This window comes from Xanthomonas sp. NCPPB 4037 (assembly GCF_041475695.2).
Taxonomy (GTDB): Bacteria; Pseudomonadota; Gammaproteobacteria; order Xanthomonadales; family Xanthomonadaceae; genus Xanthomonas; species Xanthomonas campestris.
The window spans coordinates 3,025,821-3,948,566 of the sequence record NZ_CM191261.1; the positions used below are offsets into that span (position 1 = coordinate 3,025,821).

The window sequence follows — 922,746 nt, forward strand, 5'->3', positions numbered from 1 at the left end:
CTGCGCGCCCTGCATCGCGGCGATCTTGTCGATCTGCTCCGGCAGCCGTTCGAGCAGGTAGCGCGGCTGCACCAATCCATCCTTCGCCCCCTGGCGCGACACCGCGATGACCTGGTCGATCACGGTAGGAATCGCCTTCAGCCGGGTGATGTAGTCCTGGTAGTCCTTGGCGTTCTCGAACGCAAACGCATCGCCGTACCCGGCCAGCGCCAGCTGGATACCGCCGACCGGCTCCAGCGGCATTTCATAGGTTTTGAGGTCGAGCCCTTCCAGCCGGTCGCGCAGTTGGCCGAGCATCATCTGCAGGCTGAGTTGGCGCTGCTCGTCCAACGCCTTGGCGTCGACCGCCTCGAACTTGCGCAGTAATGCGGCCGTGGCAACGCGCTCGGCCTGCGCGGCCTCCAACGAATAGTCGCTCCAGCGATCGTTGTAGCGCTTGTCGCCGATGATGCTGGCAAATTCCGGGCTGTGCTGCAGCTGGTATTGCCATTGCTGATCGAGCAACGCATCGAAGGCTTTGGCCGCCTGTTCGTTGGTGGGTGCAGGCGCTGCGGCGGCGGCGGTGCTTGCACCGGGCGTTGCCGGTTTGCAGGCAGTGAACAGCACAGCGGCAAGCAGGCTGACAACGACAGGACGCAATACATTCATGCATTCACTCCGAAAAAGACGCGGCCCATCGGCACCGCAGGAGCGCGCTGGCGCGCGATGAAGCTGTCCCGGTAACGCCGCATCGCGCGCAAGCGCGCTCCTACGACATCCAGGTCGTTTTTGCGCGTGGCGGCCGCCCGATCACTGCAGCGGTGCAAGGTGAACAGCGCAGCAGCGAGCAGGCTGGCAACAACAGGGCCCACTACATTCATGCATCCACTCCAGGAAACGCGAACCACCGGCACCGTAGGAGCGCGCTTGCGCGCGATGAAGCTCTCCCGGTAATGCCGCATCGCGCGCAAGCGCGCTCCTACGACATCCAGGTCGTTTTTGCGCGTGGCGCCCGCTAGATCAGTGCGGCGGTGCAAGGTGAACAGCGCAGCGGCAAGCAGGCTGACAACAACAGGGCGCAACACGTTCATGCATTCACTCCAAGAGACGCGACCCACCGCACCGTAGGAGCGCGCTTGCGCGCGATGAAGCTCTCCCGGTAACGCCCAATCGCGCGCAAGCGCGCTCCTACTAGATCGACCGGACCATGCCGATCACCGCACCAGCGCACCGCGCGCGTGTGCTGGCTCATGCAAACGGTTGATCGATCGCCACCGACGGCGGCGTGAACCACTGCGCGCCGGCGTCGGTGACATAAAAATGGTCTTCCAGGCGCACACCGAACGCGCCCGGCACCACAATCATCGGTTCGTTGCTGGCGCACATGCCCGGCTGCAATGGCTGGCGATTGCCGCGCACCAGATACGGCGCCTCGTGGATCGCCAGGCCGCAGCCATGCCCGGTGCGGTGCGGCAACCCGGGCAAGCGGTAATCCGGCCCCAACCCGGCCGCCTGCAACACCTCGCGCGCCGCCTGGTCAACCGCCTCGCACGCCACACCCGGGCGCACCGCGGCAAACGCGGCCGCCTGCGCCGCCAATTCCAGCTCCCAGATGTGCTGCTGCGCGTCGCTGGGCGTGCCGTAGATCCAGGTGCGGGTAATGTCGGAGTGGTAGCCCTGCACGGTGCAGCCGGTATCGATCAACACCAGCTCGCCGGCCCGCAGATGCTGCACGCCGGGAATGCCATGCGGAAATGCGGTGGCATGACCAAACTGCACGATGCAAAAAGTGGAGCCGTTATCTGCACCCAGCGCGCGGTGCGCTTCGTCGATGAAGCGCACCAGTTGGTCGGTGCCGATGCCTTCGTGCGCAATTCCGGCGGCCAGCCGCTGCACCAGTAGCGTCATGTCGCAGGCCTGCTGCATCAACGCCAGCTCCGCCGGCGACTTGCACATGCGGCAGCCATCGATGATGGCGCCGGCATCGCGGATCGCGGTGCCCAGGTGCGCGCGCAAACCGGTGTGCACCGCGAAGGCGATGCCCGGGTCCAGCGCCAGGGCATGCGCATGCTGCTCATCCATGGCCTGCACCACCAGCGCATACGGGTCTTCGTGCTCTTCCCACAGGCGCTTGCGCACCGGGAGTTGCAGCACCGCATCCAGCGAGCCTTCTTCAAAGGCCGGGCAGATCAGCACCGGGTCGCCCTCGGTGGTGAGCAACAGCGCCACCAGCCGCTCGCTGGCGCCCCACGGCACGCCGCTGAAATAGCGCAACGAGGTGCCCGCGCCGATCAGCAAGGCATCCACGCCCTGCGCGCGCATCAGCACGCGTGCGCGCTCGATGCGCTGCTGGTATTCGTCTGCGCCGATCGGCGCTGCCCGCTGCGTCCACGGCGCCAGCTGCGCTCGGGCCTGGTCCAGCGACATCCCGCCGATCTGCGTGCTCATGCATGCGCCCCGAGGTCTGCGCTGCTCCACTGCCCATCCACCAGGCGCGCCACACCGCCCGGGTTGCGCTGGCGCAGCTCCACTGGCAGCAGCGCATCCGGCACGGCGTCATAGCTGTGCAAGGCGGCAAACCGGCGGATTGCGCCCGGCATGCCCACGGCAGTGAAGCCCGGATGCCCGGTGCTGGGGAACGGCCCACCATGATTCTGCGCGGCACTCACCGCCACGCCGGTCGGCATCTTGCTGTTGATCAACCGGCCCACGCGTGCGCGCAGCACCGGCGCGATCTGTTGCCAGGCGGCATCGTCACTGCCATCGCTGGCGCGGTACAGCGTGCCGGTGAGGTTGCCTTCGAATGCGGCGGCCACCTGCACCATCTGGGCGCTGTCGCGCGTGCGCACCAGCAGGCTCACCGGGCCAAAGGCTTCGGTCTGCAGCGCGTGCGGCGCGGCGATGAAGGCGTCTGCTTCCACGCTGAGCAAGGTTGGCGCATAGCGGTAGCCGCCCTCGCCCGCCGCTGCCCCGGCCAGCACCTGGGCACCGGCCGCGCGCAAGGTCTCCACGCCGCGGCGCACGCCATCCACGCCGCCTTGCGAAAACAGCACCATCGGTGCGGCGCCGGCAAAGTGCGCGGTGGCCGCGGCCACCAGTGCATCGCCCGCCTCGCCGTGCGGCACCACCAGCACGCCGGGATTGGTGCAGAACTGGCCGCTGCCCAGCGTGCACGAGGCGAAGAATTCCTGTGCCAGTGCGGCGCCACGTTCGGCCACCGCGCCGGGCAGCAGGAACACCGGGTTGACGCTGGACAACTCGGCGTAGAACGGCACACCGGCGGCATCGGCGGCGGCCTTCAGCGCCAGGCCACCGGCACGGCTGCCGGTGAAACCGATCGCCCCCAGCCGCGCATCGCCGGCCAGGCGCAGGCCAAGCGCGTTGTCGAAGTGATACAGCAACTGCACCGCCGCGGCCGGCAGCCCGGCAGTCAACAGCGCCTGATGCGCCAACTCGGCCATGCGCTGGCTGGTGGCCGGATGCAGCGGATGCGCCTTGGCGATCAACGGATTGCGCGCCGCAATCGCCGAAGCGAAATCGCTGCCGGCAATCGCGTTGAACGCAAACGGAAAGTTATTCGGCCCGAACACCAGCACCGGCTTGCCCAGCGGCGCCAGATGCGAGCGCAGATCGGCAGCGGTATCGATGATGGGCTGCGTCCAGCTATAGCTGCGCACCGCCTGGGCGGCCTGGCGTAGCTGCCCGCTGGTGCGCGGCAGTTCGTTGCCGCGCAAACGCGTGGGCGCCGGCAGTGCGGTTTCGGCATGGGCCAGCGCTACCAGGGTGTCGGCATCGGCGTCCAGCGCATCCGCGTAGGCGTCCAGAAACGCGGCGATCCGTTCGGCCGGTGCGGCGGCAAGCTCGGCAGCCACCGCGTGCGCCGCCGCAACGGCGGTGTCGATATCGCCGCCACCGCTGACCGGGAACTGCGGCCCGATCGCCTCGCCAGTGGTGGGGTCGGCAGCGCGAAAACTGCCGGCGGCATCGCGGCTGGCTTGCCATTGGCCGGCCAGCAGCACGGGTTGGAGAGTCTGGGTCATCGCGGCACCTTCGGTTACGTGGAAGCGCCCGCACGCAGCACGGGCGATCGAACGGCGGATGAGGGTAACGCGCCTGCGACGTGCCACCCGTTTGAATCGTGGACCACCACCGGCACCGGCCCATGCAACGCAGCACGCACCGCGGCTGCGTCAAACAAGGCCGCGCGACGGCAGCGGCGCGTGCTCATTGCACGCTCGGCGCGGTGGCGATGGCGTGGTCGATCACCTTCAGCGCTGCCTCGCGCTCGGCACCGTCCACCACCAGGCGTGGCGCGCGAACACGCTCGCTGCCCAGGCCCACCTTTTCCTGCACCAGTTTGATCAGCTGCACGAACTTGGGCACGGTGTCCAGGCGCAGCAGCGGCAGGAACCAGTCGTACAGTTCCTTGGCTGCGGGGTAGCCGCCGTCGCGCGCCAGCTCGAACAGGCGTACCGACTCTTTCGGATATGCATTGACCAGCCCGGCGATCCACCCCTTGGCGCCCATGCTCAGGCCTTCGACGATGGCATCGTCCATGCCGACCAGCAGCGCCAGACGATCGCCCAGCAATTCCTGCAGCGCGGCGAAGCGGCGCACATCGCCGGAAGATTCCTTTACTGCCTGCAGATTGGGGAATTCGGCCGCCAGCTCGGCGATCTGTGCCGGGCCGAAATCGGTCTTGTAGGCCACCGGGTTGTTGTAGAGGATCACCGGCAGATCGGTGGCGGCGATCACTGCACGCACATGCGCGCCCATCTCGCGCCAGTCGGTGGAATACACGTACGGCGGCAACACCATCAGCCCGCCGCAGCCCAGTTCCTTTGCCGCTTTTGCCAGCGCCACCGCCTCGCCCGTGGCCAGGCTGGCGATGCCCGGCACCACCGGCACGCGGCCCTGCAAGGCCGTCACCAACGTCTTGAGGATGGCGAGCTTGTCGTCCACGCTCAAGGTGGCGGCTTCGCCCAGCGAGCCCAGCGGCACGATCGCGGTGCAGCCGGCGTCCACCAGTTGATTGGCGTGCTTGCCCAGGAAGTCGTGGTCGATGTCGCCGTTGGCGGTGAACGGGGTGGTGATGGCCGGCAACACGCCGTGCCAGAACGCAGCAATGCTCATGGATGATTCCCTTGCGAGTCGGAAGTGAAGGAGTCGGCCAGCGCCGCGAGGCGGACCGGGAACAACGGCGGCCGGCGGCCGGCGTCGGTGGAAAGTGCGGGCAGGCAGCGGCCCAGCTCGGACAGCGCGCTGCCGCAGATGCGGCCCTGGCAGGCGCCCATGCCGCAGCGCGAGGCCAACTTCGCATCGCGTGCATCGTTGAACGGGTCCAGCGCGCCCAGCGGCACGTCTTCGCAGCGGCACACCAGCGTGTCCGGTTGGGCCAGGCGGCGAATGCGCGGATCAAGCGCGAAGTGCTGCTGCAACAGGGCGGCGAAGGCACGCGCCTTAAGCCGTTGCGGTTGCAGGTGCTGCGCTGCGTCCGGCACGTCGGCGGCCATGTGCCCGGCCATCGCACCTTCGATCAACGCGCAATCGCGCCCGCCGATCCCACAGGCTTCGCCAGCGGCAAACACCTGCGCCACGCTGGTGCGCAGTAGCGCATCCACCTGTACCTGCTGGTGCGCACCGCACGGCTCCAGCTGGCAGCCCAGCAACTGCGCCAGTTCGACATTCGGCACCAGCCCGTACCCCACTGCGAGCTGATCGCAGGCCATGCGGCTGCGCCCGGCAGGGCCGTCGATCTCGACTTCGCGCAACTGGCTGTCGCCATGAGCCGCAACCACCACGCTGCCGCTGCGGTAGGCCACCGCATGCAGCTGCAGCCGCAGTGCCACCGCCTGCGCGGCCTTGCCCGGCCAGCGCCACAACTGCAGCGCGAAGCCGCGCAGCGCCGCCGCGCTGGCTTGGTCGTGAATGCCCAGCACCTGCGCACCGTGCCGCTGCAAGGTGGCCGCGCTGGCCAGCAGCAACGGCCCGCTGCCGGCCACCAGCACACGCTTGCCGCACACCGGCCAGCCTTGCTTGGTCAGCGCTTGCGCCGCACCGGCGCCGGTCACGCCGGGCAATGTCCAGCCGGGGAACGGCAGCATCAGTTCCCGCGCGCCGGTGGCCAGCACCAGCGCGGCGTAATGCAGTTGCACGCTGCCCTGCGCGCCGTCGGCCAACAGCCAGCCCGGTTGCGCCAGCACGATCTGCAGCCCGGTGAGCAGCGTGATCGCCGCGTCGCCGGCCACCTGCGCCAGCAGCGTGCGTGCATCGGCCGGCGCACCGTGCTGCACGTCGCTGCGCCACACCTGCCCGCCTGCGCGCGGCTGGGCATCCACCACGCCCACCTGCACGCCGTGGCTGGCGGCCGCCCGTGCCGCCGCCAGCCCGGCCGGGCCAGCGCCGATCACCAACACATCGAAATGGCGCACGCGCTCAGCCATCGGTACGCACCTGCATGCCATCGCGCGCGTCCACCATGCACGCACGTTGCTGGCCGATGCCGTCGATGCGTACCCGACACTCGAAGCACACGCCCATGCCGCACAGCGGTGCGCGCGGCTGACCGCTCGCCGACTGGCGAAACTGCAGCGTTGCCTGCGCCACGGCGGCCGCAACACTGGCGCCCAGCGGCACCTCCACCGGCTGCGCATCCACATGCAGGCGCACCGTGCCGCTCATGCCGCCACGCCCTGCACCGCGCGGGCGGGCGCATAGGGCGCCGGGTCGATCGCCGGTGTGCGCCCGAGCAGGCTGTCCACGATCACCCGTGCGCTCCCCAGCGCCGTGGTAACCCCCAAGCCTTCGTGGCCGGCCGCCACCCACACATCGCGCCGGCCCGGCACCGGCCCCAGATACGGCCGGCCATCCGGGGTGGCCGGGCGCAAGCCGGTCCACACCCGGATCGCCTGCAGCTCGCGCAATACCGGCAGATACGCGAAGGCGCGTTGCAGCATCTGCTGCAGGATCGGCATCGACAGCGTGCGGTCGTCCGCGCCGTATTGGCGCGAGGAGCCGATCAGGATCTGCCCGGTCGGCCGCGGTTGCACATTAAAGGCCACGCTGCTGTCGTCGGCGCCATGTGCGGAATCCGCATAGCCCAGTTCCAGCAACTGATGCCGGATCAAGCCCGGATGGCGGTCGGTGATCACCAGATGGCCCTTGCGCGGGCGCAACGCCAGTTCGGGCAACAAGGCGGGCAAGGCGACGCCGCTGGCGACCAGCACCGGGCCGGCCAGCACCTGCCCATCGTCCAGACGCACGCCGCCCGCCTGCAGCTGCTCGACCTTGCGGCCGGCGAACAAGTGCGCGCCTGCCGTGCAAGCCAGGCTCACCAGATGCCGCGCCACCCGCGGCGGATACACCACTGCCTCGTCAGGTACACGCATGCCGCCAGCCAGGCCGGGCACCAGGTGTGGCTCCAGCGCATAGAGCTGCGTGGCATCGATCGCTTCGGCACGCAGGTCGGCGGCGGCCAGCCGCGCAATCTTGGCCGGCACTGCCGCCAGTTCGCGCGCATCGCGGGCCACCCACAGCGTGCCGCACCGGCTGAATTCGGCCTCGCTCAACTCGGCAAACCGCTCCCACAGGCGCAGCGAATACGCCGACAAGGCCAGCTCGGCGGGGTCGTCGTCCATCGCCACCAGGTGCCCCATCGCCGCGGCAGTGGAGCCACCGCCGATCGGCCCCGGTTCCACGATCGCCACGCGCAAGCCCTCGGCGGCGGCGGACTCCGCGCAGGCCGCGCCAACGATGCCGGCGCCCACCACGATCAGGTCGTAGCTGCGGCGCGTTGAAGCGGCCGTGGCGTGCGTGTCGCTATGTGATGGCGGTGCGGCTTCGGGCACGGCAATCGCCGCAGCAGGCGCTGCGCCGGTACCGCCCTGCGCGCGCGGTGGCGGCTGCATCAGGCCACGATGCCCCAGGCGAATGGGTCGGCCGGGTCAATCAGCAGTTGCGACCGCGCGGTGATGAACGCATGCCCGCTGATCCGCGGCGCAATGCCACGCCCGCTGTGCCGGTAGCTGCCTTCGAACGCACTGCCCAGGATGCCTTGCTGCAGCCAGCGCTCGCCTTCGGCCAGCTTGCCGTCGGCGGCCAGGCAGGCCAGCTTCGCACTGGTGCCGGTGCCGCACGGCGAGCGGTCGTAGGCCAGGCCGGGGCACAGCACAAAGTTGCGTGCCGCGCCGCTGCCGTCCGGGGCCACGCCGCTGATCTCGATATGGTCGATCTCCCCACCCGCCTCGCCGGTGATGCCGGCCGCTTCCAGGGCCAGGCGGATCGCCTCGGTGTAGGCGGTGAGTTCGCGCTGCTGAGCCAGGCCCAACGCGCACGGCGCCTGCTCGGTGATGAAGAACCAATTTCCGCCCCAGGCCACGTCACCGCGCACGCGGCCATGCCCGGGCACGTCCACTTCCACGCCAGCGGCGTGGCGGTAGCTTTCGACGTTGTCGATCGACACCGTGCCGTCGTCGGCCAGCGCCACGCCCACCGTGCCTACCGGCGTCTCGATGCGGTGCTGCCCCGGCGCGATGCGGCCCAGTTCGGCCAGCGTGCGCACCACGCCGATGGTGCCGTGCCCGCACATGCCCAGGTAGCCGACGTTGTTGAAGAAGATCACCCCGGTGCAGGCGCTCGGGTCGCGTGGCGGCAGCAGCAAGGCGCCCACCATGGTGTCCGAGCCGCGCGGCTCGCAGGCAATGGCACTGCGCCAGTGGTCGAAGTCGCTGCGGAAGCGCTCGCGGCACTGCGCCAGGTCGCCATCGCCCAGGTCGGGGAAGCCGGCCAGGACCACGCGGGTCGGTTCGCCTGCGGTATGGGAGTCGATGACGTCGATGGTGTGCATGCCGCCATGCTCCCATCCGTGGCGCGCGGGCGACTAGCGCGCAATGCGAGGCGCAAATGCGGAAATCCGCACAATCGCCAACCTGATTCACAGCCGCGCGTTTGCGCTAGGATCGGGGTCGGGCCGCGCCTTTCGCGCGACCGTCAAATGCGACCGCCACGATGACCCCGATGGACCTCAACCTGCCCGCGCTGGAAATGCAGACGTTGTTCGACGCGCTGCCGGATGTGGTGTTCTTCATCAAGGATGGCGAAGGCCGCTACACCCATTGCAACCTCACCCTGGTGCGCCGGCTCGGGCGCAAGCTGCGCAGCGAGATCATCGGCCGCTCGCCGCTGGAGGTGTTCCCGCTGCCGCTGGGTGGCAGCTACATGATGCAGGACCGCCGCGTGCTGTGTGGCGAGCTCATCGACAACCAGCTGGAAGTGCACCTGTATCCCAATCGCCTGCCGGGTTGGTGCCTCACCTTCAAGCGCCCGCTGTGCGAAGGCGACGAGGTGATTGGAGTGGTCGGCATTTCGCGCGATCTTGGCCAGCCGGACAGCCGTCACTCGGCGTACGAGCGCCTGAGCCAGGTGATGGACCACATGCAGGCCAACTTCGGCGACAACCTGCGCGTGCAGGCGCTGGCCGACCTGGCCGGGTTGTCGGTGGCGCAGCTGGAACGGCATTTCCGCCGCGTGTTCCAGGTGACGCCGCAGCAACTGCTGACCAAGTTACGCATCGAATCGGCGATGCGCCTGCTGTATGGCGACGACAGCATTGCCAGCATCGGCCAGCGCTGCGGCTTTGCCGACCAGAGCGCATTCGCGCGGCAATTCAAGGCCACGGTGGGCATGACCCCGCGCGACTACCGGGCGCTGAAAGGCCAGCTCTAAGACCGCGGCAATACGCCTTGACCGCGTGTGCCGCAGATGCAGAATTCGGCAGGATTACAGCCGGCCTGCGAGCCCCGTGGCGCTGGCTGCGCTGAAGGACGCGTCAAGGGCCGGACCGGGCCCGGATGGTAGAATTCCGCGTTTCCCCTACTGCGTTGCCAATGGCCAGCTTCTTCCGTCGCAACAAGCCAACCACGCCCGACAGCTCGCGGACCTCGCGCTACAGCCTGGAAGAACTGGCAGCCGCATTCCCCACGGCGCCATCGGCTGCCACGCCAGCCGCACCGCCCGCGCCCGCCCAGACACCGCCTGCCAGCGCGCCGACCACACCGGTCGCGCTGGTGGCAGCGCCCAGTACGCCGGCTGCAGAAACGCCAAGGCCAGCAACGCCGGCCGCACCCGCTGAACAACTGGCGCAGGACATCGCCGCACGCACCGGGCAGGTGCAGAGCATTGCCGCGGTGCCCAGCGCACCCACGCCGCCGCCAGCCGCTGCGCCCTCGGCGCTGCAGGCATTGCCGGATCCGGTTGCGCCGAGCGCGCCGGCCACCGCCACGCCCGTCGTTGTGGTGCCTACGCCGCAGCCGCTGCCACAGGCCGCACCTGCTGCACCGCTGCAAGCGCCGACCCCGGCAGTCACGCCAGCCGCGCCAGTAGCCACGCCGCAGGTGGCGGTACCGCCCGTAGTGCCTGCACCGGCTGCGCCTGCGGTGCCCGCAGCGACACCGCCCGCCGCATACGCGCCAGTCCCGGCAGCGCCCGTGGTCACCACACCAGTGGTTGCGCCTACGCAGGTCGTGCAGGACAGCGGCATCGACACGCGCGACAGCCTACCCGCCGCGCCGGCCGGCAAGCCGGGCTGGCGCGAGCGCCTGCGCAACAGTACCTTTGCGCGCAGCTTTGGCGGCCTGTTCTCCCGTAACCCCAAGCTCGACGACGACCTACTCGACGAGATCGAGACTGCGCTGATCACCGCCGACGTCGGCATCGGCGCCACCACCGCGCTGGTCGAAGGCCTGCGCAAGCGCATGAAGTCGCGCGAATTCGTCGATGCCCAGGCCATGTTCAAGGCCTTGCGCGCCGACCTCATCGCACTGCTGCAGCCGGTCTCCAAGCCGCTGGTGATCGACCGCTCGGTCAAGCCGTTCGTGGTGCTGACCGTCGGCGTCAACGGCGTCGGCAAGACCACCACCATCGGCAAGCTCGCCAAGCGCTTCAAGGACGACGGCCACAGCCTGATGCTGGCCGCCGGCGACACCTTCCGTGCCGCCGCGGTGGCCCAGCTGCAGGCCTGGGGCGATCGCAACGGCGTGGCCGTGATTGCGCAGGGACAGAACGCCGATGCCGCTTCGGTGGCGTTCGACGCGCTGCAGGCCGCCAAGGCCCGTGGCACCGAGGTGCTGATCGCCGATACCGCTGGCCGCCTGCACACGCAGACCGGGCTGATGAACGAGCTGGGCAAGATCCGCCGTGTGCTCGGCAAGATCGATGCCGCCGCGCCACACGAAGTGCTGATGGTCATCGACGGCACCACCGGCCAGAACGCCATCTCGCAGTTGCGCCAGTTCCACGCCGCCGTCGGCGTCACCGGCCTGGTGGTGACCAAGCTCGATGGCACCGCCAAGGGCGGCGTGGTATTTGCGCTGGCCCGCGAGTTCGGCATTCCGATCCGTTTTGCCGGTATCGGCGAGCGCCCGGAAGACCTACGCGTATTCGACCCGGAAGCGTTTGTCGATGCGCTGCTGCCAGAAGCGTTGGGCAGCTGATTCCACGCCTGCTGCAGTGCTGCACGCATGCAGCACTGGCGTTGGGGTCCAGATGCCTACGTGGATGCACTCACCGCGCTGCGTCTGCACTGGCCAGGCGTGGCTGCGGGATCGAGCTGCAGCGGCCACCTTCAGCCGTTGCAGCGGGAGGCGCTGCGGGAGGCGCCTCTGGCGCAGCGCAGGTTTGCCATCTGCAGCGCGTGATCGACAAAGTACCGGCGTGGCAGCGGCATCAAGGGCCGCCGGACGTGCAGTTAGCCGCATGGCGCGATGCCTATCCACCCTGCAAACATGCACCTTGCTGCGCTGTTGAGTGCCGAGATCAAGCCACCGACGCCTACACTGCACAATGGCGGCATTGCGTATCAGCTCGCACGAAGCGCGCAGCCGCATGCGGGATTGAGTCACCGCACCTCTGCACACCAACCGCCTTGAGCCCTCGCCTTCCCACGCCAGCAGACCCCATGCCCGCACCCGCCACGCTCACCACCGATGCGTTTGTCGACCGTCTGCTGCACTGGTTCGATGGCCATGGCCGGCACGACCTGCCCTGGCAGCATCCACGCGCGCCCTACCGGGTGTGGTTGTCGGAAATCATGCTGCAGCAGACCCAGGTCGCGGTGGTGATCCCGTACTTCCAGAAGTTCGTCGCCAGCTTCCCCACCCTTGCCGATCTGGCCGCCGCCGACAACGACACGGTGATGGCGCACTGGGCCGGGCTGGGTTACTACGCGCGTGCTCGCAACCTGCATGCGGCCGCCAAGCAGTGCGTGGCCTTGCATGCAGGCGAGTTGCCGCGCGATTTCGATGCGCTGCTGGCGCTGCCCGGCATCGGCCGCAGCACCGCCGGCGCGATCCTCAGCCAGGCCTGGAACGACCGCTTTCCAATCATGGATGGCAACGTCAAACGCGTACTCACGCGCATCCACGGCATTGCCGGCTATCCCGGCTTGCCGGTCGTGGAAAAACAGCTATGGCAGTTGGCGGCGAACCATGTCGCACACGTGCCCGCCGGCCGCCTGGCCGACTACACGCAGGCGCAGATGGATTTCGGCGCCACGCTGTGCACGCGCGCCAGACCGGCGTGCATGGTGTGCCCGCTGCAGGACAACTGCGTAGCGCGTCGCGAGGGCCTGGTCGAGGCACTGCCCACGCCCAAGCCCGGCAAGCAATTGCCCGAGCGCGAGGCCACCGCGCTGCTGCTGGAAAACGCGCACAACGAGATCCTGCTGCAACGCCGCCCACCCGCCGGCATCTGGGCATCGCTGTGGACGCTGCCACAAGCCGAAACCGACAGCGCGTTGCGTGAGTGGTTCGCCGCGCATATCGATGGCGATTACGACCGTGCCGACGAAATGCCGATGATCGTGCACACCTTCAGCCACTACCGCCTGCATTTGCAGCCACTGCGCCTGCGCAAGGTCGCGCTGCGCCAGGTGCTGCGCGACAACGACGACCTGCGCTGGGTGGCACGCGCAGATCTTGCAACGCTAGGCCTGCCGGCGCCGATCCGCAAATTGCTCGACGCGTTGTAAACGCGCGCCGCACGAGAACCACGTGCGCATGCAACCCTGGCTCGGCTTTGACAGGACACAGGCTTACACTGCGACTCCAGCGCACCGTGTGTTGGTTGAGCCCTGCACACCTGCATCGCCCACATCACGCGCGCACCATACAAGGAACTTTGCATGTCCCGCACCGTGTTCTGCCAGTACCAGCAATGCGACACCGAAGGCCTGGATTTTGCGCCGTATCCCGGCGAGCTCGGCCAACGTATTTTCGCGCAGATTGGCAAGGCCGGCTGGCAGGCCTGGCTTGCGCACCAGACCATGCTGATCAACGAAAACCGGCTCTCGCCGCGTGACCCCAAGCACCGCGCCTTCCTCGAAGCGGAACTGCAGAAGTTCCTGTTCGAACGCAATGCCGACAAGCCAGAAGGGTATGTCGATCCGCTGGGTGAAGAGTGAGCGCGGCACGTAGCTAATTGGCTGCAGCGTGTTGGCTGCAGCGTGCGTTTGGCCCGGTGTTGCGCGCATCTTCACGCTAAGGCGCTGTCGTGCATCGCCACTACCGCCGACCAGCGGGCCGACATCATGACTCGCCGGAGTAGGTGCCCACGCTCAGTCGTGCGGAGCCTGTTCGGCTTCCGCCTCGGTGCGCTCCTGCATCCTGGCCTCGCGTAATTGTTTCTCCGAGGCACGGATCGCCTTGACGTCGAGCGGGCGAATCGTCTCGATGCGGCACGGAATACGGATCATCCCCGGGCCACCGAGCGCAATCACATTGTCGAAGCGCGCACTCACCTGACCAAAGCGCTGCGTGATCGCAATGGCCGGCGCATACCCCAGCTCGTTGCAGCTCGCGCGCAGTTCCAGCAAATACGCCTGATTGGGGCGCGTCCACACCGCCAACGCGCTGCCGCCCAATGCGGTCCAGCCGGCCAGGCTGTTGCCATAGCGGAAATCCCGCACCGGCGCACCGGCGTTGGCGCGGTACAGCTGCAGGCGCTCTTCGTCAGACAGACGCCCGGTGGCGCAGCCAACCAGACTCAGCAGCGCAATGACCACCCAAATGAATTTGTGCATGGGACACCTCGGCAATGAGGCCTGAGCATGCCCCGCCGGATGTCATGCCTGGTTGAAAGTGCGCGTGTGCCTGGCTAGGCGTTCACGGATGGGCCACTGCCGGGCACTCCAGGCCGCGCCGGCACCTGCACGTATTCAACCAACGCCGGTGGGACCATCCAGCAACATGCGAATGCGCTTGAGCAATTCCTTCTGCGTGTACGGCTTGTTGACCACGTCGAACTCCGCGCCGCCCACATCGGTGCGCTGGATGCTGGCATCGGCATAGCCGGTGGTGAGCAATACCTTGATCTTGGGCAGCATCCGCCGTGCTTCGCGCGCCAGCACCACGCCGTTCATGCCGCCTGGCATGATCAGATCGGTGAACAAGGCGTCCACTTCCGGATGCTGCTCCAGCACCTGGATCGCTTCGCGCCCGCTCGACGCGGACAGCGCGCGATAACCGGCACCTTCCAGGAACATCTTGGCCACCACCGCCACGTCCTCCTTGTCTTCCACGATCAGGATGGTTTCGTTGCCGCCCTTGTCCAAGGCGCGGTTCTTGGTGGACGGCAGCGCGTTTTCGTAATCGCTGGAGGCGGGAAAATACAGCCGCACCGTGGTGCCTTCGCCCACTTCGCTGTAGATGCGCACGGTGCCGCCGGATTGCTTAACGAAGCCATACACCATCGACAAGCCCAGGCCCGTGCCCTGCCCCTCTTCCTTGGTGGTGAAGAACGGCTCCATGACCCGGCTCACCACTTCCGGCGGCATGCCCGAGCCGCTGTCGGTCACCGCAATGCTTACGTAGCGGCCCGGCGCCAGCTGGTGATACATCGACAGATCGTGGCTGGTGATCTCCACATTCTGCGTCTGCACCATCACTTCCTTGCGCTCGGCATTGGCCATGGCGTCACGCGCATTGATCAGCACGTTCAACAGCGCTACTTCGGCCTGCGTCGTGTCGATCTGGCAATTCCACAGCCGTTCTTCCAGCGCCTGACGAAGGGTGATGCCGCCCCCCAGCGCGCGCTCGGCCATATTGTTCATGCCCGACACCAGGCCATTGAGATTGACCACCCGGCCACGCAATTTCTGTTTGCGCGAAAACGCTAGCAATTGCTGGGTCAAGGTCGCGGCCTTGGCCGCCGCCGCGGCGGCGTGCTCCGCGCTGACCGCGATGCGATCGGGGCTGCCGTTGCCGTTGCTGACCATCATCTGGATGAATTCCAGATGCCCGGACATCACCTGCAGCAGGTTATTGAAGTCGTGTGCAATGCCGCCGGTGAGCTGGCCCAGCGCTTCCATCTTCTGCGCCTGGCGCAGGGCATCTTCGGCATCACGGCGGCGGCTGACGTCCAGCTGCGAGCCAAAGAAGTACACCAGCTTGCCGGTGTCATCGAAGACCGGGGAAACGAACAGCGCATTCCAGAATGTCGAGCCGTCCTTGCGGTAATTCAGCACTTCAGTGGCGAATTCGCGGCGGTTATCGATGGCGTCACGCACATCGGCCACGGCCTGGCGATCGGTCTCCGGACCCTGAAGGAAGCGGCAGTTGTTGCCGATGATTTCGTCGGCAGCGTACCCGGTCATTTCCAGGAAGGCCCGGTTGGCGAACACGATCGGGTTATCCGGCAGGTATGGGTCGGTCACCGTCATCGGCATGCGCGTGGTTTCCACCGCAGCAAAGAAGATGTCCGAGCGATGCTTGCTAACCGGAAGCGTCTGCGATTCGCCAATCAATGGCGCCCGTGGCTCTCCGTAACCGGAATCGTTCAAGTGCGTGCTCTCCGCGGGGCCATTCCCGTGGCGCTAGTTTAGACGAGCCCGGTGAGGCCCCCATCACATCCGTGAGCCTTTCCAGACCGGCAAATGACCGCGATGCAACCTTTGATTGCAGCCGAACGTAGCTGCGCTCGGGTGACTGCCCGGCACCCTCGCTGCGGAGCGTGTGGACTGCCGCGATGCGGAAAAATTGCCGGTCTTGCCCGGCGCGCGGCGACGCGTGTCCCCGCCGTGCGCCGTCACTGCGGCGCCATCTTCGAGAACACATCGATGACCACCGCGCCGGCCACGATCAGCGCCATGCCCAGCATGGCCGGCAGATCCAGCCGCTGGCCATGCACCAGCCAGGCCACCAACGAGATCAGCACGATGCCGGCTCCGGACCAGAGCGCGTACGCGATGCCGACCGGGATCACCCGCAACGTCGCCGCCAGGCAATAGAACGCCACGGCATAGCCGAGCACGGTCAGCAGCGACGGCCATCGCCGGGTGAAGCCTTCGCTGGATGTAAGCGCCGCCGTCGCCATGACCTCCGCAACGATTGCCACCGCCAGAAACACCCAGTGCTTCATCCTCGTCTCCACACCTTCACTGCCGCGACCATAGCGGCAGCTACCGGCTTGCATGCAAGCGCCGGGCTGTGCGCCATTGCCTGCACGCACCGCGCGCGCTAACGCGCCACGGTCGGGTTTGCCGTAGCATGCGCGTGCACCACGCAGCTCCTGCGTCTCGTCCGGCCGTTCTGGCGCCGTTGCGCGCTCTTCTCTCTCCGCCGGCCTGCGCGCCTGGCGATCACGCGACGCGACCATGCCGGGCTATCAGACCCAGATCCATGCGCTGACCTTCGGGCAGCACACCCTCAGCATCCGTGCGTTGGCGGACAAACAGCAGTACGCAGACCCCGACCAGACCGCCGCCGATGCGGGGATTTCCTCGGCGCAGTGGAGCCTGTTCGGCCAGGTCTGGCCCGCCGGCCAGCTATTGGCCGAAGCGATGGCCACCCGGCCGGTGGCCGGCAAACGCATTCTCGAACTCGGTTGTGGCCTGGGGCTGGCCAGCCTGGTGTTGCGCCGCCGCGGCGCCGACATCGTGGCCAGCGACCATCACCCGCTGGCCGAAGTCTTCCTCGCCTACAACGCTGCGCTCAATGCGCTGGAATCGGTGCCGTACCGGCGCCTGGACTGGGATGCGGGCGCGGCGGACATGGGCCAGTTCGACATGATCATCGCCAGCGACGTGCTCTACGAAACCCGCCACGCCACCTTGCTGGCCAAGCTGATTCCCGACCTGGCCAAACCGGCCTGCGAGATCGTGATCAGCGACCCTGGCCGCGGCAATGCGAACACCTTGTCGCGCATGCTGGCCGACATCGGTTTTTCATTGATTGCCGGCGAACGCCAGGCCGCGGTGCACGTCGCCAAGGCGCCGCGCCTGTTTGTGTACCGGCGTGGCGCGGAGCCGCGGCAACCGGCTGGCTGAGCCGCGCGATCGCGCTGCGGGCTCGCCGCACGGCGCAGGCGCTGGCCACACACCGGCGCTGCGCAGACAACGCAGCAAACGCGTCGCACACGCCGATGCCAGGCCCGGCACTCGCCTGCTGATCACGCCATTACGTTAGCGCGACACCTAGCCACCGAGGGGACTGTAGGCAGACAGCGTCACCGGCTTGCGCGGGTCGGCCTTGATCACCTCGTGCCGGCTCAGACGCAGCGCCTCGCCATCGCGCTCTGCGTCCGGGTTGGTCACCCAGTCTTCAATGATGCGCACATGGAACAGCACTGCACGCTGCGTGCGGTCGTAGCGGAAGGTGATGTAGTCGGTCCAGTGCTGGCCGCATGCAACGCCGTTCTGCACGGTGAAATAGGCGCCCTTGGCCACCAACCCCTGGCCGTCGTCGTCGAACGGATCGCACTGCCCACCGTCATCGGCCTTGAAGATCACCTGTGCGTTGCGCGCGGCTTCGACAAAGCGGCCATCGTCCGTGTGTATCAGGACCAGCAACAGCCGCTGCGGTGCATCCTTGCCGGCGGCAATCTGCGCTGCCTCATCGGCGCGCCGCAACGCCAGCAAGTAATCGCGCCGGCCATCGCCGTTCAAATCCGAATCAACCGCCTGGATGAGCGTGTAGCCGGCAGGCAGGTGCGCGCTCAGCTCTGGCGGCAGCGCCGCTGCGGCACAGGGGCCGGTTGCCATCGCCGTTGCCAACACCATCGCCGCTGCGTGACCTCGCATCTGCATGCTCATCCATTTCGTTCCGGGCGTGCAGCATAGCCGGCCGTGCAACTGCCTGTGCGTCTGGGCATGCGCGACCGAACGCGAACGCATCCGTCCACATGCCTACGCGCTAGCGATCGCCATCGCCCGTTTCTTGGCAGTGAAGAAAAATCGCCAAGTCCGCTTATGCGCTCAGGTGCGATTGGCGCATCGCCGACGTGCGTTTTATGCAGGCGGCGCGATGCTCTGCCCCGCACCACGCAAACGCGTGCGTGCATTCCCCAAGCAACGAACCAAGAGAACTCTCCATGGCAAATCAGAACCAAAACCAGGGCGGCACCAGTAACCGCGGCTTTGCTTCGATGGATGAAGACAAGCAGCGGGAAATCGCCTCCAAGGGCGGCAAGGCAGCCCATCAGAGCGGCAACGCACACGAATTCAGCTCGGAAGAAGCACGCGAAGCCGGCAAGAAGGGCGGCCAGTCCAGCGGCGGCGGCAATCGCTGACCGCGCGGCGCTTCCGGAGGGCCATGCGCTCGCCGGAAGCGCTCATGGTGTATGTCATTCACCTGAGACCGGGCGCCTGAGAGCGCCCTGCTGTCTGTGCATCTCGCGCAGGCGCGGCAACGCGATGCCACCGCACAGCACTGCCGCGAACACCTAGCGAATCATCTCGCGAATGCGCGCCGCCATCGCATCGATACCGAACGGCTTGGTCAGCACGGCCATGCCCGGCGCAAGTTGGCCGGCGCCGAGCACGGCGGTTTCCGCATAGCCGGTAATGAACAACACGCTCAAGCGCGGCCGCGCGATCCGCGCCGCATCGGCCATCTGCCGCCCGTTCATGCCACCCGGCAAGCCAACATCGGTGATCAGCAAGTCGATCCGCACATCGGACTGCAGCACGCTCAAGCCGGATGCGCCGTCCACCGCCTGCAACGCGGTATAGCCCAGTTCCTCCAGAATGTCGGCCACCAACATGCGCACGCTGGGTTCGTCGTCCACCACCAGCACAGTCTCGCCCTGTTGCGAACGCGGCGTCGCCGGCAGCGTGCGCGCTTGCGCATCGCCGGTGGCATCGCCCAGATGCCGCGGCAAGTGGATGCAGACGGTAGTGCCCTCGCCCACGGTCGACGACACCCGCACCTGGCCACCGGACTGCTGCGCAAAACCGTAAATCATCGACAGCCCCAGGCCGGTGCCCTCGCCGATCGGTTTGGTGGTGAAGAACGGCTCGAACACGCGCGCAATGACGTCTCCGGGCATGCCGGTGCCGGTGTCGCTTACGCACAACGACAGGTACTCGCCATCGGGCACCTCGTGTTGCTGCGTGGCCGAATGGTTCAACCAGCTATTGGCGGTTTCGATGGTGATGCGGCCGCCGTCCGGCATCGCGTCGCGCGCGTTGAGGCACAGGTTGAGCAGCGCATTTTCCAGCTGGGATGGATCCACCAACGCGGGCCACAGCGCCTGTTCGGCCACCGTGGTGAGTTCGATCGACGGTCCCACCGTGCGCCGGATCAAGTCTTCCATGCCGGCAATCAGTGCATTCACATCGGTCGGCTTGGGCGCGAGCGTCTGCCGGCGCGAAAACGCCAGCAGCCGATGCGTCAACGCTGCCGCGCGGCCGGCCGCTTTCTGCGCCACCGCGATGTAGCGCTCCACATCGTCGAAGCGGCCCTGGCCCATGCGCGTCTGCATCAACTCCAGGCTGCCGGAAAGGCCGGTCAGCAGATTGTTGAAGTCGTGCGCCAGCCCGCCGGTGAGCTGCCCCACCGCTTCCATCTTCTGGCTCTGCCGCAACGCCTCGCGTGCCACCTCCAGGCTGGCTTCGGTCTGCACGCGGTCGGTGACATCCTGCGCCACCTGGAAGGCGCCCACTCGTCCGCCATGGCGATCGCGCAGCTGGCTGAAGCGCACTTCGTAATGCCGCAGCGCGCGTGCCGGGTCGCCGAATTCCTCCAGCACCAGGAACTCGTCGCCACTTAGCGCGCGGCCCCAGTGGCGCGCCACCTGCGCGCGATGTTCGGGCAAGCCGTCCAGCAGACCGAGCAGGTTGTCGCCCACATGCGCAGACACCCCATAGGCGAGCCGCAAAGCCTCGGCGCTGGCGGTGTTGAGGGCCAGGATGGTGAAGTCCAGGTCGCAAGCGAGCACGGCCGCGTCGGTGCTATCGACGAAGTCGGCGAACAGGCGCCGCTCGGCCAATGCTTCGACAACGCGTTGCTCCAGCGTCTCGTTCAAGTCGCGCAACTGCTGCTCCACCCGCCGGCGCTGGGTGATGTCCACGATCAGCATCGCCACGTGATTGTCGTGGGTGCCGGCCGGAAACAGGTGCGCATCGTACCAGCGCCCCAGCCGTGCAGCCTCGCGCTCGAAGCGCAGCGGCTCGCCACTGCGGGCAACGCGGCCATACGCCTCGTGCCACTCCTGCTCGATGCCGGGCAGCAACTGGCTCGACCATTTGCCCACCACATCGGTCAGGCCGGTATGCCGCTCGAAGGCCGGGTTGACCGCGAGCATGCGGTGGTCGATTGCCTGACCCTGCGCATCGAACTTGACCTCGGCAATGCAGAAGCCGGCGTCGATGTTTTCGAACAGCATGCGGTAGCGTTTTTCGCTCTCGCGCAAGGCCTGCTGCGTCTGCTGCGCATCGGTGGTGTCGAACCCCTGCACGAAGATGCCGGTGACGCGGCCGGCATCGTCCTTGACCGGCTCATAGACAAAATCGACAAAGCGCTGCTCGGCGCCGGTACCGGTCCGCTGCAGCTGGATCGACACGGCGGACGCCACGAAGCGCTCGCCGGTGCTGTAGACGCTGTCGAGCAATTCGTAGAAACCCTGGCCTTCGAGCTCCGGCAAGCCGGCACGCACGCTCATGCCGAGCATGTCGCGACCGCCCACCAGCCGCAGATAGGCGGCATTGACGAAAGCGAACACATGCTCCGGGCCGTGCAAGATCGCGGTGAACCCGGGAGCCTGTTCGAACAGCCGGCGCCGCCGCTCGGCTTCGGCGACGCGCAGGCGATCGGCGCGCACCGTCTCGGTGATTTCGATGCCCTGGTTGAACAGGCCCACGATGCTGCCGTCTTCGCCGCGGATCGGTGCGGCGCTGAAGTTCCAGTAGGTCATTTCCGGCACGCCGCGACGCACCATCGGCAGTTCCACATGCCGCTGCTCGAAACCTTCGCCGGTCTGCAGACACCGGCGGAACGGCGGCGCCACCTGTTCCCAGGACGCGCCCCAGACCTCGGAGACCGGCTGGCCCAACGCCCACGGATGGCGATCGGCCATCGACGGGATATAGGCGTCGTTGTAGAGCATCACCAGGTCAGGGCCCCACAATACCGTGGCGAGCACCGGCGAGTTCAGGCAGATCGACAGCGCCGAACGCAGCGATTGCGGCCACTGCGACGGCAGCCCCAGCGCCGAGCCACTCCAGTCGTGCGCACGCATCCGCGCGCCCATTTCGCCACCACCGGCAAGGAAGGAAAACGACTCACCACTGGGATCAACGGGCATCGCGTCTGACGTAGTTGGGGTGGACCACTGCCGGAAATAAGGCAGGCGTGCGCGATGCGTCTTGCCATCGAACGGCGGGCGGTCGACAGCGTCGTGCATGCTCCATGGCGTTAGCGACTCCCCCGTGAAGACTGCCCGCGTGCGGCATCGGTTGTGCCCGTCGCGGGCGAGACGATAGCGCGCCCGCCAGCATCGCCACAACTTCCGGCCGCCTGCCGGTCGTTGGACTGCGACAAAACGCTAAACCGTTCACCGCCGCGCGGCCTGGTGGGCGCAGCGCTGCGCCATGGCCGCCGTCTGATGTCCGATGACCGCGCGTCTCATCCACTGAGACACGTGCTTGGCAGCATCGCCGCCGATGACACGCACCACAACGGCTACTCGCCGCACCACATTGATCGAACGGCGGCACTGCGCGCCTGGCATCGCGCCAAGCAACGCGTTACCACCGAGACAGGAGGCCGGCGGTGGTGGGGCGCGCTGAGCGGGCAAAGCGCAGCTGGGGCGCTCCGGACTACACCTACCCCGAGCATCTGCGCGCAGAACTGGACACCTTGCCGGCCACGCCCGGGGTCTATCTGTTCCATGGACAGAGCAGCACGCTGCCGTTGTACATCGGCAAGAGCATCCACCTGCGCAACCGCATCATGGACCATTTCCGTAACGCGGCCGAAGCCTCGCTGCTGCGTCAGACGCGCAGCATCCAGGTGATCGAAATGGCCGGTGACATCGGCGCACAACTGCTGGAGTCGCAGCTGATCAAGACCCTGCGCCCGCTGTACAACCAGAAGCTGCGCCGAATCCCCCGCCAGTTTTCGATCCGGCTGTATCGCGGCGAGGTGTCGATCGAACATTCCGGCGAGATCGATCCGACGGCAGCGCCCTGGTTGTACGGGCTGTATTCCAGCCCGCGTGCGGCCAAGGAAACGTTGCGCCGCCTCGCCGACCAGCATCGTCTTTGTTACGGCTTGCTGGGACTGGAGCGGCTGCAAGCAGGCCGGCCCTGTTTCCGCGCCATGCTGAAACGCTGCAGCGGCGCCTGCCATGGTGCCGAGCCCTTGGACGCGCACGAAGAACGGCTACGCAGCGTGCTGCAGCATCTGGAACAGGCGGCGTGGCCATTTCCCGGCGCCATCGCGCTGAAGGAGCAAGGCGCGCAACGCACCCAGTTCCATGTGCTGCGCGATTGGCACTATCTGGGCAGCGCCACCTCGTTGGCGGGCGCACGCCGTTTGCAGGCGACACCCGGCGCGTTCGACCGCGATTGCTACCGCATCCTGCGCAAATATCTGGAGACGCAGCTGCACTGCGTGTCGCTGCTGTAGGCGCAAGCGGGCCCAGCTGGCTCAGCGCTTTCTACTTCGGCGCGATTGCGCATCGCTGCGGTGCTGCGTGGTGGGCACCTGCTGCGCGAACACTGCGTGCATGCAGGCCACCACCTGTTGCGCGCGCGCAGACAACGGCCATTCGGCGCGATGGATCATCCATAGCGTATCCACCACCGGATGCAGCCCTTCCACCACCTGGATCGCGGCCTGGTCGTGGAAGGCCAGGCGTGCGCCGCACTACGGCCAGCGCGTGCAACCATGCTTTAGAGCAGCTATCAAAACTACTGCGCAGCCTCAAGGCGGGCGCGGCCGGTGCTCGGAATCGGCATGTACCCACGTACACTCCGGTTCCTCCGCGCCGTCCGCACCCACCTGACGACTGCTCGCTACGTTTTGTTAGCCGCTTTTAGCCCAGCACGCAACGCGGCACTTCATTCGGCCGCAGCGTCAACACCTGCACGCCGGTACGCGTGACTGCCACGGTGTGTTCGAACTGAGCGGACAACAGGCCATCGCGCGTATGCACCGGCCACACGTCGGCCTCCGCGCGCACCGCTGGCTTGCCCTGGTTGAGCATCGGCTCGATGGTGAACACCATGCCCTCCTGCAGCTCCGGGCCGGTGTTGGCATGGCTGTCATGCAGGATTTGCGGCTCCTCGTGCATTTCGCGGCCAATGCCGTGCCCGCAGTATTCCCTGACCACGCTGTAGCCCTGCTCACGCGCATGGCGCGCGATCGCGTGCCCAATATCGCCAACGCGCGCACCAGGGCGTACCGCGGCAATGCCTTTCCACATGGCCTGATACGTTGCCTTGACCAGGCGACGTGCCGCGTACGACACCTCGCCGATCAGGTACGTGGTGCTCGAATCGGCAATGAAGCCGTTCTTTTCCAGCGTGATGTCCAGATTGACGATCTGCCCACTGCGCAGCACATCGTTCGCCGACGGTACGCCGTGACACACCACATCATTGATCGAGGCATTGAGCACGAATTCAAACCCGTACTGCCCTTTGCTCGCAGGCCGCGCCTGCAACTCGTCCACGATCATGCGCTCGACGAAATCGTTGATCTCCAACGTGCTCTTGCCCTGCATCGGCAACTGATCCAAGCGCGCAAACACCTGCGCAAGCAGCGCACCGGCATCGGCCATCAACGCCAATTCGTACGGCTGCTTGATCATGTGCGTCGCGCATCCAACGCGGGCGATTGCACGCCTGCGCCGCGGAGCTCATCGGCCACGATGTCCTGAAAACACCGGTCCGGATGCATCTCGCACAGCATGCCGATCCTGATCCAGAACGTGGCCTGCGCATTGATCGACCGATGCGTGACCGTGCAGGCCCGACGCAACTGATCGTGCAAGCTGTCGTCGATGTTGACGATGCCCATGAGATTGCCTTGCAAGTGGATTTATACGAATCGTATATGTTTCGTATATTCGTCGCAAGACAGCCTTGCCAATGCGTCGCGGACGAGGACCGGCACCGTCCGCCTGGGAAACACACACAGTCACTGCAGGCACCAGTCCGCCGCGTCCGCCAGAACATCACAGCTCCCTGCGAGGCAGCAGACAGCGCACGCATCGCCACCACACGCGCCGCTGCCACCTAAGTCACACCGCCTTACTGCCGCCCAATCCCCTCCAGCACCGCAAGCACGGCGTCATCCAGTTCCAGCGTTGCCGCCGCCATGTTCTCGCGCAGATGCGCCAGCGATGACGTCCCCGGGATCACCAGCACATTCGGCGAGCGCTGCAGCAACCACGCCAAGGCCACCTGTTGCGGGGTCGCCTGCAGCTGCGCGGCCACCTCGGTCAGCGCCGCGGACTGCAGTGGCGAGAAGCCGCCCAGCGGGAAGAATGGCACGTAGGCGATGCCCTCACGGGCCAGCGCGTCGATCAGTGCATCGTCGGTGCGATGGACCAGGTTGTAATGGTTCTGCACGCACACAATGCGGCACAGCGCCCGGCCTTCTTCGACCTGTTGCGCGGTGACATTGCTCAAGCCGATGTGGCGGATCAGCCCGCGCTGCTGCAGCTCGGCCAGCGCGGTGAGCTGTGGTTCCAGCGACCCTTCCACCGGGCGTTGCACGTCCAGCATGCTGCGCAGGTTGACCACCTCCAGCACATCCAAACCCAGGTGTTTCAGGTTGTCGTGCACGGCCTGGGTGAGCGCTTCCGGCGCCATCGCCGGCAGCCACGCGCCACTCGCATCGCGCTTGGCACCGACCTTGGTTGCGATGGTCAGCTGCTGCGGATACGGATGCAGCGCCTCGCGAATGATCTGGTTGGTGATGTGCGGGCCATAGAAGTCGCTGGTATCCAGGTGGGTCACGCCCAGCGCCACCGCCTCGCGCAGCACCGCAATGGCGGCGTTGCGCGAGGCGGGCGGCCCGAACACATGCGGGCCGGCGAGCTGCATGCTGCCGTAGCCGAGGCGGCCCACCTGGCGGTCGCCGAGGGCATAGGTAGAGGCGGATGAAGTGGTCAACATGGCGTGTCTCCGTTGGGGTGACGCCACTCTAGGCAGGCCCGATGCGTGCAACAATCCAGGGCAAAGCACACAGGCTGTGCAGGATATCGAACAATGGCGACCCATCTGGCAGACCTGCAGGCTTTTATTGCTGTCGCGCAGGCGCAGGGCTTTCGTGAGGGCGCGCGCCATAGCGGCGTCAGCGCCTCCAACCTCAGCGAGGCCGTCCGCCGGCTCGAAGAACGCCTGGGCGTGCGCCTGTTCAATCGCACCACCCGCAGCGTGGTGCCCACCGATGCCGGCCGGCTGTTGCTTGCGCGTGTGGCACCCGTCCTGGGCGAGCTGGAATCGGCCATCGACGCGGTCAACCAATTCCGCAGCCGACCGATGGGCAACCTGCGCCTCAACGTGCCGGTGAGCGCCGCGCGGCTGGTGCTGCCGGCAATCCTGCCCGCCTTCATGGCCGCCTACCCCGACATCCGTGTCGAGATCACCACCGAAGAAAGCTTCGTGGACATGATCGCGGCCGGCTGCGACGCCGGCATTCGCTATGAAGAGCGCCTGCAACCGGACATGATCGCCGTGCCGATCGGCCCACGCGTGCAGCGCATCGCCACCGCAGCGGCGCCGCGGTATCTGGACCTCCACGGCCGGCCCGGCCACCCCAAACAGCTGCTGCAGCACACCTGCATCCGCGGGCGCTTTGTCAGCGGCGCGATCCCGGCATGGGAATTCGAACGTGCTGCGGAAGTGATCAGCATCGACCCGCTCGGCCAGTTGATCGTGCAGGTGGGCGGCGGCATCGACCTGGCAGTGGATGCGGCCGTCGCCGGCAGTGGCGTCATCCACCTGTTCGAAGACTGGCTACGCCCGCACCTGGACACCGGCACGCTGGAACCCATCCTGCAACCGTGGTGGCAGACCTTCTCCGGCCCGTTTCTGTATTACCCCAGCCGCACGTTGATCCCAGGCCCGCTGCGTGCCTTGATCGATTTTCTTCGCGACACGCAGGATGCCGCGCCCGGCCCGGCAGCGTAAGCGCCGTAACCGTGAGCACGCATGCGGCAAGTGGTGATTGCCAGCTTGGGTACCGCAGGTACAGCACGTCCCTGCTGCGCGATCGTGATGCCGCTGTCATGCACGGTGCGTTCGGGCTGCTGTTGCGGAGGTTGATCACGGCTGGCTACCAACGTGCTTAGCACCCCTGCCTGCCATCGCTTCGCACTGATGGACCCAGCGGATCACCCACCGCCACAACGTTGTGCCATGGCGCCGAATGCGGCCCCAAACAGCGTTCCTGCAACATCGCATGCGCGCGCCGAAAGTCACGATGCCGGACGGCACCTCACCGCCAGGCGGACTCGGCCTTATCATCCATCCATCGCGCTGCCAGGGTGCGCGCAGCAGTGCGTCGCACGGCAGCGCGACCGTCTTTGGCATCAGTCCCTGCTGCAATCACTGGATCTCAATGAAACGACTCATCACATGCGTGGCAGTCACAGCCTGGTCGTTGTGCCCGGCAGTCTCTGCCCAAGGGCTCGACACGTCACTGCGTCGTGAGTACCCCTCATTGCTGTACGTCGACCAGTACCGCGCCGCCTATCCGCAGGACGTGCAAGGCAGTACCGATGCCTGGAAAACAGCCACAACGGTGCCGCGTGATGCGACCGCCAGCGCGCTATCGCAACGCCTGGTCGGCCTTGCCGATCAGCACGTCGCGCTGACAGGCGACAAGGCGGGCAAGACAGAGACGCTGGGCGTGTTGTTCCGCACCTCCAGCGACGGCAATCTGGTCGTCTGGCACGTGCTCGATGCCCGGATCACCACGCTTGCACCGGGGGATGAAGTCCTGCGCATCAACCACATACCGACACAGGCGTGGTTGAAAAACGCTGCACGCCTCACTTTTGGCGGGAACGACCGCTCACGCCAGGCGGAAGCGGCGCTGGGCCTTGCGCTGGGCACGCCGGCGGCGCATGAGGTTGCTGGCCTCGGCAAGACACTGGAGATGCACGTTCGGACGCAGCAGCGCGCGCTGCGCACAGTCACGCTGCACTACCAGCCGATGACCCAAGACCTTGCCAAGACACTCGCATCTTCGGTCGACCTGCCCGACCTGCCGGAGATCGTGACGATTGGAAACACGAAGGTCGGGACCCTGCGTATGGGCGCGTTTGCGCCGCAGTACAGCGCAACCTTCACCACGGCAGCGGAGGCAGCAGAGACGGCTAGTCCCGAATCGAACAACACCGATGCACCGATGCTGGCGGGGTTTTGTGCAGTGACCAAGCAGCTAATCGGTCGCTACGATGCACTCGCAAAACAGTCCGACGTCATGCTCATCGACCTGCGTGGAAACATGGGTGGGTTTGCGCGCGAAGTGCGCGGCCTGGCCTGGGCCATCAGCGGACGCAAGCCGGTGCACACGTATGAGATGAGCGCATCCGGCAAAGCGGGCATCGTGCGCCTGGAGGCACTTCCGAATGACGCCAGCTGCGGCACCGTGGCCTCGCAAAAACCGCTGCTCGTCCTGGTCGATGCGGGCACCCGATCGGCTGGCGAACTGCTCGCCACCTATCTCTGGGCCAACGGCGCCACCGTCATCGGCGAGCGCACCATCGGCGCTGGCGGCGGACGTGATTCCAAGAGTGACGGCATCGCGTTGGGCGAGACCGGTTACCGCGCGCTGGTAAGCGAAAGCTTTTATGCCTTCGATCCCACACACGCGCTACGCGCTGGCGAAATGCAGGAAACCGCACTGATCGACCGTGTTGCAACCGAGGGCTTTCGCCCAAGTCGAACCGCCCCTACGCCACCCAGTCGATCGGAGTGTTGCCGGACGTGCCGCTCGTGATCCAACCGGACGACCTGCAGGATGGCGGGCGCCAGCTACTGGCGCGCGGCGTGACTGCTGCAGGATTGAACAAATGAGTCGGCAAGCGGGCCGTCTGAAAGCCACAGGCAGTCGCTCGCACGCATCCTGTCCTGCCAGCAATGGCGAATCGCAGCAGCCCAGATAGACATCAAAGAGTGCGCAGTCGGTGCGCCAAGACAGCCGCCGACTGACGAATCGGTGCAGGCCTGCCGTGTTGAACTGTCTGTACTGTCGCGCCCGCGCAACACGGTGGCTTGGCGTGCATCCCGATCACGTCGCACAAATGGAATGGATCGATCACCGGACGCCATCGCCAGATGCAACGCAAGAGTGAACCTTCGCGCCTGGTGCAAATCTGCGCAGGTAAACTTCAAAATTCTTGATATCAGCAGCAACTAGAAGGGGCGAAATGCCCGCGCTGCAACGCTTAGAACTGGTGGCCGAGGACGGAATCGAACCGCCGACACGGGGATTTTCAATCCCCTGCTCTACCAACTGAGCTACTCGGCCACTGCCTGCGACGCGATGCCTGCGTTGCGAGGAGGCGCATCATAACGAGCGTGCGGGATTTCGGCAAGCGTTCGCGCGCAGGTCGTGTTCGGGCTGAGCCGCAGCCGGGTTTCTTGCGCCGGTTCACGCCAAGCGGGGGCACCGATGGCCTAGCCTGCGCGCGTCCTTTGGAGATTCGCATGCGCCTGCCTCGCCTGTTGTTGTCATTCGCCGCCCTGCTGCCGCTGGCTGCCCTTGCGCAGCAACCGGTGCGCGCCGTGCCGGCGCTGGATATCTCGCGTTATGCCGGGCAGTGGCACGAAATCGCCCATCTGCCGGTGTCGTTCCAGAAGAAGTGCCGCAGCGATATCACCGCCAGCTACACCTTGCGCGACGACGGCCTGATCGGGGTGCGCAATGGCTGCCGCGTTGCCGATGGCAGCCTGACCCAGGCCGACGGCGTGGCACGCCCGGTGGCCGGGCACCCCGGGCAGTTGCAGGTGCGCTTTGCGCCGGAATGGCTGTCGTGGATCCCGCTGGTCTGGGCGGACTACTGGGTGATTGCGCTCGATCCCGACTACCAGTGGGCGGTGGTCGGCGAGCCGGATCGCAAGTACCTGTGGATCCTGTCGCGCTCGCCAGCGATGCCGCGCGCGCAGTTCGAGCAGCTCAAGGCCACCGCCACGCAGATGGGCTACGACCTGTCGCCCCTGATTGTGGCGGCGCCACTGCGCTGAGGGCGGCCACCGCCAAGCGGGCACCGTACTGCGTAGTATTCTTGGCAATGCACCAACCCGCCAAGGAACCTAGTTCATGCACCGTGCCTTTCGCCTCCTGATCGTGACGCTGTCGTGCGGCCTGCTATTGAGCGCCTGCGGTGGCGGCGCGGTTCGCCGTGTCTCCGAGCCGACTGCCCGCATCCAGCAGCTGACTGTGCGCCCGGACGGTGGCTGGTCGGTGGAGTTGCGCCTGCAGAACTACAGCAGCATTCCGATGCGCTTCGAGCGCGTGGCGCTGGAGATCGGCATGGGCGATGGAGTGGCCGGCAAACTCGACCAGACGGTAGGCATTTCGATCGGCCCGGAAACCGCCGATGTGGTGACCGTGAGCCTGCAGCCCGCCTCGCTCGGCCGCATCACTATTGCCGATGTGCTGGCCGGTGGCCGTTCGCTGCCGTACACGCTCAAGGGCACGGTGTGGGCCACCCCGCAGGACAAGAAACAACGCGAGTTCGCCGTTGATTCGCGCAACACGCTCAGCCCGGCTCCGGGCCTCAACGGCGTGCTGCGCTGACGCGCACGCCCCCACGCACACGCTTCAAGGATCCCGCATGAGCAGCTACATCGCACCGTTGACCGACTTCCGCTTTGGCCTGTACGACGTGCTCGGTGCCGAGGCACTGTTTGCCCGGCTCGGCTATACCGACGCCAGTGCCGACATCGTCGACGCCGTGCTGGAAGAAGCCGGTCGCTTCACCGCCCAGGTCCTGGCCCCGCTCAACAGCATTGGCGACGAGATCGGCTGCGCCTTCGACAAGAGCACGCATGCGGTGACCACCCCGCCCGGCTTCCGCGCGGCCTACGACCAGTTTGTCGAAGGTGGCTGGAACGGGCTCACCGCCGAGCCGCAATTCGGCGGCCAGGGCATGCCGCACACGCTGGGCGTGCCGCTGAGCGAGATGATCAATGCCGCCAACCTGGCCTGGGGCAACTTCCCGCTGCTCTCGCATGGCGCAATGGAAGCGCTGCGCCAGCACGGCGAGGCGTGGCAGCAGGAGGTGTTCCTCAAGCCGCTGATCGATGGCCGCTGGACCGGCACCATGTGCCTGACCGAGCCGCATTGCGGCACCGACCTGGGCCTGCTCAAGACCCGCGCTGAGCCCAACCCCGATGGCAGCTACGCCATTACCGGCACCAAGATCTTCATCACCGCTGGCGAGCATGACCTCACCGACAACATCGTGCATCTGGTGCTGGCCAAGCTGCCGGACGCACCGGCCGGCGCCAAGGGCATCTCGCTGTTCGTCACGCCCAAGTTCAAGGTGGACCGCGATGGCACCGTGGGCGAGCGCAATGCCCTGCACTGCGGCTCGATCGAACACAAGATGGGCATCAAGGGCTCGGTGACCTGCGTGATGAATTTCGAGGGCGCGCAGGGTTATCTGGTCGGCCAGCCGCACAAGGGCCTGCAGGCCATGTTTACGATGATGAATACCGCGCGCCTGAGCGTGGGGTTGCAGGGCATTGGCCTTTCCGAGCGCGCTTATCAAAACGCATTGCGCTACACCCGCGAGCGGCTGCAATCGCGCGCGCTCAGCGGCGCGAAATTCCCCGACAAGCCGGCCGACCCGATCATCGTGCACCCGGACGTGCGCCGCATGCTGCTGACCATCAAGGCGCTGACCGAAGGCAGCCGCCTGCTGGCGCTGCATGCTGCCAGCCTGGTCGATGTGGCGCACCGCGGCGGCAGCGAACAGGAGCGCGCCGATGCCGAGACGCTGGTGAGCTTCCTCACCCCGATCTCCAAGGCGTGCCAGACCGAGTGGTCGGTGGAAAACACTTATCACGCGCTGCAGTGCTTCGGCGGCCACGGCTACATCCGCGAATACGGCATGGAGCAGCTAGCCCGCGATGCGCGCATTACCACCATCTACGAAGGCACCACCGGCATCCAGGCGCTGGACCTGATCGGCCGCAAGACCGCCAGCAGCCAGGCCGCCGGGCTCAAGCTGTTCCTGGCCGATGTGGAAACCTTTGCCAACACGCATGCCGACAACGCGGCCCTGGCCGAGTTCATCAAACCCTTGCGCGACAAGGCCAGCGAGTGGGCCATGCTGACCCGCGACGTGCTCGACCGCGCCGCCCGCAACCCGGACGAACTGGGCGCGGCCAGCTACGACTACCTGTTCTATTCGGGCTACGTAGTGCTGGCCTATTGGTGGGCACGCAGCGTGGCGGCCGCCGACGCCTCCGCGCACGGCGAGGAGTTCAAGCGCGCCAAGCGCGAGACCGCGCGCTTCTACTTCGCCCGGATCCTGCCGCGCACCCTCACCCACGCGGCCACCATCCGCAGCGGCGCCGCCCCGTTGATGACGCTGGAAGCGGAGTTGTTTGGGCAGGGGTGAGCAGCCGTGTCGCTGCGATGTTGCCCTGCGTGACCGATGTGCTTTGAGAGTGGGCTTGTCGGGTGTCGATGCGGGCGTCGCTGTCGTGTCGTGTCGTGCGGGTGCGGGTGCGGGTGCGGGTGCGTGCAAGCGTTTGCGGCTAGTCACCCTTCGGCAATGCTGAAGAAAGCGCCCTACCCGGACGCCAGCCCTACGTAGGAGCGCGCTTGCGCGCGATGGAGCTTTCCCGGTGACGCTTCGAAGCCTTATCGGTAACGCTCCCTCGCGCACAAGTGCGCTCCTACCAGTGCGTCGATCGCAGGGGCAAGTGCATCGCTCGCGCGGCTCGCGTGACGCTTGCGCCTCGCGGCCGCTAGTTAGGCCGTTGGGCCGATCGGGCCAGCGCGCGGCAGCTCAGCAGGCAGCCGACGTTGGCAAAGCGTGGGCGCGAGCGGGTTTGGTGTTCTTGAGATGCACCCTCTAGAGAGATGCAAGACGCCGACGTGCTCGGCCAGCGCCTGCAGCAACCAGCGTAGGGCCGGGCTGGGCGCGCCAACGCATCAGAAACCAGCCGCGCGTAGGAGCGCGCTTGCGCGCGATGAAGCTTTCCCGGTGACGCTTCGTAGCCTTATCGGTAACGCCACATCGCGCACAAGTGCGCTCCTACGGTGCATGGCGCCGTTGTCGATGGCACCCGTGCCTACCGCGCGCGCCTGTAGGCGCTGTGCGGCCATTCGCGGAATCGTCCTGGCCACCCATGGCTTCACAGCACAGACCGCCGCCGCCACCACCCGCACAACCGCCGAGATCCCGCAGATACACAAACTGTCAACGATCGGGTATAAGCTGTTTTCCCGATGGAGACAGACACGCACGTAGGTGATGTGATCGTCCCCGGAGGCTTCCCCGCCCCGGTCACGGGCAGCGCTGTCGCCGCATCCCCGCCGTTGCCCACCGTGCGCCTGCTCTCCTTGGACGCGCATGGCCGTGTGCTGGACTGGATCAACTGGCAAGACGCCGCCTGCCTGTATGCACGCGATGCGGTGTCGTGGACCCTGGGCGAGCCCTGCATGCAGATCCACGGCGGCGTCTCGCGCCTCACCGGCGAGCGCAGCGTGCTGGAGCTGCATCCGATCATCGCGGCACGCGGCCATGCCCGTTCGCGCGCGCTCGACCCCACGCCCACCCTCACCAACACCGCCCTGTTCGCACGCGACTCACAGTTGTGCATGTATTGCGGCCAGCACTTCAGCCGCCCGCACCTCACCCGCGACCACGTAATGCCGGTGTCCAAGGGCGGCCGCGACAGCTGGGAAAACGTGGTGACCGCGTGCTTCCAGTGCAACTCGCGCAAGGCCAACCGTACGCCGCAGCAGGCACACATGCCACTGCTTGCCGTGCCCTACCGGCCGAGCTGGATCGAGCATCTGATCCTGTCCAACCGCAACATCCTGTCTGACCAGATGGCGTTCTTGCGGGCGCAACTGCCCAAGCGCTCCAAGCTCTCGCTCTAGACCGCGCTCGCGCTTGCCCGCGTGCGACTGCGACAGTTCGTCGCAGGCACGCGTTGCGGCCACGCCACGCGCGCATCACGGCTGCTGCAGCCATCACTTCCCGCTGACACCTGAACCGGTTTGCTTGCCGGGCCTTCGCATGGGGAGGACAATATGGCTTCAGCACATTGACACGATGATGATCGACTCCACCCGCTATCCGCGCCTGTCGCGCATCCAGACTCCCGACGATCTGCGTACCTTCGAGGAGGCCGACCTCACCGCGGTCGCCGACGAACTGCGTGCCTACCTGATCGAATCGGTGGGCAAGAGCGGCGGACATTTCGCCGCGGGTCTGGGGGTGATCGAACTCACCGTCGCCCTGCACTACCTCTACCAGACGCCGGTCGACCAACTGGTGTGGGACGTGGGTCATCAGACCTACCCGCACAAGATCCTGACCGGGCGCCGCGACCAGATCCACACGGTCAAGCAGAAGGACGGCGTGGCGCCGTTCCCCAAGCGCGAGGAGAGCGTGTACGACACCTTCGGTGTTGGGCATTCGTCGACCTCGATCTCCGCCGCGCTGGGCATGGCGATTGCCGCGCAGCGCAATGGCGACGACCGCAAGGTGGTGGCGGTGATCGGCGATGGCGCGATGACCGCCGGCATGGTCTACGAGGCGCTCAACCACGCCGGTGGCATGGACCCGGAACCCAACCTGCTGGTGATCCTCAACGACAACCGCATGTCGATTTCCGAGGCAGTGGGCGGGCTGACCAAGATGCTCGGCCGTGCCAGCGGCAGCCGCACGCTCAACGCGATCCGCGAGGGCGGCAAGAAGATCCTCGGCGACAAGAAGAACAACCCCACCGCGCGCTTCGTGCGCCGCTGGGAAGAACACTGGAAAGGCATGTTCGTGCCGTCCACGTTGTTCGAGGAAATGGGCTTCCACTACACAGGCCCGATCGATGGCCACGACCTGCCCAGCCTGGTCGGCGCGCTGAAGACCTTGAAGACCTTGAAGGGTCCGCAGCTGCTGCACGTGATCACCACCAAGGGCAAGGGCTACGAGCTCGCCGAAGGCGACCAGATTGGTTACCACGCGGTCGGCCCGTTCGACCCGAGCAAGGGCCTGGTGGCCAAGGGCGGCGCCAAGAAACCGACCTACACCGATGTCTTCAGCGACTGGGTGTGCGACATGGCGGCAGCCGATCCCAAGATGCTGGTGATCACCCCGGCGATGCGCGAAGGCTCCGGCCTGGTGCGCTTCAGCAAGGAATATCCGCAGCGCTATTTCGATGTGGCGATTGCCGAGCAACACGCGGTCACCCTGGCCGCCGGCATGGCAACGCAAGGCGCCAAGCCGGTGGTGGCAATTTATTCGACCTTCCTGCAGCGCGGTTACGACCAGCTGGTGCACGACGTGGCGGTGCAGAAACTGGACGTGCTGTTCGCGATCGATCGCGGCGGCGTGGTCGGCCCGGACGGCGCCACCCACGCCGGCAACCTGGACCTGAGCTTCCTGCGCTGCGTACCGCACATGGTGGTGATGGCGCCGGCCGATGAGGCCGAGTGCCGCCAGATGCTCACCACCGGCCTGCGCTATGAGGGCCCGGCAGCGGTGCGCTATCCGCGTGGCACCGGCCCCGGCACCGCACTGGATGCTTCCTTGACCACCCTGACGATCGGCAAGGCGCAGCTGCGTCACAGCGGCGCACGCATCGCGCTGCTCGGCTTCGGCGCCACGGTGGACGCCGCTGAAGCGGTGGGCCGCGAGTTGGGCTTGACCGTGGTGAACATGCGTTTCGTCAAACCACTCGACAAGGCGATGCTGCTGGAGCTGGCCAAGAGCCACGAAGGCTTTGTCACCATCGAAGACAACGTGGTGGCCGGCGGCGCAGGCTCGGGCGTCTCCGAGCTGCTCAATGCCGAAGGCGTGCTGATGCCGATGCTGCATCTGGGCCTGCCGGACAGCTTCCAGCACCACGCCAGCCGCGAAGACCTGCTCGCCGAGGCCGGTATCGACCAGGCCGGCATCCGCGCCGCCGTGCTCAAGCGCTGGCCGCAGCTGATGGCGAAGGGCCAGCACGCGCTGAATGCAGCGGCAGGCTGAGGCCTGCTGTGCTGCATGGCGTGAGTAGCGCAGGCTGAGGCCTGCTGTGTTGCATGACGTAGCGCAGGCTGAGGCTTGCTTATTGAGTGGCGTCGTTGGCAACCACCGGCTGAGTCCTCTTTGGCCATACCGCGCGTTTGATGCACTGAGTGGCTAGCAATGCGATCCGATGTTGCAGGCCTGACCGCTGGTGACCAGATGCAGCAAGCAGTACCTAGTTGCGACGGGCGCACGTAAGCCAATTGGCAACTGACGCGAGTGCTCTGTAAGCGCCGCGTCCTCGATCTCGAATCGTGCAGCACTGCTTTGGTATTCACCACCATGCTAAAGCGTGGGCACTTTCCCGTTGCACGCAAAGGCTTCCACCAACTGCAGCAGCGGTGCCTGCGCATTGATCTCCCGCAATTGCGCCTGCAGCCGGTTCACGCCTGGCAACACGGCGTCGCCGTTCAACGCTTGCTGCAATAACGCAGGCAAGCCGCCCAGATCGCGCAACCACCACGCGGCACCGGCTGCCCGCAGCCGTCCCGCGTGGTCGAACTGGTCGTAGTCCAGCGGGTAGACGATCGACGGCAGCCCCGCCGCCAGGCACGCGTACAGAATGCCTGCGCCACCGTGGTGCACCACCAACGCGTAGCGATGCAGATGCTGTGCGTAATCGACATACGGCAGGCAGTGATAATTGCCCTGCGCTGGCTGCGGCGGCAGCGCGGTATCGCCCGCACTGAAATGGAACACCACGTCCGGGAACTGCGGCGCCAAGGCGCGTAGGTCCGCGTCCATGCGTTGCTTGACCCATTGCAGATGCGTGCCCAACGTCACCAGGACGTGGCGGCGCCCGTCGATGAACCTGGGCGGCGGTACGTCATTGGGCGGCGTGCACAACTGCGGCCCGACGAAGCGCACCGCGGCAGGCCAGCGCTGCGCAAATTCAAACGACGGCAGGCCCAGCGCGAGCACGCAGTGCGGCGAATACACCGCCTCGCTGCCATCCGCGCGGTACAACGCGGACAACCCGGCCGCACGCATCTGCTGCCGGTAACAGCGATGCAGGGTGCGCTTGAAGCCACGCGTCAGGCGGCGCGCGATGGCGTGCCAGATCCGTTGCGGCCCGCTACTCGCGGGCAGCAGGCCGCCGAAATACGCTGGCGGGCCATCGGCGGTTTCCAGCACGCAAGGAGACGGCAGGCTGGTCCACCAGGCAATGCCCATGGCCTGCGCCGCCAACCCGGCGCTGGGCACGGTGAAGTCGGCAATCACCAGCTCCGGCCTGCGTCCGCGGTAGTGCTGTTGCAGGGCCTCACCCAGCCGCACCATCAGGCCCAGAGCGGCGTGCAATTGGCGGCGCAGCCGCAGTGGATTGTGGCCGACCGCATGCGGCGGATTGGCGATCTGCGCCAGCAGCTGGTCGGCCTGCGCATCCAGCACGCTGATGCCGTGCAGGCCGCATGCAGCGATGCGCGTCATTGCCGCAGGCGTACTGATCACGCGCACGTCGTGCTGGGCCGTCAGTTGGCGCGCGATCGCCAGAATCGGATGCAGGTGCCCGCTGTACGGCGGCGCGATCAGATCGATGCGCATGTCTGCCCTCGCCGCCCGGCCTGCTCCACTGCGCTCGCGAACGCCTTGCAGGCCGCGCGCACCGTGCTGTCGCGCAGATAGTCCATGTGCCCGCACGCGGGCTGCATGTCCACCGGCCCGCGATACAGCGCGCGCGAGATCCAGTCGCGGCGCCCCTGCACGATGCATTGCCGCTCGAACGGTGCGAACGCATTCGCAACTGGCCCGTAGGCGAACACCGCAACGCGCGCACGCAGTGGCGCCGGCAGGTGCAACGCCGCCAATAGCTGCAGGCCGCAGCTGCCGACCAGCAGCAGCGTGAGCGGCACTGGCTCCAGTTGCGTGATGACTGCTGCGCGCTCAGGCGGCGCCACCGGGCCACTGCGCGCGGCCAGATACTGCCGCGCGTTGGCCGCACTCGCCCGCCAGAGCGGAACGCTACGATGCGCAGCGTCATCCGCGCGATAGGGATAGTTGCAGTCCAACAGGCGTCTGCCGTGCCCGCGCAATTGCTGCAAAAACAGGCGCTGCTCCTCGCTCAGCGCGCAGCGCCCCGGATCGCTTTGCCCGGTGAGGAAGGCGATCTGCAGCAGCGGCTCACTGCGCACGAAACCGCCCATCCGGCAGCACGCGGTAGCGACGGGTACGCCAGCGAATCGTGCGCACCAGTGCGGCATGCAGCAGGTGCAATGGCTGCAGGCACTCGGCCGCCAGCGACAGCAGTGGCCGGTGCCGGCTCTCGCCGGTGGTGCGCCACTGCAAAAGGCACAGCACCGCGGCACGCACGGTGAGCAGGCCAGCCACCGCTGCAAACGACAGGGCTCCGGGTTGCAGGCATGCCGAGAGCAGCGTGGCGATCAACAACCACGGTGGCAGCCCATGCAGCGCGCCGATCGCCAGCTTCACGGCCGGGCGCTGGCGGCGCAGCAACAACAGCGCGAACAACATCCAGCGATGCATCTGCCGCACGTAGCTGGCCAAATCGGGCAGCGCAGTGCGCATCGCCACCGGCGCGGTGGACTGCCAGAGCCCCCCCCCTTGCGCACGTACATGGGCGGCGAAGGCCAGATCGTCGGTCAGCTGGTCCAGCAATGGCGCAAATCCGCCCCAGGCCTGCAGTTGCTGCGTGCGCCCGGCATAGCACATGCCATTGATCGTGAGAGGCGCCGCCCATGGCAGCCACCCCAGATACGTGAGCGCGGCATTGTTGTTGACGAACTGCGCCAGCAGCCGCCCTGCCAGCGTGCTCCCATCCTGGTAGTACGGCAGCGCGGTCACCAGATCGGCATGCGCCAGGTCGTGCAGCAAGTGCGCCAGCGCAGCGCTGCCTAGCTGCGCATCGTCGTCCAGGATCAAGGTGATGGGTGCCTCTACGTGCGGCAGTGCGTGGTGCAGCTTCCAGGCCTTGGGATTGATGCCGGGCGGTGCGGGCGGCACTGTGATGCGTGCGATCCGCACGCCAGGATGCTGTGCGACCAGGGTTGCTGCAGCAGCGTTGCCCGCTGCGTCGTCGGCATCCAGCAACCAGACGAACTGGGCGTGCGGCAGCGCCTGCAGGTTGGCGGCGAGCACCTGCTGCAGATGCGCATCGCCGCCGAGAATGGGTTGCAGGATCGCCACCTCCGCCTGCGTTCCCGCTGGCGCCTGCACTGCGGCGCAGCGCTGCACAATCCACAACGCACCCAGCGCACGCAGCATCAGCACGGCGAGATAGGCCAACGCCAGCAGCAGCGTGGTTACACCCACTGCGCTGCCTGCCAACGCACGAAGGCGTCGATGCCTTCGTCCAGACCAACGCTGGGCGTGCCCAGGTCGGCCAGCGTGCGGCGCGGGTCGAAGGTCTTGGAGTACGCAAACACACCCACGCCGAAGCGCGTGATCGGCGGCTCGCCACGCAGGCGCAGCAACCGGTAGGCGCCCTCCACCACACTGGCCATCCGTAACGCCGTGCTGATACGCACCTGCCGCTGCGGCAACGGCAACTGCAGGCGCGCCAGAACATCCAGCAGCAGCTGCTGCAGATCGACCGGCTGCGCATTGGTGAGGTTGTACGACGGTTGCAGTTGCGGCGCGACGGCGGCGCGGTACAGGTAGTCGCAGAGCGCATCGATGTAGATCAGATCGCCGATCACCGGCTGGCTCTGGCCGACAAACCGCGGCAACGCTCCTTTGCGGGCGGCAGCAATCACACGCGGAAACAGCACGGTGTCGCCAGGGCCAAACACTGCGCGCGGACGCAGGATGCTTTTCTGGCCCGCGTACCCATCCAGCAGCGTCTCGCCGAGGTATTTGGTCTGCGCGTAGGTGTTGACGAAGCGCGGCCCGATCGGGCTGTCTTCGCTGAGCCCGTACTGATGTTCTTCGCGGTAGAACACCGAGCTCGATGACACGTACAGCAAACGCGGATTGCCGTTGCGGGCACAGAAGTCGATGACATTCGCGGTGGCTTGCACATTGTGCAGCTCGAATTGCGCGCGAGTGCCCCAGGGAGACGCCAGTGCCGCCGCATGAATCACCACATCCGGCTGCCAATCGAGCGTAAACGGCTGGCTCAGGTCGATGCGATGGTAGTTGGGCAACGCGCAGGCGCGGCGGCCGATGCCGTGGATGTCCAACCCTGGCTGGCCCTGGAAGCGCCGCAGAAAGGCGCCGCCCACAAAGCCCGATGCGCCGGTGACAAGAATACGCAGGCTCATCGCCACTCCGGTTGATAACGGTCCAGACTGGGCTGGCAATGCGATGGCAGGATCGCCAGCTCTGGATGCGCCTGCACCAAGTTATGCAGCACGCGCACGGTGCGCTGGAACGCGGACCAGTCATGCATCAGCAGGCGCGTGGGCCACGCCGGCCACGCCAAGCTTGCAAAGGTGGCCGACGACCACACCGCGTCGGCGCACAGCAACACTTCGCGATCGTGCTGGTCGCGCAACCACAGCCCCATCTGCCCGGGCACATGCCCGGGCAAGGCCACCGCCATCACGCTGCCATCGGCGAACAGGTCGTAGCCCACGCCCAGGCCCTTCCACGCACCACCGAGTGCGCGCTGCGGCGCCTGCTCGGCAAACTGCACGCGCTGCGCGAAGTCGTCTGGCAGCAGTTGCGGCAGCAGTGCACGCCGCAGGCCGCCCAGACGCGAGGCCGCGCGCAGCTGTGCATAGTCGGCGTGCAGGCAGATGAAGCGCGCAGTGGGCAGATCGCGCAGACCGCCGACATGGTCGGCGTGGAAGTGCGAGATCAGGCACCAGCCAATGTCGTCGAGCGCCAGATCACGGCGCGCCAGCTGCGCCTGCAGATGCTCCTGGGCGGGCAAAGTCACCGGCGTGGTCCAGCGATACAGCCGCTCCGGCAACGGATCGGTTGCACGGAAGAAGTGCTCTGCATAGCCGGTGTCATAGAGCAGCGCACCGCGTTGCGGATGCCGGATCAGCACACTCAACGCGGGGAATTCCACTGCATGCCAATGCCCGTCCGCGCGCACCATGCGTTCGCAGTGGCGGCAATGCCCGATGCGCAACAACTCGACCGAGACCCGCGTCGCCATCAGTACCTCAACACCATGCCGCCGATCGACAGGCCGGCACCGGTGCCGAGCATCGCGAATAGTTCGCCGCGCTGCAGCTGCTGCGTGACCCTGGCCTGATGCAGCGCGTGCGGCAGCGATGCCGCCACCTGGTTGCCATGTGCGTGCAGGATGCGCACCACCTGCTCCGGGCGCAGGCCGAGTGCCTGCACCACATGATCCAGGCCGCCACCGGAGGCCTGGTGCGGGATCAGGCAGCGCAGTGCGGTGGTCTCGGCGCCGGCGTCGCGTAGCAGATGCTCCCAGAACGCCGGCAGGTGGCGCGCCGCAAAGCGATACGCACCGCGCCCATCCATGGTGAACACCCGCGTGGCTTCGGGCGTGGTGTCTTCGCCACGCGGATAGCGGCTGCCGCCACCGCGGATGCGGCACAGCTCGGCACCGCTGCCGTAGCTGGCCAGGCGGCTGGACAGCAGCGCCGAGTCTTCGTCCGGCGCGCTGCGCGCCACCACCACGGCGGCAGCGCCATCGCCGAACAAGCCGGCGGCCGATGGCACCGCCGCATCCAGCCCGCCCGACGCCACTTCGCTGGAGACGATGAGCACGCGGCGATAGCGGCCCAGGGCCAGCGCGTTTGCGGCCATGTCCAATGCGACCAGAAAGCTCAGGCAGGTGGCGTTGACATCGAATGCCGGGATGCCGGAGTCACCCAGCCCCAGGGCACGCTGGATCAGCACTGCCTGGCACGGGATCGGCTGTTCCATCACGCTGCAGGCGGAGATCAGGCAGTCGATCTCACCGCTCTCGATACCAGCGCTGACCAAGGCCGCTTGCGCGGCGGCGGCGCCCATGGACGAGGCCGTTTCGCCCTCGCCCGCGTAGTGGCGCGAGGCGACGCCCAGCCTCGCGAACGTGGTTCCCGGCGGCAACTGCCAGCGTGCGTCCAGTTCTTGCGACGTCACTTCCGTGGCGGGAACGTGGCACCCGGTGCCCAGGATGCGCAGCGGCAATGCGTTCAACAGATCCGCCTCGTTGGTGAAGGCGCGCAGCATACCGTGGCCGGCCAGGCAGACCCAGCTGCCTGCGCAATGTTGGCGCAGTTGCGGCTGGCTTGCACGGCGAGCACGGCGCTATCCGTAGCGATGGGATGGGGATGGCGGCATTTGGTGCGGGTCGAGACTGGCATCGCGCACCTGGCATCGCAGGCGCATGCATGGCGAGCCAGGGCAGACGTTGGGCGCGCTGCAGTTTTCGCAATAACGTCCGACCCCGGGGTGACACTGAATCGCGCGCGACCCTCTCCTTTCGTCACTGCGGGCAGCATGCGTTCGATACACCGGTCCAAGCGCACATCAGACCGCGCCAGTCACGCAACCCCGCACCGCCGTCAGGGCGCCTCCACCTCATAGCCCAGCGCACGCAAGCGCGCGGCATAGCCGTCGGAGGCGGTCAGCCGGCTGATCGGCAACACCGCAAAGGTGCTGCGGTTGCGCTGCAGTGCCTGCGTGGCGATCTCCAGCCAATGCTGGCGCAGCCGGCCTTCCAGATCGTTGATGCCGCGCTTCTTGGCCACGCCGGTGCTGGCCATCGCTCCCATGCACGCGGCTTGCGGGTCGGCACGCGGCAACTGCCGCAGCGTCTCGATGTCACCGACCGACCAGGCATTGGCACGCTCCACCATCGTGGGCAGGTCGCGTTCGACGGTCACCAGGATGCTGCGGAAGCAGGCAGTGTCGTCCATGCCGCCCGCGCGGAAATCCTTGATCGCCTGGCGCGGGTTGTCGATCTTGTATTCGAGCGTGGTCGAGGTCGGCCTGATGCCGGCACGTTTGGCAGCGCGCTCCACCACCGACCAGATCACCGGCGAGCGGGCCAGGCCAGAGCGTTTGAGCGCAGCCTGATACAACTCGCCGGCAGCCAGCATCGGCCGCTTGCGCTCCACGCCACGGTCGCGCCCCATGTAACGCGCCTTGGCAACGGTCCAGCGCGCATACAACTCAGGCGGCAGCACATCGCGCAGCTCACGCCCGTCTTCGTTCTTCATCGCCTTCATCGCGGCAGGCACCAGGGCCAATTTGCCGAACATGCCAACGTCGGCATCCACCTGCACCATAGGCGCCATCAGCACCTGCTGCGATTGGCCGATGATGGTTTCGACCTCGGTCGCTTGCCACTCCAGGTCTTTGGGCAATGGCGACAATGTGCCCAGGATCCACAGCACGTGGTCGCCCTTGCTGACCTTCCACAGGCCGGGGCCGGGTTGCTGCCCGCGCACCACCATGGCTTCCAGATCGACCACCGTTGGCGGCGCTGCCGGCGCCTGTACAGCCGCCTCGACGGCACACGCCAGCATCGGTGCAAACAACGACACCAACGCGATTCCTGCCCGCCACACCGCCCCCCTGCGCTGCATCACGTACCGCCTCCCGGTTGGAACGCGGACACTACGCGAACGGGGGCCCGCACGCGTTAGGGAAGCGTTGGCGGCTCTGGCGCGGCGCCTTCGGCAACCAACGCGGCCAGCTGCGCCGACAGCGGCGAGCCGTCTTCGAGCAGCGCAAATCCTTCCCAGACAAACCCTGGCGAAACCGTGCAGCCCAGCAGGGTGAAGTCCCCCAGCGAGCGCGCCGCCTGCCAGCAGCCGGCCGGCACCACGTGCATGGCATCGCCACGCTCTGCGGCGTCCAGCACTTCGCGCCGCAACTGCCCGCTTGCTTCGTCGAAGATCAGCAACTCCAGCGGCGCACCTTGCTGCCAGTGCCAGCACTCCTCGGCATCCACCCGATGCCAGTGACTGGCTTCGCCTGCGCACAACAGGAAGCGGATGGCGGTCAGCGCCGGACGCGGCGGCGCACCGCTGTCATCCAGCACCTGGCGTGTCGACGCGTAGACGCGTCGGTAGTGGCCGCCCTCCGGATGCGGGGCAAGGTCCAATGTTCGAATCAGCGCGGCGGCGGTTGGATGCATGCCCGCATGCTAAGCCACACGCCGCCGCCGTGCATCACGCCAGCTGTTTGCCCGCACGCAGGCAGGTGCGGAAGAACACCAGCAGATCCCAGCTGTAGCGCTTGAGCAACCGGCGCGGCTCGTTGAGCAGCCGGTACATCCATTCCATATGCAAACGGCGCACCCAGTTGGGCGCGCGCTTGGCAGTGCCGGAGAGAAAATCCAGCAAGGCGCCCACGCCGAACACCAGCGGCACCTGCAAGGCCTCGCTGTGGTCCAGGATCCACCGCTCCTGCAACGGGTTGCCGAAGGCCACCAACAGCACGTCGGCGCCGGAGCGATTGATGCGCTCGGCAAGGCCCTCGCCCGCCGCCGCAAATTCGCCATACCCATCGCACATGCCAACGACCTGCTGGCCCAGCGTTCCGGTCAAGGTCGCTGCGGCGGTCTTGCCCACACCCGGGCGGCCGCCAAGCAGAAAGAACTTGAGCGGCTGCGCGGCCTCGCGGCAGAGGTACGGAATCAGGTCGGTGCCGTTGAGATTGCCGGCGAATCGGCGGCCATGGATCAGGCGCGCCGCCAGATCCATGCCGATCCCATCGTTGACGATGCGCACTGCCGGCGCCTGCATGCGCGCGCGCAGTGCCTGGCACTGCACGATGAAATTGGTATTGGCGAAGAACACTCGGCGCGGTTGGTGCGCGGCCAGCGCATGGAACAGATCCAGCGCGAAGGCTTCCTGCGTGGTCGACAACACCGGGAAGCCGCCCAGCGGAATCACCACCCCTTGCGCAGGTGTCGCTGGACTCACCGTTGCCGTCTCCACACCTGCTGGCTGGCCATGCATTGTCGTTTCACCACAAATCGTAAGGGAACGCAGCCAGCAATCCTGCCTGCAAGCGTTCAAGATCGAAACTGCCGTTACCGCCCAATTCCATGCATTCTTCCACGCTGTGGCCAGCATGCCATTGCATGCGCCCGGTGCCATGGTAGTAGTCGTCGTACTTGAAACGGTCTTCGCCGTTGCCCCAGTCCAGATACACCGCCGGGATGCCATACGCTTCGGCCAGGATCAGGCCATGCAGCGAACTGCTGATGACAAATTCCGCACCCAGCAGCGCACTCATGAAGGTGGCCGGCTTGACGTTGGGAAACACCAGATGCTCGGCGTAGGCGCTGTACTTCTCAACCGGCTCGTTGAAGTGCGGCACGATCGCGAACGGGCGCTTGGCCACCGGGCCCAGGGCGTCGGCGGGGAAAAACATCGGGGTCAGCAATCCCGGGTCTCCGTAGACCTCAGGCACTGCGATGCCACGTTCCAGCAAAAACGCGCGGGTCTTGGGACCGCGTACCGCGCGTACGTCCAGCGTGCTGAACGTATTGCGATCGGCCGGAATCTTGCCGTTGATACCGCTTCCCCACACGGTGTCGCCATCTTTAGCGAAATGCAGCACCGACCCGGTTGCGATCAGCTTCTGGCGCAAATCGCGTTTTTCCAGAAGTGTCTTGTCCTGCAACGCCAACACGCACGACACGATCACCTTCGACAGGTGATCCCCCATGTTCACGCCACCGTTTTTGGGCTGCCACCAGAACAATGCGCGACGTTCCGCGCGTTCCACCCATTTCTGCAGTAAAGCGTTGGCCATGATAGGGATCCTCCTTCAAACGTGATCAAAAAGCGCCGCCTCAATGTGAGAGCGCTGCCTCCGAAGAGAACTGCGGCGCGGCGGTGGGGGGTTGCGGATAAAGACGGGTTTCTGGATACGCCCGCGGATCGAGCACGCGGTCGGTGGTGTCGGACCAGTTGAGACACTGGCGGTAACGTACACGCGGTGCTTCCAGTGCCTGGGTAATGGCGGCAATCACCGAATCGGCATTGCCTGGCGTGTACCCGAAGCGCGATTTGTACGGCCCCACCACAGCATTCGGGCACACCGCCGGCAAGCCGAAAAAGTCGTATTGCAGCAATTTCATCGAGCTGTCTGCCAGATACACCGGCACCTGCTCAGACGCGTAAGGCGCAATGCCAAAACGTGCGTGCTTGATATAGCCAATCGTCTGCGCGTGCTTCATTTCGCCATAGACAATGACATTGTCGCCGTAGCCCGGATGGCGGCCCATCCCGGAGCCGATCACATGGAAGGTCACTTGCGGAAAGGCCTTGCTGGCAACGACGAAAAATTCAGGATCAAACAGCATCGACCCGACCGCAACTGCATGGATGCCTTCGGCATACGGCGACGGGTCGCCGAGCTGATCGAGGTTGTGGTCCACGCCGTGGCCTACATGGAAGACGTTGTCGCGGCTCGCTACTTCTGCGGCCATCGCGGGCGACACCAAGGCAATGACGTCCAGCGTCGGAGCCACGCGGTCGAACTCGCGCTCGATGTAAGACGCCACATTGATGGTACTCAGCCCATCCGACGCGCGATAGACCAGTTTGGCAGCCGGATTGACCCGCTTGGCAAGCTCGATGAATGCGACTGCGATCCCGCTTTCAAACACGATGACATCGGACTCGCGCATCCAGTCCAGCAACTGCTTTGGCGGATGCGCGGCATACCAGCGGAACATGGCATCTTCCACAGGACGTAGCCAGCTCCGGCGTGTATTGAATGGATGCACCGTCGTGCGCCACAGGTAACAGTCCACACCGTTGTGCGAGACCACGGCATTTGCGGTGTCATCCAGCGGCAGGCGCATATCTCCCTTCATGCGGGAGAGTCTGCTGTATCGCAACGAAAAAAAACGCGTCGTGCCACGCAAAGCCAACTGATCGGTGATGAAATGGATGTTAGCCCGACGTGGCGTGCGGAAATCGTGAGCAGACAAGACCAGATAGCAGGGACGGCGAATGCCGGAAGCTGGAGCTGCGGGAGAGACGCTCATAGGCCGTGTCCTTTGCAAGAGTGGGAAGTTTCGAAGTCCAACATTCCAGTAAAGCAGAGCAGTGTCATCGGCGCGCCTTCGCCTGCGTGAGCAGCTTGCGGATATTGACGATAGCGACCACGTCACGCCGGAATCCCGGCCATGCCAATGCGAGCAGACAGACCAGCGCCATCGCGCCGGCGCCGACCAGCAGCTGCTGCCACAATGGACCACCGACAGTGACCGATGCGTAATAAGCGCAGCCGCCGGCGATACCGTAGGCCACCAGCGCACGCATGGCATTGACGAACAACGCACCGACCGGTGCGTCCGTGATCTTGCCGACCCAGACCAGCGACAGCGGCCAGATCAACAGCAGGCCGAATGAGTAGCCGATCGCCACGCCCATGGCACCCCAGCGGGAGCCAACAAAAATGCAGGCGATGAGCAGGATGCGACCGACCAACGAATACACCAACTGCTCGCGCATCAACCCCTTCGACAGGAACACCCAGTAGGTTGCGTACGAAGCCGTCTGGAAGATACCGCCCAGCGTCAACACCTGAAACAGCGGCACCGCTTCCCGCCACTGCTCACCCAGCACCAGGACGATGAGCGGCATGGCCAGTGCACAGGCAAACGCGAATAGCGCAAAGATCAAATGCAACATGACCGTTTGGCCGCGCAACAGAAAAGCGCTGTAGCGCTCGCGCTCATCCTGCAATTGCGACAACACCGGCAGCGCCACACTAGTCGCAGGCGCATTGATCTGATTCAACGGCATCATCAACAGCTGAAACGCGCGGTTGTACAGACCCAGCGCGTCGGGCCCGGTTCTCCAGCCGATGATCACCTGGCCGACGTTGCGGCTCGCATAGCCGAGCAGCTGCGCCGCCATCAGGTTCCAGCCAAAGCTCATGAAATCGCGCATCGGCGCCTGCCGTGCGTACCCGCGCGGCAACCAGCGTGCACACGCGCCGGCGATGATCAGGTTCACGATGGCCTGCACCACCTGCTGCACGATCAACGCCCAGTAGCCCCAGCCGGCCAAGGCGGCCGCAACTGCAGCACCCAACCCCAACACCTGCGAACCCACATCGCTCAGCGCTACCTGACCGAAGCGCAGCCCCCGACTGAGGTGTGCGCGGTATTGGGTGGTCATCCCGTTGAGCAGGAAGGTCACCGCCAATGCCTGCGAAATCGTCACCAATGCGGGCTCGTGATAAAAGTCCGCAATCCAGTGCGCGGTGGCGAACACCACCACCGACAGCATCAGACCGATGCCGCTATTGATCCAGAACAGGTTGTCGCGTTGCTCGCGGCTGACATGTTTCGCCTGGACGGCGGCTGCGGAGAGACCGAAGTCGCGCAGGATTTCGGCGGCCCCCACGATGGCCGTCACCATGGCCATCAAGCCATAGTCGTACGGCGTCAACAAACGTGCCAGCAGCACGATGCCGCCGAACTGCACGATCATCTTGGCCGACTGCCCGATCATGGTCACGGCGGCGGCGCCGGCGGCACGCGACCCGAGGCTGCGCGGCGGCGGTGTTGGGGAAGTCATGGTCGATGTCTCTGCGGTCACAGCGCGGCGTCTCCATCCTTGCCGAGCGCTTCCAGGTAGGTGCGATAGTGCAATTGCCCGATCCGTGGCCAATCACGTTGTGAAAGATCCGGCGCCGGGCCACGCGGCGCGGCGCGCACCTGATCGAGCATGCCGCTCAACAACGCCGCATCGAACTCGCCTTCGTAGAGAAACACCCAACCCGGACCCACCTCTTCGGCGATCGCGGCGTTCGATTCGCTCCACGGCGCCAGCACGGGCCGTGCCAGCGACAACGCCAGCAGCAAGGTGCCGGAGTTGTGCATCTGCTTGTATGGCAGCACCACCAGTTCGCAGGCACTGACCTCGTGCGCGAGCACCGGCTCTTCGACATAGGCCAGCAGTGCGCTGATACGTGCATCCTGCGCGCAGGCGGTTTCGACCAGCGTGCGCATCTGCGGCGTCGCCGGGTTGCCGACGATGCGCAGGCTCAGGCGCGGGTCCTGCACATCGCGCATGACGTCGAGCAACACCTCAACGCCCTTGTACGGCCGGATCAATCCAAAATGCAGCAGCCGACCAGGCACCGTGGTGCCCTGCTCCATCGTCGCGAACCAGTCGCGGTAATGGCCGTGCAGGATGGTGTCGGTGAACGGCGGCCGCACCGGTGTGGTGGCGTTGATGCGGATCCAGCGCCGCGTGAGCTGATCGATCCAGCGCAGCAGCGCGCGCTCGCGCCAGCCGCGGTCTTCATGCGGCGCCAGATTGTGCAAGGTGCGCACCACCGGCGTGCCGGTCAGCTGCAACTTCATCAGTAGCAAGGCCGCGCAGGCCTGCTTGGCCAGCGTGCCCATCTTGCTGGGATGGCGCAGCAGATATTCCGGCCAGTGCAGATGCAAGACGTCGTAGCGCGACAACAACGCATCGCGCATCGAAAAAAAGCGCGGCTGCACCGCGTCAGGCAACGCATCGTAGAGCTGGGTGAGATACGGGTTAGTGTTGGCGTTTGGCTTTTCGGTGGAAAACAGCACCGTGATCCGGGGCGCCGCAGCAGCCCGCGTCACTGGCAGAGAAGCAGACGCGCTCATCGCACGGCCTCCTGCGTACGTGGTGTTCCCAGCGCAGCGTGGTACTCGTCGATATAACGCCCCACCACGTGCCGCCAGTCGTAGCGCGCCACATACGCCATGGTCGCCGTGCGGCGCGCATCGAAATCCGCATCGGCCTGCAGCGCCAATGCTTGCACGCTGTCGGCGGCGGCCTGAATCCTGTCGCGATTGACGATCGCACCCTGGCCGGACTCGGTGGCAAGCCGCACGAACGGCGGAATGTCGCTGAGAATCGGGATCAACCCCGCGCTCATCGCTTCCACCGCCGCAATCCCAAACCCCTCATGCCGCGACAGGCACACGAAAAACTGCGCCTGCTGCATCAACGCGCACAACTGCTGCTGCGATGGCGACATGCTCAGCTGCACCTTGTCCTGCAAACCGCGTTCGGCGATGGCCTTGCGCAGATCCGCCTCATTCAAATCGTACTCGCGCCCGGCGATGATCAAGCGCCACAGCGGATCACGCGTGAGCGCAGCCTGCAGCAACTCAAGCGTTTCGATCAGGCCCTTGTTGACCGACCAACGCCCGAAATAGAGCATGGTCCGTCCCGGCGCTCGAGCGCCCTGCCCTGCATACTTTTCGACGTCGACACCGTTCTCGATCACCCGCAAGCGCGACGGCGCGACCACCTTGGCGAACAGGTCGCCGTCATTCTCGCTAGTGGCGATCACGCGCGCATAGGCCAGCGCAGAAGTACGCGTAAACGTCTGAAACCAGATCTGCTTCATACGCGACGCATAGGCGGTATGGAAAAACCCGCCATGCGTCGAGACCACCATCGGCTTGCCGTGCAGCGGCTTGGTCAACGCCAGGTAGTCGTAGAAAAAATCGATGCCATGCAGGTGCACCACGTCCGCCGAACGGATCGCCCCCAGCACCGAAGGCGCAATCGGGTACCGCGATGAACCACGATAGCCGATGCGAGTGATCGGCAACCCCTGATGGACCTCGTGCTGCGCCAGTTGCGCGGAGGGATCGGTGAACACACGATCCAACGTCACGATCTCAACCGTGTCGGCACTGTTGGCCTGATGCTGACGTGCCACGTTCAGCACGACTTCCTCCATCCCCCCGATCGACGGATGGAACTGGCGGACCACATGCACGACTTTCATTGCGCCGATCTCCTTTGCCGGTGACTCACACGAACACGCCACATCGACTGATGATTCTGAAAATGTCTCACTTGCGTTTCAATCCCAACATCCAGGGCGCGGCGCGCACCAGCACGGCACGCATGGGAATGCAGGCAGCGATGGCAAAGGCGCAGAGAGCCAGCGCCCAGACAGGTGTACCGATGAGTTGGCGATCGATCACCCCGGTTCGCACCACGACACTGGTCACGACCAGAAACACCAACGTGTGCGTGCCAAGGATCAGCAGCGTATTGGCGCCGATCCAACGCAGCCAGCGCCATCCCTGCATGAAGTAGGCAATGCACAGCGTCATTGCTGTACCCAGCAGGCTTGCGATCAGGAACAGGACCGACGATTTTCCGAATTGAAGATGATTGACATCCACCTGCCCGTTCATGGCTGCAACGCCTCCCCAGGCCACTGCCAGGACAGGCAGCGCGACAGCCCAAACCAACGCGGGAAGCGAACGCACTCTCTCTGCGAAGCGTGACAGCCATGCGCCGACTGCAATGAAGAACAGCGCGACCGGCAGCACATCCAGTGCAAACGGAAGGCGCAGCCGCAGCCCTGGGAACCAACGCGTCCACGCCCACACAACCAGCAAGCTGCAGACCGCGAGCACTGCGGCGCTCAGGTCTTCGCGCAGTGCAAGGTAGACAACGGTGGCGACAAACAGTGCGGGGAGAAACCACAAGGCAGGGAGCACATACAAGCTGGATCCATTGGCCCACAGCAATCCAACAAACGGATGCCACCATGGGTGGCCAGCCCAGGACTGGGAGGTGCCATTGAGCACTGCGCTGAGTACCCAGTACGCGTACGCCACCAGAAAGAAGCTGACGTAGGGAATCAGCAGCGTGCGTGCAAGCTTGCCCGCCGTCTCCCGGCCAAATGCACGACGCCCGAAGCGTTCACCGACCCAGCCGGAAAGAACGAAAAACAGAGGCACATGGAAGCTGTAGGCAAACAGCTTGTAGGCAGGTGGCATGCCACTGGCGTGCCCCAGCGCGACCAGAATGATTGCCAGCGCTTTGGCCACATCGATCTGCCAGTCGCGCTCCGCGACAGGTGAGGCGATTGTGTCGACGCGACCGGCAGTGATTGCAGCCGTCGTCATGCCGACACCGGACGTGCACCCAAGGTCCAGGGGGCAAAACGCATCAGAAACCAGCGCAGCGGAACGCTGGCGACCAGCGCAAAGAGCGTCACGAAGATGGCCCAACCAAGGCCTGGGCGCGCCCCACCGAACCCACCCGCCAAGGCCGCAACACCTGACAGCACAAAGAAGACCAGCATGTGCGTGCACAGGATCAGCAAGGTATTGCGCCCGATCCACTGCAGCCATGCCCATTCCTGCACCAGGCGCGCCGCGCAGATCACCATCAACGAACCCGCCACTGCACTCAACAGGAATACGGCATGCTGCCTCCCGAATTCCAGCATGTTGACATCGATGCGTCCGTTGACCCCGGCCAGCCAGGCAACCAATGCTGCCAGCACTACGGTGACCAACGCGCTACCAGGCAAGGAGGTTGGAAGATGCAGCGACACGTGGACCAGCAGCGCGCCCAATGCGTAGAAGCACAGCGACACCGGTAGCACATCCAGGCCCCAGAACAATCGGATGTGCTGGAGCGGAAACCAGTTCATCCAGAACCAGGCGAGAACAACTGCGACAGCCGCAATGACCAGTGGCGGCATCCAGCGCCGCAACACAACGTAGCCAATCACGGTGACCAGCATCACCGGCAGGAACCACAGCGGCGGCTGTACATACAGATCCGGGCCGACGCCGGTAAACATCGACACGATCGGCTCCCACCACGGGTGGCTCCCCCAACGTGCAGCTTTCTCGCCGATGTTGCGCGTCAACAGCCAGTACGCATATCCAAGCAGATAGAACACGACATAGGGCAGCAACAAACCACGTGCCTGCTTGGTGATTGTCTGCAGCAGGCTGGTTGTGCGCGAGGCATAACCGGCAGCCAGCCAACCCGACACGAGGAAGAAAAGCGGAACGTGAAAGCTGTAGGCAAACAGGGTCATGCCGTGCGGCACGCCTTTGGCGTGGCAGAACACCACCAGCAATATCGCGATCGCCTTGGTCGCATCGATACGTGGATCGCGGCTACGGCCGCTCGCCAAGACACGCGCGCCGGCAGCCTGCACAGGTGTCGACGTCCCCGATGCCCCTGTCACCGAATTCACCGCGGCGCTCCTGCGGGCAATGGCACATCCACGCCGCTGTCCGTTGGATCTTCCTTGCTTGCGTCGCGCACCGGCACGGCTGACGCTGCTGGCATCAAGTGCCACATGCAGCCGCAGACAAACCACCACAGCGCCGAGGTCTTGATCGAGAAATAGCCGTTAGACACCAACAGGCTCAGTGCAAAGGCAAACATCGCCTGGTTCTTGAACAGCTGCCCTTCCTTGCTCGGCATCAGCAGGAGGAATGAATAAGACAGCAGGAACGCCAGCACGCCGACGATCGATTGCGATGCGATGAAGTAGGAGATGCCGCTGTCGAAATACCGGTAGGCCTGCGCAAAATCCAGGCCCATCCACGACTCGAATGACAGATTGTTCATCGAGTTCACGGTGAAGAAAATGCGCCCCATCGTCGTGTCCTGGTAGGCCGTAATCCCGGTCATCCACACCAGCAGCCAGGCAGAGGCGATCACCAACAGGAACAACAGGAACGCCAACCGCTGATCCATCCGTTTCAATAACGGCGACAGCAGCACCATCAGCACGCAGGTGCCGGCAGCAAGTCGGCCGTCGGATGCCACAATCATGAAGCCGATCAGTCCGATAGACAGAATCAGCATCGACAGCCGCATCCAGCGCCAGAACGTCAATACGATCGCGGTGAAGAAGCAGATGTAATTGCCCATCGTCACCGGCTCGATGAACCAGGACGAGGCGCGTGGCAGGTTCGAACCTGGGAGGAAGTTGCGCTCACCTGGTCGTGTGGCACTGACAAACAGATTGCTGTCCTCGTTCCAGAACCCTTCTGCACTCATGCCGCGCGCATTGACGAAGAAGCTCTTCGGGTTGACCAGATCGCCATAAGCCGAGGGCATCGCCAACTCGAACGCAGCGACCAATGACACGATGATCGTCATGCGTAGGAACAGCTTGGGCAACGAGCCGGTGTAAGCAGACCCCAGCACGACAAATGCAAAGACCACCAGGGCATCGCGGAAAAACTTGGGGTCGATCTGCCAGTTGACCAGGAAACGCACGAACATCAGCGTCACGATCAAGCCGAGCCCGCCGAAGATCATCGCGATGCGCTGTCGGCTCATCGAGCCCAGTCCGAGCAGGAAGCAGGCGGCGTAGACCAGAAACTCCACCGCATACGTCACCACGGGACGCACGATGAATACATTGGCGTTGATCAACGCCAGCAGCAGGTTGTAGCCCACGCCGGTCAGCAGCGTCAGTTCGATCAGCGCGTTGTGCCAACGCACCCGCGTCTGCTCGCTCATTTGAATCAGCATGTCAGCGCCCGCGAGAGAAAGGCGGCTGCGATGCAGCCGCCCGCGGCGCAAGGTGCGCCAGGTCGCACACTCCCCACCGTCATCAGTACGCGGTCTTCTGTCCGAGCACGCGCACGGCCGTCAGCACGATGATGCGGATATCCAGCCACAGCGACCAACGACGGATGTAGTCAAGGTCGTACTGGATGCGCTTCTTCATCGTCCGCAGTTCCGGGGTCTCACCGCGGAAACCATTGACCTGCGCCCAACCGGTAATCCCCGGCTTGACGTAGTGACGCTGCATGTAATGGTTGATCAGCTTTTCATAGTGCGTGTTGTGCTGCGCAGCGTGCGGGCGCGGGCCCACGATCGACATGCTGCCACCCAAGACATTGAAGATCTGCGGCAGCTCGTCCAGGCTGCTGCGGCGCAGGAAGCTGCCGAAGCGCGTGATCCGCGTGTCGTTCTTGGTCGCCTGCTGAATCGTGGTGCCATGATCGTCATGCACTCGCATCGAGCGGAACTTGAACATGTAGAACTCGCGGCCACCCAGGCCGTGCCGGCGCTGGCGGAAGAACACCGGCCCGGGCGAGCTCATCTTCACGCCTACCGCGATGGCCAGCATCAGCGGCCACAGGCCCATCAGCGCAATCACCGCCAGGATCTTGTCCTGCAGCGCCTTGGCGACCACGAAGTAGTTATCACGATCCACGCCACCCTGACGCAGGTTGATCACCGGCACGCTGCCGATCTGCTCGGCGGACTGGTTCAACAGGCCGAAGTCGAACAGGTCGGGCACCAGCTTCACGTTAATCGGGTAGCGATCCAGACGCTGCAGCAGCTGCTTGATGTGGTCGCGCTCGCCGAGCGGCAACGAGATCCACACCTGCTCCACCTGGTTGTTCTTCAGGTACTCGATCAGCTCATCAGGATTACCCAGGCACGGCAGGCCCTGGCGCTGCTCGGTCACTGCCAGATCGTACGGCGTGCGGAAGTAGCCCACCAAGTTCATGCCGACCCACGGGTTACGGCTCAGGTAATGACTGATCTTCATCACTGGATGACGCAGACCGACCACCACCACGCGCTGGACATCCACACCCTGCGTACGCAGATGATTGAGGAAGCCACGCAGCAAGGTGCGTGCGGCCACCAGCGACACCAGGCCGCCTACGAACCACAGGCCAATCCAGCCACGCGACACCTGCTCACCCACCTGCACGATCAATGCATGCACCGCGAACAGCGCAAACACGCCGCCGAACGCACCGCCCAGCACCATCAGCTCACTCAGCAATCCACGGCCGCGCCAGCTGCGATACAGGGGGAATAACGCAAAGCAAATGACCGAGTACAACAACGTTGTCGCAATCGCGACCCGATAAGGCGCTGCGGGTACCCAAGTACCGAAAACGATGCGGTATGCGATCAGTCCGGACGCCACGACCATGGTCAGGTCGAACACGCGCAGGACCAGGTCGGCGGCTGCCGAATATTTGGACAACAATCGCGGCGAGGATGTCGTGTAAGTCGCGCTACTCAAGTCTGCCAAAAGCATGGGGATGTCCTCCAAACTCGATACGGCGCATGCGGGGGAACATACGAATCGCACGCGAGCTTTCAATCATCCTGTCGTCCGATCACCGCGGTAATACCTACCGACCCCAGACCGCACGACAGCCCTTTGTTTCAACAGAGACAAACCTTCAAACGAGGGAGCCCGCACCTTACGGGATCCCACCTTTTCCACGCTGAATCAGTTGTCACTTCAATTAACCATCGTTTTGCAACATCACGATGTCAGTTCAACCGCGACTCCGGAGCAGGACCACGCAGGAAGTAGCGAACCAGAGCCACAGCCACACCCAGGAATACGCCAAAGATCAGGCCCAACGCGAGGTTCAATTTGAGTTTCGGCGAAGTCTTAGACGTAGGCACGTCTGCGGTATCGACGATGGTCACGTTGTTGGCGCCCACGTTGCTCGCCACGCCGATTTCCTTGTAGCGCTGCAGGAGCGCATCGTAGAGCTGGCGGTTGGTGTCGACGTCGCGCTTGAGCATGTTGTAGCGGATGCTGCGGCTCTGCAGATCCAGCTCGTTAGTCCGCAGACCGGCGATGCGATCGTTGAGCAGCTGCTCCTGATGCACGGAGGCGTCGTAGGTCGCCTTCAGCGACTGGCGGATATTGATGACTTCGCCATTGATCTGACGACGCGACTCTTCGATCTGTGCCTTGAGGCGCTGCATCTCCGGGTAATCCGGCTTGAAGGTCGACAGTTTCTGCTGGTACTCGCTGGTCAGGCGCACCTGCTCGCTGCGCAGGCTCTGAATCAGCGGGCTGCTCAACACCTGCGGCAATGACATGCCATCGCCACTGGAAGCCTGCCGCCAAGCGGACTCGGCCTTGATCCGGGAGTCCTGTGCGGATGCCAGCAACGCATTGAGATCGGTCAGGTTCTGCGCAGGCAGCGAGGGCTTGTCGTCGCCAACCGACACGATCTGCTCTTCGGTCGAATACGAGACCAGATCCTTTTCAGAGTCTTCTACCTTCTCGCGCAACTGCTTCAGGCGCTCAGCCAGAAACTGCGTCGCAAACGAGGACGCCTTCATGCGGCGTTCCTGGGTGCTGACGATGAACACCTTTGGATACGTGTTGGCGATCTTGGCAGCCAGCACCGGGTCTGGCGAATCGTAATTGACGTACACCAGGCGCGAGTTGAGGATCGGCTCGACCACCAGCCCGGCGAGCAACGTATCGGTGAGGCTACGCTCGACGATCGCCTGCCGCGAATCGAGCGACTTACCCGCCTCGGGATTCTTTTCAGCGGCCTTGGCCAGCGCCTCGTCCACCTGTTCCTTGAACGCCGGCTCCTGATCGAGCTTGGCTTCCCGGATCACCGCACGCGCCAGCGAACGGCTCTGCAGCAACTGGTACTGGGTCTGGTAGAAATCGCGATCCTGCGGCGATTCCACCGGCATCAGGTTGTCGACGTTCACCACATTGAGCGAGTCACGCTCGATCTGCAGGGTGCTGGTGGCGCGGTACTTCTCGGGCATCAACATCGTGATGCCGAATGCCAGCAACAGCGCGCCGACGGCGATCAGAATGATCAGCCAGAGCTGCGAGACCAGGGCGCGCCAGTAGTCCATCAAGCCGACATCTGCCAGTTCCAGATGACCATGACGCTGCGACGAAGAGGAACGATTGTCGGAATTCATACTCATCGGTAAGCGCGCCACACCATCACCAAGGGGGTCAGTTCCAGCATGGTGCGCAACCACACGCGCGCATCCGAGCGATACACCACGACAATGTCGCCGCCATAAATCTCAGGATCCGGATTGGCCCCCTTCTCGATCTCGGTCAGGTCGAACCGCGCAATCATTTTTTGCCCGTTGACCATGCGGAACACGATCACGTTGCCGCGGCTTGCCACCGTGCTGACACCCTTGGCCTGCGCGATCGCCTGCTGCAAGGTGAGGTTGGCGCCGATCACCGGGTAGATGCCCGGCTCGTCTACCGCACCAGTGACCGTGACGCGGCGCCCGTTGGACTCCTGCACGAATACCGAAATCTGCGGCTGCTGCAGGTAGCCTGCGCGATACCGATCGGCGACCAGCTTTTCCAGTTCGCCAACGCCCAGACCGGCGGCCTTGACGTCGCCAATCAGCGGCAATGAGATGTGACCGTTCTGGTCGATGCGGACCTGCCGCTCCAGATCGTCGATCTGAAACACCTTCACCAGCAACAGATCGCCCGGTGCAAGACGGTATTCGGGCTGCACCGTGGACATTGCCAGCGGGTCTGGATGCGGCAGCGAAGACGCCATCTCCGGGCCGGTGCTGCAAGCGCCCAGCGACATCGAGCAGAGCAGAGCCAGGCTGAGGCCTTGGCAGAGTCGTCCGATCAGTTTCTTCATGCGTGTAGCTGGCTGCCTCTGTTGGGTGGGACAGGACCTCGCGCAGCATTCAACCGGCTCAGGCGCCAGCACGAACGTACGACAGGAAGTTGCATCCCGACACGTGCCGGGACCAACGTTGAATCGCGTGTTGCAGTGCACTATGGCATAGAACCAACACATCGCAAGGCACAACACGCCATTTTTTTGACGGCGTTGGCCTATTGATTCAAGTTCGTCGCCTCGACGTTAAGAGAACGTGACCCGGGTCGTCATTCTCGGCATACGAACTCTAGCGTTTCCGGGCACTTACGGACGCCTGCTGATCCCGACCTGTAGCAGCCTGAACCGTGAAATAATTGCGCACAGGACTTGCGTATGCAGCCTTGCAATATGCCGTTGCGCATAGTGGCATAGCTTGGAATGCCATCGAACTGACATGTTGCGACGCAACAAAAAGGCCCACGTCTTGCGACATGGGCCTGTTGTTTGGTCGGGGTAGCCGGATTCGAACCGACGACCACTAGTCCCCCAGACTAGTGCGCTACCAGGCTGCGCTATACCCCGAAGATGTTGCGTCCCGCCTTGAGGCGGCCTGCGATTATAGCGGCTTTATGCGGCGCTTTCCTAGCGTCGCAGCAGCTGCAGGACTTCTTCAAGCTCCATGCGCACCTGCTTGATGATCTGATTGCTCAGCGCTGACTCGCTCTTGGCGCCATCCCCCTCAAGACGCAGACGCGCGCCACCGATGGTGTAGCCCTGCTCGTACAGCAGGCCGCGAATCTGCCGCACCATCAGCACATCGTGCCGCTGGTAGTAGCGTCGGTTGCCGCGCCGCTTGACCGGCTCCAGGCTCGGAAATTCGGTTTCCCAATAGCGCAGCACGTGCGGCTTGACGTCGCATAGCTCGCTCACCTCACCGATGGTGAAGTAGCGCTTGGCCGGAATCGGCGGTAGCTCGCGATTACTGCCCGGATCCAGCATAAGCCTCCACCCGTTCCTTGAGCTTCTGGCCGGGGCGGAAGGTCACCACCGTCCTGGCCGAGATCGGAATTTCCTCACCGGTCTTGGGATTGCGACCGGGCCGTTGGTTCTTGCGCCGCAGATCGAAGTTGCCGAAGCCCGACAACTTCACCTGACGGCCCTGCTCCAGTGCATCGCGCAGCACATCGAAAAACGCGTCGACGAATTCCTTCGCCTCACGCTTGTTCAGGCCGACTTCGTCGAACAGACGCTCGGCCATCTCCGCTTTCGTCAATGCCATGCCAATCCCCTGTTACCGCCTCAACCCCGGATCCGGGCGCGATGTTCGCGCTCGATCACGGCCACCACATCGGCGACGACCGCATCCACGTCCCGGTCGGTGAGAGTGCGCGAGTTATCCTGCAAAATCAAGCCCATAGCCAGACTCTTGAAACCTGGCTCGACCCCTTGGCCCACATACCGGTCGAACAACTGCACCTCGCGCAGCAACGGGCCGACGCTGGTGCGCACGCTTGCAGACAGTGCCGCCCAGCTCACCGCATCGGGCACCAGGAAGGCCAGGTCGCGACGCACCGAGGGGTAGCGCGACAGCTCGCCAGCACGTGGCAGCGCCCGCTTCACCAGCGGCGCAAGCTGCAGCTCGAACGCGATGACGTCCACGTCGATGTCCAGGGACTTGGCCAGGCGCGGGTGCACCTGCCCGATCCAGCCAATGCAAACACCATCGCGATAGATGTCGGCGGAACGGCCCGGGTGACCGAATGGCTGCATGGACGGCTGGAATTCCAGCACCGCGCCGCTGGCTGCAGCCAGGGCCAGCAAATCACCCTTCAGATCGTGGAAGTCAACCTTGCGCGCAGGTTCACCCCATTGCAGCGCCAGTGCATCGCCGCAGACAGCCGCAGCGACCTGCTGCGACTCGACCGGCGCATCACCAGGGCCTGCAGCGGAGAACACCTTGCCCAGTTCGAACAAGCGCACCCGCCCGACCTGCCGCGCAACGTTACGCCCCAGGGTGGCCACCAGGCCCGGCAACAACCGCGGGCGCATCACCGCAAGCTCGGCGCTCAGCGGATTGGCCAGCGGCACCACGCCATCGGTCAGTTGCCAGCGCTCCAGCAATGCGGCATCGACGAAGGCGTAGTTGATGGTTTCCTGCAACTCGCGCGCCACCAGCTGGCGGCGCACGCTGAGCTCGTCCAGCTGCGTTTCGCTGGGCATGGCGATGCGGCTGGCGCCACCAGGCAAGGTGGTCGGCACACGGTCGTAGCCGTGGATGCGCGCCAGCTCTTCGATCAGGTCCTCTTCGATCGCGATGTCGAAGCGGCGGCTCGGCGCCGTCACTTGCCAGCCGTCTGCAACCGCCTCGACGTGCATGCCCAACGCGGTCAGGATCCGCACCACGTCCGCATCGTCGATCTGGATACCGAGCACGCGCGCGATGCGCGCACGCCGCAACAGAATCGACGCCGGTTGCGGCAGATGCTGCGGCAGCGCGGCGTCCACCACCGGCCCGGGCACGCCGCCGGCCAGCTCCAGCACCAAGCGCGTCGCGACTTCGATCGCCTGCGGTGCCAGCGCCGGATCCACGCCACGCTCGAAACGATGGCCGGCATCGGTGTGCAGGCCGAGTTTGCGGCCGCGACCCATGATCGCGGCAGGTTCGAAATATGCCGACTCCAGAAACACATTGCGCGTGGCGTCGGTGACGCGCGTGTCCAGCTCGCCCATCAAGCCGGCCAGTGCCACCGGGCGATCTGCGTCGGTGATGGTGAGGAAGCTGTCGTCCAGCGTGACCTCACGGCCATCAAGCAATGCCAGTTGTTCGCCGGCACGCGAGCGCCGCACGCCAACCGGTCCATGCAGGGTATCCAGGTCGAAGGCATGCATCGGCTGGCCGAGCTCCAGCATCACGTACTGGGTGATATCCACCAGCAACGACACCGGGCGCACGCCACTGCGGCGCAGACGCTCGGCCATCCATACCGGCGTAGTCGCCGCAGGATCGATGCCTTCGATCACCCGCCCGCAATAGCGCGGCGCCTCGCTGCCGGCATTGAGCTCGACCGCGAGCGTGCGCGTCGATACAGGCGCCACGGCAGCCGCATCAAAGGCGACGACTTCGCTGGCGCAAGCAGCCGCCACGTCGAAGGCGATACCGCGCACGCTGAAGCAGTCGGCGCGGTTGGGGGTGAGCTTGATTTCGATGCTGGCATCGGGCAAACCGAGATACTCGGCCAGCGACTGGCCCACCGGCGCGTCGTCAGGAAGTTCGAACAGGCCCGAGGCATCGCTGTCCAGGCCAAGCTCCTTGGCCGAGCACAACATGCCATTGGACGCCACACCGCGCAGCTGGGCGGCCTTGATGGTCAGCTCGCCGAGCTGCGCACCGACCAGGGCCAGTGGCGCGACCAGGCCAACGCGCGCATTGGGCGCACCGCAGACGATCTGCAGCAACTCGCCCTGCCCTGCATCGACGCTGCACACCTGCAGGCGATCGGCCTCCGGATGGCGCACCGCCGCGATGATCCGCGCCACCACCACCTGGCCCAGCGCATCACCCAGCGGCGTGACCGCTTCGACTTCCAGGCCAATGGCCGTCAGCGTCGCGGCAAGCTCCTCGCGGCTCGCCTGGATCGGAACGTGGCTGCGTAGCCAATTTTCTGAGAATTTCATGGGGAGCCGGGAAAAGAGAATAGGGAATCGGGAATCGCAACAGCGGGAGGTCTTCGGGGATCTGGAAGGTGAGCCAGGAGCGCGCGTGGCTGCTCCGATTCTCTACTCCCGATTCCCGATTCCCTGCCCTCAAGCAAACTGCCTGAGAAACCGCACGTCATTTTCGAAGAAGGCACGCAGATCGTTGACGCCATAGCGCAGCATCGCAAAGCGCTCGACGCCCAGACCGAAGGCGAAGCCGGTGTAGCGCTCCGGATCGATGCCGACGCTGCGCAGCACGTTCGGGTGCACCATGCCGCAGCCAAGCACTTCCAGCCAGCGGGTGCTGCCATCGGGCTGCTGCCAGGCGATATCCACTTCCGCGCCAGGCTCAACGAACGGGAAATAGCTGGGCCGGAAACGCATTTCGAAATCGCGTTCGAAAAACGCACGCACGAACTCGGACAAGGTGCCCTTGAGATCGGCGAAGTTGGAATGCTCGTCCACCAGCAGGCCTTCGACCTGATGGAACATCGGCGAGTGGGTCTGATCCGAATCGGAGCGATACACCTTGCCGGCCGCAATCATGCGCAGCGGCGGGCCACTCTTGCTGGCCACGGCGGCGTCCATATAACGCACCTGCACACCGGAGGTATGCGTCCGCAGCAGGCGGCCATCGCCGAAGTAGAACGTGTCGTGCATGGCACGCGCCGGATGATGCGGCGGGAAGTTCAACGCTTCGAAGTTGTGCCAGTCGTCCTCGATCTCCGGGCCGTCGGACAACTCGTAACCCAGCCGCGCAAAGATCTCGACGATGCGCTCCAGGGTCCGGGTCACCGGATGCAGACCGCCGCGCTCACCGCGTCGACCGGGCAGCGTCACATCGATGCGCTCACCTTCCAGACGGGCGTCCAGCGCAGCGGTTTCGAGCACCTGTTTGCGCTCGGCCAACGCCGTGGTCAGCGCATCGCGCGCCAGATTGATCGCCTCGCCAGCCGCCTTGCGCTGGTCGGCCGGCAACGTGCCGAGCTGCTTGAGCTGGGCGGTGATGCTGCCGTTCTTGCCCAGCAGCGCGACGCGCAGCGTTTCCAGCTGGTCCGGCGTCTGCGCGGCAGCAACATCGGCCAACGCCTGCGCGGTCAGGGATTGAATCTCACTCATTGCCTTCGTGCCTCACCTGCTCAGCCGAACGAACTCCCGGACTGCACCGGGCCGCCTTGCACACCTGGAAGCCGCACCGCGCGTTGCTGCGGTGGCCGCTCCCTGAAACGCAAAAGGGGAAGGACTCGCGCCCTTCCCCCTGCATATCTGCGTTTCCCTCACCGAAGCCCTGCACACGGAGATGCGAAGACTTGCGGTGATCTGCCCTCTTCAACAACCGCACATAGTGTGGGTTGCTGCTGTGGACTCTCTCTTTCAGGCGTCCGCACACCGGTGCGAACGCCTGCAGAGGGACCTGCATTTACGCTGCCAGCGCGCCCTTTGCTTTCTCGGCCAGCGCGGCAAAGCCGGCGGCGTCGTGCACGGCGATATCAGCCAGCACCTTACGGTCCAGGGTGATACCAGCCTTGAGCATGCCATTCATGAAACGGCTGTAGCTCAAGCCGTTGATGCGGGCAGCCGCGTTGATGCGGGTGATCCACAGCGAACGGAAATTACGCTTCTTCTGCTTGCGGCCGATGTAGGCGTACTGCTGTGCCTTGATGACGGCCTGCTTGGCAACACGGAAGACCTTACGACGGGCGTTGTAGTAGCCCTTCGCCAGGTTCAGAATTTTCTTGTGGCGGCGACGCGCCTGTACGCCACGCTTTACTCGTGCCATGGGTCAGTCCTCAGAGGTAGGGAAGCATACGGTCAAGACGGCCAGCGTCCTCGGCACGGACGTGATTCGTCTGCCGCAGGTTGCGCTTCCGCTTGGTCGCTTTCTTCGTGAGGATGTGGCTACGGTTTGCGTGGCCGCACTTGTACTTGCCGGAGGCGGTCTTGCGGAAACGCTTGGCCGCCGCCCGGTTGGTCTTGATCTTGGGCATTGCTATGTCCTTGATGGTGTTTTGTCACTGACACGGGCGGCAGCCTTGTGGCCACGCTTTCCATCCTTGCCCTTGCCTGCTTGTAAGCCCTTGATCGAACACGATCAGGACAGGTCCTGGTACCGCTTGCACAGCTCCCCGGCAAAACCGGGCCGCGCAGTATGCCCGTTGCCGGGAATTCTTGCAAATCGTCGCTGCCGCCGCCTGGGCGGACCCTCTCGGGCCCGCCGCGGCGCAGGATCAGATCTTCTTCTTGGGCGCGATCATCATGACCATCTGCCGCCCTTCCAGGCGGGGACGGGACTCGATGACGATGTCTTCGCCCAGGTCGGCCTCGATCCGTGCCGCCATCTCGCGGCCCAGTTCCTGGTGGCTCATTTCGCGGCCACGGAAACGGATGTTGACCTTGACCTTGTCACCCTCTTCCAGGAAACGGCGCATGTTGCGCAGCTTGATCTGGTAGTCGCCCTCGTCCGTGACCGGACGGAACTTGAGTTCCTTGATCTCGACCTGCTTGGTCTTCTTCTTGGCCTCGTTGGCCTTTTTCTGCTGCTCGAACTTGAACTTGCCGAAATCCATGATCTTGCAGACCGGCGGATCGGCCTGCGGCTGGATTTCGACCAGATCCAGGCCTTCTTCCTCGGCCTTGGCGAGCGCTTCGTCGCGCGACAACACGCCGACCATCTCACCGTCACTACCGATCACGCGAACGCGCGGCACACGGATTTCTTGGTTCTTGCGGTTCTGTTTGTTGTCAGGGGTACTGATATTGCAATCTCCCAGGGGAATCGAACCGGCGCATCCGGATCATCCAGACCGGCCGGGGTTGGCTCACGCTGCCTGCTCTGCCTGCAGGCGTTCGATGAAGGCCGAAACCGTCATGGTTCCGAGGTCCTCTCCCGAACGCGTCCGCACGGCAACCGCGCCATTTTCCTTCTCGCGGTCACCGACCACGAGCAAATATGGCACGCGTTGCAGCGTATGCTCGCGAATCTTATAACCGATCTTCTCGTTACGCAAATCGGCGCTGACACGGAAGCCTTGATTTGCAAGGGTTTTCCGAACCGAGTCCACATATTCAGCCTGAGCGTCGGTGATGTTGGCGACAACGACCTGGACCGGAGCCAGCCAGGCCGGGAACGCGCCGGCGTGGTGCTCGATCAAAATGCCGATGAAACGCTCCATCGAACCGACGATCGCCCGGTGCAGCATGACCGGATGCTTCTTCTGGCTGTGCTCGTCCACGTACTCGGCGCCGAGGCGGCCGGGCATCATGAAGTCGACCTGCATCGTGCCCAGCTGCCAGGTACGGCCGATCGCGTCCTTGAGGTGGTACTCGATCTTGGGGCCGTAAAAGGCGCCCTCGCCCGGCAACTCCTGCCACTCCACGCCGCACACGCCCAGCGCGCTGCGCAGCGCGGCCTCGGCCTTGTCCCAGGTCGCATCGTCGCCGAGGCGCTTTTCCGGGCGCAGCGCGATCTTGATCTGGATGTCGTCGAAACCGAAGGCTGTGTAGACCGCCAGGGCCTGCTGATGGAAGGCGGTCACTTCGGCTTCGATCTGCGATTCCAGGCAGAACACGTGCCCGTCGTCCTGGGTGAAGCCGCGCACGCGCAGGATGCCGTGCAGCGCGCCGGACGGCTCGTTGCGGTGGCAGGCGCCGAACTCGCCGTAGCGGATCGGCAGGTCGCGGTAGCTGTGCAGGCCCTGATTGAACACCTGCACGTGGCCGGGGCAGTTCATCGGCTTGACTGCGTAGGTGCGCTTCTCCGATTCGGTGAAGAACATCGCGTCCTGGTAGTTGTCCCAGTGGCCGGATTTCTGCCACAGCGACACGTCCAGGATCTGCGGGCAGCGCACCTCGCCATAGCCGCTGTCGCGGTAGACCTTGCGCATGTATTGCTCGACCACCTGCCATAGCGACCAGCCCCTCGGGTGCCAGAACACCAGGCCGGGGGCCTCTTCCTGCAGATGGAACAGGTCCTGTGCCTTGCCGATCTTGCGGTGGTCGCGCTTGTCGGCCTCTTCCATGCGCAGGATGTAGGCATCGAGCTGCTTCTTGTCGGCCCAGGCGGTGCCGTAGATGCGCTGCAACTGCTCGTTCTTGGCATCGCCACGCCAGTAGGCGCCGGAGATGCGGGTCAGCTTGAAGGCCTTGAGGAAGCGCGTGTTGGGCACGTGCGGGCCGCGGCACATGTCCACGTATTCCTGGTGGTAGTACAGGCCCATCGCGGTGATGTCGCCGGACATGTCCTCGATCAGGCGCAGCTTGTACTCCTCGCCGCGCTGGGCGAACACCTCGACCACCTCGGCGCGCGGGGTGACCTTCTTGATCACGTCGTAGTCCTGCGCGATCAGTTGCTGCATGCGCTGCTCGATCGCCGCCATGTCTTCCGGAGTGAACGGGCGCTCGCTGTAGATGTCGTAATAGAAGCCTTCGGCAATCACCGGGCCGATCACCATCTTGACGTCCGGGTACAGCTGCTTGACCGCATGGCCGACCAAGTGGGCGCAGGAGTGGCGGATGATCTCCACGCCTTCGGCGTCCTTGGCGGTGATGATGCGCAGGCTGGCGTCATGTTCGATGAGATCGCTAGCGTCGACCAGCTGGCCGTCCACCTGGCCGGCGATGGTGGCCTTGGCCAGGCCGGCGCCGATCGACTGGGCGACCTGCATGACGGACACGGGAGCATCGAATTCGCGGCGGCTGCCGTCGGGAAGCGTAATGGTGATCATGGGCAACGATAGGGTCTGGTCTGGCCGCAGCCGGTGGCTGCTGCAGTGAGAGATCCGTCCACGCGGGGACAGGCTCGAAAGGGTCAGGCGAAGAAGTCAGGCGCAAAAAAAGCGCCGCGTGGGCGCCTTGCGGTCTGGCGCCGGTCGGGATCAGCGGTGGGCAGGGCTAGTGCTCATGTCGCACGCTCGGCCGGCGCGGGGCGCGGGCCACCTTCTCGCAAGGGTGTCTAGGGCGAATGGTAAACCAATCAGCGGGCCGATGCGCGTGGCAGCACGGGCCCGGCGGGCGCATGGCATGATGCCAGCCACTTGTCCTGCCGTTGCCGATCATGACCATCAAGGGTAAAGCCACCTCGCTGGATATCGCCTACCTGGCCGGCGTCTCGCAACCGACCGTCTCGCGCGCCCTGCGCGGCAGCCCGATGGTGAACGAGGACACCCGCCAGCGGATCCTGCGGATTGCCCGCGAGCTGAACTACAAGGTCGACAAGAACGCCTCCTCGCTGCGGCTGCGCAACGCCGGCACGCTAGCGCTACTGTTCTTCGAAGACCCCACCGCAGATGACTCGCTGATCAACCCGTTCTTCCACTCGATGCTGGGCTCGATCACCCGTGCCTGCGCGCTGCAGGGCTACGACTTGCTGGTGTCGTTCCAGCAGCTGTCCAAGGATTGGCAGGCCGATTACGAAGACAGCAACAAGGCCGACGGCATCATCCTGCTCGGCTACGGCGATTATCAGGAATCACGCCAGCGGCTGCAGCTGCTGGTCGAACAAGGCACCCACTTCGTACGCTGGGGCGCGGCGCTGCCGGGCCAGCCGGGCATTTCGATCGGCAGCGATAACTATCAGGGCGGGCTGGACATCACCGAGCACCTGCTCGCGCAGGGCTGCCGGCGGATCGCATTTCTCGGCCACGCCTCCAACCATTACCCCGAGTTCGAGGAACGTTATCGCGGACATGTCGCAGCGTTGGCGTTACAGGGTGTAGCGGCGGATGCCGCGCTGCAGTTCGATGCGATCACCACCGAGCTGTCCGGTTACACCGCGTGCCTGGCGCTACTCGACAGCGGGCAGGCATTCGACGCGGTGTGCGCGGCCAGCGATTTGATTGCGATCGGCGCGATGCGGGCACTGCGCGAACGCGGGCTGCGCGTGCCGCAGGACGTGGCCGTCAGTGGCTTCGACGATATCGCCCTGGCTGCCTCGGTGGCGCCAGCGCTATCGACCGTGCAACAGGACACCAAGCAGGCCGGCGCCCTGTTGGTCGAAAGCCTGGTGGCGCTGATTCGTGGTGACGCTGCACAGAGCCGCACAATTCCAGTTCGGCTGGCGGTGCGCGAGTCGTCGACCAGCAGTGGCCTGCAACCGCCACTGGGGTGGAACCCGTCGACGGCTGCGGAGTCCAGCGATGAGCTGCGCGGGAAGGCGGCGAGCGGAAACGCGACGCGCTGAGATTCGGGAATCGGGAATCGGGAATCGTTGGAGCATGCGTCGCTGGCAACCCGGATGAACCGCGGTCGGTTATTGCTCGCGGCCTGCTGACTTTCTATTGCAGCCGACTGATGCCTTTGTAGGAGCGCACTTGTGCGCGATGAGGCGTCACCGATAACGCCGCATCGCGCGCTAGCGCGCTCCTACTTATTGCGTGCATCGCGCGCGGCCTGGTCCGCCATCTGTGCGTCCAGCTGCTTACGTAGGGCGACGTCGGTCACCGGCGCATCTGACAGCAGCACGCGTACGCCATGCGCCGGCACCTGCAGCGTCACGCGACCTTGCACCTGCACCTGCCCGCCATTGAAGGCATCGCGCCAGCTGCCGGGCTGCAGCAAGCGGGACACCGCAATATCCGCCGCCGCGTTGCCCTTGTTGAGCAAGACCAACGCGGTCTGCGTCGTACCGGCATGCTGGTAAACGCGCAGGAACGCTGCCTGGTTGCCGCGCAACTGCAGATCCACCTGCACGCCGCGCTGCAGGGCCGGGGTATTGCGCCGCAAGGTCGCGATGCGCTGCAGTGGACCGAAGATCGGGCTCTGCGGTGCGTTGCGGACGCGCTCTTCGCCAAAATAATTGCGATTACCCGCGTGTTCGGCGCGCCCGCGCATGAAGCCGGTTTCCGAGCCGTAATAGATCACCGGAATGCCGCGCGCGGTGAACAACCAATTGTGCGCATCGATGAAGCCGGTATCGCTGGCATCCAGGCGCGCCATGTCGTGGTTGTCGTAGAAGCTCATCAACTCGTACGGGTTGGCATACGGGCCTTTGCGCAGATACAGCGGCGTGGCGAGCTGTTCGAAGCCAGCCTGTTTGTGGCCGAACACGGCGGATAGCTGCTGTTTGAGCGGAAAGTCCAGCACGCTGACGCCAGCGTTACGCGCCCAGGTGTGGCCGGCGATCTTGGCCGGGTCGTAATCGAAGGCTTCGCCAAACATGAAAAAGCCCGGGCGTTTCTCGCGGATCCGCGCCACGAAGGCATGCCAGAAGCGGTCCGGCATCCAACCGATGGTGTCGATGCGAAACGCATCGGCGCCCTGCTCCATCCACTGCAGGTAGGCACCGGCCAGATAGTCCAGCACGGCCGGATTGTTTTCATTGAGGTCCGACAATTCCGCCAGGCCGCCGCCGGTGTTGTAGAACGCGTGCAACGGGTTGTGCGCCGGGTCTAGCTGCGCGGGTGCGAGGTTCTGATGATCGGCAACCAGGCGGCCCTGTGCGTCGTAGAGCTTGCCAAATCCGGGCTGCGCCACCGGCATGCTGTAGGCGGGCGAGCCGTGGTTGCCGACGATATCCAGCACCACCCTCAGGTCATTGGCGTGCATGGCGCGCGTGAACCCGGCGAAATCCAGGCCAGGGCTGGGGAGATGTTCGTCGAGCCTGTAAAAATTGACGCCCCAATAGCCGTGATAACCGGTCTTGCCGTGATCGCTGAGCGTGCTCTCGCAGGTAATGGGCTTGCCACCGGTGAACGCTTCGTCCGGGTTGTCGACGATCGGGGTGATCCACACCGCGCCAAAGCCAAGGCCGCGAATGTAGTCGGCATGATCGACGATGCCCTTGAAGTCGCCGCCGAGGTAACCGATGTTGTCGCCCACGCCGCCGTCGCACGGTGTGGGCACATCGAAGCTGCGATGTGCGCCACCCTGGTCGCGGTGATCGTTGCCTGTGTCGCCGTTGACGAAGCGATCGGTGACCACGAAATACACCGCATCGGCGGCGAACGGTTCCAGGGTGCCGTAGTAATCACCGGATGCAGGCGCAGCGCAGGCTGCTCCCGAACAAAGCAGCATGGCTGCCATCAAGACGCTGCGCATCATTGCCCTCCCTGGGCGACGGGGACCCGCACCACGCACACACCGGCCACGACCAGGCTTAAGCCGCCAATCGCCAGCGCGTAGATCGGTTGCCCGCCCAGCCACACGCGGAGCACGAAGCCCAGGGCGCTGGCGGCAATCAATTGCGGAATCACGATGAAGAAATTGAAGATGCCCATATACACGCCCATCTTGGCGGCGGGCACGCTGTCGGACAGCAATGCATAGGGCAAGGACAGGATCGAGGCCCAGGCAAAACCGACGCCCAGCATCGACAGCAGCAGCCAGTGCGGGTCGCGGATGACCAGCATCGACAACAACCCCGCCGCACCCAGCCACAGGTTGCACAGGTGGCTCCAGCGCAGCCCGATCGTACGCACCATCAGCGGGATGACGATGGCGGCGAGCGCGGCAAAGCCGTTGTAGGCGCCGAACAACACACCCACCCAGTTTGCCCCGTCGTTGTAGGCGGCCGAGACGGTATCGCGTGCGCCGAAATGCACCTGCGTCACTGCCGCGGTGGTGTAGATCCACATCGCAAACAGCGCAAACCACGAAAAAAACTGCACCCAGGCCAGGCGGCGCATTGTCTGCGGCATGTGGCGCAGATCGTGCATGATCGCCACCAGCATGCCGCCACGCGGCAGCACGCGCGCCAATGCCAGCAGTGCGCCGTACGCGACGCACAGGCCCGCCAGCACGTACAACATGCGATCGCCGTGCTGCCAGGCGATGGCAGCGGCCAGCAGTAACCCGCCCAGACACCACAGCACGCTGGCCTGCAGGCTGGGTTGATCGGTGGCGGCCAGTTGCGCAGCGGCCGGTGCCGGTGCCGGTTCAAACGCCGCCAGCTCGGCCGGGCTGTATTCGCGCGTGCGCAGCACCGTCCAGCTGATTGACAGGAACAACACCGCCGCACCTAGATAGAACGCGTAGCGCACGCTATCGGGCAGCTCGCCGGCAGGTGCAGTGTTGTCTACGCCCCAGCGCGTCAGCAGCCACGGCAGAAAGCTCGCCACGATCGCGCCGACGCCAATGAAAAAGCTCTGCATCGCGTAGCCGCTAGGGCGTTGCTCGGCCGGCAGCTGGTCACCGACCAAGGCGCGAAATGGCTCCATCGAAATGTTGATGGACGCATCCAGCAACCACAGCGTGCCGGCTGCGATCCACAGCACCGGCGCGTTGGGCATCACCAGCAACGCCAGCGTGGTGAACACCGCACCGATCATGAAGTACGGCCGGCGGCGGCCCCAGCCGGTCCAGGTGCGGTCGGAGAGATAGCCAATGATGGGCTGCACGATCAGCCCGGTCAGCGGCGCGGCAATCCACAGCCCGGGCACATCGTCGACCTGCGCGCCCAGCGTCTGGAAGATGCGGCTGGCATTGGCGTTTTGCAGCGCAAAGCCGAACTGGATGCCGAGGAATCCAAAGCACATGTTCCAGATCTGCCAGAAACTCAGCGTTGGCTTGGCCTTCATGGCGCCGCCTCCGCTGCGGCGACCGGCCCGACTAACAAGGCGCTCACCGTGACCTGATTCCGCACACCATCCTCGCCGCCGCGCCCGCCGTTGTACGCGGCAAAATGCGCAAGTGCGCTCATGTTGAAGCCTTCCTCCAGACGCAGCGTGCAGTGCTGCAGTGCCGGCACGTCGAACACCACGTGCGTGGACACCTGCTCACCCACGCTATGCGGCATCACGATGGTGCGGGTCTGCGGCGGATGGCCCGGGCACTCCAGCTGCAACCGTTTCACCGCAGCGGTCACGCCGGTATTGATCGGGCCGTTGTCATTGCGATACCGCAGTGCGATGCGGTGACGCCCGGCACGTTCGGGTTGCCACGCCCACTGCGCAGCGCCGGGCAGCGCCTGCATCGGGCCAACGGTGACCGTGGGGCTATGCAGTGACTCCAGACCGTCAGCGCGACGGGTCAGGCTGAGGTCGTGCAGCAGGCCGTCGTCGCTCAGGTCAAACCGTGTGCTGGCCTCTACCGCGCGGCCATCCAGATACAGCGTGGTGCCGGCAGGAATGGCAACGCGCAGGCCATCGCCATGCGGTTGAACATGCGGCGCAGGCGGCATTTCCGGCGCGAATACCTGGGCGGGTCGCGGTGGTGCCTGCATCTGCGCGGCACGGCCAACCAGTTGCACACGCGTGGTCTGCCCTTGATGTTCGATGCGCCCGGCTACCAGCAGATCGCCATCAACATCGCGGCCTTCGGGGCGTACCAACACGTAGCGCCGCGCACCCTGTTCAAGCACGATCTGGGTACGGTCGCCGAACAATAGCGGCACCAGCGAACGCGGCAGCTTGGGCGTCACACTGCCATCGGCAGCAACGCCGAACACGCCTTCCAGCACCGCCGACAGGTACCCGGCCACCGACCACAGCTGCCGTGGCGAATTGACCACCGGGCCGCTGCGCGCTCCCTCCTCCACATGCACGGCAAGCGACTGCATCTCGTAGTTTTCCATGTTGGAACCGGCCAACGCGCTTGCGCGCATCAGCGATTCCAGTTCGAGTGCAATCCGCGGTGCGTTGTCGAGCGTGCGCGCGGCGCGCAGCGCATAGGCACTGATAAACGGCCACACCGCGCGGTTGTGATAGATCGGCTGCATGCGCTCCTGCGGCCACACCACGGGCGTGCCACCGGCCACGGCCGGATAGCGGCGCATCGCCTCACGCGCGCGCTCGGGGGGAAACACATCGGCCAGCACGCCCAGCGACAGCCCCAGCATGTCCACCTTGGCGTAGCGCACCGGGTGCGCCGCGCTGCCAAGATAGCTGACGTACTGCTGCTGTGTTGCATCCCAGAAACGTGTATCGATGGCCTGCCGCAGTTGCGCGGCCCAGCGTGCATAGTCACTGGCCCGCGCGTCGCCACGCTGCCGCGCCAGCTGCTCGGCCAGGCGCAGGGCCTGGTAATGCAGCACATTGGTCGACAGCGCGAAGGATTCGGCGATGAAGCGCACATCCTCGCGCGTCCATGCAGGATAGGTCTGCTCGCGCCAGTCCAGGAACGAGGTTTCGCCGCGATAAAGACCCATATCCGCATCGAAGACCGCATCGCGGTCCTGTGCCACGGTGGCTTGCAACGCGGCCCAGACTTCGTCGGCAAACGCGCGATCATCGAGCAGGCCGCGTGCGGCCAGAAACCACACCACGCGGTCGCTGCTGATCGGCCAACTGCCACCGGAGCCGGTGTCCTGCGCAACAAACAGGCCCGGCGTGCGTCCATCGCGCGCCTGCGACAGCTTGAATCGCAGCGAGGTGCGGGTGCGCTCCGGTTCCAGCCGCGCCAGCGCGAGATCGGCGGCAAAGCTCAGATCGCGCGTCCACACATACGGCCAGCGCTCGCCGGTTTCAAAGCACGCGCAGGCCACCGGCTTGCCGTGATTGAAAGCGGGATCGCGGATCGCCTCCACGCGGTCGTCGGCCAGCTCCTGTTGCGCCAGCGCGAACAACCCATCGAACACCGGGCTGGCGGTGTCTGTGCGCATCGGTTGTGCGGGAATGCGGCGTTCGCCCTGCGGCCAACGCAACAAAAAGCCACCATCGTCCAACGCCTGCGCTTGCGCCCGGCGTCCTTGAAACTCCAGTTCATCGGCCGCTACCGGCGAACTTGCGGCGACGCCCAGCGTCGCTGCCATGCAGATCATCTTCAGCATCGAAGCGGCGAGACAGCTTGCGCCGTCGGCCTCCCTCCCTCGTTGCACGCGTTGTGATGCGTGGCAGTGCCTGCCACGGCCGCGGCCCCTCCCAGGTACCGTGGGCACCATGGTAGTGCCGCACTCCACGGTTCCGCACCCCTGCATACGTATTCATGGCCACACGCCGCGCGCAGCACAACGCCTGCACGCAACTGCGCGGCATAGTCGGCGCTTGTGCAACGGTGACCTTGGGAGGGGATATGCCGCTGTCTTCACGTCGAGCACGCTCGACATTGGGTGCGGCGTGGATCGCGCGCCTGTTGGTGATCGCCACACTGGGCGGCGCCGCTGCCACTGCCCAGGCCGAGGATGCGATCGACGTCGCCTCGCCCGGCAAGATTTTGCAGGTGACCGTGGAAGTGGATGGCGGCACGCCCTACTACCGTGTGCAGCGGCTGGGCGAAGCGGTGGTGGAGCGCTCGCGGCTGGGATTTCAGCTGCGCGATGGGCGCCTGGATCGTGGCCTGCTGGTGCTGTCGCAGGCGCGCAGCAGCCACGATGACACCTGGGAACAACCCTGGGGCGAAACCCGGCTGGTGCGCAACCACTACAACGAATTGCGCGTGAGCCTTGGCGAACGCGAGGGCGCGCAACGGCGCTTCGATGTGATCGTGCGTGTGTACGACGACGGGCTCGGCCTGCGCTATCACTTCCCTGCGCAAGCCGGGCTGCGCGAAGCCATCATCGACGAAGAAGTCACCGAGTTCGCCATTGCGCAGCCTTCCGAGGCGTGGTGGATTCCCGCCGGCGAGCCCATCCACTACGAATACCTGTATCAGCGCACGCCACTGAACGAAGTGGCGCTGGCGAATACGCCGCTCACGCTGCGCAGCCGCAACGGGCTGCACGTGGCGCTGCACGAAGCCGCGTTGGTGGACTACGCCGGCATGTGGTTGCGCCGCACCGAAGGGCAGCGGCTGCGTGCCCACCTCTCGCCCGCCGCCGAGGGCTGGAAGGTGCGCCGCACCCTGCCCTTCGATACCCCATGGCGCACACTGCAGATCGCTGATCAGGCCACCGGCCTGGTCGAATCCAACCTCATTCTCAACCTCAACGAACCCAACGCCCTGGGCGATGTCAGCTGGGTCAAACCATCCAAATATGTCGGCGTGTGGTGGTCGATGCATCTCAACCAGCAGACCTGGGCCACCGGCCCGAAACATGCGGCCACTACCGCCACGACCAAACGCTACATCGACTTCGCCGCCGCACACGGCTTTCGCGGCGTGCTGGTGGAAGGCTGGAATCCCGGCTGGGACGGCGAGTGGTTCGGCAATGGCGGCAGCTTCGATTTCACCACAGCAACGCCAGATTTCGACCTGCCAGCGTTGAGCCGCTACGCCGCCGGCAAGGGCGTGCATCTGATCGGTCATCATGAAACGGGGTGTGCGGTGGACCATTACGAAGATCAGATTGCCGAAGCGATGGATCTGTATGCCCGTTTCGGCGTGGATTCGGTCAAGACCGGCTATGTCTGCGACGACGGCCAGGTGGAGCGGCGCAATCCGGCCGGTGGTACGCCGTTGCGCGAATGGCACGACGGTCAGTGGATGGCACGCCATCATCTGCACGTGGTGCAGAAGGCAGCCGAGCGCCACCTTGCAGTCAATGCGCACGAGCCGATCAAGGACACCGGCCTGCGCCGCACCTATCCCAACTGGATTTCGCGCGAAGGCGCGCGTGGCATGGAATACAACGCCTGGGGCCAGCCCCCCAATCCGCCCGAACACGAAGTCAACCTGGTGTTTACCCGCCTGCTCGCCGGGCCCATGGATTACACGCCCGGCATCGTCAGCCTCAAGGGCCGCAATGGCCAAGCGATTCCCAGCACGCTGGCACGCCAGTTGGCTTTGTACGTGACGCTCTACAGCCCGATCCAGATGGCGGCCGATCTGCCCGAGCATTATCTGCAGCACCGCGATGCGTTCCGTTTCATTGAAGATGTGGCCGTGGACTGGGACCAGACCCGCGCGTTGAATGGCGAGGTGGGCGACTACGTCACCATTGCGCGCAAGGACCGGCATAGCCGCGACTGGTTCCTGGGCAGCATCACCGACGAACATGGCCGCCTGTTGCAGGTGCCGCTGGGGTTTCTGGAACCGGGCGTGCGCTATCGCGCGCAGATCTACCGCGATGGCGATGACGCCGACTACGTGCACAACCCGTTCGCCTTTATCCGCGAGGAACGCCAGGTCAGCAGCATCGACACGCTGGAACTGCGGCTGGCACCCGGTGGTGGCGAGGCGATTCGCTTCGTGCCGATGGAGTCAGCACGCTGATGCAACTGCTGCGCGGGCGTGACTTGCCCGCGCAGTGCTGCCATCGGTTGCACCAAGCGCCTTGCTGGCCGGCGTTTGCAACCTGCAGCCTTCGCTGCAGCGCAGCGCAAGCACTCGCCGCTCAACGACGCATCAGTGGAATCGATTTCAGCAGCGTAATCGCCGTTGAATACGTATGCAGGCCGCGTTTGCATGCAAGCGCGGTGTCTACCATACGTTGCAGTCGCGTAGTGCGTGATCGCCGTCCTGGCGCGCGATGCAGCACATCCAGGCAATTGCCGGATCAAAACATCAAAGAACAACATGTACCTGGGAGGGGAAAATGTTGAACCACAAGCGCACCGCGCTGAGTATCGCCATGGCAGTTGCCATGGCACCGACGTTGGCCGCCGCACAAACGGCAGCCCCGTCAGACGCACCCGCCAGCACCGAGCAGAACGCCGGTGCAGTGACCGAATTGGACAAGGTGCAGGTCACTGGCCTGCGCCGCGCGATCGAAGGCGCCATTTCGATCAAGCGTGATTCCACCTCGATCGTGGAAGCCATCTCGGCCGAAGATATCGGCCGCCTGCCCGATGTGAGCATTGCCGAATCGCTGGCGCGCCTGCCTGGCCTGGCCGCGCAGCGCGTCGCCGGCCGCGCACAGGTGATCAGCGTCCGTGGCCTGTCGCCGGATTTCTCCACCACCCTGCTCAACGGCCGGGAAGTAGTCAGCACCGGCGACAACCGCAGCGTGGAGTTCGACCAATACCCGTCCGAACTGGTCAGCGGCGTCACCGTGTACAAGACGCCGGATGCCGGCTTGGTTGGCCAGGGCCTGTCGGGTACCGTGGACATGCAGACCGCCCGCCCGCTCAGCTACAACGAGCGCGTGATCGCCATCGGTGGCCGCTACCAGCGCAATTCGCTGGGCAAGGCCGCCAACGTGGACCCGTACGGCAACCGCTTCAACGTCAGCTACATTGATCAGTTCGCCGACCGCACCATCGGCCTGACCATCGGCTACGCACATACGGACATGCCGATCCAGGAAAACCAGGTCGGCCTGTACGAGCCTTGGCAGCAAGTCAATGCCCAGCGGCAGCGCCCGGGCGTCGCAGACGGCGTGTATTTCTCTGACGGCATCAAGGCGTTGCGCCGCACCGGCAACCAGAAGCGCGATGGCGTAATGGCGACCCTGCAGTACCGCCCGTCCAACGCCTGGACCAGCACCCTGGATGCCTTCCACACCGAAGCCGAGCAGATCGATACTGCCAATCAGTTCGAGCTCAACCTCAGCAACTACAACGGCGGTTACACGCCGGGCCTGAACATCACCGACGTGCGCGTCAACGACCGCAACACGTTTCTCGGCGGCAACGCCAGCGGCGTGTACCCGCTGGTGCGCGGCATGTACAACAAGCGCGAAGACAAGATCGACGCATTCGGCTGGAACAACGAGATCACTGCGGGCGCGGTCAAGATCGTCGCCGATCTCAACTACTCCAAGGCCACGCGCGACGAACTAAATCTGGAAAACAATCTCCAGCTCGCGCCGATGCCGCAGCTGGACACCGTTGGCGTGTCGGTGAACGGCAATGGCTTCTCGCAACTCAGCCCGGGCTTGAATTATTCCAACCCCGATGCGCTGTTCCTGACCAACACCATCTATGGCTCCGGCTACGGCAAGGTGCCGCGGGTGGAAGACGTGCTCAAGGGCGCTCGCCTGCAGGCCAGCTTCCCGATGCCCGAAGCACTGAGCTGGTTCTCCGATCTGGACGTGGGCGTGAACTACGCGCACCGCGAAAAGCAGAAGACCCAGCCCGAAGGCAACATCACGCTCGGCGCGCAAGGCGAAGCCACCGTGGCCGCCGACCTGCAGTACGCCCCGGTCAATCTGGGTTTTGCCGGCATCGGCGCCCTGCCCGCCTGGAACGTGCCGGCCACGGTCTCGCGCTACATGCTGTTCAACCCCAGCGATGACGCATCGTTCCTGGTCTCCAAGGCCTGGACGGTCGAAGAAAAGATCACCACCGCCTGGCTGCGCGCCAACCTGGATACCGAGTGGGGCGTGGTCGGCGTGCGCGGCAATATCGGCGTGCAGCTTCAGAGCGCCGATCAATCCTCGCAGGCCAATTACTGGGATGCCTCGCAGCCGGTCGGCAGCGAAGTGCGGCCCATCGATGACGGCAAGACCTACCGCGACTGGCTGCCCAGCCTGAACCTGGCGTTCCAGTTCCCGTATGAGCAGACCTTGCGCTTCGCATTGGCCAAGCAGGTCGCCCGCCCGCGCGTGGACCAACTGCGTGCATCGCTGGAATTCGGCGTCGACACCTCCACCGGCCGGCCCGGTGCCAGCGGCGGCAACCCGATGCTCGACCCGTGGCGCGCCAACGCGCTGGACATCTCCTACGAGAAGTACTTCGCCGACCGCGCCTATGTAGCGGCCGCCTTCTTCTACAAGGACCTCAAGAGCTACATCTACACCCAGAGCCGCGACAACTACGACTTCTCCGCACTAGTGGCCGGCTACGTGCCACCGCCCGGCTCTGCACCGGTGCTGACCACCGGCACCTTCAGCGCCCCGTTCAACGGCAAGGGCGGCACCCTGCGCGGGCTGGAACTCACCGCCTCGCTGCCGCTGGACCTGGTGTTCGCCCCGCTGGAAGGCTTCGGCATCCAGGCCAGCGCCACCTTCAACGACAGCGACGTGCAGATCCGCGACCCGGAAAGCGCCTCCAGCGTGGGTGATGGCGCCATCAGTCTGCCCGGTCTCTCCAAGCGCGTGTACAACCTCACCGCCTATTACGAGCACAAGGGCTTCGAGGCACGCGTGAGCCAACGCCGGCGTTCGGACTTCATCGGCGAGATCGGCAACTTCAACGGCAACCGCACACTGCGCTACGTGGTCGGCGAGAACATCACCGACGCGCAGATCAGCTACAATTTTGCCGACACCAGCAGCCTGGCCGGCCTGACCCTGCTACTGCAGGCCAGCAACCTCAGCAACTCGCCGTACCGCACCTACGCAGAAACCAAGGACCGCCCGCTGGAATACATCGAATGGGGCCGCACCTTCGTGCTGGGTGTGAACTACAAGTTCTGAGTGGCTGGCATCACGTGCGTGGGACCAAGCGCCTGAAGCGCCAGCGCGATCTGGGCTGAGTATCGCAGCCCAGATCCGCCGGCCACATTGGAAGACGAACGACACAGTGCAAGCTGCAGCGATCACAAGCCGCAGCAATACAAGCCCCTCTCCCACCGGGAGAGGGGTTGGGGTGAGGGTACGGGACAGCCACTTCGGCACAGATCGCAAAGTAGCGCTACACGATTGACATTGCTTTTGACGAAACAAGCAAGGATCGGACAATCAAACGCGTCACGCCGAAACGGCATTTCTATTTTGCCCCCCGCATAAAAAGACCCGTGGAGATCAAACCGGCGAGTCTTTCTTTGAAAGTCTTCGCAACGAAATCAACGTCATGAAATCGTGCAAGCCAACTTGCAGCGCATACACACCTGCTCAATCCACACACCGAAAATCACCGGCATAAAACCGGCTTTTTCATACCACGCGCCGCACACATGCGCTTGGCACCACGCTTACAAAGGCAGCAAGGGTGTTTTTAAGGAAGAACCGTACCGAGCTGCCGCCGGCCATAACACCGTGTGCGAGCAAAGCCAGCTGACGGATCGGAAGGCGCTTCAGCAACCTAGCCGTTCCTGATGACGCCTGCCACTCAACAATGAGATGGAATGCCGCGGCAGCGATCATCGAACGACCTACTAGCGCGCAAGACGATCGGCGTGCAACGAAAACAGAGCGGCATCGCAGAGAATGTCGCCCCGCTTGCAAAACCCTCTCAAGCCTAAGAACCTGTTCACGATCTTTCCTGATCAGTGCAGACTATGCGGATGCGCCAAAAAACCTATCCGAGCGACATGAGCCGGGAGCAGTTCGAACACGTGCTGCCGATCCTTGAACAAGCGCGTAAGCGCACCAAGCCACGCCGTGTGGATGTGTATGAGGTGTGGTGCGCAGTGTTGTACGTGCTGCGAACCGGTTGCCAATGGCGAGCGCTCCCCAGCGACTTTCCGAAGTGGCGGACCGTGCACTCGTACTTTGCCAAGTGGAGCGAGTGCAACGATGAGGGAGTGAGCCTGCTGGAGCAGGCACTTAAAAAATCAGGTTGGCGTGGCCCGCGCCAGACAGGAGCGCAACGCCTGCACCAGGTTCTTGATCGTGGACGCGCAGAGCGTAAAGAACACGGACACAGCAGGGCAAAAGGGATATGACGCGGGCAAGAAGGTGTCGGGCATCAAGCGGCATGTCGCTGTTGATACTCAGGGATTGCCCCATGCAATCGCGGTGACGACGGCGGAGGTGACCGACCGCAAAGGTGCGCTGCAGGCGTTGGAGCGCTGCCAGTCAAACTTGACGCATGTACGAAGCTTACTGTGCGACAGCGGTTACACCGGAGTACGGTTCGCCGACGGCGTGCGAGAGATTTTAGGCGAGCAGCTCACGGTGCAGATTGCCAAGCGCAGCGAACTGCACACCTTCAAGGTCATGCCCAAGCGATGGATCGTCGAACGTAGTTTTGCTTGGCTGGAGAAGAACCGAAGGCTATGGAAGAACTGCGAGCGCAAACTCAACACCAGCCTGCAGTTCATCCATTTGGCCTTCTTGGCCCTATTACTCAGAAGATCGTGAACAGGTTCTAAGAGCGGCTAACAAACCGTAGCGAGCAGCCGTCAGGTGGGTGCGGACGGCGCGGAGGAACCGGAGTGTACGGGGGTACATGCCGATTCCGAGCACCGGCCGCGCCCGCCTGGCGGCTGCGCAGTAGCTTTGATAGCTGCTCCAAGCCGAGAGGTTTCAGCTGCGCTTACTCAGCCACGACCGACAGCAGCAGCGACCGCATGCCCGGCCAGCCGTAGGTGTCCGCCCTCCATCGCCCCAAGCTCGACACCAGGTACATCGATCTGCTCCCACTCGCCGGCAGGCAAGGCCAGCTCGGCAGGATCGGCGGACAGATTGAATGCCAACAGCACAACCTGGCCGGCGTGTTCGCGGCGGAACATCAGCACCGGTTCGGCCGTGTCGTAGAAAGCGATGGATCCCTCACGCAGCGCCGGCCTCGTTTTGCGCCAAGCCAGAAACGCACGCACCGCACTCAACACCGACAACGGATCGTCCTGCTGCACACTCACCGCATGGGCGCGATGCGCCTCGCCCAACGGCAGCCACGGCTTGCCGCTGGTGAATCCGGCAGATGGCGCGTCGGTCCAAGGCATCGGCGTACGGCAGCCATCCCGGCCCTTGAAGGTCGGCCAGAAAGTTATTCCATACGGATCCTGCAGGTCCTCGAACGCCACCTCTGCCTCACTGAGCCCGAGCTCTTCGCCCTGATATAGGCAGATCGATCCACGCAGCGAACACAGCAGCGCCACCACCATCCGCGCGAACGCCGGCGTCGCATGCGCCCCACCCCAGCGCGTTGCCGCGCGCACTACGTCGTGATTGGAAATGGCCCAGCATGGCCAGCCCTCCAACATGGTGGCCTCGAGCCGGCTTACGGTGTCGCGGATGTAGGCAGCGCTGTAATCCTGCACCAGCAGCTCAAAGCTATAGCCCATATGCAGGCGGCCCTTGGCGGTGTATTCGGCTGTGGTCGCCAGCGAATCCTCCGAAGAAATCTCACCCAGGCTCACCGCACCCGGGTAGCTGTCCAACAGCCCGCGCAGCCGCTCCAGAAACGGCAAATTTTCCGGCTGCGTGTTGTTGAAGTAATGATATTGGTAGGCGTAAGGATTGTCCGCACTGAAGCCGCGCCCCACTCGCTTGTCCGCTGGCTTGGCTGGGTTATCGCGCAGTTGCGCGTCGTGAAAGCAGAAGTTGATCGCATCCAGGCGGAACCCATCCACACCGCGATCCAGCCAGAACCGCACGTTATCGAGCGCTGTCTGCTGCACCTCGGCGTTGTGGAAATTGAGATCGGGCTGGTCCACCAGAAAGTTGTGCAGGTAGTACTGCTCACGCCGCGGCTCCCACTGCCATGCGACCCCACCAAACAACGAAAGCCAGTTGTTCGGCGGCGTTCCATCCTCGCGCGGATCGGCCCACACGTACCAATCGGCTTTCGGGTTGGTCCTGTCCTGCCGACTCTCCTGGAACCACGTATGTGCGATCGAGGTATGGCTTAGTACTTGGTCGATCATCACCTTCAAGCCAAGTGAGTGCGCCTTGTCGAGCAGGCGATCGAAATCGGCCAACGTCCCAAACAGCGGATCTACCGCACGATAGTCCGCAATGTCATAGCCGAAATCGGCCATCGGCGACTTGAAGAACGGCGAGATCCAGATCGCATCCACACCCAACCCGGCGATGTAGTCGAGCTTGGCGATGATGCCCGGCAGATCACCGACCCCATCGCCATTGGAATCGAGAAAACTACGCGGATAAATCTGATAGATGACGGCCCCGCGCCACCATGGTGTCTGCGACATATACGCCCCTCCCGGGCCAATGGGGGCGGCAGAAAAGACGCCCATCAAGGGCATAAGCGTAGCGGCGTAGCAGACTCAGAGCTCATCCGCGCATACGTATTCAATAGACAAGTCCTGCCTCGACCAAGATGGTGCAGCGAACGGACAGAGTTCACGCGTGCGACACGATGTTCGTCTAACACCCACCTGTCTTGACCTGACACAAACCCGACATCGCCGCCTGTGGCAGCATCAGGCGCTTGACGATCGCCTCGTAGGGCCGTCGGAGTCACCGGTCCACGGTGAGCGCATGGCTGATACCGTCGGTAAAAGTCCAATACGGCTGCGAGGAGTTTTGCTCCATGTTCGTGACCAAGATGATGATCAGCGCCGCCCGCAGCGTAGTTATCATCAACCCCATCGCCGCCTCGCGTGACTGGCTAGTCACGATGCGGTAGCTTTTGATGAAGATTCACAGCATTAACACCGTCAGCGACACCATACCTACCCAGGCAGTCCTGCGCTGCAACAACTCTCAACGAAAAAATCGAGTTTTCGTCGCGCAGGTCGCAAGAAGTAGAGCCAAGACGGACATTCCGGACCGCCTTGGCGATTTACCAAATCACTGCAGCGCGGCGACCAACACTCCCGAATTACATGGACATCGACCGGGAAGCAGTTTCCTGGGCCCGCACCTGGCTGGCCTGACGCTGGCTTTCCTAGGCCGCTTGCCGACTGCTGTTTTCCAAAGGCTGGTTCTGTGCCTGCGCGCGACCCACAAAAAACCGCTGCATCGCCGGGTCGGTCATCTCACCTTGCACCGCAAAGAAACCGTCACCGCTCTTATTCGGCGCAACATGATCAATGCGTTCGAGCCCACTGACCTTTGACTCAAACACGATTTGGCCGGCTGCCTGCTCGAGTTCTTTGCGGTTGGCAAAGCCGCCACGTTCCCCCAGCGCTTCGAGCTTACTCACTGCGCCGTTATACATCACGTTGTCGGGATGGCGCGGGTCAGACAACAAGGGGCTGGAGGCTGCCTGTGCCGGCGCAACAGGCGCGGCCGTGTGCTCAGGTTGCTTGGGTGCCGCCTGGGTCAACGCCTTGGCCAAAGCTGCCTGGGTCTGCTGACCTGCGACGCCGTCTATCTGCAACCCGTGCTCGCGCTGGAATTGCTCGACCGCATATTTTGTGTTGCCGCCGAAGTCGCCGTCTGCCTGTAGTGGCTTGCCGTCGCGGCCGATGGCACCTAGCTGGGCAAGTTGGCCTTGCAGCTGTTTCACCTGCTCGCCGCGCTCGCCTTGCCCTAGTTTGCCGTCATGGGATGCATCGCGCTTCGGCTGCTGAGGCACAGCCGAGGTATTCGCATGCATGGCATGCGAACGGCCCGGCTGCATGTATTGATCCATTCCATCACGATTACGTGTGATGTCGTGCATGTAATCGTAGTTGCTGGTGCCGTTGCTGTCACTAAACTCTCGTCCACCAGTTATCGCTGCGCGCGCGCCGCCGTAACCTGAGATATGACGAGCCTTCAAGAACCCGGCTACTTTTGTTGAACTGTCGTCACTATCGAGCACCCCATCACGCACTGCCTGACGATACGACTTATCACTATTTATCTTAAAGGCGCCGTCCTGTAACTCCGCAGAACCCCTGTATTTTTGAAGATTTAGTCCATCTTTCCAATTGGACGAATCTTCAAGAAACTTTGTCATTCCACCACTGGTAGCCCATTTCCACTCTGCACCCCGAACCTTCTCCGGATCGAAACCAGCATCCCGCATTGCAGAGTTGAGCTTCGCACTATCGACATATCCTGCATCCGCAAGCCAACCAGCACCCGCTTGATATCGGCCGACATAACCTTGCTTATTAGTTATCGATAGATCCCCGCCATTACTTTCTGTCATGACAGTTGAAGCGATCAACCGACGCGTAGCATGGTCATCAAGACCAGCAATATTCCCTTGGCTATAAGCCTGAGCGGTGGCCGCCGCTTTTTCTCGTCTATCAGCCATGTTTCATGTCCTCTGGATATGACGGTTGGGTAATGCACCACCATCTAGCGGTGCCGGATGCTGCGGTTAACGCGCCTTACATTGCAACTCTTCTATCCTCTTGTCGGGCTTTTCTTTGGTAAACAGAAAAGTGGTGTAGCCAGGCCCCCGCGAACCCTCGCCGTCGTCAACATACGCTTCCAGGAATAGTTGATGACCATCGAGAACCACTTCGAAAAATTTCGTCTGAGTATCAGGGACATCCTCTCCTAAGTCTGCGGCGCAATCTCCCGCAATCAACCGAAGTGACGTTGCGGAGGGCAACTGGCGCTTTACTACATCAGCATACTCAGGACTAACATAAAACTTCTTTACCGCAATCGAGTGCACATTCTGCGCATCTCCGTTAAGGGTGACACCTGACTCACCCTCATTTACTTTCTTCACTCCCGCCTCTGCACCTTGATTTCCATCAGGCACGTCAACAATGCCGAAACCATCCAGAAGGAGAGTACCTTCTCGGAAACGCAAGTTCTCTGGACTGTTGCTATCAGGATTTGGCTGCGGTGAAGCTTTTCGCCAACGCACCTTGTTAGCGCCATCGAAGCTTGACCAAGGAGCATTATCTTGAGTGACAAATAGGAAGACGACCTGATGGAGCGGCGTCATTTGTCTTATTCCTTGCGATTCACCAACCTGAGGCAGAGATTTAAATTCGCTTTGCTGCGCCTCTGTTTTACTTCCCTGAAAGTTAGCGCTCATTTTTTGACTGGGCGCATCACCTTCGCATGCACCCAATAACACTGCAACAGAAACCAGAAGATATAAAATTTTGCTCTTTGATGGCATTTTAGATCCAACCAAAATATCCACACATCGCAGCGACAGATAATATGAAAATTTTTTTAAACGATTATAGTATTCAAAAAAAATAAATGCGATTTAGTACTTCTTAAATATCGGATCCGAACACCCAGAATAGATGACTTTACACTCGCCACCACCATGGTCTTTACAATCTCTCATAGCAAGGTTAATTGCAATACCCTTACTCTCGGCACCCTGAAAAAAACTTTTCTTATCCGAAGAAACCGATGCTGCGCACTGATTTTTATAACTTAAATCCACCTTGCAATCTGTAGCTCCGCCTTCTGCGCATAGTTGAACGGCTTTTCTTTCAGCCTCTTGACGGCTTAATTTACCTGTAACGGCGCCACTCTCGCCAGTTGCGTTCGACCCTGCAATTGCGCCCCATGTTTTTAACCACTCACCCGTAGGTCTCGGTGGCGGATCCGGAATATCCCCTCTTGATGTACCAGAGTCTGGTCCACACTGCGGACTGCCAGGCGCTACTCCGACAGGACATGCAGTCTGCCCAAGTGCGACGCCGGATAGAAATAAGTTCAGTACAAACAAGAATCTAAAACGAATCATGGGAGTGCCCTTAATGACGAAGATTAATTTTTCGCAAGGCCACGACTACCGCTAGTGTTCTCTTGACTAGAGCGTGTTATGAACTTTGCCCTTGTCACGATAACGTATACGGATGAAGCCTCGTAAGCCATATCCAACCGATATCTCCGACGAAGAATGGGCCTTCGCTGCGCCATATCTCACACTGATGGATGCGCAAGCACCGCAGCGCAAATACGCGCTACGCGCGATGTTTAACGCACTGCGCTGGATCGCACGCGCCGGCACACCGTGGCGATTGCTTCCCAACGATTTCCCGCCTTGGGAAGCGGTGTATCAGCAAACGCAGCGCTGGCTGCAGGCTGGCTGCTTTGAGGCCATGGTCAGCGATCTGCGCTCACTCTTGCGTGTGGCACAGGGGAAGAAAGGCCAGCCGAGCGCGGTGATTTTTGATGGCCGGACGCTGCAGTCCACCTGTGAAAGCGGGCCGCGTGCTGGATACGATGGCTATAAGCGCAAGAAAGGCAGCAAGGTGCATATGGCCGTCGATACGCTGGGACATCTGCTTGCCGTCCAGGTCACGCCGGCCAACGAGCAGGAACGCGCACAGGTCCGTTCGTTGGCCCAGGAGGTACAACACGTGACCGGTGAAACGGTCAAGATCGCTTTTGTGGATCAGGGCTATACCGGCCAAGAACCGGCGCAAGCGGCTAAGGAAGAGGGCATTGAGTTGCACGTCATCAAGCTGCAAGAAGCGAAGAAAGGTTTGTCTTGCTGCCGCGCCGCTGGGTTGTCGAGCGCAGCTTCGGCTGGGTCAATCGCTTCAGACGACTGGCGCGCGACTATGAGCGATTGCCGGAAACGTTGGCCGGTTTGCACTTTGTCGTCTTCACGATCCTGATGCTTGGAAATGCAGCCGCTCTATTTCAAAGTTCATAACACGCTCTAGGCTTTTTGCCAAGCTTCAGCGAATCTTGAACCTCTTCCACTTTTTTGTTGAGGTCCTTGTCGACGACTTCCCACTGCGCACTCGCGGCTCCGGCCATGCAGAGCAGCACCAGTCCCGTGAACACGCGAGAAAAATGCCTGAACTTGGTTGCCATGGTGTTTTTGCCTCCTGACACAGATGAAGTTGATACGTGGAAAGTGTGCTGCCGATGATGGGGACTACGCATCTTCGGCCTCCTTGTCTTTGACGGCTTTGCGCTTCCCAGACCCCTTGCGGTTGGCATAGAAATCGCTCAGCCATTGCTCGGGCGTCAGCTGATCGACGGTGACGCCCAGCTTGCTGGCCTTGCCGGCCAGGATCTGATGCATGATCTCGATGTTGTCGGTCGAGGACGAAATCACCGACAGTGCGTCGTCCATCCCACGCAGGTTGAGCTGGCACACCGCAGACGCATGGCCTTGCTTGACCAGGAAGCAGCGCGAGCGCTCGTCCAGCGAGACCACCACCTGGTACTCGGCATCGGTCAGTTTGAGGCCTTCAATGTAATCGTCGCGACTGGCGTTGGGATTGGGCAGCAGGATCATCGTGGCGGTCTGCTCGATCAGCGCGGCCGCGATGTCGCTGGCCAGCGCGTCTTCCGGGCTCTGCGTGGCGAAGATGCCCAGGCCGTTCTGCTTACGGATGGTCTTCTGCTTGTTCTTGGCGAATTCCTTCAAACCGCCCTTGCCGTCCAGGATCTTCCAGAATTCGTCCATCACGTAGATCAACGGGCGGCCGTCGATCAACGCTTCCAGGCGGTGCAGCAAGTAATTGATCACCGGCACTCGGACTTCGGCGTTATCGATCACATCGGTGTAGTCGAAGCCGATGATCGAGGCGCGCGTCAGGTCGATGGTATCGACGGGGTTGTCGAACACCCAGCCTAGCGAGTTACCGGCCGTCCAGCGACGCAGGCGCGCATACAGGCCATCGTCGCCCATGTTGGGCAGGCTCTTGCGGAAATTGCTCATGCTGCGAAGGTGCATGGGCGTATCCAGCATGCCTTCCACCGCACGATAGATGTCTTCTTCCTCGCGGGCGCTGTATTCGGGCTTGCCGCCCAGCACCTTGATCAATTCGGCGAGGAACTGCGTGTTGGCCTCATTACGCTCGCACTGGAACGGGTTGAAGCCGGTCGGCACGCCGTTTTCCAGCGCCAGATAATTGCCGCCACAGGCGCGCACGAAGATCTCCGCGCCGCGGTCCTTGTCGAAGAAGAAAATGGTCGGGATCGGATCGAACTTCTGTACCTGGCTCAGCAGGAAGTTGATCAGCGCCGTCTTGCCGGTACCGGACTTGCCGATCACCATCGTGTTGCCGATCGCCTTCTCGCCGAGGGAATTCTCGGCCGGATGCGTGGCGTGGAAGTTGAAGTAATACGGCTGCCCATTGGTGGTCTGCAGCGTGGTGACACAGTCGCCCCACGGGTTGTTCTGCTGCTTACCCTGGGCAAAGTTGTGCAGCGGCGACAAGCCGAGAAAATTGAGCGAACTCAGGTTGGCGATACGCGTGCGGAAGCGCCAGTTGCCCGGCAGCTGCGCATAGAACGAGGAGGCGATTGCCAGATCTTCCTTGGCGGACACGAAACCGGCGTTGGACAATTCGGCGCGTGTCGTCGCGATCTGCCTGGCCAACTTCTCCTGGCTATCGGCATAGACCGCCAAGGTAAAGTGATATTCGCCCAATACGAAGTTTCCGGAGGCAACATCATCCATCGCCAGGTCCAGGTCGCGGATCTGGCTGGACGACTTGTCACCCGAAGAAATCATCATCCCCTTGGTGCGTTCCAATACCTTCAAGGCATCGTGACGCCCGACCGGGCTGAACGAATGCGTCATCACATACTCGAAATCGAGATACTTCAGGCCATTGAGAATGCCGGGATAGGTTCCGTCGGCATATTCCTTGACGTTGAGGATCGCACCAAAGTGATTGATGCCATCCGGGGTGCGAATGACAAAATCGCCGGTCTTGTTGGCAAACATGTGCTTGCTGACAGGCAGATACGCCGGTACAGGCGCCTGCAGCACCGGGACAGGCTCATCGATGCGGTTGAGCAGGAAGATGCGGGCAATCAGAAAGCGCTGGCAGAGACGTCCTTCTTGATCTGCAACAGTGATGAACTTGGAATGAACTAAAAAATGACTGCTGGAGAAACACGCGGCCTGAAATGCACGTCGTCCTCTCTAACACGCGAGGCAGCCGTCCTAAAGCAAAATGGCCTTGGCAATGCCAAGGCCATCCTGTGTGCAGTCGCTATAGCGTTGATTACAGCGTAGGGCCGCGCGTATCCGGGCCCTGCGGCTGCATCTGCGCTTGCTGCTGCACCTGACGCTGGGTTTCCTCAGCCACCAGTTGGCTGTTCTGCTCCAACGGACGGTTCTGCGCCTGGTTGCGGTCTACGAACACACGCTCCATCGCCGGGTTGTTCATCTCGCCCTGCACTGCAAAGAAGCCGTCGCCACTCTTGTTGGGCACTACATGATCGATACGTTGCATACCGCTGACCTTGGCCTCAAACACGATTTGGCCTGCTGCCTGCTCAAGTTCTTTGCGGTTGGCAAAGCCGCCACGCTCGCCCAAGGCTTCCAGCTTGCTGACCGCACCGTTGTACATCGCGTTGTCTGGATGGCGAGGGTCGGACAGCAGGGGACCAGATGCTGACTGTGCCTGCACAGCGGGAGCAGCCGTCTGCTCGGCTTGCTTGGCCGTTTGCTGCGACAGTGCCTGCCCCAAGGCTGCCTGCGTCTGGTTACCCACCACACCATCTACCTGCAAACCACGCTCGCGCTGGAATTGCTCGACGGCGTATTTGGTGTTGCCGCCGAAGTCGCCGTCCGCCTGCAGCGGCTTGCCATCGCGGCCGATTGCGCCAAGCTGGGCAAGCTGGCCTTGCAGCTGCTTCACTTGCTCGCCGCGCTCGCCTTGTTCCAGTTTGCCGTCATGCGATGCATCGCGCGCCGGCAGCTGAGGTGCAGCCGAAGTATTGGCGTGCACCGCATGCGAACGGCCCGGCTGCATGTATTGATCCATTCCATCACGATTACGTGTGATGTCGTGCATGTAGTCATAATTGCTGGTGCCGTTGCTGTCGCTGATGACCCGACCGCCAGTGACAGCTTCGCGAGCACCACCGTAGCCTGAGATATGGCGGGCTTTCAGAAAGCCTGCCACCTTGGCTGGATCATCACCTTCGTCCAACACGCCATTGCGGATCGCTTGGCTATAAGCCTTGTCGCTGTTGATCTTGAACGCACCATCCTGCAATGCGGCCGATGACTTGTATTGCTCAAGGCTCAACCCGTTCTTCCAGTTAGAGGAGTCCTCAAGAAAACGCGTCATACCACCGCTACTCGCCCACTTCCATTCCGCACCACGTACCTTTTGTGGATCGAAACCGGCATCGGTCATCGCGTCGTTGAGCTTGGAACGATCTACGTATCCCGCATCGGCTAACCAGCCTGCCCCTGCTTGATAACGACCGACGTAACCCTGTTTATTAGTAATCTGCAAATCGCCGCCATTGCTTTCGGTCATGACGGTTGATGCAATCAGACGACGCGTCATTGCGTCATCGAGACCCGTGATGTTGCCTTGATCGTAGCTTTGAGCGGTGGCCGCCGCTCTTTCTCGTCTATCAGCCATGATGCATGTCCTCTGGATATGACGGTTAAGGAAAAACACCAGCCTTCTACTGGTGCCTGAGGGTGACTACTTCATAACTCTTTACATTGCAGCGCTTGAATTCTTTTTTGTGGCTTGGTTTTCGTAAAAACGAACGTTGTGGAGCCTGGCCCACGCGTTTCTGTACCATCGTCTAGATAGGCCTCTACAAATGCCTCACCTGCATCAAGACCGATCGCATAGAACTTGGTCTGCAATAAATCAGGCCCATCGTCATCATCTCCCCCACACTTGTCTGCGATCAATCGCACCGATGTAGCCGCCGGCAACTGGCGCTTCAAGACTTCGGCATACTCTGGACTAGCGTAGAACTTCTTCACTGCAATGGATTGCACACTCTGCGCATCGCCATTGAGCGTGATGCCTGACTCGCCTTCATTGGCTTGCTTCGGCGCGACCTCTGCACCCTCGCCTCCATCCGGCACATCTACCGCGCCGAATCCATCGAGCAGCAAGGTTCCGCTGCGATACTGCGCACTCTCGGGATCTGTGCTATCGGAATTAGATTTTGGGGAGGTATCGCGCCACTGCACACCGGGAACTGAATCAAAGATCGCCCAAGGCGTGCCGTTCTTGGCAACAAGTAACGAAACAACTTGGTAAAGTGATGTCATTCGTTCGGCTCCTTCTGAACTTCTGGTCTGAGACACAGTTGTACTTCGGCTTCCTTGCAAATTTTGCTGTTTTTCAAGAGGAATGACAGCCACTTTTTCTGGGGCAGCTTCTTGCTTACATGCTGCAAGCAGCAAAAACCCACTGAGCAACAAACCGCCGGTTAGATTTCTTGTAATTTTTATCACAAAAATCTCACTTAAATAAAATCCATTTAACTCAATGCTGTATTTCAGCATTAGTTAAGAACCACCCTAGCGCAACCTGAAGACAAATAAATCACTCACTTCCATAGCCACATGATAAATCACGTCCTTCCTTCTATCTCTGTCGCAGATATTTTATTCACAGCCGCGCCAGACCAGATATCTCCAACAGAAAACAGCTACCACAGTCAATTACCCAACTAAAACTTCTCAAAAATAGGTCGAGTGCACTCAGCAAGTGTTATTTTACACACGCTAGCGAAACTTTTTTCGCATTTTTCAGTAGCCAAGCTGGATGCTTTCTCTTTAGTAGGTGCGATAGCAATGCCTGCCTGACCAGACGAGGAAACTGCGGTAGAAATACATTGATTATTAAAAGTTTCAAAAACTTGGCAACTTCCAGCTCCAAAAGATTCGCAGCGACTAATAGCCTCTGCCTCAGCGTTATCCTTCTCAATTTTTCCAGCGGAAAATCCCATGTCTCCCGAGGAGTTCTTAGCCAAGGCCCCCCATGTTTTTATCCACCTACCCGTAGGCTGGGGCGGAGCTGGATTAGCCCTTGATGTGCCTGAATCAGGTCCACATTGAGGGCTTCCAGGCGCAACGCCGTTTGGGCAGGCAGTCTGTGCAAAAGCTGCGAAAGGAAAGCCACACCAAATAGCAAGTGACATATAGAGAATATTGCGCATCAAGTTTGAATTAAGCATTAGCTTTTCCTAAACGCCCATCGCTTTGGGGATTCTCTTGTTGCGGAACTCCTGCCACTCGACCACCTAGCTGCTCCGTAGTAGCGGTTTTTGTCTCGCTCCTGGGAGCCGGCTCCGACGGCTGATAAGGCCTACCAGCCCCCGGCTCCTGATTGGCCCGGTCAAGCTGCCCCAGCGCCGAGTACGCCGTGAACTGACCCAGCGTGCCCTGGAAGAAGGCCGCTGCCATCGGTGGTGCGGTGACGATCAAGGTTGTCATGACCAAGCCAAGCCCTCCTTGTTGCAATGCCATGCTGCTGATGCCCTCGCCACTGTTTCCTGGCATCGCGTACTTCACCAGGAATGCGACAGCCACTGCGCCGATCACCTTCGTTGCCAGGCTCACCGTGAAGCTCAGCACCGACAACGAAAACACCATACCTAACCCGTATAGCAGCCACTTGCTGAACAACGACTTCGTCGCCTGGAACAGCAGGCACATGATGAACAAGGGACCGAAGCCTACAAACAGCGCCATACCAATCTTGTTCAACAGCAGCAGTGAGCCCCCCACCACGCCGGGGCCTGCCATCCCTACCCCAGTGAACCAGCGCGCACGCGTCTTCTCGTCGTCGCGCTGTTGGTTGCCTGCTGTCTGGATCTGATCAATGCTCATCATCGCAATCTGCATCAAGCCCAGATTCTTGTCGATCGCATCGTAGGGACTTTCCGAATCCCCGGTCACCACTTGGGTAATAGACTGGCTAACACCGTCAGTCAGCGTCCAGTACAGTTTCGACGAACCTTCGGCCATGCTCGTCGCCAGACCGATGATCAGCGCCGCGCGCAACGCCGTCACCACCAAGCCCATGGCCGCCTCGCGGGACTGGCCTGTCACGATGCGATACCCCTGGAACATGACCCACAGCGTCAACACCGTCAGGGACACAATGCCAATCAAGGCCGAGGTGCGCTGCAGGAGCGTCCACTGAAAAATGTCGATCTCGTCGCGCAGGAAATCATTGATCAGCGAGAAGAACGCGTAATTACCAAGACTGCTCAGAAAATCCATATGTCACCACATTCCACTGGACGGCCAGGCCGTGGAGCACTCGCTGCTCCGGGTTCGATTACACCTGCGACGGCACGCGCCTACTGCGCGTGCCGAGATCTCACTTGCCCAACTCCAATGGCTTCATATCGCTGGGCTTGTCGGACCTGACCGAGTCCAACGCCGCCTTCATGGCGACCCCGGCGACCACCGACTTGCCGAAATCGCCCAAGGTGTTGCCCAGACTCTCGAAGAAGCTGCCTACCCCTCCTTGACTGGAGGGATCGCCGGAGGGCGCCTTCTTGCCCCGCATCGCCGCCCATGCCTGCGCATCCTGTTGCTTGGTCAAGAAGCCCAGCCGCGTTTGATACGCAAACATCGCCGACTCCATTTGCTGGCGATCAATGTCCATCAGCGTCTTCAGCGCGATCAGCTTATTGGTGTTGTCTTCCAACTTACCGAGTTCAGTGTCTTTGATCTCTGTGCGCTCTTGTTCAATCTTGCGCAAGCGCTCAAGACGCTTTTTGGTGATGTCATACATCGCCACCATGTAGTTGTACTGCGAATTGCGCGTGCGCTGGATCAGCTCGCACCCTTCCTTCTGCTGGGTCGCCACCGGCGTGCCTGCCGTGGTGCTCGAGCAATCCGAAATCCCGTAGTCGTCCGGGACCACCTTGATCTCTTCCTTGGGCTTATCGACTTCTGTCCCGCTGTCCTTGTCCTTGGGCTTTTTGCCAAGCTTCAGCGAATCTTGAACCTCTTCCACTTTTTTGTTGAGGTCCTTGTCGACGACTTCCCACTGCGCACTCGCGGCTCCGGCCATGCAGAGCAGCACCAGTCCCGTGAACACGCGAGAAAAATGCCTGAACTTGGTTGCCATGGTGTTTTTGCCTCCTGACACAGATGAAGTTGATACGTGGAAAGTGTGCTGCCGATGATGGGGACTACGCATCTTCGGCCTCCTTGTCTTTGACGGCTTTGCGCTTCCCAGACCCCTTGCGGTTGGCATAGAAATCGCTCAGCCATTGCTCGGGCGTCAGCTGATCGACGGTGACGCCCAGCTTGCTGGCCTTGCCGGCCAGGATCTGATGCATGATCTCGATGTTGTCGGTCGAGGACGAAATCACCGACAGTGCGTCGTCCATCCCACGCAGGTTGAGCTGGCACACCGCAGACGCATGGCCTTGCTTGACCAGGAAGCAGCGCGAGCGCTCGTCCAGCGAGACCACCACCTGGTACTCGGCATCGGTCAGTTTGAGGCCTTCAATGTAATCGTCGCGACTGGCGTTGGGATTGGGCAGCAGGATCATCGTGGCGGTCTGCTCGATCAGCGCCGCAGCGATGTCGCTGGCCAGGGCGTCCTCCGGGCTCTGCGTGGCGAAGATGCCCAGGCCGTTCTGCTTACGGATGGTCTTCTGTTTGTTCTTGGCGAACTCTTTCAGGCCCCCCTTGCCATCGAGGATCTTCCAGAACTCGTCCATCACATAGATGAGCGGGCGGCCATCGATCAACGCTTCCAGGCGGTGCAGCAGGTAATTGATCACCGGCACTCGGACTTCGGCGTTATCGATCACATCGGTGTAGTCGAAGCCGATGATCGAGGCGCGCGTCAGGTCGATGGTATCGACGGGGTTGTCGAACACCCAGCCTAGCGAGTTACCGGCTGTCCAGCGACGCAGGCGCGCATACAACCCATCGTCGCCCATGTTGGGCAGGCTCTTGCGGAAGTTACTCATACTGCGCAGGTGCATGGGCGTGTCCAGCATGCCTTCCACCGCACGATAGATGTCTTCTTCCTCGCGGGCGCTGTATTCGGGCTTGCCGCCCAGCACCTTGATCAATTCGGCGAGGAACTGCGTGTTGGCCTCATTACGCTCGCACTGGAACGGGTTGAAGCCGGTCGGCACGCCGTTTTCCAGCGCCAGATAATTGCCGCCACAGGCGCGCACGAAGATCTCCGCGCCGCGGTCCTTGTCGAAGAAGAAAATGGTCGGGATCGGATCGAACTTCTGTACCTGGCTCAGCAGGAAGTTGATCAGCGCCGTCTTGCCGGTACCGGACTTGCCGATCACCATCGTGTTGCCGATCGCCTTCTCGCCGAGGGAATTCTCGGCCGGATGCGTGGCGTGGAAGTTGAAGTAATACGGCTGCCCATTGGTGGTCTGCAGCGTGGTGACACAGTCGCCCCACGGGTTGTTCTGCTGCTTACCCTGGGCAAAGTTGTGCAGCGGCGACAAGCCGAGAAAATTGAGCGAACTCAGGTTGGCGATACGCGTGCGGAAGCGCCAGTTGCCCGGCAGCTGCGCATAGAACGAGGAGGCGATTGCCAGATCTTCCTTGGCGGACACGAAACCGGCGTTGGACAATTCGGCGCGTGTCGTCGCGATCTGCCTGGCCAACTTCTCCTGGCTATCGGCATAGACCGCCAAGGTAAAGTGATATTCGCCCAATACGAAGTTTCCGGAGGCAACATCATCCATCGCCAGGTCCAGGTCGCGGATCTGGCTGGACGACTTGTCACCCGAAGAAATCATCATCCCCTTGGTGCGTTCCAATACCTTCAAGGCATCGTGACGCCCGACCGGGCTGAACGAATGCGTCATCACATACTCGAAATCGAGATACTTCAGGCCATTGAGAATGCCGGGATAGGTTCCGTCGGCATATTCCTTGACGTTGAGGATCGCACCAAAGTGATTGATGCCATCCGGGGTGCGAATGACAAAATCGCCGGTCTTGTTGGCAAACATGTGCTTGCTGACAGGCAGATACGCCGGCACAGGCGCCTGCAGCACCGGAACAGGCTCGTCGATCCGGTTGAGCAAGTAACCGAGGAACTCCAATGTCTCGGAGAACACGACGCCATTCTTGGCTTCATACATGCCAAGGCGATAGGGCGAATAGTCCTTTAGCACTGCTTCAACGTTCGTGGCCAACTCGACGATCTTGGAGATGGCCTGCTCTTCCTCAGCCCTGATCTTGTCTGGATTGACAGACTTTTCTACCAGACGTCGTCCCGTAACGACGGGACGATAGATCATGCTGAAGTACAACTCGTTTTGCATGATTTTTTGCGAGGACAGCGCCGCGTAATACTCGTCAGACAACGTCTGATTGAACGATTGCTTGAAGCGCCCGCCCGTGCCAATCTTTCGACGACGGCGAACGTCATGAACCCAGAACGCGATATTGGCGAAATCCGGCGCGCGCAAAGTTTGCAGCAACCGATTAAAGGTGTTGTGCCGCTGCTCGAGCTCGAATTCGTCACGCCCAACGAAGGGCAAGCCAGCCAGATGCCAGATCAACAGATAGTCGCCACCAGTCGTCTTGACGACGGACGGTGCGACATGTGTCGAAATGGAAACAAATTCGCCGATCGGACTATCTGGACTGAACATGGGTATTACCAGGTAAGAGGAAAAGCATCACACCAGGAACTAGCTAAAACACCAACCCCATGCGGATTCAGCGCATGGGGCTGGCTGACCTTTTCACGTGCTCATCGCGGCTTGCCCGGCGGGCCCTTGCGGTACTCGTTGGGAGTGAATACCCACATCCCGGAGTAACGCTGAAGGTTTCGAGCGCGCATTCGGAAAAGCCAGCGCAATCCAAGCAACCTGAAAATCATTTCGTCCCTCTTTGCCATTTGCTGCATGCCAAAGATGATGACGGGGATGGTGAACAGGTACCAAAGATTGATGTACATCCCCAACAGCAAGCCACCGCCCGCACCGATGAAGAAAGGGATATACGGCACCCCCAGAAACATCGCCGGACGGGTGCAGCCGCGGAAGAGGACGTCTTTATGCATAGTACTGAGCGATCTGCACCAACGCAGCACCGACTCCCGAGCAGTCGTTAGCAGCAGCACCATCCTTGTTTTGAAGAATCATGTTGGCGATCTGGCCAGCTGCGCCAATCAGAACACCACCGATAAGGATTGGGGAAACCTCAGAGATACGCTTGTGTGCAAAGGCAATTTGATACCCGGCCACGATAACCGCAATGGTGACCACTGCAATCGAACCCATGTTCAGAAGCTTCTTCACATTATTCAGGAAGCCGCAAACCTGAGTGTCCGTGCCACCAAGGCCGTTGCTTTCTGCTGCTGCACCACCGGCAACCATCAGCAGCGAGATGAATACCAGCGCCTTCACTGCCTGGGTGCCAACCATCTTGGCATCTGCCATTGTCTTCTTGTCGATTTCAAACTTCATGTCTAACTCCTTGGGAACAGAGGGGGTCTAGCAGCCGTATCCTTGGCGATCTTCCATCCTAAAAAACAAATGCGCTATCTACTTGCGGAGCCGCCTGTGGTGCACGCGGCATTGAAACGGGATTTGCGGGTTGATCAGTCTGCGTCGAGGTCTGGGGTGCCACGGCGGGCAGCGCCACCCCACGCCCCTGGCCTGTCGGCTTTATCACATACAACTCGTTCTCCGCTGTAGGTGCCACGGGGGTGGCCCGACTCGGCAGAGAGTAAGGTGGTGAAGGTGACGACAGCATAGGCACTGACGGTGAAGCCACCGTGTTGCCCGCCCCAGATAGGTCCTGAATACGACGCGCCACGATCGCATCTGCCAATTCGGCGGCTGCCTGCCTGAGCGGATTGGCAGGCCGCAACTGCACCTGTCGCGTCGGCACGACCGCAATGGGCTCGGCTCCAGAGGATGATGCTACCGACTGACGAATGGATGCATAGATCTTCTGGACATAACCGTGCTTGAAGCCGGTCTCGAAGTTACCGGAGTAGTAACAGCTGAACGACTTGCCCCAATTTGCGCCGGAGCGCGAATGGCACTCAGCCAGAATCCTCGAAGCAGCGACCAGATTGGGGCATGTGTCGAATGCCATCTCGTAACTGGTCAGCCCGTACTTCTGCAGGTTGTAGCGATTGACTTGGCCCAACCCCAAGGAGAAGTTATAACCCTTCTGTTCCAGCATCTTGGCGGTGGCGACTGCCTCAGCCAAACCCCGTGGCTCACGTACCAAGCGCCCGCCAACCACACCGATGGCATACGGATTGCGCGACGACTCGACACGGACAACGTGCTGCATTACCTCGCCAGGAACAGCAAGTCCAGTGCACCCCATCAGTTCCATGCCAGGCAACATGTCATTACTCCTTGCAAAACCAAACCAGCCCCAACGAAAGAATTTACCCCTCAACCGCCGCGCAAGGTTCTCAGAGGATCGAAGTCGATGCCCGTGATGAACCGGCGCCCAGCGTGCGCCTTGATGTGAACCACGATGTCGATCGTCATTCGCAGCAAACGCTTGATCACTTCGAACTCCAGACCGGAGCCTTCGTTGGATGCCTTCACCATCAAGGCCAACTGGTCCCAGGTCTGCTCGACACTACCGGCGTGGCAACTGGTGATGGAACCCGGATGTCCCGATGCGCAGTTACGGATGAAGTAGAACGACTCATCACCACGCAACTCGGCCAGGATGATGCGATCCGGTTTCATGCGCAGGCATGCCTCCATGCAACTCTTGGCAGTCACATTGCTGGCGCTCTGTCCGCCCTTCGAATACAACAGGTGCACGGAATTGGGCTGACTGATGAACAGCTCACGCGCGTCCTCGATGGTGACAAGACGTTCTTCGTTGGGGATGTGATTGACAAGTGCCTTCATGAAGGTGGTCTTGCCGCTGCCTGTTGCCCCAGCCACGACTACATTCTTCTTGTACAGCACGCACTTTTTGAAGAACTCGGCATAGTCACGTTTACGGCGCAATTCCAGCAACTCCTGGTCATGGTCGCTGACATCGGCCGACTGTTCCAGGACCTCGTCAAAGAAACCGTCATGTTTATACTGCTCCAGCGACTTCGTATGCTTGGAAGGCAACCGGATCGTGATGGATACCTTGCCGGCGTCGCATGCCGGCGGCATCACGAACTGTGCGCGCTGTCCCGTCGGAAAAGTCAGTGATACCACCGGGTCGGCGTCGGTGATACGTTGCCCGGTATTGCTCTCGTTAACGACTGCAGTACAAAACTGCCGAGCACGGTCGTAAGTGAGCGACGGCACATCAACCCGCTGCCACCCATGAATGGTCTCAAGATAGAGCTCACCCGGACGATTGATGCAGATTTCGGTCACGTCAGGCGAGTTCAGGTAATCCAGGATTCCCAGCACTGAGTACTGGTAATCCAGGAAGTCATTCGAGATGCGCGCTGTCGGGGAATCATCGATCGTCATGGCAGCAATGTCATTCACTTCGGCAGGACCGCCGAGAAATCGACGTCCTTGGCAACATATACGTTCAATACGGTGCCTTGATTGATCGTCAAGGTTGCTGGACGGCGCCCGGACTTTTCGACAGCCTGCTCGGCAAGCTGTTGCATGCTGCGGGCAGTATTACTTTCGAAGGGCTGCTGAGTGACGATCCCGCTGCCGACACCAATTGTAGTCGTCTCTGGACCATATTCGGCAGCCGCATACTTGAAGGCATCGCTCAGCAGGCTGATGAACAGCGCAGATGCAATCTTGTTGCCCCAATGTGCGTTGTAGTTGCCTGGATGACCAGCGCTGCCTAACGTGTCAATCCCAGGCCCCACGAGCGTGACATCCAGACCGGTCGGCGTGGTGACACGATCCCAGACCACCTGCAGACGCCGTGTCGTCGGCTCCCCGGCGCCGTACTGACCAAGCATCTTGGAACCCTTCGGCAGCAGCAGGTTATGCCCGTTGATGGAGTACACCGGCTCGGTCACGATGCACGATGTGTAGCCGCCGAAATCGGAAATGATCCGGGTCTCGAGAATGCAGCGTATGTACGTACCACGCACCAACAATCCGTCCGGGTTGCTGATCGGCTTCGCCAGTGTGACAGCAGTGTCTTCCTCTCCAGGCGCAGCTGGCGGACCAGCTTGACCTGGCATGCCTGCGCCGTTCGCGGCGGATTCGGCAAGGATTCGGCGCTCCAACAATGTAGGACCGCGCGGACGTTCCGGCGCAGAACCGGACTCTTCGCTATCAACAGTCGGCATCGGCGGTAGTGGCGGCAGGCTTGGCTGCTGCGCGAGAGGCACGGGCGCCTCTTCGACGGGCGCAGTCATATTTTGCGGCAGCGCAGGCGCCACAACAGTCTCAGCTCGCGGCTTCGGCGGCGCTGAATCGTCTCCACTTTGCGTCGCCAACCAGAAGATGACGAGAATCAGCAGAGCGGCGATGGCAGCCAGAAACACGAGCGCCTTACGATTCAGGCGCTTGATATCGCTGGAGCGCAGCACCGGCTCATTCGCATCCAGATCAGGCGCGGCACCTGCCTGTTGACGCGCGAAGTACGGATTGTTGTGCTCATCGTAGTCGCCGTTTCGCGACTCCTCCCCGCGGTTGTTCGAGGAACGATCATCTGGACTGTTTGGAATATTCGAGTTCACTTTTGCTTGTTCCTTCGCAGACCGAGGACGTTATCGCCGTGGCGAACCACCAGGAAAGGATAGGTCCCATGCACAATCAGGGTATTGCCTTCCACCGTCGTATTGACGAGAAAATCCTCGGCGTGCTCTTTCTCTCGAGCGAATACCGCCGGGAAATTCCCAGTCGGAAACCGCGTCAAATCCATATTGATGTAAGTGAACTTGCCATCATCGTATACCCGGCTTGGAATCAGCCAGGATTTCTTGGTGCGCGTGGAGTAATCATAATTATAGTAGTAACGGCGATCCTTCAGGATCTTTGCATTCAACAGCGGACCTTTCTTTGATGTATCTGCATCTTCGACGTTGTTGAAGCTAGTATCTTTCGGGTAGGTAAATACCACCTTGTATTGAACACCCGCCTGCTTTGCCTGCTCCAGGCGCTGCCAATCTGTTGCGACCACTTTGAGCTCAAGAATGTAGGAATGCGTCGCCGTACGAATCATCATATTCGTGTCGACATCGACGTTTTTTGGCTTCAAATAAAAAACATTCTCACGCCGAGTGAGTTCCCAGCCACCAGTGAACCCGGTGCTGTAGTCCAGAATTTTCTCGTTCGGGCTGAGCTCGACCTGCGTGGTAATCCCCAGACCCGTACGTACCTGATAGATACGATCAGGCGCATATTCGTATTCCTGAACCACCTGCGCCGCTACTGAAAAAGCACATAGTGCAAGTGGCAGCGCTGAAAATAACGCAGCCCTGTACCGATTAAAGAGTTTCATCGACCGCTTGCTCCATTGACATTATTCGGCGTCCCTTGGGGTTGAATCGCAGGCTGACCTGGCGGCTGCATCTGATCGGGAAACGCTGGCTGTGCCTGCTGTTGCGGCACGCCACCCTGCGGCAATGCTCCTTGCTGGAGCGGAACGCCCCCTTGCGGAATCGCACCGGAGACATTTGCCGCGTTGGGATCGACAACGCCTGTGCCAGGCTGCTGTGCCGCTGCCTGAGGCTGCGCATTGATGACAGCACCAGTGGCAGGCGCTGCTGGCAGCGAGGAGTAGTCGTTATCGACCCGATAATCTGTCACCCGGAATCCCAGGGGATTTTCGACACGCAAGCTATCACTCATCTCCAGATTGTCCTGATAGACGAAGCCCATGGTGGCGATCTTGTTATCGAGCAGCGTGGAGAGCGTTGAATTCTTGTCATATACGGTCCGCTGGAAGCGCACGGTCGCACCTTTGTAGGGCTGCCCCTTCCCGCCGATCAGCGTGATACTTAGGATATTGACGCGGACTGCGCGAAGCTTGCCGTACGTATTCAACGGCCGTAGCGGATTGTTTGAAGAATGCAGTGCGCGATATTCATTCACAACATTTGTCGTTCCCATTGCCGACACGGTATTCCAGTCACGTTGACCGATGATCGACAAATCAAACGATTCACGGGCGATGATGAAGCGTGCGATATTGCTACGCGCCAAGGCCTCACTCGTAGTAATCGTTCTCCCACCAAAATTCGCTTCAAGCTTGGCGATAGTGCTTGTACCCGAATAGGCGTCTGCCATGACTAGATAGGGCACTTTCTCCTTCAACGGCAGCATGTAGTAATAGCCGCCCGCAGTCATGACGGTCACGACCATCGACAAGGTCGCCACAATCCACGCGCGCTTTTCACTGCGGCGCGCAAGATCAGCGATGCTCACCTCGTAATTAACCGCCTTTTGGACGGCCGCCCCGACTTGGGCAGATCCATCTTTCTCACTGACCTTCTTACGCAACATGTCTAGATCCGTCACCGTGGGGCCTTGTCAGGCCTGAAACTGTTGCCGCGATGGGTTGCGGGCATGGGGGAAGCATGGACATCCTTGTAAATGTGATGCCTCAGGTGCATCGCATCAGTCGACGCTTCCTTAAAGCTTGGATCCGGTTGATACCGCTACGGGCTGTACGAGTAGCTTGTTGGCAGAGACTGACACCGAGACTCCTTGCGCGGCATACACCGCGCTCAGCTCTGTTGCGGCCTGGTGCACGCTGGTGGTGCTGATATTCGAAACCGGTGCAATCAGGGTGTAGTCCGACGGTAAGTTGTAGGACAACTGCATGTTGGAGTCTGCGGCCCAACGCTCAAGCATGGTCTTCAGCGTGCCGTCCATCGGCGTGGCCTGATACGTGTAGGAGGTGTAGAGCGGGATTTCGGTCGGGGCCTCGTCAAAATGATTGACGTGTTTCCAGCGCCCGCCAAAGTCGGGAGCAGGCTTGGTCGCGCAGGCGCCAGCCAACATGGCAGCCGCTAACACCAATGACAGCTTGGACACATACATCGGATTCACTCTGACTTCTCCAACTCAGGAAATTTCGGACTTAATGATGGATAGCACAGCGGCCCCGCGCACCTAAAGGTGGCAGAGCAACAAGGGCTTTGAGAAACCGGCTGGAAACGCGAGGCGCACATGAACCGCCCAGGCAGGCGACGCAGTGCGGCGCATACGCGCAGAAGAAGCAAATGAGCACATCAAAGAACCATCCATAGCCTTACTCCTATACGACCCCATCCGGCGCCGCTCCCCTTAACAAAAACCAACAAAGCAGGAATTCTGGGTAACTTTGCCCTTAACGGACACATGAGTCAAGAATTACCCATACATGGCCTCAGCCGATATGTGATGAACATCACACACTGACAGAAAGCGTTTTCACATCCGTTTTTGGCAGCAGCCGTGCCGTGAAGTACCGGTCTTCGTAGTAGCGGATCTTGTCGCACTTCACCGGGTGCGGGATTCCTTCGTATAGGAAGACTTCCTTCTCGTTGCCCATGGCCTTGAGCTCCTGCGGCAACATCAGCGCCCGGCGCTCCTCGGAAACGCTATGGGTCGTCTCACGGCCTCTGGTGACGTTCTTCTTCTTGATGGTGGTGTACCCCAGCATCTCGGAGTAGTCATTCGCGTCCTGCTGCTCGCGCGGGGCGTAGAGGATCTGCAGGGCGTGGTTGGTGATGATGGTGCGCGAGAGGTCCTTGCCGTAGGTGGCGTCCAGCTGCGCCATGCTCTGGATGATGGGCAGCAGACGGATGTTGTAGCCGGCCATGTAGGCCACGGCGGTGGAGATGATGTCCACCTTGCCGATAGAGGTGAACTCGTCCATCAGCAACAGGCACTGGTACTTGAGCTCAGGGTTGGACTTGGGCAGTTCGCGGGTGTTGAGGTTGATGATCTGGCTGAAAAGCAGATTGATGATCAGGCGGCTCTCGGCCAGCTTGTTGGGCTGGATGCCGATGTAGATGGTCATCTTCTTCTTGCGCAGATCCGTCAGCAGGAAATCGTCGGCGCTGGTAGCAGCGTCCAGAACGGGATTGATCCAGGCGTTGAGCGGCTCTTTCAGGGTACCCATGATGGAGGCGAAAGTCTCATCCGCCTGTGACAGCATGTTGGCAAACGCCGACTTGGCGTTGCTGCTGAGGAACCTGCGTTCGGACAGCGACTTCAGATATTTCTTGAGGTCGGTGCCGTCGCCCGACGAGAGACGGTAGATTCCGCCCACCGTAGGCGCCCCTGCCCCGCCCGGGAAGCCCAGTGACAGCTCCTCGTCCCAGTTTTCGAACAGATAGAGAGAGAACGCCATGAACGCGTTGCGCGCCTGGCTGACCCAGAATTTCTGATCGTCGGAACCGTCCGGGTACAGCATCGCGGCGATGCTCATCAGATCCGAGACGCGGAAGGCCGGATCGGCCGACACGTAGGTGAGCGGGTTCCAGCGGTGCGTGCGGCGATCTTCGGCAAACGGATTGAAGAGAAAAACCTCGTGCCCCTGGCTGGCACGCCAGCCGCTGGTCAGATCGAAGTTTTCCTGCTTGATGTCCAGAACCACCACCGATTCCTGGTACTCGAGCAGATTCGGAATGACCACGCCCACGCCTTTACCGGAGCGCGTCGGCGCGGCGAGGATGACGAACTGCTGGCCACTGAGCCGGACCAACTTGCCATTGAACTTGCCGACTACGATGCCATTCGGGCTTGGCTTGAACAGCCCATGCTTAGAAAGATCGGCAGCGCCCGCAAAGCGCGCGTCGCCATGCAGCGCCTTCTGCTTGGGCTTGACCAGCAGCACCATGCCGATTGCCCAGACGATCCCCGGCAGGCCGAAACCGAACGCCCCAGCCAACTTGATCTTGGTCACGTACGGCGCAACCTCCGGAAGACCCATGGCGCTGACGTAGCGATAGTAGGTGTCCCACGCGTACAGCTTGGTATCCAGCCGCAATAGCAGCAACGTCAGGTAGCCCGACAGGCAATACCCGATGAGCATCGTCACCACGGTGGCGATTGCGGCGATTTTGAGCTTGGACACGCGCCCTTCTCCCTGGCTTGCTTCTGTCAGCGTTTAGCGACGAATAGTTGACTTGTGATCCAGAGCGTCGGACCTGCGCCCACCGCCTTCGCTTTCGACCAGTGAGTCGATCCAGACTTTGGCCTGATCCAGCGAGAGGTCGGGCGTCAAGCGCGTGCCCGCGTCCGTGACCACTGCGTAAGCCACGACGCTGTCAGCGGCATAGACCTCTTCACGCGTGATGGCCACGACGCGATAGCCCCCTCTGGTCAGCACGGTGTGCTGGTACTCGTCCATCGCCAGTCTTCCTTTCCGTCAGCGCGGTAGGCGATGCTAAAGCAAGACGTGCGTCTGAGAAAGCGATTTCAGCGCTGCCCATGCCCGGCCCGGCTCGCCATGACACAGCGGGTGCCCAGCGATCACGGCCGCAATACCACGAAGTATGATTTTTCCCGCATTTTTTGCGGCCTGAGGCAGGCCCTAGCCCATTCTTGACCAGTCAACGCGAGGCGTTGCCAGTTGGGATGAAATACCGCCTTTCGCGGTGGGCTGGGCCCGAGGCCCGAGAGGACGGCTTGTCGCCAGAATAAAAGCACCCGCAAGGAAGCAGAGCTTTACAAGTCCCACGGGTCACTTTGGGGTCAGTGGCAGCCATCGCTGCCGGTGTTGAACCACTCAAGTCGCTGTGCCGTCTGGACTTGGAGTGGTGGGCGGTACAGGGTTCGAACCTGTGACCCCTACCATGTCAAGGTAGTGCTCTACCGCTGAGCTAACCGCCCGTTTCCTGCGTCAGCATTGCGCTGTGCAGGGCGCGCATTCTAGCGCAGGGATTTGGCCGCCACAAGCCCTACCTGCGCGATCGCGACGTAGGCATCTCACGCGAGGCTGGCTGCCTTGAGCTTCTGGATCTGGTCGCGGATCTGCGCCGCCGCCTCGAATTCCAGATCCTTGGCGTGCTGGTACATCTTCTGCTCGAGTGCCTTGAGCTTGCCGGCGATTTCGGCAGGCCCCATCGCGCGATAGTCGGCGGGCTCCTCGGCCACCTGGCGCGACTTCGAGCGTCCCTTGCCAGCCTTCTTCTCGGCTGCGTCTTCGCGCGCACCTTCCATGATGTCGGAGATCGGCCGCGCCACCGACTTCGGGGTGATTCCGTGCTCGAGGTTGTACTCAACCTGCTTCTCGCGCCGGCGGTCGGTCTCGTCGATGGCCGCCTGCATCGAACGCGTCATCTTGTCGGCATAGAGGATTGCCTTGCCGCGCAGGTTGCGCGCCGCGCGCCCGATGGTCTGGATCAGCGAGCCGGTGGAGCGCAGGAAGCCTTCCTTGTCTGCGTCCAGGATCGCAACCAGGGATACCTCCGGCATGTCCAGGCCTTCGCGCAATAGATTGATGCCGACCAGCACATCGAACTTGCCAAGGCGCAGGTCGCGGATGATCTCTACGCGCTCCACGGTGTCGATGTCCGAGTGCAGATAGCGCACGCGAATGCCGTGCTCACCGAGGTATTCGGTGAGGTTTTCGGCCATGCGCTTGGTCAAGGTGGTGACCAAGACGCGATCGCCCAGCTTGATGCGCTCGTGCACCTCGGACATCAGATCGTCGACCTGTGTGCCTACCGGGCGGATCTCGACCACCGGGTCGATCAAGCCGGTGGGCCGCACCACCAGCTCGGTGATCTCGCCGGCAGATTCGCGCAGCTCGTACGGCCCCGGTGTTGCCGACACATAGATGCTACGCGGCGAACGCGCTTCCCATTCCTCAAAGCGCAACGGGCGATTGTCCAGCGCCGACGGCAGGCGGAAGCCGAATTCCACCAGCGTTTCCTTGCGCGAGCGGTCGCCCTTGTACATCGCGCCGATCTGCGGAATGGTCACGTGCGACTCGTCGATCACCAGCAGCGCATCCGGCGGCAAGTAGTCGAACAAGGTCGGCGGCGGCTCGCCAGGCGCCTTGCCGGTCAAGTGCCGCGAGTAGTTCTCGATGCCGTTACAGAAACCCACCTCGGCCATCATCTCCAGATCGAACTGCGTACGCTGCGCCAGGCGCTGCGCTTCCACCAGCTTGTTCTGCGAATACAACTGCTCCAAGCGCTCCTTCAACTCTTCCTTGATCGTGTCGACAGCGCTCAAGGTGCGCTCGCGCGTGGTGGCGTAGTGGGTCTTCGGATACACGGTGTAGCGCTGCAGCTTGCGCAGCGTCTCGCCAGTCAGCGGATCGAACAGCGTCAGTTGCTCGATGTCGCCATCGAACAGTTCGATGCGCAAGGCCTCGGTGTCCGACTCGGCGGGAAACACGTCGAGCACCTCGCCGCGCACACGGAACGCGCCGCGCGTGAGTTCGAATTCATTGCGCGTGTACTGCAGATCAGTGAGATGGCGGATCAGCTGGCGCTGATCGATGTGCTCGCCGATCGAGAGGATCAGGCGCAGCGACAGATAGTCTTCCGGCGCGCCGAGGCCGTAGATCGCCGACACCGTAGCGACCACCAGCGAGTCGCGCCGTGACAGCAGCGTCTTGGTCGCCGACAGACGCATCTGCTCGATGTGCTCGTTGATCGAGCTGTCCTTCTCGATGAAGGTGTCCGACGACGGCACATACGCTTCAGGCTGGTAATAGTCGTAATAGCTGACGAAGTACTCCACCGCGTTGTTCGGGAAAAACGACTTGAACTCGCCGTACAGCTGCGCCGCCAACGTCTTGTTCGGCGCCATCACCAAGGTCGGCTTCTGAACCTGCTGCACGACGTTGGCGATGGTGTAGGTCTTACCCGAACCCGTCACCCCCAGCAGCGTCTGCTTGGCCAGCCCCGCCTCGAAGTTGGCCACCAACTTGTCGATGGCCGCAGGCTGGTCGCCGGCTGGGGAATACGGGGATACGAGCTCAAAGCGGTCGGTCATGGAACAACTCTCGGGGAGGACGGTACGAAACAACGGAGGTCCTTGAAGGTAGAAACCTGACAGCACGCCAGGCCAAAGCCCCCTGCTGCACCACGCAATCACCGCAGAGACTGCTACTCCAGCCAACGGAGAGGCGTGATGCAGACAGGACCTCAGTCACCCGCAAAAGGGTACACGGCAACCGAGCTACTCATCGTGATGGCAGTGCTCGGCCTGCTTGCCGCAATTGCACTGCCGAGCTTCAGCGGCCTGATCGAGCGGCAGCGGTTGCAGACCCGCGTCCACCTACTCACGGCACATCTGGCATTGGCCAGAAGTATGGCGATCATGCGCCGGACTGCGGTCAGCGTCTGCCCCTCCGCAGATGGAACCATGTGCCGAACAGACAGCAACTGGTCCGCAGGGTGGATCCTTTTTGCGGATCCCGCCAACGCAGGCCAACCAAGCAGCGCACTGTCCGTCTTGAGAGTTGAACAACACGCGACGACGCAGAGCTTGAGTGTCACGAGCACAGCAGGAAGGCCGCTGATCCGTTTCATGCCTGATGGTCGCAGCGGCGGCAGCAACGCCACGATCAGCCTCTGCATCCAGTCAGAGCGAGTGGCCGATGTCGTGATCAACAACTCTGGCAGAGCCCGATCCGTTCGCTACGCAGCAGCGCGTAGCTGCCCAACGCCGACGGAAACATAAACAAGAAGGCCGCGACTAGTCGCGGCCTTCTTGCACATCTTGGCGCCCGAAGTTGGACTCGAACCAACGACCCCCTGATTAACAGTCAAGTGCTCTAACCGGCTGAGCTATTCGGGCGGGGAGGCGAATTGTACCGACCTTCTATGCAGCCTGCAATACCCTGCGTGCACTCGCCCTCACCAGCAATCAGACTGAGCCCCGGTCTTGCGGCCTGCCTGATCGATCGTCATGGTCCCACACTTGTCTTTGACCTGCCCGGCCCGCGGAACAGCCTGGATTACGAAAGTAGACCTAGTCGAATCACGTGGGAACGACACAGTGTAATGAGCGGCCGTTAGCGCGCTTGCCTCTCTTGGAGACCAACCAGCTGGCAGCGCAAATCCGACATAGGTGTTGTTGACGGTCCTGAAGCGCTCCGCTAATTGAGCGTATTCGACCAGGTCCGCCTTTGCCTGCCCACGTCGCGCCTTGCGCACCTGCTCCTGGTATGACGGATAAGCCACCGCTGCCAGGATTGCGATGACGGCAACCACGATCATAAGTTCGATCAAGGTGAACCCTTGAGCCGACCGAACCCGCGCGGGCAACAACTTCGTGTTCTTGAGCATTCGGATCACCTCAGTTGTCGCCAGGACTGGCGCCCGCAAGCACGCAACATTGAAATCGACTTCGTCGGATCACTTGGATCAAGCACCACTTCACTGCAGCGCGAATCAGCCGGAGCTCCCGGCGTCACCGGCAGCGGGCATCCTGGTGCACCCGGGGTGCAGAAAGCTGGACCGCCCGGCACCGGCCGCGTTATTCCAACACTCTGGTTGGGTGCGTCGCCACCTGCAGCAATCGCACCTGTCCCACTCCCACCAGCAGCAGATCCATCCGCACGCGTGACGGTACCGACCGCAGCGCCCCCCGTCGTCGCGTCGAGGATATACAGCCAGTTAGTGCCGCCGGGATTACAGTTGACACCGACGCCGGGCACGTACGTGGGGAAGAAGACGCGCCCACCCTGGATCGATGGAGTACCGATGAAGCGCTCTCCCTTTGGATCTAGCTTGTCTACGACCAAATCGATATACCACCCGCGACTGGTGAGATAGTTCACTGGATTACGCGTGATATCACGACTGCTCGTCGTACTCGCCGATATTGTCTGCGCAACCAGACTGGTCCGCCCAGCCGTGGTCACAGCCGTGCCATTGTCCCAAATGCCATACAGTGCGCCCACGTTGTTGCTGCCATCATCACCGACGACGAAGTAGCGCCCCGTTCCGAAATAGACCATGTAGCCAGTACCCGGACCAACTGCCACCTCAACGCCGCCTGTAATGGGTTGGCGATTGCCGAGACTGTCACGTGCGACAAACAGCGGACGTGGATTGTTCAAGCCGTCGGCATAAGCGACTGCCCATTTAGTTGTATCAGTACCACCAAGATTGAACTTCCACATGTTTCCGTGCAGGTCGCCGCCGTAGACGGTGTCTACCAGGCCGTCGCCATTGGTATCGACGACTGCGAGGTTACCCAGGCCGTTATAGCCCAGGTTGGGGATCGTCGTTTCAGCTGGATCAAGATCGTCTCGCGCTTCAATCTTCTTGATCACTGCGCCCGTGGCGAGATCGACCACAAATAGCACCGCCCTTCCATTGGCACTGTTGTAGCCGTTTCCGAAGATAGCAGCCCACGTCCCACCCTGGAGAGGAACAATCTGCGGCCTGCCCATGGTGAAGCCCATGTCGCTGTCGCTGATGCTGTTGAACTCCCAAAGCACGTTGGTAGCCGCAAAGGTGCCCGGCGTAGTGACGTCAAGCGCAAAGATTGACCGCCCACCGGCACCGGTGCCGCCTACCAGGACCGAGCGCCAACTGTTGCCGATCAACGCGTCGCCAAGCGCAAGCTTGCCGTCGACGTAATACCGATGCTGATAGTTGCGGTCCGCTAGATACGCCGTTCGATTCAACACGCCATTAGGCACATAGCTAAACTTTTCGACACCCGTATCGTCGAAAGCGTGCAGCATGCCGTCGTTCGCGCCGACAAATACATGTTCACGTGCTGACGAGCCGGTACGCGCGCTCACAAACGTGGCGTATGTGCTTCGCGCTGTGTCGGAAAGCCCGGTAGCGGCAGCCCAGCCGTAGTTGGCGCGTCGCGTTGCAATGACCGGCGAGGAATTGATGATGTCGCCTAATGGCCCGCTCCGTCGACGAAATGGCGCAGTGTTGAGCGTTGTGCCTTCCATCGATTTTTCGCCGCGCAGATAGCTGACCAGCTGCGCTGGTGTCACCGAGCCACCGAAATTGGCGGTTACCTGCCCAGGAGTATAGCCAAGCCGATTGAATATCTCCGATGCATCTGTTGCTGTATTTCCGCTAGGCGTTGCAATGAGTTGCGACGCCTCGAACTTACGCACCGTAGATTCGCGATTGACGCTGGTCACATTAGAGAGCGCTGTGAAAATATTTTTCGCGGCAACGCCCTTGCTATCTGTCGGCATTGCGGTGCTGGCAGACCACAGGATGCTACCCAGCGTGCCGTTCTGATTGACCTGGTAAGCATTCAGATTGCCCACCCAATCCTGACCATCACTCGTGGTCGAGTAAGTGGGTACCACGCCAAAGGATCCTGCCGAAACTCGCGCCCCCGCCAAGGCAATCGAGCCGCTACTGCCTGCCTGATTCTGGATGGAATCAAACGCTTTGCCGAGCTGGTTCCTGAGATCGAGCGGATTGCTGACCAAGAAATAGTTGGTTGGATTGCCGTCCGCGTCTACGGTTACACCTTGGTCGTTACCATACTTGGCGGCGTACCAAAGTGGGTCTTTCAACAGCGTCGCACCGGCAGTTGCTCCAACCGAGAAGACTCGAGTCGTGGTCGGCGGCAAGCCTGTGCAATCCGAAGGCATAGAGGCAGTGTTGCAGTAGCCAGGAGGACGCCCTGGCGGGGTATTGAAACGATATGCCGTCTGACTGGCACAGCTATTACGTGTGCCATCGTTCGCGGTGCCGTCCCGTAAATCGCAGATCTCAAGGTAGACGCCATCCTGAGTCGTACCTGAAATGACATAGCCCATATGCTGGATGTAACTACCGGCGGCATATTCGGATTTAAGCGTCACCTGGAGCTGATTCGTCTGATCTACCGCCAAGGTGTAAACCGCAATGGCGTCCATATCATGATCGGCGCCCTGCTCTACGTCTTCGTAATTGATCCGAAACTCCGCATAAGGACGTCCTCCATTGAGGCTTGCGTCGTAGTCTCTGCCCGATGCGCCAGACGTATTGGCAACGCGCTGAACGTAAAAGTCGACAATCTGGTCGGTGGGCTGGAATGCACTGGTGGCGGAGATCACGCCACCGCCCACGGACTTAGCAAAAGGCACCAGCGTCACGCGCCCGTTGCCGACAGGGAAATCAAACTTAGGCAATGGCGATGCCAGCGCCACCGAATACGTTCGGACACGCTTGTCGCCACCAATCTTGTTATTCGCACCATACCGCGCAACGGCCGCCGAATAATAAGTACCCTGCTTACTGGGTTCCTCGGGCGCAAGCCCACGCAGCGTGGACATGTTGGTCGCGACCTTGGGGGTAGGCGCGTTGTCCGCCACCTTATTTGACTCGCCGATAAATATCTGACGACTACCACCACCTTCAGCTTGCCAAATTGCATCCGCCTCAGTGGAAACATTCAGCCCTTGCAATGAGGTGGGATCGCCAGACGCGCTGATACTGGACCATTTCGAACCAGGCACTTTGAAGTCGTAGGAGGGATTGATGTCGCTCAAGACCGTCATGGTCGGCTGCGCACAGATCGGGTAACCGCCACCGCCATCCGCCGTCGCTTTATATGGCGATCTCCAAGTCGGCTTTGAAAGTTGCAGCGTGGCGACGTCCGGGGAGGCAGTGCTGATATCGTATTCCGTGCGGGGGCCACTTGCACCCCCGAAGTATCGGAGAGTCTCGTACATCATCTCCGCCACAGGATTACCCCACATCCAGCACTCGCCGGCGTTGACCGGACGATCAACGATCCACCCACAACCGTAGGTATAGTCGCCGTAAGAGAAATCCAGCATACGGAACGTGCTGATGGTATGCACAATTCCTTTGACATCCCCATTAGCGCCGCAATTCGTGTTGAGGCAGAATTGTCCGGTGTTCGGATTCACCTCGCGCGAGAAGCTCGCCATATTGCTGCGCAGGATGCCGCCGGCAGTATTTTTCTCGTAAGAACCCGTCAACAATCCGAAGTACATCCGGTCGGTTTCACCGTAATCGTGCAAAATACCAGTCGGCTTATACGATGAATTGTTTGCATAAATTTTGCACGTTGAGTCGCGCAGGGTGGCATCGTCCGGACACACCTGCACGCGCAATGGATAGTCGGTGAGCGCAGCGGCTCCCCCTTGTGGCGACCTTCTCCAATAAAGTTGCCAGTTATCTTCCCCGGCGCCTTCCTGATGGCGATACCTGACGGTATACGTTCCTGCATTCAATGCAATCGAACCCGAATGTGAATTAAGTGAATCCACATTACTGTTCTGTCCGTGACCTCCATACCAGCCTGCGACGACTTGCCCGTCGACCTGAACCTCCACTGCGTCGTCGCCGTTGACCGCAAACTGGTAGGTTCCCGAAGAAGGTATGACAATGCTGCCGGCGAACTCCGTTGAATAATTATCCTGACTGCAGCTATTAAATGGGGTAGCAAACGAATTATTGCCACCACCACTCTTATTGATTTCAGCAACTGAGCCGGCACCGCATCGCTGAGATTGCCCAAACCCAGAAAAGTTAGAATTCATTTGGCTTGCATCATTCGCAACAGAGCTAGAACGCCATGTAGTCATTCTAAGATTGCGATAGCTCGACGCAGGAACCAGCTCCCAACTTTCGGTCGAGGTTAGACAATTCACCTTAGTACTATTCGTTGTGAAGCACTCATTACCCGCGACTGGCCGCTCAATCGAAACCCAATTCCATATGCGGTATGTCGAATTATTGAGAACGCGCATCTGCGGGGTGCCGTTGTCAGACAATGTAGTGACAGCGAATAAGTGGTAACGACCAGAAGCCGGTTGACTGAGCGGCGTATAATTCGAGATGTCGTAGCCATCCCTAGCAACGCTCGCATACTCTTTACCCCAGCTGTGCGCATCCTGCGGTGTGAAGGAAGCCTTTAGAATTGTCTGTGTTGGCGTATCGGTGTCTCTGTAACCACCAAACAGCACCTTGCGCAATGCATCCATACGCGAAGTAGTGACATAATTGAGGAAGTCACCACTCCATGCACCAGAGCATTGCTTGTTATTAGCCACAGAAACCGGCTGGAAGAGCGCGCCAGTCGCCCTGTAACAAACATTGGAATTATAATATCCATAATACGTAATCTGATCCGGCTTGTAACCCACATCCAGGACGCGGTCATTATTCAGATCCGAAGCGTCGTTATAAGCTTCGTAATACAGTTTATGGTCCCGCCCCATGACGAGCATGTTGAGCGGTGGAATGATATTGCGCGTAAACAGTGGCGCTTGCGCAATGTTCAGCTGTCCGGGCGCTGAGATGCCGGCCTGGATCAGAAGACCCGCGGCAACCAGGACGCTAGCCGGAATGATGTATTTCAAGAAAGTGATTTTCATGCTCAAGGCCTAACGAAGATCGTGTCGACAGCAGACAGTGACGAGGAGGCTTCCGCCGAGTCACGATCCCGGCTAAATACAGTGGTTCTGAACATGTTGCAGCTACTTTCGGATTGATCTACACCGCTGCCAGCACTGCACTGTTGAGTGCAGATACTGATGTTGCGCGTCCGCACGACCGAAACGACGTCATCTCCCACGCCTTGCGCCCACGCCGTAGGATCATAAGGAACCTGACAATTCTCATAGTCGTACTCGAGGCCGCTATTGATTGTCGCCTCTCTTTCTCTCACGCGTAACTCAGCTTGCTGAAAAGCAGCATTGGCGGCCATATAATTGGATGACATCCGTTCCTGCATCGTTGCGACCTGCATGCCGACAATCCCAATCAATGCCAACAGAATCAGCATGATCAGCGCGACGTAAAGCACGGCGCCCCGCTGAGCAGCAACGTTTTCGAGAGAAGGATTCTTCATCACTAGTTACCGAATAGTCTGTTGCGAAGCGCCACGGTCGCCTCATACACGGATCGATATTGACCATCCGAGGGAGGCGTGACGGTCACAGCAAGCACCGAAGGCTTTGCCACGGCCTGCTGGGTGGCTGCGGTTTCGGAACTTGCCCCTCGTACGAGCAGGCCAACTTGCACAGCGCCTACTCGGCGCCAGCGCGACGCATTCTCAATTCCGCCCAGGATATCCGCCGTGTTCGTGTTGCTGATGTAACCAGTCGGCGGCCCGGTCAAAGGCGCGCTGTCTTCGCCGTAAGCCAGCTGCAGCAATTCCACGCCTTCAACCATTTCTTCGGATGTTGTAGTCAGGCCGTTCGCTCCTGGTGCGGAAGTCCACCTTGCACGATAGAGCGAAGGCGTATTGGTCTGAGCATTCAGTGCAACATAATAGGCAACCGACTCGGCGCGAAAAAGGGACGCGTTACCGGGGCGAAATGCAAGTGCGCCATCATATTTACCGAGAAATGCAAGATCGGTCTTGTTCAAACCTTTTTTCTCTACACTCATCCCGGTGGCGGTTGGCGCTGCACTTGCTTGGAAGACAGTTGCACCCTTGCAGTCCGCGATCGCATAGAGTCCCGCACCTCCGGTCGCGACCTTTGTATTACCTGCAACCGACTCATCGGGGTACGAAATCGATGGGTTGCTGGCAGGAGCAAATCCGGTAACCATTTCCTCTATCGGAGAGAAGGTACGCAGCACAATGATATCGCTCCCCTTCAGCGGACTAAGAGCCGTCAGTTGGCTGGGTAGCGCTGGGCTCCAATCACTAGCGTTTCCCGCAGCTGGCGATGCGAGCAAGGTCAACGCTTTCCCTGGGTCGGTTCCGGTCGCCTCGAATCCCTGTATCGACACATCGAATCGCAACGGAAACGGTAGGCTGGCGACAGCATTTTTATCGCGGTCGTCACCTGAAAGAAATAGCGAGCGAATATTGCCGCCGGTTGGATTTCCGCTAGCATCTGTACTCAGCAACACCTGGTCGTTGACGCAACCGGCATGACCGGCCATGCGTATATCTCGCGTCAGAAAGTCCATGGCAAAACGCCCGTTTTCTTGATTACGCGCGATGCCCTGGGAGAGTTGATACGCCGTTCGCGATGCTGCAAATACCTGAATCACACCGATCAGAAGAATGGAGCTGATCAGAAGCGCGATCATCAGTTCGATCAGAGAAAGACCTGCGGCCGCGGCAGCAACCCGGTGCCCTGCATTGTTCTTCATAAGCGGCTCGTTACGCTAAGGGCAGTTACTTGCTTTGCGACGTCGGTTTCCCAGTGCTGGTCACCCCATCGCACGGTGACAGTGACTTCTCCATTCGCTTGCAGGCTTACCTGCGCCTTGCCGTCCGGAAGCGCCTCTACGACATCGCATCTCCAGCGCTCCATCACCTTGGTAGGCGAGCTGTCGACCGGCCTTGCGCAATTGGTTCCAGTCACGGCATCAAAGCTGTCGTAAGTAATCGCAGTGTAGTAACCAACCATGCTGCGTTGCGAACGCATCAAATCGATCACTTCGTACGCGAGGTTGCTGGCGATCGTTCGTTGCTGAGCACTTTTCGTAAAACGCACGTTTGTCGTCTGCAGAAGTGCAAAGCCCAACAGTCCAACTCCAAGAATCAATAATGCAATCAACACCTCTAGAAGAGAGAAGCCCGATACCTGGCGAGCGGACAATTCTTGTCTATTACGCTTGATCATGGGCAGTTGCTCTTTGCGACACGCACGTTGCCGGTGATAGTAACGGTCAAGACTCGTACCACCGGTTGGCCAGTTGGGCATTTCGTCGGACGCAGGGTTATAGCTTGATCTGCGCCAGCAACGCGTCGCGCCCTGGAGTCAAACGCGACAGCCGTAACGCCGGGTGCATTGACGGTCATATTTGGATTGACCTTGGTGTAGCGTAAAACCGTCTCGCCTGAATCATAGGAGCCGTTTGCGTTGGCATCGGCCCAGGAGATCCAGCCATTGGACCATTGGCCACTACACGTCGATCCATCCGAACTCGCACAAATACCACCACCACGGGTGCTACGAATCGCCTCGCTTCGGGCCAGCGCAAGCGAGGCGACCAGCTCATTTGCGGTTGTGGCCGCCTGATTGGAGCGAATAACGCCTTGAAACGACGGCAACGCAATGACTGCCAGAACAGTCACTACCGAGATCGTGACAAGAAGTTCCACAAGAGTGAAACCCCGGGCACGCAATTCATTCATCTATACGCTCCCCAGCGTTGATGGACGTAGAGTGGGAGACGTTCGGTACGGTCGCAACCGTTCACTGACAAACGGCAGGAACCGACCGACGAACGTCATCACAAAAGCGAAGGCGGGCCCCTTAGGCAGAGGCCTGCCCTACGGCTCGCCTCTTTGGGAGCCAAGCTTCACTTAGTGAACGGCCTACCTCATCGCCCGTGCCAGCCCGCAGTTGATCTTGGCAATTGCGCGGAACCTTGAGCTGACCTCGCCGTGCCAAGAAAGCCGAGCAATCAGCTCAAGTCACCACCCGATAACAAGGCCGGTAATCCCCCGAGATCTTCATCCGGCGTTGTTCGACGAAGCCGCGCAGCAGTTCGTCCAGGGCCTGCATGATGTCCGGGTCGCCGTGGATCTCGAACGGGCCGAACTCCTCGATGCGGCGCATGCCGTCTTCCTTGACGTTGCCGGCGACGATGCCGGAGAAGGCCCGGCGCAGGTCGGCCGCAAGCTCTGGCGCCGGGCGGCCGTGGTGCAGGTCCAGCGCAGCCATGGCTTCATGGCTGGGCACGAACGGCTGCTGGTACTCAAGCGGGATGTGCACCGACCAGTTGAAGTAGTACGAGTCTTTCTGGTCCTTGCGGTGCGCGCGCACCTCGTGAATGCCTTCGGCCATGCGGCGCGCCACCGCGACCGGGTCGCCGACGATGATCTCGTAGCGCGATGCGACAGATTCACCGAGGGTCAGGCGGATAAACCGGTCGATCTGGGCGAAGTACGGCGCGGCAATGGTCGGCCCGGTCAGGATCAGCGGGAACGGCAGGTCGGCGTTCTCCTCGCGCAGCAGGATGCCGAGCAGGTACAGGATTTCCTCGGCGGTACCGACGCCACCCGGGAAGACCAGGATGCCGTGACCGATGCGGACAAATGCCTCCAGGCGCTTTTCGATGTCCGGCATGATCACCAGGTGATTCACGATCGGGTTCGGTGACTCGGCCGCGATGATGCCCGGCTCGGTGACGCCGATATAGCGCGTGTGGTGCTTGCGCTGCTTGGCGTGCGCGATGGTGGCGCCCTTCATCGGGCCCTTCATCGCGCCCGGACCGCAGCCGGTGCAGATGTCCAGGCCACGCAGGCCGAGCTCGTAGCCCACCTGTTTGGTGTAGAGATATTCGTCGCGCGAGATCGAATGGCCACCCCAGCACACGACCAGATTCGGGTCGGACGGCTGCAGGATGCGGGCGTTGCGCAGCTGGCCGAACACGGCATTGGTGATGCCTTCGCTGGTATCCAGGTCCGCACGCTGCGCTTCGAGCTCGATGGCCATGTAGGCCAGGTCGCGCACCACGGCGAACAACAGCTCGGCCACGCCGCGGATGATCTCGCCATCCACGAAGGCCATGGCCGGCGCGTTGATCAGATCGATACGGATGCCGCGATCCTGCTGATTCACCTGGATGTCGAAATCCGGGTACAGGTCACGCGCGGCACGCGGGTCGTCGGATGCGCTACCACTGGTCAGCACCGCCAGCGCACACCGGCGCAACAGCTCATGCATGCCGCCACTGGATGCATCACGCAACCGTGCCACTTCTGCCTTGGACAGCACGTCCAGGCCACCACGCGGATAGATCCGCGCATCCACCACCGGCAGCGCCCGTGCTGCCGTACTGCTGAGTTCCATAGCTTGCTCCTGTCGTCTGCGCAGGACTTTAGCGTACTCACCCGCCCAAAAGAAAACGGCCGGGAGAACCCGGCCGTTTTTACAACATGCAACACGCTGGCCAGATTAGAACTGGTAGCGGAAGCCCAGCTGCAGGGCCCAGCGGGAGATGCCGCGATCGTCATACACCGTGGCCTGATCCGGCGTATTGAAGCGATACACGTACTTGCCACTGGCTGCATCAATGCCGCCGTATTCCACGACACCACGCATACCCGGGAAGCCATACTCCTCGACCTGGCCCCACTTCTTGTTGAGCAGGTTGCCGACATTCATGACGTCGAGCCACACAGAAGCCTTGTTGCCCTTGAAGAAGCCAGGAATCTCCTGCTCGATATGCAGATCGAACTGGTTGATCCAAGAATTACGTGCGCCATTACGTTCGGCAACCTGGCCACGACGGGCAGCCAGATACTCATTGCCTTCAATGTAGTTCCAGAATGCCTGCTCTTCTCCAGCAGAACCGAACAACACATCGCCGCGACCTGCCGGGATGTACAGCAAGTCATTCAGGCGACCATCGCCATTGGCATCGTTGTCGAAGGCATAGCTGTACGGACGACCATTGCGGCCCTGGTAAATCAAGCCAAGCTTGGTCTCGTAGTCGCCGAAGAACGCATGCTTCCAATTCAAGGTACCCAGGATGCTGTTCTTGATTTCATACGCTGCGGTCGATGCAACGTTTTCGTTGGCCTGGAAAACAGCGTTGTTGCCCAGCTGCGAGCCCGAGGTTGAACTGGTGAGACCACTGACTTCATCGGCATCGGTATAGGTGTAATACAGACCCCAGGACCAGTCACCGCCATTGAAGGGCTTGTTCAGGCCGACGGTGAAGCTCTCGCTACCACCCTTGTCAGTTGGACGCGCGATGATGGCGTCGTTGTAGTTCGGATTGCGCGACCCGCGCGCATCGACCAAGGAGCCGGTGCCACGCACACACGCAGCTGGAGCGCCCGTACCTGTCGGGTTACGACCATCGGCCATCCAGCAAGCGGGATTCAGACCCTGGGTATTCCAGTAAAGATTACGACCATCCTGGCCCACTCGGGTGGTGTTGCCCAGATTTAGCTGCTGGTAGTAGATCGCCTCGTTGACCTGAGTCACCACTGCTTCCGCAGACGCCACGATGCCGTACCAGGGCAGCTCGGTGTCAAACGCCAGGTTGGCCTTCCACACCGACGGCTGACCCAGCTTGCTGTCGACGAAATCGACAGACTGCGTTGCACCATTCACCGACCCGTTTCCGATTGGCTGGTTATTGATGTCAGGGGTGAAGCGAATACCGTTGGAATTCACCAACGCCTGGCTGGAGAAGTTGTAATCCGTGTATGCCAAGCCAGTGTTCGAGTACGGGTTCGAGAGCCATACCGTCGCCGCTGCGCCCTGGAAGAGGCCGACGCCACCACGCAGCTGGGTGGGACGATCGCTGTCGAACGTGTAGTTGAAGCCGAAGCGCGGCTCGAACAGACCATTACCGTCGATGGTCTGGTCATTACGGAAGCCGAAGATCGTTGACGCCGCCGCATTGTAGGCAGGGCTGTTCTTGACCATCGGCTCGTCGTAACGCACACCAAACGTCAGGGTCAGATTGTTATTGACGGCCCATGTGTCCTGCAGGAACACACCGACGTTCCGCATGCCCCAGTCCGCAGCGACATCGTCGATGTTTCCGGTATTGGACCGCGAGTAGCGATAGTTCAGCGGGCGATTCGCCGCGTAGTCGGCAATCGAGTTGAAGGTATAAGAACCGAATACACGCTGACCGAACAGATTGAAAAGATCGTTATCTTCGTAGTCGAAGCCAAACTTGACGGTGTGGTCATTCAAGAACAACGTGCCCGCGAAGAAGGCATTCCACGTTTCGGTACGCAGCTCGTTGGCCTGGGTGCTCTGCTCGGTGCCCAGGTTGACGGTGTTGTTACCGATACGCACAGCGACGGCCGGCAACTGCGAAGCGGCCGTACGCACCGCCGAGTAATCACGGTACGAGACCTTGGCTTCAGTCGAGAAGGTGTCGGTCCAATCACTGAACAACTGCGCGGTATAGGTTTTGAGGCTGAAATCGCGCACGTAGTGAAACGAATTCAACGACAGCGCCTGGTTGCCAAACCCGTTGAGGTTGGCAGTGCTCTGCTCGCTCTCGCCATAACGGAAAGAGGCACGGTGCTTGTCGGAGATATTCCAGTCGAGCTTGAAGCCCTTTTCTTCCGACTCCGAATCCAGCGCAGGCAGCGCGAGCGTGCCGGGGTCAAAGCCGTAGACATTGCGCGAAATGTCGATGATACGGTCGATGTCCGACTGCGGGATCTGAACGATATTGCTCTCGCCAGAACCGATCGGACCGTAGCCAGAGGCTCCGGTAAACACGCCCTTGCCCTTGTACTTTTCGTAGTTGGCGAAGAAGAACAGCTTGTCCTTAATGATCGGGCCACCAAGGGTCAAACCATAGGTGGTCTCGTCATCGAACAGCTGAGGGCGGATATCGTTCTGGTTCTTGCCCGACCAATCGTTGTCGCGATAGGTGCCGTACACCGAACCATGGAATTCATTGGTACCGGACTTGGTGACCGCATTGATCACACCACCGGTTGCGCCGGTAATGGTCACGTCGTAATTGGCGACATCAACCGAGATTTCGTCGATGACGTCCATCGAGAACGGCTGACGCGGCGTCGGCAAACCATTGGATTCGAGGCCGAACGCATCGTTGGTGCTGATGCCGTCGACGCGGATCAGGTTGAAGCGCGGGTTCTGGCCGCCCACCGAAATCTCGTTGCGCGCCTTGTCGGTCTGCGCCACGCGGGGATCCAGGCGCACGTAGTCCTGCAAGTTGCGGTTAATCGACGGCAGCGATTCGATCTGCTCGCGGGTCACGTTGGTGCCGGTACCCATCTTATTGGCGCTGAACAGCGCCGAGCCGTAGTCGCCGCCAATGGCCTGCACTGCACCGAGCGTGGTCACGTCCCCACCCAGAGCCGCATCCACGCTGTTGACCTGATTCAAGTTCAGGAAAACGCCTTCTTCGGTCTTGGTGCCCTCACCCGACTTGGTGATGGTGATGGTGTACGGGCCGCCCACACGCAGGCCGCGCGCGTTGTAGCGTCCGCTGGCATCGGTGGTGGCGCGGCTGACGGTGCCCGATTCGACGTGGGTGATCGTGACTTCGGCATTCGGCACCGGCTGACCGCCGCTGCTGGTGACCAGGCCAGCGACGCCGGCGGAGGTGCTCTGTGCGAACACGGGGGCGGCGGCGAGTGCAGCAACGAGACCAAGCGTGAGCTTGGACATGCGGAGACAACGGGGGTGGGTCATTTCGGTAGCCTCGATACAGGTTGGGCAGTGACAAAAAGGCGCAGTCAGCCCAACCGTTCCCGGGGGTGGGCTGCCGATGATCTGGGGTCCCTTGCCGCGCGGCTGGTTGCTGCCGCAACGGTTAACAACAGATTAACACGCTAAGGCCTGATTGTGACGGCCGCGTGACAAACTTCGCGCACTGCAACATGAACTTCGCATGTGAAGACGGAAACGCCAAGGTGCGCAAAGTCGCGTGCGATGTGAGATGGACGTCTCGGACTCGGCAATGGCATCGAACGTCATGCAACCAAGTCATCGCTTGGGGCCACCCCTCCCCTTGCGCAGCTGCGCCAGGGTCAAGCCAGCTAGGCCACCGGAAGCCAGATCAACACCAGCAGCCGGCGGCGAAATCTCAGATCGATACCGGCAGCTTGAAATACGTGCCCAAGCCATCCAGGAACATCTGTACCGAAATGGCGACCAGCAACATGCCCATCAGGCGCTCGATTGCGGTCAATGCGCGATGACCGAGCAGTTTGTACAACAGCGGGGCCGAGGCCAGGATGGTGGATGCACCGATCCAGGCAATCATTAACGCCAGGCTCCAATCCCATAACCGGGTGGGTTCGTTGCTGCCCATCAGCATCACTGCGGCCATGCCGGACGGGCCGGCCACCAGTGGGATCGCCAGCGGCACGATGAAGGGCTCGCCGTCGGGAATCTCGCCCATCAGGCCTTCGGGGCGCGGGAAGATCATGCGGATGCCGATCAGGAACAGCACGATGCCGCCGGCGATCGCCACCGATTCCTGCCGCAGATGCATCAACTCCAGCGCGTACTTGCCGCCCCACAGAAACGCCATCAGCACGAACAGGGCGATCAGCAACTCGCGCGCGAGCACGAAGCGTTGGCGCTTCGGCGGCAGCGGCTTGAGCACGCTGAGAAACACCGGGATGTTGCCGAGCGGGTCGAGGATCAGGAACAGCAGCAGCGCTGCCGACAGAATGGTCATGCGGGGGGGCTCCAGATCGCACCGCGGTGCGAGGCGCCCGCCATGGACAACAAGGTGACGCAGGCGCCGGCGTAGCGCGCGGGATCCAGCGCGTCGCTGTCTTCCTGATGCGTGAATGCACGTGCGCGCAAGGCGGTGCGCATCGGCCCTGGCTGCAACCCGCTGACGCGGACCGGACCGGCGGCCGTTTCATGGTGCAGGCTGGCAATCAAGCCACGTTGCGCATGCTGTGCAGCGCCGTATGCGCCCCAGTAGGCCTGGCCGACACGCGCGGGATCATCCACGACGAACACCAGCGCCGCATCCTCTTGCTGGCGCAGCAGCGGCAGGCAGGCCTGGGTGAGCCAGGCACGTGCGGTCAAGTTGACATGGATGCTGCGTGCAAACTCCGCAGGCGCGGCCAGTTCAGCCGGCGTAAGCCCGGCGAACTCGGCAGCGCAATGCAGTACGCCACTCAGCCCACCCAACTCGGACTGCAGCCGCTGTGCGAGCGCGGCGTAGTCGTCCGGCGTCGCGCCGGCCAGATCCAGCGGGTACAGCAATGGCGCTGCGCCCTGCCCGGTCAGCGCGTCATAGACCCGCTCGAGCGGGCGCAGCTTGCGGCCCAGCAACACCACCGTGGCACCCGCCTGTGCGCAGGCCTGCGCGGCCGCGGCGCCCAACCCGCCGGCGGCGCCGGTGATCAGTACGACCCGCCCGGCCAGCGCCGCCGCAGCGGCTGCCTGCGTGGTGCTCACGGCTGGTAGGCCTCACTGACGATACGCTTGAGCTCGCCTGCTTCGAACAGCTCCATGGTGATGTCGCAGCCACCGATCAGCTCACCGTGGATGAAGAGCTGCGGGAAGGTCGGCCAGTTCGAATACCGCGGCAGATTGGCGCGGATTTCAGGTTCTTCGAGCACGTTGACGGTGCGCAACTGGTCGGCGCCTGCGGCCACCAGGGCCTGCACGGCGCGGCTGGAAAAACCGCACATCGGGAATTGCGGGGTGCCTTTCATGAACAGCACGATCGGGTGCTGCTCGACTTCGGCCTGGATCCGTTCCATCACCGGCATTGAACTCTCCTGACTGGGAGCGGCAGGCCCGACCGCCGGGTCGGATAGACTTCCGCAAAGGCGCGCATTGTAAGCCTTCAACGCGCCCTCTCGCCGGACTCCCTTCGCTGCCCCGAACACCATGCCGATCGAACACCTTGCTCTGCCCTACTCCCGCGCCGCCCTGGAGCCACATCTGTCGGCTGCGACAGTGGACGCCCACCATGGCGTGTGCCATCGCAGCGAGGTCGAACGGCTCAATGCGCGCATCGAAGGCAGCGAGTTTGCCGAGCTGATGCTGGAAGAGATCATCGCGCAGGCGCAGGGCACGTTGTTCCAGCTTGCCGCGCAAGTGTGGAACCATAATTTCTATTGGCAGTGCCTGCGCCCGCGCGGCGGCGGCGAACCCATGGGCCGGCTGGCCGACAGCATCGCGGCATCGTTCGGCGACTTCGTGCATTTCAAACAGGAATTCAACTGCATCGCGCTCGGCACGGTGGGTTCGGGCTGGGTGTGGCTGGTGCAGCGCCCGGATGGCAGATTGGCCGTCGTGGCCACTCCAAATGCCTCCACGCCGCTGACCGGCCCGGACACCGCACTGCTCGCCTGCGATCTGTGGGAACACGCCTACTACCTGGATCATCAGCAGGACCGCGCGCAGTACCTGGATGCCTTCTGGAAACTGATCAATTGGGACTTTGTGGCCAGCCGTCTGCGCTGATGCGCTTTGGCGCATGCTGAGAAGTGCAGCGCCGGAGTGGCGTGTCTTGCGCCGCGTGCTGCTCGCTCAACCAGCCCTGGGGCACCAACGCGCCAGGCGATGCCACCGCGTTAGCTCTGGTTTGATGCACAGCGCGCCCTTGAAGTTGCATTCACGCTTCAAGGACGCAGCACGCAGTTGAAACACCCACTCAGCACTTAGCGGCGCTGCCCCGCTTGCAGCGCCACGCGCACGCTAAGGCGCTAGCCGCGCCACAACCGGCGCCATCTGCGCATCACGCTGCAGGGCTTGACCAACGTCCCCCAGCAGTTGCGCCAGTAGCGCCGGCGTATCCGCACGCACCGTGGCATGCCCCACCTTGCGCCCGTCACGCGCCTGCTTGCCGTAATCGTGCCAATGCCCAGCAGGCACTGCCAGGAAGGCCGCTGCATCGGGCATGGCGCCCAGCCAGTTCAGCATGCAGGCATGGCCACGCATGGCAGTGCTGCCGAGCGGCAAGCCCAGCACGGCACGCACGTGGTTTTCGAACTGCGAAGTTTCTGCGCCTTCGATCGTCCAGTGCCCGGAGTTGTGCACGCGCGGCGCCATTTCGTTTGCCAGTAGCGTGCCGTCGCGCACGAACAACTCCAATGCAAACACGCCGACATAGTCCAGGCGTTCGGCAAGCGCACGCGCATGCGCTTCAGCCACCTCTTGCAACCCGGCGTCTACGCTGGCAGGCGCCAGGCTGGCCGAGAGCACGCCATCCACATGCCAGTTTTCGGTCAATGGCCAGGCACAAAACTCGCCATCGCGGCCACGCACAGCGACCACGCTGACTTCGCGCTCGAACGGCACGAAGGCTTCCACGATCAGGCCAACCGTGGCCGCCTGCGCACCCAAGGCATCCCACGCAGCATCGGCGTCGGCAAACGTCTTGATCCGGAACTGCCCCTTGCCGTCGTAGCCGAAGCGTCGCGTCTTGAGCACGCACGGCGCCCCGATGCGCGCCAATGCGGCATCCAGGCCGGCACGGTCATCGATGGCGGCAAATTCGGGTACCGGAATACCCAATTCGCGGAATAAGGTTTTTTCGCTGAGCCGGTCTTGCGCGATGGCCAGTGCGGCCGGGTTGGGGAACACCGGCACCTGCGTCGCCAACTGCTGCGCGCTGGCGGCCGGTACGTTCTCGAAATCGAAGGTGAGCACGTCCACCTGCGCGGCGAAGCCAGCCAGTGCGGCTGCGTCGTCGAATGCGCCCACCTGCAACGGCGCCACCTGCCCTGCGCAGGCGTCGGCTGCCGGATCGAACACGGCAAACCGCAGCCCCAGCGGCGCACCGGCCAACACCAGCATGCGCGCCAATTGGCCGCCGCCCAGGATGCCGACCGTGGTCATTGGCGGGGGTCGTCGCTGGCCATCACATCGTCGGTCTGCTTGGCGCGGAACTGCGCCAATGCCTCACCGATCTGCGGCTGCTCCGATGCCAGCATCGCCGCTGCAAACAGGGCCGCATTGGCAGCGCCCGCAGTGCCGATCGCGAAGGTCGCCACCGGAATACCAGACGGCATCTGCACGATCGACAGCAGTGAATCCATGCCGTTGAGCGCCTTGGACTGCACCGGCACGCCCAGCACCGGCACTGCGGTCTTGGCCGCCAGCATGCCGGGCAGATGCGCTGCACCGCCGGCGCCGGCAATGATCGCGCGCAGGCCGCGCTCGCCTGCCTGTTCGGCGTAGGTGAACAACACATCCGGTGTGCGGTGTGCCGAGACCACCTTGACCTCGTACGGCACGCCCAGTGCATCGAGCTTCTGAGCTGCGTGTTGCATGGTGTCCCAGTCCGAACGGGAACCCATCACGATGCCGACCAGCGGCGCGGAGTGGTTGGAGGTCATGGCCCTGCCCTGCGGTAAAGACGTATTCTAGCCATCTTCCACGCAAGACAAGACTTCGATGGATCGCAAACTGCTCGACCTGCTGTGCTCCCCCGACACCCGCCAGCCGCTCTCGCTGCTCGATGGCAAGGGCCTGGAAGCACTCAACCGCGCCATCGCCGCCGGCACCTTGCAACGCGTCGACGGCGCCGTGCAGGACCAACCGCTGCGCGAGGCCCTGATCACCCGCGACCGCAAGCAGATCTTCCGCGTCGACGATGGCATCCCGGTGCTGCTGGCCGAAGAAGCCATCAACCCCGGCCAGATCGCCGACTTCCCCGAGAAGTGAGTTCGGCCATGACCACCACCGCACCTGTCGCGCCAGCCGATGCGCTGGTGCAGGCAGACGTGGCGCGCGCACTGGCCGAAGACATCGGCAGCGGCGATGTCACGGCCGCACTGCTGCCCGACGCGCCGGACACGGCCTATCTGCTGTGCAAGCAGGACGCGGTGATCGCCGGGCGGCCTTGGTTCGACGCCACGCACCGCGCGCTGGATCCGCAGGTGCAGATCGCATGGCGTATCCAGGAAGGCGACCGCGTCGGCGCCGGCACCGTGCTGGCCACCCTGCACGGCCGCAGCCGCAGCCTGGTCAGCGCCGAACGCACCTCGCTCAACTTCCTGCAGACACTTTCTGCCACGGCCACCACCACCGCGGCCTACGTCGCAGCGGTGGCCGGCACCGGCGCACGAATCCTGGACACCCGCAAGACCCTGCCCGGCCTGCGCGCCGCACAGAAATACGCTGTGCGCTGCGGCGGCGGCGACAACCACCGCATCGGCCTGTTCGACACCGTGATGCTGAAAGAAAATCACATCCGCGCGGCGGGCTCGCTGAGCGCCGCCGTGCACGCCGCACGTGCGCAGCAACCACAGTTGCCGCTGGTGGTTGAGGTGGAAACGCTGGAGCAGCTGCACGAGGCACTGCTTGTTGGGTGCACACGCATCCTCATCGATGATTTCGACCCGGCAATGCGGCGCGCCGCCGTGCAGATCGTGGCCGCCTTGCCGCCAGCACAACGCATCCCGCTGGAAGTCTCCGGCAGTGTGGATCTGGCCGGCATTCGCGCCATTGCGCAGGACGGCGTGGATTGCATTTCCATTGGCGGCCTGACCAAGCATGTGCAGGCGGTGGATCTGTCGCTCAAACTGGGGCCAGCGCCTTACTGATTTCACGCCTGTCCGCAGGCAGCTCTGTCAGCCTGCGCGCAGTGTTCTCTGCGGAATCGGTAATGACTGCAAAACCTTGGCCATGGATCTGCCTGCTGCTGGCAGGCTGGGGCGGCACGGCCGCCGCAGCGGAAGTGTGTGATATCCCTCCGCGCTTCGGCACCAGCCCGGCCGCCATCGCCATCGTGCGCAGCGCCTGCAACGAGCACCGGCTGTGGCAGCGCCCTTTTATCGACAGCAAAGGCAAGCTCGCCAGCCTGGGCGTGACCGAGGCAGAGTCCGCCTCACTCGCCGACGACGGCATGATCGCCTGGCAACGTGTCGCCGGTTACTGGCGCGATAGCGGCACGCTCGCCTCGATGGGGGGCAGCGCGGGCGCGTCCAGCTGTGCCGCCCTCGACGGAAGCCGCTACACCGCCAGTGATTGCCGCGCGTTCCTGGTCGACAACCCATGGTCGGCCGCCTTCATTTCGTGGGTGATGACGCAGGCCGGCGTCAGTGGCTTCCGCCGCTCCGCGCGTCACCTGGACTACATCCGTAGCGCCTATCACGACGGGGCTACCGGCCCATACCAGTTCACCGACCCGGCCGTGGAAAAACCCGCACCTGGCGACATGCTATGCCTGCTGCGCGGGCGCGATGTTTCGCTCGGCTATGCCGGCTTGCGGGCCGCACTGGGCGGCAGCGCGCCGATGCCATGGAAGTCGCATTGCGACGTGGTGGTGGCGGCCAATGTCGGGGGCGATCGCACGCTCTACCTGATCGGCGGCAACGTCTTCAACACCGTGATGATGCGCAAGATGCCGCTGGATCGCGCCGGCCGCGTGGTACTGCCCACGCCGCAGACCGACGCCAGCCAGGGCGAGAGCGAAAACGAGGACAGCCTGGGCGCGGCGCGCGAGTGCACACCGGCACACGAGGAGTTGTGCGACTTCAACCGCCGCGACTGGGCCGCGCTGTTGAAGCTGCGCCCCGACGCAGCAGTGACCGCACCGCCGCCGACCGAACCATTACCCGCGCCTACTGCGCCACCGGCAACCCAGCCAATGCCGCCAGGCTTCCCGCGCGTGGTGCCGCCGCGTCCGGAAGGGCAGCCTGCTTCTGCACAGCCGCAGACGGAGTGAGGTAAGGCGGAAGAATCTGCGTTGTGCTGTGCTTCCTGACATAGACAGGCTTTCTGACATAGACAGGGGGCACTTCGGCTTGTCGCGTTAGCGATACAGATCCGGCTATGGATCCGATTCGGCATCGAACTAAAAAGTTGAGCCGCCTCTCCCCCCTCCCTCAAGCGCGCGGGTACGAGCAAAGCCTCGTACGCGAAGCGCTGCCCTTCGAGTGTCAGCTGTGCTGCACTGACCTCCCAGCAGCTGGCTGTCACTTTCTTTAGGCGCGGCGCCCTGCCCCTTGATTACTTTGCGCCCTCATGTGCGCGCGGAGCACGTTCTCCCAACGAGAGTCAGAAGCAGCTTTTTCGCGGATGGAACCGCCGGTTCGCTGATCGAACTGATGCGAGGCGCAATCCTCTGCCACCAGTGGTGGTTGAGGTTGAAGGGATGAGCGCAGCGATCCTGCTGCCTTCCACGCGCCGCAATCCGTCCAGTGGGCACGTCTCCCGGCGGGAGAAGCCACGGCATTGGTCAGACGGTTTCGGAGAAACGATTCCGTCCATTCGAACAGATCCAACCAAAGCGATATGCGCTGGGCTTTGCCGCGTGCGCACATGTACGCACTCCCTTATGCATGCACAACAACCCCTCAAACAAACGCTGTGCACCGTACTTCGCCCAACAAAAAAGCGGGCCGAAGCCCGCTTTTTCTAGCGCACATGCAGCGGCGATTACTCAGCCGATGCAGGCACGCCCTCGCCTTCTTCCACTGCCTTGATCGACAGACGGATGCGGCCCTGCTTGTCCACTTCGAGCACCTTGACGCGGACCAGATCGCCTTCCTTCAACTTGTCGCCGACCTTCTCCACGCGCTCGCTGGAAATCTGCGACACGTGTACCAGGCCGTCCTTGCCCGGCAGGATGGTCACGAACGCACCGAAGTCCATGATCTTGGCGACCTTGCCTTCGTAGATGCGGCCCGGCTCCACGTCCGAGGTGATCTGCTCGATGCGCGACTTCGCAGCTTGCGCGGCGATGGCGTTGACCGAGGCGATGATGATCGTGCCGTCGTCCTGGATATCGATCTGCGTACCGGTTTCCTTGGTGATTGCCTGGATGGTCGAGCCACCCTTGCCGATCACTTCGCGGATCTTGTCCGGGTGGATCTTGATGGTCAGCAGGCGCGGCGCGTAGTCGCTCAGCTCCTGACGCGGGGTGGTCAGCGCCTTGGACATCTCGCCCAGGATGTGCAGACGGCCAGCCTTGGCCTGCTGCAGTGCCTGCTTCATGATCTCTTCGGTGATGCCTTCGATCTTGATGTCCATCTGCAGCGCGGACACGCCTTCAGCAGTACCGGCCACCTTGAAGTCCATGTCGCCCAGGTGATCTTCGTCACCCAGGATGTCGGACAGCACCACGAAGCGGTCGTCTTCCTTCACCAGGCCCATGGCGATACCCGCCACCGGTGCCTTGACCGGCACGCCGGCGTCCATCAGTGCGAGCGAGGAGCCGCACACCGAAGCCATCGACGAGGAACCGTTGGACTCGGTGATTTCCGAGACAACGCGGATGGTGTACGGGAATTCTTCCAGGCTCGGCATCACGGCCAACACGCCGCGCTTGGCCAGACGGCCATGGCCGATCTCGCGACGCTTCGGCGCGCCAAAACGGCCGCACTCGCCCACCGAATACGGAGGGAAGTTGTAATGGAACAGGAAGTTTTCCTTGTACTCGCCAGCGACCGCGTCGATCACCTGGCCATCGCGGGCGGTGCCCAGCGTGGTGACCACGATCGCCTGGGTCTCGCCGCGGGTGAACAGCGCCGAGCCATGGGTCCGCGGCAGCACGCCGGCCTGCACCGAGATCGGGCGCACGGTGTCCAGTGCACGGCCGTCGATACGCACCTTGGTCTCCAGCACCGAGTCACGCATGGTGTGGTATTCCAGTTCGCCGAATTCCTTCGACAGCTCGGCCGAGCTCCAGCCTTCGGAAGCCACGCGGCCTGCCAGCGACTCGAGCACGTCCTTCTTGATCGCCGAAATGGCGTCGCGACGCTGCAGCTTGTCGCGCACCTGGAAGGCGCCCGCCAGCTGGGTACCAACCGCTTCCTTCAACGCGCTGATCAGCGCGGTGTTCTTGGCCGGGGCCACCCAGGTGCTGGGCTTGGTGCCGGCTTCGACGGTCAGTTCGTTGATGATATTGATGACCTTCTGCATCTCGCGATGACCGAAGGTGACCGCGCCCAGCATCACTTCTTCCGACAGCAGCGCCGCTTCCGACTCCACCATCAACACGGCGTTCGCCGTACCGGCCACAACCAGCTCAAGCTGCGAATCCTTCAGCTCGGCGATGGTCGGGTTGAGGATGTATTCGCCGTTCTTGTAGCCCACCTTGGCGGCGCCGATTGGGCCGTTGAAGGGGGTACCGGCCAACGACAGCGCAGCCGACGCGCCGATCAGCGCGGCGATATCGCCGTCGATGTCCGGGTTCATCGACATCACCGTGGCGATGATCTGCACTTCGTTCTTGTAGTCCTCCGGGAACAGCGGACGGATCGGACGATCGATCAGGCGCGAGATCAACGTTTCCTTCTCGGTCGCACGTCCTTCGCGCTTGAAGAAGCCGCCCGGGATGCGGCCGCCGGCATAGAACTTCTCCTGATAGTCAACCGTCAGGGGGAAGAAGTCCTGCCCTTCGCGCGCGGTCTTGGCGGCGACGGCGGTGACCAGCAGTACGGTGTCGTCCATCTTGACGATGACGGCACCGCTCGCCTGGCGAGCGACTTCGCCCGTCTCCAGGGTGACGGTGTGCTTGCCGTACTGGAAGGTTTTGGTGATTTTTGCCACGGAGGTTTTTTCCTTAGGTGTAACTGTCTTCGTTGGACCGTCGTCGACCCATGCCGAGAACGGGCGGCCGGGAGGCTCCGGCCCATGACGCATGTGACGCTTTACGGATTACAAATTGCGAATGACCAAAACGAAACCGCGGCGCATCGCTGCGCCGCGGCGGTAGGACTCGATTAGCGGCGCAGGCCGAGCTTCTCGATCAGCGACTTGTAGCGCTCGCCGTCCTTCTTCTTCAGGTAGTCGAGCAGGCTGCGGCGACGGTTGACCATCTGCAGCAGACCGCGACGGCTGTGGTGATCCTTCTTGTGGGTCTTGAAGTGACCGGTCAACAGCTCGATGCGTGCGGTCAGCAGAGCGACCTGCACTTCCGGCGAACCGGTGTCCTGGGCGCTGCGCTTGTTGTCTTCAATAACTTTCTGGGTGTCGACGGACATGATGTGTTCTCGATAGATGCGTGGTCGACAGGAACGTGCATGACGCACCGTCGGACTCGCCGTTTGCTAGGAATGTGCGCGCTTGGCGCTGAGGGTGCCCCGATCGGGGCCGCAAAATTGTAACGTCGCGCGGCCCCGGGAACAAGTTGACTAAACCTTAACAAGCTGCAGCGGCGTTCAGACCGTTGAATAGGCGCTGCGGCGACAGGCGACCGTCGGCGTCGACAAGGCCCAGCCCGGCTGGGCTGCCGTCCGCATCGAACACCGCAACCTGCCCTTCCGGGAATGCCGGATCGCGCAACCGCTGCCCCATGCGAAAGCGCGCCACCAAGGTGGCGTCGAGCGTGATCTGCGCAAAATCGCTTAGCCCAGCGGCCACCGGCAGCAGCAACTGCGCCGCATCGGCGCCGGACTCGACCAGCGCGGTGAGCGCTTCCAGGGTGATCATCTCTGGCGTGCGGAACGGCTCCACCCACACGCGGCGCAGCGCGGCGATGTGCGCGCCACAGCCCAGCACCTCGCCAAGGTCGCGTGCCAGGCTACGGATATAGGTGCCGGAGCCGCAGGTCACGCGCAGCCGCAGCCGCGGCGACGCATAGCTGGTCAACGTGATCGCATGCACCTCGACCTCGCGCACCGGCGCCTCGATGACCTCGCCACGGCGCGCCTTGGCGTACAGCGGCTCGCCGCCCTGCTTGAGCGCCGAATAGATCGGCGCCTGTTGCTGGATGCGGCCGATGAACGGCGCCAGCCCCATCTGCAACGCAGCCTCGCTGAGCGCAGGCACCGGGCGCTCACGCAGCGGCTGCCCATCGGCATCGTCGGTATCGGTGGTGACGCCCAGCACGATCTCGGCGTCGTAGGCCTTGGCCGAGCCCAGCAACAGGCCGGCAATCTTGGTGGCCTCGCCAAAGCACAACGGCAGCAGGCCGGTGGCCAGCGGATCCAGGCTGCCGGTGTGGCCGCCCTTCTCGGCACGCAGCAGCCGGCGGGCGGCCTGCAGTGCATTGTTCGAACTGAGTCCGGCCGGCTTGTCGAGCAGCAAAATGCCGTGCAGCGGACGGAAGGTGATGCGGGGTCTCACGGGATCAACGCTCGCTCGGGCGCGATGCGGCCCGCATGGTCAAGGCCGCGCGGAGCGGCGGCCGTGTGCTGCCGGCGCTCAGCGCGGCTCGGCATCCTGCGCATCGGACGCGGCCTCGGGGCCGATATCGTCCAGGTCGCGCAACAGGTTATCGATGCGCTCGCCGCGGTCCACCGAATCGTCGTAGTGGAAGTGCAACTCGGGCACGTGACGCAACTTCATCGCGCGTGCCAGCTGCGTGCGCAACTGCCCGGCGATTTCCTTGAGCCCCTTCACCGCCTCGGCGGAACGCTCCTGCTGCAGCGCGGTGACGAACACCTTGGCGTGCGCCAGATCGCGGCTGATTTCGACATCGGACACGCTGACCGACGGCAGGCCATGATCGCGCACTGCGGCGTGCACGATGGTGCCGAGGTCGCGGCGTACCTGCGCCGAAACGCGGTCGGTACGGTGGAATGATTTGGTTGGCATGGTCATGGACCTGGTTGATGCATCGGGCCGAACGGCACCGGAGCCAAAAAAGACGTGGGCGGCCAGGCCGCCCGCGTCATGCAGCGTCGGGGCCGCGTGGCCCTGGCGATGGTGTTACAGCGTACGCGCCACTTCGATGCGCTCGAAGCACTCGATCTGGTCGCCCGCCTTGACGTCGTTGTAGGCCTTCACGCCGATACCGCACTCGGTACCGTTGCGCACTTCGTCGACGTTTTCCTTGAAGCGACGCAGCGATTCCAGCTCGCCCTCGAACACCACGACGCTGTCACGGAGCACGCGGATCGGCTTGCTGCGCTTCACCACACCTTCGATGATCATGCAGCCTGCAACCGCACCGAACTTCGAACTGCGGAACACGTCGCGGACCTGCGCGATACCGATGATCTCTTCGCGGATTTCCACGCCGAGCAGACCGGACGCCACCTGCTTCACCTGGTCGATCACGTCATAGATGATCGAGAAGTACCGCAGATCGATACCGTTGGACTCGACGATCTTGCGTGCCGATGCATCCGCACGCACGTTGAAGCCGATGATCGTGGCCTTGGAGGCCGCTGCCGAATTCGCATCGGACTCGGTGATGCCACCCACGCCGGAGTGGATCACGTTGATGCGGATGTCGTCATTGGACAACGCCACCAGCGACTGCTTGAGCGCTTCCACCGAACCCTGCACGTCGGCCTTGATCACCAGGTTCAACACCTGCTGGCCTTCGCCCTTGCCCATCTGGGCCAGGATGTCTTCCATGCGGTTGGTGGCCGAGGCGACCAGGCGCGATTCGCGGCGCTTGGTTTCGCGCTGCTGCGCCACGTCCTTGGCCAGACGCTCGTCGTCGACGACCACGAAGTCGTCGCCGGCTTCCGGCACGCCGGACAAGCCGAGCACCTGCACCGGAATCGACGGGCCCGCCGAGGCCGGCTGGTGGCCGGTTTCGTCGAACAGCGCACGCACGCGGCCGTATTGAATGCCGCACACCAGGTAGTCGCCACGCTTCAGCGCACCCTGCTGCACCAGCACCGTCGCGACCGGGCCGCGGCCCTTGTCCAGCGACGATTCGATCACGGTACCGCTGGCGCGGCCATCGGCTACTGCCTTGAGTTCCAGCACTTCTGCCTGCAGCGAAATCGCATCCAGCAGCGTGTCCACACCGGTACCGACCTTGGCCGACACTTCGATGAATTGGGTATCGCCACCGAAGTCTTCGGCCACCACGTTTTCAGCCAGCAACTCGTTCTTGACCCGCAGCGGATCCGCGCCGGCCTTGTCGATCTTGTTGACTGCCACGATCAACGGAACGCCTGCCGCCTTGGCATGCGCCACCGCTTCCTTGGTCTGCGGCATCACGCCGTCATCGGCTGCAACGACCAGCACCACGATGTCGGTGATCTTGGCGCCACGCGCACGCATCGAGGTAAACGCGGCATGGCCGGGCGTATCCAGGAAGCTGATGACGCCACGGCCGGTTTCGACGTGGTACGCACCGATGTGCTGGGTGATGCCGCCGGCTTCGCCAGAGGCGATCTTGGTCCGACGGATGTAATCCAGCAGCGAGGTCTTGCCGTGATCGACGTGACCCATGATGGTGACCACCGGCGGACGCGAGGTGGTTTCACCCTGCGCGTCTTCGGCATGCGCCAGCAGCGCATCTTCGAAGTCGGCATTGTCCGCACGTACGGCCTTGTGGCCGAGTTCTTCGGTCACCAGCGCCGCGGTGTCATGATCGATGCTCTGGGTGATGGTCGCCATGACGCCCATCTTGAACAGCGCCTTGACCACGTCGCCGCCCTTGAGCGCGAGCTTCTGCGCCAGATCGGCCACGGTGATGGTCTCGCCGATCGCCACTTCACGCACCACCGGTGCGGTCGGACGCTCGAACCCGTGCGGGCCACTGTTGCTCTGATTGCTACCGCGGCCACCATCGTTGCGACGCGACGACGACGAACCCGGACGGCCGGTCGGCTTGCCACGCACGTTGGAACGGCGCGCACGATCGGCCGCAGACAGATGCAGCTGACCGGCAAAGCGCTTGGTCGCATCGTCGTCTTCGACGCCAGCCACCATGACGTGCGAACCGCGCGTCTTGTGCTTGGCGGCATTGTTGCGATCGTCCGGACGTGCCGGCGTCGCCGGACGCGAGGCAGGCGAGGCGCCAGCCGGACGGGCCGGACGCGGTGCCGACGACGGCGAAGACGGTGCACGCGCGGCAGGCGCCGACGAGGGCGTCGGTGCAGCAGCAACCGGGGCCGGCGCACTGGCAGCCGCAGCGGCTTCCTCGGCAGCCTTGCGCTCGGCTTCTACGCGGTCTTTTGCGGCCTGCTCTTCGTCGCGCTTGCGCTGAATTGCTTCATCGCGGGCACGATCGCTCTCTGCCAGACGCTGCTGCTCGTCCAGGTTGCGCTGACGCGAGGCGGCGAGCTTGGCCAGGATATCGGCGCGCTCTTCGTCCGGCGTCATCGGCGCGGCGCGGCCGCTGCCTTCGTTCTCGGACTTCACGTACGTACGCTTCTGCCGCACTTCCACGTTGACCGTGGTCTTGGTGCGGCCGGCGTTGACCGTGACTTCCTGCAGCTTGCGCCGATTGAGCGTGATCTTCTTGGCTGCTTCACTCGCCGCTTCGGCGGGCGTGTCGGCCTTGCCATGCGTGCGACGCAGGAAGCCAAGCAGTTTCATCTTCTCGGTGCTGGTCACGACCTGGTCGGGACCGCTGAACTTCATTCCGGCCTCGGCCAGTTGAACCAGCAGTTTATCGACCGGCGTATTGACCAGTTCGGCAAGCTTGCGGATGGTGGTTTGCTGCGACATTCGGATCCTATGATCTGGTTGGCGCCCCCTCGCCCAGAGCAAGGGAAACGCTGATTCTAAGCCCTGATGGGGTCAGGGCGCGGTTCATTGCCGGCTCATTCGCCGCGCTCCAAACGGGCGATCTCCTCGGCGCGGGCCGCCAGGATCAGCGCCGCGGCGCGCTCCTGGGTCATGCCCTCGATGCCGAAGTCGACGATCTCGTCCGCCGCCAGGTCGGACAAGTCCTCGCTGGTGCGCACGCCGTGCTCGGCCAGAGCAAAGGCCGTTTCCTCGTCCATCCCCTCCAACGCCAGCAGGTCCTCGGTGGGCTGAGTCCCTTCCAGTCCTTCTTCCTCGGCCAGCGCGGCATTGAGCAGCGCGTCGCGGGCACGGGCGCGCAGTTCTTCGACGATGTCTTCGTCGAAACCCTCCACCGCCAGCAGCTCGCCAACCGGCACGTAGGCGATTTCTTCGACCGTGTTGAAGCCTTCGGACACCAGGATCGCGGAGATTTCTTCGTCCACTTCCAGGCGATCCATGAACAGCTGGCGCGCCGATGCCTGTTCAGCCTCGGACTTGGCGGCCACCTGGTCGGCGGTCATCACGTTGAGCTGCCAACCGGTCAGGCGGCTGGCCAGACGCACGTTCTGGCCGCCCTTGCCGATCGCCTGTGCCAGGCGGTCTTCCGCCACGGCCAGGTCCATCGAATGCTTGTCTTCATCGACGATGATAGACTGCACTTCGGCAGGCGCCATCGCGTTGATCACGAAGTTGGCCGGGTTCTCGTTCCACAACACGATATCCACGCGCTCGCCATTGAGCTCGTTGGATACCGCCTGCACGCGCGAACCACGCATGCCGATGCACGCGCCAATCGGGTCGGTGCGGGTGTCGTGCGCAATCACCGCGATCTTGGCGCGGTCACCCGGGTCACGTGCGCAAGCCTTGATCTCGACCAGGCCCTGGCCCACTTCCGGCACTTCCAGCTTGAACAGCTCGATCATGAATTCCGGTGCGGCGCGGCTGATGAACAGTTGCGGGCCACGCGGCTCGGAGCGCACTTCGGCCAGATAACCGCGCACACGGTCGCCCGGGCGCAGCACATCGCGCGGAATGCCCTTGTCCTTCGGAATGAAGGCTTCGGCATTACCGCCCAGGTCCACAAAGATGTTGCCGCGCTCGGCACGCTTGACCACGCCGGTGATCAACTCACCCACGCGATCCTTCCACGCATCGACCACCTGCTGCCGCTCGGCTTCGCGCACACGCTGCACGATGACCTGCTTGGCGGCCTGCGCGGCGATACGGCCGAAGTCCGGGTTTTCGATCTGCTCTTCGACGTAGTCACCCACATCGACGCCGTCGGCTTCCTCGATGGCATCCATCAGGCGCACCTGGCGGTCGGGCGACTCCATTACCACGTCGTCGGCCACCACTTCCCAACGGCGGAAGGTTTCGTAATTGCCATCCTTGTGATCGATGGTCACGCGCGTCAGCACGTCCTGGTCGGGATAGCGCTTCTTCGCCGCGGAAGCCAAAGCGGCCTCGATCGCGTCGAAGATCACCTCACGCGGCACGCCTTTTTCGTTGGCGACCGCATCCACTACCAGCAAAAGTTCCTTGCTCATTTAGTCACTCCGCGCGCGGCTTGCCAGCCGCCGGCTCGTTGGATGGTTTCTTCTTGTCGTGCCCGGGTTTTTTCGGGCCGGGCTTATTGGGTTTCTGCGGTGCCAGGCCCAGTGCGACCCAGTCCGGCAGGATGCGCGCCTTGTCGATATTGTCGAAGCCGATCTGCACGTCCTTGCCCTCGACCGAGAACACGACTGCAGCAGCCTCGGCGTCGATGCGGACGATCTGGCCCTGAAAGCGGCGCCGACCATCCTGCGCCAGCTTCAACACGATCTTGGCGGACTCGCCGACATGGCGGGCGAACTGATCCAGCGTGAACAAGGGACGATCCACACCTGGCGAGGAGACTTCCAGTGTGTAGTTGCCGCTGATCGGATCTTCGACGTCCAACTGGGCAGACACTTCGCGGCTCACGCGCTCGCAGTCATCGACGTTGATGATGCGGTCGGGCTGCTCGGCGAGCGGCACATCGATATACAGGCGCAACGTTGCGCCACCCGGGGCCGGAAGATATTCGACACCCAGCAGTTCCAGACCCAAGGACTCAACCGTTGGACCCAGCAGATTGGCGATTTCGGTCGCTTTTTCGCTCACAGACTGCCCTGATCAGATGATTGCCAGTAGAACCCCCGGCAACCGGCAGCAAACTTTCCGGTTCCGGAAAAAACAAGGGGCCCGATGGGCCCCTTGCGTGAAAAAAGCCCGACCTCTCAGGGTCGGCGTAAGGACGGGAACATGCGTCCTTACGATCCAAGAAGCTGATGGGTTGCCCGAGGGCAACACATCAAAACTTGGTAGCGGGGGCAGGATTTGAACCTGCGACCTTCGGGTTATGAGCCCGACGAGCTGCCAGACTGCTCCACCCCGCAGCAGAAGCGGAATTATGAAGAACTTGGGAGAAAATTGCAAGCCCTAGTTTTTCATCTGTTGAAGACCTTGGAGGCTCTCAACGTCGCGGCACATGATAACCGCGATGACACAAAAACGAAACAGCGATCACGACTTTATTTCAGTGCCCTGCCAGTTTAGTCAGGACACGTGCCCGCACACAGCGGGCACTAGCTATGCGATCAGGCCAGGCCCGCAAACGCGCGCTGGCACCACACCATGATCGGGTTCCAGGCCAGGCCCAGTGCGAGCAACGCGAGCGCGTTGACACCCAGCACCGTCCCCAGCACGCGATCCTTGTTGGCCGGCAGCGGCTCGCCAACCGGTTCGTCGAAGTACATGACCTTGATGACGCGCAGGTAGTAATACGCACCGATCACCGCGCACAGCACGCCGACCATCGCGAGCCACAACATGTCGCCCTTCACCGCCGCGCCGAGCACGGCCAGCTTGGTCCAGAAACCGAGGAACGGCGGAATGCCGGCAAGCGACGCCATGATGCAGAGCACCAGGCCAGCCATCCACGGGTTGCGTGCGTTCAAGCCCTTGAAGTCGTCGATGTGCTCAGCTTCGAAGCCGCTGCGCGACAGCGCAATGATCGCGCCGAACGACGCCGTGGACATGATGGTGTAGCTCATCGCGTAGAACATCGCCGCGGCATAGCCCTCTTCGCCACCACCGGCCACGCCCATCAGCAGAAAGCCGATGTGCGAGACAGTTGAGTACGCCAGCATGCGCTTGAGGTTGCTCTGCGCGATGGCCATCAGGTTACCGATCACCAGCGATAGTGCAGACAGGCCACCGATCAGCAGATGCCACTGCGGCGACAGCGGGCCCATGCCCATTTCGAGCAGGCGATACGCCATGCCGAACGCGGCCAGCTTGGGCGCGGAGCTGATGAACAGCGCGATCGGCGCGGGCGCACCCTGATAGACGTCGGGCAGCCACATGTGGAACGGCGCGGCACCCAGTTTGAAGGCCACACCGGCGATCATGAAGATCGTACCGGTCAGCAACAGCGTGCGCTCGCCCGAGCCTTCGATCGCATCGTGGATGCCGGCCAGGCTCAGCGTCCCCGTGGCGCCATACACCAGCGACATTCCGTACAGCAGCAGACCCGAGGCCAGCGAACCCAGCACGAAGTACTTCATCGCCGCTTCGGTCGCCAGGCCGTTATCCCGGTTGGACGCTACCAGCGCATACGAGCACAGCGCCAGCAACTCCAGGCCCAGGTAGACCATCAGCAGGCTGCCGGCGGACGTGAGCAACATCATGCCGGCAGTCGCAAACAGCACCAGCACCGGAATCTCGCCCTGGTACAGATTGCGCTCGCGCAGATAGCTCCAGCCGTAAACCAGGCTCAGGCCACTGACCAGCACGATCACCGTCTTCATGACATCGGCGGCGGTGTCGCGCACAAACATGCCGTGGAAAGCTTCGCCCTGCCCGCCCAGGCCGGTTGCCAGCATCACCAGCACCACGGCCAGGACTGCGACAGAGAACAGGTGGGTCCAGACCTTGTGCCGCTGGCTCACGAACAGATCGATCATCAACAGTGCGAAGGCACCGCCGATCAGCACCAGCTCCGGTGCGAGCGGAGCCAGGTCAGCGGTGGTCAACGGCGCGAGCGTTGGCGTGGTCATCATCAAATCCTGAAAATCAATACGGACGGCAAGCGGTTAGAGCTTGGTCGTTGCAATCTGGGTCGCCAGCTTGGCGATCGACGGTTCCATCAGGTCGGTCAGCGGCTTCGGATACAGGCCGAGCGCCAGCACACCGGCAGCAAACACGCCCAACACGAAGGCCTCGCGACCGTTGATGTCCTTCAGCTCCGCCACATGCGCATTGGCCACTTCGCCGAAGAACACGCGCTTGTAAAGCCACAGCGTGTAGGCCGCGGTGATCACCAGCGTGGTTGCCGCAGCAAAAGCCACCAACGGATGCTTCTGGAAGCTGGCCAGGATGACCATGAATTCGCCAACGAAACCGCTCGTGCCCGGTAGGCCAGCGTTCGCCATGAAGAACAACATGGCAAAGGTGGCAAACCACGGCATGACATTCACCACGCCGCCGTAATCGGCAATGCGGCGCGTATGCATGCGGTCATACAACACGCCGATGCAGGAGAACATCGCGCCGGACACGAAGCCGTGCGAAATCATTTGCACCATCGCACCCTGCAGGCCAAGACGGGCCGCATCGGTGCTGCCGTACTCGCGCACCAGGGTGAACGCGATGAAGGTACCGAGGGTGACGAAGCCCATGTGCGCGATGGACGAATACGCCACCAGCTTCTTCATGTCGTCCTGCACCAGCGCCACCAGACCGACGTAAATCACCGCGATCAGCGACAGCGCGATCACCAGCCAGGCCCATTGGTTGCTGGCGTCAGGCAGGATCGGCAGGTTGAAGCGCAGGAAGCCGTAGCCGCCGATCTTCAGCGCGATCGCCGCCAGGATCACCGAGCCGGCGGTCGGCGCCTCAACGTGCGCATCCGGCAGCCAGGTGTGCACCGGGAACATCGGCACCTTGACCGCGAAAGCGATCATGAACGCAAAGAAGATCCAGGTCTGTTCCTTGGCGGTCAGCTGCAGCGCGTACAGGTCGGCCAGCTGGAAGCTGCCACCCTTCAGGTACAGGTAGATCAGGCCCACCAGCATCAGCACCGAGCCGAGGAAGGTGTACAGGAAGAACTTCATGGCCGCGTAGATGCGACGCGGGCCACCCCAGACACCGATGATCAAGAACATCGGGATCAGCATGGCTTCGAAGAACACGTAGAACAGCATCGCGTCGGTGGCCGCAAAGATGCCGACCGTGACGCCTTCCAGGATCAGGAAGGCCGCGACGTACTGGTTGACGCGCTTGTCGATCGAGCGCCAGGCGCCGATCAACGCAAGCACGGTCACCAGCGTGGTCAACACGATCAACGCGACCGCAATGCCGTCCACGCCCAGGTTGTAGCCGATGTTATAGGCCGGGATCCAGGCATGTTGCTCGATGAACTGCATGGCATCGTTCGCCGTGTCATAACCGAGCAGCGGCAGACTCAGCACGAAGGTCGCCACAGCCACCGCAAGAGACGCCCAGCGGGCGGTCTCGGCGTTGCGCAATGCGAGGATCAGGGCGCCACCGATAATCGGCAGCCAGATCAGGAGAGACAGTAAAGGCCAGTTCGACACGTTTTCTTATTCCGTACAGGTCAACGCCAGAAATGCATCAGTACCGCCAACAAGGCGATCAAGCCGATGATCATTGCGAAGGCGTAGTGATAGAGGAAACCGGATTGCGTGCGACGCAGCAGATGTGCAGCCAGGTCGATCAGTCGGGCAGAACCATTGACCGCCACGCCATCCACCACGTGGGTGTCGATTGCGCGGGAAGCCTTTCCAAGGACAACGCCACCACCGGCGAAGCCATTGATCCACAGCTTGTCAAAGCCGTACTTGTTTTCCAGCAGCCACACGATCGGCGCAAACGCCTTGCGTGACTTGGTGGCCAGCTCTGGCTTCCAGAGATAGAACAGCGCGGCCAGCAGCAGGCCGGCGACCGTCAGGAAGAACGGTGCCGCCATCATGCCGTGCAGCGCGAACGCCACCGGACCATGGAACTCTTCGGCCAGTGCGCCGACGGTATCGCGTGCCGGGTCGTAGAAGTCGACGATGCCGGTGAAGAACGACACGGCCTGCCCCTTCATCGCATGCGCCGCGTGGTGGCCTTGCCAGTCGGTACCGAACAGCATCGGGCCAATGGTGAAGAAGCCGATCGCCACCGAAGGAATCGCCAGCAAGATGAGCGGCAGCGTGACCACCCACTTGGACTCATGCGGCTCGTGGGCACCATGGTGGCCATGACCATGATCGTCGTGCCCATGCGCATCGTGCGCATCGTGTGCATCATGACCGTGGCTGTCGTGCGCATGCACCTGCGCCTCGGCATCGGTATGGGCGCTGTCGTGATGGGCGTGCACGTCATGTGCATGCGCATCGCGGAAGCGTTCCTTGCCGTGGAAGGTCAGGAACAGCAGGCGGAAGCTGTAGAAGCTGGTGACGAGCACGCCGCCGAGCACTGCCCAGTAGCCGTAGGTGGCGATCCAGCTGTGCGACTCATGCGCGTGGTGCGCGGCCGCCTCGATGATGGTGTCCTTCGAGTAGAAACCCGAGAAGAACGGAGTACCGACCAGCGCCAGCGTACCGATCACGCTGGTCCAGTAGGTCACCTTCATGTACTTGCGCAGCCCGCCCATCTTGCGCATGTCCTGCTCGTGGTGCATGCCGATGATCACCGAGCCGGCCGCAAGGAACAGCAGCGCCTTGAAGAAGGCATGCGTCATCAGGTGGAACACGGCGGCCGAATAGGCAGAGACGCCCAGCGCGACGGTCATGTAGCCCAGCTGCGACAGCGTGGAATACGCCACCACGCGTTTGATGTCGTTCTGCACGATACCGATCAGGCCGGTGAAGAAGGCCGTGGTCGCACCGATGAACAGGATGAAGTTCAGCGCGGTTTCGGACAGCTCGAACAGCGGCGACATGCGCGCCACCATGAAGATGCCCGCGGTCACCATCGTCGCGGCGTGGATCAATGCCGAAATCGGGGTCGGGCCTTCCATCGAGTCCGGCAGCCACACATGCAGCGGCACCTGCGCCGACTTGCCCATCGCACCAATGAACAGACAGATGCAGATCAGCGTCATCACGCTCCACTCGTGGCCGGCGAACAGCTGCACCTTGGCACCAGCCATGGTGGTCGCGTTGGCAAACACGGTGGAGTAGTCGAGCGAGCCGAACCACAGCAGCACCCCGGCAATGCCCAGGATGAAACCGAAGTCGCCCACGCGGTTGACCAGGAACGCCTTCATGTTGGCGAACACTGCGGTCGGGCGCTTGAACCAGAAGCCGATCAACAGGTAGGACACCAGGCCCACCGCTTCCCAGCCGAAGAACAGCTGCAGGAAGTTGTTGCTCATCACCAGCGTCAGCATGGAGAAGGTGAACAACGAGATGTAGCTGAAGAAGCGCTGGTAACCCGGGTCTTCTTCCATGTAGCCGATGGTGTAGATGTGCACCAGCAGTGACACGAAGGTCACCACCACCATCATCATCGCGGTCAGGCGGTCGACCATGAAGCCGACATGCGCCGAGTAGTTACCGACGTCGAAGAAGGTGTACAGATTCTGGTTGAACGGGCTGGCGCCCTGCTCCACCAATTGGTACAGCGTCAGGCAGGACAACACGCAGCTGACCGCCACACCGAGGATGGTGACGTACTGCGCGCCCTTGCGCCCTACCTGGCGACCGAAGAGGCCGGCGATGATGCTGCCGACCAGCGGTGCAAGCACCACTGCGATCAGCAGACTCTTGGAGAGAGTGATTTCCATCTACAGGTCAGCCCTTCAACGTATCGACTTCGGCCACATTGATCGTGCGGCGCGTACGGAACAGTGTCACCAGGATCGCAAGGCCGATGGCGGCCTCCGCGGCGGCAACGGTCAGGATGAAGAACACGAACAACTGACCTGCGGTATCGCCGAGCTCGCGCGAGAAAGCGATGAAGTTGACGTTGACCGACAACAGCATCAGCTCGATCGACATCAACAGCACGATGACGTTCTTGCGATTGAGGAAGATGCCGGCCAACGAGATGCAGAACAGCACCGCGCCCAAGCCCAGCAGGTGGCCCAAGGTAATCAAGACTTCGCCTCCTGTCCGTCGGTCGCATCCAGGGTCGGCGCAACCTGTACCGGCTTTTCAACCGCCATTTTGACCATGCGCAGACGGTCGGTGGACCGCACCCGCGACTGCTCGCTTGCGTTCTGCATCTTGATGCCGGTGCGCTTGCGCAAGGTCAGCATCACCGCCGCCACCACGGCAACAGTCAGGATCACCGCGGCGAACTCGAACGGCAGCAGGAACTCGGTGTACAGGCTCTTTGCCAGCCAGGTCAGGTTGGACGTATCGGCCGCTTGCGCGGCAGCGTTGTCGACCGGGAACGGAGTGGCCAGGCGTCCCTTGACCCCGATCAGCGTGACCATCTGGGCCAGCATGGCGACCGCCACGATGACGCCGACCGGCATGTACTTGACCCAGCCTTCGCGCAAGCGGCTAGTGTCGATGTCCAGCATCATCACCACGAACAGGAACAGCACCATCACCGCGCCGACGTAGACCAGCACCAGGGTTACGCCCAGGAACTCGGCGCCCACCAGCAGCCAGATGCAGGCCATCGAGAAGAAGGTGAGGATCAGGCACAACACGGCGTACACCGGGTTGCGCACGCTGATCACCGCACCGGCGGAGACGACCGCGACGGCGGAGAAGGCGTAGAAAGCAATAGTGACCCAGTCCATCATGACCTCAACGGAAGGCGGCATCGGCAGCGCGACGCTCGGCGATCTCGGCTTCAAGCCGGTCTCCGATCGCCAGCAGCTGCGGCTTGTTGACAATATTCTCGCCACGCTTCTCGAAGTGGTACTCGAGGATGTGCGTTTCGACGATCGAGTCCACCGGGCAGCTTTCTTCGCAGAAGCCGCAGAAGATGCACTTGAACAGGTCGATGTCGTAGCGCGTGGTGCGACGGGTGCCGTCCTCGCGCTTGGCCGAGTCGATGGTGATCGCTAGTGCCGGGCAAACCGCTTCGCACAGCTTGCAGGCAATGCAGCGCTCTTCGCCGTTGGGGTAGCGACGCAGCGCGTGCAAACCACGGAAGCGCGGCGACTGCGGGAACTTCTCCATCGGATACAGCACGGTGTACTTGGGCTTGAACGTGTATTTCAACGTCAGCCACAGCCCTCCGAGCAGTTCGAGCAGCAGCAGGCTCTTGAAGTAATGGGTGATCTTGTTCATCAATTACACGCCCTTCTGGATCACGCCGTAGAACACCATCAATGCCGTCACCGCGATCCACACGATCGTGAGCGGAATGAACACCTTCCAGCCCAGACGCATGATCTGGTCATAGCGGTAACGCGGGAAGCTTGCGCGGAACCAGATGTAGGCACTCGCAAAGAAGAACACCTTCATCAGCAGCCACGGCCAGCCACCGGTCCACAGCCAATTGACCCACGGCGAGATATCCGCCGTGACCCAGCCCTGGATCGGGCTCAGCCAGCCACCGAGGAAGAAGATCGAGATCAGGAAGCTGACCAGGATCATGTTGGCGTATTCGGCCAGGAAGAACAGCGCAAACGCGCCGCCCGAGTACTCCACCATGTGGCCGGCGACGATTTCCGATTCACCTTCCACCACGTCGAACGGCGCGCGGTTGGTCTCGGCGACGCCGGAGACCCAGTACACGATGAACAACGGGAACAGTGGAATCAGGAACCAGTCGAAGAAGCCGGAGCTGCCCGCCTGCGCAAACACGATCTGGCTGAGGTTGACGCTGCCCGAGGCGATCATCACGCCGACCAGTGCAAAGCCCATCGCAATTTCGTAGCTGACCACCTGCGCGGCCGAGCGCATCGCACCCAGGAACGCGTACTTGGAGTTGGACGCCCAGCCAGCCAGGATGATGCCGTAGACGCCCAGCGAGGTCATCGCCAGCAGGTACAGCAGACCCACGTTGGCATTGGACAACACCAGCTTCGCATCGAACGGCACCACCGACCAGGCCGCAAACGCCGGCGCCAGGGTGAGCAATGGCGCGATGATGAACATCGCCTTGTGCGAGCTGCTGGGCTGCAGGATTTCCTTGAACAGCAATTTGAAGACGTCGGCGAAGGCCTGGAAGATGCCCATGCCCACATACATCGGCCCGTGGCGCACGTGCATCCAGCCGATCAGCTTGCGCTCCCAGACCACGTAGAAGGCCACCGTCACGATCACCGGCACCGCGATCAGCAGGATCTTCAGCACGGTCCACAGCAACACGCCGCCATCGCCCAGTCCGAGGAACCACTGGTGCAGGGGGTCGACCACGTTCAACAGCAACTCGTTCATGCAGCCACCACCGTTACCCGACCGGCACCCAACGGCGCGGTTGCGCCATGGCCGGATTCGATCCACACCGTGCCCGGTGCGACGCGCTTGTCCAGCACCACCGGCAAGGTTGCCCTGCCCGCGTCGGTGCCGACCTTGACCACTTGCCCGGCAGCGACCTGCAGCTGTGCGGCCTGCTCCGGATGCATCGCCACACACGGGGCGATGTTGAGCGGGTGCGACTGCAGTGCGGCGGCGCGGCGTACCACCGCATCTGTGCGGTAGATCGCAGCGGTTGCGGCAACTTCCAGACCTTCGCTCGCAGTAGCCGGCTGCGCCGACGTCGCTGCAGTTACGCTGCGCTGCTGCATGCCGGCGCGCAGACCGACCAGGTCGATGAACTCGAACCCAGCCAGACCCAGCTCACCACCCAGTGCGCGCAGCACGCGCCAGCCCTCACGCGCCTCGACCGGCAACCGACCCGCAGCACGTGCGGTCTGCACGCGGCCATCGAGATTGGTCAGCGACGCATCGATTTCCGGCAGTGCGCCGATCGGCAGAATGACATCGGCCACGTCGCGTGTAGATGCACAGGCGAACTGGCTGAAAGCCACGACTTTTGCACCGGCCAGCGCGCTGCGCGCAGCTGCCGCATCGGCAAAATCCAGACCGGGTTCGATGCCGTACACCACATACGCCTGACGCGGCTCGGCAAACATGCCGGCGACTGTCCGCGAAGTCGGCAACACGCCTTGCGAGACCAAGCCGACCGCATTGGCGCCCTGCGGGATCCGACATAGCGACGCACCGGTTGCCGAAGCAAAGGCACGTGCCGCTGCACGCAGCGTGGCCGCCTGCGGATGATTTTCTGCCAGTGCGCCGACCACGATCACGGCGCGGCTTGCGCCCTTGACCGCATTGCGCAGCGTGGCATCGTCCAGCGCGCCAGCCAGCTGCGATGGCGAGACCACCGTCCGGCTGGCCTGCGTGAAAGCGAAATCGAAATCGACCGGGTTGACCGAATGGATCTGGGTGCGGTTCTGGATGCTCGCCTTGCGCAGACGCGCATGCAGCAGCGGCAGTTCGTGACGCACGTTGGTGCCGAACAGCACCACCACATCGGCCTGCTCGATCTCGGCCAACGGCGTGGCAAACGCTTCGGCCACAGCAGCATCGGAGAAATCGCGGTTGAGCAGACGGTGATCCAGATTGCCACTACCCAGCCCTTCGGCCAGACGTGCGAGCAGCGCGCCTTCCTCGTTGGAGGTGGACGGATGCACCAGCACGCCGAGCTGATCTCCAGCGTTGTCACGCAGGATTTGCGTGGCGGCAACCAGCCCTTCGGCCCAGCTCACCTCGGTCCACTCACCGTTGACCTTCTTCAGCGGTTTGACCGCACGGTCTTCCGAATACAGGCCCTGATGCGAATAACGATCGCGATCGGACAGCCAGCACTCGTTGACCGCCTCGTTCTCGCGCGGCACGGTACGCAGCACTTCGCCGCGACGCACGTGCAGGAACAGGTTCGAGCCCATCGCATCGTGATAGCCGAGCGATTCGCGCGCCATCAACTCCCACGGGCGGGCACGGAACTGAAACACCTTGTTGGTCAGCGCGCCGACCGGGCAGACGTCGATGACATTGCCGGAAATTTCGGTGGTCAGCGGCTTGCCGTCGTAGGTGCCGATCTGCAGGTTTTCACCGCGATACATGCCACCCAACTCGTAGGTGCCGGCGATGTCCGCAGTGAATCGCACGCAACGGGTGCACTGGATGCAGCGGGTCATTTCGGTGGCGACCAGCGGACCGATGTCCTCGTCGGGCACCACGCGCTTACGCTCGTTGAAGCGGCTGACCGAACGGCCGTAACCGAGCGAAACGTCCTGCAACTCGCACTCGCCGCCCTGATCGCAGATCGGACAGTCCAGCGGGTGATTGATCAGCAAAAATTCCATCACGCTGCGCTGGTACTTCAGCGCCTTTTCGCTACGCGTGGTGACCTTCATGCCGTCCATCACCGGCGTGGCGCAGGCAGGCGACGGCTTCGGGGACTTTTCGACGTCCACCAGGCACATGCGGCAGTTGGCCGCGATCGGCAGCTTCTCGTGATAGCAGAAGCGCGGGATCGGGATGCCGGCCTTGTCGGCCGCCTGGATGATCATCGAACCCTTCGGCACCACCAGGGACTGCCCGTCGATTTCGACGGTGACATGGTCCGGTGGCACGTTCGGGTTCACTGGTTGGGCGCTCATGCGGCCACTCCGACGTGGGTGTCGACGATCGAACGACCGTTGACGATGTAGTACTCGAATTCGTCCCAGAACTGGCGCAGGAAGCCTTGGATCGGCCATGCCGCTGCTTCACCGAACGCGCAGATGGTGTGCCCTTCGATCTGGCCGGCCACGGTACGCAGCTGGTGCAGGTCTTCCATCGTGGCCTTGCCGGCGACGATGCGCTCCAGCACACGATGCATCCAGCCGGTGCCTTCGCGGCACGGGGTGCACTGGCCGCAGGATTCCTTGTGGAAGAACTGCGAGATGCGGCAGGCAAACCGCACGCAGCACACGCTGTCATCCAGCACCACGATCGCGCCCGATCCCAGACCGGTGCCGAGCGCGCGCAGGGTGTCGTAATCCATCTGCAGGCCAGCGACCTGGTCGGCCTTCAGCACCGGCATCGACACGCCGCCAGGCACCACGCCCTTGAGCTTGCGGCCCGGACGCAGGCCACCGGCCATTTCCAGCAGTTCGTCGAAGGTGGTGCCGAGCGGCACTTCGAAATTGCCGCCCTTCTGCACGCAGCCAGACACCGAGAAGATCTTCGGGCCGCCGTTCTTGGTTTTGCTCAACCCCAGGAACCACTCCGGGCCGTTGCGAATGATCGCCGGCACCGACGCGTAGGTCTCGGTGTTGTTGATGGTGGTGGGCTTGCCGTACAGGCCGAAGTTCGCCGGGAACGGCGGCTTGTAGCGCGGCTGGCCCTTCTTGCCTTCCAGCGATTCCATCAGCGCGGTTTCTTCGCCGCAGATGTACGCGCCAGCGCCCAGCGCACCGTAGATATCGATATCCACGCCGCTGCCGAGAATGTCCTTGCCCAGCCAGCCGTTGGCATAGGCATCGGCCAGTGCCAGCTCGAAATTTTCGAACGGCTCGTGGTGGAACTCACCGCGCAGATAGTTGTAGCCCACGGTCGAACCGGTGGCGTAGCAGGCGATTGCCATGCCCTCCACCACCGAATGCGGGTTGTAACGCAGGATGTCGCGGTCCTTGCAGGTTCCCGGCTCGGATTCGTCCGAGTTGCACAGGATGTACTTCTGCATGGTGCCCTTGGGCATGAAGGACCACTTCAGACCGGTCGGGAAGCCCGCGCCACCGCGGCCGCGCAGGTTGGATGCCTTCACCATTTCGATGACGTCGGCCGGCGGGATCTTCTCTTCGAGGATCTTGCGCAGCGCGGCGTAGCCACCGGTCTTCAGATAGCTTTCGTACGACCACGGGGTGTCGTAGTGCAGGGTCGTGTAGACGACCTGATGCGGCAGCGGCGCCGGACCGACCGGGCCTGAGGGTGCGTGATGATGTGCCATGCCTTACTCCAGCCCGTCCAGCAGCGCGTCGACCTTTTCTTTCGTCAGGTGCTCGTGGTAATGGCCGTTGATGACCATCATCGGCGCTGCAGAGCAGGCCGCCAGGCATTCTTCTTCGCGCTTGAGGTAGACGCGCCCATCGGCTGTCGACTGACCCAACTTGCAGCCCAGCTTCTTTTCCGCGTGCGCCAGCAGATCTTCAGCGCCATTGAGCCAGCAGCTGATGTTGGTGCAGAACGCCACGTTGTGGCGGCCGACCTTCTCGGTCTCGAACATCGAGTAGAAGCTGGCCACTTCGTAGGCCCACACCGGCGGCAGCTCCAGATACTTGGCCACGCCCACGATCAGCTCGTCGGTCAACCAGCCCTGGTTCTGTTCCTGCGCGGCATGCAGACCCTGTAACACGGCCGAACGCTTGCGGTCGGGCGGGAACTTGCTCAGCCAATGATCGATGTGCGCGCGCGTTTTGTCGCTCAGCACTACCTGCGGATCGACGTCGCGCGCCGCTTCGAAATTACCCGTCGCCTTCATCGGTCAACCTCACCGAAAACCAAATCGTAAGTACCGATCATCGCCACGACGTCGGCCAGCAAATACCCGCGCACCACCGCGTCCATCGAGGACAGATGCGCAAAGCCCGGCGCGCGCAGATGCACGCGGAACGGCTTGTTGGCGCCATCGGACATCAGGTAGCAGCCGAACTCGCCCTTGGGCGCTTCAACGGCGCAATAGGTCTCGCCGGCGGGCACGCAGTAGCCTTCGCTGAACAGCTTGAAGTGATGGATCAGCGCTTCCATATCGTCCTTCATGCCTTCGCGGCTTGGCGGAGCGACCTTGAAATTGGTGACCATGACCGGGCCTGGATTGGCCTTCAGCCACTTCACGCATTGCTTGATGATGCGGTTGGACTCGCGCATCTCGGCCACGCGCACCAGGTAACGGTCGTAGCAGTCACCGTTGGTGCCGACCGGCACGTCGAAGTCCACCGCGTCGTACTTCGCGTACGGCTGCTTCTTGCGCAGATCCCATTCGATGCCCGAACCACGCAGCATCGGACCGGTCATGCCCCAGGCACGCGCCAGATCCGGGCTGATGATGCCCACGTCCACGGTGCGCTGCTTCCAGATGCGATTCTCGGTCAGCAACGTTTCGTATTCGTCCACGCGGGACGGGAACGTGTCGGTGAAGTTCTCGAGGAAGTCCAGCATCGAGCCTTCGCGCGCGGCGTTGAGCTTGGTCAGCGCCCCACCCTTGTGCCAACGCGATTCCTTGTATTTGGGCATGCGGTCAGGCAGATCGCGGTAGACGCCGCCCGGACGGTAATAGGCGGCGTGCATGCGCGCGCCACTGACTGCCTCGTAGACGTCCATCAATTCTTCGCGCTCGCGGAAGGCGTACAGCATCACCGCCATCGCGCCGAGGTCAAGCGCGTTGGAACCCACCCACATCAGGTGGTTCTTGATTCGGGTGATCTCGTCGAACATCGTGCGGATGTACTGCGCGCGCTCCGGCGCTTCGATCCCCATCAGGGATTCGATGGCACGCACGTAGGCGTGCTCGTTGCACATCATCGACACGTAATCCAGGCGGTCCATGTACGGAACCGACTGGTTGAACGGCTTGGACTCGGCCAGCTTCTCGGTGCCACGGTGCAGCAGGCCGATATGCGGGTCGGCACGCACCACGGTTTCGCCGTCCATTTCCAGGATCAGGCGCAACACGCCGTGCGCCGCAGGATGCTGCGGGCCGAAGTTCATCGTGTAATTGCGGATTTCCTGCTTGCTTTCCACAGGATTGCTCGCTAAGGCATCGGTTGCCTGGCGGTACTCACTCACTTGGCAGTCTCCGACTTGCCCACTTCACCAGCGGCAGTCTCATAACGCGCGTCGTCGCGGATCACGCGCGGCACGCCGACACGCGGCTCCACCGAGGTCACCGGCTCGTACACCACGCGCTTGCGCTCGTCGTCGTAACGCACTTCGACGTTGCCGATCAGCGGGAAGTCCTTGCGGAACGGATGGCCGACAAATCCGTAGTCGGTCAGGATGCGGCGCAGGTCCGGATGGCCATCGAACACGATGCCGAACAGGTCGAACGCCTCGCGCTCGAACCAGTTCACACCGGGCCAGATGTCGGTCAACGACGCCACCACCGGCACCTGCTCGTCGGGTGCATAGCACCGCACGCGCAGACGCTGGTTGTGCTGGTAGGAAATCAGCTGGGCCACCACCGCGAAGCGCTGCGTCGGCAGCTGCTGCGGTTGGGCACCGTTAGAGCTTTCCTGGCTGGGGAATTCACCCCAGGCAAAGCGACCCAGCGCCTTGCCCTCGACACCACGGCTGAAACCCTGGGACGACACGTCAGCGGTGTCCCACTCGTCGCTGCCGTAGCCCAGGTAATCGACGCCGCACAGGTCGCTGAGCTGCTCGAAACCGAGCTCGTCGCGCAGGGCAAGACAGGTGGCGTACCACTGTGCCGCAGCGACTTCCAGCGTCACTTCGCCGCGCGGCTGGACCACGGAGATCTGCGCACCGGCGAAACGCGCCGCTAGTCGGTCAGTGAAGGAAGATGCTTGCTCTGCCATGGGGGCTTGGCTGCTCTCGGTAGGAGAAGACGGGTGTCAGCGTGCGATTGTCTGGGTGCGCCAGATTTTCTTCTGCAGCTGCAAGATGCCGTAGACCAGCGCCTCGGCGGTCGGCGGGCAGCCCGGGACATAGATGTCCACCGGCACGATGCGATCGCAACCGCGCACCACCGAATACGAATAGTGATAGTAGCCGCCGCCGTTGGCGCAGCTGCCCATCGAGATGACCCACTTCGGGTCGGGCATCTGGTCGTAGACCTTGCGCAATGCCGGCGCCATCTTGTTGACCAGAGTGCCGGCGACGATCATCACGTCGGACTGGCGCGGCGACGGGCGGAACACCACGCCGTAGCGGTCCAGGTCCAGGCGCGCCGCACCGGCGTGCATCATCTCGACTGCACAGCAGGCCAGACCAAAGGTCATCGGCCACATCGAACCGGTACGCGCCCAGTTCAACAGTGCATCGACGCTGGTGGTCACGTAGCCCTTTTCGAGCAACGGGTTTTCGCCTTCCGGGCGCAGGATGTCTTCGACCCGGCCTTCCGGCATCGGGTTGGTCATCAGACGATCCAGGGTCTGAATCACTCCCATTCCAGCGCTCCCTTCTTCCACACGTAGATAAAACCGAGGAACAACATGCCGACGAACAGGCCCATGGTGACCAGCGAGCGTGCGCCGATCTCCATGAACACCTGTGTCCACGGCACGATGAAGATGATTTCCAGATCGAACACGATGAACTGGATCGCGATGAGGTAGTAGCGCACATCGAACTTCATGCGCGCGTCTTCGAATGCCTCGAAGCCACACTCGTACGGCGAAAGCTTGCGCGCGTCCGGGCTGCGCGGAGCGAGGAACCGACCAATCAACATCAGCACGATGCCGATGCCAGTGGCGACAACCAGAAACAGCAGACTCGGCAAATATTCGGCCAGCACAGCGACTCTCTCTTGCCTCTGCCCGCACGCGCCGCGTGCCGGCATGGGGTATAGGCAGACCCCGCGCCGGCATTGCCGCGATGCGCAGGAACTGCAGCCAAACAATGGTGCCCAAGAGGGGACTCGAACCCCTACGACCTAAGTCGCTACCACCTCAAGGTAGTGCGTCTACCAATTCCGCCACCTGGGCATACGTTGCGCCGCTGGGCATCCCAGTGCGCAGCGTATTGTAACCGCCTTCAGTCTTTTTGTGCTGGTTCCGGCGTCTTTTCTTCGCGTGCGGCAGGCGCCGGCTGCGTCGGTGCAGACTGCACAGGTGTTGCAGCAGGCGCAGTGGCTGGCTCGGCCGCAGCAGGCAACGGCTGCGAGGGAGCGGTGGGCACTGCGCCAGCGGCAGGCGCCTGCGGCAACGGCTGGGTCAACTCACCCGCAGCGGCCGGAGCCGGCGTGGCCGACTGCGACATCACGCCCAGGTTCTGGTCGGTGGGACGGGCGCCATGGGTGGCGTACCAGGCCATGAACAGGCTGATGCTGAAGAACACCACCGCCAGCCACTTGGTCGACTTGGACAGGAAGTTCGACGCACCCTGCGAGCCGAACACCGTGCCCGACGCGCCCGCGCCGAAGCCCGAGCCCGCCGCCGCGCCGGCGCCACGCTGCATCAGGATCAGCGCAATCATCGCCAGCGCGACCAGCACGTAGACCACATTGAGGATCAACATCAGCATTTCGAAATCCGTCCCCGGACAAAACTTAATGGGTTAACAAGCGGCCGCCGCACGCGCAATGGCCAGGAAGTCTTCGGCAACCAGTGATGCGCCGCCGACCAGCCCACCGTCGACGTCGGGCTGGGAAAACAGCTCGCTGGCGTTGTCGGGCTTGACACTCCCCCCGTACAGGATGGGCAGTGAATCGGCAATTCTAGCATCCGCCTTCGCGACTTCGCCACGAATGAAGGCGTGCACGGCCTGGGCCTGGTCCGGCGTGGCAGTGCGCCCGGTTCCAATCGCCCAGATCGGCTCGTAGGCCACTACGGCGCGGGCGAATCCGGTGCTGCCGACCAGGCTCAGGACCGGCTCCAACTGGGCACGTAGGATTGCCTCAGTCTGACCGGCCTCGCGCTGTTCCAGCGATTCGCCAACGCACAGCACCGGGATCAACCCGGCATGCATGGCGGCGGCAAATTTGCGCGCGACCAGCTCGCTGCTTTCCTGGTGATACTGACGGCGCTCCGAATGCCCGACCAGGCCGTATTCGGCACCGACATCCACCAGCATCGAGGCGGACACTTCACCGGTGTAGGCGCCCTTCTCGTTGCTACTGACGTCCTGTGCACCGAATGCCAGGTGGTGGGCCTCGAAGTCCTCGATCAGATCACCGAGATACGGCAAGGGCGGCAGGATGACGACATCGACACCCGCCAGGGGCATGTGCGCGGCCACCTGCGCCACCAGTTCGGTGGCGAAGGCACGCGTGCCATGCAGCTTCCAATTTCCAGCAACGATCTTTCGACGCATCAGGTGCAGGTTCCTGAGTTGAAGACAGGCGTGAGAATAGCCCATGCCCTGTCGGTACCCGGCAGACTTGTGTCCGATGCGTGTCCCATTTCGCCCCAACCAGGAACCTGCCATGTCCGTTTCGCCTATCTTCGCCCTGATCACCGGCGCTTCCAGCGGGATTGGTCGCGAGATCGCCCGTGCCTACGCAGCGCGCGGGATGCCACTGATCCTGACGGCGCGGCGAGTGGGCCGGCTGGAGGCGCTGGCCGCGGAATTGGGCGCGCAGGTGCGGGTGGAAATCCTGCCGGAGGATCTGGGCGACCCGGCCGCCCCTGCCCGGCTGGTCGCCGAAATCCAGCGCCAGGGCTGGACCGTGGGCACCCTGGTCAACAATGCCGGCTACGGCGTGCCAGGACGGTATCTGCAGAACGACTGGCAGACGCATGCGCGATTTCTGCAGGTGATGGTGACGGCGGTGTGCGAACTGACCTGGCGGCTGTTGCCGATGATCCGCGCCAGTGGCCAGGGCCGGATCCTCAATGTGGCCTCGTTCGCCGCACTGACGCCCAGCGCCGATGGCCAGACGCTGTATGCGGCCGCCAAGAGTTTCATGCTGCGCTTCAGCGAGTCGCTGGCGCTGGAGAACGCCGATTGCGCGGTGAAGGTGTGCGCGCTCTGCCCGGGCTTTGCCTGGTCGGAATTCCACGATGTCACCGGCACCCGCGCGGCGATGTCCACCCTGCCCGGCTGGGCGTGGCTACAGGCCGATGCCGTGGCGGCGTACGGCATCGCCGCGCTGGAACGCGGGCAGGTGCTGGCGATACCAGGGTGGCGCTATCGCCTGGTGAACGTTGCGCTGCGCCTGTTGCCGCATGCGCTGCTGCTGCGGCTGATGGCACGCGGCTCGCACAGGGTGCGTCCTTTGGAGTGAGGCGTTCCTGTGCATGGCGCCTGCTGCAGGCGGATGCGACAGACTTATCACGCCCCTGATTGAACACATGCGCTGCGTACTGCAACGTGCGCAGCGTTAGTGTCAGTGATTGACGATTTCACCATGCATCGCCGCCAACCGTGCGAGCAGGCGATTCTGGGTTCGGCGCGGAATGTTGCGCTGATCCATTGCCCAGTTGAGATCTTCGACCAAGGCATTGAAGTCGCCCTCGCGGATGGCCATATGCTGGTGCGCCTGTGCCATGGACTTGGCAGTGTCCGGGCACGGGCCATCGGCAACATGGCAGAACTTCTGCACCAGCCGCTCGTTGAGCATGACGATATTGACGCGTGCAAAGTGCTCGACGATGCGCGGGTCGTCGGCGATGCGCGAGAGCATGGTTTCCACCAGGGCCTCGATCCCGGGCTGACCGCCCAATTCTTCGTACAACGTCTGCCGCGGTTGCGTGGTGGCACAGCCGCTCAACATCAGCACGCAAAGCAGCGAATAGCGCAGCCATCGGGTCATCACAACGCCACCTGCAGGGAAAGATACGGTCCGCGCTGACGCTTCAAGGTGGCAACCTCGCCCAGATCGGCCCAGGCGGCGGTCAGCGACACGTGCTTGGTCGGGAACCAGGCGACGAAGCCGTCGGCCCAGGCTTGCTCGCGGGCGAAACCGAGATTGTTCGGCTTGTCGCGATATTCGAGGCCCACCACCCACGACGGGCTCAGCACCACGCCAGCGCTGACCTCACCGACCAGCCGATAACTGTTGCGACGGTCGCCGCCGAAGCCCAGCAACCCGGTTTGATTGGCGCGGGTAGCGCGCACGGTGCCGTTGAGCAGCAACTGGTAGCCGCCAGCGCCTTGCAGCAATAGCCGCGTGGCGCTGAGATAGACATCGGTGCCGTGGTCGTCGCGTGCACCGATCGCCAACGGCAAAGTGCCGTCGCGCAGTCGCTTGTACTGCACGCCAAGACTCAGCTGTGGCGCGCGCCCGTAGACCAGGTCACCATGCAGTCGCACTTTCGCGCCGAATACATCCTGGCCAAGCGCATTCCACGGCAACCCTAGCCGGTCTTGCAAGGTGCCCAGGTCCAGACGCTGGCGCGCCACCGAAAGCTCGAGCCGATTGCCCACCGTCAATGCGGCGCCCTGCACATCCAGACGGTAATCGCCGCTATCGACGTGGGTGGCGAACGCCACGGTGCCGAGTTCATCGCGCGTGCCGTACCCGGACAACGTGGCCCAGGGCACGATGCCACCGCCACTGCTGCCTTCGAGCATCGAGACGCCGCCGGTGGCCAGCAACCGGCCCTCGCCCGCCATGCACAGCAGTGGGCTAAGCGCCGTTGCGGCGAGCAGCGTTGCAGCGACTGCCGTGCGTGGAAAACGCTTCATCGTTGACCTCCCGCCTGCGCCGCGGCCGAGCGACCGAGCTGGCGCATGCACCATGCCAGCAGCGGCTTTTCTTCCAGTGGCGGCGAATACAGATAGCCCTGCACCATGTCGCAGCCGTAGCCGCGCAGCAGCGCCAGCGCAGTGTCGTTTTCCACGCCCTCGGCAATCACGCTCAGACCGAGGTTGTGCCCCAGATCGATCGTGCTGCGCACGATAAAGGCATCGTCGGTGCCTTCGGCCAGCTGCATGACAAAGCTCTTGTCGATCTTCAATTCGTTCACCGGCATGCGCTTGAGCTGGGCCAGCGAGGAATAGCCGGTGCCGAAGTCGTCGACCGACAGCCGCACGCCCACATTGCGGAGTTGATGCAACATATGCAGCGCAAATTCGACATCGCGCATCAACGCGCTTTCGGTCAGTTCCAGCGTAACCGAGGTGGCCGGCACCGCATGCCGCTGCAGGCAGCCGCGCACGAAGTCCGGCAGGCCGGGGTCGGACAGATCCAGGGCCGACAGGTTGATCGCCATGCCCAGTTCAAGCCCTTGCGCTCGCCATTGCGATTGGCAGTGCAACGCCTCGTCAAGCACGAAGCGGGTGAGCGGATGGATGACGCCGGAATGCTCGGCCAACGGAATGAATTCGTCCGGGCCGATCGGCCCCAGCACCGGGTGATGCCAGCGCACGAGCACCTCGACCTGCTCCACCTGATCGGTACGCAGGCTGATCTTGGGTTGGAAGCGCAAGGTCAGCTCGTTGCCACCGATGGCCTGGCGCAGATCGCCGGTGAGACGCAGCCGGCGCAGATGCTGCTCGTCCTGGCCAAGCCGGTACACGCTGGCGCCACTGGCGGTGTCGCCGACCTGGCCACGCGCGATATCGGCGCGACGCAGCAGCGTGTCCGGGTCGGCGCCATGTTCGGGAATCAACGCAATGCCGATGCTGGCTTCGAGCTGGATGCGTGCCTGCGGCAACGCCAGCGGGCTGCGCAATTGCAACAGCAGGCGTTGGGCTTCCTCCTGCACGGTGGCCGGGTCGGCATGCGCCACCACCACCATGAATTCGTCGCTGCCAAGGCGCCCGACGATGTTGGGCGCCTGCACCACGTCGGCAAGCCTGCGCCCGGCTTCGACCAACACCTGATCGGCGAAGTCGTGGCCCAGGCTGTCGTTGAGTTCCTTGAAGCGCTCCAGGTCCAGGATCAGCACCGCTGCGGTGCCGCCCGAGGCCACGGTCTGATCCACCACCTGCTGCAGCTGCTCCAGCAGCCAGATGCGGTTGGGCAAGCCAGTGAGTGCGTCGTGGCGTGCCTGGTGCAGGATGTGCTGCTCGCGCGTGGCGATCTGCTGCTGCATGCGCCCGAAGCTGTCGGCCAGCTCCGCCAATTCGCGCCCGGGCGGCAATTGCACGGTGGTGTGGTAATCACCGCGCTGGATGCGGCGTGCTGCCTGCACCAGCAGCGCCACCGGCTTACTGACGCTGCGCGCGAGAAAAATCGATACGCCCAGTGCGGCGGCGGTGGCCAGGCCAGCCAGCAGCAAAATCCGTAATTTGAGTGTGCGGTACGGCGCCACCGCGCGGTCCAACGAGGCCTGCAAGGCAACCCGCACGCGGGTATCGCCCTGGATGGACTGCAACTTCACCAGGTAACGCGAGTCCCCCAGGGTCAGCGGGATTGCAGCGCCCTGCGCGTGTTCGGCGGTGCGCAATTGCTGCGCGAATTCCGTGCGTTCGGCTGGTTGCAGCGTAGACGCCAGTACGCGCGGCGGCGCACCGTCGATGAAGAAGGTGGCATCCAGACCCGTGGTGCTGCGGAAATCCTGCGCAAGGCTGTCGCCGGATTCGTTGCCGATCGCAATCCAGCCCACCCGGCTCGGCGCCAGTACCTGCACGACTGCCAGGCGCACGACGTGTTGATCCAAGGCCACCACACCGACCGCACGCCCGTCGTGCTGGGCCTGTTGCAGCAAGGCCTGCACGGCACGCAGCTGCTCGGCCTGCGGCAGATCCGCCAGCCCGGTCAGAAAATCGCCTTCAGGCGAAAGCAGCACCGCCGTCTGCGCATCCATGCGCGCGGCGTGGTTGCGCAACGCCGACTGCATGGTGGGCACATCGCCGCTGGCAACGGCTGCACGGAAGCCGAAATCGTCCGCCAGCACCGAGGCCGATTGCAGCAGTTGTTCGTCGCGGCGCTGGTTGATGCGCTGCCAGACACGCTCGCCAATCAGCAGCTCTTCACCGAGTTGCGCCTTGACGCTGCGCTCGGTGGCCACCTGCACGGCAATGAAGGTCAACGCCTGGGTGCCGAGCACCACCAGCACCAGCAGCGCGGCGATGCGCGTATGCAGTCGCATCGCCTTCATGGAGACGGCTTTTTCGGGTCGGCGGCGCGACGGAACTTGTCCTGCAGCGCGCGCACGCGATCATCCGGCGGTGCCACCGCTGGCGCTGTGCCGGTGGTCTGCACGGTGACACGGCGCTGCAGCGCATCGCGGCTCAGCACCAGTGGCTCGGCCAGCGCAGCGCCCTTGATGCGCGGATGCCAGACACGCAGGGTGTAGCTGCCCGCGGGCGCATCGATCTGGACACGGCCATCGCTGCCGCTCTTGCCGAAATACGGGGTGTCCAGCACCACGATATACCCCAGCATCCAGTCATGGATGTTGCAGCCCACCGTCACCAGCCCGGCCTGATCGAAGCGTACCGGCGCGGCCGTGGTGCCCTGGAACAGCGGCAACTCGAACTTCTTGGCAGGCGAAAACGAATACACCTGATGCCGGATTTGATCGTTATTCGGGAAGCGCACCAGGCTACCCGCGCGTACCGCGAGCACTGCGGGAACGAACTGCGAGTTCACCTGATCCATAGACACCGTTTTCAAGGTGCCGGTCGCCGGCACCGGGCGTGCGGTTTCCAGGCTCACCACTGCATCAACCAGCACGCCGCCGGCGTCCTGGACAGTCACCGTCACCGGTGTTGCCACGGCCACACCCGCAAGGCACCCGGTCAGCACCAGTGCCGATGTTCCAACGACGTTGATTACTTTTCGCGTCCACATGCGCCCGCACCTCATCGCAGTCCTGCAGCGGGCGCCAGGCAAATCCGACGTCGCGCTAGCGGCCAGACTGGGATATCGGCAGAGGTGAACGCAAGCTTTAACCGGACGCGAGCGAACGTTCATCAAGCAAACTGTGGCGAGCGTCATCCGCCATGTTGCGAGCGCGGCCATAGCCGCGCTTGGGTCCGTTCGGCTTACTTCAGCTTGATCTCGCGCAGGCGCTCTTCCAGGAACCCGTGTGCGGTGATCGGTTCGGGATAGCGGCTGGGATTGTCGGCGCTGATGCAGGACGGCAACACGTCGATCAGGAAATCCGGGTTCGGGTGCAGGAAGAACGGCACCGAATAGCGCGGCTTGCGCGCCTCCTCACCCGGCGGATTGACCACGCGGTGGATGGTGGACGGATACACATGATTGGTCAGGCGCTGCAGCATGTCGCCGATATTGACCACGATGGTGTCGGCGTCCGCAGTGAACGGCACCCACTCGCCTTCGTTGGAACGCACTTCCAGGCCGGCGGCGCTGGCGCCCACCAACAAGGTGATGAAATTGATGTCGCCGTGCGCGCCGGCGCGCACATTCGGGATGTCGTCGCTGGTGATCGGCGGGTAATGGATCGGGCGCAGGATCGAATTGCCGTGATCGGTCTTGTCGGCGAAGTAGTCCTGCGGCAGGCCGATGTGCAGCGCCAGCGCCGACAACACGCGCGAGCCCAACTGATCCAGCTGCTGATACAGGTGGTAGCCACGCTCGCGGAAGCCCGGCACTTCGGTCGGCCACAGATTGGGCGCCATCACCGCGCGGTACGGCGAATCGTCCGGGATCTCGCGGCCGATGTGCCAGAACTCCTTCAGATCGAAATGCTTGGAGTCCTTGGCGGTTTCCACACCGAACGCCGTATAGCCGCGCGCGCCGCCACTGCCGGGCACGTGGTAGCTGCGCTTGACCTCGTCGGGTAGCGCGAAAAATGCCTTGAACACCTCGTAGGCGGCGTCGATGTCCGACTGCGCAATGCCGTGATTGCGGATGCCGGCAAAGCCCCATTGCCGATAAGCGGCACCGAGCTCGGCGACAAACGCCTCGCGGTCGCTGTCGAAACGGGTGATGTCCAGGGTGGGGATGCGCGCGCTCATACGGATGTCTTGCTCAAGGATGAAAGAAGGCCGGCCGCTCAGGACAGCAGGCGATACAGCACATAAAACGTCGCGGCCTTGGCGAAGACCACGCAGACGCCGATGATCAGCGACTCACGCCGCGTCACGCACCGCTCCGGCGAGGCGATCGAGCGTGTCCTGCATCAACCCCGCTTCGTCGGCCTCCACGGTCACGCGCACCACCGGCTCGGTGCCGGACGGGCGCAGGAAGGCGCGGCCACGCCCCTGCACCGCCGCCTGCGCTTGCTGCAGCGCCTGCTGCACGCTGGTGGCTTCCACAATGGCCTTGGCTGCACCGCCGCCCAGACGCACGTTGACGGTCTGCTGCGGCACCTTGCTCAGGCTGCTCAGCGCCTCACGCAGGCTGTGCCCGTCGCGCCCCAGCGCTTCGAGCACCTGCAAGGCGCTGACGATGCCATCACCGGTGGTGGCCCGGTCCAGACACAGCAGATGGCCGGAGGTTTCGCCGCCCAGGGTACCGCCACCCTCGACCAGGGCCTGGTGCACGTAGCGGTCGCCGACCTTGGCGCGCTGGAACGGGATCTGTAACGCGGCCAGGGCTTTCTCCAGCCCGTAATTGGTCATCAAGGTGCCGACCACCGTGCCGGTGAGCCGGCCGCTGGCCTGCCACGAGCGCGCGAGCACGTACAGCAGATCGTCGCCATCGACCGGGTTGCCCTGGTCGTCGGCCATCAGCACGCGGTCGCCGTCGCCATCGAAGGCGATGCCCAACTGCGCGCCGGTCTCGCGCACCTTGGCGGCGAGATTGTCGATATGCGTGGAGCCGACACCGTCGTTGATATTGAGCCCGTCCGGCGCCGCACCGATCACCACCACCTCGGCGCCGAGCTCGCGGAACAGCATCGGCGCGATGTGGTACGTGGCGCCGTGCGCGCAGTCGAGCACCATCTTCAACCCATGCAGGGTGAAGCCACGCGGGACGCTGGCCTTGCAGAATTCGATGTAGCGGCCGATCGCATCGCGGGTACGGATCGCCTTGCCCAGGCGCTCGGATTCCACGGTGTGGAATGGCGCATCCAGGGCCGCTTCGATGGCCGCTTCGGTGGCGTCATCGAGCTTCTCGCCCTCAGCGGAAAAGAACTTGATGCCGTTGTCGTAATGCGGGTTGTGCGATGCGCTGATCACCACACCGGCATCCGCGCGCAAGGTACTGGTCAAAAACGCAATGGCCGGGGTCGGCATCGGCCCGATCAGCTGCACGTCGGCACCGGCGGCCACCAGGCCGGCTTCCAGCGCTGCTTCGAACATGTAGCCGGAAATGCGGGTGTCCTTGCCGATCAGCACCAACGGGCGCTTGCTGCGCCCAGCGGTGAGCACACGCCCAAGCGCATTGCCCAGGCGCAGCACGAAATCGGCAGAGATCACGCCCTGCCCGACCCGACCGCGGATGCCGTCGGTGCCGAAATACTTACGACTGCTCATGCGGCGTCTGCGTCCTGCGGATGCGGCTGACGCATCATCATGGTGGTCAGCTCGGCGATGCGGTCGCGCATGTCGCGGCGGTCGCAGATCTGATCAATGGCGCCATGATCGAGCAGGAACTCCGAGCGCTGGAAACCTTCGGGCAGCGTCTCGCGCACGGTCTGCTCGATCACGCGCGGGCCGGCAAAACCGATCAGCGCATGCGGTTCGGCGATGTTGATATCGCCCAGCATCGCGAACGAGGCCGACACGCCACCGGTGGTGGGATGGGTCAGCACCGAGATATACGGCAGGCCGGCTTCGCGCAAGCGGCCGAGCGCCGCGGAGGTCTTGGCCATCTGCATCAGCGAAAACAGGCCTTCCTGCATGCGCGCGCCGCCACTTGCGGAGAAGCACACGAACGGGCAGCCCACTTCCAGCGCCACTTCGGCCGCACGCGCAAAGCGCTCGCCGACCACCGAGCCCATCGAGCCACCCATGAAGGCGAAATCGAACGCGGCGGCCACCAGCGGGTTGCCCTTGAGCACGCCGCGCATGGCGATCAGGGCGTCGTATTCGCCGCTGCTCTTCTGGCTGGCCTTGATGCGCTCGCCGTACTTCTTCTGATCCTTGAACTTGAGCACGTCCACCGGGCCCAGCTGGGCCGCGATTTCGGTGGTTGGGCTGTCCACGTCGAACAGCGCGGCCAGCCGGGCGCGGGCGCGGATCGCCATGTGGTGGTCACACTTCGGACACACCTCCAGGTTCTCCTCAAGCTCCGGGCCGTACAGCGCGCTGCCGCAGTTGCTGCACTTCTCCCACAGGCCCTCGGGGACGCTGCGCTTCTTGGCGGGGGTGTTCTCGGTGCGGATGCCGGAAGGCATCAATTTGCTGAGCCAGCTCATGCGTGTATGACAATCCATGCAAGGCGGCCGTGCAGGCCGCAGAGGGGCGACAGTCTATCCCAGCGCCCCATGGCGGTGCAGTGGGCGGCCGCGCGGGGTGGCGCCGAGCGCCCTGGGCCAAAACGCCAGGCGATCATGCGGGAACGTATTGCCGGCATGATCGCCGCCGTTGGGCACCTACATATTCCACCGGCAGGCGCCCGGCAGCGGCGCCTCAGCCAGCGTCCAGCGCCTGCCGCAGCGGCTGCAGGAAGTCTTCGGCCCGCTCACGCGCGCTGCGCACATCCGACGCATCGGCCAGGGCCGCCACCAGCGCGCTGCCGACGACCACGCCGTCCGCATCCACCGCCATCGCGGCAGCACTGGCGGCGTCCTTGATGCCGAAGCCGGCCACCACCGGTGCGCCGGCACGGGCACGCAGCTGACGCAGGCGGTCGCTGGCCGCATGCGTGTCCAGCCGGTCGGCCGCGCCGGTCACGCCAGAGAAGCTCACGTAATACAGATAGCCCTGCGCAGTGCTGCACAGCATGTCCAGCCGGGCCTCGCCGGTGGTGGGCGACGCCAAGGCGATCAGCGCCAGGCCGACCTCGGTGAAGATGGCGCGGGTGTCGTCGGCCTCCTCGGGCGGCAGGTCGACCAGCAGCACGCCATCGATGCCGGCGGCCACCGCGGTTTCGGCAAAGCGCCGCGTGCCGTGGATTTCGATCGGGTTGAGGTAGCCCATCAGTACCACCGGGGTGGTGGCGTCCTCGCGCCGGAATTCCTGCACGGCTTCGATCACATAGGCCAGCCCGGCACCGCGGCCCAGCGCACGCTCGGAGCTGCGCTGGATGGTGGGGCCATCGGCCATCGGGTCGGAGAACGGCACGCCGAGCTCGATGATGTTCGCACCGGCGCGCACCAGCGCATGCATCACCGGCACGGTGGCTTCCAGTGAGGGGTCGCCGGCGGTGATGAAGGGAATCAGTGCCTTGCGGCCAGAGTGGCGCAGCGCGTCGAAGCATGCAGCGATACGGTCGGGCGCGCGGCTCATGCGCATCCCTCCACCAGTTGCACGGCGTCCCAGCTTCCCCAGTACATCGATGTCACGCTGCCTTCTCCAGTTTCGTAGCGAACGGCTAGCCCACGCGCGGGGTCATGCCATGTCAGATAAAGATCCTTGCCGTCGTCACCGCCATAGTGATGCGGCTCGACGCTGTAGCCCGCGGGCAGGCGTGCACGCACACTGGCCTCGCTGTCGCCGATGCGAATGCCGAAGGGGCCCACGACCCCGGCATCGGTGACGTCGAAGCGGACAACGCGCCCGTCCTCGACCATCATCGCCACGCCCGCGGGCAGCAGCCCTGCTTCCACGTAGTCGCACTGCCCGATCGGGCCGGCATTCATCGGCTTCCAGGCGGCCCGCGGCGCCAGCTCGGCGAAGCGCTGGCCAACCCGCACCGCGCCGCTGCGATCCAGCGCGGGCGCGGATGCCGCGGCGGCGGCAAGTGCAGACAGGCACAGCAGCGCCATGCCACCACCGAGGTTGCGCGCGTGCGCTGCGATCACAGCACCATGCCTTCGCGCGCGGCGATGGTGTGCACGTCCTTGTCGCCACGGCCGGACAGGTTGCACAGCACCAGCGCGTCCTTGGGCATTTCGCGCGCAAGCTTGATCGACTGCGCGACCGCATGGCTGGATTCCAGCGCGGCCAGGATGCCCTCGGTATGCGCCAGCAAATGAAACGCGGCCAGCGCTTCGTCGTCGGTGATGCCCTGGTACACGGCACGGCCGCTGTCGGAGAGGAAGGCATGCTCCGGCCCCACGCCGGGGTAGTCCAGGCCCGCCGAGACCGAATGGGTCTCGATGATCTGGCCATCGTCATCGCAGATCACATACGTACGATTGCCGTGCAGCACGCCGGGCCGCCCGGCGGCGATCGATGCCGCATGGCGGCCACTGGCAATGCCATCACCCGCCGCTTCGGCGCCGTAGATCTTGACACCGGGGTCGTTCAAGAACGCGTGGAACAGGCCGATGGCGTTGCTGCCGCCACCCACGCAGGCGCTGATCGCATCCGGCAGGCGGCCGTAGTCTTCCAGCATCTGCGCACGCGCTTCGCGGCCGACGATGGCGTTGAAATCGCGCACCATGCGCGGATACGGATCCGGGCCGGCGACGGTGCCGATGATGTAGAAGGTGTCCTGCACATTGCTGACCCAGTCGCGCATCGCTTCATTCAGCGCGTCCTTGAGCGTGGCCGAGCCCGAGGTGACCGGGATGACCTTCGCACCGAGCAACTGCATGCGGTAGACGTTGATCTTCTGCCGCTCGATGTCGGTGGCGCCCATGTAGACCACGCATTCCAGGCCCAGCCGCGCCGCGACGGTGGCACTGGCCACGCCATGCTGGCCGGCGCCGGTCTCGGCGATGATGCGGGTCTTGCCCATGCGGCTGGCCAGCAGCGCCTGGCCGATGGTGTTGTTGATCTTGTGCGCGCCGGTGTGGTTCAGGTCTTCGCGCTTGAGCAGGATCTGCGCCCCGCCCACTTCGCGGCTCAGCCGCTCGGCGTGGTAGATCGGGCTGGGGCGGCCGACGTAATGCTTGAGATCCTTGTCGTACTCGGCAATGAAGGCCGGATCCTGGCGCGCCAGATCGTAGGCGGCAGACAGTTCCTGCAGGGGCGCGATCAAGGTTTCCGCGACGAAACGGCCGCCAAACTTGCCGAAATGGCCGGCGGCATCCGGATACGCATGAAAGTCACTGATGGGCTGGGCCGACATGGGGGCTATTCCTCCGCAACACTGCGGAAATACGGGAAAGGCGCACTCTAACGCAGGCGGCGCGACGGATAAATCGATAAGATCGCCGTAACCTGTGACCTGTACTCACATATGCCCACCTCCCTGCCCCCGCTTGCTGCCTTGCGCGCCTTTGAGGCCGCGGCGCGCCTGCAAAGTGTCAGCCGCGCTGCCGACGCACTGCACGTGACCCACGGTGCCATCAGCCGGCATGTGCGTTCTCTGGAACAACTGTTGGGCACCGCCCTGTTCACCCGCCAGGGCCGCGGGCTAGTGCTGACCGCCGCCGGCACGCGCCTGCGCGATGCCACCAGCGAGGGCTTTGCGCTGATCGCCGACACGTGGGCGGACCTGGCCAGCCCGCGCAACGAAGCGCCGTTGGTGCTGGGCTGCTCCGGGAGCCTGCTGGCGCGCTGGGTGATTCCGCGGCTGGGCCGGCTGCAACGCGATCTGCCCGATCTGCGCGTGCATCTGTCGGCGAACGAGCAACCGCCCGGGCCGGACCTGGACGGCCTGGACGCTGCGCTGCTGCTCGACACCCCGCCCTGGCCGGGCGACTGGCAGGTGCACGAGCTGGGCGTGGAGTGGATCGGGCCGGTGCTCAGCCCGCAAAGCCCGCTGGCGACCCAGCTGGCCGGGCAGCCGCCGCACGCACTGCTGGCGCACCCGCTGCTGCATACGCGCTCACGCCCGCAAGCGTGGCCGGACTGGGCGCAGGCACATGGCATCCCGGCCGACAGCTTGCGCTTCGGCACTGAGTTCGAGCACCTGATGTATCTGCTGGAAGCCGCTGCGGCCGGACTGGGCGTGGCGATCGCACCGCAATCGCTTGTCGCCGCCGACCTGGCGGCCGGGCGGCTGGTGGCGCCGTGGGGCTTTACCCCGACCCGAGGCCGCTGGGGCCTGTGCGCGGCGCGGCGCAATCCCGATCCGCGGATCGCACAGCTTGCTGGCTGGTTACGCGGCGAGCTTGCGGCGGATCAGCCCTGATCACGGGCGAGGCGCTACATCGAGCAGCGGCGTCTTCGCGCTACCACGCACGAAAAAGCCCCGGAAACCGGAGCCTTGAAGAGTTCTCAGCTGCCCGAAGCGTCTGATGACGCTCCGGGTTTATTGCGCGACGCGCCTGTGCAGGCCACTTAGCCAACGTCTGCATCTGATTTCGCGAACATCGGCGCCAGCGCGGCGCCACCATCGGGCCTCATACCGCAGCACACTGCAGCGCGCTTAAGACACCACCGTTACGACATCTCGTGACAGTCGGCGCGGCGCACTTCTTCGACGAACTTGCGCATCTTGTGGCCGTCCTTGATGCCCGGCGCAAGCTCCACGCCGCTGGACACGTCCACGCCCCACGGCAGGGTCGCCACGATCGCGTCGAAGACGTTGTCGGCGGTGATGCCGCCAGCCAGCAGGAACGGGCGATGCAGGCCGGTGGGCAGGCGCGACCAGTCGAAGGTTTTGCCGGTCCCGCCGCCCTCGCCCGGCGCATGGCTGTCGAACAGGAAGCCGGCCGTATTGGGATAGGCCAACTGCAGCGTCCGCGCGTTGGCGTCTTCGCCATTCACGCCGGAAGCGCCCATCGGCACCGCCTTGAGATACGGCAGATTAAAGCTGCGGCAGAAGGCGTCGTCTTCTTCGCCATGGAACTGCAGCAAGGTGGGACGCACGGTGCGCACCACTTCGCGCACTTCTTCCTTGGAGTTGTTGCGGAACAACGCCACCACATCGACCATCGGCGCGGTGGCCTGGCGCATGGCGCGCGCTTCGGCCGGGGCCACGCGGCGCGGGCTGCCGTGGGCAAAGATGAAACCCACCGCGTCCACACCCAGCTCGCCAGCGAGCCGGATGTCGCCGGCGCGGGTCATGCCACAGAACTTGATGCGGGTGCGGTACAGCGATCGATTCATTGGGTCACCTCGGCGGGCAGATGCCACTCTGCGGGATACAGCGGCCCGATGAACACCAGGCCTTGCGGCGGTGCCGTCGGGCCGGCCACAGTGCGGTCGCGTCCGGCGAGCAATGTTGCGATCCAGTCGATCGGCTGTTCGCCGGTCCCGACCAAAATCAGCGAGCCAACAATATTCCGCACCATGTGATGAAGGAATGCATTGGCCTGCACCTGCACCTCCACCACCTCGCCCAGCCGCTGCACGGTGATGGCCTGCAGATTGCGCCGCGCATGCAGGGCCTGGCACTGCACGCTGCGAAATGCGCCGAAGTCGTTCTCGCCCAGCAATGCCTGCGCGGCGGTGTGCATGGCCTGCGCATCCAGCGGCCGGCGCTCCCAGCTCAGGGTCTGCCGGTACAGCGCCGGGCGGATTTGCCGGTTGAGCAGGCGATAGCGATAACGCCGCGCCCGCGCGGAAAACCGCGCATGGAAGTCTTCGGCTGCCGGCACGCACCAGCGCACCGCCACTGACGGCGGCAGCCGCGCGGTGGTGCCCAGCATCCAGCCGCGCGGTTCGCGGCGGGCATCGCTGTCGAAATGCACCACCTGGCATTCGCCATGCACGCCGGCATCGGTGCGGCCGGCACAGACCACCTGGATCGGCGCATCGGCCACCGACGACAATGCCGCCTGCAGGGTTGCCTGCACGCTCGGCCCGCCGTGCTCGCCCAGTTGCTGCCAGCCCTGGAACTCGCTGCCGTCATATTCCACGCCCAGCGCGTAACGCATCAGTGTTTGCCTCTTGGGGTACCGGTCATGCGCAGCCGACTAGACGGTGCGCTCGGACCACACGGCCAGCGTGGTGCCGCCGGGCTCGCGAAAATGAAAGCGGCTGCCACCGGGGAAGCCGAAGACCGGCTTGACGATCTGCCCACCGGCGGCCGCAACCTGCTCCAGCACCGGGGCCAGGTCGTCGGCATACAGCACTACCAATGGGCCGGTGTCGGCGGGCGCCGCCGCGGCTGCGCGATAGAAGCCGCCATCCAGCCGACCATCGTTGAAGGCCAGATAGTCCGGGCCATAGGCCTGGAACTGCCAGCCGAACACCTGCGCAAAGAACGCGCGGCTGGCCTCCAGGTCGATGGAGGCGAACTCGATGTAATCGATGCGGCGTTCGCGTGCGCCAAGCGTGTCCATGGCCGGGCTCATGCCAGACGGTCGAGCAGATCGGCCGCTTCGGCACGGGTGGCCGCATCGCCGGTGGCGGCGACTTCCAGCAACAGCCCGCGTGCGGTGTCCTTGTCGCCCAGGTCCATGTAAGCCACCGCCAGCTCGAGACGATCACGGCCGGCGGAGGCGAATTCGCGCGGCGCAGCAGCACTGAACGTCTCGGCATACGGCGCATCGGCGACCGGCACCGGCGGGGCTGGGTCGAAGTCCAGGCTGTCCTGCTGCGTGGCTGGTGAAGGCGGTGCGTGTGCGGCAGTCATTGGCGCTGGTGCGGGTTCGGGTGCCGGCTCCGCTGCCGGGGCAGGCCTGGCGTCGGCCAGATCGTTTGACGGCGCGGCAGGCGTCGCGCGCAAGGCGCGCCAATCGTCACTGGACACCACCGGGGCAGCTGCGTGCGGCACCGGCTCGGCCAGCTGCGGTTCGCGCCGCAGCACCTCCGACAGCGGCGGCTGCGTGCCACCGGCGCGTTCGTCTTCGTGCAGATCAATTTGCTCGAACTCGGTCTCCTGCACCACGTCGCGCTCGCTGGGCACGGTGGCGGCGGCGTCCGCATCCGGCTGGGCCGCAGCAGCTGCAGTGCCGGGCGGAATGAAATCGAAATTGCGGCGCGGCAACGGCGGCAACGGCGATGGCTTGCGGCGGCGCGCGGCCAGCCAGGCCACCACCGCGGCCACGATCAACACCAGCCCGCCGATCAACCACAGCGGGAATCCGCCGCCCTGCGCGGGCGTGACCGGGGTCTCGGCCAGGCGCCGCTGGGCGGCGGCCAGGTCGGTGTCCTTCATGGCGATCAACGCCTGTTGCTGCTGCTTGAGCTTTTCCAGGTCGGCCACGCGGGTGCGCAGCTCCTGCAGCTCGGCATCGCGGGTGGCGATGTCTTCCTTGGCCTGTTGCAACTGTTCGTTGGCCGCCATCTCGCCCTCGCCTTCGCCACTGGTGCCGGACGTGGTGCCGGCCTTGTTGGTATCCGTCGCCACCGCGGGGGCGATCTCAAGCCGCGCGCCACCTGCGGCGCCTGCAGCGGCCGCCGCCGCCGGCGCGGGGCTGGCGGCCGGAGTGGTGCCCGCCTCGGCCGGTTGCGGCATGGGCGCACGCGCCTGCCGCCACTGCGTGGCCTGTTCGCGCACCAGCGCCGCGGCCTCGGCGGCGCCCACTTCGGCCAGCGCGTCCTGCTGCGGCGTGCGCAACACCGCGCCCTGCTTGAGCCGGTTGATGTTGCCGTTGATGAAGGCATCGGGATTGGTGCGCAACAACGCCAGCATGGTCTGGTCCAGCGAATGCCCGCTGGAACGCGCCACCCCGGCAGCGATCTCCGACAAGGTCTGGCCCGGGCGCACGGCCGGCAGCTGATCGCCCGCTGCGCTGGTCGATGGCGCCGACGCAGCGGCAGCAGGCCGTGCGGCCGGCCTTTCCACTGCACTGTCCTGGCGACTTGGTCGCGCGCCGGATGCCGCGGCCGGTTCGCGCGCAATGGTGTTGCTGGCGCCGGCTTGCGGCGCCTCGATGCCTGGCTCGGCAATCGCCGCTGCGGTATTGGGCGCATCGACCAGCGCCGAATACTCGCGCACCAGGCGGCCCTGGCCCCACTCCACTTCGATCAGGAAGTTGATGGCCGGCTGATCGACCGCCTGCGTGCTGGTCACGCGAATCACCGCGCGGCCGCGGGCGTCCTGCGCAAACTGGAACTGCAGGTTGCTGACCAGGCCTTGCGGCCGCTCCAGGCCGACCCGCGCAAAGATGGTTGGCGATGCCAGCGCCACACGCGCGTTGTCCAGTTCGCCAGGCTCGTTGGAGATGACCGGGATCTCGGCCACCAACGGCTGCCCGGGCTTGGACAACACCCGGATATCGCCCAACCCCAACGCCATGGCCGCACCACTGCATAACGCCAGCAGCAGCGCGCCCACCCCTTGTATCGGGCGCATCGCGCCCCGGCCCCTATGTTTCATGCGCATCAATATAGCCGCTGAATGAGCGAAAGAGTCGGCTTCATCATGCAGAGTGCGTGCGCTGGCGTAATGCCGCAACGCGCCATGCGTGCAGGCGCACCTGTGTGGCCATGAACGCGCTGGCGAGAGGGCATGCGAATTCGCACGCGGTTGGCAACGGCGGTGCGTTGCAAGCCAGCTGCGCTGGCGCGTTGTCCAAGGATCGTCACGACCAAGACGTTGGTCGACGAGGCAAGGGACAAAGGTAGGAGCGCACTTGTGCGCGATGGGGCATTACCGGGCAAGCCGCATCGCGCGCGAGCGCGCTCCTACGACGCTGAGCACTCAGGCCTTGCTGCGCACGACGCCGGCGTAGGCGTCACGGCGGGCTCGCGTCCGGCATCCACACGAATGAACGTAGGAGCGCACTTGTGCGCGATGGGCGTTACCGGTCAAGCCGCATCGCGCGCGAGCGCGCTCCTACGACGCTGAGCGCTCAGGCCTTGCTGCGCACGGCGCCAGCGCAGGCATTACGGCGAGGCCCACACTCGGCATCAACACGAATGAACGTAGGAGCGCACTCGTGCGCGATGGGGCGTTACCGGGCAAACCCATCGCGCGCGAGCGCGCTCCTACGCCGCTGCAGGCTCAGCCTTCCTGTGCGACCAATTCGGCCAGCTGCACGGCATTGAGTGCGGCGCCCTTGCGGATATTATCGGAGACGATCCACAGATTCAGGCCGCGCGGGTGCGAGAGATCCTCGCGGATGCGGCCAACGAATACCGCATCCTGGCCGGAGGCATGCGTCACCGGGGTCGGGTAGCCGCCGGCCTTGTGCTCGTCCACCACTTCCACGCCCGGCGAGGCTGCCAGCAAGGCGCGCGCTTCGGCCACGGTGATCTTCTCGCGGGTCTCGATGGCCACCGCTTCCGAATGCCCGTAGAACACCGGCACGCGCACCGCGGTGGGATTCACCTGGATGTTTTCGTCACCGAGGATCTTGCGGGTTTCCCAGACCAGCTTCATCTCTTCCTTGGTGTAGCCGTTGTCCTGGAAATCGTCGATGTGCGGGATCAGATTGAAGGCGATCTGCACCGGGAAGCGCTGCGGGTCGATCTGCTGGAAGCTCAGCAATTCGCTGGTCTGCTTGCCAAGCTCTTCCATCGCCGAACGGCCGCCGCCGGACACCGACTGATAGGTCGCCACATTGATGCGCTCGATGCCGTACTTGCGGTGGATCGGGCCCAGCGCCACCAGCATCTGCATGGTCGAGCAATTGGGGTTGGCAATGATCCCGCGCGGGCGCTGCTTCAGCGCTTCGGGATTGACCTCGGACACCACCAGCGGCACATCGTCGTCGTAGCGGAACGCCGAGGAATTATCGATCACCACCGCACCGGCCGCAGCGAACTTGGGGCCGTATTCCTTGGAGACACTGCCGCCTGCGGAAAACAGCGCGATATCCACGCCGGTGGGGTCGAAGTCGGCCAGGTCCAGCACGTCGACCTTGCCGCCGTTGAACTCGACCTGCCCGCCCGCCGAGCGCGCCGATGCCAGTGCATACAAGGTGGCGACCGGGAACTGACGTTCGGCCAGGATGCTCAACATGGTTTCGCCGACAGCGCCGGTGGCGCCCACGACGGCGACGTTGAAACGACGGGTTTCGTTGCTCATGAGAATGTCTTTATCGAAAGGGGAAAGAAAGGGAGCACTGCGGGCTGGGTTCGGGGAACCTCCAAAGCTGGCCGCGGAGGTTCCCTATCGTTTGGTCGTAGCGATTTTGGTTGCGCCCACGATCGCGCCGCCGCGTTTGGCAGCCGCCACCGCATCGGCGTTGAGTGCGCTCGGCGGATGCCCGGCGTTGGCGCCCACGCCCAGCGCGGCGATCAGGTTGTCCACCGCCAGCTGCACCATGGCGCGGCGCGTGGCCAGGCTGGCACTGCCGATATGCGGGGTGAGCACCACGTTGTGCAGCGCCAGCAGTTCCGGGCGCACCCGCGGCTCGCCCTCGTACACGTCGAGCCCGGCACCGGCCAAGCGGCCATTGGCCAGCGCGTCAGCCAACGCGATCTCATCAACGATCCCGCCGCGCGCGATGTTCACCAGCGTGGCGGTGGGCCGCATCTTCGCCAGCGCGGCGGCATCGATGATGTGGTGCGAGGCCTGGGTGTAAGGCAGCACCAGCACCAGGTGATCGGACTGCGCCAGCAAGGTGTCGAGGTCGACATACTGCGCACCCACCGCCTGTTCGGTCTCGGCCGGCAGCTGGCTGCGGTTGTGGTACAGCACGCGCATGCCGAAGCCATGCGCGCCACGCCGGGCGATGCCCTGCCCGATCCGGCCCATGCCCAGGATGCCCAGCGTGCTGTCATGGATATCGGCACCGAGCATGGTCTTGAACGACCACTGCCCCCACTGCCCGTCGCGCAGCCAGCGTTCGGCCTCAGTGACACGGCGCGCGATGGCCATCAGCAGGGCAAACCCCAGATCGGCGGTGGTTTCGCTCAACACATCCGGCGTGTTGCTGGCCAGGATGCCCGCCGCGCTCAGCGCATCGATGTCGAGGTTGTTGTAGCCCACCCCGACATTGGCGATGGCGCGCAGCTGCGGTGCTGCGGCGATTTCCGCTGCGCCGATACGCTCGTTGAGCGTGACCAGCGCGCCATCCAGCGGGGCCAGCCGCGCGGCCAGGTCGGCCGACGAATACGCCGTGACCTGCGCGGTGGTGAACAGTTCGAAATGCGCGCCCAGCTGTTCGACCACATCGTCGAACAACGGCTGGCTGACCCAGACCTTGGGGCGCGCGGTGTCAGACATCGGCCTGACCGGGAATCAGCGGCGACACCTCGCCCACGTCGCCGCATTGGGCGCGATGGCGCAAGGCCTGGTCCATCAACACCAGCGCCATCATGGCCTCGGCGATCGGCGTGGCACGGATGCCCACGCACGGGTCATGGCGCCCGGTGGTGATGACATCCACCACGGCGCCGTCGGCATCTACGGTGGCACCGGGCAGCCGCAGGCTGGAGGTCGGCTTGAGCACCATCGAGGCGGTGACCGCCTGCCCGGTGGAGATGCCGCCAAGAATGCCGCCGGCGTGATTGCTGAGGAAGCCTTCGGGGGTGATCAGGTCGCGGTGTTCGGTGCCCTTCTGTGCGGCACTGGCGAAGCCATCGCCAATCTCCACGCCCTTGACCGCATTGATGCTCATCAGCGCGGCGGCCAGTTCGGAATCCAGCTTGCCGTAGATCGGCTCGCCCCAGCCCGGCGGCACGCCACCGGCCACCACGTCCACGCGCGCACCGACCGAGTCACCGGACTTGCGCAGCGCATCCATGTAGGTTTCCAGTTCCGGCACCTGCGCCGCATGCGGCCAGAAGAACGGGTTGTCTTCCACCGCATCCCAATCGAACCCGCTCGGGCGGATCTCGCCCAGCTGCGACAGGAAACCACGCACCAGCACGCCGTAGCGCTGCTTGAGCCACTTTTTGGCGATCACGCCGGCGGCCACGCGCATGGTGGTTTCGCGTGCAGACGAGCGCCCGCCACCACACGGGTCGCGGATGCCGTATTTCTGCCAGTAGGTGTAGTCGGCATGCCCGGGGCGGAACTGCTGGGCGATGTTGGTGTAGTCCTTGCTGCGCTGATCGGTGTTGCGGATCAGCAGCCCGATCGGCGTGCCGGTGGTGCGGCCCTCGTAGACGCCGGACAGGATTTCGATCTCGTCGGCCTCGCGGCGCGCGGAGGTATGCCGGCTCTTGCCGGTGGCACGCCGCTGCAGGTCGTGGGTGAACTCTTCCGGCGCGATCTCCAGGCCGGGAGGGCAACCGTCGATGATGCAGCCGATCGCCGGCCCATGTGATTCGCCGAAAGTGGTGACCGTGAACAAGCGGCCAAAACTGTTACTGCCCATGACGGCATCCTTTCAACATCTCTGCAGGCTGCAGCGCGTGCAGCATGCGCGGCAGGTGACGTGCGGCGACCAGCAGTGGCGCCACTGCCAGCAAACCACTTGCCACGAGCAGGAACACGCCCAGCCGGGTGTGGCCGCTGAGCAACCAGTTGGCCAGCAAATGCACCGCCACGCCGATCCCGACCAGTAGGCCAAAGGCCACGATCCAGCTGCGGCGCCGATGCGCACGTAATGTGGCATCTGAGCTGGTGGTCACGACCCAGGCACAGACGAGTCCGAAAAATGCCATGGACCCGAAGGTGATTTCTGCAGCGGCACTGGCCCAGCGCTGAAGTGCCGGGCCGCCGTACATCGGGTCGAACAACCGAAACACCACATCGAGCAATCCGAACGGAATGCACATGCCGAGCACGGACATCGGCACCAGCAGCACGATGTCGCTCAGATGTGGCCGGTGCGTGCGTGCCTCAGCGCGCACTGGCCAGCTCGGTGATGCGCGCGCTGTGTGCGATCAACTCGCGGCATTCGACCGCGAAGATGCCCATCTGGCCGACCTTGAACTCGACCCAGGCGAAATCCACTTCCGGCAGCAGCTTGATCAGGTGCTGCTCGGACTCGCCCACTTCACAGATCAGCAGGCCGTCTTCGCTGAGGTGCTGCGGCGCATCGCGCAGGATCTTCAGCACCAGGTCCAGGCCATCGTCGCCCGCACGCAGGCCGAGTTCCGGCTCATAGGAATACTCCTGCGGCAGCGCGTCGGTTTCGTCGTTGGTGACATACGGCGGGTTGGTCACGATCAGGTCGTACTGCCGCCCGGCCAGGCCGGTGAACAGATCGGATTTGAGCAGGCTGACGTTGTCGGCATGCAGGCGCGCCTTGTTCTCGGCGGCCAGCGCCAGCGCGTCATCGCTGATGTCCACGCCGTCCACGTCCCAATGCGGGTTGTAGTGTCCCATCGCGATGGCGATGCAGCCGGAGCCGGTGCACAGGTCCAGCGCGCGGGTCACTTCGCGGCCGCCCAGCCAGGGCTCGAAGCCGGCTTCGATCAGCTCGGCGATCGGTGAACGCGGCACCAGTGCGCGCGCATCGCTCTTGAAACTCAGCCCGGCAAACCAGGCCTCGCCGGTGAGATATGCCGCCGGCACGCGCTCGTCGACGCGGCGCTGGAACAGTGCCAGCACGCGCTCCTTTTCTGCGCGCAGCAGGCGTGCCTGGCCGTAGGCCGGGCCCAGATCGTGCGGCAGATGCAGGCTGTGCAGGACCAGCTGCGTGGCTTCGTCCAGCGCGTTGTCGTAGCTGTGGCCGAAGGTGAGACCGGCCTCGTTGAAACGGCTGGTGCCGTAGCGGATCAGGTCGATGATGGTGTGCAGTTCGTCGGCCGCGGCGGCAGTCATGGCAACAACTAAGAAGTGTTCGGCCCCCGATTATAGAGGTCGGATCGGTATCATGAGCGTCCGTTGCACTGGAAACCGCCATGTTCAATCGCAATACCGGCATCGTGCTGCTGGTGGCGCTGGCCGCCGGGCTGGGCCTGTTGCTGGGCCAGAAGTTCCTTGGCGGCACCCCGCGCTCGCCCTGGCCGCCCACCCAGACCATCACCTTCTACCCACAGCCGCGCCCGCTGCCGCAGTTCAGCCTGCGCCAGTCCGATGGCACCCAGCTGGTGCCCGGCGAATTGAACGGCCATTGGACTCTGGTGTTCCTGGGCTTCACCTTCTGCCCGGATGTCTGCCCCACCACACTGACCGATCTGGCGGTGGCCCAGCGGCAGTGGGAGAGCGTTCCCGAGAGCCTGCGCCCGCGCGTGCTGTTCGTGTCGGTGGACCCGCAGCGCGACCCGCCCGCACGCCTGGGCGAATACGCGCACGCCTTCCACAAGGACACGCTGGCGGCCACGGCCGATGAACCGTCGCTGGAGCGCTTCGCCACCGCGCTGGGGTTCGTGTTCCAGAAAGTGCCGGGCAAGAATTTCGCGCAGAACCCCAACGACTACAGCATGGATCACTCGGCCGGCATCGCCGTGCTCGATCCGCAGGGCCGGCTGGCTGGCCTGATCCGTCCGCCGCTCGACCCGAAGGCGATTGCCGCCGACCTCCAACAGCTGACCAAGGTAACCGCTCCGTGAGTCTTGTCACTTCCCTGACCTACGTGCTGCCGCATCGGCTGCTGTCCTCGCTGGCGCGCGCCCTGGCGTATTCCAAGACGCCGGCGACCAAGCAGTGGCTGATCGACACGGTCACGCGCAAGTTTGGCGTGGATCTGAGCGAAGCCCAGGAGCCGGATCCGCGCGCCTACCCCACCTTCAATGCATTTTTCACCCGCGCGCTGAAGCCCGGCGCGCGCGTGCCCGACGCCGACCCGCAGGCGCTGTTGATGCCGGCGGACGGGCGCATCAGCCAGCTCGGGCCGATCGAGAACGGGCGCATCTTCCAGGCCAAGGGCCAATCGTTCACGGCCGCGGAACTGCTCGGCGATGAGTCCGCCGCCGTGCCCTTCCACAATGGCCTGTTCGCCACGGTGTATCTGTCGCCCAAGGACTATCACCGCGTGCACATGCCGTGGAGCGGCACCTTGCGCGAAACCGTGCATGTCCCTGGCCGGCTTTTCAGTGTTGGCCCGGATGCGGTGCGCAACGTGCCGCGGCTGTTCGCCCGCAACGAACGCCTGGTGTGCCACTTCGATACCGACTTCGGCCCGATGGCCTCGGTGATGGTGGGTGCGCTGCTGGTGTCCGGCGTGGAAACCGTCTGGAGCGGTGTGGAGATCCCGCGCTACGGTGACCGCATCACGCGCAAGGATTACCGCGGCAAGGGGATCACGCTGGAGCGCTTTGCAGAGATGGCGCGATTCAATTATGGATCGACGGTCATCGTCTTGCTGCCGCCGGGTGTCGCCGTGCTTGAAGGCGGGCTGGCCGCGGAAAGCGCAGTGCGGCTGGGACAGGCGCTGGCACGACGCCAGGTGGGCTGACGCGCAGCGGCGCGACAGGCGTTTAAACACTTCACTCGCGGGGCGCGACGCTATGGTCATCGTGCTCCTGTCGTCAGACGTCGCCGCGCTCTGACACGCGCACGTGCCGCAGACTGCTACGCGACTGGGCCAGACGTAACGCCAGGCGTTTTAGCGCTTCGTTTGGCGACGCTGTTGCTCCAACGCGATGTCTTGGAACCTGGCCAAACGCGCACACGCCGCTCCACTGACAGACAAGTGCGGCACCGCTACGCCAACGCAGTACGCTGCCATGGCGCACTGGACACTTCCCACCTAGGACCCTGCATGACCACACGGATGTTGCGATGGCCACTGGCCGTCGCCCTTGCCACGGTGCTGGCCGGTTGTGGCCAGCAGAGCGAGCAACAGCAGCTGGATGCGCTGCGTTCCGGCCTGCAATACCGGGGCTACCGGCAGTTCAGTGAGCATGGGTTGCCGGTCGCCTTTGCCGCCTACCAGCGCGGCGGCAGCCTGCTGGACACGCCGCCGGAACCACTCACTGCCGACGACATCTGCATGCTCCACGCGATGCTGTCCTACACCGCGCTGGCCGCCAACAAACTACTGCCCGCGATCGCCGAAGCCGACCTGCTGGAGCGCGATTGCGGGTCGCAGGGCGCGCTGATCGCCACGGCACTGCGCTCGGTGGCGTTCGAACGCAAGCACTGGCCGCAGCTTGCGCAGCGCTCCAGCGACAGCCTGTGGAAACACGACGCCAATCCCGACGACACCCTCACCACCTTGCTGATGCTGCACGTGGTGATGGCTTATGCGGCCATCCAGGACAAGCGCTGGGATGCGGCGGTGCTGCATGCGGATGCGATCGGCCTGGCGGTGCGTGCACCCTGGCTGGGCGAGCTGGCGCGTGTGGGCCAGGACTTTGCCGAGCACCGGTTGCTGGACGGCCTGCGCCGGCTCAAACGCCTGAGCGAAAACCCGAATGTGCCGCCGGACGTGCGCGCCGAACTGCAGGCGTTGATCACCCGCATCGAAGCGGAGAGTGGCGACCTGGACTCGAGCTGGGTGATCGCCCGCTTCCTCACCCGCTTCATGTGGCAGGCGATCGAACAGAACGCAGCGCCGGCCACCAGGGATCTGATGCATTTTGCCGAACAGCAGACCAGCAAACTGGGGCCCGACGCGCTACGTCAGGGCTGGCGCGCACGCTGGACGCGCTGGTGGGCGAAGGCACAGACCTTCTGGCAGGACGCCGCGCCCGCGTCTGACAAGGATGCGGATGCCGCTCCAGCAGCGCCCGCACCCGTCACGCAGTGACTGCGTCCCCGCCGGTATCCGCCGCAGCACGCGGCCGACCGAGTGCTGGCCTACGCCTACGCCATGAGTCCCGTCAGGAAGCTGTAGCTTTCAGCGATCGCAACCAGCCAGCTTGATCGATTGCCCCGGCTTGAGCGCGTACGACGGCGCCTTCAGGCCGTTGGCCTTGGCCAGCTCCTTGATCTCGCACTGGTACTTCTGTGCGACCCGGCCCAGGGTGTCGCCCTTGGCAACGGTGTAGCTGCGCACCTGCTTGGCCTTGGGCTTGGCGACTGCCGGCTGGCCGGTGGCCACCGTGGTCGGCACGCCGGCCATCGGGCTCACATCGCCCACCGCCACGCTGGGCACGTACTCCGGCGCGCTGGTGCGCACGATCGCGCTATTGAGATCGGCGGTGATCAAGGCGCGGGCCAGGTCGGCACGCGGGCCGCTCACGCAGTAGCGCGTGTACAGGCTGGCGATGCGATTGGTGGCGTTGATGGTGGTCCCGGCCGGGATCCAGCCATCGGGTTCGTAGCGCGGGTTGAGATTGCGCAGCGCGCGCATATAGCCGTCGCGCGTGCCCATGCTGCCCAGGCAGATGGTGAGTTCGTAAATGGTGGTCGACTTGGCCAACTTGATGGTGGCCGACTGTGCATTGAGCTTGGGAAAGTCCACGCCGTACTGACGCGGGTGCAGGAAGATCCAGGCCGCGGCGATCACCATCGGCACGTAGTCCTTGGTTTCAGCCGGGAACTGGTTGTAGACGTCCTGCTCCCAGAACCCGCGGCCACCGGACTGGGCAAAGACACGCGCCGCGCGCCCTTCGCCACCGTTGTAGGCCGCAAGCGCCAGTTCGATGCTGCGGTTGAGCCCCACCATGCGCTCGTTGAGATAGGCGGCGCTGGCCTCGGCAGCACTGCGCGCATCGAAGCGCGTATCGAAACCGGTACCGTCCGGGCCCAGCCCGAAACGGCGCCCGGTGGCCGGCATGAACTGCATCAGCCCTGCGGCGCCCGCACGCGAACTGGCGTGCACCTTGCCGTTGGATTCCTTGGCCATGATGCCGAACAGCAGCGCCTCCGGCAGCGCGCGTTTCTGCCATTCCGGCCACATCACCGCACGCAGGTTGGCGTAGTTCTCATAGCTGGTCAGCAGCGATGGACGCATGTCGGTCAGCCAGCGACGGATGCCGGCCTGCACCGCCGGGTTGTACTGCACCATCTTGTCGAAGTCGTGCTGCTGGTCGTTGAGCAGACTGGCCGTGCGGGCCGCAGCGGGGACGTCGGTCGCCAGCGGGCCGATGTGGTCCGGGTCGGCCTGCAGCAGGGTGTCGTCGTCTTCCGGCTCGTCGGACGCCGGCGCTTCCGCATCCGCGCGCGCCTTGAGCAGGCGCTTGTAGGTCGACAGCTGGTTGGCCACCAGGCAGCCACGCTGCTTGATGCAGGCGTCGATGACGTCTTCCATGTCCTCCAGCGCGGCGTCGCCTTCGGCAGTGCCCTTGGGATCGGAGTTGTTCACCAGCACCAATGCGTCGCGATAGCGCTTCTCGGCGGCGGCCATGCGTGCATCCAGCGCGGCGACCTTTTCGGTATCGCGCTTGGACAAGGCATGGGCAGTAGGAGCGAGGGACAACAACGCCAGCACGGCCAACACGGGCCATGGGCGCAAACCAAAATGAGCGAGCGGCATCGTCGGCAGTACAGCGGAAAGGCAGGCAGGGTAGCCGCCGGGGTCACACCGGGGCAAGGCGGCCGGCCCGGCAGGGTCAGTGCACCGTTAGGTTGGCTACCGCTTCAACCGCAAGCCGGCAGCCCGCCGCCCGCACCGGGCCTACCGCTGGCAAACGCCATTGGCGAATGGGCAAGTACCCCATGCCGGCCAGGTTTGACGGCTAGAATCCGGCCTTTCCTACCGGATCTGCGCAATGGCCTCGTTCCTGCTCGGCAAAGGCATTACCGACGGTATTCCGGTGGTTCTGGAGGGCCGCTTCGGCAACCGGCACGGCCTGGTGGCCGGGGCTACCGGCACCGGCAAGACCGTCACCCTGATGACCCTGGCCGAAGGTTTCTCGCGCCTGGGCGTGCCGGTGTTCCTGGCCGACGTCAAAGGCGACGTGGGCGGCCTGGCGGTGGCCGGCGATGGCGCACCCGGCGTGCTGCAGCGCGCAACGGAGATCGGCATCGGCGATTACGCGCCGGCCGCCAACCCGGTGGTGTTCTGGGACCTGTACGGGCAGCTCGGCCACCCGGTGCGCACGACCGTGAGCGAAATGGGCCCTACCCTGCTGGCGCGCATCCTGGAGCTCAATGACACCCAGTCCGGCGTGCTGGACATCGTGTTCAAGCTGGCCGACGACCGCGGCCTGCTGTTGCTGGATCTGGACGACCTGCGCGCCCTGCTGGCGTTGGTGGTGGAAGAACGCAAGGAGCTCTCCACCAGTTATGGCCTGGTGTCGGCGCAGTCGGTGGCGGCAATCCAGCGCGCTTTGCTGCGGCTGTCGCAGGATGGCGGCGAACAGTTCTTCGGCGAGCCGGCGCTGGAATTTGCCGACCTGATGCGGGTGGCACCGGATGGCCGCGGGGTGATCGGCATCCTGGCCGCCAACCAGCTGGTGCTCAAGCCGCGGCTGTATTCCACCTTCCTGCTCTGGCTGCTGTCGGAACTGTTCGAGCGCCTGCCGGAAGTGGGCGACCTGGAGCAGCCCAAGCTGGTGTTCGTGTTCGACGAGGCGCACTTGCTGTTCGACGATGCGCCGCCTGCGCTGGTGCAGCGGATCGAACAGGTGGTGCGCCTGATCCGCTCCAAGGGCGTGGGCGTGTATTTCTGCTCGCAGTTCCCCGACGATATCCCCGACAACATCCTCGGCCAGCTCGGCAACCGCGTGCAGCATGCGTTGCGTGCATACACGCCGCGCGACCAGAAGGCGGTCAAGACCGCCGCACAGACGTTTGTCGCCAACCCGAAGCTCGACGTGGCCACCGCCATTTCCAGCCTGGGCACCGGCGAGGCACTGGTGTCTCCACTGCAAGGCAAGGGCGTGCCGGCACCGGTGCAGCAGACCCTGATTGCGCCGCCGCGCTGCCGCATGGGCGCCCTTGCCGACAACGAGCGGGCGCAGGTGCGTGCCGCCAGCCCGGTGGGCACGCGCTACGACGCGGCGATCAATCGCGAATCGGCGGCCGAATTGCTGGCGCGGCGGGTCGAACAGGTGACCGAGCAGACCAACGCCCCACCGGCGCGCACCCGCGAAGACGACGACGCGCAGGACAGCGGCTTCGGCCAAGCGGTCAAGGACGCGGTGTTCGGCACCAAGCGCCGCCAGGGCATGCTCGAAGCCATGGCCAAGCAGACCTCGCGCACGGTGGGCAACAAGATCGGGCAACAAATCGTGCGCGGTATTTTCGGCAGTATTTTTGGTGGGAAGCGTTGAGTGCAGCGCCGCAAGGGATGCGCCCGGTAGGAGCGCGCTCGCGCGCGATGAGGCCTTAACCGCAGCGCACCGCGCGCAAGCGCACGCGCCACACCGCATTCGCACGACAAGGAGCCACAAGATGCATGGATCTGCAGCGCTTATCACGACGTTTCTCTGGCTTTCCAGCGCGGGCGCGGCGTTCTCTGCGCCACAAACACAGCAAGCAGATCCACACACTGCGTGGCCACCGGGCAGGCAACACCTGCTTGCGGGGCACTATGTTGGCAAGCTGCATCCAGACACTGCGCCGTGCCAGGCCGTTCGCGCGGAACTCTGGCTTGAAGCGGCACAGGGAGACAAGAACAGTCGGCGCTACACGCTCAAGACGACGTGCATCGCTCCCGAAAGCCAACGCAGCAATAGCGTTGTCACCGAACGCGGTCCCTGGTGGCTCGACATCGTCGGCAGCGAGTGCCTGATGCTCTCCCGCGACGATGCGTCCGATCTTTCGCTCAATCCAAATCTGTACGGCTTTCGGATCAACACAGAACCTACCGCGAGCGACCAGAAACCCAGCTACTCCTTGGCCCAGGATGGGCACAACTGCCACAGCGGCGACTGGCCGGAACATCGCGACAAGGTTTTGAAACGCGTCCGCTAACACGGACTGGGCACAACTGCCACAGCGGCGACTGGCCGGAACATCGCGACAAGGTTTTGAAACGCGTCCGCTAACACGGACCCGGCTTTAAAAGCTCAGCACGCGATGCCGGCTTAGATCGGAAAAACGTAGCAAGCAACCGCCCGGTGAGTGCGGGCGGCACGGAGAGCCCTAAATGCACGGGCGGACATAAGCATTGCGGTAACCGGCCCTGTCTGGCGGCCGCGCAGCCGTTGCTAGCTGCTCTTAATGGCGTGCCTGAGGCAGGCGATACCTTAATCAAGCACACCATGCAACTTGGCGTACTGCAGCAACATGATGGTCTTGGCGTCGGCAATTTCGCCGGTAGCAATCAGCGCCAGCGCAGCGTCGAGCGACAGTTCCAGCACCTCGATCTCTTCGCCGTCTTCTTCGACACCGCCGCCGGCGCTCACCTTGTCGCCGTCGACATATTCACCGACGAAGAAATACAGACGTTCGGTCACCGAACCCGGGCTCATGAAGGCCTCGAAGACCTTACGCACGTTCTCGATGCGGTAGCCGGTTTCCTCTTCGGTTTCCTTGCGGATACAGGCCTCGGGATCGTCCTGATCCAGCAGGCCGGCGCAGGCTTCGATCAGCATGCCGTCGGGGTTGCCGTTGAGCAGGGTCGGTAGCCGGAACTGGCGGGTGAGCATCACCGTTTGCCTGGCGCGGCTGTACAGCAGAATGGTGGCGCCATTTCCGCGATCGTAGGCCTCGCGCGACAAGGTCTGCCAGCGGCCATCCTTGCGCTGGAAATCGAAGGTGACCTTGCGCAGCACATACCAGTTGTCCGAGAGCACATCGATGGACCGAACACGAACCTGCGGGTTGCCGGTGGCGGTTGGAAGCAAAACGACACTCCTTGTGACATGACCGATCAACAGCGCAACATCGTGCCACACCATCCGGCCGGGCCTTGCGCGGTGACTGCGCAGTTTACCCGGCGCAAGGCGCGGGATGCGCCTTGCTGCATGAGGGCTGCCCTGTTTCGCGACGTGATGCCGATGAGCATGTTGACGCATGACCTAGATGCGCCTGGCGCAGTCGCACGCCAGCGACCCGGTACTCACGCTGATCGCCGCGCTGCATCCCGCAACAATCGGTGCACGCCTCCACTGGACGAAACATCGCGCTCCCATGCGTCACCGTCATGCGCATTCGACGCCCATGCTCATGCAGATATCGCGCGCCCCCAACAGTGACAACAACCCAACACGGAGCGCACGCACGACTAGCCAATCAACATGGGACCGCCCTCCCCGCTCTCTCCCGTCGCCCCCAACTCAGCAACCGAGCTCTTCCACTTCGGTGCAACCACCACATCCAATTGCGCGCCGGCACGCGCCGCCGCACAATCGCGCCACACCACACGCTTGGGGAGCGTCATGGAAGACCGTTTTCGCGCACGCAAGGTGGCGGCGCAGGCTGCGCCCGCACCGTTCTGGACCCGTATTCCGGCCATCGCCACCTATCCGCTGCGTGGCTCTGCGCTATACGCGCTGATCGCCTTGACCTTGTGCAGCGCGCTGCTGGTCTTGCCGGGCATCCTGAAGCTTGTTGTCCTGGGCGTGCTCGGCATGGCCACCTATACCTACGCCTTCGACATCCTGCGGCACAGCGCCAACGGCGAGCACGATGCGCCGCGGCTGGGCTACAACAGCTTCGACAGCGCAGTACTGCGGCTGATCCTGCTGGCCTTTGCATTGGGTATCGTGATCGCCGCCGCCGGCGTGATCGCCGGCAAACCTGGCTTGACCGTTGCGTACCTGGCCGTCCAGCTGTTGCTGCCCGGCATGATGATCGCCCTGGCCATCGACGGCAGCCTGCGCCGCGCACTCAATCCGGCGGTCTCCATCGACATGGCGCTGCGCATCGGCTGGCCGTACCTGGCCGCCTATGGCTTGCTCTACGTCATCCAGGGTAGCGGCACGGCGGCGATCTTCGTGGCATTGAAGTACCTGCCGCCGGTGGTGCGCGAGCTGACCATCGTGGTGGCGTCGATCTGGAGTCTGTTCGCCAGCTTCCATCTGATGGGCTATCTGGTCTACCAGTACCACGAGGAGCTCGGCTACGCGCCCAGCGGCGGCGTTGCCCTGCAGCGCGAAGACCCCGACCAACGCCTGCTCGACGAAGCAGAGCAGCTCGTGCGCGATGGGCATTCGGACGAAGCATTTCAGGCCTTACGCGGCGCGGTGCGCTCGCGTGCAGTGAGCCTGGCGGTGCATGAGTTGTACCAGCGCCTGCTGCGCCAGTACCACCGCAACGACGAACTGCGCGACCACACCCGCCAGTACATCAACCGCCTGCTGCAGGAAAAACAGGAGCGACGCGCACTGGCCCTGCAACGCGAAGCATTGGACACCGACCCCGCCTTTGCGCCGCTATTGCCCGAGCAGGCGACGCTGCTGGCCGAGCGCGCGAAGATGGCCGGGCAATACCAATTGGCGACCGATGGCCTGCTGGCCGCCATCGGCGCGTGGCCGCGCGAGCGCATGCTGCCGGCCTGGTCGCTGGACGCCGGCTTGCTGTTGGCCGAGCGTTTCGGGCGCGACGACGACGCGCGCATGGTGCTGCAGAACGCGCTGGACCACTGCGACGATGAAGCCCAGCGCGCCAAGCTGGCAGCGGCATTGAAAGCGGTGGCGATTCAACCGGCGTAAGTGGCGGCTGCGCGATCTTGTCCGCAGCCGCTCTCACCCATTGTCCAGCAGGAACCGCGCCTTGTTGGCCTGGCCCTGCTCGGGGAATTGCTCCAGTAACTGACGCAGCACGCGCGTGCGCTGCTCACCCGCCTGCAACTCGCCATGCCGTAGCGCCAGCACGAACCACTGCTGGGCGAGCTCCGCGCGCGGCGTGCTCAGCGCACTGTCTTTCAACAGCCGTTCCGCGTCGGCCAGCAGGCCGGTGCGCAGGCAATTGCCGATCAACGCCATCCGTGCCGATGGATCGCAGTCGAGGTGGTCCTTGGCCAATTCGGCCGCCACCGCCAGCTGCAGGCGCGTCTGTTCGGCGCTGTGCGCGTGCAGCCGCAGCAGCGTGTCCGCGTGCTGCTGAAGTTCCTTGCGACGGCCCGCGTTACGGGCCACGCGATAGCGCGCCAGGGCAATCTCCGCGCTGCGTGGCTGCTCGCTTGCCAGCTCTGCCAGCAGGCGCTCGGCCTCGGCATTTTCCATGCGCCCCAGATGCCGCTGTGCACGCTCCCAGCGGTCGTCCGCCTGCGCCACCGCGTCGTCCTCCATGAAAGCCGGGCGGGTCTGCCGCACCAGCACCAACAGCGCACCGAGCAGCGCGCCACTCACCAGCCCACCGGCATGCGCATCGAATCCAATGCCTTGATTGTCACGCCAGAGCAGGTTGTAGAGCTCCCAGCCCAACCACAGCGGCAGCAACAGAATCGCCGGACCCCGCACATAGTTGAATACCACGAAAAACCAGTAGAAAAAGCGCACCCGCCGGCGGCCCCAGACCACGCAGAACGCGCCCATCAGCGCCGCGATTGCGCCAGAGGCGCCCAGCCCGCCACCGGGTTGGCCCCACCGCCACCACAGGCTCACTGCGCTCGCACCAAACCCGCCGAGCAGGTATAGCAGCAGGAACCAGCCGCTGCCGATCGCCCCTTCCAGCAACGTGCCCAGCGCCAGCAGGAACACCATGTTGCCCAGCAGATGGTCCAGGTCGCCGTGCAGGAAGGTGGCCGACAGCATGCGCTGCGGCGACCATTCCGAACTGCGCTGGATGTGGCGCAAGGTGAACACCTTGGACAGCCGCGCATCGTAGGGCGCACGCAACGCGTACCAGTCGCGTCGTTGCGCATCGTCGTCGAACAGGCGTCCGCTGCGCAGGGCATCGGTAAACGCCACATCGTTCATGGTCAGCTGCGCCAGGTAGGCCACCCGTTGCCGCGCTGGCACCTTGTCCAATTGCGCCTGGCGCGCCGCACGCACCTTCGCATCGCTCTGTGCCAGGTAGCGCGCGTGCGCCTTGCCCTCCAGCGCGCCCAGGCCGGACTCCACGTAATAGCGCACCGCATTGGCGATGAGGCCGTCGTCCTTGCGCTGGTACCCCACATGGATCACGACATTGAGCAGCACCAGCAGCAGCGTGACCCAGGGAATGTTCTGGCGCGACCAGGGTTTATGCAGCGGCATGATCAGCATGGCAGGCGTCCGTGTCCCAAGGCGCAAAGCTTCGCCGGGCGGCTGCGGATGCGCAAGCGCGCCATGCGCGCTAGCATCGCGCCCCCATCCTGCCCTGTTGGTCGCCCATGAGCCGCTGGCGTCCCCCTGCCGAAAAAAGCACTGCGTTGATCACGCCGGAAGGCCATGCGCGGCTCAAGGCCGAACTGGACGAGCTGTGGCGCCTGCGGCGGCCCGAGGTGGTCCGCGCGCTCGCGGCGGCCGCAGCCGAGGGCGACCGCTCGGAAAACGCCGAGTACACCTATCGCAAGAAACAGCTGGGCGAGATCGATCGCCGCGTGCGTTACCTCAGCAAGCGGCTGGAAGCGCTGCGCGTGGTGGATACCGCGCCGACGGATCCGCAGGCGGTGTTCTTTGGTGCGCAGGTTGAGCTGGAGGATGCCGACAGCGGCGAGCTGCTGCGTTACCGCATCGTGGGGCCGGATGAGACCGACGCCGGGCGCGGCTGGATCAGCATCGATTCGCCATTGGCGCGCGCACTGCTGAAAAAGCGCGTGGACGATGAGTTCGAGGCACAACTCCCGTCGGGCAAGCACACCTTTGTGGTGGTGGTGGTGGTGTACGCGGCAACTTAGAGCAGCTATCAAAACTACTGCGCAGCCGTCAGGCGGGCGCGGCCGGTGCTCGGAATCGGCATGTACCCACGTACATTCCGGTTCCTCCGCGCCGTCCGCACCCACCTGACGACTGCTCGCTACGTTTTGTTAGCCGCTCTTAGGTGGTGTGGGCGTGCGTGAGGCAATCCGGGTGGTTTGGATCCTTGCCTGCTGGTGCCGATGCGCGCGGTTGGAGGCGTGTGGTTCTGGGGTAACGCCTCATCGCGCGCTGGCGCGCTCTACGCGGCTGGCCGTGTGCGGTGGCAGTGCAGCGCACCTTGAACAGTCCAGCTGCGCTGCGGAAGCCTCGTCGCGCGCGAACCCGCTCCTATGAGGCGGGTGCGTCGATTGCGTGCTGGCGTGCTGGATATTTCGGCGCACACCAGTTTCATTGCACACCAAACGGCCAGCGACGCTTGCCACTCGCTGGCCCGCCGCTGCGGCTAGACCATCTGCAGGTTCAATGCGCGGGGCGGCTGCACCGCAAGATCAGACGGCAGCGCATCACCGAACAGGTCGTGCTCATCGCTGTCGGTGATCTCCACATCGACCAGGTCGCCCACCTTCAACTTGAGCTCGCCGCCGTTCTGGATGTGCACCAGGCCGTCGATCTCCGGCGCGTCCGCGCGCGAACGGGCCACCGCGATATCGTCTTCGATCAGGTCGACCAGGCACTGCTGCACCGTGCCGATCTTGGCTTCCAGCCGCGCCGCGGAGATCTCCGCCTGCCTGGCCATGAAGCGCGCCAGGCGCTCCTGCTTCAACTCTTCCGGCACCGGGTCCGGCAATGCGTTGGCGCTGGCGCCCTCCACCGGCGAATACGCGAACGCGCCGACGCGATCCAGCTGGGCCTGGTCCAGGAACTCCAGCAGCGATTCGAACTCGGCATCGGTCTCGCCGGGGAAGCCGACGATAAAGGTGGAGCGCACCGTGATCTCCGGACACATCGCCTTCCAGCGCTGCACGCGCTCCAGGGTTTTTTCCACTGCACCGGGCCGCTTCATCAGCTTGAGGATGCGCGGGCTGGCGTGCTGAAACGGGATGTCCAGATACGGCAGCAGCTTGCCTTCGGCCATCAGCGGAATCACATCGTCCACGTGCGGGTACGGATACACGTAATGCAGGCGCGTCCACACGCCCAGCTCCGACAAACCTTCGCACAGCGCCTTCATGCGGGTCTGGTACATGCGGTCGCGCCACGGCCGCTCGGCGTATTTCAGATCCACGCCGTAAGCCGAGGTGTCCTGCGAGACCACCAGCAATTCCTTGACCCCGCCGCGCACCAGGCGCTCTGCTTCGCGCAGTACCTCATCGACCGGGCGCGAAGCCAGATCGCCGCGCATGGACGGAATGATGCAAAAGCTGCAGCGGTGATTGCAGCCTTCGGAAATCTTCAAGTACGCGTAATGGCGCGGCGTCAGCTTGATGCCGTAGTCGGGCACCAGATCCACGAACGGGTCGTGGCGCGGCGGCAACGCGGCGTGCACCGCCTCCATCACGCTCTGGTAGTCCTGAGGGCCGGACACCGCCAGCACCTGCGGATACGCCTCGCGGATCTGCTCCGGGCGCTTGCCCAGGCAGCCGGTGACGATCACCTTGCCGTTGGCGTTCATCGCCTCGCCGATCGCATCCAGCGACTCGGTCACCGCCGAATCGATGAAGCCGCAGGTATTGACCACCACCACGTCGGCAGCGTCGTAACTGGGCACGATGTCGTAGCCCTCCACGCGCAGCTGGGTGAGGATGCGTTCGGAATCGACGAGCGCCTTCGGGCAGCCAAGGCTGACGAAGCCGACTTTGGGGTTCAGCTGGGACATGGAAGCAGGAGCCTGGGGAACGGAGCGGCCTGGGGCCTGAGTACGGCAATTATAGCGGCGTGCGGGCAACGCTCTGAACCGCCGGGCCTCGCCAACCCGGCCGGCTTTGCGAAACCCTCACTTTTCACGATGCCGGTCCGGTCGATAATGCGCGCCTCCCTCGCTGCACATCAGGAATTCCCATGGGTCACTGGACCACGCTCGACACCCCCGACGGCCAGGTCGCCGCCTGGCACGCCACTCCGACCACCAGCCCGCGCGGCGGCCTGGTGGTGATCCAGGAGATCTTCGGCGTCAACGAACATATCCGCGCGGTGGCAGATGATTACGCCGCACGCGGCTACGAAGTCCTGGCGCCGGCCTTCTTCGATCTGGAAGAAAAGGACGTGCAGCTGCCATACGACCAGGAAAGCCTGCAACGCGGCCTGGCGCTGGCCAATGCAGTCGGCCTGGAGCGCGCGGTGGAGGTGGTCAAATCCGCCGCCACCCTGCTCAGCCGCGCCGGCAAGGTCGGCACGGTGGGCTATTGCTGGGGCGGCTCGGTGGCGCTGCTGTCGGCAATCCGCCTGGGCCTGCCCTCGGTGAGCTACTACGGCGGCCGCAACACCCAGTTGCTGGACGAAACCCCCAAGGCGCCGGTGATGTTCCACTTCGGCGAGCGCGATACCAGCATTCCGCCCGAGGCGATCCAGGCCCACCGCGAGAAGCTGCCGCAGATGGAAACCTTCGTGTATCCGACCGGCCACGCCTTCAACCGCAGCATCGATCCCAACCACTACGACGCCGACAGCGCCGAGCGCGCGCTGGAGCGCACCCTGGGCTTCTTCGACGCCCACCTGGGATGAGCGCCCCCGTCTCGAATGCGCCCGCCACGGGCGCCTTTGAACTGGATGCGCGGCTGGCCGCCGACAGCGTCTTCGTCGCCGACGGCCCGCTGTCGCAGGTGCGGCTGATGGACGACACCCGCTTCCCGTGGCTGGTGCTGGTGCCGCGGGTGGCCGAGGTCAGCGAGTGGATCGACCTGGATGGCGGCCAGCAGCGTCTGTTGCTGGCGGAGATCAACCAGCTCTCGCAGCTGCTGCGGGTCGAGCCGCAGGTGAGCAAGCTCAATATCGGCGCGCTGGGCAACATCGTGCGCCAGCTGCACGTGCACCTGGTCGGCCGCCATCCCGGCGATGCGGCCTGGCCCGGGCCGGTGTGGGGCAGCGGCAGCGCGCACCGGTTTGCGCCCGATGCACTGCAGGAGCGTGTCGCGGCATGGGCGCAACGGCTACGATAGGCGCCCGTCTTTCAACCAGCCTTCCGCATGAAATCCAATGTCGTTGCCGCGCTGATCCTGATCCTCGTCGGCCTGCTGTTCCTGGCCAATAACCTGGGCTGGACCAATCTCAGCCTGGGCCGGTTGATCGCCACCTGGTGGCCGGCCGCGCTGGTCGCTTGCGGCGTGGGGATGTTGTTCGGGCGGGGCAAGTAGGTTGGGCCGGGATTGGGGAGTTGGGATTGGGGATTCGTAACAGCGGTGTCTCCGCGCCGATGACTCGCGTCGCAGTTCAGCCGGGTGGAAACACCCCCCTCTCTTCTCGGCAGAAGGGAGGGGGGTGGATAAGGGGGCCGCGCGCATTCGATGACGCGCTTTGATCCACCACTATGCTTCTGAGGTACGGCGTCTACTACATCGCCGCTGCACTAATCCCGCGCGTTTTGATGATCAGTTGCGATCACTGCGCATTCGGCAGCAGCCCGACATGACGACTGTCACCCGCAACTGTTGACTTCCGGCACCTGATTGGCGGGGCAGTCGCGCGCAGCATGGCCGCACACCCAACGAGGACGCCGCCATGCACAGCCGCCTGATTCCCGCCCTGTTCCTGATCACCCTGGGCACCCTGTTCCTGCTGAACAACCTCGGCCTGACAGCATGGACCTGGGCGGCCTGATCGCGACCTGGTGGCCGGCGTTCCTGGTCGCTGCCGGCGTGCGCCAACTGTTGCGCTACCGCGAGAGGACGACCACGATCTGCTGAAGGCCACGGCCACGCCCGCAACTCACGTGCGCGGCAAGGTCACGCCGGTCTGGCCCTGGTACTTGCCGCCTCGGTCCTTGTACGAGGTTTCGCACACCTCATCGGACTGGAAAAACAGCATTTGCGCCACGCCTTCGTTGGCGTAGATGCGTGCAGGCAGCGGCGTGGTGTTGCTGAATTCCAGCGTGACGTGGCCTTCCCACTCCGGCTCCAGCGGCGTCACGTTGACGATGATGCCGCAGCGCGCGTAGGTGCTCTTGCCCAGGCACACCACCAGGGTGTCGCGCGGAATGCGGAAGTATTCGACCGTGCGTGCCAGCGCAAAGCTGTTCGGCGGAATGATGCAGACGTCCGACTCGATATCGACGAAGCTGCCCGGGTCGAAGTGCTTCGGGTCGACGATCGTCGAGTTGATGTTGGTGAAGATCTTGAACTCGCGCGAGCAGCGCACGTCGTAGCCGTAGCTGGAGGTGCCGAAGCTGACGATGCGCTGGCCGGCGGCGTCGTGCTTGATCTGGCCGGGCTCGAACGGCTCGATCATCGCGTGCTGCTCGGCCATGCGCTTGATCCAGCGGTCGCTCTTGATGCTCATGCGGTGTTCCTTGAAGACGGAAGGCGGCGGGCCGAGCGGCCCGCGCGAAGGGCGGCAAAGTCTAGCGTGCGCGGTCACCGCCCGCTTGGCGATTACAGCAGCGAGGCGGAGATCGGGATGCTGGCGCGGGGGCGCTTGCCCAGCTCCTCCGACAGCCGCGAAGCCGCCGCCAGATAGGCCTGCGCGGCTGCCGATTGCGGCGCGGCGATCACGATCGGCTGGCCCGCATCGCCCTGCTCGCGGATGCCGATATCCAGGGGCAGCGACCCCAGCAGCGGCACGCCGTACTGCGCGGCCATGCGCTCGCCGCCGCCTTCGCCGAACAGATGTTCGCGATGCCCGCAGTTGGAACAGGTGTGCACCGCCATGTTCTCGACGATGCCCAGCACCGGCACTTCGACCTTTTCGAACATCTTCAGCGCCTTGCGCGCATCCAGCGTGGCGATGTCCTGCGGCGTGGTGACGATCACCGCACCGGCCACCGGGATCTTCTGCGACAAGGTGAGCTGGATGTCGCCGGTGCCTGGCGGCAGATCGATCAGCAGGTAATCCAGGTCGTCCCACAGCGTGTCGTTGAAGAGCTGGGTCAACGCCGAGGTGGCCATCGGGCCGCGCCAGATCATCGGCGTGTCCTGGTCGACCAGCAGGCCGATCGACATCGCCTCGATGCCGAACGCGCGCAATGGCTCGATCGACTTGTTGTCCGGGCTGTCGGGCTTGCCGCTCAACCCCAGCATCGCCGGCACGCTCGGCCCGTAGATGTCCGCGTCGAGCACACCAACCCGCGCGCCCTGCTGGTGGAGCGCCAGCGCCAGATTGACCGCGGTGGTGGACTTGCCCACCCCGCCCTTGCCCGAGCCCACCGCAATCACGTTGCGGATGCGCGCGTGCGGCGCAAGGGCGCCCTGCACCGCGTGCGCGGCGATCCTGCGCTCGGTACTCATGCGCGGCGCCTCGGCTGCGCAGTTGGCGCTGCGCGTGTGATTTTTCTGCTCATTGCCTTACCCAACTGAAGTCGACGACGCCCAGCGGCAACAACGGCCGGCGCGATCCGCCATGGACCGCCAAGTGTACGGCGCAGCCGCTGTTGCTTGAGCGATTTGTGGTGCCTTGCCCTGCTGAGCCGGCCGCCTCATCCGTGTCAACGCGCGACATATTTCACAAAGGTGGACACACGATTAAGGAATTGTTACGTTCGAAAATCAGTTCAGCCGGCGCTCAGCGAGCGCGGCCGTCGCATCAACCCAGCGAGGATCCGCAAGGCATGTCGAGTCGTTCTCTGCACCGTACCCGTCGTCACCGTTTGAGCGCGGCGCTGCTCGCCGTGCTGGTCGTCCCCGCAGGCCAGGCGCTTGCACAGTCTGAAAATGGCGTTGCCCCGGACACCACCGATCTGGACAAGGTGACCGTCACCGGCTCGCGCATCGCGCGTACCGGCTTTGTCACCCCCTCGCCGGTCACCGCGATCACCGCCGAAGAAATCCGCGCCACCGGTGCCACCACCATCAGCGACCTGATGGCACGCATGCCGGCGTTGGCGCCGAGCTACACGCTGGGCAACTCCACCCGCTTCATCGGCACCGCGGGCCTGGGCCTGCTCGACCTGCGCGGCATGGGCGTGGATCGCACGCTGGTGCTGGTCAACGGTCGTCGCCATGTGGGTTCCAGCCCGGGCTCCACCGCGGTCGACGTCAACACCATTCCGGTGGAATGGGTCGAGCGCGTGGAAGTCATTACCGGCGGCGCCTCGGCGGTGTACGGCGCTGACGCGGTGGCGGGCGTGGTGAATTTCATCCTCAAGAAATCGTTCACCGGCTTTGAAACCCGCGCGCAGACCGGCCTGGCCGACGAAGGCAACTACAACCGCTCCTTCGCCAGTTTCTCGGCAGGCACCGACTTTGCCGGTGGGCGCGGCAACATCGCCGTTTCCGGCGAATACAGCAAGCAGGATCGCTTTGGTCGCGGCAACCGCGCCATCGGCCGCGAGTACCTGGTGACGGTGCCCAACCCCGCCTACGACCCGACCCGTCCGCCCAGCGAACGCAACCCGCAGAACGTGCTCAGCGGCCCCGGTGGCAACCATTCCACCAGCTATGGCGGCACCTTCAACCTGGGCACCTTCGATTTCCGCAACCCGGCCAGCTACGGCAACCGCTACCTGTTCAATGAAGACGGCACGTTCCGCCGTAATCGTTATGACGGCACCGTGGTGAGCAACACCTCGTGCGTGGATTGCGACTTTGCCGACCTCAACGCCGTGGCCGATTTGCAGCCCGGCTTCGATCGCAAGAGCGTCAACACGATGGTCAACTTCGAGCTCAGCGAGAATCATCGCCTGTTCTTCGAAGGCAAGTACAGCGAGACCGATTCGGAATTCTTCGGCCAGCCCGCCTTCGACAGCTCGCTGCGCGTGCGTCGGCAGAACCCGTATGTCAGTCCCGAACTGGGTGCGCTGATGGATTCACGCGGTGCCACGCAGATCCTGATGAATCGCTTCAACGTCGATGCCGGTCGGCGCGGCGAAAACATCGAACGCAAGACCTATCGTGCAGTGCTCGGCGCCGAAGGTAACTTCACCGACAACTGGACTTACGACGTTTCCGCCAACTACGGCAAGACCACGGTTGACCGCCAGAACCTCAACAACCGCATCAACGAGCGCTGGCAGGCCGGTATCGATGCGGCACGTGACGCCAGCGGCAATATCGTGTGCCGTACCACGCTCGATCCCACCGCCATTAACCCCAACACCAATCGCGTGTATTCGGCGCTGGCCCGCGAAGGCTGCGTGCCCTTCAGCGTGTTCGGCAACGGCGCGGTAAGCCCGGAAGCAGCAGCATGGTTCAACACCATCGCCCGCTCGCAAGCCAAGATCCAGCAGACGGTCTTCAGCGCCTCGGTGGCCAACAGCAACATGCTGTCGCTGCCGGCCGGTGACATCGGCATCGCCGGTGGCGTGGAATACCGCAAGGAACAGAGCGAAGAAATCACCGATCCGCTGGCCGCATCGGGCGTGACCTTCCTCAACGCCATCCCGAACAGCGGCGGCGAGTACACCGTGCGGGAAGTGTTCGTGGAGAGCACCATTCCGCTGCTGGCGGGTTTGCCCGGCGTGGATCGGCTCGCACTGGATCTGGCCGGCCGCTATTCGGACTACAGCAGCATCGGCTCGACCAAGACCTGGAACATTGGTCTGGACTGGACCATCATCCCGTCGCTGCGTCTGCGCGGCACGCTGGCCCAGGCGGTGCGCGCGCCCAGCATCGGTGAGCTGTACGACTCGCAGAGCGAAAACTTCGCCACCATCAATGACCCCTGCAATTACCTCTCCAGCAACAGCAATCGTCCCGGCACCGCCGGCGATGTGGCGCTACGCCAGGCTAATTGCAGCGCCTTGGGCGTTCCGGTGGGCTGGATCGATACCTACACCGCCAACCGCCCCGGCGTGAGCGGCGGCAATCCGGAGTTGAAGCCGGAACGCGCGCGCAGCCTGTCGTACGGCTTGGTGTGGCAGCCGGAGTTCTTCGAAGGTTTCGGCATGTCGGTTGACTACTGGCGCATCGACCTGCAGGACGCGATTGGCTCGGTGACGGCCGAAACCAATGCCACGCGTTGCGTGGACAACCCGGGCGGCATCAACAACAGCTTCTGCGGCTTCGTGCAGCGCGCACCGCTGGGTGGCTTCACCGACCCGCAAGGCCGGATCTATCCCGAACACAGCATCATCGGGTGGCAGGCGCTCAACGAAAACCTGGCGCGCTCGCGTCGTGTCGGCGTGGATCTGGAAATGGACTACCGCTTCCAGCTGGGCGAAGGCAACACCGTGTTGCGCCTGGTCGGCACGCGGCTGATCCAGTCGCGCGAATGGGTGTTCCAGGATTTCCCGGAAGAGTACGACGAGTACGTGACCTACGTGACCGACCCGCGCTGGCGCGCGCAGTTCCAGACCAAGTACAACTGGAACGAATGGCGCGCCTCGTGGGACATGAACTACGTGGACGGCAACCTGCGCGTCACACCAGAGAGCTACAACAGCAACCCCGGTTCGGCCAGCCCGATCCGCAACGGTTCGTACACGTACCACAACTTCCAGTTCGGTTATCAGTTCCCCGGCTCGAAGATCGATGTGTATCTCGGCATCGACAACGCCTTCGACAAGGACCCGCCGCGTAACTACTTCGGCTCGGACTTTACTTCCGCGCTGTACGACAACGTGGGCCGGTTCTTCTACCTGGGGACAACTGTAAAGTTCTAAGTGCTGGCATTAGCCGCAGCACCGGAAGGCCCCGCTTGACGGGGCCTTTTTAGTTTCTTTCGAAACCTATTGCAGTACTTATTGGTTTTTACTGAAACCAATAGCTGCTGGATCTCACATTAATCGGCTGTTATCTGAAGAGATTACGAAGATGAATTCACTGACGCCAATCGTCATGCATTGTGCGAACTGGCACCAAATTGTGCTGACTTCCGCACTTTCAACGCGGATGTCCGTCATTTCATTAATGAACCGTTGATAGCTATTGCAACGGCGGGCACAGATTCATTACGTTCGGGTTAAGGCCATCTGACTCTTCGGTGACCGCCACTTCCCCGATTTCCCAGTTCAAAGGTTAGGAATGAGCAATCAATTTCGTCGCCAGGTCCTCAAGCGCACCGCTCTCGCTGTCGTGCTCGGTGCGTGCCTAGCCAACGGCGCGGTGTATGCGCAGAGCACCACCGGCAGCATCTACGGCAGCGCCCCCAGCGAGGCCGGCAGCACTATCGTTGTGCAAAGCGATACCGGCCTCAGCCGCACCATCACCATCGATGCGAATGGCCGCTACAACCTAGGTTCGTTGCCGGTGGGCGCCTACACCGTCACCCTCAAGCGCGGTGATCAGGTCGTCGATACCCGCAAGAACGTGCAGTTGCGCGTCGGTTCCGGCACAGAAGTGTCGTTTGCGGATGCCGGCAGCCCAAGTACTGCCGACGCCACGACGCTCGGCGCGATCACGGTGACCGCCGCCAATGCGCCGAAGATCGATGTCAGCTCTACCACATCGCGTTCGGTGATTACTTCCGAACAGCTGGCGACCCTGCCGTTGGGACGGAGTGCGGAAGCGATCGCATTGCTCGCTCCCGGCGCAGTGTCGGGCGCTGGTGCATTCAATAACGGTTCCCGCTCGGTGGTGTCGTTCGGCGGCTCGGGCGTCACCGAAAATGCCTATTACATCAATGGCTTCAATGTCAGCAATCCATTCAGCAATCTCGGCGGCGTTAGCTTGCCATACGGTGCGATCGACCAGCAGGAAACCTACACCGGTGGTTACAGCGCAAAATACGGTCGCTCGACTGGCGGCGTGATCAATCAGCTCGGTAAGCGCGGCACCAACGAGTGGCATTTCGGTGTCCAGTCTGTCTGGGAACCCGACTCGCTGGCGAGTTCGCGGGGCGATGTGTGGTTTCCGAATGCCACGCTGCCTGCTGGATACGACTACGACACACCTGATCAGCCGGGCACGCTGTATCGGGCTGGAAAGGACAACACGCAGACGCGTACCGTCTACAGCGCTTACGCGGGCGGCCCTCTGATCGAAGATCGCCTGTTTATCTTTGTGGCAGGCGAGTCCGAAAAGGTTGACGGCGTCAGCACCAATGCGAGCAGTGACTCCATCCAGGCCCGCAACAACTACGAGTACAGCACGCCGAAGTTCTACGGAAAATTGGACTGGAATATCAACGACAACAACATCGTTGAGTACACCCGAATTCAGAACACTGACCGGCGCAGTGGTGCCTACACCAGCTTCGACTACGACGGCCTAGTCCGTGGTGGCCCGACCGGGACGTTCCCCGACACATTTAAAATCAAAGACACCTACGACATCTTCAAGTACACCGGCTACATTACCGATGACTTGACCTTGAACGCGACCTGGGGCCGCAGCACGCAGCACAATCAGCAGTTCAATCCCTTCGTTTCTGACTTGCCGTTCCTCGGAAGTGTGACGAGCCAGAATCCGGCAATTACCGGTGGCACGCCAATTCGCAACAATCAGGCGACCAATCGGGCGAAGGCTGACGATCCAATCAACAAGACCCGCAGCCTGAGGCTGGAGCTGAACTATCGGCTGGGCGACCACGACCTGACCGCAGGCGTGGATAACATGTACTTCAACGCCTATGACGAAGGCGTCCGCACCACGGGCCCTGGCTACCAGTGGATATACGGACGAGCGGCCGATGAGCAGACCGCCGTGCGGCCCGGTCTCGGGGTCGGTGCCACGGGGCCTGGGTCGGACGGTTACTACGCACAGCAGCGCATTTTCACGACCACAACCAGCATGGCCGTTGAGCAAAAGGCGTATTACCTTGAGGATCGTTGGCAGGTCAACGACAAGTGGCTGTTAACACTCGGTATCCGTAACGACCAGTTCACCAACTACAACAGTGATCATGTCGAATATGTCGACAGTGGCGACCAGTGGGCGCCCCGTTTTGGCGCAAGCTGGGATGTCTTTGGCGATTCCTCTCTGAAGGTGTTTGCCAATCTGGGTCGTTATTATCTTGCCCTTCCCAACAGCGTTGCAGTTCGTGGTGCCTCGGCTTCGACCTATACAGATGAGTACTTCACCTATACGGGCATCGACGCCAATGGCGAACCAACCGGCCTAGCGCCCATCGGTCCCGGCCCGGTCTCCTCCAATGGCGAATACGGGCAGGCACCTGATCCGAATGCCTTCGCGCCCACCGACCTGAAGTCGCAATACCAGGACGAATTCATCCTTGGCTTCGAGAAGACCTTGGGCGAAAGCTGGAACTCGGGCGCCAAGTTCACATATCGCAAGCTGCAGAGCGCGATCGACGACGTCTGCGACACCGCGAGGATTGCCGACAAGCTCGTCGCCACGGGTGGAAATCCAGATGCAGTCGATATTCCTGGCTGCGTCATGTTCAATCCCGGGAAAACCAACACCTATAGCTTGGCTAATGCCGACGGCTCCGGCTACACGCAGGTGCAAATGTCGCAGCAGGACTGGGGTTTCACCGATAAGGCCAAGCGTAGTTATGTCTCGGTCGACCTGTTCCTGGAACACCCGTTCGACGAAAAATGGTATGGCCGCGTCGATTACACCTGGTCGCACAGCTACGGCAACACCGAAGGTCAGGTGAAGTCGGATCTTGGTCAGGCGGACGTGTCCAAGACACAGGACTGGGATGCTGCAGCACTGATGTATTACGCCGGTGGAAGCCTCGCCAATGATCGTCGCCACCAACTCAAGGCCTTTGGTGCTTATCAGATCAGCCCGGAGTGGATGGCATCGGCAACGCTGCGCGTGATGTCCGGTACGCCAAGAACATGCCTTGGGTACTTTGAGAATGGGCAGGATCCGATCAGCTATGGCTCCGCCTATCATTACTGCGGCGGTCAGCCTTCCAATCCTGGCGACGCAGGCCGCACGCCCTGGATCAAGAATGTGGATCTTGGCGTGACCTATCGTCCGTCGTTTGCAGACCACAAGCTGGCCGTTGGTCTACAGATCTTCAATGTGTTGAACGATCGCAGCGCGAACCGTGTTGATGGCGTCTATGAGACCGACCCGGGCCTTGTATCCAATACGTATGGCATCGGTTTGCAGGACTACAGCTACAACACGCCGCGCTACCTGCGTCTCTCCGCGTCTTACGACTTCTGATAGCGCAACAAACCCGGAGCGTCATCGACGCTCCGGGCAGTTGAGACCTCTCCAAGGCTCCGGTTTCCGGAGCCTTCTTTTTTTGGGGTGCTGCAACTCGCAACTATCAATGCCCCAAAATCACCCGCGCCGCATTATGCCCAGGCGCTCCCGTCACCCCACCGCCGGGATGCGTGCCCGATCCACACAGGTAGAGCCCGGGGACGGCGCCGCGGTAGCCGCCCTGCCCCAACATCGGGCGTGCGGAAAACAGCTGATTGAGATTGAGTGCGCCGTGGAAGATATCGCCGCCAACCAGGCCGAAGATGCGTTCCAGGTCGAGCGGAGACAGCACCTGGCGGCCGAGCACCGATGCGGCGAATCCCGGTGCGTACTGCTCCACCGTGGCGATCATCAGGTCGGCCACTTCCTCACGGTGGTCATCCCAGTGCCGTCCGTCCGGCAATACCGGGGCTACGTGCTGACAGAACAGGCTGGCCACATGCTGGCCGGCAGGCGCCAGACTGGTATCCAGGGTGCTGGGAATTAGCAATTCCACCACCGGCGCGCGCGACCAGCCGAACGCGCGCGCGTCCTGCCAGGCACGGTCCATGTAGTCCAGGCTGGGCGCGAGGATGATGCCGGCAGTCAGATGATCGCCAGCGCCGGGGAGCGCAGTGAAGTCCGGCAGCTGCGAGAGCGCGACATTCATGCGAAACGTGCCCGATCCGCAACGGTAATGCGCCATGCGTTCAAGCGTTGCTGCAGGCACATCTTCCGATCGCATCAGCCGCTGATAGAGCAATTTCGGATTGACGTTCGCGACCACGTTGCGGGCGCGAATCGTCTCGCCTTCGGCAGTCACCACACCTGTTGCACGCCCCTGCTCCACCAGCACGCGCTCCACCGCGCAGCCAGTGCGGATTTCCACACCATCCTCGCGCGCACTGGCTGCCATCGCCTGGGTGATCGCGCCCATGCCGCCGATGGCGTGGCCCCATGCGCCCTTGACGCCGTTGCTCTGCCCGAACACGTGATGCAACAACACGTACGCCGTGCCTGGCGCGTAAGGGCTGGCGTAGTTGCCGACAATGCCATCGAAGCCGAAGAGCGCCTTGATCGGCGCGCTTTCGAACCAGCGATCCAGATAGTCGGCTGCGGAAATGGTGAACAGGTCGAGCAGGTCCTGCCGCAACGCGAGCGGTAATTCCTTTAGCTGCAGCCCCACCTTGCCGGCGCGCCACAGCTGCGGCAGCGCGCGCAGCCAGCCCCCCTCGGTGACATCGGGCGGTGGCTCTAAAGCCAACGCACGCAAGACATCGGCCAGCTGTTCCAGGCGCGCCTCGTAAGCTGGCAGTGCAGCGGCGTCGCGTGCGGAAAATTTGGCTACTTCCACCGCGGTTCGGCCCGCGCCGGCCAACAGATACTCGCCATTGGGCAGCGGCAGGAAGTTGTTGATACGGCGCGCAACCACCTGCAAACCGTGCTGCTCCAGGGCGAGATCGGCAATGACCTTGGGCTGCAGCAACGAGACCGTGTAGGCCGCCACCGAGTTGCGAAACCCGGGATGAAACTCTTCGGTGACTGCCGCGCCGCCGACTACATCGCGCGCCTCCAGTACCAGCACCCGTTTGCCCGCCTTGGCCAGGTAGGCGGCACACACCAGGCCGTTGTGGCCGGCGCCGATGATCAGTGCATCCAACGGTGCGGAAGCGGTAGGCATGCGCGTGTATATAGCACCGCGCGCGCAGCTGGACCATTCAGGCGCTCATCGCGATCAAGGGTGCCACCAGGTCACCGCACGCGACGGTCAGGCCAATGAGCACCAATACGCGCCCACGCCACAACGCAGAACCAAACCACCGGACGCCGGCCGTGCATCGCCTTGCGCACGAGGGCTGCCCCCGGTCACGAAGGGCCAGCCGATCTGGACATTGCCCACCCATGACCTTCGACACCATGCGTGCTGTCATACAGAAAGGTAGAGTGCCGCCACGGCTCCGCTGTGACGGGGCTTCCCAATTGACTGTTGCTCCTGGAGCCTTTGTGATTCGTACCCCTCATCTATTGACGCTGTCCCTGGCCGTCGCCGCCGCGCTGAGCGGCTGCAAGAAGCCCGAAGACGCCGCACCGGCCACCGCGCCTGATGCCGCTGCCAGCGCGGCCGCCGCACCCAAGACGCTGACCCTGGACCAAAGCAAGCTGCCGGCGGTGAATCAGTTCACTGCTGCCGATCTGGATCCCAACGGCAATGCCTGTACCGATCTGAACGCCTACGCCAACGCCAAGTTCCTGGCTGCCAACCCGGTGCCGGGCGACCGCACCAGCTGGGGCGCGTTCGAAATGCTCGACGAGCGCTCCAACGCGATCCAGCAGCAGCTGGCCGAACAGGCCGCTGCAGACACCGGTGCCACCGGCGTCGAAAAGATCGTCGGCGACCTGTGGTCCACCGGCATGGACGAAGCCAAGATCAACGCCCAGGGCATCGAGCCGCTGAAGCCGGACCTGGCCGCCATCGACGCCATCAGCGACCAGGCCAAGCTGGTCGACTATCTGCGCAGCAGCGCGGCCAAGGGCAACAACGAGCTCTTCAGCTTCGGCGCGGAAGCGGACTTCAAGAAGTCCAGCCAGAACATCGCCTATGCGATGCAGGGCGGCCTGGGTCTGCCGGACCCGGAGTACTACACCAGCGCCGGCAACAAGGCCAAGCTGGACGCCTACCAGGCGCACGTGGCCAAGGTGCTGGAACTGTCTGGCGTTGCCGCCGCCGATGCCACCGCGCAGGCCAAGCAGGTCGTCGCGTTCGAAACCCGCCTGGCCAAGGTCTCCAAGACCAGCACGCAGATGTCGCGCGATGCCTCGCTGGCCTATAACCCGATCTCGCCCGCCGATGCCGACAAGCTGACCCCGAACTGGTCGTGGACCGAGTTCTTCAAGTCGCAGGGCGTGGCCACGCCGGAGATGTTCTCGCTGGCAATCCCGGCCTTCCATCAGGAAGTGAGCAAGATGATCGCCGACACCGACCCGGCCATCTGGCGCGCCTACCTGCGCTTCCACACCGTCGACGGTGCATCGCCGTACCTGAGCCAGCCGTTCGTGGATGAGAGCTTCGCGTTCTACAACAAGACCATGCGTGGCCAGAAGGAAATCAAGCCGCGCTGGAAGCGCGTGCTGGCCACCATCAACAGCCAGGCTGGCGAAACGCTGGGCCAGATGTACGTCAAGGTCGCCTTCCCGGGCGATTCCAAGGCCAAGATGGAAACCCTGGTGACCAACCTGCGCACCGCACTGAAGGCGCGCATCGAAAAGCTCGACTGGATGAGCCCGGAGACCAAGGCCAAGGCGATCGCCAAGTGGGAAAGCTTCACGCCCAAGATCGGCTACCCGGAAAAGTGGCGTGAATGGAACGGCCTGAGCACCAGCCGTGATAGCTACCTGGGCAACGTGATGGCGGCATCGGAGTTCAACTACAAGTGGAACCTGTCCAAGATCGGCAAGCCGGTGGACAAGACCGAATGGGGCATGAGCCCGCAGACCGTCAACGCGTACTACAACCCGCTGCAGAACGAGATCGTGTTCCCGGCGGCCATCCTGCAGCCGCCGTTCTTTGACCCGAATGCACCGGAGGAAATGAACTACGGCGGCATCGGTGCGGTGATCGGGCATGAGATGACCCACGGTTACGACGACCAGGGCAGCCGCTTCGGTGCCGATGGCAACTTCATCGCCGATCCGGGCTGGTGGACGCAGAAGGATCTGGACGCGTTCAAGGCACGCACCGGCAAACTGGTGGCACAGTTCGACAGCTACCGCACGCCGGCAGGCGACAAGGTCAAGGGCGACCTGACCCTGGGCGAGAACATCGCCGATCTGGGCGGCCTCAACACTGCCTATGACGCAATGAAGACCGCCACCGCCGGCAAGGACGACCCCAAGAGCGACGGCATCACCCGCGACCAGCGCTTCTTCCTCAACTGGGCCACGGTGTGGCGTCGTAACTTTACCCCGGAAGAATTGGTGGTGCGCCTGAAGACCGACCCGCACGCGCCGGCCAACTTCCGCGCCATCGGCGCGCCGTCGAACATGCCGGCATTTGCCGCCGCATTCTCGTGCAAGGCGGGCGATGCGATGGTGCGTCAAGGCGATCAGCAGGTGGTGATCTGGTAATCGCGCAACCGTGTTAAGAGAAAGCGGCGATCTTCGAGTCGCCGCTTTTTTTATGCGTGCTGTGGCGCCGTTGGCGGGCGTGCAACCTCGTTATTCCGCGCTGGCAGTGCAAATGCCTCAATTGAAAGTCGGCACGTCACTTCGGCAACCAACCTCGCTGCAACGCGCTCGGGAGTGCTTTACCAGGCACGCTCAAGACAAGCGCTTGTACAGCACTGACATTGATTGCCATTGCAGCATCCAGTCACTGGATGCGCTTCGTGAACCGCTATCGCCCGACCAAGCTCAACAAACCTCAATCCCGGCGTTCGCAAGGCCGCGTCCGCTTATGCTCGGCATCCATCTCCTCGCTGATGCCAGACATGCCCTTGCTCAAGACCTCCACCCTTGCCCTGGCCCTGCTGGTGGCCCTGCCCGGCTGCAAGCGCACCTCAGATGCAGAGAGCGCCCCTGCATCAGCAGCAACTGCGGCGCATGCCGCGCCGCCGGCCACGGCAGCGAACACACCCGCATTCGATATCAGCGAGCTGGGCCCTGCAGCCAGCGCGTGTCAGAACCTGGACGAGTTCGTTAACGGCGCCTGGGCCAAGGCCAATCCGATTCCGGCCGACCACACCAGTTGGGGCATCGACGAACTCCTGACCGAGAAAAGCCTGCTGATCCAACGCGAGCTGCTTGAAGCCGCGGCGAAACAGGCCGGTACACAGGCCCCATCGCTGGAACAAAAGATCGGCGCGCTGTATGCGTCCGGCATGGACGAGGCCGCAATCGAAGCCGCCGGTGCCAAGCCGATCCAGCCGCAGCTGGACAAGATCGCCGCATTGCACTCCGGCAAAGATGTCGCTGCCTACATCATCAGCCGGCATGGCGAAGGCGACGCACAGGTCTTTGCGTTCGGTGCCGGTGCAGATTTCCACAATGCCGACCAGCAGATTGCGTTTACACAGGAAGGTGGCCTTGGCCTGCCAACCAAGGACTACTACACCGGTGCGGAGCACGCGCCGATCCGCGCAGCCTACCTTGCCTACATCGCCAAATCGTTCGAACTCACCGGCACCCCTGCCGCGCTGGCCAAGACACAGGCAAACGACGTGCTTGCGCTCGAAACGCGGCTGGCTGCCGCATCGCTGGCCCCCGTGGACGCGCGTGAACCAAAGAACCAATACCGCCTGGTCACCCTCGCCGAGGCGGACAAGCTCACTCCGCACTTTCCGTGGGAGGATTTTTTCGCCACCCAAGGCGTACCGGTCGGCAGCGGCTTCTCGCTCGCGCAGCCACGGTTTTTTGCCGCGTTCGATCAGGCATTGGCCAGCGCGCCCATTGCGCAGTGGCAGGCCTACCTACGCTTCCATGCGATCGATGACGCATCCACGCGCTTGAGCAAGGCATTTGCCGATAATCGCTTTGCGTTCTATGGCAAGACGCTGTCCGGGCAGCCAGAGCAGCTGCCGCGCTGGAAGCGCGTGCTGCGTTCGGTCAACGGCGCAATGGGCGAAGGCGTTGGGCAGCTCTATGTGGCCAAGGTGTTCACGCCAGATGCCAAGCAACGCGCCAGCGAACTGGTCGACAACGTTCGCGCGGCGCTCAAGACACGTATCGAACAGGTCGACTGGATGAGTGCCGAGACCAAGGCCAAAGCCTTGGCCAAGTGGCAGACCTTCCTGCCCAAGATCGGCTATCCGGACACCTGGCGTGACTGGTCGGGGTTGCAGATCACACCCGGCGACTATTACGGCAGCCTGCAGGCGGCGGACACGTTCAATTATCGCTACGACATTGCGCAGATCGGCAAACCCACCGATCGCGGCCGTTGGTCGATGACGCCGCAGACGGTCAACGCGTATTACGACCCGATGACCAATTCGATCAACTTTCCTGCGGCGATCCTGCAGCCTCCGTATTTCGATGCCACTGCCGACGATGCGTTGAACTACGGCGGTATCGGCGCGGTGATCGGTCACGAGGCCACCCATGGGTTCGACGATCAGGGCAGCCAGTTCGATGGTGCAGGCAACAACGTCAACTGGTGGACGGCAGACGACCGGCGCAAGTTCGACCAACGCAGCAACCAGTTGGTCAAACAGTTCGATGCGTATGCGCCCCTGCCCAGCCATCCGACCCTGCACGTCAACGGCAAACTCACCCTTGGCGAGAACATCGCCGACCTGGGCGGCACCAACGTTGCCTATGACGCGTTGCAGACCGCCTTGCAGCAGCATCCGGAACGGGCCAAGGCCATCGACGGCTATAGCCCCGACCAGCGCTTTTTCCTTGCCTTCGCCCGCAGCTGGCGTCAACGCGTCCGTGATCAACAACAGATGGTCTATCTGGCGTCGGACCCGCACGCGCCAGCCAAGCTACGCGCCATCGCATCACCATCGAACATGCCGCAGTTCGCCACCGCCTTCGCCTGCAAGCCGGGCGATGCAATGGTGCGCCCTGAGAAAGACCGCGTGGTGATCTGGTGATTCGATGCAGGCACCGCCTGCAATCGCTTCCAGTACCAACGCATCACGCACAGGCCCGCACCCGCGGGCCTGTCGCGTTCATGCCAGCGAGCGCTCGCACGGACGAACGGCCGCTGCCGCCTGCCTGCGCGAGGCGCAGCCTTGCTAAACTCCGCCGACTTCAATCTGGCCACCCTTCGTCTCGATGCCCACCATTCGTCCGCTTGCCCTCGCTCTTGGCTTCAGCCTGATCACGCTGTTGTCCGCCCCCGACGCCGACGCCGCTCGCAAGAAGAAGGCAGCCCCCAAGGCCCCGGCTGTGCCGGCCGCCTGCACCGATTTCTATGATTACGCCAATGCCGGTTGGCTCAAGAGCAACCCGGTGCCGCAGGCTGGCGCTGTCACCGCGCTGGGCCAGCTGTCCGACCGTGCCCTGCAGCAGCAGCGCGAGCTGCTGGATGCGGCGATGAACAGCCCGCAAGGCAACGTGCAGAAGTTGCTCGGCGACTTCTGGGCCAGCGGCCTGGATGAGGCCGCCGTGGAAAAGGATGGCTCCAATCCCATCGCCCCGTTGCTGTCGCGCATCGATGCGATCAAGAAAGCCAAGGATGTGCCCGCTTCGATCGCTGCGCTGCACCAGGTCGGTATCCCGGTCGGCTTCAACTTCGGCCCGGACGTGGACCTGAAGGCGCTCGACCGCCACATCGGTTACTTCATGCAGGGCGGCATGGGCATGCCGGATCCGGCGTTCTACACCCGCACCGACGCCGACACCCAGGCGCTGATGGGCCGCTACCGCGCCTACGTCAAGCAGATCCTGGCGCTGACGGGCACCCCTGCCGACAAGCTCGATGCCGATGCGGCCTCCGTGTTGCAGATCGAAACCGCACTGGCACGCAGCGCGCAGTCCGTGCAGGGCATCAACAACCCGTTCAACAACTACGCGCCGATCGCCACCAAGGACCTGACCAAGCAGTACAAGAACCTGCGCCTGGGCGACTTCCTCGAGGCCCAGGGCGTCAAGGACGACCTGGTGTCGATGGCCGACCCGGCGATGTTCAAGCAGCTCGACAGCATGATCGTCAGCATCAAGCCCGAGCAGTGGAAAGCCTACCTGCGCTGGCGCGTGGGCGATGCCATGGCGCCGTACCTGTCCAAGAGCTTCCATGACGCCGAATACCAGTTCCGCGGCCGCTTGCTGCGTGGCGACGCGTTGCCGCCGCAGCGCTGGCAGCAAGTGCTCGATGCCATCAACGTGGCCGCCGGCCCGATGCTCGGCCGCGAGTACGTGAGCCGTTACCTCAGCAGCGACACCCGCCGCCAGGCCGAAGCCATCGCCGACCAGATCCGCGATGCGCAGCTGGCTGCGCTGGAGCGCACCGGCTGGGGCAATGGCGAGGTCATCGCCGAAGCCAAGGCCAAGCTGAGCGCCATGAAGATCGAAGTGGGCGCACCGCGCCGCGACCTCGACTACACCGTGCAGCCGATGGGCCGTGGCAGCTTCGGCGGCAACATGCTGATCGCCTCCACCTGGCGTCACCGCGAAGAAATGAAGCGCATCGGCAAGGGCAACGCCGACCGCCGTTGGGACGTGCTGCCGCAGCAGCCGGCGCTGGCCTACGACATCGCACAGAACCGCCTGATCATCACCGCTGCGGTGCTGCAGCCGCCGGTCTTGAGCACCGGCGCCACGCCGGCCGCGCAATACGGTGCCTACGGCGCGCTGGTGGCGCATGAAATGACGCGCGCCATCGATGCCAAGGGCGCACTGGTCGATGCCAAGGGCGAACTGCGCAGCTGGTGGACGCCCGCCGAAAAGAGCAGCTGGACGCTGCTGACCGGCAAGGTGGCCAACCAGTACGGTGCCTACGCCTATCCGGGCGTGCCTAATGCCAAGGTCAATGGCGCACAGACCGCCGAAGAAAACCTGGCCGATCTGGCCGGCGTGGAGCTGGCATGGCAGGCCTTCAGCAAGGCACAGCCGGCGGCAACGCAGGCCGACAAGCAGGCCTTCTTCACCGCCTGGGCCGGCCTGTGGGCGCAGCAGCTGTCACCGAACGAAGCGGTGCAGCGTGCCAGTGCGGACATCCGTGCACCTGGCCAGTGGCGCACCAACGGCCCGCTGTCCAACCTGCCGGAGTTCGGTGCCACCTTCAGCTGCAAGCCGGGCCAGCCGATGCAGCGCGTGGATGCAGACCAGTTGAAGATCTGGCGCTGAGTTAGCGCGAAGCATCATCGGCAGCAATGAAGAGAGCGCGGAATCCGCGCTCTTTTTTTGTCTGGCGTTTGAACCGTCGCGTTGCTCACCACCGCCAAGCACGCTTTGTAGGAGCGGCCTTGGCCGCGATGGGGCCTTACCGATAACAGGCCATCGCGGCCAAGGCCGCTCCTACAGGTTCACAGCGCATAGCGTCGCTTGATTCAGCGCACCACACGCAGCGGCGGCTTGCGCCCCTTGCCGCGCTTGCCACCAAACGGCGGCTGGCCGCGCCAGTGGCGGATCAACAGCCACCCGAACAGCATGCCGCCCAGGTGCGCAAAGTGGGCAACGCCGGGCTGCCAACCGGTGGCGCCAAGCAGCAGCTCGATCGCACCGAACACGATCACGAAGGTCCGTGCCTTCATCGGGATCGGCGGAAACAGCAGCATCACCCGCTGGTTCGGGAACAGCATGCCGTAGGCGAGCAACAAGCCGAATACACCACCCGACGCGCCCAGCACCGGTGCCCCGCTCTGGGTGAACCAGGCCATCAGCAGCTGGCACACGCCGGCGCCGGCCACGCACACCAGGTAATACGTCAGGAATCGCTTCTGGCCCCAGGTCTGTTCCAGCGGCGCGCCAAACATGAAAAGCGCCAGCATGTTGAAGAACAGATGGTTGAACCCGCCATGCAGGAACGCATAGGTCAGCAGCTGCCACGGCATGAAACTGGCACCCGGCGAGAACGCATCGAAGCCATTAGAGAGCGGCCACAACATTAGTGGCGACAGGGCAGCATCGGACGGCAGCAGGCCGGCACCCAGGTCACCCAGCGCCCATTGCAGGATGAACATGCCGAGATTGGCGATCAGCAGGGCTTTGGTGACGGGCGGCAGTTGGGGCAGCATGGCGGCATCCTTCGGGACTGCCGCTCATCATAACGGCAGGCTTATGAAGGACCCCACACGGCCGCATCCAGCCGTTGCGCTGCAGTGGCACGCCGTACCCTGCCCCGCTCCACTGGCACGCCTTCGGCACGCAATCGCTGGCATTGCGCTTGGTAGCCGGCAGAGCCCTCCGGCAGCGCGATGCGCCCGTCGCTGCGCAGCACCCGATGCCAGGGCAACGCTGCATCCTGGTTGCTGCTCAACAGCTTAGCCACCAGGCGCGCACGCCCTGGCAGACCCGCGCGCATCGCCACTTCCCCGTAGCCTGCAACCTCGCCCGCGGGAATGGCGCGGATCACGTCCAGAATCCGCAGCCGAACCTGCTCGGCAGCGCGCGCGGCGGATGTGTCACCGGCGTTCGAGCCGGCTACACGAGTGCTGGAAGGGCGACGGGATGGCATGCGCGAATGATGCCATTCGGATGCAGTACGCGTTAGGCCAGCTGCGCGCTCGTGTGGTCAGGCACCACACACCATCGGACAACAACGCCTTGCTGGCTGCTGAGAGACGTGCAGCTTTGCGCAGAGCAACAACGTGCCGGGCCTGACATCTGCGCTGATTGCCACGCCGGGACCCGCAAACGCATGCCGCCAACATGCGGCGCTCAATGCATCAACACAATTTCTTCCGATGAGGTGGGATGGATCGCCACGGTCTCGTCGAAGTCGCGCTTGGTAGCGCCCATTTTGACCGCCACCGCAAAGCCCTGCAGCATCTCGTCGGCGCTTTCTCCGAGCAGGTGCAAGCCGACCACGCGCTCTTCCTCGCCCACGCACACCAGCTTGAACACGCTGCGCTGCGGCGCATCGGCCAATGCGTGCAGCATCGGGCGGAAATTACTCCGGTACACGCGCACCGCACCGTCGTAGCGCTCACGCGCCTGCTCTTCGGTGAGGCCCACCGCACCCAGCGGCGGGTGCGAAAACACCACGCTGGGCACGTTGTCGTAATCCATGCGCGCATCCGGCTGGCCACCGAACAGGCGATCCATCAACTTGCGCCCGGCCGCGATCGCCACCGGCGTCAGCCCGACCTTGCCGCCCACATCGCCCACTGCATGGATGTTGGGCACGCTGGTGGTCTGGCCGTCGTCCACGACGATTTCGCCCTTCTTGCCGAGTTCCACACCGAGCGCTTCCAGGCCCAGCCCGGCGGTATTGGCACGGCGGCCAATCGCAAAGAAAACCTGGTCGAAGACATCGTTACCCAGCTCGCCCGGATGTGCACTGTGGCCACGCATGCGCAGCTTGCCCGCCTCATCGCGCTGCACACCGGTGGTGCGGAAACCGAAGTGCAGGCGCACGCCGAGATGGCGCAGGTTATCGGCCAGCTGCAACGTGAGTTCGGAGTCGAAGCGTTCCAGCAACCGCTCGCCCTGCACGAACAGATGCACGCGGCTACCAAGCGCCTGCAACAGCCCCGCAATCTCCACCGCGATGTAGCCGCCGCCCACGATGGCCACGTGGTCCGGCGCATGGCAGAGGTTGAAGAAGTCGTCGGACACATGACCATGCTCGGCGCCCTCCACGTGCGGGCGCAATGGATGCGCACCTGTGGCAATGACGATGTGCTCGCCAGTGACGGGCACGCCGTCGGCGCCCATCAAGGTATGCCGGTCCTGCAACACGCCACGCTGCGGGATCAGCACCACACCATCATCGTCGAGGCGGCGCCGGTAACTGGCGTGGATGTTGCCGATGTAGCCCTGCCGGTGGGTGACCAATTCCTGCCAGGTCAAGGTTGGGCGCACCACATCAAACCCGAGTGCACCGGCCAGTTCGATCTTGCTCGCCAGATCGGCCGCCAACCACATCGCCTTCTTCGGCACGCAGCCAAGATTGACACAGGTTCCGCCGAGCTCGCCCGGCTCCATGATCGCCACGCGCGCGCCATGTTTGGCTGCGCGGAACGCTGCGGCAAGACCACCGGAGCCACCGCCCAGCACCACCACGTCGTAGTCGTAACGTGCGCTCATGCGAAACGCTCTGCGCGGTAGGGCTGCGGGTCCAGCGCGGGTGCGCGCCCGGTGATCAGGTCGGCCATCAGTTGTCCACTTGCAGTACTCATGCTGATGCCGAGCATGCCATGGCCGGCCGCGAGCCAGACGTGAGGACTGCGCGGCACCGCGCCCAACACCGGCACATCGTCCCAGGTCATCGGGCGCCATCCATACCAGCGTTCGATTTCGACAGGGCCTTTCGGCGCATGCAGGAATTGCGCTGCCGCGCGCTCCAGCGCGGCCAGGCGTGTCGCGTTGAGTTGGCTGTTGTGGCCGGAGAATTCCATGGTGCTGCCGATCCGCAGGCGGTCGCGCCATGGCACCACAAACACCCAACGGTCCTTCAGCACCACCGGGCGTTTTGGCATCTGCGCCGGCGCGCTATAGGTGATCGAATACCCCTTGCCGGCCTGCACCGGCAGCCGTAGCCCCAGTTGTGCAGCAAGTTGCGGCGACCACGGCCCGGTGGCGATCACCACCTCGCGCGCATGCAGTTGTCCGTGCGCGGTGTGCAGGCACACGCCCTGCGCATCCGGACGCACGGCGTGCACACGGCAGTGTTCCTGGATCACGCCGCCACGTGCGCGCAGCACGCGTGCCAGCTCGGCGGTGTAGCGTTCGGGGCGCAGATGCGCATCGCCGGGGAAGTGGATCGCGCCGGCAATCCCCTGGCGAAAGGCGGGGTCGTCCCGCACATAGTCTTCGCCGTCGATGGCCTGTGCCTGGATACCCCACTGCGCCAACGCTGCGCATTCGGCACGGTAATGTTCGAACCTGCGCGCATCGCCGAATACATAGTCCAAGCCATCGCTGCGGAATTCGCAGTCCAGCCCGTCGCGTTCGATCCAGTGGGCAAGCCGCAGGCGTGCATCGTGTAGCAGCGCAGCGCGCGCCTGCACGCTGGCCCGCCAATCGCGCTGGTTGCAGCGCCGTGCAAAGCGCCATAACCAACGCCACAGCGTGGGATCCAGCCGCGGCGGGATGTACAGCGGCGCATCCGGCGTGAACATCCATTTCAGCGCCTGGCCAAGCATGCCCGGCGCTGCCAGCGGCGGCGCATGGCTGGGCGTGATGGTGCCGCAGTTGCCATACGAGGTTGCCCCGCCGATTGCGCCGGCATCAAGCACCTGCACCTGCCGGCCGGCACCGACCAACGCACGCGCGGTGGCCAGCCCGATTGCACCGGCGCCGATCACCACCACATCCACGCGTGCGTTACTCATGCGTCAGCCCGCAGCGCCAGCATGACGCCGCAGTGGCGGCACCTGCAGGTAGGTCACGCAGCGCCACAGCCACTCCACCGGACCGAAGCGGAACCAGCGTAACCACAGGTGGCTCAGGGCCACCTGCACTGCAAAGAGCAGCAGCGCAAATGGCGGTTGCCACGCACGTGGCAACTGTTCGAAATAGCCCAGGCCATAGCCGTAGAAGATGCTCGTACACAGCAGCGACTGCAGCAGATAGTTGCTCAAGGCCATGCGCCCGGCCGGTGCCAGCCAGCGCAGCTGCGCTGCAAAACGCATCACCCAGGCCGCATAGCCCAGGCACATCATCGCCCCGCCCAGCAGTGCCAGCGCGAACGCCAACGACAGCCGCGGATCCAGCCGGGCCGGGTCCATCCACGGCTCCAGCCGGTAGCTCACCAGCATCAACGCCAGACCCAGTGGCAACACGCCGTAACGCAGCCAACCGAACAGACCCACAAAGCGCTCGGGCGCGGCAATCGCCCCGCTGCGCACAAACCAGCCACCCAGCAGGAACATCCCGAGCATGGCCGGGCCGTTGATGGTCAGCGCGCTCAAGGCCTCGCGCAGATCGTGCCAACGCTGCACGGTGGCCTGCACATAGGTGCCGCTGCCCAGCGCACTGCGCTGCGCCTGCACGTTGGCCACCGCCTGCTGCGCCACCTCGCGCATCGCCACGTTCCACTCGGCCGCGGCGGCGGGATCCGCCTGGGCCAGCGCGCCCACCGCGCCATAGAGCAGGATCAACCCCGGCGCACACAGGTACACGAACACCGCAAACCACGGCAGCGTGGCCGTGGGCACGGAGCGGGTGGCCAGCAACAGCAGCGCCAGCAGCGCATAGGTCACCAGCACATCGCCCGACCACAGCAGCACCGCATGGGCAAGACCGATCACCAGCAGGCCGGCACTCCGGCGCAGATACATGCCCAGGAACGGGCGCTGCGCCTGCTGGGCGCGTTGCGCCATCACCGCAAACCCCATGCCGAACAACAGCGAGAACAAGGTGTAGAACTTGCCCTGCACAAACACATAAGTCAGCGCATCGACCACGCGGTCCAGGCCATGCCAGTGCGGATCGACGCCGGTCACCGCCAGGTCCAGCGGGCCGACGAAGCCTTCGATGTTCATCAGCAAGATGCCCAGCAGCGCGAAACCGCGCAGCACATCCAGCACCGCAATCCGCTCGGTCGCGGCAATTGGCAACAATACAGAACGCTCGGTCATCGAAACCCGTAACGGCAGGCGACACAGCAGGTCGCACAATGCAAACGGCCCGCCGAAGAGGCGGGCCGTCAGGATGCACAGCGGTGACTCAGTGGTGGTGACCACCGTCGCCGTGCACATGGCCGTGGTCACGCTCTTCCTGGGTAGCTTCGCGCACTTCGATGATTTCCACGTCGAAGTGCAGGTCCTTGCCGGCCATCGGGTGGTTGAGATCCACATCGACCACGCTCATGCCGACCTTCTGCACCGTCACCGCACGCGGGCCGAAGTTGGTCTGCAGCACCACCTGCGTGCCCGGCACCAGCTTGGTGGCGCCGAAGTGCTTCTTGGGCACGCGCTGGCTCAGGCCTTCGCGGTATTCGCCGTAAGCCTCGGTCGCCTTGACGTCGACGCCGAAGCTCTCGCCGGCTTCCTTGTCCATCATGGCCGCTTCCAGGCCCGGGATGATGTTGCCGCGGCCGATCAGGATCGCCAACGGGTCGCGCTCCTTGGAACTTTCGATCGGCTCCTGGCCGAGCTCGGAAACGGTGTAATGGAAGCGGACGACGCTGTCTTTTTCGATCTTCATGCCTGGCTCTGAATGGGGCTGCCCGGTGGCAGACGGTTGAGGACGGCTTGTGGGCCGTCGAGTGCGCCGCCATCATGGCGACCTTCGTAACCGCCCATTATCCCGGCTCGATGCCTATCACGCCAGTTGCTGCCGTTCGTCCCCGCACCGCCGCGGCCTGCCTGATGCTGGGTCTGTCGCTGCTGGCCGCCTGCTCGCAGGCACCGGTGCGCCGCCCGGCGCCAGCACCGGCCACCGCACGCGTCTGGCCCCAGGTACCGCCGGCCAACCCGGCTGCCGCCAACAACATCCTCATGCGCGCCCTGGGCCTGGTCGGCACGCCGTACCGGTATGGCGGCAACACGCCGGAGAGCGGCTTCGACTGCAGCGGGCTTGTCACCTATGTCTACAAGGACGTGCTGGCACTTTCATTGCCCAGGACCTCGCGTGACCTGGCCGCCGTGCAGGGTCCAAAAATTCCAGCTGAAAAACTGTCAACTGGCGATCTGGTCTTTTTTGGCTCCAGCGGAAGCGTGACCCACGTCGGCATTTATGTCGGTGAAGGCCGCTTCGTGCACGCCCCAAGCAGCGGCGGTACCGTCCGCTTGGATTTCCTCGACGGGGCTTACTGGCGTGACCATTATTCAGGTTCAAAGCGGGTTTTACATTGAAATGTGACGTGTGTCACAAGTCATAAAACGGAAAGTTAACGTTTTTTGAACGTAACGAACCCTTCACCAAGGCATCATCCCGCATCGACAGCAGAATTGTGATTCCCGCGTGACGAACGACGAACAGCTCAACCCTGGCGCCGCACCGCATCCGCCCCGGAAACCGCTCCGCCTGTTGTGCGCCACCGCGCTCTGGCTCGCAGCACTTCCCGCCCTGGCACAGACCGCCCCCAGCCCCTCTTCCGTTCCGACGACGACCGCGTCTGAAAGCGCCGTCGCCGCTGAGAAAGCCGCCACCCGCAGCCGCGCCGATGCCGCTGCCACTGCAACGCTGGCCGCCCTGCTTCCGCACCTGGCTGCCAACGACGCCATTCCCCTGATGGATCGCTCGGCGATGTTCGCTGGCGACCTCAGCCGCCTGCTCGCCAACTACGACGTTTCGCAGAGCGCTGCCAACGCGGCTCAGAACGCCGTGGCCGACAGCAAGGTCCAGGTGATCCTGCAGCGCGCGATGGCCCTGCTGGGCACGCCGTACGTCTGGGGTGGCGAGTCCACCGAAGGTTTCGATTGCAGCGGCCTGGTCGGTTACGTGTTCAAGACTGCGCTGGGCATCGAACTGCCGCGCGTCTCCCGCGATATCGCCCGCGATGAAACCGCCGAGCTGATCAAGGACCCGCACGCGCTCAAGGCCGGCGACCTGGTGTTCTTCGGCCGCCGCGGTCGCATCGACCATGTCGGCCTGGTGGTCGGCGACGGCAAGTTCCTGCATGCGCCGAGCCGCGGCAAGGACGTGCGCGTGGATTCGCTGGCTAGCGGCTACTGGAGCGAAAAGTTCATCCAGGCGCGTCGCGTACTCTGATCGCAGCGTTCGTTTTGCACATGAAAGCCGCGGCGGTTGCTGCGGCTTTTTTGTTTTTGGCTGTCCGCGCACGGCCTGAGCCATCGGTGCAACGCACGGCCCGGATCATCGATGGCAGGGGCTGCTGCAATCCAGGCGTCAGCGCGAATGGCTGCAAGCCTCTAGACCAGCCTCGTCTCCGACCACGTCACCGCCAAGGCCAGTTGCAAAGCGATAGGCGGAGGCGCCTGCCGGACGGGTTCGATCTGGCCCACTTCGCCAACAATCAGCTTTCGCTTGCCAACACAGAGCAACGAGTGCAGTACGTGCTTGATGAGCTGTGAGGCCGCCGCGTCGCATTGCTTGTAAAGCGACGCGAGGGCGCAGCTGCTAACGCGGCCGACACCGACCACAAATGCACGGGAAGCACCTGCGGCAACCGCGGTGCAAGAACCGCGAAGCGGCGGCCCGCTCCCACATCATCAAATACCGCTTAGCGGCCAGTATCAGCCTGGTAATGCGCCATCGTGTCTTCGATGCCCTTGCTCAGTTCCATCACCTTGAGCGCGTATTCGGCCAGGCGTTGGTCTTCCGGCGTGGACGGCCGCCATGACGGCACTTCCACCGGTGTGACGCCGTCTGGATCCATCGCCACGAACACGATGATGCAGTGGGTGCACAAACGCGAGTCGCCGCCCATCGGGCTGCGCGCGCGTACGTCGATGGCGAAATGCATGCTGCTGCGGCCGGTGTAGACCAGCTTGGCCGACACTGCGACCAGATCGCCAATGCGCACCGGCGCCACGAAGCGGATGCCACCCACCGCCACGGTGACGCAGTAATGCCCGCTCCAGCCACTGGCCGCCGCAAAACCCACCTGGTCGATCCACTTCATGACCACCCCGCCGTGCACCTTGCCGCCAAAGTTGACGTCGCTGGGCTCAGCAAGGAAACGAAATGTCAGATCACGTTGTTGGCCAATCACCGGTGTCTCTCGCCAAAGGATGAGCTTGAAGTGTGACATGTGCGTGCGCGCAGGCGGGCATCGTGTGGCGTTCAATGCGCCGCGTCCCCGCCTGGATTCCGCTGAGTGGCATCGACCGCAAGCTGCGTCTCCACGTACCAGAAGGCCAGCGCATTGCGAGCAAATCCGTCATTCCTCCAGCAGGCGGCTGGACACGGACGCCTCGCAACGACCAACGCGTGCCGCGGATGCCCTTCCCGTTCTAGCCACCACGCAGGATCGATAGGCGCCTGCACATGCACGCGTACGTGAAACTCCTTACGCTCGGCGTTCCGGCACAGGCGTGCCTGCTGCAGGACGCACCGCGATGCCAGAACGGCACATCCCTGAACTCCTGCAGACACGCCAGCGCCTGGAACGCGACGGCTGGCGACGGCTGCAGATGAGCGCCATCGTGATGATCACCGCCAGTGGCGGGCTGCTGAGCTCGCACCTGCTGCGCAATGGCGGCATCGACGCGATGGTGCTGCGCTATCCGCTGGCCACCCTCGCCGCCTATGGCGTGTTCCTGCTGCTGATGTGGGCCTGGGTGCGTTGGCGCAACGACATGGATGACGCGTACTAGGAGCTGCTGGATCACAGCATCGACCTTGACGGCGGTAGCACACCAACAACGCCCGGCTGGAACGGCGGTGGCGGCTCCAGTGGTGCGGGCCGTTCCGGCACAGGGGGCGCAAGAGTCAGCTCGGGGCTTTCGGAGGGCGATGTACTTCCGGACCTCATCGATGGCGATGCGGGATTGCCTGTCCTGGCAATCGTGGCGCTACTGGCTGCGTCCGTAGCCGCCCTGGTGGCTGCTGTCTGGGTGGTGTGGTCGGCACCGGTGCTGATGACCGAACTCCTGGTGGACGCGGCATTGGCCGGCGGGCTGTACCGGCGGATGCGCGGCATCCAGGCCCAGGGCTGGTGGTGGCTGTGCGTCCGCCACACGATCTGGCCGCTGCTGGGCGTGCTCGTCTTCTTCATCGTGGTGGGCGCGGTTGCCCAGCACCAGGCGCCGGGGGCCACCACGCTGATGGAGGCCCTGCGAGCCCACTGACCCCGATCGATGCCTGACCGTCAGTTGTCCTGCTTGCGCAGACACAACCACGGAAAATGCGGCTGCCGCCGTTTGAACAGGCGCCCCAGCCGCGCGCCCGCGCGCCGGGGGTCGAACAACCACTGCACGGCGAAGCCGTCGAAGCTGGCGTAGGTGTGCTGGTGATAGTGCGCGGCCAGCGCCGGGCATCCCAGGTCGGTGAAGTAACGCAGGCTGCGTGCGGCGCTTTCCCGGCCGCGTTGCGGCGTGGCGTACAGCGGGCTGTCGAGGATGTGCAGCTCGCCGCCTTCGCGCAGGCAACCGAGCAGGCGGCTGACGAGCGCGGCGGGATCGCTGAAATACTGCACGCAGGCGGGCAACACGATCACATCGAATACATCGCGCGGCAGCACCAGCGTGTGGATGTCGGCAGCGACGAATGTCAGCCGCGCGTCATGGCCGAAGACGCGCGCGGCCTGGGTCAATTCGGTGCGGTTGACGTCGACACCGCAGACCTCGCGCTGCAGGGCCTGCGCAAGCAGATGCGACAACCAGCCATTGCCGCAGCCCAGCTCGAGAATGGCGCCGCCCCCGGCGTGCGCTTGCAGGTGCTGCACCAGCAAGCTGCTGGACAGCGCACGCACCTGCCATTCAAGCGTATTGCCCAGCGCGCCACCGGGGCGCGGCAGGCTGCGCACCTGCGCGTCGGTGTACAGCCGGCCTTCCTTGCGCCGGATCTGCAGGTACTGCTGCTCGAACGGATCGTCGGGCAGGCCGTCCTGCACCAGCACACCGTCGATGACATGCAACGGCGCAAGCGCCTGCAATTGCCCGCGCACGGTGGGAAACCCGTCTTCCATCACCGGCTCAGCGCAGCGGCGCGGCGCGATCGGTGGGCGGATCCTCGAGCCCCACGTTGGTGGACGCGGACTCGTAGATCGTCTTGTCCAGCAGACCGGTCTCCTTGGCCACCAGCACCGGCACCAGCATCTGCCCGGTGACGTTGGTCATGGTGCGCATCATGTCGAGGATGCGGTCGATCGCATACAGATAGCCGATCACTTCCAGCGGCAGGTTGGCCGCGCTGAGCACCACCGTGGCCATCACCACCGCGGTGCCCGGCACGCCAGCGGTACCGAAGCTGCCCAGCACCGAGGCGATCAGCACCACGAAATACTGGTTGGCGGTCAACGGCACGCCGGTGTATTGCGCGATGAACACGGCGCACAACGCCGGGAAGATCGCGCCACAGCCGTCCATCTTGATGCTCGCGCCCAGCGGCACGGCGAAGGCGGCGTAGTCCTTGTTCACGCCGAGGTTGTGGGTGATCGAGCGCATCGCCACCGGCATCGCGGCGAAGCTGGACGAGCTCACGAACGCCACCTGCATGCCAGGCGCCGCACCGCGGAAGAACTTCCACGGGTTCAGCCCGTGCAGCAGCAACAGGCTGCTGTAGACCACCACGATGTGAAGCGCGCAGGCCACATACAGCGCCAGCACGAAATTGCCGAACGGCAGCAGCTTCGCAAAGCCGTAGCTGCCCACCAGGCCCGCAATCAGGCCGAAGGTGCCCAGCGGGGTCATCTCCAGCACGAAGCGGGTGACCTGAATCATGATGTCGCTCATCTGCCCGGTGAGCTTGCGTGCCTCGGCCACGCGGTCACCCAGCTTGACCATCGCAAAGCCGAGCAGCGCGGCAAAGAAGATCACCGGCAGGATCGAGCCACGCCCGGCGGCCAGCACGGTTTCGCCGGCGGCATTGGTCTTGGTGCCGATGCCGGTCAGCGCGTAGAACGGGTTGGAGGGCACCACATCCAGCAGCACCTTGATCGGGCTGGGCACATCGCGCGGCTTCCACGCCGAGTCCACGCTCAGGCTGAAATGGCCGGCGCCGGGCTGCATGATCGTGCCCACCGCCAGGCCCACGCCCACTGCCAGCGCGGCGGTGATGACGAACCACAGGAAGGTGCGCCCGCCCAAGGCCGCAACGGACTTTTGCCCGTGCAACGACGAGATCGCGTTGATCACCGCAAAGAACACCAGCGGCACCGCAATCATCTTGATCAGGGTGACGTACAGATCGCCCAGCGGCTCAAACCACACCTCGGCGGCCGGGCCCATGGCTGCGCCCGCGATCGCGCCCAGCACAAAGCCGGCCACCACGCGTTGCCAGAACGGAATGCGCAACCAGGCCGAGACCAATGTCATGCGTGAAATCATCCGGGGGGAGTGCATGCACCTTATCGCAGGGCCGCCCTGCCCGCGAGGCCACGACTGGAACAGCGGCGTGTCATCAGTGCGACGGATGCATCCCGGCATAATGGGCATTGATTCAGCCACGAGTTCGAACCCGATGCGTTACCGCCTGCCTGCCCTCGCCGCCCTGACCACGCTATGCGTGGCCGCCTGTGCTTCCACTGCCGGATCCACCACCGCGGCGCCCGCCTCGGTCAAGGTGGACGTGCCACCGGTGACGCATCCGGCCGGCGAAACCCCGCAATGGTGGTACCGCTCTGGCGCGGCACGTGCGGCCGGCAACGGCGCGATGGCCGGCAAGGCACGCAACGTGATCCTGTTCCTGGGCGATGGCATGAGCCTGACCACGGTGGCCGCCGCACGCATCCTGGACGGCCAGCGCAAGGGCGGCCCAGGCGAAGAGAATCTACTGTCGTGGGAGCAATTCCCCGCCACCGCCTTCAGCAAGACCTACAACACCGATTCGCAGACCCCCGACTCGGCCGGCACCATGACCGCGATCACCACGGGCGTGAAGTCGCACATGGGCGCGATCGGGGTCAGCAGCGGCAACCGCAGCGACTGTGCCGACAGCCTGGGCAAGGGCCTGCTGAGCTGGCTGCAACTGGCCGACAGCGCCGGCATGGCCACTGGCGTCGTTACCACCACCCGTCTGACCCACGCCACGCCGGCGGCGACGTATGCGCATTCGCCGGAGCGCAACTGGGAGAACGACACTGATCTGCCCGAGGCCGCCCGCACCGCCGGCTGCCAGGACATCGCCCAGCAATTGCTCTCCACCGCACGCTTCGGGCGTGGCCCGCAGGTGGTGCTTGGCGGCGGCCGCAGCCAGTTCCAGACCGTGCAGGAGCGCGACCCCGAGTACGACGACAAGGTCGGCCTGCGCCTGGACGGGCGCGACCTGGTGGCCGAGTGGAAGCAGTCCCACCCACAGGGCACCTACGTGTGGAACGAGCAGCAATTGCAGGCCGCCGCTGGCGCACCGGCGCTGCTGGGCCTGTTCGAGCCCGATCACATGCAGTTCGACCATGACCGCAACCGCACGCCGCAAGGCGAGCCCAGCCTGACCGAAATGACCCGCACCGCGATCCAGTCGCTGTCGCGTGACCCGAACGGTTTTGTGCTGATGGTCGAAGGCGGCCGCATCGATCACGCCAACCACGCCGGCAATGCCTACCGCGCGCTGGATGAAACCGTCTCGCTGTCGGATGCGGTGCGCACCGCCGTGCAGACGGCGCCGCCGGACACGCTGATCATCGTCACCGCCGACCATTCGCACACGCTCAACTTTGTGGGCTACCCGGTGCGTGGCAACCCGATCCTGGGCAAGGTGCGCGGCACCGGCGGCGAAGAAGGCGACCGCACCCAGCTGGCCACCGATCTGGCCGGCCAGCCCTACACTACCCTCAGCTACGCCAATGGCCCCGGCCATACCGGCGCGACGAACGCACAGCCGGCCGGGCCGAAAAAGTATCCGCACGAGCCCAGCAGCAGCGAGCCGGCCCACGGCCGCCCCGACCTCACCCACGTGGATACCGAGGCGCCCAGCTACATGCAGGAATCGCTGGTGCCGACCAAGTCCGAAAGCCACGGCGGCGAAGACGTCGGCATCTGGGCCACCGGCCCGGGCAGCGCGGCGTTCCGCGGCACGCTGGAAGAGAACGTGATCTACCACGTCATCGTCCAGGCCACCCCGCGTCTACGTGCGCGCCTGTGCAAGGCCGGCACCTGCGACAGCGCCGGGGTGCCGGTAAACCTGCCCGCACCCGCCACCTTCGAGCGCGCGACCCAGCGCTGATGGCCGAGCGCACCGCGCACAACCGATGTGGTGCGCGGTCGGCAGCGGTCGGCGTCATGACGGGCGTGGCCTGACGTGGACGTGATGCACGCGGCCGGGTTGATCCCCGCCACCCCACCTTCACCGGTGCTGGTGGCCTACAGCGGCGGCATGGATTCGGCCGTGTTGCTGCATGCCCTGGCCGCCACCCCTGGCTACCGCGAGGCCGGCCTGCGTGCCGTGCATGTCCACCATGGCCTGCATGCGGATGCAAATGCCTGGGCGCTGCACTGCCAACAGCAGTGCGCGGCCTTGGGGGTTGCCCTGCAGATCGTGCGCGTACAAGTGGCACGCGACAGCGGCAGCGGGCTGGAAGCGGCCGCACGCGCTGCGCGGCATGCGGCCTTTGCAGCGACCCTGGCAGCGGGTGAGTGGCTGGCATTGGCGCATCACCGTGATGACCAGGCCGAAACCTTCCTGCTGCGCGCGCTGCGCGCTTCCGGCCCTGACGGACTGGCGGCGATGCGTCCGCAGCGCCCGTTCGGCCCGGGCACGCTGTGGCGCCCGTTGCTCGGCCACGCACGCGCCGATCTGGCGGCCTATGCGCAGGCGCATGCAGTGCGCTGGATCGACGACCCCAGCAATACCGATCCGCAGCACGACCGCAATTTCCTGCGCACGCAGGTCCTGCCGGCGCTGCAGCAACGCTGGCCGCTGGCGGCCGATGCACTGGCCCGCAGCGCGCAGCTGTGTGGCGATGCCAGCACCCTGCTGCACGACGACGACGCCAATCTGCTGCCCACCGTCTGCAACAGCGCTGGCGCCCTGGAGCTGCAGCCATTGCGCAGCCATTCCCCCGCGCGCCGCGCACGCCTGTTGCGCGCCTGGGTAGCCGCCGCGCACGCGCCACCGCTGCCCGCGCAGGGCGTGCACGCACTTGAACGCGAGATCGCCACCACGCAGCCGGATCGGCAGACCTGCTTTGCCTGGCAACAGACAGAAATTCGCCGCTGGCGCCAGCAGCTGTACCTGCTCAGTGCGCGCGCGACGTGGCCAGCGCAGTGGCAGGCCGAGTGGAACGGCGACAGCACACTGTTATTGCCCGACGGTGCGCAACTGCAACTGCGCGGCACGCCGGGCTTGCGCTTCGAGCAGCCACTGCAGGTGCGCGCGCGCCAGGGCGGCGAGCGCATCGTGCTGCCGGGCCGGACCCATTCGCATCAGCTCAAACATCTGCTGCAGCAATCAGACCTGCCGCCGTGGGAACGCACGCGCCTGCCCTTGTTGTGGGCCGGCAAGACGTTGCTGGCCGCCGGTGATCAGATCGTGTCTGCCACGCTGGACCAGTGGTTGCGTGCGCACGCCGCGCGCCTGCAGTGGCGCAGCGCTGCACCCGCGAATTGACCCGCCTGCGCGCGCGCCGCACACTTTGTCGATGGCCAAGAAGTCTTTGAACGAATCCTCCCCCGTTGCCCGCTTCGAACAGTCGCTGGAAGAACTCGAGCAACTGGTGCAGAAGATGGAAGTGGGCGAGATGAGCCTGGAGCAGTCGCTCACCGCCTACGAGCGCGGCATCGGGCTGTACCGCGATTGCCAGCAGGCGCTGGAACAGGCGGAACTGCGCGTGCGTCTGGTGACCGACCCCGCGCGCCCCGAACAGGCAGAAGCATTCGAGCCGCCGTCGCTGGATGGCGGCTGAGTGAGCGCGGCGTTGTTTGAGCGCTGGGTTGCTCGCACCGAACGGCAGCTGGACGCCTGCCTTCCCAGCCCCGCCCTCGCCCCGCAGCGTTTGCACGCGGCAATGCGCCACGCCGTGCTCGGTGGCGGCAAGCGCATGCGTCCGCTGCTGGTCTATGCAAGCGGTGCCTTGTTCGGCGCCGAAGAAGGCAGCCTGGACGCGCCGGCGGCGGCGGTGGAACTGATCCACGCGTATTCGCTGGTGCACGATGACCTGCCGGCCATGGACGATGACGCGCTGCGTCGCGGCCGCCCCACGGTGCACATCGCCTTCGACGAAGCCACCGCGATCCTGGCCGGCGATGCCTTGCAGGCACGCGCATTCGAACTGCTGGCCGAGGCGCCGGCAGACGCGGCACTGCGGGTGGGCTGGTTGCAGAGCCTGGCATCTGCCGCCGGTGCGGCCGGCATGTGTGGCGGCCAAGCGCTGGATATCGACGCCACCGGGCAGGTGCAGGCGCTGGACGCACTGCAGCGCATGCATGCGCTCAAGACCGGTGCGCTGATCCGTGCCGCGGTGCGCATGGGCGTGCTGACCGGCGGCGCGGGCGTTGCCGACCAGCAGCGCCTGGACGCGTTTGCCGATGCGCTGGGGCTCGCGTTCCAGGTGCGTGACGACATCCTGGATGTGGAATCGAGCTCCGCCCAGCTCGGCAAGACTGCCGGCAAGGATGCGGCGCAGTCCAAGTCTACTTACCCCGCCTTGCTGGGCATGGACGGCGCCAAGACCAAGCTGGCGGAACTGGCCAGCCACATGCACGAACTGTTGGAGCCCTACGGCGGACCCGGCGCCACCTTGGCCAGCCTCGGCCGCTTCGCGGTCGACCGCGCCCACTAGATACGGCTAACCAGGCCTCACGCGCGGCTGCCGAGCGCGTGTGATGGCGCGTGGATGCCGAGCATCTGCGGACTCCAACGCATCGCTCCGCACCACATCGCCGCCCAGCCAGACGCCAACGCAAACACAGCGGCCGCCGCATGCATCACCTCCCCGGTGCTCGCGTTACGCGACACGTTTGCGCATTCCGTGCGCCACCGCACGGTCGATCACGCGTGTCCATTCAGGCAACAGGCGAGCCTGGTCACAAAACGGGACATTGGTCGCCACAGTTTGTGTCAGCCGGCGACACACGGCCATCCCGATTTCATGATCACCGGCACGCTTTATTGCTGAATTATCTACACCAGTGATGTATCCGGATGCATAACCCATGCGCTACATCCAGAAATATCGCTAATTGAACGACTTGTCGCGTCCGCTCGCTCTGCCTAGGTTTGGCCTGCCCGCGCTTGCGGGCATCCCCCGACCAAGGAGAGTCACTGGTGAAGAATGTTTTTCTTGCATCGTTGCAGCAGGCACGCTGGCCGTCGTCGGCGTGCTCGGTTCGGCGCAGGCACAGTCCGTGCGCGGACCGGTTCCGTTGACCATCGAACTGGCGCCAGTGGCCGACCAGGCTGGGCGACATCAAGGCAAGATCGCGGTCACCGTTACCAACAACGGCAGCCAGGTCGCCCGCGTTCCGACCTATCAGCTGCCGCTGAAGTCGCTGGACAACGGCATCCTGGAGGTGAGCCGCGACGGCAAGCCGGTGGACTACACCGGGCGCCTGGTCAAGCGCGGCCTGCCAAAGGCAGCCGACTTCACCATCCTGCAGCCGGGCCAGAGCGTCCAGGGCGAGGTGGATCTGGCCGGTGCCTATGACCTGTCCACCAGCGGCAACTACACCATCCAGGTGCGTTCGTCGCTGCAGTACGCCTCGCTGTCCGATGGCAGCTTGATGAAGGCCGCAAACGGCCTGCCGGCAGTGGCCACCAGCACCCCGCTCACCGTCTGGCTGGACGGCGCCCGGCGTGGCGTACAGCGCCAGCTCGCAATCGGCCCGACCGCCGTGGTCAACGGCATCAACTATCTCAACTGCAGCACCACCCGCACCAACCAGGCCGCCAGTGGCGTCGCTGCCGCGCGTAATTACTCGCAGAACGCGCGTACCTACCTCAACGGCGGCAGCACCGGCGCGCGCTATACCACCTGGTTCGGCGCCTACAATGCCGCGCGCTACAGCCGGGTCAGCTCCAACTTCGTCAACATCGACAACGCGCTGGACCAGAACAATGGCCAGCTGACGATCAACTGCAGCTGCGAAGCGGATCTGGCGGACGCCTTCGCCTACGTCTATCCGAACCAGCCGTACGAGATCCATGTCTGCAACGCGTTCTGGAGCGCGTCGACAACCGGCACCGACTCCAAGGCCGGCACGCTGGTACACGAGACCAGCCACTTCACCGTGGTGGCCGGCACCCAGGACCGCGTGTATGGCCAGTCCGGCGCACGCAGCCTGGCGATCAGCAACCCGGCCCAGGCGATCACCAATGCCGACAGCCACGAGTACTTTGCCGAGAACACCCCGGCGCAGAACTGATCGCGTGACTTTCTAAAAACGCCAAAGGCCCGGCATGACTGCCGGGCCTTTGTTTTACGCGCAATCAAGAATTACTTGATCAAGCGCAGCGTGAACGGATAGCGGTAGCTCTCGCCGCTGTTGGCCTTGACCGCCGCCAGGATGCAGAGCACCAGGTTGGCGACCCACACCAGCGTCGGCACGAAGAACAGGATGCCGAACGACACGATGGTCAGGATCACCGCAGCCACGTAGGCAATGATCACGGTGATCTGGAAGTTCAGCGCTTCCTTGGCCTGGTCGGTGGCAAACGGCTTGGACGGGCTGGCGTCCTTGCTGATCAGCCAGATCACCAGCGCGCCGATGAAGGACGTCAGGATGCCCAGCAGGTGCGCGGCCAGTGCCAATGTGCGCTCTTCCGAGGGCGTGCCGGTGCTGATCGGCGGCGGCGGTGGTGGCGCGGCGTGTGTGTCGAACTCGCTCATCATGTCTGCCCATGCATGGTTGTGGTGTGCGGCGGACTATAGCAACCAATCCGCGCGCCACCAGTGCGGGAAGCCATGGGTCCGCCAGCGCCGGGACGCTGGCGGGCGCAGGTACTGGGCGGGTGACTCAGCTGTCGCCGGCCACGGTCATGCGATTGATCAGCACCGAGCCGATCTTGACGTGCGAGCGCGGGTCGACATCGCTGCCCACCGCTTCGATCCCGGCAAACATGTCGCGCAGGTTGCCGGCAATGGTCAGCCCGTCGACCGGATAAGCGATCTCGCCGTTCTCGACCCAGAACCCGCCGGCACCGCGCGAATAGTCACCGGTCACCGCGTTGACGCCGTTGCCCATCAGCTCGGTGACCAGCAGCCCGCGCGACATGCCGGCGACCATCGATGCCAGGTCGCCGGCATTGGAGGTCACCTGCAGGTTGTGCACCCCGCCGGCATTGGCGGTGGTCTGCAGCCCGAGCTTGCGCGCCGAATAGCTGCCCAGCACATAACGCTGCAGCACACCGCCGTCGACCAAGGCCGAGCGGCGCGTGGCCACGCCTTCCCCGTCGAACGCGGCCGAGCGCAGGCCGCGCCGCAGGTGCGGCAATTCCCCGATACCGAACCAGTCGGGAAACAGCTGGGTGCCGACGCTGTCGAGCAGGAAGCTGGCGCGGCGGTACAGCGCACCGCCGGACACTGCACCGAGCAGATGCCCGACGAGCGAGCGTGCCACTTCCGGCGCGAACAGCACTGGCAACTGGCCGGTCGGCAGCGAGCGCGGCTGCAACCGTGCCACGGTGCGCGCGGCGGCATGCCGGCCGATCGCGTCCGGCGCTTCCAGGTCTTCGCGCGCCAGCGCACTGCTGTACCAACCATCGCGCTGCATGCCATCGCCCTGCCCGGCAATCAGCGCGCAGCTGATCGAATGATGGGTGCCGCGCTCGCGCCCGATGAATCCGTGCGAGTTGGCATACACCGACAGGCTGAGCCCGGTACTGGCCGAGGCGCCATCGGAATTGCTGATCCGCGCATCGGCCTGCCGGCCGGCGTTTTCGCAGGCCAGCGCCAGGTCCACGGCGGTGTCGGCATCCAGCGCCCACGGGTGCCAGCTGTCCAGCTCGGGGAAGTCGTGCGCCATCAGCTCCGCATCGGCCAGGCCGGCAGCGGGGTCGTCTTCGGTGTAGCGGGCAATGGCGCAGGCCTGCGCAACGGTGGCCTCCAGGCTGGATTCCTGCAGGTCGGCGGTGCTGGCACTGCCCTTGCGCTTGCCGAAGTACACCGTGACCGCAATGCCGCGATCGCGCGTGGACTCGACGGTTTCCACCTCGCCCAGCCGCACGTTCACGTCCAGACCGCGTTCTTCGCTGCAGCTCACTTCGGCCTGGGTCGCGCCGGCGGCGCGGGCGCGCTCGAGCAGCCGCTGAGAGATGTCGGTGAGTGCCTCCAGGCGCTGCAGGCTGTCGTCGGTCACACGGGTTTCGGAGGAGAGTGCGTTCAATGCTTTATCCTTTGGATGCGGATCCGTCCGCGAAAGCCCGGCCATCGTGGCCGGACCGTCTGAATTTGGATGCGGATCCTTCCGCAGAACGCTCGGCCATCCATGGCCGAAGTATCTGAATTTGGTGCGGAGTCTTCCGCCGGAGTCCGGCCGTTCATGGCCGGAAATTTAACTAAACACGTTTTGGGATGTAGTGGCATGCGCGGACGCGATGAAGATACCGGTGAATTTCGTGGCGCCAGCCGCAGCCAGCAACGGCGCGAGGCGTTGGAAATTTTCGACCTGGGCGAAAAGCTGGTGGCGCTCACCCCGGCGCAGCTGGCCAAGTTGCCGGTGCCCGAGTCGTTGATCCCGCATATCGAAGAGAGCAAGCGCATCACCTCGCATATCGCGCATAAGCGCCAGCTGGCGTTTCTGGCCAAGCACATGCGCCGCGAGGACGATGAAACCCTGGATGCGATCCGCGATGCGCTGGATGCCAACAGCGATACCGCGCGCCGCGAAGTGGCGGCGATTCACCGCGTCGAACGCTGGCGCGAGCGCCTGCTCGCCGAAGGCGACGTCGCGCTGGCCGAACTGCTGGAAGCCTACCCGGCCGCCGATCGCCAGCAACTGCGTCAGCTGGTGCGCAACGCGATCCACGAACGGGCCAAGAACAAGCCGCCTCGCGCTTACCGTGAGCTGTTCCAGGTATTGCGTGATCTGTCTCAGAAGCCGGGATTGGAGAGTGGGGATTCGGGATTGGAAGACGAAGAGTCGGCGCCGGAAAACGACGAAGACGAATAAGGCTCCGCCCGATCCATCCAGCTCCGCAACGGCCGTCCCTGCCGTTGCGATTCTCTGCTCCTGACTCTCGATGCCCCTCCGCTGAACCGGCAAACCGCAACCGCCCAACGCACTGCTCTGCGCCCCTGCCGTTGCGATTCCCCATTCCCGATTCCCGAATCCCCGCATCTCAGGCCTGCGTTCCGCCCACGGTGATGCCGTCGATCAGCAGCGACGGCTGACCCACGCCGACCGGCACGCTCTGCCCGTCCTTGCCGCAGACGCCCACGCCTTCGTCCAGGGCCAGATCGTTGCCGATCATGCGCACCTTCTGCATGGTTTCCGGGCCGTTGCCGATCAGGGTGGCGCCCTTCACCGGCGCGGTGACCTTGCCGTCTTCGATCAGGTACGCCTCGGTTGCGGAGAACACGTACTTGCCGCTGGTGATGTCGACCTGGCCGCCACCGAAGTTGACCGCATAGATGCCCTTCTTGACCGAGCGGATCATCTCCTGCGGATCATGCTCGCCGGCACGCATGTAGGTGTTGGTCATGCGCGGCATGGTCAGGTGCGCGAAGGATTCGCGGCGGCCATTGCCGGTGGGCGCCACGCCCATCAGACGCGCGTTGTGGGTGTCCTGCATATAGCCGACCAGCACGCCGTCTTCGATCAGCGTGGTGCACTGGCTGGGCGTGCCTTCATCATCGATATTGAGCGAGCCGCGGCGTCCATCCAAAGTGCCGTCATCGACGATGGTCACGCCCTTGGAGGCCACGCGCTCGCCGATGCGGCCGGCGTAGACGCTGGTGCCCTTGCGATTGAAGTCGCCTTCCAGCCCATGGCCCACCGCTTCGTGCAGCAGCACGCCCGGCCAGCCCGGCCCCAGCACCACCGGCATCACGCCGGCCGGCGCGGGAATCGCATCCAGGTTGACCAGCGCCTGGCGCAATGCTTCACGCGCAAAACCTTCCGGGCGCCCATCGGCGAACAGCTCGGCATAGCCGTAACGGCCACCGCCACCGGAATAGCCGGACTCGCGGCGGCCGCCGTGTTCGACGATCACCTGGACGTTCAAGCGCACCAGCGGACGCACGTCGGCGGCCAGCACACCGTCGCTGCGCGCGATCAGTACCGTGTCCACGCCGCCGGACAAACTCACCATCACCTGCTTGACGCGCGAGTCGGCAGCGCGCAGGTACTGGTCGATGCGGCGCAGCAGGTCCACCTTGGTGGCGCTGTCCATGTCGTCGATCGGATCGGTGGCCGGATACAGCGCACGGCCGTTGCCGCGCACCAGCGTGCGGGTGGATTGCGCGCCGCCATCGCGTGAGATCGCGCGCGCCGACTGGGCCGCTTCCAGCAAGGCTTCGCGCTGGATGTCGTCGGAATAGGCAAAGCCGGTTTTTTCGCCGGAGATGGCGCGCACGCCCACGCCTTGTTCGATGGAATGCGCACCGTCCTTGACGATGCCGTCTTCCACACTCCAGCTCTCGCGTCGCGAATGCTGGAAGTACAGGTCGCCGAAGTCGATGCCGGGGCCCAGCAGGGCGCCGAAGGTGCGGTCGATGTGGCCGGTATCCAGGCCGGAGGGAAGCAGCAGCCGGGATTCGGCCAGGGTCAGGGCGGTGTCGGTCATGCGGTCAGGATGGGGGTCGCGCGCCGGGGAGACAAGTCGCCCGGCTGAACGTGGCACGCGGCTATCATCGCCAGCCCGCTGCCAGCCACCGCGCACGCATGAAACTCATTGCCCACGTTCTGGACGGACACACGCTGGATATTCGCCCCGCGCCGCACGAACGCGCCTGGATGGATGCCACCGACCAACGCTACGCCTACCGTTGCCTGCCGCTGGCCATCGCCAATGCGCATGGCTGGGAGCTGCTGTGCCAGGCTGGTTTCGAGGCGGTCTGGGATGGCGGCGATGGGCTGGGCGCGGTGGTGATCACCGCCGATGCCGGCACCGCTGCGCCGGCGATCAGCCATTTCGGCTACGGCATGCTGACCTTCCACGTGCCCTGTCTGTTTCGTACCGACGCCGGTGTGGACCTGTTCGTCAGCGGGCCGTTGAACTGCCCCAAGGACGGCATCGGTGCGCTGAGCGGCATCGTGGAAACCGACTGGAGCCCGTACACCTTCACCATGAACTGGCGTTTTACCCGGCCGGGGCGGGTGCGCTTCGAGGCGGGTGAGCCGTTTTGCCATCTGTTCCCGCTGCAGCGGCAGTTGATCGAACAGGTGCAGCCGCAGTGGCAGCCGTTGTCCGAAACGCCGGCGTTGGCGCAGCAGCATGCCGACTGGACCGACAGCCGCAGCCGTTTCCTGGAGGCCTTGCCGGACACGCAATCGGCGGCGGCGCGCGAGAAATGGCAGCGCAGCTACTTTCGTGGCGTGACTGCGCCTGCGCAGACACCGGTGGCCGGGCACCGCACGCGGCTGCGCCTGCCGCTATTCACGCGTGCCGGCGCGCCGTCTGACCCGCCCGCCGAGTGATCGACTGACTGCCTAGCGCGGCGCCTTGTCCGGCGCCGGCCTGGCGGGCGCACGCTCGCGCGCATCGCGATCCACCACGTCCACCTGCGGCTCTTTCCACGGCCCGGTGACGTGATAGGTCTTGGCGCCAATCGCGCCCAGCGGTTTGCCGAGCACCGCATTGGCGGCCGCACCGACCGCCGCACCCACCGGGCCACCGGCCACCGCGCCCACCACCGTGAGCAGATTGCCGGCCTTGGGGTTCACGTCCACGGTCTGGTCGAAGGTCTGCGCACGCAGGTCGGTCTGCCCGCGAATGGCGATGTCGGCCGCCGGGCCTTCGATCCGGATTGCATCGGTGCGCGCAAAGCCATCGCCAAAGCGCACTTCGCCGGCAAGCTTGTTGAACGCCAGGCCCTTGGAGAAGAAGTCGCGGAAGTCGAACATCAACCGGCGCGGCAACTGCGCCACGCTGAGCAGGCCAAGCACGCGGCCGGCGCCGGGGTCCACTTCCAGCAACTGGCCGTTGCGGGCGTCCACGGTGAGGTTGCCCTCGAGCGAGCCGAGCGCAAACCCGGTCGGCGAGCCCTGCCAGCCGGCGTTGAGTTCCAGCTGGCCTTCGCCACCGCGCAGCTGCCCGCCCAGGGTGAGGTTCTGCAGCAGATTGCCCAGGTTGCGGCTGTCCACGCGCGCAGACAGCCGCGTGCTGGCGGCCTCGCCCTTGCCGCGCCAGGCGCCGGTCAGGCCGATGTTCTGGTCATCCGAGCGCAGTTGCAGCTGGTCTACCTGCATGCCGTCGGTCAGCCGGCTGCTGCGCAAGGTGGCAGCACCCAGGGTCATCTTGCCCACGCGCAGGTCGTCGATATCCAGCGATAGCGGCGGGATCGACACCGGGTCGAACTCGGCCACCGCGCGCCGCGCCGGCTCCGGCAATGCGCCGGCCAGCGGGTCGCCGGGCTCGGGCGCGGCCGGTTCCGGCGCAGCGGCCACCGGCTGCCAGCGCACCGTGCTGAGCTTGCCCTGCACCGCGGCGCCGTCGGCATTGGGCACGGTGAGCTGGCCGGCCAGCGACGGCCCATCCAACGTCACCGCCACCGCATCGCGGGTGGGGCGCAGGCGCAGGCGGGTTTGCGGAAAGACGCCTCCAATCATCAACAATTTGTCGGCCTGCACATCCACCTGCAGCAGCGGCAGCTTTTCGCTTGGCTGTGCCGGTTGGCCGGGTAGCGGCGGCATGTCGGGCTCGGCACTGCCGCGCGCCAGGCTGATCCAGTCGATGGCATCCAGCGAGGCGGTGCGGCCATTGACCACCAGGCCATTGGCCGGCGGCCGCTCGGTCACGGTGTCGGTGCCCATCACCACGCGCACGCCGGTCTGGGTGCCCTGGCTGCTGGCCTTGACCGCCACCAGCTGGCCGAACGCCACATCGATATCGCCATTGCCGACCGGCAACGCCACCTTGACCCGCGTGTCCAGCGGCTGCGTGGCCGGCTTGTCCAGCGGTGCGGGCAAATCCAGCGTGGTGCCGACCAACTGCGAGCGCAGCGTGAGTTGTGCGGGCGCATCGGGCTGCCCCACATGTGCCAGCGGCACATCCACGCCCACCTGCCATGGCGCGCTGCCGTGTACATACGGCCGCAACCATTCCATCTGCGGCGCGCGGTCGAATAGCTCCTTCGCATCGAGCGTGGCCCCGAAGCGCGCCTCGAACGCCTGCGCCGGGTCCTGCACGAAGCCGCCGGCACGCAACGCCAGCTCGCCGGTGCGGCCCTGGTGCTGCACGCTCAGATGCTCGGCGCCGAAGCCGCTGTCGCGGTACTCGGCCTGCCCGCTGACCTGATCGAAGGCCAGGTTCCAGCGCGCGTCGGCCAGCTTGGCGCCCTGCAGCGCAACGGTGCCCTGCAGATGCCCGCCCACGCCCTTGGTGCGTAACGGGCGCAGCAGATCGAAGGTGACCGCGGCCGGGCCGGAGGTGGTGAGGTTGCGCAAGGTGTCGCCATAGCGGCGCTCCAGCGGGCTGCTGCGCAACATGCCCAGCAACTGCGCGGTGTCGGCCTGGGTGGAGGCGCGCACATAGAGTTCGGAGGTGGCGAAATTCGGGATACCGGCCTCGAACTGCGCCACCGGCGTGCCGGCCAGCGCGCCGCTGCCTTGCAGCGAGAAACCATTGCCGATGAAGCGCAGGTCGGCCTGCACCTGGGTCATCGCCGGCCAGTCCGGCTGGAAGCGGATCTCGCCATCGCGGATCTGCCCGAAGGCTTCGAAGCGGCCATCGTTGTTGTCGAACGGCCAGTCGTCCAGGTCACCGCTGACCAGGCCGGTGCCGCCGGTGACCACGCCGCCGGCCACCGCCATGTCGAGCCAGTCGATGGCGGCCTTGCTCATCTTCGAACGGATCCAGAACTTGCGCGCCACCGGCAGGGCGGCGTCATCCAGCTGCGCCGCCAGGGAGATGCGTGGCCGGGTGCCATCGTTCTCAAACCACATCCCGCCGCGCAAGTTGGCGCCGTAGTCCTTGGCCTGCACCCGCAGCGCCGGCGTGGCGACCTGCCAGCCGTCGCCGTCGCGCCAGCCGACGATGCTGCCGGCCAGTTGCACCTCGTGCACCACGCCAAAGCCGGTGGGCCAGTCGAAGCGCAGCGTGGCGTCGGGCGCGGTTTGCAGCGCGATCGCCTGCGCATCGCCGTCGAAGTGCCCACGCAGGCCGCTGATACCCGGTGATTTGCCGACCGGCTGGAATGCCAGTTCCTCCACCTGCCCCTGCGCGCGCACCGCGCCGCCCTGCTCGCCCGCCAGCTGCAGCTTGCTCACGCGCAGCTGCGGCCTGGACAACGCCAACCAGCGGCGCAGGCCCGGCGACAGCTGGTCGCTCAGCGCAGCGGCAGCGATCAGCCCGGACACATCCAGCGCGTCGCCCACCACCGCATAACGGCGCCCGGCGGCGATGCTCAGGCCGTCGAGACGCTGCAGCGTGTTGGCGCTGCCCAGGCGCAGCTGTGGTGCATCCAGCCGCCAGCCGCCAGCCACGGCCTGCCAGCGCGCACGCGCCTGCAGGCGTTCCCACTTGAGCGTGCGGCGCGTCGATTCGCCAGCCAGCGGCGCTCCCGACAATTGCACCTGGGTGAGATCGGCCACCACGGTGACCGCAGACACGCGGCGGGCACGCAGCTGCGCCCACGCCTGCAGCCGTCCACTGCCGCCATCCACCCGCACACCGCCGGCCTGCAGCAGCGACGCCCATGCGGCCAGGTCCGCCGGCGCGGCCTGCGCATACGCGCTGCCATCGCCACTGTCGCGGTCGAACTCCAGCACCGAGGTCAGCGGCGCGCGTGCCGGGTCGATCCAGCTGCGGCTGCCGACGCGCAGGGTCGCGCCCTGCATGCGCAGCCGTAGATCGATCCGTGGCAGCGTGGTGTCCAGCCCGATCGACGGCGCATCGATATGCAGCCGCGCCTCCGACACCTGGATTTCGCCCAACCGGCGCAACGCGTCCAGGGGATCGGCGTGCCGGCCACTGGGCAGCCCCTGCACCGACCACACCCCGTCATCGCCACGCTGCAGGGTCAAAGCGAGCCCGCGCAGGCGCACCTCGGTCAGCGCATGGCCCGGCAGCAGGCCGGCGTACATCGCCAGCACCACTTCGGCCTGACCCACACGCACGTCATCGTTGGGGCCGATGCGCAGCCCATCCAGACGCAACAATGGGCCGCGGCGGGTCCATTCGGTCTGCAGGCGGTCGAAGCGGATCGGCTGGCCGGCACGCTCGCTCAGCCACGCGGCAATCTGTTGCGGATGCTGCTCGGCCAACGGCAGCACCTGGCTGGCCGCGCCCACCAGCACGGCGAGCGCCACCAGCGCGAGCGCGCTGGCGGTGATCGCATAACGGCGAAACAAGCGGAGACGGCGGCGCAGCGGGGTCGGCATTAACGGCGGGGAATCGGGAGTCGGGAGTCGGGAATCGTAAGAGCACGCAGCGCCCCGTACGCACGATCATCCGTTCGCGCACGCCCCCATTCTAAGGCCGTTAACAGTATCCCGCAGAGAGCCTTTCGCTCTTCCCCCATTCCCGATTCCCGACTCTCCATTCCCTGCCTCACAGCAGCACCACGTCAAACTGCTCCTGCAGGTACTGATCGTCGGACTGGAAGCGGATGCTCTTGCCGAGGAATTCCTCCAGCTCGGCCACCGCCGCGGATTCTTCGTCGGTGATGCGCGCCACCACCTTGGACGAGGCGATCACCAGCAGCCGCGCGGCATCGAACTGCCGCACCGCGCGGGTGATCTCCCGGAAGATTTCGTAGGTCACCGTTTCGGCGGTCTTGATGGTGCCGCGCCCGCCACATTGGCCGCAGGTTTCCGACAGCTGCCGCTCCAGGCTTTCCACGGTGCGCTTGCGGGTCATCTCCACCAGGCCCAGCGGCGAGAACTCGTACACGGTGGTCTTGGCGTGGTCGCGGGCCAACGCCTTCTCCAGCGTGCGCAACACCTGGCGGCGATGCTCAGGATCATCCATGTCGATGAAATCGATGATGATGATGCCGCCCAGGTTGCGCAGCCGCAGCTGCCGGGCCACCGCCTGCGCCGCCTCCAGATTGGTGCGGAACACGGTTTCTTCCAGATTGCGCTGGCCGACAAACGAGCCGGTGTTGACGTCGATGGTGGTCATCGCTTCAGTCTGGTCGATGACCAGGTAGCCGCCGGACTTGAGCGGCACCTGCTTGTCCAGCGCGCGGCCGATTTCGTCTTCCACGCCATACAGGTCGAAGATCGGGCGGTCGCCGGTGTACAGCTCCAGCCGCTCGGCCAGCACCGGCATGTACTTGGCCACGAAGGCCTGCAGCTGCACGAACGTCTCGTTGGAGTCGACCTTGACCTTCTCCACGTCCTTGCGGATCAGGTCGCGCACCGCACGCAGCGGCAGGCTCAGGTCTTCGTAAATGATGCTGCACGCCGACGCCTCGCGGCCGCGCCGCTCGACCACGTTCCACACCCGCGACAGATAGGCGATGTCTTCGGCCAGGGCTTCGGCCGGCTGGCCTTCGGCATTGGTGCGGATGATGTAGCCGAAGCCGCCATGCTGGGCCGAGACTTCGCTGACGATGGTCTTCAGGCGCAGGCGCTCGGCCTCGTCTTCGATCCGCGCCGAGACACCCACCACCTTGGACTGCGGCAGCAGCACCAGATACCGCGAGGGAATGCTGATCTGCGTGGTCAGCCGCGCGCCCTTGGTACCGATCGGGTCCTTGACCACCTGCACCACGATGTCCTGGCCGTCGCGCAACAACTCCACGATCGGCACCGAGGCGGCCGGCGGCGGCGGGATCGGGGTTTCTTCGGTATCCACCACGCTCGCTGGCGCCGGGGCCGGCCGCACCACGTCGTTGGCATGCAGGAACGCGGCGCGCTCCAGGCCCACTTCCACGAACGCGGCCTGCATGCCGGGCATCACCCGCTGCACCTTGCCCTTGTAGATATTGCCCACCACCCCGCGGCGCCAACCACGTTCGATATGCAGCTCTTGCAACATGCCGTTCTCGATCACGGCCACGCGGGTTTCGCGGGGGGTGACGTTGACCAGGATCTCTTCCGACATCTAATGCGCTCCGAAGGCTGTGAGCAATTGCGAGGTCTGGAACAGCGGCAATCCCATCACGCCGGAATAGCTGCCAGACAAATGGATAATGAAGCGCTCCGCACGCCCCTGGATCGCGTACGCGCCGGCCTTGCCCATGGGCTCGCCAGACGCCGCATAAGCGGCAATCCGGGTCGCATCGAGCGCATCGAAGGTGACCTCCGACACCACCAGCGCCTGCAGCGGTGGCCGCTGTGCTCCCACCAGCACCACCGCGGTGAGCACCTGGTGGGTGCGCCCGGCCAGCACCGTGAGCATGGCGATCGCATCATCGACATCGACCGGCTTGCCGAACACGCGCTCGCCCAGCACCACTTCGGTATCGGAGCCGAGCACGATGGCCTGGGCATCGTCGGCCTGCACCAATGCCAGCCCCGCGCGCGCCTTGTCCAAGGCCACACGGTGCACATAGTGCTCGGGCGATTCGCCCGGCGCGCGCACTTCGGGCACGTCCAGTTCCAGGGTCTGGAACGGCACGTCGAGGCGTTGCAGGAGTTCGTGTCGGCGCGGCGATCGGGAGGCGAGATAGAGCATCCACCCAGCATACCTGTTGGCCGTCCCTGCACGCTTGCCTGTCGCGCCATCGCCGCGCACGATCGACTCACAGCATATTCATCGGTCCCACAACACGCTGCGCGCACAGACAAGGAGACTCCATGCGTACCACCCTCAAGCCGTTGTTGCTGGCCCTGTCCATCGCTGCCGGAACCGCCATGACCGCCCACGCCCAGACCGCTCCGAGCTACACCATTCCCAACGATGGCACCTTGCTCAATGTATCGGCCGAAGCAGAAGCCAAGCGCGTGCCGGACATCGCCACGGTGTCGGCCGGTGTGGTGACCCAGGCGGTGGATGGCAACGCCGCGATGCGCCAGAACGCAGAGCAGATGAGTAAGGTCATGACCGCAGTCAAGTCCGCCGGCATCGCCGACAAGGACGTGCAGACCAGCGGCATCAATCTCAATCCGCAGTACAGCTACAAAGAAAACGAAGCGCCGAAGATCATCGGCTACCAGGCCAGCAACACCGTCAGCCTGAAGGTGCGCGACATTGCCAAGCTGGGCAAGGTGCTCGACGCCCTGGTTGCGCAAGGCGCCAACGACATCAACGGCCCCAGCTTCTCGATCGACCAGCCAGAACCGGTCTACGACGAAGCCCGCGTGGCCGCGCTCAAGAAGGCGCAGGCCCGCGCCGAAACCTACGCCAAGTCGCTGGGGCTCAAGGTGCGCCGCATCGTCAGCATTTCCGAAGGCCGCAGCGGCGGTGGCGTGGTGCGCCCGATGATGATGGCCGCCTCGATGCGCTCGGCCAAGGCCGAGATGGACACCCAGGTGGCTCCCGGCGAAAGCACCCTGTCGATCACCCTGGATGTGACGTTCGAACTGGGGCGCTGATGCGCTAGCGCCGCAATAGCGCACTCGAAAAACTGCCCGTCATGGGCAGTTTTTTTTGCCTGTTGGTCCGCCAGCGTCGTAGCTTGGCTGCGTTCGCCGGTGAACGCATGCCCATCGCGCGGCTGCAACGTGCAGCCGTTTGCAAGATGAATAGGACAATTCTGACGGTTGTGCTTAAAGACGCATGAAATTCAGAGAAATCTTTCTTTAAGCGAACGCGACCGCTCTCTAGCATCGGATGTCAGCGCACCGTCACATTCGTTGGCGGCGCTCATCTGGAGAGAGAGATGACCCGCCATCCCGCCGTGCACCGTTCGTTGCAGCCCTCGCGCGCACGTTACCGCCGAATCAGTGTGCTCGCGCTGGCACTCAGCGGTGCCGTAGGCATCCTGGCGAGCGGTACTGCCGCGGCGCAAAGCACCACCGCCGGTATTTATGGCACGGTGGCAGCCGGCGCCGGCGCCAGTGTGACGGTGCAGAGCAATACCGGCTTCACCCGCACCGCAACGGTGGATGCGAACGGGCGCTACACCATCGGCAACCTGCCAGTCGGCACCTACACCGTCACCTTGCAACGTGACGGAGCGGCGGTGGAAACACGCAAGGACATCGCGCTGCGGGTCGGCGCCGGCACCGATGTGTCCTTCGGCGGCAATCCGGGGTCCAGCGATGCCGCCACGCTGGGCACCATCACGGTGACCGGCAAGAACATCTCGCCGGTGGATGTGTCCGCCACTGCGTCGCGGACGGTCATCACCGCCGAGCAACTGCAACGCCTGCCCCTGGCGCGCTCCGGCGAAGCGATCGCACTGCTGTCGCCCGGCGCCGTTCAGGGCAGCGGCTATTTCGGCAACGCCATTTCCTTCGGTGGCGCAGGCGTCACCGAAAACGCCTACTACCTCAACGGGTATCTGACCTCCAATCCGTTGACCAACATCGGCGGCGTCACCCTGCCGTTCGGTGCCATCGATCAACAGGAAACCTATACCGGTGGCTACAGCGCGCGTTACGGGCGTTCGGCCGGCGGCGTGCTCAGCCAGGTCGGCAAGCGCGGCACCAACGAATGGCATTTCGGTGCACAAGTGCTGTGGCGCCCGAAGTCGCTGTCCAGCGACAACAAGAACGTGTTCTATCCCTCGACCACGCCGCCAGACGGGTATGAATACAGCGACCCAACGCTGCCGGGCAGCTTGTACCGCAGCCGCAAGGACGACCAGTTCTGGAACACGGTGTACAGCGTGTATGCCGGCGGCCCGCTGATCGAAGACCGCTTGTTCGTTTTCGTGGCCGCCGAGCAGGAGCGCAGCGAAGGTGTGACGACGGCGCGCCGCGACGACCCGGTGATTGGCCGCAACAACTACCGCATCGATGAGCCGAAGGTCTACGCCAAGGTCGACTGGAACATCAACGACAGCAACATCCTCGAACTCACCGGCATCAAAAACAATTACCGCGAAGGCGGCGCCTACAGCGACTTTCTGGGCTACGAAGGCCTGGGTGGCGATGCCGCCGGCGCCTTCGCCGATACCGTCAAGGTCAACGACCGTTACTACATCGGCAAGTACACCAGCTACATCACCGATGACCTGACCTTGAGCGCGACATACGGCAAGAGCAGGCAGACCGACTTCCGCAACAATCCCAGTACTGCAGCACGTCTTTCCGGGACGAACCTGCAGGATCCGGCCATCACTGGCGGCCAGGAAATCCGCAACAACCAGACCTCCAGCCAGGCCCGGGATGGCGAAAACACCACGCGTGGTTTGCGGATCGATCTGGAGTATGTGTTGGGTGCCCACACCCTGACCGCCGGTGTGGACAACATGCACTTCGATGCCAGCAACGAAGGCGTGATCACCACCGGCCCTGGCTACACCTGGACGTATGGCCGTTCCTCGCGCCCGACCTCGCCGATCAGGGCCGGGCTCGGCGTTGGCCCGGCAGGCGGCAATGGCTATTTCGTCAATCAGACCGTTTTCAATACCGCGACCAGCATGTCGGTGGAACAAAAAGCCTATTTTCTCGAAGACAAATGGCAGGTCACCGATACGCTGCTGCTGACGCTGGGCATTCGCAACGACAAGTTCACCAACTTCAATGATGCCGGTGTGGCCTACGTGTCCAGTGGCGACCAATGGGCGCCGCGTTTGGGCATGAGCTGGGACGTGTTCGGCGATTCGTCGCTCAAGGTGTATGGCAATGCAGGCCGCTACTACTTGGCACTGCCCAACAGCGTTGCGATCCGTGGCGCCTCGCCGTCCACGTTTACCAACGAGTATTTCACCTACAGCGGCATCGATGCCCAAGGCAATCCCACCGGGCTGACGCCGGTGGCGGTCGACCCGTCCGCAGGATTCACCTGCTCCGGCAATATCGTGTCGGCCGGCCTGGAATGCGGCCAGGCACCGGATGCCGCCGGCATCGCCGCCACCGACCTCAAATCGATGTACCAGGACGAGTTCATGCTCGGCTTCGACAAGACGCTGGGCGAGAACTGGGTCACCGGCGCCAAGGCCACCTACCGCACGCTGGGCGCCACCATCGACGACGTCTGCGATGCCGACCGGATGCGCACCAAGCTCACGGCCTCGGGGATCGATCCGGACAGCGTCAACGTACCCGGCTGCATCATCTTCAATCCCGGCGAAACCAATTCCTTCAGCCTAGCCAACCTGGATGGTTCCGGTCGCACGTCGGTGTCGATGTCGCCATCGGACTGGGGCTTCGACAAGAAGGCCAAGCGCACGTATCTGGCCGTGGACCTGTTCCTGCAGCATCCGTTCGACGGCAAATGGGAAGGCCGCATCGACTACACCTGGTCGCGCAATTTCGGCAACACCGAAGGCCAGATCAAATCCGATATCGGCCAGACCGATGTCTCCAAGACGCAGGACTGGGATGCCGCTGCATTGATGTGGTATTCCGGCGGCTATCTGGCCAACGACCGTCGCCATCAGATCAAGCTGTACGGCTCGTATCAGATCGCACCGGAGTGGTTGATTGCCGGCAACATCCGCATCCTGTCGGGCACGCCGAAGTCATGCCTTGGCTACGTCAGCATCAATGGCATAAGCGAAGATTCCGACGCTGGCGATCCAATCGGTTACGGCTCGGCCCACCACATCTGCAATGGCCAGCCCTCGCGTCCGGGCGATGCCGGCCGCTTGCCGTGGACCAAGATCGTCGACCTGGGCCTGACCTATCGCCCCGCGTTCGCCGACAACAAGCTCGCCATGACGCTGCAGGCCTTCAATATCTTCAACGAGCGCAAGCCGCTGCAGGTCGATTCCACCTGGGAGGACGGCGCCTTCACCCTCTCCAACACCTATGGCATGGGCGCGTTCTTCACCCAGCCCCGCTACGCCATGTTCTCGGTGTCGTACGACTACTGACGTCTCTCCCGTCACTGTCGTTTCCCCAGCCCCGGGAGGGGCTGGGCTTTTCTTGATCGCCACTGCTCGCGTCGGTGTTTGCATGCGGCCAATGGATTGTTTTCAGCACGCGTCGTTGCAGCCAATCGACGGCGGCGGCACGCTAACTAGGCACCGCGGCTACTGGTCAATGAGGTGCGCGGGGCGCAAGCACGCCCACAGCCGCTCGCACCTTCCTGACGCATCGAGCAACACGGCGGCACCTCCCACGCTTCACGCAAGCGGGCATGGCGCCGATTGCCCACGCACCATTCCACCCACGATCGACCGGGCTGCTTGCAGTCGCCACCACGCGTCGCTTGTGCAGCCGTGCGCGCTGCGGTAAACCTACGCTACCGGATGGTGTAGTGCGTCCGGGCCGCGCTGGTCCTTTCCGCAGTTCCGTTTTGGAGGTGGATGATGGTTCGCACGCAATCGCAGGTTTCTTCCCGTCCCCTTGGCATCGACACCTCGCGCGTCCTGGCGATGAGCACGGCCGTGGCGCTGCATCTGCTGGCCGGTGGCTTGTTGTTGATCCCGTTGTCGCACCACCAAGTCATGCAACCGCCCACGCCGAAGGAGCGCTGGCTGATGCCGATCACCGTGCCGGCGACGCCCCCGCCGCCGACCATGTTTCCGGTCGAGGTGAAGTTCAAGGCGCCCAGCACCCGTACTCCTCTCATTGCCGATCCGGTGGTGAAGCAGCCATCGGTGACGCAGACAGCGGTGGTCGACACCGCGCACGTGGCGTTGGAGGCAGTGTCGGATACGGCGCCGACCATCAGCGCCCCGGCCGCCCCCCCTTCAAGCGGGCCGGTGGACGCCGGGCAATTGCACTATCTCAGCGCGCCCGCACCGAGCTATCCGGTGGCGGCACTGCGCGCCGGGCAACAGGGCACGGTGATGCTGCGCGTGCTGGTCGGTACCGACGGCCGCCCGGCCGAAGTGAGCGTGCAGACCAGTAGCGGTCACCGCGCGCTCGATCTGGCCGCGCGTAGCCAGGTACTGCGCAGCTGGCGCTTCCAGCCGGCAATGCAGAACGGCCAGGCGGTACAGGCCTACGGGTTGGTGCCGGTGAGCTTTTCGTTGAATTGAAGCGTTGACCGACGCGGCGGCCTGCACTGCAGCCGCCGCACTGCTGCCAATCTCCACATGCCGACCCTCCTGCCGAGCAGGCATGCGCGCTCGGCAGCAAGCGTAACCACCGACGCTGCCGTGTCGGTGGCCTTGTGCGTCATCCAGGGAACGCAGGCGATGACCTGCCACATCAACAGGTTTGAAGCGACCAACACGGGACCGGCTAGTGACCAGGCGTCATCCCCACCGGCATGATCAGCACGGCGACGACGCTTGGTACACGCTGGACGCGACTGCCGAACATCTCCATCTGGACACAGCACAATCGGCGACCAAGCACTTGATGAAGTTAGCTGCACAGTGCTCGCCATGACGCCATGACGCGCGATGGTGAGGATGCCCTGCCTGCTTAAAACCGCGACGACGCATGTACAAGCAGGCCGCAACTGCCGAGTGCATCAAGCTGGACGCTGCACAATCTGCGCTCGGTTGCGCTGATCAGGCCAGCTGCACAGCACGTGCCATGACAGCGCTACGCGCGATGGTAAGGATGATTGGCCAGCATTGCGGCCGCGCGGTAGAGCTGCTCGGCGACGATCAGGCGCACCAGCATGTGCGGCAACGTCAGCGGGCCGATCGACCAGCTCTCGTTGGCGCTCTTCACCACGTCGGCGGCATGGCCCTCGGGCCCGCCGATCAAAAAGGCCAGATCGCGGCCCTGTCCGCGCCAATGTTCCATGCGCTGCGCCAGCTGTTCGGAACTGAGCGGGCGCCCGGGCACATCGAGCGCGACCACATGCGCATTCTTGGGAAGGGCCGCCAGCACGCGGCGCCCTTCGTCGTCGATGGCGCGTTGCGCGTCGCGGCCCTTGCCGCGCAGGCCGGGTTCGATCTCGACCAGCTCCAGTGGCATCCAGTGCGAGAGACGTTTCTGATATTCGGCAAAGCCCTGCGCCACCCAGGCCGGTGCGCGCTCGCCGGTGGCGATGAGTCGGCATTTCATCCGTACATGATATCCGCGTCACAGCCTGGGCAGTCCGTGGCGATTTGCCGTTGTGTGTCATGGCGTGGTTACAGGCGGCAATTAGTGTCGCCCGACCACCCAGCCCGCAGGAGTCGTTCGATGCATGTTTTCGATCCCGCCCGTCGCCAGGTCCTCAAAGGCAGCGCCGCCGTGATGGCCGCCGGTGCCCTTGGCAGCTTGAGCGCATTGCAGTCGCGCCAGGCCCAGGCCGCTACCACGCCCTCCATGCGCCTGGCGCCGGTGCCCAGCCGTTACGGCCCGCTCGCGCCGGTCGCCGACCAGAGCACCGGCCTGCCCTTGCTGCAGCTGCCGCGCGGCTTCAGCTACCGCTCGTTCGGTTGGAGCGGCGACCGCATGGACGATGGCCAACCCTGCCCTGACCGGCATGACGGCATGGCCGTGGTCAGCCTGCGTCGGCCCGGCTGGCGCCCCGGCACCGATGGCCTGCGCGGCCTGGAATACGTGCTGATCCGCAATCACGAGCGTGGCGCCGCCAGCCAGTTCCGTGCGCCGGCGATGTACGACACCGGCATCGTCAGCGGCACCGCGCAGGCCGGCGGCGGCACCACCACGCTGAGTTATGGGCGGCGCGGCTGGGGCAGCCTGGAACCGAGCCTGGGCGGCACCCTGGTCAATTGCGCCGGCGGTCCGACGCCGTGGGGCACCTGGCTGAGCTGCGAAGAGATCAAGACCAATGCGGTCTCCAGCACCGGGCGCAAGCACGGCTACGTGTTCGAAGTGGACCCGGACAGCCACCGCACCACCGGCCGGCCGCTGGTCGGGCTGGGCCGCTTCAGCCATGAGGCGGTAGCGATCGACCCGCGCACCGGCATCGTCTATCTCACCGAAGACGACCGCAACAAGGCCGGGTTGTACCGCTTCATTCCCAACGACCGCCGCGGCCGCAACGGCTCGCTGGAGAACGGCGGCCGGCTGCAGGCCGCGCGCGTGCGTGGCAAGCGCAACGCCGACCTCACCGTGGCCAGCATCGGCCAGCAGTTCCAGCTGGAATGGGTCGACATCGAAGAGCCGGATCTGGACAGCATCGCCGCACCGGCGGGCTTTGCCGATATCGGCGCCAACGACACCCTGAGCGGCCCGTTCGCGCAGGCCTGGGCCGATGGCGCCCTGCGCATGAGCCGCGGCGAAGGCATCTGGTACAGCTACGGCAAGCTGTTCATTGTCGACACCAGCACCGGCGTGGATGCACAGGGCCGGCGCGGCTACGGCAATGGCGCGGTGTGGGTGCTGGACCTGTTTACCCAGCGGCTCAGCGCGCTGTTCGTCAGCGGCAACCAGCTGGCGGCGCATAACCCGGACAACGTCACCGTCAGCGCGCGCGGTGGCGTGGTGCTGTGCGAAGACGGCGGCGAGAGCCCGGACGAATACGGCCCGGGCGCGCGTCTGCTGGGCCTGACCCGCAACGGTGAGTCGTTCTATCTAGCCAAGAACAACGTGCAGCTGACCTCGCAGCAGATCGCCGATGCCGGCAAGACCATTGCCGAGGGCGACTACCGCGACACCGAGTTCTGCGGCGCCTGCTGGGATCCGCTGGCGCAGACGCTGTTCGTCAACATCCAGACCCCGGGGATCACCCTGGCCATCACCGGCCCATGGGAGCGCGGGCCGCTGTAAGCCGCCCGACCACGCGCAAACACGAACGGCGCCCGAGGGCGCCGTTCGTTGCTGTGACGCAGGTGCGCAGACTTAAGCCTGCTCGTCGTCCGCCTCTTCCAGATCGGACGGACGCTGGTCGCCAACAGTCCACAAGCGCTCCAGCGCATAGAACTCGCGCACGCGCGGCAGCATCACATGCACCACCACATCGCCCAGGTCCACCAGCACCCACTCTGCCTCGCGCTCGCCTTCCACGCCCAGCGGCATCACGTCCAGACGCTTGGCGAACTTCACCACTTCTTCGGCGATCGATTTCACGTGGCGGGTCGAGGTGCCCGATGCCACCACCATGTAATCGCAGACGCTGGACTTGCCGCGCACGTCGATCTCGACCACGTCCTTGGCTTTCAGCTCCTCGACGGCCTCACGCACGGTGGCCAACAGGGCCGGCACGGACGGCGGCGGGTTCGGAATGGAGGTCTTGATGACTTGGGCTTGGCTGGTCAAAGCAGGCAACTCGATAGATTTGGGTGAATTATAGGCAAGTCCGGCCGCTCGCGTGTTCAGCTAGCCGGCCGAACGCAGCCATACAGGCCTTCCTCGGCGATCAATGCGGCAACCGCCGGCGGCACCAGCTCCTGCCATTGACCACCGGAGGCGATGCGGCTGCGCACCGCGCTGGCCGATTCGCCGCGCAACGGATGCGGCAGCCGCCATAGCCGACCGGCCGGTGCGGTGAGCAGGTCGCGCGCGTCCGTGGCCCATCGGCCCTGCACCGCCTGTGCCAGCACCGGCGCATCGGCCAGCTCCAACGCCGTGCCGGGGCGCGCAGCGATCACCAGATGCGCCAGCCCAAAGAGTTCGCTCCACTCGTGCCAGCCGGGCAGGCCCACAAAGGCGTCGGCACCCAGCAGCCAGGCGATGGGCGTGGCGGGCCCAAGCTGGGCGCGCACCTCGTGCAGGGTGTCCACCGTGTAGGACGGCGCCCCGCCCTGCGCGGCGCGGCGCACCTCGCGGGTATCCAGCAGCAACCCAGGGAGATCGGCCAGGGCCAGCTCCAGCATGCGGGTGCGCTGCGCGGCAGTGGCGCCGGGCGCGGGGCGATGTGGCGGGTCTGCGGCCGGCACCAGATGCACCTGCGCGCCGAGCGCATCGCGTGCGGCGCAGGCAATGGCCAGGTGGCCGAGATGGATCGGGTCGAAGGTGCCGCCGTAGTAGAGGTGGAGCTTGGGGCGGGAATCGGGAATCGGCAATCGGGAATCGGTGTGGGACCGGGATTCGGGATCGGGGATTTGGGATTCGGAAAGAAGCGGGTCTGACGCGGCGGCCTGCGCGTTGGTGGCTGGTGACGTTGGAGCGACGCGGGTGGGAGGTACCGGCCGTGCGCCTTGCGCTGCGGTTGGAGGCTCTCGCTCTGCGGAGCCGGCGCCCCGCTCAGCAGTTCCGGCCTGCCCCGCTGTCATGCTAGCAATCTCACCGCGCGGGCTTCGGCGACAGCGACCAGCAGGCGTTCCAGCGCCACCCAGGGGTCACCCTCGGCGCGGCCTTTGGCCATGCGGTCGACCAGCCCGGCCTCGGCGACGAAGCGTTCCCACCGGCGCGGCTCAGGATGCCGTTGCAAGGCGCGCTTGAACGGTGCCTGGCGGGATTCCCAAATGCCCTGGGCCTTCATTTCGGCGCCCAAGTTGCCGCCGCCCGCCTGCACCTTGGCCAGGGAGGCGGTGCGCAGCAATTCCTTGATCAGGATGGGCATCAGCGCCGCGACTGCCTCGCCTTCGGCGCGCAGGCCGGCGAGCATGCGCACCACCGCGGCCGGCTGCCCGGAGAAGGTGGTTTCGGCCAGGCGGAAGACGTCGTAACGGGCGGCATCGGCCACCAGCGATTCCATCGCCTCCAGATCCAGCACCTTGCCATCGGCCAGCAAGGCGAGCTTGTCGATTTCCTGCGCGGCGGCCAGCAGGTTGCCTTCCACCCGCTCGCTCAGCCGCTGCACCGCGGCCGCATCGGCACGCAGGCCCTGGCTGCGCAGGCGGCGCTCGATCCAGTCCGACAATTCATGCGGCTTGATCGCCCAGGCCACGGCGATGGTGCCGATCCGCCCGACCGCATCGGCCCATTTGCCCTGGTGCGCCTTGCTCCAGTCGTTGGCGGTGATCAGTAGCACCACGTCCGGCGGCGGGTTGGCGCAGAACCGGGTGATGACGTCGGCGCCGTCCTTGCCCGGTTTGCCGCTGGGCATGCGTACTTCGACCAGGCGGCGCGGGCTGAACAGGCTGGGCGCATTGAAGCTGGCGTCCAGCTGGTTCCAGTCGAACTCACGCCCGTCGGCGTCGAACACTTCGCGCTCGCTGATGCCTTCGGCGCGCGCGCGGGCGCGCACCGCGTCGGCGGCCTCCAGCACACGCAAGGTTTCCGGGCCGGCAATCAGATAGACCGGCTGCAACGGCTGGCTGGACTGGCCGGCCAGCTGCTCTGGGCGTAGTTCCATGGACGAAAAGCGCGCGAGCGCTTAGTTGTTGTTCGATGGCTGCGGTGCGGGCGGCAGCGAGGCCGGCACGCTCGACTCCGGCGTGCCGGACGGCTGCACCGGCGGCGTGGTGCTGGGCTGCAGCGGCGCGGTGGGCGTGCTTTCCAGCGATTCGCCGCGCTCCACGCGGGCGCGCACCACGCTGTCGATGCGGCGCAGGATCGAGGCGGACATGTCCTTGCGCAGCTCGTCGGCCAGGATCTCGCGCTCGGTCGCGGTACCGGTGGCGTCCACCGGCGGCGACACGTAATCACGCGACAGCTCGATCACCTGCTGCGGTACCAGGACCGCGCCGTTGGCGGTAGTCACGGTGAAGATCGCCGCGTAGCGCAGGCTGTATTCCTGCGCACGGCCCTGGCTGTCGATGGCGATCGGCAGATCACCCCAGCGCTCGGACAGCACCTGCACCTGCGCAAAGCCGCTCTTGGCGTCTTCGTCGGCCAGGGTGGCGCCGGCGGCCTTCAGGCCACGGCGCAGCAGTTTGGCCAGTTCGCTGTACTGCACCGCCGACTGCACCTTGACCGCGGGCGTATCCGGCGGCAGCGCCAACGAATTGCGCAGGTGGAAGCCGCAGGCGGTGAGGCTCGAGACAAGCACGAGGGAGGCGGCGAAGGCAGTAGGAAATCGGATCATGGGCACAGTCTGGAGGAGCGCCCCGGCGGCGGCAACAGGCGGCTAGCCTGCCCGAGACGGCGTGAACGGGGCTTGAGAGGGCGCCGCACTACATTGCGGCGCCCGGAAATGAAAAACGCGTCGCCACGCGCCAATGAACTGAATCACCGGGAACACGGCAACAGATCTGACAAACGTCGCCACGCGTCATTGCGATGATTGCCGTGAACCGCCCGAGCAATCCCCCCGCGCGCGTCACCACGCACCAGTGGAGTTCCTCACGCGAAACGCGGCACCACCCGCAACGGCGCATTGCGACTTACCAATTACCAATGCAATGCATCGCCAGCAACACAGGTAAAACCTAAGCTACCGTCGCGAGGCGCCGATCCGGCAAATCGCCCGGACCGGGCCTGGCAACCCGGCACTGCGCAGCACTCAGCCCGCCACGATATTCACGATCTTGCCGGGCACGATGATGATCTTGCGCACGCTCAGGCCTTCCAGGAACTTGGCCGCGTTCGGCTCGGCCAGCGCCAGTGCTTCGATCTGCTCGCGCGCTGCGTCGGCGGCCACCTCGATGGTGCCCCGCAACTTGCCGTTGACCTGGATCGCCAGCGTCAGCGCGTCACGCACCAGCGCCGCCGCGTTGACCTGCGGGAACGGCACGTTTTCCAGCAGCGTTTCGCCACGGCCCAGCACCTGCCACAGCGCATGACTGGCATGCGGGGTGATCGGGTTGAGCAGCAGCACCATCGCTTCCAGCGCTTCCTGGCGCACCGCGCGCCCCTGCGCACTGGCGTCGTCGAACTTGGCCAGCGCGTTGAACAACTCCATCACCGCGGCGATGGCGGTGTTGAAGCTGTGGCGGCGGCCGTAGTCGTCGTCCACCTTGCCGATGGTCTCGTGAGTCTTGCGGCGGATCGCCTTCTGCTCGGCACTCAGGCTGGCGACATCCAATGCAGCGGCAGCGCCCTCGCCCACATGCTTGTGCACCTGCACCCACAGCCGGCGCATGAAGCGCGCCATGCCGTCGACACCGGCCTCGTTCCATTCCAGCGACTGCTCCGGCGGTGCGGCGAACATCGAGAACAGGCGCACGGTGTCGGCGCCGTACTTGGCCACCATGGCCTGCGGGTCCACGCCGTTGTTCTTGGACTTGGACATTTTCTCGGTGCCACCGATATGAACCGGCTGGCCATCGGCGATCAGGCTGGCGCCGACCACGCGCCCACGCTCGTCGCGCTGGATTTCCACATCGGCCGGGTTGATCCAGTCCTTGCCGCCGTTGTCGGCGTCGCGATAGAACGTCTCGGCGATGACCATGCCCTGGGTGAGCAGGTTGGTCACCGGCTCGTCGCTATCCACCAGCCGCGCGTCGCGCATGAGCTTGTGATAGAAGCGGAAATACATCAGGTGCAGGATCGCGTGCTCGATGCCGCCCACGTACAGGTCGGCCGGCATCCAGTAGTTGGCGCGGCGGTCGACCATGTCGCGTGCGTTGGGGCTGGTGTAGCGCGCCACGTACCAGCTCGACTCCATGAAGGTGTCGAAGGTGTCGGTTTCGCGCTCGGCCGGGCCGCCGCACTCCGGGCAGGTGGTCTGGCGCCAGGTGGGGTCGGTCTTGATCGGCGAACCGGTGCCGGCAAATTCCACGTTTTCCGGCAGCACCACCGGCAGCTGGTCTTCCGGCACCGGCACCGCGCCGCACTTGGCGCAGTAGATCACCGGAATCGGGCAGCCCCAATAGCGCTGGCGGCTCACGCCCCAATCGCGCAGGCGGTAATTGATGCGGCGCTGGCCCTGGCCCTTGCGCTCGAAGCGCTCGGCCAATGCTTCGAAGGCGCCGTAGTAATCGAGGCCATCGAACTCGGCAGAGTTGATCAACTCCAGCTCGCGGCTCTTGTCGGTGTACCAGTCGCGCCACTGCGTGGCATCCCAGGCCTGTTCGTCGTCATTGCGCGGCTCGCGCAGCTTGACCACCTGCACGATCGGCAGGCCGTACTTGTTGGCGAACTCGAAATCGCGCTGGTCGTGACCCGGCACCGCCATCACCGCGCCGGTGCCGTAGCCCATCAGCACGAAGTTGGCCACCCACACCGGCACTTCCTCGCCGCTGATCGGATGCACCGCGGTCAGGCCGGTGGCCATGCCGCGCTTTTCCTGGGTTTCCAGTTCGGCTTCGGACACGCCGCCGTGCTTGAGCGTCTCCAGCATGCTGGCCAGTTCCGGATTGGACTTGGCCGCGTGCTGCGCCAGCGGATGTTCGGCGGCGATGGACACAAAGGTCACGCCCATCAAGGTGTCCGGGCGGGTGGTGAACACGCGCAGCGGATCCAGCGCGGCACCGGTGGTGTCGCGCACGTCGAACTGGATTTCCAAACCTTCCGAGCGGCCGATCCAGTTGCGCTGCATGGTCTTGACCGAATCCGGCCAGCCGTCCAGCTGATCCAGGCCGTCGAGCAATTCCTGCGCGTAATCGGTGATGCGCAGGAACCACTGCGGAATCTCGCGTTTTTCCACCAGCGCGCCGGAACGCCAGCCGCGGCCATCGATGACCTGCTCGTTGGCCAACACGGTCTGGTCGATCGGGTCCCAGTTCACCACCGCGTTGCGGCGATAGGCCAGGCCCTTGCGCATCAGCCGGGTAAACATGCGCTGCTCGTGCACGTAATAGTCCGGCGTGCAGGTAGCGAACTCGCGCGACCAGTCGATCGCATAGCCCAGCGATTTCAGCTGTGCGCGCATGTGTTCGATGTTGGCGTAGGTCCACTTGGCCGGCGCGGTCTTGTTCTTGATCGCGGCGTTTTCGGCCGGCAGGCCGAACGCATCCCATCCCATCGGCTGCAGCACGTTGTGCCCGGTCATGCGCTTGTAGCGGCTGACCACGTCGGAGATGGTGTAGTTGCGCACATGCCCCATGTGCAGCGCACCGGAGGGGTACGGCAGCATCGACAGGCAATAGAACTTCGGTTTGTCCGAGTTCTCGTCGACCTGGAAGGCGCGGGTGGCATCCCAGAACTGCTGGGCGGAGGTTTCGACCTGCTGGGGGTCGTAGGCGTTCGGTTCGACGGTGGACATTGGGAGCAGATGCTCGGGCGGTGCAAAGCGGTACAGGGTACCGCAGTGCAGCAGGTGCTCCAAACCGCTGGCTCAGACCGGGCGGCTACCCGACCGCACCAACGCCGGCCAGGACCAGCCCGCCACCGCCAACCAGCCCACCCAGGCCAGGAACGCCACGCGCTGGGCCACGGCCTGGCGCAGCAACCCGGGCGGACCGAACGAGAGCACCGCCACCAGCAGGCCGGCGGCCAGGGTCAGCCAGGCCAGCGCGCGCATGCCGGGCTGGTTGAGCAACTGCGCGGCAATCAACAGCATGCCGGGCACGAAGGCCACCGCCCACAGCAGCCAGGCGGTGGCATGCGACTGGCTGGCGCGCCCGTCCAGGTCGGTGGGATCCAGCGGCAACAGGCCCATGCCGATGAAGGCCAGGCCCGCCAGCACGATCAACTGCCCACCCACGCGCAGGCTCCAGCCGGCCTTGGGCGGCATGCGGGCGAGCAGGCTGATGCCGGTGGCCATGCCCAGCCCGCCCACCAGCACGAACGCCAGCAGATTGAAGCCCAGCGCATGCGGCACCCCGGCTGCGCCCAGCAATGCCACCGGGTGGCTGCCCTGCAGGTAGCCGGGAAGCGCGGCCCCGAAGCCGGCCACTGCCAGCACAAAGGCAGTGGCGGCGATCAAGCCCAGATACCGCTGCAAACCCTCGATGATCGCCATTGCCCTGCTCCACGTCGCGGCGCGCACCGCGCCAGAGCACGGCATTGTCATGCGCGGCGGGCGCGGCGTGAACCCCTGGTGGCGGCAACGCTGGCCTTGTCTGGGCCGGGTTTGCCACCATTACGGTCCACTGTTGCCGTCATTCTCCTGGAAACCCATGTCCGACAAAGCGCATGTATTCGATGTCACCACCGACACCTTCGAGACCGAGGTCCTGCAGAAATCGTTGACGACACCGGTGCTGGTGGACTTCTGGGCCACCTGGTGCGGGCCGTGCAAATCGTTGACCCCGATCCTGGAAAAGCTGGCAGCCGACTACAACGGCGCCTTCGAGCTGGCCAAGGTCGACGTGGACAAGGAGCAGCAGATCGCTGCAGCCTTCCAGATCCGTTCGGTTCCCACCGTGTTCCTGGTCAAGGGTGGCGAACTGGTGGACGGCTTCCCGGGCGCCATGCCGGAAGGCCAGATCCGCGAGTTCCTGACCCAGCACGGCGTGCTGCCGGCCGAGCCGCAGGTGGCCGAAGAGGTACCGCTGGCGCCGCTGGACCCGCAGGCGCAGGTCGCCGCGCTGCGTGAAGCGATCACCGCCGAGCCGGACAAGGACGAACTCAAGCTGGACCTGGCGTTGGCGCTGCTCAAGACCGGCGACACGCTCGAGGCCGAGCAGTTGATCGACGCCCTGCCCGCCAACCTGGCCACCGACGACCGCGCCGTGCGCGCCAAGGCGCGGCTGGGCTTTGCGAACGTGCTCAAGGATGCGCCCGACGCCGCCGCTCTGCAGGCGACGGTGGCCGCCGATGGCAGCGACCTGCACGCGCGCCATCTGCTCGGGGTCCGTCACTTGCTCGAAGGCGACGACGAAGCGGCGCTGGAGCAGTTTCTGGAAATGCTGCGCCAGAACCGCGGTTTCGAAGACAACCTGCCGCGCCGCAGCCTGATCGATGCGTTCCGCGTGATCGAGGACGAAGACCTGGTGGGCCGCTACCGCCGCAAGATGTCGGCGCTGTTGTTCTGATCCCTGCGCGCTGCAGATGCCGGCCGGCGCGGCCGCATCTGCAGCGCGACGTGCCTTCGGCATTAATCCATACGCATACGAATGTTATTCTCGGCGCTGGCCTGGAGAGCTGACGTCGAGCATGCGCGCACCCTTGTTCAAATTCGGCCTCAACCTGTGGCCGCCGTTCCTGTTCGCGGGCATCCACGTCACCGTGTTGTCGGCCGATTACCGCTACACGCGGGTCGAGCTGCGCCAGCGGCCATGGAACCGCAACTACGTGGGCACGCATTTCGGCGGCAGCCTGTTCGCCATGACCGACCCGTTCTGGATGCTGCTGGTGATGCAGAACCTGGGACGCGATTACTACGTCTGGGACAAGGCCGGCAGCATCGACTTCATCAAGCCCGGCCGTGGCACGGTGACCGCGGACTTCGTGCTCGACAACGCCATCCTCGACACCTTGCGCAGCGCCACCGAGAGCGGCGAAAAATACCTGTACTGGTTCGACACCGACGTGCACGACCGCAGCGGTGATGTGGTTGCACGCGTGCGTAAGCAGCTCTACATCAAGCGCAAACCGCAGCGCTGACGAGCGCGAGAAATGCGTGTCACAGCACGCCGCAGACGAGGTCGATTGCCGTCCTCAACACGTGAGTGATGCGTCTTTGCAATGCAAAAAGAAGCGTTGAAACGCTCACGATGCATTTGCGCTGCGATGGTGAATCTAGGCACTCCAAACCCACACACGGACTGCCTCCCATGAAAGCGATCAATGTCATCACCCTGGTGCTTCTTATCGTCGGCGGATTGAACTGGGGCCTGGTCGGCCTGTTCCAATTCGATCTGGTTGCCGCGCTGTTCGGCGGACAAGACGCGGCCCTGTCGCGCGTGGTGTACACACTGGTCGGCCTGTCTGCGCTGTGGCAGCTGATCCCGCTGTTCCGCAACAACCATGCGCCGGCACAGCACCACACCAGCCCGCACGTGCGTAACCACTAAGAGCCGCTGGCAACAACGACGCCGTTTTGTTAGCCGCTCCAACGTTGCATCGGCGGCGCGCTGAGCCGGTTGTGTCCAGACAGCTGATTTATCGTGCCGCTGCTGCATTTGCATCACCACAACGCCGGCCTTCGTGCCGGCGTTGTGCTGCTGGCGTATGGCATGGGTAGCGCACCGCCCTTTGCGTTGGCGCGCCGCGTCGGCAAGAATCAGTCACCTCCCCGCTGGCTGCCTTCATGCTTCTGCGCACCCTCGCTTCTGCCTGCCTGCTCGCCCTGTTGGTGCCAACCGCTGCCAGCGCTGCCTACCGAAGCCCGCAGCAATTGCTCGACGCCTCGCCCGCCTCCGCGTGGCGCGTCCCGGATCCCGAGCGCACGCTGTATCTGGAACTGGACAGCGGCCGGGTGATCATCGAACTGGCTCCGCAGTTCGCGCCGGCGCATGTGGGCAACATCCGTATCCTGGCGCATGAGCGCTTCTGGGACGGGCTGAGCATCTATCGCTCGCAGGACAATTTTGTAGTGCAGTTCGGCGACCCCGACGGCGAGACGCCGGCCAAGGCCAAGTCACTGGGATCGGCGAAGACGCATCTGCCGGCCGAATTCGAACGCGCCTCGCAGGGCCTGGATTTCCAGCGCCTGCCCGACAGCGACGGCTGGGCACCGCAGGTCGGCTTCGTCGAGGGTTTCCCGGTGGGCCGCGATCCGGCCAGCGGCAAGACCTGGCTGGCGCATTGCTATGGCACCTTGGGCGCGGGCCGCAACAACGATGAAGACAGCAGCATCGGCGCCGAGCTTTACGTGGTCACCGGGCAATCGCCCCGTCAGCTGGACCGCAACATCACCGTGGTCGGCCGCGTGGTCAAGGGCATGGAACTGCTGAGCGTGATTCCGCGCGGCCCTGATCCAATGGGCTTTTACGAAGACGCCGCACAGCGCACGACGCTGCGCGCGATCCGGCTCGCCAGCGAGGTGCCGTTGCCCGAGCGCACACCGCTGCAATTACTGCGCACCGACAGCCAGACCTTCCGCGACGTGGCCGAAGCACGCCGCAACCGCAAGGACGATTTCTACAAGCGACCGGCCGGGCACATCGATCTGTGCAATGTGCCGCTGCCGGTGCGGACGCCGCCTGCGGCGTGAATGGGGAATCGGGAATGGGGATTCGCAGCAGCGGATTGCTGCGAATCCTCGAACACTGCCGGTGCTTAACGTGCGCGTTGGCTGAAGGCCACGCTGCCGAGGATCAATACCGCGGCCAGCAGCATGGTCCAGGTCAGTGCCTCGCCCAAGAGTGCCCAGGCCAGCAGCGCGCCGAACACCGGCACCAGATAGGTGACGGTGGAGGCGCGCGCGGGGCCGATGCGCTGGATCAGGCGGTAATACATCAGGAAGGCCAGCCCGGTGCACACCACGCCCAATGCACCGGCGCAGGCCCATGCGCCGGCCGGCACCGGCGCGCTCGGCCACTGCCACCACGCCACCGGCGCCAGCAGCAGCGCACTGCACCCCAATGTGGAGGCTGCCGACGCTGCCGGCGGCAGATCGCCCATGTGGCGTTTCACCAGGTTGTAGCCGATGCCATACAGCAGCGACGCGGTGGCGCCGGCCAACGCGGCCGGCCCCACGCTGAGCCCGGCGGACTTGCCGGTGGCCAGTACCAGCACGCCGATGAAGCCGATCAACAGTGCCACCGCGCGGCGCGTGCCGATGCGTTCGCCAAAGAACACGAACGCGATCAGGGCAGTGAACAACACCGTCATCGCGTTGCAGATAGCGCCCACCGCCGCGGGCGCATGCTGCGCGCCCCAGGCGAACAGCAGGAACGGCAAGGCCGAGTTGAGCACGCCGATGGCGGCCAGCATCGGCCAACGGTGCAGCGGGAAGCGGCTGCGCGCCACCCACAAAAACGGCAACAACACCGTGGCTCCCAGCGCGAGACGAATTTCCACCAGTGCGGCGGCGCCGAAATGCGGCGCGGCCACGCGCATGAACAGGAACGAGCAGCCCCACACGATTCCCAGGAACACCAGTTCCAGCGGGGTGCGCCAATCGCGCACGCCAAGCGCCGGTTGCAGTGACGGCTGTGCACTCATGCGCGCACCCTCCTGGCCTGCGATGCGGCGGTGCGCACGCGTGAAAGAACATCGGGCAGGCGAGCGGTCATGGCGCGGGATCGAAGTGGGGAGCGACAAAGCATTCGCGCACATCGCAGGCGCGACAAGCGCGTAGTATCGGGGCGAGCCACAAATCTCACTCATGCCTCATGCACCTGCGCCCTACCTTGCTACCTGCACTCGGCGTCTTCGCCGCAGCCGCGCGCCACCAGAACTTCGCCCATGCGGCGGAAGAACTGCACCTCACCGCCAGCGCGGTGAGCCACCACGTGCGCAAGCTCGAGGCACTGCTCGGTGCAACCTTGTTTCAGCGGCTGCCGCGCGGCGTGATGCTCACCGCCGAAGGACGCCAGCTGGCCGATGCCGCCAGCGCGGCGCTGGCCGAGATCGCGGCGGTGGCAGGCAATCTGCATCCGCGCGAAGACGCCATCCCGCTGCGCGTGACCACGCTGCGCTCACTGTCGTATTGCTGGTTGTTGCCGCGCCTGCCGCGGTTCTGCCGCCTGCACCCACATATCCGCCTGGACCTGCAATCGGACCCGGCGTTCTCGCGCTTCGAGGAAGGCGGGCCGGAAGTGGGCATCCGCTATGGCCAAGGCGCCTGGCCGGGGCTGACCTCGCACCACCTGATGGACGACGAACTGTTCCCGGTGGCCTCGCCCGCGTTGCCCGAAGTGGCCGCATTGCAGACGCCGGCGCAAATTGCGCAACTGCCGCTGTTGTCGGACATGTCGCCGCAGGGCTGGCGCGACTGGTTCCGCGCGGCGCAGGTGCGCGGCACCACGCTACCGCCGATGCACACCTTCAACGACAGCACCGATGCGATGCGCGCGGCCGTGTACGGACTGGGCGCGGTGCTGGCACGCAAGCACATTGCCCAACCGTATCTGCAACGCTATGAGCTGGTACGCCTGCCCGGCCCGACCTTGAAGGCGCGCTATGCCTACTACATCGTGCACCCCAGCCATCGCGCGCCCAGCCCGGCGGCCACCGTGTTCATCGACTGGCTCAAACGCGAAGCACTGGACGAGCGCACGCCCATGCCGGCACTGCCCGCCGAACTGCTGGCATTGCCCACCAGCGAGACCGCGCACACGCCGGGCAAACGGCGGCGATCGCGCCGTGCGCCGGCAACCGAGTGAGCTTGCGCCGGAGGTAGGGCATCGCCACCTGCACCTGCGCCGCGATGTCTCCCGTCGTGAAAGCGATGCAAGCAGCCTGCCGCCTATCGGCGTGGCAGGCGGCTGCAAAAGCAACGGTAGACGTGCACGCCAACACGGCCTTGCACCGCACATCCTTCTCTCCAAACAGGGACGGGCGCCGCTCCCAGCCAGACCCGCCAGTAAAAATCGCTTGACACCTCGCACATCAAGCGAGTTAATTAGCTAATTCGTTAATTAGCTAAGCCATCATGTCGATCGATCGCATCTTCGAAGCCCTGGCATCGCGGCCACGTCGCGAGATCCTGGCCTATCTGTCGGCGCAGGAACTCACCGCCGGCCAGATCGGCGAGCGCTTTGCGATGAGTGCGCCCGCCATTTCGCGGCATCTGTCGGTGTTGTCGGCGGCTGGCCTGGTCAGCAGCGAACGGCGCGGCCAGTTCGTGGTGTACCGGCTGACCCCGGACAACATGGTCAACACGCTCAGCGGTTTCGCCTTCGAGGTCTGCCCCAAGGCCGGCCCGTTGCAACGCGAATCGCGCAAATTGGCCAAGAAACCGCGCTGAATCCCGCTCTTCGTCGTGACTGCAAGGATTGCCATGTACCCACAACAGGTTGTTGCCGAAGCGAGTTTCCCCCGCGTGTTGCTGCCCTCCTGCAGCGGCGGGCGGCCGGTGGAAGTGATCCTGATCGCCCAACTGGATCCAGGCGCCGGCGACGGCCTGATCGCGCAGGCCGGCCTGCGGCAACAGCGGCACCCGGCCCATCACGCCGCGCTGGACGAGCCATCGGCGCAGCTGTCGGCACCGGACTTCCAGCTGGGCGACCCGGCCTCGCTGTTCTCGTTTTCGGTCGGCCCGCAGGGGCACCCGTTCCACTGCCATGCTGGCAACCGCGTATTCACGGCGGTGACCGGCAGCGGCGGCGCGCAGTTGCGGTTCTCGACCGCTTCGGCGCAGCAGATTGCGCAGGATCCGCAGGCCTTCCTGCACGCGCTGCGCCATGTGGACCTGCCCGGCGACAGCCTGTTCACGGTGCGCTTTGGCGGTGGCACCTGGCATCAGTTCGCGCCAGCGCGCGGCAGCGCGAGCCATTCGGCGTTGTTCGCCCTGTCCTGTCATCCGGATGAAGCCGCTGGCGCGCTGGACAGCGCACAGCAGGCCTTGGTCAGCAGTGGCCAGGCCACCATCGCCAGCCTCACCGAGCTGCTGCCGGAGACGGTCACCGCATTGCTGGAATCGGACCAGTTCCGCCCCAGCGAGGTGCCGACCACCGCGCTGTCCTTCAACGTCAGACCACAGAGCTGGCAGCAGCGTGCATGCGCCCGTGCGCGGCGCTGGGCCGGTCGCCTGCGCCAGGCGCTGGCGCTGCGTGGCGGCTTCGTGGCCACCAGTGCGCCGGCACCGCGTGTGCGCGCACTGCCCACCGTGGCCGACGATGCGCTGCTGCACGCGCACTTCAGCGCGCCGGTGCACTACCAGGACAGCCATCAGGTGCAACTGGATACGCGCCAGCTGCGCAGCGACCGGCTGCCGGAGCTGATGTGCGACCTGCTGCAGGCCTTCATCGACCAGCCACCGAGCGGGGTGAGCGGATTGATGCGGCTGCGCAACCTGATGGTCAAACCGCTGGGGCTGCGCACCTCGCCGCTGGGTTGCCCGGTGTCGTCGTTACTGGACCCGCATGCAGCGCAGCGGTTCGCCGGCCGTTTCCCGGTGCTGGCCCACCGCAGCGATGCCGATGGCCGGCAGGTGCAGGTGCTGCTGGGCGCGGACGACAAACACGTGCGTTTCCGCTCGGCGATCAGCGTGCGCCGCACCGGTGAACACACGCTCGCGGTGACCATGGCTACGCAGGTGCATTGCCGCAACCTGTTCGGGCACCTGTACATGGCGGCGATCCACCGCACCCATCGTCACTACATCATGCCGGCCATGCTCGGAAGCGCCGCGCGGCAGGTGCTGGAGACGGCGCAGCACGCGCAGGCAAGCTGGCGCCCGCAGCCGGCATGAAGCGCATGACGCGGAGCCGGCAGGCCATCACCTTGCCTTTGCCTGCCGCTACCTAGGCTTTGCGTTCCCACCACTCAGGACCAACGCCCATGCCGACTCTTCGCATGCGTATCACCGGCACCGACGACGATGCCCGCGCCATTGGCAATCTGTTGCAGAGCATCGAAGGCATCGAGCACGTCGAGGAAGTCGACGATCTGATGCCGCACCTGGACGATGACGACTCCAGTTCGGCAGGTCTGTCCGACGACGAAGGTCCGGGCACGCACGAATTCGAAGTGGAAGCCGGCAACGAATCCACCGCGCAAAAGGTGCGCGACGCCGTGCAGGAACTGGCGCTGCAGCTGGATGTGTTCATTGAATTCGAGGTCGACGAGGGCTAAGAGCGGCTAACAAAACGTAGCGAGCAGCCGTCAGGTGGGTGCGGACGGCGCGGAGGAACCGGAGTGTACGTGGGTACATGCCGATTCCGAGCAGCGGCCGCGCCCGCCTGGCGGCTGCGCAGTCATTTTGATAGCTGCTCTAAGCCCGCATCGCACTGCCGCATCTGGGCAGGCCAGCGCTGTGCGCCGGCCTGCCTGACGCGTTACACCACCCGGCGCCGCCGCGCCCGCCAGCGCCACGCCATCCGCAGCAACCAGCCGACAACGGCCAGCACCACCACGACCGGCACCAGTGCCGCCACTGCACGGATGACGAAGGCCACGCTGGAGGCAAACACCTGACCGAACTCGGCAGCCGCTTCGGCAATCTCGCCACGGCCCTGCTCGCCGCTGGTGCCACGGAACTCGATGGTCAGCAACTGCGTGCGCACGCGGCGCTGCTGTTGCGCGGCCTGTTGCTGGGTCTGCTGCGCTTCGGCTTCGATCTCGGCCAGCCGCTTGGACAAGGCCAGCAGATCCGTCACCGCAAGGTCATGGCGCTGTTGCAGCTGCAGCAGCCGGGCATGTTCGTTTTGCAGGCGCGCTTGCGCCAGGCCGGTGTCGGCGATCTGCTGCGCCAGGTCTTCGGCATGCGTGGTGCGCGCGGCCACGTCACCTTGCTGGCCAGCCAGCTGCACCAACGGGTCCACGCCGTCTGGCGCCACGCGCACGCGAATGCTGCCGCTGGGCGCGCGCCCGCCTTCCTGCGACACCGCCAGCAACACGCAATCGCCGTACTGCGCCGACTGGCAGGCAGTGCGCACTGCGGTGATGCGTGGGCCGATCTGGTCGGCGGCCAACTCGATCCGCACTTCGTGCTCATACGCCAGCAAATTGCCCTGGCCGGACGGCGCCGCCGGCGCAGCGGCTCCGCCGGCAAGCTCGCGCTGCTGTTTCGCGCAGCCTGCCACCAGGCCACAGGACAACAACGCCAGCAGCACCGTGCGCAGCGCGGCGCTCATCGGCTGGCTCCTTCGGCCGCATGGCACGGCGAGCAATTGCAGCCGTCCACGCCACGGATGGGGGTTTCGGTGTGCAGATCGAACGCGATGCGTCCGCAATCAAAACTGCCGGTGTCGTGCATGGTCCACCTCCTTGGAAGGTGGCCAGGGTAAACCAATGGCGGATGCGGCCGGCAGCCTGGATGCCTATGCTGGGCGATTGCTACCACCCAGGACTCACGAATGCGTCAACGCCTGCTCGCCCTCGCCCTGCTCGCCGGTCTCAGCGCCTGCCAGCAGCCCGAACCGCCGCGTGCCGGCACCGCCGCCGCCACTGCACAGGATGCGCAGAGCCCGGATGCGCGCTTTGCCGCGCTCTCCAAGCACGCGCTGGACACCTGGATGCAACTGTCGCCGGTCAATGCCACCCAGGTCGGCGACCACCGCTTCGACAGCCAGCTCGATGATCTGAGCACCGCCGGCCGGCAGCGCAGCCTGGACGCCGGCAAGCAGTTGCTGACCGAGCTCGATGCGCTGGACGTCAGCACGCTCTCGCGCGAAAACCAGGTGGACGCGGCGATCCTGCGCAACCAGCTGCAATCGGAAATCTGGAACACCGAGGTGTTGCAGAGCTGGGCCTGGGACCCGCAGGTCTACAACGGCCTGGCAGGCAGCGCGCTTTACAGCCTGATGGCGCGTGAATTCGCACCGCTGCCCGAGCGCCTGGCCTCGGCCACCCAGCGCATGGAAAAGATCCCCAGCCTGCTCGCGCAAGCGCGCGAGAACCTGGATCCGGCGCGCGTGCCCAAGATCCATGCCGAGACGGTGGCCAAGCAGAACAAGGGCATCCTCAGCATCGTCGACACCTTCATCGCGCCCAACATCGGCCAGCTGTCCCCGCCCGATGCCGCGCGGGCGCAGGCCGCCATCGACAACCTCAAGAAAGCGGTGGCCGAGCAGCAAACCTGGCTGGACACGGTGCTGGTGCCCAACGCCAAGGGCGACTTCCGCGTGGGCGCGGACAAGTACGACCAGAAGCTGAAGTTTGCGCTGCTGTCGTCGCTGTCGCGTGCGGAGATCAAGCAGCGTGCCGAATCCGAGCTCACGCGCGTACGCACGGAGATGTACGGCATTGCGCGCACCGTGCTCAAGGACAAGCCCGGCGCGCCGGCCCTGCCGGATGCGCCCAGCGATGACCAGCAGCAGGCCGCGATCGAGGCGGCGCTGGAACTGGCCTACGCCGACAAGCCGGCACGCGACAAGGTGGTGGACGATGCCAAGGCAGCGCTCGCGCAATCCACCGAATTCGTGCGCCAGAAAGATCTGATGACCCTGCCCGATTCGCCGGTGGACATCATCCTGATGCCGGAATTCCAGCGCGGCGTGGCGGTGGCCTACTGCGACTCGCCCGGCCCGCTCGACAAGAACCTCAAGACGTTCTATGCGGTGTCGCCGATCCCCGACGACTGGAATGCCAAGCAGGTCGATTCGTTCCTGCGCGAATACAACAGCCGCATGATCCACCTGCTCAGCATCCACGAAGGCACCCCGGGCCATTACCTGGAAGGCTGGCACTCGGGCAAGTTCCCCTCCACGCTGCGCGCGGTGCTGCGCTCGGGCATGTTTGCCGAAGGCTGGGCGGTCTACACCGAACGCATGATGCAGGAACAGGGCTACCTGGATAACGACCCGTTATTCCACCTGGTGCAGCTCAAGTTCTACCTGCGCACGATCGCCAACGCGATCCTCGACCAGGGCGTACACGTGGACGGCTGGGATCGCGACAAGGCGATGCACCTGATGACCCACGACACCTTCCAGCAGGAGAGCGAAGCCTCGGGCAAGTGGGTGCGTGCGCAGCTGTCGTCGGCCCAGTTGCCGACCTACTTCGTGGGCGTGCAGGAGCATCTGGATACGCGCAAGGCGGTGCAGGACAAGCTGGGCAGCGCCTTCAATCTGAAGGCCTACCACGACAAGATCCTGTCCTACGGCGCACCGCCGGTGCGCTTTGCACGCGAGTTGATGCTGGATCAGCCGATTCAGTGACCGCGTCCCTCTCCCCTCGGGAGAAGGTGCCCCGCAGGGGCGGATGAGGGTGCGGGCGAAGCCTCGTGTGGCCAACATAGCAAGTGGCTTCGCCCCGTACCCTCACCCCAACCCCTCTCCCGAGGGGAGAGGGGCTCAATCAGAGCTGCCTGCATCCCTTCTCCCACCGGGAGAAGGTGCCCCGTAGGGGCGGATGAGGGTGCGGGCGAAGCCTCGTGTGGCCAACATAGCAAGTGGCTACGCCCCTACCCTTACCCCAACCCATTTTCCCGATGGGAGAGGGGCTTGGATGCTTGCTAATTTCGGTTGGCAAGTTTTCAAGCCACACGAAGCCAATTGCGTGTCCTCACGCGTGGCTTTTTCCGTCACGCATCCGCCGCAACAAACCCACCGGTCTGCCGCGCCCATAGCCGGGCGTACAGGCCGCCGTGCGTGATCAGTTCCGCATGCGTGCCTGTCTCGACGATGCGCCCACCATCCATCACCACCAGGCGATCCATGCGCGCGATGGTCGAAAGCCGGTGCGCAATCGCAATGACGGTCTTGTCACTCATCAACGCATCCAGGCTGTCCTGGATGGCCGCTTCCACTTCCGAATCCAGCGCAGAGGTGGCCTCGTCCAGGATCAGGATCGGCGCGTCTTTCAGTAGCACGCGTGCGATGGCGATGCGCTGGCGCTGGCCACCCGACAACTTGACCCCGCGTTCGCCCACATGTGCATCGAAACCGCGGCGGCCTTCGCCATCCACCAGCGTGTCGATAAAGCCATCCGCACGCGCCTTGTGCACCGCATCCAGCAGTTGCGCTTCGGTGGCCTGCGGGCGGCCGTACAGCAGATTGTCGCGAATGGAGCGGTGCAGCAGCGAGGTGTCCTGCGTGACCAGGCCGATCTGCCCGCGCAGGCTTTCCTGCGTGACCTGGGCGATGTCCTGGCCATCGATCAGGATGCGCCCCTGCTCCAGGTCGTACAGGCGCAGCAGCACGTTGACCAGCGTCGACTTGCCTGCGCCGGAGGGCCCCACCAGACCGATCTTTTCGCCGGCGCGCACCTGCAGATCGAGCCCGGCGATCACACCGCCGCGCTTGCCGTAATGGAAGTGGATCTGGTCGAAATGCACCGCGCCGCGTGTCACCTGCAGCGGCAGCGCGCTGGGCTGGTCCTGCACCGTCAGTGGCTGGGCAATGGTCTGCATGCCGTCCTGCACGCTACCGATGTCTTCGAAAATGCCGTTCACCGTCCACATGATCCAGCCAGACATGTTGTGGATGCGGATCACCAGCCCGGTGGCCAGCGTAATGGCGCCCACGCTGATCTGGCCGCGGCTCCACAGCCACAACGCCAGCCCGCAGGTGCCCACGATCAGGAAGCCGTTGGCGATGGCGATGGCGGTGTCCATTGCGGTGGTCACGCGCGTCTGCAGGCGATGCTTGACAGCCAGCTCGTCGATCGCATCGCGCACGTAGGCCTCTTCGCGGCGCGCATGCGAAAAGAGCTTGAGCGTGGCGATATTGGTGTAGCCATCCACGATGCGCCCGGTGGCCTTGGAGCGCGCGTCCGATGCCACCCACGCACGCGCCTTCATGCGCGGCACGAAGAACGCCATCAACCCCACATACACCACCAGCCAACACAGCAGCGGCACCATCAGCCACGGGTCGGCCTGCGCGAACAACCACAGTGCGCTGCCGGTATAGACCACGATGTACCAGAGCGCATCGACCATCTGCACCGCCGATTCGCGCAGCGAAGTGCCCGTCTGCATCACGCGGTTGGCGATACGCCCGGCAAAATCGTTGTGGAAGAACGCCAGACTCTGCCGCACCACGTAGTTGTGCATCAGCCAGCGCGAACGGTTGCTCAGGCCCGGCACGATGGCCTGATTGACCAGCAGGTTATGCAGCCCGGTGAAGAACGGCCGCGCCACCAGCGTGATCAGCGCCATCCACACCAGTTCGCTGGCATGACGCCGGAAAAAATCCGGCCCCGGCTGCTCGGCCAGCATGTCGACGATGCGGCCGAGGAAGTCGAACATCGCCACTTCCACCAGCGCCAGCAGCAGTCCGGCGATCAACGTGGCCAGCAGGATCGGCCACAACGGCCGCAGATAATGCAGGTAAAAGCGCCACACGCTGCGTGGCGGCATCTCCCGCTCGATGGGCGGGAAAATATCGATCAGGGACTCGAACCAGCGGAACATTGCGCAGACTTCGGGAAAACCGGGGCCTCAGGCTAGCCGATCTGGCGTCAAGCCGCAGTGGCGCTGCTCGATAAGCGCCGCCTGATCAGCCCGTACAACGCGTAAACGCCACCGTGGCGCGCGAAAAAGTTTCCAGAGTCTCCTCAGATGCCGGGCGCACACGCCTCACTCGCGCACGCGCGCTAGCAAACGATTGACCTCTGCCAGATCGAAATGACCGGGCTCGAACCGCCCGCCCAACGTCGCCAGTTCCTGCACACGCTGCGGGTGGTCCGGGTCGGCGATGATCTGCACCAGCGTCTGATAGCCGTCAATGCCGTAACTGCGCTCTGGCGGGCAGGCATTGGCCCCGTCCACGCAGCGCGCCACACGCAGGCCGGCATCCGGCGGCAACAGCGCTTCCACCTGCACGCGATGCTGCCAGCCATGGCCGGCGCCGTAGAAATACTCGAAGCGTTCCAGTTCGCCCACTGCGCTTTCCAGGGTGACGCGGCCGGCATGTTTGAGCCGTGGACGCTCCGGCACATCCAGCCCGGATTCGCCATAACGCCCACCGCCCAGGTCGAACTCGTAGGGGTGCGCGCCATTCCAGCCCATCACCGGCTGCAACACGCGATGCAGCGTGGCCAGGCGCACCGCGCCCGACACCAGCAGGCGCCGCCAGATCAGCGGCGCACTGCCGGTCACTGCCACATGCAGTTGAAACACAGGTACAGGTGGCTGCACCGGCTGCTGTGTGGCTTTCTCTTTTGCTTTGCTCATCGTGTCGTGCTTGCTGCTATCTGCACCAAGTATGGCGTGCCGGGCCGACGAATGCAGGCGCGGTCTAGGCACCGCGCCGCACGCGCAGACCGAACAGCAGGTCGTACAGGATCGGGATCAAGCCCAGCGTCACCAGCGTGCCCAACGCCAACCCACCGATCATGGTGATCGCCATCCCGGTCCACAGCGGGCCGGCGAACAGCATCAGCGGTACCAGGCCGACGATGCAGGTGAGCTTGGTCATGACGATCGGACGCAGACGTTTGACCGCGGCAGCAGCCACTGCCTCGCGGTGTGGCAGGCCATCGGCAAGTTCGGCCTCGATGCGTTCCAACAGCAACACCGCGTTGTTGACGATGATGCCGGCCAGCGCCAGCAAGCCGAACGTCGCCATGAAGCCAAACGGATAGCCCGTGATCACCAGCGCCAGCGCCGCGCCGATCAACACGAATGGCACCGCCGACAGCACGATGAACAATTTGCGGAACGAGTTGAACTGCCACACGAACAGCAACAGGATCGCGCCCAGCGCATGCGGCATGTAGTGCAGCAAGGCTTGATTGGCTTCGGCTGAATCCTCCAGTTCACCGCCAATCTCCACGCGGTAGCCTGGCGGCAACTTGAGCGCAGCGATGGGCGCCGCCAGCCGCTCGACGATCTCGGTCGCGGTCAATTGCGGATTGCGCGCAGTCACCGTGATGGCACGACTGAGGTTGCGCCGCTGGATCGCCGACGGCTCGCTGTCGCGCAGCACGGTGGCGATTGCCGCTAGCGGCACCGGCGCGCCGCCTGCTTGCGGATACACCAGCGTATCGGCCGGATTGCCGTTGGCGGCGCGCTCCTGTGCGCTGCCACGTACGAACACCGGCACATCGGTGCCATCGTCGCGGATCAACGTGGCATCCACACCGCTGTAGCGCGCCTGCAATGCTTGCGCCACGTCTTCGCTGCTCACACCGGCGCGGCGCGCCTTGAGCTGGTCGACCTGCACCACATAGCGCGGAATGCGGGCTTGCCAATCGTCCTGCACATCCACGGTGCCCGGCACTGCCCGCAACGCCGTGGCGATGGCAGCGGCGCTGCTGCGCAACACGGCTTCGTCCGGGCCCACCACGCGGTACACCGCCATGCCGGCTTCGGTCGCACCGAGTGAAAAGCGTTTGGGCTCGGCACGCAGCGCTGGGAAGTGGCTGCGTACATGCGCGCGCACCCGCGCGATCACCGCATCGATGTCGGTGCCGGGCCGCACGCTGACCGTGAAGTACGCCTGGTTGGCCGCCGGCAGCGGCGGGTTCAGGCCCAGCACGATGCGCGGCCCGCCATCGGCGACATAGCCGATGCTGTCCACCACCTCGGGGTTGGCGCGGCGGTCGCCCAACCAGCGGCTGAGGTCGCTCACCGTGCGCAGGGTTTCGCGTGCGTCGCTGCCCGCTTGCAAGGTTACCGGCATCTGGAACTGCAGGCGATCAGACTTGGGCAGGAAATCGTACGGAATCGACACCAGCACGGTGATCGCCACCGACAGCATCGCCGCCATGGCACCGATGAACAGCGCCTTGTGCTGCAGCACACGTTCGATGACGCGCCGGTAGCCACGATAGAACCGCGATTCCGCTGCGTCGCTGTCCTTGGCGGCATGCACCTTGGCGAAATACATGCACAGCAGCGGCGTCACCGTGATGCTCAGCAACCACGACCCAAGCAGCGTCACACCCAACACGGTGGCCAGCGAGCGCAGATATTCGTTGGTGCTGGTCTGGCCGAAAAAGAATGGCGAGAATGCCAGCACGATGACCAACGACGAGGTCAGCAATGGGGTTGCCAACGTCCGGCCTGCATCGATACAAGCCTGGCGACGTTCCTCGCCGGCCACCAGACGGCGCTCGATGTCTTCGGCAATAACGATGCCGTTGTCTACCAACAAGCCCAGCGCAAGAATAATGGCGGCAATCGAGACCGTCTGCAGCTCCACGTCCAGCACGCGCATGACGATCAGCGAGGCGAAGATGGTCAACGGCACGATCGCGCCGACGATCAAGCCGGTGCGCCAGCCCAGAAACAGCATCACCACCGCCATGACGATGACAATGGTCTCGCCCATGACGTGATGCATCTTGCCCATCTCACGCTCGACCACATCGGCCTGGAAGCTCACCACGTGCTGGGCAAAGCCGACAGGCAGTTGGCGCGCGGTGTCGTCGAGCTTGGCGCGCAGCGCCTTGCCGAAGTCGGCGATATTGCTGCCAGGTTGCATCGACACCGAGACCACCACCGCCGGCTGGCCCTGGTAAACGGCCGCGCTTTGCGGCGGGTCGGCCGGCATCACCTGCACCTGTGCCAACTCGCCCAGGGTTACCTCACGCGCGCCGCCGGCAGATGCGCCCGGCACACTCAGCAGCACGCTGCGCAACTCTTCGGGCGTGCGAATTTCGCCGGTGGTGGCCACGGTCAGCGCCAATCCAGACACCGCCACTTGCCCACCGGAGCCCACCACATTCTGCGCGCGCAATTGCGCCATCACGCTGGACGGGGTCAGGCCGCTCGCCAGCAGGCGCGCGCGATCAAACGACACGTACACGCGCTCATCCTGCAGGCCGAACAACTTCACCTGCTCCACGCCGGGCAAGCCATACAACTGCTCGCGCATGCGCCGCAGCGGGCCGCGCATTTCGCTCATCGAAAAGCCTGGCGCGGTGACTGCAATCGAGGCCACCGACACGCGCCCGAAGTCGTCGTCGACGAACGGACCAAGCGTACCGGCAGGCAATTGCGCACCGGCCTCTGCGGCCTTGGCGCGCACACGCTGCCAGAGCGCCGGCAAATCCTGCACATCGTCGTAGGCGGTCAACTGCACGATCGCGCTGCCCGGGCGCACCGTGGTGACCATGCGCTTGATACCTGCCAGCTCACGCAGCTGCTCTTCAACCGGGCGCGCCAGCAGGTTCTCCACCTGCTCGCTGGGCATGCCGGGATAGGCCACCGAAACCAGCATGTCGCGCACGGTCACCGACGGCTCTTCCTGCGAGGGGAAGCCGAGGAACGCCACGATGCCGCCGATCAGAATCATCGCTGCCGCAAACAACGTCAGCCGGCTCGAACGCATCGCCATGTGTGTCAGCTTCATGGCGCGCGACCTCCGCTCAGCTGCGTCTGTGCCTGCAGTGGGGTCACCGGCTGGCCGCTGACCAGAAAGCCCACCCCGGCGCTGACCACCTGCTCGCCTGCAAGCAGCCCGCGCAGAATCTGGACGCGCTCACCGACAATCGTCCCCAGGTCGACTGCACGTTCGATCACGGCCCGCTTTGCCGGCTGGTACACGAACACACTGGCCTGTTGCCGATTGAGCCGCGGCACGACCGCCGACAACGGCACGCTGGGCGTAGAAGTAGCGCGCGTAGGCAGTGTCAGCAGCACACTGTCGCCGCTGCGCAGTGCCGTCGTTGCGGCGACCGGCTCGAACAACGCCTGCACCGTTGCGGCATTGTCCACGCGGCTGGAAAGACTGCGCAGACGCAGCGCGACCGGCGCCGCGCCAGCATCAACTATGCGAGCGTGGACGGTTTGCCCGGGCACCAGATCGGCGGCGGCAGCTGTCGGCAGCGTGGCGACCAGTTGCACATGGCCCTGCCCCTCCACCTGCAGCACCGTCTGCCCCGCTGCCACATCCGCATGCGGCTGTTGCAGGCGCGCCACCACGCTGCCATCGTACGGCGCGCGCAACTCGCCCAGACGCCTACCGCGGCGGGCCATGGCCAGATCGGCCCTGGCCACCTGCAGTTGTGCGGTAGCGGCATCAGCCGCCGCGCGCGCGGCCGTCAAGGTCGCATTGGAACTCGCACCGTCATCGAACATCGCCTGTTGCTGGCGCGATTGCAATTGCCGTTCGCCAGACTGCGCCAGCGCCGCACGCACATTTGCGTCGGCCTGCTGTTCGCGCAGGCGCAGCGGTTCATCGTCCAGGCGCGCCAGCAATTGCCCGCGCGTCACGCGGTCGCCCCCATCCACCAATACCGCAGAAAGACGGCCCGCTCCTTCGAACGCCAACTCGGCGCGCTGTTCCTGGCGCACCAGCGCCGGCACCTGCAGGGGGCTGTCGCTGCCGGCGCCAAAGCGCTCCAGCTTCACCGCGCGCGGCGTCTCGGTGGCGGGCGCATCCGGCCCACTGCAGGCGGCCAATCCCAGCAGCAACGTGCCGCACAGCAGGCCGCGATAAAACATCGTCATCATTCGTTCCCCCGGTCTGTTCCGCTCAGCGGCTGTAGGTCAGTGCAAAGGTGCCGCCGACCACAGCGCGGCGTGCCACCAGCGAGCTGTCTTCGGCGTTGTCCAGGTAGCGCGTGCCGGTGACGCCCAGCGTGGTGGCCCAGTGGTCGCCCAGCGAATGCGTCCAACTGCCACCGACTCCGGCGGCGTAGACGCCGGATCCCGCGTTGAAAGCCTCAAAACGCGTACGTCCGGCCTGCGCATCGGTGACGCCGAAATAGGCCTGATTGAAGCGGCGGTCGCCGCCATGCACGTCCAGATCCAGAGTGACCGTGTCGCTGGCGCGATGCAGCAGGGTGAACTCCACTCCGGCGCGATAGCGGTTACGGCGCGCCGCATCCTTGAGCGCGCATTCCGCCTCCGCGTTGACGTTCATGTAGGGCGTCACTTGCTGCATCACCAGCGTGCGTGCGGTCACCGACCCAGGCACATCGCCCATGCCAGCCAGCAGGCGCGAGCCCGGCCGCCAATTGCTGTCGCTTTGCAGCCGGCCCAGGTCGTAATACAGCGATTGCGAGATGTAGAAGCCAGACTTGCTCTGATATTGCAGGCCAGCACCGCGCGCCGTATCGAAGAACAGCACACCGCGTTGCACCACCAGCACCGGGTTGAATTGCACGCGTGCGCGTTCGGCACCGGCATATTCCGGTGTGGCAACTGCTGCGGCGCCCGCAGTGATTTCAGTCCGCTCCCCCAGCAGGCGCGAGCTCCCGGTCAAGTCGGTTTGTGCATGCGCGATGCACGGAATGGCGCTCATGCACGCAAGGACGCCGGCGCGAACAGCATGGTTGCCACGCAGGCGATTGAAGGACAGTACGTTCATCGAAAGTCTCCAGCAGACGTCAGGAAGAGGTAGGCAGGCGCACGCCGTAGAACGCCTGAAACAGGGCAATGCGGCTCAGCACGCGTTGACGTGCGGTGTCCAGGTAATCGAGTTCGGCTTGGGCGATGCGCGAGCGCTCGGCCAGCAGCGTGCTGCGGTCTTCCAGGCCGGCATCCACGCGCTTGTGCATGCGAGCAAGACGCAGTTGCTCGCGTTCGACCTGCTCGCGCGCGAGCGGCTCGGCCTGCGACAAGGTCGCGTGCGCCTCGAGCGCATTAGCGACCTCACGAAACGCAGACTCGATCGCCTGCTCGTAGGCGACCACATCGGCGCGTTTACACACCTGCGCCAGATCCAGATTGGCGCGATTACGGCCACCGTCGAACAACGGCAGATTCAGTTGCGGCATAAAGCTCCACAACCCGTGGCCTGCAGAAAACAAGCCGCTCAATCCGTCGCTGGCGGTGCCCACGCTGGTGCTCAAGGTGATCGACGGAAAAAACGCCGCACGCGCCGCGCCGATATCGGCATTGGCCGCGCGCAGTTCCAGCTCGGCTTGCTGGATATCCGGGCGTTGCAGCAAGAGTGACGAATCGAGTGCGCGCCATGCGCTCGCAGGCGCATCTGCGGCGATCAAACCCTGCAGATCGCCGGGTACCGGCGTGCTGTCGTAGCCGGCCAGCAACTGCAGTGCACGCACCGCCGCAGCATGGTTATCGTTGCCCTGCAAGGCCGCCACATGGGCCTGATCGGCCTGACGGCGCTGCGCATCGCGCTCGTCGCGCGCAATCAGCCCCACCTGATATTGCCGCTCGGCAATGGCCAGGAGCGCAGTGCTGTCGGCATCCAGCGATTGCAGTTGCTGCAGCGCCTGCGCAGCCGTGCGCTCGGCGGTGTAGGCACGCAGCACCTCGGCAATCAGGGCACCACGCGTTGCATCGCGGCCGTAGGTGCTGGCCAGGTAACGCTGCCGCGCAGCCTCGGACATCGCCTGCAGCTTGCCGAAGAAATCCACTTCGAAATTGCCGATTCCCGCGTTGGCAATCACCAGATCTTGCTGGTAACGCGCATCCAGCGCCGGATTGTCGAAATGTTGTCGTAGCTGTTGTGCGCCGACAGCGATCGCGGGCAGACGCGACGCCTGGGTGATGCCGTACTGCGCGCGCGCCTGCTCCACTTGCAGCGCTGCGCGGCGGAAATCGCCGTTGTGCGCCAACGCGCGTTCAACCAGGAGCTGCAGGTTGCGGTCTGGCGCGAAAGCCTGCAGGAATGCGCGCTCCTGCGCGTTCAAACTCACGGCAGCCGTGGCATTGGCGTCGGGCTGATCGGGCGCGGATGCAGCCTGTGGGCTGCCGAACGTGGCCGGCACGCTCACCACCGGCCGCTGATAGGTCGGCGTCAGCGAGCAACCAGCCGACAGCACGGCACTGGCGGCAACCAGGCAAACGCAAGGCCAGCGGCGCGAAATAATTTGTGGAATCATGATGTCGGAGCACAGAGCCAATCTCGACCGACATCCTCGACCTGTAGCGTCTAGGTTGTTTTCGGGAATTATCCAGATTTGATCGAGACGACAGGGCAGCACGCCATGACAGGCAAAAAGGTTCTGCTGGTGGAAGACGACGCCGATAGCGCCAGCATTTTGGAGGCCTATCTCCGCCGCGATGGCTTCGATGTGGCAGTGGCCGGAGATGGTGAACGCGCCATCCAGCTGCATCGGCAATGGGCACCGGATCTGGTGCTGCTGGATGTGATGCTGCCCAAGCTCAGCGGCATCGAGGTGCTGTCGGCGATCCGCCGCGCCGGCGACACGCCGGTGATCATGGTCACCGCCATTGGCGATGAACCGGAGAAGCTCGGCGCACTGCGCTACGGCGCCGACGATTACGTTGTCAAGCCGTACAGCCCCAAGGAAGTGGTGGCGCGCGTGCATGCCGTACTGCGCCGAAGCGTGGCCGTGCGCGCGCCGGGCGAGCCCCTGCAGCACGGTCGGCTGAGCGTGGATCCGGCCGCCGTGGTTGCCAGCGTGCAAGGCGAGAGCGGCGACAGCGTGGCGCTGGATCTGACACCGACCGAATTCAATCTGCTCGCGCTGTTGCTCAAGACACCATTCAAGGCCTTTACGCGCAGCGAATTGCTCGACGCCTGCCTGCCCGACAGCGATGCGCTGGAACGGGTGGTGGATTCGCACATCCACAACCTGCGCCGCAAACTTGAAGTGCATGGCATCACCGGCGTCCTGGTCACCGTGCGCGCAGTGGGATACCGCTTTCAATGAATGCCCTGCGGCGATTTCATGCGTGGCGTAGCCAGGCGCCGCTGTGGTGGTGGGTGGGGCTGCGCATGAGCGCGCTGGCGGTGCTGACCATGATGGTCATCGCCTTCGGCATGTGGTGCTATTTCAATCTTCGCTATAGCCTGATCCTGAGCACCGTGCCGGCTGAGCCGCGCGCGGAAATCGCCCAGCTGATCGAGCAACCCAGGGCCAACCAGGCGCGCCTGTGGGAGCTGTTCCAGCGCTATTACGACATCGAAAATTTCCTGCCCGGGCTGGCCAATCCGGACTGGTGGATGCTGGGCGCCATGATGACCATCTCGGTCCCGGTCATCCTGTTCTGCGGCCTGCTCGCATTGCGGCCGCTGTCGCGGCAATTTTCGCAGGTGGCTTCCGCAGCGCACCGGGTCAGCGACGGCGACTTCGGAGCGCGCGCGCAGGTGGTGACTGGCGCACCGGACGAGCTCACCGCCCTGGCCGACGACTTCAACACCATGAGCGGCAGGCTGCAGCAGTACGAGCGCGAATTGCGCGACTCCAGCGCGATGCTCGCGCATGAATTGCGCACCCCGCTCAATGCCGCAATGGGGCGCGTGCAAGGCATGCTGGATGACGTCTTTCCGCGCGAACCCGAGCAACTTCGGCTGGTGCATCGCCAGCTGGAGCAGATCAATCGGCTGATCGGGGATTTGCACCTGGTATCGCTAGCGCGTGCCGGCCAACTGGTGCTGGAGCCGGAAAGCGTCGACCTGCACGAGCTCGCCGCCGAGCGCATCGAGTGGGCGGGGCCCGTGCTGCGCGAGGCGCAAATGGCCATCCACTACCCCACGCATCCGCCCCTCCGCCTGCGCGCCGACCGGCATCGGCTGGGCCAGGTGTTGTCGATCCTGATCGACAACGCAGTGCGCTACGCCGCAGCCGGCAAGGTGCTGGAGATAGAGGTGCGCCGCGAAGGCTCCGGCGTGGAGCTCACCTTGGGCGACCGTGGCCCCGGGGTAGAGCCTGCACAATTACCGCATCTGCTGGATCGCTTCTGGCGCGCCGACAGCTCGCGCGCCCGGCATTCCGGTGGCAGCGGCCTGGGCCTGGCGATCGCATCAGCCATCTGCCAGGCGCACGATGGCCGCCTGGTCGTCAGCAACCGCGCCGGCGGTGGCCTGCTGGCCAGCGTGCAGTTGCCGCTGAGGCGTTGACGCGCCACCCAGCGCTCATACCGCTGCAGTTGCCTGCCACAGCAGACAACTGCGCGCCCTCACCGCGATTGCAGGCTCGGCACCGCGTCGCTCACGTGGGCGTGGCGGCGCATGATCCAGTTGAACAGCGGCGTGGCCATCAAGGTGGACAAAATCGCCATCAGCACCAGCACCGAGAACAGGCCTTGTTCGATCACCCCGGCCTGCAGGCCGATGTTGATGATGATCAGCTCCATCAGGCCACGCGCGTTCATCAGCGAACCGATCGCCATCGCGTCGCGGTTGTTTTCGCCGGTGGCACGCGCCGCCGCCCAGCAGGCCACGCCCTTGCCGATGAACGAGGCCGCCAGGATCGCCACGCCGGCCAGCATGATCTGCGGCTGCATCAGCACGCTGAGCTGGGTCTTGAGCCCCGAGTAAGTGAAGAACAGCGGCAGCAGCAACACCACCACGAACGGCTGCATCATCGCGCGCAGCTTTTCGGTCAACGCCCCCTTCGGCAGGCAGGCGCCGAGCAGGAAGCCGCCGAACACCGCATGGATACCGATCGCATCCATCGCCCAGGCGCTGAGGCAGAACAGCATCAGGATCACCGCCAACACGCCGTTGCCGAGCGGCTGATCGGGCACCACGTAATCAGACAACCGGCGCAGCAGGTGGCGCCCGACAAAAAGCATGAACAACGCGTAGGCCACGCCGCCGCCGATGGCCAGATATGCGCTGCCCCAGCTGCCACCGAAGCTCGCCAGCACCACGGCCAGGATGCACCACGCCGCGGCATCGTCGAACGCGCCGGCGGTCAGCGCCAGCGTGCCCAATGGGCTGTTGGTGAGGCCGCGCTCGTGGATGATGCGCGCCAGCATCGGGAAGGCGGTGATGGCGATGGCCGCACCCAGGAATAGCGAAGCCTCCATCAGCTTGGCCTTTTCGGAGAACAGGCCTTGCACGTTGATCAACCACGGGCACAGCGCGAACGCCAATGCAAACGGCACCGCGATGCCGGCCAACGACACGCTCATGGCACTGCGATAGCGCGCCTTGAAGTGGTCGCCACGAAAGTCGGTGCCGACCAGGAACATGTACAGGCCCACGCCGAACTGCGCGAACACGTACAGCACGTCCATGGTTTGCTTGGGAAACAGCGCCGTCTGCAGATCCGGCAACACCAGTCCGAACAGCGACGGCCCCAGCATCACGCCGGCAATCATCTCGCCCACCACCTGCGGTTGACCTACGCGCTTGGCCAGTAGACCCACCACACGGCACGCCAGCAGGATCGCGGCGGCCTGCAAAAAGAAATACACCGACATCTGCGGAGTGGTCATGCGTGGACGGCGTCCCTGAGAGTTGCGCGGATCATAGCGAGCCAGGCCGGTGGGCGATAGCGCCGACGGGCGGCGCACGGCGGCGACCTGCAAGCAGTTGCGTTCGTTACGCGACAGGCGGGCGCAACTGCGAGATACCAGTGCGGTGGCAGCCGGCGGGCCGCCACCGGTCGTTCGAAGGCCGCGCTCCGTGGCCGCTGGTAGCCACGCGACGCAGATGAGCTCGGCCGAAATCTGGTGGCTGCGTGTCTGCGCGCGCTGCGGTCCGGCGGCCCCTGCAGGGCCACCTGTGCGCGCCAGCTCACTCCTGCGCTGCCACCGGCATCAACACCAGATCCTGGAAATCGAAACTGAAGTCGGTCAATGGCGATACGGCCTCCATGCGCATCTCACGCACCTTGCCGTCGGGGGTCAGCGCGAAGTTGACGAACGCATCGGCATTCAAGGAGCGGTCGTCCCAGCGCACGATGAAGCTGTCGTGCTGCCAGTGCTCCAGCGTACCGACCAGTTGCGCAGTCTTGGCGAACTCCAGGCGCAGCCGCTTGCCGTCCTGGCGGATCACCACCTCGCCGTACCAGGGGTCGCGATAGGTCGCGGCGTATCCACTCAGCGGTAACGACGGCGCCGAGCGCTTGGCACGCGCCTGCTCATGGTGTTTCCAGCTGGTATCGGCTTCGGCATCTGCCTTTTCCACGGCCTTGGCGTAGGCGGCGGTCCAGTCGGTGGCGGGCAGCTGCAAGAACGCATCCAGCACTTGCAGCGTCACCGCGTTGAATGCCGCGCCCACCTCCTGATTGGTCAGCACCACCACGCCGAGTTTTTGCTCCGGCACCAGGGTCAGCCGCGACACCATGCCCGGCCAACCGCCGGTGTGCCACACCAGCCGATGGCCGCGGTAATCGCTCAGGCTCCAACCTTCGCCGTAGCCGGCAAAGTTGGGGCGCGCCGCGGCCAGCTCGGGCACCGCCGACTCCGGCACACTGATCGGCGTGATCATCGACCACATCTCGCGCTGCCGCTTGGCACTGAACAAGGGGGTGCCATCGGCCAGCGCGCCGCCGGCCAGTTGCACGTTCATCCACAACGCCATGTCGTGCGCACTGGAATACACCCCGCCGGCGCCGGAATTGTTGGACCAGGTCAGCGGCGCTACCGTGCGCAGCTTGCTGAAGTCGTACTTGGCATGCCCCACGGCGGCGGCATCGCCGGGTTGCAGGTGGTCGGCATTGAAGCGTGTGCCGGCCATGCCCGCCGGCGTGAAAATGCGCTGTTGCAGGAACGCAGCATAGCTCTGCCCGGATACCTGCTCGATCACTTTCTGAGCGACCGCGTACAAGATGTTGTCGTAGGCGTAGCGGTCGCGGAAGCCGCCCTTGAGCGGCACCTTGGCCAGCCGCTGCACCACTTCTTCAGTGGTGTAACTGGTGGTGGGCCAGTACAGCAGATCGCCTGCGCCCAGGCTCAAACCGCTGCGGTGCGCGAGCAGGTCGCGCACGCGCATTTCGTTGGTGACATACGGGTCGGACATGCGGAACCACGGCAGGTGCTCGATGACCCTGTCGTCCAGCGAGAGCTTGCCCTCATCGGCCAGGATCGACAGCGATGCGGCGGTGAAGGCCTTGGTGTTGGAAGCAATGGCGAACAGCGTATTGGCCTGCACCGGCGCCGGCTTGCCCAGCTCGCGCACACCGTAGCCGCGTTCCAGCACGATCTGGCCATCCTTGACGATGGCTACGGCAATGCCGGGCACATCGAACTGCTTGCGCACCCGCTCCATCTGCGCGTCGAACTGCTGCATGCCGGCCGGCAATGCAGCGGTCTCAGCGGCCAAGGTGACACCACTCGCTGTCATGCCAGCCATCGCCATCGCTCCCACCATCATCCAGGTCATCGGCTTGCTGTGCTGCTGTGTGCTCATCAATCAATGCTCCACGCCGGCGCTGTCGAGCGACAACGGCGTCGCTGCCACCACGACACCGTTCGCATCGGCATACAGCCAGTGCCCCGGGACGAAGGCCACGCCGGCAAAATTCACCGGCACGTCCACATCGCCCAGGTCGCGGCGCTCGGTGCGGCGTGGGCACGCCGCCAACGCCAGCACCCCCAACGGCAAGCCGGCCAGGATCTCCACGTCACGCACGCACCCGTGGATCAGCACGCCGGCCCAGCCATTGGCCACCGCCTGTGAGCCGATCTGGTCACCGAACAAAGCGTGCCGCAAGGAGCCTTGCCCATCGACCACCAGCACGCGCCCGTCGCCAGGCGTGGAAGCCAGCTCGCGTATGCGCGAGTTGTCCTCGACACAGCGCACCGTGGCGATCGGCCCGGAAAAGGTGGTGCGCCCACCAAAGTGCCGAAACAGCGGTTCGGCGACCGCTACCTCGGGAAAGCGGTCGCAAAGATCGGGGGTGGTCCAGGTCATGACAACGCTCCGGCAAGGGGAGCCCGATGGTAGCCGGCTGCCAGCGACAGAGCATCCTCAGGCACTGGTTGCACGCCGCAAGGTATCCGCTGTCGCCAGCGTCTTGCGGCGGCGTCGGTATCATCGGTCACTTGCAGCGATCACAGTTCCGGCGCATCGCGGCATCCCCCCTCGCCACTGCGGAGCCCGCCATGACCGATCTGTTCGCTGCAGCGCCCCCTGCCCTGGAAGGCATCCATGTCGGCATTGGCGGCTGGGTGTACGCACCGTGGCGCGCCGGCATGTTCTACCCCGAGGGCCTGGTGCAGCGCCGGGAGCTGGAATACGCCAGCCGCCATGTCACCGCCATCGAAATCAACGGCACGTACTACGGTGCGCAGAAACCGGCGACCTACGCAAAGTGGCGCGACGAGGTGCCACCGGGCTTTGTGTTCTCGGCCAAGGCGCCGCGGCGTATCACCCAATCACGCACGCTGGCTGGCACCGGCGCGCAGGTGGAGGACTTCATCGGTGGCATTGCCGAGCTCGGCGACACACTCGGGCCGCTGGTGTGGCAATTCGAGCGAGGCCATCGCCTGCGGCCCGATGACCTGGAGGGGTTCCTGTCGCTGTTGCCCAAGCGCGTCGGCAGCCGCGTGCTACGGCACGTGCTGGAGATCCGCGACCACGACGCCGTGGATGCCGCGCTCATCGCGCGGGTGCGCCAACATGGCGTGGCCACGGTGTTCACTGATTCTGACGAGCACCCCTCGTTTGCCGATCTCTCCACGGATTTTGTTTATGCACGGCTGATGCGCAGCCAGGCACGCCTGCACACCGGTTATCCGGCACCGGCGCTGGCGCAGTGGGCCGAGCGCATCCAGGCCTGGCGTCGTGGCGAAGACCCGGCCGATCTTCCGCATGTTAGCGATGCACCGGCACCGGCCACTGTGCGCGAGGTGTTCGTGTTCTTCATCAGCGCAGCCAAGGAGCGCAATCCGGCTGCGGCGATGGCGCTGCTGCAGGCGCTGGGACGCTAGCGGCGCGCGAGGCGCTGCGGCGCAGTTCAGGCATTACGGGTGCGGTCGTTGTGCCAGCGGCCGGCCGCTACACGCGCGGCAACGGCAACGGCCACTGTGCGCGAGATGCGCTGGCCTTTCATCAGCTCGCCTGAGCAACGCAACCCGGCGGCGATAATGGTCCCTCTTCAGGCAATGGACCGCTAGCGGAGCGCGAGGCACGACCGCGCAGGTCTGGCGCGACGGTTGCGTCCGGTGCGTCAGTGGCCGGCCCGCTGCACGCGCGGCAACGGCAACGGCCACTGTGCGCGAGATGCCCTGGTCTTTCATCAGCTCGCCTGAGCAACGCAACCCGGCGGCGATGATGGTCCCTCTTCAGGCAATGGACCGCTAGCGGAGCGCGAGGCACGACCGCGCAGGTCAGGCGCGACGGTGGCGTTCGGTGTGCCAGCGGCTGGCGCGCTACCGCTGTGGCGGTGGTTGCATCTGCGATAGCTCCAGAGAAACCCGATGACACTTCTGCAGTACCGCGCGCAACGCCTTGGGGCCGAAGACACATGCCGCTACAGGCTTGGCCTTGACTCAGCCTGCGCCGCCTTTGCAGACAACTCGACGTCCGCTTCCGTAGTCCTGCGCGCACCGCTTTGGAGCCAACAACACGTAGGCCAGCCCAGCGGTTTCGGCGACAATGGCGCATGCCCATGTCCGACCTGCGCAAAGCGCAACTGCAAATCCACTTCTGCGTGCTGCTCTGGGGCATCACCGCGATCCTCGGCAAGCTGATCACGCTGCAGGCGCTGCCGTTGGTGTGGTGGCGGATGCTGATTGTGGTGGTGGCGTTGTTGCTGCTGCCGCGCGTGTCGCGCGGGCTGCGCGCGATGTCGGTGCCGGTGATGCTGGCCTATTGCGGCATCGGCGTGCTGGTGGCGCTGCACTGGCTCACCTTTTACGGCGCGATCAAGCTGGCGAACGCTTCGGTGGCGGCGACCTGTATCGCATTGGCGCCGGTGTTCACCGCGGTGATCGAACCCTGGGTGGCGCAGCGCCCGTTCCGGCCGCGCGAGCTGCTGTTCGGGCTGGCGGTGTTGCCGGGCGTGGCGCTGGTGGTCGGTGGCGTGCCCGATGGCATGCGTGCCGGCGTGGTGGTCGGCGCGGTCTCGGCGGTGTTCGTCGGCCTGTTCGGCTCGCTCAACAAACGCATGGTGGCGCACGCGGACCCGCTCACCGTCACCGCGCTGGAACTGGGCGCCGGCACGCTAGCCCTGACGGTGCTGGCGCCGGCCCTGCCACTGGTGCTGCCAGCCCTGCATGGCGATCTGCTGGTGCTGCCCAGCCTGCACGATGGCGTGTTGCTGCTCGGCCTCTCCCTGGCCTGCACGCTGCTGCCGTTTGCCCTGGCGCTGGTCGCTCTGCGCCACCTCAGCGCCTATTCGGTGCAGTTGGTGACCAACCTGGAGCCGGTCTACGCGATCGTGCTGGCAATCGTGTTGCTGGGCGAACAACGCGAACTGACGCCGCTGTTTTACCTCGGCGTGGCGATCATCCTGGGCGCGGTCTTCCTGCATCCGGTGCTGGAGCGGCGCCGCAAGGTGGTGCATCCCGAATTGCTGGGTACCGCCGAGGCGAAGAACATCGTCGATTGATCGGCGACGCCGAGCGGCCATGTTTTACGTAGGAGCGCGCTCGCGCGCGAGGAGCTTGACCGGGAACGCCTCATCGCGCGCAAGCGCGCTCCTACGGGCACCGAACCTTCTGAGTGTCTGCACCGCCAAAGTCATCGCAGTACCAATTCGCACGACAGGCTCAGCACGCGCTGCGCACCAGCGTCCTAATGCGTCAAACACCCGGCTGTTGTAGGAGCGCGCTTGCGCGCGAGGGGCTTTATCGGTAACGCCCCATCGCGCGCAAGCGCGCTCCTACGATGAGCATTCCAGATGATGCATCGGGACGCGTCCAAGCGACGATCAAACTGCGCCAAGCAGCAACCGCTCCAACACGCTGCCAAGCCACACTCACCAATCAGTACGCTGCGGCAATAACCCCTGCAATTCCTGGTCGGTGAGATTGCGCCACTGGCCGGGCTTGAGCGCGGCCAGCTTGATGTTGTCGATGCGCACGCGGCGCAGTTGGGTCACGCGGAAACCGAACGCCGCGGCCATCAGGCGGATCTGCCGGTTCAAGCCCTGCTCCAGCACGATGCGGAAGCCGAACTTGGCGATGCGCGCGGTACGGCACGGCAAGGTGGTTTCGTCATGCAGGCGCACGCCGCGGGCCATGCCGCGCAGGAATTCGTCGGTGACCGGCTTGTTGACCGCGACCAGGTATTCCTTCTGGTGGCGATTTTCCGCGCGCAGGATCTCGTTGACGATGTTGCCGTTGCTGGTCATCAGGATCAGCCCTTCGGAGTCCTTGTCCAGCCGGCCGATCGGGAAGATGCGCTGCTCGTGGCCCACGAACTCCACGATGTTGCCTTTCACCGAACTCTCGGTAGTGCTGGTGATGCCCACCGGTTTGTTGAGTGCGATGTACACGTGGCGCCGGGTACCAGGCTTTTTGGCCTCGCGCACGCGCAGGGGCTGGCCGTCCACCAGCACGGTGTCGTCTTCGCCGACCACCGCGCCGGTGCCGGCGATCACGCCATTGACGGTGACGCGGCGTTCGCCGATCAGGCGGTCCGCCTCGCGGCGGGAGCAGAAGCCGGTTTCGGCGATATGTTTGTTGAGTCGGGTCGTCATCGGCGGATTATCGGCGATTGCGGCGCCGCGCGGGCCATTGCGTGCGTCAGGACCGCTCAGGAGGCAGCCAGGCTGGGCAGCGGCACATGCAGCAGGTCATCCAGCGGGCATGGCCGGTGCAGGCTAAACCCTTGCACCTGGCCGACCCCGGCCTCGCGCAGGCCGGCGATGTCGGCCTCCGATTCCACGCCCTCGGCCACCACCTCGATCCCCAGCGCCAGCCCTACCTGCGCGATCGAATGCACGGTGGCGCGGTCCACGGCGTCATGCGCGTAATTGCGTACGAAGCCGCAGTCGATCTTGAGCACGTCCACCGTAAATTGCTTGAGATAGCCGAACGAGGCCAGGCCGCTGCCGAAATCATCCAGCGCCACATGGCAGCCGCGCGCACGCACGCTCTGCACGAACCGCTGCGCGTGCTCCAGATCGCCGATCACCGCGGTTTCGGTGATTTCCAGGCACAGCTTGGCCACCAGCGCCGGGTAGCGTTCGAACAAGGCACAGACAAAATCCAGGAAGTCGCGTTGCGCGATCGACTGCGCGGACAGGTTCACATGGCACAGGTCCAGGCTCGCCACATGCGCCGGATTGGCCGACAGCTGCGCACAAAGGGTTTCCAGCACGTGCGCATCCACCATGCGGCCCAGGCCGTAACGTTCCACCGCCGGCAGGAATTCGCCAGGGCTGAGCACGCGCCCGTCGCGCGTGCGCATGCGCACCAGCACTTCGTATTGCACACGCCCCGGGTCGCTGAGCACCTGGATCTTCTGCGCGTACAGCAGCAGCCGGTCTTCGGCGATGGCCTGTTGCACCGCGCTGATCCAGCCGCCGTCGTGGCGCCGCCGCGCCATCGCCAGATCGGTCTCGCCGAAACTGCGGATGCGGTTGCGGCCTTCTTCCTTGGCCGCATGGCAGGCCAGGTCGGCCGCGGTCATCAGCAGGTTGACGTCGTCGGCCCCCTGGCGGATCTCCACCACGCCGAAACTGCAGCTCGGGGTCAGCGGCCGGCCGCCCTGGTGGCTCCACGGTTGGCCAAGCACGCCATGCATCCGCTCCAGCAACGTGTGCGCATGCGCCAGGTCGGTGTTGGCCAGCAGGATCGCGAACTCGTCGCCGCCCAGCCGCCCCAGCCAGTCGCCGGGGCGCAGCTGCATGGTGATCACGTCGGCGAAGTGGCACAGGAACTTGTCGCCCACCGCATGCCCGAAGGTGTCGTTGACCAGTTTGAAGTGATCCAGGTCCACGAAGCACAGCGCGTGGCACAGCTGCGGTGACTGCGGCGGGTCGATCAGGCGTTGCAGGCGGCGCTCGATCTCGCGGCGATTGATCAGCCCGGTGAGCGCGTCATGGCGCGCGTGATAGGCCACTTCGTCGGCCAGTTCGTGCGCCTGCGAGACATCCTCGATCACCGCCAGCACCAGGCTTGGCTCCTGCGGCCCCGGCTCCACCAGCGAGGCACTCCAGCGCCCCCACAACACGCCGCCATCGGAGCGCAGAAAGCGCAGCTCGCCGGCCTGCATCAGCCGCGGCCAGTCGATCAGCCCGCGGCTGTCCAGCACGATGTCGTCCGGATGCATCACCTCGGCCAGCGTGCAGGCCCGCAAGGCCTCTGGCGGGTACTGCAGGATATTCGCCAGCGAGGCGTTGGCATCCAGCACGCGCCCGCTCAGGTCGAACTTCACCATGCCCAACGCGGCATGCTGAAACGCGGTGCGGAAGCGGCCTTCGTGCGACATCAGGTAGTCGCGGGTGCGCCGGATCGCCAGCACGCAGGTGCTCAGCACCAGCAGCAAGGTGGCCAGGCTGCAGGTCACCATCACATCGTGCAGCATGCGCGCGCAGCGGGTCAGCAAGGTCAGGAACTGGGCGGCATCGCGCCGCATGCGGCCGTCCAGCAGATGCAGTTCGGCACGCAAGGACTGCAGCGCGCGCGCGTCCGGCGTGCCAGTGGCCTGGGCGGAGGCCGCCCGGTCGGCCAGCAGGCTCAGATGCAGGATGTCGCCATCGGTGTGCTTCCACAGCGCAATTGCGCTGCCCAGGTACGGCAGGCGCTGCCCATATCGGTACAGGCGCACCATCTGCGGCATGTCTTCACGGGCATTGCGGCCGGCCGCCAGACCGGCATAGACCTCGGCCCAGTCGATTGGCGAGGCATCCACCGCCAACCGCGCCGCGCGATCGCCCAACGGCACTTCCAGTGCGCGGCAGGCCGCCTGCAGATCCGCCGGATCGGCGCTGCCGAGGTAGCGCTCCAGCCAGTACACCGATTCCTGCTGGGCCTTGGACCAGTGGCTCTCGCCAATGATCCAGCTGGTGGCACCGGCCTGGACCTCGATCACCAGTGCCGACAGCACCGCCATGCAGCCGGTCAGCACGATCAACAGCGCCAACGGCAGCGTGAGCCAGCCACGCACCGTCTGCATGGTCCCGCCACCTGTGCCTCGTGCCGTCTGCGCTTTCGCCATCACCGTCCACCGCTGCCCAATGCGTTTCAGGCGCCCAGTGGGCGCCTGAAGGCAGTAACGGCAGCAATGGCAGAGTCTGTATGGCAGCGTCCGCTTAGCGGACGCCGCGCACAGGCACGCTCAGGCGCGCTTACTCGCTGCGCGGGCCACGCGGCTTGGGCGGACCCTTGCGGTGCGGCGCGCCGGCGCGGTCCATCGGCCGGTTGGGCCGGCCTGCCGGCTTGGGGCCACGCGGGAACTTGGGCTTGGACGCCGCCGCAGCGGCCGCCTCGCCCTCTTCCAGCTTGCGCATGTTGAGCTGCTGGCCCGACACCCAGACCTTCTTCAGGTGCGTCAGCAGTTCGCGCGGCATGTCGGCCGGCAGGTCCAGGATCGAGTAATCGTCCTGGATGTCGATGCGGCCGATGTAGCGGCTTTCCAGGCCGGCTTCGTTGGCGATGGCGCCGACGATGTTGGCCGGCTTCACGCCATGGGTGTGGCCCACTTCGATGCGGTAGCTCTCCATGCCGAACTCCGGCTCGCCGCGCGGCGCACTCGGCTCACGGCGCGGACGCTCGGCGCCGGCGTCTTCACCATAGGCCGGGCGGTCCAGACGCGGCGGACGTGCACCACGCTCGCCGTCTGGCGCACGCGGGCCACGCTCGAACTTGGGCTCGAAGCGCGGGCGCTCGCCACGGTCGGCGCGGTCGTTGCGCTCACGCGGTGCGAAGTCTTCGCGTGCGCCACGCACCGGCGGAGTCAGCAGGAACGGGGCATCGCCCTGCAGCAACTTGGCCATTGCCGCGGCGATATCGATCGCCGGCACGTTGTTCTCGCTCTCGTAGCGCTGCAGCAGATCGCGATACATCTCGATCTGACCGCCGGCCAGGGTCTCGGTGATGCGGGTCATGAAACGCGCCACGCGGGTGTCGTTGACCGCGTCCACGCTCGGCAGCTGCATCTCTTCGATCGGCTGACGGGTGGCGCGCTCGATTGCGCGCAGCATGCCCTTCTCGCGGGGGGTGACGAACAGGATCGCGTCGCCGTTACGGCCGGCACGGCCGGTACGGCCGATACGGTGCACGTAGCTTTCGGTGTCGTACGGAATGTCGTAGTTCAGCACGTGGCTGACGCGTTCCACATCCAGGCCGCGCGCGGCCACGTCGGTGGCGACCAGGATGTCGAGCTTGCCGTCCTTCAGCTGTGCGATGGTCTTCTCACGGGCGGCCTGCTGCATGTCGCCATTGATGGCGGCCGCGGCCAGACCGCGCGCCTGCAGCTTTTGCGCCAGCTCTTCGGTAGCGGCCTTGGTGCGCGCGAAAATGATCATGCCGTCGAACGGCTCGACTTCCAGGATGCGGGTCAGCGCGTCCAGCTTGTGCAGGCCGCTCACCCACCAGTAGCGCTGGCGGATATTGGCCGAGGTGGTGGTCTTGGCCGCGATGGTGACTTCGGCCGGGTCCTTCAGATAGGTCTGCGCAATGCGGCGGATCGCCGGCGGCATGGTCGCGGAGAACAGCGCCACCTGGCGCTTTTCCGGCAGCTTCTTCAGCACGGCTTCGACGTCGTCGATGAAGCCCATGCGCAGCATTTCGTCGGCTTCGTCCAGCACCAGCGTCTTCAGCTGCGACAGGTCCAGGGTGCCGCGGTCCAGGTGATCGATCACCCGGCCCGGGGTGCCCACCACCACGTGCACGCCGCGCTTGAGCGCGCTGAGCTGCTGGGCATACGGCTGGCCGCCGTACACCGGCAGCACGCGGAAACCGGGGATGGCTTCGGCATATTTCTGGAAGGCTTCGGCCACCTGGATGGCCAGCTCGCGCGTCGGCGCCAGCACCAGCGCCTGCGGCTTGACCTGGTTCAGGTCGGCATTGGACAGCACCGGCAGCGCGAACGCGGCGGTCTTGCCGGTACCGGTCTGGGCCTGGCCGAGCACGTCGCGACCGGCCAGCAACGCCGGGATGGTGGCGGCCTGGATCGGCGAAGGGGTCTCGTAGCCGACGGCGGCAACCGCCTTCATCACAGCATCTGAGAGGCCGAGGTCTGCAAACAGCAGCGGCGCGGAAGATTCTTGGGTCATGGGTAACTCCGGAGGCGCCGCACGGAGCCGGCAGGCGCAAAGCAGCATAGTGTGCGCCCAGAAGGCCCCTGCTGTCGAAGGTTCGTGACAGTTTGTTCAGGTTGTGAGGATTTTCACCTCCCGGCGAATCATCCAGACATGCCCTCCTCACCCACCCACGCCGCCGTCGCCATGCCCCAGCAAACAGACCTGCACGCCCGCTTCAATGCCCTGCTGCAGCAGCACCGCGGCATCGTGCTGAAGGTTGCGGCGAGCTATTGCCGGGATCCGGATGACCGCGCCGATCTTGCCCAGGACATCGCCACACACCTGTGGCGGGCCTTCCCCAGCTACGACCCGCGCCGCCGCTTCTCCACCTGGATGTACCGCATCGCGTTGAACGTGGCGATCAGCGACCTGCGCAGCCGCCGGCATGCCCCTGGCGAGGTGATCGATGTGGGCACGCTGGTCGACAGCATTGCCGACCCGCATGCCCGCGACCCGGCGCGCGAACACCAGCTCACCGCGCTCTACACCTTCATCACGCAGCTGCCACGCCTGGAGCGCGCGTTGATGCTGCTCTACCTGGACGACCACAGCTACCGCGAGATCGCCGATGTGCTGGGCATCAGCGAAACCAACGTGGCCACGAAGCTCAGCCGCCTGAAAGCGCGCATCCGCGCCGAACTGTGACCTTTCCCCTTGCGCAACCGGAGCAACCCCATGGAACTGGATGACATGAAACATGCCTGGCAGACGCTGGAACAGCGCCTGGATCAGCAGGCTGCACAGACCGGGCAACTGCTTGGTGTTGTGCATGAAGAGACGGTGCGCAGCAGCCTGCGCCCGCTCTGGGTCGCGCAGACCGCGCAATTGCTGTGCGCGCTGGCACTGGCCATTGTGAGCGCACGCAGCTGGATTCCCCACGCGGATCAGCCCGTGGCGGTCATTGGCGGCGTGCTGCTGCAGGCCTGGTGCATGGCATTGGCGATCTCCGCGATGGTGCAGTTGCAGCTGCTGACACACCTGAATGTCGCAGGGCCGCTGCTGCGTACGCAACACGCGCTCGCCAGGTTGCGGCGCTGGCGCACGCGCGTGGTGCCGTGGCTGGGCGTGGCGTTCTGGGTGCTGTGGGTCGCCGTGGCCGACGCGCTCTGGCGCGCCCTCACCGGCCAAACTCTGCCGACCGATTGGCTGGCGCTCAACCTGCTGGTCGGCGTGGCCGGCGGCATCGGCACCTGGCTCGGCTTTCGGCGACTACAACGCGCGCAACATCCGTGGCTGGAACGCATCGATCGCACGCACGCCGGCACCGGCGTCATCCGCGCCGAACGCATGCTGGAAGAGATCGCACGCTTCAAGCGCGACTAGCGAGCGACGGGCGACCTGCACCACGCACTATGCAGCGCCCACCGCGCCGCGACCTGCAGCCCTTAGTTGATCGAGCGACCTCGCGCACAGAACGCCTCGGCGGTAGACCCACGTCATTGCGGTGGTGTTGCCAGTCGCTCCAGGCGGATAATCGCTCCCCTCCCTGTCACCGAGCACACCATGCAATTTCTGGAATTCGACCTGGACGGCGAGTACATCGAGCTCAACCAGCTGCTCAAGCTGGCCGGCATCGCCGACAGCGGTGGCCAGGGCAAGGCGATCGTCGCCAGTGGCGCGGTCAGCGTCGATGGTGTGCAGGAGCTGCGCAAGACCGCAAAGATCCGGCCGGGCCAACTGGTGCAGTTGGACGATGTGGAGATCCGGGTGCTGGCGATAGATCCAGAGGCGGACCCGGCGGAATGACGGTGGGCCGGTGAGCTGATGCACCATCGCGCGCTCGGCCGACGACCCGGAGCGCGATGTCTGCAGTGTTTCGATTGCGGCCGATTCGGCCACACCGCTCTGGTTCGAACAGTCGCTTCGTGGTGTTCACGCGGAGCGTGACGGGGGCAGCATGCGTGCCTTGCATCCGCTGGAAGGCTGACGCGGCATTGACGTGCGGACGTGACCAAGGCCGGTTGCGCCTGGGTGACTCCACTGCTGGAAGCGGTGCTGCGCAGTGGCGATGCGCGCACCGCGATCAATGCGATCCCTGCACGTGTGAGCGCGCCCGCCTGACTGCAGTGCGGCTGATGCAAGCCGCCCTGATCGCAGTCTGCGTGCTTGCCACGCCGGCATTCCCGACGCAGCGGATGCCGTCCTGCAACACCACGCATCGGACGCCGTTGCAAGGCGACGCAAAATGATGACAGCGCAACGCTGCATGCGTTGCTTGCCGCTGCCACTTCACCGCCTCAAACGCTCCGCTGGGTCAGATGCGCTGCAATCGCCTGCTTGAACGGCGCCACCGCATTGGCCGCACGCAAGGCGCCACGTCGCAGCAAGCGGGCCGGCACACGATCGTCGGTGTACAGCGCGGCCAGTGCATTGGTTGCTTCATACAGCGGGCGCGTCGCCAAACGATGCGCCCGCGCATATCCCTGCACGACCGCTGCGGCACCGATATCGCCACCGCGCGCGGCCGCGGCCAGCACGCGCTCGGCCAGACGCGCCTGGCTTTGCAACCCGAAGTTGAAGCCGTGCGCAGTGACCGGGTGCATGCCCACCGCCGCATCGCCGATCAACGCCGCACGCTCGCCGGCAAACTGTTGTGCATAGGTTGCGATCAACGGATACGCATGGCGGCTGCCGTCCTGCTGCATCAGGCCGAGCCGGTGTTCGAAGGCATCCGTCACCGCCGCGCCGAACGCGCGCGCGTCCATCGCCAGCAAGGCCTCGACCTGGCGTGGCGGCAAAGTCAGCACGGCGCCAGCGCGGTCGCCCTGCAGCGGCAGCAAGGCCAGCGTCTTGCCATAGCCAAACCACTCCCAGGCGGCGTGGTGGTGCGGCACTGCATGGCGCATGCGGCACACCAGCATGGTCTTGCCGAAATCGCGCAGCTGCGCGCCGATGCCAAGCAACCGCCGCGTGCTGGAAAACCGGCTGTCGGCTGCAACCAGCAGCCGCGCCGACAGCCGCGCCCCATCGGCGAGCTCCACACACACACGCGTGGGCGTGTGCTGTAGCGCGCGCACGCGATGACCGCAGCGGATCTCCAGCCCCGGCTGCGCCTGCACGGCCTGCCAGGCGGCGCGGCGGATCAGATGATTGGGCACCAGCCAGCCCAGGTCGCCGGCCTGCCGCGAGGCGGATGCGAAAGTCAGCGCAAACGGTGAATGGCCATCCATCACCCGCGCATCGCGCAGTGGCGAGATCGCATCGGGCGGCACGTGCTGCCAGAGGCCACCTGTTTCCAGCAAGGCGCGCGATGCATGCGTCAGCGCGATCTCGCGTCCATCGAAGGCCGGATCGGCGAGGTGTTCGCGCGATTGCTGGTCGATCAACGTGACCGATAACCCGCTGCCAGCCAGCGTCCGTACGAATGCCAAGCCAACCGGCCCGGCACCGATCACCGCGATATCCACCGTCTGCATGCTGTACTCCGCGTACTGCGAGGCGCACAGTCTACGAGCGGCCGTATCGCGCTTGCTTGATCAAGATCAACTCGCGCACCGTGCCGCAGGACGCGGCACGGCCATCGCGCATTACCAGCCCAGCAGCGCGCGCACCAGCTTGACGATGCCCCAGAACGACACCACCCAGATCGCGCTGCGCAGGTACGGAATGCCCAGCGCATACACCGGCACGTAGGCGACCCGCGCCCACAGATAAAGCTGCACGCCCAGCGCGGTTTCGGCATTGGTGCGGCCGGCCACCGTCACCGCCAGCACTGCCGCGGCGAAGATCGCGAAGGTCTCCAGAAAATTGCGGAACGCACGATCCAGCCGTGCGGCCACGCCGGTCAGCGGCTTGGTCTCGCCATCGCGGGCGCTGGCGTTCCACTTGGTGCCGCGCTGGGCGGTCATGCTGGTCGATGCCGCCAGCAGCTGCACCAGGCCGAGCACCATGGCCCAGCCCAGCATCTGCAGTTCGATGCTCAATTGCATGCGTTGCTCCGCTTAGAGGCCACGATCACTTGGCCGACGCCCGCAGGCTGTAGCCGGCCAATCGCCAGGTCTTGTCTTCGTCCAGGCGGAACGACACCAGCTCGCGTACCGGCTGCGGCGCCTTCGCAAACCGGGTCGGGAAACTGACGTTGATGTACAGACCTTCTGGCACCTGGGCCCCCGGGCCGTACTTCACCCGCGTCACCGCGCCCTGCCCGCGCCCGACCACCGGCCCGAGCTGCGTGCGCTGGCTGCCGATGTGGCCGACGAACTGCTCGCGCGTCACCGCCTTCTTGGCCACGCTGGAGGCACCGTCCCACAACGGCCCGACCTGGGTGCCGTCCACCATCTGCGCCACCCGCAGCGCGGCCTGGGTCATTTCGGTGTTCTGCTTGGTCAGCTGCGCCTGCTGTGCGGCGGTGGGCGCGGCCGCAGCGGGTGCGGTCGTAGAAGGGACTGTGGCCGGGCGTGCAGTAGGCGCGGTGGCGGAAGGCGCTGCGGCCGGACGTGCAGTCGGGGACGGTTGTTGTGCGAAGGCCACGGAAGGCGCCACGGCCAGCGCAGCGAGCAGACAGGAACGAAGCATGTGCAAGGACCTTGTACGGAACGTCGGGGAATGAGGGCGCCGTCACAGTGCGTGCGGCGGGAGCAGTCTAGGCCGGAGCACGCACAAGGCAAGCGCCGGCGGGGTGTTGCTGTCAGACGTCGCCGGGGGGCACCGCGGCCACCGTGCGTGGGCGCCACAGCCGCCAGCTGATCCACAACGCGCGGGCCACCGCAGCAATGATCGCCACCAGGCTCAACCACACCGCCAGCGTGGCCGGCCACTGCACGCGGTTGGCCGCAGCGATGACGCGCAACAGCTCGGCGATGCCGAAGCCGGCCAGCACCAGCAGCCCGGAGGGCAGATAGGCCAGCGCAATTCCTTTGGATTTCCCAAGCATGTTGCCCCCCGGCTCCGATCACATGCGGCGACGATAGGCAGCCGGCAGTGCGGTACGCGTGAAGCTCAGCCTTCGGCCTGACCGGCGGCGGGCGCCTGCCGAGGATCGGACGCCGCCTCCTGCGCGGGTGTGGCCTCCGGCGCGGCGTCGCGCGCACTGGCGGGCGCTGCATTGGCCGGTGACGGTGCCGCGTCCGCCGGGGGCGTGGCGGCCGGCAGCGCGGCCGCGTCGGTTTCGGCCAGCGGGCTTTCTTCGGGGCAGGCGGCATCGGGGAAGCCGAAGCGCTGCTTCAGCGCCAGACCGCAGGCGTTGACCGCATCCAGCTCGGCGCCCTCGCCCTTACACTTCTGATCGAAGGCAACCAGGAACGCATCCTTGCGCCGCACGAAGGCGTCGCCGCACTTGCGCATCTGCCGGATCCGCTCCAGGTCGTCCTGCACCGCGTTGGTGCCGTCCAGGCCGTACTCGCGCAACTCGTCCATGGTGAGCAAGCGCAGGCTGCGATTGGGCACGGTCATCATCAGATCGGCCACCGCCACCGCCACGCCGTTGCGCTCCAGGTAGTCCTTGACGTTGCCATAGACCTCGCGCAATTCACGATTGAGTTCGGCGCGCGAGGTGGCCTTGGAGCTGATCCGCATCATGCGGTGGATGCCCACCTTGCCCGCTACCAGGCGGTTGTCGCCGGCCGCCAGCACGAACACGCAGGCGCTGTGGCAGATGGAGCCTTCGCGCACCCAGATGGTCCAGTTGGATTCGCCGATCACATCGCCGGCGCGGATCGCCGCCTCGACCTGGCCACCGCTGGAATCCAGATCCAGGATGCGGTGCGGCAGGCGCAGTTGCTCGGCCACCGTGGCCAGGCGCCACACCATGTCCGCAAAGCCGGCATTGATCTTGCCCGCGTAGCGCACCCGCAGCAGGCCGGTCTCGCGGCAGGGCGCCAGGGCCGCTTCCACGCTCGCGCGGTCCAGCGCCGGCAGCACCGTGCCATCGCCGGCCTCGCGGCTGTAATCGGTGGCGCAGCTGATCCAGGCCTGCCCCAGTTCCAGCGCAGCGGGCGGCCAGCCGGCCTCGCCGGGTTGCGCGCGCGGCCGCGGTGGTGGCGCCACCGGCTCGGGCGTATCCACCGACACCATGTGGTCGCCGTCGGCCGCCTGTGCGCCACTGCTCTGCTGCCCCACCTCGGCATCGGCGGAGGTCGCACCGTTGCGATCACAGGCGACCAGCGCAAGCGCGCACAACAGGGACAGGCAAAGCGATTTGAGCATCGGCGAGCAGGCAACGCGTGGCGGAAAGTCAGGCCAAGTCTATGGCTGAATGCGGCCAGCAGTTGAACCCTGCCATGAACACGGCGGCCCTTCCGCAACCATGTCCGAAAACGGCCAGCCGCATGCACAGGCAACGCATAGACTGGCGCCCATGCACACCGCCATGCCCGACCGGACCCACTGCGACCGCGCGCGACTGGCGCGCGATGCGCGCTTTGATGGGCTGTTTTTCACCGCGGTGCGCAGTACCGGCATCTACTGCCGGCCGGTGTGCCCGGCGCCGCCGCCCAAACCGTCCAATATCAGCTACTACCCCAGCGCTGCGGCGGCCACCGCGGCTGGTTATCGCCCGTGCCTGCGCTGCCGGCCGGAGCTGTCACCGCAGGCGCAGCAGCACCTGGGTGAAGAGAGCGTGCAACGGGCACTGGCGATGCTGGCCGAGGGCGTGCTGCAGGAGCAGCCGGTGCAGGCCCTGGCAGATGGGGTGGGCGTGAGCGCGCGGCAGTTGCAGCGCCAGTTCGTGCAGCAACTCGGTGCCCCCCCGCTGCAGGTGCATGGCACGCGCCGGCTGCTGCTGGCCAAGCAACTGCTCACCGAAACCGCCCTGCCGGTCACCGAGGTGGCGCTCGCGGCCGGGTTCAACAGCCTGCGGCGTTTCAATGCGGCATTCCTGCAAGGCTGTGGCATGCCGCCGTCGGCGCTGCGCAAGCAACGCAGCGACGTGCCCGGCGGCGACCTGTGTCTGCGGCTGGGCTACCGCCCGCCATTGGATTTGCCGGCGATGCTCACGTTCCTGCAGCGCCGTGCCATTCCCGGCATCGAGCAAGTGGATGCCGATGGATACCGGCGCGTGATTGGCGCGCCTGGCCAGGCCACGTTGATCCATGTCAGCGCTGCACCAACGCGCGACGAACTGCTGCTAAGGATCGGCGCCACCGACCCGCGCCAGATCCCGCAGATCGTGCGACGCGTGCGCCGGATCTTCGACCTGGATGCAGACCTGCACGCCGTGCATGCCACGCTCGCCCAGGACCCGCTGCTGGAACAGGCCATCACCCGCCGCCCGGGCTTGCGGGTGCCCGGTGGCTGGGACGGGTTCGAAGTCGCGGTGCGCGCCGTGTTGGGCCAGCAGATCAGCGTGGCCGGCGCCGCAACGCTGGCGGCGCGGCTGGTGGACCGGCATGGCGGCCGTCTCCCCGAGATGCCGCCCGGGCTGGATCGCAGTTTCCCCGCGCCGGCCGCACTGGCCGACGCGCCGCTGGAACACCTCGGCCTGCCGCGCACACGTGCAGCCACGCTGCGTGCGCTTGCCCTGGCCTGCGCCGACGGCCGCCTGCATTTCGGTGCGGGACAACGCCTGAGCGACTTCGTCGCCACATGCACCGCCCTGCCCGGCATCGGCCCATGGACCGCGCATTACATCGCGATGCGCGCCTTGTCGCATCCCGATGCATTTCCGGCAGGAGATCTGATCCTGCAACAGGTGCTCGGTGCCCCCGAGCGCCTGAGCGAACGCGCCACCGAAGCGCGCTCGCAGGCATGGCGGCCCTGGCGCGCCTACGCCGTGCTGCACCTGTGGCATCTTGCCGTCGACCGAAAGGACACCCGCTCATGAGCACGCTGCACTACGACACCTTCCCCTCGCCGATTGGTGCGCTGACCGTGGCGGCCGACACCACCGGCGTGCGCCACATCCTGTTCGCGCAGAACCGCCACGATGCCCCCGGGCGCGCACTCTGGCAGCACGGACCCGACGCGCCGCTGGTGCAGGCTGCACGCGAGCAGCTGCTGGATTATCTGTATGGCGGGCGGCGCAGCTTCGACCTGCCACTGGCCCCGGCCGGCACGCCGTTCCAGTTGCAGGTCTGGCACACACTGGCCCGCATTCCATTCGGTGAAACCTGGAGTTACGCGCAACTGGCGCAGGCAGTGGGCCGGCCGGCTGCCAGCCGTGCGGTGGGCGCCGCCAACGGCCGCAATCCGCTACCGATCGTGCTGCCCTGCCACCGCGTCATCGGTGCCAGTGGCGCACTGACCGGCTTCGGTGGCGGGCTGCCGACCAAACAGGCCTTGCTGCAACTGGAAGGCTGGTCGCCACGGTCTGTGCGCCGGGTGGCAGCCGTGGTCGGCGAGGATCTGTTCGCCCGCTGAGCTGGGCGAATGCCGCCGCCGTTCGCGTATGCCCTGTGGGTGTGCACGTGGTCGCGATCTGCGCGCGCGTATTGCGAGACACGCGCGCAACGTAGATCGCCTCATCAGGCCTTGGCAGGCGCCGCGGAGCACCGCCGCCAATGACGTCGCGCGCACCGCGCTGGTGACCAGCCGCATGGACAATGCCAACAGGTAAGTGGCCTGCAGGAGCCTGAAACCCTGCGTGCCGAAGCCAGCGGCGCTGGCAACGGTCCGTTGCAGTGCTGGCAACGATTCGGCGGCCGCACGCCGCGCGCCCCCGTGTTGTCCGCAATTTTTTGGGCACAGCGCAGGCTCACGGATCACGCTTGCGCGGCTACCGCCCGAGTCGGCCACCAAGCGCGCAGCATCTTCGACAACGCCAGTGCACCGATGACTTCGACACGTCACCGCGGCCACGTAAACTGACGCGATGATCGACAGACGTCTTCTGCTCGCCGCCGCCGTTGCAGTGCTCACTGCCTGCACCGCTCCACGCCCCGCACCGCCGGCCACTGCCGCGCAAGCCGCCATAGCGGCCGCGCCGCATACGCTGCTGCTGATCTCCATCGATGGTCTGCGCGCGGACATGCTCGACCGCGGCATCACCCCGGCCCTGTCGGAACTCGCACGCGACGGCGTGCGGGCGCAGTGGATGACGCCCTCATATCCCTCGCTTACCTTCCCCAACCATTACACGCTGGTCACCGGCCTTCGCCCGGATCACCACGGCATCGTGCACAACAGCATGCGTGACCCGGCCCTGGGCGGCTTCTGGCTGAGCAAGCAGGACGCGGTGAGCGATGCACGTTGGTGGGGCGGCGAGCCGCTGTGGGTGGGCGCGGAAAACGCCGGCCTGCATGCGGCCACCTGGTCGTGGCCGGGCAGCGAGGCGGCGATCCAGGGCGTGCGCCCCACGCAGTGGCGGCATTACGAAGAAGGCGTGAGCCTGGAAGCGCGCGTGGACACCGTGCGCGGCTGGCTCGCGCCCTCGGGCACACAGCACAACACGCTGGTGACGCTGTATTTCGAACACGTGGACGAAGCCGGCCACGATCACGGGCCGGAGTCGCAGGAATACGCCAACAGCGTGCGCGCCGTGGATGCGGCGATCGGCCGCCTGCTGGCCGGCATGCAGCGCGACGGCACCCGCGCGCGCACCAACATCATCGTGGTCTCCGACCATGGCATGGCCGAGGTGCCACCCGGGCACGCGCTCAGCGTGGAAGCCATGGCCCCGCCCACCCTCGCCACGGCCACCACCGACGGCCAGGTGATCGGTTTCGAGCCGCTGCCTGGTCAAACGGCACGCGCGGAAGCGCAATTGCTCGGTGCGCACGCGCAGTACGACTGCTGGCGCAAGGGCGAATTGCCGGCGCGCTGGCACTACGGCAGCCACCCGCGCATCGCCCCGATCGTGTGCCAGATGCACGAAGGCTGGGACGCGCTGTTCCCGGCCAAGCTGGCCAAGCGCCCGCGGGAGGGCATGCGCGGCTCGCACGGGTTCGACCCGGCGCTGCCGTCGATGCGTGCGGTGTTCCTGGCGCAGGGCCCGGACATCGCGCGCGGCAAGCAGCTGCCAGGCTTCGACAATGTCGACGTCTACCCGCTGATGACCCGCCTGCTCGGCATTCCGGCCGCGCCCAATGACGGCAACCCGCAGCGCCTGCTGCCAGCGCTGCGTACGCCACCACCCGGCACGCCCTGAGCCATCGCGGCGGCCCGCGCGCGCCGCTGCGGTGCGACAATAGGGCGATGTCTGCTCCCGATCCTTCCCCCCGGCGGCTGCGGCCGCTGTTGTCCAGCGAAGGCTGGCGTCGTCGTGTCGCTCTGTGGGGCGGCGCCATTGCGGTCGCGCTGGTGGCCATCGTGTTCGCCAAGGCCAGCGACGCGGCCTTCCACCTGTTCCAGCGCATCACTGCCCACTCCATCTGGTGGGCGCTGCTGCTCACCCCGGGCATCTTCGCGCTGCTGGCCTGGCTCACCTCCGGCGCGTTGCGGCCCACCCGTGGCAGCGGCATCCCGCAGGTGATTGCGGCGCTGGAACACCCGGACCCGGCCTTTCGCGAAACCAATCTCTCGCTGCGCGTGTCGATGGGCAAACTGGCACTCACCACCTTGTCGCTGCTGGGTGGTGCGTCGGTGGGCCGCGAAGGCCCCACGGTGCATGTGGGCGCCAGCCTGATGCATGTGTTCGGGCGCTGGTTCGGCTTCCGCGAGCCACGTGAGCTGTCGCACTTCCTGCTGGCCGGCGGCGCCGCCGGCATCGCTGCTGCGTTCAACACGCCGCTGGCCGGGGTGGTGTTTGCGATCGAGGAATTGAGCGGGCGCTTCGAGCACCGTTTCTCCGGCACCTTGCTCACTGCGGTGATCGTGGGCGGCGTGGTGTCGCTGGGCCTGCTCGGCAACTACACCTATTTCGGCAAGGTGGCCGTGGCCTTGCCGCTGGGCAAGGCGTGGCTGGCGATCCTGTTGTGCGGCAGCGTGGCCGGGCTGCTCGGTGGCCTGTTCGCACGCATGGTGCTGGCCAGTGTGTCCGGCCGGCCGCGCTGGCTGGCGGCATTGCGGCAACGGCACCCGGTGCTGCTGGCCGCGCTGTGCGGGGTCGCGCTGGTGGGTCTGGCGCTGGTGTTCGGCCAAGGTGCGTTCGGCACCGGCTACGAGCAGGCGCGCAGCCTGGTGCAAGGGCACGCGGTGGTCGGCCATGAGTTCGGGCTGATGAAGCTGGTAGCCAATCTGGTGTCGTACGTGGCCGGCATCCCGGGCGGACTGTTTTCGCCCGCGTTGGCGGTAGGCGCCGGGCTGGGGCACAACCTGTCGGTGTTGATGCCCAGCGTGGACCCGCGCACCTTCGTGCTGCTGGGCATGTGCGCCTATCTCACCGGCGTGACCCAGGCCCCGCTGACCTCGGCGGTGATCTCGCTGGAACTCACCGACACCAGCCAGATGCTGCTGCCGATCCTGGCCACGGTGCTGCTAGCACGCGCGGTCTCCGGGCTGGTCTGCAAGACGCCGATCTATCGCGGCCTGGCCGAACAGTTGCTGGTGCCGGCCGCAGGCACGCCTGCGCCGCCGACCACGGCTACACCCCCAACATCGCCGCCGAGCGCGCACTGATCGGCGCCGGTGCGAAGCAGCCTGGCAGGCTGCGGCGCATTCGACCCACGGGCACTGCCGCAGAAGACGACAGTTGCCCATCGGCGGCAGACGCTCTGCTGCTGCGCGCACCCAAACAACAGGCATAAAAAAAACGCGGCGCAAGCGCCGCGTTTCTGGTTGCGAAGCGGGCTGGGATCAGCCGGCCTTGGCAACGCTCTTCTTGGCCACGGCCTTCTTGGCCGGCGCCTTGACTACGCCCTTCTTGGCAACCGGGGCAGCTGCACCCACGACAACCTTGCTCACCGCGTGCGAACGCGAATTGCCGTAGCTGGAATTGTAGCGCTTGCCCTTGGCGGTCTTGCGGTCACCCTTACCCATTTCGTCGACTCCTGATGTGAATACAAATCCCCGCGCTGGCACGGGGTCTGGCGAGGTTTACGCCGGCGGCGCCCTCGCGCAAGGCCGGCAAGCCTATCACGTCGCTCTCAGTGCGCGCAGCTTGCGTCGTGGACGTGGCCATGACCGTGGTTCAGACGCAGGTTGACCAGGTGCGCAATTCCCACCAGTGCGCCGCCCAGGGTCATCACTACCGCGTGCGGCACTACCGAGTGGTGCAACGGGTCGTACAGCAGGCCCAGCCACAACAATCCCAGGCCCGGCAGCAGCAGCGCCAGGGCGTGCAGCGCCTTGTGGCGGCGATATCCCAGCACCAGGCTGAACAGCCCGAGCAGGGTCACGAACACCACGATGGCCAGCTCCACCCCGTCGCCGAGCCAGAACGACAGACCCAGCGACGGCGCCAGGGCCAGCACCAGCGGCAGCACTGCGCAGTGCACCGCACACAGCAATGAGCCGGTGGCACCGAAGCGATCGAGCAGATGGCGAAGCGTTGGCAGGGGCATGACTTTCAGCAGGGGCTCGCGGCGACGTGGAATAATATAACATCTTCCTCGTTCCAGCCCCGCACCAGTCCATCACGCAGGTGCGGTGTGTGCCGTCGGCGCAGCAGGCAAGCTGCGCCATTCCATTGATACAAAGTAACAACCATAGAGTCCGGTCAGCCATGTCCCCCAGCCTTTCTTCCCCGCTCCGCCGCTCCACCCTCACGCTGGCCCTGGCCAGTGTGCTGATGCCCGCCCTGGCCATGGCCGACGACACCCCGGTGCCTGCCGACCCGCAGACCCCGCCCAGTTCCGATACCCGGCATGACGCGACGCCGTCCAGCGGCCGCCATATCAAGGACCTGGACAAGGTGGTGGTCACCGCCAGCCCGCTGCGCGATGCCGCCGGCGAGCTGAGCCGCCCAGTCGAAGTGCTGGCCGGCGAGCGTCTGGACGAAGTGCGCGCCTCCAGCCTGGGCGAGACGGTGGCCAGCCTGCCCGGCGTGCAGAGCTCTAACTTCGGCCCCGGCGTGGGCCGGCCGATCATCCGCGGCCTGGACGGCCCGCGCGTGGCGGTGCTGCGCGATGGCCTCTCCACGCAGGACGTCTCCACCGTCAGCCAGGACCACTCGCCGGCGATCGAGCCGTTCCTGGCCAACCAGATCGAAGTGCTCAAGGGGCCCTCCACCCTGCTGTACGGCTCCGGTGCGATCGGCGGCGTGGTCAACGTGGTCGACGGCCGCATTGCCGAGACGCCGGTGGACGGCTTCAGCGGGCGCGCCGAAGTGCGCTTCGACGGCGGCGACAAGGACGGCAACACCGACATGTTCCGCGTCGATGCCGGCAACGGCAGCGGGCTGTCGATCCACGCCGACGGCGTGTACCGCAACCAGAACGACTACGACACCCCGCAGGGGCGCCAGGCCAACTCGTTCCTGGATTCCAAGGTGGGCTCGATCGGTGCGTCGCTGGCGGGCGACTGGGGCTTTGTCGGCCTGTCTGCCTCGCGCTTCCGCGACAACTACGGCAATCCGGGCGAGCCGGGCGATCTGTCGATCGGCGAGCGCGGCGTTTCGCTGAAACTGCAGCAGGACCGCTACGACCTCAAGGGCGGGCTGACCGATCCGTGGGGCGATGGCAGCGTGCTGCGTTACAGCTTCGGCCATACCGACTACGCGCACACCGAATTCGAAGGCGCCGAAGTCGGCACCGTGTTCACCAAGCGCGCCAACGAAGGCCGCGTGGAAGCGTCCTTCACTTTCGGCGGCGGCTGGCAGACTGCGTTCGGCCTGCAGGGCAGCGACACCACCTTCCAGGCGGTGGGCGAAGAATCCTTCGTGCCCAAGACCGATACCCGTTCGCTCGGCCTGTTCGGCGTCGCCCGCAACAGCTGGGACCGCGTGACCGCCGAGGTGGGCGCGCGCGTGGACAAGGTGAAGTACACCACCGACATCGGCGTGGACCGCGACTTCACCCCGACCAGTTTCTCGGCCAGCGCCGGCTTCCGCTTCAACGAGCAGTGGCGCCTCACCGCCAACCTCGACCACGCCGAACGCGCGCCGGCCGAGGAAGAACTGTTCGCCAACGGGCCGCATATCGCCACGCTGGCCTTTGAAATCGGCGACGCCGATCTCAAGACCGAAAAGGCCAACCAGGCCGAGCTGGGCCTGAATTTCCAGAACGACTGGGTGGATGCCAAGATCGCGGCGTACTACAACCGCTACAACGACTTCGTCTATATCGTCGATACCGGCGGCCAGTGGTTCAACGAAGAAGACAACGACTTCCTGCCGATCCGCCAGTGGACGCAGGCCGACGCCATCTTCCACGGCTTTGAAGGCGAAGCCACCTTCCACCTGGCCAACAACGACACCGGCGCATGGGACCTGCGCGTGTTCGGCGACACCGTGCAGGCGCGGCTGAAGGATGGCGGCAACCTGCCGCGCATCGCACCGGGCCGCGTGGGCGCGGAAATGCGCTGGAACGCCGATGCATGGCGCGCGTCGCTGGGCGCGATCCGCACCATGAAGCAGGACAAGGTGGCGGTGAACGAAACCGCTACCGACGGCTACACCATGGTGGACGCGCATCTGGCTTACCACGTGGATCGCGGCGCCAACGCGTGGGAAGTGTTTCTGGATGGCAACAACCTCACCAACCAGGATGCGCGCGTGCACACCTCCTTCCTCAAGGACGACGTGATGTTGCCCGGCCGCAACGCCTCCTTCGGCGTGCGCCTGTTCTTCTGACGGCGCTCTCTCTCCCGCCGTCACAAGCGAGGCCGCCTTCGGGCGGCCTCTTCTTTTTTAGAGAGTGCACTCGCGTTGCGCCATTCCAATTGGTAGCGGTGGCGCACCGGCCGAGCGCACTACGTCGCTTGCCAGACTCGGGGCGCAAAGACCGATGCAACGCTCCGCCGACAGCTTGCAGAACAGTACTCTGCAGCAGCGTGGCATTCCTGGGCCGATGCTGCGATTGATCATCACATGACGCAGGCGGCGGTTCATCAGCGCCGGAGCCAGGGAGCGCGCAACCGATCACGCTCAAGCATGCCAGTTGCGACTAGGTGCATATGCACCCAGAATGCGGCAACCTCGTGGAGACACCGCATGCTCAGCCTCTCCCACTGCACCTGCTTCCATCTGCGCCGCGCAGCGCGCCGGGTCTCGCAGTTGTATGACCACGCGCTGGCGCCGGTCGGGCTAAGCCTCAATGAGTACTCGATCCTGCGCCGGCTGGAGGTGGCCCAGTCGCTGGGTACGTTGGCCAGCACGCTGGGCATGGACCGCACCACCCTCACGCGCAATCTCAAACCGCTGCTGGCAGCCGGCTGGATTACGAGCCAGCGCGGCGAGGATGCCCGGCAAAAATGGCTACGCCTGAGCCGCAGCGGCCGTGGACTGCTGGTGCGCGCACGCCCGCATTGGCACGCGGCGCAGGTGCAGCTGGAGACGCTGTTCGGCGCAGCCCCCACCGCGCAGTTGCATGCAACGCTGACACGTCTGGATGCCGTGCTGGAGACACACGCATGAGCACGTCTGCGGCACCACGCACGCGTGCGCACTGGGGTTTGCTGGTCACCGCCTCGGCGATGCTGATGCTGACCATGGGCGCGCGCCAGACCACCGGATTGTTCGTGGAGCCGATCCATCGTCAGACCGGCATCGGGATCGCATCGATCAGTTTTGCGCTGGCGATTGGGCAACTGGTCTGGGGCGCGGTGCAACCTGTGTTCGGCGCGATCGCCGATCAGCGCGGGCCGCTCCCGGTGCTGATGTTCGGCGGCTTGCTGTTGGCAGCGGGATTGGGCCTGGCGCCGTGGTGGACCAGCGAATGGGGTTTGATCGTGTCGCTCGGCGTGCTGGCGGCAGCCGGTGCCGGCGCGGGCAGTTTTTCGGTGCTGATCGGCGCCACTGCGCACCGCATCGCGCCGGAGCGGCGCTCGTTCGCGGCCGGGCTGATCAACGCAGGCGGCTCGCTTGGCCAGTTCGTGTTTGCGCCGCTGGTCCAGCTCACGATCGGCGCGGCCGGCTGGGCCAAGGCGATGACCGGGCTGGCACTGGTGTCGCTGCTGACCCTGCCGCTGGCCTGGCCGCTGCGGCGCGTGCCATCTGCAACCGGTGCGCACACGGCCTCGGTTGCCGGGGAGATCAGCTTGCGTGCGCAGTTGCAGCTGGCGCTGCGCGATCGCAGCTATTGGTGCCTGCATCTGGGCTTTTTCACCTGTGGCGTGCACATCGCTTTCCTGGTCACGCACCTTCCTGGCGAGGTGGCGCTGTGTGGTTTGCCGGCCAGCGTGTCGGCGGTGTCGATCGCGTTGATCGGCCTGTTCAACGTGGCCGGCAGCCTCACGATCGGCAAGCTGGGCGAGCGCGTCCGCATGAAGTGGTTGCTCACCGCGATGTATGCCAGCCGCGCGGTGATGATCGGCCTGTACCTGATTGCGCCGCCTACACCGCTGACGTTCTACCTGTTCGCCGCGGGATTGGGATTCACCTGGCTGGCCACGGTGCCGCCCACGGCCGGCTTGATCGGCAAGCTGTTTGGCCCGCGCTATCTGGGCACCTTGTTCGGACTGATGCTGTTGTCGCACCAGCTCGGCGGCTTCTTTGGCGCGTGGCTGGGCGGCCTGGCGCTGGAACACTCCGGCAACTACCTGTGGATGTGGTACGGCGACATCGTGTTGGCCGTTGCAGCGGCGTTGGTGAACCTGCCGATTCGTGAAGCAGTGCCCATGCGCCGCGTTGCGGTTGCGTAAGGCGGACGGTGGCAGTGGCAAAGCGGCGGCTGGCGCCGTCTGGGCAAGACGCCGGATGCGACGCCCATCGAAGCGATGGCTTACTTCGCTGATTGCCCAGGCACGCGTTATTCCGCCGCATGCCCGCGTGGCTTGACCTTCCCGCGGAACACGTAGAAGCCATAACTGCTGTAGGCCAGCGTGCACGGCACCAGCACCGCGAACGCCAATAGCATCACGCCCTGGCTTGCCGGGGGCGATGCCGCCTGTGCAAGGGTGATGTCTGGCGGCAGCACCATCGGATACACGATGGCCAGCACACCGGCGTATGTGGCCACGACCACGCCCAGCACAGCAAACAACGGCAGGAATGCATGGCGGCTGCGCATCAGCAGATACATCGCCGCCATCAGGCCGAGCACCGATGTCCCGAGCGGCACGCTGATGTGCGCATCGCCCAGCCGCTGCGCGTAGGTCGGCGTCAGCCGTGCAAGCCAGACCACGCCCAGCGTGAGCAGCGCGACCAATACGATGCCGAGCACACGCGCCTGGTGCCGTGCACGCTGTTGCAGCTGCCCCCCGCTACGCCACACCAACCAGCACGCCCCCAGCAGCAGGTAGCCCACCACCAACGCCGCGCCGCAGAACAGCGGGAACGGCTGCAGCCATTCCCGGCCGTTGCCGGCGTATTGCCCGGCACGGTGCGCGACGCCGGCCAGATACGTGCCCGCCACCACGCCCTGGCAAAAGGTGGCCAGCAGCGATGCCACCATGAACACCACATCCAGCACGCGGCGACGGCGATCAGTGCCGAACTGGTCGCGGTATTCGAGTGCGACGCCGCGACAGATCAGCGCCAGCAGCATGACAACCAGCGGCACATAGGTCGCATTGAGAAAAATGGCGTATGCGCTGGGAAACATCGCCAATAGGCTGCCGCCGCCCAGCACCAGCCAGGTTTCGTTGCCGTCCCACACCGGCAGGATCGAATAGGCCATCAGGTGCCGATCCGCATCGCTGCGATTGGCCGCGAACAGCATGCCCACGCCCAGGTCGGTGCCATCCAGCACCACGTAGGTGACCACGGTGAAGGCCAGCGCGGCGGCCGACAGGTGTTGCATGAGTTCAACGGAGAGATGCACAAACACGCTCCACGAAATGCATCAGTTGCCGGTCTGATCGGCCAGGCCCGGCGATGGCCCGCGTTCGCGCGCGTGCGGCGGCCGACGCAGCACGCGCAGCAACAGGAACAGGCCGAGCCCGAAGACCAGCGGGTACAGCAACAGGATCGCCACGCTGGAGCTGGCAACCATCGGCAGCGACAGTGGCGAGGTGCTGTGCGCGGTGCGCAGTAGCCCATACACGGTGAAAGGTTGCCGGCCGACCTCGGTCACCACCCAGCCGCACAGCATGGCCAGCATGCCCGATGGCGCCATGACCACCACCACCCGTTGCAACCAGCGCGCTTCGTAAAGGCGCCCGCGCGCGCGCAGCACCAGGCTGAGCATGCCCACCGCAATCAGCAACAGGCCCAGCCCGACCATGCCGCGGAAGGCGAAGAACACGATGGGCACCGGTGGCAGATCGCTGCGGGGAAATTCGCGCAGACCGGCAATGGTGCCGGTCCAATTGTGGCGCAAGTACAGCGAGCCCAGGTGCGGGATGGCCAGCTCATGACGATTGCGCTGCGCCTGCAGATCGGGAATGGCGAACAGCCGCAGCGGTTCGCCCTCGCCTGCCGGCGGCCGCTGCCAACTGCCTTCGATCGCGGCGAGTTTTTGCGGCTGGTGTTCCAGCGTATTGCGCCCATGCAGGTCGCCGGCCAGCAACTGCAGGGGCGCGACAATTGCGATCACCCACAGGCCCATCGAAAACATCAGCCGCGCGCCCGGATTGTGGGTATCGCGCAACACATGCCATGCGCCCACCGCCGCGATGATCGCTGCAGTGGCCAGGAACGCAGCCAGGCTCATATGCAGCATGCGCCAGGGAAATGATGGGTTGAAGATAATGCGCAGCCAGTCCACCGGCACGAAGTTGCCGTCGGCAGCGCGTGCGAATCCGGCCGGCGTGTGCAACCACGAGTTGGCGGACAGGATCCAGAACGCGCTCACCAACGAGCCCAGTGCCACCATGCAGGTGGCAAAGAAATGCACACGGCGGCCGACTTTTTTCATGCCGAACAACATGATGCCCAGGAACCCGGCCTCCAGGAAAAACGCCACCAGCACTTCGAAGAACATCAACGGGCCGATCACTGCACCGGCCGCGCCGGACAGGCGCCCCCAGTGCAGGCCGAACACGAACTCCATCGGGATACCGGTCACCACGCCGGCGGCAGTGGTGAGTGCAAAGAGCTTCAACCAGTAGTTGTACACGTCCATGTATACGCGCCGCCGCGTGCGCAGCCACAGCGCTTCCAGCACCATTAGGAAGTTCGCCAACCCCATGGTGAAGGCGGCCAGCACGATATGCATGCCGATGGTGAAGGCGAACTGGCCGCGCACCAGTAGCAAGGCGTGTTCGGAAGCCTGCATGGCGCGCCTTTACTCAGCTCTCGCTGGGCTTGCCGCTGAAGGCGGAGATCGGCTTGTCGACCTGCTTGTCCAGGCCGGCGGCGAAGGCTTTCAGGCCATCGAGCACTGGCGTGATCGCATTCCACACCGCCTCGTCCTGCAGCAGCCGATATGCACCGCGCAGGCCGGGCGCCTCGCCCTGGGCTGCAGTCTGCGCACGGCTGCGCGCGATCTGGTCCAGCGCGTCCTTGCCGGCAAACACCACCTTGTAGAACTGGCTGGGCGGAATGCGCGACACCGCCATCGCCAGGATCGACACGTTCTGCAGGGCATTGAGTGGCCCTGGCTGGTTGATGCCATCAACCAGCACCTTGGCCAGCTTGTCCTGCGCGCCGACCAGGTCGTTGGCCAGGCGCAGGATGCCCCGCTGGTGCAGGGTCTCGAGCAGGCGGTCGAGTTCTTCGCGCGCGGTGGGCCCGATCGGTGTGGGCTTGACGTCGTAGTCCAGGGGTTCGGCCATCAGAATCTCTCCGGGTGCGGTGCGCGGGCCGGCGGCGCGACATAGTCTTCGCGTGCCCATTTCTGCTGTACCGGCACGCCATCGTTGGGCGTGCGCTGCCCGTGGCGGAAGTTATGCGCAGGCAGCGGCGGCTTGCCGGTGCGGCCCAGCGGCTCCATGCGCACTGCCAACTCTTTGTAGGCCGGCGTATTGACGTCGGGGTCGTGATGCTCGCCGGTGAGCAGATTGATGCCGGGCTTGCCCTGGTGGATGGGCAGGAACAGCGTGTTGCCGGCAACGCGATCGGTGATCACCACCGGTACCTCCAGCGAGCCACGCCGCGAACTGAGCTTGACCCAATCGCCTTCCTGCAAGCCGCGCTCGGCCGCCAGCTGCGGGCTGACTTCGACAAACCAGTTCGGTGCCAGCGACCACAGCCGCGGCCCGCGGCCGGTCTGATTCATGCCCTGGAACTGTTCGAGCATGCGGCCGTTGTCCAGCATCAGATCGAACTGCGCATCGGCCTCCTCACCCGGGTGCTTCCATTGCAGCAGATGCAGGCGTGCCTTGCCGTCATCGGTGTGGAAGCGCTCGGTGTAGAGCAGCGGCGTATCGCGGCCATCGTCCTGCATCGGCCAGAGCAGAGAGCGCCAGCCTTCCAGCCGCTGGTAGTTCACGCCCTTGAACAGCGTGGCGATGCGGGCCACCTCGTCCATGATCTGGCTGGGATGGGTGTAGCCCCAATCGTGGCCCATGCGCGCGGCGAGTTCAGTGAGGATCTGCCAATCCGGCCGGCTCTGGCCGAGCGGTGGAAATACCTGATGGAAGCGCTGGATACGGCGTTCGGTGTTGACGAAGGTGCCGTCCTTTTCGACGCTGGGGCACGCCGGCAACACCACATCCGCAAATTCGGCAGTGCGGCTGAAGAACAGGTCCTGCACCACCATGAAGTCCAGCTTGGAGAAGCCGCGGTGCACGTTGCGCGCGTCGGCATCGGAAAACGCGGTTTCCTCGCCGATCACGTACATGGCGCGGATCTCGCCCTTGTCGGCCTGCTGCACCATCATGAAGTTGTCCGAGCCCACCTCCAGCGACAACTGCTCGGCCGGCACATGCCAGGCCTGCGCCCACTTGTTGCGCACGGCCGGATCAGAGACGCTTTCGTAGCCGGGGTACATGTTCTTCAGGCAGCCGAAGTCGCTGGCGCCTTGCACATTGTTGTGGCCGCGCATCGGGTAGCCGCCGGTGCCGGGGCGGCCGTAATTGCCGGTGACCAACAACAGGTTGGAGAGCGCGGTGCTGGTATCGGCGCCGTGCGTGTGCTGGGTGATGCCCATGGCCCAGACGATGCAGACCGAGCGCGCGCGGCCAATCATCTCGCCCGCTTCCACCAACTGTTCGCGGCTCAGGCCGGTGATCTGCGTCGCGTAGTCCAGCGTGAACGGCTCCAGCGACTGGCGGTATTCGTCCACCTGATTGACGCGCTGTGCAAGGAACTGCGTATCGGCATAGCCGTTATCGAACATGTAGCGCGACAGCGCCGACGCCCACACGATATCGGTACTGGGCACGGGGCGCAGGAACAGGTCCGCGCGCTCGGCCATCTCGTGCTTGCGCGGGTCTACCACGATGAGCTTCTGCCCGTGCAGCTTGCGCGCCGCCTTGAGCTTGGAGGCGATCACCGGATGGTTCTCGGCCAGGTTGCTGCCCACGATCACCACCAGTTCGGCCTGCTGCAGATCGGCGATGGTGCCGGCGTCGCCGCCGTAGCCGACGGTGCGGAACAGGCCCTCGGTGGCCGGGTTCTGGCAATAGCGCGAGGAGTTGTCGACGCTGTTGGTGCCGATGATCAGGCGCGCGATCTTCTGGGTGAGGTAGGCCTCTTCGTTGCTGGCCTTGCTGGAGCCGATGAAGCCGATGCTCTGCGCGCCATGGAGGTCGCGGATCTCCAGCAACCGGCGCGCCACCAGTGCCAAGGCCTCGTCCCAACTTGCCTCGCGGAAGCGGCCGTGCTCGCGGATCAACGGCGTGGTGAGCCGCTTGGGGTCATTGACGAAGTCCCACGCAAATTTGCCTTTGACGCAGGTGGAAATGCCGTTGGCGGGTGCATCCACCACCGGTTGCACCTTGAGCAGGTGGCGGTCGCGCGTCCACATCTCGAACGAGCACCCCACCCCGCAATAGGTGCACACGGTCTTGGTGCGTTTGATCTCCGGCTGCCGCCAGTGCATGTCCAGCACCGACACACCGGTGATCGGCGGTGCGCCGATGGTGTTTTCCAGCGTCTTGACCATATCGATCATCGGCCGCTTCAACTCTTGCGGCAATGCGGTCAGCGGCCCGGCATCCGGCTGCATGGTCTTTTCCAGCAACGCATTGCACGGGCACACCGTCACGCAGTGGCCGCAACTGACGCAGCTGGACTCGTTGATGGGCTTGCCGCCGTCCCACAGCACGCGCGGGTGCTCCATCGAAAAATCGATGGACAAGGTCTCGTTGACCTCGACCTTCTGGCAGGCTTCCACGCAACGGCCGCACAGGATGCATTGGTCCGGATCGTAGGTGTAGAACGGATTGCTGTGATCCTTTTCGTACGGCTTGCGCTGGAACGCGTAACGCTGGATCGGCATCTTCATGTCGGCGAACGTGTTGTGCAGCGTGCAATCGCCGGTGTTGTGCTCGCATAGCGTGCAGTAGAGCTCGTGCTTGGCCAGCACGCGGTCCATGCCTTCGTGGCGCGCGGCATGCGCGCGCTCGACCGTGCTGGACACTTCCAGCCCATCGTGGCTGCGCAGCGTGCAGCCGCGCACCAATTCGCCGCCCACTTCGACCCAACACACATCGCAGGTCTGCGGTGCGCCCAACGCGGGGTGATAACAGATGTGGGACAGGTCGATGCCGTGTCCACTCAGAAACTCGATCAGCGGAATATCCGCCTGGCCGTGCAGCATCTTGCCGTCGTAGACCACGGTGCAGTGACTGCCGTGTTGCATCAGGTGCCCTTGTCTGCGGCAGACAGCGCCGTGTTGGCACGTCAGCTGCCGGGGGTGCCGGGGGTGGCAGGTTGCGCACGAGTGCGCGCCTGTGCGACAGCAATGCCGCACGCCTCACGCTAAGCACGCACTTGCAAAACACGTGTGAATGCATTGCACACGCTGCGTTGATCTTCGGCGTGGCTGCAGGCGGTATTTGCGCGCATCGACACGCGTGACGCGGCGCACAACAGCTTTTGCCGGCGACTCCGTTAGAACAGCAACGCAGCATGCGTTAGCATGTTGCAGGCGCCAGTCCCGTCATGTGCGGCTGGTCACCTTTCAGGCGGCATGCCGCCCCCCGCCGCATTGCCTGCCTCTTTGCTGCCACCCAGGAGAGCACCCATGACCTCATCCATGCCCCGCTACGCACTGTCGCTTGCAATCGGCGCGCTGCTTGCACCGCTCGCACACGCGCAAACCGCATCCCCGGACGCAGGCAAGCAAGACGCCACCACGCTGGACGCGGTGATTGTCAGCGGCACGGCCCGCTTCAAGGGCCTGGCCAAACGCGATGCGAGTTTTTCGATCACCACCGCCAGCCCCGAACAGATCCAGCAAGCGGTGCCGCAAAGCACGGCGGATCTGTTGAAGATCGTGCCGGGCGTGTGGGCCGAGCCCAGCGGTGGCGGCACCGGTGCGAACATCTTCGTGCGCGGCATGCCCTCCGAAGGCGACGCACCGTTCGTGACCATGCAACTGGACGGCTCGCCCCTGTTCCCGCCGCCGACCTTATCGTTCCTGGAAAACTCCACGCTCTTTCGTGTCGATGACACAGTCGAGCGGATGGAGGTGCTGCGCGGCGGCTCCAGCCCGATCTTCTCCAACGGCCAGCCCGGCCTCACCGTCAATTTCATTCAGAAAAAAGGCCAGGACGAACCCGAAGGCAGCGTGCGCCTGACCGGCGGCAACAATGCGCTGCGTCGCATCGATGTGTTCAACAGCGGGCCGATGGGCAACGGCTGGTACTACAGCATCGGCGGTTTCTTCCGTGAAACCGATGGCGTGCGCGACCCGCAGTTTTCCGCCGACAAGGGTGGCCAGTTCAGTGCCACCTTGAGCAAGCGCTGGGACAGCGGCGAGTTGTCGTTCTATGCACGCCACACCGATGATAACAACGCCTTCTACACCGCGATTCCGCTGCTCTCGCGCAACAACGGTAACGACTTGTCCAGCTTCCCCGGTTTGAACGCGCAGAACGGCACCCTGCTCGGCCGCGACTTCCGCAATGTGGATCTGCTGGTCGGCCCGAACGGCGAAACCATCCAGCGCGATCTGGCCGACGGGCGCGGCGTCAACATCGATGTATTCGGTGGCGAATTGAACTGGGATGTGGGCGGCTGGACGGTTGCTGATCGCTTCAACGTGATGGCGGGCACCGCGCCCACCTATGCCCTGTTCACCGGCGATGCGCCGCAGCGGCTGGGCGACTTCATTGCCGGCTACGGCACCACCGGCAGTGGCAGATTCACCAACGGCGGCGGCGCGGTCGACCCCAACCAGCAAGTGCTGGAAGCCGGCTGGTGGTCGGTGGACAAACGTTTGAACTCCTTCACCAACGATCTGCGCCTGAGCCGCGAGCTGTTCGCCGGCAACACGCTCACCGTGGGCGCGTACTACGCCAAGTATTCCTCCGCAGACACCTGGTACCTGGGCAACACCATGTTGCTCACCGCGCAGAACAACGCGCGCCGCATCGATGTGGACCTGGCAGACGGGCGCCAGGCCACGCGTCAAGGATTTACCAGCACCGCGTTCCTCAATCTGCGCGCCAACTACGACGGCGAGAACATCGCCGCCTTTGTTGCCGACGAATGGGAACTCAGCGAGCGCCTGCGCCTGGACCTGGGTGCACGCTACGAGCGCCAGAGCGTCACCGGTGACGTGCACGACACCGCCACCGTGGACCTGGATGGCAACCCGGCCACTGTGTACGACAACGCCACCTCGCTGGCGTTGGCCAGCACCCGCCGCATCGACCAGGACGATGAAGCCTTCTCGTGGACGGCCGGCCTGAACTTCAGACTCAACGACAACAACAGCCTGTTCGCGCGCGCCAACTCCGGGGTCAAGTTTCCCGGCTTCGACAATCTGCGCGATGGCCAGACCCGCGTGCAGGACGTGGACCAGTACGAGCTCGGGCTGAAGTCCGGCGCCAGCAATTACGACCTATATCTCACCGCGTTCTACAACACCTTCAAGAATTCGCCGTTCCAGGCGTTTCTGGCCAATCGCGAGAATTTCACCGCGGTGGGCGACTCGCGCGCACGCGGCCTGGAAGTGGAAGGCGCCATCCGCCCGTTCGGCGGCTTCGAGCTGGCGGGCACCGGCGTGTGGCTGGATGCGAAATACCGCAACTACCGCGAATTTACCGGCAACCAGGTGATGCGTCAGCCCAAGCGCCAGTTCCGCGTGACGCCCAGCTATTACTGGATGCTGCCGTTCGGCGACCTCAAGGTGTTCGCCACCTATTCCTACATCGGTGATCGCTTCGCAGACCTGGCCAATAGCCAGCGCCTGCCGTCCTACGACATGGTGGACATCGGCGCCAACCTGCACGTGGGCGACCACTGGGAAGTCACGGCCAGCGGCAGCAATGTGACCGACACCCTGGGCTTGACCGAAGGCAATGTGCGTGTACCGGGCGCTGCGACCGGCGGCGTGTTCATGGGCCGCCCGATTGCCGGGCGCCAGTACCAGATGTCGGTGGCGTATCGCTGGTAGGCACCAGGAGGGCGTCTCACGCGCGGCAGCTCAAGGCTGTCGCGCGCTCTGCGTGAGGGTCGGTGCGGTGCCCTTGCAGGCGGCTTGCGAAACACAGGCGTTGGGCACGCCTGTGTTTTGCCTGCTGGTGAGTTGCGCCGTCGTCGCGCCAATCCCACACCGCCACGTGCCCCATCAGCACACCATGCTCGAAATGCGAAGTAAAACCGCGCATCGCCATTGCTTGTACTTATCGCAATCGCACAAAGCAGCGCACATCAAGGCGATTCAACGCCTGCAAACTTCGCATTGGCGACGCAACCCGACGTGACTGACATAAACTGCGTGGCCGGTCACGCGCAATGCAGCATGCCCGCCGCTTGCAGCCAAAGTCTGACCCACTTTTAATCAAGGTGCTGCCGGTGCCTTCGCATCGCCAGCGTCGGCTGCGCAACTGCGCACAGGGGAGCCGATCGAGGACCAGCCGCATCCATCGTCAAACACGCGGATGCGTTTTTCCGGCTCTTTCGGGACACATGGACATGATGCCTGCTGCTGCCTTCCTGCCTTCGCCCTATTCCAACAAACCCCACCGAATGCCCGGCGTGCAGTCAGCACGCCCCCGCGCCGCATAGGCGCGGCTGCTGCCGCATGCGGTAAGCACCGCAACCCCATGCCATAGACACAGGTTCCACAGCAGCAGGCCTGACGGCCCCGCCTGCGCGATGGAGTGTGAGCCGGCCGATTTTTAATCGGTCGGACGGGTGTCTGTGCCACGTCGACTGTGTCACCCCTCCACTGGAGTCAAACGGAATGCAACTACATCGCAGGCGATACCTCGCGCTGGTGATCGGCGCGTTGGTGATCGGAACTCCCCCCATGCTGGCCAGCGCCGCACAGCCGGCAGGCACTACACGCGCCAGCGCCGCAGGCGACCCGCTCTATCGCTACCAATGGCATCTCTCCAACCAGGGGCAGGCGGTGATTGGCGACAGCCGCCCCGTGGCTGGCGTCGACATGGATGTAGATCTCCTGCATGCACTGGGCATTCGCGGCCGCGGCGTGCGTGTGGCCGTGGTGGATAACGGCCTGGAGATCGGCCACGAAGATCTCGCTGGCAACATCATCCCGAATGGGTCGCACAATTTCGGCAATGGCTCGCACGATCCCACGCCCAGTGACCCGGGCTTTGGTCACGGCACGTCGGTGGCGGGCATCATCGCTGCGGTTGGCTGGAATGCCCGCGGCGGTCGCGGCGTTGCACCCGAGGCCTTGCTGGCCGGATTCGATTTCCTGGGAAGCGATTCTGCCGGAAGTTATGCCGAGGTCCGCTATTCCTGGGGTGATGGGCCGGAGGCGCGCACCCTCGATGTCTTCAACAACAGCTGGGGCTCGGCGCCGGACTTCTACCCCGACGTTTCATTGGAAGAGGGTCAGTCCTGGGAAGCGCTGATGCGCTCGACACGCGGCGGGCTGGGCGGCATCTACATCAAGTCGGCCGGCAACAGCTTCAGGCGTGTTCGCGCCCGCGACGCTGAAGGCAGGATCGTCAATCTCTGCAGCGACCTGTCACGCACGTTGAATGTCGGTTGCCTGCTCACCAACGCGGACCCACTCAGCAATATGCCCGCCACCGTCGTCGTCGCCAGCCTGGACGCCACCGGCAAGCGGGCCTCGTACTCGTCCTCCGGTTCGGCGTTGTGGATCTCCGGTCTGGGCGGTGAGTTCGGCTACCAGCGCAAGTTCTATCCCGATGCGGCCCAGGTTCTCGCTCCTGAAACCGCGCCCTTCGCCTACGATCCGGCCATCGTCACCACCGATCTCAGCGGTTGCAGCGCGGGTGACAACGTGGATGGCACCACAGTGGAAAACGCACTGACCGGCAGCACGTCAAGGATCGACGCGTCCTGCAACTACAGTGCGCTGATGAACGGCACATCTGCGGCGGCGCCAACCGTCTCCGGTGTTGCAGCGCTCATCCTCGCTGCCAACCCCAGCCTGACCGCGCGCGATGTCAAATACATCCTGGCCAAGACCGCGCGCCAGATCGATCCCTGGCAGCCCGCATCGGTCTATCAGGGCAGCGTGATCGACCCTGGCTGGATCACCAACGCCGCCGGGCATCATTTCAGCAACTGGTATGGCTTCGGCCTGGCCGACGGCGCCGCAGCCGTCTACGAAGCGACCTACTTCAAGCCGCTGCCGCCGGTGCGTGATACGCAATGGGTTGCCTCCACCGCGGCTGCAAGCCAGATCGGTGGACCGGCGCGACCGGGCAAGCAACGCATCCGCATCACCCAGGCAATGAAGGTGGAAGCGGTGCAACTGTCGTTGGCCACCACCCACCGCACGCCGGCCAATCTACGCGTGGTGCTGGAGTCGCCGAGCGGCACGCGAAGCTACGTGATAACGCCGTTCTCGCTACTGGACGCCGATGCCTACGCACAGACCGGCTTCTACATCGACCTCACGTCCAGCAATGCGTTTCTAGATGAAAGAGCGCAAGGCGTGTGGACGCTGGAGATCACCGACATGAGCGAGCCGGCCACCACGGCGGCGTTACAGAACTTCAAACTTCGTATCCTGGGGCACTGACATGAAGACCACGCTTGTTCTTTCTGCACTCCTCGTTTCCTTCGGTGCGTGCGGCATCACGCAGGCCGCGCAGTTCATGGACGCGCAGGCGCTCGGTGCTGCGGCAACCGGCGAACGTTTTACCTCCGGTCCGGACACCTACCGCATGCTGCCGGGAACGGTGGTGCTTGACCCGCTACCGGCCGAGTTTGCAGATGGCGCGGCATCGCCGGCTGCGAGAAATCGTGCCACTCCCGTTGCGGCGCGGCCCACTGGAACGGTGGCCGCGCGGATCGGGCCTTATGCGGTGGTCCTGGACACTCCGGCCGGCGCTGCGCGCAGCGGTTCGCGATCAGCCTCCGGCACGGAGCGACCACTCGCCGCAGCAGTGAACGAGCGCAACGGGCGCGTGGTGCTGGTGAGGCCACAGCTGAAACTCGCCGGCACCACATCAGCTAACGCCACCTCGCTGGCGCGCAATTTCGGGGGCACCATCGTCTATACATCGACCGTGGATAACAGCGCGGTGATCGCCTATCCCTCGGTAGAAAAGGCACAACAGGCATTGACTCGCCTGCAGGCCAACAGTGGCGGCGCGCAGGTCTCGCTCGTGGTGGCGCAATCGATCATGCAACCGATGTGAGTGCAGGCTGGCCGTTGGCTAATGCCGGCGGCCAGCACTTTCCGGCGCACAGGCTGCGCTGCTAGATCAGTCCCGCCTGACAGGTGGGACGCGCGATGTCAGCGGCCGTGTGTAGCACGCGCGCCCACGGCTAACACCACCTGTCAACCCCATTCCGCTTCCGATTGGAGATCATTGCAATGACCCTATTTGGTAGACGACATCTTGCAATATCAATCAGTACAACGCTGATCGCTTTGGCAGCTTTTGCAGCACAGGCGGCCCCACCTGGCAACACGGTTCGCGGCGCGGCAGACGATCCGCTACTGCGTTACCAGTGGCACGTGTTGAACGAGGGACAGGCGGTCATCGGCGACAGCCGCCCGGTTGCAGGCGTGGACATGGATGTGGATATCCTCCACGCGCTAGGTATCCGCGGCAAACACGTGCGCATCGGCGTGGTGGATAGCGGTCTGGAGATCAGGCATGAAGACCTGGCGGCGAATGTCATCCCGAACGGCTCGTACAATTTCATGGATGGCTCGACTGATCCCACGCCCTCAGGGCCGGGCTACGATCACGGCACGCAGGTCGCAGGTATCGCAGCTGCGGTTGGTTGGAACGGGCGCGGCGGGCGCGGCATTGCACCCGAGGCCTCGCTTGCGGGGTTTGCGTTTGGCGAAGCATCTTCGGTGACAGACGCGGGCATTCGTTACGCCTGGGGAGACGGGCCCCAGTCAAGGCCCCTGGACGTGTTCAACTTTTCAGCTGGGAACATCACCCCGTTCTATCAGGACTTCCCGCTGCAAGACCAGCAATCGTGGGATGCATTGATGCAGTCCACCCGCAGTGGGCGCGGTGCGATTTATGTCAAATCGGCTGGCAACAGCTTTCTCAATTTGCGCGGACGCGACCAGGACGGAAATGTGATCGATGCCTGCGGCGACGCTGCGCGCGCGAACGGTGTCGGTTGCGGCCTGGCAAACCAGGACACACTCAATAATCTGTTTGGCACGATCGTCGTCGCGAGCGTGAACGCGGTGGGCAAACGCGCCGCGTATTCGTCGCCTGGATCGGCGTTATGGATTTCCGGGCTTGGCGGGTTGATCGGCTACCAGCGCGCGTTCTATCCCAACGCGGCTGAAGACCTGGGGGCTACGGCGGCCCCATTTGTTTACGACCCCGCCATTGTCACGACCGATCTGAGCGGATGCACGGCAGGGTCGAACGCAGACCATGATGGGCCGACCGAAAACGCGCTGGATACCAGCGCCTCGACGATCGACCCCGCATGTAACTACACCGCCACGTTCAACGGCACCTCGGCAGCCGCACCCACCGTTGCAGGGGTTGCTGCCCTGGTGCTCGGAGTCAACCCGGCGCTGAGCGCGCGTGATGTGAAGTACATCCTGGCAACCACCGCACGCCAGGTCGACCCGTGGCAGCCCCGCGCGGTGTATCAGGGCAGCGTAATCGACCCAGGGTGGATCACCAATGCGGCCGGGCATCATTTCAGCAACTGGTACGGCTTCGGCCTGGCCGATGGCGCCGCCGCCGTCTACAAGGCGACCAACTTCACGCCATTGCCTCCGCTGCGGGACACACAGTGGGTAGCCTCCACGGTTGCAGCAAGCAAGATCGGCGGTCCTGCACAGCCAGCGAAGCAGCGCATGCGCATCACGCAGGCCATGAAGGTGGAAGCAGTGCAACTGTCGCTTGCCACCACCCATCGCACGCCGGCCAATCTGCGCGTGGTGCTGGAGTCGCCCAGTGGGACACGCAGCTATGTCATGACGCCATTCTCTGCGCTGGATGCAAGCGCGTATGCCACGACCGGGTTCTATATCGACCTGACCTCCAGCAACGCGTTTCTCGACGAGAAGGCACAAGGCGTCTGGACACTGGAGGTCACCGACATGACCGAGCCGAGTACCACTGCATCGCTGCAGAATTTCAAGCTTCGCATTCTCGGCCACTGACAGAACACACCGCTCTTGCTGGCACCTGCGTTATCTGCCTTCTGCGGCCTCGCCAGTGCGGGGCATTGCGTGGCCATCGTGCGCTGACGCGGCCAGGGCCGGCGAGCGCATCACCTGTGTCTCACCTGCTGACCGTCTGCCTTTATAGGACTCAAGATGAAATTGACCTCACAGCGATTGACGCTGTCGTCTGCTGTCGTGCTTGCACTTTCGCTCATTGCAGGAACCGGCACTGTCAGCGCGCAACCGCCCGGTGGCCACTTGGCAACGCCCACATCTGCCACGGCCAGTGACCCGCTATTTCGTTACCAATGGCATCTGCTCAATCAAGGCCAGCCGGTGTTCGGCGATGGCAGACCAGTGCCCGGCGTGGATCTGGACGTGGACATCCTGCACACGTTTGGAATGCGTGGTGCCGGTGTCAAGGTGGCCGTGATTGATACTGGTCTGGAGATCGCGCATCCGGATCTTGTCGACAATATTCTGCCCAACGGTTCGCACAACTTCTTGGATGGGTCCAACGACCCCACTCCGCGCGCGGATGACATCGATGGGGATCATGGCACCGCGGTGGCAGGCATCATCGCTGCGCGAGGCTGGAACGGCATCGGCGGGCGCGGCATTGCACCGGAAGCGAAACTGGCAGGTTTCAACGCCGGCGACACCACCGATGGCAGTACCCAGTACGTCAACAACCGTTACGCGTGGGGAGACGGCCCAGAGGCACGCGCGATGGATGTGTTCAACAACAGCTTCGGCATCTCTGCTGCCTACTATCAATTCAGTGATCTTGACGAACAACGCTCCCTGGAAAAGCTGATGCAGGCCCAGCGCGGAGGCAAGGGCGGCATCTACGTCAAATCGTCGGGCAACGACTTCAATACGCTGACCGAGGTGGATGCGCAGGGCAAGCTGATCGACCTCTGTAGCGACCAGACCCGGCAACTTGGCGTCGCCTGCAGCAGCGCGAATATCGACAACATCAACAGCCTGACGACCATGATTGTGGTCGGCGCGGTCAACGCCAACGGCGTGCGCGCCAGCTACGCATCGCCCGGTTCTGCGTTGTGGGTCTCCGGGCTTTCCGGCGAGTTCGGCTTCCAGCGCCGGTTCGATGCGCACCCGGAGACCTTCAAGGAGCTGTACGGAATCCTGCATGCGCAAGGGCCGCAGCCGTTCTATTCGCCAGCGATTGTCACCACCGATTTGAGCGGCTGCACCGCTGGCAACAATCGCAACCGCACACGTGCGCCACAAAACGCCCTGGACACCAGCAGTTCCAAGATCGATGCATCGTGCAATTACACCGCACGCATGAACGGCACCTCTGCCTCGGCGCCCACCGTCGCCGGCGTTGCGGCCTTGATGCTGGGCGCCAACCCGCAACTGACCTTGCGCGACGTCAAATACATCCTGGCGACCACCGCCGTGCAGGTCGATCCCAACCAACCGAAGGTGCTCTACAACGGCAACCTGATCGAGCCCGGCTGGATCACCAACGCGGCCGGTCACCGTTTCAGCAACTGGTACGGGTTCGGCCTGGTGGACGCGGCTGCGGCAGTGGAACGTGCCGTGCAGTTCCCCTCGTTGCCTGCGATGCAAGACACCGAGTGGCAGGTGTACGCCGGGAACAGCAGCACCATTGGCGGTGCCGGGTCGCCCGCACGATTGGCGATCGACGTCAGCCAGCAGTTCAAGGTGGAGGGCGTGCAACTGTACTTCTCGAGCACGCACAAGGATCCCCGCAACCTGCGCGCGGTCCTGGTTTCGCCCAGCGGCACCCGTAGCACCCTGATGACACCATTTTCCACGCTCGACCAGAGCGATGAGGGACTTGTGGTGTTCCTGACCTCAAGCAACGCCTTCCTGGACGAGCCCTCGGCCGGGCGCTGGACGCTGGAGGTCGACGACATGCTCGCAAGCAACGGTAAGGAACAACTCAAGGAATTTGAAATGCGCGTGGTGGGCCACTGACATGAAGACATCTCTGATCGCCCTGCTGGGCGCCCTTGCAACCAGCCTGTGCGCTCCCGCATCGGCACAAGTGATCGACAGCGCACGCTTGCGCGCTGCCGCAAGCGGGCCAACCGTTGTGGTGGGCCATGCCAGCTTCCGCCTGATCCCTGGTGCGGTGGTACGCGTCAATGACGCAACCGACATTGCTGTCGGCACACGGTCACTGCAGCGCACGCAAACCACTGCGGAGGCACCCGTTGCACGTTTCGATCGCTACGCCATCTATCTCGACAGCACGGGCGGCGCACGCACCGCAGCGCGCGCCGCACGCGCCCAACCGCCGGCAACCGTCGTCGCGGCACTGGAAACGCGTAGCGGCCAGCTGGCACTACTTGGTGCCTCGATAAAATTGTTCGATACCACGCCTGCGGTCGCGCGTGCCTTGGCAACACGCACGGGCGGCGCGCTGGTCTATGCATCGGCCATCGATGGCAGCGCGATGATCCGCTACGACTCGGTGGCAAGCGCATTGGACAATTGCACACAGTTGCAGGGCAGCACAGGCGTGGGAGCGATCACGCCTGAAGTGATTCCGCGCGCGGCACGTCCGTTGTGATGCTGCGGCGGTGATGCGCGCCACGCTGTCGCCATCGTGTGGCAGCGTGGCTAATGGCCCGGCCCACTGCTACACCGGCAGCGGGCTGCGCTCTGCAAACTGCCCGCGCCAATACGGGTAGTACGGATACGGCGGCTCCACCGCACTCACCGCATCCAGGCGCGCGCGATGCTCGGGTGTCAATGTCCAACCCACCGCACCCAGGTTCTGCCGCAGCTGTGTTTCATCGCGCGCGCCGATCAGCACCGTGCTGACCGTAGGCCGTTGCAGCAACCAGTTGATGGCGATCTGCGGCACGCTGCGCCCGGTGTCTTCGGCGATGGCGTCCAGCACGTCAACGATGTCGAACAGGCGTGCGTCGCTGATCGCCGGGCCGGCGGCGGCGGTGGCGTGCAGGCGGCTGCTGTCCGGCAACGGTTGGCCGCGCCGCAGTTTGCCGGTCAGGCGGCCCCACCCCAGCGGGCTCCACACCACCGCACCCACGCCCTGGTCGATGCCCAGCGGCATCAGTTCCCATTCGTAGTCGCGGCCAGCCAGCGAGTAATAGGTCTGGTTGGCAACGAAGCGGCTCCAGCCATGTTGGTCCGCCACCGCCAACGACTTCATCAACTGCCAGCCGGCGTAGTTCGACGCGCCCAGATACCGCACCTTTCCCGCGCTTATCACATCGTCCAGCGTGGACAGGGTTTCTTCCATCGGCGTCATCGCATCGAATGCATGCAGCTGCAGCAGGTCGATGTAGTCGGTACGCAGGCGGCGCAGCGAGGCATCCACCGCACGCAGCAGGCGGAAGCGCGAGGCACCGGCATCGTTGGGCCCATCGCCCAGGCGCAGGCCGGTCTTAGTCGACAGGATCACCTGATCGCGGCGCCCCTGCAGCGCCTGGCCGAGGATCTCCTCGGAAGCACCATCCGAATACACGTCGGCGGTGTCGAACAGATTCACGCCCACCTCCAGGCACAGATCGATCATGCGTTGCGCCTGTGCCACACCGGTATCGCCCCACGCCGAAAACAGCGGGCCTTGACCGCCAAACGTCCCGGCGCCGAATCCCAGCACGGGCACCTTGAAACCGGAACGACCGAGAAAACGCGTTTCCATGCAGCACCTCCGTTGATGGATGTTTCAGCGCCCTTGCACGCAACCGGCCGGCAGCGCGGCCTGGCGGCGCTGCAGCTGCACGCTCCATAGCGCAATGCCCAAGCCGAGCGCTGTGAGTGCCGCCGCCACCCACGGCGTGGCGACCAGGCCGGCACCGGAGGCGATCACCACCCCGCCTAGCCAGGCGCCGAGCGCATTGCCCAGATTGAAGGCGGCGATATTCAAGCTGGAGGCCAGGTTCTGCCCGGCGCCGCGGGCATGCTCGAGCACGCGCAATTGCAGCGGCGCCACCGTGGCAAACGCCGCCACGCCGAGCAGGCCGACAAAGGCGATCATGGCCGGCTTGCTGTGCAGCACCAGGCCCATGGCGCCCAGCACCACCACCAACGCAGCCAACGTGCCCAGCAAGGTCGCGGTGGGCCGGCGATCGGCCAGGCGCCCGCCCAGCAAGTTGCCCACGATCATGCCCACGCCGAACACCAGCAGCACCGGCGACACCGCCGCCTGCGCAAAGCCGGTCACTTGCACCAGCAGCGGCTGGATATAGGTGAACACCGCGAACACGCCGGCATAGCCCACCACCGTCATCGCCAGGGCCAGCAACACCTGGCCGCGCGCAAGCACGCGCACCTCCTGGCGCCACGGCACCGGCGGCGCGGCCCCAGCCGCAGCAGGCACCCACAGCGCCACCGCGGCGGTGGCCAGCACGCCGATCACCGCTACCGCCCAGAAGGTGGCGCGCCAGCCCAGCTGCAGGCCCAGCCACGCACCGGCCGGCACGCCGAGCAGGGTCGCCACGGTCAGGCCGGCGAACATCAACGAGATGGCCGAGGCGCGGCGTTCGGGCGCGACCAACGAGGTCGCCACCACCGCGCCAACACCGAAGAAGGTGCCGTGCGCCAGCGAGGTCAGCACCCGCGCGATCATCAGGCTGGTGTAGTCCGGCGCCAGCGCACAGGCAATATTGCCCAGTGTGAACACCAGCATCAGCGCCACCAGCACGGCCTTGCGCGGCCAGCGGGCACTGGCCAGCGTGAGTACCGGCGCGCCCACGAACACGCCCAGCGCGTAGCCGCTGATCAACAGGCCCGCCGCGGTCAGCGACACGCCCAGGTCGGCAGCCACTTGCTGCAGCAACCCCATGATCACGAATTCGGTGGTACCGATGCCGAACGCACCGATGGTCAGGGCCAGCAGTGCGGGCGGCAGGCGGGACGTAGCAGGAGCAGACATGGCAGGAACCCGAAGAAACAGCGCACAGCCTGCGCCGGGCGATACTCTGCAAAAACCCCTGTTATGCTGATTCACTTTCAATGCAACGTTGATAATGCATGGACCGTCTCGGCGACATCGCCCTGTTCCTGCGCGTGCTCGACCTGGGCTCGATCACCGCGGCCGCGCACAGCCTGGACCTCTCGGTGGCGGTGGCCAGCCAGCGCCTGAAGCGGCTGGAACGCGACCTTGGCGTACGCCTGCTGCACCGAACCACCCGCCGTATGCATCCCACCGCGGAGGGCCAGCAACTGGCCGCACGCGGCCGCGTGCTGGTGGACGACCTGGACGCCCTGGCCGACGACCTGCGCGAGAGCGCACAGGATGTGGGCGGCACCTTGCGGGTCACGCTGTCGGCCTCGTTCGGGCAGCAGTACATCTCGCCGCTGCTGCCGGAATTCCAGGCGCGGCATCCGCGCCTGCGCATCAGCGCCCATCTCAGCGACGATCTGGTCGATCTGGTCAAGCAAGGCTTCGACCTGGCAATCAGAATCGGCCCGCTCGAAGATTCCGGGTTGGTGGCCAGGCGCATCGCTCCGAACCGCCGCACCCTCAGCGCCTCGCCCGCCTACCTGCAGCGCTACGGCACGCCACGCACACCCGAAGAGCTGGCCCAGCACGCCGGCGTGCTGCTGATGGGCCGCGATGGGCGCCAGGATGTCTGGACCCTGCAAACGCCGGAAGGTGGCCAGGTACGGGTGCGCATGCAGAGCCGTTTCGAAAGCAATTTTGGCGAACTGATGCGTGATGCGGTGATCGCCGGGCAAGGCATCGCAGTGCATTCGTACTGGCACATTGCCGAGGACCTGCGCGCCGGCCGCCTGGTCGAAGTGATGCCCGACTACCCGCCGCCCACCTCGCAGATCAGCGCGGTGATGCCGGCGCGGCAACTGCAGCCGCCCCGCGTGCGTGCGTTTGTGGACTTTCTGCTCGAACACTTCGGCGAGACCCCGCCCTGGGAACTGCCAGCGGGCGCGTAAGGGTGTGTTGATCTGCCTGGAAGACACCTGCCGCGTTCGGCACCGGTGTCCTTGTTAGGCCTGCGTTCGGGCACATTACATCGGGTGGGCCATGCAGGGATGCCGCCACTGCGAGCACATCGGCAGTGCTTACAGCGATGCGCACAGACGCGCTGTCAGCGCGCGTTGCCCGCACGGTACAGGCGCTTGCGCAACCCGCGCCGCTGCACCTCGCTGAGCAAATGCCCATGCGTGTGCAACAGGCCAAGGATCTGCTGGTGCGCCAGCTGAGTGCGCCGTGCGAGCTCGGCCGTTGCCGCCAGCTCGATCGCTTTCCAGTCGGCAGGGGTTGCGGGATCTGCGGGGAGTGAACGCTTTGCGGCCATGAGGGGACGGACACCAGGGATGCGCCGCATGATACGGGCTGCGCGTGAGCGCGCGATCAGCGCTGTGCGCCGCATGCACTGCCGCTTGGCTGCGGTTGCGGTTGCGGTTGCCAGGTCCGGCAGACCGCACTACGCAGGGTAGCAATGCCCACCGCTGCTGCGCGCCTAACACGCGCTCTTGTACGATCGCGCCACCGCGGCGCGGCCGCACAGCACCCCGCACGAGCGTTCCACATGGCCTCTTCCATCGCCCATCTGATCGACGTGCTGCAACGTCATGCACCGACCGATGGCACCTTCAGCACGGCCGTGCCCGGGCTGCGGCTGATGCGCTGCTCCGCGCCCACCTACTCCATCCCCACGGTGTACACGCCCACGCTGTGCCTGGTCGCGCAGGGGCACAAGCAGGCCATGCTGGGCACCACCGCGTATCACTACCATCCGGCGATGTATCTGGTGGCCTCTGTGGACCTGCCGATCATCGGCTCGGTGATCGAAGCGAGCCCGGCCCAGCCGTATCTGTGTTTTTGCCTGGATCTGGACATGGCCGTGCTAAGCGACCTTGCGATCCGTTACCCGGCCCTGGCCGAGCAGGCTGGCGACGCGCCTGCATCCGGACTGTTGCTCAATCGCAGCACGCCGGAGTTGCACGACGCCGCCTTGCGGCTTGCCCGCCTGCTCGACCAGCCACGCGACATCGATGCGCTGGCGCCGCTGGTGCTGCGCGAATTGCTGTACCGGCTGATGGCCGAACCGGGCAATGCCATCGTGCGCCAGATGGCCATTGCCGACAGCCGCCTCAACCAGATTTCCAGGGCCATTGCCTGGCTGCGTGCGCACTACGCGGAGCGCTTCAGCATCGAGCAGATCGCAGATCTATCGGCGATGAGCCGCTCCACCTTGCACACCCATTTCAAGGCAGTCACCTCGATGACGCCGCTGGAATTTCGCTCGCACCTACGCGTGCAGGAAGCACGCAGGCTGATGGTGGCCGAGGCGCTCAGTGCCGCCGACGCCGGTTTCCGCGTCGGCTACGAAAGCGCATCGCAGTTCAGCCGCGACTACGCCCGCATCCTCGGCACGCCGCCCGCACGCGATGCACAACAATTGCGTGCCAGCCGGCAGGACGCGATCGAAGTGGCGTGACGGCGTGGGCCGCCTCGACAGCGGCCGGCGGGCGTGGTGCACGCGCGCAGTGATCACTCACCAACACGGCGTGACGCAACACTCTGGTGTGTGCGGCTGCCAGCTGAGCGCGCGCGCAGCGATCTGCCGCTGACCAACGTAGCGTTACGCGGCAATCCGGTGCGTGCGGATGCCACCTGCGTGCACCCACACCAGCCGCCAAGACACCTGCTCAGTTGCCTTGATACTGCGCGTCGCTGACCTGCTCCAGCCAGGTCACCGGCGAGCCATCCACCGCCTCGGCGATGGCGATATGGCTCATCGCCACCGTCGCGTTGGCGCCATGCCAGTGCTTGACGCCCGGCGGAATCCACACGATGTCGCCGGGGCGGATCTCCTGCGCCGGCTTGCCCCACTCCTGCACGCGCCCGGCACCGGCGGTAACGATGAGCGTCTGACCCAGCGGATGGGTATGCCAGGCAGTGCGCGCGCCCGGCTCGAAGGTCACCGCGGCGCCGCCTACGCGCGCGGGCGCATCGGTCTGGAATGGCGCATCGATGCGCACGGTGCCGGTGAAATAGCTGGCCGGGCCGGCGGCAGAGGCAGCGCTGCCGGCTTTGGTGACCTTGATCGGTGCGTGCTCGTCGGCACCGGGGCCGGCGGCGGCCATCATCGACAAGGACATGGCGGTGGCAAACAGGCTCATTGACGTGCTCCTCGCTACAAAGTGCAGCCACTGTAGCGCGCAGGTGCGGCGCAACTGTCCACCTGGGGCCGCATGCTCCTAGAAACACAGCGCATCAATGCATCTTGATTGAAGCCGGGAGGCGCCATCGCGCATGATGCAGTGACATGGATTTCATGTCTGATGTGTGGTGTCGGCAAGCATGGCTCGGGAAAACCTCAATGACCTGCAGGTGTTCGTCACCGTGGCGCGCGAAGGCAGCTTCACCCGCGCCGCAGCGCAGCTGGGAGTCTCGCAATCGGCGCTGAGCCACACCGTGCGTGCGCTGGAAACCCGGCTGGGGATTCGCCTGCTCACCCGCACCACGCGCAGCGTCTCGATGACCGAGGCGGGCATGCGTTTGTTTGACACGGTGGCGCCACGGCTGGAGGAGATCGACCAGGAGCTGTCGGCACTGACTGCGTTCCGCGACAAGCCTGCCGGCACCATCCGCATCACCACCGCCGGCCACGCCGCCGATGCGTATCTGTGGCCTGCGTTGTCGAAGGTGCTGCCCGACTACCCCGACCTCAAGGTGGAAATCACCGTCGATTACGGCCTGGCCGACATCGTGGCCGAGCGCTACGACATCGGCGTCCGGCTCGGCGACCAGGTGGCCAAGGACATGATCGCGGTGCCGATCAGCCCACGCCAGCGCATGGCGGTGGTGGCGGCGCCCAGCTACTTCGTGCATCACACCATTCCCGCAGTGCCGGCCGAGCTGGCGCAGCACAACTGCATCGGCTTGCGCCTGCCCACGCATGGCGGCCTGCTGCCGTGGGATTTCGAAAAAGACGGACGCGAGCAGAAAGTGCGCGTGGACGGGCAATGGACCTTCAACGGCAGCAGCGCCATCTTGCGCGCGGCACTGGCCGGCGCGGGCCTGGCCTTCCTGCCGGAAACCATGGTGCTGGACCACATCGCTGCCGGCCGCCTGCGCCGCGTGCTGGACGACTGGTGCGACCTGTTCGATGGCTATTACGCCTATTACCCAAGCCGGCGCCAGTCTTCCGCCGCGCTAAAGGTGGTGATCGACGCGCTGCGCCATGACCTGGTGCGGTAGCGCACCGTAAGAGCGCGCTTGCGCGCGGTGGAGTTTTATCGGTAACGCCACATCGCGCGCGAGCGCGCTCCTACGGGACCTGCAGTACTGCCGCTATGTCGCGTTGCGTTGGGAAGCATGTGTCCGTCCATCGACCACAACTGTTAGCGGCGGTGACCTGCTGTGTTCCCCATGTGGAAACGAGACAGCATCGCTCCCGACTTCACGGAGCTTGGTAGGAGCGCGCTTGCGCGCGATGGGGCGTTATCGGTAACGCCACATCGCGCGAGCGCGCTCCTACGACCCATCTCTTGCAGATACCGTCACTGCGGTTACACCGCCGTGCTCACTTCCCCACCAGCTTCTGCCGCTCTGGGCTGTAGCGCTCACCGACAATCTCCACCGCATCGAGTGCCTGTTGAATACGGGCCAGCTCGTCGCTGCTCAAGACGAGCGCAGCACCGCCGATGTTTTCGTCCAGGCGATGCCGCTTGGTGGTGCCAGGAATCGGCACGATCCAGGGCTTGCGCGACAACAGCCAGGCCAGCGCCACCTGTGCCGGCGTCGCGCCCTTGTCGTCCGCAATGGCTTGCAAACGTTGCACCAGCGCCTGATTGGCACGGCGCGCCTCCACGGCAAAGCGCGGCACGCTGTTACGGAAGTCGCTCTGGTCGAATTGCGTGTCGGCCTGGATTGCACCCGTCAAAAATCCCTTGCCGAGCGGGCTGAACGGCACAAAGCCGATCCCCAGTTCTTCCAGCGTGGGCAGCACGTTGGCTTCCGGTTCGCGCCACCACAGCGAGTATTCGCTTTGCACCGCGGCCACCGGTTGCACCGCATGCGCGCGGCGGATGGTGTTCGCGCCGGCTTCGGACAGACCGAAATGGCCCACTTTGCCTTCGGCGATCAAATCCTTGACCGTGCCGGCCACTTCCTCGATCGGCACCGCAGGATCCACGCGATGCTGATAGAACAGATCGATATGCTCGCGCTTCAACCGCAGCAGGCTGGCCTCGGCCACTGCGCGGATACGCGCGGGCCGGCTGTCCAGACCGGCATCGGCATGTCCATCGCGGAAGCCGAACTTGGTGGCGACCACCACCTGCGCGCCGTACGGCGCAAGCGCCTCACCCAGCAATTCCTCATTGGCGAATGGCCCGTACGCCTCGGCGGTGTCGAACAAGGTCACGCCCTGCTCCACCGCGGCATGCAGCAGTGCCACCGCCTGTTTGCGCTCGGTGGCCGGCCCGTAGCCGTAGCTCAATCCCATGCAGCCCAGGCCAAGTGCGGAGACCCGCAGCCCGCTGCGCCCTAGTGTGCGTGTATGCATCGTGTGCTCCTGCGGCACCGCCGCGTTGATCGATGGCGTCCCACGTGAGGTGGGCAGCACCGAGCGCACACGTTAGCCGCCAAGGCGGGGTGGATTGCAGTGCGCGACGCGCACACGGTCATGAGTGCGCGTCATCAATGCCGGCCCGCGTGGCATTCGCTTATGCCCCTGCGGCGGCACCGCGTTGCTCGCCAGCGCCCACGCGGATTAGACGGCACCGTCAGCCGGCAATACCGCGCGGAGTGCAGCGCACGGCGCGCATGCTCATGAATGTGCGTCGTCACTCTCCGCGCGCGATGCCGGCGCGCGCGGCGTTCGCCTGCCGGTCGCTGCAGGCGCCGCTGGCGCCGGGCGATACGCGCGCAAGAACGCTGCCACCGCGCCATCGATGTAGCGTTGCGCTGCAGCTACATCCGGCGGCATGCCCGGCGCTGGCACCTCGGTCGGCACCGCCGTGATCAGCCCGAAGAACTGCACCGAGGCGTCGGGCAGGTTGTCGATGGCCAAGGCGCCCTGCGCTACTTCGCGTGCCAGTAGCGCACGCATCGTGCTGTCGTAGCGTTCGAAGCACAGCGTCCACATTTCTTCGCGGATCTGGCTGGGCAGCGACGGCGGCCGCACCAGGCCGTACGCGGCGTCCAGCCTCGCCGCATTGGTCCAGACCTGCAGCAGCACGCTGGCAACCGTCGCCAGGCGTTGCGTCACTGGCCCGGGCAGCGTCAGCAGGCCGTCCCAGCGATTGGACGCCGCATGCGCCATCGCTTCCAACGTGGTGCGGAACAGCACCTCCTTGGACGCGAAGTACGCATACACCGTCGCCTTGGACACGCCCGCGTCTTCAGCGATGCGGTCCATGCTGGTGCGCTCGAAGCCCTGCTGTGTAAACAACTGCTGCGCGGCGGCCAGGATCGCGCCGCGCTTGGCATGCGGCACGCGCCGGCCCGGCGCCGGCAAGGCCGGGCCTTGCGCCGGGGCCGTGTCAGCCACGGGGAGGCGCCGTGTCGGCGGCGGCCACGTCCGGCCCATCGGCCTGCAGCCAGCCGCCGCCCATCGCCTTGTAGAACGTCACCAGGTTGGTGATGCGCGACAACTGCGTGGTGATCAAGGTCTGCTGCGCGCCATACAGCGAGCGCTGCGCATCCAGCGCCTGCAGATAGCTGTCGATCCCGCGTTCGAAGCGCGCCTGCGACAACCGGTAACTGTCTGCGGTGGCATCCACCAGGGCCTGCTGTGCCTGCAGCTGGCGGCCCAGGGTGTCGCGCTGCGCGAGCGCATCGGACACCTCGCGGAACGCGGTCTGGATCGACTTTTCGTAGCGGGCCACTTCGATGTCGCGGTTGGCCTTGGCCATGTCCAGATTGGCGCGGTTACGCCCGGCATTGAACAGCGGCAAGGTGAGCTGCGGCACGAAACTCCAGGCCCGCGTGCCGGATTCGAACAATCCGGACAAGCTGCTGCTGGACGAGCCCAGCGTGGCGGTGAGGCTGATGCTGGGAAAGAACGCCGCGCGCGCCGCGCCGATGTTGGCATTGGCCGCGCGCAGGTTGCGCTCGGCCTCCAGGATGTCCGGGCGACGCTGCAACAGCTGCGACGGCACGCCCGCCGGCACGGCGGCCAGCACATTGCCTTCCACGCTTGCGCCATCGGGCAACGCGCGTGGCAACAGACTCTCCGGCAATTGGGTGCCAACCAGCAGCACCAACGCGTTGCGGTCTTGCGCCACCTGCGCGGTGTAACGCTCCACATCCACACGCGCGCTTTCCACGGTGGTCTGTGCCTGCCGCAAGGTGAGCTGCGAGGCCACGCCCAGCTCGAAACTGCGCTGCTGCAAGCGGTAGCTGTCGCTTTGGCTGGTCAGCGTGGACTGCGCCAGCTGCAGCAGCTCCTGGTCAGCGGCCAGGGTGAGATAGGCGCTGGCCACATCGGCGACCAGACTGATGTGCGTGCTACGGCGGGCTTCGGCAGTGGAGAGAAATTGCTGCAGCGCCTGTTCCTTGAGGCTGCGCACGCGCCCGAACAGATCCAGCTCGTACGCGCTCACGCCCACATTGGCGCTGTAGGTGCGGAACACCGGCGGCTGCCCGGGCACCGCCAGTTCGCTCGGCGTGCGCGCGTTATTGGCAGTGCCGGTGGCATCCACACCCGGCACCAGCGCTGCGCGCTCCACCCGGTATTGCGCGCGTGCCACTTCGATATTGAGCGCGGCCACGCGCAGGTCGCGGTTATTGTCCAGCGCCAGCTGGATCACCTGTTGCAGCGCCGGGTCGGTGAACACCTCCCGCCAGCCGATATCGGCGATGACGGGAGTTTCTGCGCTCGCTGCCGCTTCGCTGGCCGCGGTCGCCGCAGTTGCACCGGCGAACTGCGCCGGCACCGGTGCGTCGGGCCGCGCATAACGCGGCATCAGCGTGCAGCCAGACAACACGCTGGTCACCGCGAGTGCGGCAAGCGTCATTCGGATCGGTGTCATGTCAGTGCCCTGCATGTTGCGGAACGGAGGCATCAGGCTGCGCGCGGCGTTCGAACAGCCCACGCACCAGTACGAAGAACAACGGCACAAAGAAGATGGCCAGCACCGTGCCGGAGATCATGCCGCCGATCACCGCAGTGCCCAGCGCGTGCTGCGCGCCGGCGCCCGCGCCACTGGTCAACACCAGCGGCACCACACCCAGGATGAAGGCCAGCGATGTCATCAGAATCGGCCGCAAGCGCATGCGCGCCGCTTCCAACGCCGCCACCACCAGGCTCTTGCCGCCTTCGTGCAATTCCTTGGCGAATTCCACGATCAGGATCGCGTTCTTCGAGGCAAGGCCAATGGTGGTGAGCAGGCCCACCTGGAAGTACACATCGTTCATTTTCCAGGTCAGCACGGCGGCCACCAGCGTGCCGAACACGCCCAACGGCACCACCAGAATCACCGAGAACGGAATCGACCAGCTCTCATACAACGCGGCCAGACACAGGAACACGATCAGGATCGACAACCCGTACAACAACCCGGTCTGCCCGGTCGAGGCTTTTTCCTGTCGCGACAACCCGGTCCACTCAAAGCCAATGCCGGCCGGCAACTTGGCCGCGGCCGCTTCCACGATCTGCATCGCCTGGCCGCTGGACGCCGCACCTGGCAGCGCCATGCCCAGAATCTCCACCGACGGCAGGCTGTTGTAGCGCTCCAGACGTGGCGAGCCCTGGGTCCAGCGTGCAGTGGCGAAGGCGTTGAACGGCACCATCGTGCCGGCGCTGTTGCGCACGAACCAGCGGTCGATGTCCTGCGGGTTCATGCGGTACGGCGCATCGGCCTGCAGCATCACTTTCTTGACGCGGCCCTTGTCGATGAAGTCGTTGACATAGGTACTGCCCCACGCGCTGGAGAAGGTGTTGTTGATGTCGGCGATCGACACCCCCATCGCTTCGGCCTTGTGCGGGTCGATCTCCAGCTTGAACTCGGGCGTGTCTTCCTGCCCGTTGGGGCGCACCGCCACCAGCCGCTTGTCCTGCGAAAGCTCGGCCAGCAACTGGTTGCGTGCCTGCATCAGCGCGGCATGCCCCAGGTTGGCGCGGTCCTGCAGCATCAGATCGAAGCCGGTGGCGTTGCCCAGCTCCGACACGGCCGGCGGCGCCACCGCAAACACCTGCGCATCGCGCAAGGTGGCGAAGAACGCGCCCGCCTTGGCCGCCACATCGGTCACGCTCTGGCCCTTGCCAGTGCGCTCGTCCCATGGCCGCAGCTTGACGAAGGCAAAGCCCACGTTCTGCCCGGTACCGGCGAAGCTGAAACCAGAGACCGCAAAGATGCCGGCCACCGAGTCCTTCTGGTCGACCAGGAAGTGATGTTCCACCTGCTTGAGCACCGCACCGGTGCGCGCATCGGTGGCACCGGGCGGCAACTGCACCAGCACGAACAAGGTGCCCTGGTCTTCGTCCGGCAAGAAGCCCACCGGCGTTTTCATGAAGCCCACCACCACCAGCGCCACGATCACCACATACGCAATCATGTAGCGCCAGCCCTTGCCGAGCATGTGCCGCACCACGCCCTGGTAACGGCCATTGCTGCGGTCGAACACCCGGTTGAACCAGCCGAAGAACCCGGTGGTGGCCATGCCATGGCCGGGCTTGAGCAAGGTGGCGCACAGCGCCGGCGTCAGCACCATTGCCACCAGCACCGACAAGGTCATCGCAGAGACAATCGTGATCGAGAACTGCCGGTAGATCACACCGGTGGAACCGCCAAAAAACGCCATCGGCACGAACACCGCGGCCAGCACCAAGGCCACGCCCACCAGTGCACCGGTGATCTGGTCCATCGATTTGCGCGTGGCCTCCTTGGGCGAGAGCTGTTCTTCGGCCATCACCCGTTCGACGTTTTCCACCACCACGATGGCATCATCCACCAGCAAGCCAATCGCCAGCACCATCGCGAACATGGTCAGCGTATTGATGGTGAAGCCGAACACCGCCAGCACGCCAAAGGTACCCAGCAGTACTACCGGCACGGCGATGGTGGGAATCAGCGTGGCGCGGAAGTTCTGCAGGAACAGGTACATCACCAAAAACACCAGCACCACCGCTTCGACCAGCGTATGCACCACCTGCTCGATGGAGATACGCACGAACGGTGTGGTGTCGTAGGGCTTTTGCACCTTCATGCCGGGCGGGAAGAACTTCTCCTGCTCTTCCAGGCTCTTGTCGATGGCGCGCACGGTATCCAGCGCGTTTGCTCCGGTGGCCAGCTTGATCGCCAGGCCCGCGGCCGGCTTGCCGTTGTAGCGGCCCACCGTGTTGTAGCTCTCGCTGCCCAGCTCGATGCGCGCCACATCGCGCAGACGCACCTGCGAACCGTCGGTGCGGGTACGCAGCAAAATGTTCTCGAACTCTTCGGCTGTCTTGAGCCGCGTCTGCGCGGTAATGGTGGCATTGAGCTGCTGGTTGGCCACCGCAGGCAACGCACCGAGCTGGCCGGCCGACACCTGCGCGTTTTGCGCCTGGATCGCGGCGCGTACATCCACCGGGGTGAGGTTGAAGTTGTTGAGCTTGTCCGGATCCAGCCAGATGCGCATCGAATACTGCGAACCGAACAACGTGGTGTCGCCCACGCCCTGCACGCGGCTGATGGTTTCCTGCACGTTGGCGGCAACGTAATCGGACAGATCCGAATCGCTCATGCTGCCGTCTTCGGAAGTGAAGGCCAGCACGTTTAGGAAGTTGGTGGCCGACTTGGTGACCGTGACGCCCTGCTGCTGCACTTCTTGCGGCAACAACGCGGTGGCCAGCGACAACTTGTTCTGCACCTGCACCTGCGCGGTGTCCGGGTCGGTGCCGTTTTCGAAGGTCAGCGTAATGGTCACCGCACCGCTGGATTCGCTGGTGGAGGCCATGTAGCTGAGGTTGTCCAGGCCCTTCATCTTTTGCTCGATGACCTGGGTGACGGTGTCTTCCAGGGTCTGCGCAGATGCGCCGGGATAGTTGGCGGTGATCGCCACGGCGGGCGGCGCGATGCTGGGGTATTGCGCGATCGGCAAGGTGGCGATGGACAGGATGCCGGCCAGCATCACGATGATGGCCAGCACCCAGGCGAAGATCGGGCGGTCGATGAAGAAGCGTGCCATGAGCTGGAGTCCGCCTTAGTTGGCCGCACGCGGTGCGGCTGGGGCGGAGGGGCTGCCGGCAACGGATGCCGACGTCGGTTGCCACGGCACGGTCTTGACCTGGACTCCGTCGCGCGCGCGCGACAGGCCATCCACCACCAGTTGGTCACCGGTCTTCAGGCCACTGCGTACCAGCCACTGGTCACCCACCGCACGGTCGGTCTCCAGCACGCGCAGCTGCAATTTGTTGTCGGCACCGACCACGAAGGCGGTCGGCTTGCCGGCGCCATTGCGTGTCACCGCCTGCTGCGGCACCAGCATGCCCTGCGCCTTGACGCCTTCCTGCAGCACCGCGCGCACGTACATGCCCGGCAGCAGATCGGCATCCGGGTTGGGGAACACCGCACGCAGGCTGATCGAGCCGGTGTTCTGGTCCACGGTCACATCGGAGAACGCCAGCCGGCCCTGCAGCGGATAGGTGCTGCCGTCTTCCAGCACCAGGCTCACCTGCGCGGCACCGTCGCCGGCGCGCGCCAGATCGCCGCGGGCCATCGCCTTCTTCAGCCGCAGCACGGCGGCGCTGGGCTGGGTCACGTCCACGTAGATCGGATCCAGCTGCTGGATGGTGGTCAATGCCGTGGCCTGGTTGGCGGTGACCAGCGCGCCGGGCGTCACGCTGGAGCGGCCGATCCGGCCGGAGATCGGTGCATCCATGCGTGCGAACGCCAGATTGATGCGCGCGGTTTCCACGCTGGCCTTGCCGGCCGCCACATCCGCTTCGGCCTGGCCGAGCGTGGCGGCGGTGTCGTCGCCTTCCTGCTGGCTGATCGCCTTGATCTGCACCAGCTCCTTGTAGCGGTCGGCCTTGAGCCGTGCGGTGCGCAGGTTGGCCTGCGCCTTGGCCAGGGTGGCCTGGGCGCTGGCGTAGCTGGCGCGGTAGGTGGCCGGGTCGATCTGGTACAGGGTCTGCCCTGCCTTCACGTCGCCGCCTTCGGTGAACTGCCGCGTCTGCACGATGCCGCCCACCTGGGGCCGCACTTCGGCGATCAGGTACGGCACGGTGCGGCCGGGCAACTGGGTGGTCAGGGTGACCGGCTGCGGCCGGACGGTGATGACGCCCACCACCGGCGTGCCCTGCTGCGGGGGCGGCCCGCCCGGCGGGCTACCGCAGGCGCTGATCAGGACGGAGGCGGCAACGGCGAGGAGCGGCAGGCGAAGCGAAGGGACAGGACGCACGGGGAAGGTCTCCGGGAAAACCGCGATGGATAAATCTAAACGGTACGGTTCGGTATCCTAATAAGCTCATCCGTGGGCGTCAAGCATTTCTGCCCAGTTGGTATACTTAAGCGCCCCTAGGAGCACCGCGATGCGGGTCAGAACCGAAGAAAAGCGCGACACCATCGTTCAGGCGGCCAGCGAGGTCTTCCTCGAGCTGGGCTTCGAAGGCGCGTCGATGTCGCAGATCGCCGCCCGTGTCGGCGGCTCCAAGCGCACGCTGTACGGCTATTTCGGCTCGAAGGAAGAACTGTTTGTGGCGGTGGCCAAGGACATGTCCGACCGCTATTTCGATCCGCTACTGGATGCACTTTCGCGGAGCAGCGGCCCCATTGCCAACGCCCTGCAGCGCTTCGGAGAGGACGTCCTCACCTTCCTGTGCGCACCGCCCAATATCACCAGTTGGCAGACCATCATCGGGGTATCCGGCAGATCAGACGTCGGCGCGCTGTTTTTCAGCGCAGGTCAAGAAGAAGGCCTGAAGCGCTTCGCCGACTACCTGCAGACACAGGTGGACTGCGGCCAGCTCCGTTGCGACGACACTATGCTTGCCGCCCAACAGTTCGCCGCCCTAGTCGAAGCCGAAACCCTGATGCCCTGCCTGTTCGGCGCACTCAAGAACCCATCGCCGGAGTATCTGCGCGACGCTACCCGGCGCGCGGTGGACCTGTTTCTGGTGGGGTATGCGTGTAAGCCGGCGGCGGCTTGAGTGTGGTTGCGGATGCGGGCAAGTGGTGTGGTGACTGACGTGCTGCGGTGATGAGCGGCTTTGCAGGTTTGGAACGCCCGACGATTGACGTGCGCTGGGCGGCATTACCTGATCGAGCGCATCAACGACGGGGCGGGTCCGAGCTAGAGGTGCGCACTCTTAGGTGCGTCATGCGCGCGTGAACGACGCGGCGTGTGCGCAAACAGCGCAAACAGTTTTGACCAAACCGCGCGTGTTGGCGGTGTGTCGCATTAGCTGGAAGAGGCGGAGCCGCACGCGAGGCTCAATGCAATGCCATGTGTGCTGCTGGCAGAGCTTCGCTGCATTGCTGACGCACTACCGGATGCGGTCGTTCGGGAACGAACGGCTGTGCGCTGCGACATTGGGGCGCTACGTGGCAAGCCTTGTCGCGGCCAAGGCCGCTCCTACGAGGAGCTCGCAGTCCCTGCGGAAACTGCATGTCGGCAATGATGCGGCCAGAGTGAACGCGCGTTCTGCGTACGAGCGTCGAATAACACCGGGAACGCCCCATCGCGGCCTAGGCCGCTCCTACGGTGAATCGCGATTGTTTAGCGTCTTACGCGGGCGACTGGAGCCACTAGCAGCGGCTCGATTCACGCAATCAATCCGCCGTGCTGCATTTGCGATGCACAACCGCCGATGTCAGTCGGGAAAATCCATCGCGGCCGAGGCCGCTACTACGGTGAATCGGGCTTGATTACCGTCTTGCGCGGGGCGATTGACCCGAGCCGCTCGCGTGCCTGGCACCGCTAGCAGCGGCTCGATTCACACCAATTACCCCGCTGCCGCGCATTTGGCGCACAGGCCATGCACTTCCAGCGTCTGTGCCTGCGGTTGGAAGCCCAGCGCCTTGGCACGGGCTTCCAGCTGCGAGACCACATCGCGGTCTTCCAGTTCCACCGCGCTATGGCAGCGGTCGCAGATCAGGAACGGCACCGAGTGCTGGGCGCTGTTGGGGTGATGGCAGGCCACGAAGGCATTGACCGATTCGAGCTTGTGCACGAAGCCATTGGCCATCAAAAAATCCAGCGCGCGGTACACCGTTGGCGGGGCGTCGGCGCCCACGCCTTTGCCTTCGCGCACCCAGTCCAGCAGCTCGTAGGCCTTGACCGGTTTGCCGGCATCGGCGATCAGCCGCAGTACGTTGGCGCGGATCGGGGTGAGCCGCAGGCCGCGTTCGCTGCAGGCGCGCTCCACCGCGCGCACGAAGCTGTTGGCATCGTCCACGTGGTGGTGCGGCGCCGTGCAGGCGTGTTCCTGATCGTGCGTTTGGGTGTGCGTGTGCTTGGTCATACAGGCTCCGGCGTCAGGCCGCTCCAATCTTGATGAGTGCCGCATCAATGCGTTTCAAGGCACCCTCGCGGCCGGCCAGGTACACCGTCTGCGAAATGTCCGGGCTGACCTGGGTGCCGGTGATGGCCACCCGCAGCGGCTGGGCCACCTTGCCCATGCCCAGTTCCAGCGCCGCGGCAGCGGCATGCAGTGCCGCCGACACGTTCTCCACGCTCCATTCGCTCAGCGCAGCGAGCATCTCGCGCGCCTTGCCCAGCGGCACTTCCGCGCCCAACTTCAGGTGCTTGATCACCGCGGCTTCGTCGTAGGTTTCCAAAGGCTGGTACCAGACCACGGCTTTTTCGGCCATTTCCTTCAGGGTCTGCACGCGCTCGCGCAGCGCCACCACCACATCGGCAGCGGCCGGGCCGGCGGCCACATCAATGCCCAGCTTGCGGAGCTGGTATTCCAGCTGCGGCGCGATGCTGGCCGGGTCGTCCGTCTTCAAGTAATGCTGATTGACCCAGCCGAGCTTGGCCATGTCCAGGCGCGCGGCCTTGGAATTGACGTCCTTGACGTCGAACAGGTCCAGCAATTCCTGCTGACTGAACAGCTCCTGGTCGCCATGCGACCAGCCCAGGCGGGCCAGGTAATTGATCAGCGCATGCGGCAGGTAGCCGGCGTCCTTGTACTGCATGACATCGGCCGCGCCGGTGCGCTTGGAGAGCTTGGCGCCCTGCTCGTCCAGGATCATCGGCATGTGCGCGAACTTGGGAACCGGCGCGCCCAGCGCTTCGTAGATGTTGATCTGGCGCGGCGTGTTGTTGATGTGGTCGTCGCCGCGGATCACCTCGGTGATGCCCATGTCCCAATCGTCCACCACCACCGCGAAGTTGTAGGTGGGGTAGCCGTCCGGGCGGAAGATCACCATGTCGTCGAGCTCGCTGTTGGCGATCTCGATGCGGCCCTTGATCAGGTCGTCGAACACCACCGTGCCCGCGAGCGGGTTCTTGAAGCGGATCACCCGGTTCGGGTCGTCGCGATACGGCAGCTGCTGCTCGCGCGCGGCGCCGTTGTAGCGCGGCTTTTCCTGCTTGGCCATCGCGGCCTCGCGCATCGCGTCGAGCTCCTCACGGGTCTCGTAGGCGTAATAGGCCTTGCCCTGCGCCAGCAGCTGCTCGGCCACCTCCTGGTAACGGGCGATGCGCTGGGTCTGGTAGATCGGGCCTTCGTCATAGCCCAGGCCCAGCCACTCCATGGCTTCCAGGATGGCGTCGATGGCGGCCTGGGTGCTGCGCTCACGGTCGGTGTCTTCGATGCGCAGCACGAACTGCCCGCCGCGGTGACGTGCCTCCAGCCAGCAATACAGGGCGGTGCGTGCGCCGCCGATGTGCAGGTAACCGGTGGGGCTGGGGGCAAAACGGGTGCGGCAGGTCATGGAGCGCTCGGCGGAACGGGAGTGGCCCGATTTTACCTTGCGCAGCCGTGCCCTGCCCGGCCCGCCCGCTCAGGTGTTGCGCAACAGGTCGCCGTAGACCACGCAATCGCCGCCGCTGCGCTTGGCGCCGGGGGCGTCGTAGAGCACCAGCCAGCTTGGCGTGTTGCCGGCCAACTGGCGCGGCAGGTTGCAGATGGCTTCGGCGCGGTCGCTGTCTTCGCCGTGCGGCAGCACCACCGACTTGAGCAGCTCGCGCTGGAAGCGCACCGGCGCCTGGTTGGCGGCCAGCACGCTGCGCGCATCCGGCCACTTGAACAAGCGGATCTCGCCATTGAGCACCATGGTGGGCCCGGCCAGCAGATACAGGTCGTCACCGGAATAGTGCAGGTCACGCACGCCCAGCCCGCCCAGTTGCAGGAAGTGCTTGCGCAGCAGCGTGCCCTCTTCATCCAGCGGGACAAGGCGCAGATGATCGCCATGCGCTTCCACCTGGATCTCCAGCAGCGCCGACCACCCACGCAACACCGGGCCACGCAGGCCCAGCAGCAGGCGCTGGCCATCCACCACGATGCCTTCGATGTCGAAGCCGTTGTCCTTGCCGGGAATCTTCAAGAACGGGCCGAAATGCGGGTCGTCTTCCAGCAGCGCGGTGAGCTGGTTGTGCTTGGCGTCGCCCTTGAGCCGCAGCGCGCGGCGGCCGTCGGCAGCTTCGCGCACCAGCGTGGGGGTGCCATCGGCAGCGCGCTCGATCGGCAGGCAGGCCAGCAGGCGGCGGTTGGCATCGAGCTTTAGCTTGGTCAGCCGCTTGGCATTTTCGGCATCGTCGCGGCCAGGCTTGGCGTTTTTGCGCTTGAGCCCATGCGAGCCGATCACCCACAAGAAGCCATCGGAGAGCGCCAGGCCTTCCAGGTCGGCTTCCTCGGCCGCTTCGCCAGGCAGATCCAGCAACTCCGCCAGCGGAAAGCTCTGGCCTTCGCCAAAGCGCAGCGTCTCGCGCTGCAGCGGGGCGAGCGTGCGCAGGCGGTCCACCGCACAGGCTTCATCGCCGGCCACCCACAGCCAATCGTCGGTGAAGGCAGCACCGGAAAGATTGCTGTGCACCAGCGCGCCAGGCGCGAATTCCAGGCGGACGCTATGCGGAATCAAGGTTTTCTTGGACATGGGTGACCTGGTCGGTGGCGGGCGGGAGTTGCCAGGCGGCTGACTCCCACGGGCGCGTGGCCGGTGGCGCGGCGCGCACGGGAAGCGCTACGCATCCACCGGCCGGCAGCGCCCGGGGGCTATCGGTCGTCTTGGATCAATCGAACCCAACCAGCTTCGCACGCGTCACGTGAGCAGCCAATTGACCGGGCCAATCGCGGTCATTGGCCACCTGCGCCTGCGCACGGCTGGCCGCGAACGCGTCAAAATCCAGCTCCGCATACGCCCACACCTGCGCGCCCTGGGTCTGCGCCAGCACGCCATCGGCCGGAAAGCCCACATCCATCGGCGCGAACACCGCAGCCTCGCCGGTATTGACGTCCAACGCCGGGCTCCACGGCGCCTCACCGGCGGTGACCGACTGCGCAACGAACACGCGGTTTTCCAGCGCACGCGCCAGGCACCCCACGCGCACGCGCATCGCACCGGCGGCGGTGTCGGTGCAGCTGGGCACGATCAGCAAACGCGCACCGGCCTCGTACTGCGCGCGCACCGGCAACGGGAATTCGCTGTCGTAGCAGATGGCGATCGCCGCACGCACGCCATCCAGCTCGAACACCTTCAGCGCATCGCCCGGGTCGATCACGCCGGTGGCCTTTTCGAACCCGGTGAGCTGCAACTTGTCCTGCCAGCCATGCGTGCCGTCAGGGGTGAACCAATCGCTGCGGTTGCGGTAGCGGCCGGTGCCAATCTCCAGCAGGAAACTGCCGGCGATCAAATGCACCGCATGCTGTCGGGCCAGCCCGGCGAACAATGCCATCCACTGCGGGCGCAGCGCCTGGATCGCTGCCAGCGACTCCGGCAAACCGGCCGAAATCTGCGTGCCGAACGTGGCGCCCAGCTCCAGCGACAGATATTCCGGCAGCACCAGCACGCGTGCACCCGCCGCCGCGGCCTCGCCCACCAACGCTGTCTGGCGTGCGGCGAAGGCAGCGAAATCGGCCGGCTTGCCGATCGGGTATTTGGCAACGGCAATCTTCATCGGGTGAGCTTCCTGCGATGCGTACGTGGTGGGTGATGCGGACGTGGCGCAGCAGCCTTACGCCTGCAGCGCGCGCGTCCACACCTCCAAACTGTGGTCGATCTCCCCGTGTTGCAACTCCGCCCACTCCAGCCGCACCTGCATGCCGGGCTGCGGCGCATAGCCGCGCTTGCGCCAGAACGCATCGTTGGGCCGGTAATCGGCTGGGCGGCGCGTGTCGTGCGGGTCGCGCTGGACCGAGCAGAACGCGGTCAGGGCAAACCGCCCCAGTGCGCGCGCGTGGGCTTCGCGCTGATCGAAAAAGGCGTGCCCGATGCCCTGCCCGCGATAGTCCGGCAGCAGCACCGATTCGCCGAAATAGAACACGCTGGCCGGGTCGATGCCTGCCGCGTGGAACGGCGCGTGGAAGGCGGCGCTATCGTCCAGCAGAGGCAGGCCGGTGGAGGCGCCGATCACCGCATCGCCATCGCGCGCCAGCACGAACACGCTGTCTGGCGAGGCCGCATAGGCGGCCAGGTAGTCGCGCTCGTAGGCGGGGTCGCCGTCGTAGAGATACGGCCAGGCGCGGAAGACCACACTGCGCAGCCGCGCCAGATCGTCCAGAAACGGCGTGATGGCGCTACCGCGCAGTGCCGTGATGGTGGGAGTAGGCATGGGTGCATTCTAGCCATGGCTGCAGCGCGTGCGCTCAGCCGGCCGTGCCGGCTCCGCGCCCGGCCTGCCACGCCAGCATGCGCCGGCCCAACAGTCCCAGGGGCGCTGCCAGGAGGCACGCGGCGTCCGCTGCCAATTGCAGGCAAATCGCCGCTTCCACCGCCACTGCCGACGCGAACGCGTCCTGCCCGGCGCCGGGCTGCAGCATCAAGGTGCCGAACAACAACACCGGCAAGAGCACGCAGACGCAGGCGACGCACCCACCGAACACCCGCCAGCTGGCGCTGGCCACCAACGCCAGCGTGAGCACCGCAACCACAAAGATCACTACGGCCGCCCAGATCACGGCAGGCGTCCTGTGACGCATGTTCCGCTGCACTGCAGTCGTGCGACACGGTGCGCTGCCTGCTGCAGCCGCGCGTAACAGACAACTCGCCTGCAAACCGCGCCGCTCATCGCAGCCAGCTCCGTGTGCAGGCCGCAGCGGCGGGCTGCTGCCACAGCAACCAAACGGCCGCATCTTCCACCGCCAACAGCGCGCCGAGTAATGCATCGCTACTGCGGGCCCAGTAGCTGCCGTTGCTCAGCCGCTGCCATGGCAGATACTGGCGCAGTGGCGGCCGTGGCGCAGCGCACTGCAGCAGCTGCTGTAGTGCGTTGGCGCCATCGCGGCGCACATCCTCGGCCGTGCGTGCGTGCAGCGCCATGCCGATCCATCCACGCCGCCCCGCTGCAGGCAGCGGCAAGGCGGACAGCGGTGAGCATTCCCACTGGTGGGGTGGCGCTGCGGACAGCAGCGCCACCGTTTCGATCCCGGCGGGCAGCAATCGCTGCGCCCGCCGGTGTGACTGAGAGCGCATCAGCATGCCGACCTCAGCGCAGGCTGTTGCCAAGCTCGTACCAATCGAGCTTGCGGGTTACCCACATGATGCAGGCCAGGATGCCGAACAGCAGCAACGATCCCATAAGTAACGCGTTGTCTTCGGAGATCAGCAAGCTGTAAAGCACCCCGTACAGCGCGGTGAGCATCACCGAAAATCCGCCGGCCCGCGCCCAGCTGCGCAACACACCAGACAGGTACACGCACTGCAACCCAATACACGCCACCGCCGAGACCAGGTACGCCTGCCAGAAGGCGATGCGCTCGGACAGGCTGAGCAGCAGCAGGAAGAAAATCGCCAGCGCCAGGCCCACCAGCAGGTATTGCACCGGGTGGATCGGCAGCCGCTTGATCAGCTCGAACAACACAAACGCCACGAAGGTCAGCACCACGAACAGGATGCCGTACTTGCTGGCGCGATCGGCCTGGGTATACACGTCAACCGGGTCGACCAGGCGCACTTCCAGCATGTCCAGCGCGCTCGCATCCGACCGCAACTGCGTCTGTGCGCCGGTGGCCAGCGCCGACAACGACCAGGTGGCGTCGAAGCCCTTCGGCCCGATGCTCGGCGCATTCGGCAGGAACTGCCCGCCGAAGGACGGATGCTGCCAACCCGAGCGCAGCGCGATGTCGTTGGTGTCGCCGATCGGCGCGATCGCCAGCCGGCGCGTGCCATCCAGCACGAACTGCATGTCCACCACATTGCCGTCCTGCAGCGTCCCGGCAGTTGCATCGCTCACCGGCTTGAGCGCGGCATGGATGCCCGAGGTCCGCCCGGCCAGCGTGCCTGCACCTCCCTCCAGCGTCAGCGCCCGGCCATCCACGCGCAGGCTGGGCGTGCCCACCAGCCCACGCACATCGGAAATGCCCACCGTCAGATACGGTTGGCCATACACGCGGGTGGGCGCGGCGGCGTACTCGAACGGGTCGTATTCGGCGTGCAGCGTTGCCTTCCACGAATACACCTGCACGCGGTAGATCCCCACCTCGCGCACCGAAGGCACCATCTCGCCGCTGATCTTGAGCGTGCGCGGCGTCTGCAGCAGCGCCCCCTCCTGCGCGCGCCACACCTTGCGCTGGTTGCCCTGCTCGTCCGGCTCGTTCACCTGCACCTGCTCGGTGTAGGGCAGCACACGCACCGGCGCGATGAATTGCTGCTCGCCGGCCTTGCTTTTGGACACCCGCTCCACCGCCTCGTCGCGATAGCGCGCGCGGTCCTGCACCGCGCCGCGGATCAACAACAACGGGATCAGCAACAGCAGGATCAACCCACCAACGGTGGCGAAGCGCAACAGCAGTTTCAGGGAGTTCATCGACCATCCTCAGTCTGGGAGGTGGTCAGGGTGAGCGCCCTCGGTGTCCAGGGTTTGAGGCGAATTTGAAGCGAATGTGAAGTGGGTGGCCCGCACGGCCAACGAGTGCCACTGTGACGTGCTGTGGAAATACAGGTTTCACTCTGGAAAAGTGCGACGCAGGCCCAGCAAGAGCTTCTGCTTCATCGACGGCACTTCGCATCACTGCCACGCACTTCGGCGCCAAGCGCAACGATGCGCAGGCAGTTGCGTACGACAGGACCATCGTTTCGTTTTCCGTCATGTTTTGAACACGGCTTTCCGGTTCCGTCGTTCTTCGCCGTCTTCCTTCCATCTTCCCCGCGCCGTCGTGGCGCCGTTCTACACGCCTGGCCGCTTGGCTGGCCGTGGTTTCAGCCGTGCGCCCGACTGCATCCCTCTTGCCTGGAGTCTGCCTTCATGAACACGCAACGTTCGCTGACGCTCTGCCTGCTCGCTGCCCTGAGCCTGTCCTCCGCTGCCGCACAGGCGGCAATGCATGGAATGGGTTTGAAACCGTCGGCGTTGATGCAGCCGGTGACCCCGCTGTTCGGCACCGCAAGTACCGCCAAACCGCTCCCCGCCACAGTGGACCTGACCGCCTGGGCGATCACGCCAGGCGACCAGGGTCAGGTGGGGTCCTGTGCCTCGTGGGCAACCGCCCACACCCTCACCGGCTGGTATGCCAATGCCGCCGAACAGGCGCAGACCCGCTTTGCGCCGATGTATCTCTATAGCCAGGTCAACGGTGGCGTCGATGGCGGCTCCACCCTGGAAGCCCCACTGGACGTGGCTTTGGCCCAGGGCATCGACACCGCGCAGCATTATTCATGGGGCGATTACAACTGGAAGAACCCGCCCACCGCTGCCGACCGCGCCAACGCCGCCAAGCACCCCACGCCGTACCGCAAGTACACCGTGCTGTATGCCGGCGACGGAAATGGCGGGCGGGCATTGGTCGAACAGATCAAGCTTGCGCTGGCCGCGTCCACGCCGGTGGCCATCGGCTTCTATGTCCGGCAAGGCTTCGAAGACCTCACCCCATCGAATCAGGTCGACTACGACATCAAGACGCCGATTCTGGGCGGCCACGCGGTGATCGCACTGGGGTACGACAGCGAAGGCTTGATCGTTGAAAACAGCTGGGGAACCGAGTGGGGCAACAAGGGCTTTGGCAAGCTGTCCTGGTCGGTCGTGGCAAAGGACGTGATCGGAGCTGACGTGGTGCACTGACCACGGCGATTGCGCGCGATAAGGCGTCACGGACACGGATGCGGCATGTGCTCCGGCACCTGCCGCATCCACGCGGCCGCCAGCCGCCGCAAGTTGCCAGCAGGTCGCACATGGCCTGCAGCGGGATTTAGGCGGTGGGCAATCGCAAGGTGGCGATCGCACCGCCGCCGTCGCGATTGCGCAGGCTCACGTCACCGCCGTGCAGGCGGGCCACCTCACGCACGAACGGCAAGCCCAGGCCGGAACTGCGTTGCCCGGTCTGCGGACGCGCCAGCGAATAGAACCGCTCGAACACGCGTTCGATCGCGTAATCGGGCACGCCACTGCCGCGGTCTTCGACCAACAGCTGCACCTGGCCGTCCTCCAGCTGCGTGCACAGCTGCACGGTGCCGCCATCCGGTGAGAAGGCGATGGCGTTTTCCAGCAGGTTGATCACGGCCTGCCGCAGCAGGAAGGCATCGCCGAGCACGGTCTGGTCGCTGGCGGCCATGCTTGCCGCATCGAGCTCCACCAGCACGCCGGCGCCAGCGGCGCGCAGCAATACCGCGTCCACCGCAGCGTGCAACACGCCAGGCACGGCCACACGCACACGGGTCTGCAGCCAGCCGTGCTGTTCGACCTCGGCCAGGGCGAGCAGCTTGTCGATGGTTTCGGTCAGGCGCTGTTCCTGGGCGCGGATGCTGGCCACAAAATGTTGGCGGTCGGACTCCGGCAATGATTCGGTCAACAGCTCCGAGGCGCCACGAATGGCCGCCAGCGGGCTTTTCATCTCGTGCGTCAGCGATTGCACGTAGTGCTCGACGTAGGCCTTGCCCTCCAGCTTGCGGCGCATGGTTTCCAGCGCCTGGCCCAGGTCGCCGATTTCGTCGCCGCGCGGCTTGGGCGGCGGCACCGGAATGCCCGCGCTCACCGCCTGCGCGTAGCGATTCAGCCGGCCGATGCCGCGCATCAGCCACCAGGTCATGCCGATGCCGATCAATGCGGAAATGCCGATCAACCAGGCGCCCCGTTGCAGGATATTGCGCTGGCTGGCTTCGATGAAGGGGTCGATGCTGCGATTGGGCTGCGCCAGTGTGAGCACGCCGATCAGTGTGCGCGGCGCGTCCGGCGCATAGATCGGTGCGGCCACATGCATCACCGTGGCGCCGGGGGTGCCATCCAGCTCCGGACTGGAGCGCGCGCCGTATTCGCCGCGCAAGGTGCGGTAGACATCGTTCCAGCGCGAGTTGTCGCGGCCGACGTCGCGACCCAGCGAATCGAACACCACCACACCACGCGCATCGGTCACAGTGACGCGGTAATCCACGTTGTTCTTGCGGAAGCGCCACACCCAGGCCTTGGGGTCGCGCTGCTGGGCCTGTGCCAGGTGGCGCGCAAAGCGACCGTTGGCGATCTGCCCGGCCGCAAGCTCGGGGCTGGCCATCTCGGCCAGCACGTTGGCCGCATCCACCAGCGTGGATTCCATCGCTTGGCGCACGCCCGGCTTGACCTCGTTGACGAACACCCGCATCACGAAGAACGCGGCCAGCCCGACGATCAGAAAAAACCCGAGAAACAGCTTGAGGCCGAGCCGCATGTCAGCACCGAATCCCGTTGGCCGCGCACGCGTGTGTGTGGTCGTTGGTCGAACACCGCGTGGTCAAGTAGCCGTCAACAGCCGACGCATCGGGGATGGATGCGGCCAGCGCCAGTTGCACCTGCGCCAGGAGCGCCGACAGCAACGTGGGCGTGCACGGGCATTGCGCGATTGCGGCACTGCGGAGGCACGCAACATCGATCTGCGCTGCCCGCCCCTGATGATGGCCGACGCAAGACAGCGCGAACACATCGCGCCCGCCCGCCAGGCCGTTCACTTCAGTCAGCCCACGCCGACGACGCAAACCGCGCAAACCAGCACGCTCGACCACCCCAACCGCCGGCTGCTGAAACACGGCATCCATCCTCAGACCTCCAGCGCGTAGCCAAGGCCACGGTGGGTGCGGATCGGGTCGGCCGGCACGCCGGCCTGGCGCAGCTTGGCGCGCAGCGTCTTGATATGGGTATCCACGGTGCGGTCGGCGCTGTCGGCGCTGGCATCCCAGCCGCGGTCCATCAGCTGGCTGCGGCTGAGGATGGCGCCGGGCCGCTGCAGCAGCGCGGCCAGCAGCGCGTATTCGTAGCGCGTCAGCGGCAACAGCGTCTCGCCGTAGCGGATGCGGCTGCCGTCGCGATCGATCGCGAACGCGCCGTGCGGCTGCCAGCCCGGTTCGGCCTGGGCCACGGCCACGCTGCGCCGGCGCAGCCGTGCGCGCACCCGCGCCACCAGCTCGCGCGGCGAAAACGGCTTGGCCATGTAGTCGTCGGCACCGAGTTCCAGGCCCAGCACGCGGTCGATCTCGTCGTTGCGTGCGGTCAGGAAGATCACCGGCACCTCGCTGAAACCGCGCAGCGTCCGGCAGACCTCGAAGCCGTTGATATCCGGCAGGCCCACGTCCAGCACCACCAGGTCGGCGGGATCGTTGCGCAGCCGCTCCAGTGCCTCGCGCCCCAGCAGGCAGTGCTCGGGCACGTAGCCCTCGCTGCGCAGGGCGTACAGCACGGTGTCGGCAATGGCGGTTTCGTCCTCGACGACAAGGACACGGGCGGGGGTGTCGGACATGGCGCGCAGCATAGCCGCATGCCGGCGCGGCCAATAGCACGCGGGCCACCGTGCTATTGGCCGCTGCGGGCAATCATCGACCACACCACGCTGGCTGCACCTTGCGGTGCCGAGGCGTCGCAGACGCGCTCACCCCGGCGCCCCGCCGCCTTGCTGCGCCCCACCCGGCGTAAACCGCCACCGCACCTGGCGCAGCGCAAACCACCGCGCACCCTCTACACTGCCGCGATGAACTATCGCCACGCCTTCCATGCCGGCAACCACGCCGACGTGCTCAAGCACATCGCCTTGCTGGCGCTGATCGACACCCTCAAGCGCAAGGACACCCCGTTCTTCGTGCTGGACACCCACGCAGGCCGTGGCCGCTACCAGCTCGGTGGCGAAGAGAGCCGCAAGACCAACGAAGCCGATGCCGGCGTCATGCGGTTGATGGCCGAAGCCACGCTGCCGGAGGTGGTGGAACGCTATCTGCGCGCGGTGCAGGCCGACAACGCCGCCGTCGCACGCCCGACCGTGCCCGGCCAGAAAGCGGCCCGTCCCACTGCCGGTATCCAGATCAATCACTACCCCGGCTCGCCGCTGCTGGCGGCGCAGGCGCTGCGCGCGCAGGACCGCATGGCGTTCTGCGAACTGCAGCCCGACGAAGCCCAGGCGCTGAAGACCCTGTTCGCCAACGACAGCCGCGTGCGTGTGCATGCCGGCGACGGCTATGCGGCGATCCGCGCCTTCCTGCCGCCGCGGGCCGGCGAGGTCAAGATCGGCCGCGGCCTGGTCCTGATCGACCCACCCTATGAATCACAGGGTGCCGAATACCCGCAGGTGATCGCCAGCGTGCGCGAAGCGCTGGCGCGCTGGCCGCAGGCGATCTGCATGGTGTGGTACCCGATCAAGCTGCGCCGCAGCCTGCAGCCCTTCATGCGCAAGGCCGCCGCGCTGCCCGCCAAGTCGGTGCTGATGGCCGAACTGCAGGTGCATCCGGACGATTCACCGCTGCGCCTGACCGGCAGCGGCCTGTTGATCGTCAATGCCCCCTGGCAGTTCGACCAGGTGCTGGCCCCGGCGCTGCCCGCGCTCAAGGCGCACCTTGGCGAAGCCGGTGCCTCGACCCGGCTGGAGTGGCTGCGCCAGGAGGGCTAGGCCCGGTTGGCGCCCGGCGTCACGACTGGCTCACGGCATCGCTCGGTAGAGTGCCGTGGGAAGCACTGCCACCCCCGCATACGACCCCCAGCGGCGCACCGGAATCATTCACGGTTGTGCGCTGGGCTGGTGCCAGAATCTTCCGATCTTCAAGGAACACCCGGTCATGGCCATCCGCAATCGCATGCCTCCCTGGCATGAAAATTTCAGTCTGCCCAATGGCCGCACGCTCCTGCTCCGCCCGATCCGTCCCGAGGACGGCCCGCCGCTGCAGGGAGCCTTCAGCCTGTTGGGCCCGGAAGAGATCCGCGCCCGTTTCGTGCGCTCCTCGGCCGAAATCACCCCCGAAATGGTGCAACGCCTCACCCACCCCAACCCCAAGAGCGAGATCGTGTTGGTGGCGGCCGAGCAGTTGCCGCCCGGCGAAGCGCTGGTGGGCGCCGTCGCACGTGCCGCGCTGGTGCCGGGCACCCGCCAGGCCGAATACACCATCCTGGTCAGCAGCTTTGTGGCCGGCCAGGGCCTGGGCCGCCAACTGATGCGCAAACTGGTGAAATGGGCGCGCCGCAAGTACCTCGATTGCCTGTACGGCGACGTGCTGCAAAGCAACCTGCCGATGCTGCAGCTGGCCGAATCGCTGGGCTTCAAGCCGCAGCCCCACCCGGATTCCCCGGAACTGGTGCGCATGGTGCTGGAGTTGGATGCTTGAGGGGCTGGGATTCGGGATTCGGGAGTTGGGATTCGTTTTGAAGCGGTGGCTGTGCGTGCTGGGTGTTCGCATGGCATGCCCTGTATTGCGGGACAGCAAGTTAGTACCCCCGCCGGCCTGAGCGCCGCCCAAGGTTTCGCAAAGGCGCCGCCACAAGCCGCCAATAACAGGTGACTTAGAGCGGCTAACAAAAAGTCGCAAGCAGTCGTCGGGTGGGTGCGGACGGCGCGGAGGAACCGGAATGTACGTGGGTACATGCCGATTCCGAGCACCGGCCGCGCCCGCCCGGCGGCTGCGCAGTCGTTTTGATAGCTGCTCTTAGCCTGGCATCCCCAAAAGCCGCCTGTACACCGTCAGGCGCGGTGTCCTCGCCGCTTGCGGGACCATGTGGCGGCATGGATGCCGCCACTGAGCTTCCATGGACGGATTCACGGCGTGTCCCGCAAGCGGTGAGGGCACCGCGCCCTCGACCAACTAGGCTGTTGACTGCCAAGACGAGCAATCCCGCATACCTTGAAGCGCACTAGAGAATGCGGATAGGCCAGTCGCAGCCCGCCTAACTCTGGAACGTCGCCGCAAGGCCCTTGCCAGCCATCCCCATCGCACGACGTCGAAGCCCGGCAGGCTAGTCAGGCCAGGCCGGCCGCTTTCACGCCAGATGGACCGGCCCCCGGCGGCGCTCTGATAAAATCGCCGGCTGATGCCGTCGCCTACCTTCCCTTCTCCGCCGCTGCCCAAGTCCGGCCAGCTCCGCGCCTACTGGCGCGCTCCGTCGTCTCCGACGGCCCTGGCCTGGTCGATCGCACGCGCTGCCGAAGCGCATGCCGGCCCGGTGCTGGTGATTGCCCGCGACAACCAGAGCGCGCATCAGATCGAAGCCGATCTGCACGCCCTGCTGGGTGACGCGTCCACGCTGCCGGTGGTGCCGTTTCCCGATTGGGAAACCCTGCCCTACGACCAGTTCAGCCCGCACCCGGAAATCATCAGCCAGCGTCTGGCGGCCCTGCATCGCTTGCCCGGTCTGACCCGTGGCGTGGTGATCGTGCCGGTGCAGACCTTGCTGCAGCAGCTGGCACCGCTGAGCTACATCGTCGGTGGCAGCTTCGATCTCACGGTTGGCCAGCGCCTGGATCTGGACGCGGAAAAACGCCGCCTGGAAAGCGCCGGCTACCGCAACGTGCCGCAGGTGATGGACCCGGGCGATTTCGCGGTGCGTGGCGGCCTGCTGGACGTGTTTCCGATGGGCGCCGACACCCCGTTGCGCATCGAACTGCTGGATGAGGATATCGATTCCATCCGCGCCTTCGACCCGGAATCGCAGCGCTCGCTGGACAAGGTGGACGCGGTCAAGATGCTGCCCGGCCGCGAAGTGCCGATGGACGATGCCAGCGTGGAGCGTGTGCTCGCCTGCCTGCGCGAACGCTTCGACGTGGATACGCGGCGCAGCGCGCTGTATCAGGATCTGAAGTCCGGCATCGCACCGTCGGGCGTCGAGTATTACCTGCCGATGTTCTTCAGCAAGACCGCCACGCTGTTCGATTATCTGGACACGCGCGTGCTGCCGCTGATCGCCACCGGCGTCTCCAATGCGGCCGATGCCTTCTGGCTGCAGGCGCAAAACCGCTATGAGCAGCGTCGCCACGATGTGGAACGCCCGCTGCTGCTGCCCGATGAGCTGTACCAGTCACCGGATGCCTTGCGCGAACAGCTCAACAAGCTGGCGCGCATCGAAGTGTGGCCGGCCGACCATCCGCGTATCGACGAGGCCGCGCCGCTGGGCGACCAGCCGTTGCCGCCGCTGCCGGTCGCCGCCAAGGATGCGCCCGCCGGGCAGGCCCTGGCCTCGTTCCTGGGCCACTACCCGGGCCGGGTGCTGGTAGCCGCCGATTCGGCCGGCCGCCGCGAAGCCTTGATGGAAGTGCTGGCCGCCGCGCAGTTGAAGCCGGACGTCGTGGCCGACCTGCCCGCGTTCCTGGCCGCGACCAAACTGCGCTTCGGCATCACCGTGGCGCCGCTGGAAGACGGCTTTGCATTAGACACGCCGCAGATTGCGGTGCTGACCGAGCGCCAGTTGTTCCCGGAGCGGGCCAACCAACCGCGCCGGACGCGCCGTGTGGGCCGCGAGCCGGAAGCGATCATCCGCGACCTGGGCGAGCTCTCCGAAGGCGCGCCGATCGTGCATGAAGACCACGGCGTGGGCCGCTACCGCGGCCTTATCGTGCTCGACGCCGGCGGCATGCCTGGCGAGTTTCTGGAAATCGAATACGCCAAGGGCGACCGGCTGTATGTGCCGGTGGCGCAGCTGCACCTGATCAGCCGCTATTCCGGTGCCTCGGCCGACACAGCGCCGCTGCATTCGCTGGGTGGCGAGCAGTGGACCAAAGCCAAGCGCAAGGCCGCCGAAAAGGTGCGCGATGTCGCCGCCGAATTGCTGGAAATCCAGGCGCGCCGCCGCGCGCGCGCAGGCCTGGCCTTGCAGGTGGACCGCGCGATGTACGAACCATTCGCGGCGGGCTTTCCGTTCGAGGAAACCACCGACCAGTTGGCCGCGATCGATGCCACTTTGCGCGATCTGGGCAGCAGCCAGCCGATGGACCGCGTGGTCTGCGGCGACGTGGGCTTCGGCAAGACCGAGGTCGCGGTGCGCGCCGCGTTCGCCGCGGCCAGTGCCGGCAAGCAGGTTGCGGTGCTGGTGCCGACCACGCTGCTGGCCGAACAGCATTACCGCAACTTCCGCGACCGCTTCGCCGATTACCCGATGAAGGTGGAAGTGCTGTCGCGCTTCAAGAGCACCAAGGAGATCAAGGCCGAGCTGGAGAAAGTGGCCAGCGGCGATATCGACGTGATCATCGGCACGCACCGGCTGCTGCAGCCGGACGTGAAGTTCAAGGATCTCGGCCTGGTCGTGGTGGACGAAGAACAGCGCTTCGGCGTGCGCCAGAAGGAAGCGCTCAAGGCGATGCGCGCCAACGTGCATTTGCTCACGCTTACCGCCACGCCGATCCCGCGCACGCTCAACATGGCCATGGCCGGGCTGCGCGATCTGTCCATCATCGCCACCCCGCCGCCGAACCGGCTCGCGGTGCAGACCTTCATCACCGCCTGGGACAACACCCTGCTGCGCGAAGCGTTCCAGCGCGAACTCAGCCGCGGCGGCCAGCTGTATTTCCTGCACAACGATGTGGAAAGCATCGTGCGCATGCAGCGCGACCTCTCCGAGCTGGTGCCGGAAGCGCGTATCGGCATCGCGCATGGGCAAATGCCCGAGCGCGAGCTGGAACGGGTGATGCTGGATTTCCAGAAGCAGCGCTTCAACGTGCTGCTGTCGACCACGATTATCGAATCGGGCATCGACATTCCCAACGCCAACACCATCATCATCAACCGCGCAGACCGCTTTGGTCTTGCGCAGTTGCATCAGCTGCGCGGCCGCGTGGGGCGTTCCCACCACCGCGCCTATGCGTATCTGGTGGTGCCGGACCGCCGCTCGATGACCTCCGATGCAGAAAAGCGCCTGGAAGCCATTGCCTCCATGGACGAGCTGGGCGCCGGCTTTACGCTGGCCACGCACGACCTTGAAATCCGCGGTGCCGGCGAGCTGCTCGGCGAAGACCAGAGCGGCCAGATGGCCGAGGTGGGTTTCAGCCTGTACACCGAACTACTGGAGCGCGCGGTGCGCAGCATCCGCCAGGGCAAGCTGCCCGACCTGGATGCCGGCGAAGAAGTGCGCGGCGCCGAGGTGGAACTGCATGTGGCCTCGCTGATTCCCGAGGACTACCTGCCCGATGTACACACGCGCCTGACGCTGTACAAGCGCATTTCCAGCGCCCGCGACAGCGATGCGTTGCGCGAGCTGCAGGTGGAAATGATCGATCGCTTCGGCCTGCTGCCGGACCCGGTCAAGCACCTGTTCGCGATCGCCGAGCTCAAGTTGCAGGCCAATGCCTTGGGCGTGCGCAAGCTGGATCTTGGCGAGAATGGCGGCCGCCTGGTGTTCGAGGCAAAGCCGTCGATCGACCCGATGACCGTGATCCAGATGATCCAGAAGCAGCCGAAGATCTACACCATGGACGGCCCGGACAAACTGCGCATCAAGCTGCCGTTGCCCGAGGCCGCCGACCGCTTCAATGCGGCACGTGGGCTGCTGACGGCCCTGGCGCCGCGCTGAAGGGTTGCGCCGTGCACGCTGCAGCTGTGATGTTGAAGGCCGCACGACGCACTATGCAACGCGCCGACGGTAATCAGCGATCTACCTTGGCCTGTTTTGCCGCAGTGAATGCCCAGTGCAAGGCACTGCCCGCCAGCATCGCAGGCGCAAACCACAACGCCTCCACCGAACCCACGCCCAGGCCGGCCAGCGCCGGGCCGGGGCAATAGCCTGCAATCCCCCAGCCGATGCCGAACAGGGCAGCGCCGCCCAGCAGTGGCCGATCGATTGCGCGCAATCCAGAGAGTTGAAACGCCTGCGCAAAAGCCGGCCGCTGGCGACGCATGACCACTGCAAACAGCACCGCGCTGGTGATCATCGCGCCACCGAGCACATACAGCAGGCCCGGATCGAAATCACCGGCCACATCCAGAAACCCGATGACCTTGCGTGCGTCGGTCATGCCCGACATCGCAAGGCCCACACCAAACAGCGCGCCCGACGCCAGGCTCGCAAGCAGGAACCGTTTCATGCCGCGCTCCAGAGATGGCGCATGACGTAGGCGGTGACCATCGCAGTGGCCATGAAAGTTGCCACCGCAGCCAGCGAGCGGCGCGAGCCACGCGCAAGCCCGCACACGCCATGCCCACTGGTGCAGCCATTGCCCATGCGCGTGCCAAAGCCCACAAGCACACCGGCCACCACCAACGCGCTGCGCGAATAGTCGCTGCGCGGCTGCGGCGCAGACGGCACCCATGTCATGTACAGACTCGCGGCCACGATCAACCCAACAAGAAACAGCAGCCGCCAAGCCACATCGCCCGCAACGGGAAACAGCACACCGTTGACGATGCCGCTGATGCCGGCGGTGCGCCCGTTGAGCCACAGCAGCAAGGTCGCCGCCAAGCCGATCAGGACGCCACCGGTCCAGGAGATCGCCCAAGGCGCCATCACGCGGCACCCCACTGGTTCAACGGCAAACGCAGAGAGCGGTTGCCGGTGTGATCTGGCGGGGGCAGTGCGCCTGCGCGCAAGTTGACCTGCAACGCAGGCAGCAGAAGCCTGGGCACCGCAAGCTGGGCGTCCCGCGCGGCGCGCAATGCAACGAAGGCCTGCTCGCTGATCCCTCCTCCGACATGCACATTGGCCTGCGCCTGCGCCTGGATCGATGTCTGCGCCATCGGCTCGCGGCCGGCAGCTGGATAGTCGTGGCAGAGGAACAACCGCGTGGCCGGCGGTAGATGGAAGAGCGTGTGGATAGAACGGTAGAGCGTTTGCGCGTCACCACCAGGGAAGTCCGTCCGTGCGGTGCCGGTTTCGGGCGCAAATACAGTGTCGCCGACGAACGCGGCGTTTCCAATCAGATAGGTCAGGCTGTCGGCGGTGTGCCCTGGTGTGGCGATGGCCCGCACGTGCATGCCACCGATAGAGAAGGTGTCCCCGTCGTCCAACAACAGATCGAACTGCCGGCCATCCGCACTGAAGTCCGCTTCCAAGCCGAAGAATCGTTTGAAGTGTTGCTGCACGCCGACGACGCCCGCTCCAATCGCCACACGGGCTCCCGTCATGCGCCGCAGATAGTCCGCAGCGGTGAGGTGATCGGCATGCACATGCGTTTCAAGTACCCATGCGAGCTGCAGCTGCTGGGCCCGCACGAACGCCAGCACGCGGTCTGCCGAAGTGGTGGACGTCCATGCGCTGGCGGGATCGTAATCGAGCACGGGGTCGACGACCGCAGCGGTGCCGCCCGCTTGGTCGTAGACCACGTAGGTGAAGGTGGACGTTGCCACATCGTGGAATTGCATGACCTGCGGATCCATCGCGTCACCTCTTGCGCATTACTTTAGGTTGTTCTAAATTAGATTTGTCTAATCTAAATGTCAATGCCCGAAAAGGCCCTCCCCATGTCCGCGCCCTTGCATCCGCCAGCAACGCGTCAATTGCCGTCTCCAGAACAGATGGCCGTGCTTGCCGCGCAGGCCAGCAGCCTGCTCAAGGCTCTGGCGCACCCGGCGCGCCTGTTAGTGCTGTGCCAGTTGGTGGAAGGCGAGCGGTCGGTCGGCGAATTGCAACCGCTGACTGGTTTGAGCATGTCGGCGCTGTCGCAGCATCTTGCGGTGTTGCGTGAGATGGAACTGGTCACCACACGGCGCGAAGCGCAGACCATCCATTACGCCTTGGTCCCGGGTCCGGCGGTGGGCGTGCTGGACGCGCTGTACGCGGCGTACTGCGCACCGACCGGGCCAACCCCGTGACACCGCTGCAATACGCGCTTGGTGCGCTATCAGGCACCGCGGTGGGATTTACGCTGGGCCTGGTCGGCGGCGGCGGCTCCATCCTGGCAGTGCCGTTGATGGTCTATCTGGTGGGCGTGCAAGACCCTCATGTCGCCATTGGCACCAGTGCGCTCGCGGTTGCGGTGAACGCTGTGATCGGGCTCTCCAGCCACGCACGGCAGCACACGGTGAAATGGCGGTGCGCAACGACATTCGCCGCGGCCGGTGTCGGCGGCGCCTGGGTCGGCGCCATGTTCGGCAAGGCAATCGGTGGGCAGCAGTTGCTCGCACTCTTCGCGGTGGTGATGCTGGTGGTTGCCGCACGCATGGTGGGCGCACGCGGCCAGCTTGGGAACGCCAGCGTGGTACTCAATCGCGGCAATGCTCCAAAGCTGGTCGCATCCGGCACCGTCACCGGGCTTCTGTCCGGCTTCTTCGGGATCGGCGGCGGCTTTCTGGTGGTCCCGGGCCTGATGGCATCCACAGGCATGCCGGTCCTGTTTGCGGTGGGGTCGTCGCTGGTGGCGGTGGGCAGTTTTGGTTTGACCACCGCGCTCAGCTATGCCGCTTCCGGTCTTGTCGCATGGACGCTGGCGCTGGCGTTCATCGCCGGAGGCACGCTCGGCAGCGTACTCGGTGCACGCGCGGCCATCCGTCTGGCAGACCGCAAGGGAGCGCTGACGCTGGTGTTGGCTGGCCTGATTACCGTGGTTGCGGTGTACATGCTCAGTCAGTCGGCGCCCGTGCGTGCCTGGTTCCACCTCCTGTAGACGCGCACATCATCGTGTTACCTCAACGACTAACCACTCGCTTCTTTCGCTTGAAAGGCTCCGCATGCACACCGCCACCCTCTTCGCGCCCGGCCTGTATTCCAGCGGCCAACCGTCCGTCGACGATCTTGCAGCGCTTGCAGCCATTGGCGTGCGCAGCATCATCAACCTGCGTGGCGCTGATGAAGACAGCGGCTACGACGAGGCACATGAAGCTGCGCGACTGGGCATGCGCTACACGACGCTACCGATCGTGGGGCCCGACGCGGTCACCGCCGAGAACGCCGCACGGTTGGCGCATGCAATCCAGCACGCACGCACACACGGTGATGTACTGGTGCATTGCGCCAGCGGCAATCGTGTCGGCGCCCTGATCGCGCTCGAACGGGGGCTGCATGGCGACTCGCCTGCGCAGGCGATTGCGCTTGGACGCGCAGCCGGACTGACAACGCTGGAACCATGCGTGGTGCAGCTGCTCAATCCGTAATGCGGCGGCGACCGCCACGCATCGGTGACACGCAATGATTGAACCCAGCGCCTGATCGCGGTGCATCTGTACTGCACGATCATGAAAGCGTGCAGCGGCAATCGCCTGCAGCAGAGCAGCGCAACCGAGCAAGCTGCGTTTCGCAAAACCGCGCTGCGCGTTGGCCGCACGATATTCAGACGCAGACATGGCCACCAAGTGCTGCTCGCTGCGGAACCTTGCGTCAGACATCCATGTCAGCCATCACTAGCGTGCTCGACAGGCAGGCTTTTCGCATGCGCAGCAATCATGCATTCCTTGAAACGGCATGCGCCTTCGATGGCAACCAAAACACCTTCCATTGCAGCGCTCGCTTAAAAGCAACCTCAGCCGATACGCAGCACGGATCAGGTCATCGCAAACCTGAGCGGTTAACGCCCACGCAGTGATGCGCATCGCAAATCAGTCGCTTGGCTGAATTCGGCCTAAATATTCCTGTCACGCGCCGATACCTGCATAGACCGACACGACTTGGGCCTACTTGGTAGCGCGTGAAGCCGATGTCGAGGTGAGAACTTCTCCGCGTCATGCCACACGTGTCATCGCTTCACGAGGCCGCAATGGACATCTTTTCGTTGGATCTACCCGCCCCGCTCACGCTTGCCCTCGAAGGCGAGATGACCATCCGTCGCGCTGCCGAGCTCAAGCCATTGCTGCAGCCGGCGCTGGCGCATCCGGGCGGCGTGCGTCTGGACCTGGCTGCGGTCAGCGAGATCGACACCACCGGCCTGCAGCTGCTGCTCGCCACCAAGCAGGCGGTGCAGGCTGACGGACGCCCGTTTGTGTTGACCGACTCGAGCCGCGCCGTGGTCGATGTGATCGAACTGCTGGGCCTGCTGGAAGCGCTGTACCCGCACGCCGCCACCAGCCTGGGCGAACGCATTCATTAACACGGACAGGTGACGCGCATGGACATGAACCAGCTGATGCAGACCTTCCTGGCCGAGAGCCGGGATCTGCTCGAAGACATGGAACGTCACCTGTTACAGGCCGAGCGTGGCGAGCCCTCGCCGGATGCGGTGAACGCGATCTTCCGTGCGGCGCACACCATCAAGGGCTCCGGTGGTCTGTTCGATCTGCCGCAGCTGGTGGGCTTCACCCATGTGGTGGAAAGCGTGCTGGATCTGGTGCGCGACGAGTCGATCGCACTGCAATCGGAATTGATCGCCTTGCTGCTGGTGTGCTGCGATCACATCCATGCACTGGTGGAAACCGCCGCCGACCCCAGCCATGCCGATCCCGCCGCATTGGCCGCCGAAGCCGAGCCCCTGCTGGCGCAGTTGCAGACCTATCTGCAAGGCAGCGTTTGCGGCGCAACTGTCAGCGACGCGCAACGCAGCACGCCGGAAAAACAAAGCGGTTACTGGCGCGTCAACCTGACCCTGTTTGCCGATGCGCTGCGTTTTGGCAACTCGCCATTGAAGTTGATCCGCAACCTGCGCGGGCTCGGTTCCGTCGAGTCGATCAGCACCGACTACAGCAAATTGCCGGTGTTCGAGGAGCTCGACCCGGAAGCCAACTACCTTGGATTCCAGATCCTGCTGCGCAGCGATGCCGACCGCGCGGCGATTGAAGACGTGTTCGAATTCGTGCGCGAAGACTGCGACCTGGAGATCGTCGCGGTGCCGGCGCCACTGGACACCACGCTCAGCGCCGCGAACGCCGCCGTCACTGCGGAACCGGTGCACACACCGGCGCCCGCCATTGCCGTGGTGCCGACACCGCGCGCCGCTGCAACGACTGCCGAGACTGCGCCGCGTTCCAATGAAGCGCGCTCCATCCGCGTGGACGCCGACAAGCTCGATCGCATGATCGACCTGGTGGGCGAGTTGATCATCGCGGTGGCCAGCACCGGCACCAATGCACAGCGCACCGGCGATGCGCAGCTGCTCGAATCCACCTCGATCCTGGCGGGCCTGGTTGAAGAGGTACGCGAGAGCGCACTGCAACTGCGCATGGTCAAGATCGGCGGCACCTTTAGCCGTTTCCAGCGCGTGGTGCACGATGTGGCGCGCGAGCTGGGCAAGGACATCGCGCTGGTGGTTGCCGGCGAAGACACCGAACTGGACAAGTCGGTGGTGGAAAAGATCGGCGACCCGCTCACCCACCTGGTGCGCAATGCGATGGACCACGGTATCGAGCCGGCAGACGTGCGCGTGGCCAACGGCAAGCCGGCGCGTGGCACCGTGGGCCTGAATGCCTTCCACGATTCCGGCAGCATCGTCATCCAGATCACCGATGACGGTGGCGGGCTGAATCGCGACAAGATCCTGGCCAAGGCGCTGGAACGCGGCCTGGTCGAACCCGGCCGCCAGCTCAGTGATCGCGAAGTGTTCGCAATGATCTTCGAGCCCGGCTTTTCCACTGCCGAAAAAGTCACCAACCTGTCCGGCCGCGGTGTGGGCATGGATGTGGTCAAGCGCAACATCACCGCGCTGCGCGGCTGCGTGGATATCGACAGCACCGCCGGCGTGGGCACCACCATTTCGGTGCGGCTGCCGCTGACGCTGGCCATCATCAACGGCTTCCAGGTGGGCATTGGCAAGTCGGTGTTCGTGGTGCCACTGGATGTGGTGGAAGAGTGCGTGGAATTCACGCCCGACTACACCAGCGACTACATCGACCTGCGCGGCAGCGTGCTGCCGTACGTACGCCTGCGGGACTTGTTCGCGCTGGGCGGCAAGCGGCCGGCCCGCGAAAGCATCGTGGTCATCCGCCAGGGCGCGCAGCGCTTCGGGCTGGTCGTGGACACCTTGTTGGGCGAATGGCAGACCGTGATCAAGCCATTGTCCAAGGTGTTTGCGCAGGTCAAGGGCATCAGTGGTTCGAGCATTCTCGGCAGCGGCGAGGTCGCGCTGATTCTCGATGTGCCCAGTCTGATCCAGCAATTGCATCCAGGCCAGGACGCGCTGGCCGCCTGACCGTTCAAACCGCCGCTCGTCTTCCCACGCCGCCGTTCTACGTCGTTCCCTGACTCCAGGAAGCTGCCACCATGTCGCACCGTCTCCCGATCGCCACCCAACTGTGGTTCACCGCCGCTTTCGCCATTGCCCTGCCGGTTGTGGTGGTGGTTGCCGGCTTCGCACTCACGCTGTCGCATGCTGCACTGCTGGCGGCGAGCGTGCTGGCTGCACTCGCCAGCGGTGCGCTGCTGGCCTGGTCGATCCGCACCGCTACCGGCTCGCTGGAGATCGCCACCACCACGCTGGACGCCTTCGCCCGCGGCAACTTCGATGTCGCCCTGCCGCAGGTGCGCGACGAGCAGGCCTGTGAAGTGTTGCGCGGCCTGCGCAAGGTGCAGAGCGGCATCCGCCACGTCAACGACGAAATCAACCGTGTCTCGCACGAACACGACGCCGGGGAGATCGATGCGCGCATCGATGTGGCACGGTTTGATGGTGACTTCCGCGCCATGGGCGACGGCATCAACCGCATGGTCACCAGCCATATCGCGGTGAAGAAGCAGGCCATGGCCTGCGTGGCCGAATTCGCCCGCGGCAATTTCTCCGCCGAGCTGGAACGCCTGCCGGGCAAGAAGGCCTTCATCAACGAGGTGGTGGACCAGATCCGCGGCAACCTCACCGGCCTGGTCGCCGAAGTCAACCGCATGGCGGTCGAACACGATGCCGGCGATATCGACGTCGTGATCGACACGCAGCGCTTCACCGGCGATTTCCGTCGCATGGCCGAAGGCATCAATGCGATGGTGGCAGGACATATCGCGGTCAAGAAGCAGGCGATCGCCTGCGTGGCCGAGTTCGGCCGCGGCAACTTCACCGCACAACTGCCGCAGCTGCCGGGCAAGAAGCGCTTCATCAACGAGACCATCGATCAGGTGCGCGGCAACCTCACCGGCTTGATCCGCGAGATCAACCACATGTCGGCCGAGCACGAAGCCGGCGACATCGATGTGGTGATCGATACCGCGCGCTTCGACGGTGACTTCCGCAGCATGGCCACCGGCATCAACGAGATGGTCGGTGCGCATATCGCGGTGAAGAAGCTGGCGATGGGCGTGGTGGCAGAGTTCGGCCGCGGCAACTTCGACGCGCCGCTGGCGCAGCTGCCCGGCAAGAAGGCCTTCATCAACGACACCATCGAATGTGCCCGCGGCAACCTGCGCAGCATCTCCGAGGTGATCCAGGTGATGGGCGCGATGGCCGAGGGCGACCTCACCCACACCGTGGAAGGCCGCTATGAAGGCGCATTCGCCGACATGCAGCGCTACGTCAACACCACCATGAGCCGCCTCACCGAGATCGTCGATGAGGTCAACCGCAACGCCGAGAACCTGGCCAGCGCATCGGAACAAGTCAGTGCCACCGCGCAGGCACTGGCCCAGGCCGCCAGCGAACAGGCTGCCGGCGTGGAAGAAACCAGCGCCTCGCTGGAGCAGATGACTGCTTCCATTGCACAGAACACCGAAAACGCCCGCGTCACCGACAGCATGGCCGCCAAAGCCGCCAGCGAAGCGGCCGACGGTGGCGACACCGTGCGCGCCACGGTGGTGGCGATGAAGGACATCGCCAAGAAGATCGGCATCATCGACGACATCGCCTACCAGACCAATCTGCTGGCGCTCAATGCCGCGATCGAAGCCGCACGCGCCGGCGAGCACGGCAAGGGCTTTGCGGTGGTGGCCGCAGAGGTACGCAAGCTGGCCGAGCGCAGCCAGATCGCCGCGCAGGAAATCGGCGAAGTGGCCGGGTCCAGCGTGGAACTGGCCGAAAGCGCCGGCCGCGTGCTGGGCGAGATGGTGCCTTCGATCCGCCGCACCTCCGATCTGGTGCAGGAGATCGCGGCAGCGTCCGAAGAACAGACCGCCGGTGTCAGCCAGATCAACACCGCAGTGGGCCAGTTGAACCAGACCACCCAATCCGCCGCGGCCAATGCCGAAGAACTGGCCGCCACCTCGGAAGAAATGAGCGCGCAGGCCGAGCAGTTGCAGCAGTTGATGGGCTTCTTCCGGCTGGGTAACGGTGGGCGTGGCAATGTGCCGGCGGCCAAGCCGGTGCAACGTCGGGTTGCGCCTGCCGCCAGCCTGCCGCTGCGCCGCGCCAACGTGCGTCCGATCAGCGCGGCGGTCGCCGCCGATGTGATCGACGAATCCCAGTTCGCCAGCTTCTGAGGAATCGACGATGCAACAGCGCAGCGTAGAGACTGGTGGCGCGCCCGCCATGCCCGCACCCCAGCAATACCTCACCTTCCTGTTGGGCGGTGAGATGTTTGGCCTGGGCATCCTGGGCATCAAGGAAATCATTGAATACCGCATTCCAACCGAAGTGCCGATGATGCCGCCGGCGCTGCGTGGGGTGATCAACCTGCGTGGTGCGGTGGTGCCGGTGATGGACGTGCAGCTGCGCTTTGGCCGCAGTGCGAGCGCCATCACCAAACGCAGCTGCATCGTGATCGTGGAGATCGCACGCGCCGGTGAGCAGCAGGTGTTGGGCTTGCTGGTGGACGCGGTCAGCGAAGTGGTGGAGATCGCGCCCGCCGACATTGCCGATGCGCCCAGCTTCGGCGCCGGCATCCATCGCGATTTCATCCACGGCATGGCCAAGCGCGACGAGCGCTTCGTGATCCTGCTGGATGCCGACGCCGTGCTGGCCAACGACGCGCCGGCGCAGCTGCCCGACGCCGCGCTGGCGGCCTGACTCTTTCCGTGCACGCCAGGACTCTCATGCACTCTCCACTTCTTTCCTGCAACTGCGCACTGGCCGGCCCGGTCCTGGTGGTCGACGACAGCGTGGTCCAGCGCGAACACGCCATGGCGCTGTGCCGCCAATTGGGCGCCAGCGTGGTGGAAGGTGCCGGCGACGGCCACGCCGCGCTCGACTGGCTGAGCCGCGCCAGCGCACCATCGCTGCTGTTGATCGACCTGGAAATGCCGGGGATGGACGGCGTGCAGCTGCTCGATGCACTGGCACGCGGCCAGCACAGCGTGCCGGTGGTGGTGGTCTCGCAACGCGGCGGCGCGCTGATCGATGCGGTGATGCAACTCAGCCGCAGCGCCGGTGTGCGCGTGCTCGCCGGCCTGGAAAAACCACTGCGCCTGCAGGACCTGGCCACCACGCTGGACTGCATCCCCGAACCGCTCGCCGAGACCACCACCGCGCTGTCCACGCCGATCTCGCCGCTGCTCTCCAGTGGCGGTGCGGCGGCCTCGCGGCTGGATCGCGCCATGCGGCGCGGCGAAATCCGCGTGGCCTACCAGCCCAAGCTGGACCTGCGCGACGGCCGCCTGCGCGGCGTGGAGGCGCTGGCGCGCTGGCGCCGCCCGCAAGGCGACATGATCGGCCCGGACCGCTTCATTCCCTTGGCCGAGCGCGAAGGTCTGATTCACGCACTCACCCAGCAGGTGATCGACAAGGCGGTTGCGCAATTGGTGGACTGGCGCGCCGAAGGCCTGCAACTCACGCTGGCATTGAACCTGTCGCCCAATCTGCTGGGCGAGCAGGATTTTCTCGAACACCTGTGCGCCAAGCTGGCCGACAACGGCCTGGCACCGGCCGACCTGGTGCTGGAACTCACCGAAAGCGCCATCGTGGAGCCGGCCAATGCGCTGAGCATGCTGGCGCGGCTGCGCCTGCATGGGTTCGGCCTGTCCATCGACGATTACGGCACCGGCTTTTCCTCGTTGCAGCGGCTGGCCAGCATCCCGTTTACCGAGCTCAAACTCGACCGCAGCTTCGTGCATGCCGCGCACCGCAGCCGCAGCCAGCGCACCGTGCTGGAATCCACGCTGGAGCTGGCCCACCGGCTGGAACTCACTGCCGTGGCCGAGGGCGTGGAAACCCCCGACGACTGGCGCCTGCTCCGCGAGCTCGGCTGCGACCTGGCCCAGGGCTACCTGATGGCCTCCCCGATGCCCGGCCCGATGTTGTCGGAGTGGTGGCGCGAACACGCCAGCCGCATCGCTCGTCTCTGCAGCAGCGAGCTTCCCACTGATGCCGACCTTGTCTGAGCCCATGAGCACGTCGACCGCGATCACCGAACAGGAATTCGGGCGCTTTCAGCGCTTCATTTTCGAAGCCGCCGGCATCAGCATTTCTTCCGGCAAGAAAGCCATGTTGTGCGGCCGGCTGGGCAAGCGCCTGCGCGAGCATCAGTTCGACAACTACACCCAATACCTGCAGTTGCTGGAAAGCCGGCAGGACCGCGACGAGATCCAGACCGCGATCGACCTGCTCACTACCAACGAAACCTATTTCTTCCGCGAGCCCAAGCACTTCGACCTGCTGCGCCGCCTGGCTGGCGATCACCGTGGCGGGTTACCGCTGCGCTGCTGGAGCGCGGCCAGTTCCACCGGCGAAGAGGCCTACAGCATGGCGATGGTGCTCGACGACGCGCTGCAAGGCCGTGCGTTCGAGGTGGTCGGCACCGACATCAGCAGCCGCGTGGTGGCCAAGGCCCGCACCGGCCACTACGCCCTGCAGCGCATCGACGGCATTCCGCAGGCGTATCTCAAGCGCTACTGCCTGCGTGGCCAGGGCGAGTACGCCGGCACCTTGCTGGTGGAGCGCCGCCTGCGTGACCGGGTCAAGTTCGTGCATGCAAACCTCAACGCCGCGTTGCCGATGCTGGGCAGCTTCGATGTGATCTTCCTGCGCAACGTGATGATTTATTTCAATGGCCAGACCAAGCGCGAAGTGATCCTGCGCGTGCTGGCCAACCTCAAACCGGGCGGGCACTTCTGCATCGGCCATTCGGAAAGCCTGAGCGAGCTCGACATCGATCTCATCCAGGTGGCACCGTCGATCTTCCGTAAAGCCTGAGCCAGGGATCCACCGTGTCCACAGCGTTCAACCGCCCCATCCCGCAGTCCCAGACCATCAAGGCGATGGTGGTCGATGATTCGGCGGTGGTACGCCAGGTGCTGGTGGGCGTGCTCAACGAAGCGCCCGGCATCGAGGTCATCGCCACCGCTGCCGACCCGTTGCTGGCCATCGAAAAAATGCGCCAGCAGTGGCCGGACGTGATCGTGCTGGATGTGGAAATGCCGCGCATGGATGGCATCACCTTCCTGCGCAAGATCATGAGCGAGCGCCCCACCCCGGTGGTGATCTGCTCCACGCTCACCGAAAAAGGCGCGCGCGTGACGATGGATGCGCTGGCCGCCGGCGCAGTGGCCGTGGTCACCAAGCCGCGGCTGGGACTCAAGCAGTTCCTCACCGACTCGGCCGACGAGCTGGTGGCCACCGTGCGCAGCGCTGCGCGCGCCAACGTCAAACGCCTGGCCGCACGCGTCACTGCCGCGCCGCTGGAGGCCGAGGTCAAGCACACTGCCGATGTGATCCTGCCTGCGCAAACCGGCCGTGCGTTGGCGCAGACCACCGAGCGGATCGTGGCCATCGGCACCTCGACCGGCGGCACCCAGGCGCTGGAAGAAGTGCTCACCGCCTTGCCGCGCGTGTGCCCGGGTATCGTGATCGTGCAGCACATGCCGGAGAAGTTCACCGCCGCGTTTGCTGCACGCCTCAACGGCCTGTGCCAGATCGCGGTGAAAGAAGCCGCCAACAACGACCGCGTGATGCCGGGGCGTGCGTTGATCGCACCCGGCGGCAAGCATCTGCTGCTGCGCCGCAGTGGCGCGCAATATTTCGTCGAAGTCCTGGAAGGCCCGCCGGTGAACCGGCATCGCCCCTCGGTCGATGTGCTGTTCCGCTCGGCCGCGCGCGCGGCCGGCAGCAATGCGCTGGGCATCATCATGACCGGCATGGGCGACGACGGTGCGGCCGGGCTGCTGGAAATGCGCCAGGCCGGCGCACGCACGATCGCGCAAGACGAGCACACCAGCATCGTGTTCGGCATGCCCAAGGAAGCGATCAAACGCGGCGGTGCAGACCGCATCCTGCCGCTTGGCGCGATGGCGCGGGAGATCGTGACCCAACTGCAATAGCGATGCATCGGCCTGAGACAGGCAGCGGTGAAAGCTGGCGGTTGCGCCAAGTGCTTCGTGCAACGTCTTGGTCGGCTCTTCGATCGCGACATTACTGTGCCGGCTTTACGGCACATCGCGTCACGCCTGCGCTCAACCAGCGAGGGACGCAATCAGTGCCGGCGGTCGCCCGTCAACGTACGCACGTAATTGCGATCGCTATGCGCCAGCCAATACGACGTGGTAAGCGCCCAGCAGGCACGCAGCAAAGTGCGCGCAGTCCTGCCCCACAGCCAACCCGGCTACTTATCGCCGTAGTTACAACTGCGAATCCAGCGGCAGCCAGCCCAACACCTTGGCCGCGCCGCGACGCCACACACTGGCGGCCGGTTCGCGCGTCCACACCGCTGGCGGCTGCGCGGCATCGTCATGCCAACGCAACCCACCCTGCTCCAGCGTCACCCGGTAACTCACCGGCGCGCTTATCTTGTGGTTGTACAGCCGCTCCAACTCCGCGGTCACGGTGCGGTCTTCGAACAGCAGGCCCATCTCGGTGTTGAGATTCATCGAGCGTGGATCCAGGTTGAATGAGGCGATGAAACCGGCGCTGTCATCCACCACGAAGGCCTTGGTATGCAGGCTCGCGCCACTGGAACCGAACAGGCTGCCATCCGGGCGCCCCATCGGCTTGAGCTCATGCAGGCGCACGCCTTGTTGCAGCAGCGGAATGCGGTAGTCCGCATAACCGCTGTGCACGGCCACGACATCGTTAGCGGCCAGCGAATTGGTCAATACGCTGACGCGTACGTCGCGCTTGCGCAGGCCGCTGATCCAGCGCATGCCGTCGTCGCCGGGCACGAAATAAGGCGAGATCAATTTCAGTTCGCGGCGTGCGTTGGCCATCTCGCCGATCAGGATCGGCGTCATCCAGTCCGGTTGCGGTGGCGCACCTTCGGCCTTCTCCGGCGGGTCGGCCACGATGCGCGCCTGCTGCACCCAATGCACCGGGCGATTGCCCTGCATCAAGGCATGCACGCTCGGCGACTGGCGCAGGCGCTCCACGTACGGGTGCGCGCCCACCGACGCCATCCCCGCGTCCAGGCTGCCGCGCAGTTGCTCCAGCGCCTGCGGCTTGGCGGTGACCAGCGCCGCCAGCGGCAACGCATTGGGGCTGTTCCAGTAGGCATCGAACACCTGCTCGGACTCACGCACCGTCGGGCCGATCAAGGCCGCGTCCATGTCCATGAAGTTGGTGTCGCGTGCGGCGTCGAAATATTCGTCGCCCACATTGCGCCCACCTACCACCGCGATGCGGCCATCGGCAATCCACGCCTTGTTGTGCATGCGCCGGTTGATGCTGAACATGCGCAGCACCATTTCCACGCCGCGCATCAGCGTGCCCTCGCGCGCACGGGTGGGGTTGAACAGGCGGATCTCGATCAGCGGATGGCTGTCCAACGCGGCCAGCACCGAGTCGCTGCCATGGATGTTCATGTCGTCCAGCAGTAAGCGCACGCGCACGCCACGGTCGGCCGCACGCAGCAATTCGTTGTGCAACAGGTTGCCGGTGAAGTCGGCATGCCAGATGTAGTACTGCAGATCCAGGCTGCGGCCGGCCGCACGCGCGGTCAACGCGCGCACCGCAAACGCATCGATGTTGTCGGACAGGATCACCATGCCGGTCTTGCCGGCGTGCGCCTGCTGCAATGGAGCGACCACCTGGTCGATCGGCGTTGCCTGCGCCGCCATCGGCAAGGCATGGCTGGCAGGGCCGCGCTCGCGATCGGCAAAGCGGCCGTAGCCATACAGCGACAGCACGCTGCCCAGCGCCAGCACCAGCACGCCGATGCCCACCCACTTGAAGATCTTGCGTTTGGTAACTGCCGGTTCCGCGTTGAAGTGCGCGGCAGTCTAGAGGCTCTGCGAGCAGGCTGGTGTGCAGACGCAGCGCATCGCAGCGGGCTCATCCTTGCGCGCATGCCGCGCGCAACGCGTGCAGGCGACCATCGCCGCCTGCACGCTGGTCCATCACGCTTACCAGATCGCCACGCGGTCCTTGTCGCCGCGCACCATCGCATCGCCCGGCTTGCACTGGAACGCCTGTGCGAACGCCGGCATGTTGGACGGCGCGCCGTTGGCACGGAAGTTGGCCGGCGCATGCGGGTCGGTGTTGAGGCGCACGCGCAGCTCGCCATCGGTGAAGTTACGGCGCCACACCGTGGCCCAGTTCATGAAGAAGCGCTGGTCCTGGCTATGGCCGTCGATCTCCTTGTTGGCGGCCGGCTGTTCCTGCAACGCCATCTGCAGCGCGTCGTAGGCCACGGTGAGGCCGCCCAGGTCACCGATGTTTTCGCCCAGGGTCAGCTTGCCTTTGACGTGCACGCCGGGAATCGCCTCGTAGCCATCGAACTGCGCCACCAGCTGATCGGTGCGCTGGGTGAACAGCTTGCGGTCGGCGTTGGTCCACCACGTGTCGAAGTTGCCCTTGGCATCGAACTGGCTGCCGGAGTCGTCATAGCCATGCATCATCTCGTGCCCGATCACCGCACCGATGCCGCCGTAATTGAGCGCCGGATCGGCCTTGGGATCGAAGAACGGCGGCTGCAGAATCGCCGCCGGGAACACGATCTCGTTGCGGGTGGCGTTGTAGTACGCGTTAACGGTCTGCGGCGTCATATGCCACTCGCGCTTGTCCACCGGCTTGCCGATCTTGTCGAGCATGTAGCGGTAATTGAACGCCTGCGCGGCCTGCATGTTGGCCAGGAAGCCGTCGCCGCGCGTTTCCAGCCCGCTCCAATCACGCCACTGGTCCGGGTAGCCGATCTTGGGCGTGAAGCTGGCCCACTTTTCCAGGGCACGCTGCTTGGTCTGCGCGCTCATCCAGTCCAGCTTCTCCAGCCGCGCCTTCAGCGCATTGGAGAGGTTCTGCACCAGCTGCTGCATCTGCGCTTTTGACTCGGCCGGGAATGCCGATTGCACGTAGAGCTGGCCCAGCGCCTCGCCCATGGCCTCGTTGACCGCGTTCAAGGTGCGCTTCCAGCGCGGCAGCATGTCCTGCTGCCCGCGCAACGTCTTGGCATAGAAATCGAAGTTGGCCTGCTCGAACGGCTTGGCCAGGTACGGCGCTGCCTCATCGATGCTGTGGAAGCGCAGATATGCTTTCCAGGTATCCACCGGCGTGTTGACGAGCATGCCGTCCAGCGCGCGGAAATACTCCGGCTGGCTCAGCGAGAAGGTGCCGGCCGGCACCTTCAGTGCACTGAAGAACGCCTGCCAATCGAAGTGCGGCGTGATCGCATTGGCGCCCGCCACATCGACCGGGTTGTAGCGCTTGGCCGGGTCACGCAACTCGATGCGCGAGAGCGAGGCGTTGGCCAGCTGCGTCTCGAACGCCATCACCGCCTTGGCTTGTTCGGCCGCCTGCGCTGCCGGAATGCCGGACAGCTCCAGCACGCGGGCGATATAAGCCACGTACTGTTCGCGGATCTTTGCCTGGGCCGGATCGGTGTAATAGCCCTTCTCCGGCAGGCCCAGACCGCCCTGCCCCGCATACGCAATCATCTGCTCGGAATTCTTGTAGTCGGCATTGGCGCCGAACGAGAACAAAAAGCCCTGGCCCTTGGCATAGCTGTCGCGCAACCAGGCGGCAATCGCCGGCGCATCGCTAAGCGCATCAATCGCTTTTAGCTGCGGCTGCAGCGGGGTGATGCCGGCCTTGTCGATCGCCGCCTCGTCCGAGCCGGTGCGCCACAGATCGGCGATCTTGGCATCCACCGAACCTGCGGACAGATTGCCGCGCGCCAGTTGTTCCACCAGCGCGTGCTGGATGGTCAACGAGCGCTCGGCCAGCACTTCGAAACTGCCCCAGCTGGTGCGGTCGGACGGCACCGGGTTGGCCTTGAGCCACTTGGCGTTGACGAACCCGTTGAGGTCCTGGCATGCGGCAATGGCCGGATCCAGATCGCCGCTGCCGAAGGCCACGATCGGCGCATCCAGCTTGGACACATCCACGCGCGTCGGCGCTGCAGGTGCGGCGGCGGCCGGCTTGCTGGTGTCGTCGGAGGCGCCGCACGCGGACAGCGTCACGGCGATGGCCACCGCCAGGGACAGCGGGGCGAACTTGCTGAGGATCATTGAATTCTCCAGGACAGGGGCCGCAGCGTGCGCGCGGCCGAAAAGAGTAGGTAATCGGCGCACTGCGCTGATCCCCCAAAAGTCACACAACAGGCGAACGCCCTAACGTCCGCCACCGCGCGCATCCAGCCGCTGCGGCATCGCACTCCAACGCACCACTGCGCGCTAGGAGTGTTTGTAGAACGGCTTCAACAGCAGGTACACCGGAAACGCCAGCACCATCAACACCAACGCCGCATCGTGACTGGACGTTGCCTCCGCCCAGGACTCCATCTGCCGCGACGGACCAAACAGGCCAAAGGCCACCAGCAGCACACCGGCCAGGCACACCAGCAAGGCCAGCCAGGTGGCTTCTGCAGAGACACTGCCGCCTGCCAGCGCGGCAAACGCGCCGCTGACTCCTGCCACCAGCACGCCCAATGTGGCCAGATAACTGCGGCAGTACAGGGCACTCATCTGCTGCGTTTTACGTTCGCCGGACATCATGTCTCGCAATGAAAGAAGCACCATTGGCAGTGCGCGCCAACAGGCACGCCGCTGCATCACGGCCACCGCCACCACGCCTCATGCATGGCGGCAGCACCGGCCAATCCGGCAGCGGGCGTGCTGCGTGCACGCCCGCTGCGCGGCTTACTTGGCCTTGCCCTGGTTGGCCACGGCTTCGGCGGCGCGCTTGGCCGCTTCCGGGTCGCCCAGGTAGCGGTAGCTCTGCACCTGCAGGTTGTCGTCCAGCTCGAACAACAGCGGGATGCCGGTGGGGATGTTGAGCTCCAGGATCTGCGCGTTGGAGATGTCGTTGAGGTACTTGTACAGCGCGCGCAACGAGTTGCCGTGCGCGGTGACCAGCACGGTCTGGCCGGCCTTCAACTGCGGGGCGATCGCGTCGTGCCAGTACGGCAACACGCGCACCAGCGTGGTCGCCAGCGACTCGGTGCCCGGCAATGCATTGCGGTCCAGCGTGGCATAGCGGCGGTCATGCCCGGGGTGGCCCGGATCGGTGACGTCCATGGCCGGCGGTGGGATGTCGTAGGAACGGCGCCAGATCTTGACCTGTTCCTCGCCGTGCTTGGCCGCGGTTTCGGCCTTGTCCAGGCCCTGCAGGCCACCGTAGTGACGCTCGTTGAGGCGCCAGCTCTTGTGCACCGGCAGCCAGTCCTGGTCGAGCTCCTTCAGCGCGCCCTGCAGCGTGTGGACGGCGCGCTTGAGCACCGAGGTGTATGCCACATCGAACTGCAGCCCTTCGTCCTTCATCAGCTTGCCGGCCGCGGCGGCTTCCTGGCGGCCCTGCTCGGTGAGATCCACGTCCACCCAGCCGGTGAAACGGTTGTCCAGGTTCCATTGGCTCTGGCCATGGCGCAGCAGTACGAGTTTGCGGGTCACTACGGTTCTCCGATTGGGGGCCGATCAACCGCTGATTGTAGCGGCAGCCGATGCCTGCCTGGCGTGCACGGCATCGCCACGGCGTGCGCGCGATGCTGCGGCCATGCAGACATCCATCGACCCCGTGTTCGCCGGTTGGGACGGCAGCGTCGTCCAGGCGCGACAGTTGCAGCAGCAACTGGCCCAGCGCGTGGCGCTGCGCGATGAGGTTTGCGCCACGCCTGCGCTGCTGGCCGTCTTCGATGTGGGCTTCGAAGACGATGGCCAGACCACGCGCGCGGCGGCCGTGTTGCTGGATGCGCAGACGCTGCTGCCACTGGAAACCCACGTCGCACGCGTGCCGACCTCGATGCCGTATGTGCCCGGCCTGCTGAGTTTTCGCGAGCTGCCCGCGTTGCTGCGCGCGCTTGCGCTGCTGTCGCGCACGCCGGATCTGGTGTTCATCGATGGGCAGGGCATCGCGCATCCGCGCAGGTTCGGCATCGCCGCGCACTTTGGCGTGGTCACCGGCCTGCCCAGCATCGGCGTGGCCAAGCAACGCCTGGCCGGAACCTTCATCGAACCCGGTGGCGACCGCGGCGACCACAGCCCCATCCTGCTGGCCGGTGCGCAGATCGGTTGGGCACTGCGCAGCAAGCCGCGCTGCAATCCGTTGATCGTCTCGCCCGGTCATCGCGTGTCGATGCAGGGCGCACTCGACTGGACGCTGCGCACGCTGCGCGCCTATCGCCTGCCCGAACCGACGCGTCTGGCCGACCGGCTGGCTTCACGGCGTGGTGAAATCGAGCTGCAGACGCAGCCGACGTTGCTGTAGCTCGCGTGCTGCGGGGCAAGCGTGCAATTGCGGGCATCGATGCATGGTTCGTTGCATGTGGCTTGTCGTTTCTGGCATGTAGATTCTGACTTCTAGCTTGTCGCGCGTAGCCCACGGCCGCCGTTGTCTTGCGGCTTGGACAACGCCGACAAGATCGACGTCTAGGTGTTCGTAGCTTTGGTACTTGAATGCTCGGCATTCACCAACGTGGCCACCTGCCATGGCAACCACCACCAGCCACCACCACTCACCCCATCAGGTGCCGCACGCACAGAACATTCCATCTTGCGTTGCAGCGCGCCCACGCCGCGGGCTGCATGGCAAGCTGCCGCTCTGGCCACTGCACGAGCCGCCGCCATGACCACGCTGATCGCTCCCCGTGTCCACGATATTGGCGGCTTGCAGGTGCGCCGCGCCGTGCCGACCCTGCAGGCGCGCAGCGTCGGCCCGTTCGTGTTCGTCGACCACATGGGCCCGGCAGTGCTGGAGCCCGATCACGGCATCGACGTCCGCCCGCATCCGCATATCGGCCTTGCCACCGTCACCTTCCTGTGGTCGGGCGAGATCGGCCACCGCGACACGCTCGGCTCTGATCAGGTGATCCGTCCCGGCGACGTCAACTGGATGACCGCCGGCCGCGGCATCGCCCATTCCGAACGCACGCCGGGCCCCGAACGCGCACGCGAGCACGCCCTGCACGGCATGCAGACCTGGATCGCGTTGCCGCGCTCGGCCGAAGAAACCGCGCCCGCCTTCCATCACCACGCCGCCACCAGCCTGCCGCAACAGCGCCGCAACGGCGTGTGGCTGCGGGTGATCGCTGGCCGCGCCTATGGCGAGGAATCGCCGGTGCAGGTGTTCAGCGGCACGCTCAACGTGGCGCTGGATCTGGACGCCGATGCCGAGATCGATCTGGACACCGGCCACGCCGAGCGCGCGCTCTACATCCTGGAAGGCGAGGCGCAACTGGATGGCGCCGACGTGCCGGCGCGGCATCTGATCGTGCCCGCAGCCGGCACGCGCGGCCGGCTGCGCGCCAAGACCCCCCTCAAGGCGATGCTGCTCGGCGGCGAGCCACTGGATGGCCCGCGCCACTTGTGGTGGAACTTCGTCTCCAGCTCACAAGAGCGCATCGAACAGGCCAAGGACGATTGGCAGGCCGGCCGCTTCGGCACCATCCCCGGCGACGATCAGGAGTTCATTCCGCTACCGGAAACGCCGGCGCCCAAACCCGTCAATTACCCCTGAAACCATGCGCGGATTCGCACTGGCGAACACAACCGTGCCAGGTCTCGCAACGGGAGTGCCACGCCACACAAGCGATGCCAGACGCAACTGCGACCCATCTTGAGCACGCCCACAAAACTGTGGTAGTGATACCCGCGTAGTCGGAGCGCGTTGCGTGGACGGCACGCTCAAGCGGGGAGCTTGAGACGGTGCAGCGGCACGAAAGACGACAGCGCCCCGCATTGTCATCCATCGCCGGGGAACACTTGAATGAAGTCCGCATCCTGCCTAGTCGGCCTGTCATTGCTGTTGGCCGCCGTCACCGCCCATGCCCAGTCCGCGCCGGTCTGTCCGCCATTGCCGCCGGCCTCCGGCCTGCAATGGACCCAGCTCGCCGGTGCCGATTACCTGGTCTGTAAAGCCACCACTGCCGATGGCCGCCAGGTAGTGGGCGTGATGCTGACCACCCGAGACCCGGCCATGGCGCTGGCACGCGACCGCCGCGCGGAAAAAGGCCAGATCCAGGAAGAGGAGTTCTACTGGTACAAGCTCGATCTGGGCGGCCGCGAGGTCCCGGGCATGGAATCACGCCGCGTCACCGTTGTGGAGCTGGGCAAGAAGCGCTATGCACAGCTGTGGATCGACGGCGCCAGCACCGAAGAACTGGCCTCGATGCAGTCGCTGGTGCAGAACATGGACCTGCAGCCGGCCAGCCTGGCACTGCAGCGCTAAACAACGCCCGCAGATGGCAAGACCGGCAGCAGCCGGTCATGCCACATCGCTTCGCACTACGACTTAGAGCAGCTATCAAAACGACTGCGCAGCCGCCAGGCGGGCGCGGCTGGTGCTCGGAATCGGCATATACCCACGTACATTCCGGTTCCTCCGCGCCGTCCGCACCTACATGACGACTGCTCGCTACGTTTTGTTAGCCGCTCTTAATGCGCTAATGCAGCTGCGCGCCGGCATCGACCAGCGCGCGCTAAATGCGCTTTAGCGTGTCGAACCGCCGGCAGGATCCATCAGCGCATGCGGCTGCAGTTCGGTGGCAATGCGGACCTCGCCGGTGAGCAGGCGATGGATCGGGCACTTCTCCGCCACCTCCAGCAGACGTGCACGCTGGCCATCGTCCAGTGCGCCGTCCAGCACGATCGCCCGCGTGATCGATGTGCCCGCGGCGTCGCGCTGGGTGTAATGCAGGTGCAGGTGCACGTGCACCGCGGCCAATGGCCATTGCTTGCGCGCGGCCACCATCGATACGGTGATGGCAGTGCAGGCACCCAACGCGCCCAGCACCTGCGCCTCTGGATCCGGCCCTGCATCCTGGCCACCGTTGGCCGGCTGGGTGTCGCCGATCCAGCGGTGCTGGCCGTCGTGGATGGTGACCGTGTAGGGCACCGTGCCGGTGACGACACTGACGGCGCGATCACTCATCTGCGCATCTCCCACGCGGCAACCCGCCCCGGTTCAAAACCGCCCCTCCTGGAAATCGACGAACGCCTGCATCAATTCCTGCTTGGTATTCATCACGAACGGGCCATGCCGCATCACCGGCTCGTTGATCGGCCGGCCGGCGACCAGGATCAAGCGCGCGCCGGCAGCACCGGCATGCAGCCGCAGCCGCTCGCCACCACCCAGCACCGCCAGCTCCTGCGCCGGCAACGGGCGTGCGCCCTCGCCCTCGCCGACCGTGGCCGCGCCTTCGAAGGCGTACGCGAACGCGTTGTGGCCGGCGGGCAGCAAATAGTCCCAGGACGTCTCCGGCGCCAGTGCGATATCCAGGTACACCGGCTCGGTGGCCGGCTGCACGATCGGCCCGTGCACATCGCCTACCGCGCCGGCAATCACCTTGACCGTGACGCCCGCGGCCGGATGCGCGACCGGGATCTTGTCCGGCGCGTATTCCTGATACTTGGGGTCGCTCATCTTGTCGCGCGCGGGCAGATTCACCCACAGCTGGAAACCACGCATGCGCCCGGATTCCTGCTCGGGCATTTCCGAATGGATCAGGCCGCGCCCGGCGGTCATCCACTGCACGCTGCCCGGAGTCAGCAGGCCCTCGTTGCCGTGGTTGTCCTTGTGCCGCATGCGCCCGTCGAGCATGTACGTGACGGTCTCGAAGCCGCGGTGCGGATGGCTCGGAAAGCCGGCGATGTAGTCTTCGGCCTGTTCGGTGCCGAACTCGTCCAGCATCAGGAACGGGTCCAGTGCCGGCAGCTGCGGCGTGCCGATCACGCGGGTCAGCTTGACCCCGGCACCGTCGGAGGTGGGCATGCCGCGAATGGTCCGCAGCACGTGTGCCGCCGTGGAGGTGGTGGTGTCGCTCATCGAACGCTCCCTGTGCGCAAGTGGATGCCTTGCATGATGGAGGCCGCCAGCGCGGCGCCCAACCGCGACACGTGCAACCGACCGTTCCAAAACGCCGCGGCGCGCAGGCGCAATGCCGCACTGCAATGCCAGACACCATACGACCAAAGGCTTACCTGATCCCCGGGCGGCACCATTGACCGCGGACAGCCGGCGGGAGGACCCTTAGCGGGATCGTTCCTGAGGGGCATGCATGAAAGGTATCTCGAAGCTGGCCTGGGGCGCGCTGGCGCTGCTGGCCGCGTTCTGCCTGGGCACCGTGGCGCTGCGGCGCGGCGAACACATCAACGCGTTGTGGATCGTGGTGGCGGCGGTGTCGATCTATCTGATCGCCTACCGCTTCTATGGCCTGTTCATCGCCGACAAGGTGATGCAGCTCGACCCCACCCGCGCCACCCCGGCGGTGACCAATAACGACGGCCTGGACTACGTGCCCACCAACAAGCACGTGCTGTTCGGGCACCACTTCGCCGCGATCGCCGGCGCCGGGCCCCTGGTCGGCCCGGTGCTCGCCGCCCAGATGGGCTACCTGCCCGGACTGCTGTGGCTGGTGGTTGGCGTGGTGCTGGCCGGCGCGGTGCAGGACTTCATGGTGCTGTTCCTGTCCACGCGCCGCAATGGCCGCTCGCTCGGCGACCTGGTGCGCGAAGAGATGGGCCAGGTGCCCGGCACCATCGCGCTGTTCGGCGCCTTCCTGATCATGATCATCATCCTGGCGGTGCTGGCGATGGTGGTGGTGAAGGCCTTGGCCGAGAGCCCGTGGGGCATGTTCACAGTGATCGCGACGATGCCCATCGCGATCATGATGGGCGTGTACATGCGCTACATCCGCCCCGGCAAGATCGGCGAGATTTCTGTGGTGGGATTGATCCTGCTGCTGGGTGCGATCTGGCTGGGTGGCCAGGTGGCCGCCGACCCGACCTGGGGCCCGGCCTTCACCTTCACCGCCAAGCAGATCACCTGGATGTTGATCGGCTACGGCTTCATCGCCTCGGTGCTGCCGGTATGGCTGCTGCTGGCACCGCGCGACTATCTGTCCACCTTCCTCAAGATCGGCACCATCCTGGGCCTGGCGATCGGCATCCTGATCGTGATGCCCGACCTCAAGATGCCGGCGCTCACGCAGTTCGCTGCCAGTGGCGATGGCCCGGTGTGGAAGGGCGGCATCTTCCCGTTCCTGTTCATCACCATCGCCTGCGGTGCGGTGTCCGGCTTCCACGCGTTGATCGCCTCCGGCACCACGCCCAAGCTGCTCGCCAACGAAGCGCACATGCGCTACATCGGCTACGGCGGCATGTTGATGGAATCGTTCGTGGCGATCATGGCGCTGGTGGCCGCGTCGATCATCGAACCCGGCATCTACTTCGCGATGAATAGCCCGGCCTCGTTGGTCGGCAGCGATACCGTGGCAGTGGCTGCCAAGGTCAGCGAATGGGGCTTTGCAATCACCCCGGAAGTGCTGGAAGCCACCGCGCGCGACATCGGCGAGCACAGCATCCTGGCGCGCGCCGGTGGTGCACCCACGCTGGCGGTAGGCATCGCGCAGATCCTGCACCACGTGCTGCCGGGCGAGAACACGATGGCGTTCTGGTACCACTTCGCGATCCTGTTCGAAGCGTTGTTCATCCTCACCGCAGTGGACGCGGGCACGCGTGCCGGCCGCTTCATGCTGCAGGACCTGCTGGGCAACTTCATCCCGGCGCTGAAGAAGACCGAATCGTGGACCGCCAACATCATCGCCACCGCCGGTTGCGTGGCGTTGTGGGGCTACCTGCTCTACACCGGCGTGATCGATCCGTTCGGCGGTATCCAGACGCTGTGGCCGTTGTTCGGCATCTCCAACCAGATGCTGGCCGGCATCGCGTTGATGCTGGGCACGGTGGTGCTGTTCAAGATGAAGCGTGACCGCTACGCCTGGGTCACCATCGTGCCGGCGCTGTGGCTGTTGCTGTGCACGACCTACGCCGGTCTGATCAAGATCTTCGACAGCAACCCGGCGCAGGGTTTCCTGGCGCAGGCGCACAAGTATCAAGCCGCCATCGCCAGCAACACCATCACCGCACCGGCCAAGACCGTGCCGCAGATGCAGCAGATCGTCACCAACGCCTACGTCAACACCGGGCTGACGGTGCTGTTCCTGTTCGTGGTGGGCTCGATCCTGATCTACGCAGTCAAAACGATCGTGGTCGCCCGCCGCAGCCCGCAGCGCAGCGATCGCGAGACCCCGTACGTGGCACTGCAGCCACACCAGATGGCGGATCTGTAATGGGCACTCAACTCGTTCTTGCCAGCCAATACCAGGCCCATCGCCGCATCTGGCGCCGCCTGGTGCAGACCGCACGCCTGTGCTGCGGCATCCCGGACTACGACAACTACGTGCGCCACATGCTGGAGAAACATCCGGACAAACCGGTGATGGACTACCCGGCGTTTTTCCGCGAACGCCAGGAAGCGCGTTACGGCGGCAAGAGCGGGTTCCGCTGCTGTTGATCGGTAATCGTGATCGATAGATGCACACGCAACAGGGCGCGATGCGAATCGCGCCCTGTTGCGTTGATGTGGACGCGGGATCGCGGTTTTCTTTACGCGATTGGACAGTGCGGCAGATTGGTTGCAGAGCGATTGATCTGCGGATTTGCTGGAGGGCCCTTGCCCGCCCACCATCGGGGGACACGCCGCAAGGTAGAGCGGCTGATCTGCGGCTTGGCTGCAAGGCCTGCTCGCTCACCGTCGCGAGCCACGTCACAAGCTGGACAGGCTGATCTGTGGCTTGGCTGCAGGGCCCGCCCGCCCACCATCGCGGGACACGCTGCAAGTACGTCCTTGTAAGCTCTTACGCGGCATCTATGCCGCGTAAGGTCCCGCGACGGTGGGCGGGCAAGGACCAGTCGAGATGGTCGGTGTGCAAGATGCAAGCAATGCATGAGCCGCTTCTAATTCGCTAACTCTCCTGTTGTTGCGACCCGCACCAGTAAGCCAATGCAACTAGCGAGATGGCCCGCTTTTCACCTAGCTATCAACCAACTCTCTGGGGCGGTGCCCTCATCGCTTGCGGGACCGTGTGGCGGCATGGATGCCGCCACCGAGCCTACAGGGACGTACTTGCGGCGTGTCCCGCAAGCGGTGAGGGCACCGCACGCGCGACCGACCAGGCTTTTGATCTAAGCATTAAATTGCAGCCAAACGATGCGACGACGCGACACCCTCAACCAGCGCGCGTTTGCGCGAGCCGCTCGAACAACGCGCGCAAATCGCGCATATCGTCGAACACCTCCAGCACGCCGATCCGTCGCAGGGTGTCGCCGTGCCCTTGCGGAATATGGCTGGCACCGGTAAAGCCCAGCACCTGCATGCCGGCCGCCAGTGCGGCAGTCGCACCGGTGGGGCTGTCTTCGATCACCAGGCAACGCTCCGGTGCTATACCGGCCGTGCGCGCAGCCAGCAGGTACACATCTGGCGCCGGCTTGGGCCGCTCCACCATGTCGGCGCTGAAGATCCGACCTGCCGCACGCGCCGTGAGCCCGGCACGCTCCACCGATGCAATCACGTTGTGGCGGCGGCTATTGGAGGCTACCGCCAGCGGCAGCGGGATCTGCTCCAGCGCCTGTCGCACGCCCGCAATCGGCTGCACCTCGGCGGCGATCAAGGCTTCGCTGCGCGCCTGGATCTGCGCCAGCAAGGTTTCCGGCAACTGCAGCGCAAAGTGTTCTTCCACCCGCCGCAATACCTCGCGCGTGGTCTGCCCGAACGTGGTTTCCAGCAGATGTTCCAACGGCTCGGCCGGCACGAACGCTGCCAGCGCCTCACGCATTACCCGGTCGGCCAGGATTTCGCTGTCGACAAGAACCCCATCGCAGTCACTGATCAGTAGCTCGTACGCCATTGCATCCATCTGCTTGCAAAGCGCCATTATGCCGGCCCGGTCGTGACCGTCGGCTGTGGCGCAGTGCCCGCGCAGGTGACGAAGACGCCCGCGCGCCCATCAACACGGTCCGTGGCCAAGCGGACCCGGCCAGACGCCCGGCCTACGCGCCTATGTCACGAAATCTTACCGCTTGGGATTTTTACAGCTGGTAGGATCGGCCCCGCTGTGGCGGGACGTGCCGCAGCGTCATCAGGAATGCGATCAGGAGAAGGAGATTTCGATGCAGACGCGATTCCCCACCCTGCTCGTTCTTGCGACCTCGTTCTTCGCGGTCTCATGCACCGCCTCGCCCGGTGCCAAGGAGCAAACCACCATGTCAGCTACGCTGCAGGACCATGCCGTCGCTTTCCGCGACCCCGGTCTGACCGACATCGCCAACGCCATCGCGCACGGCGACATCGCACGGATCAAAACGCTCGCCCCCACCGTCGATCTAGCCGCACATGGCGATCAGAACGTGACCTTGCTGGAATGGGCGATCTGGAACGAACAACCACGCGCCCTTGACGCGCTGCTCGATGCGGGCGCGGACCCGGCGTTGCCGGGCATGGACCAGGAAACGGTCGTGCACATGGCCGCCATGGCGCAGGACCCGGAATACCTGAAGATTCTGCTGCAGCACAAGGCACCGATCGATGTGGTCAGCGCGCGTGCCGGCTGGACGCCGCTGTTTCGCGCGGTGCAAAGCAAGCGCGAGGCGCAGATCGGGCTGTTGCTGGACGCAGGCGCCGGCGTGCAGCGCGTCGACCATACCGGTAACAGCCTGCTGCATCTGGCCGCGCAGAGCGGCGCCGCCAGCCCGACAGTGTTGCAATTGCTCAAGGCCGGCGTGGACCCCACGGTGCGCAATGCACAGCAGAAGACCTTCCAGGCGTATTTCTTCACCACGCCGGACCGTCTGCTCAACGCCACCGGACAACAGGTCAGATCGGATGTGCGCGCATGGTTGAGCGCTCACAACATTCCCGTGGAAAGCAGCCGCTAAGCGCGCTTTCCGTACGACGCACGCAAGGAACCGCGCATGCCCCCGTCAGAACCCACATCCTCCACCGCCGCATCCACTCCGTTCGCAGAGTCGATGCGCGGACAGCAACCGCAGCCGCAGGACCGGCAATTTCCGGAGCTGCTGCAAGATCTGTATGCCACTGCCAATCAACGCCGTGAAGGCGGCGCCGAAACCTTTGCGCCGCTGGCCAACGGCTGGTCGCGCATGGACGACAGTGCGCTGCAGCAGGCCGGCATCGATCCGGCACTGCTGCACGACGCCAAAAGCGGCTTCGATGCCGCGTTCTATCGCAACGATCAAGGCCAGGTGGTACTCGGTTTTTGCGGGACCGACGAAGGCAAGGACTGGAAGCACAACATCGGCCAGGGCCTGGGCTTCGACGATGCGCAATACGCATCGGCAATCCAGCTCGGCAGCCAGGCCAAACAGGCCTTCGGCGACCAGGTGGTGATCTCCGGCCATTCGTTGGGCGGTGGTCTGGCATCGGCATCGGCCATGGTCAACGACATTCCCGCAGTGACGTACAACGCGGCCGGCGTCAACGACCGTACCCTCGAACGCGAGGGCCTGGATGCGTCGGCAGCCAAGCAGTACGCCAGCGAGGAGTTGATTCGCGGCTACCACGTCAAGAACGAAATCCTCACCCATCTGCAGGAAGACAGCATTCCGCTGAAGTGGACGATGCCCAATGCGGCTGGCCACCAGATCGAATTGCCGGAGCCGGACCCGCTGTCGTTCGGGCAGCGGCTGGTACCCGGCATGATGCTCAAGCACCGCCTGGACCTGCACGGGATGGACTCGGTGATCAAGGCGCAGGACATGCAATCGCCCGACCAGGCACGCGGCGCGTCGCTGCAGCCGGGCAGCCAGCTGTTCAACGATGCCGTGGTGCAACTGGATGGCCAGCGCGAGCGGCTGGGGCTGCGCGACGACACCGCGTTTCTCAACACTGCCGCCAGCGTGGCCGCGCGTGCAGGCAACGACGGCCTGCAGCGGATCGATCATCTGGTGCCCAACCGCGATGGCGATAGCCTGATCGCGGTGCAGGGCCGCATGGACGACCCCACCCATCTGCGTAGCCATGTGCAGACGGCGGCCGCGGCCAACGAACCGGCGCAGACCAATGTCGGCCAGCTGCAGCAGCAGAACCAGCAGCACGCGCATCCGCAGGCCCAGCAGCAGGACGAGCAGCGCCGGGTGATCCAGCAATAAGCTGCTCGGCAAACCGTGCCGCATGCAGTCCTCGTCAGGTGGACGCGTGCGGTTCGGGATGTTGCAGCAAGTGCTCATCTCTTTACTGCGGTCGACCAAACCGACCCGAGATGTCATGGGACTGTTGCAGGCAACAGCTCCATGACGCCGGCAAGGCAGCGTTAACCCGCCCCGGCCATCGCCCGCAAGGTAATGCCGACCAGATACGCCAGGTAGGTGCCGGTGGCATAACCCATGGTGCCGAGCAGCACACCCACGGGCGCCAACGCGGGATGGAAGGCCGCAGCGACCACCGGCGCGGAAGCCGGCCCGCCGATGTTGGATTGCGAGCCGATCGCGAAATAGAAGAACGGTACCCGCAGCAGGCGGCCCACGCCCCACAACAACACGATGTGCACGGCAATCCAGATCAGCCCGAGCAGGAACAGCCACGGGCGATCGAGCAAGGCCAGCAGGTCCATCTGCATGCCGATGCAGGCGATCAGGAAATACAGCAGCAAGGTTCCGATTTTCGAAGCACCCGCGCCTTCCAACGTGCGCGCGCGGGTGAAGCTGAGTAGCAGGCCCAGGCTGGTCGCCAGCACCACGACCCACACGAACGGCGTGTCCAGACTGAACTGGCGCGCCCAGCTCAGGTGCGCCTTGCACCAGCTGGCCAAGGGGGTGGCGAACGCATGCGCCAGGCCCACCCCGCCGAATGCCACGGCCACGATCACCATCAGGTCCGACAGGCTGGGAATGCGCGCGTGCTCGGCCTGGAAGCGCGCCATGCGCTCCTGCAAGGCATCCAGTGCACGGGTATCGGCGCCGCTGCGCGCATCGATGCCGCGGGCGCGCCCGGCCAGGAAAATCAGCACCGCCATCCACACATAACCCACGCCAACATCGACCACGGCAAATTGCCCGAACGTGGTGGCATTCACCGCGAACACCTCGCGCATCGCCAGCATGTTGGCGCCACCGCCGATCCAGCTGCCGGCCAGCGCGGCCATGCCGGCCCAGGTATCGCCGGCCACGGTGGCCGGGTGCAGCCAACGCATCACCCAGAACGCGACCACCGCGCCCAGCATGATGCTCAGCGATGCGCCCAGATACATCGCCACCAGCTTGGGGCCCAGGCGCAGGATGGCGCGCAGGTCGATGCTCAGGGTCAGCAGGATCAGCGCGGCCGGCAGCAGCACGTCGCGGGCGATCGGGTTGTACAGCCGTGTGTTGGCGCCATCGATCAGCCCTACCGTGTTGTAGATGCCCGGCAGCAGGTAGCAGAGCAACAAGGCCGGCACCACCGCGTAGAACCGCTGCCAGGGGCCGCGTTCGCGGGCGGAGGTCCAGAACACGGCGCCGAGGGTGGCGGCGATCAGACCGAACACGACAATGTCGTTCTGGATCAGTGCAACAGGGGGAGGGATCACGAGCGGTGGAGATCCTGGCAGATGGCCGCGCAGTAGCGGATCGTCCAAGCATGGCCGATCACCCGAATCTAGCCGACCGGCGTGCCTGCGCAAAGCGCGGGGATGGATCGGGTTTTCCTGTGCGCACGCCTCGGGCAGGTGCGCACCGGTCTGTCAGGCAACCGGTCACCTGCGGGGACTTCTCCCCTGACGGCTGACTCTCAGGACAAGTTGGTTGCGCTTGCCGCTGGAAGACGCCGCCAGCTCCCGTCCGCGAGGTCACAAGCTCAGCCGTAACGCCGGACCAAACGATCGCCGTCGCCGGTATTGAGCACCACACCGCTCGGCTCGCCGGTGGTCAGGCAGTGCAGTTTCGCCATCAATTCGGCCTGTGCCAGGGCGCCCTGCTATCTCAGGTAGCGCAGCGGCGACCACTGCGGGCGGGTGACCCACCAGCCGTTCTTTTCGGAATGGATACGTACGACGTAACGTGAGTCGTCCATCTGGCCCTCCGGCCGGTGATGCAGCGAAGCGAGACAACCGGCCTGGAGCGGCGGTGCCTGCATGGGAATCGATCTGGCGGGTGTGCCGGCGCGCCCTTACTCAAGGGGCCGCGGGAGAGTGGCCCAAGGCCCCGCGTCCGGCATAGCCAGCATGTGCTTATGGCTATGGCTGGCGCCGTCAGGCGGACACTGGCTCGCCGGTAGGAAAATTCTTACGTGACACACGTCACGCGCAGCGCTACATTCCGATACAGATAAGTGCCTCTGGGGAGGGTTTGCATGTATCTGCTGAGGAAGTTCCAATTCCCGGTCAAGACCGCCATGGTCGTTGGCTATGTCCTGGTGATTCGCGAAGCCGTGGTGCTCTGGATCTGAGCGCTTCGACCGCACATTAACTGACTGGCAGAAGGTGCATGGCTGCACCTTCGGCGTTGGTGTAGGTGCTTTGCAGCAGAGCGCGACGGCACGCGGCGATGGTCAGAAACTGCGCGTTGCCGCTACATCGTGAAGTGTCTGGTAGATGGTGCATGGCTGCACCGTCTGTGTTTGTCTGGCTGCTGTTCACCAACCGCGCGACTGGTCATGCCCGCGTCACTCGTGCGATCGATGCCGCGCTGAGCTGTGCGATGCAGCGGGGCGACTACGCGCCTCATAGCGATGCACTCGGCGATGCACTCGACGCGCCATGTGCCGCAATTACAGCTGCTTCCGCGCAGTGTGTTTTTCAGCGCAACGCGTTGTTGAGATGCTTGTCGCGTGCCCCGCTGCCGTCGCGTGCTGGCGCAGCGTGTGCGTCACCTCGCGTGGGTTGAGATAACGCACTTCCGTGCGGCATGGCGAAGTATCGACACTGCACGCATTGGCACTGCAGCACGTTCGCGACGTACCGCGGACACTTGCTAACCGGCCTATCTATACCAACAGCACGCGCGGCTCACTCCGGATCGATCCAGCCACGCGCTTGCGCAGCAAGCAGGTCGGCCGGGGTGTCCACGTCCAGGGCGAGTGCCGGTGCGGTGACGCAGCCCAGCGTCTGCGCATCCAGGCTGGCGAACAGCGCGCGCAGGCCGGTGTCGGCCAACAGCGGCACTTCATCCCACACCGCGTGCGTCACCACCACCGGAATCCCGCGCACGCCTGCATAGCCGCTGGTGGCGCAGCCCGATGCAGCCAGATCGGCTTCTTCCAGCAAGCTGCGCAGATGCGGCGTGTCCAGCGCGGGCTGGTCGCAGCCGAGGATCAGGCTGCGGCGCAGCGTGATGTCTTCGTGTACGTGCGCGCGCAATGCGGCAAGACTGGTGCCCATGCCGTCGGCCCAGCCGGCATGCCGCACGATTTCCACATCCAGGCCGCGTAAGGCCTCCATCACCAAATCAGCATTGGCGCCCACCACCACCACACAGCGCCGCGGCGCTGTCTGCAACGCAATGCGGGCTGCGCGCCGCACGAGGGGTTCGCCATCGCGCGTCAGCAATTGCTTGGAGCGACCGAGCCGCCGCCCCGCGCCTGCCGCCAACACCAGCGCGGCATGGTCGCTGCTCACGCGCAGCGCTCCGCACGCCATGCGGCAAGCACTGACGTATCAGCCGGCGCACTGCAATGCTGCAAACCTGATCGCGCTGCCAACACGGTGTGGCGCGCGTGCGCGGCGGTGCGTGATGGCGCGGCGTGCGCTGGAAGCAAAGCGATCATGAGCGGGCTATCTTGCATGTAAGGATGCCTGCAGCGTAGGACCAAACATGTGCGCAGTGGGTGACCACGCAGCAAAGCCGCGCACAGCGGAGGTGTGCATGCGCGACCACGGCGCTCGCTGGATCTTTATGCGCAATCGCATGACTGCGAGAGAAGTCTCATCTGCGTAGTGATTGACCGCGCCGCATAGCCGCGCGCCTACAGACGTGCGGACATGGCCACCAAGTTTTTCGCTGCTTTACGCGCAACATTACGACTTCGGGAGAAAACCCTTCGCGATAACACCATCGTCAAGCCGGGACGCGCGCACCACAGCGACTGGCGTGACCTGCAGTGCACTACGACGTTGCGCGTCACGCTCGGTGAGCGATGTCGCACGACGCGAATCGATAAGTCCTGACGTACTGCGACCTAGAGAACGACCACCATGCACAGCGTTTCGGGGATGACGCCGAGGCAACGCCCGACGATCACGCTGGCAGCAACCCAAGCTTGCGCATGACGAACTACGCGCAACGCGCCCCGCCCACTGCTGCAAAAAACCGAAAGATCCTAAAGCGCTGCAGCCTGTAAATCGGCCACAGCTTGCGTGGCTTCGGCAATGATGCCGAGCGCGATGCCGTGCGGCGACGATGGCCCCAGGCGGATGCCGGCCGGCAGGCGCACGCGTTCCAGTGCGGCAGCGTCATGACCGAGCGCGCGCAGGGCCTGCAATCGTGCCTGCCGTTTGTTGCGACTACCCAGGATGCCGATGCAGGCCACCTGGGACGACAGCCCGCGATGGGCAACCTGCAGATCGATGTCGCCGTCGTGGGCAAGGCTGTACAACGCGCAATGTGCGTCCAGTTCCACCTCTGCCAACGCCTGCGCAAGACCGCGGCGATCGTAGTGCTCTGGGGGCAGCCCCGGTGGCGGTTCGACCGGGCCATGCGGGCGCAGCACGCGTACTTCGATCCCGGCCTGCGTCGCCAGCGCGACCAGCGCCAGTACCGAAGGATCCGCCCCCACCAGCACCAGACGCAGGGGCGGCCGCCGGGAGAACACGAATTCGCCGGGAGCGGCATCACTCTGTGTAGCCAGGTAACGCAGCGTGCCGTGCACGCGATCCAGCGCGACATGAAACGCGCGCCGGTGCTGTCGCGCATTGCGCCAACGCGCGAGATACCCGCCCAGATCCTGCACCGCACACACCAATACGCCGATGCGCCCACCGCAGCTCAGCTGGATATCGAGCACCTCGCTGCCTTCGCCGTAATCGAGCAAGCGCGGGCGGCCATCCTGCAGGACCGCCAGGGCTTCATGCGCGACCGCCGCTTCAACGCAACCGCCCGACACATACCCGGCCACCTGCCCGGTGCTGCTGATCGCCATCTGGCTACCCAGCGGGCGCGGCGAGGAGCCGCGCACCTCCACCAGCGTGGCCAGCGCCACGCGCTGCCCGGCGCGATGCCAGGCAGACAACGTCGGCAACAGGTCATCGTGCAGGGCGTACTCCGGCCAGGCCGGCCACGCGGCGGCAGCCGGCATACCGTGGCTGACAGGAGTCGCCACTGCATTCACGCGCGCAGCGGCTCAGGCAGATGCGGCAGCAGCTTGTCCAGCGTCACCGGGTAGTCGCGTACGCGCACGCCGGTGGCGTTGTAGACCGCATTGGCGATTGCCGCGGCGACCCCGCAGATGCCCAGCTCCCCCACGCCCTTGGCCTTCATCGGCGAGGACATCGGGTCGGTTTCTTCCAGGAACACCACGTCCTGATGCGGGATGTCCGCATGCACCGGCACTTCGTAGCCGGCCAGGTCGTGGTTGACGAAAAAGCCCAACCGCTTGTCGACCACCAACTCTTCCATCAACGCCGAACCGGCACCCATGGTCATCGCGCCGATCACCTGGCTGCGTGCGGTCTTGGGGTTGAGGATGCGCCCGGCCGCACACACAGCCAGCATGCGCCGGATGCGCACTTCGGCGGTCACCACGTCCACGCCGACCTCGACAAAATGCGCGCCGAAGGTGGACAGCTGCTGCTTCTTGGCCAGGTCGCCAAACTCGATCTTATCCTCGACCACCAGTGGGCCCTGGGCAGCGGCATCACCCAAGGCGACGCGCTTGCCGCCGGCACGCACGTGCCCGTCGGCAAATTCGGCCTTGCTCGGGTCCAAGCCCAGTTGCGTGGCAATGGCCTCGCGCAGTTTCACCGCCGCCGCATACACGCCGGCGGTGGAACTATTGGCGCCCCACTGCCCGCCGGAACCGGCCGAGACAGGAAAGCTCGAATCGCCCAGGCGCACGTCCACCCAGTCCAGCGGCACACCGAGCATCTCGGCGGCCGTCTGCGCAATGATGGTGTAGGAGCCGGTACCGATATCGGTCATGTCTGTTTCCACCACCACGCGGCCGCCCTGCTCCAGGCGCATGCGTGCACCGGAAGTGGTGGCGATCGCGTTGCGGAATGCCGACGCCACGCCCATGCCCACCAGCCAGCGCCCATCACGGGTGCTGCCGGGTTTGGCCTTGCGCTTGGACCAGCTAAATTGTTTTGCCCCGTCTTCCAGGCACTTGACCAGCTGCCGCTGCGAAAACGGCCGCTGCGGGTTTTCGGGATCCACCTGGGTGTCGTTGACGACGCGGAACTTCACCGGATCCATGGCCAGCTTCTCGGCCATTTCGTCCATGGCCACTTCCAGCGCCATCAATCCCGGTGCCTCGCCGGGCGCGCGCATGGCGTTGCCTTCGGGAAGGTCCAGCACGGCCAGGCGTGTGGTGATCAGGCGATTGGCGCCGGCATACAACAACTGCGTCTGTGAGGCAGCAATTTCCGGTGCACCGCCGGGCAGATCGCCCGACCAGCTCTCATGCGCGATGGCAGTGATCTTCCCGTCGCGCTGTGCACCGATGCGGATGCGTTGCACGGTCGCCGGGCGATGGGTGGTGTTGTTGGCAATCAACGGCCGCGGCAGCATCACCTTCACCGGCCGCTTCACCTGGCGCGCGGCCAGCGCAGCGAGCACCGCATCGGCACGCAGGAACAGCTTGCCGCCGAAGCCACCACCGATATACGGCGACATCAGGCGCACATTTTCCGGCGGTAGACCGAGCGTGCGCGCCAGATCGCCGGCACCCCAGTTGATCATCTGGTTGGAGGTCCAGACATTGAGCTTGTCGCCTTCCCACATGGCAATGGAGGCATGCGGCTCCATCATCGCGTGGGAATGATCGGGCGTGGTGTATTCGGCATCCAGCTGCACCGGTGCGGCCGCAAACGCAGCGGCAAAATCGCCGACATTACTGTTCGGTGCACCGCCTTCCTTGGTGACCTCGGCCTTGGGACGCGCGCGTGCCAGATCGTATTCGCCCACGTGGCGGCCGTAGTCCACCTTGATCAACTGACCGGCCGCGCGTGCCTGCTCAAATGTCTCCGCCACCACCACCGCAATTGCCTGGTGGTAGTGCTGAATCTCCGGTCCACCCAACAACTTGGCCGTATTGAGCTTGCCTTTTTGCAGCTTGCCGGCGTTTTGTGCAGTGACGATGCCGAGCACGCCGGGCGCATTGCGCGCGGCACTCAAATCAATACTGCGAATCGTGCCCTTGGCAATGCCGGCGCCAACCACGTGGCCATAGGCCGCCTTGCCGGGTAGGTCGTGATGCTCATACGCATACGGCGCCATGCCGGTGGTCTTGAGCGGGCCGTCGATGCGGTCGACCGGCTTGCCGACGATCTTGCCCTGGTCGATGGGATTGGTACCGGCGGGAGTGTCGAATTTCATGTCAGGCCCTCGTGTCCGCCAGGATCGCGCTCAAGGTGCGCTCCACCAGCGGCACCTTGAATGCGTTGTGTTCGGTGGGCTGTGCACCCTCCAGCAAGATGGCCGTGATGGCACGCCCGCCCTGGCGGGTCTGTGCTTCGGCGACCTCGTTCCGCCATGGCTTGTGCGCCACGCCACCAATAGCCACCTGCGCATTGCCACTGCGCGGCACGATCGCCGCCACCGAGATCAATGCGAAGGCGTAGGACGCACGGTCGCGTACCTTGCGGTAGACGTGCGCGCCTTCCACCGGCTTGGGCAGGGTCACGGCCGTGATCAGTTCTCCACGCTCCAGCACGGTTTCGATATGCGGCGTCTTGCCCGGTGCGCGGTAGAACTCGGCGATCGGGATGGCGCGGGGCTGCCCATCTGGCCGCACGGTTTCCACCACTGCATCCAGGGCGCGCATGGCCACCGCCATATCGCTGGGATGGGTGGCGATGCAGTCTTCGCTGGCGCCGATCACCGCCAGCTGGCGGTTGAAGCCGCCGATTGCCGCGCAGCCACTGCCCGGCAGCCGCTTGTTGCACGGCTGGTTGGTGTCATAGAAATACGGGCAGCGCGTGCGCTGCAGCAAATTGCCCGCAGTGGTGGCGCGGTTGCGCAGCTGCCCGGACGCGCCGGCCAGCAGTGCGCGCGAGAGCACCGCGTAATCGCGGCGCACGCGTGCATCCGCGGCCAGGTCGGTATTGCGTACCAGCGCGCCGATACGCAGGCCGCCCTCGGGGGTCGCGTCGATGGTGTCCAGCGTGAGGCCGTTGACATCGATCAGATGCGAGGGGGTTTCGATCTGCAGTTTCATCAGATCCAGCAGGTTGGTGCCGCCGGCGATGAACTTGGCGCCGGGCTGACGCGCGGCCTTGGCTGCGGCATCTGCCGGGGAGGTGGCGCGCTCGTAACTGAAAGCCTTCATGCGCGGTCTCCGGCAACTTCGGTGATCGCCTCGACGATGTTGGAGTACGCACCGCAGCGGCAGATGTTGCCGCTCATGCGCTCCTGCAACTCCACCGTGGTGAGCCGCGTCTTGGCAGTGAGATCGTCGGTGACGTGGCTGGGGATGCCGCGCTTGACCTCATCCAGCACCGCCACCGCCGAGCAGATCTGCCCCGGTGTGCAATAGCCGCACTGGTAGCCATCATGTTTGACGAAGGCCGCCTGCATTGGATGCAGCTTGTCGGGCGTACCGAGCCCTTCGATGGTGGTGACCTTGGCGCCCTGATGCATCACCGCCAGCGACAGGCAGGAATTCATGCGCTGCCCGTCGACGATGACGGTGCAGGCACCGCATTGGCCGTGGTCGCAGCCCTTCTTGGTGCCGGTCAGATGCAGATGCTCGCGCAGCGCATCCAGCAAGGTGGTGCGGTTGTCCAGCGTCAGCGTCACCGGCTTGCCGTTGACTTCAAAGGCCACCTCGCTGGATGCGTTGGCGGGTTCGGCGGCCTGGCGCTGCGACAGCGCGTTGGCGGCACCGGCAGCCATGGACTGACTGGCAGCGACGCTGGCGGCAGACGCCGTGCCAGCGATCAACACCTCGCGTCGGGTCATCTTGATATCTCTCATGGCTGGCATCTCCAACAATGCTGGCTTATACAGTTCTTAAATAATGTGCAGCGCTGCCGGTCACAAGCGCGTGAGCGCGGCTGTGTGCGATGGCGGCAATGCAGTGGGTTGTCCCGATTCTAAGGCGCGGTTCTGCCGGCATTAGCTGCTGTAGCCGCATGCGTCTATGAAACACACTCATCACTGCCACGCCCGAATTAGACGGCCCCTTCACTCAGTGATGCGCTGTGCGTGCCGCCACCTCTGTCGAGATCGCTGACACCCTCTGCCGCCACGCCGCACATCAGCAGCGCTATCGCATGACGCGCCGCAGGCAGGTGTTGGACCCTGCCCGCGCGCGCCGCGCCAGGCTCAGAATTCCAGCACGATCTTGCCCAGGTGACCACCGGCGTGTTGCAACGCAAACGCCTCGGCGATGTCCTCCAGCGCAAACGAACGATCGATCACCGGCCGCAACGGCAAACCGTCCAGTGCCCGCACCAACTCCTGCTGATGCCGGCGGCTACCCACCACCAAGCCTTGCAGCCGTTGCTGGCGTCCCATCATCTCGGCGGTGGGCACCGGGCCCGCGGCGCCGGTGAGCACACCGATCAAGGCGATGTGCCCGCCCACGCGCGCAGCCTTGATGGACTGCGCCAGCGTGCCCGGGCCGCCGACTTCCACCACGTGGTCCACACCGCGCCCGTTGGTGATCTCCAGCACCTGCGCCGCCCATTCGGTGTGCTGGCGATAATTGATGCAGTGGTCGGCACCGAGCGTACGCGCCGTCTCCAGCTTCTGGTCCGACGACGAGGTGACGATTACCGTGGCGCCCATCGCCTTGGCGAACTGCAGCGCAAAGATCGACACGCCGCCGGTGCCCAGCACCAGGACGGTGTCGCCGGCCTTGATCCGGCCATTGACCACCAAGGCACGCCACGCCGTGACGCCGGCGGTGGTCAAGGTGGCAGCTTCGGCATGGCTATAGCCACGCGGTGCATGCGTGAAGGCCTGCGCAGCCGCGACCACGGCCGAGCGTGCATAGCCGTCTACACCGTCGCCGGGCGTGGTGGCAAAGCCGGCATGCAGCGGCTCGCCATCCAGCCACTGCGGGAAGAATGTAGACACCACGTGGTCACCCACGGCGAAATCACTGACCGCCTCGCCCACCGCCTCCACCACGCCAGCACCGTCGGACATCGGGATGCGGCCATCGGCGGTTGGCATCTGTCCGCTGACAATGCCCAGGTCATGGAAATTCAGCGAACTGGCATGCAGCCGCACGCGGATCTGGCCTGCCGCGGGCTGGCCGGGATCGGGCAACGCGACTGAGGTGAGTGACGCCAGGCCTGCTGGTTGCTGCAAACGAATGCCACGCATCGTGGTCTCCTCATACTGATGGGCCACCTGGGATACCACGCGCACCGTTACGCGCATGCGGTCGCGTCTGCTGTGTGCACTGCCACGCCGTGAACAATTGCAGCGGACCTGGGTGACGCAGTGCATCGCCAACGTCAGCAGGCAAGCGGGCTATACCGCGACTTCAGCAGCTGCGGCCGCGATGGGCTGAGCTGTCAGTCACAAATCCGGATTGCACGCGCCGCGCGCCTGGCCGGCATCGGGCGCCACCACGTACGCTGGCATGGCGGTTGCATCGGCTCTGCGTCCTGGACAAGGAAACACAGTGGTGTCGACAAGCAAGCAGTGGCGGCAACGTGCACAGCGCATCGCGCTGCATTTCGTGTTGACCGCATCGTGGATACTTCTGCTCGGTTCCGAATACTGGTCGATCCATGAGGAGCGCGACAGCGCCTTGCAGGCCGCGCAGACGCAGTCGTTGAACCTGGCCGACTCGCTGGCGCAGCACGCCAGCGACACCATGACCATCGCCGATGCGGTGTTGTCGGGGCTGGTTGCACGCCTGCAACAGGACCGCGGCTCGGCAAACGAACATGCGGCGATGCATGCGTTTCTGGTCAGTGAGGCCCGCCGCTCGGAGCGCCTGCACGGCATTTTCATCTACGCCGCCGATGGCCACTGGGTGAACTCGTCGCTGGGCAGCCTCCCGCGCACGCACAACAATGCCGACCGCGCGTATTTCAAGTACCACCGCGACCACCGCGACGCACTGGTGTTCGTCGGGCCACCGGTGCAGAGCCGCTCGGACGGGCGCTGGGTGATCACATTGAGCCGCCGCCTCACGACGCCGAGCGGCGAGTTCGATGGCGTGGCGCTGGTGACGCTGCGGCTGAAGTATTTCCAGGACTACTACAGCCGCTTCCAGGTTGGGGATCACGGCACCATCGGCCTGTTCAACGATGATGGCGTGGTGATCGTGCGGCGGCCGGAGCGCGATGACCAGACTGCCAGCTCGATCGCGGGCACGTCGCTGTACGTGACCATGCGCAACGAGCGCCGCGGCACGCTCACCTACCGCTCGCCGCTGGATGGGGTGCAACGCATCTCCAGTTTTGTGCCGGCCCGGCCCTACCCACTCACGGTGCTCACCGGCGTGGCAGTGGACGATGCGCTGGCCAATTGGCGCGCATCCGCACGCCAACGCATCATCATTGCCGTGCTCGGCTTCGTGCTGCTGCTGGCGGTGGGCATCTGGCTGGACCTGCAGCTGCGCCGCATGCATCGCAATGAAGCGCGGCTCAGCTCCGAGGTCTGGGTGGACGCCTTGACCGGCATCGCCAACCGGCGCGCCTTCGACCACCGCCTGTCTGAGGCCTTGCAGGATGCCGTACACACGCAGGCGCCGCTGTCGGTGCTGATGATCGATGTCGACCACTTCAAGCTCTACAACGACACCTACGGGCACGTCAACGGCGATGCCTGCCTGCGCCTGATCGCGGGCGCGATTGCCGGCTGCACCCGGCGCAGCGACGACATCGCCGCGCGCTACGGCGGCGAGGAATTCGGCATGATCCTGCCGCACACCGACGTCGCCGGCGCGCTGCGCCTGGCCGATGCCATTCGCACGGCGGTGGCGGAACTGGGGTTGATGCATCTGACCAGCCCGACCAGTGCACATGTGACCGTCAGCGTTGGCGCTGCCACCTTTGAACCGGGCGAAACACCGCTGACACCCGATGCGATCGTGCGCGACGCCGATGGAGCGTTGTATCGGGCCAAACAGGGCGGCCGGGACCGGACGTCTGCCTGAGCTGCCACGTTGTTTGGGGGTGGTCGTCGTTTGCGCGCGGGTGGCGTGATGTTGACCAGGGCTGTTTGAAAATCGCCAGAGAGATCGCTGTGACTGCCCTTCGCTGTCAGCGCTGGTAAATCGCGGCGACTACGGCTGGAAGTCGATCACCGCAAGCGTGCCCTGCGCCGCAGAGGATTCCAGATGCAGGCGCCAACCGAAGCGTTCGCAGATGCGCCGGGTGAGGAACAGCCCCAGTCCCGCGCCACCGCCTTGCTTGACCGATTGCTTCAATGACGCGGTATAGCGTTGCGCCGCCAGCGCGGTATCGAAGCCGTCACCGGAGTCGCGGATGCTCAATCGGTGCGCGTGCAGGCTCACCTCGATCTGCCCCACGTAGGTGTGATCGGCCGCGTTGCGCAGCAGGTTGCCCACCGCAATGCGCACCATCGATTCCGGTGCGTGCAGCGTCAGTGGCTCCAGCGCGGTGACCACCACCTCCACCGGTTTTTCCGAAAGCAGATACAGGTGGTCCTGCACCAGTTCGGGCAGTAGCGCGTGCAGGATGGTCACCTGCTGCCGCTCGGCCGGGGTGGATTCGCGCGAGAGGTAGAGCAGCGCTTCCATGATGCGGGTGAGGTTGTCCACTGCCTCGTCGATCCGGTGCAGCGGCCCCTGCGCCCGTTCCGGCAGTTGCTGCTTGTGTAGCACATCGGCCGCGCCGGAAATCACCGCCAAGGGTGTGCGGAACTCATGACTGGCCTGATCCAGCAGACTGCGTTCGCGCTCGATCGCGCGTTCCACGCGTTCCAGATGCGCGTTCGCCTCGCGCGCGATGGTGTTGAGTTCGCTCTTGCCGTAGTCGGTGGGCAGCCGCTGCGCCGGCTGCAACGGATCCAGCCGGCGCATGCGCCTGGCAAGGTCCTGCACCGGCCGCGCAAAGCCCAGGAACAGCCACCAGATCACCAGCCCGATCATCGCCAGGTTGCAGATAAAGAACAGCACGCTGAGCTGCACGCTGCCATTTTGCTTGTCCTCCAGCGCGGTGATGTCGATGCTCATGATCAGCCGCCCTTGCGGTAGCGCGGTGACCAGCGCCGAATAGCTGCGATCGAGTCGCGTGCCATCTGCATCGTTGGCGAACGGCCCCCAGTGCGGCCGAATGATGGACAGGAATTTTGCCGCGGTAGAGGGGTCGCCCTGCGTATCCAGCTGGCCTTCGCCGTAGTAACCGGGTGCCAGCTCGGCGAAGAAGGGCGGCATGCTCACCGGCAATGGCGCACCGTCGCGCAGCAACCAGCCTTTTACCGGGCCAGTGCTGGGCAAGGCCTGCTGCAGGCGCTCGGGCGGCACGCGCGTGACGTTCTGCGTACTTGCGGTGAGCAGCTGCCGCCAGATCGGATCTTCGATCAGTTCCTGGCTCAAAAAGCCCTGCACCGACAACCCCAACGCCAGCACCGCGCACGACATCAGCAGGCTGGCGCTGATCAACCACTGCAGGCTGCGCAGGCGGCCGTCTCGGCTCATTCGGCCGGCCCGCCCAGCCGATAACCGACGCCGGTGACGGTCTGCAGCAGCTTCTGCTCGCCGTCGTGATCCAGCGCGCGCCGCAGCACATGCATATGCGAGCGCAACAGGTCGCCTTCGGGCACCGCATCGCCCCAGATCAGTTGCTCCAACCGGTCACGCCGCACCACACGCGGTGATTCCCGCATCAGCAGCTCCAGCACCGTGCGCAAGGTACCGGACAGCACCACCGCGCGGGTGCCGCGCGACACCGCCAGGCGGTCCAGGTCGTAGCGCAGGTCATGCACCTGCAGCACGTTGCCCGCAGCCGCGCTGGCGCGGGCACGGCTCACCATCACGCGCAGGCGGATTTCAAGTTCCGGCAACGCCACCGGCTTGACCAGGTAGTCGTCGGCACCGTTCTCGAAACCCAGCAGCTTGCCTTCCAGCTGGTCCTTGGCGGTGAGCATGATGATCGGCGTGCGGCAGGCGTGTTCTTCGCGCAACCTGCGCAGCACGCTCATGCCGTCCATGCGCGGCAACATCCAGTCCAGGATGATCGCGTCGTAGCGGTTGCTGATCGCCAGGTTCAAGCCCGACTGCCCGTCCGGCGCCGCATCCGGGCGGTGGCCGCAGGCTTCCAGGTAATCGAAGATATTGGCTGCCAGGGCGCGGTTGTCCTCGATGATGAGGACCTGCAGAACCTGCGCCTGGGCGACCGGATGCGTCATCGACATGGCAATTCTCGGGAATGGAAACATCATACGCAGCGCGCGGTCCATGGCCTGGGCCGATGCCCGCAGGCCGCACCACCAGCGCACCGCCCAATGGTGCCTGCGCTCAGCCATGCAGCAGCCATCGCAGCACACCAACCCCGGCAGCAAGCAGTGCAAGCATGGCGCCCAGCAGACTCAGATTGATCGTCCACTTGAGCAACGCATACAGCGGGCGGTGCTGCGCGCGCAGGCGCCTTCCGTAGGCCATTAGCGGTGCGACAGCCGCATACAACGCGCTCACCGGGCCGCGCCGGTCGCGCGCATCGTTGGGCGTTCGCGCCGCACGTGCCAGCTGCGTATAGACCAGGTTGAACCACCGCCCCGGCCAGCGCATTGGCCGCTCCACATCGCACATCAGGATCAGCCGCGGCGCATCGGTATCGTTACGCACGAAGTGCAGATAGGTCTCGTCGAACACGAACGCATCCCCGTCCTGCCAGGCACGGTTGCGTCCGTCCACGTTGATGAAGCACTGCGCCGCGTTGGGCGTGGCCAGGCCCAGGTGATAGCGCAGCGAGCAGCCCAACGGGTCCGCATGCGGCGTGAGCACCGAACGCGGCGGCAACAGGGCAAACATCGCCGCACGGATCTCCGGGTAGCCGGCCAACAGGTCCAGCGTGCGCGGGCAGCTGGCACGTGCGGAGGCATGCGGCGCGCCATACCAGCGCAGGTAGTAGCGACTCCACCCGTATTTGTAGAAGGTGCGGAAGCCCACATCGAACACGGCCGGTGAGCCGTCGCGCCGCACCTCGTCGAAGCTGCCATCTCCCAGCAAGGCCATCGCTTCGTCGCGGATGCACTCCCAGTGCCGCGACAACGCCGGAAGCTTGCGGTACAGCTCCAGCGGCACGAACGGCCCGCGCGCCGCCGTGCGGGTGAAGGCATACAGGATGACGTTCGGCAGCGCGAACACCGGCCAACTCTTGCGCAGGTACTGGCGCAGGCTGGCGTAGCGCGCCTGGCCGCGGAAACGGTAGACGTAGGTCATCGCCGCAATCCAGCTGGCGATCACACACAGCAGCGTGGCGGCGATCATGTGCGGACTACCCTGGCCGCGCGGCTTGTTGCGCCGGGCATCACTTGAGTGCGGCCCATCAGAAGCCCCGCGAGAACCCGATCAACACCGAGCCGACTCCGTCGCTATCCGGCGCGAGCAGCGGGCTGTCACTCAGCGCATCGGGCAACACGCTGTACTGCAGCCGGGTTAGGAACTGCCAGCGTTTGCCGATCGGCCGCATATAGGTCAGCCCCACTGTCGGCACGGTCGCCGCGCCCGGCTTGTAGTCCACGACGCCGCGCGCGACCTCGGCATCGAGCGTGCCGTAGTAATAGTTGGCCATGTCCTTGGACAGGTGACTGACACTGATGCTTGGTGTGAGTTGTCCACGCCCGACAGCGAAGGCGTAGCCGTAACGGGCGGTCAGTTCATAGCCTTCGCTGGTGCCGGTGACATCGGCCTTGGCAGTGAGCTCCAGCTCGCCGGCGGCACCACGCCACGCACCGACCAGGCCCATGTCCAGGCTGTCGTCGCGGTCGTCCAGCAGGGCACGGTCGATGCCATTGCGGGCCAGTTCGGCCACGCCCAGATCGTCCGCAGCCACGCCGTCCAGGCGCAGCGCCACGATAGCGTCCAGGCCGAAGCTCTCGCCCTGCACCAGATGCGCGCCGCCAGTGATGCCGCGTAAGAAGAAGCGCTCACCTTCGAACAGGATCAGCGGGATCGGATTGGTGCGCGTTCCCTCGCCGGCAAACGGGCTGTCCGACGCCACCACGCCCACGCCGATCCCCCAGCGATACGGGCCTTGCTCGGACAGCGATGGATCGGTCTGCGGGGTGGTCTGGGCGACGGCAATGGCGGGCAGTGCGAACAGCGCAGCGAACGCAAGGCGGGAGCAAGTCATGGGCGGGCGTCTCGAGGGGAAGGAGTGCCGCGCTGTCGTGGCCAACCGGATTGGCGCCTATCGCAGCGGTGCGGCGGCAGCGTGCCGCAGCGGTGTCGGCCAAATGTCGTCGTGGCAGACAACGCCGCCGCTGCGCGCACACGACACGTCACCGACATCGGCCTGCCACAGTCAGTGCCGCCCCTGGACGCCAGATGCCACCCGATGCCAGCGAACCTCGCGCCACCGCCCTGCCCCGACACCGCCATCCTTCAGCTGGCCGGCCTGCTCGTACCCGCGCACGAAGCCAGCCGCTGGTTCCACCACGACCCCATCGACGAACTCGGCGGCTGGACCGCCGCGCAGCTGAGCCGGATGCAGCGACAGCCGCAGGTCATCGCGTTCCTGCAGTCGGTGTTATGCGGCGAGCGCGGCTGAGGGACGCTGCGATCACTGCACTGCATCGGCGCTGCACTGCACTGCACTGAATTGCATCGGCAAGTATTGACGACGCAATGGCGAAGGCTTGCGCGGAAGTCACTCTGCCGCGTGCTCGCCACGCCGTTCCGCCAACGAAAAGGCCCGCGCAAGCGGGCCTTTCGAGTGTGCAAGCAACGATCGCCGGGATCAGAACGGGATATCGTCGTCCGCAAAATCATCCATCGGCGGTGCCGACTGCTGCTGGGCCGGCTGCTGACGGCGCGGTGCGTAGTCCTGACCACCACCACCGCCGCCGCCGCCGCCACCCTGCTGCTGGCGCGGGGCCTGCGTGCGCTGCGGGCGATCGCCGCCCATGCCGCCGCCACCGCCGCCTTCACCGCGGCCGCCGAGCATCTGCATCTCGTTGGCGACGATGTCGGTGCTGTACTTCTCCACGCCGTCCTGGCCGGTGTACTTGTCGTAGCGCAGCTCGCCTTCGACATACACCTGCGAGCCCTTGCGCAGGTACTCACCGGCGATCTCGCCCAATTTTCCAAAAAACACCACGCGGTGCCACTCGGTGCGTTCCTGGTTATTGCCTTCGCGGTCCTTGCGCATGCTGGTGGTGGCCAGGCTCACGCGGGTGATCGCCATGCCGGCCTGGGTGTACTTGGTGTCGGGATCGTTGCCGAGGTTGCCGACGAGGATGACTTTGTTGATGCCGCGGGCCATAGGTGCTTCCGAGATGGTGCGCCGGCGCCGTGGGGCGCGAGGCGATGAATGTCTGTTCTGGGGCCAATGTTACCGCACCTGCCCACCACCGCACCTGACGCATTCCCTTGCCGGCAGGCCGGACAACCGCGCGTGGCGGGGTCGGGATCCTGCGCACCGGCAGCCGCGAAATGCCCGCCACAGCTGGTTCCGGGGCCACCGCGCAAGGGCTGGAACAGGCGCGGCGGGACGGATCTGGCCCGGGCACCTATAATCGGCCGACATCTCGATTTGCCTGCGCATGACCATCGCCCAAGACCTCCCCACCGTACTGGGCCTGCCCCAGATCCAGTCCCTCGCCGCGCCCGACATGGCGGCGGTCGATGCCTTGATCCGCCGCCGTCTGGCGTCGGACGTCGTGCTGATCAACCAGATTGCCGATCACATCATCTCCGCCGGCGGCAAACGCCTGCGCCCAATGCTGGTGATGCTGGCCGGCCACGCCGCAGGCGGCTCCGGCCCCGAACACCACCAGCTCGCGGCGATCATCGAGTTCATCCACACCTCCACGCTGCTGCATGACGACGTGGTGGACGAATCAGACCTGCGCCGCGGCCGCAGCACCGCCAATGCGCTCTGGGGCAACGCGCCCAGCGTGCTGGTGGGCGATTTCCTGTATTCGCGCAGCTTCCAGCTGATGGTCGAACTGGACCGCATGGAAGTGATGCAGATCCTGGCCGACACCACCAACCGCATCGCCGAAGGCGAAGTGCTGCAGCTCTTGCATGTACATAACCCCGACACCGATGAAGCCGCGTACCTGCGCGTGATCGAGCGCAAGACCGCGGTGCTGTTTGCCGCCGGCACGCGCCTGGGCGCACTGGCCTCGGGCGCGAATGCCGACGTGCAGCAGCGTCTGTACGACTACGGCATGCAGCTGGGCTTTGCGTTCCAGATCGCCGACGACGTGCTCGACTACGCCGCCGATGCCACCGACCTGGGCAAGAACCTGGGCGACGACCTGGCCGAGGGCAAAGCCACCCTGCCGCTGATCCACGCCATTGCGCATTCCGATGCCGCCACCCAGCAGCGCCTGCGGCAGATCGTCGAACAGGGCGATGCCGAGGCGATGCCGGAGGTGTTGACGGCCATCCGCGCAACCGGCGGGCTCGATTACAGCCGCCAGCGCGCCGCCGAATACGCCGCCGCCGCCGAACAGGCCCTGGACGGCTTGCCGTCGAGCCCGGCAGTGGCCGCATTACGCGGCCTGGCGCGTTATGCGGTGGAACGGACGCACTGATCGCAGCACGCGGCGCTGGGCGAGTGTCCGGCGCCGCCACCGAGCGAAGTGTCCCGCAAAGCGCTTGTGGTTGTCAGTCCGGCACCGCCCTGCAGGGCCGTCCTGCAGGCCACAACAGCTGACAACGCTCATCCAAACGACACCCGCCACTGCGTTTCGACAGTGACGCGCTGAAACACGGCCGCTGCAGCCGTCCACGTGGAAACGCTGGCGCGCAGGACATGCCGCACGCCAGCGCCACCCTCACTTACCGAAACGTTCGTCGAAGAACCCGTGCAGCATGCCGAACGCACGCTTGGCCGCACGCGCGTTGTACAGGCAGCCCGGCGGGCTGTTGGCATCGGCTTCGGCGAAGCAATGCACCGCTCCGCTGAAGTTCACGAACTGCCAGTCCGCGCCGGCGCCGTTCATTTCGGTTTCGAACGCGGCGATGTCGGCCTGGGTCACGCTCTTGTCATCGGCGCCGTTGAGCACCAGCACCGGCGTCCTTGCGGAGTTGGCGGCCGCCGGCGCGGGTGTGGAAATACCGCCATGCAGGCTGACCACGCCGGCCAGCTGCGCGCCCGCGCGCACCAGTTCCAGCACCGTAGTGCCGCCGAAACAGAAACCCACCGCACCGATGCGTGCTGCATCCAGCGGTGCGCTGCCGGCCTGCGCCTTGAGCACATCCACCGCCTTGAGGGCACGCGCCTGCAGCGTGGACCGGTCATCGCGCAGCGTCTTGGCCTGCGCCCCGGCTTCGGTGTCGTTCTTGGGCCGGATGCCCTTGCCGTAGACGTCCGCCACCAGCACCACGTAGTCGTCGCCGGCCAGCTGCTTGGCCTTGGCCACCGCCGAATCGTTGACCCCGCGCCAGTTGGGCACCATCACCAGGCCCGGGCGCTTGGCAGGGCCGGCATCGTCGTACACCAGCACGCCGCTGAAGCTGTCCTTGCCAATGGTCCATTCCAGCGGCTTGGCTTGCATCGCGGCCATGGCCGGACCGGCCATCAACGCCAACAGGCCGGCCAGACCGGCGCGTTTCCATTTCGATTGCGTCTGCATGCACATGCTCCCGGGGATGTGCAGCGAGTCTAGGCGTTTGCGTGGTGCCTGGATGGTGACGGCGCGCAGCGTGTGGCCAGCCGCCATCCATTACGACAAACAGAGCACAGGCTTGGCACGCGCAACGCAACCAACAGCTTGAAGCTACTGCACACCCAGGCCGGGAATCGCACTGATCGCCGCAGGATCGAACCCCGCCAGCTGCGCAAAGTGGCGGCCACGCGCCACGTAATCGCTGTACACGCCAAAGCTGGGCGCGCCGGGCGACAGCAGCACCACCCCGCCCTGTGCACCGAGCGCGCTGCGTGCCAGCTGCATCGCATGCGCCAGGTCATCGGCGGCATGCAGGCCAAAGCCGGCGCTCTGCGCCAGTGGTGCCAGCAACGCATGGATGCGCGGGCCGTTGGCGCCCATGGTGACGATTTCCAACGGCGCCTGCTGCGCCATGTGCGCGGCGAAGTCCTGCCAGTCCAGCCCACGGTCGTGCCCACCCACCAGCAACGCCACGCGCTGCTGTGCAAAGCACGCCAATGCCGCCAGCGAGGCATGCGGTGTGGTGCTGATGGAATCGTTGACGTATGCGATGCCGTCCACGCTACCGAGCCACTGCAACCGGTTGGGCAACGGACGAAAGGTCAGTGCCGCCGGCGCCAATGCCGCCGCATCCAGGCCCAGGGCCTCCACTGCCGCCAGCACGGCGCACAGGTTGCGCCGGTTGTGTTCCCCCGGCAGCGGCACGTTGGCAGTATCGAAAATCGGCTGTTGGCCGCGATAAACCACGTCGCCACGCAGGTGCCAGCCATCGGGATGATTGAACCAACGCACTTCGCTCTCAGGCAGCTGCAGCTGCGCCAGATGCGGGTCGGCGGCATTGAGCAGGGCGATGCGCGGGCGGCCGTCGGTCACCAGCGCCAGCTTGTCACGCACATACGCCGCTTCACTGCCGTGCCAGTCCAGATGCTCGGGGAACAGGTTCAGCACCAGCGCCAACTCCGGGCGCGCGCCACTGCGCCCCACCTCACCGGTCTGGTAGCTGGACAGCTCAATCGCCCAGTACGCAGGCGGCGGCTGTGGGGAGAGCACTTCCAGCAACGGCTGGCCGATGTTGCCGACCAGCGCGGTGCGATGGCCGCCGGCACGCAACAGATGCGCCAGCAGCGCGGTGGTGGTGCTCTTGCCCTTGGTGCCGGTCACGCAGATCGCGCCCGGCACGTAGCCGTCCGGCTGCGCGTGGTCGGCAAACCACAGCGCGGTGCCGCCGATGAAGCGCGTGCCCTGCGCGGCGGCGGCGCGTGCTTCCTCACGGTACGGGCTGATGCCCGGTGACTTGATCACGACCTCGAACGCGGCCAGCGCCTGTGCGCTCGCTTCGGTCTGCACCTGCAACGCGGGGTCTGCCAAAGCGGCAACGTCGCGTGCCTCTTCGGCGTTACAAAAGACCGTCAGCGGCTGCGCAGGCAGCTGTTGGCGCAGCGCGCGATAGGCGGCGCGCCCTTCGCGCGCCAATCCCCACAACGCAACCGCCTTGCCCTCAAGCTGCGAAATTCGCACGCACGCGCTCCCACAGCGCCGAAGGAACGCGGTGCTCGCCATCGATGGCCATCAAGGGCTCCAGCTGCAGTGCGTCCTGCTCCAGCTGCGGTTGGATCTCGCGGATAAACCGCTTCACCAGCGCGTCTTCCTTCCATTCTGCACGGGTAGCCAGCACCGCCATCGCGGCACGCGACTCGCGCCCCTCGCCCACGCATTCGAACGGCTTGTGGTCCTGGAATTCCAGCAACGCATCGTAGCCGCCGGCCTGGGCGGCATCGTCGAGCAGGTTGCGCCCGAAGATCTTGACCAGGCGCGTCTTGGGCATGAACGGCGCCAACGCCAGAAAAACGAAATGGCATTTGGGGCACACCCCGCACCAGCGATGCACCGGCCGCTCGCCCATGATGTGGAAATTACGGTTGCAGCTGGAAAAATGCGCGTCGTAGTGATCGGTCTTGGCGAACTGCCGTGCCACCGCGAGCTCGGAGAGCGGCCGCAGCAGCGAGTAATAACGCAGGTCGGCGGCAACATGCTGCTGCACGTACTCACCAAAGGCCTGCTCGAACGCCCAGCCCTTGGACCACTGGTGATTGACCTCGCCGGTGCCGGGAATCTGGCTGCCATAGCTGGCCGAACGCTCGTTGGAAAACACCACCTGGTCCACGCCGGTGAGCAGCGCCGACAACACCAGGATGGCCGAATTCACCGCCGTCACCGGGATGTGCCCGTTCCAGGCACCCTGACGATTGAGCTCGAACAACTCCGGCGCCAGCACGCGGCCGATGTTGAGCACCGGCAGCCCGGTCCGCTCGGCGCAGGCGCGGATCAATTGCGAACCGCCAATCCAGCTGACGGTCTGATCCACCCCGGCCTGCCGCAGCGCTTCAATACTGACCAACGAATCCTTGCCGCCGCCGATGGCCACCAGCGCATGCTCGCGCAGCCCTGCGGCCGGTGCCTGGTCGGCTGCCGGCGCCGTCACCGGGAAGTGGATCTTGCCGTGCAGGTTGAAGCCATTGCGGTAAGCGAATTCGCCCAGGCCGTGCAGATAGACGCTTTCCATCAGTGCGGCGGTCTTCGCATCGATGGCGTAGTCGTCGATCTGGATGGTCGGCGGCACCGCCGCCTTGTAGTAGCTGACACCGGCGATCAGGTGCAGCAGGCGCAAGGCCTGTTGCACGGCCGCCGCACGCGTGGCGTCCAGCACGAACGGGGCACCGGGCACCGCCACGGTCTCCACCAGTTCCGGCCCCTGGTCGAAGGCATACACCAGCGTCGCCACGCCGGTCTGCGCATCCAGCGCGCAGCGGACAAAGCGGAACGTGGACACCTGATGTTTGTCGAAAGCGCTCATACACACCCTGCAGGCACACGTGCGCGACGCAGATAACGCCGGCACAGGAAATATTCGATGATGGAAAACGGCACAGCGGCCCACAGCAGTGGCAGGCAACCCATGAGGAACACCAGCAGCAGTGCCTCCGAGCCAATGACTTCTGCGCTGCCAGTGACCGCCAACGCGATCACCAGATACAACAACAACAGCGGCGGATAGCTGAGTGCGTTCAACACCAGCGTGCGCAGCGCCATGCCGCCGGCATGCTGCGCCGGCGCGCGACGCTGGCGCCAACGCTGCCAGCGCGCCGCACCCCATGCACCCACACCGGCAGCGACCAGCGCGGGCAGCGCCCACTTCAGGCTATCGGTCCACGGCATTGCCTGGCCGGCCATGTCGATGGCGGTGGACACCACCATCGACACACCACCGGCCAGCGTGCTCAGCGCGATGAACTCAGCCAGCGGCCGCATCGATCACCTCTTCGCGCGGCAACTCCCGCTGGTTGTAGGTGCTGGCCATGGAATACCCATACGCGCCGGCATCGGCAATCAGCATCACATCGCCCGGTGCGGTAGCCGCGGGCAGGCGGCGGCGCTTGCCGAACACATCGGAGGATTCGCAGATCGGCCCCACCACATCGAAGCTGCCATCGGCAGGCGCACCGAGCTGGCTGAGGTTTTCGATGTCGTGCCAGGCGTCGTACAGCGCAGGGCGGATCAGGCTGTTCATGCCGGCATCCAGGCCGACGCGATGGATGCCGTCCTTTTCGATCACCTGGGTCGCCTGGGCCAGCAATACGCCGGCCTCGGCCACCAGGTAACGGCCAGGCTCGATCGCCAGGCGGAAGCCCGGATGCACGGCCTTGACCTCGGCTAGCCCCTTGGCCCACAGCTCCAGGTCGAACGGCTCGTCTTCGGCGCTGTAGGGAATCGGCAGCCCACCGCCGATGTCGATGGTCTCCACGGTGCCGATGCGGCGCGCGAAGCCGGCCAGTTCGTCGTACATCATCCGCCAGTGTTCGCCGGTCTCCACGCCGCTGCCCAGATGCGCATGCACGCCGGTGATGGTGACTTCCAGCGTGCGCGCCAATTCAACGAACTCATCCACGCGCGTGGACGACAGCCCGAACTTGGACGCCTTGCCGCCGGTGTTGACCTTCTCGTGGTGGCCATCGCCGTGGCCCAGGTCGATGCGCAGCCACACGTTGCGGCCGCGGAACAACTCCGGCCAGCGCTTGAGCGCTTCGACGTTGTCCAAGGTGACGGTCACGCCCAGCGCAAACGCGGCCTCGTATTCGCTACGCGGCGCGAAGCTCGGCGTGAACAACACGCGGCGCGGCGACAGCTCCGGCAACGTGTCGAACACACGGCGCAATTCGCCGTGCGAGACGCATTCCAGGCCGAATCCAGCCTGTTCCAGCGCCATCAGGATGGCCGGATGCGAGTTGGCCTTGATCGCGTAATAGCGCTGGTCCACGGCGGCAATCTGCGCCAGCGCCTGCGCACGCGCGCGCACCGTGGGCAGGTGATACACGTAACGCGGCGTGCCCGCCTTGGACAGCGTCAGCAGATGCGCGCGCTCGGCATGCCACCACGGCGTCGGCCGCGGCCGCACCGAACCGATGATTTCGCGCCAGCGTGGGCCAAACACCTCGCCTTCGCTGACCGGCATGGCGCCGCTATCGATCAATTCCGCATGCAAAATCGGCAATAGGCCGTCGGCATCGGATTCGTCGATGACGAAGGTCAGATTCAAGTCGTTGGACGACTGCGAAATCATGTGCACGCGCTCTTGCCCGAACGTGGCCCACACGTCGGACAGCTTGTGCAGCAGCGAGCGCATGCCGCGCCCGACCAGCGTGATCGCCGCGCATGGCACGATGATCTTGACCTTGCAGATCTGCGACAGGTCTGCCGACAACGCCGCCAGCACATCGGTGTTGACCAGGTTTTCGGACGGGTCCAGCGACACGGTGACGTTGGTTTCGGCCGAGCCGATCAGATCCACCGACAAGCCATGCTTCTTGAACAGCGTGAACACGTCGGCCAGGAAGCCGACCTGCTGCCACATGCCGATGCCTTCCATCGACACCAGCACGATGCCGTTGCGGCGGCTGATCGCCTTGACGCCGAGTACTGGTTCGGCGCTGCCATCGATGCTGGTGCCTGGCAGATCCGGGCGTTCGGTATCCAGAATCGCCATCGGCACGCCGGAGTCGCGGCAGGGCTTGATCGAGCGCGGGTGCAGCACCTTGGCGCCGGTGGTGGCGATTTCCTGCGCTTCGTAATAGTCCAGGCGGGTCAGCAGACGCGCATCCGGCACTTCCTTCGGGTTGGCGCTGAACATGCCGGGCACGTCGGTCCAGATTTCCACCCGGCTGGCGCCGAGCAGTGCACCGAAATACGCCGCCGAAGTATCCGAACCGCCACGCCCCAGAATCGCGGTGCCGCCATCGGCATGCCGCGAAATAAAGCCCTGCGTGATCAGCAGGCGCGTGGGCTGCGCATCGAAACGCGCCCGCCATGCGGCATCGGATTGCCACTGGCACGACACCGACAAGCGCTTGGACCACTCGCTCTGGTTGGGCTGCGGCGGCAACGCCGACAACCACTCCCGCGCATCCAGCCAGCCCATGTCCAGGCCATTGGCATGCAGGTAAGCCGCACCGATCGTGGAAGACAGCAATTCGCCCTGCCCCAGCACCTCGGCCTGCCAGTCGAGCGTGCGGCTGGCAGCGCGTGCATCGCCCACCAATGCGTGCAACGCGGCAAGACGCGCACCCAGCACTGCGTCGGCATCGAGCTCGAGCTCGGCAAGGAATTCGCGATGCCGCAGTTCCAGTGCCGCCACGCGCTGCGCGCTGTCGGCAGCACCATCGGCGATGGCAGTGAGCTCGTTGGTGACGCCCGACAGTGCAGACACCACCACCAGCACGCGGCCGCCGGTCTCGTTCGCCCGTTTGCTCGCCAGTTTTCCAATCGTGTCCCAGCGATGACGACGCGACACCGAGGTGCCGCCGAACTTGAGGACGATCCAACGATCGGTAGAAAGGGAAGCTGACATTAGATGTGGGCGTTTAGGATGGGGGGAGTTGCCCGGTACGCCGGGCGGAACCTCCGATTCTACTGCCAATATCCCAGCCATGACCCCTCCTCGCGTCACAGCCGCGCTGCCAGGCACCATCGCGCCCATGCACCCGCGCGCCTGCAGCCATCGCTGTCTGCGCGCACTGTCCTTTCACCGTAACGGCCGCCCTGATGCGCACATTTCGCTACCTGCAACTGGATGTTTTCTCCAACCGCCCTGGCGCTGGCAACCCGCTGGGCGTGGTCGTCGATGCCGGCGCACTGTCACCGCAACAGATGCAGCAGATTGCTGCCTGGCTGAACCTGTCGGAGACGGTGTTTTTCCTGCCGGTCAACGCGCCGGGCGCGGATTACCACATCCGCATTTTCACCCCGCGCGCGGAGCTGCCGTTTGCCGGGCACCCCAGCGTGGGCGCTGCCTGGGTCGCCAGGACGCACGGCCTGGTGGGATACCGCCAGGACAACCGGCTCTACCAGCAATGCGCCGCCGGCGTGCTGCCGGTGGATGTGTTCGACTGCCATGACGTGGTGCTGGTGCGTCTGCGCGCACCGCGTGCGCAGTGCAGTGACACCGGCACGCACCACGCCGCTGCGCTGGCGCAGGTGGCCCAAGGGTTCGCCATGGGCGCGCAGGCGCCTGCCCTGTGGAACAACGGGCCCAGCTGGTGGTTGCTGGAACTGGCCGACGAGGCCGCGGTGCGGACGGCTGTGCCCGACCTGGCCGCCATCGCCGCGCTCACCGCGGCCAGCGGGGCGGTCGGGCTGGCCATCTACGCCGCCGCAGCCACCGATGCGGAAGATCTGGTGGTGCGTGCATTCTGCCCGGGCGACGGCATCCCCGAAGACCCCGTCACCGGCAGCGCCAATGCCTGCATCGCCGCGCGCCTGCTGGCCGAGGACCGGCTGCCGGGCAGGCAGGGCCGCTACGTCGCCAGCCAGGGCCGCGAGGTCGGCCGCGATGGCCGCGTGGAGGTGGAAGTCGACGCCGCCGGCGATGTATGGATCGGCGGGGCGACGCAGCAAGTGATCGAAGGCCGCATCGCTTGGTAAGCTGCCGCGCCCTGCTCGCGGACCCACTCCTATGACCACGCGTCGATTCCTGCAACTGGATGTGTTCTCGGCCCGCCCCGGCAGCGGCAACCCGTTGGCGGTGGTGCTTGATGCCGATGGCCTGGACGATGCCGCAATGCAGGCCATTGCGCGCTGGACCAAGTTGCCGGAAACCACTTTCGTGTTTCCGGCCCCCGATGACGCCAGCAGTTATCGCCTGCGCATGTTTTCGCCGCAAAAAGAGGTGCCGTTCGCCGGCCACCCCAGTGTTGGCACCGCACATGCAGTGCTCGACGCCGGCCTGGCCGCGCCGCGCGACGGCGTGCTGGTGCAGGACGGCATCGCCGGGCAATTGCCGTTGCGCGTGGAGCAGATCGCCGGCCACCGCAGCATCGCCATCCGCACGCCGCGCGCGCGCGTCACCGAACAGGTGCAGGCCGACGACCCACGCCTGAGCGACAGCCTGCGCGGTTGGCCGCTGGGCGCATTGCCGCCGGCCCTGATGGATGGCGGGCGTACCTGGTGGGTGGTGGAACTGGCCAGCGAAGCCGCCTTGCGCAGCCTGGACCCGGACTGGAACGCGATTGCGGCATTGGCCGAATCCACCGGCAGCATGGGCGTGTTCGCCTACGCGCGTGCAGCGGCACCCGGCGCTTACGATCTGGCGGTGCGCGCCTTCGTCGGCAATGGCCGCCGTTTCGAAGACGCGGCCTCTGGTGCCGCCAACGCCGTGCTTGCGGCCTGGCTGGATAGCAAGGATGCCTTGCCCGGCACCGACGGCCGCTACGTGGTCAGCCAGGGCCGCGAAATCGGCTTCGACGCGCTGCTGGAGCTGCGCATCGATGCCAACGGCGAGGTCTGGTCGGGTGGACAGGTGCAGACGGTGGTTCGCGGCACGCTGGATTGGGAGTGATTGGACTTCCCCTGCCCATCACCGGCACGGGAGACGGGATAGCTGACCGTGATCGGTCATTGGAACATTGAACGCAAGAAACGCCAGGGCCGGATAGTGCGGCAGCAATGACGCTGAGGCCTTCGCGTCCGGCGCGCAGCGGGCGCGAGATGAAAAAAAACGCTGCGGTCTCCCGCAGCGTTTTGTCTGTTCGAACCGCCAGGACCAAGAGCCCACATCGTAAGAGCGCGCTTGCGCGCGAGGGCGTTACCGGGAAGGCCTCATCGCGCGCAAGCGCGCTCCTACACCGCCTGATGTTGTTCTAGACACCACTCCAAAAAACATCTGCACCACCCGCGCGTGCCATGCAGCCACCGCTGCATCCGCACTCCGGATGCAGCGCCCACCATCGACACTCAGTCGGGGCGCACGTCCACGCGCACGCGGATGCGGTCACCGGGGTTGTAGTCGCTGCGGGTGTGGTACATCCGGCCACCGTATTCGTAGGTCACGTCATAGCCGTCGACACGGTCGCGCTCACGGCGGTAGGACACCGGCTCGCAGACGCTGACATTGCCCTGGTAGGAGCGGTGATTGGCTTCGTAGATCGAGCGGCCCGCAGCGACGCCGGCCATGGTGCCGACCGCAGTGCCGACCAGGCGCCCATTGCCGCCACCGACCTGGCTGCCCAGCACTGCACCGGCGATGCCGCCGATCACGCTGGCAACACCGCGGTTAGAAGGATTGGCCCCGCCATAACCACCGTCATTGCGGTAGTAGCCGTCGTTGCTGGTGTAGTAACCGTCGGAGGGGCGGTTATAGCAGCGCTCGCTGGTGCGCTCGGTGTACGCGTCCGAGACGATGATCGGATCCACGCGTACCACGCGGGCGTATTCGTAGCGCCCATCCTCGTAGCTGCCGCGGCCATTGTCGCGGTAGCCATTGTCGTACCGCTGCGCCGTCGCGTTGCCCGCAACAGCCAGACCCATCACCAGCGCACCAAGCAGAAGAGTTTTCATTGCGGCTGCTTCACAGGGAGGACACGCTGCCGATCCTCGGCTTGCTGCAGTGAAACCGCCCTGAACCGAACGACCCGCGCAAAGCCCTATTCAGCAAGCCGCCAGCTGCGCACATCGACGCCTTGCGCCGATGTACGCAGCCAGCGCCGCGGTCAGCTGGAAAACTCGGTTTCCAGGCTGATCGGCACAGCGCTCAATGCTTTGGACACCGGGCAATTCTTCTTGGCGGTGTCGGCCAGCTCGCGGAACTTGGCTTCATCGATGCCCGGCACCACGGCCTTGAGCTTCAACCGGATCTGCGACAGCTGCGGGCCACCTTCCATCGACAGATCGACATCCGCGCGAGTGTCCAGCGAGGTGGGCGGAAAGCCGGCTTCGGTCAACTGCGCGGAGAGTGCCATGGTGAAGCAGCCTGCATGCGCAGCGGCAATCAACTCTTCGGGGTTGGTGCCCTTTTCGTCGCCGAAGCGGCTGCTGAAGGCATACCGGGTGTTCTCCATCAACCCGCTCTGCGGAGTGCTGAGCTGGCCCTTGCCGGTCTTGAGGTCGCCTTCCCAGTGTGCGGTGGCGTGACGCGAAATGCCCATTGCGGTCTCCTGCGATTGAAAGGGACCGTTACCTTAGGCGAGCGGGTGTTATGGCGTTGAGAGGTGGAATCGGGAATCGGGAATCGGGAATCGGGAATCGGGAATCGTAAGAGCGTGCGGCGTTGCGGGGGCGTTGTCACGCTGGACGAATGCGGCGTGTTCGAAATGCTGGGCTTGGCCATGCTGCGTGCTTACCTGGCTGGAACGCAGCCAAGCACGAAACAAAACGGGCGTCGCGATGATTGTCGCGACGCCCGTGATAAGGCTGTCCTTTTGCATTTCCTGCGATCGCGCTGTTACGCGATCGCAGCAGCGTATGCGGGCCATCAGCCCAACAGGGTTTCCAGGACCGCCATGCGCACGGCCACGCCGTTGGCCACCTGGCGCAGCACGCAGGACTGCGCGCCATCGGCCACCTCATCGGTGATCTCCACGCCGCGATTGATCGGGCCCGGATGCAGCACTGCCGCATCGCGTCCTGCGCGTGCCAGGCGCTCGCGGGTCAGGCCGTAGTCGACGTGGTACTGCTCCAGCGATGGGACCAGGCCTTCTTCCATGCGTTCGCGCTGCAGGCGCAGCATCATCAGCGCATCGGCGCCTTCCAGCATCGTGTCGAAGTCCTCGCCGACCACGCAGCCGTCCAGCATGTCGTCGTCGGGCAGCAGGCTGGCCGGGCCGCACACGCGGATCTCGCCGACACCCAGCGTACGCAAGGCGTGCAAATCCGAGCGCGCCACGCGCGAGTGCTTCACGTCACCGACGATCACCACCTTGAGCTTGGAAAAATCCGTGCCCTTGGCCTGACGCAGGGTGAGCATGTCCAGCAGGCCCTGGGTGGGATGCGCACTGCGCCCGTCACCGGCATTGATCAGCGCGGTACCCTCGCCGGCGGCTTCGGCCAGTCGCTCCACTGCGCCGTCTTCGGGATGACGCACCACGAAGCCGCGCACGCCCATCGCCTCGAGATTCTTCAAGGTATCGCGTGCGGTTTCGCCCTTGCGGGTGGACGAGGTGGACGCGTCGAAATTGAGCACGTCTGCGCCGAGCCGCTGCGCGGCCAGGTGGAACGAACTGCGGGTGCGCGTGGAGGGTTCGAAGAACAGCGTGCACACCGCGGTGCCCGCGAGCACGCTGCGCTTGCCCACGCGCCCCACTGCCGCATCGCGGATCTGGCCGGCGCGATCGAGCAGCTGCAGCAAGGTAGCGCGCGGCAGTCCTTCCAGGGTGAGCAGGTGGCGCAGGCGTCCGTCCGAATCGAGTTGCATGGTGGTCATCGCAGGTCGGGAGAATCAGGGAAGAAGAGTGGCTTGCTCGGGCGCCGACAACCAGCGCTCGACGATCACCGCCGCGGCCATCGCGTCCAGCGCGTCGGCATCGCGGCGGCGCTTGCGCCCATCGGCGCGCTCGCGCGCAAAGCGCTGCGCAGCCTCAACCGAGCTGGAGCGCTCATCGATCAGCACCACCGGCAGCGCATAGCGCTCGCGCAGTTCGCGTGCGAAGGCGTGCGCGCGTTTGCGTGCGGGCTGGTCCTTGTCGTCCAGGGTGAGCGGGTCGCCGACCACCAGGCCGGCGGGGCGCCATTCCTTGTGCACACGATCCAGCGCCACCCAATCGGGGCCGTTGGCATGCACGTTGATCACGGCCACGGCGCGGGCACCCGCGCCAAGCGCGGTTCCCACGGCCACGCCGATCCGGCGCGACCCCACGTCGAAACCCAGCACCGTCGCGTCGGGGCGGATCGCGCCCGCCTCAGGCATGCCCGGAGTAATCCGTGAGCCGGAACAGATCCACGCCGATGCGGCCGGCGGCGGTCTGCCAGCGGTCTTCCAGCGCGGTATCGAACAGCACGTTGGCGTCCGAGGGCGCGGTGAGCCAGCTGTTTTCGCCGAGCTCGAATTCCAGCTGCCCGGCGCCCCAGCCCGCGCAGCCCAGCGCCACCAGCGCATTGCGCGGGCCGTCGCCGGCGGCCATGGCCTCGAGGATGTCGCGCGAGGTGGTCAGGTAGACGCCCTGGCCCACTTCCAGGCTGGAATCCCATGCGCGCGCGTCGTCGTGAATGACGAAACCACGTTCGGGGTGCACCGGCCCGCCGCTAAGCACCGGTTGCTCGCGCAGGCGCTCGTCGCTGGTGTCGATCCCCATCTGCGACAGCACTTCGCCCAGGGTGTACTCGGACGGGCGGTTGACCAGCACACCCATGGCGCCGTTCTCGTCGTGCTGACAGATCAGCGCGACGCTGCGCGAAAAGGTGGGGTCGGACAGCGCCGGAAGCGCAATCAGCAGTTGGTTGGCCAGAGGCGTGGGCAAAACAGACATGCGGCCATTCTAGCGGTTCGTTTCGAACCGCGCTGGGGCGCTGCCATACTGAGCGCTTGCCTCAGCCATGGACTGCCGATGCTGCCGACATCTGCGCTGCACCCCGCCTCCGACGATCTGCCCCTGCCCCGCCAGACCCGCGCGTTCATCGTGCTGGTGGCCCTGCTGCAAGGCGGCCTGCTGTATCTGGCCGAATGGGGCGCAGACCACGGTGTGGCGCCGTTCGCTGCGCTGGGTGGGCGCGTGTGCTGGTACACCCTGGTGCTCACCGTTCCCAGCATGCTGCTGTTGAGCGTGCAGACCCTGCACGACCGTCGCCTGTGGCAGCAGTTGGCCGTGGTGGCGGCCGTGTTCGCCGCACTTGCCGGCTGGGCGGCGTGGAGCGCAACCGGGGCACCCGGCCTGGGAAGCAACAAGGTGCTGACCCCGTTCGGCCTGAGCGTGGCGACCGCGCTGTTGATCGCCCTGCCCTGGCTGCAGTTCCGTCAGCACCATGGCAGCTGGTGTGCCAGCTATCACGCGCTGTTCGAACACGCCTGGCAGAACACGCTCACGCTTGCGTTGGCACTGGTGTTCGTCGGCGTGTGCTGGGGCGTGCTGACGTTATGGGCCGAGTTGTTCGCATTGGTGAAGATCGATCTCTTCCGCACGCTGTTTCGCGAGGATGCCTTCATTTACCTGGCCACCGGCACGATGGCTGGCCTGGGCATCCTGATCGGGCGCACCCGCCAGCGTGCGGTGCAGGTGATGCGGCAGATCGTGTTCGCCCTGTGCACCGGCCTGGTGCCCTTGCTGGCCAGTATCGCGCTGCTGTTCATCCTCACCCTGCCGCTGACCGGCCTGCAGCCGCTGTGGCAGACCCGCGCGGCGGCGGCGATCCTGCTGTGCATGGTGTTCGGGCTGGTGCTGTTCACCAATGCGGTATACCAGGATGGCGCGACACCGCCGGCGTATCCGGGGTGGTTGCGGCGCGTTGTCGAGGCCGGGCTGCTCACATTGCCGCTGTATGCAGGCCTGGCGTTTTACGCGGTGGGCGTGCGCATTGCCCAGTACGGCTGGACCGGCGAACGCTTCTGGGGCGTGGTCCTGGCCGCGGTGGCCAGCGCCTATGCAGTGGGATATGCCATTGCAGTGCTGCGGCCACGCCCGGGGCAGTGGCTGGCGCCGCTGGCGCGCAGCAACAAGATGCTGTCGTGGGTGGTCATCGCCCTGCTGCTATTGGTCAATACGCCTGTGCTGGATCCGTATCGGATTGTGGTGGCCAGCCAGCTGCAGCAGTTGGCACAGCGCGGCGGCACTGCAACCCCGGATCTGCTGCAGGACGATCTGGAATTCCTGCGGTTTGCCAACGGCCGCCGTGGTTATCACGCGGTGCAAGCGCTGCGGGACACCCCCGTCTTTGCCAACGATGCCAAGCGCAGCCGGCAACTCACTCTATTGCTCGCGCGGACGCAACGTTGGCAGGAACCGCAGTCGGATGACGCACTGCGACGCACGCGCATGCACGACGCGGCCGAGCTGCGGGCACACCTGCTGCTCGCCGCAGGCAGCAGTAGCCCGGACCCAAGCTGGTGGAGCGCCCTGGCGCAGGGCAGCTTGCACAACGACAGCTGCCTGCAACGCGATGCCGACTGCGTGATCACCCGCCGCGACCTGGACCAGGACGGCCAGGACGAGGTCATGCTGTGCGATCTTTCAGGGCGGTTTGGTATCACCTGCACGCTGTACACCCGCGATGCGCAGGGCTGGTACCGGGTGGACACATTGAACAGCTTCCCGCAGCGCAGCCAGCAACAAGAAGCCCTGCGTGAGGCCGTGCGCCAAGGCAAACTCGCCACGCTGCCACGCCGTTGGCCGGACCTGCTGTTTCCCGGCGGTAAACCGATGCGCATCAACTCATCCGCCAACGCACGCAAGACAACGGAGACCCCATGAGCGGTTATTGCAGCATCGCGCCCGGCCACCCGGTGCATGGCCACTATCACGACCACGAGTACGGCTTCCCGCAGCGCGACGAACGCGAACTGTTCGAACGCCTGGTGCTGGAGATCAACCAGGCCGGCCTGAGTTGGGAAACCATCCTGCGCAAGCGCGGCAACTTCCAGCGTGCCTATGACGGGTTCGACGTAGACACCGTGGCCGCGTACGGCGAGGCGGAGATTGCCAGGCTGATGCAGGATGCCGGCATCATTCGCAATCGCCTGAAGGTGCTGGCCGCCATCCACAACGCGCAGGTGATCCAGCGCCTGCGCGCGACGCACGGCAGCTTTGCCAACTGGCTGGATGCACAACATCCCCTCGACAAGCCGGCCTGGGTGAAAGTGTTCAAGAAGACCTTCCGTTTTACTGGCGGCGAAATCACCGGCGAATTCCTGATGAGCCTGGGCTACCTGCGCGGCGCGCACCATCCCGATTGCCCGGTATTTGCGGACATTCAGGCACTGTCGCCGCCGTGGATGCGCAGCGCGTGAGCGACACCCTGCGCGCCGCGTGCGAGACGCCATCACTCCGTGCCGCGACCACACCGCATCAAATATTTCGCATGCGCTGCTTGCTGGGCATTGGCGGGTTGCTAATTGCCTTCGCCGCGGCAGTGCCGCAGGCAGACGCGCACAAGGTGCCTAGGCTTTCGCTGACGCAGGTGCTGGACCAGTTGCGCCGCGACATCGCCGCCGCGCCGGCCAGCGACCCCACGCCCATCGATACCGTGATGAAGCGCTACGCCGATACCCGCGGGCAAAGCTTCGACATCGCAAGCCCGGATCCGCAGGAAGACCCATCCGAGGCGGTGCCGCCCACGCAGCCGGCCGGCCTCACCGATGCCGAGTGGCACGCGCTGCAGGCCTACCGCGGGCGCACCACCAGCGAAGCGGACGATATCGCCGAGAACCGCAGCCACCACTACACCCTGATCGACCTGGACGAGGACGGCCAACGCGACCTGCTGGATGACGCCTATGTCGGCGGCACTGGTTTGTTTACGCAGATCACGGTGCTGCAAGGCCATACCGATGGCTTCCGCGCCGCCACCGCCACGCCCACAGGTACGCCAGCGGATAGAGAAGCGGACGCTGGATTCAGCATCAACGGCCGCGGCGGCGACCAGGCGCTGTACTGGCTGCGCATCGACGGACGCAGCTATGCGGCCTACCGCGACGGCGACTATTTCCAGGACACATTGACCCTGTCGCGTCCGTTGTCGCCGCTGCCCGCCGAACGCCGCCCAACCCAGGCACTGCAGATCCGCTATCGCTACCAGCACACGCTGGCGCCGCCACGCAAGGATGCTGCCGAGCGCTTGCCCGAGGAACGCCAAGCGGACGACTGGCTGGCGCAACACCCGGCGATGCGTGCCGCGGTAGACGCCCAGTTGCAGCACCTGCGCCTGGATGCGCAAGGCCGGCAGCGTTCGCCTGATCCGGAGGCACGCTGCCCGGTTCCCGCCGAAAGCAGCGACCCCGAGCTGGAGGCGCAATGGCCATGGCATGACGCCGGGCATTACACATTCGACTTTGTCGCCAATCTTCGCGTGCGCCACGGCAGCGACTGCTACAGCGCCAGCGTGGTGGCGTTCCGCAGCAGCTTCCAAAGCGCCAATACCGCGTGCTGCGTGCTGTGGCTCTACGACGCGCCCGGCAACCAGGTTGCGAACCTGCCGCTGCTGTCAAAACGCACGCGCAGCGGCATTGCGTTGATCACGGCAGCGCCTGTGGATGCCTCGCAAGACTGACTGCACGCAGCGAGCCGCCAGCCAGACAGTGATGGCACCACAGTCGGGTGCTGGGTGCGCGCTCCATGCCGGCTCCAGGCACCGGCTGCGCCCGCCTCGCAGCGGCGCGATTGTTTCGAGAATACCGCCCCGCTTATCCACTCGCACGCACCCGGCGCACCAGATGACGCGGCCTTGCCACAGCATCCACGACCACTGCACACCCACCGCGGCATGGTCGGCGCATGAGCATCCGCATCGGCATTTCGGGCTGGCGTTATGCACGCTGGCGCGGCACGTTCTACCCGACCGGCCTGGCCCAGCGGCGCGAGTTGGCCTATGCCGGGCGCTGTTTTCCCAGCGTGGAAATCAACGGCTCGTTCTATTCGCTGCAACACCCGGAGAGCTACCAGAGCTGGCATGACGAGACGCCGGACGACTTCGTCTTCGCGGTCAAAGGCCCGCGGTTTGTCACGCATATGAAGCGGCTGCGCGATTGCGAACAGGCGCTAGCCAACTTCTTTGCATCCGGCGTGCTGCGGTTGGGCCCGAAGCTGGGGCCGATCCTGTGGCAACTGCCGCCAAGCCTGCGCTTCGATGACGCGGTGTTGGATGCATTTCTCTCCAGCCTGCCGCGCAATAACGAGGCAGCGCTCGCCCTGGCGCGCAAACGCGACACCACCTTGATGCATGGGCGCACGGCCCTGAGCATCGATCGCAAGCGCCCGCTACGGCATGCGCTGGAAATGCGCCACCCCAGCTTCTGCGACCCGTCCTGCATGAAGCTGCTGCGCAAGCACAAGGTGGGCGTGGTGGTGGCCGACACTGCGGGCAAGTTCCCGTACCTGGAGGATGTCACTGCCAACTTTGTCTATCTGCGGCTGCACGGCGACGCGCAACTCTATGCCAGCGGCTACAGCGACCACGCATTGGACCGCTGGGGCGAGCGGATTGCGGCCTGGGCCGCAGGCGGTGAGCCCTCCGATGCCCAGCGTGTCGGGCCGCGCGCCAGCAAGCGCGCACGGCGCGACGTGTACTGCTACTTCGACAACGACATGAAAGTGCACGCACCGTTCGATGCGCGCGGCCTGATGCAGCGGCTGGACCTGCCTACTGACTGCCCGGCGCGCGAGGAGGTCGTGTGAGTCCGCTGCGCGCTCACACGCCCATATAGCGGTGCGGCCGGTGGTTGAACATCAGCACCAGGCTCAGCATCAACGCGCCAATGGCCGAATACAGCACCTTGTCCGGCGTCAGCACGAAGAACGCGACCAGCATCAGCATCGCATCGAAACTCATCTGCACCTTGCCGGCGCTCCAGCCGCGCTCGCGCTGCAGGTACACCGCCAGGATGCCGATGCCGCCCAGGCTGCCGCGATGGCGGATGAAGAACAGGATGCCCAGGCCCGCCAGCGCGCCGCCGACGATCGCCGAAAACAGCGTGCTGATGTGCGCGTAATCGGCCCAGCGCGGCAGCAGGTCGGTGAGCGCACCGCAGGCGCCCACCGCTGCAAAGGTCTTCAGGGTGAATTCCCAGCCCATGCGGCGCACGCTCAGCCAATAGAACGGCAGGTTGACCAGCACGAACACCAGGCCGAAGTTCCAGTGCAGCGCGTAATGCAGCAGGAACGCCACCCCGGCCATGCCACCGATCATCAGGCCGCCCTTGGCAAAGATCGCCAGCCCCAGCGAGGCCACCAACGTGGCCAACACCATGCCTTGCGCATCTTCGGCCACCGAGTGGTGATAGGCGTGGTCATCGGCGCTGGTACCGGCCGAATCCGGCGGCGGCGTCAGCGGGCCGGAGGTGAACACGGTGCCGTCGTCGGGCAACGGCTCTTGCTCCGGACGGAGATCGGAATCGGGAAGGCTCACGGGTCTGGGAACTGCGGTGGGGTGCGGATATTAGACACTATCGGCCACCCTGGTTACATCTGAAACGTCAGCCACCCATCGCTGCTGGATGTACGGCTGCACTGGCTTGGCGCCGCACTGCACTCAATCGCTGGCGTTGGCTAAGAAGCGCGACGCCCCCAGACCGACCGCAGCGCCTCGTTGGTGCACGGAGCGTTGATCGCACCGCCGCCGCATCATGGAGCGCGGCCGTGCGCCTCACCGAACCTCGGCAATCTCCACGCCATCCAGCCCCTGCGACAGCGTCTTGGCATCGCCGCCTTGCGAGAGCTTGATGCGCAGGCGCACCTCGTTCTGCGAGTCGGCGTAGCGCAGTGCGTCTTCGTAGCTGATTTCGCCGGCCTGGTACAGCTCGAACAGGCTCTGATCGAAGGTGCGCATGCCCAGGTTGGTGGATTCCTTCATGATCTCCTTGAGCTTGTGAATCTCGCCGTCGCGGATGTAGTCCTGCACCAGCGGCGTGCCCAGCATGATCTCCATCGCCACGCGGCGGCCGCGGCCATCCGGGGTCGGGATCAACTGCTGCGCCACCACACCCTTGAGGTTGAGCGACAGGTCCATCAGCAGCTGGTTGCGGCGATCTTCCGGGAAGAAGTTGATGATGCGATCCATCGCCTGGTTGGCGTTGTTGGCATGCAGCGTGCACAGCACCAGGTGGCCGGTTTCGGCGAAGGCGATGGCATGGTCCATGCCTTCGCGGGTCCGCACTTCGCCGATCATGATCACGTCCGGCGCCTGGCGCAGGGTGTTTTTCAGCGCATTTTCCCAGCTATCGGTATCAATGCCGACTTCGCGCTGGGTGATGATGCAGCCCTCGTGCTTGTGCACGAATTCGATCGGGTCTTCGATCGTGATGATGTGCCCGGTGGAATTCTGGTTGCGGTAGCCGATCATCGCCGCCAGCGAGGTCGACTTGCCGGTGCCGGTGGCGCCGACAAAGATGATGATGCCGCGCTTGGTCATCGCCAGCGTCTTGATCACCGGCGGCAGGCTCAGCTCTTCCACCGTGGGAATGCGCGTCTCGATCCGGCGCAGCACCATGCCCACCTGGTTACGCTGGTAGAAACAGCTGACACGGAAACGCCCGACCCCGGACACGCCGATGGCGAAGTTGCACTCGTGGGTCTTTTCGAACTCTTCGCGCTGCGACGGCGTCATCACGTTCAACACCAGATCGCGGCTCTGCTGCGCGGTCAATGGCGTCTGCGTGATCGGGCTGATCTTGCCGTGCACCTTGATCGCCGGCGGCATGCCGGAGGTAATGAACAGGTCCGACGCCTTTTGGTGCGCCATCAGCTTGAGGAAGGAGGTGAAGTCGATGGTGCTCATGGCGTGCTCCCTCGGAGCAGGGAATAGGGAATCGAGAATCGGGAATTGGAGAAGCTGGAAACCGGGACCGGTCAGGGAAACGTGCTTTTGCAATTCCCCATTCCCGATTCCCTATTCCCGAGTCACTCGAATATCCGCTTGTCCTTGGCGTATTCACGGGCCTGGTTGCGCGTGATCAGGCTACGCTTGACCAGATCCTGCAGATGCTGGTCCAGCGTCTGCATGCCGTATTGCTGGCCGGTCTGGATCGACGAATACATCTGCGCCACCTTGTCCTCACGGATGAGATTGCGGATCGCCGGGGTGCCAACCATGATTTCCCAGGCGGCGGTACGCCCGCCGCCCACTTTCTTGAGCAATGCCTGCGAAATCACCGCGCGCAGGGATTCGGAGAGCATCGAGCGCACCATCGGTTTTTCGCCGGCCGGGAACACGTCGATGATGCGGTCGATGGTCTTTGCCGCCGAGCTGGTGTGCAAGGTACCGAACACCAGGTGACCGGTTTCCGCAGCGGTGAGCGCCAGGCGGATGGTTTCCAGGTCGCGCAACTCGCCAACCAGGATGATGTCCGGGTCTTCGCGCAAGGCCGAGCGCAGCGCTTCGTTGAAGCCGTGCGTATCGCGGTGCACTTCGCGCTGGTTGATCAGGCACTTCTGCGAGGTGTGCACGAACTCGATCGGATCCTCGACGGTGAGGATGTGGCCGTATTCGTTCTTGTTGATGTAGTCGATCATGCCGGCCAGCGTGGTCGACTTGCCCGAACCGGTCGGGCCGGTCACCAGGATCAGACCCTGCGGCTGGTCGATCAGCTGGCGGAAGATCGGCGGGCAACCCAGGTCTTCCAGCGTCAGCACTTCGGACGGAATGGTGCGGAACACCGCACCGGCGCCACGGTTCTGGTTGAACGCATTGACGCGGAAGCGCGCCAGCGAGGGAATCTCGAACGAGAAGTCGACCTCGAGGAATTCTTCGTAATCGCGGCGCTGCTTGTCCGACATGATGTCGTACACCAGCGCATGCACCTGTTTATGGTCCAACGCCGGAATATTGATGCGACGGACATCGCCATCGACACGGATCATCGGCGGCAGCCCTGCAGACAGGTGCAGGTCCGATGCCTTGTTCTTGACAGAAAACGCCAATAGTTCAGCGATATCCATGCGCTGCTTTCCCCCTAGGCTGCGATTGGAAGGTACTCCCCGGTCGGCAGTATAGCGTTCTGGCAGCGCCCTGGAAGCGCGCCGTGCGTCGGTTCAGCCCGCCAGCATGAATGCCGATGGCCGGCGTTTCCGATGGCCGCGGCAGCGGTACCGTTTGCCGCAGCACGCCTTTATCCACTCAACTCGCCGCAAGGACGATCCGCCGCGCCCGGCGCGCACCGGCACAACTGGAAGGAAAGGCACGGGCGCGGCACTATGGCCGCCTTGTTTACCCGTTGGCTGACCTGTGCCCGTTTCCTCGTTGCACCAGATGCTGGCCGCCATCCAGGCGGCAACCCCTCCCAACGCCGCGCCCGCGCGCCTGCTGGCGGTGTCCAAGACCCAGACGGCCGATGCCGTGGCCGCATTGGCCGCGCAGGGCCAGCGGGCCTTCGGCGAGAACTATGTGCAGGAAGCGGCCACCAAGATCGCGCAGCTTCAGGCGCTGCAGCTGGAGTGGCACCTGATCGGCCACCTGCAATCCAACAAGGCCGACATGGCCAGCCAGTGTTTCGATTGGGTGCAGACCGTGGACCGCGCCAAGCTGATCGCACTGCTCGCCCGGCATCGCCCGGACGGCCGCGAACCCTTGAATGTGCTGATCCAGGTCAATATCGACGACGAGGACAGCAAGCACGGCTGCGCGCCCGAGGCAATCGACGCCCTGGCCGCAGAGATTGCCACCCACCCCCAACTGCAGCTGCGCGGATTGATGGCGATTCCCGCGCCGTTTCCCGAGGTCACGCGCCGGCACCAGGCATTCGCGCGCATGCAGGCCTTGTTCGCAACACTGCGCAGCCAGTATCCGCAGGCAGATACCTTGTCGATGGGCATGAGCGCGGACTTCGCCGATGCCATTGCGGCCGGCGCCACCATGGTGCGCGTGGGCACGGCGCTATTTGGCCAGCGCAACGCGCCACCGGCCGCCTGACACATCGGCCGTTTCCTTCCTCCTTCTTGATGGTGCTGCAATGACCCAGCCTTCCTCCTCCACAGCTGTGGCTGCACACGGCGATGTTCCGGTGGTTGCCTTTGTCGGTGGCGGCAACATGGCGCGCAGCCTGATCGCCGGGCTGCTGCGCCAGGGCGCGCCGGCCAGCGCCATCCGTGTCGCCGAGCCGGTCGCCGAATTGCGCCAGGCACTGTCCGCCGACTTCGGCGTGCAGGTGTTCGACGACGCGCGCAGCGCCGTGGAGGGCGCCGCACTCTGGGTACTGGCGGTCAAGCCGCAGGTCATGCCCACCGTGTGCACGCAGCTGGCCGATCTCGCGCAGCAACAGCATCCACTGCTGCTGTCGATCGCCGCCGGCATCACCGCAACGCAACTGGAGCGTTGGTGCGGCGGCACGGCCGCCGTGGTGCGCGCCATGCCCAACACGCCGGCCCTGCTCGGCGCCGGCGTGACCGGCCTGTACGCCAATGCACGCGTCAGCGCGGCGCAGCGCGCGCAGGCAACCCGGCTGCTGGAAAGCGCTGGCGTCACCGTCTGGCTCGACGACGAGGCACAGATGGATGCGGTCACCGCGGTGTCCGGCAGCGGCCCGGCCTATGTCTTTCTGCTGGCCGAAGCGATGGAGGTCGCGGCGCGCGCGCAAGGCCTGCCCGCCGAGACCGCCCGCACGCTGGTGCTGCACACCCTGCTCGGCGCTGCACGCATGCTGACCGAATCCGGCGAAGCACCGGAGGTATTGCGGCGGCGCGTGACCTCCCCCAACGGCACCACGCAGGCCGCGATCGAGGCATTCCAGGCCGGCGGTTTCGAAGCGTTGACCGCCACCGCGATTGCCGCGGCGACCGAACGCGGCCGCAGTTTGTCGGCAGCCAACGACTGATCTACGGGAGCGATGCGGCGCCGCTGGCTGGATCGCTCGCTTGCCTAGAGACGCGTTATTCGGCGCATCGCTGTCCGAATGCGAAATGATGCGAGCCCCAGCTTCATCGAACGCGCTTCGTTTGGCGCCTGCAATCGATTGGCAGGCAGCACGCACGCCATTCTTCGCCACATTGGCATGCGTCCTTTGCTCGACCACGGTGCCCTGGCTGGGTCGAGGCATGCCTCGCCAAGCGAACGCATTGATCGACATGCGCCTGTGCAGCGGCTGCCCAGATTGCCCCAATCCGCCATCCATGCCGCATCATCTTGATCTGCTGCTGTGCGTCAGACCGCGCGCAGCATCCCACGCCAAACGAACCCAGAGCGCTTTTTTCTCGTGTTTTTTGGCGTCCAGTGAACGAATGCCCGTGCCAAGTCGGTATTTTCGTGTTGTTTCATCGATTCCCTATTGGCGGCGCGCGGCAGTTGCCCTACATTTCGCGTTGCCGACTGGGTCGGCAGACCCAAACACCACCAACGAATACGGAACACATAACTCATGGCAAAAACCGCCGCTAAGAAGGCTGCCCCCAAGAAGGCAGTGAAAAAGGTCGCCGCCTCCAAGACCGCAAAGCCGGCCAAGGCCGCTAGCAAGACCGCCGCGCCGAAGCCGATCAAGGAAGCCCTGAGCAAGACCGGGCTGGTCGCGCACATCGCCGAAACCACCCAGCTGGCTCCGAAGGACGTCCGCGCCGTGCTGGCGTCGCTGGAAACCGTTGCGCACTCCTCGCTGAGCAAGAAGGGCGCTGGCTCGTTCACCCTGCCGGGCATGCTGAAGCTGACCGCCGTGCACGTGCCGGCCAAGCCGAAGCGCAAGGGTATCAACCCGTTCACCAAGGAAGAGCAGACCTTTGCCGCCAAGCCTTCGTACTTCAAGGTCAAGGCACGCCTGCTGAAGAAGTTGAAGGACGCCGCGCTGTAATCGCGCTGCATCCGGTTTGATCGAGACGGCCTTAGGGCCGTCTTTTTTTTGCGCGCTTGCCACGTCTTCTTCGCCTCCTGACAGGCACACCACATCGCACTCATCGCCGCTGCCCTACTCTTGCGGTGAGTTCGCAACCAAGAGTGCCCGTGACCGCGCCACAGCCCACCCGCAGCCCAGCCAGACGCGTGCGCAGCGTGCTGGTATCGATCGTGATGCTGTGCGCGCTGGGTGTTGCTGCGCGCTGGGTGTTGCTGCGCGCTGGGCCTGGCTGTCACCGATGGCCGAACGCCTGCGCACCAGCTGGGAGTTGTCGCAGATGCCGGCACCCACGCAGTTGCACATCCCGGTAGACGGTGTGCGTGGTCGTCAGATTGCCGACACCTTCGGCGCCCCACGCGGACGCGACCGCAGCCATGCCGGTGTCGATATCTTCGCGCCGCGCGGCACAGCGGTGGTGGCCGCCACTCGTGGCGTGGTCAGTTCCATTCGCGACACAGGGCTGGGTGGCAAACAGGTGTGGGTGCTCGGCCCGGCGATGGAACGGCACTACTACGCGCACCTGGACGACTGGGCGCCCGGACTGGCAGTCGGCGATGTGGTCGAGCCCGGCACTGCACTGGGCATGGTCGGCACCACCGGCAACGCGCGCGGTACGCCGCCGCATCTGCATTACGGGATCTATGGGCGCAACGGTGCGTACGATCCGCTGCCACTGCTCCGGCAACCCGCGCCACAGCAGGCACCCTGAGCGCACTGGAACACTGCGTCATGGCCCGGCCTATCGAGACCCTGCGCCTGCGCGCCTATGGTGGAGCAAGCCCCACAGTGACGCGACCTTCCATGTCCCGCAAACGCTATCGCATTACGGTCACGCCCATCGAAAACGACGGCAGCCCCTGCCATGACCGCTGCACGATCGAATTCGAACAGCGTTCGCGTGCCGACTGGATGCGGCTGTTCGAAGAGCTGCACCTGCGCCGCGACCTGAGCAGTGACGAGTGCGCTGCGCTCACCGTGGGCTCGCAATTGCTCGAGGACCTGGCGGCGCGTCCCCGCGCGCGGCCCAGCAATGCCCTGGACGCGCTACAGCCGAAATTGCAGCTGTTGCTGGAGCGCCTGCAACGCGTGCATCCCGCGGCCGGGCGCTGATCCGCGCGGCGCCAACAGCCGCTACACTGCGCCGATCGTGACGGGGAGCGGCGATGCGCCAACTGATCAGTGTCTTTTCGCTACTGCTGCTGGCCGGCTGTAGCTGCCAACGCACGCCCGAACCACAGGCCGCCAACAGCTCGCCTGCATCGGCGACTGTCGCCACAACTGCGGCATCGCCCGCGGCCAGCGAGCGTCCCGGCGCTGTATCGACCGCCACCGATCCCAAGCAGGCGCTTGCAAGTGCGAACTACGCGCAAGCAAGCGCAACCGTGCATCGTTATCTGGGCGCACTGCCCGGCGCTGCACGTGCCGATGCGGATGCCCTGTGGACCGGCGGCCATCCCGCACCCGCGCCGGACGATGCGGTGCTGCGCAACATCGGGCAGATCATCAGCCTGCGCATCAACAACGATCCGCCGATCGCGCTGGACCAACAGCACCCGCCGCGCTTGATCGAAGTGCCGGTGCAGCTGACCGTGCGCACCACGACCGGCACCGAACGCCTGGTCGGCGCTTACCGTCTGCAACCACGCGTTGGCAGCGACACCTGGGAAATCTATGCGGCCACCCTGCAGCCGGTGCTGCGTTAAAGCCGCCGTCCAAGCAACTGCACGTTCGCAGGCAGAGGTGGCGGATACGCGAGATCCGCAGTCGACGCCCGTAACGCCTACGCGCATTCGCTACGAGCATCCCAACCACCGCGGCACGCAGTGTCGTACTCATCCCGCCACACCGCAGCACGCTAACCCGTGGTTCACCGGCGCTGGCTAAGGTGATGCCATCCACCGCAGGAGTTGCCCGATGAAATTGCGTTTAGTTGCCGGATCCCTGCTTGCCCTCGCCCTGGCGATGCCACTGTCCGCAGCGTGGGCGGCGCCTCAAATCCAGGGGCGGCAGATCAGCGTGCAGGCCGCCGACGTGCAGCAGTACCTGGGCGGGCGCTTCCCGCAGACGCACGATGCGCTGGGCGGCCTGATCGAAATGACGGTCAGCAACCCGGCGCTGTCGTTGCCACCTGGCGACCGCTTGAAAATGGCATTCGACCTTGCATTGGCCACGGCCGGCGGCGCGCCGGCGCCGGTGGGCAACGTCACCTTGAGCAGCGCGCTGCGTTACGACACGGCAAAGCAGGGGTTTTATCTCGACCAGCCAACGGTCGATGATTTCCGCCCTGCCAACGCCGGCGCCAAGTTGGACAGCAGCACGCGTCAGTTGCTCAACGCATGGTTGGCCGACTACGCACGCAAGGAGCCGATCTACAAGATCGATCCCGCCATTGCGGCCGTGATGGGCAATGTGCAGGTGGAGTCGGTGGCGATCCAGAACGGCCGGCTGGCGGTGAACTTCAACCAGGATATCGAGCAGCTGGTGCCGGCCGGCGCCATGCCAGGCAAGTAACCCATCGGCGCTGCGAGCACACCGCGCATCTGCCAAAGTGAAACTAAAAGAGCCCGGCGCAGCGATGCACCGGGCTCTTTTTTTATAGCTGCTGCGTGACCTCAGGCAGCCAACGCCTTGGCAACCGCATCGGTGAATGCAGGAATATCATCCGGCTTGCGGCTGGTGATCAGCTGGCCATCCACCACCACCTCGGCATCCTCCCAGCGGCCGCCCGCGTTGCTCAGGTCGGTCTTGACCGACGGCCACGACGTCACCCTGCGGTCGCGCACCAACTCAGCTTCCACCAGCAACCACGGCCCGTGGCAGATCGCGGCCACCGGCTTGCCGTTGGCCGCAACGCTACGGATGAAGTCGATCGCCTGCGTGTTGGTGCGCAGATTGTCCGGGTTGATCACACCGCCTGGCAGCACCAGCGCGTCGTAACGGTCGGGTTTGGCCTGCGCAAGTGGCATATCCACCGGCACGCTGTCGCCCCAGTCGGTGTGGTTCCAGCCACGGATCTGTGCATCGTCGCCGGGCGCGGTCACTTCGACGGTGGCGCCCCAGGATTCCAGCAAGCGCTTGGGTTCCTGCAGCTCGGATTGTTCGAAGCCACTGGTCGCGAGCACGGCAACGGTCTTGCCGGAGAGCGAATGGGTCATGAGGAACTCCTCAATCTGCAAAGGAGCCTGCACCCTAGGAATGCGCGTGTTGCGCATCCGTGAACCGATGTGCGCGCCGCGTCATGCCGACCGCAGCGCGCCGTTGCTCAACGCTTGGGCTGCAACATGGTGCCGGTGCAATTCTTCGAGCCGCAGCGGCATTCCCAGATCTTCTTCAAGCGCGGCGTGTGTCGCTCGCCCAGGGTGATGCCGTAGTTATAGGTCAGCTCCTGGCCCGGCTTGATTGCGCGCTTGGCTTCGATGAAGACTTTGTCCTTGCTGCGGTCGTCGCCTTCAGCCTCTTCGATCACCGCTTCGCAATTGGGATTGCAGCTGTGGTTGATCCAGCGCGCGATATTGCCTTCGTAGTTGGCGTCGAGCACGTAGTCATCGCTCAGCGTAAACAGAAAGGTGTGCCCGCTTTCCACATCGCCGGTGTCGTCGGCATCCACTTCGGCATGCGTCCGCAGGCGCCCCTTGTACTGGATGATGCGTTCGCCCTTGCTGAGCGCAGCGACGGCGAACACGCCATTGCCATGGATACGTGACTTGCGGGCGGCAACTTTGCGCGACATGAAAGGGTCCGGTGATGGGGCCGCTCATTGTGACCGCAGCGCGCCCACGCGCCAAGCACAAGCGCACCTGCCACCGCAACGGGCTGGCCTTTCCGGCGGCTGAACCGCGCGGTTGGACTGAGCGGAGCAAAAGAGTACAATTTCGGTCCGCTTTAGGGATTCACCGTCTTCGCATGTTGCGCGTCACCAAATTGACCGATTACGCCACCGTCGTATTGACGGTGCTGGCTGCACGGAGCGACCAGGTGCTCAGCGCGAGCGAACTGGCCGAACAGGCCGGCCTGGAAGCACCCACCGTCAGCAAGATCCTCAAGCCGTTGTCGCAGGCTGGCCTGGTGGAAGGATTGCGCGGCGTGCATGGCGGCTACCGGCTTGCACGTGCGGCCAGCGCGATCACCCTGGTGGAGATCGTCGAAGCCATGGAAGGGCCGCTGGCCATCACCGAATGCAGCCAGGACCACAGTCAATGCGGGATCGCCCACCAATGCGGTGTGCGCTCCAACTGGCGCCTGATCAACGATGTGGTGGGCGATGCCCTGCGTCGCGTGACCCTGGCGCAGATGCTGCACCCCCTCTCCCTCCCTGGCGACAACCGTCGGCGTTCCATCGCCGCGCGCGTCGCGACCACCTGACCCAGTAGGCAGCCGATGGCCACCGAACTTGCCCCCCCGCAGAATGCGCAGATCCTCGAACGGTTGGGCCGACGTTATGACGCCGGTTTCATCACCGAGATCGAATCCGATTCGCTCCCGCCCGGTCTGGACGAAGACATCATCCGTGCACTGTCGGCCAAGAAAGAAGAGCCGCAATGGATGACCGACTGGCGCCTGGAGGCCTACCGTCACTGGCTGAAAATGCCGATGCCGGAGTGGGCCAAGTTGAAGATTGCGCCGATCGATTTCCAGGCGTTGAGCTATTACTCCGCGCCCAAGGGCCCGAAGTACGCGTCGCTGGATGACGTGCCCAAGGAACTGCTCGATACCTACGACAAGCTCGGCGTACCGCTGCACGAACGCGCGCGGCTGGCCGGCGTTGCGGTGGATGCAGTGTTCGATTCGGTCTCGGTCGGCACCACGTTCCGCAAGGAACTGGCCGAAAAGGGCGTGATCTTCTGCTCGATGTCCGAGGCGATCAAGGAACATCCGGAGATCGTCAAACAGTACCTCGGCAGCGTGGTGCCGGTGGGCGACAACTATTTTGCCGCGCTGAACTCGGCCGTGTTCTCCGATGGCAGCTTCGTGTTCATTCCCAGGGGCGTGCGTTGCCCAATGGAACTGAGCACCTACTTCCGCATCAACGCCGGCCACACCGGCCAGTTCGAGCGCACCTTGATCGTGTGCGAAGACAAGGCCTACGTGTCGTATCTGGAAGGCTGCACCGCGCCAATGCGCGACGAAAACCAGCTGCATGCGGCTGTGGTGGAACTGGTGACGCTGGAAGATGCGGAGATCAAGTATTCGACCGTGCAGAACTGGTACCCGGGCGACGAAGAAGGCCGCGGCGGCATCTACAACTTCGTCACCAAGCGTGCCGAATGCCGTGGCGACCGCAGCAAGGTGACCTGGACCCAGGTCGAAACCGGTTCGGCGATCACCTGGAAGTATCCGTCGTGCGTGCTGCTGGGCGACGATTCGGTGGGCGAGTTCCACTCGGTGGCCCTCACCCACCATCGTCAGCAGGCCGATACCGGCACCAAGATGATCCACATCGGCAAGCGCACCAAGAGCAAGATCGTCAGCAAGGGCATCAGCGCCGGCCGCGGCCAGAACACCTACCGTGGCCTGGTCAAGGTGGATCGCAACGCCGATGGCGCGCGCAACTACACCCAGTGCGATTCGCTGTTGATCGGCAAGCAGTGCGGCGCTCACACCTTCCCTTATATCGAGGTGAAGAATCCCGGCGCCACAGTCGAGCACGAAGCCACCACCTCCAAGATCAGCGACGACCAGCTGTTCTACTGCCGCGCACGCGGCATCAGCCAGGAAGACGCGGTGTCGTTGATCGTGGATGGGTTCTGCAAGCAGGTGTTCCGCGAACTGCCGATGGAATTTGCGGTGGAAGCCAAGAAGCTGCTGGAAGTTTCCTTAGAAGGCAGCGTCGGCTGACACCTTTCCCCTTCTCCCCTCGGGAGAAGGTGGCGCGCAGCGCCGGATGAGGGTACGGGCGAAGCCAAGTGCACCAAACGGCACGATGCTTCGCACGAACCCTCACCCCAACCCCTCTCCCGGCGGGAGAGGGGCTACATACGAATTCTGACGGACCATCAGCATGCTCAACATTCAAAATCTCCACGCCAGCATCGCCGGCAAAGACATCCTCAAGGGCTTGTCGCTGGATATCCAGCCCGGCCAGGTGCACGCCATCATGGGGCCCAACGGCGCCGGCAAATCGACCCTGGGCAACGTGCTCGCCGGTCGCGACGGCTACGAAGTCACAGCCGGCACCGTGCAGTTCGAAGGCGCCGACCTGCTCGACCTGCAGCCGGAAGAACGCGCTGCGGCCGGCCTGTTCCTGGCCTTCCAGTACCCGGTGGAAATCCCCGGCGTAAACAACACCTACTTCCTGCGTGCCGCGCTCAATGCGCAGCGCAAGGCGCGTGGCGAAGAAGAGCTGGATTCCATGCAGTTCCTCAAGCTGGTGCGGCAGAAGCTGGCGGTGCTGCACCTGAAGGACGAGCTGCTGCACCGTGGCGTCAACGAAGGGTTCTCCGGCGGCGAAAAGAAGCGCAACGAGATCTTCCAGCTGGCCGTACTCGAGCCGAAGTTGGCGATCCTGGACGAAACCGACTCCGGCCTGGATATCGATGCACTCAAGAGCGTGGCCGACGGCGTCAATGCGCTGCGCTCGACCGAGCGTTCGTTCCTGGTGATCACCCATTACCAGCGCCTGCTCGACTACATCAAGCCGGACGTGGTGCATGTGCTGTCCGATGGGCGCATCGTGCAGAGTGGCGGCCCGGAGCTGGCGCTGGAGCTGGAAAAACACGGCTACCACTTCCTGAAGGACCGTGTGGTGCCGGAGGCCGCCGCCTGATGAGTGCCTTGTTGGAATCCCTTGCCAGCGGGTTTAGCGGCAACGCTGCACGGCGCGCCGAACTCGACGCGGCCTTGCAGACCGGCCTGCCCGGCCCGCGTGCCGAAGCCTGGAAATACACCTCGCTGCGCCAGCTGGAACGCCGCAGCTTCCAGCCTGCACCGTTGGTGCCGGCGCTGATCGATGCCGCGGTGCTGGATGAGATCCCCACCCCGCGTCTGGTGTTCGTCAATGGCCGTGCGTCGGATGCGCTGAGCGATCTGTCCGAACTTCCGGCAGGCGTGCAGGTGCAGACGCTGTCGTCCGCACTGGCTGGCGATGCATCGGCGCAGCAACTGCTTGGCCGCCGCTTTGAGCGCAGCGATGAAATCTTCGCGCGTCTGAATGCCGCGCTGGCCGAGGAAGGCGCGCTCGTGCGTGTGGACGCAGGCGTCAAGGTGGCGCTGCCGCTGCAGCTGGTGTTCGTCAGCGTGGCCGGCGAGCACGACCTGGCCTGGCACCACCGCCATCTGATCGAATTGCATGCCGACGCCGCGCTCGGCGTGGTCGAGCACCACCTGCATGTGGGCGATTCAGCGCATCTGGACAACAGCGTGATGCATGTCCATCTGGCCCAGGACGCCGTGCTTTCGCACGCACGCGTGCAGGCCGATGGCGCACGCGCCACCGCGTTCGCGCGGACCGATGCGGTGCTGGCGCGCAATGCGCAGTACCAGCGTGTGGATCTGGAGCTGGGCGCAGGCCTGTCTCGGCACGAACTCAATGCGCGGCTGGAAGGCAACAATGCACGGCTCACCGCCAATGGCGTGCTGCTCGGCAATGGCCGCCGGCATGTGGATACCCGCCTGGGCATCGAGCACATCGCCCGCGACACCGCCTGCGAGCTGGTCTGGCGCGGCGTCGGCGCCGACCGCAGCCGCGTGGTGTTCCATGGCGGCATCCATATCCGCCAGGGCGCCGATGGCACCGACGCACGTTTGTCGAACAAGAACCTGTTGCTCTCGGACAACGCCGAAATCGACACCCAGCCGGTGCTGGTGATCGACGCGGACGAAGTGCAGGCCGCGCACGGTGCCACCGTGGGCCAGCTCGACGACAACGCGCTGTTCTACCTGCGCTCGCGCGGGTTGCCGCAGCAGCAGGCGCAGCGCTTGCTCAGCGCCGCGTTCTGCCATGAGCCGTTGCGCGCACTGCCGTCGCCATTGCGCGATCTGCTGGCCGTGCAGCTGGACCGCGCCCTGAACTCGGCGGGCGTGGCATGAACGCCTCCGTCGCCACCACCCCGGCACCGGACTGGGAGCGCGTACGCTCCGATTTCCCGCTGCTGATGCGGCAGGTGCACGGCAAGCCGCTGATCTATTTCGACAACGCCAACACCGGGCAGAAGCCGCTGCAGGTGATCGCTGCCACCGACGAGTTCTATCGCCGGCAGAACGCCAACGTCAGCCGCGCGGTGCATGCACTGGGCACCGAAGCCACCGACGCGTTCGAAGGCGCACGCAGCAAGCTGGCGCGTTTTCTCAACGTGCGCGCCGACGAGCTGGTGCTGTGCAGCGGCACCACGTTCGCGATCAATCTGGTGGCCTATTCCTGGGCGCTGCCGCGCCTGGGGGCGGGCGATGTGATCCTGGTGTCGCGCATGGAGCACCACGCCAATATCGTGCCGTGGCAGTTGGTCGCCCAGCGCACCGGCGCCACCATCCGCGTGGCCGAGATCACGCCTGAGGGCGCGCTGGATCTGGATGCACTGCGCAAGGCGATGACCCCCGAGGTCAAGCTGCTGGCGATCACCCACGTGTCCAACGTGCTGGGCACGGTGAACCCGGTGCGCGAGATCTGCCGTGAGGCACGCAAGCGCGGCATCGTCACCGTGGTGGACGGCTCGCAAGCCGCACCGCACCGCCGCGTCGACGTGGCCGGCATCGGCTGCGATTTCTACGCCATCACCGGCCACAAGATGTGCGGCCCCACCGGCACTGGCGCACTGTGGGCGCGCCGCGAACATCTGCAGGCCATGCCGCCGTTCTTGGGCGGCGGCGAGATGATCAAGGAAGTGAGCTTCGAAGGCACCGTATTCAACGACGGCCCGCACAAGTTCGAAGCCGGCACGCCGAATATCGCTGGCTTCATCGGCCTGGGCGCGGCGGTGGACTATCTGGACGCGGTCGGCCTGGCGCACGTGGAGGCGCGCGAGACCGAGCTGCTCGCGCACTTCACCGAAGAACTGCAGCGCATCGACGGCCTGCGCATCTTCGGCACCACGCCGGACAAGGCGGCGGTGGTGTCGTTCCTGATCGAAGGCGCACACGCGCACGATCTGGCCACCCTGCTCGACCTGGAAGGCGTGGCAGTCCGCTCCGGCCAGCACTGCGCCCACCCGCTGCTGCAGTACTACGGCGTGGCCGCCACCTGCCGCGCCTCGCTGGCGTTCTACAACACGCATGACGAGATCGAGCGTTTTGTTGCCGCGTTGGTGAAGGTGCGTCAGCTTTTGGGCTGATTGAATGCGGGAATCGGGAATGGAGAATCGAACAAGCGGCTCTCCCACATGCTGTCGCTGGTCGGCAGAGGCGAAGTAGCTCATTGAGCGGCGCAACGCTTTTCCCGATTCCCGATTCCCGATTCCCGATTCCCGATTCCCGATTCCCGATTCCCGATTCCCGATTCCCGATTCCCGATAAACTGTTCCACATGCAGACCACCACCTTCCGCACCGCCACCGTCGACGATATCGATGCCATCGTCGCGCTCGTCACCTCGGCCTATCGCGGCGACAGCAGCCGCGTCGGCTGGACCACCGAAGCCGACATCCTGGACGGTGCGCGCATTGACCCGGCGGTGTTGCGGCAGGACATCCTGCGCGACCGCAGCCTGGTGCTGCTGGTGGAACAGGACGGCGCCCTGGTGGCCTGCGCGCATGTTGCCGACGAAGACGGCGCCGGTTACTTCGGCATGTTCTCGGTCAGCCCCACCTTGCAGGGCGGCGGTATCGGCAAGGCCGTGCTCGCCGAGGCCGAACGCATCGCCGCCACCGAGTGGGCCTTGCCGCTGATGCGCATGACCGTGATCGACGTGCGCAACGAACTCATCGCCTTCTACGAACGCCGCGGGTATCGCCGCACCGGCGTGTCCAAGCCTTTCCCCTATGGCGACGAGCGCTTCGGCGTGCCGTTGCGCCAGGACCTGCGCTTCGAAGTGCTGGAGAAGCCGCTCGGCGAGGCCGCGTTGTGAGCGACAACTGGACCTTTGTCTGCGCCAGCAGCGAATTGCTGCCGGGCGAGCTGAAGACCGTGTGGGATGAAGTGACCGATGCGCCGATCCTGGTGTTCAACCTCGACGGCGCGCTGTACGCGCTGGAAGACCGCTGCAGCCACGAAGACTACGAACTCTCGCCCGGCACCTTCGACGCGGCTGCCGGCACCATCGAGTGCCTGCTGCACAGCGCGCGCTTCGATATCCGCGATGGGCGTCCTCTGTGCGCCCCGGCCTACTCCGCAGTGCCCAAGTTCCCGGTGAAGCAGGAACACGGCGGTATCTGGACCCGCGACGACCGCTGAGCGCAGCGCCCAGCCGCCGCTGGCAGCGCACTGCAGAGCCTCAATCTTTCAGCCGTATGCCATCCATCGGCAAAGATTGCAAAGAAGAATGATTTGCATTTAAGATCGCAGCCCTTCAGGCCTTCTTAACAACTGGCCTTCCTGCGATCCCATGCGCCGTCCCCCGTCCATGCCCTCCTCTTCCTGGTGTTCGTCCGCACTGTGCCGTTCGGCGCAGCGCTGCCACGTGCCCGGACGCCGGGCCTGGCAGCAGGCGGCATCGGGCTGACAGGCGTGCATTCCCTTCCCGCATCCGCCGAGCCATCGCCAGGCCGAAGCATCGCTTCCCTCTTCGAGACGTCCCATGACTCCCAGGATTTCCCCGCTCACTTCGGCCGTGTTGCTGACGCTGTCCGCTCCTGCCTTCGCCCAGCCTGGCGACGCGCCGGCACCTCCGGGCGCAGTGGATCTGGATGCCATCCGGGTGCAGCAGGAACGTGCGCAGAAGCCGTCCTCGCCCAAGTACACCGAGGCGCTGCGCGACACCCCGCAGACCATCACCGTGGTCACCAAGCAGACCATGGACCAGCAGAACCTGCTGTCGTTGCGTGATGTGCTCAGCACCCTGCCCGGCATCACCTTTGGCGCGGGCGAAGGCGGCGGCGGCTATGGCGACAGCATCAACCTGCGCGGCTTTACCGCCAGCAGCGACATCACCACCGACGGCGTGCGCGACAGCGCGCAGTACAGCCGCAGCGACACCTTCAACCTCGAGGCTGTGGAGCTGATCAACGGCGCCAACTCGGCGATGTCCGGCGCCGGCTCGGTGGGCGGCAACATCAACCTGGTGACCAAGACCGCCGGCCAGGGCGACTTCACCAACGTGCTGATCGGCGGCGGCAGCGACCGCTACGGCCGCCTCACCGTCGACAGCAATTACGACTTCGAAAACGGCACCGCGGTGCGGATGAACGCCATGGGTCACACCCAGGATGTGCCGGGGCGCGATGAGGAATTCCGTCATCGCTGGGGTTTTGCGCCGTCAGTGGCGTTCGGGCTGGGCTCGGATACGCGCTTCACGCTGAGCTACCTGCACCAGCACGACAACAACCTGCCGCAGTACGGCGTGCCGTTCGCGCTCAGCCCGTTCAACGATGGCCCGCTGCCGGGCGTGGACCGCGAAACCTATTACGGCTATCGCAATGTGTCGCGTCAGGAAATCGACGTGGACATGCTGACCGGCGTGCTGGAAATGGACTTTGACGACAACGTCAAACTGCGCAGCCTGGCGCGTGTACAGCGCGTGGACCAGACCACCACGGCCACCGCGCCGGAAGGCACCTGGTGCCTGCCCAACAATACCAACGCCTACACCGGCCGCGCCTGCGTCGGCCAACCGCCGTCCACCTGGAACCCGAACAGCGGCCCGCGCGGGCTGGTGCGCGACACCGAGAATTTCATCGCCCACAGCCAGACCGACCTGACCGCCACCCTGCACACCGGCGCCATCGAGCACCGCGTGGTCGCCGGCGTGGCCTTCAGCAAGGAAGATTTCGAACTCGATAGCGGCAGCATCTTCCGCAATGCCGACGGCTCCACCACCGGCATCACCTACCCGCTGCAGACCTTCGACAATCCGTACAACATCTGGACCGGCCCGCAGAACTATTTCCGCACCGGACGCAGCAAGGGCAGCCTGACCAATCAGGCGGTGTACCTGTTCGACACGCTGCAGTTCAACGAGCAATGGATGCTCAACCTGGGCGGCCGTTACGAACACAACGAAGGCGACAGCACCACCTACACCGTCAATGCCACCGGCGGCGTGACCGGCGTCACCCCGGGGTTCCCGGCAGGCAGCGAGGAGGATCTGTTCTCCTACCGCGCCGGCCTGGTGTTCAAGCCGGTCGACAACGCCAGCCTCTATCTGTCCTACGCCAACAGCAAGACCCCGTCGAAGGCGTCGGTCAATGGCTCGTGCACGCCGATCGCCACTGCCACCGCCGGCGCCAACTGCAATGTGGAGCCGGAAAGCGCGGTCAATATCGAACTCGGCGGCAAGTGGGACGTGTTGAACGAGCGTCTGGCACTGACGGCGGCGGTGTTCCGCAACGAGCGCGAAAACTACAAGGTCAACAGCGGCGACCCGCTGATTCCCGAGCAGGTGCTGGACGGCAAGGCGCGCGTGGATGGCATTGCGCTGGGCGCGGCCGGCTACCTGACCGAGCGCTGGTCGATCTTCGCCAATTACACCTTCCTGGACAGCGAAGTGCTGCAAAGCGTCTCCAACCGCACCGCCAGCCTCACCGGCGACCCGATTGCCGGACGCGAACTGGTGCAGACCCCGCGCAACGCCGGCAATCTCTGGACCACCTATCAGCTCAACCAGTGGACCTTCGGGTACGGCGTCAATTACCAGGGCAGCTTCTATCCGAACAACACCTCGACCGCGGTCTACCGCAAGACCGACGCATACTGGGTGCACCGTGCGATGGTCGGCCTGCGCGTCAACGACTGGCTCAGCCTGCAGTTGAACGTCAACAACCTGTTCGACAAGGAGTACCACACCAGCATCCGCAACAACCTCACCGTCAACGCCGCGGGCACCGTCACCGCCGGCAGTGGCTGGGCGTTGCCGGGCGATGGCCGCTCGGCGGTGTTGAACGCGACCTTCAGTTTCTGATCCATCAACGCGCCGTCCGCAGTCCGCGGACGGCGTGGAGACCACTGCATGTTGTTGCCCATTCCCGACGTTCTGACGCCCGCCCAGCTGAGCCAGCTGCGTGAGCGCCTGGACGCGGCTGACTGGGCCGATGGCCGCATCACCGCCGGCCATCAGTCCGCGCAGGCCAAGGACAACGCGCAGTTGCCCGAAGACAGCCCAATCGCGCGCGAGGCCAGTGCGCTGGTGCTCGACGCGCTGTCGCGCAGCAGCACGTTCTTTTCCGCCGCGCTGCCGCGCCGGATCTATCCACCGCTGTTCAATCGCTACAGCGGCGGGCAGTCGTTCGGCTACCACGTCGACAATGCGGTGCGTTACGACCGCAGCCGTGGCGGCGCCGATCCGGTGCGCACCGACGTCTCCGCCACGCTGTTCCTCAGCGACCCCGAGAGCTACGACGGCGGCGAGCTGGTGATCGAAGACACCTACGGCACGCAGTCGGTGAAATTGCCGGCCGGGCATCTGGTGATCTACCCCGGCACCAGCTTGCATAAAGTGATGCCGGTGACGCGTGGCACGCGTGTCGCCTCGTTCTTCTGGATCCAAAGCATGCTGCGCGACGATGCACAGCGCCGCCTGCTGTTCGAGCTGGATGTCTCGATTCGCCGGCTTACCCAAGACACTCCCGGCCACCCTTCGCTGATCCAGCTCACCGGCGTGTATCACAACCTGCTGCGGCAATGGGCCGATGTCTGAGCCGGTGCTGGACACCGCGCAGGTGATCGCCGCACTGCGCACGCAGCCCGCGCAGGCGGTGGCGTTGCTGCGCAAGGCGGCCGATCGCCAGGACGTGGCCGCACAGCTGCTGCTCGCACAACTCTACGCAGAAGGGCGCGGCGTCGCGGCCGATCCGATCCAGGCGATGCTGTGGTACGAAGTGGCCGCCAATGCCGGGCATCCGGAAGCGATGAACCAGCTTGGGCGCTGCCACGAACTGGGCTTCGGCACGCCCTGCAATCTGGAACTGGCGGCGCTGTGGTTTCGCCGCGCCGCCGCGCATGGCCTGGACTGGGGCATGTACAACCTGGCGCACCTGTACGCCTCCGGCCGCGGCGTCGCGCAGGACCACACCCAGGCGTTGGCGCTGTATCGCCGCGCTGCCGAACACGGGCACGCCAAGTCGATGAACTTTGTGGCGCGCTATCTGGAGCAAGGCCTGGCCGGCGCTGCAGATCCGCTCGCCGCCCGCGACTGGTACCGCCGCTCCGCCGAGGCCGGCGATTTCCGCGGGCAGGCCGGTTTTGCGACGGTGTTGGCCGACGACGGCGACATCGATCAGGCCGAAGCCTGGATGCGCCGCGCCATCGCCGGCGGGCATGCCGGGTTCCTGCGCCAACTCACCCCGCTGCTGGCCGCCGCTCCACACCCACGCCTGCGCGCATTGCTGAGCGAAGTGCTTGCGCGGCAGTCGCCTGCGCCGCCCGTTGCCACCACGGCGGCGGCCTGACCCACATGGCGCCCGCCTCCTCCACCGATCAGCTCGGCGCCGCGCAACAACGGCGCGGCTTCTGGCTGCGCATGCTGCACCAGTGGCACTGGATCAGTTCGGCGGTGTGCCTGATCGGCATGCTGCTGTTTACCGTCACCGGCCTCACCTTGAATCACGCCGCGCGCATCGAAGCCACTCCTTCGACCGAGCACCGCACGCTCACGCTGCCTACCGCGCTGCTACGGACCCTGGGCACGCGCCAGGAAGGCAATGCGCCACTGCCGCCGCGCGTCGCACAGTGGCTGGGCCGCGAACTGGACATCAGCGTCGGCACGCGCGAGGGCGAATGGTCGCCGGAGGAAATCTATCTCGCACTGCCGCGCCCCGGTGGCGATGCCTGGCTGAGCCTGGACCGCAGCACCGGCGCGGTGGAATACGAACGCACCGGGCGCGGCGTGATCGCCTACCTCAACGATCTGCACAAGGGCCGCAACGCCGGGCCAGCCTGGGGCTGGTTTATCGACGTGTTCGCCATCGCCTGCCTCGTGTTTTGCATCACCGGCCTGTTTTTACTGCACCTGCACGCGCGTCAGCGGCGCATGACCTGGCCGCTGGTCGGCCTGGGTTTACTGATTCCGCTGTTGCTTGCCCTGTTGCTGATCCACTGACCCTCGCCTCCGGAGACGACCATGCGCGCCACCTTGACCATCGCCCTGAGCGGCCTGCTCGCCATGCCGGCGTATGCGGCCACGCTCGATATCAACGTCGAGATCCCCAAGCTCAATGTCGCCGAATACCACCGCCCGTACGTGGCGATCTGGGTCGAAGGCGCCGACCAGAAGGCCGCTGCCAACCTGGCGGTCTGGTACCAGTCCAAGGACACCGCCGAAGGCCATGGCACCAAGTGGCTGCCAGACTTGCGCCAGTGGTGGCGCAAGAGCGGGCGCACCCTGGAGGTGCCGGTCGACGGCGTCACCGGCCCGACCCGCCCCGCCGGCGCGCACGCGTTATCGTTCACCGATACCAAGGGTGCGCTGAAGTCGCTGCCGGCCGGCCAATACACACTGGTGGTGGAGGCCGCGCGTGAAGTGGGCGGCCGCGAGTTGGTCAAAGTGCCTTTCACCTGGCCGGCCACCGCTGCACAGACGGCCAAGGCCAGCGGCAGCAGCGAACTGGGCACGGTCAGCCTGGTCGCCAAGCCCTGATCGTGCGCTGCGCGCGGTCGCTCGCACGCGCCGAGTGCGATGCGAGCCCCCACACGCACGGCGTTATTCGATCTTCCACGCATCCACGCGGCGCAGCTGTGCGCTGACCAAACACGCGACCACCGCCCTCATCTTCTGCAAGGAGTTGCCATGAAACGTCCTCTCGTCCTGATCGCCCTGCTCGCCGCACTGCCGGTCACCGCCCTCGCGCACAAGGCCTGGTTGCTGCCTTCGCAAACCGTCATTGCCGGCGAAGCACCATGGATCACCGTCGATGCCGCGGTGTCCAACGACCTGTTCTACTTCAACCATGTGCCGCTGCGGCTGGACAACCTGAGCATCACCGCGCCCGACGGCAGCGCGCTCAAGCCGGAGAATCCGGCCACCGGCAAGTACCGCAGCGTGTTCGACATGCAACTCACCCAGCCCGGCACCTACAAGCTCAGCATCACCAACGCCGGCCTGTTCGCCAGCTGGAAGGAAGACGGCAAGCCCAAGCGCTGGCGCGGTAACGAAACCAGCTTCGCCACCGAAGTGCCGAAGAATGCGCAGGAACTGCAGGTCTCCCAGTCGCTCAATCGCGTGGAAACCTTCGTGACCCGCGGTGCGCCCACCACCACCGTATTCAAGCCCAGCGGCAAGGGCATCGAGCTGATTCCGGTCACTCACCCCAACGACCTGGTCGCTGGCGAAGCCGCGCAGTTCACCCTGCAACTGGATGGCAAACCGGCGGCCGGCCTGGAGATCGAAATCGTGCGTGGCGGTACCCGCTACCGCGATGCGCAGAACGAGATCAAGCTCAAGACCGACGCCAAGGGCGGCTTCAGCGTGACCTGGCAGGAGCCGGGCATGTACTGGCTGGAAACCACCACCGAAGACACCAAAACCTCGCTGCCGCAGGCCAAGCAGCGCCGCCTGGGCTATGTCGCCACACTGGAAGTGTTGCCGCAGTAATCACCGCACGCGCGCCACTGCATTGATCCGATGACCAATGCAGTGGCGCTGTTGAGGCGGCACATGCTGTCGGCGTGTACCGTCTGCCGCGTGCGCAGCGCACGCGGCACCAACCGACGCATCCTCTGCTGCCTCAAAGACACGCCGCGTGATGCAAACGGCACGTTCGCGCGTCCCCCTGGCTGCCTCAAGGCAGCGCCTGCTCGACCGGTCCACACATGCACCCAGTTTCTTCCGCAGATGACGCCGTTGCCACGCTGGGCGGCCGCAGCATGGGCACCACCTGGAGCGTGAAGCTGGTGGCGCCGCGCGGCCGCGACCTGCATCCGTTGCATGCGGTGATCCAGGGCGCGCTCGATCGCGTGGTCGCGCAGATGAGCACTTGGGACGCAGACTCGGACATCACCCGCTTCAACCGTGCCGCCGCCGGCACCTGGCAGCGGTTGCCGGACGCGTTCCACCGTGTGCTGACCACGGCGCTGGAGATTGCGCGTGCCAGCGATGGCGCGTTCGATCCAACCGTCGGCCCGATGGTAGACCTGTGGGGCTTCGGTGCCGCCGGTGGGCCGCGCAAGGTGCCCAGTGCCGAGCAGATCGCCCTGGCCCGGCAGCGCTGTGGCTGGCAGCGCCTGCAACTGGACGCAGACAGAGCACTGCAACCCGGCGCGCTTGCATTGGATTTGTCGGGCATCGCCAAGGGCTTCGGTGTGGACTGCGTGCAGCGCGCGTTGGCGCAGGCGGGCATCGCCAGCGCGTTGATCGATGTCGGCGGCGAGCTGTTTGGATACGGCCGCAAACCCGATGGCAGCGCATGGCGTGTCCTGGTGGAATCAGCGCCCGACGAAGACGCAGGCACCGCACTGCCCGCGCGCGTGCTGGCACTGGATGGACTGGCCGTGGCCACCTCCGGCGACCGCTGGCACCGCTTCGAGGCCGGCGGCGTACGTTACGCGCATACCTTCGACCCACGCCTGGGCGCGCCGGTTGCGCAGGCAGCGGCCGCGGTCACCGTGCTGGCGCACGATGCGATGCATGCCGATGCCTGGGCAACCGCAATGACCGTGCTCGGTGTTGAAGCGGGCCTGGCTTATGCGACGAACGCAGGGCTGGCGGTGCGCTTTTTGCAGCGCCGTGGCGCGGATTTGCAGGAATCCATGAGCCCGGCGTTTGAAACGCATCTGGCTGCCGCATGAGCCTCGCCTCCCCACGCGTGTGGCTTGGCAACGGCGTCATCCTGCTGGCCTTGGCGGTACTGGCCGCCTGGTTGGGCAGCCTGCATGCGGGCCCGTGGTGGAGCGCCCCCGCCCCACACCGTTGGCACTGGGCGGGCCTCAGCCTGGCGGCTTACGCCATCGTCTGTTTCGGCCTGTGGCTGCGCGGACGTCCACGCGTTGTAGCTGCGCGCGGCGATGACAGCAACCTGCTGATCGCCTGGGCGAGCCAGACCGGGTTCGCGCGCGAATTGGCCGAACGCAGCGCCACGGCCCTGCAGCAGGCCGGCGTCGGTGCGCATGCATTGCCGCTGGACGCGTTGGATGCAAACCAACTGTCGCGCGTGCCGCGCCTGCTCTGCATCGTCAGCACCACCGGCGAAGGCGATGCGCCCGATCACGTACAAGCAGCCGAGCGCACCTGGCTGGGCGGCAGCGATACCGATCTGGCCGCGCTGCGTTACGCGGTCCTGGCGCTGGGCGACCGCCGTTACGCGCAGTTCTGCGCATTTGGGCGGCGCCTGGATGCACGCCTGCAGGCGCAAGGTGCAACCCACTTGTTCGCACGCATCGAGGTCGACAACGCCGAGCCGCAGTCCCTGCAGCAGTGGCAGCAACGGCTGGCTGAACTGGCACCGGCACTGGCGATGCAAGCGGATTGGAGTGTGCCCAGTTATGCCGACTGGCAGCTGCAGCAGCGCGTGCATGTCAATCCGGGCAGCGCGGGCGCCGCGGTGTATCGCCTGCGCCTGATCCCCTGCGACGGTCATTTGCCGCAGTGGAGCGCGGGCGATATCGCCGAAATCCGCCCGCAGCATTCGCCACAGGTGGTGGAAGCCTGGCTGCAGCGGCATCGGCTAGACGGCACCCAACAGGTGCAGGGGGGGGCCTTGCACGCATGGCTCAGCGGCGCGACCCTACCTGACGACGGCCCCGACATCACTTCGCTGGATACATGGGTACACGCACTGGCAGCGCTGCCACACCGCGACTACTCGCTGGCCTCGCTCCCCGACGAAGGCCATGCCGAACTGCTGATCCGCCAACACCTGCATGCCGATGGCACGCCCGGCCTGGGAAGCGGCTGGCTTTGCCAGGCGGCTCCAATCGGCGCGCGCATCGCGCTACGCGTGCGCACCAATCCCGGCTTCCACCCGCCCGCCGCCGCGCAACCGATGCTGCTGATCGGCAATGGCACCGGGATCGCCGGCTTGCGTGCGCACCTGCGCGCGCGCATCGCCGCCGGTGCGCGCCGCAACTGGCTACTGTTCGGCGAACGCAACGCAGCCTACGACACGCTCTATGGCGATGAACTCGAACACTGGCAGCGCGACGGCTGGATCGAACGACTGGACCGCATCTATTCCCGCGACAGCGGCCAGCCGCATCGCTACGTTCAACACGCCTTGGCCGCCGCGGCGGCGGACGTGCGCGCATGGGTGGCGCAAGGCGCCTGCGTGTACGTCTGCGGCAGCCTGCGCGGTATGGCCCCGGAGGTCGATGCCACCCTAGACAGCATTCTGGGAATCGACCTCAAACAGGCACTACTCAGCAGCGGGCGGCATCGTCGCGACGTGTACTGACGGTCGTTATTCCAAGCGAAACTCAACTGCCCGCAAGTCGATGCCACGCTCGACAGCATTCTGGGAACCGACCTCAAACAGTCACTACTCAGCAGCGGGCGGTATCGTCGCGACGTGTACTGATGGTCGTTATTCCAAGCGAAACTCAACTGCTGTGAACGGATAGGTTGCGCTTCACTTGTTAGCTGCAACGCAGCGGCTTGCATGGATCTGCACGTGCAACGGCCCTGTGAAGCTGCGCCTGCGCCTGCGCCTGCATCTGCATCTGCATCTGCATCTGAGAGTCCACCACCTCAGCCAGCCGGGCTCACCCGGATCGCCAGCAGTTCGCCGCCGCCATCCAGCACGAAGCGGCTGCGCGTTTGCGCCGACAACCACGCGGTGTCACCGGTCAGCAACGGCGGCAACCCGCTATCGCGGCCAAAATTGGCCTGCCCGGCAAGCAGATGGATCGCCCAGGCACTGCCGGGGTCGGCAAAGAACAGCATCGTGCCCACCAGCGGGCGGTGCAGCAGCTCGGTCTGCAACACAGCGCGCCGCCACATCAGGTTGAAGTCCTGCGTCGGCCCGTCGGTCAGCATCGCGGTGACCGCCTCCTCGCCCGCGAACCGCAGCCGCTGATACGGCGGCAGCAAGCTGTGCTGCCGCCCGTCGCCAAACTGCAGCTGCATGCCATTGCCACGCAGCAACACCAGCTCGCGGTCGATCCCGGGAAACGCGGAGAACGCCGCGTCCTGCTCGATCTCGGCAATCGAAAGCCGCAGCGCCCAGGCATGGCCGGGCTCTCCCAGCCGCAGGATCTCGCGGGTCCAGCCCAACTGGTTGCGCCACCGCTCACGGCGGTACTCGGTGGCCGGGATCACCCGGCTGCTCAGGTCTGTCAGCTGCATCGGCGCATTGTGCCGCAAGCGTGCCCGTGTACCTGCATGAGTGTGTGTTTGCCTGCCTACTTGCCCATGTCCAGACGAGCGCACGCGCGCAATTGCCATCGCGTACGTCCATACCGAAAGCGCCATCATCAAGATGCCGAGACATCAGCATCAGTCTCCGGCGTACTGATGCGTACCGCAGAACACATGGCAGTGCGGAACACGTATGCAAGGTCGCGCGCGTACACCACGCAGCCCACCGTCAAGCCAGAGATCAGCGTCACGCCCATACTGGATCCGGTACTACAGCCAAACTAAGCCGGGCTCCACAGCTGGGCGGTACGAAGCGCCCCAACGAAAAACGCCCGGCTGCACATCCAAGTGCAACACCGGGCGATTTCACGTCCTTGTCGGCTTCCAGCCATCCCCCAGACATCCTGTCCAGTTAGGTTGCGGCCACGCATCCTCGCGTCGAACCGTATCTCGGATCCCTTCCCCTTAACGCCGTCCCACCGGTTTCACCGCCGCCCCCTTGGCAGCCTTCTTGGCGGGAGCCATCGTGGCGCCCACTTCGATCAGGTCTCGATTCCGTTCGACCGTCTTGAGTCCGATGCCCTTGACCAGTGCCAGTTCCTCGGCACTTTTGAAGGGACCGTTTGCCTGACGGTGCTCGACGATTGCCTCGGCTTTTGATCGCCCGACATTCATCAGCACCTTGTCCAATTCCTCAGCAGACGCGGTGTTGATATCGACCTTGTCGAGTGCATACGCATTCGAGGACAACAACAACGCCAGTAGCAGGGACTTCAGGACTACGGTAAATGACTTCATTGCAACGCTCCTTGTGGCTTGGGTGATGGTCCTAGCCAGCATTCCTGCCGGCGGAGCCAGTGTCCCGCGCCACATGCAGCAATCCTATCGCCAACGAACTTTTCACACAGCCGGTGAACTGCGCGGTGCCTTGTAGGGAAATCCCTACCCCCTGACTGCGGCGTAGAATGTGCCATTACGTCACGCATTCGGAGCCCGTATGGATAGCGCCAAGATCGACCAATTCGTCAGCGACACGTGGGATCGCGAGATCGTCCCGCAACTGGTCGATTACATCCGCATCCCCAACAAGTCGCCGATGTTCGATGCCGACTGGGTCGCGCATGGCTATATGGAACAGGCCGTCACCCTGATGGAAACCTGGGCACGTGCCCAAGCCATCGACGGCATGCAGGTCGAGGTGGTGCGCCTGGAAGGCCGCACGCCGTTGATCTTCATCGTGATCCCGGCCACCGGGCCAGAGTCTGGCGAGGACACCGTGCTGTTGTACGGCCACCTGGACAAGCAGCCGGAAATGACCGGCTGGGATGCCGATCTCGGCCCCTGGGAGCCGGTGCTGCGCGACGACAAACTGTATGGGCGCGGCGGCGCGGACGATGGGTACGCCATCTTCGGCTCGCTGGCTGCGGTGATGGCGCTGCGTGCGCAAGGCTTGCCGCATACGCGCTGCGTGGTGCTGATCGAAGCCTGCGAGGAATCGGGTAGCTACGACCTGCCCGCCTATGTGGACCACCTGGCCGAGCGCATCGGCAAGCCGTCGCTGGTGGTGTGTCTGGATTCGGGTTGCGGCAACTACGAGCAGCTGTGGTGCACGACCTCGCTGCGCGGGCTGACTGGCGGCAACCTGACCGTAAAGGTGCTGGAGGAAGGCGTGCACTCGGGCGACGCGTCCGGCGTGGTGCCGTCCAGCTTCCGCCTGCTGCGCCAGCTGCTGTCGCGGATCGAGGACGAAACCAGCGGGCGCATCCTGCTTGATGGCCTGCACGTGGACGTGCCCGCCGAGCGACTGGCACAGGCCCGCAGTGCGGCGGCAACGCTGGACACGGCCATCTTCGACAAGTTTCCGATGGTGGACGGGCTGGTGCCGATGCACGAGGACCTCACCGAGCTGGTGTTGAACCGGACCTGGCGCCCGGCCTTGTCGGTCACGGGTGTGGATGGCATGCCGCCGCTGGCATCGGCCGGCAACGTGCTGCGTCCGCAGACCGCGGTGAAGCTGTCGCTGCGCCTGCCACCCACCGCCGACGGCAAGGCCTGCGGTGAGCTGCTCAAGCAGGCCTTGCTGCGTGACCCGCCGAACGGCGCGCAGGTCACGCTGGAACTGGAAAAGGCCTCCTCCGGCTGGAACGCGCCTGGCATGGCGCCGTGGCTGGAGAAAGCCATCGACGACGCCAGCCGCGCCTTCTTCGACAAGCCGGCGATGTACATGGGCGAAGGCGGCTCGATCCCGTTCATGGGCATGCTGGGCGAGAAATTCCCCGGTGCGCAGTTCATGATCACCGGCGTGCTCGGCCCGCATTCCAATGCGCATGGCCCGAACGAATTCCTGCACATCCCGATGGGCAAGCGCGTCACCGCCTGCGTCTCGAAGGTGATCACCGAGCACCACGCCGCCTGCCTGCGTGGCGAGACCAGCGGCTCGCCGGTAGCAGCGGACAGCGGCACCCGGCATGGTGGACACGGCTGCTGCTGAGGCAGCGCACTGCGACGATCGGCCGGCCTGGCGCACTGCGGGCCGGCTGGCTGTCTTGACCGCACGGCTGTAAGCGCTCCGTGCAATCACCCCGCATCGATCTGCACATGGCGTCGGTGACGCGCAATGCTAGTCTGCCGCTCTTCTTCCCGCTGGTGCTGCAATGAACAACCTGTTTGGTAGCGACAGTTGGCTGTACATCATCCTGGTCGGCTTCGTGGTCGGTCTGCTGGCACGTTTCATCACGCCCGGCACGCAGCGGCTGGGCTGCCTGCTGACCATCGTGCTGGGCATCGCCGGTGCCTTGCTGGCCAGTTGGTTCGGCCGCTACATGGGCTGGTACCACGCCGGCGAACCGGCGGGGTTCCTGGGCGCGTTGCTGGGCGCCATCGCCATCCTGGCCCTGCTGCGCCTGTTCAGCGGCAGCAAGCGCTAAGACATCCCTCCTTTCTGCGGCGTGCGTTGCGCGCCGTTTCACTGTGCTCCATGCCATGACTTCATCGCTTTCTTCCGATACCTCGCGTGACAGCCAGCGCCTGCAGTGGGCGCGGCAGGCACTGGGCGATCCACAGGCCACGCTGCAGCGTGCGTCGGTGGATGCCGGTTTTCGCAGTTACTGGCGCAGCCAGGGCGCCGGGCCGGATCGCATCGTGATGGATTCGCCGCCGGACCTGGAAAATGTGGCGCCGTGGCTGCGCATGCGCGATCTGCTCGAGCAGCACGGCGTGCGCGTGCCGCAGGTGCTGGCGCGCGACCTGGATGCAGGCTTGCTGTTGCTCGAAGACCTGGGTGTGCCGACGTTGGCACAAGTGCTCACCGATTCCACGGCTGATGCTCTGCTTGAGGCGGCGATCAGCCAACTGCTGTTGCTGCAACACATCCCGCCGCCCGACGGCAGCGGCGTGTTTGGCGAAGCGCTGCTGCAACGCGACGCCGGCCTGTTCGAGGAATGGTTTCTTGGCCGCCACCTGGGCCTGCAGCTGGACTGCACGCATACGGAGCAATTGCAGCTGGTGCAACGCCGTCTGATGGATAACGCGCTGGCGCAAGCCCGCGTGTTCACCCATCGCGACTTCATGCCGCGCAACCTGATGCCGGTCGCGGACGGCCCAGCGGTGCTGGACTTCCAGGACTGCGTGATCGGCCCGATCGCCTACGACCCGATCAGCCTGTTCAAGGACACCTCGGTGAACTGGCCGTTGGCGCGCGTGGACGCGTGGCTGGCGCAATACCACGCACGTGCGCAGGCGGCCGGTTTGCCGGTGCCGGCGTGGCCGCAGTTTCTGCGCGATGCGGACTGGATGGGCGTGCAGCGGCATCTGAAAAACCTCGGTATTTTCTCGCGGTTGAGTTACCGCGATGGCAAGCACTGGTACCTGGACAACGTGCCGCGCTTCATCACCTACCTGGACGAAGTGTTGCCGCGCCATGCCGAATTGGCACCCTTGATCGACTTGCTCGACCAGCAGATCAAACCCGCACTGGCCGCACGCATGGCACACGGCAACGCCAATGGAACCGCCGCATGAAGGCGTTGATCTTTGCTGCCGGATTCGGTGAGCGCATGCGTCCGTTGACCGAACACACGCCCAAGCCGCTGTTGTCGGTGGGCGGCACGCCGTTGATCGTCTGGCATCTGCGCAAGTTGGCTGCACTGGGCGTGGACGAGGTGGTCATCAATACGTCGTGGCTGGCTGCGCAGTTTCCGCAAGTGCTGGGCGATGGCAGCGCCTTCGGGCTGCGTCTGACCTATTCCTACGAAGGCAGCACCCCGCTGGAAACCGGCGGCGGCATGCTGCACGCGCTGCCGTTGCTGGGCGATGCGCCCTTCCTGCTGGTCAATGGCGACATCTGGAGCGACATCGACTTCGCCACGCTCGACATCGCACCCGACAGCCTGGCAACGCTGGTGCTGGTCGACCCGCCAGCGTATGCGGCACGCGCGGATTTTGCGTTGACTGACGAGGGCAAGGTGAGCAGCACGGCGACGCCGACGCTCACCTATGCCGGCATCGGCCTGTATCGCCCAGCCCTGCTGCACACGTGGGAACGCGTGATCGGGCCGCTTCCCAGCGCCGGTGAGGCGCCGCCGCGCTTCCCGCTGGCACCGATCCTGCGCGCGCAGATGGCCGCTGGCCGGATCGATGGCGTGCACCACCGTGGTCGCTGGACCGATGTAGGCACACCACAGCGGCTGGCCGAGCTGGATGCACAATTGACTCAGCGCCGCGACTGAGCGCGGCAGCGCCGTCGTCAGGACGTGCGGTCGCCGAGCACGCGGCGCAGGAACGGCACCGTCACCCGCCGCTGCGCAGCCAGGGATTCGCGGTCCAACCGGTCCAGCAAGGCCACCAGGCCGGCTAGCTCACGCTCGCTGTGGGTCAGCAGCCAATCGATCGCTGCCTCGTCCAGCGCGAGCCCGCGTCGCTGCGCGCGGTCGCGTAAGACCGCTGCGCGTGCAACGTCGTCCAGCACCGGCAAACTGATGCGGACGCATTGCGACAGGCGTGAGCGCAGGTCGGGCAACACCAGCGCCAGGCCGTCGGGCATCTGGCGGGCGGTGTACAACAATGTGATCCCGGCAGCGCGCGCACGGTTGTGGAAATCGAACAGCGCCACTTCGTCCTCGCGCTGGCCGGCAATGCTGTCCACGCCATCCAGCGCCACCACGCTGCGCCCTTCCAATGCTTCGAGCGCATCGCGCAAGCGGCCAGCAGCCGCCTGCAACGGCAGGTAGGCCGAGCTGCGCCCGGCCTGCTCGGCCGCCGCGCAGACCGACAAGGCCAGATGGGTCTTGCCGGTGCCGCTTGGGCCGGCCAGATACAGCCAGTCGCTCAGCTGGCCGGCGGCGAACGCCTGCAGTTGCGCGATCAATCCGTCCGGTGCGGCGATATAACTGTCCAGTCGCTGGTCGGAAGGCGCACGCAACGCCAACGGCAATTGCGGCACGCTCACGACCGATCCGCGTCCTTGCTGGCGTCGATGATCACGCTGCGCTCGGGCCCGGATTGCAACACGATGCCGGCACGCTCGCCGGCATACAGATCGCTCTGGGTGTAGCGCTCATGCGCATAGCGCAGCAGCACGTTGGCCACCGCCGCCACCGGCAGCGCCAGCAGCATGCCGAGGAAGCCGAACAGCTGGCCGCCGGCCATCACCGCAAAGATCACCGCCACCGGGTGCAGGCCGATCTTGTCGCCGACAATGCGCGGGGTCAGCACGTAACTTTCCAGCAGCTGGCCGACGGTGAACACCACGCCCACGCCGATCAGCAATTTCAGGTCGAACCCCTGCGCCTGCACGATCGCTGCCAGCAACGCGAGCACGATGCCGGTGGTGGCGCCCAGGTACGGAATGAAGCTGATGAAGCCGGCGATGATGCCGATCAGCAGGCCCAGGTTGAGCCCGATGATGGACAGGCCGGTGGCGTAGATGGCGCCCAGCGCCAGCATCACCAGGAACTGGCCGCGAATGAAGCCACCCAGCACGTCGTTGGACTCCAGCGCGAGCCGGCTCACGGTGCCGATGTAGGCACGCGGAATCACCGCCGCCACGCGCTCCACCATGCGGTCCCAGTCGCGCAGGAAATAGAACGCCAGGATGGGCAACAAGGCCAGGTTGATCACCCAGGTGACCATCGCAAAGCCCGAGCGTGAGACATAGCCGAAGAAGGTCTTGGCAACGCCTCCCGCCTGCTCCCAGTGGCTGCGGATCCACTCGATCAGGCGTTCCGGGTCCAGCCAGCCCATCAACTCCACGCCGGTGCGGCGCTCCAGCCAGGGAATGGCGGTGCCGATCGCCCAGTCGCGCATCTGCGGCAGCGCATCGATCAGGGTCATGATCTGGCGCTCCATCATCGGCACCAGGATCATCAGCGCCAGCACCACCAGCAGCACCATGAGAATGAAGACCAGGGTGACCGCCATGTTGCGCGAGCGCCCGGCACGTTCGATGCGGTCTACCAGCGGGTCGCCCAGCCAGGCCAGCAGCAGCGCCAGCACGAACGGGGTGAGGATCGGCGACAGCAGCGATACCACCCACAGCACGCCGACGATCACCGCCGCCCATTTGAGGCGGCGCAGGAACTGGGCGATTTCCGCCTCGGGGGTCAGGATCATTTGAGGCGGTACTCGGCGTGCTCGTTTTCGAGAATGATGGGGCCTTCGGTCGGCACGGAAACCGAGATCAGCGGGCTGTTGTCGCCGAGCATACGGTTGAGCCCGGAAATGCCCGTGAGCAGCTCCAGGTCCAGCTCCATGCGATCGCCATTTGCGCTCACCGGGCGGATGCTGCGCACCACCGACACGCCCTGCAGCGCGGCGGAAACGCGCAGGTAGTCGTCGGCGCTGCTGATGCCGGTGATCACCACGCGGTAGACCCCGGGCACGCCCGAGTCCACCCGCTTGGCGTAGCGCTTGACCAGTGCATCGGCGGCACCGTCGGCACCGGCGGCCATCGCGCGGCGGGCATCGCCGTCGCTGCTGGTCCAGCTGGAGAGCACGTTGCCGTTGTCCACGAACACCCAATCGGCGGTCCAGCCGCTATCGGTGCGGTAGAGCTTGCCGATCAACTGCATCGGCGGACTGTACTTGGCCGACGCACGCGCAACGGCGGCGGTGTCCTTGCGCCAGATGGCGCCAGCCAGGGCCTGTTCGGCGGCCGCGCCACCGGGCAGGCCGAGCCGGTAACCACGCTCGATCGCGCGGTCGAGCACGCTGCGCGCAGCGTTGGCCTGCGCGACGCCGACCAAACGCGGGCCACTACCGTCGTCGATGGCCAGCCACAGCACCGGTTTCGGGCGCGGCTGCGGCCACACCGGCAGGCCCAGCGCGGCGATCAGGCCGTCGACGTCGGATTGCCGGAAACGCGCCACCAGCACGGTGCGGAAGGTCGGCGCACCACTGCGCGAGGTGCCCTGATCCTGTCGGTAGTCGTAGTGATCGACGTAGTTGGGCGCATTGCGCAGCGCCTGCGGCACACCGGGGCGGCTCATGACACTGCGGTCGCCGGACACCTTGCCCAGCACCGCCCCCAGAGCACGCGCCAACGCGCCGGGGCGATCCGACTCGCTCTGGCTGTTGACCGGCACTTCGGCATCGTAGGCGCCCTGCGCCTTGGCGACGTCGCCTTCGGTGCGCAGATCGGCCTGGGCGTAGGCCGGCAACACGGGCATGGCGACCACGAGGGCGAGAAAGAAAGCGAGACTGCGGCGCATCGACGGTTCCATGACGTAAGCGTATCCGGGTGAATTGTTGCCCGAATGGGACGCTAGCGCCAACGTGGCTGTTAAAATCGCCGCCTTTACCGCCGAGCCACCCCACCCGTGACCAGCCCAACGCCTTCCAATCCCTCGCCCATGACCTACCGTGACGCGGGCGTCGACATCGATGCCGGCAATGCGTTGGTCGAACGCATCAAACCCCTGGTCAAGCGCAGCTTTCGACCGGAGGTGATGGGCGGCCTGGGCGGCTTCGGTGCCTTGTTCGACCTGTCCGGCAAGTACAAGGAGCCGGTGCTGGTCTCCGGCACCGACGGCGTGGGCACCAAACTCAAACTCGCCCAGCAGCTCGGCCGCCACGACACCATCGGCATCGACCTGGTCGGCATGTGCGTCAACGACGTGCTGGTGCAAGGCGCCGAACCACTGTTCTTTCTGGACTACTTCGCCACCGGCAAGCTGGATATCGACACCGCCGCGGCGGTGGTCGGCGGCATCGCGCGCGGCTGCGAGCTCTCCGGCTGCGCACTGATTGGCGGCGAAACCGCCGAGATGCCCGACATGTACCCGCCGGGCGAATACGACCTGGCCGGCTTCACCGTTGGCGCGGTGGAAAAATCGCAGCTGCTGGACGGCGCGCGGGTGCGCGAGGGCGACGTGCTGATCGGCATCGCCTCCTCCGGCCCGCATTCCAATGGGTATTCGCTGATCCGCAAGATCTACGAGCGTGCCGGCTCGCCAGCCGATCTGGTGCTGGACGACGGCGTGGCGCTGATCGATGCGCTGATGGCGCCGACCGCGCTGTACGTCAAGCCGATCCTGGCCCTGCTCAAATCGCACGGCGAGGCGATCCACGCCATGGCGCATGTCACCGGCGGCGGGCTCACCGAGAACATCATCCGGGTGATCCCGGACGGCCTGGGCCTGGACATCGACGCCACGGCATGGACCTTGCCGTCGGTGTTCACCTGGCTGCAGCGCGAAGGCGCGGTGGCCGATGCCGAAATGTGGCGCACCTTCAATTGCGGCATCGGCTTCGTACTGGTCGCCGCACCGGCGCAGGCCGCCGCGCTGGAACAGGCACTGGACGCGCAGTCGCTGACGCATTGGCGCATTGGCCAGGTGGTGACGGCACAGGGCGACGAACGCGTCCGGATTGGTTGACCCAAGGAGCACCCGCATGGAAGCCGCGCCCGTTTACGTCTCTACAACTGCCACCGCCGAGGATCTGCAGCAGCTGAAGTTGCTGTCGATCTTCCATTACGTGCTGGCCGGCATCACCGGGCTGTTTTCGTTATTCCCGTTGATCCACCTGTTCATGGGGCTGGCGATCGTCACCGGCCACCTGCCGATGACCACGACCAATGCCGACGCGCCGGAGATGGATCCCCGCTGGTTCGGCTGGTTCTTCGTGGTGTTCGCGGCAGGCTTCATCGCCTGCGGCCTGATACTGGCCGGCTTCATGGCGTATGCGGGTCGCTGCATCGCCCAGCGCAGACGGCATCTGCTGTGCCTGATCGTCGCCGGTATTTCCTGTTCGTTCATGCCGTTCGGCACCGTAGTCGGCGTGTTTACGCTGGTGGTTCTGCTGCGGCCGCAGGTCAAGGCGTTGTTTGTCACTGCGACAACCGGCACCTGATATCCACCGTGAGCATACGCACATTGCGCGGCCTCAAGCTGGCCGCATTGATCGTTACTGTTGTGGTGTTCGGGGCGAGCTGGATCGCACCGCTGTGGCCAGTCGAGCAGGCATTGCATAGTTCGCTGACGGTGCTCGGATTGATCGCACTGGTCTGGGTGGACCGCCGCTGGCCACTCGGCACGGGTGCGTTCGTCGCCATTTGTGCGTTTATCTGCATGCATTGCATCGGCGCGCGCTGGCTTTATTCCAATGTGCCTTACGAGCGATGGAGCCAACAACTGCTGCACTGGTCGCCTGGCGCCACATTCGGCTGGACGCGCAACCATTTCGACCGGCTGATCCACTTGTTGTTCGGGGTGTGCTTTACGCCGGCCGTCGCGCAACTGGCGATACGGCGCTGGCCACGCCTGACGCTGCGCCAGGCCTTCGGGCTGACGGTGATGACCGTCATGTGCGTCAGCCTGGTGTACGAATGGATCGAGTGGGGTATTGCGCTGCTGCTGTCGCCACAGGCCGCGGAAGCCTACAACGGCCAGCAGGGCGACATCTGGGATGCGCATACCGACATGCTGCTAGCCACCATCGGCAGCCTGGCCGCCTACCCTGTGGTGAGAACACTGCGCAATGCACGCGACTGACGCCCCCCTGCGCTTGGCCGTCCTGGCCTCCGGGCGCGGCAGTAATCTGCAGGCCATCCTCGATGCGATTGCCGCCGGGCAGTTGGCGGCTGAGGTGGCCGGTGTGTTTTCCGACCGGGGACAGGCGCCGGCCTTGCAGAAAGTGGACGCGTCGCGACGCTGGAGCGCCAGCCCGCGCGCCTTCGCCGACCGCGCGGCGTTCGACAGTGCATTGGGCGATGCCATCGCCGCAGTCCAGCCGGATTGGGTGATCTGCGCTGGCTACATGCGCATCCTGGGCGAGCCCCTGGTGCGCCGCTTCACCGGCCGCATGCTCAACATCCATCCCTCGCTGCTGCCCAAATACCGCGGCTTGCACACGCATGCGCGGGCGCTGGAAGCCGGCGATGCCAAGCACGGTGCCAGCGTGCATCTGGTGGTGCCGGAACTGGATGCCGGCCCGGTGATCGCCCAGGCCCATGTGCCGGTGTTGCCGGACGACACCGCCGAGTCACTGGCGGCGCGGGTACTGGACCGCGAACACCCGCTGCTGCTCGCGACGCTGCGGTTACTGGCCAGCGGCCGGGTCACCACGCCCGACGGGCGCGTGCATATCGACGGTCAGTGCCTGTTTACACCACTGCGACTAGAGTCCGCTGGCATCGCGCTCGTTTAGTGCGGACACGCGCCCCTCATTCTCTTTCGGACATCCTTGCGGCCCCGTGCATCGCTCCCGCGCATGAAAGTCCTTCCCTTCGCTATCGCGTTGTTCACCACGGCCCTGCTTTGCCAGGCCGGCACCGGCCGTGCGCAGCAGGCACCGGCCGCCGCGCCCGTGCCTGCGCAACCTGCCGCTCCGGCCTTGCCGGCCAGTAGCTGGACGCCGCCGGCGCTGGAGCCATTCGTGGCGACCTACCAAGCGTTCTACCGCGGCAAGGAAGCCGGCGACGCCACCATGCAGGTGAGTCACGGCGACGGCAGCCAATGGCGTATCGACATGGCCGTGCGCGGGCGCAAGGGTTTTGCCAGCATCCTGGGCCTGAACCTGGAGCAGAGCACCGTGTTCCGGGTCGATGGCGACACTTACGTGCCGCTGACCCAGAGCACCGTGCGCAAGGCGATGTTCTTCGGCAAGAAGGTCACCGGCGTCTACAACTGGCAGACCGCCAGCGCGCAGTGGGACGGCGATCTGAAGAAAGAGCGCCAGCAGGCGATTCCGTTGCAGCGTGGCGACCAGAGCGCGCTGTCGCTGAACCTGTCGCTGATGCGCGATGCGCAACCCGGACGCAGCCTGAGCTATCGCTACGTCGATGTCGGCCGGGTGCGCAAGTACGACTACAAGGTCGCCGATACCACCGAGGTGGTACAGGCCGGCGACCTGAGCTACGACGCGTTGCGCGTGTACCGCGTCAACAGCGGCGACAACGAAACCATCCTCTGGATCGCCAACGGCGTTCCCACGCCGGTGCGCATCCTGCAACGTGACAAAGGTGAGGATCAGGTCGATCTACGCCTGGTCGAATATCAAGGAGCCTGACCCATGCACACTGTTTCCCGCACCTGTTCGCTGATTGCCGCTGCCGCACTGGCGGTGGCCAGCCTGCCCGCGTTCGCCATGCAGCCGTTCCAGGCCGATTATTCGGCCAACTACATGGGCATGCAGGCCAACGGCACCATGACCCTGGCCGCCGCCGGCGCCAATCAGTGGCGCTACACGCTCACCATCCAGAACCAGCTGGCCAACCTGACCCAGAGCACGGTGTTCGAAGAGAGCAACGGCCAACTGCGTCCGGTCAGCAGCAACGACACCTCGTCGATGATGGTCAAGCGCCGCAACGTCACCGCCAACTACGACTGGAAAACCAGCCAGGCGACCTGGGGCGGCGACATCAAGCCGGACCGCCGTGGCCCGGTGAAATTGCAACCCGGTGACATGGATGCGCTGCTGATCAACCTGGCCATTACCCGCGACCTGGCCGCCGGCAAGCCGCTGAACTACCGCATGGTCGACGAAGGCCGCATCAAGCCGATGAGCTACAAGGTGGTCGGCAAGGAAACCATCACCGTCAACGGCAAGCAGGAACAGGCCACCAAGGTGTCGCGTGTGGACGGCGACAAGGAATTGATCGCATGGGTGGTCAAGGACCTGCCGGTGCCGGCGCGCTTGCTGCAGAAGGAAAAAGGCCAGGACGCGCTGGATCTGACCATCAAGGCACTGCTGCGGTAAGCGAAATGCGCCTGCCATTTTAAGAGCATGCCAAGGCGCAAAGCTTGGTGGGTCAAGGGCGCGGCGCCCTCACCGCTCGCGGGACACGCCGCAAGTACGTCCATGTAGGCTCGGTGGCGGCGTCCATGCCGCCACACGGTCCCGCAATCGGCGAGGACACCGCACCAGAGAGTTAATCGAGTGCTTTCTTACAAACTTGGGCGTTGATCTGCTTGCATTGGAAAGATGACGAAACGCGCCGTTATCCGGACGCGGACGTCATGCCTTGCTTGCACCATGCACACCGACACTTGATTGGTCCTTGCCTGCTCACCGTCGCTGGACCTTACGCGGCATGGATGCCGCGTAAGGTCCTACACGGACGTACTTGCGGCGTGTCCCGCGATGGTGGGCGGGCAAGGGCCCTGCAGCAAAGCCACAGATCAATCGCTATGCAATTGATCCATACGCACTGACCCATCACGTATCAGGGCTTGGCCGCCGCTTTGTCATCGCCGGTACTGAACACCGTGCGGCAATCCACGCGAATCTGCGCTTCGGTTGAGCGCCAATAAAACAGGTCGCAGTGGCGCTTGCCTTCGACGGTCTTCTTGACCGCCACCGCGTAGAACGATTGCGCGATTTCCTCGCGGCTGGCCGTGCCGTCGCCGTTCCAGTCCATGTCCTTGAACTCGACGCCCTGCGTGATGGCCATGCCGACCGACCAGGCGTAGACCAGCCACGCCAGGATCAGCACGATCACGCCCAGCAGCACCTTGCGGCGGGTGGTGAATTGGCCGCGCAGGATCATGCGATGCGCCGGATGGTCGCGCCCAGCGCCCCCAGCTTCTCCTCGATGTTTTCGTAACCACGGTCCAAGTGGTAGATGCGATCGATGGTGGTGTCGCCGTCGGCGACCAGGCCAGCCAGGATCAGCGAGGCCGACGCACGCAGGTCGGTGGCCATCACCGGCGCGCCGCTGAGGCGTTCGGCGCCGCGCACGATCGCGGTATGCCCTTCCACCTGGATATCCGCACCCAGGCGCAGCAGTTCGTTGACGTGCATGAAGCGGTTTTCGAAGATCGTCTCGTTGATCACGCCCACGCCGTCGGCCACGCAGTTGAGCGCCATAAATTGCGCCTGCATATCGGTGGGAAACGCCGGGTACGGCGCGGTGGTCAGGTTGACCGCGCGCGGGCGCTTGCCGTGCATGTCCAAGGTGACGCTGTCGGCGGTGGTGGTGATCGTCGCGCCGGCCTCGGTGAGCTTGTCCAGCACCGCGTCCAGGGTGTCCGGGCGCGCGCGGCGCACGGTGACGCTGCCGCCGGTCATCGCTGCGGCCACCAGGAAGGTGCCGGTCTCGATGCGGTCCGGCAACACCGCATGGTGGCCGCCGCCCAGGCGCTCGACGCCCTGCACCGTGATGCGCGGCGTGCCGGCGCCTTCGATCTGTGCGCCCAGCGCGATCAGGCAGTCGGCCAGGTCGGTGACTTCCGGCTCCATGGCCGCGTTTTCCAGCACGGTGGTGCCTTCGGCCAGCACGGCGGCCATCAGCACGTTCTCGGTGCCGGTGACGCTGACCATGTCGAACACGTAACGCCCGCCCTTGAGCCGGCCGTTGCTGGTGGCCTTGATGTAGCCGTTTTCCACGCTGATGTCCGCGCCCAGCGCCTGCAGGCCCTTGATGTGCTGGTCCACCGGCCGCGAGCCGATCGCGCAACCGCCGGGCAGCGACACTTCGGCGGTGCCGTAGCGCGCCAGCAGCGGGCCCAGCACCAGGACCGAGGCGCGCATGGTCTTGACCAGCTCGTACGGCGCGATCTGGTGGGTGACCGAGCGCGGGTCGACCAGGATCGAGCGCCCCTTGGCCAGCGTGCCTTCGTCGATGGTGACCTCGGCGCCCAGCTCGCTGAGCAGCTTCACCGTGGTGATCACATCGTGCAGGTGCGGCACGTTGCTGATCTCCACCGGCGCATCGGCCAGCAGGGTCGCGCACAGGATCGGCAGCACCGCGTTCTTGGCGCCGGAAATATGGACCTCACCGTGCAGCGCTTGGCCGCCGGTCACTACGATTTTTGCCATGGGAATTCAGGGAATCCGAAATGAAGTCAGGGGAATGCGGAGGCGGTCAGGCGCGCGCTGGAGCTTGGCGGTCAACGCGCAGGGCGCGCGTCCAGCCAGGTGCTAGCGACGGCTCAGGCCTCGTCGGGGGTCAGCGTCTTGAGTTGCAGCGCGTGGATCGCCCCGCCCATCAGCTCGCCCAGGGTGGCGTAAACCATGCGGTGGCGGGCCAGCGGCGCTTTCCCGACAAAGGCCGGGCTGACCACGGTCGCCTCGAAATGCACGCCATCCTCGCCCTGCACGTCGACGCGGGCTTCAGGCAAGCCGGATTCGATGAGTTTACGGATGGTTTCGGCGTCCAAAGGGCGTTTCCTCATAAAATGAGCGCACATTCTACTCTTCACCCGAGCCCTGCATGGCCGTCTCGCACCTGCCCTCCGCCACCGTCAGCGACGCCAGCCTGGTCGCCAGCGGGCAGCGCGTGCTCGAGATCGAGCAGGCGGCCCTGGCCGCGCTGGGCGCGCGCATCGGTGCGCCGTTTGCCGCCGCCTGCCGGCTGGTGCTGGCCTCGCGCGGGCGGGTGGTCGCCACCGGCATGGGCAAATCCGGGCATATCGCGCGCAAGATCGCCGCGACCCTGGCCTCTACCGGCACCCCGGCGTTCTTCGTGCACCCGGGCGAGGCCGGGCATGGCGACCTGGGCATGATCACCGAGGCCGACATCGTACTGGCGCTGTCGTATTCGGGCGAATCGGACGAAGTCCGCATGCTGCTACCGGTGCTCAAGCGCCAGGGCAACCCGATCATTGCCATGACCGGCCGCCCGGCCTCCACCCTGGCGCAGGCCGCCGACGTGCACCTGGATGTCAGCGTGTCTGCCGAAGCCTGCCCGCTGCACCTGGCGCCGACCTCCAGCACCACCGCCTCATTGGCGATGGGCGATGCATTGGCGGTGGCCCTGCTGGACGCGCGCGGCTTCACCGCCGACGACTTCGCCCGCTCGCATCCGGCCGGCAGCCTGGGCCGCCGCCTGCTGCTGCACATCACCGATGTGATGCATGGCGGCGACGAGCTGCCGCGCGTGCGCGAGGACGCCAGCCTGAGCGAGGCGCTGATGGAAATGAGCCGCAAGCGCCTGGGCATGACCGCCGTGGTGGACGCGCAGGAGCGGCTGATCGGCCTGTTCACCGACGGAGATTTGCGCCGCGCGCTGGACAGCGACATCGACGTGCGCAGCGCCGGCATTGCCGAGGTGATGACCCGCAACCCCAAGACTATCGGCGCCGACCAGCTGGCCGCCGAGGCCGCGCGGCTGATGGAGGACTACAAGATCAATGGCCTGATCGTGGTCGATGCGCAGCAGCGCGCGGTCGGCGCATTGAACATTCACGACCTGTTGCGCGCCAAGGTGGTTTAACAGGTTCAGTTTTCAACCGCCGGACCCCGTTCTCACCGATTCGTGCCGATGCCCTATTCCCCCCTGCAAGACCTTCCTGCCGACCTCATCGACCGCGCCGCCCGCGTGCGCCTGGCGTGTTTCGACGTCGACGGCACCCTGACCGACGGCCGCCTGTATTACGACCACGCCGGCAACGAGAGCAAGGCCTTCAATGTGCTGGACGGCCAGGGCCTGAAGCAGCTGGAGCATGCCGGCATCCACGTGGCGCTGATCACCGCACGCGCCAGCCTGTCGGCGGAAAAACGTGGCCAGGATCTGGGCCTGCATGTGCAGATCGGGGTCAAGAACAAGCGCCTGGCAGTGCTGGCGCTGTGCCAGGAGCACGGGCTCTCGCTGGACGAAGTGTTGTTCATGGGCGATGACCTGCCCGATCTGCCGGCGTTGCTGGCGGTCGGCTTGCCGGTCGCGCCCGCCAACGCGCACCCGTGGATTGCCGAACGCGTGCAGTGGCACACCCGCGCACGTGGCGGCGAAGGTGCCGCGCGCGAAGTCTGCGACGTGGTGCTGGCCGCGCAGGGCCAGGTCGACAGCATCATCGCGAGGTTCTCGGCATGACCTGGAACTGGCGCACCACGCTCGGCGCCGTGCTGCTGGCGGCGGCGATCATCAGCGGCTGGTCGGCCTGGCAGCAGCGCGCGCGTCCGGCCGCTGCGGCGGTGGACGATTCCAAGGCCGACTACGTGCTGCGCGACTTCGAGCTGATTGCCCTAGACAAGGAAAGCGGCAAGGAGTCGATGACGCTGCGCGCGCCGGAGATGCACCGCAACCGCGCCGACCAGACCTCGGAGATCACCACGCCGGTGTTTCTGCTGCCCGACAACGCCAACAACCCGTGGACGCTGCGCTCCAAGACCGGCTGGATCAGCCCCAAGGGCGATGAAATGCGCCTGCGTGGTGACGTCGCCGGCGACAGCCCCACCACCGGCAACACCCCGCCCACCACTTTCCGCACCGAGAGCCTGGACGTGTTTCCGCAGCAGAACCTGGCCAAGACCGCCGCGCCGGTCACCATGCGCCGGCCGGGTATCATGCAAAGCGGGGTCGGCTTCGAGGCCGATCTCAAGACACGCCAGTACAAGCTCCTTTCCCAGGTCAAGACCCGCTATGAACCGAATGCTGCCCGCTAAACTGGCGTTTGCCGCACTGCTGCTGCCCGCATTGGCGATGGCCAAGACCAGCGATCGCAATCAGCCGATGACGATCGACTCCAACAGCAACGATTGCAACATGCTCGATGACAGCGGCAAGTGCCGTTTCAGCGGCAAGGTGGTGATCACCCAGGGCACGCTGGAAATCCACGCCGACACCGCCGACATCTTTCAGAAGAACGGCCAGACCGATCGCGTGGTGCTCAACGGCAAGCAGGCCACGCTGAAGCAGGAGATGGACGACGGCGCGATGATGAACGGCCAGGCCGACAACATCGAATACAAGGTCGCCGACGAAATCATCATCCTCACCGGCAATTACAAGGTGGATTCGCCCAAGGGCACCAACGCTGGTCAGCGCATGGTCTACAACACCAAGACCGGCAACATGCAGAGCGGCGGCGACGGCAGCCGCGTGCGCACCATCATCCAGCCCAAGACTGCCGCGCCCGCCGCGGCGCCCGCACCGGCAAAGCCGCAGGGGAAGAAGTAATGCTGGTCGCCACCGGTCTGCGCAAGAAGTACAAGCAGCGCGAAGTGGTCAAGGAGTTCGGCCTGACCCTGGAAGCCGGCGAAGTGGTTGGCCTGCTCGGCCCCAACGGCGCCGGCAAGACCACGTGCTTCTACATGATCGTCGGGCTGGTCGAGGCCGATGCGGGGCGTATCGAACTGGACGGCCGCGACCTCACCGCCGAGCCGATGTACGCGCGCGCCAAGCTCGGCGTGGGCTACCTGCCGCAGGAGCCGTCGGTGTTCCGCAAGCTCAGCGTGGCCGACAACATCCGCCTGGTGCTGGAACTGCGCGACGACCTCGACGGGCCAGGCCAGGAGAAAGAACTGGCCTCACTGCTGGAAGAACTGCAGATCACCCATGTGGCCGACCAGTTGGGCGCCAGCCTGTCCGGTGGCGAGCGGCGCCGTTGCGAGATTGCCCGCGCGCTGGCCGCCAAACCGCGCATGATGCTGCTCGACGAACCGTTCGCTGGCGTGGACCCGATTTCGGTCGGCGAGATCCAGCGTATCGTCATTCACCTCAAGGAACGCGGCATCGGCGTGTTGATCACCGATCACAACGTGCGCGAGACCTTGGGAATCTGCGACCGCGCGTATATCCTCGCCGAGGGGGGCGTGCTGGCGCAGGGGGCACCGGACGCTTTGCTCAACAATCCCGACGTGCGGCGCGTCTATCTGGGGGACACCTTCCGCCTTTGAGCGCGTCGCCGCGCCATAGGTCATCCAGCTAGTGTCCGCATGAAAGCCCGGCTCCAGACATCGTTAGGACAGCAGTTGGTCATGACGCCGCAATTGCGTCAGGCGATCAAACTATTGCAGATGTCCACCACCGAGCTGGAAGTGGAAATCGCCGAAGCGGTGGAGACCAATCCACTGCTGGAGTGGGCCGACGAAGCCGCGCACGCGGCCAGCGAGGCGCCGGTCGAACCGTCGCCCTCCGCCTCCAACGAAGAACGCCAACGCGACGAGCCGGCGCCTGCCGAGCGCGACGACGACTGGTCGCAGGACGAGCTGCAATGGACCGGGACCGGCAGTGGCGGCAGCTTCGACGATGACGACAACGGCGACGCCGCCGAACGCGTGGCCGAGTCCGAAACCCTGGCAGACCACCTGCTGTGGCAGTTGCACCTGTCACCGCTGTCGCCAAGGGACCGCCAGATCGGCGCGATCCTGATCGATGCCCTGGACGAAGACGGCTACCTGCGCGAGCCGCTCAGCGCGATTCTGGAGACGCTCAACCTCGGCAACGTGGACGAGGCCGAAGTACTGACCGTGCTGCACCAGATCCAGCGCTTCGACCCGGTGGGCATCGGTGCGCGCTCGCTGGGCGAATGTCTGGCGCTGCAGCTGCAGGTGCTCGATCCGGCGACGCCGGCGCGCGAGCTGGCGCTGCAGATCGTGGCCGGGCCGCTGGAACGGCTGCCGCGCAGCGGCATTGCCGGCCTGGCCCACGAACTCAAGCGCTCTGCCGCCGATGTCGAGCAGGCCGTGCAGCTGGTACGCTCGCTGGACCCGCGCCCGGGCAAGCAGATCAGCGCGCTGTCGCAGGACACCTACGTAGTGCCGGACTGTGTGATCTGGCGCCAGCGTGGCGTCTGGCGCGCCGCCCTGGCCGGCCGCGCGCAACCCAAGATCACCATCCACCGCGGCTACGAGCAACTGATCCGCAGCTGCGGCGAATCCGACGCCGGCTACCTGCGCGGCCAGCTGCAGGAAGCGCGCTGGCTGCTCAAGAGCCTGGAGGCGCGCGGCGAGACCCTGCTGCGGGTGGTGCGCTGCCTGCTGCAGCACCAGGCCGGGTTCCTGGAGTTCGGCGCGCAGGCGCTGCGCCCGCTGACCCTGCGCGAGATCGCCGGTGAGCTGGGCCTGCACGAATCGACGATTTCGCGTGCCATTGCCCGCAAGTACGTGCGCACGCCGCGCGGCACCATCCCGCTGCGCTCGTTCTTTGCCTCCGGCATCGACACCGACAGCGGCGGCGAGGCCTCCAGCACGGCGATCCAGGCGATGATCCGGCGCCTGATCGATGCGGAAAACCCGCGCAAGCCGCTGTCTGACGCCAAGTTGGCAGATCTGTTGAAAACTTCCGGCGTGCCAGTAGCGCGCCGCACCGTTGCGAAGTATCGTGAGGCCATGAACATTTCCGCCTCCCACGAACGCGTGCGCATCGCCTGACGTTGCAACCACCGCAACGCCGGCCTGTGCCGGGTTCGCCGGACCACCGGAAAGGTTCATTGGCCCACCGACCAATGGAGGTATCCGATGCGTATCGAGACGTATGGCCACCAGCTTGAAGTGACCCCCGCCCTGCGGGACTACGTGGCAAGCAAGCTGCAGCGCCTGCAGCGCCACTTCGACCAGCACTGTGAAGTCCGAACCCAGCTGGCCGTCCGCAAGCCAGACCACCATGTGGTCGCCACCGTCAACCTCCCCGGCCGCACCCTGCACGCCGATGCCAGCGGGTCCACCATGTATGCCGCCATCGACCTGCTGGTCGACAAGCTCGACCGCCTGGTGCTCAAGCACAAAGAGAAGAAATGTAACCACCACGCCCGCGAGGTGCGCGACAATCCCGCATGACGCTTCTCGCTTGATGCCCTCATGCCTTTAACCGATCTGATGGCGGCCGTGCGCACCATGGTGTCGCCGGCCGCCGATCGCGACACCGTCCTGCATACCGCCGCCGAGCTGCTGTCCTGCCGCCAGGCCGGTACCGACGAATTGTTTGCCAACCTGTGCGAGCGCGAAGCCCTTGGCAGCACCGCCATCGGCCACGGCATTGCCATTCCGCACGGGCGCTGCCCCAACCTCACCGAACCGCGCGGCGCCTTGCTGCGGCTGCAGACGCCGGTGGAGTTCGGCGCCGAAGAAGCCGTGGACCTGGTGTTTGCGATGGCGGTGCCGGCGCACTACACGCATCAGCACCTGATGCTGTTGTCGGAACTGGCCGAGCGCTTTTCTGACAGCCACTTTCGCCAGCAGCTGCGCGCCGCGCCCGATGCGCAAGCGCTGATGGCGCTGCTGACCGAGCTACCGCCCCCACACGCGAGCGCCGCATGAATACCAGCATCACCGCACGTGAGCTGTTCGACCAGCAGCGCGACAAGCTGGCGCTGCGTTGGGTCGCCGGGCAAAAGGGCGAGCACCGCGAAATCGAAGCCGGCAGCAATAATGCGCGCCGCCCCTCGCTGGCCGGCTACCTCAATGTGATCTACCCAAACAAGGTGCAGATCCTCGGTACCGAGGAGTTGGCCTGGCTGGATTCGCTGGATGCGCGGCAACGCTGGGAGACGATCGAAAAGATCATCCAGGTGCAGCCGCTGGCACTGGCGATCAGCAAGAACCAGTCCTGCCCGGAAGACTTGCGCGCGGCGGCGGATGAATCCAATACGCCGCTGTGGATCTCGCCCAAGCGCGGCCATGAACTGCTCAATCATCTGTCCTACCACCTGGCGCGCACGCTGGCGCCGCGGGTCACGCTGCATGGCGTGTTCATGGAGATCTATTCGATCGGCGTGCTGATCACCGGCGAGGCCGGCTCGGGCAAGAGCGAGCTGGCGCTGGAACTGCTCAGCCGCGGGCACCGCCTGGTGGCCGACGACGCACCCGAGTTCACCCAGATCGCGCCCGACGTGCTCGACGGCACCTGCCCCGAGCTGCTGCAGGATCTGCTGGAAGTGCGCGGCCTTGGCGTGTTGAACGTGCGCGACATGTTCGGCGACACCGCGGTGAAGAAGAACAAGTACCTGCGCCTGATCGTGCACCTGACCCGGCCGATGACCGAGCCCACGCCTTCCGGCTACGAGCGCCTGACCGGTGATTCCGGCAGCCGCCACGTGCTGGATCTGGACGTGCCGCTGATCACCCTGCCGGTGATGCCCGGCCGCAACCTGGCCGTGCTGACCGAAGCGGCCACCCGTTTGCACATCCTGCGCACCAAGGGCATCGACCCGGCGGCGATGTTCATCGCCCGCCACAGCAACCTGCTGGAGCGACGCACCCCATGAGCATTGCCGCGTCCACCTTGATGATCGTCAGCGGGTTGTCCGGCTCCGGCAAGTCGGTGGCGCTGAAGACCTTCGAAGACCTCGACTATTACTGCTCGGACAATCTGCCGGTCGAGTTGCTGCCGGACTTTGTGCGCAGCCGGCTGCGGGGCAACCCGCTCGGCGACCAGCGACTGGCGGTGGGCATCGACGTGCGCAGCCGCAGCGACCTGACCCAGCTGGCGCAGTGGCGGCAGGCCGCGCAGGAATACGGCATCGAGGCACGCCTGCTGTTTTTCGAAGCCAGCGACGAAGCCCTGCTCAAGCGCTATGCCGATACCCGCCGCCGCCATCCGCTCAGCCAGCTCGGCCTGGCGTTGCCGGAAGCGATCACCCGCGAGCGCGAATTGACCGCGCCGTTGCGTGCGCAGGCCGATGCCATCATCGATACCAGCGCGCTCAACGTGCACCAACTGCGCCGGCGCGTGGTCACCGAATTCGCGCTGGGCAACAGCGACCGCTTGTCGCTGCTGTTCGAATCCTTCGCCTACAAGCGCGGCGTGCCGGCCGAGGCCGACTTCGTCTTCGATGCGCGTGTGCTGCCCAACCCGCATTGGGACCCGGAGCTGCGCCCACTCACCGGCCGCGATGCCGGCGTGCGCGACTACCTGGACAAGGAGCCGGACGTGATCCGCTATTCGGCGCAGATCGTGGACCTGCTCGATACCTGGCTGCCGCGCCTGCGCAACGACACCCGCAGCTACGTCACCATCGCGTTCGGCTGCACCGGCGGCAAGCACCGCTCGGTGTATCTGGCCGAACGCATGGCCCGGCATGCGCGCGAACAGGGCTGGCCGGAAGTGGCGACGTTTCATCGCGAGCAGGATTGAGGTTCGGGATTTGGGAATCGGGATTTGGGAATCGTTGAAGCGGTGTGCTGCGGTCTGCAGCGCGGCTGGTCAGCTGGAGGGAGCCTTGCGTTTGCCTGATGCGGTTACTGGTGCGCGCTTGATGTGATTGGGCGTCGCTGAGCAGGGCGTGGCCGACGCACTTATTGCATTGCTCCATCTCCACGCGGTCGAGCACACTGACCCAAGCGCTACATGTCGGCACGCATGGCGAATTGGAAACACGGCAAAGGCATTGCCAAGTAGCGCAGGCTACGAGCATCGCCGCTGATCAACCCACTGCAGCGCTCGCTTGCCACGATACCGGTGCAGACGCAACGCACATCACATCGTCACGCTGTCAGCGGAGCGCACATCGCCTGCAATCCGCCCTCAATTGCAGCAGGCTAAACGCCCATTCATTTCGCAACACATCGGTGCCCGGCAAACGCTATCGCGTGGTCATGCTGACCTGTTAACGTTTCGGCATGGCCTGTGGCATTCTCCTCATTACTCATCCCGGCATCGGCGCAGCGTTCTTGGACGTGGCGACGGGGCTGTTGCGGCATTTGCCGTTGAAGACCGAATCCTTCGAGGTTCCGCTCGATGCAGACCTGGACGCGTTATTGCCCCAGGCCTCGGCAGCGATGCGTCGGGTCGACAGCGGCGACGGCGTGTTGGTCATGACCGACCTGTACGGCGCCAGCCCCAGCAATCTCGCCAGTCGGCTGGCCAAGCTGGGCACCCCGGTTCGCCGTGTGTCTGCGCTCAGCCTGCCCATGCTGCTGCGGGTGATGAACTACCCCGAACAAGGTTTGCAGGAGCTGCCCGCCACCGCGGCGGCCGGTACCCGCAACGGAGCGATCATCGACGATGCTTGAACGCGAACTCATAGTTTCCAATCGACTGGGACTGCATGCGCGGGCAACCGCCAAGCTGGTGCAGACGCTGTCGTCCTTCCGCGCCAACGCCACGCTGGCCGCCAAGGGCCGCGAAGTGAATGCCAAGAGCATCATGGGCGTAATGCTGCTGGCTGCTGGCCAGGGCACCAGCGTGATGGTGCGCCTGGATGGCGAAGACGAGGCTGAGGCGCTGCAGGCGTTGGTGGACCTGTTCGAGCGCCGCTTCGACGAGGACAGCTGAGCATGCGCCGCGTCGGTGCCGTGCTGACCGACACGGCGCGGCTGCGCCAAGGCCGCGCATGAGTCTGCGCTTGCGCGGACATGCCGCCTCGCGCGGTAACGCATTGGGGCGCGCCCGCGTCCGCCAGAGCCACACGCTGGAGGTGGCCGAGCAACGCGTGCCGGCCAACCAGGTCGAAACGCAGCTGCAGCGTCTGCACGCGGCCATTGCCGCCGCACGCACCGAGATGCAGCAACTGCGCGACCGCCTGCATGGCGCGCTGGCCCGCGAAGTGGGCGAATTCCTCGAACTGCACGCGCTGTTACTGGACGACCCGGAACTGCTGCAGGGGCTAGACGATTTGATCCGCACGCACCGCTACAGCGCCGACTACGCGCTGCGTGTGCAACGCGATCGCCTGGCGGCCGTGTTCGACGGCATGGAAGATGCCTACCTGCGCAGCCGCATGGACGATCTGGACCATGTGATCGGGCGCATCCATGCGTTTTTGCACAAGCGCGCGCCGGACCTCAAGGGCGTGGCCGGCGAGATCCTGGTGTGCGACAACGTGGCACCGTCGGAGCTGGCGCAGCTGCAGGCGCAAGGCGTGGTCGGCATCGTCACCACCGCCGGCAGCGCGCTCTCGCATAGCGCGATCCTGGCGCGCAGCCTGCACCTGCCCTTGGTGGTTGGCGTGGCCGACGCGGTGCAGCGGGTCAACGATGGCGACGTGCTGATCGTCGATGCCGGCTCCGGCCAGGTCATCGTCGACCCCACGCCCGAGCATCTGCGCGACTACCGCGAGCGCCTGCGCACGCTGGCCAAGGAACAACGCGAACTGGGCCGGTTGCGCTCCAAGCCGACCCGCACGCGCGACAACGTCGACATCACCCTGCTGGCCAATGCCGAGTCGCTGGAAGACGTGGCCAAGGCGCATGCGCTGGGCGCGAGCGGGCTGGGGCTGTACCGCACCGAATTCCTGTTCCTGCAGCGCAACGAGCTGCCGGACGAAGATGAGCAGTTCCACACTTACCGCGACACCGTGCTGGGCATGAGCGGCCGGCCGGTGACGATCCGCACGCTGGATCTGGGCGCGGACAAGGCCGACCGCACCGGGCTCACCCTGAGCGATGAGGACAACCCGGCGCTGGGCCTGCGTGGGGTGCGCCTGTCGCTTGCCCGGCCGGCGGTGGCCCAGGCGCAGCTGCGCGCAATCCTGCGCGCGTCCGGCTACGGCCCGGTGCGCATTCTGGTGCCGATGGTCAGCGGGCGCGAGGAAATCCTGTTGGTGCGCAAACAGCTGAAAAAGCTCACCGCGCAGCTGCGCGACGAAGGCCACGAGATCGCCGAGCACATTCCGCTCGGCGCAATGATCGAGGTGCCGGCGGCGGCATTGGCGCTGGACTGCTTCATCGACGACATCGACTTTTTGTCGATCGGCACCAACGACCTGGTGCAGTACCTGCTGGCGGTGGACCGCAACAACGAGGCGCTGGGCGAGCTGTATTCGCCGTTGCACCCGGCGGTGTTGCGATTGATCGCGCAGGTCATCGCCACCGGGCGGGCGCACAACAAGCCGGTGGCCGTATGTGGCGAAATCGCCGGCGACCCGCGCTTCGTGGCGATGCTGCTGGCGTTGGGCCTCACCGAGTTCAGCCTGCATCCGGCCACCTTGCTGGAAGTACGCCGCGCGGTGCGCGACCTGCATCTGGGCCAGCTGCGCGTGCACGGCGAAAAACTGCTGCGCGCGCGCGACCGCAAGGGCATCGAAAAATGGCTGGCAAGCGTGGCGCAAGGCCTGCTGCACTGAGTTGCGCCACACCCGCGCCCACAGCGCGCGGGCACCGCTGCACCTGCACTGTATGTTTCGTCACCGTGCGCAAGCGATAATGCCCTGCTGATCCAGCACCGCGGCCTCTGAAGAGACGCGTTCACTCCACCAGGGAGCCGCGCATGGCCGAAGCCGTCCGCCACGACAAGACCGCGCGCCAGCTACGCCTGCTGTCCGACGCGCTGGACAGCGGGCGTCTCGGGCCGGTGCGCCGGTTGGTCAATACGTTGGCGCCGGCGGAGATCGGCAACCTGCTGGAATCGCTGCCGCCGGGCAAGCGCGAGGTGGTGTGGGGGCTGGTCGACCCGGAAGACGATGGCGAGGTGCTGCTGCACGTCGGCGATGAAGTACGCGAAAGCCTGCTCGCCGACATGGACCCGGACGAAATCGTCGCCGCGGTCGAAGACCTGGACATCGATGACCTGGCAAACCTGGTCGAGGACCTGCCCGATACCGTCATCGACGAAGTGCTCAAGTCGATGGACCGCGAGAACCGCGAGCGGCTGGAGCAGGTGCTTTCGTATCCGGAAGACACCGCCGGGCGCCTGATGAACCCGGACGTGGTGACGGTACGCGCCGACGTCAACGTGGACGTAGTGCTGCGCTACCTGCGCCTGCGCGGCGAGCTGCCCGACCACACCGATCACCTCTACGTGGTGAGCCGGCGCCACCAGTATCTGGGCCGGGTGCCGTTGGCGGCGCTGGTCACCCATGAAGACAGCACGCCGGTCAATCGGCTGATCGACGACGAGCAGCCGGCGATCGATGTCGGCGATGGGTCGGACGAAGTGGCGCGCCGCTTCTCCGACCATGACTGGATCTCCGCCCCGGTGGTGGACGACAACAACATCCTGCTCGGCCGCATCACCATCGATGACGTGGTCGACATCATCCGCGAGCAGGCCGAGCACCAGGCGTTGAGCGCCGCCGGCCTGGACGAGGACGAAGACATGTTCAGCCCGGCGCGGCGCGCGTTCCGCCGCCGCCTGATCTGGCTGGGCATCAACCTGTGCACCGCGTTCCTGGCCTCCAGCGTGGTCAGCCAGTTCGAAGGCACCATCGAAAAACTGGTCGCGCTGGCGGCGTTGATGCCGATCGTGGCCGGCATGGGCGGCAATGCCGGCACCCAGGTGCTGGCATTGATGGTGCGCGGCCTGGCGCTGGGGCAGATCGGCTCGTCCAACGTGATGACCTTGCTCAAGAAGGAACTGACCGTGGCGCTGATCAACGGCATGGTGCTGGGCATCGGGCTGGGCGTGATTGTGCTGGTGTGGTTCCGCCAACCGATGCTGTCGCTGGTGATCGGCACCGCATTGACCTTGAACATGCTCACCGCCGCGTTTGGTGGCGTGCTGGTGCCGGTGACGCTGAAGCGGCTCGGCTTCGACCCCGCGCTGGCGGGCGGCGTGATCCTGACCACGCTGACCGATGTGATGGGCTTTTTGAGCTTCCTCGGCCTGGCCACCTTGATCCTGTTGCGCTGAGCCGATGACGCGCGCCGGGCCCTCGCCGCAACGCGACATGCCGCGACACGCGTTGGCGGCGATACTGCAGGCCTGTCTTTGCCAGGGAGTGCTGCGTGATGCGTCGTTGTCTTTTGCTGGTGGTGCTCGCGCTGCTGCTGGCCGGATGTTCCAGCTTGGTTGACCGGCACCAGGACACCCGCCGCGGTCACTTCGTGACGCGCTCGCTGGAGATCGAAGGCCGGCACTACCAGTACCAGGTGTTCGTGCCGGTGGGCACGTCGCCGCAGCCGCGGCCGATCGTGCTGTTCCTGCATGGCTCGGGCGAGCGTGGCGACAATGGCCGTAACCAGGCCGAGGTGGGCGTTGGCCCCTACCTCAGCGAACACACCGCCGACTTTCCCGCCCTGGTGGTGTTGCCGCAGGTGCCGGACGACGAGGAATGGCTGGGGATCAATGCGCGCATGGCGATTGCAGCGCTGGATGCCACCAGTGCCGAGTTTTCCGCCGACCCGCAGCGCACCTATCTCACCGGCATTTCGATGGGCGGCTATGGCGCCTGGGAAATCGGCCTGATGCAGCCGCAGCGCTTTGCCGCCATCGTGCCGATCTGCGGCGCGCTCAAGGCCCCGCGCGATGAGCGCCGCACCTTGTACGTGAGCCTGGTGGCGCAAGAAGCCGACCCGTATACCGCAGCGGTCACGCGCCTGAAGCACGTGCCGATCTGGATGTTCCATGGCGCCAAGGACGAGGCGGTCCCGCCGCACGACGACCGCGCGTTGTACCGCGCCGCCAAGGGCGTGGGCGCCAATGTGCGTTACAGCGAGTACCCCAACGGCAACCACAATGCCTGGGACGCCACCTACGCCGATCCGGCGATGTGGGACTGGATGTTCAAGCAGCGCCTGCGCTAGCCGGCTGGGAGACATCGACCTGGCCACCGCTGGCAAGAGCGCGGCCGGCATCTCCTGCTTAACGTGCTGGTTTCGCTCGATCTGCGGTCGTAGCACAACAGCTCGCGCTGCGGCCCACTGATCACCACAGCGGCAAGGCCGTGTGGCGCTTTAGCGCTGCATGCAACCGCCCTGCCCTGGCAGGCTCGCAGCCCCGCCGTCCCTGCTCGTGCTCGCAGCGCGGTACGCGCACACGGCGCTAAGCACATCGCACGCCTGCAGCCTTCAGTGGTGATAGCCAGTCTCGGCGGTGATCTTGCCGCGGAACACCCGGTACGACCACACCGTGTAGCCCAGGATCAGCGGGAGCAGCAGCACCAGGCCGACCAGCGCAAACAGCTGCGAAGACGGTGGCGCGGCGGCCTGCCAGATCGTGTAGACCGGCGGCACCAAGTAGGGCCACATGCCCAGCACCAGCCCGAGGAAGCCGAGCACGAACAAGGCCATCGCCAGCAGGAACGGCGGCGTGTCCGGCTGGCCGGCGTCGGTGGCGCGCCACAACGCCACGCCCACCACCGCCACCAGCACCGGGATCGGCATCAGCCAAAGATAGTGCGCGCCTTCGAACCAGCGCTCCATCACGTGCGATTGCAGCGACGGCAGCCACGCGCTGACCAGGCCGATGAACACCAGCACCGTCAACGCGAGCGGCCGCGATAGCTGGCGCGCAAGTTGCTGCACGTGGCCGTCGGTCTTGAGGATCAGCCAGGTGCTGCCGAGCAGTGCGTAACCAGCGACCAGCGCCGCGCCAGTGAGCATCGCGAACGGGCTGAACCAGCCCCAGATGCCGCCGACGTACCGGTCGTTCTCGATCGGCAAGCCCTGTACCAACGCCCCCAGGATCACGCCCTGCGCAAAGGTCGCCAGGATCGAACCGGCGGCGAACGCGTTACTCCACAACCGCCGCGAGCGATGCGCCTTGAAGCGGAATTCAAACGCCACCCCGCGAAACACCAACGCCATCACCATCAGCAGCACCGGCAGATACAGCGCCGAGAGGATCACCGCATACGCCTTGGGAAACGCGGCGAGCAGCCCTGCCCCGCCCAGCACCAGCCAGGTTTCGTTGCCGTCCCAGATCGGCGCGGCGGTGTTCATCATCAGGTCCAGCTGCGCTTCGTCCTTGCGAAACGGCGCCAGGATGCCGATGCCGAGCACGAAGCCATCCAGCACCACGTACATCAACACGCCAAAGCCGATCACCGCGAACCACGCCACCGGCAGGAAGGTCGTCATGTCCATCAGGCAGCTCCATCGATCGGTTCGTCGGCGGCCGACAGCGGCCGTGCGGGCGTGTGTTCGCCGTGATCCAGTTGCGGCGCATCGTGCGGGGTGGGCCCGAGCTTGCCGATCTTGACCAGGTACCAGATGCCCCAGCCAAACACGAAGGCGTAGCCAGCCACATACACCGCCAGCGAGATGGCGGTCATCAACGTCGACTGCGGACCCACCGCATCGGCGGTGCGCAGCAACCCATACACCACGTACGGCTGCCGCCCCATCTCGGTCACGAACCAGCCCGACACCAGCGCGATGAAGCCGCTCGGCAGCATCCAGCGCCAGGTGGCCAGCAACCAGCGCCACTGCACCAGCTTGCCGCGCCACCAGGCAAACGCCGACACCCAGGCCACCAACAGCATCAGGCTGCCCAGCCCGACCATGATGCGGAACGCGAAGAACACCGGCAGCACGGGCGGACGATCGGCGGCCGGCACCGTGGTCAGCGGCGCGATGCGGCCATCCAGGCGATGGGTGAGGATCAGACTGCCCAGCCGCGGAATGGCGATCTCGTAATCGTTGCGCTCTTTCGCCGCGTTGGGCACCGCGAACACCACCAGCGGGAAGCCCTCCCCCGGCGCTTCGTCGTGCCAGTGCGCTTCCACCGCAGCGATCTTCATCGGCTGGTGCTCGAGCGTGTTCAAGCCATGCATGTCCCCGACAAAGATCTGCAGCGGCACGGTGATCGCCGCAAACGCCACCGCCAGCTTGAGCATGCGCAGGCCTGCCTCGCGGTGCACGCCACGATGCAGATACCACGCACCCACCGCGCCCACTACGAAGCAGGTGGTGATGAACGAACCCAGCGCCATGTGCGCTAACCGGTACGGGAACGACGGGTTGAAGATGATCTTCAGCCAGTCCACCGGATGCACGATGCCGTTGACCACCTCGTAGCCGGCCGGCGTCTGCAGCCAGCTGTTGGACGACAGGATCCAGAACGTGGAAAACAGCGTGCCCAGCGCCACCATGCAGGTCGCGAAGAAATGCAGGCGCTCGGAAATCCGGCCCCAGCCGAACATCATCACGCCCAGGAAGCTGGCTTCCAGAAAGAACGCGGTGAGCACTTCATAGCTGAGCAACGGGCCGATTACGCTGCCGGCAATGCGGCTGAGCTCCGGCCAGTTCGCACCGAACTGGAAGGCCATGACGATGCCGCTGACCACGCCCATGCCGAAGGACACGGCGAAGATCTTCTGCCAGAAGAAATACAGCTCGCGCCAGACCGGCAGGCGGGTGCGCAACCAGCGCCATTCCAGAAATGCCAACAGGCTGGACAAGCCGATGGTGAACGCGGGAAACAACACGTGGAACGCGATGACGAACCCGAACTGGATCCGTGACAACAGCAGGGCGTCCATGGAGAAAGCTCCAGGAAAGTGGGGATGACCGCCAGCGCGCAGGCTGCGGATCGATCGCCGAGGGATCCCTGTGATGTGCGAGCAGATCCTTCGTGCGACAGGATCATGATAGGGACGCGTGCGCCCGTTCCCGATGCGACACGGCGTCGCACTGCGTCAACGTGTCGCGTCGCAATTGCGTTGAATCAAGGCATCCGGCTGCGTTGCAGCGCCGTACCGGGCGACTGCGAACGCGCGGCATCGCGCTATCGCGCAGGTAGCACGCGTCTGCCATCGGCTGCCAACACACACGGCCACGTGAGCGCCGTTCGCCACGCTGCTGCTAGCGGCGCACGTGGGCGCCGCCTGTCAGCCAATACGGTTTAGCGCTTGCGCATCCGCCGCGCCAGCTCGCTCACCAGCGCGATGCCGGCGGTGAGCCCCACCATCGACAGGAACTGCGCGCGGGTGTCGGCCGAAAATGCCAGCAGCACGAAGATCACCGCCAGGATCGCCAACGCCAGCAGCGTCAGCACCGGGTAGCCACGCATGCGGAACGGCAAGGCGATGCCGGCGCGGTCGGCGCGTGCACGCAGGATCAACTGCGACAGCAACGAGATCGTCCACACCAGCAAACAGGTGGCACCGACGATATTCAGCAGCATCGGCAGCACCTTGCCGGGATACAGCAACTCCAGCACCGCGGCGGCAAAACCGAACAACACGCTGGCGATCACCGCCACCAGCGGCACCTGCTGGCGGCTGGTGTTGCCCAGCCAACGCGGCGCTTCACCGCGCTGGGCCAGCGAAAAGATCATGCGCGAGGCACCGTAGAGATTGGCATTGAGCGCCGACAACAACGCCACCACCGCCACCAGCGTGATGCCGGTTGCCGCACCAGGAATGCGCGCCACTTCCAGCACTGCGGCAAACGGTGAACTCAGTGCATCACTGGTCCACGGCACCACCGCGACGATGACGCTGATCGAGCCGATATAGAACACCAGGATGCGCCAGGCCACCGTGCGGATGGTGCGCGCCAGGCTGCGTCCGGGGTCGGCGGTTTCCGCTGCCGCCACCGCCACGATCTCGGTACCGCCGAAGGCGAACACCACCACCAGCAGTGCGGTGCCGATGCCGGCCAGGCCGTTGGGCGCGAACCCGCCGTGCTGGGTGAAATTGGAGAGCCCCGGCGATGCCACGCCCGGCAGCAACCCGGCCAGCAGCGCACCGCCAATCATCAGGAAGATCAGGATCGCCACCACCTTGAGGATGGCGAACCAGAATTCGAACTCACCGAAATTGCGCACGCCCAGCAGGTTGATCACGGTGAAGGTGGCCATGAACACCGACGCCAGCATCGGCACCGGCAAGGCCGGCCACACCGTGGCCAGCAGACTTGCCGCGCCCACCGCTTCGGCGGCGATCACCACCACGATCTGCAGCCACCATAACCAGCCGACGGTTGCGCCGGCGGTCGGCCCCATGGCATCGGCCGCGTAGACCGAAAACGCGCCGCTGGCCGGCTTGGCCGCGGCCATTTCACCGAGCGCGTTCATCACGATGATCACCAGCGCGCCGGCGATCAGATAGGACACCAGCACGGCCGGGCCAGCCGCGTGGATGCCGACCCCCGAGCCCAGGAACAGGCCTGCGCCGATCGCCGTACCCAGGCCCATCATCATCAATTGCCGGGGTTTGAGCGCATGACGCAGCGCAGGCGCAGCGGACGAAGCAGTCTCAGCAACAGGATCGGTCGGAAGCGGCATGGACAGGATCGACGATGACGGGAACGCGACACGATACCGCGTCGCGCGCTCCGCCGCGCCTCTTGACGGCGTCACCGCCAGGGCACTCCGGTCGCCAGCCCTGTCGCGGCGTGCGCGGTGCCACGGCGGCCACGCACGTGCAGGCCCCGCGTACCCGTGCGCTCCGTGCTGCAGCCGTGCGGACATCGCCACGGGCACGCATGGCACGCTGAAGCACGCACCTGGCAGGCGGCGACGGAACAGGCCGCACGCCATGCGGTGAGCACCGCGTCGTCCTCGCCCCCCCCCTCGCCCACGCCGCATCGCCCCCCGTTAGCGCCTCGCAGGCCCAGCGATGCCTGTGGGTGCAATAGGCCAATCGCTCGGCAAACGCTTGCAAAAAGAAACCCCGACCAAGGCCGGGGTTTCAGTCACACAGGGTGGCGCCGCGCCCTTATTCGGCCAGGTTCTTGCCCGCCCCTGCGGTGGCGATCACCTTGGCCTTGACCTGCGCGGCCGGTGTGACCGTGTAGATGTAGCCCAGCGATTCGGGGAACACCTTGGTGCTGATCCAGTTGGTGGCATTGGCGTAGGGCTTGCTGCCGTCGGGCGTGCCCCAGGTGATGCCGCTGCCGACGTAGTTGTTGATCAGGTCCCAGTAGCCGATCTCGCTGCTGTCGCGCGAGGTCACCGGGTTCTTGATGTTCTCGAAGTAATTGGACTCGATCTTGGCAATGCCGCCCATGCGTACATTGATGCCGGAGGTGGTGACGTTGTTGAAGTAGTTGTTGTAGATGTGGCTCAAGCCACGGCGCTGCAGCGGCACGCGCGATTCCACGTTCTCGAAGCGGTTGTGGTGGTAGGTGGTACGCGCGGCCGAGTTCTTGGTGTCGCTGTCGCTGTAACCGTTCAACGCCACCTTCTGGTAGTTGTAAACGTAGTTGTAGGACACGGTGACATGGTGCACGCCCTTCTTCATGTCGATGCCGCCATCGAAGGAGGCATCACCGGCGCCGGAGCACTTGGTGAGCGAGGCGAACACCGTGTTGTGGTCGACCCAGATCTTGGACGGCTCGCCACTGGAGTTGCCTTCCAGCGAAATCGAATCGGCATCTTCGCCGCCTTGCAACAGACCGATGGTCATGTTCTGGATGATCACGTTGTGCGCATTGCCCACCACGCGAATACCGAAGTTGGCAGCCGAGCCGTTGGCACCCTTGATGGTGACATCGCTCTTGTTCTTGATCTGCACGGTCTTGGCGGGCAGCTTCCACTGCGCGCACACATCCTTGATGGTGCCGAAGTCGAACTTGCCGGTGTAGTTCAGCACCAGGCCGCCGCTGCCGGAGTAGCTATCGATGGCCGACTGCATCGCCTCGAACGTGGCCACATTCACCGGAACCTTGTTGCCGCCGCCGGTGGTGGCGGCACCGTAGCCGACCGGACCTGCGATCACGCTCGCAGCGCAAGCAGACAGTGCAAGCGCGAGTGCGCCCTGAAGCGTTTTGCTAATCATGCAGCCTCTCCCAATGAATTTCGAAAACGCTGCATGGCGTCAGCGAGTGCATGACGACGGCAACGCGGTGCGTGGGGGCGTGCATTCTTCGCGCGTCTTGAAACAGAAAACAATTATCCAGTTGTGGAAATTTGACAGACCGCGACATTCGCGCAGAGAGACACGCAAAAAGAGACAGCAATGGACAGCGGAGACAGGACACCGTGCCACTGCGCTGCAACATGTCTTGTGCGTGTGATTGCTGCATGCTGCGATGGCATGCCGTTGCGCATGCACGAGTGCGTGATGCAGCGCGCTGCGCGGCAATGCAGTGAAACGAACGACACTCAACGCGACGCGTCACGGCCGCGTTTGATCACCACGCAGCCACAGGGTGCTGATGATCAGCGGATCAGTTTGGTGGGAATTTCAGGCCTAATGCGCGGCTGCCGCATCAATCGCGCGCGTGCATCGCCGCCAGGGGATCTATCGTGTTTGCAAGCTCTTCCAAACCGATCATCGATACAGGTTGCAGATGCGCGCCTGCAGCAGCGCGATCGCGCAGAGTCTTACGGATGGCGCATGGGTCAATGCTGCGCACGCGATGATCGGCTGAATTGGCCAAGCGAAAGCACCTACGGCTGAGCATGCGCGAGTGGCGCAATCGCGCGCATCGGATGGTGCTATCGAGCGCGGCGGCAAATGCTGCGCACAGTTATGGGGGATGCAGTGCAACACGGTGCGCAGCACTACCAGACAAGGCCTCAGCACGATGCTGTACGCATGCTCGGCACTACGGTGTGGGCTTGGCCGGCCGGACCGGCGGCGGCGATCAAGACGGGTCGAGGGCGCGCATGGCTCGATGCCGCAACGTGCAGGGAGGAACCAAGGCAGACCTGCGCATCATTCCCGTCTCGTGTGCGTGGCCATGAACACGCTGCCACGCGCGCGCAAGACGCTTGTGTGGCTCGGCACCTGATGGCGTCTGGCTACGAGCGGCTATCAAAACGGCTGCGCAGCCGCCAGGCGAGCGGGGCCGGTGTTCGAAATCGGCATGTACCCCCACACACTCCGGTTCCTCCGCGCCGTCCGCACTCAACTGACGACTGCTCGCTACGTTTTGTGAGCCGCTCTAAGTGCTCAAACGCGCCAGTCTGCGGAACCGCGCGGTCGTCGGCATGTCTACCAAGGCCAGCAAGCCGCAGCCCTGCCGCGTTACACCCTGCTCAGACGGCGCGATTGGCCAGCGCCGAGGTGCGGGTCAGTTGCCCGCCTGGCCACGGGCTGTGGTCGTCGAGGAAGTTGCCGACCAGGCGCATGCAGGCCTCGCGCTCTTCCACATGCGGCATGTGGCTGGAGTTGGGGAAGACATGCCAGCGCGCATCCGGAATCAACCGTGCGTAAGGCTCCACGGTTTCCGGCGTGGCTTCATCGTATTTGCCGGACAGCACCAGCGTCGGCGCGGTGATGCGGTGCAAGCGTTCGATGATGCTCCAGTTGCGCAGGCTGCCCACCACATGGAATTCGGTCGGGCCGTTCATCGCGTGGTAGACGGTGGGATCGGCATCGATCGCGGCAAAGGTGCGCGCCACCTCCGCAGGCCACGGCAGCACCCGGCACACGTGCTGCGCGTAGAACGCCTGCGTGGCAGCGCGGTAGGCGGGCGAATCCAGGCTGCCGGCGGCTTCATGTTCGTCCAGCGCGGCCTGTACCGGTTCGGGCAGGCGCGCGCGCAGGCGCAGCGCGGCGGCCCGCCACAAGCCCATCGACGCCGGCGAGTTGGCGATGACCAGTGCGCGCAGTCCTGCAGGGCGGCGCACCGCGTGTTCGGCGGCCAGCATGCCGCCCCACGACTGGCCCAGCAGCGCGTACTGGGCCAGTCCGAGATGGCTGATCAGCGCGTGCAGCTCATCCAGGAACAGTCCGACCGTCCAGAAGCTGGGGTCGGCATTGGGCAGATGGGTGGAATGCCCGTTGCCCAATTGGTCGTAGTGAATGACCGCGCGGCCGCTGCCGGCCAGATCGGTAAAGCTGTCGACGTAGTCGTGGGTGCAGCCCGGACCGCCATGCAGCACGATCAGCGGGCACGCATCGCTATGCAGGTCGCCGGTGATGCGGTACCAGGTGCGATAGCCGCGAAATTCGACGAAACCCTCGGTGCACTGCATGACCTGCGCCCACTTACGGCAATGAGAGCGGCGAGCCTACCCAGCGCAGCGGGCCGGGATAACTGGCAAATTTGCCAGGTTAGCCATGCATATAGAGGCATAACAGATCCGCGGATGCCGTCTACGCTGCGAATGCCCGCGCCCTTGGTGCCTGGGCTAAACAGCTTGATGCGTGCTTGGCCAGTTGCGCTGATTGCCTGCGCCAATCGTGGACACCACGACTCGTTCAATCTGACGATGGAGACCGCATGTCGTCAGCGTCCACGTTAAGTGCGATGACACCGGTCGGCAATTGCGAAACGCGCGAATTGCGACACCGTCGTGTGTGCGATGTGCGCTGAGGCCGGCATGCGAACACCGGCCTGCCAACGCTCCGCGAACATGAACAACCACGCTTGCGCCAACGACGCGGCCGACAAACCCGATCAACTGAGTCTTCCTACAACTCCAGCAACCGGTAGTGCATGCCGCGCACCACCGCTTCCACGCGATTGCGTGCGCCTAGTTTGCGGGCCGCCGAATTCAGATGCAGGTTCACGGTGGCCGTGGAGCGGTTGAGCGTGGCGGCAATGCTCTTGGCAGTCATGCCCTTGGCCGAGTACTGCAGGCATTCGCGCTCGCGGCGGGTCAAGGCGATGTGGTGGCAGCGGCGCTCCTGCGGATCGAGCAGCTCCTGCGCGCGTGCCTGAAAGGCGTGCGCCAGCAGCAGGAATGGCGGCAGCTGGGCTTCGGCCAGGCGTGGGGCCTCGGCCTGGGTGGCATTGACCGCCGCGCTGAAGGTCGCAAACGCGCCGCCGGGCAGGTGCAGTGGCACGGTGACACCGGTGCCCATATCGCTGTCGCACAAGTAGCGGGTGACCTGCCGGTGCTGGTCGCCCACGTATTCCACGCCCTCGGTGCGGCCTTCGGTGCGATACGACCACACGAACGGCGTGGTGCGGCGGGTGGCGCGCTGCTGCACCGGGTCGTTCTGGTAATAGCCGTGTTCGCACCAGACGTTGTGCATGTCGTCGGGCGCATTGCGCTGCAGGAACACCGAGGGGGTGATCAACGCGCCCTCCATGCTCAGCGGTACCGGCGCGTAGTCGTACACCAGCGACTGGAATCCCAGCGCGCAGACATCGCGAAACACCCGGTCCAGGCAGGCATTGAGCGTCTCGCGGGCCTGGAGATCACGGCCCAGGCTGGCCAATGTGTCAAACATGGTGCATGTCCTTCGGTGCCGGCGACTGCCACTGGATGACATCCAGCATGGAAAACCTAGCATTTTTACCAATGGATGGGCTCGCCGGGCGCTTTATGTTCACAATGCCGGGCAACACCCGCCCCCACGGCACTGGACGCGCGCCAGCGCCGCCAGGCATCGCCCGGCCCTCCCCTCAGCGGATATCTGCATGACCGACACCCCAGGCCGCAGCGACGCGGCCACGCTGGAACGCTTCGGCTACGCCCAGGAACTCAAGCGGCAGCTCAGCCTGAAGGACCTGCTGATCTATGGCCTGGTGTTCATGGTGCCGACCGCGCCGTTCTCGATCTTCGGTGGGGTGTTCGACATCAGCGCGGGAATGGTGCCGCTGACCTATCTGGTGGGCTTCGTGGCGATGCTGTTCACTGCCCTCAGCTATCAGCAGATGTCGCAGGCGTTTCCGGTAGCTGGTTCGGTGTATGCGTATGTGGGGCGCGGTTTGAGCGGCGGCATGGGATTTCTGGCCGGCTGGGCCATCCTGCTGGACTATCTACTGGTACCCACCCTGCTCTACGTTGTAGGCGCCAACGCCATGCACAACGTGCTGCCACAGGTGCCGCAGCCCGCGTGGATCGCCTTCTTCGTGGTGCTCAACACGCTGGTCAATCTGCGCGGCATCGAGACCACTGCGCGTGCCAACCGCTTCTTCCTGTATGCGCAGCTCATCGTGCTGGCGCTGTTCGTGGTGCTGGCCACACTGGCCATCCAGCGCGGCGTCAACGGCGCACAGTGGACCCTGCGCCCGTTCTACAACCCGCAGGCGTTTTCGCCGCAGTTGATTTTCAGTGCGCTGTCGGTGGCGGTGGTGTCGTTCCTGGGCTTCGATGCGATCTCCACGCTGTCGGAAGAGACCCGCGGCGGCAACCGGGTGGTCGGACGCGCGACGCTGTTGGCGTTGGTGCTGGTGGCCGGCCTGTTCGTGCTGCAGACCTGGCTGGCGGCGTTGCTGCAGCCGCACTTGCAGCGTTACCCCAACGCGCAAGCGTCCAACGATGCGTTCTTCGAGATCGGGCGGCTGATTGCCGGGCCGTGGATGCAGATTGTGATTGCGCTGACGGTGGCCATCAGTGCGGCGATCGCCAATTCGTTGGTGGCGCAGGCGGCGACCTCGCGGCTGCTGTTCGCAATGGCACGCGACCGCCAATTGCCCGCGTTCCTGCGCTATATCCATCCGCGCACTGGCGTGCCGCAGCGGGCGATCCTGCTGGTGGCGGCCCTGAGCATGGTGCTGGGGGAAGTGTTCGTCGGGCAGATCGCGTTGCTGTCCTCGCTATGCAATGTGGGCGCACTTACGGCCTTCGTGCTGCTGCATGTTGCGGTGCTTTGGCACTTTCGCGCGCATGGCCGCAAGGTACTGCACGGGCTGGTGCCAGTGATCGGCATCGTGATCCTGGCCTATGTGCTGATCAATGCCGACCTGCATGCGCAGCTGGGCGGCAGCGCCTGGATGGTGGTTGGACTGGCCGTACTGGCCTTCCTCAAGTTCAGCGGACGCTCGACCGAATTCCGCGCTACTGACGCGTTGTAACGTCAATGCTGCGCGCGTATGCGCGTGCAATAGCTACACGCGGTGAGCGCACGTCCACAAGCTGCCGCGCCATCTTCGACGTTGAATGCAGCGCATGGACTTCGCCATGCGTCTCCATGCGGATGCTGCACGCAATGCGTACAGATGATGCCATGCGCGCTGCTCAGTGCTGCGCGCGCCACCGCCTGCAGATGCCGCTACACCGTCGTGCAGCATGGCGCTACTCAATGTTGCGTCGCGCAATTGCATGCGTTCGCGTGTCGCGCTGCACTCAAGCATTCAACCGAGCACCGGTAAGGACTGCCGTTTGAAGCGGCAATCATCGATACAACGCGCCAGATCGCACATTTTCGTGAAAGTCACTTCATGAAAGAGATTTTCAGCACATCTTCAGTGTTGAACTTTCGCTAGTCTCGTGACGCGCCATCGATGGCGCACGCGGACCACGGCCCCCGCCGTTGCCCAGCGTTCCCTGACGAGAAGGACTATCCATGAATCGCAAGAATGCGTTGTATCTCGCGTTGTTCTCCGCACTTTCCGGCACGGCGCTGGCAGCGCCGCCGACCGAAATGGACGCTGCGCCGGTGACCACGGCGCCGCAAGCTGCCAAGTTGGGCGCCGCACAGCTGCAGTCCGCCAGCCTGCGTGGTGGCGTGCTGCCAACCCGTGTTGCGCAATTGGCTGCACCCGGCAGCAGCGAACTGGCGCGCGTGCGCGAGCGTCGTATTGCGCAGGTCAAGCACGGGCTGCCATTGCAGATCGGTTTCTCGCGCGCGGTGACGCAACCACTGGTCAACCTGTCCAAGCTGGATTGGCAGATGACCAGCGATGGCGGCCGCGTGGCAACGCTGACGCTCAGCTCTGCGCAGGCCGCTGCATTGCGCGCCTCGCTGGTGCTGCGGGGGGCCGGCGCAACGCCGGGTGATCCGTCCAAGGTGACGCTGCGCTTTGCCGGCGACGATGGCGGCGTGTTCGAGCAATCCGGTACCAGCTTCAGCACTAGTGGCAGTGACATCGGCTGGTCGCCGACGGTCAACGGCGACACCTTGCTGGTCGAGCTGTCGCTGCCGGCTGGGCAATACCCGCAGAACTTCAGCCTGTCGGTGCCGCAGTTGTCGCACCTGGACATCAGCCCCACCGCCAGCCCGCGCGACATGATGACCATTGCCATTGGCGAGAGCGATTCCTGCCAGAACGACGTCGTCTGCCGCGCCAACCCCACCGCCGGTTTCACCAGTGCGTCCAAGGCCGTGGCGCGCATGGTGTTCACCACCAGCCAGGGCTCGTTCCTGTGCACGGGCACCTTGCTCAACAACACCAACACGCCCAAGCGCAATCTGTTCTGGACCGCCGCACACTGCATCAGCACGCAGACGGTGGCCAATTCGCTGCAGACCTATTGGTTCTACGATGCGGCCAGCTGCAACGGCAATACCGTCAGTGCGCAGGCCACCACGTTGACCGGCGGTGCGTTCCTGCGCCACGCCAACACCACGCGTGACACCGCTTTGCTGGAGCTCAAGACCGAACCGCCCAGCGGCGCGTTCTACGCGGCGTGGAATAGCGCGGCCATCGGGGCCACCGGCACGTCGATCGTCGGCATCCATCACCCCTCTGGCGACGTGAAGAAGTACTCGCTGGGCTCGGTCACCGGGCTGAACACCTCCATCGATGGCAAGACCCCGCTCTACCGCGTGGTCTGGAACGATGGTGTAACCGAGGGCGGCTCGTCGGGCTCGGCCTTGTTCACCGTCGCCAGTGGTGGCGCCTACCAGCTGCGGGGCGGCCTGTATGGTGGGTATTCGTACTGCACCGCGCAGAGCGACCCGGATTATTACTCGCGGTTCTCGGATGTGTATTCCACCATCTCCAGCTTCCTGGGCCCGTAAGACCTGATGGAGGGTCGAGCGACTGTGTAGCAGTGCTGCGTGCGCGATCCTTGTGGTCGCGCACGCGTTTATCTGAAGCGTGCACCTTTGCGTGGCTCAGTGTCTTGCCAAGCAATGCACAAGTGGTTGTTAGGCACGTCGTGCAACGCGACAGCCAGCTGTTACCGCTCATGCGGGCTCACTCTGAGGGTTCCACCGCCGCAGCGAGCGGCGATTTGCGCAGCAACGCCTTGCGCAAGGTGTCCGCATAGCCGCGGTATTCGTCCGCGCGATGGCGGTACATCGCTGCGGTATTCGGTTGCGCACGGGTGTTGGAATCGGCCATCCGCGCCACCAAGGTGGCCCGCTCGTCGATGATGCGCAAGGCAATGCGCAGCGCCTCGTCCACCGAACCTTCTGTAGCCGACAACAGACTCTCGCCTGTGTAAGCATGCCCGACCTGGCAGCGGAACCGCAGCACAGAACTCTCCGATATTTGCGACAGGACGCCGCCACAGGCCGGGCAACTCATCGCAACCGGCGTGGCGATCCGCGCGGTGTCGTCGGTCGTGGTCAATGCACCGCGTGCGATCGCCACTTCCAGACGCAAGGCATCGGTGATCACCCGCGCCGGCCCTGCCGCTGTCTGCGCCAGTTCCGCAATCAGGCCGCCCAACTCGGCGCTGCTGCGAACGGCATCGGCGGGCACGCGCTGCAGTGCACTCAGTGGCATGTCGCTGGCCACCGCCTCGCCAGGATCCTGCACCAGCACCGTGCCCCCGCAGGCGTGAATCGCGTCAAGACCCGCGGTGCCATCGTTGAGCATTCCCGACAGCAGGACGCCCACCGTTCTGGGCCCGAAGGCCACCGCTGCCGAGCGGAACAAGGCGTCGATCGACGGCCGTGACATGTTTTCGCGCGGGCCGGTGCCCAGCACGATTCGCCCGTCGGCCACCATCAGGTGACGGTCGGCCACCGCGACATAGAGCGTGTGCGGTTCGATGCGCATGCCATCGGCGGCCTCGACCACGGTAATGCCGTTGGCACCCGCACTGACCGTGCGCATGATGCCGTGACCACGCGCCGACATGTGCAGCACCACCAGGATGGCGGCAGGCGTCTGCGCTGGCAGCGCACCCAACAAGCGCCGCAACGCCTCGCCGGCCCCAGCCGATCCACCGATCACGATGACATCGCGGTGCTGCTGGGGGTGCAGGTCGTTGTCGACCATGGGCGACTCCAGTGATGTGCCGGTTTCACCATCGCGTGGGCCGTGTTGGCGCAGCGCGTAGAGCCATGTAAACGGCGACGAAAGAAGACGGTCTCTTCGCATCGGTGAAGCGGGCGCGGGCAGCGACCTCATGCAGCACGGTGCACACACTTGGCATCTGAATGCGTGATGGCACGCCTGCAGGCGCCCTTCGGTATCGGCGCCGATTCGCGGTGGTGCTAGGCTCAGCGCTCCATTCCGCGCGAGAGCCGGCATGACGGACACAACGGGATGCCGCGACCTGGCACACGCGCTTGCCGAGCTCTGGCGTTTGAGCGAGCTGCATCGTGCAAACGAAAGCGCCTTCTGGGACGGCTTCGCCGCCTTGATCAGCACACTGGAGATCAGCGGCATGACCGCGCGCGAAGTACGTACTGCGCTTTGCAGCGAAATCATGGCATTACGCACGCTTGGCACGCGCACCTATCGCCCTGGCATGCTGCGTTACGCGGTACCGGTCATCGTGCAGCGCTGAAGCGCGTTGCGATTCGTCACTGAGGGGTAATGCGGTCTGCGGCGGCTGCCGAAGCAGCCATCACCCCAGAACATCCCGCTTTCTTTTCTGCATGGTTGCGCTGCCGAGACAGCGCTCCTAACCGATCGGCGGCACGGGGTAGCCCCACCCGTGCCGCCGCCAGCAGTGCCGACTCAGCGGTTGCCGCCGCCGCTATTCTCGCCACCCTTGCGGCCGATGTCGGCCATGTGTTCGCGGTCCTGGCTCACCGACTCACCGCCCTTGCGGCCGGCTTCCCTGGCTTCTTCGGAGTCGAACTCATGTGCATTGCCGCTGGCGTGTGCGGCCTTGCCGCCCTTGCTCGCAATCTCGCGCTGCTTGTCTTCGTCCATCGATGCGAAACCACGGTTGCTGGTGTTTTGATCAGCCATTGGTGTACTCCTCAACTGTGTGGAACACGGCAGAAATACCGTAGGCGTAGTGTTGATCCGGGCCGATTAAACCCACGTCCAGCCGATGCCACGAGCACGTGGACGAGGCTGCCGCGCACGGGCGGCACCATCGCGGCGCGCTAACGTGGTCTTGTGTTTCGGCATGGCCTGCCACGTGCGTGCAACGGCCTGCGCACTCCACGTGTGTGTGCCGATCATGCACACTGTTGGCCCCGCTCAGCCAAGGACGCGTATGCGCCACTCTTTCCGTTTCTCTGCCGTTGCCACGCTGGTGCTGGTCTTGGGCGCAACCGTTGCGCCGGCCATGGCCGCAGCCAAGCCCGCCAACAGCGAGGACGTCAAGGCCTATGCCCTGCAGCTGTGCCTGGATGCCAATTACCAACGCGCAGGCAAATATGCCGAAGACCAGTTGCGCGACCGCTCGTTCCTGACCACCACTTACGCGCTCGACAACGCACGGGCCGGGGCCACTGCGCGCTTGCACGAGTTCGTCGCAAAACAGACGGCCGACTTCCATCGCGCCGAGGTGCCGATGAAGGACGAGCAGCGCCTGGGGCCGTACAACCGGATCTTTGCGCAGTGCATGGCCTTCTATCGGTCGCCGCCACTGAGCGAGTTTGTGCAACGCCTGCGTTGAGCATGCCGAGTAGACGCGACTGCGACAGCCTTGATCGGTGTTGCACCACCTGCCACTCGTTCGATGCAGCTCTGTCAAGCGATCGTGGTTCCCGCACGTTCAAATGCACTGCGTGCGCGTTGAACACGCGCGTCGGCAGCAACTGCAGGCGTGCTTTTCGCCATGCCTTTCGGGCAGCAGCCGCGTGGTAAGGACACTCCAATACCTGCTCATCTAACTTTATTCTGGCCACGCCACCGATGATGTTCCTGCTGCACGTTGTCCTGCTCATCGCAAGCCTGGTGATTGCGCCGTTACTGAGCCTGCTCGCTGTCCAGTCCGTAGGCGTCCTGTTGATGAAGGACTACCGGGCCGGGCGCGGTGTCACCGTTGCGATCGCCGACCGCTCCACCCGCCAGCGGTTACGCCGCCAGACCAAACGCACCCCTGCCCGGCGACGGGCACGGCAGGCGGTGCAGCACGCACGACGCACCCGAGCACTGGCAGCGTTACGCAATGCGCAGCGGATTGCGCCGCCGTTCTGGGTGGTGATCAGCCTGTGTGCGGCCGGTGCGACCGCGGTGTGGGTCGTCCTGGTGTTTCCTGACCCGGCGCAGCTGCGCCTGCGGGTGGACCAGCTGCTCACGTATCCGGCCACGCGGGTGCAGATCCGCCTGCGCGAGGACACCGCCGCATCGCGCCAGGCCATGCTGGAGACCTTCACCCCGTTCCTGCAGGCTGGCGCGCGACGCATCCGCTACCGCAGCGGTGGGAGCCGCGGCGGGAGCGGCCATACCGATACCGCCGATGTGCCGAGTTATTACCGTTTCGTCGACGGCCGCTTCGAGATGGTCGCCGGCGGAGAGATCTCTTCGCAGCGCCTGAGCATGGTGTCGCAGGGTCTGCAGGCTTTGGCTCGCTACCCGCGCCTGCAGGACATTCCTGCGCGCGTACCCGCACAGTTGCGGCTGCCCGGTGCGACGCTCCCGGCCAGCTTGTTGCTGCACAGCACCGTGCTGGTGCACACATCACCCGCCGCTCTGCTGGGCGCGACAACGGAGATACGCGAGGGCTGCCATCTTGCTGTGCAGGCGCGCGTCCCGTTGCAGTCGCTTGATCAGCTGCGTGCGGCGGGCGTTGTGCCGGCACGTCCCGTCCCGGGTGCGTCGCTGCATGTCGCGGCACCGGAGCTATTCACGCACGGCGGCGATTACGCCGTGACCGGCATCGTGGTGCGCGAGCGGCCTATCGGCACCGACACCACCGCAACGGAACTGCGGGTGCGCCTACAGCTGCTGCCACCCGGCTTCACCGAAGGGGTCAGCGACTGCGCGCCGGCGCTTCCCAGGCTCACCGAGCCCGCCCTGCTGGCGGCATCGATGCTGACCACCTTCCCGCGCTTGCAGGCAACCGTGGCGCAGGCGCAGGTGAGGCGGTCTGCCCGCTTCTCGCCCTGGTATGGCCGTGGATGGATTGAAGTACCGCCGCACCTGTACCCGGATGCCGAGGCAAGTGCATGCGTGTATGAGCAGGACCGCGTCATGGACGCACGCCTGGCGACCGTCCACGCCGCATGCCAGACAGCCGCTGCCCACGCCCAGACCTGCGCCACCATCGGTGCGCAGTTGGCCGCTGCACGCGATGACCTGCGACGCTGCCTCAGCGAATAACCGAGACAGCGACAGCGGCGCTGGCTGGCCGCTCCGCTGCGTGACGGCTTTACAGCGTAACGATCCTGCTGTGCGTCAGCCCCAGGTGCTTTGATCCACCTTGCAGTAGCTGTCGATAAACGCCTGCTGGGTCGGCAGCTGTGTCACCACGTGCTGCAGTGGCTGGCGGATGCCATCCAGCAACTGCTGCAGATGCTGGTCGGGCAAGGCGCGCGTCAACGGATGATGTTGCGCGGGCGCAATGCCCTGGCCGAGCAGCACATGCGTCCAGGAATCGACACGGAACAGTTCGTCGCCATCCTGCCAGGCGTGCGCGCCCTCGCGCCATGCACGCAGGCGCAGCTGCAGCGATTCCGGCAGTTCCATCGCGCGGCATTGCCGCCACAGCGCCTCTTCACGCTGGGTGGCGTGATAATGCAGGATCACGAAATCGCGCACGTGCTCGGCCTCGGCCCGGCTGATGCGGTTGAACAGGTCCACCTGCGGTTGCGCGATGCCATCGGCGGGGAACAGCGTGATCAGGCGCATCACCGCCACGATCGCCAGATGGATGCTGGTGGATTCCAGTGGCTCCACGAAACCGCTCGCCAGGCCCAGCGCCACCACATTCTTGTTCCAGGTCTGCAGCCGGCGGCCGGTGACGAACGGCACCAACATCGGGTCGCGGCGTGGCGTGCCTTGCACCGCTGCCAACAGCATGGTGCTCGCTTCATCGTCGGAGAGGTGCGGCCGTGCGTAGACCAGCCCGTTGCCCACGCGATGCTGCAGCGGAATCTGCCAGCGCCAGCCGGCCGCATGCGCAATCGCGCGTGTATACGGCACCGGCGGCTCCACCGATTCGGTCTGCACCGCAACTGCACGGTCGCAGGGCAGCCAATGGCTCCAGTCTTCATAGCCGGTGTGCAGGGTCTGCTCGATCAGCAGCCCGCGAAAACCGGTGCAGTCGATGAACAGGTCGCCCTCGACCACCTGCCCGTCTTCCAGCACCAGCGCCTCGACGAAGCCACTGTCGGCATGCTGGCGCACCTGCTGGATCTTGCCCTCGATGCGGGTGGCACCATGGCGCTGCGCGTGGGTGCGCAGGAAGCGCGCGTACAGGCCGGCATCCAGATGGTAGGCATAGTTCACCGCGGGCTGCTGCAGCACCGCGAAGCGGTCCGCACGCGCGGCCTGCGCTTCTAGGCAGTATTCGTCGAAGCCGCTGTGCATGCCACGCCGCTGCGCCTCCAGCCAGAAGTGATGGAACGCGCACACCAGCGTGCCCTGCCCGGTACTGCCAAACGGGTGGATGTAGCGATCACCCTGGCCTTGCCAGTCCTCAAAAGAGATGGCCAGCTTGAAGGTGCCGGCCACCGCACGCAGGAATTGCTGCTCGTCGATCTGCAGGAAACGATGAAACGCGCGGATCGGCGGCACGGTGGATTCGCCCACGCCAATCGTGCCGATCTGCTCTGACTCCACCAGCACGATCTCCAGCAGCCCGCGAAACTGATGCGCCAGCGCGGCGGCGGCAACCCACCCGGCGGTGCCACCGCCGGCAATGACAACCTTGCGAATGCGTGCCTGCGTCACTGCGCGTTCCTCGAAGAAGGGTGAAAAGTGAACCTGATCAGCGATTGAGCCGGGCGATCAGCAGTGCGCGCAGTTGCCGCGCGAGCGCCGGGTCGATGGTGCCCAGCACCTGCCGAGCGGCCTCGGGCAGATGTGCGCCAGCCTGCTCTGCCGGACCGAACACGTAGTAATCGAACACCGCGCGCCAGGCGGCTTTTTCCGCGGCGGGCCGGTCGCGGATGGCCCACAGCGCGTGATACAGCGCCGGCATCGGTGCGGGCACGTGCGCGGGCATGCTGCCCCACCAGTAATTGACCAGCACGTTGAAGGGCTGCAGCGCCATCACGTGGTGCCACCACATGCCGGGAATGAACACCGCATCGCTCGGCTGCAACACGGCGGTGCGCGCGTGCGGCAACGCCTGCGCAAAGCGTGGATAGCGCCGCAGATCGGGCGCGGCCAGGTCCACCATGCTCACCACCTGCCCGCCCGGCGTTGGCTCCAACGGCCCGGGATACAGGTTGGCAATCTGCTCTGGCGGAAACAGCGTGAAGCGCCGCTGCCCCACCGCGCAGCAGGCGAGATTATTCGGCACGTCGTAGTGGCACGAGGCGACCACGCGGTTGCCGACCCAGATGCTCGGCTGCACGTTGCTGCCGCTGGCGCGCATGTCCAGGTCGTTGCCTGCGCGCAGCCCGGGCAGGTAGTCATCGACCGGCAGCGAGGCCAGGTAATAGGTGGGCGGCTGCGCATCGTTGCGATGCGCTTCAATCGCCTCCAGCACGCTGCCCAAGCTGCCACGGCGCACTTCGAAGTTGAGGTCGGTGCCGTCGTCGGTGTAGAACGGGCGCCCGGCAATCTCCGGGCCGCCATACGAATATTGCAGCGGCTGCGCACGGTCGAATCTGTGCAACACAGCCATTGCCTCGGCATCGCCACGCTGGCCGGCCTGCACCAGCTGCCAGTCGCGTGCCACCCCGCGCAACACCACCGGCTCCGCTGCGGCACAGAGCGCGGCCAGCGGCAGCGCATCGGCCGTGCAATCGCTGCGCTCGGCGATTGGTGCCATGGCGTCGAACGGCGTGGTCATCTGGGTGGGCTCACGCGTGCGCGGCGGCGGGTGTGGTGGTGGCCTGCTGCAGACGACGCTGTTTTTCGGCCATCAAGCGGCGCAGATTGTGCTGCGAGGCCAGCATCAGGAAGGCACCTTCCAGGTAGCCGGCCTGATGCAGCTGATGCAGTGCAGGCGCGTCGAGTGCTGCCAGGCGTTCGCGGTCGATGGCATACAGCCCGTCAAGATGCGCGGCGTGGTTGGCGTCCAGCGTGATGTCCAGCCGCACCGGCTGGATCAAGCCGAGCGCATCGAAGGCCGCGCACATCGGCTGCCCGGCATCCATGCCATCACGGATGCCGCGCAACACATCGATGATGTGCTGCAGATACGGGCTATGGCCGCCTTGCGGGAAGAACACCGGTTCGCCGTCCGTGCGGCTCAGGCGCGGATGCTCCAGGTCGACATGGATCACCGGCTCTTGCACCAGCGCGCCATCGATGCGCTGCTCCTGGAAGCCGATCAAAAATGGCCCTTTGGCAATGATTCCCGGCAGGTAGCTGGCATTCCAGCGCTGGTCCTGCAGGAACAGGTTCTCGTCGTGCGCAAAGCCCAGCACCGCCACAGCCTGGTACGCGCCGCTGGCGGGATCCTTGCGAAAGAACAGAGGGTATTCGCGCTGCAACTCGGCGAATTCGGTGACGAAGGCCGGCACCAGGCCAACCGCGTCTCCAAACTGCGTACCGAACTGCAGGATGACGCGCACATCGTGATGCGCCACATTGTTGAGCACTGCGTATCGCGTCATCGAAACTCCGGCGGGTAAGTGGCCTGCCCGGCCCTCTCCGCTGCAAGGCGGCGGTGGAGCGGCCGCTGCATCAAGCGTCTGCTGCAGGCGAGCATTGCGAAAAAGCGCGCCGCCGGCAAGCCGCATAGCACCATGCAACTGCAGACGAGCACGCACGGCATCCGCGTGCGACACGCGCAGCACGCTCGCCAGGTCAGGCGCATCGACGCACCGGCCTCAAGCGGTGCGTCAAGCGGAGTGCGCAGCTGCCGTAGACCGGCAACTGCGCCCCATCCGCGGTTAGAACGCGTAGCGCACGCCCAGCGTATAGCGCGGTTGCTGGTCGATCAGGCGGATGATCTGCTTGTCCGACCGCCCGTGCCAGCGCACGTCCTCGCCCGTCAGGTTGATGGCTTCAAAGCCGATCGACAGCTGCTTGCTGAAGGCGTAGCTGACACTGAGGTCCCACTGCTGGTAGGCCTCGACGTAGTACGGGTTGCGGTTGGAGTTGTCCTGGTTGGCGGCGATCAGATACTCGTCGCGCCAGTTCCATGCCAGACGTGCACTGAAGCCGTACTTTTCGTACATCAGCATCGCATTGGCGGTGTCGCTCAAGCCCAGCAAGGCGAACTGGTCGCGGTCGATCACAGTGTTGTCGAAGCCGACATCGCCTTCCACGATGGTGTAGTTGGCGTAGATGCCGAAGCCACTGCTGCCGAAGAAGTACTGCCCGCCCAGCTCCCAACCATGGATATTGGCCTTGTTCTGGTTGATCGGCCGCGACACATCGAACTGGTACAGCGGGTCGCTACTGTTGCCGGTGATGTCGTATGCGTTCTCCAGCGCCAGGCTCTGCGCGGAGCTGCCGTTGTAGGCACCCAGGCCGCCGGTGGCTGCGGCGTTGCGCAACAACGCCATGGCCGCGAACAGCGAGGTGTCGTTGGCCGAGCACGCCGCGGCAACGTCATTGCCGGACGCACCCACCTGGGCTGCGCAGGCACCGCTTTGCAGGAAGGCCAAGGCCGCCTGCGCGTCCGGCCCCGAGGTGGGGTCGGTGAGCCCATACAGCGATTCGCGCGACACGGTGTTGCCGATGAAGTTGCTGACGCGCTTGTTCCAGAACGTGGCCGACACATAGCTGGCGTCGGCGAAGTACCACTCCAGCGCCAGGTCGAGGTTGTCCGATTCCAGCGGGTCGAGCTGCGGGTTCTGCGAGTCGCCACCGGCACGGTTGGAGGGGTTGATCAGGATCGAACCGTTGGGCGTGTTGGGCGTGGGCCCTGCAATCAGGTTGTTATAGGGTGCGCGCGCAATGGTCTGGCCGAACGAGGCACGCCCCTTCAGCTGGTCGGTGATGTCGATGCTGAAATCGAGATTGGGCAGGATGTAGTTGTAGCTGGTCTTTTCACTGAAGGGCTGCAGCTCTGCCGAACGGACCAGCTGGAAGTCATTGTTGGACTGCCAGAGCAAACCGGTTGGCGTGGCCACCTGCGACACCGATTCCACATCGGTGCGCTCGTAGCGCAGGCCCAGCCGCGTATTGGTGGTCATGCCGGCGATATCGCCCTGCAATTCCAGCTGCACGTAGGCCGCTCGGGTCTTCTCTTCCACTTGGTTGTCGGCGCTGTATTGCGGGTTGTAGCGCGTGGTGGCGCCGTACTGGCTGCCACCCCACAGCGCGAGTTGGTCGGCATCGCCACGCCAGGCGCTGGGCGCCGCGCCATTGGCATTGAAGTCCTTGAACATGCCGGTGATGCTGACCGGCTGCAGCAACGCCACCATGCCCGGCTCATTGCCGGCATTGGCCACGCTCCAGTCACCCAGCGTGGAATTGGTGTCGCTGGTGAGCCGGTTCATCTTGGTATTGGCCGAACTTACGCCGAACTGGAAGCGGCCATCGTCGAAGTCGAACGTGCCGTCCACACGCCCTTCCTTGATCTCGGTCACCTGCGATTGGTAATAGATGCGCAGCACCTGCGAACCCAGGTTGCCCGCGGTGAAGTCCGGGTTGACCACGCCATTGGTGCCGGCCAGCGAATCGGCCGCGGTGGGGTACCAGGTGCGTGCGCCGATCGGCAGCGAATTGTTGAACCACAGTTCCTGGCCCCACTGCCCGCCGCACAGCGGGCCGCTGGCGCAGTTATTGGTCCCGGCAAGGCTGAAATAGGTAGCGCTGCCGCCGGTGACCGGGTCGTTGGGCAGGCTCTTGGTCTTGGAGTTGTGCGCATCGAAACTCAGCTGGAAGCGGTCGCTCACCTGCCAGTCTGCGTTGAAGCCAAGCGAGCCGAGCGTGTACTTCTGCTCGTTGCGCTGCTGCTCCATGCCGAAGTCCTTGGCACCACTGGGCACATCGCGCAGATACACCGGCGTGGCCACGGCCTGGCCGGTATCGAAGGTCAGGTCGGTGAAGCTGTTGGCGCGCTGCAGCCAGATGCCCTGCTCGCCACGCTCCTCGCGGATTTCATTGGACGAATAGGTGTAGTCCAGGGTCAAGGTCAGGCTGTCGGTGGGCGCGAACTGCATCACGGCCTGGCCATTCATGCGCTCGCGCTGGAAGTCGGCGAACGCGTAACGGAGGTCGTTGGGCATGCCGTACAGCTGGCCGATCGCCGGTGCGTTGGTCACCACCGCATCCGGACGCAGTGCGGGGTCGGTGCCGGTCCAGCGCTGGATATTCCAGGTGTTTTCGGTGGCCTGCACCGAGCCGCCGTGGCGCTTCTGGTAGCTGGCGCTCAGGCCGATACCGAAGGTCTTGTCGGGGTTGGTGTAGCTGAAGATGCCCGACACCTCCGGGGTGAGCGAATCGCCGAACGGCTGCGAGCGGTCGGACACCATCTTGGCGCCGGCATTGGCCACCACGCCGGAATGGTTGAACGGCTTGTCGGTCTGGATATTGATGGTGGCGCCGATGCCACCGCTGGGCGCCGTGGCGCGGCTGGTCTTGTAAACCTCGATGCCGGTGATCGCTTCAGACGCCAGCTGCGCGAAGTTGAACGCGCGCGTGCCCACGTCCACGCCGCCGATCGGCGTTTGCCCCGGCGCGCCGAAGGCGTCCGCACCCGGGATCAAGCGCCCGTTGAGCGTGACCGTATTGAACTGCGGGCCGAAGCCGCGCGCGGTGACCTGCGCGCCCTCGCCATCGCGGCGTTCGATCGAGATGCCGGTGATGCGCTGCAGCGACTCGGCCAGATTGGTATCCGGAAACTTGCCGATGTCTTCAGCGCTGATCGCATCCACCACGCCGGCGGCGTCGCGCTTGATGCCCATCGACTGGTCCAGGCTGCTGCGGATGCCGGTGACGTTGACGGTGTCGAGCGTGGTGGCAGCGTCGCTGCTGGATTGTGGCGGCGGTGCTTGCGGCATCGTGTCCTGCGCAAAGGCGGGATTGATGACCAGCAAACCGCCAACGAAGGTGAACATTGCCTTCGACTTGAAGCTCTTCAACGTACGACGCATCGATGTGTCCTCGGGTGGTGTGCAACTGCCCACGGCCGTGCGCGCGACATGCGACACCGCCACTGTCTTTGCCGGCATCCCTGCGGATGTCTGGCGAACTGCCTGCAGCAAGTTCTGTGATCCCCTGCGGTGCAACTCAACGACGGATCCCCCGAGCCAGTCGTGTCCTGCCCGTCGCGTACGACGGCGACTTCCTCTGATCCGTTCCAGCTGATGACTGCGCCAGTGGCCCTGCTCTGCAATGGCCGCCCGCGTGATAGCGCTAACACGCGGCGCAGCCTAGTCACCGGCAACAGCGCTTGTCACCGTGCGTTGCAGCAAATCTTTAACAACCCGACCGGGCCTGCAAAAAACGCTGCGCTTGAGCCCGCAGCGCAGCTTCAACAACGGCGTGGCTGTAAGCGTTACCAAGTACGCCTCGCAAACGCACTGCCAAAACGCGCTGAAAACAGACCGCATAACCGTTGCAGGCGTGACCATGCCGACACTTGCGCAAGCGCCCTGCCAACGCGGCCGGGTGTGTAGATCGCTTATCGGAGAAACACGCAACGGTGCAAGCCGCAACCCGCGTGCGCAGCGCTACGTGCAAACGGTGGCGTTGCTGCATGACGCACACGACAACGGCGCAATCGCTGCAATCGATTGCGCCGTTGTGGCCTTGCTCAACAGTGCGTGCCGTCAGGAAAAAGTGCGCAGCAATGCGCGCGACGGCGGCGGTGCTGGCGCCTAGCGGGAAAGCTCCAGCGTGTTGTCGGCACGGGCCGCATCCGGCAGTGCGTGGTCTGGGTCCAGGCGCACGCGCAGTACTTTCTGCGTAGTCGCCAGCGTGAGCTTGGGTGCGGTTTGCTGCAGCCAGGCTTCCACCGGTATCCGCCGGTCCAGGTGGCTGCCGTCTGCCAGGTCCACGCGCAGCGTGACCGGCATCACCAGCCGCTGCCGGCTGCGCAGGGTGACCTGCAGGCCCTTCGCCGGGTCCTGGTCCACGTAGTGCGCCTCGCTGATGCCCATGTCCAGCTGCCAATTGTTGAAGTACCAGCCCCGCCACCACCAGCTCAGGTCCTCGCCGCTTTCGCTTTCCATCAGACGAAAGAAATCCGAAGGCGTCGGATGCTTGAACGCCCAGGTGGCGATGTACTTGCGAAAGGCCGGATCAAAGCGCGCAGGCCCCAGGATTTGTTCGCGCAACAACACCAGGCCCAGCGCACCCTTGAAGTAGGTCAACGGGTGGCGGTAGGTCTCGCTGGTGGCATCGGCGGTGTCCATCAAGGTCGGCGCGTTGGCGTCGGCCAGCAACGGCAAGATTTCGTCCACCGGGTTGCCGCCCTTGGGCGCATATTCCGAATCGCGCTTCGGTGCGTATTCGCCCTTGTTGAAGGCATCCGATGCGTAGACGTCGATAAAGGTATTGAACCCTTCGTCCATGAAGGCATGCCGGCGCTCGTTGGAACCGACAATCATCGGGAACCAGGTGTGGCCGATCTCGTGTGCGGTGATCCAGAACAGGTCCTTGCCGCCATCGTCGAACCCATCGAACACGATGCCCGGATACTCCATGCCCGCACCGTAGCCGCCCAGGTTGATCGCGGCCGGCCACGGGTATGGATACCACTGCGAAAAATGCTCGATCGCACCTTTGACGTACTCGGTGGAGCGGTTCCATTTCGCCTCGCCCACGCCCTCCACCGGATACACCGACATCGCCAGCGACTGCTTGCCATCGGGCAGATTGATACGCGCGGCATCCCACACGAAGGCCGGTGACGCGGCGAAGGCCACATCGCGGGTGCTGTCCATGTGGAACCGCCAGGTACGGGCGCGCGTGCTTGCCGGCGCCGCAGCACGCGCGGCTACCTCGGCGGGCGTGCGAATCAGCACGGTACGATCGCTGCCGCGTGCCTGGGCCAGGCGTTGCTGTTCGGTACGGCTGAGCACCTCATCGGGATTGGTCAGCGCGCCGGAGCCGGCCACCAGAAATCCGTCGGGCACTGTCACCGCGTAGTCGAAGCTGCCGTATTCCAGATAGAACTCCGAGCCCAGATACGGCTGCGTGTCCCAGCCACGCAGGTCGTCGTACACGGCCATGCGCGGGTACCACTGCGCAATCTCGTAGATCTCGCCCTGCTTGCTGTTGCTCACCGCGGTGCGCCCGCCCCAGGTGCCGGGAATGCGGTAGCGGTAGCGGATATGCACGGTGAGCGCCTTGCCCTGCCCGGCCAGCGGCTGCGGCAGGTCCACGCGCAGGCGCGTGTCGTCCACCAAGAACGGTACCGCCTGTCGGCGCCCGCCGCTGTCCACCTCGACGCTGGCAATCTGCATGCCCTCGGTGGTCTGGGTGCGGCGCGATGGCCGGCTGGCGGCGGCGCGCGCGTCGGCCCGGTAGATGTTCTGGTCCAGCTGCAGCCACAGCACGTCGAGCGTGTCCGGGCTGTGGTTGGTGTAGCGGATCGCCGCCTCGCCGGTGAGGATGTGGGTGGCCGGGTCGATCTGCGCGCTGAGGTCGTAGTCCGCCCGGTTCTGCCAGAACAGCGGCCCCGGCTTACCGCTGCCGCTGCGATACGCGTTGGGCGCATCGGGCAGCTGCAAGGGCGCGAACAGCGCCAGCGGATCGAACGGGCTGGCCGCTGCGGGAGCGGCCGCTGGCGGGGCCGCCAGTGCAGTGAACGGGAGACACGCGAGTGCAAGCGCAACAACCAGCGAGCGGCGCACGGTGGGGAACATGCGAAGTCCTGCGACGGGGGGGAACGACCATCCTACGGCGGCCCACCTCGTCCGGGCACTGCCATTGGTCCCGGTGCGCTCAGTCGCCGGCAGTGCCCGACAGGCGCACCGCGCCGTCGCCGCCCTCGGCCAGTGTGTCGCCGGGATTGCTCAGGCGGCAGCGGCGCAGCGACAGGCAGCCGCAGCCGATGCAGTCGGTGAGCTGGTCGCGTAGCGCCTGCAGCTCGGCAATGCGTGCGTCCAGCTGGCCACGCCAACGTGCCGACATGCGCGCCCATTCCGCGCGCGTGGGTGTGCGTTGATCCGGCAGCACCGAGAACGCATCCAACACCTGCTGCAACGGGACGCCGAGCCGCTGCGCCACGCGGATCACCGCGATCCGCCGCAGCACATCACGCGCATACCGGCGCTGATTGCCGGCAGTGCGCAGGCTACGGATCAACCCCTTGCGCTCGTAGAAATGCAACGCCGATACCGCCACGCCACTGCGCTTGGCCACATCCCCCACGGACAACTCACGCTGCATTGCCTTGACCTCAACCTTGGTTGAGGCAGGATGCTGCGCGGCCATGTCGGGATGCAAGCCCTGCCCGCGATGCCGTTTCACGCTTTGCTTTCTTGGATGTTCAATGACGACCCACACCACTCTGCCCACTGCATCACCCACCGATGCGCGCGCCACCTCCATTCTCGCCGCGCCGTACCGCGCCACCACGCTGGGCATGGTGGCGTTGGTGGCGCTCAACGCGTTTGAATCGCTGGCAGTGGCCGCGGCCATGCCCACGGTGGCGCGCGAATTGAATGGCCTGCAGCTGTACGCACTGGCCTTCGGCGGCACCTTGGCGACCAGTGTGGTGGGCATGACCGCCGCCGGGCGCTGGAGCGACCGGCGCGGGCCGGCAGGCGCATTGGGCACCGGCCTGGTGTGCTTCGTACTGGGCCTGGTCATCGCCGGGCTGGCACCGAACATGCCACTGCTGATCACTGGACGGCTGCTGCAGGGCCTGGGTGCAGGCGCTTATTCGGTAGCGCTGTACGTCATCGTGGGCCGCCTGTATGCAGAAGCTCTGCGCCCGCGCGTGTTTGCCGCGTTCTCTGCGGGCTGGGTGGTGCCGTCGTTGATCGGGCCCGGCATCAGTGGCCTGATCGTGCAGCACGCCGGCTGGCGCTGGGTATTCCTGTCGGTGCCGCTGCTGGCAATCCCGGCCGGCCTGATGCTGCTGCCGGCGCTGCGTGGACGCGACTGGAGCACGCAGGCCGCGCTGCCCGGCAAGGACGCGCTGGGCTGGGCGATTGGCGCGGCACTGGGCGTGCTGGGCGTGTATGTCGGCGGCCAGTTGCACGGCCTGCCCGCCGTGCTGGCGATGGCGCCGGCGCTGGCGGTCACCGGCGTGTGCGCCTGGCAGCTGCTGCCGGCCGGCACCTTGCGGCTGGCACGCGGCCTGCCCAGCGTGATCGCGTTGCGCGGTATCGCGGCGGCAGCGTTCTTCGGCTTCGAAGCGTTTCTGCCGCTGCTGTTGTCGCGCGAACGCGGCCTCTCGCCGCTGCTGGCCGGCATTGCGCTGAGCGTGGGCGCCTTGGGCTGGTTCAGCGGTTCGTGGTACCAGGGCCACAGCACAGCCGGCTGGTCGCGGCCACGGCTGCTCAAGACCGGCGCGGTGCTGATGTCGGCAGGCATCGTGATCAGTGCGGGTGCGATCTGGCCGGCCGTGCCGGTGCCGGCCGCCATCGCCGGCTGGGCCGTGACCGGGTTGGGCATGGGCCTGTTGTATCCGAGCCTGTCGGTGCTGACCTTGTCGCTGTCACCGCCCGCCGAGCAAGGTGCCAACAGCTCGGCGTTGCAGCTCAGCGAGGCGATTGCGGTGGCGGGCGTCCTTGCGGTGGCCGGCGCGCTGTTTGCCGCGCTATTGGGCTCGGCCACGCCGCTGGCCTATGCCAGCGTCTTTGCGCTGGCGTGGGTGCTGGCGCTGAGCAGCTTCTGGGTGGCGCACCGGGTGTGAGGGTGGCGGTGGCGAACGTCACTGCGTCGCGTTGCTGGCAGCGCGTGGCCCGGGAGCCACTTCGCGGCGTGCTGCGCGCGCGTGGGCCTGGCTGCTGACCCGGCACAATTGGAGGGCGTGGTTGGCGCGTCAGCGGTCGTGGGCGACGACATCGCCGCGTCTCAGATACGCGCCCGCGCCGAAACCAGTCCACAGCCGCACGATCACTTTGCCGAGTCTGCCGGGTTCACTCCGATCACCGCTGCAGACACACACCTGCAACCGAGTGGTCATTTTTTCGCCACCCATCTTGACAGCGTGACGGGCCGGGGCCTGTGCCCACTTGTCCACAGCCTTGTGCAGTTTTCATCCACAGGGGGTGTGGAAAACCCGATCAACGCAGTGCGCGCGGCACGGCTTGCGTGCCGTTGCCGGTGTGTGCAAGGCGGTTTGATGCGATGTGCTGCATGCAGGGCCGCGCGCTGCGATGGATGCGCATGGCGACAGCAACCATCTACTGCCGGTTCCAAACGCGTGGAGTGCACGCCGAGCTCGAGCCCAAGCGATTGGCGCACAGCACCTCGGCAGAGAGCCGGCCGTCGCCGCGCGTCAGTGCGCATGCCACTGATGGGTGATGCTCGAAACCAGACCCGCGCATGCAGCGCACACCGCCACCTCGCAGTGGCGGTGCACGCACAGCAGCGTCTTAGAGCGGCTAACAAAACGTAGCGAGCAGTCGTCAGGTGGGTGCGCACGGCGCGGAGGAACCGGAATGTACGTGGGTACATGAGGATTCCGAGCACCGGCCGCGCCCGCCTGACGGCTGCGCAGTAGTTTTGATAGCTGCTCTTAATCCACGATCACGTGCGGCACGAACCGCGAGGTATCGCGGGTGATCGGGCCGTCGTCGTCGCGCATGCCCAGGCCGGCCGGGCGATCGGCCACCACCCAGCTGCCGACCAGCGCATGCCGGCCGTCGAACACCGGCAGCGGATGATGCGCCTGCAGGATGGCCGGGCCATCCAGGTACGGCCCGTCGGTGTGCGCCATCTCGCCCTGCGCGGTAACCAGCGCGATGTTGGCACCCTCGCGCGACAGCAGCGGCTTGCGCACCCACCCGGCAGTGGGCGCCTCGCCGGCCTGTGCAAAGCGCGCGGCGAGCAGGTTGGGGTGGCCCTGATGGCGCTCCCACAGCAGCGGCAGGATGCCCTTGTTGCTCAGCACTGCCTTCCATGCCGGTTCGATCAGACGTACGCGGTTGGCGATCAACGCCGGGCCGAAGCGCTCTTCCATCATGAATTCCAGCGGGTACAGCTTGAATAGCGTGTGGATCACCCGGTCCTGCTCATCGGTGAACCAGCCATCGGCGCTGAGGCCGATGTCTTCGATCTCCACTTCCTCGGTGCTGATGCCCACCTGATGCGCGCAATCGCGCAGATAGCGCACGGTGGCGCGGTCTTCCAACGAATCACGCACTGCAGAGAAATGCATCTGCGGGCCAATCGCTCCATCCACTGCCAGCGCACCCAGGGTTTCGCACAGCAAATCCTGGATCAGGTTGTACTGGTCGGTGCCCTTGGGCAGCGCGCCGCTGGCGATCTGCTGTTCCAGCCACAGCCACTGGAAATACGCCGCCTCGTACAACGAGGTCGGTGTGTCGTAATTGAGCTCGTACAACTTGGCCGGGCCATTGCCCGCATAGGCCAGATCCATGCGGCCGTACAGATGCGGGTCGCGGCTCTTCCAGGAGGTGGCGATCCAGTCCCAGTAGAACGGCGGCAGTGCCAGCTGCGTCATCAACGCTTCGGAGCCGACCACCTCGTCGACCAACTGCATCGCCATGTCGTGCAGTTCCTGCGTCGGCGTCTCGATGTCGTCTTCGATCTGCCGCAACGAAAACGCGTAGTACGCGCTTTCGTCCCAGTACGGTTCGCCGTCGATGGTGTGGAACTGGAAGCCGAGCGATTCGGCCTGGGTGCGCCAATCCGGGCGCTCGGCGATGGCAATACGTTGCATGTCAGCCGCCAAACCCGGAGCTGCGCCCGCCACTGCCGAACGAGCTGCGCGCCGCGGCGCTGGAGCCAAAACCCGAACGCGACACGGTAATGGCGCGGGTTGGCATGTCCACGCTGCCGGCGCGGCCGCGCACGGTGCCGATGCGGTTGCTGGCCAGATCGCCGTTGGGCTTGTAGTAGCCGCCGCTGCGGTAATCGCGGTATAGCGGCATCGCGCCGCCATAGCGATACCCGCCGCCGCTCATGTTGCCCAGCGCGTAGCCGAGCAGGAAGCCGCCCATCGGCGGGATCCAGCTCTGCTGCCCCTGGGTCTGGCCTGGCACTTCGGTGCAGCTGCCAAATTGCGCGTCGCACTCATAGCGCGAAGGGAAGCGCGGCGCGGCCTGCTGGTGCTTGGCCACGGCCTCGTCATAGGCCTTCAGACACTGCTGGATGTCGCCCTGTTCCTGCTTGATCTGGTAGCAGTCCGAGGCCGACTGCAACACCACGCCGGTTTCCGGCTCCGAGCCGCAACCGGTGACGAAGGCGGCCGGCAGCGCGGCCATCAGGGTGAGCTTGAGATTGCGTGATCGCTTCATGCCTGCGCTCCGTTACGGCGTGATCGCCGCGGCGTTGATCAGGCCAACCGCGATCGACACGCCGGCCGAAAAAATACCGGCGGCGGCGACGTTGTCGGTGATTTGCCGCGAGATGCGCCCGGCCACCAGGTTGGCCAGCAGATACGCCACCACCTGGATACCGCAGGCCACCACGCCCCAGATCAAGGCATCCACCAGGCTCACCGAATGGGTGATGGCCGAATGCAGCGGCAGCGCCACGCCGATCAGGTTGCCGGCCAGCGCGGTGGCGGCCGCCACGTTGCCCTGGCGCAGCAGGGTGAAATCCTTGTGCGGGGTGACCAGGGTCACCAGCACCACCGCGACGATCAACACGCCCAGGCCGGTGCCGAAGTAGGAAAGAAACGCGAGGAAACTCTGCAGATTGATCGGATTCATGACAGGACCAGGGTGGTGGAAGACGGGTGAGCGCTCAGGTGATGTCCAGATCGGCGACGGTGACGTCGATGCCGACCGCGTAGGTGACGCAGAATTCGTTGGGGCCGGAATCCTCGCCGGTGACCAGCAGAAATTCCTCGCGCTGCAACTCCGGCACCGGCCGGCTGTAGAGCATCGCGTAATGCGTCAGGTCGCCATCGCGGCGCGGTGGTTGATAGCGGTACAGCACCTCGTCGTAGGCGATCGGCGGGATGCGCGCGGCATCGTCGGTGGATTGGGTAGCACGGTCCCAGCGCTTGCCGGCGTACTCGATCTGCGCTGCACCCAGGTGCGGATGCTGCATCACGAATTCCTGGAAGGCCTGCTTGCTCGGCGGGTTCACCGTCTCGCAATACACGAAGGCCTTCATCGCCTCCAGATCGCCACCCACGGTGGTGACCTGCAGAAACGCGTCATCGTCCAGATAGAACCGGTGCAGCGCATAGCCATCGCCCAGATTGACGTGGCCATAGCACGGGATGCCCTGATGCCCGCCCGGCAACTCGGCGGTCATGGCCTCGGGCGCCATGCGGTACAGGGTGGTATCAATTTCCACCTGGCCACCGACACGCAGCCCCAGCGGCAGCGTGTGACCAATCGCGCCACTACCGGAAGTGGGCAGCGGCGGCGGTTGCGGTTGACCGAACAATTTGCTGAAAAAACTCATCGTCATACACCTTGTGGCGATGTGGAAATGGGGGACGCCTCGCTGCGCATGGCCTGCCAGGCGACGGCGTGTGCCGGCACGCGCTGCTCGGCCAGGTAATACAGCATGGCACCGGCGGCGACAGCGGTGCGTGCTGGCGGGTTCAAGCGCAATGCGCCATCAGGTGCGCGCAGACCCAGCAGCAATGCGCCGCGCTGGCTGAAATCGGCCGCAAGTCGGCTGTAATCCAGTGGTTGGACATTCGCGGGGACAGCAAGACTGAACTGGGTGGGGCCATCGTCTACCGATAGCAGCTCGGCGGTGATCGCCGCGCTGCCCGGATCCTGCGCCGCACGCGCCAGGATCTCGGCGGTCATCGGGCGCGTGCATTCGATGGCCGGATAATGGCAATTGACCAAGCGCGCGGCGCTGGCCGAATCGAAGTGCGCCACGATATGCGCGGCCGGCGCATGCGCCATCAACGCGAACACCGCTGCCAGCGTTTGATCGTCGGAGGGCGGGTTGACGATCACCCGTGCCGCGCCGGCAATGCCGGCACGCAGGTACACCTCGGTATGCGTGTACGACTCGGCGGCGATGAAGCGCATGTGGTCGGGCATCGGGTTTTCCGCCACGCCTTCGGCGATCAGCACCACGCCTTCGTCGTCGGTGGCGGTGTCGGACAGCAACAGCTCCAGCAAGCGTGTGGACGCGGCGCCCTGCCAGCCGATCAGGATGGTGTGCCCGCGCAGATCGGCGTAAGCCATCTTGCCCATGTGGTGGCGCCTCCAGAAGGTGATGAGCACGCCGCTGGTCTTGGCCAGCACCGTGGCGAACAGCGCCACCGCGCCCGGCATCAGCACGAACGCGGCGATGTAGCGCCCGGCCACCGAACCCGGCGACAGGTCGCCGTAGCCGATGGTGGTGGCGGTGGTCATGTAGTAGTACGGAAACGCATCCAGGCCGACGAGCTTTTGCTCGCCGGCCCACAGCAACAACACCCAGCTCAGCCCCATGTGCGCCAGCAATGCCAGCGCCACCATGCCCCAGCTGACGCGGCGCACGTGGCGCCGCACTATCCGCAACAGCTTTCCGACGATGATCATGGCGCGTCCTGTGCCGTGCGGCGGATCAGCTGTCGCTGCGCGGAACCTGCTGCACGTCGCGCACCTGGCCGATCAGCGGCGCGCTGCCGCTGGTGCTCTCGTGACCCAGATGCGCGGCCGGCTTCTTGAAGCGTGCCAGCACCGCAGCGGCGTTGGATTCGCCTTCCATCAGGCCAGCCGCAGCCAGACGCCGATTGAGATCGCCATCGCCGGTGGACGATTCGAGTTCTTCGGCCGATTCGATGCGTGCCGAGGTTTCGGCCTGACGCGCCTTGATGCGCTCCAGCGATTCCAGCGCCGAGCCCATTTTGCTGCTGGCGCCGGAATGGCGCGCGGCAATGGCCGCCTGTGCCTTCTGCACCGCGTCGGTGGCCTTGACGGTGTCGATCTGCTGGCGCATGCCGCGCAGCTGGTTTTCGGTTTTCTGGATGGTGGCCTTGAGCGTCACCACCGACTGGTCCAGCGCGGTCTTGGAGGCCTTGTCGCCGGCGTCCTCGCTTTCCAGCGCCGCCAGCTTGACTGCCACATCGTGCGCCAGCGCCTCGTCGTTCTTGGCCAACGCGCCTTCGATATAGCGCGTGTACTCGGCCATCTTGCCGGCGCGCGCGTCGATCTTCTGCTGCGCCAGCTTGCTCTGCGCCATCAGCTTGGTGAGCTCTTCGCGCGAGCGCGTGAGCTGGGCGCCGGCATCGCGCATTTCCTGGTCCAGGATGCGCAGGGCGTTGGCGTCCACGGCCTTCTGGCCGGTTTCGTGTGCGGTGCCACGCAGCAGCGTGATCAGCTTGGAAAAGATACTCATGACAACACGCCTTTAGGAAAAGAACGGCTTGAGGGATTCGGCGGCATCCAGCGTATTGGCCGCCAGGGTCTGGATTTCCTCGTCGATCTGGTCGAGCGTCGAGGAGGCCGACAATTCGCCGAACACCACGTAGGCGTCCTTGCCGTCGACCTGCACCAGACCGAGATTGGAGAGCGGATTGAGCGGGTTGAGCCGCAGGCACGCGTCGTTGAACGCGGCACGGTCGCTGACCTGGTCGGCGTTGGCCAGCAGCGTGGACACAAACACCTGCGAACCGGACGCGGCCACCTGGATCTGCATGTCGCCGTGATCGGCCAGGGTGAGGTTGATGGCCGGCTCCAGCCCGTCGATCAGTTCGACCTCGATCGGCTGGTCGCGGTAGCGCTCGGCCAGCAGGCCGTGCAGTTCAACAGTGGTGTACTGCGTCATGGGATGTCCTGTCCTTTGGTCATTCGGCGGCGGAGTGCGGCGGCGGTGAGGCCGCAACGGTCAAGCAATGGGCGGACATACTACAGAGACTTGGTGAACAGCAGAACGGCCGTCAGGCAGGGGGCATTCAGGGCCACGTCGCTGCCATCAAACACCGCCGGCGCTGCCGCCCGGCAGGGCCGTGGCCTTACGGATACAGCATCCGCTTGCTCCAGTGGCTGGCCGCGTCCGCCTCGTAACGCCAGCGCTCGTGCAGGCGGAATTTGGCGCCGTACCAGAACTCGAACGCCTGCGGCACCACGCGGAATCCGCCCCAGCCATCAGGGCGCGGCACGTCGCGGCCGTCGAAGGTGGCTTCGACCTTGGCAATGGCCGCCTCGAACTCCTCGCGCGAGCCCAGCGTCTGCGATTGCAGCGACGCCCAGGCACCGATCTGGCTCATGCGCGGCCGCGAGGCAAAATAGGCGTCCGATTCGTCGGCGCTCACCAGTTGCACGCCGCCTTCGATCCGCACCTGGATGCCGGCCTCGCGCAGGCTGCGCCACAGGAACAGCAGCGCCGCCTGCGGGTGGGTCTGCAGGTCGCGGCCCTTGGCGCTGTCCAGATGCGTGTAGAACACGAACCCGCGTGCGTCGAACGCCTTCAGCAACACCGTGCGCGCGCTTGGCCGGCCGTCCAGGTTGGCGGTGGCGACGGTCATGGCGCTGGCCTCGATCTCGGCACTGTTCTGCGCCTCGGCGTACAGCGTGGCGAAGGTGGCGAGGGCTTCTGCGTACAGATCGGTCATGGCAGGCAAGGGAAGCGAAACAGACGCCTATTGTGGGCGCATCGCCGCCGCTGCGCCTATGGCCCTGGTGTCGCAGTGGCGGCTGCGGCCAAGCGCGGCGGCGCAGGATCTGCAACGACAGCGCACGCCGCCGGGAGGATCACGCATGCCGCACGCGGCCCAGGGCCGCAATGCGAATGTTACGATCCGGGCGCATGAACCCCGCTCCCAATCTCGTGATGATCGGCCCGATGGGCGCCGGTAAAAGCTGCATCGGCCGCCGCCTGGCCGAGCGCTTCGGGCTGGATTTCGTGGATGTGGACCAGGCCATCGTCGAGCAGGTCGGCAGCAGCATCCCCGCGATCTTCGAACAGCACGGCGAAGCGCGCTTTCGCCAGCACGAAGCCGAGGCCCTGCACGGCCTGCTCGCGCAGAGCAACAAACTGGTCTCCACCGGCGGCGGCGCGATCCTGGATGCGGGCAATCGCCAGCGCATCCGCGAGCGCGGCTTCGTGGTGTACCTGCATGTGAGCGTGCCGGCCCAGCTCACCCGGCTGGCGCGCGACCGCAATCGCCCGCTGCTGCAGCGCCCGGACCGCGAACAGGTGCTGCACGGCATGGCCGCGCTGCGCACCCCGCTGTACCAGGAAGTGGCCGACCTCACCCTGGAAACCGATCACCTTTCCCCCGCCGAGGCCACCGCGCAGCTGGTGCTGCGCCTGGCCGCGCAATGGCGCATGTCGAGTACCCCTGCATGACTCTTTCCCCCTCCTTGCGCAGCGTCGAAGTCGACGGCGCGCAGCCGTACACCATTTCCATTGCGCCGGGCCTGCTGGCCGACGGCGCGCGCCTGGCCCGCCACGTGCGCGGCCGCCACGTGCTGCTGCTCAGCGACACCCAGGTGGCGCCGCACTATGCCGCCGGCGTGCGCGCTGCACTGTTGCAGGCGCGGCCGGACCTGCAGCTTGGCGAACTGGTCATCGCCGCCGGCGAAGCCTCCAAAACCCTGGACAACTTCTCCCTGGCGATCACCGCACTGGCCGAACTGGGCGCCACCCGCGATGCCTGCGTGTTCGCGCTCGGCGGCGGCGTGGTCGGCGATCTGGCCGGCTTTGCTGCCGCCTGCTGGATGCGCGGGGTGGATTGCGTGCAACTGCCCACCAGCCTGCTGGCGATGGTGGATTCCTCGGTCGGTGGCAAGACCGCGGTGGACATCCCGCAGGGCAAGAACCTGGTGGGGGCATTCCACCCGCCACGCGCGGTGATTGCCGATACCGACACCTTGCGCACCCTACCCACGCGCGAGCTGCGCGCCGGCCTGGCCGAGGTAATCAAGTACGGCGCCATCGGCGACCCGTTGTTCTTCCAGTGGCTGCATGCCGAACGCCGCGCGCTGCTGGACGGCGACCCGGCCGCGCTGGCGCAGGCGATTGCACGCAGCTGCGAGCACAAGGCCGACATCGTGGCGCGCGACCCGCTGGAAAAAGGCGAGCGCGCCCTGCTCAACCTGGGCCACACCTTCGGCCACGCCATCGAGACCGAACAGGGCTACGGCGCGCCGGGTAACGACAACCTCAACCATGGCGAAGCGGTAGCGGTGGGCATGGTGCTGGCAGCGCGGCTCTCGGCCGCACTGGGCATGGCCGACGCCCAGGACACCGAGGCACTGCGCAACTTGCTGGATGAGTTCGGCCTGCCGACGCAGATCCCGGCCGGCCTGGCACCGGAAGCCCTGCTCGGCCGCATGCGGCTGGACAAGAAAAACATCGCCGGCCGCCTACGCCTGGTGCTGTGGCGCGGGATCGGCAAGGCCGAAGTCGTCCCCGACGTGGACGAAGCCGCGGTACTGGAGATTCTGGCCGGCTGAGGTTTGTGCCGGCCGGCTTGGGTTTGGCGCTGGCTAGGTGAGGTTTGGCGCTGGCCAGGTGAGGTCGGGCCCCGGCCCGGTGCGCCTCGCGTGGAGCGCCGGCTGCGGTGGTCACGTGTGGCTGGCGCGGAATGCTGGGTGCCGCGTTACGCCCGCAAGTAGCCGCGTCGACATGCCCGCCTTCGTAGGAGCGCGCTTGCGCGCGAGACGCTTTCCCGGTGACGCCCATCGCACGCGACGCCTTCCCGTTCCCGGTAACGCCCATCGCGCGCAAGCGCGCTCCTACGCGCAGCCATCGCCCTGATCGACCACGTTGCCCAGGCACCTAATCTGCTCGCCGACTGCAACGCAGGCCACCACACATCTGCAGGCATCACCACGCAATCGCATCGCCGATACCCGGAACTCGTAGGAGCGCGCTTGCGCGCGATGGGGCCTTCCCCGATAACGCCCTCGCGCGCAAGCGCGCTCCTGCGGGCCACCCTCGACCTGATCGGTCATGCCACATCTCTGGCTTGGCGGTCCTCCCACAGTCCTGGTCCACACCGCCAACCAATCGCAGCGCCGATATCCCGTCTTTGTAGGAGCGCGCTTGCGCGCGATGGGGCTTTCGCCGGTAACGCCCCTCGCGCGCAAGCGCGCTCCTACAGAGCACCATCGATCTGATGGGTCATGCACTGCCCGGCCCGCCAGGCAACTCAACAAGACGCTGCGCGTTCACTGCACGCGCTCGCAAAGGCACTGCCATTACGCGGCGCCGTCCTCTGCCCTTGTAGCTGACAACCCGCCGCTCATCCGCCAGCCGCCCCTGCCAGCCGCCCGCCGCCCCCACACGCAAGGCCTTCGCGATCACGGCAATCGCCCCGCACCCAGCCAACGCAGCCTTCAGCAGCGCCCGGCTACAATTGGCCCATGCGCATCCTCCTGCAACACGATCCGGGCGGCAACGAGCCGCTTCGCTACGTCCAGCTGACCCTGCAACCGGATCTGTTCGGTGGCTGGGAACTGCTGCGCGAGAGCGGCCAGATTGGCGGGCGCACGCAACTGCGACGCGACCAATATCTGCTGCAGGACGAGGCGGACCGGGCCTTCGAAAAGGCCCGCGACACCCAGCTCAAACGCGGCTTCCATGTCATCACCGGCGGCGCCGACGCGCCGCGCTGAGGAATCACCCCCATGCTCAAGAACGACCGTCTGTTGCGTGCCCTGCGCCGCCAGCCCGTGGACCGCACCCCCGTCTGGCTGATGCGCCAGGCCGGCCGCTATTTGCCGGAATACCGCGCCACCCGCGCGCGCGCCGGCAGCTTCCTGGGCATGGCCAAGAACCCGGACATCGCCTGCGAAGTCACCCTGCAGCCGCTGGAGCGCTTTCCGCTGGATGGGGCGATCCTGTTCTCCGACATCCTGACCATCCCCGATGCGATGGGACTGGAGCTGTATTTCGTCGAAGGCGAAGGCCCCAAGTTCCGCCACCCGGTGCGTGATGCCGACGCCATCCATCGCCTCGGCGTGCCGGACATGGAAACCGAGCTGCGCTACGTGATGGACGCGGTGCGCTTGATCCGCCGCGAGCTGGATGGCGCGGTGCCGCTGATCGGCTTCTCCGGCAGCCCGTGGACGCTGGCCTGCTACATGATCGAAGGCGGCGGCAGCAAGGAATATGCGCGCATCAAGGCCATGGCCTTCAACGCGCCGCAGCTGCTGCACCACCTGCTCAGCACCGTCACCGATGCGGTGATCGCCTACCTGTCCGCACAGCGCGCGGCCGGTGCGCAGGCGCTGCAGGTGTTCGATACCTGGGGCGGCGTGTTGTCGCCGGCGATGTACCGCGAATTCTCGTTGCCCTACCTCACCCGCATCGCCCAGGAACTGGAGCGCGGCAGCGGCGAAGAGCGCACCCCGCTGGTGCTGTTCGGCAAGGGCAATGGCGCCTATGTGTCCGAGCTGGCGGCCAGCGGCGCCGAAGCGGTGGGCGTGGACTGGACGATCTCGCTGGCCGACGCCGCCGAGCGCGCCGGCGGCCGTGTCGCCCTGCAAGGCAACCTGGACCCGGCCACGCTGTACGGCTCGCCCGACGCGATCCGCAGCGAAGTCGGCAAGACGCTGGACAGCTACGCGTACGGCAACGGCGGCTCGCGCGAAGGTCATGTCTTCAACCTCGGCCACGGCATGTCGCCGGACATGAATCCGGATCACGTTGGCGTGCTGGTGGAAGCGGTGCAGACGCTGAGCAAGCGGTGAGGTAGCAAGCGATCGACAGCCACTGCTGTCGATCGTGCACGACGTCGGTCTGGGCCGATGGTGGCGACCGATGTCGTGCGATGGGGTGCTGTCAGCGCAATGCGACAGCGACTGGTGAGCCCACGCCCTAACCCATGAAAATGGCGCTCAAACAAGCCTTCTGACATACACCAAGCTGGCGGCGAACGTGCCGCCCTGCGTTTGCCATCCCAGCCGCAATCCAGCGCCAGCCGCACGCGTGTGCTACCAGGGCCGCCAGGCGTGCCAACTGGTTGGTATCGGGCCCCGACAATGCCACTGCGGGTACCGGGGTCAAGCCTTGATCGAAACGGGTGATCCCAGTGTGCGGTGCGACCGGATCACGCGCCTGCAGACAGGCGTGTGCGGCTTGCAACAGATCCATCGTGGACACGGCTGGGCGCAAAAGCACCGGCGTAGACGCCGAACGCCTGGCCCCGTTGCAGTGTCCAGCAGCACAACCAAGCATCAATCGATGCAGTCCCGCACGACCGTTGGGGACACCAAGACACAGGCAAATGCCGAACGTCGGCGCGGCACCGCGCGATCGACAGCACCACCCACTCATCGATTGGTCACGCTCCGCATAACCATTGAGCACGCAAGGTTGAGGCGCAGACGCCGAACACCTGGACTGCCCGCCGCGATGGACGGCACAACCAAGACGCTGATCAATGAAGCCCTGCGCAACCGTTGAGCGCATAAGGCAACGACGCAGACGCCAAAAAGTTTGCTACCGCACGGCACTGCGTGATCGGCGGCAAACTACGCCGACGATCAATGCCCTGCGCAACCGCTCGGCCCACCAGGTAGCGGGATAGACGCCCAATACCTGCCCCGGTACGGCGTAGTCGAGAACACCACCAACCCATCGATCGATAAAGCCCCGGAAATGCGCACACCCTTCTGAGTTCCTGCACAGCGCGGCGGGGATAATGCCTCGTCCTCTCGACGGAGCTCCCATGTCTCAGCCCGTTCCCGTCATGCGCGCCTATGACACCATCAAGCCGCTGTTGTGGCTGGTGTCGCTGGCCATCTTTATGCAGATGCTGGATGCGACCATCGTCAATACGGCGCTGCCGTCGATGGCGCGCAGCTTGCGCGAGAGCCCGCTGCAGATGCAGTCGGTGGTCTTCAGCTATGCGTTGGCGGTGGCGATGTTCATCCCGGTCTCGGGCTGGATCGCCGACCGTTTCGGCACGCGCCGCACCTTCCTCGCCGCGATTATCGTGTTCACGCTGGGCTCGTTGCTGTGCGCCGCCGCGCAGCAATTGCCGCAGCTGGTGGCCGCACGCGTGGTGCAAGGCATTGGCGGTGCGATGTTGCTGCCGGTCGGCCGGCTGGCGGTGCTCAAGACCGTTGCGCGCGCCGACTTCCTGCGGGCGATGAGCTTCATCGCGATCCCGGCGCTGATCGGTCCGCTGATCGGGCCGACGCTGGGCGGCTGGCTGGTGGAGATCGCCTCCTGGCATTGGGTGTTTCTGATCAATCTGCCGATTGGCGTGATCGGATTCATCGCCGCACTGAAGATCATGCCGGACCATTACGGCGACGCACGCAAGCGCTTCGATCTGGTCGGCTATCTGATGCTGGCGTTCGGCATGGTGGCGCTCTCGCTGGCGTTGGACGGCATTGCCGAGCTCGGCCTGCGCCATGCGTTCGTGATGTTGCTGGCGATCGGCGGGCTGGCCGCACTGGCCGGCTATTGGCTGCATGCGGCCAGTGCACCGGCGGGGCTGTTCCCCTTGGCGTTGTTCAAGGTGGCCAGTTACCGCATCGGCATTCTGGGCAATCTGTTCGCGCGCGTCGGCAGCGGCTCGATGCCGTTCCTGATCCCGCTGCTGCTGCAGGTGGGTCTGGGCATGAGCCCGATGAATGCCGGGCTGATGATGGTGCCGGTGGCACTGGCCGGCATGGCCGCCAAGCGCGCTGCGGTGAAGCTGGTCGGCCGCTTCGGCTACCGCCGCATCCTGATGCTCAACACCGTGCTGGTGGGTCTGGCGATGGCCAGCTTCGCGCTGATCAGTGCGGGCCAGCCGCTGTGGCTGCGCGTGCTGCAGCTGGCCTGCTTCGGCGCGGTGAACTCGCTGCAATTTACCGTCATGAACACGGTGACCCTGCGCGACCTGGACCGCGACCAGGCCAGCCCCGGCAACAGCCTGCTGTCAATGGTGATGATGCTGGCCACCGGGTTTGGCGCGGCGGCGGCAGGCAGCTTGCTGGCGGCGTTCAACACGCATCTTGGCGACAGCCACGGCGCTACTGCGGCGTTGCACGCCACCTTCTTGTGCGTCGGCGCGATCACCTTGTCTTCGACGCTGATCTTCTGGCAGCTGGCCGAAACGCTGCCGCATCCCAGGCAAGTGGAAGAAGTTGCCGAGTGAGCAGGCTTGGGTGATGCGGGTGGCGGCGCGCTGATGGCAGTTGATTGCTGCCGCGGCATGCGCGTGCGGTGCTCGTTACGGCAGTTACGTGACTGCAGTGGGCGCCCACAATTTCGGTGCGTTTGCGCATACCGCCATGACGCCGCCGGCTATCAGTCACGCTGGCGCGCTCTGATGCGCGTGGCATCGCGGACACGTGCGATTGCGCCTCACTTCCTAATGCACACCCGGCAATGCTTCTCAGCTGAGATGCCTCGGCAATAGGATGCAGGCGGCATGCTGCTTCAGCACTTGGACAAGCGAACGTTGCTCCCGCTTTTCTCATGGACGGCATGCCCTGCGGAGCCGACGGCAATCTCTGCATTGCCCACCAAGCCCGCGCTACAACTCATCGCGCGGACGCACTCGCCGTAACGCGTCGGCAATCGTATCGGCCAGCATGTCGCCGGTAAGTGGCTTGCGCAGGAAACTGTCGAAGCCTGCCTGCTGCGCGGTGGGTTCGGCGGCTTCGTCGGAGCGTGCGGTCACCGCAATCAGCGGCATGTCATAGCCAAAGACGCGCAACTGCCGCGCCAGTGCGAACCCGTCCAGCCCGGGCAGATCCAGATCCAGCAGTGCCAGATCGAATGCGTTATCCGCGGCCTCGGTGAGGGCGGCCAACCCGTGCGGTGCGTGCACCACCGAGTGCCCTTGCGCACGCAACAGGCCCACGATGACCTCGGCGATGGTGGGTTCGTCTTCCACCAGCAGGATGCGCAAGGGCGCCACGTTTGCGCTGTCGCGTGCCACCTCGCCGGCCAGCACGGCATTGGAGGCAACCCAGCGCAGCGGCAGGTCGACGACAAAGCGCGTGCCTGCGCCCAAGCGGCTGATCACTTCGATATGCCCGCCCATCGCCATCGCCAGCTCCTGGCAGATGGCCAGGCCCAGGCCGCTGCCGCCGTAGCGCGAGGTGGTCTTGGCGCCATCGCCCTGCTCGAAGCGCTGGAACAGGCGCGCCTTCTGGTCGGCATTGATGCCCGGCCCGGTATCGGCCACCTCGAAGCGCAGCCCCTGGTAGGAACCGAGCGTGCTGAGCTTGAGCCCGACCACGCCACGCTCGGTGAACTTGATCGCGTTGCTGAGCAGGTTGAGCAGGATCTGGCGGATACGGGTGGGGTCACCGCTGGCGGTGATATCGCCAAGCAAGCCGACTTCCAGACTGAAACGCAGCCCACGCTCCTGCGCCAGCGGCGCCATCAGCGCCTCCACTTCGGCCACCAGCTGGCGCACCGAGAACGGCTGCAGATCCAGCTCCAGGCGACCGGACTCGATGCGCGCCAGATCCAGCGCATCGTTGACCAGCCGCAGCAGATGCGAGCCGGCGCGCCGGATCGATTCGGTATAGCTGCGCTGCTTGTGGTCCAGCTGGGTCTTCAACAACAGCTCGCTCATGCCCAGCACACCGGTCATCGGCGTGCGGACCTCATGGCCGAGCGTGGCCAGGAAGCGTGTCTTGGCCAGCGACGCCTGCTCGGCCAGCTCCTGCTTGTGCACGGCCAGCTGCCAGGCGTTGAGGCGGCGCAGGCGGCGGCGATACAGCAGCACCGCTGCCACCACGACACACAGCGCCAGCAGGGTGAGCAGCACCAGCCCCCATGGACTACGCCACCACGGCGGCAGCACCTGGAAGGTCAGCGTCTGGCTGGCCGACCAGATACCGTCGGCAGTGCGGCCCTGCACTTCCAGCGTGTAGTCGCCCGGTGGCAGGCGCGAGAACAGGCGCTCGCCGCTGGGGCCGACATCGATCCAATCCGGGTCGTAGCCACTGAGGCGGAAGCGGTAACTCGACGAATCCGGATGCGTAAAGGTGGGCATGCGCGCAACGATGTGCAGGTCGCGGTCGTCGTCAAGGATGGTGAGTGGCTCCTGCCCGGTGATGTCGAGACCACGCTCGCCACGCCGCACGCCAACGCGCTCGATGAGCAGTGGTGGCCTGCGGGTATTGGGATGCATGGCGGTAGGATCGAACACCACCACCCCATCCGGCGCCGCACCGACAATCTGCCCGCCAGTGGCTTGCACCAGTGTCCGGTTGATCATCAGCGGGTTGGGCAGCCCGTCGTGCACACCGTACACGCGCACTAACTTGCTGCCGGGGTCGATCCGGATCAGCCCACGCTGGCTCGACACCCAGGCCACCCCGCCTGCATGGACCACCAACCCGTTGGGCGCCACCATCGGGAATTCCTGGTCCTTGCCGATGCTGTCCAGCAGCTTGAGCTGGGTGCCGTCCCACAGATACCGGCGTATTTCGCCGACCACGCCCAGCCAGACCACGCCGCCTTCGGCGAACCGAAACACATAGGTGGCCTGGGACGGCGCACCGGGAACCGGCACAAACCGATCCGCGCGCGGGTCCCAGCGCCGCAGACCGGCGTTATTGGACAACCAGACCTGGCCGTCCGGGCCGGTGCCGATGTCCAGAATGGTCAGCGGCTCCAGCCCATGCGTGCCGTTGACGATGGTCCGCAACAAGCTGCCCTGTGCATCGCGCAGCTGCAGGCCGTATTCGAGCACCGAGACCCACAGCTGCCCCTGCCCATCCTCTGCCATCCACAGGGGGCGATCGGCGGCCCCCTCGGCATCAGGTGCCACATCTGCACGGATGGGCAACCGTTTGACCTGCCGGGTCCGCGGGTCGTAGCGCACCAGCGTGCCTTCCACGCCAATCCAGACCACCCCACGTGTGTCCTCGAAGACCGAGTCGGGCGGATGCAGCGGGTCGATGTGCTCCAGATGCGTCTGCAAGCGGCCGGTGGCAGGGTCGAGCCGTTCCAGCACACCTTTGCTGCCGACCAGCCACACGCCGCCCGAAGCCGAGGCGACAGTCGCCAGGACGGACGTATTGGCCAGCGAATGAGGCTCCTTGGGGCGATGCGCCAACACCGCAAAGGTGTCCCAATGCGGCAGCAGGTGCCAGAGGCCACCTTCCAGCGCGGCAAACCACAGCCCGCCTTCCCGATCCTCGTAGGAGTCGATCCAGTTGCGATTTACCAAACTGTGCGCAGTGAAACTGTAGATCGGCACGCGGACCACATCGGTGCCGGTCTCAGACAGCGCCATGCCGGCGTTGGTATCGAGCCAATAACGCCCACGACGATCGCGCAACAAGACGTTGTAGACACGCTGGTTCGCGGGCATGTTTTGCCACGGATGGGGACTGAAACGCCCCTCGGCATCCAGGCGAAACAGCTCGCCTGCTCCATCGGTCACCCACAACGTATTGCCATCGCGCTCCAGACGCAGCCGGCCCACCGTCTGACTGCTTCCCGGCAGCGCCACACGTGTGAACTGCTTGCCGTCCCAGCGCACCAGCCCGCCCGGCGTTGCAATCCACAGCGTCCCGTTAGGCGCCACGCGGAGTGCGTTCACCGCGTCGGCGGGCAGGCTGGCCGAGTCGCCGGGCACATTCAAGAATTGCTGCATGCTGCCATCGGGGCGGCGGCGATACAGCCCGTTCGCTGCAGTGCCGAGCCAGATGTCGCCGTTCGGGGTCTGAGCCAGCGACCACACCGTGATCTGGCGCAATTCGGGGAACTGCGCATTCTCCAGGGGCTTGAAGGTGCGTGTCTTGGCTTCGAGAAAACCGGCACCGCCATTTTCAAAGCCCATCCAGACCCGGTTGTCCTGATCGACGCAGATGGTCCAGATCGCGTTACCGGTCAGGCCTTCTTCCATCCGCCAGATGCGGTAGTTACGCCCATCGAAGCGGGCCAGCCCGTCGTCGCTGGCCAGCCATAGGTAGCCCTGCTTGTCTTCGGCCAGTTCACCAATGACGTCCGATGGCAACCCGTCTGCAACCGTGACCTGATTGGGCACCGGCATCACCGGCGCACGCGCGGCCAGTGCCGGTGACACGGTCACGCACAGGCCCAGCAGCAATAAGGCGACAAACCAATGGAGAACAGACGGAAAAAGGCGCACTGGACACGTTTCACGACAAGTCGCCGCATAGTGCGGGCCACGCGCTGCGCCGGCAAGCGCGAGCAACCTCAAGCGTTCACGCTGGCAATCCGCGATGGGTTGCGCGCTGCACTGCTTCGGTGAGCCATCGGCTGCATGCTTGGAGTATCTGCAGAGCAGCACCAGCAGCGAGGCATCTGTAGTTGCAAACGCATAGCGTTGCGTTAGCGTCAACCGGCTTGCCCGGATCAGGCCGGCAGCGTGTGGCAGCCCACGGCCGAGCAGCGCGCATGTAGTTACCGACGCGGGGCGCATCACATCAGGCCGGGGCGGGTCGCAGCTCTACCACTACTCAGGATCAACTACTGCCAGGCGCGATCGGCGCCATGCATTGCTGGGCGAATCGAAGCGCTGCACGCCCGCTTGGCGCGGCGTTGAACAGCGCTGCGCCGGGTTTCGCATCCGCTCGCCAGTAGAAGATCGCCATTGACCGACGTCGCCAAGTCACCCAAGCAGCGGCGTTGCCCGGTCACGCTCGCGTGCCACAGCCTGCACGGCGGCGATCGCCTCGACCAGCATGTCGGCAGTGACCGGCTTGCGCAGAAATCCATCGAACCCGGCGGCCTGTGCCTGCGTTTGTGCGTCGCCATCGGCGCGTGCGGTCACCGCCAGCAGCGGGAATGCGTGCCCGAGCCGACGCAGTTGCGCCGCCAGAGCGAAGCCGTCCAGCCCGGGCAGATCCAGGTCCAGCAGCGCCACATCGAACTCGCCGTCGACCGCTTCGGACAAGGCCGCCAAACCGTGTGCGGCATGCACCACCCGATGGCCGCGCCCGGCCAACAGGCCGCTGATCACCTCGGCCACAGTGGGGTCGTCTTCCACCAGCAGGATGCGCAGCGGTGCGCCAGCTGGCGTGCGCGTCTCGCCAGCAACCGGACGCAGGGGCGAGCGGTCGATCGGCAACGGCAGATCCACCGTGAACTGGGTGCCGACCCCGAGCCGGCTGCGCACGCGAATCTTGCCCTTCATCGCCACGGTGAGTTCCTGCGAAATGGCCAGGCCCAATCCGCTGCCCCCGTAGCGCGCATTGGTGCGCGCGCCCTCGCCCTGTTCGAAGCGTTGGAACAGGCGTTTTTGTTGCTCCGGCCCGATGCCCGGCCCGGAATCGCGCACCTTGAAACGCAGGCAGTCGCCATGCTGGCTAACGGTAAGCCCCACCTCGCCGCGCTCGGCGAACTTGATCGCATTACCCAGCAGGTTGATCAGGATCTGACGCACGCGCGTGGCATCGCCCACCACCACCAGCGCGGCGGGCAGCTGATTGCGATAGTGAAAGCGCAGGCCGCGTGCCTCGACGATGGGATGCATGAAATCGGCCAGTTCCTGGGTCAGCTGCGACGGTTCGAACGGCTGTTGCACCAGTTCCAGCTTGCCGGCCTCGATGCGCGCCAGATCCAGCGCGTCGTTGACCAGCCGCAGCAGATGCGCACCCGCCTTGCGGATCGCATCGACGTGGCTGCGCTGCTTTGCATCCAGCGGCGTGGCCAGCAGCAACTCGCTCATGCCCAGCACGCCGGTCATGGGCGTGCGCACTTCATGCCCCAGCGTTGCCAGGAAGTTCGACTTGGCAATCGATGCTTGCTCGGCTAGCTGCTGACGCTGCCGCGCCAGCACCCATTCCTGCTGACGCCGCACCCGCCGCCGCCACGCCCACACACCCAGACCGAACAGCAACAGGCACACCGCCACCGCAACCATCTGCGCCGCCGGACTCAGCCACCATGGTGGCTGCACCTGCAGCGTCAACGCAGGTGCGGCGACCCAGTCGCCGGTGCCTGCGCGTGCCTGTACCTGCACCTGGTAGTCGCCTGGCGGCAACCGCGAGATGACACGTTCGCCGGTTGCGCCCTGCTCCACCCAACGCTCGTCGTAGCCATCCACGCGATAGCGATAACGGGCAAGCCCCGGATCCACGAACGACAGCAGCCGTGCGCTGATGCGCAGGTCGCGGTCGCGTGCATGCAGCACGATCGGCCGCTTGTGTGGCACCTGCTGCGGGCGTTCGGCATCGTTGCGGCGCACCTGCACCGACTGGATCACCAACTGTGCCTGCGGCACCGGGGCGAACGGCCGCGTGGGATCGAACAACACGATGCCGCTGGTGGTCAGCGCCAACACCTGCCCGCTGGGGCCGGTCACGGGCGGACGCATCGAAAATTCGCTGTCCGGCAGGCCGTCGCGTTGACCGAACATGCGCACCTGCGGTTGGCCGCGTCGGTAGGCGAACAAGCCACGCGAAGTGGTGGCCCACACCGTGTCCGTGCCTCCCAGCGCCAGGCCGCGGATCTCGGTGGCCGGCATCCCCTGCGCATGGCCCACGCGCTCAAGCAGCGTGGCCTTGTGGCCATCCCAACCATATCGCTCCAGCGCCCCGGGGCGCCCGGCCCAGAATTCGCGTGGCGACACGAATGCCAGTGCATAGACCTCATGCTCGGCATCGTCGATCACCCGGCGGAAGCGCTCGCCCTGCCAGACCCACAGACCATCGCCAGCCGCTACCCAGGCCGAGCCGTCTGGCCGGATGGTGAGCTGCTGCACCATGCCCCCGACTTCGCTGAGATCGGTCCCGAAGCGGAACTCGGCCAGCAGGCGCCCGTCTGCGGCACGCCGTTGCACGCCGCCTTCCACGATCGACAGCCAGAACTCGCCATCGATCCCGCGCGCCATCAACTCCGGTCGCTGGCTCTTGTCCTGGTTAACTTGCAACCCAAGCCGGCGCTTTTTGCCGGTCGCAGGGACGTAGTGGGTGACGTCATCCCGCAGCGCAATCCACAGGCTGCCGTCGGCGTTGGGTAATACCGATTGCACAGTGCCACCCCCGAGCGCCGCGCTGTGTATCACCGGCACCACGTCGCCCTGTGCACCAAGCCGATACACCCCGTCGCCGGTGGTCACCAGAAAGCTGTCGCCATCGGCAGCGGCATTGACCAGGTACAGGCTTTCCAGCGGTTTGCCCTGGGTCTGCAAGATGGTGGAAAAGCGTTGCCAGTCCGGCGGCAGATAGGCCAGACCCTGTGAAATCAGCCCCAGCCACAGCCCGCCCTGGCGATCCTGCAGGAGATCGAGCACGCCACTTTCTGCGGTGAGAAACCCGCTGCCACGGTCGCCCTCCATGACCCGCAACGCGGTCTCTCCGGGGGCCACGCGAAAGAACCCGTCGGCAGCAGCGACCCAGTACCCCCCGTGGACGTCGTGCACCACGGTCCCGGCGCGCACGTTCTCTGCACCCTTCCACGGCGCAGGCTCCAGCACGCCAGCGGGCGTGACCCGGTACTGGCCCTTGCTGCTGCCGACCCACAACGTGCCATCCGGATCCTTGCTGAGCTTGAAGACCGTGGCACTCAGGCGCTCGGGCGCAATGCGCACGAAACGTTCGCCATCGCGCATCACCAGCCCGCTGCCGGTGCCGATCCACAACCGGCCGCGTGCGTCGGTCAGCATGCTCATGATGGTGTCGCTGGGCAGTCCGTCCGGCGCATCGGGCGTTGCACGGAAGACCGTGAGCCGGCCGTCTTCTTCGCGCCTGCACAGGCCACCGTTGCTGGTTCCGATCCAGAGTGCGCCCTGCGCCTGTGCCAGCGCCCACACCTGGCCGGCGCAGGCGTTGCTGACGGCGGGAAAGCTGACAAAGCCCTCGCGCTCGGCATCGAACATGGCCAGCGGCGAGCCATTGATGCCCAGCCAGACCCTGTCGCGGTCATCGACCAGCAGCGTCTCCACTTCGTTGCCGGGGATCGAGCGCGCGCTCAGTGGGTCGTGCTGCCACACCTGCAAGCCGATGCCGTCATAGCGCGCCAGCCCATCGCTGGTTGCGGCCCAGACATAGCCTTGCCGGTCCTGTGCCAAGGCCAGCACCATGCGCGAGGGCAAGCCATCGCCCGGACCGAACCGGCGCATGCGTGGTGTTTCGATCTGTTCTGCCGCCAGCGCACTCGCGCCCATCAGCAGCAACACCGCAGCCAGCACCCAGCCGGCATGTTTCCGCATCTGCACTGTGATCCCCATCGTCCCTGCATTCCCCAATGCCATCCGCCAGTCGCACTGTACCCGCACGCTGGCGTTCAGGACTCAGACCGGCGTCTCCGGCGGCGCCTTGTCCATCGCATCGTCGGCCAGGACCTGGGCCAAGGCCTGTGCCAGCAGGTCACCGGTGAGGGGCTTGCGCAAGAACCCATTGCATCCGGCGGCCAGCGCCTGGGGCTCGGCGTCGGCATCGGCGCGCGCGGTCACCGCCACGATCGGGAAGCGCACGCCGCGTGCGCGCAGCTGCGCCACCAGCGCCGCGCCATCGAGCCCCGGCAGGTCCAGGTCGCACAGGCCCGCGTCGAAGCTGCGCGCGCTCACCTCAGCCAATGCCGCCAGGCCATGCAACACGTGCGTGACGTGATGCCCGCGCCCCTGCAGCAGGCCAACGATCACCTGCGCCACGGTCACGTCGTCTTCGACCAGCAACAACTGCAGCGGCGCCTGGTGCACCGGCGGAACCGCACGCGTCACCACGGTGGTCGAAGGCGCAGGCGTGCTCACCCAGCGCAGCGGCAGCTCCACCGCGAAACAGGCGCCCTGGCCCAACGCGCTGCTGACGCCCACCGACCCGCCCATCGCCGCTGCCAACTCGCGACAGATCGCCAAGCCCAGCCCGCTGCCGCCATGCCGCGTGGTCGTGCGCCCTCCCTCGGCCTGTTCGAAGCGCTGGAACAGCCGCCCACGCTGCTCTTCACTCATGCCCGGCCCGGTGTCGCTGACCTCCACGCGGATACCGCCGCCGCCCGCCTGCAGGGGCAACACGCGCAGACGCACCTGCCCGCGCTCGGTGAACTTGACCGCGTTGAACAACAGGTTGAGCAGGATCTGCTGGACCCGGTTCGCATCGCCATGCAGCGCGCGCGGCAGGCTCTCATCCAGGTGGCACTCGAACGCAAGCTGCTTCTGCTCGGCACTGGGCCGCACCAGTTCGACCACCTGCCGGATCAACTGACGCAGATCGAAATCGCGATCGTCCAAGGCCAGCTTGCCCGCCTCGATACGCGCCAGATCCAGCGCATCGTTGACCAGCCGCAGCAAGTGCTTGCCCGCCGACTGGATCGCGCTGGCATAGCCCTGCTGGCGCCCATCCAACGGCGTTTGCAGCAACAACTCGCTCATGCCCAGCACACCGGTCATGGGGGTACGCACTTCATGCCCAAGCGTCGCCAGAAAACGCGTCTTCGCCTGCGAGGCCTGTTCGGCGAGCTCACGCTTGTGCTGCGCCAGTTGCCATTGCGCACGCATACGCACGCGCCGGCGATAAGCGGCGGCGAGCAAGACACCCAACATCATGCCGACCAAGACCATCACGGCGATGCCGAGACGGCTGCGCCACCAGGGGGGATTGACAGTGAATTCAAGCGTCTGCACCTTGGAGGCGTTACCCAGCGGGTCGATCCCCTGCATTTCCAGCACATAATCGCCAGGCGGCAAGGACGAGAATTCGCGCATCCCGCCGGCATCGTGATCCACCCAGCCGGTGTCGAAGCCACTGAGGCGGGTGCGATACCGGTTGGCCATGGGGTCCACGAACGACAGCAGCCGCATGTTGATGCGCAGTTGGCGATCGTCTGGCGAGAGCGAAAAACCACCCCTGATCGGCAGCATGCGGCGCCGATCGGCAAGCTGCACGCTGACCGTTTCCAGGCGCATTGCCGGGGTGAACGAGGGCACGTCCGGCGCCTGCGTGTCGATCAGCACAGTGTAGCCATCGGCTGTTCCGCCCATGAGCACACCGTTGCGGGCCATCATCAGACAGCGGTGGCTGAACTCCAGACTGGTCAAGCCATCGCGCACGCCGAAACTGCGGATGCGTGCCTGCACCGTGCGCGGATCGATGCGCCACAGGCCGCGTGGCCCGGACATCCAGAGCCGGCCGGCGCCATCGCGTTCCAGCCCGTAGGCGTCCATCGCCGGAAAACCCTCGGCAGAACGGATGCGGCGTTCCCGTTTCCAGACAGCGCCATCACTGGACCAGCGCTCAAGACTGCCTGCGCGATACAGCCACAGGTGCGTTGCATCTTCGACCACGAAGGCCTGAAGCGTCTCGTCCGTCTTCAGCCCTGGCACCGAGACGAAGCGCCGCGTTGCGGCCTGCCACGCATACATGCCGCCGAAGGCGCTCAACCACATCCGCCCATCCGGCCCCTTGCGGATCTGCGGCGACACCACTTCCGTCAGCCCATGCGGATGCTGTTGATCGATCGTCTCCAACAGGCGCCCAGTGGCCAGATCGCGCTGCTGGATGACTTGCTCGTAAGTGGCCCACACCGTGCCGTCGCCCGGTTCGCCGATCCACAGTGCCGCCTCGGCCGGGCCTTCGTCGCTGAAGTGCTCCAGCGCGCCGGTGCGCAGGTCCAGGCGCGACAATCCATATTCACCGCTGGCCAGCCAGAGCTTGCCGCGGCTGTCTTCCAGCGCGGTGGTGATCTGCATCGTGCCCAGATCCGCAGCCTGGATGCCGGTCTGAATCAGGGCGCCGGATGATGTGTCGTAGCGCAGCAGACGCCCGTTGCCATCGAACTGCCATAGCCCGCCGGATCGCGCAGCCGGTGCAAGACTGCAGGACAGCCCCTTGCCCTGATCGTTGACCTGTTTGAAGGCCGCAGTACGACGCCAATCTTCACGCAGATAGGCCAGACCACGCCCATGCAGCGGCACCCAGATGCCGCCATGCGGGCTGCGCCAGATGGTAGTGACGTGCCGGTTGGACACCAACGGGGAATCACCGTTGTTGACGGGGACCGGTGGCTGCCCGGGCCGGGTATGCCAGAGCCCTTGCTCGGTCCCTAGCCAGAACTCGCCGTCGCCTGCGTCGGCAACGGTCCACACTCGGTTGCCCGCCGCAAACATCGGCGCCCACGACGGTGTGTGCCAGACGCCGGAGGGATCCATGTAACGCAATCCGGTGTCGGTGGCAGCCCACAACCGTTGCCCCACCCACTGCAGCGCATTGATGCCACTGTCGTCGCCATCTGGGTGCACGCGGTGCGCGGCCAGACCATCGTGATACGCCAGGCCGCCGAGCGTGCCGATCCACATCCGGTCGCGATCATCTAGCGCCAGCGCGTACACCGCGCTGGGCGCCAGCGGGTCGTCCATCTTGGCCAGATCGAGCGAGGTGAACGTTCCCTTTGCATCCAGGCGCAGCACGTTGCCGGTGGACATGCCGAACCAGATTTCGTCGCCGCGCCCTGCAATCGCGTAGACGTCACCGAACGACAACTCCGGCACATTCTCAGGCAGGTAAGCGGTCAAGGTGGCGCGATCGGCGCTCAACATCGCCACACCGGCTCCGCCCAGCGCCAGCCAGATGCGATCTTGTGCGTCGATATAGATCGCCTGCAGCAGATTGCTTCTGAGCGAGCGTGGGTCGGCTGGGTCGTTGCGCCACACCTTGAACCCGGCGCCGTCGTAGCGGATCAACCCGTCGCCGGTGGTCATCCACAAATAACCGGCGCGATCCTGCGCAATGGCGGTGATCATGGTCGACGGCAGCCCATCGGCCGGGCCCACGATGCGGAACCTCGGAATGGCTGGCACCTCTGCCAACGCAGGAACCCCTGCCAGGACAGCAAGCACGACGAACAACAGCAAACGCATGTGGGCATCCTTTCCACGTCCAGCCAGCATGCTCGCAACGGATCGTTGCGAACGCAAGCCAAGCGCGCGCTGCCGGGATGTGTCTAGAATCCGCCCATGACGCCTCTCGCCCGCCTGCTGGCCTTCCCCGCACTGGTCCTGACCAGCCTCGCCGCCGCCGCGCCGGTGCGCTACGCGCTGGATCCGGTCCACACCCGGGTGCTGTTCGCGGTGGAACATGCCGGGTTTTCCAAGGCTCTGGGCACGGTATCCGGCAGCAGCGGCACCCTGGTGTTCGACGCGGACGACTGGGCGGCGGCAACGCTCGAGGTCACCGTGCCGCTGCGACGCGCGGACCTGGGCGATGCGAAATGGAACGAGGCCACCCTGGCACGCAACCTACTCGACGCCGAGCGCTTTCCTGACGCGCATTTCGTCTCCACCAAGGTCGAAGCCAGCGATGCGACCCACGCCAAGGTCACCGGCAACCTCACCCTGCACGGGGTCACCCGGCCGGTCACGCTGGACGTCACCCTCAATGCGCTCAAGCGGCATCCATTGCCGCCGTTCCGCCGCACCGCCGGCTTCTCGGCCACGGCCACGCTCAGCCGCGCCGCGTTCGGCGTGGATGCCTGGAAGTCGATGATCGGCGACACCGTCGAGCTACGCATCGAAGCCGAGGCCGTCCGCGAAGGCCGCGCCGACAGCGACGACGATGCCGGCAAGACCACCGAGCCCGCCGCGCCGGAGCAACCCGCGCCAGCGACCACCGATACGGAGAGCGGCCGATGAGCCTGAAGAATGTGGAGCGCTGGGGCGGCGTCAGCCAGACCCTGCACTGGTTGATCGCGCTGCTGATCCTGGTGCTAGGCATCGTCGGCCTGACCATGGGCGAGCTGCCCAAGACGCCCAAGTATTTCTGGGTCTACACCGCGCACAAATCCGTGGGCCTGACCGTGCTGGCCCTGGTCATCGCCCGCCTGGGCTGGCGGCTATATGCCGGCGCCCCGCCACCGGTGCCGGGCACGCCAAGCTGGCAGGAACGCATCGCCGGGTTCACCCACTGGCTGCTGTACGCGATGATCTTCGCGATGCCGCTGTCCGGGTGGCTGTACGACTCCACCAGCGGGCTGCGCCCGTTCCGTTGGTTCGGCCTGTTCAACGTGCCCAAGCTCAGCGCACCGGACGAGCAGCTGCGCGCGGTGTCGCACGCCGTGCACGAATGGGGCTTCTGGCTGTTGATTGCCGTGGTCCTGGCGCATGCCGGCGCCGCGCTTTACCACCATCTCTTCCAACGCGATGCCACGCTGACGCGCATGCTGCCGCGTGGCTGGCTCTCCCCCAAACCGTAAAGGATGTCGCATGTCTTCCAGGCTGTTTGCCTCCCCCCTGCTGGTTGCGTCCGCGCTGGTCGCCACCTTCGCCGCCGCCCCGGTGCTGGCCGCCGACTATGTCCAGGCGCCCGGCTCCTCGCTGGTGTTTGCCAGCAAGTACGACGGCGAAGTGTTCACCGGCACCTTCCCGGGCTTCGACACCACGCTGAGCTTCGATCCCGCCAACCTGGCCGGCGCCAAGCTCGATGTGCGCATCCCGCTGGCCGGTGCCAAGAGCGGCAACGGCGACCGTGATTCCACCCTGCAGGGGCCGGATTTCTTCAACGTGGCCAAGTTCGCCACCGCGCGCTACCACGCGGAGAAATTCCGCGCGCTGGGCGGCAACCAGTACGCCGCCGACGGCACCCTGGAGCTGCGCGGTGTCAGCAAGCCGGTCACGCTGACCTTCACCTGGACGCCCGGTGCGCAGCCGGTGCTGGCCGGCAAGGCCACCGTCAAGCGCCTGGACTTCGGCGTGGGCGGCGGCGACTGGACCGATACCAAGACCATTCCCAACGAAACGGCAATCAGCACCAAGGTGGTGTTCAAGGCGAAGTGACGCGCCACCGGCCGCACCAGGACGCGGCCACTGAACGGCGGACTACCTCGTCGGGTCCGCCGTTTTTTTATCTCTCATGCATGGGGTGCAGCGTCCAGCCAGGTGCGCAGACGTGGCGCATCGAATGGCCAGTCCAGCTCACGCCCCATCGGGTCGCGCAACACCGGCACACGCAGACCATAAGCGGACTCTAGCGCCGCATCGTCGTCGATGAACACGCTGAAGAACGCGCCTGCGCGCGCCTGGGCCAGCACTTCCACGGCCTGGTCGCAGAGGTGGCAGTCGTCGCGCTGGTAAAGGGTCAGGGCCATGCGGGGGTCTCATGCTGCGCTGCAGCCGTGCTGCAATCGCCAAGCGCTTAGAATAGCGGGCTTCTTGCTCACCTCTCCGGCACGCATGGCTGTCAGCACGTTCGACCTGTTCAAGATCGGTATCGGTCCGAGTTCCTCGCATACCGTGGGGCCGATGCGCGCCGCCGAGCGCTTCGTCCACCGCTGGTTACTCGATACCGGCCGCTTGCAGGAGGTGACACGTCTGCGCGCCGAAGTCTTCGGCTCGCTGGCGTTGACCGGGCGCGGCCATGGCACCGACAAGGCGGTACTGCTCGGGCTGGAAGGGCATCGCCCGAACCTGATCGACCCGGATGTCATCCCCGCCACGCTCGAGCGCATCCGCAGCAGCAAGCGCATCAACCTGATGGGCCAGCACGCAATCAGCTTCGACGAAAAGCGCGACCTGCCGATGAACAAGCGGCAGAAGCTGCCTTACCACACCAACGGCATGCGCTTCACCGCCTACGATGCGACCGAAGTGGTGATTGCCACGCGCGATTACTATTCAGTGGGCGGCGGTTTCGTGGTCAACCAGGACGACGCCGCCGACGACCGCATCGTGGCCGACGAGACCCCATTGCCTTACCCGTTTCTCAGCGGCGACGAGCTGCTGGCGCAATGCGCGCGCAGCGGCCTGAGCATTGCGCAACTGATGTTCGAGAACGAAAAGAGCTGGCGCAGCGAAGACGAGATCCGCGCCGGCCTGCGGGAGCTGTGGAACGCCATGCAGTCGTGCGTGGCACGCGGCATTCGCGAAGAAGGCACCCTGCCCGGCGGCCTGAACGTCTCGCGCCGTGCGCCCGCGCTGTACCGCGAGCTCTCCTCCAAACCCGAAGCGGCGATGCGCGACCCGTTGACCACGCTGGACTGGGTCAACCTCTACGCACTCGCGGTCAACGAAGAAAATGCCGCAGGCGGCCGCGTGGTCACTGCGCCCACCAACGGTGCAGCCGGCATCATTCCCTCGGTGCTGCATTACTTCGATCGTTTTTGCCCGGGCGCTTCGGAACAACGCATTTTCGACTTCCTGCTCACCGCAGCGGCAATCGGCATCCTGTACAAGGAAAACGCCTCGATTTCCGGTGCCGAAGTGGGCTGCCAGGGCGAAGTGGGCGTGGCCTGCTCGATGGCCGCCGGCGGCCTGGTCGCCGCGCTCGGCGGAAACCCCGGGCAGATCGAGAATGCAGCGGAAATCGGCATGGAGCACAACCTCGGCCTGACCTGCGACCCGATCGGCGGGCTGGTGCAGATCCCCTGCATCGAACGCAACGCGATGGGGGCAGTGAAAGCCATCAACGCCAGCCGCATGGCCATGCGTGGCGACGGCAAGCACAAGGTGTCACTGGACAAGGTCATCAAGACCATGCGCGACACCGGCCGTGACATGCAGGACAAGTACAAGGAAACCAGCCGTGGCGGGCTGGCGGTGAATGTCATCGAATGTTGAGTCGGTGCCTGGCTTAGAGCGGCTAACAAAACGTAGCGAGCAGTCGTCGGGTGGGTGCGGACGGCGCGGAGGAACCGGAATGTACGTGGGTACATGCCGATTCCGAGCACCGGCCGCGCCCGCCTGGCAGCCGCGCAGTCGTTTTGATCGCTGCTCTTAGTGCGTGCGTGACACAAGACCGGCCATCATCTGCTGGACGCAAGCGGTGACCGGTTGGACAACATGACAGTACTGCGCGCGGACGCTGCGCTTGTTCCAAGCAGCGGCCGTACGGCACCGCGGCGCGCCGTGGATACGTTGATCGCAATCGCCCGCGTGGTGCGCGTGGCACCGTGTTGCCCTCGCACGCGTCTGCGATTCTTCTTTTATTTCTCCACTCGCCTGTTCTGACAAGCGCGCGTCAAAGCGCGATGGCCAGCGTGACGCTAGCTGCCAACCACACCGTTGCTCGACAGTTCGATCCAAGTACAGCCGCGACGCCCTTGTACAGCGCAAGCGTTGAGTGGCGCTCAGTAGCGGCCGCCACGTGCTGTACGCGCTCACCACAGCGCGCTGTGTAGCCTTGCGGGATTGCTCACCTGGAGATCGCGATGCGACACCTTGCCTGCTCTCTCGCCCTGGCGCTGGCCTGCGGCCCGCTGATGGCCCAGGAGGCCAGTTACGGCCCTCGCCTGGAAGGCTTCGATTACCCATATCCAGTGAAAACTTACGCCTTTACGTCGCAACAGCAGGCGCTGGAGATGGCGTACCTGGATGTTGCGCCGACGGGCAAAGCCAACGGGCGCACCGCCGTGCTGCTGCACGGCAAGAACTTCTGCGCCGCCACCTGGGAGCAAACCATCGCCGCACTGAGCAAGGCCGGCTACCGCGTGATCGCGCCGGACCAGGTGGGCTTTTGCAAATCCAGCAAACCGGCCGCCTATCAGTTCTCGTTCGCACAGCTCGCCGACAACACGCATGCCCTGCTGCAGAAGCTCGGTCTCCAGCGCGCCGTGGTGGTTGGGCACTCGATGGGCGGCATGCTCGCGATCCGCTATGCACTGATGTACCCGCAAGCGACCGAGCACCTCGCGCTGGTCGACCCGATCGGGCTGGAAGACTGGAAGGCCGAAGGCATTCCGTGGCGCAGCGTGGATGCTTGGTACGACAACGAGCTGAAGATCAGCTTCGAGCGCATCAAGAAGTACCAGATGGACGTGTACTACGCTGGCCAATGGAAGCCGGAATTCGAGCGCTGGGCGCGCATGCAGGCCGGTATGTCGCTGGGCAACGGCAAACAGGCCGTGGCGTGGAATCAGGCGCTGACCTACGACATGGTGTTCAATCAGCCGGTGGTTTACGAGCTGCCCAAGCTCGCTGTGCCAACCACGCTGTTCATCGGGCTCAAGGACCGCACTGCCATCGGCAAAGACACTGCACCGCCAGAGGTGAAGGCGCGCGTGGGCGATTACACCAAGCTGGGCAAACGCGCCGCCGAGGCCATTCCGAATGCCACGCTGGTTGAATTCGCCGACCTGGGACATTCGCCACAGGTGCAGGATCCGTTGCGCTTCAATGGCGAATTATTGAAGGCGATTTCCCGCTAGCGAGTTGCGACGCGCGTGTCCGGACATGCGCGCTACCAGCCAGTACCAGGCGCGTGCGCGATCGCCACGCGCCCAACGCCGATTGGAAACACATGTTGGGAACACGTGGTTTAGCGCGCAAATCCAATTCTGTCAGAAGCATTCCACGGGGGCTGCCTGCGGTCACCCACGCGCTGCCCCAGCTTGCACGCACCGCAGGAGCCGTTAGCGCAGCGGCGACACCGCACGGGCAGAACCGCAGCATCCTTCGCACGCGACAGCACCAACAAGGCGTCGGGTGCGAAGCACCGCAACCTCAGCCAGCAACGATCCGCAACACATCGTCCAGCAACGCCGCCGCGGTCACTTCGGCACCGGCGCCCGGCCCTTGAATCAACAGCGGCTGGTCGCGGTAGCGATCGCTGCTGATGGCGACACGGTTATCGGTGCCCGCGCCGCCCGCCAGCGGGTGGTCCGGGGCCAATTCGCGTAAGCCCACGCTCGCCCCATGCCCGTCCACGCGGCCGACGAACCGCAGGCAGCGGCCGGCAGCGCTGGCCTGCTGCCAACGCGTCTGCACTAGTGCATCAAGCATTTCCAGGTGCGCGTCCACCGCCTCCGGCGCCACAGACGCCAGCGCGGCAGGCACCAGCGATTCCACATGCACCTGCTCAGCTTCCAGCGGTTGCCCGGCCGCACGCGCCAGGATCAGCAATTTGCGCCGCACGTCCTCACCGGAGAGATCGATGCGCGGATCGGGCTCGGTGTAGCCGGCCGCCATCGCCTCGCGGACGCACGCCGAAAACGGCGTACTGCCATCGTAGCAATGGAATAGCCACGCCAACGACCCCGACAACACCCCTTCGATCGAATGAATCTGGTCGCCGCCGGCCACCAGTGCACGCACGCTGCTGAGCAAGGGCAGCCCAGCACCCACGGTGGCACTGTCGCCGTAATACGCGCCGCTGGCGTGACGCGCGGCATACAGGTCCTGCGCACGCGACAGTGCCGTGCCCTGGCCCAGCTTGTTGGCGGTCACTACATGCACGCCGCGGGTCAGCCATTCCACGTGCCAATCCGCCACCACGTCGCTGGCAGTGGCATCCACCAGCACATCGCCGGCGCGCAGCGCAGTGGTTTCTGCCCACGGCTGCAGCACCGCACGGCCACGCGGCGCCGCGTTGGCCAGCTGCAACGCCTGCTCCGCGCCGGCACCACAATCGTGGGCGATGCGCGAGTTGGCCAGCCAATCAAAGCGCGGCAGGCGCAACTGACGCTGCTGCAAGGCGGTATAGCGCGTCACGAAGGCACGCCCCACCGTGCCGGTGCCCAACAGGGCGAGCCGCGGTGTGGGCGTCACGGCAGCCACCGGCGAACGGCGCGAGACAGGCAGCACGGTGCTCACGCGTCGACCTGTTTGCGCGCGACCGCGCTCAACGCGGCTTCCGCACGCGCCAGGCCGGCGCGCAGATCGATCAGCAGATCCTCAGAGGATTCAATGCCCACCGACAGACGCAACAAGCCATCGGAAATACCGGCCGCAGCGCGCGCTTCGGCGGTCATCGCCGCATGCGTCATCGAAGCCGGATGCGCGATCAGGCTCTCCACGCCGCCCAGCGATTCGGCCAGGGTGAAGTAACGCAGCCCGTCGACGAACGCACGCACCGCCGCCTCACCGCCATTGAGCTCGAAGCTGATCATCGCGCCGAAACCCTTCTGCTGGCGCGCCGCCAACGCATGGCCAGGATGCGATGCCAGCCCGGGGAAATACACCTGGTTCACTGCCGCGTGTTCGTCCAGCAGCACCGCGATCGCATCGGCGTTTTCCTGGTGCACCCGCAGGCGGGCATCGAGCGTGCGCAGCCCGCGCAAGGTCAAAAACGCATCGAACGGCGAACCGGTCAGGCCCAGGGCGTTGGCCCACCACACCAACTGCTGGTGCAGCTCCGCATCACGCGCGATCACTGCGCCACCCACCACATCGCTGTGGCCGTTGACGTACTTGGTGGTCGAATGCAGTACCAGGTCTGCGCCAAATTCCAGCGGCTTTTGCAGCGCCGGCGACAGGAACGTGTTGTCCACCACGGTCAGCGCGCCCACCTTGTGCGCGGCCTCGATGACAAAGCGCAGATCAGTGATGCGCAGCAACGGGTTGGACGGGGTTTCGATCAGTACCAGCTTGGGCGACTGCGCCAATGCATCGGCCAGCGAGCGCGGGTCGGTGAGGTCGGCGGTGATCAGGGCGAAATGGCCCTTCTTGGCCAGCGCGTTGAACAACCGCCAGCTGCCGCCGTAGGCATCGTGCGGCACCACCAGGGTGTCGCCGGGCTGCAGCAAGGCGTTGAGCACCAGGTTGATCGCGCCCATGCCGGTAGAGGTGATCACGCCGCCGGCGCCGCCTTCCAGTTCGGCCAGGGCTTCGCCGAGCAGGTCGCGGGTGGGGTTGCCGCTGCGGGTGTAGTCGTATTGGCGCTTGTTGCCGAAGCCGTCGAAGGAGAAGTTCGACGACAGCACGATCGGCGGCGTCACCGCGCCGTAGGCGGTGTCCCGGTCGATTCCGGCACGGACGGCGGCGGTGGCAGCGCTACAGGGCGCGTCGGCAGGGTCACGAAAGCTCATGCGGTTTCTCCGGTCGTGCGAAGGGCAGTGGTGAGGATCGCGTCGATGCGATCGATTTCTTTGAGGAAGGCGTCGTGGCCGTAGGGCGAGCGCAGCACACGCAAACTGCCGCGCGGGCCCAGCCCTTCGACCAGGCTGACCAGATCGGCCAGCGGCACCAGGCGATCGCCTTCCACCGCGACCACCACCGTGGGCACGGCGACCGCGGCCGGGTCGATGCGGTGCAGGTCGATGGACTCGGACAGGCGCAGATAGGCGTTCACCGGCGTGCGCGCCACGTATTGGGCGCCAGCGGCATCCAGATAGTCTTCGGCGGCCACGCGTACGCGGCCATTGATCACTTCCGGCGGCGCATCGAAGCGCTCGCTGAATTCTTCCGGGGTGCGGTAGCTCAGCATGGCGAACTGGCGTGCCAGGGCCAGCCCGTGGTGCTCGGCGCATTGCAACTGGCCAAGCGCCACCGCGCGGCGCTGCAGGGCACGCCATGCGGCGGCATACGGATGGGCGCGATGCGCACCACTCACCGCAACCAGCGTGTGCAGGCGCGCCGCATGCCGGGTGGCGAATTGCAGGCCGACCAGGGCGCCATAGGAATAACCGACAAAGCCGTGCAGGCGCGCGATGCCCAGCGCATCCAGCAGTGCGGCGATTGCATCGGCCTGATCAGCCGTGTCGATCGGCGCATCCAGGCTGCCGTCGGCACCGAGGAAATCGAAGGCCAACAGTCGGCGCGACGCCGGGTCCAGCGCGCGGCCGGCACCGACCAGCCCCTCTACCCAACCTTTCTCGGGAAATACCGCGCTGGCAGCGAGATGGCGATGGGCCGAAATTCCGCCCGCCACGAACACCACCGGCGCCTGCTCCGCCCCAACCAGTTCGTAGCGCAGGCGCAGCTCGCGTTGGCCGGCGTGGCGCATCGGTAGATTGATGACGAGCTCGCCGCGCACGGCAGGCGGGGCGTCGCTATCAGCGGCGGGCGTGTAGGTGTCGGCGGTGGTGAGTGGCGATGCTGTGGTCACGAGGCTCATGGCGATATCCGGGGTGGATCGGCCATCGAGCTTCGCGGGAGCTCGCGTTCGACGTGCGGAGGGCACGATTCGAACCATCTTTCGGCGGACGCTGAGGTCCCCGCAGGATTTGGCACCAAACGCGGGCGCTTGCGCGCTCCGCTGGCTGCCCCGGCATCAAAGGGCCTGTCCCTCCGCCGGTCTCGATGGTGACGCTACGATGCCACCGCATTTTTGCGATGTCAATCTCTTCATGCGGATGGAAAGATATATTTTCATCCGATACCACCTGACTGTGATGGACCGCATACTTGCGCCCCTCTCGCCCGACCTCGACTGCAGTCGCTCACCCATGCTTCGTGCCGCCGTTTCCGCCGTCATCCTGCTGTTGTGCATCGCCACAGCGTCCGTCGCCGCGCAGCAGCGCTGGCATTGGCCCGGCGCAGCGGCAGTGGACGCAACGCCACCTGCAAGTGCGTCGCAGCGCGCCGAAACCACTGCCGCACCGGGCCCGGCCCTGCAGCTCGAATGGCAGGCGCCGGTGTATCTGGCCTGGGCCGTCAATCCACTGGACGGCCCGGCCGAAGTGCGCCTGAGCGCACCGCCCAGCGCCGACTACCGCGCCGTGCCGCAGCTCCCGTTGGTGCAGTCGCTGGGCGCGCGCGAACGGCGCCTGCTGGCCCGCGTGTATCCGGTCAGCCAACGTAGGACCCTGGACGGGCTCGGCCTGCGGCTGGAGGTGGTGCCCGGCGACACGCAGGCGCAACTGCAGGAAGCGCGCTACCAGCTGCCGTTCCGCGATGTGCCGATCCAGGTGGACCAAGGCTATGGCGGCCAGTACAGCCACAGCGACGATCCCAACTGGTATGCCATCGACTTCGCCCTGCCCGCCGGCACGCCGGTGCTGGCCGCCCGCGACGGCGTGGTCATGGAGATCCAGCAAGGCGCCGAGGAGGCCGGCCCGCATGGGCCGGATGCCGGCGGCGGCAACCTGGTGCGCCTGCTCCACGCCGACGGCAGCATGGCGATCTACGCCCACCTGGCTCCGGCGGGCGTGCTGGTGCGCCCCGGCCAGCGCGTGCGCAGCGGCGAGCGGCTCGGCAGCGCCGGCAGCACCGGCTTCAGCACCGCGCCGCACCTGCATTTCGCGGTGCAACGCAACGTCGGCCTGCGGCTGATCTCGCTGCCATTCCGGATGAGCGGCCCACAAGGCGAGCTGCACTTCCCCTCGCCCGCGCCCTGACGCGTGCCGCCAACGCCAGCCAGGCGCCCTGGGCTGCCGCTGGCCGGCGCACCGAAGCCGCTATAATCACCGGCTTCCTCAGTTTCCGCAGGCGTCCGACCGGGCGCGCTCCCTCATGTCCGAAGTCTCCAACGAAGCCGCGCGCCGCCGCACCTTCGCCATCATTTCCCATCCCGACGCCGGCAAGACCACGCTGACCGAAAAGCTGCTGCTGTTCGGCGGAGCGATCCAGATGGCCGGCTCGGTGAAGGGACGCAAGGCTGCCCGCCACGCCACCTCGGACTGGATGGCGCTGGAAAAAGAGCGCGGAATCTCGGTGACCTCCTCGGTGATGCAGTTCCCGTACGAGGACAAGATCGTCAACCTGCTCGACACCCCCGGCCACGCCGACTTCGGCGAGGACACCTATCGCGTGCTGACCGCGGTGGACTCGGCGCTGATGGTGATCGACGTGGCCAAGGGCGTGGAAGAACGCACCATCAAGTTGATGGAAGTCTGCCGCCTGCGCGACACCCCCATCATGACTTTCATCAACAAGCTCGATCGCGAAGGCAAGAACCCGATCGACCTGCTGGATGAAGTGGAAACCGTGCTGGGCATCCAGTGTGCCCCGGTCACCTGGCCGATCGGCATGGGCCAGCGCCTGAAGGGCGTGGTGCATCTGATCACCGGCGAAGTGCACCTGTACGAGCAGGGCCGCAACTTCACCCGTCAGGACTCCACCATTTTTCCCTCGCTCGATGCACCGGGTCTTGCCGAAAAGATTGGCACGCAGATGCTGGACGAACTGCGCGAGGAGCTGGAACTGGTGCAAGGCGCCAGCAATCCGTTCGACCTGGATGCCTACCGCGCCGGGCAGCAGACGCCGGTGTTCTTCGGCTCGGGCGTCAACAACTTCGGCGTGCAGCCGTTGCTGGATTTCTTCGTCGAGCACGCACCGCCGCCGCAGGCACGCGATACCACCGGCCGCCGGGTCGAAGCGGTCGAGCCCAAGTTGAGCGGCTTCGTGTTCAAGATCCAGGCCAACATGGACCCGCAGCACCGCGACCGCGTGGCGTTCATGCGCGTGTGCTCGGGCAAGTTCACCGCCGGCATGAAGGCATTGCACGTGCGCAGCGGCAAGGACGTGAAGCTGGCCAACGCGCTGACCTTCATGGCCTCCGATCGCGAGATCGCCGCCGAAGCGTGGCCGGGCGATGTGATCGGCATCCACAACCACGGCACCATCTCCATCGGCGATACCTTCACCGAAGGCGAATCGCTGTCGTTTACCGGCATTCCCAACTTCGCGCCGGAATTGTTCCGCCGCGCACGCCTGCGCGACCCGCTCAAGCTCAAGCAGTTGCAGAAGGGCCTGGCGCAGTTGTCCGAAGAAGGCGCCACGCAGTTCTTCCGCCCGTTGATGAGCAACGACCTGATCCTCGGCGCGGTCGGTGTGCTGCAGTTCGACGTGGTGGCCTACCGGCTCAAGGACGAGTACGGCGTGGATGCGATCTTCGAACCGGTGAGCGTCACCACCGCACGCTGGGTGCACTGCGACAACCCCAAAAAGCTCGAAGAGTTCCGCGAGAAGAACGCCGGCAATCTGGGCATCGATGCGGCCGGGCAACTGGTGTATCTCGCACCCACCCGGGTCAACCTGCAGCTGGCCCAGGAACGCGCGCCGGACGTGCGCTTTTCCGCAACGCGCGAACACGCTTACGCCACCGCGGTCGATTGACCGCCACTTGAATCGCCACAAGCCAGCGCCACCGCTGGCGATGCGATTTTTGCGCGGTTACGGTACCTTTTGGGCATGAATGCAGATGCCCCCCCCTCCACCGACCTGCGCGATGAAATCGCCAGTGCGGTGACCCACGGCCTGGGCGCGATTGCCGCACTGGCCGGTGGCTCGGTCCTGATCACCCTGGCCGCGATTTACGGCGATGGCTGGCAGCTGGCCACCACCATCGTCTTCAGTGCCACGCTGATCCTGCTGTATGTCGCATCCACGCTGTTCCATGCCATCCCGCATGTGGGCGCCAAGGCCCGCCTGCAGGTGCTCGATCACTGCGCGATCTATCTGCTCATTGCAGGCACCTACACGCCGTTCATGCTGATCAACCTGCGTGGGCCGTGGGGCTGGAGCCTGTTCGCCGCGATCTGGACCATCGCCGCAGCAGGCGTGATCTTCAAGCTGTTTTTCACCGGCCGCTTCCGGCTGCTGTCGACCATCCTGTACCTGGCAATGGGCTGGCTGATCATCGTGGCGATCAAGCCCCTGCTGGCGGCGGTCGACACCTGGTCTCTATGCTGGCTGCTCGCCGGCGGGCTCTTCTATACGTTGGGCACCTACTTCTACCAACGCGACACGCAGCGCTATTTCCACGCCATCTGGCATCTGTTCGTGCTCGCCGGCAGCGCTTGCCACTTTGTGGCGGTGACCGCGCAAATCGTGTGACCGATGGCGCGTTCGCGCGCCGTGCACGAGGCTTCGCCAACCATGGGTCGGGTGACTACCCCGACCGCTTCCATCGCCGCCCGCCCCTCCCGTCCACCACGCCGACGCCGCTGGTTGATCGGCACCGGCATCGTGCTGGCACTGATCGTGATCCTGGTGCTGGTGTTCGACTGGAACTGGTTGCGCGGCCCGGTGGAGCGCGCAGTCAGCGCCAAGACCGGGCGCGAATTCCACCTGGGCCATCTGGATGTGGATCTGGGCCGCATCGTCACCGTGCGCGGTGAGCATCTGAGCCTGGGCAATGCCGCATGGTCCAAACGCGGCCCCATGGCGCAGATGCGCTCAGCAGAAATCGATGTCGAATTCTGGCCGTTGCTGCGCGGCAAGGTGCGCCTGCCGGAGATCCGGCTGGAGCACGCCAAGGTGGTACTGGAAGCCGGCGACGACACCCACCCCGGCAACTGGGTGTTCGAGACCAGCGGTGGCGATGGCACCCTGCCGCGATTGGGCCGCCTGCTGGTGCAGGACGGCCGGCTGCAGTACATCGATGCGGCCAACAAGTCTGACGTGGACGTCGCCATCAACAGCCTGGCACCACCGCGCAGCGATCAGCGCGCCGCGCCGATCGGCATCGACGGCAAGGGTCGCTGGAAGGGCTATCCCTTCACGCTCAAGGGCAATACCGCCTCGCCACTGGAGCTGAGCCAGACCGAGCACCCGTTCCGGATCGACCTGCGCGGCAGTGCCGGGGCCACCCGCACCCACGTGCGCGGCACGCTGACCAATCCGTTTCAATTCCAGGTGTTCGACCTGCAGATGGCATTGAGCGGCCAGGACATGGAAGACCTGTATGCGCTGACCGGCGTGGCGATTCCCTCAACCCCGCCGTACACGCTGGATGGCCGCCTGCGCCGCAACGGCGATATCTGGCGCTACGAAGATTTCACCGGCAAGGCCGGCGATAGCGATCTCTCAGGCACCGCCGAAGTGGATCTGCGCAACAAGCGCCCCTTCCTGCGCGCCGATCTGGCTTCCAAACGCCTGGATTTCGACGACCTCGCCGGGTTTGTCGGTGCACCGCCTAAGACCGGCGCCAACGAATCGGCCAACGCCGAGCAAAAGAAGCAGGCAGCGCAGTTGGCCGCCGACACCCGCGTACTGCCTGACACCCCCTACGACCTGTCCAAATTGCGGGCGATGGATGCGCAGGTGCGCTGGCGCGCGCAGCGCATCAATGCACCCTCGTGGCCATTGGACGACATGGATGCATCGCTGCGCTTGAAGGATGGATTGCTGCAGCTGGATCCACTCAATTTCGGCGTGGCGGGCGGCGATATTCGCTCCACCATCCGCATGGACGCCCGCAGCCCGGTGATTTCCACCCAGCTGCAGGCCGCGATTCGCGGTATCCGCCTGGACAAGCTGTTCCCCGATGCCACCCTAGCCAAGCAGGCGTCTGGTGCGATCGGTGGCGATCTGGATCTGAAAGGACGCGGCAATTCGATCGCCGCCATGCTCGGTACCGCCGACGGCTCGATCGGTGTGGGCATGGGCCGCGGTCACGTGGGCAACCTGATCATGGAACTGGCCGGCCTGGATATTGCCGAATCGCTGAAATACCTGGTCACGCGCGACCGCCAGATTCCGGTGCGTTGCATCTTCGGCGACTTCGGTGTGCGCGATGGCGTGATGCAATCGCGCGCATTGGCCTTCGACAGCACCGACACCATCATCATCGGCGAAGGCAGTATCAGCTTGAAGGACGAGCAGCTGGATCTGCTGCTGCGCCCGCGCCCGAAGGATCGCAGCATCCTCAGCCTGCGCTCGCCGCTGCGGATGGGCGGGACCTTCAAGGACCCGTCGTTCCGCCCGGATTTCAAGGCGCTGGGCGTGCGTGGCGCCATCGCGGTTGCACTGGGCAGCATCGCCCCGCCCGCTGCCCTGCTGGCGACCTTCGAACCCGGCCCCGGCAAGGACAGCGACTGCGGCGGCAAGTACGCGCAGTAACGCCTCGCCTCAGCTGGCGATGTAGCGCTGCAACTGGTCGATATCGTGTTGCTGCGCTTCGATCACCGCCTTGACCAGATCGCCGATGGAAATCACGCCCTGCACGCGGCCGTTATCCACCACCGGCAGATGCCGGAAACGCCCATCGGTCATCAGCTGCATGCAGTGCTCGACCGAGTCTGCGGGCGACACCGTCACCACCGCGTGGCTCATGATCTCGGCCACGCTGGTGCTGGACGAGGAACGGTCGCGCAGCACCACCTTGCGCGCGTAATCCCGCTCGGACACGATGCCGACCAGGCGCTCGCCCTCCATCACCAACACCGCACCGATGCTCTTGTCGGCCATCAGACGGATGGCCTCGATCACCGCGGCGTCGGCCGCGACGGAAAACACCTCAACCTGCTTCATCCCCAACAGCTGCCGTACCGTTTGCATGGCCTGCTCCGCGATTGGACTGGTCGCCCGAGAATACTCCCGCCGCGCCGCGATACGTATCGATCAGATACAGCGGCCGTTGCTTGGCCTCGTCGTACAGGCGCCCCAGGTACTCGCCGATCATGCCCAGCGCGATCAGCTGGATGCCGCCCAGGAACAGGATGATCGACATCATGGTCGGCCAGCCCGGCACCGGGTCGCCCATCAGCGCCGCCTTGACGATCACCCAGCCACCGAACCCAAACGCCACCAGCGCTGTCAGCATGCCCAGGTAGGTGGCCGCGCGCAGTGGCACGGTGGAGAAGCTGGTGATGCCGTCCAGCGCGAAATTCCACAGCCGCCACACCGTGAACTTGCTGCGCCCCGACAGACGCGGCGCGCGCCGGTACGGCAGCGCCACCTGGCGGAATCCTACCCAGCCAAACAGCCCTTTCATGAAACGATGGCGTTCGCGCAATTGTTGCAGCGCCTGTACCACCCGTGGCGAGAGCAGCCGGAAATCACCGGTGTCGGCAGGAATCGGCGTTCGCGACAACTGCCGGATCACCCGGTAAAACGCATGTGCGGCCGCACGCTTCAACCAGCTCTCGCCCTCGCGAAACACCCGCGTGCCAAAGATGTTGTCGTACCCGGCGCGCCACAACGCGACGAACTCGGGAATGAGTTCCGGCGGATCCTGGCCATCGGCGTCCAGCAGCACCACCGCGCCCGGCTGCACATGGTCCAGCCCGGCCGAGATCGCCACTTCCTTGCCGAAATTACGCGACAACCGCAGTGCGCTGACCTGCGCATCGGCATCGGTGAGCGCCTGCAGCACCTGCCAGGTGTCGTCGGTGCTGCCATCGTCGACATACAGCACGTGCGTCTGCACGCCGCTCAGGCCAGCCAGGACACCCTGCAGGCGTGGATGCAGCAACGGGATGCTGGTCGCTTCGTTGAAGGCGGCAATCACCACGGTCAGGCGTTCCGCGGTGAGCGGAGCGTTCTGATCGGCCGGCAGCATCGCGGTCGCGCTCATGGCGCCTGCAGATAGCCGGGGCCACCCAACTGGCGGGCCTGGCGCTGGATCCACGCAGTGCGGCGCTGCACATAGGCGCCGGGGCGGCGCGCGTCATAGCGGCGCGGCGATGGCAGTACGGCGGCAAGGCGCGCCGATTCAGTCGGCGTCAGCCGCGAAGCATCCTTGCCCCAGAATTGCCGCGCGGCCGCTTGCGCGCCATAAATTCCGTCGCCGAATTCGGCCACGTTCACATACATCTCCAGGATGCGTTGCTTGGGCCAGAACAGCTCGATCAGCAGCGTGTACCAGGCCTCCAGCCCCTTGCGCACCCAACTGCGGCCTTGCCACAGGAACACGTTCTTGGCGACCTGCTGACTGATGGTGCTGGCGCCGCGCACGCGGCCACCGCGCGCGTTGTAGTCGCGTGCCTTCTCGATCGCCTGCAGATCGAACCCATGGTGAGACGGAAACTGCTGGTCTTCGGCGGCCACCACCGAAATCGGCAGGCTGGGCGCGATCTCGTCGAGGTCGCGCCACTGATGGTGCAGCGAGAACCCCGCCTCGCCCTCGCCCCAGGCCTCCAGATAGCGGCCCACCATCACCGTGCTGATGGGCGGGTCGATGATGCGCAGCGCCAACACCTGCAGCACGCTCGCTGCAGCGAACAGCAATGGTGCTGCCAGCACCCAGCGCAGCCAGCGCCGCGCCCGACGCGGTGGCCTGGCCTGCTTGTCATCCAATCCGTCCGTCCCCATTGTTCGCTACGACCTTCATCCCGATGCCTGCCGCATTATCCGGCACTGGCGTCCCTTACGTCCGACGCTCCCATGACCGATCACGATCAGCTTTCCCGTTTCCTGTTGCCTGCCGCCGGCGTGCGTGGCGTGCATGTGCGTCTGACCCAAGCCTGGCGCGACATCCAGGGCGCTGCCCACTACCCGCCGTTCGCACGCCAGTTGCTTGGCGAGGCCGCAGTCGCGTCAGCGCTGTTCACCGGCCACACCAAGGTGGACGGCCGGCTGTCGGTGCAGTTGCGCGGCAATGACCGCCTGCGCACGCTGTTTGCCGAATGCACCGCCGCCGGCACCTTGCGCGGCATCGTCCAGATCGCCGACGGTGCCGATGCGCCCACCGATCTGCGCGAGCTCGGCGACGACGCCCTGCTGGCCATCACCATCGAGAACCCCGGCCTGGACCCGCGCGAACCGCAGCGCTACCAGAGCCTGGTGGGCATGCAGGCGCCGGATCTGGCCGAAGCGTTCGAAACCTACTTCCTGCAATCCGAGCAGCTACCCACCCGCCTGCTGCTGGCCGCCGGGCCAGACCAGGCTGCTGGCCTGCTGCTGCAAAAGCTGCCCGGCGACGAAGGCGACACCGACGGCTGGACCCGCGTCGGCGCCCTGTTCGACACCCTGGGCGCCCCGGAACTGCTTTCGGTCGCCGGTGAAGACCTGCTGCATCGTCTATTCCATGAAGAAGCGCCCGAATTGGTGGGCAACAAGGCGCTAAGCTTCGGCTGTTCCTGCTCACGCGAGCGCGTCGCCGCCATGCTGCAGTCGCTGGGCGAAGACGAAGCGCGCGCGGCAGCGGAGCCGACTGGGGAAGTCGAGGTGCGGTGCGAGTTCTGCGGGCGTGAGTATCACTTCCCGTTGACCGAGCTGGACGTACTTTTCAGCGAAGCGCAGCCATCGCAGGATGCGCCGGAACGGTTGCAGTAGAGAGCATCTGGCAAGCGACGTTCTGGGGAGAGCGAGGACTTGTTAAATATTCATAAACACCCTAGCATCCTCACTGCCCGCTATCGGGAACTTAACACCTGCCTCTGGGTCTGAACTCTGGTATGCGACATCTTCTGCGCCTTCCGCTCGCTCTCTTGGTTGCCCTCGCGGCAGCCAGCGGCGTGCACGCGCAGTCGGCAGCCCAGATCCGTGAAAGCACCATCTTGCCCGTATGGAACAAGGGCAGCGGCAAGGTCGAAGCGTTCCTCTACCTGGAACCAACCGGCGAGCAGAAGGCCGGCGCGCGCTGGCATTTCGGGCGTAATTCGCTCGATGCCGCGTTCGGCCTGACCTCCGGCGATTCGCTCGGCCTGCTGTGCAACAGCAGCCGCGGCACCAATATCAGCGGCCTTGCCAGCCATTGCCTGCTCGCAGGTATCGGCGATGACGAAGAAGACAGCGCGGCCGCCTCGCGCCGCGTGTCCGCCACGCTGGGCTTCAACCGCAACGGCGCACGCGCTGGCGTAACCGCGGGGACCGGCCGCGACACTCTGCCCTCCTGGCTGATCGGTGCCGGTAAGGCCCCACTGACCCGCGTCGAGCAGAACGATCTCACCGTCTTCGGCCAGAAGAACATCGGCCGCGAAGGCTTCGTGTCCATCGGTGGCACCTACGCCCGCGCCCGCTTGGTGCCGCTGGCCGACGTCTCGCCGGCCATTGCCGACCAATGGGACAGCAAGACCCTGAGCGTCGGCGGCGGCTACGGCGCCTTCAGCGCCAATGTCATCGGGCGCGTGGTCGACGTGCCCGGCCAGCCGGAAAAGTGGGAAGGCCTGGGCCTGGGCCTGACCTGGCGCACCCCCTGGAGCGGCCAGCTCACGGTCGGCGCGGAGAACGTCATTTCCCGCGGCAAGAACCCGTTTGCCCCAAACAACGAGAGCAACAGCGACGGGACCATCCCGTACGTCAGGTACGAGCAAGACCTGTAAGCCTCTGATTCTGAAGAAGAATTTAGCAACGCCACCGGTCACCAGCCGGTGGCGTTTTGCGTTGTGGCCGACCGTTCGTCGCCCGATTTCACGTCTTTCTTCTTTTTCATTAACGGGACTTTAATTCCTGACGCAACGCATATACCATCGGTTCACCCTGACGTTTTGGATCCGCTTCTTCGGATCCCCCGCCGGGCCAACAAACCCTTGGCAGTACCCAAGATCACTTGGAGAGAGAGCTAATGAATTGCAAGTCCAACAAGCTGCGCGATGCAGTTGTCCTCGCGCTTGTCGTGGGCGTCGGCGGTACTGGTACCGCCATCGCTCAGGAAGCCGGTACCACCAACCTCGACAAGATCGAAGTCACCGGCTCGCGCATCAAGCGCGCCGACGTTGAAACGTCGCAGCCAGTCTTCAGCATGAGCCGTCAGCAGATCGAATCGCAGGGTTTGACCTCGATCGGCGACGTGATCCAGAACATTGCCACCAATGGTTCAGCCCTCAACACCAATGTCAACAATGGTGGCAATGGCGAAACTCGCGTCAACCTGCGCAACCTTGGTTCCAACCGCACCCTGGTGCTGGTCAATGGCCGCCGTTGGGTCGGTGGCACCGGTCTGGGTGGCGCGGTCGACCTCAATACGATTCCGACTGCTGCTGTCGAGCGCATCGAGGTCTTGAAGGACGGCGCGTCCACGATTTACGGCTCCGACGCCATCGCCGGTGTGGTCAATATCATCCTGCGCCAGAATTTCGACGGGGCAGAGGCGAATGCCTATTACGGCCAGTACGACAAGGGCGACGGCAGCCGCGAGTCATACGACTTCACCATTGGTTCGGCCGGCGATCGTTGGCACGCCACCTTGGGCGTGGGCTATGTGAAGGAGGAGCAGGTTTGGGCAGGTGATCGCGAGATTTCCGCTGTTCCTGTATTCGGCGCTGTGCCTGGCACGGGCAATAGCTCGACCACTCCTGGCGGCCGCTTTGCGGTGTTCGGGCCCACAAGTGCAACAACCAATGGAGCAACGCGCCTTAATGGCACGCCGGGCTACTTTGTAACCGGCAATGGTGGCACCACCACTCGGCCGTACACGGCAGCAGATAGCTACAACTTTGCTCCGACCAATTACTTGGTCACGCCACAGGAACGCAAGTCTGTTTTTGCTGACGCAGGGCTGAGCATTACAGAGAACGTGCGGTTCAAGACCACCGTCACGTACAACGAACGCGAGTCGTCTCAGGTTCTGGCAGCGATGCCCATCGTGCTCGGTCGCGCTGCCCCGGGTACGAATGGTGCCAACGTCGTTATTGACGCAGACAACATCTATAACAACTTTGGTCGTGATATCGACTACATCCAGTATCGCGCAAATGAGACCGGCGGTCGCATCTACACCCAGAACGTCAAGACGTATGGTTTCAACGGTGCTTTCGAAGGTGATTTCGAAGTTGGCAGCCGCTTCTTTAACTGGGAAGCTGGCATGTTCTATGGCAAGAATGACCAGACCGATATCACTACGGGCTTTTTCAACATCTCGGCCCTGCGGAGTGCACTGGGACCGTCGTTTGTTGATGCCACTGGTGTAGCCCGTTGCGGAACGGCTGCCTCCACGATCGATGGCTGCGTCCCGCTGAATCTGCTGGGTGGTGCCGGCTCGATGACGCCTGAAATGATCGATTACGCAGGCTTCAAGGCGCACGACGTTTATGGCTATGAGCAAAAGAGCTACTACGGCAGCATCGGCGGAGAACTTTTCGACATGCAGGGAGGTGCGTTTGCCTTCTCGCTAGGTGTCGAACATCGCGAAGAGTCCGGTTTCGATGATCCGGATGCACTTATCAACTCTGGCGACACGACCGGTAATGCCCGCACTGCGACCAGTGGCGGCTATGATCTCGACGAAGCTTACCTGGAGCTGGCAGTGCCCCTGCTGGCGGATTTGCCAGGAGCACAGCTGCTTGACTTCAGCTTGGCAACGCGCTACTCCAAGTACAGCAACTTCGGAAACACGACCAATAGCAAGTTTGGCTTCCGCTGGAAGCCCATTACGGATTTGATGATCCGTGGCAACTGGTCCGAGGGATTTCGTGCACCCTCTATCAGCGAACTGTTCTCCGGCGTGAGCGACACGTTCGAAGACGTTCGCGACCCATGCGCCGGCTCCTACACTGACGGTAGCGTCAACGGGGCAATTCCTGGCTCTTGTGCTGGGGTCACTCCTTATGCCCAGGCCAATTCGCAGATCCGCACAACTGTCGGCGGAAGTGAAGAACTCGGACCAGAGACCTCCACCTCCAAGACGCTTGGCTTTGTGTATAGCCCGAGCTTCGCCTCGGGTCTGGACATAGCAGTCGATTGGTGGACGGTCAAGATCGAAAATGCCATCGATACCCAGACCGCGCAAGAGCTGCTGGATAGCTGCTATGTGGCTGGCATCCAGTCAACTTGCGCACTGATCACTCGCGAGAGTACCGGTGAAATCTCTAATATGCTTGCGGTTCCCCGCAATATCGCGAGTATCGAAGCAGAAGGCTTTGACTTTACGTTTGGCTATCGACTGCCTGAAACCGCATGGGGCAGCTTCAGCTTCGTCTGGGACTCGACCTACCTGACGAAGTTCACTGTTGAGAAGCCTCTGCAGGCTCCTGAAGAGCGTGTTGGCTTGTATCGTGGTGGTTCGGCGCGTGACAACAACTGGCGCCTGCGTTCAAACATGATGGCAAACTGGGAATTGGGCGATGTCGGCAGCTCTGTAGCCATGCGTTATTACAGCTCGCAAGTCGAAAACTGCACGGGCGCCAACCTTGCAAATCCGGCCAACATCGGCCTGCTTTGCTCTGATGCAGATCGCGTCACGAGTGCGGGAGCTGCACCGCGCAATCATGTCCCAAGCGTCACCTACACCGACATTAGTGCGTATTGGAAAGCGCCTTGGAATGCTCGCGTTACCGTCGGCGTGAACAATGCTTTTGACCGTGATCCGCCGCAGTCAGCTACCGCCTTCGCAAACAGCTTTGACTCGCAGTACGAAATTCCAGGTCGTTTCTACTACATGCGCTACACCCAGAAGTTCTGATAGCCCTCAGCGTTTGTAATGCGTAATAAAAAAACCGCGACTCGAAAGAGTCGCGGTTTTTCTTTGCTCACGAAGCAGCATCAAGCCAGCCCGACGTATAGGGGATTTACCCCGGAATCAACGTCTGAATCACATGCTCGACGTAGGCTTCGAAATCTTCGCGGGCCTGCTTGGGTTGCTGCAGTTGCAGCGAGAGCTGCAGGAAGCCGACGTAGGCAGCGTAGGCCAGGCGGGCGCGGTGTTGGGCGTCGGTGCGGCTGAGGCCGGCTTGGCGGAACGAGGCGATCAGGTAGTCGAGGCGGCGCTGCGAGACACGGTCGATGACCGGGCGTACTGCGGGGTGATCCAGCGCCTTGAGCAACTCGCTGTAGATCACATGCGGCTTGACCTCGTGCGCAACCAGCTGGAACAGCGCGCGCAGGCGAGCGCTTGGATCGGGCACGTCTTCCAGGCTGCCGAACACTTCTTTCTGTTCGAAGATTTCCCAGCGCTCGAGTGCAGCCTGCAAGAGTGCGTCGCGCGAGGGGAAGTGCCAGTAGAAGCTGCCCTTGGTGACGCCCAGACGGCGCGCCAGCGGTTCCACCGCAACGGCGCCCACGCCTTGTTCGGCAATCAGATCCAGCGCAGCCTGCGCCCAATCGTCGGCGCTGAGGCGGTTGCCGCGGCCGGAACTGGCGCGGGGAGTGGCAGGGCTGGGTTCGGTGATGTCGTTCATTGTGACGATTTAACCATACGCTCGGGTCGGTTGCAGTATGCACCATCCGACGCTGACGCAAAGCGCGGCAATTCAACGGCTTAAACGTCCATACCAGGGAGTATTGACATCACCCGGGCGGGATCCATACCATTAGGTATGGTCAGCCATCCCTCTAGCCTCGCCGAGACTGCATCCCTTGCTCGCATCAGCGTGGGAGATGCGTCGCTGGCGGTTTCGCGGCGTGGTGCTGGCAATGCGCCCACCGTGTTACTGGCACATGGACTCGGGCAGACACGTCATGCCTGGGAAGCGACGGCCACGGCACTGGCGGAGGCCGGCTATCAGGCGCTGTCATTCGATGCGCGCGGGCATGGCGACTCCAGTCCCAATCCTGCGTCCCTGCCTTATTCGGCGGCGCAATTCACCGATGACCTGATCGTGCTGGCGGGTGAGTTGCCTGAGCCACCGGTGCTGGTAGCTGCGTCGATGGGCGGGCTGTTCGGCCTGCTGGCCGAAGCGCGTTGGCCGGGCTTGTTTCGCGCGATCGTGCTGGTGGACATCACGCCACGCTGGGATACCACCGGCGTGGAGCGCATCCTGCGCTTCATGACCGCGCATCCGCAGGGGTTTGCGTCGCTGGATGCGGCCGCCGATGCAATTGCCGCATATCTGCCGCAGCGCCCGCGCAAGAGTGCGGCGCAACTGCAGTTGCTGCTGCGCCAGCGCAGCGACGGGCAATGGCATTGGCATTGGGATCCGCGCCTGGTCAGCGAACTGGCGGGCCAGGATAGTCAGGCGCAGCAACAGGCACTGATGGAGGCTGCGGCACAGGTGCGTTGCCCGATGCTGCTGATCAGCGGCGGACGCAGCGATCTGGTCACGCCGCAAACCATCACTGAATTCCTGTCGATCGCCCAGCATGCGCAGCACGTGCAACTGCCGCACGCCACGCACATGCTGGCCGGCGATGACAACACCACGTTTACCGCCACCGTGTTGCATTATCTGGACGCACTTCCCTCGGTTGGCATCAGCACCGCGTCCAACATTACCGAGCATGTCACTGGAGCAAGACCATGAGCATCGTTGCACCGTTCCTCCTCGTCATCCTGGCGGCGGGCATCGCTGCCTATCACCGCATGCGCCTTGCCACATGGGTCGCGCTGAGCGCCTGCGTGCTGGTGGCGTGCTGGCTGTTGGGGGCCAACCTCACCGCCACGATCGTTGCAGCCGCGCTGGTCGTGCTGATTGCAGCCCCGGTGTTGTTGCCGTTTTTGCGCAAGCCACTGCTGACCACGCCGTTGATGGCGTTTTTCCGCAAGGTGCTGCCGCCGCTCTCCCAGACCGAGCGCATTGCGCTGGAAACCGGCTCGGTCGGTTTCGAGGGCGAGCTGTTCACCGGTGATCCGGACTGGCAGAAGCTGCTCAACTATCCCAAGCCGCAGTTGACCGTCGAAGAGCAGGCGTTCCTGGATGGCCCGGTGGAAGAGCTGTGCAAGATGGTCAACGACTGGGAGATCACCCATGTCCACGCTGACCTGCCGCCGGAGCTGTGGGATTACATCAAGAAGCACAAGTTCTTCGGCATGATCATTCCGAAGCAATACGGCGGCTTGGGTTTCAGTGCGCTGGCGCACCACAAGGTGATCCAGAAGCTGTCGTCGATCTCCAGCGTGGTCAGTTCCACCGTCGGTGTGCCGAACTCGCTCGGGCCGGGCGAGCTGCTGCTGCACTACGGCACGCCGGAACAGAAGGATTATTACCTGCCGCGTCTGGCGGTGGGTGCCGAGGTGCCGTGCTTCGGCCTGACGGGTCCGTTCGCTGGCTCTGATGCCACGTCGATTCCGGATTACGGCATCGTCTGCAAGGGCGAGTGGAACGGCGCCAACGTGCTCGGCGTCAAGCTCACCTTCGACAAGCGTTACATCACCCTGGCGCCGGTTGCGTCGCTGATCGGCCTGGCGTTCCGCGCCTATGACCCGGACGGCCTGATCGGTGACAAGAAGGACATCGGCATCACCCTGGCGCTGCTGCCGCGCGACACCCCCGGGGTGGAGATCGGCCGCCGCCACTTCCCGTTGAATTCGCCGTTCCAGAATGGCCCGATCCATGGCGAAGAAGTGTTCATCCCGTTGAGCCAGCTGATCGGTGGCGTGGAAATGGTCGGCAAGGGCTGGAACATGCTCAATGAGTGCCTGGCCGTGGGCCGCTCGATCACCCTGCCCTCCACCGCCAGTGGCGGCGGCAAGTACGCTGCAGTGGTGACCGGTGCGTATGCACGCATTCGCAAGCAGTTTGGCCTGTCGGTTGGTCGCTTCGAGGGCGTGGAAGAAGCGCTGGCGCGTATCGGTGGCAAGGCGTATGCGATCAGCGCACTGGCGCAGGCCACTGCCGCAGCGGTTGATCGCGGCGATGTGCCGTCGGTGCCGTCGGCAATCGCCAAGTATCACTGCACCACCATGGGCCGCGAAGTGGTCAGCGACATGATGGATGTGATCGGCGGCAAGGGCATCATCCTGGGGCCGCGCAACTTCGCTGGCCGCGCCTGGCAGGCCGCACCGATCGGCGTGACCGTGGAAGGCGCCAACATCATGACCCGCAGCCTGCTGATCTTTGGCCAGGGCGCGATCCTGTGCCATCCGTGGGTGATGAAGGAAATGAAGGCGGCGCAGGATCCGGATACGCGTCGCGGCCTGGAAGAGTTCGACCAGAGCCTGTTCGGCCATATCCGCTTCGGTATCTCCAACGCCGTGCGCTCGTTCTGGTTCGGCCTGACCGGTGCGCGCATCGGTGCGGCGCCCGGCGATGCGTATACGCGTCGTTTCTTCCGCAAGCTGGATCGTTATTCGGCCAACCTGGCCTTGATGGCCGACGTGTCGATGCTGATGCTGGGCGGCAAATTGAAGTTCAAGGAGTCGTTGTCCGGGCGCCTGGGCGATGTGCTGAGCCACATCTACATGACCAGCGCGATGCTCAAGCGGTATCACGACGAGGGCGCACCGGCGACCGACCAGCCGCTGCTGGCCTGGGCGTTCCACGACAGCGTGCACAAGATCGAAACCGCGCTGTCGGCGGCACTGCGTAACTTCCCGATCCGCCCGGTGGGCTGGCTGATGTGGGTGCTGATCTTCCCGCTGGGCCGCCGTGCCGAAGCACCGGGCGACCGCCTGGGCCATCGTGTGGCATCGATCCTGATGGCACCTAACGAAGCACGCGATCGCTTGGCACAGGGTGTGTTCCTCACCCCGTGCGCCAACAATCCGGGCGGCCGTATCGCCAGCTACCTGACCAAGGCGGTGATGGCCGAGCCGGTGGAACGCAAGTTCCTGAAGGCGCTCAAGACCAAGGGTATCGAGGCATTGGACTTCCCGGCGCAGCTGGACGAAGCCGTGGCCGAGGGCGTGCTCACCCTGGACGAGCGCAAGCTGCTGGAAGAGCTGCGCGAGATCATGATGGACACGATCACCGTGGACGATTTCGATCCGCACGAACTGCGCGCGGCCAGCTTCTACGACAAGCCGCAGGCACAGCAGCCGCGCGAAGCCGCGTAAGGGCAGCAACTAGGAACAAGCACAACGGCGAGCTCAGGCTCGCCGTTGTTGTTTCTGGCGTTTGACCCGTGAGCGCAGGCGAACGTGCCGTCGCCAGCGCGTGGAAGGTCAGGCTGACTGATCGGCAGCGTTGATGAGAAGAGATTAGGGACTCGTCGCGCAGCGTCGTTGCAACGGCGGGCTCAGGCTGGCCGTTGCTGTTCTGAGGTGGCAAATGCGCACTGGCGAATATGCAGAACGCTGTAGGCATCGCGTGGAGCGATTGCGCCGATGGGTCCGGCCGCGTTTGGGGTGAGAGAGATGCAGGCTTGTTGCACAGCGTCTCTGCGAGCGGATTGTGCTTCGCCATTGTTGTCTCTGGAGCCTGGCAACCGAGCGCTTGCCGCAAGCAAGACAGCAATCGTCATTGCACCTGCGCTACCGCGCTGACTGGCCTGGCTGTGCATCGCTGCACTGGGCGCTGGGCACCCTGCACAATCGCGTTCGGCGCAACGGGAGGGATCTCTTCCACTTCTAGCGCTGGCGTCGCCAGGCAGCAGCACAGCACTCTATCCGAGCACCAGCAGAAGACACGTTGGAACGCGCGCAGCAAACCGACGATGCGCTGCCGCACTCCCGCCGAACGTGCCCTGCACGCCGGTTGCAGCGTGTCGGCCGCCTGCCGCTAACAACGCAACAGCGACGTCAACCCGGCAACCACAGCAGTGCCAAGGCAATCAGCGCCGGCAACGCCTGCACGAAGAAGATGCGGCGATTGACGCTGTAGGCGCCGTAGCAGCCCGCCACCACTACACAGCCCAGGAAGAAGCTCAGCACGTCGGTGCGGGCCTGCAGCGCGCCCCAGAACAGGCCGGCGGCAAGGAAACCGTTGTAGAGCCCCTGGTTGGCCGCGAGCACGCGGGTGGCCTGTGCCTTCTCCGGCGTGTTGCGGAAGGTCTTCAGGCCCAGTGGGCGCGTCCACAGCACCATCTCCAGGACCAGGATGTAGACGTGCAGCAGCGCAACACACAGGCCGGCAACGATGGCAACGATGGACATAGGGACTGACTCGATCAAGGTAGGCGCCAGCATAGCGGCGATGACTGGCGTGCGGCTTACTCGCGGATGCGCCCTGACCCCGCATCGCGTTCGGCGGGGAGCTTGCGTGCCTCATGCAGCACGCCCAGGGCGCCCACCGTCATGCCGCATGCGATCAACACGCCCACACCGAAGACCACACTGGAACCGAACGCCGACACCACCTTGTGGATCCACACAACGCTCAGATCGCCGCCGCGATAGACCACGGTGTCGATCGCGGCCCCGGCCTTGTAGCGCCATTCGCGATCGACGCGCGTGTACAGCGTCTCGCGCGCCGGCTTGGCCAAGGCAAACTCGCTGGAACGGGTCATCACCTGCACGATCGCCAGCATCATGGGCAACGGTGAGGCAGACAACACGGCGAATCCGAAGATGATCGCCGCGCCGGGAATCAGCAGCGCGGGTGCAATGCCGAAGCGCGACAACAAGGCCCGCGTGACCAGCAACTGCAGGACCAGCGTGAGCGCATTGACCGCCAGATCGATGTTGGCGTAGTACGCGGTGCTCGCTGCCGCATCGGTATACAGGCGCCGCACCAGCGCGGCCTGCTCGTTGTACAGCAGCGTGCCAACGCCCACGCCGAACACCACCATGACCGCGAGCCAGCGCAGCAGCGGCTCGCGCACGATCAGCTTGAGCCCACCCAACACGTCGCCGCCCATCGGCACTTCGCCGGAGGTCACCTGGCGCTCCTGCTCGCGTGCGACCGCCCACAGGCGCAGGCGCAACAGGCACACCAAGCACATCCCCAGAAAGCCGGCCGACACCAGCATCAAGTGCGCAATGCCGATCCGCTCCACCAGGGTGCGGGTGAGGATCGGCCCCAGGAACGCGCCGATGGTGCCGGCCGCACCGATATAGCCGTAATAGCTGCGCGCCTCCGCATTGCTGAAGACATCGGCCATGAAGCTCCAGAACACTGCCACGGCGAACAGGTTGAACACCGCCGTCCACAGGAAGAATGCCATTCCGCGCCCGGGCACACCGGTGTCGAACAGCACATAGAACAGCAACAGCGTAGCGATAAAGAAGCCGTACACCACCGGCAGAAACACACGGCGCGGGTAGCGGCTCACCAGGGCCCCGTAGATCGGTTGCAGGAGCAGGGTGATCAAAAAGGTGCAGGTAAACAGCACCTGCAAGGTGAAGTCCTTCAGCGGCATGCCGTGTGCACCGAAGAACGCGATCATGCCGGCCGGAAAGATTGCCGCCACATCCGCCGATGCACCCATCGCTTCGCGCACCGGGCGCAGCACGTAGTAGCCGCTGAGCAGGCAGAAGAAGTACAGGAACGACCACGCCAACGGCGGAGAACTGCGCAAAGCACCCACCAGGTGGGCCACCGATGGACGCGAAAATGACTGGCCGTTCATCGGCATGACAGCGCTCGCCGCGGCGAACTCGACAACAAGACCATGGCAACGCAGCGCCCGCAGGAAAGCGCGCAAGTTAGCCGATGCACGCGTTCGCAGCCAGCGGCGCCAAGCACTTGCGCGGTTTTAACGGTCCTGGCGAGGCCTGCTCGGCACCTGGGCACGCTGCTTGCAGCTGCCTGATCGTGGTGTCTGCATGCCCGCCCAGGCGCGCTGCATGCGGGCTTTTTCACAAGCAGAATCATCAATAGGATCAATACGATGCCCATTCATCTTCCGGCAGTTTGTGCTATCGCAAAGCGCGGCGCTAGAATCGCCGGAGGCAGTGGAACAGGCGGGAACACCATGACAGAAATACGCAGGCGCCGACGGTTCCGTCCGTTGGCCGTTGGGCTGTTCGGGGCATTGCTGCCTCTGGCGCTTTCTTCCACCGCGCAGACCCCTGCCCTGACTGCCAATAGCTTGCAGCCGGCGACCGCCGCGCAGTCGCCCACTGCTCCGTTGCCTTACCGCACGTCGCTGCCTGCCAGCAGCGTGCTGGCGCCTGCCGCTGGCTTCGATGTGCCTTCGTTCGAGTCGATGGCCGACCAGCTCACCTACGGCAACCGCGTACCTGGCATGGCGATGGCCATCGTGCAGGGCGGCAAGGTGCTCAGCGCGCGCGGCTATGGCGTCACCGACGTCAATCATCCGCAGCCTGTCGACGGCCACACCGTGTTCCGGCTGGCGTCGTTGTCCAAGGCCTTTGCCGGCACCATGGCCGGGCTGCTGGTCAACGACGGCGTGCTGCGCTGGGACAGCAAGGTGGTGGACTACGTCCCCGGCTTCCAGCTCAGCGACTCCACTGCCACCCGTCAGCTCACCGTAGCCGAAGTCCTCAGCCACCGCGTCGGCCTGACCCGCAACGCCTACGACCGCGACATCGAATCCAACGCCGACTACTACTCGCTCAGCCACAAGCTGGCAGCCGCGCCGCTGCGCTGCGCGCCTGGCGATTGCTATGCCTACCAGAACGTCGCCTTCAGCCTGGTCGGTGATGTGGTGTTTGCGGCCTCTGGCAGCTTCTACGAGCAATCGGTGGAGCGCCGCATCTTCAAGCCGCTGGGCATGAACGATGCCAGCATGGGCCTGGCCGGTATCCAGGCCAGCCCGCATTGGGCACGCCCGCATGTGCGCAGCCGCAATGGCTGGGTGTCGCTGACGCCCAAGCCGACCTACTACCGCCTGGCACCGGCTGCCGGCGTCAATGCCAGCGCCAGCGACATGGCGCAGTGGCTGCTCGCCCACACTGGGCACCGCACCGACGTCCTGCCTGCGCCGCTGCTGGCGACATTGCACGCACCGCTTATCTCCACACCGGGCGAAATGCGCTCGGGCTGGCGCCACGAGCGCGTGGACGCGGCCAGCTATGCATTGGGCTGGCGCGTGTTCGACTACGCCGGGCATCAGGTGATCTTCCACGCCGGCGCCGTGCAGGGCTATCGCGGCCTGGTGGCGTTGCTGCCCGAACGCGACCTCGGCATTGCCATCATGTGGAACGGCGAAAGCGGCCTGCCCTCGGGCATGCTGCCGACCATCCTGGACCGCGCCCTTGGCCTGCCGGCCAAGCGCTGGCTGGATATCGATGTGGACGGCGACTTCGGTAGCGAGAACATGCTGGCCGAGCGCCCCGATCCGGCCGGCAAGGGTGCCTCTTCCGGCAAGTCGGTGGCATCGCCGCGCTGACCTGGTGGCTGGATAACGCATAGATCGAAAGGCGGCTTCGGCCGCCTTTTTTGTTGCCGTGTTGGGAGGCGGTGCGATGGATTCGGGCAGCCGATCGTTGGTGCGTGGATTGGCGAGCCTGCGGCTGGTGCGTGAGTGCGTGAGTGCGTGAGTGCGTGAGATGCGATGACACCATGCCAACTGAAGTTGCCGGGATGGCAGGTGAGATGCCGTTTCGCTATGCATGCTTGCTAGCCGCGCTTGCCTCGACGTTATCCGACCCACAGGGCCATGACGCGGACGAAGTGCAGGCCGCACACAGCAGCACCGTGGGCCAGCTCGACGACAATGAGCTGCTCTAGCTCTACTGCGCTAGCGCGGGTTGCCCGGCGCAGCACGCGGCTGAGCGGCCTCACGGGCACACATGAGGTGGAAGCAACACGTGGCTCGTCGCTGTATTTACGTACCAGGTAACCCGCAAGCGCTGAGTGCTTTGCACTCGGCCAAGCGAACCTGCGCACTGATCTTTAAGGGCGTGGTGATCGGCACGCTCGGTACCGGCTGGCCACTAGCAGCCACCTCCCGAAGCTCATGTTGGCCTGCCACTGGCAGATAGCTCCCAAAGCTTGTACCGGCTGACCACTGGCAGACAGATGACGAGGCTTGTGTCGGTTGGCCGTTGGTCGTTGGTCGTTAGTCGTTGGTGGTTGGTCGTTGGCAGACAGATTCCGGGGTTGGTGATGGACAGCCACTGGCGGGCAGACCCCGAAGCTCGTGTCGCTGCGAACAGATTCCGCGTTTGGTGATGGAAGGGAAATGGCGATGGCAGGCAGGTAGCGGCAGGGTCACCGCCATCTGCAGGCGGTTATGCACATTGAGGCACTTCGAAAACGATGCCGGTAATGCAATCGGCGGATCGACCCGGGCGATCCACAGCGACTGCAAGGAAGTCGCTGGGGTGGTGGTCAACTGAGCTGAAGATCGGTCGCTGCAACTACAGCTATGACTAAGAGCTATCCCGCTGGCGGTGGACGATGCAGCCAACGCGAAGAGACTCGGCGGTCATTGATCGGTCCAGTAAGGTGCCGCGTCGAGCTGTCGGCAGGCGCGGCTATGGCACCTTGTCGGCTGTGGAACGCAGCTTGCAAGCCCCAGGTGCTCCTACGTCCTTGGGCTGCAGCCCGAGGCGTCGGGGGCGACGTCCTGCGCCGGCTAGGCCTGGAACAGGCCGCACTTGCGCTCTAACGTACTGCCCGCTGCCCTATTGCGCTGACGATTCGCAGTGTACGAACCCGAGGACCCACAAGCGCGTGCTCCAGCCGCCTGCATCCATCCGCCGCGTCGGCGAAGATGCTCTGCCGCGGCAACCCACCCAACTACATCCACCAATAAAAAAGCTCCCTCCCCGCTGGGCGTCGGGGAGAGAGCTCGATGTTTACGGCGATCGGGTGTTACAAATCAGATCAGCGGTGCCGGGGTTGCGGGCAGCGCGACCGGAGCGGCCTTCTTCTTGCGAGCGGCCGGCTTCTTCTTGGCGACCTTCTTCACAGCAGGCTTCTTGGCAGCAGACTTCTTGGTGGCGGACTTCTTGGTCGCCTTCTTCGGAGCTGCCTTCTTGGCGGTCTTCTTGACGGCCTTCTTGGCGGCAGTCTTCTTGGTCGCCTTCTTTGCAGTCTTCTTCACTGCCTTCTTGGCGGCAGTCTTCTTGGTTGCCTTCTTCGCAGTCTTCTTGACGGCCTTCTTGGCAGCAGTCTTCTTGGTTGCCTTCTTTGCAGTCTTCTTGACGGCCTTCTTGGCGGCGGTCTTCTTCACTGCCTTCTTGGCGGTCGCCTTCTTCGCGACCTTCTTGACGGCCTTCTTGGCGGCAGTCTTCTTCACTGCCTTCTTGGCGGTGGGTTTCTTTTTCGCAGCTTTTTTAGTGGTGGCCATGTGTTTGGCTCCTCGTCAGTGAACTATGGAGTTGGAAAACGCCCAGTTGAAGCAAACCCCGTGACGGCATGCCGTCGTCGGGAACCGTCCGCAGGTGATGCGCGACGGGACGGATACAGAAACACCCGCATCGAACGGCGACACGGGTGCGTGATCGGAACGACCGCTGCGTTTTTTTGGAGAGAAGCGAACCCGACTCCACCGTTGATGGTGCTTCGGTGGACATCTGGAACAAGCGTGTCGGCCTGATGTCGATTCTGCTCACTCTCTTCCGCAGCAATGTCTGCTGGGCGAAACCTAATCACGCTTTTTTTTACTGTCAACACTCTTTTGCAAATATTTTTCAGTCTGGTGTCGCCACGCGTCGGCAAGCGGCGACGCAAACCGGCGTTGCCGGCGATCATCAACCCCGCATTCGCACAGACGCTTGCGCAGTGGTTTTTTAAAAAGCACTTCTTTTGCGCTGTTTTTTTCATACATGCCGTTCAAGCACATACGCAGGCACTCCGCGCCAGCAACACGACGCGGTGTCTGCGATGACCGCTGCGCCGCCTGTCCGCCAGCTGAAAATTTTTTTGCCGGCGTTGCCGCTTCCGGCGTCGCACAAGCACAAATGCGCAAACTTATTGCGCCGTTTTGTACTGCATGCGGTGCGGCACACGCGCAGCGATGGAGTCGCATGCGTTGGTTCGCGCCATCGGCAATGGCAGTACGACGACTACTTTTTCACCGAGCGCACGCCAACTCCTCACGAGTGGCTCACGCCAGAATTCCGTCGCGACGAAAAACGACCGCACACCTCTGACCAACATACCCACGGCCCGCATGTAGCGCATCGGCCGACCATCACCCGCGACGGATGCAGCCGCGACGACATCGATCGGTCGGCCACTGCTCCGCGCGCCGACGCCCTGCACGTGCGCATGCATCGCCGCCAGCCAGAAAACGACGGCAGGCAGTTCTGTGCTCGGTCGGCGAACCACCGCCCGCCAGGCAAAAAAAATGGCCGCTCGGATGAGCGGCCATCGGGATGCAGCCGGCGGCGCGATCAGTGCGCGTCGTCTTCCAGCAGCTCGGCGTAATCGTCCGGGGCCAGCAGTTCGTTGAGCTGTTCCTTGTCGTCGATCTCCACCACGAAGATCCAGCCTTCGCCGTACGCGTCTTCATTGATGGTTTCCGGCTTGTCGCTCAGCGAGGCATTGACCTCGACGACCGTGCCGGTGACCGGGCTGTAGACGTCGGAGGCGGCCTTGACCGACTCCACCACCGCAGCGCCGTTGCCAGCCTGGACGGTGTCGCCAACGGCTGGCAGTTCGACGTAGACCAGGTCACCCAGCAAGCCTTGCGCGTGGTCGGAGATACCGACAGTGACGCGGCCATTGCCTTCGACGCGGGCCCACTCGTGGGATTTGAGGAACTTGAGGTCGCCAGGGATCTCGCTCATGGGTGTGCTCCGGGAAAACGTAGGGTTCGGGGACAAGGCGTTAGTTTAACCAAGGCCGTGCGTCAGATGCTGGCATCGCGTGATGGCAATGCCGATGGATCGCTGCTGCCGGCCGCGCGAACGACCGGCAGCGGCGGACTTACGCGCCGAGTACGCCGGGTTGGGCCTGGCCGTCGCGCACAAACGGAAACTTCACCGCGCGCAATGGCACCTGCCTGCCACGGATGTCCACGCGCAGGTCGTCGATGCTGCCGGCCGGCACGCGTGCAAATGCAATGGCCTTGCCCAGGGTGGGCGAAAACGTGCCGGACAGGATCTCGCCCTCGCCGCCTGCGCTGAGCACCTTCTGGCCGTGACGCAGCACGCCCTTCTCGTCCATGACCACGCCGATCATCTGGCGGGGTGCGTCCTGCGCCTTCTGCGACTCCAGCACGCTGCGGCCGATGAAGTCGCGGCCTTCGTCGAGCGTGATGGTCCAGGCCAGCGCGGCTTCGTACGGAGTGACGTCGTCGTCCATGTCCTGGCCGTAGAGATTCATGCCCGCTTCCAGACGCAAGGTGTCGCGCGCGCCCAGGCCGGCAGGCGCCACGCCATGCGCGAGCAGCGCATTCCAGAACGCGACCGCATCGGCCTGCGGCAACACGATTTCAAAACCGTCCTCACCGGTGTAGCCGGTGCGCGCCAGGAACAACGCAACGCCATCGCGCGTGCGCGTCTGCAGCGCAGCGAAGCGGCCGAGCTTGCTCGCGGCACTGGTGTCGGCGGGATCGAGCAGGTCGATCACCTTGCTGCGCGCGTTCGGTCCCTGCACCGCGATCATGGCGAAGTCGGCACGCTCTTCCACGCGTACCTCGAAGCGTGCGGCCTGTTCGGCGATCCACTGCAGGTCCTTGTCGCGGGTGGCGGCGTTCACCACCAGGCGGAAGAACTCTTCCTGCATGAAGTACACGATCAGGTCGTCGATCACGCCGCCTTGCGGGTTGAGCATGCAGGTGTACAGCGCCTTGCCGGAGACCTTGAGCTTGTCGACCGAATTGGCCAGCAAGTAGCGCAAGAACTCGCGCACGCGCGCGCCGCGCAGATCGACCACGGTCATATGGCTGACGTCGAACATGCCGGCGTCGCGACGCACCTGGTGGTGTTCGTCGATCTGCGAGCCGTAGTGGATCGGCATGTCCCAACCGCCGAAGTCGACCATCTTGGCGCCGAGCGCGCGATGGGTGTCGTTGAGGATGGTCTTCTGGGTCATGAGCGCCGGTCCAAGGGAAAGAGGATCATTATCGCCGGCCGGCCACGCTTGGGGGAAACCGCGGATTGCCACTGGCGCAACGCACGGCCGGTGCGCGGGCATCGGGGTGCGTGCGCCGCTTGGACGAACCCGACCAGCGGCGACCGATGAGTTCCCGATTGAGCGGCGTGCGGCGCAAGACCGGCGCATCACGCGCCCGTGGGTGGATCAGGTGTTGGGCTGCACCTGCAGGGTCATGCCGTCGACCGCAACGATGCGCACCGACGCACCGGCGGGAAGATCCGGGCCACTCACCACCCAGAACGCATCGTCCACCTTGGCGCGGCCACGTCCGTCAACGATCGCCTGATCCAGCAGCACGCTGCGACCGATCAACTGTTCGGCGCGCCGGTTGAGCAAGGGCCGATCGCTCTGCCGGCCCTTGCTGCGGAACCAGGTGCGATACACCTGGATGGCGACGAAGCTGAGCACTACGAACGCCACGATCTGCACCAGCACCGACATGCCGGGCACGGCCAGCACCAGCACGCATACCGCTGCGGCCGCGATGCCCATCCACAGCAGAAACGCGCCGGGCGCCAGCGTCTCGGCGGCGATCAACAGCAAGGCCAGCACTGCCCAGGCGACCACGTCCCAGCGCATCGCTCAGCCTCCCGCGCGCGGCGGCAATGGCGGTGTGCGCACCACCGGCGCGTCGGGCTTGCCCAAGGCTTCCTTGGCCAGCTCGGCGATGCCGGCGATGGAGCCGATGATGCCGCTGGATTCCATCGGCATCAGCACGAACTTCTGGTTGGGCGCGGTGGCCAGCGCCTTGAACGCTTCCACATACTTCTGCGCAACGAAGTAGTTGATGGCCTGCACGCTGCCTTGAGCGATCGCATCGGACACTACCTGGGTGGCCTTGGCTTCGGCCTCGGCCAGGCGCTCGCGTGCCTCGGCATCGCGGAGCGCGGCTTCCTTGCGGCCCTCGGCTTCGAGCACGGCGGCTTGCTTCTCGCCTTCGGCGCGCAGGATTTCCGATTGACGCGAGCCTTCGGCTTCGAGAATCTGCGCGCGCTTCTCGCGCTCGGCCTTCATCTGCCGCGCCATCGAATCGATCAGGTCGCGTGGCGGCTGGATGTCGCGGATCTCAATACGGGTGACCTTGATGCCCCAGGGGTTCGTGGCCTGGTCGACCACGCTGAGCAGCTGCGCGTTGATGGTTTCGCGCTGGCTGAGCGATTCGTCCAGGTCCATCGAACCGATCACCGTGCGGATATTGGTCTGCACCAGGGCGATGCTGGCGATTTCCAGATTCGACACTTCATAGGCGGCCTTGGCCGCGTCCAGCACCTGGAAGAACACCACGCCGTCCACGCGCACCACCGCATTGTCCTTGGTGATGACGTCCTGGCTGGGCACGTCGAGCACCTGTTCCATCATGTTGATCTTGCGGCCCACGCCGTAGACCACCGGAATCAGGAAATGCAGCCCCGGCGTCATCGTGTGGGTGTAGCGGCCGAAGCGCTCCACGGTCCACTCGAATCCCTGCGGCACCATGCGCACCGTCTTGAACAGCACGATGACGCCAGCGACCAGAACCACGATTGCCAAGAACGATGTTGGAAACATGTGCGACTCCTTCCCCGATGCGAACGATCCTTGCCCAAGTATAGGCCTGTGCGTGGAGTGCCCGAATGCGCTGGAAGACGGGAGGCATGCACGTGGGATCATCGATGGGTGCCATCAGGCAGGCGGCGCATAGGCGCTGCGCATGACCAACCTTACGCGTGTGCGCGGCGCTTGATCAGTACGCGCGCGGTCCCCTCGCATGGCGCAGTGCAGCAGCCACGGCGATCTGTCTCGGACCCGCCGAAGGCAGTTCTTACCGCGACGCATAAGAAGGTGTGGAGAGAACCGCCTCAACGTGCAGCGCGATAGCGAGGCACTCCATGCCTGTGACCCACCCGCACGAGCGCACTCAACCGGAGCGCGGCGAAAACATGATGATGGCCATGCCCAGCAGGCAGCAGCCGGCGCCGAGCAGATCCCACCGCGTGGGCGTCACCCGGTCCACCCACCACAACCACAGCAGTGCGGTGGCGATGTAGACGCCACCATAGGCGGCATACACGCGGCCGCTGGCGGCCGGGTGCAAGGTCAACAACCAGACGAACACCGCCAGGCTGAGTGCGGCCGGCAACAGCAGCCACACGCTGCCGCCTTTGCGCAGCCAAAGATAAGGGAGGTAGCAACCCACCAATTCGGCCACCGCGGTGGCCACGAACAACAGCAGCGTGGTCAGCGCCGCGGTCACTGCGCGGCGGGCTCGTCACGCTTGACGCGTTGCCACAACGCTTCCTGTTCGCTCAGCGATAGCGCGTCCAGCGCGGTACCGTCGGCCTGGGCATATGCCTCCATCGCGCGGAAGCGACGCTCGAATTTCAGATTGGCGTGGCGCAATGCCGCGCCCACATCCACCTTGGCATGCCGGGCCAGGTTGGCACAGACAAACAGCACATCGCCCAACTCGTCTTCCAGTCGTGCCTGGTTGTCGGCGACCGGGCCACGCGCAAACTCCACGCGCAGCTCGTCGATTTCTTCCTGCAGTTTTTCCAGCACCGGCGCCGGGCCGGGCCAATCGAAACCGACCCGTGCCGCGCGCGACTGCAACTTGGTGGCCCGTTGCCACTCCGGCAGCCCGCGTGCGATGCCGGCCAGCGCGGAACTGTCTTTCTCTCCCGCCGCGCGGCGCTCCTCACGCTTGATCTGCTCCCAGTTGGCGCTCACCGCCTGCGCGCCATCCACCTGCTGCGCGCCGAAGACATGCGGATGGCGACGCACCAGCTTGTCGCTGATGCTGGCGACCACGTCGGCAAACCCGAAGGCACCTTGCTCGGACGCCATCTGCGCGTGGAAGACCACCTGCAACAACAGGTCGCCCAATTCGTCCTTCAGGCCGGGCAGGTCGTGGCGATCGATCGCGTCGGCCACTTCGTAGGCTTCTTCGATGGTGTACGGCGCGATGGTGGCGAAGGTCTGTTCGACATCCCACGGGCAGCCGTGCTCGCGGTCGCGCAGGCGTACCATCAGCTGCAGCAGGTGCGCGATGTCGCCGCTGGAAGGAGGTTGGCTCATCGGATCTCTCGTTGGGTGCGGCGGGGCGGCACGCTTACACCAGCCAGTCGCGCCACGGCAGGCCGGGGTCGCCCAGGGCGATGAAGTCGCCATTGAGCAAGGTGTCGCGGCGGTTGTAGCGGAACGGCTTGCCGGTGCCGGCCGCGAGCAGCGCGCCACCGGCGGCATGCAGCACGCACTGGCCAGCGGCGGTGTCCCACTCGGAGGTGGGACCGAAGCGCGGGTACACATCCAGCTCGCCTTCGGCGATGCGGCAGAACTTCAATGAGGAGCCCTGCGCCACCACGTCGATCTGGCCCATGCGTTCCAGCGCGGCGGCTGTGCGTGCATCGCGATGCGAGCGGCTGGCGGCGACCCGTAACGGGGCAGCAGCAGGCGTGCGCGAATGCAGCATTTCGTCGCGGTCGCCATCGCGGCGGTAGGCGTTCTCGCCGCGCGCCGCATACCAGACGCGGCCATCGACCGGCGCCTGCACCACACCCAGCACCGGCGCGCCCATGTGGATCAGGGCGATGTTGACGCTGAACTCGCCATTGCGCTTGACGAACTCGCGCGTGCCATCCAGCGGGTCGACCAGCCAATAGCTGGTCCAGTACTGGCGTTCTTCCCAGGCCACGTGGGCAGACTCTTCCGACAACACCGGCACATCCGGCGTGACCCGGCGCAAGCCTTCCACGATGACGCGGTTGGCGGCCAGGTCGGCCTGGGTCAACGGGCTGGCGTCGGCCTTGATCTCGACAGCGAAATCCTGCGCGTACACCTCCATAATGGCGTCGCCGGCCTGGCGCGCGATCGCGATCACGGTCTCGCGCAATTCCATCGGGATACGGATCATGGGTTGCGCTCCAGCCACTCGCGCGCAATGAACAGGGCCGCCAGGGAACGGCCTTCGGAAAAGTCTTCGCGCAGCATCAGTTCGTCCAGGCGTGCCAAGGGCCAGGGGATGACATCCAGTTCTTCCGGTTCGTCGCCGGGCAGACGCTCGGGGTAGAGGTCGCGCGCCAGCACCAGCCAGGATTGGTGACTCATATAAGTAGGAGCAAGCGTCATGGCGCGCAGCACCTGCACCTGGCGCGCGCCGTAGCCGGCTTCTTCCTTGAGCTCGCGGTCGGCGGCCTGCTCGGGCGTCTCGCCGGCATCGATGCGGCCCTTGACCAGGCCCAGCTCGTAGCGGTGCACGCCGGCGGCGTACTCGCGTACCAGCAGCACGGTCTGCGCATCGAGCATCGGCACGACCACCACAGCGCCGTGGCCCTGACTGAGCTGGCGTTCGTACAGGCGGCGCTCGCCGTTGGAAAATTCCAGATCGAGCTGCTGGCGCCGGAACGGCCCCTCGCCCAGATCAGTGATCTTGTGGATGGTCGGCAGACGCGTGCTCATGCGCAGCACGCAGCGGCGGAGCCGGCCGATAGAATAGGCAGATGCATCGACATGTTCATGAGCCCGAAATCCTAGCAGACCCGGCAGCCCTCGAAGCTGCCGAACATTGGCGGCAACGCGATCTTGCGGTGGTGTGGCACCCCTGCACCCAGATGCGCGAGCACCCGCACACACTACCCCTGGTGCCGATCGCACGTGGCGACGGCGCCTGGCTGATCGGCCACGATGGCCGCCACTATCTGGATGCGGTCAGCAGTTGGTGGACCAATCTGTTTGGCCACGCCGAACCGCGCATCGGCGCGGCCATCGCGCAGCAGGCCGGCACGCTGGAACAGGTGATGCTGGCCGGCTTCACGCATGCGCCCGCCGTGCAACTGGCCGAGCGGCTGCTGGCGATCGCGCCGCGCCAGCCCCACCGCGCGCCGCTGGCCAAGGTGTTCTACGCCGACAATGGCTCGGCCGGGGTGGAAGTCGCCTTGAAGATGGCCTTCCACTATTTCCATAACCGTGGCGAGCACCGCCGCACCCGCTTCATCGCGCTGGAGAACGGTTACCACGGCGAGACCATCGGTGCGCTGTCGGTGGGCGACATTCCGCTGTACCGCCGCGTGTACGCGCCGCTGTTGCTGGAATCGATCTTCGCGCCTTCGCCCGATGCGTACCTGGCCGAACCGGGACAGAGCGCCGAGGACTACGCGTTGCAGGCGGCCGATGCACTGCAGCATCTGCTGGAGCAATCCCCGGGCGAAATCTGCGCCTTGATCCTGGAGCCGCGGGTGCAGTGCGCCGGCGGCATGCGCATGTATCACCCGGCTTACCTGCGCCGTGCGCGCGAACTGTGCGATGCGTATGGCGTGTTCCTGATCGCCGACGAGATCGCCACCGGCTTCGGCCGCACCGGCACCTTGTTCGCCTGCGAACAGGCCGGCGTGATGCCTGATCTGTTGTGTCTGTCGAAAGGGCTTACCGGTGGCTTCCTGCCCCTGTCGGCGGTGCTGGCTACGCAGCAGCTGTATGACGCGTTTCTGGATGACTCGCGCGAGCGCGCCTTCCTGCATTCGCACAGCTACACCGGCAACCCGCTGGCATGTGCGGCGGCGTTGGCGACGCTGCAGATCTTCGCCGACGACGACATCATTGCGCGCAACCAACGCACCGCCGCACACATGACCCAGCTCGCTGCGCAGATCGGCGAGCACAGCGCGGTGGCCGACGTGCGCCAGGCCGGCATGATCGTCGCCTTCGAGCTCACCCAGGGCGGCGACAAGCGCACGCCCTTCCCCGCCGCTGCGCGCGTGGGCCTGCAGGCCTACCGCGCCGCACTGGCACGCGGCGTAGTGCTGCGCCCGTTGGGCGACGTGCTGTACTGGATGCCGCCATATTGCGTGGACGACGCGCAGCTTGCGCTGCTTGCCGACACCACCCGCCACGCCATCGCCGAGGCCGTTGCATGCGCCTGACCCGTTCGTATGTTGCATTGCCGCTGCACAGCGGCGGCGATGTCACGCTGCCGGAGGAATCGGCCAACCATCTGCTGCGTGTGCTGCGGCTGCGCGAAGGCGATGCCTGCGTGCTGTTCAATGGCGATGGCAGTGACTACCACGCACGCATCACCGTGGCCGGCAAGCGCGAGGCGCGGGCTGTGGTCGAGCGGGTGGAGGCAGTGAGCAACGAGTCGCCGCTGGCAATCACCCTGCTGCAGGGCATTGCACGCGGCGAGAAGATGGACCTGATTCTGCAGAAAGCCACCGAGCTCGGCGTGACAGCGGTCGTGCCGGTCAATGCCGAGCGCACCGAGGTGAAGCTGGACGCCGCGCGTCTGGAAAAACGCATGACGCATTGGCGCAGCGTGATTGTCTCGGCCTGCGAGCAATCCGGGCGCGCACGCATTCCCTCGCTGGCACCGCCCGCGTCGCTGCAGGACGCCGCGCGTGCCAGCGATGCACAGGCGTTGCGGTTGACGCTGGACCCGCACGGCGAACATCGCCTGGGCACGCTGGCGGTGCAACCCGGGCAAGAGGTAATTATGGCGATCGGCCCGGAAGGTGGCTGGTCGCCACGCGACCGCACAACGCTGGGCGAGGCCGGCTTCACCGGGCTGCGCCTGGGTCCCCGCATCCTGCGCACCGAAACCGCGGGATTGGCAGCGATTGCGGCGCTGCAGTCACGGTTTGGGGATTTGTAGGGCGGGTTGTTCGTGTGTGTGCGGCGCTGGCAAGGCACGTCCTTTCAGGGCTGCGTTTCTGTAGGAGCGCCGTTGGGCGCGAGGGCTTTATCGATAGAGCCTCATCGCGCCCGAGGGCGCTCCTACGACGTGCTGTGACTTTCCTGCTTACTTATCCCTGCTTACTTATCGAAACCGCGCATATCCTACGTCGGCATCGGCGGGTTGCATGATGACAGCGCGCAGCGGCCGGATTGGGAATCTGAGGCCGAACTTCAGCCAGGCGCGCACCGCGCTGACCAAGCATTCCGCGGACTAAGCGCTGGCTGTGAGGCGATCCGATCTTATGTAGGAGCGCCCTTGGGCGCGAGGGCTCTACCGGTAGAGCTTCATCGCGCCCGAGGGCGCTCCTACCTGTGTCCGACTAATGCCAGGCGCGTGGTAGCGCTGCGCACCGAACGCATGCTGCCTCTGCGCCCCGCGGAACCCCGGCGCTTAGCGGCCGTGCTGCAGGAACCAGCTGGCGGCACCGATCACGCCAAGCTGGCCGTGTTCGACGATGCGCACCGGCACCTGCTCCAGCGCAGGGCGCAGCGGGCCCTTGTCGAGCAAGCGCGCAGCGAAGTCGCTGCGGGCGATGAAGTCGGCAATCTGCGGCAGGAAACCACCGGCCAGATACACACCGCTACGCACGCCGTACAACAGCATCATGTCGCCAACCACGCTACCCATGAAACCGCAGAACGTCTGCAGTGCCTCGTGCGCCAGCACGTCGTCACCCGCCAGTGCTGCAGCAGTGACCGCAGCCGGGGTGGCGTGCACCGCCGGCGCGTCGCGTAGAGTGGCCAGCGCGGTATACAGCGTGAGCAAGCCCGGGCCGGAGAGAAAATGTTCGGTCGCCACATGGCTGCGCGTGCGGCGCAACCCCAGCAGCAAGGCCACTTCCAGATCACTGGCTGCCGCCAGTGCGGCGTGGCCGGCCTCGGTCGGCAACACCACCGAGTTCCCACCATTGGGAATCCACAGCGCCGCGCCCAGGCCAGTGCCCGGGCCGAGCACCAATGCCGGGCCAGGAGCGCCCTGGGCGGGGCCGGACAGCTGCATGACCTGATTGCCGGTCATGTAATTGGCCGCGTAGGCGACCGCTTCGAAATCGTTGACCAAGTGCAAGGCCTGCATGCCGAGCTGCTGGCGGATCTGCTCCGGCGCCAGCACCCACGGCAGATTGGCGGTGATCACACGGCCATCTTCCAGTGCATACCCGGCGCTGGCGATCACGCCACGGCGCACCGGCGCGCAGGACAGCTCGGCAAAGAACGCGGCCATGATCTCGGCCAGGCCCGGGTAATCAGCGCAGCGGTACTTGCGGTAATCCAGCACGGTGACCGGCTTGCGCGGATCGTTGCTTTCGCAGGCCAGCGCCAGGCGCACATGCGTTCCTCCGACATCTGCGGCAACGAAGGTTTCGGGGCGCGGAAATGCCACCGCTTCCATTGGGCTGCTTGCGCTCACGCATTCTCCTGATAAGTGGCAGCGGGGCCGACATCGTCCTGCTGGCCGACGAACGGCGAGCGGGTAGACAACGTTGTCAGCAATTGTCCTGTAACGCAACCGTCGCGCGCGTGCTGCATCGCGCGCGCGGTCAATTCCATCATCCAACAAATATCAGCGCTGGTAATGGTGATTCCGGCACAAACTTCGGCAATGTTCACTAGAACCGCGCTTCGCCCATAGAAACAGCCGATCGCTGCATACGCCAACTGCGGCCAGACCACGCAGCGCCGCCGGCGTTCCGCGAACCACCGCACAAAAATGCTGCATTGCAGCGCAATCGCAGCGAGTTCAGAGATCTGTGACGATGTGTTGACAACGCTGTCAACGCTACGCGAGACTCGATTCAAATCGGAGTTCAGGCAGGAGGGGCCATGGACTGTTTTACGACTGTACGGACTGGCGCGCCCCTCGCCCGAACATCCAGATTTGCGAGCCACGCGTCATGGGACGCTGCACTCGCAGATGTCGCGTTCGCTCCACTGCACCACCACACGGGGGACACCTCCTCTACCACGCGAATTACCGCAGCCGCACTTCACTCGAAGTTCGGTCAGGCGATCACCGCGATCGGTCAGGGCGTGTTGTTTTGCCGGCCACGCCGAGCGCGTTGCGCCTCACCACGGGCCATCCGCGCTCAAAGCACTAACCAACGAGGTTTAGCCATGCACAGCCGCACCACGACGTTAGCATTCTGTATTACCGCCGCCCTGTACTACTCCGGCGCTGCCATGGCTGCCGGACAAGAACAGCAAGCCGCTCCGCAAGCTGCTCCAAACGCGCCCTCGTCCACCACCGAGCTGGACACGATCACCGTCACCGGTTATCGCGCTTCGCTGGAGAAGAGCCAGGCGGTCAAGCGCTCGGCTAACTCGATCGTCGACGCGATCAGCGCCGAAGACATCGGCAAGTTCCCGGACATCAACGCCGCCGAATCGCTCTCGCATCTGCCGGGCATCAGCGTCGACCGCCAGTTCGGCGAAGGCGAAAAGGTCAGCATCAACGGCACCGACCCGGCATTGAACCGCGTGCTGCTCAACGGCCAGACCATTGCCTCCGGCGACTGGGGCGGCAACCCGACCGACACCAGCGGCCGTACCTTCAACTACACGCTGCTGTCGCCGGAAATCATCGGCCTGATGGAGGTCTACAAGACCCCTGAAGCGCGCATCGACGAAGGCTCGATCGGCGGCACCGTGATCGTGCACACCCGCAAGCCGCTGGACCTGCCCAAGAACACCATCCGCGGCTCGATCGGCTACAACTACAACGATCGCTCGGAAGAAGGTAATCCGCGCGGCTCGGCGCTGTGGAGCTGGAAGAACGACGACGAGACCTTCGGCGCGTTGATCTCCGCCACGCACGACAAGCAGGACCTGGCACGCGCCGGTATCGAATACTTCGGCTACACCACCGGCGCCAACATCCCCGCCAGCGCCACCATCACCGGCGACGGCAGCGATGTGGCCACCGCCCGCGTGCCGGCCGGCATCAGCAGCGCATTCTTCCAGCAGACCCGCGAGCGCAGCGGCCTGCAGGGTGCATTGCAGTGGAAGCCGAACGAGCAGAACGAATTCAACTTGACCGGCCTGTACATCAAGGGCAAGTACAACAACTTCAGCCAAGCGCGTTACGTGTGCCCGAACTGTAGTTCACCAGCAGCGGATGGCTCTGTCGATGAAAATGGGAACGCTGTCCAAATCAGCAACATGCGATTGATAGACAGGGCGACAGTGCAAAATGGAGTGATCACCTCTGCAAATTTCGCAGATAACGGACTCGCGCAGCCCTATTCCCAACTGGACGCAAACTACCGCGAAAGCACTGTCACCACGAAGAGCCTGAACCTGCGTCACGACTGGTCCGGCGAGAAGTGGGTGTTTACCACCCAGGGCGGCTATACCGAAGCCACCGGCGGCAAGAACCCCGAATACCTGATGAAGTTCCTGATGCAGGACGGCGGTTACAACTACGCGTTTGATGGCCGCAACACGGCGGTCAACTACGACAATGGCGGAGCAGCAAACTGGGTCTTGCCAGGCAATCCGGCAGGTTTGGCTCCCGGGCAGCAAGGCAATATCCCGGGCACCAATACCGGCATCATGCAGGCCGGCGGTATCGCCTACCAGAAGAGCAAGGACGACGAGAAGTATTTCCAGTGGGACGCGTCGCGTGACCTGGAATGGGGCCCGTTCACCAAGCTGCAATTCGGCTACAAGTACATCAACCACAACAACGGCGTGGACGCGCGCGGCAACCGCATCAACTCCACCGATGCAGTGTCGTTGACGCAGTTCAACCCGGGCAGCACGCCCAGCAGCCTGTACGACGGCCTCGGCGCCAGCGGCGACCTGACCACCTGGCCGACCGCCAGCTTGAATGCCGTGCGCAGCTACCTGTTGTCGCAGCCGCAGGGCCCGTACCGCACCGATTTCGGCGCCTCGTTCCAGGTCAAGGAAATCACCCAGAACGTCTACACGCAGTTGAACTTCGAATCCGGCCAGTGGCGCGGTAACGTCGGCGTGCGTTTGGTCGACACCACCGACAAGTCCGAGTTCTGGCAGAGCAACGACGGTGGCACCAACTTCGACCGCGTGGCCGAAACCAACGACTACCGCAAGGCGCTGCCGAGCTTCAACATCGCCTACGACATCACCGACGACACCGTGCTGCGCTTCTCGGCGGCCAAGGTGATTGCACGTCCGCGTTATGCCGACCTGGCCGGTACGTTCACCATCAACAGCGGTACCGGTGACCTGACTGCCAACGGCGGCAACCCGGATCTGAAGCCGTACGAGTCCACCAACTACGACCTTGCTGCGGAATGGTATTTCGCTCCGTCCAGCATGCTGTCCGGCGAAGTGTTCTACCGCGATATCAGCTCCTACATCGTCAGCACCACCACCAGCCAGCAGTTGAACCCGGCACCGCCGGCCGTTGCCGGTCTGTACCAGGTCACCACGCCGGTGAACGTGTCCGATGCCAAGGTCAAGGGCGTGTCGGTCAACTACCAGCAGACCTTCGGTCTGGGCTTTGGTCTGCAGGCCAACTACACGTTTGCCGAATCCGATTCCAGCTCGGGCTTGAACCTGCCGTACCTGTCGCGCGACACCTACAACGTGATCCCGTACTGGGAACACGGCGACTGGACCGTGCGTGTGAACTACAGCTACCGCTCGAAGTACTTCACCCAGATCGGCCGACTGGAATCGCGTGACTTTGCAGATGCCTACAAGCAGCTGGATCTGAACGCCTCCTACCAGATCACCGATTACATGGGCATCACCTTCGGTGCCACCAACCTGCTGGATTCCACCTACCGGGTCTTCAGCAACACGCGTGATACCCCGACCGCGTTCTACAAGAACGGCCGCGGCTACCAGGCACAGCTCAACTTCAAGTTCTGATGGTGTGACGGCGCGCCACCGACCCTCCACGGTGGCGCGCTTTTTTTTCTGTCGTTGCATGGGGCAACGACAGTGCATGCAGTGCACATTGAGTGGACCTGGCCATCGCCCTTCGTGCTGAAGGGTGATGGCCAGTCCCGCTTCGCAACCACGGGCCGGATGCCTGATGCCGGCGCGTCTTTGCCCACAGGAGTGCAGTTCCCATGACGACCGATAGCCGCCTTGCGGCTCCATCCCGCCGCCACGCCGGAGCTGCACCCAGAACGCGAATGCTCGCGCTCGGTCTGTTGCTCGCGTTGCCTGCCGCCACGCTCAGCGCAGCACAATCGCCCACCGCGCCGACCGCCACCACGCTCAGCCCGGAGGTCATCGACCAGCAGTGGCTCGACGCCACCGCGCAGTACGCGCCCGAACGCGCGCGGCTGGTGCGCGAAGCGCAAGCCGGCGCGCGCAAGGGGCCGTTCCGTCCCGACTGGGCTGCGCTGAAGGCGTACCAATCACCTGCGTGGTACGACAACGCCAAGTTCGGCATCTTCATTCACTGGGGCGTGTTTTCGGTGCCGGCCTTCGGCAGCGAGTGGTATTCGCGCAACATGTATCTGGAAGGCTCCAAGGAATTCGCGCACCACGTGGCGACCTATGGCCCGCAGGCCAGCAGCGGCTACAAGGACCTGATTCCCAAGTTCACCGCGCCCAAGTTCGACCCCACTGGCTGGGCCCAATTGTTCCGCGAATCCGGTGCGCGCTACGTGGTGCCGGTGGCCGAGCATCACGATGGCTTTGCGTTGTACGACTCGAAGTTGTCCGATTGGACGGCGATGAAGATGGGGCCCAAGCGCGACCTGCTGGGCGAACTGTCCACCGCGATCCGTGCGCAAGGCCTGCACTTCGGGCTGTCCTCGCACCGCGCCGAGCACAACTGGTTCTTCGATGGCGGGCGCAAGTTCGATTCCGACGTCAACGACCCGCGTTATGCGGCGCTGTACGGCCCCGCGCAGGTGCGCCTGCCCGGCAAGGACGACGCTGATGTCGCCAACGACTGGACGCCGGTGTCGCAGGCGTGGCTGGACGACTGGCTGGCGCGCACCACCGAGTTGATCGATGTCTACCAGCCGGACCTGATCTATTTCGATTGGTGGATCGCCCATCCCACCTTCCGCAGCAGCCTGCCGACCATGCTGGCGTATTACTACAACCAGGGCGCGGCGCGGACCGAAGCCGACCGTGGCGTGGTGGTGAACTACAAGCTGGGTGCGTTCCCCGAAGGCGCCGGCACGCTGGATATCGAACGCGGCCAGCTCACCGGCATCCACCCCACGCATTGGCAGACCGACACCTCGGTGAGCAATGCATCGTGGGGCTATATCGAAAACGACACCTACAAGTCGCCCACCTTCATCATTCACATGCTGGCCGATGTGGTGGCCAAGAACGGCAACCTGATGCTCAACATCGGCCCGCGCGCCGATGGCTCCATCCCCGACACCGAGCGCGGCATCCTGCTGGCGATCGGCAAGTGGCTCAAGACCAATGGCGGCGCGATCTACGACAGCAAGCCGTGGCGCGTGTATGGCGAAGGCCCCACCGAAGTGGTGGGCGGCACCTTCCAGGACGTCAAGACCAAGCCGTACACCGCTGAAGATTTCCGCTTCACCACCCGCGATGGCGCGCTGTATGCCATTGAACTGGGCTGGCCGGCCGATGGCAAGGCGGTGATCCGCTCGCTCACTGCCGCCGATGGCGTGCGCGGGGTGACGCTGCTGGCCAATGGCAAAAAGATTCCCTTCGAACAACAGGCCGATGGCTTGCACCTGCGGCTACCGGCCAAGCCGGTCGGCGAAAGCGCCTACGTGTTCCGCATCGACCTTGCGCCCTCTTCCACTCCCTGACGGATCCTGTCTTCATGATCAAGCGATTGACCTGGATGTTGCTCGCGCTGGCGGTTGCCTGCGCGCCCACCTTGGCGCTGGCCAAGAACCCCACGGCGCTGTTCTATCTGATGAACACGCAGAAATCGACCAACTCGTTCCTGGCCAATGTCGACAAGATCGATGTGGTGGTGCCCACCTGGTATGGCGTGGATCAGAACGGCTTGGTCAACGGCACGCCCAACATGTATCTGTACGACATCGCCAAGCAGAAGAATCTGCGCGTGATGCCGATCCTGTCGATGACCACCGGCCGCGACGGCTTCCACAAGCTAATGCACGACGAAGCAGCCAAGAAGCGCATGATCGAATCGCTGCTGATCCACGGCAAGCAGCACAAGTACTACGGCTTCCAGTTCGATTTCGAGAACATCGCCTGGACCGATCGCGATGCCTACACGCTGATGGTCAAGCAGACCGCCGATGCGCTGCACAAGGCCGGTTTCAAGATGTCGGTGGCAGTGGTGCCCAATGCGCCGGGCCATGCCGAAGGCGGCCAGTTTTCCAAGTGGATGTGGGAATACTGGCGCGGCGCGTATGACCTGAAGGCACTGGGCCAGGCCGCCGATCTGGTCAGCATCATGACCTACGACCAGCACACCCGCTGGACCACGCCCGGCCCGGTCGACGGCATGGTGTGGATGAAGAAGCACCTGGACTACGCCATCACCCAGGTACCGAAGGAAAAGCTGTCGCTGGGTATCGCCACTTACGGCTACCGTTGGTACACCGGCAACCCGGTGAAGGAAGACGGCACCGAAGCGTCGAACATCTCGGCCACGTATATCGATGCCGACGAATCCTTCCCGCTGGCGATCGAACAGAACGCCACCGTGCAGTGGGATCCGGTGGAGCAGGAATCGTGGTTTTACTTCTACCGCGACGATATGCGTGAGTGGGTGTTCCGCCCGGATGCGCGCAGCTTCAAGGCACGCTACGACATGGTGAAGCAGTACGGCCTGGAAGGCTTCAGCTGCTGGGTGCTGGGCGCCGAAGATCCGAAGGTGTGGGACGAGCTGCCGGTGGCGCAGCGCTGAGCCCGCCACGCAGCAGGGCGGCGCGCGCACGAAGCGTGCGCCAGTCCCTGCGTCGTTCGCCACGGCTTTGCTACTGTGCGTGGCTGCCGTGTCCTGGCGCGTGGCAAGCTGCATGACGCGCGCTGATCGCCACATCGGGATGTGATTGCATGCTCTCCAACACCGGCCCTGTTCCACGCACGCTGTCGTCGCGCGTGCTGCTGTCCACACGATTGCCGTCGCGCCTGCTTGTCTGCTGCGTTGCAGTCAGCGCCCTGCTTGGATGTGGTCAACGCGAGGCCGGCACCGCACCGGCCGTTGCCAGTGCCGGCGCCCCCGCGGCACCTGCCGCCAACACACCGCTGCCCCTGATTCCGGCCCCGGCGCAGGTCACCCGCGGCAGTGGCAGTTTCCACATCGGTGCCGGCACGGTGATTTCGATCGTCGGTGGCGATGCCGATGCACGCCGCAGCGCCGAATATCTCGCCGACCTGCTCAAGCGCACGCGCGGCCTGTCGCTGGAAGTACGCAACGAAACCAGCGCCTCACCGGGCAGCATCCGCCTGGAACGCAGCGCGCAGGCACCGGTAGCGCAGAAGGAAGGCTATAGCCTGGATAGCGACGCGAAGGGCATCCGTATCCAGGCGCGTGATGGCGCCGGGTTGTTCTACGGCACCGTGAGCGCGTGGCAGCTGATGACCCCGGATGCGCGCAAGGGCGATGTCGAGGTACCGGCGGTGACCATCCGCGACTGGCCGCGTTTCAGCTGGCGCGGCCAGCATCTGGATGTGGCGCGCCACTTCCACGACGTGGCAACGGTCAAGCACGTGCTCGACACGATGGCCGTGCACAAGCTCAACGTGCTGCACTGGCATCTCACCGATGACCAGGGCTGGCGGATCGAGATCAAGCGCTATCCCAAGCTCACCGAGGTGGGTGCGTGGCGCACGCCGCCGGGCGCGGGCCAGCACGGCACACCGGAGCGCTATGGCGGCTTCTACACGCAGGAACAGATCAGCGAAGTGGTGGCCTACGCGGCGCGCCTGCACATCACCGTGCTGCCCGAGCTGGATATGCCCGGGCATGCGCAGGCGGCAGTTGCCGCCTACCCCGAAGAGGTGGGCGTCCCCGGCGTGCGCACCCAGGTGGGCGTGAACTGGGGTGTCAACCCGTACCTGTTCAACACCAGCGAACGCAGCCTGACCTTCATCACCAATGTGCTGGATGAAGTGCTCACGCTGTTCCCGTCGACCTACATCCACATCGGCGGCGATGAGGCAGTCAAGGACCAATGGGAAGCCTCGCCGGCCGTTCGCGCACAGATGCGCACGCTGGGCGTCAAGGACGCACACGCGATGCAAGGCTGGTTCAACGAACAACTGGCGCAGTACCTCACCCAGCATGGCCGGCGCATGATCGGTTGGGACGAAATCCTCGAAGGCGGCGTGCCGGCCAGCGCGGCCGTGATGTCCTGGCGTGGCATCGAAGGCGCGGTGACCGCCGCCAAGCAAGGCCACGACGTGGTGCTGGCACCGGGCGATTCGCTGTACCTGGACAACCTGCAAACCACGCGTAGCGATGAACCCAACGGCCGCCTGACCACGCTACCGCTCTCGAAGGTCTACGCGTTCAACCCGGTGCCGACCGCGCTCAATGCCGAACAGGCCAAGCATGTGCTCGGCGCACAGGGGGCGTTGTGGGCCGAATACATTCCCTCGCGCTGGCACATCGACCACGCGCTGTTCCCGCGCCTGGCAGCGGTGGCCGAAGTGACGTGGTCGCCGATGGCCGCGCGCGACTGGAAGAGTTTCCTGGCGCGGATGCCGGCGCAGCTGCAGCGTTATCAGGCGCTGGGCATCGATTACAGCGATGGCGCCTTTGCCGCCGACATCGATCTGGACGGCGACGTCAACGCGGTACTGGCCGGTGGCCCGGCCAAGGTGTCGCTTGGCAATCAGAGCGGCGCCGGCAGCCTGCACTACACCGTGGATGGCAGCGACCCCACGCCGGATGCACCGCGCTACACGGCGCCGTTCGCGATTCAGCTGCCCACCACCGTCAAGGCCACCGCCTTCACCGACGATGGCATCGCACTGGCCGCCCCACGCAGCCGCACCTTTGACCGTGCCGCGCTGCTGAGCCGCGACACCCAGAGTCTGCGTCACTGTGTCGAGCAAGGGGCGCTGGGCCTGCGCCTGCCGCTGCTGCCGGATCTGCCGGGCGCCGACACGCCGGTCTACAACGTGGACCTGTTCCATGCCTGCCGCCTGTATCCGCAGGCGCGGCTGGAGGGCGTGGGGGCGATCAAGGTGGACGTCGCACGCCTGGCGCGCAACTTCGGTCTGGCGCACGAGCAGTCCAAAGTGCAGAAGTACCCGGCCAAGACACCCGGCGGCGAACTCGAAGTGCGCCTGGGTTGCGAAGGCGAGCTGCTCGCGCGCATCCCGCTGCCCAAGGGCAACGCGCTCGGCGAACAACTCACGCTGGAAAGCGCGCTGCCTGCACGCACCGGCACGCACGATCTGTGCCTGCGCTTCACCGCCCCCATCACCGGCCCGTTGTATGCCATCGGCGCCGTCCATCTGATTGAAACCACCGCGCAGGCGCCCCCCGCCGCCACGCGCTGATCCCTCCAAGGAGAACCCTGCATGTCCCTGTCCCGCCACCGTCGTGTTCCTGCACCCGCCCGTCTCGGGCTTGCCCTCGCCTTCGCCATGTCGCAGGCCTGGGCGGCACCGCCCACGGCCGTGGCGCTGGACAGCGGCTGGCAGGTGCGGTTGGTGCCGGGGCAGGAACAGGCCAAGACCTACCCCAAGGCCGCCGCCTGGTTGCCGGCACAGGTGCCGGGCGTGGTGCAAACCGATCTGATCGCCGCCAAGGTCGTGCCGGACCCGTTCTACCGCGACAACGAAGGCAAGATTCAGTGGGCCGGCCTGAGCGACTGGCAGTACCAGACGCGCTTCACCGTGGATGCGGCCACGCTCGCGCGCGAGCATGTGGAGCTGGTGTTCGATGGCCTGGATACGTTTGCCGAGGTCACCCTCAACGGCAAGCCGCTGCTCAGTGCCGACAACATGTTCCGGCAGTGGCGCGTGGACGCCAAGGCGCTGCTCAAGCGCGGCGACAACGTGCTGGAAGTGAAGCTGTTTTCGCCGATCAAGAAGATCCAGCCATGGCTGGCCAAGCAGCCGTACGCCCTGCCGGGCGCCTACGATTCGGCCTTCGGTGACGAGCCCGAATCGCGGCACAGTTCCACTTACGTGCGCAAGGCGCCGTACAACTTCGGCTGGGACTGGGGCCCGCGCATGGTCAATGCCGGCATCTGGAAAGACGTGCGTGTGGAAGCCTGGGATGCGGTGCGCGTGGATGGGCTGCATATCGCCCAGCAGCGCGTGGACGCCGATAGCGCGCAACTGCAGGCGCAGTTGGCGTTGCAGGCCGGCCGCAGCGGCCCGGTGCAGGTGAGCCTTGATGTGCTCGGCCCGGATGGCCAGCGCGTGGGCCAGTTCACCCAGGACGCGGTGGTCGACCCGGGCCAGAACCGCATCGATCTGGCCGTGCGCATCGCCAAGCCCAAGCGCTGGTTCCCGGCCGGCTACGGCGCGCAGGACCGCTACACCTTCGTGGCCACGGTGCGCGATGCCGATGGCGACAGCCAGCAGATCAAGCGCATCACCGGCCTGCGTTCGGTGGAGCTGCGCCGCGAAAAAGACAAGTTCGGCAAGAGCATGGAGATCGTGATCAACGGCATCCCGATCTTTGCCAAGGGCGCCAACCTGATTCCGCTCGATGCCTTCCCCTCGCGCGTCAGCCAGGCGCGCATGCGCAGCACCCTGCAGGACGCACGCGATGCCAACATGAACATGCTGCGCATGTGGGGCGGCGGCCATTACCAGGACGACCACTTCTACGAGGTGGCCGACGAGCTGGGCATCATGATCTGGCAGGACTTCATGTTCGGTGGCGCGGTGCCGCCGTATGACGTGGAGTTCCGCGAAAACACCCGCCAGGAAGCGATCGAGCAGGTCAAACGCCTGCGCGACCATCCCAGCGTGGTGTTGTGGTGCGGCAACAACGAAGTGCAGACCGGTTGGGAAAACTGGGGCGACCGGGTCAAGTTCAAGCAGTCGGTGGACCCGGAAGAACGTAGCCGCATCGAGCGCGGCATGACCACGCTGTTCGGCACCGTGTTCCGCGAAGTGGTCGCTACCTACGACAGCGATGTGCCGTATTGGTCCACCTCACCCGGCACTAACTTCGACGGTGCCGCGGACCAGGCCAACGACGGCGACATGCATTACTGGAAGGTCTGGGGCGGCCCTGCACTGCCGGTCACCGAATACCTCAATGTCACTCCGCGTTTCATGTCCGAATACGGCCTGCAGTCGTTCCCGGACATGCGCACCGTGCGCGCGTTCGCCGAACCCGGCGACATGGATCCGGAATCGCCGGTGATGCGCGTGCATCAGAAGTTCGACAAGGGCAACGGCAACAAGCGGCTGATGCTGTATATCCGCCGCGAATTCGGCGAGCCCAAGGATTTCGAAAGCTTCGTCTACCTGAGCCAGCTGATGCAGGCCGAAGGAATCAACCTGGCCGCCTCGCATCTACGCGCTTCGCGTCCGCAGTCGATGGGCTCGCTGTACTGGCAGCTCAACGACGTGTGGCCCGGCGCCTCCTGGTCCAGCGTGGACTACTACGGCCGCTGGAAGGCGCTGCACTACCACGCACGCCGCTTCTATGCGCCGGAGATGATCGCCGCGCTGCGCAACGACAAGGGTCAGACCGAGGTCTCGCTGGTGTCCGACCGCACCACCCCGCTGCAGGCGCGCTGGCGCATGCGCGTGATGAGCATGGAGGGCAAGGTGCTGAGCAAGCGCGAAGAAAAAGCCACGCTTAAGCCGCTGAGCAGCCTGCAGGTGGGCAACTTCAGCGACAAGCAATTGCTGGGCAGCGCCGATCCGAAGCGTAGCTACGCGGTGTTCGAACTGCTGGATGGCGATACCGTGCTTTCACGCGAAGTGGTGTTTTTCGCCGCCGCCAAGCAACTGGCCTTGCCCACCGCCAGGATCGACAGCCAGTGGCGCGCCGATGGCGATGGCTACGCGCTCACGCTGTCCAGCAAGACGCTGGCGCGCGAGGTGTGGCTATCGTTCGGCGACGTGGACGCCACGCTGTCGGACAACGCCTTCGACCTGCTGCCGGGCGAGCCGCTGACCGTGCACGTGACCAGCAAGACAGCGCTGGCGCAGTTGCAGTCCGCGCTGCAGGTCCGCGACCTGGCCAGCACGCTGGCGGGTGCACCACCGGAGCCGGCCGAGAGCAAATGACATTGCAGTGCGCTGCGCAGTGCGCGCGGCGCGTGCACCGCGGTGAACATCATCGTTGGTGCAAGGCGCGGCGCACGCCAGCACCACCGCACCGCTTCGCACCTGCACAGCAGCGCGAGCGGAAGTCGCACTACCGCGGCAGTGCCAATGCACGGCCTGCCGCATCCAGATCCATCCCTGCCCGTCGCCACGCGACGGGTACCCCAATGCAACGCCGCGCGGCCACTGCCGCACGGCAGGAGTGAAATGATGTCGTTGTCCGTGTTTCCGCATCGCCTGGCCCTTGCTCTCGGGTTTGCCTTGGCCGCACCGCTGACCAGCGCGCCCGCTCAGGCCGCAGCGCCCGCCGGCACGCCGGAACAGCGTGCCGCCGCACTGGTCGCGCAGATGAGCCGCGAGGAAAAAGTGGCCCAGGCGATGAACGCGGCGCCGGCAATTCCGCGCCTGGGCATCCCCGCCTACGAATGGTGGAGCGAAGGCCTGCACGGCATTGCCCGCAATGGCTACGCCACGGTGTTTCCGCAGGCGATCGGGCTGGCCGCCAGCTGGAATACGCAGCTGATGCAGCAGGTGGGCACGGTGGTGTCCACCGAGGCACGTGCCAAGTTCAACCAGGCCGGCGGCCCGGGCAAGGACCACAAGCGTTACGCAGGCCTGACCATCTGGTCGCCGAACATCAACATCTTCCGCGACCCGCGCTGGGGACGTGGCATGGAAACCTATGGCGAAGACCCGTTCCTCACCGGGCAACTGGCCGTGGGCTTCATTCGCGGCCTGCAAGGCGATGACCTGGAACATCCGCGCACCATTGCAACGCCCAAGCACATCGCCGTGCACAGCGGCCCGGAGCCGGGCCGGCATGGTTTCGATGTGGACGTCTCCCCGCGCGATGTGGAAGCGACCTACACGCCTGCGTTCCGCGCCGCGCTGGTCGAGGGCCAGGCCGGCTCGGTGATGTGTGCCTACAACTCCCTGCACGGCACGCCGGCATGCGCGGCGGACTGGTTGCTCAACGGCCGCGTGCGCGGCGATTGGGGTTTCAAGGGCTTTGTGGTCTCCGACTGCGATGCGGTGGACGACATGACCCAGTTCCATTACTTCCGTCCGGATAACGCCGGCTCGTCGGCCGCATCACTCAAGGCCGGCCACGATCTCAACTGCGGCACTGCCTATCGCGCGCTTGGCACCGCGATCGAACGCGGTGAAGTGGACGAAGCCTTGCTCGATCAATCGCTGGTGCGCCTGTTCGCCGCACGCTACCGCCTGGGCGAGCTGCAGGCGCCGCGCAAGGACCGCTACGCCAGGCTCGGCGCCAAGGACATCGACAACGCCGGCAACCGTGCGCTGGCGTTGCAGGCGGCGGCCGAGTCGATCGTGCTGCTGAAGAACGCAAACGCCACGCTGCCATTGAAGGCCGGTACACGGCTGGCGGTGATCGGCCCCAACGCCGATGCATTGGCTGCACTGGAAGCCAACTACCAAGGCACCTCATCGCAGCCGGTGACGCCGCTGCTCGGCCTGCGCCAACGCTTCGGCGCGCAGCAGGTGCGCTATGCGCAAGGCGCGCCGCTGGCCGCTGGCGTGCCGGGCATGATTCCGGAGACCGCGCTGCGCAGCGACGGCAAGCCCGGGTTGCGCGGTGAGTATTTCGACAATGTCGAGTTGGAAGGCGCACCGCGCGTGACGCGCCAGGACCGCGCGATCAGCTTCAACTGGGACCAGGTAAGCCCGGCCAAGGGCGTGCCCGCCGATCGCTACGCCGTGCGCTGGAGCGGCGAGCTGTTGCCGCCCGGCACTGGCGACTACACCCTGGCAGTGCGCGTGGCGCGGTGCTTCGATTGCACCGGCCACGACCCGGTGCGGCTGTACATCGACGACAAACTGGTCGTTGCCGGCAACGCCGAAGACAAGCACGTGCCGGCAGGCATGCACAACGCTGACGGCCGCAGCGTGGAGACGGTGCTGCATTTCGACGACACCCGCCCGCGCAAGATTCGTCTGGAAATGGAACACCGCGGCCAGGACCAGGGCGTGCGCCTGGAGTGGCTGGCGCCGGCCGCCGCACAGTTGGCCGAAGCCGAACAAGCCGTGGCGCAGGCCGATGCGGTGGTGGCCTTCGTCGGGCTCTCGCCGGATGTGGAAGGCGAAGAGCTGCGCATCGACGTGCCCGGCTTCGACGGCGGCGACCGCAACGACATCGCACTGCCCGCCGCGCAACAGGCCTTGCTGGAGCGTGCCAAGGCCTCCGGCAAGCCGTTGGTGGTGGTGTTGATGAGCGGCAGCGCAGTGGCATTGAACTGGGCCAAGACCCATGCCGATGCGATCGTGGCGGCGTGGTACCCCGGCCAGTCCGGCGGCACCGCCATTGCCCGTGCGCTGGCCGGCGACGACAACCCCGGCGGGCGCCTGCCGGTGACGTTCTATCGCTCCACCAAAGACCTGCCGCCGTACGTCAGCTACGACATGAAGGGCCGCACGTACCGCTATTTCAAGGGCGAGGCGTTGTTCCCGTTCGGCTACGGGCTCAGCTACACCCGCTTTGCGTACGAGGCGCCGCGCCTGTCCGCCACCACGCTGCAGGCCGGCAGCCCGCTGCAGGTGACCACGACCGTGCGCAATACCGGTGAACGCGCGGGCGATGAAGTGGCGCAGGTGTATCTGCAGTACCCAGACCGCCCGCAGTCGCCATTGCGCAGCCTGGTTGGATTCCAGCGCGTGCATCTGCAGCCGGGCGAGCAGCGCACGCTCACCTTCACCCTGGATGCGCGCGCACTGAGCGATGTGGACCGTACCGGCACGCGTGCGGTGGAAGCCGGCGATTACCGGCTGTTCGTGGGTGGCGGCCAGCCAGACACCGGCGCCCCCGGCCAGAGTGCGGCGCTCACCATCCAGGGCCGCGCACCGCTGCCGAAGTAAGGCCATTCGCAGCGCGCCGGCGCAGTGCCGGCATGCGCGTCACGAACACCACGCGCCCACAGCACGGGCGCGGCATCAGGAGTATCCATGCGTAAGATCCCCATAGACAGCATCACTGAGCCAGCGCGCGACGACAGCACGCAACCCACCGCCGCCGCCGTCTCGCGCCGCACGATGCTAGGCATGCTCGGCGCCGCCGCAGGCAGCGCGCTGATCGGCGGCATCCCCGGTGCACGCGCAGCGACCTCGTCGCCGGCCTCGGGCTTTGTCAGTAAGCGTCCGCCCAAGGCGCAGCGTCGCTTTGTCAGCACCGCAGTGGAGCAGCAGATCACCCAGATCAAGGCGCGCATTGCCGACCCGGAACTGGCCTGGCTGTTCGAGAACTGCTACCCCAACACGCTCGACACCACAGTGGAAACCGGCACCCGCAACGGCAAGCCGGACACCTTCGTCATCACCGGCGACATCCACGCGATGTGGCTGCGCGATTCGTCCGCGCAGGTGCATCCGTATGTGCCGCTGGCCAAGCGCGACCCGGCGCTGCGGCGCATGTTCCATGGCCTGATCCAGCGCCAGGCGGCTTGCATCAAGCTCGATCCGTATGCCAACGCGTTCCTGCCCGATGGCCAGACCCAGCGCCTGAAGTGGTCGCTCAACGACATCACCGAGATGAAGCCCGGTGTGGGCGAGCGCAAGTGGGAAATCGATTCGCTGTGCTACCCGATCCGCATCGCGCACGAATACTGGCGTGCCACCGGCGACACCGCGCCGTTCGACGACGACTGGCGCGAGGCGATGCACGTGGTGGTGCGCACCTTCCGCGAACAGCAGCGCAAGGACAACCGCGGCCCGTACATGTTCCAGCGCCCCTCGCCGCTGGCCACCGAGACGCTGGTGCTGGAAGGCTACGGCCAGCCGACCAAGCCCAACGGCATGATCCATTCGATGTTCCGCCCGTCCGACGATGCCTGCGTATTCCCATTGTTCGTGCCGGCCAACCTGTTCGCGGTGGCCTCGCTGCGGCAGCTGGCCAGCATGAGCACGCAGATCCATCGCGACAGCGCATTTGCGGCCGACTGCACGGCGCTCGCCGACGAAGTGGAAACCGCCACGCGCCAGTTCGGGCAGATGCGCGACAGCGATGGGCAGGCGTATTGGGCGTTTGAAGTGGACGGCTACGGCAACCAGTTGTTCATCGACGACGCCAACGCGCCCGGCTTGCTCAGCCTGGCGTACCTGGGCTGCTGCGATCGCGCCGACCCGGTGTTCCTGCGCACACGTCAGCTGGCCTGGAGCGAGCGCAACCCGTACTTTTCGCGCGGCACCGCGGCAGAAGGCGTGGGCAGCCCGCACAGCGGCATGGGCACCATCTGGCCGATGGCGATCGTGCAGTACGCGCTGGTCAGCGACGACGATGCGCAGCTGCGCCAATGCCTGCAATGGCTCAAGACCACGCATGCCGGCACCGGCTTCATGCATGAGGCCTTCGACAAGGACAACCCGGCCACATTCACGCGTGACTGGTTCGCCTGGGCCAACACCTTGTTCGGGGAACTCATCATCGACCTGCATCAGCGCAAACCGCAGTTGCTGCGCAGTAGTTGATTGTCCGAAGCGCCAGATCTTCCTTTCCAGGCGGAACGACACAGCACTTGATCTTCCCTTCTCCCGCCGGGAGAAGGTGCCCGAAGGGCGGATGAGGGTGCCCCGGCATCGGCCCGCAAACTCGAGACCAGACACATGGCAACACGACGCGGTTTTCTACAAGGCGCCATCGCAGCAGCCCTCTTCGGTAGCGGCGCTCTGGCCACAGGCCTCGCCCGCGCACGCGCAGGCACCTACGCACTGCCGGCCGATGCGCGCACCCGCGCCGACCTCACCCGTCATGTCGATGTCTTCATCGGTACAGGGGGCCACGGCCACACCTTCCCCGGCGCGACGCTGCCGTTCGGCATGGTGCAGCTCAGCCCGGACACCTACAACGCGGTCTGGGATTCGTGCTCGGGCTACCACGAGTCCGATGGCTCGATCATGGGCTTCTCGCACACGCATCTATCCGGCACCGGCATCGGCGACATGCTCGATGTGTTGCTGGTGCCGGCCACCGGCGAGGTCAAGCTGGTGCCCGGCCCGCTGGATGATCCCGACGCCGGTTATCGCTCACGCTACGACCATGCGGATGAAGCGGCCTCGCCCGGCTACTACCGCGTGCGGCTCAAGGACAGCGGCGTGCATGCCGAGCTCACCGCCACCGCGCGCGCAGGCCTGCATCGCTATCACTTCCCCAAGGGCAAGCCGGCGCACGTGTTGCTGGATCTGTGCCACGGCATGCAGGATAAGCCCGGCATCCCCACCCGCATCACCGATGCGCAGCTGCGCGTGGTCGACGAACGCACCCTCACCGGTGGCCGCCGCGTCTATCAATGGGCACAGGGACGCTACATCTATTTCGCCATGCGCCTGTCGCGGCCGTTTAAACAGGTGCAGCTGTACAACGAAGACCAGCCGCTGGCCGCCGGCACGCGCAGCGCCGATGGCACGCATCTCAAGGCCGCCTTGCATTACCCGGATGCAGCCGACGCACCGCTGCTGATCAAGGTCGGCATCTCGGCAGTGAGCGCCGACAACGCGCTGGCCAATCTGGATGCCGAACTGCCGGACTTCGACTTCGCCCGCGTGCACGCGCAAGCCGTAGCCGCCTGGGAAAAAGAACTCGCACGCGTCCGCATCGACAGCGACGACGACGCGCAGCGGCGCATCTTCTACACCGGCCTGTATCACAGCCTGCTCGCGCCCACCCTCTTCAGCGACGTGGATGGCCGCTACCGCGGCATGGATCTGCAGATCCACACCGCGCCCAAGGGCTATCACAACTACAGCACCTACTCGCTGTGGGACACCTACCGCGCTGCGCATCCGCTGCTCACCCTGGTGCAGCCCGAGCGCGTGCCGGACCTGGTGCAATGCCTGGTGCGCGGCGCCAACGAATGCCCGGACGGCGTGGGCATCTGGCCGCTGCAAGGCGTGGAAACCGGCTGCATGATCGGCTACCACTCGGCGGTGGTGCTGGCCGAAGCGCACGCCAAGGGCTTCACCGGCATCGACTACAAAGCCGCCTGGCCGGCCTACCGCAAACGCGCCATGGACGACACCACGCATGGCCTGGCGTATTACCGCGCGCTTGGCTACATCCCCGCCGACAAGGTGGACGAGGCAGTCAGCCGCACCCTGGAATACGCCTACGACGACTGGGCCTGTGCGCATCTGGCCCAGGCTGCCGGTGCCACCGACGATGCCCGCGCACTGCGCGAGCGCTCGCGCAATTACCGCAACGTGTTCAACCGCGACAGCGGCTTCGTACAGGCGCGCCTGGAAGACGGCAGCTGGGCCACACCGTTCGACCCGCGCGGCATGGGCCACATCAGCAAATGGCGCGATTTCACCGAGTCCAACGCCTGGCAGGCCACCTTCCTCAACCAGCACGATCTGTACGGCTACATGGATCTGTACGGCGGCCGCGACGGCTTCGTCGCCAAACTCGACGAGCTGTTTTCCACCAGCTCCGAACTGCCCGCCGATGCACCGCCGGATATCGATGGCCTGGTCGGCCAGTACGCACATGGCAACGAGCCAAGCCACCATGTGGCGTATCTGTTTGCCTACGCCGGGCAACCGTACAAGACCCAGGCGATGGTGCGCCGGCTGCTGCGCGAGCAGTACCACGACGCGCGCAATGGCCTGTCCGGCAACGAGGATTGCGGGCAGATGAGCGCCTGGTTCGTGCTCAGTGCGCTCGGGCTGTATGCGGTGGATCCGGTCAGCGGCAACTACATCCTCGGCAGCCCGCTGTTCAAGCGTGCAGAACTCGATGTCGGCAACGGCCGCACCTTGCGCATCGTGGCCAACAACAGCAGCGCGCAAAACGTGTACGTGCAATCGCTGACCTGGAACGGCAAACCGATCAACCGCAGCTGGATGCGCCATGCCGATCTGGCTGCTGGCGGCACGCTGGAATTCAGCATGGGCGCCAAGCCAAACCTGACCTTTGGTGCGAACAAGCAGGATCTGCCGCCGTCGTTTGCTTGATGCTCGTTCTTACTCGTCACTCGTCACCGCCGAGAATTTCCCATGTTGCGCACCACCCTTGCACCGCTCGTTCTGGCCCTCGCGTTCGCGCTTCCCGTCACCACGATTGCCGCTACTACCGACACCTGGCCCAGCTTCGGCACGCAAGGCACGCAGTTCGTGCGCGACGGCAAGCCGTATCAGATTCTCTCCGGCGCCATCCACTTCCAGCGCATTCCGCGTGAATACTGGAAGGACCGCCTGCAGAAAGCACGCGCACTCGGCCTGAACACGGTGGAGACCTACGTGTTCTGGAATCTGGTCGAACCGCAACAGGGCAGCTTCGATTTCTCCGCCAACAACGATGTCGCCGCATTCGTGCACGAAGCCGCCGCGCAAGGCCTTAACGTGATCCTGCGGCCCGGCCCGTACACCTGCGCCGAGTGGGAAGCCGGCGGCTACCCCGCCTGGTTGTTCGGCAAGGACAACATCCGCGTGCGCAGCCGCGACCCGCGCTTTCTCGGCGCCAGCCAGGCCTATCTGGATGCCGTCGCCAAGCAGGTGCATCCGCTGCTCAATCACAATGGCGGGCCGATCATCGCCGTGCAGGTCGAGAACGAATACGGCTCCTACGACGACGACCATGCCTACATGGCCGACAACCGCGCCATGTACGTCAAGGCCGGCTTCGACGACGCCTTGCTGTTCACCTCAGACGGCGCCGACATGCTCGCCAACGGCACCTTGCCGGACACCTTGGCGGTGGTGAACTTCGCACCCGGCGAAGCCAAGAGCGCCTTCGACAAACTGATCAAGTTCCGCTCCGACCAACCACGCATGGTCGGCGAATACTGGGCCGGCTGGTTCGACCATTGGGGCAAGCCGCACGCCAGCACCGATGCCAAGCAACAGACCGAAGAACTGGAATGGATCCTGCGCCAGGGCCACTCGGCCAATCTCTACATGTTCATCGGCGGCACCAGTTTCGGCTTCATGAATGGTGCCAATTTCCAGGGCAATCCCAGCGACCATTACGCACCTCAAACCACCAGCTACGACTACGACGCCATCCTCGACGAGGCCGGTCGTCCCACGCCCAAGTTCGCGTTGATGCGCGATGCCATCGCCCGCGTCACCGGCGTGCAGCCGCCTGCATTGCCGGCGCCGATCGCCATCGCGGCCCTGCCGGACACCCAGCTGCGCGAATCGGCCTCGCTGTGGGACAACCTGCCCGCCCCGATCGCCATCGACACCCCGCAGCCGATGGAACACTTCGGCCAGGATTACGGCTACATCCTCTACCGCACCACCGTCACCGGCCCGCGCAAGGGCGCGCTGTATCTGGGCGAGGTGCGCGACGTGGCGCGGGTGTATCTAGACAAGAAGCCGGTCGGCAGCGTCGAACGTCGCCTGCAACAGGTCTCCACCAACGTGGATATTCCGGCCGGCGAACACACGCTCGATGTGCTGGTGGAAAACAGCGGCCGCATCAACTACGGCCCGCGCATGGCCGACGGCCGCGCCGGCCTGGTCGACCCGGTGCTGCTGGACAACCAGCAACTCACCGGTTGGCAGGCCTTCCCGCTGCCGATGCGCTCGCCCGACAGCCTGCGCGGCTGGACCCGCAATCACGTCGACGGCCCGGCCTTCCATCGCGGCACCCTGCGCATCGGCACACCGACCGACACCTATCTGGACATGCGCGCCTTCGGCAAGGGCGTGACCTGGGCCAACGGCGTCAACCTGGGCCGCCACTGGAACATCGGCGCGCAACGTGCGCTGTATTTCCCGGCACCGTTCCAGCGCAAGGGCGACAATGCCGTGGTGGTGTTCGATCTGGACAGCACCGCCAAGCCCAGCGTGCGCGGTTTGCAGCAGCAGGTGTGGATCACGCCGAAGGAGTAACAGCGGCCAAGAAACCACCGCGCTCATCGTCAGACGGGCGCGGCGTTCGCTCCGAATCGGTTAAGAGCCGCCAACAAAACTACTGCGTGGCCACCAGACGGTCGCAGTCGATGCTCGGAATGAGGGTCGGCAGGGATTCGGGTAAAAAAAAGCCAAAGATAAGCCAACCCGCTGCCAGCAAAGAGCTTTTTAACGAATTGCTGCCGACCCTCTATCGCCGATGGTCGAATTGCTAGAACTTCCACCACTTGCTTTTCTTTTTCTTCTGTTCGAAGGGGCGTTCGGAAACTTGCCTGACGCTGCTTTCTGCTGGAGCTTGGTCCGCTTGGACAAGACGATCCCTGATCATCCTGCGGTCGGGTTCGATTTCGCTCAAGTTTCTGCCGTCCGCAGAGTCGAACGTGCCGTCGATCACCCTGTGAGCCAGCGTCTCTATTCCGGTCAGCACATGATCGCCGCAGGAATAACCGTCCGGCTGTATCGCGGTGGGCATTTCCTGAGTTTGCTCATGATCAAGGCCAAGGTGGTAGGCCGCCATGTCGGCAAGGTAGCGTTGCTGTGGCTGCGTCTGTGCCATGGAATCGTAGTAGTAGGTTGCGACAGCGTCCTTGTTACGCCGGTCGACGACGAGGAGTGACCAATGAAAGTTGGGCTGATTGATCGGCAGGAACACGATAGGTGGGGCTTCGTCTCCGACAAGAAGGCGCCGTGCGCGGGCCTGCTGGTCTGGATCTTTGGAACTCAGCATCGTCACTACCTGTGAGTCGGCAAAGTGGAGTAAATGGGCATTGGGCTGCCCTTGCAATCGGCGAGCGAGGTCGTCGGTGTAGGCGCGCAAATGTCCATCTTGCAGCCACGAAGTGGCGGTCACTGGAGGAAGCTCGGGGTCTGGGACGTTCTGGGGCGACGGCAGATTGTCCACATCGATCCTCTCGGGACTCATGGCCGAGTGCACCACGGGAGTCTGCGTGCCGTAGTCCCACGGCTCCTCTTCTTCCTGGGGGGTGTTGAGGTCGAATTCGCGGCCGTAATGGCTAATGGAGGAGAGGCCATCGAAGGTCGAAGCTGGACTTTGAGCGGGGTATTGCGGGATGTCGGGGTCCGGCTGGTACCCCATGCGCCTCCAATCTGCGCTCACTCCCGAGAAGACCGATTGGGGCGGCAGATTTTCTTCCTGCGGATGAAAGGCCCGAGGGGGACTCCACGGCTGCTCGATTTCCTGGGGGGTGTTGAGGTCGAATTCGCGATAATCATAGTTCTGCCGGGAGTCCAAGGACTCGAGATCATCGAAGGTGGAACTCGATGCTTCGGGCTGGGCTGCCCATGCACAATAGGAAGAATCCGCCGGAGTATCGGGATGCCACTCACCTGGTGCGTTCTGCGGCCAACCGCCAGAGGGGTTGGGCGGGAACAGTGACGAATAGGAAGAGTAGGAAGAATCTGCCGGAGTATCGGGATTCCACGCACCTGGTGCGTTCTGCGGCCAACCGCCAGAGGGGGTGGGCGGGAACAGTGACGAATAGGAAGAATAGGAAGAATCCGCCGGAGTATCGGGATTCCACGCACCTGGTGCGTTCTGCGGCCAACCGCCAGAAGGGGTGGGCGGGAACAGTGACGAATAGGAAGAATAGGAAGAATCCGCCGGAGTATCGGGATTCCACGTTTCTTCTGGCCGATGGAAGGCCTGAGGGGGGCTGTTTGGAGGCAGGTCCCGTTGTTGATAACGAAGTCTGAAGTTGGCGCGAATTGCTGCCTGGATGCCTTCGGATGCTTCTGAAATCACTGCTTCACCCAGACGAGTCAGTTCGCCAGTTTCCTTATCGACTATTTCTTCGAGTTCTTCTTGTGATAAATATCCGCTGCTTGCATCGTTTGAAATTGCTAAAAGTAACTCTGGTTTTTTATGAAGGGTCAGAAATACTCTTTTTAGAGGCTTGTTTTTTGGAGCGGTCTTGCTTTTTGGAGCGGCCAAGGCCAGTTTGCGCCTCTCGACTGCTAGATCCAATCTTTTCTTCTGATCTGGGGTGGCGTATTGAAGGATGTTAAGTAGCGCCTGGCCAAATGAGCCATCATCACGCAAGTAATTATGGAACCCGACCATACGCTCCGTGCGGGATGACACGCGCTGTAATGCTTCATATCTTGGTAGATATCCGATAATTTCGCTGATCTTGCTTTTGGCTATGGCTGCGCCTTTGCCTAAGGCTTCGGCTTTGGCTTCGGCTTCGGCTTTGGCTTTGGCTTTGGCTTCGGCTTTGGCTTCGGCTTTGGCTTTGGCTTTGGCTTCGGCTTCGGCTTTGGCTTTGGCTTTGGCTTCGGCTTTGGCTTTGGCTTTGGCTTCGGCTTTGGCTTTGGCTTTGGCTTCGGCTTCGGCTTTGGCTTCGGCAATGCGATTCAAATTCAGTTGGCTCAGCACAATGTTTTGACTGCAATCCGACTCAAGTTGGTTCAGCGCCAACTCTCGATATTCAGGATCCGGAAAATGCCCAATTCGCCTTATTATTTGATGTATGACTTGGTCGCGTTGATCTTCGTTCAATTCCTGAAGCATCTGCTTGCCACTTATATGTGACAGGCCGTCGTCTTTAAAAAAGCGATTAAAACTTGGAAATCTTCTTTGTAGCTCGATAATATCTTCGCCATCGCCATAGGCGCCGATTAGTTTTAATAATTTTGAGTAATCTCTATGGGTTTTGGAGGTCGCCGCGGCTGCGCGCATCTGATGGACCGAGCTATCGGCATGCACTTGCGTGGGATTTCTTCGCGGGAGGGATTCAAGCAGCGGATGCATGTTATAACCCGTGCTGTGGTTTTCCCTGCATTCTTCCGGGGGCGGAGAATTGCGGTGATCATCTGCCGCTTCCGTCATTTCGCGATATTTTTTATAGTCAAAATTAAATAATCCGTCCATCATTTGAAATACCTGCGGGGTTGATTTGACATTATCAGGCGTTCATGATGCAAGTAACTCTCGGAGGCGAATCCGTTTTCTTGAAAGCGATCTTCCCATGTCGCGATTTGGCGAGCAGCGCTCCGTTTCGCGGTGGCTCACCCAAGTCCTGATTGAGGCGACGAAGCATTGATACGCCCAAGGTTTTGTAGACAGGTACGTAACACTCGTACGCTGCGGTTCTGAGCGCGCAGCCCGCATACACTGATGACTGCTCGCCACGTTTTGTCAGCCACTCCAGGCCGTGGCGGCAGGTGCCGTCCCACTGGTAAAGATGCCACGGCTGCTGATCGCTCAAGGGCTGAATGACGGCGTTGCCGCGGCCGCAGCGCCTTCACGGATGCGCGCGGCCTGCATTTCGGTGGCCAGCAACGTGCCGCGCACATCGCTAGTGTGCCGCCGGGCCTGTTTCATGCAGAAATGCGCAAAGCCCGCACTTCCTGGCTGCGGCGTGATCGCGTTTGCGGTCAACGCACCGATCAGGCGCTGTTGCAGCCCCTGCATCCTGTTTTCTGCGCGCTGGATTTTTCTCATGTCTGAACTTTCCAGCTCCTCGTTTGCCATGCCCAGTTCTTCCAACATCAAGCTGACAGATCGCAGTTGGAACTCGTCGCGCTCACGCGCTTGATGCAGTTGCGTGGTCAAGCGTGCGTGCGCCTGCGCAGCCGTCGTGGCTGTGGCCTCTGTGTCTGGGATTGCACCACTGGCAGCATCCTCCGCCGGCAGCTCCACCCGCAAGCGCAGTTTCGAGTCTAGATATTTCTTTTGTAACTCCAGGCAACTTTGCATGTACGCAACCTGCGACTTGACCGAGCCTGGCGTTTGCAGCCACTGGTTCAACGCTGTTTCGGTCAATGTATCGGTATGTTTTGCATAGCTTCGCGCGGCTTTTTCGCCAGCGACGCGGGGTTTGCCGGTGAGCACTGCTCGCCCGTAGGTCGCCCCTGCAAAAAGCGCTGCCCTGGCTCGCTTGGCGAGCGAGGACGGTTGAGCCGCCTGACCAGTTGCTGGGCGCTGATCGGTAGAGCGAGGCACTGCCCGATAGCGTTTCTTCATGTCGTTGGCGCAGCTCTGCAAGAGCGCGTCCCGTGCTTTTTCCTGACCGTCGATACAGGCGTACAGGGCGCTGCGCAGTTCGAATCCATGCTGCGGAACGGCAACAGTCGCCTCCGTCGCGGCTGACGCGTCGTCGGCTGCAGGCGATGCCTGTTTTGCCGCTACCGACTGGGCAGCCACCGTGTGTTCGGTTGGGCCGGGCATGACATGGTCAGACTCCAGCTGGTCACCAGTGCCCGTCGTCACGACGGTGTCCGACGCTTTTCCCGAGGCACCGTCACTGACGCGTGGTGTGCCATGCGGATCCACTTCCCCCGGTGAGGCAGCGACGCCCGCCTCGGGCGTGGGCAGCAGGTCGGCCATGGCAAGCAATGCCCGGTCCACGCTGGGCATCTCCGCAGTCTCGTAGTTGCGATACCGTTTTTGCTTGCCATGCGCCAGCAGAAACTGGTGGCCACCAACACCCATCGTGACCGCACCCAGCAGACCGGCACCGACCACCAAACCGGTGCCCACCGGCCCGGTCACGGTGGCTGCACCCAGCACAACAGCAGCACTGACTCCGGTTTTGGTCAAAGTGCTGGCCGTGTAGGTGACGCCGCCAACGACAAAGCCCTTGTTCCAGTTGTTGAAGCTGCCGGCGAATCCCCTGCGCTGGGGCAGCTTGGTGCTCAAGAAGTGCTGGTAGCGTTGTGCGCCAGGGCTGAGCTCGCCCGGTTCCAGGCGTTGCATGAAGTCTTCGACACGCGCCACATCGGCAACCACGCGCGTTTTCTCCTTGCGTGACTGGTGCAGAAACGTACCGCCCAGCGCGGTGGCAGCGACGCTTGCCAGCGGAGCCAAGACAAATGTGCCGGCAATACCGGCCGCCGACGCGACGCCTGCGGCGGCGGTGCTGTGGCCGATCAAGCCAGCAGCATTTGCGTTATTGGCGCCGAGTGCCAACCCGCCCTGGATGCCGAGCTCTGTCGTGGCCTTGGTAAAGATCACGCTTGCGGACGCCATTGAGGTCACCGCGATAGCGCCATCACGTGCGTTGCGCTGTTGTTGGTAAGCGACTGTATCAATCGCCTCGCTCAAGGCATGGACCTGAGCGCCTGCAACTGCATTCAATGGGCCGCTCTCCGGCACAGTTCGCAACGATGCCATCTCTGACCGCAGCTGCCGTTCGCGCTGCCGCAGGGCGCCGCGTTGTTCGGCCACTTCGCGGGTTTCCTTGTAGGCGGCGTAGATCGCAAGGCCAGAGAGCGGCAGCATGGCGCCACTGATGCTCAAGCTCATTGCCAGATCGGCAACGCCTTCCGGCGCCCCCTCCTCAGCCAGGGTGTGCAGGAGGCTCTCGTGCGCTGCAGGCTCTACCGGATGCGGATCCAGAGAGTGCTCCGCGCCGATACCATGCTGCGTCTGATGGTCTGCCGACACTGGCGTGTGATCGATCGGCGTGTGTTCGTGTGAATGCGCGGGTTGGTCGGCTTCCGGGGAATGTTCCGGTTCACCCGAGTTGGGCATTTCCGCGATCAGTTCCGCCGTATTGTCTACAGTGCCATGCAGTGGATCGGCAAGATACTTGGCGACCACGAATGCATCATAGACCGCCTCTGCTTCCTGAATTTCGGCCATGGCATTTTCGCCAGCTTTGTGTTTTGAAGCGTGGCCGGAGACGGGCTTTCGTTGGGAAGCCTTTCGCTTTAACGATTCCAGACCCATGGGCCAGCCATCGGCAGCTGGCAGATCGTTCGCTGAAGCAAGGGCGTCGGGAGTAGACGAATCAAACGAGCGGGCAGAGCTGTTTGCGTGCTCTTGAATGCGCATAGCCAAATATCCACATGATGCGGTGCGGAAATAGTCTGCCTTCTATCTGCAGGACTCGCTCCAACTGCGAAATTCCTTGCCTTGGAGAGAACAGCCGACATTAAATCGAACAGCATTCATCTCGAATATAAATTGATGACTCGCTGGCGTATCAAAACGGGCGGGAGCTGAACTTCTCCCGGCGCGGCACGCCAAACCGGTAGCGCCTCGATAGAGAGCTTCAACGGACGCCTGCAAGCGGAGTGTCTCAACCGCACTGACTCTTCTCACTGGCCGATGCACGGTGCCGAGTCGAAAGGTGGCGGCGCCTCTATAACGAGAAGCGACCCCAGTACGCTGGCATGAAAAACCTCTGAAGATTTCGCCCGAGCTTACGGGCCCGAATCGAATTCAAAGGCGCCAAATCAGGCCGAAATCTCTACCGACTAGTGGCCCTGCAATCGGGGGCGGGTCAAATCCACTCCGCACTCTAAACCTGATCGCTACTCAGCGCGGGAGGACGTCGCTTAGTGCCGAGTGCACAAGGCTTGGCTGCCACGCATCCATATCGCGTGCAACGAACGCATTAAACACTGCACGAGCCGCATGCGGACTGACACGCACCCGCGCCGACACCATCACCCGCCCGCATCCTTCAAACCGGAGCGTACAACGTCGCCGGCCAGCGCGCTTCATCAAGAATCAGGCTTACCTGCTCTGCCAGCAGCTCTAGGGAACCTCTGAACAACGCACCACAGATAAGCGACACTACCCGCCTCATATTGAGGAGTGATCCATGCAACTGACGTTCGGCGACGCTGAAGGCCTGGGCAAGCGCAAGCAGACCCGCCGCGAGATTTTTCTGGCCGAGATGGAGCAGGTCGTTCCGTGGCAGCAACTGGTCGGGCTGATCGCGCCGCACTATCCGGTGTCGGGGCGGCCAGGTCGGCAGCCGTACGCATTGGCGACGATGTTGCGGATTCATTTGCTGCAGCAGTGGTATGCGTTGAGCGATCCGGCGATGGAAGAAGCGCTGCATGAGATTCCGAGCTTGCGGCGCTTTGCCCAGCTCGGTGGCTTGGACAACGTTCCGGACGAGACCACGATTCTCAACTTTCGGCGCTTGCTGGAGACCCATGGCCTTGCCGCACGGATGCTGGAAGCCGTCAACGCGCATCTGGCGCGCAAGGGCCAGAGCTTGCGCTCCGGCACGATCGTCGATGCGACGCTGATCGCTGCGCCCAGCTCGACCAAGAATGCCGACCATGCGCGCGACCCTGAGATGCATCAGACCAGGAAGGGTAATCAGTGGTATTTCGGGATGAAGGCGCACATCTGCGTGGATGAGTTTTCCGGGCTGGTGCACCACGTCCATTGCACAGCGGCCAATGTCGCCGACGTCACGGTGACGCACACGTTGCTGCATGGCAACGAAGACAGCGTGTTCGGCGACAGCGGCTACACCGGCGCGGACAAACGCGACGAACTGCAAGACTGCGAAGCTGCATTTTTCATTGCCGCCAAGCCTTCGCGAATTCAGGCTATTGGGAACAAACGCGAGCGTGCTCGGGAAGCACGTTGGGAACACTTCAAAGCCAGTGTGCGTGCAAAGGTGGAACATCCGTTCCGCGTGATCAAGCGCCAGTTCGGTTACACCAAGGTCCGCTATCGCGGCCTGGCCAAGAATACAGCACAGGTGCTGACGTTGTTTGCGCTGTCCAATCTGTGGATGGTGCGCCGGCAGCTGCTGCCGGCCAGGGGGTAATGCTGCCTGGCGGCAGGAGATGCCACCAGAAAACGCATGCCTTACGTACTTCAAGCCAACTACGCGCCTCATCTCGACAAGGCTGTTTGAACTTCGAAGATACCAGTTGGTTGTTCAGATCTTCCCTAGACAGAGCGCCAGCTCGTCCATGCGAATCGCCAGTTGCGGGGCCTGCTCTTCTGCGCGCGTGCGCGGCTCCGCAATCCGCGCCAGAAAACGCATGTGCTCGCCAAGCTTCTGCAGGCGGTCCTGCGCGAGCGCGCCAGGTTGCTGCTACCGCAGCGCGTGGCCGACATGGCGGCCCAACTCCGCTGGATCAAGCAGGTGCCACCCCTCTCACTGCGGATGATGCAGCGCCAGTGGGGCAGTTGCTCACCCTTGGGAAGGATCAGCTTGAATCTAAGCCTGATCCGTGTCCCGGGCGCCTGTATCGATTACGTCATCCTGCATGAGCTGTGTCATCTTAAAATGCACAACCACGGCAAGGCCTTCTATCGCCTGCTCGATGCCCATCTGCCTGGTTGGCGGGAGATCAAACAACGTCTGGAAAGTCTGGCCGAGCTGGCGTTGCGTCACTGAGCAATTAGGTGTTCAGTGGGGCTTCTCGGACCGCCTGGGGCAAGCGTTCGGGTGGTCGGCGTGGTGGAGGCTTACTGCTTACTGCTTACTGCTTACTGCTTACTGCTTACTGCTTACTGCTTACTGCTTACTGCCTGCTGCCTGCTGGGGCAGTGGTTCTTGGCTGACTCCGCTGCATGCGTTGCCAGAACGTGAACCGGATCAGCCAGAGATGTTTGCATGTCTCAGTAACGGCCCTTCAGACCGCCGCACCCGCGCCGCTATCTGGACGTCCACTGCCAACGCTGCGTCTGCGACCTGTGCGGTATCGAACGGATCGCATTCCAGGCAAGATCACCGGCTCACGCCGTTGTGAAAGGCAGTGGCGCATTCCCGTCGTTCCATCGAGCGACGGTCGGTTGGTGAGTTCCAGGAGCGTTTCATGTCGTCGTCCACCGTTACGCAAGACCCTGTCTCCGCGGTTCCGGAGCAGACCCAGCACGCCTTTGCCGAACACGTCCACAGCAAGCCCGCGCCCAGCCAGCCGATCGGCAGCACCGAAGCGGCGCACCTGATGACGTTCCTGTGCCAGACCCACTCGGCCAAACAGCCGCAGATCCTGCTGCCGCCGCAGGCGCGCGACGACGACGCGGCCTGAGTGCACCGACGCACGCGTGTCAGCAACATTGGCGACAGCACTACCGCTGTCGCCAGCCGCCATTATTTGCCGGTGTTGAACGCATTGAGCACGGTGAGCAGACTGGTCAGATTGTCGGCGACACCCACTTGCGCGACCTTCTCCACATCCGCCGCCGAGGCGGTCTTATCAAGGCTGTAGATCTGCATCAAGCCCTGACTGGTGGCGGCCTGCGACAGGGTGTTTTGCTGCTGTTGCGCCGATACCGCGTTCTGAAACAGGATGCCGGTCGAATGCGCCATGCTCTGGTAGATCGAGCCCATCGCCATTGCAGGCGCCTCGCCAATGACCTTGACATTGGACTGCGTGACAGCATCGGTGATCTGGTCGTTGACTGATGTTGGAAAAGCCATACGTGTGCTCCTGAGTGGACGGATACACGGCGCTGCGCGTCGTTGCACGCCAATCGGCACTGAAGGCCGGTCGCACCTGTTTTTTACCGAAAAGTTCTGCATGGCGGTGGGCAGGGCCAACGCGGTCAGGCCGAGTGCGGCCAGCCAGCGCAACGGGCAAAGTGGGGGTGACGACATCGCGGGCCATCGCCGTGGTGGGCGACGACGGCCCCGGGATGACCAGAGCACATGGTATTTAATAGATAATAAATAGGTATCTCTAAAATCCGCACAGGACTTCACCACGATGCTCCCGTCACGCCTGCTGACCTGCCTTGTTGCGAGCCTTGCCGTCTGCGCAGTTCAAGCCGAATCGCCCATGCCGACGCCCTCACCCATCGTGCTCAGCGAGTTCATCGCCAACCCGGCACCGACGCCACAGGCGCATGCCTCCACGCTCCTGGAAACCCGCGACGGCACGCTGCTGGCAGCCTGGTTTGGTGGTGCACACGAAGGCGCGGCCGATGTCGGTATCTGGCTCGCCCAACGCGGCCCGCAGCACTGGCAGTCGCCACGACGCATCGCCGACGGCGCGCACGCAGACACCAATGGCGCCGCGCTCCCGGCCTGGAATCCGGTGTTGTTTCAGTCCCGCATCGGGCCGGTGCAGCTGTACTACAAGCTCGGCCCGAATCCGCGCGATTGGTGGGGCCTGCGCACCATCTCCGATGACGACGGTGCGCACTGGTCGCCACCGCAGCGGCTGCCAGACGGCATTCTCGGCCCGATCAAGAACAAGCCGGTGCAATTGTCGAATGGACGCATCCTCGCGCCCAGCAGCAGCGAAGACCACGGCTGGCGCGCGCATCTGGAATGGAGCGACGACGACGGCGCGCAATGGCAGCGCGGCATGCCGCTCAACGACCCGAGTGTGATCGGTGCGATCCAGCCCAGCGTCCTGCTGCATGCGGACGGGCGCGTGCAGGTACTCGGGCGCAGCCAGCAGAACAGGTTGTTCAGTACGTTCTCGCACGATGGCGGCCTGCATTGGCAACCAATGCAGTTGCTGGACGTGGAGAACCCCAACTCCGGCACCGACGCGGTGATGCTGCGCGACGGCCGCGCCCTGCTGGTCTACAACCCCGGCATCGCCGGCAAGGACTGGTGGGACGGTCGCGGCACACTTGCGGTGGCGCTGTCGACCGATGGCGTCCACTGGCAACGCGTACTCACGCTGGAAAACAGCGCAAAAGACGAGTTCTCCTATCCGGCCGTGATTCAGACCCGCGATGGTCTGGTGCACATCAGCTACACCTGGAAGCGTCAACGCATCAGACATGTCGTGATCGATCCAGTGCGGCTTGGCGCATGCGCTACCTGCACGGCGTCTGCCGGCACCAGTCCTACCCAGGGGAGATCGATTGCTGACCGCCGCACCATCGACGCTTCGCCGCCCTGATCAGGACTTCGCGCCGAGATCCTTGTGCAATGCGCTGCAGTCGGATGATTTTCATTACACCGCATGCAACGAACGAGGAAACACGATGCCGCGCATCGGTCGGGCACGCACGCCAGAGGTTCCGTTGGAGCTTCCACCTGAGGACATCTCCAACCCAAACGCGCTGCCCTCCGATCGGACGCGGCCTCGCGCCGTTTCCGATCGCGGTTCAGGCCTGCTTGGTGACCTGCTCGGGCGTGTAACCGGCAACCGTCCGCGTCGCCCATCATCGACACCAGCGTCATCCGAAATCTCCGGTCGGCAGCCCAGGTCGGACGTGCGTTCGCATCCTCACCAAGTTGATGACCACATGGCAGCAGATGAAGGACCCGCAGACGCTTTTCACTCGTCAGGCGTGCCACAACTGGGCGCCAGAGAACGGGTCCGGTTCCACTCCACGGTAACGGGCTCGCCGCGCATCGAAGCTGCGCGCCCAGGCTCGCACGCCGCGCCAGGCAACACGCGGTTGGAGCACGGCGCATCGACTTCCACCTACGAAAGTGCGTTGTCGCAATGGCGGCAGGAATGCGCGGCGGCCAATGCGCAATGGCGCAACGCATGGAGCGCTGCCATCGACGGCATGCCGGCCGTCGAGACCGATCCGCAGGAGGCTCTGAGAGCAACCACAGCCACGTTAGCGGAAGCAGCCAACCCCGCTGTCGCATCGCTGAATCTCCACTGCCTGCCACTGCCCCGATTCCCTGAGCAGACCGACCGTCTTTCCCACCTGGAACACATGACCATCAGTGCAGCGGGCCTGTTGGAACTTCCGCAATCCATGCAAGACCTCGCCAACTTGCAGACATTGGCGTTGGAGCAGAATCCGATTCGCTCGCTGCCGGCATCCATTTCTTACCTGAGCAAATTGCGACAGCTCAGCATCGTCTTCTGTCCGGACTTGGCAGAGCTGCCCCGCAATCTTGCGATGCGCAACGTATCCGGCCAATACGAGGGGCTGATCAACCTGCAAGCACTACAGTTGTTGGGCACAGGAATACGCATCCTCCCGACCTCGATCATGCACCTGGAAAATTTGAAAAGATTGCAGGTGATGCACTCACCACTGGCCCAACTTGCCGTCAACATTCATCACATGCCCAGGCTGGAAGAACTGGATTTGCAGGGCTCGGCATTACGCAACTATCCCCCGGTTGCCAGGGGCCGTGCGCCATTGAAGAGACTCAACCTGCGGGACTGCAGCGAGCTGGTCACTCTGCCACTGGATATTCATACACTGACGCAGCTTGAAGAGCTTGACCTGCGAGGCTGCAACAGACTGCAAGCACTGCCTCCGACAATCTCTGCACTGCCTGCCGCTTGCACAATCCGTGTTCCACCACATCTGCAAGCGCAACTCGATCGACTCAGGCAGCACATAGTGCCGCCAAGACAAGATCGCACCGGTCCCATCGGCGCCAATCCCCACCCCGCCACCACGATCGATCCGGCGGGTGCATCTTCCTCTTGCACTGCACTCACCGGCATGCAGGCGCGTAAAGACGCGCTTGAAAAAATCGATGACACCGCACACGCCCTGTTGAGCGTTGTCATCGATGACGAAAGAAACCCGTTTATCGAAGGCGCCCCATCTTATCGTCCCGACAAGCGGCCTCCGGGAACTCCCGCCACGCTCGGCGAGGTGGCCGCACTCAAAAAAATGCTCGATGAAAGCAAGGATCCAGATTTCCTGACAATGGTGCAACAAATGGCGGGTGACACGCCTAGAGTCGAAGGGATGACCAGTGAAGACCTGAACGATCATTACACCGCCGTGAGCAACTGGCAGGCGCAGCAAAATGCGCACCTGGGTATCGTCGATCATCTCGGACAATACGTTTATCACCAAGAAAGCGAAATGGACGCATCGACGCTGGCCAAAGCGGTACAGATGTGGAAGACCCGCGAATGGCTCGTCGCTGCACGCCCGCAAGATCGTCGGCAGTTTCCCTCTTTCCCGCTATATCTGCCCGAGCATGCGCACGAAGGCTCGGATGGCGAGTAGACAGAACGACCGGTGGATTCTGGCTGCCGACAGCTTGCGTATAGAAGCCGCAACATGCCACCGATGCGGAAGCGTCCAGACCGATGAGCGTGCCGCCCGGCAATGCGCCGGCGCTCTTGACCACCAGCCGCACAGCGCGCGCTTCCAGCGACACCAGATCTGTCGGGCCTTGCATCCCGTGGTGCCGGCTAGGGTAGCCGCCTCAAGGCTGAGACGGCGCGAGAAGAGCGTGCCAATCGCAGTTCTCGTCACCGGGCGCGCATACGCGTTGCTCAGCGTTGCTGCAACACATCTACCATTCGCTGCACCCGTACGACATCCGTCCGTTGGTAGTCGCCTCCCAGATCGCGAATAGACGGGTGCGGTGCCTGCACCTGCGCGGCAATCACGCGGCGCGCCGAGGCGTGGAACTCGTGGGCGCCGGTGTGTTCGCTCACGGTGCGAAGGTTGTCCTCGGAGAGCCCGGCACCGGGCATGATGCTGATGCGGCCGCCTGCCTGCCGCACCAGCGCAGCTATGGTGTCGACACCTTCCAGCGCGCTCGCACGCGCACCGGAGGTCAGCACGCGCTCGCACCCCAGCGTGATCGCATCTTCCAGCGCGCGCGACGGATCGGCACTGACATCGATCGCACGATGGAAGGTCACACCCAGCGATCCCGCCGCCTCGATCAACACCCGCATCGTGGCCAGATCGACCTGCCCATCCGGATCCAGCGCGCCCAACACCACGCCATCGCAGCCCAGCCGCACGCATTGCTCCACATCGCGCCGCATCACCTCGACCTCTTCCGCATCGAAGACGAAATCGCCCACGCGCGGACGGATCAACACATACAGCGGAATCTGTAAACGCTCACGCACCACCGCCAGCGTGCCGAACGACGGCGTCAACCCGCCGCCATCCAGCCCCCCGCAGAGCTCGACCCGCATCGCACCGCCCTCCTGCGCAGCCAATGCCGAACCTATCGAATCGGCAGCCACTTCCAGCCCCAACGCGCTCATGCCGCAGGCTCAGTGGTGTAGTGGCTTTCGCCGGGCACCAGCAGGTCCTGCCGCTGCGCATCGCAGACCGCGTAGCTGAAACCCTTCTGGATCGCGAACGCGCCGACCTCGCCGCGTTTGTTCATCGCCAGAAAGCCCACCTGCAGCGTGCGCGTAAGCTCGGGCTTGCGCCGTATCAGCCGCATGACGACCTCGCGGCAGGCATCGGCCGGCGACTTGCCTTGGCGCATCATTTCCACCACCGCGAAACTACCGACATTGCGAATCACTTCTTCGCCCACGCCGGTGGAGGTGGCGCCGCCCACGTCGTTATCCAAATACAGGCCCGCACCGATGATGGGGCTGTCGCCGACCCGGCCGTGCATCTTCCACGCCATGCCGCTGGTGGTGCACGCACCGGACAGATTGCCGTGCGCATCCAGCGCCAGCATGCCGATGGTGTCGTGATTGTCCTTGCCGCCCGGCAATTTGGCATCGCGCCAGGCGCGGTTTTCGATATTGGCTTCCGGCGAATATTTCGACGTCTTCAACCACTCCTTCCACGCCGCCTCCGAGCTGGGCGTGAGCAGCTTGGTCTGCGGGAATCCCTGCTCCAGCGCGAACTGACGCGCACCATCGCCGACCAGCATCACATGCGGGGTTTTCTCCATCACCGCGCGCGCCACCGAGATCGCGTGCACCACATCTTCCAGTGCCGCCACCGAGCCGCAATTGCCCAGGTGATCCATGATGCAGGCGTCCAGCGTGACCCGCCCATCGCGATCCGGGTAACCGCCCAGCCCCACTGTGGGATTGCTCGGGTCCGCTTCGGGCACCCGCACGCCGGCTTCCACCGCATCCAGTGCGATACCGCCGCTGCCGAGGATTTTCCAGGCCGCCTGATTGGCGGCAATGCCGAAATCCCAGGTGGAAATCACCCGCGCTGCGCCGCGCGGCAGCACGGTAACGCGTCCGGCCGTGCCGGCACCGGCGGCGGCCTGCGCACGTGCGCCCCACCCGGCCAGGCCGGAAGCGATTGCACCAAGCGTGGCGCTCTTGAGGAAGTGACGACGTTGGATCATCCAGATGCACTCCGTGACGGAAACAGGTGACCGCGCAATCAGCGGCAGCCTCCCATGATGCGACAGCGGGGCGTGCCGATAAACCACAACGCCACTGCCGTGCATGCGGATCCGCGCACAACGCGAACCACGGCAGCGCGAACGAAGCCGCCAAGTCGGCGAAAAAAATCTCGCATCGGTTAACCCTGTTTCCCATCCTGGCCCGTTAGACGTTCAGAGGCGCAGTGCACGGCGACCTCCGGACCTCTTCTCTCGCCACGCTTGTTCACGACAAGCAAAGGACGTTGTATGCCGCGCCACAGCCTTCTTGCGCTCGCCCTGCTCCTGGGCGCCTGCAGCAGCAATCAGCCCGCCACGCCGTCGCTCACCCATGACGCTGCCACACCACGCGAACCGCAGCCACCGGTAGCGGACTCGGCCGCAAACCTGCCGTTACCCGAGACCAGCTTGGTGGCGCCCCAGGTCGAAAGCTCCCTGCGCCAGCGCGCACAAGGGAACGTGCAGGTCTCCAAGACAGCCTCACGCCCAATGCTGCCTGCACCGCCGGTGCTTTCCACCCCCGCAGCCCCTGCCCCGGCGGCCGTACTCGCAGCGCCGATGCACATGCATGAGCGCCTGATGCCAATGCCGCCCAGCCCGCCTACCGAGAACCGCGAGACCTATCAAACGCTGAGCGACAACCCGATCGTGCAGGCCGCCGAACAGCCGGTCTCCACCTTCAGCATCGACGTGGATACCGGCAGCTACAGCAATGTGCGCCGCTTCTTGAATGCCGGCACCTTGCCACCGGTGGATGCAGTGCGCGTAGAAGAACTGATCAACTATTTCCGCTACGACGATCCGGCGCCGACGGATGGCACGCCGTTCGCGGTCCGCACAGAACTGGCTCCCACGCCCTGGAACACCGACACGCTGCTGCTGCGCATCGGCGTGGCCGGCCGCGATGTGCCAACCGCCGCGTTGCCGCCCGCAAACCTGGTGTTCCTGGTGGATGTCTCCGGCTCGATGGACGCGCCAGACAAGTTGCCGCTCCTGCAGTCATCGCTCAAATTGCTGGTGCGGCAACTGCGGAAGCAGGACCGCATCACCCTGGTGACCTACGCCGGCAGCACCGCCGTGGTGTTGCCACCCACATCCGGCGACCAACAAACGCGCATCGTCGAAGCCATCGACAGCCTGCAATCGGGCGGCGGCACTGCCGGTGCCAGTGGCATCGAGCTGGCCTACAAAGCGGCCCAGCAGGCGTATCTGCGCGGCGGCATCAACCGCATCCTGCTGGCCACCGATGGCGACTTCAACGTGGGCGTCACCGATTTCGACCAGCTCAAGGGCATGGTGGCCGAAAAGCGCCGTTCCGGCGTGGCATTGAGCACGCTCGGCTTTGGCACCGGCAACTACAACGACACGCTGATGGAGCAACTGGCCGACGCCGGCGATGGCGCCTACGCCTACATCGACTCGGCGCTGGAAGCACGCAAGGTGCTCACCCACGAACTGGGGTCGACACTGGCCACCATCGCGCGCGACGTCAAGATCCAGGTCGAATTCAATCCGGGCACAGTCAAGGAATACCGCCTGATCGGCTATGAAAACCGTGCATTGCGCCGCGAGGATTTCAACAACGACCAGGTCGACGCCGGCGACATCGGCGCCGGGCACACTGTCACCGCATTGTATGAAATCACCCCGGCACAGGGCGCCGCCTCCGTCGACCCGCTGCGTTACGCCACCACCGCGGCGCGGCGCCCGCAGCCTACGACCGGCAACGAGCTGGCGCACGTCAAGCTGCGCTACAAGCTGCCGGAGGCGCAGCGCAGCCGCCTGCTCGATACCGTGGTGCGTGCCAACCAGCAGCAAGCGCTGGCTGCCACCAGCGATGCGTTCCGCTTTTCGGCAGCGGTGGCCGGCTTTGGTCAACGTCTGCGTGGCGGCAGCCAGCTGCACGGCTGGGATTACCCGCAGCTGCGCGCATTGGCGGCTGGCAGCCTGGGCAGCGACAGGCATGGCTACCGCGCCGATTTCCTGCAGCTGCTGCAGCAGGCAGACGCATTGAGTAGCCGGCCGCTTGCCACTAACGACTGATCGCTAGGACGTTCCCCGGAAGATGGCATGCGCGCTGAGCTGGCAATGAGCCATTGCACCACGCAGCACGCGCTCTACACTGCGCGCATGCCATCGACCGATCTTGCGCAACTTCCCGACGAGGAGCTCATGCTCCTTGTCGCCAATGGCTTCATCGAGCAACCGGCAAGCATGCTGTTCCAGCGTCACAACCGTGCGCTGTTCAATTTCCTGGCCTGGCTCTGCGAGGGCAACGTCAGCGAGGCCGAAGACCTGGCGCAGAAGACCTGGGTCAAGCTGATGACCCGATGCAGCGACTACCGGCCCGGGCAGGCCGCGTTCACCACGTTCCTGTTCCAGATCGGCCGCAATGCGTGGATCGACACGCGCCGCAGCGCCCATCACACCACCTCGATCGCGCTGGACGAGGCGCATCTGCAACTACCCGACCAGGAGTTGTCGGGCGAGCAGTTGGCGATGCTTGGCCAACAGCAGCACCGCGTGCGCGCGGCCGTCATGGCCTTGCCGGATGCGCAGCGCGAAGTGGTGGTGCTGCGGTTCTTTGCCGAACTTGGTGTTGAAGAAATCGCCCACGTGGTGGGCGAAGGCTTCGAGACCGTGAAAAGCCGCCTGCGCTATGCATTCGCCAAGCTGCGCGTCAGCCTGGATGCGGTGCAATGAGCGCACTGTTCGAGCAGTTCCTGGAGGGCGAAGACGGCATCTCGGCGCTGCTGCGCGCACTGCCTGCGTACGCGCCACCGGCGGGGATGGATGCGTGGTTTGTGCAAGCGGCACGGGCAGCATCGGTGGCGCATGCGGCAACCACAGCAGGAGTCGCAGCAGAAGCACCGCAGGCGCAAGCCGGGTCGGCGCCAGTGGTCAACGCTGCGGGAACGCAGACGTTTGATTTCGAGCCACCAGCCAGCCTGCAGGCAGCATTTTCTGCTGCTGCTGCGCAGGCCGATCAGGCACAGGCGTCGCAGCGACAGGCAGTGCAGACGCAACTGGCACAGGGCGGCGATGCCGTGCAGGCAGTCGGTGCGCCATTGAGCGCACAGGCGCGCGCGTGGATCGACGCGCAACAGCACGTGGAGCTGGCGGAGCGGCCCACTGCGTTTGTTCGCAGCGTTTCATCGCGCGGCGATGCGTTGTCGGATTCGGAGACATCCGCGGGAACGGCTGCACCTGCTGAGGTGAATGATCACTCGGGGATTACCTCAGCGCGTCGGTTTGAAATAAACAGCAACAACAAAACCAACAGCGACAGCGACAGCGACAGCGACAGCGACAGCGACAGCGACAGCGACAGCGACAATCATCGCCTGGGCAAGCATGTGCACGCAAACGCGGCACAAGCCTCCACCGGGCCTGTTCCTCACCCCGCCTCCGAACCCGATACGCGCGAAGTAGCTGCAGCGGCAACGACGCAAGCACCGCAGCCTGCCATGGCTGACACGCATGTGCCCGCAACGCCAGCCCTCAGGAGCACCCGGCGGCGGCGATGGATGCCGACACTCGCATTTGCCGCCTCGATCACGCTCGCCGTCGGTGTGGGGCTGCAATGGCAGGCCCACCAACCCGTGCCCGATGCTGCGATGGACGTAGCGCCAGCCCCCCCATCGGATGCACATCACGCAACGACAGATTCTGGCCAACCGCCACTTCCGATGGCAAGGCTGATCGATGCCCCCGCAGCGTCTTCGATGGCCGTGCAGGCGCCCATCGATGCACCTGCATCTTCCACTGCATCTGCCCCTGCATCTGCGCAACCTGCTCTGCCCTCGCCCGCCGAAGCGCCCGCAGTCACAGCCAAATCGCTGCCCGCCTCTGCGCCTCCGTTGGCGCCTGCCGTTGCACGACCGGCACCGGCACCAGCGGCACCAGCGCCACCGGCGCCCTCCAAATTCGCAGTCGCAGCGGCGCCGTCTTTGCCGGAACCGATGGCCGAAGGCAATGCTGCAGCCGAAGCCGCACCCACCGCAGCGCCACCACCGCCTGCACCAATCGCCGCGGGCCAGGCAGATGCGTCTGCCGATGCATCGCTTGCACAGACAACACCGATGCGTCCTGCTGCGATGCCTCCGCGCACATCGGCAGAGTCAGACGCACCATCCTCGGTGATGGACCGCAGCAGATCCCCATCCTCCATATCGCCCGCCGACATGGCGTCCGTCCCGGCTGCAACCGTGGTCGGTCAGTTCAGCGCGCCGGCGCGTCGGGCACCAGTGATCCGCAATGACACGCAACGCGATAGCCAGTCAGCACCGCTGCCCACCGCAGAGTCGCTTGCGATGCAGGTCCCCGCCAAACCATCCCCGGCGCCGCGACCCGCAGGCGAGGCCGTCGCACTTTCGGTACGCCCCACCGCGTGGTTCGCCCAACGTGCGCCCAGCACTGCGCCGCCGCGCATCCGTCTGTGGGCTGCAGCGCCCGACACACCGGCTGTACAGCGCTGGGCCGCGGGTTTGCGCAAGCAGATCCAGCAACGCGGCTGGACAACGCGCGTGGACGTTTTGCAGGACACGCAGCTGGCAGCGGACCAGCTGCGCGTGGACGTCTCTTCCAGCAACGCGCAGGAATGATGCCAGCGGCCTGTCGAGCAGCCGTAGCCGCTGGGCCGCAAAGACTTTGACGCTCACACGAGCGTCTGTGTCCACCGCCCTCCATGTGGCTTTTGCCGTCCCCAGACGTCATTAAACGGCGCGATGCATCCAGATGCGCGTTATTCCGCAACGCCGTCATCAGCGCCAACTCAACAACAACTGGGAACGTCACCGATCAGGCGCGTGCAACCGAATACAGCGGTTACTCAAAGGCCATCCATCACTCCTCGGCCGGAAACCCATCCTCACGCAGCAGGCTGGTCAGCACATGGTCGCGCCACACGCCGTTCAACTGCAGATAGCGGCGCGCCTGCCCTTCCACCTGGAAGCCCAGGCGCTGCAACACGCGCGCACTGCGCTGATTCTCGGGCACGTACTGCGCCATCACGCGGTGCAGGCCCAGTGCCTCGAATACAAAAGCAATGCCCTGGGTGGCAGCCCAGTGGATCAGGCCACGGCCCTGCTGCTGCGCATCCAACCCGTAGCCCATGTGGCAGGCCTGAAACGCACCGCGCTGGATCTGGGTAAAGCCCAGCGTGCCAATCACCTGGCTCTCCATCAGCAACACCAGCTGGAGTTCGCGCTCGCCTGGCACTGCGGTGCGGTACGCGATGCACAGGCGCCGCCAGCCATCGGTGGTGTAGAACGCCGGCGGCCGTGCCGGCATGGCATCGGCCAAGTAGGCGCGATTGCGGGTGTGGTAGTCGGCCATGGCTGCCGGGTCCACCACGGCCAGGTCGCACAACACTACGCCATCGGCGTGCCGTAGCGGTGCAAACACCGGAATGCTCACGGTGGCGCGCTCGAACGACGCATCCTGCCCAAACGCGGCACGCTCGCGCCGATCAACTGCATCGCGCAAAACAGCGTTTCAGGCAGGCTATTCGCACAATGCGTAGCCGCAGCAATAAGAGCGACGCCCGCACGCAGCCGCAGCATGCGCGGCTCATCTGGATAGAAAGAACGACGGCTGAAACAGAGCACTGGTGGCCGCTCTAAACGAGCAGCGCTGCAACGCATCCATCGCGTCGCTACGTTCGCTACCGGAGGCAATGGCACACATGGCTGCGTGGCGGTCACGCAGCCGTGGGGCGTTGGTGTCAGGCGGCCGCGGCGGCGAGCGCCTGGCCCACCTGCGCCTCGATGGCGTCCAGGTCGGGCAGCAACGCACTCTGTTCGCCCAGCAGCACGCGCATGTGCACGCCGTCCGGCAACACATCTTCGGAGGCGTCGGCCAGCAGGCCATCGCGCGGCACCGAAATCAGCTGCGGGAACGAGGCAGTGAGCAATGCGAAATACGGCAGCACCGGGTTGCCACCCAGCGCCTTCAGCACGATCACCTTGTTATTGAGCGCGGTGGGCTCTTCGCCCATGCCACTCAGGCGCGCGAACGACAGCAACGGCACCTTCCAGCCGTACCAGTCGATGCGGCCCACCATCCAGCGTGGCATGTCGGCCAGCGGCTCCACTGCCACGCGCGACATCACCTCGGCCACCGTGGCGTTGGGTAGCAGCACGCGCTCCTGCCCGGCCTGGATCAGGACGCCGCGGATTTCGTCATTGTTGGCGTAGCTCATCGCTTGTCTTCCAATCTGGGTGGGAACGCCCGGCTTACGCCGGCCAACGCTGAGCCAACGCCTGCGCCAACTGCGCCGGGTCACCGGAAAGCATGCCTTGCTGCGCCAGGCGCGCGGCGGCGGCCGGGTCGTAGCAGCCATCGGCGGATTGCCCGGCTACCCAACCACCCTGCCCGGCCAGGGCCAGCGTGGCCTCAACCAGTGCTTCGTTGGCACCACTGAGCATCAGCACCGCGCTGTCGGCCGGCGGCAACGCGGCCACCAGCGCCGCCGGGTCGGTCTGCGCGGCAAAGGCCAGTGCACCGGCCTGCTGCTGCACGCCGACCTCGTCGGACAACACATAGACCTTGCCAGCCTCGATCGGCTGGCCAATCTCTCCCAGCTCCACCGGCAACGCCGACACCCGGCCCATCTGCCGCACCAGGTTGCCGTACTGCCCGCCATCCAGGGCCATGCGTACCAGCAGCGGGCGCGGGAAGGCCGGCGGCAGCGCGGCCAGCAGGCGGCGGATTGCATCCGGCCCGCCAATCCCGGCCATCACCACCACCGCACCACGTGTGGCCGCGGCCTGATCCAGATCCACCAGCGACAGGCTGCCCGTGGACAGCGCGGCCATATCCGGCTCGCTGCGCGGACGCACCACCACGGCCACCTCATCGACCAGGCCCCAGGTGCTGGAATCGCCAAGCGCCGGTGTCGACGCAGACACCGCAGGTGCGGCCTCGGCTACGTGGCTGAACATCGCATCGCCAGGCACGCGTTCAAAGGCATGCGCGGCCGCTTCCAGATGCTGATCCAGCTGCAGGTCCGAATCCTGACGATTGGAGACGAACTCCAGGCCCGGCTCCGGCTGCAGCGATGGCTCGCTTTCGGTGCCGGGCGGCAGCACATCGGCATGGCCGTGCAGCTTGGCCGCCAGATGGCGCACCCAGCGCTGCGCTTCCCAGCCCTCACGGCGCACGGTCAGCTCGGCTTCGTCGAAGATCACCGTGACGCCGGGCATGTTGAAGGCCGGCTCCAGGGCTTCGAGCGCATCTTCGATTGCCGGCTCCAGCGCGACCAGCACGGCGACCGGCTCGGCATCGCGCAGCATCTGCACGTCGACCGCCGCCGGCTCGTCTTCCAGCACGACTTGCGCACCGGCCAGTGTCAGGGCTTCGCGCAGACGCTCGCGCGCCTGCCCGGGCCGGCCCAGCAGGGCCACTGGAGTTCCCATAGCGCCATTATTCTCGGACACGGGCGATCCCCAGCAGGTCATACACGTTTCGCATCAGATCCAACTCTTGGTAAGGCTTGCCCAGGTACCGCTGCACGCCAATCTCGAAGGCGCGCTGGCGATGCTTTTCACCGCTGCGCGAGGTAATCATCACGATCGGCACTGCCTTGAAGCGCGGGTCTGCACGCATCGCGGTGGCCAGCTCGTAGCCGTCCATGCGCGGCATTTCGATATCCAGCAGCATCAGGTCCGGCACGCGCTCTTCGAGCAGTTCCAATGCCTCGACACCATCGCGTGCGGTGGTGACATCCAGGTTGTGGCGTTCCAGCACGCGGCTGGTGACCTTGCGCATGGTGAGCGAGTCGTCCACCACCATCACCAACGGTACTTGGCGCTGTGCTTCGGCCGGGGTTTCCAGTGCCGGACGTGCCGGCTGGGTCAGATAACGGCGCACCAGCGGTGCGACGTCCAGGATCACCACCACGCGGCCATCGCCGGTGATGGTGGCGCCGTAGATGCCCGGCACCGAGGCAATCTGCAGGCCCACCGGCTTGACCACGATTTCGCGGTTGCCCAGCACCTGGTCGATCGCCACGGCGGCGCGCAGATCACCGGCACGCACCAGCAGCAACGGCACCTGCGCCTGGCCATCGGCACGCGCAACCGGCTGGCCGACCAGCGAGCCGAGGTCGTGCAGCACGTATTCCTCGCCTGCGTAGTGGTAACCGCCCTCGCCCGACTCGTAACGGGTGCGCGAGATGCGGCCGATACCGCTGACCGAACCCACCGGCACCGCGAAGGTGGTTTCGCCGATCCGCACGAACACCGCCTGGGTGACCGCCAGCGTCTGCGGCAGGCGCAGGGTGAAGGTGACGCCCTGGCCGCGCACCGAGTGGATGTCCACCGAGCCGCCGAGCTGACGCACTTCGTTGCGTACCACGTCCATGCCCACGCCACGGCCGGCCAGCTGGCTGACCTGGTCGAAGGTGCTGAAGCCGGACGCGAAGATCAGGCCATCCAACTCGGCCTCGGTGAGCTCCTGGCCAGGCTCGATCAGGCCGCGCTGTTCGCCACGGCGACGGATCGCCTCGCGGTCCAGCCCGGCGCCGTCATCGGCCACTTCCAGCACGATTTCCGAGCCTTCGCGGCGCAGGCGGATCGCGATGCTGCCCTCTTCCGGCTTGCCGGCATCGCGGCGCTGCTCGGGCGGTTCCAGCCCGTGCGCGACCGAGTTGCGCAGCATGTGTTCCAGCGGCGCGACCATGCGGTCGAGCACGTTGCGGTCCAGTTCGCCCTGGGTGCCTTCCAGCACCAGATGCACCTGCTTGCCGGTTTCGGTCGCCGCCTGGCGCACCACACGGCGCAGACGCGGCACCAGGCCATCGAACGGCACCATGCGCGCACGCATCAGGCCGTCCTGCAGTTCGGAACTGACGCGCGACTGCTGTTGCAGCAGGCCGTCGTACTGACGCGAGAGGTCTTCCAGCACCCCTTGCAGGCCGCCCAAGTCGGCCGCCGATTCGTTCAACGCGCGGCTGAGCTGCTGCAGGGTGGAGAAGCGGTCCAGTTCCAGCGGATCGAAGGTGCGGTCGCCCTGGTCCTGCTCACGCTGATAGCGCGCAACGATCTGCGCTTCGGTTTCCAGATCCAGACGACGCAACTGGTCGCGCAGACGGGCGTTGGTGCGATCCAGTTCGCCCATGGCGCCGCGGAAGGCACCCAGCTGCTGTTCCAGCCGCGAACGGTAGATCGCCACTTCGCCGGCGTGGTTGACCAGGCGGTCGAGCAGATCGGCGCGCACGCGCACCTGCTCCTGCTGCACGCGCGGCAGGAAATCCTCTTCGACCTGACCATCCACCGGGATCGGTGCCGACAGCGGTGCCGGCTCGACCGAGGCCTTGGCGATGGCACGCACGTCGGCATCGGTTTGCGGCGCGGTGCTACGGCCACGGGTGCGCGTTTCGAAGGCTTCCACCAAATCGACCGGCATCGCCACGGCGCGGTGCATGCCGGTGCGGGTCAACAACTGGTGCAGGCGATCGAAGCCGCGCTCGAACAGACGCACGTCATCGCGATCGATGTCGGTGCGGTTGGCGGCCACGGCTTCGAGCAGCGATTCGATCGCGTGCCCAAGGTCGCCGATGGCGTTGATGCCGGCCATGCGTGCGCCGCCCTTGAGCGTGTGCAGATCGCGCTGCAGTCCGTTGAGGACATCGCGGTCTTCCGGCACTTCGCGCATGCGGGCGATCAGGCCATCGCAATGGTCGAGCAGGTCGCGGCCTTCCTCGACGAAGATGTCGACCAGTTCGCCATCGAGCTCGTCGAAGTTGAGCGGGCCGATATCGAAGGCAGCGCCGGCATCGTTGGCAGTGGTGTCGGCCGGTGCGGCCTCTTCCACCGGCGCACTGAAGGCCACCGGCGCGGTGTCTTCTTCTGCGCTGGCTGCTGCGTCTTCTGCAGTGACGGCTGGCTCTTCCTGCGCGTCCTGTTCGACGTGTTCGACGTGTTCGACGGGCGTGGTGTCGTGCAGCTGTGCGGCGTCCTGATCGCTGCTGCCATCGGCAGCGTCGGCGAATTGGTCGTTGCTGCTGTCCACATCGCCAGCGGCGGCGTCCTGCGCCGGTGCAACGTCGGCAATCGCCTCGCTCGGCAAGGTGTCGGCCAGCGGATCGCCGGCTTCTTCCACACGGTCGGCGACCTGCGCCATCTCGAACGCCTGCACCGACTCGATGGTCTGCGCCGGCACGCTGTCGCTTGCTTCTGCGTGCTCCAGCGGTGCGTCGTCCAGTTGCGCTACGTCGCCCTCGCTCGATGCGGCAAACGCATCGAGTGGCTGCGCGCCATCCACCGCCAGCAACGCGGCCTCGTCAGCCACCTGCTGGTCGTGATCGTGGGCGGCGTCGCCGTCCTGCGCGTCGAAGTGCTCGGACGGCTGCACGTGGTCGTGCGGCAGTTCGTGCTGCTCCTGCTGCCCGGAATCCTGCATCGCGTGCGTGGTGTCCACGCTATCCAGTGCGGCGGTTTCCGGTGTCCATTCTTCGGCTACCGGCGCATAGGCACCATCGTTCGCATCGGTCCCGGCGTGTACCGCTTCCAACGCATCGATCGTGTCGACTGACGTATCGGCCGCGTGTTCGTCGCGATCCTGATCTTGCTGTTCGGCATGCACGCCAAGTGCATCGGCATCGGCGTGCGTCTGCTCGGAGGGCTGTTCGGCCTGCTCGGCTTGCAGATCGCTCGACGCGTGCTGCTCGGCCTGCGCCTCATCCAGCGACGGCACGTCCAGAGTCTGCGCATCGCCCAGGCGTGCTTCTGCATCGGCAAGTTCATCGACGGCCACCGCATCGCTCGCCGCAAAGGTCGCGGCCTCTGTCTCGGCGTGCGTGGTGTGCTCGGCCTCGTCAGCGGCGCGGTCCGTCGTCGCATCCTCGTACGTCCGATCACCGGCATGCGCATCGACATCGGCCGGCGCGGTGGTCTGCAGATCGGTCGCGTCCCAGGCATCGGCGGCAAGCACGGGCTCGTCGGCAACCGTGTCCTGCGCGGTGGTCAGCGCTGCATCGGCATCGCTGTCGGCCTGCGGCGCGTCATCGAGCGAGGCATCGGCCGACAACGGCACCGCATCGATCGCTTCACGCAGTTGCTGTTCGAGCTCGGCGGTGTCGCTGATCGTTTCGCGTGGCGCGGCGTCGTCCAGCGACAGCGCGCTGCTGTCGTCGGCTTCGGCCGTGGCCAGTTCGTCGATTGCAATCGGCGCGTCGTCCTGCGGCTGGGCGTCCAACGTCGCATCGCCGGTGGTCTGTGCAGATACATCGCCGGTGGTCGCCAAGGCATCCGCATCGACGTAGCGCGACAGGTCTTCCACACCCGTCAGTTCGATGCCGGCGGTGTCCTGCGCGGCATCCACCTCTTCCAGTTCGTCCAGGAACACCTGTGGCGGCCACTGCGCTTCCGGCAGCTCGTCCACCAGCCCGCGCAGGCGCTCGGTGAGTGGCGCGAACGACGGAATCAGCGGCGCATCGGCGCGCAGCGCGGTCACCGTGGTGGCAATCGCCGCCGCGGTCGCAGCCAGCGCTTCCACGCCCTCTGCAGACGGCGTGGCCGACGCACCGAGCAGGCGCTTCACATAGCTTTCGGCCGGCGTGGTGACCAGGGTGATTTCCGGCACATCGGTCATGGCGAACGCGCCGCTCATGGTGTGCACGGCACGCAACAGTTCTTCGGTCGCCAACTGCGGGCCGTGCTGGGCGGCCTGCAGCCAGCCATGCACGGTTTCCAGATGGGTGGCGACTTCCGCTTCCAAAATTTCGCGCAACACGCTGTCCACCGATGCGGGCGTGCCTTCGGTGATCGGCGCGGTGCCGGCGGGCAGCGCCGGGATCACCGGCGCCTCGGCCACGGCCTGCACGGCGGGCACGTAATAGGCCTCTTCGCCGGCGGCCACACGCTCGGCCACGGCCTGGATGTCCGGCAGATCGGCGCTGATGCGGCCCTGGTCGCGCAGTGCGGCATTGAACTGCGGCAGCACCTCGTAGGCCAGTTCGACCATCGCCACCACCGCCGGGCTGGCCGGCCGGGAGTTGTCGAGCACGCGGTTAAGCATGCTCTCGATCTTCCAGCTGAACTCGCCGAGTGTGCTGGCGCCCACCAGACGGCCACTGCCCTTCAGGGTGTGGAAGACACGGCGGATCGGGCGCAGGTTTTCCTGACTGTGCGGCGCAGCGCGCCACACCGGCAGCAGTTGCCCCAGGTTGACCAGTTCCTCGTCGAATTCCTCCAGGAACACGTCGCGGATGTCGTCATCGATATCGCTGTCGCCAAAGCCGCCGAAAATCCCGGCCTCTGCCGCGACCGGCGCAGGTGCGTCTGCAACCGGCGTCGCTGCCGCATCGGCAGTTGCCGGCGTGGCGGGTGCGCCATCGACGTCGAACTGTTGGGCAGCGGCATCCAGCTGCGCCAGGAACGCGGCAGACGCATCGTCCAGCTCGAATTCGCTGACCGTGGCCTGCTGCACGCGCGGGCCCGCGGCCTCGGTGGTCGGTTCGGCCGGTTCCGGCGTCGGCTCAGGCGCCGATTCCACGAACGGGTTGTCGTCTTCCTGCGGGGGCGGCGGCGGCGAGAACGCATCCTCGAGACTGCCGGCACGCTGCGACTGCACCGGGGTGATGAACTCCAGCGGCGCAATGGTGTCTTCGCCCGGCAGGTCGATCTGCTCGATCTGCAGCGGCGCGTCCTCAGCCACCACCGGCGCGACAGGCACGTCCTGTTCCAGCGCACTCAGATCGACGGTATAGCTGACCTGCGCGGCCTCGGCATCGCTGCCGTCCTGCTCGGCCGAGACCGGGTCGAACGCCGACAACGTCGGCGGTGCGCTCTGCTCGGTGGTGTCCAGCTGCCAGCTGCCCGGCGCCTGCGCGCCGTCATCGGACAAGGCCACCGGGGCAATGGTGAACGGCACGTGCGACTGGCCGGACACGGTTTCTTCCGCGGCCACCGGGTCGAACGAGAACACGCTGTCGGTTGCCGCAGCGCCGGTGTCCTGCACCGCGCTGTCCGCAAACGGCGCTTCATGCACGGTCTCGTTGGCCCATTCCAGCGACGCAGCGGGCGCGGCGTCATTGGCGGCCGGGTTCGGCTCGCTGAGCTGCTGTGCGAACGGCACCACCGCAGGCTGCGGTTCGGCCGCGCCGGGTTGGTCGGCGCCCACCGGCAGTTCGGACGGCTGGCCCGACGGCAACGGCCAGTAACGCAGGGTTTCCAGGCTGTTGCGGGTGATGTCGAGGATTTCCTCGCGGCCGGGACGGCGCTCGCGCAGGGCTTCCAGGTAGTACTCCAGGCTGGCCATGGCATCGGCCAGGGTGTCCAGCTGGCGACCACTGGGGACACGCTGCTTGCCGATCAGTTCCAGATCGACATAACGGCGCACGCCTTCCAGGTAATCGGCGGCCTGCGGCAATTCCAGAATCCGCAGCGCGCCGCCCACTTCGCCCAGCAGATGCGGCACGTCGGTGAGGCGGGCGTGGTCCCAGTTGGTCTCGATGAAGGCGACGAAGTGTTCGCGCGCGGCACCGAAGTTGGCAATCGCTTCCTGCGCCAGCACGTCGACCGTGCGACGGACTTCCGACGCGCTGGCACTGGTGCTGGCTTCATCGCCGGCTTCGCCGACGTCGGCACCGAGGCTGGCGACCTGATCGTCCAGCGAGGCATCCACGTACAGCAGCGCGCCGGCGATATCCAGCAGCACGCCTTCGTCCATCTGCACCTGGCCATCGACCACGCGGGCCAGCGCGTCACGCTGCTGCACCACCACGTTGCGTGCAACACCCAGGCCCATCATGCCCAGCGTGTCGGCCACGCTGCCGAGTTCCTTGACCTGGGTCTGCAGCTCGGCGATGTCGCCGCCGGTGCGCAGATGCAGATCCAGCGCGTCCTTGACGCGCAGCAGTTCTTCCTTGACCGCATTGCCGACGGTGTCGAGCAATTCGCGGTTACGTCCGCTCAGGCTGCCGCGGGCGTGATCCAGTTCGGCCTCGGTAGCAACACCGGCCTGCGGATCGAAGGCGAACAGCACGCTCTCGTTGAGGCCTGGCTGGCCGCGCGTGGCACGGATCTCGTTGAGCAGCGGCAGCAGCACGATCGGAATGTCGCGGTGGCCGTTCTGCAGGCGCTCCAGGTAATCGGGCAGCAGCACGGTGCCGCGCATCAGCATCGCGCAGGCCTCGTCGCGGTCGCTGACCTCACCGGCCTGCACCGCGTTGGCGAGCAGTTCCAGTTCTTCGGCAACCATCGCCGGCGCGTACAGCTCGACCATCCGCAACGTGCCCTGCACCTGGTGCAGATAGCCCGCGCAGAACCGCATCCGACTGGTGTCGGACGGTTCTTCGGCGAAGTACTCGATCTCGTTGCGCGCCTGGCGCAACGTTTCATCCAGCTCCGGCTTGACCCAGCCCAGTGCGGCGTGGCTCATCGCATCGCGAAGCGCACTCATTGCAGCCCCCTGACAACGACCGCACGACCGCAATTGCGGCGCTTGGCCCATTCCTGCATCGACGTAACGCGACTACGCGCCATCTGCTGATCCTTTCCCGTTCCGCGTCGTGGTCACGCCGGCAGCTTGAAGTCGGCAACCGAACGGCGCAGATCGGCCGCCAGCTGGGCCAGATTGCCGATCGACGCGGCCGTCTTGCCTGCACCCTGCGAGGTCTGACTGGTGATCTGACGGATCACGCCCATGGTCTGTGTGATGTCCGCCGCCGCAGCGGACTGCTGGTGCGCGGCGATGGAGATGTTCTTGATCAAGTTGTTCAGTGCGTTGGACACGCGCTCGATTTCGGTCAGCGCGGTGCCGGCGTCTTCGGCCAGGCGTGCACCGGACACCACTTCGGAGGTGGTCTGCTCCATCGAGCTGACCGCCTCGTTGGTATCGGCCTGAATGGTCTGGACCAGGCCTTCGATACGTCGGGTCGCGCTGGAGGTGCGTTCTGCCAGGCGTTGCACTTCGTCGGCCACGACCGCGAAACCGCGACCGGCCTCGCCTGCCGAGGCGGCCTGCACCGCGGCGTTGAGCGCCAGGATGTTGGTCTGCTCGGAAATGTCGTTGATCAATTCCACGATCGAGCCGATCTCCTGCGAGGACTCGCCCAGGCGCTTGATGCGCTTGGAGGTTTCCTGGATCTGGTCGCGGATCTGGTCCATGCCCTGGATCGTCTCGCGCACCACGCCGGCACCCTCGGCGGCGATCACCACCGAGCGCTGCGCCACTTCGGCCGACTCGGTGGAGTTGCGCGACACCTGCTCAATACTGGCGGCGATTTCGCTGATGCGCTCGGAAGCGGTGGTGATCTGGTTGGCCTGCTGGCCGGCCGCATCGGCCAGCTGCATTGCAGTGGCCTGGGTTTCCTCGGTCGACACGGCCACCTTGGCCGAGGTGTCGTTGATCGTGGTCACCAGGTGGCGCAGCTCGTCCACGGCGTAGTTGATTGCGTCGGCGATGGCGCCGGTCATGTCCTCGGTCACCGAGGCCTTCACGGTCAGGTCGCCCTCACCAAGCGAGCTGATTTCGTCCAGCAACCGCATAATGGCCTGCTGATTACGGCTGTTGAATTCCACCTGCGACTGGTAGCGCACGTCCTGCTCGCGCGAGCGCGCACGCACCGTACTCCACACGAATCCGATAATCGCCAGCAGCGCCAGCAAACCGGAGACCACGCCCAGCCAGAAGTTCGGGAACAGGCGCGTGTCGCGCACCGAACCGAATGCGGAGAACGCATCGAACAGTTTCTTGCTGTCGTCGAGCATCTTGCTCGAGCCGGCGGTCAGCGCCGCGGCCGAGGACTGCGCGGCGAACAGATTGCGCGAGCTGGCCAGAATGGCGTCGACGTCCTTCTTCATCGTCGTCCACTGCGCCTGCGACTGCTCCAGTGCCGACAGCGCGGCCGGGTTACGCACCGCGGCAATGCCGAGTTCGTCGTTACCGGCGCGCAGGCCTTCGAGCATCTGCGTGAACACCACCGAGTCGCGTGCCAGCGCGTCGCCCGAGGACGCCGCATTGGCGCCACCAGCGCGCATTTCGGTCACCCGGCGCGCCATGGTGCCGGCGACCACGACCTGCTGCAGCGTGTTGTAGATCTGCGACGCGGGCGCGCCGCTGACGGTCATCGCGCGCACCACTTCGTTCAACTGCGCCTGCAGCTGCGGCACGCTGCCGGAGAAGCGGTCTGCATTGCCGGCCAGGCCGAGCACGGCCGGTTCGCTGGCGATCACCTGGTCGGCGTTCTTGCTCAGCGGCACCCAGGTCGACTTGAGTTGCGCCATCGCGCCAGAGACCGAGCCTTCCTGGCCGTAGCGGCCATCCAGTTCGCTCACCGTGCTGTCGATGCGGCCCTTGGTCTCCTTGAACGCGGCATAGGCCTTGGCGTCACCGGAGACCGCTTCGCGGCCCTGGTTGGCCAGCTGTTGCGAGAGCACCTGCAGGTCGGCCGCGCCGGTGCTGGCACCGGCCAGGCGGCTGCCTTGCCAGGTGGCGACGCCGGTATTGGCGCCGAACACGATCATCGACAACACCAGCAGGCCAAGCCAGAAGCTGGTACTGACGCTGCCGAGCTTGTTGGTCTTGCGGGCGTCCGGGGCGGTACTCATGGTTCGACCTCGATCTGTATGACGTGGCGGGGTCGCGGCTTAGGCCGCGGCCTGCCGGAATTCAGGAGTGCGTGACAGCAACGCCAGGGAGAACACACCCCAGTCCTGCGTCTCGTTGCGGAAAGCACGATCGATGAAGTGGGCATAGCGGCCTTGCGCCAACTCGCCCGGTTCGACCGCCTGCGCCTGTTCGAAGCTGCGCTGGCCGTACAGCTCATCGATGGTCAGCGCGACGTCGCCGCCGCTCTGACGCATGATCAGCACGCGTTGACCTTCCTGCAGCACCGTGCGCCGCCCCTCCAGGAACTGCTTCAGATCGATCACTGGGAACAGGTTGCCGCGCAGGTTGCCCACGCCCAGCAGCCAGGGCTGCGCGCCCGGCACCGGCGTCACCGGCGGCATCGGCACGATTTCGGCGACTTCGCGGAAATCCGAGACCAGCCGGCGGGTGCCGACGCGATACCCCACGCCACGCCAGATATCGGCCGAGAACTGACGTTCCGGCAGCGGCGTGGCATGCGCAAGGCTACGGCGCTCGTAGTCTTCGAGAATGTCGAATGGAGAACGCATCAACGCACCAATTGTTTGATGCGCGCGATCAGATCGTCCTCGCGCGGCGGCTTGACGATGTAGTCGCTTGCACCCTGCCGCAATCCCCAGGCCTTGTCGGTTTCCATGCCCTTGGTGCTGACCAGCAGCACGGGGATGTCCTTGGTTGCCTGATCGCGCGCAAGTGCACGTGTGGCTTGGAAGCCGCTCATGCCGGGCAGCACCACATCCATCAGCACCAGATCGGGCGCCTGGCTGCGGATCAGCTCAAGTCCCCCTTCGGCGTTGTCGGTGGCGACGACCGTATGACCAGCTTTTTCCAGCCATTGACTGAAGACTGCCCGGTCGGTGGGCGAGTCCTCGATCAATATGATTCGAGCCATGTTGCCTTTCCCCCTGGTCAGGCGTTGACGTACGTACGGATCGCGCTCAGTAGTTCTTCACGGGTGAATGGCTTGGTCAGATATTGCTCGGAGCCGACGATGCGGCCGCGTGCCTTGTCAAACAGGCCATCCTTGGAAGACAACATGATCACCGGCGTCGACTTGAAGAGCTGGTTGCCCTTGATCAACGCGCACGTCTGGTACCCATCCAGGCGCGGCATCATGATGTCCACGAAAATGATCTGAGGTTGCTGGTCCGCAATTTTGGCCAGTGCCTCGAATCCGTCCGTCGCTGTCACCACTTCACAGCCTTCGCGCTTGAGCAGCGTTTCGGCAGTGCGGCGAATGGTCTTCGAATCATCGATAACCATCACCTTCAGTCCTGCGAGTTCCCCACCCGCAGCCATGTTTTCAGTCATGCAAATATCCCCGGGCGCGCGACGCTTCATCCCTTCCGGCGTCGCTACGAAACTACATGTATATCCCAAGACCCGCATCGACTGTCAAGGGTGCCTTGCCGGGGCCCCGCCAGGCGGACGTTCCGACCGCAGCAGGGCGCCCTTGGACCGGCAAGTCGCGCATTCGCAACCCGCCGGGCGCGCCATCGCCCACCGCTTGAAGTTACCATCGGCAGCTTGTTCTAAAGGTTTAGCCCCATGTCGCTCGACGTCGTTGTGGTGATGGATCCCATCGCCTCCATCAAGATCGCCAAAGACACCACCTTCGCCATGTTGCTGGAAGCCCAGCGCCGTGGTCACCGCCTGCATTATGTGCGCCCCGGCGGACTCAGCCTGCATGAAGGACGCGCCGTGGCGCAGGTCGCGCCGCTGAGCGTGCGCGAGGACACGTCCAGCTGGTTCACCCTGGGCGCGTTCGCCGAGCTGGTGTTCGGTCCCGGCCAGGTGGTGCTGATGCGCAAGGACCCGCCGGTGGACGCCGAGTTCATCTACGACACCCAGGTGCTGAGCGTCGCCCAGCGCGCCGGTGCCCAGGTGGTCAACGACCCGCAGGGCCTGCGCGACTACAACGAGAAGCTGGCCGCGCTGCTGTTCCCGCAGTGCTGCCCGCCCACCCTGGTCAGCCGCGATGCGGCCGCACTGAAGGCGTTCGTGCTCGCACATGGCCAGGCGGTGCTCAAGCCGCTGGATGGCATGGGCGGGCGCTCGATCTTCCGCAGCGGCACCGGCGACCCCAATCTCAACGTGATCCTGGAAACGCTGACCGATGGCGGCCGCAAGCTGACCCTGGCGCAGCGCTTCATTCCCGATATCACTGCCGGCGACAAGCGCATCCTGCTGGTGGACGGCGAGCCGGTGGACTACTGCCTGGCGCGCATTCCCCAGGGCGACGAGTTCCGCGGCAACCTGGCCGCCGGCGGCCGTGGCGAAGGCCGCCCGCTGTCCGAGCGCGACCGTTGGATCGCCGCGCAGGTGGGCCCGGAAATGAAACGCCGCGGCATGCGCTTCGTGGGCCTGGACGTGATCGGCGATTACCTCACCGAAGTCAACGTCACCAGCCCCACCTGCGTGCGCGAGCTGGATGCGCAGTTCGGGCTCAATATTGCCGGGCTGCTGTTCGATGCGATCGAGGCCGGCACCGCGCAATGAGCACGGCCGCGGCCTTGCCTGCACCGATGGACGAACGCCAGCGCCTGACCGCGACGCTGGTGATCTCGCTGCTGCTGCATGGCCTGCTGATCCTGGGTGTGGGCTTTGCGGTGAGCGAAGACGCACCGCTGGTGCCCACCCTGGATGTGATCTTCAGCCAGACCAGCACCCCGCTGACGCCCAAGCAGGCCGACTTCCTGGCCCAGGCCAATCAGCAGGGCGGCGGCAACCACGACACCGCACAGCGCCCGCGCGACAGCCAATCGGGCGTGGTGCCGCAAGACCGCACCGGGCTGGCGCCGCAGGCGCAGCGTGCCACCACCGTGCAAGCGCCGTTGCCGACGCAGACGCGGGTGGTGTCCAGCCGCCGCGGCGAACAGGCCGTGCCGACGCCACAACCCGATCCGCAGACCGACCCGCTCTCGCCTGCCGATGCGCAACGCGTGCAGCGCGATGCCGAGATGGCGCGGCTGGCGGCCGAGGTGCATCTGCGCTCGGAGCAGTACGCCAAGCGGCCCAACCGCAAGTTCGTGTCCGCCAGCACCCGCGAGTACGCCTACGCGAACTATCTGCGTGCCTGGGTGGACCGCGCCGAACGGGTCGGCAACCTCAATTACCCTGACGAAGCGCGCCGTCGCCGGCTGGGCGGCAAGGTGGTAATCACCGTGGGCGTGCGCCGCGACGGCAGCGTGGAAAGCAGCCGCGTACTGGTCTCCAGCGGCACCCCGGTGCTGGATGCGGCCGCCTTGCGGGTGGTGCAACTGGCACAGCCGTTTCCGCCGTTGCCGCGCAGCAAGGACGATGTCGACATCCTGCAGGTCACCCGCACCTGGTTGTTCCTGCCTGGCGGCGAATTGCACGACGACCGCTGAGCGTGCATCCGCGTGGGGCTGCATGGGCACTGCCTGGGCAAGCGCTGCTGGTCAATCGGTAGCGTCTTGATGAGCGCCCACATTGCGCGCTGGAGTGCAGCGCGCTTCGATGTCTGGCGACCGGACATAGCCGAATCAATCGCTGCGCACACGTAAAGATGCAGGACGCCGGGCGATCGATCGCCTCGTTGGCTTGCCAGCGCTTCGCAGCCGCGGTCAGAGCGCCTGCGCTGCTTCGTACATGCGATCGGCCAACGCGACGATCTCGGCGGCATCCTGCACCCGTTCACGCCAGGCCGCCGGAATGCCGTCGATGCCGTAGAACGCGCCGGCCAGCTGCCCGCAGATCGCGGCGGTGGTGTCGGCGTCGTCACCGAGGTTGGCGGCGCGCAACACTGCATCGGCAAAGGTGTCTGTGGTGGCGAAGCACCACAACGCCGCCGACAACGCATCGACGACGTAGCCGGTGCCGCGGATCTGCGCACGTGCGACGGATGCATGCGCGCGCACCAACAGTGCGCCGATTGCCGGCGTCACCAGCGATTGCGACGGCAACGCGGCTGGCTGCAACACCTCGTCGCGGCCGCTGCCGAGCAGCGCCGCACGCAGCTGGAACGCAAACAGGCGGCACGCATCCAGCGCCTCTGGCGCGGCATGGGTGGTGCGTGAGCTGTCTGCGGCGCGCTCGCCCAGCTGCTCGGGACGCTGCGCGTAAAACATCGCCACCGGGGCCAGACGCATCAGCGAGCCGTTGCCCGCCGAGCGCGGGTCGTCGCTGCCGCTGAAAGCCGGGCCGCCATCCAGATAGCGCTCCAGCGCCTGGCGGACGGTGCCACCGATATCGAAACAGGTGCCGGTGCTGCTGAGATAACCGTGCTGGTACCAGTTGCAATAGCGATTCATCTGATCGGCGGCGTCGAAGCCCTGCCGATACAGCAGGCTGTGCGCCAGGCACAGCGCCATGGAGGTGTCGTCGGTCCATTGCCCGGCGCGCAAGGCGAACGGCCCGCCACCGTGCATGTCATCGATCGGGGTGAAGCTGCCGGGCGCGCAGAATTCCAGCGTGGTGCCAACTGCATCGCCCACCGCCAGCCCCAGCAGGCAACCGCGGAAACGCGCCTGTGCCGTTGCGCTGTCCATCAACGTCGAACCTCCGCCGCCTTCGCTGCGCGTGCGGCCTGCTGTTCGACCAGGGTGAGCGCGACATTGTCACGCAGATAAGCCGGCTCCACGCGCTCCGGCGCCACCCCCTCGCCGCGCAGCGCTGCAAGCAGCGCCAAGGTCAGCAGGTCCGCGGCATGTGGCAGCGCAGCCGCATCCACGCTGGACAGCCGGCCGGCGAAGCGTTGCTGCAGCGGCATCTCGCCGGCAGCCAGGCCGGTACCGACGCCGGCCCACTGCGGTGTGCTTTGCGGCAGCAGCACGGCTTCCGGCGCGCAGACCACTTCGGACCCGACCGTCAGCAGCGCCTCGCCCTGACGCTCGAACAGCCCGGCATACACCTCGCCCATCCGCGCATCGATGCAGGCCAGCACATGGGTGGCCTCGGCGGGCGCGCGCAGCGCCAAGACCTGCAGGGTGGAGATGGCGAGGACCGGCAGATCCAATGCCAGGGCAATGCCTTGCGCGATGCCGATCGCCAGGCGCACGCCGGTGAAGGCACCGGGCCCGCGGCCTACTGCAATCGCATCCAGCTGGCGACGGTTGATGCCGGCTTCGGCAAGCAACTGCTCGGCCCAGGGCAGCGCCAGCTCCGCGTGCCGGCGTGGCGCGAGTTCGAAGCGCTCACGCACGGCTCCATCGACATGCAGCGCGACGGAGCAGGCTTCGGTGGAGGTTTCGAATGCGAGGATTTTCATGGGCGAGAACCGTGAATCAGGGACCGGGAATTGGGGGCCCGGAGAGACACAAAGCTTAACTGATCGCCCTGGGGCGCCCGAGTCGGGGCGTAAGCCCGGTCGTAGCGGGTTGGCGGCATCCGACATGCGACGGGCGTCTGTGTCGATGGATGACGCCACGTGCTGCGGTATGGGGGACGCAGCAGCACTGATTGAGATTGCGCCAGTGGTGACCGTGCGGCAGCGCCACTGTCGGCAGCGCCTTCGGCACAGTTCGGCGTGCGCACCTCCGGCAGTCTTCGCAGCGAATCCATCCAAGCGCAGCGACGCAATCGCCACTAACCGCTGCTCAATCGGGCAGCAACGTCGCAACTTCTGCTCTTGCCTGCCCAGCCTCGGGCCCCGCACCGAAAAACGCACGTACATCATCGATCTCGCGGGTGCGCGAAAATGGCGGCAACGAATTCAGGAAGGTACGCCCGTAGCCCTTGTTCAACAGCCGCGGGTCGCATAACACCAGCACGCCGCGATCGGTTTCGCTGCGGATCAGCCGGCCCACGCCCTGCTTGAGCGCGATCACCGCCTGCGGCAGTTGTTCGTCGCGGAAGGGATTGCCGCCATCGCGGCGGATCGCATCCAGGCGTGCCTCAAATACCGGGTCGTCGGGTGCGGCGAACGGCAGCTTGTCGATCACCACCACGCTCAACGCATCGCCAACCACGTCCACGCCTTCGCGGAAGCTGGCCGAACCGAGCAGCACGCCATTGCCCGAGGTGCGGAAACGCTGCAGCAAGGTCGCGCGCGGCGCCTCGCCCTGCACGAACAACGGCCACGGCCCATCGCGCAAGGCTTCGGCCGCTTCACGCAGGGCGCGGTGCGAAGCAAACAGCAAAAACGCGCGGCCATTGGAGGCTTCCAGCACCGGATGCAGTGCGGCGATCAGCGCCGTGCCGAAGCCGCGTGCGGCCGGGTCCGGCAGATTTGGCGGCAGATAACACAGCGCCTGGCGCGCCCAATCGAACGGGCTGGGCTGCAGCAAGGTGATCGGATCGTTCAAGCCCAGCCGCAAAGCGATGTGGTCGAACTCCCCGCCCACCGCCAGCGTGGCCGAGGTGAACACCCAGGCCGCCTGCGATTTTTCGCGGTGCTCGCGCAGCGGCCCGGACACGTCCAGCGGCGTGCGCTGGCAACGGAATCCACGCGGGCTCAGCTCATACCAGAGCACATCGTTGTCGACGGTTTCTTCCGGCGGATCCTGCGCAAAATCCGCCACCGCCACGTCCTCGCCCAGCCAGCGCGACAACCGGTTCAACGCTTCCTGCGCACGCGCAGTGCAGCCGTCGAATCCCGGCGAGGCCTCGCGTAACGGCAACAGCGATTCGCCCAACCGCGCCAATGCCGACAACACCGCATCGAACCCTTCGCGCACCTGCGGCTTGGCCAGTGCGCGCCATTGCGTGCCGCGCGGCGGCAGGCCTTCCATGCCGGCACGCAAGCCGCGCAAGGCGTCGTCCAGGGCGAGGATCGGCTCCTGCAGACTGGCCTGCGCACCGGCCACCAGACGCGCTTCGACCATGCAATCGCGCGCCAACTCCTGCCACGGCCGCATGCCGAAACTTTCGCCGAAGAAATTGGCCGCCAGCTCCGGCAGCTGGTGCGCTTCGTCGATGACAAACGCCTGCGCGCCCGGCAGGATCTCGCCGAAGCCTTCCTGTTTGAGCGCCAGATCGGCCAGCAGCAGATGGTGATTGACCACGACCAGATCGGCGGCCTGCGCACGCTGGCGCGCCTGCACCACGAAGCACTCGCCGTAGAACGGGCATTCGGTGCCCAGGCAGTTGTCGACGGTGGAGGTCACCATCGGCAGCAGCGGCGAATCGTCCGGCAAGGCGTCCATCTCGGCCATGTCGCCGTACTGGGTACGCCCGCTCCAGGCGACGATGCGCTGGAACTGGGTGACCTGCTCGGGGCTGGCAAAGCGGGGTTCACCCCGCGCCTGCTGGGTGCGGTACTTGCACAAATAATTGGAGCGTCCCTTGAGCAGCGCACTGCGCAGACCGATGCCAAGCGCGGCGCGCACGCGCGGCAGATCGCGATGGAAGAGCTGGTCCTGCAGCGCGCGCGTGCCGGTGGAGACGATGGTCTTCAGCCCGGACAACAACGCCGGCACCAGATACGCATAGGTCTTGCCCGTGCCGGTACCGGCCTCGGCCAGCAGCACGTCGCGCTGTTCGAAGGCCTCGGCAATGGCGCCGGTCAGGCGCAACTGCGCGGCACGTGGCGCGAACGCGTCGAGCTGGCGCGCGAGCGCCCCGCCTTCGCTGAGCGCCTCGATGCTGGCAGTGGCAAGTTGGGACATGACGGACGACGACAGCGTGGGGAACGCAACAGCCTAACGCGTGTGCGCGGCCGCTGCCTTGGCGGGGCATGGCGGATCGCACGCGAGGCGACGCTGTTGAAGGACGACCCTGGGCGCGGAGCCTGCTTCGGGCGGCGTGACACCACGCGACTGCCGGCCTCAACGTGAGGCGCTAATCGTTGGCGGCCACGGGCCGGCTTGGAGCTTGAATGCGCTACCCGGCTGCCGACGCCGCGCCTTGGGGCGCCGCGGCCCTCAGAACCTGCCGGCTTACCGGCAAGGTTTCGAACCAGCCACATGACATGCCAGGCAGCCACGAGCGAACGAGACAAATAGCAGGCCGTTGACTGTGCGCATCCTCAAGGCTGTGAGCAGCGCTGCGCGCATGCCACCTAACCGCCCGCACACATCAACGCAGCGCATGCAGCCGCGCGCGCCGTGCCTCACCCCACTCCCAGGGCGGCTACCCGCCCTGCAGCTCGATCAATACCGCTTCACGCCCGGCACCGTGCACCCGACGATCTGCGCCTTGGCCGAGGCCGCGTTTTCTTTTTCGCCACGCGCCAAGCGCGCCTGCTCAATGGTCGCCCAATGCCGGCGGCACAGCGGGCCGGTTTTGGAACCCAGTTCGATGGCCTGCTTGGCAAAGCGCTCGGAGGCATTCCAATCGCCCTGCAACACGGCCACTTCGGCGCGCTCCTGCAGAATCGCCGGGTCACCGGACACCAGGCCCAGTGCCTGATCGAGCGCCGCCGCCGCCGCGGCCAGGTCGCCGATCTGACGCTTGGCCTTGGCGGTTTCGCGCAGATCGTCCACTTGCGGGTCGCGCAGCGGCTGCACCGACAGCTCGGTGTCGTCGACGCCGGCTTCGCGTTCGATCAAGGCCAGCCGTTGCGCCGGGGTGGTGGTGTCCACCGGCGCCGGTGGTGGCGCGGGCGGCGCGCTGATGCAGGCGGTCAGGGCGGCGAGGACGCCAACAAGGGCAAGCAAACGGTGCAATCGGATCATGAGTCGTTCCTGTCAGTGCGCAGGTGGGGGCGAGGCAGGTGCGGCCGCGGGCGTTTCGGTCTTCTTGTCCAGACCGAAGAACCGGCGCCAGCCGCCGCCGCTGGATTGCTCGACCGGTGCGCTGCCGTCGGCAGGCGCCTCTTCGATGGACGGTGCGTTGCCGGCGCACGACGCGTACGCCGGGGTGAAGCCGACCACGAACGGGAACTGGCGCGCACCTGGGCAACCGGCATCGGTGACGCCGGTGCCGCTGGCGTCCACCCACTGCCAATCCAGGCCCTTGCCGCTGACCTTCAACGGCGCGCTCGGCAGCCGCGCAAAGATGCTCGACCACACCCGCATCGAGCCGGTGGCGCCATACAGGCCGGTTTCGGCGTTCTGGTCGTTGCCCATCCAGATCACCGCCAGATGGTCGCCGGTGTAGCCGGCATACCAGCTGTCGCGGCCGTCGTTGGAGGTGCCGGTCTTGCCGGCCGGCGACAACCGCCCCAGGCCATCGCCGAGCAACTGGCGCGCGGTACCACCGCTGACCACCTGCTGCAGGCCGATGCTGATCAGGTTGGCGGCGACCGAATCGCCTTCCTGCGCCGGCGCCGGGGTCTTGTCGTAGCGCTTGAGCAACTTACCCTGCGGATCGAGCACGCCGCGCACCGCATGCAGCGGCTGGATCTCGCCACCGGCGGCCAGGAACTGGTACAGCTGCGCCATGCCGTACGGGCTCTGGTCGGTAGCGCCCAGGATCAACGAAGGATTGGTCTCGGCCTTGATGCCAGCCAGCACCTGGATCAACTGCGCCACGCGCTCCGGACCGACCTGCATGCCCACCCGCACCGTGGCCTGGTTGTACGAGTGCGCCAGCGCATCGATCAGGCGCACCGTGCCATGGCTGCGGTTGTCCGAATTGCCCGGCGACCAGGTCTTGCCGCGCGCAAGCTGCACGGTCACCGGGGAATCGTCGACCCAGCTCGACAACGCCCAACGGTCCGGTGAGGCCAATGCCAGCAGGTAGACGAAGGGCTTGAGCAGCGAGCCGACCTGGCGCTGCGCTTCCACGGCGCGGTTGAAACCGGGCTTGGCCACGTCGCGGCTGCCGACCACTGCCAGCACATCGCCGTTGTGCACGTCGGTCAGCACCAGGCCGGCCTGCAACGGCGGGCGCCTCTTGTTGTCCAGCCGCTTGATGGTGCCGGTCACCGCACCTTCGGCATACGCCTGCGCAGACGGCGACATGCCGGTGAGCACGCTCATGCCAGCGCCTTGCAGCACGCTTTCCGGGTAGTCATGCGCCAGTTGCCGGCGCACCAGGTCCACGTAGGCCGGGAAGCGATTGGCGGCGACCAGGCCCGGCTCCTTGGGCACGCCGAGCGGCGCGGCCAGCGCGCGCTTGTACTCGGCCTCGTCGATGAGATTGTTCTCGCGCAGTTTGCCCAGCACGAAGTTGCGCCGGTCCAGCGCGCGTGCGGGGCTGCGTCGCGGGTCGTAATACGACGGCCCCTTGACCAGGCCGATCAGCAATGCGACCTGTTCGGTGGTCATCGAGCCCAGCTCGCGGCCGAACCACAGCTCCGCACCGGACGACACGCCGTGCACGGCCTGCCCGCCGCGCTGGCCCAGGTACACCTGGTTGAGATACGCCTCCAGGATGGTGCGCTTGTCGTAACGCGCCTCCATGATCACCGCGTACAGGATCTCGTTGAACTTGCGGGTGACCGTCTGTTCCTTGCCGATGCCGAGCAGGCCGCTGCGCGCGAGCTGCTGGGTCAGCGTGCTGGCACCCTGACGCACCTGGCCGCCGGAGCGCGCCATGATCCAGGCCGCGCGCACCATGCCGCTCAGGTCGATGCCATGGTGGCTGTTGAAATCGCGGTCTTCCACCGCCTGCAGGCCGGTGACAAGCAGCTCGGGCACTTCTTCCATGCGCACCAGGCGGCGCTCTTCCTGCTTCTGGCCGTACAGCGTGGCAATGCGTGCCGGATCCAGCCGCGCGCTCTTGAGCGTCTTGCGGTCGGCCGCATCGCGCACGCTGGCCACCCGTCCAGCGGACAGCGCAACCTCGATCCGACGTGCCGGCACCTGCCCGTCCACGTCGATGTAGCCACGGCTGGCAATCACGAAGCGGCTGCCGTCCTGCTGATAGGTGCCCGCCAGCTTGCCCAGCCCGTCATCACGGTAGGAGGCCGCGTCCAGCTCGGTCTTCAGCGTGGCTGCGTCCAGCGCCTTGCCCGGCACCAGCACCAGTGGCCGGCCGTACACGCGCGTGGGGATCTGCCAGCGCAGTTCCCCGAAACGCTGGGTCACCTGCTTGTTCAGATACATCGTGTACGGGATCAGGAAACCGAGCGCCAGCGCGAGTGCCGCCAGGCCCCAGACGATCAGCCTGCGTTGCCAGCGGGAGCCTTGCTCGGTGGAGTCGTCCTCGAAATCGTCGGGAGCGTCGTGATCGTAGCGTCGGGGCACAGGGATGCGAGAATGTAGAGTCCGGCGAGTCTAGCGCAGCCCTGTCGTGGCTGCGGCGTGCCGGACCCTGTGGCTTAAGCTGGAGTTCCAACGGAATGTCGATGTCCTTGGCCGATGCACGCTATCTGTTCAATCGCGTGCTTGGCCTGATCCACCGCAGCGTCGCCAGCATGCGGACCCGCGGATGGCGCGCCACCTGGCAGCGCATCCGCGTGCACACGCAGGCGCCGCCGGTCGCGCTCGGCACGCCGCTGTGGTTGCCCGAGGCTGCGCCATTTGCGGCATTTGCGGTGCCGCATAGCGCCACGCCGCAGGTGACGGTGGTGATCCCGGTGTACAACCAGATCGCGCACACACTCGCCTGCCTGCGTGCACTGGCCGCGCATCCACCGGCACTGGGCATCGAGATCGTGGTGGTGGACGACGGCAGCAGCGACGCCACCGCTACCAATCTGCCGCACGTGCAGGGCCTGCACTACCACCAGCGCACACGCAACGGCGGCTTCATCGCTGCTTGCAACGACGGCGTTGGGCTGGCACGTGGCGACTACGTGGTGCTGCTCAATAACGACACCGTGCCGCAGCCGGGCTGGCTGGACCAGTTGATCGGCACCTTCACCGCGCATCCATCTGCCGGCCTGGTGGGCGCACAGCTGCTGTATCCGGACGGGCGCCTGCAGGAATCCGGCGGCGTGGTGTTCGGCGATGGCAGCGCCTGGAGCTACGGGCGCTTCGAGTCCGCTGAGGATCCGCGCTACGCCTACGTGCGGCAGATGGACTATTGCTCCGGCGCGGCGATCGCGCTGCCGCGGGCGCTGCTGCAGACCTTGGGTGGGCTGGATCGGCGCTACATGCCGGCGTATTACGAAGACACCGACCTGGCCTTCGCGGTACGTGCCGCAGGGCACAGCGTGCTGGTGCAGCCGGCAAGCGTGGTGGTGCATGACGAAGGCACCAGCAACGGCACCGACACCCGCACCGGCGTCAAGGCGTATCAGGTGCGCAACCGCAGCGTGTTCGCCGAAAAATGGCAGCAGGTGCTGCAGGCGCAGTTGCCGGTTGGCAGCGTCCCCGACCCCGCCAGCCTGCACCGCCACCAACGCCAGGTCCTCATCCTGGACGAATGCGTGCCGCAGCCGGACCGTGACTCCGGTTCGTTGCGGCAGTTCAACCTGATCCGCCTGTTGTGCGCCGAAGGCGCACACGTGGTGTTCGTGCCCACCCGTCGCGAGCATGCCGGCCGCCACACGCAGGCCTTGCAGCAACTCGGCGTGGAAGTCTGGTATGCGCCGTTCCTGGAAGGCATCGGCACCTGGCTGCGCACGCATGGCCCACGTTTCAGCGCGGTGCTGCTGGTGCGCCACCACGTCGCCCATGCCTGCATGCCACTGCTCAAGCGTTACGCGCCGCAGGCACGCACCTTGTTCGATACGGTGGATCTGCACTATCTGCGCGAGCGCCGTGGCGCCGAGCTAGCCGGCGACGCCAACCTGCTGCGCAGCGCCGAACGTACCCGCCTGCGCGAGCTGGAGATCATGGCGGCCACTGACGTGACGGTGCTGGTGTCGACGGCCGAGCAGGCGCAGCTGCACGCGGATGCACCGCAGATCCGCACCGCCCTGCTCTCCAATTTGCACGAGGTTGCCGGCAGCGGCCAGCCGTTCGCGCAGCGGCGCGATCTGGTGTTTGTCGGCGGCTTCCGGCATCCACCGAACGTGGATGCGGTGCAGTGGTTCATCAGTGCGATTTTTCCGCTGGTGCGCGCGCAGTTGCCGGACGTGGTGTTCCACTGCATCGGCGCCGACGTGCCCGCCGCGCTACAGTTACTGGCCGATGAAACGCCGGGCGTGCAGTTGCATGGGCACGTGCCGGATCTGGTGCCGTACATGGACACGCTGCGTCTCGCAGTGGCGCCGCTGCGCTTCGGTGCCGGCGTCAAGGGCAAGATCAACCTGAGCATGGCGCACGGCCAGCCAGTGGTGGGCACCACCTGCGCAGTGGAAGGCATGCACCTGCACGACGGCGAGGACGTGTGCGTGGCAGATGAAGCAGATGCGTTCGCCGCCGCCATCGTGCGCCTGTATCAGGACGCCGCGCTCTGGCAACGCCTGGCCGATAACGGCCTGCGCAACGTGGCGCAGCACTTTTCGCTGGATGCCGCACGCGCGACGGTCCGGACCTTGTTTATTGCCGAGTGAGGCGAAGGGGCGTGCATGCGCCGACTGGTGCACTGCATGGGCTCCTACAGACATCGCCTCAACCGATCATTCACTCAGCGCTCTTCACTCACCGCTTTGACGCGCCGGCTGAAGTCCGCCAATTCCGGCAACGAGGGATCCAACTGACGGGCCTCGTTCTGCGCGCGGCGCGCAAAGGCCGCGTCTTCCTGGCCCAACCGCTCGCTGCCCACCGCCACCCAGCGCTGCGCCAAACGCCGGCGCGCGCTCGCCAGAGCGTCGCCGGTGGGCATCAGGGCCTGCCAGGCATCCAGACAGCCGCGCGCGGCGCGTAGCCGGTTGTTGCGTAACTCGTCCTCGAAACAGCGCTGGCTGGCCGGCGCCACGCGTGCGGCAGCCTGCAGCACGCGCGGGTCGCGGGGTGCCAGCGCTTGTGCGGCGCGCACGGCGTCGTAGGCGCTGGCGCCAGGCGGCGTCATCCATTGCTGTTGCGCTTCGGCTTCGGCGACGCGTTGCAGCAGGCTGCGCAGGCGGCGTTCGCGCGCCCCCCGCGACAACCCGGATTCCGGCCCGCGCTGCGCATCGCGCGCACGCGCAATCGCCTGCTCGGCCGCGGCGATGGATGGGCCAGAGGGAACCAGATCGCGCGCCTGCTGCAGCGACTGTGTTGCCGCATCGAACTGAAAATCCGCGGCCTGCCGGGTGGCCTGCGCGGCATATTCGGCAGCAACCCTCTCCACGCCGCGTTGCGCCTGCGCATCGCCCGGCTCGGCAGCCAGCACGGCAGTGAAGTCGCGCACCGCAGGCGCCAGCCGACCACGCCGCAACAGCGTGTCGGCACGCTGCCGGCGCTGATCCAGCAGCCGGTGATACTGGCCCTCGGTCGAAGGAACATCGGCATGCCCGGCGTCGTAGCGCTTGGCCGCGGCCAGCAAGGCGGCCGCCTCGGCGAGTGCATCGCGGGCCAACGCGTGGCGGGCCTGTGCCAGCAGGTCGGTCAGCGCATCTTCGCGGCCTTCCAGGGCATCGGTGCGGTCCGGGGCCAGGGAGAGCACCCGCTGATACAACGGCAGTGCACTGTCGGGCGTGCCATCCAGGCGGCCATGCTGTTGCGCGGCGACGGCCTGGGCCACCAGCGCATCCAGGCCGGCCCGGCGCGCCTGCAGTTGCCGCAGGCGCAGCTCGACCGGCGCAATCTGCGCCTGCGGCACTTCCAGCGCGCGAGCCAACGCAACCCCGCGCTGGGCCGCCGGCACATCGCCCGCAGCCAGTGCCGCACGCGCCTGCACCACCGCGGCCGCACCGGTGCGGGCCAAGCCCTGCCGCGCTTCGCTACGGTCGCCGTCCAGTGCCAGTGCCGCGGCGAAGAATTCGCGCGCCCCGCCGCCATCGGCAGCACTCAATTGACCACGTGCCAGCGCCGCGTCGCCGCGTTGCAGGAGTTGCTGGATGCGGCTGTCCGGCCACAGCAGATCGGCCAGCGGGCGCCGGAACACGATGACACTCAGCAACAGGCACGCGGCGAGCACCAGCACCACGCGCCACAGCGCACGGCTGCGCAGCGGCGCCCAGAGGCGCGGCGATCTGGCCCAGCGCGGAAGCGGGAACATGCGGTGGCGTCCGTCCTTGGCGCGACCTGACGGGGACGCGTTCACCACGCAATGGTAGCCGCCCCGGCTGCGAAGACTGCGTGCGCTCAGCCCAGCCGGCGCACCTCGTTCACCCCGGGCAAGGCGTCCAGCTTGCCCAGCAGCGCCGAGAGCTGCTCGTAATCGCTCACTTTCAGGCGCAGCCGCAGTTGCGCGCGGCCACTGTCGCGCACGTTGTCGCTGTTGATTTCCAGCACGTGCGCATCTTCCTGTGCGATCAGGTTGGTGATGTCCTTGAGCAGCCAGCGCCGGTCCACCGCCCGCACCTGCACGTCCACCTCGTAACCGCTCCCGGCCTGGCCCCACTCCACCGGCAGCACCCGCTGCGGATGCGCGGCAGCCAGACGCGACAGCGCCACGCAGTCGGCCCGGTGCACGGTGATGCCGCGGCCACGCGTGAGATACCCGGCAATCGGCTCGCCCGCCACCGGGTGGCAGCAACGCGCCAGCTGCACCAGCAGATTGCCCACGCCCTGCACGGTGAATTTGGATTTGCCCAGCCCGTCGCGGCGCGCGGTCGGGCGCGGCGGCGCCGGGACGGCCGGCTGCGAGGCCGCACGCTCGGCTTCCAGCAGCGCGCGGCTGACCTGGTTGGGCCCGGTATCGCCCAGCGCCACCTGGATGTACAGGTCGTCGATGCTGTCGGCGTGGAACTTGCGCGTGGCCACGCTCAGATCGGCATGCTGCAGCCCCAGACGCTTGAGCTCGCGATCGAGCACATCCTTGCCGGCCTGCACGTTGCGGGCGCGGTCGAGCTTGTGAAACCAGGCACGTACCTTGTCGCGCGAGCGCCCGCTGGCCAGGAACCCGTTGGAGGCCAACAGCCAATCGCGGCGCGGGTCGGCTTCCTTGGCGGTCATGATTTCCACGCGGTCGCCGCTGCGCAGCCGGTAGGTCAGCGGCACGATGCGGTTGTTCACCCGCGCGCCGCGGCAGCGGTGCCCCACCATCGTGTGCACGTGGTAAGCGAAATCCAGCGGCGTGGCCCCTTGCGGCAGGTCGATCACCTCGCCCTTGGGCGTGAGCGCATAGACGCGGTCTTCGATCAGCTCCGCATCCAGCGCGCCAGCCAGTTCGCCGTGTTCGCCATCCTGCACCTGCTCCAGCAACTGCCGCATCCACAGGATCTTGCGATCGAACGCCTTTTCGGCGCCCTTGCCGCCTTCCTTGTACTTCCAGTGCGCAGCCACGCCCAGTTCGGCCTGGGCGTGCATCTCGTGGGTGCGGATCTGGATCTCGATGGTGCGCCCTTCCGGGCCCACCACCGCGGTATGCAGCGAGCGGTAATCGTTGGCCTTGGGCCGGGCGATGTAGTCGTCGAACTCGCTCGGCACCGGCGCCCACAGCGCGTGCACCGCACCCAGCGCGGCATAGCAGGCGGCCACGTCGTCCACCATCACCCGCACCGCGCGTACGTCGTAGAGCTGGTCGAAGGAAAGCCGCTTTTTCTGCATCTTCCGCCAGATGCTGTAGATGTGCTTCGGCCGCCCGCTGACATCCGCGCGCAGGCCCTGCTGTGCCAGCGCCGCCGACAGCGTGCGCTTGACCGCCTCGATGTAGCGCTCGCGCGCCACCCGGGTTTCGTCCACATCGCGGGCGATGCGCCGGTAGGTATCCGGTTCCAGGTGCCGGAACGCCAGATCCTCCAGCTCCCATTTGACCTGCCAGATCCCCAGCCGGTTGGCCAACGGTGCGTGGATGTCGCGGGTGAGCTGGGCCAGCGCGCGGCGTTCTTCCTCGCTCTGCCGGTCGGCCACGCGCATGCGCGCCAGCTGGCGGGCCAGCAGGATCGGCACCACACGCAGGTCGTGGATGATGGACAACAGCAGGCGGCGCAGGCCTTCACTGTTACGCCCCGCCTCGCGCCCGGCATGCAGCGCCCAGACCTGGTCGGCGGCATCCAGGCCATCCAGCAGCCCCTCCACCACGCCGCGCCGTTCCGCCGGCTGCCAGGGCAGCGTGGCGACACCTGGGCGTAGCGCCGGAATATCGAACAACAACGCGGCCACCAGGGTCGCTTCGTCGGCCGCCAGGTGCGCCAGGGCGTCCAGCGTGTCGGTGAGCAAGGCCCACGGCACGCTGTCTGCCTGCGCCGTTTCGGACGCTGCCCAGGCCTGGGCCAACGCATCGCGCAAGGCGGGCGCGATCGATGCGAGGGCGGGACGCTGCAGCACGGCATGCAGGCGATCGGGGGCGGAACTGGTCACAACGCTGGACACGAAGGCGGCAGGGACAGGGGGGCTGACAGCTACGGTAACGTGCGCGTCACCATCTCCACAACGCGTGTTTCTTGCGCCCTCACGCCTAAGAGTAGCCGCCGCGCTTACGCACGGTTCACCCGGCAACGCCTTGATTCGCAACCCATCGCGGCGCCAGGCCGGTGCAAAGCGCGACGTGGTCCAAGCTTTTTACATGCTCTTTACAACTGGCCCAAACCGCGTGCCTATGCTCCCTGCACGTCGTCGCGGCGCAATCTGCGCCGGCGTTACTCCAACCAACTGCGAGGTAGCCGATGAAGACCTGGAAGAAGCCTGTTGTACGTGAAGTCAATTGTGGCGCCGAGATCAACTGCTACGTTTCCGGCGAGTTCTGAGCGACCCTGCCGCCCTCCTTTCGATGCATGACCGGCTGCTGCCGGCAGACAGGTAACAGTTCTCCATGCGCATCATCGTTTTGGGATCGGCGGCCGGCGGTGGGTACCCGCAGTGGAATTGCCACACACCCGCGAGCCAGCGGGCGTGGCAGCAAGCGGACGGTGCCCAACGTCGTACCCAGGCCAGTATCGCCGTCAGTGCCGACGGCCAGCGCTGGGTCCTGATCAATGCCTCTCCCGATTTTCGCCAACAGATTCTCGCCACGCCCGCGCTATGGCCGCAACACGGCCTGCGGCACTCACCAATTGAGTCGGTGCTGCTGACCAGTGGCGAGATCGACCATATTGCCGGCCTGCTCTCGATGCGCGAAAGCCAACGCTTTTCGTTGCATGCCAGCAGCCGCGTGCTTGACCTGCTCGCGCAGAACCCGATCTTCGATGCGCTCAATCCGCAGTATGTGGATCGGTATCCGTTCGGGCTGAATACCCCGCTCACCCTGTGCGACCTGCAGCTGACGCCGTTCTCGGTTCCCGGCAAGGTGCCGTTGTTCATGGAATCGCGCAGCGGCGGCGACCTGGCCGGCTCCAACGAAGAGACGCTTGGGCTGACCATCGACGATGGCCACCACCGCGTGCACTACATTCCCGGCTGCGCGGCCATGACCGATGACCTGCGCGCGCGCCTGCATGGCGCCGAGCTGGTGTTCTTCGACGGCACGCTGTGGCGCGACGACGAAATGGTGCAACTGGGCGTGAGCCAGAAAACCGGCCAGCGCATGGGCCACATGAGCATCGACGGCGCCGACGGCACCCTGGCTGCGTTCGCGCAGCTGCAGGTGGCGCGCAAGGTTTTTATCCACATCAACACCACCAACCCCGTCCTCGACGCGCACTCGCCGGAGCACGCCGCCGTACGCGCGGCCGGCTGGGATGTGGCGCACGACGGTCTGGAGATTTCCCTGTGACTGCCCTGCTCTCGCCCGACCAGCTGGAGGCGGATCTGCGCGCGATCGGCGCGCGGCTGTATCACGACCAGCACCCTTTCCACGCACTGCTGCACCACGGCAAGCTCGATCGCGGCCAGGTGCAGGCCTGGGCGTTGAATCGTTTCGAATACCAGCGCTGCATTCCGCTGAAAGATGCGGCGATCCTGGCGCGGATGGAAGACCCCGCACTGCGCCGCATCTGGCGCCAGCGCATTCTCGACCACGATGGCAACAGCCCCAGCGATGGCGGCATCGCGCGTTGGCTGCACCTCACCGACGCACTGGGCCTGCCACGCGAGCTGGTCGAATCGGGCCGTGCCCTGCTGCCGGGCACGCGTTTCGCGGTGCAGGCCTATCTGCACTTCGTGCGCGAAAAGAGCCTGCTGGAAGCGATCGCCTCTTCGCTCACCGAGTTGTTTGCGCCCAACATCATCGGCCAACGGGTGGCCGGCATGCTGCAGCACTACGACTTTGTCTCGCCAGAAGCGTTGGCGTATTTCGAGCACCGCCTGACCGAAGCGCCGCGCGATTCGGATTTCGCGCTGGACTACGTCAAGCAACACGCCGACACCGTCGAAAAACAGCAGCTGGTGAAAGCCGCGCTACATTTCAAATGCTCAGTGCTATGGGCCCAGCTCGACGCACTGCACGTGGCCTACGTCAGCCCCGGCATTGCCTGGCCGGATGCGTTTGTGCCGGAGCGCGACAGCAAGCGGGCCGCCGCGTGAGCACCATCAGCCGCGACAGCTGCCCTGCGCTGCGTGCCGGCGTACGCCTGCAGCACGACCGCGCGCGTGACCAGTGGGTATTGCTGGCGCCCGAACGCGTGGTGGAGCTGGATGACATCGCACTGGTGGTGGCCCAGCGTTACGACGGGACGCAGTCGCTGGCGCAGATCGCGCAGACGCTGGCCGCCGAATTCGATGCCGATGCGAGCGAGATCGAGACCGACGTGATCGAACTCACCACCACCTTGCACCAGAAGCGCTTGCTGCGGTTATGAGCACTGTGCCGCCACCGCTGTCGGTACTGCTGGAGCTGACGCATCGCTGCCCGCTCGCCTGCCCGTATTGCTCCAACCCCATCGCGCTGGCGGCCTTGCGCGAGGAGATGGACACCGCTGGCTGGCGCTCACTGCTGGAACAGGCCGCCGAGATGGGCGTGCTGCAGGCGCATTTTTCCGGCGGCGAGCCGATGCTGCGCAAAGACCTGCCCGAACTGGTGGCGCATGCACGCGCGCTGGGCCTGTACAGCAACCTGATCACCTCCGGCGTGGCCGGCGGCGATCCGATGCTCGACCAATTGCAGGCCGCCGGCCTGGAACATGTGCAGCTCAGCGTGCAGGACGTGGACCCGGCCGGCGCCGACCACATTGCCGGCTACAGCAACAGCCTGTCCAAGAAACGCGCCTTCGCCGCCGCGGTGCGCGCGCGCGGCCTGCCGCTGACGCTCAACGCGGTGATCCACCGGCACAACGCCGAGCGCGTGCCCGGCATGATCGCGCTGGCGCTGGAATGGGGTGCCGAGCGCATTGAAGTGGCGCATACGCAGTACTACGGCTGGGGCCTGCGCAACCGTGCCGCCTTGATGCCGAGCCGCGAGCAGCTGGCCGCGACCATCGTGGCGGTGGAGACCGCGCGGCGCAGCCTTGGCGACCAGCTGGCCATCGACTTCGTCACCCCCGATTACTACGCACGCCAGCCCAAGCCCTGCATGGGCGGCTGGGCGCAGCGCTTCGTCAATATCTCTCCGCGTGGCGACGTGCTGCCGTGCCATGCGGCCGAAACCATCGACAGCCTGCAGTTCGACAACCTGCGCGATCGCTCGCTGGCCGATATCTGGAATCACGGCGAGGCGTTTGCGCGGTTCCGCGGCACCGCGTGGATGCCCGAGGTCTGCCAGGGCTGCCCGAAGCGGGAGATCGACTGGGGCGGTTGCCGCTGCCAGGCACTGGCCCTGGCCGGCGATGCCGCCACCCTGGACCCGGTCTGCGAACGCTCCCCGGCCCATGCCGGGATCCGCGCCACCGCCGAACGCGAGGCCGCATCGCCGGCACCGGACTTCATCTATCGCCGGCCGGAGCGTCCTGCCGCCGTCGCCGCCGAGGCCGCAATCAGCGACACCGAATGAGCCGCTGGCGGCACGCGGCCGAGCGTCTACACTAGCGGCCTCTCTCTCCGGGTTGCCTCCATGTCGTTCGCGCGCCGCGTTCCCCTCCTGGTTTGCCTGACCCTCGCCTTACACACCACGCCAGTCCTGGCGCAGCGCGCCGTGCAGGGCGACCTGCAGTCGCAGATGAGCGCCGAACAGTTCAAGGCCGCCGGCCTGGACAAGCTCGATCCCCGCGAACTCGCCGCGCTCAACGATTGGCTGCAAGGCAAGGTAGCCAAGGAAGCGGCGGTGGTGGTGGAGCAAGCCAAGGAAGCCGGCCGCCAGGAAGTGATCGTGAAAAATCGCGGCTTCTCCGATTTCGGCATCAAGGATCCGATTGAAAGCACGGTGGTCGGTGAATTCAGGGGCTTCTCCAAGGGCCGCACCTACACCCTCGCCAATGGGCAGGAGTGGGAGCAGACCGACAGCGTGACCTTGCCCGGCGTGCGCAAAGATTCGCCCAAGACCAAGATCAAGCCCGGCCTGATCGGCGTGTGGTACATGCAGATCGAGGGCTACAACACCCAGGCCAAGGTGCGCCGGGTCAAGTAAGCATTTGCGAGATGGGTGCCGGCGGCGGCGATTCAGTACCGGTCCCCCGGCGGGAGCACACCGCTCCCAAGCCCGCGCGCACAGCGGCGTCGCCTGCTGGCGCGCTGTACACGCCCTGGCCTGAAACTCATGCACGCCGCAGATGCGTGTGTGCTGCAGCGGGTTCGCACCGCCGGCCATCGCCGAGCAGCGCTGTGACATGCTGGCGCGCCTGCTCACTGCAGACCCGCTAGCCCCGCACCCTGCGTCTGGAGACATGCAATGACGTCCTTCGCTCGTCGCAGCGTTCTACTCCTCTCCCTGCTCGCTGCAGGGTCGGCCTGTGCGTCGCCCGCTACGCAGCGCTGCGCCACCGATCCCGCCGTTGGCTTTGGCGAGGCGTTGGTGTGTTACCACGATGCGGTGGAGGCGCAGCCGCTGAGCTACCGGCGTACTGCCACCAGCAGCGTGGCCGGAGTCGAACGCCGCGACTATCTGCTGACCTCGCAGGACTGGTCACCGGAAGACCTGGTCCAGCCGGCCAGCTGGCAGCACGACGTCGCGCTCTATGTGCCGCCCGATGCCCTGCCCACGCGTGCGCTGCTGATCTCCAGCAACGGCACGCGCCAGCCCGTCGATGGTGGCCCGGCGCAGCCATCCAGTGAACTGGCCCCCGAGGCGATCGCGGCCCTGGCGCAGCGCACGCGCACCGTGGTGATCGTGCTGAGCGACCTCCCCAGCCAGGCGCTGACCTATCGCGATGACGGCACCGCACGCCGCGAAGACGACAGCGTTGCGCACACCTGGTCGCTGTTTATGAAAGCGCCGGCGCAGCGCAAGACCTTGCCGCTGCATGTTCCGATGGCCGCGGCGATCGCGCGCACCATGAGCCTGGCCGAACGCGAACTGGCGCCGCTGCGGATTCACCGTTTCATCCTGGCCGGCGCGTCCAAGCGCGGCTGGGCCAGCTGGCATGCGGCCATCGCCGATCAACGCGTGGAGGCCGTGGCGCCCTTCGTGATCGACATCCTGAACATGCCGGCCGTGCTCACGCACATGGCCAAGGTCTATGGCGGGAACTGGCCGGTGGCGTTCAACGCCTACGCCAAGGAAGGCATTACCAACCAGCTCACCACGCCTGCGTTTGCGCAGCTGGTACAGATCCAGGACCCCCTGCAGTACCTGCACACGCGCTACCGCAAACGGCTGTCCGTGCCCAAGTACATCGTCAATGCCAGTGGCGATGACTTCTTCGTGCCAGACAACACGCAGTTCTTCTACGACGCACTGCCCGGCGCCAAGGCCCTGCGCGTGGTGCCCAATGCATCGCACGGTGGCATCCGCGCATCGGTGGTGGATACGCTGGTGCCGTTCGTCAACCGGCTGCAGCAGCAGCGCCCGCTGCCGGACTTGCGCGGCAGCCTGCGTGGTGGCGCAACGCCCGCGATCCGCGTGCGTTCCAGCGAGCGCCCGGTGCAGGTGAAGGTATGGAGCGCGAGTAACCCGCAGGCGCGTGACTTCCGCTTTGCCTGCGGCATCCGTTACACCGCCACGGCGGTGACCTGGAAGCGCGGTGCGGTGACGGTTCCGGTGCAAATTCCTGACGCCGGCTGGCGCGCCTATTTTGTGGAAGCCACCTACGCAGACGGTTTTGTCGCCACCAGCCAGACCTATGTACTGGGCAAGCAGGACTACCCGACCCAGGTGCCGCCCTCGGACAACGCCGCCTGCCGGACCTTGCCTGCGGTCGCGCCGCCGCCCGCCACCTGAGCACGCCGGCAGGACTTGGTCGCTGGAGCAGGACAGGAACTGGCCTGGGCGTCCCTCATGGCCGCCTTCGACCGTCGCGATAGACCCCAGCCGTGGGTGCCACACCGCAGGCACAACGATGTCATGCACGGCCGTTAGATCCCTGCAAACGATTGGTATGGCTTCGACAGTTTGCGCAATGAACTCCGCACAAAGCCCATCACGGAGCTGTTTTTGCGCTTGAGCCTGTCAACAAGATCGATCCAACCCGACTGGACCATTGACAGCGTTGTCATCGGCTCCTAAACAGGCCACTACGCGCTGACGGCATCGGCCGATCCAGGCGTCCCAGAGGACTGACCGTGGCTGCGACCTCGCACTCTGCTTGCGCTTCTGCCCTGCCCGTTGTCCCCGCTCCCACCACGTTTCTGGCTGCCGATGTTGGCGGCACGCATGTGCGTGTCGGACGGGTCTCGCAGGGCGCGGATGCGCCGATCGAGCTCTCGCAGTACCGCACCTACCGCTGCGCCGACCATGCCAGCCTGGACGCGATCCTGGCTGATTTCCTGCGCGACAGCCGCGCCGTCGATGCAGTGGTAATCGCCAGCGCCGGTGTCGCACTGGACGACGGCCGCTTCATCAGCAACAACCTGCCCTGGACCATCGCGCCGCGTCAGTTGCGCGACACGCTCGGCGTGCGTGCAGTGCATCTGGTCAACGACTTCGAAGCAGTGGCCTATGCCGCGCCGCAGATGGAACAGCGTGCGGTGGTGCAATTGAGCGGCCCCACGCCGCGGCATGCGCAGCCCGGTGGCCCGATCCTGGTGGTCGGCCCGGGCACCGGGCTGGGCGCTGCGGTGTGGATCAACGGACCGCACCAGCCGAGCGTGCTCGCCACCGAAGCCGGCCAGGTTGCACTGGCCAGCAATGACCCCGACACCGCGCAGCTGCTACGCATCCTGGCGCGCGACGCATCCTATCTGCCGATCGAGCATGTGCTCTCCGGCCCCGGGTTGCGCAACCTGTATCTGGCCCTGTGCGAACTGCATGCGGCCACGCCCATCCACCCGTTGCCCGCCGACATCACCCACGCCGCGCTCCACAGCGACGATGCACTGGCGCGGCGGTGTCTGGAGCTGTTCTGCGCGCTGCTCGGCAGCGCGGTCGGCGACATGGCGCTGGCGTACGGCGCCTCCGGCGGCGTGTATCTGGCCGGCGGCATCCTGCCGAGCATCGGCCAGTTTCTGGCTGCGAGTGATTTCCGCGAACGCTTCCTCGCCAAGGGCCGCATGCGCCCAGTGCTGGAGCGCATTCCGGTCAAGTTGGTCGAACACGGGCAACTCGGCGTGCTCGGCGCGGCCAGCTGGTATCTGCAACACCACACCGAGGTGTCGTAAGCGATCCACCACTCGCGTCTCCCAACCGCGAGCGGCGTGTACCCCCGTGCATCCGGCGAGCGCAGGCCCGCCGTCCATCCCTGTTGCGTGATGAGGAGAGACATCATGAAATACCGCACTTCGCTGCTGTCCAGCGCCATTGGCATGTCGCTGGTGTTCGCCGCCCAGGCACAGCAGACGACCGACCCACAGGCCACCGAACTGGATGCCGTGCAAGTGGTTGGCATCCGCGCCAGCCTGGAAAAATCGCTGGACACCAAGCGTAACAACACCGGCATTTCCGAAGCGATCACCGCCGAGGACATCGGCAAGTTCCCCAGCACCAACGTGGCCGAAGCGCTGTCGCAGATTCCCGGCGTCACCCTGGACCGTCGCTTTGGCCAGGGCGAGCGCGTCAGCATCGATGGCACCGACCCCAGCCTCAATCTCTCCTTTCTCGACGGCCACCCGGTGGCGCAGGCAATCTGGCTCTACGGCGAACAGCCCAGCCGCGGTTTCGATTACACCTTGCTAGCACCGCAAATCCTAGGGCGTGCGGAAATCATCAAGTCCTCCGAAGCACGTCTAACCGAAGGCAGCCTGGGTGGCACCGTGCTCATGCACACGCGCCAGCCGCTCGACCTGAAGGCCAACGAGGTGGCCGCTTCCATCGGCTATAGCTACAGCGACCAGGCCAGCCAGGGCAAGCCGAATGCGGCGCTGCTGTACAGCTGGAAAAATCCGGCAGAGACCTTCGGCGTCACCGTCTCCGCGCAGCACTACGAAGAACGCGTGGACCGGCGCGGCATGGAAGTGTTCGGCTATGCACCGGCCAGCACCTTCGCCAATGCAGCCGGCGGCGTGCCGGCCGATGCGGACGTGCCCAACTCGATCAACGCCGCGTGGTTCCAGCAGGACCGCGAACGCGACAGCGCCGTGGTCAACCTGCAGCTCAAGCCCAGCGATGCGCTGGAGTTCAATCTCAGCGGCCTGTACATCAGCGAAAACTTCGACAACTACAACCAGTCGATGTACAGCTTTCTCACCTGGAATGCAGGCACCGTTGGCGCGGTGGACCAGCTGGGTGGCGTGCGCAATGGCGTGGTCACCAGCGGCCATTCCAGCGCCAACGCCGACCCCTTGGGCGGCACGGTGATCTACGACAACAACGTGCGCGAATCGGAAGTGACCACCAAAGGGCTAGACCTGCGCGGCGCCTTCAGCGGCGAGGGTTGGGGTCTCAACGGGCAGGTGGGCCAAAGCAAGTCCGAAAACAAGGATCTCTCGCAGTATTTCATCGAGCCGTTCTACAACGGCGGCTTCAGCTGGGACACGCGCCGCGGCATCCGTTTCGATGACCCGGCCGCTGCACGCGACCCGGCCAACTGGGGCTCGGCCGGCGGCTGGTTCGGCAACAACGGCATCTTCTCCACCGAGAGCAAGGACACTTACGGCCAGCTGGATTTCAACCTGCAATTCGATGGCGTGTTCAATCAGCTGCTGCTGGGCGTGCGCCACGGCAAACACGACGAGCGCTTCGAGCTCAACGTCTATGGCGGCGTCACGCCGGGCACGCTGGCCGATGTGGGCACGATCGGCCTGACCGACCTGCAAGGTTTCTACCCGGACCACGGGCAGCATGTGCAGGCCGGCCGCGGCAATGTGCTCAACTGGATCCGCAACAGCCCGGTGGATTACAGCGCGCCGGATCCGGCCAGCTATCTCAATAACAGCTGGGCGCTGGAGCAGACCAACAACGCCGCCTACGCACAGGTGAACTTCTCCAGCGGCGGCCTGCGTGGCAACCTCGGTGTGCGCTACGTGGACTCCAAGACCGAAGGCAGCGGGTTCGTCTATAGCGGCACCCCGTCGTTGGCCAACGCCGACAGCCTGTGGCAGACGCGCACGCGCAAGGAAGACTTCCTGCTGCCATCGCTCACGCTGTCGTATGACACCAGCGACGACTGGGTGTTCCGCTTTGCCGCGGCCAAGGTGATTGCCTGGGCGCCGTACAACCAGATGGTCAACAACACCTTCCTCAACGACACCACACTGACCGGCAGCGGTGGCAACGCGGAGCTATCGCCGTACGAATCGTGGAACTTCAATCTGTCGGCGGAGTATTACTTCGCGCCGCAGTCGGTGGTGGCCTGGTCGGTGTTCTACAAGAAGATCGACAACTACATCGACACCAGCGCCAGCGTGGAGCGGCAATACAACGCCCTGCGCGACACCGCGCCGCAAAGCTGGGCGCAGCTGATCGGCAGCAATGGCTGCACCGCCGACGGCTATTGCGACTACAGCATCCAGCGGCCACGCAACGCTGGCGATGGCAAGGTCAAGGGATTCAACCTTTCCTTCCAGCAGCCGTTCGGCGACAGCGGCTTCGGTCTGACTGCCAATTACACCTATGCCAATGGCGAAAACAACACCGGCGACCCGCTGCCCTACCAGTCGCGCAACAGCGTGGCGTTCTCGCCGTACTACGAAAAAGGCCCGCTCAACGCCCGCCTGACCTACAACTGGCGTGACAGTTACCTGGCCGGCGGTTACGTGGCCGGTGCCGCGCCCGCCAGCGTGGACGACTACGCCGAACTCGGCGCCAGCGTGGGCTATGCGTTCAGCCCGAACTGGTCGCTGCAGATCGATGCGCAAAATCTGCTCGACGAGGAATACCTGCAGTATCTCGGCGACAAGGAGCATCTGGCCGGGCGCTACAAGAGTGGCCGTCGTTACATGGCGACCCTGCACCTGAAGTTCTGACCTGCCGCATGCCAGGGCGCCGGGAGCAATGCAGCAGCCCCCGGCGCCGTGGTGTTAGTGGATCAGTAGGACCTGCACGGCGCTGCGGTGTCGAAGCTGCGCTCTACGGTTGAGGCCTGTGGAGTGGACAGCGGCACATGTAATAACGCGCATCGCACGCCAACATCCGCAGACTCACGCGCACGAAACCGGGCGGCAAGGCGACGCCTCGCAGGCAGCGGCAACCCGCCGCCATCTGCCAGCGCGCGCCTTACCCTCGCAAGGCCGCCACGCGTTGCGACAACTTCTTCGCCGAGACGCCGGATTTGGCGCCCAGCTCCTGCGCAAACACCGACACCCGCAGTTCTTCCAGATCCCAGCGCAGCGCCTGCCAATCCGGGTGCTGTTGCAGCCCACGCGCCGCGGCGTCGTTGAGTGCATCCACGAACGGCTTGAGCTCGAGCATGCGTGCCTGGTCGCGCGCGGGGTCGCGCTTGGCGCGTTCGGTGCGCAGGATCATCGCCTTGAGATAGCGCGGATAATTGGCCAGCGCATCGGCCGGCGTGTCGCGCAGGAACCCGGCGTGCACCAGCGCGCGCAGCTGCTGTTCCATGTCATCCAGATTGCCACGCGCCCAGCCCATCAACGGCGCTTCCAGTAAAGGCTTGAGTTCGGCCACCGCGCCGAGAATGCTCTCTGCCAGCGTCAACCGTGCCATTGCTTCGCCAAACAGCCGCTTGACCGCATCCTCGCGGCGCTGTGCGAACGCGGCAGGTTCGCGGATCGCGCCCAGCCCCTCGGCCAGCACCGCATTGAGCGCCGCATCGACCAGATCGCCGCGCAGGCGCTCCTGCGATTCGATCGCCGCATACAACAGCCCCGTCTTGGGCGACACCGGCAGCTGCTTGCGCGCCTGCTTGATCTTGTCGGCCAAGGCAATTTCCAGCAGCCGGCGCACACCACGCGGATGCGCACGCAGCGCTTCGTTGCGGTCGGCAAAGATCCGTAGCGCGGCATCCTCGCCCTGATCCACTAACGCCGGATACGCAGGCACGCCCGCTTCCCCGGCCACCTGTTCGGGGATCGGCGTGGCCGGGAAATCGCGCAGCCCTTCCGCCGCCAGCGCGCGTCCTGCACGCGCGGCAAAGGCCTGCCCGGCACGCTCGCCAAAGCGCGCACGTAAGCCCTCCAGATCGCGCGATTCGGCCAGCACCCTGCCGTCCTCGTCACGCAGCCGCAGGTTCATCAGCAAGTGCGTGTCCAGCGCTTCTTCATCGAAATCCAGCGCCGCCACCGGCGCACCGGTGGCCTTGCTCAAAAAGCGCGCCAGCTCGCCGCGCATATCGTCCGCCGATGGCGTGCTGAAGGCCTCGTAGAACGCGCGGCCGTAATCCGGCGCCGGCACGTAATTGCGGCGCTGCGCCTTGGGCAGGCTGCGGATCAGTGCCGACGCCTTGTCGGCCACAAACCCGGGTGCCAGCCACGACAACCGCGACGGATCCAGCGCATTGAGCAGATGCAACGGCACCTCGAGCGTCACGCCATCGTCGATAGCCCCCGGCTCGAAGCGGTACTGCAACGGCAACCGCGCATCGCCCAGCGCGAAATACTTCGGGAACCGGTCCGCCTCGCTGCCTTCGCCGGGCAGCAGATCGTTCAACGACCAATGCAGGCTGCGGCGCTTGTCGGCAGGCAAGGTCTTCCACCACGCATCCAGGCCGCTGGCCGAATGCAGCTCGGCCGGAATGCGGTCCAGATACCAGCGCGCCTGCCAGTCTTCGTCGGCCACGATGCCGGCGCGGCGCAGCTTGGCTTCCTCTTCGCGCGCCTGTTCCAGCACCTTGAGGTTATCGGCGACAAACGCCGCACGCGTGTTGATTTCGCCCGGCACCAGGCCCTGCCGCACGAACAGGTCGTGCGAGGTGGCAGGGTCGATCTTGCCGAAGTGCACCGGCTTCTTGGGCGCCAGCACCAGGCCGAACAGACTGATCTGCTCGGAGGCCACCACCTGCCCTTGCGCGCGCGACCAGTGCGGGTCGAAATGCTTGCGTGCCAGCAAGTGCGGCAACTCGGCAATGGCCCAGTCCGGCTCGATCGCCGCATTGGTCATGCCCCACACCTTCTGGGTGTCGAGCAAGGTCGCCGCAAGAATCCACGGTGGCGGCTTGCGTGCCAACGCGGAGCCGGGAAACGGCACGAAACGGCGCTGCCGCGCGGCCAGGTAATCGCCTTTTTCAGTGCGGTGGCCAATCTGCGTCGGCAGGCCCGCCAGCAGTGCGCGATGTAATGCCTGGTAGGCGGCAGCACGTTCGCGCTCGGTAGTGCGCACCGCCGCGTCGGTGGCATCGGCAGGTGGGCTCTTTGCAGCCGCCGCCTTCCCCTGTGCGGGCGGCGCCGCCGGATCCGGCTTGCCTTCGCGCGCCAGCCGCGCGGCACGGTGCAGCTGCCCGCGGGTGGCGCGGTGCGCCTGCCCATCCTCGCGCACCGGCGCGCTGGCACCGGCAAGCAGCGGCGCCAGCATCGCGCCGGCCGGCTCTTCACTCCAGCCCAGTTCTTCGCACAGCAAGCGCAACTGGCGGTGCAGTTCGCGCCACTCGCGCATGCGCAGGAAGCCGAGAAAATGCCGGCCGCACCAATCGCGCAACTTGGACTGGGTGAGGTCTTCATGCACCTGCCGGTAGGCGTCCCACAGGCGCAGGATGCCGACGAACTCCGAGCGCGCATCGGCAAACAGCGCATGCGCGTTATCGGCGGCTTCGCGCGCTTCCGGCGGGCGCTCGCGCGGATCCTGGATACCCAGGAACGCGGCAATGATGATCATCTCGCGTAGGCAACCGTGCTGTTGCGCGGCCACCAGCATGCGCGCCAGTTTGACGTCCACCGGCAGGCGCGCCATCTGCCGGCCGATCGCCGTCAGCCGCCGCTCCACATCGATCGCACCGAGCTCCAGCAGCTGCTGCCAGCCATCGGCCACGGCGCGTTCGTCCGGCGCTTCCAGGAACGGAAACTCCTCGATGCGCCCCAGCCCCAACTGCAGCATGCGCAGGATCACGCCCGACAACGAAGCGCGCCGGATTTCCGGGTCGGTGAAGGCCGGGCGCGCGGCGAAATCCGCCTCCGCGTACAGCCGGTAACAGATGCCCTCGGCGATACGCCCGCAGCGGCCCATGCGCTGGTTGGCGCTGGCCTGCGAAATCGGCTCGATATGCAGCCGGTCCAGCTTTTGCCGCGGGCTGTAGCGCTTGACGCGCGCATAGCCCGGATCCACCACGTAGCGGATGCGCGGCACCGTCAGCGAGGTCTCGGCCACGTTGGTGGCCAGCACCAGGCGCCGGCGCGGGCCCGGGTTGAACACGCGGTCCTGGTCGGCCGCCGACAGCCGCGCGTACAGCGGCACCACTTCGGTCTCGCGGTATTTGCGCCGCTCCAGCGACTGGTGCGCATCGCGAATCTCGCGCTCGCCCGGCAGAAACATCAGCACATCGCCACGCGGGTCGATGCGGGTGATCTCGTCGATTGCCGCCACGATGGCGTCGTTGACGGTGCGTTCGCCATCGCGCCCACCATCGCCGGCATCGCCGTCGCCAGACTCGCCTTCGAGCGGGCGGTAGCGCACCTCCACCGGGAAGGTGCGGCCTTCCACGTTGATCACCGGCGCATCATCGAAATGCCGCGAGAACCGCTCGGTGTCGATGGTGGCGGAGGTGACGATCAGCTTGAGGTCGGGGCGCTTGCGCAGCAGCTGCTTGAGATAGCCCAGCAGGAAGTCGATGTTGAGGCTGCGCTCATGCGCTTCGTCCACGATGATGGTGTCGTAGGCGGACAACCACCGGTCGCTGGCGATCTCCGCCAGCAAAATGCCGTCGGTCATGAACTTGATGCGCGAGTCCTCACCCACGCGATCGGTGAAGCGCACCTGGAACCCCACCGTGGTGCCCAACGGGGTGTTGAGTTCTTCAGCCACGCGCGCGGCCACCGCGCGCGCAGCGATACGCCGCGGCTGCGTGCAGCCGATCATGCCGGCCGCACCCCGCCCGGCTGCCAGGCACAGCTTGGGCAATTGGGTGGTCTTGCCCGAACCGGTCTCACCGGCAATCACCACCACCGGATGGTCACGGATGAGCGCGATGATGCGATCGGCTTCGCGCGCGATCGGCAGTTGCGTATCCAGCGTGATCGCCGGCTGCTGCGCGGCACGCGCCTGCCGTTGCGCCTGCGAGGCGGCCAGCGCCTGTTCGAAGGCCTGGCGCAGCTGCGGGTTGCCGGGCTTGCCTTGCCAGCGCGACCATAGGCCCAGCAAACGGCCACGATCGCGGCTCATGGCAGCATCTACGGCGCCGCGGCGCTCGCGCAACGTGGTGGCGAGGTCAGTGTCGATAGCGCTCATCGATGGAAAAATGTGAAAGATTGAATGACAAGTGATCCTTTAGCCTGTCTATTGTGACGCCATATCAGTTCCTAAGGAGGACCATCCATGTCCAAGAAGAAGAACGCAGCAAACAAACCCGCGGCTCCCACTGACGCGTTGCCGGTCGCCGCTCCCTCGGCGCCACACATCGATATCGGGATCAAGGATGCCGATCGCAAGCAGATCTCCGACGGCCTGGCCCGCTACATGGCCGACGCGTTCACGCTGTACCTGAAGACCCACAACTTCCATTGGAACGTCACCGGGTCGATGTTCAACTCGCTGCACACCATGTTCGAAACCCAGTACACCGAGCAGTGGGGCGCGCTGGATGAAGTGGCCGAGCGCATCCGCGCCCTGGGCTACAACGCACCGGGTTCGTACCGCGAATTCGTGGCGCTGACCTCGATCCCGGAAGAGCCGGGCCTGAGCGATAGCGCCGACTGGCGCGAGATGGTCCGCCAGCTGGTCAGCGGCAACGAAGCGGTCTGCCGCACCGCCCGCAAGGTGCTGGGCACCGCCGACGACGCCGGCGACGACCCGACCGTGGACCTGCTGACCCAGCGTCTGCAGACCCACGAAAAGTACGCCTGGATGCTGCGCTCGCTGCTGCAGTAAACCCTTCAGGCGTAGCCTCCACGGGTTTGTCCAAGGTTTCGCCAAAGGCGCAACCTTGAGCCCTGCTCAACCTTGCGCCCCTGCGCAGTTGCCTACCACCGGTAAGCAATGCTGGACACTAAACCCCTCTCCCGCCGGGAGAGGGGTTGGGGTGAGGGTACGGAGCGAAGCCCTGGCCGTCGCACCCGCACCCGCTGCCTGACATCTCTTGCGCCACGCGTAAGCGCTCAGCTGCATCCGCGAACGTATTCGTCTACCGCATCCACCACGTCGCGGCGATCCCCGACATACCACTGCGCAACACCGCCAGCGTGACACCGGCCCGGGCTTGACCCGCGCGGTATCCTAGGCGGATGTCTTCCCCCGCACACGAACTGCTCAGCCGCGTCTTCGGTTACGACGACTTCCGCGGCCCCCAGCAAGCCATTGTCGAACACGTCGCCGCCGGCAACGACGCGCTGGTCCTGATGCCCACTGGCGGCGGTAAGTCGCTGTGCTATCAGGTCCCGGCGCTGTTGCGCGACGGCATCGGCATCGTGGTGTCGCCGCTGATCGCCCTGATGCAGGACCAGGTGGAAGCCCTGCGCCAGCTCGGTGTACGCGCCGAATTCCTCAACTCCACCCTGGACGCGGAAAACACCCAGCGGGTGGAACGCGCCCTGCTCTCGGGCGATCTGGAGCTGCTGTACGTGGCACCGGAACGACTGCTCACCCCGCGCTTCCTGTCGCTGCTGGAACGTAGCCGCATCGCCTTGTTCGCCATCGACGAAGCGCACTGCGTGTCGCAGTGGGGCCACGACTTCCGCCCGGAGTACCGCCAGCTCACCATGCTGCACGAGCGTTGGCCAAACATCCCGCGGATGGCATTGACGGCGACCGCCGACCCGCCCACCCAACGCGAGATCGCCGAGCGCCTGGACCTGGTGGAGGCGCGCCACTTCGTGAGCTCGTTCGACCGCCCCAACATCCGCTACACCGTGGTGCAGAAGGACAACGCGCGCAAGCAGCTGCAGGAGTTCCTGGGCCGCCACCGCGGCTCGGCCGGCATCGTCTATGCGATGTCGCGGCGCAAAGTGGAAGAAACCGCGCAACAGCTGTGTGCGCAAGGCTTCAATGCCCTGCCCTACCACGCCGGCCTGCCGGCGGAAGTGCGCGCGGAGAACCAGCGCCGCTTCCTGCGCGAGGACGGCATCATCATGGCCGCCACGATCGCCTTCGGCATGGGCATCGACAAGCCAGACGTGCGTTTCGTAGCGCACGTGGACCTGCCCAAATCGATGGAGGGCTATTACCAGGAAACCGGGCGTGCCGGCCGCGATGGCGAGCCCGCGGAGGCATGGCTCTGCTATGGCCTGGGCGATGTGGTACTGCTCAAGCAGATGATCGAACAGGGCGAGGCTGCCGAAGAGCGCAAGCGCCTGGAACGCGCCAAGCTCGATCACCTGCTGGGCTACTGCGAGTCCATGCAGTGCCGCCGCCAGGTGCTGCTGGCCGGCTTCGGCGAAACCTATCCCAAGCCCTGCGGCAACTGCGACAACTGCCTGACCCCGGCCGCCGCCTGGGACGCCACCGTGGCCTCGCAGAAGGCGCTGAGCTGCGTGTATCGCAGCGGGCAGCGCTTCGGTGTGGGCCATCTGATCGACATCCTGCGCGGCAGCGAGAACGAGCGCATCAAGCAGCTCGGCCATGACCAGCTGAGCACCTACGGCATCGGCCGCGACATGGACGAGCGCACCTGGCGCGGAGTCTTCCGCCAGCTGGTGGCCGCCAGCCTGTTGGAAGTCGACAGCGAAGGCCATGGCGGCCTGCGCCTCACCGATGCCAGCCGCCAGGTGCTCAAAGGCGAGCGCCAGGTGATGATGCGGCGCGAAAACCCGGCTGCCGGGCGAGAGCGCGACCGCGGCGCGCAACGCACCGGGCTGCCGGTGCAGCCGCAGGATCTGGGGCTGTTCAACGCCTTGCGCGGCCTGCGCGCGGAGCTGGCCAAGGAGCAGAACGTGCCGGCCTTCGTGATCTTCCACGACAGCACATTGCGCAATATCGCCGAACAACGGCCAACCAGCATCGACGCCCTCTCGCGTGTGGGCGGCATCGGCGGCGGCAAACTGGCCCGTTACGGAGCGCAACTGATCGAGATCGTGCGCGAACAGGGCTGATGCGCCAGGTGTGTGTCGCCCCGGTGTCGCGGCCGGCACAAAAATCCGCGGAAGCGACAGCGCGCATTCAATCTGCCGTTGCTAGTTTCAACGGAGCGATCTGGCGCGCGCCGCCAGTCCCTCCTGTAGAGTCCAACCGATGAAACGCAGCCTGCTTCTTTTGGCCACCCTGCTCGCCACCGGCAGTGCGCTCGCCCAGACCGGCGACAGCGGCACCGACGCGGTGACGCCTCGTTCGCTGGACTTGAGCATTCCCAAGGAGCCGGTGCAGTACCGTTCCGATCCGGAATACAGCACCGATCCGCCGGGCACCTTTTATGGCGACAAGACGGGCCCACAACCGGCGTTGGCGCGTCCTTCCGCTGCCTCCATTGCCGCCGAGCGGGCCGAACAGTGTCAGGGCAAGTTGCACGGTGCGGTCGAGACCGGCATGGGCTATTCGAACCGTGGCGGCAACAGCAACTGGCAGGCCGTCAATCTGAATTCGTGCAAGACCTATTACGACGACGACGGCAAGGCGCATCAGATCGGCGTCAGCATCAGCGTTGGCCGCGGCGAAGGCCCCATTTTCGGCCCGCGCTACGCACCTGGCGGTTACGGCCCCGGCCCATTCGGTTGGTAACACTACAGCTCGGCCTGCATTGACAAGGGGTTCACCCCTGCTTTGCGGAAAATGTGGCTTGCCTCACGAGATGTGCTCATGTCACAGAACAAGGAACGACCGGTTGTCTTCGTCGTCGAAGATGGCGATGGAACACGTCAACTCAGTTGCCTTGTGCTGGAGAGCTATGGCTTCACCTGCCGCAGTGCCGGTTCGGTGGAAGAAGCGTTGGCGTTGATCGAAAGCGACCCGCGCGTCGATGTGCTGTTTTCCGACATCCATTTCCCGGGCGGCCTCACAGGCGTGGACCTCGCGTTGAAAGCAGCGCATGCGCCGTACAACCTGCCGATCCTGCTGACCTCCGGCTTGGCCGTGGAATATGTGGAAGAGATCCTGCCCGACGGCGTGGCCTTCCTCGAAAAGCCGTATACGCCCGAGCAGTTGTTGAATGCGATCCGCAGCGTCATGGCCAAGCACCGCGTGCCGTCCACACCGATGGCGTAAGCCCGGCGCAGCAGGCGTTTTGCGGCCGAGACCGCTGTCAGGAACGCCCTGACAGCCCGTCAGTTCGCCCCTGATTTTCGTGACGTGCATCTCACTTGATACTGCAGCTGCCGGACGCGAGGCCTGTTGGCCGCTCAACTCGCGGGGCGCGGAGCACGCCCTCGCCGGATCATGATGGTCACTGCCTTAGGCAGAAGATGCCTATCTTCCTGGCTTTTTGTCTGACGCTGCCCGGAAATGGTTGCGCTCGCTGCCAGACGGTAGTGAAAGATGCCTAGCTGCACGACCTACGTCGCTGCTGCATGGCGTAAGTAGTCAGCACGTCTACGATCCAGCGCAGGATCCAAGTAGTTAGCACGCCTACGATCCAGTGCAAGACCGAATGAGCACTGCGGTCTAGGTTTCATACCCTCTCTGATCAGCACATCAGCAAATCCCTGGCCTGTGGCCACACCCGACCAAGGCATGCGCATCGCGCTTGCGATCGATGCTTCTTAAGTTCAGCGATCAAACTCGCCGCAGCAGCTGATTCTGTAGCCGTGCTGTGCGCCTGACGCCGCGTTCAACATTCCAGTCCTCAGTGACCACGGCTACGAGCAGCGCATTTTGAATGCATCGCTGAGTACGCTTGCCGTATCCACCTTTGTGGCGTACATCGCGGCAGCGGCCTTCCCTGGCTGCACTGCATCCGAAGCCCTTGATCGTCCTCACGCCGTTCTGTCCATCAGCGTCTATCCATGAGCGCCTGCCGAACAATTGCATGCACATGGTTCGAGCCTGCGACCAAGCCGCACGCGCGCTTGAAACGCATGCATTGAGCTTCGCCATTCACCTTTCGACCAGGCCCACCTGGCGCTCGACGCGCGCGTTGCGGCAACGCAATCGAACGCGCTGAAGACAAACCTGCAGCGCTACGCAACCACGCATGCATGCGCGATTGCGTGTCCATTTCACGCCATCACCCAAGGCGCTCGCTAGGCTAAACCCAGTGCAGCGCTTGGCTGTTGAATTTCAGGAGATCCACATGGGCGATAACTCATTTCTGTCACCGGCCTTCGTCATTCTGGTGGTTGGCATCATCGCCGTGGTGGTGTGGCTGGTGACCCGCGCCAAGAAGAAGCGCAACAAGAAGTGATTCACACGCAGCAACTGCGGCTGAGCACGTCGGCGCGCTGAAAGGCGCGTCTCTACTCTAGACGCTAGGGGAGTTCGAAGTACCTCGCGGATCGGCAGTCTGTTCGCGGCATGTGCAATGACGAACATCGCCCAGCGCGCCGAAAGCCTGCTTACTTTCTTGGTTTGATCGGCCTGCCGATACTGCAGCGGCTCACATCACGATCAGCCCTCGCCCATCTGCAGAGGCAGAGGCAGAGGCAGGCGCATCGTGACGCACTCAGCGCAGAACATCAGGCAACGCTCGGAATTCCAACCGCTTTTTTATCGCCGCACGAGTTATCGGGCGACAGACGCCACAAGATCAGAAGCGCTCGCCGGTGGGCAGGTAACGCCATTCGCCTAGCGCGAGTTTGCCCAGCGAAATCCGACCAACACGCAGGCGACGGATGGTGACCACCTCCAGCCCCACCTCGTTGCACATGTAGCGCAGTTGCCCAGGCTGCACGTGCTTGATGGCAAAGCGCAGACGCTCTTCGTTCTGCCAGCTCACCTTGCAGGCCGGCAGGCTCCGTTGCTGATACACCAGGCCGCTTGCCAGCCGCGCCATGCCGTACGGGCGCAGTTCGCCGCGCACTTCCACCAGATACTCCTGCTCGATTGTGGCCGCATCGGCAGTGAGCCTGCGCAAGATCCGGCCATCCTGGCTGAGCACCAGCAGCCCGCTGGCCTCGTCGTCCAGCGGCATCGGCGCGCTCAGGCGCAGGAAGTGGCGCTTCAGTACGCGGATATCGGCCTGATCCAGGCTGCTGCGGCTTTGCGACGTGGCCAGCGTCACGGCGGCCTCGCAGCTCATGCCGGCCGGCTTGTTCAGCAGCAAGGTGGCGGGCTCGGCCTGCCCAAGCACCGCGTCGACCGCCAGGCTCACCTGCTGGCCGGTGATCGGCGCCTGCGGCTCTTCCACCACCACGCCATCCACACTGACCCATCCCCCTTCGATGTATTGCTGCGCCTCGCCGCGCGAACAGCCGAACACGGCAGCCACGTGCTTGTCGAGACGGATCGGATCGGACATCGGTCATGCTCTACGTCAGGGCCGGGCAGTGTACGTGGTCGCTGCCGCCGGTACGACGCCTGCAGCCCTGCGCCAAGGTGCGCCTCGCTCATCCGCATAGCGGCGCCAGCCAAGGCCCGGCAAGCGTCGTGCTTCTGCCATGCCGCACAAAGTGGGACACTCGCCACTCACACAGGAGACCACAGATGTTCATCACGTTCGGCACCACCCGGGTTCGCCTCAACCATATCTCCGTCATCAGCGATCCGTTCAATGCCGGGGAGAACTTTGGTTCGTATTGCCACACGGTCCGCATCGGCCTGATCTCAGGCGAAGAGGTCGTGGCGCGCTTCAACACCGAGGCAGGCGCCGAGCAGTTGCACGCAGACGTGCTCGCCGCACTGGAAGCCTGATCACGGCCAACGTGTGCGCCTTCGCAGGCTGCGCCTGCACGCAGCGCAGCATTGTTCGGTGCGGCGTTGTTGCATTGCTGCGTATGTGGAAGCAGCGCCTTGCCACGATCGCGTGACACGCAGCCACTGAGGCAGGCGCCTCCACTGCGTTCTCTGGCTTTTGTATAGCGCAAGTTGCACACACTGCCCCACCGTGCCCGGTGCGACTGGCAACGGCACGTTGCCTGCCTGCAAGGCGCGCTTTTCTGCAGTGGGACACCAGACCAGCAAGCAGACGCTGCCATTGGCAGCCGCCATCGTGGTGACCGCCGAATGGCCAGCCCCGCTTGGATCGACATCGCCGGAGCGTCGTTAGGGGAAGGCGGAATCCAACCGTCGCGCAGCGACGCAAATGCGGTCACTTCGACCAGGCGCATACGTCAAATCGTCTCTGAAAAAGCCTCTAAGAGCGGCTAACAAAACGTAGCGAGCAGTCGTCAGGTGGGTGCGGGCGGCGCGGAGGAACCGGAGTGTACGGGGGTACATGAGGATTCCGAGCACCGGCCGCGCCCGCCTGGCGGCTGCGCAGTAGTTTTGATAGCTGCTCTAAACCAGTGCTGGTCACCGCGCCTGTCAGGTCCTAATGACAGCTGTCAGGAGATCCCTTCTAAGGCACTGAATCTGTCGTAACCATTTACGGTTTTGTACCTTTAGGCATCCCATTCCGGGCCGCTAGCTGGTCAACACGCCCGCGCCGATGCATGGCATCCCCGCAGGCCCCTCAGCTGCACCACCCTGGATGCTGTGATGAACAACTATCTGCAACGCCTCAACGTCGGCCGTCGGCTCGGTATGGCCTTTGGCATCTTGATCCTGCTCTCCGGCCTGTTGGTTGCCACCGGCCTGGTGACGATGTCCAACGCACGCTTCGAGCTCGACACCATCGTCAACAACAACATGGAGCGCATCCAGCTCTCCACTGAAATGCTCGACGCCAACACCAATGTGGCGATCGGCCTGCGCGACATCGTGATGGTGTCAGGTGAGGCGGCCAACCGCCATTCGATGGACATGATCGAAGCCAACCGCAAGCGGTACAAGAACGCGCATGACGCGTTGGCAGCCATGCCCAGCAGTGCGCTGGAAAAAGACGCGCTCACATCGGTGCAGCAGAAGCGCGATGTGTCGGTTAAGTTCAACAATCAAATCCTTGAATACGGCCTGCGCGATCAGAGCGATCAGGCGCAGGCATTGCTGCAGGGCGAAGCCGCAGTGGCGATGGACGCATAGCAGGCCGCTATCCGCGCAAATGCGGCCCTGGAACGCCGCCTCAGCAAGGAAGCCTACGCCGCGGCGGTTGCCTCCATGCATCGCGGCAAGGTCACGCTGGCCACTGGCGGCATCGCCGCACTGCTGATCAGTGCGCTGCTGGCCTGGTTGATCACGCGCAGCTTCACTGCCCCGCTCAGCCAGGCGACCCGCACCGCCGAATCGATCGCCGCCGGCAACCTGCACAACGACGTCCACACCACGGCCACCGACGAAACCGGGCGGCTGCTGCAGGCCATGGACAAGATGCAGCTGCAGCTGCGCAACCTGATTGCCGCACAGACCGACATGGCCAAGCGCCACGACAATGGCCAGATCAGCTTCCGCATCGATGCGTCCGCCTTCCCCGGCGACTACGGCCGCATGGCCAACGACACCAATCTGCTGGTGGCCTCGCACGTCGCCGTGCAGACCGATCTGGCACGCATCATGGGTCGCTACGCGGTGGGCGAGCTCAGCGAAGACATGCAGCCGCTGCCCGGTGAGAAGGCGGTGTTCAGTGACACGATGTCGCAGGTCAAGCTTAACCTCTCGGCGATGAATCACGAGATCAAGCATCTGGCACAGGCGGCAGCCAACGGCGACTTCAGTGCACGTGGCGACGCCGAGCGCTTTCAGTTCGATTTCCGGGTGATGGTGGAAAGCCTCAATCACCTCATGTCCACCGCCGACGGCAACCTGCAGTCGTTGTCCTCGCTGCTGCAGTCGATCGCGGCCGGTGATCTGACCGCGCGCATGAGTGGCGAGTTCCGCGGCGTCTTTGCGCAGATGCGTGACGATGCCAATGCCACCGCCAGCCAGTTGGCGCAGATCGTCGGCAACATCCAGCAGTCCGCAGTGTCGATCAACGCGGCGGCCAGCGAAATTGCTGCAGGCAATCAGGACCTGTCGCAGCGCACCGAGCAGCAGGCCGCCAATTTGGAGGAGACCGCCGCTTCGATGGAAGAACTCACCTCTACGGTCAAGCAGAACGCCGAGAGTGCACGCCAGGCCAACCAGTTGGCGATCGGTGCGGCGCGGGTCGCCTCGCAAGGGGGCGAGGTGGTCGGCAAGGTGGTCGAGACCATGTCCGGCATCGAAGCCTCGTCGAAGAAAATCGCCGACATCATCTCCGTCATCGACGGCATTGCCTTCCAGACCAACATCCTGGCCTTGAACGCTGCGGTGGAGGCAGCACGTGCCGGCGAGCAAGGCCGCGGTTTCGCCGTGGTCGCGTCGGAAGTGCGCACGCTCGCGCAGCGCTCCTCCGGTGCAGCCAAGCAGATCAAGGATCTCATCGACGACTCGGTGCAGCGCGTCGCCGAAGGCTCCGCACTGGTGCACACCGCCGGCAAGACCATGGGCGATGTTGTGGCAAGCGTGCAACGTGTCACCGACATCATGGGGGAGATCTCCGCCGCCTCGCAGGAGCAGTCGGCCGGCATCGAGCAGGTCAATCAGACCATCACCCACATGGACGAGACCACGCAGCAAAATGCTGCGTTGGTGGAAGAAGCCACTGCCGCGGCGCGTTCGATGGAAGAGCAAGCCGAGCAACTCACTGACGCGGTAGCCATCTTCAAGATCGATGCGCGGCAGACACGCAGCGCCAATACCCGCACAGCCGAGCCGGTGGCGCAGCTGTTGAACAAAGTACGTAGCGCCTGATCGACAGTACCGGGATCACCTCGCCGGCTGTGTCTTGCCAGCTCAGGTGCAGCACACGAAGAGAGCGCCACCCGGCGCTCTCTTCGTGTGTGTCAAGCGGGTTTCATGGGCCTTTACGGCCAGGCAGACATCGCCGGAAACAGCCCCAATTGCACACAGAAATCCACTGAAAAAAGCATCAAACGCGTGCCGGGAGTGCTTGCGCAGATGGCGCCAGCTGGGTACGCTGCCGCGGTCGAAAGAGAGCAGGCCGGATGGTAGCCCGGCCGCCGCCAGATAGGCGGCATCTTAGCCATCAGGTACCCACGACATCCGCAGCCGGCGTTGCCGGTAACGCAGATGTGTGGGTGGGAGTGACACATCCTGCATGGCGCATCTGCTCGACCAAGGATCCCCGTGATGATCGTCACCGCTCCCGCTACCCCCTTCCCGATGCGCTCCGCACGCACTAGTCCCAACGCTGGCCGTTCTGCGTCGTCCATGCGCGATCCAAGCGTGCATGCCGACGCCGACCGCACGCATCTGCATTGGCACCGCGTGTGGGTAGACGCGCTGCAAATCTGGCAACCCGATGTCCGGCTGGCCGATGCGCGCGTGTGCATACTCGCGGTGTGGCCGTCTGCACCACATTGGGAATGGGAGGCGATCGACCCTGCGCACGATCGCCATCTGGCCGGTGGTTGTAGCGCAACCCAAGCCGACGCACTGGCATGTGCAGAAGACTGGATGCATGCCGCGCAGAGATGATGGCTGCGCGCACGTTGCATGCTGTGTCCTCTCGCACGTACCGCCTGCGACGGCTTCGTTGTGCGCCACGGCGACACCACGCGAGTGGCGCGCACTTCGCAGGATCACCCCGGCGCACTGTTGGCTAACTAGCCAGCAGCAAAGCTGCAAAGCGCCGCTGGAATCTAGGTCGAATACAACCCAGGAACATACCGCTCCATCAACGACTGCGGAAACAACGGCGGCGTAAACCCGTAGCGCGCGTACAGGCCGTGCGCATCACTGGTGGCCAGGCTGAAGCGGCGTAGCCCCTGCAGATCGGGATGCGCCGTGACCGCATCCATCAGCGCCTTGCTGTACCCGCGGCCGCGGTGCTCCGGCAGCACGAACACATCGCCCAGGTACGCAAAGGTCGCATAGTCGGAAATCACCCTGGCGAACGCGACTTGCTGGCCATCGACAAACCCGCCGAAGCACAACGAATGATCGATCGCGCGCTGCACAAGCGCGAGGGGAATGTCCTTGGCCCAATCGGTGTCTTGTGACAGCGTGCGATGGATCAAGCCGATATCGAGCAGGGAGTTGTCGGTGCTGACGTGCAAGTGGGGCATGTGAAGTGTCCTGGCAAAGGGCATGGAGCGACGAACAAGCGACGTGCGCATCCGCCGCGTGCGTGCGGCCGGTGAGCAGAATCCGGCACGGCCAGCTTGCCCACTCAGGCTGCTTCAAACTATCCGCACCAACGGACGACCGCGCACTTGCTTGCGTTCGCCGCAGTTAACCCAAGGTCGTATGCTGCGGCAGCAGGAGCGCCACGCACAACACCAGCATGAACACGGCGATGCAAGCATCCAGCACCCGCCAGGCGCGTGGGTTACGGAACACCGGTTGCAGCAGCCGCGCGCCATGGCCCAGCGCGCAGAACCAGGTGATGCTGGCAAGGCAGGCACCGAGTGCGAATGCCCAGCGCAGTACGCCGGCATGGCGTGCGGAAAGACTACCCAGCAGCACCATGGTGTCCAGATACACGTGCGGGTTGAGGAAGGTGAAAGCCAGGCAGGTCAGCGCCGCCTGCTGCCAACGCTGATCGTCGCGTTCGGCCGGTGCCAGTGCGCCCTGCCCGCGCCAGGCGCGTTGGGCGGCCATCGCCCCGTACACCGCCAGGAACGCCGCACCCGCATAACGGAACAGCTGCAGGATCTGCGGCCAGTGCTGCACCACCGCGCCAATGCCGGCGACGCCGGCCAGGATCAAGGTGATGTCGCCAAAGGCGCAGATGGCCACGACCAGGCCGACATGCCGCCGCTGCAGCCCCTGGCGCAGGACGAATGCGTTTTGCGCCCCGATGGCGATGATGAGCCCGGCGCTGGCAATGAAGCCGGAAAGTGCTGCGTTGAAGACCATGGCGCGGTGTCTGTTGGTTGCGTGCGGCAAGACTGCCGCAGCCCCTAGGATTAGGAAACCTAAATATTCTGTATGCTCCAAAGGAAATCTAATCCGGCGAACTCGCATGGAGTTGTTGCATCCCCAACTGGCCGCGTTCGCTGCCGTGCTTGATGAAGGCAGCTTCGAGTTGGCTGCACGCAGGCTGTCGGTGACCTCGTCGGCGATTTCGCAGCGGATCAAGGCATTGGAAGACCGGCTCGGCCAGGTGCTGGTGTTGCGCACAGCGCCCTGCCGCGCGACCCCGGCCGGCGAGCGCTTGCTCCGCAGGCTACGGCCGATGCAGGTGCTGCAAGCCGAGGCCATGGCCGATTTCCTGCCTGACGCGAGTGCTGGCGGCACGCCGCGCACGCTGTCCATCGCCGTCAACGACGACTCCTTGCAGACCTGGGTGCTGGCCGCATTAGCCGAGCTGCACCAGGCGCACGGCTTGTTGTTTGACGTGCATGTCGATGACCAGGACCACACCCTGGAGCTGCTGCGCGCCGGCACGGTATTGGGTGCGGTCACTGCCGAACGCCGGCCACTGCAAGGCTGCAATGTGCAGCCGCTGGGCACCATGCGCTACCACGCCATCGCGTCGCCGGATGTGGTAGCCCGCTACTTCAGCAGCGGCCTGGACGCCGCCGGATTGAGCCGCGCACCGATGATGGTGTTCAACCGCAAGGACGCGCTGCAGGCACGCTTTGCGCGACGCATCACGCGCATGCAGTTGTCGCCGCCGATCCACTACCTGCCCACATCCACCGGCTTCGTGGACGCCGCCGCGCGTGGGCTGGGCTGGTGCCTGGCGCCGGAGGCGATGGTGTTGCCGGCAGTAGAGCGCAAGACGCTAGTCATCATCGACCCGATGCGCTGGCTGGATGTGCCGCTGTACTGGCAGCATGCCGCGGTGCGCTCGACGACCTTGCAGCGCCTGAGCGATAGCTTGCGAACCGCAGCGGCGGCGAGCTTGCGTGTTGGCAAGCAGGGGCCCGCTCACTGAGCGCTGCTCGAAGCGCCTCGCGTGTCGCGTTCCAGACTCCGCACGGCCCACGCCCACGCGGCCAACCCACGCTCACTCCTCGCCAGTCCCCCGCTCGCCCATCAGCTCGCGCTCGCGTTTTTCCAGCTCTTCGGCATACCGCTTGCGCACGAAGCCCTCGGATAACACGCCCAGCACGGTGCGCTGCTGATCGATCACCGCCAGCTCATCGGCCTGGGTGGCATCGAAGACCTTCATCACCGCCACGATATCGGTGTCTGCCAGCAACGCGGCGTCGCGGTGCTGTGCGTAGTCGCTCACCGGCGCATCCTCGCGCACGCGATCGCCATACAGGATGGCCAGTGGCACCACGCCGGCGTATCGCCCCAGGGCGTCTTCCAGCACCACCCGCTGCGTGGAGCCCAGTGGAAAGCGCCGACGGAATTCGCTGACGCTGGTGTCGTCGCGGGTGTGGTTGGCATCCTTGCGCATCATCTTGCCAGCCGACAGGTGGCGCACCCAGCCCACGTCGCGCGCGCTACGGATGTTTTCGCCACGCAGGTGCAGGCGCCAGGTAGAGAACGAATAACCGAACACCTGCCGCACCACCGTGTTGGCCACCAGCACCGCCGCCATCACGGCGCTGGCAAGCACGAAATCGTGTGTGCCCTCCAGGATCAGCATCGCCATGGTCATTGGCGCGCCCACAATCGCCGCCGCAAGCGCCGCCATGCCCACCAGCGAGGCGCTCGTGGTGTCCACCATTGCCGCACCCATCAGCAGATTGGTGCCCACCGCAAACAAGGCGCCCACCAACGAGCCCATGAACAGCGACGCAAAAAACAGGCCGCCGCGGAACCCGAATCCCAGCGAGATGCCCGAGGCCAGGCACTTCAATACCAGCAAGGTCAGCAGAAACTGCAGCGTGGTGGTGCTGGTCAGATCCAGATGCAAGGCGCCGTGGCCGGAGGACAGCACCTGCGGCGAATACGCGGCCAGGGGAATCAGCAACAGGCCACCGATCACCGGCCGGCCCCAGAGCGGCAGATTGATCCGCCCGACGCCACGCTCGATGCCGGCAACCAGCCGCATCACCGCAATGCCGATCACCGCACAGGCCAGGCCCAAGGCGATATAGATCGCGTAGTCGCGCGGCTGCAGTTGGTAGGCCACCGCCGCCGGCAATGCGTAGGGCGTGGCACCCAAGGCGTTGGCCATGAACGCGCCGGCCAGCGCGGCGGCTGCCACCGGCGCCAGCGCCGATGGCGTATAGGCACCGATCACGATCTCGAACGCGTAGAACGCGCCGGCCAGCGGGGCACCAAATGCGGCTGCGATCGCGCCCGCCGAGCCGGCACCAACCAGCGTGCGCATGTCTGTACGACGCACGCGCAGGACCCGTCCCAGCTGCGAGCCCGCACCGGAGCCCATTTGCGTGTAGGTCGCCTCCAGGCCGACCGATGCACCGAACCCGTTCGAGAGCAAGGTCTGCACCGCGACGATCAGGTTGTCGCGCATCGACATGCGCCCGCCGTGCAGCGCATTGGCTTCCACCGCGTCCACCAATGGCCGTCGACGGCGGCGCGCCAGCAATGCGACCAGACCCACCAGCAGGCCGCCCAGCGGCAACACCAATAATTGCTGCACGCCGATGCCGTCCGCCGTACTGAGCCGCTCGCCTGGCGCCAACCCGTACAGCCACGTTTGCAACGTGTGGGCCAGACCGGCCTGTAGCACGGTCAGTACTGCGGCAATCAAGCCCACCACGGCAGCCAGGCTGATGAACCACAGATCGTTGGCGCGAAACTGCCGGCGCAGCCAGCCCAGCAGCAGATCGAGCGGGACCCGTGCACGCTGTAAGGACCGGGAAACGCGAAGGCGTAGCGATTGCATGAGGGCAGAAGCACGTCCTGCCCGGCAGAGCAGGATCACGCGCGCAGTGAGGATGCGTCATTGTGCAACATCGCTGCGGACGCCACCGTTGAGGCCCTGGGAGTCTCATCTCGCAGCGCCCACCTCACCGGGCGTCGCGACGCTTGAGAACAACAGACGCTCCAGCTGGTCTGCACCGCAGACAGACAACGCGCAGCCAACGCATGAGTCCTCAGGCGCACGCACTGCGGCAAAACGATAGCGCCTGTCATATTGCGGCAGTCACCGGCCAGCGGTGAAACGCAGTGCGTGCGCCGCTACGTGCCTGCCGCCTAAACCAGCGTCAGCGCACGCCATGCCGCTTCGTACGATGACCATGTGCTTCGCCGTGCCGACTCTTCGCGGCGCTATGCAGGCACATAGTGCGCGCTCTCAACGCGCTGAGCTTTGATCGATGAACACCCCCTCCCGAGTCCGCTGCAGCCTGCTTGCGCGCCGGACGCGCGCACCCGGCATCACCTTGATCAGCGCACAGACCAGCCCCTACTTCCGGCCCACCCCCTGGGCCATTGAACAAGGCCACTTCCATGTTTCCACGCCAACACCGCACAGCGCTCCACGTCCTTGCCATCGCCATTACCGGCGCCCTGCTGCCTGGCATGGCGCTAGCCGCGCCTGCCCGCGGCACGCTGCTGAACAGCAATTTCCTGAGCAGTTACACACGCGATGCGATCGCCGTGCTGGTCAAAGATGACCAGCCGCTTGAACAGCCCAAATGCAATGTGCGGCTTGCCGAATTCACCTATGCCACCGTTGGTGTCAACGGCGAGCCGACCACTGCCTCCGCCGCGATGTTGGTGCCGGGAGGTCCGCAATGTCAGGGGCCCTATCCGCTGCTCGGCTGGGGCGACGGCACGCAGACGCTGCGGCGCGATGAGATGGCCAAGGACATCCGCGATGCCAAGGGCAATGATCCGCTGGTAACGCACTTGGCGAGCCAGGGTTATGTGGTCGTGAGCACCGATTACCTCGGGCTCGGCAAGTCCAGCTATCCCTTCCATCCTTATTTGCACAGCGCGACCGAAGCCAACGCGATGATCGATGCGCTGCGCGCCGCACGCACCATGCTGGACCGGTTAAACACGCCGTTGTCGGGCAAGGTGATGTTGTCGGGTTACTCGGTCGGCGGGCACGCGGCAATGGCCAGCCAACGCGAAATCGAAGCGCATCTGTCGAAGGAATTCAATCTGGTCGCCAGCGCACCGATTGCCGGCCCGTACGCGCTCGAACAGACCTTCGTCGATAGCTGGAGCGGGCGTAATGCGGTCGGCGAAAGCACCTTCGGCCTGGTGCTGGCGAGCTACGCCATCGTCGGCATGCAGCACGCGTATCAAAACATCTACACCGCGCCATCGCAGGTGTTCCGCGCGCCGTGGGCGGCCACCGTCGAATCACAATTCCCCGGCAGCAAGAGCCTGCTGGACCTGTTTGTCGACCTGCCCGAGATCGGCAAGGTCAAAAAATACTTCCAGGCCGATTTCTATCGCGACTTTGCCAGCAACCCGAACAATCCCTTCCGCAAGGATCTGGCCCGCAACGACCTGCTGGACTGGAGCCCGCGGACCAAGACGTTGCTGTGCGGTTCGTCGAATGACGCTACCGTGCCGCTGAAGAATGCAACCACTGCCATCGCCGCCTTCAAGCAGCGCGGCAGCACCCAGGTGTCACTGGTCGACCTGGGCACCGGCAAGGCCAGCGACAACAGTGCCGGTGAGCATCTGGCCATCAAGGACAGCTGCATCGTGGCGGTACGCCAGCAACTGCTGGACAAGCAGCGCTGATCAATCCTGCGCAAGGACTCCCCGGAACGCCGCGATTTTCGGGCGTTCCGGAGAGTTTTGCAGTGCAGGGTGATCGCATGGACGACATAGTCGCTTCAGCGATTCGGGCGCAGTGCGTGCCAACGCTAGGTGTGATCAGGGCTTCTGCAACAGCGCCAATGCGTCCTGCAGGTCACGGAAACGAAAGGGCTTCTGCACCCCGTGCCGGTGACGGAACTTCTCCGGAATCCCGCTGGAGGCATAGCCGGTCACGAAGATATACGGCACGCCGCGCGCATCCAGTTCTTCGGCAATCGGGAAAGACATCGTGCCGCCCAGATTGACGTCCAGCACCGCCATATCCAGATTGCCCTGCTTCACCACTTCGAGCGCGGCGCTGACATCGCCCACGGTCCCGGCCACTTCATAGCCCAGTTCGGCCAGGCAATCTTCGAGCAACATGGCCACCAGCGACTCGTCTTCTACCACCAGTACGCGCGCACTCATGCTGCCAGCTCCGCGGTCGCAGCCGGCAACGCCAACGACACGCGGTAGGACACACCCGCCGTATCGAAGACCCAGGACACATCACCATTGAGATCGTGCTTCAGGCCCCGCTCCAGCAATCGCGAGCCGAAGCCCTTGCGTTGCGGCGGCTGCACTTCCGGGCCACCGCTTTCCTGCCACAACAACTCCAGGCGATTCTCGCCCTCGCGCATGGTGCACTCCCAGGCAATCCGCACGCGCCCTTCCGCGGACGACAGCGCACCGTGCTTCACCGCATTGGTGCACAACTCATGCAAGGCCATCGCCAGCGCCAGTGCGCGGCGCGGGTCCAGCCGGCAGGAACTGCCGTGCAGTTCGAACCGCTGCCCCTGGTGTGACTCGCACAGCTCCACCGCATCGCGTGTGAGTTCGGCGATATCGGCGCTCACCCAATTCTCGCGGGTCAAGGTGTTGTGTGCACTGGAGAGCGCCATGAGGCGCGCGTCGATCTTTTCATTGGCATCGTCCAGGCTCTCAGCGTTCTTCAGCGACTGCCGCGCCAGGGACTGCACCATCACCAGGGAATTTTTCACCCGGTGATTGAGCTCATTGATCAGCAGCTGCAGATGCTGCTCATGCTGCTTGCGTTCGGTGACGTCACGGGTGGCACCGGCGATGGCCTCAACGCGGCCATCGGGCCCGAACACCGGCGTAAAAATGTAGTCATACACCCGCACGCCCTTGCTGATGTGCGGGAACGGCACTTCGCCACGCAATGGCTGGCCGGTAGCAATGACGCGCTCGATTTCCTCATCGTGCATCGCCGCGTGCCACGGCTCGTAGCCGATCTCCAGACAGGTCTTGCCGGACGCCTGCTCCCACTCCATGCCCCACATCGCCAACAGCGCTTCATTGGCGTAGATGAAACGGTGCTGGGTATCGAACACGTACAGGAGATCGGGAGTGGCCTGCAAAAGCGCTTTGTAGATGCGCGATTTCGCGGCGTCTTCTTGCTGCTCGGCTATCACGTCATCTGGCCCCGGAATTGGCGTGCACGATAGCAGGCTGATGTGAAAACCTCATCATGAACCACGCCCGCCAGGCGGACTGATCCATTGCGCATGCCAAGCGCACCAGTGGCATCGAATCGCGTGCCATGACCTCGACCTACTGGCGACGTGCGAGCAATCGCGGGTCACTTCGACAGGGATCTGACCGGCTTGCATCACTTCCCGCGATGCAGCGCTTTCTTGAATATTGGGAATCGATCGGAACAACCAACCGCCGCAGCGAATGCGATTTTCCAGACGAGCGACCAGATTGCGTACTGTCCGGCCAACGCGGTAATGGGCGAGGCCGATCGATATGACCCTCTCAAGAGAGATCCCCGAAAAACTCAATAAATTCCGACAGGGCATCATTCCTTCATTACTGGTTTTAACGGCCGCCTTCTTTCTCTATCAACATGAAATACATTCGCCACATCGATATTCGAGCGGCACTGGAAACGCACCAATCGCTCCCGCGCATTCCTTCCTCACGCTACGCAGGCATTGGACACAATGGCTGTGCCAGATCCAGGATCAGGAAAGTTTCTACAGGGTCAGCTTCGTGTCACCCGAGCAGTGCGCGCAGATCTCTGGCGAGGCCGTCGACACGCCTGAAGAATGAATCAAACGCGTTCAATTCTCAGCATCCTGAGATAGGCAATCAACCAGTCGCCGCAGCATGCTGAATAACGCACATCGGTAATACGCAAGACGCGGCAAGCGTCATGGGATCGTCTTATCTGCGCCGTAGCCTGTGCGACGATAAGGTTCCACCAGCCGCATAACTCCATTTCCTATCAAAGCGACTCTTATGAACATGCACGAGCCCCTGCGTCGAAAATCGATTCAAAAGACCATTATTGTTTCCGCGATTTTTCTCTTATTTGCGGGAACTAATTTGGCCGTCGCAAAGCCTTTGAACTTCGTCTATCAAACGACCCAGATCACCTCATTCACCGCTGGCGGGCCCGGCCGGACCGAGATCTTTAATCAGCAATGGGCTGATGGCGCAGCGCAATGCCGCGATGCGTTTCCGCAAACCACCGCCGTGCGGCTGGGCCGGGTCAACGCACGTGCAATCAATGCCAGAACCTACGCGGTCACGGGCAAATGGATCTGCAAAGGCTGATCACATCGCCACCTGACACTGGCCCCGGGCAAGACCGGGGCAGCAGCTTCGGCCGGCGTCACCGACTGACAGTATCCAGCGCTCACCGCAGACCGCCGTGCTACGCGCGCGGCATCACGGTGACAGCCGTGACAGCCGCGACGACTGTTGCCCCAGGGGATGCATGTCGGACACGAGCTGCCATCTTGACCACTAGTAGACGCCTCGGAACGCAGGCCCGCTCCCTGCAACGACCGACCGGAGCCGCGGAGTGCCAACCAGAACGGCTCGTACAGACAAACAAAAGGCGCCAAAGGCGCCTTTTTGCTGACTGGATTGAATGGTGGGCCGTGATGGATTCGAACCATCGACCAAAAGATTAAAAGTCTTCTGCTCTACCGACTGAGCTAACGGCCCACTGCCCCGGCTGTGCGCCGGGGTGCGCATTCTACCCTACACCGGCGTCAAGACGAAATCGCGTAATGCGTCGGGTCCGGCACGCCGGCGTCGGCAAAGCCGGCTGCGCGCAGACGACAGGCATCGCAATGGCCGCAGGCACGTCCGTCGGCGTCGGCGCTGTAGCACGACACGGTAAGGCCGAAGTCCACGCCCAGGCGAACGCCCTCACGCACGATGTCGGCCTTGCTGAGGAACTGCAGCGGCGCATGCACGCGCAGGCCCGCGCCTTCCACGCCGGCCTTGGTGGCCAGATTCGCCAGCACCTCGAAGGCACGCACGAACTCTGGCCGGCAGTCCGGGTAGCCGGAATAGTCGACCGCGTTGACGCCGCAGAACAGGTCGTTGGCGCCGACCACTTCGGCCCAACCCAGGGCAAGCGACAACATGATGGTGTTGCGTGCCGGCACGTAGGTGACCGGGATTCCCACACCTCCAGCTTCCGGCACGTCGATGTCAGCGGTCAGCGCCGAGCCGCCGATGCTGCGCAGGTCAACATCCACCACCTTGTGCGCCACCACGCCCTGCGCTGCGGCGACGCGCGCTGCCGCGTCCAGCTCGGAGGTATGGCGCTGCCCATAGCGCACGCTCAACGCATGCACCGCGAAGCCCTGCTCTTGCGCAAGCGCGATAACGGCGGCGGAATCCATGCCCCCGGACAACAGAACAACGGCTTTTTTCATGACGGATCAGACAGTGGACAACAGAAGCGGAAAGGCTAGCAGGGTCGGTCGGTGAGGCGGTAGCGCAGCGCATAAGACAGAAGACTTTTCATCTTCTGCGCCTGGCGCACCGGCGCCAGCAACACACCACACACCGCGGCGCTCACCTCAACTCAATCCGCGCCTCCACATGCATCGTAGCGGTACGGCCGGCGCTTCAGCGGCCCGGTTCGTCGTCCCAGAGGATCTTGTGCAGTTGCATCTGGAAACGCACCGGCAGCCGGTCGGCGACGATCCAGTCGGCCAACTCCCGCGCACTCACCTGCCCCTTGCTGGGCGAAAACCACACCGTGCACCGGCGATCCAGCGCCTGCGTGGCGACCACATCGCGCGACCATTCGTAGTCGGCACGGCTGCAGATGACGAACTTGATCTGGTCGCGCGCGGTCAGCAACGGCAGGTTGTCCCAGCGGTTGCGGTGCTCTTCGCCCGAGGCAGGGGTCTTGATGTCCACCACGCGCGAGACGCGCGCATCCACAGCGGACACATCCAGCGCACCGGAGGTTTCCAGCGAGACATCGAAGCCGGCGTCGCAGAGTTTGTGCAGCAGCGCCAGGCAACGCTTCTGGGCCAACGGCTCGCCGCCGGTGACGCAGACGTGGCGCACGCCCTGGCTGGCGACTTCGGCCACGATCGCGTCGATGTCATGCCACTCGCCACCATGGAAGGCGTAGGCGGTATCGCAGTAGGTGCAGCGCAACGGGCAGCCGGTCAGGCGCACGAACACCGTCGGCCAGCCGGCCGCTTCGGCCTCGCCTTGCAAGGAAAGGAAAATCTCGGTGATCTTCAATCGCGGCAACGGCGACTGGACGATCTCGCTGGGGACGGCGGCGGCGTTCATGGGCAAAGTATGCGCCGCGCCCGAAGGCGGCAGCGCGAAACGGCTCAGCGCAGTTGCTGACCGAGGCGGATGGACTGCAGACGCTCCTGCGCAACGCGTGCCGCGTCGGAGCCTGGGTACTGCGTAGCGACCTGTTGCAGGGTCTGCTGCGCTTCGGTGTTCTTGCCTTCGCCATACTGCGACAGGCCGAGCTTCAGCAGGCCGCCAGCGGCCTTGTCATGCGTGGGGTAGCGGCTCACGAGATCGCGAAACTGCGCCTCGGCCAACTGGAAATTTCGGGTGGCGTAATAACTCTCACCCAGCCAATACAGTGCATTGGGGGTGTAGACGCCATTGGGATATAGCTCAAGAAAGCTGAGGAACAGCTGCGACGCATCGTCGTACTTGCCGTTCTTCAATGCATCGAAGGCCACGTTGTAGGCAGTGCGCTCTTCATTGCTGATGGCCAGCGTGCCAGGGTCGCCGTGGACAGTGGGCGGCTTCTCGGAAGTCGCCGCCGCTGCAGGTCGCGCGGCCGGTGCCGGGGCTGGGGTGACGCTGCCGGTAGCCGATGGCAGTGGCGGAACCGCACCACCCGCACCTTCCAGCCGATTCAGGCGCCCGTCCAGATCCAGGTACTGGTCCTTGGACTGTTGCTTGAGTTGCTCGTTGTCATGCTGCAGCTGTTCCACCGTCGCCCGCAACGCCTGCAGGTCCGAACGCGCCTGCTGCAGCTGATTGAGGAGATCGTTGTTGGCCTGACTATTGGCCTGCTGCTGCTCGAGCACGGCAACACGATCAGCGAGACTGGCCCGCTGCGCGTATGCCGGCGCGGCGACCACAAGGGCCGCCGCGACGAACAGGGATGTCACTCGAAAGCGCATCGCTTCTTACTGAGCCGTGTACACGATCTCGACGCGGCGGTTCTGCGACCAGCAGCTTTCGCTGGTTTCGGTGCAGACCGGACGCTCTTCGCCGTAGCTGACAACGGTCAGCTGGCTGGCCGAACCACCGGCAGCCTGCAGAGCCGACGACACGGCATTGCCGCGACGCTCGCCCAGGCCCATGTTGTATTCACGCGAACCACGCTCGTCGGCATTGCCCTGCAGGGTGATGCGCGAGGACGGACGGTCACGCAGGTACTTGGCGTGGCACGCCATGATGGCCTGGAATTCCGGCTTCAGGGAGTCCTGATCCAGATCGAAGTAGACAACGCGCTGGCGCAGGCAAGCATCGGTATCCAGGTCGCCCGGGCCGTACAGGCCAGAGGTGGACGGACCGGTCGGAGCGGTGGAACCGGCGGTGGTGTCAGTTGCAGGAGGCGGAGTTTCCTTCACCTTCTTGGAGCAACCGGCCAGCACTGCAACGGACAACAGGGAGACAAGCAAGACGCGGGTGGACTTGTTCATGGGATACCTATGGAGGCTCTGGGCCAATGAGTGGTTTAACGCAGCGAAATATTAACATTAATGCGCGGTTCGGTAAGGCCCCCATGCGGGTTCTCTTACATCACCGTCGGCCAGAACCAGGCGCTGGCGGACCCGTGCGTCGGCGGACACGGCGTACAGGACGCCCCGGCCACCCTCACGTGCGGCGTACAACACCATGCTGGCATTCGGCGCGAAGCTCGGGGATTCGTCCAGCGAACCCGGCGACAACGTGCTCCAGCTGGGCGAACCCAGGCTGCGATCCATCATGGCGATGCGATAGGTATTGCCGCTGCCCTGTGCCACGGCGACCTTCTTGCCGTCGAACGAGACACTGGCGGTAGCGTTGTAGTTGCCCTGGAAGGTCACGCGGTTGGCGCTGCCGCCACTGGCTGCGACCTGATAGATCTGCGGGCGGCCACCACGGTCGGAGGTGAAATAGATGCTGCCGCCGTCCGGTGCCCAGGTCGGCTCGGTATCGATGCCGAAGTGGTTGGTCAGCTGGGTCAGCTGCTTGCTACCCAGGTCCATCACGTAGATCTCCGGGTTACCGCTGCGCGACAGGGCCAGCGCCAGGCGACGGCCGTCCGGCGAGAACGAGGGCGCACCGTTGATGCCACGGAAGCTGGAAACCAGTTCGCGTGCGCCGCTGGCGATATCCTGCAGGTAGATCGAGGAATTGCCGCGCTCGAAGCTCACATAGGCCAGCTTCTTGCCGTCCGGGCTCCAGTTCGGCGACAGCAATGGCTCGGCCGAACGCACGATGGTCTGCGGGTTGTAGCCATCGGAGTCGGCCACCATCAGCGCATAGCGCATCGAGCCGCCGCTGCCGCTGGCGGTCACGTAAGCGATACGGGTCCAGAACGCGCCACGCACGCCGGTGACTTTTTCATAGATGGCGTCGGCCATCTGGTGCGAGACATCGCGCATCGCATTGGCGCGTGCGGTCATTGCCAGGCCCAGCAGGCGCTCGCCCTTGGCCACGTCGAACAGCTCGTATTCGACGCGATAGGCGCCCTCGCCCGCGTCCATCACGCGGCCGACCACGATGTAGTTCTGCTTGAGCGTGCGCCAGGTCTGGAACTGCACCTCGGTGCCGCGGGTCGGCTTTTCAACGATCTGCGCGGCCGGCAGGGTGCGGAACTGACCGGAACGGTCCAGGTCGGCACTGACCACCGCGGAGACGTCGGTCTGCGGCGCGGTACCGGAGCCCTGGTACGGCATGGGAACGACAGTGATCGGCGTGGCCGAGGCGCTGCCGCCGACAATATCAATAGTGAGCCCTTGCTGTTGCGCGAGCGCGCTCAGCGGCAGCAACAGGGCGGTCAAGGCAGCTAACCAACGCAGCGGTTTCTTCATGGACGGCTCGGATCGGGCAGGAAAAGTGGGCAAGGGATACCAATCAGCGAGTGAACATACTCGCAATCATGAACGAGACAACGTGAAAATGAAGCGAGTGGTGCCGGGACTGCGCAAAACCGTTGCAGGCGCTGATGCTGCCCGGCGCGGGACCTGGCTGCGGCCAACGCGTCCGGGCACATGCGCCTGCGTGCTGCGCAACTCCCGGCGCGGGATTCGCGCGTACAGCGCCACAGAGCCAGGCGCGCGGCACACACCTCCCGCTTACTGATCCTGCGCGGTGAATACAAAGGTCAGATTGCGCTGGAACACCGATTCGAACCCGCGGTACGGCAATGGCTGGGCGCTCAGCACGGCGGCCTCGATCGACCGCTGGCCTGCCTCGTCGTACGGGCAGCCCGGCGCGACCTTGGCCTCCATCACCTGGCCGCCGGGGAGTTGGCGGATGTTGATGGTGCACTTCTGGCCCGGCGGGACTGACGGCGGACGCACCCACTGCGCCAGCACCTTCTGCTGGATCGCCGCGGCGTACTTGGCCGACAGGTCGGTGTTGGTGCCGCCCTGCCCTGCCGTGGGCTGGGCAGTTGCGGCAGCGGCCGAAGACGCCTGCTGCGCACGTGCCGCAGCCACCTGGCGCAGCTTCTGCTCCGCCAGCTTGGCTTCCTTGTCGGCCTGCTCGCGCTGGCGGCGGATGTCGGCGATCTTCTTTTCGCGCTCGGCCTGTGCGGCCTGCTGCGCGGCGGCCTGCTTCTTCTTGGCGTCTTCCTCTTCTTGTTGCTTGGCCAGGCGCAGCTTCTGCTCAGCTTCTTCCTGGCGCTTGCGTTCGGTGAGGTCGATCTGCTCCTGGCGGCGCTTTGCTTCCTGCTCCTGCTTGGCCTTTTCCTCGGAAATGGCCAATGCATCGACCTTGTCCTGATCGACCTTGTCGGGCTGGGCGACGCGCTCTTGCGCCTGCGCCTGCTGCTGCGTCGGCGCATCCTGCGGGCGTAGCTCGGGAATCGGCTGCGGCGGCGGCACGCTGTCTTCCGGCGCAGGCTCGGGCAAGGGGGCCGGCGGCGGAGGTGGCGCGATCGGGGTCGCGTTCAACGCCTGGCGGGCGACGCGGGCTTCGGCAGCCGACACGTCCAGCGAGGCTTCCATGCTCGGGTCGCCAGCGGCTGGCTCTACCGAACGTTCGGGCGACCACAGCCAGCCGGCGATGAACACCAGCGCCACCAGAATGTGCACAGCCAAAGCCAGCATGACTGGGCGGGCCCAGCCATCCTCGCGCGCCGTCTGTTGGGGGAAAGCGTCAGCGTGCATCACTGCCTGCAGCGCCGCCGGAGTCGGAGATCAGGCCGACCTTCTCGACCTTGGCCTGCTTGAGGACGTCGATGGCATCCATGATCTTCTGGTACGGCGCGGCGCGGTCGCCGGCCACCACCACGCGGGCCTCCTTGTCCTGCGCCACGATCGCGGCCAGCTGCGCCTGCAATCCGGCCACGTCCATCGCCTGCGGCTTGCCCTTGGGCAACTGCAGCGCCAGCTGGCCGTCGGCGGCCACCACCACCACGATCGGATCCTGCTTGCTCTCCAGCGCCTTGGCGCGCGAACTCGGCAGGGTCACGTCGGTGCTCAACGTGAGTAGCGGCGCGGTGACCATGAAGATGATCAGCAGCACCAGCATCACGTCGATGTACGGCACGACGTTGATCTCGGATTTGAGCTTGTGCTTCTTGCGGCGGGAAATACCGGACATCATCGCGGAACGTTCCTAAGGGATGCCCCGCACCTGCAGGTGCGGGTGTTTGCGAGGGACTCGCCTGTCTGCGGGCGCCTGCCAGCGGCGCGCATTATTCGTCCGCGCCGGCCTGGCGCTGCAGGATCGAGCTGAACTCGTCGGCGAAGGTCTCGTAGCGCACCGACAGCCGTTCCACGCGGGTGGTGAAGCGGTTGTAGGCCCACACCGCCGGGATCGCCACGAACAGGCCGATGGCGGTGGCGAACAAGGCTTCGGAAATACCCGGCGCCACCGCAGCAATACCGGCCTGCTCGCCGCTGCTGACCATGTCGTGCATGGTCACCATGATGCCGAACACGGTACCGACCAGGCCCACGTACGGCGCGGTGGAGCCGATGTTGGCCAGCAATTCGAGATTGCGCTCGAGCTGGTCCACTTCCCGCGTAAAGGCGGTGCGCATGGCGCGCTGGGCGCCTTCCAGCTGCACGCGCGCATCCAGGCGACGGCGGTCGCGCAGCCGCGAGAACTCGCGGAAGCCACTTTCGAACATCGACTCCAGACCACCGACGGTGCGGTTGCGATCGGTTGCCGAGGCGTAGAGCTTGGCCAGGTCCGCACCGGACCAGAAGCGGTTTTCGAACTCGTCCGCCTCACGGTTGGCCTGCTTGAAGGCACGCGCCTTGCGGAAAATGATGACCCAGCTGATGAACGAGCCGATCAGCAGCAGCAGCACGATGATCTTCACCGGGATGCTGGCCCGCAGGATCAACTCGGCGTAGTTGATGCTGCTGTTGTGCGCCACGCTGGCGGTCTGCGCCGCAGCGGCGGTGACTTCCTGCGGCAGCGCTTCCACTACCGTGTCCTGCAGGGCCAGGAGCAATGCGATCGACATCCGTTGGTTCCTTAGTAATCGGATTCTGTGGTTTCTAGAGCTTTCAACGCGTCAAACAGCGCATCGTCCATGCCGCGTGGGCGGAAGTCGCTGCCACCGAGTGCGGCAATGCGCACCTCGGCGGTCAGCAGAACTTCGCCCTCGCGCCTGACCGACTGCGCAAATATCAGGCTGGCCCGCTTGCACCGGGTGAGCACCGCCGAGACCGACAGTGCGTCATCCAGCCGAGCCGGCTTGAGGAAATCCAGTTGCATGGAGCGGACTGCGAACACCAGATCATGCTGCTGGCGCAGGCGTTCCTGCCCAAAGCCCAGTGCCCGCATCCATTCCGTGCGCGCCCGTTCCATGAAAGCAACATAGCGCGCGTGGTAGACCACGCCCCCGGCGTCCGTATCTTCCCAGTACACGCGTGTCGGCCAACTGAATACAGGCGGGGATTGGGGAATCGGGAGTCGGGAATTGGCGGTCATGGGAGCATGCTTCTAGTCGAGACAGCCCACACGCGCCTAAAGCGAGCAGCCATCAGAACAGGTCTCCGGGTTCGCCGATAGCGGGCGCACGGTCGCGCGGCGGTTTCAGCCCAAGGTGCAGATAGGCTTTCGGCGTGACCATGCGGCCGCGCGCGGTGCGGATCAGGAAGCCCTGCTGGATCAGATAGGGCTCGATCACGTCTTCCAGCGTGCCGCGCTCCTCGGACAACGATGCGGCTAGCGACTCCACGCCCACCGGCCCGCCGTCGAAGTGATCGACGATGGTGCGCAACATACGACGGTCGAGCTCGTCAAAGCCTTCCGGATCCACCTTCAACATCTGCATGGCGGCCTGCGCCACCGTCAGGTCGATGTGGCCGGCGGCCTTGACCTGGGCGAAATCGCGCACCCGCCGCAACAGCCGGTTGGCGATGCGCGGCGTGCCACGCGCGCGGCGCGCGATCTCGGCGGCACCATCGGGCGTGCAGTCGATGCCCAGGATCGCCGCCGAGCGGATCACGATCCGGGTCAGCTCCTGCGGCGAGTAGAACTCCAGGCGCTGCACGATGCCAAAGCGGTCGCGCAACGGCGCGGTCAGCAGGCCGGCGCGGGTGGTCGCGCCGATCAGCGTAAACGGCGGCAGGTCGATCTTGATCGAACGCGCGGCCGGGCCGTCGCCGATCATGATGTCGATCTGGAAGTCTTCCATCGCCGGATACAGCACTTCCTCCACCACCGGCGAGAGGCGATGGATCTCGTCGATGAACAACACATCGTGCGGCTGCAGATTGGTCAGCAGCGCGGCCAGGTCACCGGCCTTTTCGATCACCGGACCGGAGGTGACGCGCAGGCTCACGCCCAGTTCGTTGGCGATGACGTGGCTGAGCGTGGTCTTGCCCAGGCCGGGCGGCCCGAAGATGAGCACGTGATCCATCGCCTCGCCGCGCGCCTTGGCGGCCTGGATGTAGATCTCCATCTGGTCACGCACCGGCTGCTGGCCGAGGTAATCAGCCAGGCGCTTGGGGCGGATGCTCGCATCGGCGGCCTCGTCCTCACGGGTGGCGCTGCTGGCGATGGTGCGCTGTTCAGTCATCCCGCCATCTTCTCATGCCGCGCGCAGCCGGCGCAGCATCTAGAAATCAAGGTCGGCCTGCCGCAGCGTGCTGAAAAACGCCTCGAAGCTCGGCGCGCGCCAGGTCGGATGCAGTCCTTCCCAGCGTTCGAAGTAGACCACCTCGGGCGCGTACTGCGGCCCGCGGCCCCGATAGTCCAGGCACAGCAGGCAGTCGACGTTGTGGCTCGACAGCACCAGGACCTGGTCCAGACCGGCATGCAGATATGCCGCTGAGCTGAAATCGTGCGGGTCTTCGAACGCGGCGGCGAAGTCCAGCACGCTGCCGATCTGGGCCAGCGGCGATAAGTAGCGGTCGACCAGCACGCACTCCCAATCCACGTAGCGGTCCGAAGGGAAACGGGTGCGTGGCGCCCAGCACCAGCCGGTATCACCGCCGTCCTGGACGCCGTACAGACGCTTGAACAATGCCGGCAAGCGCACGCCCAGACGCGCTTCGGCCGCTGCCAGGGCCTTGGTGTCCGCAACCGTTAGTGTGTCGTTCCAGTGCCCGGGACCGCTCCAGAACGTCTCCAGCGCAGGCGGCTGCGGCTGCCACTGCACGCGCTCGTTGTCGTCGTATTTCGCCTGCAACGCGGGCGACCAGTACACGACATCGACCAGCTGCGCGAGCAGATCCTCCACCCCATCGAACACGATCAATCGCTGCCCGCTGCCCGCATCGACGTAGACCAAGGTCGGCTCGGTGTCGGGCGCTGCGTAGTCCATGCAAAGCGCCCGGCTGGGCGCGCGGGCATCGGCGGCGATGGCGATCAACCAGCGGTCGTCGCCACTGGCGGCCAGGCCGGCGTAGGCATCGTCACGGTAGTCCTCGCGGGCGCGCACCTGCGCGAACGAAAATAGCGCTTCCGCACCCAACAGGCGCGCTCGCGGAATCAGCCATTCGGCGACAAGCCAATTGTCCGGTTGTTGCAGCGACTGACCACGCGCCATCTGCACCGCGCCACCGTCGTAGCGTGCATAGAGATGCAGCAACCAGTCCGGCAGGCGGACACCGAGCCGCGCCTGCGCCGCGGCGATGGACGCATCCGTGGCCGGAGATCGTCCAAGGTTCAGTGCTTCGTCCCAGAAGGTGTCCAGGGTCGGCGCGCGACCGTAGACCTTCCATTCCAGGGCGGCCACGCTCAGATCTCCACTTGCGCGCCGAGTTCCACCAGGCGGTTGCCGGGAATGCGGAAGAAGCCGGTGGCCGGGGCGGCGTTGCGATGCATCAGCGCGAACAATTTGTCGCGCCAGATCGGCATGCCGCGGTTGGCGCTGGCCACGATGGTCTCGCGGCTGGCGAAGAAGGTGGTGTCCATCGGGTCGAAATGGATGCCGCCCTGGTCGCAGGAGCGCATCAGTGCCAGCGGTACGTCGGGCGTTTCCATGAAGCCGAAGCGCACGTACACGCGGTAGAACTCGTCGCCGATCGATTCGATCTGCAGACGCTTGTCGGCCGGTGCGTAAGGGATCGGCAAGGTGTCGACGTTGAGGAAGATATTGCGCTCGTGCAGCACCTTGTTGTGCTTGAGGTTGTGCATCAGCGCATGCGGCACCACCATCGGGTCGGCGGTCAGGAACACCGCCATGCCGGGCACGCGCGCTGGCGGCGCCAGCATCAGGCCGGGCAGAAAGCTGTCGATGCGGATGCCGTCCTTGCGGATTTCCTCGCGCAACAGCGCGCGGCCACGGCGCCAGGTGCGCATCAGGGTAAACACCACGATGCCCAGCGCCAGCGGGAACCAGGCGCCCTGCAACAGTTTGGCGCCGTTGGCGATCACGAACGCCAGCTCGATGATGAAGAACACCACGCACAGCGGCAGCACCCAGTTGCGCCAGCGCGGCCACAGCGAGCGGGCCACCAGGGCCAGCAGCAGCGTGTCGATCAGCATGGTCATCGAGACCGAGATGCCGTAGGCCACCGCCAGGTTGGTGGAGCTGCGGAAGATCAACACCAGCGCAATCACCATCACCATCAACAGCCAGTTGATGCCGGGCACGTAGATCTGCCCGATGGTGTCGCGCGAGGTGTGCTTGATCAGCATGCGCGGGATGTAGCCCAGCTGCATGGCCTGGCGGGCCACCGAGTACGCACCGGTGATCACCGCCTGCGAAGCGATCACCGCCGCCAGCGTGGCGAGGATGATCATCGGGTACAGCGCCCAGCTCGGCACCGCCTCGAAGAACGGGTTCTTCAGCGCGGCCGGGTGGTTCAGCACCAGCGCGCCCTGCCCCAGGTAGTTGAGCAACAGCATCGGCAGGACGAAGAAATACCAGCCGTGGCGGATCGGGCGCGCACCGAAATGGCCCATGTCGGCATACAGCGCTTCGCCGCCGGTCACCGCCAGCACCACCGCGCCGAGGATGAAGACCCCGTGCCAGCCGTGCTCCATGAAGAAACGGATTGCCCACCACGGGTTGAAGGCCTTGAGCACTTCGGGTGCGTCGACGATGTTCCAGATGCCGATCGCGCCCAGCGACAGGAACCACAGGCAGGTGATCGGGCCGAACACCTTGCCCACTTTTTCGGTACCGAAGCGCTGCACCATGAACACCACCAGCAGCACTACCACGGTGATCGGCACGATGAAGGGATGCAGGCTGGGCGCAGCGATCTCCAGGCCTTCGACCGCGCCCATCACCGAGATGGCCGGGGTGATCACGCCGTCGCCGAAGAACAGCGAGGCGCCGAAGATGCCCAGGATGCCCACCACATACGCCGAGCGCGAGCCCTGCTTGAGGGTGCGCTGGGTCAGCGCCATCAGCGCCATGATGCCGCCCTCGCCCTCGTTGTCGGCGCGCATGATGATGGTGACGTACTTGAGCGTCACCGTAATCATCAGCGCCCAGAACGCCAGCGACAGCACGCCCAGCACGGTGTCGTGATCGCTGGTCAACCCGTAGTGCGGCGAGAACGCCTCCTTGAGGGTGTACAGCGGACTGGTGCCGATATCGCCGAAGACGACGCCGATCGCGCCGATGACCAGGGCCATGTGGCCATTGGCGGGCGCATGGCCGGAGCCGGCTGCGGGAGTGGGGGTGTGGGACATGAGGTGAGGAGTTTTCGCCAGACAGCGTGAAGAAGAGGAAGACGGCGCGCTACCGAGGCACCGCCCCGGCCTTGCGGGAAACGCCAGGTGAGGCCGGGCACTGCGCTCGGGATGCGCAGTGTACGGGCCCAACCCGCCGATGCCGAGCACTGGCCGCGCCCGCTTGGCGGCGGCGCGGTGGTTTTGGACCGCCGCGCCTAGCGCAGCGCGGCCTGGAGGGCCTTGCGGATGACGGTGGCGACCTCGTCGCCTTCGGCCCCGGCCTCACGTGCCATGCGCGCGGCCTCGGCGGGCTTGTAGCCCAGCTGCTGCAACGCCACGGTGGCCTCGGACACCGCATCCGGGCCCAGCTGGCCGGTGATCGGCGCGCCGCTGCTGAAGTCGGCCGCGCGGTCGCGCAGCTCCACCACCATGCGCTCGGCGGTCTTTTTGCCGATGCCGGGGATGCGGGTCAGCGCAGTGATGTCGCCACTGGTGATCAGCCGCGCAAACTCGTCCACGGTGACCCCGGACAGCACCGCCAGCGCAATCTTGGCACCGATGCCGGTGACCTTCTGCACGTCGCGGAACAGCCGGCGCTCGCCCTCGCGCAGGAAGCCGTACAGCGACACGCTGTCTTCCTTCTGCGCGTAATGGGTGAACAGGATGACGTCGCGGCCGACATCGGGCAGGTCGTAGAAGGTGCTCATCGGCGCCTCCAGTTCATAGCCCACCCCGCCCACGTCGATCACCAGCCACGGCGGCTGCTTGTAGGCCAGGATCCCACGCAGACGGCCGATCATTGGGCACCGCCCTGGCGGTGCCGGGATTGGGCATTCGGGATTGGGGATTGGCCAGATCCCTCGCTGCCGTTAACGACTGCCGCGCAGCGCCGCATCGGCACAGCACCCGTGGACGCGCTTTTGCGAATCCCCAATCCCGACTCCCGAATCCCTGCTCTCATCTTTTCCGGCTCCACGCCTGTTGGGTATTGACGCCCAGGCGCTGCGCGGTGGCGCGCACGTGGGCGTGGGTGATGGCGACCGCCAGCGCGTCGGCGGCGTCGGCCTGCAGCTTGCCTTTGAGATTGAGCATGATCCCGACCATGTGCTGCACCTGGACCTTGTCCGCGCCGCCCTTGCCGACCAGCGCGAGCTTGATCTCGGTGGCAGCGTACTCGTGCACCGGCAGGTCGCGCAGCACCACCGCGCAGATCGCTGCCCCGCGCGCGTGGCCGAGCTTGAGCGCCGAATCGGCACTCTTGCCCATAAACACCTTCTCGATCGCCACTTCCTGCGGCTGGTAGGTCTCGATCAGCTCACCCAGCCCGTGCAGCAGGCGTTTCAGGCGCTGGGCGAAGTCGCCCTCGCCCAGCAGCACCAGCGGCGCATGGAACACATGCCGGCTGCGACCGCTCTCGTCGACGTCGATGATGCCGATGCCGGTGCGCTGCGAACCGGGATCGATGCCGAGGATGCGGGTCATCGAGGGGCAGGGATTGGGGATTGGTGAGTCGGGATTAGCAAAGTGCAGGCAATCCGGAAACGCCAGTGCTGTTGCGAATCACCACTCTCGAATCCCGTCATCCCGGCCATCATCAAGCGCCGAGACTGGCCTGGTCGACGTTCGAATACACGTCCTGCACGTCGTCCAGGTCTTCGAGCATGTCCAGCAGCTTGCGTACCTGCACGGCGGTGTCGCCGTCGACGGCGATGTCGTTTTCGGCGCGGAAGGTGATCTCGGCGTGGGCAGGTTCAAAGCCGGCGGTGGCGAGGGCCTGCTTGACCTGGGCGAAGGTGTCCGGGGCGGTCAGCACGTCGATGGCGCCATCTTCCGGGTACACCACCACGTCGTCGGCGCCGGCTTCGATGGCGGCCTCGGTGAGGGCATCCTCATCGGCACCGGCGGCGAAGCTGAGCACGCCCAGGCGCTTGAACATGAAGGCGACCGAGCCGTCGGTGCCCATGTTGCCGCCGCACTTGCTGAAAGCATGGCGCACGTCGGCCACCGCGCGCACGCGGTTGTCGGTGAGGCAATCCACAATCACCGCCACGCCGCCGGGGGCGTAGCCCTCGTAGCGCACTTCTTCGTATTCCACGCCTTCCAGCTCGCCGGTCGCCTTCTTGATGGCGCGCTCGATCACGTCCTTGGACATGTTCGACGACAGGCCCTTGTCCATGGCGGTGCGCAGGCGCGGGTTGTTGGACGGGTCGCCGCCGCCGGCGCGCGCCGCCACACTGATCTCACGGATGATCTTGGTGAAGATCTTGCCGCGTTTGGCGTCGGACGCGTTTTTGCGGCCTTCGATGGAGGGGCCTCTACCCATGAGTGTTTCCAGACTGGCTTGGATGACAGGGCGCGGATTTTACCTGATTGCCTGCCCGCACCGGGGTGAGGCCGTTCAGTGCGCAAAACGGCCATCGCGCAGGAACGCCAGCACCTGCTGCGCGGCGGCGGGCGAGCGCAGCAGGCCGCTATGGCTGGCCTGCACCACGCAATGGTCGTGCAGGCCGGGCAGGCGGGTTTCGTCCAGCCCCACCGTGCCGTCCGAGCCGGCCTGCAGCGGCGCCAGCCAGCGGCCCAGGCCGCGTGGCACGCAACCGGCAATCTGGCCCACCTGGGCAGCGCCGTCCCAATGCGTAAACCCGCGCTGCAGCAGCGCTGCACTGCGCCCCATCGCCCAGTGGCCGCCACGCCGCGCCAGCCCACGTGCAGCCGCGCTGCCGCACAACGGCGAGCCCAGGCAGACCACGCGTTGCACCGGCACGTCCGGCGCCTGCTGCAAGGCTTGCAAGGCCATCAACCCGCCCAGGCTGTGGCAGACCAGTAACGGTGCGCGCGTGGCGCGCAGGCGGGCGATCAGCTGGGGCACCGCCTGCGCCGGGCCGCCACGCACGCTGGCATAGCCGAACAGCGCCGGCGTCATGCCGGCCGCGTGCAGACGCCGTGCCAGCGGCAGCAACCAGTGCGCGGTATTCCAGATGCCATGCACGAGCAACACATCGGCGGAGGCAGCCTCGGGATGCCTGCTCTGTGTCTGCAGGTCGTCGCCGCCGCTCATGTGTGGACGCTCCGGGCGGATGGCGCCGCGCGAATTACCGCAGGAGCGACACATCGACCACCGCAGCCCGCATTCAATGTGCTGGCGTGCACGACCACGCCGCGCGCAGCCACCGAGCCCGGCACTACGGTTCCGCGACCACCGGCGCGCGGCGCAGGATGTATTCGCGATCCAGGATGCGGCCGACCGGGAATTCGTATTCGCCAACCTTTTCGAAGCCATAGCGTGCATAGAAGCGCTGCGCGCCGAAGTTCTCCGACCACACGCCGATCCAGAGCGTGCCGGGCCCATTGCGTTCCAGCCATTGCAGCGCGGTCTCGAACAGCCGGCTGCCCCAGCCGGTGTTCTGGTAGTCCTTCAGCAAGTAGAGCCGCTTGAGCTCCCCATCGCCCGGTTGCACATCTGCGTGCGGCAGCCCACAGGGGCCGGCTGCGGCATGGCCAACCAGCAGGCCATCCATTTCCAGCAGCCAGATCGCATAGTCGGGGTGCGCCAGCACGATGCGTGCGCGCTCGACCGCATAGGTTTCTTCCAGGAAACCGCGCAGGTCCTCTTCGGGATACAGATGGCCGAAGGTTTCGGTAAACGTCCGCGCGGCCAGGAGCGACAGCGCTTCGGCATCGTCGGGCGTGGCGCGGCGGATGCGGGTCATGCGGGGCGTCTCGTGCAGGGCGACGTTGCAGCTTCTCGCATGCGGCGGCGCTCCCGCAAGCCTGGGTCGGGACGGTGGTCTGCGGGATCAGCGCGGTGCATGCCAGGGCCGTGAGCCCTGCATGACGCAGGGATCTGCTTGCACCGGCGCGTTAGCTCTCAACGACAGCATGTCGGAGCGGCAACTGATGCACTCCGAACAAGCACCGGGCGGATGACGCTTGCCGATGAAGACCGGCCCGATGAGCAGCCACGCCCTACTGACGGAGGCAACTCACGCAAAGCCGTCAACGCCGACTGATTGACCAGACACGGCCATGCCACTGCATGACCGTGCACTGCGGCAGGTCAGGCCTGCTTGGGCCGCACCTGCACGTGCACTTCGGCCAGCTGCTCGGCCGCGATCGGCGACGGGGCATCGGTCATCAGGTCCTGCGCGCCGGTGGTCTTGGGGAACGGGATCACGTCGCGGATGGACTCGGTACCTGCCATCAGCGCGGCGATGCGGTCGATACCGAACGCGATGCCGCCGTGCGGCGGCGCGCCGTAGTTCAGCGCATCCAGCAGGAAGCCGAACTTGGCGCGCGCTTCTTCGGCGCCGATGCCGAGCAGCTCGAACACCGCGCTCTGCATGTCCGGGCGGTGGATACGGATCGAGCCGCCGCCGATTTCATTGCCGTTGAGCACCATGTCATAGCCACGCGACACCGCGGTGCGGGCGTTGGCACGCAGGTCGGCGATGTCGTCCACAGCCGGCGCGGTGAAGGGGTGATGCAGGGCCACGTAGCGCTGCGCCTCCTCGTCCCATTCGAACATCGGGAAGTCGGTGACCCACAACGGCGCCCAGCCGGCGGCGACCAGGCCGAAGTCCTTGCCGGCCTTCAGGCGCAGCGCGCCCATGAAGTCGGACACCTTGTTGTAGCTGCCGGCACCGAAGAACACGATGTCGCCATTGGCCGCGCCCACGTGCGCCAGCAGCGCTGCAAAGGCCTCTTCGCCGAAGAATTTGGCAATTGGCGAGCTCACCTCGCCGGTCTCCGACAGCTTGATGTAGGCCAGGCCCTTGGCGCCGTACTTGGCGGCGTGCGCGGCGTAGTCGTCGATCTGCTTGCGGCTCAGCGTGGCGCCACCGGGGATGCGCAGCGCGGCCACGCGGCCATCGGCATCATTGGCGGCGGCGGTGAACACCGGGAATTCGCTGGTCTTGACCAAATCGGCCACGTCGACCAGCTCCAGCGCGATGCGCAGGTCCGGCTTGTCCGATCCATAGCGACGCATTGCCTCGGCCCAGGTCATGCGCGGGAACTGCGCGGCCAGCTCCACATCGACCACTTCCTTGAAGATGGCGCGGATCATGTCTTCCACGAAATCCTGCACGTCGCGCTCGCGCACGAAGGCAAATTCCATATCGAGCTGGGTGAACTCCAGCTGGCGATCGGCGCGCAGCGCTTCGTCGCGAAAGCAGCGCGCGATCTGGTAGTAGCGGTCGAAGCCGGCCACCATCAGGATCTGCTTGAACAGCTGCGGGCTCTGCGGCAACGCATAGAACTCGCCCGGATGCATGCGCGCCGGCACCAGGAAGTCGCGTGCGCCTTCCGGGGTGGCCTTGGTCAGGATCGGGGTTTCGATGTCCTGGAAATCGCGTGCATCCAGATGCCGGCGCAGCGCCTGCACCAGCTTGATGCGAGTGCGCTGCATGCGCTGCATTTCCGGGCGACGCAGATCCAGATAGCGGTACTTCAGGCGGGTGTCTTCGCCCGGGTTCTCGTGCGCATGGAACGGCAGCGGCGCGGCCTTGTTGAGGATGGTGATGCGGGTGGCGATCACTTCCACCTTGCCGGTGCGGATCTTGTCATTGACCGCGTGGCGCGCACGCACCACGCCTTCGACCTGCAACACGTCTTCGTAGCCCAGGCTGGCGGCCACCTTGAACACTTCGGCGGAGTTGGCGTCGCCTTCGGCGGGCTCCACGGTCACCTGCACGATGCCTTCGTGGTCGCGCAGGTCGATGAAACACACCCCACCCAGATTGCGGGCCACGTCGGTCCAGCCGGCGAGAGTGACGGTTTGGCCGATCAAGGTCTCATCGACCAGGCCGCAAAAGTGGGTACGCATCGAAAGCTCCGCTGAAAACCCGGCACAGGACGGCGCCGGAGAGCCCGATATTCTGGGGCCGGCGGGCGGCAGGAGCAAATGCGGAGGCGGTCACGGTCGCTTAAGTGAGCGCCCGGCTGAATAGGCACCACGCCTCTCTCGTATACCCAAGGACGCCACGATGCTGCGCACCGCCCTGCTGATCTCCGGCTTTTGCCTCATCACCGTGACCGGCGCGATGGGCAGCAGCCCGGCCGCCGCGCAGGACCGCGGCTGGAATGGCCCCAGCATCACCTGTGCCAGCAACGACAACCGCCGCCGCGAATGCGATACGCCGTTCCGCGGCCGCGCGGTGCTGGTGGAGAACATCTCCGGCACCCGCTGCATCGAGGGCCGTAACTGGGGCAGCGACCGCGGCCGGGTCTGGGTGGACAACGGCTGCCGTGGGCGCTTCGTCGAAGGCCGCAGCGGGAATGGCGGCGGATGGGGCGGCGATGGTGGCCCAGGCGGGGTTGCCGGCACGGTGCGCTGCGAGAGCAACGACAAGCGCCAGAAGATCTGCGACACCGGCTGGCGCCGCGCCATCCTGGTGCGCCAGCTGTCCAACACGCCTTGCGTGGAAGGCCGCAACTGGCGGCAGGACGGTGGCCGGATCTGGGTGGACGACGGCTGCCGGGGCGAGTTTGCGCAGGCACGCGGCGGCGGCTGGGACCGTGGTGACGGCGGCTACGGTGGCCGCGACGACCGCCCGCGCAACGATTACACCATCACCTGCAGCAGCGACGACCGCCGCCTGCGCACCTGCGGCTGGGATGGCCGGTATGGCCGGCCGGTGCTGACCCGCCAGCTGTCCGATACCCGCTGCGAAGAAGGCCACAGCTGGGGTTACGACCCGCGCCGTGCCACCGTGTGGGTCAACGACGGCTGCCGCGCGCGCTTCGAGGCGCGCTGAGGCCTGCGTCGGAATCTGAGCGGTAAGTGTCTTTGCGCCTGCGCATTCCAGCGCGGGTTGGCGTCGCTGCGGCTTGATACGCAGCGAGGCTGCGACAGAACTGTTTCAACGCAGACGACGTGGCAATGCGGAGTTGGTCGCAGGCGACTGCCGGTGCGCTGGCTTGAAGCCGCTATCAAAACGACTGCGCAGCCGCCAGGCGGACGCGGCCGGTGCGAAATCGGCATGTCCCTACCTAGACTCCGGTTCCCCCGCGCCGTGCGCACCCACCTGACGGCTGCTCGCTACGTTTTGTTAGCCGTTCTTAGCCGCCCCAGGGTGCCGGCGGCAGCGCCACCGGCCGGGTAAGGTCGAATTCCACCCGGAACAGGCGCCCATCCGGGCGGCTCAGTTCGTAGACCACACTCCGCCCCGGGTGGACCTCCATGGCCCAGGTGTTGTGCAGGGACGCCGCCGCGCCTTGCTGCTGGAACAGCGCGCGCGAGTCGGCATCGAGCGGGAATTCCTGGCGCGTGGCAGCGCCGGCGCTGACGGTGTCGCCGCCGTAATTGCTCAGTGCGTCCGCGCTGCCGTCGGCATGGCGATGCGCGTGCTTGAGGCGCAGCCCAGTGGCAGTGCGCGTCAGCACCCAGGTGCGCGCGTGGTCGTTGCCGACATGGAACGGCACGCGCAGTTCGCGGGTGGGCGCATCGCAGCCGCGCACATGCATCACCAGCGCTTGCCCCGCAAATGGGCTGGGCGCCTTGGACGCTGGCGTGGCGACCAGCACGCGCCCGGCAAAGGCCTGCCCGCAGTAGGCGGCGAGCGCGGCCAGAAACTGGTCAGCTGGCGCGGTGGCGGTGGCCGATGCTGGCGGCGGCGGTGTGGCGCAGCCGGCCAGGCCGGCGACCAGCGCCACCAGATACAGACCGGCGCGGATGCGACCAGGCCACCGCCGCGCCAGAGAGATCACGCCGGGTCGGACGCGGGCTTGCTGGCCGGCTTGCTCTCGCTGGCCGCGGCCGGCTTTGCATCGCCACCGCTACTGCCACTGCTGCTTTCGGTGAGGTTCTTCTTTTTCTCGCCGGCGGATTTGAAATCGGTCTCGTACCAGCCGCTGCCCGAGAGGCGGAACGACGGCGCGGTGACCTGACGCTTGATGGTGCTGGCGCTGCAGGCGGGGCAGCTTTCCGGCACCGGGTCGGACATTTTCAGCAGCCGATCGAATTGATGGTCGCAGGCGGTGCACTGGAAGGCGTAGATAGGCATGGTGAGTCAGCGGAAAGAGAACGCGAGGGCGCAGATTCTAGACCGCCGCGGACCGCTGCGCGCGTGGGCCGGCGCTGCGGCATCTTCGCGGACGGGCCGGCGCAGATGTGGTCACCGACGCGCATGGCAGCAGCGTTACCGGCTGGTCGTGACTTGGGGCCGCGTGCATCGTCACCTGGGCTGGACTGCGGGAGACGGATGGCGGCGTGACGGCATTTCCGTACCGCAGGCAGCGGCGCTTTGCGTGCTTGGGCCGTGTTTGGCCGCAGCAGGACCGAGTGATCGGCAGACGGATTCGTCTGTCCGTAGTTACTCGACGGAGCGGAGTACCTGAGAGCGTTCTGCCGAGGCCCTGCGAACGCCGCCGTGCGCGTCCGGCATTGCACGCTGCAGCGCCTTCCCGCTGCGGCTGTTTGCCACTGCAGTGAAAGGTCAGCGCCCGAATTCGTCTGCGCGCGTCGCCCAATGCAAGGACGAGCAGAAGCGTTCTACATAGTTCCCCACGAAGGCCAATATTCGCGGCCTGCATCGCACTTTGCATCCACGGCTCGTTACGGCTGTCGCTGGGCAGCGCCCGCCATATCTCGCCTCCGCTCCTCCTTATCTACACCGCGCAATGCCAGGTACCGCAGTGCGCATGCAGGGACCAGCACAACGACGCACCACATTCGCGCAGCGCAATAGCCGCACATGACGCGCAACGGGCTTCCACCCAGCCAGCCACTTACGTAGCGGATCACCGCCAAAAAACACGCCCTTACACATGCGCAAACACCGCAAAAACAGCGTGCGACAGCCATCACACCGCCCCAGGTGAAACAGGCCACTGCCATCGAGCTGTTACACTTGGGCACGTGACCGACGCGCCTTTTCCCCCACGAGGGCCGCATTCGTGTTGCGGCTGACTGCGCTGTTGCTTGGCGTGGCGTTGTTGCTGACCGGCAGCGGGCTGCTGGGCACCTTGCTCGCCGTACGCGGTGGCCAAGCCGGCTTCGATGCGCGTGCATTGGGGTTGATCATGTCCGGCTACTTTGCCGGCTTCTTTCTGGGCACCTTCTTCGCACCGCCGCTGATCCGCCGGATCGGGCATATCCGCGCGTTCGCGTTTTATGCCGCGTTGGCCGCAATCGCGGTGTTGCTGCACCCGATCTGGCTCGATCCGTGGGGCTGGGGCCTGTTGCGCCTGGTGACCGGCGCCGCGCTGGTGGGCCTGTACACGGTGATCGAAAGCTGGCTCAACGCCGAGCCGGACGCGCGCCGCCGCAGCCGGGTGTTTTCGGTCTACATGGCGATCAACCTGTCGGCACTGGCGCTGGGCCAGGTACTGCTCAGTGCGGGCGATGCCACGGCGCCGGCGATGTTTACGCTCACCGCCATCCTGATCTGCGCGGCGGTGATGCCGGTGGTGACCACGCGGCTGATTCCGCCCGAGGTGCCGCACGTGTCGCGGCTGCGGCTGGTCACGCTGTATGCGCTGGCGCCGGTGGCGACCATCGGCGCCGGCCTGTCCGGGTTGGCGATGGGCGCGTTCTGGGGGCTGCTGCCGGTGTATGCCGACCGCATCGGGCTGGATGCCGACGGCGTGGCGATGTTCATGCTCACCGCCATCGTGGGCGGCGCGGTGTTGCAGTGGCCGATCGGGCGCATCAGCGATGGCCACGACCGCCGCATTGGCCTGGTCACGGTGAGCGTGCTGGCCGCCGGCATCGCCATCGCCGCTGCGCTGCCGATGGTGCAGGCGCAGACGCAGGTGCTGTTCCTGCTGTTCTTCGTGTATGGCGGGCTGGCGTTCTCGCTGTATCCGTTCGCGGTGGCGCACATGCTCGATTACCTGCCGCGCGAGGATTTGTTGTCTGGCTGCAGCAGCCTGCTGCTGGTGCATGGCGTGGGCGCGGCGATTGGCCCGGCGCTGGCCGGCGGGGCCATGCAGAAATTCGGCCCGGCGGCGTTGCCTGCGTATTTCGCGGTGATGCTGCTGGCCCTGGCCGGCTTCACGCTGGCGCGCCTGTTGCGCTTCCAGCGCCTGCGCACCCATCCCATCGCGTTCCGCCCGATGTTGCGGACCACGCCATCGGCGCTAGAGCTGATGCCGGAAACCGATTCCCCCCCCCTCCTCACAAGGAAACACATTGACTGATCAAACCAGACTCCCGAACACCTCATCCCTGACCCACCCCCGCCCGGATCCTGCCGTGATCCTGGCCACCGACCTGGATGGCACCTTCCTGGCCGGCTCCGCAGAACACCGTCACCAGCTGTATCGCCTGGTCGACCAGCATCCCGAGATCCGCCTGATCTTCATTACCGGGCGCGGACTCGAAGCGGTGATGCCCTTGCTCACCGACCCCACCATTCCCCGGCCCGACTATGTGGTGTGCGACGTGGGTGCCACCGTGGTGGACGGCCACACGCTGCAACCGTTGCAGCCCCTGCAATCGATGATCGATGCGCACTGGCCCGGGGAGCAGGTGGTGGCCCAGGCGATGCGCGCATTCCCGCAATTGCAGCGCCAGGACGTGCCGCAGGAGCGCCGCTGCTCGTATTTCTGCGATCCGCACACGTTGGCGCCGCTGCGTGCGCAGATCGAGCAGACCGCACGCGCGCTCGGTTGCGACGTGCTGTATTCGGCCGACCGCTATCTGGACATTCTGCCGCCGGACACCGACAAGGGCCGCACCCTGGGGGCGTTGGCACGCCAGCTGGAGCTGCCGCGCGAGCGCATCCTGGTCGCTGGCGACACGCTCAACGATCTCTCCATGTATCTGGCCGGTTTCCGCGGCGTCTGCGTGGGCGATTCGGAAGCGGCCTTGACGCAGGCCACTGCGCAACTGGAGGCGACCTATCACGCCAGTGCGCCCGGGTGCGGCGGCATCCTGGAGGCGATTGCGCACTTCGGCCTGCTTGCCGACGACGACCCGCACGTGCCGGCGGTGCAGGCCCCACGCAAGGGCGGCGCCGAGCTGGTGATGGTCTATCACCGCCTGCCGTATGACGAAGTGGTCGAGCACGGCGAGCTGGTGCGCCGCGCGCCGCGCTCGCCCAACGGCATCATTCCCTCGCTGCTGAGCTTCTTCGAAGGCGGCCAGCGCGGCTCGTGGGTGGCCTGGAGCGTGGACGACCCCAGGCGCGGGCCATTCCAGACCCACACCGAGGTGGATGCGCAGCGCTACCCCACCCTCACCGCCGCACGCGTGCCGCTGAGCAAGAGCGAGGTGGACATCTTCTACAAGCGGTTTTCCAAGGAAGCGTTCTGGCCGATGTTGCACGTGTTCTGGGAACGCGCGCGCTTCCGCGAGGACGACTGGCAGGTATTTCTTGCGGTCAACCGCAAGTTTGCACAGGCCACCTCGGCCGAGGCCGCGCACGGCGCCACGGTATGGATCCATGACTACAACCTGTGGATGGTGCCGGCGTACCTGCGCGAGCTGCGGCCGGATCTGAAGATCGCCTTCTTCCATCACACCTACTTCCCCTCGGCCGACGTGTTCAACGTGGTGCCATGGCGGCGCGAGATCATCGGCAGCCTGATGTGCTGCGATTACGTGGGCTTCCATATCCCGCGCCAGGTGGAGAACTTCGTGGACGTGGTGCGCGGCGTGATGCCGGTGGAACGGCTGGCGCAGGAAAGCTGCGCGCCACGGTTTCTCACCTACGGCTGCGCGGTGGGCCTGGACACCATGACCACCTGCCTGCGTGTGGCCGATCGCGACGTGGCGCTGGGCGCGCATCCGGTGGGCACCGACCTGCGCCGCATTCGCGCGGCGCTGAGCAAGCCGGACGTGCGCAACGACATCTTCAAGCTACGCCGCGAGATCGGTGCGCGCAAGCTGGTGTTGTCGGTGGAGCGGCTGGATTACACCAAGGGCACGCTGGCGAAACTGGAGGCGTTCGAGCGCCTGCTCGACAGCCAGCCGCAGCTGCTGGGCAAGGTCACCTTGCTGATGGTGTGCGTGCCGGCGGCGCGCGAGATGACCATCTACCGCACCTTGCAGACGCAGATCGAACAGGCGGTGGGCCGCATCAACGGGCGGTTCTCGCGGCTGGACTGGACGCCGGTGCGCTTCTTCGCACAGGCGCTGCCGTTCGAGCAGGTAGTGGCGCATTACGCCGCGGCGCAGGTGATGTGGATCACGCCGCTGCGTGACGGCTTGAATCTGGTGGCCAAGGAGTTCGTGGCGGTGCAAGGCATCGAAGGCGGCAGCGGCGTGCTGGTGCTGAGCGAATTTGCCGGCGCGGCTGCAGAACTCAAAGGCGCAGTGCTCACCAACCCGCACGACCCGGCCGATCTGGCGGCCGGCCTGTTGCAGGCACTGGCGATGCCCGATGACGAAGCGGCCGGGCGCCTGCGGCAGCTGTACGACAGCGTGGAGTACTACAACATCGACCATTGGGGGCGCGACTTCCTGGACGCGGTGGCACGTAGCCGTGGCGCACATGCCCGTGTGCCCTTGGCGGCGGCCAGCACGGTGGCCGAGCCGGTCGCCTAGGCGCGCACCGGCGCGCGCGCTGCAACACGCGCAGTCACACAGCAACGCCCGGGTCCTCCGGGCGTTGCTGTGTGGAGACAAGCGTGACGCTGGCCCATCGGCAGCGCGGTCATGATCACGCAACGCAAGCGCGGCAGGCTGGGTGTTCTCCCCCCTGCCCGTGGATTGCAATGGATTCGACGTCCTCCTCGCGCGTGCGCCACCCGGCCACGCTGGCCCTGCTGCTGGTTCCGCTCGCCCTGCCCGCCTACGCCCAGCAAATGCCCGACGGCGCCGCGTCGACACCGGCAGCGGCCGAACCAGACGGCGGCGCGCAGGTGTCCACGCTGGACCAGGTGCAGGTGGTGGGCCAGGCGATGACGTATTCCAAGACCACGGTGAGCAAGGAAATGCTGGACCGCCAGTTCGTGCTGGGCAGCGTCAACGACGCGCTCAACGAACTGCCCGGCGTGGTGGTGACCGAAGCCGATGCGTTCGGCTCGTCCGATTGGGGCACCCAGATCAGCATGCGCGGCTTCGTCAGCAACCGCGATACGCAGCAGATTGGCACCACCATCGACGGCGTGCCCAACGGCGGCTCGGCCTACGGCGGCGGCTCCAAGGCGAACCGCTTCATCGACATGCCGGATCTGGAAACCGTGGAAGTGAGCCAGGGCACCGCCGATATCGCCTCGCGCTCCAACGAAGCGCTGGGCGGCACCTTGAACTACCTCACCGGCGAGCCGCTCGAAGAACAGCGCGTGCGCGTGATCGGCGGCATCGGCGACAACCAGGCGCGCAAGTATTACGCGCGCTACGACACCGGCCTGCTTGGGGGCAATACCCGTGCCTGGGTCAGCGGCTCATCGGCGCGCAATGACGACTGGATCGACGGCAGCGGCCACACCCGCCGCGATCATCTGGCCGGCAAGTTCGTCAGCAGCTTGGACAAGTGGACCTTGAGCGGCTATCTGTCCTACGACGATGCCGACGAATCCGAATACACCAGCGTGACGCCCGAGCAGTTCGCGCGCGATCCCGAACACGACCTGCTGACCGGCACGCTCACCGGCATTCCGTACCTGGACCAGAACTACCGCTCCGGCTCCCGCGCATTGCGCGAGAACACCTTCGGCTATCTGCGCGGCGCCTTCGATGGCGGCAACGGCTTCAAGACCACGCTCACCGGCTACGCGCATCGCATGCAAGGCCGCGGCGACTGGATTCCGCCGTACCTGGTGGACGTCACCAACGACGGCGCGGGCGCGCCGGAATCGGAGGCGCGCGGCGGCAACACCGTGTATGCCGGCAGCGACCTGGGCAAGCTGTATTACCTCATCCCGGGCGGCGCGGCGGCGACGCAGCTGGCCGGTTGCGCCGGCAGCGATGCGGTCCCGGCCGAGTCCAACCCGGCCTGCTATCCGGCAGGTTCGGTACCGGTGCAGTCGTATCGCCATAGCCATTACGACAATCACCGCGCCGGTGCCATGGCCGATGTGGAATGGCGCCACGACCTGGGCCCGATCGACAACACCGTACGCGCCGGCGCCTGGCTGGAGCGCTACGACCGCAGCGTCACCCGCGACTGGCATCGCCTGCTCAATGTCGGCACCAACATCAGCTTCGACCATCAGCCGTACTGGGTGCAGTTCAAGGACAACTACCAGACCGACGAACAGATGTATTACGTCGAAGATGTGATGCGGTACGGTGCGTTTGCCTGGCGCGTGGGCGTCAAGCAGTTCTTCGTCGACCAAACCCGCGACCGCCGCATCGGCGATGCGCAGCATGTGGAATCGGACGCGCATTCGGACCCGCTGCTCTCAGCCGGCCTGACCTGGACCACGCCGGTGCAGGGGCTGGAAGCCTTCGCCGGCTATTCGCAGAACTTCGCGGCGATTCCGTCCGGCGTACTGGGCGAGACCGACCCGGTCGCGCTCAGCCGCGTGCAACCGGAAACCGCCGACAACATCGAACTGGGCCTGCGCATCAGCCGCTGGCCGTTGACCGGCAGCATCACGCTGTACGACATCCGCTTCGACAACCGCATCGTGTACGTGCCGGCCAACTTCGTCAGCGGCATCGACTACCTGGGCGAAACCGATGGCGTGTACGAAAACTTCGGCGGCGTGCATGCGCGCGGCGTGGAAGCGGCCCTGGGCTACGGCTGGGACAACGGCTGGCGCCTCAACGGTGCCTACACCTACAACAAGGCCGATTACCTGGGCAGTGGCGATGCCGCGCGCGACACCGCGCTGGAGATCACCCCCGGTGCGCAGGTGATCGGCCAACCACGCAACACGCTGGTGGTGTCGGCCGATTGGCGCGGCGATGCCTGGCGTTTCGGCGTCTCCGGCCGCTACCTGGGCAAGCGCTATCTGGATGCCTCCAACCGCGCCGCGCTCAATGGCGTGACCACCTTCGATGCCAATCTCGGCCTGGAACTGTCGCAGCTTTCCGCGCAGCTCAAGGGCATGCAGGTGGCGCTCAATGTCAGCAACCTCACCGACAAGCGCTACCTGGAAGGCGTGGATGGCAGCGACAGCGCGTTCATTGCCGCGCCGCGCACGCTGGGGCTGACCTTGACGCTGGATCTTTGAGGCCGAAGCACTGCGCTGGAATAGATGCCGGGCGCGTCGTGCGTTGGCGCCCGGCAGTGTTCCGGACATGCGGGTTGATGGCGGGATCGTCACTCTGCCGGTGTCACGGACTAACGGCCTCACCTGTGACTGCATGCAGGGGTGGCGGCTTTTCGGAGTACGGACGGCTTGGTTAATGGCATGACACCACGCGCTGCTGGCACCGTTCGTCCGCATGCAACACGCGCAACGACGCATCGCTGAGACGTCGAATGGCTGCACACGCACTCCTGCAGGATCGGGCCGCTGCCGCAGCGTGCGTGGGCAAGCATTCGCCTTCCCACTCGGGCACCATCGCTGCTCAGCCGCGCGCAGCGGCCGCATCCACTGATGCAGCAATCGCCCTCCAAGGATCAACCCAGCAGGTGACGCAATGATCGATCTTCCTCGCCGCCGCATGCTGCAGGCCGGCCTTGCCGGTGGTGCTTCCACCTTGCTGCCGAGCATCGCGCGGGCCGCGGCCATCGCACCGGACCGCCGCAGCGGCACGCTGGAAGACCTGCAGCATGTGGTGATTCTGATGCAGGAAAACCGCGCGTTCGATCATTACTTCGGCAGCCTGCCGGGCGTCCGTGGCTTCGGCGACCGCTTTCCGATTCCCGCACCACCGCTGCCGGGCGCGCCTGCGCGTACCGTGTGGCTGCAACCCAGCGAGGACGGCCGCCAATGGCTGGCACCGTTCGCGCTGGATACCGCAGCGCAGTTCGGCTACATGCGCGTGCAGGGTACGCCGCATAGCTGGGTGGACGCGCAGCGCGCCTGGGATCACGGCCGGCTCGGCAACTGGCCGGCGGCCAAGCACAATCACGCGCTGGGGTATTACCGCCGCGCGGACATTCCGTTCCAGTTCGCGCTGGCCGATGCGTTCACCATCTGCGATGCGTACCACGCCGCGATCCAGACCGGCACCAACTCCAACCGCGTGTTCCTGTGGACCGGCGGCAACGATCCGCAGGCGCGCGCCGGTGGGCCGGTGATCGGCAACTCGCACGACAACTTTCCCGCGCTGGGTGGGTTCGCCGAGCCCTATCGCTGGACCACGTATGTGGAACAGTTGCAGCGCGCCGGCGTGTCGTGGCAGATCTACCAGGACATGCGCGACAACTTCACCGACAACCCGCTGGCCGGCTTCGACGTCTTCCGCCAGGCCTACAACCAGACACCCGGCCACGATGCGCAGCTGCGCGCGCGTGGGGTGAGCACGCGTGGCGTGGAGCAACTGCGCGAAGACGTCATCGGCGGGCGCCTGCCGTCGGTGAGTTTCATCATTGCCGATGCCGCCGGCAGCGAACATCCCGACCCCTCCAGCCCGGCCCAGGGCGCGGCCTATACCGCGCGCGTGCTGGATGCGCTCACCGCCGATCCACAGGTGTGGAGCCGCACGGCCTTGCTGCTGATGTTCGACGAGAACGATGGCTTCTTCGACCACGTGCCGCCGCCGGCGCCGCCTTCGCCGGACCCACGTGCGGCCGGCGGGTTCGCCGGTGCGTCGAGCATCGCCACCGACGACGAGTATCACCGCCATCCGGCGCCGGGCGAGCAGAAGGTGGACCTGCCGGAGTTGCGCGGGCGCCCATACGGCCTGGGCCCGCGCGTGCCGCTGTACGTACTCTCGCCCTGGAGCCGCGGCGGCTGGGTGGATTCGCAGGTCTACGACCACACCTCGGTGCTGCGCCTGCTGGAGCGGCGCTTCGGCGTGCCCTGCACTGCAATTACCCCGTGGCGGCGCGCGGTGTGTGGCGATCTCACCGCGGCGTTCGATTTCAGCCGCACGGACACGCGCCCGTTCGTCGGCACGCTGCCGGATATCAGTGCCACCGCCACGCGCGCCGCCGCCCTGCACCAACACACGTTGCCGCCGCTGCCGCCCACCTTGCAGCCACCGGAGCAAGCTTTCGGCCTCCGGCGTTCGCGCGCGGTGCCGTATCGCCCCCGCGTGCAACTCGATGTCGTGCAGGCCCGCGGCGACGTGGTGTTGCGCATGGCCAATGCCGGCGCGGCCGCCGTGCTGCACGTCTACGACCGCTACGACCTGGCCGCGATTCCGCGCCGCTACACCATCGGCGCCGATGCGCCGCTGGACGGCACCTGGACGACCTACGACGGCCGCTACGACCTGTGGGTCCTCGGTCCGAACGGGTTCCATCGCCATTACCGCGGCGATGTGGGCGTCGTTCCCTTGATCGCCGATGTTGTGCAAGACCCCGAAGATGCACAGGCGCTCCGCCTGACGCTGTACAACCCCGGCAGCGTGCCGGTCGCGGTCACGCTGCAACCGGCCGCGTATGCCAACGCGCAACCGCGCGAGGGTGCCACCATCGCGCCCGGGCAGCGTCACCAGCGCAGCTGGAGCGCCGCGGCCACCGGCGGCTGGTACGACCTGTGGATCGAACACGACGGCGCACACCAACGCCTGGCCGGCCGCATCGAAACCGGAGCAGACAGCGTCAGCGACCCGGCCATGGGCGGAGCGGCACGGCTGTATCAGGACCACCCCGTCGCGATCGGCGCGCTCGGCTGAGCGCTGCGGCTTTCTGTCGTGCGTTGGCCACACGCGAAGACGCAGCCCGACGCACGCGGCGTGCGCGCGGCCGCGCGCCGCATCGTTCACGGCGCGCTGACCGTGCCCAGCATGCCGATCGTCCCCAGCCAGGTTTCCACCAGGTGCGGCCACTGCGCGATCGGCAGGTTGCCTGCGCGCAGACCGAAGGCGTGCCCACCTTCGGCGTACAGATGCATTTCCGCCGGCACGCCAGCCCGCTTGAGGGCCACGTAGTAGGCCAGTGACTGGCTGACGCCATCCACCTCGTCGTCCTCAGCCTGCAGCAGGAAGGTGGGTGGCGTGTCGGCGGTCACGGTGATGTCCGGCCGCAGCGCCAGATGCGTTGGATCACGCTTGGCGTGATCTGCGTCCTCGTGCGCCCACAGATGGCCCGGATAGACCGCAATGGCAAAGTCCGGGCGGCAGGACTGTGCGTCGGCCGCGTCGACCGATGGGTACGTGCGCCGAGTGAAATGCGTACTCACCGCAGCCACGAGGTGGCCACCGGCGGAAAATCCGATGACGCCGACCCTGCGCGGGTCCACGCCCCAGTCGTCGGCATGCTGGCGCACCAGACCCAGTGCGCGCTGCGCATCCTGCAAGGCCGTCTGCACCTTGGGGTAATAGCGGCCGCCATTGGTCCAGGTCGGCCCCGAATTCGGGACGCGGTACTTGAGCAGCACGCAGGTGATGCCGCGCCCACTCAACCAATCGCATATGTCGGTGCCTTCCAGGTCCATGGCCAGCACCTGGTAGCCGCCACCGGGAAACACCACCACCGCCGCGCCGGTGTTCTGCCCCTTGGCGGTATAGACCGTGATCGTCGGGCGGCTGACATCGCCCACCTTGGTCCAGGGGCGCTTGCCCTCGCCGGCGCCGACCGATTCCGGCCGTGGGTGAGGCAACGCGTCAGGCACCACGGTCGGCCAGAGCGGCATCTGGACGTGGCCAGGCGGCGGCAGCCAGACGCGCGCCGGCGCCACGGCGGGAGCGAGCAGCAACGCCAGCGCCGCAGTCCGGGCAACACGAAGCCAGTGCATTGTCGACCTCCGAAATTGAAGTGGAGCGGAAACATCCTGGCGCTCACGGGGTGCTGTCACCCCGCCGCTCCAGAAACGTGGAGAAGGTGGCTTCGCTGACGTGGTGCTCGATGCCTTCGGCATCTCCCGCATGCGCAGCGGATCGCCTCAGGCGCGCGTCGCTCCCCACGCCGCGATGGCGTGTGTTGCAGTCGACACGCGGCGCGGACGCATCACGCGATGTAGGTGCACCAAGCCGCCGCGGCTGCGCTGGCCGCCGCGCTCAACCCACGAGGTCGCGTACCGCTTCCGCCACCGCCTTCAACGCGGCGTCGCGGCCGGCCGCATCGACGGTGGCACCGTTGAGATACGCGGTCAGCAGCAACGGCGCCGCGCGCCCAGGCGGCCAGATGATCGCAATGTCGTTACGGGTGTCGGTGCCATTGCTGCCGGTCTTGTCGCCGATCTTCCAGTCGCGCGGCAGGCCGGCGCGCAGGCAATCGTCGCCGGTGCGGTTGTCGATCATCCAGGCGGTGAGCTGTTTGCGCGACGCCGGTTGCAGCGCATCGCCAAGCAGCAGCGTGCGCAAGGTCGCGGCCATCGCCGCCGGCGTGGTGGTGTCGCGCGGCTCGCCTGAGGCGAACCCGTTCATCTCCGGCTCGAGGCGGTCACTGCGGGTCTTCGTATCACCGATCCCGCGCAGGAAGCGGGTCAGGCCCGGCGGGTCGCCGATCAACGGAAACAGCAGGTTGGCGGCCGGGTTGTCGCTATGGATCATCGTGGCCTGGCACAACTCGGCCACGCTCAGTGAGCCACCGAGGTGGCGCTCGGTGACCGGCGCATGCTCGAGCATGTCGGAGGCGCGGATCTTGATCTGTTGCGTCAACCGCAGCTCCCCCTTGTCCACCCGCTGCAGCACCGCCGCAGCCAATACAAATTTGAAGGTGCTGCACATTGGAAAGCGCTCGTTCTCGCGCTGGCCGATGTGCCAGCCGGTGTCGCTGTTGAGCAGGCTTATGCCCAGGCGGCCGCCGGTGCCGCGTTGGATCTCGGCCCATTTATATCGCAACTCCGCGATCGGGGAGGCCGCCAGACTGACCGCCTGACTGGGTTTGGACGCCGCAATCAGCACGCTTGCGCCGGTCATGGACAGGAACTGCCGTCGGTTCAACATGGCGCTGCCTCCTTGAGGGAGCCCGCAGTATCGGGGCCGGCGCGCTGGCCGACCACCGCAATGTTTCGATCCCTGGCATGAATTGAACTAATCTCTTGGCATGCCCAGACCGCGTCTCCCGCTCAATGCCCTGCGCGCGTTCGAGGCCGCCGCGCGCCATCAGAACCTGACCCGCGCGGCCGGCGAGCTGTGCGTCAGCCAGGCCGCGCTCAGCCACCAGATCAAGGCGCTGGAACAGCAACTGGGCACCAGCCTGTTCCATCGCCTGCCGCGCGGGGTGGCGCTCACCGACGAGGGCGCCGCGCTGGCGCCGGTGCTGGGCGACGCATTCAACCGCATTGCCGCCACGCTGGAGCGCTTTGCCGGCGGACGTTATCGCGAGGTGCTCAGCGTGGGCGTAGTGGCGACGTTTGCCACCGGCTGGTTGCTGCCGCGCGTGGCCGCCTTCCACGCGGCACATCCGGACATCGAACTGCGCCTGTCGACCCACAACAATCGGGTGGATCTGGCTGGCGAAGGGCTGGACCTGGCAATCCGCTTCGGCGACGGCGACTGGCAGGGGCAGATTGCGCATGCCGTGATGGAGGCGCCATTTGCGCCGGTATGCGCCCCGGCGATGGCGCGTGCCCTGCACACGCCTGCCGATCTGGCCCACGTGCCGTTGCTGCGTTCGTACCGGCCGGACGAATGGGCACAGTGGTTTCGTGCTGCCGGCACCTCGGAGGTGCCTGCGCGTGGCGCGATGTTTGATTCGTCGCTGGCACTGGCCAGTGCGGCCGCGGCTGGCGCTGGTGTGGCGTTGTTGCCGCTGCGCTTGTTTGCCCAGGACCTGGGCGCGGGGCGATTGGCCTGCCCATTTCCGATCGAGATCGATGCGGGGCGCTATTGGTTGACCCGGTTGCGCTCGCGGCCGGAAAGCGACGCCGAAGCCCGGCTGCGCGCCTGGTTGCTGGCCGAACAACAGCGCGCCGATTGAGCGGCGTCGCCGCGTGCCGCGTTCAACGACGCGCGGACGCCTTCCCCACCTGCAACGCAAAGTGGCGAAACGCTTCGTACTGCGCCCTGTCGGCGAACCAGTGCGGAGCGAACAGCTCGAACAAGCGGTCGTTGTGATAGAGCAACAGCACGCGCTCGTTTTCGCGACAGCGGATGTAATCGGACCAGGGACGGCGCAGATGCCCGTCTGCCCAGGTGATGTCCAGCCCGGTGTCGTCCCAGGCATAGGTGTAGGTGTGCCGCAGCGCGGCCTGCTGCGCATGCAGGCGCTTGATCTTTCGTGGCAAGCCCCAGACGTGCAACAACGCCAGGCCGATCAAGCCACCGCCGCCTGCGCCGATCAACACCGGCCCGATGATGTCGCCGGCCCCGATCAGTTGAAGCAAACCCATCCCGATCAGCAGCAGGACCACCAGCACTACGATCAACCGCTTGGCCGTATGCCGCGCATGCAACCGCTGCGCGGCCAGATGATCTTCCAGGCTGATGGTGGCACTGATCATGTTCGCGACATCCGTGTAGTTGGCGCGCTGCGCATCGTAACGCCTGCGCGTTACGCGCCGTCCAGCAACTCCATCCAGGCCGCTTCGGCAGCGGCCAGCTGCTGCGCGGTGGTTTCGCGCTCACGGCCCAATACCGCCATCTTGTCGGCATCTGGATAGTTGGCCGGGTTGGCGAGCTGCCGGTCCAGGTCCGCCAACGCGGCTTCCAGTTCGCCCACGCGCTTTTCGGCGCTGGCCAACTTGTGCGGGTTGACGGCCTTTTTCGGCGGCAGTGGCTTGGTCGGCGGTGGCGGGGTCGGTGCCACTTCGGCCATCTTCTGCTTGGTGCCCTGCGCGGCCGGGCGGCTGCGCAACCAGGCGGCGTATTCGTCCAGGTCGCCATCGAACGGCTCGACCACGCCATCGGCCACGCGCCAGAAACTGTCGCAGACCAGGCCGATCAGATGGCGGTCGTGCGAGACCATCACGATCGCGCCTTCGAAGTCGCTCAGCGCCTCGGCCAGGGCCTCGCGCATTTCCAGATCCAAGTGGTTGGTCGGTTCGTCGAGCAGCAGCACGTTCGGCTGCTGCCAGGCGATCAGCGCCAGCGCCAGACGCGCGCGCTCGCCACCGGAGAAGCCATCCACCACTTCAAACGCGCGGTCGCCGGCGAAATTCCATTTACCCAGGAAATCGCGGAACGCCTGATTGGAACCGTCCGGCGACAGATCGCGGAAGTGGTCCATCGGCGACTGGCCTTCGTGCAGCGATTCCACCGTGTGCTGGGCGAAGTAGCCGATGCGCAGGTCCGGGTGCGCACTGCGCTCGCCCGACAGCGGTGCAAGCTCACCGACCAGTGTTTTGACCAGCGTCGACTTACCCGCGCCATTGGGCCCCAGCAACCCGATCCGGTCGCCCGCCTCGAGCCCGAATCCAACATCGTGCAGCACGGTAATCGCATCGCTGGACCCACGTTTTTGCGATTCCCCATTCTCGATTGCCGATTCCCGCGGCGCAGCCGCATACCCGGCATCCAGATGATTCAGCCGGATCAACGAAAACGGCAGCCGATTGGGCTGGGCGAACTGGATGCGGAATTCGCGCTCGGCGCGCACCGCCTCGGTGCCGGCCATCTTGGCCAGGCGCTTCATGCGGCTCTGCGCCTGGGTGGCCTTGCTGGCCTGCGCCTTGAAGCGGTCGATGAAGCTCTGCAGATGCGCGCGCTCGGCCTGTTCCTTGTCGTGCGCAATCTGCTGCTGACGCAGGTGCTCGATGCGCTGGCGCTCGAAATCGGTGTAGCCGCCGACGTACAGCTTGGCGGTACCGCCGTGCAGGTGCAGCGTGTGGGTGGCCACGTTGTCCAGGAACTCGCGGTCATGGCTGATCAGCAGCAAGGTGCCCGGGTACTTGAGCAGCCACTGCTCCAGCCACAGCACCGCGTCCATGTCCAAGTGGTTGGTCGGTTCGTCCAGCAGCAGCAGGTCGCTGGGCATCATCAGCGCGCGCGCCAGGTTCAGCCGCACCCGCCAGCCGCCGGAGAACGAGGACACCGCGCGATGGTGGGTATCGGCCGGGAAGCCCAGGCCGTGCAGCAGCTTGCCAGCGCGCGCTTCGGCGTCATAGGCGCCCAGTTCGGCCATGGTCTGGTGCGCATTGGCCACCGCTTCCCAGTCTTCGCGCGCGGTCGCCTCGGCTTCCTTCTGCAGGATGGCGGACACCTCGATGTCGCCGCCGAGCACGAACGACAGCGCCGGGTCGGGCAAGGACGGGGTTTCCTGCGAGACACTGGCGGTGCGCACCTTGCCGGGCAGGTCGACGTCGCCCTTGTCGGCTTCCAGCTCGCCCTTGACCGCGGCAAACAGGCTGGACTTGCCAGTGCCGTTGCGGCCCACCACACCGACGCGGTAGCCGGCATGCATGGTCAGGTCGACGTTGGACAGCAGCAGACGCTCGCCGCGTCGCATGGAGAAGTTGCGCAGGGAAATCATTGATGGACAGTCCGATAGAACGAAAAGGAATGAGCAGATGAGCAGCATTCCTGCGACGCCATTCTAGCGTTAACGAATAATTAGCGCCTTCAGGTTGGCTGCGGCAGTCTTCGCCTTGCCGCGACCCCGGCCTGCCTAGCCTTGCTGGTCCCGCCAGGGCCCTCGTTTTGGAGTTGTCATGAATACCCCGCTGTCCACGCTTGCGACCGCCATCGTCGCCGCGCTGCTTGCCTCCCCCGCCCTCGCCCAGAACGCCCCGGCGGCCACCGCCAACACCCTGGACACGGTCATCGTCACCGGTACCCGCGTGTCCGACCGCACCGTGGCCGAGTCGCAATCGCCCATCGACATCATCAGCGCCGAGTCGCTGCAGGCCACCGGCACCTCCGAGCTGGCCACCGCGCTGGCGCGTGCGCTGCCCTCGCTGAACTTCCCACGCCCGGCGTTGAGCGATGGCACCAGCGCGATCCGCCCTGCGCAGCTGCGCGGGCTCTCGCCCGACCAGGTGCTGGTGCTGGTCAATGGCAAGCGCCGCCACACCTCGTCGCTGCTCAACCTCAACGGCACCATCGGCCGCGGCGCCGCGGCAGTGGATCTGAACACCATTCCGGTCGCGGCCATCGCACGCGTGGAAGTGCTGCGTGACGGCGCGTCGGCGCAATACGGCTCCGACGCCATCGCCGGCGTGGTCAACATCGTGCTCAAGGGCGCGGAAACGGGCGGCAGCCTGCAGGCCGGGTTCGGCCAGTATTCGGCCGGCGACGGCAGCAACTACGAGTTGTCCGGCGACACCGGCGTGGCCTATGGCGGCGACCGCGGCTGGCTGCACGTGGCCGCCCAGCTCAACCAGCAGGACCCGACCGACCGCGCCCGCGCCTACGCCGGCGCACCCAGCGCCTCGCAGCCCGCCGTTGGCCAGAAGGCCTTCAAGATCGGCGACCCCGACGTCAACGCACAGTCGGTGTCGGCCAACACCGAATTCAACTTCAGCGACAGCATCACCGGCTACGCATTCGCCACCGCGAGCAACCGCGACATCACCTCGTTCGCGTTCTACCGCGCGCCGGGCAGCACCACGCAGAACATCCTGTCGATCTATCCGCAGGGCTTCCTGCCGGAAATCCAGACCTACGCCAAGGACCGCTCCCTGGTCGCCGGCGTGCGCGGCTCCACCGCCAGCGGCTGGGACTGGGATGCCAGCTACAACTACGGCTACAACAAGATCGACTTCCACACCCGCAACACGCTCAACGTGAGCCTGGGGCCGACCTCGCCCACGTCGCTCTATGACGGCGCGCTGGAAACCACGCAAAACATCGTCAACCTCGACGTCAAGCGCGGGTTCGATTGGGGCCTGGCGTATCCGGTCACAGTGGCGTTCGGCGCCGAATACCGCAACGAGAAGTGGAACCAGTCGCCGGGCGAAGTGGGCTCCTATTTCCAGAGCGGCACGCTGGCCGGTGGCGCGCAGGGCTTCGGTGGGTTTGCACCGAGTGTGTCCGGGCAGTACTCGCGCGACAGCTACGCGCTGTATGCCGACATCGAAGCCGACTTCACCGACAAGTTCTCCGCCGGCCTGGCCGGGCGCTACGAGGACTACAGCGATTTCGGCAGCCAGGCATCGGGCAAGTTGTCGGCGCGCTATGCGTTCACCGACAAGGTCGCCTTGCGCGGCACGGTGTCGTCGGGCTTCCGCGCGCCGTCGCTGGCGCAGCAGTATTTCCAGTCCACCAGCACCACCTTCCTGGCCGGCAATCCGAACCCGTTCGAGATCCGCACCTTCCCGGCGGACAGCACGGTGGCACGCGCGCTCGGCGCCGAGCCGCTGGATGCGGAGACCTCGCTCTCCTACAGCCTGGGCCTGGTGTTGCAGCCGACCGACGCGCTGTACGTCACCGTGGATGGGTACCAGATCGATGTGGACGACCGCATCGTGCTGTCCTCCAACCTCACCGGTACCGGCGTGCGTTCGCTGTTGGAATCGCAAGGCATCTTCGGCATCAACGGCGGCCGTTACTTCACCAATGCGGTGGACACGCGCACCCGCGGCGTCGACGTGGTGGGCAGCTACCGCTGGCAGCTCGCCGCCAGCAGCATCGACCTGACCGCCGGCTACAACTATTCGGAAACCGAGGTGCGCAGCGTGGCCGCCAACCCGGCCGCGTTGTCGGCCAACGGGTTGAGCCTGGAACGCATCGACCGCACCGAACGTGGCCGCATCGAAGAAGGCTTCCCGCGCGACAAGTTCCTGATCAACGGCAGCTGGAATCTGGAGCACTGGACACTGGCGCTGGGTGCCACGCGTTACGGCGAATACACCACGCGCCCGGCCGCGGCGATCAACGATCAGACCTTCGGCGCCAGGTGGGTGGTGGATGCCTCGGCCAGCTACAAGATCGACCGCTGGACGCTCACCCTGGGTGCGGACAACCTGCTGGACGAGTACCCGGACGAGAACAACTTCGCCAACTCCACCAGCGGGCAATTCCCGTACAGCAATCTGTCGCCGTTCGGTTTCAACGGTGCCTACGTGTACGGCCGCATCAACTACCGCTGGTAAGCCTTGCCACACTGCAAAACGCACACGCCCCGGCCTGCCCGGGGCGTGTGCGTTCTGGGCCGCTGGCGGCTACTCCCTGCTGCTTTGTTTGCGGCATGGCGTGGCTGCCGGAGGCCTCAACGCCGGGTGAAGGGTTTCCCGCCTCGGCAGTGCTATCACGTGCGCTCCTGTCATGTGGAGCGCTCTGATGGAAACAGCACACTTGTCGCGTGGACGCTTGATCGATCACCTGCATCTGGTGGTGCAGGACCTGCAGGCAAGCCGGCGCTTTTACGGTGCGGTGCTCGATGTCCTGGGCGTGCCTTTGGGCGGCGAAGGCGAGGGATTCTTCTGGGCCGACGAGCTGTTCGTGTCCGATCGCCACACCGTTGCCCAGGGCGAACTCACCGGCCGCCATCACCTGGCCTTCCAGGCACACGATGTGGCGATGGTGCACGCCTTCCATGCCGCCGCACTCGCACACGGTGGCCGTGACAACGGCGCGCCGGGCGTGCGCCCGTATCACCCGAGTTATTACGCTGCGTTTGTGCTCGACCCTGATGGCAACAACATCGAGGCGGTCTTCCATGGTCCTGCGCAACGCAGTGCGGAGGCGGTGCAGATCACCTACTGATGCCGAAGTTTCATAACTGGTATTCATTGTCCAACATGGTGCAAACCAGGCCGCACCATTGCAGGTGTGGTGCAAGCAACGCATCACTTTGGTGCACGATGACAACGATGGCAGGAGCACGTCATCGATGACAGTTACTTGCGCAACGTAACCAAAATTTGACATGTGGTTACGCGTGGTTAATGGTTGGGAACGCACCGCAGCTGCCGCAACGGACGCGGCCCGGGAAGGGGGCCCCTGCGATGCATCCGTTCCCCACTCGGAGTTGTCACCGCATGAATTGCAAGACCAGTCCACTCGCTGTTGCCGTTGTTCTTGCACTCTCGTTTTCCGCTTCAACCGCCGTCGCACAGTCGCAGGCGCCTACCCAGAAGACCCTCGACACGCTGATCGTGACCGGTACGCGCGTGGCCGATCGCACCGTGGCCGAATCGGCCTCGCCGATCGACATCATTTCGCCGCAGGCACTGGAATCCACCGGCACCACCGAGCTGGCCACCGCGCTGTCGCGCGCGATCCCCTCGCTGAATTTCCCCCGCCCGGCCATCTCCGATGGTTCGGATGCAGTGCGCCCTGCGCAGCTGCGCGGCCTGTCACCCGATCAGGTGCTGGTGCTGGTCAACGGCAAGCGCTATCACAGCACCGCGCTGATCAACCTCAATGACACCCAGGGGCGCGGCTCCTCGCCCGCCGACCTCAACACCATTCCGATCGCCGCCGTGGAGCGCATCGAAGTGCTGCGTGATGGCGCATCGGCGCAATACGGCTCGGATGCGATTGCCGGCGTGATCAACATCGTGCTCAAGGGCAGCGGCGAAGGCGGCAGCGTCAATGGCCGCTATGGCAAGTACAGCGCCGGCGACGGCGAGCAGTATCAGTTGTCCGGCGATGCCGGCTTCAGCTTTGCCGGTACCGGCAAGGTGCACCTGGCCGCGCAGGCCGGGCATTCGGATCAGACCAACCGCGCGCTGCCGTTCCAGGGCCGCGTGGAGCAGCGCTACGGCGATCCCGAGATCGACCAGGGCGCGGTGTCGTTCAACGGCGAATACAGCCCCACCGATTACCTGACCTTCTACTCATTCGGCATGGTCAGCCGGCGCGAAGTGCTCTCCAACGGCTACTTCCGCTTTGCCGGCGACAACCGCAACCGCCCGGAAATCTACCCGGACGGCTTCCTGCCGCAGATCTACAATGTCAGCAAGGACGTCTCGTGGGTGGGCGGTTTGAAGACCTCCACCGAAGGCGGCCTGAACATCGATCTGAGCTACAACTACGGCCAGAACAACCTCACCTTCGATGTGCGCAACAGCTTGAACAACAGCTTAGGGCTGACCAGCCCCACCGACTTCCATGCCGGTACGCTGGAAGTCACCCAGAACGTGCTCAACGCCGACTTCACCAAGACGCTCGACTGGGGCCTGGCCTACCCGGTTACGCTCGCCTTCGGCGCGGAATGGCGCGGCGAGAAGTTCAACCAGTCGCCCGGTGATGCGGCGTCTTCGGCCAATGGCGGCATTCCCTCGGCCAACGGCGCGCTGATTCCTGGTGCGCAGGTGTTTCCGGGCTTCAAGCTCTCCGATGCCGGCTACTACAACCGCAACAGCCACTCGGCCTATGTGGACCTGGAAGCGGATCTCACCGAAAAGCTGTCGGCCGGGCTGGCCGGGCGCTATGAGAAGTACAGCGACTTCGGCGACACCGCCACCGGCAAGCTGTCGCTGCGTTACGCGTTCACCGACAAGGTGGCGCTGCGTGCCACCGCCTCCACCGGCTTCCGCGCACCGTCGCTGCAGCAGCAGAACTTCCAGTCGATTGCCACGCAGTTCCTCAACGTGGCGCAGCCCAATGGCGGCGTGTCGGCGATTCCGTTCGAGATCGGCACCTTCCGTACCGACAACCCGGCCGCCATCGCGCTCGGTGCCGAACCGCTCAAGGCCGAAGAGTCCAAGAACTACGGCCTGGGCGTGGTGTTGCAGCCGGTGGAGAATCTCTACATCACCGTCGATGCGTACCGCATCGATATCGATGACCGCATCGTGCTGTCGGAGAACCTCACCTCCATCGCGGCGCGCAACTACCTGCAGGCCAATGGCTTCCCGGGGATCGGCGGCGGTCGCTACTTCACCAATGCGGTGGACACCAAGACCCAGGGCGTGGACGCGGTCGGCACCTACCGCTGGAACCTGGACAGCGGCAGCGTCGAGCTGACCACCGGCTACAACTACAACAAGACCGAGGTCGAACAGATCGCGGCCAATCCGCCCGCGCTGGAAGCCATCGATCCGGGCGCGGTGCGCATCGGCCGTGCAGAGCTCGGCCGCATCACCGAAGGCACGCCGCGCGACAAGTTCTTCCTGGGCGGCACCTGGTCGCCGGGCAACTGGTCGTTCACCGGCACCGCCACGCGTTGGGGCGAATTCACCACCTTCGGCACCAACGCCGGCAGCGACCAGACCTATGCAGCGAAGTGGACGCTGGACCTGGCCGCCTCCTACAAGCTGGGTAGCTGGAACTTCACCGTCGGTGGCGACAACGTGCTCAACGAATATCCGGACCGTCAGGAAGCCGGCCTGGGCACGCGGACCTACCTGCCCTACAGCAGCGCCTCGCCGTTCGGTTTCAACGGCGCCTTGGTGTACGCCAACGTGAACTACAAGTGGTAAATCACTAGGACAGCCGGCAACGCCTCCTCGCGGTGGCGTTGCCGGTGCTCCATCGCGGTATCCGCCCCGGCGTCTCGGGCAACGACGCGCCGGGGTGACTCCTCATTCGCTGCATTGATCGGCCTGCAGCCGCGCCCTTTCCCGGCGCGGCCACTGCGGCGACCAGCGCACCTGCATTGACTGCACCTGCCCCACGCAAGGACGAACGGCGCCATCGCTGCGGTGCAGTGCAACTGCCCGCCGCTGTCGCGCTCCTGCATGCCGCATGGCCGTGCGTTTGCTACCTCATCCCTTTCCCCCCCTGCTTCCCTTTCCTCCTGAGCGCCTCATCCCATGCACACGTCCACGTCTCTTTCGATTGCGGTTTCCATCGCGCTGGCCGCCAGCGCGTTCGCCGGTACCGCGCAGGCACAGCAGCCGCCCCCACAGAAAACCCTCGACACCTTGATCGTCACCGGCACGCGCGTGAGCGACCGCACCGTGGCCGAATCCGAATCGCCGATCGACATCATCACCGAGCAGTCGTTGCAGGCCACCGGTGCGACCGATATCGCCACCGCGCTCGGCAAGCTGCTGCCGTCCTTGAACTTCCCGCGCCCGGCCATTTCCGACGGTAACGATGCCGCGCGCCCGGCCACGCTGCGCGGCCTGTCGCCGGATGCGGTGCTGGTGCTGGTGGATGGCAAGCGCTATCACACCTCTGCGCTGATCAACTACAACCCGTATGTCGGGCGCGGCTCGGCGCCGGCCGACCTCAACTCGCTGCCGATGTCGGCGGTGGCGCGCATCGAAGTGCTGCGTGATGGCGCCTCGGCGCAATACGGCTCCGATGCGATCGCCGGCGTGGTCAACATCGTGCTCAAGCACGGTGCCAAGACCGGCGACAACAGCGTGTCGGTCAACGGTGGTTTCATGGACAAGGGCGACGGCGAGCAGAACGGTATCGACGGCTCGGTCGGCATGGGCTTCGGCGGCACCGGCGGCGATACCGCGCCAGGCTGGGTGCGGCTGTCGTGGAACTACCAGAACACCATGAGCACCAACCGCGGCGAAAACACCAACCGCGCCACCACCGTGCCCGGCACGCCCAATCCAGGTGGCGTGCCGTACCAGCGCCACGGCGACCCGAAGTCCACGTTCTACCAGGGCCTGGCCGCGTTCGGCTACGAGTTCTCGCCGAACCTGGAACTGTACGGCCACTTCAGTGCCAGCCGCCGCGAGGTGACCTCCAACGGCTATTACCGCGCCGCCGACAACCCCGCGCGCAATGTGCCCTCGATCTATCCGAACGGCTTCCTGCCGCAGATCTACAACCCGGTCAACGATCGCTCGGCAGTGCTCGGCATCAAGGGCAGCACCGAGAGCGAGTGGAACTGGGATCTGTCGGCGTCGTACGGCAAGAACGACATGAGCTTCAACATCCTCAACAGCATCAACACCAACCTGTTCTACACCACCGGTGCATCGCCGACCAACTTCAACTCCGGTGGCTTCGAAACCCAGCAGGGCACGGTGAATCTGGACATCAGCCGCGCGTTCGATTGGGGTCTGGCGTATCCGGTCAATGTCGCTTTCGGCGCCGAGCATCGCCAGGACCGCTACCGCATCACCGCCGGCTCGCCGGATTCGTATTTCTTCGATCCCAACACCATCAATCCGGCCGATGGCGCGCCCTACCCCGGCGGCGCGCAGGTGTTCTCCGGGTTGGAGCCGTCGGTGGCGGGCAAGTTCGGCCGGCATAGCAACGCGGTCTACGCCAACCTGGAAGCCAACCTCACCGAGAAGCTCTCCGGCGGTATCGCCGGGCGCTATGAAAACTACAGCGATGCCGGCGCCACGCGTTCGGGCAAGCTGTCGGCGCGTTATGCCTTCACCGACACCTTCTCGCTGCGCGGCACGATCTCCAACGGCTTCCGCGCACCGTCGCTGGCCCAACAGAACTACGCCTCGGTGGTGACGCTGATCCAGAACGGCGAGCTGGTGCAGGTGGGCACCTACCGCACCTCCGACCCGGTGGCACTGGCGCTGGGCGCACGCCCGCTGAGCCCGGAAAAATCCAGCAACTATGGCCTGGGCGGCGTCTGGCAGCCCACTGCCAATTTCACCTCCAGCCTGGACGTGTACCAGATCCGCATCTGGGACCAGATCCTGTATTCGGACCAGTTGCAATTGGCGCAGCCGATCGGCCAGGTGGCCGCGGTGCAGTTCTTCGTCAACGGTGCCACCAGCCGCACGCGCGGCGTGGACTGGGTCAACAGCTACATCGCCGATCTGGGCGAGCTGGGCCAGCTGACCCTGGGTGCCAGCGCCAACTACAACAAGACCACCATCCTGGAGTTGTCCAACCCCAACTTCGGCCGCGCCAGCCAGGGCCTGCTCACCGATGCCACGCCGCGCACCAAGTACATGGCCTCGGCGGATTGGGCGATCGGTGGGTTCACGCTCAACGGCAACGCCACGCGTTACGGCTCCATCAAACGCATCAGCGACCCGGTCGACGGCAGCCAGGACCAGACCTATGACGCACGCTGGATCCTGAACCTGTCCGCCAGCCAGACCTGGAACGCCTTCACCTTCACCGTGGGCGCGGACAACCTCACCAACCAGTACCCGACCAAGGCGCAGCTGACCACCGCCTACGACGACCGTGCCGGCGGCCTGCAGTATTCCTCGCTGTCCCCGTTCGGCTTCAACGGCCGTTACTGGTATGGCCGGGTGACTTACCGGTTTTGATCGAGCTCGCAGACCGAAGGGCCTGCGCGCGGTGTGCATGCGCAACGCGCGCTAGGTCTTAGCGACTCAAGACGCCTGCGTCGATCGCGATGGCGACCAACGCATGCATGCAACAGGCATCACTGCTAAACGCGGTGGTGCCTGTTTTATTTTCGAGCCTGCATGCACATGCATGCGCAGCAGGTGCTGCACGCCGCAGCGCAGGCCCTGCAGCAATGCTGCGTCACCAGGACGCCAGTAGCGCATCCACTCCGCGCAGGTTGGCGCGATCGTTCCAATGCAGCGCATCGAGCTGCTCCAGGCGCAAGTCCGGCAGCTGCGTGAGCAACGCGGTAAGCGCAGCTTCCATCTCGATCAAGGCGAGTCGGTTGCCCAGGCAATGGTGGATGCCGCCACCGAATGACAGCGCACGCCCCTGCTGGCGCATCAGGTCCAGCGACTGCGGCGCACTGAACTGCCGCGTATCGTGGTTGGCCGCACCCAGCATCAGATACAGCATGGTGCCGGCGTGCAGCTGCACGCCATCGAGTTCAAAGTCCTGCAGCACCGTGCGCACCGCCATCTGCACCGAGCTGTCGTAGCGCATGCATTCAAGCACCGCATTGGGCATCAATGCCGGAGTGTTGCGCAGCAACGCCAACTGCTCGGGATGTTGGTGCAAGGCGATCAGCGCATTGCAGATCATGTTGGAGGTGGTTTCGTGGCCGGCGAAGAACAGCAGGATCACGTTGGAGACGATCTCATCGGTACTCAGGCGGCGGCCGTTGTCTTCGGCATGGATGAAGCGCGAGATCAGGTCGTCGCCCTGGCTGCCGCGGCGATCCTCGATGACCGCACGAAAATAGACATCCAGCTGGTTGTAAGCCGCAGCGGTGGTTTCCAGTTCTTCGGCGGTCATGATCGCGTCGAAGACCTTGCCCAGCGCGCTGGTCGCCTGGCCCACACCGGTGGCATCGGCAGGGTCGATATCCAGCATGCGGCAGATGATCGCAACCGGGAGCGGAAAGGCGAAATCCTTGAGCAGATCACCGCGACCATTTGCACGAAATTCCGCGATCAACTCCGCTGCACTGTCGGTGGCCACCTCGCGCATGCGCTCCATCTGCCGCGCGGTGAAGGCCTGGGTCATCAGCCCACGCAACTGTGTATGTGCCGGTGGATTGAGCAGCAGGAACATGCGGCTCATGCCCTGGAACAACGGCAGCTCCACCGCCGCCTCGCCATAGCGCAGGCGGATGCTTTCCAGATAATCACGGCCCATGTGGCGGTCGCTGAGCAGGCGGTCGACCACCGCGTAGTGACCGGTCATCAGCCGGTGCGGAGCGACCTCCACCAGTGGCCCCGCAGCGCGCAAACGTGCGTAGGTGGGGTACGGGTCTTGCCGAAAAGCCGGTGTTGCAAAGTCGCTGAGCTGCATAGTGGCTCCGTGCAATGCCTGCCTTCGCAGCCGCGAAGGCGGTATGGCGCGTGTGCGGCCAGGCGCCGCACACATCGACCGCGCCCAGTGTTGCGTGCTCATCGGCGCATGCCCTGCCGCAGCGCGAAGCGGTGTCCGGAAAGTCGAGGAGATCGGAGCGTTGAGGTGCGCCACGTGCAGGAGGTGGCTACTCGGCGGTCACCTGCTATTGGGAGAGGTTGGCCGGCGCAGCGGCTACTGCGCGGCGCGACGATGGGCGCTGTGTCTGCTCCGCTGGCAACCAGCCCACGCTGTGTCGGTCGCGGTCTTCGCCGGTGTTGCGGCGTGCAGGCAAGCAGGCTCTTGCGTTGCGCGATGTGCTGCCGCCGGGCGTGGCGCAGCTGTTGTTCGTGGAGCGAACAAGCCGGGAAGGCTGCGTCGGGCTCGCTAGCATCGCGGTGCGTGTGTGTTGACGCTGCGCCGCGGCAACGGTGCTGCACGTGCACTAAAGCGGAGCTGCGGGGCTCGCTGATGCGGAATCTCCCCCACAGGTAACGCGCCAACTGCAACTGTCCCGGACTGCGGCTGCGCTGAACTACGAAAGCAACTACAACCGCAGAGCGAGGCCCAACGCGCCGAGCAAACGATGCCCACGATTGCTACTGCCGGCCTACGCGATTCCCGCTTCGCCGCGGCCTCATCGCATCACGGTGGGTCAATAGCCCAGGCTGCGCCACACGCACGCAAGCAGTGCCGAGTGCCCGCGCCGGCATCGGCCTCTGCGCGCATCAGCACGCCACAATGACCACGCGACGCGTGCACTGGCTGCTTGCCACCGCACACGCTGCCGGCAGCCACGCAAAGATCTCCACGCATGTCGCATCACGTTAATCGAGCGCTGTGTACTATGGGCGTCCGGCCAACCGGACCGCCCCGCGGTCCTGTTCCCCTCGCGCCGGACTCCAGCAAACAGGTTGCATGCCCGCAGGCGATGCCCGGCGCAGTGCCGTTGGCTGGCTGCAACTCGCCGTCTCCCGGACACTCTCACAACGGATTGGAATGCATCACGACACCAGCCTCATCGACATCATTGCCGTCGGCCTCGCGGTCGCCTTCGTGCTGGGCACGCTCGCACAAAAGGTCAAGCTGTCGCCGCTGGTTGGCTATTTATTGGCCGGCGTGTGCGTCGGGCCATTTACGCCGGGCTTCGTGGCCGACCAGACCATGGCCAACCAGCTCTCCGAGCTGGGCGTGATGCTGCTGATGTTCGGTGTGGGCCTGCACTTCTCGCTCGACGACCTGATGGAAGTGAAGTGGATCGCGGTGCCCGGTGCGCTGGCGCAGATCGTGGTGGCCACGCTGCTGGGTTGGGCATTGGCATGGAGCATGGGCTGGCCGCTGATGCAGGGGCTGGTGTTCGGCCTGGCCTTGTCGGTGGCGAGCACCGTGGTCCTGCTGCGTGCGCTGGAAGAACGCCGCCTGCTGGAAACCCAGCGCGGCCGGATCGCAGTGGGTTGGTTGATTGTCGAAGACCTGGTGATGGTGATCGCGTTGGTGCTGCTGCCGGCGTTGGTCAACGTGCTCGGCGGCAGCGCCGGCGCTGCCGAACATGCCGGCGAGTCGACCTCGCTACTGGCCGCACTGGGCTGGACGCTGCTGAAGATGGTGGCCTTCGTCGCGGTGATGCTGGTGGTTGGGCGCCGGGTCATCCCATGGTCGCTGGAAAAGGTCGCTGCCACTGGCTCGCGCGAGTTATTCACCCTGGCCGTGCTCGGCATTGCGCTGGGCGTGGCGTTCGGGTCGGCGAAGTTGTTCGGCGTGTCGTTCGCGCTGGGGGCGTTCTTCGCCGGCATGTTGCTCAAGGAGTCCGAGCTCAGCCACAAGGCGGCCAGCGATTCGCTGCCGCTGCGCGATGCATTCGCGGTGCTGTTCTTCGTGTCGGTGGGCATGTTGTTCGACCCGATGATCCTGATCGCCCATCCCTGGCAGGTGCTGGCCACCTTCCTGACCGTGACCGTTGGCAAGTCGCTGGCGGCGTTCGTGATCGTGCGTGCCTTCGGCCACCCCACCGGCACCGCGCTCACCATTTCCACCAGCCTGGCGCAGATCGGCGAGTTCTCTTTCATCCTGGCCGGGCTCGGCGTGCAGTTGGCGATCCTGCCTGAAACCGGGCGCGACCTGATCCTGGCTGGCGCCTTGTTGTCGATCGTGGCCAACCCGTTCCTGTTCTCGTGGCTGGACCGTTGGCAGGCCAAGCAGGCGCAGGACGCCCCGGCGACGGTGGAGCCGGAACTGCCGCCCGGCCCGCCGCTGCAGCTGGATGGCCACGCCATCGTGATCGGCTATGGCCGCGTAGGCAGCGCGCTGGCGCAACTGCTGCGTAGCCGCGGCGTCCCGGTGCTGGTGATCGACGACAACGGCGACCATGTCGCCAAAGCACACGCGGCGGGCATTCCCGGTATCCGCGGCAGCGCCGCGGCCGACCGCGTGCTGGCCGAAGCGCGCCCGGAGCAGGCCAAGATTGCGATCCTGGCCATTCCGCAGCCGCTGGAAGCCGGTGAGGCACTGGCCAAACTGCGCGCGATCAACCCATCGCTGACCTTGCTGGCGCGCGCGCACAGCGATGCCGAGGTCAAGCACCTGCTCGAACACGGCGCCGACGGCGCAGTATTGGCCGAACGCGAGCTGGCGTACTCGCTGGCCGAGATGGTGATGTCCACCCCGCCGTATCGCGCATTGCGTGTGCCCGCGTCGTAATTGGCGACAGCACATCGCCTTTCAAAAAGACGCCCGCCAACACGCACTGTAGGCGGGCGTTTTGCTGTGCGGGTTCCACTGCGCCGCCATGCGGAAATGCGACTCGCGACCCATAAAAACGCCCTTCAACACACTTGATAATCATTCCCATCAAGCGCAGGATGAGCGCCCGTTCCCCTGGCGGCCTCATCCATGTCACTGCGTGTTGGCGTTCTGAATGCACTGCCGAGCGTGCAGCTGTGCGAACTGCTGGGCCGCATCGGCTACGGGTTCGTGGTGCTGGACCTGGAACACGTGCTGCGTGCGCCGGACGAACTGGAACACGCCATCCGCGCCTGCGAGCTGTCCGGTTGTGAGGCCTGGGTGCGGGTGCCGGAGGTGGACGGGAAACTGATCGGCCGCGTGCTGGATGCCGGCGCGCGGGGCATCGTGGTTCCGCGCGCCGAATCGGCTGCGCAGATCGCTGAGGCGATTGCCGCGGCACGCTTTCCGCCGCTGGGCCGGCGCGGCATCACTGGGGGCCGCGTCACCGGCTTCGGCAACGTCGATTTGCCCACCTATATCGCGCAGGCCAACCGCGACATCCGCATTGTGCCGATGATCGAAAGCGCGGCCGGCATTGCGGCGTTGCCGGAGATTCTGGCCGTGCCCGGCGTGACCCTGGTGATGGAAGGCGCGCTCGATCTTGCGCTGGATCTGGGCCTTGGGCCGCAGCCCACGCATCCGCAGGTGTGGGCCTTGCTGCTGCAAATGGACGCGCAATGCCGCAGCGCTGAGGTGCCGTTCTGCCCCAACCCACGTACCGACGCGCAACGCGCGCACTGGATGCAGCAACCGGATCTGCGCTGGCTGCTTGCCGGCGAAGACCGTGCCCTGATTCAACGCGCATTGCGCGCCCAGTTAGCCACCTTTGCCGCACCCATTTCATCACCCGCCTGCAGGAGCACGCCGTAGATGCCGACGTTCCGTTTCCATGCCCTGGCCATTGCCATCGCCGCCACCATCTTGAGCGCTGCACCGCTGGCGCAGGCCGGCGAGACCGACGGCACTGCGGTTGAGACCGACACTTCGATTCGCGCGCTCGATGCGGTGCAGGTGCAAGGCAGCCTGCTGGGACGCTCCAAGCCCGAAGACGTGCAGCGCTACGCCGGCAGCCGCCAGGTGATCGACCGCGAACAACTGCGCAATGGCGGCAATCGCTCATTGGACGATGCCCTGCAGCGCGTGCCCGGCATCAAGATCTTCGATGAAACCGGCACCGGAGCCCTGCCGCAAATCATGCTGCGCGGCCTGTACGAAAGCCGCAGCGGGCGCGTGCAGGTGCTGGAAGACGGCATTCCGCTCGCACTGGCGCCGTACGGGCAAACCAGCCTGTCGCTGTTCCCGGTGGGCTTGAACCAGATCGACCGCATCGACATCGTGCGCGGCGGCGCGGCCGTGCAATACGGGCCCAACAATGTGGGCGGCGTGATCAACCTGGTCAGCAACGAGATTCCCAGCGACTGGACCACTACCCTGGCGCACAAGATCACCGCCGGTGGCCAGGGCCAGTTCCTGCAGGACAGCGCGCTGAGCAGCGGTGGCTACGTCACCGACAACGTTGGCCTGCAGGTGGATGCCAACCGCACCTACGGCGAGTACTGGCGCACGCACAGCGACACCGACATCAGCAACCTGCGCGTGCGTGCGGAGTGGTGGATCGACGACACCAAGCTGCTCAAGGCCAGCGTGCAGCGGTATCTGGTGGACATGGATCTGGCCGGCGCGCTGAGCCCGGACGATTACCGCCGCGATCCACGCCAATCCACTCGGCCGCTGGACAGCTTCAACGGCCGCACCACGCGTGCCTCGTTGAGCTACGAGCAGGCGTTTGGCGACTGGGGCCCGCTGCAGGACGTGCGGCTGTCATGGACCAACTTCAGCGCGCGCAGCAGCCGCAACTTCATTGTGGGCATGCGCCAGGCTGCCACCGAAACCTGGCGTTCGGATCTGCCACCGCAACTGCGCCAGACGGCGCCACGTGATTTTCGTGTGGTTGGCAGTGAGCCGCGCCTGACCTGGCGCATGGGCGATGCCGGCGGCGTGCAGCAACAATGGACCGCCGGCGTACGTGCGGTGCATGAAGACATCGATTTTCTGGTCGGCAATCTGCGCCTGCGCGATGGCCTGTTCACCAGCGTGCGCGATTGGCAGTTCGAAGACCGTGCGTTGGCGGCCTATGTCAGCAACGCCATCACGCTGCCGGATGCGCGCCTGACCATCACCCCGGGCCTGCGCTATGAGCGGCTGGATTCGCGCTATTTCAACCGCACCACCGGTGTGAGCACGCTCAACCAGACCCGCGATGTGCTACCGGGCCTGACGGTTGGCTTCCAGGCCAACGACCAGTGGTTTGTGTATGCGGACGGGCAACGCTCGATGCGTGCGCCGCAGGTGACCCAGATCATCTTCGGCAACAATCTGGACGCGGAGCTGGCCTGGAATTACGAGCTCGGCACACGCTATCAACCCAATGAGCGCACCCGCATCCAGGTGGGCGCCTACCTGATCGATTTCGATCAGCAGATCCAGCTGGACAACACCACGCGGGTGTTCCGCAACCTCGGCAAGACCCGCCATCAAGGCGGTGAGCTGGAACTGCAATGGAGCCCGGAACAACTGCGTGCGCTGACCCTCAACGCCGGCTATGCGTATCTGGATGCACGGCAGGAATCGGGTGCGTTCGATGGCCTGCGCGTGCCTTACACCTCGCGCAACCAGATCACGTTGGGTGGCACCTACGCGCTCGGTCATACCACTGTCGCGCTGTCGAGTTACTACTTCAGCAAGGCTTATAGCGATGCCGCCAACACGGTGCAGGAAAATACCATTGCCTCGGTTGGCGAACTGCCGTCGTACTGGGTGTGGAATACGCAAGTGAGCCACACCTTGCTGGAACGCGGCGGGCAGAAGCTGAGTGCGTCGTTGGCGATCAACAACCTGTTCGACCGGCAGTACTGGTTCCGCGGCGTGGATACCAGCCCCTGGGGCCGCCAGGCTGCGCCCGGGCGCACCGTGACTGCAGGACTCGAATACACGTTCTGAGTTGCACCACGCGGCAGCCGCATCACGCTACCGCACTACCGAAGACAGTGCGCATGAAGTGCACTCCGCGCCGCGCCGCGCTGCGGCGATGCGACCTGCTGCGTCGTAGGCCACCCCGTGTCGCGTGTGCGACGCCAGGCAGCCCGCTCTACACCGGTTGACCCACCGTCCTGTCGAACGAGAGCTGCCATGAACGCAACACCCGATGCACCGCTGGTGATCCTGACCCACGTCTGCCACCCGGCAATCACCGATGGCTTCCTGCCTGCAGCACACGCGCAGGGTCTGCCGGTGTGGCTGCTGACCGACCATCGCCTGGAGCATCTTGCGCACTTCAACACGCATCCGGCGCACGCGCCGCAGCGGGTGATCGCCTGCGATGTGTTCAACCCGCTGGGCGTGCTGGACGTGCTGCACGACGCCGGCGTGCGCCCACGTGCGGTGTTCAGCAACAGCGATCACCTGCAGACCAGCACCGCGCTGGTGGCTGCCGGCCTGGCGCTGCCCGGCAAGGACTGGCAGGTGTGCTACGCCGCCAAGAACAAGGCGGCGATGCGCCAGCGCCTGCAGGCGCGTGGGCTGCCATCGCCCTGGTTTTGCACGCTGGCGCCGGGCGCGGCCTTGCCTGCGCAGATCCCGTGGCCGGTGGTGGCCAAACCGCGCGAGGGCGTGGCCAGCCTGGACGTGCGCCAGTGCGCCGATGCCGCGCAATTGCAGGCGTATCTGGACGATGTGTGGCAACGCCACCCGCAACGCACGGTGTTGCTGGAAGGCTTGCTGGAAGGTGACCTTTTCACGCTGGAAACGCTGGGCGACGGGCAGCACCTGCAGGCCATTGGCGGGTTCAAGGTGCGGCTGTCGCCGCCACCGCATTTTGTCGAATGCGAGGCGCAGTGGGATGCGCAGGTGGACACGCCGGTGATCGCGCAGGCGTTGGCGCAATTGCCTGCGTTCGGCGTGGGCTTCGGGCTGTGCCATAGCGAATTCATCCTCACCCGCGACGGGCCGGTGCTGGTGGAGATCAACTACCGCAGCATCGGCGACCGGCGCGAATTCCTGCTCGATGCAATGTTCGGCCAGCAGTGGTTTGCCGCCGCGCTGGCACCGCACCTGGGCCAGCCGCTGCCACTGCTGCACAGCGAGCGCACCCACGCATTGCTGCGCTATTACGTGGCCGAACATGCCGGCGAGCTGGTCAGTGCCAGCGACGACCGCCACCACCGCGGCGCGCACAGCGATGTGCAGTACCGCCGCATGCGCGTGCCCGGCGAGCAGATCCGGCTCAGCCATTCCAACAAGGATTACCTCGGCGTCTTGAGCGCACTGGCGCGCGATGCCGATGGACTGCAGCAGGCCGTGCAACAGGCCGAAGCCGGCCTGCAGTGGCGGATCGACCCACCGGAGCTGCGCGCATGAGCAACGCGACCGATCAGCACTACATCACCACCCGCATCATCGATGCCTGCCTGCGCGAAGATCTGCGCGGCATCGCCAGCCGCGGCAGCGCGGCCACGCCCGACGCCGCGCTGCTGGCGCACTGGGCCGCGCCGCAGCCGCCCACCCAGTGGTGGCGCATCACACACCTGCCCGATGGCACCGTGTGGCTACCGATTCAGCACGGCGGCTACCTGCAGCGGACCAGCGCGTGCACCGATCGCTGGCTGGTGCAGCGCGGCACGGCGGTGCAGCTGGAACACGGCGCGGCCGCCTGGCTGCAACGCATCAGCCAGGGGCTGGATCCGGACACGCAACAGTTGCACCGCGCCTACGCCGATGAAGCCGCGTGCGCCGCCGCACATCGCGGCCTGGCACGCGACGCCTATGCCGCCCAGGCACCGCACCTGGCGCAGGCCCTGCACGCAGCGGATGCGGCCGAGCGCGCGTACCGCTGCGACCAGCTGGCCAGCTACCGCGACCACCCGTTCTATCCCACCGCACGCGCCAAGGCCGGCTTGGCGCCCGCCGAACTGCGCGCCTACGCACCGGAATTCGCACCAACCTTCGCACTGCATTGGCTGGCCATTCCGCAGGCGCAGGTGAGTTGCACCAGCACGCCGCCTGCGGAGCTATGGCCGGACATCGCACGCGTGGGATTGCCGGCCGAACTCGCGCAGACACACCAGCTATGGCCGGTGCATCCGCTGGTGTGGGCGCGGCTGGAACAGGACGGGTTTGCACTTCCTGCCGGTAGCGTGCGTGCACCGCTGACGTACCTGCCGGTGCGCCCGACGCTGTCGGTGCGCACGCTGGTGCCGCTGCAGCATCCGCACCTGCATCTCAAACTGCCGATCCCGATGCGCACGCTCGGCGCATTGAACCTGCGCCTGATCAAGCCCTCCACGTTGTACGACGGCCATTGGCTGGAGCAGGCGCTGCGTCGCATCGATGCGCACGATGCCGCGCTGCGCGGGCGCTGCGTGTTCGTTGACGAATCCCACGGCGGGCACGTCGGGCAAACCCGACATTTGGCCTACCTGCTGCGGCGCTACCCACCGCTGGACACCGCCACCCTGGTGCCCGTGGCTGCGCTGTGCGCCCTGATGCCCGATGGCCGGCCGATGGCGATCCATCTGGCCGAGACCTTCAGCGGTGGCGACCTGCTGGCCTGGTGGCGCGACTACACCGAACTGCTGCTTGCCGTGCATCTGCGGCTATGGCTGCGCTATGGCATCGCGCTGGAAGCCAACCAGCAAAACAGCGTGCTGGTGTATGCGCCCGGCCAGCCCACGCGCCTGCTGATGAAGGACAACGACGCCGCACGCATCGCGCTGCCGCAGCTGCGCGCGAAACTGCCCGAGATCGACACGCTCGGCCCACTGCACGATGCACGCATTGCAGTGGACGATGTGCAGGCACTGGCGCAGATGTTCTGCACGATCGTGTTGCAGCTGGATCTGCAGGCCGTGCTCGAGGGCTTGGCCGAATGGCAACCCGCGTTGCGGGCACCGCTGTATGCGCAGCTGCAGGCGCAACTGGCGCAGACGCTGGCGCAGCTGGACGCCGGGCGCATCGACACCGCACCGGCGCGGCGCTTGCTCGCCGCACCGCAGTTGCCCGTGAAGTACCTGCTCAGCGCCGGCAGCCTGCTGAGCAAAAAGCACACAGGTGCGGCCGATATCAACAAGTTCTACGGCGACAGCGCACCCAACCCGTTCGGCACGGCCTTCGCCGATGCCGATCACGCGGCACTGCGCCGGCAGGTGGCGCAGCGATGAAGCGCATCCTCGGCCCGGTGCTGGCTGCGCATTACCTGGCCGCCTTCACCGCACTGGGCATGCCACTGTTTCTGCCGCAGGTGTTGGCCGAACTGGCACCGTCGGCGGCAATCGGTTGGAGCGGCGTGCTGTATGTGCTGCCAACCCTGTGCACCGCACTCACCGCGAGCACCTGGGGGCGGCTGGCCGATCGGTATGGACGCAAGCGTTCGCTGCTGCGTGCCCAACTCGGGCTGGCGCTGGGCTTTGCAATCGCCGGCTTCGCACCCACCCTGCCCTGGCTGGTGGTCGGGCTGATCGTGCAGGGCACCTGCGGCGGCTCATTGGCGGCGGCCAACGCGTACCTGGCCAGCCAGCCGCAGGCTGGGCCATTGGCGCGTGCACTGGACTGGACCCAGTACTCGGCACGGTTGGCGATGGTCAGTGCGCCGGCCTTGCTCGGGCTTGCGGTGGCGCTGGGGCCGGCGCAAGCCTTGTACCGCGCGTTGGCGCTACTGCCGCTGGTGGCCTTCGCGCTGACCTGGCGCTTGCCGGCCGACCAACCGGCTCCACCCGCCCACAGCCCGCGCACCGCATCGCCACGCGCCACCCAGGCACTGCCCTCCATGGCCAGCGCGAATTGGCCGGCATTGATGGTGGCGCAGTTCCTGTTCTGCTTCGCGATGGTTGTGACGTTTCCGTATTTCATTCCGTATGCGCTGGCGCGCGGTGCCGGGCACGACGCGTTGGCTGGCCTGCTCTACAGCCTGCCGCATCTGGTTTATCTGGTGGTGTTGCCGTGGTGGCGCCGCGGCGATGGCGCGGCCTGGCTGGTGCCGGGCTTGCTGGTGTTTGCACTGGCCTGCGCATGGCAGGCGTTTCTCGACGACACCGTGGCATTGGCGGGTGCGCGCCTGCTGTTCGGGCTGGGCATGTTGTTCGGCCTGCGTGGGCTCAACCGCAGCCTGGCTGCCGTGGCCACTGGCCAGGGCGCCGGGCGTCTGTTCGGCCGCTTCGATGCCTGCGGCAAATGGGCCGGCGTGCTGGCCGGCGTCGCCGCCGGTGCGCTGACCCAGCGCTGGGGCCCGACCACACCGTTCCTGGCCGCCGCCCTGGCGGCCGCCGCTGCTGCGCTCACCGTCCTGGTGCGCTTTCCGTCGAGGAGAATTGCCGATGTCGCCGCACACGATGCCTGACCCCTGGTTCGACAGCATGGCCGATGCGCAGGCCTGCGCCTGCTGGTTGAATTGCTACCTGCGCGAGTTCGCCATCCCGCGTGGTACTGCCGACTTCGACTACACCGGCCCGGATCGCCCCGGCGCACGCACCGCAGACGACCGCTGGCTGCGGATCGCATTGGGGGACGCGGGCGTGCTGTGCGTGCGCATTGCCCATGCCGACCGGCTGGGCCGCTGCCGGTTCGTGTCCACGCCGTTCCTCAAGGCCGCCGGGCAGCCCTGGCAAAGCCTGGACGGGCATGCCTTGGCGCGCAGCCTGCTGCAGGCACTGGGCAGCACACATGCGGTCAACCCGGAACTGTTGGCGCAAAGCGACAACAGCGTGGCAATCACCGCCGCGTTACTGCGCCAGGCACAGGCCGCCACGCCCACCGGCGATACGTTGATCGATGCCGAACAGGCCTTGCTGTGGGGCCACGCACTGCACCCCACGCCCAAAAGCCGCGAAGGTGTGGCGCTGGCGCAGGTCCTGGCCTGCGCACCGGAAGCACGTGCGGCGTTTGCGTTGTACTGGTTCCGCATCGACCCGCGCCTGCTGCGCGTGCAGGGCCGCGATGTGCGTGCCACCTTGCAACAGCTCAGCGGCCACGCCGATCTGTACCCCTGCCACCCGTGGGAAGTGCAACGCCTGCGCGATGATCCGCTGCTGCAGGAATTGCAGGCGCGCGGCGCGATCACAGCTGTCGGCGTGTTAGGTGAGCCACTGCGGCCCACCTCGTCGGTGCGCACGCTGTACCACCCGGCGCTGGCGTATTTCCTCAAGTGTTCGGTGCATGTGCGCTTGACCAACTGCGTGCGCAAGAACGCCTGGTATGAGCTGGAAAGCGCGGTGGCGCTGACGCATCTGCTGGCACCGAGCTGGCAGGCACTGGCCGCGCAGGTGCCCGGCTTCGACGTGATGCTGGAACCGGCCGCCACCTCGCTGGATGTCACCCAGTTCGACCCGGCATTGGCCGCAGCAGATCCGCTGGCTACGCGTGCGTTGGCCGAGAGCTTCGGCATCCTGTATCGGCAGGCGCCGACCGCCGCACAACGTGCGCGCTGGCGCCCGCAAGTGGCGGCCGCGCTGTTCACCAGCGATGCGCAGGGCCACAGCGTGGCGGCCGCTGCGCTGCGTGCGCACAGCGTCCATCGCCTGAACCGGCACACCGCCACCGTGCTTTGGTTTCGCGCATATGCCGGGCTGCTGCTGGATGGTGTGTGGAGTGCGCTATTCCAGCACGGCATTGCGCTGGAACCGCATCTGCAGAACACCGTGATCGGCTTCAGCGATGGCTGGCCCACGCGCGTGTGGATCCGCGATCTGGAAGGCACCAAGCTGCTCGCGCAACGCTGGCCGGCTGCCCGCCTGCATGGCGTGGGCGAGCGCGCACGGCAGTCGCTGTACTACACACCCGAGCAGGCCTGGAACCGCGTGGCCTACTGCGCGCTGGTCAACAATCTGGCCGAAGCGATCTTCCACCTGAGCGATGGCGACGCGGTCCTGGAAGCACGCCTGTGGCAGTGCGTGGCCGAGATTGCCGCACGCTGGCAGCAGCGCAATGGCCCGCAGCCGGCGCTGCAAGGCCTGATCGATGGCGCACCGCTGCCCGGCAAGAACAACCTGGGCACGCGGCTGCTGCAACGTGCAGATCGTCAATCGGACTACACCGCCCTGCCCAACCCCATCGCGCCAATGCATGCCGTGCAGCAGGTGGCCGCATGAGCCTGCAGATCGATGCCACGGCGGTGCGCGCAGCGGTGGCGCAGTTACGTGCGCACAGCGACGCCCCGCTATGTGCGTACGTCTACGACCTGGCCGCACTGGATGCGCACGCAGCATGGATGCGTGCGCAGCTACCGCCCGGCTGCACGCTGTTCTACGCCGCCAAGGCCAATGCCGAACCGCAGATCCTGCAGACGCTGGCGCCCTATGTGGATGGGTTCGAAGCCGCATCCGGTGGCGAGCTCGCCTGGCTGCACCAGCAGCAACCGGATGCGGCGTTGCTGTTTGGTGGGCCGGGCAAACTGGAGAGCGAACTGGCGCAGGCCGTGCGCCTGCCCGACTGCACCGTGCATGTGGAAAGCCTGGGCGAATTGCAGCGGCTGGCGGCAATTGCGCGGCAGATCGCCCAGCCCGACCGCCGGCGCATTCCGGTGTTCCTGCGCATGAACATCGCCGTGCCCGGTGCACAGACCACGCGTTTGATGATGGGCGGCCAACCATCGCCATTCGGGCTGGACCCGGACGACCTGGATGCTGCGCTGCTGCAGCTACGCGCCAGCCCGGCACTGGAGTTGCGCGGCTTCCATTTCCACCTGATGTCGCACCAACGCGATGCCGCCGCGCAGCTGCACCTGATCGCGGCGTATCTGCGCACCGTGCAGCACTGGCGGCAGCGCCATGGCCTGGGCCCGCTGCTGGTCAATGCCGGCGGCGGCTTCGGCGTGGATTATCTAACGCCAGAGGCCTCGTTCGACTGGGCAGGCTTCTGCGCCGGCCTGCCCGCCGTGCTGCACGCGCACGGCGACGGCCTGCAACTGCGCCTGGAACCGGGCCGCTATGTCAGCGCCAGCTGCGGCTGGTACCTGATGGAGGTGCTGGACATCAAGCGCAGCCACGGCGCGTGGTTTGCGATTGCCCGTGGCGGCACCCATCACTTCCGCACGCCGGCTGCGCAAGGCCACGACCATCCGTGCGTGGTGGTGCGCGGTGCACACGCACCGGTGCTGCGCGACACCCCAGTCACCCTGGTCGGCCAGCTCTGCACGCCCAAGGATGTGCTGGCCCGCAATCAGCGCGTTGCAGCGCTCGCCCCCGGCGACTGCCTGGCCTTCCCGCTGGCGGGTGCGTATGCGTGGAATATTTCGCATCAGCAGTTCCTGATGCACCCGCCACCGCAGATGGTGTTTTTGCCGGTACACGCTCAGGCAACCGCCACCACCGGCACGCGAATGTCGGCGCGCAAGTCGGCTTCGGCCACGGTCTCGGGGTCGTCGAGGTAGAAGTAGTGCAGCGGCGCGTCGCGCAGTGCGTGGCCGCTGCCGGGTAGCCAGTCGGCGAGCAGGCGGTCGAGCGCGTCTTCCAGACCGGCATAGCTGCCGGTGTGGCGCAGCACGGCGTGCGCGCCCTCGCCGAGCACACGCACGTGCAGCGGCGCCGGCGGCGCAACAGCGGTGGCGAAGGCGATGCCGCACTCGAACAGATGCTGCTGCGCTGGCACGTCGCGGTGGTCGCTGAGTGGCACACCGATCAGTGCGTGCAGGTGCTCGATCACGCCTGCACGCTCGGCCCAGGCGGCGATGCGGCCAAAGCCACGATCCAGGTCATCGAAGGCGCCGCGCTGACGCAGCACCACCACTTCCAGCGGCTCCAGCCATTGCACGGTGACCTGCAGCGGCGCGGGCGCAGCGTGCGGTGCCAGCGCGGGCGTGGCGAGCTGCTGCAGGGTCTGGGCGCGTATCGCCGGCGCCTGCCGCAGACTGCTCGGGCTCACCTGCAGCAGCGCGCGGAACGCACGCGCCAGCGCCTGCGGGGTCTGGTAGCCCACCGCCAGCGCTACCTCGGTAATGCTGCGGCCTGGCTCGCCGAGCAGATGCACGGCCTGGCTCAGGCGCAGGCGGGCGGTGGTCTGGCCCAGCGTTTCCCCCGCCAGCGCGCGGTAGACCCGGTGGAAGTGATGCGGCGACTGGTGCGCCACCGCGGCCAGCGCGGCCAGATCCGGCAGCGGGCTGCCTGCGCGGATGCTGTCCTGCAAATGGGCCACGACACGTTCGACGTTGCGGTGGCGGTGCGCGGTGGCTGCGTCATGCATGGGCGGGTCCTCGTCTGTGCGCCCAGCATCGCCGAACACGCGGGCGTGTGCGGTCCCGATCTTGCGCAGCATGCCAACGGGCAGCGTGCTCAACCACGCCACATGGCACCGCCTAGCCGGCGTACACCGCCAGGCCTACCAGCACGGCGGTCTCGCTGAGTTCGATCAGTGCGCCACAGGTGTCGCCGGTCATGCCGCCGAGCCGGCGCAGGCAGGCGCGCCGCCACAACGCAAACACCAGCGCAGCGATCCCGCAGGCCAGCGCCGCACGTGCAGGGCCCGCCACGCAGGCAACCCCCACTGCAGCGGCCACGGCCAGCACGCAGACCGTGCGGCTGGCGCCGGCCAGCGCGCTTCCCAGGCCGCCGGCGCGCACGTACGGCGTGCTCGCAAATGCCGCCACCACCGCGGCGCGTGCCAACAGCGGCGCCAGCCACAGCGCCGCTGGCGCAGCCGGCAACAATGTCGTCAGCGCGGCGCACTTGAGCAACAGCATCAGCACCACCGCAGTCACCGCCATCGGGCCGCTGGTGGGGTCCTTCATGATGGCCAGCGTGCGTGCGCGGTCGCCCATGCTACCAACCCAGGCATCGGTGCTGTCGGCCAGCCCATCCACGTGCAGCGCGCCGGTCAGCCAGACCCAGCTGCTCAGCACGATGGCGGCGGCCAGCAGCGGAGCGGCGCCGCGCAGGCACCACGCCAACGCCAGCAGCAAGACGCCCAGCAGCAGCCCGACCAGCGGGTACCACGGCAACGAACGCGCCTGCGCGCCGGGGCGGGTAAATGCCCAGGCCGGCACCGGAATGCGGGTCAGGAAGCCCACCGCCGCAAGCAGCCCATCGATCATGCCTGCGCGGTGGCCGCAGTCATCGGCGGCCAGCGCAGCGGATGCAGCGAGGCATGCGGCACTGCCAGCTCGGTCATGTGGCCGAAGCCATCGCCCGCGACCAGGCAGCGCAACGCGCGGATCGCACCGCCATGGGTCACCACCAGCACGCGCTGCGCAGGGTAAGTGGCCACGATCGCATCCAGCGCCGCAGCCAGCCGCGCGCAGAACGCCTCGAAGGGCTCGGCCTCCGGTGGCGGATACTGCAACGGGTCCGACCAGAAGCGCCCCAGTGCCGCGCCTTCATCGCGATCGATCTCGGCCACCGGTACGCCCTGCCAGCGACCAAAATGGTATTCGCGCAGGCGGGGATCCAGCTGCAGCGGCAGGCCGCGCGCCGTTGCGAATTCAGCAGCAAACAAGGCGCAGCGCTGCAGCGTGGAGGCCACCACCACATCCCATTCGCCCGCGGCGGTGGCATCGCGCAGCTGCTGCCAGCCGGTGGCGGTGAGCGGGTCGTCGAGCTGTCCGCGATAGCTGCGCTGGCCAGTGTCGCCATGCCGCAGCAAGGTGATCTGCGCGCTCATGCGTCCGAGACCCCCGCCTCGGCAAAGGTCGCCATGCCGTTGTGCAGGGCGCAGGCGGTGCGCAGCAGCGGGATGGCCACCGCCGCGCCGCTGGCTTCGCCCAGGCGCAGGTCCAGTTGCAGCAGCGGCTCGGCCTCCAGTGCGCGGAGCAAGGCGGCGTGGCCGCGCTCCTGCGAGCGATGGCCGAACAACAGCCATTCGCGCACGCCGGGATTCAAATGCACCGCCACCAGCGCCGCGGCCGTGCTGATAAAGCCATCCACCAGCACCGGGATGCCGGCCTGAGCAGCCGCGATATACGCCCCAACCAGCGCGGCGATTTCAAAACCACCAAGCCGGCGCAGCCGCTCCAGCGGTGTGGCGGCGTCGGCATGCACGGCCAGCGCGCGGGTGATCACGGTGGCCTTGTGCGCAATGCCTTCGGCGTCCAGGCCGGTGCCGGCGCCGGCCATGGCCTGCGGAAATTGCGAGAGCAGCGCGCAGCTCAGCGCGGCAGCGGCGGTGCTGTTGCCGATGCCCATTTCGCCGCCAACAAACAGCTGCGTGCCGCAGGTGCGCGCCTGCGCGATGCTCTCTGCGCCGGCCGCCAATGCGTCGCGCAATTGCGCCGGCGTCATCGCCGCCTGCTCGCAGATATTGGCGCACGCCGGTGCGATCCAGGCGCGGCGGACGCGTGGCAACTCGCCGGGGTCGTTGACCACGCCCAGGTTCACCACTTCCAGCCGGGCGCCGAGTTCGCGCGCCAGCACCGCAATGGCCGCACCGCCGCGCGCGAAGTTGCGCACCATCTCGCCGGTCACCGCCTGCGGAAACATCGACACGCCTTCAGCGGCCACGCCGTGGTCGGCGGCATACACCGCAATCCAGATGCGTTGCACGGTGGGTTGTTCATTGCGTTGCCAGGCGGCAAATTGCACCGCCAGTTGCTCCAGCCGGCCCAGCGCGCCGGGCGGCTTGGTCAATTGCTCCTGCCGCGCCAGCGCCGCTGCCTGCACCCGCGCATCCGGCACCGCGCAGGCGCCCTGGATCCACTCGATACTCACACCGCCTCTCCTTTCAACACCATGGGCAGGCCGGCCACCACGAACACGACCCGCTCGCACTGTAGCGCCAATGCCTGGTGCAGCCGGCCGGCTTCGTCGACAAACCGGCGCGTCAGTTCGCCCAGCGGCACGATGCCCTGCCCCACCTCGTTGCTGACCAGCACAAGTTGCCCGGGCAACTGGCCCAGCGTGGCCAGCAGCGCCTCGCGCTCACGGGCGAACACCGCGCTGTCGGGGTGGCCCAACAGGTTGCTCAGCCACAGCGTGAGGCAATCCACCAGCACGCAGCGGCCCGGTGCGGCCACCGCCTGCAGGGTGGCGGCCAACGCGATGGGTTCTTCCACGCACTGCCAGTGCGCCGGCCGGCTGCCACGGTGATGGGCGATGCGCGCGGCCATTTCGCCATCGAAGGCCTGTGCGGTGGCCAGATACACCACCTCCAGCCCGGAGGCGGCGGCAATGCGCTCGGCGAATGCGCTCTTGCCCGAGCGCGCGCCACCCAGAATCAATTGGCGCATGCCGGCTCCCCGAGGGTGAGCCGCGTCAGTGCGGCGATGTCCAGATGGGCGTGCACGGTGTCGGCCAGGCGTTCGAGCGTGGCTTCGCGCAGGCTGGCCAGGTCCAGCGGTGCGGCGTCGGCAAGCCCGGCCCAGGCGAGCAGTGCGGCCAGCGCCGCGGGGTGGTCGAAGATGCCGTGCAGATAGGTGCCCATGACCTGACCATCTTCCGACACTGCACCGTCACAGCGGCCATCGTCCAGCTGCAGCAGCGGCCGCGCCAGCGCGGCACCGGTGCTGAGGCCGCAATGGATTTCGTAGCCGCTGACCGCCGCGCCACTGGGCAGCAAGCGGCCACCAACGCGGTGCAATTGCTTGTGCGGCTGCAATGCGGTTTGCAGTGCCAGCCAGCCCAGCCCCGCGCTGCTGCCGGGTGCGCCTTCGATGCCGTGCGGGTCGTGCACCTGTTCGCCCAGCATCTGCAGGCCGCCGCAGATGCCGAGCAGCTTGCCGCCGTAGCGCAGATGCCGCGCGATCGCCGCTTCCCAGCCCTGCGCGCGTAACCAGGCCAGATCCTGGCGGGTGGACTTGCTGCCCGGCAGCACGATCAGGTCGCACGGCGGCGCTGACTGGCCTGGCCCGATCAGCTGCACGTCCACCTGCGGGTGCGCCAGCAAGGCGTCCAGATCGGTGTGGTTGCTGATCCGCGGCAACACCGGCACCGCCACGCGCAGGCGCGCCTGCGGCTTGTGCACCGGGCCACGCGGCAACGCATCCTCGGCATCGAGCTGCAGGCCATGCAGATACGGCAGCACGCCGAGCACCGGTTTGCCGGTTTCGCGCTCCAGCCACGCCAGGCCGGGCTGCAGCAGCGCGAGATCGCCACGGAAGCGATTGATCACGAAACCGGCCACCCGTGCGCGCTCGCTCGGGGACAGCAACGCCAGCGTGCCGACCAGATGGGCGAACACGCCGCCGCGGTCGATGTCGGCGATCAGGATCACTGCGCAATCCACCGCCTCGGCATAACCCATATTGGCGATGTCGTGTTCACGCAGATTGATTTCCGCCGGACTGCCGGCACCTTCCACCAGCAGCACGTCGAAACGTTCCACCAGCCGCGCGTGCGAGGCCAGCACCGCCGCGCGTGCGGTGCGTTTGTAGGCGTGGTACCCCACCGCATCCAGCGTGGCCACCGGATGCCCGTGCACGATCACCTGCGCGCCGGTGTCGCTGTTGGGCTTGAGCAGCACCGGGTTGAAATCGGTGTGTGGCGGCAACCCGCAGGCCTGCGCCTGCACTGCCTGGGCCCGGCCGATTTCGCCGCCATCCACGGTGACCGCGGAATTGAGCGCCATGTTCTGCGGCTTGAAAGGGGCCACCGCAACGCCTCGACGATGCAGCCAGCGGCACAGCGCGGCCACCAACGTGCTCTTGCCCGCATCGGAGGTGCAGCCCTGCACCATCAGCACGCGCGCACTCATGCCTGCAGTTCCTGCAGGGCAGCGGCCAGGCGCGCTTCGCCGGCGACATCCGCCGGCAGCCCGAAGCGCAGGCTGGCGGGCGTTTCGAACAGGCGGGTGAGAATGCCGCGCTGCGCCAGCGCGGTGTGCAGTGCAGGCGCATCGTCGCGGCGGCACCACTGGAAGAACGCCGTGCCCGCGGCTGGCACCAGCCCGTGCGTGGTCAACAGCGCGGCCAGGCGTTGCGAGGCACTATGCAAGCGTGCGCGCGCCTGCGTCTGCCATTGCGTATCCATCAACGTCTGCTGCACGGCCCAGCGCGTGGGGCCGGCCAGCGTCCATGGCCCGAGCTGCTCGCGCAGCGCCTCCAGCAACGTGGCATGCGCACACACGAATCCGGCACGCGCCCCGGCCATGCCGAAGAACTTGCCCACCGAGCGCAACACCACCAGCCCGGGCAAGTGGGTGTGTGCGCACAGGCTGTGCTGCGGCGTGGCATCCATGAAGGCTTCGTCCACCACCAGCCAGCCACCACGTGCAGCCAGCCGCGCATGCAGCTGCAGCAGCGTGGCGCTGTCGAAGGTGTCGGCGCAGGGATTGTTCGGATGGATCAAGACGATGACGTCGCAGTGCGCGTCCGCCTGCAACAGCGGCTGTGCCGGCATCGGCAGCACGGTGTGACCGGCGCGCTGCCAGGCCTGTGCGTGCTCCGCATAGCCCGGTGCCAGCACGCCCACGCGGCTGGGTGCGCGCAGCGTCGGCAGTGCCTGGATCGCGGCCTGCGAGCCGGCCACCGGCAGCAGCTGCGGCGCGCCGTAATAGGCGGCGGCAGATGCGCCCAGGCCATCGTCGTCCTCGGGCAGGCGTTGCCAGTGCTGCGCCGGAATGGCCGGTACCGGCCAGGCGAACGGGCTCACGCCGGTGGACAGATCCAGCCAGTGCTCCAGCGCAATGCCATAGGTCTGCGCAGCGCGGCGCAGGCGTCCACCGTGTTCAAGCATGCTTGGCTCCAGTCATCCAATGGGAATCGCAACACGGCTTTCCAGATGCACAACCGGCTGTATGCACTGGCCAGCGCACCGGCGACGTGCAGGACGCATGGCGAAGATGCAATCGCACACCGCGTTGGAAATACGCGGTCATCGCAGCACCGCCGTTGCCAGGCCCGCCAGCAACAGCCACAGCGCCATACCAGCGCGGACCAGCCAGAGTGCACGCAACACGCTGCCTGCATCGGCGGCAGCGCCCTCGCCCAGGGACGGGCGGTGTTGCCACTGCCCGTGGTACGGCGCCGGGCCACCCAGTTGCACCTGCAGCGCACCGGCGCCAGCCGCCATCACCGGGCCGGCGTTGGGGCTCTTCCAGCCGCGCCCTTGCCGCCACGCGCAACGCACACCGGCACGGGTCTGCCCGAGCACGGCGTAGGTGAGCGCGGTCATGCGCGCCGGTAGCCAGTTGAGCGCATCATCCACGCGCGCGGCCGCCCAGCCGAAGCGCTGATAGCGCGGCGTGCGATAGCCCCACATCGCATCCAGGGTGTTGGACAGGCGATACAGCACCGCACCCGGCGCGCCCAGCAGCACGCCCCAGAACAACGCGGCAAACACCGCGTCGCTGCCATTTTCCAGCACCGATTCGGTGGCGGCTGCGGCCACTTGTGTCTCATCGAGAGCGGCAGTGTCGCGGCTGACGATGCGCCCCACCGCCACGCGCGCCGCAGGCAGGTCGCCCGCGCGCAACGCCTGTGCCACCGGCACCGCATGTTCACCCAGGCTGCGCAGGCCGAGTGCCAGATACAGCACCACCGCCGCGAATGCCGCGCCGGCCCAGGCCGACCACCACCACAGCGCGAGTTGCACCAGCGCGGCCACGGCCGCCCACGGCAGCACCGCCACGCACCAGGCCAGCACACCGGCGGCGCGCGTGTCGCGGTGCAGCCGCGCTTCGATACGCTGCGCCCAGCCGCCGAACAGCACCAGCGGATGCGCGCGCCGGGGTTCGCCCAGCAGCAGATCCAGCAACACCGCGGCGGTGGCGATCAGCAGCAGCATGATGCGATGGCGTGACAGCGCGTCATGGCAGAAACAACGCCATGGCTGCGCCCGGATTGGACGGGAAATAGAAATGCACGAAGCTCGCCGTCATCCGCCATTGCCGGTACACCGGCTCGGCACTGGGCCCGGTGTTGGGATTGCGCGCATGCACCAAGGGGCTGAGCGCGATGCTGGCGCGTGCGTAGTGGAAGGTATGCCCGCGCAGCGTGCCTTCCGGCAATGCGACCTCCTGCAAGCCCAGCGCCACCGAGCGTGCCTGCAACGCGGCCGTGCCGGGCAGCAGGCCGGCCATCGGTGCGCTGACGCCGTCCTTGCCGGTCAATGCTTCCAGCAGGAACAGCATGCCGCCGCATTCGGCCAGCAGCGGCTTGCCCTGTGCGCAGTGCGCGCGCAATGCCACAGCCAGATCGCGACGCTGCGACAAGGCCTGCAGATGCAGTTCCGGGTATCCGCCCGGCAGCCACACCGCATCGCAGTTCGGCAGCGCATCACCGGCGATCGGCGAAAAGAACTGCAGGTGCGCGCCGGCGGCCGCCAGCAGTTCCAGATTGGCCGGATACACGAAGCAGAACGCCGCATCGCGGGCGATGGCAATGCGCACGCCCTGCAGCACGGGTGCAATCGCTGCGTGAGCGTCCGGCGGCGCGAACTGCAGTGGCGGCGGCAACGCGGTGGACGCATGCGCGGCCCAGGCATCGGCCAGCGCGTCCAGGCGCTGCTCCAGGTCGGCAACTTCGGCAGCGGCCACCAGGCCCAGGTGCCGCTCGGGCAACTGCAACGCCGGCGCACGCGGCAATGCACCCAGCCACTGCAGCGGGGGCGGCACGCTGTCGCGCAGCAGGCGGGCGTGATGCGCGCTGCCGATGCGGTTGGCGGCCACGCCATACAGCGGCAGATCGTCGCGATAGCGGGCCAGCCCAAGCGCCAACGCGCCGAAAGTCTGCGCCATGGCGGCGCCATCGATCACCGCCAGCACCGGAATGCCGAAGTGCACGGCCAGATCGGCGCTGGAGGGCGCGCCGTCGAACAGCCCCATCACGCCTTCGATCAACAGCAGATCGGCGTCGCACGCGGCGGCATGCAGGCGCTGACGGATGTCCGCCTCGCCGGTCATCCACAGATCCAGCTGAAACACCGGCGCGCCGCTGGCGCGTTCGAGCAGCAGTGGGTCGAGAAAATCCGGCCCGGTCTTGAACACCCGCACGCGCCGCCCCTGCCGCGTATGCCAGCGCGCCAACGCAGCAGTCACGCTGGTCTTGCCCTGCCCGGAGGCAGGCGCGGACACCAGCAACGCGGGGCAGTGTGCGGGCAGTGTCACGGCTACAACTCGACGCCGAGCTGTGCCTTGATGCCGGCGTTGAAGGCGTGCTTGATCAGGCGCATTTCGGTGACCGTATCGGCCGCCTCGATCAGGCCGGCCGGCGCGCCGCGCCCGGTGATCACCACGTGCTGGCGTGGCGGCCGTGCAGCGACTGCGGCCAGCACATCCTCCAGCGCAACGTACTCCTTGACCAGCGCGATGTTGAGCTCGTCCAACAGCACGAAGTCATAGCGCGGGTCGGCCAGCATGCCGCGCGCCAGCTGCCAGGCCGCCTGTGCAGCGGCGATGTCGCGTTCGCGGTCCTGGGTTTCCCAGGTAAACCCTTCGCCCATCACGTGATAGTCGAGCAGATCCGGAAAGCGGCGGAAAAACGCTTCTTCGCCGGTGGAAAACGTGCCCTTGATGAACTGCACCACGCCGCAGTACAGCCCGTGGCCCAGCGAGCGCGCCAGCATGCCGAAGCCGGACGAACTCTTGCCCTTGCCGTTACCGGTATTGACCAGCAGCACGCCGCGATCGATCACCGCACGTGCGATGCGCCGGTCCACCAGTTCCTTCTTGCGTTGCGCGCGTTCGCGGTAGTGCGCGTCGTCGTGCTCGGGTGTACTCATGTGCCAACTCCAAATGTGGAACGTGGGAGCACAGCTTGCACGCTTGCACGCACGGCCAGCACGGCGCCCACATAAGCGGCCAGGCCACCGAGCGCCGGCGGGTAATACTGCGGCACCCGCGCAATGAACCCTGCCAGCGAGGCCTGCGGGTAGCGCCCGGAAAAGACATAGAACCCGCCCTTCGATAACAGATAGGCCACGCTGCCACTGAGCACCAGCGCCAGCAACAGGCGCGGCAGATCGCGCCATCCACCACGGTGCAGCCGCATCGCATACACGCGGCCGCCACACCACAACGCCGCGTAGGCCAGCGCCAAGGCCCAATACGCCGGCGACACGCACCAATCGGAGAGGCTGCCGGCGGCCATGCCGGCCAGGTCCAGCGCCGAGGCCAGCCCGAAAAACAGCGGCAGCATCCACACCGGCCGCAATAAGGCGCCGGCCAGGAAGAACACCGCCCAGGACGCGGCACCGTGCACAGTGAGCCCGTCACTGCCGCGCCAGGGCAGGCGCACCGCGCTCACGACAGCTCCAGCGCAGATGCACTGGCCGCGTTGCGTCGCGTGGTACGCCAGCGCAGCACGCGCCACCCTGCCAGCAGCGCCACCGCCAGATACAGCGCAGTGGTGCGCACGAACAGCGGCCCCCACTGCCAGGCACGCGCCAGATACTGGTCCCAGTGCGGATCGGCATAACGCCCGCCCCACCAGTAGAACGCTGCATTGGAGATCAGAAACGACACCGCCGCAGCCAGCACGCCCACGCACCACACACCGCCCAGGGCCACTGCACTGCGGCCCACGCGCGCGTGCAACGCGCTACCGGCGTACCACAGCACGCCATAGGCGAATGGCAACGCGGCGTAGGCCGTGGTGATGCAGAAGTCGCTGACACCGGCCAGCGTCACCGCCGCCCAATCGATCAGCACCGACATCAGCAGCAGTCCGATGAAATACCGGTGCCGGCGCAGCGCAAGGCCACCGAGAAAGAACAGCGCCATGGACGCATCCGGCAGATGCAGCCAATCACTGGTGTGGTGAAAGCGCGTGGCGGTCATCACCAGCAGTGCGGCAATGAACACCGCGCGTTCGGCAGAACGGGATAGCGGCAGCATCGGCAATCTCCTTCAGGGCGTGACATCAACTGCAGGTGGCGGCGACGCGAGCGCTGGAATCGCCGCGTGCGTGGCGATTCCGGTTGCCGCCGTGGCCCACCTGCACGCTGTACGGCGCAGGGTTACTGCGCCGGGTGATAACGCAACGTCAGCAGGTAGGCGCGCCCCGGCTGGTTGTACCAGCGCGCGGTTTCATACTGGCGGTCGAACACGTTGTTGGCGCTCAGCGACACCTTCCAGTCTGCGTTCACCGCATAGCTCACGCGCAGATCGAGCAGGCCGTAACCCGCCAGGCGGTCGCTGTTGGCCAGGTCGTCGTAGCGCTTGCCGGCGCCGAACAGGCTGGCACCCACGCCGAACGCGCCGAAGCTGCGGTCCGCATCGATGCGCCCGCTCTGGCGTGCACGCCGCGGCAGCCAGTTGCCATGGTTGACGTCGCCATCGGCACGCGGGTCCAGCCAGGTCAGCGCGCTACGCACGGTCCAGCCGGCCAGTTCGGTGTCGTAGCCGGCTTCCACGCCGCGGATGCGCGCCTGGTCGATATTGTTCGGCTGGCCGAACGGATGCGTGGCATCCACCAGCCCGGCGTCGTAGGCAATCAGATCATCGATGCGGGTCTGGAACGCGCTCAGCGTCCAGGTGCCCCAGTCGTAGTTGCCACGCAGGCCCAGCTCGGCGCTCCTGGAGGTTTCCGGCCCCAGCAGCGGATTGCCGTAGTCCGGGTAATACAACTCGTTGAACGTGGGCGCCTTGAACGCGGTGCCATAGCTGGCGGTCACACGCAGATGCTCAGCGACATCCCAGCCCCACAGCAGGCTGCCGGTGGTCTTGCCACCGAACTGGCTGTTGTCGTTGCGACGCAGGCTGGCCTGCAGCGACTGCGTGCCGAAGCTCTGCTGCCACTGCGCGAATGCGGCGCGGTCGATGCGGCTGTCGGCATCGTAGGTGTCGCTGCTTGCAATCGCATCGCGCTGCCAGTCAAACCCCACCGTCAGCAAGCCCGGGCCGGCTTCCACATCGGCCTGCAACGAACCCTGCTTGCGCCGCGTGTCGTAGGTGGACACATAGGTGCCGTCGAAATACGCATCGCTGAAATCCACGCTGCTCCCGAGGCTGGCCGTGAGCTTGAACGCGTCGGTCGGCGCATACCGCACGCGGCCGCCCACGGCTTGCTGCACGCCCTTGGACAGGTTGCCGCCGAAGGCCGAGCCGTCGTATTCGTTGCGGCTCTGCGCGCGCAAGGCGTGCACGTCGGCATCCCACTGGCGGTTGAAGCGCCAACCGCCCTGCACATTCAACGAATCGTTGCGGTAGCCATCGCGGTCCGGGTCGTAGCTGCTGGAGCGGGTGTCCAGATAGGCGTTGATGCCGTCGGTCTCGTCGTGCACTGCGTTGACCGAATACCAACCGCCGCGCTCGCCCAGATCGCCATCGCTGCGCCCGGCCACGCCGGCGCTGTAGCGGAGCGCATTGTCGCTCCCGGCCGCAGCGCTGAAGGTCGGCACGAAGCGGCCTTCCGGACGCCGGGTAAATAACTGGATGACGCCGCCCAGCGCCTCGGAACCATACAGGCTGGAGAACGGGCCACGCACGATCTCGATCCGTTCGATCTGCTCGAACGGGATGTCCTGCAACGCCGCGCCGCCGGCAGTGGCCGAGCCGACACGCACGCCATCCACCAGCACCACCAGGTGGTCGGCCTCGGTGCCGCGCAGGAACAACGAGGTCTGCTTGCCGGGGCCGCCGTTATTGGCCAGTGACACGCCGGCTTCGCCGCGCAACAGGTCCTGCAGCGAATTGATCTGGCGGCGCTCGATCTGCGCACGGTCGATCACCGTCACCGGCGCCAGGGTCTGGTCCTGGGTCTGCGCGGTGCGCGTCGCGGTGACCACCACCTGGTCGAGATCGACAGCGGCCTCGGCCTGGGCCAGCGCGGCCACGCACATCGACAGGCAAACGGCCAGCACGGCACGGCACGGCGAAACGGAAGAAAGGGACATCGACTGCTGCTCCAGGAACCGCGCCAACCCGCGCGGGGGCAATGGGGGCGGCAGGCAGCAACGGGCCAGGCGTCCGGCGCGCAAGCACCAGACGCACAAGGCCACGCCCACCGCGTGCCGGGTCAATCCCTCAGGCCGGTCTCCGGGCTCGCGAGTGGAAGCCTGCGCTTCCGGTACCGCGCCTTCCCATGCGTGTGCACAGTGGCGTGTTGCGGCACCTGACCTCGCCCACCGTTGCGGGGGCAGCTCCGGACTTGCGTCTCGCCAAGGCGATCCGCGCACCGGATTCCCGTTTAAACCACCGGAACTCCGGCAGTCACCTCAGGGGCGCGCATGGTAGCAGGATTGGCTGGGGCGCCTCGGCGGTCTCCGGCAACCGGCCAAGCGCAGCGCGACGCATCACCTCGCTTCCAAATGGCGAATCCCCAATCCCTTCTCCCACCGGGAGAAGGTGCCCCAAAGGGGCGGATGAGGGTGCGGGGCGAAGCCGCATACCATGTCTGGAGAGCATGCCCCGGTTGCCAGCATGTCCGCCACCGAGCTTCATCTCGCACATACGCGTGGGCTTTGCCCCCGTACCCTCACCCCAACCCCTCTCCCAGCGGGAGAGGGGCTAGCCGTTTCCGAGGAGAGAGGGGCTCAAGCACGCATATTGGCTTGTTCAAAATTTCCAGGTCATGGACGCAACGCGCCGAGGCGGCAGCGTGGCCGGGGATTGGCGGAGAGCGGCACACGGATGTGCCGCGCGGCGAGTCAGACAGGATGTCTGACCGAGCCGAAGAGCCGATCCCCGGCCGCGCTGGCGCGCTTACTGATGCCAGTCCCGGCAGGCATCGTGCTTCGCTAGGCCTCACCCCCAACCCCGCTCCGCGCCCCGACAGGAGATGGGCTAAAAAAGCATCACGCGCCCTGCAGCGCCTGCTCCAGATCCGCCAGCAGATCATCGATGTGCTCGATCCCGATCGACAACCGCACGGTGTCCTCGCTGACGCCGGCATGCTCCAGTTCGGCCGGGCCGAGCTGACGGTGCGTGGTGGAGGCCGGATGCGTGGCCAGCGATTTGGCGTCGCCAATGTTGACCAACCGCGTGAACAGCTGCAGCGCATCCAGAAACCGCGCACCCGCCGCGCGTCCACCCGGCAGGCCGAAGGTCAACACGCCCGAGCCATGCCCGCCCAGATACTTCTGCGCCAACGCATGCTCGGGGTGATCCGGCAATGCGGCGTAATTGACCCAGGCCACGCGCGCGTGTTCCTGCAGATACCGCGCAATCGCCAGCGTGTTGGCATTGATGCGCTCCATGCGCAGCGGCAAGGTCTCGATGCCTTGCAAAATGAGGAATGCATTGAACGGCGACAACGCCGCACCGGTATTACGCAGCGGCACCACGCGCGCACGACCGATATAGGCGGCCTCGCCCAAGGCTTCGGTATAGACCACGCCGTGGTAACTCACGTCCGGCTCGTTGAGGCGCGCAAACCGTGCCTTGTGCGCCGCCCACGGAAAGCGCCCGCTGTCCACGATCGCACCGCCGATGCTGTTGCCGTGCCCGCCCAGGTATTTGGTCAGCGAATGCACCACGATGTCCGCGCCGAAGTCGATCGGCCGCAGCAGCGACGGCGTGGCGACGGTGTTGTCCACGATCAGCGGCACACCGTGCGCATGCGCCACTGCCGCCACCGCTTCGATATCGGTGATGTTGCCGCGCGGATTGCCGATCGACTCGACGAACACCGCCTTGGTGCGCTCGTCGATCAAGCCGGCAAACGCCTGCGGATCGCGATAGTCGGCAAAGCGCGTGGTGATGCCGAACTGCGGCAGCGTGTGCGCGAACAGATTGTAGGTGCCGCCATACAACGCGCTGGAGGAGACGATGTTGTCGCCAGCCTCGGCGATGGTCTGGATCGCATAGGTCACCGCCGCCTGTCCCGACGCCAGCGCCAACGCGCCGATGCCGCCTTCCAGCGCAGCCACGCGCTGCTCCAGCACGTCGTTGGTCGGGTTCATGATGCGGCTGTAGATATTGCCCTGCACCTTGAGGTCGAACAGGTCCGCGCCATGCTGGGTGTCGTCGAAGGCATACGCCACGGTCTGATAGATCGGCACCGCCACCGCGCGGGTGGTGGGATCAGGACGGTAGCCACCGTGCACGGCGATGGTTTCAGGCTTCCACTGCGGATCGGTCATGGCGCGGCTCGCTCAGGAGGAGGCCCGACGATACCCGGCCTGCGGCGCCTGCCTCATGACGGCCGGCTATGAGCAGATTGCCAGCGGGCAGGTTCGCTCCTGCGAATGCAGCTTGACCAGAAGTCCACAGCCATGCGCCACGCTTCAGCGATCAACGCTTCAGCGATCAACGCACCGGCGTGTGGTACGCCTCGCCCAGCATGCGCTTATAGACCGCCATCGACGGCAGGCCCACAGCCCGACGGCGCGCATCCAGACCGGCCTCGTCTTCGGTCGGCTCCAGGGCCATGCTGCCGTCCCCGCCCGGCTTGAACTGCGTGCCATAACGCTGTGGCTTGCCTTGCGCACGCAACACGCGATCGGTCAGCAGCGCGACATCGTCCGCGGCCACGTCCTGCCTGGTGAGCGCGGCCTCCAGCACAGGCAACATCTGCTGCTGAAACGCGGGGTCCGCATCGGCGTGCTGCACAAGCAACACTGCAGCACTCGCGCCTTCCACCCCGACCAGACGATTGCCGGGCCACCCCTTGGACGCCACGACCTCTTTCAACCACGCGGTGTTGTCGCGATCGACCGCAAGCAGCTTCTTCCAGTCGCCTGACGCCTTGCCGTCGACAAAGACCTCGCTGCGCACTTGCTGATCTTTCCTGAGGCGTACCAGCAGCTGGTCCCGCAAGGGCTGATCCCAGGTGGCACGTTGCTGTGCGTTGACCTGTTCGGCTTTGGTGAGCAAGGCCGGCCATCCTGCGGTCTTGCGTAGTGCGTTCAACCCTGGAGCATCTTTCGCCCGCAGGTCATCCATGGCAATGCGCCCGCGTGGCAGCTCTTCGTCGAGATAGCGCAGCGCCGCATCGGCCTGCCCGGCTGCCGCGAGGCATTCTGCAGGCAGCAAGACAAACTTCTGCGGCGCCGGCATACCCGCGCGCCACACACCCTCCAAAATATGCGCGCAACGTGGATAGTCCTGCGCCTGGTAGGCGGTGAACCCTTCCATGAATTCCGGTTGTTCGGCGGCCAGGCTGAGGTCCACCGTACCGGACAACGCGGCAATACCGACTACCACCAACAGCATGCGCATCTGCATTCCTTGCCTGAGTGCCTGCCACGATCATAGCGCCGTGCCGATGCGGCGCGCACCCACCGCTACCAGTGATCCTCCGCCAAACACATCGCCCCGCATCAGCGGGGCGATCGTGACTCCGTGAACCTCAGAATCAGCCCTTGGTAAACGCCAGATGCCCACCTTCGGTGCGTACGCGCACGGTATCGCCGCTGGCGTACTGGCCGGAGAGAATCTGCTGGGCCAGCGGGTTTTCCACCTGCGACTGAATCGCACGCTTCAGCGGGCGCGCACCATACACCGGGTCGAAGCCGACGTTGCCCAACAGTTCCAGCGCCGGGTCGTCCAGGTCCAGCTTGAGGCCGCGTTCGGCCAGGCGCTTTTCCAGGCCCTGCAACTGGATGCGCGCGATCGACTTGATCTGCGCCTTGTCCAGCGGATGGAACACCACGATGTCGTCGAGCCGGTTGATGAATTCCGGGCGGAAGTGCGCCTGCACCACGCCCATCACCGCCGCCTTCATCTGCGTGTAGGCTTCGGCGCTGCCGTCGCCGGACAGCTCCTGGATCTGGTGCGAGCCCAGGTTGGAGGTCATCACGATGACGGTATTGCGGAAGTCCACAGTGCGGCCCTGGCCGTCGGTGAGGCGGCCATCATCGAGCACCTGCAACAGGATGTTGAAGACATCGGCGTGCGCCTTCTCTACCTCGTCCAGCAGGATCAGCGAATACGGGCGACGGCGAACAGCTTCAGTGAGATAGCCGCCTTCCTCGTAGCCCACGTAGCCCGGAGGCGCACCGATCAGGCGCGAGACCGAATGCTTCTCCATGAACTCGCTCATGTCGATGCGGATCATGGCCTCGGTGCTGTCGAACAGGAAATCCGCCAGCGCCTTGCACAGCTCGGTCTTGCCCACGCCGGTCGGCCCCAGGAACAGGAACGAACCGCTCGGACGATTGGGATCGGACAGGCCGGCACGCGAGCGGCGCACCGCATCGGACACCACCTTGATCGCTTCTTCCTGGCCCACCACGCGGCGGTGCAGTTCGTCTTCCATGCGCAGCAGTTTGTCGCGCTCGCCTTCGAGCATCTTGTTGACCGGAATACCGGTCCAACGCGACACCACCTCGGCGATTTCCTCGGCGGTCACGCGGTCCTGCACCAGCTTGAAGTCGTGATGTTCGACCTCGTTGGCCAGCAGCATCTGCTTTTCCAGCTGCGGCAATACACCGTACTGGATCTCGCTCATCTTGGCGTAGTCCTGGCGCCGCTGCGCCGCCTCCAGCTCCAGCTTGGCGTGCTCGATCTGCTCCTTGATCTTGGTGGTGCCCTGCAACGCGGCCTTCTCCGACTTCCACACTTCGTTGAGATCGGAGAATTCGCGTTCGAGCTTGTCGATGTCGCTTTCCAGATCGGCCAGACGTTGCCGCGAGGCCTCGTCCTTTTCCTTCTTGAGCATCTCGCGCTGGATCTTGAGCTGGATCAGGCGACGCTCCAGGCGGTCGAGCTCTTCGGGCTTGGAATCGATCTCCATGCGGATGCGCGATGCGGCTTCATCCATCAGGTCGATGGCCTTGTCCGGCAACTGACGGTCGGTGATGTAGCGGTTGGACAAGGTGGCCGCGGCCACGATCGCCGGGTCGGTGATCTCCACGCCGTGATGCACCGCGTAGCGCTCCTTCAGGCCCCGCAGGATGGCGATGGTGTCTTCCACCGTCGGCTCGCCCACGAAGACTTTCTGGAAACGGCGCTCCAGCGCAGCGTCTTTTTCAATGTACTTGCGGTATTCGTCCAGCGTGGTGGCGCCAATGCAATGCAGTTCGCCACGCGCCAGCGCCGGCTTGAGCATGTTGCCGGCATCCATCGCGCCATCGGCCTTGCCGGCGCCGACCATGGTGTGCAGCTCATCGATGAACAGGATGATCTGGCCTTCGTTCTTGGACAGGTCGCTGAGCACCGCCTTCAGGCGTTCTTCGAATTCGCCGCGGAATTTGGCACCGGCAATCAGCGCGCCCATGTCCAGCGACAGCACGCGCTTGCCGCGCAGGCCTTCGGGCACCTCGCCGTTGATGATGCGTTGCGCCAGGCCTTCGACAATGGCGGTCTTGCCCACGCCCGGTTCGCCGATCAGCACCGGGTTGTTCTTGGTCCGGCGCTGCAACACCTGGATGGTGCGGCGGATTTCTTCGTCGCGGCCGATCACCGGATCGAGCTTGCCGCTCTCCGCGCGCGCGGTCAGGTCGATGGTGTACTTCTCCAGCGCCTGGCGTTGTTCCTCGGCATTTTCCGATTGCACGGTTTCGCCACCGCGCAGCTTGTCGATGGCCGCTTCGATCTTCTTCTTGTCGCCACCGGCCGCGCGCAGCGCCACGCCCAGCGGGCTGGCATCGTCTGCAGCGGCCAGCACGAACCACTCGCTGGCGATGAAGGCATCGCCATGTTGCTGGGCGAGCTTGTCGGTCTGGTTGAGCAGGCGATTGAGATCGTTGCCGATCGACAGGTTGCCTTCCTGCCCGGACACCTTGGGCAGGGTGTCCAGCGCTTCGCCCAGGCGCTCGCGCAGTGCCGGCACGTTGACGCCGGACTGCGACAGCAGCGGGCGCGTGCTGCCACCGCTCTGGTCGAGTAAGGCGGCCAGTACGTGCACGGGTTCGATGATGTTGTGGTCGCGGCCCACGGCCAGCGATTGCGCGTCGGCCAGCGCCTGCTGGAACCGCGAGGTGAGCTTGTCCATCCGCATGAGAAATCCTCTGAACTGGTGGCCGGCGTTTCCGGCGATACCGTGCAGATGCGGCTGGCGGGCGGCGTTTCAAGGCTGGGCGCTGTGTCCACGCCCCTGGCAGCGGGCCTTGACGCCGCCGCTGTTGGCCTGGCGTGGGTCCGCAGACGGGCCGCTAGGCGAACCGCCGCAACGGTTTCTCTGCCTGCGCGGCAGTGCCAGGTTGCGCCTCTGCCGCCGCGGCGGCACCGGGCGACGGCGGCCCCAGCAGACGCGACAACACCTGTGCCTGGATCGCTGCCACCGCTGGCGCACCGGGCAGGCGCGGATGCGGCGCGGGCACCGCTACTTCCAGACCGACCTGGCCGTGCTCGATCACCACGATGCGGTCGGCCAGTGCGCTGGCCTCGGCCACGTCGTGGGTCACCAGCACCAGCGTGAAGCCATGCTGCCGCCAGAGCTGCACGATCAGCTGCTGCATCTCGATGCGCGTCAATGCATCCAGCGCGCCCAGCGGTTCGTCCAGCAGCAACAGCCGCGGCCGGTGCACCAGCGCACGCGCCAGGGCCACGCGCTGGCGTTGCCCGCCCGAGAGCGTGCCCGGCCAGTCACCAGCGCGCGGGCCCAGGCCCACCGCGTCCAGCGCCGCCTGTGCCTGTGCGCGCCCGGCGCGGCCCAGGCCGAGCGCCACGTTGTCGATCACCCGCTTCCAGGGCAGCAGGCGTGCGTCCTGAAACATCAGCCGCACCGCATCGCGCTGCGTTGCCAGCGGTGCGTGGCCGCTGGCAACCGTACCGGTATCGGCCGCTTCGAGCCCGGCGATCACGCGCAGCAAGGTGCTCTTGCCGCAACCGCTCCGCCCGACCACGGCCACGCACTGCCCGGGTGCGATGTCCAGATCGATGCCGCGTAGCACCGCGCTGCCGCCATAGCGCTTGCCGATGTCGCGCAGCGTCAGTGGCAAGCCGGTACTGGAAGTGGTCGCACTCATCGGCGCAGCGCCGCCCGGTGTTGTGTTGGGTGCCAGCCCAGCCACCAGGCTTCCAGCCCACGTGCGGCCAGATCGGCCAGCTTGCCGAGCAGTGCGTACAGCACGATCGCCACCACCACCACATCGGTCTGCAAAAACTCGCGCGCGTTCGTCGCAAGATAGCCGATGCCGGAACTGGCAGAAATCGTCTCGGCCACAATCAGCGTCAGCCACATCAGGCCCAACGCAAAGCGCAGCCCGACCAGAATCGACGGCAACGCACCCGGCAACAACACATCGATAAACAGCTGCGGGCCGCGCACGCCATAGTTGCGCGCCATTTCGACCAGGGCCGGGTCCACGCTGCGAATGCCGTGATAGGTGTTGAGATAGATCGGGAAGAACGTGCCCAGTGCCACCAGGAACAGCTTGGCGCCCTCGTCGATGCCGAACCACAGGATCACCAGCGGAATCAGCGCCAGGTGCGGCACGTTGCGCAGCATCTGCAGGCTGCTGTCGAGCAGGCGTTCGGCCACGCGCGACACGCCGGTCAACAGGCCCAGCGCCAATCCAATGCTGCCGCCGATCGCCAGGCCCACCGCCGCGCGCCAGCCACTGATGGCCAGGTGCTGCCACAGCTCGCCACTGCGCACCAGCGCGACCGCTGCACGCAGCACCGCATCGGGCGCCGGCAGGATGCGCTGCGGCAGCCAGCCCCAGGTGGCGGCCAGTTGCCAGGCCACCACCACCGTCACCGGCAGCAGCCAGGGCACGACGGCCTCGTGCCAGCGGCGGCGGTGCGTCATCGCCATCCCTCGCAGTCGATGGCACGCTGCGGCACAGGCCACTCGCGCATCACTTGCCCGCCGCCGTCGCCGCGGCAGCAGGCGCGCGCCACACCGCCGGTGCCACCAGCACGCGCTTGGGCAATAACCGCTGCGCGTAGAACAGATCTGCGGTTGCCTGCTGCGCCTTGATTACCTGTGCGCTCAGCGGCTGCACGCTCGCCGGTGGGCGATGCGACAGGCTGCGCTCGACCACCGCCGGCGGCAGCCCGCTCACCTGCGCCAGGATGCGGATGCTGCCTGCACGGTCGCGCTCCAGCAGACCGTCGGCCTGGTTGAGCTGCCCCATCACCTGCTGCAGAAACGGGCCCCACGCGTTGGCATAACGCCGCGATGCCAGGAAAAACCCGCCGGTGAGCCCCACGCCCTCGCCGTTGGCAAGCAGGCGTGCGCTGCCATCCAGCGTCAACGCCGAATACCACGGGTCCCAGATCGCCCACGCATCCACCTGCCCCGCCGCAAACGCAGCGCGCGCATTGGCCGGCGACAGATACAGCGGTGTGATGTCGCGCAGGCTCAAGCCAGACTTGGCCAACAGCCGCAGCAGCAGGTTGTGCGCGCTGGAGCCTTTCTGAAACGCCACGCGCTTGCCCTTGAGGTCGGCCACAGTGCGCAGCGTGCTCTTGCTCGGCACCAGGATGGTTTCGGCCTTCGGCGTGGGCGGCACCCAGCCCACGTACAGCAGATCGGCGCCGGCGGCCTGCGCGAACAACGGCGGAATATCGCCCGCACCGCCCAGATCGATGCTGCCCACGTTCAAGGCTTCCAGCAATTGCGGCCCAGCCGGGAACTCCACCCACTGAATCTTGGTGCGTGGAAAGCGTTGCTCCAGCAACCGGTGCTGCTTGGCCAGCACCAGGCTGGAGACGGCTTTCTGGTAGCCAATGCGCAACTGCGCTGGTTCTGCCGCCGCCGCACACAGCGACCACGCCATGCCGAGCAGCAACACCACACCTAGCAGCACACGCTTGCGCATCGAAGACCTCGTCATTGCCAATCGGTGGAGGGTTTTTCCCAGAGGTTGATACCGCCTTCGACCGCATGGCGATCGATCTCGGCCAATTCCTCTGCACTGAACTCCGGCGTCTGCAGCGCTGCCACGTTTTCCAGCAGTTGCTCCGGGCGGCTGGCGCCAAGCAGGGCCGAGCTCACCCGTGGGTCGCGCAGCACCCACGCCAACGCCAGCTGGGCAAGACTCTGCCCGCGCCGCTTGGCAATCGCATCCAGCCCGCGCGCGCGTTGCAGGTTGTCCTCGGACAGGTGCTCGGGCCGCAGCGATTGCCCGCCGGGACGATTCACCCGCGCATCGTCCGGCACACCGTTGAGGTACTTGCCGGTCAGCAGGCCCTGCGCCAATGGGGTGAATGCAATCACGCCCGCACCCAGCTCGGCAGTGGTGTCCAACAGGTCGTGTTCGGGCCAGCGGTTGAACAGGTTGTAGGCCGGTTGGTGGATCAGCAGCGGTACCTTCCACTCGCGCAGCAATGCGGCGATCTCGCGCGTGCGGGCCGACGAGTACGAGGAAATGCCCACGTACAAGGCCTTGCCCTGCTGCACCGCACTGGCCAGCGCGCCGGCGGTTTCTTCCAGCGGCGTGTGCGCATCGAACCGGTGCGAATAGAAGATGTCCACGTAGTCCACGCCCAGCCGTTGCAGGCTTTGATCCAGGCTGGACAATAGATATTTGCGCGAGCCGCCGCCCTGCCCATACGGGCCCGGCCACATGTCCCAGCCGGCCTTGGTGGAAATGATGAGCTCGTCGCGATACGGCTTGAGATCTTCGCGCAGCAGACGACCGAAGTTGATCTCCGCACTGCCGTACGGCGGGCCGTAGTTGTTGGCCAGATCGAAGTGGGTAATGCCCAGGTCGAACGCAGTGCGCAACAAGGCACGCTGGGTATCGATCGGGGTGCTGTCGCCGAAGTTGTGCCACAGGCCCAGCGATAGCGCGGGCAGCACCAGGCCACTGCGGCCAACGCGGCGGTAAGCGATACGGTCGTAACGATCGGGATGTGCGAGATAGGTCATGGCGGAGTCCGGTGGCTCAGCGTGCGCTGAAGCGATTGATGGGGCGTTGCAGCCCCAGATGATCGCGCAACGTGCGCCCCTGGTATTCACGCCGGAACAACCCGCGCCGCTGCAGCTCCGGCACCACGTGCGCGGCCACATCGGCCAGCCCACCGGGCAGGTGCGGCACCAGCACATTGAAGCCATCGGCCGCGTCCTGTTCGAACCACGCCTGCAGCTCGTCGGCAATCTGCGTGGGCGTGCCGATCAGGCTGTAATGGCCGCGCCCGCCCGCAATGCGCCGCCCGAGTTGGGCGATGCTCAGCTGCTCCTGCCCGGCCAGTTCGGTGAACAACTGCTGGCGGCTGCGCTGGCCGGTTTCGGTCAACGGCAGGTCCGGTAACGGGCCATCGGGCGGATACCCGGACAGGTCGAAATTCCCCAGCATGCGCGACAGCAGCGCGATACCGACCTCCGGCTCCACCAGCTTCTGGAACTGCTCGAATTTTTCCTGCGCTTCGGCCTGGCTCTGGCCCACCACGATGAACACACCCGGCAGCACCTTCAACGCATCGCGGCTGCGCCCGAAGTGCTCCAGCCGGCCCTTGATGTCGGCATAGAACGCTTGCGCCTTGGCCAGCGACGATTGCGCGGTGAACACCACCTCGGCGGTTTCGGCCGCCAACGCACGCCCAGGCTCGGACGAACCCGCCTGCACCAGCACCGGATGGCCCTGCGGCGCGCGTGCGATGTTGAGCGGGCCGCGTACCTGGAAATGCGTGCCGCGATGATCCAGCACATGCGCACGCGTTGGATCATGGTGCAGGCCGGAGGCCTTGTCGGCGACAAAGGCATCGTCGTCCCAGCTATCCCACAGCCCCGCCACCACCTGCTGGAATTCGCGTGCACGCGCATAGCGTTCGGCATGCACATAGTGCGCATCGCGGTTGAAGTTGAGCGCTTCGTCGGCCGCATCGGAGGTGACCAGGTTCCAGCCGGCACGCCCGCCGGAGAGATGGTCCAGCGAGGCGAACTTGCGTGCCACGTGATACGGCTCGTTGTAGCTGGTGGTCATGGTGGCGATCAGGCCGATGCGCTCGCTCACCGCAGCCAACGCACTGAGCAGGGTGATCGGCTCGAACAGGCTGGAGCGCGCCATGCGCGGAGCAACCGGCCCACCGGCGGCGGCCAGGCTGTCGGCGATGAACACCGCATCGAACCTGGCCGCCTCGGCGATCTGCACCATCGCGCGGTAGTCGTCGAACACCAGCGGATCGGCAGTGACCTGTGGATGCCGCCACGCCGCCACGTGATGCCCGGTGGCCATCAGGAAGGCGCCCAGCGAGAGCTGGCGTGGCACGCTCATGCCAACAACCCGCGCGCGCTCCAAACCGAGTCAACAGACGACGTGTGCTTCCGTACAACGCGTTGCAACAGCAGAGGCATGTTCAAAAATCCTTGTGCACTTGCAGCCCCACGTAGCGACGATCGTCGCGTGGGACCAGGCGGTAAACATTGCCGGTGGCATTGGCCAACAGCGGCGCATAGGCGCGATCGCCCAGGTTGCGGCCGAGCACGGCGACGCGCCAGCCGTGCAGGTCATCGGCCAACGCCACGCTGGCATTCCAGATGGCATGCGGGCCCTGGATGGTCTGCGGGGTCTGGCTCAGGTCGTACTGCACGCTGTCCTGCCAGGCCACGTCGCCGTTGAATTCCAGCGCTAGCGTGCCGGACAACGGCACCCGGTAGCCGGCGCGCAGGTTGCCCTTCCAGTCCGGCGAAAACGGCAAGGGTTTGCCGTCGACATTGCAGTTGGCGGCGGCCGCCGCCGGGCAGGCGAAGCGCTGGATGCGTGCCTGCGTGTAGGCCAGCGATGCGGCCAGGGTCAGGCGTTCGGTGGGGCGATAGTCCAGATCCAGTTCCAGGCCTTGCGTGCGTGCCTGCCCGGCATTGATCAGGCGTGTCACCACCTGCCCGGCCACGGTGTCGAAGAAGTTGGCCTGGTAGTTGGCGTAGTCGGTATGGAACAGCGCCAGGTTGGCACTGAGCCGGTCATCCAGCGCGCGCGTCTTCAGGCCCAGCTCCCACGCGTTGGAGGTTTCCGGCTGCAACGCCGGCGTGTCGCGCGGCTGCATGTTGAAGAACACGTTGTAGGCCGGTCCCTTGTAGCCACGCGAATAGGTCAGGTAGCCGGTGGTCTGCGGCGCGATGTCGTACTGCAGGCCGGCACGCCCGGACACGCCGGTCTCTTCGGTGCTGCCGCGGCTGGCGGTGGAGGGCTGGATCCCGGTCGCCGCAGCGGCCGCAGTGGAGACGCGCTGATGGCGGTAGTCGAGCGTATCGCGGGTGATGCGCGCGCCCAGCAGCGCGCGCAAGTCCTCGCGCCAGTGCCAGGTGGCCTCGCCGAACGCGGCGACGGTCTGCGCACGCGTGGCGTAGTTGGCAGTGCCCAACGTGCGCGCACCTGGCGAAACCACGCTGCGTTGGTAGGTTTCGTCGTTACGCGCATGCAGGTAGTACAGCCCGGCCACTGCCTCCACGGCACGGTCACGCGGGGTCTGCAGCCGCAGTTCCTGCGAATACTGTGTGTAGCCCAGGTCGCCGCGATCGTGCGAGGACGGAAACGCCGCGCTGCTTTGCGCGGTGCGGTCGCCATCCTGGAACTGGGTGTTGTCCCACTGCCGCCAGGCGCTGATCGAGGTCAGCAAGGCATCGCCCAATTGCTGATCCAGCTGCAGCGAGGCGCCCTTGCTGGTGTCGTCCAGGTGCGTGCGGTAATCGCTGTTGATCTGGCGGTTGTCGGCCGTGGCCTGGACCGGCGCCAGCGCCGCGGCAAAATCCGCACGCGTGCTCGCCACCACCACGCCACTGGGTGCATCGCTGCGCGACTGCAAAAAATCCGCCAGCAACGTGGCAGTCAAATCCGGGTTAGGGGTGAGCTCCAGCCGCAGCCGCGCACCGGACCGCTCGTAGCCGTTGACCTGCGTGCCATCGGCCACGTTACGCACGTCGCCGCCGTAGTCTGCCCACAACGCCGACACGCTGGCCTTCAGTACACCCGGCACCAGTGCACCGCCAACGCTGGCGCGCACGCGGTTCTCGTCGCCGCCACCAAAGTGCGCGTAATCGACCGACCCACCAAACACCTCCGGCACCGGCTTGCTGATGATGTTGAGCACACCGGCCGAGGCGTTCTTGCCGAACAAGGTGCCTTGCGGCCCACGCAGCACTTCGATACGTTCGATATCGAGCAGCTCCAGCGTGGCCTGCCCGGGCCGCCCCAGCACCACACCGTCGACCACGGTGGCCACGCTGGGCTCGACGCCGGGCGAGGTGGAAATGGTGCCCACGCCACGCAGGAACAGCGAAGTGTCCTTGTTGGAGGCGCCTGCACGAAAGGTCAGGCTGGGCACCAGCGTGGGCAGGTCCGCCACCGTGTTGCGGTTCTCGCGCTCCAGCGTCTGGCCCTGCACCACCGAAACCGCCACCGGCACCTGCTGCAAGGTGCTTTCGCGCCGCGTCGCAGTGACCGTCACCGCGCCCAGGGTCTGCGCGGCCGGCGCGGGCACTGGTGCATCGTTGGCACGCGTGTCGGCGAACGCCGGTGCGCACGCCAACGACAGGCTCCACACCAGCAGGCGCGGGGTTGCCGAGAACAGGGTGGAAGCAGCAGTGGAGTCGGCCGGGGACCGGTAGCGCACGGACATGCAGTTCCTTATGGATGCGCCATGCCAGGCATGGCGGCAGCGATGGCGCGCAAGCCGACTCGGCCGCGCAGCGCGATGTCTGCATGCTGTTTGCCACCACCACAGGCGTCAAATAACCAATGGCTTGGTGGTTATTCGCTCACGCACGCAACCGTCTGTGTTGCAGCCGGCGCACGCAATGCGCGCGCGGCTGTGCGGCGCGCACGAAGCGGCGATAATGCGCCAATGGATGCACCCAAGCCCTGGCACCTCTATCTGCTGCTCTGTCGCAATGGCAGCTACTACGCCGGGATCACCAACGATCTGGAGCGGCGCTTCCAGGCGCATCTGCGTGGCACCGGCGCCCGCTACACACGTGCGAACCCGCCACTGCAGGTGCTGGCCAGCCAGACCTATCCGGACCGGGCCGCCGCCTCCCGCGCGGAGTGGTTGCTCAAGCAGCAGCCGCGCGCACGCAAGCTGGCCTGGTTGCAGGCACAGGGGGTGCTGCCCGCCGGGTCACGGCCCGACGACACGCCGCTCACGCCCGCCTAGCCGTCGATTGCCTAGCCTGCCCTGCCCTCTCCTGGAGCAGCGCATGCACTACCAGCTCTATTACTGGACCGGCTTGCAGGGCCGCGGCGAATTCGTCCGCCTGGCCCTGGAAGACGCCGGTGCCGCCTACACCGATGTGGCCCGCGTCGAAGGCGACGAGGTCATGAACACATTCCTGGACGGCAGCGCAGACGGTGCGCGCCCGTTTGCACCGCCCTTCCTCAAGGCCGGCCGCACGGTCGTGGCACAGGTGGCAGCGATCTTGCATTTCCTCGGGCCGCAGCTGCAGCTGGTGCCGGAATCAGAAGCCCGCCGCCTGCAGGCGCTGCAGTTGCAGATGACATCGCCGACCTGGTGGCCGAGGTGCACGACACGCACCACCCGATCGCCAGCATGCAGTATTACGAAGACCAGAAAGACGCCGCCAAGCAACGCGCCAAGGACCTGCGCGAGAATCGGCTGCCGAAGTTCCTGGGCTACTTCGAGCAGGTGTTGCAACACGCCGGCGGCAACCACATCCTGCGCGAGCACTCGTATGTGGATCTGTCGTTGTTCCAGCTGGTCAGCGGCCTGGAGTACATGTTCCCCAAGCGGATGGCGACACTCGCCACCGATATTCCGGGCTTGACGGCGCTGCAGCAGCGCGTTGCGCAACGGCCGCGCATTGCAGCGTACCTAGCCTCGGAACGCCGTGTCGCCTTCAACACCAACGGCATCTTCCGGCATTACCCGAAGCTGGATGCGGCGTGATGCTGTCGCCGCGATCGCGCAGCGTTGCGCGTGTGCCTCGCTGTGTGCACATCACAGGCGCGCACTGAAGCAGGCCAGCACGCCACCGGTCGCCGCGCGCCAGCGCGTGCTGCGACCAGTGTGGCCGATGGCGGCCGTGTTTAAGCACAGGTCTTCGGCAGCGTGATCGACGCGCTGCCTACCAACACACCGCTCACCGCCCGCGCAGCACCGCCGCACGGATTCGCTGCAACTGCGCCTTCACCGCGGCCGCCTGGGTCGGGCCAAGCCGCAGCAGGGCCTTCTGCCCCACCGAAAGCGACTCCAGCGCCGGATTCGCGTAGCGGTAACGCCCGCGCTCGTCTTTCACCACCACGATCGGCTGCGCCGCTTCCGGGGTCAGCAGCAGGTGATCGATCACCGCGATCAGGCGATCGTTGAAATAGCGGTCCGGCGCGCCCAGCTCCGCATACGCCTGTTGGATCAGTGGATAGAAGCGCACATACGTGGCGACCAGCGCTTGCGCATCCAGCGCAGTGAACGCGGCCACATAGGGTGCGTAACGTGTGGCGTTGGTGGTGTCGATCACGCTGCGCCCGTCGGCCTCGGCCACCTGCAACTCACCGGGCACCGGCTGCAACACCGAGGCACGTCGGCTCATGCTGGGCTGGGTTAGGTTGTCGATCATCACTACGGCACGCTGGATCAGGTGATCGCGCAGCACGATGGCCAGCGCAGCCTCATCGGGCACCAGCGCATGCAGTGCCTCCCACGCGGCGCTATCGCTTTTCGCCAGCGGTGGAATCGCCGCATCGGCGGCATCGGCCGGGTGCGCCGGCAGCGGGTGCTGCGGCGCGCTGGGGGCAGCGGGCGCGGGCGTTGTTGGCGCCGCAGCCGCCACGGCTGTGGGCTTGGGCGTGGAAGCCGCATTGGGCGCTTCAGCAGTGCCGCGGAACAGCCACCACCCGGCACCGATCATGACCGGAATCGCCAGCAGCCACGGCCAGCGCGAAGGTCTGGATTGCATCAGGGAACTCCTAGAAATCGACAACACACCAAGGTGTGACCGTGCGATCGCGCGGTGGTTCCATCGAGTGCTGCACGCGTCCGGGCTGCTGCACGCGCATACGCCAGCCGCGAGAAATCTGCGCAGCGCAGCAACCGCCATGCGCAGCCAAGCGCGCCTGCTCAATCGTGTGAATAGGTGCCAGAGACTGCGAACGCCGCAGGGAAGCTGCAGCACACGCAGGCCACATGCGGCCTCCAAGCGCGGCAGCACGCCAGCGGTGTGCCGGTCTTCGCAAATAACAAACGAGCCTCGCGTTTACGCCTCGCCGCCAACACGTGCGTCACCGCTGGCAACGGAAGCGCGCGGCCGACCAGCGCATCCGCAACTGCCATGCCGTCGCGGTTGATCGCCGCATCAGGCCGCCGCTGCCTCAGCTATCGAAGTCCAGGCGGGCGTCCACCCAGGCAGTGACAATCGCAGCAGCCACTTGCTGCGCCTGTGCGGCCGGCAAATGCTTCTCGCGCACCAGCCAGGCAGCGGTGTCGGCACGCACCTTCGGCAGCAGTGCACGTGCGGCCTTGCGGTCGTCGGCCGGCCATGCGCTGGCCTCGCCGGTCCAGGCAGCCAACGCCTGGTCCGGATCGCCGCTATAGCGCTTGCGCAAGGCCGGCTGCAGATACAGCAATGGCGAGAGCGACGCACGCAGTGCGATGACCTCCCACTCGGCATAGCTGGCGTAGCGGATGGTGCCGGCGTCCTTGCTGATCGATTCGATCAACGACGCAAACGCGGCATCGAGCTGGGTCCAGGCCGGCAGCGCGAACAGGCCGCCCGGCGGCTCGCACAACGGCGCGAAGCTGTCGCGGGTGGAACCGTACAGCGGGCCGAACGCCTCGTACGCCGGCTCGCCAAGCGTGCTGAAAATGAAGCAATGCACATACGGGCGCGTGCTGTCGTTGCGCTCGATCCACATGCGCAACAGCGTCAGTGTCTTGTCCGGTTCCTGCACGTCAGGACCGGTGGCCTCATCGTTCAGCACCGAATCGGCAAAGCTGTCGACCTTGCGCAATGCCGCGCGCGCACTCTGAAAACGCGCCGCAGACAGCGCTGCATCGACACCCGCGGCCGGCACGAATTGATGCAGATACACCAACCACGCCGATGCCAGCGGCGTGTCGTAGGCCTGCAATTGACGCGCCGCCGCAGCCGGTGCGCTCGGGATGCTGGCAATGATGCGGTCCAGGGCCTGTTGTTGCGCGGCCAGCGCCTTGTCCAGCGCATCGGCCCTGGCACTGAGGCTGCGCTGCAGGCAGTCGTCCGGTGTGGCGTTCTGCGCGCAGGCATTGCGCTGCCGCAGCCAGGCGCGTTGCTGCTCGCGCACAGCGGCCACCGCGCTGCGCGGCGTGGTCTGCAGCAGTTCCTGATAGGACGCATCCAGGCGTTCGTCGAGCAGGCCCAGCGCCTTCAACGCACACAGGCGTTGTTCCACCGCCGTGCTTGCGCGCGCACAGTCGAACGATGCAGACCACGCGCCACCGCTGGCCAGCAACGCCGCACCGGCCAGCACCACCCGCAGCGCGTGCGCGTGCCGGTTCATGCCAGCGTCTCTTTACGTGCCGGCAGCAGCGACAGCAGCAGCAGCGTTGCCGCCAGCGCCACGTACGCACCCACGAATTGCCAGCTGATCACGCGCGCCAGGCCCTGCAGCGACCAGGGCAGATAGATGCCGCCGCGCGGGTCCACCGAGTGGATCAACCCGAACAGGGTCAGCCCGGCCGCGACCAGCAGGAACACCGCGCCGCGCCGCAGCCTGCCGTCGATCATCGCCACCACCGCCGCAATCCACAACATCGCGGTGATGATGAAGCCATTGCCCAGCGCGAAGACCACGGCCAGTTCCGGCAGGCCATGGCTGTCGACCTTGGTGGTCAGCGCCACCAGTTGCTCCGGCGCGATCCAGATCGGCGCCTTGATTGCCAGCAGGTAGGCCACCGATGGCAGAAAGCCCAGCACCATCGCACCGGCGTGCTGCTTCGGCGTGGCCTGGAAGGCCTGCGTGGTGATGTCGATCGACACGTACACGATGATCGGCGCCAGCACCGCCAACGGCAGCCACTGCACCAACCCGCTGATGATGCCGAGCATGCCGCCGATGCCGACGAACAACCCGGTCAGCAGCGTGTAGCCGGTGCGTGCGCCCATGTGCTTGTAGGCTGGCTGGCCGATGTACGGCGTGGTCTGCGCCACACCGCCGCAGACGCCGGCCACCAGCGTGGCCAGTGCTTCCACCAGCAGGATGTCGCGGGTGCGGTAATCATCGCCGGCCGCACGCGCGCTTTCGCTCACGTTGATGCCGCCCACCACCATCAACAGGCCAAACGGCAGCAGCAACGGCAGATACGGCAAGGTGGACGGCAAGCCATCGATAAAGCCCAGATTCGGCAGTGGCAACACCATCTGGGGCGCCACCCAGGCCGGGACCGCGAATCCAGGCGCACCCAGGCCGGCCAGCCCCAGGCCGTAGTACAGCGCTGTGCCGATCACGAAGGCCACCAGCACGCCGGGCAACTTGATCGGCAGGCGGCCCTTGGCCAGCAGCACATACAGCAACAAGCCCAGGGTGACGAAGCCGGCCACCGGCGAGCGCAGGGTTTCCAGCAGCGGCAACAAGCCCATCAGCACCAGCGCGATGCCGGCGATGGAGCCCAGCAATGCGGCGCGTGGCAGCGCGCGCGTAACCGCTTCGCCAACAAACGACAGCACCAGCTTGAGCAGCCCCATCACCACCAGCGCGGCCATGCCCAGTTTCCAGGTGGCGATCGCCGCAGCCTGCGGGTCCAGTCCCTGCGCCTTGAAGCCGGCAAACGCCGGGCCCAGCACCAATAGCGCCATGCCGATGCTGGTGGGTGCATCCAGGCCCAGCGGCATGGCGGTGACGTCATCGCGACCAGTGCGCCTGGCGAGGCGGCGCGCCATCAGGGTGTAGAGCAGGTTGCCCACCAGCACACCGAATGCGGTGCCGGGGAACATGCGGCCGTACACCACGTCGGGCGGGAACTGGAACAGGCCGATCAACGCCATCGCGATGAAGCCGAGGATGGAGAGATTGTCGACCACCAGGCCGAAGAAGCCATTGAGGTCGCCGGAGACGAACCAGCGCGGGGATGCCGCAGTACGCGAGGAAGGGGCCGACATGGGAGCCAGGATGCGAGGGGACAGGCGATGGTAGCCGCTGCCCCGCATGCGCGACAGCGGCGCGGTAGATCAGAGCGTGCTGCTGCAGCGCCGCCGCTGAGGACCGCCAGCGGCAGCATCCCGATGCACGCGATGACTCAGGGCAGGGCCTGGTCGGCACGGATCCAGCCAGTGCTCTCCGCATGGCCGGCACTGCGAAACCGCACCTGCAGGCGGGTCTGGTCCGCGCTCACGTCCAGCGCCTCGAGGCGATCGCCCTTGATCAGATAGCGCCGCGTGGTGGTCGCGGTGGGCGTGGCATACAGCGGCAAGCGTGGCACCTGCACCTGAAATGTGGCAGGCCGGGGTGCTTCCAGGCTCTGGCCAATCTCCGTGCCGATCACCCCGCCCTGCGCATCGAAGCGCGGCCACACCGAAAACGGCATGCCCTCTTCGGTACCCGGGCCCAGCACGTCCAGGATCACCTGCGCGGCAATTGGCTGCTGGGTGGTGGATACATACAGGCGCCCAGCGGCGTCATAGCGGTATACGTCCGCGTACCACATCGGCCCGCTACGGCAGGAGCTGCTCAGGCTGCGCTGTTGCGGGTCCGGGGTGAGATTCCAGAACCCTGCGCATTGCACCTGCGGGCGCGTGGGCGCGGTCAGCAGGCGAAACTGCCGCTGCGCCGGGTCATACAGGAACACCCGCGTGGCTTCGTTGACCTGCCCGAGCATCACGGTCACTGCCAGATCCGGATGGCCATCGAAGTTGTAATCGTCGCTGCGCACGCTGCCGGTGGCTTCGCCGTCGTCCAGGTCCGCGTCCAGCCACTGCTGCTGGCCGCCGGGCGCCAGCACCACATGCAGGCGCGTGCCGACCAGGCTGGCAGTGGCGCGGGTGTGCGCATCGAGCGTCAGTTGCACGTGGGTGTCGCGTGCCGACGCGGCGCACGTGAGCAGCGCGGCTGCGGCGAGCACACTGCTGCTCGCCACGGTGCGGAGGTGTGGCGCCTGCCAGCGGCGGCGCATGCGGCTGCCCGCAGGGATCCGGCTCAGAACGACACGTCCACCGGCTGCCGCGCCCACAACACCGACTGGTGACCGGTGGCCTGCTTCCACGCCAGGCGGATCGCCTCGATGTCATTGCGCCGCTGCGGGCTGTCTTCGTGCAGGATCACCAGCACCTTGGTGCCGAGCCGGTTCGGTTCCTTGGCGCCGCGGAACAGCCACTGGCCGTAGGCGTCGAACACGGTGAGCCCGTCCGGAAAGCGCGGGGTCACTTCCTTGTCCAAAAACGCGCGCCACTGCGCGTCGCTGATGGTGCGGGTCTGCGGGCGGTCGGCCGGGCCGGTTTCCTCGCCCACTCCAAAATACAGCTCGCTCCGCACCCAGCCCCGCGCTGCCGCCGGGCGCGCGGCGTCGCCCTGCAGGCTGGCGGTGGTGGAGGCCGGCGCGTGCCCCGGCGTGGTGGCGCAGGCAGACAACGCCAACACGGCGGCGAACAGGCAGGACGGCAACAACTTCATCGATCTCTCCAGGCGGGGGCCGGCTCATGCAGGCGGGATATCAGCTCATGCCGGCGCGGGGGCACTGTGCCATCTCGCGCCGGCCTGAACAACACGATAATATCTCTCCATCCGGATGGAAGTGGAACACTCCCGGTCCCCACCTTGCACGCCAGCGCGGCCGGATGCCGACGCGCGGCGGCCTGCCGTATTTCAGGAGACAGCATGACCCGCCCCACCCTTTCGGTTATCGGCCTGGCCGTGGCCGCCGTCCTCAGCGCCAACGCCCAGGCCCAGCAAGCCGCGCCCGGCGCCACCACGCTGGACACGGTGATCGTCACCGGCACCCGTGCAAGCGACCGCACCGTGCTCGAATCCACGGTGCCGGTGGACGTGCTCACCGCCGAGGACATCCGCAAGGCCGGCGTGGTCAACGGTGAACTGGGCAGCGCGCTGCAGGCGCTGCTGCCCTCGTTCAACTTCCCGCGCCAGTCCAACTCCGGTGGCGCCGACCATATCCGCGCCGCACAGCTGCGCGGGCTCTCGCCCGACCAGGTGCTGGTGCTGGTCAACGGCAAGCGCCGCCACACCTCTGCACTGGTCAACACCGACAGCAAGATCGGCAAGGGCACCACGCCGGTGGATTTCAATTCCATCCCGATCAACGCCATCAAGCGCATCGAAGTGCTGCGCGACGGCGCCGGCGCGCAATACGGCTCCGATGCCATCGCCGGGGTCATCAACGTGATCCTGGACGACAACCCCGAGCGCGGTGAACTGGAAGCCAGCTTCGGTGCGTACAACACCGATGTGGAGCCGATCAATCGGCGCATCACCGATGGCCAGACCAGCTATGCCAGCGCCAAGGTCGGCACGCTGCTGGGCGATGACGGTGGCTTCTTCAAGGTGGGCCTGGAGCTGAAGAACCGCGAGGCGACCAACCGCGCCGGGTTCGATCAGATTCCGCCGTTCGAAGAACAGACCCCCGCCAACCTGGCCCTGGCCGGCCAGCGCAATTACGTGCTCGGCGATGGCGCCACCAAGGGCCTGAACGCCTGGCTCAACACCAAGATTCCGTTCAGTGCCACCGGCGAGTTCTACGCCTTCGGTACCTACAACCAGCGCGACACCGAAGGCGCCAATTACTTCCGTTACCCGGACAGCAGCGCCAACTGGCGCGAGATCTACCCCAACGGCTACCGCCCGATTTCCGAAGGCGAAAACCGCGACCTGCAGATCGTGGCCGGCGCCCGTGGGCAATGGGGCGACTGGGACTACGACGCCAGCCTGGATTACGGCCGCAACGACTTCACCTACCGGCTGCGCAACTCGCTCAACGCCTCGCTCGGGCCGGGCAGCACCACGCGCTTCAAGACCGGTGATTTCGCCTTTGCGCAGACCTTGGGCAATTTCGATTTGACCCGCGTGTTCGATGCGGCCGGTGCCACCCACACCTTCGGCACCGGCGCCGAATTCCGCCGTGAGCAGTACCGCACGCATGCCGGCGACCCGGCCAGCTACGCGGCCGGCCCGTTCACCGATCGCCCCACCGGCTCGCAGGCCGGCGGCGGGCTCACCCCGCAGGACGAGGCCGATCTGTCGCGCAATGTGGCCAGCGTCTACGCCAACGTGTCCAGCCAGTTCGGCGACAAGTTCTCCACCGACCTGGCCGGCCGCTACGAGCACTACCAGGATTTCGGCAGCCAATGGACCGGCAAGCTGGCTGCACGCTACGCGTTCGCGCCGGCATTCGCGCTGCGCGGTGCGGTCTCCAACAACGTGCGTGCGCCCTCGCTGAGCCAGATCGGCTACGAAGCTACCTCCACCGGCTACGATGCCGCGGGCCGCCTGACCCAGGGCCGCCTGCTGTCGGTCAACAACCCGATCGCCCGCGCGCTCGGTGCCACCGATCTGAAGCCGGAAAAGTCGATCAACGCCAGCCTGGGTTTCACCAGCAAGCTGGGCGATCACTTCGACCTGTCGCTGGACTTTTTCCAGATCGACATCGACGACCGCATCGCGCTGTCCGAAGACATCACCGGCAGCAGCCTCACCGATTTCGTGCAGCAGAACTTCGGCGTCACCGGCGTGCAGAGTGCCAGCTACTTCCTCAACGCCGCCGACACCCGCACCCGCGGCGCCGAGCTGGTCGCCAACTGGCGCCAGTACGCCTTCGGCGGCGATCTGCTGCTGACCGGCACCTACAGCTACGCCAAGACCGAGTTGAAGAACGTCATCGCCACGCCGTCGCAATTGCTGGCGCTGGATCCGGACTACGTGCTGTTCGGCGTGGAAGAGAGCAACACGCTCACCGATGCAGCCCCGCGCACCCGCGCCTCGCTCGCCGCCAACTGGAGCAACGAGCACTGGAACCTGCAGAGCCGCGTCAACCGCTACGGCAGCGCCACCCGCGTGTTCGACTTCGGTGACGGCTTCGTGCCGCGCCAGACCTACGGCGCGGAATGGCAGCTGGACCTGGAAGCCGAATACCGCCTGGGCACGCAATGGACGCTGGCGATCGGCGGCCAGAACATCCTGGACAACTACTCGGACCGCTCCATCGACGACATCGCCTACTTCGGCAACCTGCCCTACGACGTGCTTTCGCCGATCGGCAGCAATGGCGCGTACTGGTATGGACGGGTGCGGTATAGCTTCTGAGCAACCGCGAAGAGCTTGAAAACCGCTCTCCCTCAGAGAGACTGCTTCAGCCCCTCTCCTACGGGAGAGGGGTTGGGGTGAGGGTACGAAGCGAAGCCCTCGTGGCGTTCCAACTGCACGAGGCTTTGCCCGTACCCTCATCCGCCCCTGCGGGGCACCTTCTCCCGAGGGGAGAAGGGAAACACCGAGGCTACCGCTTTAGCCCCTCTCCTGCGGGAGAGGGGTTGGGGTGAGGGTACGGAGCGAAGCCTTCATGTCGTTCAAACTGCATGAGGCTTTGCCCGTACCCTCATCCGCCCCTGCGGGGCACCTTCTCCCGAGGGGAGAAGACACAGCGTCCGCCGTTCCATAACCTGAATCTCACACCTGAGTGCGCACACTAGGCGCATGGCAGACGTGCATTCCCCCCTTCCGTCGCCGCCATTGCTGGACGATGCCTGCGCATTGTTCCTGGACGTGGACGGCACCCTGATCGACTTTGCCGACAGCCCCGAGGCTGTGCGGCTCTTGCCCGAGGTCCGCGCGGCGATCGAGCGTCTGAGCGATCGCCTCAACGGCGCAGTGGCTCTGGTCAGCGGCAGACCGCTGTCGCAACTGGACGCCTTGTTCGCACCGATGCTGCTACCAGCCGCCGGCCTGCACGGACATGAACTCCGCAGCGATATCGCTGCACGCGCCGCGATGCCGCAAGACACGTCCGAGTGGTTGCACGGCTTGCATAAACGCGCCGCTGCACTCACGCATCAACATCCTGGCGTGATGGTCGAAGACAAAGGCGTCAGCGTCGCGCTGCATTGGCGCGCGCAACCACTTGCCGGCCCCGACGTACTCGCCTTCGCACAACAGGAAATCGCGGCGCTGTCTGGTTACCGCCTGCAGCCCGGCGATCACGTCGTTGAATTTGTTCCCGAAGGCAGCAACAAGGGCCTGGCGGTCGAGCAGCTGATGCAGCAGCCGGCATTTGCGGGCCGCACGCCGGTATTTGTCGGCGACGATCTCACCGACGAATTCGGTTTCCAGGCGGCCAATCGCCTCGGCGGCTGGAGCGTGCTGGTCGGCGACCGCGCCCAGACCGACGCACGCTTTCGCGTGCCGGGCACCGCCGCCGTGCATGCCTGGTTGCAGCGCAACGCGCACACCGCGTGAGCGCGTTACGCGCTCCCCATCGTTTTTCCCCCAGGACGTTACGCATTTCATGACCGAGTCTTCTCTGGATCTGGGCGTCATCGGCAATTGCAGTTTTGGTGCACTGGTGGACCGCCAGGCACGCGTGGTGTGGAGCTGCCTGCCGGCGTTCGACGGTGACCCTGCGTTTTGCTCGCTGCTCTCGCCCAAGGGCGAAGGTGGCGACTTCGCGGTGGAACTCGAGGATTTCGAGAGCAGCGAACAACACTACCTGCCCAATACCGCGGTGCTGCGCACGGTGCTGCGCGACAGCAAGGGCGGCGAAGTCGAGGTGATCGACTTCGCGCCGCGCTGGCGCAACAACGGCCGCTTCTATCGGCCGGTGAGCATTATCCGGCAGATCCGCCCGTTGGCCGGCAACCCGCGCATCGTGGTGCGCGCACGCCCGCTAGCTGATTGGGGCGGACGCACGCCGGATACCACCTGGGGCAGCAACCACATCCGCTGGGTGCTGCCGGACTTCACCCTGCGCCTGACCACCGATGTGCCGGTGCGCTTTGTCCGCGATGGCCTGCCGTTCGTGCTCAGCCATCCGGTCAGCCTGGTGCTGGGCGTGGACGAATCGCTCACCCGCTCGCTCACCGGCTATGTACAGGAAGCGCAGGAACGCACCGAAGAGTACTGGCGCGAATGGGTGCGCTATCTGTCGATTCCGCTGGACTGGCAGGAAGCGGTGATCCGCAGTGCGATCACGCTCAAGCTCTGCCAGTACGAAGACAGCGGCGCAATCATCGCGGCGATGACCACTTCCATCCCGGAAGCGCCCAATACACCGCGCAACTGGGACTACCGTTATTGCTGGCTGCGCGATGCCGCCTTCGTGGTGCGTGCGCTCAATCGCCTGGGCGCCACGCGCACGATGGAGCAGTTCATCGGCTACATCTTCAACATTGCCACCACCGACGGCACCATGCAGCCGCTGTACGGCATCGGCTTCGAATCGCAGCTGGAAGAGCACGAAGTCGACACCATGGACGGCTACCGCGGCATGGGCCCGGTGCGTCGCGGCAACCTGGCCTGGATCCAGCAGCAGCACGATGTCTACGGCAGCGTGGTGCTGGCCTCCACGCAGTTGTTCTTCGACCTGCGCCTGAAAGATCAAGGCGACGCGTCCACGTTCCGCAAGCTCGAACCCTTGGGCGAGCGTGCCTTCGCTCTGCACAACGTTCCCGATGCGGGCCTGTGGGAATTCCGCGGCCGCGCCGAGGTGCATACCTATACCGCGGCGATGTGCTGGGCGGCTTGCGACCGGTTGTCGAAGATCGCCGAACGGCTCGCGCTGGACGATCGCAGCGTGTACTGGCGCGAGCGCGCCGACACCATCAGCGAGCGCGTGCTGGCCGAGGCGTGGAGCGACGAACACGGCCATTTCACCGACACCCTGGGTGGCCATCGCCTGGACGCCTCGCTATTGCTGCTGGCCGACATCGGCATCGTGGCCAACGACGACCCGCGCTTCGTGCACACGGTCGAGGCTGTCGGGCGCGTGCTCAAGCATGGCGACGCGCTATACCGCTACATCGCACCGGATGACTTCGGTGAGCCGGAAACCAGCTTCACTATCTGCACGTTCTGGTACATCGATGCACTGGCCGCGATCGGGCGCAAGGACGAGGCGCGTGAATTGTTCGAGCGCATCCTTTCGCGCCGTAATCACCTCGGCTTGCTCTCTGAAGACCTATCGTTTGAAAACGGCGAAGCCTGGGGCAATTTCCCCCAGACCTATTCGCATGTGGGCTTGATCATTGCAGCAATGCGCTTGTCGCGGAGTTGGCAGGAGGCGTCATGAGTCGTCTGGTGGTGGTATCCAATCGTGTGGCCGTGCCTGGCGAAAGCCGGGCCGGCGGCCTGGCAGTTGGCTTGTTGGCGGCGCTGAAGGAGCGCGGCGGGGTGTGGTTCGGCTGGAGCGGCAAGACCGTGCGCGGCGACAGCGGCGGCATGCACGAGCAGACCGATGGTGACATCAAGTTCGTCACCATGGACCTCAACAAGCGCGACATCGATTCCTACTACAACGGCTTTGCCAACCGCACGCTATGGCCGCTGCTGCACTTTCGCCTGGATCTGGTCGATTACGACCGCGCCACGCGCGAAGGCTATATGCGCGTCAATCGCCTGTTCGCCGAAAAGCTGGCGCCCTTGCTCAAGGACAGCGACACGCTGTGGATCCACGATTACCACATGATTCCGCTCGGAGCGATGCTGCGCGAGCTCGGTGTGGGCTGCAAGATGGGCTTCTTCCTGCATGTGCCGATGCCGTCGGCCGACCTGATGCAGGCAATGCCGGATCACGCGCGCTTGTTCAGCACGTTCTACGCGTACGACCTGGTTGGCTTCCAGACCCAGCGCGATGCCGAACGCTTCAAGGCGTATGTGCGCCTGTTCGGTGGCGGGCGCGTGCTGGAGGGCGATCTGGTGGAAGGCCCGGGTGGGCGCCGCTTCAGCGCCGCGGCGTTCCCGATCGGCATCGACACCGATCTGATTGCCAATCAGGCCAAGGCGTCGGTCTCCAAGCAGGCAGTGCGCGATCTGCGCGAAAGCCTGCGTGGGCGCCAGCTCGCCATCGGCGTGGATCGCCTGGATTATTCCAAGGGTCTGCCCGAGCGCTTCCAGGGCTTTGAGCGTTATCTGGAGCGCTACCCGGATCAATCCGGCAGCCTCACCTATCTGCAGATCGCACCGGTCTCACGCGGCGACGTCAACGAATATCGCCAGCTGCGCGGGCAGCTTGAGCAGATCGCCGGACATATCAACGGTGGTCATGCGGAGCCTGACTGGACGCCGCTGCGTTACGTCAACCAGAACTTCAGCCATGCCACATTGACCGGGTTTTATCGCGCTGCGGCCGTGGGCTTGGTGACGCCGTTGCGCGATGGCATGAATCTGGTCGCCAAGGAATTTGTGGCAGCGCAGGATCCGGAGAATCCGGGTGTGCTGGTGTTGTCGTTGCTGGCCGGTGCAGCCGATGAGATGAAAGAGGCGCTGTTGGTCAATCCGCATGATCTGGATGGTGTGGCCGATGCGATTGCGACGGCGGCGAGCATGCCGTTGGCAACGCGGGTGGAGCGTTGGCACGCGATGATGGATCACTTGCGCAAGAACAACATCAATCATTGGCGGCAGCGGTATTTGCAGGCGTTGGCCGATATCTGAGTCTGGCTGTTTCATGCGCGGTGTCGCGTTTCGCGTCACTGCGTTGATGCAATTTTCTCGCCGTCAGCGTGAGAAAGCGTTGCCTAGATGGCTGCGCGCAGGGGTTCAGCTGCTGAGTTGTTGATAGCGTCTTTCGATGCAAGGCACTTCACGGTAAAACAATGCAAGTGCAGAGCTTTCGCGCCTGCGGCGCGAGTTCCTTTTGTCTTGGCAAAAGGAACCAAAACCGCGGTCGCCGACGCAATCCGGTGCGGTGAAGCCGCACCGGTGCCCTGCGCTCCTCGTCACGCGCGGCACGGCGCCCAAACTCGCTACGCTCAGACAAGGGCGCCTCTTCGGCCACGCGTGACTGCGGTGCTCGGCTTGCTTTAAGGCGACTGGGTGGAGCGGGAGCAAGAGCGGAACGGCGGTGCTGCGGCAGGGTCTCAGGCTCGGCAGGCGGGGGGCGACGTGTCGAGCGCACACAGAGAACTACAGCGACAGCGACAGCGACAGCGACAGCGACAGCGACAGCGAGGCTGACGGATATGAGGTGCGTGTGCGTCACCGAGGCTGATTAGAGAAATTCAAGAATCGGCACCGTCACTAGCATCAGCAATCAGCACAAGCGGCCGGTAACTTACGACTAGCAGTCAACGAATCAGCAATTCCGTTTAGTTTTTGCCTATTTCGTGTGCTTCAGGTGTGCAGGTTGGAACGATGGTTCCTATTCCGTCACGGACACGGGATAAGGATGGGTCTAAAATATTCACATGATTAGCGCCGAGGACCCTGGGAGGGGCGGCGCGTTCATATCCAGGTGCGGCCGCTTTCGCCAGTCCGCTGCCTCTCTCCCTCCACGACCTGCACCGTTTGTTTGGTGCCCGGGTCCTTCCTGATAACTCAAAATGACTGATCAATCCTCTAAACGCGGGCTCGGCACTTGGCTGTTGGTGGCCTATGCCGTGGTGCTCGCCGTGCTTGGTGCGGCGCTCGCCTATGAAGGCGGGCGCCTGGTGGCCGTTGGTGGCTCCTGGTACTACGTGCTCGCCGGTATCGCCGTGCTGGTGGCCGGTGTGCTGCTGGCACTGGGCAAACGCGCTGGCCTGTGGCTGTTTGGCGCTACGTTGGCGGCCACCATCGTGTGGGCGCTGTGGGAAGTGGGCCTGGATGGCTGGGGCCTGATCCCGCGTCTGGCCTGGATCTCGGTGCTCGGCCTGGTGTTGTTGCCGTTCTGGGGCGTGGCGCGGCGGCGCATGCAGCCGTTGTCCGGGCTCGGCTATGTCGTGGTCACCGGCGTGCTGCCGGTGCTGGGCGCAGCGCTGATCCTGTGGCCGCTGCTGGTGCCGCGCAATGTGGAACTGGCCGATGCATCCAAGCAGCCGGCCGATGCGGCAACGCCGTTCAGCCGTGGCAGCGTGCCCAGCCCGGACGGGAACGTGGCGGCCAACCACGATGCCAGTAACTGGACTGCCTACGCCGGTTCCAACCTGTCCAACCATTACACCCCCGGCGCGCAGATCACGCCGGAGAACGTCAAGGGCCTCAAGGTGGCGTGGGAATTCCATACCGGCGATCTCAAGCCGAAGGATTCCAAGCTGGGCTATGCATTCCAGAACACCCCGCTCAAGGTCGGCGACCTGCTCTACATCTGCACCCCGACCCAGAAGGTGATCGCGGTGGAGGCGGCCAACGGCAAGGAGCGCTGGCGCTTCGACCCGCAGACCAATCCGAAGGCGATGGCCGGCGTGGCCGCCACCACCTGCCGTGGTGTGTCGTACTACCAGGCGCCGGAAGGCACTGCCGAGTGCCCGACGCGGATCTTCTGGCCGATGGTCGATGGCCGCCTGGGTGCGCTGGATGCGCAGACCGGCAAGCTCTGCGCCAGCTTCGGTAACAACGGCTATGTGGACCTCAATGCCGGCACCGGCAACACCAAGCCGGGCTTCGTCGGCCCGACCTCGCCGCCGGTGGTCATGCGCGGTGTGGTGATCCAGCCCACCGGGCAGGTGCGCGATGGTCAGGAACGCGATGCGCCGTCCGGCGTGGTGCGTGGCTTCGACGCGCTCACCGGCCAGCTGCGCTGGGCCTGGGATCTGGGCAATCCGACCATCACCGCCGAACCGCCGGCTGGCCAGACCTATACCCGCTCCACCCCGAACGTGTGGTCGCTGATGGCCGCCGATGACGAGCTGGGGCTGGTGTACCTGCCCACCGGCAACGCCGCCGGCGACTTCTTCGGCAAGGGCCGTACCCCGCAGGAAGAGGAATACACCGCCTCGCTGGTGGCCGTGGATGCGGCAACCGGCAAGGAGCGCTGGCACTTCCGTACCGTCAACCACGACCTGTGGGACTACGACATCGGTCCGCAGCCGAACCTGGTTGATTGGCCGGTTGCCGGCGGTGGCACCCGCCCCGCCGTGATCCAGGCCACCAAGTCCGGCCAGGTGTTCGTGCTCGACCGCGCCACCGGCCAGCCGATCATGCCGGTCAAGCAGATTGCGGTACCGCAGGGCACCGATCATGGCGACTGGACCGCGTCCACCCAGCCGGTGTCGCCGGGCATGCCCAACACCGTGGGTGCGCCCAGCCGTGACTACGAGACCATCGTTGAGTCCGATGCCTGGGGCATGACCCCGTTCGACCAGCTCGCCTGCCGCATCGAGTTCAAGACGCTGCGGTACGAAGGCATGTTCACCCCGCCCAGCCTGCAGGGCTCGCTGTCGTTCACCGGCAACCATGGCGGCATCAACTGGGGCGGCGTCTCGGTCGACCTGCAGCGCGGCATCATGGTGATGAACAGCAATCGCCTGCCCTACACCGAGCACGTCTACCCGCGCACGGTGATGAACGAGCTGGGCGTGGTGTCGGTGTTCAACGGCAGCAGCAAGACCAAGGGCTACATGGCGCAGGAAGGCCTGGCCTATGGCGCGCGCAAGGAGCCGTGGATGTCGCCGCTCAACACGCCGTGCGTGGCACCGCCATGGGGCTACATCTCCGGCGTGGACCTGCGCACGCAGCAGGTGATCTGGCGCCGTCCGCTGGGCACCGGTTACGACCAGGGCCCGATGGGCATCCCGTCCAAGACCAAGTTCGAGATCGGCACCCCGAACAACAGCGGCTCGCTGGCCACTGCCGGCGGCGTCACCTTCATCGGTGCCAGCCTGGACAACTTCATCCGCGGCTTCGACACCCGCACCGGCAAGCAGGTCTGGGAGACCCGCGTGCCGGCGGGCCCGCAGGCCGCGCCGCTGAGCTACACCATCGATGGCAAGCAGTACATCGTTGCCGCGGTGGGTGGCCATGACCGCATGGAAACCAAGTCCGGCGACAGCGTGATTGCCTGGGCACTGCCCGACGACGCGGCCGCCAGTGCCAAATAACGTCTGAGGTTGTGCAGTGACGTTGAACCGGCCGTCGCGAGACGGCCGGTTTTTTGTGCGTGCATGAAGAGCGACGCGCTCCGAGGGGTACTTCCCGCCGAGTCGTGCGTGCGGCCGCAAGCGAATCACAGCGAGTTAGCGCACGCCATTGCCCGCGGGGCGAGCTGCGATGCGGCAGCGGCGATCGGCCCAGCCTCGCCATCGCGGGGGTTCCTGCCTGGGGTACGGAGCGCAGGCTGCACCCTTCGTCTTGAACCCCATGCACTGCCGGGCAGGCCGAAAGTTCACATTTCAATAACAAATAAATGTGCGCTTCGTCCGTAATCGCCGTGAGCGCCCACCCCTGCCCCGAGACTGAAACCGCTTCCAAATCAAGTACATCGGCATTTTTAGGGTACCGACGTGCTGATTCCGACGAACGGCGCCTTCACACCGTCATGATTCGGGCCCGGCCGCCGATACCCCATTGCAGCCACACACTGCCGGACACGCTCCCCACCCAGAACACCAGTCGGACACCAGCCTATGTTGCCTACCCTCGATGCCGCACCCGCCTCTCCTCCGCCCACCGGCCGGAACGTTGCGCGTGCCACCTGGACAGCCTGGTTGCCGGCTGCGGCGCAGGCCGCGTTGCTGATCCTGCTTGCCGTCTACGCCGCCACCGCCATGCCCGGCGGCTTCTGGCACAGCCTGGGCACGCTGCTACCGGCGCTGCTGGTGCTCGGCGCCGCCAGTGCGGGGCTGTGGTGGTGGTCGCGCCGGCGCACTGCCGCCCAGCTCGACCAGGCAGTCACCGCCATCGCCGCCATCGGCGAAGGCCGCTTCCAGCGCCTGGACGCGCGCAGCGCCAGCGGCGAACTCGCGCCGCTGCTGCGCACCCTGCAAGCCACCCAGGACAAGCTCGCCATCCGCCTCGACGTGATGGAGCAGGGCCTGCGCCACGGCCAGTTCGTGATCAAGGCGCTGGACGATCTGGACACCATGATCCGCATCGCCGATGATGACGGCCAGGTGCTGTTCGCCAACAGAAAACTGCTCAAGATGCTCAAGCTGATCGAGCCGGACGTGCAGAGCTTCCGCCCCAGCTTCCATGCCGAAGGTTTCGTCGGCGGCAGCATCGGCGACATCTATCCGGACAGCCAGGCCGCCATCGACCGCATGCGTGCGCTCACCGCCTCCAAGGCCGTGCGTGCGCCGTTCTTCGGCCGCCAGATCGACTTCGTCTACAGCCCGATCATTGCCGCCGACGGCACCAAGCTCGGCACCATCGCGCAGTGGATGGATGTCACCGCGCAGGTCAACGCCGAGCAGGCGCTGATCGAGATCATCGATGCCGCTGCCGCTGGCGATTTCAGCCGCCGCATGCAGATGGAGGGTATGGACGGCGTGCTGCTGTCGCTGGCGCAAGGCATCAACCGCATTTACGACTCGGTGGAAACGCATCTGGCCGCGTTGGCGCGCGTGATCAGCGCGTTGGCCGAGGGCGACCTCACCCAGCGCGTGGATGGCGATGCGCATGGCATCTTCGCGCGCCTGCGTGACGACACCAACCAGACCGTGATCCGCCTGACCGAAATCATTGGCGGCATCCAGACTGCGTCGGACACCATTCGCCGCGCCGCGGTGGAAATCGCCGCCGGCAACACCGATCTGTCCGAACGCACCGAGCAACAGGCCGCGAGCCTGGAAGAAACCGCAAGCTCCATGGAAGAGCTCACCTCCACCGTGAAGCAGAACGCCGACAGCGCGCAGCAGGCCAACAAGCTGGTGCTGGGCACCGGCGAAGTGGCGCAGAACGGTGGCCAGGTGATGGACGATGTGGTGTCCACCATGAGCCAGATCAGCACTGCCTCGCGCAAGATCGGCGAGATCATCGGCGTCATCGACGGCATCGCGTTCCAGACCAACATCCTGGCGCTCAACGCCGCGGTGGAAGCAGCGCGCGCCGGCGAACAGGGCCGCGGCTTCGCGGTGGTGGCCTCGGAAGTGCGCGCCCTGGCGCGACGTTCGGCCGATGCAGCCAAGGAGATCAAATCGTTGATCGCCGACTCCACCGACAAGGTGGAACTGGGCTCGGGTCTGGTGCACCGCGCCGGCGCGACCATGCGCGAGATCGTCGGCTCGGTGAAGCACGTCACCGACATCATGAGCGAGATCACCTCGGCCAGCGCCGAACAGTCCAGCGGCATCGAGCAGGTGAACCGCACCGTGGCGCAGCTGGACGAAGTGACCCAGCGCAACGCCGCCCTGGTGGAAGAAGCCACCGCCGCCGCGCGCAGCCTGGAAGAACAGGCAGTGGAACTGGCCGATGCGGTGTCCATCTTCCGCCTGCAATCAGACACCCGCGGTAGCTCGAACGTGGTACGCGGCAGTTTTGGAAGCGCGGCGGCGTAACCCCGCACACCACCCGCATTCGTAGGAGCGCGCTTGCGCGCGATGAGGCCTCGCCGGTAACGCCCCATCGCGCGCAAGCGCGCTCCTACGTCATGTGTGTCGTTAGAAAACGGCGGCCCGAAACCCTTCTGTGCGCTGTAATCGAAAGCAGCCACTGCGTGACCAGCTGCGGTGCGTGCACGCGTGTTCCAGCCGATATCGGCAGACATTGCGGACTAGGTTTTGCGCGCCTATCGACAACGCGGCGGCATCACCAAAGCGCTAGAAATCGCAACCCGCGTAGGAGCGTGCTTGCGCGCGACGTGGCCTCGCCGATAACGCCCCATCGCGCGCAAGCGCGCTCCTACCCAGCACCACATTCCACATGCGGCGGCATCAATCCAGAAACAGCGCGCGTTGCTCAGGCGTGGGCAACATGCAGTGCGTGCTGCGGCCAAACCAGCGGTAGCGGTTGCGTGCCACCACACGGTAGCCGATGTCGCGCAACGAACGCGGCACCAGGCGCAGCACTGCCGCCACGCGCCACAGGCCACCAAGCCCGCTCAGTACCCGCACGATTGCATCGGTATCGGTCCAGGCACCTGCCGCGTCCACCAGCAGGAACGACAGCGGGTCGTCCGGGTCCAGCCCGTGCTGGACCAGCAATGCGCGCCCGGCCGTGCCCTGCATGGCGGCATAGCGATAGCGCCTGCGGTGGTCGTGGCGCAACAGGAACCTGACCCAGCCATTGCACAGCAGGCACACGCCATCGAACACGATGGTGGCAGGCGGCGCGGCGTGCTCAGTGCGGTTCAAGCCAACCCTCGTAGCGAATGAATGGCCCCACCCACGGTAGATGCACGTCGACCAGGAAGCCATAGCGGCCCTCGTCGGCGTGCTCGCGGCAACGCACCTGCTCGAACCAGCGCGCCGGCAAGGGCAGCCAGCCGAATGCCCACACCCGCCGCGCCTGCCAGTACAGCGCGGTGGCATCGGCGCGCAGTGCGAACTCGAAACGCACTGCGCCCAGGTGTTCGCGCAACCATGCGCCGTGACGCCACATGCGTGAGTGCATCGGCAGGCCAGCAAAGCGCCGATGCCAGCGCTCGCCGTTCGCATCGACCAGGAACTCCACCTCCACCTGTCCGCTGTGCGGCAGGCGGCTCAGCCATGCCAGCAGCGGGACCAGCGGATGCGCACCGCGGCGCACCAGCGCACGGCCAACGAAGCGCTGCCGCTGCTGCACCGCGTGCAGCGCGCGCACCGGCGCCGGCAATTGGGCGAAGGCTGCCGCGCCCAGCACCTGCGCAAACAGCGGCGTGCTCAGGGCGCGATCCAGGCCAGCGTGGCCATGCGCCCGCTGCGGCGATCACGCCGGTGCGAAAAAAACCGCGTGTGATCGGAAATGGTGCACAGCTCGCCGCCATGGATGGCCTCGGCCGGCACGCCGGCGCTGCATAAGCGCAGCCGCGCCAACGCGTACAGATCCACCCGCCAGTGACCCGGGCGCGTGGCGACGAACGCGCTGGCTGCCTGTGGATCACGCGTCACAAACGCCTCGAAGACATCCGCGCCAATTTCGTACGCCTGCGGCCCTGCGGCCGGTCCCAGCCAGGCGACCAGCTGCGGCGGCGGGGTCCGCATTACGGCCACGCTGCGCTCCAGCATGCCGTCGGCCAGCCCGCGCCAGCCCGCATGCGCGGCCGCCACTTCGCTGCCATCGGCGGCGGCCAGCACCACCGGCAGGCAATCGGCGGTGAGGATCGCCAGCACCACGCCGGGCACGCTGGTGACGGCGGCATCGGCCACCGGCTCGTCCAGCTCCCGCAGCTGCGCGTGCGCCGCATCCACAGCACGCGGCGCGTCCACACGCACCACCTCCACCCCGTGCACCTGCCGCAGCCAATGCGGCGCGCCTGGCAAGCCCAGCGCCTGTGTCAGCAGCGCCCGGTTACGTTCCACGTTCACTGGCAGGTCCCCTTGCGGGCCGCTGCGGTTGCCGAGATTCAGGCTGTCGAACGGTGCCGGCGACACGCCCAGGCCATGCCGCAGCGTGGTCAACGCGTGGATACGCGGCGGCGCCGGCCACTGCGCCGGCAACACAAACGGCAGCACGGCGCTCACCTCAGCGCCGCGCCAACTCGGCGGCGCGAGCGCTGTCTTCGCGCAGGGCGCTCATCAGCCGCTGCAGATCTTCCGGCACCGGCGCGCTGGCGCGGATCGGCTCGCCACTGACCGGGTGCAGGAATTCCAGCGTTTCGGCATGCAGCGCCTGGCGCTTGAAGCCGCGCAGCTCGGCCACCAGTGTGTCGGTGGCGCCCTTGGGTAGCTTGAGCGCGCCGCCGTACAGCGGGTCGCCGACGATCGGCGATTTCAGATGCGCCATGTGCACGCGGATCTGATGGGTACGCCCGGTTTCCAGGCGGCATTCCAGCGCGGTGTGCGCGCGGAAGCGCTCGCGCAGACGGTAATGGGTGACGGCGTCGCGGCCGTCGTCGCGCACCGCCATCTTGAGCCGGTCACGCGGGTGGCGGTCGATCGGCGCATCGGCGGTGCCGCCGGAGACCAGCGCCCCCACCACCACCGCCAGGTACTGACGGTGCACATCGCGGGCGGAGAGCTGCTCCACCAGCGCGGTCTGCGCCTGCAGCGTGCGCGCCACCACCATCACCCCGCTGGTGTCCTTGTCCAGGCGATGTACCACGCCGGCACGCGGCACCGCGGCCAGGTTCGGGTCGCGGAACAGCAGCGCATTGACCAGGGTGCCGTCCGGGTTGCCGGCGCCCGGATGCACCACCAGGCCCGCCGGCTTGTCGATGACCAGCACCTGGTCGTCTTCGTACAACACGTTCAGCGGGATGTCCTGCGGCGCGGCGTGGGTCTGGGTTTCCAGCACCACCTGCACCTGGACGGTTTCACCGCCGCGCAAGGTGTCGCGCGGGCGGGCGGTCTCGCCGTCCAGCAGCGCATCGCCGGACTTGATCCACTCCGACAGCCGCGAGCGCGAGAATTCGGGAAACAGCTCGGCCAGCACCGCATCGAAGCGACGCCCGGCGGCGCTGTCCGGCACGACAGCCTGGCGCAGGGAGGAATCGAGGGGTTCGGAGGATTGGTCGGACATGGACGCGGGTACTCAGGCAAAAACCAAGGAATTTGGGGTCCGGGCGGCGGGAGTCAGTCGCCGGACAGGCCACTAGGCTATCATCGCCCTTTCGTTTTCCTGACGCGTCCTGCCCAGACCCCATGATCCGACGGTCCACGTTTTCCGCGCCTGCGCGCCTGATTGCCCTCATGCTGGTCATGGCGTTTGTCGTCACCGGCTGCCACCGCGGCGCCAAGGACAAGAATCCCGACGAGGGCATGCCGGTCGAGCAGCTCTACGGCAAGGGCCACGGCCTGATGGAGAAAGGCAACTGGGCCGGCGCCGAAGCCAGCTACAAGCGCCTGATCGCCCAGTACCCGTATGGCCCGTACACCGAGCAGGCGATGATCGAAACCGCCTACGCCCAGTACAAGGCCGGCAAGCACGACGACACGGTGTCCAGCGTCGACCGCTTCATCCGTACCTATCCGACGCACCGCAACATCTCGTATCTGTATTACCTGCGCGGGCTGGCCAACAGCAACCGTGACACGGTGTTCCTGCGCCGCGTGTGGTCGCTGGACCCGAGCCGCCGCGACCTGTCCTCACCGCAGCAGGCCTACAACGACTTCAACACCGTCACCGACCGCTATCCCAACAGCCGCTACGCGCCGGACGCGCGCAAGCGAATGATCGAGCTGCGCGACATCTTCGCCCAGCACGAACTGGACAACGCGCTGTATTACCTGCGCCGCGACGCCTGGGTGTCGGCTGCAGGGCGTGCCAACTACCTGCTGGAAACCTACCCGCAGAGCGCGTTCCAGTACGACGCAGTCGCCGTGCTGGCCGAGGCCTACACCCACCTGGGCAACAAGACCCTGGCCGCCGACGCGCGCCGCGTGCTGGAGCTCAACAGCCCGCAGCACCCGTGGCTGACCGGCGACTGGCCGAAGTATCCGTGGGCCGTGCGCAAGCTCAACCCGTTCGCTGGCGAGAAGTCCGCCGCCACCGGCCAGCGCAATGCACAGATGAGTCGCGATTGAGAGATCGATCGGCGATGAGATGAAAGGGGCCGCAAGGCCCCTTTTTTATTGCCGCAACGCTTTATTGCCGCAGCGCCGGGTGGAATCGCGACACGGCGCTCCCTTGGCGGGACGTGCTCGCGCGGCGACACGTTGGCACGGGCCAGCTCTAGCTGCCGTCCGTGGCGTGGTCTTCCTGGGTGTCACGCGAAGCGGATATCGCCATCGACTTCGCTGCCGTGGTCGCTCTGCGCCACCGTGTGTCCGTGTGCGGCAGCTGCATGCGCACAAGTCCTGGGCAGCAACCACGCTCGGCCCGGGCGAGCTCATACATCCCGAACCGGATCCGGGTCACATCGCCAGCGCGGGAGCCCGAGACCCGGCACCAGGTCACCGAATGGCTTAGCGAGGCTTCCTATACTCCAGGCATATGGCAGGGACGACATCCTGCCGGCGCACGCCAAGGAGGCTGTATGTCGATGTCCGGTCAGCGGATCCTGTTCGCGCTCGGGCTGCTGCTGTCCGCGGCCACCGCCCATGCCGCCCCCATCGTCTACGGCGTCAACGCCCACGACAACCGCCCCGCCTACGCCATGACGCAGGCCGAGGCCCGCTTCAAGCTGTTGGCCGCGCGCAACCTGCGCAGCTATCGCTTCGACGTGGACCCGCGCGATTACGCCACGCTCGACACGCTGGTTCCGCTCGCGCGCAAATACGGCATCACCTTGCGCCCGATGGTCTACCCGATGACCCGCGAGATCGGCTACCAGCTGGCGCGCCGCTACGCCGCCGACGTCAAGGTGTGGGAGATCGGTAACGAGCAGGATCTGGTGCGTGCCGAAGCCGATGCCAGGATCGCGGCGATGACCACGATGTACCAGGGCATGCGGCAGGCGTCCAACGAGCTGGGCGCAGGGCTGCGCTTCACCATCAATATCACCGCCTGCAATAGCGACGACCACAGTGCCAACGCGCGCTGCCCCGGCGATCGCAATGGCTCCCTCTGGTTTCTGGCCAAGGCCCGGGCGGCCGGCTTTGCGTTCGACCACATCAGCTTCCACTACTACGCGTTCCACCACGATGCGGGCTATTGGACCGACCTGTATCTGGGGCAGTTGCGCACCGCCGCGCAGACCTACAACACGCCGGTGTTCTTCAACGAACTCAACTGCGCCGAGGTGTATACCGGCAATGTCAGCGGCGGCGCCCAGGGCGATGGCGGCTGTTACGACAGCCTGGCCCAGCTGTTACGCACCGTGCGCGACCACTATGCCGACGTGGTGGCCGAGGTGAACGTCTACGAGCTGCTGGACCAGACCACCATTTCGGGCGTCGAAGGCCATTTCGGTCTGATGTACGACCTGACGCGCCCCAAGCCGACGCTGGAGCTGCTCACCGGTTTCGCCCAGCCTCCGGCGTCGGCGCCAGCGCGCACGACGCCCGGTGCCCCCGACTACTGACCCGAATAGCCATTGGTGATCGGGTAACGCCGCTCGCGCCCGAACGCGCGCCGCGACACCTTCGGCCCGGGCGCTGCCTGATGGCGCTTCCACTCGTTCAGGCGCACCAGTCGCAGCACATGCTCCACGGTGTCGGCCGCGTAGCCGGCAGCGACGATGTCATCGCGCGACTGCTCCTGGTCGACGTAGCGGTACAGGATGCCGTCGAGCACGTCGTAGGGCGGCAGCGAGTCCTGGTCGGTCTGATTGTCGCGCAGCTCCGCCGAGGGCGGGCGCGAAATCACCGCCGGCGGAATCACCGGCGCGCCGCCCACGGTGTTGCGCCATTTGGCCAGCCCAAACACCTCCGTCTTGTACAGGTCCTTGAGCGGGGCGTAGCCACCGCACATATCGCCATAGATGGTGGCGTAGCCCACTGCGTATTCGCTCTTGTTGCCGGTGGTGAGCACCAGCCCGCCGAACTTGTTGGACAACGCCATCAGGATCACGCCGCGGCTGCGCGACTGCAGGTTTTCTTCGGTGATGTCGGGCTGGGTGTCTGCGAACAGCGGCCCCAGTGCCGCGAGCAGGCCTTCGAACGCCGGCTCGATCGCGATCGTTTCGAGTTTCACGCCCAGCGCGCGGCATTGTTCTTCGGCCAGATCGTTCGACAGCCCGGCGGTGTAGCGCGACGGCAGGCGCACCGCGGTGACGTTCTCGCCCCCCAGGGCATCCACCGCCATCGCCAACACCAACGCCGAGTCGATGCCGCCGGACAGCCCCAGCCACACCTTGCGGAAGCCATTCTTGCCGCAGTAATCCTTGAGCCCGCGCACCACCGCGCGCCAGGCCAGCGCGTCCATGCTTTCGTCGCCATCGTCCACCCACACCACCGGGGTGAAGCTGCGCTCGCCGGCGGCATAGTCCACCACCAGCCACTGGTCCACGAATGCCGCCGCGGCCGGATGCACGGTGCCATCGCCGTCGGCCACGACCGAGGCGCCGTCGAACACCAGCGCATCCTGGCCACCGACAACATTGAGATAGGCAATCGCCGCCCCGCTCTCGCGGGTGCGCTCGGCCAGCAAGGCATCGCGCTGCGCATGCTTGCCGCGCTCGTACGGCGATGCGTTGGGCACCAGCACCAGTTCGGCGCCAGCCTGCACGGTCTTGGCCAGCGGCTCGGCAAACCATAGGTCTTCGCAGATCACCACGCCCACCTGCACGCCCTTGACGGTCACCACGCAGTTGTCGCCGTCCGGGTCCACGTCGAAGTAGCGGCGCTCATCGAACACCGCGTAGTTGGGCAGTTCGCGCTTGCGGTAGGTCGCTTCGATGCGCCCCTCGCGCAAGACGCTGGCGGCGTTGTAGACCACGCTGCCGGCGCTCTGCGGCCAGCCGACCACCGCCACGATGCCGCGCGTGGCTGCGGCAATCCGCGCCAGCGCCTGCTCGCAGTGGGCAAGAAACCCGGGGCGCAACAGCAGGTCTTCCGGCGGATAGCCGCTGATCGCCAATTCCGGAAACAGCACGATATCGGCTTCGAACTCGTCGCGTGCCGCAGCGATGAACTCGATGATCCGATCGGTGTTCTGCGCCACCGCGCCGACCGGAAAGTCGAACTGGGCCATGGCGATGCGAAGGGTCTGGGACATGTGGGGGCCTATGCAGATGCGACTGGAAAGCGCCACTGACCCGGTACCGCACAATCCGCGGCGCGAGCTGGCTGCCAGCGCCCATTATTCCAGAAGCACGACGGCCTGCAGGCATCTGCCTGTGCTGCGCGTGCTGTGCCTGCGATCGACCGGCGCACCGCCCTGCACTGTGCGCCGGTGATCTGCCGCAGCGGCTGGCTCAGCCCGCCTGCACGGCCTGCTGCACGATCGCGCTGTCGACGACCTGCTGCATGCGCACGATCTTGCCGTCGACGAATGCATACAGATGCGCGAACGTCGCCTGCATGTGCTTGCCAGTGCCTTTGTAGCGGCCGGAATACACACCGAAGGCCGCCACATGATCGCCATCGTCCAGATAGGTATGCACCTTGGCCTGGTAGCCCTCCCATTCGCTCGCCAAGCGCGCAAACACATTGGCGAAAATGGCATCGGCACCGACGTAGGTGCCCGCATACGGGAAGCCGGCCGCTTCGGTCCACTGTGCGTCGGGCGCCAAGGCGGCGCGCAGGTGCCGGGCATTGTCGTCCGGGCTGCCTTCGTAGGTGGCGCGAATGATATCGAGGCGTGTGGTCATCGCATCAACCCCACGGCATCTCGCCGGTGGCGACCTTCGCGCCAATCTGCAAGGCCACGTCCATGCCCGCGGTGGGGTAGCGCTTGGTCATCGCGTCGATCAACGCGGCGCTGGTGGTGTGTTTGGCAAGCGCTTCTTCGAATGCCAGCAGGTAGTCGCGCGTGTAGGCAATGGCCGTGGCATCGGTAGGAGCCCCCACGGTCATGTGGCCGGGCACGACCACCGCCGGCGTGCGCGCCGCCATCGCCTCCAACGTCTTGCGCCACGCCGCGCGGCCGTCCGCGCCCTTGGTATCGGCGGTCCACACATGCGTGCCGGAGAACACCAGCACGCCGCCGAAGATCGCCTTGAGTGACGGCACCCACACGTAGCGGCGATTGGCCAGGCCAGCGGCGTCGACGATTTCCAGCGCATGCCCTTCCAACGTCAGCGCGGCGCCGTCGAAGGCCTGCGGCATCACGATGTCGGCCAGTGACTGCGGGCCGTTGTCCTTGAGCTGCGGGCCCCAGGTGGCCAGTTTCTTCTCCACGTTGCCCTTGATCGCGGCAATCGTGGCCGACGCCGCCAGCACCTTGGCATCCGGGAATGCCGCGGCGATGGGCGCCAGGCTGAAGTAATAATCCGGGTCGCTCTGGCTGATGTAGATGGTGGTCAGGGTCTTGCCGCTGGCGCGGATCGCCTCGGCCAGCGCCTTGCCGTCCGGCAAGGTGAAGCCGCCATCGATCAACACCGCCTCGCGGGCGCCGGAGATCAACACCGGTGCGCGGAAGAAGCCGTGCTCGCCGGCGGGGAAGTGCTGGTAGGTCAGTGTGCTGGTTGCAGCCATGGCGCTGGTTCCTTTGAGAAAGGCCGTTGCGGCAGTCGCGGCGGCCAGGGTTTTGATGACATCGCGTCGGGTTGCCATTGCGCAGTCCTTTGGGTGAGAGGGTGGAACGGGTACCGCGTGCGTGGCGCCTCAGGCAGCGCGCAGCTGGCCGAGCAATGCCTGCGGATTGCCGTACGCCTCGCGGGTATCGAGCAACGAGCGCCTATCTGCCTGCTGTGCGATCAGGGTCGGCACACCGCGCGCATCGAAGGCCTGCAGCAACGACTGCGCAGTGGCGATGCGCGCCTGGGCCGCAGCGATCAGTGCCGCATCGGGCTGGGCGATCTGCGCGGCGGCGCGCTGCAGACCCAGTGCCTGCAGAATGCCGGCCAGCGTCGACGTTGCGGTGACGTCCTTGCCATCGACATAGCGCGCTTGCTGGATCGCATCCAGCGCCTCCCATTCGCGCGCTGGCTCGCTCTGCGCCACGGCGGTGAGTGCGAGCGTTGCCGGGCCGCTGTCGAAGCGCTGCTGGCGGTCGGCGAGCACGTGCTGCCGATACTGCTCGGTGAAGCATTGCCCGGTGAGCTGCGCGATGCGCTGGTCGTTGGTCCACGCATAGGCGGCGAAGGTGTCGTCCATGGCACGCGCACCGGCGCCCAGGAACAGTCCTGATGGCAGCAATTCCACATTGACGCCGGCAGCCCGCAGCGCGGCCAGTGCCGGCATGGCGCCGTAGCACCAGCCGCACAACGGATCGTAGAGGGAATAGACGGTGGTGGTCATGTGCGCGCCCCGGAGGAGAGAACGCCATGCTAGAGGCCGGCGGTTGACTCTTGAATCCATCCGCCCTACACAGACTGTATGCCAAGCACACACAATCATGTCGAGGTCGGCCCCGGTGGCCTGGGCAACCTGCGCCGCCTCGCCTACTTCGTGGCGGTGGTGGAAACCGGCTCGTTCACCGCTGCGGCAGAGCGGCTAGGCATCACCAAGGCCGTGGTCAGCCAGCAGGTGGCGCGGCTGGAGCGCGAATGCCATACCTCGCTGCTGCTGCGTACCACGCGCAAGGTCCGCACCACCGAACTGGGCCAGGCGTTCTACCTGCGGTGCGCGGCGATCCTGCGCGCCACGGACGATGCCTTCGACAGCCTCACCGATACCGCAACCGAGCTGTCTGGCGTGCTGCGCCTCACCGCGCCGCTGGATTACGGCGTGCGCGTCGTGGTGCCGGCAATCGCCGAATTCACCCGGCGCCATCCCGCCTGCAAGGTGGACGCGGTCCTGAGCGACCAGACCCTGGATCTGATGAGTTCCCACATCGAACTGGCGATCAGGGTTGGATGGCTGGCGGAGAGCGCGCTGCAGGCCCGCAAGATCGGCGCGTTCCGGCAACTGCTGGTGGCCCCGGCCGCCATGGCACGGCAGCTATCGGTGATTGCCTCGCCGCAAGAGATTGGCCAGCTGCCCTTCGTCGCCAACACCGCCTTGCGCACGTATCAGCAGTGGCACTTCACGCATGCCGACGGCGAACACCAGATGGTGGACCTGCACGCGAGCGTCTTGCTCGATGCCACGCTCGCGGTGCGCGAAGCGGTCTGCCATGGCGTCGGGCTGTCGGTGCTGCCCGAGTATGTGGTGGCCGACGACCTGGCGGCCGGCCGCCTGCTGCACGTGTTGCCGCAGTGGCAGCTGCCGTCCGGCGGCATCCATGCCGTGTTTCCGGCGGCACGCTTTCGGCCGGCGAAGGTGCGTGCCTTCGTCGAGTTGTTGCTGGAGCAGAACACCTTGCAGCAACAGTGAATCACGCGCGGCAGCGCGCCTGGTCGATCGCGGTGTGTCTCTCCATCACGTTGCGTAGTTGCGCTAACCAAGCCACAGTCCGCCTCACATTCAACGCTGCATCCGCGCATAAAAAGGCCGCCCGAAGGCGGCCTTTTAGTCACACGCTTGCGCGCGCGGTGGTGCTTACTTCACCAGCGCAGCAATCGCCGCACCCAGATCGCCCGGCGAACGGACGGTCTTGACGCCGGCCGCTTCCATCGCTGCGAACTTGCCTTCGGCCGTGCCCTTGCCGCCCGATGCGATCGCACCGGCGTGGCCCATGCGCTTGCCGGCCGGCGCCGAAGCACCGGCAATGAAGCCGACGACCGGCTTCTTCACGAACTGCTTGATGTACTCGGCACCGGCTTCCTCGGCGTCGCCGCCGATTTCGCCGACCATGATGATGCCTTCGGTCTGCGGGTCTTCGTTGAACAGCTTGAGGCAGTCGACGAAGTTCAGGCCGTTGATCGGGTCGCCACCGATCCCGATGCAGGTGCTCTGGCCCAGGCCCACTTCGGTGGTCTGCTTGACCGCTTCATAGGTCAGGGTGCCCGAACGCGACACGATGCCGATCTTGCCCGGCTTGTGGATGTGGCCCGGCATGATGCCGATCTTGCACTCGCCCGGGGTGATCACGCCGGGGCAGTTCGGCCCGATCAGCACGGTGTCCGGATGCGAGCGGGTCAGCACGTTCTTGACGCGCAGCATGTCCAGCACCGGGATGCCTTCGGTGATGCACACGATGACCTTGATGCCGGCCGCAGCCGCTTCCAGGATCGCATCGGCCGCATACGGCGGCGGCACGTAGATGACCGACGCGTCGGCGCCGGTGCTCTGCACGGCATCGGCCACGGTGTTGAACACCGGCAGATCGATGTGCGTGGTGCCGCCCTTGCCCGGCGTCACGCCGCCAACGACCTGGGTGCCGTACTCGATCATCTGAGTGGCGTGGAAGGTGCCCTGCTGGCCGGTGAAGCCCTGCACGATCACCTTGGTGTTCTTGTTAATCAAAACGGACATGGATAGTTCCTTCGGTGTCGTGGATCAGGCAGCGTTCTTGACAGCTTCAACGACCTTCTTGGCGCCGTCGTTGATGTTGTCGGCCGGGATGATGGCCATGCCGCTGTCACGCAGCAGCTGCTTGCCTTCTTCCACGTTGGTGCCTTCCAGGCGCACCACGACCGGCACCTTGACGCCCACTTCCTTGACCGCGGCAATGATGCCTTCGGCGATCATGTCGCAGCGGACGATGCCGCCGAAGATGTTGACGAAGATGCCTTCGACCTTGTCCGAGGACAGGATCAGCTTGAACGCTTCGATGACGCGCTGCTTGTTGGCGCCGCCGCCCACGTCCAGGAAGTTCGCCGGCTCGCCGCCGTTGAGCTTGATGACGTCCATGGTGGCCATGGCCAGACCGGCGCCGTTGACCATGCAACCAATGTTGCCGTCCATGGTGACGTAGTTGATGTCCAGCTCCGAAGCGGTCACTTCGGTCTCGTCTTCCTGGGTCTTGTCGCGCATGGCGACCAGCGCCTTCTGACGGAATGCGGCGTTGTCGTCGCTGTCGAACTTGCCGTCCAGCGCGTACAGGTTGCCGTCGTCAAGGATGGCCAGCGGGTTGATTTCAACCAGCGCCAGGTCCTTGTCGTTAAACAGGCGATACAGGTTCACCATGATGCTGGCGAACTGGCCGGCCTGCTTGGCGTTGAGGCCGAGCTTGAAGCCGAAATCGCGGCCGTGGTAGCCCTGCACGCCTTCGACGAAATCGACGTTGAGCGAGTGGATCAGCTCCGGCGTCTCGGCGGCGACCTGTTCGATCTCCACGCCACCCTCGGACGAGGCGATATAGGTGATGGTCTTGGTGCCGCGGTCGACCAGGATCGACAGGTACAGCTCCTTGACGATCTCGCCGGCGGTGGTCACCAGCACCAGGTTGACCGGCAGCTCGACGCCTGCGGTCTGGTAGGTGGACATCTTGGTGCCGAGCATCTTGTCTGCTGCGGCCTTCACGTCGTCGGTGGTCTTGCAGAACTTGACGCCGCCAGCCTTGCCGCGGCCGCCCGCGTGGATCTGCGCCTTGACCATCCAGGGGCCCTTGCCCAAGGAGTTGGCGACTTCAACCGCTTCGTCCGGCGTGGACGCGACCTTACCGGCCGGGACGGGGATGCCGTACTCGGCAAGCAGCTGTTTTGACTGGTATTCGTGGAAATTCATGCGTCACCGTGGGAAAAGGAAACGACCGCTGCGCGCAACGCAGACCGACGGGGCGGTCACGTCGGGAGACGCGAGCGGGCCGCCTATTGTGGCCGACCACGCCCTGCGGCGCAAAATTCGCCGGCATTGGCAGCCAGATCTGTGCGCTTGCGCAATGCGCGAATGCATGCGCAAGCGGCCGTGGGCGGCGCAGCTGCCTATACTCGCGGCTCGTTTCAGCAGGGGGTTCAGGCGTGGCATCCAGCGTATCGCTCATCGACCGGATCCAGTCGGCACCGCAGCGCGAGCTGTATTTCTTCTCGCTGTACCGCGTGCTGGTGGCCGGCCTGATCGCCGCGCTGGTGTTCAGCCCGTTGTCCGACGCCATCCCCGAGCCGCGCTACCCACGCCTGGCCGCCGGCGTGGCGATCGGCTATCTGTCGATGGCCATCCCGCTGCTGTTCTGGGGCCGCAGCGAGCGCCGCCTCACCGCCACCGTGCTGTGCGCGGTGCTGGCCGACATCCTGGCAGCGACCCTGGCTACCCACGCCCTGCCCGGCGCCAGCGCCGGCATCGCGATGATGCTGCTGTTCAACGTCGCGGCCGGCTCGATCCTGCTGCGGCTGCGCTACGGCATGAGTGTCGCGGTGGTCGCCAGCACCGCGATCGTGCTGGAGTACCTGTGGACGCTGCTGGAAGGCGGCACCACCCGCCCGGTGGCCGAGCTGGCCATGTTCGCCACCAGCTACGTGGCGGTGGCCTACATCTGCCAGCAGATCGCCTCACGCGCGCGCAGCAACCAGGCGCTGGCCGAACAGCGCGGCGCGCAGGTCGCCAACCTTTACGAAATCAACGAGTTGATCATCCGCCGCATGCGCACCGGCGTGCTGGTGGTCGATACCCACAACCGCATCACCCTGGCTAACGAAGCCGCGCTGGCGCTGCTCGGCGACGGCGACCAGCGCAACGCCCCGGCCGACCTGGCATTGGCCGCGCTCACCCCGGAACTGGCGCGCCGGCTGCAGCGCTGGCGCAGCGGCTGGCGCCAGGAAGAATCCCCGCTGCAGTTGGGCGCGGACCGGCCCGAAGTGCAGCCGCGCTTCGTGCGCCTGCTCGCCGACAGCGACCTGGTGCTGATCTTCCTGGACGATGCCAGCGTGGTCTCGCGGCGCGCCGAATCGCTGACCCTCTCGGCCATGGGCCGGTTCTCGGCCAGCCTGGCCCACGAGATCCGCAACCCACTGGCGGCCATCAACTACGCCTCGCAGCTGCTGGAAGAATCGCCGGACATCGGCGATGCCGACCGCCGCCTGCTGCAGATCATCCACCAGCAATGCCAGCGCACCAACGGCATCGTCGAAAGCGTGCTCGGCCTGGCCCGGCGCGAGCGCGCCAATCCTGAAAACCTGGACCTGGCCGCGTTCGTGCGCCGCTTCGTCGTGGAATACCGGCAGACCTTGTCGATGGAGACCGACATCCTGGAAGCCAGCATCGAGGGCGCCTCGGTGCATGCCTTGATCGACCCCAAGCACCTGCATCAGGTCCTGACCGCGCTGGTGCACAACGCACTCAAGTACGGCCGCGTCCTGGACGAGCCGGCACGGGTGAAGCTGCGGGTGGAGCGGCGCGAGCGCATGGTGGCCATCGACGTGATCGACCGTGGCCCCGGCATTCCGGAGACGCTGGCAGCGCAACTGTTCCGACCGTTCTACACCACCTCCGAACACGGCACTGGGCTCGGCCTGTACATCGCCCAGGAGCTGTGCCGCGCCAACCAGGCGCAACTGGATTACGTCTCCGTCCCCGGCGGCGGCGCGTGTTTCCGCATCCTGCTACAGGGCCCGAATGGGCTATTCGGCAAGTAGGCGAGCAGAGCGACTCTACGCGATCCGACTGTCTTGCCCGGGCAACAACCAGCTTGCAATCAGCATCGATCTCCGCGCGAGCGAGGCCTTATGGTACCGAACGTGGGACGAACATCGGTAGCAGCCCTGCACGCGCAACACATGACGCTTCAGGTCCAACAGCGCCGGTAATTGTCGACTGTCATCACGCTGGGCTATCGTGCGCAACATGAACGAAACGAAAAGTGCCCTGGTCGTCGATGACGAGCGTGACATCCGCGAATTGCTTGTTCTCACCCTGGGCCGCATGGGGCTGCGCATCAGCACCGCCGCCAACCTGGCCGAAGCACGCGAATTGCTGGCCAGCAACCCGTACGACCTGTGCCTGACCGACATGCGGTTGCCCGACGGCAACGGCATCGAGCTGGTGACCGAGATCGCGCGCCAATACCCGCAGACGCCGGTGGCCATGATCACCGCGTTCGGCAGCATGGACCTGGCGGTGGAAGCACTGAAAGCCGGCGCGTTCGACTTCGTCAGCAAGCCGGTGGATATCAGCGTGCTGCGCGGCCTGGTCAAGCACGCGCTGGAATTGAACAACCGCGACCGGCCGGCGCCGCCACCGCCTCCGCCGGAACAGGCCAGCCGCCTGCTCGGCGATTCGACCGCCATGGAAAGCCTGCGCTCCACCATCGGCAAGGTCGCGCGCAGCCAGGCGCCGGTCTACATCGTTGGCGAATCCGGCGTGGGCAAGGAACTGGTGGCCCGCACCATCCACGAGCAAGGCGCACGCGCGGCCGGGCCGTTCATTCCGGTCAACTGCGGCGCGATCCCGGCCGAGCTGATGGAGAGCGAGTTCTTCGGTCACAAGAAGGGCAGCTTTACCGGCGCGCATGCCGACAAACCGGGCCTGTTTCAGGCCGCGCATGGCGGCACGCTGTTTCTGGACGAAGTGGCCGAGCTGCCGCTGCAGATGCAGGTCAAGCTGCTGCGCGCGATCCAGGAAAAATCGGTGCGCCCGGTCGGCGCCTCGAGCGAGACGCTGGTGGACGTGCGCATTCTGTCGGCCACGCACAAGGACCTGGGCGACCTGGTCTCCGACGGCCGCTTTCGTCACGACCTGTACTACCGCATCAACGTGATCGAGCTGCGTGTGCCACCGCTGCGCGAGCGCAGTGGCGACCTGCCGCAACTGGCCGCCGCGATCATTGCGCGGCTGGCCCGCAGCCATGGCCGCCCGATTCCCTTGCTTACCCAGTCCGCGCTCGATGCCCTGAACCAATACGGCTTCCCGGGCAACGTGCGCGAGCTGGAAAACATCCTCGAACGTGCGCTTGCCCTGGCCGAAGACGACCAGATCAGCGCCACCGACCTCCGCCTGCCCGCCCATGGCGGCCATCGCCTTGCCGCCAGCCCGGGCACCGCTGCGGTTGAACCGCGCGAAGCGGTCGTCGACATCGACCCTGCCTCCTCCGCCCTGCCCTCTTACATCGAACAACTGGAACGCGCCGCGATCCAGAAGGCGCTGGAAGAAAACCGCTGGAACAAGACCAAGACCGCCGCCCAGCTCGGCATCACGTTTCGTGCGTTGCGCTACAAGCTGAAGAAGTTGGGGATGGAGTAAAGGGGCCGGGAATTGGGAATTGGGAATCGTAAGAGCAGGTTGGTTGGTTTCGCTTGCTCTGGTCCCGCCGTCCATCGCTGCTGGATACGGCATCTTTTGCGCGCTGCTGTGCTCAACTCAGAGCGGCTGCGAAATGTCGCTAACACTCGTCAGGCGGGGTGGACGGCATGGCGGAACCGGCGTGCACGAGGGTGCATGAGGACTAACGAGCACCGGCCGCGCCAGCCCGTTGCGACGCACGCGTTTCGATAACTGCCCTAAAAGAAAACGGCGCTACCCGCCAGGAGGAAGCGCCGTTTCGGCAAGGCCTTGCGACTGCCCTGCTCGCAAGCCTATAGCTCAAGAGCTAAATCGCTATATCCGGAGTCGGCCGTTCCGATTCCCCACTCCCGATTCCCAATTCCCGGCCTGTCAGTCCTTGGTCACACGATTGATCTCGGCCAGGCTGGTCACGCCGTGCGAAGCCTTCATCAACGCCGACTGGCGCAAGTCGCGGATACCGATCTTCTGCGCAGCCTCGGCGATCTGCATCGCATTGCCGCCTTCCAGCACGATCGCGCCGATTTCATCGGTCATCGGCATCACCTGATAGATGCCGGTACGGCCTTTGTAGCCTTCCGTGCATTCATCGCAACCGACCGCCTCATAGAGCTCGATGTTCGCAACCTGCTCGGGCGTAAAGCCTTCCGCCAGCAGCGCATGTTCCGGCAGCGTCGACTTGCGCTTGCAGTTGTTGCACAGCCGCCGTGCCAAACGCTGCGCGATGACCAGGGTCACCGAGGAGGTGATGTTGTACGGCGCGATACCCATGTTCATCAGACGCGCAATGGTCTGCGGCGCATCGTTGGTGTGCAGCGTCGACAGCACCATGTGACCCGTCTGCGCCGCCTTGATCGCAATCTCGGCCGTCTCCAGGTCGCGGATTTCGCCGACCATGATGATGTCCGGGTCCTGACGCAGGAACGAGCGCAGCGCAGCGGCAAATGTCATGCCCCGCTTGACGTTCTGCTGCACCTGATTGACACCAGGCAAGCGAATTTCGACCGGATCCTCGGCCGTGGAAATATTGCGCGTCTCATCGTTGAGGATGCCCAGCGCCGTGTACAACGACACCGTCTTACCCGAACCGGTCGGCCCGGTCACCAGCACCATGCCGTAGGGCTTGTGGATCGCATCCAGGAACAGCTTCTGCTGGTCCGCCTCGTAACCCAGCTTCTCGATACCGAGCTTGGCCGCACTGGCGTCCAGGATACGCAACACCACCTTCTCGCCGAACAGGGTCGGCAAGGTGCTCACGCGAAAGTCGATCTGCTTGGTCTTGGACAGATTGAGCTTGATGCGCCCGTCCTGCGGCACCCGCTTCTCGGCGATATCCAACTGCGACATCACCTTCAGGCGCGCCGCGATGCGCTGGTTGAGCTTCACCGGCGCCTTGGCCACATTCTTCAACAACCCATCGATCCGCAACCGCACCCGGTAATCATCTTCATAGGGCTCGAAATGGATGTCCGAGGCTCCCCGCCGGATCGCATCCACCAGCACCTTGTTGACGAACTTCACCACCGGCGTGTCATCGCCCTTGGCATCGACCCCGGAATCCCCGCCGGCGCCCATCTCCTCGTCCCCGGTGGAGACGTCCAGATCCCCCATTTCATCATCGTCGTCGCCCATCGAAGAGCCGAGCGCCGCATTGCTGGCCTGCCACTGCTCCAATGTGCGACGGATCTGGTCCTCGTCGACCAGGATCGGCTCGACCACCAAATTGGTGTGAAACTTGATGTCGTCCAGCGCCCGGGTCTGGGTCGGGTTGCTCACCCCCACAAACAACCGATTACCGCGCTTGAACAGGGGCAGCACTTGAAACTTTTGCAGCAGTTCTTCGCTAACCAACTTGATTGCATTCTGATTAGGGTCGAACGATGACACATCAAGTAGCGGCATCCCGAACTCCACTGAGTTGGCAGCTGCTAATTGCGAAGCGGTCACCAGCTTCTTCTCTGAGAACCATTGCGGCAACGGGACCTTGGCAGTAGCGGCCTGATCCATCGCAGCACGCGCCGCGCCTTCATCCAGAGCACCGTCCTGCACAAGCCGCCGGGCAATGCCCGTGATGCCAACCAAGTTGGCGGTGACGACGCTATTCATAGATTCCTGCCCCTGATTTCTTCATGCCCATGGTAGACCGGCATTGGCAGCAGCGCATGTCATGCCTGACCAGCCTGGTCGCTTGCGTGCCCGCAGGCCCTGACTAACATCCCGGCTCAACCTCCCGCGCAGGATCCGCGCCTTCAATGTCACGTACATAGAGTGTCTGCATTTCATGATGCGTGAGCCAATCGCCCAGCCAGCGTTGATCGAGCGGAAAATAGCGTGACATTTCCAACCTGAAACCTGTCCCGGTCAAAAGATCTGGGCGCGAAAGAAACCCGTTATCGATGAAGGTCAAATGTGTGGGATCACTACGAAACCCCGCCTTGCCCGGCACGATCACCAGCAATCTTTGCACGCCCAAACGACGGGCAGCCCGGGCCAACTTGCCAAAAATCTCCGCTGGCGCCTCAAGATGCTCCAGGACATGACTGACCACCATCGATTCGAACCGAACCGAATCGGGGACCACGCGCAACTGCCAGTCGTCAGCGAAACCGTCGTAATGATCCACTGCAAGACCCCGACTGCGGCAGTACGCAACAGTTGCACCGTTGTACTCCAGCCCCATGGATCCCTCGGGTAACCGTCCAAGCAACTCCCCGACGCCGCAGCCAAAATCCAGCGTCGGGCCGCGCAACAACGATTGCGCACTGCGCAGATAGAGCTTGCGCACCAGTTTCCTGAGCGGCGCACGATCGGTCTGATAGCTGGTGTAGCGCTCATCGAAGTCAGCCACGCCTACCCTCACCTGATTTCCTATTGACCAGCAGGTGCAGAGTCCGCGCGGGCACGGCAGCGATATCGTAGGCGAGGAAACCCAGGATGAGCTGAATCCCCACGATCACCTGCAGCGCTGCGAGCATCACGCTACCTGCAGAACTGAAATACCCGGTCTGCGCCGATTGCAGCCAGAAGAAGACGCCGGTCGTCGCACCAGAGAAAAGGAACAGCACGCCTGCGACCAACTCCAACGATGCCAGGGACAGGTCGCGCAGGAAATAGTTGTAGAAGATCCGCTTTCCAAAGTTGCGTAGATGTCGGATGGCAAAATCCAGGACGATCTTGCGCACACTCAGGTTACTGACTTCGTCGCCATACCGTGCATCCATCGGCACATCAACCACCACAGCCCGGATGGTATTCAAGCGAAACAGCATGTCGCTTTCGAAAAAATACCGGCGGCTGATCTTGTCCAGCGGCATGCGTGCCACCACGCTCGCATGCACGGCTGTGTAGCCATTGGTCGGATCGAAAATGTCCCAGTACCCGGAAGACAGCTTGGTCAGAAATGACAATGCGGCATTGCCGATGATCCGCATCTTGGGCATCCGGCCGATCTGCGCCAGGTCGTAGAACCGATTTCCCTTGGTGTAATCGGCTTCGCCTCTAACGATCGGCCCGATCAGCTCCGGTAACGCGTCAGGATCCATCTGACCATCGCCATCCATCTTTACGATGATTTCCATACCATCGGCAACCGCTGCCCGATAGCCCGTGATGGTGGCCCCTCCGACACCCAGGTTGGAGGGATTGCGACACACCACAACCCGCGGATCCGCGCAGCGCTCCTCCACCCAGGTGCCGCTGGCGTCGGGGCAATGATCGTCGACCACGTAGATGCGTTCGACCTGCGCGGGAATGGAAGCGAGCACATCGAGCACCTTGGTCCTGACCCGGTAGCAGGGAATGACAACCGCCAAGCGCACCTCGAACCTGGCTTCGTCGGTCCCGGGCCACGCATCGGTGGCGTACTGCACTGCAGCCTGCATCGTCATCCCCCGGCGCTGTAGGAGAGACGATAGACGCGCGCCAACAACGCGGCAACCGCACGCGGCCAAAAGCGCTGGAACATCATCAGATCCTCTGTGGCCCGCATGCCCGACAGCACCCCGTCGCTGGTGGTACTTGCCGCATGCACACGATGCAGCATGGATACCTTGCGCACACGCAAGAACGACCCTTGCTGATCGGCTGCACGCGTCCACGCGTCCCAATCCAGGTTCAACCTAAGATCTTCCCGAAAAACGCCCCAGCCGGCGTCCTTGCGAACGGTCACCGACGGGCATGGCACCGCGCACCCGAACATCAACAGGCGCCGCTTCGAAGCCCTTGAGCGAATCACGGATGCCCCCAGAAAACCCATCTCCTGCAAGATCCACTTGACCGCCAACATCGGCGTCATTATGCGCCGCTGCTCGCCCGCCAGTTCGCCGTAACCGGTCATGACCAATACGGCACTAGGCTCCTGTGCGATGGCCGCCTTGGTCTCGCTTGCGAAGTCGGGCAGATAGACATCGTCCTGATGCGCCAACGTGACCCAGCGCGCAGACGCCGTACCCAGCGCCAGATTCCAGTCGTGACCGATGCCCTGCGGCGCATCGGTATGCACCACCAACCTGGCGCCGTAGCGCGCCGCCAGTCCCGCGATTTGCGGGCTGGGGGTAGACGTGCTGATCAAGATCGGAGATGGCGACGACTGCGCTGCCAACGAGCGCAGACACGCGTCCAGATAAGGCGAATCGCCGTATGCGGGCACTACGAACGCGTGGTCGACCGGGCCAGGCATCACCTCAGCCTGCCTGCGCGGTGAGCGAGACCAGCGCAACCCCGGTGGAGATCAGCACCAACCCAACCCATTGCCACGGCGTCAATCGCTCTCCGTAGAGCAACCAGCTGAGCAGGGCCAACAGGAGATAGAAGAAGGCGCCGGAAATCGCAAACGCAACACCCAGCTTGACGTGACGAACCACAAGCATCCAGACCAGAAAACCGATGCCCTGCACCGCCACCGCAGTGATCACACTGGGCGACAGCACCGCCGCCAATAACCAGTCGCGTCCCGTGGGCGCTGGCGTCCGCGCAGCGATTTGGGTCAACCCATGTTTTACCAGCAGCTGACTCCCGATCGTCGAGCACGTCACAAAAAAAATTAGAGGTATTTCACGTATCATCACATTGCCGCGTTCGGAATGGGGCGTGACCGCGCATCGAATGCCTGCGTGTCGTCATGAGCAGGATAAGTGCTGCGAACCGACCGCACCACTTGCGCAAACGGGCCGGAAAGAGTGACAAATTTGGTCACCCTCTGACCCATTTGGTCGCCGCGCAGAGCTGCAGTTCCGGAAGAGTCCGCCTGAGCGCTTGTTAAACGGTAGGTTGCCTGACTTGGCACGTCCTTTGCTTTGATCAACATGTGGTGGTCACGCACAGCCACGGCCCGATCCCTGCCAATCAGGGCAACGGCCACCGAAGTGCTCTATCCAGTCCCAATTCAATCCAAGCCAAGGCCGAATCAATGAAAAAGAATATGCAGCAGGGCTTCACCCTGATCGAACTGATGATCGTGATCGCCATCATCGCCATCCTGGCCGCCATCGCGCTGCCGGCCTACTCCGACTACACCAAGAAGGCCAAGGTCTCGGAAGTCGTGCTGGCTGCCTCTGCAGGCCGAACTGCTCTTTCGGAGTTTTCAGCTGCAAATAACGGCGCTTGCCCCTCGGGCAACATCATTGAAAGTCAGACGACTGTTTACGTCGGCGGCGTCAGTAACGCTGGCTGCGTCATTACTGCAGTGAGCGCAGTGCCTGGCGCCACCGGCAATATTGTGCTGCGCGGCACCCCGAACTCGGTCAATTTCCAAATCGACTGGACATGCGGCGGTACGGTTGACACTAAGTATCGCCCTGGCTCTTGCCAAGGGACCAAGCAGTAATATTTATATAATTCAAGAAGACCCCGGGAAACCGGGGTTTTTCTTTTTGCGCCCTTAAAATTTTTAACTACAATTATTATGCGAATCCAATTCCATCCAGCAGCCTGGCTTTTTACTGCAATAATTTTATCAATTGCAGTATATTGGCCCGGATTAAATGGACCATTCTTGATGGATGACGGCCGCCACCTCGCACTGATTCAATCTTGGCAAAAAGGTCAGATCGACCTATGGGCAGTGGTCGCGGGCAACGATAATTGGCTATTCCATCGTTCTTTAGCGATGCTAACTCTCGCTGCAAATGTCGCACTTGGCGGTGACACTAGCTTTTCATTAAAGCTTGGCAATTTGCTACTACATTTAATTTGCGGTTGCATCGCCTATGCGGCACTGAGGCGCATGCTAGCTCTAGACAAAATTCTCAGCAAGAATTTTAACTTACTGTCCGCTTTAATCTGTGCAATCTGGCTACTTCACCCGCTCAATGTTAGCACCGTACTATACATAGTACAGCGCATGAGTCAGATCGCGACAATCTTCCCTCTCCTCGGCGTTTGGCTTTATGTCAGCATCCGCAATCGCATGCTGGCAGAAAAAATCTCCGAACAAAGAGCAGCGTGGATACTTCTTTTGGGAATTCCGCTTCTTACTTTTCTTGGCGTCCAAGGGAAGCAAAGTGCGATCGTACTTATCGGACTTTGTCTAGTAGTAGAACTAGGCTGGTATCAACAACCTAAACAGTGGGGACCGACACTCAGATTACTATATGCATCTCTGCTACTGCTCCCACTGTTTATCATAACAGGCCTTCTGATATGGAAATGGCAGAGCCTGTACTCTGCAATGCTTGAATGGGGAATGACGCCGGCCGAACGCTTGCTCAGCCAGCCAAGAGCGCTGTGGGAATACTGCAGGATGCTAATCATCCCCTACTCTCCAGCCATGGGCATCTACAATGACGACTTTAAGATCTCTCGTAGCTTAATCAACCCCATCACAACACTGTGGGCATCAGTTGGCTTGATTGCAACGAGCTTGGCCGCGATATCTGTTCGTAAAAAAATTCCAGGAGTATTCGTGGGGTGGTTTTGGTTTCTAGTTGCGCACTCGGTCGAGGCAAGCATTGTCCCTATCGAACTCTACTATGAGCACCGTAACTATCTACCGCAGTTCGGAATATGGTTGATGATTGTTAGTCTTGTCACGGCAGCTCTACAGGCACTCAGTAGGCACGAGGTACGCGTGAGGGCCATAGGATGGCTGGTATCTGTCGGTTTCATAACAGTGATCTCTGCGCAAACCCTTTCGCGGGCACTGGTGTGGCGGACTTCGCTCGGCATCAGCATGTCAGCAATCGACAAGCACCCTGACTCTACTAGAGCAAGTGTGGCGTTTGGCTTTGCAGCCATGCAGGCAGGGCTTGTGCAAGATACTTACGAGGTATTCCACCGTCTAGCAGAAAACCCAAACCGCAGTATTTCTAGCGTAGGTAAAATGGAACTTACTGTGCTTAACTGCTCCATCCAACAGGATAGTGATCCAGCTCTACTACTATCGGCGGCAGATCGACACCCTAGATCCCTTGACCCTGTCATGCCGTATGCTGTCGGGAACTTGTTGGAGATTCGCCAGCGCCATGGCTGCGGACGCATAACACCGCGCCTTTTGGCCGATACGGTTGTAAGCATTGCAGACCAAGCATTAGATGCAAGCGAAGCCTCGCAGCCTAAAGTTACCCTTCGCTATAACGCTGCTCTGGCATACTACCAAGCTAATGAATGGCACCTCGCTTTGCGTCAAACACGCTTAGCGTGGCCCTACAGCAAAGATCCATCGATCGCGTTATTCTACGTGAAGCTGCTGTTGCAGGAGGGCGATCTGGCTGAAGCGAAGAAAGCGTTTTGGCAATTGATGCAACGCGCTGGTTATGAGCACCCGAGCCAACTTCCAGGCGCTGCACGCGGTGCAGCGCTTAGAGCAATGTTGAAAGAAATTAATCAGTACGCAGTTATGCATGGGAAGACTGGTTTGGGCGACGCTGAGAGCGCTTCGCAGAAGTAGCGCATATAGCTCGGAAAAGTGACTCACGTGTGAAGCAGAACGAGCCATTTGTCCTGTGAACAGCTATAGTGGCGGGACTGTGCCGGCATGGGGTGCCGGCGGGGAGACAAACCTTGGCCGCGATCAGTACGACAAAAAAAACGCCCTCAACGAATAGCCGTAATAGCCAAATGGCGATGTTTGTCTGGGAAGGGACAGACAAGCGCGGCGTCAAGATGAAGGGGGACGAGCTCGCCCGCAATGTCAACCTGCTGCGCGCCGAGCTCCGGCGGCGCGGCATCACGCCGACCGTGGTCAAGACCAAGCCCAAGCCTTTGTTCGGTGGGGCGGGCAAGCCGATCAAGCCCAAGGACATTGCGTTCTTCAGCCGCCAGATGGCGACCATGATGAAATCGGGCGTGCCGATTGTAGGGTCGCTCGAAATCATCGGCGAGGGGGCAAAAAATCCCCGCATGAGGAAGATGGTCGGCGAAATCCGTACTGATATCGAGGGTGGCCTGTCGCTCAACGAAGCCATCAGCAAGCACCCTGTGCAGTTCGACGAGCTGTATCGCAACTTGGTCAGAGCCGGCGAGAGCGCTGGTGTTCTCGATACCGTACTAGATACTGTTGCGACCTATAAGGAAAACATCGAAGCCCTGAAGGGCAAGATCAAGAAAGCGCTGTTCTATCCGGCGATGGTGATGGCCGTTGCGCTTATCGTCAGTTCCATCCTGCTCATCTGGGTGGTACCGCAATTCGAAACCGTGTTCTCCAGCTTTGGCGCGGAGCTGCCAGCATTTACGCAGATGATCGTGAATTGTTCACGCTTCATGGTGTCATGGTGGCTGCCGATGTTGCTGGTCGCAATCGGCTCGGTCGTCGGGCTGGTGATGGGCTACAAGCGCTCGCCGAAAATGCAGCATCTGTTCGACCGGCTGATCTTGAAGGTGCCGGTTATCGGCAAGATCATGCACGACAGTGCTATTGCCCGGTTCGCGCGTACCACGGCGGTGACCTTCAAGGCTGGTGTTCCGCTGGTGGAGGCGCTGAGCATCGTGGCCGGCGCCACCGGCAACAAGGTCTACGAAGAGGCGGTGTTGCGCATGCGCGACGACGTATCGGTCGGCTACCCAGTTAACCTGTCGATGAAGCAGACCAACCTGTTTCCGCACATGGTGATCCAGATGACCGCCATCGGCGAAGAGGCCGGCGCATTGGATACCATGCTCTTCAAGGTTGCCGATTATTTCGAGCAGGACGTGAGTAACGCCGTGGATGCCTTGAGCAGCCTGCTGGAGCCGATGATCATGATTTTCATCGGTGTCGTCGTCGGCGGTATGGTGATCGGCATGTACCTGCCCATCTTCAAGTTGGGCGCAGTCGTTGGATAAGACGTAATGGCATTTCTCGACCAGCATCCCGGCCTCGGCTTTCCCGCCGCGGCCGGACTGGGACTGCTGATCGGCAGCTTCCTGAACGTGGTGATCCTGCGCTTGCCCAAGCGCATGGAATGGCAGTGGCGGCGCGATGCGCGCGAGATCCTGGAGCTTCCGGAGCTATACGAGCCGCCACCGCCGGGGATCGTGGTGGAGCCTTCGCACGACCCGGTCACCGGCGACAAGCTCAAATGGTGGGAGAACATCCCGCTCTTCAGCTGGTTGATGCTGCGCGGAAAATCGCGCTATAGCGGCAGACCGATCTCACTCCAATACCCGCTGGTGGAGTTGCTGACCTCGATCCTGTGCGTGGCCAGCGTCTGGCGCTTTGGCTTTGGCTGGCAGGGCTTTGGCGCGATCGTGCTGAGTTGCTTCCTGGTGGCGATGTCCGGCATCGACCTGCGCCACAAGCTGCTGCCGGATCAGCTGACCTTGCCGCTGATGTGGCTGGGCTTGGTCGGTTCGATGGACAACCTCTACATGCCAGCCAAGCCCGCCCTGCTGGGTGCGGCGGTCGGCTATGTCTCGCTCTGGACGGTGTGGTGGCTGTTCAAACAGCTCACCGGCAAGGAAGGGATGGGACACGGCGACTTCAAGCTGCTGGCTGCGCTGGGGGCGTGGTGCGGGTTGAAGGGCATTCTGCCGATCATCCTGATCTCCTCGCTGGTCGGCGCCGTGCTCGGTTCGATCTGGCTATTCGCCAAGGGTCGCGACCGCGCCACGCCGATCCCATTTGGGCCCTATCTGGCCATCGCCGGCTGGGTGGTGTTCTTCTGGGGGAACGACCTGGTAGACAGCTACCTGCGTTTCGCAGGCCTGCGCTGAGCAAGCCACGACGATGAGCAACTTCATCGTCGGCCTCACCGGCGGCATCGCCTCCGGCAAGAGTGCGCTCGCTGCTGAGTTCGAGAAGCTGGGTGTACCGGTGATCGACGCCGATGTCGTTGCGCGGCAAGTGGTGGCGCCTGGGCCCATTTTGGATGCCATCGTGGACCGATTTGGTCCAGACATCTTGATGCCTGATGGCAGGCTGGACCGGCGAGCCTTGCGCAACGTTGTTTTTGACGATCCGAGTCAACGCAAAGCGCTGGAAGCCATCACGCACCCTGCCATTCGTGCAGAGCTGCAGCGCGCCGCGCAGGCGGCCGAAGGCGCTTACGCCATCGTTGCGATCCCCCTGCTGGCAGAAGCGGGCGGCAGAGCCACGTATCCCTGGTTGGATCGCATCCTCGTCATCGATGCTCCAGTGTCACTTCAACACGCTCGCCTAATACAGCGCGACGGCACTTCATCAGTCTTGGCTGATCAGATGATTGCCGCGCAAGCCTCTCGCGCACAGCGACTGGCCATCGCCGATGATGTTGTCAGTAATGAGGGCGATACGGGCCAGTTAGCGCGGCACGCGCAAGAGCTGGATGCGACGTATCGGGCCTTGCTTCACGCCTCTCAAAGTCGGAACTGAGTGGCATCGCGGCTCATATGCGTCATCGCCTGATTATGAATCCGGGGATTGAGGCTGTGAGTGGGCCTCATCTCGGACAACGAAGCCGACCAAACTAGACGCCAAGCAGCCCGCCCCGCCTGCCGGGCAGGCTGCATCCGTGATCGGTACGCAGCCCAGTGCAGCTGATGCTGCCGCCATTATTCCATCAGGGAATGTCGACTTCGACTGTCCGCCCAGGCTCAGCACCGATGATCTTCCGAAACGTTCGCTCTGCAAGGCACGTACGCTCACGCGCTGCGGTCACCTCTGCGTTCTACGAAGCGTAGCTCGGCCGGGCGCATAGCCAACGGATTCCCAGCGTGCGGTTACGCGGGCGGTGGCTGGAGTAGGTGGAGTTTGTGGCTGGCTGCAAGCTACAAGTCACTGTTCGCCTGGAAGAGCTAGTAGTGACGAGGGCGGAGTGCTGAGAGTTGCTTGGCCACAGTGATCGCCAGGAGCCCTGCCGCGCGGCGGATTGATGGGTAAGGCCCCTCGCGCACGAGTGCGCTCCTACCAAGCGGCTTAGTTAGCGATGGAAGGCCAGTGTTGCGATGACGCCCCGCTCCTGCCCTGGCCGCACGCTCACACGCCAGCCGTAGAGGTCGCAGAGGCGGCTGACGATCGACAGGCCGATGCCGCCGCCTTGCGAGTGGCCGGCGTGGGTGCCGCGGTAGCCGCGCTGGAACAGCTTGGCAGCGTCTTCCTCGCTCAAGCCGGGGCCGGAGTCGATGACTTCCACCGCGTCTGCCAGCACGCGTACCCGCACCTGGCCATCCTGGGTGTACTTGACGGCGTTGCCGATGAGGTTGCCGAGCGCCACGGAGAGCGCGGATTCGGGCGCGTCGATGACCAGGTCGCGCACGCCTTCCAGCAGCAGTTCCAGTGGTTTTCCGCCGAGCTGGGCGCGGTGTGAGTCGATCAGTTGCTCGGCCACCTTGGCCACGTTGCTGCTGCCCTGCCCGCGCTCGTTGCGCGACAGCAGCAGCAGCGAGCCGATCAGATCGCTGCATTGCTGTTCGGCACGCTGGATGCGTTGCAGCCGCTGCAGCACCTTTTCATCCAGGTTGGGTTTGGTCAGCAGCAGCTCGGTGGCGCCACGGATCACCGCCAGCGGGGTGCGCAATTCGTGGCTGACGTCGGCATTGAATTCGCGGTCGCGCTGGACCACCTCGGTGAGGCGCGCGGAGTAGTCGTCCAGCGCTTCGGCGAGCTGACCCACTTCGTCATCAGGGAAATGTGCGGCCAGCGGTTTCGGTTCGCTGGTGCCGCCGCGATAGGCGCGCAGGCGCGCAGCCAGGTCAGACACCGGGCGCATGACCTTGGACGCGGACCACCAGCCGATCAGCAACGACAGCCCGCTGAAAACCAGCACCGACAACGTCACGGTGCGCTTGAGCTGGATCTCGCCCTTGAGCGTCTGGGTCATGTCGTACGCGAGGAAGAACCACTCGCTGGGCGTCTTGCGCACCGCAAGTTTGTACGAATACGCGTTGCCGCCTTCGTCCACGCCGGAGATGGTGTGAATGCCATCGCGTAGCTGGTACCACTCGGGCTGCTCGCGACGCAGCGCTTCGAATTTATCGCTTTTCACCACGCGGCCGCGCATCTGCTGCACCGGCAGGTCGGGGTTACGCAACGGGTCGGAATAGAACCGCTGTGCGAACGCGTCGATGTTGCGGTTCATCACATCTTCCACCAGCTGGTTTTCCACGCGCGAGCGTGCCCAGGTGGTCGCGAAGGCGAACAGCGTCGTCAGGCAGAAGCCCAGCAACACGAATGAGAGAATGATGCGGCTGCGCAGGCGCCGCCGGTAGCGGCCACGCCTGCGGGCGGGCCGCGTTCCGCTGGAGCTCTCAGGCATCGGGCGAGGCGATGCGGTAGCCGATGCCATGGCGGGTCTGGATCATCGGTACGTCGAACGGCTTGTCCACCACCGCACGCAGGCCATGGATGTGCACGCGCAAAGAATCCGAGTCGGGCAGTTCTTCGCCCCAGACGCGGGTTTCCAGTTCCTGGCGCGTGACCACGGCCGGTGACGCTTCCATCAACGCCTGCAGGATCTTCAGTGCGGTGGGGTTGAGCTGCAGCAGCTTGCCGCGGCGGCGCACTTCCAGCGTATCCAGGTTGTATTCCAGGTCGCCGGTTTCCAGCACGCGGGTGTGCACGCCTTTGCCGCGACGCGAGAGTGCGTTGAGCCGCACTTCCACTTCCTGCAACGCGAACGGCTTGATCAGGTAGTCGTCGGCGCCGGAATCGAAACCGGCCAGCTTGTTGTCCAGCGAATCACGTGCGGTGAGCATCAGCACCGGCGTCTGCTTGCGCGCTTCGTTGCGCAGCTTGCGGCAGACTTCGATGCCGTCCATGCCTGGCAGGTTGAGGTCGAGCACGATGGCGTCGAACTCGTGCACCACCGCCAGATGCAGGCCGGTGACGCCGTCAGCGGCAAAGTCCACCGTGTGGCCACGGTCTTCCAGGTAGTCACCCAGATTGGCGGCGATGTCGCTGTTGTCTTCGATTACTAGAATTCGCACTGGAACCTCGATTGTTTTGAGTCACTGACGCGGCGGTTGGCGATCTGCCGTTGCCGCCGCGCCTTATCGTTTTCTGGTTGGCATTCTGCATCCGGCGCCATTCGGCCGCCGTCATTCGTCATGCGCCTGGGCCGGTAGCCTAACGCGTGCAGGTGGCCCACATGCATCCGGCCCGCTGCCCGGTCATACCGCATTGAACAGCCTGCATGTGCTGAAGCACGCACAGCGTCTGCTATGACAGGCAATAAGGCTGGAAAGTTGCAGCGCGGACTCCACTGCCGGACACCTACGCCAGCGGGATCAACGATGGCTGCTGGCAGGGCGCGCTGCAGATGCCCAAGCTGGCCAAGCGCAACCTGGCGGGCAATGGTGATCGTGCCGCTGAGTGCGGACGCCTCTCTCCATGTTGGTCTCGCCCCCTGTTGCGTCATGCGTGTTGTCCGCTGATCCATTGCAGTTGTTGCTGAATGTAGACCTGAACCTGAGGGCCGGCAAGCCGTCACAAAAAGGCCCAGGTGCGGCTAGGCACCTGGGCCAAATGTTCATCCCGATCACCGTCACTGCCGAGAGCGGAGCTACGGTCGGCAGACGTTAGCGGGGCAAGGATTAGAGTTTCGTTAACTTTTCGCTAAAACAGCGGGCGTCCCGATCAACGGATGGCCTGCTCCAGATGCTGGATGATGGTGCCGGCCACATCCACGCTGCAGACACCTTCCACGCCCTCCAGGCCCGGGGTGGAGTTGACCTCCAGCACCAGGGGCCCGCGCTGCGAGCGGATCAGGTCAACCCCGGCCACCGCCAGGCCCAGCGCGCGTGCCGAGCGCACCGCGACATCCTGCTCCTGCGGGGAAGCCTCGGCCATGGCGGCGGTGCCACCCAGATGCAGATTGGAGCGGAAGTCGCCGTCGGCGGCCTGTCGCCGCATCGCCGCCACCACGCGGTCGCCCACCACGAAGCAGCGCAGGTCAGCGCCTTCGGCCTCGCCGATGAATTCCTGCACGATGAAATTGGCGTACAGCCCGCGCAGCGCCTCGACCACGCCGCGCGACGCGCTGGCCTTCTCGGTCAGGATGACGCCGGCGCCCTGGGCGCCTTCGTTCAACTTCACCACATGCGGCGGGGGGCCGAGCATGGACAGCAGGTCCTGGGTGTCGTCGGGGTTGTCGCCGAAGACAGTCACCGGCATATCGATACCCTGGGACGCCAGCAGCTGATGCGCACGCAGTTTGTCGCGCGAACGCAGGATGGCGTCGGAGGGGTTGGGCGTATAGGTGCCCATGAATTCGAGCTGGCGCAGCACCGCGGTGCCGTACCGGGTGACCGATGCGCCAATGCGCGGGATCACTGCATCGAACCCGGTGATCGGCTTGCCCTTGTAGTGCAGGCTGAAACCATCCGCGGCAATGCGCATGTAGCAGCGCAGCGGGTCGAGGATGCGCACGGTGTGCCCGCGCGTGCGGCCGGCCTCGATCAGGCGGCGTGTCGAATACAGCTTGCTGTTGCGGGAGAGGATGGCGATTTTCATCGCGGCATTCGCGCGGCGCGGCCTGGTCATGGTCGGGATCTGATGGCGACGAAAGCCCCAAGCCCGTTCCGCTGCCAATGAGCCGATCGTTGCCAGGCTGCCATGCGCCCTGCACGCGTCGATCCGACTGGTATGCGACGGCCCCAAGGAGTGGGAAGCGAAAGCGACTCAGCGAGGAAGTGGCAACGCAAACCGCGCGGCCTCAACCGGGCTCGATGCTAGCAGGGCGCCGGCGCGCTGCTCAAGCAAAGGGTGATGGCAACGTCGCGTGTTGTGATACCAAGCGGACGCGACATGACGCGCGATATCGAGCCGAAGCACCAACGCATCACGATGCCGGTTGCTGACCGTGCATGGTTGATTGATCACCCAACGACGCATGCGCAGCCACCCTCACGCCGCCCCACTGCGGCCGTGACGTGTCTTGCACAGCCTCACCAGCAATGCTTGAGCCCCCTAATGCCGGCGTGCCGGTTCACGAGATCCTGCCCAATGCGACATCCCGCCAGCGCGGCTTACGCCACTCCCTCCCGCATCCGCCAAGGCCGCCCGTTCCCACGCGGCGCCATCTTCGATGGCAAGGGCACCAACTTTGCGCTGTTTTCCGCGCACGCCACGCGTGTGGAGCTGTGCCTGTTCGACGAACAGGGCAACGAAACCCGTGTCGACCTGCCCGAGTACACCAACGAGATCTGGCATGGCTATCTACCCGACGTAAAGCCCGGCCAGCGTTATGGCTACCGCGTGCACGGTCCCTATGCGCCCACCGAAGGACACCGGTTCAACCACAACAAGCTGTTGCTGGATCCGTATGCGCGCGAACTCGATGGCGATCTGGTTTGGGCCGACGAGTTGTATGGCTACACGGTCGGGCATCCTGATGGCGACCTGAGCTTCGACGAGCGCGACAGCGCGCCGTTCATGCCCAAGTGCGTTGTAGTCGAAGACACGTACGACTGGGAAGACGACGCGCGCCTGCTCAAGCCGTGGAACGAGACGGTGATCTACGAGACCCACGTACGTGGCTACACCATGCGCAACGCGCAGGTACCGGAAGCCGTGCGTGGCACCTTTGCCGGCTTGGCGCAGCCATCGGTGCTGCAGTACATCAAGGACCTGGGCATTACGGCAGTGGAACTGCTGCCCGTGCATGCGTATCTGGACGATCAGCATTTGCTGGACAAGGGCCTGCGTAACTACTGGGGCTACAACACCATCAGCTTCTTCGCGTTGAAGTCGCGCTACCTTTCCAGCGGCCACCGCGACGAGTTCCGCGACATGGTCAAGGCGATGCACAAGCAAGGCCTGGAAGTGATCCTGGACGTGGTCTACAACCACACCGCTGAAGGCAGCGAACTTGGGCCGACGCTCTCGTTCAAGGGCATCGACAACGCCAGCTATTACCGCCTTGCCGAAGATAAGCGTTACTACATCAACGACACCGGCACCGGCAATACGCTCAACCTGAGCAATTCGCGGGTGATCCAGTTCGTCAACGATTCGCTGCGCTACTGGGCTGGCGAAATGCATGTGGACGGGTTCCGCTTCGACCTGGCCACGATCCTGGGCCGCGAGCCGAGCGGCTTCGATCAACGCGGTGGCTTCCTGGATGCCTGCAACCAGGATCCGCTGCTGTCGGAAGTCAAGCTCATTGCCGAGCCGTGGGATTGCGGCCCGGGCGGTTACCAGGTGGGGCATTTCCCGCCGGGTTGGTCGGAGTGGAATGACAAATTCCGCGACAACGCGCGTGAGTTCTGGAAGGGCGAGGACGGCAAGCTGGCAGAGTTTGCTACTCGCTTCACCGGCTCTGCGGACCTGTTCGACCGCCGCGGCCGCCGCCCCTGGGCATCGGTGAACTTCATTACCGCGCACGACGGTTTTACGCTGCGCGATCTGGTGAGCTACAACGAGAAGCACAACATCGACAACGGCGAGGACAACCGCGACGGTTCCTCCAATGATGGCTCGTGCAACTATGGCGAAGAAGGCGAGACCGACAACGCCGACATCCTGCAACTTCGCGAGCGGCAGATGAAGAACCTGCTCGCCACGCTACTGCTGTCGCAAGGCACGCCGATGATGCTGGCCGGCGATGAGCGGGCGCAATCGCAGGGCGGCAACAACAATACCTATTGCCAGGACAATGAAATCACCTGGCTCGACTGGGAGAACGACCCCACCGACGGCCGCCTGACCGACTTCGTCAAATCACTGACCGCGCTGCGCAAGCGTTACCCGATCCTGTCGCGTGGCCGCTTCCTCAACGGGCAATACAACGAAGAAGCCGGCCTGCGTGATCTGACCTGGCTCAATCCGGGCGGCACCGAGATGGACGACGCGCACTGGACCGATGCCGGCGCGCGCTCGGTAGGACTGCTGCTGGAAGGCAAGGCGCAGACCTCCGGCGTCAAGGAACGCGGCAATGACGCCACGTTGCTGATCGTGATCAACGCCTATCACGAGGGCGTGACCTTCACCCTGCCCTCCTCCGACGAACCGGTGCACTGGAAGCTTGCACTGTCTACCGACGAGGCGCTGGAAGTGGACAGCATGCCGGCCGGCGCCAGCGAGTTCCTGGCACCGCCGCGCAGCATCACGGTGTTCGAGTGCAAGGTGGGCTGATTGCCTGAGCGTGCGTTAGCAAGCCCGCCTTTCATTGGATGGAAGGCGGGCTTTTTTGTGGCTACTTGTTTGTATGCGGATATCTGGCAGCCTGCAGCGCGGGCGCAGCCGACACAATTGCGGGCCTTTTCGATTTGGCTGCGTAGCCAAGCCGACCCAGCGCCCATCACTGCCAGCTTGCGCCACATGCGGCGGCACGCGCGGCTGGTGTGGACAGGCGATGACCTATCAGCGATTGCCATGCAGGGTGCAATGCCGTCTGCAGCCTCGTGCTTACCTAAGCCTCTTGTCTACGCGCACGCGGATGATGTTCGACCGTGATCGCGATGCGCTTGCAAACGGCATCGGGTATCGCGTAGCCGAGCGCCAGCATCACTTCCGACAAGGGGTCACGCCGGAGGCCGCCAGACTGTGTTGATCCTTCCCACAGCGCGCGGCCGCGCTACCAAGCGTGAGGCTGTCGATCTCGCCCGTGCGGCCGTTTATTTCTATCTTCGTGAGTGTGTGCCACAAGCAGCGATCGACCGCAGCTCAGCCCGGATACAACGGAAAGCGCTTGTCCGGGTGCTTGGCTTTCCATTCATTATAGGAGCTGGTGCCCTCCCACGCCTTGAATGCGCGCGGCGTGCGACCACGGCCAGACCAGGTCTCGCCCGAATGCGGCAGCCAGTACTTGGCGGCCACCTCGCCGCTAGAGGTCAACGGGCCCTTGACCTTGCCGGTCGTGGCCAGCGAAGCGATCTGGGCTTTTTGCTTGGTGTTGAAGCGGCCACCGAACTGGGTCAGCGTCTCGATCACCTGGTCGAATGCTTCCAGGGTCTGGGCGTATTTCAATTGCGCCTCTTCCTGCTCGAGCTTGCGCAGCTCTTCCAGCAGTTGGGCTTTGGCGGCGGCGGAGGGTGACGCGGGCGAACTTTGGCGCATGGGCGAAGCAAAATTCTTGGACAGGTCAGCGAGTATTGCCGTTGCACCGCCCAGCGTAAAGCGGCTGCAGCACGGCAGTTGCAGGCCCGCTCAGCGTGGCCGCAGCAGCGCCTGCTCGCGCGCCATGGTCAAAACCGGGCCGATGCGCCCGGTACGGATCAGCTCGCTGCAGTGCTTGCCGACGAATTCGACCCGTGGCGCGCAAAACCACTGCCTGACGCGCTCCACTTCGCCGGCATTGATCGACCAGGCATGGAACACCGTCTCCCCGAGCTCCTCCACACCGATCAAGCCAAGCTCTTGAATTTGCTCAGCATCCAGCCCGAACATCTCCAGCACCTTGCCGGCATCGTCCAGGGTGCCGAAGCCGCTGTTCATCTGGTCCGCCATGCCGGCGGCGTAGGCGACCGACGCGGCACGCGCATATTCAGCGCGCCGCATGCCTTTGAGGAGTGCTCCAACCAACTGGGTGTGCGTGGTGGCCATGGCGCTTGTGTCGAAGGATGTTGCCACTATGGGCGTACGCTCGACCCCGCTCAATCAGGAGCTTCCTGACGGTGGGGAAGGAAATTGCGAAGCAAACTGCGCGGCCGCTTCGCCAACAAGGGGCGCCCGCAGCGCCCTACACACCTGCTCGGCGTCCGCCTGATGGGACGGCGTGCTAAGCGTCCTAGTCCTCGATGCTGTCGTCATCATCGATCTCGCTGTCTTGTGCCGGACCTTCCTGCACAGGGGAGTGCGGCTTGCCCGGCGCCTTGACGCCATCCGGCGGGTTTGAATCGGAGGGGCCTCGATTGGTGTCGTTGTCGGTGCTCATGCGTTTCTCCCAGGGCAACAGTGCCACCTGCCCACCGTCGCTCAGGGTGCGTGAGCCTGACGTGTGATTGATCCGCTGCGCGCGAGTGCGATCGACTGCGCCATGACGGCCTGGCCGTTAGGCGGTGGTACGCATCGCGTGTTTGAGCTTTTCGTTCGAATAGCAGATGTCACGCAGTTGAGCGGATGGAGCACATACCCAAGCCGGGCATTCGAACTCTTTGATGCATCGCGCCTTCGCAAGCACACCCTTGAATCAAACGAAGCGGCCTTCGACAAGCTGCTGAGCCGCTGAAAACGGCGCAGCGCCGGTGACACAGACGCCTCTCATGATTGTGTCCGGCCGTGCAGAATGCTGATGCGCGCCAGCACCCATGCAGCTGATACCGCAAGAGTACGTGGGGTTTCTTGCGGTCGCATCCATCAGCGTATCTTCGCGCAGCTGTGCGATCACATCGATGCGCTCTGGAGCGTTGAGCGGTATAGCAATCAGGTAACGAGTACTTTCCTAAAGAGGCAGTGGAATCAGCCAGTTCGAACTGTAGGCCTATCCATCTCGCGGCCGCTTTCAATGGATCTGCCGCGCTACCTTGGAGTTTCCATAAGCACGTATTGAAGCGCTACAGCAGCGTAGGCCAGCACCACCGCGAGCAAACCAAACCATACGTATTTGCGCGGCCCATGCTTCAACCCCATCACACTTATGACGACTGCAAGAGCCAGCATCAGCATAAATTTCAGCACGTACAACGAAGACGGCAGCAGGAAGGCCAGCAGCAACCCGACGACCATGCTTCCTATGACGCAGCTTTGGAAGTAATAGCGCGCACGAACAGACATGCGTCTCGACACGATCAGCAACAAGCAACCAAACGGAATAAACCACGCGGCAATTACTAGCTGAGCTGCAAGAACATCGAGCGAAGGTGCAAACATCAGCGCGTCTTCCAGATACACCAGCGTCCTCTGCCTTCCTGCGATGGGTGCTTTGATCGTGACATCGCCGGGCAGCTAACAGCCGCTGCATCACATGGAGTCAATCAGGCAGCGCACGAGGGAAAGGCAAATCTATGGAGCTGCAAATCAGCAGCTACCAAGAGATACGCTTCAAGGCATCCAAATTTAAGGGCGCGAAGGTTTGGAAACGCCACCTCAACACTGCCTGGCGGGCCGTTCCAGGCTCGTGCTCGCCTTCTGGGATAGCCAGCGCCGTCAGTTGCCATCACTGCCTTCCACGGCTGGAGCGGGCGATGGGAACAGAATCCAAACCACCCTAACCCATTGATATCACAAGGATCAAACAGCCCAATGGGTCAAAAAACGATACCTCGAACGATACCTAAAGCTAGCAGGGGCAGCCACTCGACTCAAGCAGGCGAAAGCGAGCCTAGCGGCAAGATCTGTACGCCTGCGCTCTTAGGTAGCAAGGTAGAACAGCAGGGCTTGCGGCGCCCGTTATATTTGTGGTTATAATTTGACAACACATTATAAAGACCTTCCCATGCTCTCCCAATCCGAAATCGAAGCGCGTCTGACGCCCTACACGGCCCGCATCGTGCAAGTTATTTTGGACGCATGGGCGGACTGGATGGCGAGCGGCAAGAGTGGGCGCTGGAAGCGCAAGCGCAGCCGGGCTAATTACATCTGGGAGGAGCTGGCGTGCGGGGCCGAAGCAGCGTTTGCCAACGACTCGAGTGTGCGCATCCATCCCAAAAACCAGAGTTGCTGGTTCCACATTAACGGACTGGTTTTTCGCTTTAAGAAGAGCGATTCGAGTGGCCTTACCAGCAACTATCCCACTCAAGCGGCCCTGGACTACCACGATCAGCAAGAAGATCTGCCTGGTATCCCTAGGGTGCAGCGCTTGGAAATCACCTATGTCCCGAATCCGTTAGAGACGGCCATCCAGGACATCTTGTTGGTAGCGCGTGATCAGGGCACCTTGCTGTGGTGCACGTCCTTGCTGCGCAAGGACGAGGGTGGAAATGTTGTGCCGATTGGGGTTGCGCCAGTCTCAGAAACGCCGGTGTCGGCCCCGAAGACCATAAAAATTGCGGTAAAATCGAAGAACGAGAAGAAGATTGAGAACGAGCCATGACCACCCCGCTTGCCAATGCAGCCTTGATCAAGGTGGCACGGCAGACAAGGGGAATGAGTCAGGTCCAGTTGGCTAAGGCAGCCGGAGTGACTCAGGCCGCCATTTCCAAGTGTGAGGCCGGCCTTATGCAGCCAGGGCCCGAGTTGATCGAGTCTCTGGCCAAAGCGCTCAGCTTTCCCGTCTCTCTTTTCTATGAGACGGACCCCGTCTTTGGTGTGCCGATCAGCATCAGCTATCGGAAGAGTGCCAGCGTAGGTGCCAAGGCGACTGACAAGATGGAGGCGGAGATCAACCTGCGCCTGATGCATCTGCGCCGCCTGCTGTCTTCCATGGACTACGAACCGGAGTTGTCGCTGCCGCGTTTCGACATTGACGATTACAACGGGGATGCCGCGCGGATTGCACAAATGGTCCGCCGTCACTGGGGTGTACCGAGCGGTCCACTGCACAACCTGACAGCCCTGGTGGAGCGCGCGGGCTGTATCGTCCTGTCGTGTGAGTTTGAAAGCATCGGTGTTTATGGCCTGACCCTGCAACCGCCGGGTCTGCCCGCCTGCATTTTTCTCAACAAATCCATGCCGGGCGATCGCCAGCGCTTTACTCTGGCACATGAATTGGCCCACGCCATCATGCATCGTATGCCAAGCCCCGACATGGAGCGAGAGGCGGACGCATTTGCCTCAGAATTGCTGATGCCAGCGCAAGACATCCGCAGTGACTTGATGCATGGCATCAATCTACCTCGCTTGGCTGCACTGAAACCCATATGGAGAGTCTCCATGGGAGCACTGTTGATGCGAGCCAAGACGCTGGGCTGTATCACCGACATGCAGAGTACGTATCTGTGGCGCCAGATGAGCGCCGCCGGCTACCGAACGAAAGAGCCGCCGGAGGTTGACTTCGCCCCCGAGCAAGCGACTGCCTTTAATGACATCCTGCGTGCCCATGCTGACGAGTTGGGCTACACGATGGCGGACTTCGAAGCCATGCTACACATGCACGCCGATGAGCTGAATAAGATGTACGCAATCGAGAAGCCAGCCCGCGCAGTGACGCTACGCCTGCTCAAATTTGGCGCTTCAGCTGCTCACAGTTAAGTATCCGCTTCTGGCAAAAGGGGTGGGCGCTGCCGCCACGGCGCACCACACCCTATCTATGAGCATTATCAACAACAAGAATTCGCTGCGGAACCTGCTCTGCTTAGATACCCAACTTCGGTGGCCGAAACTTCAACTCCCAATGCCCTGCCTCACCCTCGGCCTGCGATGGAGTCGCATCCTCTCTGTATGCCTCAGGCGTCAGCACCTCAATCGGCTGCGGAGAGAAGTTCTTCTCCAAGGCCTCAGCCGCCTCCACCATCGCTTTTCGAGCCCGCTTGATCCGCCCCTGCTGGATCGCTTGGATGCGCGGGGAGACATGCCTCTTCGTTCGCGCCAAGCGCCGCTGTGCTCTGGCCACCACTTTCGTATCGGGATCGTATTCTTGCTCATAGAGCTTGGCTTGCGCATCCAGCACGGCCACGCGCGCCTTGTAGGGTCGCACCAGCGCATGGGCATACTTGCTGATTGAGCGAGCAAGCATCTCGGTGTCTTCAAAGAAAAATGGCTTGGTGGCGTAGCTATCCGCTCGCCGGCAAACGAGTGTGGAGTGCGCCCGCTGGAACTCGGGCTCAATCTGGATACCCGGGATCTGCCGCAATACTTCGAGAGACTGCTGAGCCACCTCTCGCTGGGCTTCGAGCCAATCTTCGATCAGCTGCGCCTCTTGGTTCAGGACCTCCGAGTCTGGCCGACCCGAGGACCGAGCCAGACGCGTCACGCGACTAAGATGTCGGGTCTGACCGCTGTAAGGCCTGTAGAGACCCGGGCGAGGCGCTGGCGCACGCGCCAAGCGCTCTTTGATCTGGCGCACCCGCTCTGCGCCTGACAATCGCCCCTGCCAACCTGCTGTGCGCCCTTCCAATCCAGACTCTTTTGCGTTGGCCCGATCCCGAAGTGCAGCCGCATGGCTATGGGACGGTGGCACTTCATGCACGATGCCGCCACTTTTGGTCATGTGCTCAGCCACAAGCTTTGAAAGCGCCAGTGCTGCTTCTCGCCCACCTGCCCCTCTCACTTCTACTGTGAACTTCGTTTTGCGCATCACCGCCACTTTGGCTTTGCCCAAGTGCTTGCCAGGCCGGCGCGTGAGTTCGCGGGCGCGTTCAAACTCTCCATTACGCGCGGCTTCCTGTGCTTGTGCTCGGAGACTGCGATGATCTACCCGAGCCGGGGCGCCCGCATTCTTCAAGTGCGCATTGATGACCATTGCAATGTCTTTGCGGATTTGCCGCAGCGCTCGTGTGCCGCCCCCTTGCCGCGCATCAAACTCAGCGCAAGCGCGCTCCCCCAGTCCTCCTGGGCCGACTTGTCGTGCTGACATCAGCAAATGCACATGATGATTGCGCTGATCACCATATTTGCTTGGTGTGTGCACAGCGACCAATACGGCGACCTTGAACCGATTGACGAGCAATTGGCCAAGCGCCAAAGCGAGCACCTTTCGTTGGTGTGGATCGAGTTGATGCGGAAGCGACACCTCGACTTCTCGGCAAACGCGTGCGTTCTTACGCGTCTCCGACGTCCCCCCGCCCTGAGTAGCGGCCTGGTTTAGAGTCCGGGGTTGATGATATCGGTGTTTGCCAGATGTTGGGCATAAGCAGCCGGGGTCATGCCGCCGATTGCTTTCTTGGGTCGGTCCTCGTTGTATTCGCGTCGCCAGCGTTCGATTTCGGTGCGCGCGTGCAGTAACGTCGGGAACCAGTGCTCGTTGAGGCATTCGTCGCGCAGTCGGCCGTTGAAGGATTCGACGTAGGCGTTCTGGTTCGGTTTGCCTGGCTGGATGAGCCGTAGTTGCACATTACGGGCATGCGCCCAAGCGACCATCGCCTTACCGCAAAACTCCTTGCCGTTGTCAGTGCGGATCACCTTCGGCAAACCGCGACTGTGCGCCAGTCGGTCCAGCACGCGCGTCACCCCGTGCCCGGAGATCGCGCGCTCCACTTCGATGGCGACCACTTCGTGGGTTGCATCGTCCACGATCACCAGACACTTGATCACCCGGCCTTCGGCGGTGCGGTCGAACACAAAGTCCATCGACCACACCTGGTTGGCCTGCGATGGCCGCAGCAGCGGTTGACGCTCGCCTATTGGGACCTTCTTGCGCTTGCGGCGGCGCACTTGCAGCTGCTGCTCGCGGTACAACCGTTCCACACGCTTGTAGTTCACGATGCGCCCTTCTTGCCGCAATTTGAGATAGATCATTCCCACGCCATAGCGGCGATGGCGATGTGCCAACGCACAGATGCGTTCGCGCAGTTCGCCATTGCGATCTTCGCGCGGGCAATACCGCAGTGCACTGGCGCTCATGCCGATCACTGCCAACGCACGACGCTCGCTGGCACCACGCCCGATCCATTCGCGCACCAGCGTCCGACGCGCCGGTGCGCTTACCACTTTTTTCGCAGTGCATCCTTGATCAGGTCGTTCTCGAACAACTGCTCGGCCAGCAACTTCTTCAGCCGCGCGTTCTCGGACTCTAGGTCCTTGAGCCGCTTGGCATCGGGCACGCTCATCCCACCGAACTTGCTGCGCCACAGGTAGTACGAGGCCTCGCTGAAGCCATGCCGCCGGCACAGGTCCTTGATGGCGACGCCGCTTTCGGCTTCGCGCAGAAAGCCGATGACCTGCTCGTCAGTAAAACGTTTCTTCACGTCCAATCTCCTCGGGGTAGGGAATTGGACTCCAAACTGAGGCGCTACTCAAAATTGGGGGGACGTCGTCTCGGCCGCTTCGTTCGCGTTCCAAAAATACTGCGCATCAAAGCACCACTCGGGCGCTCCTTTCGGCGCAAGCATCTGATGGAAATCAACACCGCCTCGGTGGGAATAATTGTGGCCAAGCCCTGTGCTCATATCGAGCAGATCAAACCCTGCGCGGTAAGCAGCTGCTGCGACCGAAGAGTCGCCGTTGCCTCGACTGAAAGACTTCATTGTTGCGTGATAAATCGCCATTTGTGAAACTCCTGTTTGTTTGTGGAGCACATAAAGAAGCGACAGAACATTCCCTGTCGAGAGTTAAGCGAACTCGACAGCAGAGAGACCTTGATCACAAGCTTTTGAAGAGGCCGTGTTGCCTGGCGAAGCATAGGCAACGAGGTGGCGAAAGCCACCGCACCGACGCGCAGCGTTGGCGCACGGTTTCTGCAAAGCAGAAAACCATAAGTGCGCTCTTGCTCTTCAATTTTCTTTGAATTTGTTTTCGCCAAAGTTGGATCAACCATGGCTCTTTTTTACGTATAAATAATAATTATACGCAATAATGAATAAGACCTGTACGGATCTGATTATGGCAATGCCGTGTGTCCCTTTTTACGCTGACTGTCCATGCAGAAGTGATGTCGCGTGTTTTTCAGAAAATCCAAGCAGCAGGACGAATTGCCGTCAGATTGGTAGCATCATCTCTGCCGATCGAACGCTAACTCGCAACAGCTGCGGAAACAAGGAAGCGAAATGCCCAATGACTACTGGGACATGGATGACAAGAACGACCCCAACCTGTTGAACCTTGCCAGCGTGAGCACCTCAATGCTCGTGCCCTTTCCAGTGGGAAGACTGCCGAATGCTTCTTTGCTCTGGCTCAATGAGCGCTGGTTTCACGACTTAGGCATGGCCATCCACGACGCGCCAACTCGGGCTCGCATCTCAGCGTCCTTGCTTGAGCGCTTTGCCGTGACCTCTATCGAAGCTCACTGCGTTGCCAGCAGCTTCGGCGGAAAGACACTGGGCGCTGATCGCTATGGTGGGAGCGGTGGGGCAATCCACGGAGGGAGTGGCCGCTGTGGCTCCGATGGCATGCTAATCGCCAAAGGAACCGGCCCCACGCCACTGGTCTCTAAGGCCCATGATTGGTCACACTCGCATGGCTGTCTCTATCTTTACGATGCCATTCGCGAGGCAGTTGCTAGCGAGATCCTCAACGCAGAGCTCCCCCACGGGGCAGTCCCCATCGTTGCCATCATCGATGCCGGCTTCTCCCTCGCACGCATCGATGCAGACGAACCGGAGCGGTGCGCCGTTCTGATCAGGCCCGCTTTCCTGCGCTTGGCGCATTTCGAGCGCAGCCTGTATTTCGGAACATCAGGCAGCGCAAACAGCGATCAATTTCAAGATAGCCTGCGAGTCAAAGATGCCATCCACTTTGCCGACGAACACGCGCAGCGCGATGCCGGCAATCCCAATGGCTTAGGCGTTGACTTGTCTGCGCTCTACCTCCGCCTTGCCGAGCAGATTGCCGCAAGTCGCGCGCATCGCCTTTGGACCGGACGCCCGACAAGCGACAACATCACATCGAACGCGCAGTTCCTGGATTTCGGCGGCTTCCGCGCAGTTCCCAGCTGGAAGCGTGGCACCGATGGGCATCGTCACTTCTTCGGCGATGAGATGCGTGATGTTCGCCACTCGCTTCCCTCGCTTGCCTATTTCTTTAAGAAGTATTCCCGCTTCGACAAGGCAATCGCCAACATCGATCAGCTGCTTATCCAGATCGAGCATCACATGGAAGCTGCGTTTCTCAGTCACTGTGCAGAAGCCTGTGCCTTGCCTGAGTCAAGCCCAGAGGCGTTGCATTTTAAAGCACTCATTGCGCGCTACTACCGCGAGCAACAGCGCATTGACTATGCGCTCGATCAGCCCACAAAGCACGATGAGCGCCGCGCTTGGCTCTCCGACCACGTCAGAGGCAAAGCAAGCTACGGGTCTCCTGTTGGCGAGGAGATCGCGGCGCTCCTGCGCGCACTTCCGAACGCAACTCTCCATCTTTGTGCCGCCAACCGCTGGCTGAGACCACGACCACGCCTTTCCTATCGCGTCTCCAAGCGCCGGGCGATCAAGCTGGTGCGGTCGATCCTGGCCGATCGGTCGTCGGGACCCGAGCGGGTCTCGGCTTTTATCGCAACCGAGGTCGCGGTCTCACGCCGCGTTTGGAAAGGCTTACCGCCACACTGGCTTGTCCTGGGCTACGCAAGCGATCACGTGTCCACCGCCTTGTATTTCTTTGATACGCATCGTATGGCCTATACAGTCCAGCTGGAGGGGCCACGCGTGCGTGGCGGAACACTGCTTTTCGGTGCCGAAGTCGCAGATGAGACACTCGGCATCACCAATTCTGGCCATCGAACCGTCGTGCTGGTCGATTGCGAACCCACCAGCTACCTGGTAGGTCTAAGCTTGAACGGGCGTGCATCAATTCCTGCCGCACTGCTCACCTTCCCAGACGCTGCCGTTGCGGCGCAGACATTTAGCTCAACCACCGCCCATGCAACCTAATGCCGTTGATGCGCAGGCGCTTGGCCTGGCAATGCAACTCCTGTTCAAGACTGACCGCAAGAAGTTCAGTATCGCAGCGGCTTATGTGTGGCTATGGCCTGCAATTCGCCTAGGCCAGCTCGTCACGATTGAAGACGAAGACGGGGTCTGGACCGGCTACGCCTTATGGGCTTATCTGACGCCTGAAACCGCCAGTCATTTGGTTCTGCAAGATCCGCCGTTCTTGCCGATTAGCGACTGGAACGAAGGTGATCAACTCTGGATCTTGGATTTCGTGGCTATGCCAGGGCATCACCGACGCCTGGCGAGAGCACTCCGGCATCGCTTGCGCCCTCACTTCAAGCAAGCGTATCGCTTGGTGCGAGATAAGACGGGCGCTATGCTGGGAACCAAGACCCACAGACTTCGCAAAAATAGCTGAGGAAGACACGTTGCTTCCTTGATACGAATGGACGAACCGAAGCGACAAGGCAGTTGCAGCCTATGCACGAAGTGACATCAAGGTCGACCAAGGCCTGGACTGGATTTTTGTTCCTGGGCTTCGGTTCTGGTTTGCCCTATCCGCTGATCGGCAGCACCTTAGGCTATTGGCTCAGCGAAAAGTCGCTTTCGATCGCAGTCATCGGTGCCTTGGCTTGGACCGCACTTCCCTACTCCCTAAAATTCCTATGGGCCCGCCATCTCGACCAACGTCGTGCGCCGGTCGTTGGAAGCACCATGTCGCACCGTCAAGGCTGGATTGTCTTGTCTTCGATCATGGTCGCCATCTCTCTCCTAGGCCTTGTCCTGAGCGTTGTCGCTGGCAGCCTTCCGCTGATTGCACTGAGCTGCATCGCAGCAGCCTTTGGCGGTGCGACCCTGGATGCCTCAGTCGATGCGTTCCGGATCGAACAAGAGGCAGTGCACCAGCAGCCAGCCAATCTCCTCACTGCCTACCAATTTGGCTACCGCATTGCTCTACTGCTGAGCGACGGTCTGGTGTTCTTGCTCGCAGCGCGGCTGTCCTGGCAAGTTGCTTATGCACTTCTGCTTCCCCTGATGTTGGTGCCCATCTGCGGAACGCTCTTTCTGCGATCTGCCCCCGATAGCGTCCTCACCCCAGGTCGCACGAGTGCGGAGAAGCAGGGGGCTCCGTTGGTGTCGCTTCGACCCTCCACGCTCCAAGGATGGATCGCAGTGGTCGTCTTCATCGGCTGCTATCGCCTACCGGACATTCTTCTGGGTCCCATGATCAATCCTTTCTTCTATGCCCTTGGCATTGGAAAGAGCGTGGTCGGATCCCTGCATATCTGGCTTGGGATCCCAGCAGCCTTCCTCGGAATTTTGGCTGCAGGCACAAGCTTGAAGCGTATGTCTTTGAGCACGACCATTCTTGTTGGCGCAGCTCTCCAAGCCCTTGCCCTCCTCGTTCTTGCATCGCTCTCGTCGAACGAGCAGTCTGCTGAACTGCTTTGGGCTAGCGTTATTCTTCAAAACCTTGCTAGTAGCTATACCGGCATAGCCCTGGTTGCTTACATGTCAAAGCTGGTCACGCTTGGACGCGCAGGTGAGCACTACGCTTGGCTAACCAGCTTTTACTCCATCTTCGGCAGGGTGCTTGCCGGCTTCTCAGGCCTAGCAGTGGCTTATCTCACCACGCTCAATGGACAAAGCCAAGGCTATGGCATGTTTTTCATTGGCATCTGCCTGACGTGCGTGCCCGCCCTCCTCGTCTACTTGCTCATCATTCGGAATAACTTGAAGGAGCGACCAGAGCCGTAAGTGCCATCACGCTGTTGCCTTGCAATGACCTTGGGCTGTTTACGAGAACATGTAATGCGTGAGCTCAGTCGTTATGCACAGGCCGGTGCAAAAATGAACACTATTTACTTGACGTTTGAGTGACAGCATCCAAACCATCACTCAGCCTCGTCGAAACCGTCAGCCCAGAAGCACAAGGCGAGGTCACGTCCGTCGTCGAGACATAGATTTTATACGGCCCTTTCGTCAATGTCGCTGGTTGGGTCCAAGCTGCATTTTTTATCACGGCCCGAGGCTCACGTATGCCTTCCACAAAAGCATATTTTTTAACGATATCACTATATCTTTCACAGCCTCGGGCTTTTTTGTCAGCAGAAATTACAGCTAGGGCAGCTACTGTCCAAGCCTGAGAGCTTTCATCACTGCGATGAACGCCGAAGCTCAACGCTGCTACCTGGGACTTCTGATCATTCAATGAAACTCGATAGTGACGACGAAGGGGCTCGTCTCTGACAATCTCGGTCTTGCCGGCTCTAATTAATTTGTTGACCTGAGACTCTTCAACAATAACGCCGCTACTGAATAGCGACACCAGTTCGTCAAGCACTTTTTCTGAACCATAGGCGTCACCACAGAATGTGGCCGATACTAAAATAGAAAAGGCCACGATAGCTGAGGACCATACACTACTCTTATAAAATTTCACTCCAGCCCTCATTGCATTTAAAGCGCTTCAAGTGTCGTCTTGAAGCCTGCCCAGATGTCGGCCCGGATTAGCGCTAACCAATTTGATGCCTAATTGGCTAGCACCAGCGGACCTCATCAGTTTCGACTTCTCGTGAGACCAAGCAAGCACTCGCCCTTCGAACTCGCCTTTACATACACCGACGTTTCACCAAGATTTGTTTTATAGAAGACATCCTTACTAACGTCGGCGAGTGGCGCATGGGGATTGGGTGGCAGGACGTATGGGGTGAGCGCAAATTTCTGCTTGATCTTAGACACTTCATAACAGCGCCCAGGAGCGAGCTCCATATACATAAAACTCACTCCTTTATCGAGTTCAGGCGGGACCCTGAACTCAACGAAGGAGATCGCATACTGATCCCGCGTCTTGAACGTATTTGAGCGAAAAGCAATGTTCAATGATCGACTTGAACTCACCTGATGGAAATCACGGAGTCCAATTTCGCGGAAAACTTCATAGTTTACCGGCTTACCCGGATCATAGATTTTACCAACTATTTCATCCATGGCGAGCCCTGAAATTCCATCTTCCGCAATGGCGCTTGTGCAGAAGACAGCCATCAGCAATGTAACCGCAAGACCTTTGTGCACGCCCAACATTACTGGCCTCTCAAATAAGCACGCAATTCAATTTCAACCTGATCTACAGGCGATAAATATCTAAAGCAACCGACAACAAGGAAGAGTCATCCTTGACCAAAGCATAAAGCGTCCCCTGGTCAACCCTGTGCAGCGCACCGATTTGAGCCAGTGAAACTACTTGACCATCGATCTCGGCAATTGCCTCTCCCTTTTTCGGAAGTCCTGATTTGCTTTTTGAATACATCATGAGGCGCGTTTTACCATTAGTGACCCAGGCTCCCACGTATTTGTCGTCTGAGTGATCGTGTGATGGCGATACGAGAATTGAATCGACCAATACGCCCTTTGATAGCGCACCATCTTTAGCTGCAAGAAAATTACCCTTACCAATCTTCTCGGGACGAGGATCTATATCACCAATAATCCCTGGCTTCGCCTGAATTTTTAGGTTGGTGGACAGGTAATAGGTATCACCAGAATAATAGTCAACAAATTGAGCGCACGTGCCTTTGATCGCATGAACTCGGACATTGTCAACCTTACTTACCTTGGCTAGGGGGACTACCAAATTCGCACTCCCGCCCTCCACATAGAAATTGTCTTTAAGCTGAGACTTTTCTGAACATAGAGCCCTAGCAGCACTCTCTCGCTGGTCATTTGAGCGGGCCTGCCCGACCATTAGGCCGGCGAGCGTAAGCACGCAAATCGAATTTAAGGCAACCCTAACTATGGACATCGAAAGCACCTCTTTAACGCGAATGTAAAATCAAGGGGTTGGAACAATGATAGTCGGAGTTACCTCACTATATCCACCAACAACCTTTGTATCACTGGGACCAAGCACGCCTATGCTGAGATAATTTGCAACACCCCTCACAATATCATTGGCAAATTTCTCATTTTGATTAAACTCAGCATTGGTAAAACCATCTTGATAGAGGTTTTGGTAAAGGGTTCGAGCAGCTGCTGCATTATGTGCCAGCTCATGCATCACCAAGAAATTCGCCCCTCCCATTAGATCGGAATACCCCTTAATGGTGTCAATGTTTATTGATATCTGTGGGTCGCCGTTGTTATAGTCGGACTGCCCAGTCGCAAACCCATTACTATAGCTAGTGCCCGCTTCGTTTACCTTATAGTCTGCATTGAGCATCAGACTCTTGATTTCAGACATCTGCACGGTTGAACCATCGCTCATTTGCATATAAGCGTTATCAGGAAGCGAGCTGATAGAGTCTTTAACAAAGTAGATTGCATCGTCAAATTTAACCAGAGCGGCCGACTCTTCCGCTGTCAACGCACGCGTGAAGTTGAGATCGTATTCCGGCGCTGTTGGAAGAGGAGTGCCACCCCCACCTGGAGGACTAATAGGCCCTGGCTGTTCAACTGGTGGTGAAGGGGGAATAGTCGGAGGCGGACTTGGGGGAGGGTTAACTACGACTGGCGGCAGCTCAGTAGGCGGCTCGCTCGGATCGACATCCGCAGCGGCTGCCGCACCTGCCACTAGAAATAACTCTTCGTTTGTCAGCTCTCTCATTACAGCACTCCCTGCAATATTTCGATTGATAAATTACTGTTTCGCTTTCTTTTCTTCCTAAACATCATTTTTTTATTTCCCGTGCAGCCCATAAATAACGGTCCATTGCAAGCCCGGATCACATAGACTTAGAGCTAGGCAGACTCGAAGCACTTGAAGATAAATTTACCTCTGTTGGCCTCTTACTCTTGGCATGCAAACCTCATTTCTCCAACGTGACCGTTTCAAAAGTAGCATCTGGCGCATATTCATGTGCCCATCTCAGAACAGAAATCTCTGCGTCGAGGCTCTTTTTATTCCTGGGCACAAATAAGGTGAAAGTGGGATTTTTTGAGCAAGAAGCGCCCGACTTTTTGGTGTCGGCTTTGCAGTTAAAGTGAATGAGCCCAGCAGCTTCGACCGTATTATCACTCTTGATCGCAACTGCACCTTTCTCAATGCAGCTCTTGTAGCGGCAGCCGGATATTAAGGTCAACCCATTCCCCACATCAACGTCTTTGTTGGGTGGACCGCTCAGAGCCTCCCCAAACTGCTGCACCAATGGTTTTCCGGGAATAATATAGTCACCTGCTGACTGACCAAAGTAAGCCGATAGGACCGCAGAATTAATCTTGGCAGGCGCAGCCGTGGCCAAAACGCTTCCCCACAATGAGAAGATCATTATTGCAATTGATGCAATTCTTTTGTTAGCCTTCATCTCCAACCTCACGTTATAAGTCAACACTTAACCGCCACCCGGCACGCTGCCGTTCGTAATATCTTGTTGAATAAGGGCGGCCTCCCTGTCTCGCCTTGTATCATACGCATCACCGAAATCGTTCAGATTGGTAACAGCATCTTGCCAATGTCCCGTTGTTACTTGGGTCCAGAAATTGGGGGTTGCTGTGGCAAGGCCAGGGCCGTATTGGTAAGCAACACTTGCGATGGCGGTCTGGACGCCACCAGGCAGCTGATAAAAGTCAGCATAATCGGAAGAATTGTTATAGCTATTAACAACCGTATTTAAAATGTTTGATCGAACTGCGTTATCCAACGCATCTGCCTGCGCCTCGGTGATGTGGAGAGGGTTGTTTTGAACGGCATTCAGCGCATCTTGTCCTGTTAGATGAAGGTAGGGCGTCAACGTAGTAACAAGCGCCTGATCCACACCTAGCGCGGCAAGGCTTTCGGTAGTTTGGCCACCCAAATCGACTCCAGTTGCCACAGTTACTCCGCTCTGATCTATGACCACGCCGTTATTGGTGGGGACATATGCATCTAGCTGTTGCCCGCCCTCGACGCTATCAATAAAGGCGTTATCGATTCTGTTTTCAGCAGCCAGCGGGACAAAAACATCACCATCGTTGCCCCCTCCTCCACCTTGTGGCGGTGGTGGGGGTTGCTCAACTGGCGGTGTTGGCGGCAATGTTGGTGGTTCTGATGGAGGTGGATTAACGACCACGGGGGGCAACTCAGTGGGCGGCTCGCTTGGATCGACGTCCGCAGCGGCTGCTGCACCTGCCACTAGGAATAGCTCTTCGATTGTTAGCTCTCTCATTACAGCACTCCATCCTGTGCGTTTAATTTTGATCCAATCATTTCTACTATTTGATTCGCAATAAGGCTTCTCTCTCTGAATTACTTTTACAAGTATTACTACTTATCCTTGGCTGGATTTTCCAGCTGTTTCCACTGCATTGTCCTGTTCAAAGCTGCTTGGCTGCTCTTTGATCAGGGGCCTCAGGTTCCCGTTAACGAAGAGGTAGTGCATATCGCACATCCGAGAGATATTCTTGTCGTGCGTCACGACGACCGTGGTCGCGCCGATGCTCTTGATGTTCTTCATCAACTGGATGCCCATCTGCTCATCAACCCCAGTCGTTGGCTCATCCATCAGCAACAACTTGGTGCGCCTGTAAAAGGCTCTCGCCAAGAAGATCCGTTGTTTTTGACCGCCTGACAGCGTGTTTCCCAAGTCGCCGACTCTGGTGTTGAAGCCCATTGGCATGCGCTGAATATCGTCGTGGATGCATGCCAATTTCGCAGCCTGCACAAGACGCTCTTGATCAATGTGCTCATCGAACATGGAGATGTTTTCCGACAACGTCCCGGACAACAGATTGTCTCCCTGCATGACGATGCTGACCTTGCTCCGGTAGCTCGACTTACCGACTTTGCGCAGATCCTCTCCATTGACTAAGAAGTCCCCAACTTGAAGATCTTCAAGCCCCGCCAGAACGCGGATGAGTGTGGTCTTACCCACGCCTGAGTTCCCGACAATTACAATCACTTGGCCTGCCGGGGCCCTGAGCTGCAAAGCGCTCATGATCCACTTGTCCGTAGACGAGTAGCGGAAGTAGCCGTTGGCAATGGCAATAGCTGGCGCAGCATCCTCCAGCGCGCCGTTGCCATGCAGAAACGACTCAGGCTCGCTGTGCGTGATGTCTGAAATGCGCTCGGTGTGCAAGCGAAGCAGCCGGAGCTGCATCAAGTAGTCGGCCAGATTGATGCTGCGTTGGCTGAACTGGGTCGCGTAGATCAAAAAGACCGTCAGCACCCCGATCGTCATATCGCCACTGAGCACCAGCCGTGTGCCCTCCCAGATCACGAAAATGCGGCACAGGCCTTGGATGAGAAGCTGGACAGAATCGAACCCAATGCGGATACGCTCGGCCCCGATGGTTGCATTGGTGGCTTTCGCGCTGTAGTTAGTGAAGCGCGACGCCCAGAGCGCTGACTTGTTGAACAGCTTGATGGGCTGGATGCTTCGGACCGTTTCGTAGAGCAAGCTTTGCCGGCGTGCATCAATGTTGATCTGATCAAGGTTGGCTTCTTTGAGCTTGGCGTAGTAGGCGTAGCGCGAACCTACATAGGCAATGGTGAAAGCCAACAAGGCGAAGGCAAGCGGCGCGTCGTAGCTCATCAAGAGCAACAACATGAGGAAAGACATCACCCCATCGATGACCGCTTCCATCATCTTCGTCGTGAGTGACTGCTGGATGGAGTAGATCGACTGGAAGCGGCTTGAAATATCCCCGGTGTGCCGCTTTACGAAATACGACTGGGGTAGCGACACGAGGTGACGGAACAAGTTGCTGCTCCACCGTAAGCCAGTGGTCGAAGAGATCCACAGCAAGGTCCACTTCCTGGCAACGGTCAAGACGAGTTGGACCAGGAGCACGATCGAAAAGCCGATAGCCAATGTGGTGACCAGGCCATCGTCCTTGACGCTGAGCACCTGATCCATGGTCAGTCTCAGATATTGCGGCGCAATCAGCGCACAGCCTTCCAAGAAGAGCGCCAAGATGCCCACACCCCAAAACGCGGGCACCAGGGACCGAAGCGAGCCTGCCAGATCGCGAAGCGATACCGATGGCACGCTCTTGATCTTCTTGAAGGCCGGACCGGGATGCGCTTCCAACGCAATGCCGCTAAAAAGCTCATCGAACTCATCGAGTTTGATTTTTTTGACGCCCGTTGCGGGATCACTGATGTGCACGTGCCCTCCCCTCACAGCCGTCAGCACGACAAAGTGCCCGTGGTGCAGGTGAACCATGCAAGGCAACGACAGCTTGGGCAGTTCGTAAAGCTCCAAGCGAAGCGGACGCGTCGTGAGTCCGTTGGCGTCAGCGATTTCAATCAGGGAGGCGAGCGTCGCCCCACTGGTCGACACCGTAAAGCGGTTGCGAAGCTCCCCAAGACTCGTTTCATGGCCGTAGTAGGAGAGCAGCATCGCAATGCAGGCCAGGCCGCACTCACTCGACTCCGTTTGACGGATATGCGGCACACGGCGCTTCGAGGAAAACACCAGGCTTGGTTCAGCAGAGCGATCCGTCTCGGCAGCGCCATTGGCTGATGGTGTCAAGACGTCCTTCATCGCTTTTCACCCGTCAAGCGTGATCCCATGGTTTGGAAGGGATCAAACATCCACTCCCAGATCTTGCGGCCCTCCAAGATCAGTTCCGCGTCCACTTCCATCCCCGGCAGAAAGGACTTCGCTTCTTGGGCGACTCTGATGGTTTGAGAAGGCAAGGCCACCTTGGCGGTGTAAACCGGTTCGGTGGGTGACTGGCGACCATAGCGGCGCTCCAACTCACCGAGCGGACTCGTTTGCGTCGACAGCGATGCGATGCGCCCCTGGATGGCGCCATATTTTGCTTTCGGGAATGCGGCGATGTTGAGCAGCACCTCGGTGCCGACATTCACATGTCCGATGGCCCTGGAAGGAATAAGAATTTCAGCTTCGAACACCGACTCGCTTGGGGTGATGGACGCGATGATCGAGTCGGTGCCAATGCGCTGACCTTGGGATGCATAGATTGCTGCAACGGTGCCGCTCAAGGGTGAAGTGATGGTTTGCAGCCGGTCGGACTTGGCTCTGGCCACTTGATCTTCGATCGTGGACTTCTCACGCTCGATCTCACTCGCTTGTCTGCTGGCGGTTGTCTTTATCTCGGTGATTTCACCCAGCAATGCGGCACGCTGATTACGAAGTGTGGACTGCTGCGCGCGGGCATCCTGGATCTCCGCTTCTGCATCCAAGAGAGCATTTTCGTAGGTGAGGTAGGTGTATTTGGACACATACTTCTCAGCAAGCAGCGGCTCAATGGTCTTCAAGAGTTCTTTGTTCTTGGCGTATTTCTTTTCCAAGATTGAGATCTTGCGAGCGACTTCCTGCATCGCGCCGGTCGTTTCTTCGACTTGACGCGTCAGTTCCCGCTCGCGCTGGCCAGAAAAGTCATGCGTCTGTAATTGCTCCTTGGTCAGCTCTTCTGATCGGGTGAGCGCACGCTTGATCGTCTCATCGGACAAAGAGCGACCCGCTTCGTCGGTGATGTCGGCTGACAGCTCCGCAAGCACTTGGCCCTTCTTGACCAAGGCATTGGGCTTCAATGTCGTCGACAGGATGAGGCCAGGCGTTCCACTGCGGATATCCACTCGCCCATGCGTCGAAATGATCTGGCCAGACACGTGCTCCCGCTTGGAGTAAGACGCGGTCAGAACAAACGTGGCCAGCAAGAGGAAAAGCGCACACCCACAGCCAATCCAGATCCGGATGGACGAAGGAAACGCATCTTTTAGGTCGCCGAGTGTGGAAGTTGTCTCCGGCCCCTTTCGCTTGCGAAAGAGCGGTTGTTCTGCGTCATCCGTCTGACCTGACTCGCTATCCATAGCACCTACACTTCGGGATCTACTGCACAACTTGTGTGGGCTGAGGCTACCCACGCAGACATTAAAATTACATTTGCATTTTGTTGATCTGGCGTTGGCATCGGCGCCAAACCTAAGTTCGCAAGCTCCACGCTATTGCTTTTTCAGCAACCAAGGCTTGCGTCAAGCGAAGGTGCGTTGCGCAAAGCGCAGCCACACATTGCTCGGTCAAAGCATGAATCCTACGCTCAATGCGTCAGCCACCGCCCCCATCACCACCACTTCCCCCATCGCCGCCAGACATCACCTGCTGCTGAGAGTGGGCAGCAAGCGTCATGACGGGGCCTGTCGGGTTCTTGTCGATTTCTTCGCGTTCGCGCTGGAACTGCACCATCTCCTGCACCCGCTGCTGATCCAATGCCTCTGTCTTCTGCAAGGTCTCATTGATGCCGGGCGACGGCGTGTTGAGCGGGGTTTCCGAGTGAAAGCCGGGCGTTTTGCCAAAGACAAAGGCGACATCATCTTGGACGATCACTTTGCGGAGTTCAGCCGCACGTTCGATCCCTGACTCTTTGACGGCATGCAATACCTCAGCGGTCTTCTCATCGGAGGTGCCTTTCGGGAGCTGCGCCTGGATGGCGGAGAACAACGCATAATCCCGATGATCAGAGGAAAACGCCTGCTGAGCGGCATCTTGGAAGGGCCTTGCTTGCTCGACCCGATCCTCATTGTGTTCGTGTGCGTTAGAGCGGGCAGTTGTCCCACCCAAACCTGGCGATGACGCATAGGCAGCGGGTTGGCGCTCCGGCAAGACGATCTGTGCCGGCACTTCGCTCTGCGTTGGAATTGCCGGCGACGGCGCTCGCACCGCCTCTTGCTGCTCTGCCTGCAATGGAACAGCCGATGGCGCATCGTTCTGTGGCGTGCCTACTCGGGCTTGCTGCTCACTGCCCTGCTCCACCGGCCCATTTGCCAGTGTCGGCGCTGCGGGTTTCAAGGCATCTCGGCGCGCGCTTTGTGCCTGGGACAACGCCGCATCCAGGTCTTGGCCGGCAACGCCTGTTGCCGGCAACCCTTGGTCTTGCTGGAACTGCCTCACGGCATGTTCGGTCTCTGGACCATAGTGCCCGTCTTGCGGCACGGCCTGACCGTTTGGACCCCGGGCATCTATTTGCTGCAAGCGATACTGCAAGAACTCGACCTCCTGCCCTCGGTCGCCGAGGCGCAGCCCTTCCACCTCACTTGATGCCGGCGGCTGCGTCGGCACAGTGGCCTGAGTAGGCGCTTGATCGGCAGAGGTCGAAGCGGATGATGCGGGCCCGGCACTCGGCGCAGACGCGCTCGCCGCCGTTGGAACCCATGCCTCCGCCTTAGGCTGGACTGCGCCGGCTGTCGGGGGTGCGGCAACCTCAGGCGCTTGGGTCTCTTGTGGTTTGCGTTGTTGGACAGGTTCGGGCTTCGGCTCGGCAGGCTTGACGACCGGGCGCGCGTCTTCTGGCAGAGGCGCGTTGACGGGGACAGGCATCACGACCGGAGCAGGTGTGCCGGCCTCTGCTACAGCAGGCTGCTCAGCAGCGCGTGCAACGTCTCTATCCCTCTGCGCATCAATGGCTGCCTGAGGCGCTCGGGTTTCGTCCACATGCGGGGCGGTAACAGCTGTCGCCGCAAAGCTTGCGACCTGTTGCGCTTCTTGCGTGGACACACCTTGCCGATTGGCCTCCCGCAACGCTTGCTCGTAAGCATCGCGTTCTTGTGGCGATTGCGCATCAATGCGCAGGTCTGGTGCACCGGCCGAAGGGGGCTGCTCCTGCCGAAGTGACTGCACCTCGCCGAGTGCCTGATGGATGTCGGCGGTGCTGGTGGTTGCTGCGACGCGCACCAGACCATCAGCACCACGGCTCAGATGCTGGATGGGGCTGTCCACCGAATATTGGCCGGTCGCATCACGCTCCAACGCCAAAGAGCTGGTCGCGGCATCAATCCCGTTTGCCTCACGGGTTTTTTGCACAGCAAGCTGGATCGCGTCCGCAGTCTGGCCATTGGGCGCAACGCCATAGGCGGCATAGGTCGCCTCGGTGTTGGCCTGGTCTTGTTGCTGTGGCGTTGGCGTTTGCCTTGCCGGCATCTGTGCCAACGCCTGCGCGTGCTGCTCCAATGCCGGTTGCAAGCGTTCGCGCGTTGCATTGAGTTCCAGCGGGACATTGCCTTCGGCAGCAACGCCGTCATGGCGCCACTGACCTTGCGTATCGCGCTGATACTGCTTGCCGTCCGAGGCTTGCAACGAGTCCGGGTTCAGGGCTGTTTGCACGGCCGCTGGCACGGGGCCGAAGTCCCCCCAACCATTGCGCTGATACGCAGCTTGATAGGTTGCTGCAATTGCGGCCGGACCTCGGGCGATGTTGGCGTCAACCACCTGGGCTGCTTGCTGGTCCAACGCGGCATTGCGCTCAGGGCTTGCTGGATCCACCGTCCAGATGGGCCGATCGTTCCGATCGACTTCGTCGGCGACCATCCGAGACCACTGGCCACTTGCCGGATCATGCCGCCAATCCCGTGTGTAAAGATGCGCAGCATCTGCCTCACTGGATGGCTGCACATAGGGGTTACTGGGTTGCACCTTGCCAAGCGCTTGCTCGGTCGCTTCGCCACTGGCCTGATAGTTCAGCTCGCGCGCTTTTTCGGGCAGCGCGAACATGCCCTGCTTCTGTGGCGTATCCACGCCATCGTCTTGCAGGTCGGCTTTTTCTTGGCGAAGCCACTGGCTGCCGTTGAACTCCCAGCTCACGCCCTGCTTATCGGTCTGTGTGTAGATCTGGCGGTTGTCCCACAAGGTCGCGGCCTTGTCGGCAGCAGCACTGAACAGATAACCATCGGCCACCACCAGCGCGACGGGTCCGGCACCGGTTGTGCCAACAACGGCAGCGGCAGCGGCGCCTCCCGCCCAGCCGCCCGCGCCTCGCGCAGCAAAGTGCAACGCTTCTGAGCGTGCAGCGGTGAGGTTGTCTTGTGCCAACAGCGTGCCAACACGCTCTCCGGCTTGTGATGCGTCGTAGGCGGTAGCGGCAACACCCAAGCCCGCAAGCCCCGCTGTCATCCCAGCGCGACGCAGGCCTGGGATCTCCGGCTCCGGCACAGGCACGCGTGCAGGCGGAGCCCCTGGCCGCACGAGTTCGTCGATGGTGGCAATGCCTTCCAGCCGGCTGTTCACGCCGTCACTGACGTGCAACTCGGCATGCTCGGCGAGCAACTTCGCTCGGAGAGCAGGATCGGATTTCGGAATCGCTTGCGCGTGTTCCGGTAGATCACGGTGCCAATCGGCCTGTTGTTGCCAACTCTCGCGGAGCTTCTGTGTCGCGACAGGATCTTTGAACCACGCGTTGCGCGCCTGCTCCAATACCTGTCCCGGTGGACGTGCATCAGTGCGACTATCGTAAACCTCAGCACCCTGGCGGTTGAAAATACGGATCGGCGCGCTGGTTTGCTCATGTACGGTGTCCAGGCTCATCGGCAGCTTGGTGTAGATGGCCTCGCGTGCGCCTTCGGGAACGTAGCGGCCGTGACCTTCCAGATCCAGCTGTTGAGCAAACCTTGCGTCGACCCCATGCTCGCTTTCCAGCTTGTGCGCGGCCATTGCACGCACCTCGACATGGTAGCCGCGCGATTGCAGATCCTTGATCAGTTCCGAACTCCACTGGCCATTACTGAGCGTGGTGTCGAAGATCAGGTTCTTCCTGCCTTCGATGGTGGCCTGCAGCAGCTCATCGGCCCACTGACTGGCATCGGGATGGGTGTAGCCGGACCAGGTGTAGGGGTGAGCATTGCGGATAGCTCTTACTTGGGGATGAAAGTCGCGTAATTCGTCTGGATCGATCTTTACTACATCCCCGATGAGCTCAAGCTGAGCTACTTTGGCAAGCCCTCCCTTACCTGCACCCGGTTGGCCTGCCAGGATGATGGCATTGGGATGATCGAACGACGTTTTTTGTAACAAGCCACTTCTTGGAAAGATTTTTTCATTGAGAATCTTACCGTGCTCATCATGGGTAAGCGCGTAATCACTCATGACCTTGCGTGCCATCAAAGTAAGAGGCTAAATCAGACATTGCACCCATGTTTAAACGACTGTATCCAACAGCAAAGTCCTTCTTCTCGGCCCTCTCAATCGCCGCAGGATCCCCACTGGCATAGGCGGCTTCGAGTTCCTCGCTGGCTTCGGACATGAAAGATCCAATCCTTCCTTCAAGAGCCCAAATGGCGCCTTCAAATGGCATTAAAATGTAAGGTTTCTTGATGTACGCATCGAGAACTTCCTGAAGACTTTGGATCAGCTCGGGGTAGTCTGCGAGTAGTTCACGCAAGCTCTGCGGCACGGGAGGCGGAAGTAGTTTTTTTTCATTATCGCGCTTGAACATGTCGGAATTCCCCCTGCCAGGAAAGGTTGGCGCAGGCGTGCGTTCTTCGAAGTAGGCAAGCATATTGCTGCCTTTCCAGTTGTGACTGAACCCCGCAGGCCCAAGCTGCCTACGCTTTTTCTCGGCCGCCGCCAATTTTACCGGGTCACCGTCCTTCTCAGCTTCCCTAAGCTCCCTGTTGACCTCACCCAAGATGGAATCCAAGCAACCTTCTAGGTTCCATATTGCAATTTCAAGAGGAGGAGTGACCAATGACGGACTATCCACCGACTCTTTGAGGGCCGATTTCAATCTATCCATATATCCAGGGTATTCCTGAAAAATTTTCTGCAACCCTTCGGGAACGGGAGGATATTCGCCAATCAAGCCAGATGAAGGAGAATTTTCCTGTGTCATTTGAACATCCTGATCGGTGCGCTGGCTTTGACCATTGGGATACTTCGAACTCGGGAAGCCAAAATAATCCATCAAGTCCTGTCCCTTCCATGCGCCCTTAGCGGCGCTGTGAAGCATAAGCAGATGCGTTGACCTCGCTCGTGCGATTGCCTCTTGGTCACCCGTTTGCTCCGCAATGCGCAGCTTTTCGCGTGACTCGTCAATGAAAGTATCGATACAGCCCTCGATCGCCCAGATCGCAAACTCCAACGGAGGGGTGATCGGCGATGGCTTATCGACCGACTCTTGGAGTGCGCTTTCCAACCGCGCAATGTGATCGGGGTAATCCTTGAAGCTTTCGCGCAAGCCTTGTGGCACTGGCGGTCGCTTGCCCATCGAACCAGGAGAAGAATCGTTATTCTGGATCATGACAGCCTCCTGATCTAGGCGTTGCATTGGACGTGGAAGATTGGGCTTGCGCTTAGGCGTTGCTACGAACGCACCTGGTTGCAATTGCCCCAACTGCTGCATAGTGCGCGCATTGATTAATGCCAGATCACGCAGCAGCTGTTGACTGTGACTGACATCAGCCTTCAATCGGTTCTGAGGCACATTGGAAGGTTTGCTATCACTCATGCAGGGACCATCTGTAAGGCTTCAATCTTCACCCTCGGCAACAAGCGCTTGGTGAAGTAGGCATCTTCGTAATACTTGATCTTCTCGCAGAGCACCGGGCTTGGGATGCCTTCATAGAGGAAGACTTCCTTGTCAAAGCCCATCGCCTTCAACTCTTGCGGCAGCATCAATGCGCGGCGCTGCTCGGTTTCGGAATAGGACACACTGCTTTGCTTGCCACTGGTGTGCGACTTGTTCTTCTTGCGCACCGTGGTGTAGCCCAGCATGTCCGAGTAGTCGTTGGCGTCTTGCTGTTCGCGTGGGGCGTAGACGATTTGCAAGGCATGGTTGGTGATGATCGTTCGCGAGACATCCTTGCCATAGGTCGCGTCCAGCTGCGCCATGCTCTGGATGATCGGCAGCAAGCGGATGTTGTAGCCGGCCATGTAGCTCACTGCGCTTGCAATGATGTCGACCCGGCCGATGGACGTGAACTCATCCATCAGCAGTAAGCATTGGTGCTTGAGCGCCGGGTTATTCTGCGGCAGCTCTTTGGTGTTGAGGTTGATGAGCTGACTAAACAGCAGGTTGATCAACAAGCGGCTTTCGACCAGCTTGTTCGGCTGGATGCCGATGTAGATGCTCATCTTATTCTTGCGCACATCAGTCAGCAGGAAGTCATTGTCGCTGGTTGCCGCATCGAGAATCGGATTAATGAACTGGTTGAGCGGCTCTTTGAACGTGCCCATGATCGAAGCAAAGGTCTCCTCGGCTTGCGAGAGCAAATTGTCAAACGCCGTCTTGGCGTCCCGGCCCAGGAAGTCGCGCTGCGAGAGCTTTTTGAGGTAGCCCTTCAAGTCACTCCCATCCCCAGACGACACGCGATAGAGCATCCCAAGGGTTGGGAACATCCAGGTCTCTTTCGGGTGCTTGCGCTTGATCTGATCGTCCAAGCTATCGAACAAATAGAGCGTAAACGCCATGAAGGCGTTGCGGGCCTGGCTCACCCAGAACTTCTGGGCATCCGACCCATCCGGGTAGAGCATCGCCGCAACACTCATCAGATCCGACACGCGAAACGCCGGATCGGGCGAGATGTAGCTCAGTGGATTCCAACGGTGGGTGCGCCCGTCTTCGGCAAAGGGGTTGAACAAAAAGACCTCCTGGCCTTGGCTCTTGCGCCAGCCGGAAGTCAGGTCGAAATTTTCCTGCTTGATGTCCAGGACCACCACGGAGCCTTGGTAGTCGAGCAGATTGGGAATGACGATGCCCACGCCCTTGCCCGAACGCGTGGGCGCGGCCAGGATCACAAACTGTTGCCCAGGTAGGCGCACCAGCTTGCCGCCGTGCTTGCCGACCACGATCCCGGTTGGCGACGGTTTGAGCATGTCCTTCTTGGCCAGATCACTGCCCGAGGCAAAGCGGGCGTCGCCATGCAAGGCGGCGGCCTTTGGCTTGAACAGTGGAATCAGCAGTGCGAACCAGGCCAGGAGCGGCACGCCGAAGCCGAGGGCACCAGCCAGCTTGATCTTGGTGGCATAGGGAGCGAACTGGGGAAGGTCGAGGGCTTTGACGTAAGACCAATAGGTGCCGACGCTAAGCGGCCCAGCCACCTTCAACAGCATCAGGATCAACTGACCGGAGAGGTAGATGCCTGCGGTGAGGGCAAGAAGCAAGAGCACGATGGCGACGCTGAGCTTGGTCTTGCCGGTCATGACGCGCTGCCTTCCATCTGTGATCCCTGGCTTGTTTGAAAACGACCGTCCGCTCGCAAGATTACAGGATCACACCACCCGCTCAGATCGGATGGGCATTGGCATTTGTGTAGGAATTGTCTGACCTGCACGCATGCCAGGACCGCAGTAAGGCCCCCCGCACTATGGGCTAGGCTGATTGCTGCCCTGGGCTTTGAGCTGCAATTCGGCCACGACCTTTCGCTGCTCCTCGACGGAGAGCTTCGCGAGCGCCTGGATGGCGTCTGCCACCTCATCGGTCTCGGCGAAGAAGGCAGCCAGTGGCATGCCAAGGGCGTCGGCCAAGCGCTTGGCGGTGCGTAAATCGCACTCGTTGACGCCCTTCTCGTAGCGATTGATGCGCGTCCTGGCCACCTCAGTTGCCAGTCCAGCGGCAACACCCAAGGCTTCTTGAGTCAGCTCGGCCTTCTGGCGCGCGTGACGGAGGCGGTTGGCGAAGATGAGACGAGCGTCGTCCAGATCCAAAATGTGACCACAAGCATGCAATGACGTGTTTGAGCATGAGGTCTCCGACTTGCCTTGTCTGTTACTTTATCAGTAACATGGTTCCGTCAGCCAATCAACTGCGACTGCCAAGCTCCAACACCGGTCATTCCTGCCGGTGTGCGGAGGCATGCAACCATTGAGCATGCCGGCAATCCGGGGCTCTCCAAAGCTGCCAGGTTGGTGGACCCATACGCGCTTTTCTCTTCTTCTTTTGGAGATGCACATGTCAAAGCTTTGCTTGGCGCTGGTTGGCCTGATGTCGGTCTGTTTGGCCAGCTGCTCTTCCGGTGGCCCCTCGCAGTCTGAGCGAGAGCATGCATTCCTGCTGTTCGTCCAAGACAACAGCAACGAAAAGGCGCGTATTGAAGACTTCGAAAGCAACCAGTGCACGAAGGCGGAAGGTGCGCCCAGCTACACCTGTGACGTAACGGCCAAGGTCAGAGCCATGGATCGCGACTTTGGCAATCAGATGGACGGGGTTTACTCGTTCACCAAGATGGGCGGCACTTGGAAAATCACTGGTCGCGTCCAATAACCACCGTTGGCGATCAACGGTGACACCATCCATTCCTCAGGAATTCGCATGACCGTCGGCACTTTTCTTACCCTGGTCTTCTTGGCTGGCTGCGCCGCGATCTTCTTGGTGCTTGCTAAGACGGTGAAAACGCGCAGTGACAACGCAACATTTGACCATGACTTCCAACGATTCCACGGCTACAAGAACACGCGCATTGCCGTGTCGACAGCACGCGCCATGATCAAGTTCAAGGCAGGAAGTCGCATCAAGGCATATGCACTGAGCGATGTACGGTCCTGGGAAAAGCACTGGCACAACTACAACCGCGAGGGCACGCTGACGCTCAATGTTCGCGACATCGATCATCCCGTTTGGACGATCAAGTTCGGCAACGAGACCGAGATGAACAAGTGGTATGAGTTGGTCAGTCAGGCGGTCAACGAAAAATTGAAGCTCTGACCGAGCGACAATTGCGCTAGGCGACTGGGCTTGACGGCGAAGACTTCTCTGCTACGAATCGAAGAACCACAACACTGGATTCGTCATTATGACTTCTGCCGTCCACTCCCTCGCTACGCTCCTCGACCATCAAGAGCATCAACTCCGCCAGACCCATGTCGAAGGCTGGATCGCCCAACAAAACGCGGCTGGCTTTGGCATTGATCAGCACATGACCGACGCCCTCAATGCGTATCTTGATGGCCGCTTCGATCTACTTGCATTGTTGACAGAGCTTCGTCGTCCTTATTTGAACTGAGTCTGCCAACGGATGTCGGCATAGGCATCTGCGCCACCGAAGCCTGATCAACAGAAGTATCCATGCCTGGCCCAGGGCGCTCTCGCTGGGCCTGTTCCGCCGTATGGCCATCCGGCACGCTCAACAGTCGCCCCTCTTGGCGGTAGCGGGACAGAAGCTGCTCAAAGCTTGCTTGTCCTTGGACAAAGATCCCGTTGCCTCTCATCGCTTCCAAGCGTTCCGTCAAGGGCCGATGCTCAACCGCCTTGCCGATGCCAGCCTGTTCAAGGTGTGCATTGATCCGATGAGCGATCATGGCGCGGATCCATTCGATTTCCTCCTTGCCATTGATGCGCCCATCGAGCACCCGCGTCTTCTGGGTCAAGCCAGAGGCTTGCATGCGCCTGGTTGTTGCAAGCAGATGGGCGTAGAAGTAGCGAGGATCGTCTTTGGTCGGGCGATGGTGACTCGCTTGCAGGGCAAAGCCAAAGCGCTCAATCAGGCGATGTGCGATATCCAGGGTAAGGTCCCAGCGCTTTGGGTCATCAAGCTCGTGCGGCAGCGCGATGGCGAAGTCGCGACACACGGTGCTGTTGCAGCGTCGCTCTGCGGCTTCTGCAGCGGCCCAAAGTGCTTGCGGGTCATCGGCCCATGCAGGCGAACCAAGTGGCGCCATGCAACGCGATTGGATGATGCCTGCCCTACCCCGGTAGTCGTGGCGAGCGTCCGACTTGGGATCGGTGAGCAAGTAGCCGCCGCGATAGGCCGCAGCTGCGATCGCAGAGTGCCCCTTTGATCGGCTATAAGTTTTGATGCGGGTGTGGTAGATGGCCATGCGTTTCTCCTGATGTTGGAGAAACACTTTCTCTAGATTTCGAGAAGCGCAAGGCCTTTGGGATCACTATTTTTCGCTGCTTTCGTTGCCTAACTGATGGAACTAGCGAGCAGTTCGATCGACCTCAAAGATGCGTCTCAAGCTAACGAAAGGCCGAGACGGATGGGAGAGCTCAGCGCTCCATGTAGCAAAGCGCTTAACCGCGCCACGGGGATGGACACTACGGGGCTGTCCATCCATGCCAAACGCGATCTTGTCGCCGTCCCCCCATTGGCTGGGCATTTGACCAACCACCACCGGCCCATGTGGCGTAAGTGATAGTGATGCGGTATCCACCACGTCATGTGCTGGGAGCGCTACCTCTTTCACTGATGCGAACCATCCGAACGGCTCAGCCAGAGTCAGACATCGAGTCATGCCCTCTCCTACCTTGAAGAGCGAACCTGCGCGCTCGCCTTGGAGCATCAAGAAAGCGAGAACAGGGTCGCCTTCTTCCTGCTGATTGTTGACCAACATTGCCCAACTCTCTCGGAACAGAAAGATGCTGCCAGGTGATAGGTCATTGGGAAGCCGATCTGCAAAAGCTTGTGCGGGAATGCTCATCGATTTCTCCCGGTTGACGTCATGTTGGACGTCAGTTGATCCAGCGGCGGCGCAAGAGCACGACCAGGTCTTCTACGATGCGCTGCGCGTCCATGGACAGCGCCTGCCTGACTTGATGTGGTGGCGAAAGAAGCATGGGCTCTTGGTGCTCACCCTGTCGCCAAGGCACTTGCATGCTGTTCGGGCTGGCGTCGTGCTCAGCGCGAGTCCTCCAAGCGCCGGCGTGCTCTCCGATTAATCGCACTGCCGGCACCACGTGGGTAAGCCGTTCGGTAGGGTCAATCTGACCCAGAAGCCAAGCGGCATAGGCGATCGCCGCTTCAAGCTTCTCTGCGACGCTTTCTTCCAAGACCACCGATAGCCCCATGTCGCGCTCGGGAGGTGGCACGGGCAAGCTCAGGAGCACATCCCCATTCGGCCAGAGCCGGATCGACGCACCTTCGCTGCGTGGACCTTCTTGGGCCAAGAGCAACGCGTCTCCCTCTAAGCGCGACTGCATCCCCAAGCCACGATCAAAAATGGAGGGTTTTCCGAAGAGCGCATGCTGTTGCATGGCCTCCAGAAGGGGCTGGGCTTCCATCTCGGCGGGGCGAAGCACTGTTGTGTCCGGTCCAGCTGCAACAGCAAGCTGCAAGACCGTGCCACTTTGCTGATAGCCGCGCTCGATCCGTGGGAAGAGCGCCAGTGCACGATCGCGCAATCCTGTGGGATCGAGGAGCGCCACGGCCTGCGTCAGCTGGAACCGATGGATGGCGCGAGTTGCCTTTTGCCCCAGGTCATCCGCTGAGACAAAGCCATCCCAGAGCTGACCACCTTGCCACTTGCCAATCTCCTTAATTAGTTCGGCTTGATCCGGTTCCGCTTCAACGCCGGACTGCACGAACATCAGAAGTGGCTTGCGGCTCCGGGCCTCATGCACCTCTTCGTGCGTTGCTGAAACGCCTCCTGCCTGCTTGGTCCCGTAGCGCGGTCCAAGAACGAGGATGACAAGATCCGCATCGCGCACGCCACTCAGACATGCGACTTGGGGAGAGCTGGCTCGGGCGCCGAAATCCTCCGCCATGATGGCTTGATGACCGAGAAGCTCGATGGCCTGCTTGACTGCCGCACGCTCGGCTTCCATACCCGTGATAAGCGAACTGATGAATATTTTCATATCTTGACCATTTCGAACCGTGGAATGACGCTAACCCTCGCCCGGCGAAAATCAGGTGACTGTCATCCTGGAAGCTGGGCCACTTGCTCTCCGTTGTTGCTAGTCCCCCGACGTCCCCCCGCCCTGAGTAGCGGCCTGGTTTAGAGTCCGGGGTTGATGATATCGGTGTTTGCCAGATGTTGGGCATAAGCAGCCGGGGTCATGCCGCCGATTGCTTTCTTGGGTCGGTCCTCGTTGTATTCGCGTCGCCAGCGTTCGATTTCGGTGCGCGCGTGCAGTAACGTCGGGAACCAGTGCTCGTTGAGGCATTCGTCGCGCAGTCGGCCGTTGAAGGATTCGACGTAGGCGTTCTGGTTCGGTTTGCCTGGCTGGATGAGCCGTAGTTGCACATTACGGGCATGCGCCCAAGCGACCATCGCCTTACCGCAAAACTCCTTGCCGTTGTCAGTGCGGATCACCTTCGGCAAACCGCGACTGTGCGCCAGTCGGTCCAGCACGCGCGTCACCCCGTGCCCGGAGATCGCGCGCTCCACTTCGATGGCGACCACTTCGTGGGTTGCATCGTCCACGATCACCAGACACTTGATCACCCGGCCTTCGGCGGTGCGGTCGAACACAAAGTCCATCGACCACACCTGGTTGGCCTGCGATGGCCGCAGCAGCGGTTGACGCTCGCCTATTGGGACCTTCTTGCGCTTGCGGCGGCGCACTTGCAGCTGCTGCTCGCGGTACAACCGTTCCACACGCTTGTAGTTCACGATGCGCCCTTCTTGCCGCAATTTGAGATAGATCATTCCCACGCCATAGCGGCGATGGCGATGTGCCAACGCACAGATGCGTTCGCGCAGTTCGCCATTGCGATCTTCGCGCGGGCAATACCGCAGTGCACTGGCGCTCATGCCGATCACTGCCAACGCACGACGCTCGCTGGCACCACGCCCGATCCATTCGCGCACCAGCGTCCGACGCGCCGGTGCGCTTACCACTTTTTTCGCAGTGCATCCTTGATCAGGTCGTTCTCGAACAACTGCTCGGCCAGCAACTTCTTCAGCCGCGCGTTCTCGGACTCTAGGTCCTTGAGCCGCTTGGCATCGGGCACGCTCATCCCACCGAACTTGCTGCGCCACAGGTAGTACGAGGCCTCGCTGAAGCCATGCCGCCGGCACAGGTCCTTGATGGCGACGCCGCTTTCGGCTTCGCGCAGAAAGCCGATGACCTGCTCGTCAGTAAAACGTTTCTTCACGTCCAATCTCCTCGGGGTAGGGAATTGGACTCCAAACTGAGGCGCTACTCAAAATTGGGGGGACGTCGCTCCAAGGCGGAAAACTCAGCGCTTTGCTCGGCTGCTTTATCCCCCAGACGCAAGGACTCATTCAAGGCTGCCTTATAGATCAAGGATCTTCGCTCGCCAGAAGCAACACACACCGCTTGAAGCATTTCGTTGAGCGTGTCGTCTGGATCCAGCCAAGACCTCATCGCATGGATGAAGCGAACCCAAGATGTGTCGCTAGTAGAGGAAAAGTCGGCATACGTCAACGCTGCGCAGAGCAATTTCCGCCCTAAATCGGGAAATGCCTTGAACGCTTTATCCAGCGCGCCGGCTTGACCGTGACTCTGAGCGCGGCGCATATAGGATTTGAACCAGTCATAGGCTTGCTGTGGATCAGTGGTGACTGGTAAGGTGACGGCGACAAGTTGCTCGTAGAGCCGTGATGCTTCACGTGGTCCACGCCTGCTTGCAAAGACTGATGAATTAGGAATCGCACGACCTTGAATTTGCTCCAAAATCGCCTTTGCCACCGAAGAGTCCACATGATCTAGTAACCCAATCGTGATTCCAATCGGGAGTTGCTCTTCATACGATTCAAGATCATCCCAGAACGCGATAAAATCCTTAGCGTCTAGTCCATCTCCAAGATGAGCATGAAGACAAGCGCTACGTAACCGCAAGTCATCTTCAGAGCTACCTAAGGATGGTCTGATCAACGGCGTCGGAGGATGAGCCTAACCACATCGGCCAGGCCGACGGCGCTCAGATCCTCGATTTTTTGCCGTTTCCGGCGCGTTTGCAGGGTGTTGCCCGCGTTACAGGCGCACGCTCCCCATAGCAGGCATCAACTGCTTTCGCTTTATCCACAGATTGGAGAGCGCAAACAGCGTCAGCACCTGCGCGGTGTTCTTCGCCAAGCCGCGATAGCGGACCTTGGTGTAACCGAACTGGCGCTTGATCACCCGGAACGGATGCTCCACCTTCGCACGCACGCTGGCCTTGAAGTGTTCCCAACGCTGTTCCCGAGCACGCTCCCGCTTGTTGCCGATGGCTTGCAGCACCGAACGCTTGGCAGCAATGAAGAATGCAGCCTCGCAGTCCTGCAGTTCTTCGCGCTTATCCGCACCGGTGTAGCCGCTGTCGCCGAACACGCTGTCTTCTTTGCCATGCAGCAACGTGTGCGTCACCGTGACATCGGCGACGTTGGCCGCTGTGCAATGGACGTGGTGCACCAACCCGGAAAATTCATCCACGCCGATGTGCGCCTTCATCCCGAAATACCACTGATTGCCCTTCTTTGTCTGATGCATCTCAGGGTCGCGCGCATGGTCGGCATTCTTGGTCGAACTGGGCGCCGCGATCAGCGTCGCATCGACGATCGTGCCCGACCGCAGGCTCTGGCCCTTGCGCGCCAGATGCGCGTTGACCGCTTCCAGCATCCGCGCGGCAAGGCCATGGGCCTCCAACAGGCGGCGAAAGTTGAGAATCGTGGTCTCGTCTGGAACGTTGTCCAAGCCACCGAGCTGAGCAAACCGCCGCAAGGTCGGGATCTCGTGCAGTGCTTCTTCCATCGCCGGATCGCTCAACGCATACCACTGCTGCAGCAGATGAATCCGCAACATCGTCGCCAGTGCGTACGGCTGCCGACCTGGCCGCCCCGAGACCGGATAGTGCGGCGCGACCAGCCCGAGCAGTTGCTGCCACGGCACGACCTGCTCCATCTCGGCCAGGAAGATCTCCCGGCGGGTCTGCTTGCGCTTGCCCAGGCCCTCAGCGTCACCGAACGTCAGTTGCATGGATCACTCCTCAACATCAGGCGGGTAGTGTCGCGTATCTGTGGTGCGTTGTTCAGAGGTTCCCTAAGTGAGAATAGGCAGCAAGCAAAGCGTGCCGCGAAGCGTCGTCGCCTTCATGGAGCACTTCCATTGCTAAAACTCGCAATGCGTAATGCGCCTTAACATCCCGCACGAGTGCTTTGAGGATTGCCGTAAAGCCTGGCAATATCCGGCCGCCTTTTTGCAGCGACAGCACAAATAGGCGCAAAGACAAGCTGCTTTCCGATGACGTCAACAGATGCTGGTATTGCCCTGTCAGAGCGGAATCAGCTAAGGCTTTGGCTGTATCTGGCAAATGGCGGCGAGACAAGAACCAAGGGTCTTGCTTGCTGTGACTCGCTAGCGCGTGCACCAATCTCAGCCGATTGGCTGACGACCAATTAGATACATCTCCATAGAGCAGCACACCAACCGGGTCGTAATCCATCAAAGGCGTCGGGTCAGCTACGAGGGTGACCAGCCAAGCAAACAAGCCACGAAGCGCGGTAGGTGGGCGTTCCTCAATTCCAAGCAATGCAAGCAAGCGACCCAGTGAGAACCCGGATGAAAGCTGCCTAACGAGGTAGCGTGCTGCGAGGAACTCAGCAATCGTGCGATGGGTGTAGTCCACCCCTCCCTGACCGATTGAGACGAAGGCTCGCCGACTCAATGCCGCGTAAAGCTCAGCCTTGGGCGCTAAGGAACCTCTGAACAACGCACCACAGATACGCGACACTACCCGCCTGATGTTGAGGAGTGATCCATGCAACTGACGTTCGGTGACGCTGAGGGCCTGGGCAAGCGCAAGCAGACCCGCCGGGAGATCTTCCTGGCCGAGATGGAGCAGGTCGTGCCGTGGCAGCAACTGCTCGGGCTGGTCGCGCCGCACTATCCGGTCTCGGGGCGGCCAGGTCGGCAGCCGTACGCACTGGCGACGATGTTGCGGATTCATCTGCTGCAGCAGTGGTATGCGTTGAGCGATCCGGCGATGGAAGAAGCACTGCACGAGATCCCGACCTTGCGGCGGTTTGCTCAGCTCGGTGGCTTGGACAACGTTCCAGACGAGACCACGATTCTCAACTTTCGCCGCCTGTTGGAGGCCCATGGCCTTGCCGCGCGGATGCTGGAAGCGGTCAACGCGCATCTGGCGCGCAAGGGCCAGAGCCTGCGGTCGGGCACGATCGTCGATGCGACGCTGATCGCGGCGCCCAGTTCGACCAAGAATGCCGACCATGCGCGCGACCCTGAGATGCATCAGACAAAGAAGGGCAATCAGTGGTATTTCGGGATGAAGGCGCACATCGGCGTGGATGAATTTTCCGGGTTGGTGCACCACGTCCATTGCACAGCGGCCAACGTCGCCGATGTCACGGTGACGCACACGTTGCTGCATGGCAAAGAAGACAGCGTGTTCGGCGACAGCGGCTACACCGGTGCGGATAAGCGCGAAGAACTGCAGGACTGCGAGGCTGCATTCTTCATTGCTGCCAAGCGTTCGGTGCTGCAAGCCATCGGCAACAAGCGGGAGCGTGCTCGGGAACAGCGTTGGGAACACTTCAAGGCCAGCGTGCGTGCGAAGGTGGAGCATCCGTTCCGGGTGATCAAGCGCCAGTTCGGTTACACCAAGGTCCGCTATCGCGGCTTGGCGAAGAACACCGCGCAGGTGCTGACGCTGTTTGCGCTCTCCAATCTGTGGATAAAGCGAAAGCAGTTGATGCCTGCTATGGGGAGCGTGCGCCTGTAACGCGGGCAACACCCTGCAAACGCGCCGGAAACGGCAAAAAATCGAGGATCTGAGCGCCGTCGGCCTGGCCGATGTGGTTAGGCTCATCCTCCGACGCCGTTGATCAGACCATCCCTAAATCGATCTCCCTGTAGCAAGCGATGCTTTCGTCATCGGAGCTCGCAGCAAGTGAGAAGCCTTGGCAATCTGATAGCAAGCGTAACGCACACAAAGCTCCTGCTGCACTGAGAAGCTCCTTGGCCGTGAACCGACCCGGCCCCAAGTCTTTCTCAGCATGAAGAGGGTTTTGCTCATCAAGCAAAAGCAACACTGCGCGATCAAAGAGTTCCGTCTGGCTTAATGGCCAATTTCCTCGCCGGACCACCTTGGCGAGCATCAGCAGGGTATGAGGGTTTTCCAGCAAGGGGCCGAGTTGTCGCCGAATGGCTTCTTCAACAAAGCGCTCAGCATCGTCATAGCAGCTGCTTGCAAGCACGCTCATCTGCTCGCTTTTTGTGAGAGCAAGAAGCCGAACTACAGTGGCCGCGCCTGACTTGTTGAAGTAAGGCCGCAACGCCGCCAGGTCAGTCTTATCCAGCCAGTCCGCCACACGGCAGGATAATCGCATGCCTTTGGGCCGGATCATCGCTAGCTTTCGCGTCAGCTGGTCGATGGTGGATTGGTCGGATCGTCCCGAGCGTGTCTCATCGAGCGCGTCAATCCAAAGAATCTGATCACGCGGGACTTCGTCAGAGGGCGTGTTGAGGAAGTCTCTAACAGTGAAGTAGCATCCGCCTTCTTTGGCGGAATAAGCCTTGAATAGCGAGCTTTTCCCAGAACCTGGATCGCCTAAGACAACGAGATTTTGAGCGCTTGCATGAGCGCTAAACAGGGTCACTTCACTTCCCCGCTCAGGGGGAGGATCAATTTGTAGAACTTGACGATCCAACATCATTATTTCTTGGTCACGGTTGATGCGAGTGGAGCTGAAGCTAAGTTTTGGTTGATCATCAGCGCGCTGGCAAATACAAGCCAAGGCATTGACAGGATAAAAATTTCCGTTAGTTCTAAGCCATCGTTCTCACTACACTCCTACCATGACCATCGAAGAATTTTGGAACCAAGCCTATCTAGCTGCTCTCAGTCGTGTTCCCCCTCAGCAAGCCAAAGCCAATGCAGACGAGGCAACGGAGATTTGCATCGCGCACTGGCAAGAATACGCGCATCGCATTTCCGATCCCCGCTTCTCACTTTGGCAGGCCCAGCCCATCAGCGGCGTGCCAAAAACCATCTCAACAATCCCCCTCAGCGTTTTTTCCCAAAAGGATCCGGTAGTGAAGACTTCGGTGAAACAGAAACCGAAGCGTCAAGCCGTGACCTCTCGTTGACTATCTCAGTGCCTAAGGCCTGAGCAACGCCAGTGGCTGAGATAATGCTTTGTGTTTTTTGAAACTTGACCAAATTTCCCTGCATCCATACTCGATAGGTAAGAAGATGCCTTTTTTTTGAACCATCAATCCAATAGAACTTAATTACCTTTGCGCCCGATGCGATATCAAAGAAAGCAACGAGGCTGTTGTGAAACGACGTTGCCGTCGGCGGTATGTTTTCAAGGGCTTTCTGAGCCTCCTCCAAGTCGTCCTGCACCAGGGAAAACCTACTCCCAATCTGCTTTGTGCTGGCTTTCGTCGGATCAAGAACTTCCGCATCGGCTGGATTTTTTGGCACCACCACAAGCGCGATAGAATTTTCATTTTCCGGCAAAAAACAAGAGAAGATGTGAGCTGGCGTTTTCGAATTGGAGGTCATTACAGCATCCCTGTGGTTTGGAGATGAGACGGGTCACGCATGGACAAGCAGGCGCGTCCCGGCACGCCTAATACCCTTGAATTTGCTACTACTGGCCAGACTTGCTCATAGCGGTTGGGCAGCGCTTCTCATCGGGCTAAACATGGTACGGGTCTCCGTTGCCCTAGGCGCCAAGATGATATGCCAAGCAAACTCCTCGGGTGCTTTTCTCGTGTCTGAGGGCACTACAATGGCCTAGGAAATGCGCCGTAGGCAGGGGGCCACGTGGCGAGACGCAGGAAAAAGCAAGGCTCAGACCTTACCGTGATCGCATTGGTGATCGCATTAGCGGTCATCGCGATGGTGCCTAAGCAAGTGTGGATTGCTATCGGCGTTACTGTTGTGGTCGCTTTTGGGATTTATCTCTTCGTGAAGTGGCAAGCTCAGCAGAAGCCGCCCGCCCCGATCGTGCGTGAGCCCACCCTAGCGGAACTGACGGGAACAAAGAGAGTTCAAAGCAAACCTCGCGGCTCTACAGCCGCTGATCCCGCCAGCGCCAATCGGAAGATCCTCTCTTCCATGCTAGAGGCCGCTCAACCACCGATCGCTCCATCGCCCTCGCAGAGCAACCGGGTTGCCAGCGAGCGCGTTGCGGAACCGACTGCAGCGTTGAGCCAATCAGCCCCCCCTTCTCAGGCGGCGCCTCCACAGAACCCAGCTCTTGCTGCAAAGGACCGCCCTGGGAACTTGAGGACCGCGATGGCACACCTTGCCGAGCACGGTCCGACGACACCAGTAGCACCACCGACTCCTGCCCCTCCCGGGCAGGCGGAAATGTCTCCGATCATTCTGTCAGACACACGTGCCGCACTGGAACCGAGCGCCACAGGAAATTCTCAAGATCGTCCCGTCTCTCAGCAGCCCAACGGCAATTTACTTGAAGCAATGCGCGCTGTGGCTGAGCAACCATCGATCAGTCGGCAAGCGAACTCAGCCATTGACGCCGCATCAGACGCTCCGCGCATCATCGTGCCCACCCCGAGCCGCCCACGCCCAACTGCTTCGCCTAGTCCAAGCGATCTAGGAACAACCAAGACACCAGACGCGCAAACCATCGCCTCGGCACCTACGGAAGCCCCGTCATCGCCGCAGCAACTGAACAGCAATCTTCTCGACGCCATGCGTGCAGTCGCTGCTAAAGCGGCCATACCTCGGCAGGCTCAACCTACGGCCGGCGCCGAACTCGAAGATCAACGCGGGATCGTGCCGATTGCAAGCCAGCCAACGCCTACTGCTGAAAGAGTTGAGACGATCCCAACACTGCCACCTGCGTTGCCGCCTGCTCCCATTCCGACGAACGAGGCACAGGTGCCATCAACCCCGCCACCGTTGCCTGCGGCCTCCCGCACGGAACCGGCAAACGCCACGGACGAACTTCATCGCACCAGCATCGCCGGCAGTGCACCCGCCAAAGAATTTTCTGTGCCCAGGCCTCCTGAGGGTTGGGAGAAAGCACGCTGGGTGCAGCCGGGCGAGATCATCGAAATTCGTGGAGTAAAAATCTCGGGCGGACTGTTCTACTCTGGGGTCAAGCTCGCAACACCAAGGGGTGGGAATGAACCCAGCTTGGTCAATGGCGTTCTCACCGTTGCACCAACTGGCAACTACCGGGAGCCGATCGGCTACCAGGAAAACTACGCAGACCTATCTGCAACCGAACGTCGCGCCTACATCAATTGGCTCGCTTCTGATCGATCCGATCCCGAATGCAACTACCGATACGTGATGTTGTTCTTGTATGGCATTGAACGCCGGGTCTTGATCGATGGAGCCGATGAGCCAGAGTCAAAGCAGGGTTGGCCAGCCATCAAGGCAGCACTGCGACAGCTAGAAGCCGCCTACGGCAAGATCTACACCGTTATCCGATTCCAGATCAACGGCTTGCTGGACTGGATGGAACTCGATGACGTTGGGGAAAAGCTTTACACCAAACCGCTCCCCCGCTTTCAGCGCACCCATGAGCTTCCGTTTTATCTACGTCTAGCGTTGGGTCAATGCTCATTGGATCGCGCGCCGATCCCAGCACGTTTAGCTCTTGCCTGGGCGCGCCTCAGTCCCGAAATCCCCCTCAGAACTGCCACAACGCGCTGCGCAGAAGAATTCGATCAGCTCTTCGTTGAGCGCTACCGGGAGCTTTTTGACGCGGGATTGGTCCTACCCAAGAACCGCACCAAGCTTAAATTTTCAAGACAAACCTTTTCTCCTGCTTTTTATGGCACCAGCTTCAAGCCCAAGACCTTTGGCGAGACACCGGATGTCACCGCGCTCACAGCGCCCATCAAGAAACTCAACGAAATCGTCCAGCAATGCACGGATGAACTTGGCCCGCTCAGTCGCTTGCTCAACAAGAACCCCGAGGCTCGAACTACGCTAGAAGGACTGCTACATCTGCCAACCAGCATTTGGCCTGCCCCGCGCAAAGCAGCGCTCCAATTGCTGGTGGACGAAGTTCAAGGCCGTGCGATCACCCTGCCCCTGACTCAGCTTGCCGATCGCTTTGGCAACGATGGAGGAGAGCTCAACCGCGAGAAGATCCGAGACCTTGCCAGGACGCTTGAGGCGGCTCACATCGGCATGGAGCCCAACGTGCTTGAAGGCGCGCGGGCGCCCAGCGATGCTGATCCTGTGGTCCTCTTCGCGTTGTTGCCCGGCCAAACCCATCAAGCCCAAAGTAGCGCGTATCAAATCGCACTGTTGACCTTGCAACTTGCTTCCACCGTTGCACAGGCCGATGGCGATTTCAGTGCACACGAAATCGAACATCTTGGCCGAGAGATTGATGCATGGAGTCACCTCAGTCCCGCCGACCACAAGCGCCTTCGTGCGCATCTTGTGTGGCTGAGCCTAGCGCCCATCACCCTTGCCTCGCTCAAGAAAAAGCTCGACCCGTTGGATCAAACCACCAAAGAAACGATCGCGGCCTCCATGGCAAGCCTTGCGCAAAGCGACGGCACGGTCTCGCCAGACGAAATGCGCTTCTTGGAGAAGGTTTACAAGACACTCGGCGTGGAGACCAAGCGCGTCTTTAGTGATGTCCATGCAGTGAGCGCTGGAAGAAGCGCCACCAAGGCAGAGCCAGCCAAGCAGTTTCGCCTGGACCCCAAACGTATTGCCGAACTCCAACACGATACCGCCAAGGTCTCTGCCCTCTTGGCTGGCATCTTTACCGAAGATGTGCCTGAACCCATCATCGAGCCCCAAGCACTGCCGCTCCCCAGTCAAGAAGCTGCTTCTACTCCTGGCCTGTTGGGTTTGGATGAAGCGCATAGCGCACTGCTGCGCCTCATGCTCTCCCGACCCAACTGGACGCGCTCCGAACTGGAAGATGGCGCTTCGGATCTGGAGCTGATGCTCGACGGCGCACTTGAACACATTAATGATGCATCGTTTGATGCTTATGACATCCCATTCTCTGAAGGAGACGATCCGGTGGAGATCAACCCAGAGTTCATCGAGAAAATAGAGCAATGAGCAACCCTATTCGTGCCAAGGATCGTGATGCGGTCATCCAGTCATTGCGTGCAGGTGTCGTGCCTCGTGCGGGTCAACACCTGATCCAGGTTGGGCGCATTCGCGAAGTCGAAACGCTAGTCAGCGACATTGATCGCCTGGCCGATGGCGGCTCCTCGTTCCGACTGGTCGTTGGCGAATACGGTGCTGGCAAGACCTTCTTCCTCAATCTGGTGCGCGCCATTGCCATGGAGCGCAAGCTCGTCGTCGCCAGCGCTGACCTCAATCCCGATCGGCGCTTGCATGCCTCCGGTGGCCAGGCCCGTTCGCTTTACGCAGAGCTGATGCGCAACTTGGCCACGCGCACCAAGCCGGACGGTGGCGCGCTGCCAGGGGTCGTTGAGAAATTCATCGCGACCGCCAAGACCGAAGCCAAAGCAAAGAATGTTCCCACCGAACAAGTCATCCGCGCCAAGCTTGAGCAGCTGACGGAACTCGTTAACGGCTATGACTTCGCTGATGTCATTGCGGCTTATTGCAAGGGCTTCGAACAAGGCAATGAGCAACTCAAATCCGATGCCATTCGCTGGCTGCGTGGCGAGTTCTCCACCAAGACCGACGCCAAAGCTGCGCTTGGTGTGCGCTCGATTGTCGATGATGCCTCGGTCTACGATCAGCTCAAGCTGATGGGGCGCTTTGTGCGCCTGGCCGGCTTTAGCGGCCTTCTGGTTTGCCTGGACGAGCTCGTCAATCTCTATAAGCTTGCTAATGCCCAAGCGCGCAACTCGAACTACGAGCAGATCTTGCGCATGCTCAATGACTCCTTCCAAGGCACGGCAGTGGGTCTTGGCTTCGTGTTGGGTGGCACGCCTGAATTCTTGATGGATCCCCGGCGCGGTGTTTACAGCTACCAAGCGCTTCAAAGTCGCTTGGCCCAAAATGCGTTTGCCAAGGAAGGTCTGGTCGACTTCTCCGGACCTGTGGTGCGACTTTCGAGCCTCACTGCGGAAGACTTCTATGTGCTTTTGACCAAGATCCGTCATGTCTACGCAGGCGGTGATGCGGATAAGTATCTGCTGCCTGACGAAGCTGTCCAGCAATTCATGGAGCACTGCGCCAATCGGATTGGTGACAGCTTTTTCCGCACGCCCCGCACCACAATCACGGCTTTCATCAATCTCTTGGCGGTCTTGGAGCAAAACCCCGGCACCGCTTGGCAAACTTTGATCGGCGAGGTTGAGGTTAAAGAAGACCACGGCGGCGACGAAGATCTCGCGGTTCAAGGCGACGATGAATTGGCTTCGTTCAAGCTCTGATCGATGAGCCAGTCAATCGCGTTCTCGCTTCTTTCGCCAGGCATCCAGCGCTACTTATGGGCAGAGCAATGGGAAGCACTGCGGGATGTCCAGGAAATGGCCATCCCACTGATCCTGCCTGCCGATCAAGATGTGATCGTGGCTGCTAGCACCGCCTCGGGGAAGACGGAAGCGGCCTTTCTCCCAGCGCTGACGTATCTCGAACAGCAAACCCCAGCAGGTTTGATCGTTTACATCAGCCCCTTGAAGGCCTTGATCAATGATCAATTCGGTCGATTGGAGCGACTGTGCGAAGACCTCGACATTCCGGTGTGGCCGTGGCATGGCGACATCAGCAGCACAAGCAAACAGCGCTTCTTCAAGAAACCGCATGGCGTCGTTCTGATCACACCAGAGTCTCTGGAAGCAATGCTGTGCAACCGAGGCACCTCGGTTGCCGGCATCTTCAAGCACCTGGCTTACTTTGTGATCGATGAGCTGCATGCCTTCATCGGCAGCGAGCGCGGCAAACAACTTCAATCCTTGCTACACAGGATCGATACCGTCGTTGGACGCAAGGTGCCTCGCATTGGGCTATCGGCAACATTGGGTGACATGCAGACTGCGGCGCGCTTTCTGCGTCCAGCGGGGACCGCCGCGATTGTCGACGCCCCTTCCGATGCGTCAGAACTTCTCCTTATCATCAAAGGCTTTGAAGAACCTGTTCCTCAAAAGGGCGAAGCTGATGACAAGAAGGAGAAGCAAGAACTAGCACCATTGGCTGTGGCCGAGCATTTGTTCAAAATCCTTCGAGGTAGCAACAACCTGGTCTTTCCCAACAGCCGCCGTGAGGTCGAGCGCTATACTCACCTGCTCAATGAGCTTTGCGAGAAAGGCGGCGTTTCGCGCGAGTTCTGGCCGCACCATGGCAGTCTTTCCAAAGAAATCCGCTACGACACTGAGGCTGCGCTCAAACAAAAGGATCAGCCAGCGACTGCCGTATGCACCAACACATTGGAACTCGGCATCGATATCGGCGCGGTCAAGAGCGTTGCCCAGATTGGCACGCCCCCTACCGTTGCCAGTCTTCGTCAACGCATGGGCAGATCCGGAAGACGCAAAGGTGAAGCTGCGATCTTGCGCGGCTATGTGATTGAAGACGCCATCGACTCGCAAGCGGATCTTCGAACACGCCTGAGGCTCGACACCTTCCAGACTTTGGCCGTGGTCATGCTGCTCACCGAAAAATGGTATGAGCCGCCTGTGGTCAAAGGCGCGCATCTTTCCACCTTCATCCAGCAGCTCCTTTCCGCCATTGCGCAGTATGGCGGCCTGACTGCACCTCAGGCATTCCAGTTGCTGTGCGCCCCCAGTGCCCCTTTCAATCAAGTGTCTCGTGATGCGTTTGTCGAGCTGTTGCGCCATTTGGGGCAGCACGACATCTTGATTCAAGATGGATCTGGGCTCTTGTTGCACGGATCTGTCGGCGACCGGATCGTCAACCACTACTCGTTCTATGCAGCGTTCACAGTCGACGAGGAATTCCGGATTGTCGCTGCTGGCAAACCGCTTGGCACTCTGCCCATTTCCCAGATGCTCACGACCGGCCAGCGTATCTTGTTTGGCGGGCGCACCTGGCTGGTCGAGCAAATCGACGAAGGCCAGAAGACGATCTACGTGTCTGCCACCAAGAGTGGCGCGCCACCGTTGTTCAGCGGCGGCGGCGGACGCGTGCATACCAAAGTGCGTCAAACCATGCGAGCGATCTATAAGGGAACACTGACGCCGACGTTTGTGGATGCGTGTGCGCAGCGCTTCATCGACGAAGGACGGACCAGCTACCAGCAACACAGCTTGGATGATCAACTCTTTCTGGATAGGGGAAGCGACATCCTGCTTCTCACTTGGCTGGGCGATGCGGCCAACGATGCAATCGCTTGCTTGCTCAATGCCAGGAACTTCAAGGCTCAGGGTAGCCGACTGGGGGTCGAGATCACGCGGGGTCCGAATGCCCTTGAGAACATCGAGACAGCACTCAAGGCGATTGCCGCTGCACCAACCCCATCCATTGAAGTGCTATTGGCAGGTGCGAAAAATCTGGCCAGCCAAAAATGGGACAGTTTGCTTTCGCCTTACTTGCTTCAAGTGTCCTATGCCAGCTCGAACCTCGATCTCGATGAAGCAATCGATTGGCTACGGAAAACCTTCTTGTCCAGCAATTGACGACTACGAGAACCATGCGCCATATCCAGATTGTCCGATCAAAGCGTCGTATCCCGCGACAAGAAGAGCAAGGCAAGTTGCTATCTAAGCAATCGTGGTCCATCACTCGTTTCGTCGGCAGCCTCGCTGCCATGACAACGCTAGCTGGAATCGTGCTTCACGGATGCGGTCATGTCGCATACACCACCTATCTCGATGCCTGGGGTGTTCAAGCTGATCTCTTCCCGCAATCTACCGATTGGAAAATTGTGAATGGATACTATGCCATTGTGCTTCAAGGCGTTGGCATTCTCCGATCTGTCCCGTGGCGCGTTCCGATCACGTTTTTTCTCATGCTCTGGTTCGCGATCTGGCTCTACCGTCTACCTACCAGACCAGCAATCAACAATCGCATCACTTTATTCATTCGGGAACGGCCATGGCTAAGCGGCATCGTGTCCTCAGCCGGCATGGCCGCATCTGTCATTTATTTAGGGGTGATGCTTTACTTGGTTGGCCTGCTTGTTGCAATCATGCCAGGCTTGGTCGGAGAGAGAGCCGGGAAAGAGAAAGCAACCAAAGAGAGGCAACGCCTCCTCGGCCCAGTGTCGACAAGCGATTCAGAACTCTGGGAAAAGGGTGAGCGCAAGGTGCGGGGTCACATTATTGCCAGCAGCTCTGAACTGATCGCCATCTACGACACTGACCTCCATCAGGTCCGAACCCTATCGCGTGGCGATTGGGAGATACGAAGAGTAAGTCCTTAGAAGCAGAGGCATGAAGATGCTGGCGACATCGGGTCTTATTTCGACAACATCCGCTTACAAGCGCGCGCTACGAGATGAGTCCATCATCACCGGCCCTGCCGTATCACTCTGCGCCACCCTTTTGCGCTCGTTGGATTGAAGCTCTCTGCGCTGTTTGGCTGTATCAACTCTGGCAATCGCCTCATCAAGCTTCGCTTCAATCGCTTCGTCTGTGATCAGGTCCCGCACGTGATCTAAGTTCACTCGGCGAACCAGAACATCCGCCACTTCATCATGGTCATTTTGGAGTGCAGCAAACAAGCCGGCCTCTGGATAGGCGGTCTTGTGGGCGAACTCCAAGATCGACTTGACCATTCCTGCATCGCCTTTCGTTGCTGCAGCGAACAGTGCTTTCTCGCCAAAGTCGCGAGGCGCATGGCCTGTTCTGACGATCGCCCAAAGCAGACTCCCCACCAGCTGTTCATGGCCTTTGGCAACAGCAACATTGAGACCCAACGAAAACGTGTCTTCCGGATCTGGAAGACCAGCTTCGATCAAGAACTCAACGACCTCGGCATGATTGTTCTCGGCCGCCGCCGCAAAGCCATGCAGCGCACATTGGATCTTCGATGAGAAAGGCAACAAATGCTTGACCGCTTCCAAGTGACCCTCTCGACAAGCGGCGATCAGCGCCCGGCTGTCCTGGGCCTTGGCGTCTGAGAAAATGACCAACTGAAAGACAACATCTGCGTGGCCATGACGCGCTGCTTCATACAACGCCTGAGAGTCGCCTTGCAAGGGACTGCATTTTTTCAGCAGGTGTTTGACGCACTCCGTGTGCCCGTGCCTGGCAGCAAGCACCAATGCCTCGTCATCCTCTGCGTCGCAAAACGCCATGAGCTGCTCCACTGCCCGCGCTGAACCCGCCTTGGCAGCCACATCAAGCGGATAGACCGCAAACGACTTCGACAACAGTGGCACCAGTTGATCAACCAAGCCTTCTTTGCCGCTCTTGATTGCCACCTCAATGGCATAGCGTGCTGCAGCATCAGCATCATCCTGAGCCCGACAAAGCGACTGCACATATGCCTCGCTTCCCCGCTTCACTGCCTGTCTAATACTATTTCTAATTGCCTGTTCCATTTCGTCTCCTTCTATTCAATCTAAGGCCATCACGCCTTCCGTCAAGACCAAAGCGTGATGGCATCCATCGATTAGATCGGCAGAAACTGAACTCACAAATCGTCGATGTCAGGAACATGGTCCTCGTAGTCACACGCAATGAGCGTGCCGGTTTCATCTTCGATGCGATGGATCTCAGGTGCGCTAAACCATTCTTCGAAATCGAAGTCACTGTTCGCAATCGTGTCGACATCGCATTGAGCAAGCGCCTCCTGCGGCGAGCTTGCTTCAACTGTCATGTAGTGGGCGACTTGGACCGTCGCATTGATCTCGATGGTGTATTTCATCTTGCTCTCCGCGCTTGACGACTTGCCAAGCTTCGGAACGCAATCTATGCATCGCAGACGCGTCGCTACAGGACGAAATCGCCACGATCGCTGAACATCCATTCATCCGTCGCCGATAACGCCAGCGCCCGGATGCACCAGGCAGCCGATACGTGGGGTGGGCCGCCGCGCTAAACGGGCTTGGTGTCTTCGTCTAACTCTTGGCGATCCAGCCACGCCATCTTGGCATCATGGACCGCCATCAGATGCAACCGGTAGGCGTTTCGCCAACGCCTCTTCTCAGGGTTTGATTGCCAAGGCAGCGCCAAGGCTTGATCGATGGTCAGGGCCAAGATCGTTGCGCCTTGCTGAAAAGCTTCTTCAATCACACTCATGTCGAGCTCCGTGATGCCCGCATGTGAGATCACGCTCTTGATCTTGCCAGCCGATTCACGGATCACAATGAATGGAATGCCCTTCCCCGTTCGACCGAATTTGCCCGAGATCGGATCTTGGATCTTCTCCCGGGCTTTGGTGACTTGTGCATACCACGTCAAGAGGTCCACTTTGGGGATAGATCTCGGCGTGCTCTTGCTGATCAAAAACGGATTGCCGTGTTCTCGTTTGAGCTTGTCGAACTGACGCCTTGGGATGCTGAGGTAAAACTCCGCCATGGCTTGGGTGAAGCGCGTCGTGCTCGGTGAGCGATCAAGTCGTTGCTTCAGGCCATCGAAATCCTGGCTGGTGATGATGGCCTCGCGCTCATCGCGCGTTGCGATGACTTCAAGCGCAGCCCGCAAAAATCCGTCTTCGAAGCTTTCCGCCTTGCTGATATTTGTCATCCAAACCGTCCTTCGTTCAAGTCTCACTGCAAGCAACTTGCACCGCAAGCTTGCCACTCATCAGCCTGACAGCCTGTGGGCGATGGCGCTTGCCTGAAAATCCTAACGTATTCGTGGAGGAAGCACAGCGGGAAATCCGTCCGACGTATTGGCAACCCATCGCACCGCGTCTTGGCTACCTATGGTGATCGCCAGTTACATGTGAGCCATCACGACCAGCGCGTTGCTTTGTTTGACCACAACTTCAACGAGTTCGAGCGGGAAGCCCGTTCGCAACCGATGAAGCGCGTGTGTACCCGCATGGACAAAGGAATTGAGGGCCGCCCAAGAGTATTTCTTGAACTCCAAAAACACCCGCAGTGGCTCGGCTGCCTGCTTCACCGCTTCAAGAGCGATCAGCATCTTGGATAGCATCGGCAAGCGAGCAGCTAATGATTCACTCGTCGGCGTCAATTCGTCTTGCAGGCAGGCCACCTCATCATCGCTTGCACAGTAAAAGACCCAGACGGCTCTCACCAGCGCTTCGAACTGCGCGCGGTGGATGATGACCGTCGATGGTCCCGCACCAGCCGCGAGAAGGCAGCGAATCGCAACGGCATGTTCAATCGAAAGCAAACAAAGTGCGCGACAGACTTGCAGCTTGGCCGTTTGATCAAACGGCGGAGCCAATGTGATCTGCGACAACGCCTCCAACAGTGCATCGGACCCATCAAAGATCTTCTCTACCTGCTCAGACATCGTGCTTCCCCAAGCATTGGATCAGTTGAGTCGCATCCTGGCTCATCAATAACTCCCTCCTTCGATTTCTCATTCGGATCTTGCCGTAATGGCGCAAGCAGCGGAAGAAGCTTGAAGACCGGACTCAAGCGTAGCGCCATATCTTTTGCAAGATCAGGCGCACTGGGTGTTGTTCTGCTACCGACCGACGAAAGAGAGGGGGGCTACGCCCACCCTCTTGCTGCAAGGCTGGTGTGCTGACGCCCGCCGATCACCAGGTGGTCCAACACCCGGATGTCGAGGAGGCTCAATGCCTGCTGCAGGCGCTCGGTGACCTTGCGGTCAGCTTCGCTGGGCTCGGAGTTTCCGCTTGGGTGGTTGTGGAAAAGGACGACGGCAGCAGCGTTCAGATCCAGGGCGCGCTTGGCGACCACCCGAGGGTGCACCTCGCAGCCGTCGATGGTGCCGAAGAAGAGATGTTCGGTTGCCAAGATCTGATGCTTGATGTCCAGGAAGACGACCCCGAAGACTTCGTGCGGCAGGTGAGCGCAGCGGGCAATCAGGTAGTCGCCGGCTTGGTCCGGGCTGTCAATGCGACCTTGCCGATGAAGGCGTTGTTCCAGGATGGTGGCTGCTGCGAGCAAGATGCCCTCTTCGTCCATCTGGAGTTGGTATTGAGCCTTGATGTCTTGGGTGCGCTTCATCGGTTCTTCTCCACCAGCGCGTTGTGCGCCTCGTGGGAACCGACAGGCGAAGCGTCCGGTCCTACCGCACCCGAGAGCGAGCACCGCGCAAGCGGCGCACAGCGAAGGGCCGCAACAGAGCGTCAGCGTCGAGAAGGAGGCCTGTCCTTGCGGTTGGGACAGCGAAGCTAAGGTCCCTTTCAGAGGCCCAGCGCTGGTGGAGAAAACACCATGCATGCCCCACAAGGCTTTCTGGCGAAATGGCATTCGGATGTACGGGACCGATGAACATCAACAAGCGATGGCTGAGCTTCATAGCCTCAATGATGGCGCTCTCGCTGACGTGCGCTTGCTTGCCTGATGCCTGCATCGCTGGGCACGAGAAGCACGCAGCCATCGGGATGGATGAGCCCTGGCAACAACCATGAACTCAGACGTGATCGTCCGTGTTTTCCAGCCCGTGCCAGGACAAATTTCCTCGGCCCGACGGCCGAAGAGCTGCGCGTCCTCGCTCATCGCTGCCTTGCTCTCAATGGCGGCGGCCATGGCTGTAAAGGCTCGCCAAAAGTGTCGGCGATCAGGACTTGATGCCCGCAACGCTGGCACCGCTGCGTCGAGTTGATTGAACTGGATGCGCCACTCTAAGAACTCTTCGACCCGTCGCCATGCCCGTGCGTTGCGGGGCGACGCCCCCGGCTTGTCCACGGGGCCAACGGCCGTCGTTGACCAAGTGCTGCAGTCCACTTGGTCAACGACGCGGCGAGGTGCTAGCCCTCGGTCAGGCCAACAGCTGCTTGATGGAGGCACTGAAAAATCATGCTCGGCATTGCCGTCGAAGCTTGGCTGATCAAGAGCGGCTAACAAAAAACCTTGAGTACTGTCTCGTCGGCGACAAATTACGGACATGACACGTTGCGACGAAGTCCCAATTGCGCTCCTGATGGAGATTGCCTCAGGTGTTGAAACTGACAAGGAATTGGATTTTAAACTGATGCACCGCTCAAAATCGGGAACGTTGCGACATGGCATTAAAATGAATATAAATAATATTTATTAGTTTCTATAAAAGTCTCATATCAAGACATCCAACCACTATCATACACATGCCCTCTTAATTTTCCAGGTGCATTAAATGCACTTATGACGGATGCCACAAAAAAACGCATAATTCGCCAAAATTACATCACAAGCCATCCACAGAAGCGTTGAAGTTATCGGATCTTTTCAGCATAGTTATCCCGCAGAGCGGCATGAGCTTACAACGTGTCGTGCGATGAATATGACTGCGCAACGGCGTATTTCGTTCCACACCATTTAATTAATTACCAAAATAAAATAGGTATTTATGAAAATAAATTTTCTAGCAGCGGCGATTTTTCTGGGACTGAGCTGCACTGCCACCTCTATGGCATTTGCAGCTGACCAATGGCTTTCATTTTCAAACCAACAGAAGACTAGGATCACTTCAACGGAAAGGCTAAGCCCGATCAAAATCAACGAATCGCAAGCCTACGATAATGCCGCTGCCGGTGGACTTTGGTTACCGCTGCCAGACGGCCGACGCATCTATGCAAAAACTATTTCGCAAAACACCCAGGACAATGATCATTGGACCTTTGTCGGCACCCTCCCCGCAGAAAAGCAAAGTGTAGTGATCACCTTCGGCCGCAACGCAGTATTCGGATCAATTCCGGTCGACAATAACACATCGCTTCGTATCGTTACCCAGGGCGGCAAGCTGTATATTGCAGAACGTCTACCAAAAAACATTGCTCTTGACCGCCTCAAGAGCAATGATAGTGCCATGGCGTCCGACTACCTGATTCCGCCGAAGCAAGCGGTAAGCGAGCAAGATTTACAACGTAGTCTTGCACTAGTGAAGCAGGCGGCCAGCGCAACGACCCCGGCGGTGGTCGACGTGCTCGTAGGTTATACCCCAGGCTTGGTCCACGAGCTAGGATCGGTGGATGCCGTTAATACCCGCATCAACTATCTGGTCGCCGTTACCAACCGTGCCTACTCGGATAGCCAAGTGAATGGACGCCTGCGCCTGATCGGTACGCAGCAGGTTAATTACACGGATTCCACTACAGATGATGCTGCACTTAACGACCTGACCGAAGCATCAGGCACCTCTTCATTAGCAGCACTACACAGCACGCGTGACACCCAGGGTGCCGATCTTGTCGCCTTGCTACGCCCTTACCGCGCAAATCAAGGCGCTTGCGGCGTGGCGTGGCTGAACGGTGGTGGGCTTCAATCGTACAATGTCAATATGCAGGGATCGGGGTACGCCGCAGTCAGTGACGGTACCGATGAAGAAGCCGGAAATTACTGCGAAGACATTACCTTCGCGCATGAAATCGGCCATAACCTTGGTCTGGCTCACGACAAAGCCGATTCCGGTCCTGGCGCGTTCACTTATGCTTACGGATGGCGGCAGACATTGGATGAGGGCAGTTTCAATACCATCATGGCGTATGCCTCCGACGATCAGCAGAGAGTTCCCTACTTCGCCAATCCACGTATCACGTTATGCAATGGCAACCCGTGCGGGGATGCAAACGAAGCCGACCAGACCAGAGCGTTAAATATCGCCATGCCCATCGCGGCCAACTTTAGGCCGACCAAGCGATGAGTCACCTGTGAGCACGGATGCTACCGGAGCCGCGACAGCGCTTGGCGTGCACTAACGCCATGCGCTGTCACAGAGTAACCCCTAAACACGCTTTCAGACATACCACATAAAACGGTAAGTCGCACTTGTAGACGACGGAGATAGTTCGCAGCGTATTGCTGGAGCGATCTATCGAACAAGCGCTGCAAATGACGTCCACTTTAATAGTTCCTGCAGACGGGCACAGCCAGGAATTCTTTCAAATCAGTTGACATCTAGCTTCGGCCAAGCTTACGTCAACTCGCAAGACTGACACTCCCTACCTCATCGGTCACGCATGCTGGAAATAAAGCATTTTCGCATTGTAGAGATTGCCTCGTTTGTTGGTCGAAAGCTCATGAAAGAGTTGTTCAGAGGTTACCTAATGCATTGAAGTCGTCGAGTCCTTCAATAGATTTTTTCCCACAAGATTAAGAGCAGCTATCAAAACTACTGCGCAGCCGCCAGGCGGGCGCGGCCGGTGCTCGGAATCGGCATGTACCCCCGTACACTCCGGTTCCTCCGCGCCGTCCGCACCCACCTGACGGCTGCTCGCTACGTTTTGTTAGCCGCTCTAAGTAATCGAGGCGTCTTGGGGATCTTAAAACGTCGAGTTGCGATACACGCTGTGCAAAATAGCTTTCCGGTCTCCCGCTCCGAAAGGATGCTGAAGCGTCACCTCCTGACACGCAGCGCAGTAGGAAATCGCATTTATTCTTCCGTTAACAAAGGAAATACGATGAAACACAGTAAATTTCTGTTAGTAACTGCAATTACCACTGCTACCTGCGCACAAGCAGCTGCACAATTAGGTGGTACGCAGCCAGTGAGCGTCAGTCCCAGCCAACTTGAACTGCAGGTCCAACAGGCATGGCAAACAGAGCTTGTAAGGTCTGATACGCCGACGACCGGATGCTTTCACGCCAAATACCCAAGCATGATTTGGGAGTCGGTACCCTGCAACGCATTGCCACGTCGAAACCATCGTTTACCAGTCGGTAAAATGACCACTCAGGGCGCCGCTGGACGAACGGCACTTCCAGATGCCGTCGGTGCAACGCAAGGCCCCGTGAGCTACGCGCTCAGAGGGCATGGCCTTATTAGCGAGGCGGCGGGAAGTTTTCCGACGGTAACCGGGCTGAAGACCGTAAACAGTGACTCTAGTCCGGATGAATATAGTGTGCAGCTGAATACTAATGACGATGGAACAACGTCAGCGTGCCAGAATCACTCGGGCTGCACAGTATGGGAACAATTCCTCTACGGGAACGATGGCCCCGCAAACTCAGCATACGTTTTAATCGAATACTGGATGATCAACTTCGGCAGCACATGCCCGCCCGGATGGAGCAGCGACGGAGACACTAGTTGCGTCAGGCAAAGTAAAGCCGTACCGACGCCGCATTACCCAATCGGCCAACTACCAAACTTCCGATTGACGGCGAAGGCGGCCGCCAACGGCAACGATACCGTGATTTTCACAAATGGTACTGATGCCTACAGCGTAAGCGCGAAAGGCAATATTCTCAACATCAGTTCCGTATGGACGCAGGCAGACTTCAATGTCGACGGTAGCAATAGTGGCAAGAAAGCATACTTCAATACAGGCACTTCCATTACCACGAAATTGGCTGTCAAGGATGGGACAACCCTGTCGCCCACGTGCATCAGTGACGGCGGTACGACTGCTGAGATTAACAATCTCATCCTGGGTGCCTGCGCTGTGTCAGCAGGCGTCATGCCCTCAATTGAATTTACCGGGAAGCTCTGATAGACAACTCGAAGTCGGCATCAGGATAGATCGGGCGCAACCAGACCAATACATCGAGTCGACCGTTCCGCCAGTGGGCATAGCTCAGCCTGATAGCTTGACGCTGTTGAGAGTCGACAGGGATTCGTACGAGAAACATCCAATTCGTCTGCAGCTCATTAATTGCTAAGCGACAGCAGTGTCCGAAGAAAGGCTAGGCCCAGGCGATTGGCATTTCTTGCTGTTAAACGATTAAGGAATTTACTGCAAGAGGACTCAGGCAAGCTACCCACCTTCGCTGGCTCAAGCTCGTCTGGCGCGAGCCAGGCGATTTAACCTTCTCGTTCGGGATTGCCGCTGCGCTGGTGTCTTTCAGTGCAGCGCGCTGCTTGAGCTAATAACCGACAATCCGCAGACGTAGGAAATGAGTGCCCGAAGAGACTCCGGGCGCTCATTGCCTCGCATTCGCAATACTCAGCCTGGGAAAGCCGGAAACTTCTCATCAGGGTGCTTGGCTTTCCACTCCTTGTAAGACGCGCTCCCCTGCCAAATGGTGAAGGCTTTGGGCGGACGACCACGCCCTGACCATGTCTCTTGGTTGTGGGGCAACCAATACTTGGGCGCTACGTCCTTTCTCGTAGAAGCAGCCTTCTTCGGCTTAGCCACACCAGCACCGATCAGAGCCGCAATTTCAGATTTTTGCTTTGCACTGAAATGCTCGCTGTATTGATCAAGCAATTTGACGATCTCCGAGTATGCTTCGGACGACTGTTGCTGGCGCAGCTGAGCCTCCTGCTCTTCTAACTTACGAATTTCTTCTGCCAGCTTTTCCTTGGCAACGGCAAGGGCACTCAAAGACGCGGTTTTCATTCGAAATCGATCCAGTCAATTGATTAGTAAATTATTAGCGAAAAGTCGAGCCCAGTAGAGCCCTTCTTTTCCGATCATCACGCTCAGCCTGAGCTTTCGATAATTTAAAATTGTTACGCAATTCTTACGCCGGCCTGCGCTTTTTCCTAGGCGAAATGATGTTACATGCTTGTCGCCGCTTAGACATTCAATATATAGAACTAATGGCTTGACATGCTCCATTATTCGATTACAAAAAGCGAGCCACCCCCTTCGATTACACCAATATGAAAGTTGAACAATTTTGGAATAAAGCTTTTCTTGCAGCACTCACCCGCCTACCTGCCGACGAAGCGAAAGCAGAAGCCGACAAAGCGACTGAACTTTGCATCAATCACTGGCGCTCACATGCCACGCACTGGGCACCTAAATACTTGGCGGCATGGAAAGATCAGGAGATCAACAAAATTCACTATAAAGAATCCAACGCATGAGTTACCTCATACCATGATTGCTTGAATTAATTGGGACATTGGCCATTGCGATATCAGCCTTCATCGCTACAAGCGCGGATTCAGCACTTTCAGGAGATGTGAACATCTTAATCGCACCTAAGACTCCGTCGCCAAGCTGAGCTAGCATATAGCGGTAAGCGGGCTGCTTCTCTGATCTTCTGGACTGCCCCACCCCACCTTCCCACACAGTTATTTCCATCACCGCCGCGCCTATAGATGGCTCAAAGGCAATTACGGATTTCGATTCGTATTTATGTTCCGCAACGGGTGCCTCACCCGCAGGAGACGCTACTGGACACTCACCAAAAAAATCACCGATACTTTGAGTTGACACGATCGGGTAGCCTCCATCGCGACTATTGAAAGCAGAAGCATAGTCGTCGTATTGGTTACCAATCTGCTTCGGCGGGCTATCCCCATTCAATACGACAAAATAAGACTGCGCTTTTATACACCCAGTCACCTCGTACGGAATATCTATTTTACAAATCACTACATCAACCATACAAACGCTCCATAAATTTATCTGCGCGACCCTTTAAGCCAATTGCTACAACTTTTCCCATATTCAGGCAAAGCAATCGGTGGCCTAAACCGCGCAAGGGTCATCACACGATCCGGAAGTGTGCGTCGATCAATGTAGAACTTCTCCAACACCCCCTGCCCTCGCGCATGACCCGTGATCGCCGCAATGGCTGAGGCCGACACACCCGCCTCATCCAAACGCGACGCGATTGTGTGGCGAAAGCCATGAAAGCCTTGCCCTTTCGCCGTGATTCCTTGACGTTTAATGTAGACCGAAAACTGTCGGCTCAACTGTCGACCAAAGCCCAGTCCGGTGCTATTGGGCAGATGCGGAAAGATTTGCGTGTGCCCAGCTTGGCGCACTTCATCGATGTAGACAAGAAAGCCGGAATCGATCACAGGTTTGGCCAACGGCACAAAACGGCGGCTGTTCTTGTTCTTGACACTCTGTCCCTTGCCGCCCTGTCGCACGAAGAAGCCCGGCACACCGTCGATCGTGTCAATGTCCTCCACCCGAAGCTGCGCGATCTCGTTCACCCGTGCCCCTGAGTAAAGCCCAAGCATCGGGCCAAACCATCTGTGCGGATACTTTTTGGCCCAAGTAGGGAAGGCCACCGGATCGAAGATGGCTTTCAACTCAGCATCGGTAAAGGGCTCACCCGTGTCGTCTGCATCGGGTGTCGAGATCGCCCGGATACCCGCCAACGGATTGCTCGCCAGAAGCCCTGCCGCCACCAGCGACACCAAGAACACCGACAAGCGCTGTCGATGCTTGGCAACCGTCCAGGCGGCAGGCTCGGGAACTTGATTGGCTTGGGCAAGCGTCACGACATCCATGACGGCAAGGCCCTTGTAGGGCGCGCGCTTGGTCGCATTCGACGGCCACCACCGCACGACATCGAAAAATGCGCGTACATGGTCTGCCGTCAATTCGGAAACCGCGAGATCTTGCCCCACGGCACCCGCAAACAAACGCAATGAGTGACGGCTTTCAAGCACTGTCTTGCTGTGGAGCTTGGCACGCCCTAAGTCCCCCAAGTGATCAGCAATCGCTTTGGACAACAGTGGGCCGGACGCCTTGACCTTGCCAGTGCGCCAGCCACTTGGTTTGGTGGGCGCGGCATTTTCGCTGGCTGGCTCGCGCAACAACTCAGCAAATAGCGCTGCGTCTTCGGGGGTATCAATCTGGGCCTTGCCCAGACGCGTGCCGTTAGGCAGCGTCACATCGGTCAATGTGAGTTCGCGCAGTCCTTGTTCTCGAATGCGGCGCAGCACTTCGTCCAGATCCACCGGGTTCCCCTGCCTCAATGCTTGGAACGCTTTCGATAGTGCCATCCCCATGTAGGCAGACACCAGACGCGCAGCGTCGCCGGGGCGAAGATTGAGAGGACGAACAAGAAAACGCGAGCCGACTTGCCCCCGCAAATCAACAGGAACCAAGAAGCGCACGTAGAGGCCTGAAGGCCGATGCAGCAAGAGGGGTTTTGGCAAAACAATACCTCAAACGATACCTTGGGAGGTCGTTCGAGGCGGTCTTCAGTCAGGCGAAATAGTCAGCACGGTCAACAACTTAGCACTGAAATTCGCAAGACTGGAGCGGGCGATGGGAACAGAATCCTCGCACGCCAACCAATTGATTTTCCTGGCTTATCCCCGGGGCGGGTGATCCAAAATGATACCTTTCGTGATACCCCGCGTGATACCTGATCATAGCTAAGCGGGCGCCAGCGACTCAAGGCTCATGTGCTGAATCCGGGTTATTGGGAACCAAACACCCCGAAAGAACGGCAACCCAGATCCCGAACGCGTCACTGCGCCGAAGCAGGGTCGGCACATGCCGGGCATGGGTCGAGACATTCAGCTGCAAATATGATTAAAGCGCATACCTAGCATGAGACCCTTGACCGTATTCAAATTTGTGAAATGGCGCCCGAAGCGAGCTCTTGCGGAAGTGGTGATTCTTGGTTGGATGAGGACTTCCCCACACGCAGGAGTTTTCATGACCACCCATCCCCAACAACTCGAAATCGCTGGCCAACTGCTTGCCGGGCTGATGAGCCAAACGCTCTCTGACGAGCCGCTGGTGCGCCAACGCAATGTCTGTAACGCCTGGGCGTCCGCTGGTGAGTTGATCGTCTACAGCCAGAAGAAGCCGCCAGGTGCGGGCAACGCCGCCCAATCCTTGGAGCACGCTCCTCCCCGGCCCTCCCAGCCGGTGCGCACACGGGAAGCCGTCATCGTTCGGGAGCTCCCGTCAGTGGAAGAATGGCGCGCAGGCTGGAAGACCAAGGGGGTCCAGTTGGATCCAGTGCGCAGCAAGAAGCGCCCAACGCTTCACTGAACCCTACACGGGGCGTGAGTGATGTAATCTTGACAACACCTTTGGTTGTTGTCAGGATTGCAACATGAGCAGCAAGAGTCAGGTGCTGACAGATCGCCGCGTCAAGTTGGGTGAAGATGCTTTTGCTGAAATACGTATCGTGCTTGTGCCCAAGCCCGTGCGCGGTAGTGCCCACAACTACAAATATGGTTTGGCTTACGTGGTCGCTGGGACATGTGTATTACGTTACGACAACGAAGCAGGCAAAGGCGACCACAAGCACATAGGCGCGGTGGAAATGCCTTACAACTTCACCACCCTGGATCAATTAACCGATGATTTTTGGGCCGATGTGGCCCTACTGTGAGGACAACATGGAAAAGAACATTCTGACCATTGGGGTCGCCACGATAGAGGAAGTGAAAGCGCAGATGAAAGCTGCAGCGCGCGGAAAAGGCGACGCCGTGCCGCGCTTCACTTTCACGAGCGGCGAAGATCTTCTGAGAACACTGAATGCCAACCGCTGGAGTCTGCTGGAGGCTCTTGCCGGCACCGGCCCGCTGGGCGTGCGAGAGCTGGCTCGACGGGTAGACCGTGACGTGAAAGGCGTCCACACCGACGCGACTGCCTTGGTGGACTGCGGCCTGATCAACAAAACCGAAACCGGTGCTCTGCATTTACCTTACGACGGCGTGCATGTCGAGTTCGAAGTGCGAGCGGAGGCGGAAGCTGAGGCAGCGTAGTTTAGTGGCGCCATCGTCCGACCATTTGGAACTACATCAAGACGAGCCCCGCAGTGCGGGGCTCTTTGGTTTCAGTGGAAGCGCGGCGGCCGGGGAACGTAGGCCGGCGCAGGAGGTGCGACGATGACAGGGCTTGGACGCGGCTCATCGGGTTCATTCGCCATGTCGAGTGCCAAGGGATAGCGCTGGAGCATGTCTCGGCTCCATACCTCCAGATGCGCCGCACTGGCCAACGCCTCTTTCTCGCAGAGGGCTTGTTCCTCCGGGGTCACCCTGGCCCTTGCATCGGCTAGCTCTGTGACTCGGGCTTCGAGGGTGCTCAGTCGGCGACCACGCCTCTGCTTCCATCCTCCCTGCATCCACGACGGACCGGGCTCGGGATTGTTCGCAACGAAGTCGTTCCATGAGTTTTCGGCCATGTGATGCAACTTCTCGGCGCGACGCTCGGCCAGCAGCCGCCGGGCGAACTTCATGGCGGCTGCCTTGAAGCGCCGCAGTCGCCGCAGCAGCTCGTTGAGGTCCGGGCGCAGCCGGGCATCTTCGGCGAAGGCAGCCACGCGTTCCCTGATCCATTGCAGCAGGTCCAGTGTTGCGTGGAGTGTTTTCGCCAAGCGGGGATCCGCTTGAACAGCCACTCCCCATTCGTCGCTGGCCTCCTCCGCGAGCTCGGCGACCGAACGTGGCTCGCGGGGCGGCTTGGCATCCTCGGCCTCCAGCAGTCCCAACCCACGGGCAATGGTCGCCATGCTGCGGGACACCTCGATATGCCCTGCCCCGCGCCCGAGCGGCAAGGACAGCACATCAGAAGGTCGGCGAGCCTCGCGCTCGGCCTGGGCCTGGCTGTGACCGTCGGGCACCGGCATGGCTCGCCCTTCTTGCTCGAAAACGGCGATGAGCTTTTGGAAGGTCTCCTCGTTGGTCTCTTCGATCCGACGGTTTGCGTCCGAACGCTCCGACGGCTGGCCCCGTCGAGCCAGCGCGGTCCCGTTCTTGCCGACGTGCTTCGTCGGCTCGCGGGACAGCACGGCAGCGGCAGCCAAGTCGCCGCGCGCCAGTGCATCCTCGGCTTGGACCTCAAGTCGGCGGTGGTCCACCCGAATCTCGAGCGCGGCTTTCTCAAGGTGCGCGTTGATGGTGGAGGCAATCAGTTCGCGCACCCACTGCACCTCGACACGTCCCGACGGCCCGCCGTCCAGTTCCTTGGTTTTGTCCGTGAGACCGTCTGGACCCATGCGCCGCGTCGTTGCCAGGACATGGACGTGCCAGTTCAGCCCATCCTTGGAACCAGGGCTGTGGATACTGGCTTGGGCCACGAACCCGTAGCGGCCAACTAAGGCGCGCGTGACCTCCACGGCCAAGTCGAGGCGCTGGAGGTCATCTAGTTCGTGGGGCAAGGCGAATTCAAACTCACGTGCAACCGTCGAGTCCTTGCGACGCTCGGCAGCCTCCGCGGCCGGCCAGAGCTGGGCGGGAATCAGGGCCCAGTCAGGCGCGCCTTCGGGGGCGATGCAGCGCGTTTCGACCACGCCGTCCCGGCGGCGGTAGTCGTGGCGCAGGCCGGTGAGCGCGTCCTCAAGCAGCAGGCCGGCGCGGTAGGCGGCCGCTGCGACAGATGAGTGCCCCTTGGCGCGGCTGAAGGTCTTGACGTTGGCGTGGTAGATGGCCATGAAGCATGGGTTCCAAAGCGGTTGAGTTCGCTTCGTTATGCCGTGGATTCGGATTTGCGCAAGGGCTGAAAGCGCTTGGGGTTCAAGGGGCGAAGACCCTTGCGCACGTGTCACGCAGTGACACCTAGGTGCGCTCTTGCTTCTTTCTTTTAAGCTTTGTTTTTCAGGCTTTTCGATTTTCGAAGCGGCCTAAATTCGAGACCACCTCAACGCTTGACGCGAGCCGTTTTCCTGATTGACTCATTTCCAAGCGACAGGAGAAACGCATGACCGCAACGAATCACTACCGAGACCAAATTCAGCGGGCCACCGAGCGCTTAGCACAGCTGCAAGCGAAAGAGCTTTTAGCCAACCAGCGCCGCGAAGCGAAAGAGCAGGAAACGGCAAAGCGAGAAGAAATGAAACGACGGCAACGCGTGGCCGACCTGGTTTTTTTAGCCGGAGCCCAGGCACTCGACGACGACGCTCTGCTGAGCGCCCTAAAGGCTCTCATTGAGAGTAGACCAACACGCCCCCATTGAACCATGCCAGTCAGCACTGGCGCAGAAAGAATCCAACCAACTGGCTGCCCTCTCAGCACTGCTACAGCGAAACCAGCTCTCTCAGGTTCTTCACCACTTGCTCGGCAGCGACCTCAGCCGATACGCCCCAGGTTTGAGACAGGTGTTGAACGACCTCGCTACACTGGGCCGGTGCCAAGGCCCGTCCGCGTAGCTTCGCGAAGGGGCCATCCGTTTCAGTGAGAACGCGCTCAGGCGGCATAAGCTTCACAAGCTCACGGCCTTTCGCTCCGCTGACCATGGCGCTTCCGACGGAGAACCAGCAGTCCATTTCTGTAGCCCTAGCCAGCTCTCTCTTTGTCCCTGAGAACCAGTGAAGTATCGCGACACCAAAGCCTTTATGCTGATCCAAAGAATCCATGACTTCCGTCGCGGCATTGCGGCTGTGAATAGTCAAGATTCTTCCGCCCTGATCGGCACACGATTTCAGAACATGGTGAAATACCTCGACCTGCCGACTCCAGAACTCTCTGCAATCGGACCCGCCATCCAAGCCCACCTCTCCAACGTATCTAGTCTCTGGCAAAAGGCGGTCGAACAGGCTGAGTTCTCCAATACGCTCTCCCGCCAACTGAGGATGGAGCCCCAGGGCAGTCTTGATGCGCGGGTAGCGACTAGCCAGTTCACGAGTTTTGATCCAAGCAGAGGGAGTCGTTGTAACCGACAACACGTAGGCACCACTGCGTCCTGCCCGCTCGACCTCCACCCCAGGGTCAGGATAGAGGTCGAGATGGCAATGCATGTCTACAGTGGGAGCCGGCATCAAAACTGGACTTGTGACCTGAGGTAATCCTCCACCTCAATCATCCCACGCCGCACCGCTTCCACGCGAGAATCGCGGTCGGCTGCAACCAGTGGCATTGGCCCGGTCTGTGCGACCCATTTCGCCACATCAGCCTTAGGAAGCCGTCTGACGGCCAGCAACATCGCCATCAAATCGTCAGCGTCGGCGCCGTGATCCAAGAAGTGCTGGAGCACTTGTCCCTCCGGTTGATAGTCCGTTCCATCCTTCATTCCTGCCCCATGATATGCAGCGCGGCGGATAAGGCACGGAACGCAGCGGCCGCACTGAGTTCTTTTGCGCTTCCACTTCCCACAAGACACGGTCCTGTCGGCAATCTGCCTGAGGCGAGCTTGGTCTAGACAATCCCTCATCATCTCGCCCTTAGTCTTGTCTGCGTAAGGGTTCTTGATGTCAACGAGCAAACCAACTTGGTCAAGAATCCTCTGCACGAGATTCAGGTAATAAGGGTGAGTCGTCCTGGTGCTAAGTGCACCAATCCGCCGCGGGGTCAGAGGCGGGTTCAACGCGATCAGACCGTTTTCGGGGACAAACAATGTGCGACGATTCGATCCTGGACCCACCAAGGCGGACGCCATCAAGACTCCCATGGCGAGGAAGTTGAAGCTGCGGGTCCGCATTTGAACGTCGTTCCCAACCTCCAGCCACCCACTAGGATTTGCCTGTGCGCCAAACCTAACCAGGTTGGCCCCCAACTTCGGCAATAGCTCAATTTGGCGCTTAGCATCGTGCGTGTAGGCATGGCTCACCAAAATCGGTTTGCGGCCCTTCTTGAGCAAATCCAGCACCCCGATGGCGCTATCCAGACCTCCTGAAAACAAGCATGCGCAGTCGCAAGGGGCCGGGTCGATCACTTTCCTGGTTCGAACCTTAAAGACAGGCGGCGGTGCACCGTCTCCCACAAGCTTGATAGACCAGACGTCTCCACTCAGGAAGTTGAGCGCACTCGTCAGCAGAGGGACCACCGGCACCCAACGAGCAGGTTCGACAAGCGCGACGGTCAGCTGGATGTCCCGTGCCCACCCATCGGCCGCATCATCTCGATTGACAAACGTATCTGAGGCAGTGACCGCCATCGATAGCGAAAGAAAATCAAATGCAATGGGGTCAATAGGCGCCTTTAAGCGGGCAAGCCGGTTGTAAAGACTCAACCCAATCGCAGCCATTCCTAGTTTGTTAGGAACACCTCCATACAAGTGGACTGGAATAACATCCGCTTGCGGAGCCGGAAGCTTAGTCAAATCAGGATGCACGACCACAGTAGTCATGACTGATAGTCCTCCCACTCCTTCCAAACTTCCTTGATGGCTGCGATTTGGACAGCCTGCATTTCCTCAATGGTCAGCTGCGAGATCTTCCCCGACAGCAACGGCTTCATATGCTTGTCGGTAACAACCTCAACCAGCTGCATAAGTTCTTTTTCCGCTCGCTCCACAGCCTCGGGACTGTCGGCTTTCGTAAAAGCCTTGTCCGAATCCATGACGATTGCTTGAAAAATCGATAGCGCCGTATAGGTCACCATCAGGTTCACGAGGATCTCGTCTGTGATGCTGGCAAAGTCGAAGGCCTCCACCCCGTCCAGACACATCGAAAGAGCCTCATTGAGCGCCGTCCGGATTCGGTCAGCGTCGCCATTTTCTGGCACAAGGGCATCAACCAAGGCATCAATAACCTCCCGCGTTGGCCTTCCAGATAAAGCGGCAAGGTTGACCGGTGCTCCTGGCGAGTTGGTCCGAAGCTGATTCAGCGTTCCGAACAAGCCGGCGCCGGCCTGAGCGACTGAACCGAAGCGCCTGGGGCCTACCGCAGAGCCTCCAGTAGAAGAGCGAGCGTAGCTGTTGAGCGCCTTACTCAGTTGCTGCCCATCACCGCTTGCCACGAACTTACCAAGGTGCGTCCGAAATGACTTGAAGCGGTTTTCCTCAGGCTCCGGCCCGGGGCCCTGCCCGTCCACATCCGCCCACGGCGGAACCAGGGGACTGCGGTTATTGGCTCCCTTGCTCGATGTTGATGTTCCCATCTACGCTACTCCCTTAGCCCATGCCTTGTCTTTTACAAGCGCCTTCAACCATGGTGACTTCTTACCTGGCAGGCCTGTTAAAAAGGCGCCAAGCTGCCGGCCGGCATCTGCATCCGAATCGGCGAGCAACACCGCACCATTTATTGCATCGGGACGAACACTCCAGTCCGCATGTCCCCTGAGAGAAGCGAGTAGCTCACGCATTACGGCCCCATGTTCACCCGAAGCAATGCCAGCGATTGCCATCGCGGCAGCAGGTGAAGAAAGAGTCTTCACATTGGCCAAGCGAAGAACCGCCTCAGCCGACGACTGAGACATGTCACCGGCAATGGAGCGCAGCACAGCCGTTTCCTTGCTGAGATACACCAATGGTCTCAAATCAAGGCCACTCAAGACAGGCTTCAATCCAAGCCAGTCATGCAAAAAATCCGCACTCTTCTTCCATTCTACGGGGCACGCCTCTTCGAACTTCTTAGGATCGTCAGAAAGCCTTTCTAAGGTAGCGATGAGCTCAGGCTTTCCTTGGGCGGCTTCATTGATAAGTGCATAGAGCTTCCTAACGGCCACAGGGTCTGCACAACGTTCAAATAGAGCAAACTTGGCGACCATGGCTTCGTCTACCGGCATGCCGCGCCTAGCCGCAATGCGGGCGCGCAAGCGCACGACATTGAGAAGCCTTTTGACAATCCTCGGGTTTCCCTCGACAAATGTTGATTTCGCCAGAAGCGCCGACATGCGCTCTGCTATATCAAAACTCATTTGTATAGCGTCATCGCCCCCCACCAGCTTTGAAGCCGCATCCACCGTTATCGGTGGCTCTTTCCAGCTGGCGCGCAGGTTCTTTTCGAGAGCATTTCTAAGGTCGTCCATCTTCGCTTGACTCACATCGCCAGCCTCAGCAAAGAGCATGAAGAGATATGCGCGAATTTCGGTAACGCCCAGCCTCGGAACCCTCACCGGTATTTGAATGAGCTTGTCCAAGTAATCCGTTACATGCCGCTCGTTGGCGCCATTGAAATGCTGACTCACCGAGTGACGCACCATGTCTTCATCAGCTGCTACAACAAATGCGGATTGCTCCATGAAGAGGAATAGTCGCAGCGCTTCAAGCGTATGAATTGTCTGCTCTGGCAGGCAACGGTCTAGGTTGTCGACAAAGACCACCAGCGTCTTATCCAGACCAACCAGCAGCCTCTGGAACTCTTCACGAAATGCATCAACATGTTCAGGCGGGCTTTTACCCTTTACAGGGTCCACCAATCCAGCCACAGCCTTAACTCCGTCCGCCGCCGCTTGAGTGCCTTCCGCCTCCGGCGTTCCCGCGAACAATTTTTCAAGGCCTGCCACTGCTTTAGAGCCAACTCCCATCAGCGGCATGCCATGCAAGGCGGCAACAACTTCTATCCCCAGCCCCAGGGTGCGCATGGTGTTCACACGCGCCAGCAAGCTTTTAGAAATCCCTAGAAGTCCTGCATCTTTCTTCGCAGCCTCATACAGCCGGCGCGCGATGACATCCATAAGTGCGGCGCGTGCGTCGTCGTAGCCCTGATAGAGCCATGCGTCGAACCGGATGATGATCACCTCATCTTTTGCATCATCCAGCAGCCGCCCCTCTATGAGATTCAGCAGGCTGGACTTACCAGTTCCCCAGGTTCCGAATACACCGACCGAGACTGGCCGCATGCTGGGATTCAGCAACACCTCCGATACAACCTCCGCTAATTCGAGGTAGTTGAGGTAATCACGCTTTGTCTCGATGTCAGACCACATACCTTCCCCCTGAGTCCATTCCACTAGCTGCAAGGCCATCAATTCCTTGCAAACCCGCCAGCGCATCAAAAAGATACTAGCAAAACCGTCATGGACCGCTCATCGTCATCTGTGGTCCTTGCTCCTGCTGAGCCGTTTTTTGCTGAGTCTGTTCCATCTGTTGCTGCCGCACTTGGTCTTGCTTGATGACCTCGGCCTGCTGAAGGTTCTGCTGGGCCGGCTGCTGGGAGGCCTCGCGCCCATCGACATGGGCATGGAAGATTGGCGCAACTCCAATTCCATGCGGGGCGTAAACCGCAAACACGTTGTGAGCCCCGTCCTTACCCAGGCCCCCGGTGACCTGGTCCACACGCTTAAGCAAGGGGTCTTCGGTCTGCTGCTTGTAGAGCGAGGCGCTGACGTTCCGGCTCTCTTCTTCGCTCCAGTTGCCCGTGCCTTTGACCCAGTCATGGATGCGGGCATAAGTCTGATGGTCGGCATGGGCCGGGTTGTCAGCCAAAATCTGCTGCGGCTGGATATCATTTTCTGCCTTCAACTCAGGGCGATTGCTATTGCCTGCGCCTAACTGCCGCACCTCCACTTGACGCACTTGTCCCTGGGAGGTATCCGCAAACCCGAACGTCTTGCCCACCCCACCCAGGTCAATGCCCGCGTCTTCGGCTTGCTGGGCACTTACCCCCAGCTCCTGCAGGTTGTAGCCCAACTTAGGCATCGGCTGCGCCGTGGCGCCTGCACGGTCTTTCCAAATATCAGCACCGGCACCAACGACGTAAGCCGTGTAGTAGGCCTGGTAGACCGACGTGCCCTTGTGCCCCAAGGTGCTGCCGCCCTTGTCAAAATGGCACTCGGCCACCGCCTCCACGGCAGGACTCGCAATACGGCCCTGCGTGAGCTGCAACCCATGCTCATCCAGCCGGACGCCGGGCTCCAACTGCTCGTTGGTAACGCAGGCGGTCGTGGGGTCCAGCCGACGAAGCAGGTCTTTTTGGTTGACTTCGCCGGTGGTCGTGGCTACCCGGCTCGCCACAGAGTTCATGCTCATCAACTCTGCCAGGCCCTCGTCCCGGCGAGCGGAGGCAAGATATTCCTTGGCTATAGGAGTGACATCCACCACCGGCTCACCGTATTGGGCTCCCTCTTTCAGGGCTTGGTCGATGCCGTAGGCAAGCTTGTATCGCGATTGCTCAGCCGACTTGGCCATCAACGCATGCCCGGTCTCGTGACCCAACACACCAGTCAGCAAATCCACGCGATCGGATTGCTTGGTCCTCTGGAATATATCCGCGCTGACATTGACTGTGCCTGTGCTAGCGTCGTAGTGCCCACCTTCGTTCGGCCGGTTTGACACCGACAGGTGACGCAAACTGCCGCTCTCGATGGCCTGGGCCATCGCAGACGCAAGATAGGGAGAGGTTTCGACGGCCTCGCGAAAGTCCCGAGCAGCCGAAGGCGGCAACCCGGATTGCTTCTCTGCCTCGCTGAGGAGCTGCTCGACACGTGGGTCAACCATCGATTGGCTCCAACTCGAAGGTCACTCTCGAAACACAGTGTGGGTCATTGCGGTTGTCTGTCTTGACGGCGACGTAGACACCAAGGCTTTGGCCGGCCTGCTTGTCGAACATGATCCGATGGTCGTCACCAAAACCCGGCTTGGTCATCCGGAAGCCCGCCAATAAAAGAGGCGCTTGCACCGCGTTCATGGTGAGTTCGCATGAACTAGGCGGGCTGACCGACACTTCTATCAAGTGGCCAGGGTGTTTGGCGTAAGGCTTCCAGACCGCCACCGCATAGCCCGCTTTCTCCAAAGCGCCCCTAGCCCCATAGCGGCGCCCCTTGGCATCGGGAGGCAACTTCAACCCCATGGCCCGCTCAACAGCTCCCGGATCCGTGTCGGCTTGGGAGCGAAGAGCCTGCGCCAATTGAACGATGGCACTGGTCAGTGCGGGCGCGGTCAACGCGGGCCCCGGCAGCAAATCGGGGTATTCGTCCACTTCGACAAGCCGAGGCGTGGCCTTTGCCGCCGCGTCAGCTGCGATATCAGATGCCGCAGCAGCTTTGTTCTGTTCGGCCTCGATTGAGGCCTGGCTTGGGGGGGATGGCACAGTGGTCTCCTGAGGCGAAGCCGAAGGTTGAGCGCACGCCACCAGTCCCGAAGTCAAAACCCCTGCAGCCAATGTCATGGCCAAGGCACAGGAGAGGGGGCGTCCATTGCGACTGAAGTCCATAAGCCAGCTCATATTAAGAGTTGGGAGGCTCAGTCTATCCGCACAGTAGCCCAGCAAGTCAAACGTGAGAATTGGCGGACGCACCCCATGGTTGTGTGACATATCTCCCGGTATAGCGAGTCGCTCGTGGGCCATGTTTCGATCGCTGGGCTACATTGAGTGAAATGCTTCCATTGATGCGCTCATGTCCCAAGCAAGCAGCAATCTCGACTCAGCAGCCACCGACGCCAACACGCCTTGGATCACCGCTGACCAGGTTGGGCCCCTTGCACGGCTAGAAGGGGGGAAGACGCCAATTCGCGTGGCTGGAAGAGCGAAGAAACTCTCGCCCTGGAAACATTTCTGCTATGGGGTTTTTGAGCCTTATCCCGGCACCGAGTTGAGCTTCAGGATTCCCGTGGATGAGCAACCTCAAGACGACGCCCCGATCATCATTGCAGGCGTGTTGACGGTGAACAGAAAAATGTCCGTAGAGCTCCAGGGGCGCGTGGAGGGCCCCTGGCTCACGGTCACGCGCGAGCCAGTGGTGCCCATCCCGGATCGAGGACGTAATCCAGTGGCGATTGGGGAGTTCCTCGGGAGAAATGGCCTTTCTGGGCTTGGCTTCCTTGCGAGCAAGACCGGCTGGGATGACATCTGCTCGGCAGCGCGCTTGCCAGAACTGCGCAACAACTCGCAAGTGACGGCCCACTTCGGAGATGAAGCCAAGTTCCTTGAAGCATTGAAGCAGCTCACTGGGACCGGCGTGAAAGGACTGGTCATCGCGCGAGGTGGTGGGGAGCGCTTGGAGGCCATTGGCGACTCACGCAACGTCACCCGTGCCCTGATCGAAACAGGCCTGCCCTTCTATGTCGCGCTGGGCCATGCCAACGACGTGCTGTTGCTGGACAAGCACGCCGACGATGTTTTCCTCACGCCCAGCGATTTCGGCCACCGACTGCGAGATTGCCTGGATGCAGCTCAAGAAGCAGAAGACGCACGAACCGAAGCAAGCGATGCCGAAGACAAGTTGATTCAACTCTCGACAAAACTGGATCGGAGGGAGTCTGAGCTTGATGAAACGCGTCGCCATTTGGGTGAACTCTTGCAGCAGAGCAAGCTGGATAGTCAGGGCTTAAAAGCCGAACTCCGACAGTGGAAGATGTTCGCTACGGTCGCGGGCGCATCCGTTTTCTTGTTGTTGCTATGGCTTGCTATGCGGTGAGCGGTGGGTCCCGTTCTACGGAGCACATCTGCGCCGTCGTCAACCGATGGAAGAAGGGGGCTACGCCCACCCCCTTGCGGCCAGGCTGGTGTGCTGCCGGCCACCGATGACCAGGTGGTCGAGGACTCGGATGTCCAGCAGACCCAAGGCCTGCTCCAGGCGCTTCGTGACTTTGCGGTCGGCTTCGCTGGGCTCCGGATTCCCGCTCGGGTGGTTGTGGAAGAGGATGACGGCGACGGCGTTGAGGTCCAGGGCACGCTTGGCGACCACCCGGCTATGGACTTCGCAGCCGTCGACGGTGCCGGTGAACAAGTGCTCGGTAGAAATGATGTGGTGCTGGTTGTCCAGGAAGACGACCCCGAAGACTTCGTGCGGCAGGTGGGCGCAGCGGGCGACCAGGTAGTCACCGGCTTGGTCAGGGCTGTGGATGCGGCCTTGGCGTTGAAGGCGTTGCTCCAGGATGGTGGCTGCTGCGAGCAAGATGCCCTCCTCGTCCATCTGGAGTTGGTATTGAGCCTTCAGGTCTTGGGTGCGCTTCATCGGTTCTTCTCCACCAGCGCGTTGTGCGCCTCGTGGGAACCGACAGGCGGAGCGTCCGGCCCTACCGCACCCGAGAGCGAGCACCGCGCAAGCGGCGCACAGCGAAGGGCCGCAACAGAGCGCCAGCGCCGAGAAGAAGGCCTGTCCTTGCGGTCGGGCCAGCGAAGCTAAGGTCCCTTTCAGAGGCCCAGCGCTGGTGGAGATGAAGAACGTTGAGACCCATCCCAGCTGGCGAATGCCTACCTGAGTGGAGAGGAATCAGCAGGTGTTATCGGCCATTGGATTGATGGGTCAAAGCATCCTGCTTGGCCAGGACTTGCCCTTTGCGCATTGGCTTGCGTGTCTGACGCAAACTGGTCCGCATGGATACGATTCGGGCCTACCGCCCTCACGACTTCGACGCATGCATGGCGGTCTTCGATGGCAACGTGCTGGCGTTGAGAAGCTCATCGTGACCGACGTTGTGATGCCAAGCTCAATCAAGGAATACGACATTCGGAGACTGTTGAATCCCAAAGACGTGGCGAGCTTGGACGGAATAAAGCTATGGCTTCACGCGGTGTCGCTAGGCAATCGCTCTAGCACTGCTGATGACGTGGACCTAATCACAAGCGTGCCCTGGCATACTGCACAAACCGAGCAAAAGGAGTTGTGCGTGCCGATCTACATGGTGAGTTTCGAGTGCAAGAGTAGCGACAAGGACTACACAGGGTTTTTCTCAAAGATCAAAGAAATTGGCCATCCTTGGTCTAACGATGTGGGTTCGACTTGGCTCATCGGCCATCTGGGAAACGCCAGCACCATACGCGATGCATTGAAGCTACACCTTGATAAGGAAGATCGCCTTCTGGTGGCCAAGCTGGCAAAGAAGGACGCCGCGTGGTCCGGCTTTTCAACGATGAGTTCCGAGTGGCTGATGCGACACCTGAGCTAGACAGCAACCTCGGCGATTCGAACCGGGCTAGGAAAATACCTACAGTCCAGTCCACCTTTCGCCGACAGTGTCTCAAGCTCTTTCCCTCCATGATGACGTCTTGCCAAGGGCTGGCCCTGGCAGTCGTTTGTCTGAAGATGGTGTCAGGCAACCAGAGGTGCATAGCACCCTCGAGGAGGATCACTGTTGGGCGTTACGGCAACAACTCGGCACGTGGGCGATTACCTGCTCACAGCCCACATCACCCCGTCTGACGGGAAGTTCCTTCCAGAGCTCCTAATTTCCAGGCCCGGCGGCATCACGCTTCACCGCTACCCAGTCCCCAGTGTTGCCTTCCCTGATCGAAGCGCTGCGTATGACTACGCCAAGCACTGGATGGCTGTGTGCTATGTGTCGAGCACAGGCTCAGTAAGCGCGGCCTAACAACCCCCTGACCTCAGCCCTCGCCGTCCGCCTCTGTTAGCCCATGCCAAGACAAGATTTCCTCGGCCCGACGGCCGACGAACTGCGCGTCCTCGCTCGTCGCTGCCTTGCTCTCGATGGCAGCGGCCATGACTGTAAAGGCTCTCCAAAAGTGGCGGCGGTCAGGACTCGACGCGCGCAACGCTGGCACCGCTGCGTCTAGTTGATTGAGGTGGATGCGCAACTCGGCTCGGTCCATGATCTCAAGTATCGGCAGCCCGGTCGCACCGCTTGAGACGCATCGTCGCCAGGGCAGCACGGAGTCAGTTTCTTTCAGGTGCCGGCACGACGCTGCTCAAGCGTCCCGCGGGGTGAGCGACCATTGGGTCCCACGTCCGGCAAGCTCACATTGAACCTCCGACGTTTACCGCGCCATAGGTCTCGCGCCCGATGGAATGTCAGAAAGTTCCGAACCAGGCTCATTACTCTCCGTATAATAAATTAAACCTAACAATTAATAGTCTAACATTTAACTTATATTCACTTTAAAGCAGCGCTACTTAAGCTATTTAGTTAGCTTGTTTACTGCAAACAGTACACAAATGACTGCGATAAATCGACTCAGCCTTCCTTGAAACCCTTGGTTTATAAGGCGTTTCGCCAGGTAACGGATTAGCGAATCCGGGAAGCAGCCCAGAGGGGACGCCCCAACACCTGAGGACTGCGCCGGCAACGCAAATTTTTGTATCGCCCCCGTTGACGAATTTTCGTCCTGTCATATCCCTACTTCCATCTCTCGATGGAAGTGACCCATGACCGCTCTACCCTCCGCAACACTCAACGATTACATCGCCTCGCCCTTCGGGCTCTTGCATTTGGAAGGCATCCACATCGGCCGGTTCCGCATTGACCGCGCCATCATCCGAGGCCGAGAAGCGGCTATCAACCTTCAAGAATGCATCCTCGCCGCACTCGACGAAACTGGACGGAAGAGCGGCCTGAAGAACAGCACGCGCTACCCTGCGCAGTTACCCATGGGCACACCGTCACGCCCACTGGCCAAGGAAATCGAGGACCACCTCGAAGACATGCGCCGCCGGCAGCTCGACCCGAAGACTGTGCAGTCCACCGAGCGCACGTTGAAACTGCTGCTGCTCACCTGCGGCAACATCTCGGCAGCTCGAGTCGACTATTACCACATCCAAGCGCTCTGGACGCTGCTGCGCTGGGCTCCGAGGAACTTGGTGTCGGATCCGCTGCTGAAGGACCTCTCCTTTGACGAGGCAATCGCCCTGGGTAAAGAGCAAGACGTGCCGCCGCTGGCGCCTGCCACCGAGGAGCGACACCGTCGGTTTTTGGTCGCCTTCTTCAACCACTTGGTCAACGGACAAGCCATCGACGTGTCACCGATGAAGGCATTCCGAAAGCCCAAGAAGGACGACACCATCGATCCAGAAAAGGCCATCCGCCTGTTCGAAGACGAAGACCTTCAAACGATCTTTGACCCGGCCAACTTTCTGCCCTGGGCCAAGAAGCCGCAGTATTGGTGGGCGCCGATGATTGGCCTCTATACGGGGGCGCGAGTCAACGAGGTCTGCCAGTTGAAGCTGACCGACATCATCGAGGAACGCGGGGTGTGGTGCATCGCTTTTCAGAAGACGTTGGACCAAGACTTGGCCGCAGACCCGAAGCGACGGCGGCGCAGCCGGCAAAGCATGAAAGGCGCGGGCTGCATGCGCATCATCCCCATCGCGAAGCCGCTCCTGGAGGCCGGATTCCTCGAGTTCATGGAGGACATGAAGGAAACGGGCCATCCTCGGCTGTTCCCGCTGCTCTCTGCGGGCGTGAACCGCACGACGGGGGAAACCAACGCTCGCTACAGTCAGCAGTTCGTGGTGGACTTTGGGCGCTATCTGAAGAGCCTGGGCTTCCCCAAGGGCATCGGGTTCCACGCCTTCCGCCATACGCTGGCCACTGAGCTCGACGTCAACGACGTGCCGGAGAAGGAGATTGCCTTGGTCACCGGCCACAGCACCGACCCACGGGATCGGGTCCAGGTCTTGCGCCAGCACTACCTGCACAAGAAACCGCAGGTGACGCGCAGCAAGCAGCTTGCCGCTTTAGAGCTGTATCAGCCCAACGTGGAGCTGCCGCGCTACCAGCGGGGGCAGTTCGACAAGTGCTTGGCTGATCCGAGCAAGTTCTACCCATGAACGCATCAAAGCGTGAATTAACCGAGCTCATGCATATATATTAAGACGTCCCTGCGCCTCTTCCGCCCGGGACGACCACGCCGTAGAGTGGCATAGAGCGCTCGCACGGCTAGGACGCTTCGCAACCGTTAGCTCGAAACTGTCCAGCCGCCTTTCGTGCCGCACTGCTTGAAGGAGGAACAGTGCACATCGACTTTATTGAAGTAGCTAACTTTCGAAAACTGCTTGCTACAAGGATAGATCTTGCGAAGGAATCGACAGTCTTTGTAGGTGCCAATAACAGCGGCAAGACATCTGCAATGGTTGCCATGAGACGCTTCTTGGTGGACCAGCGCGACTTCAACATCAACGACTTCACGCTAAGTCATTGGCCGGCCATCAATGATCTGGGAAGCGTTTGGGAAGCGGAGTCACAAGAAGGTGAGCCCACCGAATTCGACTGGGACTCGATCTCGCCAGCGCTTGACGTTTGGCTGCAAGTTCCTGACAACCAGCTCCACTACGTCCAAGGGATCCTCCCCACACTCGATTGGGACGGAAGTGCCATCGGCGTCCGCCTCCGTTACGAGCCGAAGAACGCGGACGACTTCAAACGTGAATACCTCAACGCAAGGTCGGCTACTAAAACGGTGATGTCAGCGGCGTCGGCACTAGAAGACGGAGAAGAACCCTTCTCACTCTGGCCGAAGTCGATGATTGACTTCCTTTCCAGACGACTTCGCTCAACATTTGAGGTCAAGGCGTATCTTCTCGATCCAGCTCTATTGGATGACCCTGAAGATGGCTATGCGAACCCACAGCCACTCCCGGCCGGAAGTGAACCGCTTAAGAATGACCCCTTCAAAGGGCTGATACGTATCGATGAGATCAGCGCTCAACGTGGACTTGGCTGGACCGCCTCCAGCAGCGTAAGCGGAGAAGATCCGGATTCCGAAACTTCGCGTTTAGGAAAAAGGCTATCCACCCAGCTCCGCGGTTACTACTCCCAACATCTAGACCCTTTCGATCAACCGGAAGAAAAGGACCTAAAAGCCCTTCAGGCCCTTCACCAAGCTCGGGTCGCCTTCGGCAAGCAGCTTTCAGACTCCTTTGAGCCAGCGCTTAATGAGCTTGAGACAGTGGGCTATCCGGGGCTGACCGACCCAAAGCTGCGACTTGCTGCGGATCTGCGCCCCCTGGATGCGTTGAACCATGGGTCTGCCGTGCATTACGAGGTTCCCACGCACCTGGCCGAGGTAGGCTTTTCCAACCGCCTACCCGAGGAGTCCAATGGACTGGGCTACCAAAACCTAGTGTCGATGGTTTTCGCACTCATGAGCTTCCGCGATAAATGGATGCGGGTAGGTAAGGCGTCGAAACAAGCCTTGTCGGCGGAAGACAACATTCCCCCGCTCCACTTAGTTTTGATAGAGGAGCCTGAAGCCCATCTTCATGCTCAAGTTCAACAGGTCTTCATTGCCCACGCATACGCGGTGCTGCGGAAGCATGGAAGCTTGGGTGACTCCACCGATTTCCATACTCAAATGGTGGTCAGCACGCACTCGAGCCATCTAGCTCATGAAGCTGATTTCACGTCCTTGCGCTACTTCCGCCGCATGCCTGTGAAGGCCTTAAAGGGTTCCGTCCCCGTATCTCAGGTTGTCAATCTTTCGAAGATTTTTGGAACTGACAACGACACGACCCGATTCGTAAAGCGCTACCTAAAGATCACCCACTGCGATCTTTTCTTTGCCGATGGCGCAATCCTCGTTGAAGGACCTGCCGAGCGCATGGTCGTCCCGCACATGGTTCGATGCCGATCCGACTACAAGTATCTCCGACACTGCTACATCACTTGGCTGGAAATTGGAGGCAGTCATGCCCACCGCCTTCGGCCTCTTCTCACCAAGCTCGGCCTCAACACGCTGATCGTTACGGACTTGGACGCCAAGACAACAACCGGAGCCAAGGCGGTTCCGACACGATCCGCCGGACAACTGTCGCGAAACCAAACGATCAAGACTTGGGCACCGAACGAGGACTCCATCGATGCATTACTGGATATGCCGGAGGCATCACTTGCCGATATGCACGAGAGCGGTTTCGGCTTCCGCGTAGCCTATCAACAGCCCATCAAAGTTGACTTCGGCGGGAGTTCGGGCGTCGAAGCTATTGCGAACACTTTCGAAGACGCGCTTGTCTATCAAAACTTAGAATTCTTCAAATCACTGTCTGGCGGCGGCTTGGCCAAGGCAATTCGAGACTCAATCGCCGGTTCGGGTGACACTGCCGAGCTCTCTCAGCGGATTCAAGCGGCCTTGAAGAATGGGGACAAGGCAGAGTTCTCAATGACCCTTCTAGAGAGCAGCAAGCTCGACCAAGTCGACCTTCCAGACTACATTCACAGGGGTCTTCTTTGGCTAATCGCCCAGCTAAAGCGTAAGGAAGACGAGGTCGCTGGAAAACTTCCAATAATTCCTTTGACCACTGGCGACACAGCAGCGGCCGAAGCGGAGGTGACGCCGTGATAAAGGCAGACCATCCTGGGGAGAATGATGTCGATCAGCCTGCTGACGCGCTCATTGCCCGATGCCTGAATCCCGGGAACCCGAAAAGCTTTTTCCTTTTCGCCGGCGCCGGGTCTGGGAAGACCAGGTCATTGGTGGCAGCCTTAGAGCATATTCAAGACAACTGGGGTGAGGGGCTTCGCCGTCAAGGCAAGCGAGTGGGCGTCATCACCTTCACCAATGCTGCATCCGATGAGATCAAGCGACGTATTCAGTTCGATGCGCTCTTCGACGTCCGCACAATCCACAGCTTTGCCTGGTCTCTGATCGAAGGCCTCAACCACGACATCCGAGAGTGGCTGAAAATTAAGATCGCTGAGGATCTATCTGATCTGCGAGAAAAGGAAACGAAGGGTCGCGCGGGGAAGGCATCAGAGGACCGTAAATTCAAGATCGAGGCGGGCACCAAACGCCTAATGGCTTTGCCGAACATAAGAACCTTCATCTACAGCCCAACAGGGACGAACCGAACACGCGATGCACTGAATCATGCGGAAGTCATTCGCATTGCGGCTGACTTCCTACGGTCTAAACCACGCATGCAGAGCATTTTTGTAGGCCGCTACCCCATCCTTCTTGTCGATGAGAGCCAGGACACGAACAAGCACCTTATCGACGCGCTGTTCGAAGTGGCGGACAAGCAGGCAGGGGGTTTTTCTCTCGGCCTGATTGGGGACACGATGCAGCAGATTTACGCCGACGGTAAGGAGAGGCTTGGAACCGAACTTCCCCCCACATGGGAGACGCCTGGAAAACAAATGAATCATCGATGCCCTAAACGCGTCGTCTCACTTCTGAATAAGGTCCGAAGCACCGTAGACCCTCACCAGCAACGACCACGAACAGACGCGCCTGAAGGCACTGTTCGAATTTTCATTGTCCCATCAAGCATCGAAAATAAGATTGAGCTGGAGGGTCGGGTCGCTGCGCGAATGGCAGAGATAAGCCTAGACAGCCAATGGCTACAAGAGGAAGCAGTGAAGACCCTTACGCTTGAGCATAGAATGGCTGCCACCAGGCTGGGGTGTCTAGACGTATTTGTGGCGCTTTACGACATCGATTCGACGAGCCTATTAAATGGCACTCAACCACTTGCGACCTTTTTTACTGACCAAGTGTTGCCCTTGGTCAACGCACATCAGCGAGGCGATCGATTCGCTCTCATGCAGATACTGAAGACGTTTTCACCGCTGGTAAGCGTCGAGAAGCTCAGGGGAGTTCCTGGCAAATCTCATCTTGCAGAGGCTCAATCAGCCGTGGATGAGCTAGTGCTGCTCTTTCGAGATGGCCAAGATCCGACCCTCCAGGATGTTCTTATCCGCATCTTCGAGCGGCGCCTACTGCTAATTCCAGAAAGGCTTGCTGCGTGGACGAGTGCCCCTGACGAAAAGATCACCGAGGGCACGGAGGAAGGAGAAAACGATGACCGGAGCAGACTGATTGACCGCCTCCTGGCCTCTCCTTTCTCACAGATCAGTCCGCTGGCGACATACCTCTCTCGAAAGGCGCGTTTCGACACCCATCAAGGCGTGAAGGGACTAGAATTCGAACGAGTCATGGTCATCATGGACGATCAAGAAGCACGCGGCTTCATGTTTAAGTATGAAGACCTGTTCGGGCGGAAAACGGAGGGGAAGACCTTGGAGGCAACTAGACGACTCTTTTACGTGACCGCCAGCAGGGCCACAAAAAGCCTCGCGCTTGTCGCTTACACCGACGACGTAGCGCGGGTAAGGAAATTCTTGCTGGACAATGCGTGGTTTAGCGAAGACGAAGTGGTTTCTATGGCCTGAAGGTGCTTCGCATCACCGATGTCTCTGACCTTCGGCAATACACCGACGTATCGACTCAGTGTTCCGGCCAACAGCTGTTGGCAGGAACCAAAGATCTTTGAACTTAGACGTTAGCTTCCTGCAGCTTGCTGAAGACCCGGGCAAACAGATCCACAGCAAGGTCGGAATCTTCATCCAGATTTCCCCGACGACCGTAGGTGTCCGAGTGTAGCAACGCTGCAGTGAGTTTGACGGCCGCTTCCAACGCTTCTTCTCGCTTCATTGCTTAGCTCCTTGCGCCTCCATGGCGCAAACCCAGCATATCCCAAAAAAATCGTGGTGCTCAGCGAGTCACTTGAAGGCCGTCGCGATACTCCGCTTCACGCACTTTCTTCGGGCCCACGGAATTTTCTAATCACCTGGATCAGTTCCTGCTGCTCCTCGGGTGAGAGCTGGGACATCACCAAAATCGCCTCTGCCATGGGGTCGCTAACGGCGTGGAAATACGCCACCGGTAGCTCCAGCGCCTCCGCCAGCTTCGCCATGCTTTCGTTGTCAGGCATGCGGTCCCCTCGCTCGTAGCGCGAAATCCTAGGGGCCGCCGAGTTCTGCTCCTCGAGCCCGAGAACAGCCCCCAAGGCGGCTTGGTTCATGCCCCGCGCAAGCCTGGCCTCACGAAGGCGACGGCCAAAGGTGTATGCGGGAGGCAGCGGAGCAGGCATGAAGACCAACGAAGGATGAATTGACCCCCAAGTCTGCCGCTTCCAATCCTGCGCTGCATTTGCCATATTTGCAAATACGCCAAACGGGCGCTATTGCAGGGGTTTGCGATGAATCACACAGGACAAGGAGCGTTCGCTGCGCTCTTGGCGTTGACGCTCGTCTCGCCGTTCACCACCTACGCCCAAGACGTGCCGGCCCAGAAACCCGGCTTCTTCCGCCAGCTCGGCAGAGGCTTGGCCGACACGGGTAAGCAGATGGTCGGCATCAAGCCCAACTCGGACAGCAAAGCCGGCAATCTGACGACCAGCTCGATCTACTTACCCCTCAGTGGTGCCGGGAAGCTGCCTGCTCTCTTCAAAGGAGACAACCACCAGACTGCGCAGGCAGGCCGCTTGGATTGGCCCCGAGTCGCGTTGACCTTCACAGAGTGGGGTGCTTCCCTGCCCTGTTGGACTGCTGAAGCGCGCATCTGGACCAGCCCGACCGCCTCAAGCGTCGAGACCTTCCGCACCTGCTTCGATGCGTCGCTGACGGAAACGGACGACCTGGGTGAAGCCGCTGAGCTCAACAGCGCCGCGCTCTGGAAAGGGCGGGACACCTTGGCCGGTGTCCGCGTGCTGCCCAGCAAGCCCAACACCGGCGCTCAGCGGTCCACTGGCCCCAACCCGCCGGCCCAACCCTTCGTGGTCAACGCGAGCCGCCCTGGCGTGGCTGACCGCGCCGTCGATGTCGCCCTGCGCGTCGCCTGGGTCTCGGGATTCCTCCAGACCGCCGACCTGCACCCGGGACCCTCGGGAATGCTGACGCCCTTCAAGGACAGTCGCATGTGGCTCGCCGGCTTCAAGGCCGACGGGAACGGTGACAAATAAGCCCCTCTTCGCCCTCCTTCCCATTACCCAGCAAAAGGAACGACATGAAAAACGCAAGGATCGGCCTGGTCGCGTTGACCATGGCCTTGGGCCTGACCGCCTGCAGTGGCAAGCCGTCCGCCGCCAACGCCAAGGAAGCCTTTGTCCAGCTGTTGAAAGACAGCGGTGCCGGCCAGGTCAGCGACGTCCAGAACTTCGAGCTCACTGGCTGCGCGGAAGCGGAGGGCGCGGACGGCTACCGCTGCGATACCCGCGGCCAAGCCGTGCTCAACATTGAGGGCCGGCAGGTGCCCATCCCCGTTAGCAAAAATATTCGATATGCGAAGGCCGACGGCAGCTGGAGGGCCTACGCCAAATGAGCGCGCCTCCTCTGCTTGATCAGCCGGTGCCCGCCAGGCGCATGCTCATGACGCCACGGGACCGGTTTTTCTGGTGGTACTCCTTGACCTTGCTCTTCCTCGGACCTTTCGGATTCGTCGTTGGGCCACTCATGGCCCGACGCGCAAGCCGGAAGGCGGCTCGGCTCTACCCGGTAGAGGTCCGTGCGGCCCAGGCGCGTGATTCGGGTTTCTCTTGGTGGCAGTGGTGGGTCATGACCGTGCTGACCCTGATGGGCGCGTTTGGGGCCTACGCCGTGCTGAGTGGATTACCGATGTTCCTGTTTGTGCTGTATGCGCAGTTGACTCAGTAGTCCAATCCAAGAGCAAAGCAGCAGGCACCGCTACCCATGGCGTTCTACACATGCGGCACTTGGGGCGTTATCGCATTCGGGCTCGACATGAGCTATGTTGCGGTCGGGGTTGCAGGAAGATTTGGTTGCCGTCGTTTCGCGGCATCAGAAGCAATTGCAAGGTGGATTTGCCGAATGGACCGAGTGCCGACATACGCTCGCCATGCGCGCGAAGGAGTTCCTGCAGCCCCTCCTCTTCCTCACAGGGATGTCAGATGGGTGAATTAGCTAAGCTAAAAGCTTGCACGAATACCGGCGAATTAGCGCGACTGCTGGATTTCCAGACAAAGACACTGAGCTACATAGCATGGGGAACTCCGTCCGCAGCTAAGTACAGCGCCTTCGACATCCCCAAGCGCTCTGGTGGGAAGCGGGCGATTCACGCACCGTCCCCTCAGCTGAAGCTTGTGCAAGGAAAGCTGTCCAAACTGCTGCAAGCGTGTGAGAAAGAAATTGAGGAGGAACTGGGCGTCAAACACCCCGTTGCCCACGGATTCAAGCAAGGAAGATCCATCCTCACTAACGCAGACGTGCACCGGCGCCAACGCTACGTTCTGAATTTCGACCTCACGGACTTCTTTGGAACCATCAACTTTGGCCGGGTTCGCGGATTTCTCATAGGAAACAGAAATTTTCAACTGCATCGAGACGTCGCAACCATCATCGCGCAGATCGCATGCCATGACGACAAGCTCCCACAGGGAGCTCCGACGTCGCCAGTTATCTCCAATCTCATCGGAAACATCTTAGACATCCGGCTGTCAAAGATAGCCCGAGCTCAAGGTTGCGCTTACTCGCGCTACGCGGATGACATCACCATGTCCACTTCGCAGCCGCAGTTTCCGCATGCTATTGCACGCCAACTCCTTGCCACTCCCAATTGGGTGGTTACGAAGGAAATTGAGGAAGCCGTAAAGGCCTGCGGGTTCAAAATTAACCACGCGAAGACGCGACTTCTCCACCACCGATCCCGCCAAGATGTCACCGGCATTGTCGTCAACAGGCACGTCAATGTGAATGGCGACTACCGTAGAGCGATTCGGGCAATGGTGAATAGGCTCTGTTCCACCGGTACCTACCACCTGGAAAAAACCGTCCTTGCCGCAGGTCAAACGATGTTAGCTTCAATTGAGGGAAGTCGACCTCAACTTGAGGGCATGCTGGGGTTCCTGCTGCAGGTTGAGCGCTACCGACGCTCGGACGATCTTGTGCCGCCGATACTGAGCGCCACGGAGCGACTACTGCATCGATTTTTATTCTTCACAACATTTGCAGCCAACGATCGAACCGCAATCCTTTTCGAGGGAAAGACCGACAACATATACATCAGCTCTGCAATCAGGAAGCAGCGTGCAACTTATCCTGCGCTAATAGCTCCAGGCTCTAATGAGCTGCTCGTCAAGCTCCTTCCACATACAAAAACTCGCGAGAGGATTTTCAACCTAACGGGAGGCGACAGTCCCTTGACCAACTTCATTGTTGGTTACAGGGATAACTACCGCAAAATCAAGGGGCCAAAAGGGTCGCATCCTGTCATAGTCATTTTCGACAATGACAAAGGCTCAAATGCCGTCATAGGTGCGATAAAGAAACACTACAAATTGGACATGCCCGATGGCGACCAATATATCCACGTCTATGCCAATCTCTACGTTCTCCTGACCTCGAAAAAAGGTTCCGGCGACCACTGCATTGAGCACTACTTTAGCGAAGCAACGCGGGCCAAAAAGCTGTCAGGAAAAAAATTTAGCTTATCCAACAAAAAACTAAAGGACGATGAATATGGCAAAGCGTGGTTCGCAGAGAAGATCGTGAAGCCATACTACAAAGACATAGACTTCTCTGGCTTCGCAGGACTGCTAGACCCGATCTGTGGAATAATCAAGAGCCATCATCCGTGATACCAGATTGATCCTCCGCAGAGCTTTCGACATGCGGCGCTCAGGAGAACACAGCAGACCAAGCGGCCAGAGTCAGCTGTCCCGTGGCGATCAATTCCTCTCGAGAGGGCATCGCAGTGCCTATCGATCAGAAAACGCACTCGAGCGAAACGGTTAAGACCATATCACCAAAGAAGAGTATTGATCATACATGCCTGCGCAAGTCGGCCAGAACCAACAACGCCCCCGACTCAAACCGTCGAAAACATCTGCACCATCTATCCCTTTCTATTCCGATTAATCTTCGCGACCATCCAAACCTTGAGTGATTTTATAACCGACTTGAAACTCTCATCATTGACAGAATCCTGCCCTTGGATAGACGGCACTACAATGTCGCCCGAACTAGCCACTAAAGATGTGGTCTCAAGTATCCGACTCCTGAGCCCTTCGTCATACAGAGTAATGGAAGCTATGCTTTCCAACTTCAGATATGTCACACTGGGCTTAACATCATGGCCACCACCCTTCTTTTCGGGATATTCATAAGTGAAATTCACCTTCAGGGTGTCCTTGTCTCTATAACCGCTGAGCGTTGGAGATATTCCAAAATTCTCCAGTCCACTTGATATTTCTGACGTGGAACCGATCCTGGTCACCACCCCAATGTAAACCTTCCTATCCTCCATTGTTACCATAACAGGAACAGCGTTGGCCAAGGACTGAACCAATACGCTTGCGATAGGATGATGTTTGTTGGAGTCTCTGGCGATAAAGTTCCCGAACCTTTCATCTAGAATTACGCGCGCCTTAGCTTTTTGGGCCCTTGTCAATCGTTCAGCACCCTGGGCCTCCTCACCAAGAAGCTCCTCATAAGCGCCCTTGCGAAAGAAGAACTTAAAAACATATGCTCTATACGAAATAAATGAGAATACGTATGGCATTAAGCATGTAACACACCCAACAAGGATAAAAAATGAAAAAATCTGAGCCTTGTTCACAAGAGTGCGATCAACGCTAACAACGAGACCCGCCAAAGCCTCTATAAAGTCAAGACTGACTGGGAAACAGCCCTTCACTACCGGAAGGCACGGATTGAAGCTCACGTCAGCGGACAACCAGGACGCTGCTGCCACGACAAAAAAAGCAGCACCGAAACATTTAAGTCCTTGATATGCCGCTAAAAAATATAGAAGCTGACCTTCGTATCGATGCAGCCTAGAAAACACAAACTTGTCGTTCAAACAAACAAGATAGCCACTCACCAACAGCGGCAATATCAACAATAGCCCCATCCCTGGCTCCCCAATATTTACTCTAACAAATGACGAGTTTTTTCACGTACCTCGTCCAACTCCGCCTTGATGTCCCTTGTATCAACATAAAAGGCACCATCAGACATATGAACAATCTTCTCTGCCCGTAGCGACCGTATCGACAAACGCTCCTCTTCAGACAGCTCGGGACGGAAAAAATCCAACAAAGACTGAATCATAGCTACATCCTCCTTTTACATATCAACTATACCACGCCCGAAATCGCTTGCAAGTCTCTAATTTAGCCGCAGGAGGTAGGGAGCTCGCGACCAAAGCGCCTCAAGTGCTCAAGCCAAATAGCCCTGCGTTGTAATCGGGCAGCCGAACCGGCGGGCTAAACTTAGCCAGCGTCGCCACCCGGTCCGGCAGGCTACGTCGATCGATGTAGAACTTCTCCAGCACAGTCTGCCCGGTCCCGTGCCCCGTGAGCGCTCCAATCGCCGAAGCCGACACTCCCGCCTCGTCAAGCTTTGAAGCAATGGTATGGCGGAACCCGTGGAACCCCTGCCCCTTCTCAGATACGCCTTGCCGCTTGATGTAGACGGAGAACTGGCGGCTCAGCTGCCGCCCATAACCCAGACCGGTCGAGTTGGGCAGGTCTGGGAACAACCGCTCGATCCCAGCTTGCCGGACCTCATCCACGTAAGTGAGGAACCCGGCCTCAATGACAGGCTGGGCCAACGGAATGAACCGCCGGCTGTGCTTGTTCTTGATGCTCTGCTTCTTCCCGATCTTGCGGACGAAGAAGCCGGGCACGCCGTCGATGGTATCGACGTCCTCCAGCCGGAGCTGCGCGATCTCGTTCACGCGAGCGCCGGAGTAGAGCCCCAGGATCGGGCCAAACCACCGATGGGGGTATTTCGACGCCCACTTCGGGAACTCCACCGGGTCAAAGATAGCCTTCAACTCGGCGTCCGTGAAAGGCGAACCCGTGTCTTCTGAGTCCGGCGTGGCGATCGCCCGGATGCCCGCCAACGGATTCACCGCCAGGTGTTTGCCCTCGACCAATGAGACCAGGAAGACGCTCAAGCGTTGCCGGTGCTTGGCCATCGTCCACGCCGCCGGCTCTGGCTCCTGGTTCTTCTTCGCCAGCTTGATGACTTCGGGCACCGACAGGTCTCGGTAGGCCGGCCGCTTGGTCGCATTCGAGGGCCAGTAACGCACGCCCTCAAAGAAGGCCCGCACGTGATCCTGGGTCAGCGAGGCCACGGGGACGTCCTTGCCGATGATTCCGGCAAACAGGCGCAAGGTATGGCGGCTTTCCAACACGGTCTTCTGATGCAGACGGGCCCCGGCCAGGTCCCTCAAATGATCGGCCATCGCCTTGGACAACATCAGCGCCTTGGGTGCATCGCCGCCGCCGGATATGCGCTGACTGCCCTCGCGCAACTGTTGCCGACGCTTGGCCACCCTTGCCGCCATGACCTCGGTGGGCTCTGTCTGCCGCGCCCGCACCATGAGGTCTCCGAAGATCCCGGCATCGGCGGGGTTGTCCAACTGCGCCTGAGCGATGCGCGTGCCGTCGGGCAGCGTCACATCTTTCAGGGTCAGCTCTTTGATGTCCCCACTGCGAACCTTTTCCAGCAGCTCTTCAAGATCCACGGTCATCCCTTTCCGCATGGCATCGAATGCCATCGATAGTGCCATCCCCATCGTGGCTGCCGCCAGCCTAGCGTGGTCCCCACGACGGTTTCCTAGCGATCGGACAAGGTAACGCGAGCCGATGGAGGCTCGAAGATCGGTGGGAACAAAGAAGCGCGCATACAGGCCGGCCGAGCGCGACATCATCAGAGGCTTGGGCAAGATTGATACCTCGATTGATACCTCAAGGGGCATCGCTCGGAATCATCAATCGGCAGAAATTTCTAGCCCAGTCAATCGTTTAGAGACTTGGCGGAAGCTCTGGAGCGGGCGATGGGAATCGAACCCACGTCAGTAGCTTGGGAAGCTACAGCTCTACCATTGAGCTACGCCCGCGTGGCGTGGGCAGAGTTTATGCGCCGGCAGGCCTTGGGCGCAATGCGTGGCGCACATGACAAGGGCCGGTTACCCGGCCCTTGTCGTAGACAGCCTTGACGCTGCGGGTGCAGCGGGTACGGTCAGAAGTTGCCGCTGAAGTTCACGAACACGGTGGCGTCGCGGGCGCTGCGCTGGGCGGTGGTGGTGCTCAGGCCGATGTTGCTCTGCAGGCCCCAGATGCCGGTGCGGGCGCCCAGCACAACGGTCGCGTAGTTGCGGTCGAAGTTCTGGCCCGGGACGGTGTACATGCCCACTTCCGGCATCGACTGCAGCCAGGCGCTGGCTTCGGTGCCGTCCTTGAACTCGTGGTCGTAGGTGGCCTGCAGGTACGGCTTGACCGGCGCGCCATCCAGGCGCACCTGGAAGCCGATGCGGCCCACCAGCGAGTCAATATCCTGGTCGGCATAGCCCAGCGCGGTGGAGCTTTCGTTGCTTTCGGTGTAGCCGTCGAGCTTGAGCTTCTGCCAGGCCAGGCCGACCACCGGGCCGTACTTGACGTTGCCTTCGCCTAGCGAATAGCCGGCATTGACCGCGGCAGTGAGGTTACTGCCGTCCGGCGAGCCGCTGTGCACGCGGGTGGCCGGCCCCAGCTGGACTTCGCGGTCCACGTCGTAGCTCAGCCAGCTGTAGCTGACCTGGGCGTTGACCCAGACCGGGCCGGTGTACCAGCCGACGAAGCCGCCCAGGGTGGTGTCATCCTGCTTGAAGCTGCCGTTGCGGTTGCCGAAGTCGGCATCCATGCGGCCGAAGCCGGCAAAGCCGCCGAACACCAGGTCGCCGGCGGTCCAATCCACGCCGAACAGGCCGGCCGGCGCCATGCCGTCGTACAGGTCCGCATCGTCATAGCGCTGAATGTCGCCACGCACGCTCCCCCACCAACGCAGGCCATCGGCCTCGGGCTTGCCGTCGAGGTGCCAGGCCACCTGGTCGGCACGTGCGCGGCCGCCGGCCTGGGCGGAGCGCGTCAGCACCTGCTGCAGGCGCGGCGCTTCCAACAGCGAGATGGCGTACTGGCCCAGGATCTGGTGGGTGGCCGTGGTGGGGTGGATGCCGTCGGCGAACACATAGGTGTTGGGCGCGTTCGCGGCGACCAGGCTGGTGGGGTTGCAGGCCGGCAGCGCGAGCGCCGGGTTGCAGGCGGTACCGGTGACGTTGCTGAAACCATAGGTGCCCGGGTCGGCAACCACTTCCTGCAGGATGTGGAAGGTATCGACCGGGATCACCCGCAGGCCGGCCGACTGCAGGCCGTTGAACAGTGCGGTGTTGTAGGCGGTGGCAGCGGCCGTGCCCTGCGCCATGGCGGCGGCACCGCCGGCGCGGAAGCGCGGGGTAATGCCCACATCCGGAATCGTCGGCACCATCACATAACGCGCGCCGGCCGCCTGCAGCGCGCCAACCGCGCCCACCTGGGCGGTCACGGCGCTGCCGATGATGGCCTGCGCCTGGGCAGGAGCGGTGGCCGCGGCGAGCAGGTCATTGGCGCCGCCCCACACGGTGTACAGCGCATTCGGGTTGGCCTGGCCGCCGTTGGCCGCCAGATAGGTATTGACCTGGCTGGTCACCGACGGTGCTGCGCCGAGCGCGCTGACCGAACTGGCCTGGATGCGCGCGCCGCCGGCAGCGTAGTTGTCGCCGGTCTGGCCATTGCCGTTGGGCGCTGCATTGGTGCCGAAGTGGTCGCCCACGTATTCGGCCCACACCCAGCCCGGGTTGGTGGTGAACTTGCCGGTGACCGCGCGCGAGGCGGCCGGCAGCAGAGGGTTGTAGTAACCGCTGTCGGTGAGGCTGTCACCGAAGAACACGGTTTGATCGAAGGCCGAGTCGGCCATGGCCGGGCTGGCCGCCAGCGCGATGGCCACGGCCATCAGGGAACGGATCGGGCGAAGGGTTGAAGCCATGGGAATGCCTGCTCAAGGTAGAGTGGAACCGGACCGGCCTGCATACGTACGCCGGCGAATGGCACATCGTTTCACCCTCGCCGTCCACGCTCACGCTGCATTGCCGCATAACGCAAAACGCGCGCCCTGGCGGCACGCGATGCAACAATGATGACATGAACATTCAACTCAACGGCACTCCACGCACGCTTCCCGACAACATGTTGTTGTCCGCGCTGCTGGAACTTGAAGGTCTGTCGCAGCGCCGCGTTGCGGTGGAGGTCAATGGCGAAATCGTTTCGCGCGGTTTGCACGCCACCCATGCGCTGCGCGAGGGCGACCTGGTGGAAATCGTGCATGCACTGGGCGGCGGTTGATCGCGGTGATGGCCGGCGCATCCACGCTCGATCGGTGATAATCGCCGCATGACACTTTCCGCCCCCTCCGATGCGCTGGTGATCGCCGGCAAGCCCTACCGTTCGCGCCTGCTGACCGGCACCGGCAAGTTCAAGGACCTGGACGAAACCCGCCTGGCCACCGAGGCCGCTGCCGCGCAGATCGTCACCGTGGCCATTCGCCGGGTGAACATTGGCCAGGACCCAAACGCGCCCAGCCTGCTCGACGTGCTGCCGCCGGACCGCTACACCCTGCTGCCCAACACCGCCGGCTGCTACACCGCCGAAGATGCGGTGCGCACCTGCCGGCTGGCCCGCGAGCTGCTGGATGGCCACAACCTCACCAAGCTGGAAGTGCTGGGCGACGAGCGCACGCTCTATCCGGACGTGGTGCAGACGCTTAAGGCCGCCGAACAACTGGTCGCCGACGGCTTCGAGGTCATGGTGTACACCTCCGATGACCCGATCCTGGCCAAGCGGCTGGAAGAGATCGGCTGCGTGGCGGTGATGCCGCTGGCCGCGCCGATCGGCTCGGGCCTGGGCATCCAGAACAAGTACAACCTGCTGGAAATCATCGAAAACGCCAAGGTGCCGATCATCGTCGACGCCGGCGTGGGCACCGCCTCCGATGCCGCCATTGCGATGGAACTGGGCTGCGACGGCGTGCTGATGAACACCGCCATTGCCGGTGCACGCGACCCGATCCTGATGGCCAGCGCGATGCGCAAGGCGATCGAAGCCGGCCGCGAGGCATTCCTGGCTGGCCGGATTCCGCGCAAGCGCTACGCCTCGGCATCGAGCCCGGTCGATGGCGTGATCGGATGAGCAGGCGCGCCGAGATGGACTTGCATGCGCGGCCTGCGCCTGGCGCGGGCTGCGGCGCGACGCCTGCTTGGCTTGCATTTTTCCTTTACTCACCCCCCTCTTCCGGCGGGACAGGGCGTTGTTTGCCGATGGCTGATTTTTCATGACTGATCCTTTCACCAGCGACGGCGCAAAGATGCCGCCCAAGCCCTTCACCATCGAAGAGGGCCGCCGCCAGGTGCGCAGCTTCGTGTTGCGCCAGGGCCGCTTTACGCCGGCGCAGCAGCGTGCGTTCGACGAGCTGTGGCCGCGCTTCGGTCTGGACTACACCGGCACCCCGCGTGACCTGGACGCCGTGTTCGGCCGCCCCGCACCCAAGGTGCTGGAGATCGGTTTCGGCAATGGTGCGGCCTTGCGCTTCGCAGCCCAGCACGACCCTGCGCGCGACTACATCGGCATCGAGGTGCATGCCCCCGGTGTCGGGCGGCTGCTCAATGCGCTGGACGATGACGGCGCCACGCATGTGCGCCTGTATCACCACGATGCAGTGGAAGTGCTCGAGCGCGAGATCGCCGATGGCGCGCTGGACGAAGTACGCATCTACTTCCCGGACCCATGGCACAAGAAGCGCCACAACAAGCGCCGCCTGGTGCAGCCGGCGTTTGCGCAGCTGCTGGTGCGCAAGCTGCGCGATGGCGGCCGCTTGCACGCAGCCACCGACTGGGCCGACTACGCCGAACAGATGTGGGACGTGCTTGACGCCACCAAAGGCCTGGCGAATCGCGCCGGCCCACGCGGCCACGTCGCACGCCCCGCCTGGCGCCCACAAACCCACTTCGAGACCCGCGGCCAGAAGCTGGGCCATGGCGTGTGGGATTTGCTGTATGACCGGGAATCGGGAATGGAGAATCGGGAATCGCCAGGGCAGGCGCCAGCGGCGCCCGGATAACCTGCACGCGTCAGCGCCATCCGTTCTTGCCATTCCCTATTCCCGACTCCCCATTCCCGGCACCTCATGGACACCGCGCTAACGCTGACCAACGACATGAAGCTCGTCCTCGGGCTGGTCGGCTTTACGATGGCGATGTTCCTATTCGAGCGCATCCGCGCCGACGTGGTGGCGTTGATCGTGTTGGTGGTATTGGGCGTCACCGGGCTGGTGGCGCCGGAGGAACTGTTCGGCGGCTTCTCCGGTAACGCGGTGATGAGCATCATCGCCACCACCATCCTGGGCGCGGGACTGGAGCGCACCGGCGCCTTGAACCGCCTGGCCACCTGGTTGCTGCGGCGCTCGCACGGCAGCGAGCAGCGGCTGATGATGATGACGCTGGGCATCTCCGGCCTGAATTCGTCCTTCATGCAGAACCCCTCGGTGATGGCGCTGTACCTGCCGGTCGCCTCGCGGCTGGCCGCACGCACCGGGCTCACCTTGCAACGCATGCTGTTGCCGATCGCCGCGGCGATCGTGATGGGCGGTGCGCTCACCATGGTGGGCAATTCGCCGCTGATCCTGCTCAACGATTTGTTGGTGTCGGCCAACAACAACCTGCCCTCGGGCATGGCCAGCATCGAGCCGTTGACCATGTTTGCGCCGCTGCCGATCGGTCTGGCACTGCTGGTGGCCGCCTTGCTGTATTTCCGGTTTTACGGCGACCGCAAGTTGATCGAGGAAGAGCGCCTGATCAACGAGGGCGTCACGCCTTCGCGCACCGAGAGCTATTTCGCCAAGACCTACGGCATCGACGGCGATGTGTTCGAGCTCACCGTCACCGCCGAAAGCCCACTGGTGGGCATGACCCTGGGCGAGGCCGAAGCCATTCACGATGCGCCGCTGCTGTTGGCGCTGAAGACCGGCAACGACACCCGCCTGGCCCCGCCGGCCGACATGCGCATCTGGGTCGGCAGCGTGCTGGGTGCGATGGGCAAGCGCCAGGACGTGACCGACTTTGCGCAGAACCATTTCCTGCGCATGTCCTCGCGCCTGCGCAACCTGGGCGATCTGTTCAACCCAAGCCTGGCTGGCATTTCCGAGGCGGTGATTCCGCCCAACTCGCGCCTGATCGGCAAGAACGCCGCCGAGCTGCGGCTGCGCAAGCAAAGCGGCATCAGCCTGCTGGCGATCAACCGCGACAAGCAGGTCATTCGCGAGGACGTGCGCAACGTGGCACTGCGCGCCGGCGACATGCTGGTGTTCCACAGTATCTGGCAGGATCTGGCGCAGGCCGCGGAAAGCCGCGACTTTGTGCCGGTCACCGACTTCCCGAAGGGCGAACAGCGCCCGCATAAGTTCAAGATCGCTATGGCGATCTTCGCCTTCACCATCCTGATTGCGCTGACCTCCAAGTTGCCGGTGGCACTGACCCTGATGACCGGCGTGGCCTGCATGCTGGTGACCGGCGTGCTGCGCATGGACGAGGCGTATGCCTCGATCAACTGGAAGACCATCTTCATGATGGCCGGGCTGATTCCGCTCGGCTGGGCGATGGACAGCAGCGGCACCGCGGCGTGGGTGGCCGGCCACACCATCGACCGCCTGCCGGAAGGCATGCCGGTGTGGGCGCTGGAGATCAGCCTGGCCTTGTTGACGACAGCTTTTTCGCTGGTGATCAGCCATGTCGGCGCGACCATCGTGATGGTGCCGATCGCGGTCAACCTGGCGCTCGCGGCCAACGGCAACCCCACGGCGTTCGCCTTGATCGTGGCGTTGTCGGCATCCAACAACCTGATGACCGCCTCCAACCCGGTGATCTCGATGGTGACCGGACCAGCCAACTACCAGCCGCGCGAGCTGTGGCGCGTGGGCGCTCCGCTGTCACTGATCTACATCGTGGTGATGGTGACGATGATCAACCTGATGTTCTGGTGGGCGGCGCGCTGAGCGCGTTGTGGCGGTAGCGCGAAGCGTTGCTGCCTCTGCGCTGAGTGATGGCGCGCCGTCGTGCCGACTTTCGAATACGTGCGGTGCGCTGCGGTCGATGCATGCAATCCATTGCAGTGGCGCTGCGATCAATGGGCACTCTTTACAGTGAGCATCTGACCGGCGGCGGCATCGCAACACGCGGATAGTCGTGACTGGCACTGGCAGTGCTCGGCGGATGCCGGTGCACTGCGCGCACTACCTCCAGCAGTCTTGCAGTCCAACAGTCTTGAAACGTGCGGTCTGCAGCATAGCGACCACTGCTCTCGCGATGCCCCATGAGGCCCATCTAGGCCCAGGCCAGCTCACCCCAGCAGCACCTGCTCGCCATCGATGCGCACCGGCACCGCCACCAGCGATTGACCGCGACACGGCCCGCTGACGCACTCGCCGGCATCCAGCTCGAACGCCGCGCCGTGCGCGGCGCACACCAACTGGCCTTCCTTGGTCTTGAGAAACTGGCCGGGCGCCCAATCCAGCCGGCGGCCAGCGTGCGGGCACACGTTCAACCAGGCGCGGACCTGTGCACCCTCGCGGTACAACACCACCGATTCCGGCCCGCCATCCCACAGCGCTTCGACTTCTAAAAATCCGGCATCGGGAATCTGCGCCAACGGAATTGGCGCGGTGGGCGGTAGTGACGACATGGAATCGATCGCTGCGAACAGACCTGATTGTGCCATGCCGCTCCATGGAGACTGCGCCCAGGCGCCTTGCGCCATTTCAACGCGGCGGCGTCCGCGCAACTTCGGCTCGGCACGGCTTTGCCATCGCGCAGACCTACCAACCAACGCGCCTGGCTATCAGACAGGCCGCACGGCGACTTTCCCACTACACGCTGCATCTTCTGCGACCAGCTGCAACTAGCCGATCCCAGCCAAGCGATCGCAATTAGCAGACACAACCGCAAGCCCAACAACGACACGCGAAGCGCGTGGTTCCCAACACAACCGATGTGATGGGCTTAACAAAACGGCACTCGATTTAACGAACTTTTCACTCAATGACATGAAACCGCAACGATACTGCCCCCTCGTTTCCTCCGGCAGCCCACCGCCATGCCCGCACGCATCTTCCAATTCGGCAACCTCCACCACCTGTTTGCGCCGCGCAAGCCGCGTCACCCGTTGGTGCGCGTTGCCGCTGGCCTCGCCGGCCTGGCTATCCTGGCCGTGCTGATCTTCTTCAGCGTGTTCGTGGGCGCTGCGATGATCCTTGGTGGCGTGGCCTGGAAATTGTTGAGCAAGTCCAACCGCCGCGCGCCGCAGCACGCCCGCGTGGTGGAGGCCGAGTACCACGTGGTGCGCAAGCCGGCTCTGCCGCTCTCGCACTGAGCCGCACGTTGCAGCGCGCCTGAGGCGCGCGTTGTTTTCGCCTGCACCGCCAAGCAGCTAGACTCACGCGTCCTGTCTTTGAGGATGCGTGCATGACCCACGATGTGATTCCCGCTGCCGATGTCCCGCGCATTCCGGTGGTGGGTGGCGGTAGTTTTCCGGTGCACCGCATCTATTGCGTTGGCCGCAACTTTGCCGATCACGCCCGCGAAATGGGTGCCACCGCGCCAGCGTCCAAGGCCGAACGTGGCCAGCCCACGTTCTTCATGAAACCGGCCGACGCCATCGTGGTGGGTCATGGCGACCACATCCCCTACCCGCCCGGCACCAAGGAGCTGCACCACGAGGTGGAGCTGGTGGTGGCCTTGGGCAGCGATGCACCCGCCGGTGAACTGCCTGTGGACCAGGCCGAGGCCCTGATCTATGGCTACGGCGTGGGCCTGGACCTGACCCGTCGTGATCTGCAGGCCGCGGCCAAGGCCAAGGGCCTGCCCTGGGACATCGCCAAGGGCTTCGATCATTCCGCACCGATCAGCGAGCTGGTGCATGCCGGCGAAGTGGGTGCACTGGATGCATTGAACCTGTCGCTGGAAGTCAACGGCGAAGTGCGCCAGCAATCGTTGCTGGACCAGATGATCTGGAATGTGCCGGAGATCCTGCACGAGCTGTCCAAGCTCTATGCATTGCGCGCGGGCGATCTGATCTTCATGGGCACGCCGGCCGGCGTCGGCCCGTTGCTGCCGGGCGATCAATTCAGTGCGCGCCTGGAAAATGTGGCCGAACGCCACGGCATCATCGCGGGCTGACATCAGCCGGGCTACGATCGCTGCAGCGGCAGTGGGTCCGCGTCCCCATCTGGAGTGCACTATGGGAATGGTCAGCGAATTCAAGCAATTCGCGATGCGTGGCAATGTCATCGACCTGGCGGTCGGTGTGGTGATCGGCGCGGCGTTCGGCAAGATCGTCACCGCGCTGGTGGAAAAGATCATCATGCCGCCGATCGGCTGGGCCATCGGCAACGTGGATTTTTCGCGGCTGGCGTGGGTGCTCAAGCCGGCGGGCGTGGATGCCACCGGCAAGGAAATTCCTGCCGTGGTGATCGGCTACGGTGACTTCATCAACACCGTCGTGCAGTTCGTGATCATTGCCTTTGCGATCTTCCTGGTGGTCAAGCTGATCAACCGCCTCAGCCAGCGCAAGCCGGATGCTCCCAAGGGCCCGAGCGAAGAAGTGCTGCTGCTGCGCGAGATCCGCGACTCGCTCAAGAACGACACGCTCAAGAATCCGACCGTGCCGTAAGCAAGCGGCCACATCCTTGCGCGCACTTCGCACGCAAGGATGACTTTTCGCACGCAGACGGGGGACCTCGCGCTGATAAGCTCGGGGTCCCCCTTGTCGTTGGAGCCGCCCTGCATGCGTCGCCTCGCTGTCGCCATCTCCGCCCTGCTTGCCACCTCCGCGGCGCTTGCCGCGCCCACCAGCATTCCCGATAGCGCATTGCGCACCGCCGCGCAGTTGCGCGAGCAGGCGCTGGCCGACAGCACCGGCTTTGCAGTGGTGGAATCGTTGACCACCGAAGTGGGCCCGCGCATTGCCGGCGGCGAAGCGGATCCGCGTGCGGTGGCCTGGGCCAAGGCGAAGTTCAAGGCCTTGGGCTTTGACAAGGTCTGGACCGAGCCGGTCACTTTCCCCAAGTGGGAGCGCCGCAGCGAGCAGGCCGCCGTCATCGGCGCACATGCGCAGCCCTTGCATATCACTGCGCTGGGCGGTAGCCCGGGCGGCACCGTGGAAGGCGAAATTATGCGCTTCGAGAATCTGGCTGCATTGCAGGCGGCGCCGGCGGGTTCCCTGGCCGGCAAGATTGCCTTTGTCGACTACCAGATGGTGAAGGCGCGCGACGGCAAGGACTACGGCAACGGCGGCGCAGTGCGCAGCAAGGGCCCTTCCGAAGCAATCCGCAAAGGCGCCATCGGCTTTGTGATGCGCTCGGCCGGCACCGACTCCCATCGCGTACCGCACACCGGCATCACCCGTTTCGATGAAGGCCTGACCCCGGTACCCGCAGCGGCATTGTCAGTGCCCGATGCCAACCAGTTGGCACGCCTGGCAGCCCTGGGTAGCACCCGCGTGCGGCTGGCGCTGGATTGCGGCTGGGATGGCACAGCCACTTCGTACAACGTGATCGGCGAAATCACCGGGCGTAGCAAGCCGAAGGAAGTGGTGGTGATCGGCGGGCATCTGGATTCGTGGGACCTGGGCACAGGTGCGATCGACGACGGCGCGGGCGTGGCGATCACCATGGCCGCCGGCCATTTGATCGGCCAGCTCAAGCAGGCGCCCAAGCGCACGATTCGCGTGGTGGCCTTCGCCAACGAGGAGCAGGGCCTGTACGGCGGCAAGGCGTATGCGGTTGCGCATGGCAAGGACGCCAAGGACATGGCGCTGCATCAGATCGGCGCTGAAAGCGACTTCGGTGCCGGGCGCATCTACGCCTTCAACACCGGTTCGGCGGCGCCGGAACAATCGCGCGCGGCCACCCAGCAGATTGCCGAGGTGCTGAAGCCGCTGGGCATCGCGTATGAGCCCAGCAAGGGCGGCCCTGGCCCGGATGTCGGGCCGATCTCTGCCAAAGGCGGTGCCTGGGCGTGGCTGGCGCAGGACGGCACCGACTACTTCGATCTGCACCACACCGCAGACGACACCCTGGACAAGATCGACCCGAAGGCGCTCGCGCAGAACGTGGCCGCCTATACCGTGTTCGCGTATCTGGCCGCAGAAGCCGATGGCGATTTCGGCAGCCGCGCAAAGTCTGTGCAGCCGCCGAACGAGTAAGCTGAGGCGCACTGCCAGCGGTGCGCTTCAACTCCAGGACGAGCACACACGATGGCGGCCAAGCGGCAACGCACTGCGACCACGGCAGCAACCCTGCTGGATGTCGCCGAACACGCAGGCGTCTCGCCGATGACGGCCTCGCGCGTCATCAACCGCCACCCGCATGTGGGCGAAGACATGCGGGTGCGGGTGGAGGCCTCCGTGCAGGCCTTGAGCTACCGGCCGAATCTGGCCGGCCGCTCGCTGCGCACCAGTGGATTGCTGCGCATCGGCGTGCTGTACAGCAACCCGAGTGCGGCGTACCTCAATCAATTCATGCTCGGCCTGCTCGAACAGAGCAGTCTCAATGGCAGCCAGGTGCTGGTGGAGAAATGCGGCGCCATCCGCAGCCAGCGTGCTGCCACCGAACGCCTGCTCGCCGCCGGCGTGGACGGTGTGATCCTGCCGCCGCCGTTGTGCGATTCGCGCCAGACCATTGCCGAACTCGATGCACGCGGCATCCCGGTGGTGGCGGTGGCCAGTGGCGCACCGATGGCGCAGATCAGCTCGGTGCGCATCGACGACTACCAGGCCGCGCGCGCGCTTGTCGATCACCTGATCGCGCTTGGCCATCGCCGCATCGCCTTGATCAAGGGCGACCCTAAACACACACCCAGCGCGCTGCGTGCCAGTGGCTACGCCGACAGCCTGCAGGCGGCCGGGCTGGAGATCGATGAGACGCTAATCGCCGAGGGGTTGTTCACCTATCACTCGGGCCTGCTCGCCGCGCGCGCATTGCTCGCACAGCCCGCACCGCCCACGGCGATCTTCTGCAGCAACGACGACATGGCAGCAGCCACCGTAGCGGTCGCGCACGGGCTGGGCCTGCGCGTGCCCGAGGATGTGTCAGTGGCCGGCTTCGACGACACGCCGGTGGCCACCACCATCTGGCCCGAACTCACCACCGTGCATCAACCGGTCACCGCCATGGGCCGCGCAGCGGTCTCGCTGCTGGCCGACGCCATTCGTGAACGACGCAAGGGCGCACCAGTGCAGGGCGTGCATCAGGTGATGAAATACACGCTGGTGAAACGCGGTTCGACAGCTGCGCCGGTGGTGTGATGCGGTGATGGCTCAACTACGCTGTCGGGCGATGAGAGCACATCACCCAACAACACAACGCCCTGCGCATCGGCGATGCGATCGCGTTGTTTTAGGCCCTGACCAGGGTGACGTCCGCAACACCTAAAAGCCCAGTCAATGGCACATCGGCGCGACGCTGGGTGGTTGCCGCTGTCAGGCCCTGGCTGCGTAACAGCTCCAGCAGGCGCTCGGCAAGCGGCATCACCATGTGCCTGCCCCAACAGCGCTCCGAGGCATGGCCAAACGGAAAATAGCCCGGGTGATGGTCTGGATCCAACGCGTCCCAACGCGCCGGACGAAACATATTGGGCGCGTCCCACAGCGCGGGATCGCGGTGACTGAGCAACGGCAACACCAACACGTCATCGGCCGCACCGATGCGGTGATCCAGGGCGGGATATTCCGGCGACGCGTTGCGCAGGATGTTCCAGGATGGCGGCAACAGCCGCAGCGCTTCGTAAATGATAGTGCGGTTGCTGTCGCTCGCTGAGAACGGCGATCCCAGCCACATGGCATTGGCTACCAAAGTAGAAATGGTAAAGCGCACCGGTGCTGCGGTACGCCGGTACAGGCCCAGGGCGTAGCGGCGTTCGTCATAACTGCCTGCGGCCGCCGTCACCCGCGCCAACGAGGAGGAGTTTGGTGACAACGTCAACGGCAACGCAGCGCCGGCGGCAATCACCGCCCAGGTCAACTTGGGTGTGAGTTCGAGCACGCGGTCCATCAGCACGCGCAAGCGCAACGGATCTCCACCAAGCAACAGGTCGCGCAGGTACACGTGACCGACGTGCGGCCAACTGCCCGACAGATCGACTTGTACCGCTGGCATTTTCAAAGCTTCGCGCACATCGCGACCAATCGCCTGCATCAGGCGAGAGGCATCGACGCGTGCAATGGAGCGCCCATGCAATGGCTTGAAGGTTGGTCGTTCCGTCTCCGAGGCCGGGCGTGCAGCGAGCAGGCGATGCGTCAGCACCGGCCCCGCCACGCCCACCGTGTCGGGCTCCAGACGAAAGACGTCTTGCCCGATGTACGCATCGAGCAAGGCCTGTAGCCGCGGGGCAAACACGGTGCGGCGCATGTCGCCGGCAAGCGAGTGCGACATCGTATGACTCCGAAAGAAAGCCCGCGTCCAACAACCTGGGGATCGCCGGCGCGGGCAGGTTCACCGGGCCGCATCATCTCTGCGGCGGGTGCACGTTCAGTACCAGATGTACCAAGCGTGCGACTTCAGGCTCTTGTTCGAAGCAAGGCGATGCTTGATGGCAAACAACAGTTTCATGAGCGAAATCCTTCAGGTGGGATTGCCCTTGCGGGGGATGAAACCAGGTGGAAACACAGGTAGCGCGGCGAGCCATTTACAGTTGAGCTCGCAAGATCGAACCTACTCCCTGCTCCAACGCAAAACCCTGCAAGCGCGCACAGATCGCAACGCGCATGTCACTGCGGCGCAATGCGCCTGCATAAAAAAGGCCGCATCGCTTCCCGCCGATGCGGCCAAATGGGAGGGTGCCCGGGCTTGCGACCGGGCGAACTGCAGCCACCGGCCTATGCCGGTGATGGGAAGCACAGCAATCCGGCTCAGACGATCAGAGCGAAATTCGCAATTTCGTACCGACGCACGACGCCCATGCAGGCAAAGCGCGAAAACAGCTGCATGACACGATGTATACGGCTGCGGGGCTCGCTGATGGCGGCCGTCGTATTCACGACCGCCATCACCGCAGACTGCGTTGCGACCAACTCATTGCACTGAGAAGAGCAAGACGGCTACTTGTTCGGCCGCGCGATCACCATCGCCGATGGCGCACTCGCACCTGCCGCGTTGTTGGCCGTCACCACGTACGTGTACGCGGCACCATTGTCGACCGCGCGGTCTACATAGGTGGTGGAGGTGAGGTTGCTGCTCACCGTCGTCAATGCCCCCGTGGTGCCGGCGCGGCGCTGCACGGTGTAGCTGGCTGCGCCGCTGACGGCCGACCAGCTCAGCTTGACGTTGCTGTCTCCCACCGTAGCGGTGAGCCCACGGGTTGCAGCCGGTACTTGGCGCGGTGGCAGTGCAGCAGATGCAGCGCTGGCGGTGGCGATGTCCGGATAGGCGTTGTTGACCAGGGCAACGAACTGGTTGTGGAACCAGGCGCCGGAGATGGGCGCACCCGGCATCGCGCCACTGAGCACGCCGTCGGCCGTGGTGTAGGTGGGGTCGCACATCCGGTCGAAGCCCTTGCCTTCATTATTCGGAATCAGCGTGCTGGAACCATCCGACTCACCCGGTGGCTTGACCCATGCATAGGCATCCAGATGCGCACCGGGCGCCGCAGCGGGCGGCATGCCGATCCCGGCGTTGCTCTGATTGCACCAGTTGCCACGGTGGAGGCGGCGATCGACGCGCCCGGAATTCACATAGGTCGTGATGTCGCTGCCGACTGCCGCAGCCGGGCGATTCGGCCCGCCCCAGCCATTACGCCCGGTATCGATGATGAAGCCGATCGTGCCCGGCCAGCCCGCACCGACGAATCCGCTATACAGCGCCTGGGTGAAATCGGTCTCGTCAAAATACGGATTCCATTCGTAGTACTTGGCCGATTTGATCGGCTGGCCATTCACGCTCAAGTCGGGGCTGGGCAAATTGGGCTCGTTCAACGGCGTGGTATTGGCCGTGTTGGTCACAAAGCCATCGACGCTGGACAGGCCCGCGGCGGTGCCCTGCACCACGCGCGTGTACAGCGCAATGGTCGGGCCGCGATTGCTATCCCAACCCAACCAGCCGGAATGGCCGATATCCAGATAATTGTAGGTATTGGGAATTGCGTGCAGCTCGTCGATCGCATACTTGATGCCGGCCTCGTAAATGCCGGTGGAGTTGGCCAATGCGCAGCGCATGTCGTTCAAGTTGGTGACAAGGTTGGGCAGGCTATCGGGCTCGATGACATTGACGATGCGGATGTCCTTGTACTTCGGATCGGCAAAGATGCCGGCAATCACGTCGATGTATTCTTTCTTATAGCGCTCCAGCGCTGCAGGAGTGAGCGGCAGTTCACCATTGGATGCCAATGCATGGCAGTCGCGCCCGGGCAGATCGTAAATGACGAAGCTGGCGGTGATGGGTGTGTTGGCCTTCTTTTGCGCCAGCGCCGCGTCCAGATGCGCGCGCAAACCGAGGCGCCCGGCGTTCTTTGAGCCGCCGGCAATCGCATCGATGCGATCGAGCCAGACCGCCGTGGGAGTGTTTTTGACCACACCCATTTTCGCCTTGAGCGGCACACCTTTCACTTTCGCAATCGATGCATCCACCTTCTTTGCGTAATCCGGATTCACATAGCCGGTTGCGCCTACGAAGGGATTATCGACATGCGATTGCGCGGACACCGCCGCGATCAGCAAAGGGTTTGCAACCAGCAATGACAACACCAGTGTGCGCTTGATGTTGCGACGGATGCCTTGATTGGAACGCATGGTATTCACCTTTTTCCGTGGTTGGTTCTCAGGGATTGCGGATGTTCTTTCAGCACGACCGTGGTGGTATTGGCCTACTCCCATTCCTGTAAAGGCACCCATCGAAGACTCCTTGGAAGGCGATCGGACACGCTCCGCCAGCGCACATCCGTAACGGTGTACGAGAGCAAGACATCAGCAACGCGCACGCAAGGAGGCAGGCCAGATGGCCTTGATCCAGACGAAAACGCATAACGCTCAGCGTGTATCAGGGGCAGGGTACCGGGCCGATAAGCGCGTTCCGGCACTTGCGTGATGAGTGGATGATCTCCAGGGAGCGAGTGAGCGAGCAGCATTGACTGCTGTGCTTGCTAGCGGCATGACCAAGCTCGCCATGCGCAAACTACGCCGCAGCTGTGAGCGGCGCAATCGCCAAAGATTGCGTTCGGACACAGATCCGAATACCCGCTACACCCATCGGTGCAGTCCAGGCATTACGACACAAATGGATGTGCCAGCACGCACAAAAAACGGCCACATCGCTTCCCGACGATGCGGCCGAATGGGAGGGTGCCCGACGTTTCCGTCAGGCGTACTGCAGCGCCGCATAAAAACGGCGACGGGAAGAACGCGCAAGGATCGCGTGGAGAGTCGCTAGAAGAACATGCGGCACGACGCGGATGCGCGCCATGCCGCATGGGGTGCAGCCGGATCAGAAACGCAAACGCAGGCCAGCGTAATAACGACGCTCGAAGATGTTCTGGTCGTAGTAGTGGTTGGTCCACTGTGCGTAGCGCCGCTCGCTCTCGCCGGTGAGGTTGGTGGCCTGTGCGTACAGCGTCAGGTGGTCGTTGACGTCGTAGCTGAAGGAGGCATCCAGATAACCGACGTCGTCGTTCCAGATGGCCAACTCATCGCCCCATGCACCGCTATTGACCTGACTGAAACGCTTGCTGCGCCAGTTGTAGGCCACGCGCGCCTGCAACTTGTCCTTTTGATACCACAGCACTGCATTGGCTTGGTGCTTGGAGTTGTCGCCGATCGGCAGCGTGTTGCCTTCGATATCGGTGTTGTCGGTATCGGCATCGGAGAAGGTGTAGTTGATGTTGGTGCCGAAACCGCTCAGCCAGCCGGGCAGGAAATCGAAGGCCTGTTGATAGCCGATTTCGAAGCCCTTGATCTTGCCGCCACCGCCATTGACGATGCGCTCCACCGGGCCGCCAAGCCGCACCACACCGTCGGCATCGGGCTGCGGCTCGATGTCGGTCACCGTGGTGGGGAACGACTTCACGTCGATCAGGAACGCGCCCACGCTGACCAACGACGCATCGGAGAAATACCATTCCCACGACGCGTTGTAGTTGGTGGCGCGGTACGGGTCCAGATCCGGGTTGCCGGAACGGCCATTGAGAAATAGCACCGCGTCGGAGGGCAGCGCGGGGTTACGCGGTGGCGTGCCATTGACCGCATAGAAGCTCACCAGACCGCGACCGAGGTCGGGTAGATCCTGGCGCGCCACCGCCTTGTTGTAGGCGAAACGCAGTTTCTGCGCGTCGGTGATGTCCAGCGACAGGTTGGCGGTGGGCAGCACGTCGGTGTATTGGCGATTCAGACGATTGGTGCCGATCGCCGGGCTGACGCCGTTCCATTCGACATTGCCGATAAACACATTGCCGCTGCTCAGATACTGATCGATCGCCAGCTTGGTCTGCACGATGCGTGCGCCGATATTGGCCGTCCACGGCACCGCACTGCCGGTACCGCCTTCCAGATTCGCCAGGAAATACGCCGCCGTGCTTTTTTCGGTGACCTTGTACGAATCGGCGGCCTGCTGGTAGGCCACGTTGCCCGGATACAGGCTGTTGAGATACCCCACCGGGTCCTTCATGACCTGCGGATTGATCGCCGGCAGCCCCTGGCTCCCGAGGCCGGTGACCTTGAGCGGATCGAAGTCGTTGAAATACGCCCAGTAGCCGGGGATGGAATTGAACGGCAGCAAGCGCGCTTCGGACACGCCGCTACAGGTATCGGAGATCAGCGGGTCCTTGAAGTAGTACAGCGAGCGGTTGGGGTCTGCACATGTGGTCGACACCGGCGACAGGTAGCGATAGGTGTCCAGCTTGACCTCGCGCTCGCCATAGCGGATGCCGAATTGGAAGCCGCGCACCACACCTTCGTCGAACTCGAAGGTGCCATCGGCGCGGAATGCATCCATGGTCGCTTCGATCTTGTTGCCCTGCGCCCAGGTCGACATCAGCTGCCAGTTGTCCGGGTTGGACACGTCGGTGCCCAGGTTGACCGCCGGGTAGGTGCCGCGGAAATCCACCGAGGCATCCACGGTTGGCAAGCCATTGGCGTTTGCCCATTGCGTCACGCCGCCAGCGCGGGTGATCTGATCGCCACGTGTCACCACCGCATCGGCGCGTGCTTCGTCGTAGGTGCGCTGTGCATCCCCATGCACCCAGCGGAACGACGCACGGAACGGGCCGCCGTCATCGAAGCGCAGCTCCAGGTTGGTGTTGAGCGAATCCGAATCGGCCACGCCGGCCATCGAATGCGCCTGGAAGCGGTTGTAGCGGAACTGGCCGTATTCGAGCACGCCATTGGAATCGACCACCGATCCCGGCTGCAGTTGATTGGTGGCCCAGCCGGTATGCAGCTGCGCGGCCACCGAGGTGTCCTGGTCTTCGAGCTTGGTATAGGCCGCGTCGGCCAGCACCGTCCACGAGTCGTTGATGTTGAACTGAAACGAGCCGTTGACGCCGGTGCGCTGGCGGTCGGTGCTGCGGTTATCCAGTTCGGTGGCGACCCAGTTATAGAAATAATCACGCGGCAGATTGGACGGATCGGTATTGCTGCCGATGCGGCCATCGCCGTTGAAGTCGAAGCCCACGTTCTGCTCGGTGGATTTTTGCGCGCCGTTGGAATACACGCTGGGGTGCTTGTTTTCCAGGGTGGCATCGGAATACGACACCGCCAGCAGGGCGCCCCAACGTTCGGTGCGGAAGCTGGCCAAGCCCGAGTACAACTCGTTGAGTTCTTCCACGCGGTCGCCGTAGGAACCTTCGGCCTGACCGCTGAAGGTCCAGCCTTCGGGCAGATCGAACGGGCGACGCGTCTTCAGCGAGACCGTGCCGCTGATGCCGCCATCCAGATCGGCGGCAGTGGGCGACTTGATCACGTCCACGCCGCTGAACAGCGTCGGCGGGATGTCGACGAAATCCGGCTGTGCGCGGCCGATGTTCGGTTGGCCGAATTGATCGCCACCACCCGCGCTCAGATACAGCTCGCCATTCATGGTGGTCTGCACCTGCGGCATACCGCGGATATTGAGCTGTGAGCCCTCGCCGGCCGAACGCCGGATCTGCACGCCGGGGACGCGCTGCAGCGAATCGGTGATGGTGACGTCGGGCAGCTTGCCGATGTCTTCAGCCGAAATTGAATCGATGATTTGCGCGGCAGTGCGCTTGTTTTCGATGGCTTCGGCCTGCGCACCGCGCACACCCTTGACCATGACCTTGTCCAACTCGGTGACACCTGCGCCGGCACTGGCGTCCTGCGCTTGCGCGCCACCAGCCAGCAAGGTCAGTGCGGCCGCGAGCGCGGCGGCCAGCGGTGTATGACGTGTATTCGACAGCAACTTGTTCATGGCCCCTCCCAGGGATGACAACACTCCACGACCATTTCGAATGGTGCCGCCAGGGGGCGGCACGGTGTGTCCGACGCATGCAACGCGCCAGTGCGAGCTCCGTGCGGGGGCACGGCATAGCAACTGCAAGGACGCCGCTAGGGACTGCCGCTGGCGGTGCCCGAAGACGGTGCAAGATTCCACCCGCGCAACTGCACACGCGCGGCGCGCAAGCTGGCTTCGGCCGGCCCGCGAATTTCCACGGTGCGACTCTCGCCAGGCGCAAGATTGAGATAGTTGTCGCTGTAGTAGGCCGGCAAGATGCGCTGGCCTTGCGCATCCACCAAGGTGAGCTTGGCGCCCAGGGCCACGTGCTGCGAGGGATTCAGCACAGTGGCATTCAGCACAGGCGCATCGCCGGACTGCAGCTGCGTAGTGAGCTCCAGTGGCACCGGCGCCAATGTATCCAAGCCGCGCATGACAGCGGCATCGCGCGCCACCCAGTAGAAATTACGCGAGCGCACCGTGCCGTCGCGCTCCAGCAACTGCAGCCGCACAAAGCCCAGTTCCTTTGCGTCCGCAAGCAGTGGCGCCAGCTGCAGCACGGGTGCAGACGCCGCCACCGCTGCTGCATCCACCGTCTGCTCGCGTTGTTGCAGCAGGCGGCCGTCGGCTGCATAGGTTTCCGCCCGCACACGCAGGCCGCGCACCGCTGTGGTCGTGTTGTTGACCACCACGACTTCGTGGCCGGGCAGATTCATCTGCACGTGCAGCGGCTCGGCGGCATTGCGCACGCCGTAGTACGCGGCGTGGGTGTCGTAATCGTGGCTGTAGATCTGCCACATGTTGCTGGGCCACGCCGGGTGACTCATCCACAGCAGCCGGCCGCTGTTCTTCGTCCACAACTGCGCGTTGAACCCTTCGAAGATGGCGCGGTGGGTTTCGTAATTGAGCAGCTGCGCCTTGCGTTCGAAATCGTCCAGACTGGTTGGTGCGCCAAGCTTGTCGCTGAGCGAGCGCATGAAGCTGGCGGTATCGCCGTTGCCGGACTGATGCCAGTCGTGATACGCCCAGCTGTCACTGATCGGCCATTGATCCTGCACCGCAGGTACCGACGCCTTGAAGGACTCCAGGGTGGAGAACGACGGTGTACCCACTTCCACCGAGAAGCCCTGCGCCAGCTTGTTGAAGTACGCCACCGGCTCGCGGTAGTTGTACGGGCCGCTGCCTTGCAGATTCACTTCGTTGGAACTGCCGGTGTACCAGCGTGTGCCATCGAGCGCGGCGACCAGCGCGTCCAGGCCCTCGTTGAGGATCGGCGCGGGAACGCCTTCGTTGCGGCCGAACCACAGCACAATTGAAGGATGGTTGCGAAAGCGCGTGATGACCTCGGCGGCATTGGCCAGGAACAGCGCCGCGTCGGCCGGCTCCATGTTGTAGTTCTGCGTGGATTGCCAGAAGTCGTTCAACACCAACATGCCGTATTCGTCGGCCAGGTCGAAGAAGCTCGCTTCGGTGTTCTGCCCCACCCAATTGCGCACCACGTTGAAGTGCGCATCGCGCTGCAGGCGGAAGTACGGCTCCAGGCGCTCGCGTGAGACGCGCTTGCGCCAATCGTCCATACCCCAATTACCGCCCTTGACCGCAATCCGCACACCGTTGATGCGCAGCACCAGATGCGGGGCCAACGTACTGTCATCCAGCTGCGTCACCGCTGGCGACGCGAGTGCGCCGGGATACAGCGATTGCGCATTGCCACCGGGCACCGGGCGAATGGCGGCGTGCCGCACATCGACAATGCGCTCGCCACGCTGCCGGGCCTGGTTGAGATCCACCAGCACACGACGCAGTGCGCCGCGTTCGTCGAACAACGACAGCTCGTAAGTGACCTCGCGAATACCGAACCGCAGTTGCTGCAGATCCGACTGCACACCGCCCGCTGCGACACCGACCTGCAAGATGTACAGCGAGGGCTCGCCATACCCGTTGGGCCACCACAGCCGTGGATTGGTCACCACCAGCTCCGGCGTATCGGCGGCAGTGAGTGTGAGCGTGGTGCCGCCCGCAGGCACGTTGACCTCACGCTGGATACGCACATCACCGAAGGCAAGCTGCACTGTGCCCTGCACCGCAGCGCCGCTGGTGTTGCGCAATGGCACGGCAATTTCCAGCTCGGCGCGGCGATGGTCGGGCGCCAGCTTGGCGGTGACCACGTGCGTATCGCCGACCGCGAGCGGGCCGGTAGCATGCAGCTGTACGTCCTGCCAGAGCCCGGCATTGCGGTCGCGCACGGCCGGGATCCAGTCCCAGCCTTCGCTGGCAATGAAGGTGGGCCCATCCAGTGCCTGCATGCCACCGTTCTCGCCGACACCGGCGGTCATCGACTGCTCGTGCGCAATGCCCGGATGCGGCGGCGGCGAAACACGCACGGCAATCGCATTGCGGCCGGGCGTGAGGTAGCTGCTGACATCGAACTGCCCACGCGCGAAGGCGCCACGCGTACGCCCCACCTGCACGCCGTTGACCCAGATCTCGCCGGCGTAGTTGATGCCGTTGAACACCAGTTCCAGGCGCTTGCCCTGCGTGCTGGCAGGCAGCTCGAAGGTGCTGCGGTACCACCAGTCCTGGCGGCTCAGCGATTCGGGAATGGCCATGTTGTTGAGGCCGATATCCGGATCTGGATACACACCGCGATCGACCAGCGTGGTGAGTACCGTGCCCGGCACGGTGGCCACATGCCATGCGCTACTGGAAGGTGCAGCGCCACGCGACAGCTCGGCACCACCGCGCGTGCCGAGATCAGGCGCAGCGGCCAGCTGCCAGCCGGCCACGCGCCATGACAGCGCATCCAGCGGCTGCAATGCGGGCGCATCGGTGACGGGCTTGGCCACCGGTGCGGAGAACGGTGCGGCGCTGCGTGGCAGCGTGGCGGACGGCTGTGGTTCGAGCTGCCCAGCCATTTGTTTGGTCTGCACGCGCCAGCCTGGCGATGCATCTTCGAAGCGCTGCAATGCTGCATCCGGCGCGTGCCGTGCCTGCTGCGCAATAGCGGCTGCATCGAGCGCACCGGCGCGCACAGTGAAATTGGCGATGTCGCCACCGAAGTGCAGCGACGCGGCATCGGCCAGCACGCGTGGGCCGAAGACCAGCGCCGGCGCCACCGCACGTGACACGCGCGTGCCACTGGCCACCTGGCGTCCATTGGCATACAGCGTCAGCCGTGCACCTTGCGCCACCGCTGCAATCTGCGTCCAGCTGCCTACCGGCAGCGCCTGTTTGCTGCGCAGTACGCTATCGCCTTGGGCAAAACCAAGACGGCCGTTGTCGATCACGAAGAAACGCCCGTCGCCGTGCGCATCACCTAGACCTGCAACGCGCACGGTACCGGACACGTCCATGGCAGGACGCACCCAACCGGACACGCTCCAATCTGCGTCGGCCGCCAGCATCGGTGCATCGGCGGCCAGCGTCTTGCTCAAGCCAACGCCGCCTGCGAGCACGCGCACGTCATAAGGACCGGGCGGATCGACCTTGGCGGGTGCTGCCTCCACTGCAGTCCAGCCCACGCAACCACACAACAGCCACAGCGCTCCACGGCGGAACGCCTTGCGAACCATCAGCATTAGAGGCCTCTCCCAAGCTCTACTGCCAAGCAACGGTAAACATCGCTGACGCGATGTTGCCCGTAACTGCCGCCCCTGTTTCGGTTGCTACGGTGCGAGGTAACGTTACCCCAGGAGGATATCGACGACAACCGTTCTGCGTTAGGGTTGGCGCACCCAGGAGGAGGGAATCATGCGAAACCTGATCCAGTCCGCATTACCGGCAGCTTCGCTGCTGCTGTCTTTGAGCGTTATTCCTGCTGTTGCGCAGCCATTGCGCGTGCAATCACCCACTGCACGCACGCAAGTGGAGTTCACGCTGAGCGAGGGCGGCATTCCCACCTATCGCGTGCTGTACCGCAACAAAGTAGTGCTCGACGATGCACCGCTTGGACTGGATCTCGGCCGCAACAACAAGCTCGGCCACGGCATGACCGTGCAGGGCAGCAGCAGCGAAGATCACGACAGCCGCGTGACGCTGACGGTGGGAAAAACCCGCCAGGCACGCGACCACTATCGGCAGCTGCGTGTGCAGCTGGTCGACGCCGCACAGCACCGGCTTGAGATCGAACTGCGTGCCTACGATGACGGTGTCGCACTGCGTTATGTGCTGCCCAAGGCGGGCAAGCTCGAGATCCGCAACGAACTCACCAGCTTCGCGTTTCCACGTGATTACCCGTGCTGGACCTTGAACCTGGGCCGCTTCGGCACCAGCCACGAGGGCGAGTACGACGCCATCGCCGCATCGAAACTGCGCCCGCACAACCTGCTCGAACTGCCACTGGTGTGCCAGACCGATGCACAAGGCACGACACTGGCGATTGGCGAGGCCAATCTGCACGATTACGCCGGCTTGTATCTCACCGGCCGTGCCGATGGCGGGCTGGGCGTGTCGGCGAAATTGTCGCCACGGCTGGATCAACCCGCGCTGGCGGTGAGCATCGATGCGCAGGGCCGCGACTTCGCCACACCGTGGCGCGTGATCATGCTCGGCGACACGCCGGCATCGCTGATCGACTCCAATCTGATCACGCTGTTGAATCCGCCGCCGGCCTTCGATGCCAGCTGGGTGCGCCCCGGTAAATCGGCGTGGGATTGGTGGTCGGGCAGCCTGGCCAATGGCGTTGCACAGCCCGGCATGAATACCGCCACCATCCAGCGCTATATCGACCACGCGCATCAGTTGAAGCTGGAGTACATGCTGATCGATGACGGCTGGTATCACGGCAGTACCGGCGATGGGCAATACAACAGCGATGCGGACATTCGCCGCCCGGTGGAACAACTCGACCTGCCCGGCCTGGTGACATATGGACGGCAACGTGGCGTCGGCCTGTGGCTATGGGCGCATTGGCGTGCACTGGATGCGCACATGGACGAGGCGCTTGCGTGGTATCAGCAACTCGGCATCAAGGGCATCAAGGTCGACTTCATGGACCGCGACGACCAGCAGATGGTGGACTTCTATCACCGCCTGCTCGCCAAGGCCGCCGAACACAAACTGCTCGTGGATCTGCACGGCGCCTACCACCCCACCGGCCTCACCCGCACCTATCCCAACTACCTTACGCAGGAAGGCGTGCTCGGCGCCGAGTACAACAAGTGGACCACGCGCATCACCGCCACCCACAACCTCACCCTGCCCTTCACCCGCATGTTGCTCGGGCCGATGGACTACACCCCTGGCGGATTTCGCAACGTGCGCCCGGCCGCGTTCAAGCCGCAGCACATCGCGCCACAGGTGATGACCACGCGCGCGCAGCAGCTGGCGATGTACGTGGTGTACGAGAGTCCGTTTGCGGTGGTGTCCGACAGCCCCGAGCAATACGAAAACGTCCCCGCAGCGCAGTTCCTGCGCGATGTGCCTGCCAGCTGGGACGAGACCCGCGCGATCGAAGGTGCGATTGGCGAGCACATCGTGCTGGCGCGCCGCAGCGGCAAGGACTGGTATGTGGGTGCGATGACCAACGAACAGGCGCGCACGCTGCAGGTGCCGTTGACGTTCCTGGACAAGGGCACCTGGACAGCGACGATCTATGCCGATGGCGCAGCGCCGACCGAGGTGAACATCGAAACACGCAAGCTGACCCGTAATGACAGCTTGCAGCTACAGCTGGCGGCAAGCGGTGGTGCGGCGATCCGGCTGCACAAGAAGTAGGCGTGCCGCAGCACTATCGTGAACCAGGCACGTGTGCGCGCTTCGCCACGTGCACGCTGGCACGCGGCAGCATCGCAGCCGCGTTGCTGCCGCGCTGATTTTGTCCGCGAGGGATTGCGACGCGGCCGTGTCAGGTATGCGCGAAATTTTTCTCAATGCAACGAACGCTGGACAAGCGTTGCATCGGCGTATTGGCCTCGGCGCAAATGCAGGCTTACGAACACCGCATCGGGCAGCGCCGGCATTGGTCGCTGTTTGCGACCATGCGGAAACGCGGTGGCATCGTTGCTTCCACACGTTACGAACACGATGGCTCGTCTTGTTCCACATGCAGCTTGCCGTCATGGCTGGCTGCAGCCTCACCCGCAACAACCGCACATCACCGCCCGCAGCGCAGGCGGTGATGCGACCGATTACGGCAGATCGATCCCGGCACACGTTTCCGGGCGCGCGTCCTTGATGGGCTGCACGCCGCTGGCATCGAAGCGCAGCGCCGCATGTGTCGGCGCGAAGGCCGGCCAGGCCGGCAAGCCGGTCGCGTTGGGGTTGCCACCCTGCACGAACGCTGCCCAATAACGCTGCAGGTTCACCGGCGGCGTGCCGATCGGCAGGCCCTTGAACAGGAAGGGCAACTCGGCACTATGGGTCACCTGCCCACCGGGCGCGGCGGTATCGAACACGTAATGCCACACCGGCGCGCCAACTGCTGCCTGCCGCTGCGCGACCGTGACCGCAGGGCAGCGGAAGGTGAGATCGGTAGACAGCTGCACGGCGGGGCTGCCTTCGCGCGCGGTGCGCTTTGCCTGCGCACGTTGCTGCCGTTGCAGCACGGCGTGGGCCTGCGCCGGGTAGTCGCGGCGTACACGTGCCTGCGCGCCCTGCTCGCCGCCATAGGTGAGCTCCTGCACCACATACCCGATCAACAGCGGCACCTTGGCCTGTTTGCCATCGGCCAGCAGCGCCGCTGGCGCACGCGGCAACACGCGCCCGTCCACCACCGCCTGCAACCAGAGATAGCCATCGTCATCCAGCGCGGGCACGTCCACGCCTTGCGCGGCCTGGATCACACGCTCGGCCGGCAGCGCGCGCAGTTGTGCCAGCCGCGTCGCTGCATCGTCGATGCCGGCACGTGCGGCGATGCTGACACCCAGTGCGCGGTTGTCTTGCAGCGACCGCGCCGGCAAGCCAAAGCCGGCGGTGCCGCTCTGTTCGATCGCCGCGGAAAACAGGCCGCGTGCCAACGGGCTGAGCATCAGCAGGCCCACGTCCTGGCCACCAGCCGATTGCCCGGCGATGGTGACACGCGCCGGGTCGCCACCGAACTGGGCGATGTTGTCGTGCACCCACTGCAACGCGGCGATCTGGTCGAGCAAGGCGTAATTGCCGGCGGCGGCATTGTCGCCATCGCGCAATTCCGGCAGCGACAGAAAGCCGAACGCACCCAGGCGATATTGCAGCGTCACCACCAGCATGTCCTGCGCCACCAGGTTGGTCGGCAGATGCCCATCGGCGCCACCGGCCACATTGGCGCCGCCATGGATCCACACGAACACCGGCAGCGGTTTGGCTGGCTGCAACGCCGGCGTCTGCACCTCTACATACAGGCAGTCTTCGGTGCCGCGCTTGGCCATGGTGTTGTTCCAGCCCAATGCAGGCTGCACGCAAGGGGTGGCGGCCACCGTGGCATCGCGTACCTCTGTCCAGGCCGGTGCCGGTTGCGGCGGCCGCCAGCGCAGCGCACCCAACGGCGGGGCGGCAAACGGAATCGCGCGGAACACCGCGCTGCCATCGTCCTGCCATTGGCCGCGCACCGGGCCGTGGTCGGTCTGCACCTGCGGCGGCGCAACCGGCGAGAGGGCAGCAGCGTTGCCGGCAACGGCCAACGCGCAACTTGCGGCAAACATCCAGACACGCGCGCGCATGCTTACGCTCCTGTCAGCGCGCGTGCGCGCCAGGCGGCTTGAAAGACGGCGGTAGCGGAGGCGACATTGAGGCTTTCCACCAGGCCGCTGCCGTGGATGGACAACTGCAGATCGCAGGCGCTGGCGAACTGCCGGTCCATGCCTTCGCTTTCCGCCCCCATCACGTAGACGAGGCGCTGCGGCAACGCGGTGGCAAACACATCCTGCCCGCCGTCCACCAGCGTGGCGGCCACCGCAAAGCCGGCCTGCCGCAGCTGTGCCATCGCCTGCACGGTATCGGGAAGCTGCACCAGCGGCACCGCTTCAGCGCCGCCTTCGGCCACGCGCGCGGCGGCACCGGACAACCCCAGCGTGGAGCCGGCCGGCAACAACAGGCCGGCCACACCGAAGTGCGCCGACGAGCGCAGGATGGCGCCGAAGTTGTGCGGGTTGCCCACCCCATCCAGCCACAGCGCCAGCACCGGGCCTTGCGGCAAGGCCGCCAGCCAGTCCTGCAGCGGCTGCGGCGGCACCCGCAACACCTCGGCCACGATGCCTTCGTGATGCGTGCTGGACGCCAGCTTGGTGAGGTCGGCCTCTTCCACCACGCGGTAGCCCAGGCGCTGCGCCACGCACCAGGCCAGCAAGGCCTTGAACTGCGGGATACGCGCTTCGGCCAGGTAGATCTTGCGCAGCGCCTGCGGGCGCGCCTTGAACACCGCCTGGATCGCATTGATGCCGTACAGCCGCAGCTCGCGCGCATTGTTGGCGCTGGCCGCCGCCGGCGCCGCAGCGCTGGTGCGCGGCGCCGGAGCAGACGGCGCGGGTGCGCGTGGCGCCGCACGGCCCCACGGATTGAGCGGCGCTGCGCCGCCGCCGGCGGTGTCGCGCGGCGGCCGTGCGCCACGCCCATCATGCTGTTTCATCGTTGTGTCCAGAAATCCGCGTTCTTGATGCCGAGCGAGACAGGATCGAACACGGGATCCAGCCCCTGGCGTTTCTGCCGTTCGTAATCCTTCAAGGCCAGCATCGCCGGCTTGTGCAGGATCAGGATGGCGATGATGTTGAGCCAGGCCATGACGCCGACGCCGATGTCACCCAGGGCCCACGCCAGCTGCGCATTATGAAACGCGCCGAAGATCACCATGCCCAGGATGCCCAGGCGCAGCAACAGCACGGTGAGCGGACGCCGGCGGTTGCCGTTGATGTAGCTCAGATTGGTTTCGGCCATGTAGTAATAGGCCATGATCGTGGTGAACGCGAAGAAGAACAGCGCGATCGCCACGAAGCCCGCACCCCAGCCCGGCAGCACCGATTCCACCGCGGCCTGCGCATAGCCCGGGCCCTCTTCCACACCGACCAGGCCCGCATACAGCCCCGGCTTGGCGCCATCGGGCGAATACACGTTGTACTTGCCGGTGGTAAGGATCAGGAAGGCGGTGGCGGTACACACCATCATGGTGTCGAAGTAGATCGCAAATGCCTGCACGTAGCCCTGCTTGGCCGGATGCGAGACCTCGGCCGCGGCGGCGGCGTGCGGGCCAGTGCCCTGCCCGGCTTCGTTGGCGTAGATGCCGCGCTTGACGCCCCATTCCACCGCCAGGCCCAGCAACGCACCGAACGCGGCATGGCTGCCGAAGGCGCTGCTGAAGATGGTGGCGAACATGTCCGGCACGCGTTCGGCGTTGAGCACCATGATGACCAGCGCCATCAGGATGTAGCCCATGGCCATGAACGGCACCACGATCTCGGCGAAGTTGGCGATGCGCTTGACGCCACCGAAGATGATCACCGCCAGCATGCAGGCCACCAGGATGCCGATACCCAGCTTGGCGGCATCGCGCATCGGCAGGCCCATCCACTGCCCGTCCATCGCGCCGCACAGGCTGGTGCCGCGGCAGGCGTTGATGGCGCTGTCGGCGATGGCATTGGCCTGCACGCCGGGCATCAGAAAACCGGTGGCGATGATGGTGGCCACCGCAAAGGTGAGCGCGTACCACTTCAGGCCCATGGCCTTTTCGATGTAGTACGCCGGGCCACCGCGATAGCGGCCATCGGCATCCTTGATCTTGTAGATCTGCGCCAGCGTCGATTCCACATACGAGGTGGATGCGCCCAGAAAGCCCATCACCCACATCCAGAAGATCGCGCCCGGCCCGCCGAAGGCGATGGCGGTCGCCACGCCGGCGATATTGCCAATGCCAATGCGCCCGGCCATCGACATCGCCAGGGCCTGGAACGACGACACGCCGGCATCGGATTTCTGCCCGCCCACGGTGAGGCGGACCATTTCCACGAATCCGCGCACCTGCATGAAGCGGGTGCGGATGGTGAAGTACACGCCGGCGCCCAGACACATGAAGATCAGTGCCTTGCTCCAGACGATACCGTTGATGCCATTGATGAGTGCTTCCACGCAATCTCCCCGACGCGCCGACCGTTGACCCCAGCGAGGTGGGGAGTGCCCCGATTCTGGCCGAAAGCGCTGCACGATGCGACGTGCACGCGCGCCACAGGCTCAGCGTGTGGCCGCGAACCGGCTGAAAACGTGTAGATCGTGTGCGCCATCGGGGCGCAGCAGTGCGCCGCGCCGCACGCCCTGGGCCACGAACCCGTTCTTGCGCAACACCTGGGCAGAGGCCGGGTTGCTGTCCAGCACGGTCGCATCGATGCGTGTGA

Annotated in this window: 749 protein-coding genes, 8 tRNA genes, 14 other RNA genes, 22 pseudogenes and 2 riboswitches (2 of these 795 running past the window's edge); of the genes and pseudogenes, 322 read left to right on the forward strand and 471 right to left on the reverse strand. The window is 64.4% G+C overall.

Annotated elements, in window-relative coordinates:
* From ACCQ01_RS13545 to ACCQ01_RS13585, 9 genes are all read right to left on the reverse strand, one after another.
* A protein-coding gene (locus ACCQ01_RS13545) for a DUF885 domain-containing protein (RefSeq protein ID WP_228432244.1) crosses the window boundary here: on the reverse strand, positions 1 to 648 show its 5' portion. Its footprint begins 1,179 nt before the window's first position; the window shows 648 of its 1,827 coding nt (coding positions 1–648); the start codon lies at positions 646 to 648; the stop codon falls past the left edge of the window.
* A complete protein-coding gene (locus tag ACCQ01_RS13550; protein ID WP_372358806.1) occupies positions 645 to 1,070 on the reverse strand; it encodes a hypothetical protein in 426 nt (141 codons plus the stop codon). Before ACCQ01_RS13550 ends, ACCQ01_RS13545 begins: the two co-directional genes overlap by 4 nt.
* A 157-nt stretch (positions 1,071 to 1,227) precedes the next feature.
* Positions 1,228 to 2,427: a M24 family metallopeptidase gene (locus tag ACCQ01_RS13555; RefSeq protein ID WP_228432248.1), complete on the reverse strand. Its 1,200-nt coding sequence runs from the start codon at positions 2,425 to 2,427 to the stop codon at positions 1,228 to 1,230.
* Entirely contained in the window at positions 2,424 to 4,019 is a 1,596-nt protein-coding gene (locus tag ACCQ01_RS13560; protein ID WP_228432250.1) for an aldehyde dehydrogenase family protein, read from the reverse strand. The genes ACCQ01_RS13555 and ACCQ01_RS13560 overlap by 4 nt, the downstream gene beginning before the upstream one ends.
* Before the next feature lie 184 nt (positions 4,020 to 4,203).
* On the reverse strand, positions 4,204 to 5,112 hold the full coding sequence (locus ACCQ01_RS13565) for a dihydrodipicolinate synthase family protein (RefSeq protein ID WP_228432252.1): 909 nt from the start codon (positions 5,110 to 5,112) through the stop codon (positions 4,204 to 4,206).
* Positions 5,109 to 6,422: an NAD(P)/FAD-dependent oxidoreductase gene (locus ACCQ01_RS13570; RefSeq protein ID WP_267132042.1), complete on the reverse strand. Its 1,314-nt coding sequence runs from the start codon at positions 6,420 to 6,422 to the stop codon at positions 5,109 to 5,111. The genes ACCQ01_RS13565 and ACCQ01_RS13570 overlap by 4 nt, the downstream gene beginning before the upstream one ends.
* Positions 6,415 to 6,660, reverse strand: a complete 246-nt coding sequence (locus ACCQ01_RS13575; protein WP_075287654.1) for a 2Fe-2S iron-sulfur cluster-binding protein — start codon at positions 6,658 to 6,660, stop codon at positions 6,415 to 6,417. Before ACCQ01_RS13575 ends, ACCQ01_RS13570 begins: the two co-directional genes overlap by 8 nt.
* A complete protein-coding gene (locus ACCQ01_RS13580) occupies positions 6,657 to 7,886 on the reverse strand; it encodes an NAD(P)/FAD-dependent oxidoreductase (RefSeq protein WP_228432256.1) in 1,230 nt (409 codons plus the stop codon). Before ACCQ01_RS13580 ends, ACCQ01_RS13575 begins: the two co-directional genes overlap by 4 nt.
* Positions 7,886 to 8,824: a proline racemase family protein gene (locus tag ACCQ01_RS13585; protein ID WP_011037557.1), complete on the reverse strand. Its 939-nt coding sequence runs from the start codon at positions 8,822 to 8,824 to the stop codon at positions 7,886 to 7,888. Before ACCQ01_RS13585 ends, ACCQ01_RS13580 begins: the two co-directional genes overlap by 1 nt.
* Positions 8,825 to 8,985: 161 nt before the next feature.
* Between ACCQ01_RS13585 and ACCQ01_RS13590 the strand changes: the two genes are divergently transcribed.
* The 4 genes from ACCQ01_RS13590 to ACCQ01_RS13605 all read left to right on the forward strand — a co-directional run bounded on the left by ACCQ01_RS13590 (position 8,986) and on the right by ACCQ01_RS13605 (position 13,435).
* Positions 8,986 to 9,702, forward strand: a complete 717-nt coding sequence (locus ACCQ01_RS13590) for an AraC family transcriptional regulator (RefSeq protein WP_011037558.1) — start codon at positions 8,986 to 8,988, stop codon at positions 9,700 to 9,702.
* A 161-nt stretch (positions 9,703 to 9,863) separates the two neighbouring features.
* The gene (gene ftsY, locus ACCQ01_RS13595) at positions 9,864 to 11,468 is read left to right on the forward strand and encodes a signal recognition particle-docking protein FtsY (protein ID WP_161963338.1); all 1,605 of its coding nucleotides are present in this window, start codon (positions 9,864 to 9,866) and stop codon (positions 11,466 to 11,468) included.
* A 464-nt stretch (positions 11,469 to 11,932) separates the two neighbouring features.
* Positions 11,933 to 13,003 carry an A/G-specific adenine glycosylase gene (gene mutY, locus ACCQ01_RS13600; RefSeq protein WP_228432258.1) on the forward strand — a complete coding sequence of 357 codons (1,071 nt, stop codon included), beginning with the start codon at positions 11,933 to 11,935 and terminating at the stop codon, positions 13,001 to 13,003.
* Between the two features lie 153 nt (positions 13,004 to 13,156).
* A complete protein-coding gene (locus tag ACCQ01_RS13605; RefSeq protein ID WP_011037561.1) occupies positions 13,157 to 13,435 on the forward strand; it encodes an oxidative damage protection protein in 279 nt (92 codons plus the stop codon).
* 153 nt (positions 13,436 to 13,588) lie between these two features.
* On the opposite strand, the gene ACCQ01_RS13610 is transcribed toward ACCQ01_RS13605, so the two are convergent.
* From ACCQ01_RS13610 to ACCQ01_RS13620, 3 genes are all read right to left on the reverse strand, one after another.
* Positions 13,589 to 14,053: a DUF6491 family protein gene (locus ACCQ01_RS13610; RefSeq protein ID WP_228432260.1), complete on the reverse strand. Its 465-nt coding sequence runs from the start codon at positions 14,051 to 14,053 to the stop codon at positions 13,589 to 13,591.
* A 135-nt stretch (positions 14,054 to 14,188) separates the two neighbouring features.
* The gene (locus ACCQ01_RS13615; protein ID WP_228432262.1) at positions 14,189 to 15,811 is read right to left on the reverse strand and encodes a hybrid sensor histidine kinase/response regulator; all 1,623 of its coding nucleotides are present in this window, start codon (positions 15,809 to 15,811) and stop codon (positions 14,189 to 14,191) included.
* 245 nt (positions 15,812 to 16,056) lie between these two features.
* Positions 16,057 to 16,389 (reverse strand): SMR family transporter, encoded by a 333-nt coding sequence (locus ACCQ01_RS13620; RefSeq protein WP_228432264.1) that lies wholly within the window; start codon positions 16,387 to 16,389, stop codon positions 16,057 to 16,059.
* 235 nt (positions 16,390 to 16,624) lie between these two features.
* Between ACCQ01_RS13620 and ACCQ01_RS13625 the strand changes: the two genes are divergently transcribed.
* A complete protein-coding gene (locus ACCQ01_RS13625) occupies positions 16,625 to 17,296 on the forward strand; it encodes a class I SAM-dependent methyltransferase (RefSeq protein WP_228432266.1) in 672 nt (223 codons plus the stop codon).
* A 147-nt stretch (positions 17,297 to 17,443) separates the two neighbouring features.
* On the opposite strand, the gene ACCQ01_RS13630 is transcribed toward ACCQ01_RS13625, so the two are convergent.
* A complete protein-coding gene (locus tag ACCQ01_RS13630; protein WP_228432268.1) occupies positions 17,444 to 18,061 on the reverse strand; it encodes a hypothetical protein in 618 nt (205 codons plus the stop codon).
* Between the two features lie 278 nt (positions 18,062 to 18,339).
* Here ACCQ01_RS13630 and ACCQ01_RS13635 point away from each other — a divergent pair, with 278 nt between their 5' ends.
* Positions 18,340 to 18,537 (forward strand): KGG domain-containing protein, encoded by a 198-nt coding sequence (locus tag ACCQ01_RS13635; RefSeq protein WP_014508120.1) that lies wholly within the window; start codon positions 18,340 to 18,342, stop codon positions 18,535 to 18,537.
* Positions 18,538 to 18,690: 153 nt separating this feature from the next.
* Here the strand turns inward: ACCQ01_RS13635 and ACCQ01_RS13640 are convergent, their stop codons facing one another.
* Positions 18,691 to 21,651, reverse strand: a complete 2,961-nt coding sequence (locus ACCQ01_RS13640; RefSeq protein WP_228432270.1) for a PAS domain-containing protein — start codon at positions 21,649 to 21,651, stop codon at positions 18,691 to 18,693.
* A 368-nt stretch (positions 21,652 to 22,019) separates the two neighbouring features.
* On the opposite strand from ACCQ01_RS13640, the gene cho reads away from it, so the two are divergent.
* Positions 22,020 to 22,877 (forward strand): excinuclease Cho, encoded by an 858-nt coding sequence (gene cho / locus ACCQ01_RS13645; RefSeq protein WP_228432272.1) that lies wholly within the window; start codon positions 22,020 to 22,022, stop codon positions 22,875 to 22,877.
* Positions 22,878 to 22,898: 21 nt separating this feature from the next.
* Here cho and ACCQ01_RS13650 read toward each other — a convergent pair whose 3' ends face one another.
* A complete protein-coding gene (locus ACCQ01_RS13650) occupies positions 22,899 to 23,072 on the reverse strand; it encodes a hypothetical protein (RefSeq protein WP_228432273.1) in 174 nt (57 codons plus the stop codon).
* 135 nt (positions 23,073 to 23,207) lie between these two features.
* Between ACCQ01_RS13650 and ACCQ01_RS13655 the strand changes: the two genes are divergently transcribed.
* A non-coding RNA gene (locus tag ACCQ01_RS13655) (sX9 sRNA) lies at positions 23,208 to 23,282 on the forward strand.
* Positions 23,283 to 23,286: 4 nt separating this feature from the next.
* On the opposite strand, the gene map is transcribed toward ACCQ01_RS13655, so the two are convergent.
* The 3 genes from map to ACCQ01_RS13670 form a co-directional block, all read right to left on the reverse strand.
* Complete coding sequence (gene map, locus ACCQ01_RS13660; protein ID WP_228432275.1) at positions 23,287 to 24,063, reverse strand: type I methionyl aminopeptidase; 777 nt, start codon at positions 24,061 to 24,063, stop codon at positions 23,287 to 23,289.
* A complete protein-coding gene (locus tag ACCQ01_RS13665) occupies positions 24,060 to 24,272 on the reverse strand; it encodes a ParD-like family protein (RefSeq protein WP_076054801.1) in 213 nt (70 codons plus the stop codon). Before ACCQ01_RS13665 ends, map begins: the two co-directional genes overlap by 4 nt.
* A 233-nt stretch (positions 24,273 to 24,505) precedes the next feature.
* Positions 24,506 to 25,375 carry an aldo/keto reductase family oxidoreductase gene (locus tag ACCQ01_RS13670; RefSeq protein WP_228432277.1) on the reverse strand — a complete coding sequence of 290 codons (870 nt, stop codon included), beginning with the start codon at positions 25,373 to 25,375 and terminating at the stop codon, positions 24,506 to 24,508.
* Between the two features lie 114 nt (positions 25,376 to 25,489).
* On the opposite strand from ACCQ01_RS13670, the gene ACCQ01_RS13675 reads away from it, so the two are divergent.
* Positions 25,490 to 26,392, forward strand: coding sequence for a LysR family transcriptional regulator (locus ACCQ01_RS13675; RefSeq protein WP_228432338.1), 903 nt, complete (start codon positions 25,490 to 25,492; stop codon positions 26,390 to 26,392).
* 430 nt (positions 26,393 to 26,822) lie between these two features.
* Positions 26,823 to 28,208 (forward strand): S41 family peptidase, encoded by a 1,386-nt coding sequence (locus ACCQ01_RS13680; RefSeq protein WP_228432279.1) that lies wholly within the window; start codon positions 26,823 to 26,825, stop codon positions 28,206 to 28,208.
* 455 nt (positions 28,209 to 28,663) lie between these two features.
* On the opposite strand, the gene ACCQ01_RS13685 is transcribed toward ACCQ01_RS13680, so the two are convergent.
* Positions 28,664 to 28,739 (reverse strand) — tRNA-Phe (locus ACCQ01_RS13685).
* 179 nt (positions 28,740 to 28,918) lie between these two features.
* Between ACCQ01_RS13685 and ACCQ01_RS13690 the strand changes: the two genes are divergently transcribed.
* The 5 genes from ACCQ01_RS13690 (at position 28,919) to dxs (ending at position 35,430) form a co-directional block, all read left to right on the forward strand.
* The gene (locus tag ACCQ01_RS13690) at positions 28,919 to 29,455 is read left to right on the forward strand and encodes a lipocalin family protein (RefSeq protein ID WP_228432281.1); all 537 of its coding nucleotides are present in this window, start codon (positions 28,919 to 28,921) and stop codon (positions 29,453 to 29,455) included.
* 76 nt (positions 29,456 to 29,531) lie between these two features.
* Positions 29,532 to 30,011, forward strand: coding sequence for an LEA/WHy family protein (locus ACCQ01_RS13695; protein ID WP_228426924.1), 480 nt, complete (start codon positions 29,532 to 29,534; stop codon positions 30,009 to 30,011).
* A gap of 37 nt (positions 30,012 to 30,048) precedes the next feature.
* The gene (locus ACCQ01_RS13700) at positions 30,049 to 31,842 is read left to right on the forward strand and encodes an acyl-CoA dehydrogenase C-terminal domain-containing protein (protein ID WP_228432283.1); all 1,794 of its coding nucleotides are present in this window, start codon (positions 30,049 to 30,051) and stop codon (positions 31,840 to 31,842) included.
* 836 nt (positions 31,843 to 32,678) lie between these two features.
* Entirely contained in the window at positions 32,679 to 33,335 is a 657-nt protein-coding gene (locus tag ACCQ01_RS13705; RefSeq protein ID WP_011037574.1) for an HNH endonuclease, read from the forward strand.
* Positions 33,336 to 33,513: 178 nt separating this feature from the next.
* The gene (gene dxs, locus ACCQ01_RS13710) at positions 33,514 to 35,430 is read left to right on the forward strand and encodes a 1-deoxy-D-xylulose-5-phosphate synthase (protein WP_228432284.1); all 1,917 of its coding nucleotides are present in this window, start codon (positions 33,514 to 33,516) and stop codon (positions 35,428 to 35,430) included.
* A 324-nt stretch (positions 35,431 to 35,754) separates the two neighbouring features.
* On the opposite strand, the gene ACCQ01_RS13715 is transcribed toward dxs, so the two are convergent.
* The 29 genes from ACCQ01_RS13715 to thrS form a co-directional block, all read right to left on the reverse strand.
* Positions 35,755 to 37,011: a glycosyltransferase gene (locus ACCQ01_RS13715; protein ID WP_228432285.1), complete on the reverse strand. Its 1,257-nt coding sequence runs from the start codon at positions 37,009 to 37,011 to the stop codon at positions 35,755 to 35,757.
* Positions 36,996 to 37,610 carry a hypothetical protein gene (locus ACCQ01_RS13720; RefSeq protein ID WP_228432287.1) on the reverse strand — a complete coding sequence of 205 codons (615 nt, stop codon included), beginning with the start codon at positions 37,608 to 37,610 and terminating at the stop codon, positions 36,996 to 36,998. Before ACCQ01_RS13720 ends, ACCQ01_RS13715 begins: the two co-directional genes overlap by 16 nt.
* Positions 37,588 to 38,736, reverse strand: a complete 1,149-nt coding sequence (locus ACCQ01_RS13725) for a glycosyltransferase family 21 protein (RefSeq protein WP_228432289.1) — start codon at positions 38,734 to 38,736, stop codon at positions 37,588 to 37,590. Before ACCQ01_RS13725 ends, ACCQ01_RS13720 begins: the two co-directional genes overlap by 23 nt.
* Positions 38,727 to 39,686 (reverse strand): NAD-dependent epimerase/dehydratase family protein, encoded by a 960-nt coding sequence (locus ACCQ01_RS13730; protein WP_228432291.1) that lies wholly within the window; start codon positions 39,684 to 39,686, stop codon positions 38,727 to 38,729. Before ACCQ01_RS13730 ends, ACCQ01_RS13725 begins: the two co-directional genes overlap by 10 nt.
* A complete protein-coding gene (locus ACCQ01_RS13735; protein ID WP_228432293.1) occupies positions 39,683 to 40,531 on the reverse strand; it encodes an MBL fold metallo-hydrolase in 849 nt (282 codons plus the stop codon). The genes ACCQ01_RS13730 and ACCQ01_RS13735 overlap by 4 nt, the downstream gene beginning before the upstream one ends.
* Positions 40,531 to 41,562: a 3-oxoacyl-[acyl-carrier-protein] synthase III C-terminal domain-containing protein gene (locus ACCQ01_RS13740; RefSeq protein ID WP_228432295.1), complete on the reverse strand. Its 1,032-nt coding sequence runs from the start codon at positions 41,560 to 41,562 to the stop codon at positions 40,531 to 40,533. The genes ACCQ01_RS13735 and ACCQ01_RS13740 overlap by 1 nt, the downstream gene beginning before the upstream one ends.
* A gap of 335 nt (positions 41,563 to 41,897) precedes the next feature.
* Positions 41,898 to 42,923 (reverse strand): TraB/GumN family protein, encoded by a 1,026-nt coding sequence (locus tag ACCQ01_RS13745; RefSeq protein ID WP_228432340.1) that lies wholly within the window; start codon positions 42,921 to 42,923, stop codon positions 41,898 to 41,900.
* Positions 42,924 to 42,979: 56 nt separating this feature from the next.
* Positions 42,980 to 43,477 (reverse strand): cupin domain-containing protein, encoded by a 498-nt coding sequence (locus ACCQ01_RS13750; protein ID WP_228432297.1) that lies wholly within the window; start codon positions 43,475 to 43,477, stop codon positions 42,980 to 42,982.
* Between the two features lie 34 nt (positions 43,478 to 43,511).
* Positions 43,512 to 44,303 carry a WecB/TagA/CpsF family glycosyltransferase gene (locus ACCQ01_RS13755; RefSeq protein ID WP_011037584.1) on the reverse strand — a complete coding sequence of 264 codons (792 nt, stop codon included), beginning with the start codon at positions 44,301 to 44,303 and terminating at the stop codon, positions 43,512 to 43,514.
* 7 nt (positions 44,304 to 44,310) lie between these two features.
* On the reverse strand, positions 44,311 to 45,105 hold the full coding sequence (locus ACCQ01_RS13760) for a polysaccharide pyruvyl transferase family protein (protein ID WP_228432299.1): 795 nt from the start codon (positions 45,103 to 45,105) through the stop codon (positions 44,311 to 44,313).
* A gap of 40 nt (positions 45,106 to 45,145) precedes the next feature.
* Complete coding sequence (locus ACCQ01_RS13765; protein WP_228432301.1) at positions 45,146 to 46,348, reverse strand: GumK N-terminal domain-containing glycosyltransferase; 1,203 nt, start codon at positions 46,346 to 46,348, stop codon at positions 45,146 to 45,148.
* A gap of 64 nt (positions 46,349 to 46,412) precedes the next feature.
* Positions 46,413 to 47,891, reverse strand: coding sequence for a lipopolysaccharide biosynthesis protein (locus ACCQ01_RS13770; RefSeq protein ID WP_228432303.1), 1,479 nt, complete (start codon positions 47,889 to 47,891; stop codon positions 46,413 to 46,415).
* 17 nt (positions 47,892 to 47,908) lie between these two features.
* Complete coding sequence (locus ACCQ01_RS13775; protein WP_228432305.1) at positions 47,909 to 48,958, reverse strand: glycosyltransferase; 1,050 nt, start codon at positions 48,956 to 48,958, stop codon at positions 47,909 to 47,911.
* Positions 48,955 to 50,097 carry a glycosyltransferase family 4 protein gene (locus tag ACCQ01_RS13780; protein WP_228432306.1) on the reverse strand — a complete coding sequence of 381 codons (1,143 nt, stop codon included), beginning with the start codon at positions 50,095 to 50,097 and terminating at the stop codon, positions 48,955 to 48,957. Before ACCQ01_RS13780 ends, ACCQ01_RS13775 begins: the two co-directional genes overlap by 4 nt.
* 67 nt (positions 50,098 to 50,164) lie before the next feature.
* Positions 50,165 to 51,235, reverse strand: a complete 1,071-nt coding sequence (locus tag ACCQ01_RS13785; protein WP_228432308.1) for an acyltransferase family protein — start codon at positions 51,233 to 51,235, stop codon at positions 50,165 to 50,167.
* Positions 51,232 to 52,287 carry an acyltransferase family protein gene (locus tag ACCQ01_RS13790; RefSeq protein WP_228432342.1) on the reverse strand — a complete coding sequence of 352 codons (1,056 nt, stop codon included), beginning with the start codon at positions 52,285 to 52,287 and terminating at the stop codon, positions 51,232 to 51,234. The genes ACCQ01_RS13785 and ACCQ01_RS13790 overlap by 4 nt, the downstream gene beginning before the upstream one ends.
* A gap of 35 nt (positions 52,288 to 52,322) precedes the next feature.
* Positions 52,323 to 53,609, reverse strand: a complete 1,287-nt coding sequence (locus ACCQ01_RS13795; RefSeq protein WP_228432310.1) for a polysaccharide biosynthesis protein GumE — start codon at positions 53,607 to 53,609, stop codon at positions 52,323 to 52,325.
* A gap of 94 nt (positions 53,610 to 53,703) precedes the next feature.
* Positions 53,704 to 55,158 (reverse strand): undecaprenyl-phosphate glucose phosphotransferase, encoded by a 1,455-nt coding sequence (locus ACCQ01_RS13800; RefSeq protein ID WP_228432312.1) that lies wholly within the window; start codon positions 55,156 to 55,158, stop codon positions 53,704 to 53,706.
* 242 nt (positions 55,159 to 55,400) lie between these two features.
* A complete protein-coding gene (locus tag ACCQ01_RS13805; protein WP_029628930.1) occupies positions 55,401 to 56,840 on the reverse strand; it encodes a GumC family protein in 1,440 nt (479 codons plus the stop codon).
* Entirely contained in the window at positions 56,822 to 57,520 is a 699-nt protein-coding gene (locus ACCQ01_RS13810) for a polysaccharide biosynthesis/export family protein (protein ID WP_029216900.1), read from the reverse strand. Before ACCQ01_RS13810 ends, ACCQ01_RS13805 begins: the two co-directional genes overlap by 19 nt.
* A 469-nt stretch (positions 57,521 to 57,989) precedes the next feature.
* Positions 57,990 to 58,066: transfer RNA gene (locus tag ACCQ01_RS13815), tRNA-Pro, on the reverse strand.
* 60 nt (positions 58,067 to 58,126) lie between these two features.
* Positions 58,127 to 58,483, reverse strand: coding sequence for a MerR family transcriptional regulator (locus ACCQ01_RS13820; RefSeq protein WP_005995911.1), 357 nt, complete (start codon positions 58,481 to 58,483; stop codon positions 58,127 to 58,129).
* A complete protein-coding gene (locus ACCQ01_RS13825; RefSeq protein WP_002811076.1) occupies positions 58,464 to 58,763 on the reverse strand; it encodes an integration host factor subunit alpha in 300 nt (99 codons plus the stop codon). Before ACCQ01_RS13825 ends, ACCQ01_RS13820 begins: the two co-directional genes overlap by 20 nt.
* Positions 58,764 to 58,783: 20 nt before the next feature.
* A complete protein-coding gene (gene pheT / locus ACCQ01_RS13830; RefSeq protein ID WP_228432313.1) occupies positions 58,784 to 61,159 on the reverse strand; it encodes a phenylalanine--tRNA ligase subunit beta in 2,376 nt (791 codons plus the stop codon).
* A gap of 129 nt (positions 61,160 to 61,288) precedes the next feature.
* Entirely contained in the window at positions 61,289 to 62,299 is a 1,011-nt protein-coding gene (gene pheS, locus ACCQ01_RS13835; protein ID WP_042598467.1) for a phenylalanine--tRNA ligase subunit alpha, read from the reverse strand.
* A gap of 301 nt (positions 62,300 to 62,600) precedes the next feature.
* Positions 62,601 to 62,960: a 50S ribosomal protein L20 gene (gene rplT / locus ACCQ01_RS13840; protein WP_228432316.1), complete on the reverse strand. Its 360-nt coding sequence runs from the start codon at positions 62,958 to 62,960 to the stop codon at positions 62,601 to 62,603.
* A 10-nt stretch (positions 62,961 to 62,970) separates the two neighbouring features.
* Complete coding sequence (gene rpmI, locus ACCQ01_RS13845) at positions 62,971 to 63,168, reverse strand: 50S ribosomal protein L35 (RefSeq protein WP_002811096.1); 198 nt, start codon at positions 63,166 to 63,168, stop codon at positions 62,971 to 62,973.
* A 240-nt stretch (positions 63,169 to 63,408) separates the two neighbouring features.
* A complete protein-coding gene (infC, locus tag ACCQ01_RS13850; RefSeq protein WP_070690874.1) occupies positions 63,409 to 63,951 on the reverse strand; it encodes a translation initiation factor IF-3 in 543 nt (180 codons plus the stop codon).
* Between the two features lie 48 nt (positions 63,952 to 63,999).
* Positions 64,000 to 65,904 (reverse strand): threonine--tRNA ligase, encoded by a 1,905-nt coding sequence (gene thrS, locus ACCQ01_RS13855; RefSeq protein WP_228432318.1) that lies wholly within the window; start codon positions 65,902 to 65,904, stop codon positions 64,000 to 64,002.
* Between the two features lie 329 nt (positions 65,905 to 66,233).
* Here thrS and ACCQ01_RS13860 point away from each other — a divergent pair, with 329 nt between their 5' ends.
* Positions 66,234 to 67,358, forward strand: a complete 1,125-nt coding sequence (locus tag ACCQ01_RS13860) for a LacI family DNA-binding transcriptional regulator (RefSeq protein WP_228432320.1) — start codon at positions 66,234 to 66,236, stop codon at positions 67,356 to 67,358.
* A 182-nt stretch (positions 67,359 to 67,540) separates the two neighbouring features.
* Here ACCQ01_RS13860 and ACCQ01_RS13865 read toward each other — a convergent pair whose 3' ends face one another.
* Genes ACCQ01_RS13865 through ACCQ01_RS13875 form a run of 3 tightly spaced genes read right to left on the reverse strand, consistent with a single transcriptional unit; the run spans position 67,541 to position 72,881 of the window.
* Entirely contained in the window at positions 67,541 to 69,217 is a 1,677-nt protein-coding gene (locus ACCQ01_RS13865) for an alpha-amylase family glycosyl hydrolase (protein ID WP_372358807.1), read from the reverse strand.
* Positions 69,214 to 70,692 (reverse strand): MFS transporter, encoded by a 1,479-nt coding sequence (locus tag ACCQ01_RS13870; RefSeq protein WP_228432323.1) that lies wholly within the window; start codon positions 70,690 to 70,692, stop codon positions 69,214 to 69,216. The genes ACCQ01_RS13865 and ACCQ01_RS13870 overlap by 4 nt, the downstream gene beginning before the upstream one ends.
* Positions 70,689 to 72,881, reverse strand: coding sequence for an MGH1-like glycoside hydrolase domain-containing protein (locus ACCQ01_RS13875; RefSeq protein WP_228432324.1), 2,193 nt, complete (start codon positions 72,879 to 72,881; stop codon positions 70,689 to 70,691). The genes ACCQ01_RS13870 and ACCQ01_RS13875 overlap by 4 nt, the downstream gene beginning before the upstream one ends.
* Positions 72,882 to 73,123: 242 nt before the next feature.
* On the opposite strand from ACCQ01_RS13875, the gene ACCQ01_RS13880 reads away from it, so the two are divergent.
* From ACCQ01_RS13880 to ACCQ01_RS13890, 3 genes are all read left to right on the forward strand, one after another.
* Positions 73,124 to 75,202, forward strand: coding sequence for a glycoside hydrolase family 97 protein (locus ACCQ01_RS13880; protein ID WP_228432326.1), 2,079 nt, complete (start codon positions 73,124 to 73,126; stop codon positions 75,200 to 75,202).
* A 322-nt stretch (positions 75,203 to 75,524) separates the two neighbouring features.
* A complete protein-coding gene (locus ACCQ01_RS13885) occupies positions 75,525 to 78,287 on the forward strand; it encodes a TonB-dependent receptor (protein WP_228432328.1) in 2,763 nt (920 codons plus the stop codon).
* Positions 78,288 to 79,096: 809 nt separating this feature from the next.
* Positions 79,097 to 79,895, forward strand: a protein-coding gene (locus ACCQ01_RS13890) for an IS5 family transposase (protein ID WP_372358808.1) whose coding sequence is annotated in 2 segments (ribosomal slippage) — positions 79,097 to 79,368 and positions 79,367 to 79,895 — 801 coding nt in all. Because the reading frame shifts where the segments join, the coding sequence is not laid out codon by codon here.
* Positions 79,896 to 79,910: 15 nt separating this feature from the next.
* Here the strand turns inward: ACCQ01_RS13890 and ACCQ01_RS13895 are convergent.
* The 5 genes and pseudogenes from ACCQ01_RS13895 to ACCQ01_RS13915 form a co-directional block, all read right to left on the reverse strand.
* Positions 79,911 to 79,985: non-coding RNA, sX9 sRNA (locus ACCQ01_RS13895), on the reverse strand.
* 89 nt (positions 79,986 to 80,074) lie between these two features.
* Positions 80,075 to 81,691, reverse strand: coding sequence for an alpha-glucosidase (locus tag ACCQ01_RS13900; RefSeq protein WP_228434347.1), 1,617 nt, complete (start codon positions 81,689 to 81,691; stop codon positions 80,075 to 80,077).
* A 701-nt stretch (positions 81,692 to 82,392) separates the two neighbouring features.
* Positions 82,393 to 83,583: pseudogene (locus ACCQ01_RS13905) on the reverse strand (XVIPCD domain-containing protein); the annotation flags it as partial.
* Between the two features lie 174 nt (positions 83,584 to 83,757).
* A complete protein-coding gene (locus tag ACCQ01_RS13910) occupies positions 83,758 to 84,543 on the reverse strand; it encodes a hypothetical protein (RefSeq protein WP_228434341.1) in 786 nt (261 codons plus the stop codon).
* A 69-nt stretch (positions 84,544 to 84,612) separates the two neighbouring features.
* Positions 84,613 to 85,104, reverse strand: a complete 492-nt coding sequence (locus ACCQ01_RS13915; protein ID WP_228434338.1) for a DUF4189 domain-containing protein — start codon at positions 85,102 to 85,104, stop codon at positions 84,613 to 84,615.
* 112 nt (positions 85,105 to 85,216) lie between these two features.
* Here ACCQ01_RS13915 and ACCQ01_RS13920 point away from each other — a divergent pair.
* Positions 85,217 to 86,022 (forward strand): annotated as a pseudogene (locus tag ACCQ01_RS13920) (IS5 family transposase).
* Here the strand turns inward: ACCQ01_RS13920 and ACCQ01_RS13925 are convergent.
* From ACCQ01_RS13925 to uvrB, 20 genes and pseudogenes are all read right to left on the reverse strand, one after another.
* Positions 86,010 to 86,186, reverse strand: coding sequence for a hypothetical protein (locus tag ACCQ01_RS13925; RefSeq protein ID WP_372358911.1), 177 nt, complete (start codon positions 86,184 to 86,186; stop codon positions 86,010 to 86,012). The pseudogene ACCQ01_RS13920 and the gene ACCQ01_RS13925 sit on opposite strands and share 13 nt — an antisense overlap.
* Positions 86,187 to 86,250: 64 nt before the next feature.
* Positions 86,251 to 88,134: pseudogene (locus ACCQ01_RS13930) on the reverse strand (VirB4 family type IV secretion/conjugal transfer ATPase); the annotation flags it as partial.
* A gap of 205 nt (positions 88,135 to 88,339) precedes the next feature.
* A complete protein-coding gene (locus ACCQ01_RS13935; RefSeq protein WP_228434312.1) occupies positions 88,340 to 89,638 on the reverse strand; it encodes an XVIPCD domain-containing protein in 1,299 nt (432 codons plus the stop codon).
* Between the two features lie 149 nt (positions 89,639 to 89,787).
* Positions 89,788 to 90,606, reverse strand: a complete 819-nt coding sequence (locus ACCQ01_RS13940; RefSeq protein WP_228434308.1) for a hypothetical protein — start codon at positions 90,604 to 90,606, stop codon at positions 89,788 to 89,790.
* A 167-nt stretch (positions 90,607 to 90,773) separates the two neighbouring features.
* Positions 90,774 to 91,280: a DUF4189 domain-containing protein gene (locus tag ACCQ01_RS13945; RefSeq protein ID WP_228434309.1), complete on the reverse strand. Its 507-nt coding sequence runs from the start codon at positions 91,278 to 91,280 to the stop codon at positions 90,774 to 90,776.
* Between the two features lie 84 nt (positions 91,281 to 91,364).
* Positions 91,365 to 92,331: pseudogene (locus ACCQ01_RS13950) on the reverse strand (TrbL/VirB6 family protein); the annotation flags it as partial.
* 100 nt (positions 92,332 to 92,431) lie between these two features.
* A complete protein-coding gene (locus ACCQ01_RS13955) occupies positions 92,432 to 93,190 on the reverse strand; it encodes a hypothetical protein (protein WP_076054723.1) in 759 nt (252 codons plus the stop codon).
* 64 nt (positions 93,191 to 93,254) lie between these two features.
* The gene (locus tag ACCQ01_RS13960; RefSeq protein WP_274316788.1) at positions 93,255 to 95,708 is read right to left on the reverse strand and encodes a VirB4 family type IV secretion/conjugal transfer ATPase; all 2,454 of its coding nucleotides are present in this window, start codon (positions 95,706 to 95,708) and stop codon (positions 93,255 to 93,257) included.
* A 101-nt stretch (positions 95,709 to 95,809) separates the two neighbouring features.
* Positions 95,810 to 96,121 carry a VirB3 family type IV secretion system protein gene (locus ACCQ01_RS13965; protein ID WP_075285572.1) on the reverse strand — a complete coding sequence of 104 codons (312 nt, stop codon included), beginning with the start codon at positions 96,119 to 96,121 and terminating at the stop codon, positions 95,810 to 95,812.
* The gene (locus ACCQ01_RS13970; RefSeq protein ID WP_040941090.1) at positions 96,114 to 96,527 is read right to left on the reverse strand and encodes a TrbC/VirB2 family protein; all 414 of its coding nucleotides are present in this window, start codon (positions 96,525 to 96,527) and stop codon (positions 96,114 to 96,116) included. Before ACCQ01_RS13970 ends, ACCQ01_RS13965 begins: the two co-directional genes overlap by 8 nt.
* Before the next feature lie 58 nt (positions 96,528 to 96,585).
* Complete coding sequence (locus ACCQ01_RS13975; RefSeq protein ID WP_228431830.1) at positions 96,586 to 97,413, reverse strand: lytic transglycosylase domain-containing protein; 828 nt, start codon at positions 97,411 to 97,413, stop codon at positions 96,586 to 96,588.
* Between the two features lie 62 nt (positions 97,414 to 97,475).
* Positions 97,476 to 98,525: a P-type DNA transfer ATPase VirB11 gene (gene virB11, locus ACCQ01_RS13980; protein ID WP_005996067.1), complete on the reverse strand. Its 1,050-nt coding sequence runs from the start codon at positions 98,523 to 98,525 to the stop codon at positions 97,476 to 97,478.
* Between the two features lie 5 nt (positions 98,526 to 98,530).
* A complete protein-coding gene (locus ACCQ01_RS13985) occupies positions 98,531 to 99,700 on the reverse strand; it encodes a TrbI/VirB10 family protein (protein ID WP_323370311.1) in 1,170 nt (389 codons plus the stop codon).
* Positions 99,697 to 100,464: a TrbG/VirB9 family P-type conjugative transfer protein gene (locus ACCQ01_RS13990; protein WP_228431816.1), complete on the reverse strand. Its 768-nt coding sequence runs from the start codon at positions 100,462 to 100,464 to the stop codon at positions 99,697 to 99,699. The genes ACCQ01_RS13985 and ACCQ01_RS13990 overlap by 4 nt, the downstream gene beginning before the upstream one ends.
* Entirely contained in the window at positions 100,461 to 101,468 is a 1,008-nt protein-coding gene (locus ACCQ01_RS13995; RefSeq protein WP_076038781.1) for a VirB8/TrbF family protein, read from the reverse strand. The genes ACCQ01_RS13990 and ACCQ01_RS13995 overlap by 4 nt, the downstream gene beginning before the upstream one ends.
* Positions 101,469 to 101,597: 129 nt before the next feature.
* On the reverse strand, positions 101,598 to 102,008 hold the full coding sequence (locus tag ACCQ01_RS14000) for a TcpQ domain-containing protein (RefSeq protein ID WP_228431828.1): 411 nt from the start codon (positions 102,006 to 102,008) through the stop codon (positions 101,598 to 101,600).
* A 349-nt stretch (positions 102,009 to 102,357) separates the two neighbouring features.
* Complete coding sequence (locus ACCQ01_RS14005; protein WP_228431815.1) at positions 102,358 to 104,031, reverse strand: type IV secretory system conjugative DNA transfer family protein; 1,674 nt, start codon at positions 104,029 to 104,031, stop codon at positions 102,358 to 102,360.
* Positions 104,032 to 104,064: 33 nt separating this feature from the next.
* On the reverse strand, positions 104,065 to 104,307 hold the full coding sequence (locus tag ACCQ01_RS14010) for a hypothetical protein (RefSeq protein ID WP_115005818.1): 243 nt from the start codon (positions 104,305 to 104,307) through the stop codon (positions 104,065 to 104,067).
* Positions 104,308 to 104,714: 407 nt separating this feature from the next.
* Positions 104,715 to 104,789: transfer RNA gene (locus ACCQ01_RS14015), tRNA-Val, on the reverse strand.
* Positions 104,790 to 104,885: 96 nt separating this feature from the next.
* Positions 104,886 to 106,907: an excinuclease ABC subunit UvrB gene (gene uvrB / locus ACCQ01_RS14020; protein ID WP_012437987.1), complete on the reverse strand. Its 2,022-nt coding sequence runs from the start codon at positions 106,905 to 106,907 to the stop codon at positions 104,886 to 104,888.
* A 138-nt stretch (positions 106,908 to 107,045) separates the two neighbouring features.
* Here uvrB and ACCQ01_RS14025 point away from each other — a divergent pair, with 138 nt between their 5' ends.
* Positions 107,046 to 107,597 (forward strand): GspH/FimT family pseudopilin, encoded by a 552-nt coding sequence (locus ACCQ01_RS14025; RefSeq protein WP_228431814.1) that lies wholly within the window; start codon positions 107,046 to 107,048, stop codon positions 107,595 to 107,597.
* A 40-nt stretch (positions 107,598 to 107,637) separates the two neighbouring features.
* On the opposite strand, the gene ACCQ01_RS14030 is transcribed toward ACCQ01_RS14025, so the two are convergent.
* From ACCQ01_RS14030 to grxD, 12 genes are all read right to left on the reverse strand, one after another.
* Positions 107,638 to 107,714, reverse strand: a tRNA-Asn gene (locus ACCQ01_RS14030).
* Positions 107,715 to 107,773: 59 nt separating this feature from the next.
* The gene (locus ACCQ01_RS14035) at positions 107,774 to 108,205 is read right to left on the reverse strand and encodes a type IV pilin protein (RefSeq protein ID WP_228431813.1); all 432 of its coding nucleotides are present in this window, start codon (positions 108,203 to 108,205) and stop codon (positions 107,774 to 107,776) included.
* A 5-nt stretch (positions 108,206 to 108,210) separates the two neighbouring features.
* Positions 108,211 to 113,238: a PilC/PilY family type IV pilus protein gene (locus tag ACCQ01_RS14040; protein WP_228431812.1), complete on the reverse strand. Its 5,028-nt coding sequence runs from the start codon at positions 113,236 to 113,238 to the stop codon at positions 108,211 to 108,213.
* A 2-nt stretch (positions 113,239 to 113,240) separates the two neighbouring features.
* Positions 113,241 to 113,714, reverse strand: coding sequence for a pilus assembly PilX family protein (locus ACCQ01_RS14045; RefSeq protein ID WP_228431811.1), 474 nt, complete (start codon positions 113,712 to 113,714; stop codon positions 113,241 to 113,243).
* Positions 113,715 to 113,716: 2 nt separating this feature from the next.
* Positions 113,717 to 114,973 (reverse strand): PilW family protein, encoded by a 1,257-nt coding sequence (locus ACCQ01_RS14050; protein WP_228431810.1) that lies wholly within the window; start codon positions 114,971 to 114,973, stop codon positions 113,717 to 113,719.
* On the reverse strand, positions 114,970 to 115,449 hold the full coding sequence (gene pilV / locus ACCQ01_RS14055; RefSeq protein ID WP_228431809.1) for a type IV pilus modification protein PilV: 480 nt from the start codon (positions 115,447 to 115,449) through the stop codon (positions 114,970 to 114,972). Before pilV ends, ACCQ01_RS14050 begins: the two co-directional genes overlap by 4 nt.
* Positions 115,446 to 115,964: a GspH/FimT family pseudopilin gene (locus ACCQ01_RS14060; protein ID WP_228431808.1), complete on the reverse strand. Its 519-nt coding sequence runs from the start codon at positions 115,962 to 115,964 to the stop codon at positions 115,446 to 115,448. The genes pilV and ACCQ01_RS14060 overlap by 4 nt, the downstream gene beginning before the upstream one ends.
* Before the next feature lie 277 nt (positions 115,965 to 116,241).
* A complete protein-coding gene (ppnN, locus tag ACCQ01_RS14065) occupies positions 116,242 to 117,627 on the reverse strand; it encodes a nucleotide 5'-monophosphate nucleosidase PpnN (protein WP_040941054.1) in 1,386 nt (461 codons plus the stop codon).
* 105 nt (positions 117,628 to 117,732) lie between these two features.
* Positions 117,733 to 120,978, reverse strand: a complete 3,246-nt coding sequence (locus ACCQ01_RS14070) for a TonB-dependent receptor (protein ID WP_228431807.1) — start codon at positions 120,976 to 120,978, stop codon at positions 117,733 to 117,735.
* Positions 120,979 to 121,372: 394 nt separating this feature from the next.
* Positions 121,373 to 121,972 carry a YhgN family NAAT transporter gene (locus ACCQ01_RS14075; RefSeq protein WP_006450537.1) on the reverse strand — a complete coding sequence of 200 codons (600 nt, stop codon included), beginning with the start codon at positions 121,970 to 121,972 and terminating at the stop codon, positions 121,373 to 121,375.
* Entirely contained in the window at positions 121,969 to 122,709 is a 741-nt protein-coding gene (locus tag ACCQ01_RS14080; protein ID WP_228431806.1) for an SDR family NAD(P)-dependent oxidoreductase, read from the reverse strand. Before ACCQ01_RS14080 ends, ACCQ01_RS14075 begins: the two co-directional genes overlap by 4 nt.
* Positions 122,706 to 123,026, reverse strand: coding sequence for a Grx4 family monothiol glutaredoxin (grxD, locus tag ACCQ01_RS14085; RefSeq protein WP_011037633.1), 321 nt, complete (start codon positions 123,024 to 123,026; stop codon positions 122,706 to 122,708). Before grxD ends, ACCQ01_RS14080 begins: the two co-directional genes overlap by 4 nt.
* Before the next feature lie 121 nt (positions 123,027 to 123,147).
* Between grxD and ACCQ01_RS14090 the strand changes: the two genes are divergently transcribed.
* On the forward strand, positions 123,148 to 123,726 hold the full coding sequence (locus ACCQ01_RS14090) for a superoxide dismutase (RefSeq protein ID WP_228431805.1): 579 nt from the start codon (positions 123,148 to 123,150) through the stop codon (positions 123,724 to 123,726).
* 234 nt (positions 123,727 to 123,960) lie between these two features.
* Here ACCQ01_RS14090 and ACCQ01_RS14095 read toward each other — a convergent pair whose 3' ends face one another.
* Positions 123,961 to 125,103, reverse strand: coding sequence for a 5-(carboxyamino)imidazole ribonucleotide synthase (locus tag ACCQ01_RS14095; protein WP_228431804.1), 1,143 nt, complete (start codon positions 125,101 to 125,103; stop codon positions 123,961 to 123,963).
* Positions 125,100 to 125,603, reverse strand: coding sequence for a 5-(carboxyamino)imidazole ribonucleotide mutase (gene purE, locus ACCQ01_RS14100; RefSeq protein ID WP_228431803.1), 504 nt, complete (start codon positions 125,601 to 125,603; stop codon positions 125,100 to 125,102). Before purE ends, ACCQ01_RS14095 begins: the two co-directional genes overlap by 4 nt.
* Before the next feature lie 58 nt (positions 125,604 to 125,661).
* Here purE and ACCQ01_RS14105 point away from each other — a divergent pair, with 58 nt between their 5' ends.
* From ACCQ01_RS14105 to ACCQ01_RS14115, 3 genes are all read left to right on the forward strand, one after another.
* Positions 125,662 to 125,931 carry a Trm112 family protein gene (locus ACCQ01_RS14105; RefSeq protein WP_228431802.1) on the forward strand — a complete coding sequence of 90 codons (270 nt, stop codon included), beginning with the start codon at positions 125,662 to 125,664 and terminating at the stop codon, positions 125,929 to 125,931.
* Positions 125,932 to 125,939: 8 nt separating this feature from the next.
* Complete coding sequence (gene nadC, locus ACCQ01_RS14110) at positions 125,940 to 126,812, forward strand: carboxylating nicotinate-nucleotide diphosphorylase (RefSeq protein WP_228431801.1); 873 nt, start codon at positions 125,940 to 125,942, stop codon at positions 126,810 to 126,812.
* A gap of 62 nt (positions 126,813 to 126,874) precedes the next feature.
* Positions 126,875 to 127,936 (forward strand): DUF2272 domain-containing protein, encoded by a 1,062-nt coding sequence (locus ACCQ01_RS14115; protein ID WP_228431800.1) that lies wholly within the window; start codon positions 126,875 to 126,877, stop codon positions 127,934 to 127,936.
* 713 nt (positions 127,937 to 128,649) lie between these two features.
* Here ACCQ01_RS14115 and pnp read toward each other — a convergent pair.
* The 25 genes from pnp to tpiA all read right to left on the reverse strand — a co-directional run bounded on the left by pnp (position 128,650) and on the right by tpiA (position 154,613).
* A complete protein-coding gene (pnp, locus tag ACCQ01_RS14120) occupies positions 128,650 to 130,764 on the reverse strand; it encodes a polyribonucleotide nucleotidyltransferase (RefSeq protein ID WP_228431799.1) in 2,115 nt (704 codons plus the stop codon).
* Between the two features lie 173 nt (positions 130,765 to 130,937).
* The gene (gene rpsO / locus ACCQ01_RS14125) at positions 130,938 to 131,198 is read right to left on the reverse strand and encodes a 30S ribosomal protein S15 (RefSeq protein WP_011037641.1); all 261 of its coding nucleotides are present in this window, start codon (positions 131,196 to 131,198) and stop codon (positions 130,938 to 130,940) included.
* Between the two features lie 157 nt (positions 131,199 to 131,355).
* Positions 131,356 to 132,282 (reverse strand): tRNA pseudouridine(55) synthase TruB, encoded by a 927-nt coding sequence (truB, locus tag ACCQ01_RS14130; RefSeq protein WP_228431798.1) that lies wholly within the window; start codon positions 132,280 to 132,282, stop codon positions 131,356 to 131,358.
* Positions 132,283 to 132,360: 78 nt separating this feature from the next.
* Positions 132,361 to 132,753 (reverse strand): 30S ribosome-binding factor RbfA, encoded by a 393-nt coding sequence (gene rbfA, locus ACCQ01_RS14135; protein WP_042598608.1) that lies wholly within the window; start codon positions 132,751 to 132,753, stop codon positions 132,361 to 132,363.
* A 114-nt stretch (positions 132,754 to 132,867) separates the two neighbouring features.
* Entirely contained in the window at positions 132,868 to 135,576 is a 2,709-nt protein-coding gene (infB, locus tag ACCQ01_RS14140) for a translation initiation factor IF-2 (protein ID WP_014508207.1), read from the reverse strand.
* A gap of 95 nt (positions 135,577 to 135,671) precedes the next feature.
* A complete protein-coding gene (nusA, locus tag ACCQ01_RS14145; protein WP_011037645.1) occupies positions 135,672 to 137,183 on the reverse strand; it encodes a transcription termination factor NusA in 1,512 nt (503 codons plus the stop codon).
* A 4-nt stretch (positions 137,184 to 137,187) separates the two neighbouring features.
* On the reverse strand, positions 137,188 to 137,778 hold the full coding sequence (rimP, locus tag ACCQ01_RS14150) for a ribosome maturation factor RimP (RefSeq protein WP_115000905.1): 591 nt from the start codon (positions 137,776 to 137,778) through the stop codon (positions 137,188 to 137,190).
* 198 nt (positions 137,779 to 137,976) lie between these two features.
* Positions 137,977 to 138,053: transfer RNA gene (locus ACCQ01_RS14155), tRNA-Met, on the reverse strand.
* A 201-nt stretch (positions 138,054 to 138,254) separates the two neighbouring features.
* Positions 138,255 to 139,715, reverse strand: coding sequence for an NADH-quinone oxidoreductase subunit NuoN (gene nuoN / locus ACCQ01_RS14160; RefSeq protein ID WP_228431797.1), 1,461 nt, complete (start codon positions 139,713 to 139,715; stop codon positions 138,255 to 138,257).
* A gap of 36 nt (positions 139,716 to 139,751) precedes the next feature.
* Positions 139,752 to 141,254 (reverse strand): NADH-quinone oxidoreductase subunit M, encoded by a 1,503-nt coding sequence (locus ACCQ01_RS14165; RefSeq protein ID WP_011037648.1) that lies wholly within the window; start codon positions 141,252 to 141,254, stop codon positions 139,752 to 139,754.
* Between the two features lie 20 nt (positions 141,255 to 141,274).
* On the reverse strand, positions 141,275 to 143,452 hold the full coding sequence (gene nuoL, locus ACCQ01_RS14170; protein WP_228431796.1) for an NADH-quinone oxidoreductase subunit L: 2,178 nt from the start codon (positions 143,450 to 143,452) through the stop codon (positions 141,275 to 141,277).
* A 7-nt stretch (positions 143,453 to 143,459) separates the two neighbouring features.
* Entirely contained in the window at positions 143,460 to 143,765 is a 306-nt protein-coding gene (gene nuoK / locus ACCQ01_RS14175) for an NADH-quinone oxidoreductase subunit NuoK (RefSeq protein ID WP_005914274.1), read from the reverse strand.
* Positions 143,762 to 144,424 (reverse strand): NADH-quinone oxidoreductase subunit J, encoded by a 663-nt coding sequence (locus tag ACCQ01_RS14180; RefSeq protein ID WP_016944316.1) that lies wholly within the window; start codon positions 144,422 to 144,424, stop codon positions 143,762 to 143,764. Before ACCQ01_RS14180 ends, nuoK begins: the two co-directional genes overlap by 4 nt.
* 4 nt (positions 144,425 to 144,428) lie before the next feature.
* Positions 144,429 to 144,917 (reverse strand): NADH-quinone oxidoreductase subunit NuoI, encoded by a 489-nt coding sequence (gene nuoI / locus ACCQ01_RS14185; RefSeq protein ID WP_014508211.1) that lies wholly within the window; start codon positions 144,915 to 144,917, stop codon positions 144,429 to 144,431.
* 3 nt (positions 144,918 to 144,920) lie between these two features.
* Positions 144,921 to 146,012, reverse strand: a complete 1,092-nt coding sequence (gene nuoH, locus ACCQ01_RS14190) for an NADH-quinone oxidoreductase subunit NuoH (RefSeq protein WP_011037652.1) — start codon at positions 146,010 to 146,012, stop codon at positions 144,921 to 144,923.
* On the reverse strand, positions 146,009 to 148,243 hold the full coding sequence (gene nuoG, locus ACCQ01_RS14195) for an NADH-quinone oxidoreductase subunit NuoG (protein ID WP_228431795.1): 2,235 nt from the start codon (positions 148,241 to 148,243) through the stop codon (positions 146,009 to 146,011). The genes nuoH and nuoG overlap by 4 nt, the downstream gene beginning before the upstream one ends.
* The gene (nuoF, locus tag ACCQ01_RS14200; protein WP_115573203.1) at positions 148,240 to 149,574 is read right to left on the reverse strand and encodes an NADH-quinone oxidoreductase subunit NuoF; all 1,335 of its coding nucleotides are present in this window, start codon (positions 149,572 to 149,574) and stop codon (positions 148,240 to 148,242) included. The genes nuoG and nuoF overlap by 4 nt, the downstream gene beginning before the upstream one ends.
* Before the next feature lie 3 nt (positions 149,575 to 149,577).
* Entirely contained in the window at positions 149,578 to 150,105 is a 528-nt protein-coding gene (nuoE, locus tag ACCQ01_RS14205) for an NADH-quinone oxidoreductase subunit NuoE (RefSeq protein WP_011037655.1), read from the reverse strand.
* Entirely contained in the window at positions 150,102 to 151,409 is a 1,308-nt protein-coding gene (locus ACCQ01_RS14210; RefSeq protein ID WP_228431794.1) for an NADH-quinone oxidoreductase subunit D, read from the reverse strand. Before ACCQ01_RS14210 ends, nuoE begins: the two co-directional genes overlap by 4 nt.
* Entirely contained in the window at positions 151,406 to 152,158 is a 753-nt protein-coding gene (locus ACCQ01_RS14215; RefSeq protein WP_228431793.1) for an NADH-quinone oxidoreductase subunit C, read from the reverse strand. The genes ACCQ01_RS14210 and ACCQ01_RS14215 overlap by 4 nt, the downstream gene beginning before the upstream one ends.
* A 36-nt stretch (positions 152,159 to 152,194) precedes the next feature.
* Positions 152,195 to 152,749, reverse strand: coding sequence for a NuoB/complex I 20 kDa subunit family protein (locus tag ACCQ01_RS14220; RefSeq protein WP_016944318.1), 555 nt, complete (start codon positions 152,747 to 152,749; stop codon positions 152,195 to 152,197).
* Positions 152,740 to 153,096, reverse strand: a complete 357-nt coding sequence (locus ACCQ01_RS14225; protein WP_011037659.1) for an NADH-quinone oxidoreductase subunit A — start codon at positions 153,094 to 153,096, stop codon at positions 152,740 to 152,742. Before ACCQ01_RS14225 ends, ACCQ01_RS14220 begins: the two co-directional genes overlap by 10 nt.
* A 105-nt stretch (positions 153,097 to 153,201) precedes the next feature.
* Positions 153,202 to 153,286: transfer RNA gene (locus tag ACCQ01_RS14230), tRNA-Leu, on the reverse strand.
* Positions 153,287 to 153,335: 49 nt separating this feature from the next.
* Positions 153,336 to 153,824: a preprotein translocase subunit SecG gene (gene secG / locus ACCQ01_RS14235; protein ID WP_011037660.1), complete on the reverse strand. Its 489-nt coding sequence runs from the start codon at positions 153,822 to 153,824 to the stop codon at positions 153,336 to 153,338.
* 33 nt (positions 153,825 to 153,857) lie between these two features.
* Entirely contained in the window at positions 153,858 to 154,613 is a 756-nt protein-coding gene (tpiA, locus tag ACCQ01_RS14240; protein ID WP_014508214.1) for a triose-phosphate isomerase, read from the reverse strand.
* 112 nt (positions 154,614 to 154,725) lie between these two features.
* Here tpiA and ACCQ01_RS14245 point away from each other — a divergent pair, with 112 nt between their 5' ends.
* On the forward strand, positions 154,726 to 155,526 hold the full coding sequence (locus ACCQ01_RS14245; RefSeq protein ID WP_228431792.1) for an SDR family NAD(P)-dependent oxidoreductase: 801 nt from the start codon (positions 154,726 to 154,728) through the stop codon (positions 155,524 to 155,526).
* Between the two features lie 102 nt (positions 155,527 to 155,628).
* On the opposite strand, the gene ACCQ01_RS14250 is transcribed toward ACCQ01_RS14245, so the two are convergent.
* From ACCQ01_RS14250 to trpB, 10 genes are all read right to left on the reverse strand, one after another.
* Complete coding sequence (locus ACCQ01_RS14250; RefSeq protein WP_014508218.1) at positions 155,629 to 156,054, reverse strand: group I truncated hemoglobin; 426 nt, start codon at positions 156,052 to 156,054, stop codon at positions 155,629 to 155,631.
* Entirely contained in the window at positions 156,054 to 156,929 is an 876-nt protein-coding gene (locus ACCQ01_RS14255; protein WP_228431791.1) for a DUF3034 family protein, read from the reverse strand. The genes ACCQ01_RS14250 and ACCQ01_RS14255 overlap by 1 nt, the downstream gene beginning before the upstream one ends.
* Complete coding sequence (locus tag ACCQ01_RS14260; RefSeq protein WP_228431790.1) at positions 156,926 to 159,289, reverse strand: putative bifunctional diguanylate cyclase/phosphodiesterase; 2,364 nt, start codon at positions 159,287 to 159,289, stop codon at positions 156,926 to 156,928. Before ACCQ01_RS14260 ends, ACCQ01_RS14255 begins: the two co-directional genes overlap by 4 nt.
* Entirely contained in the window at positions 159,286 to 159,915 is a 630-nt protein-coding gene (locus ACCQ01_RS14265; protein ID WP_228431827.1) for a methylamine utilization protein, read from the reverse strand. The genes ACCQ01_RS14260 and ACCQ01_RS14265 overlap by 4 nt, the downstream gene beginning before the upstream one ends.
* A gap of 263 nt (positions 159,916 to 160,178) precedes the next feature.
* On the reverse strand, positions 160,179 to 161,117 hold the full coding sequence (locus tag ACCQ01_RS14270; RefSeq protein ID WP_011037668.1) for an isopenicillin N synthase family dioxygenase: 939 nt from the start codon (positions 161,115 to 161,117) through the stop codon (positions 160,179 to 160,181).
* A 114-nt stretch (positions 161,118 to 161,231) separates the two neighbouring features.
* Entirely contained in the window at positions 161,232 to 162,581 is a 1,350-nt protein-coding gene (gene glmM / locus ACCQ01_RS14275; protein ID WP_228431789.1) for a phosphoglucosamine mutase, read from the reverse strand.
* Complete coding sequence (gene accD, locus ACCQ01_RS14280) at positions 162,578 to 163,465, reverse strand: acetyl-CoA carboxylase, carboxyltransferase subunit beta (protein WP_119959423.1); 888 nt, start codon at positions 163,463 to 163,465, stop codon at positions 162,578 to 162,580. The genes glmM and accD overlap by 4 nt, the downstream gene beginning before the upstream one ends.
* A 214-nt stretch (positions 163,466 to 163,679) precedes the next feature.
* Positions 163,680 to 164,498: a tryptophan synthase subunit alpha gene (gene trpA / locus ACCQ01_RS14285; protein WP_228431788.1), complete on the reverse strand. Its 819-nt coding sequence runs from the start codon at positions 164,496 to 164,498 to the stop codon at positions 163,680 to 163,682.
* The gene (locus ACCQ01_RS14290; protein ID WP_228431787.1) at positions 164,495 to 165,013 is read right to left on the reverse strand and encodes a hypothetical protein; all 519 of its coding nucleotides are present in this window, start codon (positions 165,011 to 165,013) and stop codon (positions 164,495 to 164,497) included. Before ACCQ01_RS14290 ends, trpA begins: the two co-directional genes overlap by 4 nt.
* The gene (gene trpB / locus ACCQ01_RS14295; protein ID WP_011037673.1) at positions 165,010 to 166,227 is read right to left on the reverse strand and encodes a tryptophan synthase subunit beta; all 1,218 of its coding nucleotides are present in this window, start codon (positions 166,225 to 166,227) and stop codon (positions 165,010 to 165,012) included. The genes ACCQ01_RS14290 and trpB overlap by 4 nt, the downstream gene beginning before the upstream one ends.
* A 111-nt stretch (positions 166,228 to 166,338) precedes the next feature.
* On the opposite strand from trpB, the gene ACCQ01_RS14300 reads away from it, so the two are divergent.
* Positions 166,339 to 167,235 carry a LysR family transcriptional regulator gene (locus ACCQ01_RS14300; RefSeq protein WP_011037674.1) on the forward strand — a complete coding sequence of 299 codons (897 nt, stop codon included), beginning with the start codon at positions 166,339 to 166,341 and terminating at the stop codon, positions 167,233 to 167,235.
* Positions 167,236 to 167,486: 251 nt separating this feature from the next.
* Here the strand turns inward: ACCQ01_RS14300 and ACCQ01_RS14305 are convergent, their stop codons facing one another.
* From ACCQ01_RS14305 to prmB, 9 genes are all read right to left on the reverse strand, one after another.
* Entirely contained in the window at positions 167,487 to 168,155 is a 669-nt protein-coding gene (locus tag ACCQ01_RS14305; protein WP_011037675.1) for a phosphoribosylanthranilate isomerase, read from the reverse strand.
* Positions 168,152 to 168,925, reverse strand: coding sequence for a tRNA pseudouridine(38-40) synthase TruA (gene truA, locus ACCQ01_RS14310; RefSeq protein ID WP_011037676.1), 774 nt, complete (start codon positions 168,923 to 168,925; stop codon positions 168,152 to 168,154). The genes ACCQ01_RS14305 and truA overlap by 4 nt, the downstream gene beginning before the upstream one ends.
* A gap of 39 nt (positions 168,926 to 168,964) precedes the next feature.
* The gene (locus ACCQ01_RS14315; RefSeq protein ID WP_042598386.1) at positions 168,965 to 169,345 is read right to left on the reverse strand and encodes a VOC family protein; all 381 of its coding nucleotides are present in this window, start codon (positions 169,343 to 169,345) and stop codon (positions 168,965 to 168,967) included.
* Positions 169,342 to 171,291: a motility hub landmark protein FimV gene (locus tag ACCQ01_RS14320; RefSeq protein ID WP_228431786.1), complete on the reverse strand. Its 1,950-nt coding sequence runs from the start codon at positions 171,289 to 171,291 to the stop codon at positions 169,342 to 169,344. Before ACCQ01_RS14320 ends, ACCQ01_RS14315 begins: the two co-directional genes overlap by 4 nt.
* A 651-nt stretch (positions 171,292 to 171,942) precedes the next feature.
* Positions 171,943 to 172,968, reverse strand: a complete 1,026-nt coding sequence (locus tag ACCQ01_RS14325) for an aspartate-semialdehyde dehydrogenase (RefSeq protein ID WP_011037679.1) — start codon at positions 172,966 to 172,968, stop codon at positions 171,943 to 171,945.
* A gap of 84 nt (positions 172,969 to 173,052) precedes the next feature.
* Positions 173,053 to 174,111, reverse strand: a complete 1,059-nt coding sequence (locus ACCQ01_RS14330; protein ID WP_228431785.1) for a 2-hydroxyacid dehydrogenase — start codon at positions 174,109 to 174,111, stop codon at positions 173,053 to 173,055.
* Positions 174,104 to 175,207 carry a chorismate synthase gene (gene aroC, locus ACCQ01_RS14335; RefSeq protein WP_228431784.1) on the reverse strand — a complete coding sequence of 368 codons (1,104 nt, stop codon included), beginning with the start codon at positions 175,205 to 175,207 and terminating at the stop codon, positions 174,104 to 174,106. The genes ACCQ01_RS14330 and aroC overlap by 8 nt, the downstream gene beginning before the upstream one ends.
* A complete protein-coding gene (locus tag ACCQ01_RS14340; protein ID WP_228431783.1) occupies positions 175,197 to 175,685 on the reverse strand; it encodes a hypothetical protein in 489 nt (162 codons plus the stop codon). Before ACCQ01_RS14340 ends, aroC begins: the two co-directional genes overlap by 11 nt.
* Positions 175,675 to 176,601, reverse strand: coding sequence for a 50S ribosomal protein L3 N(5)-glutamine methyltransferase (prmB, locus tag ACCQ01_RS14345; protein ID WP_011037683.1), 927 nt, complete (start codon positions 176,599 to 176,601; stop codon positions 175,675 to 175,677). The genes ACCQ01_RS14340 and prmB overlap by 11 nt, the downstream gene beginning before the upstream one ends.
* An 80-nt stretch (positions 176,602 to 176,681) precedes the next feature.
* On the opposite strand from prmB, the gene ACCQ01_RS14350 reads away from it, so the two are divergent.
* From ACCQ01_RS14350 to ACCQ01_RS14360, 3 genes are all read left to right on the forward strand, one after another.
* Positions 176,682 to 177,332 carry an SCO family protein gene (locus tag ACCQ01_RS14350; RefSeq protein ID WP_011037684.1) on the forward strand — a complete coding sequence of 217 codons (651 nt, stop codon included), beginning with the start codon at positions 176,682 to 176,684 and terminating at the stop codon, positions 177,330 to 177,332.
* Positions 177,329 to 178,177 (forward strand): archaetidylserine decarboxylase, encoded by an 849-nt coding sequence (gene asd, locus ACCQ01_RS14355; RefSeq protein WP_228431782.1) that lies wholly within the window; start codon positions 177,329 to 177,331, stop codon positions 178,175 to 178,177. Before ACCQ01_RS14350 ends, asd begins: the two co-directional genes overlap by 4 nt.
* A 306-nt stretch (positions 178,178 to 178,483) precedes the next feature.
* Complete coding sequence (locus ACCQ01_RS14360) at positions 178,484 to 179,473, forward strand: hypothetical protein (RefSeq protein WP_228431781.1); 990 nt, start codon at positions 178,484 to 178,486, stop codon at positions 179,471 to 179,473.
* Between the two features lie 90 nt (positions 179,474 to 179,563).
* Here the strand turns inward: ACCQ01_RS14360 and ACCQ01_RS14365 are convergent, their stop codons facing one another.
* Complete coding sequence (locus ACCQ01_RS14365; protein WP_042598379.1) at positions 179,564 to 181,144, reverse strand: transglycosylase SLT domain-containing protein; 1,581 nt, start codon at positions 181,142 to 181,144, stop codon at positions 179,564 to 179,566.
* 235 nt (positions 181,145 to 181,379) lie between these two features.
* On the opposite strand from ACCQ01_RS14365, the gene ACCQ01_RS14370 reads away from it, so the two are divergent.
* Both ACCQ01_RS14370 and ACCQ01_RS14375 read left to right on the forward strand, forming a co-directional pair.
* Positions 181,380 to 182,885 carry a helicase HerA-like domain-containing protein gene (locus ACCQ01_RS14370; protein WP_228431780.1) on the forward strand — a complete coding sequence of 502 codons (1,506 nt, stop codon included), beginning with the start codon at positions 181,380 to 181,382 and terminating at the stop codon, positions 182,883 to 182,885.
* Positions 182,886 to 183,006: 121 nt separating this feature from the next.
* Positions 183,007 to 183,528, forward strand: a complete 522-nt coding sequence (locus ACCQ01_RS14375; RefSeq protein WP_228431779.1) for a type 2 periplasmic-binding domain-containing protein — start codon at positions 183,007 to 183,009, stop codon at positions 183,526 to 183,528.
* Between the two features lie 275 nt (positions 183,529 to 183,803).
* Here the strand turns inward: ACCQ01_RS14375 and nudK are convergent, their stop codons facing one another.
* The gene (gene nudK, locus ACCQ01_RS14380) at positions 183,804 to 184,403 is read right to left on the reverse strand and encodes a GDP-mannose pyrophosphatase NudK (RefSeq protein WP_119959409.1); all 600 of its coding nucleotides are present in this window, start codon (positions 184,401 to 184,403) and stop codon (positions 183,804 to 183,806) included.
* A 534-nt stretch (positions 184,404 to 184,937) separates the two neighbouring features.
* Between nudK and ACCQ01_RS14385 the strand changes: the two genes are divergently transcribed.
* Positions 184,938 to 186,212, forward strand: coding sequence for a hypothetical protein (locus ACCQ01_RS14385; RefSeq protein WP_228431778.1), 1,275 nt, complete (start codon positions 184,938 to 184,940; stop codon positions 186,210 to 186,212).
* Between the two features lie 33 nt (positions 186,213 to 186,245).
* Here ACCQ01_RS14385 and ACCQ01_RS14390 read toward each other — a convergent pair whose 3' ends face one another.
* On the reverse strand, positions 186,246 to 187,709 hold the full coding sequence (locus tag ACCQ01_RS14390; protein WP_228431777.1) for a rhomboid family intramembrane serine protease: 1,464 nt from the start codon (positions 187,707 to 187,709) through the stop codon (positions 186,246 to 186,248).
* A 107-nt stretch (positions 187,710 to 187,816) separates the two neighbouring features.
* Here ACCQ01_RS14390 and greB point away from each other — a divergent pair, with 107 nt between their 5' ends.
* Positions 187,817 to 188,323 carry a transcription elongation factor GreB gene (gene greB, locus ACCQ01_RS14395; protein ID WP_228431776.1) on the forward strand — a complete coding sequence of 169 codons (507 nt, stop codon included), beginning with the start codon at positions 187,817 to 187,819 and terminating at the stop codon, positions 188,321 to 188,323.
* Between the two features lie 60 nt (positions 188,324 to 188,383).
* Positions 188,384 to 188,458: non-coding RNA, sX9 sRNA (locus ACCQ01_RS14400), on the forward strand.
* A gap of 329 nt (positions 188,459 to 188,787) precedes the next feature.
* Here ACCQ01_RS14400 and rimO read toward each other — a convergent pair.
* Positions 188,788 to 190,161, reverse strand: a complete 1,374-nt coding sequence (gene rimO, locus ACCQ01_RS14405; RefSeq protein ID WP_115005880.1) for a 30S ribosomal protein S12 methylthiotransferase RimO — start codon at positions 190,159 to 190,161, stop codon at positions 188,788 to 188,790.
* Between the two features lie 182 nt (positions 190,162 to 190,343).
* Here rimO and ACCQ01_RS14410 point away from each other — a divergent pair, with 182 nt between their 5' ends.
* The 4 genes and pseudogenes from ACCQ01_RS14410 (at position 190,344) to ACCQ01_RS14425 (ending at position 192,184) form a co-directional block, all read left to right on the forward strand.
* Positions 190,344 to 191,006, forward strand: coding sequence for a dienelactone hydrolase family protein (locus tag ACCQ01_RS14410; protein WP_228431775.1), 663 nt, complete (start codon positions 190,344 to 190,346; stop codon positions 191,004 to 191,006).
* Positions 191,003 to 191,440 carry an HIT family protein gene (locus ACCQ01_RS14415; RefSeq protein WP_228431774.1) on the forward strand — a complete coding sequence of 146 codons (438 nt, stop codon included), beginning with the start codon at positions 191,003 to 191,005 and terminating at the stop codon, positions 191,438 to 191,440. Before ACCQ01_RS14410 ends, ACCQ01_RS14415 begins: the two co-directional genes overlap by 4 nt.
* Before the next feature lie 27 nt (positions 191,441 to 191,467).
* The gene (locus ACCQ01_RS14420; protein ID WP_042598366.1) at positions 191,468 to 191,635 is read left to right on the forward strand and encodes a LiaI-LiaF-like domain-containing protein; all 168 of its coding nucleotides are present in this window, start codon (positions 191,468 to 191,470) and stop codon (positions 191,633 to 191,635) included.
* 364 nt (positions 191,636 to 191,999) lie between these two features.
* A pseudogene (locus ACCQ01_RS14425) lies at positions 192,000 to 192,184 on the forward strand (LiaI-LiaF-like domain-containing protein).
* A gap of 22 nt (positions 192,185 to 192,206) precedes the next feature.
* Here the strand turns inward: ACCQ01_RS14425 and dcd are convergent.
* On the reverse strand, positions 192,207 to 192,776 hold the full coding sequence (gene dcd, locus ACCQ01_RS14430; RefSeq protein ID WP_010366727.1) for a dCTP deaminase: 570 nt from the start codon (positions 192,774 to 192,776) through the stop codon (positions 192,207 to 192,209).
* Between the two features lie 92 nt (positions 192,777 to 192,868).
* Positions 192,869 to 193,720, reverse strand: coding sequence for an iron-sulfur cluster carrier protein ApbC (gene apbC / locus ACCQ01_RS14435; RefSeq protein ID WP_228431773.1), 852 nt, complete (start codon positions 193,718 to 193,720; stop codon positions 192,869 to 192,871).
* A 320-nt stretch (positions 193,721 to 194,040) separates the two neighbouring features.
* On the opposite strand from apbC, the gene ACCQ01_RS14440 reads away from it, so the two are divergent.
* Both ACCQ01_RS14440 and ACCQ01_RS14445 read left to right on the forward strand, forming a co-directional pair.
* Positions 194,041 to 197,031, forward strand: a complete 2,991-nt coding sequence (locus ACCQ01_RS14440) for a TonB-dependent receptor plug domain-containing protein (RefSeq protein WP_228431772.1) — start codon at positions 194,041 to 194,043, stop codon at positions 197,029 to 197,031.
* Between the two features lie 361 nt (positions 197,032 to 197,392).
* A complete protein-coding gene (locus ACCQ01_RS14445; RefSeq protein WP_228431771.1) occupies positions 197,393 to 200,452 on the forward strand; it encodes a TonB-dependent receptor in 3,060 nt (1,019 codons plus the stop codon).
* 106 nt (positions 200,453 to 200,558) lie between these two features.
* Here the strand turns inward: ACCQ01_RS14445 and ACCQ01_RS14450 are convergent, their stop codons facing one another.
* The gene (locus ACCQ01_RS14450; RefSeq protein ID WP_228431770.1) at positions 200,559 to 202,154 is read right to left on the reverse strand and encodes a phytoene desaturase family protein; all 1,596 of its coding nucleotides are present in this window, start codon (positions 202,152 to 202,154) and stop codon (positions 200,559 to 200,561) included.
* Between the two features lie 344 nt (positions 202,155 to 202,498).
* Here ACCQ01_RS14450 and ACCQ01_RS14455 point away from each other — a divergent pair, with 344 nt between their 5' ends.
* The 3 genes from ACCQ01_RS14455 to ACCQ01_RS14465 all read left to right on the forward strand — a co-directional run bounded on the left by ACCQ01_RS14455 (position 202,499) and on the right by ACCQ01_RS14465 (position 209,263).
* The gene (locus tag ACCQ01_RS14455; protein ID WP_228431826.1) at positions 202,499 to 204,598 is read left to right on the forward strand and encodes a M13 family metallopeptidase; all 2,100 of its coding nucleotides are present in this window, start codon (positions 202,499 to 202,501) and stop codon (positions 204,596 to 204,598) included.
* Between the two features lie 362 nt (positions 204,599 to 204,960).
* Entirely contained in the window at positions 204,961 to 207,066 is a 2,106-nt protein-coding gene (locus tag ACCQ01_RS14460; RefSeq protein ID WP_228431825.1) for a M13 family metallopeptidase, read from the forward strand.
* Positions 207,067 to 207,250: 184 nt separating this feature from the next.
* Positions 207,251 to 209,263, forward strand: a complete 2,013-nt coding sequence (locus ACCQ01_RS14465) for a M13 family metallopeptidase (RefSeq protein ID WP_228431769.1) — start codon at positions 207,251 to 207,253, stop codon at positions 209,261 to 209,263.
* Positions 209,264 to 209,466: 203 nt separating this feature from the next.
* Here the strand turns inward: ACCQ01_RS14465 and ACCQ01_RS14470 are convergent, their stop codons facing one another.
* The 6 genes from ACCQ01_RS14470 to ACCQ01_RS14495 all read right to left on the reverse strand — a co-directional run bounded on the left by ACCQ01_RS14470 (position 209,467) and on the right by ACCQ01_RS14495 (position 215,230).
* Positions 209,467 to 210,150, reverse strand: coding sequence for a rhomboid family intramembrane serine protease (locus ACCQ01_RS14470; protein WP_029216918.1), 684 nt, complete (start codon positions 210,148 to 210,150; stop codon positions 209,467 to 209,469).
* Between the two features lie 44 nt (positions 210,151 to 210,194).
* Positions 210,195 to 210,593, reverse strand: a complete 399-nt coding sequence (locus ACCQ01_RS14475) for an MGMT family protein (RefSeq protein ID WP_228431768.1) — start codon at positions 210,591 to 210,593, stop codon at positions 210,195 to 210,197.
* A 203-nt stretch (positions 210,594 to 210,796) separates the two neighbouring features.
* On the reverse strand, positions 210,797 to 212,167 hold the full coding sequence (gene gorA, locus ACCQ01_RS14480; RefSeq protein ID WP_228431767.1) for a glutathione-disulfide reductase: 1,371 nt from the start codon (positions 212,165 to 212,167) through the stop codon (positions 210,797 to 210,799).
* Positions 212,164 to 213,414, reverse strand: coding sequence for an NAD(P)/FAD-dependent oxidoreductase (locus tag ACCQ01_RS14485; protein ID WP_228431766.1), 1,251 nt, complete (start codon positions 213,412 to 213,414; stop codon positions 212,164 to 212,166). The genes gorA and ACCQ01_RS14485 overlap by 4 nt, the downstream gene beginning before the upstream one ends.
* A gap of 3 nt (positions 213,415 to 213,417) precedes the next feature.
* On the reverse strand, positions 213,418 to 214,662 hold the full coding sequence (locus ACCQ01_RS14490; RefSeq protein ID WP_228431765.1) for a DUF418 domain-containing protein: 1,245 nt from the start codon (positions 214,660 to 214,662) through the stop codon (positions 213,418 to 213,420).
* Between the two features lie 88 nt (positions 214,663 to 214,750).
* Complete coding sequence (locus ACCQ01_RS14495; protein ID WP_228431764.1) at positions 214,751 to 215,230, reverse strand: FKBP-type peptidyl-prolyl cis-trans isomerase; 480 nt, start codon at positions 215,228 to 215,230, stop codon at positions 214,751 to 214,753.
* A 74-nt stretch (positions 215,231 to 215,304) separates the two neighbouring features.
* On the opposite strand from ACCQ01_RS14495, the gene ACCQ01_RS14500 reads away from it, so the two are divergent.
* Together ACCQ01_RS14500 and ACCQ01_RS14505 are read left to right on the forward strand one after the other, a co-directional pair.
* A complete protein-coding gene (locus ACCQ01_RS14500) occupies positions 215,305 to 215,880 on the forward strand; it encodes a C40 family peptidase (protein WP_115530845.1) in 576 nt (191 codons plus the stop codon).
* Between the two features lie 109 nt (positions 215,881 to 215,989).
* The gene (locus ACCQ01_RS14505; protein WP_042598337.1) at positions 215,990 to 216,739 is read left to right on the forward strand and encodes a C40 family peptidase; all 750 of its coding nucleotides are present in this window, start codon (positions 215,990 to 215,992) and stop codon (positions 216,737 to 216,739) included.
* Positions 216,740 to 217,211: 472 nt separating this feature from the next.
* Here the strand turns inward: ACCQ01_RS14505 and ACCQ01_RS14510 are convergent, their stop codons facing one another.
* Positions 217,212 to 217,703 (reverse strand): acyl-CoA thioesterase, encoded by a 492-nt coding sequence (locus ACCQ01_RS14510; RefSeq protein WP_014508277.1) that lies wholly within the window; start codon positions 217,701 to 217,703, stop codon positions 217,212 to 217,214.
* A gap of 322 nt (positions 217,704 to 218,025) precedes the next feature.
* On the opposite strand from ACCQ01_RS14510, the pseudogene ACCQ01_RS14515 reads away from it, so the two are divergent.
* Positions 218,026 to 218,781, forward strand: a pseudogene (locus ACCQ01_RS14515) (hypothetical protein).
* A 20-nt stretch (positions 218,782 to 218,801) separates the two neighbouring features.
* On the opposite strand, the gene ACCQ01_RS14520 reads toward ACCQ01_RS14515, so the two are convergent.
* The gene (locus ACCQ01_RS14520; RefSeq protein ID WP_192886102.1) at positions 218,802 to 219,620 is read right to left on the reverse strand and encodes a class I SAM-dependent methyltransferase; all 819 of its coding nucleotides are present in this window, start codon (positions 219,618 to 219,620) and stop codon (positions 218,802 to 218,804) included.
* 7 nt (positions 219,621 to 219,627) lie between these two features.
* Positions 219,628 to 220,968 carry a dicarboxylate/amino acid:cation symporter gene (locus tag ACCQ01_RS14525; protein ID WP_228431763.1) on the reverse strand — a complete coding sequence of 447 codons (1,341 nt, stop codon included), beginning with the start codon at positions 220,966 to 220,968 and terminating at the stop codon, positions 219,628 to 219,630.
* A 112-nt stretch (positions 220,969 to 221,080) separates the two neighbouring features.
* On the opposite strand from ACCQ01_RS14525, the gene ACCQ01_RS14530 reads away from it, so the two are divergent.
* The 4 genes from ACCQ01_RS14530 to ACCQ01_RS14545 all read left to right on the forward strand — a co-directional run bounded on the left by ACCQ01_RS14530 (position 221,081) and on the right by ACCQ01_RS14545 (position 225,368).
* Positions 221,081 to 222,814: an alkaline phosphatase gene (locus ACCQ01_RS14530; RefSeq protein WP_228431762.1), complete on the forward strand. Its 1,734-nt coding sequence runs from the start codon at positions 221,081 to 221,083 to the stop codon at positions 222,812 to 222,814.
* Positions 222,815 to 222,898: 84 nt separating this feature from the next.
* Positions 222,899 to 224,197 carry a tRNA lysidine(34) synthetase TilS gene (gene tilS, locus ACCQ01_RS14535; RefSeq protein ID WP_228431824.1) on the forward strand — a complete coding sequence of 433 codons (1,299 nt, stop codon included), beginning with the start codon at positions 222,899 to 222,901 and terminating at the stop codon, positions 224,195 to 224,197.
* Positions 224,198 to 224,228: 31 nt separating this feature from the next.
* Positions 224,229 to 224,492, forward strand: coding sequence for an exodeoxyribonuclease VII small subunit (locus ACCQ01_RS14540; RefSeq protein ID WP_011037729.1), 264 nt, complete (start codon positions 224,229 to 224,231; stop codon positions 224,490 to 224,492).
* Positions 224,493 to 225,368, forward strand: a complete 876-nt coding sequence (locus ACCQ01_RS14545; protein ID WP_228431761.1) for a polyprenyl synthetase family protein — start codon at positions 224,493 to 224,495, stop codon at positions 225,366 to 225,368.
* A 165-nt stretch (positions 225,369 to 225,533) separates the two neighbouring features.
* On the opposite strand, the gene ACCQ01_RS14550 is transcribed toward ACCQ01_RS14545, so the two are convergent.
* Positions 225,534 to 225,743 (reverse strand): hypothetical protein, encoded by a 210-nt coding sequence (locus ACCQ01_RS14550; RefSeq protein WP_228431760.1) that lies wholly within the window; start codon positions 225,741 to 225,743, stop codon positions 225,534 to 225,536.
* Between the two features lie 110 nt (positions 225,744 to 225,853).
* Between ACCQ01_RS14550 and ACCQ01_RS14555 the strand changes: the two are divergent.
* Positions 225,854 to 226,950: pseudogene (locus tag ACCQ01_RS14555) on the forward strand (M35 family metalloendopeptidase).
* Positions 226,951 to 227,021: 71 nt separating this feature from the next.
* On the opposite strand, the gene ACCQ01_RS14560 reads toward ACCQ01_RS14555, so the two are convergent.
* Positions 227,022 to 227,414 (reverse strand): DUF4870 domain-containing protein, encoded by a 393-nt coding sequence (locus ACCQ01_RS14560; RefSeq protein ID WP_119960408.1) that lies wholly within the window; start codon positions 227,412 to 227,414, stop codon positions 227,022 to 227,024.
* A gap of 127 nt (positions 227,415 to 227,541) precedes the next feature.
* The gene (pmbA, locus tag ACCQ01_RS14565) at positions 227,542 to 228,909 is read right to left on the reverse strand and encodes a metalloprotease PmbA (RefSeq protein WP_228431759.1); all 1,368 of its coding nucleotides are present in this window, start codon (positions 228,907 to 228,909) and stop codon (positions 227,542 to 227,544) included.
* Between the two features lie 198 nt (positions 228,910 to 229,107).
* On the opposite strand from pmbA, the gene yjgA reads away from it, so the two are divergent.
* Positions 229,108 to 229,695 carry a ribosome biogenesis factor YjgA gene (yjgA, locus tag ACCQ01_RS14570; RefSeq protein WP_076054631.1) on the forward strand — a complete coding sequence of 196 codons (588 nt, stop codon included), beginning with the start codon at positions 229,108 to 229,110 and terminating at the stop codon, positions 229,693 to 229,695.
* Positions 229,696 to 229,864: 169 nt separating this feature from the next.
* On the opposite strand, the gene tldD is transcribed toward yjgA, so the two are convergent.
* Positions 229,865 to 231,310 (reverse strand): metalloprotease TldD, encoded by a 1,446-nt coding sequence (tldD, locus tag ACCQ01_RS14575; protein WP_228431758.1) that lies wholly within the window; start codon positions 231,308 to 231,310, stop codon positions 229,865 to 229,867.
* A 98-nt stretch (positions 231,311 to 231,408) separates the two neighbouring features.
* Here tldD and ACCQ01_RS14580 point away from each other — a divergent pair, with 98 nt between their 5' ends.
* A complete protein-coding gene (locus ACCQ01_RS14580; RefSeq protein ID WP_228431757.1) occupies positions 231,409 to 232,164 on the forward strand; it encodes a DUF6065 family protein in 756 nt (251 codons plus the stop codon).
* 12 nt (positions 232,165 to 232,176) lie between these two features.
* On the opposite strand, the gene ACCQ01_RS14585 is transcribed toward ACCQ01_RS14580, so the two are convergent.
* The 3 genes from ACCQ01_RS14585 to ACCQ01_RS14595 all read right to left on the reverse strand — a co-directional run bounded on the left by ACCQ01_RS14585 (position 232,177) and on the right by ACCQ01_RS14595 (position 238,309).
* A complete protein-coding gene (locus tag ACCQ01_RS14585) occupies positions 232,177 to 236,067 on the reverse strand; it encodes a YhdP family protein (protein ID WP_228431756.1) in 3,891 nt (1,296 codons plus the stop codon).
* A 169-nt stretch (positions 236,068 to 236,236) separates the two neighbouring features.
* On the reverse strand, positions 236,237 to 237,736 hold the full coding sequence (gene rng, locus ACCQ01_RS14590) for a ribonuclease G (protein ID WP_011037739.1): 1,500 nt from the start codon (positions 237,734 to 237,736) through the stop codon (positions 236,237 to 236,239).
* Positions 237,737 to 238,309: a Maf-like protein gene (locus ACCQ01_RS14595; RefSeq protein ID WP_228431755.1), complete on the reverse strand. Its 573-nt coding sequence runs from the start codon at positions 238,307 to 238,309 to the stop codon at positions 237,737 to 237,739.
* Between the two features lie 122 nt (positions 238,310 to 238,431).
* Between ACCQ01_RS14595 and ACCQ01_RS14600 the strand changes: the two genes are divergently transcribed.
* The 3 genes from ACCQ01_RS14600 (at position 238,432) to ACCQ01_RS14610 (ending at position 243,674) form a co-directional block, all read left to right on the forward strand.
* Positions 238,432 to 239,169 carry an SIMPL domain-containing protein gene (locus ACCQ01_RS14600; protein WP_228431754.1) on the forward strand — a complete coding sequence of 246 codons (738 nt, stop codon included), beginning with the start codon at positions 238,432 to 238,434 and terminating at the stop codon, positions 239,167 to 239,169.
* 287 nt (positions 239,170 to 239,456) lie between these two features.
* The gene (locus ACCQ01_RS14605; protein WP_228431753.1) at positions 239,457 to 242,561 is read left to right on the forward strand and encodes a TonB-dependent receptor; all 3,105 of its coding nucleotides are present in this window, start codon (positions 239,457 to 239,459) and stop codon (positions 242,559 to 242,561) included.
* Between the two features lie 435 nt (positions 242,562 to 242,996).
* Entirely contained in the window at positions 242,997 to 243,674 is a 678-nt protein-coding gene (locus ACCQ01_RS14610; RefSeq protein WP_115005922.1) for an energy transducer TonB, read from the forward strand.
* A gap of 514 nt (positions 243,675 to 244,188) precedes the next feature.
* Here the strand turns inward: ACCQ01_RS14610 and rlmH are convergent.
* Positions 244,189 to 244,659 (reverse strand): 23S rRNA (pseudouridine(1915)-N(3))-methyltransferase RlmH, encoded by a 471-nt coding sequence (rlmH, locus tag ACCQ01_RS14615; RefSeq protein WP_011037743.1) that lies wholly within the window; start codon positions 244,657 to 244,659, stop codon positions 244,189 to 244,191.
* Between the two features lie 120 nt (positions 244,660 to 244,779).
* Here rlmH and ACCQ01_RS14620 point away from each other — a divergent pair, with 120 nt between their 5' ends.
* Positions 244,780 to 246,315: an alkaline phosphatase PhoX gene (locus ACCQ01_RS14620; protein ID WP_011037744.1), complete on the forward strand. Its 1,536-nt coding sequence runs from the start codon at positions 244,780 to 244,782 to the stop codon at positions 246,313 to 246,315.
* A 72-nt stretch (positions 246,316 to 246,387) separates the two neighbouring features.
* Here ACCQ01_RS14620 and rsfS read toward each other — a convergent pair whose 3' ends face one another.
* The 6 genes from rsfS to ACCQ01_RS14650 form a co-directional block, all read right to left on the reverse strand.
* Complete coding sequence (gene rsfS, locus ACCQ01_RS14625) at positions 246,388 to 246,804, reverse strand: ribosome silencing factor (protein ID WP_014508300.1); 417 nt, start codon at positions 246,802 to 246,804, stop codon at positions 246,388 to 246,390.
* A gap of 56 nt (positions 246,805 to 246,860) precedes the next feature.
* Positions 246,861 to 247,760 carry a nicotinate-nucleotide adenylyltransferase gene (gene nadD, locus ACCQ01_RS14630; protein ID WP_228431752.1) on the reverse strand — a complete coding sequence of 300 codons (900 nt, stop codon included), beginning with the start codon at positions 247,758 to 247,760 and terminating at the stop codon, positions 246,861 to 246,863.
* Positions 247,757 to 248,785, reverse strand: coding sequence for a DNA polymerase III subunit delta (gene holA / locus ACCQ01_RS14635; RefSeq protein ID WP_076054624.1), 1,029 nt, complete (start codon positions 248,783 to 248,785; stop codon positions 247,757 to 247,759). Before holA ends, nadD begins: the two co-directional genes overlap by 4 nt.
* A gap of 21 nt (positions 248,786 to 248,806) precedes the next feature.
* On the reverse strand, positions 248,807 to 249,457 hold the full coding sequence (locus tag ACCQ01_RS14640) for an LPS-assembly lipoprotein LptE (protein ID WP_115001014.1): 651 nt from the start codon (positions 249,455 to 249,457) through the stop codon (positions 248,807 to 248,809).
* A 417-nt stretch (positions 249,458 to 249,874) separates the two neighbouring features.
* The gene (leuS, locus tag ACCQ01_RS14645; RefSeq protein ID WP_228431751.1) at positions 249,875 to 252,517 is read right to left on the reverse strand and encodes a leucine--tRNA ligase; all 2,643 of its coding nucleotides are present in this window, start codon (positions 252,515 to 252,517) and stop codon (positions 249,875 to 249,877) included.
* A 72-nt stretch (positions 252,518 to 252,589) separates the two neighbouring features.
* Positions 252,590 to 253,216, reverse strand: a complete 627-nt coding sequence (locus ACCQ01_RS14650) for a DUF998 domain-containing protein (protein ID WP_228431750.1) — start codon at positions 253,214 to 253,216, stop codon at positions 252,590 to 252,592.
* Positions 253,217 to 253,373: 157 nt separating this feature from the next.
* Here ACCQ01_RS14650 and trxA point away from each other — a divergent pair, with 157 nt between their 5' ends.
* The 4 genes from trxA (at position 253,374) to ACCQ01_RS14670 (ending at position 256,354) form a co-directional block, all read left to right on the forward strand.
* Positions 253,374 to 254,231 (forward strand): thioredoxin, encoded by an 858-nt coding sequence (gene trxA, locus ACCQ01_RS14655; protein ID WP_042598294.1) that lies wholly within the window; start codon positions 253,374 to 253,376, stop codon positions 254,229 to 254,231.
* Between the two features lie 121 nt (positions 254,232 to 254,352).
* Positions 254,353 to 254,802, forward strand: a complete 450-nt coding sequence (locus tag ACCQ01_RS14660; RefSeq protein ID WP_228431749.1) for a DUF4442 domain-containing protein — start codon at positions 254,353 to 254,355, stop codon at positions 254,800 to 254,802.
* A gap of 170 nt (positions 254,803 to 254,972) precedes the next feature.
* Positions 254,973 to 255,212 (forward strand): DUF378 domain-containing protein, encoded by a 240-nt coding sequence (locus ACCQ01_RS14665; protein WP_042598290.1) that lies wholly within the window; start codon positions 254,973 to 254,975, stop codon positions 255,210 to 255,212.
* Between the two features lie 236 nt (positions 255,213 to 255,448).
* Complete coding sequence (locus ACCQ01_RS14670; protein WP_228431748.1) at positions 255,449 to 256,354, forward strand: peptidylprolyl isomerase; 906 nt, start codon at positions 255,449 to 255,451, stop codon at positions 256,352 to 256,354.
* 65 nt (positions 256,355 to 256,419) lie between these two features.
* Here the strand turns inward: ACCQ01_RS14670 and ACCQ01_RS14675 are convergent, their stop codons facing one another.
* Positions 256,420 to 257,307, reverse strand: coding sequence for a DMT family transporter (locus ACCQ01_RS14675; RefSeq protein ID WP_042598285.1), 888 nt, complete (start codon positions 257,305 to 257,307; stop codon positions 256,420 to 256,422).
* 170 nt (positions 257,308 to 257,477) lie between these two features.
* Between ACCQ01_RS14675 and ACCQ01_RS14680 the strand changes: the two genes are divergently transcribed.
* From ACCQ01_RS14680 to ACCQ01_RS14695, 4 genes are all read left to right on the forward strand, one after another.
* Entirely contained in the window at positions 257,478 to 258,470 is a 993-nt protein-coding gene (locus ACCQ01_RS14680; RefSeq protein WP_228431747.1) for a LysR substrate-binding domain-containing protein, read from the forward strand.
* A gap of 269 nt (positions 258,471 to 258,739) precedes the next feature.
* On the forward strand, positions 258,740 to 259,054 hold the full coding sequence (locus ACCQ01_RS14685) for a metalloregulator ArsR/SmtB family transcription factor (RefSeq protein ID WP_012437889.1): 315 nt from the start codon (positions 258,740 to 258,742) through the stop codon (positions 259,052 to 259,054).
* 117 nt (positions 259,055 to 259,171) lie between these two features.
* Positions 259,172 to 260,500, forward strand: a complete 1,329-nt coding sequence (locus ACCQ01_RS14690; protein ID WP_228431823.1) for a DUF2867 domain-containing protein — start codon at positions 259,172 to 259,174, stop codon at positions 260,498 to 260,500.
* An 89-nt stretch (positions 260,501 to 260,589) separates the two neighbouring features.
* Positions 260,590 to 260,883, forward strand: coding sequence for a hypothetical protein (locus ACCQ01_RS14695; RefSeq protein ID WP_014508313.1), 294 nt, complete (start codon positions 260,590 to 260,592; stop codon positions 260,881 to 260,883).
* Between the two features lie 4 nt (positions 260,884 to 260,887).
* On the opposite strand, the gene ACCQ01_RS14700 is transcribed toward ACCQ01_RS14695, so the two are convergent.
* The 3 genes from ACCQ01_RS14700 to ACCQ01_RS14710 form a co-directional block, all read right to left on the reverse strand.
* Positions 260,888 to 260,962: non-coding RNA, sX9 sRNA (locus ACCQ01_RS14700), on the reverse strand.
* 124 nt (positions 260,963 to 261,086) lie between these two features.
* Positions 261,087 to 261,884, reverse strand: a complete 798-nt coding sequence (locus tag ACCQ01_RS14705) for a DUF4349 domain-containing protein (protein WP_228431746.1) — start codon at positions 261,882 to 261,884, stop codon at positions 261,087 to 261,089.
* Complete coding sequence (locus ACCQ01_RS14710; protein ID WP_016944354.1) at positions 261,881 to 262,006, reverse strand: hypothetical protein; 126 nt, start codon at positions 262,004 to 262,006, stop codon at positions 261,881 to 261,883. Before ACCQ01_RS14710 ends, ACCQ01_RS14705 begins: the two co-directional genes overlap by 4 nt.
* A gap of 100 nt (positions 262,007 to 262,106) precedes the next feature.
* Here ACCQ01_RS14710 and ACCQ01_RS14715 point away from each other — a divergent pair, with 100 nt between their 5' ends.
* Entirely contained in the window at positions 262,107 to 263,909 is a 1,803-nt protein-coding gene (locus tag ACCQ01_RS14715) for a DUF885 domain-containing protein (protein WP_228431745.1), read from the forward strand.
* A gap of 365 nt (positions 263,910 to 264,274) precedes the next feature.
* On the opposite strand, the gene ACCQ01_RS14720 is transcribed toward ACCQ01_RS14715, so the two are convergent.
* The 6 genes from ACCQ01_RS14720 to ACCQ01_RS14745 form a co-directional block, all read right to left on the reverse strand.
* Entirely contained in the window at positions 264,275 to 266,107 is a 1,833-nt protein-coding gene (locus ACCQ01_RS14720; RefSeq protein ID WP_228431744.1) for an ABC transporter ATP-binding protein, read from the reverse strand.
* A gap of 165 nt (positions 266,108 to 266,272) precedes the next feature.
* Positions 266,273 to 266,869 (reverse strand): plasmid pRiA4b ORF-3 family protein, encoded by a 597-nt coding sequence (locus ACCQ01_RS14725; protein WP_228431743.1) that lies wholly within the window; start codon positions 266,867 to 266,869, stop codon positions 266,273 to 266,275.
* 64 nt (positions 266,870 to 266,933) lie between these two features.
* A complete protein-coding gene (locus tag ACCQ01_RS14730; protein ID WP_228431742.1) occupies positions 266,934 to 269,993 on the reverse strand; it encodes an efflux RND transporter permease subunit in 3,060 nt (1,019 codons plus the stop codon).
* Positions 269,990 to 271,096 carry an efflux RND transporter periplasmic adaptor subunit gene (locus ACCQ01_RS14735; RefSeq protein WP_228431741.1) on the reverse strand — a complete coding sequence of 369 codons (1,107 nt, stop codon included), beginning with the start codon at positions 271,094 to 271,096 and terminating at the stop codon, positions 269,990 to 269,992. The genes ACCQ01_RS14730 and ACCQ01_RS14735 overlap by 4 nt, the downstream gene beginning before the upstream one ends.
* A gap of 22 nt (positions 271,097 to 271,118) precedes the next feature.
* Complete coding sequence (locus ACCQ01_RS14740; RefSeq protein ID WP_228419084.1) at positions 271,119 to 271,955, reverse strand: MipA/OmpV family protein; 837 nt, start codon at positions 271,953 to 271,955, stop codon at positions 271,119 to 271,121.
* A 19-nt stretch (positions 271,956 to 271,974) separates the two neighbouring features.
* Entirely contained in the window at positions 271,975 to 273,438 is a 1,464-nt protein-coding gene (locus tag ACCQ01_RS14745) for an efflux transporter outer membrane subunit (protein WP_228431740.1), read from the reverse strand.
* Positions 273,439 to 273,543: 105 nt separating this feature from the next.
* On the opposite strand from ACCQ01_RS14745, the gene ACCQ01_RS14750 reads away from it, so the two are divergent.
* Positions 273,544 to 274,233, forward strand: a complete 690-nt coding sequence (locus tag ACCQ01_RS14750; protein WP_228431739.1) for a response regulator — start codon at positions 273,544 to 273,546, stop codon at positions 274,231 to 274,233.
* The gene (locus tag ACCQ01_RS14755) at positions 274,230 to 275,423 is read left to right on the forward strand and encodes a sensor histidine kinase (RefSeq protein ID WP_228431738.1); all 1,194 of its coding nucleotides are present in this window, start codon (positions 274,230 to 274,232) and stop codon (positions 275,421 to 275,423) included. The genes ACCQ01_RS14750 and ACCQ01_RS14755 overlap by 4 nt, the downstream gene beginning before the upstream one ends.
* A gap of 59 nt (positions 275,424 to 275,482) precedes the next feature.
* On the opposite strand, the gene ACCQ01_RS14760 is transcribed toward ACCQ01_RS14755, so the two are convergent.
* From ACCQ01_RS14760 to rraA, 3 genes are all read right to left on the reverse strand, one after another.
* Entirely contained in the window at positions 275,483 to 276,748 is a 1,266-nt protein-coding gene (locus ACCQ01_RS14760) for a cation:proton antiporter (protein ID WP_228431737.1), read from the reverse strand.
* 301 nt (positions 276,749 to 277,049) lie between these two features.
* The gene (locus ACCQ01_RS14765) at positions 277,050 to 278,630 is read right to left on the reverse strand and encodes a serine hydrolase (RefSeq protein WP_487247913.1); all 1,581 of its coding nucleotides are present in this window, start codon (positions 278,628 to 278,630) and stop codon (positions 277,050 to 277,052) included.
* A 39-nt stretch (positions 278,631 to 278,669) separates the two neighbouring features.
* Positions 278,670 to 279,170 carry a ribonuclease E activity regulator RraA gene (gene rraA / locus ACCQ01_RS14770; RefSeq protein ID WP_042598260.1) on the reverse strand — a complete coding sequence of 167 codons (501 nt, stop codon included), beginning with the start codon at positions 279,168 to 279,170 and terminating at the stop codon, positions 278,670 to 278,672.
* Positions 279,171 to 279,361: 191 nt separating this feature from the next.
* Here rraA and ACCQ01_RS14775 point away from each other — a divergent pair, with 191 nt between their 5' ends.
* Positions 279,362 to 280,189 carry a DUF72 domain-containing protein gene (locus tag ACCQ01_RS14775; protein ID WP_228431736.1) on the forward strand — a complete coding sequence of 276 codons (828 nt, stop codon included), beginning with the start codon at positions 279,362 to 279,364 and terminating at the stop codon, positions 280,187 to 280,189.
* 674 nt (positions 280,190 to 280,863) lie between these two features.
* Positions 280,864 to 281,811, forward strand: a complete 948-nt coding sequence (locus ACCQ01_RS14780) for a DMT family transporter (protein ID WP_228431735.1) — start codon at positions 280,864 to 280,866, stop codon at positions 281,809 to 281,811.
* 369 nt (positions 281,812 to 282,180) lie between these two features.
* Here the strand turns inward: ACCQ01_RS14780 and ACCQ01_RS14785 are convergent, their stop codons facing one another.
* The 3 genes from ACCQ01_RS14785 to ACCQ01_RS14795 all read right to left on the reverse strand — a co-directional run bounded on the left by ACCQ01_RS14785 (position 282,181) and on the right by ACCQ01_RS14795 (position 287,427).
* The gene (locus tag ACCQ01_RS14785; RefSeq protein WP_011037770.1) at positions 282,181 to 282,903 is read right to left on the reverse strand and encodes a pseudouridine synthase; all 723 of its coding nucleotides are present in this window, start codon (positions 282,901 to 282,903) and stop codon (positions 282,181 to 282,183) included.
* A 56-nt stretch (positions 282,904 to 282,959) separates the two neighbouring features.
* Complete coding sequence (locus ACCQ01_RS14790) at positions 282,960 to 285,326, reverse strand: putative bifunctional diguanylate cyclase/phosphodiesterase (protein ID WP_115573250.1); 2,367 nt, start codon at positions 285,324 to 285,326, stop codon at positions 282,960 to 282,962.
* 172 nt (positions 285,327 to 285,498) lie between these two features.
* Entirely contained in the window at positions 285,499 to 287,427 is a 1,929-nt protein-coding gene (locus ACCQ01_RS14795; RefSeq protein WP_228431734.1) for a DEAD/DEAH box helicase, read from the reverse strand.
* 171 nt (positions 287,428 to 287,598) lie between these two features.
* Between ACCQ01_RS14795 and ACCQ01_RS14800 the strand changes: the two genes are divergently transcribed.
* The 4 genes and pseudogenes from ACCQ01_RS14800 (at position 287,599) to ACCQ01_RS14815 (ending at position 289,515) form a co-directional block, all read left to right on the forward strand.
* Positions 287,599 to 288,099 (forward strand): RNA polymerase sigma factor, encoded by a 501-nt coding sequence (locus tag ACCQ01_RS14800; RefSeq protein WP_228431733.1) that lies wholly within the window; start codon positions 287,599 to 287,601, stop codon positions 288,097 to 288,099.
* A gap of 30 nt (positions 288,100 to 288,129) precedes the next feature.
* A complete protein-coding gene (locus ACCQ01_RS14805; RefSeq protein ID WP_228431732.1) occupies positions 288,130 to 288,777 on the forward strand; it encodes a hypothetical protein in 648 nt (215 codons plus the stop codon).
* A gap of 180 nt (positions 288,778 to 288,957) precedes the next feature.
* Positions 288,958 to 289,200 carry an RNA-binding S4 domain-containing protein gene (locus ACCQ01_RS14810; protein ID WP_228431731.1) on the forward strand — a complete coding sequence of 81 codons (243 nt, stop codon included), beginning with the start codon at positions 288,958 to 288,960 and terminating at the stop codon, positions 289,198 to 289,200.
* Between the two features lie 25 nt (positions 289,201 to 289,225).
* Positions 289,226 to 289,515: pseudogene (locus ACCQ01_RS14815) on the forward strand (hypothetical protein).
* A gap of 176 nt (positions 289,516 to 289,691) precedes the next feature.
* Here the strand turns inward: ACCQ01_RS14815 and ubiM are convergent.
* The 5 genes from ubiM to ACCQ01_RS14840 all read right to left on the reverse strand — a co-directional run bounded on the left by ubiM (position 289,692) and on the right by ACCQ01_RS14840 (position 293,598).
* Entirely contained in the window at positions 289,692 to 290,870 is a 1,179-nt protein-coding gene (gene ubiM, locus ACCQ01_RS14820; RefSeq protein WP_228431730.1) for a 5-demethoxyubiquinol-8 5-hydroxylase UbiM, read from the reverse strand.
* A gap of 111 nt (positions 290,871 to 290,981) precedes the next feature.
* The gene (locus ACCQ01_RS14825) at positions 290,982 to 291,383 is read right to left on the reverse strand and encodes an MAPEG family protein (RefSeq protein WP_011037778.1); all 402 of its coding nucleotides are present in this window, start codon (positions 291,381 to 291,383) and stop codon (positions 290,982 to 290,984) included.
* Positions 291,384 to 291,408: 25 nt separating this feature from the next.
* A complete protein-coding gene (locus tag ACCQ01_RS14830) occupies positions 291,409 to 291,969 on the reverse strand; it encodes a DUF4019 domain-containing protein (protein ID WP_228431729.1) in 561 nt (186 codons plus the stop codon).
* 112 nt (positions 291,970 to 292,081) lie between these two features.
* Positions 292,082 to 292,327: a hypothetical protein gene (locus ACCQ01_RS14835; protein WP_014508334.1), complete on the reverse strand. Its 246-nt coding sequence runs from the start codon at positions 292,325 to 292,327 to the stop codon at positions 292,082 to 292,084.
* 65 nt (positions 292,328 to 292,392) lie between these two features.
* The gene (locus tag ACCQ01_RS14840; RefSeq protein ID WP_228431728.1) at positions 292,393 to 293,598 is read right to left on the reverse strand and encodes a COG3904 family protein; all 1,206 of its coding nucleotides are present in this window, start codon (positions 293,596 to 293,598) and stop codon (positions 292,393 to 292,395) included.
* Between the two features lie 151 nt (positions 293,599 to 293,749).
* Between ACCQ01_RS14840 and ACCQ01_RS14845 the strand changes: the two genes are divergently transcribed.
* From ACCQ01_RS14845 to ACCQ01_RS14860, 4 genes are all read left to right on the forward strand, one after another.
* Complete coding sequence (locus ACCQ01_RS14845; protein WP_228431727.1) at positions 293,750 to 295,213, forward strand: AlkA N-terminal domain-containing protein; 1,464 nt, start codon at positions 293,750 to 293,752, stop codon at positions 295,211 to 295,213.
* On the forward strand, positions 295,210 to 295,749 hold the full coding sequence (locus tag ACCQ01_RS14850) for a methylated-DNA--[protein]-cysteine S-methyltransferase (protein ID WP_228431726.1): 540 nt from the start codon (positions 295,210 to 295,212) through the stop codon (positions 295,747 to 295,749). The genes ACCQ01_RS14845 and ACCQ01_RS14850 overlap by 4 nt, the downstream gene beginning before the upstream one ends.
* Before the next feature lie 451 nt (positions 295,750 to 296,200).
* A complete protein-coding gene (locus tag ACCQ01_RS14855; protein WP_228431725.1) occupies positions 296,201 to 297,475 on the forward strand; it encodes an alkaline phosphatase family protein in 1,275 nt (424 codons plus the stop codon).
* 47 nt (positions 297,476 to 297,522) lie between these two features.
* Positions 297,523 to 298,884 (forward strand): chloride channel protein, encoded by a 1,362-nt coding sequence (locus ACCQ01_RS14860; RefSeq protein WP_076036696.1) that lies wholly within the window; start codon positions 297,523 to 297,525, stop codon positions 298,882 to 298,884.
* A 177-nt stretch (positions 298,885 to 299,061) separates the two neighbouring features.
* On the opposite strand, the gene ACCQ01_RS14865 is transcribed toward ACCQ01_RS14860, so the two are convergent.
* Positions 299,062 to 299,244 carry a 30S ribosomal protein THX gene (locus ACCQ01_RS14865; protein WP_011037786.1) on the reverse strand — a complete coding sequence of 61 codons (183 nt, stop codon included), beginning with the start codon at positions 299,242 to 299,244 and terminating at the stop codon, positions 299,062 to 299,064.
* A gap of 107 nt (positions 299,245 to 299,351) precedes the next feature.
* On the reverse strand, positions 299,352 to 299,768 hold the full coding sequence (locus ACCQ01_RS14870; protein ID WP_011037787.1) for a MerC domain-containing protein: 417 nt from the start codon (positions 299,766 to 299,768) through the stop codon (positions 299,352 to 299,354).
* 161 nt (positions 299,769 to 299,929) lie between these two features.
* On the opposite strand from ACCQ01_RS14870, the gene ACCQ01_RS14875 reads away from it, so the two are divergent.
* From ACCQ01_RS14875 to ACCQ01_RS14885, 3 genes are all read left to right on the forward strand, one after another.
* Positions 299,930 to 301,996, forward strand: coding sequence for a TonB-dependent receptor (locus ACCQ01_RS14875; protein WP_228431724.1), 2,067 nt, complete (start codon positions 299,930 to 299,932; stop codon positions 301,994 to 301,996).
* Between the two features lie 360 nt (positions 301,997 to 302,356).
* Positions 302,357 to 302,779, forward strand: a complete 423-nt coding sequence (locus ACCQ01_RS14880; protein WP_228431723.1) for a MarR family winged helix-turn-helix transcriptional regulator — start codon at positions 302,357 to 302,359, stop codon at positions 302,777 to 302,779.
* Positions 302,776 to 304,005: an MFS transporter gene (locus tag ACCQ01_RS14885; protein ID WP_228431722.1), complete on the forward strand. Its 1,230-nt coding sequence runs from the start codon at positions 302,776 to 302,778 to the stop codon at positions 304,003 to 304,005. Before ACCQ01_RS14880 ends, ACCQ01_RS14885 begins: the two co-directional genes overlap by 4 nt.
* A gap of 107 nt (positions 304,006 to 304,112) precedes the next feature.
* Here ACCQ01_RS14885 and cydB (ACCQ01_RS14890) read toward each other — a convergent pair whose 3' ends face one another.
* From cydB (ACCQ01_RS14890) to fdhF, 4 genes are read right to left on the reverse strand one after another with little or no spacing between them, the layout of a single operon-like run.
* The gene (cydB, locus tag ACCQ01_RS14890; protein WP_267132015.1) at positions 304,113 to 305,105 is read right to left on the reverse strand and encodes a cytochrome d ubiquinol oxidase subunit II; all 993 of its coding nucleotides are present in this window, start codon (positions 305,103 to 305,105) and stop codon (positions 304,113 to 304,115) included.
* A gap of 42 nt (positions 305,106 to 305,147) precedes the next feature.
* Positions 305,148 to 306,521, reverse strand: coding sequence for a cytochrome ubiquinol oxidase subunit I (locus tag ACCQ01_RS14895; protein ID WP_228431720.1), 1,374 nt, complete (start codon positions 306,519 to 306,521; stop codon positions 305,148 to 305,150).
* Positions 306,522 to 306,534: 13 nt separating this feature from the next.
* Positions 306,535 to 307,020: a helical membrane plugin domain-containing protein gene (locus tag ACCQ01_RS14900; RefSeq protein ID WP_014508348.1), complete on the reverse strand. Its 486-nt coding sequence runs from the start codon at positions 307,018 to 307,020 to the stop codon at positions 306,535 to 306,537.
* A complete protein-coding gene (fdhF, locus tag ACCQ01_RS14905; protein WP_228431719.1) occupies positions 307,020 to 309,992 on the reverse strand; it encodes a formate dehydrogenase subunit alpha in 2,973 nt (990 codons plus the stop codon). Before fdhF ends, ACCQ01_RS14900 begins: the two co-directional genes overlap by 1 nt.
* A gap of 384 nt (positions 309,993 to 310,376) precedes the next feature.
* Here fdhF and ACCQ01_RS14910 point away from each other — a divergent pair, with 384 nt between their 5' ends.
* From ACCQ01_RS14910 to ACCQ01_RS14935, 6 genes are all read left to right on the forward strand, one after another.
* Positions 310,377 to 312,755 carry a TonB-dependent receptor gene (locus ACCQ01_RS14910; protein WP_228431718.1) on the forward strand — a complete coding sequence of 793 codons (2,379 nt, stop codon included), beginning with the start codon at positions 310,377 to 310,379 and terminating at the stop codon, positions 312,753 to 312,755.
* A gap of 825 nt (positions 312,756 to 313,580) precedes the next feature.
* Positions 313,581 to 315,329 (forward strand): S8 family peptidase, encoded by a 1,749-nt coding sequence (locus ACCQ01_RS14915; RefSeq protein ID WP_372358901.1) that lies wholly within the window; start codon positions 313,581 to 313,583, stop codon positions 315,327 to 315,329.
* Position 315,330: 1 nt separating this feature from the next.
* Entirely contained in the window at positions 315,331 to 315,951 is a 621-nt protein-coding gene (locus ACCQ01_RS14920) for a hypothetical protein (protein ID WP_228431716.1), read from the forward strand.
* 179 nt (positions 315,952 to 316,130) lie between these two features.
* On the forward strand, positions 316,131 to 317,909 hold the full coding sequence (locus ACCQ01_RS14925; RefSeq protein WP_228431715.1) for a S8 family peptidase: 1,779 nt from the start codon (positions 316,131 to 316,133) through the stop codon (positions 317,907 to 317,909).
* Positions 317,910 to 318,065: 156 nt separating this feature from the next.
* Positions 318,066 to 319,883 carry a S8 family serine peptidase gene (locus ACCQ01_RS14930; RefSeq protein ID WP_228431714.1) on the forward strand — a complete coding sequence of 606 codons (1,818 nt, stop codon included), beginning with the start codon at positions 318,066 to 318,068 and terminating at the stop codon, positions 319,881 to 319,883.
* 1 nt (position 319,884) lies between these two features.
* Positions 319,885 to 320,481 (forward strand): hypothetical protein, encoded by a 597-nt coding sequence (locus ACCQ01_RS14935; RefSeq protein ID WP_228431713.1) that lies wholly within the window; start codon positions 319,885 to 319,887, stop codon positions 320,479 to 320,481.
* A gap of 69 nt (positions 320,482 to 320,550) precedes the next feature.
* Here ACCQ01_RS14935 and ACCQ01_RS14940 read toward each other — a convergent pair whose 3' ends face one another.
* Positions 320,551 to 321,582 (reverse strand): aldo/keto reductase, encoded by a 1,032-nt coding sequence (locus tag ACCQ01_RS14940; RefSeq protein ID WP_228431712.1) that lies wholly within the window; start codon positions 321,580 to 321,582, stop codon positions 320,551 to 320,553.
* A 24-nt stretch (positions 321,583 to 321,606) separates the two neighbouring features.
* Positions 321,607 to 322,815 (reverse strand): MFS transporter, encoded by a 1,209-nt coding sequence (locus ACCQ01_RS14945; protein WP_042598212.1) that lies wholly within the window; start codon positions 322,813 to 322,815, stop codon positions 321,607 to 321,609.
* Between the two features lie 98 nt (positions 322,816 to 322,913).
* Between ACCQ01_RS14945 and ACCQ01_RS14950 the strand changes: the two genes are divergently transcribed.
* On the forward strand, positions 322,914 to 323,834 hold the full coding sequence (locus ACCQ01_RS14950) for a LysR family transcriptional regulator (RefSeq protein WP_115577355.1): 921 nt from the start codon (positions 322,914 to 322,916) through the stop codon (positions 323,832 to 323,834).
* Positions 323,835 to 323,989: 155 nt separating this feature from the next.
* On the opposite strand, the gene ACCQ01_RS14955 is transcribed toward ACCQ01_RS14950, so the two are convergent.
* A complete protein-coding gene (locus ACCQ01_RS14955; RefSeq protein WP_012437859.1) occupies positions 323,990 to 324,199 on the reverse strand; it encodes a hypothetical protein in 210 nt (69 codons plus the stop codon).
* Positions 324,200 to 324,433: 234 nt separating this feature from the next.
* On the opposite strand from ACCQ01_RS14955, the gene ACCQ01_RS14960 reads away from it, so the two are divergent.
* A complete protein-coding gene (locus tag ACCQ01_RS14960) occupies positions 324,434 to 325,345 on the forward strand; it encodes an AraC family transcriptional regulator (RefSeq protein WP_228431711.1) in 912 nt (303 codons plus the stop codon).
* Positions 325,346 to 325,556: 211 nt separating this feature from the next.
* On the opposite strand, the gene ACCQ01_RS14965 is transcribed toward ACCQ01_RS14960, so the two are convergent.
* Entirely contained in the window at positions 325,557 to 326,030 is a 474-nt protein-coding gene (locus ACCQ01_RS14965; protein WP_228431710.1) for a (R)-mandelonitrile lyase, read from the reverse strand.
* A 181-nt stretch (positions 326,031 to 326,211) separates the two neighbouring features.
* Between ACCQ01_RS14965 and ACCQ01_RS14970 the strand changes: the two genes are divergently transcribed.
* Complete coding sequence (locus tag ACCQ01_RS14970) at positions 326,212 to 327,111, forward strand: LysR family transcriptional regulator (protein ID WP_228431709.1); 900 nt, start codon at positions 326,212 to 326,214, stop codon at positions 327,109 to 327,111.
* Positions 327,112 to 327,436: 325 nt separating this feature from the next.
* Here ACCQ01_RS14970 and ACCQ01_RS14975 read toward each other — a convergent pair whose 3' ends face one another.
* From ACCQ01_RS14975 to ACCQ01_RS14995, 5 genes are all read right to left on the reverse strand, one after another.
* On the reverse strand, positions 327,437 to 328,420 hold the full coding sequence (locus tag ACCQ01_RS14975; protein WP_228431708.1) for an aldo/keto reductase: 984 nt from the start codon (positions 328,418 to 328,420) through the stop codon (positions 327,437 to 327,439).
* A 264-nt stretch (positions 328,421 to 328,684) separates the two neighbouring features.
* Entirely contained in the window at positions 328,685 to 329,374 is a 690-nt protein-coding gene (locus ACCQ01_RS14980; protein ID WP_228431821.1) for a TetR/AcrR family transcriptional regulator, read from the reverse strand.
* A 25-nt stretch (positions 329,375 to 329,399) separates the two neighbouring features.
* The gene (locus tag ACCQ01_RS14985) at positions 329,400 to 330,890 is read right to left on the reverse strand and encodes an efflux transporter outer membrane subunit (protein ID WP_115556415.1); all 1,491 of its coding nucleotides are present in this window, start codon (positions 330,888 to 330,890) and stop codon (positions 329,400 to 329,402) included.
* Position 330,891: 1 nt separating this feature from the next.
* Positions 330,892 to 334,026, reverse strand: coding sequence for an efflux RND transporter permease subunit (locus ACCQ01_RS14990; protein WP_014508367.1), 3,135 nt, complete (start codon positions 334,024 to 334,026; stop codon positions 330,892 to 330,894).
* Positions 334,027 to 334,041: 15 nt separating this feature from the next.
* Positions 334,042 to 335,241: an efflux RND transporter periplasmic adaptor subunit gene (locus tag ACCQ01_RS14995; RefSeq protein WP_228431707.1), complete on the reverse strand. Its 1,200-nt coding sequence runs from the start codon at positions 335,239 to 335,241 to the stop codon at positions 334,042 to 334,044.
* Between the two features lie 130 nt (positions 335,242 to 335,371).
* On the opposite strand from ACCQ01_RS14995, the gene ACCQ01_RS15000 reads away from it, so the two are divergent.
* On the forward strand, positions 335,372 to 335,989 hold the full coding sequence (locus ACCQ01_RS15000) for a TetR/AcrR family transcriptional regulator (RefSeq protein ID WP_228431706.1): 618 nt from the start codon (positions 335,372 to 335,374) through the stop codon (positions 335,987 to 335,989).
* A gap of 795 nt (positions 335,990 to 336,784) precedes the next feature.
* Here ACCQ01_RS15000 and ACCQ01_RS15005 read toward each other — a convergent pair.
* The 8 genes from ACCQ01_RS15005 to creD all read right to left on the reverse strand — a co-directional run bounded on the left by ACCQ01_RS15005 (position 336,785) and on the right by creD (position 343,749).
* Positions 336,785 to 337,303, reverse strand: a complete 519-nt coding sequence (locus ACCQ01_RS15005) for a transcriptional repressor (RefSeq protein ID WP_011037815.1) — start codon at positions 337,301 to 337,303, stop codon at positions 336,785 to 336,787.
* A gap of 13 nt (positions 337,304 to 337,316) precedes the next feature.
* On the reverse strand, positions 337,317 to 338,720 hold the full coding sequence (gltX, locus tag ACCQ01_RS15010) for a glutamate--tRNA ligase (protein ID WP_115006007.1): 1,404 nt from the start codon (positions 338,718 to 338,720) through the stop codon (positions 337,317 to 337,319).
* Between the two features lie 69 nt (positions 338,721 to 338,789).
* The gene (locus ACCQ01_RS15015; RefSeq protein WP_014508369.1) at positions 338,790 to 339,881 is read right to left on the reverse strand and encodes a DUF3616 domain-containing protein; all 1,092 of its coding nucleotides are present in this window, start codon (positions 339,879 to 339,881) and stop codon (positions 338,790 to 338,792) included.
* Positions 339,882 to 340,017: 136 nt separating this feature from the next.
* Complete coding sequence (locus tag ACCQ01_RS15020) at positions 340,018 to 340,902, reverse strand: carbon-nitrogen hydrolase family protein (RefSeq protein WP_014508370.1); 885 nt, start codon at positions 340,900 to 340,902, stop codon at positions 340,018 to 340,020.
* Positions 340,903 to 340,959: 57 nt separating this feature from the next.
* Positions 340,960 to 341,556, reverse strand: a complete 597-nt coding sequence (locus ACCQ01_RS15025; RefSeq protein ID WP_228431705.1) for a GNAT family N-acetyltransferase — start codon at positions 341,554 to 341,556, stop codon at positions 340,960 to 340,962.
* A gap of 34 nt (positions 341,557 to 341,590) precedes the next feature.
* Positions 341,591 to 341,902: a hypothetical protein gene (locus tag ACCQ01_RS15030; RefSeq protein ID WP_176994171.1), complete on the reverse strand. Its 312-nt coding sequence runs from the start codon at positions 341,900 to 341,902 to the stop codon at positions 341,591 to 341,593.
* A gap of 106 nt (positions 341,903 to 342,008) precedes the next feature.
* Complete coding sequence (locus tag ACCQ01_RS15035) at positions 342,009 to 342,422, reverse strand: hypothetical protein (protein WP_228431704.1); 414 nt, start codon at positions 342,420 to 342,422, stop codon at positions 342,009 to 342,011.
* Between the two features lie 7 nt (positions 342,423 to 342,429).
* Complete coding sequence (gene creD, locus ACCQ01_RS15040; RefSeq protein WP_228431703.1) at positions 342,430 to 343,749, reverse strand: cell envelope integrity protein CreD; 1,320 nt, start codon at positions 343,747 to 343,749, stop codon at positions 342,430 to 342,432.
* Between the two features lie 438 nt (positions 343,750 to 344,187).
* Here creD and ACCQ01_RS15045 point away from each other — a divergent pair, with 438 nt between their 5' ends.
* Positions 344,188 to 345,000, forward strand: coding sequence for a C1 family peptidase (locus tag ACCQ01_RS15045; protein WP_228431702.1), 813 nt, complete (start codon positions 344,188 to 344,190; stop codon positions 344,998 to 345,000).
* Positions 345,001 to 345,127: 127 nt separating this feature from the next.
* On the opposite strand, the gene creC is transcribed toward ACCQ01_RS15045, so the two are convergent.
* On the reverse strand, positions 345,128 to 346,576 hold the full coding sequence (creC, locus tag ACCQ01_RS15050) for a two-component system sensor histidine kinase CreC (RefSeq protein ID WP_228431701.1): 1,449 nt from the start codon (positions 346,574 to 346,576) through the stop codon (positions 345,128 to 345,130).
* A gap of 115 nt (positions 346,577 to 346,691) precedes the next feature.
* On the opposite strand from creC, the gene ACCQ01_RS15055 reads away from it, so the two are divergent.
* Entirely contained in the window at positions 346,692 to 346,961 is a 270-nt protein-coding gene (locus tag ACCQ01_RS15055) for a hypothetical protein (RefSeq protein ID WP_372358810.1), read from the forward strand.
* Here ACCQ01_RS15055 and creB read toward each other — a convergent pair.
* Positions 346,943 to 347,650, reverse strand: coding sequence for a two-component system response regulator CreB (creB, locus tag ACCQ01_RS15060; RefSeq protein WP_228431699.1), 708 nt, complete (start codon positions 347,648 to 347,650; stop codon positions 346,943 to 346,945). The two genes, ACCQ01_RS15055 and creB, sit on opposite strands and share 19 nt — an antisense overlap.
* Positions 347,651 to 347,866: 216 nt before the next feature.
* Here creB and ACCQ01_RS15065 point away from each other — a divergent pair, with 216 nt between their 5' ends.
* Entirely contained in the window at positions 347,867 to 348,775 is a 909-nt protein-coding gene (locus ACCQ01_RS15065) for a 23S rRNA (adenine(2030)-N(6))-methyltransferase RlmJ (RefSeq protein ID WP_228431698.1), read from the forward strand.
* A gap of 166 nt (positions 348,776 to 348,941) precedes the next feature.
* A complete protein-coding gene (locus ACCQ01_RS15070) occupies positions 348,942 to 349,484 on the forward strand; it encodes a GNAT family N-acetyltransferase (RefSeq protein ID WP_011037827.1) in 543 nt (180 codons plus the stop codon).
* Positions 349,485 to 349,666: 182 nt separating this feature from the next.
* Here the strand turns inward: ACCQ01_RS15070 and ACCQ01_RS15075 are convergent.
* Positions 349,667 to 349,741, reverse strand: a non-coding RNA gene (locus ACCQ01_RS15075) — sX9 sRNA.
* A gap of 443 nt (positions 349,742 to 350,184) precedes the next feature.
* Between ACCQ01_RS15075 and mfd the strand changes: the two genes are divergently transcribed.
* On the forward strand, positions 350,185 to 353,652 hold the full coding sequence (gene mfd / locus ACCQ01_RS15080; RefSeq protein ID WP_228431697.1) for a transcription-repair coupling factor: 3,468 nt from the start codon (positions 350,185 to 350,187) through the stop codon (positions 353,650 to 353,652).
* A gap of 73 nt (positions 353,653 to 353,725) precedes the next feature.
* Here the strand turns inward: mfd and ACCQ01_RS15085 are convergent, their stop codons facing one another.
* From ACCQ01_RS15085 to ACCQ01_RS15095, 3 genes are read right to left on the reverse strand one after another with little or no spacing between them, the layout of a single operon-like run.
* Positions 353,726 to 354,163, reverse strand: coding sequence for a DUF6691 family protein (locus tag ACCQ01_RS15085; RefSeq protein WP_228431696.1), 438 nt, complete (start codon positions 354,161 to 354,163; stop codon positions 353,726 to 353,728).
* Entirely contained in the window at positions 354,160 to 354,585 is a 426-nt protein-coding gene (locus ACCQ01_RS15090) for a YeeE/YedE family protein (protein WP_372358811.1), read from the reverse strand. The genes ACCQ01_RS15085 and ACCQ01_RS15090 overlap by 4 nt, the downstream gene beginning before the upstream one ends.
* Complete coding sequence (locus tag ACCQ01_RS15095; RefSeq protein WP_228431694.1) at positions 354,582 to 355,451, reverse strand: MBL fold metallo-hydrolase; 870 nt, start codon at positions 355,449 to 355,451, stop codon at positions 354,582 to 354,584. Before ACCQ01_RS15095 ends, ACCQ01_RS15090 begins: the two co-directional genes overlap by 4 nt.
* A gap of 138 nt (positions 355,452 to 355,589) precedes the next feature.
* Here ACCQ01_RS15095 and ACCQ01_RS15100 point away from each other — a divergent pair, with 138 nt between their 5' ends.
* The 10 genes from ACCQ01_RS15100 (at position 355,590) to ACCQ01_RS15145 (ending at position 366,102) form a co-directional block, all read left to right on the forward strand.
* Positions 355,590 to 355,886 (forward strand): ArsR/SmtB family transcription factor, encoded by a 297-nt coding sequence (locus tag ACCQ01_RS15100; protein ID WP_115540671.1) that lies wholly within the window; start codon positions 355,590 to 355,592, stop codon positions 355,884 to 355,886.
* Entirely contained in the window at positions 355,883 to 356,677 is a 795-nt protein-coding gene (locus ACCQ01_RS15105; RefSeq protein WP_228431693.1) for a sulfite exporter TauE/SafE family protein, read from the forward strand. The genes ACCQ01_RS15100 and ACCQ01_RS15105 overlap by 4 nt, the downstream gene beginning before the upstream one ends.
* A 64-nt stretch (positions 356,678 to 356,741) precedes the next feature.
* Positions 356,742 to 357,164 carry a protein tyrosine phosphatase family protein gene (locus ACCQ01_RS15110; RefSeq protein WP_228431692.1) on the forward strand — a complete coding sequence of 141 codons (423 nt, stop codon included), beginning with the start codon at positions 356,742 to 356,744 and terminating at the stop codon, positions 357,162 to 357,164.
* A gap of 599 nt (positions 357,165 to 357,763) precedes the next feature.
* Positions 357,764 to 358,093 (forward strand): STAS domain-containing protein, encoded by a 330-nt coding sequence (locus tag ACCQ01_RS15115; protein ID WP_115540674.1) that lies wholly within the window; start codon positions 357,764 to 357,766, stop codon positions 358,091 to 358,093.
* Between the two features lie 18 nt (positions 358,094 to 358,111).
* Positions 358,112 to 360,124: a chemotaxis protein CheA gene (locus tag ACCQ01_RS15120; protein WP_228431691.1), complete on the forward strand. Its 2,013-nt coding sequence runs from the start codon at positions 358,112 to 358,114 to the stop codon at positions 360,122 to 360,124.
* Between the two features lie 71 nt (positions 360,125 to 360,195).
* On the forward strand, positions 360,196 to 362,331 hold the full coding sequence (locus ACCQ01_RS15125) for a methyl-accepting chemotaxis protein (protein WP_228431690.1): 2,136 nt from the start codon (positions 360,196 to 360,198) through the stop codon (positions 362,329 to 362,331).
* A gap of 10 nt (positions 362,332 to 362,341) precedes the next feature.
* Positions 362,342 to 362,857 carry a chemotaxis protein CheW gene (locus tag ACCQ01_RS15130; RefSeq protein ID WP_011037832.1) on the forward strand — a complete coding sequence of 172 codons (516 nt, stop codon included), beginning with the start codon at positions 362,342 to 362,344 and terminating at the stop codon, positions 362,855 to 362,857.
* A 26-nt stretch (positions 362,858 to 362,883) separates the two neighbouring features.
* The gene (locus tag ACCQ01_RS15135) at positions 362,884 to 364,167 is read left to right on the forward strand and encodes an EAL domain-containing response regulator (RefSeq protein ID WP_115556429.1); all 1,284 of its coding nucleotides are present in this window, start codon (positions 362,884 to 362,886) and stop codon (positions 364,165 to 364,167) included.
* A gap of 4 nt (positions 364,168 to 364,171) precedes the next feature.
* Complete coding sequence (locus ACCQ01_RS15140) at positions 364,172 to 364,978, forward strand: CheR family methyltransferase (protein WP_014508387.1); 807 nt, start codon at positions 364,172 to 364,174, stop codon at positions 364,976 to 364,978.
* On the forward strand, positions 364,975 to 366,102 hold the full coding sequence (locus ACCQ01_RS15145; RefSeq protein WP_012437834.1) for a protein-glutamate methylesterase/protein-glutamine glutaminase: 1,128 nt from the start codon (positions 364,975 to 364,977) through the stop codon (positions 366,100 to 366,102). Before ACCQ01_RS15140 ends, ACCQ01_RS15145 begins: the two co-directional genes overlap by 4 nt.
* Before the next feature lie 297 nt (positions 366,103 to 366,399).
* Here the strand turns inward: ACCQ01_RS15145 and ACCQ01_RS15150 are convergent, their stop codons facing one another.
* From ACCQ01_RS15150 to gpmA, 4 genes are all read right to left on the reverse strand, one after another.
* Positions 366,400 to 367,830: a phospholipase D family protein gene (locus ACCQ01_RS15150; protein WP_228431820.1), complete on the reverse strand. Its 1,431-nt coding sequence runs from the start codon at positions 367,828 to 367,830 to the stop codon at positions 366,400 to 366,402.
* Positions 367,831 to 368,115: 285 nt separating this feature from the next.
* Positions 368,116 to 370,215 (reverse strand): M13 family metallopeptidase, encoded by a 2,100-nt coding sequence (locus ACCQ01_RS15155; protein ID WP_228431689.1) that lies wholly within the window; start codon positions 370,213 to 370,215, stop codon positions 368,116 to 368,118.
* A gap of 165 nt (positions 370,216 to 370,380) precedes the next feature.
* A complete protein-coding gene (locus tag ACCQ01_RS15160) occupies positions 370,381 to 370,698 on the reverse strand; it encodes a hypothetical protein (protein WP_228431688.1) in 318 nt (105 codons plus the stop codon).
* 147 nt (positions 370,699 to 370,845) lie between these two features.
* Complete coding sequence (gpmA, locus tag ACCQ01_RS15165; RefSeq protein ID WP_228431687.1) at positions 370,846 to 371,595, reverse strand: 2,3-diphosphoglycerate-dependent phosphoglycerate mutase; 750 nt, start codon at positions 371,593 to 371,595, stop codon at positions 370,846 to 370,848.
* 103 nt (positions 371,596 to 371,698) lie between these two features.
* On the opposite strand from gpmA, the gene nfi reads away from it, so the two are divergent.
* The 4 genes from nfi to ACCQ01_RS15185 all read left to right on the forward strand — a co-directional run bounded on the left by nfi (position 371,699) and on the right by ACCQ01_RS15185 (position 374,570).
* Entirely contained in the window at positions 371,699 to 372,409 is a 711-nt protein-coding gene (gene nfi / locus ACCQ01_RS15170) for a deoxyribonuclease V (RefSeq protein ID WP_228431686.1), read from the forward strand.
* 357 nt (positions 372,410 to 372,766) lie between these two features.
* Positions 372,767 to 373,657: a pirin family protein gene (locus ACCQ01_RS15175; RefSeq protein ID WP_116891305.1), complete on the forward strand. Its 891-nt coding sequence runs from the start codon at positions 372,767 to 372,769 to the stop codon at positions 373,655 to 373,657.
* A gap of 249 nt (positions 373,658 to 373,906) precedes the next feature.
* Positions 373,907 to 374,368 carry a hypothetical protein gene (locus ACCQ01_RS15180; RefSeq protein WP_011037845.1) on the forward strand — a complete coding sequence of 154 codons (462 nt, stop codon included), beginning with the start codon at positions 373,907 to 373,909 and terminating at the stop codon, positions 374,366 to 374,368.
* A 127-nt stretch (positions 374,369 to 374,495) separates the two neighbouring features.
* Positions 374,496 to 374,570: non-coding RNA, sX9 sRNA (locus ACCQ01_RS15185), on the forward strand.
* Positions 374,571 to 374,629: 59 nt separating this feature from the next.
* Here the strand turns inward: ACCQ01_RS15185 and ACCQ01_RS15190 are convergent.
* Both ACCQ01_RS15190 and ACCQ01_RS15195 read right to left on the reverse strand, forming a co-directional pair.
* Positions 374,630 to 375,070, reverse strand: a complete 441-nt coding sequence (locus ACCQ01_RS15190; RefSeq protein ID WP_228431685.1) for an OsmC family protein — start codon at positions 375,068 to 375,070, stop codon at positions 374,630 to 374,632.
* Between the two features lie 33 nt (positions 375,071 to 375,103).
* On the reverse strand, positions 375,104 to 375,964 hold the full coding sequence (locus ACCQ01_RS15195; RefSeq protein ID WP_228431684.1) for a pirin family protein: 861 nt from the start codon (positions 375,962 to 375,964) through the stop codon (positions 375,104 to 375,106).
* A 232-nt stretch (positions 375,965 to 376,196) separates the two neighbouring features.
* On the opposite strand from ACCQ01_RS15195, the gene ACCQ01_RS15200 reads away from it, so the two are divergent.
* Both ACCQ01_RS15200 and ACCQ01_RS15205 read left to right on the forward strand, forming a co-directional pair.
* Complete coding sequence (locus ACCQ01_RS15200; RefSeq protein ID WP_228431683.1) at positions 376,197 to 378,269, forward strand: carbon starvation CstA family protein; 2,073 nt, start codon at positions 376,197 to 376,199, stop codon at positions 378,267 to 378,269.
* Complete coding sequence (locus ACCQ01_RS15205; RefSeq protein WP_014508400.1) at positions 378,269 to 378,493, forward strand: YbdD/YjiX family protein; 225 nt, start codon at positions 378,269 to 378,271, stop codon at positions 378,491 to 378,493. Before ACCQ01_RS15200 ends, ACCQ01_RS15205 begins: the two co-directional genes overlap by 1 nt.
* A gap of 715 nt (positions 378,494 to 379,208) precedes the next feature.
* On the opposite strand, the gene ACCQ01_RS15210 is transcribed toward ACCQ01_RS15205, so the two are convergent.
* The gene (locus ACCQ01_RS15210; protein WP_228431682.1) at positions 379,209 to 379,913 is read right to left on the reverse strand and encodes an HAD family hydrolase; all 705 of its coding nucleotides are present in this window, start codon (positions 379,911 to 379,913) and stop codon (positions 379,209 to 379,211) included.
* 190 nt (positions 379,914 to 380,103) lie between these two features.
* Between ACCQ01_RS15210 and ACCQ01_RS15215 the strand changes: the two genes are divergently transcribed.
* A complete protein-coding gene (locus ACCQ01_RS15215) occupies positions 380,104 to 380,913 on the forward strand; it encodes an ankyrin repeat domain-containing protein (RefSeq protein WP_228431681.1) in 810 nt (269 codons plus the stop codon).
* Between the two features lie 36 nt (positions 380,914 to 380,949).
* Positions 380,950 to 382,146 (forward strand): Tle-like phospholipase domain-containing protein, encoded by a 1,197-nt coding sequence (locus tag ACCQ01_RS15220; protein WP_228431680.1) that lies wholly within the window; start codon positions 380,950 to 380,952, stop codon positions 382,144 to 382,146.
* Positions 382,147 to 382,307: 161 nt separating this feature from the next.
* On the opposite strand, the gene ACCQ01_RS15225 is transcribed toward ACCQ01_RS15220, so the two are convergent.
* The 7 genes from ACCQ01_RS15225 to ACCQ01_RS15255 form a co-directional block, all read right to left on the reverse strand.
* Positions 382,308 to 383,558 carry a DUF819 family protein gene (locus tag ACCQ01_RS15225; protein WP_228431679.1) on the reverse strand — a complete coding sequence of 417 codons (1,251 nt, stop codon included), beginning with the start codon at positions 383,556 to 383,558 and terminating at the stop codon, positions 382,308 to 382,310.
* Positions 383,559 to 384,974: 1,416 nt separating this feature from the next.
* On the reverse strand, positions 384,975 to 385,583 hold the full coding sequence (locus tag ACCQ01_RS15230; protein WP_228431678.1) for a nucleotidyltransferase family protein: 609 nt from the start codon (positions 385,581 to 385,583) through the stop codon (positions 384,975 to 384,977).
* Positions 385,584 to 386,284: 701 nt separating this feature from the next.
* A complete protein-coding gene (locus ACCQ01_RS15235) occupies positions 386,285 to 387,292 on the reverse strand; it encodes an XdhC family protein (protein ID WP_228431677.1) in 1,008 nt (335 codons plus the stop codon).
* Positions 387,289 to 389,496, reverse strand: a complete 2,208-nt coding sequence (gene paoC, locus ACCQ01_RS15240; protein WP_228431676.1) for an aldehyde oxidoreductase molybdenum-binding subunit PaoC — start codon at positions 389,494 to 389,496, stop codon at positions 387,289 to 387,291. The genes ACCQ01_RS15235 and paoC overlap by 4 nt, the downstream gene beginning before the upstream one ends.
* Before the next feature lies 1 nt (position 389,497).
* A complete protein-coding gene (locus ACCQ01_RS15245) occupies positions 389,498 to 390,448 on the reverse strand; it encodes an FAD binding domain-containing protein (protein WP_228431675.1) in 951 nt (316 codons plus the stop codon).
* Positions 390,445 to 391,095, reverse strand: coding sequence for an aldehyde dehydrogenase iron-sulfur subunit PaoA (gene paoA, locus ACCQ01_RS15250; RefSeq protein WP_029216838.1), 651 nt, complete (start codon positions 391,093 to 391,095; stop codon positions 390,445 to 390,447). Before paoA ends, ACCQ01_RS15245 begins: the two co-directional genes overlap by 4 nt.
* A 351-nt stretch (positions 391,096 to 391,446) precedes the next feature.
* Positions 391,447 to 392,454, reverse strand: a complete 1,008-nt coding sequence (locus ACCQ01_RS15255; protein ID WP_228431674.1) for a zinc-dependent alcohol dehydrogenase family protein — start codon at positions 392,452 to 392,454, stop codon at positions 391,447 to 391,449.
* A gap of 304 nt (positions 392,455 to 392,758) precedes the next feature.
* Here ACCQ01_RS15255 and ACCQ01_RS15260 point away from each other — a divergent pair, with 304 nt between their 5' ends.
* The gene (locus ACCQ01_RS15260) at positions 392,759 to 394,243 is read left to right on the forward strand and encodes a GGDEF domain-containing protein (protein ID WP_115573303.1); all 1,485 of its coding nucleotides are present in this window, start codon (positions 392,759 to 392,761) and stop codon (positions 394,241 to 394,243) included.
* Positions 394,244 to 394,372: 129 nt separating this feature from the next.
* Here the strand turns inward: ACCQ01_RS15260 and ACCQ01_RS15265 are convergent, their stop codons facing one another.
* From ACCQ01_RS15265 to ACCQ01_RS15280, 4 genes are all read right to left on the reverse strand, one after another.
* On the reverse strand, positions 394,373 to 395,749 hold the full coding sequence (locus ACCQ01_RS15265) for a sensor histidine kinase (RefSeq protein WP_228431673.1): 1,377 nt from the start codon (positions 395,747 to 395,749) through the stop codon (positions 394,373 to 394,375).
* Positions 395,746 to 396,429 (reverse strand): response regulator transcription factor, encoded by a 684-nt coding sequence (locus ACCQ01_RS15270; protein ID WP_202863379.1) that lies wholly within the window; start codon positions 396,427 to 396,429, stop codon positions 395,746 to 395,748. Before ACCQ01_RS15270 ends, ACCQ01_RS15265 begins: the two co-directional genes overlap by 4 nt.
* A gap of 139 nt (positions 396,430 to 396,568) precedes the next feature.
* Positions 396,569 to 397,540, reverse strand: coding sequence for an aspartyl/asparaginyl beta-hydroxylase domain-containing protein (locus ACCQ01_RS15275; RefSeq protein ID WP_228431672.1), 972 nt, complete (start codon positions 397,538 to 397,540; stop codon positions 396,569 to 396,571).
* 58 nt (positions 397,541 to 397,598) lie between these two features.
* Positions 397,599 to 398,405: a MipA/OmpV family protein gene (locus ACCQ01_RS15280; RefSeq protein WP_228431671.1), complete on the reverse strand. Its 807-nt coding sequence runs from the start codon at positions 398,403 to 398,405 to the stop codon at positions 397,599 to 397,601.
* Between the two features lie 204 nt (positions 398,406 to 398,609).
* Here ACCQ01_RS15280 and ACCQ01_RS15285 point away from each other — a divergent pair, with 204 nt between their 5' ends.
* Positions 398,610 to 398,822: a hypothetical protein gene (locus ACCQ01_RS15285; RefSeq protein WP_076054509.1), complete on the forward strand. Its 213-nt coding sequence runs from the start codon at positions 398,610 to 398,612 to the stop codon at positions 398,820 to 398,822.
* A 189-nt stretch (positions 398,823 to 399,011) separates the two neighbouring features.
* Here ACCQ01_RS15285 and ACCQ01_RS15290 read toward each other — a convergent pair whose 3' ends face one another.
* Entirely contained in the window at positions 399,012 to 399,536 is a 525-nt protein-coding gene (locus ACCQ01_RS15290) for a single-stranded DNA-binding protein (RefSeq protein ID WP_228431670.1), read from the reverse strand.
* A 280-nt stretch (positions 399,537 to 399,816) separates the two neighbouring features.
* On the opposite strand from ACCQ01_RS15290, the gene ACCQ01_RS15295 reads away from it, so the two are divergent.
* On the forward strand, positions 399,817 to 400,815 hold the full coding sequence (locus ACCQ01_RS15295) for a polyprenyl synthetase family protein (RefSeq protein WP_228431669.1): 999 nt from the start codon (positions 399,817 to 399,819) through the stop codon (positions 400,813 to 400,815).
* A 243-nt stretch (positions 400,816 to 401,058) separates the two neighbouring features.
* On the opposite strand, the gene ACCQ01_RS15300 is transcribed toward ACCQ01_RS15295, so the two are convergent.
* The 5 genes from ACCQ01_RS15300 to ACCQ01_RS15320 form a co-directional block, all read right to left on the reverse strand.
* Complete coding sequence (locus tag ACCQ01_RS15300) at positions 401,059 to 401,859, reverse strand: dienelactone hydrolase family protein (protein ID WP_228431668.1); 801 nt, start codon at positions 401,857 to 401,859, stop codon at positions 401,059 to 401,061.
* 144 nt (positions 401,860 to 402,003) lie between these two features.
* Positions 402,004 to 403,410 carry a UDP-N-acetylmuramoyl-L-alanine--D-glutamate ligase gene (murD, locus tag ACCQ01_RS15305; RefSeq protein WP_228431667.1) on the reverse strand — a complete coding sequence of 469 codons (1,407 nt, stop codon included), beginning with the start codon at positions 403,408 to 403,410 and terminating at the stop codon, positions 402,004 to 402,006.
* The gene (gene murL / locus ACCQ01_RS15310; RefSeq protein ID WP_228431666.1) at positions 403,391 to 404,746 is read right to left on the reverse strand and encodes a UDP-N-acetyl-alpha-D-muramoyl-L-alanyl-L-glutamate epimerase; all 1,356 of its coding nucleotides are present in this window, start codon (positions 404,744 to 404,746) and stop codon (positions 403,391 to 403,393) included. Before murL ends, murD begins: the two co-directional genes overlap by 20 nt.
* Positions 404,743 to 405,201 carry a hypothetical protein gene (locus ACCQ01_RS15315; RefSeq protein ID WP_228431665.1) on the reverse strand — a complete coding sequence of 153 codons (459 nt, stop codon included), beginning with the start codon at positions 405,199 to 405,201 and terminating at the stop codon, positions 404,743 to 404,745. Before ACCQ01_RS15315 ends, murL begins: the two co-directional genes overlap by 4 nt.
* On the reverse strand, positions 405,185 to 407,794 hold the full coding sequence (locus ACCQ01_RS15320; RefSeq protein ID WP_228431664.1) for a bifunctional aspartate kinase/diaminopimelate decarboxylase: 2,610 nt from the start codon (positions 407,792 to 407,794) through the stop codon (positions 405,185 to 405,187). The genes ACCQ01_RS15315 and ACCQ01_RS15320 overlap by 17 nt, the downstream gene beginning before the upstream one ends.
* 194 nt (positions 407,795 to 407,988) lie before the next feature.
* On the opposite strand from ACCQ01_RS15320, the gene ACCQ01_RS15325 reads away from it, so the two are divergent.
* Together ACCQ01_RS15325 and ACCQ01_RS15330 are read left to right on the forward strand one after the other, a co-directional pair.
* Positions 407,989 to 408,867: a PhzF family phenazine biosynthesis protein gene (locus ACCQ01_RS15325; protein ID WP_228431663.1), complete on the forward strand. Its 879-nt coding sequence runs from the start codon at positions 407,989 to 407,991 to the stop codon at positions 408,865 to 408,867.
* Between the two features lie 31 nt (positions 408,868 to 408,898).
* Entirely contained in the window at positions 408,899 to 409,780 is an 882-nt protein-coding gene (locus ACCQ01_RS15330) for a PhzF family phenazine biosynthesis protein (RefSeq protein ID WP_228431662.1), read from the forward strand.
* A 395-nt stretch (positions 409,781 to 410,175) separates the two neighbouring features.
* Here ACCQ01_RS15330 and ACCQ01_RS15335 read toward each other — a convergent pair whose 3' ends face one another.
* The 5 genes from ACCQ01_RS15335 to ACCQ01_RS15355 form a co-directional block, all read right to left on the reverse strand.
* Positions 410,176 to 410,778, reverse strand: coding sequence for a glycine zipper 2TM domain-containing protein (locus ACCQ01_RS15335; RefSeq protein WP_228431661.1), 603 nt, complete (start codon positions 410,776 to 410,778; stop codon positions 410,176 to 410,178).
* Positions 410,779 to 410,930: 152 nt separating this feature from the next.
* Positions 410,931 to 411,365 carry an OsmC family protein gene (locus ACCQ01_RS15340; protein WP_019237459.1) on the reverse strand — a complete coding sequence of 145 codons (435 nt, stop codon included), beginning with the start codon at positions 411,363 to 411,365 and terminating at the stop codon, positions 410,931 to 410,933.
* Positions 411,366 to 411,691: 326 nt separating this feature from the next.
* Entirely contained in the window at positions 411,692 to 412,639 is a 948-nt protein-coding gene (locus ACCQ01_RS15345) for an aspartate carbamoyltransferase catalytic subunit (RefSeq protein ID WP_228431660.1), read from the reverse strand.
* Between the two features lie 15 nt (positions 412,640 to 412,654).
* A complete protein-coding gene (ruvX, locus tag ACCQ01_RS15350) occupies positions 412,655 to 413,122 on the reverse strand; it encodes a Holliday junction resolvase RuvX (RefSeq protein ID WP_012437809.1) in 468 nt (155 codons plus the stop codon).
* Entirely contained in the window at positions 413,115 to 413,681 is a 567-nt protein-coding gene (locus ACCQ01_RS15355) for a YqgE/AlgH family protein (RefSeq protein WP_011037878.1), read from the reverse strand. Before ACCQ01_RS15355 ends, ruvX begins: the two co-directional genes overlap by 8 nt.
* Positions 413,682 to 413,759: 78 nt before the next feature.
* On the opposite strand from ACCQ01_RS15355, the gene ACCQ01_RS15360 reads away from it, so the two are divergent.
* The 4 genes from ACCQ01_RS15360 to ACCQ01_RS15375 all read left to right on the forward strand — a co-directional run bounded on the left by ACCQ01_RS15360 (position 413,760) and on the right by ACCQ01_RS15375 (position 418,535).
* Entirely contained in the window at positions 413,760 to 415,616 is a 1,857-nt protein-coding gene (locus ACCQ01_RS15360) for a DUF4153 domain-containing protein (RefSeq protein WP_228431659.1), read from the forward strand.
* Entirely contained in the window at positions 415,613 to 416,152 is a 540-nt protein-coding gene (locus ACCQ01_RS15365) for a DNA-3-methyladenine glycosylase I (RefSeq protein ID WP_228431658.1), read from the forward strand. Before ACCQ01_RS15360 ends, ACCQ01_RS15365 begins: the two co-directional genes overlap by 4 nt.
* Positions 416,149 to 417,411 carry a hypothetical protein gene (locus tag ACCQ01_RS15370; RefSeq protein ID WP_228431657.1) on the forward strand — a complete coding sequence of 421 codons (1,263 nt, stop codon included), beginning with the start codon at positions 416,149 to 416,151 and terminating at the stop codon, positions 417,409 to 417,411. The genes ACCQ01_RS15365 and ACCQ01_RS15370 overlap by 4 nt, the downstream gene beginning before the upstream one ends.
* Before the next feature lie 224 nt (positions 417,412 to 417,635).
* Positions 417,636 to 418,535 carry a DUF72 domain-containing protein gene (locus ACCQ01_RS15375; RefSeq protein ID WP_228431656.1) on the forward strand — a complete coding sequence of 300 codons (900 nt, stop codon included), beginning with the start codon at positions 417,636 to 417,638 and terminating at the stop codon, positions 418,533 to 418,535.
* Positions 418,536 to 418,548: 13 nt separating this feature from the next.
* On the opposite strand, the gene ACCQ01_RS15380 is transcribed toward ACCQ01_RS15375, so the two are convergent.
* The 3 genes from ACCQ01_RS15380 to ACCQ01_RS15390 all read right to left on the reverse strand — a co-directional run bounded on the left by ACCQ01_RS15380 (position 418,549) and on the right by ACCQ01_RS15390 (position 421,793).
* The gene (locus ACCQ01_RS15380) at positions 418,549 to 419,223 is read right to left on the reverse strand and encodes a YitT family protein (RefSeq protein WP_228431819.1); all 675 of its coding nucleotides are present in this window, start codon (positions 419,221 to 419,223) and stop codon (positions 418,549 to 418,551) included.
* Positions 419,224 to 419,502: 279 nt separating this feature from the next.
* On the reverse strand, positions 419,503 to 420,633 hold the full coding sequence (locus ACCQ01_RS15385) for a PilT/PilU family type 4a pilus ATPase (protein ID WP_005990431.1): 1,131 nt from the start codon (positions 420,631 to 420,633) through the stop codon (positions 419,503 to 419,505).
* A 122-nt stretch (positions 420,634 to 420,755) separates the two neighbouring features.
* Positions 420,756 to 421,793: a type IV pilus twitching motility protein PilT gene (locus tag ACCQ01_RS15390; RefSeq protein WP_003489919.1), complete on the reverse strand. Its 1,038-nt coding sequence runs from the start codon at positions 421,791 to 421,793 to the stop codon at positions 420,756 to 420,758.
* Between the two features lie 286 nt (positions 421,794 to 422,079).
* On the opposite strand from ACCQ01_RS15390, the gene ACCQ01_RS15395 reads away from it, so the two are divergent.
* The 7 genes and pseudogenes from ACCQ01_RS15395 (at position 422,080) to ACCQ01_RS15425 (ending at position 427,180) form a co-directional block, all read left to right on the forward strand.
* Positions 422,080 to 422,763, forward strand: coding sequence for a YggS family pyridoxal phosphate-dependent enzyme (locus tag ACCQ01_RS15395; protein ID WP_228431655.1), 684 nt, complete (start codon positions 422,080 to 422,082; stop codon positions 422,761 to 422,763).
* 40 nt (positions 422,764 to 422,803) lie between these two features.
* Positions 422,804 to 423,664 carry a pyrroline-5-carboxylate reductase gene (gene proC / locus ACCQ01_RS15400; protein WP_228431654.1) on the forward strand — a complete coding sequence of 287 codons (861 nt, stop codon included), beginning with the start codon at positions 422,804 to 422,806 and terminating at the stop codon, positions 423,662 to 423,664.
* Positions 423,665 to 424,204: 540 nt separating this feature from the next.
* Positions 424,205 to 424,627, forward strand: a complete 423-nt coding sequence (locus ACCQ01_RS15405; RefSeq protein ID WP_040940938.1) for an HU family DNA-binding protein — start codon at positions 424,205 to 424,207, stop codon at positions 424,625 to 424,627.
* 143 nt (positions 424,628 to 424,770) lie between these two features.
* Positions 424,771 to 425,378 (forward strand): annotated as a pseudogene (locus ACCQ01_RS15410) (M23 family metallopeptidase).
* Positions 425,379 to 425,470: 92 nt separating this feature from the next.
* Positions 425,471 to 425,779 carry a DUF3861 domain-containing protein gene (locus tag ACCQ01_RS15415; protein WP_014508439.1) on the forward strand — a complete coding sequence of 103 codons (309 nt, stop codon included), beginning with the start codon at positions 425,471 to 425,473 and terminating at the stop codon, positions 425,777 to 425,779.
* 53 nt (positions 425,780 to 425,832) lie between these two features.
* Complete coding sequence (locus ACCQ01_RS15420) at positions 425,833 to 426,372, forward strand: hypothetical protein (RefSeq protein ID WP_323370310.1); 540 nt, start codon at positions 425,833 to 425,835, stop codon at positions 426,370 to 426,372.
* 211 nt (positions 426,373 to 426,583) lie between these two features.
* Entirely contained in the window at positions 426,584 to 427,180 is a 597-nt protein-coding gene (locus tag ACCQ01_RS15425) for a DUF1439 domain-containing protein (protein WP_070690340.1), read from the forward strand.
* 101 nt (positions 427,181 to 427,281) lie between these two features.
* Here ACCQ01_RS15425 and ACCQ01_RS15430 read toward each other — a convergent pair whose 3' ends face one another.
* Positions 427,282 to 427,824, reverse strand: a complete 543-nt coding sequence (locus tag ACCQ01_RS15430) for a type 1 glutamine amidotransferase domain-containing protein (protein ID WP_228431653.1) — start codon at positions 427,822 to 427,824, stop codon at positions 427,282 to 427,284.
* Positions 427,825 to 427,931: 107 nt separating this feature from the next.
* Positions 427,932 to 428,399 (reverse strand): SET domain-containing protein, encoded by a 468-nt coding sequence (locus tag ACCQ01_RS15435; RefSeq protein WP_016944109.1) that lies wholly within the window; start codon positions 428,397 to 428,399, stop codon positions 427,932 to 427,934.
* Positions 428,400 to 428,572: 173 nt separating this feature from the next.
* Between ACCQ01_RS15435 and ACCQ01_RS15440 the strand changes: the two genes are divergently transcribed.
* The 15 genes from ACCQ01_RS15440 to ACCQ01_RS15510 all read left to right on the forward strand — a co-directional run bounded on the left by ACCQ01_RS15440 (position 428,573) and on the right by ACCQ01_RS15510 (position 444,072).
* Positions 428,573 to 429,031: an SUF system Fe-S cluster assembly regulator gene (locus ACCQ01_RS15440; protein WP_011037893.1), complete on the forward strand. Its 459-nt coding sequence runs from the start codon at positions 428,573 to 428,575 to the stop codon at positions 429,029 to 429,031.
* A 15-nt stretch (positions 429,032 to 429,046) separates the two neighbouring features.
* Positions 429,047 to 430,504: a Fe-S cluster assembly protein SufB gene (sufB, locus tag ACCQ01_RS15445; RefSeq protein WP_115577395.1), complete on the forward strand. Its 1,458-nt coding sequence runs from the start codon at positions 429,047 to 429,049 to the stop codon at positions 430,502 to 430,504.
* Positions 430,505 to 430,667: 163 nt separating this feature from the next.
* Entirely contained in the window at positions 430,668 to 431,432 is a 765-nt protein-coding gene (sufC, locus tag ACCQ01_RS15450; protein ID WP_012437797.1) for a Fe-S cluster assembly ATPase SufC, read from the forward strand.
* The gene (sufD, locus tag ACCQ01_RS15455; RefSeq protein WP_228431652.1) at positions 431,432 to 432,694 is read left to right on the forward strand and encodes a Fe-S cluster assembly protein SufD; all 1,263 of its coding nucleotides are present in this window, start codon (positions 431,432 to 431,434) and stop codon (positions 432,692 to 432,694) included. The genes sufC and sufD overlap by 1 nt, the downstream gene beginning before the upstream one ends.
* Positions 432,691 to 433,932: a cysteine desulfurase gene (locus ACCQ01_RS15460; protein ID WP_228431651.1), complete on the forward strand. Its 1,242-nt coding sequence runs from the start codon at positions 432,691 to 432,693 to the stop codon at positions 433,930 to 433,932. Before sufD ends, ACCQ01_RS15460 begins: the two co-directional genes overlap by 4 nt.
* Before the next feature lie 191 nt (positions 433,933 to 434,123).
* Entirely contained in the window at positions 434,124 to 434,663 is a 540-nt protein-coding gene (locus ACCQ01_RS15465) for a GNAT family N-acetyltransferase (protein WP_012437796.1), read from the forward strand.
* Positions 434,660 to 434,989, forward strand: coding sequence for a non-heme iron oxygenase ferredoxin subunit (locus ACCQ01_RS15470; protein WP_228431650.1), 330 nt, complete (start codon positions 434,660 to 434,662; stop codon positions 434,987 to 434,989). Before ACCQ01_RS15465 ends, ACCQ01_RS15470 begins: the two co-directional genes overlap by 4 nt.
* A gap of 343 nt (positions 434,990 to 435,332) precedes the next feature.
* Positions 435,333 to 437,651: a TonB-dependent receptor gene (locus ACCQ01_RS15475; protein ID WP_228431649.1), complete on the forward strand. Its 2,319-nt coding sequence runs from the start codon at positions 435,333 to 435,335 to the stop codon at positions 437,649 to 437,651.
* A 48-nt stretch (positions 437,652 to 437,699) separates the two neighbouring features.
* Positions 437,700 to 438,386, forward strand: coding sequence for a Fe2+-dependent dioxygenase (locus ACCQ01_RS15480; RefSeq protein ID WP_040940930.1), 687 nt, complete (start codon positions 437,700 to 437,702; stop codon positions 438,384 to 438,386).
* On the forward strand, positions 438,379 to 439,137 hold the full coding sequence (locus ACCQ01_RS15485; RefSeq protein ID WP_228431648.1) for a tetratricopeptide repeat protein: 759 nt from the start codon (positions 438,379 to 438,381) through the stop codon (positions 439,135 to 439,137). The genes ACCQ01_RS15480 and ACCQ01_RS15485 overlap by 8 nt, the downstream gene beginning before the upstream one ends.
* A gap of 5 nt (positions 439,138 to 439,142) precedes the next feature.
* Positions 439,143 to 439,787: a PepSY-associated TM helix domain-containing protein gene (locus ACCQ01_RS15490; RefSeq protein WP_228431647.1), complete on the forward strand. Its 645-nt coding sequence runs from the start codon at positions 439,143 to 439,145 to the stop codon at positions 439,785 to 439,787.
* A gap of 21 nt (positions 439,788 to 439,808) precedes the next feature.
* The gene (locus ACCQ01_RS15495) at positions 439,809 to 440,324 is read left to right on the forward strand and encodes a DUF2271 domain-containing protein (RefSeq protein WP_070690327.1); all 516 of its coding nucleotides are present in this window, start codon (positions 439,809 to 439,811) and stop codon (positions 440,322 to 440,324) included.
* A 150-nt stretch (positions 440,325 to 440,474) separates the two neighbouring features.
* Complete coding sequence (locus tag ACCQ01_RS15500) at positions 440,475 to 441,278, forward strand: DUF4198 domain-containing protein (RefSeq protein ID WP_228431646.1); 804 nt, start codon at positions 440,475 to 440,477, stop codon at positions 441,276 to 441,278.
* A gap of 218 nt (positions 441,279 to 441,496) precedes the next feature.
* Complete coding sequence (locus ACCQ01_RS15505; RefSeq protein WP_228431645.1) at positions 441,497 to 442,471, forward strand: FAD:protein FMN transferase; 975 nt, start codon at positions 441,497 to 441,499, stop codon at positions 442,469 to 442,471.
* Positions 442,468 to 444,072, forward strand: coding sequence for a sulfite reductase subunit alpha (locus ACCQ01_RS15510; RefSeq protein WP_228431644.1), 1,605 nt, complete (start codon positions 442,468 to 442,470; stop codon positions 444,070 to 444,072). The genes ACCQ01_RS15505 and ACCQ01_RS15510 overlap by 4 nt, the downstream gene beginning before the upstream one ends.
* A gap of 293 nt (positions 444,073 to 444,365) precedes the next feature.
* Here ACCQ01_RS15510 and ACCQ01_RS15515 read toward each other — a convergent pair whose 3' ends face one another.
* Positions 444,366 to 444,962 (reverse strand): HutD/Ves family protein, encoded by a 597-nt coding sequence (locus tag ACCQ01_RS15515; protein WP_228431643.1) that lies wholly within the window; start codon positions 444,960 to 444,962, stop codon positions 444,366 to 444,368.
* 477 nt (positions 444,963 to 445,439) lie between these two features.
* Positions 445,440 to 445,814 carry a ComEA family DNA-binding protein gene (locus tag ACCQ01_RS15520; RefSeq protein WP_008572623.1) on the reverse strand — a complete coding sequence of 125 codons (375 nt, stop codon included), beginning with the start codon at positions 445,812 to 445,814 and terminating at the stop codon, positions 445,440 to 445,442.
* A 157-nt stretch (positions 445,815 to 445,971) separates the two neighbouring features.
* Between ACCQ01_RS15520 and ACCQ01_RS15525 the strand changes: the two genes are divergently transcribed.
* The 4 genes from ACCQ01_RS15525 to murU all read left to right on the forward strand — a co-directional run bounded on the left by ACCQ01_RS15525 (position 445,972) and on the right by murU (position 449,701).
* Positions 445,972 to 447,465, forward strand: coding sequence for a M20 family metallopeptidase (locus ACCQ01_RS15525; protein WP_228431642.1), 1,494 nt, complete (start codon positions 445,972 to 445,974; stop codon positions 447,463 to 447,465).
* A 163-nt stretch (positions 447,466 to 447,628) separates the two neighbouring features.
* Positions 447,629 to 447,901, forward strand: coding sequence for a GlsB/YeaQ/YmgE family stress response membrane protein (locus ACCQ01_RS15530; protein WP_011037910.1), 273 nt, complete (start codon positions 447,629 to 447,631; stop codon positions 447,899 to 447,901).
* A 55-nt stretch (positions 447,902 to 447,956) separates the two neighbouring features.
* A complete protein-coding gene (locus ACCQ01_RS15535) occupies positions 447,957 to 448,994 on the forward strand; it encodes an aminoglycoside phosphotransferase family protein (protein WP_228431641.1) in 1,038 nt (345 codons plus the stop codon).
* Positions 448,991 to 449,701 carry an N-acetylmuramate alpha-1-phosphate uridylyltransferase MurU gene (gene murU / locus ACCQ01_RS15540; protein WP_228431640.1) on the forward strand — a complete coding sequence of 237 codons (711 nt, stop codon included), beginning with the start codon at positions 448,991 to 448,993 and terminating at the stop codon, positions 449,699 to 449,701. Before ACCQ01_RS15535 ends, murU begins: the two co-directional genes overlap by 4 nt.
* A gap of 17 nt (positions 449,702 to 449,718) precedes the next feature.
* Here murU and hda read toward each other — a convergent pair whose 3' ends face one another.
* From hda to ACCQ01_RS15555, 3 genes are read right to left on the reverse strand one after another with little or no spacing between them, the layout of a single operon-like run.
* On the reverse strand, positions 449,719 to 450,420 hold the full coding sequence (gene hda, locus ACCQ01_RS15545) for a DnaA regulatory inactivator Hda (protein WP_012437784.1): 702 nt from the start codon (positions 450,418 to 450,420) through the stop codon (positions 449,719 to 449,721).
* The gene (locus ACCQ01_RS15550; RefSeq protein WP_012437783.1) at positions 450,417 to 451,583 is read right to left on the reverse strand and encodes an AI-2E family transporter; all 1,167 of its coding nucleotides are present in this window, start codon (positions 451,581 to 451,583) and stop codon (positions 450,417 to 450,419) included. Before ACCQ01_RS15550 ends, hda begins: the two co-directional genes overlap by 4 nt.
* Positions 451,580 to 452,692: a DUF2066 domain-containing protein gene (locus ACCQ01_RS15555; protein WP_016944112.1), complete on the reverse strand. Its 1,113-nt coding sequence runs from the start codon at positions 452,690 to 452,692 to the stop codon at positions 451,580 to 451,582. The genes ACCQ01_RS15550 and ACCQ01_RS15555 overlap by 4 nt, the downstream gene beginning before the upstream one ends.
* 129 nt (positions 452,693 to 452,821) lie before the next feature.
* Between ACCQ01_RS15555 and purM the strand changes: the two genes are divergently transcribed.
* From purM to ACCQ01_RS15585, 6 genes are all read left to right on the forward strand, one after another.
* Entirely contained in the window at positions 452,822 to 453,847 is a 1,026-nt protein-coding gene (purM, locus tag ACCQ01_RS15560) for a phosphoribosylformylglycinamidine cyclo-ligase (RefSeq protein WP_228431639.1), read from the forward strand.
* Between the two features lie 16 nt (positions 453,848 to 453,863).
* Positions 453,864 to 454,322 (forward strand): hypothetical protein, encoded by a 459-nt coding sequence (locus tag ACCQ01_RS15565; protein ID WP_228431638.1) that lies wholly within the window; start codon positions 453,864 to 453,866, stop codon positions 454,320 to 454,322.
* 23 nt (positions 454,323 to 454,345) lie between these two features.
* Entirely contained in the window at positions 454,346 to 454,963 is a 618-nt protein-coding gene (locus ACCQ01_RS15570; RefSeq protein ID WP_228431817.1) for a DUF2238 domain-containing protein, read from the forward strand.
* Positions 454,950 to 455,618: a phosphoribosylglycinamide formyltransferase gene (gene purN / locus ACCQ01_RS15575; protein WP_228431637.1), complete on the forward strand. Its 669-nt coding sequence runs from the start codon at positions 454,950 to 454,952 to the stop codon at positions 455,616 to 455,618. Before ACCQ01_RS15570 ends, purN begins: the two co-directional genes overlap by 14 nt.
* Positions 455,619 to 455,681: 63 nt before the next feature.
* On the forward strand, positions 455,682 to 456,479 hold the full coding sequence (locus ACCQ01_RS15580) for a DUF3108 domain-containing protein (protein ID WP_228431636.1): 798 nt from the start codon (positions 455,682 to 455,684) through the stop codon (positions 456,477 to 456,479).
* A gap of 3 nt (positions 456,480 to 456,482) precedes the next feature.
* On the forward strand, positions 456,483 to 457,169 hold the full coding sequence (locus ACCQ01_RS15585; protein ID WP_228431635.1) for a DUF3108 domain-containing protein: 687 nt from the start codon (positions 456,483 to 456,485) through the stop codon (positions 457,167 to 457,169).
* Between the two features lie 466 nt (positions 457,170 to 457,635).
* Here the strand turns inward: ACCQ01_RS15585 and ACCQ01_RS15590 are convergent, their stop codons facing one another.
* The 3 genes from ACCQ01_RS15590 to ACCQ01_RS15600 all read right to left on the reverse strand — a co-directional run bounded on the left by ACCQ01_RS15590 (position 457,636) and on the right by ACCQ01_RS15600 (position 459,571).
* Positions 457,636 to 457,959: a hypothetical protein gene (locus ACCQ01_RS15590; protein WP_014508471.1), complete on the reverse strand. Its 324-nt coding sequence runs from the start codon at positions 457,957 to 457,959 to the stop codon at positions 457,636 to 457,638.
* Positions 457,956 to 459,230, reverse strand: coding sequence for a UDP-N-acetylglucosamine 1-carboxyvinyltransferase (gene murA / locus ACCQ01_RS15595; protein WP_228432049.1), 1,275 nt, complete (start codon positions 459,228 to 459,230; stop codon positions 457,956 to 457,958). Before murA ends, ACCQ01_RS15590 begins: the two co-directional genes overlap by 4 nt.
* 113 nt (positions 459,231 to 459,343) lie before the next feature.
* On the reverse strand, positions 459,344 to 459,571 hold the full coding sequence (locus ACCQ01_RS15600) for a BolA family protein (RefSeq protein WP_011037923.1): 228 nt from the start codon (positions 459,569 to 459,571) through the stop codon (positions 459,344 to 459,346).
* Between the two features lie 53 nt (positions 459,572 to 459,624).
* Between ACCQ01_RS15600 and ACCQ01_RS15605 the strand changes: the two genes are divergently transcribed.
* The 15 genes from ACCQ01_RS15605 (at position 459,625) to ACCQ01_RS15675 (ending at position 472,532) form a co-directional block, all read left to right on the forward strand.
* Positions 459,625 to 460,626 carry a KpsF/GutQ family sugar-phosphate isomerase gene (locus ACCQ01_RS15605; RefSeq protein ID WP_011037924.1) on the forward strand — a complete coding sequence of 334 codons (1,002 nt, stop codon included), beginning with the start codon at positions 459,625 to 459,627 and terminating at the stop codon, positions 460,624 to 460,626.
* Positions 460,627 to 460,674: 48 nt separating this feature from the next.
* Positions 460,675 to 461,223 carry a KdsC family phosphatase gene (locus ACCQ01_RS15610; RefSeq protein WP_040940921.1) on the forward strand — a complete coding sequence of 183 codons (549 nt, stop codon included), beginning with the start codon at positions 460,675 to 460,677 and terminating at the stop codon, positions 461,221 to 461,223.
* The gene (lptC, locus tag ACCQ01_RS15615) at positions 461,220 to 461,795 is read left to right on the forward strand and encodes an LPS export ABC transporter periplasmic protein LptC (protein WP_042598082.1); all 576 of its coding nucleotides are present in this window, start codon (positions 461,220 to 461,222) and stop codon (positions 461,793 to 461,795) included. Before ACCQ01_RS15610 ends, lptC begins: the two co-directional genes overlap by 4 nt.
* Positions 461,773 to 462,309 carry a lipopolysaccharide transport periplasmic protein LptA gene (lptA, locus tag ACCQ01_RS15620; RefSeq protein WP_011037927.1) on the forward strand — a complete coding sequence of 179 codons (537 nt, stop codon included), beginning with the start codon at positions 461,773 to 461,775 and terminating at the stop codon, positions 462,307 to 462,309. Before lptC ends, lptA begins: the two co-directional genes overlap by 23 nt.
* On the forward strand, positions 462,309 to 463,028 hold the full coding sequence (lptB, locus tag ACCQ01_RS15625) for an LPS export ABC transporter ATP-binding protein (protein WP_011037928.1): 720 nt from the start codon (positions 462,309 to 462,311) through the stop codon (positions 463,026 to 463,028). Before lptA ends, lptB begins: the two co-directional genes overlap by 1 nt.
* 39 nt (positions 463,029 to 463,067) lie before the next feature.
* Complete coding sequence (locus ACCQ01_RS15630; protein ID WP_228432048.1) at positions 463,068 to 464,504, forward strand: RNA polymerase factor sigma-54; 1,437 nt, start codon at positions 463,068 to 463,070, stop codon at positions 464,502 to 464,504.
* An 87-nt stretch (positions 464,505 to 464,591) separates the two neighbouring features.
* Positions 464,592 to 464,909 carry a ribosome hibernation-promoting factor, HPF/YfiA family gene (gene hpf / locus ACCQ01_RS15635; RefSeq protein ID WP_011037930.1) on the forward strand — a complete coding sequence of 106 codons (318 nt, stop codon included), beginning with the start codon at positions 464,592 to 464,594 and terminating at the stop codon, positions 464,907 to 464,909.
* A gap of 21 nt (positions 464,910 to 464,930) precedes the next feature.
* The gene (locus ACCQ01_RS15640) at positions 464,931 to 465,389 is read left to right on the forward strand and encodes a PTS sugar transporter subunit IIA (protein ID WP_119959299.1); all 459 of its coding nucleotides are present in this window, start codon (positions 464,931 to 464,933) and stop codon (positions 465,387 to 465,389) included.
* Complete coding sequence (gene hprK, locus ACCQ01_RS15645; protein WP_016904610.1) at positions 465,386 to 466,336, forward strand: HPr(Ser) kinase/phosphatase; 951 nt, start codon at positions 465,386 to 465,388, stop codon at positions 466,334 to 466,336. Before ACCQ01_RS15640 ends, hprK begins: the two co-directional genes overlap by 4 nt.
* Positions 466,333 to 467,205, forward strand: coding sequence for an RNase adapter RapZ (rapZ, locus tag ACCQ01_RS15650; protein ID WP_014508477.1), 873 nt, complete (start codon positions 466,333 to 466,335; stop codon positions 467,203 to 467,205). The genes hprK and rapZ overlap by 4 nt, the downstream gene beginning before the upstream one ends.
* Positions 467,206 to 467,690: 485 nt before the next feature.
* On the forward strand, positions 467,691 to 468,083 hold the full coding sequence (locus tag ACCQ01_RS15655) for a PTS sugar transporter subunit IIA (RefSeq protein WP_011037933.1): 393 nt from the start codon (positions 467,691 to 467,693) through the stop codon (positions 468,081 to 468,083).
* Positions 468,076 to 468,345 carry an HPr family phosphocarrier protein gene (locus ACCQ01_RS15660; RefSeq protein WP_011037934.1) on the forward strand — a complete coding sequence of 90 codons (270 nt, stop codon included), beginning with the start codon at positions 468,076 to 468,078 and terminating at the stop codon, positions 468,343 to 468,345. Before ACCQ01_RS15655 ends, ACCQ01_RS15660 begins: the two co-directional genes overlap by 8 nt.
* A 58-nt stretch (positions 468,346 to 468,403) precedes the next feature.
* Positions 468,404 to 470,134 (forward strand): phosphoenolpyruvate--protein phosphotransferase, encoded by a 1,731-nt coding sequence (ptsP, locus tag ACCQ01_RS15665; protein WP_040940920.1) that lies wholly within the window; start codon positions 468,404 to 468,406, stop codon positions 470,132 to 470,134.
* 143 nt (positions 470,135 to 470,277) lie between these two features.
* On the forward strand, positions 470,278 to 471,639 hold the full coding sequence (mgtE, locus tag ACCQ01_RS15670; protein WP_011037936.1) for a magnesium transporter: 1,362 nt from the start codon (positions 470,278 to 470,280) through the stop codon (positions 471,637 to 471,639).
* A gap of 98 nt (positions 471,640 to 471,737) precedes the next feature.
* Positions 471,738 to 472,532 (forward strand): carboxylesterase family protein, encoded by a 795-nt coding sequence (locus ACCQ01_RS15675; RefSeq protein WP_070690289.1) that lies wholly within the window; start codon positions 471,738 to 471,740, stop codon positions 472,530 to 472,532.
* Between the two features lie 264 nt (positions 472,533 to 472,796).
* Here ACCQ01_RS15675 and cydB (ACCQ01_RS15680) read toward each other — a convergent pair whose 3' ends face one another.
* From cydB (ACCQ01_RS15680) to ACCQ01_RS15700, 5 genes are all read right to left on the reverse strand, one after another.
* On the reverse strand, positions 472,797 to 473,813 hold the full coding sequence (cydB, locus tag ACCQ01_RS15680) for a cytochrome d ubiquinol oxidase subunit II (protein WP_011269599.1): 1,017 nt from the start codon (positions 473,811 to 473,813) through the stop codon (positions 472,797 to 472,799).
* Entirely contained in the window at positions 473,813 to 475,210 is a 1,398-nt protein-coding gene (locus tag ACCQ01_RS15685; protein WP_042598074.1) for a cytochrome ubiquinol oxidase subunit I, read from the reverse strand. Before ACCQ01_RS15685 ends, cydB (ACCQ01_RS15680) begins: the two co-directional genes overlap by 1 nt.
* A 362-nt stretch (positions 475,211 to 475,572) precedes the next feature.
* Positions 475,573 to 476,958 carry an amino acid permease gene (locus ACCQ01_RS15690; protein ID WP_228432046.1) on the reverse strand — a complete coding sequence of 462 codons (1,386 nt, stop codon included), beginning with the start codon at positions 476,956 to 476,958 and terminating at the stop codon, positions 475,573 to 475,575.
* Between the two features lie 433 nt (positions 476,959 to 477,391).
* Positions 477,392 to 478,453, reverse strand: coding sequence for a pectate lyase family protein (locus ACCQ01_RS15695; RefSeq protein ID WP_228432044.1), 1,062 nt, complete (start codon positions 478,451 to 478,453; stop codon positions 477,392 to 477,394).
* Between the two features lie 433 nt (positions 478,454 to 478,886).
* Positions 478,887 to 479,057, reverse strand: a complete 171-nt coding sequence (locus ACCQ01_RS15700; RefSeq protein ID WP_228432043.1) for a hypothetical protein — start codon at positions 479,055 to 479,057, stop codon at positions 478,887 to 478,889.
* 429 nt (positions 479,058 to 479,486) lie between these two features.
* On the opposite strand from ACCQ01_RS15700, the gene ACCQ01_RS15705 reads away from it, so the two are divergent.
* A non-coding RNA gene (locus tag ACCQ01_RS15705) (sX9 sRNA) lies at positions 479,487 to 479,561 on the forward strand.
* A 97-nt stretch (positions 479,562 to 479,658) separates the two neighbouring features.
* On the opposite strand, the gene ACCQ01_RS15710 is transcribed toward ACCQ01_RS15705, so the two are convergent.
* A complete protein-coding gene (locus ACCQ01_RS15710; RefSeq protein WP_228418890.1) occupies positions 479,659 to 480,600 on the reverse strand; it encodes a proline iminopeptidase-family hydrolase in 942 nt (313 codons plus the stop codon).
* Positions 480,601 to 481,039: 439 nt separating this feature from the next.
* Positions 481,040 to 481,804 (reverse strand): LuxR family transcriptional regulator, encoded by a 765-nt coding sequence (locus ACCQ01_RS15715; RefSeq protein WP_014508487.1) that lies wholly within the window; start codon positions 481,802 to 481,804, stop codon positions 481,040 to 481,042.
* A 190-nt stretch (positions 481,805 to 481,994) separates the two neighbouring features.
* Between ACCQ01_RS15715 and ACCQ01_RS15720 the strand changes: the two genes are divergently transcribed.
* Positions 481,995 to 483,374: an APC family permease gene (locus ACCQ01_RS15720; RefSeq protein ID WP_116891084.1), complete on the forward strand. Its 1,380-nt coding sequence runs from the start codon at positions 481,995 to 481,997 to the stop codon at positions 483,372 to 483,374.
* Between the two features lie 491 nt (positions 483,375 to 483,865).
* Positions 483,866 to 485,263: a trypsin-like serine peptidase gene (locus ACCQ01_RS15725; protein ID WP_228432041.1), complete on the forward strand. Its 1,398-nt coding sequence runs from the start codon at positions 483,866 to 483,868 to the stop codon at positions 485,261 to 485,263.
* A gap of 178 nt (positions 485,264 to 485,441) precedes the next feature.
* On the opposite strand, the gene ACCQ01_RS15730 is transcribed toward ACCQ01_RS15725, so the two are convergent.
* Positions 485,442 to 486,473 (reverse strand): chemotaxis protein CheB, encoded by a 1,032-nt coding sequence (locus ACCQ01_RS15730; protein WP_228432039.1) that lies wholly within the window; start codon positions 486,471 to 486,473, stop codon positions 485,442 to 485,444.
* Positions 486,474 to 486,726: 253 nt separating this feature from the next.
* Here ACCQ01_RS15730 and ACCQ01_RS15735 point away from each other — a divergent pair, with 253 nt between their 5' ends.
* Positions 486,727 to 486,987: a hypothetical protein gene (locus ACCQ01_RS15735; RefSeq protein ID WP_012437769.1), complete on the forward strand. Its 261-nt coding sequence runs from the start codon at positions 486,727 to 486,729 to the stop codon at positions 486,985 to 486,987.
* 200 nt (positions 486,988 to 487,187) lie between these two features.
* Here ACCQ01_RS15735 and ACCQ01_RS15740 read toward each other — a convergent pair.
* Positions 487,188 to 487,397, reverse strand: a pseudogene (locus ACCQ01_RS15740) (KGG domain-containing protein); the annotation flags it as partial.
* Between the two features lie 253 nt (positions 487,398 to 487,650).
* Here ACCQ01_RS15740 and ACCQ01_RS15745 point away from each other — a divergent pair.
* A complete protein-coding gene (locus tag ACCQ01_RS15745) occupies positions 487,651 to 488,055 on the forward strand; it encodes a hypothetical protein (protein WP_372358813.1) in 405 nt (134 codons plus the stop codon).
* 242 nt (positions 488,056 to 488,297) lie between these two features.
* The gene (locus tag ACCQ01_RS15750; protein ID WP_228432037.1) at positions 488,298 to 489,704 is read left to right on the forward strand and encodes a hypothetical protein; all 1,407 of its coding nucleotides are present in this window, start codon (positions 488,298 to 488,300) and stop codon (positions 489,702 to 489,704) included.
* A 75-nt stretch (positions 489,705 to 489,779) separates the two neighbouring features.
* Here the strand turns inward: ACCQ01_RS15750 and ACCQ01_RS15755 are convergent, their stop codons facing one another.
* The 4 genes from ACCQ01_RS15755 to ACCQ01_RS15770 all read right to left on the reverse strand — a co-directional run bounded on the left by ACCQ01_RS15755 (position 489,780) and on the right by ACCQ01_RS15770 (position 496,549).
* Positions 489,780 to 491,276, reverse strand: a complete 1,497-nt coding sequence (locus tag ACCQ01_RS15755; protein ID WP_228432036.1) for a tryptophan halogenase family protein — start codon at positions 491,274 to 491,276, stop codon at positions 489,780 to 489,782.
* 37 nt (positions 491,277 to 491,313) lie between these two features.
* Entirely contained in the window at positions 491,314 to 492,345 is a 1,032-nt protein-coding gene (locus ACCQ01_RS15760) for a cupin-like domain-containing protein (protein WP_228432034.1), read from the reverse strand.
* Between the two features lie 10 nt (positions 492,346 to 492,355).
* On the reverse strand, positions 492,356 to 493,114 hold the full coding sequence (locus tag ACCQ01_RS15765; protein WP_228432032.1) for a SapC family protein: 759 nt from the start codon (positions 493,112 to 493,114) through the stop codon (positions 492,356 to 492,358).
* Between the two features lie 279 nt (positions 493,115 to 493,393).
* Entirely contained in the window at positions 493,394 to 496,549 is a 3,156-nt protein-coding gene (locus ACCQ01_RS15770) for a TonB-dependent receptor (RefSeq protein WP_228418867.1), read from the reverse strand.
* A 361-nt stretch (positions 496,550 to 496,910) separates the two neighbouring features.
* Between ACCQ01_RS15770 and ACCQ01_RS15775 the strand changes: the two genes are divergently transcribed.
* Positions 496,911 to 497,279 carry a hypothetical protein gene (locus tag ACCQ01_RS15775; protein ID WP_228432030.1) on the forward strand — a complete coding sequence of 123 codons (369 nt, stop codon included), beginning with the start codon at positions 496,911 to 496,913 and terminating at the stop codon, positions 497,277 to 497,279.
* On the opposite strand, the gene ACCQ01_RS15780 is transcribed toward ACCQ01_RS15775, so the two are convergent.
* Together ACCQ01_RS15780 and soxR are read right to left on the reverse strand one after the other, a co-directional pair.
* On the reverse strand, positions 497,276 to 499,267 hold the full coding sequence (locus tag ACCQ01_RS15780) for a M1 family metallopeptidase (RefSeq protein ID WP_228432028.1): 1,992 nt from the start codon (positions 499,265 to 499,267) through the stop codon (positions 497,276 to 497,278). The genes ACCQ01_RS15775 and ACCQ01_RS15780 overlap by 4 nt on opposite strands.
* A 79-nt stretch (positions 499,268 to 499,346) precedes the next feature.
* The gene (gene soxR / locus ACCQ01_RS15785) at positions 499,347 to 499,793 is read right to left on the reverse strand and encodes a redox-sensitive transcriptional activator SoxR (RefSeq protein WP_042598568.1); all 447 of its coding nucleotides are present in this window, start codon (positions 499,791 to 499,793) and stop codon (positions 499,347 to 499,349) included.
* 103 nt (positions 499,794 to 499,896) lie between these two features.
* Here soxR and ACCQ01_RS15790 point away from each other — a divergent pair, with 103 nt between their 5' ends.
* Positions 499,897 to 501,267: an MFS transporter gene (locus ACCQ01_RS15790; protein WP_228432027.1), complete on the forward strand. Its 1,371-nt coding sequence runs from the start codon at positions 499,897 to 499,899 to the stop codon at positions 501,265 to 501,267.
* A gap of 692 nt (positions 501,268 to 501,959) precedes the next feature.
* Here ACCQ01_RS15790 and ACCQ01_RS15795 read toward each other — a convergent pair.
* The 9 genes from ACCQ01_RS15795 to pdxH all read right to left on the reverse strand — a co-directional run bounded on the left by ACCQ01_RS15795 (position 501,960) and on the right by pdxH (position 508,062).
* Positions 501,960 to 502,034: non-coding RNA, sX9 sRNA (locus ACCQ01_RS15795), on the reverse strand.
* A gap of 61 nt (positions 502,035 to 502,095) precedes the next feature.
* Positions 502,096 to 503,262, reverse strand: a complete 1,167-nt coding sequence (locus ACCQ01_RS15800; RefSeq protein WP_228432025.1) for a glutathionylspermidine synthase family protein — start codon at positions 503,260 to 503,262, stop codon at positions 502,096 to 502,098.
* A 1-nt stretch (position 503,263) separates the two neighbouring features.
* The gene (locus ACCQ01_RS15805) at positions 503,264 to 503,839 is read right to left on the reverse strand and encodes a DUF1190 domain-containing protein (RefSeq protein WP_012437758.1); all 576 of its coding nucleotides are present in this window, start codon (positions 503,837 to 503,839) and stop codon (positions 503,264 to 503,266) included.
* Positions 503,840 to 503,851: 12 nt separating this feature from the next.
* Positions 503,852 to 504,256, reverse strand: a complete 405-nt coding sequence (locus ACCQ01_RS15810) for a DUF350 domain-containing protein (RefSeq protein WP_011037960.1) — start codon at positions 504,254 to 504,256, stop codon at positions 503,852 to 503,854.
* A 34-nt stretch (positions 504,257 to 504,290) separates the two neighbouring features.
* Positions 504,291 to 504,968 (reverse strand): YjfK family protein, encoded by a 678-nt coding sequence (locus ACCQ01_RS15815; RefSeq protein ID WP_228432023.1) that lies wholly within the window; start codon positions 504,966 to 504,968, stop codon positions 504,291 to 504,293.
* Entirely contained in the window at positions 504,965 to 506,047 is a 1,083-nt protein-coding gene (locus ACCQ01_RS15820) for a potassium channel family protein (protein WP_228432021.1), read from the reverse strand. The genes ACCQ01_RS15815 and ACCQ01_RS15820 overlap by 4 nt, the downstream gene beginning before the upstream one ends.
* Before the next feature lie 25 nt (positions 506,048 to 506,072).
* Positions 506,073 to 506,846 (reverse strand): PspA/IM30 family protein, encoded by a 774-nt coding sequence (locus ACCQ01_RS15825; protein ID WP_115001326.1) that lies wholly within the window; start codon positions 506,844 to 506,846, stop codon positions 506,073 to 506,075.
* 12 nt (positions 506,847 to 506,858) lie between these two features.
* Complete coding sequence (locus ACCQ01_RS15830) at positions 506,859 to 507,275, reverse strand: YjfI family protein (protein WP_014508507.1); 417 nt, start codon at positions 507,273 to 507,275, stop codon at positions 506,859 to 506,861.
* 187 nt (positions 507,276 to 507,462) lie between these two features.
* The gene (pdxH, locus tag ACCQ01_RS15835; protein WP_011037965.1) at positions 507,463 to 508,062 is read right to left on the reverse strand and encodes a pyridoxamine 5'-phosphate oxidase; all 600 of its coding nucleotides are present in this window, start codon (positions 508,060 to 508,062) and stop codon (positions 507,463 to 507,465) included.
* Between the two features lie 194 nt (positions 508,063 to 508,256).
* Here pdxH and ACCQ01_RS15840 point away from each other — a divergent pair, with 194 nt between their 5' ends.
* From ACCQ01_RS15840 to hemE, 4 genes are all read left to right on the forward strand, one after another.
* Positions 508,257 to 508,799, forward strand: coding sequence for a shikimate kinase (locus ACCQ01_RS15840; protein WP_011037966.1), 543 nt, complete (start codon positions 508,257 to 508,259; stop codon positions 508,797 to 508,799).
* Positions 508,796 to 509,908: a 3-dehydroquinate synthase gene (gene aroB, locus ACCQ01_RS15845; protein ID WP_116921629.1), complete on the forward strand. Its 1,113-nt coding sequence runs from the start codon at positions 508,796 to 508,798 to the stop codon at positions 509,906 to 509,908. Before ACCQ01_RS15840 ends, aroB begins: the two co-directional genes overlap by 4 nt.
* A gap of 912 nt (positions 509,909 to 510,820) precedes the next feature.
* Entirely contained in the window at positions 510,821 to 511,072 is a 252-nt protein-coding gene (locus ACCQ01_RS15850; RefSeq protein WP_011037968.1) for a WGR domain-containing protein, read from the forward strand.
* A gap of 12 nt (positions 511,073 to 511,084) precedes the next feature.
* Positions 511,085 to 512,149 carry a uroporphyrinogen decarboxylase gene (gene hemE, locus ACCQ01_RS15855; protein ID WP_228432019.1) on the forward strand — a complete coding sequence of 355 codons (1,065 nt, stop codon included), beginning with the start codon at positions 511,085 to 511,087 and terminating at the stop codon, positions 512,147 to 512,149.
* A 203-nt stretch (positions 512,150 to 512,352) separates the two neighbouring features.
* On the opposite strand, the pseudogene ACCQ01_RS15860 reads toward hemE, so the two are convergent.
* A pseudogene (locus ACCQ01_RS15860) lies at positions 512,353 to 512,498 on the reverse strand (peptidase M28 family protein); the annotation flags it as partial.
* Between the two features lie 631 nt (positions 512,499 to 513,129).
* Here ACCQ01_RS15860 and mdtD point away from each other — a divergent pair.
* A complete protein-coding gene (mdtD, locus tag ACCQ01_RS15865) occupies positions 513,130 to 514,551 on the forward strand; it encodes a multidrug transporter subunit MdtD (protein WP_228432018.1) in 1,422 nt (473 codons plus the stop codon).
* Between the two features lie 381 nt (positions 514,552 to 514,932).
* On the opposite strand, the gene ACCQ01_RS15870 is transcribed toward mdtD, so the two are convergent.
* The 3 genes from ACCQ01_RS15870 to ACCQ01_RS15880 form a co-directional block, all read right to left on the reverse strand.
* Positions 514,933 to 518,418 (reverse strand): hybrid sensor histidine kinase/response regulator, encoded by a 3,486-nt coding sequence (locus ACCQ01_RS15870; protein WP_228432071.1) that lies wholly within the window; start codon positions 518,416 to 518,418, stop codon positions 514,933 to 514,935.
* Positions 518,419 to 519,000: 582 nt separating this feature from the next.
* Positions 519,001 to 522,543, reverse strand: a complete 3,543-nt coding sequence (locus ACCQ01_RS15875) for a sensor histidine kinase (protein WP_228432017.1) — start codon at positions 522,541 to 522,543, stop codon at positions 519,001 to 519,003.
* 81 nt (positions 522,544 to 522,624) lie between these two features.
* A complete protein-coding gene (locus tag ACCQ01_RS15880) occupies positions 522,625 to 526,185 on the reverse strand; it encodes a hybrid sensor histidine kinase/response regulator (protein WP_228432015.1) in 3,561 nt (1,186 codons plus the stop codon).
* Between the two features lie 96 nt (positions 526,186 to 526,281).
* On the opposite strand from ACCQ01_RS15880, the gene ACCQ01_RS15885 reads away from it, so the two are divergent.
* Genes ACCQ01_RS15885 through ACCQ01_RS15895 form a run of 3 tightly spaced genes read left to right on the forward strand, consistent with a single transcriptional unit; the run spans position 526,282 to position 528,096 of the window.
* The gene (locus ACCQ01_RS15885) at positions 526,282 to 526,956 is read left to right on the forward strand and encodes a YceI family protein (RefSeq protein WP_228432013.1); all 675 of its coding nucleotides are present in this window, start codon (positions 526,282 to 526,284) and stop codon (positions 526,954 to 526,956) included.
* Positions 526,953 to 527,516: a cytochrome b gene (locus ACCQ01_RS15890; RefSeq protein WP_014508516.1), complete on the forward strand. Its 564-nt coding sequence runs from the start codon at positions 526,953 to 526,955 to the stop codon at positions 527,514 to 527,516. Before ACCQ01_RS15885 ends, ACCQ01_RS15890 begins: the two co-directional genes overlap by 4 nt.
* Before the next feature lie 10 nt (positions 527,517 to 527,526).
* Positions 527,527 to 528,096, forward strand: a complete 570-nt coding sequence (locus ACCQ01_RS15895) for a YceI family protein (RefSeq protein WP_011037976.1) — start codon at positions 527,527 to 527,529, stop codon at positions 528,094 to 528,096.
* A gap of 74 nt (positions 528,097 to 528,170) precedes the next feature.
* Here the strand turns inward: ACCQ01_RS15895 and ACCQ01_RS15900 are convergent, their stop codons facing one another.
* Positions 528,171 to 528,407, reverse strand: coding sequence for a glutaredoxin family protein (locus ACCQ01_RS15900; RefSeq protein WP_042594683.1), 237 nt, complete (start codon positions 528,405 to 528,407; stop codon positions 528,171 to 528,173).
* 85 nt (positions 528,408 to 528,492) lie between these two features.
* Here ACCQ01_RS15900 and ACCQ01_RS15905 point away from each other — a divergent pair, with 85 nt between their 5' ends.
* On the forward strand, positions 528,493 to 529,875 hold the full coding sequence (locus tag ACCQ01_RS15905) for an L-serine ammonia-lyase (protein ID WP_115001339.1): 1,383 nt from the start codon (positions 528,493 to 528,495) through the stop codon (positions 529,873 to 529,875).
* 20 nt (positions 529,876 to 529,895) lie between these two features.
* Here ACCQ01_RS15905 and ACCQ01_RS15910 read toward each other — a convergent pair.
* Positions 529,896 to 529,970: non-coding RNA, sX9 sRNA (locus ACCQ01_RS15910), on the reverse strand.
* Positions 529,971 to 530,465: 495 nt separating this feature from the next.
* Here ACCQ01_RS15910 and ACCQ01_RS15915 point away from each other — a divergent pair.
* Positions 530,466 to 531,461, forward strand: a complete 996-nt coding sequence (locus ACCQ01_RS15915) for an alpha/beta fold hydrolase (protein WP_228432011.1) — start codon at positions 530,466 to 530,468, stop codon at positions 531,459 to 531,461.
* A gap of 295 nt (positions 531,462 to 531,756) precedes the next feature.
* Here ACCQ01_RS15915 and ACCQ01_RS15920 read toward each other — a convergent pair whose 3' ends face one another.
* Genes ACCQ01_RS15920 through metX form a run of 3 tightly spaced genes read right to left on the reverse strand, consistent with a single transcriptional unit; the run spans position 531,757 to position 535,087 of the window.
* Complete coding sequence (locus ACCQ01_RS15920; RefSeq protein WP_228432009.1) at positions 531,757 to 532,845, reverse strand: homoserine dehydrogenase family protein; 1,089 nt, start codon at positions 532,843 to 532,845, stop codon at positions 531,757 to 531,759.
* Positions 532,842 to 534,059, reverse strand: a complete 1,218-nt coding sequence (locus tag ACCQ01_RS15925; RefSeq protein WP_228432007.1) for an O-succinylhomoserine (thiol)-lyase — start codon at positions 534,057 to 534,059, stop codon at positions 532,842 to 532,844. Before ACCQ01_RS15925 ends, ACCQ01_RS15920 begins: the two co-directional genes overlap by 4 nt.
* The gene (gene metX, locus ACCQ01_RS15930; protein WP_042594691.1) at positions 534,056 to 535,087 is read right to left on the reverse strand and encodes a homoserine O-succinyltransferase MetX; all 1,032 of its coding nucleotides are present in this window, start codon (positions 535,085 to 535,087) and stop codon (positions 534,056 to 534,058) included. The genes ACCQ01_RS15925 and metX overlap by 4 nt, the downstream gene beginning before the upstream one ends.
* Positions 535,088 to 535,158: 71 nt before the next feature.
* Positions 535,159 to 535,279, reverse strand: a riboswitch (SAM riboswitch).
* Between the two features lie 139 nt (positions 535,280 to 535,418).
* Here metX and ACCQ01_RS15935 point away from each other — a divergent pair.
* From ACCQ01_RS15935 to ACCQ01_RS15950, 4 genes are all read left to right on the forward strand, one after another.
* Entirely contained in the window at positions 535,419 to 536,309 is an 891-nt protein-coding gene (locus ACCQ01_RS15935) for a M23 family metallopeptidase (RefSeq protein ID WP_228432005.1), read from the forward strand.
* Positions 536,310 to 536,424: 115 nt separating this feature from the next.
* Complete coding sequence (locus ACCQ01_RS15940; RefSeq protein ID WP_011037984.1) at positions 536,425 to 538,029, forward strand: peptide chain release factor 3; 1,605 nt, start codon at positions 536,425 to 536,427, stop codon at positions 538,027 to 538,029.
* Positions 538,030 to 538,104: 75 nt separating this feature from the next.
* Positions 538,105 to 538,749: a PAQR family membrane homeostasis protein TrhA gene (gene trhA, locus ACCQ01_RS15945; RefSeq protein ID WP_011037985.1), complete on the forward strand. Its 645-nt coding sequence runs from the start codon at positions 538,105 to 538,107 to the stop codon at positions 538,747 to 538,749.
* A 42-nt stretch (positions 538,750 to 538,791) separates the two neighbouring features.
* Positions 538,792 to 540,756, forward strand: a complete 1,965-nt coding sequence (locus tag ACCQ01_RS15950) for an AsmA family protein (protein WP_228432003.1) — start codon at positions 538,792 to 538,794, stop codon at positions 540,754 to 540,756.
* 9 nt (positions 540,757 to 540,765) lie between these two features.
* On the opposite strand, the gene ACCQ01_RS15955 is transcribed toward ACCQ01_RS15950, so the two are convergent.
* Genes ACCQ01_RS15955 through mtgA form a run of 3 tightly spaced genes read right to left on the reverse strand, consistent with a single transcriptional unit; the run spans position 540,766 to position 542,949 of the window.
* Positions 540,766 to 541,194 carry a CBS domain-containing protein gene (locus ACCQ01_RS15955; protein WP_011037987.1) on the reverse strand — a complete coding sequence of 143 codons (429 nt, stop codon included), beginning with the start codon at positions 541,192 to 541,194 and terminating at the stop codon, positions 540,766 to 540,768.
* Positions 541,154 to 542,197, reverse strand: a complete 1,044-nt coding sequence (locus tag ACCQ01_RS15960; protein WP_068573948.1) for a glycosyltransferase family 2 protein — start codon at positions 542,195 to 542,197, stop codon at positions 541,154 to 541,156. The genes ACCQ01_RS15955 and ACCQ01_RS15960 overlap by 41 nt, the downstream gene beginning before the upstream one ends.
* 11 nt (positions 542,198 to 542,208) lie before the next feature.
* On the reverse strand, positions 542,209 to 542,949 hold the full coding sequence (mtgA, locus tag ACCQ01_RS15965; RefSeq protein ID WP_042594697.1) for a monofunctional biosynthetic peptidoglycan transglycosylase: 741 nt from the start codon (positions 542,947 to 542,949) through the stop codon (positions 542,209 to 542,211).
* Positions 542,950 to 543,021: 72 nt separating this feature from the next.
* Between mtgA and hslO the strand changes: the two genes are divergently transcribed.
* From hslO to ACCQ01_RS15980, 3 genes are all read left to right on the forward strand, one after another.
* The gene (hslO, locus tag ACCQ01_RS15970) at positions 543,022 to 543,912 is read left to right on the forward strand and encodes an Hsp33 family molecular chaperone HslO (RefSeq protein ID WP_011037990.1); all 891 of its coding nucleotides are present in this window, start codon (positions 543,022 to 543,024) and stop codon (positions 543,910 to 543,912) included.
* 155 nt (positions 543,913 to 544,067) lie between these two features.
* On the forward strand, positions 544,068 to 544,901 hold the full coding sequence (locus ACCQ01_RS15975; protein WP_016944143.1) for an XOO1806 family protein: 834 nt from the start codon (positions 544,068 to 544,070) through the stop codon (positions 544,899 to 544,901).
* A 242-nt stretch (positions 544,902 to 545,143) separates the two neighbouring features.
* Entirely contained in the window at positions 545,144 to 547,978 is a 2,835-nt protein-coding gene (locus ACCQ01_RS15980; RefSeq protein ID WP_228432001.1) for a TonB-dependent receptor domain-containing protein, read from the forward strand.
* 106 nt (positions 547,979 to 548,084) lie between these two features.
* Here ACCQ01_RS15980 and ACCQ01_RS15985 read toward each other — a convergent pair whose 3' ends face one another.
* Complete coding sequence (locus ACCQ01_RS15985; protein ID WP_228431999.1) at positions 548,085 to 548,693, reverse strand: TetR/AcrR family transcriptional regulator; 609 nt, start codon at positions 548,691 to 548,693, stop codon at positions 548,085 to 548,087.
* 138 nt (positions 548,694 to 548,831) lie between these two features.
* On the opposite strand from ACCQ01_RS15985, the gene ACCQ01_RS15990 reads away from it, so the two are divergent.
* A complete protein-coding gene (locus ACCQ01_RS15990) occupies positions 548,832 to 549,755 on the forward strand; it encodes an alpha/beta fold hydrolase (RefSeq protein ID WP_223646153.1) in 924 nt (307 codons plus the stop codon).
* Positions 549,752 to 552,226, forward strand: a complete 2,475-nt coding sequence (locus ACCQ01_RS15995; protein WP_228431997.1) for an acyl-CoA dehydrogenase — start codon at positions 549,752 to 549,754, stop codon at positions 552,224 to 552,226. The genes ACCQ01_RS15990 and ACCQ01_RS15995 overlap by 4 nt, the downstream gene beginning before the upstream one ends.
* A gap of 684 nt (positions 552,227 to 552,910) precedes the next feature.
* On the opposite strand, the gene ACCQ01_RS16000 is transcribed toward ACCQ01_RS15995, so the two are convergent.
* Together ACCQ01_RS16000 and ACCQ01_RS16005 are read right to left on the reverse strand one after the other, a co-directional pair.
* Positions 552,911 to 553,264: a DUF1304 domain-containing protein gene (locus ACCQ01_RS16000; RefSeq protein WP_076054386.1), complete on the reverse strand. Its 354-nt coding sequence runs from the start codon at positions 553,262 to 553,264 to the stop codon at positions 552,911 to 552,913.
* A 56-nt stretch (positions 553,265 to 553,320) separates the two neighbouring features.
* On the reverse strand, positions 553,321 to 554,685 hold the full coding sequence (locus tag ACCQ01_RS16005; RefSeq protein WP_228431995.1) for an NTP/NDP exchange transporter: 1,365 nt from the start codon (positions 554,683 to 554,685) through the stop codon (positions 553,321 to 553,323).
* 339 nt (positions 554,686 to 555,024) lie between these two features.
* On the opposite strand from ACCQ01_RS16005, the gene ACCQ01_RS16010 reads away from it, so the two are divergent.
* Together ACCQ01_RS16010 and ACCQ01_RS16015 are read left to right on the forward strand one after the other, a co-directional pair.
* Complete coding sequence (locus tag ACCQ01_RS16010; RefSeq protein ID WP_011037998.1) at positions 555,025 to 556,404, forward strand: serine hydrolase domain-containing protein; 1,380 nt, start codon at positions 555,025 to 555,027, stop codon at positions 556,402 to 556,404.
* Positions 556,405 to 557,893: 1,489 nt separating this feature from the next.
* Positions 557,894 to 558,334, forward strand: coding sequence for a hypothetical protein (locus tag ACCQ01_RS16015; RefSeq protein WP_020372506.1), 441 nt, complete (start codon positions 557,894 to 557,896; stop codon positions 558,332 to 558,334).
* 275 nt (positions 558,335 to 558,609) lie between these two features.
* Here the strand turns inward: ACCQ01_RS16015 and ACCQ01_RS16020 are convergent, their stop codons facing one another.
* From ACCQ01_RS16020 to nudE, 9 genes are all read right to left on the reverse strand, one after another.
* Positions 558,610 to 558,993, reverse strand: coding sequence for a hypothetical protein (locus ACCQ01_RS16020; RefSeq protein WP_228431993.1), 384 nt, complete (start codon positions 558,991 to 558,993; stop codon positions 558,610 to 558,612).
* Positions 558,994 to 559,360: 367 nt separating this feature from the next.
* Positions 559,361 to 559,756 (reverse strand): glycine cleavage system protein GcvH, encoded by a 396-nt coding sequence (gene gcvH / locus ACCQ01_RS16025; RefSeq protein WP_011038001.1) that lies wholly within the window; start codon positions 559,754 to 559,756, stop codon positions 559,361 to 559,363.
* A gap of 139 nt (positions 559,757 to 559,895) precedes the next feature.
* Entirely contained in the window at positions 559,896 to 561,005 is a 1,110-nt protein-coding gene (gene gcvT, locus ACCQ01_RS16030) for a glycine cleavage system aminomethyltransferase GcvT (RefSeq protein WP_228431991.1), read from the reverse strand.
* A gap of 207 nt (positions 561,006 to 561,212) precedes the next feature.
* On the reverse strand, positions 561,213 to 561,647 hold the full coding sequence (locus ACCQ01_RS16035) for an NfeD family protein (RefSeq protein WP_228431989.1): 435 nt from the start codon (positions 561,645 to 561,647) through the stop codon (positions 561,213 to 561,215).
* Positions 561,648 to 561,650: 3 nt separating this feature from the next.
* Positions 561,651 to 562,616, reverse strand: a complete 966-nt coding sequence (locus ACCQ01_RS16040; protein ID WP_228431987.1) for an SPFH domain-containing protein — start codon at positions 562,614 to 562,616, stop codon at positions 561,651 to 561,653.
* A gap of 349 nt (positions 562,617 to 562,965) precedes the next feature.
* Positions 562,966 to 563,301 (reverse strand): YnfA family protein, encoded by a 336-nt coding sequence (locus tag ACCQ01_RS16045; RefSeq protein WP_019237419.1) that lies wholly within the window; start codon positions 563,299 to 563,301, stop codon positions 562,966 to 562,968.
* The gene (gene mazG, locus ACCQ01_RS16050; protein ID WP_228431985.1) at positions 563,298 to 564,122 is read right to left on the reverse strand and encodes a nucleoside triphosphate pyrophosphohydrolase; all 825 of its coding nucleotides are present in this window, start codon (positions 564,120 to 564,122) and stop codon (positions 563,298 to 563,300) included. Before mazG ends, ACCQ01_RS16045 begins: the two co-directional genes overlap by 4 nt.
* Positions 564,123 to 564,156: 34 nt before the next feature.
* The gene (cysQ, locus tag ACCQ01_RS16055; protein ID WP_014508542.1) at positions 564,157 to 564,957 is read right to left on the reverse strand and encodes a 3'(2'),5'-bisphosphate nucleotidase CysQ; all 801 of its coding nucleotides are present in this window, start codon (positions 564,955 to 564,957) and stop codon (positions 564,157 to 564,159) included.
* Positions 564,954 to 565,502 (reverse strand): ADP compounds hydrolase NudE, encoded by a 549-nt coding sequence (nudE, locus tag ACCQ01_RS16060; RefSeq protein ID WP_029216848.1) that lies wholly within the window; start codon positions 565,500 to 565,502, stop codon positions 564,954 to 564,956. Before nudE ends, cysQ begins: the two co-directional genes overlap by 4 nt.
* 41 nt (positions 565,503 to 565,543) lie before the next feature.
* Here nudE and bioA point away from each other — a divergent pair, with 41 nt between their 5' ends.
* Together bioA and ACCQ01_RS16070 are read left to right on the forward strand one after the other, a co-directional pair.
* Positions 565,544 to 566,962, forward strand: coding sequence for an adenosylmethionine--8-amino-7-oxononanoate transaminase (gene bioA / locus ACCQ01_RS16065; RefSeq protein WP_228431984.1), 1,419 nt, complete (start codon positions 565,544 to 565,546; stop codon positions 566,960 to 566,962).
* Positions 566,953 to 567,687, forward strand: coding sequence for a 16S rRNA (uracil(1498)-N(3))-methyltransferase (locus tag ACCQ01_RS16070; protein ID WP_228431983.1), 735 nt, complete (start codon positions 566,953 to 566,955; stop codon positions 567,685 to 567,687). Before bioA ends, ACCQ01_RS16070 begins: the two co-directional genes overlap by 10 nt.
* A 474-nt stretch (positions 567,688 to 568,161) precedes the next feature.
* Here ACCQ01_RS16070 and ACCQ01_RS16075 read toward each other — a convergent pair whose 3' ends face one another.
* Positions 568,162 to 569,160 (reverse strand): glucokinase family protein, encoded by a 999-nt coding sequence (locus ACCQ01_RS16075; protein WP_228432069.1) that lies wholly within the window; start codon positions 569,158 to 569,160, stop codon positions 568,162 to 568,164.
* 14 nt (positions 569,161 to 569,174) lie between these two features.
* Complete coding sequence (locus ACCQ01_RS16080; protein ID WP_228431981.1) at positions 569,175 to 569,567, reverse strand: hypothetical protein; 393 nt, start codon at positions 569,565 to 569,567, stop codon at positions 569,175 to 569,177.
* Between the two features lie 315 nt (positions 569,568 to 569,882).
* On the opposite strand from ACCQ01_RS16080, the gene ACCQ01_RS16085 reads away from it, so the two are divergent.
* The 9 genes from ACCQ01_RS16085 (at position 569,883) to ACCQ01_RS16125 (ending at position 589,784) form a co-directional block, all read left to right on the forward strand.
* On the forward strand, positions 569,883 to 572,624 hold the full coding sequence (locus ACCQ01_RS16085; protein ID WP_228431979.1) for a TonB-dependent receptor: 2,742 nt from the start codon (positions 569,883 to 569,885) through the stop codon (positions 572,622 to 572,624).
* 203 nt (positions 572,625 to 572,827) lie between these two features.
* Positions 572,828 to 574,513, forward strand: a complete 1,686-nt coding sequence (locus tag ACCQ01_RS16090) for an alpha-L-fucosidase (protein ID WP_228431977.1) — start codon at positions 572,828 to 572,830, stop codon at positions 574,511 to 574,513.
* A 14-nt stretch (positions 574,514 to 574,527) separates the two neighbouring features.
* Positions 574,528 to 575,589, forward strand: a complete 1,062-nt coding sequence (locus ACCQ01_RS16095) for a glycosyl hydrolase family 18 protein (protein WP_011038014.1) — start codon at positions 574,528 to 574,530, stop codon at positions 575,587 to 575,589.
* A 149-nt stretch (positions 575,590 to 575,738) separates the two neighbouring features.
* On the forward strand, positions 575,739 to 578,195 hold the full coding sequence (locus ACCQ01_RS16100) for a family 20 glycosylhydrolase (RefSeq protein WP_228431975.1): 2,457 nt from the start codon (positions 575,739 to 575,741) through the stop codon (positions 578,193 to 578,195).
* Positions 578,196 to 578,216: 21 nt separating this feature from the next.
* Positions 578,217 to 580,898, forward strand: coding sequence for a beta-mannosidase (locus ACCQ01_RS16105; protein ID WP_228431974.1), 2,682 nt, complete (start codon positions 578,217 to 578,219; stop codon positions 580,896 to 580,898).
* Between the two features lie 249 nt (positions 580,899 to 581,147).
* Positions 581,148 to 583,814: a glycoside hydrolase family 3 C-terminal domain-containing protein gene (locus ACCQ01_RS16110; protein WP_228431972.1), complete on the forward strand. Its 2,667-nt coding sequence runs from the start codon at positions 581,148 to 581,150 to the stop codon at positions 583,812 to 583,814.
* 174 nt (positions 583,815 to 583,988) lie between these two features.
* The gene (locus ACCQ01_RS16115) at positions 583,989 to 585,419 is read left to right on the forward strand and encodes a glycoside hydrolase family 125 protein (RefSeq protein ID WP_228432067.1); all 1,431 of its coding nucleotides are present in this window, start codon (positions 583,989 to 583,991) and stop codon (positions 585,417 to 585,419) included.
* Between the two features lie 135 nt (positions 585,420 to 585,554).
* Positions 585,555 to 587,900, forward strand: a complete 2,346-nt coding sequence (locus ACCQ01_RS16120) for a GH92 family glycosyl hydrolase (RefSeq protein WP_228431970.1) — start codon at positions 585,555 to 585,557, stop codon at positions 587,898 to 587,900.
* Positions 587,901 to 587,942: 42 nt separating this feature from the next.
* Complete coding sequence (locus ACCQ01_RS16125; RefSeq protein WP_228431968.1) at positions 587,943 to 589,784, forward strand: glycoside hydrolase family 35 protein; 1,842 nt, start codon at positions 587,943 to 587,945, stop codon at positions 589,782 to 589,784.
* A gap of 232 nt (positions 589,785 to 590,016) precedes the next feature.
* Here ACCQ01_RS16125 and ACCQ01_RS16130 read toward each other — a convergent pair whose 3' ends face one another.
* Positions 590,017 to 592,575 (reverse strand): Ulp1 family isopeptidase, encoded by a 2,559-nt coding sequence (locus ACCQ01_RS16130; RefSeq protein WP_228432065.1) that lies wholly within the window; start codon positions 592,573 to 592,575, stop codon positions 590,017 to 590,019.
* Between the two features lie 317 nt (positions 592,576 to 592,892).
* Between ACCQ01_RS16130 and ACCQ01_RS16135 the strand changes: the two genes are divergently transcribed.
* A non-coding RNA gene (locus tag ACCQ01_RS16135) (sX9 sRNA) lies at positions 592,893 to 592,968 on the forward strand.
* A 60-nt stretch (positions 592,969 to 593,028) separates the two neighbouring features.
* On the opposite strand, the gene xopK is transcribed toward ACCQ01_RS16135, so the two are convergent.
* The gene (gene xopK / locus ACCQ01_RS16140; protein WP_323370314.1) at positions 593,029 to 595,602 is read right to left on the reverse strand and encodes a type III secretion system effector XopK; all 2,574 of its coding nucleotides are present in this window, start codon (positions 595,600 to 595,602) and stop codon (positions 593,029 to 593,031) included.
* A gap of 775 nt (positions 595,603 to 596,377) precedes the next feature.
* Between xopK and ACCQ01_RS16145 the strand changes: the two genes are divergently transcribed.
* Positions 596,378 to 597,346 carry an IS5 family transposase gene (locus ACCQ01_RS16145; RefSeq protein ID WP_228431966.1) on the forward strand — a complete coding sequence of 323 codons (969 nt, stop codon included), beginning with the start codon at positions 596,378 to 596,380 and terminating at the stop codon, positions 597,344 to 597,346.
* Positions 597,347 to 597,460: 114 nt separating this feature from the next.
* Here ACCQ01_RS16145 and ACCQ01_RS16150 read toward each other — a convergent pair whose 3' ends face one another.
* Positions 597,461 to 597,568 carry an XAC0095 family protein gene (locus tag ACCQ01_RS16150; RefSeq protein ID WP_503256831.1) on the reverse strand — a complete coding sequence of 36 codons (108 nt, stop codon included), beginning with the start codon at positions 597,566 to 597,568 and terminating at the stop codon, positions 597,461 to 597,463.
* Here ACCQ01_RS16150 and ACCQ01_RS16155 point away from each other — a divergent pair.
* Together ACCQ01_RS16155 and ACCQ01_RS16160 are read left to right on the forward strand one after the other, a co-directional pair.
* The gene (locus ACCQ01_RS16155) at positions 597,518 to 597,925 is read left to right on the forward strand and encodes a YgjP-like metallopeptidase domain-containing protein (RefSeq protein ID WP_503258227.1); all 408 of its coding nucleotides are present in this window, start codon (positions 597,518 to 597,520) and stop codon (positions 597,923 to 597,925) included. The two genes, ACCQ01_RS16150 and ACCQ01_RS16155, sit on opposite strands and share 51 nt — an antisense overlap.
* Before the next feature lie 421 nt (positions 597,926 to 598,346).
* Positions 598,347 to 598,562, forward strand: a complete 216-nt coding sequence (locus ACCQ01_RS16160; protein ID WP_016904393.1) for a hypothetical protein — start codon at positions 598,347 to 598,349, stop codon at positions 598,560 to 598,562.
* Positions 598,563 to 598,624: 62 nt separating this feature from the next.
* Here the strand turns inward: ACCQ01_RS16160 and ACCQ01_RS16165 are convergent, their stop codons facing one another.
* Complete coding sequence (locus ACCQ01_RS16165; RefSeq protein ID WP_228432059.1) at positions 598,625 to 598,954, reverse strand: RebB family R body protein; 330 nt, start codon at positions 598,952 to 598,954, stop codon at positions 598,625 to 598,627.
* A gap of 286 nt (positions 598,955 to 599,240) precedes the next feature.
* Here ACCQ01_RS16165 and ACCQ01_RS16170 point away from each other — a divergent pair, with 286 nt between their 5' ends.
* Together ACCQ01_RS16170 and xopL are read left to right on the forward strand one after the other, a co-directional pair.
* Complete coding sequence (locus ACCQ01_RS16170) at positions 599,241 to 600,392, forward strand: sialidase family protein (RefSeq protein WP_228431965.1); 1,152 nt, start codon at positions 599,241 to 599,243, stop codon at positions 600,390 to 600,392.
* Positions 600,393 to 600,477: 85 nt separating this feature from the next.
* A complete protein-coding gene (xopL, locus tag ACCQ01_RS16175) occupies positions 600,478 to 602,433 on the forward strand; it encodes a type III secretion system leucine-rich repeat domain-containing effector XopL (protein WP_372358902.1) in 1,956 nt (651 codons plus the stop codon).
* 272 nt (positions 602,434 to 602,705) lie between these two features.
* Here xopL and ACCQ01_RS16180 read toward each other — a convergent pair whose 3' ends face one another.
* The gene (locus ACCQ01_RS16180) at positions 602,706 to 603,437 is read right to left on the reverse strand and encodes a copper homeostasis protein CutC (protein ID WP_228431963.1); all 732 of its coding nucleotides are present in this window, start codon (positions 603,435 to 603,437) and stop codon (positions 602,706 to 602,708) included.
* The gene (locus ACCQ01_RS16185) at positions 603,434 to 604,498 is read right to left on the reverse strand and encodes a glycosylasparaginase (RefSeq protein ID WP_228431961.1); all 1,065 of its coding nucleotides are present in this window, start codon (positions 604,496 to 604,498) and stop codon (positions 603,434 to 603,436) included. Before ACCQ01_RS16185 ends, ACCQ01_RS16180 begins: the two co-directional genes overlap by 4 nt.
* 597 nt (positions 604,499 to 605,095) lie before the next feature.
* On the opposite strand from ACCQ01_RS16185, the gene ACCQ01_RS16190 reads away from it, so the two are divergent.
* The 3 genes from ACCQ01_RS16190 to ACCQ01_RS16200 all read left to right on the forward strand — a co-directional run bounded on the left by ACCQ01_RS16190 (position 605,096) and on the right by ACCQ01_RS16200 (position 609,141).
* Entirely contained in the window at positions 605,096 to 606,580 is a 1,485-nt protein-coding gene (locus ACCQ01_RS16190; protein ID WP_228431959.1) for a vWA domain-containing protein, read from the forward strand.
* 87 nt (positions 606,581 to 606,667) lie between these two features.
* Positions 606,668 to 607,240: a sigma-70 family RNA polymerase sigma factor gene (locus ACCQ01_RS16195; RefSeq protein WP_228431957.1), complete on the forward strand. Its 573-nt coding sequence runs from the start codon at positions 606,668 to 606,670 to the stop codon at positions 607,238 to 607,240.
* 1,481 nt (positions 607,241 to 608,721) lie between these two features.
* Positions 608,722 to 609,141 (forward strand): hypothetical protein, encoded by a 420-nt coding sequence (locus ACCQ01_RS16200; RefSeq protein ID WP_228431955.1) that lies wholly within the window; start codon positions 608,722 to 608,724, stop codon positions 609,139 to 609,141.
* 241 nt (positions 609,142 to 609,382) lie between these two features.
* Here ACCQ01_RS16200 and ACCQ01_RS16205 read toward each other — a convergent pair whose 3' ends face one another.
* The 8 genes from ACCQ01_RS16205 to pilG all read right to left on the reverse strand — a co-directional run bounded on the left by ACCQ01_RS16205 (position 609,383) and on the right by pilG (position 622,444).
* Complete coding sequence (locus tag ACCQ01_RS16205) at positions 609,383 to 609,955, reverse strand: GNAT family N-acetyltransferase (protein ID WP_228432057.1); 573 nt, start codon at positions 609,953 to 609,955, stop codon at positions 609,383 to 609,385.
* Positions 609,956 to 610,262: 307 nt separating this feature from the next.
* The gene (locus tag ACCQ01_RS16210; protein WP_012437706.1) at positions 610,263 to 610,739 is read right to left on the reverse strand and encodes a chemotaxis protein CheW; all 477 of its coding nucleotides are present in this window, start codon (positions 610,737 to 610,739) and stop codon (positions 610,263 to 610,265) included.
* A 34-nt stretch (positions 610,740 to 610,773) separates the two neighbouring features.
* On the reverse strand, positions 610,774 to 611,955 hold the full coding sequence (locus ACCQ01_RS16215; RefSeq protein WP_228431953.1) for a chemotaxis protein CheB: 1,182 nt from the start codon (positions 611,953 to 611,955) through the stop codon (positions 610,774 to 610,776).
* Positions 611,956 to 611,962: 7 nt separating this feature from the next.
* Positions 611,963 to 618,943: an Hpt domain-containing protein gene (locus ACCQ01_RS16220; RefSeq protein ID WP_228431951.1), complete on the reverse strand. Its 6,981-nt coding sequence runs from the start codon at positions 618,941 to 618,943 to the stop codon at positions 611,963 to 611,965.
* Positions 618,944 to 619,056: 113 nt separating this feature from the next.
* Entirely contained in the window at positions 619,057 to 621,093 is a 2,037-nt protein-coding gene (locus ACCQ01_RS16225) for a methyl-accepting chemotaxis protein (RefSeq protein ID WP_011038045.1), read from the reverse strand.
* A 39-nt stretch (positions 621,094 to 621,132) separates the two neighbouring features.
* The gene (locus ACCQ01_RS16230; RefSeq protein WP_014508568.1) at positions 621,133 to 621,663 is read right to left on the reverse strand and encodes a chemotaxis protein CheW; all 531 of its coding nucleotides are present in this window, start codon (positions 621,661 to 621,663) and stop codon (positions 621,133 to 621,135) included.
* Positions 621,663 to 622,025 carry a response regulator gene (locus ACCQ01_RS16235; protein WP_228431949.1) on the reverse strand — a complete coding sequence of 121 codons (363 nt, stop codon included), beginning with the start codon at positions 622,023 to 622,025 and terminating at the stop codon, positions 621,663 to 621,665. Before ACCQ01_RS16235 ends, ACCQ01_RS16230 begins: the two co-directional genes overlap by 1 nt.
* Positions 622,026 to 622,042: 17 nt before the next feature.
* The gene (gene pilG / locus ACCQ01_RS16240; RefSeq protein ID WP_011038048.1) at positions 622,043 to 622,444 is read right to left on the reverse strand and encodes a twitching motility response regulator PilG; all 402 of its coding nucleotides are present in this window, start codon (positions 622,442 to 622,444) and stop codon (positions 622,043 to 622,045) included.
* A 237-nt stretch (positions 622,445 to 622,681) separates the two neighbouring features.
* Between pilG and gshB the strand changes: the two genes are divergently transcribed.
* Both gshB and ACCQ01_RS16250 read left to right on the forward strand, forming a co-directional pair.
* Positions 622,682 to 623,632 (forward strand): glutathione synthase, encoded by a 951-nt coding sequence (gshB, locus tag ACCQ01_RS16245; RefSeq protein WP_228431948.1) that lies wholly within the window; start codon positions 622,682 to 622,684, stop codon positions 623,630 to 623,632.
* The gene (locus tag ACCQ01_RS16250; RefSeq protein ID WP_228431946.1) at positions 623,629 to 624,504 is read left to right on the forward strand and encodes an energy transducer TonB family protein; all 876 of its coding nucleotides are present in this window, start codon (positions 623,629 to 623,631) and stop codon (positions 624,502 to 624,504) included. Before gshB ends, ACCQ01_RS16250 begins: the two co-directional genes overlap by 4 nt.
* 216 nt (positions 624,505 to 624,720) lie before the next feature.
* On the opposite strand, the gene ACCQ01_RS16255 is transcribed toward ACCQ01_RS16250, so the two are convergent.
* The 5 genes from ACCQ01_RS16255 to mrcB form a co-directional block, all read right to left on the reverse strand.
* On the reverse strand, positions 624,721 to 625,644 hold the full coding sequence (locus ACCQ01_RS16255; protein WP_228431944.1) for an ADP-ribosylglycohydrolase family protein: 924 nt from the start codon (positions 625,642 to 625,644) through the stop codon (positions 624,721 to 624,723).
* Positions 625,644 to 626,363: a tRNA (adenosine(37)-N6)-threonylcarbamoyltransferase complex dimerization subunit type 1 TsaB gene (gene tsaB / locus ACCQ01_RS16260; protein ID WP_228431942.1), complete on the reverse strand. Its 720-nt coding sequence runs from the start codon at positions 626,361 to 626,363 to the stop codon at positions 625,644 to 625,646. Before tsaB ends, ACCQ01_RS16255 begins: the two co-directional genes overlap by 1 nt.
* A 328-nt stretch (positions 626,364 to 626,691) precedes the next feature.
* On the reverse strand, positions 626,692 to 628,701 hold the full coding sequence (gene yoaA / locus ACCQ01_RS16265; protein WP_228431941.1) for a DNA repair helicase YoaA: 2,010 nt from the start codon (positions 628,699 to 628,701) through the stop codon (positions 626,692 to 626,694).
* A gap of 483 nt (positions 628,702 to 629,184) precedes the next feature.
* The gene (locus tag ACCQ01_RS16270; protein ID WP_014508580.1) at positions 629,185 to 629,709 is read right to left on the reverse strand and encodes a hypothetical protein; all 525 of its coding nucleotides are present in this window, start codon (positions 629,707 to 629,709) and stop codon (positions 629,185 to 629,187) included.
* Between the two features lie 12 nt (positions 629,710 to 629,721).
* Positions 629,722 to 632,166, reverse strand: a complete 2,445-nt coding sequence (mrcB, locus tag ACCQ01_RS16275; protein WP_228431940.1) for a penicillin-binding protein 1B — start codon at positions 632,164 to 632,166, stop codon at positions 629,722 to 629,724.
* Between the two features lie 95 nt (positions 632,167 to 632,261).
* Here mrcB and ACCQ01_RS16280 point away from each other — a divergent pair, with 95 nt between their 5' ends.
* Positions 632,262 to 634,364: a glycosyltransferase gene (locus ACCQ01_RS16280; protein WP_228431937.1), complete on the forward strand. Its 2,103-nt coding sequence runs from the start codon at positions 632,262 to 632,264 to the stop codon at positions 634,362 to 634,364.
* A gap of 74 nt (positions 634,365 to 634,438) precedes the next feature.
* Here the strand turns inward: ACCQ01_RS16280 and ACCQ01_RS16285 are convergent, their stop codons facing one another.
* Positions 634,439 to 635,953 carry a hypothetical protein gene (locus ACCQ01_RS16285; RefSeq protein ID WP_228431935.1) on the reverse strand — a complete coding sequence of 505 codons (1,515 nt, stop codon included), beginning with the start codon at positions 635,951 to 635,953 and terminating at the stop codon, positions 634,439 to 634,441.
* Positions 635,954 to 636,039: 86 nt separating this feature from the next.
* Positions 636,040 to 638,199, reverse strand: coding sequence for a RelA/SpoT family protein (locus tag ACCQ01_RS16290; protein WP_181920827.1), 2,160 nt, complete (start codon positions 638,197 to 638,199; stop codon positions 636,040 to 636,042).
* 305 nt (positions 638,200 to 638,504) lie between these two features.
* Between ACCQ01_RS16290 and pqqA the strand changes: the two genes are divergently transcribed.
* The 9 genes from pqqA to ACCQ01_RS16335 all read left to right on the forward strand — a co-directional run bounded on the left by pqqA (position 638,505) and on the right by ACCQ01_RS16335 (position 648,141).
* A complete protein-coding gene (gene pqqA, locus ACCQ01_RS16295) occupies positions 638,505 to 638,585 on the forward strand; it encodes a pyrroloquinoline quinone precursor peptide PqqA (RefSeq protein ID WP_002812057.1) in 81 nt (26 codons plus the stop codon).
* A gap of 65 nt (positions 638,586 to 638,650) precedes the next feature.
* Entirely contained in the window at positions 638,651 to 639,550 is a 900-nt protein-coding gene (pqqB, locus tag ACCQ01_RS16300) for a pyrroloquinoline quinone biosynthesis protein PqqB (protein WP_228431933.1), read from the forward strand.
* On the forward strand, positions 639,547 to 640,299 hold the full coding sequence (gene pqqC, locus ACCQ01_RS16305; RefSeq protein WP_228431931.1) for a pyrroloquinoline-quinone synthase PqqC: 753 nt from the start codon (positions 639,547 to 639,549) through the stop codon (positions 640,297 to 640,299). The genes pqqB and pqqC overlap by 4 nt, the downstream gene beginning before the upstream one ends.
* The gene (gene pqqD / locus ACCQ01_RS16310) at positions 640,296 to 640,574 is read left to right on the forward strand and encodes a pyrroloquinoline quinone biosynthesis peptide chaperone PqqD (protein WP_011038062.1); all 279 of its coding nucleotides are present in this window, start codon (positions 640,296 to 640,298) and stop codon (positions 640,572 to 640,574) included. The genes pqqC and pqqD overlap by 4 nt, the downstream gene beginning before the upstream one ends.
* A complete protein-coding gene (gene pqqE / locus ACCQ01_RS16315; protein WP_228431929.1) occupies positions 640,571 to 641,701 on the forward strand; it encodes a pyrroloquinoline quinone biosynthesis protein PqqE in 1,131 nt (376 codons plus the stop codon). The genes pqqD and pqqE overlap by 4 nt, the downstream gene beginning before the upstream one ends.
* A gap of 60 nt (positions 641,702 to 641,761) precedes the next feature.
* Positions 641,762 to 642,274, forward strand: coding sequence for a hypothetical protein (locus ACCQ01_RS16320; protein WP_228431927.1), 513 nt, complete (start codon positions 641,762 to 641,764; stop codon positions 642,272 to 642,274).
* Positions 642,275 to 642,535: 261 nt separating this feature from the next.
* The gene (locus ACCQ01_RS16325; RefSeq protein WP_228431925.1) at positions 642,536 to 644,023 is read left to right on the forward strand and encodes a PhoPQ-activated pathogenicity-related family protein; all 1,488 of its coding nucleotides are present in this window, start codon (positions 642,536 to 642,538) and stop codon (positions 644,021 to 644,023) included.
* A gap of 341 nt (positions 644,024 to 644,364) precedes the next feature.
* A complete protein-coding gene (locus ACCQ01_RS16330) occupies positions 644,365 to 645,399 on the forward strand; it encodes a glucokinase family protein (protein ID WP_228431924.1) in 1,035 nt (344 codons plus the stop codon).
* 105 nt (positions 645,400 to 645,504) lie between these two features.
* Positions 645,505 to 648,141, forward strand: coding sequence for a TonB-dependent receptor (locus tag ACCQ01_RS16335; protein WP_228431922.1), 2,637 nt, complete (start codon positions 645,505 to 645,507; stop codon positions 648,139 to 648,141).
* A 250-nt stretch (positions 648,142 to 648,391) separates the two neighbouring features.
* On the opposite strand, the gene hrpA is transcribed toward ACCQ01_RS16335, so the two are convergent.
* Positions 648,392 to 652,507 (reverse strand): ATP-dependent RNA helicase HrpA, encoded by a 4,116-nt coding sequence (gene hrpA / locus ACCQ01_RS16340; RefSeq protein WP_228431920.1) that lies wholly within the window; start codon positions 652,505 to 652,507, stop codon positions 648,392 to 648,394.
* Positions 652,508 to 652,594: 87 nt separating this feature from the next.
* Between hrpA and ACCQ01_RS16345 the strand changes: the two genes are divergently transcribed.
* The 4 genes from ACCQ01_RS16345 (at position 652,595) to ACCQ01_RS16360 (ending at position 656,407) form a co-directional block, all read left to right on the forward strand.
* Positions 652,595 to 653,146 (forward strand): Dps family protein, encoded by a 552-nt coding sequence (locus ACCQ01_RS16345; RefSeq protein WP_011038069.1) that lies wholly within the window; start codon positions 652,595 to 652,597, stop codon positions 653,144 to 653,146.
* A 353-nt stretch (positions 653,147 to 653,499) separates the two neighbouring features.
* Positions 653,500 to 655,302, forward strand: coding sequence for a DNA helicase RecQ (gene recQ, locus ACCQ01_RS16350; protein WP_228431918.1), 1,803 nt, complete (start codon positions 653,500 to 653,502; stop codon positions 655,300 to 655,302).
* A 139-nt stretch (positions 655,303 to 655,441) separates the two neighbouring features.
* The gene (locus ACCQ01_RS16355; protein ID WP_014508595.1) at positions 655,442 to 655,924 is read left to right on the forward strand and encodes a hypothetical protein; all 483 of its coding nucleotides are present in this window, start codon (positions 655,442 to 655,444) and stop codon (positions 655,922 to 655,924) included.
* Positions 655,925 to 656,002: 78 nt separating this feature from the next.
* The gene (locus tag ACCQ01_RS16360) at positions 656,003 to 656,407 is read left to right on the forward strand and encodes a response regulator (protein WP_011038072.1); all 405 of its coding nucleotides are present in this window, start codon (positions 656,003 to 656,005) and stop codon (positions 656,405 to 656,407) included.
* Between the two features lie 1,477 nt (positions 656,408 to 657,884).
* Here ACCQ01_RS16360 and ACCQ01_RS16365 read toward each other — a convergent pair.
* The gene (locus tag ACCQ01_RS16365; protein WP_228431916.1) at positions 657,885 to 658,595 is read right to left on the reverse strand and encodes an rRNA pseudouridine synthase; all 711 of its coding nucleotides are present in this window, start codon (positions 658,593 to 658,595) and stop codon (positions 657,885 to 657,887) included.
* Between the two features lie 185 nt (positions 658,596 to 658,780).
* Between ACCQ01_RS16365 and ACCQ01_RS16370 the strand changes: the two genes are divergently transcribed.
* Positions 658,781 to 658,987 (forward strand): hypothetical protein, encoded by a 207-nt coding sequence (locus ACCQ01_RS16370; RefSeq protein WP_042594779.1) that lies wholly within the window; start codon positions 658,781 to 658,783, stop codon positions 658,985 to 658,987.
* Positions 658,988 to 659,437: 450 nt separating this feature from the next.
* On the opposite strand, the gene ACCQ01_RS16375 is transcribed toward ACCQ01_RS16370, so the two are convergent.
* A non-coding RNA gene (locus ACCQ01_RS16375) (sX9 sRNA) lies at positions 659,438 to 659,512 on the reverse strand.
* 261 nt (positions 659,513 to 659,773) lie between these two features.
* Here ACCQ01_RS16375 and ACCQ01_RS16380 point away from each other — a divergent pair.
* A pseudogene (locus ACCQ01_RS16380) lies at positions 659,774 to 661,942 on the forward strand (methyl-accepting chemotaxis protein).
* A gap of 911 nt (positions 661,943 to 662,853) precedes the next feature.
* Here ACCQ01_RS16380 and ACCQ01_RS16385 read toward each other — a convergent pair.
* Both ACCQ01_RS16385 and ACCQ01_RS16390 read right to left on the reverse strand, forming a co-directional pair.
* On the reverse strand, positions 662,854 to 663,279 hold the full coding sequence (locus tag ACCQ01_RS16385; RefSeq protein WP_228431912.1) for a GNAT family N-acetyltransferase: 426 nt from the start codon (positions 663,277 to 663,279) through the stop codon (positions 662,854 to 662,856).
* A gap of 166 nt (positions 663,280 to 663,445) precedes the next feature.
* Positions 663,446 to 664,072 carry a LysE/ArgO family amino acid transporter gene (locus tag ACCQ01_RS16390; protein WP_228431910.1) on the reverse strand — a complete coding sequence of 209 codons (627 nt, stop codon included), beginning with the start codon at positions 664,070 to 664,072 and terminating at the stop codon, positions 663,446 to 663,448.
* A gap of 106 nt (positions 664,073 to 664,178) precedes the next feature.
* On the opposite strand from ACCQ01_RS16390, the gene ACCQ01_RS16395 reads away from it, so the two are divergent.
* A complete protein-coding gene (locus ACCQ01_RS16395) occupies positions 664,179 to 665,096 on the forward strand; it encodes a LysR family transcriptional regulator ArgP (protein ID WP_228431908.1) in 918 nt (305 codons plus the stop codon).
* Between the two features lie 72 nt (positions 665,097 to 665,168).
* Here ACCQ01_RS16395 and ACCQ01_RS16400 read toward each other — a convergent pair whose 3' ends face one another.
* Positions 665,169 to 666,968: a chloride channel protein gene (locus ACCQ01_RS16400; RefSeq protein WP_228431907.1), complete on the reverse strand. Its 1,800-nt coding sequence runs from the start codon at positions 666,966 to 666,968 to the stop codon at positions 665,169 to 665,171.
* Between the two features lie 566 nt (positions 666,969 to 667,534).
* Here ACCQ01_RS16400 and ACCQ01_RS16405 point away from each other — a divergent pair.
* Positions 667,535 to 668,788 carry a lipase family protein gene (locus tag ACCQ01_RS16405; protein WP_228431906.1) on the forward strand — a complete coding sequence of 418 codons (1,254 nt, stop codon included), beginning with the start codon at positions 667,535 to 667,537 and terminating at the stop codon, positions 668,786 to 668,788.
* Positions 668,789 to 668,923: 135 nt separating this feature from the next.
* Here the strand turns inward: ACCQ01_RS16405 and ACCQ01_RS16410 are convergent, their stop codons facing one another.
* Together ACCQ01_RS16410 and ACCQ01_RS16415 are read right to left on the reverse strand one after the other, a co-directional pair.
* Positions 668,924 to 669,274, reverse strand: coding sequence for a response regulator (locus ACCQ01_RS16410; RefSeq protein WP_228431905.1), 351 nt, complete (start codon positions 669,272 to 669,274; stop codon positions 668,924 to 668,926).
* Positions 669,271 to 670,278: a sensor histidine kinase gene (locus ACCQ01_RS16415; RefSeq protein WP_029628883.1), complete on the reverse strand. Its 1,008-nt coding sequence runs from the start codon at positions 670,276 to 670,278 to the stop codon at positions 669,271 to 669,273. The genes ACCQ01_RS16410 and ACCQ01_RS16415 overlap by 4 nt, the downstream gene beginning before the upstream one ends.
* Positions 670,279 to 670,618: 340 nt before the next feature.
* On the opposite strand from ACCQ01_RS16415, the gene ACCQ01_RS16420 reads away from it, so the two are divergent.
* Both ACCQ01_RS16420 and ACCQ01_RS16425 read left to right on the forward strand, forming a co-directional pair.
* Complete coding sequence (locus ACCQ01_RS16420; RefSeq protein WP_228431904.1) at positions 670,619 to 670,924, forward strand: hypothetical protein; 306 nt, start codon at positions 670,619 to 670,621, stop codon at positions 670,922 to 670,924.
* Between the two features lie 195 nt (positions 670,925 to 671,119).
* Positions 671,120 to 671,431 carry a hypothetical protein gene (locus ACCQ01_RS16425; protein ID WP_146049843.1) on the forward strand — a complete coding sequence of 104 codons (312 nt, stop codon included), beginning with the start codon at positions 671,120 to 671,122 and terminating at the stop codon, positions 671,429 to 671,431.
* A gap of 320 nt (positions 671,432 to 671,751) precedes the next feature.
* On the opposite strand, the gene ACCQ01_RS16430 is transcribed toward ACCQ01_RS16425, so the two are convergent.
* From ACCQ01_RS16430 to aspS, 19 genes are all read right to left on the reverse strand, one after another.
* Positions 671,752 to 671,827 (reverse strand) — tRNA-Lys (locus ACCQ01_RS16430).
* A 47-nt stretch (positions 671,828 to 671,874) separates the two neighbouring features.
* Positions 671,875 to 672,549, reverse strand: a complete 675-nt coding sequence (queC, locus tag ACCQ01_RS16435; protein ID WP_103700156.1) for a 7-cyano-7-deazaguanine synthase QueC — start codon at positions 672,547 to 672,549, stop codon at positions 671,875 to 671,877.
* 196 nt (positions 672,550 to 672,745) lie between these two features.
* Complete coding sequence (gene queE, locus ACCQ01_RS16440) at positions 672,746 to 673,429, reverse strand: 7-carboxy-7-deazaguanine synthase QueE (protein ID WP_228431903.1); 684 nt, start codon at positions 673,427 to 673,429, stop codon at positions 672,746 to 672,748.
* 44 nt (positions 673,430 to 673,473) lie between these two features.
* Entirely contained in the window at positions 673,474 to 674,292 is an 819-nt protein-coding gene (gene ybgF / locus ACCQ01_RS16445) for a tol-pal system protein YbgF (RefSeq protein ID WP_011038132.1), read from the reverse strand.
* Between the two features lie 6 nt (positions 674,293 to 674,298).
* Positions 674,299 to 674,817, reverse strand: coding sequence for a peptidoglycan-associated lipoprotein Pal (gene pal, locus ACCQ01_RS16450; protein ID WP_011038133.1), 519 nt, complete (start codon positions 674,815 to 674,817; stop codon positions 674,299 to 674,301).
* Positions 674,818 to 674,874: 57 nt separating this feature from the next.
* Complete coding sequence (gene tolB / locus ACCQ01_RS16455; protein ID WP_014508613.1) at positions 674,875 to 676,194, reverse strand: Tol-Pal system beta propeller repeat protein TolB; 1,320 nt, start codon at positions 676,192 to 676,194, stop codon at positions 674,875 to 674,877.
* A gap of 264 nt (positions 676,195 to 676,458) precedes the next feature.
* On the reverse strand, positions 676,459 to 677,496 hold the full coding sequence (gene tolA, locus ACCQ01_RS16460; RefSeq protein WP_011038135.1) for a cell envelope integrity protein TolA: 1,038 nt from the start codon (positions 677,494 to 677,496) through the stop codon (positions 676,459 to 676,461).
* Positions 677,486 to 677,935, reverse strand: a complete 450-nt coding sequence (gene tolR, locus ACCQ01_RS16465; protein ID WP_011038136.1) for a protein TolR — start codon at positions 677,933 to 677,935, stop codon at positions 677,486 to 677,488. The genes tolA and tolR overlap by 11 nt, the downstream gene beginning before the upstream one ends.
* Positions 677,936 to 678,026: 91 nt before the next feature.
* Positions 678,027 to 678,806, reverse strand: coding sequence for a protein TolQ (gene tolQ, locus ACCQ01_RS16470; protein WP_011038137.1), 780 nt, complete (start codon positions 678,804 to 678,806; stop codon positions 678,027 to 678,029).
* A gap of 11 nt (positions 678,807 to 678,817) precedes the next feature.
* Positions 678,818 to 679,276, reverse strand: coding sequence for a tol-pal system-associated acyl-CoA thioesterase (gene ybgC, locus ACCQ01_RS16475; RefSeq protein ID WP_228431902.1), 459 nt, complete (start codon positions 679,274 to 679,276; stop codon positions 678,818 to 678,820).
* 52 nt (positions 679,277 to 679,328) lie between these two features.
* On the reverse strand, positions 679,329 to 680,369 hold the full coding sequence (gene ruvB / locus ACCQ01_RS16480; RefSeq protein WP_014508616.1) for a Holliday junction branch migration DNA helicase RuvB: 1,041 nt from the start codon (positions 680,367 to 680,369) through the stop codon (positions 679,329 to 679,331).
* A gap of 39 nt (positions 680,370 to 680,408) precedes the next feature.
* Positions 680,409 to 681,530: an SMI1/KNR4 family protein gene (locus ACCQ01_RS16485; protein ID WP_228431901.1), complete on the reverse strand. Its 1,122-nt coding sequence runs from the start codon at positions 681,528 to 681,530 to the stop codon at positions 680,409 to 680,411.
* A gap of 2 nt (positions 681,531 to 681,532) precedes the next feature.
* Complete coding sequence (locus ACCQ01_RS16490) at positions 681,533 to 683,440, reverse strand: potassium transporter Kup (RefSeq protein ID WP_011038140.1); 1,908 nt, start codon at positions 683,438 to 683,440, stop codon at positions 681,533 to 681,535.
* 197 nt (positions 683,441 to 683,637) lie between these two features.
* Positions 683,638 to 684,222 (reverse strand): Holliday junction branch migration protein RuvA, encoded by a 585-nt coding sequence (gene ruvA, locus ACCQ01_RS16495; protein WP_006450983.1) that lies wholly within the window; start codon positions 684,220 to 684,222, stop codon positions 683,638 to 683,640.
* Positions 684,223 to 684,379: 157 nt separating this feature from the next.
* The gene (gene ruvC / locus ACCQ01_RS16500) at positions 684,380 to 684,904 is read right to left on the reverse strand and encodes a crossover junction endodeoxyribonuclease RuvC (protein ID WP_011038141.1); all 525 of its coding nucleotides are present in this window, start codon (positions 684,902 to 684,904) and stop codon (positions 684,380 to 684,382) included.
* 112 nt (positions 684,905 to 685,016) lie between these two features.
* Entirely contained in the window at positions 685,017 to 685,745 is a 729-nt protein-coding gene (locus tag ACCQ01_RS16505) for a YebC/PmpR family DNA-binding transcriptional regulator (RefSeq protein WP_042594807.1), read from the reverse strand.
* 75 nt (positions 685,746 to 685,820) lie between these two features.
* Entirely contained in the window at positions 685,821 to 686,480 is a 660-nt protein-coding gene (locus tag ACCQ01_RS16510; RefSeq protein WP_228431900.1) for an alpha/beta hydrolase, read from the reverse strand.
* A gap of 124 nt (positions 686,481 to 686,604) precedes the next feature.
* Positions 686,605 to 687,132 (reverse strand): GNAT family N-acetyltransferase, encoded by a 528-nt coding sequence (locus ACCQ01_RS16515; RefSeq protein WP_228431899.1) that lies wholly within the window; start codon positions 687,130 to 687,132, stop codon positions 686,605 to 686,607.
* 347 nt (positions 687,133 to 687,479) lie between these two features.
* Positions 687,480 to 689,246, reverse strand: a complete 1,767-nt coding sequence (gene aspS / locus ACCQ01_RS16520; RefSeq protein ID WP_228431898.1) for an aspartate--tRNA ligase — start codon at positions 689,244 to 689,246, stop codon at positions 687,480 to 687,482.
* A gap of 160 nt (positions 689,247 to 689,406) precedes the next feature.
* Between aspS and ACCQ01_RS16525 the strand changes: the two genes are divergently transcribed.
* Both ACCQ01_RS16525 and ACCQ01_RS16530 read left to right on the forward strand, forming a co-directional pair.
* Positions 689,407 to 690,177: a DUF3011 domain-containing protein gene (locus ACCQ01_RS16525; protein ID WP_228431897.1), complete on the forward strand. Its 771-nt coding sequence runs from the start codon at positions 689,407 to 689,409 to the stop codon at positions 690,175 to 690,177.
* A gap of 225 nt (positions 690,178 to 690,402) precedes the next feature.
* A non-coding RNA gene (locus ACCQ01_RS16530) (sX9 sRNA) lies at positions 690,403 to 690,477 on the forward strand.
* Between the two features lie 4 nt (positions 690,478 to 690,481).
* On the opposite strand, the gene ACCQ01_RS16535 is transcribed toward ACCQ01_RS16530, so the two are convergent.
* Together ACCQ01_RS16535 and ACCQ01_RS16540 are read right to left on the reverse strand one after the other, a co-directional pair.
* Complete coding sequence (locus ACCQ01_RS16535) at positions 690,482 to 691,129, reverse strand: hypothetical protein (protein ID WP_372358814.1); 648 nt, start codon at positions 691,127 to 691,129, stop codon at positions 690,482 to 690,484.
* On the reverse strand, positions 691,126 to 691,425 hold the full coding sequence (locus ACCQ01_RS16540) for an FmdB family zinc ribbon protein (protein ID WP_228431896.1): 300 nt from the start codon (positions 691,423 to 691,425) through the stop codon (positions 691,126 to 691,128). Before ACCQ01_RS16540 ends, ACCQ01_RS16535 begins: the two co-directional genes overlap by 4 nt.
* Before the next feature lie 892 nt (positions 691,426 to 692,317).
* On the opposite strand from ACCQ01_RS16540, the gene ACCQ01_RS16545 reads away from it, so the two are divergent.
* The 4 genes from ACCQ01_RS16545 (at position 692,318) to ACCQ01_RS16560 (ending at position 701,051) form a co-directional block, all read left to right on the forward strand.
* Entirely contained in the window at positions 692,318 to 693,562 is a 1,245-nt protein-coding gene (locus ACCQ01_RS16545; RefSeq protein WP_228431895.1) for an MFS transporter, read from the forward strand.
* A gap of 55 nt (positions 693,563 to 693,617) precedes the next feature.
* Positions 693,618 to 695,912: a glucosylglycerol-phosphate synthase gene (gene ggpS, locus ACCQ01_RS16550; protein WP_228431894.1), complete on the forward strand. Its 2,295-nt coding sequence runs from the start codon at positions 693,618 to 693,620 to the stop codon at positions 695,910 to 695,912.
* Between the two features lie 170 nt (positions 695,913 to 696,082).
* On the forward strand, positions 696,083 to 698,491 hold the full coding sequence (locus ACCQ01_RS16555; RefSeq protein WP_228431893.1) for a TonB-dependent receptor: 2,409 nt from the start codon (positions 696,083 to 696,085) through the stop codon (positions 698,489 to 698,491).
* A gap of 412 nt (positions 698,492 to 698,903) precedes the next feature.
* Positions 698,904 to 701,051, forward strand: coding sequence for a phosphocholine-specific phospholipase C (locus tag ACCQ01_RS16560; protein ID WP_228431892.1), 2,148 nt, complete (start codon positions 698,904 to 698,906; stop codon positions 701,049 to 701,051).
* Positions 701,052 to 701,137: 86 nt separating this feature from the next.
* Here ACCQ01_RS16560 and ACCQ01_RS16565 read toward each other — a convergent pair whose 3' ends face one another.
* Positions 701,138 to 702,112, reverse strand: coding sequence for an alpha/beta hydrolase (locus ACCQ01_RS16565; protein ID WP_228431891.1), 975 nt, complete (start codon positions 702,110 to 702,112; stop codon positions 701,138 to 701,140).
* A gap of 262 nt (positions 702,113 to 702,374) precedes the next feature.
* Positions 702,375 to 703,265 carry a class A beta-lactamase gene (bla, locus tag ACCQ01_RS16570; RefSeq protein ID WP_228431890.1) on the reverse strand — a complete coding sequence of 297 codons (891 nt, stop codon included), beginning with the start codon at positions 703,263 to 703,265 and terminating at the stop codon, positions 702,375 to 702,377.
* A gap of 100 nt (positions 703,266 to 703,365) precedes the next feature.
* Here bla and ampR point away from each other — a divergent pair, with 100 nt between their 5' ends.
* The gene (gene ampR / locus ACCQ01_RS16575) at positions 703,366 to 704,241 is read left to right on the forward strand and encodes a LysR family transcriptional regulator AmpR (protein WP_228431889.1); all 876 of its coding nucleotides are present in this window, start codon (positions 703,366 to 703,368) and stop codon (positions 704,239 to 704,241) included.
* 22 nt (positions 704,242 to 704,263) lie between these two features.
* On the opposite strand, the gene ACCQ01_RS16580 is transcribed toward ampR, so the two are convergent.
* On the reverse strand, positions 704,264 to 704,764 hold the full coding sequence (locus ACCQ01_RS16580; protein WP_228431888.1) for a YcxB family protein: 501 nt from the start codon (positions 704,762 to 704,764) through the stop codon (positions 704,264 to 704,266).
* 50 nt (positions 704,765 to 704,814) lie between these two features.
* On the reverse strand, positions 704,815 to 706,731 hold the full coding sequence (locus ACCQ01_RS16585; protein ID WP_076037016.1) for an ABC-F family ATP-binding cassette domain-containing protein: 1,917 nt from the start codon (positions 706,729 to 706,731) through the stop codon (positions 704,815 to 704,817).
* A 178-nt stretch (positions 706,732 to 706,909) separates the two neighbouring features.
* Between ACCQ01_RS16585 and ACCQ01_RS16590 the strand changes: the two genes are divergently transcribed.
* From ACCQ01_RS16590 to ACCQ01_RS16605, 4 genes are all read left to right on the forward strand, one after another.
* Entirely contained in the window at positions 706,910 to 709,291 is a 2,382-nt protein-coding gene (locus ACCQ01_RS16590) for a TonB-dependent receptor plug domain-containing protein (protein ID WP_228431887.1), read from the forward strand.
* A 187-nt stretch (positions 709,292 to 709,478) separates the two neighbouring features.
* Entirely contained in the window at positions 709,479 to 709,904 is a 426-nt protein-coding gene (locus ACCQ01_RS16595; protein WP_228431886.1) for a VOC family protein, read from the forward strand.
* 275 nt (positions 709,905 to 710,179) lie between these two features.
* Positions 710,180 to 712,567: a TonB-dependent receptor plug domain-containing protein gene (locus ACCQ01_RS16600; RefSeq protein ID WP_050911348.1), complete on the forward strand. Its 2,388-nt coding sequence runs from the start codon at positions 710,180 to 710,182 to the stop codon at positions 712,565 to 712,567.
* A gap of 333 nt (positions 712,568 to 712,900) precedes the next feature.
* Entirely contained in the window at positions 712,901 to 715,300 is a 2,400-nt protein-coding gene (locus ACCQ01_RS16605; RefSeq protein ID WP_228431885.1) for a TonB-dependent receptor plug domain-containing protein, read from the forward strand.
* Between the two features lie 223 nt (positions 715,301 to 715,523).
* Here ACCQ01_RS16605 and ACCQ01_RS16610 read toward each other — a convergent pair whose 3' ends face one another.
* Complete coding sequence (locus tag ACCQ01_RS16610; protein WP_228431884.1) at positions 715,524 to 716,717, reverse strand: cytochrome P450; 1,194 nt, start codon at positions 716,715 to 716,717, stop codon at positions 715,524 to 715,526.
* 1,038 nt (positions 716,718 to 717,755) lie between these two features.
* Between ACCQ01_RS16610 and ybaL the strand changes: the two genes are divergently transcribed.
* The 8 genes from ybaL to ACCQ01_RS16650 all read left to right on the forward strand — a co-directional run bounded on the left by ybaL (position 717,756) and on the right by ACCQ01_RS16650 (position 729,954).
* Positions 717,756 to 719,453: a YbaL family putative K(+) efflux transporter gene (ybaL, locus tag ACCQ01_RS16615; protein WP_228431883.1), complete on the forward strand. Its 1,698-nt coding sequence runs from the start codon at positions 717,756 to 717,758 to the stop codon at positions 719,451 to 719,453.
* Between the two features lie 192 nt (positions 719,454 to 719,645).
* A complete protein-coding gene (locus ACCQ01_RS16620; RefSeq protein WP_228431882.1) occupies positions 719,646 to 720,407 on the forward strand; it encodes an HpcH/HpaI aldolase family protein in 762 nt (253 codons plus the stop codon).
* The gene (locus ACCQ01_RS16625) at positions 720,408 to 722,537 is read left to right on the forward strand and encodes a TonB-dependent receptor family protein (protein WP_228431881.1); all 2,130 of its coding nucleotides are present in this window, start codon (positions 720,408 to 720,410) and stop codon (positions 722,535 to 722,537) included.
* 189 nt (positions 722,538 to 722,726) lie between these two features.
* Positions 722,727 to 723,953 (forward strand): ATP-grasp domain-containing protein, encoded by a 1,227-nt coding sequence (locus ACCQ01_RS16630; protein WP_228431880.1) that lies wholly within the window; start codon positions 722,727 to 722,729, stop codon positions 723,951 to 723,953.
* Positions 723,950 to 725,752: an IucA/IucC family protein gene (locus ACCQ01_RS16635; RefSeq protein WP_228431879.1), complete on the forward strand. Its 1,803-nt coding sequence runs from the start codon at positions 723,950 to 723,952 to the stop codon at positions 725,750 to 725,752. Before ACCQ01_RS16630 ends, ACCQ01_RS16635 begins: the two co-directional genes overlap by 4 nt.
* Complete coding sequence (locus ACCQ01_RS16640; protein ID WP_115006307.1) at positions 725,749 to 726,927, forward strand: MFS transporter; 1,179 nt, start codon at positions 725,749 to 725,751, stop codon at positions 726,925 to 726,927. Before ACCQ01_RS16635 ends, ACCQ01_RS16640 begins: the two co-directional genes overlap by 4 nt.
* On the forward strand, positions 726,905 to 728,674 hold the full coding sequence (locus tag ACCQ01_RS16645) for an IucA/IucC family protein (RefSeq protein ID WP_228431878.1): 1,770 nt from the start codon (positions 726,905 to 726,907) through the stop codon (positions 728,672 to 728,674). The genes ACCQ01_RS16640 and ACCQ01_RS16645 overlap by 23 nt, the downstream gene beginning before the upstream one ends.
* Positions 728,671 to 729,954 (forward strand): type III PLP-dependent enzyme, encoded by a 1,284-nt coding sequence (locus ACCQ01_RS16650; RefSeq protein WP_228431877.1) that lies wholly within the window; start codon positions 728,671 to 728,673, stop codon positions 729,952 to 729,954. The genes ACCQ01_RS16645 and ACCQ01_RS16650 overlap by 4 nt, the downstream gene beginning before the upstream one ends.
* Here the strand turns inward: ACCQ01_RS16650 and ACCQ01_RS16655 are convergent.
* The 22 genes from ACCQ01_RS16655 to ACCQ01_RS16760 form a co-directional block, all read right to left on the reverse strand.
* Entirely contained in the window at positions 729,876 to 730,763 is an 888-nt protein-coding gene (locus ACCQ01_RS16655) for an AraC family transcriptional regulator (RefSeq protein ID WP_228431876.1), read from the reverse strand. The genes ACCQ01_RS16650 and ACCQ01_RS16655 overlap by 79 nt on opposite strands.
* A gap of 112 nt (positions 730,764 to 730,875) precedes the next feature.
* On the reverse strand, positions 730,876 to 731,610 hold the full coding sequence (locus ACCQ01_RS16660) for an adenosylcobinamide-GDP ribazoletransferase (RefSeq protein ID WP_228431875.1): 735 nt from the start codon (positions 731,608 to 731,610) through the stop codon (positions 730,876 to 730,878).
* The gene (locus ACCQ01_RS16665) at positions 731,607 to 732,176 is read right to left on the reverse strand and encodes a histidine phosphatase family protein (protein WP_228418300.1); all 570 of its coding nucleotides are present in this window, start codon (positions 732,174 to 732,176) and stop codon (positions 731,607 to 731,609) included. Before ACCQ01_RS16665 ends, ACCQ01_RS16660 begins: the two co-directional genes overlap by 4 nt.
* On the reverse strand, positions 732,173 to 733,219 hold the full coding sequence (cobT, locus tag ACCQ01_RS16670; protein ID WP_014508664.1) for a nicotinate-nucleotide--dimethylbenzimidazole phosphoribosyltransferase: 1,047 nt from the start codon (positions 733,217 to 733,219) through the stop codon (positions 732,173 to 732,175). The genes ACCQ01_RS16665 and cobT overlap by 4 nt, the downstream gene beginning before the upstream one ends.
* A complete protein-coding gene (gene cobU, locus ACCQ01_RS16675; RefSeq protein ID WP_040940823.1) occupies positions 733,216 to 733,737 on the reverse strand; it encodes a bifunctional adenosylcobinamide kinase/adenosylcobinamide-phosphate guanylyltransferase in 522 nt (173 codons plus the stop codon). Before cobU ends, cobT begins: the two co-directional genes overlap by 4 nt.
* Positions 733,725 to 735,200 carry a cobyric acid synthase gene (locus ACCQ01_RS16680; protein WP_228431874.1) on the reverse strand — a complete coding sequence of 492 codons (1,476 nt, stop codon included), beginning with the start codon at positions 735,198 to 735,200 and terminating at the stop codon, positions 733,725 to 733,727. Before ACCQ01_RS16680 ends, cobU begins: the two co-directional genes overlap by 13 nt.
* On the reverse strand, positions 735,197 to 736,180 hold the full coding sequence (gene cobD / locus ACCQ01_RS16685) for a threonine-phosphate decarboxylase CobD (protein ID WP_228431873.1): 984 nt from the start codon (positions 736,178 to 736,180) through the stop codon (positions 735,197 to 735,199). The genes ACCQ01_RS16680 and cobD overlap by 4 nt, the downstream gene beginning before the upstream one ends.
* 138 nt (positions 736,181 to 736,318) lie before the next feature.
* Positions 736,319 to 737,230: an adenosylcobinamide-phosphate synthase CbiB gene (gene cbiB, locus ACCQ01_RS16690; protein WP_228431872.1), complete on the reverse strand. Its 912-nt coding sequence runs from the start codon at positions 737,228 to 737,230 to the stop codon at positions 736,319 to 736,321.
* A gap of 22 nt (positions 737,231 to 737,252) precedes the next feature.
* Positions 737,253 to 738,551, reverse strand: coding sequence for a cobyrinic acid a,c-diamide synthase CobB (locus ACCQ01_RS16695; RefSeq protein ID WP_228431871.1), 1,299 nt, complete (start codon positions 738,549 to 738,551; stop codon positions 737,253 to 737,255).
* Positions 738,552 to 738,553: 2 nt separating this feature from the next.
* Entirely contained in the window at positions 738,554 to 739,165 is a 612-nt protein-coding gene (cobO, locus tag ACCQ01_RS16700; protein WP_228431870.1) for a cob(I)yrinic acid a,c-diamide adenosyltransferase, read from the reverse strand.
* The gene (locus ACCQ01_RS16705) at positions 739,162 to 739,689 is read right to left on the reverse strand and encodes a hypothetical protein (protein WP_228431869.1); all 528 of its coding nucleotides are present in this window, start codon (positions 739,687 to 739,689) and stop codon (positions 739,162 to 739,164) included. The genes cobO and ACCQ01_RS16705 overlap by 4 nt, the downstream gene beginning before the upstream one ends.
* Positions 739,686 to 740,279, reverse strand: coding sequence for a hypothetical protein (locus ACCQ01_RS16710; RefSeq protein WP_228431868.1), 594 nt, complete (start codon positions 740,277 to 740,279; stop codon positions 739,686 to 739,688). The genes ACCQ01_RS16705 and ACCQ01_RS16710 overlap by 4 nt, the downstream gene beginning before the upstream one ends.
* A gap of 122 nt (positions 740,280 to 740,401) precedes the next feature.
* Positions 740,402 to 742,279 carry a TonB-dependent vitamin B12 receptor gene (gene btuB / locus ACCQ01_RS16715; RefSeq protein ID WP_228431867.1) on the reverse strand — a complete coding sequence of 626 codons (1,878 nt, stop codon included), beginning with the start codon at positions 742,277 to 742,279 and terminating at the stop codon, positions 740,402 to 740,404.
* A 116-nt stretch (positions 742,280 to 742,395) separates the two neighbouring features.
* Positions 742,396 to 742,618, reverse strand: a riboswitch (cobalamin riboswitch).
* 561 nt (positions 742,619 to 743,179) lie between these two features.
* The gene (locus tag ACCQ01_RS16720; protein WP_014508673.1) at positions 743,180 to 744,466 is read right to left on the reverse strand and encodes an O-acetylhomoserine aminocarboxypropyltransferase/cysteine synthase family protein; all 1,287 of its coding nucleotides are present in this window, start codon (positions 744,464 to 744,466) and stop codon (positions 743,180 to 743,182) included.
* A gap of 166 nt (positions 744,467 to 744,632) precedes the next feature.
* The gene (locus tag ACCQ01_RS16725; RefSeq protein ID WP_323370313.1) at positions 744,633 to 745,544 is read right to left on the reverse strand and encodes a DUF6624 domain-containing protein; all 912 of its coding nucleotides are present in this window, start codon (positions 745,542 to 745,544) and stop codon (positions 744,633 to 744,635) included.
* Between the two features lie 136 nt (positions 745,545 to 745,680).
* Positions 745,681 to 748,266 (reverse strand): ATP-dependent chaperone ClpB, encoded by a 2,586-nt coding sequence (gene clpB / locus ACCQ01_RS16730; protein WP_076054205.1) that lies wholly within the window; start codon positions 748,264 to 748,266, stop codon positions 745,681 to 745,683.
* A gap of 154 nt (positions 748,267 to 748,420) precedes the next feature.
* Complete coding sequence (locus tag ACCQ01_RS16735) at positions 748,421 to 749,236, reverse strand: ATP-binding cassette domain-containing protein (protein ID WP_228431865.1); 816 nt, start codon at positions 749,234 to 749,236, stop codon at positions 748,421 to 748,423.
* Positions 749,233 to 750,021 (reverse strand): aliphatic sulfonate ABC transporter permease SsuC, encoded by a 789-nt coding sequence (gene ssuC / locus ACCQ01_RS16740; RefSeq protein WP_372358903.1) that lies wholly within the window; start codon positions 750,019 to 750,021, stop codon positions 749,233 to 749,235. Before ssuC ends, ACCQ01_RS16735 begins: the two co-directional genes overlap by 4 nt.
* Before the next feature lie 49 nt (positions 750,022 to 750,070).
* Positions 750,071 to 751,036, reverse strand: coding sequence for an aliphatic sulfonate ABC transporter substrate-binding protein (locus ACCQ01_RS16745; protein ID WP_228431863.1), 966 nt, complete (start codon positions 751,034 to 751,036; stop codon positions 750,071 to 750,073).
* Positions 751,037 to 751,047: 11 nt separating this feature from the next.
* Positions 751,048 to 752,088: an L-glyceraldehyde 3-phosphate reductase gene (gene mgrA / locus ACCQ01_RS16750; protein ID WP_228431862.1), complete on the reverse strand. Its 1,041-nt coding sequence runs from the start codon at positions 752,086 to 752,088 to the stop codon at positions 751,048 to 751,050.
* Between the two features lie 16 nt (positions 752,089 to 752,104).
* Entirely contained in the window at positions 752,105 to 753,433 is a 1,329-nt protein-coding gene (locus ACCQ01_RS16755; protein ID WP_228431861.1) for an LLM class flavin-dependent oxidoreductase, read from the reverse strand.
* Between the two features lie 82 nt (positions 753,434 to 753,515).
* On the reverse strand, positions 753,516 to 755,774 hold the full coding sequence (locus ACCQ01_RS16760) for a TonB-dependent receptor (RefSeq protein ID WP_228431860.1): 2,259 nt from the start codon (positions 755,772 to 755,774) through the stop codon (positions 753,516 to 753,518).
* Between the two features lie 225 nt (positions 755,775 to 755,999).
* Between ACCQ01_RS16760 and ACCQ01_RS16765 the strand changes: the two genes are divergently transcribed.
* The gene (locus ACCQ01_RS16765; RefSeq protein ID WP_228431859.1) at positions 756,000 to 756,308 is read left to right on the forward strand and encodes a GIY-YIG nuclease family protein; all 309 of its coding nucleotides are present in this window, start codon (positions 756,000 to 756,002) and stop codon (positions 756,306 to 756,308) included.
* Positions 756,309 to 756,351: 43 nt separating this feature from the next.
* A pseudogene (locus tag ACCQ01_RS16770) lies at positions 756,352 to 757,058 on the forward strand (glutathione S-transferase).
* A 193-nt stretch (positions 757,059 to 757,251) separates the two neighbouring features.
* Here ACCQ01_RS16770 and ACCQ01_RS16775 read toward each other — a convergent pair.
* The 5 genes from ACCQ01_RS16775 to ACCQ01_RS16795 all read right to left on the reverse strand — a co-directional run bounded on the left by ACCQ01_RS16775 (position 757,252) and on the right by ACCQ01_RS16795 (position 762,748).
* The gene (locus ACCQ01_RS16775) at positions 757,252 to 758,064 is read right to left on the reverse strand and encodes a DUF3014 domain-containing protein (protein ID WP_228431858.1); all 813 of its coding nucleotides are present in this window, start codon (positions 758,062 to 758,064) and stop codon (positions 757,252 to 757,254) included.
* 412 nt (positions 758,065 to 758,476) lie between these two features.
* Entirely contained in the window at positions 758,477 to 759,643 is a 1,167-nt protein-coding gene (locus tag ACCQ01_RS16780) for a lysozyme inhibitor LprI family protein (protein WP_228431857.1), read from the reverse strand.
* Positions 759,640 to 761,241, reverse strand: coding sequence for a hypothetical protein (locus ACCQ01_RS16785; protein ID WP_115556602.1), 1,602 nt, complete (start codon positions 761,239 to 761,241; stop codon positions 759,640 to 759,642). The genes ACCQ01_RS16780 and ACCQ01_RS16785 overlap by 4 nt, the downstream gene beginning before the upstream one ends.
* 137 nt (positions 761,242 to 761,378) lie before the next feature.
* A complete protein-coding gene (locus tag ACCQ01_RS16790) occupies positions 761,379 to 762,251 on the reverse strand; it encodes an FG-GAP repeat protein (RefSeq protein WP_228431856.1) in 873 nt (290 codons plus the stop codon).
* A 23-nt stretch (positions 762,252 to 762,274) separates the two neighbouring features.
* Positions 762,275 to 762,748, reverse strand: coding sequence for a DUF3574 domain-containing protein (locus ACCQ01_RS16795; RefSeq protein WP_012437623.1), 474 nt, complete (start codon positions 762,746 to 762,748; stop codon positions 762,275 to 762,277).
* A 204-nt stretch (positions 762,749 to 762,952) separates the two neighbouring features.
* On the opposite strand from ACCQ01_RS16795, the gene ACCQ01_RS16800 reads away from it, so the two are divergent.
* From ACCQ01_RS16800 to ACCQ01_RS16825, 6 genes are all read left to right on the forward strand, one after another.
* Positions 762,953 to 765,388 carry a TonB-dependent receptor plug domain-containing protein gene (locus tag ACCQ01_RS16800; protein WP_228431855.1) on the forward strand — a complete coding sequence of 812 codons (2,436 nt, stop codon included), beginning with the start codon at positions 762,953 to 762,955 and terminating at the stop codon, positions 765,386 to 765,388.
* A 387-nt stretch (positions 765,389 to 765,775) separates the two neighbouring features.
* Entirely contained in the window at positions 765,776 to 766,534 is a 759-nt protein-coding gene (gene otsB / locus ACCQ01_RS16805; protein WP_228431854.1) for a trehalose-phosphatase, read from the forward strand.
* A gap of 49 nt (positions 766,535 to 766,583) precedes the next feature.
* Entirely contained in the window at positions 766,584 to 768,362 is a 1,779-nt protein-coding gene (locus tag ACCQ01_RS16810; RefSeq protein WP_228431853.1) for a glycoside hydrolase family 15 protein, read from the forward strand.
* Positions 768,359 to 769,726, forward strand: coding sequence for an alpha,alpha-trehalose-phosphate synthase (UDP-forming) (otsA, locus tag ACCQ01_RS16815; RefSeq protein ID WP_014508687.1), 1,368 nt, complete (start codon positions 768,359 to 768,361; stop codon positions 769,724 to 769,726). Before ACCQ01_RS16810 ends, otsA begins: the two co-directional genes overlap by 4 nt.
* A 926-nt stretch (positions 769,727 to 770,652) precedes the next feature.
* A complete protein-coding gene (locus ACCQ01_RS16820) occupies positions 770,653 to 773,088 on the forward strand; it encodes a glucose/quinate/shikimate family membrane-bound PQQ-dependent dehydrogenase (RefSeq protein WP_228432053.1) in 2,436 nt (811 codons plus the stop codon).
* Positions 773,089 to 773,613: 525 nt separating this feature from the next.
* Entirely contained in the window at positions 773,614 to 775,482 is a 1,869-nt protein-coding gene (locus ACCQ01_RS16825; RefSeq protein WP_115540874.1) for a methyl-accepting chemotaxis protein, read from the forward strand.
* 375 nt (positions 775,483 to 775,857) lie between these two features.
* Here ACCQ01_RS16825 and ACCQ01_RS16830 read toward each other — a convergent pair whose 3' ends face one another.
* The 4 genes from ACCQ01_RS16830 to rluD are packed head-to-tail and all read right to left on the reverse strand — an operon-like array spanning position 775,858 to position 778,582.
* Positions 775,858 to 776,277 (reverse strand): thiol-disulfide oxidoreductase DCC family protein, encoded by a 420-nt coding sequence (locus ACCQ01_RS16830; RefSeq protein WP_011038200.1) that lies wholly within the window; start codon positions 776,275 to 776,277, stop codon positions 775,858 to 775,860.
* Positions 776,264 to 776,764: a DUF4166 domain-containing protein gene (locus ACCQ01_RS16835; protein ID WP_228431852.1), complete on the reverse strand. Its 501-nt coding sequence runs from the start codon at positions 776,762 to 776,764 to the stop codon at positions 776,264 to 776,266. Before ACCQ01_RS16835 ends, ACCQ01_RS16830 begins: the two co-directional genes overlap by 14 nt.
* Positions 776,765 to 776,784: 20 nt before the next feature.
* Positions 776,785 to 777,585 carry a peptidoglycan editing factor PgeF gene (gene pgeF / locus ACCQ01_RS16840; RefSeq protein ID WP_228431851.1) on the reverse strand — a complete coding sequence of 267 codons (801 nt, stop codon included), beginning with the start codon at positions 777,583 to 777,585 and terminating at the stop codon, positions 776,785 to 776,787.
* A gap of 1 nt (position 777,586) precedes the next feature.
* Positions 777,587 to 778,582, reverse strand: coding sequence for a 23S rRNA pseudouridine(1911/1915/1917) synthase RluD (rluD, locus tag ACCQ01_RS16845; RefSeq protein WP_076038496.1), 996 nt, complete (start codon positions 778,580 to 778,582; stop codon positions 777,587 to 777,589).
* A 122-nt stretch (positions 778,583 to 778,704) separates the two neighbouring features.
* Between rluD and ACCQ01_RS16850 the strand changes: the two genes are divergently transcribed.
* Together ACCQ01_RS16850 and ACCQ01_RS16855 are read left to right on the forward strand one after the other, a co-directional pair.
* Positions 778,705 to 779,586 (forward strand): outer membrane protein assembly factor BamD, encoded by an 882-nt coding sequence (locus tag ACCQ01_RS16850; protein WP_011038204.1) that lies wholly within the window; start codon positions 778,705 to 778,707, stop codon positions 779,584 to 779,586.
* A gap of 452 nt (positions 779,587 to 780,038) precedes the next feature.
* On the forward strand, positions 780,039 to 781,025 hold the full coding sequence (locus ACCQ01_RS16855) for a hypothetical protein (RefSeq protein WP_228431850.1): 987 nt from the start codon (positions 780,039 to 780,041) through the stop codon (positions 781,023 to 781,025).
* Here ACCQ01_RS16855 and ACCQ01_RS16860 read toward each other — a convergent pair.
* From ACCQ01_RS16860 to ACCQ01_RS16875, 4 genes are all read right to left on the reverse strand, one after another.
* Positions 781,019 to 782,659 (reverse strand): NAD+ synthase, encoded by a 1,641-nt coding sequence (locus ACCQ01_RS16860; protein WP_115540879.1) that lies wholly within the window; start codon positions 782,657 to 782,659, stop codon positions 781,019 to 781,021. The genes ACCQ01_RS16855 and ACCQ01_RS16860 overlap by 7 nt on opposite strands.
* A 199-nt stretch (positions 782,660 to 782,858) precedes the next feature.
* The gene (locus tag ACCQ01_RS16865) at positions 782,859 to 783,254 is read right to left on the reverse strand and encodes a nuclear transport factor 2 family protein (protein ID WP_228431849.1); all 396 of its coding nucleotides are present in this window, start codon (positions 783,252 to 783,254) and stop codon (positions 782,859 to 782,861) included.
* Between the two features lie 4 nt (positions 783,255 to 783,258).
* Positions 783,259 to 784,080: an MBL fold metallo-hydrolase gene (locus ACCQ01_RS16870; RefSeq protein ID WP_228431848.1), complete on the reverse strand. Its 822-nt coding sequence runs from the start codon at positions 784,078 to 784,080 to the stop codon at positions 783,259 to 783,261.
* Between the two features lie 129 nt (positions 784,081 to 784,209).
* Entirely contained in the window at positions 784,210 to 784,845 is a 636-nt protein-coding gene (locus ACCQ01_RS16875; RefSeq protein WP_228431847.1) for a DsbA family protein, read from the reverse strand.
* A 78-nt stretch (positions 784,846 to 784,923) separates the two neighbouring features.
* On the opposite strand from ACCQ01_RS16875, the gene ACCQ01_RS16880 reads away from it, so the two are divergent.
* A complete protein-coding gene (locus ACCQ01_RS16880; RefSeq protein ID WP_228431846.1) occupies positions 784,924 to 785,862 on the forward strand; it encodes a LysR family transcriptional regulator in 939 nt (312 codons plus the stop codon).
* Positions 785,863 to 786,027: 165 nt separating this feature from the next.
* Here ACCQ01_RS16880 and sucD read toward each other — a convergent pair whose 3' ends face one another.
* Together sucD and sucC are read right to left on the reverse strand one after the other, a co-directional pair.
* Positions 786,028 to 786,903 (reverse strand): succinate--CoA ligase subunit alpha, encoded by an 876-nt coding sequence (sucD, locus tag ACCQ01_RS16885; RefSeq protein WP_011038208.1) that lies wholly within the window; start codon positions 786,901 to 786,903, stop codon positions 786,028 to 786,030.
* A gap of 24 nt (positions 786,904 to 786,927) precedes the next feature.
* Entirely contained in the window at positions 786,928 to 788,097 is a 1,170-nt protein-coding gene (gene sucC, locus ACCQ01_RS16890) for an ADP-forming succinate--CoA ligase subunit beta (RefSeq protein ID WP_011038209.1), read from the reverse strand.
* Between the two features lie 233 nt (positions 788,098 to 788,330).
* Between sucC and ACCQ01_RS16895 the strand changes: the two genes are divergently transcribed.
* Positions 788,331 to 789,941 (forward strand): sensor histidine kinase, encoded by a 1,611-nt coding sequence (locus ACCQ01_RS16895; protein ID WP_228431845.1) that lies wholly within the window; start codon positions 788,331 to 788,333, stop codon positions 789,939 to 789,941.
* A 208-nt stretch (positions 789,942 to 790,149) separates the two neighbouring features.
* Positions 790,150 to 791,544, forward strand: coding sequence for a sigma-54-dependent transcriptional regulator (locus tag ACCQ01_RS16900; protein WP_228431844.1), 1,395 nt, complete (start codon positions 790,150 to 790,152; stop codon positions 791,542 to 791,544).
* Between the two features lie 124 nt (positions 791,545 to 791,668).
* On the opposite strand, the gene ACCQ01_RS16905 is transcribed toward ACCQ01_RS16900, so the two are convergent.
* From ACCQ01_RS16905 to ACCQ01_RS16930, 6 genes are all read right to left on the reverse strand, one after another.
* A non-coding RNA gene (locus tag ACCQ01_RS16905) (sX9 sRNA) lies at positions 791,669 to 791,741 on the reverse strand.
* A 214-nt stretch (positions 791,742 to 791,955) separates the two neighbouring features.
* Positions 791,956 to 793,689 carry a type IV-A pilus assembly ATPase PilB gene (pilB, locus tag ACCQ01_RS16910; protein ID WP_228431843.1) on the reverse strand — a complete coding sequence of 578 codons (1,734 nt, stop codon included), beginning with the start codon at positions 793,687 to 793,689 and terminating at the stop codon, positions 791,956 to 791,958.
* A 103-nt stretch (positions 793,690 to 793,792) separates the two neighbouring features.
* Positions 793,793 to 794,431 carry a methionine biosynthesis protein MetW gene (locus tag ACCQ01_RS16915; protein ID WP_228431842.1) on the reverse strand — a complete coding sequence of 213 codons (639 nt, stop codon included), beginning with the start codon at positions 794,429 to 794,431 and terminating at the stop codon, positions 793,793 to 793,795.
* Entirely contained in the window at positions 794,424 to 795,470 is a 1,047-nt protein-coding gene (locus ACCQ01_RS16920; RefSeq protein ID WP_081390738.1) for a glycosyltransferase family 2 protein, read from the reverse strand. Before ACCQ01_RS16920 ends, ACCQ01_RS16915 begins: the two co-directional genes overlap by 8 nt.
* Positions 795,467 to 796,261: a glycosyltransferase family A protein gene (locus tag ACCQ01_RS16925; RefSeq protein ID WP_076057322.1), complete on the reverse strand. Its 795-nt coding sequence runs from the start codon at positions 796,259 to 796,261 to the stop codon at positions 795,467 to 795,469. Before ACCQ01_RS16925 ends, ACCQ01_RS16920 begins: the two co-directional genes overlap by 4 nt.
* Before the next feature lie 4 nt (positions 796,262 to 796,265).
* Positions 796,266 to 796,646: an SMR family transporter gene (locus ACCQ01_RS16930; RefSeq protein WP_228431841.1), complete on the reverse strand. Its 381-nt coding sequence runs from the start codon at positions 796,644 to 796,646 to the stop codon at positions 796,266 to 796,268.
* A gap of 344 nt (positions 796,647 to 796,990) precedes the next feature.
* Between ACCQ01_RS16930 and ACCQ01_RS16935 the strand changes: the two genes are divergently transcribed.
* The 5 genes from ACCQ01_RS16935 (at position 796,991) to coaE (ending at position 802,348) form a co-directional block, all read left to right on the forward strand.
* Positions 796,991 to 797,407 carry a pilin gene (locus ACCQ01_RS16935; protein ID WP_228431840.1) on the forward strand — a complete coding sequence of 139 codons (417 nt, stop codon included), beginning with the start codon at positions 796,991 to 796,993 and terminating at the stop codon, positions 797,405 to 797,407.
* A gap of 171 nt (positions 797,408 to 797,578) precedes the next feature.
* Entirely contained in the window at positions 797,579 to 799,468 is a 1,890-nt protein-coding gene (locus tag ACCQ01_RS16940; RefSeq protein WP_228431839.1) for a hypothetical protein, read from the forward strand.
* A 170-nt stretch (positions 799,469 to 799,638) separates the two neighbouring features.
* Complete coding sequence (locus tag ACCQ01_RS16945) at positions 799,639 to 800,841, forward strand: type II secretion system F family protein (protein WP_228432051.1); 1,203 nt, start codon at positions 799,639 to 799,641, stop codon at positions 800,839 to 800,841.
* Between the two features lie 6 nt (positions 800,842 to 800,847).
* Positions 800,848 to 801,711 (forward strand): prepilin peptidase, encoded by an 864-nt coding sequence (locus tag ACCQ01_RS16950; protein WP_228431838.1) that lies wholly within the window; start codon positions 800,848 to 800,850, stop codon positions 801,709 to 801,711.
* A 13-nt stretch (positions 801,712 to 801,724) separates the two neighbouring features.
* Positions 801,725 to 802,348 (forward strand): dephospho-CoA kinase, encoded by a 624-nt coding sequence (gene coaE, locus ACCQ01_RS16955; protein ID WP_228431837.1) that lies wholly within the window; start codon positions 801,725 to 801,727, stop codon positions 802,346 to 802,348.
* A gap of 547 nt (positions 802,349 to 802,895) precedes the next feature.
* On the opposite strand, the gene ACCQ01_RS16960 is transcribed toward coaE, so the two are convergent.
* The 3 genes from ACCQ01_RS16960 to rimK all read right to left on the reverse strand — a co-directional run bounded on the left by ACCQ01_RS16960 (position 802,896) and on the right by rimK (position 806,425).
* Positions 802,896 to 804,230: a sensor histidine kinase gene (locus tag ACCQ01_RS16960; RefSeq protein WP_227971331.1), complete on the reverse strand. Its 1,335-nt coding sequence runs from the start codon at positions 804,228 to 804,230 to the stop codon at positions 802,896 to 802,898.
* A complete protein-coding gene (locus ACCQ01_RS16965; protein WP_003490678.1) occupies positions 804,223 to 804,900 on the reverse strand; it encodes a response regulator transcription factor in 678 nt (225 codons plus the stop codon). The genes ACCQ01_RS16960 and ACCQ01_RS16965 overlap by 8 nt, the downstream gene beginning before the upstream one ends.
* 649 nt (positions 804,901 to 805,549) lie before the next feature.
* Positions 805,550 to 806,425, reverse strand: a complete 876-nt coding sequence (gene rimK / locus ACCQ01_RS16970; protein ID WP_116921527.1) for a 30S ribosomal protein S6--L-glutamate ligase — start codon at positions 806,423 to 806,425, stop codon at positions 805,550 to 805,552.
* A gap of 492 nt (positions 806,426 to 806,917) precedes the next feature.
* On the opposite strand from rimK, the gene glgX reads away from it, so the two are divergent.
* The gene (gene glgX / locus ACCQ01_RS16975) at positions 806,918 to 809,047 is read left to right on the forward strand and encodes a glycogen debranching protein GlgX (RefSeq protein ID WP_228431836.1); all 2,130 of its coding nucleotides are present in this window, start codon (positions 806,918 to 806,920) and stop codon (positions 809,045 to 809,047) included.
* Positions 809,048 to 809,578: 531 nt separating this feature from the next.
* Here glgX and ACCQ01_RS16980 read toward each other — a convergent pair.
* The 3 genes from ACCQ01_RS16980 to ACCQ01_RS16990 form a co-directional block, all read right to left on the reverse strand.
* The gene (locus tag ACCQ01_RS16980; RefSeq protein WP_228431835.1) at positions 809,579 to 809,971 is read right to left on the reverse strand and encodes an H-NS histone family protein; all 393 of its coding nucleotides are present in this window, start codon (positions 809,969 to 809,971) and stop codon (positions 809,579 to 809,581) included.
* 90 nt (positions 809,972 to 810,061) lie between these two features.
* On the reverse strand, positions 810,062 to 810,457 hold the full coding sequence (locus ACCQ01_RS16985) for a hypothetical protein (RefSeq protein WP_011038225.1): 396 nt from the start codon (positions 810,455 to 810,457) through the stop codon (positions 810,062 to 810,064).
* 184 nt (positions 810,458 to 810,641) lie between these two features.
* A complete protein-coding gene (locus tag ACCQ01_RS16990) occupies positions 810,642 to 810,788 on the reverse strand; it encodes a hypothetical protein (RefSeq protein ID WP_228431834.1) in 147 nt (48 codons plus the stop codon).
* Positions 810,789 to 810,851: 63 nt separating this feature from the next.
* Here ACCQ01_RS16990 and ACCQ01_RS16995 point away from each other — a divergent pair, with 63 nt between their 5' ends.
* The gene (locus ACCQ01_RS16995; RefSeq protein ID WP_228431833.1) at positions 810,852 to 811,082 is read left to right on the forward strand and encodes a hypothetical protein; all 231 of its coding nucleotides are present in this window, start codon (positions 810,852 to 810,854) and stop codon (positions 811,080 to 811,082) included.
* 290 nt (positions 811,083 to 811,372) lie between these two features.
* On the opposite strand, the gene ACCQ01_RS17000 is transcribed toward ACCQ01_RS16995, so the two are convergent.
* Positions 811,373 to 811,744 (reverse strand): hypothetical protein, encoded by a 372-nt coding sequence (locus ACCQ01_RS17000; protein WP_228431832.1) that lies wholly within the window; start codon positions 811,742 to 811,744, stop codon positions 811,373 to 811,375.
* Between the two features lie 544 nt (positions 811,745 to 812,288).
* Here ACCQ01_RS17000 and ACCQ01_RS17005 point away from each other — a divergent pair.
* From ACCQ01_RS17005 to ACCQ01_RS17015, 3 genes and pseudogenes are all read left to right on the forward strand, one after another.
* Positions 812,289 to 812,885: a hypothetical protein gene (locus tag ACCQ01_RS17005; protein WP_076038479.1), complete on the forward strand. Its 597-nt coding sequence runs from the start codon at positions 812,289 to 812,291 to the stop codon at positions 812,883 to 812,885.
* Positions 812,882 to 813,982, forward strand: coding sequence for a helix-turn-helix domain-containing protein (locus tag ACCQ01_RS17010; protein ID WP_076038478.1), 1,101 nt, complete (start codon positions 812,882 to 812,884; stop codon positions 813,980 to 813,982). The genes ACCQ01_RS17005 and ACCQ01_RS17010 overlap by 4 nt, the downstream gene beginning before the upstream one ends.
* Before the next feature lie 1,069 nt (positions 813,983 to 815,051).
* Positions 815,052 to 815,273 (forward strand): annotated as a pseudogene (locus ACCQ01_RS17015) (hypothetical protein); the annotation flags it as partial.
* Here ACCQ01_RS17015 and ACCQ01_RS17020 read toward each other — a convergent pair.
* The 4 genes and pseudogenes from ACCQ01_RS17020 to ACCQ01_RS17035 form a co-directional block, all read right to left on the reverse strand.
* Positions 815,169 to 815,462, reverse strand: a pseudogene (locus ACCQ01_RS17020) (MobA/MobL family protein); the annotation flags it as partial. The pseudogenes ACCQ01_RS17015 and ACCQ01_RS17020 sit on opposite strands and share 105 nt — an antisense overlap.
* Positions 815,463 to 815,533: 71 nt before the next feature.
* A pseudogene (locus tag ACCQ01_RS17025) lies at positions 815,534 to 816,636 on the reverse strand (IS3-like element IS1404 family transposase).
* Positions 816,637 to 816,702: 66 nt separating this feature from the next.
* Positions 816,703 to 816,936: pseudogene (locus ACCQ01_RS17030) on the reverse strand (MobA/MobL family protein); the annotation flags it as partial.
* Positions 816,912 to 817,205 (reverse strand): hypothetical protein, encoded by a 294-nt coding sequence (locus ACCQ01_RS17035; protein ID WP_228432365.1) that lies wholly within the window; start codon positions 817,203 to 817,205, stop codon positions 816,912 to 816,914. The gene ACCQ01_RS17035 and the pseudogene ACCQ01_RS17030, both read right to left, overlap by 25 nt.
* Before the next feature lie 229 nt (positions 817,206 to 817,434).
* Here ACCQ01_RS17035 and ACCQ01_RS17040 point away from each other — a divergent pair, with 229 nt between their 5' ends.
* The 3 genes from ACCQ01_RS17040 (at position 817,435) to ACCQ01_RS17050 (ending at position 821,010) form a co-directional block, all read left to right on the forward strand.
* Positions 817,435 to 819,249, forward strand: coding sequence for a protein adenylyltransferase SelO family protein (locus tag ACCQ01_RS17040; protein WP_228432363.1), 1,815 nt, complete (start codon positions 817,435 to 817,437; stop codon positions 819,247 to 819,249).
* Positions 819,239 to 819,670 (forward strand): toxin-activating lysine-acyltransferase, encoded by a 432-nt coding sequence (locus tag ACCQ01_RS17045; protein WP_057672816.1) that lies wholly within the window; start codon positions 819,239 to 819,241, stop codon positions 819,668 to 819,670. Before ACCQ01_RS17040 ends, ACCQ01_RS17045 begins: the two co-directional genes overlap by 11 nt.
* A 62-nt stretch (positions 819,671 to 819,732) precedes the next feature.
* Positions 819,733 to 821,010 (forward strand): MFS transporter, encoded by a 1,278-nt coding sequence (locus ACCQ01_RS17050; protein ID WP_228432361.1) that lies wholly within the window; start codon positions 819,733 to 819,735, stop codon positions 821,008 to 821,010.
* A 100-nt stretch (positions 821,011 to 821,110) separates the two neighbouring features.
* Here ACCQ01_RS17050 and ACCQ01_RS17055 read toward each other — a convergent pair whose 3' ends face one another.
* From ACCQ01_RS17055 to ACCQ01_RS17110, 12 genes and pseudogenes are all read right to left on the reverse strand, one after another.
* Entirely contained in the window at positions 821,111 to 821,695 is a 585-nt protein-coding gene (locus ACCQ01_RS17055) for a hypothetical protein (protein ID WP_228415116.1), read from the reverse strand.
* Between the two features lie 116 nt (positions 821,696 to 821,811).
* Entirely contained in the window at positions 821,812 to 822,336 is a 525-nt protein-coding gene (locus ACCQ01_RS17060; RefSeq protein WP_228432359.1) for a hypothetical protein, read from the reverse strand.
* 43 nt (positions 822,337 to 822,379) lie between these two features.
* Positions 822,380 to 823,018, reverse strand: coding sequence for a hypothetical protein (locus ACCQ01_RS17065; RefSeq protein ID WP_139328711.1), 639 nt, complete (start codon positions 823,016 to 823,018; stop codon positions 822,380 to 822,382).
* A 66-nt stretch (positions 823,019 to 823,084) separates the two neighbouring features.
* Positions 823,085 to 823,855: a hypothetical protein gene (locus tag ACCQ01_RS17070; protein ID WP_228415117.1), complete on the reverse strand. Its 771-nt coding sequence runs from the start codon at positions 823,853 to 823,855 to the stop codon at positions 823,085 to 823,087.
* Between the two features lie 202 nt (positions 823,856 to 824,057).
* Entirely contained in the window at positions 824,058 to 824,552 is a 495-nt protein-coding gene (locus ACCQ01_RS17075; RefSeq protein WP_144431282.1) for a hypothetical protein, read from the reverse strand.
* Positions 824,553 to 824,579: 27 nt separating this feature from the next.
* On the reverse strand, positions 824,580 to 825,392 hold the full coding sequence (locus tag ACCQ01_RS17080; protein WP_221281601.1) for a pesticin C-terminus-like muramidase: 813 nt from the start codon (positions 825,390 to 825,392) through the stop codon (positions 824,580 to 824,582).
* Between the two features lie 102 nt (positions 825,393 to 825,494).
* Positions 825,495 to 827,711 carry a peptidase domain-containing ABC transporter gene (locus ACCQ01_RS17085; protein ID WP_228432357.1) on the reverse strand — a complete coding sequence of 739 codons (2,217 nt, stop codon included), beginning with the start codon at positions 827,709 to 827,711 and terminating at the stop codon, positions 825,495 to 825,497.
* Entirely contained in the window at positions 827,708 to 829,006 is a 1,299-nt protein-coding gene (locus ACCQ01_RS17090; protein WP_228432355.1) for an HlyD family secretion protein, read from the reverse strand. The genes ACCQ01_RS17085 and ACCQ01_RS17090 overlap by 4 nt, the downstream gene beginning before the upstream one ends.
* A gap of 235 nt (positions 829,007 to 829,241) precedes the next feature.
* Positions 829,242 to 833,063 (reverse strand): zeta toxin family protein, encoded by a 3,822-nt coding sequence (locus ACCQ01_RS17095; RefSeq protein ID WP_228432353.1) that lies wholly within the window; start codon positions 833,061 to 833,063, stop codon positions 829,242 to 829,244.
* A gap of 871 nt (positions 833,064 to 833,934) precedes the next feature.
* Positions 833,935 to 834,138 (reverse strand): annotated as a pseudogene (locus tag ACCQ01_RS17100) (hypothetical protein); the annotation flags it as partial.
* A 266-nt stretch (positions 834,139 to 834,404) separates the two neighbouring features.
* The gene (locus ACCQ01_RS17105) at positions 834,405 to 836,102 is read right to left on the reverse strand and encodes a type IV secretory system conjugative DNA transfer family protein (RefSeq protein WP_228432351.1); all 1,698 of its coding nucleotides are present in this window, start codon (positions 836,100 to 836,102) and stop codon (positions 834,405 to 834,407) included.
* Between the two features lie 162 nt (positions 836,103 to 836,264).
* Positions 836,265 to 836,606, reverse strand: coding sequence for a helix-turn-helix domain-containing protein (locus ACCQ01_RS17110; RefSeq protein WP_017165076.1), 342 nt, complete (start codon positions 836,604 to 836,606; stop codon positions 836,265 to 836,267).
* 238 nt (positions 836,607 to 836,844) lie between these two features.
* Here ACCQ01_RS17110 and ACCQ01_RS17115 point away from each other — a divergent pair, with 238 nt between their 5' ends.
* Together ACCQ01_RS17115 and ACCQ01_RS17120 are read left to right on the forward strand one after the other, a co-directional pair.
* Complete coding sequence (locus ACCQ01_RS17115) at positions 836,845 to 837,162, forward strand: hypothetical protein (RefSeq protein WP_029820095.1); 318 nt, start codon at positions 836,845 to 836,847, stop codon at positions 837,160 to 837,162.
* Positions 837,163 to 837,210: 48 nt separating this feature from the next.
* Entirely contained in the window at positions 837,211 to 837,603 is a 393-nt protein-coding gene (locus tag ACCQ01_RS17120) for a DUF4755 domain-containing protein (protein WP_228432349.1), read from the forward strand.
* A 224-nt stretch (positions 837,604 to 837,827) separates the two neighbouring features.
* Here the strand turns inward: ACCQ01_RS17120 and ACCQ01_RS17125 are convergent, their stop codons facing one another.
* From ACCQ01_RS17125 to ACCQ01_RS17155, 7 genes and pseudogenes are all read right to left on the reverse strand, one after another.
* A complete protein-coding gene (locus ACCQ01_RS17125) occupies positions 837,828 to 838,715 on the reverse strand; it encodes a MobA/MobL family protein (protein ID WP_076038851.1) in 888 nt (295 codons plus the stop codon).
* Positions 838,716 to 838,817: 102 nt separating this feature from the next.
* Complete coding sequence (locus ACCQ01_RS17130) at positions 838,818 to 839,318, reverse strand: hypothetical protein (RefSeq protein WP_076038850.1); 501 nt, start codon at positions 839,316 to 839,318, stop codon at positions 838,818 to 838,820.
* Between the two features lie 31 nt (positions 839,319 to 839,349).
* A complete protein-coding gene (locus ACCQ01_RS17135) occupies positions 839,350 to 840,474 on the reverse strand; it encodes a DUF4062 domain-containing protein (protein WP_076038849.1) in 1,125 nt (374 codons plus the stop codon).
* 140 nt (positions 840,475 to 840,614) lie between these two features.
* Positions 840,615 to 841,717 (reverse strand): annotated as a pseudogene (locus ACCQ01_RS17140) (IS3-like element IS1404 family transposase).
* Positions 841,718 to 841,761: 44 nt separating this feature from the next.
* Positions 841,762 to 842,460, reverse strand: a complete 699-nt coding sequence (locus ACCQ01_RS17145; protein ID WP_372358815.1) for a hypothetical protein — start codon at positions 842,458 to 842,460, stop codon at positions 841,762 to 841,764.
* 99 nt (positions 842,461 to 842,559) lie between these two features.
* On the reverse strand, positions 842,560 to 843,540 hold the full coding sequence (locus ACCQ01_RS17150; protein WP_129589008.1) for an IS5 family transposase: 981 nt from the start codon (positions 843,538 to 843,540) through the stop codon (positions 842,560 to 842,562).
* A gap of 52 nt (positions 843,541 to 843,592) precedes the next feature.
* Entirely contained in the window at positions 843,593 to 844,189 is a 597-nt protein-coding gene (locus tag ACCQ01_RS17155) for a hypothetical protein (RefSeq protein WP_372358816.1), read from the reverse strand.
* Positions 844,190 to 844,321: 132 nt separating this feature from the next.
* Between ACCQ01_RS17155 and ACCQ01_RS17160 the strand changes: the two genes are divergently transcribed.
* A complete protein-coding gene (locus ACCQ01_RS17160) occupies positions 844,322 to 845,302 on the forward strand; it encodes an IS5 family transposase (protein ID WP_129589008.1) in 981 nt (326 codons plus the stop codon).
* Between the two features lie 103 nt (positions 845,303 to 845,405).
* On the opposite strand, the gene ACCQ01_RS17165 is transcribed toward ACCQ01_RS17160, so the two are convergent.
* Both ACCQ01_RS17165 and ACCQ01_RS17170 read right to left on the reverse strand, forming a co-directional pair.
* Positions 845,406 to 846,233 (reverse strand): NACHT domain-containing protein, encoded by an 828-nt coding sequence (locus ACCQ01_RS17165; protein ID WP_228430978.1) that lies wholly within the window; start codon positions 846,231 to 846,233, stop codon positions 845,406 to 845,408.
* 353 nt (positions 846,234 to 846,586) lie between these two features.
* A complete protein-coding gene (locus tag ACCQ01_RS17170) occupies positions 846,587 to 847,090 on the reverse strand; it encodes a hypothetical protein (RefSeq protein ID WP_228430980.1) in 504 nt (167 codons plus the stop codon).
* A gap of 303 nt (positions 847,091 to 847,393) precedes the next feature.
* On the opposite strand from ACCQ01_RS17170, the gene ACCQ01_RS17175 reads away from it, so the two are divergent.
* From ACCQ01_RS17175 to ACCQ01_RS17190, 4 genes are read left to right on the forward strand one after another with little or no spacing between them, the layout of a single operon-like run.
* Positions 847,394 to 850,600, forward strand: a complete 3,207-nt coding sequence (locus ACCQ01_RS17175) for a tellurite resistance TerB family protein (protein WP_228430982.1) — start codon at positions 847,394 to 847,396, stop codon at positions 850,598 to 850,600.
* The gene (locus ACCQ01_RS17180; protein ID WP_228430984.1) at positions 850,597 to 851,895 is read left to right on the forward strand and encodes an ATP-binding protein; all 1,299 of its coding nucleotides are present in this window, start codon (positions 850,597 to 850,599) and stop codon (positions 851,893 to 851,895) included. The genes ACCQ01_RS17175 and ACCQ01_RS17180 overlap by 4 nt, the downstream gene beginning before the upstream one ends.
* Positions 851,896 to 851,898: 3 nt before the next feature.
* Entirely contained in the window at positions 851,899 to 854,097 is a 2,199-nt protein-coding gene (locus ACCQ01_RS17185) for a DEAD/DEAH box helicase (protein WP_228430986.1), read from the forward strand.
* Between the two features lie 14 nt (positions 854,098 to 854,111).
* Entirely contained in the window at positions 854,112 to 854,843 is a 732-nt protein-coding gene (locus tag ACCQ01_RS17190; protein ID WP_228430988.1) for a hypothetical protein, read from the forward strand.
* 54 nt (positions 854,844 to 854,897) lie between these two features.
* On the opposite strand, the gene ACCQ01_RS17195 is transcribed toward ACCQ01_RS17190, so the two are convergent.
* The 5 genes and pseudogenes from ACCQ01_RS17195 to ACCQ01_RS17215 form a co-directional block, all read right to left on the reverse strand.
* Positions 854,898 to 855,965, reverse strand: a complete 1,068-nt coding sequence (locus tag ACCQ01_RS17195) for an ankyrin repeat domain-containing protein (protein ID WP_228430990.1) — start codon at positions 855,963 to 855,965, stop codon at positions 854,898 to 854,900.
* A 92-nt stretch (positions 855,966 to 856,057) separates the two neighbouring features.
* Positions 856,058 to 856,291: a hypothetical protein gene (locus ACCQ01_RS17200; RefSeq protein WP_005923902.1), complete on the reverse strand. Its 234-nt coding sequence runs from the start codon at positions 856,289 to 856,291 to the stop codon at positions 856,058 to 856,060.
* Positions 856,292 to 856,461: 170 nt separating this feature from the next.
* A complete protein-coding gene (locus ACCQ01_RS17205) occupies positions 856,462 to 857,112 on the reverse strand; it encodes a hypothetical protein (RefSeq protein WP_228430992.1) in 651 nt (216 codons plus the stop codon).
* A gap of 102 nt (positions 857,113 to 857,214) precedes the next feature.
* Positions 857,215 to 857,850: pseudogene (locus ACCQ01_RS17210) on the reverse strand (DUF6988 family protein).
* Positions 857,851 to 858,053: 203 nt separating this feature from the next.
* On the reverse strand, positions 858,054 to 858,533 hold the full coding sequence (locus ACCQ01_RS17215) for a JAB domain-containing protein (protein WP_228430996.1): 480 nt from the start codon (positions 858,531 to 858,533) through the stop codon (positions 858,054 to 858,056).
* Positions 858,534 to 858,796: 263 nt separating this feature from the next.
* Here ACCQ01_RS17215 and ACCQ01_RS17220 point away from each other — a divergent pair, with 263 nt between their 5' ends.
* Positions 858,797 to 858,940 carry a hypothetical protein gene (locus ACCQ01_RS17220; RefSeq protein ID WP_155406263.1) on the forward strand — a complete coding sequence of 48 codons (144 nt, stop codon included), beginning with the start codon at positions 858,797 to 858,799 and terminating at the stop codon, positions 858,938 to 858,940.
* 2 nt (positions 858,941 to 858,942) lie between these two features.
* Here the strand turns inward: ACCQ01_RS17220 and ACCQ01_RS17225 are convergent.
* Positions 858,943 to 859,145: pseudogene (locus ACCQ01_RS17225) on the reverse strand (hypothetical protein).
* A 712-nt stretch (positions 859,146 to 859,857) separates the two neighbouring features.
* On the opposite strand from ACCQ01_RS17225, the gene ACCQ01_RS17230 reads away from it, so the two are divergent.
* The 3 genes from ACCQ01_RS17230 (at position 859,858) to ACCQ01_RS17240 (ending at position 862,939) form a co-directional block, all read left to right on the forward strand.
* Positions 859,858 to 861,150: a reprolysin-like metallopeptidase gene (locus ACCQ01_RS17230; RefSeq protein WP_228430998.1), complete on the forward strand. Its 1,293-nt coding sequence runs from the start codon at positions 859,858 to 859,860 to the stop codon at positions 861,148 to 861,150.
* Between the two features lie 514 nt (positions 861,151 to 861,664).
* Positions 861,665 to 861,739, forward strand: a non-coding RNA gene (locus ACCQ01_RS17235) — sX9 sRNA.
* A gap of 168 nt (positions 861,740 to 861,907) precedes the next feature.
* A complete protein-coding gene (locus ACCQ01_RS17240; RefSeq protein WP_039809515.1) occupies positions 861,908 to 862,939 on the forward strand; it encodes a hypothetical protein in 1,032 nt (343 codons plus the stop codon).
* Positions 862,940 to 863,392: 453 nt separating this feature from the next.
* Here the strand turns inward: ACCQ01_RS17240 and ACCQ01_RS17245 are convergent, their stop codons facing one another.
* On the reverse strand, positions 863,393 to 863,788 hold the full coding sequence (locus ACCQ01_RS17245) for an H-NS histone family protein (protein WP_228431000.1): 396 nt from the start codon (positions 863,786 to 863,788) through the stop codon (positions 863,393 to 863,395).
* Between the two features lie 266 nt (positions 863,789 to 864,054).
* On the opposite strand from ACCQ01_RS17245, the gene ACCQ01_RS17250 reads away from it, so the two are divergent.
* Positions 864,055 to 864,261: a hypothetical protein gene (locus ACCQ01_RS17250; RefSeq protein ID WP_139328692.1), complete on the forward strand. Its 207-nt coding sequence runs from the start codon at positions 864,055 to 864,057 to the stop codon at positions 864,259 to 864,261.
* Position 864,262: 1 nt separating this feature from the next.
* On the opposite strand, the gene ACCQ01_RS17255 is transcribed toward ACCQ01_RS17250, so the two are convergent.
* Together ACCQ01_RS17255 and ACCQ01_RS17260 are read right to left on the reverse strand one after the other, a co-directional pair.
* Positions 864,263 to 864,787 carry a hypothetical protein gene (locus tag ACCQ01_RS17255; RefSeq protein WP_228431002.1) on the reverse strand — a complete coding sequence of 175 codons (525 nt, stop codon included), beginning with the start codon at positions 864,785 to 864,787 and terminating at the stop codon, positions 864,263 to 864,265.
* A 17-nt stretch (positions 864,788 to 864,804) separates the two neighbouring features.
* Entirely contained in the window at positions 864,805 to 866,148 is a 1,344-nt protein-coding gene (locus ACCQ01_RS17260; protein ID WP_323370307.1) for a site-specific integrase, read from the reverse strand.
* Positions 866,149 to 866,806: 658 nt separating this feature from the next.
* Here ACCQ01_RS17260 and ACCQ01_RS17265 point away from each other — a divergent pair.
* The 3 genes from ACCQ01_RS17265 (at position 866,807) to ACCQ01_RS17275 (ending at position 867,870) form a co-directional block, all read left to right on the forward strand.
* Positions 866,807 to 867,148: a VOC family protein gene (locus tag ACCQ01_RS17265; RefSeq protein ID WP_228431004.1), complete on the forward strand. Its 342-nt coding sequence runs from the start codon at positions 866,807 to 866,809 to the stop codon at positions 867,146 to 867,148.
* A 64-nt stretch (positions 867,149 to 867,212) separates the two neighbouring features.
* Positions 867,213 to 867,494, forward strand: coding sequence for a toxin-antitoxin system TumE family protein (locus tag ACCQ01_RS17270; RefSeq protein WP_076037058.1), 282 nt, complete (start codon positions 867,213 to 867,215; stop codon positions 867,492 to 867,494).
* Between the two features lie 7 nt (positions 867,495 to 867,501).
* Positions 867,502 to 867,870 carry an HVO_A0114 family putative DNA-binding protein gene (locus ACCQ01_RS17275; protein ID WP_065628137.1) on the forward strand — a complete coding sequence of 123 codons (369 nt, stop codon included), beginning with the start codon at positions 867,502 to 867,504 and terminating at the stop codon, positions 867,868 to 867,870.
* 71 nt (positions 867,871 to 867,941) lie between these two features.
* On the opposite strand, the gene ACCQ01_RS17280 is transcribed toward ACCQ01_RS17275, so the two are convergent.
* Positions 867,942 to 869,537, reverse strand: coding sequence for a MobA/MobL family protein (locus tag ACCQ01_RS17280; RefSeq protein ID WP_228431006.1), 1,596 nt, complete (start codon positions 869,535 to 869,537; stop codon positions 867,942 to 867,944).
* A 266-nt stretch (positions 869,538 to 869,803) separates the two neighbouring features.
* On the opposite strand from ACCQ01_RS17280, the gene ACCQ01_RS17285 reads away from it, so the two are divergent.
* Positions 869,804 to 870,058 carry a hypothetical protein gene (locus ACCQ01_RS17285; protein WP_070698046.1) on the forward strand — a complete coding sequence of 85 codons (255 nt, stop codon included), beginning with the start codon at positions 869,804 to 869,806 and terminating at the stop codon, positions 870,056 to 870,058.
* Positions 870,059 to 870,119: 61 nt separating this feature from the next.
* Here the strand turns inward: ACCQ01_RS17285 and qatD are convergent, their stop codons facing one another.
* From qatD to ACCQ01_RS17315, 6 genes and pseudogenes are all read right to left on the reverse strand, one after another.
* A complete protein-coding gene (gene qatD, locus ACCQ01_RS17290) occupies positions 870,120 to 870,839 on the reverse strand; it encodes a Qat anti-phage system TatD family nuclease QatD (RefSeq protein ID WP_081340490.1) in 720 nt (239 codons plus the stop codon).
* Between the two features lie 20 nt (positions 870,840 to 870,859).
* The gene (gene qatC, locus ACCQ01_RS17295; RefSeq protein WP_228431008.1) at positions 870,860 to 872,167 is read right to left on the reverse strand and encodes a Qat anti-phage system QueC-like protein QatC; all 1,308 of its coding nucleotides are present in this window, start codon (positions 872,165 to 872,167) and stop codon (positions 870,860 to 870,862) included.
* The gene (locus tag ACCQ01_RS17300; protein WP_070698049.1) at positions 872,164 to 872,919 is read right to left on the reverse strand and encodes a Qat anti-phage system associated protein QatB; all 756 of its coding nucleotides are present in this window, start codon (positions 872,917 to 872,919) and stop codon (positions 872,164 to 872,166) included. Before ACCQ01_RS17300 ends, qatC begins: the two co-directional genes overlap by 4 nt.
* Positions 872,920 to 874,689 (reverse strand): KAP family P-loop NTPase fold protein, encoded by a 1,770-nt coding sequence (locus tag ACCQ01_RS17305; protein ID WP_228431010.1) that lies wholly within the window; start codon positions 874,687 to 874,689, stop codon positions 872,920 to 872,922.
* An 88-nt stretch (positions 874,690 to 874,777) separates the two neighbouring features.
* Positions 874,778 to 875,200 (reverse strand): annotated as a pseudogene (locus tag ACCQ01_RS17310) (XVIPCD domain-containing protein); the annotation flags it as partial.
* 991 nt (positions 875,201 to 876,191) lie between these two features.
* On the reverse strand, positions 876,192 to 876,791 hold the full coding sequence (locus ACCQ01_RS17315) for a hypothetical protein (protein WP_228431014.1): 600 nt from the start codon (positions 876,789 to 876,791) through the stop codon (positions 876,192 to 876,194).
* Between the two features lie 307 nt (positions 876,792 to 877,098).
* Here ACCQ01_RS17315 and ACCQ01_RS17320 point away from each other — a divergent pair, with 307 nt between their 5' ends.
* Positions 877,099 to 878,118: an exodeoxyribonuclease VII large subunit gene (locus tag ACCQ01_RS17320; RefSeq protein ID WP_228431016.1), complete on the forward strand. Its 1,020-nt coding sequence runs from the start codon at positions 877,099 to 877,101 to the stop codon at positions 878,116 to 878,118.
* A gap of 60 nt (positions 878,119 to 878,178) precedes the next feature.
* Here the strand turns inward: ACCQ01_RS17320 and ACCQ01_RS17325 are convergent, their stop codons facing one another.
* A complete protein-coding gene (locus ACCQ01_RS17325) occupies positions 878,179 to 878,658 on the reverse strand; it encodes a JAB domain-containing protein (RefSeq protein ID WP_372358817.1) in 480 nt (159 codons plus the stop codon).
* 451 nt (positions 878,659 to 879,109) lie between these two features.
* Here ACCQ01_RS17325 and ACCQ01_RS17330 point away from each other — a divergent pair, with 451 nt between their 5' ends.
* A complete protein-coding gene (locus ACCQ01_RS17330) occupies positions 879,110 to 879,592 on the forward strand; it encodes a hypothetical protein (protein WP_206710324.1) in 483 nt (160 codons plus the stop codon).
* A 436-nt stretch (positions 879,593 to 880,028) separates the two neighbouring features.
* Here ACCQ01_RS17330 and ACCQ01_RS17335 read toward each other — a convergent pair whose 3' ends face one another.
* Positions 880,029 to 880,253: a hypothetical protein gene (locus tag ACCQ01_RS17335; RefSeq protein WP_228431021.1), complete on the reverse strand. Its 225-nt coding sequence runs from the start codon at positions 880,251 to 880,253 to the stop codon at positions 880,029 to 880,031.
* Positions 880,254 to 880,806: 553 nt separating this feature from the next.
* On the opposite strand from ACCQ01_RS17335, the gene ACCQ01_RS17340 reads away from it, so the two are divergent.
* The 3 genes from ACCQ01_RS17340 (at position 880,807) to ACCQ01_RS17350 (ending at position 886,546) form a co-directional block, all read left to right on the forward strand.
* Positions 880,807 to 882,207, forward strand: a complete 1,401-nt coding sequence (locus ACCQ01_RS17340) for a site-specific integrase (RefSeq protein ID WP_228431023.1) — start codon at positions 880,807 to 880,809, stop codon at positions 882,205 to 882,207.
* 182 nt (positions 882,208 to 882,389) lie between these two features.
* Positions 882,390 to 884,714, forward strand: coding sequence for an AAA family ATPase (locus tag ACCQ01_RS17345; RefSeq protein WP_228431025.1), 2,325 nt, complete (start codon positions 882,390 to 882,392; stop codon positions 884,712 to 884,714).
* A complete protein-coding gene (locus tag ACCQ01_RS17350) occupies positions 884,711 to 886,546 on the forward strand; it encodes a UvrD-helicase domain-containing protein (RefSeq protein ID WP_228431027.1) in 1,836 nt (611 codons plus the stop codon). Before ACCQ01_RS17345 ends, ACCQ01_RS17350 begins: the two co-directional genes overlap by 4 nt.
* 103 nt (positions 886,547 to 886,649) lie before the next feature.
* Here ACCQ01_RS17350 and ACCQ01_RS17355 read toward each other — a convergent pair whose 3' ends face one another.
* Together ACCQ01_RS17355 and ACCQ01_RS17360 are read right to left on the reverse strand one after the other, a co-directional pair.
* The gene (locus ACCQ01_RS17355) at positions 886,650 to 886,808 is read right to left on the reverse strand and encodes a hypothetical protein (protein WP_228431028.1); all 159 of its coding nucleotides are present in this window, start codon (positions 886,806 to 886,808) and stop codon (positions 886,650 to 886,652) included.
* A gap of 97 nt (positions 886,809 to 886,905) precedes the next feature.
* Positions 886,906 to 887,313 (reverse strand): helix-turn-helix domain-containing protein, encoded by a 408-nt coding sequence (locus ACCQ01_RS17360; RefSeq protein ID WP_323370304.1) that lies wholly within the window; start codon positions 887,311 to 887,313, stop codon positions 886,906 to 886,908.
* A gap of 42 nt (positions 887,314 to 887,355) precedes the next feature.
* On the opposite strand from ACCQ01_RS17360, the gene ACCQ01_RS17365 reads away from it, so the two are divergent.
* From ACCQ01_RS17365 to ACCQ01_RS17380, 4 genes are all read left to right on the forward strand, one after another.
* Positions 887,356 to 888,117, forward strand: coding sequence for a hypothetical protein (locus ACCQ01_RS17365; protein WP_228431032.1), 762 nt, complete (start codon positions 887,356 to 887,358; stop codon positions 888,115 to 888,117).
* 44 nt (positions 888,118 to 888,161) lie between these two features.
* Positions 888,162 to 888,476 carry a hypothetical protein gene (locus ACCQ01_RS17370; protein ID WP_206710319.1) on the forward strand — a complete coding sequence of 105 codons (315 nt, stop codon included), beginning with the start codon at positions 888,162 to 888,164 and terminating at the stop codon, positions 888,474 to 888,476.
* Entirely contained in the window at positions 888,473 to 888,808 is a 336-nt protein-coding gene (locus tag ACCQ01_RS17375) for a hypothetical protein (protein ID WP_228431034.1), read from the forward strand. Before ACCQ01_RS17370 ends, ACCQ01_RS17375 begins: the two co-directional genes overlap by 4 nt.
* 254 nt (positions 888,809 to 889,062) lie before the next feature.
* A complete protein-coding gene (locus ACCQ01_RS17380; protein ID WP_228431036.1) occupies positions 889,063 to 890,748 on the forward strand; it encodes a retron Ec67 family RNA-directed DNA polymerase/endonuclease in 1,686 nt (561 codons plus the stop codon).
* Positions 890,749 to 891,005: 257 nt separating this feature from the next.
* Here the strand turns inward: ACCQ01_RS17380 and ACCQ01_RS17385 are convergent, their stop codons facing one another.
* From ACCQ01_RS17385 to ACCQ01_RS17405, 5 genes are all read right to left on the reverse strand, one after another.
* A complete protein-coding gene (locus tag ACCQ01_RS17385) occupies positions 891,006 to 891,845 on the reverse strand; it encodes a hypothetical protein (RefSeq protein ID WP_228431038.1) in 840 nt (279 codons plus the stop codon).
* Positions 891,846 to 892,039: 194 nt separating this feature from the next.
* Positions 892,040 to 892,222, reverse strand: a complete 183-nt coding sequence (locus tag ACCQ01_RS17390; RefSeq protein ID WP_206710315.1) for a hypothetical protein — start codon at positions 892,220 to 892,222, stop codon at positions 892,040 to 892,042.
* A gap of 100 nt (positions 892,223 to 892,322) precedes the next feature.
* Complete coding sequence (locus ACCQ01_RS17395) at positions 892,323 to 893,879, reverse strand: site-specific integrase (RefSeq protein ID WP_228431040.1); 1,557 nt, start codon at positions 893,877 to 893,879, stop codon at positions 892,323 to 892,325.
* A 67-nt stretch (positions 893,880 to 893,946) separates the two neighbouring features.
* Positions 893,947 to 894,020, reverse strand: a tRNA-Gly gene (locus ACCQ01_RS17400).
* A 122-nt stretch (positions 894,021 to 894,142) separates the two neighbouring features.
* Complete coding sequence (locus ACCQ01_RS17405) at positions 894,143 to 895,927, reverse strand: autotransporter outer membrane beta-barrel domain-containing protein (RefSeq protein WP_228431419.1); 1,785 nt, start codon at positions 895,925 to 895,927, stop codon at positions 894,143 to 894,145.
* Between the two features lie 188 nt (positions 895,928 to 896,115).
* On the opposite strand from ACCQ01_RS17405, the gene thiS reads away from it, so the two are divergent.
* From thiS to ACCQ01_RS17425, 4 genes are all read left to right on the forward strand, one after another.
* Complete coding sequence (gene thiS / locus ACCQ01_RS17410; protein ID WP_228431042.1) at positions 896,116 to 896,316, forward strand: sulfur carrier protein ThiS; 201 nt, start codon at positions 896,116 to 896,118, stop codon at positions 896,314 to 896,316.
* Positions 896,317 to 896,364: 48 nt separating this feature from the next.
* Complete coding sequence (locus ACCQ01_RS17415; RefSeq protein WP_011038257.1) at positions 896,365 to 897,159, forward strand: thiazole synthase; 795 nt, start codon at positions 896,365 to 896,367, stop codon at positions 897,157 to 897,159.
* Between the two features lie 142 nt (positions 897,160 to 897,301).
* Positions 897,302 to 898,087 carry a tRNA (guanosine(46)-N7)-methyltransferase TrmB gene (trmB, locus tag ACCQ01_RS17420; protein WP_228431044.1) on the forward strand — a complete coding sequence of 262 codons (786 nt, stop codon included), beginning with the start codon at positions 897,302 to 897,304 and terminating at the stop codon, positions 898,085 to 898,087.
* 66 nt (positions 898,088 to 898,153) lie between these two features.
* Positions 898,154 to 900,016 (forward strand): SLC13 family permease, encoded by a 1,863-nt coding sequence (locus tag ACCQ01_RS17425; protein WP_011038259.1) that lies wholly within the window; start codon positions 898,154 to 898,156, stop codon positions 900,014 to 900,016.
* 344 nt (positions 900,017 to 900,360) lie between these two features.
* Here ACCQ01_RS17425 and ACCQ01_RS17430 read toward each other — a convergent pair whose 3' ends face one another.
* Positions 900,361 to 900,702 carry a Rieske (2Fe-2S) protein gene (locus ACCQ01_RS17430; RefSeq protein ID WP_050912565.1) on the reverse strand — a complete coding sequence of 114 codons (342 nt, stop codon included), beginning with the start codon at positions 900,700 to 900,702 and terminating at the stop codon, positions 900,361 to 900,363.
* Between the two features lie 411 nt (positions 900,703 to 901,113).
* On the opposite strand from ACCQ01_RS17430, the gene ACCQ01_RS17435 reads away from it, so the two are divergent.
* The 5 genes from ACCQ01_RS17435 (at position 901,114) to ACCQ01_RS17455 (ending at position 905,322) form a co-directional block, all read left to right on the forward strand.
* Positions 901,114 to 901,389, forward strand: coding sequence for a hypothetical protein (locus ACCQ01_RS17435; RefSeq protein ID WP_011038261.1), 276 nt, complete (start codon positions 901,114 to 901,116; stop codon positions 901,387 to 901,389).
* A gap of 92 nt (positions 901,390 to 901,481) precedes the next feature.
* Positions 901,482 to 902,195, forward strand: a complete 714-nt coding sequence (locus ACCQ01_RS17440; RefSeq protein WP_014508750.1) for a fumarylacetoacetate hydrolase family protein — start codon at positions 901,482 to 901,484, stop codon at positions 902,193 to 902,195.
* 61 nt (positions 902,196 to 902,256) lie between these two features.
* A complete protein-coding gene (mscL, locus tag ACCQ01_RS17445) occupies positions 902,257 to 902,688 on the forward strand; it encodes a large-conductance mechanosensitive channel protein MscL (RefSeq protein WP_011038263.1) in 432 nt (143 codons plus the stop codon).
* A 114-nt stretch (positions 902,689 to 902,802) separates the two neighbouring features.
* Complete coding sequence (locus tag ACCQ01_RS17450) at positions 902,803 to 904,221, forward strand: M20/M25/M40 family metallo-hydrolase (RefSeq protein ID WP_228431046.1); 1,419 nt, start codon at positions 902,803 to 902,805, stop codon at positions 904,219 to 904,221.
* 51 nt (positions 904,222 to 904,272) lie between these two features.
* Positions 904,273 to 905,322, forward strand: coding sequence for a LacI family DNA-binding transcriptional regulator (locus tag ACCQ01_RS17455; protein ID WP_228431048.1), 1,050 nt, complete (start codon positions 904,273 to 904,275; stop codon positions 905,320 to 905,322).
* 91 nt (positions 905,323 to 905,413) lie between these two features.
* On the opposite strand, the gene ACCQ01_RS17460 is transcribed toward ACCQ01_RS17455, so the two are convergent.
* The 5 genes from ACCQ01_RS17460 to ACCQ01_RS17480 all read right to left on the reverse strand — a co-directional run bounded on the left by ACCQ01_RS17460 (position 905,414) and on the right by ACCQ01_RS17480 (position 916,029).
* Entirely contained in the window at positions 905,414 to 906,448 is a 1,035-nt protein-coding gene (locus ACCQ01_RS17460; RefSeq protein ID WP_228431050.1) for a cytochrome P450, read from the reverse strand.
* Positions 906,449 to 906,544: 96 nt separating this feature from the next.
* Positions 906,545 to 906,625: a tryptorubin family RiPP precursor gene (locus ACCQ01_RS17465; protein WP_216594067.1), complete on the reverse strand. Its 81-nt coding sequence runs from the start codon at positions 906,623 to 906,625 to the stop codon at positions 906,545 to 906,547.
* Positions 906,626 to 907,113: 488 nt separating this feature from the next.
* Complete coding sequence (locus ACCQ01_RS17470; RefSeq protein WP_372358904.1) at positions 907,114 to 908,745, reverse strand: glycoside hydrolase family 6 protein; 1,632 nt, start codon at positions 908,743 to 908,745, stop codon at positions 907,114 to 907,116.
* A gap of 745 nt (positions 908,746 to 909,490) precedes the next feature.
* Positions 909,491 to 912,427, reverse strand: a complete 2,937-nt coding sequence (locus ACCQ01_RS17475; RefSeq protein ID WP_228431054.1) for a TonB-dependent receptor — start codon at positions 912,425 to 912,427, stop codon at positions 909,491 to 909,493.
* 137 nt (positions 912,428 to 912,564) lie between these two features.
* Positions 912,565 to 916,029, reverse strand: coding sequence for a glycosyl hydrolase 2 galactose-binding domain-containing protein (locus ACCQ01_RS17480; RefSeq protein ID WP_228431057.1), 3,465 nt, complete (start codon positions 916,027 to 916,029; stop codon positions 912,565 to 912,567).
* Between the two features lie 172 nt (positions 916,030 to 916,201).
* On the opposite strand from ACCQ01_RS17480, the gene ACCQ01_RS17485 reads away from it, so the two are divergent.
* On the forward strand, positions 916,202 to 918,166 hold the full coding sequence (locus ACCQ01_RS17485; protein WP_228431059.1) for a glycoside hydrolase family 97 protein: 1,965 nt from the start codon (positions 916,202 to 916,204) through the stop codon (positions 918,164 to 918,166).
* Positions 918,167 to 918,579: 413 nt separating this feature from the next.
* On the opposite strand, the gene ACCQ01_RS17490 is transcribed toward ACCQ01_RS17485, so the two are convergent.
* From ACCQ01_RS17490 to ACCQ01_RS17505, 4 genes are all read right to left on the reverse strand, one after another.
* On the reverse strand, positions 918,580 to 920,070 hold the full coding sequence (locus tag ACCQ01_RS17490) for a carboxylesterase/lipase family protein (protein ID WP_372358905.1): 1,491 nt from the start codon (positions 920,068 to 920,070) through the stop codon (positions 918,580 to 918,582).
* A 20-nt stretch (positions 920,071 to 920,090) separates the two neighbouring features.
* Entirely contained in the window at positions 920,091 to 920,993 is a 903-nt protein-coding gene (locus ACCQ01_RS17495) for a TrmH family RNA methyltransferase (RefSeq protein ID WP_228431063.1), read from the reverse strand.
* Positions 920,990 to 922,483, reverse strand: coding sequence for an alanine/glycine:cation symporter family protein (locus tag ACCQ01_RS17500; protein ID WP_014508760.1), 1,494 nt, complete (start codon positions 922,481 to 922,483; stop codon positions 920,990 to 920,992). Before ACCQ01_RS17500 ends, ACCQ01_RS17495 begins: the two co-directional genes overlap by 4 nt.
* Positions 922,484 to 922,585: 102 nt before the next feature.
* Positions 922,586 to 922,746, reverse strand: the final stretch of a protein-coding gene (locus tag ACCQ01_RS17505; protein WP_228431065.1) for a GNAT family N-acetyltransferase. It continues 373 nt past the right edge of the window; 161 of the gene's 534 nt are visible here — the last part of the coding sequence; its start codon lies beyond the right edge, outside the window; it ends in the stop codon at positions 922,586 to 922,588.

What these genes read in the sequence shown, in the direction of transcription:
- ACCQ01_RS13550 (WP_372358806.1), bottom strand. Translation starts at nt 1,070, where the DNA reads ATGAACGTGTTGCGCCCTGTTGTTGTCAGCCTGCTTGCCGCTGCGCTG.
- ACCQ01_RS13555 (WP_228432248.1), bottom strand. Translation starts at nt 2,427, where the DNA reads ATGAGCACGCAGATCGGCGGGATGTCGCTGGACCAGGCCCGAGCGCAG.
- ACCQ01_RS13560 (WP_228432250.1), bottom strand. Translation starts at nt 4,019, where the DNA reads ATGACCCAGACTCTCCAACCCGTGCTGCTGGCCGGCCAATGGCAAGCC.
- ACCQ01_RS13565 (WP_228432252.1), bottom strand. Translation starts at nt 5,112, where the DNA reads ATGAGCATTGCTGCGTTCTGGCACGGCGTGTTGCCGGCCATCACCACC.
- ACCQ01_RS13570 (WP_267132042.1), bottom strand. Translation starts at nt 6,422, where the DNA reads ATGGCTGAGCGCGTGCGCCATTTCGATGTGTTGGTGATCGGCGCTGGC.
- ACCQ01_RS13575 (WP_075287654.1), bottom strand. Translation starts at nt 6,660, where the DNA reads ATGAGCGGCACGGTGCGCCTGCATGTGGATGCGCAGCCGGTGGAGGTG.
- ACCQ01_RS13580 (WP_228432256.1), bottom strand. Translation starts at nt 7,886, where the DNA reads ATGCAGCCGCCACCGCGCGCGCAGGGCGGTACCGGCGCAGCGCCTGCT.
- ACCQ01_RS13585 (WP_011037557.1), bottom strand. Translation starts at nt 8,824, where the DNA reads ATGCACACCATCGACGTCATCGACTCCCATACCGCAGGCGAACCGACC.
- ACCQ01_RS13590 (WP_011037558.1), top strand. Translation starts at nt 8,986, where the DNA reads ATGACCCCGATGGACCTCAACCTGCCCGCGCTGGAAATGCAGACGTTG.
- ftsY (WP_161963338.1), top strand. Translation starts at nt 9,864, where the DNA reads ATGGCCAGCTTCTTCCGTCGCAACAAGCCAACCACGCCCGACAGCTCG.
- mutY (WP_228432258.1), top strand. Translation starts at nt 11,933, where the DNA reads ATGCCCGCACCCGCCACGCTCACCACCGATGCGTTTGTCGACCGTCTG.
- ACCQ01_RS13605 (WP_011037561.1), top strand. Translation starts at nt 13,157, where the DNA reads ATGTCCCGCACCGTGTTCTGCCAGTACCAGCAATGCGACACCGAAGGC.
- ACCQ01_RS13610 (WP_228432260.1), bottom strand. Translation starts at nt 14,053, where the DNA reads ATGCACAAATTCATTTGGGTGGTCATTGCGCTGCTGAGTCTGGTTGGC.
- ACCQ01_RS13620 (WP_228432264.1), bottom strand. Translation starts at nt 16,389, where the DNA reads ATGAAGCACTGGGTGTTTCTGGCGGTGGCAATCGTTGCGGAGGTCATG.
- ACCQ01_RS13625 (WP_228432266.1), top strand. Translation starts at nt 16,625, where the DNA reads ATGCCGGGCTATCAGACCCAGATCCATGCGCTGACCTTCGGGCAGCAC.
- ACCQ01_RS13630 (WP_228432268.1), bottom strand. Translation starts at nt 18,061, where the DNA reads ATGAGCATGCAGATGCGAGGTCACGCAGCGGCGATGGTGTTGGCAACG.
- ACCQ01_RS13635 (WP_014508120.1), top strand. Translation starts at nt 18,340, where the DNA reads ATGGCAAATCAGAACCAAAACCAGGGCGGCACCAGTAACCGCGGCTTT.
- ACCQ01_RS13640 (WP_228432270.1), bottom strand. Translation starts at nt 21,651, where the DNA reads ATGCACGACGCTGTCGACCGCCCGCCGTTCGATGGCAAGACGCATCGC.
- map (WP_228432275.1), bottom strand. Translation starts at nt 24,063, where the DNA reads ATGATCAAGCAGCCGTACGAATTGGCGTTGATGGCCGATGCCGGTGCG.
- ACCQ01_RS13665 (WP_076054801.1), bottom strand. Translation starts at nt 24,272, where the DNA reads ATGGGCATCGTCAACATCGACGACAGCTTGCACGATCAGTTGCGTCGG.
- ACCQ01_RS13670 (WP_228432277.1), bottom strand. Translation starts at nt 25,375, where the DNA reads ATGTTGACCACTTCATCCGCCTCTACCTATGCCCTCGGCGACCGCCAG.
- ACCQ01_RS13680 (WP_228432279.1), top strand. Translation starts at nt 26,823, where the DNA reads ATGAAACGACTCATCACATGCGTGGCAGTCACAGCCTGGTCGTTGTGC.
- ACCQ01_RS13690 (WP_228432281.1), top strand. Translation starts at nt 28,919, where the DNA reads ATGCGCCTGCCTCGCCTGTTGTTGTCATTCGCCGCCCTGCTGCCGCTG.
- ACCQ01_RS13695 (WP_228426924.1), top strand. Translation starts at nt 29,532, where the DNA reads ATGCACCGTGCCTTTCGCCTCCTGATCGTGACGCTGTCGTGCGGCCTG.
- ACCQ01_RS13700 (WP_228432283.1), top strand. Translation starts at nt 30,049, where the DNA reads ATGAGCAGCTACATCGCACCGTTGACCGACTTCCGCTTTGGCCTGTAC.
- ACCQ01_RS13705 (WP_011037574.1), top strand. Translation starts at nt 32,679, where the DNA reads ATGGAGACAGACACGCACGTAGGTGATGTGATCGTCCCCGGAGGCTTC.
- dxs (WP_228432284.1), top strand. Translation starts at nt 33,514, where the DNA reads ATGATCGACTCCACCCGCTATCCGCGCCTGTCGCGCATCCAGACTCCC.
- ACCQ01_RS13715 (WP_228432285.1), bottom strand. Translation starts at nt 37,011, where the DNA reads ATGCGCATCGATCTGATCGCGCCGCCGTACAGCGGGCACCTGCATCCG.
- ACCQ01_RS13720 (WP_228432287.1), bottom strand. Translation starts at nt 37,610, where the DNA reads ATGGGCGGTTTCGTGCGCAGTGAGCCGCTGCTGCAGATCGCCTTCCTC.
- ACCQ01_RS13730 (WP_228432291.1), bottom strand. Translation starts at nt 39,686, where the DNA reads ATGAGCCTGCGTATTCTTGTCACCGGCGCATCGGGCTTTGTGGGCGGC.
- ACCQ01_RS13735 (WP_228432293.1), bottom strand. Translation starts at nt 40,531, where the DNA reads ATGGCGACGCGGGTCTCGGTCGAGTTGTTGCGCATCGGGCATTGCCGC.
- ACCQ01_RS13740 (WP_228432295.1), bottom strand. Translation starts at nt 41,562, where the DNA reads ATGCTGCGCGCCTTCACCAACGAGGCGGATCTGTTGAACGCATTGCCG.
- ACCQ01_RS13745 (WP_228432340.1), bottom strand. Translation starts at nt 42,923, where the DNA reads ATGCAGCGCAGGGGGGCGGTGTGGCGGGCAGGAATCGCGTTGGTGTCG.
- ACCQ01_RS13750 (WP_228432297.1), bottom strand. Translation starts at nt 43,477, where the DNA reads ATGCATCCAACCGCCGCCGCGCTGATTCGAACATTGGACCTTGCCCCG.
- ACCQ01_RS13755 (WP_011037584.1), bottom strand. Translation starts at nt 44,303, where the DNA reads ATGCATGGCCAGCCAGCAGGTGTGGAGACGGCAACGGTGAGTCCAGCG.
- ACCQ01_RS13760 (WP_228432299.1), bottom strand. Translation starts at nt 45,105, where the DNA reads ATGGCCAACGCTTTACTGCAGAAATGGGTGGAACGCGCGGAACGTCGC.
- ACCQ01_RS13765 (WP_228432301.1), bottom strand. Translation starts at nt 46,348, where the DNA reads ATGAGCGTCTCTCCCGCAGCTCCAGCTTCCGGCATTCGCCGTCCCTGC.
- ACCQ01_RS13770 (WP_228432303.1), bottom strand. Translation starts at nt 47,891, where the DNA reads ATGACTTCCCCAACACCGCCGCCGCGCAGCCTCGGGTCGCGTGCCGCC.
- ACCQ01_RS13775 (WP_228432305.1), bottom strand. Translation starts at nt 48,958, where the DNA reads ATGAGCGCGTCTGCTTCTCTGCCAGTGACGCGGGCTGCTGCGGCGCCC.
- ACCQ01_RS13780 (WP_228432306.1), bottom strand. Translation starts at nt 50,097, where the DNA reads ATGAAAGTCGTGCATGTGGTCCGCCAGTTCCATCCGTCGATCGGGGGG.
- ACCQ01_RS13785 (WP_228432308.1), bottom strand. Translation starts at nt 51,235, where the DNA reads ATGACGACGGCTGCAATCACTGCCGGTCGCGTCGACACAATCGCCTCA.
- ACCQ01_RS13795 (WP_228432310.1), bottom strand. Translation starts at nt 53,609, where the DNA reads ATGAGCGAGCAGACGCGGGTGCGTTGGCACAACGCGCTGATCGAACTG.
- ACCQ01_RS13800 (WP_228432312.1), bottom strand. Translation starts at nt 55,158, where the DNA reads ATGCTTTTGGCAGACTTGAGTAGCGCGACTTACACGACATCCTCGCCG.
- ACCQ01_RS13810 (WP_029216900.1), bottom strand. Translation starts at nt 57,520, where the DNA reads ATGAAGAAACTGATCGGACGACTCTGCCAAGGCCTCAGCCTGGCTCTG.
- ACCQ01_RS13820 (WP_005995911.1), bottom strand. Translation starts at nt 58,483, where the DNA reads ATGCTGGATCCGGGCAGTAATCGCGAGCTACCGCCGATTCCGGCCAAG.
- ACCQ01_RS13825 (WP_002811076.1), bottom strand. Translation starts at nt 58,763, where the DNA reads ATGGCATTGACGAAAGCGGAGATGGCCGAGCGTCTGTTCGACGAAGTC.
- pheT (WP_228432313.1), bottom strand. Translation starts at nt 61,159, where the DNA reads ATGAAATTCTCAGAAAATTGGCTACGCAGCCACGTTCCGATCCAGGCG.
- pheS (WP_042598467.1), bottom strand. Translation starts at nt 62,299, where the DNA reads ATGAGTGAGATTCAATCCCTGACCGCGCAGGCGTTGGCCGATGTTGCT.
- rplT (WP_228432316.1), bottom strand. Translation starts at nt 62,960, where the DNA reads ATGGCACGAGTAAAGCGTGGCGTACAGGCGCGTCGCCGCCACAAGAAA.
- rpmI (WP_002811096.1), bottom strand. Translation starts at nt 63,168, where the DNA reads ATGCCCAAGATCAAGACCAACCGGGCGGCGGCCAAGCGTTTCCGCAAG.
- thrS (WP_228432318.1), bottom strand. Translation starts at nt 65,904, where the DNA reads ATGATCACCATTACGCTTCCCGACGGCAGCCGCCGCGAATTCGATGCT.
- ACCQ01_RS13860 (WP_228432320.1), top strand. Translation starts at nt 66,234, where the DNA reads ATGACCATCAAGGGTAAAGCCACCTCGCTGGATATCGCCTACCTGGCC.
- ACCQ01_RS13865 (WP_372358807.1), bottom strand. Translation starts at nt 69,217, where the DNA reads ATGATGCGCAGCGTCTTGATGGCAGCCATGCTGCTTTGTTCGGGAGCA.
- ACCQ01_RS13870 (WP_228432323.1), bottom strand. Translation starts at nt 70,692, where the DNA reads ATGAAGGCCAAGCCAACGCTGAGTTTCTGGCAGATCTGGAACATGTGC.
- ACCQ01_RS13875 (WP_228432324.1), bottom strand. Translation starts at nt 72,881, where the DNA reads ATGCTGAAGATGATCTGCATGGCAGCGACGCTGGGCGTCGCCGCAAGT.
- ACCQ01_RS13880 (WP_228432326.1), top strand. Translation starts at nt 73,124, where the DNA reads ATGCCGCTGTCTTCACGTCGAGCACGCTCGACATTGGGTGCGGCGTGG.
- ACCQ01_RS13885 (WP_228432328.1), top strand. Translation starts at nt 75,525, where the DNA reads ATGTTGAACCACAAGCGCACCGCGCTGAGTATCGCCATGGCAGTTGCC.
- ACCQ01_RS13900 (WP_228434347.1), bottom strand. Translation starts at nt 81,691, where the DNA reads ATGTCGCAGACACCATGGTGGCGCGGGGCCGTCATCTATCAGATTTAT.
- ACCQ01_RS13915 (WP_228434338.1), bottom strand. Translation starts at nt 85,104, where the DNA reads ATGATTCGTTTTAGATTCTTGTTTGTACTGAACTTATTTCTATCCGGC.
- ACCQ01_RS13925 (WP_372358911.1), bottom strand. Translation starts at nt 86,186, where the DNA reads ATGGCAACCAAGTTCAGGCATTTTTCTCGCGTGTTCACGGGACTGGTG.
- ACCQ01_RS13935 (WP_228434312.1), bottom strand. Translation starts at nt 89,638, where the DNA reads ATGACGCGTCGTCTGATTGCATCAACCGTCATGACCGAAAGCAATGGC.
- ACCQ01_RS13940 (WP_228434308.1), bottom strand. Translation starts at nt 90,606, where the DNA reads ATGCTGAAATACAGCATTGAGTTAAATGGATTTTATTTAAGTGAGATT.
- ACCQ01_RS13945 (WP_228434309.1), bottom strand. Translation starts at nt 91,280, where the DNA reads ATGCTTAATTCAAACTTGATGCGCAATATTCTCTATATGTCACTTGCT.
- ACCQ01_RS13955 (WP_076054723.1), bottom strand. Translation starts at nt 93,190, where the DNA reads ATGGCAACCAAGTTCAGGCATTTTTCTCGCGTGTTCACGGGACTGGTG.
- ACCQ01_RS13960 (WP_274316788.1), bottom strand. Translation starts at nt 95,708, where the DNA reads ATGTTCAGTCCAGATAGTCCGATCGGCGAATTTGTTTCCATTTCGACA.
- ACCQ01_RS13965 (WP_075285572.1), bottom strand. Translation starts at nt 96,121, where the DNA reads ATGCATAAAGACGTCCTCTTCCGCGGCTGCACCCGTCCGGCGATGTTT.
- ACCQ01_RS13970 (WP_040941090.1), bottom strand. Translation starts at nt 96,527, where the DNA reads ATGAAGTTTGAAATCGACAAGAAGACAATGGCAGATGCCAAGATGGTT.
- ACCQ01_RS13975 (WP_228431830.1), bottom strand. Translation starts at nt 97,413, where the DNA reads ATGGAACTGATGGGGTGCACTGGACTTGCTGTTCCTGGCGAGGTAATG.
- ACCQ01_RS13990 (WP_228431816.1), bottom strand. Translation starts at nt 100,464, where the DNA reads ATGAAACTCTTTAATCGGTACAGGGCTGCGTTATTTTCAGCGCTGCCA.
- ACCQ01_RS13995 (WP_076038781.1), bottom strand. Translation starts at nt 101,468, where the DNA reads ATGTTGCGTAAGAAGGTCAGTGAGAAAGATGGATCTGCCCAAGTCGGG.
- ACCQ01_RS14000 (WP_228431828.1), bottom strand. Translation starts at nt 102,008, where the DNA reads ATGTATGTGTCCAAGCTGTCATTGGTGTTAGCGGCTGCCATGTTGGCT.
- ACCQ01_RS14010 (WP_115005818.1), bottom strand. Translation starts at nt 104,307, where the DNA reads ATGGACGAGTACCAGCACACCGTGCTGACCAGAGGGGGCTATCGCGTC.
- uvrB (WP_012437987.1), bottom strand. Translation starts at nt 106,907, where the DNA reads ATGACCGACCGCTTTGAGCTCGTATCCCCGTATTCCCCAGCCGGCGAC.
- ACCQ01_RS14025 (WP_228431814.1), top strand. Translation starts at nt 107,046, where the DNA reads ATGCAGACAGGACCTCAGTCACCCGCAAAAGGGTACACGGCAACCGAG.
- ACCQ01_RS14035 (WP_228431813.1), bottom strand. Translation starts at nt 108,205, where the DNA reads ATGCTCAAGAACACGAAGTTGTTGCCCGCGCGGGTTCGGTCGGCTCAA.
- ACCQ01_RS14040 (WP_228431812.1), bottom strand. Translation starts at nt 113,238, where the DNA reads ATGAAAATCACTTTCTTGAAATACATCATTCCGGCTAGCGTCCTGGTT.
- ACCQ01_RS14045 (WP_228431811.1), bottom strand. Translation starts at nt 113,714, where the DNA reads ATGAAGAATCCTTCTCTCGAAAACGTTGCTGCTCAGCGGGGCGCCGTG.
- ACCQ01_RS14050 (WP_228431810.1), bottom strand. Translation starts at nt 114,973, where the DNA reads ATGAAGAACAATGCAGGGCACCGGGTTGCTGCCGCGGCCGCAGGTCTT.
- pilV (WP_228431809.1), bottom strand. Translation starts at nt 115,449, where the DNA reads ATGATCAAGCGTAATAGACAAGAATTGTCCGCTCGCCAGGTATCGGGC.
- ACCQ01_RS14060 (WP_228431808.1), bottom strand. Translation starts at nt 115,964, where the DNA reads ATGAATGAATTGCGTGCCCGGGGTTTCACTCTTGTGGAACTTCTTGTC.
- ppnN (WP_040941054.1), bottom strand. Translation starts at nt 117,627, where the DNA reads ATGGAACTCAGCAGTACGGCAGCACGGGCGCTGCCGGTGGTGGATGCG.
- ACCQ01_RS14070 (WP_228431807.1), bottom strand. Translation starts at nt 120,978, where the DNA reads ATGACCCACCCCCGTTGTCTCCGCATGTCCAAGCTCACGCTTGGTCTC.
- ACCQ01_RS14075 (WP_006450537.1), bottom strand. Translation starts at nt 121,972, where the DNA reads ATGACCATTCTGTCGGCAGCGCTGCTGCTGTTCCTGATCCTCGACCCG.
- grxD (WP_011037633.1), bottom strand. Translation starts at nt 123,026, where the DNA reads ATGCCGGTGATGGAACGGATCCAGGCCGAAGTCGAGCAGCACCCGATC.
- ACCQ01_RS14090 (WP_228431805.1), top strand. Translation starts at nt 123,148, where the DNA reads ATGCCGATCGAACACCTTGCTCTGCCCTACTCCCGCGCCGCCCTGGAG.
- ACCQ01_RS14095 (WP_228431804.1), bottom strand. Translation starts at nt 125,103, where the DNA reads ATGACCACGGTCGGCATCCTGGGCGGCGGCCAATTGGCGCGCATGCTG.
- purE (WP_228431803.1), bottom strand. Translation starts at nt 125,603, where the DNA reads ATGACCTCCAACCACTCCGCGCCGCTGGTCGGCATCGTGATGGGTTCC.
- ACCQ01_RS14105 (WP_228431802.1), top strand. Translation starts at nt 125,662, where the DNA reads ATGGATCGCAAACTGCTCGACCTGCTGTGCTCCCCCGACACCCGCCAG.
- nadC (WP_228431801.1), top strand. Translation starts at nt 125,940, where the DNA reads ATGACCACCACCGCACCTGTCGCGCCAGCCGATGCGCTGGTGCAGGCA.
- ACCQ01_RS14115 (WP_228431800.1), top strand. Translation starts at nt 126,875, where the DNA reads ATGACTGCAAAACCTTGGCCATGGATCTGCCTGCTGCTGGCAGGCTGG.
- rpsO (WP_011037641.1), bottom strand. Translation starts at nt 131,198, where the DNA reads ATGTCCGTCGACACCCAGAAAGTTATTGAAGACAACAAGCGCAGCGCC.
- rbfA (WP_042598608.1), bottom strand. Translation starts at nt 132,753, where the DNA reads ATGCCAACCAAATCATTCCACCGTACCGACCGCGTTTCGGCGCAGGTA.
- infB (WP_014508207.1), bottom strand. Translation starts at nt 135,576, where the DNA reads ATGTCGCAGCAAACCACCATCCGCAAGCTTGCCGAACTGGTCAATACG.
- nusA (WP_011037645.1), bottom strand. Translation starts at nt 137,183, where the DNA reads ATGAGCAAGGAACTTTTGCTGGTAGTGGATGCGGTCGCCAACGAAAAA.
- nuoN (WP_228431797.1), bottom strand. Translation starts at nt 139,715, where the DNA reads ATGACCACGCCAACGCTCGCGCCGTTGACCACCGCTGACCTGGCTCCG.
- nuoL (WP_228431796.1), bottom strand. Translation starts at nt 143,452, where the DNA reads ATGGAAATCACTCTCTCCAAGAGTCTGCTGATCGCAGTGGTGCTTGCA.
- ACCQ01_RS14180 (WP_016944316.1), bottom strand. Translation starts at nt 144,424, where the DNA reads ATGATGGACTGGGTCACTATTGCTTTCTACGCCTTCTCCGCCGTCGCG.
- nuoI (WP_014508211.1), bottom strand. Translation starts at nt 144,917, where the DNA reads ATGAACAAGATCACCCATTACTTCAAGAGCCTGCTGCTGCTCGAACTG.
- nuoH (WP_011037652.1), bottom strand. Translation starts at nt 146,012, where the DNA reads ATGAACGAGTTGCTGTTGAACGTGGTCGACCCCCTGCACCAGTGGTTC.
- nuoG (WP_228431795.1), bottom strand. Translation starts at nt 148,243, where the DNA reads ATGAGCGCCCAACCAGTGAACCCGAACGTGCCACCGGACCATGTCACC.
- nuoF (WP_115573203.1), bottom strand. Translation starts at nt 149,574, where the DNA reads ATGGCACATCATCACGCACCCTCAGGCCCGGTCGGTCCGGCGCCGCTG.
- nuoE (WP_011037655.1), bottom strand. Translation starts at nt 150,105, where the DNA reads ATGAAGGCGACGGGTAATTTCGAAGCGGCGCGCGACGTCGATCCGCAG.
- ACCQ01_RS14215 (WP_228431793.1), bottom strand. Translation starts at nt 152,158, where the DNA reads ATGGCAGAGCAAGCATCTTCCTTCACTGACCGACTAGCGGCGCGTTTC.
- ACCQ01_RS14220 (WP_016944318.1), bottom strand. Translation starts at nt 152,749, where the DNA reads ATGGGAGTGATTCAGACCCTGGATCGTCTGATGACCAACCCGATGCCG.
- secG (WP_011037660.1), bottom strand. Translation starts at nt 153,824, where the DNA reads ATGCTGATGTTGATCCTCAATGTGGTCTACGTGCTGGTCGCGCTGGCG.
- tpiA (WP_014508214.1), bottom strand. Translation starts at nt 154,613, where the DNA reads ATGCGTCGAAAGATCGTTGCTGGAAATTGGAAGCTGCATGGCACGCGT.
- ACCQ01_RS14245 (WP_228431792.1), top strand. Translation starts at nt 154,726, where the DNA reads ATGTCCGTTTCGCCTATCTTCGCCCTGATCACCGGCGCTTCCAGCGGG.
- ACCQ01_RS14250 (WP_014508218.1), bottom strand. Translation starts at nt 156,054, where the DNA reads ATGACCCGATGGCTGCGCTATTCGCTGCTTTGCGTGCTGATGTTGAGC.
- ACCQ01_RS14255 (WP_228431791.1), bottom strand. Translation starts at nt 156,929, where the DNA reads ATGAAGCGTTTTCCACGCACGGCAGTCGCTGCAACGCTGCTCGCCGCA.
- ACCQ01_RS14260 (WP_228431790.1), bottom strand. Translation starts at nt 159,289, where the DNA reads ATGAAGGCGATGCGACTGCATACGCGCATCGCCGCGCTGCTGGTGCTG.
- ACCQ01_RS14270 (WP_011037668.1), bottom strand. Translation starts at nt 161,117, where the DNA reads ATGAGCGCGCGCATCCCCACCCTGGACATCACCCGTTTCGACAGCGAC.
- glmM (WP_228431789.1), bottom strand. Translation starts at nt 162,581, where the DNA reads ATGAGCAGTCGTAAGTATTTCGGCACCGACGGCATCCGCGGTCGGGTC.
- accD (WP_119959423.1), bottom strand. Translation starts at nt 163,465, where the DNA reads ATGAGCTGGCTCAGCAAATTGATGCCTTCCGGCATCCGCACCGAGAAC.
- trpA (WP_228431788.1), bottom strand. Translation starts at nt 164,498, where the DNA reads ATGAGCCGCGCGCCCGACCGTATCGCTGCATGCTTCGACGCGCTGCGC.
- trpB (WP_011037673.1), bottom strand. Translation starts at nt 166,227, where the DNA reads ATGTCGGCCCAGCCCATCAGTGACTTTCATGCGTATCCGGATGCCGCC.
- ACCQ01_RS14300 (WP_011037674.1), top strand. Translation starts at nt 166,339, where the DNA reads ATGCCCACCTCCCTGCCCCCGCTTGCTGCCTTGCGCGCCTTTGAGGCC.
- ACCQ01_RS14305 (WP_011037675.1), bottom strand. Translation starts at nt 168,155, where the DNA reads ATGAATCGATCGCTGTACCGCACCCGCATCAAGTTCTGTGGCATGACC.
- truA (WP_011037676.1), bottom strand. Translation starts at nt 168,925, where the DNA reads ATGCGTTACGCGCTGGGCGTGGAATATGACGGCAGCGAGTTCCAGGGC.
- ACCQ01_RS14315 (WP_042598386.1), bottom strand. Translation starts at nt 169,345, where the DNA reads ATGAGCCCGGCCATGGACACGCTTGGCGCACGCGAACGCCGCATCGAT.
- ACCQ01_RS14320 (WP_228431786.1), bottom strand. Translation starts at nt 171,291, where the DNA reads ATGCGCCCGATACAAGGGGTGGGCGCGCTGCTGCTGGCGTTATGCAGT.
- ACCQ01_RS14325 (WP_011037679.1), bottom strand. Translation starts at nt 172,968, where the DNA reads ATGAGCAACGAAACCCGTCGTTTCAACGTCGCCGTCGTGGGCGCCACC.
- ACCQ01_RS14330 (WP_228431785.1), bottom strand. Translation starts at nt 174,111, where the DNA reads ATGTCTGACACCGCGCGCCCCAAGGTCTGGGTCAGCCAGCCGTTGTTC.
- aroC (WP_228431784.1), bottom strand. Translation starts at nt 175,207, where the DNA reads ATGGGCAGTAACAGTTTTGGCCGCTTGTTCACGGTCACCACTTTCGGC.
- prmB (WP_011037683.1), bottom strand. Translation starts at nt 176,601, where the DNA reads ATGACTGCCGCCGCGGCCGACGAACTGCACACCATCATCGACCTGATC.
- ACCQ01_RS14350 (WP_011037684.1), top strand. Translation starts at nt 176,682, where the DNA reads ATGTTCAATCGCAATACCGGCATCGTGCTGCTGGTGGCGCTGGCCGCC.
- ACCQ01_RS14360 (WP_228431781.1), top strand. Translation starts at nt 178,484, where the DNA reads ATGACCACACGGATGTTGCGATGGCCACTGGCCGTCGCCCTTGCCACG.
- ACCQ01_RS14365 (WP_042598379.1), bottom strand. Translation starts at nt 181,144, where the DNA reads ATGCCGCTCGCTCATTTTGGTTTGCGCCCATGGCCCGTGTTGGCCGTG.
- ACCQ01_RS14370 (WP_228431780.1), top strand. Translation starts at nt 181,380, where the DNA reads ATGGCCTCGTTCCTGCTCGGCAAAGGCATTACCGACGGTATTCCGGTG.
- ACCQ01_RS14375 (WP_228431779.1), top strand. Translation starts at nt 183,007, where the DNA reads ATGCATGGATCTGCAGCGCTTATCACGACGTTTCTCTGGCTTTCCAGC.
- ACCQ01_RS14385 (WP_228431778.1), top strand. Translation starts at nt 184,938, where the DNA reads ATGGAAGACCGTTTTCGCGCACGCAAGGTGGCGGCGCAGGCTGCGCCC.
- ACCQ01_RS14390 (WP_228431777.1), bottom strand. Translation starts at nt 187,709, where the DNA reads ATGCTGATCATGCCGCTGCATAAACCCTGGTCGCGCCAGAACATTCCC.
- greB (WP_228431776.1), top strand. Translation starts at nt 187,817, where the DNA reads ATGAGCCGCTGGCGTCCCCCTGCCGAAAAAAGCACTGCGTTGATCACG.
- rimO (WP_115005880.1), bottom strand. Translation starts at nt 190,161, where the DNA reads ATGTCCCAGCTGAACCCCAAAGTCGGCTTCGTCAGCCTTGGCTGCCCG.
- ACCQ01_RS14410 (WP_228431775.1), top strand. Translation starts at nt 190,344, where the DNA reads ATGGGTCACTGGACCACGCTCGACACCCCCGACGGCCAGGTCGCCGCC.
- ACCQ01_RS14415 (WP_228431774.1), top strand. Translation starts at nt 191,003, where the DNA reads ATGAGCGCCCCCGTCTCGAATGCGCCCGCCACGGGCGCCTTTGAACTG.
- ACCQ01_RS14420 (WP_042598366.1), top strand. Translation starts at nt 191,468, where the DNA reads ATGAAATCCAATGTCGTTGCCGCGCTGATCCTGATCCTCGTCGGCCTG.
- dcd (WP_010366727.1), bottom strand. Translation starts at nt 192,776, where the DNA reads ATGAGCATCAAGAGCGACCGCTGGATCAAGCGCATGGCCGAGCAGCAC.
- apbC (WP_228431773.1), bottom strand. Translation starts at nt 193,720, where the DNA reads ATGAGTACCGAGCGCAGGATCGCCGCGCACGCGGTGCAGGGCGCCCTT.
- ACCQ01_RS14440 (WP_228431772.1), top strand. Translation starts at nt 194,041, where the DNA reads ATGTCGAGTCGTTCTCTGCACCGTACCCGTCGTCACCGTTTGAGCGCG.
- ACCQ01_RS14445 (WP_228431771.1), top strand. Translation starts at nt 197,393, where the DNA reads ATGAGCAATCAATTTCGTCGCCAGGTCCTCAAGCGCACCGCTCTCGCT.
- ACCQ01_RS14450 (WP_228431770.1), bottom strand. Translation starts at nt 202,154, where the DNA reads ATGCCTACCGCTTCCGCACCGTTGGATGCACTGATCATCGGCGCCGGC.
- ACCQ01_RS14460 (WP_228431825.1), top strand. Translation starts at nt 204,961, where the DNA reads ATGCCCTTGCTCAAGACCTCCACCCTTGCCCTGGCCCTGCTGGTGGCC.
- ACCQ01_RS14465 (WP_228431769.1), top strand. Translation starts at nt 207,251, where the DNA reads ATGCCCACCATTCGTCCGCTTGCCCTCGCTCTTGGCTTCAGCCTGATC.
- ACCQ01_RS14475 (WP_228431768.1), bottom strand. Translation starts at nt 210,593, where the DNA reads ATGCCATCCCGTCGCCCTTCCAGCACTCGTGTAGCCGGCTCGAACGCC.
- gorA (WP_228431767.1), bottom strand. Translation starts at nt 212,167, where the DNA reads ATGAGCGCACGTTACGACTACGACGTGGTGGTGCTGGGCGGTGGCTCC.
- ACCQ01_RS14485 (WP_228431766.1), bottom strand. Translation starts at nt 213,414, where the DNA reads ATGAGTAACGCACGCGTGGATGTGGTGGTGATCGGCGCCGGTGCAATC.
- ACCQ01_RS14490 (WP_228431765.1), bottom strand. Translation starts at nt 214,662, where the DNA reads ATGACCGAGCGTTCTGTATTGTTGCCAATTGCCGCGACCGAGCGGATT.
- ACCQ01_RS14495 (WP_228431764.1), bottom strand. Translation starts at nt 215,230, where the DNA reads ATGAAGATCGAAAAAGACAGCGTCGTCCGCTTCCATTACACCGTTTCC.
- ACCQ01_RS14500 (WP_115530845.1), top strand. Translation starts at nt 215,305, where the DNA reads ATGGCGACCTTCGTAACCGCCCATTATCCCGGCTCGATGCCTATCACG.
- ACCQ01_RS14520 (WP_192886102.1), bottom strand. Translation starts at nt 219,620, where the DNA reads ATGGAAGACGGGTTTCCCACCGTGCGCGGGCAATTGCAGGCGCTTGCG.
- ACCQ01_RS14525 (WP_228431763.1), bottom strand. Translation starts at nt 220,968, where the DNA reads ATGACATTGGTCTCGGCCTGGTTGCGCATTCCGTTCTGGCAACGCGTG.
- ACCQ01_RS14530 (WP_228431762.1), top strand. Translation starts at nt 221,081, where the DNA reads ATGGGCATTGATTCAGCCACGAGTTCGAACCCGATGCGTTACCGCCTG.
- tilS (WP_228431824.1), top strand. Translation starts at nt 222,899, where the DNA reads ATGCACGCGGCCGGGTTGATCCCCGCCACCCCACCTTCACCGGTGCTG.
- ACCQ01_RS14540 (WP_011037729.1), top strand. Translation starts at nt 224,229, where the DNA reads ATGGCCAAGAAGTCTTTGAACGAATCCTCCCCCGTTGCCCGCTTCGAA.
- ACCQ01_RS14550 (WP_228431760.1), bottom strand. Translation starts at nt 225,743, where the DNA reads ATGGGTTATGCATCCGGATACATCACTGGTGTAGATAATTCAGCAATA.
- ACCQ01_RS14560 (WP_119960408.1), bottom strand. Translation starts at nt 227,414, where the DNA reads ATGAGCGAGTTCGACACACACGCCGCGCCACCACCGCCGCCGCCGATC.
- yjgA (WP_076054631.1), top strand. Translation starts at nt 229,108, where the DNA reads ATGCGCGGACGCGATGAAGATACCGGTGAATTTCGTGGCGCCAGCCGC.
- tldD (WP_228431758.1), bottom strand. Translation starts at nt 231,310, where the DNA reads ATGACCGACACCGCCCTGACCCTGGCCGAATCCCGGCTGCTGCTTCCC.
- ACCQ01_RS14580 (WP_228431757.1), top strand. Translation starts at nt 231,409, where the DNA reads ATGAAACTCATTGCCCACGTTCTGGACGGACACACGCTGGATATTCGC.
- ACCQ01_RS14585 (WP_228431756.1), bottom strand. Translation starts at nt 236,067, where the DNA reads ATGCCGACCCCGCTGCGCCGCCGTCTCCGCTTGTTTCGCCGTTATGCG.
- rng (WP_011037739.1), bottom strand. Translation starts at nt 237,736, where the DNA reads ATGTCGGAAGAGATCCTGGTCAACGTCACCCCCCGCGAAACCCGCGTG.
- ACCQ01_RS14595 (WP_228431755.1), bottom strand. Translation starts at nt 238,309, where the DNA reads ATGCTCTATCTCGCCTCCCGATCGCCGCGCCGACACGAACTCCTGCAA.
- ACCQ01_RS14600 (WP_228431754.1), top strand. Translation starts at nt 238,432, where the DNA reads ATGCGTACCACCCTCAAGCCGTTGTTGCTGGCCCTGTCCATCGCTGCC.
- ACCQ01_RS14605 (WP_228431753.1), top strand. Translation starts at nt 239,457, where the DNA reads ATGACCCGCCATCCCGCCGTGCACCGTTCGTTGCAGCCCTCGCGCGCA.
- ACCQ01_RS14610 (WP_115005922.1), top strand. Translation starts at nt 242,997, where the DNA reads ATGATGGTTCGCACGCAATCGCAGGTTTCTTCCCGTCCCCTTGGCATC.
- rlmH (WP_011037743.1), bottom strand. Translation starts at nt 244,659, where the DNA reads ATGAAATGCCGACTCATCGCCACCGGCGAGCGCGCACCGGCCTGGGTG.
- ACCQ01_RS14620 (WP_011037744.1), top strand. Translation starts at nt 244,780, where the DNA reads ATGCATGTTTTCGATCCCGCCCGTCGCCAGGTCCTCAAAGGCAGCGCC.
- nadD (WP_228431752.1), bottom strand. Translation starts at nt 247,760, where the DNA reads ATGACAGCGGGGCAGGCCGGAACTGCTGAGCGGGGCGCCGGCTCCGCA.
- holA (WP_076054624.1), bottom strand. Translation starts at nt 248,785, where the DNA reads ATGGAACTACGCCCAGAGCAGCTGGCCGGCCAGTCCAGCCAGCCGTTG.
- ACCQ01_RS14640 (WP_115001014.1), bottom strand. Translation starts at nt 249,457, where the DNA reads ATGATCCGATTTCCTACTGCCTTCGCCGCCTCCCTCGTGCTTGTCTCG.
- leuS (WP_228431751.1), bottom strand. Translation starts at nt 252,517, where the DNA reads ATGTCCACCGTCGAACCGAACGCCTACGACCCCCAGCAGGTCGAAACC.
- ACCQ01_RS14650 (WP_228431750.1), bottom strand. Translation starts at nt 253,216, where the DNA reads ATGGCGATCATCGAGGGTTTGCAGCGGTATCTGGGCTTGATCGCCGCC.
- trxA (WP_042598294.1), top strand. Translation starts at nt 253,374, where the DNA reads ATGTCCGACAAAGCGCATGTATTCGATGTCACCACCGACACCTTCGAG.
- ACCQ01_RS14660 (WP_228431749.1), top strand. Translation starts at nt 254,353, where the DNA reads ATGCGCGCACCCTTGTTCAAATTCGGCCTCAACCTGTGGCCGCCGTTC.
- ACCQ01_RS14665 (WP_042598290.1), top strand. Translation starts at nt 254,973, where the DNA reads ATGAAAGCGATCAATGTCATCACCCTGGTGCTTCTTATCGTCGGCGGA.
- ACCQ01_RS14670 (WP_228431748.1), top strand. Translation starts at nt 255,449, where the DNA reads ATGCTTCTGCGCACCCTCGCTTCTGCCTGCCTGCTCGCCCTGTTGGTG.
- ACCQ01_RS14675 (WP_042598285.1), bottom strand. Translation starts at nt 257,307, where the DNA reads ATGAGTGCACAGCCGTCACTGCAACCGGCGCTTGGCGTGCGCGATTGG.
- ACCQ01_RS14680 (WP_228431747.1), top strand. Translation starts at nt 257,478, where the DNA reads ATGCACCTGCGCCCTACCTTGCTACCTGCACTCGGCGTCTTCGCCGCA.
- ACCQ01_RS14685 (WP_012437889.1), top strand. Translation starts at nt 258,740, where the DNA reads ATGTCGATCGATCGCATCTTCGAAGCCCTGGCATCGCGGCCACGTCGC.
- ACCQ01_RS14695 (WP_014508313.1), top strand. Translation starts at nt 260,590, where the DNA reads ATGCCGACTCTTCGCATGCGTATCACCGGCACCGACGACGATGCCCGC.
- ACCQ01_RS14705 (WP_228431746.1), bottom strand. Translation starts at nt 261,884, where the DNA reads ATGAGCGCCGCGCTGCGCACGGTGCTGCTGGCGTTGTTGTCCTGTGGC.
- ACCQ01_RS14710 (WP_016944354.1), bottom strand. Translation starts at nt 262,006, where the DNA reads ATGCACGACACCGGCAGTTTTGATTGCGGACGCATCGCGTTCGATCTG.
- ACCQ01_RS14715 (WP_228431745.1), top strand. Translation starts at nt 262,107, where the DNA reads ATGCGTCAACGCCTGCTCGCCCTCGCCCTGCTCGCCGGTCTCAGCGCC.
- ACCQ01_RS14720 (WP_228431744.1), bottom strand. Translation starts at nt 266,107, where the DNA reads ATGTTCCGCTGGTTCGAGTCCCTGATCGATATTTTCCCGCCCATCGAG.
- ACCQ01_RS14725 (WP_228431743.1), bottom strand. Translation starts at nt 266,869, where the DNA reads ATGAGCAAAGCAAAAGAGAAAGCCACACAGCAGCCGGTGCAGCCACCT.
- ACCQ01_RS14730 (WP_228431742.1), bottom strand. Translation starts at nt 269,993, where the DNA reads ATGAAGCTGACACACATGGCGATGCGTTCGAGCCGGCTGACGTTGTTT.
- ACCQ01_RS14735 (WP_228431741.1), bottom strand. Translation starts at nt 271,096, where the DNA reads ATGATGACGATGTTTTATCGCGGCCTGCTGTGCGGCACGTTGCTGCTG.
- ACCQ01_RS14740 (WP_228419084.1), bottom strand. Translation starts at nt 271,955, where the DNA reads ATGAACGTACTGTCCTTCAATCGCCTGCGTGGCAACCATGCTGTTCGC.
- ACCQ01_RS14745 (WP_228431740.1), bottom strand. Translation starts at nt 273,438, where the DNA reads ATGATTCCACAAATTATTTCGCGCCGCTGGCCTTGCGTTTGCCTGGTT.
- ACCQ01_RS14750 (WP_228431739.1), top strand. Translation starts at nt 273,544, where the DNA reads ATGACAGGCAAAAAGGTTCTGCTGGTGGAAGACGACGCCGATAGCGCC.
- ACCQ01_RS14755 (WP_228431738.1), top strand. Translation starts at nt 274,230, where the DNA reads ATGAATGCCCTGCGGCGATTTCATGCGTGGCGTAGCCAGGCGCCGCTG.
- ACCQ01_RS14760 (WP_228431737.1), bottom strand. Translation starts at nt 276,748, where the DNA reads ATGACCACTCCGCAGATGTCGGTGTATTTCTTTTTGCAGGCCGCCGCG.
- ACCQ01_RS14765 (WP_487247913.1), bottom strand. Translation starts at nt 278,630, where the DNA reads ATGATGGTGGGAGCGATGGCGATGGCTGGCATGACAGCGAGTGGTGTC.
- rraA (WP_042598260.1), bottom strand. Translation starts at nt 279,170, where the DNA reads ATGACCTGGACCACCCCCGATCTTTGCGACCGCTTTCCCGAGGTAGCG.
- ACCQ01_RS14775 (WP_228431736.1), top strand. Translation starts at nt 279,362, where the DNA reads ATGACCGATCTGTTCGCTGCAGCGCCCCCTGCCCTGGAAGGCATCCAT.
- ACCQ01_RS14780 (WP_228431735.1), top strand. Translation starts at nt 280,864, where the DNA reads ATGCCCATGTCCGACCTGCGCAAAGCGCAACTGCAAATCCACTTCTGC.
- ACCQ01_RS14785 (WP_011037770.1), bottom strand. Translation starts at nt 282,903, where the DNA reads ATGACGACCCGACTCAACAAACATATCGCCGAAACCGGCTTCTGCTCC.
- ACCQ01_RS14790 (WP_115573250.1), bottom strand. Translation starts at nt 285,326, where the DNA reads ATGCAGACGGTGCGTGGCTGGCTCACGCTGCCGTTGGCGCTGTTGATC.
- ACCQ01_RS14795 (WP_228431734.1), bottom strand. Translation starts at nt 287,427, where the DNA reads ATGACCCAAGAATCTTCCGCGCCGCTGCTGTTTGCAGACCTCGGCCTC.
- ACCQ01_RS14800 (WP_228431733.1), top strand. Translation starts at nt 287,599, where the DNA reads ATGCCCCAGCAAACAGACCTGCACGCCCGCTTCAATGCCCTGCTGCAG.
- ACCQ01_RS14805 (WP_228431732.1), top strand. Translation starts at nt 288,130, where the DNA reads ATGGAACTGGATGACATGAAACATGCCTGGCAGACGCTGGAACAGCGC.
- ACCQ01_RS14810 (WP_228431731.1), top strand. Translation starts at nt 288,958, where the DNA reads ATGCAATTTCTGGAATTCGACCTGGACGGCGAGTACATCGAGCTCAAC.
- ubiM (WP_228431730.1), bottom strand. Translation starts at nt 290,870, where the DNA reads ATGCAGACGGTGGATATCGCGGTGATCGGTGCCGGGCCGGTTGGCTTG.
- ACCQ01_RS14825 (WP_011037778.1), bottom strand. Translation starts at nt 291,383, where the DNA reads ATGCAATTGAGCATCGAACTGCAGATGCTGGGCTGGGCCATGGTGCTC.
- ACCQ01_RS14830 (WP_228431729.1), bottom strand. Translation starts at nt 291,969, where the DNA reads ATGCTTCGTTCCTGTCTGCTCGCTGCGCTGGCCGTGGCGCCTTCCGTG.
- ACCQ01_RS14835 (WP_014508334.1), bottom strand. Translation starts at nt 292,327, where the DNA reads ATGCTTGGGAAATCCAAAGGAATTGCGCTGGCCTATCTGCCCTCCGGG.
- ACCQ01_RS14840 (WP_228431728.1), bottom strand. Translation starts at nt 293,598, where the DNA reads ATGCTCAAATCGCTTTGCCTGTCCCTGTTGTGCGCGCTTGCGCTGGTC.
- ACCQ01_RS14845 (WP_228431727.1), top strand. Translation starts at nt 293,750, where the DNA reads ATGCACACCGCCATGCCCGACCGGACCCACTGCGACCGCGCGCGACTG.
- ACCQ01_RS14850 (WP_228431726.1), top strand. Translation starts at nt 295,210, where the DNA reads ATGAGCACGCTGCACTACGACACCTTCCCCTCGCCGATTGGTGCGCTG.
- ACCQ01_RS14855 (WP_228431725.1), top strand. Translation starts at nt 296,201, where the DNA reads ATGATCGACAGACGTCTTCTGCTCGCCGCCGCCGTTGCAGTGCTCACT.
- ACCQ01_RS14860 (WP_076036696.1), top strand. Translation starts at nt 297,523, where the DNA reads ATGTCTGCTCCCGATCCTTCCCCCCGGCGGCTGCGGCCGCTGTTGTCC.
- ACCQ01_RS14865 (WP_011037786.1), bottom strand. Translation starts at nt 299,244, where the DNA reads ATGGGTAAGGGTGACCGCAAGACCGCCAAGGGCAAGCGCTACAATTCC.
- ACCQ01_RS14870 (WP_011037787.1), bottom strand. Translation starts at nt 299,768, where the DNA reads ATGCCCCTGCCAACGCTTCGCCATCTGCTCGATCGCTTCGGTGCCACC.
- ACCQ01_RS14875 (WP_228431724.1), top strand. Translation starts at nt 299,930, where the DNA reads ATGTCCCCCAGCCTTTCTTCCCCGCTCCGCCGCTCCACCCTCACGCTG.
- ACCQ01_RS14880 (WP_228431723.1), top strand. Translation starts at nt 302,357, where the DNA reads ATGCTCAGCCTCTCCCACTGCACCTGCTTCCATCTGCGCCGCGCAGCG.
- ACCQ01_RS14885 (WP_228431722.1), top strand. Translation starts at nt 302,776, where the DNA reads ATGAGCACGTCTGCGGCACCACGCACGCGTGCGCACTGGGGTTTGCTG.
- cydB (WP_267132015.1), bottom strand. Translation starts at nt 305,105, where the DNA reads ATGCAACACCTGTCGGCCGCCGCGCTGGCCTTCACCGTGGTCACCTAC.
- ACCQ01_RS14895 (WP_228431720.1), bottom strand. Translation starts at nt 306,521, where the DNA reads ATGCAGGCTTCCGAACACGCCTTGCTACTGGTGCGCGGCCAGTTCGCC.
- ACCQ01_RS14900 (WP_014508348.1), bottom strand. Translation starts at nt 307,020, where the DNA reads ATGGCCGAACCCCTGGACTACGACGTCAAGCCCACACCGATCGGGCCC.
- fdhF (WP_228431719.1), bottom strand. Translation starts at nt 309,992, where the DNA reads ATGCAACACGGCAGTCACTGCACCGTGGTCTACGACGGCAAGATGCTG.
- ACCQ01_RS14910 (WP_228431718.1), top strand. Translation starts at nt 310,377, where the DNA reads ATGACCTCATCCATGCCCCGCTACGCACTGTCGCTTGCAATCGGCGCG.
- ACCQ01_RS14920 (WP_228431716.1), top strand. Translation starts at nt 315,331, where the DNA reads ATGAAGACCACGCTTGTTCTTTCTGCACTCCTCGTTTCCTTCGGTGCG.
- ACCQ01_RS14925 (WP_228431715.1), top strand. Translation starts at nt 316,131, where the DNA reads ATGACCCTATTTGGTAGACGACATCTTGCAATATCAATCAGTACAACG.
- ACCQ01_RS14930 (WP_228431714.1), top strand. Translation starts at nt 318,066, where the DNA reads ATGAAATTGACCTCACAGCGATTGACGCTGTCGTCTGCTGTCGTGCTT.
- ACCQ01_RS14935 (WP_228431713.1), top strand. Translation starts at nt 319,885, where the DNA reads ATGAAGACATCTCTGATCGCCCTGCTGGGCGCCCTTGCAACCAGCCTG.
- ACCQ01_RS14940 (WP_228431712.1), bottom strand. Translation starts at nt 321,582, where the DNA reads ATGGAAACGCGTTTTCTCGGTCGTTCCGGTTTCAAGGTGCCCGTGCTG.
- ACCQ01_RS14945 (WP_042598212.1), bottom strand. Translation starts at nt 322,815, where the DNA reads ATGTCTGCTCCTGCTACGTCCCGCCTGCCGCCCGCACTGCTGGCCCTG.
- ACCQ01_RS14950 (WP_115577355.1), top strand. Translation starts at nt 322,914, where the DNA reads ATGGACCGTCTCGGCGACATCGCCCTGTTCCTGCGCGTGCTCGACCTG.
- ACCQ01_RS14955 (WP_012437859.1), bottom strand. Translation starts at nt 324,199, where the DNA reads ATGGCCGCAAAGCGTTCACTCCCCGCAGATCCCGCAACCCCTGCCGAC.
- ACCQ01_RS14960 (WP_228431711.1), top strand. Translation starts at nt 324,434, where the DNA reads ATGGCCTCTTCCATCGCCCATCTGATCGACGTGCTGCAACGTCATGCA.
- ACCQ01_RS14965 (WP_228431710.1), bottom strand. Translation starts at nt 326,030, where the DNA reads ATGAGCCTGTTTGCCACCGCCATGTCCTTGTCGATGATGGCCGCCGCC.
- ACCQ01_RS14970 (WP_228431709.1), top strand. Translation starts at nt 326,212, where the DNA reads ATGGCTCGGGAAAACCTCAATGACCTGCAGGTGTTCGTCACCGTGGCG.
- ACCQ01_RS14975 (WP_228431708.1), bottom strand. Translation starts at nt 328,420, where the DNA reads ATGCATACACGCACACTAGGGCGCAGCGGGCTGCGGGTCTCCGCACTT.
- ACCQ01_RS14985 (WP_115556415.1), bottom strand. Translation starts at nt 330,890, where the DNA reads ATGACACCGATCCGAATGACGCTTGCCGCACTCGCGGTGACCAGCGTG.
- ACCQ01_RS14990 (WP_014508367.1), bottom strand. Translation starts at nt 334,026, where the DNA reads ATGGCACGCTTCTTCATCGACCGCCCGATCTTCGCCTGGGTGCTGGCC.
- ACCQ01_RS15000 (WP_228431706.1), top strand. Translation starts at nt 335,372, where the DNA reads ATGCGGGTCAGAACCGAAGAAAAGCGCGACACCATCGTTCAGGCGGCC.
- ACCQ01_RS15005 (WP_011037815.1), bottom strand. Translation starts at nt 337,303, where the DNA reads ATGACCAAGCACACGCACACCCAAACGCACGATCAGGAACACGCCTGC.
- gltX (WP_115006007.1), bottom strand. Translation starts at nt 338,720, where the DNA reads ATGACCTGCCGCACCCGTTTTGCCCCCAGCCCCACCGGTTACCTGCAC.
- ACCQ01_RS15015 (WP_014508369.1), bottom strand. Translation starts at nt 339,881, where the DNA reads ATGTCCAAGAAAACCTTGATTCCGCATAGCGTCCGCCTGGAATTCGCG.
- ACCQ01_RS15020 (WP_014508370.1), bottom strand. Translation starts at nt 340,902, where the DNA reads ATGAAGATTGCCGTTGCCAAATACCCGATCGGCAAGCCGGCCGATTTC.
- ACCQ01_RS15025 (WP_228431705.1), bottom strand. Translation starts at nt 341,556, where the DNA reads ATGCCTACTCCCACCATCACGGCACTGCGCGGTAGCGCCATCACGCCG.
- ACCQ01_RS15035 (WP_228431704.1), bottom strand. Translation starts at nt 342,422, where the DNA reads ATGCTGATGCGCTCTCAGTCACACCGGCGGGCGCAGCGATTGCTGCCC.
- creD (WP_228431703.1), bottom strand. Translation starts at nt 343,749, where the DNA reads ATGAACTCCCTGAAACTGCTGTTGCGCTTCGCCACCGTTGGTGGGTTG.
- ACCQ01_RS15045 (WP_228431702.1), top strand. Translation starts at nt 344,188, where the DNA reads ATGAACACGCAACGTTCGCTGACGCTCTGCCTGCTCGCTGCCCTGAGC.
- creC (WP_228431701.1), bottom strand. Translation starts at nt 346,576, where the DNA reads ATGCGGCTCGGCCTCAAGCTGTTTCTCGGGTTTTTTCTGATCGTCGGG.
- creB (WP_228431699.1), bottom strand. Translation starts at nt 347,650, where the DNA reads ATGCTGCGCGCCATGTCCGACACCCCCGCCCGTGTCCTTGTCGTCGAG.
- ACCQ01_RS15065 (WP_228431698.1), top strand. Translation starts at nt 347,867, where the DNA reads ATGAACTATCGCCACGCCTTCCATGCCGGCAACCACGCCGACGTGCTC.
- ACCQ01_RS15070 (WP_011037827.1), top strand. Translation starts at nt 348,942, where the DNA reads ATGGCCATCCGCAATCGCATGCCTCCCTGGCATGAAAATTTCAGTCTG.
- mfd (WP_228431697.1), top strand. Translation starts at nt 350,185, where the DNA reads ATGCCGTCGCCTACCTTCCCTTCTCCGCCGCTGCCCAAGTCCGGCCAG.
- ACCQ01_RS15085 (WP_228431696.1), bottom strand. Translation starts at nt 354,163, where the DNA reads ATGAAACGGTTCCTGCTTGCGAGCCTGGCGTCGGGCGCGCTGTTTGGT.
- ACCQ01_RS15095 (WP_228431694.1), bottom strand. Translation starts at nt 355,451, where the DNA reads ATGGATCCGCAGGTCATGCAATTCCACGATGTGGCAACGTCCACCTTC.
- ACCQ01_RS15100 (WP_115540671.1), top strand. Translation starts at nt 355,590, where the DNA reads ATGGCCGTGCTTGCCGCGCAGGCCAGCAGCCTGCTCAAGGCTCTGGCG.
- ACCQ01_RS15110 (WP_228431692.1), top strand. Translation starts at nt 356,742, where the DNA reads ATGCACACCGCCACCCTCTTCGCGCCCGGCCTGTATTCCAGCGGCCAA.
- ACCQ01_RS15115 (WP_115540674.1), top strand. Translation starts at nt 357,764, where the DNA reads ATGGACATCTTTTCGTTGGATCTACCCGCCCCGCTCACGCTTGCCCTC.
- ACCQ01_RS15120 (WP_228431691.1), top strand. Translation starts at nt 358,112, where the DNA reads ATGGACATGAACCAGCTGATGCAGACCTTCCTGGCCGAGAGCCGGGAT.
- ACCQ01_RS15125 (WP_228431690.1), top strand. Translation starts at nt 360,196, where the DNA reads ATGTCGCACCGTCTCCCGATCGCCACCCAACTGTGGTTCACCGCCGCT.
- ACCQ01_RS15130 (WP_011037832.1), top strand. Translation starts at nt 362,342, where the DNA reads ATGCAACAGCGCAGCGTAGAGACTGGTGGCGCGCCCGCCATGCCCGCA.
- ACCQ01_RS15135 (WP_115556429.1), top strand. Translation starts at nt 362,884, where the DNA reads ATGCACTCTCCACTTCTTTCCTGCAACTGCGCACTGGCCGGCCCGGTC.
- ACCQ01_RS15140 (WP_014508387.1), top strand. Translation starts at nt 364,172, where the DNA reads ATGAGCACGTCGACCGCGATCACCGAACAGGAATTCGGGCGCTTTCAG.
- ACCQ01_RS15150 (WP_228431820.1), bottom strand. Translation starts at nt 367,830, where the DNA reads ATGGCGGCGCAGGCAACGCCGATCGACCAGGTGGTCGCTCCATTGCAG.
- ACCQ01_RS15155 (WP_228431689.1), bottom strand. Translation starts at nt 370,215, where the DNA reads ATGATCCTCAGCAAGTTCGCCCCGCTGTCCCTGGCGGTGGCCATCGCC.
- ACCQ01_RS15160 (WP_228431688.1), bottom strand. Translation starts at nt 370,698, where the DNA reads ATGTCCGGCGAACGTAAAACGCAGCAGATGAGTGCCCTGTACTGCCGC.
- nfi (WP_228431686.1), top strand. Translation starts at nt 371,699, where the DNA reads ATGCAGACATCCATCGACCCCGTGTTCGCCGGTTGGGACGGCAGCGTC.
- ACCQ01_RS15175 (WP_116891305.1), top strand. Translation starts at nt 372,767, where the DNA reads ATGACCACGCTGATCGCTCCCCGTGTCCACGATATTGGCGGCTTGCAG.
- ACCQ01_RS15180 (WP_011037845.1), top strand. Translation starts at nt 373,907, where the DNA reads ATGAAGTCCGCATCCTGCCTAGTCGGCCTGTCATTGCTGTTGGCCGCC.
- ACCQ01_RS15190 (WP_228431685.1), bottom strand. Translation starts at nt 375,070, where the DNA reads ATGAGTGATCGCGCCGTCAGTGTCGTCACCGGCACGGTGCCCTACACG.
- ACCQ01_RS15195 (WP_228431684.1), bottom strand. Translation starts at nt 375,964, where the DNA reads ATGAGCGACACCACCACCTCCACGGCGGCACACGTGCTGCGGACCATT.
- ACCQ01_RS15200 (WP_228431683.1), top strand. Translation starts at nt 376,197, where the DNA reads ATGAAAGGTATCTCGAAGCTGGCCTGGGGCGCGCTGGCGCTGCTGGCC.
- ACCQ01_RS15205 (WP_014508400.1), top strand. Translation starts at nt 378,269, where the DNA reads ATGGGCACTCAACTCGTTCTTGCCAGCCAATACCAGGCCCATCGCCGC.
- ACCQ01_RS15210 (WP_228431682.1), bottom strand. Translation starts at nt 379,913, where the DNA reads ATGGCGCTTTGCAAGCAGATGGATGCAATGGCGTACGAGCTACTGATC.
- ACCQ01_RS15220 (WP_228431680.1), top strand. Translation starts at nt 380,950, where the DNA reads ATGCCCCCGTCAGAACCCACATCCTCCACCGCCGCATCCACTCCGTTC.
- paoC (WP_228431676.1), bottom strand. Translation starts at nt 389,496, where the DNA reads ATGAAATTCGACACTCCCGCCGGTACCAATCCCATCGACCAGGGCAAG.
- ACCQ01_RS15245 (WP_228431675.1), bottom strand. Translation starts at nt 390,448, where the DNA reads ATGAAGGCTTTCAGTTACGAGCGCGCCACCTCCCCGGCAGATGCCGCA.
- paoA (WP_029216838.1), bottom strand. Translation starts at nt 391,095, where the DNA reads ATGAGAGATATCAAGATGACCCGACGCGAGGTGTTGATCGCTGGCACG.
- ACCQ01_RS15255 (WP_228431674.1), bottom strand. Translation starts at nt 392,454, where the DNA reads ATGCGTGGCATTCGTTTGCAGCAACCAGCAGGCCTGGCGTCACTCACC.
- ACCQ01_RS15265 (WP_228431673.1), bottom strand. Translation starts at nt 395,749, where the DNA reads ATGAGCCGAGACGGCCGCCTGCGCAGCCTGCAGTGGTTGATCAGCGCC.
- ACCQ01_RS15275 (WP_228431672.1), bottom strand. Translation starts at nt 397,540, where the DNA reads ATGATCGCCGCCACGCTGCTGTGTGTGATCGCCAGCTGGATTGCGGCG.
- ACCQ01_RS15280 (WP_228431671.1), bottom strand. Translation starts at nt 398,405, where the DNA reads ATGACTTGCTCCCGCCTTGCGTTCGCTGCGCTGTTCGCACTGCCCGCC.
- ACCQ01_RS15285 (WP_076054509.1), top strand. Translation starts at nt 398,610, where the DNA reads ATGCCAGCGAACCTCGCGCCACCGCCCTGCCCCGACACCGCCATCCTT.
- ACCQ01_RS15290 (WP_228431670.1), bottom strand. Translation starts at nt 399,536, where the DNA reads ATGGCCCGCGGCATCAACAAAGTCATCCTCGTCGGCAACCTCGGCAAC.
- ACCQ01_RS15295 (WP_228431669.1), top strand. Translation starts at nt 399,817, where the DNA reads ATGACCATCGCCCAAGACCTCCCCACCGTACTGGGCCTGCCCCAGATC.
- ACCQ01_RS15300 (WP_228431668.1), bottom strand. Translation starts at nt 401,859, where the DNA reads ATGCAGACGCAATCGAAATGGAAACGCGCCGGTCTGGCCGGCCTGTTG.
- murL (WP_228431666.1), bottom strand. Translation starts at nt 404,746, where the DNA reads ATGAGCGCTTTCGACAAACATCAGGTGTCCACGTTCCGCTTTGTCCGC.
- ACCQ01_RS15315 (WP_228431665.1), bottom strand. Translation starts at nt 405,201, where the DNA reads ATGCGGCCGCTGGCTGAGTTCATCGCGCTGAGCACGCTGGCCGGTGGT.
- ACCQ01_RS15320 (WP_228431664.1), bottom strand. Translation starts at nt 407,794, where the DNA reads ATGTCAGCTTCCCTTTCTACCGATCGTTGGATCGTCCTCAAGTTCGGC.
- ACCQ01_RS15325 (WP_228431663.1), top strand. Translation starts at nt 407,989, where the DNA reads ATGCGCACATTTCGCTACCTGCAACTGGATGTTTTCTCCAACCGCCCT.
- ACCQ01_RS15330 (WP_228431662.1), top strand. Translation starts at nt 408,899, where the DNA reads ATGACCACGCGTCGATTCCTGCAACTGGATGTGTTCTCGGCCCGCCCC.
- ACCQ01_RS15335 (WP_228431661.1), bottom strand. Translation starts at nt 410,778, where the DNA reads ATGAAAACTCTTCTGCTTGGTGCGCTGGTGATGGGTCTGGCTGTTGCG.
- ACCQ01_RS15340 (WP_019237459.1), bottom strand. Translation starts at nt 411,365, where the DNA reads ATGGGCATTTCGCGTCACGCCACCGCACACTGGGAAGGCGACCTCAAG.
- ACCQ01_RS15345 (WP_228431660.1), bottom strand. Translation starts at nt 412,639, where the DNA reads ATGACCACCATGCAACTCGATTCGGACGGACGCCTGCGCCACCTGCTC.
- ruvX (WP_012437809.1), bottom strand. Translation starts at nt 413,122, where the DNA reads ATGCCTGAGGCGGGCGCGATCCGCCCCGACGCGACGGTGCTGGGTTTC.
- ACCQ01_RS15355 (WP_011037878.1), bottom strand. Translation starts at nt 413,681, where the DNA reads ATGTCTGTTTTGCCCACGCCTCTGGCCAACCAACTGCTGATTGCGCTT.
- ACCQ01_RS15360 (WP_228431659.1), top strand. Translation starts at nt 413,760, where the DNA reads ATGCTGCCGACATCTGCGCTGCACCCCGCCTCCGACGATCTGCCCCTG.
- ACCQ01_RS15365 (WP_228431658.1), top strand. Translation starts at nt 415,613, where the DNA reads ATGAGCGGTTATTGCAGCATCGCGCCCGGCCACCCGGTGCATGGCCAC.
- ACCQ01_RS15375 (WP_228431656.1), top strand. Translation starts at nt 417,636, where the DNA reads ATGAGCATCCGCATCGGCATTTCGGGCTGGCGTTATGCACGCTGGCGC.
- ACCQ01_RS15385 (WP_005990431.1), bottom strand. Translation starts at nt 420,633, where the DNA reads ATGAGCACCATCGACTTCACCTCCTTCCTCAAGCTGATGGCGCACCAA.
- ACCQ01_RS15390 (WP_003489919.1), bottom strand. Translation starts at nt 421,793, where the DNA reads ATGGATATCGCTGAACTATTGGCGTTTTCTGTCAAGAACAAGGCATCG.
- proC (WP_228431654.1), top strand. Translation starts at nt 422,804, where the DNA reads ATGACCCAGCCTTCCTCCTCCACAGCTGTGGCTGCACACGGCGATGTT.
- ACCQ01_RS15405 (WP_040940938.1), top strand. Translation starts at nt 424,205, where the DNA reads ATGGCAAAAACCGCCGCTAAGAAGGCTGCCCCCAAGAAGGCAGTGAAA.
- ACCQ01_RS15415 (WP_014508439.1), top strand. Translation starts at nt 425,471, where the DNA reads ATGTCCCGCAAACGCTATCGCATTACGGTCACGCCCATCGAAAACGAC.
- ACCQ01_RS15420 (WP_323370310.1), top strand. Translation starts at nt 425,833, where the DNA reads ATGCGCCAACTGATCAGTGTCTTTTCGCTACTGCTGCTGGCCGGCTGT.
- ACCQ01_RS15425 (WP_070690340.1), top strand. Translation starts at nt 426,584, where the DNA reads ATGAAATTGCGTTTAGTTGCCGGATCCCTGCTTGCCCTCGCCCTGGCG.
- ACCQ01_RS15430 (WP_228431653.1), bottom strand. Translation starts at nt 427,824, where the DNA reads ATGACCCATTCGCTCTCCGGCAAGACCGTTGCCGTGCTCGCGACCAGT.
- ACCQ01_RS15435 (WP_016944109.1), bottom strand. Translation starts at nt 428,399, where the DNA reads ATGTCGCGCAAAGTTGCCGCCCGCAAGTCACGTATCCATGGCAATGGC.
- ACCQ01_RS15440 (WP_011037893.1), top strand. Translation starts at nt 428,573, where the DNA reads ATGTTGCGCGTCACCAAATTGACCGATTACGCCACCGTCGTATTGACG.
- sufB (WP_115577395.1), top strand. Translation starts at nt 429,047, where the DNA reads ATGGCCACCGAACTTGCCCCCCCGCAGAATGCGCAGATCCTCGAACGG.
- sufC (WP_012437797.1), top strand. Translation starts at nt 430,668, where the DNA reads ATGCTCAACATTCAAAATCTCCACGCCAGCATCGCCGGCAAAGACATC.
- sufD (WP_228431652.1), top strand. Translation starts at nt 431,432, where the DNA reads ATGAGTGCCTTGTTGGAATCCCTTGCCAGCGGGTTTAGCGGCAACGCT.
- ACCQ01_RS15460 (WP_228431651.1), top strand. Translation starts at nt 432,691, where the DNA reads ATGAACGCCTCCGTCGCCACCACCCCGGCACCGGACTGGGAGCGCGTA.
- ACCQ01_RS15465 (WP_012437796.1), top strand. Translation starts at nt 434,124, where the DNA reads ATGCAGACCACCACCTTCCGCACCGCCACCGTCGACGATATCGATGCC.
- ACCQ01_RS15475 (WP_228431649.1), top strand. Translation starts at nt 435,333, where the DNA reads ATGACTCCCAGGATTTCCCCGCTCACTTCGGCCGTGTTGCTGACGCTG.
- ACCQ01_RS15480 (WP_040940930.1), top strand. Translation starts at nt 437,700, where the DNA reads ATGTTGTTGCCCATTCCCGACGTTCTGACGCCCGCCCAGCTGAGCCAG.
- ACCQ01_RS15485 (WP_228431648.1), top strand. Translation starts at nt 438,379, where the DNA reads ATGTCTGAGCCGGTGCTGGACACCGCGCAGGTGATCGCCGCACTGCGC.
- ACCQ01_RS15490 (WP_228431647.1), top strand. Translation starts at nt 439,143, where the DNA reads ATGGCGCCCGCCTCCTCCACCGATCAGCTCGGCGCCGCGCAACAACGG.
- ACCQ01_RS15495 (WP_070690327.1), top strand. Translation starts at nt 439,809, where the DNA reads ATGCGCGCCACCTTGACCATCGCCCTGAGCGGCCTGCTCGCCATGCCG.
- ACCQ01_RS15500 (WP_228431646.1), top strand. Translation starts at nt 440,475, where the DNA reads ATGAAACGTCCTCTCGTCCTGATCGCCCTGCTCGCCGCACTGCCGGTC.
- ACCQ01_RS15505 (WP_228431645.1), top strand. Translation starts at nt 441,497, where the DNA reads ATGCACCCAGTTTCTTCCGCAGATGACGCCGTTGCCACGCTGGGCGGC.
- ACCQ01_RS15510 (WP_228431644.1), top strand. Translation starts at nt 442,468, where the DNA reads ATGAGCCTCGCCTCCCCACGCGTGTGGCTTGGCAACGGCGTCATCCTG.
- ACCQ01_RS15515 (WP_228431643.1), bottom strand. Translation starts at nt 444,962, where the DNA reads ATGCAGCTGACAGACCTGAGCAGCCGGGTGATCCCGGCCACCGAGTAC.
- ACCQ01_RS15520 (WP_008572623.1), bottom strand. Translation starts at nt 445,814, where the DNA reads ATGCTGGCTAGGACCATCACCCAAGCCACAAGGAGCGTTGCAATGAAG.
- ACCQ01_RS15525 (WP_228431642.1), top strand. Translation starts at nt 445,972, where the DNA reads ATGGATAGCGCCAAGATCGACCAATTCGTCAGCGACACGTGGGATCGC.
- ACCQ01_RS15530 (WP_011037910.1), top strand. Translation starts at nt 447,629, where the DNA reads ATGAACAACCTGTTTGGTAGCGACAGTTGGCTGTACATCATCCTGGTC.
- ACCQ01_RS15535 (WP_228431641.1), top strand. Translation starts at nt 447,957, where the DNA reads ATGACTTCATCGCTTTCTTCCGATACCTCGCGTGACAGCCAGCGCCTG.
- murU (WP_228431640.1), top strand. Translation starts at nt 448,991, where the DNA reads ATGAAGGCGTTGATCTTTGCTGCCGGATTCGGTGAGCGCATGCGTCCG.
- ACCQ01_RS15550 (WP_012437783.1), bottom strand. Translation starts at nt 451,583, where the DNA reads ATGATCCTGACCCCCGAGGCGGAAATCGCCCAGTTCCTGCGCCGCCTC.
- ACCQ01_RS15555 (WP_016944112.1), bottom strand. Translation starts at nt 452,692, where the DNA reads ATGGAACCGTCGATGCGCCGCAGTCTCGCTTTCTTTCTCGCCCTCGTG.
- purM (WP_228431639.1), top strand. Translation starts at nt 452,822, where the DNA reads ATGACCTACCGTGACGCGGGCGTCGACATCGATGCCGGCAATGCGTTG.
- ACCQ01_RS15565 (WP_228431638.1), top strand. Translation starts at nt 453,864, where the DNA reads ATGGAAGCCGCGCCCGTTTACGTCTCTACAACTGCCACCGCCGAGGAT.
- purN (WP_228431637.1), top strand. Translation starts at nt 454,950, where the DNA reads ATGCACGCGACTGACGCCCCCCTGCGCTTGGCCGTCCTGGCCTCCGGG.
- ACCQ01_RS15580 (WP_228431636.1), top strand. Translation starts at nt 455,682, where the DNA reads ATGAAAGTCCTTCCCTTCGCTATCGCGTTGTTCACCACGGCCCTGCTT.
- ACCQ01_RS15585 (WP_228431635.1), top strand. Translation starts at nt 456,483, where the DNA reads ATGCACACTGTTTCCCGCACCTGTTCGCTGATTGCCGCTGCCGCACTG.
- ACCQ01_RS15590 (WP_014508471.1), bottom strand. Translation starts at nt 457,959, where the DNA reads ATGATCCTGCGCGGCCAATTCACCACCCGCCGCAAGGTGCTGCTGGGC.
- murA (WP_228432049.1), bottom strand. Translation starts at nt 459,230, where the DNA reads ATGGCAAAAATCGTAGTGACCGGCGGCCAAGCGCTGCACGGTGAGGTC.
- ACCQ01_RS15605 (WP_011037924.1), top strand. Translation starts at nt 459,625, where the DNA reads ATGGCCGTCTCGCACCTGCCCTCCGCCACCGTCAGCGACGCCAGCCTG.
- ACCQ01_RS15610 (WP_040940921.1), top strand. Translation starts at nt 460,675, where the DNA reads ATGCCCTATTCCCCCCTGCAAGACCTTCCTGCCGACCTCATCGACCGC.
- lptC (WP_042598082.1), top strand. Translation starts at nt 461,220, where the DNA reads ATGACCTGGAACTGGCGCACCACGCTCGGCGCCGTGCTGCTGGCGGCG.
- lptA (WP_011037927.1), top strand. Translation starts at nt 461,773, where the DNA reads ATGAACCGAATGCTGCCCGCTAAACTGGCGTTTGCCGCACTGCTGCTG.
- lptB (WP_011037928.1), top strand. Translation starts at nt 462,309, where the DNA reads ATGCTGGTCGCCACCGGTCTGCGCAAGAAGTACAAGCAGCGCGAAGTG.
- ACCQ01_RS15630 (WP_228432048.1), top strand. Translation starts at nt 463,068, where the DNA reads ATGAAAGCCCGGCTCCAGACATCGTTAGGACAGCAGTTGGTCATGACG.
- hpf (WP_011037930.1), top strand. Translation starts at nt 464,592, where the DNA reads ATGCGTATCGAGACGTATGGCCACCAGCTTGAAGTGACCCCCGCCCTG.
- ACCQ01_RS15640 (WP_119959299.1), top strand. Translation starts at nt 464,931, where the DNA reads ATGCCTTTAACCGATCTGATGGCGGCCGTGCGCACCATGGTGTCGCCG.
- hprK (WP_016904610.1), top strand. Translation starts at nt 465,386, where the DNA reads ATGAATACCAGCATCACCGCACGTGAGCTGTTCGACCAGCAGCGCGAC.
- rapZ (WP_014508477.1), top strand. Translation starts at nt 466,333, where the DNA reads ATGAGCATTGCCGCGTCCACCTTGATGATCGTCAGCGGGTTGTCCGGC.
- ACCQ01_RS15655 (WP_011037933.1), top strand. Translation starts at nt 467,691, where the DNA reads ATGGCCTGTGGCATTCTCCTCATTACTCATCCCGGCATCGGCGCAGCG.
- ACCQ01_RS15660 (WP_011037934.1), top strand. Translation starts at nt 468,076, where the DNA reads ATGCTTGAACGCGAACTCATAGTTTCCAATCGACTGGGACTGCATGCG.
- ptsP (WP_040940920.1), top strand. Translation starts at nt 468,404, where the DNA reads ATGAGTCTGCGCTTGCGCGGACATGCCGCCTCGCGCGGTAACGCATTG.
- mgtE (WP_011037936.1), top strand. Translation starts at nt 470,278, where the DNA reads ATGGCCGAAGCCGTCCGCCACGACAAGACCGCGCGCCAGCTACGCCTG.
- ACCQ01_RS15675 (WP_070690289.1), top strand. Translation starts at nt 471,738, where the DNA reads ATGCGTCGTTGTCTTTTGCTGGTGGTGCTCGCGCTGCTGCTGGCCGGA.
- cydB (WP_011269599.1), bottom strand. Translation starts at nt 473,813, where the DNA reads ATGGACATGACGACCTTCCTGCCGGTGGCGTGGTTCGCGGTGATCGGC.
- ACCQ01_RS15685 (WP_042598074.1), bottom strand. Translation starts at nt 475,210, where the DNA reads ATGGACGCCCTGCTGTTGTCACGGATCCAGTTCGGGTTCGTCATCGCG.
- ACCQ01_RS15690 (WP_228432046.1), bottom strand. Translation starts at nt 476,958, where the DNA reads ATGCCGCTTCCGACCGATCCTGTTGCTGAGACTGCTTCGTCCGCTGCG.
- ACCQ01_RS15695 (WP_228432044.1), bottom strand. Translation starts at nt 478,453, where the DNA reads ATGATTAGCAAAACGCTTCAGGGCGCACTCGCGCTTGCACTGTCTGCT.
- ACCQ01_RS15710 (WP_228418890.1), bottom strand. Translation starts at nt 480,600, where the DNA reads ATGCAGTGCACCGAGGGTTTCGTCGAATTTCGCGGCTATCGCACCTGG.
- ACCQ01_RS15715 (WP_014508487.1), bottom strand. Translation starts at nt 481,804, where the DNA reads ATGTTTGACACATTGGCCAGCCTGGGCCGTGATCTCCAGGCCCGCGAG.
- ACCQ01_RS15720 (WP_116891084.1), top strand. Translation starts at nt 481,995, where the DNA reads ATGACCGACACCCCAGGCCGCAGCGACGCGGCCACGCTGGAACGCTTC.
- ACCQ01_RS15725 (WP_228432041.1), top strand. Translation starts at nt 483,866, where the DNA reads ATGAATCGCAAGAATGCGTTGTATCTCGCGTTGTTCTCCGCACTTTCC.
- ACCQ01_RS15730 (WP_228432039.1), bottom strand. Translation starts at nt 486,473, where the DNA reads ATGGTCGACAACGACCTGCACCCCCAGCAGCACCGCGATGTCATCGTG.
- ACCQ01_RS15735 (WP_012437769.1), top strand. Translation starts at nt 486,727, where the DNA reads ATGACGGACACAACGGGATGCCGCGACCTGGCACACGCGCTTGCCGAG.
- ACCQ01_RS15745 (WP_372358813.1), top strand. Translation starts at nt 487,651, where the DNA reads ATGCGCCACTCTTTCCGTTTCTCTGCCGTTGCCACGCTGGTGCTGGTC.
- ACCQ01_RS15750 (WP_228432037.1), top strand. Translation starts at nt 488,298, where the DNA reads ATGTTCCTGCTGCACGTTGTCCTGCTCATCGCAAGCCTGGTGATTGCG.
- ACCQ01_RS15760 (WP_228432034.1), bottom strand. Translation starts at nt 492,345, where the DNA reads ATGACCACGCCGTTCGACGCCATGGCACCAATCGCCGAGCGCAGCGAT.
- ACCQ01_RS15765 (WP_228432032.1), bottom strand. Translation starts at nt 493,114, where the DNA reads ATGACGCGATACGCAGTGCTCAACAATGTGGCGCATCACGATGTGCGC.
- ACCQ01_RS15770 (WP_228418867.1), bottom strand. Translation starts at nt 496,549, where the DNA reads ATGCGTCGTACGTTGAAGAGCTTCAAGTCGAAGGCAATGTTCACCTTC.
- ACCQ01_RS15780 (WP_228432028.1), bottom strand. Translation starts at nt 499,267, where the DNA reads ATGTTCCCCACCGTGCGCCGCTCGCTGGTTGTTGCGCTTGCACTCGCG.
- soxR (WP_042598568.1), bottom strand. Translation starts at nt 499,793, where the DNA reads ATGCAGCGTGAGTTGTCCGTGGGGGATGTGGCCAAGCGCAGTGGCGTG.
- ACCQ01_RS15790 (WP_228432027.1), top strand. Translation starts at nt 499,897, where the DNA reads ATGACGACCCACACCACTCTGCCCACTGCATCACCCACCGATGCGCGC.
- ACCQ01_RS15800 (WP_228432025.1), bottom strand. Translation starts at nt 503,262, where the DNA reads ATGCAACGTATTGCCATCGCCGAGCGCCCGGATTGGCGCACCCAGGCC.
- ACCQ01_RS15805 (WP_012437758.1), bottom strand. Translation starts at nt 503,839, where the DNA reads ATGAAGCGATCACGCAATCTCAAGCTCACCCTGATGGCCGCGCTGCCG.
- ACCQ01_RS15810 (WP_011037960.1), bottom strand. Translation starts at nt 504,256, where the DNA reads ATGAATCCGATCAATCTGCAGAGTTTCCTCGCGTTTCTTTCCTACTTC.
- ACCQ01_RS15815 (WP_228432023.1), bottom strand. Translation starts at nt 504,968, where the DNA reads ATGACGATGAGTTTTTTCAGCAAATTGTTCGGTCAACCGCAACCGCCG.
- ACCQ01_RS15820 (WP_228432021.1), bottom strand. Translation starts at nt 506,047, where the DNA reads ATGATCATCGTCGGAAAGCTGTTGCGGATAGTGCGGCGCCACGTGCGC.
- ACCQ01_RS15825 (WP_115001326.1), bottom strand. Translation starts at nt 506,846, where the DNA reads ATGAGTATCTTTTCCAAGCTGATCACGCTGCTGCGTGGCACCGCACAC.
- ACCQ01_RS15830 (WP_014508507.1), bottom strand. Translation starts at nt 507,275, where the DNA reads ATGACGCAGTACACCACTGTTGAACTGCACGGCCTGCTGGCCGAGCGC.
- pdxH (WP_011037965.1), bottom strand. Translation starts at nt 508,062, where the DNA reads ATGACCGATCTGTACGCAGAAGCCCTCGCCACCTTCGCCACGCTGTAC.
- ACCQ01_RS15840 (WP_011037966.1), top strand. Translation starts at nt 508,257, where the DNA reads ATGAACCCCGCTCCCAATCTCGTGATGATCGGCCCGATGGGCGCCGGT.
- aroB (WP_116921629.1), top strand. Translation starts at nt 508,796, where the DNA reads ATGACTCTTTCCCCCTCCTTGCGCAGCGTCGAAGTCGACGGCGCGCAG.
- ACCQ01_RS15850 (WP_011037968.1), top strand. Translation starts at nt 510,821, where the DNA reads ATGCGCATCCTCCTGCAACACGATCCGGGCGGCAACGAGCCGCTTCGC.
- hemE (WP_228432019.1), top strand. Translation starts at nt 511,085, where the DNA reads ATGCTCAAGAACGACCGTCTGTTGCGTGCCCTGCGCCGCCAGCCCGTG.
- mdtD (WP_228432018.1), top strand. Translation starts at nt 513,130, where the DNA reads ATGTCTCAGCCCGTTCCCGTCATGCGCGCCTATGACACCATCAAGCCG.
- ACCQ01_RS15870 (WP_228432071.1), bottom strand. Translation starts at nt 518,418, where the DNA reads ATGCCGGTGCCCAATCAGGTCACGGTTGCAGACGGGTTGCCATCGGAC.
- ACCQ01_RS15875 (WP_228432017.1), bottom strand. Translation starts at nt 522,543, where the DNA reads ATGCGGAAACATGCCGGCTGGGTGCTGGCTGCGGTGTTGCTGCTGATG.
- ACCQ01_RS15880 (WP_228432015.1), bottom strand. Translation starts at nt 526,185, where the DNA reads ATGCGTTTGCTGTTGTTCGTCGTGCTTGCTGTCCTGGCAGGGGTTCCT.
- ACCQ01_RS15885 (WP_228432013.1), top strand. Translation starts at nt 526,282, where the DNA reads ATGACGCCTCTCGCCCGCCTGCTGGCCTTCCCCGCACTGGTCCTGACC.
- ACCQ01_RS15890 (WP_014508516.1), top strand. Translation starts at nt 526,953, where the DNA reads ATGAGCCTGAAGAATGTGGAGCGCTGGGGCGGCGTCAGCCAGACCCTG.
- ACCQ01_RS15895 (WP_011037976.1), top strand. Translation starts at nt 527,527, where the DNA reads ATGTCTTCCAGGCTGTTTGCCTCCCCCCTGCTGGTTGCGTCCGCGCTG.
- ACCQ01_RS15900 (WP_042594683.1), bottom strand. Translation starts at nt 528,407, where the DNA reads ATGGCCCTGACCCTTTACCAGCGCGACGACTGCCACCTCTGCGACCAG.
- ACCQ01_RS15905 (WP_115001339.1), top strand. Translation starts at nt 528,493, where the DNA reads ATGGCTGTCAGCACGTTCGACCTGTTCAAGATCGGTATCGGTCCGAGT.
- ACCQ01_RS15915 (WP_228432011.1), top strand. Translation starts at nt 530,466, where the DNA reads ATGCGACACCTTGCCTGCTCTCTCGCCCTGGCGCTGGCCTGCGGCCCG.
- ACCQ01_RS15925 (WP_228432007.1), bottom strand. Translation starts at nt 534,059, where the DNA reads ATGAGCTTTCGTGACCCTGCCGACGCGCCCTGTAGCGCTGCCACCGCC.
- metX (WP_042594691.1), bottom strand. Translation starts at nt 535,087, where the DNA reads ATGAGCCTCGTGACCACAGCATCGCCACTCACCACCGCCGACACCTAC.
- ACCQ01_RS15935 (WP_228432005.1), top strand. Translation starts at nt 535,419, where the DNA reads ATGCTTCGTGCCGCCGTTTCCGCCGTCATCCTGCTGTTGTGCATCGCC.
- ACCQ01_RS15940 (WP_011037984.1), top strand. Translation starts at nt 536,425, where the DNA reads ATGTCCGAAGTCTCCAACGAAGCCGCGCGCCGCCGCACCTTCGCCATC.
- trhA (WP_011037985.1), top strand. Translation starts at nt 538,105, where the DNA reads ATGAATGCAGATGCCCCCCCCTCCACCGACCTGCGCGATGAAATCGCC.
- ACCQ01_RS15950 (WP_228432003.1), top strand. Translation starts at nt 538,792, where the DNA reads ATGGGTCGGGTGACTACCCCGACCGCTTCCATCGCCGCCCGCCCCTCC.
- ACCQ01_RS15955 (WP_011037987.1), bottom strand. Translation starts at nt 541,194, where the DNA reads ATGCAAACGGTACGGCAGCTGTTGGGGATGAAGCAGGTTGAGGTGTTT.
- ACCQ01_RS15960 (WP_068573948.1), bottom strand. Translation starts at nt 542,197, where the DNA reads ATGCTGCCGGCCGATCAGAACGCTCCGCTCACCGCGGAACGCCTGACC.
- mtgA (WP_042594697.1), bottom strand. Translation starts at nt 542,949, where the DNA reads ATGGGGACGGACGGATTGGATGACAAGCAGGCCAGGCCACCGCGTCGG.
- hslO (WP_011037990.1), top strand. Translation starts at nt 543,022, where the DNA reads ATGACCGATCACGATCAGCTTTCCCGTTTCCTGTTGCCTGCCGCCGGC.
- ACCQ01_RS15980 (WP_228432001.1), top strand. Translation starts at nt 545,144, where the DNA reads ATGAATTGCAAGTCCAACAAGCTGCGCGATGCAGTTGTCCTCGCGCTT.
- ACCQ01_RS15985 (WP_228431999.1), bottom strand. Translation starts at nt 548,693, where the DNA reads ATGAACGACATCACCGAACCCAGCCCTGCCACTCCCCGCGCCAGTTCC.
- ACCQ01_RS15990 (WP_223646153.1), top strand. Translation starts at nt 548,832, where the DNA reads ATGGTCAGCCATCCCTCTAGCCTCGCCGAGACTGCATCCCTTGCTCGC.
- ACCQ01_RS15995 (WP_228431997.1), top strand. Translation starts at nt 549,752, where the DNA reads ATGAGCATCGTTGCACCGTTCCTCCTCGTCATCCTGGCGGCGGGCATC.
- ACCQ01_RS16000 (WP_076054386.1), bottom strand. Translation starts at nt 553,264, where the DNA reads ATGTCCATCGTTGCCATCGTTGCCGGCCTGTGTGTTGCGCTGCTGCAC.
- ACCQ01_RS16005 (WP_228431995.1), bottom strand. Translation starts at nt 554,685, where the DNA reads ATGCCGATGAACGGCCAGTCATTTTCGCGTCCATCGGTGGCCCACCTG.
- ACCQ01_RS16010 (WP_011037998.1), top strand. Translation starts at nt 555,025, where the DNA reads ATGACAGAAATACGCAGGCGCCGACGGTTCCGTCCGTTGGCCGTTGGG.
- ACCQ01_RS16020 (WP_228431993.1), bottom strand. Translation starts at nt 558,993, where the DNA reads ATGCGACTCCATCGCTGCGCGTGTGCCGCACCGCATGCAGTACAAAAC.
- gcvH (WP_011038001.1), bottom strand. Translation starts at nt 559,756, where the DNA reads ATGAGCGAGATCCCTGGCGACCTCAAGTTCCTCAAATCCCACGAGTGG.
- gcvT (WP_228431991.1), bottom strand. Translation starts at nt 561,005, where the DNA reads ATGACCCAGAAGACCATCCTCAACGACACCCATCGCGCGCTCGGCGCC.
- ACCQ01_RS16035 (WP_228431989.1), bottom strand. Translation starts at nt 561,647, where the DNA reads ATGCGCTGGGACGTGGTCGCCTGGGCAGTGCTGGCCTTGCTGTTGATC.
- ACCQ01_RS16040 (WP_228431987.1), bottom strand. Translation starts at nt 562,616, where the DNA reads ATGTTTCCAACATCGTTCTTGGCAATCGTGGTTCTGGTCGCTGGCGTC.
- mazG (WP_228431985.1), bottom strand. Translation starts at nt 564,122, where the DNA reads ATGAGCCAACCTCCTTCCAGCGGCGACATCGCGCACCTGCTGCAGCTG.
- cysQ (WP_014508542.1), bottom strand. Translation starts at nt 564,957, where the DNA reads ATGATCCGTATCCCGATGGAATTGCGCGAGACCGTGATCGCGATCGCG.
- nudE (WP_029216848.1), bottom strand. Translation starts at nt 565,502, where the DNA reads ATGAGCACGCGTCTGCCGACCATCCACAAGATCACTGATCTGGGCGAG.
- bioA (WP_228431984.1), top strand. Translation starts at nt 565,544, where the DNA reads ATGCATCGACATGTTCATGAGCCCGAAATCCTAGCAGACCCGGCAGCC.
- ACCQ01_RS16070 (WP_228431983.1), top strand. Translation starts at nt 566,953, where the DNA reads ATGCGCCTGACCCGTTCGTATGTTGCATTGCCGCTGCACAGCGGCGGC.
- ACCQ01_RS16075 (WP_228432069.1), bottom strand. Translation starts at nt 569,160, where the DNA reads ATGGAAGCGGTGGCATTTCCGCGCCCCGAAACCTTCGTTGCCGCAGAT.
- ACCQ01_RS16085 (WP_228431979.1), top strand. Translation starts at nt 569,883, where the DNA reads ATGCACAGCCGCACCACGACGTTAGCATTCTGTATTACCGCCGCCCTG.
- ACCQ01_RS16090 (WP_228431977.1), top strand. Translation starts at nt 572,828, where the DNA reads ATGACGACCGATAGCCGCCTTGCGGCTCCATCCCGCCGCCACGCCGGA.
- ACCQ01_RS16095 (WP_011038014.1), top strand. Translation starts at nt 574,528, where the DNA reads ATGATCAAGCGATTGACCTGGATGTTGCTCGCGCTGGCGGTTGCCTGC.
- ACCQ01_RS16100 (WP_228431975.1), top strand. Translation starts at nt 575,739, where the DNA reads ATGCTCTCCAACACCGGCCCTGTTCCACGCACGCTGTCGTCGCGCGTG.
- ACCQ01_RS16105 (WP_228431974.1), top strand. Translation starts at nt 578,217, where the DNA reads ATGTCCCTGTCCCGCCACCGTCGTGTTCCTGCACCCGCCCGTCTCGGG.
- ACCQ01_RS16110 (WP_228431972.1), top strand. Translation starts at nt 581,148, where the DNA reads ATGTCGTTGTCCGTGTTTCCGCATCGCCTGGCCCTTGCTCTCGGGTTT.
- ACCQ01_RS16115 (WP_228432067.1), top strand. Translation starts at nt 583,989, where the DNA reads ATGCTAGGCATGCTCGGCGCCGCCGCAGGCAGCGCGCTGATCGGCGGC.
- ACCQ01_RS16120 (WP_228431970.1), top strand. Translation starts at nt 585,555, where the DNA reads ATGGCAACACGACGCGGTTTTCTACAAGGCGCCATCGCAGCAGCCCTC.
- ACCQ01_RS16125 (WP_228431968.1), top strand. Translation starts at nt 587,943, where the DNA reads ATGTTGCGCACCACCCTTGCACCGCTCGTTCTGGCCCTCGCGTTCGCG.
- ACCQ01_RS16130 (WP_228432065.1), bottom strand. Translation starts at nt 592,575, where the DNA reads ATGCATCCGCTGCTTGAATCCCTCCCGCGAAGAAATCCCACGCAAGTG.
- xopK (WP_323370314.1), bottom strand. Translation starts at nt 595,602, where the DNA reads ATGCGCATTCAAGAGCACGCAAACAGCTCTGCCCGCTCGTTTGATTCG.
- ACCQ01_RS16145 (WP_228431966.1), top strand. Translation starts at nt 596,378, where the DNA reads ATGCAACTGACGTTCGGCGACGCTGAAGGCCTGGGCAAGCGCAAGCAG.
- ACCQ01_RS16150 (WP_503256831.1), bottom strand. Translation starts at nt 597,568, where the DNA reads ATGCGTTTTCTGGCGCGGATTGCGGAGCCGCGCACGCGCGCAGAAGAG.
- ACCQ01_RS16160 (WP_016904393.1), top strand. Translation starts at nt 598,347, where the DNA reads ATGTCGTCGTCCACCGTTACGCAAGACCCTGTCTCCGCGGTTCCGGAG.
- ACCQ01_RS16165 (WP_228432059.1), bottom strand. Translation starts at nt 598,954, where the DNA reads ATGGCTTTTCCAACATCAGTCAACGACCAGATCACCGATGCTGTCACG.
- ACCQ01_RS16170 (WP_228431965.1), top strand. Translation starts at nt 599,241, where the DNA reads ATGCTCCCGTCACGCCTGCTGACCTGCCTTGTTGCGAGCCTTGCCGTC.
- xopL (WP_372358902.1), top strand. Translation starts at nt 600,478, where the DNA reads ATGCCGCGCATCGGTCGGGCACGCACGCCAGAGGTTCCGTTGGAGCTT.
- ACCQ01_RS16180 (WP_228431963.1), bottom strand. Translation starts at nt 603,437, where the DNA reads ATGAGCGCGTTGGGGCTGGAAGTGGCTGCCGATTCGATAGGTTCGGCA.
- ACCQ01_RS16185 (WP_228431961.1), bottom strand. Translation starts at nt 604,498, where the DNA reads ATGATCCAACGTCGTCACTTCCTCAAGAGCGCCACGCTTGGTGCAATC.
- ACCQ01_RS16190 (WP_228431959.1), top strand. Translation starts at nt 605,096, where the DNA reads ATGCACATGCATGAGCGCCTGATGCCAATGCCGCCCAGCCCGCCTACC.
- ACCQ01_RS16195 (WP_228431957.1), top strand. Translation starts at nt 606,668, where the DNA reads ATGCCATCGACCGATCTTGCGCAACTTCCCGACGAGGAGCTCATGCTC.
- ACCQ01_RS16200 (WP_228431955.1), top strand. Translation starts at nt 608,722, where the DNA reads ATGGCGTCCGTCCCGGCTGCAACCGTGGTCGGTCAGTTCAGCGCGCCG.
- ACCQ01_RS16210 (WP_012437706.1), bottom strand. Translation starts at nt 610,739, where the DNA reads ATGAGCTACGCCAACAATGACGAAATCCGCGGCGTCCTGATCCAGGCC.
- ACCQ01_RS16215 (WP_228431953.1), bottom strand. Translation starts at nt 611,955, where the DNA reads ATGGGAACTCCAGTGGCCCTGCTGGGCCGGCCCGGGCAGGCGCGCGAG.
- ACCQ01_RS16220 (WP_228431951.1), bottom strand. Translation starts at nt 618,943, where the DNA reads ATGAGTGCGCTTCGCGATGCGATGAGCCACGCCGCACTGGGCTGGGTC.
- ACCQ01_RS16225 (WP_011038045.1), bottom strand. Translation starts at nt 621,093, where the DNA reads ATGAGTACCGCCCCGGACGCCCGCAAGACCAACAAGCTCGGCAGCGTC.
- ACCQ01_RS16230 (WP_014508568.1), bottom strand. Translation starts at nt 621,663, where the DNA reads ATGCGTTCTCCATTCGACATTCTCGAAGACTACGAGCGCCGTAGCCTT.
- ACCQ01_RS16235 (WP_228431949.1), bottom strand. Translation starts at nt 622,025, where the DNA reads ATGGCTCGAATCATATTGATCGAGGACTCGCCCACCGACCGGGCAGTC.
- pilG (WP_011038048.1), bottom strand. Translation starts at nt 622,444, where the DNA reads ATGACTGAAAACATGGCTGCGGGTGGGGAACTCGCAGGACTGAAGGTG.
- gshB (WP_228431948.1), top strand. Translation starts at nt 622,682, where the DNA reads ATGTCGCTCGACGTCGTTGTGGTGATGGATCCCATCGCCTCCATCAAG.
- ACCQ01_RS16250 (WP_228431946.1), top strand. Translation starts at nt 623,629, where the DNA reads ATGAGCACGGCCGCGGCCTTGCCTGCACCGATGGACGAACGCCAGCGC.
- ACCQ01_RS16255 (WP_228431944.1), bottom strand. Translation starts at nt 625,644, where the DNA reads ATGGACAGCGCAACGGCACAGGCGCGTTTCCGCGGTTGCCTGCTGGGG.
- tsaB (WP_228431942.1), bottom strand. Translation starts at nt 626,363, where the DNA reads ATGAAAATCCTCGCATTCGAAACCTCCACCGAAGCCTGCTCCGTCGCG.
- yoaA (WP_228431941.1), bottom strand. Translation starts at nt 628,701, where the DNA reads ATGTCCCAACTTGCCACTGCCAGCATCGAGGCGCTCAGCGAAGGCGGG.
- ACCQ01_RS16270 (WP_014508580.1), bottom strand. Translation starts at nt 629,709, where the DNA reads ATGATCCGATTGCACCGTTTGCTTGCCCTTGTTGGCGTCCTCGCCGCC.
- ACCQ01_RS16280 (WP_228431937.1), top strand. Translation starts at nt 632,262, where the DNA reads ATGTCGATGTCCTTGGCCGATGCACGCTATCTGTTCAATCGCGTGCTT.
- ACCQ01_RS16285 (WP_228431935.1), bottom strand. Translation starts at nt 635,953, where the DNA reads ATGTTCCCGCTTCCGCGCTGGGCCAGATCGCCGCGCCTCTGGGCGCCG.
- pqqA (WP_002812057.1), top strand. Translation starts at nt 638,505, where the DNA reads ATGAAGACCTGGAAGAAGCCTGTTGTACGTGAAGTCAATTGTGGCGCC.
- pqqB (WP_228431933.1), top strand. Translation starts at nt 638,651, where the DNA reads ATGCGCATCATCGTTTTGGGATCGGCGGCCGGCGGTGGGTACCCGCAG.
- pqqE (WP_228431929.1), top strand. Translation starts at nt 640,571, where the DNA reads ATGAGCACTGTGCCGCCACCGCTGTCGGTACTGCTGGAGCTGACGCAT.
- ACCQ01_RS16320 (WP_228431927.1), top strand. Translation starts at nt 641,762, where the DNA reads ATGTCGTTCGCGCGCCGCGTTCCCCTCCTGGTTTGCCTGACCCTCGCC.
- ACCQ01_RS16325 (WP_228431925.1), top strand. Translation starts at nt 642,536, where the DNA reads ATGACGTCCTTCGCTCGTCGCAGCGTTCTACTCCTCTCCCTGCTCGCT.
- ACCQ01_RS16335 (WP_228431922.1), top strand. Translation starts at nt 645,505, where the DNA reads ATGAAATACCGCACTTCGCTGCTGTCCAGCGCCATTGGCATGTCGCTG.
- hrpA (WP_228431920.1), bottom strand. Translation starts at nt 652,507, where the DNA reads ATGAGCGCTATCGACACTGACCTCGCCACCACGTTGCGCGAGCGCCGC.
- ACCQ01_RS16345 (WP_011038069.1), top strand. Translation starts at nt 652,595, where the DNA reads ATGTCCAAGAAGAAGAACGCAGCAAACAAACCCGCGGCTCCCACTGAC.
- recQ (WP_228431918.1), top strand. Translation starts at nt 653,500, where the DNA reads ATGTCTTCCCCCGCACACGAACTGCTCAGCCGCGTCTTCGGTTACGAC.
- ACCQ01_RS16355 (WP_014508595.1), top strand. Translation starts at nt 655,442, where the DNA reads ATGAAACGCAGCCTGCTTCTTTTGGCCACCCTGCTCGCCACCGGCAGT.
- ACCQ01_RS16360 (WP_011038072.1), top strand. Translation starts at nt 656,003, where the DNA reads ATGTCACAGAACAAGGAACGACCGGTTGTCTTCGTCGTCGAAGATGGC.
- ACCQ01_RS16365 (WP_228431916.1), bottom strand. Translation starts at nt 658,595, where the DNA reads ATGTCCGATCCGATCCGTCTCGACAAGCACGTGGCTGCCGTGTTCGGC.
- ACCQ01_RS16370 (WP_042594779.1), top strand. Translation starts at nt 658,781, where the DNA reads ATGTTCATCACGTTCGGCACCACCCGGGTTCGCCTCAACCATATCTCC.
- ACCQ01_RS16385 (WP_228431912.1), bottom strand. Translation starts at nt 663,279, where the DNA reads ATGCCCCACTTGCACGTCAGCACCGACAACTCCCTGCTCGATATCGGC.
- ACCQ01_RS16390 (WP_228431910.1), bottom strand. Translation starts at nt 664,072, where the DNA reads ATGGTCTTCAACGCAGCACTTTCCGGCTTCATTGCCAGCGCCGGGCTC.
- ACCQ01_RS16395 (WP_228431908.1), top strand. Translation starts at nt 664,179, where the DNA reads ATGGAGTTGTTGCATCCCCAACTGGCCGCGTTCGCTGCCGTGCTTGAT.
- ACCQ01_RS16400 (WP_228431907.1), bottom strand. Translation starts at nt 666,968, where the DNA reads ATGCAATCGCTACGCCTTCGCGTTTCCCGGTCCTTACAGCGTGCACGG.
- ACCQ01_RS16405 (WP_228431906.1), top strand. Translation starts at nt 667,535, where the DNA reads ATGTTTCCACGCCAACACCGCACAGCGCTCCACGTCCTTGCCATCGCC.
- ACCQ01_RS16410 (WP_228431905.1), bottom strand. Translation starts at nt 669,274, where the DNA reads ATGAGTGCGCGCGTACTGGTGGTAGAAGACGAGTCGCTGGTGGCCATG.
- ACCQ01_RS16420 (WP_228431904.1), top strand. Translation starts at nt 670,619, where the DNA reads ATGACCCTCTCAAGAGAGATCCCCGAAAAACTCAATAAATTCCGACAG.
- ACCQ01_RS16425 (WP_146049843.1), top strand. Translation starts at nt 671,120, where the DNA reads ATGCACGAGCCCCTGCGTCGAAAATCGATTCAAAAGACCATTATTGTT.
- queC (WP_103700156.1), bottom strand. Translation starts at nt 672,549, where the DNA reads ATGAAAAAAGCCGTTGTTCTGTTGTCCGGGGGCATGGATTCCGCCGCC.
- queE (WP_228431903.1), bottom strand. Translation starts at nt 673,429, where the DNA reads ATGAACGCCGCCGCCGTCCCCAGCGAGATCGTCCAGTCGCCGTTGCCG.
- ybgF (WP_011038132.1), bottom strand. Translation starts at nt 674,292, where the DNA reads ATGCGCTTTCGAGTGACATCCCTGTTCGTCGCGGCGGCCCTTGTGGTC.
- pal (WP_011038133.1), bottom strand. Translation starts at nt 674,817, where the DNA reads ATGAACAAGTCCACCCGCGTCTTGCTTGTCTCCCTGTTGTCCGTTGCA.
- tolB (WP_014508613.1), bottom strand. Translation starts at nt 676,194, where the DNA reads ATGAAGAAACCGCTGCGTTGGTTAGCTGCCTTGACCGCCCTGTTGCTG.
- tolA (WP_011038135.1), bottom strand. Translation starts at nt 677,496, where the DNA reads ATGCACGCTGACGCTTTCCCCCAACAGACGGCGCGCGAGGATGGCTGG.
- tolR (WP_011038136.1), bottom strand. Translation starts at nt 677,935, where the DNA reads ATGATGTCCGGTATTTCCCGCCGCAAGAAGCACAAGCTCAAATCCGAG.
- tolQ (WP_011038137.1), bottom strand. Translation starts at nt 678,806, where the DNA reads ATGTCGATCGCATTGCTCCTGGCCCTGCAGGACACGGTAGTGGAAGCG.
- ybgC (WP_228431902.1), bottom strand. Translation starts at nt 679,276, where the DNA reads ATGACCGCCAATTCCCGACTCCCGATTCCCCAATCCCCGCCTGTATTC.
- ruvB (WP_014508616.1), bottom strand. Translation starts at nt 680,369, where the DNA reads ATGACTGAACAGCGCACCATCGCCAGCAGCGCCACCCGTGAGGACGAG.
- ACCQ01_RS16490 (WP_011038140.1), bottom strand. Translation starts at nt 683,440, where the DNA reads ATGTCCCACACCCCCACTCCCGCAGCCGGCTCCGGCCATGCGCCCGCC.
- ruvA (WP_006450983.1), bottom strand. Translation starts at nt 684,222, where the DNA reads ATGATCGGCCGTCTGCGTGGGATCCTGGCCTACAAGCAGCCGCCGTGG.
- ruvC (WP_011038141.1), bottom strand. Translation starts at nt 684,904, where the DNA reads ATGACCCGCATCCTCGGCATCGATCCCGGTTCGCAGCGCACCGGCATC.
- ACCQ01_RS16505 (WP_042594807.1), bottom strand. Translation starts at nt 685,745, where the DNA reads ATGGGTAGAGGCCCCTCCATCGAAGGCCGCAAAAACGCGTCCGACGCC.
- ACCQ01_RS16510 (WP_228431900.1), bottom strand. Translation starts at nt 686,480, where the DNA reads ATGAGCGGCGGCGACGACCTGCAGACACAGAGCAGGCATCCCGAGGCT.
- ACCQ01_RS16515 (WP_228431899.1), bottom strand. Translation starts at nt 687,132, where the DNA reads ATGACCCGCATCCGCCGCGCCACGCCCGACGATGCCGAAGCGCTGTCG.
- aspS (WP_228431898.1), bottom strand. Translation starts at nt 689,246, where the DNA reads ATGCGTACCCACTTTTGCGGCCTGGTCGATGAGACCTTGATCGGCCAA.
- ACCQ01_RS16525 (WP_228431897.1), top strand. Translation starts at nt 689,407, where the DNA reads ATGCTGCGCACCGCCCTGCTGATCTCCGGCTTTTGCCTCATCACCGTG.
- ACCQ01_RS16540 (WP_228431896.1), bottom strand. Translation starts at nt 691,425, where the DNA reads ATGCCTATCTACGCCTTCCAGTGCACCGCCTGCGACCATCAATTCGAT.
- ACCQ01_RS16555 (WP_228431893.1), top strand. Translation starts at nt 696,083, where the DNA reads ATGGATTCGACGTCCTCCTCGCGCGTGCGCCACCCGGCCACGCTGGCC.
- ACCQ01_RS16560 (WP_228431892.1), top strand. Translation starts at nt 698,904, where the DNA reads ATGATCGATCTTCCTCGCCGCCGCATGCTGCAGGCCGGCCTTGCCGGT.
- ACCQ01_RS16565 (WP_228431891.1), bottom strand. Translation starts at nt 702,112, where the DNA reads ATGCACTGGCTTCGTGTTGCCCGGACTGCGGCGCTGGCGTTGCTGCTC.
- bla (WP_228431890.1), bottom strand. Translation starts at nt 703,265, where the DNA reads ATGTTGAACCGACGGCAGTTCCTGTCCATGACCGGCGCAAGCGTGCTG.
- ampR (WP_228431889.1), top strand. Translation starts at nt 703,366, where the DNA reads ATGCCCAGACCGCGTCTCCCGCTCAATGCCCTGCGCGCGTTCGAGGCC.
- ACCQ01_RS16580 (WP_228431888.1), bottom strand. Translation starts at nt 704,764, where the DNA reads ATGATCAGTGCCACCATCAGCCTGGAAGATCATCTGGCCGCGCAGCGG.
- ACCQ01_RS16585 (WP_076037016.1), bottom strand. Translation starts at nt 706,731, where the DNA reads ATGATTTCCCTGCGCAACTTCTCCATGCGACGCGGCGAGCGTCTGCTG.
- ACCQ01_RS16590 (WP_228431887.1), top strand. Translation starts at nt 706,910, where the DNA reads ATGAATACCCCGCTGTCCACGCTTGCGACCGCCATCGTCGCCGCGCTG.
- ACCQ01_RS16595 (WP_228431886.1), top strand. Translation starts at nt 709,479, where the DNA reads ATGGAAACAGCACACTTGTCGCGTGGACGCTTGATCGATCACCTGCAT.
- ACCQ01_RS16600 (WP_050911348.1), top strand. Translation starts at nt 710,180, where the DNA reads ATGAATTGCAAGACCAGTCCACTCGCTGTTGCCGTTGTTCTTGCACTC.
- ACCQ01_RS16605 (WP_228431885.1), top strand. Translation starts at nt 712,901, where the DNA reads ATGCACACGTCCACGTCTCTTTCGATTGCGGTTTCCATCGCGCTGGCC.
- ACCQ01_RS16610 (WP_228431884.1), bottom strand. Translation starts at nt 716,717, where the DNA reads ATGCAGCTCAGCGACTTTGCAACACCGGCTTTTCGGCAAGACCCGTAC.
- ybaL (WP_228431883.1), top strand. Translation starts at nt 717,756, where the DNA reads ATGCATCACGACACCAGCCTCATCGACATCATTGCCGTCGGCCTCGCG.
- ACCQ01_RS16620 (WP_228431882.1), top strand. Translation starts at nt 719,646, where the DNA reads ATGTCACTGCGTGTTGGCGTTCTGAATGCACTGCCGAGCGTGCAGCTG.
- ACCQ01_RS16625 (WP_228431881.1), top strand. Translation starts at nt 720,408, where the DNA reads ATGCCGACGTTCCGTTTCCATGCCCTGGCCATTGCCATCGCCGCCACC.
- ACCQ01_RS16630 (WP_228431880.1), top strand. Translation starts at nt 722,727, where the DNA reads ATGAACGCAACACCCGATGCACCGCTGGTGATCCTGACCCACGTCTGC.
- ACCQ01_RS16635 (WP_228431879.1), top strand. Translation starts at nt 723,950, where the DNA reads ATGAGCAACGCGACCGATCAGCACTACATCACCACCCGCATCATCGAT.
- ACCQ01_RS16640 (WP_115006307.1), top strand. Translation starts at nt 725,749, where the DNA reads ATGAAGCGCATCCTCGGCCCGGTGCTGGCTGCGCATTACCTGGCCGCC.
- ACCQ01_RS16645 (WP_228431878.1), top strand. Translation starts at nt 726,905, where the DNA reads ATGTCGCCGCACACGATGCCTGACCCCTGGTTCGACAGCATGGCCGAT.
- ACCQ01_RS16650 (WP_228431877.1), top strand. Translation starts at nt 728,671, where the DNA reads ATGAGCCTGCAGATCGATGCCACGGCGGTGCGCGCAGCGGTGGCGCAG.
- ACCQ01_RS16655 (WP_228431876.1), bottom strand. Translation starts at nt 730,763, where the DNA reads ATGCATGACGCAGCCACCGCGCACCGCCACCGCAACGTCGAACGTGTC.
- ACCQ01_RS16660 (WP_228431875.1), bottom strand. Translation starts at nt 731,610, where the DNA reads ATGATCGATGGGCTGCTTGCGGCGGTGGGCTTCCTGACCCGCATTCCG.
- ACCQ01_RS16665 (WP_228418300.1), bottom strand. Translation starts at nt 732,176, where the DNA reads ATGAGCGCGCAGATCACCTTGCTGCGGCATGGCGACACTGGCCAGCGC.
- cobU (WP_040940823.1), bottom strand. Translation starts at nt 733,737, where the DNA reads ATGCGCCAATTGATTCTGGGTGGCGCGCGCTCGGGCAAGAGCGCATTC.
- ACCQ01_RS16680 (WP_228431874.1), bottom strand. Translation starts at nt 735,200, where the DNA reads ATGAGTGCGCGCGTGCTGATGGTGCAGGGCTGCACCTCCGATGCGGGC.
- cobD (WP_228431873.1), bottom strand. Translation starts at nt 736,180, where the DNA reads ATGCTTGAACACGGTGGACGCCTGCGCCGCGCTGCGCAGACCTATGGC.
- cbiB (WP_228431872.1), bottom strand. Translation starts at nt 737,230, where the DNA reads ATGCTGCTGCTGATCGCCACCGCCGCGGTGTTGCTGGATCTGCTGCTG.
- cobO (WP_228431870.1), bottom strand. Translation starts at nt 739,165, where the DNA reads ATGAGTACACCCGAGCACGACGACGCGCACTACCGCGAACGCGCGCAA.
- ACCQ01_RS16710 (WP_228431868.1), bottom strand. Translation starts at nt 740,279, where the DNA reads ATGCTGCCGCTATCCCGTTCTGCCGAACGCGCGGTGTTCATTGCCGCA.
- btuB (WP_228431867.1), bottom strand. Translation starts at nt 742,279, where the DNA reads ATGTCCCTTTCTTCCGTTTCGCCGTGCCGTGCCGTGCTGGCCGTTTGC.
- ACCQ01_RS16720 (WP_014508673.1), bottom strand. Translation starts at nt 744,466, where the DNA reads ATGACCGATCCGCAGTGGAAGCCTGAAACCATCGCCGTGCACGGTGGC.
- ACCQ01_RS16725 (WP_323370313.1), bottom strand. Translation starts at nt 745,544, where the DNA reads ATGCGCATGCTGTTGGTGGTAGTCGGTATTGCCGCGTTGTCCGGTACG.
- clpB (WP_076054205.1), bottom strand. Translation starts at nt 748,266, where the DNA reads ATGCGGATGGACAAGCTCACCTCGCGGTTCCAGCAGGCGCTGGCCGAC.
- ACCQ01_RS16735 (WP_228431865.1), bottom strand. Translation starts at nt 749,236, where the DNA reads ATGAGTGCGACCACTTCCAGTACCGGCTTGCCACTGACGCTGCGCGAC.
- ssuC (WP_372358903.1), bottom strand. Translation starts at nt 750,021, where the DNA reads ATGACGCACCGCCGCCGCTGGCACGAGGCCGTCGTGCCCTGGCTGCTG.
- ACCQ01_RS16745 (WP_228431863.1), bottom strand. Translation starts at nt 751,036, where the DNA reads ATGCGCAAGCGTGTGCTGCTAGGTGTGGTGTTGCTGCTCGGCATGGCG.
- mgrA (WP_228431862.1), bottom strand. Translation starts at nt 752,088, where the DNA reads ATGACCTATCTCGCACATCCCGATCGTTACGACCGTATCGCTTACCGC.
- ACCQ01_RS16755 (WP_228431861.1), bottom strand. Translation starts at nt 753,433, where the DNA reads ATGAGCGTGCCACGCCAGCTCTCGCTGGGCGCCTTCCTGATGGCCACC.
- ACCQ01_RS16760 (WP_228431860.1), bottom strand. Translation starts at nt 755,774, where the DNA reads ATGTCCGTGCGCTACCGGTCCCCGGCCGACTCCACTGCTGCTTCCACC.
- ACCQ01_RS16765 (WP_228431859.1), top strand. Translation starts at nt 756,000, where the DNA reads ATGGATGCACCCAAGCCCTGGCACCTCTATCTGCTGCTCTGTCGCAAT.
- ACCQ01_RS16775 (WP_228431858.1), bottom strand. Translation starts at nt 758,064, where the DNA reads ATGCAATCCAGACCTTCGCGCTGGCCGTGGCTGCTGGCGATTCCGGTC.
- ACCQ01_RS16780 (WP_228431857.1), bottom strand. Translation starts at nt 759,643, where the DNA reads ATGAACCGGCACGCGCACGCGCTGCGGGTGGTGCTGGCCGGTGCGGCG.
- ACCQ01_RS16785 (WP_115556602.1), bottom strand. Translation starts at nt 761,241, where the DNA reads ATGTCGGCCCCTTCCTCGCGTACTGCGGCATCCCCGCGCTGGTTCGTC.
- ACCQ01_RS16790 (WP_228431856.1), bottom strand. Translation starts at nt 762,251, where the DNA reads ATGCGCCGCCGCTGGCAGGCGCCACACCTCCGCACCGTGGCGAGCAGC.
- ACCQ01_RS16795 (WP_012437623.1), bottom strand. Translation starts at nt 762,748, where the DNA reads ATGAAGTTGTTGCCGTCCTGCCTGTTCGCCGCCGTGTTGGCGTTGTCT.
- ACCQ01_RS16800 (WP_228431855.1), top strand. Translation starts at nt 762,953, where the DNA reads ATGACCCGCCCCACCCTTTCGGTTATCGGCCTGGCCGTGGCCGCCGTC.
- otsB (WP_228431854.1), top strand. Translation starts at nt 765,776, where the DNA reads ATGGCAGACGTGCATTCCCCCCTTCCGTCGCCGCCATTGCTGGACGAT.
- ACCQ01_RS16810 (WP_228431853.1), top strand. Translation starts at nt 766,584, where the DNA reads ATGACCGAGTCTTCTCTGGATCTGGGCGTCATCGGCAATTGCAGTTTT.
- otsA (WP_014508687.1), top strand. Translation starts at nt 768,359, where the DNA reads ATGAGTCGTCTGGTGGTGGTATCCAATCGTGTGGCCGTGCCTGGCGAA.
- ACCQ01_RS16825 (WP_115540874.1), top strand. Translation starts at nt 773,614, where the DNA reads ATGTTGCCTACCCTCGATGCCGCACCCGCCTCTCCTCCGCCCACCGGC.
- rluD (WP_076038496.1), bottom strand. Translation starts at nt 778,582, where the DNA reads ATGTCCGACCAATCCTCCGAACCCCTCGATTCCTCCCTGCGCCAGGCT.
- ACCQ01_RS16850 (WP_011038204.1), top strand. Translation starts at nt 778,705, where the DNA reads ATGATCCGACGGTCCACGTTTTCCGCGCCTGCGCGCCTGATTGCCCTC.
- ACCQ01_RS16855 (WP_228431850.1), top strand. Translation starts at nt 780,039, where the DNA reads ATGTCGATGTCCGGTCAGCGGATCCTGTTCGCGCTCGGGCTGCTGCTG.
- ACCQ01_RS16860 (WP_115540879.1), bottom strand. Translation starts at nt 782,659, where the DNA reads ATGTCCCAGACCCTTCGCATCGCCATGGCCCAGTTCGACTTTCCGGTC.
- ACCQ01_RS16865 (WP_228431849.1), bottom strand. Translation starts at nt 783,254, where the DNA reads ATGACCACACGCCTCGATATCATTCGCGCCACCTACGAAGGCAGCCCG.
- ACCQ01_RS16870 (WP_228431848.1), bottom strand. Translation starts at nt 784,080, where the DNA reads ATGGCTGCAACCAGCACACTGACCTACCAGCACTTCCCCGCCGGCGAG.
- ACCQ01_RS16875 (WP_228431847.1), bottom strand. Translation starts at nt 784,845, where the DNA reads ATGACCACCACCGTCTATTCCCTCTACGATCCGTTGTGCGGCTGGTGC.
- ACCQ01_RS16880 (WP_228431846.1), top strand. Translation starts at nt 784,924, where the DNA reads ATGCCAAGCACACACAATCATGTCGAGGTCGGCCCCGGTGGCCTGGGC.
- sucD (WP_011038208.1), bottom strand. Translation starts at nt 786,903, where the DNA reads ATGTCCGTTTTGATTAACAAGAACACCAAGGTGATCGTGCAGGGCTTC.
- sucC (WP_011038209.1), bottom strand. Translation starts at nt 788,097, where the DNA reads ATGAATTTCCACGAATACCAGTCAAAACAGCTGCTTGCCGAGTACGGC.
- ACCQ01_RS16900 (WP_228431844.1), top strand. Translation starts at nt 790,150, where the DNA reads ATGAACGAAACGAAAAGTGCCCTGGTCGTCGATGACGAGCGTGACATC.
- pilB (WP_228431843.1), bottom strand. Translation starts at nt 793,689, where the DNA reads ATGAATAGCGTCGTCACCGCCAACTTGGTTGGCATCACGGGCATTGCC.
- ACCQ01_RS16920 (WP_081390738.1), bottom strand. Translation starts at nt 795,470, where the DNA reads ATGACGATGCAGGCTGCAGTGCAGTACGCCACCGATGCGTGGCCCGGG.
- ACCQ01_RS16925 (WP_076057322.1), bottom strand. Translation starts at nt 796,261, where the DNA reads ATGCCTGGCCCGGTCGACCACGCGTTCGTAGTGCCCGCATACGGCGAT.
- ACCQ01_RS16930 (WP_228431841.1), bottom strand. Translation starts at nt 796,646, where the DNA reads ATGATACGTGAAATACCTCTAATTTTTTTTGTGACGTGCTCGACGATC.
- ACCQ01_RS16935 (WP_228431840.1), top strand. Translation starts at nt 796,991, where the DNA reads ATGAAAAAGAATATGCAGCAGGGCTTCACCCTGATCGAACTGATGATC.
- ACCQ01_RS16940 (WP_228431839.1), top strand. Translation starts at nt 797,579, where the DNA reads ATGGATGACGGCCGCCACCTCGCACTGATTCAATCTTGGCAAAAAGGT.
- ACCQ01_RS16945 (WP_228432051.1), top strand. Translation starts at nt 799,639, where the DNA reads ATGGCGATGTTTGTCTGGGAAGGGACAGACAAGCGCGGCGTCAAGATG.
- ACCQ01_RS16950 (WP_228431838.1), top strand. Translation starts at nt 800,848, where the DNA reads ATGGCATTTCTCGACCAGCATCCCGGCCTCGGCTTTCCCGCCGCGGCC.
- coaE (WP_228431837.1), top strand. Translation starts at nt 801,725, where the DNA reads ATGAGCAACTTCATCGTCGGCCTCACCGGCGGCATCGCCTCCGGCAAG.
- ACCQ01_RS16960 (WP_227971331.1), bottom strand. Translation starts at nt 804,230, where the DNA reads ATGCCTGAGAGCTCCAGCGGAACGCGGCCCGCCCGCAGGCGTGGCCGC.
- rimK (WP_116921527.1), bottom strand. Translation starts at nt 806,425, where the DNA reads ATGAAAATCGCCATCCTCTCCCGCAACAGCAAGCTGTATTCGACACGC.
- glgX (WP_228431836.1), top strand. Translation starts at nt 806,918, where the DNA reads ATGCGACATCCCGCCAGCGCGGCTTACGCCACTCCCTCCCGCATCCGC.
- ACCQ01_RS16980 (WP_228431835.1), bottom strand. Translation starts at nt 809,971, where the DNA reads ATGCGCCAAAGTTCGCCCGCGTCACCCTCCGCCGCCGCCAAAGCCCAA.
- ACCQ01_RS16985 (WP_011038225.1), bottom strand. Translation starts at nt 810,457, where the DNA reads ATGGCCACCACGCACACCCAGTTGGTTGGAGCACTCCTCAAAGGCATG.
- ACCQ01_RS16990 (WP_228431834.1), bottom strand. Translation starts at nt 810,788, where the DNA reads ATGAGCACCGACAACGACACCAATCGAGGCCCCTCCGATTCAAACCCG.
- ACCQ01_RS17005 (WP_076038479.1), top strand. Translation starts at nt 812,289, where the DNA reads ATGCTCTCCCAATCCGAAATCGAAGCGCGTCTGACGCCCTACACGGCC.
- ACCQ01_RS17010 (WP_076038478.1), top strand. Translation starts at nt 812,882, where the DNA reads ATGACCACCCCGCTTGCCAATGCAGCCTTGATCAAGGTGGCACGGCAG.
- ACCQ01_RS17035 (WP_228432365.1), bottom strand. Translation starts at nt 817,205, where the DNA reads ATGGTTGATCCAACTTTGGCGAAAACAAATTCAAAGAAAATTGAAGAG.
- ACCQ01_RS17040 (WP_228432363.1), top strand. Translation starts at nt 817,435, where the DNA reads ATGCCCAATGACTACTGGGACATGGATGACAAGAACGACCCCAACCTG.
- ACCQ01_RS17045 (WP_057672816.1), top strand. Translation starts at nt 819,239, where the DNA reads ATGCAACCTAATGCCGTTGATGCGCAGGCGCTTGGCCTGGCAATGCAA.
- ACCQ01_RS17050 (WP_228432361.1), top strand. Translation starts at nt 819,733, where the DNA reads ATGCACGAAGTGACATCAAGGTCGACCAAGGCCTGGACTGGATTTTTG.
- ACCQ01_RS17060 (WP_228432359.1), bottom strand. Translation starts at nt 822,336, where the DNA reads ATGTTGGGCGTGCACAAAGGTCTTGCGGTTACATTGCTGATGGCTGTC.
- ACCQ01_RS17070 (WP_228415117.1), bottom strand. Translation starts at nt 823,855, where the DNA reads ATGAGAGAGCTGACAAACGAAGAGTTATTTCTAGTGGCAGGTGCGGCA.
- ACCQ01_RS17075 (WP_144431282.1), bottom strand. Translation starts at nt 824,552, where the DNA reads ATGAAGGCTAACAAAAGAATTGCATCAATTGCAATAATGATCTTCTCA.
- ACCQ01_RS17080 (WP_221281601.1), bottom strand. Translation starts at nt 825,392, where the DNA reads ATGAGAGAGCTAACAATCGAAGAGCTATTCCTAGTGGCAGGTGCAGCA.
- ACCQ01_RS17085 (WP_228432357.1), bottom strand. Translation starts at nt 827,711, where the DNA reads ATGAAGGACGTCTTGACACCATCAGCCAATGGCGCTGCCGAGACGGAT.
- ACCQ01_RS17090 (WP_228432355.1), bottom strand. Translation starts at nt 829,006, where the DNA reads ATGGATAGCGAGTCAGGTCAGACGGATGACGCAGAACAACCGCTCTTT.
- ACCQ01_RS17095 (WP_228432353.1), bottom strand. Translation starts at nt 833,063, where the DNA reads ATGGCACGCAAGGTCATGAGTGATTACGCGCTTACCCATGATGAGCAC.
- ACCQ01_RS17105 (WP_228432351.1), bottom strand. Translation starts at nt 836,102, where the DNA reads ATGACCGGCAAGACCAAGCTCAGCGTCGCCATCGTGCTCTTGCTTCTT.
- ACCQ01_RS17115 (WP_029820095.1), top strand. Translation starts at nt 836,845, where the DNA reads ATGCACATGTCAAAGCTTTGCTTGGCGCTGGTTGGCCTGATGTCGGTC.
- ACCQ01_RS17120 (WP_228432349.1), top strand. Translation starts at nt 837,211, where the DNA reads ATGACCGTCGGCACTTTTCTTACCCTGGTCTTCTTGGCTGGCTGCGCC.
- ACCQ01_RS17125 (WP_076038851.1), bottom strand. Translation starts at nt 838,715, where the DNA reads ATGGCCATCTACCACACCCGCATCAAAACTTATAGCCGATCAAAGGGG.
- ACCQ01_RS17130 (WP_076038850.1), bottom strand. Translation starts at nt 839,318, where the DNA reads ATGAGCATTCCCGCACAAGCTTTTGCAGATCGGCTTCCCAATGACCTA.
- ACCQ01_RS17135 (WP_076038849.1), bottom strand. Translation starts at nt 840,474, where the DNA reads ATGAAAATATTCATCAGTTCGCTTATCACGGGTATGGAAGCCGAGCGT.
- ACCQ01_RS17150 (WP_129589008.1), bottom strand. Translation starts at nt 843,540, where the DNA reads ATGCAACTGACGTTCGGTGACGCTGAGGGCCTGGGCAAGCGCAAGCAG.
- ACCQ01_RS17160 (WP_129589008.1), top strand. Translation starts at nt 844,322, where the DNA reads ATGCAACTGACGTTCGGTGACGCTGAGGGCCTGGGCAAGCGCAAGCAG.
- ACCQ01_RS17165 (WP_228430978.1), bottom strand. Translation starts at nt 846,233, where the DNA reads ATGTTGGATCGTCAAGTTCTACAAATTGATCCTCCCCCTGAGCGGGGA.
- ACCQ01_RS17170 (WP_228430980.1), bottom strand. Translation starts at nt 847,090, where the DNA reads ATGACCTCCAATTCGAAAACGCCAGCTCACATCTTCTCTTGTTTTTTG.
- ACCQ01_RS17180 (WP_228430984.1), top strand. Translation starts at nt 850,597, where the DNA reads ATGAGCAACCCTATTCGTGCCAAGGATCGTGATGCGGTCATCCAGTCA.
- ACCQ01_RS17185 (WP_228430986.1), top strand. Translation starts at nt 851,899, where the DNA reads ATGAGCCAGTCAATCGCGTTCTCGCTTCTTTCGCCAGGCATCCAGCGC.
- ACCQ01_RS17190 (WP_228430988.1), top strand. Translation starts at nt 854,112, where the DNA reads ATGCGCCATATCCAGATTGTCCGATCAAAGCGTCGTATCCCGCGACAA.
- ACCQ01_RS17195 (WP_228430990.1), bottom strand. Translation starts at nt 855,965, where the DNA reads ATGGAACAGGCAATTAGAAATAGTATTAGACAGGCAGTGAAGCGGGGA.
- ACCQ01_RS17200 (WP_005923902.1), bottom strand. Translation starts at nt 856,291, where the DNA reads ATGAAATACACCATCGAGATCAATGCGACGGTCCAAGTCGCCCACTAC.
- ACCQ01_RS17205 (WP_228430992.1), bottom strand. Translation starts at nt 857,112, where the DNA reads ATGACAAATATCAGCAAGGCGGAAAGCTTCGAAGACGGATTTTTGCGG.
- ACCQ01_RS17215 (WP_228430996.1), bottom strand. Translation starts at nt 858,533, where the DNA reads ATGAAGCGCACCCAAGACATCAAGGCTCAATACCAACTCCAGATGGAC.
- ACCQ01_RS17220 (WP_155406263.1), top strand. Translation starts at nt 858,797, where the DNA reads ATGAACATCAACAAGCGATGGCTGAGCTTCATAGCCTCAATGATGGCG.
- ACCQ01_RS17230 (WP_228430998.1), top strand. Translation starts at nt 859,858, where the DNA reads ATGAAAATAAATTTTCTAGCAGCGGCGATTTTTCTGGGACTGAGCTGC.
- ACCQ01_RS17240 (WP_039809515.1), top strand. Translation starts at nt 861,908, where the DNA reads ATGAAACACAGTAAATTTCTGTTAGTAACTGCAATTACCACTGCTACC.
- ACCQ01_RS17245 (WP_228431000.1), bottom strand. Translation starts at nt 863,788, where the DNA reads ATGAAAACCGCGTCTTTGAGTGCCCTTGCCGTTGCCAAGGAAAAGCTG.
- ACCQ01_RS17250 (WP_139328692.1), top strand. Translation starts at nt 864,055, where the DNA reads ATGAAAGTTGAACAATTTTGGAATAAAGCTTTTCTTGCAGCACTCACC.
- ACCQ01_RS17255 (WP_228431002.1), bottom strand. Translation starts at nt 864,787, where the DNA reads ATGGTTGATGTAGTGATTTGTAAAATAGATATTCCGTACGAGGTGACT.
- ACCQ01_RS17260 (WP_323370307.1), bottom strand. Translation starts at nt 866,148, where the DNA reads ATGGGGATGGCACTATCGAAAGCGTTCCAAGCATTGAGGCAGGGGAAC.
- ACCQ01_RS17265 (WP_228431004.1), top strand. Translation starts at nt 866,807, where the DNA reads ATGACCACCCATCCCCAACAACTCGAAATCGCTGGCCAACTGCTTGCC.
- ACCQ01_RS17270 (WP_076037058.1), top strand. Translation starts at nt 867,213, where the DNA reads ATGAGCAGCAAGAGTCAGGTGCTGACAGATCGCCGCGTCAAGTTGGGT.
- ACCQ01_RS17275 (WP_065628137.1), top strand. Translation starts at nt 867,502, where the DNA reads ATGGAAAAGAACATTCTGACCATTGGGGTCGCCACGATAGAGGAAGTG.
- ACCQ01_RS17280 (WP_228431006.1), bottom strand. Translation starts at nt 869,537, where the DNA reads ATGGCCATCTACCACGCCAACGTCAAGACCTTCAGCCGCGCCAAGGGG.
- ACCQ01_RS17285 (WP_070698046.1), top strand. Translation starts at nt 869,804, where the DNA reads ATGACCGCAACGAATCACTACCGAGACCAAATTCAGCGGGCCACCGAG.
- qatD (WP_081340490.1), bottom strand. Translation starts at nt 870,839, where the DNA reads ATGCATTGCCATCTCGACCTCTATCCTGACCCTGGGGTGGAGGTCGAG.
- qatC (WP_228431008.1), bottom strand. Translation starts at nt 872,167, where the DNA reads ATGACTACTGTGGTCGTGCATCCTGATTTGACTAAGCTTCCGGCTCCG.
- ACCQ01_RS17300 (WP_070698049.1), bottom strand. Translation starts at nt 872,919, where the DNA reads ATGGGAACATCAACATCGAGCAAGGGAGCCAATAACCGCAGTCCCCTG.
- ACCQ01_RS17305 (WP_228431010.1), bottom strand. Translation starts at nt 874,689, where the DNA reads ATGTGGTCTGACATCGAGACAAAGCGTGATTACCTCAACTACCTCGAA.
- ACCQ01_RS17320 (WP_228431016.1), top strand. Translation starts at nt 877,099, where the DNA reads ATGTCCCAAGCAAGCAGCAATCTCGACTCAGCAGCCACCGACGCCAAC.
- ACCQ01_RS17325 (WP_372358817.1), bottom strand. Translation starts at nt 878,658, where the DNA reads ATGAAGCGCACCCAAGACCTGAAGGCTCAATACCAACTCCAGATGGAC.
- ACCQ01_RS17335 (WP_228431021.1), bottom strand. Translation starts at nt 880,253, where the DNA reads ATGGACCGAGCCGAGTTGCGCATCCACCTCAATCAACTAGACGCAGCG.
- ACCQ01_RS17340 (WP_228431023.1), top strand. Translation starts at nt 880,807, where the DNA reads ATGACCGCTCTACCCTCCGCAACACTCAACGATTACATCGCCTCGCCC.
- ACCQ01_RS17355 (WP_228431028.1), bottom strand. Translation starts at nt 886,808, where the DNA reads ATGAAGCGAGAAGAAGCGTTGGAAGCGGCCGTCAAACTCACTGCAGCG.
- ACCQ01_RS17360 (WP_323370304.1), bottom strand. Translation starts at nt 887,313, where the DNA reads ATGGCAAATGCAGCGCAGGATTGGAAGCGGCAGACTTGGGGGTCAATT.
- ACCQ01_RS17365 (WP_228431032.1), top strand. Translation starts at nt 887,356, where the DNA reads ATGAATCACACAGGACAAGGAGCGTTCGCTGCGCTCTTGGCGTTGACG.
- ACCQ01_RS17370 (WP_206710319.1), top strand. Translation starts at nt 888,162, where the DNA reads ATGAAAAACGCAAGGATCGGCCTGGTCGCGTTGACCATGGCCTTGGGC.
- ACCQ01_RS17375 (WP_228431034.1), top strand. Translation starts at nt 888,473, where the DNA reads ATGAGCGCGCCTCCTCTGCTTGATCAGCCGGTGCCCGCCAGGCGCATG.
- ACCQ01_RS17380 (WP_228431036.1), top strand. Translation starts at nt 889,063, where the DNA reads ATGGGTGAATTAGCTAAGCTAAAAGCTTGCACGAATACCGGCGAATTA.
- ACCQ01_RS17390 (WP_206710315.1), bottom strand. Translation starts at nt 892,222, where the DNA reads ATGATTCAGTCTTTGTTGGATTTTTTCCGTCCCGAGCTGTCTGAAGAG.
- ACCQ01_RS17395 (WP_228431040.1), bottom strand. Translation starts at nt 893,879, where the DNA reads ATGCCCCTTGAGGTATCAATCGAGGTATCAATCTTGCCCAAGCCTCTG.
- ACCQ01_RS17405 (WP_228431419.1), bottom strand. Translation starts at nt 895,927, where the DNA reads ATGGCCGTGGCCATCGCGCTGGCGGCCAGCCCGGCCATGGCCGACTCG.
- thiS (WP_228431042.1), top strand. Translation starts at nt 896,116, where the DNA reads ATGAACATTCAACTCAACGGCACTCCACGCACGCTTCCCGACAACATG.
- ACCQ01_RS17415 (WP_011038257.1), top strand. Translation starts at nt 896,365, where the DNA reads ATGACACTTTCCGCCCCCTCCGATGCGCTGGTGATCGCCGGCAAGCCC.
- trmB (WP_228431044.1), top strand. Translation starts at nt 897,302, where the DNA reads ATGACTGATCCTTTCACCAGCGACGGCGCAAAGATGCCGCCCAAGCCC.
- ACCQ01_RS17425 (WP_011038259.1), top strand. Translation starts at nt 898,154, where the DNA reads ATGGACACCGCGCTAACGCTGACCAACGACATGAAGCTCGTCCTCGGG.
- ACCQ01_RS17430 (WP_050912565.1), bottom strand. Translation starts at nt 900,702, where the DNA reads ATGTCGTCACTACCGCCCACCGCGCCAATTCCGTTGGCGCAGATTCCC.
- ACCQ01_RS17435 (WP_011038261.1), top strand. Translation starts at nt 901,114, where the DNA reads ATGCCCGCACGCATCTTCCAATTCGGCAACCTCCACCACCTGTTTGCG.
- ACCQ01_RS17440 (WP_014508750.1), top strand. Translation starts at nt 901,482, where the DNA reads ATGACCCACGATGTGATTCCCGCTGCCGATGTCCCGCGCATTCCGGTG.
- mscL (WP_011038263.1), top strand. Translation starts at nt 902,257, where the DNA reads ATGGGAATGGTCAGCGAATTCAAGCAATTCGCGATGCGTGGCAATGTC.
- ACCQ01_RS17450 (WP_228431046.1), top strand. Translation starts at nt 902,803, where the DNA reads ATGCGTCGCCTCGCTGTCGCCATCTCCGCCCTGCTTGCCACCTCCGCG.
- ACCQ01_RS17455 (WP_228431048.1), top strand. Translation starts at nt 904,273, where the DNA reads ATGGCGGCCAAGCGGCAACGCACTGCGACCACGGCAGCAACCCTGCTG.
- ACCQ01_RS17460 (WP_228431050.1), bottom strand. Translation starts at nt 906,448, where the DNA reads ATGTCGCACTCGCTTGCCGGCGACATGCGCCGCACCGTGTTTGCCCCG.
- ACCQ01_RS17465 (WP_216594067.1), bottom strand. Translation starts at nt 906,625, where the DNA reads ATGAAACTGTTGTTTGCCATCAAGCATCGCCTTGCTTCGAACAAGAGC.
- ACCQ01_RS17475 (WP_228431054.1), bottom strand. Translation starts at nt 912,427, where the DNA reads ATGAACAAGTTGCTGTCGAATACACGTCATACACCGCTGGCCGCCGCG.
- ACCQ01_RS17480 (WP_228431057.1), bottom strand. Translation starts at nt 916,029, where the DNA reads ATGCTGATGGTTCGCAAGGCGTTCCGCCGTGGAGCGCTGTGGCTGTTG.
- ACCQ01_RS17485 (WP_228431059.1), top strand. Translation starts at nt 916,202, where the DNA reads ATGCGAAACCTGATCCAGTCCGCATTACCGGCAGCTTCGCTGCTGCTG.
- ACCQ01_RS17490 (WP_372358905.1), bottom strand. Translation starts at nt 920,070, where the DNA reads ATGTTTGCCGCAAGTTGCGCGTTGGCCGTTGCCGGCAACGCTGCTGCC.
- ACCQ01_RS17495 (WP_228431063.1), bottom strand. Translation starts at nt 920,993, where the DNA reads ATGAAACAGCATGATGGGCGTGGCGCACGGCCGCCGCGCGACACCGCC.